The organism is Chitinophaga sp. 180180018-3 (assembly GCF_037893185.1).
GTDB lineage: Bacteria > Bacteroidota > Bacteroidia > Chitinophagales > Chitinophagaceae > Chitinophaga.
In genome coordinates, this window is sequence record NZ_CP140772.1 from 4,266,750 (window position 1) to 5,189,495 (window position 922,746).

A 922,746-nucleotide genomic window follows, 5' to 3' on the forward strand; every position below is an offset into this window, starting at 1 on the left:
TACTTAATACTTTCCCGTTGAAGTCGTACAATGTTGTTGTAATGTCCTTACCTCCTGCAATGTTGTCACTAACTACATGTATGACCCTGCCTTTATCGTTATACCAGGTGGTAGTTGTCAGCCATTGGTCTGTGTCCAATACACGAACTTTGGTACCCGTTGTCAGGCCTTTGGTCATGGAACCAGGGGCTGTAATTGGTTCTGCATAGGGATTGTTACCCGCCGATGGTAGGGAAAAATCGCCTGACGTGGGGCTTTGTACTCCGGGATAGCTATAATTGTCGTAAAATGTGTAAGTTAAGGGTATCAGTGCGTCCGATGAAATACCAGGTAAAGGATTGGTAACTGTCAAATTAATAATATCACCCTTTAAATTGGGATCTATATAGATATCTCTTGTATTTCCATTACCGCTATCAAATCCATTTTCCAACGTAACGGAATTAGTAGCTACATATGTACTTCGGTCATCAGTAGCTACTACCAAGTCTGAAACACCAGGTGTCTGATAGTAAGTATTACCAGTTCCGGCAGAAGTATTCAATTTTGTTTGCAAAACGTCTCTGGAATCAGATGAATTATATAAAGCTGTTTCAACAGCCCTGTTAAGTCCATCGTAAAAGTTAACCTGCCATTGATTGCGCGCCTTCAGGTTACCATCGCGTGAAAATACCAATCTGTTACGTTGATCATATACCATTTCTACAAGGCTTACACCCGGCACCTTCTTTTCAATCATACGATTGCGCGCATCAAAACGATATTGAAAGCACAATTCATCTGCTACTAATGATAAGTTCCAATTGTTGGATATTTTTTCCACTGCCAGCGGAGGGACTACAAAACGGAGATTTCCCAGAACATCATATATGTAGTAGGTAGAAAGCCACCCCACATGAGCTGTACCTGGCAGATCAGATAGTTGAACTTTCTTTAGTATCAGACGATTCTCCTTGTCTTTATACTCTATTGTCTGGTTACCACTCTCATCAGTCATTACATTTTTATAAAGCTGCCCGGCATCGTAAATGTTAGTACTGACAGGTACCGAGCCGGACATATCCCATATCCTTACGGAATCTGCTATATTATTCGCCTGGTATTGGTGGCTTACAGGATGATTACCCCCTGCTTTTGACCAACTATTGCCAGGAGCATATGTATTGAGGACACGATTTAATGGTGATGGTTCAAAATCGACCTGGCTATAAAAGATGCTTTCATCTTTAACTCCTGAGTTTAAGTTACTATCCTGATAAAATGCTTTTTGAAGATTAAATGGGTCAATTTTGAATTTACCGTCACTGGTATTGCCAGTTTGTGGCACAAAAGGTAAGTACTTGTAAATCTCTCTCCCAAACTCATCATAAATATTTGATGTCACCAAATCTTTACCGGAACTGCTTATTCCTTTGTTTACGACCTGTAGAAGCCTTCCCAATCGATCAAAATATTGTGTTGACTGCTTTACCTCTTTCACGGTGCGTGTAGGGTCACTTACTACAGCAGGATCACTGGTCGGCATGGATGGTTCCCAGGTACGGATATAGTTAATCGTAGGGGCGGAATATGGACCTGGAGTTGTTACAGGTGTCGCAGTTGGTCTGGAATTGTTGGTGGGGGTATTCTGTGCACTGGCGTAGGTTATACAAAGCAGTATTATTACTACGTTTATTAACTTCATGCAGGTACCAGGGTAAAATGGATACATATAAATTATTTTGGGTCCAGGTTAAAACTCTCTGATAAAGAAATAAGTGATAAGAAATACTTCAGCTAATAAATCCACAGGTAATAGGCAATAACTCGATCATCCACAGGGCTGCTACAGGGGGTACTAATACCTAAAAACAATTGTCAATAAAATTAATCCAAAATACACAAAATTCAGTCAAATTACGCCTGAAAGATATTTTTTTTAATAAAATTCCCACTGGGCACGAAAGCCTTCCGTCAGCTTACGGGGATGTAATTTTCATGATCCAGGGTTATTAAACATGAAATGGGACAACAAAGTAATTGTTTGATGATCAGAATAAGGATGATAGAAGACATATCTAACTAAATATAAGATCGTTTGTAGAATGAGGAGTGCCAGCACCAAAATTCGAGAGAAAACTTAAATTTGTATATTCTAAATATTAATTATACCATCAACATATGGAAACCATCACTGTTAGCTCATTCCTGGACTATTACGGAAAAATCCGGAAACGTACCGGCAAAGTAATACAGGCTATACCGCCCGACCAGGTAGAATGGACATACAAGCCTGGCAAATTCACTCTTGGTGATCAGGTGAGGCACATTGCAGCCATCGAACGCTATATGTACGGCGAAACCATTGCCGGCAGACCCAGCGCCTACCAGGGCTGCGGCAAAGATCTTGCTGAAGGATGCGACAATATCGTGGCCTGGTTCAACGAAATGCACCGGCAGTCGATGGAGATCTTCAGCAGCCTGCGGGACGAAGATCTGCAGCGCGAATGTCTGACACCCGGCAATGCTAAAATAGCCACGTGGAAATGGTTGCGGGCTATGATAGAACATGAAATACATCACCGCGCACAGATTTATACCTACCTTGGTATGCTGGGCATACCCACACCGCCAATATTCGGGCTTACTTCAGAAGAAGTGATCAGCAACAGTGTAAAAATCTGATTACAGGCTGCCGGCAGTGGCACTTTATTGAAAACCACTGCCGGCAAAAATCGCTTTTTTGGTATATCGTCTGAAAAGGTTATAAGACTATCAATATGCCGCGTCTGCATTCACTTCCATCTTCCTGTCTTTAACCAAATTAAATTCCCGTAACCCAATATTGACGTCAACTGTATCGAGTTTAGGCCGGCCAATAAAGCCACCAATACCTATCGAACAATTCACAAAATAGGCTTTTCCGGGTTGAATATTTAATATCACCTCATCACTGGATTCCGTCCGTGCAGATATCCTGGAGAGGCCTTTTCTATAAACTCTGATAAGCTGTCTGGAGTTTTTCTTCATACGGCATATAACAGAATCATTCAGTTTCACATTATATGAAATGGCGGTTGCCACATCAGATAGAGGACGATATAAATATAGCAAGGCGTAAGAAGCAGTATCCGGAAGCAATGTTCTTGTGAGGGAATCGGCCAAACGGGCTTTTTCAGCGATCAATCCAGGAATATCAGGGCAGTAGTAAATTTCTCCGAACAAACGATAACAGGTGCTGAACCCATCGGGCAATTTTAGTTCTGTAATTTTAACAACATTTCCTCCTACTTTTACAGCTTTTTCTTTGGCCTGTTCCAGTGTACGCTCATATCCGCAGTCTGACTTAAAACCACCGTCAGTTACTTTTACTTTACCAATTTTCTTTGTGCCCTCAGGTACTACGTCTTCGCTATTGATAATTAATACACCTGTGGTATCTGAAAGGCCATTGGCATCAACTCGTATATAAAGGCCGAGCAAAAATAGTAATGCTACCAGTGATTTCGAATATAGTTTCATTTTTTCAGGGATTATAGTACAGCAATCGTCCGGGGGGCCTGACTGTCTCCGGAGGTGCAATATTAGAGAATTACTACCGTTTTTCCATCTGCCTGAAAAAATCAAAGGAGCAACCGGCATGGCTGCTCCTTTGATCAGGTCTATAAGTAAGGGTGTTGTTATTTTCTTAATCAGGCCTGGCCTCCCTCTCCTGCCGGCCCGCTGTAAGGCTGCTTATCTATCTTCCTGTACGCCCATCCGAATATAAGTGGGAATACCCATAGGGAGAATAACATCGCGCAAAGGATACCTCCAATTACCACCCTCGCCAACGGCCTCGAACTCTCTGAGCCTATACCGTGGGATATGGCAGCCGGGAAGAGGCCTATGGCCGCCATTAAGGCCGTCATCATCACAGGTCTTATTCTCGTATTCACACCCAGTTTAATGGAATTATAGAGCAGATTATCCCCTCGCATACTTATCAGATTCTCCTTAAATCGCGTTATAAGGATAATACCATCCTGGATACAAATACCGAACAACGCAATAAAGCCAATACCGGCAGAGATACTGAAGTTGGTACCGGTGATATGTAACGCTAAAATACCTCCGACCAATGCAAACGGCACATTCGTAAATACCAGGATCGCATCTTTGAAATTACCGAACATACTTATCAGCAACAGGAATATCAAAGCAAGACTGATAGGCACTACCAGCGCCAGGCGTTTCTGGGCTCGCTGCTGGTTTTCAAAATCGCCCTGGAAAGCCATCGAATAGCCGCGGTCTAAATGCACCTTTTCTTTCACTTTCTCCATTGCTTCGGCTATGGTGCTACCCATATCACGACCTCTGATAGAGAATTTCAAAGCCGCATACCGCCGGTTACCATCTCTGAAAATCAGCGCCGGCCCTGTTTTCTGGGTAATGGTAGCGATTTCCTTAATCGGCACTTTACTGCCATTCTGTGTAGGCACCAGCAACTCCCCTATCTGCGCGGGCGTTTTCCGGAACTCTTCCGGGAGGCGTACCCGGATGTCGAATATCTTAATACCTTCATACAACTGGCTGGCTGGCGTACCTCCTGTTCCCAATCCCGTCATCGCCATACTGATAACCGCATTGGCCTGGGCTGCCGCAACGCCATATAATGCCATCTTCTGCTGACTGAGATTAATATCCAGTTCCGGCTGGCCTATATTATGCATGATCCCTAAATCTTCTATCCCTCTTACTTTTTTCAGCACATTAAAATACTCGGTCATCTTGCCTTCCATGTAATTCAGCGAATCACCATATATCTTCAATACAATACTTCCCTTTACACCCGAAACCGCTTCTTCCACATTATCCATAATTGGCTGGGAAAAGTTAAGATTGACGCCAGGAATCACCGACAGCGATTTATTCATCTGAGTAATCAGCTCTTCCTTACTGATTTTAGGGTTCCATTGCGACTCGGGATACATCAGCACATCGAACTCATTATTATAATATCCGGTTACATCCGTTCCATCATCGGGGCGCCCGGTCTGGGACACACAATACTTCACCTGCGGGTACTGCATGAGAATATCCCTGGCCTGTTTTGAAATTTGAACAGACTTATTCAGGTCTATGCTATAGTTGGCCTGGATACGGATCCAGATACTTCCCTCATTCAGCTCAGGCAGAAATTCCGATCCGAGGAATTTGAAGGAATATATACCCACCACCATTACAATAAGAGCTGAGATCACCACTATTTCCTTTCGCTTAAACGCTTTAATGAAGCCCATCAGCATGAATCCCATCATATGATGTACAATAGGGTTATGCTTTTCCCTCACGTTTTTACGCATCAGCATACTGATCATCACCGGCACCAGCGTGAGGGTGGTAATCAGAGAACCCAGCAGCGCAAAGCTCAGCGTATTAGCCAGGGGAGAGAACATCTTACCTTCTACTTTCTGGAAGGCAAATATGGGTAACAGCGCGGTGATAATAATCACGTTCAGGTAGAAGGGGCGCTTTCCGATTTCCGCCGCATTTTTTCTGATCAGGCCCAGCTTACTGAATTTATTAAACCGCTCCATCCCCATCTCCTTAGCCTTGTGGTCCAAGACGACGAAAATCCCTTCCACCATCACAATCGTACCGTCTAGTATTATCCCGAAGTCAACAGCACCCAGAGAAAGCAGGTTGGCGCTCATACCCATTATATGAAGACATATAAACGCAAACAACAGGGATATCGGGATAATAACCGCCACAATGAAAGTGGCCCGCCAGTCGAACAGGAAAAGCGAAATCAGGATAATCACCAGCACAATACCTTCTATCAGGTTGTGTAAAACGGTATGTGTGGCATATTCTATCAGGTCGGCCCGATCATAGTAGGGAACTATCTTAGTGTCGGCCGGCAGCACGGAACTGTTCAGGTAGTCGATTTTTTCTTTCAGCTTCTTTACTACCTCCGAGGGATTTTCTCCTTTACGCATCACCACAATGGCTTCCACCACATCGCCCTGGTCTGTTACATGGCTTTTTCCATCTTTGTCAGTAATCCGGTCACTTCTTCCAACCCAACCCAGTCGCGGTATATTGGATATATCCACCGTGGCTACATCCTTTACCAGGAGCGGCACACCATTATTATTCTGTATAACAATATTCTTGATCTCCTCAATATCATTCAGTAATCCGATACCTCTTACCACAAAGGCCTGGTTATTCTGAAAGATCATGTCGCCCCCAACATTGATATTCGTGTTCTGTACTGCACCAAAAACATCCAGCGGTGTAAGACCAATATTCGCCAGTTTTCCCGGGTCTACTTTGATTTCATACGCTTTGGTTTTTCCGCCGAAGCTATTGATATCCGCAATGCCTGGCACACTCCTTAACTGACGGTCTATTACCCAATCCTGCATGGTTTTGAGTTCCCTTACATCCCTGAAAGTGCTGGTTAGTGTATACCGGTAAATTTCGCCGGTAGGGCCGGTAGGTGGCTGCACGGCAGGCTGCACACCACCGGGCAGGGTAGCATTCGGCAACAGGTTCATGACCTGTTGTCGCGCTTCCATGTCCTTGACGCCATCATCAAAAATTAACTTAATGAAAGAAAGGCCGAAGATAGTGGTTGAACGCAGGCTTATCTTTTTCTGTACCGGGTTCATCGCTATTTCTATGGGGATCGTTACGAACTTCTCTACTTCTTCCGCACTGCGACCGGGCCATTGGGTGATAATTGTTATCTCCGTATTGGTCACATCCGGGAATGCTTCGATGGGCATATTGATGAAAGTAACCACCCCTGTGATGATCAGCAAGAAAGTAATGAACAGAACGAAGTATTTATTCTTGATCGAAAAGCCGATAAGCCTTCTTAATATCTTAGTCATTTTCTTATATTAAAAGATTCTAAGAGCTATTTGTACCGCAGCAATGCAGTTCTATAGTGCAGTTGCTGGCACTCTCCTCTCTTTATTACTAACTGTTCAACGCCTGATAAATGAGGATGACATCGTAAGCAATCACTTTATCGCCTTCTTTTAAACCGGCCGAAATGTAGGTCTGATCACCATTGGAGCCCAACACCTGTACCGGTGTTATTCTAACATCCTTATTACTGTTATATATCAGTACATAGTATTGGCTATGATCAAACATCAGTGCATGTGAAGAAACTGTGAGCGCTTCTTTTCCCAAAGGATTGAGCACATTTACACTGGCAAACATCTGTGGCTTCAGCAGATATTCCGGGTTAGGAAGCACCACACGCACCTTCATTACTTTGCTCGACGGATCAAGCACATTCAGCATTTTATCGACCTTCCCTTTAAATACTTTATCGGGGTAAGAAAGCGTCGTTACATTTACTTCATCCCCCACATGTACCCGGCTGATATTGGATTCATACACATTTGCCTGTATCCATACATTCTTAAGATCAGAGATGGTAAACATGTTAGTACCATTATCTGTACGAATCATGGTATTGTTGGTAATATTTTTTTGAACGATAAACCCATTGATAGGCGATTTCACCTCGTAAATCCCCTGCCGGTTATTTCCGTTTATCTTCAGCACACGCTGCGCCATCTGTAACTGCGCCAGTGCCTGATCGTAGGCCGTTTGCGCGTTGACAAGTTCCAGCTGAGAGGATAATCCGCTTTTAAAAAGGTCTTTTGTGGCTTCCAATTGCTTCTGGGTACTTTTAACAGTGGTTTCTGCAACAATCATATTATTCTCGTAACCCGCCATCTCACTGCTCCTTACAGTGGCTAATGCCTGTCCCTGCTTTACCACATCGCCCAGCTGCACGGTCACATTCTGTACCATACCGCTAACCAGCGGGAATATGTTCACCTGGTTATCCTGGTTAAAATCCACCATCCCCGTAAGTGTGATGGCATCAGTAATCGGGGTCATTCTAACGGTATCTATCTTCAACCGTTTCATGATAGAGTCAGGTATCACATAACCTGCCCGTTCATCACTCTTTTTTTCATCGTTGTTGCCACAGGCGACCAGGGTCGCCATCATTATAACCAGCAACAACTGTAACAGATTGCGTATTTTTAATACTGCTTGCATGGGAGTAGCCTGTCTTTATTTAATTAAAAAAACTGAAGCCGGTATAGAAGTTGATACTTTCCAAAGCGTTCAATTTATTAAGTTGTATTCCGTTTACCTGGAGTGTATTTTGTTTATAAGAATCATAGAAATCCAGAAAGTCCAATAGTCCGATCGTTCGTTTCTTGTAAGCTTCCAGTGCGGCATGAATCAAACGGCTATAGTCGCTTTTGAAACTGGGGTCTATTTTCTGATATAATTTATCTGCGTCTATTGATTGTTGCAGCGCACGGTAAACATTTTCATCAACAGTTTTCTGTACGCTTTGTTCTGCTGCTTCATTCATCTTAATAGCAAACTTCGCCGACTTAATATTCCCCTGATTCCGGTTGAAGAAGGGCAAATTGATAGCAATACCGCCCATGAACAGATCATGTATATAACTACCCTGCTTATCGTAGTTCACGCTAAGTGAAGGGTCAGGAACGGCCAATGCTTTCTGATAGCCATAATTCAACTTACTGATATCTGTATTGGTTTGTGCAATCCTGAGATCTGTACGCCGGTTGTAAGCAGTATCGATGAGTACCCCCAATGGATATTTTAAGGGATTGGAAGATGCCACCAGGTTAGTATCTACCTCAGGCACAAGATAGGTCAGGTTTCTCGCCTGCAGCACCAATTTCAACTCGCTCTGCGTATCGTTGATCTGGTCTATCAGATCCTGATATTCACTCTGGAGGCTGTATAACAGCGCCTTAACCCTTAGAATTTCCTTCTCTGAAACCCAGGCCTTCCCTTCCTTCACCAGATTGTTATATCCGTCTACCACCACCTGTAGTCCGTCTATCTCATCTTTATAAACTTTGGCACTTTGCTGCAGATAGTAAATTGTAAAAAAGTCCGTTCTCAGTGTATACTTCAGTGTTCGAATGAGATCGTACAGCTGATATTCTGCCAGCCTTGTATTAGATTTTGCGAGTTTAATGGATTTATTCCTCTTACCTGCAATAAGTATTTCCTGGCTGATACTGGTAGATGCCTCACCGGAAGTAGAAAAGGGAGAGGGAAACCATTTGTTTTTTTGCACCGGGTCTGCATTCGGATCATGACCAGCTATTGCAGTGGCAAAAGAAAAACTGGGATTGGGATAAAGCCGGGCCTGAATGATTAACGCCTTTTGAACATCAACGTTATATCGTTGTGCCAGTAATAAGAGATTATTTCTCAGAAAAAGATTTTCGGCACTATCCAGTGTTAGATGTAGCGTATCAACTGCCGGCAAGGGATTATTCTGTTGAGCATTCACTCCGATGACACTTAGGCAAAAGCCGAGGCTCAAACGCAACATTTTTTTAAATTGCATAGAAGATATGTTAGCGTAACATTTACGGCGTTAAATTACAGAAATGAATATACAGGGCAAATTAGAATGTTCTAATCCGCCCGTAACAAACACTGTTCTCATTGTATCTATAACGCATACACTCAATACAATAGCGGGTTTATATCCTTTCTAAAAAAATTTCGCTGAGATTAAAGCCGCATTAAAAAAGTGCCTTTGCAATAAGGTCTGCTATGATATTTTGCTAGCCAGCCATTGTATTAATAGGTTACCTACAGCACATGGTCTTATAATAAATATACGGTAATAATGGTAAAGTAAGATGTTTTACTGATATTAATTTTTGATGGAGAATAGCATTATGCAGATAAAGAATCCTAACGTTATTCGCTGTATGATCAATCGTCTTTCCATTGAAATAGCCCAACCTCTTCCATTTATAACTTCCGTCTGTTATATTTGTCTTCATATAACATCAAACCATGAACCCGGCAATAAAAATTTCCGTAGCATCCTCTCTATTAACGCTCACGCTCAACCTTTTTGCACAGTCCGCAAAAACCTTCCACAATCCCTTGCCGGTAGCCTTTGGCGATCCATATGTATTGCATGTAAAAGGCCATCAATATTACATGTACGGAACCGGCGCCGGCGCCAAAAACGGGTTCTCCGCTTATTCCTCCGCCGACCTGATGAACTGGGAAAAAGAAGGCCAGGTATTTTATGCGGGCAACCGGAACGGCTGGAGCGATTCCACTGCCGCCTGGAACGGAGCCTACTGGGCACCGGAAGTATACGAACACCACGGAAAGTTCTACATGTTCTACAGCGCACAATGGAAAGAGAATCCTAATAAAGAAACAGAGAATTTTCGTATAGGCGTGGCAGTTGCAGACAGCCCCACCGGACCATTCATCGACCTGGCCAACAAGCCCATCTTTGATCCCGGCTATCCTGTCATCGATGCCAATGTACTCTTCGATAAAAGCGGCCGCATTTACCTCTATTACTCCCGGTGCTGCTATAAGCACCCGGTAGAAAGTGAAATAGCCGCCTGGGCCAGACAAAAAAACTGGTTTGATACCATAGAAGAAAGTTGGGTGTACGGCATTGAGCTGAAACCTGATTTCAGTGGTGTAATAGGAGAACCCGTGCTGCTCTTACGCCCTCCGGTAAAAATGAGCGATAAACAGGCGGAATGGGAAAGCCGCTCGGTTACGTCAAAAGAAGTCAACCGCCGGTGGACGGAAGGTTCCGTCATCTTTAAAAAAGGCGACACCTATTATATGATGTATTCCGCTAATTATTTCGGTGGCAGAAACTACGCGGTAGGATATGCCACTTCCAAAAGCCCACTGGGCCCTTTTACCAAGGCGGCCAATAATCCCGTGTTGCAGCAAAACACCGGCAAAGGCGGTGTGGTAACCGGAACCGGGCATAACAGTGTTACTTATTCTCCGGACGGGAAAGAAATGTTTTGTGTATACCATGCCCGTACGTTGGCTACAGGAGAAGACCGCGTTGTTTTTATTGACCGGATGAAGATACTCAAAGATGGTACGCTCACGGTAGCCGGCCCCACTACAGCACCACAGGCAGCTCCCGGAAGTAAATAGCAGCCCGCGCTGTAAAGAATGTAATTTTTTTACACCAGCGTACATCGGGAGATGCCGTATTTTTACGGCATGAAATCTATTATCACACTTACGGGAAAACATGGCGTTACGCTGAAAGCCATTGAACACCGCGATCTTAAAGATATGGCCGCATTAGCCAACCACCCTGCTATTGCAGCCAATCTCCGCGATAGCTTTCCTTCGCCTTACTCACTGAAGGATGCGGAAAACTTTCTTGCCCTCATTCAACAGGGGAAACTGAATTATGTGTGGGGTATTTATGTAGAAGATGAAATTGCCGGTGTCATCACACTCACACCTCAGGACGACATTTACCGCCATTCCGCTGAAATCGGTTACTGGCTGGGCATTCCGTATCATGGCAAAGGCGTTATGACGGAAGCTGTATCATTGCTCACGGAATACGCCTTCAGGGAGCTAAACATTCATCGTATCTATGCAGGAGTGTTTGCTTATAATGAAGCCTCCAAAAAAGTGTTGCAGAAAAGCGGGTTCCACCTGGAGGCCATCAAAATAAAAGCTATCATCAAAAACGGTACCCTGCTTGATGAACATCTCATGGTTAAAATGAATATCTGATGACGGATCAAACTTTGATAGTGTCTGAACGGATAATAAATACTTATCAGGATAAAATACTACTCACCAATGTTACACAGAATCATTTATGTTTGCAACCTGCTGAATGCTGTGTAAAACCCGGTTTGTCTAATCCGTTCTGAATCAGCGATGACTGAACAGATGATAAGTATGTAGCAGGTAAAGTGTTCTCACAAATGAATAAATCCACCCCTGGTTTATCCTTAAAAATTATCAATATGCGATATGCATGGCTTTTCCCGGTGTTTTTCTTCCTATCTCTGCCATTTGCTCAATGTCAACAAACCAGTATGCTGGTACTGCCGGGTATCAGGGTGCCTGTTTTGGATACTGCTGCGAACGCACAACTTTTGAGAGACCTCAATGAGTTTCTGTCAAACAAAAACAAACCAGTTGATAGTAACACCCTGGTAGCGCCGGCACATGCACTGGAAACTGCTGCTTTACTTGATGAAATGAAAGACATCGAAAAAAGTACTAATTATAAGAACGATAATTTTTACCGCTGCTATTTGAACAATTTAATTGCTCAACAAGACGGCCTTTTCTCTATTCAACTTTCCTATATAGGCGTACATGACAGCACTTCTCTATTGAGAGGGAGCTTCCACCTTCTCGCTCAAAAGTCTGGTGGCCGTTATTACTTTTACTCGCCGTTGGAACAAATCACAAAGTCATGGAAAGTTAAAAAGAGCGGTAATATTGTCTTTCATTACAAAGATCGGATAAACGAAGCGCAGGCAAACTCCTATGTACAAGTAGTAAAAAAATTCGATGAGAAACTGGGAATTTCCGGTCGTACCATGGAGTTTTATTGCTGCGATAATTTCGGAGAGGCGCAGGAGCTTGTTGGTGTACAGTATAAGAAAGATTATAATGGCATTGCTTACAACTCTTTGTCTGCTTTTCATAAAGATAAGAGCATATGTGTTGCGGGATCCCGTAATAATAACGGGTTTAATGAAGTGGATATTCATGACCTGTGGCACGACAGATTGCATAGCACAGTTGCGGTTGATCAGATCAACCGTCCTGTGGATGAAGGATGTGCCTACTTATATGGCGGCAGCTGGGGTATTTCATGGCCCGCTATCCTGGATACCATCAGGCATTACGCGTCCATTCATCCGGATGCCAATTGGCTGAACCTGTATAATGAGTCTTTTAATTTTTCAGCGGCCAATCAGCCTCCTTTGAATGCCGATTTCATGATAAATGCGTTAATCGTAAAAATGATCGAAAAGGAAAAAGGGTTTCCGAAAGTCATGGAATTATTATGCTGCGGGAAGGCCGAAAGCGGGAATGAAAACTATTTTCGGGCTTTAACCAGGATAACCGGTATTACAAAGGAGAATTTTAATGCTACCGTGCAGTCATTGATAGCTAAAGCTGAATAAACGCAATAACAGGAGCCGGCTACCCATAACCACAATACTGGCAGACCCCGCCAATACTTTTTTCTTTCTGACCTTATGTTCCCGGCTCTTCCCTGCTATCTTTTGAACAGAAAGATGACAAACAACTGAATAATCCCCCATTTATTACCTCCAGTTGCTAAATAACAACTACAAGTAGCGTAATTACAACTAATAGGAGCCTCGTTTTTGCTGATTCCAGCAAGGAAACAGAATATCTTTACAGTGTCGAAAAAATAAAAAATAAAAGTATGGATACTAAGATAATCGGGGGCAAAATTGCCAAAGCACGAAAGGCAGTAAATATGTCTCAGGCGCAACTTGCCCAACAGCTGTTTATTAGCGCCCAGGCAGTTGGGAAATGGGAACGTGGAGAATCTATGCCGGATATTACCACCTTTAACCGTCTTGCCGACATTCTGGGCGTTGATCTTAACTATTTTTCGGAAAACGGCGCATCTGCCGTCAGTGAAATGCCGCCCCTTGAATCCCTCGCGAAACAACCAATGCAGGAGGCTGCTCCTCTCCCTCGCTCCGGCCGTCAGATAGAGATCAACCTTACTGCAGCCAATCTGCAGGACAGCGACTTTGCCGGCGTCATTCTCCACAATGGCAAGTTCAAGGCAAGCCAGCTACGCGGAGCTAATTTCGCCGGCGCAGATCTGACCGGTAGTCTGTTTGAGGTCATCGATGCACGCCAGACCAATTTTGACGATGCCAACCTGACCGACTGCCACTTTTCCGTCACGGAGCTTTCGGAAGCCAGCTTCTGTAACTCCATCCTGGTGCGTACTTCCCTGAGTATGTCTGGACAAGGCGCGAAATTCAGGGATGTAAAGCTGATTGATGTCAAAATAATCAAGACCGACCTGAGAAAAACAATCTTTGAGAACTGTACCTTCAACGGCACTGATTTCACGTACTGCGATCTGCGGGGAATCCGCTTCGACGGGCAGAGTTTCATCGATGTTAAGTTTGATAAGTCTGCACTGAACGACGTTTCATTCAGGGGCGCAACATTCAGAAACGTATCATTTACCCCGCCTTTCTCGCTGACAAACAAAGCATTTCTGGCCATGAAAACCATCTGCTTTGACGGAGCAACGATGGACAAGCTAACCTATGTTGTACTTAAAGGGTTAGGGGTCATCGACCTGTCGAAGGTTACAGTTATATAAAAAGTAAGCATATGCAAAACAACTCCATTCAAGTGAAAGGACTGCAAAAGTCCTATAGGCAGCTCCATGTCCTGAAGGGCGTAGATTTCGAGGTGGCAAAGGGTAGCATTTTTGCCCTGCTCGGATCTAATGGTGCGGGCAAGACAACGATTGTCAAAATTCTCACCACACTGCTTAAACAGGATGGTGGAACCGTCACCGTAAACGGATTCGATGTGATGTCTAATCCCGGCAACGTGCGGCAATCTATCAGCCTGACCGGGCAGTTTGCCGCGGTAGATGAAATATTGACCGGCTGGGAAAACCTGGTCATGATTGCCCGGCTGCGGCATCTCAAAAATCCGCGCAAGATTGCGAATGATCTGCTGAACCGCTTCGGCCTCGCCGATGCCGCCAATCGCAGGGCTGCTACTTATTCAGGCGGCATGCGCCGCAGGCTCGATATTGCCATGAGCCTTGTCGGAAACTCGCAGCTTATTTTCCTCGACGAGCCAACCGCCGGACTGGACCCCGAGGCCCGGATTGAGGTTTGGAAAATTGTGAAGGAGCTTTCAGGTAGTGGAACAACCGTATTCCTGACCACTCAGTATCTGGAGGAAGCTGAACAGCTCGCCGATAGAATTGCCATTCTTCATAAGGGTAAAATCATCGTGAGCGGCACACTTCCTGAGCTGAAAAAATTATTCCCGCCCGCACAGGTAGAATACATTGAAAAACAGCCCACGCTGGAAGAGATATTTCTTACAATTATTAACAACAAAACAGCAAACTAAATGGAAACGGTAAAAAACTATTTCTTCACGGATGTAAGCGTTATGCTTGGACGTTCCCTGCGCCATGTTTTCCGCAGCCTGGACACCATCATCACGGTCACCATCATGCCCATCGCCATGATGCTGTTGTTCGTGTATGTGTTTGGTGGCGCCATTCAAACCGGCACCGATAACTATGTGAATTATCTGTTGCCTGGGATACTGCTGATTGCCGTTGCAAATAGCATAGGCTACGTCTCTTACCGCTTGTTCCAGGATGTACAACGGGGCATATTCGAGCGTTTCAATTCTATGCCTATTGCGCGCTCTGCCGCGCTGTGGGGGCATGTGCTGACTGCTTTGGTATCTAACGCCATTTCGCTTACCGTCATCGTGCTCATAGCACTCATAATGGGCTTCCGTTCTTCTGCAGGGGTATTGTCGTGGTTAGCCGTGGCCGGTATCATCGGCATGTTTACTCTGTCCCTGACATGGGTGGCAGCGATTGCCGGATTATCTGCAAAAACAATAGATGGCGCAAGTGTGATCGCTTATCCGATTCACTTCCTGCCATTACTCAGCTCAGCATTTGTGCCCACGAAGTCGATGCCATCAGACGTTCGGGCTTTTGCCGAAAATCAGCCGGTGACCTCATTCGTAGAAGCCATACGTGCATTACTGTCTGGCCAGCCTGTTGGCAACAACATCTGGCTTGCGCTCGCATGGAGCATCGGGATTATGCTCGTGGCTTATGCATTTGCGATGAGCGTGTATAGAAACCGGTGATAACGGATCATTTTCAAAATGGCTGCTGGCCAAACGCCACGCTGATAAACCTGTGCCAGGCACAGGTTTTAAACGTTAGCACCTGCCCGACTTCCTGAACTCTAATGGCGAAATATTCGTCTTTGTCCTGAATAATTTAGAGAACGACTGCGGATATTCGAATCCCAGTTCAAAAGCGATTTCATTGACGGTTAAATCTGTCATGATCAGTCTCTCTTTCGCCTTCTCTATAATCTTCTCCTGTATATGCTGCTGCGTGCTGTTACCAGTAAGCGTTTTGAGCAAACTACTCAGATAATTAGGAGAAATATTCAGCTGACCGGATATATCCTTTACCGTAGGTATTCCGTGCTCTTCCAGCGCTTCCTGTGTAAATGCCTTTTCCAGCAATGCCTCCAGCTGGCTCAGGATACCGTGGTGGGTAATTTCACGGGTAATGAATTGCCGCTGGTAAAAACGCTCTGCATATCCCAGCAAGGATTCGATAAGGGAAATAATAATCCCCTGGCTGAATTTATCAATGTTCGCACTATATTCCTGTTCAATATTCCTGAATAACCCACTGATAGTCTGCTCTTCACTGTCAGAAAGGAATAAGGCTTCATTCACTTTATAATCAAAGAACTCATACTGCCTTATTTTCAACGCAAGAGGATGTTTCCAGAGAAAGTCCGGATGGAGCAGCAGCATCCATCCAGACCTATTCACTCCTTCCACCTGATCGGCAATAAAACTAACAACCTGCCCGGGTGCAATAAAATTCATCATCCCTTTATCAAAATCATATTCCTGCTGCCCATAATTCATTTTCAAACAATACTGCGTGAACCTGCTCATACCTATAAAATAGAAATCAGCAGCCCCCACTATATTTACATGCTCAGGCAACTCCTTTAATTCAGCAATATTGAGCACACTGATAAGCGGATGCTTTGCATCAGGCAAACCTTTCAGCCGTAACAGCTCCTGTATGCCTTTTACTCTCAACGGAAGGTTTCCGGCCATAATATTTAGTTTTGATGATACCAGGTAGCGTACTCCCTGGCAAAGTCCTGCAGCTTTCGTTTTCCTGATACAGGTTTGTTAAGACGGTAATCCCGCTGGGCTTTTCCATTATGCATATTTTCCTGCATTTCTACCAGTAATCCGGCTACTGCAGGAGATACGCCACTGGCTTCCAGCGCTTGTTTTATTTGTGCTCCGGGAACTGCTATCCATTGGAGGTCTGGTATGCCAATAGCCTCTCCTATAATTTGCGCAGCCCGTGTACAGGTTAGTTCCTCGCTGACCACGTATAACACCTTCAGGCCTGCGACTGCCGGCATATTGACGTCTTCCGCAATGGCGGCGGCAATGTCTTCAGGGGCCACAAAAGCCACTATATCATCTCCACCATAATTGGATATAATCATACGCTGGTACCGGATCATATCTTTAAGATGATAGAAATTACTATAGAAAGGTCCCGGTCGCACAAAGGTAACAGATACCTCCCCAAGTGTCTCAAACTTTTTCTCCGGCTGTACAGTATCCAGCAGATGCGCTACCCACCCGGAAAGCACGATTACACGCTTTACCCCTGTTTCCCTTATTGCCTGCACATAATTATCCATATTGCGATCCCACGCCTCCAGATCCTTTGCGGTGAAATCCAACGGGTTCATACAATAAACAACATCAGCTCCTGTAAAGGTTTTAATAAGGAAAGACGGATTCTGAATGTTGCCAATAGCGGGTTCAGCGCCCATAGCCTGTATCTGCACCTGTTTGCCGGGATCTGAACTAATGAGGGTGACCTGATGCCCCTCGTTCACCAATATTTCTGCGAGTGGTTTACTGATGTTTCCGAGAGAGCCGGTAAGTACAATTTTCATTTTTTAAACGTTTAATGCACTCAAAGGTCCGCCGTAATGCCTGCGTAAAAGTGTTCAGATCTCAGAAGATTGTATGAAAATGTATGGTTGTTTTTAGGAAGATGGTCTTTTAACGCTGGTGCGTCTAAGTCAATCTTTTTATCTAGAATGTAAAATATACTTGTCTTTTTGAAAAGTTTACATAACTTTATGAAAACTAAACCTAACACCATGTTTACAAAATCAAAAAGCCTTACCAGGCTGTTTATTTTCCAGAAATATGTAGGTATCCTTTGTATCCTTATTGCCATACCTATTCTTCTGTTTGATATGCATAAGGACATGACGCTGTTACTGGGGCTCTTCCTGTTATTTACAGCTCCCGGGAAACAAGAAGATGAAAGATCGTTAAGCTTGAAAACATCGTCGCTTTATATTTCATTCATTTTAACTTATGCTTTTAAGATGCTAAGTTCAAATCTCATAACAGAGGTCAATCACTTCATGATATTAGTCTTTTCTCTTTCCCTGATAATTTACTACATCCGGTTTTATTCTTTCAGATAATTAACTCAAAATGACTAATTCGATAAAAGTCGAGCGTGCAAAGAAAAACCTTACCCAGGCTGATTTGGCAGAGAAAGTGAACGTGTCGCGGCAGACTATCAATTCAATTGAAATTGGAAAATTCATTCCGTCTACATTGCTTGCTTTGAAAATCGCCAGGTTTTTTCAATGCACCGTGGATGATATATTCAAACTTGAAGAAAATGATTTTTGAGTATATCGTCTTTTCCTGAGAAAGAATTGCAGTGAGAGGCTATAAAACAAAGAAGCCTTCTTCCGAAGGCTTTTTGCATGGCGTGCCACTTTTAAATACCTATTTCCGGCTTAGTACTTTTAGTAAAGCGGCATTAAGCCATTCTTCACTTTTGGGAAAGTCGGCATAACTATGAATATCCGTGAGTAGCTTATCATCAGGATCAATACCGGCAGTTTGCAAAATGGCGTAGTCCTGTAATGATTCAGCAAATACTTCCCAGCGGATGGAATCGATAGGGCCATCGGGACCGGGATAAATCTCAAAGGGATCGCCGTAAGGAATGCCGGGATACGCGGCGGCACTGCCGTCAGTAAAGGGATCCAGGGTTTCTTCTTTTTCTATCTTATGCCAGTAATTAAAGCCCCAATGTAAAAAACCTTTTGCCTGGAGTTTGTAAAACAGCCAGCCCGACATGCGTACTTTGGGCAATGGTGTATCAAAGAAACGATTTAACCACGGCCCCTGCGGACCACAGCAGAAATATACCCAATGCGGTATTTTTTCATTGATATAAGCCTGTGCAGCATCTATCAATGGCACAGGAATATCCGTCAGCCCCTGACGGCCATAGGCTATATCACTGAGAGCATCCATCACCTTCATCCAGGGCGCCAGGTCTCGTAGTATCTGTCTTGCCCGCCGGTAGTTTTCTACATGCTCGGCACTGCCGGGCTCATCTGATAAATGAAAATAAGAATCCGTTAGTATTTTCTCCTGCTCCAGAAAATGATGAAACTCCGGAAGAAATTGTTGCAGAAAATGGATGTAAACGGGCGAAGTGGCACTGATATCCGGTGGCCACAACATATCGTAATGATCATCTTTTTTCGTGTATATACGCATGGGATTCTTAACGCCCCAATAGATCCACAAATGTGACCATTCAAATTTTTTAAAGCCGATGGCTTTGCACATATCCACAAAACGCTTTACCATGGCCCAATCGAATCGATATGTACCGGGCGATATTTCATCTACAGTAAGCAGCTGGCAGGGACGTTTGAATGTTTCCCTTCTGTCAAAAAAAACAGGTACATATACCACATCGGAACCGTGATCCAGCATGTCTTCCAACTGTGCTTTAGTGAGGCTCCACCAGCGTTCGTCGAACATACCTGTTTTATAATAGTCCCAGGTAGCTTCTCCTCTCCACCAATGCGTTACGGGGAAATCGCGACGGGGTTTTACCACCAGTTTGCTGACAGTGATTTCCAATGGTAGTATCACTTCCTTTTTTTCCTGACCATAGGTGAGATATACTTTATAAAGATGTTTACCTGGCGATATATCCGCCGGTATCTGCAGCGTGATCCAGAAGGACCGGCTGGCAAAAGGGTTGGCTTCTACCGTCGACAAGGGCCATAGCGGGTCTGGCACGAGGCCGGGAAGATAATCGGTGCCATCCAGTTCCTGCCGCGCAGTATTGGGTGTAAAATGATGCATGGGCACCAGGCCGGCGTACCGGATACGTGGTTGCAGCTGCTCCGCTCCTTCCAGGCGGCAGCTCAGCTGCGAGGGCCTTGTTGTATTATTGCGGAAACAGGCCTGAAAAGAAATTCTGCTGTTGCGTGCAGCCAGTAGCGCCAAAGCAGGTTTGCCGGGAGGCGATTGCGGGAATACCCGGTGCAGAGATGTTTCCAGCCAGCAGGAAAAGGTAGTGTCTGCTGCCATGCCATTGGCCTGTTTGCCTGATACTAACGTTAACAGGCATACGAAACTTCCGATGATGATGTGTTTTAGCATTTTGATAGTTTTATAACTTTCCTTCCAGCCAATACCAGCTTTGTTTTGATGGTGCCACACACGAGGTTTCTTATCCAAAGAAAACGATTCATAGAAAATCTAAAAATCAAACAATTGGCACATTCTTATACTATATTGGCAAATCATGTTGTATGATTCATAAATTGTTACTAGATTCATTTCAGATTTCCACAGTATGAAACCGATACTCCGTAAAGTAGACACAGACCATAATTTCTCTTTTAGTATCCGGGAAGATATTTATCCATATCTGTACAATCATTGGCACTATCATCCCGAGATAGAGCTGACGCTGATCAGGAAAGGCAGTGGTATACGCCTTGTGGGCGACAGCATGGAGAGGTTCAATGATGGCGACCTGATTCTGCTCGGCACAGCGCTCCCTCACATGTGGAGAAGCGACGATATCTATTTCCAGGAACTGCCCGGGCTGCAAATTGAAGCAATAGCTATCCATTTCAGGCAGGATTTCTGGGGTACCAGCTTCCTGGAATTACCAGAACTAAAACATGTGAAAGAGCTGCTGATAAAGGCACGGCATGGCCTTAAAATAACCGGCCGTACCCGCGAACTCGCCGGCGAAAAGATGGAAGCTATCCTCAAAGCAGGGCAGGTACAAAGGATTGAATACCTCTTATCTATGCTGGATATGATTGCTAACTCAAAAGACTATACGCTTTTATCCAGCATTGGATTTGTCAACTCCTACAATAGTATCAGCACAGATAATATCAATAAAATCTACACTTATACTTTCAACAACTTCCAAAATAAAATCACCCTCAAAGAAGTAGCGGCGGCCGCCAATATAAGCCCCAATTCATTTTGCAGGTACTTTAAATCACGTACCCTGAAAACCTACTGGCAATTTCTGCTGGAGGTGCGCATCGGGTATGCCTGCAAGCTTCTGATAGAAAATAATATCTCCATATCACAGGTAGGGTATACCTGCGGCTTTAACAATCTCTCCAATTTCAACCGGCAATTCAAAATCATCACCAGGAAAACTCCGCTGCAATACCTCAGGGCGTACCAGTGATCCCTCCATAGCGCCGCACTCTCAGCGCGGCCTGTTCCCGGTGGCCGGCAAAGCCTTCCAGCTCACACAGGCGCATCGCATATTCGCCTATCAGCACGCTGGCTTCGGGCGTGCAATGTTGATACGTACAATTCCGGAGAAATTTACCTACCCACAAGCCGCCGGTATATTTTGCTGCCTGCCGCGTAGGCAATGTATGATTGGTCCCTATTACTTTATCCCCATAAGCAACATTGGTTTCCGGGCCGAGAAATAAAGCACCGTAGTTCGTCATCTTATCCAGGAATACCTGAGGGTTTTTCGTCAGTACTTCCACATGCTCATATGCCAGCGCATCTGCCTCCCGGATAGCAGTTGCCTCGTCTTTCACCAGTATCACCATGCCGTTATTCTCCCAGGCCACCCTTGCAATATCCGCTGTAGGCAACACTTGTAATTGTCTTTCGATTTCGGCCAGCGTTTCCTTCGCCAGTTTTTCAGAAGTAGTGATCAGTGCGCCGGGCGATCCCAGCCCATGTTCCGCCTGCCCCAGCAGATCGCAGGCCACCATTTCTGCATCTGCTGTTTCATCAGCAATGACCAGTATTTCTGTAGGACCCGCCAACAAATCGATCCCTACTCTGCCATACAGCTGTCGCTTCGCTTCAGCCACATAAGCATTACCCGGCCCAACAATCATATCCACAGCGGGGATAGTGGCCGTACCCATTGCCATCGCACACAAAGCCTGTACTCCTCCCAAAATGTAGATCTCATCGGCGCCCGCAGCATGCATGGCATATACGGTTGCTGCAGGAATTCGTCCGTTAACAGGTGGTGTACAGGCAATCACCCGCTTCACACCTGCTACCTTAGCCGTGAGGATGCTCATATGCGAAGAGGCTACCATCGGATACCGGCCCCCCGGAATGTAACAGCCTGCACTATTTACCGGGATGTTTTTATGCCCCAGAAACACCCCGGGTAACGTTTCTACTTCTATATCAAGAATTGAAGCCCGTTGCTGCTCAGCAAAGAAACGAATCTGTTTTTGTGCGAACAGAATATCACGGCATACCTGCTCCGGAATACTATCTACAATTTCTTTTATTTGTCCACCTGTAAGCCGAAATGTAGCAGGCGCCCAGTTATCCAGCGATGCGGCATATTTCCTGACAGCGTCATCACCATGTTGTTCAATGTCAGCAATCATTTGCCGCACGGTTTCCTTTACATAAGCATCAGCCGCTTTTATAGCTGATTCACTGCATCCCCGTTTCAAATACTGCGTCATTCTCCCGATGGTTTAGTGAGTTTATAATAAGGGTCCGCCGGCACTCCGAACTGCGGGGTTCCATCTGCATTCCAGGTAAACCGCTGCATACATGGACAGCGCGCACCACCGCATCCCTGGCCACTTTGCGGATTAGCATGATAAATGATCCAGTTTTCTTTACCATCTTTCGATATAAAAAAACCATTGTGACCAGGGCCATATACATGATGATCGATGCTCTTGGTAAACACCGGTTCCTTTGCCTTGGTCCAGTTGGCAGGATCCAGCGGGTCGCCATCTTTCTTCAGCTGCAACATACCCAGCGCATAATCATCGGTTCCGCAACTGCTGGCAGAATAAATAAGAAAAAACTGACCACTTGCATTTTGCAGTATTTCCGGGCCCTCATTTACCGGACTGCCATGTTTTTCCCATTCGTATTGTGGCATAGAAATCTGTATCCTCGCCGTTCTCAGCGTCCAGGGGTTTTCCATTTCAGCGATATAGATCCGTTGCGTAATATCTGTACCGGAAATTTGCCCGCTCCAGATAAAATAATTTTTTCCCTTGTATTCCATGACGGTGCCATCAATGGAGAAAAAACCAGCCGCCGGATCACCTATTTTGCCCTTATCTATCCACTGCCCCTGCAAAGGATCCTGATTGGTATTTTCCAGTACAAAGCAACGTTGCGTAGCCAGGTCCGATGATGATCCTGCGGTATAATACAGGTACCATTTACCTTGCAGGTAGTGTAATTCCGGCGCCCAGATGTTCCTTGCATTAGGCCCCGCAGCCGGGGGCATCCACACCACCACCGGGGATGATTGCCCCAATTCAGACATGGCCGCAGTTTTGCGAATAGTAATATTATTACCCGAGGTGCTCATAAAATAGTAGCTGCCATCTTTTTGGTATACCCAGGGATCAGCGCCGCTGCTGAGCAGTGGATTAACAAACGTAGTGTCTTTTTGCTGCGGTGGCGTTACAATAGTGTTAGTGCTACTTCCGGAGCAGGCAACATGTACAATAACAATAGATAAACAAATTATTTTTTTCATAACGAAAGATTTACTGATTCCATAACTTCGGATCTTTCCCACGACTTTTACGCCATTCGTTGCGCCAACGATGAATATCATACGGACCAATGAGTGGCATGGGTTTCCGGGTTTGTGCATCCGGCACAGGTGGTACGGCTGTGGCCTCTCTGGCATACCAGTAAGCAACACTGGCCAGGTCAAGCGTAAGCTCATTGTTATGACCATGTTCTATGGTAAACTTCAGCGACCGGCTGAAATAAACCGGGTCAGCAATATGAAAGCGATACAGGTGTGTACGGCCTAATGTGCCTATGTCGTTATTCACCCTGGCATATCCAAAATACGGATGAGCATATAACACTTTGGGGCCCCAGGCGGTGTTGAAATAATCTTCTGTGCCTGTACCATTCAGCGAAGGCATTTTTTCTCCGTCAATAAAAATCATATCATCTCCTTCGCCATACCAAAGCGGTGTGGGTGATTGCACATAATAATTCAATCCGATAAAATGTCCCTCTCCTTTGATATCTGCTATTACATAATTATGCTGCCCTTCCCGATTATTTCCTTCCGGGCCAAACATAAAGTGTTCATTCTCGATACTATCCTGCGACCCCATCAGCTGCTTATTATACCACGCGTGAAAACGTCCGGTATTAGGTGATAATTTGTCCATTTCAACATAATCCACACAGAAATAAAACGATTGTATTTCTGTGCCCGACTGGTTCTCAATTTCAATCCTGGCGCCATTGGCAAACGGCATGGCAAAATAACTGACCAGGCTTGTTCCTTCAACGGGCGTAGCAGCCAGCGGCAATGAAGTAAAGGTGTATGATTCATTCCAGCCCTGTCCGAAGAAAGGACCTATTGGCGAGGCTACGGAAGCATATGGTTTGCCATCCCAATACATCCGGAGAATAATATCATTCCGGCTTAATTTATCAGGCGCCGGCCACATCGTTATCCAGATGTGATTGATGATACCGGCACCTTTAATATCTGCCAGTATACGTTTGCCGCCGTTTTCTATATGCCGCAGGTTATCGCCCGGGCCGCCGGAACGATCGTAACTGCTGATGCGCCTGGAATGCACATGATCCCTGATTTGTGCAAGCGTTATCAGATCCTGCGCGTGCAGTACGCTGACTGATACCAATATTAAAATAACTGCAATAGCAACAAAGTGTTTCATTAGCAACATCATATTTATCATTTTGTTTCCACCAACCATTGATCTGTACGAAAAGGCGCCACCGGTAATCCGTCTTTGTTGAACAGGTTGCCAATGGCGGTATTGCTGAAACAATAGCGTACGGCTACAGGATGCGACACTGCTGCATTCCAGACAACCAGTGTATTATTTTTCACCACAGCATTTGCCGGATAGAATATTTTATCATCACCTGCTATTTCAACAGCCGAAATAGTATCTCCCCTGACCTGCAAGCCTTTTGTTATATTGTTAAAGGAGATGATTATTTTATTTTTATGCAGATGTAATGATTTAAAAGAGGGGCTTTTGTAAGACAGGCCCTGCCGGTGATAAACTTCTGCCAATGCCCAGTTGGCCAGTCGGCTACCTACCGTGTGCTTATCAGCAGGGTGAACATCAAGTATATTATCCACGAGATCTGTTGTAACGACCATGCCTGTACGAATATGTTGCATACTTTGGGCTTGTGCTTCCCTTAAAAGGGCGCCAACATTTTTATCGCGATAACTGAAAGGAGCTATCTGTACATAATAGAACGGAAAAGTATCTTTCCAGGCAGCGCGCCAGGCATCTATCATAGTGGTAAACAGGCGGTGATAACTGGTGGCGTTACAGATATTATTTTCGCCCTGGTACCAGATAGCACCGGCAATGGCAACGTTTGTAACCGGCGCTACCATTGCATTCCACGCCAATCCCGGGGTATGCGGGCACATAGCCGCAGGCGCAATCAACGTTGCCGCATCCCGTAGTATACTATCATTTTCAATGACATTTTCCGGTGTCCACACTTCAGCAGCAGTACCGCCCCAACAGGAGGATATCAGACCAACCGGGACATGGAGGTCCGTTTGTAATTTCTTTCCAAAAAAATACCCTACTGCACTGAAAGCGTTCAGAGTGCTACTATCGCAACTAACCCAGGCAGCATCTACGTCGCCTTGAGGATAAGGGGCGGTTGTTTTAGATATCTGAAAGAAACGAATATTCGTATTGGCTGCATTGCGCAGCTCCGCCCTGATATCGGCCAGGCCCCATTGTCCACACATTTCCATATTGCTTTGTCCTCCGCACACCCATACTTCTCCCACCATAATATTAGTTAAACGAATACGATTCTTTCCTTCAAACGTTATCTCATAGGGGCCGCCGGCAGCAGGTGTGACTATAATCACCTGCCAGCAAGCATCTCCTGTGGCAGTTACCTGGCATACTTTATGATCCCAGGAAGTGGTGATGCTGATGTGTTCCATTGGATCAGCCCATCCCCAGATCTTTACAGAATGTTGTTGCTCCATTACCATGTTATTGCCAATGACTTTGGGTAAGCGGATATTGGCATATCCATCTTCATAACAACAGCATAATAATACAAGGAATATACTACGGCAACTATTTAAGCATAGAGCCGATAAGTGATTGCGCTGGTGCATGGATGGATGATTGTTTTGTTAAATCCCAATAACTCTGATGCTGTTGTAATAAAATCTGCGAAGTAACAATCCAGCTCTGGATCCATCCGCTCAATGTACACCAGGCACCCCAGCCTGCATCAGAGTTGGAAGCCCAGTAATCCCAGCGGCCGTAGTCAAAGGCCCTGAACCAGGCTCCATCCAGGTCGTTGTGCGCGCTGCTCTGTACCTGAATACGTGTCAGGAAAGCAGAAAGCTTATTGGCAGCGGTTTTATACTTGCTATTACCGGTAGCCTGCGCGGCTTCATTCAAACTGAAGAGCGCAAAATTGCAGGTGTACAACATGCAGGCTACTTTTTCCCCGTTGCGGAAAATAAGGGAGCCTTCATCAGATCCATAGTCGGCGTTGGTATTAAGCGCTTTAAACATGCCCTTGCCTTTGCCCAATTCTTCCCTGATAGCGCCGCTTTCGTCCTGGTACTTCAACAGTTCATTGATCATATCATCGAGCCAGCGGCGATGTTCCGGCGTATCATCTACTCTTACCAGCCAGGCCAGTGGCAAAATCAGGCGGGCCCGTTGCGTTTGCATGCTGCTACCCCAGCGCCACTTATCCGGATACCCTTCCATGGTTAACCTGATGGCATTTTCTGTTTTACTCAACAGTAGCGGATACTTTGTTTTATCGTATAACCACAAATACAGCGCCCACATCCAGGATTCAAAATGCGGGGAGAGATGAATCAATGACCTGTTCTGATAAAACTGCCAGCCATTGTGGATGATATCTGGTTCTTCCAGTCTTTCGCCACGGAATCCTTCTCTGCCGGTAGTTCTGAAATTAGCCAGGATCGCCGCTGCCATCTCTTTATCCCATTCGCTGGTATGCTGCCAGGCAGCCGCTCCCAGGATGCCGAGTATTGCTCTGGCGTTATCATCTCCATAAAAGGTAAAGACGGACGGCGTAGTGGTGGCCCAGGCGATGAGGCCATAGGCAGCGCTACTGGTATCGCTCTTCGCGCCGGAACACATATTGGAAGTATGTAGTACAAAGTTGACCAGGTTCCTGGCACGTTGCAGATAGTCTTTATTCCTAAACAGCTGTCCGGCAGCAGATAGCGCCATGCTCACTTCTCCCTGCACATCCGCACGTATCCAGTAACGGTATTGCTGGCTGCCATCGTAGTTAATGGTAGAAGTATGTCCTTCGATGATGCCTGCTGTACCATCCCCTTCGGGTGTAGCAGCATTCACAGGCGGGCCGGTTGGAGGATCAACACTATATTTATCCCAGATAGCTTTAAACGCGGGGTTGACGAAAAACCTGCCTTTGTAAAACCATGCCGCGCCTTTACGTATACTATTCATCCGGGCATCTGCAGGCAAGGGAGCATCCCGGCTGTACATGGGCTTTACCGTCATGGGCCAGTGCCGGATAACGAGAGACGGATTGCCGGTCATACGGGAAAGGATATACGTAAATACCTGCTTCACAGCCGTTGCCGGACCATATCTGCCTCTTTCAAAATTGCTCAGGGCTGTGGTCGCAATCAGCACCTTTTCTTTTTCAAAAAGCAAGGGATAGGTTTTGGTACTGTCCAGGCCATATTCTGCCTTATCGAATCCTACTACCCTGGCCAGCACCATCAACGGATGTTCCACGGTAACAGGCTGCACGTAGCAGTTATGAATACCGAGCAAACTCATAGGTGGCAGCGTTTCACCGAATACGTTGCTGGTGATAACACCGCGTTCTAACCTCGTTGCTATTGCTTTTCCGGGAAGATCCAATCCGGGAAAAGCAGCCGGGCACTCTATATAGAGCTGTAACTTCTTTTGTGTAGCCTCTTTCAGTAAATCCGGCGTAATGCGGTTTTGGGGATCAGCAACAGGATAACCAGCTGATACAATGAAAACAGCATCACCACTGGCAGCGGCATGTATAGCAGTTTCCGGCGTATTAAACTGTTTGATGGAAAAGCCTTCCTGTTGCAACAACCGATAAAGACCATTAGCAGCACTGCCGCAAAAAAACAAAGGCCTGTTTTTTGCATGTAAGGGTCCGATATAACACAACAGGGTAATCAGTATACCGGTTATATATTTCTTCATATATGTCTTTTAATGTTAGCATTCAGATGATGCAATAAATGAATCGTAGTATCCCGTAACATCCCTGCTGCCGATGGTTCCAGGAACGACCATTTGCCCGGTCCTGTTTCATATCCTCCTTCTTTAAAAGCTTTTGCAACGGGTATATATCCTATTGTATTTTCCGCATAGGCAGCGATCAGCGTATGCTCAAAAGGGGATGCCTTTTCAATTTCCAACGCCGTTTCAGTAAAGGGCTCTCCCGGCAAAAAAACAATCGCTACGCTCCCCAATGCAACAGCACTGATACGCGCCAGCGCATCTTCTTTATTGGGAACATCAACAACTGCACGGACCGGGAACTGTATTTCCCGTCGAACGAAAGCAAAGGCATTGGCATCAACCGGCCACCATGCTTCATTATTCGCTATCAATGCCGCCAGTGCGCCTCCATGACGGTATGCATATACCGGCCCTCCTGATACAGTAGGCGGATTAACATCGCCGGCAGCACCGTTGAGAAAAAGTGCCATGCCATTGCCGCCATAAGCGGCCAGTGCCAAACACAGCTCTCCCGGATAATCCGGCGAAATATGCGGCAGGCACATTTCGTGCACAGGATGGCATATTGCATGTACTAATGTAGCCACCACCTCACCGGCGTCATTACAAAAGCGGATGCCATGCACCCGGCGATCCACCGGCTCGCGGCGCATCATTTCAGGTGTTACCGGCTGCAATGCATCAGACATTATAATACCTGCCGCTGTTGGCACCCGGCGTTGCAAACTATATCCGTCCAGTATTGTGCTGCATATACTCAGGGTGCAGGGGACTGTTGTATCAAAGGCCTGTTGTATCGCCTCTTTAATACGTTGCTTTACTTCGTTTAACCACGACCGGTATACGTCCGATAAATATAACCGGGAAAGACCTACCGACTCCGGTGCATTGTGTGTATGCGTGCACGTTATAATAATATTTTCCGGGAGAATTTTTCCGGACAATGCTTCTTTAAAAGCAACCCAGCCACCTGTGGCCGTATCGCTTAATGCCAGCAGATCCAGCGATACCAACGCCACTGCTTCATCGCCCGCGATAAGCGTCAACACCCTGGCTTTGAGTGGCAGCCTTGTAGCCACAAAGGGGGTATACTCTCCTCTTACGGAAGAAGTCAGCAGCCCCACTTCCAGCGGAGGAGTAATATCAGCCACCGCTGTACCCACCTGTAGTATCGTATATTCCATTACCTTTTTTGTTTCTTTACCCAATGCAATGCCTGCTGCCAGAAAGCATCATAGCCTTCCCATAATTCAAAGTTGATTCCCCAGTGTGGCGCCGGATCAGACATATAAGCCAGTATCCTGCCCTGGCCATAACTGCCTGCTACTACCAGCGGATGGCCCGTTTCTTTTACCCGCACCAGCACTTCATCTGTATGCTTTGCTGTTACCTCGTTGTAACCGAATATGGGTGGAAACGTGTGCCAGGGCAGATCTTTCACAACCGGATGATCTGGCACCATTACTTCTGCGGTGAAGCCGGCAGACGATTCTACGAGGTCTTCCGTAACAAGGCAACTCACCGGCAGCGCGGTGGTGAGTGTGCATCTCCCCCAGCCTGATTTTCCCTGCACCCCACTGAACGACAGCCAGCCGCCGAGCATCATGAGGCCCCCACCATCGTGAATCCACTCCCGGATAAGGGTAAGCCTGTCGGGAAAAGTAATGACATGGTTTTCTCTGCGGGCACGGTCAAAAAAGCTGGGGTACAGGTGAAAACATTTCGCTTCCACATCACTGATGATAAGGCTGGCAGATGTGTCGAGAAAAGTTTCCAGCTTGCCGGGCGCCAGCCTGTATAATTCCCAATTGGCCAATGTGGTTACGTCGGCCACCTGTTCCAGGGCAGCGGTCAGGCGTTCTCCGTAAAAATGCAGGTCTGCATCTTTTGTTTCTGTACCAAAAGGAGTTTCAATAAAAGTCGGGCCCAGATGGAATACCCAATCCCCCAGATATAGTACATGTTCATCTTTTGTCCTGATCTCTTTTTTAATTCCCATAATTATTTTTTTTGGAAGATGGATATAATGTCTGAAGAGTATGATTATCGGACGCAGGCCTGCCGTCGGTTATCCAGGAGAGGTACTCCAGGTATGCATTTGCCATCTTCCTAAAAAAGAAAAACAAACCTGCTGCACCTGTAAGCAGCAGTCCTCCTGGCCCGAAACGACCAAACCATGCCGCGGTAAGTCCTGTGATCAACAGGCAGGTGGCTGCAAACCCTATAACGGCAACGCCTATACCGCGAAGAATGGCAGGAAGTGGTGGTAATATCGGGAGTTGCCTGCTTTGCAACTGGTATTTCCGCCACCATCCCAGTGGCTTTGCGCGCAGGTAAAATGCCAGTAATAATTCTGATGGATCCGGTGGTGTTAAGAGCGCTGTTGTTATCCAAAGCGCAGTTGTACAAGTCATCACCAGCAACGTTTGCCACCACCAGGGCAACAAAAGCTGCGATGCCCACGGTATCTGGAACCAGGCGAGTAACCTGGGCCCTAGTACCACTATGCAAAAGATCAGCGCACCACCAAAGGAGGCAGCCATTCTTGCCGGGCCATTGAAACGCCACCACCACCATTGTGCCCAGTTGGCAGGCAATTCCGCCGCACTAAGCTGCAACATAAAAATGGCTACATCTGTAATAATGCTGACGTTGAATACTACGGCAACGGCTATACTTAAAATCAGCGCCATGCCCAGTTTACCTATCAGCAGGTAATGTTTTTCACTGGCATGTTTCACAAACCATCGCCGGTAAATATCACTCACCAATACCTGACTGCCGAAGTTCAGGTTATCTCCTACGGTCGACATAGTAGCTGCCATCATCGCTGCAACAAGCAACCCCATAGCGCCAGCCGGCAGCATGGCTTTCATCAGTTTGCCATATACCAGTTCCCTGTCGGCGCCGGCTTCCCGCAACTCCGGCCATATAACGGCAGCGGATATACTGGGTAAGGTGACGAGCAGCAATAACAGGAACATACTCAATGCGGTAACTACATACATCGTCAACGCTTCGGCCGGTGTGCGTGTGGAGAGGATTCGCTGTCCTTCCATGGCGCCGCCCATAGGGGCAGCATCGCCACCATAACCGATGCTTTGTCCCAGCAGCCAGGCCATAGCGGCGGCCAGCGGAAATACCCCGTGCTGCGCAGGCGGCACCATTTGCAACACTTCCGGATGGGTGCTGTTGAATGTATGATGCAGGGCAGCCGTCATAGCAGCGGCGCCGCCGAAATGCTGTAAAGTCAATACTGCCAATGTAAGCGTGCCTGCAAAGAAAATAATCATCTGCACCAGGTTGGAAATCACAACGCCTTTGTAACCGGAGAAAAAAACGAATAAAAAGGACACTGGCACCAGCAAACAAATCGTTTCTGTTTTAGTAAGCCCGAAAGCAGGTCCCATGATCTTAAACGCTGCCAACAGGGTAATGCCGGTCCAGGCTGGCATCGCAATCAACGCCGTACGAATGGCTATCCATAAGCGCATGGCAGCCGCCGCACGGGGCGGAAAACGCAAATCATAAAATTCCAGCGAAGTGAAAAGACCCAGCCGGCGCCAGAATACAGCAAATAACACGCCTCCAAAAAACAATGCCAATCCAAATCGGCTCAGGTACCACCAGGATATAAATGCTCCTGTTACTACTCCCAGCCCACCATAACCGGTAGCTGCATCCGGACTTACCAATGCTGCCGTATAGGAAATACCATTCAGCCATCCAGGCACTTTTCTTCCACCCAGGAAAAAATTCTCCAGGTTGCTGCCGGCGGAACGACGGTGCCAGAGCGACATTCCCAGCATCAATAACAAATAGCCAACTACTATCCAGATATCTGCCTGATTCCAGTTCATGCGTTGCTGCTTATTAGCGGTAAATAATATCGGTGGATATCTGCCAAAGGCCCGGGACCCGCAGATTGCCCGCTGGTTTATCCTGGTACAATCACCACCCCGGGTTCTGTACGAGTTTAGGGTTCTTGTCTGTTTCCGTTTTCAACATGGGCCATAAATAATGCTTCTTCTGAAATATCCTGCGTTCCACCACTCTTCTTTTGAAAAAAGCAGGATCTGTTTTTGATTCACCTGCATAGATATTCAGGCCATATATGTTTGTGTTATCAGTTATCTCCGACATTTTCCAGCGATGGTTATCGAAATACCGTTGTGATTCAAATGCCAGCTCTATTTGTCTTTCATGATGCACCCGTTCGCGCATATCGTCCTTACTCAATCCTGCCGGCAAACCCGGCAAACCGGCACGGTTCCGGATCAGGTTAATATACTTGTATACATCTGGTACCGGGCCTTGTGCTTCATTCAATGCTTCGGCATAGTTCAGGTATTGTTCTCCCAGCCTGAAATATATCCAGGTGCGAAGTGTGGTTTTCTCCACAGGCCTCCAGACAAAATTCGGATCGGATAATTTTTTCAGCAGATATCCTGTTTCAACAAAGTGATCACTTCCACCAGCTAATTTGCCATCCGCTCCTTTAAACCAGTATTCCAGCCCATTGGTCCTGGTTTTCCATACTGCGCCTGAAAAATTGATACTGGCATAGAAACGTGGTTCACGGTTCACATACATATTGCTGGTGCCGGCTACATAAAGATTGTTCGGCCCCGGGCTGTTTGTAAAACCGGTTTCCGTGTACCCCGACAGTGGATTAATGATGGGTGAATGATCGCTGGTGTAGCCGGTAATAGGCCGCAACCCGTTAGCCATCTCGTATTGATCTACCATATCCTGTGTAGGTGAGTGCAGGGCAAAGCCGGAAAGGCTGATGGTTTCATTATATACATCCAGCCCATCATAGAAACCCTGGTTATAATAGTTAGCTTCATTATTGGCCCAAAGTACTTCTTTGTTATTGTTGATATAGAAGAGTTCCTGGTAATTTTTCACCGGATTATTACCCGCGGAAAAATATAGTCCATATCCGGCTGCTTCAGTTTGGTTTATACAGTCTTTGGCCGCATCTGCGGCTGCCTGCCACCTGGAGGCCTGATAATCGGGAAAGAGGCGGTTGCCTTCATCATCCTTAAAATTTGCGTAGTCCGGGTTCCCGTTAAACAACGGGCTGGCCATATAGAGTAATACCCTTGCTTTTAAAGCCAGTGCAGCGGATTTTGGCACCCTGCCATACTCCGTTCCTTCTGTAATCCGTGCCGGCAATAATGCCGCTGCCTGATCACACTGCGATACAATATATGCCACGCATTTATCCATGGGCTGCCTCCGGATGGCTTTGAAATTGGCATCCAGAGAAACGGAACTATCCGCAATGGGTACCGGACCGTATACCCTCACCAGTAAAAAGTGGAAGAAGGCACGCAGAAATATAGCCTCTCCTTTTTGCCGGTCTCTCGCTGCCTGGGTATAGTATTGGTCCAGCGGCACTTTATCGATATGTTCAATAAACAAATTAGCTTTCCGCAACGCGCCATAGTTCCTTGCCCATGGATTAATATCTGTAGAATTCGGATCCCATGTACCAGAAGTCATATTGTTGCAAAAAGATCTCGGATAATGCTGCTTCAGTTCATCAGCCGCACCATGATAAGGATTCTCTGCATTATCCGCCCATATTGCTTCCCGTGGAAGTTGTGCATAAATATTAGATAGAAAATTATTGGCATAATCGCGGTTGGCAAATACCTGGTCGATGTTAAGATCATCATCCGGCGCCTTATCCAGAAAATCTTTCTTACAGGATATGATCATAAACAGGAAGAACAGGAACATCAGTGAACTGATAATAGCTTTCATTCTATTCATTTTTTAATATTTAAAAATTTACCTGTACACCAATATTGATACTGCTTTGTAACGGATATCCTCCTTCTCCGTTATCACCATTATCATCATTTTCCGGGTTCATTATTTTAACGTGGTCCCATATGGCCAGATTAGTGCCATTCAGAAATACCCGGATACCGCTGATGCCAATACGTTTCATCAGGGCCTGATTTAAGGAGTAACCTATTTCAGCAGACTTCAGGCGTAAATAATTTCCGTTTCTCACGTACAGGGTATTAGTGACATAATTATTCGTGCTCTTTACATCGATGACGGAAGGATATCTGGCATTAGTATTGTCTGCGCCGGGTTTCCAACGGTTGTCGAAATATTCACGCATCACATTATACGTATCCACACCATCCCGGAAAGCAAAGATGGACCGGCCATGTATAAAGATGCTTGTTCTGGCAGCGCCGGTAAAAAATATGCTGGCATCAAATCCTTTCCAGGCAACAGTACCGCCAAATCCGTACATTATTTCCGGGGTACGTGAATAGCCGAAAAAGGTCTGGTCACTGGCATCTATTTTTCCATCACCATTGAGATCTTTGTATTTAATATCACCCGGATGAATAATCGCCTGCAGGCTGGTTTGCGAAGGGCTTTTATCAATATCTGCCTGGTCTTTAAACAGCCCTATGGCTTCGTAACCGTATAGCCTGTCGATACTTTGTCCTCTGCTATTCTGGTATGCGAGCGGTTTTTCAGGTGAATCATCTTCCAGTATTTTGTTACGGGCAAAAGTGAAGTTGCCCTGGAATGCATAATAAAATCCTGATTTTGTTCTGTTCTTTATTTCCAGACTGCCATCAATGCCTTTATTGCTGACAATGCCGAGGTTGGCATATGGAATAATATTATCGGGATAGCCTGCTGATATTGGAATCTGTCCCCGCCGGATCAATATGCCACTCCTGCGTTCTTTAAATGCATCTACCGTTAATGTGATACGTCCATTCAGCAACTCCATATCCACTCCCACATTGGCTTTGGTGGACACCTCCCAGGTTACATTCGGATTACCGATCAGGTTCTCTTTGAACGAACCAGTTTGCGTAGTTTGATTGTCGCCAAAGGGATAGTTGTCTGCTCCCTTATCAATGGTGCTTAGGTACAGGAATCGGGCGCCACCAATCTGATCATTTCCCACCTGCCCGTAAGAGCCTCTTATCTTCAATGAGCTGATTATATTTTTGTTCCAGAAGCTTTCGTTGGAAACAATCCATCCTGCAGCAGCAGAGGGAAACAAACCATATCGTTTGCCTTTAGGAAAATTTTCTGATCCGTTATACCCTGCGTTAAATTCCAACAGGTACCTGCTGTCGTAATCATAGGTAACCCGGCTGGCAAGGCCCTGTCTTCTGAAAGGAATATTCCCAATGGAATTATCCGCCGAAAGATTTACATATTCTCTTCTGTTCCCCAGCAACAATCCGCCCACACGATGTTTGCCGAATGCACGATCGTAGTTAACCGACAATTCCAGGTAAGAGGCACGATTGGCGTCATAGCCTTTCCCATAGCTCAATGCTTGTTCCGCGCCGATCGGCAGATATTGATCTACGCCATTATTATCTTTGCCCAGATACTGGAAAGTAGCAGGCACTTTGAAACGGGTATTATTCATGAAATTATAAAAGTCGTAGGCAAATAATCCTCTTACCGATAGCCCTTTTGTAACCAGTGAAGAAAGATCCCAGGTGGTACCCAATGAGCTTTGAATGGTGTTGCGGAATTGTTTTTCGTAACCTGTTTGTGTACTCACCACATAAGGACTCCGATTCAGAAAACCATTCTTCGCCGGCACAGATCCATTGGGGTTCTTAACGGGAAATGCGTTATTAGGCGTCCATCTTAAATAATCAAAAATAGCCCAGGATGGAGCGCCCGGATAATTGGAATTTTGGATAATACCCCCCAGGCTCAGGTCTATTTTCAGATTCCTGGTAACGTTCACATCAACATTGGATCTGAAATTATAACGTTTCATACTACTGTTGGTCTTATAGGGTACAGCCGGATCTTCTTTGTAAATACCATCTACCATCGTAAATCCAACATTGGTAAAATAGCGGAAGGTTTGGTTCCCACCAATCAGGCTCAGGTTATTGATGGTTTGCATGGTATTTTTCTTCAGTGTGGTACTGATCCAGTCAACATCCGGATAGAGATACGGATCTGAATGATCTTTAAATTTCTGAATCTCCTCAGGGGTAAAAAAAGCCGGTTTACCTACATTAGCCATGGCTTCGTTACATAGTATCCCATATTCGTAACTGTTGATATATTCGGGCAAACGCAATGCAGTTAAGCGGGCGGTTTCTGTACGAAAGGATACTTTGGGTCTGCCTTCCACTCCTCTTTTGGTATTAATGAGGATCACACCATTGGCGCCGCGTATACCATAAACGGCAGTGGCAGAGGCATCTTTCAGCACAGAAAAACTTTCTATTTCCTGTACATTGATATTATTCATATCCCGCTCTATACCATCTACCAGTACTAATGGCGCTCTGTTTCCGTTAATGGTGCTGAATCCACGAATAAATACACTGGCGGCGTCATACCCAGGCTCCCCGGACGATTGCCTGGTGATAATACCCGGCAACCGGCCACCAATGGCATTCGACAGGGAGGCCGTAGCAGACTGTTGTACTTCGCTGATTTTAACTGTTGATACAGCCCCGGTAACAGACACTTTCTTCTGTTTACCAAATCCTACCACTACTACGTCATTCAGCTTCTGGCTTTCAGGGTCCGGCAATAGTTTGATAGTGATAGTTCTGTTATTACCGGGATGAATCACCTGTGTTTTGTAACCTATAAAAGTTACAGACAGCGAATCATTTTCATTGCCTATCTCAATCAGGAATTTTCCGTAAACATCTGTCACTACACCTTTTGAAGTGCCCAACACCTTGATGGTAGCACCGGGCAGCGCCTCTTCTTTTTCGTTGGTTACCTTTCCTGAAAGCACCCAGCTAACCAAAGGGCCTGCTGCATTTTCTTTTTCTGCAAGCTTTCTTCTCTTAACGATGATCGTCTTGTCTAAAATTTCATAGGTAAATGGTTGCCCCGTAAAACATTCATCCAGCACCTTATCTACAGGCTTATTTATAACATTAAGGGTTATACGTTTTGCTTCATCGAGATGAGCTGCGTCGTAAAAAAAAGTATAGCCGCTTTGTCTGCTGATATGCTGCAATACTTTTTTAAGTGGTGCATTTTTCTCTGACAGCGTTACCTGCTGCGAAAAGGCCGTGGCGCTGACCTGCAGGCAAATACCAGTTAGCAATAAGGTAGTTAATTTCATCACCAGAAATACTTTGGATTGGTTGATAAAGCGGCCGTCTCCCCGCCGCTGATGCAGGCGCAGGAATTCCTTGCCATGAATGTTAAAATTCATACATTTGCGATGTTTAGGTGAAGGATTTTATTGATACGAAGTCCCGATTAGCCTGACGATAACCGGCAGCGTTCCCGCGCTTCCGGTTTTTTGGCTTTTGGCATTGCTCTTATCTGGTCATATGGATGTTTTTCCCATTTATTGTATAGTGAATATTACTGGTCAGCTCCATCATTTTTAGCACTTTAGAGAGACTAACATTCCTGGATATCTCTCCATTGAAACGATATCCGCTCATGCCGCTGTAGTCGATGCTTACATCATACCAGCGTTCCAGTTGACTGACAACCGTTTTCAGGTCCGCATCATTGAAAACAAACTGTCCGTTTCTCCACGCCAGCGCGGCTTCTGTATCCGCGTTATTTATCAGCTGTATACCTGCTGCGCCGCCTGCACTCGACTGCTGGCCAGGCTGCAGCACTTTGCTGTACGCACCTTCAGTTACCCGGATACTTCCCTGCAATAAGGTGGTAACAATATTTTCTTCACCGGTATAAGCATGAATATTAAAACTGGTACCCAGCACAGTAACGGCGTGCTTCCCGCTGACCACTGAAAAAGGCGCTGTTACATTCCTTGTGATTTCGAGATAGGCCTCGCCGGTAATTTCCACCTGGCGGGAGTTCCCTGAAAAAGCAGCAGGGAAACGGATAGAAGAAGCAGCATTTAACCATACTTTAGAACCATCCGGCAATACTACCTGAAATTCGCCGCCATTGGGTGTAGTAATTGTATTATAAGCAATGTTGTTGTTGCGGCCGGTTTGTGACGCATCGTACAGCAGCTGGCCGTTGCTTGTTTTTCTGATGACGGTCGCGCCCTGACTGGCCACTATGCCATCAGGGGTATTATCCAGTATGATAGAAGATCCATTGGCTAATGTAAGCGTAGCCTTATGTGTACCGGGAGCAACATCATGCGGTTGTAAAGTTGCTGCGGCAACGGGGGGCTTATTTTTCTCTATGATCAGGAAAGCCGCGGTGGTGATGGCCATCAGCACCAATACAGCCGCAGCCCATTTCCAGTTACGCAGCCACAGGATACGGGCGGCTATTGCCTCCGGTTGCTTTCGCAACCCGATAGCGGTATACACTCTTTCAAACGACGCCTGCATGTCTGTTGCAGCCAGTTCCTGGCGGGTGTCTTCCACAAAGTGTTCGTCTGTCAGCTCGCGGAACAATTGTCTGTTTTTCTCACCTGCAGCCAGCCATGTGCTTAGCGTAGCCTGTTCTTCCGCTGTTAACGTGGCTGTCAGGTACCGCCGGATCAGGCTCGCTATATAAAACAGCTGGTGTAAGTCTTTGTCTTCCATAAAAAATATATACCTCACTGGTTGATATTATGGATACACCACCGAAATCATTTTGGGTTAGCCGTATGATTTTTTTCCTGAAAATTTTTAATCGTTGTGAAGCGTAGCGAGGATAATTAATATAAACGGAAAGATATCTTTATGCTGTAATTTTTCCTTTACCAGCTCCAGCGCACGGGACTTCTGGCCTTTGACGGTATTTACAGATATATTAAGCTGCCGGGCAATTTCCCGGTTAGGCAGTCCTTCTATAAAGCCAAGCTGAAACACGCGTTTCATTTTTTCCGGTAAGCTGTTGATGGTGCGGTTGATCTCCGCTTTTACTTCCGCGCGGATAATTTCGTTGGCAATAAAATCCGTTTCCCTGGCCATATTGGCCGTATATATATAATGGCGGTATTGCTGATTCTTTTCTTTCCGCAGTTCATTTAAACAGGCATTCTTTGCTGTAATATATAAAAAGGCTTTCAGCGACTGAAAAGAGGTGACCCGTTCATGATGATGCCATAGCTTGATAAAAGTTTCTTCAGCTACATCTTCTGCTATAGCATGATTAGATATAAATCTTTTAGCGAAACCTGTTATGATAGGAAAATAGCGGCTCATAATATAGCGAAAAGCGGGCTCATCGCCTTGTTGCAGGCGGGTAGCATATATTTCCTCATCAGTGATTCTGGCTGTATTCATTTAATTGCAGGCCTGAAATCTCATTACTCCAGGCAATAGGAAAATCAAATTAGTGCATTCGTGCCCGCAAAAAATCAGATCAATTAGCAAATTCTAATACAATCTTGGCAATTACAATTAAACTTATCGGAGCAGATTGCACCTGCCGCCGAAAATACGCCCAGCACCTGGGTGAGATTTGCCAACGGATCTGACGTAGAAAATTTCTCCATTTATTTCAAAGCGGGAATGACTAATCAAACCCCAACAGGCGAATTATCTCTTTGCCAGGTAATTGTTTGAATTTTACAATTATTGGTTTGAAAGGACCAACCAGTAAGGCTGCGTCGGTTCTTACCTTTGTATCATGAAAAACAAAACATGGTATATTACCGGCGCCTCCAAAGGATTGGGACTTGCGTTGGTTAAAAAATTACTGGAAGCCGGTTACAACGTAGCCGCCACATCACGCCGGGTATCTGAGCTGAAAGCCGCAGCAGGCGATGCAAATGACAGCCAGTTTCTTCCGTTGCAGGTGGACCTCACAAATGAACAATCTATCGATGAGTCGATTGAAAAAGCGCATCAACATTTTAACGGATTGGATGTGATCGTCAACAATGCCGGGTTTGGTATAGGCGGTTCTGCAGAGGAGCTGACGCTGGAGGAGATAAGGGCAAATTTTGAGATTAATGTTTTTGCTACCATCAGTGTGGTCCATAGCGCATTACCTTACCTGCGTAAACAGCGTTCCGGACATATTATCAACATTTCTTCGATAGCCGGTTTTGCACCAACCCCGGGGTGGGGCCTGTATACTGCCGCTAAATTCGCGGTAACAGGCTTCACGGATGCGCTGGCACTGGATATTGCCGAATTAGGTATTAAAGCAACCGTTGTCATGCCAGGTGCCTTTCGCACACAGTTTTTAAGCGACGAAGCATTACTCATAGCTAAGAACCGCATAGAAGATTATCAAACCGTTCATGCAGTGCACGACCGCCTAAAAGCGATGAATGGCCATCAGGTAGGCGATCCCAACAAAGCCGCAGAGGCGCTGATTGCGCTGGCCAATGATCCGGAACCACCGGTAAGGGCATTCTTCGGCAGCGACGCACTGGCAAGAGCCACCGGGAAAATGGCACAATTACAACAGGTACTTGACCAAAACAAATCAATGGCATTGCGTACGGATTATAATGCCTGATGTCTTAATTTTGCTGTATGTCCGGCACTGAATCTATTGAAGAATTTTATCAGCATAAATTTAACCGCTCACCCAACGGTATAGCGCAGGATAGCAGCCATTTCAATGTTTTTGATTTGGCTGAAACTATCCGCCCGGGCAAATCTTTGCCTTACCAGCGCCGCGACTTTTATAAAATAATGCTGATACGCGGTGATAATATCGTTCATTATGCCGACAAGAGCGTTCCTGCAAACGGCGCAGCATTAACCTTTTTTAACCCGGATGTACCATACAAGTTTGAGCAACGTGGATCAACCTCAGGATACTTTTGTATTTTCAAAGAAGGTTTTTTCAGCGATCATTTACGCAGCAGTCTGAAAGACTTACCTGTTTTTGCGCCGGGGGCTAACGCCATATTCCTGCTTAATGACCAACAGGACCGCCTGGTTACGGATATCTTCGTGAAGATGAGAAATGAAATTGCGGCCGACTACCCCTTTAAATATAACCTGATCAGAAGTTACGTTACCGAACTTATCCATCAGGCTATGAAGCTGCAACCAACGGAACAGCTCTATCAGCAGGCGGATGCAAATTCCCGCATCACCGCAGTGTTTCGCGACTTACTGGAGCGGCAGTTTCCGATCGATTCAGGCACCCGGCAATTCACGCTGCGTTCCGCAACTGACTATGCCAACAAGCTGAATATTCATGTCAATCATCTGAACCGTGCTGTTCGGACAACGACAGGTAAAACCACCACAAAGCTGATCAGCGAGCGCTTACTAAGCGAAGCCAGGGCCCTGCTTACGCATACAAACTGGAACATAGCCGAAATCGGTTACTGTTTAGGTTTTGAAGAAGCTGGAAATTTCAATCATTTCTTTAAAAAAAATACAGGCATTACACCTGGCGCTTACAGGCAACAAATTTCTTAACTCATATGTTATTGCAAAAATATCCATATGATTTATGTAGAGAGCGAATATGCAAGACCCAAAAAGGTAGTACTGGCAGCAGCAGATCCAGTCCTTACCAGCATTGGCGATCAGGTAACCGCCTATGGCACACATGTGAAATATATTGATTTCTGCATCAGCAGAAGCTTTGGAGGCTCGTTCCGATGCAGTACCCAACCGCTTTTAAGAAAAGTTTAATTGCGGCTCAGGAGATAGCGCTTTTTTAAAAAACGTTCTGTCAGGTATTTCCGTACAGGTTCATCGTATAACTTTAAACAAAGATATGCCAGCAAAACACTTCCGATAACCAGCGCCGCCGCCCCTGGTAGCGATTCCATGAATGTCAGATTTTTATTCCTGACCCAGGCATAATATAAGTATATAAACGGATAATGCACCATATACAGCGGATAGGAAATATCTCCTAAAAACTTGCATATCCGGGTAGTATATTTATCTGTCGTCTTCCCGGAAGCTCCCAGATAAACAAGTAAAGGAAAGATAACAGCAAAACAGATGGTGTCGTATAAACCGTTCATCCATAAGTTTTCACTACCACCGATTCGTGGTATTGCTGATAAAATAACGATAGATACGCTACCTATCCAAAAAATGCCTTTTACATTAACAGGTTTAAATATACGGGACAGCAGCAACCCTGCAGAGAATGAAAATAACATACGCAAAGAACCGCCGATTATATTATCTCCTGTGAGAGAAAATCCGACACATATATCTCCATATGGGCCCCCAACAGCAAATGCCGCTAGTCCGCCACCGGCTATTAAAACAAGTACAGCCAACGCTTTCGTGGAGAGTTTGCGAATAAATAGTGCATATAAAATATTCCCGATATACTCAAAGAACAATGACCAACCCGGCCCGTTTAAAGGATACATTTCGCCTACACCCCGAATTTCAAAACCGGTTGTAACCGGAATCAAACAGGCATTCAGCAACGCAGATACCAACAGCATCGTTACAGGTACCCTGGAAACATCCCAGGTTGCGCAACCCTGGAAATAGAACATAACAGCGCCGATAACCGCTCCCACAACAACCATCGGATGCAAACGAATAAACCTCCGCGTGATAAAATCTTTTGTTGTCATTGTTTTCCAACGGTCGTCATAAGCATAGCCTACAACGAATCCTGACAATATAAAAAAGAAATCAACGGCCAAATATCCATGATTGATCTTTTGGTCTAAATGACTGGTTGCATAAGCTTCAAATAAGTGAAAACATACAACGGTTAATGCTGCTACTCCGCGTAATCCGTCAAGTATATTATAATGAGGTTTCGTATCTGCAAATGCTGAAGAGGATGCTACGGCTTTGATCATTTCGTTCTTTTATAGTACAGTATTTTCTTGAAGAACGAAAAATACAGAATTAATTTGAAAGACAGGATAAGGCTTTTCATTGGTTTATACACTATCTTAGAGCTCTCTTTAAACATACCAATGAATTACATAAAATTTTCCCAATCCTATTTTGCGGAAAGGCTTCATGCTGAACTAACAGTGGTTTTAAAAGAAGAATGGCCTTTGCATTTTAACACGCGGGATTTCAATGGCGACTGGCGCAGCATTTCCCTGCGCTCTACCAGCGGAGAAAGCAATAACATCTATGCACATCCTGACGGTGTTTATAAAGACACACCCGTTCTCAGCCTGATGCCTTATGTAAACGAAATCCTGCAATCATGGCATTGTGAAAAGGAATCAGTGCGCCTTTTATCACTGGCTCCCGGCAGCCTGATCAAACCGCACAAAGACCCGGGATGTGACTATCGCACCGGAAAATTCAGGATACACATCCCTATTGTAACCAACCCTGATGTTCACTTTACTATTGAAGAAGAAACACTCTACCTGGCCGCCGGAGAATGCTGGTATATGGATTTCAGTGCCACACACAGCATCATTAACGCTGGCAGTACCGCAAGGGTGCATCTGATTATGGATGGTATAAGAAACAGTTGGACAGACCAGTTATTTGCAGCACATGGCTACGACCTTTCGGAAAAAAGTTCTGCTGAACGCTACGATGCAGCCCAAAAATCCAGGATCATTGAGGAGTTGGAAAAAATGGATACAGAAACAGCCAGAAATCTAATTGCAAGCTTAAAGACAGAATAATGCAGCGCTCTCCCATCGCAAACTGGATTCCTTTTCAACTCAGCCACTCCAGCCAGCATGAATGGATCGTGAAATGGATGGACCTTCGTGATATACGGATAATCCACCCTTTTTTTGATGAAACCATACAGGTTTGCCGGTTCAGGCAACTGGAAAGATCCCAATTGGTAAGCCTCAGCAGCACCGGCTTCCTGACCGAAGTAAGCGAAGATCTCTTATCATTAGAGCCCTCGTCATTTATTTTCCATGTTTCCCGGTGTGGTTCTACGCTGCTATCGCAGGCATTTTCAGCCCCGGATGAAAATATTGTTATTGCAGAAGCACCGTTACTGGATGAGATTTTAAGGGCCGATGAAAAACAGCCGGAGATCAACCTCTCCACGCAGGAAGCCTGGTTCAGGTCGGCGATAAAATTAATGGGGCAGCAACGCAATTTCAAAGAAACTGACTACATCATAAAGTTAGACAGCTGGCATCTCCATTTCTATGAACTCTTACGCACATGGTACCCTCAAACACCTTTCTTCTTTTTATACCGCCGGCCAGACGAAGTAATTGCCTCTCACGATAAACAAAGAGGCATTCATGCTGTTCCGGGAATGGTAAACCCTGCCTTGCTTAAAACAAAGGAACCCGCTTATTTCGGCGGCAATTTTAACAGCTACACCGCGCAGGTACTGGAACAATATTATTTAAAGTTGCAGGCGATCTTTCAATCACATCATCCCAATAACTATTTCTATGACTACGCCAACGGAAGTAAAAAGATGGTGGAAGCTTTCAGTCAGTTTTCAGGTGTTCCTATAAGGAATGCAGATCAAGTGCACACGCGGTTACAATACCACAGCAAATCAACACAGGAAATTTTCAGCACTGAACCTCCCGTCAACAGCGAAAAATTCTTCTTTAAAGATTGCCATGATACTTACGAACAGTTAAGATCTGCTATCTCTTAAAATTTCAACATTTTACTCATACAATATAATGGGGCATATTATCCAGTTTACCGGCTTATCAGGAACAGGTAAAACCACGCTATCCAATATTTTCCTCGAATGGGGTAACCATCGGAATTTAAAAATAAAAATAATAGACGGGGATGTTTACCGTCAGACACTTTGTAAAGACCTGGGGTTCAGCAAAGCAGATCGTCTGGAAAATATTTCCAGACTTGGTGCTTATGCTGCCTCCATTTCAGAAGATTATGACTTTATTTGCATAGCAGCTATCAACCCCTATGAAGAAGGAAGGAACAAGCTCAAACTTAAGTACAAAGCTTTATTAATCTGGCTTAAATGCGATTTGGGAACCCTGATCAACAGAGATCCTAAAGGACTTTACCAGAAGGCATTGCTACCGGATACACATCCCGACAAGATCCACAACCTGACGGGGCTGAATGATACTTTTGATATGCCGGAAACAACTGATCTTATTCTGGAGACTGATAAATTAAATCCTGATGAGGCCCTGCAAGGGATGATCAGTTTTCTGGAGAACAGGAAGTTGCTATAAATAATTTAACGGAACAAGTTAACAGTAGCCCCTATTTCCAAACTACCATCGGTATAGGTTTTTACGCCACCCGTCTGGGTCGTATACATTACCTGGAATACCACTGTTTTTCGTATATCTACACCTATACCCGTAGTTAAACTTTTGGTAGTATGATACATGGCCATTACACTGAGCAGATTATCCAGGAAGCCTGCATTAACGCCCGCATCCAGTATATTTTTATAGCCTCTCACACCCCGGTAAGTTACTTTAGGGGTAAGACTACTCAGGGCGCCTTCCGGTGTAAACCGGTAAGCTGCAGCAGTGATAAAGATAACACCGCCGTCGGCCCCCAAATTATCTCCTTTAACAAGTCCTCTGATATTTGGCAATGCAGCCTGTACAGTGAGATGTTTATCGGTATACGCCATCCCATATTCCCCTTCAAAGTAGTCGTCGCGGCGGTTAAATGAGCTGACGGAAGGATCATTGGGATCACCATTGAGCTTCTGATAGTCGATCCGCTGCACATTCAATGCCAATGAAAGACCAAAATGCAGCTCCTGTCCCCTATCTGTCAACGGAAGATGATAAGCATAACTGACAGCTACTCTCGACCTGTTTATCAGCCCTGCAACATCGTTAAATACATTTAATCCCAGTCCTACTCTTTTGCCAATATTGCCATCTGCAGTAAAGTACTTGGTAACAGGGGCTCCGTCTACGCCTCCCATCTGCCGGTGATAGGCAGCATTCAGGTGGAGTCCGGAATCAATGCCTGCCATAGCGGGGTTGCTCAGGTATTCATTTTGAAAATACTGCGTTCCCGAGGGCTCCAGCAGTGCCTGCGCATTACTGAGAGACTGGGCCATTCCCTGCCGGGTAATGCCTGCTGTCAACAGACAGCAGAGCATTACTACACGAAAATGTTTTTTATACCACATCTTTTTAAGCATTAGCATTTTAAAAATTGTTAGTTGTTACAATGGTGATAAATCCTTTCGCTGTTTTAGCACCTCCCTTAATTGTTAAAATATAATAGTAGGTACCTTCTGCCAGCACATGGCCATTCACCGTGCCATCCCATTCGTTGTTATAATTCCGCTTCTGATATACCAGGCGGCCCGTACGATCAAATATTTTCACTTCATTATCCGGATAGCTGTCCAGGTTACGGATCACCCATTTGTCGTTCTTTCCATCTCCATTAGGAGTGAGTAAATTGGTAGCATCTACTTTAAAGTCTTCATTCACTACTAAATCAATCTTACCGGTACTGCTACATCCGTATATATTGGTAGCCGTTACCTGGTAAGAAGTATTCACCATTGGTCTTACCTGCAACACCGCCTGCTGACGGTCGCCGATAATCCCCGTTGCCTGATCCCATGCATATACAACACCACCGGTGGCAGTGAGCAACACAACGTCTCCTTTGGAAATGGTGTTTCCCTTATCACTGCTGATGTTTACTACCGGCAAACTGTGAACGGTAACCGCGAAGCTCCGGCGCAATGTATCCACACCACCATTTGCAGTACCACCATTATCCTTGATGGTTACGGTAATAGTAGCTACACCACCTGTTATAGAAGATTTCAGTTTATAAGTGATCAAACCGGCATCATTTACTGTAAGTACATCAAAGAATGCTTTGTCGGACTGAATGGTAAAATGATAGGTTTGTCCTGGTTCCACCGCAGAAGCTCCCGTCAGCTGAACAGTTTGCGCATCTGTGATAGCACAGCTGTTTACATCTGCTATCGGATCAAGTACGGGCGGCTTGTTTACAAAGCTGCTCAGTACCCTGATTGTTACCGGTGTTGCTATACTTGTATTCAGTCCATCACTGACAGTTACCGTTAACGTAACCGAAGTGCCGGATTCACTCTTCAGTTTCACCGCATCCTTCACAGTAATATTTCCGCTGGCATCAATGGCAAGAGCACCATTGGATCCGTCGTTTGCAAGGGTCCAGTTTTGCAAGACACCCATCACTTCAACAGCAGTTACCTTTCCGATAAACTTACCAACTGCTTCATTATCCATTACGTCAAATGTTTGCCCGGCTGTTATAACAGGTGCAGTAGCATCATATACCAGGCTTAATGTATTCGACGCAGCGTTATTGTTGTTACCGCTGTTTACAGCCACGGCAGCCGGAACCTGTATGGTTACAGTGCCATCGGCAGCCGGCGTGATCAATGCAGTGTATGTGATATGATCTGTTGTGGCTACGTTACTTACTGTAGCATTGGTAGTCGTGAAACCTGCTGTGGCAAAGCCTGTTACCGCTTCGCTGAAGGTTACCGTAACTGTAAACGCATGATTCAACGGGGATACTGCGGTAGTAGATAAAGTAACCGTTGGTACTACTGCGTTCACAAACACCCCGCTGGTATTGCCTGCATTCTGAAGGGTGAGTGCCGCATTATTAGTAGCGTCATCCTGCATGGTTGCACCGTTGAGTGCAATGCTGGCGCCCAGCGTGATACCGTTGAGATCCAGTTCTCCAGGCTGCACAACGTACGTAAATGTTAAAGCATTCGTGCCGCTGCCGCCGGTGTAGGTGGCTTTACGGGTGGTTGTACCTATGATTACATCGAGTGAAGGTGTGCCTCCATTTACCAGCACATTTTCACTATAGTTTACCGTGAAGCTCAGTGCCTGACCGGCCTTGTAATAACCATTGGCAGGAACACCTACGGAGGTGATGGCTGGCGCCGTGTGATCGTAGGTAAAGCTCAATGTATTGGATGCGGTATTATGATTACCGCCGATGTTAACTGCTGTATTTGCTGGAACACTAAGTGTTACCGGGCCGTCAGCTGTTGGTGTTACCAGTACGGTATAAACAATGTTATTTGTTGTTGACAGGTTACTTACCGTTGCGTTGGTAACAGTCAGGCCTGCTAAAGTAACTCCTGTCACTGCTTCGCTGAAAGTAATGGTCACCGTAAATGGCTGATTCAGTATAGATGCCGCTGTGGAAGACAATACCACTGAAGGGATGGAGGTGTTTACAAATACATTGCCGGTATTACCTGTATTATGCAGTGTCAGCACCGCATCGTTGGTGGCTGCATCCCGGATGGTGCCACCGTTTAGTAACAGGTTATTAAGGCTGATACCGCTCATGGCCATATCCCCGCTCTGCACCGTGTAACTAAACGTTAATGTGCTGCTACCGCTTCCACCGGTGTAGGTGGCTTGAACAGTGGAGGTACCTAATACAACTGGCAGAGAAGGTGTACCCGTTACCGTTACTTTTTCACTGAAGTTAATGGTGAAGCTAAGTGATTGACCTGCTTTGTAATAACCGTTAGCTGGTACACCTACACTGGCAACTACCGGAGCAGTACCATCATAGGTAAGATTTAAAGTATTAGATGCCGTATTATTATTACTACCGATATTCACCGCTGCGGCTGCAGGAACAGTAACGGTAACTGCGCCATCTGCTGTAGGAGTGATCAGGGCGGTATAAGTGATATGATCTGTTGTAGCCACATTGCTCACGGTGGCGTTGGTAGCCGTAATCCCCCCCGCAGTGAAACCGGTTACCGCTTCACTGAAGGTAGCAGTAACCGTAAACGCATGATTCAACGGCGAAGTCGCCGTGGTAGACAATACGACAGACGGGATGGATGTATTTACGAATACCTGGCTGGTATTACCTGTGCCATGCAGGGTCAGCACTGCATCGTTCGTTGCTGCATCTTTGATGGTGCCTCCATTCAATAACAGGTTACTCAGATTGATACCACTCATCGCCATATCTCCGCTCTTCACCGTGTAGCTGAACGTTAATGCTGTACTGCCGCTACCACCGGTGTAGGTGGCCTGTACAGTGGACGATCCTATTACCACCGGCAGAGACGGTGTGCCCGTTACCGTTACATTTTCGCTGAAGGTAACTGTGAAGCTGAGCACCTGACCTGCTTTGTAATAACCATTGGCAGGAACGCCTACGGTGGTGATTACAGGGGCAGTGGCATCATATGCCAGGCTTACGGTATTAGACGCGGTATTACCATTGTTACCGCTATTTATAGCTGCACCAGCTGCTACCTGCACAGTAACAGCGCCATCTGCCGCAGGTGTGATCAGGGCGGTGTAAGTGATATGATCTGTTGTGGCTACGTTACTTACTGTAGCATTGGTAGTCGTGAAACCTGCTGCGGTAAGGCCTGTTACCGCTTCGCTGAAGGTAGCCGTAACTGTAAACGCATGATTCAACGGGGATACTGCGGTAGTAGATAAAGTAACCGTTGGTACTACTGCGTTCACTAATACTCCGCTGGTATTACCTACATTCTGAAGGGTGAGTGCCGTATTATTAGTAGCATCATCCTGCATGGTTGCACCGTTGAGCGCAATGCTGGCGCCCAGCGTGATACCGTTAAGATCCAGTTCTCCATTTTGTACAACGTACGTAAATGTTAAAGCATTCGTGCCGCTGCCGCCGGTGTAGGTGGCTTTACGGGTGGTTGTACCTATGATTACATCGAGTGAAGGTGTGCCTCCATTTACCAGCACATTTTCACTATAGTTTACCGTGAAGCTCAGTGCCTGGCCTGCCTTGTAATAACCATTGGCAGGAACACCTACGGAGGTGATGGCTGGCGCCGTGTGATCGTAGGTAAAGCTCAATGTATTGGATGCGGTATTATGATTACCGCCGATGTTAACTGCTGTATTTGCTGGAACACTAAGTGTTACCGGGCCGTCAGCTGTTGGTGTTACCAGTACGGTATAAACAATGTTATTTGTTGTTGACAGGCTACTTACCGTAGCGTTGGCAACATTTATACCTGCTAAGGTAATTCCTGTCACTGCTTCGCTGAAAGTAATGGTCACCGTAAATGGTTGATTCAGTATAGATGCTGCTGTGGAAGACAATACCACTGAAGGGATGGAGGTATTTACAAATACATTGCCGGTATTACCTGTATTATGCAGTGTCAGCACCGCGTCGTTGGTGGCTGCATCTTTGATGGTGCCACCGTTTAGTAACAGGTTATTAAGGCTGATACCGCTCATGGCCATATCCCCGCTCTGCACCGTGTAACTAAACGTTAATGCGCTGCTACCGCTTCCACCGGTGAAGGTGGCTTGAACAGTGGAGATTCCTAATACAACTGGCAGAGAAGGTGTACCCGTTACCGTTACATTTTCACTGAAGTTAACGGTGAAGCTAAGTGATTGACCTGCTTTGTAATAACCGTTGGCAGGTACACCTACACTGGCAACTACCGGAGCAGTACCATCATAGGTAAGATTTAAAGTATTAGATGCCGTATTATTATTACCACCGATATTCACCGCTGCGGCTGCAGGAACAGTAACGGTAACTGCGCCATCTGCTGTAGGAGTGATCAGGGCGGTATAAGTGATATGATCTGTTGTAGCCACATTGCTCACGGTGGCGTTGGTAGCCGTAATCCCCCCCGCAGTGAAACCGGTTACCGCTTCACTGAAGGTAGCAGTAACCGTAAACGCATGATTCAACGGCGAAGCCGCTGTGGTAGACAATACGACAGACGGGATGGATGTATTTACGAATACCTGGCTGGTATTACCTGCGCCATGCAGGGTCAGCACTGCATCGTTCGTTGCTGCATCTTTGATGGTGCCACCATTCAATAACAGGTTATTCAGGCTAATACCGCTCATCGCCATATCTCCGCTCTGCACCGTGTAGCTGAACGTTAATGCTGTACTGCCGCTACCACCAGTGTAGGTGGCCTGTACAGTGGACGATCCTATTACCACCGGCAGGGACGGTGTACCCGTTACCGTTACATTTTCGCTGAAGGTAACTGTGAAGCTGAGCACCTGACCTGCTTTGTAATAACCATTGGCAGGAACGCCTACGGTGGCGATTACAGGTGCAGTGGCATCATATACCAGGCTTAAGGTATTAGATGCAGTATTAGCATTGTTACCACTGTTTACGGCTGCACCAGCTGCAACCTGCACAGTAACAGCGCCATCTGCCGCAGGTGTGATCAGGGCGGTGTAAGTGATATGATCTGTTGTTGCCACGTTGCTTACTGTAGCATTGGTAGTCGTGAAACCTGCTGCGGTAAAGCCTGTTACCGCTTCGCTGAAGGTTGCCGTAACTGTGAACGCATGATTCAACGGGGATACTGCGGTAGTAGATAAAGTAACCGTTGGTACTACTGCGTTCACTAATACTCCGCTGGTATTGCCTGCATTCTGAAGGGTGAGTGCCGCATTATTAGTAGCATCATCCTGCATGGTTGCACCGTTGAGTGCAATGCTGGCACCCAGCGTGATACCGTTAAGATCCAGTTCTCCATTTTGTACAACGTACGTAAATGTTAAAGCATTCGTGCCGCTGCCGCCGGTGTAGGTGGCTTTACGGGTGGTTGTACCTATGATTACATCGAGTGAAGGTGTGCCTCCATTTACCAGCACATTTTCACTATAGTTTACCGTGAAGCTCAGTGCCTGGCCTGCCTTGTAATAACCATTGGCAGGAACGCCTACGGAGGTGATAGCTGGCGCCGTGTGATCGTAGGTAAAGCTCAATGTATTGGATGCGGTATTATGATTACCGCCGATGTTAACTGCTGCATTTGCTGGAACACTAAGTGTTACCGGGCCGTCAGCTATTGGTGTTACCTGTACGGTATAAACAATGTTATTTGTTGTTGACAGGTTACTTACCGTTGCGTTGGTAACAGTCAGGCCTGCTAAGGTAAATCCTGTCACCGCTTCGCTGAAAGTAACGGTTACCGTAAATGGCTGATTCAATATAGATGCCGCTGTAGAAGACAATACCACTGATGGTATAGCGGTATTGACAAACACGTTGCTGGTGTTACCTGCATTATGCAGTGTCAGCACCGCATCGTTGGTGGCTGCATCTTTGATGGTTCCTCCATTTAATACCAGGTTACCGATACCGATACCGCTCATAGCCATATCCCCGCTCTGCACCGTGTACTGGAACGTTAAGGTACTTGTACCACTGCCGCTAACATAAGGAGCATGTACGGTGGAACTTCCTATTACTACTTCCAGGTAAGGCGCTCCTGTAGTGATGACATTCTCGCTCAGGTTAACACTAAAGGTAAGCACACTGCCGGCTTTGTAGTAACCATTGGCAGGTACACCAACACTGGCAACTACCGGAGCAGTGCCATCATAGGTAAGATTTAAAGTATTAGATACTGTATTGTTATTACCACCAATATTCACCGCTGCGGCTGCCGGAACAGTAACGGTAACTGCGCCATCTGCTGCAGGAGTGATCAGGGCGGTGTAAGTAATATTGTCTGTTGTGGCCACATTGCTCACGGTGGCGTTGGTAGCCGTAATACCCCCCGCAGTGAAACCAGTTACCGCTTCACTGAAGGTAGCAGTCACTGTAAACGCATGATTCAACGGCGAAGTCGCCGTGGTAGACAATACTACAGACGGGATGGATGTATTTACGAATACCTGGCTGGTATTGCCTGCGCCATGCAGGGTCAGCACCGCATCGTTCGTTGCTGCATCTTTGATGGTGCCACCATTCAATAACAGGTTATTCAGGCTAATACCGCTCATCGCCATATCTCCGCTCTGCACCGTGTAGTTGAACGTTAATGCCGTACTGCCACTACCACCAGTGTAGGTGGCCTGTACAGTAGACGATCCTATTACCACCGGCAGAGACGGTGTACCCGTTACCGTTACATTTTCGCTATAGTTAACTGTAAAGTTGAGCACCTGACCGGCCTTGTAATAACCATTGGCAGGAACGCCTACGGTGGTGATTACAGGGGCTGTAGCATCATATGCCAGGCTTAAGGTATTAGATGCAGTATTAGCATTGTTACCACTGTTTACGGCTGCACCAGCTGCAACCTGCACGGTAACAGTGCCATCTGCCGTAGGTGTGATCAGGGCGGTGTAAGTGATATTATCTGTTGTGGTCAGGTTGCTCACGGTAGCATTGGTAGCCGTGAAGCCTGCTGCCGTAAAGCCCGTTACTGCTTCGCTGAAGGTTGCCGTAACTGTAAACGCATGATTCAATGGAGATACTGCTGCTGTAGATAATATTACCGTTGGTACCACTGCATTCACTAATACTCCGCCGGTACTGCCTACATTCTGAAGTGTAAGCGCTGCGTTATTGGTAGCAACATCCTGCATGGTTGCACCATTGAGGACAATACTGGAGCCGAGGCTGATACCCGTGAGCGCCTGCTCATCGGTCTGTATAGTATACGTAAATGTTAAAGCGTTGGTTCCGCTGCCGCTAACGTAATTTGCATGACGGGTATTGGCGCCAATTGTTACGTTCAGATAAGGAGTACCACCTGCTACAATTACATTTTCGCCATAGTTTACCGTAAAGGTCAGGTTATCGCCTCCGGTATAGGTCTTATTTGCCGGTACACTAACAGACGTTACAGCTGGTGGTGTCTGATCCAGTATAATACTCGCCTGACCTGTTAGTGAAGTATTCTGTACCCGGTCGCGTACCTGCACGTAAACGGTTTTGTTTCCATCTCCTGCCGGAAGGTTCCAGGCTTTGGTAGCAGCATAGTTTTCCCAGGCACTCCAGGTCGTATTATTATTGGAGAAACGCATCTGCAGCAGAGGATCAGCATCTGTATAAGCAAGTGTTAAAGTAACTGCTGTGGAATTGGTATAAGCTGCACCTGCATTTATTTGCATAGTGCCTACCGGCGCTGTTCTGTCTATGGTATAAGTGGGGCCAGCTGTATAAGGCAGCGGGGGAATAATCGTATTGGTAATGCCTGTACCATTCACATTTAATTTTAAAGTACCATCTCCGCTTCCAGTATTAATGGCTACATTATACACATTATTGTTGCCGGTGATGGAAGCAATATTTGCACCAACCGGGCCATTAGCCACCAGCGTGAATGCAGCAGGCGTTACATTGTCTGCCATATTACTGAAAGTAACGGTGTAGTTAACAGTAGCAAGTGCCGTTGGGCTGGAATTTACCGCTGTCACACTATTGATGCCAATAGTCGGTGGTGTAAGCACCAATGCCTGAGTGGTAGTGGCATCATGAAACCCATCATTGACATATACCTTTCCGGTAGCCGTATCCGAAGTAATACCCCAGGGATAATCAGGGTAGGAGATGCCTAGCCCCGTGAATATAACAACACCCTGACCTTGTTGGGTGGGATCTTTATACTTCACTACCTGTGCGGCAGTAGAACTGACTCCTTCCACTGTATACAACACATCTCTGCCATCAATGCCCATGGAAACAACCGCTTTTCCAGAAGAAAGTACAGTTGGCGTATATGGAGGAATAGGTGTAGGTAGCCCTATAGTCGGCGTAAGCTTGATCAGGCGGCCACCACTATTATTCTCCAGAAAATCTGTCACGTAGATATTATTATGGGAATCAATGGCAAGCCCCCAGGGAAAACTCTGCGCTCCGGCAGGAGTGGGAAGATTGCTATAAACAACCGTACCGGAAGCGGAGCTGGCATCCACATTATAATCCACTACCTGGTAGTTAGCGCTACCATCATATTCTACTGTCCATACATGATCATTAGCATCTATAGCAATAGCACTATAATATTTGCCGGATTGTACAACAACTGCACTATAAGGAGGCCCGGCAGGTGAAAGCCTAATGATCTGTCCATTGCCGCTTAAAAAGGAATTCAATACAAAAACAGTTCCGTGTGAATTGACAGCAATACCCCATGGTAAATCATTCGCATCAAAAGTTAGTCCCTTATAGATAACCTGTACGTTATTTTTATCTGCGTTAATGTATTTAGCTACTTCATAATCATTATCAGTAGCGTTATAACGTACTTCATAAATATTATTCTGCTTGTCTCTGGCCATGGCTGTATAATAGCCGCCATTATCCATAGTAGTGCTAACATATTGCGCCTTACCCAAATAACAGGTAAACAGCAGACAGCATAGAAGCCACCATGCCTTCATACTTTTAGTAACAGGGATCATTGTATGGTCATTAAATGCAGAGAAATGGATTTTGCCAGCCCGAAACACACTCGTTGTGTATTACTTCAAAAATCTTCGCATCAAAGCGCATCCCTTTTCCTTGTTCGAGAATAGTTTTATATATCTTATTACCTTTAGTGGTTATTTTCAAAATATTAGCATCAGGTAAGGCGAAACCTGAAGAGGGATAAAAATTCTTTTCTCCGCGGGGTCCACGGATAGTACCGGTACGCAACCGCTGTTTTACGGTATCCCAATCCTTTTTTTGCGCATATGGTAACAGCTCTCTCCACATAAGTCCTGCTTCATAACCCATCAGGGCATAAATATTAGCTGGTTGCTGTGCTGTCGACTCAAATTTCTTTACAAATACCTGGTTGATTTTGTTCTCATCTTCTCTCAGCCACGACACAGAAGAATATACTTCAATATCCATATGCCGGATATCTTCCAGGATATCTTCATAGCCCATTGTTTCATTGATCAGCAAAGGGATTTTTTTATGCATACCACTACTGATCCATTTCTTCAAAAAATTAATCCCCATGGTACCGCTAAAAATAGCATGTACATAAGGGGGAGGATCTTTTTGCCATTTTATAAAAATGTGATCCAGCTCCATTTTAAGTGGGTCCTTCTCATCAAACGGCAGGATACTAATACTTACCTGGGTACCGCCTGCAGCAGTTAAGCCTTGCTGAAAAGCGGCATGAAGATGATAGCCACCTTCATACACCGGCGTGATAACATGCCCGCCATTCCCTTTTGTTTTTTGTGCCCAGTAGCCCAGCGCATATTGCGATTGCCATAACTGGTGAGATGCAAAAAAAATATCGGGGCTCAGGTGCGAAAAATGCGGGATATATTCTCCCATATCAAAAAAGAAAGCCGGCTTCTTTTCCCGCTCTACGTGCGGAATTAAGCCCGGCAATGCTTTATAGCTAATCAAACCGGATAATACATCCACCCGGTTAAAAAAATACAGCTTACGGGCTGCATCTTCACATGCCTGCATACTGCCTTTATCCGTATACTCAGGAAAAAACTGGACAGTACGTTGCCGCGCAGGATCCAACCCCATTCCCAGCAACATGCCGGTAAGCAGATGAAGTGAATAATGCGGATATATACCCGAATAAGGAGTCAGAAAACCTATTGTAAGCGGCTGCGCCATGTATAAAAATTAATCATCAGTTTCTTGAAGGAAAAATACCCACTAATGCAATCAGGTAGCTAATACCGAGATAAGGCATCATGTTTTCATGAGGCTGACTACCACCTGCAATAGCAATAGGCGGATTTTTAGTAGTAATCGCATCTGCACTCAATGTGGTCGCATTAGGCACATCCACCGGTGCATATCCTTTGATAACGGAAGCAGTAGGGCCTGCACCCTGGGTTGGTAACTTAGCCGGTACAAGAGTGGGTCCCGGGATATTAGTGGTGGCGGCAGCGATACTGGCGGCCGGTGTTGATACCAGTTGCGTAGCATCGAATGTATGGGTATGCTGCGGCATCTGGTTGATCGCCAGCGTCACCGTTTCCACTCCACCTATCTGGCCCAGGATGTAGTTACTTAGGCCATTTCCTTGTCCTGTGCCAACCGGTACTCGTCCTCTCAGATCCGGTAAGCCAAAGGTCGACGTGCCATTGCCGCCAAAAGTAGTACCCAAAAGAGAAAACAAAGCAGTGTTCTGTGAAATGGCCATAATTTGTCCGTAACAGAGCGCCGTGCCCCTGATTGCAAAATTACCGCCGAACATAATAATCATTGCGAGGTAAAGGTCCATAAGAGTGGTTATTAAAGGGTGAATATTGTTATAGGGAGATATTAAGATGCCGTTTTGCCGTTACTAAAATCCGGGAAACGGATAACCGCGCCGCCCTGCTGCGCTGATAATAAGGATAAAGGTCCTATGATACTATTGGTGGCCGCCGCATATACAGGCAGCTCTTTTTCCGGCCCTGCCTTTAATATCCGTATAAACTGTTGTAGTGCAACTGCACACTCGCTGCCAGCTTCCTGCCATTGCGGTGCATCATATTGTTCCAGATAATCCCGGTCTCTTTCCCATTGAAAGGAAGGGTCGCTTTTACCTGTAATATGTAGCGACCTGGTAAGGTTCATCCATGCTCCCTGGGTACCTTTTATGCGAAAGCCCATGGACACAGGTAAGTCATTGCCCCTCTCCTGCTGCAGCCACAATGTTTGCTTGCCGGCCGTAGTAAGACAAATCGTATGAACAGGGCCCCTGGTAAAAATATGCAATGGTTCACCGGTTCTGACATGAGGTTTGCTGATCACGTATTCCTGCGTTTCATGTTGCACAGAGAGGGATACAAAACGATTTCCTTTGCTGGCTCCTAACATTTTTGCCGCTGCTGCTGCCGGATACACTGGATAAGGTGATGCTGCGGACAGATCTTCCGGCAAATAGTGACGCGCGCCGGCATACACGGTTTCAAGCGTACCAAACACCCCTTGTGATACCATTTCCGATACAGCCATCAGCTCCCGCTGACAACTATGCTCGTCCAAAGTAACATACTGGCGGCCCGTTTGTTCACTCAGGTGTACAATATCCCAATGCTCTGCCAGTGTAGTGCCCATGACCGGCCCGCAGGCAACGTGTTTCCCCGCGCACAATGCCGCCGCAGCTATTTCATAGTGCCGGTTCCAGGGTGTAGCTATTACTACTGCATCAATATCCTTACGTAACAACAACTGCTGGTAAGACTGAGGTCCGTCAACATATAAGTCTGGTTGAATAGCTCCGCTTTGCCTGAACAATTTTAAAACCTCCTTCACAGCTGCTTCATCATATTCGGCTACCGCGCGTACTTCCATGTCCGGGTGCGCCAAGGCATGCACCATGTACCCGCGCCCCCAGGGGCCTGCACCAATAAATGCAACGCGCAAACGAACACCTGTTTTTGCTGATAATTGAGACGGAAATAACGTTAAAAAGGGCGCAAGGACAACTGCATTCTTTATGAAATTTCTTCTTCCAGGTATATGCATATAGATATAAATCCGATTTTGGGATCAAGTAGGTAACATAGCAAAATGGATAAACGGTATAGTGTGATCGACGATTTTTCTAAATACGGATAAAATTATCTTGCAAAGATATAAGATCAATTTAAAATAACAAATGTTCGGGAGTTTTTTAAATAAAATAACGGCAAATGCCATAGTCTCACCATCTCATTCCGTTTTCAAACTCCTTAACGGATTCGCAACCGCCCCTTTGATGGCCTGCAAGCTAACAGTACACAGCGCAACCAGCATGGCAATCGCTCCTGCAATAACAAACATCCACCAGTTGAGGTTGATCCGGTAAACAAAGGCCTCCAGCCATTTATTCATCGCCCACCAGGCTACCGGTGTTGCTATGATAAATGCAATCCCTACCAGCTTCAGGAAATCTTTTGATAATAAATAAACAAGCCCTACCAAACCGGCGCCCAGCACCTTACGGATGCCGATCTCTTTATTCCTTTGTTCAACGCTGAAAGTAGACAGCCCAAACAAACCAAGCACGGATATAAAGATCGCTATCAGGGTAAATGAGTTAATGATGTCCGACAGCGTGATTTCCGTTTCATATTGTTTCTGCATTTCTGTATCCAGGAATGAATACTCAAACGGCGTCGCTGGAAAATTTTTCTGCCATACAGATCTTATCTTTTTCAGCAGGGCATTATAATTTTGGCTTTCGGCGTTTAGGATGACATGGTTTGACGCAAACCGCGGATCATATCTCAACATCAAAGGTTTAATATCTTCGTGCAGCGAATTGTAATTAAAATCTTTCATAACGCCGGCTATTTCCACAAAAGCGACAGGCTCTCCTTCATTTTGTTGCGAGTACAATCTTTTCCCCGGAGCTGTCTGAGGATTTAATCCCAGGGCCTTAGCGCCGGTTTCATTGATCAATACCCTGCCTGAATCGCTTGTATTGAAATCCCTGCCGCTAACCAGTTTAATACCAGTAGTTTTTACGAAATACTGATCTGTAAATATGAATGGTAAATCCTTTCCGGTACTGACATTTCCGCCTTCGGGGTAATAAAGCCAACTACGGGCCACTGATTGACTGGGATAATTCTCGGCCTGGCTCACCGCTTTCACTTCGGCCAACTGCCGCAGGTCGCTCATAAAAGAAGTCATTTTCGCCTTGGTGTCATCTGTGTGAAAATTAAAAATGATCCGCTGGCCTTTTTCAAAACCCAGGTCTTTGTTCTTTATATAATTTAACTGATTATAAATAACGATGATCCCCGAAATAAATATAATAGACAGCGCAAACTGGAACACGACAAGAAAACGACGGATACCCGCAGCCGAAATATGACTGTTGAAATTGCCTTTGATAACGCTTACCGGTTTGAAAGCTGAAAGATAGAAAGCTGGATAACTTCCGGCAAACAATCCTGTAAAAGCAATGATGCCCACCAACATCAGCCAGGGCCTGTAATCGGTCAGAAAAGACAGATTTATATCCGCCTGTGTAATCTGATTAAGATAAGGCAGCGCTAAAATTAATAATGGTAACGCTACCACCACTCCAAAAAGCGATAACAGGAATGATTCACCCAGGAATTGTTTTACAAGGTCGTTCACCCGTGCACCAATTACTTTTCGTACGCCTACTTCCTTTGCTCTTTTGGAAGCACGGGCTGTTGCAAGATTCATGAAGTTAATACAGGCAATAATCTGAATAAGTGCTGCGATGAGTAACAACATCTTCAGGAAGGCGCTGTTTACAGTTTTGCTTAACTCGTTTTTATAATCTGAGCTGGTATGTATGAGGCGGATATTTTGCAGAGATAACCGTTTTTCCATACCCAGGTCTTTAAGTTGCCGGGCGCCGTGTTTATCCAGGAATGCCGGTAATTTACTGCTAAGCGCGGCGACGCTGGTATTAGGTTTAAGCTTTACATAAGAAGCAGCATAATTATAAGCCGCCCAGGAATCGTTACTATAGGTATAGCTGCCCATACCGCCGCTGTTCATAGCCATAAACATATTGGCCTGGATATGCGATTTCCCAAGGCTTTCATCCACCACACCGGTTATTTTAAAATTTTGTTTCCCATAGGCATTGTCAATCTCTATCACTTTACCAACAGGATCTGTGCTGCCAAATAATTTTTCAGCAGTCGGTTTCAGCAGTACGACGGTATAAGGCGCTGTCAATGCATTCAAAGCACTGCCATATACAAAATGAAAGGCGAAGATCTCAAAGAAGGTCGAGTCTGCGTAAACAGCATCCTTTTCATAAATGGATTTTTCTTTGTAGCGCAACAAGTGCTGCTTTACGCCAAATTTATCAGTCGGCACCACGCGGGTAAATTGCTCCACTTCGGCAAAGTCATTCTTCATGGTCGGAGCGATGGGAGGCGAAGAGGTGGCGTTGTTGAATTTAGTGCCCTGTATTACAAATTCGGAGTTAATACGATATATGTTCTCAACGTGATCATGCTGCTTGTCATAGCTATATTGGTCCATCACATACATCATAATATACAGGCAGCAGGTAGTGCCGATCGCTAAACCAATAATATTAACAACACTGAATATTTTATTCTTTGTCAAATTGCGGAAAGCAATTTTAAAATAGCTCCTGATCATGGAAACCGGGTTTAATTCCGAGCGGCAACAAATAGGATGCCGTGGGATAACTCACTGTAAATGAATTAAATAAAAATAACCTTCGGGTGAAGGTGTTCGCTTTTGAAACAGGGATATCCGATATCGAACATAGAGTGGAAAGCGGTACCTGTAATATCCATGTGTAAAAAAAGGTGGTAATTGTTAATATAATGGTAGTAGACCGGAGTGGGTATACTTACTTTAGCAGATGCGTCGATACTATCTCCTTACCTGGCTTTCCTGCGTATATATACTTGTCGCGTCACATTTATCTGTGGCACAGGATCGTGCTGCTGCAATTATATCCGGCTATAAAGCTGTTTTTATGCAGCCTCCTGCTCATATTCCTTCCACAGTTGCTGTAGATGCACCTTTACTGGGAAACGGATACAGCGCTGCTGCCCTGGGAGGCCGGCCGGATAGCCTTTGTTTCTACCTGGCGCGAAATGATTTCTGGCGGCTGCAATCAGGTTTTAACGTCTCTTATCCTGCAGTCATCGGAAAGTTACAATTATCAATACCTGCATTGAGAAATGCCAGCTACAAAGTAGAACAATCATTGTATAATGCTACTACTACCGGAAAATTTGCTTCCGGCGATACTGCGGTGTTGCTCACCACTTACCTCAGCGCAACGGAAGACTTGCTGGTAGTCCGGATTCAAAATACTGGAAAGACGCCCGTGGCGGGCATTGCCAATCTGCTTTTACCACAGGAAGATCAGTTTAATATACATTACCCATTGGAAAGAAAGTATGAAGACACCACTTCAGCCGGCCGGCATGCTTCCGTACAATGGATAACCAGGGGATTTGTTCGTGATGTTGCCATTGCTACCGCTGCAGCAGCCGCCTGCAGAATCATTGGAAGAAACGATAACCACTTCCTGCTGCAGAAAAGCGAATCAGTAACGATTGTTTGTGCATTATCAGGCAGTGTTAAAGGGAAAAATTTTTCACAAAAAGTAATGGGCAGCGTAACGAAGCGCTCTCCGAACAATCTCATAGCCGTGTATAAAGCGCATACTGCCTGGTGGGCAAAGTTCTGGCACGAATCCTATGTAGATACCGGCGATAGTCTGCTGAACAAACAATATTACCTTTCCCATTATACGATTGCTTCCTGCAGCCGGGATCCACAATTCCCTGCTTCTATTTTTGGCAGCTGGATAACCAGGGAAATACCAGCCTGGAATGGAGATTATCATCTCAACTATAACTATATGGCGCCGTATTATGCATTATATAGTTCGAATCACCTGGAACAGGCAGCGCCCTATGAGTCGCCCCTACTCGATTTTATGGAGAGAGGCAAATATTATTCCCGCAAAATAACAGGTATAAATGATGGTATCCTATATCCGGTGGGTATAGGCCCCCTGGGAATGGAAACCACCAGGAGAAATCAACTGATGGAAGAACATGCCCATCACTTCATCGAAAGCGGTAACGTGGAAGATGAAGGTTTGTTTTTTGGACAAAAGACGAATGCCGCTTATGGCCTTGTTAACATAGCCCCTGCGTTCTATTACACCTATCGCAAAACCTATGCGGAAAAGGTTTATCCGTATGTAAAAGCTGTTGCACAATTCTGGGCGCAATATCCTGCGTGGGAGAATGGCAGGTATGTTATATTAAATGATGCCGTTCATGAAGGCACCATCGGAGACAAAAACCCGGTGCTCTCGCTGGGACTGGCAAGACTGGCTTTACAAACGGCTATAGACATGAGCCGGTTTCTGCAGACAGACAGCCTGTATCGTCCCCATTGGGACAGTGTACTTACCCACCTCTCCCACTATCCTACTCAAATGAGAAACGGGCATATGGTTTTCCGGTATACAGAAGAGGGAACTGCCTGGTGGGGCGATAATAGTCTTGGTATCCAGCACATATTTCCGGCAGGACAAATCGGGCTTGAAAGTGATGCTTCGTTACTGCAAACAGCCAGGAATACCATTGACGATATGCATAGATGGCTGGATAATAATGGCAGTAACAGCTTTTTTCCAGCAGCAGTAAGCGTTGGATATCCGGTTGACAGCATCTGGCATTATCTGCATAAATATAGTTTACACACCTATCCCAATGGCTTTCAGTATGGCAACCCGCATGGCATAGAAAACTGCAGTACTGTGCCTGCTACCATCAATGAAATGATGTGCATGAGTAACCAGGGAGTGTTACGTATATTCCCTGTATGGCCTGTTCACCACAATGCAGCGTTCTGGCAATTGCGGACCATGGGGGCGTTCCTGGTATCTGCCCGCATGGTGAATGATGAAGTTGGTGATATTACTGTTAAGAGTGAACAGGGAAAACAGCTGGTGCTGGAGAATCCATGGCCTCAGCAATCTGTTGCTGTAAGGCGCAACAACGGCGCCGTCCACATTTTGGCAGGAAAAAGGCTGACCATCCACACACATAAAAATGAAACACTTTATCTCACGAAAGTAACAGGCAAATAAGATTCGCCCGCCAGGTATTTGCTGCGGCCCATTTCATGTTTATAAACTATCAAAATGATACAAAAACGTCTACTAAAAATCCTGCTGCTCTCAGGGGTTGTTTTAACAAAAATAGCTATACAGACTGCCGGAGCACAGGTAACTTTCAAAACCAAACAATGGAGTATTCAGCTGGATAATTCAGGAAAGCTAACCAGTATGAAGCGTCTCTCCCCACAGCAGGAATTTCTCTTTGCAGACAAAGCCACTGCGCTGGTCAGCATCATGAAAGACGGAAATATTTACACTCCCGGCAGTTGCACCTGGAACGCCAAAAACTCAGAATTGGCGCTATCTTACCCGCAGACCGGTGTTGAGGCAAAAGTAAAAGTGCAACGCAACGATAACTATATCTCTTTCGAACTGATACAACTAACCCCACAGGACAAAGTGGACCTGCTATTGTGGGGCCCCTATCCTGTTACAATAGCTGATACGATAGGCGAGGTGGTAGGCGTTGTGCGCAGCAAAGATTTTGCCATCGGTATTCAGGCCCTCAACGTAAAAACACTGGGAGGATACCCAAATGCAGAAAGTGATATTGAACCATCCTACGATGTGTTTGAAGGAGGGAATAAAGTGGATGTAAAAGAAGATGATCTGCACAAACAGTTATTCAGGGGAGATGTAGCACGCCCTACTGCTTACGGAGCTTCGTTACAGGCTTACTGCCGCAACCGCAGCAAAGACAGGGTGATCGAAAACTGGGGGCATACAGCTTACCTGGCTCCTGCCTTCCATGATGGTGGCGTGATTGGCAGCAAGATGGCACTTTTCGGAGTGGCCAATGCCGATGTTCTGCCTACCATATCACAAATTGAACTGAAAGAAGGATTACCACATCCTCTACTCGATGGAGAATGGGGAAAACAGGCTATCCATGCCTCTGAATCATATCTTATCATGAGCTTTGGTGTCAACAACCTGAAAGAAGCGATAGCAGTCACGAAACAGGCCGGCCTACGCTATCTTTATCATGGGGATCCTTTTGACAACTGGGGACAATTTAAGCTGCATAGCAATGAATTTCCACAAAACTGGGTAAGTATGAAACAATGTGTTGAGACGGCAAAAGCAGAAGGCGTACGACTGGGTGTACATACTTTATCCAATTTTATCACCACCAACGATCCATATGTAACACCGGCGGCTGATCCAGGATTGGCGAAAGTTGGTTATTCACGACTCAGCGAAGCAATTGACGCAAATACAAAGGAGATTGGGGTGGAAGATCCGCTTTTCTTCAATCAATTTCAAAATAACACATTAAAGTCAGTAGCCATCGGTAGTGAAATTATCCGCTATGGAAGCGTATCTGCCACAGCTCCCTGGAAACTGCTCGACTGTCAGCGTGGCGCCTTTGGCACCAGGGCTGCCGCTCATCTACAGCACGATTCTGTAGGTAAGCTGATGGATCATCCCTACAAAGTATTCCTTACCAGCTACGCGCTGCAGGAAGAAATGGCGAAAACCATTGCCCGCCTTTTCAATGAAACAGGCCTTATGCAGATATCCTTCGATGGCCTCGAGGGTTGCTTTTCATCCGGAATGGGCCAATATGCCAAACAGTTATTTACTAAAACATGGTACGATAATCTGAAACCCGAACTAAAGGGAAAAGTTATCAACGATGCCAGCACTCCTGCTCATTACTTCTGGCATATTTATACCAGGATGAATTGGGGAGAACCCTGGTATGCCGGCTTCAGAGAAAGTCAGCTGCAATTGCGGCTCAAGAATCAACAATTTTTCCGCCGTAACCTGATGCCCTCTATGCTAGGCTGGTTCAGTCTGCGGCCGGAAACAACACTGGAAGATATAGAGTGGATGCTGGCGCTGGGAGCAGGATATAATGCCGGCTTCGGTTTGTCGACCAGTCTGGAAACATTGCAGAAACACGGAATGAAAAATGAACTGCTTGCATTAATAAAAACCTGGGAACAGGCGCGCATGAAAAATATCTTCAGCGAAACCCAGAAAGAGCAAATGAGAAGCCTGAAACATGAATTTCACCTGGAGATGACCAGCAATAATGAATACAAGCTGACACCGGTGTACAATGCCTATTTCAGGCATACGCAAAAAATGAAACAACCCGGTGAACCTGTTTTCTCTACTTTCCAGTTTAATAATCCGGCCGCCACTCAGCCTGTATCTTTCATCATTTCATTCGCACCGGGGAAAGACTTTGATCCTGATGTAGATGTTGACCAGATAACCATTACCATTAATCAGCAGGATGCATTGGTGTTACCAGTAAGCCTTAAGAGAAATCAATTCCTCAAATGTGATGGAAAAAAGGTACGGTTGTACAACAAGCAATGGCAATTGCTGCAAACTGTTGAACTGAATAAATCTTTGCCGGTGTTATCAAAAGGCGAAAATGAAATTACATTCGACGGCAAATACTCTGGCGAAAATGGCGCTGATGTGAAAATAGAAATACGTTCCGTTGGCGAGGGAGAATTAATTCGTGCAGGGCGGTAAAGTTTTGAATGATTTATATTTTTAAACAGCAAGGCCGTTTCTACTGAGTAGAAACGGCCTTGCTATTTTATGATGTTCTTTTTTGATTTCGTTGGAATTTCGTTTATCCATTCTGTTTATCTTATCCTTCTAAAAAAAATCATAGTGATAAAATGTAACGGATTATTTTCTTTGCATCCACCCTACTAAGGGAAGGATGGGGCACCATGGCGGTTGCGCCCCAATTCCCGGTTCCCCCGGCAATTACCTTCGTTGCCAGCTTTCCAACATTGCTTTCAGTAGCAGTGTACCGCCGGGCAATAGCTTTATAAGACGGACCTACCAGCCTGGTGTCCGGGCGATGGCAGGCGGCGCAATCGAGTGTTGCCATCAGTTTTTTACCCGGAGCAGGAGTTGCCTTACTGGCCACCTTTCCTTGTTTTGGATGTGCTATTTCTTTCTTTACTGCTTGTACTGCATTGGTTGTTACTTCGGCTGTTTTCCCGGCTACCTGCCCGTTTTCAAGCCCGGAGACGGTGAACAATGATGTGCGGTTTTTCGTGGCAGCACGTATTTCACTTACCTCCTGAGGGCTGATCAATTTAAAATTGCTACCGGCTGGCCTGAACTGATAGTGCACATAGCTAAGCACACTTGCCACCCATTCATCATTATTCACCGCTCCCAATGGCGCCATCACATCCGGATAACTTTTCCCGTCAATCGGGCCCGACAGACCATGCAGCAAAATATTGATCAACATATTCCCGTTTGCAGCCCTCTTCGAATTTGCCAGTGGTGGTGCAGCCATGGGGGCGCCACCAACAGAGATCCCCTTTCCATTTTCACCATGGCAGGTAGCGCAAACCTGCTGAAATGTTTCACGCCCTTTGAGAATAACTTTTTTCTCACTTTCGGTTATTCCAGCGAAATCGGCTCCTGGCGCCATCCTGGTTCTGTTTTTCTCAATAAGCGCTGCAATTTCGGTCAGGTTCTTTATATTCTTTCCGGATTGCAACAGATGTGACAGTAATTCTTTTGATCCATCCGGATGGTAGTAGGCAAGCGTAGCCACCAACTGCGCCTGTACGTCTGCATCCGGATCATTCATCATGCCTGCCAGTAACGCTCCTGTTTCTTCATGGCGACTTTTAATAAATGGCTCACTGATGATAATGGCCGCTTTGCGTACCTGAGCACTAACATCTTTTAGCGCTATTTCCAGGATCGATTTATCAACGGCATTCAATCCCTCGAGCGTCCACAAGGCATGAAGCCGGGCCAACTCGTTGTTATGACTCGTTAATGTTTCCCGTAAAGCCGGTATCACCGACATATCTCCCCGGACAATGAGTTCCTTTTGCGCATTGTCTCTCCACCATCCGTTAGCATATGAAAGATAACTTACTAAAGTATTCCCGGTTTGAGATAATATATCCGGTCTGGGTCCCGGCTTAAACCCATCATGTACAAGCCGGTAAATTCTTCCATGACCAATATTCTTATCCAATTTGCGCTTCAGGATCTCAGTTCTCAGATAACTCCCCTCACGTGTCCAGTTCCCTTCCTGAATAATGCCCCTGTGCATATCTACGATATACAAACAGCCATCTGGCCCGTTGGCAGTATTCACCGGCCGAAAATTCATGTCAGTGGAGGCAATAAATTCTTCCCGGTCATAGGCATTCTGCAAAACCCGAATACCATTTTGATTGATGACTTTGGCCCGGCGAATCAGGCGGCCAACCGGTTCACAAATAAGGAGATCTCCCCTCAGATCTTCAGGCAAGGCATTACCTCTGAAAATAGATTGCCCGCAGCATCCGGTAAAATGATTGAGCGTACTGTCGGCCCGTAATCTTGCTGCTCCCCCCTGTACATCCGGCGTAGCGATAATTGGCCATACCGCATTAAAACCGGGGCTCAACTGCTCTGGCACATCATATCGGCCATAAAAAGGGTTGAGTTGAAAACCGTATGCCGGTACTTCTCCACCTGCGGAAGAGAAAAATAATCTGCCGTAATTATCGTTACCTATTCCCCACTGACCATTACCGGCTACCATAGTGTCTGCCACGAGCTTGTCTCCAACATACCTGTAGCGCAAATTTTCGTAGGTAACATAAATCCTGTTATCGATATTCCAGACCAGGCCGCTTCTCTGATGCTCAAGATTTCCACTGTGCGGCTTGTTGTTGCCGAAAACCTGTATTTTCCTGTCTGCTTTACCATCCTGGTCCACATCTTCATAGGACCATATATTATTAGTATATGTTTCGCTCACCAACAGTTTCTTTCCTACACAAAGTATCATACGCGGGAGCAGAAGACTGTCGATATAAACGGTGCTCTTATCCATGACGCCATCTCCATTGGTATCTTCCAGCAATAAAATTCTTGAAAGCGGAGCATTCTCCTTCGACCCGTCTACATCCTGCATATAGGTCAGCATTTCCGATACGAACATACGGCCATTTCCATCCCAGGCAATTGCTACTGGCTCTTTGATCATGGGTTCACTTGCAACCAACTGCAAATGATATCCCTCGGGAACATAGATAGACGCAAGACTTTTCTCCGGCGACATGTATTCACCGCCCGGATTGGACTGTACTATAATTCTTCCGGCGGAATCCCTTGCTAATTTTCCGGGCTTTTCTGTTTTTGAAGATATGCTTCGCTTAGGAATGCTGCATTGATAAACCAGGAGGGTCGCCAACGTACCCAGAAAAAGAACAATAACTTTTTTCTTCATAGAAATAAGATGGATGTGCTGACCAGTATCATCAAAACATACCGGTGATTGTTAATCATGATAAACATATAATTCCGGAGCAAAAGCGCTCCAGCCCTGAGCTTACATTAAGGACACTGACTAATCCCTGTAATGAAGCTGACTTGCGCCAATCTTTCTGTTATACTCATGCTGTTCCGGCCCAGACAATATTTTATAGTATCGGGAATCAAAACTAAATGAATGTCCAATAATAAATGACCGGTATATTATCAATTATTGATGTGATATTCTCGGTTGCCCACGGTTATTTTCGCACTAAATAGACTGATCATGGCACATGATAATTTCTTAAGAAAAGGCAGGCGAACTTTAGGATACTATTGCCTCAGACGTCTGCATACCACCGATATCGATTGCCAGCCAGGCATTTTCTATTCCACGCTCTTTAGTCATCTTAAGCAGAGGGCTAAATGATACTCTTCAAAAGGGGATCTACTTACAAACCATGCTCCTCGCGGGATAAAAAAGTAATGATGAAATAAAAAAAGAATGCGAATTTTGTAACAATCCAATCACAAGTTAGCGGTCATTTATGGCGACGCCTTACAAACTTTTGAGCAAATAATATGCAAGTACAAAAAGGAAAACATGAGGGCTTACAGAATGATGAGCTGGGAATAAAGATTCGCTCAGACAGCAATCCTTATCATTCAGCTGATATTCAAAAAAAAGCGCTGCAACCTCGCAGATTATCTTCTTATTTTATCATATTAATCGAAAGCGGTTTAATTACATACAATTTTGACTTACAAGACTTTACACTTACAGACGGGCACTTGCTTTTTGCAATGCCCAATCAAATTTTTACACCTCCCGCTAAAACAGACAATCTTAAATATTTCAAGCTGCTGTTTGATGAAAATACACTGGCATTATTGCCACAGCAATTCCCCTTTCTGGTCAACCCTTTAAACGCACAAACCATAGTTCTTGACAGTGCGGCAAAAGAAAGAGTAATAAAGGTTTTCGGAATTTTAAATCAGATACTTCACTTAGATAAGTGTGAGACAGATGCTGAAATAATATTAGCTTATTTGAACTCATTACTATCAGAACTAAACAGTGCTTATTTCAAAAACAAAGAGCCCGTTAATATCCTAAACACTAATCTTTCAAAGTTTACCGAATTCAAATTAGTCGTGGAAACGTACCTTACAGAGCAACCTTCTATCAACGCAATTGCAGAAAAATTAGCTTTATCTACAAACAGTTTATATCGGATTGTAAAGGAATACTCAGGAACATCTCCCAAAGATTATTTTATTAACCGCTTGATGGCGGAAGCTCAAAGAAGATTACGTTATTCTAATATTTCCATCAAAGAATTAGCCTACGAATTGGGCTTTAATGACCCTGATTATTTTTCAAGGCTTTTCAAAAAAAGTACAGGAAAAAGCGCAAGTGAATTTTTGCCCAGGCAAGATTTGTCGGGAAAATAAAATGAATTGTCCATTTCCGCTATTTTTTGGTCCTCTACTTTTGCCTCATAAAATCCATACAGGAAATGAAATTTGCATTAGTAACAGGAGCTAACAAAAGCATTGGCTTTGAAGTTGCACAACAACTTGCTCAAAAAGGAATTTATATTTACCTCGGCAGTCGTAATTTAGAAAATGGTGTTGAAGCTGTTGATAAATTAAAAGCGAAGGGATTAAACAATGTAGAAGCTATTCAGCTCGACATTACAGACGACGAATCAGTAATTAAAGCCCGTAAAGAAATAGGTAAAAAAACAAAAGTGTTAGACATACTGATTAACAATGCGGGTATTTATGGTGGTTACCCGCAAACGGCACTCGACTCAACTATTGACCAGTTTAAAGCAACCTATGATACAAATATTTACGGCGTGGTGCGAGTTACACAAGCATTTATTGATTTATTGAAGAAGTCGTCGGCGCCTCGTATTGTAAATGTAAGTTCAAGTCAGGGCTCAATTACCCTACACAGCGACCCAACATATAAATATTACGATTACAAAGGTGTTGTATATCTTTCTTCAAAATCAGCCTTGAATATGTACACTGTTGTTTTGGCATACGAATTAAAAAATACCAACTTCAAAATAAATGCCGTTTGCCCGGGATATACAAAAACAGATTTCAATGGACATCGTGGGCCCGGAACTGTTAAAGATGCCGGAAAACGGATAGTAAAATATGCCCTGATTGACAATGATGGCCCAACGGGAAAATTCTTCAGTGAGGAAAATAATCCTGAAACAGGAGAAATACCCTGGTAACGGAGGAGTAGTAAAAAAAAACGAACTTCGTACCACAAACCAGTCAGGATGCAACTACTACCATCTATACAACTTATGTCGATTATCCGGCATTATCTGGTGCTGGAGAGTTCGCAGCCTGGATCCTTCCAACATCGTCTGCTACCTGATGGCAGCACAGGCTTGGTCTTGTATTATAACTCCACAGCTGCTGCGCCAGATCAGCCCTCCGTTATGCAAACCAGTTTCTATTATGGTCCCATCAGGCATTTCCGGGACGTTAGCTTTTCAGGCAACCTGCACCTGCTGGTAGTGGTGTTGCAACCAGCAGGCATACATGGGCTAACTGGTATGGCTGCACATGAACTAAGTAATCATATCATTAGTCTCTCCGACCTTTGGGGTAGTGATGGCAGGCTGTTGGACGAACAGGTAAACCAGGCCCGCAATACTGAAGAACGCATCAGATGTGTGGATTTCTTTTTGCTGAAGCGTTTACAAAACGTTTCGCCTGTTAATAGAAGCGTCATCTCTGTTCTGCAGTTGCTGCAACAGAGCGGTGGCTCGCTTCCTGTAAAGGAACTTACACAACGAACGGGAATAGGTGAAAGGCAGCTGGAACGTTTGTTTCATCAATATATAGGCCTAAGTCCCAAACAATTTGCAGCCATTGTCAAACTACAGCGTACACTTAAACTATTGCAGCATAAAACGACTCATGAACGACTGACTGATATTACTTACGACGTCGGTTATTTCGACCAGGCACATTTCATCAGGGAATTCAAAAAGCAGGCAGGACTTCCGCCTAAACAATATCTCGGCAGCACTATTCGGCTCGCACTCAACTTCATCCGCCTGGTTGACGGAAACGCATAATTTGAACGTCGGGTTTGTACAATTCCAGGGGCTTAAGTAAAAATATTTTTGCGTTGTCTAAAATTGATATTATGCAACCCATTACTATTGCGACAGCACAGTTTGAGCACAAAAGCGGAGATAAGCAGTATAACCTCTCCATCATAGAACAACTCACGGCCCGGGCAGCTGCTGACGGGGCGCAGGTAATTGCATTTCATGAATGTTCGATTACCGGCTATACTTTTTCCCGCGAATTATCAAGAGAGCAAATGCTGGATATTGCGGAATATCTGCCAGAAAGCTCCAGCGTACAATATCTGCAAAAAATAGCAGCCAGACATAACATTGCCATACTGGCCGGGCTGTTTGAGAAGGATCTCGAAAACAGCCTGTTCAAAGCCTATGTTTGCGTGGATAAAACTGGTCTGATAGCCAGTTTTCGTAAGTTGCATCCTTTCATTAATCCCCATTTAGAGCCTGGTAATGAATATGTGGTGTTTGATTTACTGGGATGGAAATGCAGCATACTGATTTGTTATGACAATAATATTATTGAGAATGTACGGGCTGTTTCCCTGCTGGGTGCCGATATACTGTTTATGCCACATGTTACAATGTGTACACCATCGCCTCGGCCCGGCGCAGGTTTTGTAGAACCGAAGCTTTGGTTCAACAGAAAACAGAACCCTACTTCACTGCGTCAGGAATTCGACGGCCTTAAAGGTAGAAGCTGGTTGATGAAATGGTTACCAGCGCGGGCCTACGATAATGGTCTTTACGTAGTTTTTGCTAATGCGATAGGAATGGACCACGACCAATTGAAAAACGGCTGCTCTATGATACTCGATCCCTTTGGAGACATATTGGCGGAGTGCCGTGCTCTGGACAATGATGTAACCATGGCATTACTAACCCCGGAAAAACTGACGCAAGCTGGCGGCTTCCGCTATAAACAGGCCCGCCGCCCTTCATTATATGCCCCTGTTCTAACTCAGCCACACACATCAAGCCAGAAAGTGAGTTGGCTGAATGAAACAAAGGAAACAAACCAGCCTGGTTTTATACAATGAAGCACACCGAATCCCGTGGCACTTTTTTGAAAATACAAAGTGCCACGGTTCTGGATCAAGTTAAATTCTTGAGGGCAGGCGACCTGTAATAGTTTGCCATCCAACTTTTCGAAATCTTCTAATACCCGTGTAATCAGCACTGAACAATTCCCTCTTCTGGGTTACCTCCCGTTGAATATACGCTAACGCCCCGGCCAGACACATTTGATAATTGCTAAAGAAATCACGGAAGCTGATCCCCCGGTTGTCATAACTTTAAGAAAAATGTAGGTAACATGGCAAAGCAAACAGGCCCATTCCTCTTTACCGGCAGGCTGGATAATGTAATTGGCTACGAACGCAATGGAGTTCACTTCCTGCGTAGTATGCCTGCCCGGGTAAAACAAACAACGGCCACCCGGCAGGCTGCCCGCAATTTTGGTATTGCCAGTCGTAAAGGCCGCCTCATACGTAAAGCATTCGCCCCCCACCTGGATCTTCATTGCGACGGCGCTTTCGTAAACCGGCTGAACAAAGTGCTGATACAATCCGGCGTACAGGGCATAAAAGGATACCGGTTCAACCGGCACACCGGCCTGGAGAAATTCTTCTCTCACTCCCCCATATTCACACCCGATGGCATACTGCAAATTCCTGCACAGGAATTATCACGATTGTCCGGATTCACCCATTTTGAGATAAAAGCCATCGCTGTGCGGGCTCATTTTGCCCACCGGCGGGTTACCCCCATAGTCTCCATCACAAAGATGATTGACCTCAGTAAACCGTTCGATGGCATGGAACTGAACATGACCGTTCCGGGAAAAGGAACAGGGATCGTCGTATTACAGGTACGCGCTTTCCAGGGGAACCTGGTTACCGACAACAGCAAATACATGACTGCAGAAGTGATCGCTGTAACTACAGCTGCATCTCCAGCCCCACAAGCCCGTAAAAAACACAGCAAGCCACTATTGAAACGATGGCCATTGTACCAGGACGTACCGCTACTTAAGGGTCCTGCTATTGGCTACTCTTCATTAGCCTTACAACGGGAATGAACAGGTATAGCTTTTTCCTGACCGGAGATTGTTATCAGCTGTTCTTATATTATTTACAGGGAATTGGTTCATGGATACCCATGTCCGGATGTATCAATACCGGCCTTTTTTACAGCTATATGCCTGATTGTTGCTTAGAAAAATAGCCGATACCTCACTGCACTATTATACCCGGTAAAACTATCATCCACCACATCATCAATCCATCTTCAGATCAACTCCACCTTACCTGCATCATTCTCCCATTAATCCTCCCCCTTTCTCCTATCACTCCTTCATGCTGCCGCACTGGCTTGTATGGATGTAAGCGATTGTTCTTCATCCATACCAGGAGAACTGTTACTATATTTCTCAAGAATTCAACTTGATCCCATATCAATCTCTGTATGTTTATTTTGTATCTTAGTAAAAGCTCGTTAACCTGTATAAAGTACGGGAAAGAAATCGGGGTGGCGAAGGTATTGAAGTAATCGATATTATTCTAAATTGTAACCATAATCCAAAAGTTGTTTTAATGTGTGGATTGTCAGGTTCTGGAAAAACAACATTCGCAAAAAAGTTAGAAGGTTATAATTTTCAAAGGTTATCGATCGACGAAGAGATTTGGAATAACTATGGAAAGTTTGGAATAGATTATACCGAAAAAGAGTATAAAAAGCTATCAAGTTTAGCTGAAAAAGCACTACTTATTCAGTTTTTGAGCCTTCTAAAATCCAAGCGGAACATAGTGGTTGACTTTAGCTTCTGGCAAAAAGAAAAGCGCAACAAGTTTAAACAAATAGTGGAAACAAATTACGGAAAATGGTTTCTTATTTATATGAATCCTTCCATTTCAGTGATAAAGGCTAGATTGAAAATAAGAAATAAAAATTTTGAGGCTAATGCAGCTTTTCCGATTACAAATTCAATCTTAAATAAATATCTAAGTAGCTTTCAAATCCCTGAACAAGAAAACCAATTTGAAATAACCTCTAATAACGTAGATTAGAAAAAAATATTTTAGTAGAGTGTCAGTTGGGGGCATTTTTGTTAGCAATAGAGACAATGTGTCTAAAGTATTTAAATAGGCATACGTATTTCAAAAAACGAACCTACGTTAATCACTTTACTGTACTACCAGATTAAATCCGGCTCCCATTCCCTTTGTACGTGTCCAGGCTGCTTCACTTGTTTTCCGGTGATAGGTACTCGAGTTTAAAAACCCTGCAGAAAAGAAGATAGCACCATGGCTGACCGCTGCAGTGCCTGCTAACCATTCCAGTGAAACAAGAACCTCTCCTTTCAGCTGCAGATGATACGGGGTAAGATCTATTTTATACGCTCCCGTTTTGTTGCCTATCGACACAATTATATTCTGCTGTAACAAATTTCCTGTTGGCATCCCTTCTTTCACTGCATAAATATTTATCCTGAAAATGCCGCTATCAAGACGATTCTCAGAAATATTAAAATTAAAGGCACGCAGTAACACATCTTTTCTTCCCAAATAAATTTTTACTCCCAGCTCACTTCCAAGCTCCCGCAATGGAAATCCTACACTAATAAATCTGGACTTGTTGGTATTACCTACTGTCTTCAGGCGGATATTGTCTGCGGTTACAATTACTTCCCGCAACTGCTCATCCTTCCCGCTTAATGTAATAACAGGTTGATTAGATAAGGCGGATAATAATTGTTCTACCACATAGCTTTTTTGCTTATAACCTATTGATGATATGCGGACACTATCATTAAGCAATGATTTGTTCACACGTAGCGAAAACACGCCATCCTCACCTGATACCGTACCAATGTTGCCTTTAGGAATTCCTATATTGACATATGATATCGGGTTATTATTCTCTGTTACTATCTTTCCTTTCAGTACCAGCCAGCCGATGCTATCGCTTGCTTTTTTTTCTACCTTGATAAATGAAGAAGTGCCTGATTTAGCTTTTATTACCGCAACTACATTATTATCGAAAGTAGATTTCCTACCCCCCAGATGTTGATCAAAGTAATCCAATACCAACCTTTTCACCAAATCATATGGACGCTTATCGCTCGTATTAACATTTGACAAGGCTGACAGGCCACTGAAATCTTCATGATCAGTGTTTAAAAGCCGGAGATAATACTTTTTTGTAGCAAATAGTGGTTGCAAATGATAAACACTATCCACATTTCTATTCTCCAATTTATGATCACTCTCAAGATAAGCATATGGCAATTGCAATGCCGCAGGGTCAAAAAAAGTACACTTCCTCAATGTATCAAAATCCAGATCTTCCTCCTGCTCTCCCCCATAGTAATGCACTTCAGATCCATCCAACGACAACAATGCCTGCACTGACTTATTTTGCATAGCCAATACACTGGCACCTAAGCTCCCATAACTATAACCCATTACACCGATCTTTGAAGTATCAACATTTTCATTGTGCAGAAAATGCGTTAAAGCAGCTTTTGCATCATTTACCTGCTCCAGTAAATCAGCGTACTTTGTAGTCATATTTCCCGGATAACGGCCTATAGAGCTAATGGCAACCACTATATAGCCATGGCTTGCGAGGTATTCAAACAACGATATATTCTCATAGCTCATACCATTAAATGCGGACATATAAATAATAAGGGGGAATTTATGTTTTACTTCCTCCGCATTCAAATGGCTGCGTGTTTGTAAATGGGATAGATCTCCTGCATTTATCTTAGTACCATTAGCGCTGAAATAATGCATCATTTCATCCGTTAATCCATCCAGTTTTATGCTATCCTGAAAACGACCAGCCCTTGCCTCAAACAAGGATACAAAATAACGGAAAGGCATCAACGAATCGCGGGAAGTACCTTTTGATGGAAACCAGGTATCAAATTCGAGTGGACGAAAAAGTAATCTGCTATCCTTGCCGACGCCAGGCTTATATCGTCTTGATGAATCTATTGATCTGTACTCCTTATAACCAACACTATAAGTATCAGGGAAAGGCTTCCCATCGGTATTTTCCTGGCTAAAAGCGTCAAGGATCAAGAAGTTTAGCAAAAGAAATATAACTACTGATCTCATAAACATTATTAACAAATATCTTTACGGACGATTAAATTAAATATCCATAATACGATTGGAAAATAGTTCATTAATTAAAATCAATGCAACAATCAGTTGCATTATAACTATACTTTAACACGTTGCGTTAACCTGATTCATCTCTGCCCATTAATTTCTGACGCTTAAAACATGCTTAATAGGGCTAAGCACCTAAAAATGATTTTTATCCTGGTAACTATGTAGTATGCGCGGACCTGTTTCATTTTCAAAATACATACATAAGGCGTGTAGTTCCGGTGCATTAAGATATAATGTTCAGGCAGGGGATAACTTTCAATAATTAATTGGCCGGGGTTAACAACAATGGCGGCACGTGTTAAGTCGATTTTCCTTCCAAGTACAGAAATGCTCAGCTGTGCTACATATCCCTAAGACATTTCAGTGGATGGATATTGGCAGCTTTCAACGCCTGTATACCCACCGTCAGCATTGCCGTTAAAAGGGCCAGCAGTCCTGCCAATAGAAAATGGGGACGACGGGGGAAGTGCGGAGATCGTAGCAAAAACACCGCTCGCTACATAGAGGAAAAATTCCGGAATTCCATATGCGGTAGAAATTTGGAAGCGATTAAATGCAGAAGAAGAAACAATAAAGGCGATTGAAGGCGCTTCCAATAAGCCCACACAAAAGAAACAGGCAAATCATATTACCTTCTGACATGGAGAATAAACGCACCGTTGAGAGTATCACTAATCAGAATTAAAATATGCGATCTTTCTTAACCGCATAACTCTGACGATTGTGTAAATTTCAACACGTATATTTCGTATCTCAGTAAAAGCTGATTAACCTGTATGCGGCAGATATTCTATAACAATTATTTGAAAAACCATAAAATTGTAACGCTAACGGCTTACCACAACCAGCAGTCTCCGGGAATCCATATCTGTGCATATTCTTTTTCTACAAATAAAACTGCTAGCCCAACAATCCCTTTCTTTTTTTAATTCGGTGTGATGTTTTGGTCTTCTCGGTCGTTTCCATAAAGGCGGAAAAAGATTAATACCGTGCCAGTGCACTATTGATATGAAGTAACATTCGATCCCCTTACAGAGGAAACTGTCAGAGACAAATCTTTGTCTCCACATTTCGAATTGTCGGATTTCAAAGCGTTAGACGGGCTTTGAAAAGATGGTAATATACCGGTCAGGAAAGTAGTCTATCAACGACAACACAGAAATACCAAGGGAGTGTTTTCACACTCCCATTTTGAGAGCGAAGTATCTGACATCAGATTAAGTATCCTCAATGGAAAATGTTACGCATAGTGACATATAAATTCACTGTGCAACAACGGTAAAATACAAGGTAGTTGAATAGCGACCTGGAGGCGCCTGTATTACAATATCGTTTCTTCCGGCTATCAGGTACTGAATATTGAAATTCTGTGGAGGATTGCTGGACTGGTTGTTGATCAGAGCAACCTGATCTGTTGCAGATAGCGAAAGGGTATAGTTGGTAATATAACTTTGTGAAGGATGTGGTTTTACGGCAATTGAAACCACACTAACCGGCAACTGATAAGTAGTAGATGAATTGGTAAAATTTGCCTGGGCTGCTTTCACAATCAATTGATAAGGCTGATAAGCGGTCACCTGTAAAGCATCCACTTGTTCTGTCGTAACCCCATTCAGATATTGCGCAACAGTATTTAATGCAATATTGGCTTGTTCTCCTCCGTTCTGCATAAGTAAAGAAAACATGTAACTGTTGCTGGAGTTCATTAAAAACTGTACATTGATTGCAGGGCTTTGAGATACCAGCACATCATCGGCGTTATAAAGCTGAAATACCAGCTGAGTAGAATAAGTGCCATTGGGTACCAGAAAAGGCGCCCCTCCGCTAAACACCATATCATACTTCAATTCAAAATAGTAATAATCAGGAGTTTTCAACACAGCCGGGGATCTGCTAATCAGCGTTACTGAGGTCTTGCTAAGATTCACACCTCCCGGTCTCGCCCCAATATCAGCAGAAGCCGGTCCTCCATTGCTTCGGTTAAAGCTCAACGATATAGCTCCGGCTGGCACGGTAGCAGCACCGTTCCTGAAATCATCCAGTGCCTGGACCCGAAGTGACCAGTTCTGACAATTGGCCCCATAAGGCAGGTTAAATTGCACGCTGAGATACTGATCCGCGGTTCCGCCAGCCATTACCTGGCTATATGTCGAGAACTGAAATGGCGTTCCACTATAGCCGGCTATCGTTGGGCATTGTTGTCCGCGGAGCCCTATTGGGACAATCAGTAGTACTCCCAGCAAATATCTAATAATCGAATTCAAGCTCTGCTAATTTAACTTCATTATATAAGCCGTAATAAATAATGGCAGTTGCCATATAATGGCCTGCCGACAATGTTGCTGGCAGCAGACAGGAAATTCTCCTGAAATTTCCCGGAAGAGTGTAAAAGTCCGGATAACCAATCTGCTGAGTTTGTCCTGTTTTCATATTCAGCAATTCAAACTTCACTTTACCATCGGTACAGATAGGGCTTTTATTACGAAAAGAAATTTCCATTGTCTTGTCAGCCCTGGTGAAATCAAGCAGTTCTATCTCATTTTTCCTGGGAAAGGAAGGAGCCGTATTGTATATTTTTATACCTGCCCTTACTGCAATATCTATGGCTGCACCGGGAACACCGGATTTCTCTTTGGTAATAAGCTGGGTGAGAAAAACTATTGCCGTATGGAAGGGTCGACTGGCAGAAACGGTATCGGGGGTAGTCAGCTCTATTGTCAGTTCCCGCTGCGATGCCGGAGGAATGGCAATATAGCCCCCCGGCAAAAGTTTGATCCAACTCTGACAGGAAAGTGAAGATGCCGTGTCCGGGAATATATTCCTGCCAATGCTATCGTATAGCCAGTTGCCTACCGAAACAGCTATCTGCATTTCTTTTTCACCTGGATTGATCAGCGTGATCTTCTGACGGGAGATGGCACCTGGCCCCTGTTCAAAATATACTTTTAATGGATAACAGGAAAATCCTTGCTGTGCGTGTACTTCAAAGCACAACAGACTCATTAGCCAGGATAAAATTGCTATTTGAAATCGCATGCGCTATCTGAATCAGGAGCCTGCCGGCCGGCAGGCTCCAATGAATTATTTGATTTAAGAACCTGCAATAGTATAGGTTAACACGGTGGTATAAGTGCCGCTGGCTTTGCCTACATAATCGTTTCCACCGGAAGCGGTATACTTGATATCGTAAGTATCCTGGACGGCCGGAACATTCCGTTTAATGATGACCTGGTCTGTAGCAGAGAGGTTCTTTCCCACCGTAGCTGACGCATCTATATCTGATGGAAGAGTACCAGTAGCTTCAACCTTGATGGTGTTGACCGGAATCGTGCTGCTCGCAGGCCCGGTAAGCTGACCACTGGCTGCTTTTACAGAAACCTGATATTTTCGGTTAGAGCTTACTTTCAGATGGGCAGGCTTGGTAACGCTGACCCCATCTCTATAGTTGGCAGCGGTGGTGAAATTGAGGTTCACATTTGCGTCCGCTATCTCAATGTTTACTACATCAGCTAAAATAACATTGAGATTAGTAGTGGCTGTGGCATTCTGCGCCTCAATTGTTGACAAGAAGGCCATAGAGGCCAGAATGGTAAAAAAACATTTAAGTAAAATGCTGTTTTTTTTCATAGATTTGGATTTATATATTTGGTTCATATAATAAATATTATCCTGTTTCTCCTACTCAGAATCGCCTTACTTCGACTGTTTTTTTCTGCACAAGTATCTTAAATTCCACGTCATTGGCTACAGCAACATCGGCATGCAATAACTGATTGTTATTGGTGACAACATATCCGGTTTCACTGTTTATTTTACCGATGCTAACATTATAATCTCCAGCGGGAACAAACAGTTTAAATCTGCCCCTTGCGTCACAGGGTGCTGTATAGCGCTCTCCCTGGCTACCAGAGACGGCTACCAAAACAGTTTCCAGGGCCAGTCGATCATCCTTGCTATAGGCATCATATGCTACTGTCAACCTGCCAGAAATAATAGCCACCTGGCGAAGCCCGATCCGTAATAAACTGTCACCATGTAGTTGGAAGTTTACGGGGGATGATGTCCAATTGTCTATACCGGAACTAATCACGTTGTACTCACCTGACGGCAGATGGCGGTACACTGCTTTCCCATTTTTATCGGTAATCAGGCATCTGTCGCCTATATGAAGCAGCACGCCCCCGGCAATACTATCAGGTGCATCAAACCGGCTATTATTATTAATATCCTTGTATACCTGTACCTTCAACCTTTTCCCACCATGCTTGATAGCAGGCGATGCGAACTTTAAACGCAAGCCCAGTTGCAAATTCAGATAGTTGGATCCTGTTCCCCGTGCTATCTGGTAATTACCTGACGCAAAGCAGCTGCTGATCGCGTTAAGATTTGTAGTTAACTGCATACTGATGTTGTGGTAACCTACCCAGTGACTAGTCTGCTGCATCCATTGATATCCGAGGCTGGCCTCCGTGCCCAGAGCTGCAATGGGCTGTATAAGCTGCAACGCTATAATTGAAGAAGAGAAATCAGTCACACCTGCCTGCCTGGCATAGGATCTTTCATAAAGTGAAAATGCGCCCTTCTGCATAGTGGTACTGAAGTATAGCCGCCAGTAGTTTAGCGTGAATATATGCCTGATACCAACTGCCTTCTCGCCCAGGCTGGTTTCTGTTTGTGAAAACAGAAGGAAGCGACCTGCAGGATGCCGGTAGCTTAGCTGCCAGAGCATTCTGATATCTGTCAGTTGTTGCTGCGCAAACATGGTATTATGTTCGGCGTAAAGAGAAGGTGATAACGTCACGTTAAAAGATTTCCCCAGGGCACTGCTCCATCCCAATTCTATTTTCCGGCTGCCAAAAATAAAATGAACCGAAGGGCTGTTAATTGCAGTCTTACTGTAACGCATCCATAACAACTGCCGGCTGGACAGGCTGTACTGCACCCTGTCCTCCATTAGCAGCGCACCTTTTTGAAAGCCTGCATATGAAGGGCTGGAAAAAGAATTGTCCATAGTAATCTCCCATTTGCCCAGTATCCCTTTGTACAGAATACTGGAAGCCAGTCCCCAGTTCTTTCTCCGTTGCCCGGCTTCCATACTAAGCGATAAGCTCCCACTCAGAGAATGATGTGGGTGGGTATAAAACATCCGGGAGCAAGACGCAATAAAGCTGGAGAGCCTCTCTTGCTCTCCCACCTGATAAATGGCCTGCAGTGTTCCTTTCTTACTCTTGTAGCCGACCCATAGATTGCTGCTATAGCCAGCTGCCGAACAGATGGTAAAGAGACGAGCCGCGTTATAAACAGCGCGGGTAAAGCCCACCTCCATAGCGTTTGCTGCAAAATGTCTTTCCACGAGCAAACCTGCTCCCTGTACATCCAGGTCAAAAAAGCGACTAATACGTCCAATGGTCATCACCGTATTCCGACGCCTCAGGGAAAAAAAACTGTTACGCAGCAGAAGTTTATCCTCTGTATTGCCAGGAAAATAATGTGCATCCAGCTGATAGCGCAGATGGGTATGTTTATATGTAAGGAAATTCCCCGTCGACAGAAGAGAATAAAAGGGCTGGGAGCTTCCAATATTGTTAACGCTCAACATAAATTCATTATCCTTTTTACCTTCGGTCCCATGCAAGAAACTGACCTTACTGGAAGCATTATAAACCACCAGGGACGTGCTGGCAAAATAGTCTCCGTTGTCATAATAACCAGTCACCTGTATGTAACCGACAGCATCTCGTTTGGTATGTTTGATATGCCTCACAAAATTAAGAGTCGTGTCACGCCATGCCCCAAGGCTGATCTGCATATAAGATGGCGGCATTTGAAGATAATCAGGATATTTTGCCAGCAGCCGTATAACCTGCCTCGCATTTCCTTTATTCGTTACTCTCACCTGATATCGTATGGAATCATCCTTCTCTGTAAGTACCAGTTCAGATTGCCCCAGGGTCAGATAGGCTGCTTTCGTACGCTCCACCCATAGTAGGCATTCTGCAGCACCCAGAAGTGAATCTTCCGGTGATTGAACATTGACATGAATGGAATAGGGTACGCCTGCAAGAGATTTTTTCGAAGCAGCAATGTAAAAAAGAAGGTACATACTGTCTCCACCGGAAAGTGTATAAAGTTTACGGCTCTGGCCTACGAGAGTTAAAACACTGTCGGCGACTGTAGTAATCTTAAATGTTTTTGTATGGCTACAAGTATTTTTTATCAATGCTTTCAAGGTAATCAGCGTATTTCCAGTAGTATGCACCGTGTCTGGAATAACAACTGTTATACAGTTGTTATTACTAGCGTAAATTTTAGGTGAAGGCATAGATAACCATACAAGAAGTAAACACATATAACGCACAAAAAAATCGTGGGAAAAAAATACAGTAGAAAAAAGGTACGGGATGTTTAGTGCCAAGCAATCTATCTTATTCCAAACAGGCGCAAAAATATGCTAAACGAAAACGCAATGTTGTTATCAAGAGGTTAACTATAATTATTATATTCTTGTGTGATGCTTTCACCTAATCAATCGTTTTCTTAAAGGGCCATTTTGAATAATACGCAGCTTACCTGTACCAGTGGAGTAGTATTCTCATTACCCGGATAGCAGGAAAGATTAACAAGCGCTCTGTGAACAGGCAGGTATGCTGCGTTTCAGTAAGAATCAGCATCTTGTTATTTACACCTAAGGACTATCTCTGCCATCATGGAACCGGCACTACACCTTCCGTGGCGCTCAATGGTTACAAGGGAACTGTGCACGATTGGGTTATAAGAAGATAATATTTTTAGTTGTATCTGAGTTAGAGAAGCAAAGGCACTTGACGACATGACCAGATGGTTAATGTTTCGATAACCCGGTACTTGTAATATATTACCCGCAAAGTTATTCATCTGTGCGAATGTGATGGGGATAACGGATTTATGGGTTTTTTCAAAACTTTCATACAGCCTGCGATGATAATTTTGTGCAACACTGTCCATATTTATGAGCACAAATCTATCCGCCAGGCACATCATAATGTTAGTGTGATATATCGGATAATTGCGTTGATCAAATGCCTCAAAGATAATACCTTCATATCCCAGTTGTTTGCAGAACAGTTGAAAAATGCCGCTATTGGTACGGGGAGACAAACAGGCATAGGCAATTTTATTTATCCGATCTAAAACCATACTGCCATTCCCTTCCAGATACAATCCACTTTCTTCAAAAAATGTATAGTCAACAATCTCTTCTATCTGAAAGTGACTCCCGATCAAATCTATGACCGCAGGTTTACGCACCTCCCTGATATTGGGAGCATACATCGGGTAAAGAACTACCCGCCCGCCTTCATGAGTACTAATCCAGTTGTTGGGAAAAATACTATCGGGTGTATGAGGCTCGATACTGTCAGGAACGATTAACAACTGGATACCATGCCGGGTGAGGTTATCAGTAAAGCGCTCAAATTCTTTCAGTGCACTCATGTGTACATTTCTTTGCTGTACAAATCGCTGAAAATCGCTATTGAAATCTGTTTGGTTATTGAATTCAAACCTGGCAGGCTGTATCATCAGAATAGTCATATCAAAAAAAGATAATTTAAGATAGCGCATGTAATACACGTAAGTATATTTCCACATTGGTACAGATCCGGGATTGGCATAATATTCTGTACTAAGTAAAATCACGATGCCCCAATTTTCTGGGGCACCGCTTGAACCGTAAGGTCAACAAGCATGGTACACTTGCTGATCGATAACCATTAGGATATGGACATTTTTAGGATATGGACATTTCAACGTTTTTCTCTGATACAGCTCGACCAGCAAAGATCATATAGTTAGTAAGGAAAGCTACCTATATAGGTGCCACACACCAATTGAACAATGATAATAGCAATATCTTACTCCAGAGTCTCTACTTCGATAAGTGCATATCAATTGAATCCGATTAAAAGAAACGACTGAGATTCGGAAAGCATCACAGGGGACTAAAAAAAAAGCAAGAAGAAATGACAACATAAAGCGTCTTTTTTGCAGACGCGTGCGTAATTTATCCAACGCCCTGGCTTTCTGATTACGGACATTGTTAGATGTAAGCCCCAACTGCTCAGCGATTTCATGAGTTTGAAGTCCTTGAATAAAGATCATTTTCAGTATTTGCGCCTGAGAGGGGGAAAGCCTGAGTATTTCCAGGTAAATGCGGTAGAAAAGATCATCCTTTATAATCCTGGATTCAAGAATATCCTCAATAGTTTCTTCCTTACCTTCCAGGCTCTTCCGTTGCGAGGATCGTACTTGCAGATGTTTGAGATAATCATAACACCTGTTTCTGGCAACAGTAAAAACAAAGGCACTGGCTTCTTTCAGACTTGCCTGTTTAAAACGCTGTCGCTGCCTCCAGAAGATAGTTATGGCATCCTGGGCTATATCTTCAGCCTCACCCTGATCTTTAAGGATATCCAGACAATAATATTTCAGACGTGGATAAAATGAGTGAAAAAAAACCTCTATAGCCAGCTCATTACTCTCCGCTATCCTTGCCAGTAAATCCGGGTGATCGATATGTATTTTATTGTCTCCCAAACACTTAAATTTGCACCCACTCGAGATTTGTATAAAAAAGCAATCCGATTTATGTATGATAGAATGTTGGCAATACACTAATCAATCTATAAACGCCCTGTTTTCTATATCCCTCTCTCCGGGCAATAAAATTGTTAGTAAACTTCCGCTGACTAAATGCAGCAATAACTCTCATGCAATGAAAATAAATGGTATTAATTCATAGCGCTGCTACGGACATTTTATGCTTACATGTCATAGAGTAATACCGGATACTATAGGCAAATTGAGCAACAAGTATGGACTTTCTCTTTCAAGCATTTTATTGGGAAAATGATTCGATCGCTGGTGATATTTAAAATATTAAAGAGGAAACCCGGATCACTACCGGTGATCTAAGTCCAGGTACAATTTCTTTTCTCAATAAAAAATACACTTATATTGAAGATGCCAGACCAGTTGTCCCTTCCCAGCCCCTATTAGTTTGATGAAATGGGGTAGCCTTGCCCGTAAACTATATGTGGCAGTTAAATATTTAGTAACAGTCGAAAAAAAGGCTTCTGTTGGTAAAGCCACTAAACAACATGGCGCCAAAAGTTGATACCACAAAAGTATTAGCCCCGGCAAGGTGAAGTGCAATGACTTACCTGTCATTTATTACTACCTATAAAGGTAGCGCCAGTAGAAAACGCTTCTCTGTTAAATTAAGTTTCTTTTAAATACGTCGCCTTTTTAAATAATAACATTTGCATCAAATGTAAGGTGTGTGGACAACCGGGAAATATATTTATTCCTTGGGTTAAGTCATTCATAAGGGATTCGGTTTTAAGGTTTAGATAATTATTATTTATGACATAGATTTTTGGGAATTTTTCGACAGAAAATAGCGTAATAATTAAGAATCTGTGCAATATCAGGAAAGGTAAAATCCCGCAAAAAATATTCGAATGCAAGCATCGTATTGCATCTTATAGACGACAATGTCTCTTTTTTGTTACGAAGGAATTTCATTTGAATTGATGATAATGCAATGCTGTTTTCGCTTCACATTGACCCTAAAATATTCATGTACCGGGCGAACACACTATAGGAATGGTACACCGGTACATCAAAGATTTAAGTGTCTTTTCCCTCCTACTGCAGTGATGGCTATCACCAGGTAAGTTAATAGGCCACCCCCCACCGGCGTTCCGGGCCCTCACAAAATTGCATGAGAACCCTTTCCCAGACGCCGGTACCGGTAAGCCTTCTATGAGCCGATCCTGGCTCATTAATAAAACGACTGAGGGGGGCAAAACATCACACCGGATTAAAATAAATCAGGGAAAATATTGCACTGATCAAAAAATCTAATGGGCCTTTCCGGACACCCCCATTTAAGTTTCCCCATTGTCCTTCCCACCGGGAGGGCGGCATCGGACCATACAACATAGTTGTCGGCAAGTATCCCTTTGGAGAATTGGCTGGCATAGGTATCATCTTACACAAGTCTGTGCTCCTTATATTATTGAAATAAAGGCGGGCTTGACCTGAACCCAAACAAACAAATTGTCAATCATCACTATGTTAATAAGAAAACAATTGAGCAAGGTAACTCATCACAGTACTAGTTGATCGACTATTTCATAGACTTGCAGGGCACCACTATTCATAATTACATAGGATTCCTTCCATCAATCATAACTCTCGAACCATCCATATTTGGGACGGCTTCTATTTTTAATAGATGTCTCATCATGGAATTGTTTTTTAATATTAATAAGACAGACATTTTTGAAATGTTCCTATGGTAGATCATTATGCTGGTCAATAAACAGGGGTATTTAACGATAGTTTAACACTTGATTTAATATTGGCGATAGGAGTATTTGATTAAACGCAGTATTTGCAGATACAAGGTTGCAAAGAATACCTTAGAGAAATAACGCTTTTTAGACAGCTATCTGGCTTGGAAATTGGAATAGCTTGAGTTGTTTTTTAAAATTAAATGAGGCCTTTATTGCTTTCACGAAGTACATAAAACGGTGGGCTATTTTCATTTGTGGCGGATAGAAGACCTCCAGTGTAGACAACCTTGTTTATCATAATAAAACAGGTTTTTAATAACTATGAATTAAATCATTGCGCAATAATTGTAAAATATAAGACAGTAGAATAGGTAGCTGGCGGTGCCTGTATCACAGCCGTGTTATTACCAGCTACTTGATACTGAATATTGAAATTTTGTGCAGGATTGCAGGACTGATTACTAACCAGCGCAACCTGATCTGATGCAGACAATGAAAAAGGATAGCTGGTAATATAACTTTGTGAAGGATGCGGCCTTATGGACAGGGATACCACTCCTACTGGTAACATCTAAGTTATAGATGTATTGGCAAAATTTGCCTGCACTGCTTTCACAATCAGTTGATAAGATTGATAAGCTGTCACCTGTAGAGCGTCCACCTGTTCCATCAGAACCCCGTTTAGGTACTGTCCAACGGTATTGAGGGCAATATTGGCCTGTTCGCCGCCGTTCTGTATATTCAAAAAAAAATATAATTGTTACTGGAATTCATTAGAAATTGTACATTGATGGCAGTACTTTGGGTTGGGCACTGCTGGCCCCACAATCTTATCGGCGTTGTTAGTAACAACAATATAAGTAGATCTCTAATAATCAAATTCAAATATACTCTCATTGAGCAGGATATATCATATTGGCACCTCAAATATAAAGCCATAGCGGGCAACAGAGAGTTGCACAACCTTATTAGAAAAGGTGCATGATATTCTTTTTTTACTTTTTTCAAACTAAGGTGACGACTATTAGTTTGCATTGACGCTGCTAAGCCGAAGTGTAACTAGATTTTTCGCCCGAATTGCATGCCTGGAAAGCATCAGGATCAGTACACCCATGTATATAATTACATTGTTTCCCATAAAAAGTTAAAAAGTTTCCCCAGCAACATTATCAACAAAGCGTTTTAGATAGCGTACAAAATAGGGGGTTAAAAACAAATTCGCGTTATTTAAAAGAGCAAACAAACTATAAAATTAATCCACAGCTTAAATGCCAGCATCTGCTTCTTCCAGATAAGGGCTAACACCGGTAATAATATGAATTCAACCCCCTATAGTATTTTTAAATGTCAGTTAACAAGAGATTGACTGGAGATTGACATCAAAAAAAATTTTAACTTTATGTAACGCGCACTGTCTTCACAGAAATTTTTTCTATTAAAAAACTCAACTTAAGAGATCAGGTTGTAATCAATACAATTTAATATATTTACCTGATCAGGAATTTAAACAAGACCCCATATCTTTCTGTAAACGCCTCTTTACAGATCGTTACTGTCCAGGACTACTCTATACTAAATCTTGACCTTTATTCTTAATAACATAGCATTTATGTTGAAAACCATGTACCGATGACTACACTATTACAGACCTCCAAAATAAACGGGGCACATCAACAATTGGTCATCCTGCTGTTAACAGGGGACATGATGACGCTGCGAAGATTCCGACAGCTATTAACCCCCATTTACACATTACTTATTGCGGGAACATTGGCTGACGGTATTGAACTGGGCCACGGTTGGCTACCGGACCTGGTGCTTTGTGATTCCGTCATGAACGATATCAGCGGTTGCCAATTCCTCATCACGCTGAGGCTAGATCCGGTGTTGAGGGACACACCGTTCATCCTTTTCAGCCGCCCTAACATGCCAGCCAATATGCGGAAGGGCATGAACCTAGGCGCAGACGATTACCTGGTAGCACCTTTCAGTGGGGAGGAATTGCTGAAATGCATACAATCCCGCCTGAACCGGTTTTACCATATCAAGGATACTCCTGTGCGTCGTAAAGAGCTACACCCGGAAAATGTTCATGTGGAGACAACGCCCAGTTTGAATATCCTTGAACGACTGAGTAAAACTGAAGCCACCATATTGAACATGATCTCAAAAGGCATGTGCAGCCGCCATATTGCCGCTTGTAAATGCATCAGTGTAAGAACAGTAGATAACCATCGGCACCACATCACCCAAAAGTTACAGCTTTCCGGCCCCAATGCGCTGACAAAATTCGCAATGAGCTATGCCAGCGCTATCACATCTCATTACCTGGTCAACCCTTAAAAAGTCATTTTAGCTTTTGCGGGAGAAGCATTCAGACACAGCAAAAGAGTGTGAAGCAACTAATCCACTGCCTGCAAAGAGCCTAACCATCCGTTTTCAGAAGGTCATCGTTCTTTTGAAGTCAAAAGCAATCGCACTAAGCATTACACTAATATCACCGCCAACCGTACTCTTACAAAGATGGTGGTTTAGATAATAATCTGTTACGAGAAACATACATTTATGTGACTACTCCATAATCCCGGACTGCCATGGCACTTCACTGCCTTCATATCATCTGAACAAATTTAAATTATCAGCCAGCACTCCAGTACGGTCAAAAAAATCTTTTGAATACGCAAACGCAGCATCTGATAAGTTGCGGTACTCCGTCTCACTCATATCAATACACTGTTGAAGCGTTTTTCGGATCTTCTCTTGCTTATCAAGCGGCAATACCCAACCAGCTTTATACTCTTCAAGATCCTGCCAGGGAGTCCGATCAGATATTAGCGTTGGACAACCCATTGAAAGCGCTTCATAAATAATATGACCGAAATTCTCCGTAGTAGTCATAAAATAGAGGAAATGATATTTTTTAAGTACGTCATAAACATCTTCGTTCTTTACAGTTCCTTTGTAGGCGATAGCAATCCGCTTATTTTTAATTTTTTTTATTTCTTCTTTACATTTCTCCCAATAGGTAAGATCCTCTATAGGTCCATAGATATCAAATTCTATCTGCCCCTCCAAATCTTTCAACAGGCTTATTGAGTGATGAATATTTTTAACTGGTACAATTCTCGACACGGAAACAAATTTTACATTCCCTATGAACTTATTTCTTTGGGGAGAAGTATCTATTGATAGTTTTCTGGGTAAATCTGAGGCTATCCTGACATTTCTATTATTGCCCAATACAATTGTAATGTCCTTCTTCTCAAACTCGGAAGACGCCTGAAACAACACATCTTTGTATAACCCGGCCATCTTTGCTATACTTAAGAATAATATCTTTTTAAATCTTCTAAGTTTTAAAGCATGAGGAGAAAGCTCCCCTCTTGTAGCCAGGATAACAGGTACTGTAATCAATCTCAATCTTTTTAGCAGTAAGACCTTGATAGTAGACTGAAAATCAAAAAGGCCATTCAGGTAGATATAATCACATTTACTTTCTGATATTATTTCTCTTAGCTTACGCAATTTCCATACTGATATATAAAATATCACATGTCCATTGAGGTTATTCCAGGCATCTGTTAAGATGTTTTTGTATTTTTCTGTTTCACCGAGGTCATGGTCGGAAGTGACGATTTTAAAACTATACTGTCCTTTTAGTTGATCAACTACATTTTCAATAGTTCTAAGTGGCCCGCCACATTTAAATCCCGGCAAATAGAATCTACAAAATACTAATACTGTTTTCATTCTTTTCTGATTTATCAGATGCTACAATATAAAATATTTACTTATGATCGTCAGAAGCTGTTCATGCTACAATATTGATGCTCTTTAAATCACCAGCCGATACTTTGTTACGGCATACATATAGCACACTATAAGATTATTTTCTATTATTCCACTGTTTTCTAATAACATCTACAACCAAATTCAATTCTTCTTCTTTAAGATTAGAGCCGCTGGGCAGGCATAAGCCATTTGCAAACAATTTTTCTGAAATCCCATTCAAGAATGCAGGCGCTCCGGAAAATACCGGTTGCAGGTGCATAGGTTTCCATAAAGGTCTGGATTCTATTTTTTCTTTGGCTAAAGCAACACGTATACTTTCCCTCGTAATGCCCTTGCTTTTCGCGGGCATGATCAATATTGTCGTGAGCCATCTGTTGCTATAACTTTCCGCTAGTTCTTGCAAAAAGGAAACACCAGGAAGATCGCTCAGTCGTTCATAATAATACTTAAAATTGGCTCTGCGTTGCCTAATACGGTCACCCAACACCTGCATTTGCCCACGCCCTATACCTGCACAGATATTACTCATCCTGTAGTTATAACCAATATGGCTATGTTGATAATGTGGCGCCGGATCACGAGCCTGTGTTGCCAGGAACCTTGCCTTGTTTATTGTTTTAAAATCATTACCCACAAGAGCGCCTCCCCCACTTGTAGTAATAATTTTATTCCCATTAAAACTGAGTACCCCCAGCGTACCCCAAGCCCCACAGGATTTCCCCTTGTATGTGGAACCCAGGGCCTCTGCTGCATCCTCAATAACAGGTATTTCATATTGCGAAGCAATTGCCAATATTTCATCCATTTTTGCCGGCATGCCATACAAATGCACGGGAATAATTGCTTTGGGTTTTTTCCCACGCTTTATACCATCCTTTATTGCCAGCTCCAATAGTGCAGTATCCAGGTTCCATGTATCTTTTTCGCTATCAACAAACACAGGAACAGCACCTTGATATATGATGGGGTATGCAGAAGCAGAAAAGGTCAGGCTTTGACAGATCACTTCATCGCCTCTCTGAACATCGCATAAAATGAGAGCAAGATGCAACGCAGCCGTACCAGCAGATAGTGCCGCCACACACCTTACTTGGGTATAGTTAGCCAGATCTTGCTCAAAACCATCAACATGAGGTCCTATAGGAGCCACCCAATTGTTTGCAAAGGCTTCACTTATAAAGTCTAGTTCCTTCCCGCCCATGTGAGGAGATGATAACCATATTCTCTCATCATTCATATTTTTGTTTTTTATTAGCCTCGGTATAATGGGAAGTAATTTGTGTTCAACTTTCTTTCTCTTAAATTAATAGCTACTAATTCCTTATATTTTATATCATCCACTATTACACGCCAGACTTTATAGGTAAAATAAATATCTGAAAACCCCGATTTAAACCGATAAAGAGAGTCATCATTGCTGCCCCCAACTCCTCCTCCTAAGTGCAGGAACCGCAGTCCCATTTTTGTCCCCAGTAATCTTGCCTCATCCAGCACCAGCTTCATAGGTGTGGCCTTCATATATTGTTCCTTAGTACCTGCCAGATGGTATTGCATGATATTATTAGTAACTGTAAATACAGCTCCTGCCGTTAACTGATCTTCTTTATACGCAAGCAACAAAAAAGCAGTGAAATCTTCCGCAGACAGAAATCGGTGAAAATACTCTCTACTAAAAAAATAATGCTCAATGGCGTTTACACGCTTCATTGTTTCTATATATATGTCTGCGAAGCTATCTACTTCCGTTTTTGAGTCCATCTTCTTTACGACATATCCTCCTTTCCTTAATTGATTGATTTCAGATTTATTAGATCTTCTATACCGTTGCCGCTGAATATCCAAAGGTAACGACAGATCAATCGCCACTGTTTTATTCAAAGAAATTATTTCACCGTACTGGCTCAATAAAAGGCATTGCTCAAACACCGGATGTAACCTCGAAAAGGCGGCGACAACCTTTCTGTCATACAAAAACTCAAGAAACTGCTGCTGAAAATAACTGATCAGTACTGCAGACATATCTGCAATCGCTTTGCTTGCAACAGGACCTGGATATCCATAAACGGATGTACAATCAAAATAGACCGAACCGGCAATACTTCTTATGACAATCGGGAATGCTATAAAATCGCCTTCTTCATTTTCTGTTACAAACAATAATGGCTCACCTGTATCTTCTATTGCATTGTAAGAATTACAATGATAAAAATCATAGAACGCTGCTTTCTGTATAATTGCATTCCAATTCTTTTTGTTTGATACAGGAATTATGGTTGTTTTCATCTCAAAACATTGTTAATAATGTTGATGATATGATTGCTATTCTCTTTACTTTCCCTTATATCACAATGAATAAAAAACATCTCATATAAGATATTATTTAAACGTTTCTACTTCGAATAGTTGGCTCTCAGATCTTGCGTTATTCCAAGATCATCTACTTCATCTAAAGTTTGTCCGTGCACTACATCACTTCCCTTAAAGATCTTCGGCAAGGTGTTCCAGATAATTACCATATCCAAGGCAAAGCTAAGCCTGGTTACATATATCACGTCCAGGTTAAACCGTTCGCTGAATTTCACTTTATTCCTGCCTTTTGTTTGTGCCAGGCCTGTAATTCCTGGTTTTACTTCATGCCTTCTTCTGTGATATTCATTATAAAAAGGTAAATACTCCGGCAATAATGGTCTGGGACCAACTATACTCATATCACCTTTCAACACATTCAGTAGTTGTGGTATTTCATCCAGCGATGTTTCACGTAGAAACTTCCCGAACTTAGTCAGCCTTAGTGTATCTGACAATAACTGTCCCGATTCGTCTTTATTATCATTCATAGTTTTGAATTTGATAATAAGAAAAATCTTTTCCTTTTTTCCGGGTCGCTTTTGAAAAAAAAATACACCCCCTTTATTGATAATAAAAAGAATTAACACTATCGGAATAAAAACCGGCAATAAGATGATAAAACAAATGAGAGAGACGCAAAAATCCATCACAGGCTTAATGAGATCTTTATACACACTTTGTAGAGTTGTCATAAATTAACGCTTATGCTGTACTACTTCGAATATCTTTTCAAACTTTTCCACACCTTTTTCTATTGACAATTGATTATCATAAAACCTCCGCCCATTGTTTCCGAATTGCCGTAAAGTTACCGGCCCCATGCTCTTAAGGATCAAAGCTTTCTCTAACAAATCATTATGATCTTCCGGTATAAAGACCAATCCCGCCTGCGCATTCTCTATCAATGCAGCTGCATCACCCTTTACTCCTGCAAGTATTGGTTTTCCAGCCAACAAATAAGCTTGTGTTTTACAAGGGACTGTTATTTCAAATAACCTATCTTCTAACAGATGAATAAGTAATACATCTGCGCAGGACAGATAAGATCCTATTATGCTGGCAGGAACCCGGTCAATAAAATGTATATTCTGCAAGCCTTTCTCCATTACCTGCGATTTTAATCTATTCACATCCACCCCACCACCCAATAGGATAAATTGCATATCATTTTCTTTGATTTCTCTCAGCTGTTCCGCACATTTCACAACCACATCCAATCCCTGTGCGAGCCCAATAGTACCGGCAAATAGTATAGTAAATCTGTTTTTGAACAAGGATATTATTTCACGGTCTACTTCACCAGCCAATCCGATGGGATTACTCCAGTTATAGATCACATTTACCTTTGAAGATCTAACTCCTCTTGCTATCAGCAATTCCCTGAATCCATTGGACAACACTACAACATGGTCCACAGAACGATAACACATTTTCATAAAAATATCCACAGCTTTAAGAACATATTTATTGTTTACCATTCCTGTTACCTTCAACGTATCCGGCCATATATCCTGGATATCATATACCACCGGCACCTTTCTGAAGAGTTTTATCAGTATTGCAGGGATAGCTACAGTAGCGGGAGGATGATATACATAAAGTATATCCGCTTTTCTTGTTCTGAATATACCGATCAGGCTAGCAAAAAAAGCGAAGCTGAGATAATTGAAGATACGTTTTAAGCCTGATCGGTCATGGCTTGGGTAAAGTGCACACCGAAGTACTTCAAGATTGTCAATTATTTCACGGCTGAATAGCTTTATACTATAGCCTTTGTATACTTTCCCTCCCGGATAATTTGGAAATCCAGTCAAAACCTGAACGGTATGTCCCCTGCCTGCTAATACCCTGGCAAAGGTAAGCGCTTTCAGATCCGGTTCCGGATAGCACCACTGGCTTAAAATTAATATTCTCATATACTAATATTCATAAGTTGGTGGACCAAACTACTCTTTTTATATAATCAGCATAAGATATAATAATACGTACTACTTTATCAGATACATTTGGTATCGAATAATCAGCAACTTCTTTAATGTTTCTGGTTTCCCGGCTCTGATACTGCAATTGTGCCAGACCTTGTAAAATCCTTTCCGAATTTAACCCCACCATCATTACAGACGCTTCTTCCATGGCTTCAGGTCTTTCGTGCGCTTCTCTTATGTTCAGTGCGGGGAAATTCAAAATCGAGGACTCTTCCGAGATGGTGCCACTATCAGACAACACAGCCTTCGCTTTCATTTGTAATGCAACATAATCACTGAAACCAAATGGCTTCATTAACCTTACCAACGGGTTAAATTCTATCTGCCGTGCTGCTATCATTTTTCGGGTGCGTGGGTGTGCAGTAACGATAACCGGCAGTTCAAATGTATCAGCTATTTTATTAAGGGAGACAACGAGGTCATTAAAGTTTTTCTCTGAGTCGATATTTTCTTCCCGATGAGCGGAAATCACAAAATACTTCTCTGGTTCCAACATTAATTCTTTCAGTACATCTGATTGTCTAACCTTAGGCATATAGTGATATAATACTTCAAACATAGGGCTTCCTATTTTTATAATCCTATCCGGAGGCAGCCCTTCCCTCAATAAATATTCCCTCGCAATATCAGAATAGGTGAGATTGATATCGCTGGTATGATCCACAATCCTTCTGTTAGTTTCTTCTGGCACTCGCTGGTCAAAGCAACGGTTACCTGCTTCTATATGAAAGATGGGGATTTTACGTTTCTTAGCGGGAATAACACACAAACAACTATTAGTATCGCCCAGTACCAGAAAGGCATCCGGGTTTTCCAGTTTTAGAAGAGGATCAATCCTAATCAGTATCTGACCGATAGTCTCTGCCACAGTTTTACACGCCGCCCCCAGAAAGTAATCTGGCTTACGTAAGCCCAGGTCCTCAAAGAAAATCCCGTTCAATTCATAATCATAATTCTGTCCTGTATGTACCAGTATATGGTCAATAGCATCCGATTCATCTAGTTTAGCCAATACTCTGGCGAGACGGATAACTTCCGGTCTGGTCCCCACAACCGTCAATACCTTTAGTTTTTTTATATTGGCAAGCATAAAAGATCTTTATCGTTAAATTAGCTTCAAACTATTTCAGGATATGTATCAGGATCTTTTGGATCAAAGTGCTCATTGATCCAGAAAACGGTATAAAGGTCGTCCTCTCCAATATTCTTGATACTATGCGTGTACCATACAGGCATATCTACATAAGAAGGTGTTTCACCATCCAGCTCAAAACTCAGCACCTCATCAGTATTATACTTTCTGAGTTGTATTAATGCTCTCCCTTTCATTACCAGGAAACGCTCTATTTTACGCGTGTGAAAATGATTTCCGCGGGTAATACCCTTATGTGTAGTTGAGAAGGAGACCTGCCCTCCTTGCTGGAGTTTGATCATTTCAACAAACGCTCCCCGGTTATCTGTATGTTGTTTAAGTCTGAAGGGAAAATAACTCTTATGATCAATATAACTGCGAAAGGTATTAAAAAGATGAACGCTAAACTTGTCCGGAAGCGAAGGAAAAAAGCCTTGTTTGAAATACAATTCTCTATACACCTGTAATTTCTTCAGAACTTCTGATACATAGTAGTCACCCGTTGTCTGTACATTAAGATTCGAGATACTAATATTTTTACGGATAACATCGATCATCAAATCCGCCAGTTCTTCTACGTAAACAAGTTGAAGAAAAGCATCTTTGTCTATTTGTGGTTCTTCATTATTACAGAGCTGATGGCAAAAAGTGGCTACTACCGAATTATAAAAAGGTCTTCCAAAGGGCCCGAACACATTCGGGATGATCATTCCTGTAAAAGGAGCCTGATGCTTATCCGACCAGACTCTCAACAACTCTCGTCCAGTTCGTTTTGACCTGCCATATAAATTATCTTGTTCTTCCTGTATCGAAGAAGAAAACAGGATATGCGGACAATGCCTGCAATCATCTAATGCATGAATTAATTGCTGTACAAGCAAGAGGTTAGTATCATGAATAATCATGGAATCAGGATGGCGATTTATGGCAGCCAGATGTACAATGATATCACATTGTTTAACCCAGTCCGTTAGTACGGTCGAGCCCCAAAAGGATCTTTCAAATGGTACAAGTTCAAACTCATCCTTCAATAGGCTTATCTTATTATATAAACAGGTACCAATAAATCCGTTTTTTCCAGTAATTCCAATTCTCTTCATCACTTAGCATTTATTTTCCTGATCAATTTAAATGCAAAAAAACTTGCACCGGTCAATATTCTTTCTAATCAAGCCAAAATGAAGGTCAAGAATAATGATCTGCCGCTGATGTTTCAGATCCCAGGTTAGAATATGCAACGAATATGGCATCCATCCTTTTAGCTCTGATAACATTATCATAATTTATGGGCACTAACTGATCCATTCTTCTTTGTTTTTGTTCAATTCGGCTTGTACATAATCCAAGTTCAGCAACATCTCCCTAAGCTCGTCGTCATTTAACCTATAAGCATTGTGAGAGTTATAATCACGTGCTTCAGCAATTTTTCGTTCACCCTCAGAAAAATATTTAGCATAGTTCAGATCCCGGTCGTCCGCCGCAATACAATAATAACCTCCCAAGTCTGCAGCTTTGCCAAATTCTTCCCGTGTCAAAAGAGTTTCATATAACTTTTCCCCATGTCGGGTTCCGATGATTTTGATTTCATTCTTCGCTTTGAATATATCCAGTAACGCTTCTGCCACCTGTCGAATAGTCGCAGCCGGAGCTTTCTGTACAAAAATATCCCCAGGATTAGCATTTTCGTATGCAAAAAGCACTAGTTCTACAGCATTGTCCAAAGACATCATAAACCTGGTCATTTTGGGATCGGTAACAGTTAATGGTTTCCCCGCTTTGATCTGCGAAATAAACAGCGGAATTACAGATCCCCTACTCGCCATTACGTTACCATAACGCGTACAAGTAATAAGTGGATGGCTACAGATACGAGCCTTGGATATCGCTATTTTTTCCATCATAGCTTTGGATATTCCCATTGCATTGATGGGATATACTGCCTTATCCGTGCCTAAGCAAATTATCTTCTCTATTTGATGTTTAATCGCCGCCTCCAATACATTCTCTGTACCTAACACATTAGTCCTTATCGCTTCCATGGGATAAAATTCACATGAAGGCACTTGTTTTAACGCCGCTGCATGAAAAACATAATCCACTTTATCCATTGCGCTATCGATACTTCTAAAATCGCGAACGTCTCCAATAAAAAACTTTACTTTATCATTATGCAGCATATTACGCATCTCGTCCTGTTTCTTTTCGTCTCGACTAAAGATCCTTATCTCTTTGATATCCGTATGCAGGAATCTCTTCAACACAGCATTCCCAAATGATCCTGTTCCTCCTGTAATTAATAGCGTTCCCCCTTTGAACATAACTGTTATTTTAAAGTCTATATTTACTGATTTACACATTGATTGTAAACGCCGATCCATTTCTCTATATTCTGGTCAATCGCATAATATTTCTCACAGAAACTATAGGCATTGTCCCTCATGTCATTGTATCCATCTTGCTCCAGAGAAAGTATCGTATCTATAGCAGAAGCAAGCTCTTCTGGAATATTAGATACATGTAAGCCTATTTTGTTTTCCTCTAATATTCTCCACGGAGTATTCTTTGCCGCTATCACCGGAGTCCCCTGATTTAGCGCCTCCACAACCACGTTTCCAAAATTTTCAGTATGAGAAGGTAAGATCAGACAGTAGGAAGTTGAGTATAATATCGTTTTGTCTTCACCCGTTACATGGCCTACAAACTCGACTAAATGACCAATTCCCAATGTTGTGACAAGTTTCACCAGAGAATTATAGTATAACTCCTCATTATGATCTTTATATGTACCTGCTATTTTCAGTTTAAAGCTTCTTTCATCCATTGTTGCAGATAACGCCACCGCTTGTATCAAGTTCTCAATTGCCTTAATTGGATGTATCCTGCCAACATATATTAATTGATTCTTAACAGGTAAGTTCAGTTGCTTCTCCAAATAAAAAAAGTTTGGAAATTCAACAACCTGAACATTTCCAAATAAAGCCTTTATTTCCAGCGTTTCTTTTGAAGAAGTTGCATGAAATATAACATTCTTTATATAGGGCTTTATAATTTTTAAAATCAGATTCTTTTTCCATTTTGCAAAAGCCAGCGCCTCAACAGAACATTCTCCCCTCGGGGACCAAATCAATTTTTCCTTGATTATATAACAATATAATGCCGTCAGGAAAGAGGGATAATAGAACAAACTCGATATATGTATAATATTGTTCTTTTTTATATTTTCTATTGTCGCCATAAAAGCTTTCAAACCATTTGTATAGTATATAATCTTTCCAAAACTCTTATTCATCCACGTATTTGGTTGGATATTATGTTCCTTTTTAATCCCAATCATTGTTGTAATAATCGTGACCTCTTGCTTTTTTTCAGACAATGCTTTTGAATGCCAATATAAAGCATTACTTGGCCCGCCATTCTCAGCAGGATAAAATGAACCTGCAGTAAGTAGAATATGCATTGCTTACTTAAGTTTATTTCTAGTCAACTACACTTTTCCCATGGCGGTACAGGCTTGCTTTTATGTTTAAATAAATTACTATTAACAATTTCCAGGAAATAACTAGCCGCACGATCTCCATTAATGCATTCAGACCATTTAACTATCCGTTGGCGATCCTGGCTACTTAGCTTTCCTCTTAATATTTGTTTCCTCAAAGTATCAGCCAAAGAAACCGCATTTCCGGATTCAAAAACATCACTATAATTTCTTTCGCAGAGCAAAACACTGGCTCCACAACTTTCACTGCAAACAACAGGCGTCCCTTGCATTAACGCCTCATTCACCACAGCTCCCCAACCATCTTTCCTCCTACTAGGCAAAACGAGCAGGTCATGTTTCCTTATGAATCTTTGTACCGCTTCATTCTGCATAAAATTTAAAAATGTAATATTCTTCATATTATAAGACTTTACTAAATCCACCAAAGCCTGCTTCTCTGGCCCCTCTCCCACAATGTTTATCTGGAATTTTTCCTCTTTAATCTTTGAGGCAGCTTCGATCAATATATCTACCCCTTTACCTCGGAAAAGAGAACCTACAAAAACAACATTGAATTCATCTGGTATTGGCTCCGTTTGTACTACTACATCTACAGGATCAATAAAATATCCCCACTCAAATATTTTCATTTCGGAGTAACCAGTTTTCTTGAACCACTCAATACCTTTATTGCCAATTGCCAGTATGAAATCTATTTTTCCGTTGTATTTGATTCTTTGAATAATACTTCTGACATATCTCAAACGGCCCTTGACACCATGCCAATCATATGATTCGGCCATAATGCCTATATTTACATTATGTTTTATGGCTAAAATAAAAGCTCTGCTTAGTGCTGGTGTGTAATTAATTCCGCTGAAGATATGATATGTACTTCTATTAGAGTTAATAACCATCTGCCTGATAAAAGTATAATTATCCGACATCAGTACATTCACCCGTCCCATTTCCGGTACTTCCCATCCCATTCCAAGCCTTTTTCGATCCATTATTTCATCAACTACTAATGACACTTCGATACCATCTATTTTAGCCAAAGCCTTTAGGAAAGATGACTGATGAGGGCTGATAATCTTTTGCCAAAAAATTATGTGCATAGAAAACCTAATTTAATACTGGTTCAGGAAGTTTCGTTTGATGAGAAACATATACCACTCCAGGTTCTTCTTTTGTTATCATTATTCCAATCAGAAACCATACTAGTAATCCCATGCCTCCGAAAGAAAAAAGCGTTGCTTCGCCGATATTCGTACCGAACCCCGTTAACCCCATCCAGATCAGCGGAATATCAGAGCCGCTAAAAATTCTTTTAAACAAGAAAAACAAGAAGAGAAAAAAGAAAAGAGAACCAACATATCCAACCTCTTCTATCACGGCGAGAAAGAAAAACCCTTTCTCTACATAGGCGCCAACAGGAAGATCAAATATAGGATCCCTTTGAATCTCAATGCCCCGACGAACTGAGGGAAGTCCAAATCCTATCCCCCAAAGAGGATTTTCATCAATATTCTTTCTCTGCTGGTCTATCAATTCCCCTCTTGATATTTTAAATGACTCTCTCAGGTCCGCACCTTCTCTTTTTAAAAGGAACTCATAACCGGCCTCTTTTACCTTATCATAGTTCACAGCCAGAATGCATATGCCCATTAAAAGCAAAATAAGATTTGATCCTTTTTTAAATGGCGAAATTAACCGCCCTGCGATCTTCTTGTTAAACAGGAATACAAAAAACAGGATTAGCAATAAGGCGAAAAAAATAGCTAACAACCCGGTTCGGCCACGTGTAAAAACCAAAGAGACTACTGACAAAAGGCACACACACATAACAACTCCGTTCCTATTATTATTAATGAGTATTTCTCCCAACAATAATGCAGTGAACGGAGCTAAAAACACCGCAAATGCCTGAGGATGATTGAAGATTCCCTGAAACCCAATCTTGTTTGTGGCAAAACCAACTGAGGGTACAAAATAAAATGGTAAAGATATAATAAGTACTACAACAAAAAGCGTATAAAACCAACTGATCCAGTATACCCGTGGGTGTCGGGTATTTAGAAAAGCTAACAATATACTCACCGCAGCCATTCCGAATTGAAGAAGTTTGCTTAGCGAAACAAATATCTCATAACTGGCCATAAGTGTAATTGCCCAGACAACCAGCACAAAAACTATAAGAGACTGAATAAATACGGGCACCCACTCTCTGTTTGTCACAAATACCTTGACTGCAAAAATCATTAGTAACACAATCCTGAGTAAGGAAACTGTCGATGACAAGGGATTATTAAACAACACCGGATTTGCTGCAAAAACAATAAAACTTATAGTTATCCCTTTGATTCCATTATCCGTATTTTGAAACGTATAGATAAAACTTAGAAAACATAATAGAATGGCGCCTATCTCTCCTAACAACAAAACACATAGTACTCCCACGAAAAATTTGGCAAAATCTTTCGAGAATCCCCAGTTGCTATTTAAAACTATATTCATTTCAAATTAATACACTACTTATTTCATTAGCATTTTGTCCATTGCTCTATCGCAAAATCATACTTCTTAATGGGTCTGGCCGGTACTCCTCCTACCATTGTGTAAGCAGGTACATTCTTGTTTACGACGCTGCCTGCAGCAATCATGGACATCTTACCAATGGTTACACCACCTAATATTACCGTCCTTACTCCAATCCATACTCCATCCTCTATTGTTATGTCCAGTGATCTACTGTCGCCGGCCATTCTTTCTCCGGTAGTATCCAAGTCATGAGTCCCGGAGATAATTGTAACCCAGGAGGATATATCGCAATTTCTCCCAATCAAAATCTTAGATTCCCCTCCCATAATTATTGTTCCGTGCCCTATAAAGGTATTTTCACCTATTTCCAGATCCATGTTGCCTACAAAATTAGCAGTAGAAACTATTCTAACTCCTTTATGTATCTTAAACCCAGCCAGGGTCCATAGCCATCTCTTAAAACGATACAACCTCGTGTACGGAATTATCCTAATAAATGAATTCAAAAAGAACTTTATCATATCTTAACAATTTTCCGTTTCAACAGAATAAAGCAGGGCATAAAAAAAATAACAATAAATAAGATGGAATTTATCATATAGGTATCTGTTATACCTATACGAGGCAATGCATATATCTTCAACAAGAAGCTCAGAATTGAAAATGCCAGAAACATCAGTGCAAAATTCTGCATTTCGTCGATGGCGATAAAAAAAGCACTAAAGAAGTTATAGCTGATCATTGTCGCCGCATTAATGGATATAACTGTAACCATCCACTGATCATATATAATTTTACCGTCCGTAAACCATGTGAAGAAGCCTCCATTTAATAAAAGAGAAAGTAGCACCAGGAAAAATAAGCTGCAAACATTGATCAGTATTCCTTTATTAAATACTTTATTCAACCATATATGATCTTTTTGCAAAAATGCTTCTCTGTTAGCTACCCAAAGACTTGGAGTAGCCAATGCAAAAAGCATTGGAAATATCAGGTATACCTTTTGTACCGATGCAAAAGAAGCAGCTTCCCCAGCATTGAGGATATTCGATATCAGGATATTGTCAAGAGACGTGTAAAACAGATACGAAACGTTGATCAAAAAAAAATAAATACTTGCTCCAAATATCTCCTTTAGCGAGCCTCTATTAATAAACTTTATATCAGGAATGAACTGAGGTTTATTATACAAAAGCGTTATCGTATTGACTATCTGTCCAATTACAGGCCCCAACACGTACATCATTATCAGCCCCGAAAGAGGCAGATACATCTGTATTCCTCCGAAAACCAAGATAATGGAAATCATTTTCCCAAATCCTTCATAATAGTTGAGATAATGCCTTTCCTGAATAGCATATCTAATTTTTTGATAAATAACCAATGGAAAATTTATTAAAAAATACAAGATCAAAATATCAAGCGATTTCAGTGCTTGTCTTAAAAGATCGTTGTTATGGATTCCCAATATGTTCGCCCAGTTAACCATTCCTTTTCCAAAAAAATATATAAAGAAAATAGTAATTGCTATAACCGATATAACAAAAACGCAGGTGGAAGTAATGTTTTTCTCCTTTAAAGAGTCCTTCTCCAGGTTGGTTTTGCTAATTAGATTAATAATGTTATTGGTAATCCCAAAATCTGCAAAATTCAACACATCTACAATTGATACAATCGTCAACCACACGCCTAAAGCATCTTTACCTAAAGAGCTAATGATTAAAGGAATAATCAGGATTGTATATAAGAACCCTATTCCTCTCGGGATAACTGACGTTATAGAACCTTTCAATAAATTACCAGCCCGGTCACCTATATTAATCTTCATTTTCATACGCTCTTATATTTTCTCATTACGATAATCACATAGCGTCAATCATTTTATTTACCTACTTTTCATACCCAAAATCCTTTTTTTAGATTTTTCACGTGTATAACCATAGCCATATCCGTAACCATAATTATATCCGTAAGCATGCCCGGTTTTCACATCATTTATCACCAGATTGAGCTTGCAAAATTTCTTTTGCAGGTATAGTTCTTTAGATAATAATAATTGTTGTTTAAAAGTATACTTTTGCCTTACAAGATATAGCGTAGCGTCTGCATGACGTCCCAATAACTGTGCGTCCGTTACCAAACCTACCGGAGCAGTATCGATAATAATATAGTCAAATTGATTTCTTAATTTTCTGAACAATTCTTCTGTCTTATCCAATAGCAATAGCTCTGCCGGGTTGGGAGGTATGGGGCCGGAAGTGATGATCGAACTGTTTTCATGCAAACCAGATGGTTTAATCAGTGCTTCCAATGGCGTTTTTCCAATTACATAAGTACTGAATCCTGTTTGGTTACTTAAACCTAATTTTTCAGATATTTTAGGTTTACGCAAATCCATTTCCATTAAAACGACTTTCTTACCAGATAACGCTAATACAACTGCAAGATTGGTTGCCACGAAAGATTTACCCTCGTTGCTCATACCGGAGGTAAGAAGTAGAACTTTCTCACTTTCTCCCGAAAGCACAAATTGCAGGTTAGTACGTAAAGCGCGAAATTGCTCTGCGACAAGTGTATGATCACCAAACACAACATTATTTTCTTCGCTATGCCCAATCTCAGCTAAGATAGGTACGGGTGTATTGTTGATAATATCATCTTTATTTATAATGCGCTGGTTTAGTATATTTTTCAAATAAAGCCATGTAACAGGTATTACTCCTCCTCCAATAATGCCAAGCAAGTATACTACTGAGCGATTAGGTCTGAATGGCAATGCCTCACTTTTTGCGCTGTCTATAATACGTGCAATTGCTATGTTGGAAGACTTCGATATTGCAGATTCCTCCCGTTTCTTTAATAAAAAGAGATATAGTTCCTGTTTTACTGCCTGTTGGCGGGAATAATCCAGGAATATTCTCTCCTTACCGGGCACTTCCCTAATCTTTTGAGTCAGCACATTTACTTTCTTCTGTAATTCATCGATGCTAACCAAAATCCCTCTTCTCAGGGAAGCAAGGTTGTTCTGCAGGTCTGATCTTAGGTTTCTGATTTGCTGATCTATGGTTTTAACGATCATGTTTGATTCTGTGTTCGAAATTAAAAGGCGCTCCCGATCTATCGTAAGTGTATTGTATTTTTGTACCAGCGCTATAAAAGTTGGGTCTTGAACAATCAAGGCAGAAGGCACTACCCTTTTATTATTACTATCGTCATCAATATACTGTTCTAATGATTGAACAACACTTAAACGTACCTGTTGATCTGTCAATTGTTTAAGAAAATCTCCTGTTCCGGATACCAGTAGCTTCGATTGTTCTTCCAGGTTAGCCAGTTCATTCTGCTGTTTAAACTGTTGTATATCCTTTTCAACTCCGGAAAGTTCCTGGGTTACAATCCCCAATCTATTATCGATAAAGGCAACCGTACTATCTGCAATACGATTCTTATTACTAACACTGGCTTGAAGATAGGCCTCCAATAATTGGTTCAGGATTTTCTCTCCTTTTTTCGGGACAGTGGTAGTAATTCCAAGATCGATGATGGTTGCCTCTTTGGTGGGGATATTGACTTCTATTTGCTTCTGGTATTCTGCAACAGCATTATCTATAGATGAAATTCTTATTTGATACACCTCTTGATTTAAAGGATACATTACATTCCTTGCAATCTTAACAGTACCTTCAGGTAAATGCAACGTATCATTCCAGAAGGCTTCCCTGGCAAGTTTTGTTCCCAACAATCTAAACTTATTACCGGATAAGGGCTTTAGTAGATAATTTACCGGGCGAATTGTATCATTGAGTGAGAGCCAGTTTAACTGAAAAGGGAGCATCTCAAACATCTCTGCTTCTTTAATTCTTCCTGTAATAAAATAAGAAACATTCAACTGTAAAGAGCGTACAACCTTTTCCATAAGAGACCGGGATCTCAGTATCTCTACTTCATTCTGTACATTACTCTTGTTACTAAATATTTCCAATTGCTGCAATAGTTCTTGTCCGGGAACATTCCCTCCTTTCTGGTCATCTCTAATAAGTATCTTGGCTTTAACTTTATAATCAGGGGTTGTATAGCGTAAATATAACCAGACAGCGCTGAATCCGATCAGGATAAACACAATGAATAGATACCAATATTCAATAAATACATCCAGTATCCTTCTCAAATCTAAATTTCCCTCTCGGGATCTTGCTTGAAATCCTGTGCCATTCAAGGAAAACTTATCATTATACATATTCTGCTGCATAACCAGATTTTAAAGAAAAGATTTAGAAGTTCACTAGTTCACTCGTGAGACAATAATAATTAAGAGCGATAGCAGCGAAGTAAGGATAGCAATTCTCCTTACTGAAGTCACATCTGTAGACTGTACTTTATATTTATTGGGCTCTATATATACAACATCACCCTGTTGCAAATAAAAGTAAGGTGAAGAGAATATTTTAGTATTATTTAAATTGAATCGAATGAATTCTTTTTTTCCGTTATTGTCCCGTATTAGCATCACATTTCCGCGTTTTCCGTAAATGGTCAAATCACCAGCTATGCCAATTGCATCCAGCAAAGTGACCTTCTCATTGGGCATAACATAGGTGGAAGGCTTTGCTACTTCTCCCAATATTGTTACCTTGAAATTTGCTAATCGCACATTTACAACCGGATCTTTATAATACTCGGCCGCTTTTCCCTGTATGATATCACGTACCTGATCTGTAGTTTTACCACTGACGGTTATTTTACCTATCAGAGGCAATATAACATTCCCGTTCTTATCAACCAGGTAACCACTCCCGTTCCCAATTCCATTCACAGCTCCAGCTGTCGATATAGTAGCCGATGTGGCAGACGACGACTGATTCAATAGGGTAGTTACCATCGGATCTAGTGTCTGTATAGTTACCTGTAGTATGTCATCCGATTTTATTACTGGCGTGAAATAAACAGCCATATCTATCTTCTTCTGTTTAATGGTATCGGGAATGTCTTTAAAATAGGTGATATTCTTAGGTGTTGAGCAAGAAGTCAGACACAGATTTGCCATCTGTCCTATCAATAAAAACAAAATTAAAAAAAATCGTAGTTGTGGTTTACCTTGTTTTGCGATCCTCATTACTTTTATGATAACTGTTAAAAATATCTTTTATCTATCGACTCATATTAAAACCTTTGCTGGTGAATAAAAATTCATTTCATCATTATAATTTGATTTTATCTTTATTGTCTAAATGCTCATACGATGAGTTTTTACTGATAAATTCAGGGACCATTTGTTTCATCAGGGCCACAGTTGGTATTATGTAATGCTCATTTGCAGAGGCAATCAATTGTTCTACGACTTCATTCACTTCCACAAAATCGTACTCACGCACTTTTGCAATCATGATCTTTTCATGGTAAGTGCTTATGGTATTTTCAGCATTGTTCAACAGCTCTTCATACAGTTTTTCTCCGGGGCGAAGGCCGGTATATACTATCTGTATGTCTTTACCGGGCTCCCGACCACTCATGCGAATCATTTTTTCCGCCAGTTCAGCAATTTTTACGGGTTGTCCCATATCAAACACAAAAATCTCTCCTCCCTGTCCCATGGCCCCAGCTTCCAGTACAAGCTGACAGGCTTCAGATATGGTCATAAAATAGCGGGTGATCTCCGGATGTGTAACAGTCAGTGGCCCCCCTTTTTCCAATTGCTGCTTGAAACGGGGTATCACAGAGCCATTGGAGCCTAGCACATTACCGAAGCGGGTGGTAATAAAACGGGTCGGCGGTGTGTCGTATACAGGACCGGATTTCTTGTATTGCATATTTACATGATTACCGTAGGATTGAGTAAAGATCTCAGCTATCCGTTTAGAAGCACCCATCACGTTGGTGGGATTCACCGCTTTGTCAGTGCTCACCATTACAAATTTCTCCGTATTAAACTCAACGGCCAACTCGGCCAATATCTTGGTACCCCATACATTATTCAGCACAGCTATAGAAGGGTTTTTTTCCATCATGGGTACATGCTTATAGGCTGCTGTGTGGTAGACTATCTCCGGTTCATATACCTCAAACAACTGCTGCATCCGCACCTTATCGCAAATATTGGAAATGTAGGACACGATAGGTACATAAGGCACCAGCTCACTCATTTCCAGTTCCAACTCATAGAGTGCCGATTCTGCTTTATCGCACAATATCACTACAGAAGGTTGCAGGCCTACCAGCTGTCTCACCAGTTCACTACCAATGGAACCAGCGGCGCCGGTCACCAGTATAGCCTTCCCCTTGGCCTCCCGGTCTATTTTATCATTTTTTATATTGATAACGGAGCGCTCCAGCAAGTCTTCAATTTTTATATCCTGCAACTGGGAAGAGCTCCAGCTGGCGCTTATCCACTTATTCACCGGCAGCGCCTTTTGTATCTTGATATTTAATGCTATACAATGATCCACCAACTCATTCAGGCGTCGTACCTCCATAATTTCTTCCGCCACAATCAGCAACAGTGCTTTTTCCTGCCGTAACAGCTTCTCCAGAGATACTTTGCCGGCCTCGTAAATAGGCAGCCCCTCAATGCGTTTACCTATGCGCGTTAGCTTATCATCGAGGAAAGCTACCACACGGATATTGCCCGTCGTGTCCTCACTGATAGCTTTATGCACCATCAGCCCGGAATACCCCGCACTATAGATCACTGCCTTTACTTTATTGATAGTACCATAGCTGGCATAGTATCTGAACACCCATTTTACGAACAAACGATAAGATAATAAGATGAAAATGCCTATAAAAAAGTTAATGAAGATCACCGAAAGCGGAAACATATTAATAGTACTATAACGTAGTGCTGCTTCACCTATATAGTAATATATTACCGACGCCACAAGGTTCATGTAAGAAATTCGGCCAATATCCGCCATGCTGGTGTATCGTACAATACCTGTATAAGTATAGAACAGCAACGACAAGAGTAAGTTCACATTCAGCACTACCAATATGATGTACTTTATGGGGTAACGTGCGATGCCTTCCAGGTTCAAATTAAGCCTCAATAGGAAAGCAAGGGCCATTGCTATGACAGAACACCCGAGGTCTAATAACAATATCAACCAAGACGGGGTTATCCAAGTTCTCTTAGTCATCAGTTTATTAGATAAGATTGAAACTCTATCTGCGATCCAATACGTTTATCGCTAATTCAGACCTCAGTGCTTGTCTTTTTAACTCACTGATATGGCCCGGTTAGGAGATATGCTCCTCCGGGGGTGGCCTATCCCATACATATGATTTCTGGGAACAATGGTAACAGATATAACGCCTGATAGGTAGCCAACCCAGGAAATACTTAACAAAAAATCCGCGCGGCACCCTACCATTCAATGTACCTGTTTTGCATTTCGGGCAATGACGTTGTCTCCTACCGGACATAATAAGAGGAACATCGCCCTGCAACGTGTTATTCATAGTTATGGTAAAGTTGTCATTAATAACTAAAGAATATAATTATGATTTTGTAGTCATCAAGAAAGACAGACAGAAATTTTGATGTAAAGGTATAGATCTTATAAAGTTGCGTCAATCCGACAAATTACATAGGTATACTCAGTAGGTATTACCTTTTCAGGTATTTTGCCACAGCTTCAGCTTTGCTCTTCACCTGCAGCTTCTCATAGATGTTTTCAATATGCGTCCGCACCGTCCCCACACGGATATCCAGCTCATTAGCCACCTCCTTGTATGTAAGTCCCTTCACCAGCGCCTGCATGATCTGGTTCTCCCTTGGCGTCAGCACCTGCAGCTCTTTGACCTCCTTACTGCTCTCTCTCAATACCTTAAACACTTTGCTGGCAATGTGAGGAGTCACAACAGCTCCCCCTTTTAGCACATCCAACACTGCCACCTCCACCTGTGGAAGCGATGTGCTTTTCAACAAGTAACCGCTAGCCCCTCCCTTTATAGCATCAAAAACATGATGGTCATCGTCCAGGATAGTAAACATCAGCACTTTAATGTCAGGATTGTAAGCTTGCACCTGGCGTAGCGCTTTTATGTCATCGCCCCCCTCCAGGTAGAAATCCATCAATATGACCTGGGGCCGCTGCTGACGACAAAGATCGATCAGATCGATTGTGCTGTTTGAATGAAAAACTACTTCAACCTGTTCTGAAGATTCAAAATAATACAAGAGGAGCTTGACCAACATCTGGTTGTCTTCAATAATACCTAATCGTATCTTGTTCTGGTTCATAGTATTGACTCTCGAACGAAGTTACAATTATGTATTGCCGGTCATTTTTTTATATGAAAAACCTAAGTATGTATACTCATGATCATAAACTGCAAATATTTTTTCCAGTGGCCCGCATTTTCCGGCCAATGTAATACTCTGAACAGCATACCTTGCTTAAAACAATATTATTAGTTTGACAGCTAACCCCAAAATGGGTATAAACAACAAACTACTTCATCTATTTTAGTTCCGTAAATAACTGTAACGTATAAACGAAAACACAACTCTTATTCCCCAGTAGATAGCAACCTGGAATATGAGAGTTGTACGGGATTTCAAGGCTGCTCCCTATGCTGTATTAAGCTGGGTGGTAGCAGATATTCACAAGGTGATTACCGAATTAAAAGACAAAGGTGTTATAATTGAGCACTATCAGGGACCAGGACAGGATGAAATGGGTGTATGGGCAGCGCCTGATGGAACAAAAGTAGCGTGGTTCAAGGATCCTGATCAAAACATCCTATCTCTAACCCAGTTTAAAGTGCTAGATTAATCCAATGGTCACCTAATTCTCCCTAATTAGATTTTGGATATTACAACAACGACGTTCGAATATTTCCCCCGTAGCACCTTCGCAAGGAATGTACGAAACTGCGCCGGGATACTTTTGTTTTTTGTTTCAGGGATGAGGTACGACAGATTAACCAGATGATTCCTCTTTATTCAATGTAATAGTCGGTTCCCAGTTTTTTATACTGTGCCGTCGCATTATATGGCTGGCCAGCTGTTTTTTTCCGCTTTATCTGGCGGGTAATGGTGATAAGTATATCTTCAATCGGTTCGTTAGTGATCTTTATCGAAATGAGGCAGTTCATCAATTCAGGTGCTGCTTTTACGGAAATATCCCGCTTCCTGTTCAGCGCTTCCAGTACGTTTTCTAAGGGTTCCCTGTCAAATATCAACTCCCCGTTGCGCCAGGCTGCAGACGCAATCGCGTTCAGGACCACCTGTTTCGACAGGGCGGCTGTTTTCACGATGCCATCTTTCATCTCATTTGCCGATTGTCGCGCAGGCGTACTGGTTTCTTTTGCTAGTAACTGTCCTGCTGTATAAACGGCTCTTTCATTGGGCGCGAGGAACAAAGTGTCTGCCTTTATTGTACCGCTGCCAACATCAGTTCCAGCAGTGGTCAGCATTACTTTACCTTCTATCAGCGTGATCTCTGCTTTTCGGGTTTGATAAGCCTTTACGTTGAATTGCGTACCCAATACGTGGGTAGTCAGGCCCTGTGTATGTACCAGAAAGGGATGCGCCACATCTTTTTTAATATCAAAATAGGCTTCCCCTTCCAGGTATATTTCGCGTCGTTGTTTTCCTTCGAAAGTGTCTGGATAACGCAGCGTACTTTTGGCATTCAGCCACACCTCGGTTCCATCACTCAGTAATAATTTCTTTACGCTGCCGGCAGGTGCATAGCTGATCTCCAGGGTATTCTCATCTTTACCCAGTCCGGATGACAAATGCCGCCACAGAAAACCGCATAACACTAATACCAGCAAACTGGCTGCAACAGCCAACTGGCGCTTATACCGTCGCCAGGTACCTATCCGTTTTTTCTGCGAACGCTGCATACCCACCTGGATGTTATTGAACATCGTGGCTTCGAGGTCCCTGATCTGCGACTCGTTTAGCACAGATCCTACTGATCTACCGCTATGAAATTCGTCATAATAGGCGTCGAGGAATTCCTTCTCTTCTGCAGTAGCTTTGCCCTCCAGGTATCTTTTAACCAGCTCAGCGAATTTTTCTTTATCTATCATACAAAACAACAAAGTGCAGGTCAGTGCCCGGTAAAAAAGCAAAGGTAATCAAAAATTATACCTTACTCCCAGCTGCATCTGCCACCGCGATTGATACAAATCCACCTGATAGGGCGTTGACGGCTGCTCCCAGATGTAGATTGGGAAACCAGCTTTGTTTGCACCCGTTGGTCGCAAACCCACACTGGCAGAAGAGTTGAACAGGTCAGATGAAAAATAGGCCTTCCCCCAATCCGCATGCAATAAGTTCAGCACATTAAAAATATCCCAGCTGATCGTGATAGCATGTGCCGCTTTTTGCGATAACGAAAATGTTTCTGCAATGCGCAGATCAGCCGTTGTATTCCACGGTGTATGGGCGGCATTCCGTTGCGTAAACTGGCCGCGGCGCCCGCGAAGATAAGACACAGAACGGATGTACTGCTCAAACTCCTGCGCCTGATCTGCCGCCGTTTTATACACCTGCGTGTTATCTGCGAGTTGTAAAGTACCCGTCCGAAAAAAGTTGATCATTTCTTCCGGTTTGGGTATATATGCGAGACTGACCTGCTGGCCGGTTCCCTGTATATTTACGGGACTGTTAACAAACCCGTACGTAAACGGCGCACCTGAAGCCGTGCTGAAGAACAGGTTTACATTGGTCTGAAACCGTTGCTGCCTGCCATACCCCAGATGATAATTGATAGCGCTCACGATCCGGTGCCGGATATCAAAGTTTGACCAGGCCAGTTCGGGATCATTGGGATTCAGCGACTGGTTCAGCTGCCAGTTGGATTCCATGGAATTACGGATACCATTGGCAACGTCCTTTGATTCGCCATAAGTGTATGCTACAAAAACATCCAGCCCGAAAGGAAAACTCCTCGAAAGTTGCGCGGTAAGGCTATAGCGGTAGCCTTTGCTGGTGTTGGTGAGCAAATACATGGAGGTAAACGCCGGATCAGTAGAGCGACCTGTAAACACCGGCTGTTGCTGTTTGGCATCATACTGGTAATACGCTACACTATCCTGTTGATTGATCTGCCTGAATTGAAGATCGTAGATGGCTTTTGTATATACTGCTTCCAGCGATAATTTATACCCTTTACCCAACTTCATGTCCAGCGCCGCGCTGGTGCGCCATACCTGCGGTACCTTAAAATGATTATCGATCAGGTCTATCTGTGTCGGGCCATTGACGTCCAATGCAGAGAGGCCATTCTCATTGACCGCGGTACCCGCTATGCCGGTGCGGGAAGGTACACGGGGATCAGTGCCTTTGTTAGGAGCAGTGGGCGGCACAGGCGGTATGGCCGTGGGATTGCCGGCGTAGTTATACCGCTTATCAAACGCGCCGTATGTATTCCCGTTGTTGTAGAATGCGTATCCCAGCCAGGCAAAAGGGATACGCCCGATAAACAAACCGGTGCCCCCGCGCAGCACCAGGCTTTTATCTCCCCTGATGTCAAAGTTCACTCCGAGGCGCGGGGACAGCTGCACCTGTCCCAGATAAACATTCCGTATATCCGCCGGGCGCGTGTACGTGTAGCTGTTACCGTAAAATACATCCTGGATCGCATTCCTGGTTTTGAGAGACAACAGCTGTTTATCCGGCACGTCCGTCATGTCCAGCCGCAGACCCGGCGTTAGCTTCAACCGTTTTGACAACACTATCTCATCCTGCAAATAAACACTATACAAGTTCACTTTGAACCTGGCGGAAGGATGCGCTAACAGGTAATCCCGATCCTGGTTGGCATAACTGAAATTCCCTCTTATCCTGCTGGGACTACCAGTGAGGAAATCGGTGAGCGTTGGATAATCGATACGGCCATTGGGCGAATTCACAAAACCATAGGTGATGCGATACAGCTCATTATGCGTACCCAGGGTAATAGTATGATTGCCTTTAAAAAGCGTTACGTTATCGGTGATCTCCAGACTATTCTGCCGGAGGTTAAAGATGCTTGCCTCCCGGTCGGTGCCGAGTAGGATCGTTGTTCCCAGCGTATTACCACCGATCTGTATCTGCGGATAATAGCCATAAGATAACGGATCCCTGTAATCTTTGACGGTCGTGTATCCTACAATAAGACTATTGGCGACACGGTCATTGAACCGCGTTTTCAACTCTCCTACTGTGGCTACCTGGTTATTCCGTTGTACATAATCAATACTGGAAAAACGGAAGTTCTGATCATCACGCGTCAGGTTGGTGGCTTCCGAAATAACTACATTGCTGCGGATAGCCAGCTGGTGTTTATCAGAAATATTCCAATCCAGGCGGTTAAAAAATTTCTTTGACCGGGAATAAACGTTGTAAGCGCCTGCTGTACCTGGATCAAAACCCAGCTCGGCGCGTTTATAATAATCCCTGATCTGTTCTGCCTGGTCCTGCGTGAGTATGTCCTGTACAAAAGAAGAAGCGGCTGTAGCGGTCAATGGGTCTACGCGGTCGGTGAGTTCTTCGTTGGTAAAAAAGAACAGTTTGTTCCTGATGATAGGAAACCCTATGCGGAAGCCGGTTTGCACGTCGTGATAGTCAGAAGGCATCTTTCCTGTTCCTCCTGCCACATCTTTACCAACCAGGGAAGCGTTGCGGCCAAATCCATAAATGGAGCCGGTCACGGTGTTGCTGCCGCCGCGTGTAACTGCGTTGATGCTGCCGCCGGTGAAGTTTCCGATTTTCACGTCATAGGGTGCAATGTACACCTGTATGTCCTGTATAGCGTCTATGGAAATGGAATTGGTGCGGGTGGAGCTACCTATCTGGCCGGAAGTACCAGTCTGGCCACCTAAAGAAGGACTAAAGCCGATCGCGTCGTTATTGATGGCTCCATCAATGGTTACGTTGTTGTACCGGAAATTAGTGCCTGCAAATGAGTTACCGTTGTATTGCGGAGTAAGGCGGGTATAATCCTGGAAGCTCCTTGCGCCTGCAGCCAGGTTCCGCAATTGGGAGGCCGATACGTTGTAGCCTGCTCCTGTCGCATTGGCTTTGGGTGGCCGGGTGTCTTTTATCTCCACTACAGCAAGCGTTTTCACGGCAGGTATCAATATAAAATCAATCGTGACGGGATCGCCCAATGCAATGGTAAGGTTGTTTTGACTTTTCTCCCGCATGCCCATGGCGGTTACCTTTACACTGTAAGGCCCGCCCACCCGCAGGTTCACAAGATAGTAGCGTCCCAGTTCGTTGGTGGTGGTCACATACCGCGTGCCTGTCGGCTCGTGCACGGCAATCACCGCCGCCCCGGGAATAAATCCGGCAGTAGAGTCAGTGACCTTGCCGCTCAGTGAGCCGTTGGTCTCCTGCGCCTTTGCAGACAATATGCCCACGCCCAGCAGTAGGATGATATAACCCGCGCTGCGCATGGAATGAAGAATAGCCGTTGGTATTTTAATATTCATACTTAAAGGTTCTCTTTCCTGAATAGTTGAATTGTACATTTTCGAAATGCTCTATGGCCTTCGCTGGAAAACCATTGTCGGTATATTCATAAGTACGGGTAGTGCGGTAAATGGTGATGGTGTCGAACTCCGGTGCCGAGCTGCTGCCGGCGGAATTCAGCAGGGTACCCACCAACCGCGAGCTGGTCACGTTATTCTTATTCACTAACGCCGGTACTTCTCCAGGCAATAGGTTACTGTACTGCAGATAAGGAAAGGCCGTGAACGGGTTCAGCTTATCATCGAATGTGTAAAAGCTGTATTGTAATAGTGTGGGGCGTCCTTTCATATCCAGCTGGTTAGTGGTGATCTTTACCACGTTATTGCCTGATGGGTCGTAAGTGAACAAGTATTGTAACCTGGCCGGCAGTTTCAATGGCTTTTGTACTGAATCCAACAGCGCTATCAGTTTGCCTGTAGCAGAATAGGTATATACCAGTTTGCCCGTATCCGTGAGTGTTGTATAATTTACCTGCAAGGGTTTTCCGCCCGCGTCATATGTGATCTGCTGCACACTTTTGTCATTGGCCAACGCGCTCACCAGTTTGTTTCCTTCATAACTGAGATTGAAGGAAAACAGGCTCTGGCCCATCTTCTCAAACAAGTTCACCATTCTTCCTTCCTGGTTGTAAGATGCGGTAAAAGAGGTAACGGGTTTAATATCATAGTCCGCTGCAATCAGGTCATACCGGGATAACTGCCCGGAAGGGGAAGTACCCAAAGCAACAGGTATTATCTCTTTTTTGCAACCTTGTCCCCATACTCCTATTAACAAAAATGCCAGCCAGCACCCCTTTTTCAGTAGGGTAATTGCATCTGTATATCTGCTTGTATAATATCCTTTCATAGATCGATGATTTGAATGATGCTCGTATTCATTTTGAAAAATAGATGCTGTTAACGCCAGCTGGCTGATAGTTAATACAGGAACGGAATCCCAGGTACCGGCTGGCTCCTGTTGCATCAGGTCCCTTGAAAGTTCTTGTGCCTGCTGCCAGCAATATCGTGCAGATGGATGGATGATAATTCGTGCCATCCGAGCGCACCAGCCAGCTATCCAGCGCATCTATGTTGGTTAGCGTTCCCCACTGCTGGAAGAAATAATGGTACTTATTATAAACTGCCAGCCAGTCGCCTTGCGCCACCGGAAAATCATTCGTCGCTCGTGACTGTCCGGAGCGGTAGGCCAGTACGCGGTAATACCGGGGTATGGCCGGTTGGCCGGATGCCGGAGCAGCGTACCAATCTCCCGCCACTCTCATATTAGCGGCTACATCAAGTTCAAAAAAGGGGGCGTCCACTGTTGACTGATAACGCGTAAGCCCTTTGGTTACCAGTATTTCCCCGCCTATGCTATCTGCCATCCGGTGCGAAGTACCTCCACCAGCCTGATCACTCGTATAATAATCAGGGACCAGGCCATAGATGGGCGCGATATAAATGTCGAGCGACTCTGTTGTCTGGTTCAGCATCTGGTCGCCTGTTACCGGCGTTACATTCACGAAACGGATATACGCCGTAGAATCCTTGAATCGGGGCAGCTTATCGGGATGATCCTTCACCACCAGCAACTCCAGATGATTGGTGAGGTGATTGATAGATTCCTGAACGGTATAGATCGGTAGACCCGGAAAGAGGGTGTTCTCAATCGTGACATATTGCTTAACGGGCGCTTTATTCAGCAGAAAAAAGGTTTGTACTGCCCCGCCTTCCAGGCTCACGGACTGATCGAAAAATTTATCTCCCCGGATGGCAACCGGGTTCCCGAAGACGGATGCATTGATCACGCTGTAAAACGACAGCTGATGGTGCGCTGCCGGCAACGCCGCCCAGTTATAAAAATTAATATTATCGAGAATCGGCGCCAGGCCAATGCGGTTGGTAGGATTGGGAAAGGTAGCATAGGTGCTGCCTGGCTTGTTACTAAAGCCGTACGTTCCTGAAAAATTAACTGGCGAATTGTCCGTACATCCACCGGAGGGATAATTGACTGTGGTAGTAGTGCCTTGTTTACTATCCGGCTGGTACACGGTGCCATCTGCATTATACAAGGTAGAGTCGCCGTTGGCGTTTATCCTGCCATCCAGCAGGAACTGTACTTTCCCATTCCCTGGCGCGTCTACGACCACTATACGGGTATAGGCATTTGCAAAGGGCGAGGGTGCGATTGCATCCCGCTTACATCCTGCAGTAATGACCAGCAACGTTATGACGCACTGTATGAGCGAATATGTTCGTTTCATCCGTTAATATTTGATTTTTTCATTGGTCGTATGGAACCTCGCATTAATCAAGCACGGTTTAATCATCACTATTTTACTTTCCCGTGAACAGGCTAAATCTTAAAGCCTGCGTGCTGGTTAAGGATTCCATGCGGCCATATACGGTATATATCTTTGGTGTAATGCCGTTGTCATTGAGCCGTCGCAGGGCGGTATACTGACCGGGCACTTTCGTACAAGCATAATAGATATGAGAACCTAACCATATAAAACCTGTATTTCCCGATTGCACAGTTTTCGCCGGAATGCTGGAAGTCGCGTCTGCCCAGTTACCATCATTATACAGTACACTAAGCACCCTGGTATCAGCGTTGAATTTGTAAATGGTATTGAGCGCGTTACCGGCGTAATCGGCCGAGCGTGTCACGATCAGCAGGCTATTGCCATGGGAAGGACTGGTCACAATACAGACAATGCTCGTAGCCGGATCAGTCAGATCAAGCGGGATGGTCTCACTAACGGTACCGCCCCTACGTCTATACCGCACGCCCAGCACATCAGTAGGGGTATAGGGATAACCCCGCGAGCCAACGGAGATATAAAAGATATAATCCTTTCCAAATTGCTGATTGTAAGCAGATGAATCACCGAACACGTTCCGCTGTAATGTCAGCGAAGGCGCGGACTGCGACACATCACCTGTATAGTAGTCATCACTCATACCCATTTTGATATAGATCATATTACCGTCCATGGCCAGTTGTTGAATGGGCGAATAGTGGACCAGCCGAAATATGGCAGGCTTGCCGGGAACCGGGTAAAATTTAGTGTACAGTCCCGGAGCGTCAAAGGTTTTGCTCCAGATAGCAACAGGCGCAGCATATGCCCCGGCATCCGATAATTTCATCAGGCTATACTGTGCCGGGAACGGATAGGCAGACGAGGTCAGGTAATAAGCATTGTGTTGCAGATCATTCACCACAAAATTGTCGATTGCATAATAGGGCGAACGAAGCCCCTCCGGATAATAAGCGGTATTGCGCCACCAGATCGTATTAGGAGCAAACAAAGGTTTATCAACGCTGTAAAGGACGTTGCTTTGCGGCAGCCGGGAGTTGGCGAGCCCCTTGTTAAAGTTTGCTCCGGTTAACTTCCCCGGGAAATCGCGGTCACCCGGATCCGTGATCGAATAGTTTGGCGTCATCCAGTAGAGACTCCCATCTTCCAAAGGATTTACCTTGTTGATCGTAAGCTGAACAGACGTTGATGTAAGTCCGCCTGATGTTACCTGCACCGGCCCGGTGTATGAAAGATCCGGCACTACTACCCGCAGTTCCGTAGGAGTAGCATTGATGATTTTTCCTACGTAAGTGCCGTTAAACAGGATCGAGCTCTGGTCGTATGGCGTACCAAAATTTTTTCCTGTTACGATAATGGTATCTCCTTCATAAGCGCTGGCTGGCGTGATAGACAATATTGATGGCTGTAAGAAGCCGGCTATAGTGATGGGTTGATCGAACTGCGTTGCCTGTCCTCCTTTAAACCCAATGGACAGCATACCGTTTTGCGCGCCTTGGGGCACCACTACAGACAACTCGCCAGACGAGGCATTGATGACCGGGAACAAAATGGATGCAACCGATACCAGATTCGTAGCTGGCGTGGTACTGAAGTTAGTGCCTTTGATGAACAAAGTGTCTCCAATTTGCAATCTATTTTTGCTGATGCTGCTGATGGTAACTACCGGTACGGTCGTGTTTTCCTTTTTTTTGCAGGCAGTCAACAATAACAACAGTAACCATACTGGCAATACGATCCTGGCTGTCTGGTAAATAATGATCTGTATCATAGTTGATAGTATAGTTGAGAACTGGCTAAAGCGTTACGGAAATCGAGATAAGCATCTGAATTAAAGTATACATACGGCTTAAAGTAACCGTTGTCTCCTCTATACGGAGTACCAGGTAATAAACCCATGAGATAAATCGTACCCGAGTTGCCGCCGGTGAACGGCAGCGAGATCGGACCATTATTTGCTCCCGTCTGGAAAAGCGGTGTAGTGGCCCCTGCGGCCGTTACATACAAATTCTGTCTGACCAGGCTGGCCTTAAAACTGATATAGTCTGTCGCTTGCCCATAAGACACTGCAGATGCGATAACGGGCCCGGAAGGACTGCCAGTGTGTACATCCACCAGGGTGGCCCCTCCCATGATGTTCACGATGCGCAATTTGAAGAGCTTGGGATCGGGGCTCTGATCATTCTCCAGTACCAGGTGTCCCACTTTACTGGCAGATTGCAGATCCGGTAACAGGCAAAGTGAATATGATAACCCTGATTCGAAATTATAGTTGAAGCGGTCGTAAACAGGCGTAAACGTGCCGCTGGGCATGACATTTACAACATATGGCCCGGCCGGCATCACCGGCGTGGTTGCAATACGTTGCAGCATACCGGCCGCGAAGTCCCCTCCCTGGCTACGGGTCATGGCAAGGCCTATATCTTCTTCATCCTGGTTCATTGGGTTTGTTGGCCAACGGATCACTTTCACTCTGGCCTGGTTCAATTGCACATCAATACCAAAAAACTTCCCTACCGGGGTAACGAGGAGACCAGGCACATTGAAGGCGCCATTGATCACTGTTACCTGCGCGCCGTTAATGCTGCTGTAGCTGAGATTGGAAAAGATGAGCTCACGCAAACTGGCCGGCACGCCATCTTCCACTACAAAAAGCCGGGGGCGGGGCTGTTTTCCGAAAAGGAAATTCGTGAGGTCACCTACCGCGAAGAAGGAATAATTTTTACCATCCCGTAGTTGAAAAGGCAGGAAAGTTAGCCACGCATCAGCCCCCCATCCCCTGCTGATGCGTAATGAAAGTTTCTTTAATCCTTGTTGCGTGGTATTATAGGCATCGCCTATCCTGGTGGGTTGCCCCCCTTGCGGTTCGAGGGTCGCCGATGTGCCCTGCCCCATATCCGGCGATACGATGAGCTTTGCATTGGAAGGGCCGGCCAAACAGTTAAAGAACCGGATGCCTGTAGTACCGGCAAAGGGATGATATACATCTTCCGGGAAAAATATGAGCTGGGGCACCACATTGTTCTTTGGTGAAGAAGTAGTATCGTAAGCAGCGTAGCTAACGAATACAATGTAACTGGTATTGGGCACAAACTGGAAAGTGCCATTACCCGGCAAGCTGGCAAAACGGGACTGCAAAACAGGATCGTAGATCTTTATCAACTTGCTGTTGGGTTGTGCGGTGTTCAGGTTGAAAGCACTGGACGAAGAGTAATACTTACTGAAACTATATTGCTTTACATTTTCCCTCATCAACCCATCTACAGAAAGCGACAATGAATCATTATAATCAAACGTGTTAAAGAAATGGAACCGGGAAGGCACTTCCGGTATAGAGTCCAGGTTCGTGAACAAACGGGCTTTCCGGCACCCCGTCAGGGTAGTTCCGATGCTTAGCCCCGCTACTAGTATCATTACCAGTATTCCCCAGGTGATGCCCGTTTTCAGCCATTGTGTACGATACCGCTTCATATATCCTAATTTTTCAAATTGAAGTTGGAATGCTTGATCATAAAGAGCTTTATTCCTTTGGGGGTATTACCCGCATTGAGCAGACCAGCAGCTATGATCGTATAAGTACCCGGAGCCGGCAAAGCAGGGAATGGCGGCTGCAACGCAGCTATTTGCCGGCCCGCCAGCGTATCGGTTCGCGCGTTGCTCAAACGCGCGGCGAACCTGACCGGTGGCCAAATAATACCATCATAGCTTTTCCGGTTATTATTGGTCAATGCTTTATAGGCCACATCATCATCCACCATCCTGATCTCCTGGTCTGGTGCCTGGGAAGTGTTTACGGTAAAGAACATGTTTCCTGCATCCGGGGAAAGATTCAATACACCCACATTGGCGATTTGAGCCATATCGCCCGTATAGTCCTTGTCTGAAATAATATTGCCGACTGGCAATACGAAAGAAGTTCCTGTAAGATCAGAAAGGTAATAACAGGTAATATTGGAGAGGCGAAATACCTGAGTATTGTAGGTATACAACCGTTGGTCTTTGCTGCTGAACGTAATCGTTACATTTCCTGCCGGTACTGTTTGCGGTATAGAATATTGCCCGAATAGCAAACCGGGTACGTCAGTACTTCCACCATTATAACTGATATTCACCGTTATATTCTGCTGATTGGGATTGGCGTTCACCACCTGTATCTTACCAAAGTTATCCAATTGGCCAGCTCCGTATAGGCGGTCCAGTGATACGGAGTAAATATCGCCAATGACCATGATGGTGTAACACCCACCAGCGGCAAAGGGATAGCTGCCAATATTCTGTAACTGGACCGTACTGGGATTAAAGTAACTGCCTAAGCCCGGGAACAGCTGGTTATTCGGGTACCAGGCTGTTGAGATCGGCGATAAGCCAAAGGCACGCACAAGATCGTTCATAGGCCCGGAGTTATTGATATAACGGCCATCGGTAAGGTTATAGAGCTGAAACTTCATAGTACCATATTCCATTTCGTAGTACTTACCCATGCTTCCAAAAGCGACATGACCGTTGCCCGGCACATCGGAGCTGTCCGCATACCGCATGGATACCTCGTATTTTTTCCCGGCAGAATTTAGTGGACTGGTACGTCCCTTGTCAGTCATCGCGTAACCAAAATTGATCACGCGTATCTTGAACTTACCTGGCGCCGGCGCTCCCGGATCTGCTGTTGCCACCGGGATATATGTGGAGCCGGGTTGCTTGTTATCATCATAAAAGACAAGCATATTCGTGCCGCTTTTAGCAGGTACGCTGATCGTTTTCTGGTACAACACCAAAGAATCAGGCGGCCGTTTCACCACCGGCGTATCGTATCCATAATGATAATGGGCCAGCTTCAAAGTAAAACTGCCGCCACTTCCCTGCAAACCCACTTCCGGTGGCACGCCAAAGGATACGCCATTGCGGGCATTCGCGCCCTTGTACGGGATCAGCGAATCATTCAGGTACAACACATAACCATCACTCTTTCCTTTATCGCTTATATCCGGCAACAGGTTGTAAATACGCAGTGTATCCAATTTACCGCTGGTAATGGGTTGATAAGTTCCAAGATCATGCTCCTGTTTTTTGCAGCTGGTCAGTAACCAAACTACAACAGCAGACATGCAGATACTTCGTATGAGCAATCGTTCCATATTCATTTAAAATGTATATTTCAATCCGAGCGTATATACCTGACCGTAGTTATATGACCTTCGCAGGTACGATCTATTATCTATTCCAAATGTGTGTCCATCGCCTGCATTTGCATAATAGAACCGGGTAGCTTCATTCAACGCATTCTTTACAAATGCCTTGAACTCCAGTCTTTTTATGATCCGCTGCGACCATACAATGTCCAGGGATGCCGCTGGATATTCATAGATATTGGGCGAACCATCGGAATTGATGTCTGACAAACGTTTACCAGTTTTATTATAGAGCAGGTTTAACTGCGTGCCCCATTTGGGATAATCGAAATCAATGTTGATATTATAAGCAATCCCTGGCTGGTCCACCAATGGACGGATTCTGGAAGCATTACGGTCCAGCAGGCTGAGTATATAATATTCGGTGGAATCGATAATTGTCTCGCTTTTTGCCAGCATCAGGTTGGCGCCGATATAGAGGTATTTACCGATGGGGAATAACTGTTGCAGGTTCTTCCTCACCTCCAGCTCAACGCCGTATACCCTTCCTTGAGAAGGATTATTCCGGAAGGTGACAAAACTGTTCGTAAATCCATATGGATCAATAACGCCATTGGTATATACACGTTCTATCTGGTGGTCCACCGTTTTATAAAAAGCCGATGCGGAGATCAGTTCATCGCTCCCGATGAACCAATCTGTGCGAAAATCATAGTTGGAAAAGATCCCATTTTGCAAATGTTTATTACCGTAGATGGTCAGCTGTTGTATGGGATCCCGTTGCGCAGACAGAATGATCTCATTCATCTCCGGGCGAATCAGTGTTTTACTATATGCCAGCCTGAAGTTCAGATCCTTCAGGCCTTTGTAAATGACAGAACCTGAAGGCAGCCAGTTGTAAGTAAGATAGTCTGTCCTGTAAGCCCGGTCAAACAATTCCTGCGTCTTTACACCAGAGAGTTGTACAAAGTTGGTACCTGTGGTATCGGGGGTTGACAGGTAGCTGGTATTCTCCACACGCATCCCTCCTACCACGCGCCAATCCGGGGAAAGATGCAGATCGAACATGCCATAGAAAGCAGTGACATCCTGTTTGGCCTTGTAACTGTTGATAAATACGGTGCTACCGGGTACGACTGTCACACCCGCTTTAGGCACATATAAGTAGCCAGCTGTCAGCGGTCCCCCTTCCTTCAGATTCGCATATTCCACAACACCTATTGCATCGGGGCCGTTCCAGGCATAAAGGTCTCCATACAGACTGGTCAGTGTATTTGGGGCCTGGCTGTACCCGCCGTAATCATTCTGTACAGTAGCGCTGTTATCCGCGCGGTTGAACAACGACTCTGTGTAAGCTCTTTTACGGCCGAAATAATATCCGCCTGCTTTGAAGAATGAGATCGTATCGCGGCCTATTTTGAATGGTATCATCAGATCGGCTTTGTAATTGGCGTTCTGTTCGTTCATGTTCCGGTAATACCGGTCTGATGAGATATAATAGGTATAGGGATATTCTGACTGGATAAACAGGGCTTGATTACCTCTGCCAGTACCTCTCTCCGGATTGGGTACCCTGCTCAGGGAATCCACGCGCATACGGGAATCCCGGTAGTCTGGATCATTTTGGTTCGCCAGGGAGCGGCTGGCACTATAGCTCAATTGCCAGGGCCGCCATTTTTTTACCAGCCGGAATTTATGGTCGCCGCGCAGTTGAAAAGAGTTCAGTGAACGATAGGTACTCCGTAGTATGAAATTATAGATATGCTGATGATCCGGGAAAAATGGCATCACATTAGGGTCCGGTACTTTCAACGCGCCATTGATAACGCCGTCTTCCTGTGTAGCCGTTATTTCCGTGCCTCTGTTACCACTGTAGGTGAAGCTCAGTTCATTGAACCGGTTGAACCGGAAGGAAATTGTTGCTAATCCACCGAAATTGAGTTGCCTGTTGCCTGTGTTCTCTCTTAACTGGTATAGCGATAACAAGCGCAACTCATTCGGATAATTAATATTGGGCGCTCCCACACCGGGATTTACTGGTTCTTTTACTGTGTACAGGTTGTTTTCGCCATTGGGATTGGATTGCGAGCGGTTGTAATAATTAATGCCTAATACCAATCCAATTTCCTTCTGGTGTTTCAGCTTGTACCGGTTACCATAAGTAACGCTATAGATCTGGTCAGGGCCGTATTTTTCCGGTCGGGTGGCCAGGTACGGACTGAAACCTTTTTTCATCACCCGGTTGATCCGCATCGCTTCTTTATAGCTTATCTGGTTGGTATTACCCGCCTGAATGGCCTGGGTAAGCCCTGATAACATCGTGCCACTAGCGGTTGAAAATCCCCTTGCTGTATAATCGCTGATGAGATCTTTGTATTCTGGCGTCAGATTCTGTTCTTTCACGTGTTGTCCAAAGAAGCCCATCTTCGCGTCCGGAAAAGAATTGGCATATCCATAAAGGCCAATATTACCGTTGAAGCCAGTCTGAGCAGAAACAGACAGGAAACGGGTTTCCGGGATGGTACGTGTATGTATCTCTACTACAGCGCCGTTAGCGTCGCCAGGTTTATCGGGCGTGATGGATTTCTCTACAACAATATTTTCCAACAATTGAGCTGGGATCAGGTCCACGGCAACAGCGCTGCGGCTGGCATCTGCACCGGCCAACCGGGATCCATTCAGTTGTACGACCACATTCCGATCGCTCAATCCTCTCACGGTAATGTACTTTCCATCTTTTACAGTTACGCCTGTAACACGTTGCAGTGCCTGGGCGGTGGTGATGCTGGCCGATTTCTCAATTTGTACGGCGCCGATTGCGTCCTGGATATTGGCAGACTGGCGCCGCAATTCCAGGAGTGCCTTCTCTGTAGTAGCCCTGCGTGTGCCGGCAACACTTACGGCACCCAACATTCTGGATTCCTGCGTCATGCCAACAGATAACCGTTCCATTTGACGAGGGCGGAGAATGATATGCCGGGTTACCTTTTTCATACCGATGTATTGGAACTGGACAGTATATTCACCCGGTTTGATGAGAATAGTATATTCGCCGTTACTTCCGGTGATTACCGCCTGGTTGGTTTCCAGTACCCTGATCGTAACACCTGGCAATGGCTCCCTGCCGGCCGTGATAACGCCGGTGATGCCGCTGCTGATCTTCTCCTGAGCAGTAGTACGAACAGCCATCAATAGCAGTATCATCCAACACAGTACATTTGTCTGCAATACCATTGAATTTTTTTGTGGGTAAAGGAACATATAGCGGATAAATTTTAACGGCTCTGAATTTGATCAGTATTTTGTTTGTTGTGGGTCAAAGTTGCCCCAGGGTTTCGTCCAGTCCTCCGTACCAAATGCCCCGACATATTGCACGTTCTTATCAAAAAAAGGACTGTCGGAAAGCGATCCATAAGGGAAGGAAGCGCTGGAGAGTAATACGGATCCTGCTGCGGGTAGTAGCACCGGGTTATGCAGGCGGTTGTAGTCGACAAGGTTCCTAATGCCCAGATCATCTTTTGAACGCGAGAAACTTAATTGTCGCGTAGTATCATTCAGACTGGCGAAGAGCGATAGTTTCGGATCCCGTCGTATATCGAGGAAAGTACCGGACAATGTCCCCATATCCATTCTTCCCAACACACCACCCCGTTCCGGCAGTTCTGCAGCCGACGTCCCTGTTACAAAATTGTTTCTGAATGCGATGGTGTAAGTACTGGGCACCAGCTCATAGTTATTCCAGGCAAAAAGGGCAAAGGCACTTCGCCAACTCGCGGCAATGACGGAATTACAAATAACAACGCTTGTCGGCCAAACGGATGCCGAGCCATTTGTACTGAATGAGGAGCCAACCGCCACTCCGCTACCGGCGTTGCGCGTCACCGTAGGACCCGCGCCAGGTATGTTACGTGCATCCGGATTATATCCTACCAGGGTAAAATTGCTTAGTTGGTCCATATTGGAGGCATGTTCCATCACAGTGGTGATGCCGCTGGAGCGCCCCACATCTGATAAGTAAGGATCTTTTAATCCCAGGCCGAATTGCGCAGTAATGGCTCCGCCATACAGATGGAAATCGCTTCCCTGGCAGCCCAATGCGATAAGGTGGTGGATAAAACAACTAACAGGCTTAGCGACCCAGTCCTGAGTGCCTCTGAGCAAAAAGCCGACGTTGCCGCTGTAAGAAACCTGCAAATACTGGTAAGAACCGCCAGGAATCGGGAAAATAGTGAAAGCAGGCGCCTGATACCCGGCATATTCTACCCTTACGTATTGCAATATGCCGTTACCTGGGTTTATTGAAATACCCTTCCAGTCGCCGGGATAGCGGCTACCCGGTGGTTGGTCTGAAGTAAAAACAATCGGGTGTTCGGCCGTCCCCTCAAAATCCACATCCGAAGCGGTTAACCCGCCTCTTGTCTGTTTCTCTCCATAGATGACCGTACCCGGCAGGATGATGAGTTTGGACCGGAACTCCACATTGCCACGGAGCAGGTATTGTTTATCCGAAGTGAGGATAAAATTATCGTAATAAACGCCCTGCAACAAACTTACAATGGTATAAGATTGTTGGCTGGTAACGCTTTGGCCATGAGCGGTTACAGTAATCTTTCCCGATGTTGCCAGTAGCGGCGCAATCACCTGCAGGCGGTTAGGTGAAGCGGTGGCCACTTCTCCCGCCACGCCATTAAAAAGTACTGTGTTCTTTTCGGGGTCTGGATCAAACCCGCTTCCATAGATAGAGATAGCATCTCCTCCAACAAAAACAACTGCTCCAAACCCACTTATATCCAGTCTGGGGCCATCTTGACTGTCTTTTTTACAGGATGATAGCATTAAAACGGTGCCAGCTATAAACATCGATAGTAAACAAGCTTTCATATGGGCAGAAGAAATTTTTAGTTATAAGGGGTTTGTTGTGGCGTACAGTTGGTCCAGGAGTGTGTCCAGTCAATAGGCCCGAATGCGCCTCTGAAGACGGGCGTTTTATCAATAAAACCGTCCTGTAGTTCTTTATTTGCATATGTTGCGCCGGAAAGCAACACCGATGCACTAGCGGGTGTCATCACCGGACTTCCGATGTTTTTATAAAGCACCATGCCGACCATTCCTATTTCGTCATAAATCATTTTAGGATCGTCTGCTGTCACAAAAGGCGTGGCCAGCTGCAACTTCAAAGTATCGTTATAGGTATTGAAATCTTTTGCCTGCGCAGTGTTATCCGAAGAACCAAACCCCCACTGCGCACCGGTATTCTCCGGGCAGAATGTATAACCGCGCGCGGGAGCTACTTCATGGTTAAAGGTATTGCTGCTTGTAGCCAGTGTATACGTGACCGTAGTACGCCTGATCATAGATTCACCCTTCCCGTAAGCAGTCCATGCCATTGGGCCATCCAGCGAAATGCCCGCCAGCCAGGGCGCTGCAATCACAGCGTTGAACAACTGCAGCGTTCCATTCACTGCCTTACCTGTAACGGGATCATATCCGCCAATATGCACTCCCCTGCCCGATTGCCGGTTCAGGACATCATCATAATTCCTGGCACCCGGCCAATAGCCTGGCTGCTGAGAATTTGCGGCGCGAGCCAATCCATTAGCGCCTACCAAAGTAAGCTGACTGATGGTTGCCGGCCGGGAAGACTGTATCAACAGTCCATCGGCTCCAAACTGGTCTGCATACTGTGGATCTTTTAAACCCAGCAGAAATTGCCCAACTACCCGGCTATTACCGACAATAGCAAAATCATTGCCTGCACAGCCAAATGCTACCAGATAGTGCAAATAAATCACTGCGCCTGCGTCGCAACGGAATCCATCACCGCCGCTATAGGATGTTTGTACATAGGCTATCTTTCCGGCGTCAATGTTTCTACTCAGCCACAATGCTGCGCCGGCAACATTAGGCAGATGATAACCTGCATACTCAATACGCACATATTTCAATACGTCTGCTGTATTGTCTGTAGCGCTCAACATGATGCCTTTCCAATCTCCGGGATTACGCATCCCGATCGGTTGATTGGATGTAAATATGACGGGGTTATCCGCAGTACCATTTACCTGGAGCGTGGCCCCGTTGTCGATGATCAGTGCAGCCTGTGTTATTTTATCTGCTTGTATAACCGTGCCCGCTGCTATACTTAACGTGGCGCCCTTTTGTATATGTACATTTCCTTTCAGCAGGTACCGTTTATCTGAAGTCAATGCGAGATTGGCAGCCTGATTACCAGTAATGAGATTAGTAATATTGAATGGTTGATCAAAAGAGAAAGTCTTGCTACCTGTCTGCACCGTTACATTACCTGCTTTAACTCCTGCCGGCACCACTACTTTTAATACAGTGGAAGAAGCCATCACCACTTTTGCATCGGCGCCGTTGATCTTTACCAGATTGCCGTTTGCATCTGGCTGGAAACCTATTCCATAAATGCTGACGGTATCTCCCTGGACTGCTGTCAGAGGCTCTATTCCAACAATCCCATAGGAAATGCCTTGATCTATATTATTCTTGTCTTTCTTACAGGAACTCAATAGCCCTCCTCCAAAAAGAAGGAGCAGCAAAAACCGGTAAAAGTTTTTATGCATACTAAACCCTATTACATAAATGATGAAGTGCTTACAGCACTGCTGGCGGTCCCCTCTATATGTAGGTGCTAATTTTCTTTTGATCTCCTATCTGGTAACAATTTCTTTACATACGAAAACAGGTCATCACCAAAACACAGGCGGATAACAATTGGGCAAGCAGGGCGCGGATATCGCGATAGGAGTTCAGGAGTTGGTTCTGGACTGTTTTCTGGGTAATATTGAGTTGATGAGCAATGGCCTTGGTATTCAGGTTTTCTTCAAACCGTAACTGGAAGATCTTTTTCCGTTGGGGGGGCATGTTCTCTACAAAATGCCGGAAGGAGGCAATCAATTCGCGGGTCAGAAGCGGATGATCGGCTGCGCTGGATAACGGTAGCTGTTTTTCTGCAAGGGAATAAAAATCGTCCCTTACCTCCAGTTTGGCTACCAGTTTAAATACCTTGTATTTAACAGCAGTGGAGAGATAAGCATACAGATGTTGTATTTCGAGTTGTTCCCGGCGTTCCCATAAGCTGATAAAAACATCCTGGGTGATGTCCTGGCTTTGTTTGATATCTTTTAACCGGTCGTAGGCCTGCATATAGATCTTCCGCCAATATTTGGTATAGATCCGGGAAAACGCCTCATTGTTTCCCATTCTAAGTCCCTGGAGCAATACGTCATCATTGATTTCCTCCATGTACCCGATTTTAAATCAAATCTATTTAGCCAATGTTAACGCTATATGTTATTAATATTAAATTTAGGTGCCCAAGGGAATTTAACACCTCAGAAATAATACTGGTGGATGAAGTATTTTTTGTTGAGCAGGTTATTCACCGTTTTAAAAACATGAAAATGTAACAAGCTATACGCCTATATCATCACCGCCCCCGTAATCATTCCCATATACACCCACAACCCCAACCTCGCCCGCAACACCCGTAACGCCCCTTTTACATGGCTTCTCACTGACTGTTCGCTCAACTCTAAACGAGCCGCTATCTCTTTATATGAAAGATTTGCCTTCCGGCTCAATTCAAACACCTGCCGCATTTTAGGCGGCAATGACTGTATCTCTTTTTCTATGATCATGGCCAGTTGCCGCTCACGGGCCAAATGGTCCGTCACCGCTTCTGCCGCAATATCAACAGCTGGTAACGATGACAGAAATTTACCTTCAACAGATCTATGGGCAACAATATTCAGGATCCTGTTTCTTACCGATGTATAGAGGTAGCTGGAAAAATTGGAAGCAGGTGTAAGGCTTTCCCGGTGGCTCCAGAGATGAGAGAACAGTTCCTGCACAAGGTCTTTGGCTTCATCCTTGTCCCTTAACCTGTGATATGCATGTAAATAAAGCAGGCCAAAATAACGTTCATATATTTTGGCGAAAGCTTGTTGATTGCCGGACCTGATCAGATCAACCAATTCGAGATCGTTCATGCAATCAAATTCTGCCATGATTAAGTTCATCCCGCGGAAAATAAAAGGTTTAGCTACTTTTAAAGCTACATAATAATTTATCAATATCAAATCAGGCTCCCGCCTGCAAACATGACCATGTTGGCTGCCTGGTGGTATTATCCGCTGTAATTATAGTACTTACACTCCGAAAATAATTTTATTTTTTTTACCCCCCTACCTCCTCTGTTACCTGTCTATACAATAACAAGACGAAAAACTTCTATGCAGGCACCAGAAATAACGGATCTACTGGAAAAATATAAGAATGGCACCATCACTGAGGAGGAGCTGGCCATACTGGAAACCTGGTACCTGAAATGGAATCCAGAACCGATGGATATCTCCCCGGAAGAACTGGAATCGCTCAAAGAAGAGGTATGGTATTCATTAGACCAGGAAGAAGCAAAACCTGGTACCTGGCGACCCTGGAAACAATTGGCTGCTGCCGCCGCAGTGTTCCTGTTTATGACTTCCGCATTGTACTTCCTGGGTATCAGGCATGTAAACGGTCCTGGTAGTACAGATACTCATACTTTACGAAGCTTAGCTGGTGAATTTAAGCCGGGTGGCAACCGCGCCACGCTTACCCTCTCCAATGGACAGCAAATCGTATTGAAGGAAGCACAGAAGGGGAAGCTGGCAGAAGACGCGTCAGTAGACATAAACAAAGCGGCAGACGGTGAGCTCGTATATGACCGTCCAAAGCAACAGGGAAGCGCTCAGCCCGTGCTGAATATTTTATCCACTCCACGGGGCGGGCAATACCATCTCACCTTGTCAGACGGTACACAGGTCTGGCTTAATGCCGCTTCCTCTATCACTTACCCGGTTGCATTCAAGGGACAAGAACGAAGCGTGACAGTAAGCGGTGAAGTTTATTTTGAAGTGGCCCATCAGGAGGAACAACCGTTTAAAGTGCATACAGGCAGACAGGAGATCACCGTATTAGGCACTCATTTTAATGTGAAAGCCTATCCGGACGATCCTGATATCAGCACAACGCTGCTTGCCGGCAGTGTAAGGGTGACCAATACCGCAACCGGTACTACCGGCGTGCTGAAGCCTGGACAACAGATCCGGATGATGAATGCCGGCGGACCGATGGATATAAGTCTTGTGCATGCGGAAGATATCATATCATGGAAGAACGGTTATTTCCTGTTTGACAACCAAAACATAAGAAGCGTCATGAAAGTAATAAGCAGGTGGTACGACGTAGATATCGAGTATAAAGACATCTTGGGAAATGAAAGATTTGGAGGCACTTTTTCACGCACATCTAATATGCAGGAAATTCTTGCAAATCTGGAACGAATCGGCCATGTGCATTTTCAGCTCTTTCCCGGGAAAGTAGTTGTAACAGCAAAGATTCGGTAATGAAAGTTTATACGCCTCAAAGTCTGAATGCCGGAACAACATTTACAAATCATCTAAAAAAGAGACAACATGAAAAAATAGAACTAACACATCTCCACGTTGGATCGCCCGGAAAAACCAGGAACGTCGGAAGCGTCCCTGGTTACTAGCCAGGCATCCTGATTAACGCTGTATCATAACATTAAAGTAAACCTGACAACCAAATGTATAAAAAATTTACTGAATTACTGTTCAGAAGGCACTTGTATGCCTGGACCAATTTCCACTTGAAAATGAAGTTCACTGTCGTTTTAATAGTAGTAGCCATTATCCAGTTAAAGGCTGAGACCTTTGCCCAGAAGGTCTCCATTAACGTTAATAACGCCAAACTGACCGAAGTGATCGCCCAACTCAGGAAACAGACAGACTATGATTTTCTCTATAATAACGACATAATAATACATGTAAGGCCGGTCACCATGACGATGAAGAACGCAGACCTGCGGGAAGTGCTGGACAAGTGTTTCAGCGGACAGCCGGTCAGCTACTCAGTTTCCAACAAGACAGTGCTGATTATGGCAAAGCCAGCCCCCCAGCAGGACAATAACATCCCTGCCTCCAGGGAGCAAAAGCAGCGGATAAATGGCACTGTCACGGATTCAGTAACAGGTGAACCGCTGATAGGCGCTTCGGTTGTAATTGAAGGAACATCCCTCGGCGCCAATACCGATGACAAAGGCGCTTTCTCCCTGGATATACCAGGTCCGAATGCCGTATTGGTTATTTCTTACGTAGGTTACCAGACGCAAAAGATCCCGGTAGGTGGACAGGCTATCCTGCATGTACGGCTGGCCCAGTTGAATGCCAGACTGGATGCGGTGGTAGTAGTAGGTTATGGAACCAGAACAAAAGGCGCCATCACCGGCGCTATCTCTACTGTAAAGTCTGATGTGTTTGAAAGCAGACCATTAAACAACAGCTACGATGCCTTGCAGGGAACCATACCAGGCCTCACCATCACAAAGGCCAGTGGTCAGCCAGGCAGCACTACCTATGGCTTCCAGGTCAGGGGGTATTCATCGGTGAATGGTAACGACCCATTGGTGTTGATTGACGGTATTCCAGGGGATATCAATACAATTAATACCAATGACATTGCAGAAGTAACGGTGTTAAAAGATGCTGCTGCCGCCATATATGGCGCAAGGGCCGCCAACGGTGTGATCATTGTAAGCACCAAGCGTGGTAAAAAAGGTCCCCCTTCTATAACATACACTGCCAATATTGGTTATAAAAAACCTACCTATCTAAGGAAAATGCAGAATACCATGGAATTTGCCAGATTCATGGATGAAGGATTGCGCAATGCAGGTTTAAATGGTTTCTCTCAGGAGGTGTTTGAAAAGATTGCGGCCAATGCACCACCTGACCCCAACGGCTGGAACTATGGCGTTACCAACTATCCCGGGTTTTACGGGTATACGGACTGGAATAAGGTGATTTATAAAAATGCCATACAACAGATTCATAATATCAGCGTTTCCGGCGGTGGGAAGAATAACAGTTACCTGTTGTCCGCCGGTTATAATTGCGATAACGGCATTGTGCGTTTTGGAGAGAATAAATCCAACAGCTACAATCTCCGCCTTAATTACGATTTCCGGCTCAGTGACCACTTTACCGTGGAAACGAGTTCCTACTTCGACAACAGAGCAGTAGTTACCCCTACGTTGCTTGGAAGCGCCTTGACAAACGTCACAAGACAGTTCCCCTATCAGCCTGTTTACAATAAGATAGGGCAGTTCTACGGGTACCAGGGATATGAAGGCCCTGCCCAATACCTGGAGGAAGGCGGTACACAATTAAGTAACCTGTCCAGGTTCGGGTCCAACATTAAAATAGATTACACCATTATCCCGGGTCTTAGGCTCACCGGACAGGCTGCAGTAAGGTTCGACTATCAGAATGGCAGCACTACCAACCGCACTATTACCCGCCATAACTGGGAAGGAGGTGTGCAGGACGTACGTAATACGCCCAACTCCGCTAATTATAGCAATGACAAGATATTAAATAAGTTGTACCAGGCTTACCTGGATTACAATAGGAAATTCGGACAGAACCACAGCATTAACTTTACCGGCGGCGCCTCCCTGGAACAGACCCGGAAAGAAGGGCAGTCCACAAACGGGTATAATTTTATCAGTAACGATATTTTTACTTTAAACCTGGCAGACAGGACCAAGGCCGCTTTCGCAAACTTTACAGGATACCTGAATAACCAGGCCCTGGGCTCTTATTTCGGCCGCTTGAGCTATACCTTCAAAGAGAAATTGATTGTAGACTTTACGGCGCGTGTGGATGGAAGCTCCAAATTTTCACCGGAAAAGCGGTGGAGTGCAATATTCCCATCCGCAGCATTGGCCTATAATCTTTCAGAGGAAAGCTTCATCAAAAAGATGAATGTATTTGACCTGCTAAAGCTGAGATTATCCTATGGTAAGATGGGGAACCAGGAAATAGGGACATTGGGGCTTTATGACTATATCCCGCTCATTAACGTTAGTGGTAACTACCCGATAGGTTCTCCCAATGCCGGTCTACCGGGTGCAAACGCCAACCCTGCATCTTCCACCAGGACCTGGGAAACCATTGAAACCCGTAATATTGGTATTGACGTTGCTGCGCTGCAATCCAGGCTTTCCTTCTCCTTTGACTATTATAACAAGATCAATAACGATATGCTCGTAAATGTGGCCGTCCCTGCGCTGTTTGGCGCTACTCCGCCTTCCACCAACCAGGGTAAGCTGGACACTAAGGGCTTCGAAGTGATAGTGAATTGGAAAGACCAGGTGAAGGATTTCAGGTACAGCATATCCCTGCAGCTGAGCGATAGTAAGAATAAGCTGGTGGAACTAAAGAATACAGATAGTTACGGAGAAGGGCTTAACCGATTCAGACAAGGGTATCCCATCTACTCTTATTTCGGTTATGTATATGATGGCATTATCAAAACCCAGGAGCAGCTGGATAATTACAAAAAACTCCAGGGAGTTCCTGCCCGTATTTCTATCGGGGATGTAATGTATAAAGACGTGGATGGTGATGGGAAGCTCACAGCATTCGGTGACAAAACCAAAGGACTGTCGGGTGATATGGTGTATTTGGGCAACCTCACTCCCAGGTATACCTATTCCGCTAACTTCAACCTGGGATACAAAAATTTTGACCTGCAGATTTTCCTGCAGGGCGTTGGAAAACGCAATGTGATTTACGAGGGGCCATTTAGTCAGCCCAACACATTTTTCTGGCCAACACTGGAATATTATTACGGCAAAACGTGGTCGCCTGACAGACCCAATGCCAAATATCCCCGCTACCTGCCAGGGAATTTAGGCTATGATGACGTGAAGAATTATAACTACCGCGCTTCCGACCTCACATTGCAGAACGTGGCCTACCTGCGGTTTAAGGTGATCACATTCGGTTATACCATTCCGGAAGCCCTTACAAAAAGGGCCAGGATCAGATCGGTCCGTATCTACTTCAGTGGGCAGGACCTGTTTACCTTTTCCAAAGGCACTCTGGGCGGGAATTTTGACCCGGAAGACGGTTATCGTAATGAAGGTACCTATCCCTTCAACAAAGTGTATTCACTGGGTTTAAATGTAAAATTTTAATCGAAGCATTTTATGAAATTTGCACTATCACATTATAGGATAACATGTTTGTTCCTGTGCGCTGTCACCTTCTATTTCTATAGCTGTAACAAGGATCTTAACCTGGTATCGCAGGACAGTATCACGGACGCCACTTTCTGGAAAACAGGCAATGATTTCAAGCTGGCGTGTAACAATCTGTACAATGGCCTGGACCGATTTGGCGAGGAAGATACGGAATCGGATATCGCTTTTAATGTTCCTAATTCTGTCAGTAACGGCAATCTGCAGCCAGTAGAAACCTCCGGACAGTGGAACACCAGCTACGGTTATATCAGGTCTGCAAACACTATTATCGAAAAAGGAGCCGGCGCGGCTGATAAGGATATAAAAAGATATGTAGCGGAAGCAAAATTTTTCAGGGCCTGGTACTACTGGAAATTGTTGCGGATTTATGGTGGTGTCCCCCTCATTACCAAAGTGCTGTCCACGGGCGACCCTGAATTGTTTACGCCGCGCGCCACTCGCATGGAGACTACTGACCTGATCCTAAAAGACCTGGATGAAGCTACAGGTGATTTGCCCCTGCAGTCTGACCTTTCCTCTCCCGATATCGGCAGGATAAGCAAAGGCGCAGCGCTGGCACTGGCAGCAAGGGCGGCCCTTTTTGAAGGTACCTGGGAAAAATTCCGTGGCCAAACCAGCGCCACCCAATACCTGGATAAGGCTATCGCCAGTTCCGGGGAGGTGATCAACAGTGGCGCCTATGCGCTATATACCGGCAGCAGCGCTCAGAGCTACCGCTACCTCTTCCTGGAACCGGGTAACGATTCCAAAGAGTCCATACTGGACAGAAGGTATGCTCGCAACATACTGGGACAAGACGCGCCCTATATGTACGACCAGGATGGCTATAACCCAACGCGGAAGCTGGTGGACATGTACCTTGACAAAAACGGACTGCCTATCACCGCCGCCGGTAGCTTGTTTCACGGCTATAGCACCTTCACTTCCGAGTACCAGGACAGGGATCCACGTATGACCATGACCATGATTATCCCCGGTACATTAACCAATAGGGTGTTCTATCCCATAAATAAGGTGGCCAACTGGCCGGATAAGCCCCAGCGAAACTTCAATACAGGGTATATCTTATATAAATATATGTCGGAAGATCCAGTGGCTAATAATTCTGGCCGCGCAGGAGATGCCAGCCTGTTTGATTTTGATCGTCACCTGATCCGCTATGCAGAAGTACTGCTGATCTACGCTGAGGCAGTATTTGAAAAGAATGGTTTCATCAGCGATAATGACCTTAACCTTTCTTTAAACAAGCTAAGGGATAGGGTGAATATGCCGCATCTGACCAATGCATTTATAACTGCCCATAGCCTGGACATGCGTACGGAGCTGAGGCGGGAGCGCACAGTTGAACTAGCCCTCGAAGGATTCAGGTATGATGATATCCGCCGCTGGAAAACAGCGGAGACAGAACTGCTGCAGGATGTAAAGGGAATTAAGATTACTGGTACCGATTGGGCTACACGAGCGCCTTATAGCGATCCTACCTACTTATCCAAAGTGGATGCAAATGGTTTCCTCATAGCGGAGAAAGACAGGAAATTCAATCCCAACAAGGATTATCTGCAACCGCTACCTACAAAGGAGGTAGCTTTTTATACCGCTAATGGCAAAACACTCGAACAGAATCCCGGTTGGTAATGTTTCATAAAAACACACCAGTACTTTATATCGCATATGATCAGAATAAAATCAATACTCGTTCTATTGATGTCTTGCATCTATATAGCCACCCTATCCCAAATTGTGGTCGCCCAAGAGCCCAGGATCGTCAATATTGTCAATTTCATCCGTCTGTTGGAGCCAAGGGATCACCGGATCACGGAAGACGTGCTGTACCAGACCGTAGTAAAGCAGGTAAACATCATGAGGAAATATCATCTTACAGGCACATTTCTGCTGCAATATGATGCCCTGATGGATCATCGTTACCAGAACCTACTAAGAAACTTACCCAGGGATTCATTTGAAATAGGCGCATGGTGGGAGCTGCCCCAGCCACTGATAGAAAAAGCAGGGCTGAAATGGCGGGGCCGTTATCCATGGGACTGGCATGCGAATGTAGGCTTCTCTACCGGTTACACACCTGCCGAACGGGAAAAGATAGCGGATGTTTATATGGAAAGCTTTAAAAGTATATTCGGCTATTACCCCCGATCCGTCGCTTCCTGGTTTATTGATGCCCATACCTTGCAGTATCTGTACGATAAGTACAGGATAGTAGCTTCTGCAAACTGTAAGGACCAGTATGGCACTGATGGCTATACGTTATGGGGCGGTTATTGGAACCAGGCTTATTATCCAAGCAGGATCAACTCCTATATGCCGGCCCAGCACGCGGCCAGCCAGATACCCGTGCCGGTTTTCAGAATGCTGGGTAGCGACCCTATACGTCAATATGACCAGGGCATCAGCGCACAAAGACAGGGAGTGATCACGCTGGAGCCGGTATATCCTGAAGCCGGTGGTAGTGAAACCTGGGTAAGCTGGTTTTTCAGGACCTTCACGGAAGATCCTTCCCTGAACTTCAACTACACGCAGGCCGGACAGGAAAACTCCTTCACCTGGGATGCCATAGCGAAGGGTTTTGAAATACAGATGCCGCTGATTGCCAGTCTCAGGGACAAGGGCAGGATCAGGCTGGAAACTATGGAGCAATCGGGTAACTGGTTCAAAGCAAACTATATAGTAACCCCTCCTACCTCCTTCTCAGTTACCAGGGATGTGGAAGGTAGTGACCGCAAGACTTTGTGGTACAACAGCCGCTTTTACAGAATGAACATTCTATGGGAGGATGGCAGTCTGCGTATCCGCGATATACACCTTTTCAATGAAAATCTGCCGGATATCTATACTACCCAGGTAGCTACCTCCAATGAATGCACTTTCTTTACCCTGCCCGTTGTAGACGGGTATATCTGGAGCAAATCGCGGCAGTTGGCCGGTTTACGGTTAAAGGCACTTGTTGGCGGACAGGAGATGGAATTAAAAGGCGGGGATCCAGTATTCACCAACATGGATAAAGAAACCGTGCGGGTATCATGGCCGCTTAGCCAGGGCGGGATTTTACAAATGGAGCTGAAAGAAAAAACAGTTTCTATCATATTAATCAATAAGCCGTCCCTTAACTGGTATCTTGACCTGGAAGTAGCGCCCGGAGCCCAACTGCCATTCACAAAAATTTCACCGGAAGGGCTTGAATGCAGCTTTGAAGCATTTAACTACAAGGTATCGGCTGCTAAGGGCAGATTCTCAAAACCATCAAACGGCGCGGTCTTCCGCCTGCAGCCGGAAAAGAACGGGGTACTTTTGCGCCTTGTTGCTGTTAAAAATTCCTGACAAACAATTTTATCTTACCATTTCAATGCTGTGGTGCAAGACCAAGGGGGCACCACAGCATGTTTTTTAACTAAAAAAGATCGGATTCCCTTTTTTGAAAATAAAATTGTCATCATAGCTTCATTAAAAAGAGTATCTCACGCCCAGCTGCATCTGCCACCGGCTGGAAAAGAAGTCGATGGAATACGGCCTTCCCGGATCAAGGAACTGGTATAAAGGATATCCCTGCGAGGTTCTTCCCGGTATATAAGGCAGTAGGCCTATACTGCCTGTAGAGTTATAGGTATTAGGCGAAAAATAAACCTTCCCCCATTGTTTACAGAGAAGGTTTGTAATATTGATGATATCACATGTAAGGCTGATCACATGTGGATGCCGGCCAATATTCAATCCAAAGTCCTGAGAAAGATGCAAGTCTGCCTGAGTATTCCATGGCGTTCTCCCCATATTCCGCTCTGTAAATGTACCGCAACGCGTACGCAAATATTTATCCTGGTCTATAAAATCATTAAACTGTTTTGCCTGCTCCGCAGCAGACACCTCATTGCCACTGGCATCCCGAAAAGCCATGAAGAAATTAACAGCTTCCGATGCGTACGGTATATAAGCCAGGCTTATTTGCTGGGGCGTATTCTGCGCTGTATAATTCACGAAGCCATAAGTAAAGGGACTGCCAGACTGCGCATGTATAAAAAGAGACAAAACAGTAAGCCAGTTGTTGTGCCAGTGAATACGGTATGCAATATTGGACACTATCCGGTGGCGAATATCGAAATTAGAATATGCCAGCTGCGGATCATTGGGAATCAATGCCTGGTTCAATTGCCAATTAGATTCCATAGAGTTGCGCACTCCGTTGGAAATATCCTTAGCCATCCCATACGTATAGGCGAGACTGATATCCAGCCCGTTGCGGAACTTTCTGTCAACAGCCGCTGTAACGCTATAGCGGTACCCCTTTGAAGTATTTGACATTTCATATGCATTGGCTATTTGCGCATTCACTCCCCCTGAGGGATATACTGGCTGATTACGCAGGAAACGCGACGTATCATAAGTATAGTAAGTAGGATTATCCTTGATATTCACCTGTTGAAATTTTACATCCTTTATCACTTTGGTAAAAATACCTTCCAGGGAATATTTAAAGCCTGCTTTGTCTGTATAATCTAATGCCAGGCTGGCCCTTACTATCTGTGGCATCACAAATTTATTGTCTACCACATCGATCTGTGTTTTACCAGCGTTAGGATCATGAATGATCTGTGCATTCTGCCGGGCAAAGGCAGCAATTCCTTCCTTGCTGTATTTCAGCGGATCACTGCCTGTCTGAAACTGGCTTGTTCCATTGTCCACCCGTTGGTCATAGGCTCCATAGCTATCGCCTGTATTGTAAAATGCATATCCCAGCCATGCAAAAGGAATACGGCCGGTGAATAGCCCGGCTCCACCCCGCAACACCAGGCTCCGGTCAGTTTTGAGATCGTAGTTGAATCCCAGCCTGGGAGATGCCTGAACCGTGTTCAGGTAATTATTGCTAATCTTGTTCAAGGGCGTGTAGAAGAAAGTATTTCCATAATACACATCTGTAAACGCATTTTTTGTTTTCTCGCTCAGCAGCTGCGACACAGGTAGCATAGCATAATCAAACCGGATACCGGGCATCACCTTTAACCGTTCATTCACCTGTATCTCATCTTGTACGTAAGCGCTGAGAAAATTGATATTGAACACCGCCCCTGGATGGCTCAATATATAATTACGGTCGTTATTCAGGTAGTTATAGCTGCCTCTTACCCTACTGGGGCGATTATCCAGGAAATCGGCAATACTGGCATAATCAACCCGGCCATTCCAGGAATTGACAAAACCATAGGTGATCCGGTACAGCTCATTATGCGTGCCCAACAACAGGTGATGCTTTCCCAAAGTCCAGTTCAGATTGTCCGTGATCTCAACAGTACGTTGTTTCATATCAAAAATACTGGCCTCCCTGTCAGTGCCCAGGAAAATAGTGGCGCCCGGTGTGCGGCCAACTATTTGTACCTGCGGGAAGGCAGGGTCCGACAAAGGCGTGCGATAGTCGTGTATGACTGTGTAACCGACCACAAGACTGTTGGACAAGCGGTTCCCGAACCTGCTTTTCAGTTCAGCAACTGTTGCGCTCTGGTTGTTATCCTGCCGGTACGCAATACCCGCAAAACGAAAGTTTTGTTGATCTCTTTCCAGATTGATCGCAGATGAAAAAATGGTGTTGTTACGTATAGCCAGCTGGTGTTTTTCCCCTAGATTCACATCCAGCCGGTTGAATAATTTATTCGAGCGGGAATAGCTGTTGTATTGCCCATATGTACCAGGATCAAACCCATAACGTCGCTGAAGGGTATCATGAATGACCTGCGCATCTTTCCGGCTGAGGATCTGCGCTACGTCCTCACTGCCAGCGGCCAGTTCAACCGGATCATTACGGCGGGTGATCTCCACATTGGTGAAAAAGAAAGCTTTGTCCTTTATAACGGGAAACCCTAAACGAAAACCCGTCCGGTATTCGTAGAAATCGGCAGGTAAACGGCTGCCATCGCCTGCGTTATTTTTTCCTGTGATCGCTGCATTGCGCCCATACGCATATACGGCCCCATGAACGCTATTGGTACCGCTACGCGTGACTGCATTAATGCTGCCGCCTGTGAAATTGCCTATCTTCACATCATACGGCGCCAGATACACCTGTATATCCTGAATGGCTTCCAGCGAAATAGGATTGGTACGTGTACTGCTGCCTGGCATACCGGAAGTGCCTGTGATACCTCCCAGTGACGGGCTGAACCCGATGGCATCATTGTTTACTGCGCCGTCTATGGTCACGTTGTTATACCTGAAATTGCTGGAAGCAAAAGAATTATCCCGGGATGCCTGTGGTACCAGACGCGTGATATCCTGTATACTCCCGTTCACGGACGGCATTTCCTCCAGCTGCTCTCTGTTAATATTGCGTCCGGTGCCATTCACCTTTGTTTCCTTGCGGGCGGCTACCACGATCTCCCCCAACTGCTTTTCTGCTGCCCGCAACACAAGATCCAACCGCTGCAATCCTCCCAGCACTATCTGTATATTTTCCCTGCTGATCTTTTGCATGCCGGCATAAACGGCAGTTACGGTGTAAGGGCCGCCAATGCGCATACCTGGTATGCGATAACGACCATCCGGCAGCGTAGCAATGGTGTACCGGGTACCAGAGGGCAGATGCAATGCAGTAATGATGGCGCCGTGTACCGGTTGCCCTTTAACGTCTGTAATGCGGCCGTCGAGCCCTCCTCCTGTTTCCTGGGCATATGATAAAACTGCGTACAGCAGACAGCTGATAGTGATCAGTAATTGTAGATATTGTTTCATTCTTCGTAGTTTATTCATGGTCTGAATGCCATGTTAATAGTGTGAATGATCCCTCCTTTTGACAGTATATTTCCCCGCAGGAGTTTAGGCGACACCGTCATATGGGAGCGTCCTGACAGGAGGTCGCTTGTCAATGGCTGGATCTCTGTTCCGTCCACTGAAATGTTATAACCAGCGAACAGGTACCCATCGGGGAGTGACAGATAATCCGTCCTGAATATTTTTCCCCCTATAAAATCCGATCCATACAACCTGCCGAGGTAAGTACTCCCAATATAGGACCAGCAAAGCTTTATCAGCTTCGTCGTATCTTCCCGGCCAATCTGTTCAATACTCATATAACCGCTATCCCGGAAAGCCTTGTCATTCGGCGCCATCAAGGTAACATTCTCTTTTACCAGCCCCTTCCGCAGGGTCGCACATCGTTTTACAATGGCGGAAAAGATGGTCAGGTCCGGTTGCCGGTACAACGTCGTTAACAGACTATCCGTCGGGGGAAAAGAAATCATACCCATTTTGTGGATCACTCCATCCCCCATCTTTAAATTTCCTGTACGTATCCTGGCCCCGTTAAAAAATAGTCCTAAATAGTTCTTAGAGATATTGGGTTTAAAATCCGGATTCAATGTTATCGGGAAGGTTCTGTAAAATCCGGCAATATTCTCGCTGCTAATGACGCCCGGGGCAATGTGATAACTGAGTACAAACCGGAGACTGTCGGGAGAAAGCTGGTTGATCTTTTCTTTATCCCATCCTGTTGCCAGAAAAGCGCTATCTGTTGGAGCAAATACGGTCACGTTACCCTCTGCCAGTGCTTTATCCAGTCCTGACCGGTTCAGTGCCTGCGCCAGCAGGCTCAGCTCCGGGTCCTTGTGAATGTATTCCAGTGTGGCAGGCAACACTTTATTCGGTTGCAGCGATTCTTTCCCGGCGCATCCGTATAAGAGACCAAACAACAGTAACACACCTTTCCAGTAATATTTTTTAATGTGTAGCATAAATAGCTTTTTTAATTTTTAATGACAACCGTCATCGGAGCTCCAGTATGCTGGTTATATAATAAAGGACCGCGTCATCGGACGGATAACAGTAACGTTGTCTGCTGGCCAGCGTGACCCAGTTGCGGCCCGATTGCAATGCAAAACTGCTGCCTGAAGTGTATCCCATTACATAAGTACCATCCAGCATCATGAACTTGTGCGGTCTGTCTGTACCAATGGCTACCAATATGTCTGTCGCGAATTTCTTCCCTGGGAGTAAATGGTGTTTCACCAGTTTTGTAAGAGAGTCGATGTCCATACTCAGTACCCGCTCCATCGAATTAATGCTGCTGTATATTTTGAATGCCCTGTTATCCGGCGCCAGAATGGTAACGTCCTTATTCTGGCGGATATAGTCAAACAAGCCTGTACGGTTCAATGCAGTAGACATGAACGTAAACCGCTCATCGTTCTTCATCACATCCTCAATGGCGCTATGATCCTCCAGCTCCATCACATCTTTCAATATATTCACATATCCATTGGCAGTGGGCATATCTGCCTGTGCGACCCTGCATCCGTTCACAGCGATGGCCGTGTCTGTTCCCTCCATCCATTTACTTACCCACATCTTCCTGTTGCCGGCAGCAGGTAATACCTGGTTCAGACCTAACGGTAGCTGTCGCAGTGAGAAGCTACCTTGCAGTATATGATAACCTATGCGCTCTTTGAGCGTTGCGTCCTGTATGGGGTAAGGAGACTTGCTAAACGCATTGTCGTCGGGAGCCATGACAGTGAAAGGTCCCGCCGTTGAAAGCGAGTCCATTAAACCGGTATCAGAGAGGTACTGACAAAACTTGCTGAACCCTGCATTCGCCAATAAGATATATTTTGTTCTGCTGAAGTAGCCGGCGACTGGTTCTTTGGTTATTTTCACCTCTTTTTTGCAAGCGCCCGCAAGCAGGCATCCCGCGAGCAATAACCAACTGCATCTCCGCCATCCTGATTGAGAATGATTCATATATTGATGTTGCATTGTTATCGTTTCTTCTTCATATCTGAAGGGTAAATGATCAGCTTATCCATTACCTGTACAACGCCATTTTGCGCGATGTTATCGGAGTTGATAAAAGTAGCAGCCTTGTACCATCCGTCTCCCAATATGGGGTTAAATCTTGTTCCGTAATCTTTTGCATAACCATATACCAGTATTCTTAGATACTGGAAATAAAGTACTCCTGATTCGCTGAATACATAATTGCCTATCCCATTATCAAAGTTCTTGGTACCGGGAGCGTCCAGGAAATCAGATAAAAATAAACGGTTGGGATACAGCACGTATACACCGAACAAATACTTCTTCCATTGCAGGGTATCCAGTTTGGCAATGCTATCAGGAGAAATGTTCCAATTAGTAAACCCGGTGTTGGGCACTGCCAGTACTGTAAAAGGCCCGGGGCCATCCAGTTGTTCATACAACCCAAACTTTTTCAGGGCTGCTACAAAATACCGGTAAGTGGTGTCTGCATCCAGCAGCGCTTTAACCGAAGGCGCTGGTTGCTTCAACAATCTGTCTATTACATGTACCACTCCATTCTTCGTTATGCGGTCCACATAAGTAAAGGCAGCCCCGTTCACATGGCCTTTATTTCTACCCGAAGGATCCGGCGTGATGGGTTTGGAGAAGTACAATGTATTACCGGAAAGATTCGGATATTCGTTGTCTACTGTCTGTGGGATATCTTTATACAGGACTTTGACTGGCAGGATATGATAAGCGATCGCTTTTTTCAGGGAATCTGTATTGAGTTGTGCGATATCGGCAACGGTGTTGATACCTTGCTTTTTAAAAGCATCGTTGTCAGGCACCAGTACGGTTAAACTATCCTTTTCCTCCAACACCTGATCCAGCCCGGTTTTTTTCAGTGCTGCATAGAACAGCGTAAAAGTAAAGTTGTTTTGTATGTATTGCAGTAATTTTGGTTGTGGCGCCGTCGTCTCATTTACATACACTTCCTTCTTTGTACAGGAAATAAAGCAACATCCTGTAACCGCCATCAGCAATAACATACATAGAGGATTATTCCGGATCATATATTTTTATTAACGCTTGTAAGGAGATGAGTATAATTTCTGGATCTGCATATGATAAACCCTCCCATATACCAGTTCAACAATGTTGATGGTGGGAGAAATATCCACTTTGCCATTCATATTGGCCACCAGGTAGAAGTTGGCCAGCGCGGCAAATGCGTCTACTCCATTGCTGGATACAAAATCCGGATCATATTGGTTGATCCTGCCAGGATCGCCCACACAATACAATGAAATAGCGAATTTGTCGTTGATGTAGTCATTTGCATGCTTTTTTACGAACGCCCCGTTCGGTGTTCTGAGTGTAATAGCCACAAATGGAAGAGACCCCAGGTAGGATGAACCAGCCGGAGGCGGGGCCAATGGACTAAAGCCTCTCAATAAACCCTGGTAATTCCAGAAATAGTTTTTGGAGATAACAGGAATAGGGACAAATGGAGCATTTGTGCTGAAGCGACTGTTGATGCTCGTTAACGGAACATCAAAATAAGGGAACAATGGTATGTAATAATTAAAATATACTGACGAACCGTTTGTTACGTCGTCATACGTCATATACGTAAAATTCGCATTCAGCGTGTCTTTACAGTACAAAGAGTTGTAGTATAGCGAAGGGACTCCGGAGAGATTATAAAAACTTGCATAGATCTTATCGTCTTCAAATTTTTCATGAATAAATGATTCCTTACGGAGATACAGACCATAAATGCTCCTGTCAATATCCTTTGCCAGTGTTTCCATCGTATATACTTCTCCTGCTTCAAAATCAATGGTCGTATCAATCAGTATGTTTTGTCTTGCTTTGGCAGGGAGTTGTATAAAAGGCGTATCCGTGAATGGCCGGGTCACAAATACCACCCGGTGTTTGCCGCTGGGTATCTGCGCCCAGGCGGATAGGTCAAGTCCATTGATGGGTGGCGCGCTGCGTACTGTTGTCTTACCAGGATAATCATAATTAACAACAGCATTAATATTTCCCGCATTAATCGGATAAGAAAGACTGTAGATCTGCCGGGTGGCCAGAAAATCACCCATGATCTCTGCCCGCCGTGGGATACCTTTTCCCTCTGTTTCCGGGTCCAGCAGAAAGGTCAGGAATGGCAACGGCTGCCCTTTGCTGGTGGCATCCAGCGTATAGGGTATATCATTAAAGATACGCAGATAAGCAGGCTTCTCCATTTCCGGCCGAAGCGGATATTTTTTGCATGCGACGAATAGCAACGTAACGAGGACGGCTATATATATTCCGATATATGAACGCATAAGATCATTTATTATGTTTAACAAAAATTAACCGGGCTTTCTGCTTTCCACTACCTCCTTTCAGTCGGCCGATAAGTGCAATAGAGTATGCGCCGGATTCTGCAGCTGGCAATCCCGTCTCATATAACCCTGGGTTGGCAATAAAATCCTGTGATCTGAGCGGCGCAATGGCGGATAACCAGTTACCGGGTGTTTGCCCTAAGGGGCCCGGCGTAGATTGAAATACACGGATCAGGGAAGGCATGTAGGAAAAGCCGACGGAACCGGTTTTATTCGTAGTCCTGTTATTGTTAGTGTAAGGCGCAATAACGGATGGTTCGTGCATCACTATCTGCCCGGGTTCCATGTTCTGGTAACTGGTTCTGGGATTCACCACATCCTGATAAATGCCCCCTCCCCCGCGAGTGAATTCAAAGTTCTCGCCATCCTGATTCGTGAAAGTGGCATAAGGAATATCCTCGCTGAGGTTCAGAAAACGGCTTTGCCAGGCGTAGTCATATTTTGTGATGTTCTTGTCTCCGTCTGTACCGTCGTCACCGGGTGGATCCTTCACGTAATGAGAAATAGCCATGTTGTTGGAAGTAAAGATCAGGTCCGGTTTTCCGCCCTTATCATATACCCACGCCGTATAAAAATCAGCTGCGGAAAAATTGCAGGACTTTTCTGCCAGCAAATTACCACTGTTGTCAAAAGCAGCCAGTGTATGCTTTCCTGTTATGACAATCTGCGGATCTGTTGCCTTGCCTGTTTCACGGAAGATCCCCATTTCTTTACCATCCAGTTTGAACAGGATTGACTGGTCTGCCAGTGCATTAGCGCCCATTACCCTGGCATAAGAAGTATTCAGCGGAGGGTTGTTTTCTTCCACGATCCGGTATGAATTAATGGACTCGTATACAATGTCCTCAGGGCCGCAGCCGTCATAGATAAAGGTATTCTGTGTTACGATAACACTGTAGGTACCGCCAGGCTTAAAGGTGCGCACGAATGGAAAGATCTTTGTCTGCGGTAATATTTTTTGGGTACAAACATCGATGTAAGGAGAAACCGGCAGTTCGCATAGTTGTTTCTGATGATTGTTATCTACAAATAATTTGAACTGATAGCTGCCATAGGGTACTTCTATATACTCGCTGACCATACCGATGCCTACGCCATTGAGCACGTCATGAACGGGGGCGCCATCCGCATAGGTCATAGTAACGGGACCGGATAAACGCAACGGATCGTTCGCTGCACCGAGGTTAAGTATCCTGATCTTGAAATGATCCGGCGCCACTGGTACCGCCACAGAACGGGGAATAGCGCGGAAATGGCCGTCTGACAGGAGAAAGTAATCTACCGGATGCAGCGGATCATCCTGTAATACCGTATCAACAGCTAAGCCGGGGATAATGGGCGAGGTGTTGTCCTTATCATATCCCGGTACAATGTAGATCCGCGCCCGGCTATATTTATCCAATAAAGTAGCAGGTAATGTAAGTGGACTACCATTCTTACCACTTGGCCATACGCCTTTCGGGAAAAATGCCAATCCCATTTCCGTACCAGTAGAGGGGGCAGCGCGTACATCCTTTGCTTCTATAAAATTGGTCAGCTGAATATTATTCACGGATACATTCAGTAAACCGTTGGTGAAATTATAGATGCGGATGGTGGAGGCAGGGCTGTTCAGTATATTTTTCCTGTCAAAGAAAACATCCAGTTTTTCCTTGCGACAACCCATTACAATACAGAGTATGCACAACAGACAGGCGGTAGTATAATTTCCTTTCATGATTAAAAAATGTTGTAGGTGATGCCCAATGAATATTCTGTTCCTTTATAATACTGGTGCCGGATATATTCCATTCCATAATATTTTCCCTTGTTGCCCGCCTGTGTATATACTTCCCTGAAAGCGGGGTTCAGCATATTTTTCACAAATCCTTTTACAAGGAAGCGTTTCCACAACCGCTGACTAAATACCAGGTCCAGCATGGGCACCGGCCTGTCAAAAATATCCGGGGTACCATCCAGCTGTACCTGTATCAAACGTTCTCCTACAATATTAAAGCTCGCAGTAACGTTGGCGCCTATACGCGTATTCTCATAATCCACATAAGTATTTACGGTATAGGGCGCTTGCTCAAACAGCGGACTGGTAGCAGGCGCGCGGCGGTCTATAATGCGGGAAGCCTCTAACCGTTCAGGGTTCTTTTTGATCACGCTGGCGGCCAGCATGCCGTTAGCGCCGATAAAAAAATGATTCAGCGGTTTCCATACCCGGCCCAGGTCTTTACGTACCTCCAACTCAATGCCATATACCTTACCCTGTTCGGGATCATTCACAAACTTCACAATAGGATATTCCTGTGCGTAGGCATTATTTCCTTCTGAGTTCAGGATAAATACCTTCGTCAGCTGATGATCAATGAGCTTTCCGAAAACAGAGGCTGCGATCACCTCCCCTGCCGCAGGAAACCATTCCCATCTGAAATCCAGGCTGCGGGTATATTGATTCACGAGCGACGGGTTGCCTCCTACTACTGCAAACTGGAAGGGGTCAAACTGGTACAGGTTAGTGATCTCCCGAAGTTCGGGGCGGGCCAGCGATGTATTAAACGCCGCGCGGAAATTCGTATTTCGTTTATACGTATACGTTACATTCACAGAATAATAAGGCTTGTAGCACACTTTGTAACCGGTGGAGGGGTTAACGGCTACATATGTATTCTTGGGCAATGAGCCCCAGCCGCGTGGTACATCCGGAGGGGTAAGTAGCGCTGGGTCCACGAAATTGTCTTTTGCTACATTTAATGTATCTACGTTGGCCTGTATATCAGTTGATTCAAAACGCACGCCCCCTGTAACCCGTAGGTTGTTGCATGGATACAGGTCCAGCATACCATAAAAAGCTTCTGTTTTGTAATAGCCCGTATAATTGTTGGGCGACTTCCGGATCTCGTACAAAAAACCGCCCACCCGTTGTTGCGCCTCGTCATTGTAGTTGGCTGGGTCCTTTAATCCTATATTGTTATAGGCAACCAATGCATCCGGGTTGCCATCGTATTTTGACAGGATCCCGTAATTCTTCGGCAACCCAAGTATATTCTCTGTAAAAGTGCGGTCCCGCTTCAGGTAGGCATATCCCGCTTTCAGTTCCTGTTTTCTCCCCAGCAACGTAAACGGTTGCGAGACATCCGCCTTAAAATTGATGTTGTGTTCATTCAGCGTTCTGAAACGCCGGCCATTGGGGTCTGCCAGTATCACTCCTGCGGGGCCAATACCATGTACTACTCCCACCACCATACCATAACTATCAGTACCGATACCTACACCATTCTGATCAATGAATTTCATATCCCGTTGGTTCACGATATTCACAAAGCGATAATCCGGTTCATTCTGGGACGCCTGTGATGTGGAGAATGCCCAACTCACGTGCGTGGCGCTCCCTGCTCCAATGCGATGCTCGCCTTGCAGGTTGAAAGTATTGAAGACCCGGTAAGATTGCTTGAGCCCGAAAAGCCGGTTATACACGCGTGATACTAACCCGGTATTCGTAAATTCTCCTATCAGGTTGGTACCGGTTATTTCCGCACCACGACTCCCCATATACTGGGCGCTCACTTCATTGCTCTTGTTAAACTGATAGCTGATTCCCGCCAGCGCGCCATAACTTAATTTTTCGATGCCGGTATTTTCCTTATAGGTGAGATACTTCCCCAGATTAATATTATCTGGGGAAATAAAATTGGGAATATGCAGCCTGTTAAATATATCCGTTCCCGTTAGTATCCCCTGGTAAATGCTCCATTGGTTCAGGTCTGCCTGATAGCGGTCTTCCGTACGGTGGTAGTAATTGGCGCCCAGCACCACGCCCAACGCATGTCGTTTAAATATCCTGTAGGTATTACCGAACCCGATATTGTACACCTGGTTGGGTATAGCCTTCTGATAAGTAGTAGTGATCACAGGATCAAAATCCAGCATCAAACGGTTTACCCGGTTTGCCTCCGCCGTCAGCTCCGGGCTGCTTCTGCTGTCAATGAATAGCTGCTGGATCTGTTTTCTGCCGCCGGGATACAGTTCTTTAAGCGCCAGAAAATCAGACGAGAGGTTGTGGCTATTTACTTTCTGTCCGAAAAAACCCGGGTTATAATTACGGAATGCATTGAACTTACCACTTAATCCTATTGTAGAATTGGCGCCTACCTGCACGGTAAAAGAAAGCACCATGCTGTCCGGGATAGATTTTGTTTTTAGTGAAATAATGCCGGCGGCCGCATCTGCCGGACGATCAGGCGTGAGCGTTTTATATACCGTAATATTGTCCAGTAGCCCGGCTGGTACAATATCCAGCGGTACCGTTGTCCGGTCCGGATCGGCCGAAGAAAGACGGGCGCCATTCAATTCGGCGATAACACTGCGGTCGCCCAGACCACGGATCGCTACGTATTTTTCGTCCGTCACTGTTACACCCGTTACCCGCTGTAAAGCCTGAACGGTCGTCAGACTGGCAGTCTTTTCTATATTTTTAGCGCTGATGCCATCGGAAATAACCGGCGCATTCTGTCGCTCTCGTAATAACGCATTCTCATTATCCAGTCTGCGCCGCGCCTGTACAATCACTTCGTTCAGCTGTTTTTGCGTTTGTACCAGTCTTATTTTCAGCGCAGCTCCGCTTTCCGCTTTTACCTCTTTTTTCGCATATCCGATGTAGGTGAATACCAACACCGCTTTGTCAAAAGTAGCAGTAATGCTGAAGCGGCCATTAGCATCTGTCATAGCCGCAATCTGCGTTCCTTTGATCATCACTGTAACCCCAACCAAGGGAACACCGATTCCCGCATCTGTTACCTGGCCTGTGAATGTGGTAATATGTTGCAAAGCATGCTCTTTACTAGTACCCGGGGTAGCTCTGCGAATAATTATTTTTTCCTGCAAGGCCTGAAAGGTATACCCGGTGCCATCCAGGATGCCGGATAATACAACTGCCAGCGGCTCTTCGTTAAACGTTCTGGTCACCTTTTTGGGGATATCCCCCAACTCGCTGGCATCATACATAAAACCAGCGCCCGTTCTGTCAGTAAGCCGTTGCAACACTTGTATCAACGGTTCTTCTGTAAAACGGATCGATACTTTTTGATTCAGCATGGATGGAGCCTGACAACGAGCGATCCCTGGCAGCAGGCAGCATAACAACAACAAATGACATCGGCTCAATAATTGTCTGTAAAAAAATGCGATATGCGCATACGGTTTGTATCGTTTTGTCATAATCTGTTTTTTGATGAATATGGATTTCCTATCAGGAGTGGCATATGCCTTCCTGTGCAGACAAACTACTCGTCTGCCCGGTAACGGTCTTCAGTTGATAGTCAACCGTTCTTATGGATATTGGATATCTACCTGTTTATCATTTACCCGCTTGTAAGTGATGTTAGTGGAAAGACTAAGCGCCATTAATACATCTTCCAAAGAATCGTTTATATTAAATGTTCCTGTAAAGAGCTTCTCATTACCCTGTTTCAAAGGTGGTATAAGTATCTGTACTTTAAACCGCTGTCCGATAGCCCGGAAAACCTGATCCAACGGCGTTTCTGAGAAAGAAAGTACATTATGCGTCCATGCAGCGACCGCCTTGTCATTTGCCGACGTTACTTCGGCAATACCGGTAAGCGGGTTCACACTAACTTGCTTATGTGGCTGCAAGGTGAGTATAGTACGGGCATGCGCCACCTGCACTTTGCCTGTGAGTACGGTTACTATAGCAGTGTTTTTCTTATCCTTGTCGCTCACGACAAAGGAAGTGCCTAGCACCCTGACATGTAACTGCCGGGTACGCACAATAAATGGTTGCGGCCGCTGGCAGATGTCAAAAAAAGCCTCTCCTTTCAATGTAAGGTCTCTGCGCGTTTTCCAGCCATGCAACGGATAGCTGATGCTACTGCCTGTATTCAATACTACTTTGCTGCTATCTGGCAACAATACTGTCCTGATCTCATATAAACCAGCTGTAATGATTTGCTGCTTTTCAGGTATCAATATCTCACTCATAGTATGACGATGATAATAACCCGTTATGCCAACCCCTAGCACACAGGCAGCTGCTATCTGCCGCCATCTTTTGTTTACAAACCTGCGCAAATGCCCGTAACGTCTATGTCCTGTATTGTCCGTAATAGCCCTTAAACGTAACAACAACCGCTTTTCTATGATATCTTTTCTTTCTTCGGTTAATATATAAGTCACTTCCTCCGTTTGCCGGAACCATTCATCTATTAAGAACAAATCATTATCGGTAGCATTACCCGACAAATACCTATTTAACAGACCTGCCAGTTCTTCTTTTTGCATGCAACGCTCTTTTATTATATGCCCGGGAAAACTGTTTTTTAACCATTTGCAAATGTTAAGGAATCATTATCAACAGGCTGTTGATTCATTTACAATAAGATATGGCTACTGGAAGCTAACGGCTGATGATCAGCAACAGCAAGGGAAGTGCGTGTTTCAGGGAAGTTTTGATACGGCCTCTGGCCAGGTTGAGCTGGTTGCGGATAGTTTGTTCGGAGAGGTGGAGGATCGCGGCTATTTCGGAAACGGAGCGGTGTTGTTCAACACCCATCAGATAAATTTCCCGCATCTTTGCCGGCAATTGCTGTACTTCTTTATCTATCAGCACATTCAGTTCTTTGGCTAACAAATACTTCATCGTATTATCCATGGAGAAAAGCATAGAATCCTGGATCTTTTCTATTTTTTCAGGATGCTGCCAGGATGCATGTACACAGTTGATCACTTCATAACGGACCGCGGAGAATAGGTAAGCCTCGGGGGTATTGTGCACTTTCAGTTGATGCCTGCGGTTCCATAGGTTCGTAAAAACCTCCTGCACAGCGTCTTCCGCATCTTCCTCACACCCCAGCCGTTTCATGGCAAAGATGAATAGCGGCTCCCACATGTGCTGATAAAGGATCTCAAAGGCTGTTTTATCGCTGTTGCGGATCAGCGACAATAATGCTGCAGGAGTAAGATCCTTTTTTTCCATATTTAAACAGGTAAGGGCTACCGGAATAAAGATAAAAATGCTTTGTTACCTAATCATTATGAAATGTCATTATCAATTTTCATAGCCATAAGCAGGGTCATCGGTTCTGTCAAAACTGTTTCCTTTTTGGTCAGATCAATATTACCTCAATTTCTTTCAAGAATTTCCAGGAAATAAAAAATAAATTTCAAAGACACTCCATATCAACCTCAGAATATTATTGTACAGAAATAGCAATTTCTTATTCGTCATTTATTTTTATCCATTTGATTTCAACAGCAGGAATGTCATGCAAATTTTACTTTGCAGTTAAATCATATTTAAAATGGTTGTACCATTAGGCAGCACTATCCTGGATGGATAAAAAGGAGCGTACTTAGTGCCTGGATATTTGATTGTAAAATGCAGTTTGATCTCAATTTTGCTACCGGCATAAAGGATCATAAAAAAACAATATCAATCGTTTTCCATTTATGATGTTTCAGGAATTTACTAACGCTAATTTAAATTTCCGAAAAGTTAATTAAAAAACAAACATTTTTATGCGTTATCTTAGTTCTCTATTATCTTGTTTTACTTATTTTCAATAGTGCGTTGTAGGCCCAACCCATTCGCAAAGGATTATTAAAAGATGTTGTCAGAACCTTCGATAATAACCTAGCACCTTATGCTATTACTGTGGCTTAAAAAAACAAACATGCTTCCCTGGCCAATGAGATTGGAATGTTTATCATCGAGCATTGAGAACCTACAGATCTATACAACTGTGGCAAGTACATTGCGCGAAGACCTGTTGAATTTGGTAGATGCCGACCCACTGAAGAACGTTCCAGACATTATCCTGCAAATGGAAAAAAATAGCGCAGACAGGATTGTTGCTACATACGGTATTCAGGCATTTTTTTTCAAAATCAGCTACCAGTGCGTCGTTACACTTGATCTTACTAAATGCTTAAATCATGCCCAAAAACTACACAAACACTTCCGTTTACCAGGCAGCAGCCGGGCGTCTCGATTTTGTGTATACCCATTTTGACAGAATATATATTTCTTTCAGTGGCGGCAAAGACAGTGGCGTAATGCTTCATATGGCCATTGATGCAGCCCGTAGGCATAACAAGCTGCCAGTGCATGTCCTTATCATTGACCTGGAAGCCCAATACCGGCATACAGTGGATTACCTGATGCGCATGGTAACAAAGCCTGAAGTAAAAGCATACTGGGTATGCCTTCCTCTTCACTTACGCAATGCTGTAAGCCAATATCAGCCGCATTGGATCTGCTGGGATCAAGATAAACGCGATGCCTGGATCAGACAGTATCCTGAACATCCGTCAGTGATTTATGATCTGAAGTATTTTCCTTTTTTCCGGAAAGGGATGGAGTTTGAGGAATTTGTGGTTGAATTTGGAAAATGGTTTGGCCAGGGAGAACAGACAGCTTGCCTGGTGGGCATTCGCACCGACGAAAGCTATAATCGTTACAGAACTATTACAAACGTTTCTAAAGCCCGTTACAGGTACAAACAATGGAGTACGGGGATTACAGAAGGCCTATTCAACTTTTATCCTATCTATGATTGGACGACACAGGATATATGGATCGCTAACGGAAAATATGGCTATGACTACAATAAAATATATGATCTCATGTACCTGGCCGGAGTTCCGCTTTCGCAGATGAGGTTATGCCAGCCCTATGGAGACGATCAGCGAAAAGGGTTATATCTGTACAAAATACTTGAACCGGAGACCTGGACAAGATTGGTGAACCGGGTAGAGGGCGCTAATTTTGGTAACCGGTATACCCAAAATAACCGTTCCATATTCGGAAACTTTAAAATCAACTTACCCCGTGGGCATACCTATAAAAGCTATGCTCTTTTTCTCCTGGACACAATGCCGTCATACATGAAAGCACATTACCTGAGAAAAATAGACAAATTCATGGAATACTGGAAAAGGCATGGCTTTGAAGTCGACATTCCCCAGACCGCCAGCCCTCAGCTGGAAGCACAACATAAAGCACCTTCCTGGCGGCGCATTTGTAAGGTATTGCTCAAAAACGATTATTGGTGCAGGGGATTGTCTTTTACCCAGACGAAAGGAGAAATGGAAAAACAATTGAATATTTTTTTACGAACACCACATTACATATATGATAACACAGATACTGGAGCAAAATAGGCATGCCCCTTTTGAAAAAAAGGTGGATATTTTTAACATGATCACCCAACAACTATATGAATTTATCGGTTTAGAGCATCCCGCCCTAAACGTTCAGCTTATCCCTATAGATCGAGTAGAAGGCAACGATTACAACCCTAATAAAGTTGCTCCACCAGAAATGAGATTATTGGAGCTCTCCATACGAAAAGATGGATTGACAATGCCCATAGTAGTAGCTACCGAACAGAAAGAAAAAAACTGGGTAGTCGTAGACGGTTTCCATCGCACTATTGTGTGCAAGAATAATGCTGTGATCAAAGAAGGGTTGAAAGGTTATTTGCCAGTTTCGCGTCTGAATAAGACCATTGAAAACCGTGTAGCTTCTACCGTAAGACATAATATGGCACGTGGTACGCATCAGGTGGAATTGTCTGCCGAGCTGGTGACCTTTCTTAAAAGAAATGATTGGTCCAATACCCGGATCGGAGAAGAACTGGGTATGGACTCCGATGAAGTATTGAGACTAAAGCAGATTACCGGTCTGGCAGAAGCCTTCCAGGACAAGGAATTTTCCAAATCCTGGGAAATATAAGTGGATTGGGAAGACAGATCATTAGTAAAACAACCTTAGATAGGTTTGCTATCTTATTTCACCACCGGTACCAGGTGGTTTATCGCGTTGATTCCAGTCAAGATATTTTCCCTCGTTTATTCTGGCGAAGGTATTGACGTCTTGCGCCAACAGGCGGACAAAATAGGCATCATACCATCTGGAAGAAAGCTCAGGCTTTAATTTACAATAGGAATATTTTCTCAAAATCTGTTTTATAGTTAAGGATGTAAATATGGCTGATAACCCTTATGTAGGCAGCTTATTTTGACCTTTAAATATATAACAGTATGATTAACAGAAAATTTTTTGCAGTAGTTCTGGCGATGGCCATTACCTATACTTCTGTAGCAGGGGCGTCGGTTCAACAACCACAACAGGGAAAGCCGAAAAAGGACACGAGTTGGAAACCTGGCAGTAAGAAAGGTGGTGAATTGCATCAGCCTCCGGTAAAAAGTAAAAAAGACTCTACTAGTAAACCCAGGAAGAAGCAGTAGTTTTTAGAATGGCGGAATAATAACGGTCTGTTGCAACTGTGACGGGCCTTTTTGCTGTTGAATGAACACAAAGCAACTCTTCAAAAAAATACAAACAAATGGAGGGATAGAAAAAAATATCCGTCTATAACGTGTAGCACCTGTTCTGTACTGTTTACCGCTGCCTGGTTCTTTCAATTCTACCAATGACGGGTAGGACGTTACGATTCATTCTAAACTCATTCATGTGGTGGCAGAAGACCTTTATAAGCAATTCAAATCTGCATTTGAACAATATTATGCTCCACTTTGTAAATACACATTTAATTTCACAAAGCAGCAGCATGCTTGTGAAGACATAGTGCAGGAAGTATTTGTAAGAATCTGGGGGAATCCTCCCGATTTGGTGTGGACTGGTATCATGCGATATTATTTATTTACTGCTGTTCGTAACAATTGTATTACTTATTTACGCAACCTGCAGCGTCTACCAACTTATTGTCCTGTCCGATCATCAACTCGTAGTCCTTTTCTTTTTTAACATTTATAGGAAAATGATAGTCTTTCTTATTTTATTGTACAGGAGGAGGTAGCCATGAAGAAAATGCCTACAAAAATAGAAGAAATTATTATTAAAGAACTCCAGGATGGACTGCAGATGGCTGAGCACAGGTTGCTTGAACGGTGGCGACAGCAATCCTGGGAGAATGATCATGAATTCCTGCAAATACTTAAGATCTGGAATCTATGCAACACATTATTATTGACCAATAGTAAACCGATAAATAGATATTTTGATACAGCCCGTGCCTGGGAAAAGATAAACATGCTAATCCTTGATACAGTTAAACCTGAATTAGACTTAGCTCGAAACTTCACCTCGCGGCCAGCAGGCAGGCGGGTGCCAATACCTAAAGCAGTACTTGCCATGGCAGCCTGCGTGGCGGCCATTCTGCTTGCCGGGTGGTGGCCCAGTCTCGAACCATCCCCGGATTTACAAACCGTCACTGCTGAAAAAGCCAGCCGCTATCTCATCCTGCCCGATGGTACTAATGTCCGGCTTCGCAAAGGAGCTACCATCCGCTTTCCCAAGACTTTTCTTCGTAACAAACGCAGGGTACTACTTTCCGGAGAAGCCTTCTTCGACGTGAAATCATCGGTATATCATCCATTTCGCATCCAAATGGCCAGGTCCACCATTGAAGTACTCGGCACATCATTTCTTGCCAGCGCCAACGCTCAATCTGACCGGGTAGTGTTGATCGCAGGCAAAATATTGCTGGTACCCAAACAGGATCCGCAAAAGCAATGCATTCTCCTCCCCAGCCAGGAGCTATTACTTACCGACAATAATTTGGAGGTAAAAACCATCAGTGACTCCACCCGTTGTTTTGGGGAACCTGATACTCTCAGTTTCTCAAAGACACCTTTGAAACAGGTTGTCCAGGAGATTTCATGGCATTTTGGAACACCTATTGTCTTAGCTGGCAGCCTGCTACCTAAATCCGAAGAGATTACTGTAACGGCAACCTTCGGTAAACAGACACTTACGCAGGTATTGGGTGAATTAACACTACTTACCGGACTGCATTGCCGCCGCCAGCAGGGCACTGTTATTTTATATTAATCCATATAGGGCTCATACAGCGTTGTGATGTACATATTAACTCAAAAATCACTGGCGGCGAATCACCGTCCAGGGGATATTTTGTATTTAATGGATTTAAACAAGGTATCTTCCTCACCTTTCTATTCTTTTTAAGCGCTGCCAGTATGAAAGTACATGCGCAGCTACTACAAAGGAAATTGAGTCTTCCGGCCATAAGTGGGCCAATCTCGACTATCCTCGATAAAATAAGCGATTATAGTGGTATTATAATCGAGTATTCTCCTTACTATATCCATGCAGACAGCGTAGTAACTGCTGGCCAAGGGAAATACAGCCTTGGTGCTCTTCTTTTTAAACTGCTGGCCCGGCAAAAAGTCCGTATAGAAGAAAGAAATAATAAAATCATTCTGGTGCCCTCAGATTTGGATTTATCTGAGGTAACTTCACCGCGATATCCGCTTTACGGCTTTACGATAGAAGAAGGCAGTCGGGAAGCCATACCCTATGCCATCGTTAGGGATCTGGAATCCGGACAAATATGTCAATCCAACAGGTTCGGATACTACAATTTAAATCTGATGGCTGGCAAACATTACATATTGGTAAAGCGAATAGGACATCCAGGCCGAACAGTGGTAGCATCTGTCTTTGCTGCTACAAAACAGGATCTGATCATCCCCCCCGTGTTGCTACCTGAGGTGAAAGTGGGTGCAAATAGTATGTTACCAAAGGATGGAGGTTCCAGGGTAGAAAAGTACCTTTCCGGGGCGTACAATAATTTCCTGGGAGAAAGTGATCCTGTCCGGTCATTAAACCTGCTACCTGGCAATACAGAAGCGCAAGAAACCACCGGTAAGCTCATTGTAAGAGGTGGAGATCCTGATCAAAATATTTTCCTTCTGGATGGTAACCAGGTATTTAATCCAAGCCACCTGCTTGGAGAAATCTCCGTTATTAGTGCAAACTCCGTCAGCTCTATCCGACAGTTTAAAAATGACTTCCCCAGCCGGTTTGATGGCGCCCTATCCTCCTTTACAGAAGTGAGTACCAGGGAAGGGAATATGAGTAAATGGGGAGGGGAAGCGCAAGTCGGCCAGCTGGCCGGCTCCCTGGCAATAAACGGTCCGTTGATAAAGCAACGTACTACGCTCATGACTTCGATACGTCATAGCTGGTCTAATCCATTACTAAACATCCTGGATGATGATTACCGGCTCCGGTTTTATGACATCCATTTCAAAATAACCCACCTCATTGACCAGAAAAATAAACTAATGATTAGTGGCTACATGGGTAAGGACCGACTGAACCTGCGACAATATGATTATCAGAACCTGCAGGTGTGGGGTAATAAGATGGCAACTGTTAACTGGAATCATTTGATAGGCACCAGGTCATTTGTAAACACGATCCTCAATGTGAGTAGATATAGTAATCTGGCAGGAATGAAATTTTCCCTGTCAGGTGATTCCACGGGACAGCAAAGTAGTAAGGTCTTTAATAACTTCGCCTCCATAGAAAAGTATGAGGGTAAATCTCAATTTGAATTGAATACCAGTACGAACATGCAGTTTCGTTTTGGTGGGAAGGCTGCCTACACAATCATCCACCCCTTCAGCACTAATATATCGCCTGAATTCAGGGAAGAGATTGATTACTATAAACCGATGAAACCATTAAGATTCAAGGAGTTTTCTTTATACGTTGAAAGCGAATTCCATATTGGTAACGTTTTACTCTTCAGGCCAGGAGTAAATTTCAGCGCCTACAAATTCAGAGATTACCACAACAATGCAGTTCAACCAAGATTTTTTGCCTCATTAATGATCAGCAAACGCCAGCAGATCTTCCTCTCCTACTCCAGGATGACCCAATACTTACACCAGGTATCAAGCCCCTTCCTAGGTATAAACAGTGAATGTTGGGTGCCCAGTACTAAGCTATTGCGGCCAGCAGAAAGTGACATGCTGAATATGGGCTATCATTTCAGCGACAAAAAAGGTACTTCTTTGTCAGCGGAGGTCTACTACAAGCAAATGAAAAATATCACCAATTTCGCAGAGCGAGGTAATATTTTTTTTGATGAAAATTCATGGGAAAGAGACATCCGGGCTGGTAAAGGATGGAGTTATGGCACCGAGTTGCTTGGCATAAAGAAAATCGATAAATGGCAACTTCAATTATCCTATGCTCTATCCTGGAGCCAGCGTCAGTTTATTGGTATCAACGAGGGTAAAAGATATCCCTTTCGCTATGACAGGCGCCATAACCTGAATGTGACCGTCAACTTTAACCCGGTGAGAAAACTTGACCTGAGTCTCGTATGGTACTTCAGCTCAGGTGACTGGCTGCCATTGCCTCCTGAGATAAAACCCGACTTCAATAGGCCTGCTTCCGGAGCAGCAGGCAACACGGATCCGGATAGCGGAAATGCTTTTATTTTTGAGAGGTCATCTTATGTTTTTAAGCGCACTCCAGGCTATCACCGCCTTAACATTAATGCTAACTACTCGTTTCTTTCCGGCCGCCAGCTAAGGCATAAGATATCAGCGGGGGTATATAATGCTTATCGGGCAGACCGTAAATACCTGATGGATATATGGAATTTGGAGAATGATGATTATAACACCACTTTCTCAGCAAACCGGATTTTTAATTTCACTTTCTATTTGGCATATGGTATCAAATTTTAATTTTTATATGGTTGTAGGAACTTTTCACCAGGTTTCGTTTTAAGTAATGAGGAAGGGATATCTCCGATTACGCTTAATACCCAGCCCTTCCTACCCAGATATCGGTATGGTAAAACCTACATTGCTCACACTAAGGTGCCACATCTGTGGTACCTTTTTTTGTAAGTAAGCAGGAAGTTTGGACAACGTTGTGTTATTAATAATAGATTGCGACCAGATTGCACCGGAGTTCAACTCGTTCCGGTTGTAGGATCATATTTGCGATAAGCCGCTGATTAAAAAATGACCTGCCTAAATCGTGCTTGCATTTTTTGATGCTCCTAGCACAGGTCTTGTTTATATTTAATACCACTTTTCTATAAGCCTAAGGCAGAAAGAGAAAGCCTGTTTTCTGTTTGGAAATAAATGCTATTTGTTAAAGAACTGTTTAATCTTCCACCTGCAATAGGAACCTGCACTGATCTAATGTTATTACGGTAATAACCAGCTGTCAAGCTGGTTCGTGCAATTTTCTAATAAAAATCTAATATGTCATGAAAAAAAACAATAACCTGGTGATAGCAGTATTCCTGTTAGCAATACCGATTGTTTTCACGACTGCCTGTAGCAAAAAGAAGGATAATAATACAAAGACAACCATTAAAAGTGCTCAGCTGCAAATAGTTCATGCTACACCAAAGGTGGGAGAACTGCAGTTAGAAGTAGATGGGAAAAAGACTCCCCATAAAGTCCGGTATTTAAACACTTCTAAGCCATATGCTGTCATTCAGACAGGAAATGCCGCCGCCATAACATTTTTAACAGCCAGTAAGTATCACAACATTGCTCGATATCCCCAGTTTTAAACTGGATGATCAGAGGCCTCTTTCCCTTTACCTGAGAGGCCTTTCCGGCGCTGCAACAGGTTCAGGAAATGAATTGGGGCTACAGTCCTGGCAGCACAAATAAAAAAGATTACCAAACATAAGGAATGGTTAATATGGCAATTAAAATCAGCAGCATGAAATTAGTCTTAGGATTATGGAGCTCACTATTATTATTATCCTGCAGTCATCAAAGGGCCCAGACAGCCAATAGTAACTATGAATTGCGAGGCGACACCATTATCGTCTCGGCTAAGTCTGCCTTAGCCACTAAGATTAAAGTAGATACCCTGGCTGAAGAATTATATAGAGGAACCATAAAGATCCCAGGCATTGTAAAAGCCATTCCGAATCAATACGCGGAAGTTGCTTCTCCTTTTGCCGGCAGGATTGTAAAATCCTATATGCGGCTGGGGATGAAAGTAAAAGCGGGAAGTCCTTTGTTTGAAATTAGCTCCCAGGGTTTTATGGATGCCCAGAAGGTTTTTTTCCAACAGAAGGCGCAGCTTCTGCTGGCTGAAAAAGTGTATAGGCGACAACAGGATTTACTTACACATGGAGTCAGTTCACAAAAGGAATATGACGAAGCACTGACCAGCTATAACGTGGCAAAACAAGAGTTTGATAATGCTGCCAATGGCATCAGGGTGTTTAATGCTGACCCGGGACATATGATCCTGGGTCAGCCACTGGTCGTTACAGCCCCAATAGCCGGAGAGATCATCGCCAACAGGATTGTTGTGGGACAGTTTATTAAGATGGAGGAACCCAGCGTTGCTACTGTGGCAGAGTTATCTACCATATGGGTAGCCGCCCAGGTGAAGGAAAAAGACCTGCCGGCCTTAAGGTCAGTAAACGACTGCGAAATTTCCGGGGTAGGGTTTCCAGATACCAGCATGAGGGGCAGGATATACCACATAGGAGACCAGGTAGACGAACAAACTCATAGTATACCGGTACTGGTTGCATGCAGTAATCCATTGCATCTTCTAAAGCCGGGGATGTTTGTAACCGTTGATTTTAAACCCTCCGCTATCAGTTCAATATTAATCCCCCAGCGGGCAATATTACAAACCCGAAATGATCACGTTGTTTTCAGGCAAATCAAGCGGGGAACCTACTTGCGTCAGGTGATCCAGGTAACTAATACGGAGACAGGTAAGATGCTGGTCAGAAGAGGCCTTGTAAAAAATGATCTCATTATCACTGACGGGGCCTATTACTTTTCCGGCATCAAATAATCATCAACTTAAAATCCTGAAATGACAAAGTTACTCCTCAACGTTATCAAAAAACGTGGGTTACTGATAGTATTATTCCTACTGCTTTCCATTTTTGGCTATTATTCCTGGAAACAACTAGCCATCGAAGCATATCCGGACGTGGCTGATGTAAGCGTACAGGTAATCACTCAGGTACCCGGCCTGGCAGCCGAGGAAATGGAGCAGCAGATCACCATCCCGCTTGAAAGGGCGCTCAACGCTGTCCCTGGCCTTCAGATCATGCGCAGCAAAAGCACTTTTGGCCTTTCCATTGTGACGGTGGTTTTCCGGGATGGTACAGAAGACTATTGGGCCAGGCAACGGATCACAGAAAGACTAAATACAGTCAACCTGCCTTATGACGCCAAACCTGCACTCGACCCCTTAACCACTCCCATTGGTGAGATCTTCCGCTATATTATTGAGAGTGACAGCCTTGACTTAAGAGCGCTCACTGACCTGCAATTCTGGATGATCATTCCTCGTATCAAACAAGAAATGGGCGTAACTAATGTGACAAATTTTGGAGGGATCACTACCCAATATCAGATTGAACTCCAGCCCGGAAAGCTGGAACAGTACCATATCTCCTTAGCAGAGATCAGGTCAGCTATCGCAAACAATAACGCCAATGCCGGGGGCAGTATCATCAGCCAGGGAGATTTTGGGTATGTTGTCAGGGGGATAGGGCTCGTCAAAACATTGGAAGGACTGGGTGATCTGGTGGTAAAAACAGTGAATGGAGTACCTGTTTTCCTAAAAGATGTTGGGGAGTTAAAATACGGCACCCTGGAGAAGAAGGGTGTACTGGGATTCACTGACAGGAAGACCAACTATAGCGAAAGCGTTGAAGGAGTGGTACAACTGCTGAAGGGAGAAAACCCTTCGGAAGTATTGAAAGGAGTTTATCGGGCAATAGATGACCTGAATAATAACCTGCTTCCCAAATCTGTCCGTATTCGCCCCTATATGGACAGGGCCGATCTGGTGGATACAACCTTACATACCGTATCCTATACGTTGCTTGAGGGAATGGGACTGGTACTCCTGGTTCTGATCGTCTTTATAGGCAACTGGCGGGGAGCATTTATCGTAGCCCTCACCATTCCGCTCGCCTTACTCATCGCTTTTATCCTCATGCACTTCACCAATATCCCCGCCAATTTACTATCGCTTGGCGCTATTGACTTCGGGATCATTGTAGATGGTGCTATTGTAATGATGGAGACCATTCTTAAAAAAAGAGAGGAGCAGCCCCAGGCCTCTCTTGAAGAGGGGGCTATTGCCCAGCAGGCAGCCCTGGTGGCTAAGCCCATATTCTTTGGCACTATCATTATTATTACCGCTTACCTGCCCCTGTTTGCATTTGAAAGGGTGGAACGTAAACTGTTCACACCTATGGCATTTACAGTGGGGTTTGCGTTACTCGGTGCCCTGATCGTAGCGCTGGCACTAATTCCTGGGCTGGCCTATGCCGTTTACCGGAAACCAAGGAAACTGTATCACAATAAATGGCTGGAGAAATTATCACTGGCCTATCAGCACAGGATCAACAAAATAATGCAACGTCCCCGAAGGGTGCTTGCCCCACTCGTGCTGGTGTTGGCAGGAGCCATCCTATTATCATTACTGGTGGGTAAAGATTTTCTGCCTTCGCTGGATGAGGGTTCCATCTGGCTACAGGTGCAGCTTCCACCCGGAGGATCACTCCAAAAGTCGAAAGAAATGAGTGATACGCTCAGAGCTCGTACCATGAAATATCCGGAGGTACAATACATGATGGTGCATGCAGGCCGAAATGATGACGGCACAGATCCCTGGTCTGCAGCTCACTTTGAATGCATGGTGGGGCTGAAGCCCTACAAGGAATGGCCGGCGGGGAAAAAGAAATCTGACCTGATTGGAGAACTCTCGGAAGAATATGCCTCCATGCCTGGTTACGTAGTAGGGTTCAGCCAGCCGATGATTGACAATGTGATGGACAGGATATCAGGAGCACATAGCGAATTAGTACTAAAGGTTTATGGGGACGACTACGCGGAAACAAGAAGGATTGCTGAGCAGGCACTTTCTGTGCTACAGAATGTGCCCGGGGCAGTGGATCTTGCGTTGGACCAAGAACCTCCCTCGCCCCAATTACAGATAAAAGTAGACCGGAATGCCGTTGCCCGATACGGGCTAAATATGAGTGACCTGGCCGAGCTGATTGAAGTGGCTATAGGAGGAAAGGCTATTTCCCAGGTATTTTCTGGCAACAAGGTATATGACGTGATTTGCCGCTACGATGAAAGCAGCCGGAGCACGCCGGAAAAAATTGCTGGCCTGATGCTCCACACGTCAACCGGGGCCAGCATCCCACTGTCACAGGTTGCGGCCATCAGTACCACCACCGGTGAAGGTATTATCACGCGGGAAATGAATAAAAGACACCTGACAGTAAAACTAAACCTGCGCGGAATCGATCTTTCTTCCTTTATGAAACAAGCGACGGCAGACATCGAGAAGAAAGTAGCATATGACCATGCAAAATACAGGATCGAATGGGGTGGACAATTTGAAAATCAGCACAGGGCTTATGCCAAACTTGCGATCGTAGTACCCATTACCCTTGCTGTCATGTTCCTTTTACTCTATGGCAGTTTTGGCCGGTTCCGTCAGGCTGGTCTGATACTAAGCATTGTTCCGCTCGCATTGTTCGGTGGCATGCTGGCTTTAAATATACGGGGCATGACCCTGAATGTATCCTCCGCCGTCGGCTTTATCGCCCTTTTTGGTGTAGCTATTCAAAACGGGGTCATCATGATTTCAGATATCAATTACAGACGCCGCAAACAAATGCCGTTATTGGATGCTGTCACAACAGGTGCGGTAAACAGGTTTCGCCCGGTACTGATGACTGCCACCGTTGCTACACTGGGCCTGTTACCCGCCTCACTGGCCACTGGTATCGGGTCGGATGTACAACGCCCGCTGGCCACCGTCATTGTTTATGGTCTGCTGGTAGCCACAACAATCACTTTGTTTGTATTACCTGCACTTTATTACCTGATAGAAAAAAAATGGGGAACGAATGATTATGGCACAACAGCTGAAATTTAACCTTTTATCGATCCTGCTCATCCTGGCAGCTGCTGAAGCAGGGGCACAACAGGATACTACTGCAAAGCAGACCGACATCAGTTATGCCCTATTTCTTACTAAAGTTAGCCAGGGTAACCTGGCTTATGCCGCAGAGAAGTTCAATATAAACCTGGCGCGAGCTGGCGTGGAGGCAGCAAAGGTCTTTCCTGATCCGGTTATCTCCTTAGGTGCTAACGATAATGGGCAGAAGCGAATGAAAATGGGATATGGTATCAATACAGGGATGAGCTGGGTGATGGAGCTGGGGGGAAAAAGAAAGGCCCGGTACAAGGTCGCTGACAGCCAGCTGCAGCAGGCAGACCTCCTGTTAAGCGATTACTTTCGTAATCTGCGGGCAACTGCCACGCAGGCCTATCTCCAGGCGATCTTGCAACGACAATTGCTGCAGATATCTATGGAATCATATACCAGTCTTGCCAAACTGGCTGCATTTGACAGCCTGAGATTTAAGCTGGGGCAGATTGCCGAGATTAATGCCAGGCAGAGCAAAATCGAGGCCGGAATGATGTTAAACAAGGTATATCAACAACAATCCAGTCTGCAGGAATCTCTTATTGGATTAAGGATGCTGATGGGTAACCGGTCCGATACTTTATTTACGCCCGATAGTTCAGCCCTGACATTTGATCGGCATTTTGATCTCAGACAACTGATCAGTGATGCTACGAGTAACAGGTCCGATGTGCTGGCGGCACAAAAAAATATCGACATAGCCCGCAATAGAGTGGAGTTGGCAAAGGCTAACCGTATAATGGACCTGGGATTAAATGTTGGATTAACTGGTAATTCTGTAGTTACTAACCAGGTTTCACCAACACCGTCAACCACAGTTGTTTCAGCTGGAATATCCATGCCATTAAAGCTTTCTAATAAATATAAAGGTGAACTCATGATGGCAAATTACGCCCAGTTACAATCCGAAACCTGGTACGAGCAAGCCAAACTGAATGTTCAGTCGCAGATCACCACGGCTTACCAGCAGTATTTATCCGCCGGCAGGCAAGTATTCCAGTTTCGCTCTGGTCTGCTGGAACAGGCAAAAAAGAGCCTGGACGGGAAGATATATAGCTATGAGCGCGGCGAGACGACGCTACTGGAAGTACTCAATGCACAGCGAACCTATAATGAGGTACAGGAAAACTACAGCAGAACCTTAAACGCCTATGGTGTTTCGCTATTGGAACTGGAAAGGGCTACAGGTATCTGGGATATTAATTTATAAACATTTTTAGCATGCAACGTATCGTACTGATAACAATTATAATGCTATGGGGTCAGGCCTCTTTTTCGCAACATGCCGAAGAAAGAGGAAAAGTGTATCTCGGCATTAGAGCAGGCTATACCAGGAGTTCATTATTCGGAAAGGATTTGGGCCGCCTGTCAGATGGCGGAGCTGCCTCGTCCCTGGGAGGCTTGTTTGCGGAGATTGTAGCCAACACCCGGCTCTCTAAACATTTTGGGCTGACTTCTTCAATATCTGTCGGACAGAGTGGCGCCAGGCTGCAAATACTGGACAGCAGTGTCAATCAGCCCTATCGCAGTAATTTTAAAAGCACCTATCTTACGCTGCAGCCTTTTAGCCCAACTTTATATTTGAAAGGGTTCCGGTTATATGCAGGACCTTACCTGAGTTGTTTATTGAATGCCAGCATAGAACGAAGGGCTGCCGATGGTAGTATTTACAAAGATAAAAGCATTTTTGGGACCCCACTGCTTCCCGGAGGATATCGCCAAAAAATTGATGCGGGCCTCCTCATAGGGCTGGATTATAAGTGTAGTAAAGCCATTTCTGTCGGGATAAAATATAAACGAGGAGCTATTAGCGTGATGGAAGACTCCCGCGTACAATCCCAATGGAAAATTTATAACCAGGAACTATCTATTTCCATCGGTTATAATCTGACCCGTAAATAAAGCATAGTACCTATCAGATGAAAATAACAAGGCCGGCGGCAGGAATACCGCTGGCTGTTTGTTAGTTGTTTGTTGTACCCTGGCATCGGATTGAGAAATAGACTTACGGATTGAGGGAAATATGATATATGGGATGACTATTATTAACACAGCCTATGTGTGTTATTTAATGGGCAATTTGAAGTTCGTCAGCAACGAACAGCATTCGTCATTTTATATCTCGAAAATTAACTGAGTCGATTATTTTTGCTTATTATCACGTCTATAAGCCTTGTTCGAAACTATTTGCTCAAACGACAACGGGTTGCAAAAATGGCCTGCTACTGCTACCAGTAGTGGCCCTATTTCTCTTATATCATTATATCATTTTCACCTGCTGACTTTTCAGGTATCTGGAAATTAAACAAAAGAAAAAGTAAGTTCGGGCAGTATAATGGGGAAACAACTTTGTGGAACTGGGGATCTGAGTACCGAATATGGGCAACCTTTTTTTCATCCCGATATCAGGGGAATGCGTATTTAGTGTAAAACTGGCCCCAAATGGCTTATATATTTCAAATGAGTGCCTGAGCAGGTTTGGGTAATGATGATCCATCATGGCATCATATTGTAGCAGAAATGTGCCTGTGAGATGATATTTTCTCATGATGTTTGCCTACCTTATCACGTCTTCCGTGATCACTTAGCTCCAGTAAACGGATGAAATTGACAATATTGACGGTCTGGACATCAATAGAACCCGTACTTTCTTTGTTCCGCACGAGAGAATACTACTTTTATTTTTTCAACATATCTATCCTTCGTTGCTATTATTGTAAATTCCTTTTGCCTAATGTTTCATAGATAAATAGAGCTGGAGGGTCTTCTCCGCCATTTCCAACGTTTGTGGCTTGATAGCAGGATCTTTCTTCAACATTTCAATAAATTTTTGCTGGTTGCTGATCGCCTGTTCCTTATTTCCTGTCTTATAATATGCCTTGGCCAATGTTACAAAAATTACCTCGTCTTGCGGATCCCAATATGCAGCAGCGTACTTTACCCATTTAAGGGCAAATTCATAATCGGGTTTAAACGCCCCATTGGGTTGTGACGACAAGATGAAAGCGGCAAAGCTGACCTGGTCCTTAGGATGCCATTTCGCTAGCAGTGTGTCGGCGAACTGCCTTGCTTTCTTAGAATCTATATGGCTAAGGAATTCGTATTTCATATTTGCACAATCAGAACGCAAAGCGGGGAAAATAGGAGAAATTTCTTCTACGATCGCTAATGCAGTCTGATAGTCACCGTCCTTCTTCGCCGCCATCATTTTATGAGCAAGAGAATCATACAGCTGGCTTTTGGCTTTTATCTGTTCTTCGACCAGTTTTTTACCGGCTTCGTCGTAACGGCCGTTCACCATGGCACTCAACACATCTCCCACATAATCCGGATGACCATGCCAGGCAATTTTTCCCTGCTGATCAATGATAAAGACGTGAGGTATTCCATTTGCACCAGCCGCCTGCAGCCATGTTTTCTCCATGATATCATCGGGCAAATCAATCGCAACGGCATAATCCATGCGATCGCCCGACCACTTTACAAAGCGTTCCACCTTTAGCAGGAAGTCGGTCTTTTTATCTTCCTTCACATCGAAACTGATCACCTCTACTTTGCCTTTGTAAGTGCGCGCCAACTCTGACAAATGCGGCATGGCCGCCTGGCAAGGCCCGCACCAGGTGGCCCAAAACTCAACAACATATACCTTATCTCGCACAAACTTTGTTACGGGGTTTCCTTTGATCCATTTACACGCCGCTATAGCCGGAGCCGGATCACCAATTTTCAACGAGTCAATAACTGTGACGCTGTCAACAATGCTTGTAGGCAGATTACTTTGTCCGTTCCCGTCTGCCAAGCCAATGGTGAGTAACATCAACATGCATAGGAATATTCTGAAAGTATTATCGAATATCATATTTTATCGTTTTACACAGAATCAGCAATACTGGTTTCTATACATTCATCGATCAGTCACTATAACTTCGGCATCAGTTCCAATTGAATATAATTATCCTCCGCTAGAAATTTACGGGCAGCCTCTTGGGTACTTTGAACGGTAACCCGGTCAAGTCTTGCTTTCAGGTCTGGCGGCGTATCTAATTCAACTCTGTATTTTAAGCGATTAGTAATGATTGACAACCAAAAATTGTTATCACGAAGCTGAAGCTCTCTTTGACGTTCTTCTTCTGACTTGAATTTGACTAAATCTTCTGGTGTGACACCATTAGTTCTAATGATTTTAACCTCTTCCAGCGCAGCATCAACCAATCGGCCTACATTATCCTTGGCGCAGCTAAATGAAATGGTGACGTAATAATGCGCGACCGGATTCTTTTCGAGTGAAAGTGATACTTTTGGACTGTAAACGCCTCCTTCCTTTTCGCGTAACCTCTCTATTATTTTTATCCTTAGAGCCGTTGTCAGTGCATATAACTGATCATCATTTTCCAGGCTAGCATCATAATCCCCATGGATATACAATTGCACCTGTGCCTTATCCTCGATTCCCTGGTAAACAGTTTTTAGTACTCTTCCTCTTGGAGGCCTTATACCTTCGTCTACAAAATTCTGTTTTTTATTTTGAGTAGGTAAGCTGGCGATATAAGTTTCGATAAGCGGTTTGATCTTCTCCATATTCATCGTTCCGACAATAACAAAGATCTGCTCTCCGTTATCTGCAAATCTTGATTTATAGAAAATAAAAGCTTCATCAAGCGATATTTTATCCAAATCCTGAAGCGTCTGAGGCATCCTACGCGGGTGGTAATTATTTAAAACCGCTTCTGCGGTATCCTTAAATACATTATTAGGATCTGAGGCCCGGCCAGCTAACACGACTTTACTGTCGATGATCGTCTTATTAAAAAGATCGGTATCCTTTCGTGGTTCTGTCACAGCAGCATATATGAGTTGGAAAGCCGTTTCAATATCTTTAGGGGCCGCGCTTCCGGAGAAACCCTGATAAAGATCACTTATATACGGACGTGCGTTAGCTGTATTCCCGGCTAGTTTCTTTTGGAGCTGAATTGCACTAAACTTTCCGATTCCACTTTGACTAATAAGACTAACGTTTTTTGCTGACTGATAGTTAGCGTCACCAGCCAATGATATTCCACCTTTTGAAAACGACTGGAAGACAATTTGATCATTTTTAAAATCGGTAGGCTTTAACAGCACTTTTATGCCATTGCTCAATGTCAGTTCTATAACGCCAATTGCAGCCAGTTTCCTTTCTGCAATCACCCTTCCCGGAATTGGCTTTTTTTCAATCAATGGTGCATTCGCGACGGTATTGTCAACATAGGGTTTAATTTCCGGAAATGCGGATTCGACCGCTGTCAATAACTGGCCTTCTGTAGGCAGATCTGATTTTTGCTTCTCAGGCGCCCTTACTATAATGATCTGATTATCTTTGGTGATCAAAGTTTTGGCCAGCGCATTGACTTGTCTGAGTGTGATGGATGCGAGGTCTCGTTTAATTTGTTCGTAATCAAATTCTACGGAAGGGATACTTTCTCCGGTCAGAAAATTGTTCAGATACCGATTTACAAATTCTACTGAAGGTATTTTATTTTTCTCTTTAAAGTACTGCTCATTCTGGGACGCTATATTTTTCTTTACAACATCCAATTCTGACTGTAAAAAACCAAATTTGGCCATTCGGTTATTTTCAGCAAGGCTAGCACTTAATGCGGAAAGCATCGTGCTTGCAGAATTAGAAGCTACTATGGTTTGAAAAGCGTACGTATTTGTCACCAATCCTTCCTGGTAGGGGCCAAAATTGCTCTTGGCAATTATGAATGGCGCGTCCGGTTTGCTAAGGATGTCCTGCAAACGTGCTTCTAGCATATCGTTGATCATGTCGTACATTAGGCTTTTCTTATAATCTTCGGTTGTTTTATTAGCATGATGGGGATGTTTGTAGATAACCATAGCAAGATTATAAGCCTGCTCAGGATCAGTAACGATCTTTACCAGTGGGGTTTTATTTACCGGGAGATTATATTCCAAGCGGGGTTTCGCGTTGGCCGGATTTTTGAGAAACGAAAAATTCGCTCTAATCAGCCATTCCACCTGGTCTACATCAAAGTCACCTACTGCGATTACAGCCTGAAGATTAGGCCGGTACCAGTCATGATAAAATGACCTAATTTTGTCATAAGTGAAATTTTTGAGGATATCAATCTTGCCAATCGGAATTCGTTCGGCATATCGAGAATTGTTTAATAACAAGGGCATCAGTTGCTTGCTCATGCGATCTGATGCGTTTTTTCCACGCTGACGATCCTCTTCTATAATCACGCCACGCTCGGCATCAATTTCCCTCGCATCCATTGACTGTTTACCAGCCCAATTAGCAAGGATCTTAAAACCAATTGCAAAAAGTGCAGCGCTGTCAGTGGGCATAGGAAGTTGATAAACAGTTTGATTGAACCCTGTGTAAGCGTTTAAATCAGCGCCAAACCGAATGCCAGATTTTTGAAGGTAGTTGATTAATTCGTCTTTGGGAAAATCAGCAGTTCCGTTAAAAGCCATATGTTCGGTGAAATGAGCTAATCCTTGTTGTGCATCATCCTCCATTAGTGACCCAACCCGATTCGCCAGATAAAGTACTGCCCTCTTGCGAGGCTCAATATTTCGTCTAATATAATAGGTTAGTCCATTGGCAAGTTTTCCAATTCTGACACTGGGGTCGTTGGGAATGATCTCATTAGTCCCCGACATTGGTACGGCAGAAACTAATATGTGTGTTTTTCTTTGCTGGCAGTAGGCGATATTATTTATAGCGGCTACTGCAATTGCAAATACAGCGCATTGCGAAATATACTTTTTCATATAGTTGATTCTCCGTAATTAATTTCGATTGTACTAAGCTTAAAACATTATTAATTATTCCCATTAATAAGCAATCATTTTTTTGTAAAGGGAAGTACACACCGCTCGTTATCTTGCATCTGCGCAAGAGAAAACAGCTTTTATTCTTTTGCACATATTTATCTTTCACTGCTATGATTATAAATTCATTTTGCCTAATGCTTCATTGATGAATAGAATTGGAGGGCCTCCCCTACCAGCTCCAGCAATTTGGGAGAATGAGATGGATCGCTACTTATCATTTGAATATATTTACAATTTGGGATCCATCGCCTGGCTAATTTTGTCAGCCATTAATTTCAGATGTGCTCTGCTTGCCTCATCCGGGAAAGAAGCAATGGACGCCTGAATTTCCTTCTTCAGAGCTACAAGATTTGGATGAATCACTATCAGCAATTCTGCTGAAGACGTCGGTGCCTGCATTTGCGACATCTCAATCGCCTGGCCAATTGCTGCCGCTCCTTTGGGCTCTCCTGGTTTTACAATTCGAGATAAAATGTCAACGTAAGTGTTCTGTAACGCCCTCCGATAAGGATCAATCGCTTTATGCGTCCATAATTCTGCCCAGAGGCTTTGCTTTAGATGTTGCAAGAATTCTTCAAGGGTGTAGACATCCCTGGATCCATAACGATTCGTTGTCTTAACCAATAAATTCATCCTCAAATTTGACATTAGATTACTTAATAGCTTAGTGCCCGTCTCGGTTACTGTCGATCCGCTAACAAAACTCTCCACCTTACTGGTAATTATCTGGTTGTCTAACCAAGCTGGCTTGGTAAACACCTGTCTATTCAGCCATTCCATGGCTTGACGTTGTATTTTTTTCGGAACAGGCGTATAGAGATCGCCTTTTTGTTCTACAGTTTTTACCTCCAGATAGTAACCGCCAATGTTAGTAGTCACATGGGTCGCATAGCGCGAATACTGAGAGACCAGCTCCTTGTACATGGCTTTTAAATCACCGTATCCGTCATTGGGTTTACGCGTCCACTCAGGAAGATGCGGAAGAATACGCTTTAGGTTCTCTATGCCATAATTGCTCGCCTTCATAGCGTTATCACCAAGATCTTCGTTTTGACATCTGGGGTCGAACGCAACGAACAACGATTGTGGTCCGTACCATAGCCTATGATTATGAGAGAGGCTGTCAATTATCCATTTATTTAAAAATGCCTCTTCGTCCTTAGGCGTTTTTATTCCTCTAAATAATCTATAGCCAAACTCAATTGCCCATTTATCATAGTCATTAATTCTGGGAAAAACTCCCGCCTCACTGACATTGTCCTCCGGCTGAGCTACATAATTGAACCTGGCATAATCCATAATCGATGGGGTATGACCATGAGCCTCCACCCATCTTTTGCTTCTTAAACTATCTACAGGTACTGTGGAGCTGGCCCCGAAATTATGCATTAGTCCAAGTGCATGACCTACTTCGTGCGATGAAACAAAGCGTATCAATTGGCCCATTAATTCATCGTCGAATACCATTTTCCTTGCCCTTGGATCAATAGCGCCGGCCTGGATCATGTACCAGTTATGAATCAGGCTCATCACATTGTGATACCAATTGATATGAGACTCCAAAATTTCCCCGCTCCTTGGATCTTTTATGCTTGGCCCTTCAGCATTAGCCACGGAGGACGGCTTATATACTATAGCAGAGTGGGAAGCGTCTTCTATACTCCAGGTGCTATCATCCAATGGTGCCTCTTTCGCTTCAATTGCATTCTTAAACCCTGCCTTTTCGAAGGCACAGTTCCAATCATTGACCCCCTGAGCCAGGTAGGGAATCCACTTTCTTGGTGTTGTTGGGTCAATGTAAAAAACAATTTTCTTTTTAGGCTCTACTAATTCACCTCGAAAATATCTTGACGTATCCTCATCTTTCGGTTCGAGGCGCCACCGGGCCAAATAATAAGTTTTGCCCACGCCTTGAGGATTTGCATCAAAATCCACGAAGCCTGTTGATAAAAACCCGACCCTCGAATCAGCAAGACGTGCAAGCATAGGTACTTTTGGAAGAAGCACGAGTGAGTTATTCATTTCGAAAGTTAGGGGATCGCTTGAGGGAGGGGTTGGCAAATATGTCTTAACTGTCCTTATCTCGACATTTCCCGGAAATGTTTTGATATATTCAGTATAAGATCTGTCTCGAGCCAATGCAGTCAATCTCAACGCGATTTTCTCGTTTTGTGAAAACGAAAAAATACTCTGTTCGTCTACAAATATACCAGTTACGTCAATGACGCTAGCAGGCCATATCTTGTTATATGCCTTTATTGGAAAATCAGCAATTATAGGCTGAACGTTAGATTTGGCTACAGATCTAAGTAAGCCATTTCCTGATGTATCGCCCGCATGAATCGTATGTGATATCCCCCTTACAAATATCTTATCATTAGGCCCTTTTTCAAATTCAATTTCGCGCTCATCAACTTCATCGCCAGCATAGTACCCGCCACCACTGTCTCCGTATTCGCCCATGCCCGAAACCTGACCAGGAGACTTTGCAATGCGTGAGACCAATAACAGCTCCCGGCCAAGTAAACTATCGGGAATTTCCCAATAATATTTCTCATCAATCTTATGCACGTTGATCATGCCTTTCTGAGTAACAGCCTTATCAGTTATTACCCTTTCATACGGCTCAACCGACCCTTTGGTCCCGTCTTGAGTTGTTTTTTTTGTTAAGGCGGTATCGGCGGATACCTTTACCTTTCGTCCATGACCAACGGGTTGTTGACCAAAACATGGTAACATAATCATCGCCGCTCCGACTAAAAAGATCGCTTTCATTTAATTGTTTATTTTTTCCTATCAATAATTTATCAATCGAGACTCTACTCAGCGACCATACAGCGGTAGTGTCTCCGAGTAGTGCTTAATAAAGTGTTACTTTGACCTGATTTTTATCTATTACTGTGGATAACCTGGGTTTTGTGTGAGATTAGTGTTATTTCGCCGATCTGCCTGCGGAATAGGGAGCAAAATATTAGTAGATTTCCAACCGGGCTTAATCAGTGAAAGGACATCGTCTGCTCTGGTCTTGTCGGCCGCCACCAGACTAGGCCATCGTTTAAGATCGAACCACCGGTGCGCCCATTCACAAAAAAGTTCCACTCGGCGTTCCTGTTCAATTGCTGTCATTGCCGAAATCTTGTCGACTACCACCGCGTCAGGTAATCCCGCCCGATTTCTTATGACATTTATATCTGATTGGGCTCCATTGAAATTACCTTGCTGAGCCCGCGCTTCAGCACGGATCAGATATTGTTCGGCCAATCGCAAAACCGAATAATGCTCATCGTTGAGCGAATCAGCAAGACCAAACTGACGCCTATATTTGTAAGGTGCCCCTTTACCCGTAGATGTAATAATAACCCAATTGGCCAATCGTTGGTCCTTGGGTTCAAAACTATTTATCAGGTTGGGTTGTAGGAAATAATATAGAAAAAGACCGGCGATTGGTGCCAGGATAGGATCGTTAATGTAGGACGCATAATCACCTACAAACATATTACCCTCAGTAGTATTCCCTCTGGCGTCATTAACCCATTCAAGTATCGACTCTGTTTGATTTTTCTTGAATACCATTTTGATTGAACCAGCAGGCAACAGCGAATATAGTGCATTGCCCAGGAGCGCACTGGAGGTCGCTTCAGCATCAGCCCAATCCTTTTGATAGAGATAGACTCTGGCAAGCAAAGCTGCAGCTGCCCACTTGTTCGCCCTCACCCGATTCCCCCCGGAAATGCTATAATCTGCCCGAAGACTGTCCATAGCACCAATTAAGTCAGTCTTAATCTGCGTATAGACTGAGTCAACTGACGTCCGCGGAAGATACGCTGTAATGTTTTTATCGGTTGATGTGATAGCCGGTACTGGTCCAAAGAAATTAACCAGGTAAAAATGACTAAACGCACGAAAAAACATAGCCTCGCCAATAATTTGCTTTTTATAGGACGGCGACATCCCGGTGGAAGCTTTTGAATTTTCAATTATACTGTTGCATTGATAAATAATTTTATAAAAATCATCCCAAAAACTCTTCACGCTGCTGTTAGTGGTGTTGATCTGATTGTTCATAAATTGATTATCAAAATCCGATTGATTCAAATATGTCAGCTCATCCGATGCAAAACCTCCCAGTCGTGTTACGTTTACATTAAAAGATGAGTAGACTGTTGCCATGTTGATATATAAACCATTTATTGCACTTTGTGCATTCTGGTCGTTCGCAAAAATATCGCTTGTCAAAATCTGTGTTTTGAATTCCGGTTCTAAGTACTTTTTGCACGCAACCAGTAAAAAAACCAGGCTCAATAGCAGGACCGTGCTACTCCAACGAAAAGCTATATTGATTAATTTATTTTGCATTGCTGAATTTTTAAAATGAATATTGAATACCGAAATTGATCCTCAGTAAAGGAGGAACCGCGCTCGCACCGGATTCCGGATCAAAGCCATCATATTTAGAGATCACAAAAAGATTTTGTGCCTGGATATAAGCCCTCAATGCACTAGCATGTAATGATTTGACAACTTTTCCGGTGAAATTATAAGACAGCGCGGCGTTCGTCATTCTAACAAAAGAGGCGTCCTGTATTAGTTTATCGCTGCTCGTTATAAAGAAGGCATATTGAGGAACAAAATTGGACGATATGAACGCCTTACCCAATCCCCACGACTTGATTTGTTCCAGCGCTTTTTCAGGCAAATTGCCTGTTATTCCTACAAAACGCCCAGGCTGGCTAACTGTGCTCAGATATGATTCCTTTTTTGCGCCCACTGTATACTGAAAAGTAAAATCAAGTTGGATGCCTTTGTAGGAGATGGTATTGGTAAGTCCTCCATAGTATTTGGGATCCCGGCTTCCAACATAATAAAGATCCCCCTGACCATAGATAGCCAAGGCAGGTGTTGCGAGATAGGTTGCAGTACTGGTAGGATACCCGTCGTTATTTCCATCCTGATAGGTGGGAAGATTTGTGGCCGGATCGATTCCAGTATAATGGTATTTATAAATTCCGTTAATAGTTTCTCCCACGATCAAACGGTCACTGAATGGAGACTGCTCAACATTGTCATATTTTAGCAGCTTATTATTAGGCAGGGTGATATTGAAGGAGGTATTCCACCTGAAATTATTGTTTTTAATATTAATGCTTGTCAATTCTACTTCCCAGCCCTTGTTTTGTACGACTGCGGCTTTAAGATTTGCGGTATAACTACCAAAACCCGTTTGACCGCTGACAGGGTATTGTACAATTTGATTGAAAGTACGATTTCGGAAATACGACGTCGTTACCAAAAGCCGGTCCTTAAAAAATCCTAGCTCAACAGCAGCATCGATTTTAGAAGTGCTCTCCCAACCAAAATTAGCATTGCTGAGATGGCCTGGTGTAACACCTGCTCCACCATTATAAGTACCTGTAGTAATACCTGTGTAGTAACTTAAATATGAATAGTTATCAACATTGTCAGAACCAACCCAACCGATACTACCCCTAAGCTTGCCAAAGCTTAAGAAGGGAAGGTTATTCCAAAATGACTCATTGGAAAAAATCCAGGCACCTCCGATAGCTCCAAAATTTCCGAATCGATGATCTGCTCCGAACCGGTCAGAACCATCGCGGCGGAACGTTCCGCTTAAAATATATCTGTCGTCCCAATTGTAGCTGGCCCTGCTAAAAAGTGACAAATAATGATAGGCAGTATAACTATTGCTCACAAGGCTCTTACCGGCTAGCACAAGGTTATTTATATAGACATCACTCGGAAAATTATATGCATCTAAATAAAAGGGCATCTGACCAACTGTTTTCATAATAGTGGAACCTGCTACAATATCAAATCTGCCTTTGGACACATGCGTATTATAGGTCAATTGGGGCTCAAAGTTTATTGTCGTATTACGAAACAGATCAACTATATGATGGGAAAACGCTCCACTGTTTGGGTTGGGGTTAAATGCAGACAATGGCTGTACGTTATCATCGCTTGTTTGAACAAGCGTATAACCTAGTGATGCTTTGGCGTCAAGGCCAGGGAGTATATTATATCTAAGAAGTAGATTACTGGTTAACGTCAGTGTGTTACTGGAATAAGTTTGATTCAAGACCCCGTAGGGATTTTGACTCCTCATCCAGTTCAATTTACCCAGACTATCGTACGCTGGAAAATTAGGTACTATCGAATAGGCAAACCCGCCCAATGAATTTGCCCCCGAAGGAAGATTTATTTGAGTTGCATCTACTATTCCTGATAACGAGATGTTAAACTTCCCATCGGTTGATAAATGATTTAATGAGTAGTGAAAATTCTCTTTGTTAGTGCTTCTTGAATCCGGATAAATAGAGGTTTCATTATGGAAATTACCAGATATCAGAAAAGATGTCCCACCTTGGCCTCCGCTAATACTTAAATTCACATCATTTAAATGAGCGATATTTCCGAGTAGTTTTTTTTGCCAATTCGTGGTTTTAGTAGTATCCCATGTCAGCAAATCAGGATCGGTTGCCAGAGCAGGTGTGGTCCCTGAATTTGCAAATGCTTCTTTCCTCAACGCAATATATTGTTTCGTATCCAATAATTTAACCTGTCGGGTATTCATTACTATTCCAGAATTTACATTGACCGTGATACTGGTCCTTCCTTGTTTTCCTTTCTTCGTAGTAATAAGCATTACTCCGTTTGCTGCACGTGAACCATATATTGCCGTAGCGTCAGCATCTTTCAAAATTTCAACGCTTTCAATGTCTGCCGGATTCAAATTAAAAAGCGTGTTACCATATCCCAAAGGGCCAAGATCATTACCCATTTGATTGCCCCCATTTGAAGAAGGGTGTTTAATCGGAACACCCGGATAGGGCACTCCGTCTACAATGACTAAGGGAGCACTTGTATAAGCGTCAGCATTAAATGAATTCTGTCCTCTAACTTGAAAAGTTACTGCGCCACCTGCAAGACCTGTTGTTTGATTGATGCTTAAACCTGCCGTCCTACCAACTAAAGCTTGGAGAATATTGTTTACCGGCTGTTTGGAGATATCTTCACCGGACACCTTAGATACCGCCCCTGTATTCAGCCTCCGTGTCGTATTCTGACCATACGGCCTTATCAAAACTTCATCTAACTTACTTACAGCCTGTTTCAGTTGTACATAAAGGAAAGAGACACCTTTGAAGGTAAGTTCCTGGGTTTGATACCCTATGGCAGTAATGACAATTACGTCGCTTTCCAACACATTTTTAACCACGAACTCTCCCTTACTATTTGCAATCACACCAGCGCCGGTTCTTTTTACGACTATAGAAGCTCCTGCCACTGGGCCATTATCGCCAACAACCACACCTCTTATTTCTAAGGATGGCGGAAGACTGCTTTCGTTTGCAACAATCATAGATTTCGAGGCCACCGGCTTCGCCTTAACAATTACCGTGGCCCCTTTGATAGAATATGTCAACGATTGGTTCTTGAAAATGGTAGTAAGGGCTTGCTCGATTGATACACTTTTAAGATCGGCTGTCACATGATTTGCCTTCGCGATATCATCATTGCGATAGAAAAAGAAAAGACCGGTTTGCTTTTTAAAAGCCTCCAATACCTTTTCAATAGGCACGTCCTGGCCCGACCAGGTAATATTTTGTGTGTTTCTCTGTGCACGGGCTTGAAGAGCAGCCGTAATCAACAGGATAACTATAAGCTTCATAGCTAACAACATTTTAGCAGTTAATTTCATACAGTATTTTAGATTTGGTTGTATATACTTTGTATAGGCTCATGTATAGGGTAAGCCAAAATTCTGCTGCTTCGTCTTGCATACGAAGTGGTTTCTTTTTATTAACGCGTCTAATACATTGGAAATTCGTTATCTAAGGTATAATGATCAGTTTTTTACCTTCTATGCGGTAATGAATCCTAGTCTCATCCAGAATGCTCAAAAACTGGTTCAATGTTAGCCCCCTGTCAATGTCGCCGGAGAACCGTACAATGGGCATGTCTCCTTCAAATATGACATCTACGTCATACCAGCGTGATGCTTGCAGAAGTATAGAAGATAAATCCGCATCCTTAAAAGAAAAATAGCCGTTCTTCCATGATAAAACCTGTTCGACATTTACATGTTTTTGCAGGTGCAAACCGCCATCTTTGTCCAAATGAACCCCTTCTCCAGGTTTTAATAAAACAGTAGTGGAATTGGCTTTGACCGATACAGCCCCTTCGACAAGGGTGGCTCTGGGTATGGCTTCATCTGAATAAACGTTGATATTGAATTTAGTCCCTAGCACCCGTACTTCCATATCCCCTGCTGAAACCAGAAATGGTCGATTGTATTCTTTAGCCACTTCAAAATACGCCTCGCCAGTAATGGATACCTTTTTTTTATCAGAAAAAACCACAGGATAGACTATGGAACTTCCAGCATTTAGCCATACACGAGTTCCATCAGCTAATTGCATGTCAATGACCTTACTACCTTTCGGATTTGACAACGTATTATAGCCATTTGTTCCGGACAGAGCACCATCTCCCCTCTTTTTCTCGTACGCAATATGACCATCACTCAGCTTTATCAATTGCATGCTACCTTGGGTGACAATGGTGCCATTATTGGCACTATCGAGGTATATCTTTTGGCCATTTGCCAAAGTAATCATCGCTTTGTTGATTGCAGGAGATTTTATTTCATTAGGACTCTTAACCACAAAATTTTTGTGTTGCTTTGAGCCGATGGTAGAAAATAACCAATAAAACATCCCAACGAGTATAATCACTGCGGCAGCAGCAGCCCTCGTCCACCAACGCCAATGGAACGAAGCCTTGAGAGACAACGACGGCCCCTTGTTGCCTACAATTATTTTATTAAACATGCTGTCCCAATCTATCTTATCATAGACGTTGTCAGGCTTGTAATTTGACCAAAACTTTCGGACGTATTCCTTAAGTTCTGAATCTTCCTCTGCATCAGCCATCCAAGTCATAAGCTCCTGCTCCTCTCCAGTCGAGGCAGTTCCGGAAGTATAGGCTTCCAGCAAGTAGAATATCCGTTCATTGAACTGCATAATTCACTAGTTTGTTAAAAATAACAAGTTCTACCCGCAGCTTAATCCCTGGTCTTAAGACAGATACTCGAACAATTCATTTGTACTACCCAACTTGAAAATAAAATTTTAAGCGGCGCTGTTTTTAATCCAATAACGATGCTAACATAATGTAAATCAATATAGAATGGCTTAAATAGGATTTAACGGACTTCATAGCGTCGGCAAGATGATTTTTGACTGTGTGCGGTGAAATATTAAGCTGTTCTGCAATTTGTTCGCGGCTGAACCCATCTTGTTTGCTAAGCCTAAATACCTGTTGCTGCTGAGCTGGTAATCGGGATATAGCTTCCTCGATTAGTCGTTCACCTTCGCGCGCCAGAACAGTCTCGTCAGTGATACTTTGAAAACTGGGCGCCTCGGCCACCATTTTCAATAGGTTCCTGTCCAAAGCGGCTCTTTTGTAGTGGCGAAATACTTGCCGGTAAAGCGATGTAAAAAAATAAGAATCTGGGTTAGTAATTTCCGGAAGAGAGGCTCTATTTTGCCATATCTTGAGAAAAATCTCTTGTACCATATCCTCCGCTAAAGCTTCGGATCTCGTCATTTTTAGCACCACCGCATAAAAACGATTTCGGTACTTATCAAAAAAGATACGGAAAGCCTTTTCGTCCCCTTCCGCGATGCGAACCAAAAGTTCGTGGTTATGATATGTTGTCCTTTGTTCCAATGCTTAGGGTGGAAAAGTAACAAAAAATAGAATTTTAGGCAAAAAGAATTGGATGGTACTCTTTTGTAAACGCCTTCAATCATCTGTCATGAGTCTGAATAAATTTTATATGTGTGTTGTTTAATGAACAAGTTGACGTTCATCAGCAATGAACAGCATTCGTCATTTTATCTCTCGAAAATTAAATGAACCTGTTATTTTCGCTTGTCTTGTCCATAAGACTTTTCGAAATGGTTGGTTCCAAGAACAATAATTTCCCTATGAACGGGTTGCAAAAATGGCCTGCTACTATTTTTAACTAGTTTGTAGTTCAATTTTCAGTAGGAATGTTTGTAGATATAGCAAAATAGCCTGCATTCATCATTTGGACTGCTTTATATATAACTCTAAGAAAGTCTGATTTCTTTGTTAGTTCATGGTACATTTTTTAACCCAAGCCAATGAAAAATGAAACCCAAACACTATTTATCTCCTACTTTTTCGTGTTGGTATTGTCTCTTTTATTTCTTGCAGGAAAGGCGAGCGCAATCATGAAGTCATTGCTGCAAATGATATCGGGAAAATCAAAGCATCTTTCTCGGAATAGCAAATTGGGCAAAGACCTATGAACAAGTATAATGAATCATTAGAATTAATTTTAAAAGTTGATTTGGATAGCATCAAAAGAGAAAGTGTGTAAACGATACTCTTTCTAATTATTATATTTCAATATATCCTAGACTTTGGTCTAATATATTCTGTACAGTCAGTAATTCTAAGGGTATATACCCCATGTTAAAACTAATTTTCTATGAGGTTACTAATATATTATTGGTTATTATTACTTAGCAAAAAACAATTTAACAGGAAATGGATCAGGAAGAGTATAAGGAAAACTATACCCATAGGCAGAGATTAAAACTAGTTGAAGTATCTGGAATTATTATTTATCCCGACGATTCAGGGATTCCTCAAGATGTGATCATTATTCCGTACAAAGCGCAAAACGGAGATCAGCTTCGAGGTGTGATTGTTTCCGCCCTCCGGTCCCTACTGGAAAAATCTGAAAAGGGAATCTTCACGTATTTTCAAAATATACGATGGATAGATACGAATCTCGAAGACAGTTTAAAAAAATGGCAGTTTCTGAAGGGGTCTTTCATAGGCGTACATTACTGGGAGTATCCCACAGTTAGAATTGGCTACGGGATAATCGCTTTTGATCAAACATTTATTGATATGGAACCCATAGAGCCAGAGGAATGCAGAGTTCTTAATATTGAAATTGATAAAACGAAATATGAATTCGAAGTAATTGAATTTCCCAGAGAACTGGGAATTCCTAAACTTTTTAAAGGTATCAATTTGGAATATACCAACGTTGAGTAAATAGCCAGTACAATCAATCATCAAAATGTTGGCAATAAACTATATCCCTTAATCTTTAATCACTCAACAGTATTGAGGTAAGTTAACTTCAATGCAGATGTTTCGTATATTAGTAAAAGCTGATTAACCTGTATAAAGTAAGGGAAAGAAATCGGGGCTATACAAAAGGAACTCAACTAAAAAACAAAACCCCGCGACTAGCGCGAGGTTTGAAAGTTGCTTGTGATCCCGCTGGGACTCGAACCCAGGGCCCATACATTAAAAGTGTATTGCTCTACCAACTGAGCTACGGAATCCTTTGCTGTAAAGCGGTTGCAAAAATAGTAATAAAATCTTTCCAGCCAAATTTTTCTTTAAAAATTCCGTTAACCCACATCCATCCCACATTCCACTCATTTTATTGATTACAATTGTATCAACTATCCTATTTTTGTAACGCTAAATTATACCCATGAATTTTCAAAACAAATCAGTTGTCATCACCGGCGGTACCTCCGGTATCGGTAAAGCACTCGCTGTGGAATTTCTTGCACTCGGCGCCAATGTGGCCGTCTGCGGCAGAAAACAACCCGCCCTCGATGCCATGCAAAACGAACTGAATAATAAACGTCTCTTTACTTTTGTAGCTGATGTAAGCGTCGAAGCCGACTGCAAATCATTCATCGAAAGCACCATTGCTACATTCGGTAAAATAGATATACTCATCAACAACGCAGGTATCTCCATGCGGGCCATGTTCAGAGATCTCAATGTGGATGTACTGAAATCTCTGATGGATATCAATTTCTGGGGAACAGTGTATTGCACTAAATATGCTTACCCTTCTATCCTTGCTAATAAAGGCACTATTGTAGGTGTTTCCTCTATCGCCGGATACAGAGGCCTGCCTGCCCGCACCGGCTACTCTGCTTCCAAATTCGCCATGCAGGGCTTCCTCGAAGCATTGCGCACCGAAAACCTGCACGCCGGCGTAAACGTCATGTGGGTCTGCCCCGGATTCACGGCATCGAATATACGTAATACGGCACTCAACCCCCAGGGCCAGGCCCAGAGCGAAACTCCGCTCGACGAAGGTAAGCTCATGAGCGCCGAAGCAGTAGCGAATGCTATTGCCAAAGCCATCTTCAAACGCAAACGTACACTCGTGCTCACCGGTCAGGGAAAACTCACCGTGTTACTCAGCAAACTCGCACCCGGCCTGCTCGACAAACTCGTTTATAACCACTTCAAAAAAGAACCCGGCTCGCCGCTTCAATAAACAGAAACGCTAGCCGTTAACGTTAGTGTGAAAAAAAACGGCACAAAAAATGATCACAAGCTGTTTTTTGTCTTTCTTTGCAATTAGTTTAGCTCATTACCCCCATGGCACCTTTTTTGAAGAACTGCGCACATTTTATTTTGCTATTCTGAAAAACTGTACCCGGGCTGAGTTGTAAAAGCAGGTTGGTGTAACGGTTTCGAACACTGGGATTTGGATTTAGATTATCTGGCATGTCCATTATAACATTAACATCAGACATAGGAATGCAGGACTACCTGGTAGGGGCCATCAAAGGGCAACTCTGGCAATACTGCCCGGAATGTCATGTTACGGACATCTCTCATCATATCAGTCCCTTTAACCTCCCACAGGCAACCTACATCTGCAAAAGCGCCTTCGCCTATTTCCCGCTGGGCACTTTCCATTTTGTACTGATCAACCTGTTCGATAAACGCCCCGATCATGTGCTCGTGGCTGAACATAACGGCCAGTACATCGGCTGCGCCGATAACGGACTGCTAACCATGATCGCCGGTGGCATGCCGGAGAAAGTGATCAAACTCCCCCTGCCTGCCGACGCACCTAAAAATACTTTTACCATCATCCAATTGCTCGCTACCGCTGCCAGGGAGCTGAGCCGCGGCAAAGCACTCGGTGAACTCGGCCCCATGACCCAGCAGATACAGGTAAAACATAACCTGCAGCCACTCGTGGGCGACGATTTCATCGAAGGGCAGATCATTCATATCGACAGCTTCGAAAATGTAGTGGTGAACATCACCCGGCAGCAATTCTATCAGCAATGCAGGAACCGGCAATTCCGGATCTTCTTCCGCCGCGATGAAGTGATCAGCCAGATCAGTGAAACCTATGCCGATGTTCCGGAAGGCACCAAACTGGCCCTGTTCAATGCCGCCGGATACCTCGAAATCGCCATCAATAAAGGCAATGCCGCCGGCCTCTTCGGCCTGCAGGGCTTCCGCCGCGAGCAACTCACGCAGCCCGCCGGCTACCAGCAACTCTCCTATTATCAAACTGTAAGAATCATATTCCAATGATCAACCGGATAGTAAAAATGGAATTCGCACCCGACAAGGTACCTGTCTTCCGTCACCTCTTCCACCAACAACAATCCCTCATCCGGAATTTCCCCGGCTGCCTCCATCTCGAACTCTGGGAAAATACAGCAACACCCCATATCCTCTTCACCTTCAGCCAGTGGGAATCCGAAGCCGCCCTCGAATCCTACCGGAATTCCTCCCTCTTCCACGAAACCTGGGCCGCCACTAAAGTCCTGTTCAACGCCAAACCCCAGGCCTGGAGCTGCCAGCCGATAGTAATAAGTCGCTAGCAAAATCATATTACAGGCCCCGAATATATTAATTAAATAAATAATTTAAATTTCTTCCTGAAAACCATCTCTTTTAACCATCTTCCTCTCCCGATTATTAATTCTTAATTACTTTCTAATCCTTTATCAGCCTGTTCCCGGCAATTCCTGCTGCTTCATTCCCAATTCTTATTTCCTCCCAAATCCTTTCTATCAAAGGGATTACACCGATTTCAATAGTTAACAATTAAAAAGATATTTACAAAAAGTTAAAACTGTTCGTCAGATTAGCATAATTTGCCGTTTTTTATATTTTTGTCGGACCTTAAAACAACCTTATGAATTTCAAAAGGACCAACAACCTGGTCGGCTGGGTCATCTGCATCATTGCCTGCTTTGTCTACATTAAAACAATGGAAGCTACAGGTAGCTTGTGGGACTGCGGCGAGTTTATTTCAAGTGCTTATAAAGTACAGATTCCTCACCCGCCCGGGGCACCTTTGTTTGTGTTGCTTGGAAGATTGTTTAGTATGTTCCTTAAACCTTCCCAGGCCGCATTAGGAGTAAATACCATGACGGCCCTGGCCAGTGGTTTTACTATCCTGTTCCTGTTCTGGACCATTACCCACTTCGCCCGTCGCCTCATGGTAAAACCAGGCGAAGAAATTTCCCGCGAAAAAATGATCGCTATTATGGGCGCCGGCATTGTTGGTGCACTGGCCTATACTTTTTCCGATTCATTCTGGTTCTCCGCAGTGGAAGGCGAGGTATATGGTATGTCCTCTTTCTTTACCGCCATCGTTTTCTGGGCCATCCTCAAATGGGAACATGAAGCCGATGAACCATACTCCGACCGCTGGATCGTGCTGATCGGCTACCTGCTGGGCCTCTCCATCGGCGTTCACCTCCTGAACCTCCTGACCATCCCGGCTATGGTGATGGTATACTACTTCAGACGTTATAAAGTTACCGGCTGGGGCACCTTCTGGGCCTTCATGATGGGCTGTGCCATCACCGGTATCGTGCAGAAATATTTCATACAGGATACGGTGAAAGCTTCCGGCTATATGGATGTTTTCTTCGTAAACTCGCTCGGTATGGGCTTCTTCACAGGGTTCCTCTTCTATTTCGCCCTGATCGTAGCCATCCTCTTCATTGGTTACAGAAAACCGAAGTTCAGTATCTATGCCCCACTCATCGTTATCGCTACGATCATCATCGTACCGGCTTTCAATGATCCCGGCACCGGCACTATCTTCTTTAAATTCGTGCTGGCCGCATTCTTTGTGGCGATCCCCTGGATACTGAAAGCAATAGGTGTGAAATTCAATCAGAGCAAAGCGGTGCACTTCAGCCGGCTCACGATCATGTTCCTCCTGTTTATGCTCCTCGGCTACTCCACTTATATTACTACCATGGTACGCTCTACTGCCAACCCTTCGGTAGATATGTATAATGTAGATAACCCGATCTCTCTGGTAGGTTATCTCGGCCGTGAACAGTATGGCGATTTCCCGCTCATTTATGGCCAGGTATTCACTGCCCGTCCTACTGAATACAAGGAAGGCGCTAATATCTACGCCCGCGGCGCTAAGAAATATGAAGTATCCGGCAAAAAAATGGATCCTGTGTACGCTCCTGATGATATGATGCTGTTCCCCCGTGTATGGGATGGCAGCAACGATCAGGGCCACGCCGATTTCTACCGCTCCTGGCTGGGCCTCCAGCAGGGCGAAAAACCCGGCTTTGGCGATAACATCAAATTCTTCCTGCAATACCAGGTGAACTTCATGTATATCCGCTACTTCATGTGGAACTTCGTAGGTAAACAAAATGATACCCAGGGTTATGGTAACGTACGTGATGGTAACTGGATCTCCGGTATTTCGTTTATCGATAACTTCTTCTATGGCGATCAGTCACTCATGCCCGATAGCCTGAAAGACAATAAAGGACACAATACCATGTTCTTCCTCCCGGCTATCCTCGGTTTGCTGGGCTTCTTCTTCCAGTATAACCATCACCGTAAGGATACCCTGGTAGTATCACTGTTGTTCTTCTTTACCGGCTTTGCCATCATTTTGTACCTGAACCAGGCCGGCAACCAGCCACGTGAACGTGACTACGCTTATGTAGGCTCCTTCTACGCGTATGCTGTCTGGATTGGCCTCGGAGTACTGTCTGTATACAACTTCCTGAAAAAGAAAACGAAGAGCGCCCTCTCCCCGGCTCTCGCTACCGGTATCTGCCTGCTGGCCGTGCCTGTACTGATGGGCTTCCAGGAATGGGACGACCACGATCGCTCTACTAAATATGTTGCCAGAGATGTTGCAAAAGATTACCTGGAGTCCTGTCAGAAAAATGCCATCCTGTTCACCGTCGGCGATAACGATACTTACCCGCTCTGGTATGCTCAGGAAGTGGAAGGCATCCGCCCGGATATCAGAGTGATCAACCTGAGCCTCCTCGGGGTTGATTGGTACATCGATCAGGCACGCAGAGCTGTGAATGAAAGTCCTGCTATTCCGATGACCTGGTCGGCCGATAAATACAAAGGTGAAACCCGTAACTACATCCGCTTCTTCGATCCGGGAAATATTCCTGCTGATAAATACTTTAACCTGAAGGAAATCATGAACTTCATGGGTAGCGATGATGCCAACAGCAAAATAACTACCCAGGATGGCGGTAACGAAAACTTCCTGCCAACCCGCCAGCTGTTCATTCCGGTAGATAAAGCCGAAGTAGTGAAATATGGTGTGGTAAATACGAAAGACACCGCCCGCATCCTTGCCTCTGTGCCATTTAAAGTAAGCAAGAACTTCCTGCTGAAAAACGACCTCGCGGTATATGATATCATTGCTGCCAATAACTGGAAACGGCCTATCTATTTTACCAGCCCAACCGATCTTGGCCTCAACGATTACCTGCAAACCGATGGCCTGGCTTACCACCTGGTACCGCTGGAAAAACAAACCACCCAGGATCCGCTGGGCATGGATATCAACGCCAACGTAAACGCCATGTATGATAACCTCATGCACAAGTTCGAATTCGGTGGCGCTCAAACCAAAGGCACTTACTTCGATGAGCCTAACAGGAAAATGGTGATGTACCTCCGTCAGGCATTCACTAAACTGTCTATCGCTATGGTACAGGAAGGAAAAGCCAAAGACAGCGCCCTGAATGTACTGAAGTATATGGATAAGAACATACTGGAAACTAACTTCCCATATGCGATGACCAGTCCGGGTAACATGCACAACTATACCTCCATTCAAACCATCTACGCCTATTACATGGCCGGAGATCCGAAGAAAGGAGATGAACTGGCCGATAAAGTGACCAGGGATTGTGAACAACAGCTGCGCTTCTACAGCTCTCTGCCTCCGAGCAGAATGACGAGCGACTTACAGCGCGATGGCCAGAACGCCCAACAGTTTATCGCCTGGTTACACCAGATGAAAGGCGACTTCGGCGTAAACGGCGCAAAACGCAATAAAGAAGGCGTTATCCAGATGAGTACGGAAGATTCCAACGCAACACCTGCTGCAAAAGACACGGGTAGAATTAAGAAATAAGAATATAGAATTAAGAATAAAAGGCGAAGACCTTAGCGAATAATTTCAAATCGCTAAGGTCTTCGCCTTTTATTCTTAATTCTATATTCTTATTTCTTAATTCTCTACAGGTTGCTTACCATGGTTCTCCAGTAAGCAGCACTTTCTTTTACTTCAGGTACATTGTAATCCCAGTGATATTCATATTCTGCAGAAAACAGTCCTTTGAATTTCTGATCCTTCAGTGCTTCCATTACTTTAGGCATCTGGGAAACACCGTTACCCCATACTACATCGTGTGCCTCAGGAGATTTCTCATTCAAATCTTTGAAGTGCAGGCTTACAATATGACCATTCAGCTTCTTGATGCACTCTACCGGATCCAGACCGGAACGCACCCAGTGGCCGATATCAGCGCAGGCACCCATCAGTTTACTTCTGCCTTTTATGGCTTCCAGTACTTTCTCAGGGCTCCAGTACGGACTTGGTTTCGGGTGATCATGAATCGCCAGTTTGATCTGGTACTGATCGCACAGGGATGATACCAGGTCCAGGTCTTCTGCCTTAGGCTCGGAAGTAATGCTCTGGATACCCATCCTGTTCGCAAAATCAAACAGCATACGCCATTCTGCAGCAGAAGCAGGTACTACTACGCCAAAAGCTATCAACACCTTATGTTTCTTCTTAAACAGGGCTTTTACCTGCTCCTGCTTGTCGGGCGACATATGATAATCAAATTTGCCCTCTATACCTCCGCCAATCACCTGCCCGGGAAAAGCCTCTACATACTGGATACCGCAGCTGTCCATCTTATCCAATGCTTCCGCTAACGTAAAATGATTGAACGTCCATGCCTGCGCACCCAGTTTCCAACCCAGCGCATCTGCCCGGCTTTGTCCGGAGGCAGATCCTGCAAATAATGCCACCGCCAGTCCGCCTGCCAGCATCAATGCATTTCTCAGTTTTTTCATATAGATTTTTTTTTGATGATTGAAAGTAGTTGCTTTCAACTTAAAATGCAAGTTTTAAGTGTAAAAATTACAGCAAGCCCCACCGCTGAAGGAGGGCATATGTACTTTGTAACCGAAAAGTGGTAAATTTAATGACAGAAGAAGTGTTATGAGAGGAATTCAATTTACCAGGTTTAATCCGGACGACAACAAGAAAACACCCTTCCAGCAGTTACTGGACATTTTTACCCAACTCCTTACTTATACCAGCGGCGACATAACGGAAGCCCTGCAATGGCTGACCGAACTGGATAAGGAATACCAGCTTACCAACGATGAGTACGGAATCGGTGATTTTATCGAGGACCTGAAAAATAAAGGGTATATCCGTGAAAATGAAGAAACGGGCGCTATAGAAATAACTTCCAAAGCAGAACAGGCCATCCGCAAAAACGCGCTGGAAGAAATCTTCGGTAAACTTAAAAAATCGACCAGCGGTAATCACAATATCCGCAAATCCGGCATGGGCGATGAACTCAATGCGGAAACCCGGCCATTCGAGTTCGGCGATGGCGTAGATCAGCTGGATGTTACCGCTTCTATCCGGAACGCCCAGATCAATCACGGAATCGACAGTTTCTCCATTCAGCAGGACGATCTGGAGGTAAAGGAAACCGACTTTAAAACGCAGACCTCTACCGCCCTGATGATCGATATCTCCCACTCCATGATACTTTACGGGGAAGACCGCATCACCCCCGCTAAAAAAGTAGCTATGGCCCTGGCAGAGCTGATCACCACACGCTATCCGAAAGATACACTCGATATCATCGTATTCGGTAACGATGCCTGGCAGATAGAGATCAAAGATTTGCCCTATCTCCAGGTAGGACCATTCCATACCAACACCGTTGCCGGCCTGGAACTGGCCATGGATCTGCTCCGCCGCAGGCGCAATCCAAATAAACAGATCTTCATGATCACCGACGGAAAACCTACCTGCCTGAAAATAGGATCGCAGTACTATAAGAACAGCTTCGGCCTCGACAGGAAAATACTCAACCGTACCCTGAACCTGGCCGCTCAATGCAAAAAGCTCAAAATCCCGATCACTACTTTCATGGTAGCTACCGATCCCTGGCTCCAGCAATTTGTACAGGAATTCACGGAAACCAATAGCGGGAAGGCATTCTTTTCAGGAACCGATAAACTGGGCCAGTTCCTGTTCCGCGACTTCGAAAGCGGAAAAAGGAAATTCTATTAGCCGCAAAAGTTACGGTTTATAACAACAGGGGAAACCACAGCAGGAACCACTCATGTTTTATTCCTGCCAGTCTTTTCCTGATTTTTCATTTGTAATTTTTTTCTATGAGCATCAGCATTAAAACATTAGGCGAGTTAAAAAAAAGTGGCTATAAACCAGTTTCCGTTAAGGAAGAAATCAGACGCAACCTGATAAAAAATCTGCAAACCAAAGAAGATTCATTCCCCGGCATCATCGGCTATGAAGATACGGTCATCCCCGATACAGAAAGGGCGCTGCTTTCAAGGCACAACATCCTTTTCCTGGGATTACGCGGACAGGCGAAAACCCGCATGGCCCGCCAGATGACAACACTGCTGGATGAATACATCCCCGTAGTGGAAGGCTCCGAAGTAAACGACGATCCTTTCCATCCGCTCTCCCGCTACGCACGGGATCTGATTGCCGAAAAAGGCGACCGGACTCCCATCGCCTGGCTGCACCGCAGTGAAAGGTATGGCGAAAAACTCGCTACGCCCGACGTGTCCGTAGCCGATCTCGTAGGCGACATCGATCCTATCAAAGCCGCCAACCTGAAACTCAGCTTCGCCGATGAACGGGTGATCCACTTCGGAATCATTCCCCGCTCCAACCGCGGCATCTTCGTTATCAATGAACTGCCCGACCTCCAGGCCCGTATCCAGGTGTCGCTCTTCAATATCCTCCAGGAAGGTGATATTCAGATCAGAGGCTTCAAAGTAAGAATGCCACTGGATATATTGTTCGTGTTCACGGCTAACCCGGAAGACTATACGAATCGTGGCTCCATTGTGACGCCGCTGAAAGACAGGATCGAAAGCCAGATCATCACGCACTACCCGAAAACAATAGAGAACTCCCTGCTCATCACCGAACAGGAAGCCGATATACACCACGATCAGGTGTCGAAAGTAGTGATCTCCGATATGGTGAAACGCCTGATAGAACAGGTTTCCTTCGAAGCGCGTAACAGCGAATATGTCGATAAAAAAAGCGGTGTATCCGCCCGCCTCACTATTGCTGCATACGAAAATGCGGTCAGTGCCGGCGAACGCCGTGCCATCATCAACGGCGAAAAAGAAACACAGGTACGCATTGCCGACCTCCAGGCCATCATTCCGGCTATCACCGGTAAAATAGAACTGGTGTATGAAGGAGAACAGGAAGGCCCCTTGCAGGTAGCCCACAACCTCCTCGATAAATCCATCCGTACCCTGTTTGCCACCTATTTCCCGAACCCGGATTCTTTCAAGAAAAAGAAACAGGCCGGTCCGGCTGAAAACCCATACCGGAGCGTAATTCAATGGTTCGATCAGGGAAATGCGGTACAGCTGCTTCAGGATATCAGCGACAAACAATATGAAACTACGCTCAGCAAAGTAACCGGACTGAAAGAACTGGTCAAGGCACGCTTTCCGAAGGCAGGCAATAAGGAAGCATTGCTGCTGATGGAATTTGTACTGCACGGACTCTCCTCTTACTCTCTGATCAGCAAAAAAGTAGTGGAAAATGAAACCCGCTTCAGCGACCTGCTGGGCACGATGATGAATTTCAGTCTTGGTGGAGATGGAGAAGAACCCGAAGAGGAAGAATAAATCTGTTTTTTTCCCTATTTTGTAGTTATAAGTGTCAATTCCACAATTCCACAAACGTTTTATTACATGAACAATTCCCGTAGAAAATTTATCAGGTCGGCATCTACCATCATGGCAGGGGCCGGCCTGGTTTCCGCGTTGCCATCTTCCCTGAAAGCATTATCGCTCAACCCTGTAGCACCCAGCGACCGCCTCAATGTGGCTGCTATCGGTATTAACGGCATGGGATGGTCCGATCTTACCGCCATGCTCAAAAACCCGGCTGCTCAGTGTGTAGCCCTCTGCGATGTAGACCAGAATGTGCTCGACAAACGAGTGGGCGAACTCGCTGCCAAAGGCATTAAGGTAAAAGCCTATGGCGATTACCGTAAGCTGTTGGAAGATAAAAACATCGACGCCGTTGTCATTGGTACGCCGGATCACTGGCACTGTCTGCAAATGACGGATGCCTGCGCAGCCGGCAAAGATGTATACGTGGAGAAGCCGATGGGCAACTCCATTATCGAATGCCGCGCCATGGTGGCCGCGCAGCAACGGTACAAACGCGCGGTGCAGGTAGGGCAATGGCAACGCAGCCAGCAGCATTTCAGGGATGCCATTGAATTTGTTCACTCCGGCAAACTCGGAAAAATACGCCTGGTAAAGGTTTGGGCTTATATGGGCTGGATGAAATCCATCCCCGTGCAGCCCGATGGTACGCCCCCGCCAGGAGTGGATTATCAGTCGTGGCTAGGCCCGGCCACTACCCGCCCCTTCAACCCCAACCGCTTTCACTTCAACTTCCGCTGGTACTGGGATTATGCAGGCGGCCTCATGACCGACTGGGGTGTACATCTGCTCGATTACGCGCTGCTCGGCATGCAATCCGGCGCTCCTAAATCCATCATGGCAGCCGGCGGTAAATTCGCCTATCCGGACGATGCCGCAGAAACACCTGATACGCTTACCACTGTCTACGAATTCGACGGCTATAACATCCAATGGGAACAGGCTACCGGCATCGATGACGGCCCCTATGGCCGCACCCATGGCATTGCCTTTATCGGCAACAATGGTACGCTGGTACTCGACCGTGGCGGATGGGAAGTGATCCCGGAAAAAGACAAGATGGAAGCAGTAGCACACCAGCCTTCAGTAGATAATGGCCTCGATCTGCACACGACTAACTTCGTGGAAGTAGTGAAATCCCGGCAATTCAACGACCTGCATGCTCCTGTACAGGTAGGCGCGCTTGTGGCCACCACGGCCCAGATGGGCAATATTGCCTATCGCACCGGCAAAAAAATATACTGGGATGCTACTGCCGCTAAATTCACCGACAAACGAGCCAACCGATTACTCGCGGCATCCTATCACAACGGATACAAACTGCCAGCTATTCACTATTAACATCTCCCAAAACAATACAACATGCGTACACTACTCTTTTCCGCCTGTACGCTGCTGGCATTTTCAGCAGCTGCCCAGAATAAAACTCAGATGAAACCGGAAGAAACGGAAGTCTGGGAACCGGTGCCCAAGGTCATCACTCCCGGTACGGAAACCCTCTCGGCTCCTTCCGATGCCACCATCCTGTTCGACGGTAAAAATCTCGATAACTGGGAATCAGATAAAGGAGGCCCCGCTAAATGGGACGTAAAAAACGGCATGATGACGGTAGTTAAGGGAACAGGTGTCATTAAAACCAAACAGCAATTCGAAGATTTCCAGCTGCATATCGAATGGCGTACGCCGGAAGAAGTAAAGGGGGAGAGCCAGGGCCGCGGCAACAGCGGTATTTTCATGCAGGAATACTACGAGCTGCAGGTACTCGACAATTACAACAACCGCACCTACTCGAATGGCCAGGCAGGTAGTTTCTATAAACAAAAGATTCCGCTGGTGAATGCCTGCAAAAAACCGGGTGAATGGCAAACATACGATGTCATATGGACAGCGCCCCGCTTTAACGAAGATGGTTCCCTGAAGTCGCCGGCACGTGCTACCGTCCTGCAAAATGGTGTGCTGGTACAAAACAATGTGGAGCTCGAAGGGCAGACACAGTATATCGGCAAACCCTTTTATGTAAAACACGGACCGAAATCCATTGCCCTGCAGGATCACGGCAATCCTGTCAGCTACAGAAACATCTGGATACGGACGCTGTAGTGTTTAGTCTTTAGTGTTTAGTCTTTAGTTAATCTCATCGGTTAACTAAAGACTAAACACTAAAGGCTAAAAGCTTAGCGACAAATACACCGCATCACTGATGGGGTTGTCGTAATAAGCAGCTATTGGCTGGAATCCTAATGATGTATACAAATCTATAGCAGGCCGCATACGCGCCAGCGTATCCAGGATGATACGTTTGTATCCGAGCCGGCGGCTCTCTTCTATGGCGGCACTGGCAAGGGCTTTACCAACCCCGGCGCCTTTGAACGCTTCTCTTACAAAAAGACGTTTCATTTCCGCTGTTGTGTTATCAAACGAACGTACTGCCACGCCACCCGCCAGTTGCCCGTCGACCAACGCGATGAACAATGCACCGGTAGGTGTGGCATAAGCGCCTGGCAGCTGGGCCAGTTCCTCATCAAATTGCTGAAAACTGAGATCTTCATCTAACCAGTTGGCATATTCGCGGAAAAGCAGTTTCACCTGTGCAAGGCGTTCCCTATCTTCGGCGGTTACTTTTATTACTTCTGTCATAACCCTCCATTTTGTTGTATATAAAACGCAAAAAGCCTTCCGCAAGCAGAAGGCTTTTACCTGGAAAATGTTGGCAGCAGTTTATCGCTGGAAAAATTGCCGCCGCATATCTTATTATCAGTTACATGTTCCGTTTGATGTAGTAATAGTAAAATATTCAATACTCACCTTCTGTAAATCCTTCCTGCCTCTTGCGGGGTATGCAATATAAGGTTTTGAAGTGATATAAACATCAGAATAAGTGTATTTCTTTTCAACACTTTATAAATAATATTTCAAGCTAAAAATTCAACATAAAATATTATAAATCAATATAAAAAGAAATAAATACATCTATAATATTAAATAAAAAGAAACATTATACGCTCTACTCCACCGGCATTACAATGATAAATACCCTTATACCACCGCGATTATCGACAGATCAGATAAATGAGCCTTTTTTTGCCGGCTTACTTTCGGAGATTATTTTGTCTGGCTGCAAAAATTAAATATATATATAAAACACTCTCATACTAAATATCCCGTTTGAGAGAATAGCATCTGACCAGGCATCTGCCGAATCCCTGGTACTTATCTTTCCGCTAATAGTGCCATCAATTGTACTCTTGTCATATTTGGTAATAACAACTGTCAGGTCTGGCTGAGCACCGGTTATAGACACGCCGTTACGCACATACAAAAATTCTTTTGTATCTACTTTATAGGGGGTGTTTAACAATAAACTGTCAGTATCTATTTTAACAGCTATTCCATCCCGGTCATCCAATGATTTTGCATAGATCCGATAAACAAACTTCTTGGTTTTAGCATCTTTCATCTTCAGGGTCTCAACAGGTGTCTTCTGATAGGCATTATAAAAATTAAACTCCTTCCCTGATAAATTATAACTCATCGTGCCAGTATACACGATGAGGCTGTCTTTGTCTTTTTTGCAGGCAAATATTAATGAGGAAAATACCACAATTAATAAAAGATAAATTTTCATACAGGCGTCTGTTTTATGGTTTTACAAATCACCGGCCAGGCCCCTTTTCATCATATAACATATATGACAAGGAACCCTCCAGGTAACAGGGGGTTATAGTTGGTATACAATAAATTTCGACCTCTTATTCAGCTGGTGGGAAAATTTTTAGTTCGCATTATATAAATTTACCCAATCTTAAGGCCATTAAGATACTATTTTATGGAAGAATATTGAAAAAAATAATTTACGGCCAGAGCCTTTCAGGAGTTGCTGCATTATATATTCGGGTACTGTAACGAAAATACGGGCTGTTCCGGCTACTTAACATACAGCCAACAGGCTACATTTCCATGTTCATTGGCTATAATGAAAAAAGCCGCAATAGATGCGGCTTTAGAAAAAAAAAAGAAGAGGTTCCGAGCGGATTCGAACCGCTGTACGAGGTTTTGCAGACCTCTGCCTAGCCACTCGGCCACGGAACCATCTATTCAATAATGTCCGCCCTAATGCCCCACTGGCGTACATCTCATCGTTTTGTGGGATTGCAAAAGTAGCAAATTTATGATTACCACCAAATATTATTTAAAAAATATCTAAAAAATATTTTGATAATAAGGCAGAACGAAGGAATATTGGGCAGGAAATTGGATTTGTTGATTTGTGAAATATAAAAATTAGCATCATGGATACACGTATCGCTGAATCAGAATTGATTATTAATAATCGTGGCGCCGTTTATCACCTCGACGTAAGACCGGAGGAACTGGCACACACTATTATCACCGTTGGCGACCCGGATCGTGTTGGCGCCGTTAGTAAGCACTTTGATAAAATTGAAGGAAAATATCAGCACCGGGAATTCGTTACCCATACCGGATATATCGGAAATAAACGCTTATCTGTAGTTTCTACCGGCATTGGTACCGATAACATCGATATCGTTTTTAACGAACTGGACGCATTGGTGAACATCGATTTCGACACCCGCCAGGTAAAACCCGATCTCACTACCCTGCAGATCATACGCCTCGGCACTTCGGGCGCTTTACAGGAAAGCATTCCGGTCGACGGATTCGTAGTATCATCCCATGGTCTAGGCCTCGATAACCTGATGAATTACTACGCCTTCGAAAATACACCAGCTGAAAAACAACTACTGCAGGCATTCCGCGGCCAGGTGCCGCTCCGCCCCGGAGGCGCCAATCCATGCATTTTTGAAGCTTCCTCCAAACTGCACGATCATTTCAGGGATGGTTTTCATACAGGCATCACCGTTACCTGCCCCGGCTTCTACGCCCCTCAGGGTCGTAAACTCCGCGGACCGCTCGCCAACCCGAACCTGATCGACGACCTCACCCGCTTCAATTATGAAACGCATCGCATCACCAACTTCGAAATGGAAACATCCGCTATCTACGGTATGGGCAGGGTACTCAACCACGAAGCCCTCTCCATCAGTGTGATCGTTGCTAACCGTATCCGGAAAGAGTTCAGTAAAGACGGCGGCGCTGCCGTAGCTGCCCTCATCGAAAAGGGACTCGGCATCATTGCTGCATTGTAAGACATTCAATATATTTTCTATCTTTGTTACATGAACAATATCCACTTCTATAAATACCAGGGAACCGGGAATGACTTCGTTATCCTCGATAACCGGAACGGGCAATACGACTGGCTTACAGACGAACATGTGAACGAATTGTGCGACCGCCGTTTTGGCATCGGCGCCGATGGTTTGATGCTGCTGAATAAGAGTGAAGACTACGACTTCGCCATGAAATACTACAACGCCGATGGCCGCGAAAGCTCTATGTGCGGCAACGGCGGCAGATGTCTCTCCGCTTTTGCACATAAAATGGGCGTGGGCGATGGTAACCTGTATTTCATTGCTGTAGATGGTGAACATGAAGCCACCATGGACGGCGATCACTGGGTGAACCTGAAAATGCAGAACGTGGACGATGTAGAACATGGTCCGCTCTATTACTACCTCAATACCGGCTCCCCACACTTCGTGAAGTACGTGGACGATGTGCAGGCGGTAGACGTTTTCTCCGAAGGCCGCACTATCCGTTACAACGACCGCTTTGCAGCCGAAGGTACTAACGTAAACTTCGTACAGCCGTTCGAGTCAGGGATCTTCGTACGTACGTACGAGAGAGGCGTGGAAGATGAAACCTATTCCTGCGGCACCGGCGTTACCGCTGCTGCCATCACCTTCGCCGGCAAGGAAGACAGGGAATACATCGTACCTGTGCAAACCCTGGGTGGCCAGCTGGAAGTGAGATTCACCAAAACCGGCGAACGTACTTTTGAAAATATCTGGTTGTGCGGTCCTGCTACGCTTGTGTTTGAAGGAAATATCACCATGAAATAATCATTGACTTAATGCACTGCCTTTTTCCTGTGTAATGATGACTGCTGTTTTGGGCCGTTCCCGTCAACGCCATTACTACCAGCAGCACACCCGGAAAGACTGCACTTATCAATATCATAACAGGACAGCATGAACTATCACTTAATGGTCGACGACAAGTTTATAAATGATTTTATTACGGAGGCAGAAAGAGCCGCACCCGGTAATAACATTTATATAATTGATACCTGGAAAAACAAATCAAAATTTGTTAAGTCAGACCAGGTAACCTTTGCGCCATTCTATACGTCAGCGTTCAAAACTATCCTGAAAAATATTACTGCGAACGACAAGGTATTTATTCACTGGGCTTCTGAACAAGCCATTCAGGCCGCCCTGTCACTGCCGCAGGAGGTTCCCGTAGGCCTGTTCTTCTGGGGCGGTGATGTGGTTGAAATCCCCTTCTCGCGTTTTAAAAGAACCGTCTACGGCCCGCTGAGCCTCAAATATTTTGAGAAAAACGAAGAGCGCCCGCAGGTTAAATGGAATCCGATGCGGCCTAAACGGCTGCTTACCACTTTCGCTCAACGCTACCTGGGCTATACAGCGCCTGAGAAGAAGATCGCCCGCAGCCGCGATATTTTCTACGGGCGACTAAACTTTTTTCTCACCTGGGGCTATATTGATTATGAATGGCTGCTGAAACATTATAAGACACCGGCGGAGTTCCGGTATTTCTACTATAATTTTAATCCTAAACCCGGACCGGAAGAACTGCAGATAATGGCTGAACGTTCCAAAGTACCTTTCACCACCATTCTGCTGGGTAATTCCGATACCTCTACCAATAACCACCTCGAAGCACTGCAGGCTTTATCTGTTTATAAAGATGAGCCCATACGCCTGCTGATACCGCTAAACTATGGCAACGTACCATATGCCGATCTTGTGGAAAAGGAAGCCATCCGGATATTTGGTAAGGATAAGGTAATCGCCCTCAGAAGCTTCATGGAACGAAGCGAATATTACAAATTGCTTGGAAGTGTTGATGTAGCCGTCATGTACCATTACCGGGTACAGGCTACGGGAAATACGCTCGCCCTCCTGTACCGCGGAAAAAAAGTATATGTACACAACAAAAGTACCACCTACGAATTCCTGAAAAGCCATAATATTACAGCATTCGATTCGGCAGAAATCGAAACAACCAGTTTCCGGGATTTCATCACACCGCTGAAGGAAGAAACCATCCGGCATAATATAACGGTAATGGATACACTGTTTGATCAGGAGAAAAAAATGAAAGTACTTTCAGAACTTCTGGGTAAACCATGACATGATGGAGGCTACCGAAGGCCACGCTTACGCTCTTAGCTTTTCTTCCTGATGTACTTATTAATAGCCTCTGACACCGTACTGTTGATATCTCCGGATACCCGCAGGGCCAGTATCAATCCACCGAAAATAATAGCGAATACCGTCCCCTTCACCGCTATATCCACCAACGGATGTACATGCAACGGTATCCACGCGCAGGCGAAATAAGCCACCAATGCCACACCGATCGCTTTAATACTGTTAACAGTAAATGGTTGCAGTCCGAATTTCCTCCAGATAAATAAAAACCGGATCAGGTTAAACACAAATACAGAAATCAACTCGGCATATCCGGATCCGGTAAGGCCATATTGTTCTATGAGATAATAATTCAGCGGCAACGACAACGCCAGGAACACAAGCGAGCTATACAAATCAAACCGCCACAACCGGGAAGTACTCAGCAACTGGCTGTTCAGCCCCGTGCCCATATCCACCACCCTGGCAACTCCCAGCGCAATCACTACATATTTACCTGCGCTGTAGCTGGGCGGCAGCAACGCAAAAATGCTGTCTATATTTATCACTACTGCCAGAAAAATAAATAGGGAATAGATCAGCTGCAACAGAGAAGACTTGGTATACACATCTTCTATCTTATCCATATCCTTGTTCTTCCACGCCTGGGCCAGCACCGGCAACCCGATGGCAGAAATACTGCGCTGTGGTACCAGGATCAGTTGCGAAATGTAATTGGCAATGGTATGATAAGCTACGTTATTCAGCCCCTTGGAATGCGATAGTATCAAAGGTGCCACATTTTTGGCCAGCAGTGTCAGCAAAGTAGCCCCCAGCAAGGAAAGGGAGTAGGTAAATATCTTCCCCGACAACCGCCTGGTAACATTACTCACTTTGAAAGTAAAATGCAGGAAACGATGCCGCCACAGGTATACCAACAAGGCCAGCAACAACATACCATACAACAGGGAAAACAACCACAGGAATGCATCGATATCGATCCACTTAAAATAATATATCACTACCAGCACCGTTGTCAGCAATCGCAGTACCAGCTCTTTCAGGAAATTCGGGAATACCGTCAGATGCCGCGAACCACTGTAGCTCTCAAAAATTCCGAACAATGAAAACAACAATACATTCGGATAAACAAGGAAAAAATAAGAAACGAATAAACGCGAATTCTCTGAAAACTCCCGTATGATCCAGCTCCGGCAAAAGAACGTGGCCAGCACAAACAGGCTGAAACCTATCAACGTGGCCAGCACCGACCATGTTAACATATCATTATCTTTATCCTTCAAATGGCTGGAGTAGTAAGGAAAAAAACGGCTGATAGTAGGCACGGCACTGATGGTACAAACGGGCACCAGAATCACCGCGATATCCTGTAACAGGCGGGTCAGCGCAAACTCATTGTCAGAGAAAATATGAGGAAACAGGAACAGCGTATTGATACCTCCTATCGCAAATCCGATATATATAAGCACGGCTGACCTGATGCTCTGATGTTTAATAACGCCCATTTATATATAGAAAATTTAACTATCTTTCAGGATACAATATTACACAAAACCTAACAGGATTCAACATTTTAACTACTTTTGCGCCCGATGATCCAGTATTTTACCAATATTGATTCCAAGACTGTAGAGATCAAACAACCCGAAAACGGCGCATGGGTAAACATCACTCCTCCCCTCCGGCAAGCCGAGTTTGAACAGCTGTCCTCCGAACTGGGGATACCGCTCGACTTCCTGACAGACTCGCTGGATATCGATGAAAGATCGAGGTATGAACTGGAAGATAATGTGAAGCTGATTGTCCTGAAAACGCCCGCAGAAAACAATTCTATCAACGAAAGCGATGCGTTTTATATCACCATCCCTATCGTTATCATTCTTACGCACCAACAGATTATTACCGTCAATTCCTTTGATAACGCGGCCATCAAACGGTTCCTGAATACTTTTCACAACCGTTCTCCTGAAAAGCGGAACATGATGGTGCTGAAAATATTCGAGAAAGTGGTGATCAACTTCCTCGATTATCTGAAAGAGATCAATCAGCGCAGAAATATCCTTGAAACCAAGCTATACGATTCCAACAGGAACGAAGAACTGCTGGGTATTATGCGGATACAGAAAAGCCTGGTGTACTTCGTCACTGCACTCCGCAGCAATGAACTGTTGCTGATGAAGCTGGAGCGCACCAACTTCCTCGGGCTGAACGAAGATGAAAAAGAATTCCTGCAGGATCTTATTGTAGACACCTCACAGGCGCTGGAAATGGCTAATGTGTATACCAACATCCTGAGTAGTACCATGGATGCCTTTGCCAGCATCATTTCCAATAACCTGAACGTGGTAATGAAACGGCTGACTTCCATTACCATCATCCTTACCTTTCCGATGCTGGTGGCCAGTATCTATGGCATGAACGTGGATCTTCCCTACCAGCACACGATACATGCTTTTTACATACCGATCATTCTTTCCATTGCAATTTCGGTGGTGATCAGCTGGTATTTTATGAAGAAAAAGTGGTTTTAAAGAGACGACTATGCAAACAGGATTCAACGTACGCGTTTACGGTATTATGATCAATGATCAGCGGCAGGTGCTGGTAACGGATGAGTATATCCGTGGGGGTTATTATACCAAATTTCCCGGTGGCGGACTGGAATTCGGAGAAGGCACGCTGGAGTGCATTGTAAGAGAATGGCAGGAAGAACTGGGGCAGGATGTTAAAGTAGTGGAACATATCTATACTACCGACTTCTTCCAGATATCTGCCTTCGACAATGAAACACAGATCATTTCTATCTATTACCTCGTAACACCTTTGTCGCCTTTCACGGCAAAAACACTCAGCAAACCGTTCGACTTCACCGTTCCTGAAGGAGTAGAAGAGGTAGAACACGCCCGCTGGATTAACTGGGACGAGTTCTCCCCTGAATCTGTTTCACTTCCTATCGACAAAGTCGTAGCAGGGATGGTGAAAAAAAGCTACTAGCTTATATCTCCGGTACCGGCTTCTCGAAGGGATGCTCCTTGCCCATAGCGGCTGCCTTCATTTTTCTGGCGGTTTCATGGCCAAGATATTTTTCTATCCGGTGTTCGAGCAGATAGATGAGCGGAGTAAGTGCAATGGCTATAATAAACTTGTAGCTGTAGTTCACCATACAAATAGCGAGTACCCGCTGCCAGCTCCAGTTATTCCCAAGCTTGAATGCGATGTAGAGTACAATGAAACTGTCGACCAGCTGAGACACAATAGTGGAGCCGGTTGCCCGCAGCCACACGTGCTTATCGCCCGTACGCCGTTTAATCCGGTGAAACACGGTCACATCTACAATCTGGCTCACCAGGAAAGCTGTGAGGCTACCCAGGATGATCCACATACCCTGTCCGAATATACTCGTAAAGGCAGTTTGCATATCTGCCACGCCATCCGCCGCTTTGCTGCCTTTCCACCAGGTATCGGCAGGCACGCTCATCGCCACCCAAAACATCAGGAAGGCATAGGATATAAGCGCCACGGCGATATAGGAAATTCGCCGCACTGCCTTAGGTCCGAAATATTCATTTACCACATCCGTCATCACAAATTCAAGAGGCCATAACAGCACCCCGGCTGTAAGCGTATATGCCAGGCCACTTTCCCCGAAAAGGGTAAAAGTGTGTACCTGCCTGCCCAGCAGCTGTTCCAGGGAAAATAGTTTTCCGCCGATACACTCTGCAATCAGCGCATTGGCTACAAAAAAGCAGGCGAATATAACAAAGAGCTTGGTAGGCTTATCATTTAACAGGTTCCGTATCATCAGTAATTAACTATAAGTTGAAATATAAAGATGGCTATGTTGAACAAATATAACCAGGGCGGCAATGTCTTCCATTGTATTTTTTTTAACCCCAGTAATAAGGCGGTCAGCAAACAAACCAGCCCATTCAGGGGAAATGCCAGACCTACACCTAACACCAATATGTGATTCACAACTGCATCCAGCGAATGATCATAGGTGGTGATACGCAGAATTTCGCTGATCAGAAAACACAGATTACAAATAAAAGTCACTTTTAAAAGAAAGCGTATCCAGCGCATATTGAAATTTCGGATAAATTACAGTTATTTTTGTTTCTTTAAAACTAAATCAAAAATATCCGATGAAGCAAAACCGGCTAAAAGCCATTCTTCCGCATCTGGCAGCCATAGGTATCTTCCTGTTGCTGGCAATGGTCTACTGCTCTCCCGCCCTTGAAGGCAAGGTTGTAAACCAGGCTGATATGAAGAATGTTGAGGGAATGGCCAAAGAGGCAAAGGACTACTATCAGAAAACCGGCGAATATGCACTCTGGAGCAACAGTATGTTCTCCGGTATGCCTACCTATGTGGTCTATACCGGCGCTAGCGGTATTAATAAGGTAGCCTATATCCCCAAGTACCTGACCCTTTTTACTCCGGTTCCGGTAAACATGTTGTTCCTGGCGATGCTATGCATGTACCTGTTGCTATGTGTGCTCGACTTTAAATACTGGATCCGTATTATGGGTGCCATCGCGTTTGCATTCTGTTCATATAATGTGATCCTTATCGACGTGGGCCACGTTACCAAAATGTACGACATCGCGCTGATGCCTGCCGTGCTGGCCGGTATTATTCTTACCTATCGTGGCAACCTGCTTACCGGTGCGGCCCTGACCACACTGGCCGCCGCGCTGCTGATTTACTTCAACCACCTCCAGATGATCTATTACACCGTGATCATGGTGGCGGTGCTCGCAGTAGGTGCATTCATACACGCCTTCCGCGAAAAACAGCTGGCGCAATTTTTCAAAGCGTCTGTGCTCCTCCTCATCGGCGGCGCCCTGGCAGTGCTTACGGCAATGGATAACCTCCTGATCTTCCATGAGTATGCCGATTATACCATGAGAGGAAGTAAATCAGAACTGACCCTCGATAAAGACGATATTACCCAGAAGAAATCTTCCGGGCTGGAAATAGAATACGCGTACGACTGGAGCTATGGTAAAGCCGAATCCGGCACATTCCTGATCCCCGGCTATGTGGGCAATTCTTCCGGGCAGCGCCTCAGCGCCGGTTCCAACTTCGGCCAGCAGATGATCAGTATTGGTGTTCCCGCTGCCCAGGTCGATCAGTTCCTTTCCCAACAAAAACTGCCGCTGTATTACGGCGCACAGTCGAAAGGCACTTCCGGCCCCGTTTATGTTGGTGCCATCATCTGCTTCCTTTTCGTATTGTCGTTGCTGTTAGTAAAGAGCTGGCACAAATGGTGGCTCATTGCTGTGACCATTATCGGCTTCATACTGGCCTGGGGGAAGAACCTCGGCTTTATCAATGACTTCCTCTTCTATCACCTGCCCATGTACAACAAGTTCCGTGCACCTGCACAGGCACTGGTACTCCCCTCCCTCACCTTTGTGGTGCTGGCCTGCTGGGGATTGCAGGAGGTAGCTGCCGGCAATCATACCAAAGAAGAGTTATTGAAAAAACTGAAACAGGCCCTGCTCATCACGGGCGGTTTTATCGTTGGTTTCTTCCTCATCACCAATTTCTTCACAGGCTTCAGCAGCGCCAGCGATGCAGGCATGTTGCAGTACTTCTCCCAGATGATGGGCGGTGAAGAAAATGGCAAACTCCTGATACGCGCGCTGGAAAAGGATCGTAGCAGCCTGTTGCTGAAAGACAGCTTCCGCTCCGTTATATTTATCCTGATTGCTGCCGGCGCCATCTGGGCTTATCTCCAGGGCAAACTGAAGTGGATGCCTGCTGCATTGATCATCGTTGCTGCCGTAACGATCGACCTGATCGGCGTAGACAGGAACTACCTCAACAACGATAGCTTCGTGGACGATATCAGCTTCATGCAGGAACTGCAGCCTTCCGCAGCCGACCAGCAGATCAGGCAGGATCCTGATCCTTATTACCGTGTGCTGAACGTAGCCACTGCTCCGTTCGATGATGCTTCTCCATCTTACTTCCACAAAAACATCGGTGGCTACAGCCCCGCCAAACTGTGGATCTACCAGGATCTCATCACACATCAGATCTCCAAAAACAACATGAAGGTGTTGAATATGCTCAACGCCAAATATATCATCGTGCCCGACCAGAAAACCGGTCAACCTGTCGCGCAGCGCAACCCTGACGCCTATGGCAATGCCTGGTTCGTGAAGGATATCGTTTGGGCGCCGGACGCCAATACGGAAATGAAAACGCTGGATTACCTGAATACACGCGATTCTGCGGTCATCGACAAACGCTTCGAAAAACAACTGGGTACCTTCAAACCCGGCGCCGATAGCAGCGCTTCCATCAAACTCACGCAGTATGGCCTGAACAAACTGGAATATACCTCCCATAACAGCCAGGATGGTTTCGGCGTGTTCTCTGAAATCTACTACCCTGCCGGCTGGGATGCTTTCATCGATGGCAAGCCGGTAGATATCATCCGTACCAACTATGCACTTCGCGGTTTCAAAATACCCGCCGGCGATCATAAGATAGAAATGAAATTCTATCCCAAAACCTTCTTCACCGGCCTGAAAATAGCCAGCACGTCCTCAACGCTGCTGCTGATACTCGTGTTGCTCGCGTTTGCATGGCAAGCCTATAAAGAATTAAGAATATAGAAAGAAGAATTAAGAATGAAGGGCGAAGACCTAAGCGAATGTATAATAACCACACTCGCTTAGGTCTTCGCCCTTCATTCTTAATTCTTCTTTCTATATTCTTAATTCTCCTCAGTACCGTTTCCTGAAGAAATACCTCACGCCTATCCACAAATGGTTCGTGAAATTCGGTAAATGCCCGTAATACCTGCTAAGTATCCTGTAGCGTTCCTTCCAGGCTTTCTGCTGATGCTGTTTGGAAGTACCGCCTACACGAAAGCGGGATATCACCTGATGCGTGTTGCAGATGTTATGAGATGCTTTCAGGGTGCGGATCATCCAGTCGATGTCAGCGCAGATCCTGTATTGCAGATCATACAGAGGGCTCAGGCTGCGGCGAACAATATAAGCCTGATGAGATACTACCATGCCGTGTTTCAGGCTTTTCCAGTTGAGTTGTTCCGGCACTTTGTGCGGCGTTTGTTCAGAGCGTAAGCCGATATCGTTGCCGTTTTCATCCATGAACATAGCTTCTCCATAATACACGTCGGCATTGGGGCCGGAGGCAAATACACGGCGGATAACATCATTATCAGCGAGTACATCGTCGGCATTGAGGAACAGCAGGTAATCGCCGGTGGCGAGTTGCATGCCTTTGTTCATCGCATCGTATAAGCCTTTATCTTTTTCAGAGATCACTTTGGCTATTCCGGAGCGATATTTTCCAATTACGCCCATGGTGTTATCCTTAGAGGCGCCATCTATGATAATATATTCAATATGCGGATAGCTTTGCGCTAACACGCTCTGAATGGTATTTTCAATAAATTTTTCGGCGTTAAAACATACGGTGACAATGCTTAATACCGGTGAAACAGTGTCGTTCATGCTGTTGTTGATTACGATGTGCGCTGTATCAGCTGAAACAGGCGATAATACTGATCCGCTACTACCTTCATCCCAAAATGCTGTGTGATATAGGTTCTGGCGGTTTGCCCGAATTGTTGGCAGGTAGATGGCTGCTGCAATAGTTCCAGCGTGCGGGTAGCAAACAGCTCATGATTTCCCGGGGGGATTACATAACCTGTAGCGCCGTCCAGCACTATTTCCCGGCAGCCACCTACATCAAAAGTAATGCAGGCTGTTTCGCAGCTGCCTGCTTCTATCAGCACATTGGGCAGGTTATCTGCCTTTGTCGGATAAAAGAAGATATCGCTGGCGCTGTAACATTGCATCATTCGCAGGGTGTCTTTCACATAGCCGGTGTATACACACTGCAGATGTTTGAACTCTCCTGGCAACCTGTCGCGGCCTATCATGAGCAGATATACGGTATGATCCAGCTGTTCATCGAGCAGCCGGAGGATCTTCATTAATTCAGCCCCGCCTTTGAATTCACTGGCAAACAGGCGCTCGGATACGAAGGTGATCACCGGCGCGGTAGCTGGTAAGCCCAGCGATGCTCTGGCTGCCGCCTTGTCCTGGGGCCGGAAGTAATCGGTATCGATGGGATTGGGAATGTGATACAGCGGCTTTTGCCTTGTAAGCGGACTTTCCACCGTCATGTCATACAACCAGCGGGACGGTGATATGATGTGCAGATTGCTTGCCTCATACAGGCGCTGCTTACGCCGCATCAGGTAGTTGCCGGTGGGCAGTCCCATCGCCGGCGCATGCCGGTGCTCCGATTTTCCTGCACGTCCGTTTTTCCAGCTCGTATCTCCGAAAGTATGCGCAGCATTGCCGGTTAGTGCCCACATGTCGTGCAGCGTCCATGCAACCGGCGCCAGGGCCGACAGCCTTGGCAATAAACCGGCATCGAAATAACCGCCGTGAATATTGTGCAGGCTGATCACATCGGGCCGGAAGCTTTGCGCGGCGCGCATGATAGCGTTAGTAGAAAACGGAAAATAAAGATATTGCAGCCCTAGCTTGTTACTCACCACATTCCATCCACGCTCTGTAACATGCCTGAACGTACCCGGCCGGGTCAGGGTCACATTCGGGGCGGAAGTATGCCGGTCGCCCACCACGAAGTGATTCTCCGTCTGATGATAAACAGCAAGCCCCTCCGCAATCCGTTGCGCTGCAATGGCTGCTCCGCCACTGTTTTCATACTTATTGATAAATAATACTTTCACCGGCTAGTATTTAAAGAACTGTTGCATATTCCGGCTGAACACATCAGGCGCCCAGTCGCGCACCAGTATCCGCGGCAATGCGTAAGGATTACTCCACGTATGTACCTGACCGTGATAGTTGGCACATACCAGCTGCAATCCGAGCGCCTTGCAGGCTTTTATACTGTCTGCATTATAATATCGTTTGCTGCCCAGGAATTTACGTCCGCCGAAAGGATAAGAAAAATGTACCTGCGGCGCATGCAGCACTCCTTCCAGTATTTCCTTCGATTGGCCTATTTCATGATATTGCTCATCATAGCTCAGCATGCCCACCGCCGGATGACGGTGTGTATGGCAGCCTATGGTCACCTGTTTCGATCCGCTCATTGCCCTCAGCTCATCCCAGGTCATCAGCCGGTGCGATACACGCCCCGCGGCATCTGTGCCGGCCCATTGATACAGCTGTTGCATAGTGGCGTCGATCACATCCGGCTTGCAGAAGCGAAGTACCTGCTGCAGCGCATAATACGTATCTTTTATCGACTGCAGCGTATTGGTAGCATACTGCCACGTTTGCCCGTTAATGCCAATATTCAGCACCGGTGGCAGGCTTTCAGCGGTGAGCAGCACACGTTCCAGGTCGTCCCACCAAAGCTCGTAACCGGTATTAATTTTAGAAGTGGTAATGTAAAAAAGCGCAGGCGTCTGGTGTTGCTCCAGCAATGGCAAGGCTTCCAGGTAATTATCTGCATACCCGTCATCAAAGGTGATGAATACCGACCTTTCCGGAAATGGCTTTTTATTTTTTACGTGATACAAAAACTGATCGGCATCCAATACATGATAATCTGATGCCAGATGCGCCAGATGGGCGCTGAAATTAGCGGGTGTAACCGACAACTCCTGTGGGTCCTGCGGCAAGGTGGTAACACGGTGATAAAGCAACACCACTGCCGGCCGCTGCACTTTATTAGCTACATAATGCACTACAGAAAATATCTTATCGCTCAGGTTGCCCATCAGTTCAATTGGCTTTTTATCAGGTTACACTTTCGTTGCCCTCACTGCAATGATAACCGGGTATACGGGATCCCGGTAATCTAATTCCTCCTGCAACAGCTCTTCTGCTGAAATGCCCTGCAGGATGGCAGTACAGGTAAGTACGTTGCCATAGCTGGTCACTTCAACATTGTCTTTTCCAAACACTTCTCCGAATACTCTCTCTGCCGATTGTGGCGTGAAGCGCCAGTAGTCGCCCCAGCGCTGCGCATCATAAGCGGAGATCTGTGTGGCGCCGGCCAGTGTGGCCAGCAGCACCCCTCCCGGTTTCAACAGGTGCCACGCCCCTTCTATGGCGGTTTTGAAATCGTATATAAAGTTAAATGTCTGCGTACAAATGAAACAGTCGATATGATTCTCTGGTAAAGATGCCCTGTTCGTCAGGTCTCCCACAATAGTAACCTGGCTGCCCGGCTGCACATGCAGCACTTCAAAGCTGCTGACATTAGCCCCGAACTGTTTCGAATAGCTGCTTTCCGCAATCTCCAGTACGTGACCGTGAATATCGGCGGAATGCGAACGCAGGAAATCCGTGATGTAATGCCGGTCTACCGGTGTGCCCCTGTCGAACCCAAAGGTGGTAGACAATGGCTGCAGACGCCGCAAACTGTCCCAGGCAACAGGTGATATCACCTCCCGCTTCATCTTCCTGAATATTTTCCGGATTACTTTAAGCATGCCCTGTTATTTTCTTCCAGTATTTTTTAAGCCTGTTCTTAATCTTGGCGGAGATGGTCATTCCTGCATTTGCCCGGAGAAATTTTGCAAACAGTTTTTCCATTTGCAGATTATTCGTCACCGGGATAGCGTCTACCTCCACCGGATGCTGATATATTTCCGTATACAGCCAGTCTTCTTCTTTGTAATGATGCGTAGCAGCTGCCACATTACCATCATGCCTTACGAGCGATTTCACCGGATACAACGTCAGCATATCGTGTATATAAGCAGTGGCCCGCCAGCGGATAGCCCAGGAGCTTACTTTCCCCTGTTTATGCTGATGCAGCATACGGAAAAAAGGATAAGCACCCCAGAAATCGAATGCCTGTTTCAGCCGTTTTGCTTTTATCTCTTCAATTACTTTATCGGTATCTCTTTCAAACTTATCCCAGGCCCTTTGCCAGGTGGCCCAGCCCAGGCTGCCTGGATCATGCACCAAAAAGGTAGATGCCTGATAATCTGCCGGCATTTCAAACGGATATAAAAAACCATGTACTGCCATTACATTTTCTGCATTGGCATAGCGGTTAAGTCCGTCGTTGATAAATTTCAGGAAGAAAGGCGATACGGTAAGATCATCTTCCAATACAATCACCCGGCCGTGCCTGTTGATGACTTCAGTAACCCCATCTATCACGGAAGTAGCCAGCCCCTTGTTTTTCACCGCTTCATACACCACCACCTGCCCGCACCACTGACGGCTGTGCACAATATCCCTCACCTGCCTGATCAGCCCCAGCTGAGCATCAGAAGCGCCGGCCTTCGGCCCGTCACAATAAACATATAGAGTACTTTCCCCCGCTTCCTTATTATCACTCAGATGCTGTAAGGTGCTTAAAGTCAGCTCTGGCCGGTTATATGCGAATAATACGATGGGAGCAAATTCCATGTTATGAAAAGATACTGCGCTGAATTAAAAAGGGTAAAAATCGTATAAAATTAACAATAAAACAAATATGAGAACCGGGCTATAACCGGCCTGCGCCGGCAAAATAGCGCTTCCAGTAAGGTTCGTTCAGATCACTGATCATCACGCCGGCACTGGTAGAAGCATGCACAAATTTATCGTTCTCAAGGTAAATACCTACGTGAGAAATACGCCGGTGATGGATACGGAAGAAAACCAAATCACCTTCCCGCAGATCCTTCAGCCCGAGCCGCTTTACCTGCGTGAACAGGTCAGCAGAATTTCCCGACAATGCCATCTGAAATACGGTATTCATCAGCGTATTCACAAATCCGGAGCAATCGATGCCGTCTTTCGTTTTTCCCCCCAGCCGGTACGGCGTACCATACCATTCTTCGATGAAGCCATACAATTGCTGATTCAACACATCTTCTACAGGAACATCCAGCAGCTGGGCATACTTAAACTGCCAGCCCTGCGCATTTTCCAGGCTGGCGCTCCCCATCGTAATATTTTTGCTGATGCTGACGTCTTTTGAAGAGGAAGAATTATTGCGGGAATGACGGCTGGCAGAAATACCGTTAATGAATTCAATACGTCCGTTATTCCTGCTCGCAGTGGGTGTGTTGACTGTTTTCTTATTCGCGCTGGTTTTCTTCAGGGAGGCGCAGGAACTGAGTGACAATGCACATATCGATAACTTCACAACTAAGTGTCCCTTTACTCTGATCATAAGCTTCTGGCTAAATTTTCGCTAAAATACAAATATATAGCGATTTACAAATTGCAGAATTCATGAAATATAATCTCAATAAAGGGTGCATAACTTCCTGCGTCGTCCGGACCTATAGTTATTTTTTTACCTTATTTTTGTCGCTTGACGAAATAGATTAGCAGATGATTTTTTCCCACTTACACGTTCATACCCAATTCTCTTTACTGGATGGAGCCGCCGACATCAAGTCGTTGTACAAAAAGGCAATGGCTTCTAATCAGCCGGCATTGGCGATTACAGACCACGGTAATATGTTTGGCGCATTTCAGTTTGTGGCAGAAGCATATAACAATAAACTCAATCCGGCCGATCCGAAAGATAAAAGACTGAAAGTAAAGCCTATCGTAGGCTGCGAATTTTACCTCGTGGAAAACCGGCATAAACGTTCGTTTACCAGGGAGGAAAAAGATATACGCTATCACCAGGTGTTGCTCGCTAAAGATGATGAAGGCTATCGCAATCTTATCAAACTTTGCTCTCTTGGTTATATGGAAGGGCTGTATGGTAAATACCCCCGTATCGACAAAGAGCTGATCCTTCAATATCACAAGGGGCTTATTGCCACCACCTGCTGCCTCGGCGCTTCTGTTCCCAAGATCATCCTCCGTAAAGGAGAAGAAGAGGGTGAAAAAGAATTCCGCTGGTGGCTGGATATTTTTGGAGAAGATTATTATGTAGAATTGCAACGCCACGGTATCCCGGAACAGGAGCAGGTAAACGCCGTGCTACTCCGGTTTGCTGAGAAGTATAATGTAAAGATCATTGCTTCCAACGACTCACACTATGTGGATCAGGCAGATGCCAACGCACACGACATCCTGCTTTGTATCAACACCGGCGAGAAGAAAAGCACGCCTACCAATAAAGAATTCTCAGATGATGAATCGGCCGTAAAAAACAGGCGATTCGCGTTCTACAACGATCAGTTCTATTTCAAGACCACGGAAGAAATGAGCCAGCTGTTTCATGATCTTCCTCAGGCCATCGATAATACGAACGAGATTGTAGACAAGGTGCAACTGCTGGATCTCAAGCGGGATATCCTGTTGCCCAACTTCCCTATTCCGAAGGAATTCATTACCCAGGACCAATACCTGCGTCACCTGACGTTTGAAGGAGCACGTACCCGTTATACAGAGATGACGGCCGATGTAGAAGAACGCATCAACTTTGAGCTGGGCGTTATTGAGAACATGGGCTTTGCCGGATACTTCCTTATCGTGGCCGACTTCATCAAAGCGGGCCGCGACCTCGGCGTGTTCATCGGCCCGGGCCGTGGCTCTGCCGCCGGTTCGGCAGTAGCCTACTGTATCGGTATCACCAATATAGATCCTATCAAGTACAACCTGCTGTTTGAGCGTTTCCTGAACCCGGAACGTAAGAGCATGCCCGATATTGATACGGACTTCGATGATGAAGGCCGTCAGAAAGTAATTGACTACGTTGTTCAGAAATACGGCCGTAACCAGGTAGCCCAGATCATCACTTATGGTACCATGGCCGCGAAGATGAGTATCAAAGACGTGGCCCGTGTACTGGATCTGCCACTGGTAGAATCCAACGGCCTCGCCAAGCTGGTACCCGACAAACCCGGTATACAGCTGGATCGTATCTTCAATGCCCCGCTGGAAGGAGAAAAGAGCCTGGGTGATAAGGAAGGCCTGGCCGGTGAAGATATTGAGAATGTAAAGAAACTGAGAGAGCTGATAAAAGGCGAAGACCTTCAGGGTGAAGTGCTCCGCGAAGCATGCGTACTCGAAGGCTCCGTGCGCAACACGGGTATTCACGCTGCCGGTATCATCATTGCTCCGCAGGATCTCTACGACCTGATCCCCGTTTCCACCGCTAAAGACTCCGACCTCCTCGTAACCCAGTTTGAAGGTAGCATCATCGAGTCGGCCGGCGTAATCAAAATGGACTTCCTGGGGCTGAAAACCCTCACCATCATCAAGGGCGCCCTGGAAATGATCCGGCAAAACCACGGACTGGCTATTGAAATCGACTATATCCCGCTGGACGATGCCAAAACCTACGAGCTGTATCAGAAAGGCGAAACCAACGCCACGTTCCAGTTCGAGTCGCCCGGTATGCAGAAATACCTCCGCGAACTGAAACCCGACCGTTTCGACGATCTCATTGCGATGAACGCCTTGTATCGTCCGGGCCCGCTGGAGTACATTCCTTCTTTTATCCGTCGTAAACATGGCCTTGAGCCCGTGCAGTACGACCTCGCTGAAATGGAGGAATACCTGAACGATACTTACGGTATCACCGTATATCAGGAGCAGGTGATGTTGCTCAGCCAGAAGCTGGCCGGCTTCTCCAAAGGAGATGCCGACGTGTTGCGTAAAGCGATGGGTAAAAAGCAGATCGCCGTACTGAACAAAATGAAAGCGCAGTTCATGGAAGGTTGTGCCAAAAACGGGCACGACCCCAAGGTTTGCGAAAAAGTATGGACCGACTGGGAAGCGTTTGCATCCTACGCGTTCAATAAATCCCACTCCACCTGTTATGCTTTCGTGGCCTATCAGACGGCTTACCTGAAAGCCCACTACCCTGCTGAATATATGGCCGGTGTACTGAACTGCGCCAGCAACATTGAAAAGATCACCTTCTTCATGGAAGAGTGTAAGCGTATGGGTATCGACGTGTTGCCGCCGGATGTGAACGAATCCTTCAAAGGCTTTGCAGTAAACAAACAGGGCCAGATCCGTTTCGGACTCGGTGGCCTCAAAGGCGTGGGTGAAGCAGCGATCGAAAACCTGCTGGAAGAAAGACAGAAAGACGGACCTTTCAAGAATATATTCGATTTCATCAAACGCGTGAACCAGCGCGCGGTGAATAAGAAGTCGCTCGAAGCACTGGTGATGTCCGGCGCATTCGACTGCTTCCCTCAGTTCCACCGTGCCCAGTACTTCCACAAACCGGAAGGCGAACAGCTCTCCGGCCTGGATAAAATAGTGAAATTCGGGCAGCAGGTATCAGCAGGCTCTTCTGGTATGGGCAGCCTTTTCGGCGATGAAGATATGCCGGATGTGGAACCGCCTAAGATCGCCAACTGCGATCCCTGGCCGCTGATCATGAAGCTGAATAATGAAAAGGAAATCACCGGTATCTATATTTCCGGTCACCCGCTGGACGACTACCGCTTTGAACTGAAGCACTATCATATGAATACCGTTCAGGAGCTGGTAGAATATCAGACAGAGATAGCCCAACCCGGTAATACCGGAGGCCGCTCCAAAGAGCGCAATTTCCGGCTGGCTGTGTACATTACCGGCGCCCAGGAAAGGATTTCCCGGAATAATCGCCAGTTCGGCATTATGACCATCGAAGATTACACCGGCAAATTTGAGTTCGCTTTATGGAGTGAAGACTTTATCCGTTTTGCGCCCTACCTGAAACCAGGGCTGTGCCTGTTCATCAATGGCGGGTTTAAATCGAAGCGCTTTAACGACAACGAATACGAATTCAAGGTGAGTAGTATACAACTGTTGCAGGAAGTGAAGAAAACCCATACCAAACAGGTTTATCTCAATACCCTGCCCCAGCTCATCAAACGCGAAACCGTTGATTTCCTGGTGGAAAACGTCACCCGTTTCCCTGGCAACAGTGTATTGCACGTACACCTGACCGACCGGGACGATAACACCCAGGCGAAGCTGCATACCTTTAACCGTAATATTGAAATGAATGACGAGTTGGCGGGTTTCCTGAACAAACAGCCGGATATCGATGTGTTCATAGAGATAATCAATAAGTAAGATGTCAAAAATGCAGTAATTTGCATTCGGATCAGGATTTGATCCCATATATACCGATCGTAAAAATCAAAACAATCGTTAAATAAAACATTAAATTTAAGAATATGGCTTTAGAATTCACTGACGCGAACTTTGAAACAGAAGTTCTGAACTCAGATAAATTAACTGTTATCGACTTTTGGGCAGAATGGTGTGGCCCATGTCGCGCTATCGGTCCCGTAATTGAAGAGCTGTCTAAAGACTATGCGGGTAAAGTAAACGTTGGTAAAGTGAATGTAGATCAGAATCCGCAGCTTTCTATCAACTACGGTATTACCAGCATTCCTGCTATCCTTTTCGTGAAAGGTGGCCAGGTGGTAGACAAACAGGTAGGCGCAGTGCCTAAATCTGTGCTGGATAAAAAGATCCAGGCAAACCTCTAATGGGGGAATGACGAATTAGGAATGTAGAATTAAGAAATAGAGCGAAGACCTTAGCGAATAATTTCAAATCGCTAAGGTCTTCGCTCTATTTCTTAATTCTACATTCCTAATTCGTCATTCAACTATAATCCTCATAATAATCAACTGGCATTGTTGTATCTTGATGCCAAATTCTACTTTTTTGCGCCAAAATTTACTTACCCTTATCCTAACCTGCATGAGCTTCGCAACAGCTTTTGCGCAACGAAAATGTGGTACCGCCGAAGTAATACAGCAAAGGATAAAAGACAACCCTCAACTACAGCAGCTGGTCAACCGGAACGAAGCCATGATGCAACAGGGCCAGCAACAGGTTCATGTGGAAGCTGTTCCGCAGCAGGTAACCATCCCGGTAGTAGTACATATCGTACTCGATAATCCGTCGCTCGTAACAGATGAACAGGTAGCCTCTGAGATAGCAGTATTGAACCGCGACTATAACGCCGCCAATCCGGATATCAGCCAGGTGCCACCTGTATGGCAGCCGCTCATTGGTAATACGCGTATCAATTTTTGCATGGCACAACGCACACCCGACAATGAGCCCACCACTGGCATCATAAGGGTACAAACAGCTGCCGGCCAGAGTTATCCGATCACCAACGGCGCCCCTGACGTGAAATACAGCAGTGATGGCGGGTCAGATGGCTGGGACCATACCCGTTATCTCAATATATGGGTCACCCGCCTTTCCGGTAACTACCTGGGCGTAGCTGCCCCGCCGGGACTCGGTTTTCCGGTGGTAGAAGAAGGTGTGGTGATACACTACACCACCTTTGGCACCACCGGCAGCGTAGGCCCTACCTATAATCTCGGTCGTACCGCTACCCACGAAATAGGACACTACTTCGGATTAAAGCATGTTTGGGGAACCAACACCGGTAACTGTACCACCGACGATGGCATCGCCGATACTCCCCCGCAGAGTAACTACACCACCGGCTGCCCTTCTTTTCCGAAATTGGATGTCTGTACCCCCACATGGCCGGGTATCATGTTCATGAATTACATGGATTATACCGATGATGCCTGTATGCATTTGTTCACCGCCGGGCAGGTAAACCGGATGCGATATGTGCTGGAAAACATCACCAGTAGCCTGATGACCTCCAACGGCTGCTCCATACCGCAAATGTTCGATAACGACGCCGCGCTGGTAAACGTACTCTCTCCACAGGGAAAAATCTGCAACAATAACATTCAGCCGGTGGTCACCCTTCGCAACAAGGGATTACAGCCGCTCAGCAAAGTGAATATCTGGTATAAGGTGAACAACGGCGCGCTCACCTCCTTCAGCTGGACCGGCAACCTGGGTAGCCTGCAGCAAACCACCGTTACATTGCCCAACAGCAGTGTAGCGATCGGTAACTATACACTCACTGCCTTCACCCAATCGCCCAATGGGCAGCCGGATGGCAATACCAGCAATGATACTGCGAGTACCCGTTTCCGTTACGATGCCGAAGCCACCCTGCCAATGGAACAGGGCTTTGAAGACGACAGCTTCCCACCACCGGGATGGGACATCTACAACCCCGACCATAGCTTCACCTGGGAACGCGCCCGGAATGTGGGCAAAGGCAGCAGCGCTTCTGCACTCATGCGCAACCTCGGCTATAATGTCAATGGCCAGGTAGACGACCTGATTACGCCGGTGGTAGATCCCCAGCAGGCCGACTCCGTATTCCTGTTTTTTGATGTGGCCGCTGCCGTTTATTCAGATCCCACAACACCCGGTAACCTCTGGGATACCCTGAAAGTGATCGTCACTACCGACTGCCGCCAAACCGGCCAGATACTGTATTCAAAATGGGGCCCTAACCTCATCACGCATCCCGGTGCGCTGCATACGGAGTTTGTTCCAACTGCCAGCGAATGGCGGAGAGATTCGGTGGATCTGACCGCTACCATACGTAAAGGGAAGTTTCAGGTAGCCTTCAGAAACATCTCAAATTCAGAGAATAACATTTACATAGATAATATTAAAATTGTAGGCAAAGCGGTGAATCCCACCCTGAAGGAAAAAGGGGTATTGGTGAATCCGAACCCAACCGATGGGCAGGTTTGGGTTACTTTTTACCAGTTACCGGAAGACCTGGTGCAGGTATCTGTTTATAATGTTCAGGGGCAGCTGGTGATGAGTAAACCACCGGCAGATATTGGCGCTGGCAACCGCATGACCTTTAATTTGGTAAATGAGCCAAATGGTGTTTATTTTGTGAAATTAATTTACAGGAACAGGGCCAACACCATCAAAATAATGAAAGTAAGATGACGATGAGACAAGATAACACGGCTGTTCAAACGCTCCTTGAGCAACCCAACCTGGACGCAGCATTAAAAAGCATTGCAGAAAAGATCCTCCGGAAGGAACGCATTACGCCCGCAGAAGGGCTGACCTTATTTGAGAAAGGTGATATAGGCCTGCTGGGCGCATTGGCTAATCATGTAAGAGAACGAATGCATGGTGATAAAACCTACTTCAACCGCAACTTTCATATCGAGCCAACTAACGTTTGTGTATTCACCTGTCACTTTTGTTCTTATTCCCGCCTGTACAAAAACAGGGAAGATGGATGGGAACTGAGCATCGATCAGATGATGGACATCGTTAAAAAATACGATAACCAGCCGGTTACCGAAGTACATATCGTAGGCGGCGTACATCCCAAAATGCAGCTCGATTTCTTCGTGGAACTGATCCGCCAGATCAGGGCTCACCGGCCCGACCTGCATATTAAAGGCTTCACGGCAGTGGAACTGGATTATATGTTCCGTAAGGCGAAAGTAAGCGTGGAGGAAGGAATGCGCATCCTGAATGAAGCAGGACTGCAATCTCTGCCCGGTGGGGGCGCTGAAATATTTGCGCCTGAAGTACGTGCTAAAATATGTCATGATAAGGTAGATGCAGACGGCTGGCTGGCCATTCACAAGGCGGCGCACCAACGCGGTATGCATACCAATGCGACGATGTTGTATGGTCATATAGAATCCTATGCCGACCGTATCGATCATATGGAACGCCTGCGGCAACTGCAGGATGAAACCGGTGGTTTCAACACCTTCATCCCGCTGAAATTCCGCAATAAAGGCAACGATATGGCGGATATCCCGGAAAGCTCCATCGTGGAAGATCTGAAGCTTTATGCGGTAGCCCGCCTGTACATGGATAATTTCCCGCACCTGAAGGCATACTGGCCTATGCTGGGCAGAAACAGTGCGCAGCTGACCCTTGCTTTCGGCGTGAACGACCTGGATGGTACGATCGACGATACCACGAAGATCTATTCCATGGCCGGTGCAGAAGAGCAAACGCCCTCTATGAGTACCGCCCAGCTGGCGATACTGATCAGGCAGGCTGGCAGAAGGCCTGTGGAAAGGGATACCGTGTATAACGAAATAAAGGATTACACCGACGTTGTTTTTTCTGATGAAGAACTGCTGACCAAATAGTACCGTGTATCTTATGCAATTACATCTGAAATGTATACTGATCGCCAGCCTGTATATCGCAGGTTGTCATCAGAACAATGCCGGCAATACCAATGCTGGTACCGATAACAATTCCGGTGCGGCTGCCACTTCCGGTACGGATGCTACCGGGGAAAGTTCCAACGGCCTTACGTTTAAGAAACAAGGCGCGCTGACATTCATTTCCAAAGCGGGTGCCGATACCCTTCGCAAAATTGATATCCAGCTGGCGCAAACCGATGAGCAGCGCGCCGATGGACTGATGTATCGTAAGTCGATGACAGACGACCAGGGTATGTTGTTCATCTTCCCGGACCTTGAAGAAAGGGCCTTCTGGATGAAGAACACTTATATCTCGCTGGATATTGTTTATATAGATGACAAGATGGAAATCGTATCTATCCAGAAGTACGCCACTCCCCTTTCAGAACAAAGTCTTCCTTCCTATAAGAAAGCGAAGTATGTATTGGAAGTAAATGGCGGTTTCTGTGATAAGTATCATATTGGTTATGGAGATAAGATCAGCTACCAGTAGATCTTAGATAAAATAAAAAGAGAAGCCCTGGCAGACGCCAGGGCTTTTTTCGCTCCTATTGATACATATTTGATCGCTAACATGATAGCCTTGCGTATGCTATCCTTCCGCATTCGCAACATTCAGGATGTGCAGCTGCGTTTTACCGGCAGGCACTTCCCAGTCCACCACGTCACCGGCACTATATCCCAGCAAAGCAGTGCCTATCGGCGAAAGGATAGATAATTTTCCCAGCTGAATATTGCTGGCAGCCGGTAATACCAGCTGTACATTGCGGACAGCGCCGCTGCGCTCGTCTCTGAATTGCAGGGTAGAATTCACCTGCACCACATCTTCGGGTACTTTTCCCTTTCTGATTACTGCCCTTTCGAGCTCCTCTTTCAGTTTCTCAGAACCCGGCGAATGATAACACAGCGTTTTGAGAATTTCGTAATCATGTTGGGATACAATAATCTGTTTCTTTTTCATGATATCGGATTTAAGAATAAGTAATAGATCTGCCTGTGGTGCAGGTGCTGATTTTCAACCGGCACCGCAAGCATTTGTTAAAATGTTCCGCTGCCGGCCTGGAATGTTAAGCGCTAACAGCTAAAGGTTTCTTTTTGTGATAAATCTCTTCATAGCTTCGTATATCCGTTCTGGTTACACGTCTGAATACAGCGGATGGATTTACCTGATCGGCCGAGGCGAATCCGCAGGCGCCCATCAGTTCGGCCAGTGCGGCGATGGTATTGCGGTGATAATTCGCGACGCGCACCCGTTTGTCTGCTACGTTCACGCCCTGATACAAATGGGGATCCTGCGTAGCCACACCTACAGGGCAACTGCCGCTATCGCACTGCAAGGCCTGAATACAGCCCAGCGCCAGCATCATGCCTCTTGCACTGTAGCAGGCATCTGCACCCAATGCCAGTACTTTCATGATATCGAATCCGGTAATGATTTTGCCGCTTGCGAGGATACGGATATGTTCCTTAAGGTGATATTGCCTCAACAGGCCGGTCACCAGTGCAAGCGCATCAAACAATGGCATCCCGATAGAGTCGGTAAACTCCAGCGGCGCCGCGCCCGTACCGCCTTCCGCACCATCCACGGTGATAAAGTCGGGATAGATCCCTGTATTCACCATGGCGGTGCAGATCCGCTCAAACTCATCAGCCCGGCCTACGCACAGCTTGAACCCTACGGGCTTGCCACCGGAAAGTTTCCTTAACTGCTGCAGGAAGGCGAGCATTTCATACTCATCATGGAAGGCGGTATGTGCTGCGGGCGATAATACGCTGACACCCGGTTTTACTTTACGGATACCGGCAATCTCCGGTGTGTTCTTTGCTGCCGGCAATACGCCTCCTTTGCCAGGTTTGGCTCCCTGGCTCAGTTTCAATTCGATCATCTTCACCGCCGGCTCGGCAGCAGATGCAGCAAATATCTCTGATGAAAAATTGCCCTGTTCATCGCGGCAACCGAAGTAGCCGGTGCCTATCTGCCAGATCAGGTGACCGCCATGCTGTAAATGGTAAGGACTGATACCTCCTTCCCCGGTATTATGCGCGAAGCCACCCATCTGGGCGCCACCGTTCAAAGAAGCAATGGCTGTTTTGCTCAATGCGCCGTAACTCATCGCACTGATATTGAGCAGGCTGGCATCATAAGGCTTGTGGCACTGTCCGTTGCCGATCACCACCCTCAGCGATTCAGCTTTTACCCTGATCGGAAACGCTGTATGCGAGGCCCATTCATAGCCTGGTTCATACATATTCTCCAAAGCGCCGAAGGCAACGGTTTGCTTCACATCTTTCGCGCGCTGATATACCACTGCGCGCTGGCGACGGTTAAACGGCCGCCCGTCGGTATCTGATTCAAAAAAGTACTGGCGCATCTCCGGCCGGATCTGTTCCAGCAGATAACGCAGTCGTCCTAATAAGGGATAATTACGTAACAGTGCATGTTTTCCCTGGAACCGGTCGTAGATTGTCAGCAGAGAAAGCCCCACTGCTACCGGCAACAGGAACCATCCACTTAAATATCCGCGATAAAGGCTTGCTGCCACACTCACATCAAGCAACAGGCATGAAAAATAAACCGCCCATCGTGCTATCCGATGATTCATAAAACTGATTTTATAAGATTGTTTTGGAAATACTAATGGAATAAAGCTAGGCTACAGTATAAAGCAGTTATTCCCCCGGGTACAACATTTTACCAGATAAAAGTTGCCCGGGATTACTTGTTGAAGTCTTTAGGACAGGATAAGAACGGCAACAGAAACCCGCTCGTGCATTTGGCTGCACAAGGAGTTTGATATGTGGGTAATATGAAAATTGCCGGATTCAATTATTACTAATTGTATCCGGCAAATATAAGAAATTAATTAAGAATAGGGAATGAAGAATTAAGAAACAGAGCGAAGACATTAGCGAATAACGTTTCAATCGCTAATGTCTTCGCTCTGTTTCTTAATTCTTCATTCCCTATTCTTAATTCTTCGGCAATTCCGGCGCTGTGAAAGGCTTCTGGCGCCCTGCGTTTTGTTTGCGTACCTGTTGTATATCGGCTGCTGTTATTTTATCAGCCTTATTTTTCCAGGCGCTGCGCAGGAAAGTAAGCAGTTGTGCAATATCTGCATCATTGAACTCATCGCTGGCGCCGATTCCCGGCATATCGCCGTTGATTTCAGGCGCCTTGTAGGTTTTGCCGTGCACGTCTACCGGTCCGGTAAGACCATAAAGCACAATAGAGATGAATGCATTTTTATTGCCGTTCACCCAGTTGCTTTCATTAAGTGGCGGCGCCATGGAGGCGATGCCATCTCCGTTTTTACCATGACAGGTCTGACAAACGGTATTAAATATCTTATAACCCCGTGGCAGCGATTTCTTTAACACCTCCATCTTCTTAGCGTTGGCCATATCATCCATTCCTCTCAGCACTGTTTCGAGCTGACGGCGCAATACCAGCGCAGTATCGGGGTTCCAGGCTGTTACCTGTTTCAGGAATGCCGCTTCACGACGGGCGGCATTATTCACCAACGCTGCCGATACATAACGGTTACGGGCATACGCTTTCATCAGTTTATCTTCCAGGCGGGAAGCAGCTGCTTTATCTGCTTTGGCAACTGCGGGCAATATGAATGCCACCGCGGGGGCCAGGTACGGATTATCGGACAATGAGTCGAGTGCTTTGATGCCCGGCGCACTGACGATGGATGGTAACGCTGCCAGGCCCTGTATTTTGAGTGCTGCATCGGATTGCTGCCAGATTGTTTCCAGATCAGCATTATTCAGCTGGTGCAGGCCTTCCAGTGTCCAGAGCGCATGTATGCGGGTGAGTGGCGCATGGCTGTCTTTCAGCATATTCCGCAGCTCCGGCGCCATATCCTTCAATTGATGGTCAATGATCAGTTGTTGGGCTTTATCTCTCAGCGCACCATTGGGGCTATGCAGCAGCGCGGCCAGCGCAGCGGGCGTAAGCTCGATCTTTGCCGGCTGCGGATGGCTGCCGGCCGGAACGATCCTGTAAATGCGGCCGCAGTTCAGCGGCAGCGTGAGTTTACGCATCTTTATTTCATTCTTCAGATATTCGGTCAGGTAGGTTTTATGTTGCAGTATACCACGATACATATCCACGATATACAGTGCTCCATCTAACCCGGTAATCAGGTTCACCGGACGAAAACGCTCATCGGTGCTGGCCAGGAACTCCTTGTGCTGATAAGCCTGTACCCCGCTCACCACGAAGCTACTGTCTTTCAGCAGATTTCTTTTAATCAGGTTAGCGGAAGGCTCGGCCACGAAGGCGTTGCCCGCGTAAGGGGCCGGCAACAGTGCACCACGATAGATCAACGGCCCACAGGCAGCAGTGAAATTCACGAGGCGCAGACTATCGTCCAGCGAGCCTTTCTGATAGCCACGGTTCACCCCCGGCGTAGGCCGTATCGGGTAAGTGCGGTTATCCGGTACGATCTTCTGGTTAAAGCCGGCAGTGTTCTGCTGCTCCGGATTGGTACCTCCGAGTCCTGGTGGAAAGTAATCGCCCAGAAGGTTTTCGGAGTTATTATTATAAAAAAGACGTCCCTGATCATCCTGGGTAATACCCCACTGGCCCCTGAAATGAGTGGACTCCTTCAACCATTTGTTGCCCACCTTACGGTAACGCCTATCTGATTTGGCATTATAAATCCAGTTATCCATGGCACGGAACAGGCCATTTGGCTGATGTTCCACGTTACCTCCGGCTGCGTACTGGTCGTCGACCAACGTCTTCTTCCCTGCTTTATCGTGATTGTTTTCAATAAACCACAGCTGGGGCGGCGTAGCTACCAGCACGCCATTCTCCACCAAACAAACGGCCCTGGGCAGTACGAGAGAGTCCAGGAATACGGTCCGTTTATCCATGATACCGTCGCCGGTGGTATCTTCCAGTATAACAATCTTCCCATTGGGCTTATCTTCTCCGGTACCGGCCGTATCCGGCATAAAGCCGGTCATTTCCACTGCCCACAGCCTGCCTCTTTCATCGAAGGTCATGGCCACGGGAGCAACTATCATTGGCTCCGCCGCTACCAGCTGCACTTCCAGGCCCTTATCCACCTCCATATGGGTAATGGCTGTTTTGGCGTCCAGCACCGGCGACTCCGCAAATTGTTGACGCATGGCCAGCGAATCTTTTTCGCGGCTGTTTGATTGTTGTTGTGTCGTGTTCCCCCCACAGGCATAAAGGCCTAACGACAATGTGGTAATAAACAGATAATGAATACGTTGCATTTTTTTAATTCGATTGCAAAAAGTAAAAATACTGTTCTGAAAATATTTTTTCCGAAAAATTATATGAGCTGCTTTTTACGTAACTGTACGAAGGCAAAAAAACTTATCTTCGTCGCTTTATTGCTTACATTTTACGATTTATTTGCATTTATGGAACGCTTACAGGGCATCATAGGCATTGTACTTATTCTCGGCATTGCTTTTCTATTCTCCAATAACAAAAAGAGGATCAATTACAGGCTGGTGTTTAGTGGTTTAGGATTACAGGCGTTGATTGGTATCCTGGTATTCAAGGTGCCCGTTATCACGAAGTTCTTTCAGTTGGTAGGCGATGCGATGGGTAAGCTGGAATCCTTTGCCCGTCAGGGTGCAGCGTTTGTATATGGAGGCATCGGCGTTTCGCAGCCCGACGGTTTATTTAAGGACTATGCGGGTGGAGGTTTTGTATTTGCATTTAATGTAACAGCCACCATCATCCTGGTGTGTGTGCTGGTGGCGGTATTATACCACTATGGCATCATGCAGCGTGTAGTGGCGGTTATTGCCAGGGCCATGAATTTTGTGATGCGGGTAAGCGGCGCTGAAGCGCTGAGCAACGTAGCCAGTGCATTTGTGGGCCAGGTGGAAGCACAGGTAATGATACGCCCTTATTTATCCAGCATGACTAAAAGTGAGATACTGGCTTCCATGAGCGGCAGCCTTGCCTGTATTGCAGGTGGTATCCTGGTGGTATACGTAAACATGGGTGCGCAGGCAGGTATGCATATTGCCCCATTCCTGATCACGGCCAGCCTGATGGCGGCTCCGGGCGCGCTGGTTATCTCCAAGATTGTATTTCCGGAAACAGAGGAAAGTGTTACGATGGGTCGTGTTAAGATGGAAGTAAAAAGTAACTATACCAACGTCATCGACGCTATTTCACATGGCGCCGGCGATGGTTTTAAGATAGCCATGAACGTTATAGCGATGCTGATTGGTTTCATCGCGTTCATTGCGCTGATCGACTGGATACTGATTCACATCGGCCACTTATTCAATCCTAACTTCAACCTGAGCCTGGATTGGATCTTCGGACAAATATTTACGCCGATGGCCTGGGCAATGGGTGTTCCTTCAACGGATGTACAGAGCGTGGCCACCCTGCTGGGACAAAAACTGACTATCAACGAATTCGTGGCATTTAAAAGTCTTACCAGCCACAATGTACCCGTACTATCTCAAAAAGGCATTGCCATTGTTACCATTGCCATAGCGGGTTTCGCCAACTTCAGCAGTGTGGGCATGCAGATCGGTGGTATCGGAGAACTGGCTCCCGACCGCAGATCCGACCTCGCCAGGCTTGGCCTGAAAGCCCTGCTTTGCGGAACATTGGCGTCTTATATGTCTGCAACGATAGCGGGAATACTGCTTTAAGAATTAAGAATAGAGAAAGAAGAATTAAGAAACAGAGCGAAGACCTAAGCGGATAGTTTTAAACATTTGCTTAGGTCTTCGCTCTGTTTCTTAATTCTTCTTTCTCTATTCTTAATTCCTTACTCCGGTTCCGTAAACTGATGTAACGCGTCCGCTACTGCATTGGATTGGTTCACGAAGAAAAGGGCAAAGCTTATCAATGCCTGCTGGTCCGTGGCAGTAAACTGGATAGTCCAGTTCAGGTTAGCGGTATTGGAGGTGGTATCTGCAGCCATTTCAACAGTCTGGGTACAGCTGGTGATACCAGGATATCCGGCCAGTGCGTAGGAATAGCCTGCTGATGTGGTGTTATCCAATGTTTCGGTAATGGTGACGTCTTTACTGACTTTCAATGTGCGGGTGTTGCCCTGTACTGCATAATCGTTGTTCCAGAACGGATGCTGAAACTGGCAGGCAAAGCCCTGCAGGGGTTGCAACAGCGCGATATTGTATTTCCAGGTGCGCTTAAAGGAAATGTTTCCATTGACATTGGAAATAGTCAACGGTATGTACAATTCTCCGAAAACGAAATCAGATAAAGCGTCGGTATCCATGATACCTTTTGTGTAATTCACCAGCCAGCGGGCATTGGCGTCACTTCTGTTCTTAGGTGCGGCCACACTGCATACGAGGCCGGTATTTTTTGTGATGAAGTCGAGAATGGGGTTACTGCTGCCGTTTTGCAGGTTGCCACTAACAGTATGGCCGTAGTGAAGCGTGTAATTGAGCCAGGCTACCGTGGTGCCACGGGGTATTGCTACCAGCGACATCCTTTCAGCAAGGGAAACCACTTCACTTACTTTTTGTGCAGTCAGCGACTCATTATTCAGCAGGCTTTGCTGCAGGGCATCTTCCAATTGCTGCGACCTGTTGCGCAGATAGCTCATCGGATAACCATTGCCGCCGATCATCTTTTTTTCCGGGGCAGAAAACCCTTTCCTGGCCCAGGCGGGGATATTATTCACCGAATCGAAACCTACCGGAGCACGGTTGGTATAGATCCTTTCCAATGGCGTCATATCTATCATCCGTTTGCCTTCGTTATAGATCTCCCGCTGCGTAAGTAATACAGGTGCATCTGCGCCGGTGTCCATCTTCACTGCCAAAATAAAGGGATCTATGGGTTCCCCATCCTGCCATACCAGGTGGTTTTCTCCCAGCAGCAACGGATTCAGACCGTTCTTCGGCAACAGGTCCATCCGGATCTTTTTCTGATCGCTGCCGGTGATCTGACCCGGCGCGATATTAAACAGCGACTGCACTCCAGTAACAGCCAATTTCTGTTGCACGCCGCTGGTTTGCACGGCGCCAACAGATTGCATTACCTGCAGGGGAACGAAGCCCACACTAGTGTTTTTGCCCGCTGCCATTAAGGAAATGTCCACGCAGTTGACGCCCAGCTCCGGCAGTTTATCGAGCGGTTCCCGTAGTATCTGGGAGTCGTTCGTATGCTGCCATACCAGGGCACGGTTCAACTTCCTGTTACCATCAGCGGAATGCAGCATATGCGTGCCTGTGCAACCGGATTCGTCTGTTGGAGGATCGGGATCTGTAGACAGCTGCACCTTGCCCCAACCCGCAAAACGAAGTCTTAGTAAAAAGGCATCCTGAAAAGTCTTGCCGCCATTGTCCCCTACCGGCGCTTCTTCATATACATCACTCTCCGGGTGATCCTGCTGATAGGTCAGGTCGGGCATTTTACCGGAATATCCGCCATGCTCTCTGAATGGAAACTGCTTCTTGAATTCGCCTACAACCGACAAGGCATCCAACCTTGTCAGTATCATCGACCGCAGGTGCTCATCAGCGATGGCAGCAGTTTTGATGGGTTCTATCTGCGCAGCAGCCCATTTCGCTACTTCTTCCAAAGCATTAATGGCATAATAATCCATCTCATCATTAATGGCCTCGCTTCTCGCATCAGCTGTGTAAAGTTCCAGCAGTTGCCGTGCATATAACGGCAACACTGGCAGATCGGCCGGGTCGAAGGAAAATAGTTGTTGCTTATTGATATTAAACATCGAGGCCAGTTCCAGGAACGGCCTGATGGCAATTGACATAATAGGCCAGGAAGCCAGCATTTCAATGGCTTCACGTCGCGATTCATCAGCATTCCAGTCGTAGGTTTCATACATACGGGAAAGCCACATGATCATCACCAGGTAGCAAACATTGAACTGTTGCGGGATCTGGGCCGTTATTTTCTGGAGGTAAGCATTGTTGCCGGCATCCAGTGGTTTCCGGAATGCTTCAAATGTAAGGTTGCTTTGTTTGGCGAGGTCGTTTTCGTTCCGCAGGCCCATCATGATCATGGCAAAACGGTAAAGGTGCGACTGGCGTATATTCTCGCAATCCTGCATCCATTGAGGGGTTGTATTTCCCCTGGAATTGTAATTGGCCTGATAGGCAAGCAGGTAAGCCCGGGGACCTCCCAATTCCGCTACCTTGGCCAGCAGGGCTGCTGCGCCTTCTTCGAAATGGGTAGCTCCCTCTCCTTCTTCCACGATCTCTTTGATGATATCGTCCACTGTTTTTACATCTCTGTAAGAGCTGCCTGTATTTTTCTTGTTGAAGGTGGTAAAGTTTTTACTGCGATATACAGGGCCTATGGGAAGAAAGCCTTCGCCGGCATATTCAGGGTTCAGTAACTCATTGACGAGATTTCTGTTATTATTCACTACCCATTGATTATGGAAGGCTTCCGCATACAGGGGTTGTATTCCCTGCTGATAAAAATCTGCGATCGACTGGAAATGCAGTTCTTCCAGCGAAGGCAGTCCTACGGCTGCTTCTGCCATTTCCCTGGCAACAGCAGCGGGTTGCTCCAGTGGCGGCAGTTTCATGTAGATATCGTATAGCCGGTCCGACAGGTTTTTACGTTTTTCATCGTCTGCTACATTGAACAACATGCTCTCGATCCGGAAGTTCATTTCCAGCTCAAACAGCTGTTTGAAAAGGGCCAGCGATGCCGGTCCGAAAGGATCCTGGTCTTGCAGCGCGTCAGTGGATTCATACAGCACAAAGTTCTGTATATTCTCCAGGGTAAGCTTATTCACCGGGATTTGTACGCCCTTTCCATCATCTACCGGCACTTCTCCGATGGTGGCTTTCCAGTTACTGATGATCCAGTTGCCGGAAGTTTTGTCGCGTGGTGGCAGGGTAAAACAGGGCCTTTCTCCTATTCCTCTCAGCATACATTGCACATAGTGGAGATGCAACATTTCTTCGTGACCAACGAACAAAATGGATTGCTTCCACGATCGGGCCAGTTCAAACTGAACGGCGGCACGCCGGTTGTCTTGTCCATCTTTTGTTTTCTCGAATTCCTGGGGAGTACTCTTGATACTGCACGCCGTGTAAAGGTAGGCGTTCAGCAGACAGTGTTCCAGCTGGGCAGCTTCCTGTAGAAGGGCCACTAGTAGCCGGTAAGCATCGTTTTTGGGCTTCATGGTTATTTTTGGTTTAAGACAGTGCTATTGAGGGATACACTTCATGAACGGGGAATCACACGGGGCTAAAGCTAAGGATTTATTTTAAAGAATTACGAATTAGGAATTACGAATTACGAAATAACGCGAAGACCTAAGCGGGTGATAACTATTATATAATTATAGTCACTCGCTTAGGTCTTCGCGTTATTTCGTAATTCGTAATTCCTAATTCGTAATTCTCTAGTCTAATCTCTTCAGCAAATCATTCTGCACATTCATCCAGGAATCGGTTTGTCCTTCGGTATCCCAGTAATTTTTCATTTCTGAAGCTGCCAGTATTTTATTAACAGCAGCGATAGCCTGGTTTCTGAGGGCACGTGTACCGATCAGGTTCAGGACATCCAGCCGGTCAAGCGGATCTTCCGGGAAATCCTCGCTTGGCTTGCTTACGAGGGCAGCAACTACTTCTGCTGCCGCCAGCCCTTCTTCACAGTCCGGTATTTCAAGTTTTTCATTATTGTTGACGATACGTGCCAGTGTGTCTGTCACAAGACCCCCGTCTTTATTATCAATCAGATCAAAAACCCAGTCCTGTGATCCATCATTTTCAAAATTCCTGGTGCCCCATGCGCCCATAATTAGTACTTTTTTTATTTTATCAGAATATTGAATAAAAATAATAAACTCTTTTTAACAACAACCAAAACAGGTTACTAGTTCAGACTCCGGAAATCGACCGGTACCAGTTTACTGACCCCCGGTTCCTGCATAGTTACGCCATAGATCACGTCTACAGCGGCCATGGTCTGTTTATTATGCGTTACAATAATAAATTGTGAATTATCTGAGAATTTGCGGATCATATTGGTAAACTTGCCCACGTTGGCATCATCCAGTGGCGCATCCACCTCATCGAGGATACAGAATGGCGCCGGTTTGATGAGGTAAATAGCAAACAGCAATGCAGTAGCCGTCAGGGTTTTCTCCCCACCAGACAGCTGTGTAATGGCTGCCGGGCGTTTCCCTTTCGGTTTGGCGATGATCTCAATACCGGTATCCGCCAGGTTTTCCGGATCGCTCAGTATCATATCGCACTGATCTTCTTCGGTAAACAGGGCTTTAAATACCCGGATGAAGTTCTCTTTCACCTGGTTAAAAGTATCCAGGAATTTCTGGTTGGCGGTCGACTCTACCTCCTGAATAGTAGCCAGCAGCGAGTCTTTCGCATTCACCAGGTCAGTTTTCTGTTCCAGGATGAACTCGTAGCGTTTTTTCATCTCCTGAAAAGCTTCGATAGCCGTGGGGTTGATTTCTCCCATATTCTCCATACGCTTCTTCAGTCGCTCGGCACCGGCCTGCAGTTCATCGACCGACTGATCGGAGCTGCGCTGTTCATCAATAATTTCATCAAGGTTTACTTTGAATTCCACGCTGAGCCTTTCTTTCATAGAAGTCAGCTGCAGCTTCAGTTCATTCACTTTATCCTTGATGGTATTCAGCTGCTGTTCGAGCTGTTCTTTAGCGCGCTGTTTGGTTCTCAGCGTGCTTTCCAGCTCCTGCAGATGGTTACGGAAGTTGTAATATTCCTGGTCTTTTTCATTGAGGGCTTTTTCTTCCTCTTCGCGCTGGCGGAACAACTCCACCAGGCCATCGTCGGCATGACTCAGCTTTTCCTGTGCAGCAGCGATGTTGGCCACCGCATCTTCGAGCTGGGTTTTATTGCTGGTGATCTGCACATGCAGATCCGCCAGTTGCTTGCGTTTGAATTCCAGTTCCTGCTTCAGCGCCTGCACCTTACTTTGCTGGCGGGTATGCTGCAGGTTCTGGTTGTTGAATTGAACGGTGGCCATATTGAACTGTTGTTCGGCTTCCTGGGCCAGCCTGTCGGCCTCCGTGATGCCATCCTGCAGCTCATTTACACGATCGTTCAGGTTTTCCAGTTCTTCCCTGACACCGGAAATGCTGGCCTGGTTGTTATCCAGCGACTGTTGCATTTCCTCGAGTCTTTTATCCCCTGCTTCGATGAGGTGGTGGAAGTTCTCGATCCTGTTTTGCAGGCCGAATAACTGGTTATTCAACTGATTAACCCTTTCACGGGCAGCGTTGATATTATTTTCATTCAGCTGGCTGTTGTAGCCCAGCACTTCGTTGTGTTTCTCCTGGAGAGCAGTTCTGAGGCCACTTACCACGGCTTCGAGATCTTTGATTTCGATTTCTAATTTCTCGAGATTTTTAGCACGCCCCAGTTTTTTCCCTTCAAAAAGTCCTACCGAACCACCGCTGATATTGTATTTTCCGCGATGCATGCGGCCGGATTTTTCTACCAGCAGTATCCGCTCATCCGCGAGCTGACTGAATTCCAGGCGGGTAAGATCTTCCCCTATGAATACTTTTCCCAGCAGATATTGGCCGAGGCCTTTGTATTTTTCGTCGATTTCCACCACTTCCAGCGCAGGGATGGTTCCCGGCGGCGCCAATAAAGGCGTGGCATCGGTGCGGAACTGATCGAGTATGAAGAAATTAGCTTTCCCTTTTTTGTTGGCGTCGAGCAGCTGGATGGCCTGTACTGCTTCCTGTACGTTATTGACCACGTAGTAGCTCAGGTATGGCTCCAGCAGATTTTCCACACAGGTGCGGTATTCTTCCTTACAGAAGAAGATGTCGCTCAGTATGGGCGCGTTATTATTCCAATCCGGATTTTTCTTGAGGAACTTGATACTTTCGGGATAGCCTTCCAGGCTGTCGACCAGCGATTTGAGCAGGTCGAATTCATTCTTTTTGGCATCCAGGGTACGGTTTTCATCCACGAGGCGATCGCGTAGTCCTTCGATATCCGACTGGGTAGCGAGGATTTTGCTTTTTGTTTCCTCCTGGAAGCGGACCATATTTTCCAGCTCTGTTTTGGCAGTGTCGAGGGTTTGCTGATGGGTACCTTTTTCCGATTCCAGCTGGGTGATCTGTTGCTGGCGGCCGGTTTTCTCTTCCTGCAATTGCTGAATGCTGCGTTGGAGGTTGAGTACGGAGGTATCCGCAACGGCTACTTTCTTTTCAGCTTCAAACTGTTGGCGTTGCCAGCGTTGCTGGTCGTTGCGCAGGGTTTCGAGGCCCTGTTTCTTTTGCTGGAAGCGTTCTTTCTTTTCTTCCACCATATCGCGCAGCGTATCCAGCTCATCGGCCATGGTTTCAAACACCTCTCCTTCTTCTTCTACCTGTTTCTCTGTAAACTCAATGGAGGTGGTTAATCCCTGTAACTGTCCTTCTGCATTGCCGAGGAAGTCGCTGATATTTTTTTCCCGTTCGCGTAGATATGTCAGTTGCTGCGAGGCGAGGTTTTTGTCGTTTTCTTTGGTGCGGATCGTTGAAACCAGTTCATTGAACGATTTCTGGAGGGTCTGCAGCTCTCTTTCCTTGGCTACAAAATGCAGCTTATCCTGCTCCACGGCGGCTTCTGCTGCAGTTATTTCTGTTTCCAGGGCCAGTTTCCGGTCGCTTTCCGTTTGTTGGGTATCTGACAGCTCTTTAAAGGTGATATTAAAGCCTTCCAGGGCGGCTTTAGCGAGTTCGATGCTGATTTCCCGGTACTCCTTTTTCACTTCATAGAAGCGTTCGGCTTTACGGGCCTGGCTTTCCAGCGTTTTGAGGTTATTATTGATTTCAAACAACAGATCCTCAATACGGTTCAGATCGCCTTCAGTAGCATCCAGCTTGGTTTTCGCTTCTTTTTTACGGGTTTTGTAGATGGAAATCCCGGCGGCCTGTTCCAACATGCGCCGGCGGCTGTTTTCCTTGTCTTTGATGATATCGTCTACCATCCCCAGTTCAATGATGGCGTAGGAGTCGGTACTCACGCCGGTATCCATGAACAGGTTATGAATATCTTTCAAACGGCAGGCAACATCATTCAGCCGGTATTCACTATCGCCGTTTTTGTAGAATTTACGTGTAATCGTCACCGTGGTAAATTCGGTGGGCAGTACGTTCTTGGTATTCTCGAAAGTAAGGCTAACTTCCGCCATACCGCTGGCGGAGCGGCTTTTGGAGCCATTGAATACAAGTCCGGCCTGGTTTTCCGATCTGAGGTTGCTGATCTTATGCTCCCCGATTACCCAGCGAATGGAGTCGATGATATTACTTTTACCGCAACCGTTAGGTCCAATTACGCCCGTGATCCCTTCATCAAACTGTAAAACGGTTTTATCAGCAAAACTTTTAAAGCCTTTAATTTCTAGTGTTTTTAAGCGCACGTCGTACTCCGGAGTTTTTTAAGGCGTCAAAGATATAATTTTACCCGAATCAAAAGTAATTTAAGCGAGATGCCAGAATGTATCGCAATTTTTTATACACAGTTCCCGCCTGATCGCCTCTTTTCCGGAAAAACATTCACCATTTAAGAGACTGATTATAAATATAGTAAAAAGAACAATTGGAATTTAACAGGATGGGGGAAAATAGCTGTTAGCTGTCAGCTGTCAGTTGCCAGCCGCCGGCAACTGACAGCTAACAGCTATTTTCTTATCTTTGCCGCTCAAAACCCGGAATCGCTTGCGTAGAGAACAGCAGATCAACGAAATCAAAAATTTCCTTTACAGTTATCATTTCAGCAACGGTATGCGTACTACCATCAGCGTGGTAGTTCCTTCGCTGGTATTTGCCTGGTTTGGGCAGCTGGGATTGGGTATTGCCGCATCGATGGGAGGTTTGTGTACGGCGCTCTGCGATGTGCCGGGCACGATCATTCACAAGCGGAATGGTCTTATCATCAGTACCATCCTCATTTTCCTGACAGCGCTGGGCACCGGTCTGCTGATGCCTTATCATGCGCTGATGACGATCTGGATAGCGGTTTGCTGTTTCGTATATGCGATGATGCTGGTTTATGGCAACCGGGGAGGCAACATAGGCACTGGCTGTTTGCTTGTGATGGTATCTATACTGGGTGAGCCTCAATTGACGCCCCAGCTGACACTGCTGCATTCCTCGATGGTACTGCTGGGAAGCATCTGGTATGCGACGCTGGCGCTGATTCTATGGCAGATACGGCCTTACCTCAACGTACAGCAGGCCCTGGGCGATTGCATCCTGCAAACAGCCCGCTACCTGGAGCTGAGGGCTAATTTCTATACTCCCGGTGTGGATGTCACCGAAAATTATAAACAGGTGCTGGCCCAGCAGGTGGTCGTGAATGAGAAACAGGAGAATGTAAGGGAACAGCTGCTGAAAAGAAGGGCTGCCCAGCAGGGCACTACCAGCATCAATAAAAGCATGGTGCTTATTTTCCTGGATATGGTAGACCTCCAGGAACAGATCATGGCCTCCCAAACCGATTATAACGCGTTGCAGGCCGATTTTAAGGAGCAGGATATCCTTGAAAAGTTCCATGCCCTGATCATGGAATTTGCCCAGGAGCTGCGGAACATCGGTATGGCCGTGGCATCCGGACAACGTTCGCTGCCCCGTGCCAACCTGAAGTTTGAGATGGAAAAGGTAAAGCAGGCCATCGCCGATATCACCCTGCAACTGCCCACCCTCAAGGAAAGAACCCGTACCATTCCGCTTACCAACATCCTGCAAAACCTGCAGGATATGGCGCAACGTATTTATAACCTCCACCGTCTGACCCGGCTGGAGCGACTGAAAGACGAATCCATAGATCCCAGGCTGGAGCTGTCGAAGTTTACAACACGCCAGAAATACGACTTCGAAACCTTCCGCGATAACCTGACGTTTAAATCGCATATCTTCCGCCATGCCCTGCGGGTGAGCATTGCCACGGTAACGGGCTATACCCTGGGCCTGGTGTTTCAGCTGGACCGGGTTTACTGGATACTGCTGACAATTGTAGTGATCCTGAAACCGGGATTCGGCCTCACCAAATCCAGGAGCATACAGCGGCTTATCGGAACCGTTACCGGTGCGCTCTTTGCCGCCGGCGTGCTGTATCTTACCCAGAACAACACCGTGATCTTTGTGATGATGCTGCTCTGTATTCTGGGCGCCTATAGTTTCATGAGCTTCAAATACACGCTGAGTGTATTTTTTGTGACGCCTTTCGTCATCTTCCTGTTGCATCTGCTGCACCCTGCCGATCTGCTGAACGTGACGCAGCGGGTGCTGGATACCTTCATCGGCGGAGGTATTGCCTTCGTGGCTAATATGCTGCTGTGGCCAGCCTGGGAGCGCAGCTTCCTGCCAGATTACATGAAGAAAATGATGGAAACCAACCGCCGGTATTTTGAGCTGGTGATGCGGGCCTATTCCAATGAACAGGTATCTGTTACGGATTTTAAGCTCGCACGTAAAGATAATTACGTGGCGACGGCCAATATGATGTCGGCTTTCCAGCGGATGCTGTCGGAGCCCAAGAGCAAACAAAAGAATGCCTCACAGATATATCACTACGTGGTGCTGAGTCATACGCTTACCTCGCACACCGCCACCCTGGCGGCTTACAACCTGCATCACGGCGTGCAGTTTCCCCGGCCTGAATACCGGGAGATCACTGATTATCTGCTCCATTACATGGATCAGCTGGCGCTGATGACCAATCCGGCGAATGCAACTGATGTTACCATTTCTCCGCAGGTACATGCCTTCGACCGGCTGGATGCGCATCTTGAAAACCTGGTACAGCTGCGGCAGCAGGAGATTAATGAAGGCAAGGGAGCTACTGCGACAAGAGATGAGATGCTGGAGACGAAGCAGGTGCATGATCAGCTGGTGACGATATTGAATTTGCTGAGGGAGATGAAGAAGGCGTTTAGTTGATGGGGGGATAGTTTGGTTAAAAATCCGGGGGACCAGGAAAGACAACAATCAGTTTTGCAGGATTTTTTTAAAGACAGTTAAAATACTATCAAAATTGTTGTAGCAACGATAATATGATATATTTTCATATACTTACAACTATTTGATCTGCAAATCATTGCAGGGGTATACTTCGGTTCTCATTCGGTCTTCCTCAGACCATCCTCAGAGTATGCTCAGAATATCCTTGTCTCGTCCGTGTCTCGTCCTTGTCTCGTCCTTGTCCAAAACCAGTACTTTTTTCGCAATTGAACACTAATCTTTTATCAAATGAACTATTGATTTTATAACTATGTGCTTCATTTTATTGCGTTCATATTTGGTAATAGCGGTTGCCCCCAAAGATTGCAACGCTGCAGGAGATATTGTTACATTACCATAAGAAAGACTGGTGTCTTTTTTCCAATGATAGGAGTATCCACCTCCAATACCGGTAAATTTTAAATCGAAGGCGCCATATTGGCCTGTTAATGCTGGCAATATGCTATCGGAATCCAAAAGTAGCAGATGAACTGCAGCGATCTTTTTTTCAAAAACCGAAAATGCGATAAGCTTTATTGTTCCTGATGTATCCGTCTTAAGAATGTAATTGATCTTAAAGGGAATGAAATACATTTCAATGCTAAATGGATCTTTTAGTGAATCAATGGGAGTTAGCCCCCTGATCGTACTAACACTATCACCGAGATGATAGTTATTCAGTATTTTGATACCTAAGGGCATTGATGATTGCTGAGCTTTTACCGACACTGCAAAAAGCAGGAACGGTAATATAAAAAGTACCCCAGGTGCATATCCATTCCAGTATAAGCGTCTAATATCGCAGATAAACTCGATCATGGACTTAATCCGGTTTAATACCTGTGATAGAAATTACAAATTTCCGAGGATATTGATATAAGACGATGTTTTAAAAAGTGTCATCGTCTATTAACAATAGACTTACCTCCCTGAAGATAAACATCCAATAACGCTGAGTCGCTCCATTTAGTTTTTTAGTCTATTTACGCTAAACACTCAAAACCTCCTTCCCCTTCTCCAAAATCAACAACATATCACTCACCGGGTTCATCGCAGCCAGCAGCCGATCAAAGAAAGCCGGCCCCTCCTGCGCATACCACGGCAGAAAATTCTCTTTCCGCTCCTGCAGCGAACCAGCAGGGAATAATTTACTACGTATCTGACGAATCTGGTCCGTTTGCCAGGTGAATTTCTTCTTTTCTGCACGCAGAAATTTATGCTCCAGCTTACCAATAGATTTCAGCGCTTTTTTTCGCTCAGACGCCGTAGTGGCTACCAGCGTTACATCTATGCTGCGGGCCTTTTCTTCCAATGCATCGAAGAGATGATCGATGGCGGCGTATTCATCTTTTAGCACCAGCGCTGCATTCGTATGCTGCTTCACATAGTCGTTCACGATATCTTCCGCTGGCTGGAACAAAGTAACAACCGGAACCCCCAACTTACGTAAACGGGTACACGACATTTCGTCTGTCAGCAACAAGGAGTTTCTAAGCAACAATATTGGATATGGTACTTTGTAGTGGGCAAACAGCTGTTTCAGCTCCAGCCAGTAAGCGATTTCACCGCCCCCGCCGATGAAGGCGATATTCGGCAGAATCGTTTCCTGGAACATGCCCCTCAGGATAACGTTCGGGCTGAAGCGCTCAGGGTGAGCTTCCAGCTCTGCCATCAACTCAGCGGCGTTGGAGCTCAATGAGGTGTGTAATACTTTCCACTGGTCTCCTTCCCGGACGATCCGCTCCCGGGATCCATCCTGCAAATAAAAAAGATTAATCTCCCGGGGGTTGGCCTGTACTTTATAATGTTGGGAAAGTTTTTCCAGGGTATTATTTACAATGCCAAAAGATGCCTGATTAAACAATTCATCCTTTATAACAGGAACGTATAAACGTTTCAGCGCGGAGTTATCCGGAACCAGGGTCACAAGGCCGAAACGCCCGAACAGCTGGTGTACGAGGTAAAGGGTTGCATCCTGTATGTTGGGGTGCTCCAGATAGGCTTTGCTCAGCAGTTCTATCAACTCAGCGCCATGCACAGCATATCCCAGCATCCGTTTTATTTCTTCAATCAGCAGCTCCAGACCCTCCGGGTTCATACGGCCCACGGCTCCCTGCTGATTGGTTTTCCAGGTAAGCGTTTGCCCTTCCAGGTAGATGCTGCCCAGTTCATCAAGGTCCGCATCTTCGCTGCCCATATAATACACCGGTACAAAATCGAATTGCGGGTATTGCTGTTTGAGGGAAGTGCTCAGCTTAATGGTTTGCAGAATTTTATAAACGAAATAAAGATAACCGGTGAAAATATTAGGCTGATGGGCCGTACATACCGTAAAGGTGCCTGGCTTCAGCAATGCGGTAATATTATCCTGAACTGCCTTCTCTGGAGGCAACGGTTGGTATTGTTGTTCTAATGCGGCTACCAGCGCGGCCCTGGGTGTATCGAACTGCTGCCGGGCGTTGATGGCTGCAGCAAAATCAGGATGTACAGGGGAATAAGTGTAAAATGATTTGATTTGCGGATGTTCAGCTAAAAAATCTGTGACCAGCTGGTTGAAATAACCAGTTTTCCCATAAGGAATATACTCCAGCATATTATGTTCCGAATTACAAATGATCAATGTTTAAACGATGCAGTGCCAATACATCGAAATTTTTGAATGTACGAAGTTAGGTAAATACTTAATTGGTTGAACAGAATATTGGTTGATTGGTAGATATAATGTAGATTTATCGCCTATTGAAAAACCGCACCTCTGAAAAGTTGTTGTTTTGTATGACCCAACGTGATGGCCAAAATGCCTGGTAACCCTATGTCATCATGCTTCTTTACAGCAGCCGGAGTGTGTATAATATCTATCTCTAAATACGTCACTAATGGCATATATTAGAATTAAGAATAAACCATTACAGCCACACCCCTCTGTTGATCCTAAGCCCGTGGCTAAACACTTTGATATTGTTCTTGGGCTCGATTTTCACATGCTGAAAGTACCCTGGCCATTCACGCCCTGCCCCATCACTCCCTTTGCTGCGCTGATCTTTGATCCCATGGATTATATCCATATCACCCTGCCTGCTATTCCGGTGTACGATCCGGAAAAAGGGTTTCAGATTGCCCGGAATGTGCCCATGGGCGGAACCGTATACTTCAACGGCATGCACAAAGGCGTTGCTCAGGGCGCCCTCTGGGGGATGCCCTCCGTGCCTCCTTTCATGGGGAAATTCAAAGGGCTGGGTAAGATCGTCAGCAAACTCAACCTGCTGCATTCCGTGATACCACATCCTTTGTTCCTGTTGCCAAAATTCTTTCACCCGCATGAAGGCCAGCTGTCGCATGGCAGCAAAACGGTGATCAGTCAGGGTATGTACCAGAGCACCTGGTTATGCCGCGCTTATTCCTGCCAGGATATAGGAAAGATACTGATGAATAATCCTACCGGCGGCTTCTATCTTAATTTCCTGACAGCCGTGATGGTAGTACTCCCCATCGGCAAACCGGTGCTGATCGGAGGTGTCAAAGAAGAGCAGCAGTTAAAACTCTCTGATCTGCTCAATGCCCTGTTTTTTATGGGGCTGATGCACGGATTGAAGTTTGCGCTGAAAATGCTGGGTAAGTTACTCACCAAAGTATTAGCAAAAATAGAAGCCCGTTCCCCTAAGTTCAGCAAGTTCAGGGCAGCTGTTCAGCCATCTATCTGTAAGTTTTTGGGAGAACCGGTAGACGCCGCCAGTGGCCATATGGCCAGTTACCTGGAGGGATTCAGCCTCCCTGGTCCGATTCCTTTTACCTGGGAAGCTAATTATTACAGCGATAGCCATTACGACGGCCCGCTGGGAAAGAATATCTATCATAGTTACGATATCTCGCTGCTGGTAAGCGATGAAGATGGCGTGGTAGTGATGAACGATACGGCCGGCAGACCGGTGGTGTTTCCACTGCTGGAGCCGGGAGCCAGCTTTTACAACCCGAAGGAAAAATATGAACTGCATCGCACCACAGCAGGCGAGTATTATGTAAGCGACAGAGGCGGCCTGCAATATCATTTTGATCGCCCGCGGTACGCCGATCAGGGGCATGGTAAACTGCGCAGTATTACCGACCGCAATGGGTTTGCTATCCGTTTTTATTACAGCGATGGCGGACTGCTGGAAAAGATCAACGACAGCGCTCACCGCGATATTTATATCCGGTATAATGAAGACCGCCTGATTACCGCCGTACAGGCGCCGCATCCGGAATTGGGCGACCGGGGCATACTGGTGGAAATGGTGCGTTATACCTACCATGCCGGCGGTACGCTCAAAGAAATGTATAATGCCGAAGGGCATCACAATAGCTTTGAGTGGGAGAACCGGTATATCATTGCCCGTCGTTTTAACAACGGCACTACGTTTACCTTCCATTACGACCGGCAGGGCCGTTGTACAGCGGCTTTAGGGCCGGATGGTTTATTCAGTTACACTTTTGATTATTTAGAAGGCTTTACGGTAGCTACCAATAGCCTGGGGCATAAAAAGACATACTATCATACTGATGGCATCGTCACCAAAATAGTGAACGGCTACGGCGCCGCGCAGCTATTTAGCTATGATGAAGCAGATAACCTGGTAGCTGAAACCAATGAATTGGGGACGGCTACCACGTATGAATACGACGAGAGAAGCAACCTGACCAGTCTGCAATTACCCGGGCAGGGAGCAACCGGTATCACTTATAACCAGCAGCAACAGCCGGTTGCCGTTACTCAGCCTAATGGTGGAGTGTGGCAGTATATCTATGATGAGACAGGCAACCTGGTACAGCGTACTAATCCTTTAGGAGCAGCCACAAAGTTTGAGTATACGGAAGGCCGGCTCAGCAGGATCATCAACCCGCTCGGAGCGGTGACCCGCCTGCAACACAACGCGCAGCACCTGCTCAGTGAGGTCATTTTGCCCAATGGCAGCAGCATCAAATATAACTACGACCTGCAAGGGCGGATGACAACCATTACAGACCCCGCCGGCGCTGTTTTACGGCGGCAGTATAATCTGCTGGGCAACCCCGTTCAGATAAAAGACAGTACCGGTAATACCGTGAAGCTGCAATACGACAGCATGGGCAATGCCATTGCCGTGAGCGACCGGCATCAGTCGGTCGCCCTGCGTTATAACTTCTTCGGCGATGTGGTGGAGCGGAAACAGGGCAATACAGGTATTCAATTCGTTTATGATAAAGAAGGACAGCTGCGTCATATCATCAATGAACACCGGGAAACTTACAGTTTCGAACTGGATGAGGAAGGTAATGTAATTACCGAAAAAGGATTTGACGGACTAACGCGGCAGTATACACGCAATGCAGGTGGGCAGGTGATGCGTACCACCCTGCCCGATGGCAGCCAGCAGGCATATGAATACACTGCCGCCGGACAGGTAGCTACCATATACTATGAGAAAGACGGCAGCTCCGAAACCTTTGGTTATAACGCCATGGGGCAGCTCATCAGCGCACAGAACAGTCATGCCTCTGTGCAATTGCAGCGGGATCTGCTGGGGTTGATTACACAGGAAAAAAGTAATGAACATATACTAAGCAGCGAATACAATCAGCTGGGGCAACGCACCGCGCTTAAAAGCAGTCTGGGTGCCGACCTTAGCATGCAGTACAACAACGCCATGAGCTGGCTGGAGCAGATGAGCGCTAACGGCTGGAGCGCACAATTAAAGTACAACAACCTCGGTCAGGTAACGGAGCGCAGCATGACAGGCCGCGTGACCCAGCAGAATCAGTACGATATTTCCGGCCGGCAGGTAGAGCAATTCACTACTAAAGGCAACAAGCGGCTGCAGCGGCGCTACACCTGGGATGGCGACCGGCTCTCGGGTATCCACGATAGTACTACCGGTACTAAGCAATTCAGGCATGATACTTATGGTAACCTGGCGGAAGTGATCTATGGCGACGGCAGCGTGGAATATCGTATGCCCGATGCCGTGGGGAACCTGTTTGAAACTCCGCAGCAAAAAGACCGGACTTATGATAAAGGCGGAAGACTGCTGAGAAGCAGGAAAGCCAGTTATAAATACGATCAGCTGGGTAACCTCATACGTAAGGAAGAAAGTGGTGGCCGGGTGTGGCAATATGAATGGAACCCTGCCGGGATGCTGGAAGGCGTGCTACGACCGGACGGCGAAAGGGTGAGTTTTAAATACGATGCCCTGGGGAGGCGGATAGAGAAACGGTATAAGCATACGATCACCCGCTGGGTGTGGGATGGGAATAAGCCGTTGCATGAATGGAAGGAGTTTGATGCAAAGGAAAGTAGTGCGGATGACCTAATCACATGGGTGTTCAATGAGAATAATTTCTCGCCAACTGCTAAAATAAAAGGTGATAAGAAATATAGTATTATTGCCGATCATTTAGGTACGCCTATACAGGGATATGATGAGACGGGAGATTTAATCTGGCAGCGGGAAATAGACAGCTACGGGAATGCGAGGATGTTGCATGGAGATGCGGGATTTTGTGGGTATCTTTATCAGGGGCAGGTGGTGGATGTAGAAACGGGGTTGGCGTATAACCGATTCCGTTATTACTCGTCGGAAGAAGGGATGTATGTTAGTCAGGATCCAATCGGGTTGAAGGGTGAAAATCCTACATTATATGGATACGTAAAAGACCCGAATAGTTGGATAGATGTGTTTGGGCTGGAGGCAGCATGTGGCAAGTCTAAGAGTTTCAAAAAGAAACAAGCAATAACTGAGCGATGGGTTGGCATTTTAACCGGGAAAAAACCAGGCGATGTTGAGGCCCTATTAGATAAAAAGGGATGGGCAAAATCATATCCACAAGCGGGGGATCCCAATAAAATACAACACACCGTGTTTACAAGAACGACAAAAGCTGGTGACACTTATATTTTAGATTACCATCCCGGTGGGAGTTCTACGCAACCTAATATTCACGGAAATGATTATTGGAAAGTATATAAAGTTGTAGACGGAGAAAAAGTTGTTTATGGTCGGATTGGCCATGAAGGTTTCTCTAATTATGATTTGATAACCGACTCTCCAGTTTATGTTAATGGAGGAATAGTCAATTAAAAAAAAGCGAATGAATATAAATGCAGAAATAATCTCAGGAAAATCAATTGGCGATATTGAAATAGGAAGATCTATTGATCTTTATTTACCGTCCATTTATCAGGAAAACAGAAAGGTTGAATTAAACGTATATGATAATCCAGGTACAAAACTACATAGTTATAAAATCGACGGCGGTTTGATTACGATTAATGCAGATCAAGATGGAATTATATTAAATCTATCGTGTAGAAGTCCGTACAAAGGAAAATATAAAGGGGTATTATATCCATCAATGTCAATTGCTCAAATTATTGCAGCAACTCAAAAACAATTACTAATACATGGTTATTTGGTTGTTGATAATGATTTTGGCTTTTGCTTTAATTTACCTTATCCTTATGACGACGATTATGATTTTATTTCTCAGCTGCCAAATAATTTAGTTTTGGAAGAGGTATGTGTAAAAAACAAAGAATGGTGGAGATAAGTATCATTATAAACCTGAGTCCCATCTGGAGAGTGGAAGAAAATAAAAACAGAGAATCTATATGATGAGGTTTTAAACCAAGACAACTAAGATCTTTTTTAAGAGATATGCTGTTAAAATGACTGCAATCGGTGATAAAACAAAAATTAGTTCAAGTACTACTGTTAGAGGAAATGGAATATTAGCTAAATCACTGATGGTATTTATGAGCGGTTCTCTTAAAAAGCAAGAGGAAACGAATTTGATTAAGCTGAAAAATACAATCGAAGCAAACACAAAGAAATATTTTTCTGAACCGACAACAACAAAGTAAGCGGACGATTATTCAACGTCAGAATTTATTTATTTGTCTCGAAAAACAAAAGATTGATATGGAACGCTCTTCACAAGCAGAAAACATCCTGACTCAAATCAATGCTGAAACTAAGCTGGGAGACCTACGAAAAATTGCGGGTGAGATTAAAAAAGACCACGAATTGGCTTTGGAACTTTGGTCAACAGGTCAATTTTTACCCAGACAGTTGGCAATTTTGATTATGGACAAAAAGCAACTTTCGCAAAAGGTCATTGACAATTTAGATAGCGACATTAGGCGACATAATGAAGATGAAAAACTTCAATTAATTGACTGGTTAATGGCAAACCAACTTTCCAAAGACAAAAAGACAATTTCATTAATGGAAACTTGGGAAAACAGCCAGTCTTCACTACAAAGAAGAGTTTTTTGGTATTATCAAGCTCGTTTACGTTGGGTTGGGCAAACACCGCCGCCAAACAGTGAAGAATTACTTTCTAAAATTGAAACACGTATTGAAAAGGAAGTGCCGGAAGTACAATGGGCAATGAATTTTACTGCGGCTCAAATTGGAATTTTTGAAGAAAAATATCGTTCAAGATGCGTTGCACTTGGAGAACGTACAGGGCTGTATAAAGATGAAATGGTTGCTAAAAATTGCACACCTAATTATTTGCCCAAATTAATAGCCATTCAAGTAGATAAGCTGAAAAATAAAAAGACTAACGCATAAAAAATAACAGATCAAGCCCGAAGTCGGAGCTTGATTTGAAGAATGGAAGCCAAAGGGGTACAAAATAAGGTGGAAGGTAATACCGCTTCAATGGAGGAATTATCCTTTTCTAGCAATGAATTTGCTTTGTTTTGGACACAGGGTTCTGTTTATACCATGGGCTTTAGACGAGGGCTATTAGAATGGAAAAAGTTCATTAAAAATGGCGGCCGTATTGCGGTAATAGAATGTTCATGGCTGACAGACAAACGCCCATATAATATTGACTTTATCAAAGAAAAATTTTATTAGAAATAGCTTTTAAATAGCACAACACGTTATGTTTAAAAAAATGGAATTGGATTTCTCAAATATCAATGAGCTAGCGCAAATGCACCAACTTCTAAAGGAAAAATTTGGGTTCCCTGATTTTTATGGTAAAAACGTAAATGCCTTAATTGATTGTTGAGATAAAAGAAAAATCGTAACCTGCTATGCCTGATGATCATGAAGGTTCCTGATTACGATTTGACACGTCAGATATGCAATTCCTTAAAACATATAGCCAGCAAGGATCAAAAATCATTGTCAATAAGCTTATGAAAAATACAAAATTAATAGCGTTAAAAGAGAACATAGAAAGAGGAGCAATATTGAGATGCAAAGGAAAATATCCTTACGAGGACTATGTTGATTTTATGGTAATTGAATCCTCTGATGAAGGTAAGCTTGTTTATTCGTTGCTGGTAGTTTCAGGGTACAAGGCCGGACTAACATTCGTTATGCTGCCTCAGGAGTCTATTCCCGAAAGGAATGAGGGCTACGCTATAAACACCGCATGGCTATGCGCCAACTGGAACAAGTGGGGCTATTTCGAATGCCTGGTTGAAGATGTTCATGTTGTTTACAAAGATCCTCCAGTTGATTTTTACGATTGAACAGTCTGGTATCCCAATCTATATAACCAAACCGCCAATTAGGGATAACCTAAAAAGAAAAACATGCAAGAACAAATTGATAAGATAAATGAATTTTTACGGAGTCACCAATGGTGCGACTTTGAAATCATAGACTTAAAAGGCAATCTGCGTATAGGAGGAAAAACAGGCTTTAGCAATGACTACGATATTGTCATAACATTCTCTAATGTATTCTTTATGCAGATGCTCTATGAGTGGAAAACTAATACAAAAACAACTGCGTTTGAAATACCCGATATACAGGAAGAAAGAACAATAAATATCAATTTTGGTATAGAGCAGGGATTTCAATTGTTCAAAATTTATGCTGAAGATGTAGATGGCTCCTTGTACGTAAGTTCCAAAGGAATCTCGGTAGAGTTCCCTACCAAATGAAGGATAGCGCACACTTTCCACTAGGTAACTCACCATTTTAACATTCAGACAATGACAATTGAATCTTTAGTAAAAAAGGTAGACCTGTTGCCAACTATTATGTCTATTGAACAAGAATATGAAATTATAGCTGATGTAATGTCTATTTCTGCGAATGAAATATTGCAGAATAAAAGTGCTTTTATTTCTATATTAGATTCACTACAAACTTCGCATATGGATAATATCTATGGGGTTACAGTAGAAAATTATCCAGAGTTTATTAATTTTTCAAAATGGCTTTTATCTCTAAAAGAAAATTCGGATGACCCTAAACTACTTGCATGGTTAAATAATGTTCTAGACACTATGGAGGCCAAATTGTGGTAGAAATCATTGTACTACGGCTGCAGCACCTCCAACAGGGCGGGTTGGGCAGTTACCCCTTCCGCTACCAGGACCAGTACGAAGATGCGGAGAGGGGCTTGTACTACAACCGGCTCCTATACTACGACCTTAATACTGCCACGGGCATCTATACTTCAAACTGCCCCATGAATTGTGAGACCTCAGGCCTCAATTAGCCTGTTGGATACTATGATAACAAAACAAGGTTATTTACGGCAACAACCCCAAAAGGGAAGATTCCTATGACGACGAGGAATTATACCTGCATTGGTAGCCAACCCAAAACCTCAAAATGTTTCTCAAGCTCCAGGCAAACTTCGAGATCGGCTTCCGAAACATCATACAGGTTGCCATCTTTTGTTCCCGAAACAGAAATTTCAATATGGTATTCACTTACCCACATGAATACCTTGTGGCCAAAGATTTCAGTATGCCCTGGCTACTCGAGATCACTGTTACCTGTTATGTCCATTTTGAATTGCTGCATTTCCGCTGAAGTGTACGGCTTCCCGATCACTGTATTGTTGAAGATAATAATTGTTGAGAGAGGGCTGACTAAAAAGTAAAATGAAGCCTCTTACAAAATACCCTACACCCCATCCGTCCTGATCTGCGCCAGCAAACTCTCCAGATTAACCGTAGCAAACCCGGAAGCATAATCAGACAACCCATAGGGGATCACCAATTCATTATTATGTATCATAGATCCACAGGAGTACAATACATTAGGTACATACCCTTCCCGTTCGTCTTTATTAGGCATTAGCAACGGTTCCCGGAGCCGCCCTATTTCCCGGGTAGGATTATCGAGGTCCAGCAGACTGGCGCCGATGCAATAGGTACGCATAGGCCCCACACCATGCGTAATCACCAGCCACCCATCCGCTGTTTCAATGGGTGAGCCGCAGTTGCCCACCTGCACGAATTCCCAGGCATATTTCGGGGTATGCAGGATCTGGGGATTCTCCCAGATATTGATCCTGTCGGAATACATGATATAGCCGTTGATGCCATCAATGCGGGAGATCATGGCATAGCGCCCGTTGATCTTCCTGGGAAACAGCGCCAGGTTCTTATTCTGGGCGCCTTCTCCGTATAATGGCATGATCCGGAAGGAGTAAAAGTCTTTTGTTTCGAGGAGTTTGGGCTGTATGGTCATCCCATCGTAAGCGGTGTAGGTGGCGTAATAAGTTACCGTACCGTCTTCACTGGTATATTTTACAAAACGTGCATCCTCAATACCCCGGCTTTCTGCTTCTGAGTAGGGGAATATCACACGGTCCGACAGATCCGTATCCAGTGAAAAATTCAGTTCATAATAAGAATCAGCCAGCCACAGCACCCTTTCCAGGCTTTTTTTCAGGAGATGATCCACCTGGAATCGTTGCTGCATTTCGCGGATCACTTTCTTCAGTGCCATATATTCGAACTGATCCGGCAGGCTGGTTTGTATTTCCTGTATCAATGAGTCCGGAAGATGGATGGACACGGCGTTTTGAAAGAAAGATTGTTTGTGGTAGATAGAATTGCGTATGACCTCTGCTTCATCTACATAGTTGCCGGCATCTGTGAGGGTAATCTCATTTTGTTTGTTGATAACACCGGAACGGAAAGCGATGGAGGACACATGGCCTTCGCCCACTGCGCGGAAACTGAGGATCACTCTCTTCTCTCCCAGCTCCAGCCCGCTCTGGTCTACATCTTCAATCAGTGAAGGATTAAAAAAAGCGGCTGATTCGATGGAATATTCATTGGTGAAGTAAGAGCCTGTCAACAGCTTACGTTTCAGCGACAGGTTCTCGTAATCGATTTGCAGACCGGGGAACAAATGTCGCAACCGGTCTGCATGTCGTTCAAAAATACGCGTGATATTTCTATGACGGCGTGAAAATTCTCTCAGTATAGGCATTATCGTTATGTCCACTTCGGAATCACTCATGGCGGCCACCTGCTGAATGATTGATTTAGCTCTGGCTTCGCCATTGAAGAAAAACCTTGCTACCACCCTTTTCAGGTCAGGGTATACTTTCGTCGTTTTCCGTTCGATAGACAAACGCATGTGTATCGGTATTAGTTAAATACTGAATCCATCTTCGAGGACTACGCCTTTTTTCACAACAACGATGCCGTCTTTCACTGTATATTTTTCAAAATCCCCGTCGGCCAGGTGTTTACCGCCATTGATATGTACACCGTTGCCTATGCGGCAGTTTTTATCGATGATCGCGTTGTTGATCACACAGTTTTCGCCAATTCCCATGAGGGGATTGCCGGAAGCCCTGGATTCTTCAATTTCTTCGAGGGTCTGGTAATAGTCGCTACCCATGATATAGGCATTGCTGATCACCGAGCCTTTACCGATACGCGTACGGATACCTACTACTACCCTTTCCAGCTTCTCTGCCATTATAATACAACCATCGGCGATCATTGTTTGGGCAGCGGTACCGGAAATTTTGGTAGGCGGCAGCATACGGGCACGGGAATAGATGACCTGCGATTTATCGAAGAGGTTAAACAGGGGGATATCGTCGGTCAGGCCGATGTTCGCTTCAAAAAATGACTGGATATTACCGATATCTGTCCAGTATCCTTCATACTGGTAGCTGAAGATCCGGCGTTTACTTTCGATGGCATGAGGAATCAGCTGCTTGCCGAAGTCCGCGGCTTCCGGCTGTGCATTGAGCATGTCGAAAAGCACCTGCCTGTTGAAGATGTAGATACCCATACTGGCCAGGTATATACGTCCTTCCCGCTGCATCTCCTCGCTTACTTCCGAAGCCCAGGGCGGCAAAGCAGCCTGGGAAGGCTTCTCTGTAAAGGAAACGATAGCGCCATTATCATCTTCCTTTAAAATACCAAAATCGGAAGCATCCTTTCCACTAACAGGAATAGTGGCAATAGAGATCTCGGCATTGTTCTCAATGTGGTGCTTAATCATCTTCGCGAAATCCATCTGGTACAACTGGTCGCCGGAGAGAATCAGCACATACTTAAACTCGAAGTTCTCCATGTGATGGATACACTGCCTAACCGCATCCGCTGTACCCTGGTACCAGGTGGGGTTATCGGGGGTTTGTTCTGCTGCAAGAATATCCACAAAACCCTTATCAAAATTGCTGAAGTGATAAGTGTTTTTGATATGCTTGTTCAGGGAAGCGGAGTTGAACTGCGTGAGTACAAAAATGCGGTTCAGATCAGCATTCAAACAATTGGAGATGGGAATATCCACCAATCTGTATTTACCGGCCAAGGGCACCGCGGGTTTCGAACGACGGCGGGTAAGCGGATACAGGCGGGTGCCGGCCCCCCCTCCGAGAATAATGGACATTACATCGTTTGTCATAAATGGAATTGGTTTTAGATGATCATCATTCAAAATTCTAAACTATTTCAGGCTATTGTACATTTCCTGGTAATGCTGTGCGGAGCTTACCCAGGAGTGGTCAATACTCATGCCTCTCAGCCGGATCTCTTTCAGATGACTGGTGTCATGATACAACTCTATGGCTCTTTTAACGGAATAACAAACGTCCCAGGCCGAGGCCTGGTTGAAGCGGATACCCACTCCGTCTTTATCTCCAAAGTCGACTACAGTATCCTTCAATCCTCCGGTGCTACGCACCATTGGCACAGCGCCATAACGCAGGGCATACATCTGATTGAGCCCGCATGGCTCTACTCTCGAAGGCATCAGGAGAAAATCGGTACCGGCATAGATCTGGTGCGACAGGGTTTCGTCGTACCCCAGGTGGATATTGAAGCCATAGCTGACCACCTGGCGGGTTTGCTGCAACGACCATTCGATATGCGGATCGCCGCTCCCCAGCACCAGGAAGTTCACTTCCCCCGGCAATTCGTGCAGGGAACGGCCTATTATTTCAGGGAGCAGATCGGCGCCTTTATCGCCTACCAGTCGCCCGATGAACGACACCAGCGGCAGGGAAGCATCCAGGCCGAAACGCTCGCATAGTTGTAATTTATTGGCATGTTTGCCTTCCGTTACCGAACCCAGGTCATAGTTCTGCGGCAACATATGATCCGCCGCAGGGTCCCATACCACCGAGTCGATACCGTTGAGGATACCCATCATTTTCCCCCGTTCCGCGCTGATCAGGCTTTCCAGCCCGTTGGCGTTACTATAAAGCTCTTCCAGGTATCCCGGGGAAACGGTGGTCACCCTCCAGGCACATTTGATGGCCGACGCCAGCGGGTTGATCGCCCCGTTCCAGTCGAGCATACCCGACTTCCACAGGTCGAACGCAGGAAGCAGGTACTGCTGATCCCATCCAAACTGGCCCTGGTATTGGGCATTATGGATAGTCAATACCGTAGGAATATGCGACAGCCGCGCATATTTATATCCGTAATTGAGCAGGAAAGGCAATATTCCTGCCTGATGATCATGGCAATGAATCACATCAGGAGCATGATTCCATTCATTGAGCCAGTCGAGCACCGCCACCTGGAAGCCCAGAAAACGCTCGGTATCATTCTGATAACCGTACACGCCCGTTGTATCCAGCAGGCCGGGAATATCGAGCAGATACAGGTCGAACTCCAGCTCGTTGCTGCGTTCCTTCAAAACATTAAAATGGTACCAGTTATGGCCCAGCCACATTCCGCCCTGATGCACGACATCAAATTCATGCGTATCATAATAACGGGTCCTGTAAGCAGGCACCACAACTTTGGCAAAATTACCTGCCTGATGCTGATACTTGGGGAGTGCTCCCACTACATCCCCCAGGCCACCCACTTTGGCTACCGGGTAACATTCCGCGCTGACGTGTAAAATCTCCATGCTAATTAGTTGGTTGTCTTTATTAAGTTAAAATGTAAAAACTAGAAAACAAAGAAAAAATTAAGAATTGGGAAAGAAGAATTAAGAAACAGCGCGAAGACCCAGGCAAATAATACTATCCGCTTAGGTCTTCTCGCTGTTTCTTAATTCTTCCTTCCCAATTCTTAATTGTTATTTTCTATCTTTGATAGAACTCTAACACAGAAGCTTATGGATTTCGGCGCCGTTCCTACCTCCATGCTGATGGACATCGATTTTAAACTACCTGCTGAGCCGGTGTTCAACAAGAAAGTACTTAAAGGGAAACCAGTGAAAAAACCGGAGATCTGGCTTGGATGTGCCAAGTGGGGTCGTAAGGAATGGTTGGGTAAAATATATCCCAAAGGCACTAAAGAGGCCGATTTCCTGGGGGAATATGTACATCACTTCAACAGTATTGAGCTGAATGCCACGCATTACCAGATCTATGGTCCGGAAACCATTGCCAAATGGGATGCAAAGGCCAGGGGGCTGTCGTTTAAGTTTTGCCCTAAGGTGCCACAAAGCATTAGCCATTTCAGCACGCTGGTGAATGCCGGCGATAAAACCAGCGCTTTTCTGGAAGGCGTGTTTGCCTTCGGACAGCACCTGGGACCGATCTTCCTGCAGCTGAGCGATAAATTCGGGCCGGTGAAACGGGAAAACCTGTACCAATATCTGGCCTCGTTACCGAAAGACCTCCAGTTTTTTGTGGAATTAAGACATAAACAGTGGTATGAAGATGAGGCCATCCGCCTGGAGCTGTTCGAAAAACTGCGCCAGCTGAATGTGGGCGCCATTATCACCGATACTTCCGGCAGAAGAGACGTGTGCCATATGCACCTGACCGTACCGAAGATCTTTATACGTTTCGTGGGAAACAGTCTGCATCCAACGGATTATACCCGGATCGACGACTGGGCCAACCGTATCAAATACTGGCTGGATCAGGGCCTGAAAGAAGTGTATTTCTTCATGCATATGCACGATGAGGCACAGTCGCCCGAACTGGCGGCCTACCTGGCCGACAAGATCGAAGCCGTATGCGGGGTACCGGTAAAAAAGCCCAAATTCGTGGAATAAAGCGCCAGTCGGCCACATTTTCAATACTACCCGGGGAATTTTGCTAAAAAAAGCCGGACTGAAATATTATTTTCGCCCTCTCAAAACCGGTACATATCATGATGCGCGATAAGCTAGAGCAATTGGCCCAGAAAATGGATGGCACGCTTTATACAGACGATACCATGCGAACCCTCTATGCCACCGACGCGTCGGCATACCGTGAAATGCCACTGGCAGTAGCTATTCCACAGCATGTGGAAGATCTCAAAACGCTGATCGCCTTTGCGCGTGAAAATAAAACCTCCCTGATTCCCCGTACAGCAGGAACCTCGCTGGCCGGACAGGTAGTAGGCAACGGGATCATTACCGATGTTTCCCGCACATTTACCAATATACTGGAACTAAATAAGGAAGAAGGATGGGTACGCGTTCAACCGGGCGTTATCCGCGATGAGCTGAATATGTACCTGAAACCGCATGGTTTCTACTTCGGACCCGAAACCTCCACCGCTAATCGCGCCATGATCGGCGGTATGGTGGGCAACAACTCCTGTGGCTCCAACTCCGTGGTGTATGGCAGCACCCGCGAACACCTCCTCGAGGTAAAGGCCCTGCTGAGCGACGGTACAGCAGCTACTTTCGGCATCCTGGACACAGAAGCTTTCCATCAGAAATGCGAAGGACCGGATACACTGGAAACCAGGATCTATAAGCAGATCCGTACGGCGCTCGGCAACCACAACTACCAGGAAGAGATCAGGCGGCAGTTTCCCAAGAAAAGCATTCCGCGCCGGAATACCGGTTATGCGGTAGACCTCCTGCTGGAAACCAACCCGTTCACCGCCGGTACGGAAAATTTCAACTTCTGTAAACTGATCGCCGGCTCAGAAGGGACCCTGGCCTTCATTACCGAAATAAAGCTGCATATAGATCCCCTGCCTCCAAAGGAAACAGGGCTGCTCTGTATTCACTTCAACACGATCGATGAATCGCTGCGTGCCAACATTACCGCCATGGAATTCAAACCCAGCGCCAGCGAACTGATAGATCACTATATCCTGGAATGTACAAAAGATAACATCGAACAAAGCAAGAACCGTTTCTTCGTACAGGGCGATCCCGGTGCCATACTGGTAATAGAATTCTGCCGTAACACCCGGGAAGAGATCACTGAAATTGCCGGCCAGCTCGAAGCCAGGCTGCGGGCAGCAGGACTGGGTTACCACTTCCCTCTCCTGTTCGGCGCCGATACCAAAAAGATCTGGACCCTGCGCAAAGCCGGTCTGGGCCTGCTCAGTAACCTGCCGGGCGACGAAAAAGCCGTGCCGGTAATCGAAGATACCGCCGTGGCCGTGGAAGACCTCCCCGATTTCATACGCGACTTCAACGATATTCTGAAACGATACGACCTTTACGCCGTACACTACGCCCATGCGGGTAGCGGCGAAATACACCTGCGCCCTATCATCAACCTGAAAACACCCGAAGGCAACCTGCTGTTCCGTAAGATTGCCGAAGAAATTGCCACCCTCGTAAAAAAATATCATGGCTCCCTCAGTGGCGAACATGGCGATGGCAGGCTGCGCGGCGAATTCATCAAACAGATGGTGGGCGAAAAAAACTACGAATTACTGCGCCAGATCAAGTATACCTGGGATCCAGAGAATATCTTCAATCCGAATAAGATCGTGGATACACCGTCCATGAACAGTATGCTGCGCTATGAGCCCGGACAAAAAACGCCGGCGTTCAATACCATCTTCCATTTCCCGGAACAAACCATCCTGCAACATGCAGAGCAGTGCAACGGTTCAGGCGATTGCCGCAAAACCCAGCTGAGTGGCGGTACCATGTGCCCCAGCTATATGGCCACCCGGAATGAAAAAGATACTACCCGCGCCAGGGCCAATATCCTGCGCGAATTCCTGACGCACAGTACCAAAGAAAACCGTTTCGATCATAAAGAAATCTACGAAGTACTGGACCTCTGCCTCGCCTGTAAAGGCTGTAAGTCGGAATGCCCATCGAATGTAGACATGGCCAAACTGAAGATGGAATTCCTGCAGCATTACTACGATGCCAACGGCGTACCGATGCGGGCCAATATGATCGGCAACTATTCCAAACTCTCTGCCCTGGCTGCGATAGCACCAGGCATCTACAATGCCCTGATCAATAATCCGTTCACCGGAGGTATCATCCGCCAGTTCTCCGGGTTCGCTGCCAAACGTTCCCTGCCGGAACTGTACCGCACCACCCTGCGTAAATGGTTCTTTGAAAAATGGCCTCAGGAGAAGAAAGGCGCTACCGGCCAACGCAAGGTATACCTGTTCTGCGACGAATTCACGAACTATAACGATACGGAAATCGGCATAAAAGCCGTACAGCTGCTGCATCGCCTCGGTTACGATGTGCAGATGACCGACCACCCGGAAAGTGCACGCGCGTATATGTCGAAAGGCCTGCTGCGCAAAGCACGCGTATACGCAGATAAGAATGTTCGTATATTCAGCGACGTTATTAACGAAAATACGCCGCTGTTAGGTATAGAACCCTCTGCTATCCTGAGTTTCCGCGATGAGTATCCGGATCTTGTCAGCGAAGGGCTCCGGGCACAGGCCAAAACACTGGCTAAGCATGTATTCCTCGTGGATGAATTTCTTGCCGCAGAAGCGGAAAAAGGGCATATCACCGCTGCACAGTTTACCACGCAGCCTCAACACATAAAACTGCATGGCCATTGCCAGCAGAAAGCTTTATCATCTGCAGCGTACAGCCAGCAAATACTGTCGTTGCCAAAGAATTACACCGTGGAGGTGATCCCCTCCGGGTGCTGCGGTATGGCGGGCTCCTTTGGATATGAAAAAGAGCATTATGATCTGAGTATGCAAATTGGAGAACTGGTGCTGTTCCCGGCAGTACGTAACGCCACTGCAGGTACTATTATAGCAGCGCCGGGCACCAGCTGCCGTCACCAGGTAAAAGATGGTACCGGAGTGAAAGCATTACACCCGGTGGAGATATTGTACAACAGCCTGGCCTGAACCAGCTGAAACAGCCGGGCGTAGCATTACCTGCGCCTGGCGTTTATACGTTCCCGATATATAACATTGTTTCGTAGTGGAACTTTACCATTCCCTGCTCCTGGTGTTTTTCGAACAGGTCTTCCAGCGCACTGATCATAGGCTCATAAGCCGGTTCACCTTTTTCAGGTGTATAGGAAGATGACAACAATCTACCTTTCAGCGCCGCAAAATCAAATACCTGTGCATTCTGAAAAGATTTTTCCCTCATAGTACCAGGGGAAAAGAAAGCAGAGAGCTCAGCAGGGCCAACATTACGGTGGGTCATGTCTTTATAATCATTGGCATACTGGTGCAACAGTTTTTCATACCCTTTTTCGAAAGGCAATGCTGCCTGCCGTACATTCCACATCAGCACCGTTTGCGCACCCTTTCGGGCAATGCGGCGGAACTCCGGTGCAGCCGCCTGCTGATCGAACCAGTGAAAAGCCGTACCGGCCACAATCAGATCCATGGATGCATCCGGTAATGTGGTATGTTCAGCCGTGCCGTTTACGGCGCTAAAGCCCGGATAACGCTGCAGTAGCGCGATACAGGCTTCTCTCATTTCCGGATTAGGCTCTACAGCGTATACCTTATTGCCGTTATCCAAAAAAGGCTGGGCGGAAATACCGGTACCAGCGCCGATATCCGCCACTACCCACTCACGGGTAAGACCAGCTTCGGCCTCCAGAAAAGGAATAACGGCCGCAGGGTAATGCGGCCGGTATTTCACGTAATTATCTACGCGGGAACTAAATCGTTCAGTGTTCTTTTTCATGCGTAATGAAGTTAGGGCTATTCTCCCAAACCCTTAGGCTTTTTCTCTTCATTACCATGTGCTTCAAGATCAGCCAGCTTCTTCTTACCATAAGAGAGCTTCGTGATCAATACATATAGTACAGGTACGGTAAATATTCCCAGCATTGTGGCTGCCAGCATCCCTCCTACTACGGTAAACCCAATATTCACGCGGGAAGCAGCACCGGCGCCTTTCGCCGTACAAAGCGGCAGCACCCCAAGGATGAAGGCGAAGGAAGTCATCAGAATAGGACGGAGACGGAGTTTCACCGCTTCCAGCGTAGCATCGAGCAAAGGCATCCCCCTGTCGACCCGCTCCTTACAGAATTCCACGATCAGGATGGCGTTTTTAGCGGCCAACCCGATCAGGGTAATCAAACCAATCTGTGAGTATACGCTGTTTGCCTGCCGGGTCAGCGACAGGGCAAGGATAGATCCGAACAAGGCAATAGGCACCGCCAGCAATACAGAGAACGGTACTGACCAGCTTTCGTACAAAGCAGTGAGGAGCAGGAATACGAACAGGATCGACAATGCAAATATCAGTACACTACTATTACCGGCTTCAATTTCCTGCAATGAGATATTAGCCCACTCGAAGGAGAAGTTTTCGGGCAGTACTTTTGCGGCTACCTCCTTCAGGGCCTCGATAGCATCACCGCTACTGTAGCCGGTTTTAGCATCCCCGTCTATTTCCACGGAACGGTACAGGTTGAAGTGGTTGATTACCGGCGCGCCGGTGGCGTTTTTCGTAGTAATCAGTGCACTGAGCGGCACCATCTGCCCCACATTATTCCGCACATAGTAGGTGCTCAGATTATTGATGCTGGTACGGTAAAGTGAATCGGCCTGCAGCACCACGCGGAAGCTGCGACTGAATTTGGTAAAGTCGTTCACATACAGCCCGCCGAGGAAAGTTTGCAGGGCATTGAACACATCACTTACGGCTACCCCCAGTTGTTTACATTTATCGCGGTCCACATCCACATTGAATTGTGGCGTATTGGCACTAAAGAAAGCGTACGCCCTGGCGATCTCCGGCCGTTGGTTGGCGGCCATGAGAAACTGGTACATCACCTGCAGAAACTGATTGATATCCGGGTTGCTGCGTTGTTCCAGCATAAACGAAAAACCACCGGAGTTACCCAATCCTCTCAGGGTAGGCGCCGGAATACAGATAATGGTAGCGCCCACAATCCGGCTGGTAGCGCCCTGTATCCTGCCAAGCACGGTTCCGATATCGTCGCCATGCTTATACCTTACATCCCAGGGTTTCAGGCTCACGAAAAAGGTACCGGCATTAGGTTTGGCAGCATTGGCCACGAAGTTCATACCGCTGATGCCGAAGAAGTGCGCCACAGCACTGTCGGACAGCAGAATATTATTGATTTCAGATACCACTTCGCGGGTACGTTGAGAAGAAGCTGCTTCGGGCAGTTCCAACGCAATGAACATCGCACCCATATCTTCCTGCGGAACGAATGTGGTGGGCGTTTTCTTGAACAGGTAAAACGCTCCGAGAAATATGCCTACCATGATCACCAGGATCACCGGCGTGAAGCGTATGCAATGCATTACCCCACGGCCATAACGTTCGGTAAAGCGGTTAAATCCTTCGTTGAATTTATAAAAGAGTTTATTGAGCCCATGAGATTTTTGGGAGAGATGGGCAGGCCGCAACAGGATGGCTGTTAATGCAGGCGTAAGCGTCAGCGCCAGGAAGGCCGACAGCAATACGGAAAATGCGATCGTCAATGCAAACTGCTGATACAGCTTCCCGCTCACACCGGGGATGAATGCCACGGGTACGAACACCGCCGCGAGGATCAGGGCAATGGCGATAACCGGGGCCTGTACCTCCGACATGGCTTTGAAAGTAGCTTCTCTCGGCGTCATCAGGTTGGCATCGATATGATGCTGCACCGCTTCCACTACCACAATGGCATCATCCACCACTATCCCGATCGCCAGTACGAAACCAAACAGCGTCAGGGTATTGATAGAGAAGCCCAGTAGCTGGAAGAAGATGAAAGTACCTATCAGGGAGATCGGAATAACGAGGATAGGAATGAGCGTGGCTCTCCAGTTCTGCAGGAACACAAATACCACGATCACCACCAGTATCAGCGCTTCGATAAAGGTTTGCACCACCTCTTCGATGGATATTCTTACGAAGGACGTAGTTTCAAAAGGTACCAGCCATTGTACATCTTCCGGAAAGCCTTTCGACATTTCCTTCATCTTGGCCATTACCAGGTCGTTCACATTCAGGGCATTAGCGCCCGGAGCCAGGTAAATGGCCATACCGGAGCCGGTTTTACCATCTGCTTTGGCTTCGATGGCGTAGGTAAAGGAACCCAGGTTAATGCGGGCTACATCGCGGAGCCTCACAAGCGCGCCGCTTTTGCTCTTCGCCACCACGATATTCCCGAATTCTTCGGAAGTGGCAAGGCGACCTTTTACGCTAACCGTATATTCGAACGCCTGTTTCTTATCCATGGGTGGCGCACCGATGCTACCGGCAGGCACCTGCTGGTTTTGCTCCATGATAGCGCCGGCCACATCACCAGGCGTCAGCCCGAGCGCCGCCATTTTATCCGGGTTCAACCATATACGCATGCTATAGTCCTGCGAAAAGGCGGTTACATCACCTACCCCGGCAACGCGGGCCAGTTCAGGCTTGAGGTATATATTCAGGTAGTTGTCGAGGAACTCCCGGGTGTGTTTTCCCTTGGGAGAGTTCAGGGCAATTACCATCAACATATCATTGGAACGCTTTTTAACGGTCACCCCTACACGCCGTACTTCATCGGGAGTACTGGGCAGGGCCAGGCTCACGCGGTTCTGTACATCGAGGGTGGCGATATCCGGATTGGTACCCAGCTTAAAGGTAACTGTAATGCTCATGGAGCCATCGTTGGCGCTGGTAGATTGCAGGTACATAGCGCCCGGGGTACCGTTTACCTGGTTTTCTATGGGCGTGGTAACCGTTTCTTCCACCGTACTGGAGTTGGCCCCAACGTAGTTAGCATTTACAGAAGTTACCGGGGGAGCAATATCGGGCAACTGTGCAATAGGAAGGTTGAACATACAGATCAACCCTACAATCACAATGATGATGGCTATTACGATCGTAGTATTCTTCCGCTCTATGAATGTTTTCGAGATCATACCGTGATAGTGATTTAGTATTAGTGTTTACCTGCTCCCGGAGCTGCTGGTGCAGCCCCTGCTGCGCCTGCGATGTTCACTGTGTCGCCGGGTTTCACTTTCTGCACGCCTTCTATAATAACGCGGTCACCTGCGTTCAGTCCGCCGTTGACCAGTTGCATAGTATCCGTTACCGGTCCCGGTACGATATATTTGGAACTTACCACATTATCTTTAGAAAGTGTGAATACGCTTGTTTCCGACAAACTCTGTATGATAGCTTTGGCGGGAATGGCCAGCTGCGTATTGGCGGTACCGTATTGCATCACTACTACGATGCTCATACCGGATTTCAGCATATTATCCTTATTCTGGAAAACAAGCCGTACACGTACAGTACCGGTTTGTGGGTCTACAATATTGTTGATGGTCAGTATCTTACCGGATTCTTCGTAGCGGGTACCATCCCCGAACTGGATAAAGAACTGCTGATCGCCTTGTCCTTTCTGGATACGGAGGAATTCGGGCAGGCGTGCCTGAGGCACATCCATATCGGCAAACATCGGATGTTCGTTAACGATTGTGTTGATGAGTGTCTGACCGGCATTAACGATATCTCCGACTTTGATCTGAACGATGCCTATTTTGCCGCTAACGGGGGCTTTTACAATGGCATGGCTCACGTCGGTACCGGCTCTGGCCACATTGGCTTTAGCGGCAGCCAGGTTTGCCTGGGCGCTCAGCAGGGCGGTATGGGCCTGGTCGACGGTTTGTTTGGAGATGGCATCGTGTTCCAGCAGGGTTTTGTACCTGTCGTAATCGCGTTGCTTCAGCGCCAGATCAGCTTCTACCTGTTGCTGGGCGGCGGCTACCTGATTATAGGCAGCTGAATAACGGCTCCTGTCGATGTCGTACAAAGGCTGCCCCTTAGTAACGCTGGCGCCATCTGCGACCCGGATCGACTCCAGGTAGCCGCTGACATCGGGCCGGAGCTCCACCACATCGTGTGCCACCAGGGTTGCAGGAAATTTTTCTGCCACCGTATATACGGCTGGCACCACTTCCGCAGCTACCACCGTAGGTTTCATCTTCCCCATCATCATGGCGGCCTGTTGTTGCTTTTTACTGTTGCCGCAGGCCACACAGCCTATCATAACTGCCACATAAAAGTTCCGCTTGTTATTTATCAGATACATATTAGAAAGAGATTGCGATTAGAAAAAGTAAAAGCAACGGTTTATTTGATCTTACCCATAGCCTTGTCCAGGTCTGTTTTGCTGATGAGTGTATTCAGCAGCGCCTGTACATAGCCCACCTGGGCCTGTTTCAGGTCATTTTCAGCGGAAGTGACATCCAGGCTGGTAGCCACTCCCTGGTCAAACTTCAGTACTATTCTGTCGTATATGCCCTGAGCCAGGTCCATATTGGTTTTCTGCGTTGTGAATTTGTCTTTATTATTGAGATATTGTGTGCTGGCATTTGCAACGTCCACTTTGATCTGCTGGGTCAGGTAATCCAGGTCGTTCTGCGACTTTTTCAGGGTGATTTTGCTTTCCCGGATCTGGTGCAACCGTTCGGTGGCGGTAAAGATGGGCCACGACAGGGTCAGGCCGAGAGCGGAGGCGCCGAAACCTGTCTTGTACAAGTCGCCGAAAGTACTGGAGAAATAGTTCCAGCCATAGTTCACATAAGCGCTTAAAGTGGGAAGATATTGCATCTTCTTGCTTTTAAGGCTCAGTTCATTGATAGCGATCTGGTTAACCTGAAGCGCATATTCGATACGGTCCTGTACCTTATAATCTATTGTATCGGCGATAAAAGACGCTACATTAAGATCCTGTACGGTTTCTGTCAGGGTCAGCTGGCTTTCCTGTGGCATCCCCATCTGGAACCTGAGTAACTGCATCGTATATACGAGGGTTCGGATCTGGGTTTCAATATCGGTGACAACATTATTATAGGACACCTGGATACGGTCTACATCCACTCTTTCCGCCACCCCGGCATCGTAGCGGGATTTAGTATCATCCAGGGTTTTCTTCAGTTGCTGCATGTTGGATTTGGAGAGGCGGATATTTTCTTCGTTGGCCAATACAGCGTAATAGGCCTGGGTAATGGCCACGCGTGTATCGATCTCCGTTCGTTTGGCGGTCTTTTGCGCCAGCCCGCCGTAGACTTTAGAAGCCTTCAGTCCGATGAAGTAGTCGCTGTTCAGGATCGTCTGGTTCACCTGGCCGGTAACGGAGGAGGCGAATTTGGTTCCGAACTGGACAGGTATTTTTTTGCCGGAGCTCAGGTTACTGAAATCCGGAATCAGCGAAGTAGCCAGTTTGAGATTGTCTGTAAGGCTGCCATTGATAGTGGCATGAGGAAACAATTTAGCCGTAGCTTCCTTGATCTGTTCCTTTGAAAACTGCTCATCCAGGCGGGCATTTACGACATCATGCTGATGTTCCAGACCGTATTGTATGCAATTTGCCAGATTAAAAGCAAACGTCCCCGGCTGCGTCGTATCCTTCTGCCCATAAGCTCTTGTTAACCCTGACAATAAAAGAAAGGTGAATAAAAAAAGTCGACAATGCATACTTGTTACTTTGAAAGTATATGATGATTGATAAATATTTAACAACAAACAGGTAAAAAGGTTCTGTATAAGATAAATAGGGCCATTGGTGACGAAACCCGTCAAAGGGCCAGGAACAGCAACGCGCTATTTTCGTATCTTTCGGAAAAGTTATTGTTAACTATGTCTATGTCTGTCATCAAAGAATCCAAACCCTTTCATCGTGAATTTGAGCTGGAGCGACTAATCCTTTTCAGTGACGTTGTATTTGCCGTATCTATTGTATTGTTGATCCTTGAAATCAGGCTGCCTCCTTTTCCGGAGAAAATATCTGTTAACAGTTATTGGGAGATATTACGACCTACTGCCCTCCAATTCATGACATTTGCAGTAAGTTTTATATTAATCGGAAACTTTTGGGTCCGGCATCTCAATTTATGCAGGTTTCTTCAAAATTACAAGGAAGGATTGATACACCGTAATCTTTTCTTTTTATTTTTTATAGTGACATTCCCCTTCTCTACTAACGCCCTGCTACATACGAACGCCCATTTTATGCTGCCATTCTTTATCTATCTCTGTAATCTGACGGCCTGTCTGGCGGCTTTGTTCTGGATCAGCTATTATGTTTTCCAGAAAAACCCCGACCTGACAGTTCCCGGGCATCACATGGAAAAAGAGCTGTTGTATCAGCGTTTGAAATATAGTTTTCTTACGATGGCCACCGGATTTACGGTTATTGCCATGACGTATTTCCTGTTTCCGGAGAACCTGTCGTACCAGCGTGTCAGTTACCTGATGATACCAGCGCTGGCCCTGTTTAATTATTTCCGGCTGAAGATTAAGAAGCGGAATACGTTGCGGTTGGTTCATAAGATGGAAAACCCCTGAGCGGAATTAAGAATAGGGAATGTGGAATTAAGAATGAGAGCGAAGATCTTAGCGGATAGTAATGTTTGTTACTATTAATCGCTAAGATCTCCGCTCTCATTCTTAATTCCACATTCTCTATTCTTAATTCAATCCATACCGTCCTGTATCTTTTGTGCTCCAGTCGTAGTTACCCATGATCCAGGAGCGGAGCACGGAAACGTAGCGCAGCAATTCGTAATCGGATTCGGCGCCGGTGAGTGGAAGTAGTTTTTCGAGGGCAACGAAGATGGCTACTTCTTCGTTGTGCATACGCAGGGCCTCATTAATGGCTTCCTGAAGGGAAAGGTTGCCGGCTTCTTTGAGCACAAGTACGAGGTTATGGACGTCGCCCTGCCGGGCTTCTTTGGCACAGGACATCAGGTCGTTGGCCCAACAGACGATATTGTTGCATGCTTCGATCATTCGTTGCAACAGGGCGTGTTCAGCAACGGGGCGCGGGAGATAAATCTTTTCAATGATCTCGATGGCTTCGATATCAGCCAGCAGTGCACCGGTATAGGGTCGCATGCGCACATAGTCGCTCACGGAAGGCGTCCGGCCGGCTTCGCGGTTTTCGGCTTCCCAGATGCACGACAGGAAATAGTCATCCATGCTACGGATGAACCGGAGGCGCCAGGCAGGGCTGCTCACGGCCCTCATCCGTTCCCAGATGCTGCTGAGCGCCGCCGGAAGCCCTCCTTCAGTGGCAGTCAGCTGTTTGTTGTAACGGAGGATGCTCATCAGGCCAGCCATCAGGCTTTTGAGGTACTCTGCCCGGCGACCTACAGCCGCTTCATCGCATTGATCATCGAGGATAAACAACCAGGTGTTGAAGTCGGCAATAATGCAAAGTTCGTGTAGTCCTGCGTCAGGAAACGCCCTGGCCGCCAGCCAGGCAAACCGCGCTTTTTGAAAACGCAGGAATGCTTTTTCTGTTTTTAGCAGACCATAAGTCTGTACCCAGTCTGTAACATGTTCCTGGGCTTCGTTGGCATAATGGTTTACTGCTGAAGGGAAGGGATACCTCATCACAGGTAATTGAATGGTTGTCATGTGATTTAAATTTAATAGTTAACTATTGAGGGTTATGGAAAAACAAGGCTGTTACCGGGAGCAGATCCAGGTAAACATGTGACAGGTGGACATACAGCGTCATCCCACCACGTGAAGCAGTAGAAACAGCTGGCTAGGTGCAGGTAATCTTAAATGATTGCGGTTAAAAATAAATTGGCATAGCGATCATTTAAATTAAACTTCCGTGGCATTGGTCCCGGTTTTCAGGTGCTGTAGTACCAATGGTAATGCCTGATGAAACCAGAAGGTAAATGACGCGGGCTCTCTTCTCATTAAATCAAGTATCCGGTCGGTCTTTAAAAAATGGTAATCACATACTTCAGAGGGATTGGGATATATATCACCGTTATAGGTACCCAGCAATACGTGGTCAAATTCGTGCTCTGTTAAACCATTATCAAATTCCGTTCTGTAGGTGAATGAAAAAATTTCATGAAGGGGACAATCAAAACCCAGCTCCTCGCCGAGACGGCGATGGGCGGCAGCTTCCGTAGTTTCATCCGGGTACGGATGACTACAGCAGGCATTTGTCCACAATCCGGGTGAATGGTATTTTTCCAACGCTCTGCGCTGTAACAATATTTCACCTGCATCATTGATGATAAATACGGAAAAAGCACGATGTAACAGTCCTTTTTCGTGGGCTTCCATCTTTTCCATCGTACCAATAGCTTCGTCCTGTTCGTTCACTAGTATAATGTCAGGTGATTTCATAGTTCCTCAAATAATTTTGCAGCCGGCAGCTGAAAACAGCAAGATAATAAAATATACTTTCCTGTACAGACAAATACCGGTTGAATGGTTAACGCTAATTCTTTAACGGTTATTAAGCTAATTTAATTTAAATTTTCCGGATTTTTGTACTCTTTAACACAACAAATATGGCGGAAGACCTGCACATTATCAAAGGAGATAAAGCAATACAATATCAATCACTTATCCCGCAAATAAAGGGTTTGCTGGACGGTGAACCCGATCTGGTGGCCAATATGGCCAATGTGGCGGCTGCATTAAAAGAGCAGTTTGGCTGGCTCTGGGTAGGGTTTTACATAGTGAAAGGAGAAGAACTGGTACTGGGGCCGTTTCAGGGGCCTGTAGCGTGTACCCGTATCCGTAAGGGCAGGGGTGTTTGTGGCACCAGCTGGGCCCAGGCTGCCACATTGATCGTGCCGGATGTAGCAACTTTTCCCGGTCATATCGCCTGCAGCAGTTTATCGCAATCTGAAATAGTAGTACCTCTCATTTATAACAGCGAAGTAAAAGCCATACTGGACGTGGATTCCGAGCACCTCGCTCATTTCGATGCTACTGATCAGCAGTATCTCGAGCAAATTGTGGCACTGATTGTGTTATAGAAAAGCGACTTTTATCATCGCTTTATTGAAAGATCTATATGTTTTTTTTCCGCAAACGCAATAAGAATGGAGAGTTGCCAGCTGAGCTATTATCATTTCTGCATACAGATATACACTCTCATTTACTGCCGGCCATCGACGATGGCGTGCGGGACACAGATACGTCGGTGAATTTCATCAGCCGGCTGCAGCATATGGGCGTCAGGAAAATAGTGACCACGCCACATATTATCATGGACCGGTATCCTAATTCAGCTGCTACCATGGCGCAGCCTTATGAGGCGGTTTCAGTGGCGTTACAGTCCAATAATATTTCAATACCATTTCACCATGCAGCAGAATATTATCTCGATGAACAATTTGTACCATTGCTGCAACAGCCGCTGTTAACCGTTTCGGGCAACAAAGTTCTTGTGGAGATATCTTTTGTTGCGGCGCCACCGCAGTTACACGGATGGCTGTTTGATATACAGGCCGCAGGCTACCAGCCGATTATGGCACACCCGGAAAGATATCCTTACTATCATGCAGATATAGATCAATACCGCCAGTTAAAGCAATTGGGCTGCCAGCTGCAGGTTAACCTGTTATCCCTCACAGGATATTATGGCAAGCAGGTGCAGCTGGCAGCAGAAAAGCTCCTTGCAGCAGGACTGATCGATTATGCCGGAACGGACCTTCACCACGAGCGGCACCTGCAGGCTATTGCCGGTATCGCATCTCAACACAAACTACGTAAAACACTGGAGGCATACCCTTTCTTGAATTATACCTTATAACCGGTACTAACGGATCAGCATCACCGTACCGGTTTGCTTACGTGCCTGTTGCTTACTATCGATATATGTGAGCACCCATACATAAGCGCCCGCAGGCAGCTGGCTTCCCCGGAAATCCCCGTTCCAGGCTCCTTCAGGGTTAGTGGTACTGAACACTGTTTGTCCCCAGCGGGTATATACTTCCAATCTGAATTCCCTGACATCATCATGCACTTTGGCGTGGAACAGATCGTTCTGCCCATCATTATTCGGCGTAAAAGCAGTGGGCACAAACACCGCACACTCACGTATATTGCGATTGATCACTGCACTCCCTTCAGCCGGACATTCATGTGCATCCTTTACACGAAAATGAAAAGAACCCGCATCGAGTCCACCCCAGCTACTGTCGGCCTGCCATCCATTGTTATCAAGACTAAACGCATAAGGAGGCGTTCCCCCTGCTATTTCAAGCCTGATCTTTCCGTCCATAGTAGATGAACAACTCACATCCTTTGTACGTACGCCTGTGATTTCCAATGGTGCGGGTTCTGTTATTGTGATATGATCGATTGGCTCCGCACAACCTTCTTCATCTTTTACCAATACACTATAATCACCCGGTGTTAGCTTAGTGAAAGAAGGCGTGTATACTGCATTTTTGCTGCCGTTGAAATAGTAGCGATAGGGAGCAGTTCCCCCATCGGTAGCCAGTTCGATGGTGTTGTTGTTTTGGCCATAGCAGGCAGAAGGCGTAACCGTTACCTTGCTTTTCACTTCCCAGGCGCCTACTGTGGCCTGTTTGGTGGCACTGGTACCATTAGGCAGTTTAACGGTAACCTCGTAATTACCGGCAGCCAGGCCGGTAATATGTTCCGTAGTTTCCCCTCCAGGGCTCCATTGCACCGTATAAGGCTGAGTGACGCCATTCACTGTTACGCTGGCTTCTCCCCTGCTTTCACCTTTACAGGTATTCTTCACGGTCACCGCCAGTTCGGGCGTTTCCAGCAACGCACCGGAGATATTATCAATCAGCAGCGCTGATCCATAAATGCTCTTGTCGCAGGGCTTCCACGGATCAGCCATGAACGTAATAAACTTATAGTCGCGGGTTGGTCTGAACACAAAAGAATAACGGGCCCAATTGGTGTGGTAAAAATCACCTGTGCTCCACAACCGCTCCGCCGTATCGCTGGGCGTGTTTCCCCCATATATCGTCATGCTGGCATAGCAGGCCAGGAAAGCATAAGTAGGCGCATACGCCAGGTCCATAGCAACGGTATAGGTTTTACCTGCTTTCAGCGGCACCTCCTGGCTGATAGATTCGAGCCAGTTAGGGCCGCTGTGCAGGCCAACATAGGTGGCACCGTCTGAGGGAGGCTGTGTGATGTTCAGGGTACCGGGTTGTATATCCGGCGTTCCCCTGCCCCTCCAGCCGGGTGGAACTTTCCCTTGTCCGGGAGTTCCTTCCAGGGATGGGTTTTTCAATAAAATATCCTGTGCGGTAAGGGGATGCAAGGCACTTAATAAGTATACCAGTACTGCTGCAACGTACTTCCATACACCAGTCCATTGTTGCAGGCATTTATACAGCAGTGATTTCATGACAACGGCTTTATTTTTTGAGGGACAATTGACGGATGATCTGTGCCGGAAAAAAACGGGGATCATCCGTCAATATAAGCTAATGGTTCTCCGCCAGCACCGGACTTTCCTCGAAACAACGGTTAATAATAGTCAACACGCGCGTCAGGTCTTCAGCGGTTAAGTTAGAGCCACTTGGCAAACACAGACCGTTATTGAACAGTTCTTCAGACACGCCATTCACATATGCAGGTGCATCGGCAAAGACCGGCTGCAGGTGCATCGGTTTCCATAAAGGTCTTGATTCAATATTTTCTTTCTCCAGCGCCAGCCTGATAGTTTCCCTTGTTATACCATTGGTAACATTAGGATCAATGAGCAGGGTGGTAAGCCAGCGATTGCTGTGGCAATTGTCGGGCTCCGGCTGAAAAGATATCCCTGGCAGGTGTGAGAGGTGTTTGCGATAGAAGTCGAAATTAGCTCTCCGTTGATCTACGCGCTCGTCCAGCACCAGCATCTGGCCACAGCCAATGGCTGCACAGATATTGCTGAGGCGATAGTTATAGCCGATATGGCTGTGCTGGTAGTGAGGCGCTGTATCCCTTGCCTGTGTGGCAAGGAAGCGAGCCTGTTGTATCAGTTTGGGATCATTGCCCAGCAAAGCTCCGCCGCCACTGGTGGTAATGATCTTGTTTCCGTTGAAACTCAGCACACCCATCTGACCAATATTCCCGCACGCTTTTTTGTTGTACAGAGATCCCAGCGCCTCGGCTGCATCTTCAATAACAGGTATGCCGAATTTTGCTGCCACTGCCATGATCTCCTTCATCTTCGCGGGCATGCCATACAAGTGAACCGGAATGATCGCTTTCGGCTTCTTCCCTACCATGATCCGTTCGTTGATAGCCACTTCCAGTAATGCGGGGTCCATATTCCAGGTGTCTCTTTCACTATCCACGAAAACAGGCGTTGCGCCCAGGTAAGCGATAGGGTTGGCAGAAGCGGAAAAGGTCATGCTCTGGCAGATCACTTCATCGCCCGGCTGCACGCCAGCCAGGATCAGTGCCAGGTGCAGCGCAGCAGTTCCGGAAGATAACGCTGCCGCATATCCGCTGCCCGTATAGGCTGCCAGTGCTTCTTCGAAAGCATCTACGTGTGCTCCCAACGGAGCAATCCAGTTACTGTCGAACGCAGCTTTGATCAGATCGAATTCTGCGTTTCCCATATGCGGAGACGACAACCACATTTTGTTATTCATTATAATCAGTTTAATTGTTGAGAGACTATTTTTTCGCGGGCCGGATTTCCCATCACCACGCAATGATCCGGCACATTCTTCGTCACCACTGAGCCGGCACCTATTACGGCCCACCTGCCGATGCAGACACCCGGCACAATCACAGCGCCGGCGCCTATATGCGTGCCTTCTCCTATGCTTACGTTACCACACAGGGCTGCATTCGGAGAAACGTGTACGAAATCCTCCAGTATGCAGTCGTGATCAATGGAGGCATTGGTATTCACGATACAGTGCCGGCCGATCTTCACATCTGCGTTGATAGTGGCGCCAGCCATCACTACCGTACCTTCGTCGACCATCGCTGTGGGCGACAAATTGGCCTTTTCGTGTATGGCCACGCCGAAGCGTGTATGCAGGCGCTCCGCAACTTTTTTCCGGATAGCATTATTGCCGATGGAGATGATCATACCGGAAGTGATCTGCTCTCCTGAACCAGCAAGAGGGGTAACAGGATACTTCCAGAGCTGCTTCACGGCGGGGTTATCATCAAATACCCCTTGTACTGCAATTCGTTTCGACTGCAATATTTCTATGATTACTTTGGCGTGTCCGCCTGCTCCGATCAAATACATAATTTTATGTTTTTAACCATTCTGTCCGTTTCCCATGAAACGCTCCATGGTAGCAGACCCTACTGAATTAATACCTTCTGATGTAATAACTTTCTGCATGGTCTTCCATACAATCTTTATATCGAGTGCCAGGCTGGCATTATCTACATACCAAACATCGTAAGCAAATTTCTGCGACCAGCTGATGGCATTCCGGCCATTCACCTGCGCCCAGCCTGTAATGCCGGGGCGCATTTCATGGCGCCTGCGTTGCTCTTCATTATATAGCGGCAGATAATCGACCAGCAACGGACGGGGGCCTATCAGGCTCATATCTCCTTTCACGACGTTGATCAGCTGAGGAATTTCATCGAGCGATGTTTTGCGGACGAACTTTCCTACCGGCGTGAGCCTTACTTCATCCGAAAGCAGCTGCCCTGCTGCATCTCTGCGATCGTTCATGGTTTTGAATTTGATGACGCGGAAAATGCGGCCATCCTTCCCCGGCCTTGGCTGCAGGAAGAATGGTTTGCCATTGTTGGCAATAGCCAGCAATACTATTAACAGCAGCAGCACCGGCGATAAAAGCAGCAGCGCTACCAGGGCTACCGTTACATCTACCAGCGGTTTAAATATGTTCCTGTACCAATGCATCTTTTACTGGTATTTCTTTAGTGATCTTCTTTCCGATAAAATTCAGATACCGGAGCGCCAACACCTGCCGATCGAAATTCTGTTTGGCATAACGGAAACCATTCTCCCCTTCCTGCTGTAACCGTGCAGGATTGCGGAGATATTCCCGGATCACGGTATTATATGCCTCTGCATTTTCAGGTTCTACAAAACAGCCTGCTTCAGCGGTTTCCACCAGTTCTCTCGATACCCCATCGATCGCCATCAGAATAGGTTTCTTGCAGGCCATGTAGTCGAAAGTTTTGTTGGAGTACACTGTTTTGAACGTATCCACTTTCTTGAGTACGGAAGCGCCCATATCAGAAGCCAGGATATACCGGAATACTTCCTGCTTGGGTACCGCATCCAGGAAACGCACATTCTTCACCTGCCTGTCAACAGCCAGTTGTTGCAGGCGTGCTTTTTCCATTCCCTGTCCTATCAGCTGAAATAATACAGGTGTATCCTCCAGTGCCTTCCCCGCATCCAGCAGCTGCTCCAGGTGATTGGCCACGCCATGTGCACCTACATAGGTGATGACAAAACGGCCATCGAGCTGATGCTGTTTGCGGAAGGCTTCACGATCGAACGATTGCAGCAGGTGATCCGATAAAGAAAAGTCTGCTGCATTGGGAATGAAAATGAGCTTATCTACCGGCACCTTCTTTTTATCTCTCAGCGTATTGTAGAAAGCAGGCGTCAGCACGTTAATGAGCGCGGCTTTGCGATAGATGAAATTTTCCACCCAATAAGCCAGCTTAATCACGAGTTTATTTTTTAATACCCCTGTATCGATAGCCGATTCGGGCCACAGATCCCGCACTTCAAACACCAGCGGCATGCGTTTCAGGCGCGACAGTAAATAGCCTGAAAAGCCTACGAATAAAGGCGGCGATGTAACAATCACTACGTCGAAACTGCCCTTCACCTTGAATAAACCAGCCCAAAGCGATGAGAACATAAATGAGAAATACCCCCAGAGCCTGCCGAGGAAATTTTTGTTATAAGATTCCGATACATGACAACGCCATACGGTGACGTTGCCCTGCTGTTTTTTTACAAAGTGTTTTCCTTTATACTCCGGCCTTTTCTCGGCACCATTGTAGTGCATCATTCCTCCGAGCACAGTTACTTCCGCGCCCTGCTCCGTCCAGGTTTTTGTGATTTCGTTCCATCTTGAACCTCCCGGATCATCTTCTTCCAGGAAGTACTGGTGAATCAGTAGAATTTTCATAGCTAAATCAAATTATAATCTCCGTAATGATAGTATCAGCGTCCGAAGCAAATACAACAGTGGCATTCTCTTCTTTTACACCATACAGGGAAGAATACATCCCTGGCTGAAAATGTGGTTGTAAGATGGCGCCCTTGCTGTCTTCCGCTTTCAACGTCAGCTTTTCGGCAGAAGGCATGTGCCATAGCTGGCGCATATCCAGGTAGGGAGGTTTGTGCAGTATATGATCTTTCACCACCCAAACCGGCTGTTGCTTGTTCTTGCGCACCTGGCGTATGTGTACAATGTCAGCGCCTACATGCTGAAATACACTGACAGCGCCTTCCCATATATATTCTTCTGCTGTTTCGTATAGCTTTGCCCGTGAGCACTGCGACCAGTTATACCAGATAAAGCGCGGGCCTTTCAGCATCTGATCGTAGTTACCCAGCATCACCGTATTATGTGAAGCTGTGCCCATAAAGTAGCGCAGCGTTTCTTCGTCGGTATTGTATTTATAGCTTCCTGCATCCATGAGCAGGTTTTCGTTATGATGCCAGATATCGAGGTGCAGGTTATCCGCCTGAGAGGGCCTGTCTTTATGGCTTCCGCAGCGAAGCATCGTCAGCGTATCTTTCTCTCTGCAGATATAATAACCTCCTTCCGGAAAAGCATATATCGCTTTGTTCTCCTCCAGCACTTTCGTTTTAAATTCGAACGGGGAGATGCCGTACCACCACGTATCTTCGTAGATATCAGGGAACGCAGCATCTACCTGCAGCAACATGGACAAGGCCTGCAGCTGCGGCCGGTAATCGCGGTAGTGGTGATTATTCAGCCCGAAGAAGAGAGCGCCATCGTTAGCACCGTAGTTAGGCAACCATCCGTTGCCATCATTCATGCAAACCCGGAGAAAACTGAGCGATTTGAGCGCCTTTTCCCTCACTACCGGAGCAAATACTTCTCCATTGAGCGTCGACAATTGCAGCGCCCAGGTAAGTAGTTGTATCACTACCCGGTGGTAGTTCATCGAGAATTGCAGGAAGGTACCGTCGTTATATATCTGATAGGCAATTTCCTGTTCAAACCATTTCCTGCCGCGGGCTTTCCATTGTGCAGCCTCCGGCAGGGAAGGAAAGAGCAAGCCTCCCAGATACAGTGTAAGCGTTTCCGTTATAGCATGATTATTCCTTACGGCAATCCTCGAAAAATTGATGTTATGATATACGTGATGCAGCTGCCAATAGATAGCATATTGTATGTGATCGAATAATTCGTTGGTCAGTGCCGGTGAATGGCGATAAAAGTATAAAGCAAAGGTCCAGTTCAATACGCGCAAACTTATCTCCTGACTGCACTTATAATGAGGGCCACAATTCACAGGATTGGCTTCAATCCACGAAAGGATCGCCTCAAATACCAGCTTCGCATTATCTGCACCGAAGTGATGATCGTACCGGATCACATCGTACAACCAGGCAAAGCGGGCCCGTTCCCAGACGAACTTGATATCGCCAGCAGTTGCGGAATAGTCGTTTATTTCCGTCCAGTGTGCCGCACCGTTATAAACATAGCCGGTATCCGGATTCCTCAGCCAGGAAAAATCCGGTCCCAGCGGCAGGGTTACGCCGTTGAAAAAAATGAGCTCATTTTTTCTGATCCGTTCAAAGCGTTGTGCAATTTCCGGAGCAGGCTGCCGGGGTACTTTAACGTCTTCCCGGCTTTTGAAGAAGAAGTTAACTGATTGTTGCTTCCACTCTTCGAGCGACAGGTAACGCTGGAACGCAGGCGCTTTCGGGAAACGCCTTTTCAGGCGCCCGGTTCTGCGATTCAACTCATGTGCGGAACGGAATGCGACGTATCGCAGGCCCATGTTCCGCACTACCTTAATGCCATTAAATACTGTATTCAGGCTACTCATATGCAACAGCTGGTTGTTCCTTCACCGCAAACAATTCAATTAAATGCGCCACAATCCGCTCTGCAGTTTTACCGTCCCACAATGCAGGAATAGCGCCCTTCTTCCATTTACCTTCGAATAGCCGCTGCATGGCAGGGGCCAGTGCTTTAGGGTCGGTGCCCAGCAGCTCATTAGTACCGGTAAGACAGGTTTCCGGTCTTTCGGTAGAATCGCGGAGGGTCATGCAGGGCACACCCATTACCGTCGTTTCTTCCGTGATGCCACCGGAGTCTGTAATAACTGCCTTAGCATTTTCTACGAGGTAATTGAACTCGAGGTAGCCCAGCGGTTCCACCAGGTGGAGACGGGGATGATTTACGGCGACCTTTTCCAGGCTCTTAGCTGTGCGCGGATGTACCGGGAAAATGACCGGCAGTTCCCTGCTGTTGTCCATGATTTCACCAATCAGCAGGCCGAGGTTATTTTCTTCATCCACATTGGCAGGGCGGTGTAAGGTCATCACGAAATACTGGCGGGGCTGCAACCCGGCCTGCTCCCAGATCGCCGGTGGTATGAAGCGGCTGCGTTGTTTCAACAGCGTATCTATCATGGTGTTTCCTACAAAGAGGATCTGCGCACCGGCTTTTCCTTCTTTCTGAAGATTGGTATTAGCCACTACAGAGGTAGTGAAAAAATAATCGGTGATGGCATCTGTTACGAGGCGATTAACTTCTTCCGGCATAGTAATATCACCGGAACGGATACCTCCTTCCACGTGTGCTACCCTGATCTTCATCTTTTTAGCAACGATGGCGCAGGCCAGCGTAGAAGTAACGTCTCCTACCACCAGCAACAGATCGCAGGGATGAGTGATTAGTTCTTTTTCAAAGCGTACCATGATATTAGCGGTTTGTTCCGCCTGGGTGCCGCCCCCCGCTTCCAGATTAGCATCTGGTTCAGGAATGCCCAGCTGTTCAAAAAATGAATGACTCATGTTTTTGTCGTAATGCTGGCCGGTATGTACCAGACGAAAGCTGATATCATACCCGTTCGCTTGTTTTTCCTGGATAGCAGCGATGATAGGCGCTATTTTCATAAAGTTTGGGCGCGCACCCGCAATAATGGTTAACTTCATATCGATATGGTTTTAATATGGTTCGAACCTGCTTCTTCAGCAGGTGGTTTCGCAATATGGTTTTTTCAAAGTCTGTTTATGCTACGGTTTGTTTGTATAATTCAAGCAGTTCCTCTCCGCCATTAATCATACGGTGAGGTATATACGTTGTTTTGCTTCTTTGCATTTTGCTGATCGCATCCTCTATCTCCCATTCATTCAATCCTACCAGCTGTGTGCCCGGAGGCCTGTTCACCACATCTGTTGCCAGCACCTGTTTTTCGAGGAACAAAGCTTCTTTCACCGACAGTGAATCACCGTCGGTAGTGGTGATTCGCAGAAAAACATCGGCTATCTTCAGTATCTCAAAGAAAGGATGAGGCTCACTGATCAGCAGAATATTCGGTGCGATAGGATGCCCCTGCTGCTTCAGATACTGCCGGTATTTACCGGAGGCATCCGAGATCAGCAACCCTGCCTGTGGCATTTTATTAAAGATCTTTACCAGCAGCGATACCTGGTAAGTTTCGTTGCCTGCTTTATCCAGCGACACCGTAGAAGCATTCGTTGCAAATACGATGGCATACTTATTTCTGAAAGCACTCACGGCGTTCCATACGGTCAACTGCAGCTGCTCTTCCTGCTGAGGCGGAATGAAGGCGCCTATCAGCTGTGTGCGGCTGTTCCATTTACGCCCCTGATCGAAGCTCCGCTGGTTGAGTACAATAGGCATGTAAGCTACCCGGAAAGCATACTGATCCAGGAGATTGTAAAACCAGCCATGACGGCCAACATTCCCGTGTAATGTAAAAAGCATCTTCTTACCCAACACGGTGCCCAGCAGTACAAAACAAAAACGGACTACGGGGTGGTATATATGAAAATGAATATACCGGTGCTGCCTGATCTGCTTCCACACTGTACCCTTGCTACTTCTTCTGAAATCCGTAAACGAGTAGTCGTACCCGTTATTATCAAGGTATTTCAGCAATCGCTGGATATGCACTGTCACACCTCCTATCGGAGGAGGCATGGTAGCCAATATCAGTAATTTCGAAGTCTGCTTCATGGTCTGCTATTTTCCTAATTCCTTAACTATTTGAGCTCTTACCTGGTCTGCTTTCTGCGGATCGTCTGCATTGGATAATACATTATTGCACAACCGCAATGCGGCATTCCTTCCATATCGTTTCGAATAAGCCTGTAACAGCATATAGTCTTCCACTCCCATTCTGAATCCCTCCCAGCGGCGGCTGGGGATCACCCGGCTGCCTTCATCATATACCACAGCGTAGTCGGCCGATTTACCGTCGAAGTCGTCCCACACAGATTCTGCTCCCTGCTCGTGCCCTACATCCGCATATTGCCAGAACCCAATACCGGTAATATTTTCAGCGAACGCATGCCATGCCATAAGGCGGTAATAACCGTTAGGCGATAAAGACTTCGTAGGTTTCTTCGTATCGTATAGCCATACCCGTGAAGGGGCATTGCGCAGGCCGTGCCAGGCACTCAGTACACGATCATCATTATAGAGTTGTATGGCATCCGCCTGTGCGGCCATGGTATTCAGCAATGCTGCATTGGAGACGGTCGCAAACAGTTTTGCGTTTTTTCTGACTGAGCGGATCCAGTCTGCAAACTGCTGATATACCGGCAACTGGGCAGGTTTGATTTCATCGAACGGATACAGGTAGATGTTATCTGCGGTAATTCCCTGTTGCTGTAATGCAGGTATAATAGCATCATACCAGTTGAGGAATGTCTGTTTCCAGCTGTCCGATAACAGGTCGTTTCCTTTCCTTGAAAAATCAAGGAACAACAGTGCCTGCCGGAAACCTTTGGCATAGGCAAGATTATCCTGTAAGCGCTGATTGGAAGCAAAAGCTTTATCTGGCGCCAGGATGCCGGGATGAACGAGGAACGTATTCACATAATGCCCCAGCAGGTCCTGTTTGGCGCCTGCTTCACGTCCCTGAAAGAAAGGGTCGTTGAAATAAGGCCATACATTTACATCGGGCCGGAGCGATTTGTAGGCAGTCAGATCACCATTGCCGGCGGTAATATTTGCCTGAGCGGTAAGCGAGCCTGCCGTAAGCGTAAACTGATATGTACCGCTGTTAGCGGCTACCGCTTTCACGAGCAGGAGTTTTGATTCGCCTTTGGCTACACTGATATCGGCGCCATTCTTTATTTCTTCCAACGCATCCGGTACAATCCTGAAGTCGCGGCTCTTCACAGGTTTAGCCCAATAAAGCTGATAACTGATGGCCGGGGTGGAAGCAGGGAAAGAAATATGGACGTTCTTATCATCTCCGGTACCATTAGACAATACAAAAGCAGCATACTCTGTTAAGCCTTTCATCGTATAAATATTCACCGGACCGGCAGCCACGTTGTTCATGTCGGCCATACCGGAGTTCAGCGGCGCGAGTGTGAGTGTAGCGATAGCAGCGCTTTTCGCCACCGGAGCACTGTATGCGGCGAAACGCTGATTGATAGCACCCTCCCGCTGCTGCTTCGCAAATGCATCAATTCCATTGGTGGCTACCATTGCGAGTTTTTTGGCAGACTGCGCATTGCCGGCGAATACCTGTATTTCGTCTGTAAAGAAATAGCTACCGTTGGGCACTACAACCAGTTTGATATATTTTGCCGACTGGCCAATCTGATCCAGCGACAGTGCTACTACTTTGTAATACTCATCTTTTACAGGATGCTGTTTCATCATATCCCCGGCGAACGACCAGTTTTCCTGATCTTCACTGGTAAATACCAGCACACTCAGCGGCAGCAGCACCTGCGCCTTCTGACCGGTTACACTATGAACATTCACCGAACCCACCGTCAGTTCCCGGGGTAGGGTGATATTGATGACTACCTTCTCTATATTCTGCCAGCCCAATGTTCCGGGATCTTTCCAGATAGAAGAAATACCGGAGGAAAATACGCCATCTGTAAGCGAGCTTACCTTGCTGTCGTTTTTAGTAAGACTATAATTAGGCGCCGGTGTTACCGTACATTGTATACCGGCAACAGGTTGCTGCGACACTGCACAAAACTGCAGTCCCATGAAAATAGCTAACAAAAAAAAGACTGGCCTCATCATAGCAAAATATTTTTGTTATTTGATCAACGCATAAACGAATATCAATCCGAAATAAGACAACAAAGAAGCTGTTATCAGCTGTTTGCGTCTTTTAATATCCAGCGATAAAAATCCGCCTGCGAACACCACATATACCACCGGGTATACCGACATGATCCTCCTTGTGTCTGCATTGGAGCTCGCTCCAAGAATCAGCAACGCCGCAATCAGAAACAGGAAACGAAGTTCACGGATCTTAAAAAACGGATTGCGTGGCTTTATCAGCATCGTATACAATAACACGCCCCATACCACAAACCAGAACAATGCCGCAATTGCCCAGGGGAAGAAAAAAGGATTTTCGTCCAGCACCACGTAAAAAGGAAATGGCAGTGTTTGCGAAAACAATCCTACTACGATATGCCTCACCCCGAAAGGTAACTTTAACAGCATGCTTCCGAAAGATCCCATACCAGCGCCCGACATGGAAGAATCGAGATAGTTTTCACTCGTACTTTGGATGGTATTAAGCCCTTCCTTCAGCAATACTATTTGCGTCAGCGCAGGAACAGCCAATAATATCAATATGGGAATCTTGAATTTATTCAGCGTCTTGTTATTCTTATCCGTTACCAGCAGGTAGATATATGCCATCAGCAGGGAAGCACTGAAGTAACCATGCTCTGGCCTGAACAGGAAGATGAGCACGGTAAGCACAATGCAGTAAAAGATTCCGGCAATCCCCTGCCTGTTGATGAGCAGCAGGAAATACAGCCCGAACAGCAGCCCGATATGCACATCACGGAGGTACACTGCGGAAAAGAAAAAGTTATATGACAGTAACGCATATACGATAGTAAAATGCAGGCTGGTGTCTTTGTTAATATAGGTCGATAACATACTAAACAGGATCACCAGTATAAAAGCCGAGCAAAATACAATTGGCAATTTCTGTAACAGCAGCGAGTTAGTGTCGATATTTTTCGCCAGAAAGCCCAGTACACTGGCCATCCAGGCGAAACCTTTCCAGTCGGATGCAAAGAAGTCCGTGCGGTAGTATTCCGTGATCTCACCGATAGTGCGCATAGAAGCCACTTTGTCGATATAGGTATAAAAAGTCACCGAATCCTTCGCGTAGAAAATATCCCGGAATGGATCCTGTATATACAGCGTATTGGTGATCATCATAAAGATGCCATACACCAGGAAGAACGACAGGAACAGGACCATCCCCGTTTGCCGGCGGGGCTTGTCTTTAAACATGGCGTTAATACCCAGCAGGCCAATACCCAACAACAGTGCGTTCAGTAAAAAAGTAGCCACACTTACAGACACAATACCGGCAACACATGCGAATATAAAATTCAGCAGGAGCAGCAGATTGGTATTGGCGTTACTATTCTTCATCAGATCTCAATAATTTTATCGGCCATGGCCACATTGGTAAAGCGGGTAACAGCTCTCTCATAAGCTGTGCGTTGCAGGCGTTCGCGCAGCGCAGGATCTTTGAGTACGGCTACAACTTTAAGGCAGATCTCCTCTACTGATACGGGGTTCACCAGGTACCCGGTTACATCGTCTACCACCGCTTCGTTGGTACCACCCCTGTTGCCTGCAATGGCTGTTTTGCCACAGGCAGCTGCTTCGAGATATACCAGGCCAAATGATTCGTAAAACTGACTGGGCAGTATGAACAGATCGCAGATAGCGAAGTAGCCCGACAATATTTCACGGGATACGCCACCAGTAAACAATACATGATGTTCCAACCCGAGGTCTTTTACTTTTTGTTGTAGTGTAGGGAGATAATTACCGCTGCCTGCAATGATACAAAGCAGATCGGGCACATCCTTTATAATATGCTGCAGGCTATCGATGATCAACTCCTGCCCCTTCTCCTTTACGAGGCGGGAAGCACTAAAGAGTATGGGCCTGGCAGGATCGATGCCATATTGTTGTTTGATAGCAGCCACCTGATCCGGTGTGCGGCGATGAAAAATATCGGTATCGATGCCGTGCCGGATGAGTTGTAATTTTTCTTTCAGACTGGTTTGCTGCCACAGCTCATATTCCGCCTCACTCACCACTACGATTTTTTTCTGATGGCGCAGGAAATCGAGCATACGACGCTGCATACCGAAAGCTCTTAACAGCAGCGATGGCTTTTCAAAGAAACTGGCCTTTTCACTACCGTGTAATACGGCAAGGGAGCGGCTTCCCAGCTGTTTCAGTGCAGGACGGAATAATGCCCCCATCTTCTTGGCTCTTGCATCGCTGAAGATGATAACATCGAAGCTTTCCTGTTTTACTATTTGCTTTAGTTCACGGAAAAAGAGATAGAAATGTATATACTTTTTATCCGGGATCGTATGGCAGCGGACATGGTACTTTTGTTCGAACGATGCCAGGAAATCTGCGTTGCGCGCAGTTTTGTACGTCAGCAGGCTTACCTGGTGCCCGTTCTTTACCAGGCCTATCGCCAGATCGTGGGCATACACGCCCGCACCTCCGATGATAGGTGGAAACTCATACGATATGATCAAAACTTTTTTCATATTCCCCATTCATTAAGGATATATCCTTCTACATTCTTTCCTTCATAAATAACTCCGGGATTGCCCATCACCAGCGAATTAGCCGGCACATCCCTGTTTACATAGGCGCCTGGTGCAATCAATACATCATCGCCTATATTAATCTTTCCAACAATCACCGCATTGGATCCGATCCAAACGCGGTTACCAACAACGGGCACGCCTTTTAATTTGCCCCTGCTGGCCTGGCCTATCACCACGCCTGGCGAAAGGTTTACATTGTTGCCGAGCGTTGCATTGCCGTTGATGACAATGGTACCAAAGTGCCCGATATACAGCCCGTAGCCGATAGAAGCAGTGGGCGGTATCTGGAATCCGTACTTATACGAGTAACGCCGGAGCATCAGCCGCAGGAATAACCTGAACGGCTGAACGGCGTTTTTATATAATCGGAAAAAGAACATATATCGAAATCCCTCGATCAGCAAAAATGCCTTCAGGAACTGCAGTGTGCCGGTTTTCCCGTGATAACGGAACAGATCAGATCTGATTAATTGTTTCGTGCTCATATGCAACACTGTTTTCATGGTCCTGGTGCAGTATACACCCATTGAATGTTTCCCTGATCTTTCTGCTGTATTCCAGACTTCTGTTTCCCGGCAGGATATACTCTTCATGGAACGACTTCAGCTTCTGTGAAATCAGATAGGCGTTCACGTTACACTGGTATTTCATGGCCAGTATCAGTGCGTGCATTCTGCCGGAATACACATCTGAGGCCGACTCGTACAGCTCCCGCAGGTCGCTTACCGTATGCAGTTTAGCTACGGGCAACTCCAGCTGATGCTGTTGCCGTAGATAATCGCGGAAGGCAATTGATTCAGCAGCATCTGTGATGGTGGTGTAAAAAAGCACCACAGGTAAACCCAGCTGTAAATACTTCCTCACCACTCCATACCACTCATTGTAGTAGTCCAGCCGGGTTTTCCCGGGTTCATTGTATTTCGCAAATACTTCATTATAACTGGTGATGCCTATCAGCGCCCGGCGGTTGCCGTTAGTAGTTTCCACGCGGTTGCTGCCGTGATAAAACGCAACATCGGGCGTCAAAACAGCAGCGTGACCAAACTTAAACCGGATCGCAGTTTGCGAAAAGGTATCTCTTACCCATATCAGATCGGCCAGGGCCAGGGCTTGGGAGAAGAGTGAAGTTTCTTTCGCATTAAACGTAGTACCTACTCCCACTCCTATCAGGCAAATCTTTGCTTTCGTGAATTTCTTTGCCAGGCGCGTCCACCAGTATATGGCAATCGCAAATCTGCTGGGATAATCTTTCCCGGAAGACTCTATGAGCTGACCGCCACCAATGACTACCAGCTCATAATCCTGTCTCTTTAAAATATTACTGATATGACGATAGTGCTGTGCAATCCAGTATATGCCGGAAAGCTTCAGCTTTACCCGGCGGGCAAACGACAGGGATGCCGGCGCCATCGCACCAATGCCTGCTTCCAGGTACCCGTAGGCTGGCAGTTGTTGCATCCCCGGATTGGTGAAATAGGCAAAATCGGCGCTGAAGCCGCTATCCTGCAGCAATTGCGTCATGCTCTCACGAATAGCCTGATCGCCCAGGTTATTAGAGAAGCCTTCATTAATGATCAATGCCTTTTTCATATTCGTCGTCTGATTAATTTTCCGATCAGTAAGCGCTGATCTTTATTCAGGCTTACAAACCATGCAAAAGGAATACTACATAAACCAATCACTGCGGCCGATAACATCAGGCCAGCCCATGATCCGGGCAGCAATAAATGCCGGCCCAGCCACGATAACCCGAGTACCCAAATAAAGAGGCCACAGCCTCTGAGTATACTCGGATAATAAAACCAGGGACTTTGTTCCAGGATCTTCGCTGCATACGTAGGCGAAAAGATCAGGTTCTTAACCGTCAGCAATACCGCAGAAACCACTGCCACACTGTAGATGCCCCAGTTGAAACTCTTTATCACCAGTATACCCAGTACCAGGTTCAGTATCCCGCAAAAGAAGGAAGTGAGCCCCGGTACCTTCACTTTATTGTACACCGAGTTGATGGACAGTATGGGCAGTACCGACAGGTTAAAGATCAGGTGCCCTGTGAGCAGGATCATCAGCGGATAAAAATGTGTAAACCGCTCTCCCACCCATAGTTTCAGAATCACATCGGAATACGCCACAATGATACCTATGGGAATAGCCAGTACGAGTCCCATTGCCACCACGGTATACTTCGAAAATTTCAGCAGGTTGCTGAAATCTTTATCTGCATAATACTTGTATACCACCGGTGTAAAAATGGCTACAAACACGCCTGCAAAGGAACGCAGCAGCGTATGCCATTGCGCCACCGTGCTGAACTCACCGGTAGCTGTAGCACCATAGTAGTGATTCAGCAGAATGATGTCGATATTGATAAAGAGCAATGTTCCGATCTGGTTGATGACCAGCCAGAAGCTCATCGACGCCACATAGCGAACGATGGATTTATCGAAATGACGAATCCTCAGCTTCAGGAAAGGGAACTTGCGACCTATCCAGATCAGCGCGGCAGCAAACGATACCAGCGATGAAAGGAAGAAGGCCATCCCTATCAGGCTTAGTTTCGCGGAGGCATTCAGCAGTAAGAAGATCAGCGCTGTTCGCACCACTATTTCAAGAATGGCGATGAAGCGTTGAATATAGATCTTGTTAGATGCAAATGCCGGCACCAGGAAAAGTCCGCGGATAAAGGTGAGGATGAAAGAGGTGATAATCGCCACAAACACCCATCGCATCTCTCCCGCGGGATAACTCCTGTAGCTGATGATATCTTTTATATCATATAAAAACCACGCGATAAACGGCAACAGTGCCAGAATCAGCAGTATGGCTGCAATGATGGAAGATGAATAGATAGCATTGGAAGCCACATGATCATCTTTTCTCATGGCCAGTGTGAAATTCCTGCCTACGGCCGCATCGATAGCGATCGTGACGATAGACAGGTAGGCACTGAAGGAAGTGGCCAGTGCTACTATACCATAGCCATCCACTCCGATCTTTGAAATATAGAAGGGAACTACCACCAGGCCCAGTAAAATATTCAATACCAGCGCCAGGAAATTCGTCCCAAGGTTTAACGACATCTCATAGCTCACCCCTTTCGTTGACATCATCTATCAATTTCCGAATTAATTATATATGTATTTCTCTTATTCTTAGCTTAGAGCCTTCCGTCAACGAGGCTTCTGTCTACACAAGCTTTGGTATCAAAGATGACACCGTTGTTACGTCTGTATTTCAGGTAATCAAAGGTTAAAAATTCTTTATGAGCAACGGCTATGATGATCGCATCGTATACAGCGGCTTTGTCGATAGCGCTGAGGATTTTCACGCCGTATTCTTCTTCTACTTCTTTAGGATCGGCCCAGGGGTCGTAGATATCCACTGTAAGACCAAACTGTTTCAGTTCGTGGTAGATATCGACTACGCGGGTATTTCGTACATCCGGGCAGTTTTCCTTGAAGGTGATCCCCATGATGAGTACGCGGGAGCCTTTGATCTTATGATCTTTATCGATCATCAGTTTCACTACCTTGTTGGCAACGAAGTGTCCGACGTGGTCGTTTACACGGCGGCCGGAAAGTATGACCTGTGGGTGATAGCCTACGGATTCCGCTTTATGTGCCAGGTAGTATGGATCAACGCCGATGCAGTGACCACCTACCAGGCCTGGTTTGTATTTGAGGAAGTTCCATTTGGTACCTGCGGCTTCGATCACGTCGTTGGTATCAATACCGATCTTATCGAAGATGAGTGCGAGTTCATTGACGAAAGAAATATTTACATCGCGCTGCGCATTCTCGATCGCTTTGGAAGCTTCCGCCACTTTCAGGCTGGGAGCCTTATGGGTACCGGCTTCGATGATAGAACCATAGAGTGCATCCACTTTGTCTGCAATTGCAGGCGTAGAGCCGCTGGTTACTTTTTTGATCTTCGTAAGTGTATTCACTTTATCGCCCGGGTTAATCCTTTCAGGCGAGTAGCCGACGAAGAAATCGGTGTTGAATTTCAGGCCGGAAACTTTTTCCAGCACCGGTACGCAGTCTTCCTCCGTGCATCCCGGATAAACAGTTGATTCGTAGATCACGATATCACCTTTTTTCAGGACGCCGCCCAGCATTTCAGAAGCCCTGATAAGCGGGCGCAGGTCCGGCGCTTTGAAGGCATCGATAGGCGTAGGTACGGTTACGATGAAAACATTGGTTTTCTTCAGGTCTTCCACGTTGGAAGAAAAAGAAAGTCCGATCGTAGATTTAGGGGCTTTTTTGAGGGCGATCACGGCGCTGAGGTCTTCCAGGTTGGCTTCCCGCGTACGGTCGGCCCCCTCGGACAGTTCCTTCACTCTTTCCTTGTTAATATCAAATCCGAGCACATCGTACTTCTTTCCAAATTCGATTGCCAAAGGTAAACCAACATAGCCAAGGCCTATAATGGCAAGGTGAACATTCTCAACGCTGTTACTATTCTTAACCATAAAATTTATTGTCTGTCTTAATTTTTAATATCTTTCTTTATTCCTGCCTCAATGGCTTTAATGGGTTGAAGGGCGATGAACAAAGGCTACTTCCCGTTCAGGGCGGCCCGTTTTCCCAATTTTCCCAGCAGGCCTTTCTTTTCACTGGCGTCCGCGCCGTAACCATAGCCATATCCGTAGCCGTATCCATAGCCATAACCGCTCTTGCTGGTTACATCGTTGATGACGATGTTGAGCCGTGGCAGTTTACGCTGATGGTACAGGTCTTTCGTGATCTGAAGCTGCTGTTTCAGCGTAACGCCGTGGCGTACCAGGTACAGGGAAGCATCCGCGTACCGGGCCAGCACCTGGGCATCTGTTACCAGACCAATGGGGGCTGAATCGATGATGATATAGTCGAAGCGTTCGTTGAGTTTCCGGAACAACTCCTCCGTTCTCGTTTGCAGGAGCAGTTCAGTAGGATTGGGCGGAATCGGGCCAGACGAAATGATCCAGCAGTTATCATGAATACCGGAAGGTCTGATCAGGGTGTTGATATCCGTTTTTCCGATCGCATAGGTACTGAATCCTTCATGGTTGCTGAGGCCCAGTCTTTCCGCGATCTTAGGCTTACGCAGGTCCATTTCCATCAGCACCACCTTCTTACCCGACATGGCCAGGATAGCAGCCAGATTGGTAGATACGAAGGTTTTCCCTTCTCCTCCCATACTGGAAGTAATGATGACCGATTTCTGGGTGATATCCGCCAGTACGAACTGGAGGTTAGTTCTCAGGGCCCTGAATTGCTCTGCCACCGGAGAGCGGGAGCCTGATGCCGTCACTACATATCCACTTGCATTATGCCCGATCTCAGCCAACACAGGCACCGGAGTATTGCTGGTAACATCTGCTTTATTCCTGACCTTTCTGCTGAGCAGTTCCTTCATATACAGGTAGCCGGCAGGGAATGCAATGCCCATTACCAGCCCTAACAGCAGAATGAGTATTCGCTTGGGTTTGAATGGCAGCGCATCGCTTTTCGCATCATCAATGATACGGGCAATGGCCATGTTGGATGTCTTGGAAATAGCCGACTCTTCTCTTTTCTTCAGCAGGAACAGGTATAGTTCCTGTTTAATAGCCTGTTGTCGGGAGATATCAAGAAATACCCTTTCTTTACCAGGTACCTGCCGGATTTTCTGGGTTAAGGCACTGGCGTTCTTTTCCTGCTCTGAAATGCCGACTTCAATACCCTTCTTCAGCGAAGACAGGTTACTCAGCAAATCGGCGCGGATACCAGACAGCTGTTGATCCATATTTACGACTACCGGATTGCTGGCAGTGCTGGACATCAGCTGACGTTCCCTTTCGAGCTGCAGGTTGTTATAGCGCTGTACGAGTCCTACGAAAGTAGGATCCTGCACGATAAGCGAAGAAGGCACCACGCGTTTATCATTTTCAGCCGCGCGGATATATTGCTCGAGCGACTGCACCACATTCAATTGTACCTGCTGTTCCAGCAGCTGTTTGTGGGCATCGCCGGTACCTTCCACGAGCAGTTTTGACTGTGCCTGTATATCGGCCAGTTCATTCGCCTGTTTGAACTGTTGAATATTTTTTTCTACGCCGGAGAGTTCCTGCGTTACAATGATCAAACGGTTATCTATAAACGCAATTGTACTATCGGCAATGCGGTTTTTATCTTCCACACTCGCCTTCAGATAAGTATTGAGCAGGTTGTTCATGATCCGCTCTCCTTTCTCCGGAATTTTGGCATCCAGGTTCAGATCGATGGTGCTCACCTGTTTATTGGGTATGCGTACATCCAGTAATTGCTGGTAGTTGCCGGTGGTTTCATCAATGGAAGCTACCTTGATAGTGTAGGAAGGATGAGCAAAGGGAGCTGCTGTGCGATCAATTTTCACAACACCTTCCGGCAGATGCAGGGTATCCTTCCAGGAAGCGGTACGGGTTCCCTTAGGCCCCGACAGCTGGAACTTATCGATACCAACCGGAGCAATCGTGTAAGACACTTTGTTGATGGTATCATTGAGGGAAAGCCATTGCAGGGCAAAAGGCAGATTGCCATATTGCTCGCTTTCCTTGATCCTGCCTTCCGCGAAGTAGGAAGTATTCAATTGCAGGTTCTGAACAACTTTCTGCATCAGCGTACGTGATTTCAGTATTTCTACTTCATTGTCGACGCTGCTTTTATTTGAAAAGACTTCCAGCTGCTGCAATATCTCCTGACCGGGAATATCGCCGCCTTTCTGGTCATCTTTCACCAGTATTTTAGCGCTTATTTTATAACTGGGGGTAGCATACCGCAGGTATAACCAGGCGGCCGCCACACCGGCTACCACAAAAAGCAGGAAGAGGTACCAATGGCGTGTAAAAGTATCCAGGACATAACGTGGAGTGATACCGCTGTCGGTTTCCTGTACCATTGGTTCCTGACCATTTCCATTTAAATGGGCAGCGTTTCTTACAAAAATTTGCTCCGGCATTTTTTCTTATTAAAGAGTTAAAAATTAACACGCGACACCGCAACAATCAACAACGATAAGACAGATGCCATAATGGATATTCGTTTCACCTGCGTAAAATCAGTGCTGGCCACCTTCGCTTTATTGGGTTCCACATACACTACATCTCCCTGATGCAGGTAGAAGTAGGGGGAAGCAAAGAGGTTGCTCTGGTTCAGGTTGAATCTTACAAATTCTTTCTTTCCTTCTTTATCTCTGATCAATAATACATTCTCTCTTTTTCCGTAGATAGTGAGATCACCTGCGGCGCCCAGCGCATCCAACAGGGTAACTTTTTCGTTTGGCATCACATACGAAGAAGGTTTATTTACCTCCCCCAGTACAGTGACTTTAAAATTTGCAAACCGTACGTTCACTACCGGATCTTTATAGTATACAGCTGCTTTACTTTTTATTTCTTCTCTTACACTATCAGTTGTTTTCCCCTGTACCATCACTTTACCAATCAGCGGCAGCACCACATAACCGTCTTTATCGACGAGGTATCCGCTCACAGGCGCTACTGCCGGGGCCGCCGTCATGTTATTGCTGACCGGCGCAGCACCGGCACCGCCGGTGGCCTGGTTCAGCAAAGCAGTTGCAGCCGGATCCAGTGTCTGGATAGTTACCTGCAGAATATCATCTGCCTGAATCAGCGGCGTTGAATAAGCAGCCTGTTGTATCTCCTGTTGCCGGACGCTATCCGGAATGTCTTTGAAATAAGTAATGTTCTTTGGCGCTGAGCAGGAAGTAATGCCCGCTGCTACCAATACTAACAAACCTTTCAGATTACTGATAAATCGCTCCCCCATACTAATTATACTGTTTCTGTTTTTTTAGATGATCATTTTGTCTTTGTCCAGTTCCTCATAAGCAGAATTTTTGCTGATGAATTCCGGTACGAGTTGCTTCATCCGGGCTACAGTGGGTGTCAGGTAGTGTTTCCTGGCCGATTCAATCAGCTGGTCTACCTGTTCATTCACTTCACTAAAATTGCATGCGCGTACCTTCGCGATCATGATTTTTTCGTGATAGGTAGGCATGGTGTTTTCCGCGTTGTTCAGCAGTTCTTCATACAGTTTTTCGCCCGGGCGCAGACCAGTGTAAACGATCTGAATGTCTTTACCAGGTTCCTTTCCGGCCATACGGATCATTTTGCGGGCCAGATCCGCGATCTTCATGGGTTTTCCCATGTCGAACACAAAGATCTCACCGCCTTGTCCCATTGTGCCGGCTTCCAGTACGAGCTGGCATGCCTCAGGAATGGTCATGAAATAGCGGGTAATTTCAGGATGAGTGACCGTCAGCGGGCCACCTTTTTCGAGCTGCTGTTTAAAACGTGGAATTACAGAGCCGTTAGAGCCAAGTACATTACCGAAGCGGGTAGTGATAAAACGTGTTGGTGGTGTACCATACACGGGGCCCAGCTTCTGGAACTGTTCATTTAAATGGTTATTATATGATTGGGAGAAGATTTCTGCAATACGTTTGGAAGCACCCATGACGTTCGTCGGGTTAACTGCTTTGTCGGTCGATACCATTACAAATTTTTCAGCCCCGTTTTCCACCGCCAGTTCAGCCACTATCTTAGTACCCAGCACATTGTTCATTACAGCGATGGAAGGATTTTTTTCCATCATTGGCACATGTTTGTAAGCCGCAGCATGATATACGATAGCAGGTGCGTAGATTTCAAAAAGCTGTTGCATACGTACCCGGTCGCATACATTGCCGATAAACGGAATTACCTGTACAGCACCTGATTTATCAGCGATCTCCAATTCCAGCTCATGCAACGGAGATTCCGCTTTATCACACAAAATGATGGCAGAAGGGTTGTACCTGAGCAGCTGCCGTACTATTTCGCTACCGATAGAACCGGCGGCGCCGGTTACCAGTATGCTTTTCCCTCTCAGTTCTTTACTGAGCTGCATATTTTTGATATCGATCACAGACCTTTCCAGCAGGTCTTCAATATGGATATCTTTCAGCTGAATGCTGCTACTGCTGCTGTTGTTGTTGCTACCATCAGTCCACTGGCTCACGGGAATAATTTTTTGTACGCGAATATTTAAGGTCATGCATTCTTCTACCAGTTCATTGAGATGGCGTGCGTCCAGATGTTCCTGCGGAATGAGCAGCAGGGAAATCTTCGCCTGGCGCGCCATTTTATACAGTTCCCCTTTGCGGTAAGCGTAGATGGGCAGTCCTTCCAGTGATTTACCGGCATGGGCATTGGTAGCAGCCATGAAAGCGACAATACGTACATCAGACCCCGGTGCATCAGCGATGGCTTTACGCAGAATCAGGCTGGAATGGCCGTTATAATAGATGGCAGCACGTGCATTACTTACAGCGCGAAAATTATTATAATACTTAAAGGTCCATTTTACCATGAGCCGGTACGACAGTAGTAAAAAAGAACTGATGAAAAAGTTAATGAGGATAACAGATACGGGAAACAGCATCTGATCTTCATCCAGCAGGTGGCTGTAGCTGACAGACAGATAGATACCGCAGGCGAAGATATTGAGAGCAGCGATCCGGCCAATGTCGGCCAGGCTGGTAAAGCGGACAATTCCGCGATAAGTATGCAATAACAGTGATAGTAATAACGTTACTGTTCCTGTCAGCAGCGCAATTTTCCTTAATGGGAAAGCTGCAATAGCGTCAGCATCAAAATTCAATCTGAGCAGAAATGCCAAATTAATTGCCAGGACAGAACACCCCAGATCAAGCAGCAATATAAGCCACGATGGGGTAATCCACGATGAGTTACGCACCATAGGTTCAATAATAAGATATGGTTATTAAATGTATAAACGCTTGTCTGATCAACTACTACAGCGCAGGATTAAAGGTTTTCATAGAGGCGCTTCAATAATTTTCAGATCGCATTCGGTTTTTCTCGGTTTTCAAAGTTAGCACAAAGTAAATACTAAATTTGATATGTTCTGTTACTAAAAAGTAAACTATGAAAAAAAATTTATTCACACTTCACATTTCAGTCTTCACATGATACAATGAGGATACCGAACCAGCTCTGACAAGCGGCTATAAAAACTACATCCCGTTAATGCTATTGGCTCAAACCTTTACTGTAAGCTGATTTAAGAATGTATAACATTATCGGACCTACGAAGCAGTACTAATCAGCGTTGCTGATGTTTCAATTACCTGGTGTACGGTAATCTCCAGTTATGCTACACTTTTTACAATGCAACAGTACTATATATTCAGACAGTTCGCTTTTCTTAGTTCGCTCTAAAGTGTTAAAAAGGTGCAACATGGTCTTTCAATTTTTTCTGGTCAACGCAACTACTACTAAAAATATGGTAATAAGATATGGCTACAAAAGTTGCGCTAGGTCAATAATAATACGATATGCTCTTTAAGACAAACACCATACCAGTTTTCATAAATTATTGATTTTCGCGATCTAAAGTTATGAAGTATTTATTAAAACTCATCAATTATTAAAAAATAACTAAAAAAGATTATTTAAACCAAAAGATACAAATCTCTGAAAAAGCTTATGAGCAGGGCATTACAGATGATCAGGAGTGCTTATCGACAAGGGGATACTTTACGTGTAGCTGTTAACGTTGGGGCAACGAATTAACGGGGGTTTCTGTTTTTCTGAGGTTAGCGGTCTGTTGCATAATGCTAACAGGCCACTAACCCTGTCGGATATACGTAATCAGGCGCCGGTGATAAATACGGTGAGGCTTTTGGCGCCGTGGGCACCCAGCACCAGCGACTGTTCAATATCGGCTGTTTTGGATGGGCCCGCAATGAATACGCCGAAGCCTGTTTCAGGAGCGCCGATCCTTTCGTAGGCATCGTGCATAGTGGGCAGGATCCGGTGCCTGGGCAGCACAATAGCCAGGTGCTGACAAATAAACGGCAATACGCGCACCGCCATCTCCTGCTCAGTAAGCCATATGGCACCATTTTCAGCTATCCCCCATTGGCCGGGCACTACAGCAATGTCCACGTCCTGCAGGAGATGCGGATCTTCGTTGGCCCATTCCCGTTGGGAGGCACCTGCATAAATAATACGCCTGAGACCGGGATGCTGTTGCTCCAGCAAGGCAGGTATTTCTCCTTCATCTGCTACTTCCACCAATTGACCACCCAGCGCCTCCAGCACTTTCCGATAGGCATCCAGCGTACCAGGCATGGAGCCTGCGAGACCGGCCAGCGAAGGCAACGGAGCTATTTCGGGTTGGTTTTGTTTTATTGCTGCTAATATTTTATCCCTGCTGCTCATGAAGATTTTTTGTTTTTCTTATACCATTCGGAGAATGACTGCGTGGGAGGCGCCGGCATTTCTCTTTGTTTGTACCAGGGGTTCATCCGGTTATTTACCATACCGGGAAAGGCTCTCATTACCCAACGACCCATTTTGCCGGCAGCCTTGTATTTACGCGGACCCGACAACACGCTGCTCATTACTTTCATGCCGGCTGTTTTCGTTGTTTTGGTATATCCTTCCTGTACCAATACCTGACGCCATTTATACAGCTGCTGATGAATATCGATCTTCACCGGGCATACATTGGAGCATGAACCGCACAGCGTAGATGCAAACGGAAGGTCGGCGTAGTTTTTCATATCCAGGTTGGGAGCCAGGATAGCACCGATCGGACCGGCTACGGCTGTATGATAGCTATGCCCGCCACTGCGTCGGTATACCGGGCAGGTATTCATGCAGGCGCCGCAGCGGATACATTTCAATGAATTCCGGAAGTCTTCCCGGCCCAGCTGGCGGGAACGCCCGTTATCCACGAGTACAATATGCAGCTCCTGCCCTTCCCGGGGCTTGCGGAAATGACTGGAATAAGTAGTGATAGGCTGCCCCGTAGCACTGCGTGCCAGCAAGCGTAGGAATACCCCGAGATGCTTTCTTTCGGGAATTATCTTCTCTATACCCATGCAGGCAATATGTACATCGGCGAGATGAGCGCCCATATCAGCATTTCCTTCGTTGGTACATACCACCATTTCCCCTGTTTCGGCCACCGCAAAGTTCACTCCAGTGATAGCGGCCTTTGCCTGCAGGAATTCCTTTCTCAGGGCCTGGCGGGCTGCTGCTGTCAGAAACTGCGGATCTGCATTACCGGCAGGAGTACCGAGGTGTTCGTGGAACAACGCTCCTATTTCTTCCTTCTTCCAGTGAATACATGGCAATACAATATGACTGGGTGGTTCTTTTGCCAGTTGCACGATGCGTTCTCCCAGGTCTGTATCTACCACTTCAATCCCATTAGCATTCAGATGCGGATTCAGGTGACATTCTTCTGTGAGCATGGATTTACTCTTAACGATATGTGTAACGCCATGCTTTTTCAGAATATCCGTTACAATCTGGTTATGCTCCGCTGCATCTGCCGCCCAGTGTACAACAGCGCCATTTTGCAAGGCCGCTTGTTCGAATTGTACGAGGTAGTCGTGCAAATTCCCGAGGGCATTGAGTTTGATGGCAGAGGCAGTATTACGGAGCTGTTCCCATTCAGGAATGCTCCATGCCATACGGTCGCGCTTGGCGCGAACCCACCAGAGTGTTTCATCGTGCCAGTTCACCCTCGGCTCGTCCTGGTTGAATTTATCCGCCAGTGCGGCGTGATCAGCTGTTTGCCTGTTCATGGATATTCTGATTGAGGATTTCTGCAATATGCATCACCTTTACGCCGGCGTGCTGCCTGCGCAGGATGCCTTCCAGGTGCATCAGGCAACTTACATCGGTGCCTGTAATGACCTCGGCGCCGTGCTTAACGTGATCGGCTACACGATCTTTTCCCATTTTTACGGATACGGCTTCTTCGGTTACACAAAATGTTCCGCCGAAACCGCAGCATTCATCCAAGCGGTCGAGTGGCACCAGCTCCACCCCCTCTACCATCCGCAGCAGCTGCTCCGGCTTGGAAAAAGGTGCGGCCACCAGTTCACTCATCTGCGCCAGCATTAGCCCGCGCTGTCCATGACAGCTCTGGTGCAGCCCTACCCTGTGCGGGAAACGCGCAGGCAGCGTCTCTACCTTCAATATATCTGTTAGAAATTCTGTCAATTCGTATATACGGTGCCGTATCCCCGCTGCTTTTTCTTCGGCTGCCGGCTCTTCATCATGAAGATGCTCTTTGAGATGGAGCACACAGCTGCCTGAAGGGCCTACTATATAATCATAGGCGGCAAAATTCCGGATAAACAGGCTATTGCACTGGTGGGTCAGGTGTTCGTAACCAGAGTTGGCCATTGGCTGGCCACAACAGGTTTGCCCCTCCGGATATTCTACATCACAACCTAGTTTTTGCAGTAGCTGCAGGGTGGCAATCCCTACCTGCGGATAAAACTGGTCGATATAACATGGTATAAATAATCCTACTTTCACGGATAAAGTAATTTAGTCTGAGCTGACCTGCAAATTTAGCTGGCAGGACAACAGTATTCCTCCCTTTTTTTTACCGGTTACTGAACTATTTTTACCTGAATCAACACCGGCACCCCGATTTTGGACAAAGCCCGAAAATGAGGGCGGGAATTTGTCAGTCCGGGCAGGGTACTGTATGGGATACAAATTAAGCCGGAATGAGCGGAGTTGCAACCCGGTCCATCCTGTATTTTAGAATTACGAATTAGGAATTACGAATTACGGACCAAAGCGAAGACCCAAGGCGGATTACTTAAATGCCATTATCCGCCTTGGGTCTTCGCTTTGGTCCGTAATTCGTAATTCTAAATATCAATCATTCATTATCTTCTCTTCCTGCTTCTTCTTCAGGTACCACTGTACCGCACGGATCTCTGCAAAGCTGGCTGCATCACCTACCCTTTCCTTGATCGGGCCGGCGGCGGTGGCCCCCAGCTCTCCGATATGTTTCAGGATCAGGCGCATGGTCTTTTCGGGCACGAAGCGCTCTATATCCATTTCGCCGGCTTCCACGCACTGTGCGAGGTGGCTTTCGATGGTGCTAACCGCCAGTTGGCGGGCAGCAGCTATTTCAGGAATGGTTTGCCCTTTCAGGTATAGCTCCAGCGTACCCCGGCGGCTTGATCCTCTTTCCACTTTTCCCTTGACGGGCTTTTCCTTTATTGGCGGAGCGCCGGATTCATTTTCCTTGTCACGCTGCGTGATATAATCTTTCAGCCCGGTGGTAAATACCAGGTCGGCATAGCTGACCTCCCAGATATGACGCAGTTTACTCCAGCAATCGCCTTCCAGGGCCATCAGCTGCAGCAGATATTTCTTTGACTTTGCCTTCTTTATCTCTGCTATATGCGATTGTAAAGGAAGGATCAGGTCATCGTGAATACTTTGCGCAAAATAGCCGATCGCCTTGTTCACTCTTTCCTGCAGCTGGTCCATTTCACTGGTTTGCACGGCCACATCGAGCAGTTGTTGCAGCTGCAGCACAAACCGGGCGGCAACTTCCTGCTGCTGTTCGATCCTGGCAGAGAGGGTCCGGCTCAGTTTAATGGCTGCATCAAAGTCGGGCAGCTTTTTGTCCTGAATCCATACGGCATGACTCCTGGCCATGGCCTGCATACGGTACCAGTCGAACTGCTGCAGCAACGAAGTAGCCTGAAACTTCTTCTTTTCCATTTCCAGCAACACTACCAGCTCATTTGCCTCATTCTCCTTTTCGGCGAAATCAATCACCAGCGGATCTGTTTTAATAGAACCGTGGCCTATGCGGGAATGCAGCACCATGCCATCGAGTGAGGTACAACGGCTCAGCGCCACGTATACCTGTCCGGCTGCAAAGGCATAGCCCGCGTCAATAATAGCTCTTTCGAAGGTGAGGCCCTGACTTTTATGAATGGTAATAGCCCAGGCAAGCCTTATCGGGAATTGTGTAAAGCTGCCTATCTCTTCTTCCTCAATGCTGTTTTCCTCTGCATTGTAGGAATAGCGGATATTACGCCAGGTTTCCTTGCCCAGCTTCAGCTCTTCATGAGAGCCTGCCAGTACCAGTACTATTTCTTCTTCATCTATCTCCTTTACGGTGGCTAGTTTCCCGTTATAATAACGACGGGGTTGTGCCAGGTCGTTTTTCAGGAACATCACCTGCGCCCCTACCTTCAACTGCAATAATAATTCAGTAGGCAGGGCTTTATCGCTGAAGTCACCATCTATCTTTCCTTCGAAGCGGTATACCTTTCCGGGCATATCAGCCAGCCGGCGTGCATTGATTTCATCTGCCTTCCGGTTGTGCGTAGTGAGTACGATGTATTCTCCGTCTTCCCCTTTAAAATTGGGCTGGTAATGTTCATTGAGGAGTACCAGGTCGTCGTGCAGTACTTCGTTATTACGGATCCTGTTGAGGATATCGATGAACACCTGTTCATTTTGCCGGTAGATTTTCTTCAGCTCAATATACAGTGGCGGCGCCTGTTCCATCACCTTAGCGGAGAAGAAGAACGTGCTGCTATAGTATTCCGACAACATCTGCCATTCTGCATCCGGCACCACCGGAGGTAACTGATACAGATCGCCGATAAACAGCACCTGTACACCGCCAAAGGGCAATAATGGTTTATTGCGGAAGTGACGGAGAATGGTGTCAATAGCATCGAGCATATCGCAGCGGACCATGCTCACCTCATCAATGATGAGCAGTTCCATTTCCTGCAGGAGCACTTTTTTATCGGCTGTGAAACGGATATTCCGGAAAAGGCTGTGCTTATCCGTGGTGCTGATCTCATCCATACCAAAGCCTCTTTTGGTGCCCGGTATGAACGGGCCAAAAGGCAGCTGAAAGAAAGAATGCATGGTAACCCCACCGGCGTTGATAGCAGCTACGCCGGTAGGCGCTACCACGACCGTGTTTTTACGCGTATGTTCTTTGATGTATTTCAGGAATGTGGTTTTCCCTGTACCGGCTTTACCGGTCAGGAAAATATGGCGGTGTGTATGGTTTACGAAATCTGCCGCCAGGTGAAAGATGGTATTTGAACTATCTGGTTGGGGCATTGGATTTAAAATTGAAAACGCGAATATACAGAAAAGCAGCGAAAACACCGCCGATATTGCTTGTAGTAACGGTAACGCTTACACGAAATAAATTGATCCAGGCGGGAGGCCATCGTTACCGCCAGGCGCGCCGGCCGGACCTGTACCGGGATGTGATCGGCGCACCTCATGCCGCTGTACAAAAATAGTGTGGTTATCCGAAAATAAATAGCATAAAAAAACCGCCCTGGAATAACCAGGGCGGTTTACAATAAAACTATTATAAAAGAATTATGCCAGTCTTACGTTAACAGCGTTCGGGCCCTTTCTGCCTTCTTCCACGTCAAACACTACGCGGTCGTTTTCGCTGATGCTTTCTTTGATACCAGATACATGAACAAAAATTTCCTGTCCGGTTCCTTCAATTTTAATGAATCCAAAACCTTTAGTTTCATTAAAAAATTTTACTACACCTGTTTGCATTATATTTAATATTTAATTGTGAACGTATTCTTGCCATTTTTTCGACAGGCGGCTCCCTGGGCGACTAGAAGAAAAACTGTAAAAAAAAGCTGAACGTAAGAAGAGATTACTAACAGAATTGAAATACAATATCTTTAAGAAGCGTAACGAAGATAGGAGTTTATTATATACTACCCTAATTTTTTTACGATTTTCTTTGTCCGGAAGAGCCGCTGGCACATTATTCCACATTAAAATATAATTTAAGTATATATATGAAACATCCTGATACCTGGCGAATAAAAGCAATATTGACCGGATCTGCAGGCAACCTGGTAGAGTGGTACGACTGGTATATTTACGCGACTTTTTCTCTGTATTTCGCGCCTGTCTTCTTTCCCAAGGGGAATTACACGGCGCAGCTGCTGAATACAGCGGCCATTTTTGCGGTGGGTTTCCTGATGCGCCCCATAGGAGGCTGGATGTTTGGGCAGATAGCAGACAAGCAGGGCAGGAAGGCGTCGATGACATTATCCGTGCTGCTGATGTCGCTGGGATCGATGCTGATTGCCTTTACGCCGGGCTATGAGCGAATAGGCCTGGCAGCACCGGCGATGTTGCTGGTAGCGAGGTTGTTGCAGGGGTTGAGCGTAGGCGGGGAATATGGCACCTCTGCCACATATCTGAGTGAGGTGGCTACGCCGGAGTTGAGGGGCTTTTACTCGAGTTTCCAGTATGTGACACTTATCGGCGGACAGCTGATAGCGTTGGGCGTACAACTGCTGCTACAGCAGGTTTTCCTGACATCGGCGCAGCTGCATACTTGGGGATGGCGGATTCCTTTTGTAATCGGGGCAGCCCTGGCGTTTTTTGCACTTTACCTGAGAAGACATATGCAGGAGTCCACATCTTTCGAAAAAATAAAAGCAGAAAAAGAAAAAGGTTCCCTGAAACGACTGTTCAGCCAGCATCCCAGGGCAGTGCTAACGGTAGTGGGACTAACCATGGGCGGTACCCTGGCGTTTTACACCTATACCACCTATATGCAGAAATTTCTGGTGAATACGGTGCATATGACCATTGAGCGGGCTACTACCCTCACTTTCTTCCTGATGTTAATATTTGCAATTATGCAACCTGTATTTGGATGGATATCAGATATATACGGGAGAAAACCTTTATTAATAGGTTTTGGCGTGCTGGGCACGCTGCTGACGGTCCCCATTCTTACGGCTGTAAGCGGCACCAGTTCAGAATGGGTGGCTTTCTGGCTGATCCTCGCTGCGCTGATGATCGTCAGCGGGTATACTTCTATCAATGCGGTAGTAAAAGCAGAAATGTTTCCTGCCGAAGTAAGGGCATTGGGAGTAGGTTTCCCTTATGCCCTGACAGTAGCGCTATTCGGAGGAACAGCGGAACCGATCGCGTTATATTTTAAAAAGATCGGGGTAGAATCGTATTACTATTGGTATGTGACCTTTTGCATATTCATTTCGCTGCTGGTATATGCCACTTCCAGAGATACTAAAAAGACGTCTTTGCTGGATAAGGATGCGTGATTTCCCGGATACCGCCATCATTGTTGCCAATGATCAGTTTGGTGGCATAATGAAGGAATAATCCGTTTTCCACGACCCCTGGTATGTTATTCAGTTGCGTATGCAATGCCGCTGCGTTATGTATCTTCTGAAAATGACAATCCAGAATATAATTTCCATTGTCGGTCACAAAACGGTTTCCATCCCGGATACGCAATACCGGCTGTGCGTGCATAGCTTCGAGATGACGTACAGTGAGCTCCCAGGCGAAAGTGGTTACCTCCACCGGCAAAGGAAATTTGCCCAGCGTTTTCACAAACTTGCTCTCATCTATCACCACCAGCATCTCCTTTGATGCTGCCGCAATAATCTTTTCCCTCAATAGCGCTCCGCCGCCGCCTTTGATCAGTTGTAATTGTGCGTCGGCTTCGTCGGCGCCATCAATATCAAGATCTATCTGTTGTACTTCTTCAAATCCAATCAGCGGAATTCCCTGTTCCCGGGCCAACTCCTCCGACTGTGCAGAAGTAGCCACTGCGCGGATCTCCAGGCTGTCTCTAACCATCTCGCCTATACGCATAATGGTATAATATGCCGTACTACCGGTGCCCAAACCAACGGTCATTCCCGGTTTAATATATCCTGCCGCTCTTTCGCCAGCGGCTTTTTTACCGATATCAGCAAGCATATAACATGATAATTGTTGGAAGATAAAAATAAATATTTTCAGTTAATATAACAGTCTCACAGAAAGTAGTTTCCTTATAAGCCTGCTGTATCTTATTAATATTTTTACTAAAATGATCGGTGTAAATTTTCGATCAGGCTCCGAAATTTTGGTTATTTTTAGCGGGGTCCACTAACCCTCTCCCATGCACATGAAAACAACCGTTTTATTCTGGGTAATATTGTTAATCCTTACAGAAAGTGTCCGGGCTCAAACTTGCACTGCTATTGGCCAGAACCCTTCTACTGCCTTTCCGGTTTGTGGTATCCAAACGTTTCAGCAACAATCTGTTCCCATTTGCGGAGTCAGGAACATTCCCGGCCCAAGTTGCAATAATCCGGGTAATGGTCCACATATGGACAAGAATCCATTCTGGTATAAATTCACCTGTTATACTCCGGGCACGCTGGGTTTTACCATCACGCCCAATATATTGAGTGAAGACTACGACTGGCAGATATTTGATATCACGGGTCACCAGCCCGATGATGTGTATACGGATCCAAGTCTTTACCTGACCATGAACTGGTCGGGCGAAACCGGGACTACCGGCGCCTCTTCCGCCGGCACTTCGCTGGATGTATGCGGCGGATTTAATCTGCCTACATTCAGTGCCATGGCTACATTGAAACAAGGGCACAACTACCTGTTGCTCATCAGCCATTTTTCAGATTCCCAAAGCGGATATTCGCTGACCTTTGGTGGTGGCACCGCCAGTATCACGGATCCTACCCTTCCGCAGTTTAAAAATGCGTTCTATTACTGCGCTCCGGTAACCATTGGCATTAAACTGAATAAGAATGTAAAGTGTAACAGTCTTGCGGCCGACGGCAGCGATTTTGCTTTTAGTATCGCTGGCCCTAAAATACTCAGTGCCAAAGGAGTTAACTGTAATAATGGTTTTGATATGGATTCGCTGGTATTACAGGTAGATAAGCCACTGGCCCCTGGTACTTATACCATCGTGTCTAAAACAGGTACCGATGGAAATACCCTGCTGGATGCCTGCGGCAACGCGATGCAAGTTAATCAGCAGATTAGTTTCACGGTGGCATCAACCCCGCCGGTTGCGATGGGGAGCGTAGCACCTTTTACCTGCGGCCCCAACGAATTGCAACTAACCTTTCCTCAGGCTATCCGTTGCAGCTCTGTTTCCCCGGATGGGGGCGACTTTGTGATCAGCGGACCCGCGCCAGTGAAAATTACCAGCGCTGTTGCCACCTGTAATGCGGATGATACCACCTCCTTTGTTACGCTTAAACTGGATCGGCGTATCACTGCGGGTGGAGACTACACCATCACCCTCGTCACCGGTCCCGATGGAAATACGGTGGAAAGCGAATGCCACGTGCAAACACCTCCTGGCGCACAGACAAACTTTCATATAGATCAGCAACCCGATGTACTATTGCGAGGCGCCAGTGCGGTTACCTGCCGCCTTTCCGGCATCAGGATTGGCATATCCCAGCCGGTACGTTGCGCTTCCATTGCCGCAGATGGCAGCGACTTTATTTTCACCAGTGCAAAGCCGGTGACGATCACAAGTGCAAAGGGAGTGTGTAACAGCAATGGCCTTGCGGATTCCATCGACCTGCAATTTTCCGGTCCTGTTTATCATGGAGAAGATTATACTATTCAGCTGGTCAACGGCACAGACGGGAACACCCTGCAGGGTGCATGCTGGCAATTGGCAGCTGCAGGGCAACAGGTGGCTTTTCGTACAGCCGATACCGTGTCTGCTGTTTTTAGCACCAGTCTGGAACAGCATTGCAAAGTATCCACCCTTCAACTCAGCCATGATGGCGCCCATGCAGTGAACAGCTGGAACTGGGTATTTGATGATGGCAGCAATTATACCGACCAAAATCCGGTGAAAGTTTATACCAGTCTTGGTACCAAAAGCATTACCCTCATCGTTTCCAATGGCATATGCTCCGCTGTACACGACACCTCCTTCGTGCTTACCAGCGAAGTAACGGCGGCATTCGACGTAGATCCGGGGCCTTATTGCCCGATGGACATCGTTTCGCCGAAAAACAAGAGCACAGGTAACATCACTTCCTGGTTCTGGGATTATGGTAACGGCATGCTGAGTGGTGGACCTACTCCAACGCAGTTGCAATACTATCCTACGAGGAAAGAAGAAAACTATCGCATCCGGCTGATCGTAGAAAATAATGTTCATTGTATGGACACCGCAGATCATTATATCACAGCGGTTACCAGTTGTTATATAGATGTACCCACTGCGTTCAGTCCTAATAACGACGGGCAAAACGACTACCTCTACCCGCTGAATGCTTATAAAGCGCTGGACCTGCACTTCTCCGTATACAACCGTTATGGTCAGCTATTGTTTGAAACCACAGACTGGCGAAGGAAATGGGATGGCACTGTGAACGGCCGTGCATCGGACGTAGGCACCTACGTATGGATGCTGCAATACACCGAAAAGGAAACCGGCAAAAAGGTATTCAGAAAAGGCACCACCGTATTGATCCGGTAAGCGGATTTGGAATTCTAGCTGAACTCCGCTAATTTTTGCACGAAACCAAACCATTGGTGTGTTGAAAGCAACAATAACATTTACATTAGCCGGCCTGCTGTTGGCGTTGCAGCTGGCAGCCCAGGACTCCGCCGCCATCAAAGCAATTCATGCCGCCGGCCTCTCGCAGCATATAAAAATGCTTGCATCCGACGCTTTTGAAGGGCGCAAACCCTTTACCCGCGGGGAAGACAGCAGCATCCGATACATAGCCGCGCAGTTCAGGCAGCTGGGGCTCAGGCCAGGCAATGGCAACAGCTACTACCAAGAAGTACCGATGGTATCGATCGGCAGCAAACCCGCCAGCAACCTGGAGATCAAAGGCGCCAAAGGAGCAGTAACCCTGCAGTACCTCGACGAATTCGTGGCCGGGAGCCGCCGTATCGTGCCGGAAGTAAGTCTCTCCGGTACAGAACTGGTATTTGCCGGGTACGGCATCGTAGCGCCTGAATATAACTGGAACGACTACAAAGGGCTCGATGTAAAAGGGAAAACAGTGATCGTGCTGATCAACGATCCCGGATTTGCAGACAGTACCCTGTTCAAGGGCCGCACGATGACCTACTACGGCCGGTGGACCTATAAATTTGAAGAAGCATCGCGGCAGGGTGCAACGGGCGTGATCATCATCCACGAAACAGCCGCTGCCAGCTATCCCTGGAAAGTAGTGCGCAGTGGCTGGTCGAATTCTAAATTGTACCTGCAAACAGCCGACAATAACCGGCAACGTACCGCGCTGGAAGGCTGGATTACACAGGAAGCCGCCGGGAAGATATTTCAGCTGGCGGGCGTATCGCCCGATATTATGCAGCAGGCGCGTACCCCGGGATTTAAGGCAGTGGACCTGCATCTGCGCACTTCGGTGACGCTTCATAACAGCATAAAGAGATCCACTTCGCATAATGTACTCGGTATATTGCCGGGGCGTAGCAGGCCGCAGGAATGCGTTGTGTATAGCGCCCACTGGGATCATTTTGGGATAGGCGAAACCGTTAGAGGGGATTCTATTTACAACGGCGCCGTAGATAATGCCACGGGCTGCGCCGGGTTGCTGGAGCTGGCCACCGCATTTACAAAGCTGCCGGTGGCGCCGGAGCGTTCAGTGCTTTTCCTGTCGGTGACCGGTGAGGAACAAGGCTTGCTGGGCTCGGAATACTATGCCACGCATCCGGTTTTTCCTTTAGATAAAACAGTAGCCGACATTAACCTGGATGTATTGAATACTTTCGGTTGCACTAAAGATGTGACGGTGATTGGGATGGGGCAATCTGAGCTGGACGAGTATGCAGGCCGTTCAGCAGCGCGGCAGGGGCGGATTACCGTACCAGAGGCCAATCCGGAAGGCGGATGGTTTTTCCGTTCGGACCATTTCAACTTTGCGAAAAAGGGAGTACCGGGGTTATATATCGGGGCGGGCACTAATGCCATCGGCCATGAGCAGGGATGGGGAAAAGAGCAGATAGCAGCGTATAACCGTTTGCGTTACCACTCCCCTGCTGATGAATTTGATCCGGCAACCTGGGTGATGGATGGCATGGTAGAAGACGTACGTCTTTTATTTGACGTAGGTTATCATTTAAGTAATGAAAAGAATTTCCCTGTCTGGAAGCAGGGATCAGAGTTTAAAGCGTATAGAAAATGACTTTGTTTGGATTAATACTGATAGCCGGGATCCTCTTTTTGTATTTCGTGAATATGTACAAACGGAGGCAGTTGAAGAAAACAGCCGTACCGGATGAATATCAATCGCTGCTGGAAGCGCATGTACGTTATTATCAGCAGCTCTCTGCTGCCGAGAAAACGCGTTTCGAGGGAATGGTGCAACGTTTCCTGAAGAGAACGCATATCGAGGGAGTGGGCGTTGTTGTAGAACCGCTGGACCGGGTGCTGGTAGCGGCGAGCGCCATCATACCGATCTTTGGTTTCAAGGACTGGGAGTACTTCAATCTTACCAATGTAATTTTATATCCGGATACATTTGATGAAAGTTACCAGTACGAGGGTAACCGGCGTAATATACTGGGCATGGTAGGCAGCGGTCCGCTCAACGGCCAGATGATCCTTTCCAGGAGTGCGTTGAGAGAGGGTTTCAGCAATACAACTGACAAGAACAATACCGCGATTCATGAGTTTGTACACCTGCTGGATAAGTCGGACGGAGTGATAGACGGGTTGCCGAGCAAGCTGTTGGAGCATAGTTATTCCATTCCGTGGATGAAGCTGGTGCACCAGACGATACAGCAGATTTCGGAGGGGCATACAGATATCAATCCGTATGGGGCGGTGAATGAGGCGGAGTTTTTTGCGGTGATATCGGAGTATTTCTTTGAGCGGCCGGATTTGCTGGCGGAGAAGCATCCGGAGTTGTATAGGATGTTGACGCGGATATTCAGGCAGGATCCGGGGAAGAAGGATGGGGGGGGTTAGGGAGTAGGGGTGGGAGGATTGTATCTGTTTATCGAATTCAGGCTCTTGGTACAGGCCATAAGCTGATAAAACAGTAAGGAGACAAAAATGCACTTAGGCATATGTAATCTCAAATTTGTTGAAACGTCCTTTAATACTCATTTTCTAATTCAGTAATTGCCAGTTCCGGGGTAGATAAAGCATACTTCAGATTGATGGAATCTCCAACCGATAAGTTGTTAGGATCTTTGTCCCAACCACCTTCGTAAACGTAGACAGTTTCGTTTATTACATACCTTACCTTTATTGAGTGACCTTTATAAGAACTTTTGTTAACAATAACCCCCTTGGTATAATTAAACCCTTGATTGATTCTATCAAGCTTTTCTGCTTTATTTCGTTCGGCATTTACCGACAGCCAAAACAGACTGCCGGCAATAATACTCGATAAAAATATGACGATCAAGACTGATTTAACGCTATCTCTGATCAATTTAAATCTCCGTTCGAACATAACAAGACAAAATTGATTTTAGAAAAAAAAAGTTTTTTAAAATGATATTGTATACAATCGTCTATTCAATCTAACAAACTATACCTTTGAACAAAGGATTCTAGATCGCCAATAATTGTCAAGGTATCTGCCTTTATTTGATCTGGCATTAATCTTTTATTCTTGACTTGTCACTATCGAGTATTGGATATAGCGTCCAAACGTATTCATTATTGGTATTTGCATATTTTAGCAAGAAATCCCGCCCGTTATATTTCAATTGCCAATCAGCCGTACCAACTTTACTTTTAAAGTGTGCAGGCATGGATCCAACCTCTACCGGAATGATTTTGATAGAATCTTCCATTAGTATGGAAGTATCTTTGACAGCGCAATAATTCTCAATAATATACTTTTGACTAATTGTTGAGAAGTCGTTGCCCCACTCACTCATACTTAATAGATAACCATTCTTCCTCGCTCTTTTAGAAAAAAAATCATTTTGCTTAATCTTTTTCTCTGGGGAAAAATATTCCCGGTTGTTGAAATAAATAAGATATCCTGTACGAACATGAAATATGTTGCTTTTGGGGACAAATAGTGCGTAATTACAGGAACTAAATAATAACGATATCAGTCCGAGAAACATTATCCGATTCATATGTATCTATTGATCTATTAGGGAATATATAATACCTCGGAATAGATGTTCTTACCTATTCGCCAACAATTTCACATTCTTATTATTCAATTACTCGATAATTGTTAAATTACCTGTTTCATCATCATCTCTACAATAAACATTTTTCTTGAACAGTATTGCAATAATATCCCATTTCAAGTTATTAGTAATGCCATCGGAATTTAATATCAAATATTTATTCCTCCTTACAAAATACCTGTTGAATAGTGTATCTATAGGAAGGTCATCCAAACTGCCGCTAACTAAAATAAATGGTGATTCACTATCATAGCTCCCTCTAATATCGAGTGCCTTTTCAGAGGTCAATTGCCGCAACATAAGCTTCTTATACTCCTCTTTATCAATGTCTAAATGAGAATGAAGATACAGGTAACAATCTATATTTCTAACAAGATAAATACCTTGTTTACCATGACAGTTTAATTTCAGGCGCAAATAAATGCTGTTCCTTGAGAAATCATTTATAACATCACATAATTCAGGGTCAACACTACGTACACAGGAAAACAATACAATACATAATAAAAACATTAACCCTGGTGAAATTACCTTAATGTTATCATAACTTTTCCTGAAAGAGTACATCTTATCTATATAACTAAAAAATCAGTGGCGCTGACAAAAATATCAAAAACTCTTCGAATGTTCTCCCTCTGTCGGTCGCTTCTTCCTCAGACATTCCAATAAAAGGAACGTCTATAAAAACACCCGTCTCTATCCTTATTCCAAGGCAGCTCCCCTTCATCGGAACCTATAAAAAAAATTCGGGAGCAAACTCGTTCACTGCATAGCCTTCATTAGCTTCCAATAGTTCCTGCAAGGGCCAGAAACATACATACCATCCATCTTCTCCTATTAAACCTTCGCCACCCCATTATAGCCTTTCATATCATATAATCAATATAATCTAAAGGAAGCTCAAAAGGTATTTCATTGAGAACAGCATTAAATGCTGCTTCTGTCAGTCGCGAATTTTGCCCCAATCCTAATACCAGTTTTTTATCGCGTCATTCATATATGATCATTTATAAAAAAATCATTTACTACACTAGAGATTAGGTGATATTATATATAACAAATATGTTGTTACATTAATAGATTTACTTCTATATTCTGGCAATAGATTTTACTGTCCTTTCAAAACATTAGAAAATATCTCCAGGATCGTCGGTTCAAACGGATAATAATACCCTTCCTTTAACAATAGTATTCGCGATCACAGCTGTCTTAAATAGTTTCCATTCACCTTAAATCTTCGCTAGTTCATAACAACATAATTACTGATGGGAACATCAGTCAAAACTGTAAGTGTTATTTTTCTTTCATTAAACTTAACTGGAATCCATTTTGAAGACATCCCATTCTCAAAAACAATTTTCACCCTATCTATCTTCTCAAATAAGCTGTTACATTTTCCAATCATTGGGAGGCATTTTATAGTGTCATTATTAACAACTACAAAAGTATCTGTCAGAAGTTCATATTTGATATTTTCTATAACAGCAATATCAAAACTATCAACAAATTTCCTATTTCCTCCATAACTTATCCCTGTAGGAATATTATCCATTTGAAGTGTACTTTCCAATATCAACAGGCCCTTAGACATTTTCCATTTACCCTCACTTATTTCATGAGTTGCAAATGTATTTGAACTATAAGAAAAAGTACTGTCTTTGTTCAGTATTAAGCTAACAACACCATAGCTGTCTTTGGCTGAATAGCTGAATTTAAAGGAAATGCCTTTCGTCCTATCACTTTTAGTAATGAGATCCTTCCTTAGCGTTTGGCAGTTGCCGCATATTGAAATAAAAATTATAATAGTAACTATGAAAAATGCTCTCATATTATCTGTTATTAAGTAATTGCCCTGCGTAGTACTCTGGCTTGCCATTTAACTTCTGACCGCTCTCACTAAAAAATTAAAATTAGTGTTCTATTACTATTTCGGATAAATAGATAGTCCATTGTTTTTAAAATAATAATGAAGTGTTCTCACCTTCTATCCAACACCGAAGTTACTCCTACTACCTGGTAAACTTGAGTAAATCGATTAGCATATGCTGTAAATAGATATTGCTTCCCGTCATATTCAAATTCAATTTTGGCTTTTTCAGGAGATCGGCTATTATTATCGTCAACATAAATAATATTAACCCTAACTAAATATATATTCTCTTTAATGCCAACATCATGTTTAGTTACAGAATCATAATAATGTGCCTCAATCTGAATACTATCTTCTTGAGAATATTTGGCGGCTTCATAACCAGGATACTCATAAATACGATACGCGTCCTTGCCTTGCAATTGGCTTAAAAAATCCTTGTTTGTATCCATTGGAATGAATAACACCTGGTTATTCTGCTCAAATATGTACCCACTCATTTCTCTTAGGACCCTTGATTTATCGACAAAGAATACTTTGTTGCATCCAGTGCAAGTGATTATGAAAAGCAGCAATAAGACAATATCTGGATTATTTTTTAGCTTCATGGTAGTAATTCCTGAGTTTGTGGGTTTCTACAGGATATCCTGCCATCAGATCTTCCTTGCCCCTTACCATCACATTCAGGCTTCCACCTGCTGTAAGATTCCAGTTCATACCAACACAGGAAGCCACCTCGTCTATCTTTACCCCTCCTGTATGATGCTGAAGCCCAACAGGAATAGTAATCTCCTTCAGCTTTAATTCATAAACAGGGATATTCACCTGAGGTAACCCGGTATAATGCGTCACGGGTAATTCGCTGAATTTGAACAATGATCCAACTTCAGGCGATGGCGGAACCGGCCTTGGAGGAACTATTTTAGCGTCTACCTGCGAAAAAACTGTTACAGTACTCAGATTCAGAAAAAGCAGGAACAAACAAAACACCTTGCTAACAGATATTGCTTTCATTTAAATCAGATATAGGTTATTAAATTCACTGACAAAAGCCAAATCAACACAAACTTCTAAAAATTATACCCTAACCTCACCTTCACCGGATCAGTCCTCGGTACATGCGAGTTATACAAAAAATCAAACAACACCATCATATTTCCCTTCAGCTTACTATTGATCTTATACTTCTTACTAATTCCCACCAACGCACTCTGCGTCCACTTCTGCCCCTGGCCATCTGCCAGCCCTTCGTAAGAAGGCATATAATTCTGCTCATACCCGCCGTTCATAAAGAAAGTCCCTTTCAGCTTCCAGTCGATGAATGAACGTATTCCCATACCCTGGCCGGAGAAATGAATATCATTGAACCCTGTTCCCATACCCAGTTTATAAGACATCCCCACGCCAACACTCCCATTCTTGTGGAACTTATACGCTACCTGCCCCGCCAGATCGCTGGTTGTCGGGAAGAAACGGTTGCTCCGCTGAAATTGTAAATTACTGCCAAACTCCAGCCGTTGTAAAAAGCTTTTCGTTTTCATTTCTTTCGGTTTAAAGTCCGGCATTTCTGCGGCATTGTCCAGGTCGGGGAACTTGCTTTTCAGCTCTTCGAACCGGCTTCTCGCCTCCGCCATCTGCTGACTCACGGCTGCACCTGCATTAGGACCGCCACCCAGGCGCTGCTGGATCAGCTGCTCTACCTGATTGCGGGTTTGTAATCCTTCGAGGCTCTGGGCAGAAGCAGTGGCTCCCTGTATGTTAAAAAGACTGGCCAGCTGCGAGTGCTTCTGCATAAAATCATTGAAAGCAGGTACTTTCCGGATAATCTCCATCGCTTTCTGCTCTGCTTTTTTCCTGTCTTTCAATACTTCTTTATATTCCCTCAGCTGCTGTGCGTAGTAATAAGCTTCTTTGTTCATCTTCTGCAGATCCTTGGCAAAGCCGGTATACTGGCTCAATTGCTCCTTTAACTGCTGTTTACGTTCACGTATAAACGCCTTTATCTGTTCCGCTTGTTGCAGCTTATCTTTTAACGCTTCCACTGATTTCAGTGAACCATTGAGTTTATCAGTAACTCCTTTCGATTGTTCCAGCAGGCCTTTGGAATCTTTCAGGAAAGAAAGACTGTTGCCGAGGCTGTCGAGGTAAAGCCCTCCCCCGGACTGGTCCATCACACTTCCCAACTTTCCAAGTTTACCTTTTACCCGGGTCTTCAGGCTACCGAGCGAATCTATTGAATGGGCAAAGAGATTATTGGCCCGGAGTGAGTCGATCCGGCCTAACTTGCGTTTCAGCTTTTCTTCCTGCTTCATAAAACGGGTCAGCGCCTGTTCACTCCGCCTGGTGATCATCCGCTCCATCTTGTCTGTTTTCTGCTTTACCTGCGACAGGTACTTCGCGGGAATGCGGTTTGCTTTCTGCACAAGGCTATCCCTGGCTTTTGTAACAGGATTATGTTTCAGGAGACTATCCCGGATATTTGCGCCAGGATACGCACCGCCGGCAGATACCGGGGTTGGGGCGTTGGATATGTATACCAACAGTAAACTAACAAGGATAAAACGATACTTCATAGGTCGTTATTTACACATTCCACCTAAAGCCAACAATACTCGTAAAATTAAAAGTGACCCCAGGAGTTATGACATTATCTGGTAACGGGTTAAATCTACAGTTATGTTTTTTTGGGTAAATTCAATTGCTACTCTCTTGCAATAATAGTAATATTTTTATTACGATTCCGATAATTTTTGAGGAAACAAAATACGGCAAATTACGCCCATAAAAAACCGCTCCTGCAGACGCAGGAACGGTTCTCATACTCAATATAAAACTACAATGTTTTCACACGGATATTCCTGAAACGCACTATTGATCCGTGCCCCAGGAATCCGATATGGCCTGTTTCATTCTTCAGCCCGGGATGGTCCTTATGGTCCATGGCGCCATTCTTCCTTGCTTCAGCAATATCGCCGTCCATAATAACGGTACCATTCAATATCACCTTGATATGCGTCCCCTTGACAATGGCTTCTTCTATATTCCACTCTCCTACTGGTTTCAGGAAACCACGCTTAGCCGGGATCACCCCATATACGGAACCGTGGTACTGGTATACATTCAGATTTTTGTAGACGTCCGCTTCGTTATCCAGGATCTGTAATTCCATTCCAACATAAGCCGCATCGCCTTCCAGCGGTGCACGTATACCCAATCCGTTATTCGCTCCGGGAGTAAGCTGGAATTCGAAACGGAAAGAGAAATCCTTGTATTCATCTTTCGTATACAGGTTACCGTGGCCACCGTTGGTCGGGAAGATAACCAGGTCGCCATTATCGATTACGTAATCTTTGGTGTTACCTACCCACTCATGCATGTTGGTTCCATCGAACAACACTTTATATCCGGCTTTCTTCTCTTCGTCGTTCAGCACATATGGTTTCGGACGTGGCAGCTCCTTAATATACAGATCACGGTACGCTACGTAGGTGCCATGTGCCTGCAATTCTATCTGTTCTTCCGGGAAGATCGGTAATCCGCGATCCCAGTAGTTTTCCAGGATGGTATTGTCTGTTACCAGCTCTCCGTTCAGGTATACAGTTACGCGGTCGCCTTTCATGAGAATGCGGAAGTGATTCCACTCTCCGATGGCGTTGTCGGCCAGTTTCAGCGGCTTGCTCTCATGGTGCTGATTGTTGTACAATCCGCCCGATCCTACCTGTGCTCCTACATCGGTGCGGGAAGTATCCCAAATCTGCACCTGCGGCGAGCCACGGAGGTAGATACCTGCGTCGCCCTGAGGGGTGATCTTCCAGTCAACGAGCATTTCAAAATCACCGTATTTTTTTTCTGTACACAGGTTATCGCCATGACCGTTGAACACCAGCAGCCCGTCTTTCACGGACCAGCCTTTACGCATGATGTCGTCTGCCTTGTCCTGCGCCTTAGCCAGGGTTTTCGCATCCATTTTACCACGGGCAACCGGATTTTCTACGAGGCCTTTCCAGCCTGTCAGGTCTTTGCCGTTGAACATAGGTACAAAACCTTCTCCGGCCGGCATTTCCGCGAGGTATTTTCGGATCGACTGGCGCTGGTAATCTGCATCCTGTCCTTTCAGTACCTGTGCTGTTTTTTCCAGCAGATTGCGCACTATAGCGCCGCTATAGCTCTTATCTGCAAGCGCAATGTTCATCACTGCATTGGCAGCTGCCTGCTGCACGGACGCATTATCGAGATAATTACCGGCAAACAGCAGCGCCGGCAACGTTTTGCATTGTTCGATGCCTTCCAGTATCTTTTGCTGTAAAGCAGGGGCTGTAGCCAGCTCCATGGCATTACGGTACATCAGTAGTTTCTGATCTGCGTGGAAAGAAGACCTGCGTGTCAGTCCTACGTAGCCTGCCAGCGCGTCTTCGCGGGAGGCGGCGTTATCACGGGCTATCTGTAACAGCGCTGGTGCGGCGGCCGGAGTTTTCCAGGAAGATAAAGCAGCAATTGCTGCTTTTTTCGTAGCTGCGTCTCCGTTATTGAATGCTTCCAGTACGGATGATAAACCGGATTTATCTCCTATGCCAGCCAGTACAGGAAGATAGCGGGCCTGGCTACCGGCGCCTGCCTGCTTCATCTGCGCCATTACATCGCTGCTGCCAGCGCCTGCGCTGATCAATGCTGCCTGTATATTAGACAAATCTGTTTCGTTGCCGGTGTTATTCAGCAACGTAAACAATTCAGGAAGATTGGCTTTGGTGGCCACATCTTTCAGGGTATTGATTGCCTCGCTACGGGTAGCGGCATCAGTACTTGCTGTAAGCGGCAATACGTCGTTAACGCGACTATCCGCTTTACGTGCAGCCAATACCGTTAGTAGTGCAGTTTGTGCAGCTGCCGGCATGGAAGCCAGCGCAGCGCCTGATTGTTCGGCCACTTCGCTGCCAGGCATAATCAGCAGTGCTTTCTTCACTGCATCTATGGTAGCTGCATTTCCGGTTTTCATTATCGGCAGTAATGCAGGCAACGCCTTCGCACCGCCTATTTGTCCGGCTGCTTTAATAGCCGCCAGCTTCACGCCTTCATCCTTAGCCGACAATAATTTCAGCAGCGCCGGTAATGCCGCAGCTACTTTGTTATCGCCCAGCATGCCAATTACAGCTGCTTTACCAGCATTATCAGCGCCGGCCAGCTTCTTCAGCCACCCTGCGTTACCTGCCAGGTTATACTGACCTGCAAACTTCAGGGCTGCATCGCGGTAAGCGTTGTTCTTATCGTCTGCTGCTGCCAGTAACAGCGGCATACTTTGTTCTCCGCGTGCAGCGGTGATCAGCTTTAATGCTGCCGTGCGTGTAGGTATCTGCGCTACTGTTTTAGCCTGTGTCAGGAGCGCATCTCCTATTTTAGCTGCTGCAGCTTTATCTGACAGATTACCTGCATAATACAGGTAAGATGCCGTAGCATCTGTTACATCATACGTATAACCACTTTTAGCTGCGGCAGCTGCCAATACCGGAGCAGAGGCAGGTGCGCCGATCTGCGCCAGGGCATAAAGCGCTACCTTGGCCAGCTTCTTATCGTCGCTGCCAGCCAGCGGTGCAATAACAGCGGCAGCAGGAGCATAACGGCTATCCCCCAACGCTTCGGTAAGGGTGATACGATTATTACCACCGGCTGATGCCAGCGCAGCGGCTAACGACTGCTGCGCAGCAGCCGTATTAATTTTTACAAGGGCACGGGCAGCCGGGTCGCAAAGACGGGCATCAGTCAGGTACGACTGAAGTGTGCTTACCGCATTATCTTCCGCCAGTGTTTGTAATTGGGTGATCAGGAAGAATTTATTTTCCGGGTCTGCTGCTTTACCCAGTGCTTTACAGAGAGCCTCTGAGGCCTGTTTACGGGCAGCTTCCCTGCCTGGTTGGGTTACATAAAATGTATATCCCGCCAATGCATATTCCAATTGGGTATTATTCCCTTTTCCGGGAGCCGCCATCATACCGGCGATGGCTACCAGCCCTTCTTCTCCCAGTCCGCCAATGGTTTCCATGTGCGAGTTGAACTGGGACTTATCAGGCGATGGCATCAGGGCCAGTATATCTGCTACTTTTGTATGAAACGCCCGCTGGTCCGATGGCCCCTGCGCGGAAACCAGGCTGTTCCAGCCAACGAGTGCTGCGATGAGTAAGGATGATATTTTTTTCATAATTCAATTACAAGTTTTAAATGGTCCACGGTCCACGCATAGGCTGATAAATAAGCGCATTGGCGCCTGCGTCGTCAATGAATTCCTGCTTTACAGGATCAAATTTCAGCGAACGGTTCAGTCGCAATGCAATCTTACCCATATTCACCAAAGTGGCGGAACGATGACCATTTTCCTCATTCAGCGCAAATTTCCGGCGGCGCTTCACTGCATCAACAAAGTCGGTTTGCTGCGGTGCAGGGTCAGGGAATGCTGCCAGCTTTTTCTCCAGATCCGGAATGTCGGAACGGAAACCAGGATATAGCTTACCATTGGGCCCTTCGATATAAGCCGCTTTTTCGTCCGCTCCTTCTCCATCTAATATAATCTGACAACCATCTGCATATGTATAAGTAATCCTTCTCCAGGTACCTACTGCATCCGGGTGCTGTTGCGGTGCGTCTACTTCCACGCTAACCGGACTGGTATCGTCCTTGCCCAGGAAATACTGTATGGGATCAAGGTAGTGCTGTCCCATATCACCTAATCCACCTCCATCATAATCCCAGTAACCGCGGAAGGTCTGATGTACCCTGTGCGGGTTATAAGGACGGTAAGGTGCAGGGCCTAACCACATGTCATAGTCCAGCTCTTTAGGCACCGGCATTGGTTCGAGATTGGTTTTACCCACCCAATAAAATTTCCAGTCGAAGCCTGTATGCCTGCTCACCGTAACTTTCAATGGCCAGCCAAGTAATCCACTTTCCACCAGTTTCTTGATTGGCTTAACAGTGGTGCCCATTCCATAGAAACGGTCTTCAAAACGGAACCAGGTATTCAGGCGGAATATCCTGCCATGTTGCTGTACGGCTTCAACAAGACGTTTGCCTTCTCCTATTGTAGCGGTCATGGGCTTTTCGCACCATACATCTTTACCGGCACGTGCAGCATCTGCTGCGATAATACCATGCCAGTGCGGCGGTGTAGCCACATGCACAATATCCACTTCCGGCAGGGTGATTACTTCGCGGTAATCAGAAAAGGTTTTGACTCCTCTGCTTTTTTCTCCCAACTGATCCATTGCCAGTTTGAGATGACTGCTGTCAACGTCGCAAAGAGCCACTACGCGGGTACCTGCATAGCCGAAATGGCCACGTCCCATACCTCCGGTGCCAATTACGGCTTTGGTAAGCTGGTCACTGGGCGCCAGGTAACCGCGGCCCAGCACATGTCTGGGCACAATAGTAAATGCAGCAAGCGCCCCAAGGGAATTTTTGAGGAATGCCCGCCTTGAATCACTGTTTTGTTTCGCCATATTCTTGTTTAATTGAATGCCTGGATAGTTTTAGCTAAAGCCTTGATAACTTCGTTCATCGATTGGTGTAATTTTCACCCTTATAATACTATATTCACTGTCTTGTTAGATTCTGGCCTTCAGACTGGTAAGTTATAATGATACCAGGTGATATACAAGCTCAAAAAAGAATTTTGTGATGAGCGGTAAAAAAAACACTCATCAATATCCCGGGTTCTGTACCATATCAGGATTTGATAAAGTTTCTTTTTCAGGCACCGGCCACAGGTAATCGCGATCGGTATATGCGCGGTCCTGCACTTTCACAGCTACGCCTGTAGCCGGATTGGTGGCCCCATATACTTCTCCGTTCATCACCTGTTTTACAATACCCCATCTGCGTATATCGAAATAACGTTGACCTTCAAACGCAAGTTCCGACTGCCTTTCACGCCGAACCAGTTTGCGTAACATATCCTGGCTGTTATATCGTTGCTGATCTGCAGCCGGCATGCCTGCCCGGCTGCGTACCTGATTAACGGCATTCACTACCGCAGGATTTTGCCAGTCGCCCAGCTCAATCAGTGCTTCTGCATACGACAACAACACTTCGCTATAACGTATAATCATAAAATCGAGCGAACCTGTTCTGCTCTGACGATCGCGGGCATCCAGGTACTTCCTTATCCAATAACCTGTGGCAGTGGATTTTTGCACGCCTATTTTATCGGTATTGGTGGTAGCATTATCGAATGGCGCCAATATGTAGTTAGCATCGAGGAACGATTCTCCCGGATATAATATGGAAGCGCTCAAACGCGGATCACGATTATTATTATAATTAGGCTGCTTCCTGTAAATAGCCAGTGAATCAGGTCCCAGTTCTGCCGGTGTTTTGCCCTGCATTGTCTCAAAATTATCTACTACCGGCTGCGTGGGCGATACATAAGTTTCTCCGCCAATACCATAAGGTGCGAATGTAGTCCAGGCATTACTGCAACCATTACTGCTGAAAAAGATACGTTCCTTATTCAGTTTACCGGTGTAGCTAAATAACTCTGCATAGTGGTTAACATCCGGCTTCTGACTATGATATAATTCATATACGCCCGAGCTGATCACTTTGGCGGCTGCATCCCTTGCCACATCATAGTGATGAAAATACAGCGCCAGCCGCGCAATCAAAGCATTACAGGCACCTGCAGAAATCCTCCAGGTTTCATCACTGTCGTATTCTTTAGGAAGATTGTCGGCACAGCTCTGCAACTCACTGAGGATAAACTGATATACCTTATCTACCCCATCACGCTTCAGGTGGTTTTCAGCAGGCGTTATCGACTTTGTCACAATGGGAATATCACCGAAGAAAAGCATGATCTCCATATGATAATATGCGCGCAGTGCCCTTGCTTCAAACTTCATACGGGTGCGCAGCTTGTCGTCCATAAAACATTTATCTACATTTTCCAGAAACCTGCACGCCCGCCGGATATCAATATAGTCATCACGCCATATCCATTCTGCTACATCCCAGGTAGGGTTTTGCAGTCCGCGGGTATAGATATCATAGTTACCACGGAAGTCGCCCCGGCAAACCGCTTCATCACTCAGGCCCGACCAGAACATTACGTTCCGGCCACCCGAACCAGCAGGTACACCTGCGTAAATAGAAGCCAAAGCATTGTAGGCATGCCCCTCTGTTTTCCACCACTCTGCATCAGTTACACCACTCGGGTTATCATGCGTAAGAAATTTTTTACACCCCGGGGCCACTGTCAATAAGAGCCCCAATATCATAGTCATGTGGAGTTTCATCTTCATACTAAAAAAATTAAAGGTTATAACTGGATACTTATTCCTGCGGTATACATTTTCATAATACCATAGGTCCATTGATTACCCTGACTTTCAGGGTCTACCAGCTTCATGGAAGTAATTACAAAAGGATTCTGCGCGTTTACATATACCCTGGCACCGTTAATGCCTATACGTTTCAGACGATCACTGCTGAAGTTGTATCCCAGTTGTATGTATTTAACACGTATATAGGCACCATTCTGGAACCAGAAATCAGATGATAGTTTATTAATACTGGGAGATGTAGTCAGGCGCGGGAAGCGTGCATTGGTACGTTGCGGTGTCCAGTAGTTATCTGCATAATACCTGGTAGGCACCCCACCGTCGAACGACATATCCAGCGGATAAGCCAGCATCCCTCCCAATACAGCGTCGGTTCTGCTAACGCCCTGGAACAACGCTTCTAATTCCCATCTTTTATAAGTCAGACGGAAGTTGGCGAAGTAGTCCACTTTAGGTGTGGGATTACCGATCACTGTCTGATCTTTGCCATCAATCACTCCATCGCCATTGACATCTACATACTTAATATCACCCGGCTTCTCATTCGCAATAATGGGCACCAGTGGTGTTCCGTCTGGTTTAAAATCAGATGCCTGCAATAATCCATTGGTCTTATAGCCGTAAATGCTGTTCAGGGCATATCCTTCTTTATTGATACTGGCATTATCGATATATGGCCCTCCGCGCAGGCTTGTCAACACATTTTTGTTATAAGAGATGCCCGGTCTGATCGACAATGTTAGATCTTTACCAATTCGTCCGTTATAGTTGAGCGACAGCTCCACCCCCTGGTTGCGCAGCTTACCTGCGTTAATCGGAGGCTTGCCCATACCGCCTACATAAGATACCGGCGGATTCAGGATGATGCCATTGGTAGCTTTGTTATAGTAGTCAAATGTCAGTTCCAGTTTACTGTTAAAAAGCCCGAGGTCCATGCCCAGATCCAGCATGTCTACCGTTTCCCAGGTGATATCAGGGTTACCGTAAACAGACTCAGTTCCGTTACCGGCGTCTATCAGGTTCTGATATTGATAAAGGTCTACGTTTTCATTACCCAGGCGTCCGTAAGACGCGCGGATTTTCATGTTGTTGATAAACCGGGCGGATTGCATAAAGTTTTCTTTATGTACGTTCCAGCCCAACGCTACCGACGGGAAAGTGCCATACTTGTGACCAGGACCAAAGCGGGAAGAACCATCTGTACGCAATGCGCCTTCCAGCAGGTATTTATCTTTGAAGCTATAATTCACTTTTCCGTAAAACGACAGCAACGATCTTACTTCCCAGTTACCGCTGTTATTCTCTTCCTGCGAATAACCACCCATCACGTAAAAATGATGATCTTTTACATCGTAAGTATAATCCGCCGTAACGCCGGCATAATAGTAAGTAGTCCTACCCATACTGGCATCCCGCTGAACACCCCATGTTTGTACCAGCTGACCACTGTAGTAATCAAAAAAGTAGTAGTTATCGCGGGTGCTCCGGTACACATCGCTGTTGAGACGGAAACTGAACTGACCACGGAGATTGAATCCCGGGAATACCTCCCACTTCGGTTGCAGGTTAATACTGGATTGTCCGTATTCATTGGTCACACGGCCTCCGTGCTCCGCATAAGCCACCGGATTTACGATATCTACGTATCTGCCATAAATAACAGGCGCCCCGTCTTTTGCAGGATACTTGGGAAGAATAGTGGGCGGCACGCGGAAAATATCTTCCAGTATACGGTTACCGGCGTTTCCATTGGGTCTGTTAGGGTAGAATGTATTTCTTTTGATAGCCAGCATATCCAGGAATACGGTGAACTTCTTTGATAACGTCACGGAAGTATTAGCACGGATATTATATTTATTGGAGTGATTCAATGGAATCATCCCATCCTGGTATTGGTAGTTGGCTGTAAGTGCAAAACGCGCCATGCTGTTTCCTCCGCTCACACCAAGCGAGTGGCTGGTAATAGGTGCAGCCTTGTTCAGTATCTGTTTCTGCCAGTCGGTGTTAGGATACTTCACCGGATCATCTCCGTTTTCAGTGTGTTTGATATCATCATCAGAGTAGAACGGCTGGTTACCGGCATTTACCTGTGCCTCATTATACATCCGCATAAATTCAGGCGCTTCAACCAGCTTCGGCATAGCAGAAGGTGTTTGCACCCCATAGTATCCGTCGTAGCTAACAGCCACTCTTCCTGCTACCCCTCGTTTTGTATTTACCAATATAACGCCATTGGCTGCGCGCGCGCCGTAAACCGCTGCCGCGGCGGCATCTTTAAGAATGGTGACACTTTCTACGGTAACAGGATCAATGTAGTTCATATCCATTGGTACGCCGTCCACTAATATGAGCGGATTGGCATTACCGGGATTCAGGGTGCTGATCCCCCTGATTTTAATGGCAGCAGCGTCGCCGCCCGGCAAGCCCGATCCCTGGGTTACCTGTAGTCCGGTAACGCCGCCCTGCAGCGCCTGCGAAAGCGCGGTAATCGGTTTGCCCTCCGTTTGCCTCGCAACATTCACGGATGCAATGGAGCTGGCGATGTGTTTCTTTTGCTGTTCTGAAAGTCCTACTACCACCACTTCATCCAATGCTGCTACATTTTCTTTCAGGGAAATATTCAGTGCATTCTGATTACGTATTGCCATATATTCCATCGGCTGATAGCCCATCTGGCTGAAGATCAGCACGGCATCCTTCTTTACACGGATTGTAAAATATCCGTCCGCATCCGTGGTAGTACCTACCCCGTTGTTTTCTTTCATCCGGATGGTTACACCGGGTAAAGCCTGTGGAGGTTCATGCGTATCGTATACCCGTCCACGTAAGAAATAGGTGGTATCTTCTACTACCGGTAACGCCCCTCCGGAGATGCTGTTTTTTACTTTTTCTCTGGGAATTATAGCTACCTGATTACGTGTAATGCGATAGCTGAGTGCCGTGTTGGCCAGCGCCTGATCCAATACTTCGGTGATTCTCCTGTCCCGCACATCCATGGTTAACAGCGCTTCTTTCCGTACCAGTTCATCCTTATAGAAGATACGCCAGCGGCTTTGCGATTGTATCTGGCTAAATAACTGAGGGAGGGTTCCCTGGCTTAGCTTGATGGTCAGGTGTTCGTCCTGCGACCTGCCGGTAGCAGAAATTCCCAAAATACCGGTGAACAAAAGAATTACAGTTAGTTTCATTGTTCTGAGTAATTTAAGGGCAAGGGTATTGCCCGGCGGTACCCGCCAGAGTGCATAAATTTTTTTCATAACTTCGCTTCGGTTTTTTTGTTAAGCAAAAAGACAGCCTGTCCCCGTTTTGCGGAGATGAGCCACCGGAAGATGTGCCACCATCTTCCGGTTTTTTGTGTTGATATTTCTGTTTAGTCTTTCTCTTTAAGTATCACGCGTTGTCCTTTGTGCTCATACTGCAGGGAGTTTGTACCACAAATCACGTCAAGTACATCGTCCAGGTTATTTTCAAGATCAAGGTCGCCGGAACAGGTTTCTAACCCTGGTTGTGTTGAATCAAGTACCAATTCTATATTATAGTAACGTGTCAGTTTTCTAAGGATATCTTTCAACGGTGTGCCGGAAAACAGCAGCCGTCCATCTTTCCAGGCGATATAAGCTGCTACATCAACTTTACTTATTGCCAGTTTTTCTCCCAGTGTTGCCATCTCTCCCGGCTTCAACTGACGGGAACTTTTTTCGAATATCATATGCTGTGGAAGATTTAGCTGCACACTTCCGGTGACCAGCACTATGCTTTTCCGTGTATCGTCTTTATAGGCGGAAATATTAAAAGAGGTGCCCAGTACTTCTGTCTCCATATTTGATGTATACACAAAAAAGGGAGCGCCGGCATTGGGGGCTACTTCAAAGAAAGCTTCACCTTCCAGGAATACTTCTCTTTTATTTTTATCGAAAGAAGATGGATACACCAGTCTGGATCCTGCGTTGAGCTGCACGACGGTACCATCTTCCAGTTGTACTTTCGAGCGCCTTCCATATGGCACGAGCAGGGTGTTATAAGCAGCAGTGGGCTGAGCAGTGCTATCGGCATTGATCGTTACCTGGTTGTTTCCATATACCAGTGAAGAATTATGTCCTTTCACCACCACTGCATTCTTCCCAAGCAACAGCCTGGTATCGCCATTATTTTCACTAACAGGTTGCGTTAATGCAAATTGTACCAGGTTGTTTTGTTGCTGATGGGGCCAGCACAGCCAGGTACCCAGGCCTCCCAGCAGCAGTAATGCGGCTGCTACGCGGAGTAATAAACGCCGGTAACTGAAACGAACGGGTATGAGCCCGCTTGCAATCTGTGCCCACAGCTGTTCTTTATCTGCAGGATCCCAGCTTTCATTCCCTGCCTGGAGGATCATGCGCCTGGTAGCATCAGCCAGCTCCTGCTGAGCAGGATCGTTGCTTTGATTAGACGTAATATGATCTTCCCCGAGTATATCTTCCAGTTTCGGGTGTTGTTTATCAGCGTTCATGCACATGCTTTGTTATATAGAGAAGCTGACAGACAGGATATAGACTCTCAAAAGAAAATTTTTTTTTCAGGAGTTACGGTGGGCGAAAACAGACATCAGTAACATGATCAGTGGCAGCAGCGGCACTTTTTCCATATTGGTACGCAGTTGTCGAAAAGCTCTGTAGGCAAGGGTTCGGCAGGTAGGGATACTTATCTTCATAATACCTGCTACTTCGTCGTAGGAAAGGTCGCAGTTAAATTTGAGGAACAATACTTCCTTCTGGCGGGAAGGCAGCGCATTCAGTTCCCTGGCCAGCCGGCCAAGCAGCTCCTGCTGATTTTCGGCAGCAATACGCTGCTGCTCGGGGTCGGGTTCATATACTATCGAAAAATAGTCATCCGCTGCATCGGGGTTTACTCTGGTGTTCTTCTTTATCGTTTGATGCAGTTTCCTCCGGAACGATCCGAGCAAATAATAGCGGATATTCACGTCAACGGCCAGGTTCCGCCGGTAGTGGTACAAATCAGTGAAAAGATCCTGAATACAATCTTTGATAGCAGCAGTATCTTTCATATACCGCAGCCCATACCGGAAAAGCATATCTCCATACATCTCATACAATACCCTGTAGGCCTGCTGATCACCATGGATAACCTGCTCCCATAAGACATTGTTTTCTGCAATAAGACGGTCCTTCAAACAGCAAATATTTAGAAGTGGTTGATAAGCCAAGATAAAAAAGAATTACGAATTGGGAATATAGAATTAAGAAATAGCGGGGAGATGGTAAACGCGAGGACTAATTTTCGCGTTTACCATCTCCCCGCTATTTCTTAATTCTATATTCTCACTTTTTTAATTCTTCCACAGGCTTGCTGCTCCGATCAGGGCAGCAGCTTCGCCCAGGGTAGCTGTTACTATGGGGATGTCGATATTTTGTTTCAGCAGTTCTTTTTTCAGGAGGGGGAAGAACAGGTCGGAAGCATTGGCGATGTTACCGCCGATTACTACGGCTTCCGGTTGTTCGGTGCGGATAAACCAGGTGAGGAAAACAGCAAATGTGGTGGCGAATTCATCGAACAGCGTGGCTACAGCGGTATCCTCATTTATTCTTGCCACCAGGGCTTTCACATCGGGCACGGATTCATTGCGGAGTTCCTGGTAGCGTTTCACAAACCAGCGGGTGGAGAGGTAGTCTTCAGCAATACCATCCCGGAACGGAGAGCACCACAGGTTGGCGTCTTTGGCGATGCCATTGCGGTATACGGCGGAGCCGAGTCCTGTGCCCAGCGTCAGCCCTACTACGCGCTGATAACCGCGACCGGCGCCGCTGAATACTTCACCCTGCAGAAAACAGCCGGCATCATTGATAAACCGGATCTGCGCAGGCGTAATCTCCAACTCAGCCGCCAGCAGTTCTTTTATGTTCAGGTCGTATAAGGCATCGAACTTATGCTGTCCACGCATCAAACTGATCCCCCGCTCATAATCAAACGGGCCGGGCATGCCAATGCCAATATGCCGTGTGCCATCTTCGCTGCCGGAGAATACTTCCCGGATAACAGCAGCCCAGGCTTTAATGATGTCCGTTGCCGCTCCCTGTGAATTAATACGTGTGCGGTTCCAGGATCCTTCAACTATAGACCTGGTACCGAGATCTATCAATGCAGCCGTGATATGCGAGCCTCCGATATCTATTCCCAATGCCGTGGAATTCTTCATAAAAAACTAAAGATAATTAATGCTAAATCGTTTAAGCTTCACAAATATAAAAAAGAATCTGGTTGATTTGCTCCGAAAAATCGTTTTAGCTGAATTTTGGTTAAATAGATTCCAATATAACGTGTTTTTCGAAAAAATCAGAAACCATGAAAAGTATTTGGGAAGAAAATATTTTGACAGATGAAAAATAATTATCAATTTTACGTCGTAATTCATTTTACAATGGAATCTGATAATTGCTCCGGCAAATTTGTGTTGACTACCTTTATAGCTACCAACTTCAATACTTCACCCCCAGTTTTCTCATAACAACTGCCCGGCCAAATACTGATCTGACTTAACATCAGCGGTAATCCGTCCGTATATATTATTTTATCACACACTAACAACCCTACAATGGAAAACACAGTTCTCAAGTGGGCGCTGCTCATTGGCGTGCCCATACTTTGCCTTATTCTGTATAAGGTTATTCTTCGTATATGCTTCGGCGTAGTCATTGTTCCGGAAGACCGGATCGGCCTTGTTACGAAAAAATTTGTGCTCTTCGGTAAACAGGAATTACCGGAAGGCCGTATCCTGGCCGTCAACGGCGAAGCTGGTTTCCAGGCTCAGACACTGGCCCCCGGTGTGTATTTCTGGAAATGGATCTGGCAATACAGCGTTACATTCCAGCCCTTCACCATTATTCCTACCGGTAAAATCGGACTGGTACTGGCGAAAGACGGCTCCGAACTGGAAACCGGCGCCATCCTGGCCCGCAAAGTGCCCTGCGACTCCTTCCAGGATGCCGTGGCATTTCTGCAGAACGGTGGCCGTAAAGGCCGGCAGACTGCCATCATTACTCCCGGATCTTATCGTATCAATACGTTCCTCTTTGAAGTGGAAATAACTGATATGCTATCGGTCCCCGAAAATGCGGTAGGCATCGTTACCACTATGGAAGGTAAAGCCATCGAGCCCGGTTCTATCGCCGGTAAAACCATCCCTTCCCACAACAACTATCAGGATGTAGACTCCTTCCTTGAAAACGGTGGTTATAAAGGCTTACAGGAACAGGTCATTCTCGCTGGTTCCTATTTTATCAATCCCTGGTTTGCTAAACTGGAGCTGGTTAAAATGACCGAGATTTCTATCGGACATGTGGGCGTCGTGATTTCTTTTGTGGGCAACGACGGCGAAGACCTCAGCGGAGCTGAATTCAAACATGGTAACATCGTTGGTAAAGGCTATAAAGGTGTATGGGCCGAACCTTTAGGCCCCGGTAAGTACCCTATTAATCCCTATATCATGAAAGTAGAGCTGGTTCCTACCACTAACCTGGTACTGAACTGGGCTACAGCCAGAAGTGAGGCGCACCAGCTCGACAAGAACCTGTCGACCATCACCGTGAGGAGCCGCGACGGTTTTACCTTCAACCTGGATGTAGCGCAAATCATCCACATTCCTACCAACGAAGCGCCGAAAGTTATTGCCCGCTTCGGTAACATGGGCAACCTGGTAACACAGGTACTGGAACCCACTATCGGTAACTATTTCCGTAACTCGGCCCAGGGATCGGATGTAATCAGTTTCCTCTCCAGCCGTAAGGAACGCCAGAATTCCGCCAAGGAGCATATCGGCCAGGTGCTGGATCAGTACAACGTTTTCGGCGTCGATACTCTTATCGGGGATATCGTTCCTCCCGAAACACTGATGAAAACCCTCACCGACCGTAAGATTGCGGAAGAACAAAAAGTGACCTACGATACCGAACGACTGGCCCAGGAAACCAGGCAGGCGCTGGAAAAAGAAACCGCTATTGCCGAAATGCAGAAGGAAATCGTTAAAGCCGACCAGGGTGTATGGATCGCTGAACGTCATGCCGACGCCTCCGTGAAAAAAGCTACCGGTGACGCCAACAGCGTACGGCTTCAGGCCAACGCCGAAAGCGACCGTATGAAACTGCTCGCCGCCGGTGAAGCCGAAAAAGTAAGACTGCTCGCAAAAGCAGAAGCAGAGCGCACTGAATTGACTGCCAGAGCCGACGCAGAAAAAATTGCCCTTACAGGTAAAGCAGAGGCTGAAAAGATCCTCGCTATCGGCCAATCCAGCGCCGAATCCTATAAACTGGCCGTTGAGGCAATGGGTGGCAACAACTTCACCCAGCTGAAAGTAATGGAAGCAATCGGCTCTCAACAGATCCGTATCATGCCGGATGTACTCATCGGCAACGGCGATGGCGCCAACGGCCCTATCAGCGGATTACTGGGCCTGCGACTGCTGGAAGAAGTAGCGAAGAAGAAAGAAGAATAGGGAATAGGGAATTAAGAATGAAAAGCGGAGACCTTAGCGAATCTGGAAAGTTCGCTAAGGTCTCCGCTTTTCATTCTTAATTCCCTATTCCTTATTCTTAATTCGATCTATGCTGTATGGCCCCGGCCCAAAATAAGCCAGCAGCAATGCTCCTCCCAATATGGCCACATTTTTCATGAACATTGCCATTTGCATTTGCTGTTGCATGGGATCTGATATACCCCAGAATTTATGCATGGCGAATGATACCGGGATGATAAAGATTACTATCAGCCAGGCTCCATATTTTACTTTATAACCCAACAAGATACTGATGGCGCCCAGGAAGGCCAGCAAACCGGCCAGCGGTACCATTACCTTAGCCATCGGCACACCTGCCGCCGCTGCGTAGTCGGCCCCCGCACCCATCAGGTGATTCAGACCAGACATCAGGAAAATGAGGGCAAACAGGATCCTGCCCAATAGAGGAAGTACTTTCATATTTAACGGATTTTATTAATACAACAAACGTAAAGCGAAATAGGTTGGAATGGAACAGAGTAACCAAAAGGATAGTACTTTCCTCTACTATAGCAGGGCTTTATGTATCTTTAGGATAGAAATGTAAAAAGAAGATGTATGCGAAAAGAAAACTCTTCCAATGCGATCAATGGCAGGCAGCTGCGTGGCGACTGTGGCACCGCCTATACGCTGTCTCTTATTGGTGGCCGCTGGAAAGCCAGCATACTGTGGCGGTTGCTGGATGGGAAACTGCGCTATAACGAACTGAAGAAATCCATTTCCGGCGTTTCTGAAAGGGTACTGGTATTACAGCTGAGAGAGCTTGAAAACGATCAGCTCATTAAGCGGATCGTATATCCCGAAGTGCCTCCCAGAGTAGAATATGAGCTAACCCCGCTGGGATGGAGTATGGAGGGGCTGCTGCAACACATCTCCGACTGGGGCACAGCACACAGAAAAGCAGCCATGGCTCCGAAGAAAACATCCACTGTCTCCGAAACAGCCATGGCCGATAAAGGTTAATTGATTAGCCCGGCATCTTCCAAAGCACCGGATGCCAGGGCCGTCCAGTCGGCATCATGTACATCCTTAGCCAGGATAGTAGTTAACCTCGACTGTACCAGGTTCGCCAATGGCATCGGGGTATATGACCTTCGCGCAGTTTGCAGCACGAGATCCATATCTTTTAACCCTAAGGCCGCACTAAACGACGGGCTGCCTGTAAACTTACGATCCAGTATCATGGCCCCATAATTCCTGAAGATGGGGCTGGCAAATAATGTAGTGGTCAGCATTTCATAGGCCGCCCGGGGATCCAGTCCGTTTTTTTCCGCCAGTGCAAAAGATTCTGCCATCATCTCCAGGGCGCCGGCAATCATGAAATTGCCGATCAGTTTCAATACGTTTGCTGCTCCCGGATCTTCCCCCATATCAAAAACGTTCTTCGCAAATCCTGCTTCCAGCAAGGGTTTGATCCTGGCTTTTGCAGCAACAGCTCCTGAAACGACCGCGTTACCCATCCGGGCCGCTGCCGCATCAGGTCTTGCAAAAACAGGTGCGGCTACAAAAGTCACTCCGTGTTCCGCATGCCTGGCAGATAAAGCCCGCGAAATATCCGGCGATACAGTGCTCATGGAAACATGAACACCACCCGCTCCTAACGCTTTTAACAGCGCATCTGTTGTCACCGCTTCCAGCGCTTTGTCGTCCGCGATCAGGCTCATTACAATACCTCCTTTCGTTGCTGTTTCTTCAGGGCTGTTCACCAATACCGCGCCCAACTGCTCCAGGGGTAATGCTTTTTCACGTGTACGGTTGTAAATCCGCAAGGGATATCCTGCCTTCAGCAGATTTTCTGCAATGGGATATCCCAGATGCCCTGTTCCGATAAATCCTATAGTGTCCATATACTTGCTGTTAATGGTTTGTAACTGATAACGTTTGTGGCGGATTATTTGTTGCGGTGATAGTTTTTCTTATATTTCCTTATAATTCCTAATCCCTTTTATCTTGAGAAGATTATTCTTACTGCTGCTGAGCTGCTATTGTATGTTAGCCAATGCCCAGACGCCTCTTTCCGAAAGTACAACGGGCAGTGTCCTGAGTTATATTTACCGACTAACTGATAAGGAAGCGCTGGAAATATATCAACGCGCCATCCGGCAGGAACCATGGGGCAATGAAAAATATCTTCATACCCTCGCTGGTACTTACCCCCGTCGCGCCTCTTTCCCCGAAGGCATGGCACCCGGCAATTACGTGGTGGTGTATGCTCAATACGATAACCTCGAATACAGCTTTCATCCAGTGCAGAATGTGCAGCTGAAAATGCTGAACAACAATTATGATCTGGCATTGCTTGTTCATGAAAAAGATGGTACTCCTATTACCAACGCAGAAGTGAAGGCTGGTAAACGCAATGTGCACTGGGATCCCAATACCCACAGCTACCGGCTGCCACGCTTCCGGGGTAACGGTATTATCACGGTTACTTCAAAGGGCATCATGAATATTTTCAGCACTGAACCACCGCGATTTACCAGCATGTCCTGGTGGAAACGTTTTTTGAATAAATTTAAACGCAAACGTCAATACCGCGAAATACCCGACTACTACCGAAACACACCGTCGGAAGCTGAACATAAGGGCTTTATGGTTTTTAGCAAACCTAAATACAAGCCAAACGATACTGTTAGCCTGAAAGCCTTTATCTATGATAAAAAGAATCATCCCGTTAATACCCCGTTACTGCTTCGCCTCATTTCTTACAATGAAGATATAGACACCATCTTAACAACAATTGCTCCCTACCGGCCAGGTGGCTATGAATACCGGTTTGTACCAGGAGCAGGACTAAACATGAAACTGGACAAGGATTACCAGGTAACCCTGGAAACTCCTGACAGCAAACGCTTCACTTCTGACAACAATGATACGGATCTGTCGGACCGGGAATACCTTGCACAGCGCAAGGTATTCATAAGAGGGACTTTTACGTATGAAGAATATGAACTAAAATCCATTCACTTCTCCGCCCGTATCAATCATAAATCCCATACACGCGGTACCCCTCTTGCCCTCTACCTGAAAGCAACCGATGAAAACGATCTGCCAATCATGGATGGACGTGTATCCGTCAACGTTACCACAGGTAATGTCAGCCGTTATCATCAGTCAAAAGTGTTTATCCCCGAGAAACTATGGGAATACAATACTACGCTGGATCCGGTCGGAGAAACCAAAGTAACGATACCGGACAGCATTTTCCCCGCAGCTTCCATGCACTATCATATTAACGCCACCTTCCTGAACAGTAACAATGAAAGCCAATCGGAATCATTGAGCCAGTTCTATGATTATAATACGGATGAAATTCGTTTCGAAAAACAGACAGATAGTGTTGCCATCCGGTATCTGCGCTCCGATAGTACTATCAGCATGCCCGCAACACTTTACCTGCTGAATTCAGGCACAGATACCGTTACTACAGCCACCATCTACCTGCCTGCGATCGTACCGCTGCATCCATTTGCAAGCACTTATCTTGTTAAAGCCAATAACCTTACGAATACCTGGACACCGGGAAATCAACAGGGAGTATTACAGTGTAATGCCGCCCATACAAAAGATTCCATATTCATGCAAGTGGTAAATCCATCCGGGATCTGGTTCTGGTACAGCATCTTTGCCGGCAACAAACTGCTGGAACAGGGTTACAGCAATAAGTTATCGCAGGCTAAAGCAGCCATCACCAGCGGATTCTATGCCATCTCCATTCAATACATCTACAACGATAAACTGGTCAACGAGCATTTCATGGTGCCGTATGCTGACAAACAGTTGAAGGTATCCATCAACAATCCTGTTGCCGTATTCCCCGGTCAAACATCCCGTATAGGCATTACCGTAACAGATGCTGAAAACCGGCCCGTGGAAGACGCAGACGTTACTGCCTGGGCCATTACCGGCAAGTTCCCCGACTATACCCTGCCTGCGCCTCCCTACCTTAGTTCAAAGCACCGGGTACGAAAAGATTATGGCGTCCATCTGCTTAATATGAAATCGCCGCATGCTTCCACGGTTACAATGACCTGGGAAAGATGGAAAAATGAAATGCATCTGGACAGTATCACTTATTATCAGTTTGTGCACGCCGGCAACCTGTACTATAGCAGCGCGCCCGCACCGGATAGCATTACACAGATCAGTCCTTTTGTTACTAAAGACGGAACACTGCAATGTATTTCATTACTGAAGATAGATGAGCAGCCCGTTTATTTCGATGGCACCGACCTGAGAAAAGCTTACAGCTTTGCCGTAAAGCCCGGAAAGCATCGCCTGGAGCTTCGTATGGCCAATCAAAAGATCATCGTAGATAATGTTTTTGCTGCTAATGGTATGAAAACATGGATCAGTATACCGGCAGATAAGATCCTGCCTGGTATACGCACAGAAAAAATGCCGGAGAAGCTCACTGCTGCTGAAATAAACTACTGGTCGCAATACATGATGCTGTTTATCGTAAATAACGATAACGGACATACGTATATCAGTCAGGGAGAAAATGTCTATTGGTTCAATACCAGCAATTATTTTGATAATTTGGCGTACCGGTCGCTGGCAGGTCCGTTAAGGAATATGGAGGCAACCTATACTTCACTAAACAACTTTTCCCAGCATTTCACGCCGGAGCCTCATTACACTTTTACAATCGGGCCCGGACTGGTAAAGGAAAAAGAAGTGAATGAAATACCGGGGCTCATGCGGAAGCTGGTCAAAAACTGGATGCCCGGGCGTATTTATGATCAGCTTATCAGTGCGAAAAATATAGACAGCTCCTGGCGTAATTACGAAGATCTGTTGCAAATCAATGACCATCGTTATTCTGATGCAGCAAAAGACCGGGATGCTTACAAGCCCCGCCTCATTATTGAACCAGATACTTTAGCATCACTGTTACCAGTGCGGCAACTATTCCTTTATCGCTACAACGATCCGGGGTTTGTAAGTATTTACCCCGGTGCTACTTCCACACTGTATGGGCTTTCGCCTGGTTATTACCGGCTGCTGGTATTGCTGCAGCAAAAAAAATATTACGTAGCCGACAGCCTTCAAGTGACAGCCGGTGGCGCCACTTTCTATCGCCTTCATGCAAACAGAGTGTATAACAATGATACGATAGCACTATCGCTGCACAAAGCAATAACAGACCAACTATACCAGCGTGAGCGCCCAATGCCCTCTCAATTTTCCAATGAATTCACCATACCATTCAATAACCGGTACCTGGATAAGTCGACCCTCACACGGCGTATACAAGGTGTCGTAAGCAGTGCCACCGGCCCCATTGCCGGTGCAGTTGTGGTGCTCAACGGTACCAGCCTGAGGGTTGTTACTGATGCGAAAGGCGCCTTCAGCTTACAGGTAACAGAATCCGGCAGCATCAGGGTTTCATTTGTCGGATACCAGACACAGGTATTAGCATTGGGATCAGACGATAACTTCAACATCCGGTTGCTGCCCGCATCCAGCCAACTCAGTGATGTAGTGGTAACAGGTTATTCCACTGTGATGAGGAGGGAATTGACTGCCGCCGTTGGCGAGAAATTTACACGTGCGGGGCTTTCAGGAAGAGCGGCCGGAGTAGTCGTGCGAGGCGTTAATAGTGAGACTACCCCTCCCCTTTTAATTATAGATGGTATTCCGCAAACGGGAAATCTCAATGACCTGGATCCATCCCTGATAGCCAGCATCAACATACTAAAAACTGAAGCGGCAACAGCACTCTACGGCTCCCGGGCCTACGGCGGGGCTATTATCGTTACCCGCAAAAAGAATACAGCCAACACCGGAGAAGCAACACCTGGCGAGGCCTATTCCCTGCGTACCAATTTCAGGGATGATGCTTTCTGGCTACCACGGTTACGTACCAACGAAAATGGCGAAGTATCCTTCGATGTTACTTTCCCGGATGATATTACCAACTGGAAAATGCACACGATCGCGGCTACCGGCCAGGCGCAAACCGGCAATGCCTCCGTACAGATCAGGTCATACAAGCCACTCAGCGCCAGCCTCAGTCTGCCTCAGTTTGCGGTGGCCGGCGACAGTCTGAACGTTATAGGAAAAGTGCTGAACTATGGCAAAGACAGTGTATCTATTCATCGCAGCTTTTACCAGGGTACCAGATTGATAAATGAGCGAACAGTGGGCGTCAGGAACGCACATATTGATACTTTCCCTGTCACAATTCCATCAACCGACAGTGCTGTATTTAAATATACCATTGCGGGCAACGACCAATACAGCGACGGTGAATCCCGTGCCATTCCTGTGTTTCCACAGGGAGTAAAAGAAACCAGCGGATTTTTCACTGCGTTACATGGCGATACCAGTTTTACACTTCCTGCCGGTAAAGACACCCTGCATCTTTTTGCATGCACAGGCATGTTGCCGGTTCTGCTGGAGGAAGCAGCCTGGCTACAACGTTACGAGTACCAGTGTAATGAACAGATGGCTTCCAAACTAATCGGATTGCTACTGGAAAAACAAGCCCGGAAATATCTTGGCCAGCCTTTCTCTTCTTCCAAAACAATATCAGTATTGATACACAGGCTTCAGCAAAATAGAAGCAGCGACGGCGGCTGGGGTTGGTGGAATAAAAGCAACCCGGTATACTGGATAACCTATCACGTAACACAGGCATTGCTGATGGCGGAAAAAGAAGGGCTCACCACCGTGCCCGACAAACAGACGCTGATTAATTATTACGTCTTCCAACTTAACAGCGCCTCTCATAAAGACAAACTCAGCATACTGGAAACGCTTCAGCTACTGGATGCCAGATTGAATTATGCTTCCTGGCTGGATACCCTGCACATACCGTCGGGCGACGACTACAACACCTACCGGCTACTATTGCTTAAACAGCGTGTGGGGATCAACGTTAGTACCGCTGCATTACTGACTCAACAGCACACTACCGCGATGGGAAATCCTTACTGGGGTAAGGATAGCTACGATCTGTTCAACAATAGCGTACAGCTCACCCTGATGGCTTATCGCATACTTCGCGCCAAAGGTGGCCACGATGAATTGCTGCGCCGCATCCGCAGCTGGTTCATGGAAAACCGTCGCAGCGGCAACTGGCGCAACACCTACGAGTCGGCCTCGATACTCGCTACCATCCTGCCGGATGTATTGCAGACCAGCGAACAACAGCCACCAGTACTGAACATCAACGGGCAACGGATCAACACCTTCCCGTATTCCGCTTCCCTGCCGGCAGGGCGACCCCTGCAGCTAAGTAAACAGGGTGGCGCAGGTATTTATTTTACTACCTGGCAGCAACACTGGAATCCTGCACCGGAAAAAGCAAGCCATCAGTTCAGCGTCAGCAGCAGATTCCTACAGGATAACAATGAAGTAAGCCATCTCTCCGCAGGTAAACCGGTTACACTGGAAATAAAAGCAGAGGTAGCCGCCAGCGCGGAATATGTTATGATAGAAGTTCCCATACCCGCCGGTTGTTCTTACCACAACAAAGAGCAGGGCTGGGCTTCCGGCGAAGTACACCGGGAACATTTCAGAAATAAAGTCAGCATTTTCTGCGGCTATCTCAGCAAGGGTATTCATACTTTTTCGGTTCAACTGATGCCTCGCTACACCGGCTATTATCATCTGAATCCTGCCAAAGCAGAAATGATGTATTTCCCGGTATTCTATGGACGAACAGGCATCAAAAACATCTCCATCACCAAATAAAACACCCAAAACCGGTTTATTTACCGTATTTTATATACACATAAACCACTTCCACCATGAAAACTATACAGCAGTGGCTGGATGATTACGGCACCAGCCACCGTAACCCTACCAATAAACTGATCCATTGGATATGCGTGCCTGCTATATTCTTCAGTATCGTTGGCTTCCTCTACGCCATTCCACTGCCGCTACCGGGCATTCATGCCTATATCAGTGTGGCGCATGTGGCCCTGGTGCTCCTGATACTCTATTATGCACGACTATCGCCTTCCCTGGCGGGTGGTATGCTGCTGATCGGGATAATATGCCTTTGGCTGTGGAACCTGATAGCTGCCACGCCCATTGTGATATGGCAGCTGGCACTGGCCATCTTCGTACTGGCATGGATTGGCCAGTTTATCGGTCATAAGATAGAAGGGGCTAAACCATCGTTCTTTAAAGATCTTCAATTTCTGCTGATAGGTCCTGCCTGGTTGCTCAGCTTTATCTACCGCAGAGCAGGAATCAGGTTGTAGAAAAATATAAAGCCCCGATTAAGATCGGGGCTTATTTACCTAAACCTACAACTGTTACACTGTTATTGCAACAATATTTTTATGTGGAAACGATTAATCTGTTAGTGCATGGCGGACGCATCCAGCTTACCTGATTTCTTGGCTTTTACCATCAGTATAAACGGAATGCAGATCAGGAACATCAGCCCCAGGTACAGGAACACATCCATGTACGACATTACCGCTGCCTGTTTCGTGACACTGTAGTCGATTGCCCGGTACCCGCTTTTCAAGGCAGTAGCGGCATCCATTCCTTTCGCAGCAAAACTGTGCGCCATTCCATTTACACGATTCAATACATCCGGGTTGTTGGTATCCAGTTTAGATACGAGATCACTGCGGTGTACCATGTTCTGGCGCGCCATGAAGGTAGTGATCAGTGCCACACCGAAGGAACCGCCCAACTGACGCATCATACCGGTGAAGGCAGCACCCTGGCCTATCTGCTGTCCTTTCAGGGACGACAGTGCCAGTGTGGTGATCGGGATAAAGAGCAGCCCCATACCAACCCCACGCACAATCAACATCCAGAAGAAAGCATCAGAACCGGTATCCGATGGTGTCAGAATCATATATCCCCACAGGCTGAATACAAAGAACAACAACATACCCGCGGCCACCATGTATTGTTGAGGAATACCTTTCTCCAGCATCTTCCCGATCAATGGCATCATAAACGCTGTGGTCAGCGCTGCAGGCACCATCAGCATACCCGATTGGGTGGCTGTCCAGCCCAATGTACTCTGGGTATACAACGGGATGATGAAAGTAGAACCGTACAACCCAAATCCAAGGATAAATGATAATATCGTACCTACCCTCAGGTTCCCATTCTTCAATACTCTCAGCTCTACGATCGGGTTCTTATAAGTAAGCTCTCTCCATATAAAGAAGAACAATCCCATGGCACTGATCACACTCATCAGCGTGATGAGGGGATCATTGAACCAGTCGTCTTCCTGTCCGCGCTCCAGTACAAACTGTAGTGTACCTACGGTAACCGCCAGCAATATAATGCCGAGGAAGTCGACTTCGCTGAGGGCTTTCTTCTCTCCATACTTCGGGCTGCGTACAAACTGCAGGGTAAGCAGGGTAGCAATGATCCCGATGGGAATATTAACATAGAAGATATAAGGCCATGAGTAGTTATCGGTGATATATCCACCCAGTGGAGGTCCCAGCGTAGGGCCAATGATCACACCTAAACCATAGATGGCCTGTGCAATACCACGTTTTTCAGGCGGATAACTTTCTGTGATAATGGTTTGTGAAGTTACCAGCAGCGCTCCCCCGCCAAGACCCTGTATAAACCGGAACAGGATCAGCTCCCACATAGCGGTGGCGTTACCGCAAAGGAAAGAGGTGACGGTAAATATGACAATAGATACCGCAAAGTAATTACGCCGCCCAAACTGTTGAGATAACCAGCTGGTCATTGGTACTATGATTACGTTACCAATTGCGTAAGCTGTAATCACCCAGCTGATTTCGCTAACGGTAGCACCCATATTACCACGCATGTCATTCAACGCCACATTCACGATAGTGGTATCCACTATCTCCAGCAAGGCGCAGAATATAGCGGTGATCGTAATGATCACCCTGCGCGAGCCGTATTCTATCAATGATTCTTGTTGCATGCAGCATTTATATTTTAAGTGAAGGCAGGTTTACCCGGAGTTAATAATTAATGACGTACAAGACCTTTCCGTTGATGATGTGCCCTGTGTTGAATCGATTTTTTCCTGTCGTTAATTATTGCATGGTTCCATTAATTATTAACTCCCGGTAAACTGCCGTTCCTCTCTTATGATTAGTTCAGGTGCACGTCTACCAGTACGTTCATACCCGGACGAAGCTGTTTTACCAGTTCATCGTTAGGGTTGTCGAACTCGATTTTCACCGGTAAGCGTTGTACCACTTTTACGAAGTTACCAGAAGCGTTATCCGGAGGCAGCAGCGCAAATCTTGCACCAGTAGCCGGCGCGAAGGAGGTTACTTTTCCTTCCAGTCCTTTTCCGGGATAAGCATCCACATGTACAGTTACTTTCTGGCCAAGTTTCATTTTATCCAGCTGTGTTTCCTTGAAGTTGGCTACCACCCATGGAGCAGTGCTCATTACCACGCTGAAGAGTGATTGACCGGCAGTCACATATTGACCAGGTTGTACATAGATTTTAGACAATATGCCATCTTCCGGAGCAGTGATCACAGTATAAGACTGGTTCAGTTTTGCATCTGCCACATCTGTTTCGCGGGCTTTGATAGAAGCGTTCGCGATATTGATTTGTTTGGAAGTAGCTCCACTCTGGGAAGTTACCACATGCGTCTGACGGCTGGCAGCTGCTTTTTGCTTAGCCAATACGTCGAGCTGACGCTCAGCAGTTTGTTTGGCGGCCTGGGCCTGCTCAAATTCCTGCTGCGTGATAGAATGATCTTTGATCAGGTTATTATAGCGCTCAAAGTCCTGGCTGGCTCTCCAGAGGTTTACTTTAGCTGCTTCGATCTGTGCATCAATAGTACCGATCTGCGCCTGAGCAGTGCTGATGCCGGCTTCTGCGGCTGCGGTGGTAGCTTCTGCTGCACCGAGATTAGCCTGTGCTGTATACAGTCCGTTTTCAGCCTGCTGTACTTTCAGGGCCAGGTCTCTGTCGTCCAGCACTACAAGGGTATCCCCTTTCTTTACCTGCTGGTTGTCTTTTACCCTAACTTCTTTCACATAACCGGAAACACGGGGTATAACCGGGCTCACATTAGCATCGATCTGCGCGTTATCGGTTTCTTCGTGATGCTGACCATGAATGTATTTGGAGATACCAAATGCCCCACCACCCAGTACCAGCACAGCCAGTACAATGATGAACCCTTTGCTTCTTTTCTTAGGAGCGGTAGTTTCCTGCATATTTATGTTGTTAGTAGGTTTTGCTTGAGTTTGTGTTTGCGTTTCCACGGCTTTCTGATTTATTGGTTTGTTGGTATTATTTATTGGTGGACTCCAGTATACCAGCGGCCTGTAACAGTTTATTGTAAGCAACCAGTGCGTCAGCTTTTGCATACGCGTAGTTCAGGTGCGCCTGCAGCTTGGCAACATCAGCATCCAACAGATCTGTTGTAGTAGCCAGGTTATTGTCGTGCTTGTTCTTGGTGATCCGGTAATTTTCTTCTGCCTGTTCTATTGCTTTTATGTAAGTGTCCATTTTTTTGTGACTCAGCAGGTAGTTTTCGTACGACTGGTTCACATCCAGGTGGATACCGTCGACCAGCTTTTGTTCATTTGCCTGAACCTGCGCCAGTTGTGCTTTTGCACCACTTACTTTAGAACCTGTTTTCCAGAGGGAAGAGAGATTGTATTTCAGTCCTACACCTCCCATAACAGCATTGGTGATGGTAAGCACATTAGGAATGTAAGCCGCTACATAACCACCGGTAACTGCCAGAGACGGGAAATATTCACCTTTAGCACCTTTCACACCGGCTAAAGCTGCTTTTTCTCTAGCATTCAGGGATGCTGCATCTTTACGGTGCTGGTAAGCCAGCTGTTCAAACTCTGCTACTCCCCTGCTATCTACATTACTATCTGTTTTAAAGATGGTAGTATCTACCTGTATAGCAGTATTATCCGGTAAGCCCAGCATAATATCCATATTCAGGTTGGAGATCTTCAGGTTGTTTTCTGCATCCATGAGGGCCAGCTGGTAATTCGATTGCTGCAGCTCGGCCTTTAAGAGATCATTACGTGCCAGCAGACCATTCTTTTCTTTGTTGGAAAACTCCCTCACCCTTTCGTCGGATTGTTTGATATTCTCCTGTACAAGCTTCACGGCTTCCTTAGCCTTATACAAATTGCTGTAAGCGGCAATGGTGTTCTGGATCACATCTTCCTTATCTTTATCTACATCCAGACGGGCAGCCTGAGCCAGGTAGCGGGCAGATTCTTTGCCGCTCTGGATCATCATACCAGAAAAGATGGGAACGGAAACATTGGCCATTCCATAAGCTGCGGAGTTAACTTTAGGCATGGCAGGTTTTGAACCACCGCTGCCTCCACTGCCCATATTTAATTTCAGATCGATGTTGGGTTCTGTAAGACGGAGGTAAGATCCTGAAATGCTTACATCCGGTAACTGACGTTCGTTAGCTGTTTTCAGTGAGGCTGTGGCTTCATCTACTTTTGCCTGGCTCACTTTCAGTTGTTTGCTGTTTTGTATACTCAGCGATATGGCTTCATTTAACGAAAGCGGTTTTACACTTTCCTGTGCGGATGCTGACTGATAGAAAAAAGTCAGCAGTATTCCCGAGGCAAGCGCATATAATCGTGTGTATATGCTTCTAGAATTCATGTGTTAGGATTGCTTTGAACAATTTTTTTAAATGTGTACTTAACCTGAGTTTGACAGCTTCCCGGAATTGCTCCTCGTCCATATCTCTGTACTGGGCGCTGTCTCTGAGTCTATGTTGAGCAGGTATTACCTGATGGATAGTCCCGAATAAAGTAGTCATCAGCATTTCCACGTCCACGTCTTTATGAAAGATCCCCGTTTCCTGAGCGTTGGTAACGATAGGCAGCATCAGCCCAAGCATTTCCGCCTTCAGTGCCCAGATCAGGTCTCTCACCGGACTGGCCTGGCTATTCAGCTGTTCCCGGCTCATGATGCACTGGAAGTAACGTTCTCCCATCATTTTGTTAATGAACCGATCAATCAGCGTATTCATTTTATCCAGAGGTTCCAGCGTGTCGTTTTCCAACAACTCGCTGATAAACTTACGTGTCGCTTCCATTCTGTATTTGAAGATAGTTTCCAGCAGCTTGTCCTTTGATCCGAAATAATAAGAGATCATGGCAATATTCACATCCGCCTCCTGGGCTATATCTCTTACCGATGTGCCATGAAAGCCCTGATCGGCAAATAGCCGCTCCGCAACCTTTAAAATTGAGAGCTGTTTTTCACTATACTCTTCCATGTTCCTTTTTTAGATTTGACAGAGCAAAGTTAAACAAACGTTTAATTTAAACAATCGTTTATTTAATCGTTTGTTTAAATATTAATTTCAATAACTCATAATATATTTATAATAAACTATTTATGAAAATATTTTAAGCTGTTTTTAATTTTTCTTAATAATTGCTTAATAAATAACGGGTATATGTGCCTTTGGGGGACATGATATAGGGCCTTTTCATATGGCGTTTATTTATAATATAGTATTATTGTTTTGGGAGATGAGAAATGCATGAAGTATGCGTTTACCGGCAACCGGCGCGACACTGCCGATAAACTATTTGAGGCATCATTGTTTTGTTTGGGTAATAAGAAATATACCTTCTCTCACTATTCCCCGCAGTATATTTTTACCTTTGTTGTATGCACAATCAACTTATTTGTCTTATTACACAAAACGTAAAACTTTCTGATTTGGAAAGGGATTGGTGCCTGCTATATTTTGAACCTGTGATATATCCCAAAAATCAGGTACTTGAAGAAAAAGGGAGAATTCCAGGCTACCTGTATTTTGTCGTTTCGGGTTTTGTTCGTTTATTCCATTACAACGACAAGGGAGATGAGATAACAACTCACATTAATTGTCCACCTGGTTTCATTACCTCCTATTCTGATTTTGTCGATCAAACCAAATCCGAAGATACCCTGGAATGTATTACCGATTGTGAACTTCTACGCATTACGAAAGCCGACCTTGATCTTCTCATGCAGCAAAGTCCGGCATTCAGAGACTTTAGCATGTTAGTGTTCCGGCAATCTTTGTCCTATAATGAAAAACGTTCAAAAGAGCTGGCTACACTTAATGCAGAGCAGCGTTATCTAAAACTAATGGACGAGCATCCTGAATTACTCCATCATGTTCCGATACAGTATATCGCATCTTTTCTTGGAATGAATCCTAAAAGTTTAAGCCGCATCCGCAAACAAATCATTAGGTAACATTTGTGAAGCGTTTTTGAACAGGCAACACTGAACTTTGTCGTATCATTTAAAATCAATGAATATGACAAATAAAAATCTGGCATTGGTATCCGGCGCCAACGGACATCTGGGCAATAATCTTGTGAGATTACTAATAAAGAAAGGCATTCCTGTACGGGCTTCTGTTCGCAACATCAGGCATAAAGAATGTTTCAAAGATTTGAATTGCGAGGTAGTTGAGGCTGATATTACGGATAAGGCTTCCTTTAAAAGCGCGCTACAGGATGTTGATACATTTTATGCAGTGGGTGCTGCTTTTAAATTGTGGGCTAAAGATCCCAAAAGCGAAATCTATGATGTGAATATGCAGGGCACCCGGAATACAATAGAAGCAGCGGCGGCGGCAGGAGTAAGAAGAATTGTTTATGTGAGTTCCATTGCTGCATTAGACTATACCCATCTACCCACCAAAGAAAGCAACGGATATAATACTGACCGGAGGGATATGTATTACAACTCCAAAAATGACGGCGAAAAACTCGCTTTTCAACTGGCTAAAGAACTCGGTATAGAATTAGTGTCTGTTATGCCCGGTGCAATGATTGGAAGTGAAGCATCTCTTCCCCTGAATGTTTCCTATGGCGTTTTGAGGCTGATCCTGAACAAACAAATTCCCATAGATACCAAAATTACCCTGAACTGGATCGATGTAAAAGATGTAGCAGAAGGCTGTTATCTTGCCGCACAGAAAGGTCGATCCGGCGAACGATATATTCTTGCCAACGAAAAATGTATGACTATTACCGATACCACTAAACTGGCGCAAAAACTTTATCCGGAATTAAATCTCAAAGTACCCGGCGCTGTTCCTAAGTTCATGCTGTACGCAATCGCAGGCTTTATGCAATTCTCAGCCAAAATGAGAGGAAAACCACCTATACTAACTACGAAAGAAATTGCTATGTTTTCGGGATTGCAGCAGGATTTTGATATTTCCAAGTCAAAAAATGAATTGGGATTTAGTCCAAAGAACAACACACAGGCAGTGAAAGAAGCTTTGGCTTACCTGATGGAACATCGCGAACTCCTGTAAGTATTTCTCCCGGCGTAGCTAAAGCCTTTAAGTAGCACAGCATGTCAAAGCAAAGCAAAGCATAGCATAGCATAGATTTTTTATTTAATATTTAAGCCATATGCCTACAGTCATCAACAATGCACATTCCTGACGGATAGCGGATACGGGTATAAGGCGGAACGTGCGCATCATGAATAATTACTACTCACCTGCACACCGCTTGCCCTGTCCGTTTTTACTCAAAACCCGCTGCGCTTTCCCATCTTCCTATACGCCATCTCCCCTACTTTTCCCCAATTATGCTAAATCGATTTTCTATTATAAAAAAAGTAGTATCTTTCGAAGGTCAACCAAGGGAACATAAGAGAACGTAAGAGGGCATAAACCGGATCATCGCCGGAAAGGAAAAAGAAGTCAACCAAAGTAATTACGAAGAGCATGAGGCACAACATCAAGCTGTATATCCTGACAGCAGTTATATGTATCGTCGCGTTGGCGATCGTGCAGTTTTTCCTGTTATATAATACCTATCTGCTGCTCGACAGCCGCTTTAACTACATAGAAAAAGGACGTATCGGAGAAGCGTACAACCTGGCTATCGCGGATGATAAGCTGTTTCCAGGCGGGCAACCGCTGATCGACAGTATCATTATCCCACAATATGCGTATCTCGAACGTCTTCATAACAACAACAAAGACGCATTTGATACCGCTGCTCAACACCTGGTAAACCGTATCGTGAGCGTACTGCGGCAACACGAAAATGCAGACAGCATGCTGAAAGCCATCAAATATACCAATGGCATCCGTGATTCCCTGTTGTATGCACTATGCATTCATCGCCTGGATATCCGGTTCCGGGCTCCGCAATATGTTAATATCTACAACCGCTTCAGGAAATACCCGTTGCTGCCGCCCAACCGCCAACACGATATGGGCCTGTACATCTGCGGCAATCTGTCGCATCTCAGTGAGCACAATGCCGCATCTTCATTGGTGGCGGCCTCCCCCCTTCCTTATTCTTATTCCATTTCTTTTTCCTTTTATGCGGATCCCGTGAACCGGAAAGCACTGGTGCTACAACAAATGAAATATACCATCCTTCCGGGTATACTGACTTTGCTCGCAGTAATATCTCTCTTCGGCATCACCCTGCATAAATGGATACGGCAAAAACATCTCTCCGATATGAAATCGGATTTCATCAATAATATTACACACGAGTTCAACACCCCCATCACGGCTATCCTTGTGGCGAACAGGAATATACAGAATGAGAAGACGCTCGAAAACAAGCAAAGCATACAGGCGCTTTCCACGGTGATTCACCGGCAGGCCGAACGACTCAAACTACTGATGGAAAAAGTAGTGGACGTTGCTGCCACCGAACAGTTGACACTTAAACCCGCCGCCACAGATCTTGATGGATTAATTGGCAGCATCGTTACGGTGTATAGCCTGAACTACCCCGATACCATCTTCCGTTTCCAACACAACAACGAAACCCTGCTGATTGTGACCGATAGCTTTCATTTCACCACCCTGCTCCAGAACATACTGGACAACGGTATGAAATACAACGATCAGCCTCATAAAGAGATCTCTATCACGCTCCTTTCGCATAACGGCGAACTGGACCTGGTAATAAAAGATAATGGTATAGGCATGAATGCCCATACCCGGCAACACATCTTCGAAAAATTCTACCGCCATCAACCCCGCTTGTCCAGGCCTACCAAGGGCCTCGGGTTGGGATTATATTATGTGAAACAGTGTGTGGAAGCCCATGGCTGGAGCATCCGGGTTTTCAGTGAACCCGGCGAAGGCAGCTCATTTGTCATTACCATACCTTATAAAATACAATACCATGAAACATCACATTCTGCTGGTAGAGGATGAAACAGACCTGGGTAATGTTGTGAAACAATACCTGGAGCTGATGGATTTTACCGTCGACTGGCAACAGAGCGGGAAATCCGTATTGGAAGCTTTTACCACTTCCCCGCCATCATGGGATATCGTACTGCTGGATGTTAACCTCCCCGGCGCAGATGGTTTTGAACTGGCCAGGGAATTGGTTAAACTGCAACCAGATCTGCCCTTTGTATTCCTGACAGCACGGGGCGAAAAGAAAGACCGTCTCTATGGCCTGAAGATCGGGGCCGACGACTACATCACGAAACCCTTTGATGTAGATGAACTGGTGCTCCGTATCCGGAACATTCTCAAACGCAGGCCAGCTCCCGACGCACCTGCTCCCGGATCCAATGCCATAGACCTCGGGGGTATGCGTTTCCATAAAGATTCATTAAAGCTGGTATCTCCCAACGGAAAAGAAACCCTGCTCACCCCTCTTGAAAGCGAGTTACTACTTCATTTCTATCACAACAGCAACAAGGTGATACGCCGGGAAGACATACTCCACCAGGTATGGGGCGCCAATGATTATTTTGTGGGGAGAAGCCTCGACGTGTTTGTATCGCGCTTCCGGAAGTACTTCAGGGGTAACGAGAATATTGCTATCAGGAATATCTATGGGATAGGGTTTATGTTTAGTCTGACCTGAAATAAAAAAGGGCGGGCGCTTCATCGCTCAGGGGCCCGCCCCTGCACATCTCGAAGAAATCTGCAAGATGTTTTGCCTGTTTATCAACCGTTTCTTTCAAATCTGGTCATGGAAAACATAGTCGAAGTGCAGCTGTTTGAATTGATATTTCTCATAGCGATACATACTTAACAGAACGAGACGGAAAAAGTTCACGGACCTTACAGATTTGTTTACGACGATATTTGTACCTTGGCATCAGATCAGTATATTACCCATATGCAGGCCGTTGAACTGATAGACCAGCAATACTTTTCCAGCCAGTATCACTATATGGCTCCCGCCCCCGACCTGGCGGAGCATGTGGTTTGTTACTGGATGCTGGATCTTCGTAACCCTGGCCTGCAACAGGCGGAGTTCAGGGAGATCCTGCTGGCTAATATGTGCTCCTCCCTGATACTGAACTTCGGCGCTCCCTTTGAAATGTATGATACGCTCGAAGGCCACCTCCATACCAGCGTAAAAAGTGAACTGATCGGTTACCGGCCCACCCCTGTTGCCTATCGCCATCTTTTTAACAACCACCTCGTGGGCATTAAGTTCAGACCCGCGTCCCTCAATTACCTGTTCCATGTAAAGGGGGAAGATATCAGCGGAAAGGCCCTGGCTGCAACAGATGTACTGCAGCATATCAACAGCCTGGAATCGGCTGTATATGAAGCCGTTAACCCGGAAGCCGTCAAAGCGCTGCTGGACGGGTTCCTGCGGCAACAAAGCCCTCTCCCCGAAACCAGCCGGCAATTCGGGTATGTACTGCAATCGCTCAACAGCCCGTTGCTACAGCAATCCGGCTTTCAGCTGAAGAAACTCGCCGCATTGTTGTTTGTTTCTCCCCGTACATTGGAACGCTATTTTTCGACCTCACTGGATATCAGTCCGAAACAATGTCTTAGTATACTCCGCTTCCGCCAGGCCGTGGAACAATACCTGCAATGGGGATACAAAGCAGACTGGGAAACCCTGGGGTATCACGACTTCCCCCATTTCCGCAAAGACTTCCGCCGGCAGTCCGGTAAACTGTCGCATTTTTACACCAACCCGTTTTCTGCTCAGGCCTAAGTTTGTTGCATAAAACACTTTCGCTATGTACTCAGATCAGCGTCAACGACTGATAGCTCAGCTTCCGGCGGATGCAACAGCTATACTCACCGCCAACGATGTAATGCCCACCAACGCCGATGGGACCATGCGTTATAGCCCTAACGTTAACCTGTATTATCTTACCGGTATCAAAGAAGACGATGCCATGCTGGTACTTTCCCCCGGGCATCCTGACAAATCCCTGCGGGAAATCCTGTTCATCCGGCGCACCGACCAGCTGTACGTGAAATGGCTGGGACACCGTATCAGCCGGGAAGATGCCGCAGCGTTATCCGGCATCAGCACCGTTTACTATACAGATGAATTCTGGCAGACCATGAAGCGGGTCATCCCACTCAGCCGCATCATCATGCTGTATAGTAACGAGCATGCCCGTTCCGAAAACGAAACCCAGACCCGGGAAGACCGCCTCCTGCTGGATTGCCAGCGCCTTTATCCGCTGCACGAATACGGCCGCCTTTACCCATTGCTCGCGAGGCAGCGAACCGTTAAAACGCCGGCAGAGGTTGAACTGATGCGAAAAGCTTCCAGGATCTCGGAAGCAGGCTTCCGCAGCGTACTGGGTTTCCTGAAACCCGGCAAAACCGGTCACCAGGTTGCCGCCGAGATGATACATGAATACATGCAGCATAACGCCACCTGGGCCGATTACGAGCCCATAGTTGCTTCCGGCGCCGATACCTGCATCCTGTATTACCGCGCCAATGAAAAAGCGTGTAAAGATGGCGACCTGGTACTGATAGATGCCGCCGCCAGCTGGGAATACTACAACGCAGATCTTACCCGTACCATTCCTGCCAATGGCCGCTTCTCGCTCCGTCAGAAAGCCTTCTATGAAGCCGTATTACGGGTACATAAACAACTGCGCCAACATGTAAAAGCAGGCATTAAGATCACAGACCTCTGGCAGGCATCCAACGAAATGATACTGGAAGAGCTTATCAAACTTGGCCTCTGCACCCCCCGGGATATCAAAGACAAAGGCGCCGCTTACTTCCTGAGCAAATACAGTTACCACAACGTCTCCCATTTCCTGGGGCTCGATGTACACGACATCGGCTACTATCACGAGCCCATGCCTGCCGGTACCATCATCACTAATGAACCTGGCATCTATTGCGCTGAAGAAGGTATTGGGGTAAGAATAGAAAACAACCTGCTCGTCACAGAGAACGGTTATGAAGATTTGATGGAAAACATCCCGAGAGAGGTAGAGGAGATAGAGGAACTGATGAATTAAGAATAAGGAATGAAGAATTAAGAATGAGGGCGGAGATAGTAAACGCGAAGATTAACTTCGCTACTATCTCCGCCCTCATTCTTAATTCTTCATTCCTTATTCCTAATTGCGCTCCAACAGCTACTTCAAAGAATTAATCCAGGTAGCTATCTTCACTGCATCTGCCTGTGGTACCTGCGGGAAAGGAGGCATCGGCGTTGCATAGCCCGGCCAGTTTTCAGGCTTCGGGTTTTTGATGAGGGCGAGTATTTTCGCTACGGAATAATTTCTCTTTGCTACGTCGCGGAAGCCTGGCCCTACCTGCTTTTTATCAGGGTTGTGGCAGGAAGAACAGGTGTATTTGTTCAACAGCGGCTTGATCTGCTCATAGGTGAGCGCTTTTGATGAAGCAACGGATTTAACGCCACCAGTACCGGTTTTAGCTTCTGCTGCTTTGGCAGCAGGTGCGGATTTAGCGGTGTTTTTGGTGCTCAGCGCTGAAGCAGGAAGCTTAGCTCCGTCCGGAATGTTATTCAGTGTGTAGTATACATCCGGGTGTACCAGCGAATAGGCGTTCTCCGTTGTACGGATACCGTTCAGCGACAACTTGTGAATGTAGTACTGACGCAGGCCATCGATCACGAGACGCACTTTCATACCATCAGGCGATACCTGTACGCCTTTGATATTGAGTTTTTCGGTATTTACAGTAGGACTGCCATACACCGGATGGTATTTGTAAATAAAGCTTTCTACGTTATAGGAAGCGATATCTTCCGCGTACTTTTTATCTACCGGTAAAGTAAAGGTGATCTCAAAACCATCGGGCATAGCGCTGACAGTTCTCATTTCAAAAGGCACACGGTTATTCCATACCAAGCGCTGGAGGCCCTGATTGGCGTCGCCGGCAGAACCCCAGCCGCGGTTGGTTTCACCTACGAAGAGGGAACCATCTTTACCCCAGGCGAGGCGCAGTACGCCCGACTGGAAACCGCTTCTGAAATCCCAGGCAGCACCCTGGTATTCGCCATTTACTTTCTCCAGGAAAACACGCATAATCTTACTCTGGCCCTGATCGCCGATCAGCACCTGATTGGCAAATGGTCCGAATGTACCTTCAGGGATGGTTACCAGCTGAGAGTTGGAAATACCCAACACTCCATGCGGCAGCCATACTGCAGGCAACTGCACTTCCGGGAAGTATTTCTTCATATCGAACAGCGTTACGAATTTTTCGTTCTCCACGTTTTCCGGTTTGATAGCACGACCGTTGGCATCGCGGCGGTAGCGCGGATCTACTTTGCTGTACAGCGCTTCAGTAGTCAGTTTCACCGGTGAATTAGGCATGTTGGTCCAACGAAGACCAGCAGGATGCCCAACGAAACTGCCTTTCTTAACATGGGTAAGTCCGCCGGAACCGATCCAATCGCCCTGGTTTTCGGTGTAGAACAATTCCCCGTCAATTACCCCCAGGCCGCAGGGCGAACGGAAACCTGTTGCCCAGGGTTCCATTTTTCCATCTTCTGTAATATGCATCATCCATCCTCTCCAGGGCACGCGGCTTTCGCCACGCCACCACTCTTCATCTCCGAATGCCACGTTGCCGGATACAAAGAAGGATCCATCGGGACCCATTACCGGACCGAAACTATATTCGTGATAGTGACCGGATAACGGCCATGCATATACGGTTTCGAACTTATCGATCTTACCGTCCATGTTGGTATCGGTCATTTTAGTCAGCTCACCGCGTTGTGCGCAGTAAAGGGAGCCGTTCTTATAGGCCAGGCCGAGTACTTCGTGCAGGCCGGAAGCTACTTTTCTGAAGTAAGGCTGGCGGCTGGTGGGGTTCTCCACGATGAAGATATCTCCGCGGCGGGTAGCCACGCCAAGGTCGCCGTTAGGCAGTGTACACAATCCGCCTACTTCCAGCAGTGTACCTTCAGGAGCACTGATCCGTGCGATGCGGAAAAAATCTTCTTCCTTAGGCGATTCCTGTGCTTTAACGGAAGTAATGGCTGTAGTCATCAGGAACATGCCGGCGGCTATTCCTGCAGTAATTCTTTTATATTTCAGTTTCATAATAGTCATTAGTATTGCTGCTTAGAAGATAACCGCATAACCTGTTTTTTCCTGAACCGGTATAACCAGTTCAGCGCGTCCGTTCTGATTACGGATAAAGGCGCCTGCCCTGGCTTCGTCCATCTTCACGTAATAAGATTTATCGCCAATCACAAATAATCCGGGCGACAATTGTTCTATACTATCGCCAGTGGCTATACGCAGATACAGATCGGCACCGGGCTGTTGTACAGACAGTGTACGATGTATGCCCTGGTTTTCAGGCAGTATGCTGATATCGTCGGTAACAGCTGAACCATATATTTGATAATGGAAGACAGGTTTGCCGGCTGCATCCAGGTCGTAGCCACCCGGACGGTAACCTGTGCCGGTAGTGTCTGTGCTCCAGGCAGCGTCTTTCCCTGCGAGTTTAGCAATGGACATTGCCTGCTGGGCAGACAGTACCTGTACGGTACCCAACGGACGGGAAGAGCCGTCGCCGCGGTCGTGCCACATAGGCGTAGTATTCAGGAACTCTCCTCTCCAAACCTGGAATGGCAGGCCATTGTCGAGGTCGTAGGTATAATTCACTTTAGCGGGGCTGCCTACGGAAACCGCATGTACCACCCTTTTACCGCCACGCACATCCATGAAACTGCGCAACACGGTATTTTCATTATTGGTAACGAGGATCGGATCGGTGGCATCGTCTGCAGGCACGTTGGTATCGCTGATAACGAATTCGCGCACACCGGCTTCACTCACCGCGAGTGTAACGGAGGGTTTCGCCCAGTCCGTGTTTTTGCCATAGAGCAGTTCCAGCGGATAGCTGCCGGGTTGGAGGTCGACGCTGCCTTTGCCATCCCAGCCACGGGGCGTGATCACTGGCTGGTTGTTGATCTTCAGCATGCCGGGGCCACCGGAAGTATGCAGATTGAAGTTGTATCTTCCGGCAGCTTTTACGTCGAGGGTAGCCTGGTATCTTACCAGGAACTCGTTCGACGGCAGGCCGGTGAGGTTGGAGGTAATCTGTGCAGCAGTACCGCTGGCAGCCGGTTTCAGGGTATTGAAATCCGGTTCTTTATCGAAGCGGCCTTTATATATATTATACTTCACTTCTCCGAGTACAGGCCGGGGAGCGCTGAAGTTATTCACCACTATGTCTCTGAAAGCCACTGTTCCGTGATCGCCCTGGATACGGAGTGGCCCCTGGGGAACTTCATTATTCTCCATGCCGCCGCGGGTAGGACCGGAAAGCACCACGTTTTCATGAATAGTTACACCGTTCAGTTCCAGCCGGAGGATTACCGCATCGGCGATCTTGTGGCCGGCAGCATCAAAGCGGGGAGCCTGGAAGGAGATCTTCATGTGTTGCCACAGACCGGGAGCCTTGCTTACATTCTGGCGGGGAGCATGGCCATCGTAGCCCTGTTGACCCGCAGGCTTGCTGTTATCCCATCTTTCATAGATACCACCGTTATCGGAAGCCCGGGCAGCGGTAGTTCCCCAGCTGTCGAGCAGCTGTACCTCATATCTTCCCTGCAGGTACACGCCTGAGTTAGATCCTTTAGACATCATGTAATCAAACTCCAGATCAAGGTCGCCATGCTGGAATGCGCTGAAAAGATCCTTACCATGCGTATTCTTCTCCGGCAGATTTACCAGGATACCGGTACCATTGGTAGTTTCCAATACATTATTCTGCGCCAGGTCGGCCTTAACGCCGCCGGCTATACGCCAATTGGCGCCTGGCTGCTGAAAAGCCGATAAATCATTTAATGGCAGCTTATTCTGGGCCATCAGGTACTGACAGCTGCCGATGCTTAAAAGCAAAACCAAAGTTCTCCTGTCGTAGGCACGTAACTGTGTCAACTTTGGACGGAACTTACTCCATCTGAGCATAGATCTGGATTTTTATAGATGTTAGATGTTTACATGATTGCTAAATGCATTTAGCTACATGATCACTACGTTGCGGTTCTAACTATAGGTAACTCCAATTGTTAACGGAAATTAAAGTTTCAACTATGCCAAACGTGGAGCAGCGCTAAATTTGAATCGTGGCAACAAAATAGATATTTATTGTAAGAAAGCAAGGATATAGGTGGGGAAAATTACATAAACGGCAAAAAAGAATTAAGAATGAGGAATGAAGAATGAAAGCGGAGATAGCAAACGCAAATTTGATCTCCGCGTTTACTATCTCCGCTTTCATTCTTCATTCTTAATTCTTTCTTTACAGCTTCAGCCCAAAAGACGCCAACCGTTCCACAGTACTGTCATAATCCTTATGGCAATGACCATTTATACCGAGGCCGTTGGCTACTTCTACGAACATGGAGCGGTCTTCGAGGTATACTACTTCTGCAGGCCTTACCTGGGCAATGTCCAGTGCAATGCGGTAGATATCAGCATCCGGTTTACGCATATGCACGAAACAGGAGGAGATGTAAAAATCAACAAAATGGCTGATGCGAAAATGATGGATCCGGTGTTCATTCAGTTCCCGGCCTTCGTTGTTGACGATTGCTATTTTGAGTTTGTATTTTTCCTTCAGTTGAGTTACCAGTTCCAGCATTTTGGGGTACGGCGCCGATTGCGCGTACATAAAATCCCTGAATTGTTTCCGGGAAAAACTACGCTCTTCATAGAACACCACCCTGTTCAGGTATTCGTCGAGTGTCAGCTTACCTTCTTCATAAGTATCGAAGGTGAGGTGATGCCGTTCTTCTGTTTCTACTGCATCCAGTTTAAATGTTTCATATGCCTGTTTACGGGCCGCTCTGTCCCAGCCATTGGTCAATAACACGCCACCTATATCAAGGAACAGCGTGGTGATGTTTGCCTGTTTTTCCATATGCTTAATTCTTTACTATTTCTTCTTTTTTTTCACCGGCGCCTCCGATACATACCCATTAAAACTAATCGCAGATCTGTCGTTGCTCGTCACCTGCAGAGAGGCATAGCCTTCGCTGGATACCGTTAAGTTCATGGATTGAACCGACCTGTTGTCTTTGGGTTTGATCGTTACATTCCAGCCATCCTTTTTTCCCGGAGTGGCAGTGTAATCGAACGATTTGGTTTTGAAATCCAGGGGCGATTTGTTGGAACCATAATCGGCCTGATAAGCTCTTCCAAAGAACGGCAGATAGCTGACCACTGAATCGCGGGTGACGGTGAGATTATAGTCTGGCGTGATGTATCTCATGCGGCCTCCCATCGGGAAGGCATTCTGCGCAACAAAGGTATAATTTTGCGCATCGATGAATGCTTTTATCTGAGCCGCTTTTTCTGCCTTTTTCTGTGCTTTGGTCTCCTGCGCAGACAGGCTGCCGGAAACAGTTACAACCATCAACAGGAGTAGGGCGGTTTTAAATAGAATGGACTTTTTCATAAACTGAATTTTTACATATAAAGAGGCGCGAATATCGTACCATAACAGCCGGCCGGTAATTTTGTTCAATATACAAATTTGCAGATGACGCAAATGACTTACTTTTAGGTGGCGATATAAAATATCGGAAACCGGAAACATGCCAAACCCTTATATTTCTCTACTGAAGACCGCCTGGAAGTATGCCCGCAAAGAGCGAAAAAAGTACCTCCTGATTTATACGATGTTCCTGCTGGCTAACCTGATCTTCTCTCTGAACCCGATATTGTTCGGATGGTTTATCGGCGCCATACAGAAAGATGCTGCTAACCTGCCCCGCAACACGCTGTTGTTTATGGGGGGCTATTTCGGGCTTCACCTGCTCGAATGGTGTTTTCATGGCCCGGCAAGGGTTATGGAAAGGAAACTGGCGTTTAACCTGAGCCGTAACTTTCTGCAGGAACGTTACCATCAGGCCCTGCACCTGCCGGTTAAATGGCATCAGGATAATCACAGCGGATCTACCATTAACCGCATCCGTAAAGCCTATGAAGCCCTGAAAGAATTTTTTGAGCATGGTTTTATGTACCTCCATGCGCTTTCAAAACTGGTATTTTCCATGCTGGCCATGCTCTACTTCTCACCACTTTATGGTGCCATTGGTATTGTGCTGGGCGTGCTTTGCATGTGGCTTGTGCTGAAATTTGATAAGCCCTTTATCAGAACACTGGATGAAATGAACGAGAGAGAGCATGTGGTATCGGCCACGCTGTTCGACAGTCTTTCCAATATCATGACAGTTATTACCCTCCGGCTGGAGAAGAGCATGGAAAAAGGCCTCCTGGGAAAGGTACAGCGGATATGGTCGCCCTTCAGAAAGAATACGGTCATCAATGAATGGAAATGGTTTGTAGCGGAAATGATGATCACACTGATTTATTGTGTGATTGCCGTGGGGTATATCTTCCAGCACTGGGTGCCGGGAGAAGTCTTTTATGTGGCCAGCCTGGTAACCCTCCTGGGTTATGTAAACCAATTCACCAGCGTATTTCAGGATGCCGCCTGGCAGTATACCGACATCGTCCAACATAATACCGCTGTTGAAACCGCCGGTAAGATCAGTGAAGCTTATAGTCAACATCACCGCCCGGATGCAGCACCAGAGATACCGGCCAGCTGGCAACAGATAACCATCAGCTCCCTGAGCTTCTCGCATCAGGCCGGACTGGACAATATCGATGCGGCTCATCGCCTGCACGGATTGCATCTCCGTATGATCAAAGGCAACCGGATTGCGCTGATCGGGGAAAGCGGCAGTGGTAAAAGTACCCTGCTGGCTATTCTTCGCGGATTATATGAACCCGAAGCAGGTGTGATGATGAAGATAGATAATCGCGAAATGCCCCTGGCTACGCTCAATGAGAGTGTTACACTCTTTCCGCAGGAGCCCGAAATATTTGAAAATACCATTGAGTATAATATCACCCTGGGATTGCCTTTTCCGGAAGATGACATACTGGAAGTTTGCAACAGCGCCCATTTCTCTGATGTGGTGAATTCGTTACCGCAGGGGCTCCAGTCGGATATCCGGGAGAAGGGAGTCAATCTTTCAGGTGGACAAAAACAACGCCTTGCCCTGGCAAGAGGTATACTGGCTGCCCGCAACAGCGAGGTGATTCTGCTGGATGAACCTACCAGCAGCGTGGATCCGAAAACCGAAACGATGATCTACGAAAAAATGTTTGCAGCCTTTTCAGATAAGGTCATAATATCCTCCATGCACCGCCTGCACCTGTTACCACGGTTCGATTATATTTATGTGCTGGCCAAAGGCCGCATTGTGGCAGAAGGAACTTTCCAGGAACTGCGGCACAGCAGCCCGGTATTCCAGGAGTTATGGAAACACCAGGAAAACAAATAGGTTTTTTTATTAATATTTTCTATCATTGCAGATCCGTTTTCATCCAGCGATAAGGTTCTATCCCGCCCATTACCTATGAAAGCGCTATGCAAAGAATTTCGCTGTCGGACCTGAAACGTAAGCTGCGAAGCAGTCAGCATCCTGATGAGATCATTACCTGGCTGGGCTATAACCTCTCGTTCTTTACACGCGATGAGCGTTCGGAACTGCTTTGCGATTTGCTCGAGTATCAGGAAATATTCTTTGAGGCGGCAGAATTGCTGATAGAAGAAGGCGGCGCGGATATCCATTATAAACGGGAAGGGATTATTCCTGCTATCTTCTGTGCAGTAGGCGCCAATAAGCCGCAGGCTGTGCTGTACCTGTTAAAGAAAGGGGCATCGCTCCGGATCAGTAACCCGGATTATCTTTTTGCCATCGCATATATCTTCAAACACCACCGGCTGGCTGCCATCACCGATCTGCTACTGATATTGATCGAACACAACATCCATTTTAATTTCGTGCTGGCCAGTCGGGATACTCCCCTGCTGCTGGCAACCCGGCATAACAACAACCGTGAAGTTGTGCAGTTCCTGCTGGCCGAGCAGGTAGATAAGTACGTGTATGATGAAGACGGGTTCACGGCCATTCACTATGTGCCATTTGCGAAAGCACCGGATTTGTATAAATACATGATCACCTGTATGGACGATATCCTGGTAAAAACCAAATTTGCTACCAGCATGGAACCGGTATTTGAATGTGTTATTCGGGTCAGCGAGGAAGTTACTTTTGAGGAGTTCATCTATGAAGCCCTGAATGCTTTCCTGGAAAACCGGCACCGTATGTACGACGATATCTTCGAAAAATACTACTACCGCCTGCATATGATTGCAGAACATATTTCCATGATCCGGGCCGATGCAGGAGAAGAGGTGAGATAAATAAAACGCAACAATGTTGCATTTTATTTATCTTTGCCGACATATAATATATCGATATGGAGAAATACGAAGTAATCATTACCGGGGGCAGCTATGCGGGTTTGGCTGCGGCAATGTCGCTCGGCAGGGCATTACGCCGGGTGCTGGTGATCGACAGTGGCCTGCCCTGCAACAGGCAAACCCCCTTTTCACATAATTTCCTCACCCAGGATGGTGTAGCCCCTGCAGCCATTGCGGCCGCCGGCCGGGCGCAGGTAGCGCAGTATCCCGGTATTTCATTCCTGCAGGGAATTGTAACAACGGGGCAACAAACCGATGAAGGGTTCCGCCTTACCACAGCAGATGGCAGGCAACTGGAGGCTCGGAAATTACTATTTGCCACAGGCATAAAAGACGAAATACCTTCATTGAAAGGCTTTGCGGAATGTTGGGGAATTTCAGTGCTTCACTGTCCGTACTGTCACGGTTATGAGGTAAGACAGCAGCCCACCGGGATCCTGGCCCGGGGCGACGATGCCTGGGAGATGGCGAAACTGATCAGCAACTGGACTGATCAGTTGACGATCTTCTCTAACGGACCAGCAGCGTTGTTGCCACAGCAACTGGAAAAACTGGCTGCCCGTAATATATCAGTCAATGAAAAACCGGTCAGCGAGATCCTGCATGAGAACGGCCGTATGAACACCCTGCTCTTCGATGACGGCAGCCGGCAGGCGCTGCATGCGCTCTATGCCAGGCCGGCCTTCCGGCAGCATTGCCCGGTTCCGGAAGCTTTGGGCTGTGAATTAACCGACTCCGGGCATATTAAAACAGATATCATGCAGGCTACCACAGTGCCCGGTATTTTTGCCGCCGGCGACGCCACCACTCCTATGCGCGCAGTGGCGGCAGCTGTGGCAGCCGGCACCATGGCCGGAGCAGCCATCAACAGGGCTTTACAGGAGGAAGATTTTAACAAATAATAATTGTGCTGCCCGTTCCGGTTGATTTAGTTGCATTAGCGAATAGTTGTATATATGGAAATGATTCCATATTTTGAGAAAACAGATTATTTACCAGTACCTAAATTAACCAAGAATGCTCACAACACTTACTATCCTTGCCGCACTGTTTTTTGTTGCGCATGTGTATTTATTATTCACATCTTTCGGAAAAAAGGGTTTTCAAAAACAAAAATACCTGTGGTCGCATATCACGTTGTGGATTACAGGTGCACTGGCCATGCTGATAGCGCTCCTCTTTGCGGGCAAAGGCGTTTCCGGTGTAATCGACGTATTTAATACCCCGGGGAAAGCCGCGCTGTTATTGGCTATCGCCCTGGTGCTGTCGGCCCTGGCGCATACCATCGTTAAACTGCTGGTCTTGCCGAAATACCAGAATGCAGCCTGACTAACGCCTTAGATTATACGAAAAATCCCCCGCTGCACCCGGGGGATCCTTTCTACAAAAAATGTTAAAGGTTCAAATTTTTCTTTTCCGATCCACAATATTCACTATATTTACGGCTGTTGATCCTGGTTTCTTACAACCGCCGGCGCTGACCGGCTAACGCAACACCTGCAATACTCCGCAGGTTCTGACAGATGACTACATCATAAGATAAAAATTGCGCGTTGAAATCATCTTCATAAGTAACAACTTTATTGGTACAAAAGAGAGACACATATTTTATGAACAAAAAGGATATCTGGAGATATAAATCTTTGGAGCAGCTGGAGAACAAGCATTGGGAAAACGAAACAGTGGAAATTTCGGCATTAATGCAAAAATGCCTTGCCCTGGTAAAAATACCTGTTGCCAAATTATCTGCCAGTGAATTGCGGTTACTGATCGGACAGGGCTTTAATCCTGCTTACCTGGTACCGTTGGCTCTTGAGATCCTGCAGCATGATATGCTGATAAATGCCGGGATGTATGCCGGCGATCTGTTGAAAACAGTATTGGATGTACCTGCCTCTTTTTGGGAAGCGCATCCTGACCTTCACAAACACCTGCTGGATATGATGCAGGAAAGAAGCGAAGAAATTGAAGCGGAAATTGATTTACCTGAATTCTGGCGGAACCATCCAGTCATGTAAGGAATCAGGTACCTGGCGCCTGTAGCAAGCAACCAGATACCTGTCACCAACCTGTTATCACAGTATTTCTTTCAACTTATTCACCAGGGCGTCTCCACGTAGGTTCTTTGCGATGATCTTACCCTCCGGATCCAGCAGGAAATTCTGTGGAATCCCGTTTACGCCGTACAGGCGGGCTGCTTCATTATTCCAGGCTTTCAGATCAGATACCTGAAGCCAATCAAGTTTATCGCTGGCAATTGCATGGAGCCAGTATTCTCGTTTTGAATCCAGGGATACCCCGAGGATAGAGAAACCTTTGTTTTTATACAGCTCAAATGCTTTGACCACGTTAGGATTTTCAGCCCTGCATGGCCCGCACCAGCTGGCCCAGAAGTCGATCAGCAGATACTTTCCCCTCAGGGAAGAAAGCCGTATTTCCCGGCCTGAAGTGTCGGCCTGTGCAAAATCAGGGGCTATCACTCCTATGGCTGTTGCCTTCCCGGTTTCAATTGCCCTGGCAAGGCGTTTCCCCTGCGGTGTTTCGCGGGTGGCGGCTGGCAGTTTACTGAAAGCTGCTTCTACCTGGCTGGCGTCGGCCTCATTCATCAGGGCTTCCGACAGCTGGCGCAAAGCAATTACCGATGCCGGACGTTCGTTGACAAAACGGATGACTGCCATATTTTTCTCCGCCTGCAATGCCATATAGCGCCTGGTGAACGCCTCCTGAGCGGAGCCACTCTCCCGCTCTGCTTCCGGCAAAGCACTGTTCTCCCGGATCAGCAGCTGTTGTTTTGTTTCTATTGGTTTCGTCGCAGCCTGTAGTTTTACATACTCCGCCTGCGCCTTACTGCCACTGATACGTGCCTGCTTTGCCGAATCCCGGGTTTCTATTTTAAGCCGGCCGTTTTCCAGGTAAAAGCCCTGGAAATCGCGCTGCCGGCTATAATCGTGCAGGTCGCTGCCGCTATGATCGAACAGCAGATAAGCCATCACCGGCGCATCTTTTACCTGGCCTTTAAAACTGAATTTTCCGTTCACTACTTCCGCCGAATCCAGCTTACGCTGCACATCGAGGAATACTTTCGCTGGCGGACGTTTGCCAGTTACCCGTCCTTCGATGGTAAATGTACTGTCTGATCCCTGCGCCAGTAATTGCGCAACAGGCAACAAACCTAGCAGCACCAATGCTTTTTTCATATCGTTGTTTATTTATTTTTATAAATGATATCGGCAATGCGTCCGAAACCGTTGAATTGCTTTTTGTACGTATTGCCTGCCAACTCGCCCGTGCCCGCCAGTTTGAAGTAATAGACGGTGCCATTGCTGCCGCTGTTCACCCCTACTGCCAGGAAGGAATTATCGTCGTCGCTGTTCCAGTCTTTCAGCATCCTGATCACCGGAACTGTTGACCCTGCCGGGAAATCGTAGAGTTTTCGTGCCTGATTAGCGCCAATATCGTACAGGTATAAGCTGTTACCTGCGGCGAAGTAAGTCAGTGGCAGTGTGCCCGAAATAGCAAAGGCAGTGGCCTGTTTCAGCTCCGTGGCTGCCACCTGCTGTGTAAATGCTCCGGGGGCATCATTGCTGTAGGTATTCAACCCGTACAAACGGATATTACCACCCGCTTCCCTGAAAAAGTGATAAGAAAGGTCCGGTCCCTGTTCCATATACATCAGATCGCCTTTGACATTGTTTACGTCAAATGCCGGATCTGGCTTCAGTTCTGTGAATGCTTCCATCGTTACGGAATTCGACAGCACCGGTATCTTCAGGAAACGGCCGTTCTTCTTGTCGTACACTGCTGAATAGCTGCCACCCGCAATAAATGGCGCTGCTTCATAATCGCCGATGTACGGCAATCCGTATTTTCCATTGTTCAGTGTAGATGCACCGAATACTTTTCCGCTGTTCACCAGGTAACGCTGGGTTCCATAATCGTTGATAGCCAGATACTGCGGAGATACGCGATCGGGCTTTGTGTAGAACATAGCGGTAGCATCCTGCAACAGATTGAATTCAGGATTGCGCACCTGCAGCAGGTTGTCTTCGGTTTGAATAAATAACTCATCTGCGCCGGAATAGGCGCCCAGCAAACGCAGGCGCGTCCCCTTTCCTTTAATCGCGGTACCGTTTACCAGCTCGTAGATCCTGCTGATCACGCTGTCTTCCCGGGTAATGATGTCCACGTCGGATATATTGTTCCGGTCGCTCAGCACCAGCCATCCCGATGCAAACGGGCTGCTGATCATCAGCTCAAAACGGCGGTAAGTGCTAACGCCCGTTGCCTTGTCTGTTACACGCAATATCACTACGTAAGGATACTGGCGTACAGCCTTTTCCAACCTGATTCGCAGTACTTTACTCCTGGAAATGATTTCTGGCTGAGCTGGCAGGGCTTCCATCGACTGAGTGGTAGGAAACATGCTCCACTGAAAGTCAAGCTCACTTTCTGTTCCTTTATCAACCGCCACTCCCGGGTTGATCACCAGGGAATCCATGTAAAACCGCTTCAGGTTTACCAGCGAATCGATCGTGATTTGTTTCAGGGGATGATAAGTGTAATTCCCCTTGTCTTTGTAACAGGATGCCAATCCTGATAGCAGCAACGATAGTATGATATATCTTTTCATTTCAGAGGGATTGTGATGTTGAATAATCTCAGGCCGGGAAGAATACCGTGTTACCTGTTTCCGGGTCCACAAGCGGGCCGTTGGCCTTTTCATACGCTGCCAGGGCCAGGGCCAGCTTCGTTTTCAGATACAACAGCTGTCCGTTACGGGTCATCTCCCAGGGAAAATCCGATATGTTAAGTGTATCGATGATGAACCTGTACTTGGTTTTGCTGTAGGCTCCAAAATAGGGTACCAGGTAAGATTCCCATGAATCGGGCTTAACAAGGATGTTACTGATGGTAAAAGTGATTTCTTTTCCGTTGGTATTAAGTCCGGCTTTATAGCTTTCTGTTTCCTCCAGCCGTACCACCAGCGTTACCGGAGTCACAGCGATTCCCGGCGTTCTTTTTACCACCAGCCGGAGGGAATCAAAGAACTTCCCTGCAGGCATGGCATAGTTATTCAGCAATTCGTAATCTGTTCCCTGTACTGCGGTAGATTTTTCTTTCACCACTGAAATGCGTGCAGCCAATGGTGATTTCAGCGTCATTCCGCTGTAGTTAAGCCGGAAGGCAATAGTATCTTTCTCCAGCTTACTTGGTTTTGTGGCGAATGAATAAGTTAAGGAAGCAATGCTGAAATACATACGTGGATTGTCGTTATATACCGTCAATTCACTTTTGCTGCAGGCGGCCAGCATCAGGCACACCATGCCGTGTAATAACCACTTCTTCATATAAATATTTTTATCGTAGATCAATTTCATTATCTGGTAACGGCAACGCATATACTTTTTCAGGTGTTACCGTTTTGTCGCCTATTCTGTTAAGGTTCATCCGCTTGCAGTAAAAGAAATACTGTCCTTCGCTGAAGAATTCTTTCTGATACTCCTTCCGGATCTCTTCCTGGACTTGCACCGTATTAAGGCCGGCAGGCAGGTTCACAACGCCCCGGTTATAACGCACGGTGTTCAGATAGCCCGCAGCTGTTGCTGGGTCAGCTGTGCACTCTGCTACGATATAATACATTTCCGTGATCCGGATCAGGGGTATCAGATAGCGGAAGGGAAGGTTATATTTGGAATTATCGTCCTGCCAGTATTTGATATGATACTGGAAGCCCGACTGATCCTTGAACAGGTAAACATACCGGTAATCTGTACTTCCCCCGGTAGCAGTTTCAAATACGCGTTGTGTAACGCTTTTATCGTTCTTCAGTTCGTATTGTGCTTTGCCACTGGTATAGGTCTCATCTTCATGAAACTTGAAATACTGATCTACCCAGTTTTTCATATTATTCACCTGTAAGTTGAATAAATGTTCCTGCGAAAACGTATAGTCGGTACGGTTATTAATCTGGCGGGGAGTAATCCAGGTGATCTTCGCCGCATCAATTACTTCCTTTGCATATTTATATGCGTTTGGTTTGTCACCTTTATAGAGATAAACCCTTGCCAGTATTGCTTTCACCGCCAGGTAGTTCATGCGGCCTACTCTGTTTTTCATAAACGCGCTGCCATCGTCGACACCGCCGTTCACCGGATCGTTCTTCTCCAGCAGCGGAAGTGCCTCCAGCAGATCTGTCAGTACTTTATCGGTTACTTCGCTGGTGGAAGAAATGGCAGTGGGCTTCTGCGTCACTTCCGTCACATAAGGAATGGCCTGTTTACCGGCGCCCGTTATATACGACGGGCCAAACATCCTGACGAGGTCGAAATGCATTAATGCTCTCAGTCCCAGCGCTTCGCCCCGGATCAGGTCATGACGTTGTGTGGTGAGTACCTTTTTATTCAACTCCAGGTAGCGTAACAGGTTATTATCGTTTACCAGCGCGCTGTACATGGCACGCCATATGTCGGCAATGTGCGCTTTCACGGTAGCATTCTGGTAAAGGAACTGAGCATCATCTTTAAATACGTGGTAATAATCGGCTGGTCGATACCGCTGCGCCAGTACATCCAGGAAGCTCATCGTCAGGTAATCACCGTATAGCGGGCGGCTGACCAGTTTGGCATACACACCCGTAAGTGCATCTTCAAATCCGCCAGGAGTGGTAAAGAACTCATCCTCCCGTATCTGAGAACGCGGACTTACCTCCAGCCACTTCTTACAACCGGATGTTATGAGCAGCAGCAATATGATAACAGGAACGTATAAACGAAATTTCATAATACCTTTATTAGCAGATTAAAACTGTGTTTTCAATGAGAAAGAAAAAGAACGGGCAAAAGGGTAATCCAGGCCTCTCTCCTGCGCTACAGTCGATAAGCGGAATACTTCATTCATATAGAGTGTCAACCGCAGGTTCTGCATACGCAGGAAGCTGATCTGCTGCCGGGTGAAGTCGTATGAAAGGGAAACCGATTCGAGCGACAAAGTATTCTCATCCTGTACGAAGCGGGAAGAAGGTTTCGTTTTTTCCCTGCTGGCCACATTTTTGAAGAACGTAACATCCCCCGGGTTGCGCCAGCGTTGCTCAAACACCCGCCTGTCGACGTTATAGGCAACATCTGCATTCTCCACGCGATCGAGCAGTGTAGCGTTGAATATCTGGCCGCCATAACGGTAGCGCATCAACGCATTCAGGTTAAAACCTTTATAGCCAACGAAAGTACCGAAGGTGCCTTCATACTTCGGGTCCATGTTACCCATTGCCTGTTTATCAGCAGCTATCCACTGATTGGTAACGGTTCCATTGGCGCGTTGAAAGAGCTCTTTACCAGTGCCCGGATCTATGCCGAGCGAAGGCACCACCCAGATGGTGTTCAGGCCGTAGCCATCTACCAGCAGGGTAACCGGTCCTGTTTGAGGTTTGGTATTCTGATCTGCATTGAACTTGCGGAAACGATCCGCAATATTGGTGATCACTGTGCGGTTGCGTACTGCGGAAGCATTGATGCTCCAATAAATATTCTGCCGCTCGTTGCGTATAATCATATAGCGCAGATACAGTTCCAGGCCATTGCCTTTCAGTTCGCCAAAGTTGGTTTTGTTCATCTCGAATCCAACGGAAGGAGGTGTGCTGATATCAGCGATGGCATTTTTTGTGACGTCGTGGTAATAGTTGAACTCTATATTCAGGCGGTTCCGGAACAGGGCCATATCCGCACCGATATTGGCAGACAACCGATTCTGCCAGCTCAGATCCCGGTTGCCGAGCGACATCATATAAGCGCCCAGCAAATCGTAGTAGTAAACGTCGTTGAAATAATTATAGGTAGCCAGTGCCTGGTAAGCGGGTACATTCAATGATCCCCTGGCTCCATAGCTGGCCCTTAGTTTCAGCAGGTTGATATTTTTGCTGTTGCGCAGGAAGTCTTCCTTATGCATGTTCCAGCCAATCCCGGCCGACCAGAATTCGCCGAATCGTTTATCGGCGCCGAACTGCGATGATCCATCGATACGATAGGAAAGATCCAGCAGATACTTCTGGTAATACGCATAGTTGACGTTAGCGAGCACGCCTACTCTGCGGGTAACGGATTCGCTCCCTGTTGGGTGCCCGTCTTTTTCATACTGTTTGGCAAACCAGCTGGCATCCATGCGATCGTTCGGGAATCCTTCCACCTTATAGCCGTTGAAATCATCGTTGCTGCCTGCCAGGTTAAAACCTGCAGATGCGTATAACGATGATCCGTTTACGGCACGGCCATAGTTCATTGTAACGCTGGATTCATAGTTCATCTTATTCCCATTCTGGATAGCGTAGGAACCGCGGCGGGCCTTATCTTCCAGACTATAATCAGAAAATGCAGTATGCTCTGCCGGCAGGAATTGTTCAGCACTGTTCGTTTGCTTCATCAGGCTGAAATTACCGATCAGGCGAAGTGGTTTCATAATCTGCCACTCCACGGAGAAGTTGTTGATGAACTCTGTATAGTTACTCTGGTCCTTTACGAACAGCGTACCATTATACATGGGGTTGGCAACACCATTATCCAGCGTTTTCTTCATGTGCCCTTCCTCATCGTACATGCTGTAATAAGGATTGATCAGCCCAAACTGTGAGAAGCTGCCATAAGGCGAATTGGTGGATTTATTATAGTTCACCGTCAGCGAGTTTCTGAAGCGTAACGCCTTATATTGATAGGCCAGCGACACTTCGCCGGAATAGTTGCTCCTTCCGGAGCCTTTCATTACTCCCTGTTCATTTCCGGCAGCCAGTTGCAGTCCATATCTTACGTAATCATCTCCCCCTTCTGCATATAATGAGTGACGGTCGTAAATACCAGTACGCACGGGCTGCGACAGCCAATAGGTATTTACACCACGCCGTACATTGGTCAGCCGCTGATTGTACAGCTCTTCGAGTCGCTGTGCTTCTTTTGTATCAGGGTACGGAATATAAAAATCAGGTCCGTTAGTAACGTAGGTATACAGGCCTGCATCTTTTTCCAGCTGTAATTTTTCGTTTGCATCCAGCAGATTATACACTGTAAGATCGGGCGCCGATACTTTAAAGTCGTTGGTATAACTGAGTCGCAGTCTTCCTTTCTCAGGTCGCAGCGTTTCGATCACCAATACGCCGTTAGCACCACGGGAGCCATAGATAGCAGTAGCAGAGGCATCTTTCAGCAATGTAACCGTAGCGATGCGGTTCATGTCGAGGTCGAAGATGCGTTGCAGCGAAGCTTCAAAGCCGTCCAGTATAAAGAGCGGCAGATTAGGGCTGGAGCTATAATCCCCTTTCATATTGGGAAAGCTGGAAGCGCCGCGCACCTGTATATCCGGCAGCCGGTTGGGGTCGGAACCGAATTGAAGGTTGTCGGGCATTTTGAAAGAAGGGTCCAATGCTTTCAATGCTTCGAGCACATTTTTATTACTCACCTGTTTCAGTTGTTCGGCAGTAATAGTAGTAGCTGCGCCGGTGAAGCTGGAAGCAGGCCGTTTGAAAACCCCGGCATTTACTTCCACCTGTTGAATCTGGCTGACGTTCTTCTTTAGCACCACTGCCAGTATACCGTCCGGTTTTATGTGCACTTTCTGAGCGATGTACCCGATGCTGGATACGAGCAGGTGTGCACCGGCTTCCGGCGGCAGGTTCAGCGAGAAGTTACCGGCTGCATTTGTACTGACACCTACGGAGGTGCCGGGAACAGCCACAGTAGCACCTGGAATGGGGTCGCCGTTTTCCTCGCTTACCGTACCACGTACGAGGCGGCGCGGCGCCGTTGTATCCGGCCGTTGCAAAGATTGCACTGCTGCCACCTGCTGTACTGCCGGCACATCCTGAACAATGTTTTCCGAAGCCACCATGCCATGTTTGGCAGGTATTGTTTCGGCAGGCGCCTGCACAATCGCATATTGTTTGTCGTCTACTTTAATAAAACGCAGATTTGTACCGGCGGTTACTTCCTTCAATACCGCCTCCACTGTGGCCATATGTGCCGGAGGCCTTATGTATGGCTGGTTTTCGACCATACTGGTTTCATATACCAGCCGTATTTTATAGTATCCTGAAATTTCCTCCAGGGTGTTACGGAATGTTTTTCCTGTTTTCGTCTGCAAATAGTCGGTTGGTGGAGAAAAAATGGTTGGTTGGTTGGCTTTGACATCTACAGTAATAAGAAGAAATAGCATTCCCGCAGACAGCACCGGCAAACGGTGCCGCCTACACGAAAATATCATTTTCATGTTACGAATTTTGGTTAATAAAAGATGGTTAGTTTATAGCGCCATGCGCATTTTTCTAGTTCCGGGGTGCTATCAGTACTACAGAGTCCCTGAAGCTGATATTCAGATTGAAGACAGCTGCTATGGTGTTCAGCAGCATGGTGTCGCTTTTGGCCAATAAGCGTCCACTAATGGTTCTGCCTGCAGTTGCACTGTCGGTGATCTGTACTTTAAACCCGTATATATCTTCCAGTTGGTTGCCCATTTCACGCAGGGGAGTATTGTTAAATACCAGTTCCCTGTTCCGCCAGCTGCTGTAGTTCGAAGGATCTACATGACTGGAGGTAAGTTTATGTTGTGCAGGCGTATATGCAATCATATCGCCCGGCGCCATCATTACATCGGCGGCTTTTTTTCCGGGGAAGCCGACGCTGATCTTTCCCGTATTTAACGACACCCTGGTGGTACCCCGGCGTGTGTTTACGTTGAAAGAGGTGCCCCATACCTGTACATCCAGGCTACCGGTGTGCACGGTAAACCGGGTACGCTGTCCGCCATTGTAGCGGTGAGCAACTGAAAAATACCCTTCTCCACTCATCCAAACCTCGCGGTCGCGGCTGTTATCCCAGCCTGTCTTATATTCCAGCCTGGAATTAGCATTCAGCACTATGACAGAGCTATCTGGCAGCAGCACTGTTTTTATTTCTCCATTTCCAGTCAGGTAAATAGTATTTGCGGGTACCTGCATTTTCCACCAGGCGCCTGCCACCACTATCAATGCCAGTACCGCTGCTGCAACTGCGTACCACCTGATACGGATATGCTTCACGGGTGTTGCTGTTAGTTGCTGCTCGATAAGTTCCCATTGCCGGCGCTTCCGCTCTGCCGGAAATTCATTCGCCCGGAACTGAAGCTGTTTCAGCGTTTGCGCCGCCTCTGCTGCTGTATTCCGTTTTTCGGGATAGGCCGCAAATACAGCTTCCCACAAAGCATTCCCTGTTGCATCCGGATGCAATACCCAGCGCTGAAAATCCTCATCTGCCAGTAATGCAGATACATCGTAATTTTCATATTTACGTACGTCCATAACTGTTATCGGGCAATTACAGGGATGCCTTTACCTTAATTACGCAGGGATTTTAGAAATTACCCCACGGATGAAGAAAAAAATTTTCAGGAAGATATAAAACGCTACAGTAGTTGTTCCCCCAGCTGTCCATGCAGGGCTTCCAGCGCACGCGCCATAATCTTGTAGGTGGCTTTAACGGTAATGGAAAGTATATCGGAGATGTCTTCATACGACATATCTTCATAAAAACGCAAAAAAACAGCTTCCCGCTGACGTGGGGTAAGCCGGGCAAGCGCAGTATTGAGCAACAACGACCGCTGGGCAGCCTGTTCGCCGGCAATGCGTATATGTTCGGGAGAACCTTCCAGTTCAAAAACATAGTTTTCCTCTTCCAGCTCGTCCGACGCATGACGCTGAGTCCTGGAGATATTACGTATCAGTAATCCCCGTAATGATTTCAGCAGGTAATTCTTTACGGAAGCCGGCTGGCCGAGGTTTTCACGGTTTTTCCATAGTTTCAGGAAGAGATCCTGTATGGTATCTTCCACCATCAGCGTATCTGTGGTGAATTTACAGCCATAGTTATACAGATAATCTGCATAATCGTTATAACACGCGGCCAGCGCACGCTTGTTGCCCTGTAAAAAGGACAACCAATTGGCTGATTCGGCATTATTATGGTCGGTCATGTAGCAACACAGTGAGGTGAAATACGGGGGCAAAGGTAAAAGAAATCGTTATTCATCAAAATCAAAAAGTGAAAGCTGGCCGGTATGCCCCGGCCTGTCGATACCGGGCGCCAGTTCGTAAAAGTTAGACAACGTAATGCCCAGCAGCCGGATAGGCTTGTCTTCCGGCAATGTAGCCGCCAACAATTGTTTGGCTGTGTTTACAATAATATCATACTCTCCCACCGGCTGCGGGAACGAATGATTACGCGTGATCTGCTTAAAATCGTTGTACTTTATTTTCAACGTAACAGTGCGGCCCTTCAGTTGATAACGCTGTAAGCGGTCGTATACAATTTTCCCGATTCTCTCCAGTTGTGCTTCCATTTCAGCAATTTCTGTGAGGTCGTATTCAAAAGTATCTTCTGCTCCCACCGACTTGGTTTCGCGGTGTGGTTGTACTTCCCGCTCGTCGATTCCCCGGACAATGCGGTAATAAAAGCTGCCTACCTTACCAAAATGATTCTTCAGTTCCTGCTCCGACAGCTTCTTGAGATCGGCCCCGGTAAAGAGGCCCATGCGCTTCATCTTATCTGCCGTTACCTTCCCTACCCCGTGAAATTTTTCCACTGCCAGCGTTTCCATAAAAGTTGTGATGGAAGAAGGGCCTATGAAAGTCAGGCCATCGGGCTTATTGAGGTCGGAAGCTATTTTGGCGACAAATTTATTCACTGATACACCTGCAGAAGCAGTTAGTTGCAGCTCGTCCCGGATGGCCTGTTTGATGAGCTTAGCGATCTCAATGGCAGAGCCGATTCCCTGTTTATCGATGGTCACATCCAGATAAGCCTCGTCGAGCGACAAGGGCTCTATCAGGTCCGTATAGCGGGAGAATATTTCCCGGATGCGTCTTGATACTTCCCCATATACATCAAAGCGGGGGCGTACAAATATCAGTTCCGGGCATAGCTGTTGTGCTCTTTTAGATGACATGGCGGACTTCACGCCAAACTTGCGTGCCTCATAGCTGGCGGTGGCAACTACGCCGCGGCCTTCCGGAGAGCCGCCTACTGCAATGGCTTTCCCCCGATAAACGGGGTTATCACGTTGCTCTACGGATGCATAAAAAGCATCCATATCGATATGAATAATCTTTCGTTGTCTGGTGTTTGAATCGTTCTCCATCTTGCACGCCGGAAGCGATGTAAAGATATTAAAAAGCCCGGCTTTTTGTGCCGGGCCTTGCGCTATTTCAACGGTTTAATCCAATAACTGTAGTAGTGATCACTATAAGGTATCCGGTACTCTTTCAGCGGCATGGAGCCCCAGCTATCGATTCCCTGTACCCCCGACTGTTGCAGGTCTACATGCAGGTACAGCGTATCGCGGCGCGTCAGTTCCCCGGAGTGATATTGCTTCTTGTCGGCCTCCGGATCCAGATCATCCATGCTGTATGGCAGTGCGGAAAAATTCAGCAAGCTATCGGCATATTCGAAACGTAATCCTTTTCCTTTCTTATTGGTGATATTTACCCAACGCACATCTGATTTATTGCCGCTTTCCTGCGGGCGTGCATAAGGGAAGTACTGGCTATCTGCCTGCTGACGGTAGATGCCAACAAACGAAGCTGTTTTTCTATCCCAATAGTTTTCCCAGGGACCGCGACCATAATAAGTAATCTGATTCAGTTGATGATTCAGTTGCAGATCATTACCTACTCTCAGCAATAACGGATATTTACCACTGATGGTGTTCAGCTGATTTTCTACATGTACAGCGCCATCGCCGGTAACATGGAATGTTTGGGTAACAGCGGCTTCTCCGCCCAGCAACTCTTTCTTAAACACAACCACGTACCCATTGCCATCCTTCGCCTGATCTGCTTTCAGCAGTTTGCCTTCTGCAGCGGCATTACGCCATTTACGCAATGAATGATTGAATCCGGCTCCGATATCATTATCTGTAGGCGCTCTCCAGAAGCCGGGTTCCGGGCCTTGCTGCAGCAGTTGCTCTCCCTGCAACACATAACTGCTCATGATACCTTTCTTCATATCGAAGCTGATGGCAAATCCGCTTCCTTTAAGTTGCAGGATGTTGCCGTTTGTTACGGCCGTTAACGATGCCCCTGTAGCCGGCGCCAGAACTGGTTTTGCAGCTGCTTTCCAGTTGAACTGTTCGGCAGCTGTTTCAAATCCTGCTGGCAGGAATGGCTCAGGTTTTATCAGTGTATAACGCACATTCAGAAAATATTCCCTGCCTGTCTCAGGCTGGTACCTGATTGCCAGCGGGAGGCTGGCAGATTGTTGTGGCGCTATGTTCAGGGTTTTAACGCTACCCTGCTCCACTATTTTCCCATCTTCCAATAACTCCCAGTTCAAACGGTAATTCGATAAATCACGGAAGAAATAACCGTTATGTACCACAACGTTATTGCCTCCGTCCCATTTGGTGTGGATATGTTGATATACTTTCTTTACTTCCACTGCCATTGGTGTCAGGCCACGATGGGCCGTCACCACACCTTTCACGCAAAAGTTGTTGTCGCTGAAATCTTCATTCACGGGGCCACTCAGCGGAAAATCGCCACCATAGGCAAGGATACGTTTCCCATTCTTCACCGTATCTATACCCTGATCTATCCATTCCCAAATGAAGCCACCCTGCAGGTAGGGATTGTTTTCTATGGCCGTCCAGTACTCCTGGAAATTACCAAGACTATTGCCCATAATATGCGCGTATTCGCTCATGATCAGTGGCCGGTCGGGGTTATGTTGAGCGTATTTCGGCAGCCATCCCGGAGAAGGATACTGAGGTACGATCATGTCGGTATTATAGTCGAATTCAGCGCGTTCGTATTGTACAGGACGTATGTCCTTTGCCTTGAGCCAGTCGTATGCTTCATAGAAATTACAACCATTACCGGCTTCATTTCCCAGCGACCAGGTCACCACGGAAGGATGGTTCTTATCGCGCTCATACATACGCTGTATCCTTTCGAGATGCGGAATACGCCACTGCTTATCATTGGCAAACGTATAGGCGAGATCGTAGTAACGGCCGTGCGATTCGATATTTGCTTCATCTATCACGTACAATCCGTATTCATCACAAAGCTGCATCCAGTAAGGATCAGGAGGATAATGGGAATGCCTCACTGCATTTACATTGAGTTGCTTCATCATCTCCATATCTTTACGCATATCATCGTGTGTAAGTGTATGCCCCTGTGTAGCGTTGTGTTCATGCCGGTTCACACCTTTCAGGAACACACGTTTACCGTTGACGAGGAAGTTCCTGTCTCTGATCTCTACAGAACGGAAACCAACGCGTTGCGGTACCACTTCCAGCACTTGTCCGTTTTTATCTTTCAGCGTAATGAAAAGCGTGTAGAGATTTGGCGTTTCGGCCGACCAGGTTTGTACTGCCGGTATCTCCTTATTAAAGCTGACAGCTGTTTTATAATTGCCCAACACTTTCTGTACGCCGGGAGTAGTTTCGCTGTAAACAGTTTTCCCCGCAGGGTCGCGCAGCTCCACTGCTACCGCAAATGTATCAGGCTTGCTGTGGTTGGTATTTTTGTCGATGCGATAATTATCTACTTCCAGGTTCACCTGCAGCTGTCCGTTGGTATAGGTGTTATCCAGCGTAGAGACGACTTTCATATCGCGCACATCCAGTTTGGGAGTGGAATAGAGATACACCTCTCTTTCAATGCCCGACATGCGCCACATATCCTGGCATTCGAGATAAGAACCATCGCTCCAGCGGTATACCTGCAACGCGATGAGGTTTTCACCGGGTTTTACATATTTGGTAATGTCAAACTCAGCCGACAGTTTACTGTCTTCGCTATAGCCAACCTGCTGACCATTCACCCAGATAAAGAAAGCCGACTTCACAGCGCCCAGGTGAATGAATACCTGCCGCCCCTTCCAGTTGTCTGGTATATTGATTTTCTTTCTGTAAGACCCCACCGGATTATTATCTTCCGGAATATCAAAAGGAGGCCGGAGGTCGCCACCGGTTTTGGTACGGCCGGCAAATTCATATGGCTGATTTACATAGATGGGCAGGCCATAGCCATTTACTTCCCAGTTGGCGGGCACTTTGAAGTTGCCCCAGCTGGCATCATTGAAATCTGTTTTGTAGAAATCGAGCGGACGTTTACGGGGATCCTGTACCCAGTTAAATTTCCATTGGCCATTGAGCGACAGGAAAAAGGCAGACTGTTCCTTTTCACGTTTCTCTGCCAGCGGCATATTCTCAAAAGCAAAAGCAGATGCCCGCATCGGCATCCTGTTCACAGATACCACTTCCGGCGTCTGCAACTGGAAGGGTAATTGCTGCGCAAATCCCGGCAGGCTTGCTGTCGTGAGCGCCAACAATAATAATTTCTCTCTCATTGTTCCTCTGATATTAATAAATCTTATGCTAAGCCCTAAAGAAAAGGCTTTTTCTGCTAAATCTTCAAACATTACTGGAATATACTATAAAAGGCATTTTTTCTACATAAAGGGTTTCATTTCTATACCGGCGACCAGAAAATAAACATGGATTTTCTTACTTTGGCGGAAACCAATATCTCATGATCCGGAAGAAAGAAGGGTTCCAGGGCCAGCGGATGATCGTTATTCCACGAAATGTGTTAAACACCGTCTGCACAAAGGATGCAGCGCTTTCGCCGCTGTTCATTACCGACATCGGTTATTATCCCAAAGCTTTCTTTCATCACCGTAAAAGGGCTACGGGAGCCGATCAGCATATACTTATCTACTGCCAGGAAGGCAAAGGAACCATTGAATTAAAGAACGAATGCTATGACATAACAGCGGGCGATTGCTTTCTGCTGCCGCGCAAGGTGCCGCATGAATACCGTGCCGATGAAAACGATCCCTGGACGATCTACTGGGCGCATTTCCTGGGCAGCGGCGCAGATTCGCTGGTACAAACGGCCGTCAGGGAATGGAATGGCCACAAAGCTTTTCTGCCCTATTCTCCTGAACGCACACAGCAGTTTGATCGTATTTATCAGCAGCTGGAGAAAGGATACCGGCAGGAAAACCTGCTCTACTCCAACATGAACTTCTGGTCGTTCTTCTCGTCCTGCATTTATCCGGATTCGGCCCATGCAGGCAAGCAGCATCGGCACGATGCCATAGATGTAGCCATTGATTACATGAACCAGCATCTCGATAAGATGCTGACCCTGGAACAGATGGCGAAATCTGCCAATCTCTCCCAGTCTCATTTTTCCTGGCTGTTCAGGAATAATACAGGATTCTCTCCTATCGAGTATTTCAATCATTTGAAAGTGCAGAAAGCCTGTCAGTACCTGCTTTTCACCCCGTTACGTATCAAGGAAGTAGCCTCCAGACTGGGTATGGAAGACCCCTATTATTTCTCCAGAATGTTTGCTAAGGTAATGGGACTATCGCCTAATCAGTACCGGGAAAAGAAAGTGTAATCGTAAGATAATCCATCATAATCAGCATTTCATCTAGCAGGATTATCGGTTGTGCTGACTACTTTTACATCAGATGTCAATCAATTTCTAATGGGTCATTTTTCCACGATGAGGATAGCCGCTTTCCTCAGCTTATTTGCCGGAACAACCATGTTTTTTGGTGCCTGTGAATCGAACAAAAAAGTGGACTTTAGCGCTGAAGTCAAACCGATACTCAACAAACACTGCATCAGCTGTCATGGTGGCGTAAAGCAAAACGGCGGTTTTAGTGTACTCTTCAGGGAAGAAGCGCTGGGCAATACCAAGTCCGGCAAGCCCGCTATTATACCCGGTCATCCGGAGAAGAGCGAATTTATCCGCAGGCTTACCTGTAAGGATCCTAAAGAAAGGATGCCTCAAAAGGGCGAGCCTCTTACCACAGCGGAAGTAGACCTGCTCACCCGCTGGGTGAAACAGGGCGCCGAATGGGGTGAGCATTGGTCGTACGTACCACTCAAAGCCATTACTGTACCGGATATCAGCGTTGATAACGGAAACGATATCGACCGCTTCATACGAGCCAAACTGAAAAAAGAAGGGCTGAAACCTTCGCCGGAAGCCGATAAAATGACGCTGCTGCGCCGCGTAAGCATCGATCTTACCGGGCTTCCTCCTACGCCTGCTACCGCACAATGGTTCGCTGCCAGCAACGATCCGAAGGCATATGAAAAAGTAGTGGACAGCCTGCTGCAATCGCCCCATTTCGGAGAACGCTGGGCAGCGATGTGGCTCGACCTTGCCCGTTATTCTGATACCAAGGGATATGAAAGGGATCTTTCCCGCAGAATGTGGCGGTACCGCGACTGGGTGATAGATGCGTTCAACAACAACCTTCCATACGATAGCTTTGCCATAGACCAGCTGGCCGGCGATCTGCTGCCACAGCCTACAGATGCACAACTGGTGGCCACTGCGTTCAACCGTAATACCATGGAAAACGACGAAGGTGGTACGGTGGATGAAGAGTTCCGTACAGCAGCCGTGATGGACAGGGTGAGCACCACCATGGATGTATTCCAGGGTGTGACCATCGCCTGTGTGCAATGCCATAGCCATCCCTACGATCCGTTCAGGTTTGAGGATTATTACAAGTTGCTGGCATTTATGAATAACACCCGCGACGAAGACACCTACGCCGAACATCCTAAATTACGTTTATACGATAGCGTTAGTACGGCAGAAGTGCAGCAGATCAGCTCCTGGGTTGGCCAGTATGGCAACACGGCGCAACTGCACGATGTACAGCAGTTTCTCCGGGTACTGGAACCCAAAGTACATGCGCACGACTGCGACCAGTATGTGAACAGTACACTGGCAGATTCGAAGTTCCTCACCGGCAGGCCTAATGGTACAGCCAGATTGCCCAAACAACATCTTGATGGAAAAACAGCATTGTTGTTCAACTACTGGACAGGGAGTAAGGGCGGCACGCTGGAGTTCCGACTCGATAGTCTGAAAGGTGCTACCATAGCTACTTACCAGATAGAGCCAACGCAAGGATCGAAAGTTGCAGCCATACCGATGAAGGCAGTAGAAGGCACACACGACCTGTACATATTATTCCGCAATCCAACCATAAAACCGGAAGCGGATGTTTGTACAATAGAATGGTTTGCCTACAGGGATCCGTTGCCGGGTAAAGGGCAACCAGGGTATGATAAGATCAACAGTACCCTGATGACGGTGATCAATAAAAATCCCGAAGACATCCCGGTGATGATCGAAAACAACACCGCCATGGCCCGCACCACGCATGTGTTTGAGCGTGGCAACTGGCTCGTGAAAGGGAAAGTGGTTACACCGGATGTACCTCATTCCCTGAACCCATTCCCGGCTGGCGCACCGCGCAACCGGCTGGGGCTGGCGGAATGGCTCACTTCTACCGGTAATCCGCTTACAGCAAGGGTTATGGTTAACCGTTTCTGGGAACAGATATTTGGTACCGGTATAGTAGAAACACTGGAAGACTTTGGCACGCAGGGCTTCCCTCCTTCACACCAGGAGCTGCTGGATTATCTTTCCTGGAAATTCATGCACGACTATAAATGGCATATGAAGCCATTGCTCCGCGAGATAGTATTATCGGCCGCTTATAAGCAATCATCTGTTTCTTCTCCTGAGCTGGAAGCCAAAGATCCCGCTAACCGCCTGCTGGCGAGGGGGCCGCATTTCAGGCTCACTGCCGAAGAAGTAAGGGACCAGGCATTAACCATCAGTGGCCTGCTGAACAGAAATCTTCGCGGTCCCAGTGTGATGCCCTATCAGCCGGATAATATCTGGCAGACAGTATGGAGTGGCGAAACCTGGAAAAAGAACGACGATGGCAATCAGTATCGTCGCGCGTTATATGTCTTCCAGAGACGTACCAGTCCTTATCCCTCCATGCTCTCCTTCGATGGCAGCAGCCGGGAAGTATGCCTGCAACGCCGCATACGCACCAACACCCCGCTGCAGGCGCTGGTAACACTCAATGATCCTGCATATGTGGAAATGGCGCTGGCGCTGGCAACGCATATGCAGAAAAATGGCGGCAGCAATATTGATTCGTGTATACGTTGGGGTTATCAGGCTGCTATGTTCCAGTCTTTACCCGATAAAAAACTAAAAGTATTACAACATCTTTACCAGCAATCATTGCAGGACTTCCGGAAAAATCCGGGATCAGCCGGCAAGCTGGTGCACGGCGATCCTGCTGCACAGCAACACCTGGAACTGGCCGCCCTGCTGGTGGTAGCCAATGCAATTATGAACCTGGATGAATTCCTGACTAAATCCTGAGCAGTATGAACAAGTATGAAAAATTGATCAAAGAAGCGAACGAGGCGAAGTTGCGTTACCTTACCCGCCGGCACTTTCTGCTGGATTGTGTGACAGGACTGGGAGCCGCTGCACTGGGTTCTTTGCTGACCAGTTGTGGCAGCAGTTCCAAAAACATCCTCACCGATTTTGCAGGTAACCCGATGGCGCCCAAAGCACCTCATTTCCCTGCAAGGGCCAAAAGTGTTATCTATCTGCATATGGCCGGAGCGCCGTCGCAGCTGGAATTGTTCGACTACAAACCTGCTTTGGAAAAATTGCATAACCAGCTTTGTCCGCCTTCATTGCTGGAAGGAAAAAAATTTGCATTCATACAAGGCGTTCCAAAAATGCTGGGGCCTCAGGCAGTTTTCAAACAGCATGGAGAATCACGTGCATGGATCTCCGATCATCTTCCCCACTTCACCACTATGGCGGATGAAGTGAGCTTCCTGAAAGCAGTGCAAACCGACCAGTTCAACCACGGTCCGGCACAGTTGCTGATGCAAACCGGCAGCGCCAGACTCGGACGGCCCAGCATTGGCTCCTGGGTAACTTATGGCCTGGGGTCCGAAAACAGTAATCTCCCCGGCTTCGTAGTACTTACTTCCGGTGGCAAAACACCCGATGCCGGTAAAAGCGTGTGGGGAAGCGGTTTTCTGCCATCCGTATACCAGGGTGTGCAATGCCGTACCAAAGGAGATCCGGTATTGTTCCTCTCCGATCCGGATGGTATGAGCAGGGATCTTCGCAAAGCGTCTATTGATGCAATCAACGATATCAACAAAGAAGAATACGGCGCCTTCGGTGATCCGGAAACCTTATCCCGCATCTCACAGTACGAGCTGGCTTACAAAATGCAGGTCTCTGTGCCTGAGGTAATGGATATCAGCAAGGAGCCGGCTTACATCCATGAAATGTATGGTACGCAGCCAGGCAAAGAATCATTCGCCAACAACTGCCTGCTGGCACGCAAGCTGGTGGAAAAAGGAGTACGCTTCGTACAGCTGTACGACTGGGGCTGGGATGCGCATGGAACGGATGAAAGTCTTTCTATCGACTACGGCCTGCGCAACAAATGCCGGGAGATCGATCGTCCGGTCACCGCACTGCTGCAGGATCTGAAGCAACGCGGTTTGCTGGATGAAACCCTGGTGGTCTGGGGTGGTGAATTCGGCCGTACCCCAATGCAGGAAAACCGTAACGGAAAAGATATGCCTTTCATGGGCCGCGATCATCACGTAGAAGCCTTTACGATGTGGATGGCCGGAGCCGGTATCAAAAAAGGATACTCTTATGGAGAGACGGATGAAATAGGCTATGCCGCAGTAAAAGGGAAAGTTGCCATCAACGACATACATGCCACCATACTACAACAACTGGGCTTCGACCATGAGAAGCTGACTTACGAATTCCAGGGCCGGCCGTTCCGGCTGACCGATGTTGGCGGTAAAGTGATCACACCTATCTTAAGTTAAATATTACATGAACAGTAACAGGAGAAATTTTATCCGGCAATCCGCCATAATGAGTTCCGCATTCTGCCTTTCTTCACTGCCATCGTTTGCTGCACCGCCTGCCGGATCAGTACGCGCAGGATTCCGCCTGATTGTACTGGCTACGAATTGGGGATATACGAGAAGCATCAGCGAATTTTGCAAGGAAATAAAGCAGGCCGGTTATGACGGTCTGGAAATCTGGTGGCCTGCCGAAACAGCCGCCCAGGAGGAATTGTTTGCCGCACTGGAAAAATATGAGCTGCAGGTGGGCTATCTCTGTGCAGGCTACGATAGCGACTATACGAAACATGCACAGCAGTTCGAAACCATGCTGAAAGCCGCTACCAGCCATCATAAAATAAAACCGCTTTATATTAATTCTCACTCAGGCAGGGATTATTTCACTTTCGATCAGAACTGCGCGCTGATAGATCTTACTACGAAAATCTCAAAGCAATCGGGTGTTCCGATATACCATGAAACACACCGGTCGCGTATGCTGTTTGCCGCTCATATTGCCCGTCAGTTCATTGAAGCCAAACCGGAGCTGCGGCTGACGCTCGATATTTCCCATTGGTGCAATGTACATGAAAGCCTGCTGCAGGATCAATCTGCCACCGTTGCCAAAGCACTGGAACGTGCTTCGCATATACATGCCCGTATCGGGCATCCCGAAGGGCCGCAGGTGAATGATCCTCGCGCTCCGGAATGGACGGATGCCGTCAAAGCCCATTTCTCCTGGTGGGACCAGGTGGTGAAGTATCATCAGACCGCAGGAAAACCACTCACCTTCCTCACGGAATTTGGTCCGGTGGATTATCTGCCGGCTTTGCCCTATACGAGGCAGCCCGTCGCCAATCAATGGGATATCAATGTGTATATGATGAAACAACTTAAACAGCGTTACGGCCAATGATGAAATTATTGATTAGCACCGGCAGCTGGACGGCCTTCACCGGGCGTGCACATCCACTGCTGGTACATCTGCCCATTGGCATCCTGATCGTTGCATTGCTGATCATGTTACTGTCGCGTCGCGAAAAATGGCGTCACTGGCAAGCCGCTCTGCCTGCTATATTGCTGGCTGCAGTGATATCAGCCGTATTTACCTGTATCACCGGCTATTTGTTGTCGCTCGACGGTGGTTACGATGAAAAGCTGCTGCAAACGCATATGTATCTTGGGATAGGCGTTGCTGTTGTAAGCATCCTGCTTTATATACTGGAACGAAAACCAGGCCGGCATGTCCGTGCAAGTATGTTTGTGGCAGCCGGTATGCTGCTGCTCATCAGCGCTGCGGGGCATTATGGCGGTAGTCTTACCCACGGCGACGATTACCTGACAGCTGCTATGCCCGAAGGTTTGAAGAAGCTTACAGGCATTAAAACAACCGCTGCTAACCATGCCGCCTATACGAATATAGGAGATGCCCGCTTGTATGAAGATCTGGTACAACCGGTACTGATGAACCGTTGCTATGGCTGTCATAATGAGCAGAAACTGAAGGGTGGCCTGCGGCTGGAATCAGTAGCCCTGATACGGAAAGGCGGAGAACATGGGCCTGTACTGAAAGACAGCCTGCCGGAAGAGAGTGAGTTGTTTAAACGGTTATTGTTACCGGAAGATGACGAACACCGCATGCCTCCCAAAGGCAAACCTTCCCTCACTCCTGCTGAGCTGGAACTGCTGCATTGGTGGATAGCCCAGGGAGCCCCTACCGGTAAAACGGTGAAGGAGCTGAGTAAAACACCACGTGTGCTGGCTGTACTGGATGGTATGCAACCATCGGGAGCAATAGATAAAAACATATTTGTTCCGGAAGGAACCGTTACAAAAGCATCAGAAAAAAATATCAGTCCGCTGACGGCCAAAGGCATGAAAGTACTGCCGGTAGGCACTGGTAGTAATTACCTGCTGATAGATGGTATTAACGCCGGTTCGTTCAGTGACAGGGACATGCAGTTACTGCTTCCGCTGAAAGAACAGCTGATCTGGGCCGATTTGTCGGGCACAGCTGTTACCGACAGTGCATTTGCAGTGCTGGGGCAGCTGCACCAGCTCACCCGGCTGGATTTGCGGAATACAGCTATAAAAGGCGCCGGAATACAGGCATTGAATAAATGCAGCAGGCTGCGTTATCTCAACCTGGCGGGAACATCGCTGAAAGGAGATGCGCTGGCAGGTATCCGGCAAAACAAACAACTGGAGCAACTATATCTCTATGGAGCCAATATACCAGCCGTACAGATACAGCAATTGCAGCAGCAACTACCTAAGCTGAAGATAGACACTGGTGGTCATCTGCAACAACTGGCTTCTGATACGATGGTGTATCACAAAACCAACGGATAATCCTATTCATAATCCTGTGCCGCCAGGATGGTCCTGGCGGCAATTCTTTTGGCAAGATTCCGTGGCGCGAGCACTTTCATTTGTTCCCCAAAACCCAGGATCTCACGTTCCAGCTCAAAATTCAGTATCACTTTAATGGCAATAACAAGCTCGTTTGCTGTTTCTTTCACCACCACCTGTGAGTGATGCAGTGGTTTCGTAAGTACATAGGGAGCATGCTTTTTATCGATCTGTAGTACTACCTTATGTACCTGGTCTTTCTCCGTTCTGGTAACGCCTATCAGCTCACTGAAATACTGATCGAAGGGCATCCCTTCATATGCAATGAAAGGTTCTTTCGGCAGCTCCTGGATGCTTTGTATCCTGTCGAGCGCCATGGTCATGAGTTGTGGCCGGTGTTTGTTTCTTGTAATCAGGAACCAGCGGTTACGGTATTCTTTGAGCAGATACGGGTAACAAATATGTTCCTGGGCTGTATCGGCTTTAAACGATTTATAAGTCACCAGTAGCGTTTTCCTGCGGAGAGTAGCCTGGTATAACGGATTGATATAAGAAAGCCCCTGCAATTGCTGGTTGCTTTCAAACTGAATGCAGTTAAGATGGCTGTCGGCCGATTTATAGAGATTGTTTTCCAGCCGGGCAATCATATCGCTCATATCATCAAAGTAACTGAAGCCGTTGAGCTGTTTCAATACGGCTACGATTTCCTTCATTTTTTCCAGGTCGGCGTCGTTCACGGGGGCGCTGGCGATGGTGAAGGCGGGGTCGCTGTAAGTGTAATATTTGCGGTCTTTCACGATGATGGGGGCATTGTATCCCAGTTTATCGCTGCGCATTAACTGTATATCCGCCTGTATGGTACGCCGGCTTACTCCGGATGTAATTCCTTCTAGATCGTACAACACTTCGGCAACTTTTTCAATGAGATCTTCCAGCGTCCACTTACGATAGCGGTTACGCAAACAATCATCGATGGCTTTATACCGGATCAGGGCAAGTTTATTGATGGACATACTGCGAATTTATACAAAGATAGAAATGGTGTGCGCATTCTATTTGCGCACTTTGGCAGACTGATATTATTTTAAGAATATATTATATTGATTATCAAATAGTTGAAATAATTTTCTAAAAAACTTTTTACTACGCAGTTCCACTGCGCACTTATGCTTGCATCTTTGTGTTGTCAACAGCGGTCAAACAGATGTTACTTCAACGTATCTAACTACCTTACATCTGTCATCATCGTGTAGGACGGCAAAGCAGTAGTTGAATGGTAAAACACCGTTATTAAGTGCTGAGATAACCTGATGGTCAATTAGAACTTATTCCGGAGGGAAACGGTGGTGCTGGTTCGAATCCGGCCTGCTTTACAAGACCGAGGTCAATTGTTGCTTACTTCGTTTTTGGGAACAGCAACAAAATTATCTGGTTATTAAAATGAAATAATATGAACTCCTTACTGAAAGTTGGATTACGACAGAAAGCTATTTTTATTCCGGAAAATGCCCAATCAGCTGAACAGGAATACATCACGCCTGCTACAGGATTGCTGGTAGCCAATCTGGCAAAGCTGGGCTTTGGGGTAACAGAAGAGCTGTTACAATCGCTGAACCGTACCACTCCTGCTTATCAGGCTACAATCCTGGAAGCTTTCAGGGAAGTAATGGGAGTAGATAATAACTGGGCGCCATTGGTAAAAAACTGGTCTGTTCCCGTAAACACCAACTGGACGGATCACCTGGTTACCTGGCTGACAAATATATTTCAGGGAGATGGCGTTACGCTTCGTTGCGGCCATATTATTCCTCCGGACACTTTTCCGCTGGAAAGATACAATGGCTGCCCTTTCTGCGGCACTCCGTTTGAAACCAGCGGTATTATCAATTTTCAGCAGGGAAGTAAAATAAAAATCCTGGAGCTGTGGACAACTGAACATGCTGCTGCTTACCTGGAAGGTCTGTTACGTTCCAAAACTGCGCTGGATGCCACTCAGGCCGAAAACCTGAAGTCTCTGCTGGCGGTGCTGCCGTTACCGGATGTAAAACCGGCCATGAAGGAAACGCTGATGGCCGTGATAGATGAGCTGATAGCAGGAAACGAAGATGCTAAAGCTGCTGAACTGTTTTCAACGCCTACGGATATACTCCGTTACCTCTGGTATAAACACACCGGGTTCCTTCAGCTGATCAGACCTAAAACCATTGTTGCCCGCAAAACAAAAAACGATATCCATTTCCGGGTGGCTAAAGGCGGTGGCGCGCAGAAAATGCTACAGCTGAAAACGGAGCTGAAACTGAAATACAGCCGCCACCAGGGCATTATGGTGGCCCGCTGGCTGAATAACCTTCCAATGGAAGCTGCTGCGATGTGCGAGATCATGCATCCGCACCGCAACATGTGGGTACGCTTCATTCGCGCGCTCCGTTTGGCGGAATTTAGTCGCCGTGAAGGGCTTGAGCACCTCCGGGAAATGATGGATAAATTCTATCGCCAGGATTATACTGTATGGCAGGGAACTGTAAACCATTTCCGCCTGCGGAATGATGCCGCTAACACCCTGTTGTTGTTACAACAGCGCCCGGGATTATTTGCGCGTTCACTCTTCGCCAATATGCTGTGGTTCGGGCATGAGCCGGTGATCGCGGCATTCGCGGAAGTGGCGGGTAAAGTACCCGCGCGGCTGATTTTAACCTTGCAGATGTATGCCGGATATTATTTCGACAAAACGACTACCCGTGCCGTAAAACCGCTGGGAGGCGTTGGTAAAAGCGTTGCTGCCAACCGGCTGGTAACCATGTACGATGATAACCAGCTGCGCGAAATGCAGGATGCCGTAACTAATCTTTGTATAGGTGTCGTACAGCAACGCTTTGCGGCTGTTCCTACCGGTGCCCGTACCATCTACATCGCTCCGGAGCTGCATAAGATCCCACTGGCGATCGGCGACCGTGGCGAACAGGTACAAGACCTGCCGGGCGCACTGATGGGAACCCGCTTCAAATTAGCAGGCGATGAGATCACCCTCTTCATGCAATGGGGAAAGGGAATGCCGGCTCAACACCTGGATATGGATCTGAGTTGCTTTATCGCTTACGACAAGCATAAAGACTATTGCTCCTATTCCCGGCTGAACACCACCGGCTGCCTGCATAGTGGAGATATACGCTCCATCCCTGACCAGGTGGGTACTGCCGAATATATCCGGTTAAACGTTGCCCAACTGGCTGCAGCCGGCGCACGGTATGTCACCTTCACCTGCAATGCGTACAGCCAGGGAGCTATTGCCATGAACCTGACCCTCGGATGGATGGACAGCAAAAACAAGATCACCATCGATGAAAAAACAGGAGTGGCGTACGATCCTTCCTGTGTAGACCATATGGTACGCGTTACCGGCGGGCTTGCAAAAGGACTCGTATTCGGTATACTGGACGTTGCCGCCCGGGAGATCATCTGGCTGGAAATGAGTTTCGATGGTCAGATCATACAAAACCTGGACCTGGCAAATGTCAAATCCATCCTGAAAAAACTGAACAGCAAATTAAGCATCGGTGCACTCCTGGAGGCCAAAGCCCGCACTCAGCACCTGCAAGTGGTCAGCGAGGCGGAAGCAGATGAAGTATATACATTACAATGGGCGTTAAATACTGCCGCCGTGACACAGCTACTCGTTGATTAAACAACGGGTAGCGGCCCTCCCGGCCTGCCTTCCATCTGCCTGATAATATTATTTACTTCCGTTTCTGTGGCCCGTAATTTCTGTTGGCAGAATTCAATAAGTATAGCTGCCCGCTTTACCTTCTCTGCCAGCAGGTCTACAGAAACAGCTTCATTCTCTATCTCTCCGGCTATCTGCTGCAATTCGTTATAAGCCGCTTCATATGTCAGTTCCTCGTTCATCGTTGGTTGTTTTTTTATTGATGGTTGTATCCAAAAACGCATCCTGCATGATTACCCTGATTTCCTGGCCGGGCTCCAGCGTTTCCGCACTGCCTATAATACGTCCGTTTTGAGAGATCATGGCAAATCCCCGCTTCAGGATGTTGTCAGGGCTCATCAACCGGAATAATGATTCGTAGTGAGTGAGTTGTCCTCTTTTGCTCTGTACGAACAGGCGGCAGAACGAACGCAATGTACCGGTGACGTTTTCCAGATCGTTCAGCCGGTTGGATACCAATATCCTTGGCGTAGACAGTACTGCATTAGACGCCGCCAGTAATTCCCGGTGGCGATGCAACAGAATATCCCGCGACGTATGCGCCACCACATTGTTGCAGGCATGGAGTGTATCCTTGTGGCTGGCCAGCAACGTTCTGGATTGATTAATGATATTACTGTTGAGATACGACAGCAACTGAAAATTTCTTGAAAGCAGTTGCTGGGACCGGATTACAATATTCTGCTGCATATTGATTACGGCCTCCTCAAACGTCCGGTTATGCGCAATGATCAGCTCTGCAGCCTTTGTCGGCGTTTTGGTAGCCGTATGCGCCATCATATCGGTAATGGTTTCGTTCTTCTGGTGACCTATGCCTGTGATTACCGGTATAGGAAACTTCGCTACGGCTCTGCCCAGGATAAAGGTATCGAAAATAAGAAAGTCGGTTTGTGCACCGCCACCACGGATGATCACCACCGCATCATAAGGCTTGCCACTTTGAAAGATGTCGATCAGGCGTTGTTGCACCAGCTCCGCTTTGGTTTCGCCCTGCACTACCGTAAAGTATTTATCTACCGTAAACTTATAACCAAAATGATTATGCTCCAGCGTATGCAGGAAATCCTGGTAACCGGCGGAATTCCCGGAAGTCACCACAGCCAGTTGCTGAATCACCCGGCCTAATTTGAGCTGATTGTTCCGGGTGATATACCGGTCACCCGAACGCTGGATAAAATCTGCGCACTCCGTGGTTAACCTTAGCAGGGTCTGTTGCTTCTGCTGTTCCAGCATTCCCACTGTAAAACTGGTATCAATGTCCTGCAGCGTGATCTGTAATCCATGTACCTGGTGATAACCAACGGTTACCTTAATGAGCACATGTATATCGTTCCGGAACTGTTGTCCTGTAACGGTTTCAAACTCCTTTATCCGCAGCGCGCCTGCTCCCCAGGCTACCGCAGCCACCCGTGCCACTATGCCACCGGCATATTCATCTTTCTCCACCAGGTCGAAATAATGATATCCTTTCTGCTGGTAAAAAGAATGATTGGTGATATCTGCCACTACCCAATAGGTCTGCTCAGCAAACGCCTGATGCAAGGTTTGCTGGATCTTCCCTGTAAGGGCAGATAGCTTTATGAAAGATATTCCGTTCATTGTGAATAGTAAAGATAAGCAAAACGTTCCTTTCCTGTTTTTTGCCGGGGGCAGTGAAATTACTGTTAATAAAGGAGAATAATGTATAAGTAAGCAAGAATGCAGGCCATTTTAGTAACATACACTTAATAAATCGCTTATCTTGTTTTATATATTTTTGCGCAATGAGAGAAAATGAGCAGATAAAAATGCTTTTTGACAGGGTTTGCCATGACAACAGCACGCAGGCATACAGTGAGTTATATGTTGCTCTCTGCACCCGCCTGATACATTTTTCTGCATCCATTGTGTCTTCATTTCATCTGGCAGAAGAGATTGTGTCGGATGTATTTATTTCCCTATGGGAAAAGCGAAACCGCCTGACGCATGTACATAATCCTTTAGTATATCTTTACGTTAGCACCAAAAATCTTTCTCTCAATACACGGCAGCAACAGAAAAGACATCAGCACCATTCTCTGGAAATGCTCAATACCGATATGCTGGTTATCGCGCCGGAAGCGGAAAGCGGCATGGTCACTGCCGAGGTTTCCCAGAAAATTGAAAGAGCGATCCGCAGTCTGCCCGATCGCTGCCAGCTCATTTTTCGCCTCGTTAAACAAGACCGCCTCAGCTACCGGGAAGTAGCTGAACTCCTCAATATTTCCGCTAAAACAGTGGATGCGCAGCTGACCATTGCTGTTAAGAAAATATCCCGGGCTATTCGTTTCGATCTCTCGGATGAAACAGTACAAAGTTACCTTCGCCTCGATTCCTGATTTTTTTTTGATTTCCTTTAGGGAGTTTTCAAAACTTTTCCGGTCCTTCTTTCAGAGGCGGAATAAATTTACTACTCACAGGTAAAAGGATACCTGCATTATTCGGCCCTGATACTATGGATCGCGAAAAACTTTATACACTGCTGGCCCGGGAAATGGCCGGCGAACTGACGGAAAAAGAAACCGTTGCCTTGCAGCAGCTCTTGCAGCAGTACCCTGATGCCAGCTATATCCGGGAAGTATTTTCGCAGGACTGGAAATCGTCGGGAAAACAATATACACCGCTCCAGCCACAGCAACTACTGGAGAAACACCTGCTGCGTATGCAGGAACTGCCCGACCACAGGTTAACGGGTAGCCCGTCGTTACGCACCCGAAGCTACCGGACATTATATATAGGCCTTGCCGCCAGTGCTTTGATACTCATTGCTGCAGCTGGTTTCTGGTGGTCCCGGAAACCAATAAAAAAAACTGCCATCCCGCTGGCACAGATGGTGACGGAAAAACGCATGCGGTCGCAGGTGGTGCTGCCTGATGGCTCCAGGGTCTGGCTGAATGCAGGCAGTAAACTCAGCTATCCCAGGGAATTTGCTCCCAGGGCCCCCCGGCAGGTAAGTCTGGAAGGAGAAGCTTTTTTCGATGTAAAAACAGACGCCCAACGGCCTTTCCAGGTGCAAACGCGTACCTTCCATATCCGCGTGTTGGGAACATCGTTTAATGTTCGCGCTTATCCGCAGGAAGACAGTGCAGTTACGTCTCTCGTACAGGGAGCTGTAGAAGTAGTGCTCACCGATGCCGGTAACCAGGTGGTAGCGCTCAAACCTAATGAAAAGCTGACCATTCCGGTGCACAGTACTGTTGCCACCGAAGAAAAAGCCGTTGCCAGCGCTGCTCCTGTGGTCATCTATAAAAGTAAACTCGCTCCAGTCAGGAATAATATTATTCCGGAAACAGCCTGGGTACAGAATAAGCTCGCATTTAAACACCTGGAACTGGAGAAAGTCGCCATCATGCTGGAACAATGGTATGGAGTGGAAATTGGCTTTAAAAATAACAGTAAAAAACAGCTATACTTTACCGGAGTTTTTGAAACGGAAAATGTCGAACAGGTGCTGAACGCCCTGGAAACGACCTTATCATTTACCTGGTCGCGCGATGCTTCGGGTAAAATCTGGATACGCTAAGTACACTAAATACACTAAGATTTCTGATCACTCGTAAATTCATTCTTTTCACTTGTAAATATTGAAAACAACAAAGTAAACAAACACTGATTTATTAAGATCTGAATGCACGCTTTTAGCCGTAAAAAAACGGGAAATGTTCGCACCATTCCCCGTCATATATCGGTTAACAGTATTGTATTGGCCTAATGTTCCATCAACAATTTATTAACCAACAAAACAAATGTATGAAAAAAACTACAGTGGGCAATTGGCTTCCACCTGGTCGGAAGCTGTATAAACTGTTAATTTTTATGAAGATCTCCATGTTGCTTGTCACGCTGGCGTGTTTACACGTAAGCGCCAAGGTGCACTCACAGTCTACGATTACATTGAAGATACCGCAAATGGCGCTGGATAAAGCGTTGACATTGCTGGAAAAAAACAGCCCGTACCGGTTTGTTTATAACGATGATAACTTACCACTTAACCGTAAAGTTTCGCTGGATGCCCATGATATGAGCATCGATCAGGCACTGACCTTATTGCTGAGCAACAGTGCCCTGCAATTCCGCAAGATGTCGGATAAACTGATCGTCATTGCGCCTGCAGCGGTGGTGGATAAAGACAACCTGGTGAAAGGCCGCGTGGTAAATACCAGCGGAGAGGCACTTCCGGGTGTAACCATCCGGTTAAAAAATACTTCCATCGGTGTTACTACAGATGCAGATGGAAAATTTGAATTAAAAGTACCGCAAGATGCCATCCTGACTGTTACCTACGTAGGATACGATCAGCAGGAAGTTTCCCTGGGCGGCCGCGAAACACTGACCGTTACAATGGAGCCGTCCAAGAACTCCATGGATGAAGTAATTGTGGTAGGTTATGGTACACAGAAGAAAATTAATGTTACCGGTGCTGTTGACCAGATCTCCGGCAAACAACTCGCATCCCGCCCTATTGCCAATGTGATGCAGGGTTTACAGGGCCTGAGCCCCGGACTGAATATCAGTTATCCTGGTGGCCGTCCTGGACAAACACCCAATATCAATATCCGTGGTATTGCCTCCATCAACGCCGGCTCCGGCACTAATACCGGTTACCAGACTCCGCTCATCATTATCGACGGTGTTTCTTCCACCGCGGAAGACCTGATCCGTCTTAATCCTTCAGACATCGCTACCATTTCTGTACTCAGGGATGCTGCTTCTGCCGCTATTTACGGTGCCCGTGCATCATTCGGCGTGATACTCATCACCACTAAAGATGGTGCTGCCGGCGGTAAACAGATGGTGAGCTACAGCAATTATTTTGCACAATCGCGCCGCACCGTGATGCCTACGGCCGTTACCGATCCATATATCTATTCCCGCGTATTGGCAACATCCACCCACAATACGCCCTGGGATTACGTTAGCTTTTCCGACGAATACTACAAATGGGCTAAGGAAAGATCAGATAATCCTTCTCTCCCGGATACGCGTATAGATCCCAGCGATCCTACCAGATGGGCCTACATGGGCAGCAATAACTGGAACAATTACTTCTTCAGTAAAAGCAACTTTTCCCAATACCATACTATCTCATTAAGCGGCAGCGCAGAAACGGCCAAAAAAATGCCTATCAGCTACCTGCTCTCTGCAGATTATACAAAAGAAAACGGGTTGAATAAACTGGCAAAAGATGATTGGGACAGATATGGCATTCGCTCAAAGATTAACCTGAAGCCACTCAGCTGGCTGCAGGTAGATAATAACCTGAGCATTTACCAGACTAAAACAGATGCTCCGGCGTTCAATATCACCGACGTTTACTACCTGCAACCTACCCAGGTGGCAGTAAACCCGGATGGCACCTGGGCTAATACAGGAGCCGGCCGGCTGGCAGCCTCCCTTGCGGATGGCGGCAGAAACACCACTACCCGCTTTGGCCTGCAGGATATGATCAGAGGCGTTGCTTCCTTCCTGAACAATGACCTCCAGGTTACCGGAGATGCCAGTTTCAAAAGAGAATTATGGAAATATCATACTGATCAGAAAAAATACAAAATTGGTTATGGCCCTAACGACGTTCGCCTCGAAGGCCCCAACGGCTCCGTAACGGAAAATAATATGGCTATTACCCATGATGTTTTTGACCTGTATGCGAACTACCATAAAATACTGGGCCATGACCACAGCATCACACTGCTGGCTGGTTACAACCAGGAGAATTATGAAGAACACCTCGTTAATGCAAGCCAGCAAAAGCTGATCTCCTCTTCTCTTCCTTTCCTGTCGCTCACCAGTGGTGATGCCAGTGTAAGCGCTGTTTACAATTCCTACGCTATCAGAAGTTTCTTTGGCAGGATCAACTATACCTTCAAAGACCGATATATCCTGGAGCTGAATGGTCGCTACGACGGTTCTTCCCGTTTCCCTGCCATTAAACGCTGGGGCTTATTCCCCTCTGTATCCGGTGCCTGGATCGCCAGCGAGGAAAACTTTATGCGCAGTCTTTCTTCCGTATTGTCAGTGCTGAAATTCAGGGCCTCCTACGGCAGCCTGGGTAACCAGAATGTAAACTATTACGGCTACCAGCAAACACTGCCCACAGATAAATCAAATTACCTGATAGATGGTAACTTCAAACAGACTATCATCAAAAGCGCGCCTCCGTTAAAAGTAGACCCTGCCAACTACACCTGGGAAAAAGTAACCACTACCAACGTAGGTACTGATATCGGCTTCCTTCAGAATAAGCTCCAGGGCAGCTTCGATTACTTCATCCGCAATACCACGGGTATGCTTGCCCCGGTTGAAGAGCTTCCCGGCGTATTGGGCACCAGCGCCCCCATGCAAAACGCTGCCGACCTGAGCACACGCGGATGGGAACTGATGCTGGGCTACCGGAGTGAAATCAATACCGGTTCTAAACCTTTGTCATTCGGCATCAAAGCTACCCTCTCCGACGACAGAAGCAAAATTACCCGGTATAAAAACGAGCAACAATTATTCAGCAGTAAATACTGGACCGGTAAAACACTCGGAGAAATCTGGGGACTAACCAACGACGGCTACTTCAAGAGCAAGGATGAAGTCAATAAGCTGAATGAGTCTGCCATTGTGCCCTGGGGCGCATTGGAGATCGTAGAAGGATGGCCTAAGTATAAAGACCTGGACGGCAACGGTAAAATAGAAACCGGGATCTCCGCCAAAAATCCGGGGGATCTCAAAGTGATCGGAAACACAACACCACGCTACCGTTTCGGCATTAATCTCGATATGAACTGGAACGGATTCGACCTCGCGGTGTTTATGCAGGGAATAGGTAAAATGGATTATTATCCGCATCACTACCTCTTCTGGGGGCCATTCCAGCAACCATACGCCAACATTTACCCCTGGAACCTGGATTTCTACAGGGCTACTGCGGATAATGAAGCTACCCGTGCACAACACAGCGCCTCTTATATTAAAGCCGGACTTGCTGATGCCAACACCAATTCTTATTACCCGGTATTGCAATCCTGGCTGGCAGATAATAACAACGGAAAAGGGTTGGATATTCCGCAAACTAAATACCTGCTGAACGCCGCCTACCTGCGTATCAAGAACGTTACGCTGGGATATACGCTTCCGGCATCACTGACCCGCCGTTATCATATTAACCGCCTGCGTATCTATGTCAGCGGAGAAAACCTCTTCGAGTTTTCTGCCATCAAAAAATACGTAGATCCGGAATCTATCATCGATGGTTATGGATGGGCTTATCCATACCAGCGGAAATATGCAATAGGACTGAATCTTGACTTGTAAGCCAGACCATAAAACCATCTGACATGAAAAAAATTACTTATTATATCCTGGCCGGAATGCTGATCGTCAGCTCCGCCTGTAAGAAAGACTTCCTGGATCGCTATTCGCAGACCACCATTTCTCCTGAGCTGTTCTTCAAATCAGAAGAGGACCTGAGCCTGTATGTAAACGGATTGCTCAGTTTGCCCGGTACCGGTAGTTACCTGGGAGATCAGAACAGTGACAACTCCGCCACCACCGGCAACATGGAAATTAAAAACATTATGACGGGCACCCCCAGCTCCCAGAGTATCACCTCTGGCTGGGACTGGGGCAGGCTGAGGGATATCAATTACTTTCTCGACAACTGTGGTAAAACCCCGGTAACACAGGACGTAAAAGATCACTACGCCGGAGTGGCAAGGTTTTACAGGGCACGTTTCTATTTCGATAAAATACTCCGTTACTCCGATGTTCCCTGGTATGGCAGGGCGCTCAATCCCAGCGATCCGGAACTGTTTAAAGGACGGGATCCGAGGGCAATGGTAGTAGACAGCATCATGGCCGACCTTTCCTTCGCCGCACAGCATGTAAGGGCCAAAGTGCCAACAGGCACACCCGGGCTGTGGGCCGCCAAAATGCTGTATGCCCGGTTTGCCCTGTTTGAAGGTACTTTCCGCAAGTATCACCCTGAGCTAAATCTTGCTGCCACCGCCGCACGGTTTCTCGACAGCGCCCGCGCACAGGCGCAGGATATCATGAACTCTGGCAACTTCGCCATCTATAACACCGGCAAGCCCGATCAGGATTATGCAACCCTGTTCTCCAGCCAGGATCTGCTTCAGAACAAAGAAGTGATCCTTACCTGTCCATTCGATCTGAACAAAGGTTTGAGTGGCAACGTAAACGGTACGGTATTCGGCGACTATGAGCAATCTCCGTCGCACGACCTGGTGCAGACCTACCTGATGAAAGACGGCAGCCGTTTCACCGATGTTCCGGGCTACGACAAAATGATCTTCGTTCAGGAATTCGCCAACCGCGATCCGCGTATGGCGCAAACACTGGCAGGACCGGGCTTTGTGAGAGCCGGAGATACCAAACCTTATATACAGCGCCTGAACAAGAATTTCAGCGGCTACCATCAGTTGAAAGGATATATCAACAGCACCGATGCGGTGGTTACCGGAAGTGCCGACTTCCCGGTATACCGCTATGCAGAAGCACTCCTCACCTATGCTGAGGCAAAAGCGGAAATGAACACGCTCACACAGAGTGACCTCGATAAATCCATCAACCTGCTGCGTGCCCGCGCTGGCATGCCATCATTGAACCTCGGCGTAGCCCTTGCCAATCCTGATCCGGTGCTGGCTGCCCAATACCCGGATGTTACCGATGCGATGAAAGGTGCTATCCTGGAAATACGCAGGGAAAGAAGGGTAGAATATGCGCTCGAAGGCTACCGCTTCGCCGACCTGATGAGGTGGCACGCCGGCAAACTGCTGGAAAATATTCCCGAAGGCATGTTCTTCCCGGGATTGGGGAAATACGATATGACCGGCGATGGAATTGAAGATATCATTCTCATCGACAAAGGGCAGGATATACCAACAGACGACAAGAAAGAAAAGAACTCATTGGGCGTTATACTGGTATACTATAAAGCTGGAAACTTCGGCGACAACGTCACCGTATACCTGAGAAATGGTAACGCTGGCGGCACGTTGGTAACGGAAACCACTAAACGTACTTTCAAGGAACCGCAATACTATTACTGCCCCATTCCTTATACGCAAGTGGCGCTCAATCCGAAACTGACGCAAATATTCGGCTGGCAATAAATAACATCTATGAATAGAAGAGACATCCTGAAACAAGGAGGCCTCATGGCTGCCGGTACCCTGCTGGGACCGGCAGCCTTAAAGGCAGCGAACAATGGGAAAAAGGGCCCGGTGCTCACGATAGCACATATAACGGATGTGCATATACGGGAAGACCTGGATGCACCGGCACGTTTTAAGAAATGCCTGGAAGAAATCAAAAAGAAAAAGATTGATTTCTTTCTCAATGGAGGCGACGCTATCTTCGATGCCTCTTACGATAACGTGAAGCGCGAAAGAGTTACCCAGCTATGGGGTGTATGGGATGACTGTATCAGCGGGCTGAAATCTTACGACATCTACAGCTGTATCGGCAATCACGATATCTGGTGGAAAGCTCCTTCCAAAGACGATAGCATGTACGGTAAAGACTACGTCGTGAAACGGCTGAATATTCCGCACCGCTACTACAGCTTCAACCGCAAGGGCTGGCATTTTATCATCCTCGACGGCAACAACGAAAACGTGTCGCTGGATGAAGAACAGTATAAATGGCTGGAGCAGGATCTGCAACAATTACCAGCGGGCACTCCCACACTGTTAATGTCGCACTACCCCATCCTTGGCATTACTCCCGTGTTGGTAGGCGGCGGCCACAGCGATCACCAGAAACTGAAATCACTCTTCTATCAACACCGCGATAAAGTTAAGATATGTCTTAGCGGCCATAATCATCTGTCAGACAACGCCGTTTATAACGATGTGCGCTATTGCTGTAATGGCGCTATGAGTGGCTACTGGTGGGGAAAAGGAGATAAGGAGTCTGCAGGAGAAGGATATTATCTCGAAACACCTCCCGGCTATGCTATTCTGAAGTTATATGAAGATGGAAAGGTGGAGAATGAGTATATAAAACATAACTATTAGTCTTTAGAGAAATGCAGCGGAGATATCATTATCTTCGTTGCATTTTTAAAAAATTAATTGCTACTGTTTCATCTTTCCGGGAGTTAAACCAAACTTTTTTCTGAAAGCTGTGCTGAAATTATTAGGACTGTTATAGCCCAGCACATATGCCACTTCACTCACCTGCATTCCCTCATCCAGCAACATTCTCCGGGCTTTCTCCATTTTCAGATCCTGTATATATCCAAACACGGTTTCTCCAAAAACCTCTTTAAATCCTTTCTTCAGCTTGAATGTGTTAAGGCCCGCTTTTTTGCTAAGACCTATCAGGGAATAATCAGCGATAGGATCTTTGTCTATCATCTCCTTCACAAAATATATCTTATCTACATCAGCAGAAAAGTCAGACAGAAAATTACATCCGCTTCGTCCGGACCGTTCTTCAAGTACCTCTGTCTGCAACAGGAAAAGCTCCATAATTCTGGCTTCCAGGAATATTTTTTTGTAGTAGCCGGTACGCTTGCAATAAATAATATCACTCAGTACCGACAGCATTTGAGGGGTAATGCCTGCATGCCTTTGGTCCGCGGCCATCATTTTTTTGCGGGCGATATGATCCAGCACAGTATTATGCAACGCGGATTGCTCATGCATGATGGATTCAAAATATTCCTTCCTGAAAAGTATCTCCAGCATAGCCACCGGCTCATTGGATACCTGGTAGTCGTAATTGGTGATACTATTAGCCGGCACGGCAAACAGGTTATGCTGCAACTGATCAAACGTACTGAGATGCCTTAATACAGGACTTTTCGCAGCAAGCCGGCCGCTGAGGGAAAAATGCATTTCCACAAAATCATCCGGCGAAACAAGATCCACCCGCATAGTCTGTAATGCAGACACCTGGCTGTAATGCACATCAATTCCGTCAAGTGAGGTATAAGAACCATTGCCGGCCCATCCATCTTCCGGCTTCATGGTATAATATTGTTCCTTCATCCCTTTCGTATGGCCGGTTTCAGCCAGGATCCCGTACTTTTCCAATGTGGTTGCATACATAGTTCTTCCTTTACGATCCTCAAAGATCGGTATTCTTCCGAAAAAATACTCCCTGCATACCTTTTAATCCCTTCTTCAAACTATTTCCCGTTGCCCCTGCTTCAACTTTGCTGTCTAAATCAACAAAGATGCACACAGCCTCCATGACTGAATACGGCTACAGAAGGGTGATTATTACACTGGTGGCCATGCTTTGCTCTATACTTGAACTACTGGATACTACTATCGTGAATGTGGCGCTGAATGATCTGCAGGGCAACCTGGGCGCAACATTATCAGAAGTCAGCTGGGTAGTAACCGCTTATGGTATCGGCAATGTGATCATTATACCAATGACCAGCTGGTTATCCCGGCAGTTTGGGCGACGGAATTATTTCGCCGGCTCCATCCTCATCTTCACCATATGCTCGCTGCTATGTGGCCAGGCCAATAGCATCTGGACACTTGCCGCCTTCCGCTTTTTCCAGGGTATGGGTGGTGGCGCACTGCTGGCTACTTCTCAGACCATTATTACCGAATCATATCCCATCGAAAAAAGAGGACAGGCACACGCTATCTACATGATGGGCGTCATTATTGGTCCGGCGATGGGCCCGCTGATCGGTGGCTATATCATCGACAACTACAGCTGGCCTTATATCTTTTATATCAATATTCCGCTTGGCATTTTAGCGGCTTTACTGACCCTGCAATTTGTACGCTCACCGCAATATGGCAATAAGATGTCCGCCAAACAGGTCGACTGGCTGGGCATCCTGTTGCTCGCGGCTGCAGTAGGCGCGTTGCAGTTTGTGCTGGAGAAGGGACAGGAAGAAGACTGGTTTAGCAGCCACCTCATTACGATATTATCGGTGGTAGCGGGTATGGGCATATTTTTCTTCATCTGGCGTGAGTGGACATATGATCATCCTATTGTAGCACTGCGGGTATTAAAGAATGGCACGCTGGCAGCAGGCACTTTATTCTCTTTCATTTATGGCTTTGGCTCCTATGGCTCTACGTTTATTGTGCCGCTGTTCACCCAGTCGCAACTGGGGTGGCCCGCTACGGATGCCGGTTTGCTGGTATGCGTTACTTCATTATCGAGCCTGTTGATTTTCCCGCTTACCACCCGATTGTTAAAATCTGGTATCCGGCCGCAGTATGTGATGTTTGCCGGCATGATACTTTTCTTCGGCAACTGCTACATGAGTTCCCGGATACTTACGCCCGATACCGGTTTCAACGTATTCTTCTTCGTGCTGGTATTCCGGTATTTCGGATTGAATATGATACTGCTCTCTGTGAGCGCTATTGCCTTCTCTACATTAAAGACACATGAAATTGCGGAGGGCGCGGCATTCACCGGCATGTTACGACAACTGGGCGGTTCTTTTGGCATTGCTATCATCACCACCTATATCACCCAACGCAATGCTTTGCATCGTACAGATCTTGTCAGTCATCTGAATCTGGCTGATCCCGTAGTATCTGGCCGGCTGCATAGTATGCACACGTCCTTTTTATCCAAAGGATTCACACAAGATATGGCATGGAAAAATAGTTATAAACTAATGGATAACGTCGTGAATAAACAAGCTACGCTGCTATCTTACATGGACGTATATACGACTATAGGTTTATTATTTCTGGTATGCGCTCCGTTTGTGTTACTGATAAAGAACAGAAAGAAAGCAATAGTGGCAGATGTACATTGATTTTAAAAACAACAGCAGCATACTAAACGTCAACGGCTAAACGCTGCCAGCTCGCCCGCATCGAACACCCACTCCGGCGTTACCATCTTCCCGGTAAATCCTGCGGCATACCAGGGGCTGGCAGCAGCAGGATTCTTTAATACATGTATATCCTGCGCCGGCATATAGCTCTGCGCCAGCAGGAAAATCCGTTGTCCGGCTGCATTCTGAGCTACATCCACCACGGTTACTGCATGGCCGGGGGCTCCTCCCCTGATAAATACATTGCCGGGAGTTATATTGCGTGTATCCTTTACCGGTAGTAGTTCCCTGCTGAGCGACAACGTGCCGGCCCAACTGAAAACAGTTTCAAGATAAGCCGCAAAACAGGCACTGTTGCTGCATGGAGTGGCTGCTTTCACTTTCGCCAGGTGTTGGCCCTTGAGGCGAAAACGGTATCCCTGCATCCAGCTGCGGTAATCCATCAATGAACCGTCGGTTGCATGAAAGGCGATCTTATCGTAGGCGCCGGAGTCGTACAGGTATTCGGCGCGCAAACGTATTACCGCATCTGCACATTGTTGCAGATCCTTTTTTCCAACGGAGATGTCCATGACTGCATATTGTGCCGTCTGGTTCCTTTTAAGACGACCATCGTAGAGATATACCGTATTATCTTTTTTCAGGGGGCGGCTTCTCAGCCAGGCGCCGAAGCTACCGGCCGGCTGCTCCACCCGCTTAAAGCCCGGTGGCAGCGGGATACTGGCAATGGTCCGTGGCTGTGCAGCAAGATGAAAACAAAGGCCATTCAATAAAACATATACAAGCAGAAAGATCCGTGTCAGGTACATAACAATGAATTTCCCTGTTAGATGCCATCTTCCTGATTTTCCATAAAAAATTTTTACGCCGTTGTTTTCTTCCTATACCAACCGGCAAACAATAAACAAATACCGGCAGCAATCATTGGTATACTCAGCAGCTGTCCCATGTTCAGCAGCCATGCATGCTCAAAGGCAGATTGATCTTCCTTCACAAACTCGATCAGGAAGCGGGCGCTGAAAACCAATACCAGCAGGTATCCTAACAGGATGCCAGGCCGGGCGTTTCTTTTATAGCAGTACCATAAAAAAACGAAAATAAGCAGGTAACAGAAGGCTTCATACAACTGGGCCGGATGCCTGGGCTGCTGGTCTACCCTGCTAAAAACCACTGCCCATGGCAGTTTGGTGGGAATACCAATAATCTCCGAATTAAAAAAATTACCGATGCGGACAAAACATCCTGCCAGCGGCACTACCATCGCCAGCCGGTCCAGCAGCCAGGTATAAGACATCTGATACCGCCGTGCAAATAACCACGCCGTCACCAGGATCCCGATAGCTCCACCATGACTGGCCAGGCCTTCGTAACCTGTAAAATGAAATCCGTCTGCACCCCATCTGAAAGGCAATACTATTTCCCATGGATGCTCTTTATACCAGTCGAAGTCGTAGAACAGGCAATGCCCCAGGCGCGCGCCTACCAGCGTTCCCGCCACGATGTATATCAATAGCCGGTCTAACAACGCAGGAGCTATCCGCTCCCGGCGGAAAACGGCAGTCAGTACTCCGTAAGCGCTGATAAACGCCAGCATAAATCCCACACTATAATAGCGCAGCGCAAATCCGCCGATGTGAAATATTTCCGGCGATATTCCCCAATATAAAAACATCATCATATAACATTCAATAAAAACGCAACAATGTTGCATAAATGTAAACATAGATAAAAAATTCCATTTAACATGGTTATTTAAATCTCCTGCTGAAACTTTAACTTTGCGTTCATGTCGCTGTTTATTACATCATTGAATTCGGGAAGCAACGGGAACTGTTATTATATCGGTAACGAAGAAGAGGCAGTTTTGATAGATGCCGGCATCTCCTGCCGGGAAACGGAAAAGCGCATGGCCCGTTTGGGGCTTACGATGAATAAGGTAAAAGCCATATTCATTTCACACGAACATATAGATCATATCCGTGGAGTAGCGGTACTCGTCAGGAAATACCGGCTCCCGGTTTATATCACCAACAGCACCATGGTGCATGGCGGCCTTAACCTTGACGAGCAGTTTGTAAGGTCGTTTTCTGCCTACGACCCCATACAGGTAGGTGGACTTGCAGTAACGGCCTTTCCCAAGCATCATGATGCTTCTGAGCCGCATAGTTTCGTAGTAGCCGGGAATGAAGTGACCATCGGCATATTCACGGATATCGGAGCTCCCTGTGAACACCTGATCCGGCATTTTCAGCAATGTCATGCGGCCTTTCTCGAAGCTAACTATGACGAGGATATGCTGGAAAAAGGCCGGTATCCCTATTACCTGAAGAACCGGATCAGAGGTGGTAAAGGGCACTTATCGAACCGCCAGGCCCTTGAAGTATTCACCACTCACCGGCCGCCTTTCATGAGTCATCTGTTGCTCTCTCACCTCTCGCGCGATAACAACAACCCCGAGCTCGTGAAAGCACTGTTCGATCAGCATGCAGCCGGAACGAATATAGTGGTAGCGTCGAGATATGCGGAAACAGCTGTGTATAGAATCACAATTTGAGCATCATGATAGTTTAGTGTTGTTCTTCCGTAACTCTTTTCCAAAAATCTTCCTAATTTGCTCTGAAATTTTGACCCAATGAACCACAACCTGCCTCACTGGTACGAAGGTCTGATGAAGAAATACCCGGTTGTATCCCCTGCGGAATGGCAGCTGCTGGACACTATTGCCACCGTAAAACATATTAAAAAGGGAGATGCCTTTCTTCGCTATGGTAAGGTAGCGCGCTATTCGGCATTTGTCATTTCCGGGATATTTAAATTTGCCATACAGGATGAGGAAGGGTCTGAAAAGATTATAAAATTCGGTTTTGTTAATGACTTCCTGGCTAATTGCGAAAGCTATAATAAAAAAGCTCCCTCTGCAGTTAGTATCATTGCGATGGAGGATGCAGTAATATTGAGAATCAATATCAAAAAGCTGCAGCCCTTGTATGATCTCCATATGAATTTACTGCATGTGAATCTTCAGTTGTACCAGGAGCTCATGGAACAGCAATCGGAACACCAATATATACTTTCACTTAAAAGCCCGTTGCAGCGTTATAAATTTCTGCTGGAGCGCCGGCCCGCCATTATTCAGAAGATTTCCCTGACCAATATCGCCAGGTACCTTTATATCAGCCGGGAAGCCCTCAGCCGGGCACGTTTATACCTGTTGGATCAGAGCCGGAACTTTTGTGATTGAGATCACGGAAGATGTGTTAACGGCACTATAGCTTTGTCTCAAAAAAGATATGAAGCAAAGCATGATCTTATTGCATGGACTATTCGGCGGGCTGAGTAACTGGGAAGGCGTTGTTGGACACTTTCAGACGAACTATGATATTCACATTCCTCCATTGCCTATATATGATCAGCATTCAGGCGACAACCTCGAATTCCTGCTACAATTTCTCGAAAACTATATCTCTGCCGCCGGGCTCAGTAATGTAATACTTGTTGGAAATTCCCTTGGCGGACATATTGCTATTCTTTATGCTCACCGGCATCCTCATACGGTTGCTAAACTGGTGCTGACCGGCAGCTCCGGGTTATACGAAAATACCAGTATGGGCAGCTATCCCAAACGCGGCAACTACGCTTATATACGGGAAAGGGTGGAATACACTTTCTATGATCCTGCCACTGCCACAGATGCATTGGTAGCAGAAGTATTCCAGACTACTTCCAATGCAAGGAAATGCTATAACATCGTGAAAATGGCTAAGTCGGCGCAAAGAAATTACGTAGGTGCTTTATTACCCGAAATACCCGTTAATACTTTACTGATATGGGGAGAAGATGACAAAATAGCGCCACCGGATGTTGCGCGCGAATTCCAGCGACTGCTGCCGGATGCCACGCTGGTGATGCTGACGCAGTGCGGACATGCCCCAATGATGGAAAAACCTGAGGAGTTCAATCAGGTGCTGGAAGAGTTTCTGAAAGGCATGAAGAATTGATCATTCTTCATGCCTTATTTTCAATGCTTAACTCTCAGCTTCCTATATCCTACCCAACCAACGATTCCTGCAATCACAAAAGGCCAGATGCTCACGAAGAAAAGCAGGATATTGCGCAGCACTTCCGCGCCCGTGCGCAGTGAAGTAGCCAGCTCCGTGCCAAATCCGGCACGACTCGCTCTGTCGGGGTTGAATAGTATCTGAACATCTGCTACCTGTGGTTGAAACAATTGTACGGTAAAGGTGGAATACGCCGCCTGGTCGAGTATGGAAAGGTTTTCCACCCGGCGATTCACAACTGCTGCATCCTGATTGTCTTTGTACTCGGCTACATCCACCGCAGTACCGTTTTTTGCAGGCACTACTTTTTCGTTGGCAGCGCTCTTCCCGCGCTGTTCATTTCTCAGTGCATTGGCCAGATATTTCATCGTTGCATCTTCATTCTTCTTTATGCGATGATCAATGAAAGCAGCCATAGCAGTGAGTGAATAAACAACTGAATCCAGCTTATCTTCCGGCACCCGCAATGTTAGGGTTGCTACCGGAGTATATAGCTGTACGCTCTTGATAGAGTCCACCGAATAAGGCAGACTGTAATGCGCCACAGATTCATTCTGCAGATTACTTTCTACTACCACACCATCCAGCCGGTTAACAAGCTGCTCTATGCTGGAGGTAGCGGCAAATACATTGCTGACACGACATCGCACGTCGGCCGATTTAATTCTTTTGCGGGAGCCGGAATTAAGACTGGTACTGATATCCTGTGCAAAGGCAGTGGAGTCTGCCGTGGATGCCATTGCTTTTACCAGATCAGATTCCTTCATATTGGAGCAGGCACAGAGTGCCAACAGGGGTATACCCAGGTAATAGAATGATAGGCGCATAACAGGAAATTTACCCTTTATACATTTACCGGAAAAAGGTAACCTTTCCAATTTGTTAAAATGCGGAACATGTAAAATTGGTGTATCTTTATTATCATTTACATTATGCCAGTACTTCCGCAAAAATACCAGACGAGAAAAGCAGCCATCACCGAAGCGTTCATCGCAGCCGTGAATAAACATATAGATCAGATCCTGACAGGCGAGGCAGACCGGATGTATCACATCCGGGATTTTGCGGCACTGATGTTTATTCATCCGGTGCATCTCAGTAATACGATTAAGTTACATACAGGTTATGCGCCCTGCTATTTTTTTGAGAACCGTGTGATGGAAGAAGCCAGGAAGATGTTGCAGGATCCCGGGCTGAGCATTGCATCCATCGCCGGGAAACTGACGTTCGATAATTCCAATTTCACTAAATTCTTCAAACGGTTCGAAGGTGTGACGCCTTCGCAATACAGGCAGCAGCTGTCAGAGGTAGCGTTGCAGGTAGATCGGTTTTAGAAAGTAATAATTATTCAACACCCTGTTATCAAACAGGTCGCCATCATCGAAATAAAATCCATTGGTGAACTCCGTCTTCGAATTCACCTGCACCTTCCCCGTCGTATGCTCCATAATAAAATACACCGGTATGATCACGTAATAGTGGCCGCTTTTACCGGTAAATTTATTCCATTTTATGTCCACTTCTTTCAGATGAAACAGGCGTGGTTTAAGATCACTGGCTACGTTCGTAGAGCAGTCGAGCTTAACGATAGCACCCTGCTCTATTTCTGCTTTCATTGAAAAAGCCAGACTCGCTGTACCGCCTCTCATCGGGGCCAGCGCAGAATCAATAAAACGGGTCAGTTGCTGATAGGTGTTATTAAAAAAAAGCGGTTGCTGAGCGCGGACAACAGTATTTGGAAATCCGGCTGTCATAATGAGGATAACAATATAGAAACAGTTAAATTTCATAGTGCCATTTTTTCACTTAACATGAAATAACGTTAACGCCTACTCTGTTTATACTATAAGTTACGATTTCTTTAGCCTAAAAAAACGAGTGCCGGAAAAAAACGTAAAGATTATTGAATGGCATCATATTGTATATAGCAGGGAAATGATATTTTATCCTGCCCGAAAAAAAAATTTGGTAGCTTGAATTTAAAGCCTACTTTTACATACCAAATGGTCGGTTTACAATGAATGATACGAGAGAGCATATACTGACTACTTCGTTGAAATTATTTCTCCAGAAGAATTTCAAAGAGGTAACCATGAAAGAGATAGTGACAGAAACGGGTATGTCGAAAGGCGCATTCTATCATTATTTCAGCAGTAAGGAACAGGTTTTTGAAGAAGTGATTAATTTCTTCTATGGAGATATGATGACGGTGAAATACGAACAGTTCTCCAAAGAATCGCTGCGTGATTTTTATATTGGCTACCTGGCGTATATGGATCGGAAAATGAAGGAAGCAAAATATGCAGTTGGGGCAGATGGCCAGAAGAGCTTTGTCAGCAACCATTACATGCTCATCTTCGATGCGATGAAGATATTGCCGAAATTCAGGGAAGAACATTTGATAAGGCAACGGGAGGAAATCAGGGCATGGACGGAGATCGTGAAAATCGCCAGGAAAAAAAACGAAATAAAAACTCAGATGACAGACGCCCAGGTAGCGAAGATGTTTGTATATGTCGGCGATGGACTGGGAGTTAACACCATCGTTTCCGGGTCGCTGGATCGTATACAGAAAGAACTGATACCGCTTTGGGAGGGATTGTATAAGATGCTTTCCGGAAGGGAATAGCCGGTAAAGATGTTTGTTAGTTTGCATCTGATATAATGGAATAGATATTTATGATGGGGATTATCCGGCGGCCATAAGCACGCCGTTTGCGTCTGATATAATGGAATGGATACGCCATTCCTTTTTTAAGACAGGTTCACATACCGAACGGTCGGAATTTAGATATTATTTATGAAGATTTTTTGCCCGTAGGAAAAACTCCCTGCCGGCCGGGGAGAGATTTGTCTTTTTATGCGCGGTTACATACCGAACGGTCGGAATTTAATCATCCCCCAATAACTATCGACAGAAACAAAACACCATAATATCCAATGCCATCAAACGAATAAACATCTCTTATGAAAAAGAAGCACATACGGCTATTCATTCTCTCCGCCGTCATCGCCATTGCAGCAGGCACCGGTGCCTACTTCATTATAAAGGACAGGGCCTACGCCAGTACCGATAACGCGCAGGTCGACGGTGACATCGTTGCCATCCGTTCCGGGGTCACCTCCTGGGTAGAAGCCATCCGGTTCAGTGATAACCAGCCGGTGAAAAAGGGAGATACCCTGGTAATACTCAATACGGTTGCATTAGCCGCTAAAGTACAACAGGCTGTTGCCTTACTGGAAAATGCAGCACAAAACCTCAACACTGCTGATCTGCGCGCCCTTGCCAGCAGCCGCAATGCCAATGCCTCGCTGCTGAACACGGTATCAGATCAGCAAACCATTGCTGCCGCAAAAGCGAACCTGGATAAAGCCAGCCACGACATGGATCGTTCCACCGCACTGCTCAGTATCAGGGCTACTACCCAACAACAGCAGGAAGCTGTAAAAACCGCATGGTTGCTGGCAAAAGCCGACTATGAAAAAGCCGTCAGCCGCGAAAAAAGTACGTCGACCACCTCAGCAGGACTGGAAATACAGGCCCGGGCAGAACACCGCCAGATTTCCGCGACCCAGGCACTCGTGCAGCAACGCCGCGCTGAACTGAAACTCGCTGAGGATGACCTGAGCCATGCCTGTGTACTCGCACCCTTCGATGGATTTGTCACTAAACGAAGCATTAAAGAAGGGCAATATGTAAGCGCCGGCCAAACGCTCTTTGCCCTCATCGATACCCGTAACATCTGGGTGACAGCTAATTTTAAGGAAACAGAACTCAGGAAGATAAAAACCGGGCAACCAGTCGAAATCACACTGGACGCCTATCCCGACACCCCGCTATCGGGCCGCGTAGCCTCGTTTTCCGGTGCTACCGGTGCAAAGTTCTCCCTGCTCCCACCTGACAATGCCACCGGTAATTTTATCAAAATCACGCAGCGATTTCCCATTCGGATCGCTATTGATAACATGGCTGCCTCTCGCATCAGTTCCCTGTTCCCGGGACTAAGCGCTTTTGTAAAGATCAACATCAGGTAATATGAATACTCCTGCACTCACCTACCCTACCGGCGCTGCCAGATGGATTTTGCTGGCCACCGCCGTTTCCTGCGCCATGCTTGAGCTGATTGACACAACCGTGGTAAACGTATCACTAAGGGAAATCAGCGGCAATATAGGCGCTACTACTACCGAAATCGCCTGGGTGATTACTGCTTACAGTATCGCCAATGTCATTGTTATTCCGTTGTCGGGGATGTTATCGAATCTCTTTGGCCGGAAGCTTTATTTCACCTGCTCCGTTGCCATCTTTACGCTATCGTCTTTTATGTGTGGCTGTTCCACCAGCCTGTGGGTGCTGGTGGGCTGGCGCTTCATACAAGGCATAGGCGGCGGCGGCTTATTGTCGACCGCTCAAAGCATCATCATGGATGCCTTTCCACCGGAACAACGTACCACCGGCTTAATGGTTTTCGGTCTGGGTGTCATACTCGGACCCTCCTTCGGCCCCGTACTTGGCGGCTATATCACCGACAATTTCTCCTGGCACTGGATCTTCTTCCTCAATGTGCCTATCGGCGTAATTGCGGCCTTCCTTTCGTGGAAATACGTACAAGATCTCCCCGGGGTGGAAAAACCGCGTATCGATCTGGCAGGTATTATTTTCCTTGCGATAGGTGTGGGATCACTTCAGTATATACTGGAAGAAGGTACTACCGCCGACTGGTTCGCCAGCAGCGAGATCACATTCTTCTTTATATTATCGATGATTGGACTGATTGCCTTTGTTATAAGGGAATTCAGTATAGATTATCCGGCCGTGAACCTGCGGCTGTACCGAAACTTCAACCTGGCTATGGGCAGCCTGATGAACCTGATTGTAGGCATTATCATGACCGGCACGTTGTTCATCTTTCCATTGTTCGTACAGGTATCGCTGGGCTGGACAGCCACACAAACCGGTGCTTTCATGATCCCTGGTATGCTGATGACCATTGTAGGGATGATGATTGCCAGGAAAACCACTGAGAAAGGGCTCCATCCCAAGGTCATTATTCTCACCGGCCTGGCGCTGACGGTGATATACCTGGTAATGCTTTCCTTTTCCTCGCCCGATTCCAACGGGCGCCATTTCTTCTGGCCATTCATGCTGAGAGGTGTTGGCGCTGTGATGATGGTGATGCCGGTGCTGGGACTGGCAACGGCCGGACTTACCGGCAAGGATCTGGCGCAGGCGGTAGGCTTATCGAATATGCTCCGCCAACTGGGTGGTGCAGTGGGTGTAGCACTCATGAATATTTATATCAGTCATGAAAATGCCTTCGTGCGGAACAACATGATTTCCGCCATCAGTCCTTATAACCCGGTCAGTACCTCCTATGTGAACAGCATTGCCGAAGGAATGTCCGGAAATGGCTACGGGCCTGATGAAGCCAAGCAACTGGCCTGGCAGCTCACCGATGCTGCTCTCCAGAAACAAATGCTGCTGGTGAGCTACAATCACGGATTTATGATGGTAGGCCTGCTGATGCTGCTGGCTGTACCAGTTATACTCATGATACGGCATCAGCCAGCGAAGGGTGCTGCCGTGATGGATGCTCATTGATCAAGACTTTAAACACAATTACATGAAGAAGATCTTCCTCATCATATGCCTTGCCGCCACGATGAACACCCGGGCCCAGGAAAAACTAAGTCTGCAAAAAGCGATATCCACCGGGCTGGCTAACCGTTACGATATGCAAGCCAATAAATACAACATCTCTATAAGCAGTAATACCCTGCAGAAGAACCGTAAAGCCTGGATCCCGGATATCAGGGTCGATGGCTCCGTCCGATACAATACACAGCTGCAGGCTACTTTTGTGCCGGCTGGTTTCGGCGGGCTCGACAAGCCCAAACTGCTGGCGCTGGGCGCAAAAAACGCTACTATATTTGGGGTTTCCCTGGATCAGCCGGTATTGCAACCGTCGATAAATACAGATATCAGCATTGCCCGCACCCAGCTGGAACTGCAACGCGAGCGTAACCGGGCCGACGAAATCAATATCTCGGTACTGATTGCCACGGCCTATTACAATGTATTGCTGAAAAAACTGCAGCAGGAAATTGCGCTTCACAACGAGTGGCGCTTCGGGAAATATTATACCCTTGCGGAAGGCAGGTACAAACAGGGAGCACTCATTGAAACTGATTACCTGCGGGCGCAGCTGGATCTGGAAAATGCAAAACTCATCTGCATGAATACGAGCCAGGATTATCTGCTTGCGATGAATGAGTTAAAATACCAGATGAATCTGCCGGATACCACCGGTATAACGCTAACGGATACACTCCGCAACAACGGACAACCGATAATTGCGGATGACAGCCAATATGCCAACCGCACTGAAATAAAGCAACTACATCTCGAGGAAACCGGTAACCGGTTGCAGCTGAGGAAAGCATTTCAATATGCCATCCCGGTTATTGCATTGACTGCTAACTATTCCCAGCAATACCTCTACAACGATTTCAAATATACACAACAGGAATGGTGGATGCCCTTTAGCTACGCAGGCGTTAAAATCAGCATCCCCATTTCAGGAAATATCAAAAATCATCACGACATACAACAATACCAGCTAAAGTCGAAGCAACTATCGGCCCGGCTGCTCCAGCAAACAGCAGACGTAAAATTTGAAATACAGCAAACGGCAACGGCCCTGAACAATGCCTTGCGCAGCATGCAAACAACACAGAAAAACTACGAGTTGTCGGAAAAAATATTCAGACAGCAACAAGCGGAATTTACATTGGGCAGTTTCTCTTACGACAACCTGCTGGAAACAGAAAGATCCATTAACAATGCAGAAGAACAATATATCAAATCGGCGTACGAATACCTGATGGCGCAAATCAGGTACAGGAAGGCGATCAACGGATTTTAGAGCACGCTTAATTCACTTCCAGCGGCATGTCGGGATCAGCGATAGGTATCTTACCTATCGCTGCAATCATTGCTATTATTTCTTCTTCAGTTGCAACGTTGTTCATCTTTTTCCGGGTAACAGCCGCCAGCTGACGGGGAGTTACAAACAGTTCAGGAAACTCTTCATCTTCATAGGTGATATGCAGCGCTTCTTCCAGATCCATCAGCAAAGATGCAAAACCGGCAGCCCAATCGGTCTGCCGTATCATCAGGCTTATCTTTTCAATGGTTTCAGGTGGATTCACGGTTGTATGGCCACAGTGTTTGCAGGTTATCTGTGGCTGCGTCATCGCAGCGGGACTGAAATAATCCGTTTCTCCGCATTGCCCGCAGGTATATCGCATGGGTCCCATTGCCTACAAATATATCGTTTTACCTGTACGTACCGATTCCCGCGCTGCCTCCAGTATGCGCACCACTATTACATTATTCTCCGGTGCATATAAACCATAAGGCGGCATTTTTTCCTTTCCGTTTAATACATCAATCAGGTAACTGAACGGATCTTCATATACGCGTATATCCGTTGCTGTTACATGCCTCGTCTGAGCCGGCTTTCTTTCATCGTTCCGTTGCACCAATGTGTATTTGTCGGCCGCCACGAGGCTGCCTTTGTCGCCATACACCTCCATATCCTTCCGGCTGAAACTCCAGTTCCAGGAGGCCTGTATAGTGCATTGCATATCGCCATAATCCACGAGTATGGTAGCATCGTCTTCTACTTTAGGATAAATCTGCGGCTTGAAATGCCGGGCCGCGGCGGTAACGGAAACGGGCATACGATTTTTCGCCAGGCGGGTCATGAGGTTGGCGCCGTAGCAGCCAAAGTCCATCAATGCTCCTCCCCCGTTGAGTACCGGATCGGTGAGCCAGGCCAGGAATTCAGGTCCGCAGCCAATTTCTTTAGGCCCCTGGTGCCCGTCGTTCACCGTTACTTTTCTTACTTTTCCGGCGTAGCTGCTGTCTTCCACCAGCTGTAAGGTTTTGGCAACAGAAGGGTACCAGCTGGTTTCATAATCTGTCAGCAGCCGTACATTATGGCGCCGGGCCAGCGAATCCATGAACACGGCATCCTGCACCGTGGTAGCCAGCGGTTTTTCTACCATGATATGAATGCCTCTGGGCGCAGCGGCAGCTACCACTTCCCGATGGGATTTGATATCGCCAAAGGCCAATACAGCAACGGGTTTTACTGCATCCAGCATGGCGGGCAGGTTCGTATAGAAAAGTCGTTGTGGCAGATGGTATTGCCGTGCACGCAGCCTCGCAACAGCCGTATCGGGTTCGTATATACCCACGATCTCTACATCGCCCTTATCCGGGCGACCCAGAATAAAGCCGGCATGCCCGTGTGATACTCCGGCAACGGCTACACGAAGCCGCTGGGAGAAAGCACTGCTGCAAAGTAGCAGGCTCAGTATAAAAAGAAAAACAGAACGCATTCCTAAATCTAGGAAATATGTTCTGTTTCTACTAATGTTACCGTCAGTTCGCTTAATAACTGGCTTTCATTCCCTTCTTCTTCCAGTAATCAATAATTGGCTGATAAGGCCCGTATTTATGCGCAGCGATAGAGAAAGTATCTGCAAATGGTCCTTTATCGTAATCCAATGCTTTTTCTTCCATATGAGGGTAATCGAAACTTTTCACATCCGGGCGATGATGGCGGCTGTCGTCGTTTACAAACGCGGCGATATCCATCGCTTCTGCATCGGACAGCACCGGCTTATCCCAGGTAGCTTTATCGTAAGGCATGTTTGCTTTCAGCCACTGGGCCTGCTTGATAATGCGATGCATGCTTGAGCCTGGCTGATAACCATATTGCCCCCACAATGGCGGATATACGTAGGTGACTTTATCTTCGCGCAGCTGCCCTTCTCCTTCTTTACCATGACAACGGGCACAGTGCTGTACAAACAGCTGCTCTCCCCTTTCCGGGCTGGCAGCAATATCCGGCAATGCTATCTCCAGATTCTTAGCTCCTTTGTAAGGTTGATCTTTCGGAACAAAACTGCTGATCCAGCGAAAATACGCCAGAAAAGCCACCATCTCCTTACTATCGAGCGGTAAGGGCCGGCCGTTATGCGGCCTTGTCACGCAGTTATTCACTCTTTCGGCCATAGTGAGCACTTTGCCTTCCCTCGCCCGGTATTGAGGATAATGCTCATGCGATTCCATCAGGTTGAAGGAAAACGGTTTGGTACCACCATTTTGATGACAGTTGGTACAATTCATTTTATTGCCCAGGTAATGACCATTTACGCCATCAGGCCCTATGTAATAGGCGGTGTTATACATCAGCTCCTGGCCATACCTGACGGCTTCGCCATATTTATCTGTTGGTATTTTGGTACTGTCTGCCTGTAATAAAACAGCTGCTTTAACTGCAGGTGTTTTTTCTTTGGCCTCACTCTTTGCATCTGACTGGCAGGCGTAAAAAGCTACCGCAATGGTAGCGGCAAGGAAACAACTATTTACAATACGAAAGGGATACTTCATCATTGGCACTGTTATTTGTCTTCCTAAAAATTAATGGGTGATAAAATCAGGTAATAGCGCTTTGGATATAAATTCAGCCCTATAGGGAATAAAAGCGCAGTGAAGCTGCCATAGCAGCTTTCCGGCTTTATCTGTCAACAACACGGTATTCCGTTTGGAACAACATGCCAGTATGTATTGGTGATCTACCAGGTAGGCGCTGCCCATACGGTCGTTGAACAAATAGGACGGAATCTGGCTACGCCAGGTAACGGTAGCTTTTCCGGAAGCCTCATCGAGATGAAAGGCCAGCACCTGCGATTGCTGCCGGGAAACCCCGTTATCAAACAACATCAGGTCGCCGTTCTCATTGCGGTGTACTGCATGCCCCATATCAAAGGCCGCGGTATCGGGTAGCTGAAAATCACCGTTCCGCCCGAATTTCCAGATGATCTTACCGGTACGCGCGTCCAGTTTCCAGATTTGTCCGTTATTATAAAACGAGATCAGGTAATTGCCGTCTTTGTCGAAACTCAGGCTGTTGGCGTGCATCCAGTCCATACGGGTTCGTAGTATATCCTTGTCTTCCCGGGGATCCAGTGCATCAAACACGGTCCATTCCCACACCTTGTGTCCCTGACGGTCCAGCACCAGGATAGCGTCGCTCCTGACGGTATCAGCATCGTGGCCGCCCCGGGCACTCAGGTCGAATTGTTTTTCGGCAGTACTGAGCAACACAATATTATTCCCCGGGCTGAGTAACACTTCATGATGTGCGTTCGCAATAAAATCATTTTGTCCTTTCTTCAAATGCAGCAGGGTATCGCCTGAAAGTGACAACTCCATGATTTCATTGCCATAACTGGTGGGAAATTCCTTACCACCGAGAATACAAAGCAATGTTTTCTTTTCTGTAAAGTGCGCCGTTTTAAATCCGGTGCCGTTCACCTGATGATACCAGGCAACTTTTCCGTTGGCGTCGAGCAGATATAATGCCCCCGGTTCATCGCGACGGCTCAGCAATACATATCCTTCTTTGAAACCAGCAGGCAACTGCGGCTGTGGGTTATCGAGATTAAATCCTTCCTGCACCCAATATGGAAGCGGCTTCTTGTGATGCTGCTGACAGGAATAGATGCCCAATAAAATGATAAGATACCGGTATAATTTCATTCGCATTACAATTGTTCATTGTTCAGTGACCCGAATCTATACATGCAGACGGAGGTTGATAACGTTCCGGATTCTGGCGAAAGATTGCCGGCAATCAATGTTTCGCACGATCACTACTGATGATGTTTAAGTGTAACAAGATAGTGATTTTAATCAGAATAAAAGACGGTGTTTTTAATTCAGTCAAACATTGACATATTATAACAATATGTGTATCTTAAAAGAAGATCCAAACCCTCAAACCCGTTATGAAACTATCTAAGAGCACCCTATGGCCAGTTTTGCTAATGTTGCTGTATGCCTGTTCAAACAACAACCATCATATCCCGACTATCACGCTCCCCTCACCTGACAACTTCAGCGAAGAAATCAATGTGAGCCGGTTTATATTAATAGGACCTTTTACAGGTGATACCAGTGAAAAACATCGCATCGACACCAATGATCTTGCCAGGTATGGAATAAAAGAAGAAGACCTTAGCAATGACAATTTCCGCTCGCTGAAAAATGAGGTATATCAATCGAAAGGATATTACGCAGACCTCAGCGCGCTATTCGGCCCGCTTCAGGGAGCCAACTGTTACGTTTTATTTTCCATCAAAAGCCCTGTAGAACAGGATGTAGCCTTCCTGCTCGGCAGCGATGATGGCGTAAAAATCTGGGTCAATAAAACCCTGCGTTTCCGGGTAGATGATGCCAGGTCACTTCAGCGGAATACCAATATAGTGGCCGTTCATCTGAAGAAAGGTGACAACACCGTGGTCGTAAAATCCAACAATCTTACGAGGGGCTGGGCATTTTACCTGAATATCAGCTCCGTAAAATATGCCAGCGAGTTTTACCAGCATCTGTTTGCAAGCGACCTGCTTGAAAGCTGTCTGATTAACACAAAGGATACGCTGAAAATCAGGGTCAATCCGCATTTCACGACGATGGGCGATTCCGCTGCGGTACATATCTTCAGTAACAATGAACAAAAAGTATTTACAACAAAAGTTCCGGCCGATACCTTCTGGAAAATCCCGGTAGACAGTATGTTGCCGGGTGCTTACAAATGCCAGGTGCTCACGAAAACAGATACTATCAGCGAGATATTTGTAGTGGGCAACTATAATGCACTTTTTAATAAAGACTCTGCTACACTGGCAGCCGTGAAAGGCGACCAGGATTTCCGGATAAACACCCGTACCCTGCTTTCCCGGTTCCGCTTCCTGGAGGATTTCGGTATCCGGAATAAATTCGACAACCTGTTATACCGGAAAATCGCCATCACACTGTACGAAATCGAGTCTATTATCAACGACAGGGGTAAGCCCAATCTGTTTGCGGATAAAAAAGGCTGGCATTTACGCGGGTATCTTTCCCCCATCGACAGCAGTATTGAAAACTACATGGTTTATTTACCCCCATCGTATCAGAAAGGACAGCTCATACCCCTTGTAGTGGTGATGCCCTGGGTATACCGCAAGATGCCTTACGCAGAAGGACCACATGTAGCCTATCTGGGAAAAATAGAAACGATGATGCAACTGGCAGATAAATTCGGCTATGCTGTGTTGTGGTCCAGTTCAAGGATTCATGAGCAATACAACCTGAATCCGATAGTATCGGCCTCTACTTTTGCAGCGATCCGGAAAGTAAGCCAGGATTATTCTATCAATAAAAATCGTGTATACTTATACGGTATATGTACAGGAGGTTTATTTTCCTTACAGATCGCCAACAGGTATCCTTCTCTCTTTGCGGCAGTTGGCGTGGAAGGACCCGAACTCAGCTATACCACCTGCGAAACCGAATCAGGTCAGCATAATTATTCTTTTTGTCCACCGAAAGACTGGGTCAAAGAAAATAACATCCTGAAGTCCGCCAATAATTTCAGGAATGTGTCTATTTATCTCAGTCACGCCCCCGGCGATCAGAAAGCAGATTACAATATTTCCCGGCGGCTGTTTGACCTTGCGAAACGGGCTGGTGCTGATATTGTATTAGATAGCGTACCTCTCGTTGTTAAAACACCTTCTCTTGATCTTTATCCGGAAGAAATAATACAGCATAATATCTTCTCCTTCTTCAAAGGGAAAGAAATTACTCCGCCTGCAGTAATTAATTTTTCTACTTTCCAGCTAAAATATAATCAGGCCTACTGGATTACTATCAACAGGCTGGATACCTTACACCGGCAGGCTAACATCAAAGCAGTTTATAAAGATAATGTGGTACAGGTAAGCACGAAAAACATTGCCGGATATACTGTTGACATAGCGGGTATGCCTAAAGTAGCCCCAGGGAAAAAACTACTGATCACTACCAACAACGACACCTCTTATTTCAATTTCCCGGATGCCACAAAAACGATTGTGATAACGGTTCCGGGGAAAAAGGTTTTTAATTTACGGGAGAAGACAAGCAGCACGGAAGGCCCTGTGAACGATCTTTTTAAAGAGAGCTTCGTAGTGGTACGCGGTACAACCGGCAGCAAAAGCGAAAATGCGGTGAATGATAGTCTTGTTGACAAATTCGTTAAAAACTGGCGGGAAAATAATTTCGCTGATTGTCCGGTGAAACGTGATGTAGCGGTTACGCCTTATGACATCGCGCATCATAACCTGATACTCATCGGCAATCCCGGTACCAATGCGATGATCAAACGTCTGCTGACGCCCACCCTTCCTGTGAAGATTCTCAAAGATTCCATGGTGATAGGCCAGCAAAAGATAGCGGGGGCCCATCTGGAGTATACGTTGATTTATCCCAATCCGCTGAATGCTCAGAAGTATATCCTTTTACTAGGTTCCAACGATCCGTTAAGCCGGGAAATAGATCTTGATTTACAGGAAACCGGCTGGTATGATTATGAAATAAAAGATGGGGTTAACGGTACTGTGTTGGCGAAAGGATATTTTGATAAATTTTGGAACCAGCTGCCATTTACTGGCAACTAGTTCCGGTTGTTTGTTATTTCCAGATTGGATTCTGTGTTGCTTTCGGATTCGATCTCAGTTCACTCGCCGGGATCGGGAAAACGTAATGTTTACCCTGAAAGCTGCTGGCGCCCTGCTTCTCGTGGGCTGTCAGCATAGCCTGCAACTGGCCGGCATCTTTATACCATCTTCTCAGGTCATACACGCGGTTTTGTTCAAAGAACATTTCCAGCAGTTTCTGGTGATCGATTTCCGTCATTACCTGTGTTTTTCCCGCCAGATCAGCGGCAGTTTTATCGACCAGGCCAGCGCGGCGGCGGATCCGGTTGATATCACCAATCGCTTTTCCGAGATTACCATTCTGCGCGGCTGCTTCTGCACGGAGCAGCAGTACTTCCGCAAAGCGGAATACCCTGTAGTTTGCAGTGGAAGGAGAAGCGCCCCAGTAGTTGTCTGCATCCTTCACATTACGCCAGGCGCTGGTGCCTTTCTTAATCAGGAAACGTCCGTTGGTAGTGGTATCCAGCTTAGTATCCGGGTATAAACGCTTGGTTTTGGAAAGAGCGGAATTCCAAAGCACATCAAAGGATTGGCCATCGTACCAGGTGGTATCTTTTTCTCCCAGTGTGGAGTATTTCCACATCAGGGTAGCATACATACGCTTATCGAATTTGGTATCGGAACCGGCTGGTCGTTTTTCTTTCAAAAACTCATTTACCAGGTAGTTAGACGGTACATATTTAAACCATCCACCTCCTGCCGGCGGGCCTATGAATTGCGGCAGGTAGTTATACATCGGCGAGTTCGGTGATTCTGTGCTCCACGCTCCATACTGATTACCCAATGGTGCAAAGGTCCATTCGAATATCGATTCTACGTTGTATTCGTTCTTATCGGTATAGTTGTCTTCGAAATTGTCAACCAGGTCGTAGCTGTAAGGGCTCTGTGTCAGCAGATCGAAGGTAGCTTCTGCCTTGGCGTAATCTTCCATGAACATATAAGCTTTTCCCAGGTAAGCAACTGCAGCACCGCTGGTAGCCCTGCCCTGTTCCTTGGAATCACGTTTTGCAGGCAACCCGGCTTTAGCATCTGTCAGGTCGCTGATCACCTGTTTCCATACCTCTTCTTTTGAACTACAGGCCAGGGCATAACCATCGGTTGTTTCCACAGGAGAAGTTCTTATAGGTACACCACCCCAGTTAGACGCCAGGATGTAGTAAGCCAATCCGCGCAGGAACTTGGCCTCGGCGATGTACAAGGCTTTTTTGGAATCGTCGATATTAACATTCCCGATCTTCCCTAACAGTACATTGGCGCGATGTATACACTGGTAGGTATTAGAGAAAATAGCTCCCAGGTCGCCGTTGTTCTCATCGTTGGTAAAAGTAGCCACCGCCCAGGTTCCGGTTTCTTCACCCGGCAGTGTGAATACATCGTCGCCCAGCGTATTAATATCCTGTATACCCTGATAAGAGCCCCAGTAGCCATAAAGGGAAGAACGCAAGGGACTATATGTAGCTGCCAGCCCTGCACTTACGTCGTTCTCATTTTTCCAGAAGCTGGCATCTGTAGTTTGATTCGGATTGTTCTGGCTCAGAAAATTCTTTTCATTACACGCCGCTGCTGCTGTTAAAGCGAGCGCAAGTGTTCCTATATATTTGATTGATTTTTTCATAATGAAATGCTGTTAAGCAATTAAAAAGTAAGGTTCAGACCAAACAGGAAAGTGCGGGATAAAGGATAAACATCCCATGAATTATCCATACCTCTCGAAAGTGTGGCAGAGGAGCTCCAACCATTTCCGGATTTTACAGGACCAGAGCCACCTATATCAGGGTTGTAGCCTTTATATTTCGTGATGGTGAAGAGGTTTTCGCCGGAAGTGAATACTCTTACTCTTTCTATACCGTATCTGCTGAGCAGTGTTTTAGGCAGGGTATATCCCAGTTCCACGCGTTTCAGCCGCAGATAGGAACCGTCTTCCAGCCACCTGGTGCTGTTATCGCGGTTGTTGTTGTTAGGATCTGTTAATGTAAAGCGGGGGAAGTTGGTGTGATTTTCCGGAGTCCATGCATTCAACACATCAGTAGAATAGTTGGTTACTTCGTTCATCTTCTCCAGCCATATTCTTCTGGCATTGTAGATCTTGTTGCCTGTGATGGCTTCCAGGAAGAGGCCCAGGTCGAAATGTTTCCAGGAGAGATTAGCAGAGAAGCCCATCGTAAGATTGGGGAACGGACTGCCCATGTATTGTTCATCCTGGTTATCGATGATACCATCGCCGTTAGCATCCGCGTAGCGGATATCACCGGGCTGCGCATTAGGCTGGATGGGCTTACCATTCTTCTGGTAGTTAGCTACTTCTTCTTTAGAGTTGAAGATGCCATCTGTTTTCACCAGCCAGAATCCGCCAATGGGATAGCCGACTTTCGCTTTTGAAATGTAACCGAATTCCTGGCGGCCAGAACCTACGTTGATGGCCGTCATTTTGTTGTTGATATGGGAGAAGTTAAGACCCAGCCGGTAATTCAGTTCACCAGCCCTGTCGTTGTACTCAAATGATACTTCATATCCGGTGTTCTGAATAGCACCTGCATTCAATGTAGGTGATCCGTTCTTTCCTACTGATGAAGGAAAAGGTACGCTCAGCAGTACACCAGTGGTGTTTTTCTTAAAGACGTCGAATATCACAAACAGTTTATTATTCAGCAGGCCCAGGTCCACGCCACCGTTGATGATTTTGGTTTCTTCCCAGGTCAGATCTATCGGAGAAGCGTAAGCATTGGCGGTAGCTCCCGGCCACAGCACATTGCCCTGCACGTAGTTAAGACCGTTGTTGATGTTGTTTTGTGTCAGATAATCGCCCACTTCCTGGTTACCCAGTACGCCCCAGCTGCCACGCAGTTTCAACGTGCTGATAATGTTGGTGAGGCCTGCAAAGAATTTCTCGTTATGCACACTCCAACCCAGTGAAACGGAGGGGAAAGAACCATACTGATGCCCCGGTGCGAAACGGGAAGAACCGTCCCTTCTTACAGAAGCGGTAAGCATGTAGCGGGAATCGTAGGAATACATAATACGGCCGAAGCGGGAAACGATAGAGCTGGTATTAGCGCTACCGCCATTCAGCTGCGAAGTAGCTGAACCGCCGTCCAGTACGGTAGTACCTGTTGCCAGATCGGTTCTGGAAGCACTGAATCCGCTGTAGATATTCTTCTGGGCAGTATACCCCAGTAACGCGTCGATATTGTGTTTACCGAATTTCTTAGAATAGTTGAGGGTATTTTCCAGCAGCCAGGAATTGGTAGTACCTGTGCTTTGCGACAGCTGAGGAGCGCTCAGCGCTACGTTACCATCGTTGTAGGTGCCGGAGAAGAGACGGGTGTTGGATTGATCTTCAGTAAGACCAACGTTCAGTTTATACCGGAGACCATCGATCAGTTTCACTTCCACGAAGCCGTTGGCGATGATGGAGAGATCTTTGGCGCCATTGTCAACATTCTCGAGTAATGCAACGGGGTTCGACAGGTTCTTCATATAAACCGGTCTGCGGCCGTATCCGCCAAGATCCTGTGTAGGATCGTATACAGGCACAGTAGCAGGCATCATCAGCGCACTTCCCACGATGCTATGGGTTTGGTCGCCACCGGCAGGGTTTCTGCGGGTATCGCCACGTTTAATGATAACGGACTCCCCTACACGTAATCTTCCTTTTTCATATTCAGTTTTGATCCTGAAATTGGCAGCAGTGTAGTTGGTATGTTTCATGGCACCTTCTTCTTTCTGATATCCGCCAGACAGGCTGTAGATGAAGTTTTTGGTACCGCCGCTGAAGTTCGCGTTGGTGCGGGTTACCAATCCCGGATGGAAGATGGCGTTCTGCCAGTTGGTATTGATACCATTATAAGCAGGTATCCCGGTGATGTATTTGTTCATGAGCGTAGACCACTGTTCTCCATTGAGGAGGCTCATTCTCTTAGGCACAGACTGTACACCGAACCAGGTATCAACATCCAGCCGTGGAGGTGTTTCTTTCCGGCCACCTTTAGTGGTGATGATCACTACGCCGTTAGCAGCGCGGGAACCATAGATGCTGGCAGTAGCTGCATCTTTCAGTACCTCAACGGATTCAACATCGTTCGGGCTTACACCATCGATACTGCTAACGAACACACCATCTACGATATACAGCGGCGTGTTGTTACCGAGGGTACTCATACCACGGATAGTAATGAGCAATCCTGCTCCCGGAGCTCCGCTGGACGATTCCACTGCTACGCCTGGCACCCTGCCCTGGATAGCACCGCTGATATTTTTAGAAACACCTGCACTGATATCTTTTACCCTTACGGAAGATACAGCACCGGTTACATCTTTTCTTTTCTGGGTACCATAACCCACTACTACCAGTTCCTCCGTTTGTACAGCTTTGGGAGTAAGGGCAATATCCATCTGGCCAGCTTTGGTAACAGCCTGTTCGGCACTTTCATAACCGATAAATGAAACTACCAGTACGCCGCCTTCATCGGGCAGCTGTAAGGCATAATTTCCTTTAGCATCTGTGCTGGCGCCTTTGGTAGTGCCTTTCAGCTTTACAGATGCTCCGGTAAGGGGTTCGTGAGTCACCGCGTCGGTTACACGGCCAAATACAGATATATTGGCAACCGGACGGGGGGCTTCCTCCTGTTGCTCGCCGGGTTTAACAGACAGGATAATAGTGTTATCCTCAATGCTGTAATTGAGGTTCTTATTGAGCAAACACTTACTCAATACGGATTCCAGGTCGGCCTGTACGACCGACACCGAAACCTTTCCCGTTTGGTCCAGCATTTCAGTATTATAAAAGAAGGTATAGCCGGTTTGTTTCCGGATTTCCTTGAAGACCTTCGACAATGACACATTGTGCATGTTGAGGGTCAGTTTTTGCGAGTAACCGGTTGCACTTACCTGCAAAGCCAGTACCAACAGCAAAAAGGCAGTTAGTTTCATAACATTCAGCATTTGTGCCCATACCCTACGTTCAGGGTATTTGCCTGCATGTCTAAATTGCATAGATTTGTTAAGTTTTTGGTGAGCGTTAAGCTGTTTACGACAAATAAGCGTGAAGATGCCCGCCAGACAAATTCCACCGGGAACGTTGCCGCGTTCCCGGTTTCATTTACCTGCAGTATCATCCCACGATGATCCTGGTTGTTACATTTGGTTTATTGTATCTGTATTTTTGGTAATCCTATTTTGCTTCGACAACAATTTGTTTTCCATTAATGCTGAACTGTACTCCGGCAGTTTTCAGAATGTGTAATGCCTGCGACAGTGTGGACTGTTTCCGGATAGATCCGGTGTAATGTTTGTCTGGCACCGGGCCGGAAAATTTCACGTTCACATCATACCATCTTGCTAATTGTCTCATCACAGTGGATATATCATCGTCGTCGAACTCGAACATGCCCATTTTCCAGGCGATGGTTTTATCGATATCGGCTTCACTTACCGACAAATCGTGGCTGCCCCTGGCCAATACGGCCTGCTCGGAGGGCGACAATAACACGCTGTTGCCTCCCGGGGCGATTACTTTTACTTTACCCGATACCAGGGTAGTGTTCATAACGTTTTCGTCGTCATAGGCCATGATATTGAAACCGGTGCCCAGCACCGCTACTTTAAGTCCGTTGCTGACCTGTACCTGGAAAGGCTGTGATGCCTGCTGTGCCACCTCGAAATAAGCTTCCCCACTGAGGTATACTGTTCTTTCCGTTCCGGTGAACTTGGTGGGGAAACGGAGCGACGAAGCAGCATTCAGCCATACTTTGGTACCATCCGGTAACACCAGCTGAAATTCACCACCTCTGGGTGTGCTCAGGGTATTATAGGTGATCTCATTAGCAGAGTTCCCCGTTACGTCGTATACCAGCTTGCCATTATCTTTCCCGATACGGGTACCGTCTTTCTCCTTCAGTCCATTCCCGTTCAATGAGTCGAGCTCTACGGAAGTGCCATCTCCCAACTGCAGGCGGGCTTTGGCTCCGCCGGGTTGTACATCTTCACCTTTTACAAGCGCGATTTCCTGACCGGAAGGTGCGTGCCAGTGCCGATACGCCAACCAGGCGCCTGCAGCTCCCAGCAGCAGCAACACGGCCGCAGCTGCCCTCCACCTGCCGATAGGCCGTACTTTAGGTACTACGGCGGTTTCCCGGCCGATATGCTCTTCCAGCAGATTTTTGAAGTGGCTCACCTCTTCGTCAAGACGCCCCTGCCTGCCATTGATGATATCAAATATCTGCCGGGCACGCGCTACATCTGCGCGCTTATCAGGGTGATCAGCGATCCATTTCTCCCAGTATGCAATATCCTGCTCATCGATTCCGATGCAGTAACGCAGGAAGGAATCGTCTAACAGGAAATCTTCGGCAGCATTAAATTGATGATCCATTTTTGCTGTTAATAATTGGCGTTAGTAATAAGTAGTGTAGGAAAGTGGGATTTATTCCCAAAAAAAATGCGACTATTTTTATTTTTTCCCGGCTAGGCAAGAATATACAGCAACAGCGCTATTATCAGCTCTGTTGAAAGAATCTTCAAAGCCGCTCCCAGCGTGTTGTAGGCCGTTTTTGTAGTAATGCCCGTCCGTTGGCCCACCTCTTCCATACTGAGCCCATCGAAATACCGGAGCTGGATCATTTCTTTCTGACGGGGAGTCAGTGCCGCCATGGCCCTTCTGATCTTTTGCTTTATTTCCTCTGAAGTCTGAAGCGCTACTATACACTCTTCATAGGAAAGTTCATGAACCGCTGCGGTATCGGACCAGGCATCCGCTGCCTCATTCGATTTCCGTGCCTGGCGGATATCTGCAAAGATCTTGCGACGCAGATAGGTCAGCAGGTAAGACTTTACATTCGATACTTCAGGAAGCTTTTGCCTGTGATCCCACAATTCCAGGAACAGGTCGTTAATGGCATCTCTGGTAATTTCCATATTCCCACAAATGCGGAGGCCATAATTTACAAGATAGAAATACAATTGTTCGTACAGGGAAACGAGCGCAGTCTGCTCACTCAGGCGAACGCGGTTCCACAACAGCGTAAAACGGGCTGCATCAGCAGCCGGAACACCGCCAGCAGATTGTTCGGGGAAAGATGTAGGTTGCTCACTGTTCATTCGACGCTACTATTTCATAAAGTGGATACGGAAAACGGCTTCCGGGTTTCCATGGGCCACCCGGAAGCCACTTTATCAGCTTACTGCTATTTTGATAACAACTTTCCTGACAGGCATCGGTTTACTCACCATAATATTGAGCATATGCAGGTCGCCCGGAAAAAATATCGCGAACATCCCCTGCTCCAGGCGGGAGAAAAACATAGGCGTTTCTCCAAATAACTGATAATCGGCCGCCTCATCATATGCCCTGGAAGGTTGCTGATCTCTCAGAAAATCATGACCAATCAGCTCCGAGCCGGATACTATATATTGTATGTCGATGTATTTTTTATGCGACTCCATCTGTTCTGCAGCTGCATCTACTGTATCATATTCATTTACGATGGCGAAAATATCACTCCCGTCTATTTCGTATTTCCCTTTTTCAATGGCTACCAGGTCTGTTTGTACCAGGTATTCAAATGCCTTGATAAACCTCAGTCCCAGCCTGTAATAAAGAGGTGCATTCTGCAGTGTGTCCAGTATCATGCGTATAAATTCAGTTGGCAATATAGAGAAAGAATTATGAATTAGGAATGAAGAATTAAGAAACTGAGCGAAGACTTAAGCGGATAATGGCAAAACAAGATTATCCGCTTAAGTCTTCGCTCAGTTTCTTAATTCTTCATTCTCTATTCTTAATTCCTCAGATACGGCTTAACCGCATCTTCCCATATCTTATAGCCCTTCTTATTCATATGCAGCATATCTTCAAGAAACAGTTCCTTCCGGGGATTACCATTCTTATCCAGCATTTTCGGATAGATGTCGATGAACCTGGTATTTTTCTCCGATGCCAGAAACTGGCGGATAAATCCATTGGCTTTTTTGGCCTTTTCAAAGAAAGCGGCCCGGGAAGGACTTGGCTTCATGGAAATGTAGACCAGTGGCACATCGGGCAGCTTACTCCTGATAGTGGCATACAGTATTTTGAATCTGCTCAGCACTGTATCGGCAGTGACAGCAGTAGCCGGAAGATCATTTTCTCCTACGTAAATAACGATCTGCCGTGGCTGATACGGGAAGATAATGCGGTTGGCATAGTAAGTAACATCATTGGTTTCTGCGCCACCGAATCCCCTGTTCAACACTACCCATTTGCTGAAATTACGTTCCAGATCGTCCCATTTCCTGATAGAGGAACTACCCACAAATAAAATCGGATGTACCGGCGGAGCGTACATCTTATCGAAGTCCACGATGGTTTGTATGTCATGCTCAAACCGGCGCGGATCCTGTGCCAGGAGGTTACCGGAAGCAAACAATAAAGCCAGACAAGCAAATAATACAATCTTTTTCATAATAAATAGATGATCTGCAAACCCTTAAGATAAAAGAAAATATTTAATTTCGATAGTATGAATACGCACCCGCTGAATTTGGCTGTTCGCTTTTTACTGGAAATATGGATGTTGATTGTACTGGGGAACTGGGGCTGGCATCTTGGCAATGACAGCATATGGCAATGTTATCTGCTGGCGGTTTTATTTCCGGTGACAGCCGCAGTACTCTGGGGAGTTTTCCGGATACCCAATGACCCTAAACCAGCGCCGGTAGCCATTCCCGGAGTATTAAGATTACTGCTGGAATGGGGATTATTTGGCCTTGCCGTTGCTGCGCTGATAGCTATGCAACATCCCCAACAGGCGTATGGAGTACTGGGAATATTGGTGGTACATTATGCCGTATCGTACGACAGAACCCTGGCGATGCTGCAAAACAAGCCTTATACCGGGTTTACAGGAAAGAAATGATTAATGGCTGAAGTGCCAGACATTTTCGCCAGCCAGTGTGAGATGTACCTCCGTACCTGCCGCAAGCGCCTCATCATCTGTTCTCACCGTCAGTACTTCATTTCCAATCGCCACGTTTGCCTCGAGGAAACTGCCGTAATAGGCGATACCGGCCACTTTTCCGGTTATCGCATTTTTTCCCGGACCAGTAATTTTAAGATCTTCCGGCCTCAGAAAAATATGTTTGCCATTCAGGGAGATACCGGGCAATCCTGCAAATGCTTTAGCACTGGCGGGAGCCACCAGGTTGTATTTTCCGAAAAGCCCCGCCACATAGGCATTTGCCGGGCGACGATATATTTCCTGCGGAGTTCCCATTTGTACGATCTCTCCATCTTTCATCACAATCACCAGATCAGCCCAGGGCAGAATATCCATCGGATCGTGAGAGATCAGCATACAGGTGATACCTAATTTCTCTCCTATATCAGCAATCACATTTTTCAGCATCCCTTTGTGGATCATATCCAGGTTGGAATAGGGCTCATCCAGCAGAAACAGCCTGGGAGAAGATATCAGCAGGCGCGCCATAGCAATGCGCTGCTTCTCTCCGCCCGACAGCTGGTCGGTTTTTCTTTTTAACAGGTGCGAGATTCTGCAGATATGATAGATCTCTGAAGCTTCTTCCTCAGAGAGTTTGTTGGCGTAAGAAAGGATCTCTTCAACACGGTAGTTATTTCTCAGCTCAAAATGCTGCGACAGATAGGCTGTTCCCGGATGTCCGGGGATTAATACTTCCAGTGCGCCTTTTACCTTTTTACCCTCAAACAACACGGTACCCGAATCCGCCTGTCCCATTCCGCCGATTATTTTCATTAAGGAGCTTTTGCCGGAACCTGTTTCCCCGGCAATAACTACCTTTTGAAACTGCTGTATGGTGAAGTTGATGTCTTTTAGGCTATAAGCACCGTGCTGTTCCTTGCTGATGTGAGATACTTCAAGAAAATTCATTCGTGCAAGGTAGGGAAAAAGTCTTTAGCCTTTAGTAAAATGCAGCGGAGATGACATAGTATGCTAATATTATAATCTCCGCTGCATTTTACTAAAGACTAAAGGCCAACAACTATTTCCAGGCATTCCGGAGAAACCGAATCCAGTTGCCATGCATAACGTTTTCAATATCCTGCTGACTATAGCCTCTTTTGGAAAGCAGGCCTGGCAGCAGCTGGATATCCGCGATAGTTTCGAGATCATAGGGGCATTGTTCTTTTCCGAAAGCCCCGTCGAGATCAGTGCCAATGCCAACATGCAGCGTATTTCCTGCAATCTGGCAGATATGATCCATATGATCGATCATTTTTTCGAGGTTGCAGCCCATTGCCTCAGGAGTAGATTTACCTCTCACCCATCCCGGTACCATCATCCAGGCATCCAGTGCACCGCCGATTACGGCATTTTTCCGGATCAGCGCTCTGATCATATCATCGCTGAACTGCCGGTTGTGATTTACGAGTGCCCGGCAGTTATTATGACTGGCCCAAACCGCACCATTGAAGAGTTCCATGGCATCCCAGAAAGCATCATCACAAAGGTGCGTGGCATCGAGGATGATATTCAGCTTTTCCATCTCCCGTATCAATTCCTTTCCTTGTGCATTCAGTCCACCGGTAGCATCTGTACCATTGGCATAACGTCCCGGGCCATAGTGAGCCGGGCCAATCGCCCGGAGGCCTTTATTATATGCCTGCTCCAGGTAATTGATATTGATAATAGAATCGGCTCCCTCCAGGCTGAGTATATAGCCTATCGGTTTCTTATCGTTGGGGGTACCATCATTCCATAACTGCAGATGAGCTTCCAATCCTTTAAGATCCCGGATCATCACCATTTCACCTGCATCTTCCATAGCTTTATACCAGGCCAGCTGTCCCTGGGTTTGCGCCCAGGCCTGCGCCGGCGAGTGCCAGCCTGGAAGCGGATTTTCAGGCGCCACATAACGCGCGATCTGGGTAGCCACCACCAATCCTATATTACCTTTTCTTAATTCAGGGAAAGCCACTACTCCCCTGGCTCTGTCGGGTTTATCATTCAATCCGGCTTCTCTTGCGCGAATGGCGGCCACCGGCTGCTGAAGATCCCGGTTCCATTCCAGCGCGTTCATGCTGAGATCCAAATGCGCGTCTATTGCAAACATATTAGTTGAGAATGTAGAATGAAGAATATAGAAGGAAGAATTACCTGGCTTCGGTGTTGTTGTAGCATGACCGTTAGTATAGTTCAAACAATGCTTCAATTTCGACAGGGATATTGTCGGGCAGCGAACCAAAACCAACGGCGCTTCTTACTCCTATCCCGTTTTCTTCTCCCCAGATAGCAGCAAACAACTCACTGCATCCATTGATCACATACGGATGACGCTCAAAATCCGGCGTACAGTTCACCATACCCAATACCTTGATCACCCGCTTCACCTTATCCAGCCCGCCTGCATGCTTTTTGATAGTCGCTAACATCGTTAATCCCACCTGCCGCGCTGCCAGCTTGCCCTGTTCCATATCCAGTGCATCTCCGATACGGCCAATGATCAGGGATTTGTCGTTCTGAACAGGACCATGCCCGGAGAGATACAGGTATTTCCCGTCAATAAGGCAAGGCTTGTAAACGCCTAAGGGCGTTGGCGCAGGTGGCAATACCAATCCAAGGGCCGCTAATTTCTCTTCTGCATGATTGTTTTCCATAGTGCTGTTTTTAACTTTTATGCCGAAAAGATAACACTAAGAATTAAGAATTGGGAATATAGAATGAAGAATGAAAGCGGAGATAGTAAACGCGAAGATTAACCGCTAATGTCTTCGCTCTGTTTCTTAATTCTTCATTCCATATTCTTAATTCATTCATAATACTATGTTAAGAGTTAAACCTTTCTTTGCACCTCATGTCTTACTGGTGGAATAAGACCAGTCTATCATGAAAAAGCTCATCCTTGCTTTGCTGCTATGTGCAGCTATAGGCACAGTTAACACAACACAGGCTCAGGTTAGCGTAGGCCTGTCTATCAACATCGCACCTCCTGTTCTTCCGGTATATACACAGCCTCCTTGTCCGTACGACGGATACATCTGGACTCCCGGCTATTGGGCTTATGGTCCGGACGGATATTATTGGGTACCCGGTGCGTGGGTAATGCCCCCACGGATAGGATTCCTGTGGACGCCCGGCTACTGGGGTTTTGTAGGTGGTATTTATTCCTGGCACGCGGGCTATTGGGGGCCTCACGTCGGATTCTACGGTGGTATTAACTACGGATTCGGATATGGTGGCGTAGGCTTCTGCGGTGGTGGATGGTCAGGAAACGTTTATCGCTACAATACTGCAGTGACCAATGTCAATACTACCATCGTACACAATACCTACGTCAACAATACGGTGATCAACAACAACACCGTGGTGAATAACAGCCGTACCAGTTTCAATGGTGCAGGTGGTATTACCAGCAGGCCTACCCGTGTAGAAATGGCTGCTGCCCGCGATCAGCACATGAATGCCACCAATGTACAGATGGCCAACCAGCAAACAGCCCGGACTGATCGCCGGCAACTTGCATCAGTAAATAACGGCCGCCCTGCCAGCATGGCTATTCGTGATCATGGTGATCATGCTCCTCAGCCTAACAGCGCTATGGCGCCACGCAATAGTAATAACAATATTAACAATCCAGGCGCAAGACAGGGATTCACCAACAATCAGAGCAACCGTGTTGCTCCCAATGCCAACAATAACATCAATAACAATCTGGCACAACATAACAACCCTAATATTAACAATGGTGGTCAGCAGCGGGTAAGACAGGGATTCACCAACAATCCCGGTAACCGCACACCGGCAGGGTTTAATAACAACAATGCCGGTAATTTTAATCAACCCCGCGTAAGACAGGGATTCTCTGGTAATCCTGGAAATCACGGCCCGGCAGGATTTAACAACAACCAGCCACCACGTATGCATCAGGGGTTTGCAGGCAATTACAGCCGCCCGTCTTTCAACGGTAATCCTCGCCCGGCGGGTAATTTCGGAGGACCAAGAGGTGGCGGTGGAGGAGGAGATCACAGAGTGAGAAGGAATTGAGAATAGGGAATGAAGAATTAAGAAACAGCGCGAAGATCTTAGCGGATAATAATAATCGCTAAAATCTTCGCGCTGTTTCTTAATTCTTCATTCCCTATTCTTCATTCTTCCATCACCTGGCACTGAAACCCATTCTCGTTTACAATCATCATGATCTTTCCAGGTTGGAAATCCTCACCTTCCACGCGCAGTACTTTGTCGCAGTCATCCAGATCAAAGTTGATTTTACTACCCGGGAAATTACGCAGTAATACAGAGATGATTTCTTTAGCAGCGGAACTTCGCTGAACATTTGTCTTAAATACTTCTACCATCTGGTAAAAAATTTTTGATTACATGTATTTCATTGCCGGATAGTCCAGCAATCTTCGCCACAGCGCGATCTGGCCTATACAATTGGCTTCCCGGTAAGAGTTAAAAGCCAGCAGATCCCATAACGGCATACTCATTCCGGGGAATTGCAGGATACGATCCAGTTGTTCATCTGTTACCTGCGCCAGTTTTTCTCTCAGTAATGGTGTAATTTTTTCCCAGTCTTTTTTATATGTTTCGAGAGATGGATAACGCTGGCCGTTTTTTATGCCCTGAAAGTTGCTGAATAGTTCATCTGCAAATGATTTATCTGACACACCGAGTAATCCGGCTGTATCAAAGCGTTGCTGAACAAGGCTGCCAGCCAGCCATGCAACATGGTTCGCCTGAGTTTCCAGGCGCTTGTGAGCATCATCATCAGAAATACCATCCAGTACTTTCGGATAAAAACTGGTTTGCATATCATACAGCGGAAGGATGCCGCGCATCCGGATACTAACAGTTTCCATTTGTTTCTTTTTTGGTTTACAAACTATTTGTAAGGTACCAGTTATTTCCTGCACCTCATGTTGCTATTGCAGTCAATCTTAGGGGGTATTTGCGACAAAATCATTAAGTTTGAGAAAAGATCACCAAACAAAAAACCGTATGTTACAGATAGGTATTCTGCTTATCCGGCATTACAAGCTTTTAAGTCTGGCCGCTATCACAGACGTGCTTGAAACAGTCAATAAAATTTACCATAACGGGCAGCAGGCAGCTCCGTTCCACATTAACCTGGTTTATACCAAAGAGATGGCGCACCTGACAGCGGCATTTCCCGGATATGCCTCACAATCTATTGATGAAGCGGGCAATTTTGGCCTGGTGCTCATCCCCTCATTTACGACTGAAAATCTTGCTGCGTCTGTTGCTGCCAACAAGGACTATCTGCCCTGGTTGCGTCAGCAGTACCAAAACGGCGCTGAGCTGGCGAGCTTCTGCACTGGTGCATTTTTACTCGGTGCATCAGGACTTCTTGACGGAAAAATTGCCACCACCCATGTGGATGCATGCAAGGAATTCAACCGTGCCTACCCTGCTGTAACACTAATGCCTGATAAGATCGTTACGCACGATACCCGCATCTATACCAGCGGAGGCGCTACCTCTACGTTCCATCTGTTGCTGCATCTGCTGGAAGGCTATTGCGGAATAGAAATAGCCGTGAGAACAGCAAAGATATTTGCCGTAGATATGGGGCGCGACCGGCAATGGTATTTCAGCACGTTCCAGCCAGTCCGCAATCACCACGACGACCTGGTGGCCACTGCCCAGCTTAAAATCGAATCCTGCTACCAGGACGTTGCCACCATCGAAGAAATGATCAAAGACATTCCTTCCAGCCGCCGGAATATTGTAAGAAGATTTAAACAGGTAACCGGTGTCACCCCTATCGAATATCTGCAACACACCCGCATAGAAGCGGCCAAGAAATTACTGGAACAAACCGGACAGCAGATGGCCGAAGTAATCTACAACTCCGGTTATAACGACCCCAAAGCATTCCGAAAAGTGTTCCGTAAAACAGTAGGCATGACACCCTCGGAATACCGGGAGAAGTTTAATACCGTGAGATGAGAAAAATTGTAAGCGCGAACGTGTTTGTTAGTATCTGTCCCAAAAGAAAGGCGGTTCAATGCCTAATGCCCGGAGGTATACGGTAGCCTGACCACGATGATGAATCTCATTATCGATAAAATACAGCAGCAGACTGATCACGGTACCTTCATACTGATCAAATGCTTTGGCGGTTTCCTGGAACCTGGCCTCGGAAATCTTTGACCATTCATCATCGATTTGTTCTGTCACAATATCCCAAAGCTCCAGATATTCTTCTTTGTTTTGAGGAGTTGTTTTACCGGTATGAGCCAGCAGCGTAGTCATTGGCGTCCATTGGTCGGTGGCCAGGCCGTGCACTCCAGATGATCCCATACCAATCATCTCCATTATCAAAGCAGAGGCCGGGCGCATGCCGCCTATGCTAAAAGTAAAGAACTGATCGGCCGGAAATTTTTCAATCAGTTTACGGGTCAGTTGCCGGTGGCCCTGCCAGTGCGACAATAACTGTTCTGATGTAATAACGGCTGTAACGGGGGCAGTTGTAAGGATGTTGCTTTCCATAGCTTTTTGTTTTATGATACAAAGAAAGCTATGGGGTATGACAACCCTATGTCAGCAGTCTTAAAAAAAATTTCAGGCCACCTGCTCAGCCTGTTCTTTAAACAATCCTTCTATGCGGCTGATTTCTTCTGCAAACATGGTTTTCTTTCTCTTGCCGAAATAAAGGGTATTCTCAATGATATCATTTCCTTCCCAAACTAATTTTACTTTTCCTGTAAGGATCTCCTGGCGGCAGAGAAAATCAGGGATAACGGCAAACCCTTTGCCATTGCTCAGGCAGCGAACAATAGAGCATTTATTGGGCACAATATAATTGGGCTTAAAATCGGGATGATGACTGAAGTTAAGACGCCAGAATTTGCGGAGGCTCTCCGTATCGGCGGCTGAGCTGTACCAGATCTGTTGCTTCAGCCAGGCCTCTGCGTCCGCGATCCGGTCCGCATGGAGGAGCTTATTGAACTCCCGGCAATCCTGCTTCCCGCCTGCTATCAGTACAATCCTTTCCCGCGAAAAAGGTGTGTACTCCAGGTTAGCCTGACTGCCTTTCTGCGGCGTAACGATCAGATCGAGCAGTCCATTATCCAGCTCCTGCTGCATATCAGGATATTCCCCGAACCTGATATTGACGTTAAACGGCAGTGAAGCGATATGTTGCTCCAATGTAAACTGGAATGTTTCGAGGCACATACCAATGGTGATGGTAGCTTTATTGGCATCCCCGCTTTTATGAAAATGCTGCTCTGCTGCTTCCAACCGGTTAATGGCATCGATCGTGAAATTATATAAGACCTTCGCCCTTTCAGTGGGCACCATTTTACGCGGCGCCCGGTCGAATAGTTTATAGCCTGCAAATGCTTCCAGCGAATTCAGGTGCAAGCTTACCCCCGACTGAGAGATATACAGATCCCTGGCAGTAGTTGTCAGTGATCCTGTCTCAAAAATCGTTTTAAATGTTCGCAGCCACTCAAAATTAAGCATCATGATCTATCATTTTAATGAAACAAAGCTATCATTTAAATCATTATGATGATAAGATAGACCGATCTAAATTTGTGCTTCAGAAAAGAAATCAAGTATATGAAGTACGATCAACAGGGCGCGGCTACGGCTGTATTGCCCGCCAGGAAAGGTTTTCCCACAGCTTTATGGGCACTTACGATCAGTTCGTTTGCAATAGGCACCACCGAGTTTGTAATGGTGGGCATTTTACCAACCGTAGCGGAAAAGCTCGGTGTCAGCGTTTCTACGGCAGGATTACAGGTAACATTATACGCCCTGGGAGTAGCTATAGGCGGGCCTATATTAACCGCGCTCACCCATCATATGAAGCGGAAACCATTGCTCATCGCATTGATGGGATTATTTGTATTAGGCCATATAGCAGCTGCTCTCTCACCGGGATTTATTTTCCTGCTGGCAGCGCGTTTCATTTCCGGCTTTGCGCATGGCGTTTTCATCGGAACGGGCGCCACTATTGCCTCCAACCTGGTACCGGAAGATAAACGGGCTACTGCCATTGCCATGATGTTTTCGGGGATCACCATTGCGATCATCGCCGGAGTGCCATTGGGCACTTTCATCGGCCAGCATTGGGGCTGGAGAGCTACGTTTGTTGGCGTGGCGATACTGGGAGTTGTTGGTCTTGTTGCCAATCAGCTGTTATTACCCGACGATATCCCCAATGGCACACCGGTGTTACTGAAAGAACAGCTGAAAGTCTTGAAGAACCCGCATATCCTGCTGGTACTGGCTATCACAGCATTCGGCTACGGTGGTACATTTGTGGCATTTACTTACCTCGCCACCCTGCTGGAGAAAGTCACCGGTTTTTCCAGCACTTACGTAAGCCCGTTGCTGCTGGTATACGGCGTTGCCATTGCTATCGGGAATGTGGTGGGAGGTAAGGTCTCCAACCACCGGCCTGCAACATCGTTGATCATCATGTTTGCCTTACAGGCAGCAGTATTGCTGATCTTTACATTCACGATGCACTACAGGATACCGGCTGTTATTACACTTTTTGCGATGGGCATTCTGTCGTTTTCTTCCGTACCGGGCCTGCAACTCTACATTGTGCAACTGGCGGAGAAATATCTGCCAGGTACAGAATCAGTCAGTTCCTCACTTAATATCGCGGCCTTTAATGCAGGCGTAGCCATAGGCGCCACCACGGGTGGATTTGTGGTCGATTCTTCCCTGGGCCTGAGCGCTACCCCCTGGGTAGGCGCCCTGCTGGTGCTGGCGGGCCTCGTGCTTATGATACGCAGCCGTAAAACAGCTCATTTATAACATCATCTTCCAAAAAAAATTCCGGTAAATTGTGTGCTCATTTTTATCGCTCCTGTAGCAGCACCTGAATCACATTAAATATTATCGCCATAAAGGCATATGAAAAGGCTGGATTCAGTAAAACATTGGTAGAAATGCGGCTTCCAGTCTGACTGAAGCTAGTTTGGCATAGTTTTCGACAATAGGCAGGTAAAGAAAGTTTTAACCATGAAAACGATACTTATAGCCTTAGCGGCAACTGTAGCTGTAGTTTCCTGTAACAGCAATGCACAGAATAATGCCGCCATTGAAAAGGCAAAAAGAGCTACCATTGATTCAATGAACAATGTAAGTGCAATTAAACAGCAAGTAGTTGATTCAATGAACAATCTTAAACATCATCACTTCCGTGGAAATGAAGCAGCGCCTGTAATGAGCAGCGCGGGTGGTGGAGCCGCAGTATCAGATCCTGGATATAGTGCAGCCCCTGCCGCAACAGCGCCAGCCGCTCCAACCCGTACAAGAAAACGGTTCTGGAAAGACTGGAGTCATACTGCTAAAGGAGCTGTAGTAGGTGCAGGCGCAGGTGCCATCACCGGAGCTATTGTAAATCCTGACCACGGAAAAGGCGCCGCTATCGGTACATTGATCGGAGCTGGTGTTGGTGCAGGTACAGGAGCACTGGTAGATAAGAAGAAAAGGAGACAGGCACAACAGTAAGTTTTTTAGGGGAATTTTTATTATATGTGCGGCGCGTTCTATAGAACGCGCCGTTTTTTTATACCATCTTCCTCCCCTTCTCTGTCAGATATGGAAAAAACAAGTCCTTTACCATCTTCACATAAAACGCGACCGCTTTCTTACCCTTCAATCCTGTGGTCAGCTCGTTCGCTGATATCCAGAAATCACCAATGACATACAGCATCCTCACCAGGTTCTCCCACACTTCTTCCGGAATATCGTCCCGTACGATTCCATGTCTGCGGTAATTTTCAAACAACAACAGGAACTGTTCCCTTCTTATCGCAAACCGCTTTGCGTATACTTTCTTCACCTCCGGCAACCGCCTTGCGATTACTACGAAATGGATATATATAAAACGATAATTGTAGATATGCTCCATTACTGCCGTGATAGATTCTTCCAGGGATTTCAGGCTTTGAAACTCCTGCTCTGAAAACACCGGCAGCTCATCCATCTCATTAATATGATTGGTGTAAATAGCCGCTATTATTTCATCCGCATTCTTGAAATAATACTGTATGTTACTATGGCTGATCCCCATGTCTTTTGCAATGTGCCGGATGGTGATTACATCTATGCCCTGCTCGTTGAACAGTCGCAATGCCGTTGCTAATATTCTTTCTTTGGTACTCATAATGAACGAAAATAAACATTTTTGTACAGATGTACAAAATTAGTACATTTGTACTAAAATAAAATATATGAAAGCGATCATCATAGGTGCAGGTATCGGTGGACTCACCACAGCTCTTGCATTACAGCAGCGGGGTATCAGTTTTGAGATCTATGAAGCAGCGCCGGAACTGAGGCCCATAGGCGCTGGTATCTGGCTCGGCGGCAATGCCATGAATGTATATGAAAGGCTGGGGATGGCGGATATACTCAAGACCAACGCTGTATTCCTCGAATCGGTTTACATCAGGGACATTACAGGCAGGTTGCTGCAGCATGTGGACAATCTCGAAATAAAGCGTTTATTCGGCAACGGTACTCATGCCATCCATCGGGGCACCCTGCAGCAGATCCTTGCCGATGCGGTGAAGGCGCCTATACATCTGGGCAAGCGATGTAAGGCGGTTCACGGTAATGTGGTACTGTTTGAAGATGGCAGTACGGCCACAGGTGATCTGATCATTGGTGCTGACGGCATCCGTTCTGTTGTCAGGGAGCAATGCGTTACGCAGGCGCAGTACCGCTATTCCGGACAAACCTGCTGGCGCGCCATTGTGGATATGACCCTCCCTCAGGCAGAACAGGTTAGCAGTGGCGAGGTTTGGAGTGCGAAGGGTGGTGTGCGTGCATCTTATTCACAGGTAGGCCCTAACCAGGTATATCTTTGGGTTACCAAAGCAATGCCTGCCGGCAATAAATTCAGTAATGAGGAAGCCTATGCTTTTATCAAAAAACAACTGGCAGACTTCAGTCCGCAGACGCAAAAGGTTGCGGAGCGCATGAGACCTGAAGCGCTTATTCATGGCGATTTATACGATATCAAACCCATCAGCGGATGGTATAAAAATAATGTGGTGTTATTGGGAGATGCTGCACACGCCACTACCCCCAACCTCGGACAGGGAGCAAGTCAGGCTATTGAAGACGCTTATATACTTGCTGCGTGTCTGGCTACCACCGGATCGCTGGCCGATGCGTTCAGTAAATACCAGCAGAGGCGGATGCATCGGGCGCAGCGGGTTGTGAAGATGTCGTGGTTCCTGGGCAGGATCACCGCTATTCAAAGCCGGGTCGGATCCATGCTGCGTAACTGTCTTATCCGTAGTACACCACACAGTATTGCACGCAAGCAGTTTAATTTCCTGTATGGAGTTGATCTGAATGTAGAGTAAAAATAACGCTGGCACGGTCACAACGGCATCATCTTTGGGGCAAAGGCGCGCATGTGGAATCAATTTATAGAGAATACGGACCACCTGCCCGACTTCCTATGGAATCTGATACTGGCAGGCATTGCAGTCGTCGCAGGATGGCTGATTAAGTTTTTACTGGCATTTTTTTTACGCAGATCCCTGAACAAACAAGCGGATTTTTCATTGATGCACAGCACATTGCTGCGGCTCGGTCAGGCGTTTAACTATTTTTTGCCGTTGTTGCTGCTGAATGTGGCAGTGCCCATGATGCGCCTCAGTCCGAAGTATGCCTACGCAGTTGGTAAAGTCGCGGAAATTGCGCTCACGCTGTCTTTTGCAGCGCTGCTGATAGGCGCAATAAAGGTGCTGGAAGATTACGTATACCATACGTATGACCTGAAGAAATCGAACAACCTGAGGGAGCGGAAGATACGTACACAGTTACAGTTCATCCGTAAATTATCGATCACGGTGATACTGGCGCTTACCGCCTGTGTTATATTACTGAGTTTCGACAGTATGCGGAAATTGGGCGCCGGTTTACTGACAGGCGTAGGTGTTGGCGGTATCATTATCGGTTTTGCAGCGCAGAAGTCGCTGGGCAATCTGCTGGCGGGTTTTCAGCTGGCATTCACACAGCCTATCCGGATCGACGATGTACTGGTAGTGGAAGGAGAATGGGGACGTGTGGAAGAAATTACACTCACCTATGTGGTGTTAAATATCTGGGACCAGCGAAAACTGATATTACCGATTAATTATTTTATAGAGAAACCATTTCAGAACTGGACCCGCACGGGATCCGAAATCCTAGGAACAGCTTTCTTCTATCTCGATTACAGTGTTCCTGTAGACCAGCTGAGAGCGGAGTTCGAGCGATTGCTGGAGTTGTCGCCTTTGTGGGACAGGCGGGCCAAAGCCCTACAGGTCACCAATACCAGCGAGCGTACCGTTGAAGTACGAACCCTGATGAGCGCAGCCAGTTCCGGCAATGCCTTTGATTTGCGCTGCTACATACGGGAAAACATGGTCAAATATGTACGAGAGCATCACCCTGACTGTTTACCTAAAACCCGGGCGTATATTGAAAAAACAAAAAACGCCGGATCAGTTTAACGTCTTCTCTAATACAATCATGTGCTTGCATTGTATACCGTTTTCATAAATCGGTTCATCATAATGCAGTGTGAAATAGTTTTTTCTGACAGCAGAGATTTCAAATCCCTGGCGCTGATACAGGTATAACTGTGCAATACTGGAGTTGCCGGTGCCAATGAAGAGGCTTCTGCTTCCATTGGCCCTGGCCCTCTGTGCTGCATCCTGGAGCAGGATTTTGCCCAGTCCTTTCCCTTGCCAGGCCTGATTTACGGCAATATTCCTTATTTCAGTATCTTCCCCTTCCTTCACCAGTACATAAACGCCAATCACTTGTTTTTCTTTCTCCATTACATATACTTCGCCAAGTGAGAGGTAAGCATTGATCATGGTAACTGAAGGGTCGGCCAATAAAAGGAGGTCGTAGGGCATGTTATCGCCCGGGGCTAATTTTCTGATTGTTGTAACCTGAGAGAGAGACATAGATATTGTGGATTAATAAACAGCTGTTAGCTACCGGCTTCGGGCTACCAGTGACCTTCGCGAAATGGCCACTGGCAGCGAAAAGCCAACAGCTAGTGGCTAATGGTTATATATTGTTTTTTGACATTATTACCATACACTTCTATTTGTGCGTCCTTATTACCGGCAGCGGAAACGCCACTGATACCAATGGTGCGTTGTTCGCCGGGCAGAACAGAAATATAGTTATCACTGTAAAACACCGGCAGGATACGTTTTTTCTGCGCAGCATCTACCAAAGATATGCGGTTAAAAAATGCGACAGGGCTTCCGGCCGGGTTGCTGATTGTTACGGCTATACTGTCGGCATTCAGCTGTGCGGCATGAACATTTACTCCGGCGGCCGGCATCTGCTGTAAGCCGGAGTAATTCCCTTTACCATCCGGCAGCCAATAGAGGTTTTCGTCTACCACGCGCTGTTCAGCATCGAGGAGGCGTAGCGAGAAAAATATCCCTGATTTGTCTCTCAGCTTATCCAATACCGGTTTTACACTGAGATATTTCTGCACTGTAGATGGGCCTGCTTCTACGAATACCTGCGTCAACAGGCTATCGCGGCCCTGCATATCGTATGCTTTCAGCTCCAGCATGAGGTTGCGGGCATAGCTGAACGTATTGTTTACGATCATTACCATGCCATCGGCAGGATCGCACATCACATGCAGCGGAGTGGATCCTTTACGGGTGCCGTACAGGCAGGCATTGGGATCGAGGTAGTAATCGTACATCTGACCGCGGAGGGCCGTCCACGGGTTTTGTGTTTTCCAGATAATAACGCCGGTGTACCAGTCCCACATATGTGCGCTGAAACCCTCCATCAGGGCGCGGTATTGATCATAGTTGACCATTTGCACCCTGTTCGCCCATTCTCTCAGATCGCTGGTTTTACCGTACGGATCTACCGCGTTATTGTAAGCGATGTATTTGTGATAATCCCAGACAGCATCCGGTTTGCCGGTCTGTGCATCCGGAGGTACCAGATTAGCAGCAGGCAGGAAGCGTTCCAGTGATTCATAATCGCCGGTACCAACGGAGCCTACTTCCGAATTGAACGGGAAGGTACGGGAACCCCAGAAATGTTCTACAGGCTGTATACCGTAGGGGCCATCGCCGTTTCCGCCGATAACATTATACGACATGCTATCTGAGTTGGAGTAATCGAAAAAATAGCGGGTACCATCCAGCGATGGTATAATGGAATCTTTCATGGCCGCGAAAATATCAGCCGGAGGCGTAATTTCATTTCCTCCGCACCAGAAAGCGAGAGAAGGATAATTCCGTAGCATCTTCACCTGGTCGGTCACATTTTGCAGGAACAGAGGATGATCATCGGGGTACTTACGACGCGTCCACTGATCTTCTTTTTTGGCGGGGTCCTGCCAGCGGCCGTTACAATCGCCGGAGATCCAGAAATCCTGGAATACCAGCAGACCGTATTTATCGCATGCTTCAAAGAACTCCGGCCGCTCGGTGAGGCTACCGCCCCAGATGCGGATCAGGTTGAGGTTCATATCGCGATGGAAGCGAACTTCCGCATCATATCTTTCCTTGCTGAAGCGGAACATGGCGTCGGACGTGATCCAGTTACCACCTTTGATAAATATCTTCTGGCCGTTTACTGCTACTTCGCGGCTGTTGGTATGGGTATTCCAGTAGGTTTGGATTTCCCGTACGCCTATTTCTACATTCTCCTTATCATCTGCTTTTCCGTTATTGATGAATTGCAGCTGCAGGTTGTACAAATGCTGCGGGCCGTAGCCGGCTGGCCACCACAGCTGCGGCTGTTGCAGCGACAACTCCGGAAGCTGAACGTTAACGGTAGCATGCGGCGCCAGGGTTACTTTTTTGGAAATAGTGCTGCCGCCCAGGGTATATTGCAGGGTACCGGTGATGCTTTTGGCACTGGCGTTCTGCAATTCGGACGAAACCTGTATCAACGCCGGCGCCTGAGAGCCGCCTGGTATACGTTTGCCCGGTACCCGGGTGATAACATGCGGATCTTTGATACGTACCGCACCGGTTCGCTCAATGGTTACCTTATCCCAGATACCGGTATTACGGTCGCGCATAGGCTGTATCCAGTCCCACCCTGCGGTGTACTGGGGGCCTACGTTCTTTGCGATGGTACCGTCGCCTCCCTGGCCTCCGTTGGGATTGCCGGGAAACTGTGGTGGGTATACGATCACAGCCAGGCGATTTTGGCCGTTCTTCGCCAGCCAGGGCGTGATATTATATGACTGGCGCAGATAGGCGCCATAGTGCGTAGCCGGGGTTACCTTATGTCCGTTCAGGAAGATATCGCAGCCATCATTCACACCTCTGAAATGTAACCATACCTGTGCATCCCCGGCGCCTGCCTTCTCGCTAAAATCTTTTACAAACCAATAGGTATAATGCTCTCTGCCGGTATGATAGATATCCGGAATTTTCTCATTGTTCATCCCATACATGGGATCAGGCACCTGTTTGTTGTTAAGCAGGGTAGTTAGCACGGTACCCGGCACAGTTGCCGGCATCCAGCCCGTAAGCTGGTAGCCCGGCGCCGAAAGCTGTTCTCCTGTTGCCTTTACCTGTGTTGTGTTGATACATTGCCATCCGCTGTTAAGCTCATAACTTTCCTGTGCCGATAGTTTCAGAAAAGAAAAAAGTAGCAGGCAGGAGATTGTCGATTTCCGGAACATCATATTATCAGTAATAATAAAAAAGGGGGCATAACGCCCCAGATAGTTTAAGTATTTTGGATAAACACAAACAAATATAAAAATTTTACGGAACAGGCGTGATTATTTAGGGTATTATTGCTGCCGGACTTAAATCACTCCCAGCATGAGCGATAATGATACCAAACGGCTGTCGCGGCTCACAGCCATCCTGACCCAATTGCAGACGAAACGGCTGTTGACCGCAACAGGCCTGGCAGACAGATTTTCGGTGAGTGTACGCACTATTTACCGGGATATCAAAGCACTGGAACAGGCAGGAGTACCCATTATCACTGAAGACGGAAAAGGCTATACGCTGATGGAGGGTTATCGCGTACCGCCGGTCATGTTTACGGAAAAGCAAGCCAATGCTTTAATTCTCGCAGAACAACTGGTGCAGAAAAGCAAGGATGCTTCTTTTATTAAAGACTATTCGGAAGCTATTGAAAAGATAAAGGCAGTGTTAAAGCATAGTCAGAAAGATAAAGTGAATTTACTTACTGAACGAACCCGGTTCGAGCAAAACATCAACCGGGAACGGAATAGCAATAACCTGTCTGATTTACAGTTTGCCCTTACCAATTTCAACCTGGTTAACATCGACTATACCAACGAAAACAACCGTACGACAAGCCGGCAAATAGAGCCTTTTGCCTTATTAAGCACACAGGAAAACTGGCTTTTAATAGCCTGGTGCAGATTACGCCGTGAGTTCAGGTATTTCCGGCTAGACAGAATAAAAAAGCTGCAACTACTATCGGAGAAATTTGAACCACATGAAATGACGTTGCAGGAATATTTTGAAAAATACCACTGATTTTTTTCCTACCCCTGACATAGGGCTGTCAATGCCCCATTTTAGTTTTGCTTCATAAATCAAAATTAAAATGGAAAAAAGAACAATTGATCCCTGGGCATGGGGCGCCAACACGAATTCTGTACAGGCGGTAGAAGTAAAAAATGTTGAAGGAACGCTTTATTGTTCCGGACAGGCGGCCATAGATGCCAATGGCGTGCCGGGTAGTGCGGATATGCGTACCCAGCTTATTCAGACTATCCGGAATGTGGAACAGCTGATTAGTGAGTCGGGGTATGAGTGTAAGAATATTGTGAGATTGAATGTGTATACGACTTCAACGCAGGAATTTTTCACGGGTTGCATGGATGTGTATGTGCCTTTTCTGCAGAAGTATGGGATTAAGCAGGCGACCAGTTTGCTGGAGGTGAAGGGGTTATTTGCGGGGTTGACGGTAGAGTTGGAGGCGACGGTGGTGAAGTGAGGGGGATGTTTCTGAATTGAGGTAAAACGAGCGCGAGAGGCTATTCAACAATAGCTAGTTAAAGTATAAACCGCCTTCTTCATCTGATAGAATAAGGCGGTTTATACTTATTTCATCCTGCTATATTAATAGTAATAGTAAAACGTTATTTCCTCCTGGCATGTGTTTTTGGAAGAATCTAATTACATTTATTAATGTACATTTAAAAAAGATAATTAAAGCCTATGATTAAAACCCATGTATATAGCATATTAGAAAGGCAGGTTTCAGAATATCTATTAAATGGCTATAAAGCTGACGTCATTGACGCTGAGGTGGGCCGGTTTTACGCCTATACTTTTGTGAATTTGAGGCCGGAAGACTATGAAATTGCGTCGTCACTCAGCCGATTCATTACCAGTGGATGTAGCGTATGGGGAAGCGATGAAGAAAAAAGCCGGGTTTATTCAGAAGGAGGCCGATGCTATTCGATGAAAAGCCACGATCAATGCATTCAGGAAGGATTGTACCATGCTTATGCTATTAAGTTTTATGGTTGCTTCTACGATGGATGGTGGTATATCCTGAAGGAGCTGTCTTATTTTGGGGAACATATATCCCGGGAGGCGGCACAGGACCGACTTAGTGCGGGCGGCGAGCTTGCTTCGTTTCTGAATAATACAATTTATCTACCAATGGAGCCGTACTTTTCAATTAGCGGACAAGATGAGGAGAAGCTACCTCGGGGAGTCGAATACCTGGAGTTTGTTGGCATTCCTGAACTGGTCGCCTATCAGAAGCAACAACAAAAATCAGCCATATGCCGGGCATTCACACACTTTATGAATCAGGATATATTTCTGCCCTTCAAAGAGCGTCTCAGGGTATTCCGGTATGAAGAGTTTTCGGCCCTTACTCCCTTATACAGCAATGATTTTACGATGATCTATCCGAACACGAGGGAGTATATATTAATACCTGCATTCGTAAAAGATATACAGGGTACATATCGGCTCTATTATTTTTTCTGGCATACTGCTGATAGAAAAATGTATACCTGGACCTACTTTGAGCCGGAAGTGGCTGGTATAAACCATCACTATTCCTCCGTCATTATTGAAAATCTGTCCAAAATTTCTCATTGGAATGAAATCGGTTACCTGGACTCATCTTGTACACTTGATGATCGGGCATTTTGGAATAACTATGTGCTGGTAAAAGCTCCTGATGGGGAATATAAATATTTAACTGAATTATCGCTTGGCAGTACAAAATAGAATATTGTATTTGTTGCTTTACTGTAAGCTCAGAACATACTGATATTTTCAGCTCCTCTTCACCTATTTTTGAGCACTGCCATATTTGATCGGGAAAGGCTGCATCATCAGACAATTAATAAATAAATTTTTATCATCAGAAAACTTGAAAATATCTTCTACTGTATATTCGTAAAATGTAGCATTCTTTTCCAAAGGATCATATGCAACAAATGGTATTATAAGAATATCTCCATTTTTAATCTTTCGCTTAAAAATCTGCTCCCAATGTATACCATTATAAAGATCCGGAACCGCTAAACGCGGAATTAATTTATCAGGAAAGAACTTTGATGTTTCTATTTTAGAAACTTTTCCTGATGATGAAAGTACCAGCTTCATTGCGAAAACAGCGGATAGCTTTTTTTCTGCTAATTCTAAGGGCATTCCTGCTTTTCTTTTAAGGATGTTTAGCAAAGAATCACTGGCACCCGGTGATGCCTGATTCTGTGCCTGTATTGCGAATGGCAAAAACATTAAAATTAGTACCAGATAGATAGAATAGAGTAATTTTTTCATGGCAAGTAAATTATGGACATCGATGTCCTTTAGTATTATTTTTATCAAATTGCTGAGCGCGTAATAAAATATTATTTGCTTCAACGGGATTACCTTGCTTAAAATAAGTCCACCAGTTTGTAGATTGCAATCCTCCATATGAAAGGGCTTGCGCATCTTCCCAACTTAAATCAGGGAATAAAGACTGAAGTGCCTCTGACATGTTATTTATATAATTAGACACCATAATGTTATGCTGAAATGCTTCATTCCATACTAATGGATCATTGGTAATGGTTTTCCTGGCGTCAAAAATTCCATGCAACATTTCATGTAGTGCCGAAGCCACTATCAATTCTTTTGAAGAATGGGAAAGTTGATCTGTATTAAATACGATATCTATATAATAAAGGCTCTCGAGATGAGTTTTGGCCATAAATTGATCTCCATATGATCCCTGATCGAATACAATTGTATATTCTCCGTTACCCCCAAATATCATATTGAACGTTGAGGTTATGATATCTTTCATATTGTTAGATAGTACCTGATTCACTGCCCATTGGAAACAAGGATCAGTCAGGCTAGGAGCAATCAATACTGTATCCAATTTGTAGTTGCCACCGCCGCCGCCACCCAGAGAACCACCGCCACCACCAACACCACCTGGTGCAGGGTTATTCGGGTTGGCTGGTGGCGGCAAAGGAGCAATCTCATCTCCGGTGCAATATACATCCCATCCATTCCAGCCTGAATACCACGTAGTATTGGGGCAATTGGGGTTGTAAGGTATACCACAATCAATTATTTTAGTTGATGTTCCTTGCCCTCTCGTATACACAACCGTCTGCACGCCGTCGCAATAGCCAACCCAAGTACAGGTACTGTAATACAAACAGCCTTCTACATTCGCGCCTGTTGGATTCTGAATATTTTTTCCATTGCTGTAGCTCTGATATATCCCAGAATGGCTGCCTAGTCTGTTAAATAGTAATTTCCCGGTAAATGGACCGGATGCGTCTTTTAATTCACTTGCATCAATTCGGCTGGCTGTGTAATACTCAAATTTACCATTGGCAAGACGCGCAACCAAAAATCTCTTCTCATTCGACTCTACCTTTCTATTCATCGAAATTCTTCCACTTGCTACCTCTGGATTCAGCGGAATATAATAAACTTTGCCTCCAGCTTCAGTACCAAGGGTAATTTGATTCCACATAGGCCTCCAAATAATGAATAACGAATCGTTAATTTTGGAGCTAATCATTTTGAATGACGACTTGTAATAATTTGACTTAATCAATTCTACATCTATAGCTTCAGAAGGAATTTTACTATCACTACTCTTCTTATTACAACTATTGAAGATTACTAAACTAGTTATGATCAAGATAACAAACAAAATAGCCTTATTAAACAGATTCATAGCCAGAGATTATTTAGGTACTTGCTATATGAAACTCAGGACAAACAATTAAAGTGGGTTGATTCTTAAATTGATCTACAATACTTATGATAATTTTGTAAAAGGGCCATCACATATCACTCTGTTGTGAAGATAATTATTTTTTTGAATTTCACTAACACTCTAATTCAATTACAATACATCTCCAAGTTTACACCAGACTTTTTATGCCAATAACATTACCTATAAATGAGTGTGAGGGATAGTCCCTTTCGTGCACTACCAACGTTAAAATACTATCAAAATCACCTTTCTCATGAACATCGTATTCATTTCCAAATGTGTACAACTCACTATTTCCCAATCAATTGAGCATCCATCCTATATCCCTCATATACTCATCCTCATATCATCCTCATATCATCCTCTAAGGAGCCTATACCTTATCCAGTTTCAGCGAGCGCCAAAACCAGTCTCAGCCAGCCCCAAAACCAATACTATTTTGCTCCGAAAACATAATCTCCCGAAACATACTCCTATCTTCTTAATCTCAAAAAATGAAGCATCTGACAAAATGCAAGCCGCTGTGATCTCTCCAAATTCACCTACGGCCACCCGAAAAAATTATGCTGAGATTAGCATTAACCACATCAACCGCAAAATCAACTCTCCGTTTCAACACCTTATCACTGCCGGCTTTATCGACTATTTCCGCATATTGCCTAACGATAGCATTAATCACCAGTGGCGGGTTATCTTCAAAAATAAAATGACCACATCCATATGCCATAATACCTTTGCGATTAGCCGCCATACCCGCAAACTCCCGATGGCACCTTTTCCAGTCTGTTGTATCTTTTACATCTGAAAATGGTGTATGCTCTGATACAAAATCTACTACAGGAATGCTTTCCGGGAAAACAATATTTCTTATAAAATTGATATTATTGCTAAAATCTGCTCCCTGATAGTAAGACCCAGGGGTGGCGGTCTTTATACTGTCGTTATTATGTGCATCAATTAATTGCTGTGTAGTGGCTAGCCTGTCCGCATCATAAAAGCAACTGGTGGTAGCGTCAATGAGTACAGCTGCTTTAACTTTATCAGGATGCCGGGATGCATAGAGTGTAGCATATAAGCCCCCCTGAGAGTGGGCTACCAACATCATATTGCCATCATAACCTAATTTTTGCAATCCGGTTTCTAACCCTTTGATACCATTTAAGATACCATGTTTATTTACATCAAAAGTACTTTTACCAAAACCGGTTCTGTCGTAGGTGATTAATGTCGCAGCTGTTACATCTGCAATGGGTTTCAGTATGTTTTTCCAGGTCGTTGCGTCCTCTCCTCCACCTGCTTCAAAAAGTATAGGTATTCCTTTTCCTTTAATAATATGAAAATGCAGTTTATATCCGCCAACATCCACCAATGTGTCGATCGTCTGAAATTGGCCATAGGTAACGTTAAAGAAGATTAAAGCTAAAACGGGATGTAAAATGAATTTCATTATACCAAATTAATCTGTAAAAAATCCCCTCAATCCTCCTCCTCCACCAACACCTGCCTGTTATACTTATTCCTATACTCCAGCGGCGTCAACCCCGTCACCTTCTTAAAAATAGTCCTGAACGTTTTCGTATCTGCATAACCGATATCATAAATCACTTCATTCACATTCTTACTGCTCGTTTCAAAATCCCTCTTCGCCGCTTCTATTTTAATACGCTGTATATACTCCACTACCGTGTTACCGGTCGATTTCTTAAACCTGCGCTCAAATGTACGCCGCCCGATTGCTGTGAGCTCCGACAACTGATCCACGGTGATCCGCTCCTGGTAACTGGATTCTATGAACTCCTGCGCTTTGAGAATAGAGGCATCGTTATGACTTTTCTGAGCTTCGAAAATAATGAAAGGCGACTGGCTTTGCCGGTCGATGTCGATGGCATAAGCTTTAGCTGTGGCGATGGCAATGTCGCGCCCCGCAAGTTTTTCTACCAGGTACAGGATGAGGTTAAGATAAGAATAGGCGCCACCACTGGTATAGATGCGGTCTTCTTCAGTGATCACCCTGTCGTCCATGAGATGTACCTGCGGATACATAGCCCTGAACTGGCGGGCAAATTTCCAGTGTGTGGCACAGGGTTTTCCATCCAGCAAACCCGTTGCTGCAAGGAAAAAGGCGCCGAGGCACAAACTGGCGATGGAGGCGCCATTGTTGTATTGTTTTTTTATCCACGGCAGGAATGCCTGGTTCAGTTCCACTGCGTTGGCCTGGTCGCCATGCAGGGCCGGAATAACGATCAAATCCGTTTTTGCCAGATCTTTTATCTGCACCTGCGGACTGATGGAAAACAAATGGTTCCGCTGGCTGATCTCTGGTTGCAGTCCTACCAATTGCACTTCAAACAAAGGCGTCCGCCCTTTTTCCGCAAGGAAATTATTCAGATCGGAAAAGATCTGATAGCTGCCCTCGATGTTTACTAAACTGGTGTGCCCCAAAGGTACCAGGATGGAAATATGTATCATATCTCGGAAAATTATTCATATAATGCCGCAATCAACCTGCGAATTGTCGCTATCTACCCCTGTATATGTCAATGCGCCTTACGACTTTTGCGATATAAAGTATATCAAAAACCCGCTTACGCATGAGCATCATCCACACCTATCTTACATTCAACGGCAATTGCCGGGAGGCGATGACCTTTTACCGCGACTGCCTGGGTGGAGAGCTCGTGATGCAAACTATCGGAGAAACGCCCATGGCGGCGGATATTCCACCGTATATGAAATCCCTGGTATTGCATTCCTCACTTACGAAAGGCTCCCTGGTATTAACCGGATCGGATATGGTCCCTGAAATGGGGCTGACCAACGGGAATACGGTATCCATGTTGCTCAATTGTACTACGGAAGATGAAGCCCGGCGCTGTTACTCCCTGCTGTCGCGCGATGGCGAAGCTACCTATCCCCTCGCCAGCACCTTCTGGGGAGCGTTGTTTGGTACGCTCACCGATAAATTCGGTCATCACTGGCTGGTTAATTTTGAGGGCAACTCGCGCCAGTGATGCTGCCAGTTATCCTGCGTAAGCGGCTTCTATTGCAGGTATTTCGATCTTCGACATCTTCATCATCGCCGCCATTACACGCGCAGCTTTTGCTTTGTCGCTGTCGTTCATGTAGGTCAGCAATATGCGGGGTGTTACCTGCCATGAAAGCCCGTATTTATCTTTCAGCCAGCCGCACATGCTGGGCTCACCACCATCTGCAATAAGCTTATTCCAGTAGTAATCTACTTCCTGCTGATCTGCACAGTCGATCACAAAAGATATCGCTTCTGTAAAGTGAAAAACAGGACCTCCGTTGAGTAACACAAACTCCTGACCATCGAGGCTGATGGTGGCCACCAGTAATACACCGGCCATCGGGGAATCATCGTCATAGTAACGTTTGGATACTACTTTCCCGTTTTTGAAAACAGACAGGTAGTAGTCAATTGCTTCTTCCGCATTATTGTCGAACCATAAACAGGGAGTGAACTTTTGCATAACAGGGTAATTTAAGATGTTACAAAGATACCCGGCCTGCTACTTTTCCTTACGGTGCAAAAGCGACATTCCTAAGGGGCACCTGCGACAATTAAATATACGCTTCCACGAAATGACGCGTATAGCTTTTAATCTGTTCCCTTACGCTCCGGAATGCCTGCTGTACCTGATCCGGCGTACCGGCTATTTTCGCCGGGTCCGGAAAATTTTCATGGAATTTGATAGCCACCGAAGGATACCAGGGGCATCTTTCCCGGGCATGATCGCAAACAGTAATCACGAAGTCGAAATTAATGTCTTTATACTCATCCACATGATTGGATGTTTGCGTGGAAATATCAATACCATCCTCAGCCATCGTGGCAACAGCGTTTGGATGAACGCCATGAGTTTCCACACCGGCGCTGTAAATAAGGGCCCTGCTGCCGGCGAAATGCCGGAGATATCCTTCCGCTATCTGGCTGCGGCAACTGTTGCCGGTACATAATACTAAAACCTGTTTCATCTTTCAGTATAATAAAACTAATATTTTTACGGAAGACAGATAATGCATCATTAGCCTTCCGTCACAGGCAGTCGGGAATAGTGCTGTAACATACGGATTTTTCAGTTGCCGGAGGAGATAATAGCAACAAGGCCGGCAGTAGATACCACCGGCCTGCTATACTTAAGCGAGCTATTAGTTGTTACAAAGCTATATCCGGGCAGTTATTACGCATGCCCGACCTTTCTTCCCTGGCTGCCAGCGCTTCCTTTACGAGCAACAGTATCAGTGCCAGGCAACCCAACGCCAGCATGGCAAAGGGGGCATAATGAATCCCAAACGAAGAGATCACCCACCCGCTTATTGACGTTCCCAGCGTGACGCCGAGGTTGCCAAAGGAAATGGAAATGCTGTTAGCGAAACCCGGGGCCTCCGGTGCTGCAGCTATCATATATGCCTGCCCGGTAAGAAAATTCGGTGTATGCAGGAATCCCCAGATGATGATCAGCGGCACCGCCATCAGTGGCAGGAAATATACGCCTACTGATATCAGCGTAATACCCAACAGGAAGAAAACCACTGCCCGCTTTATCCCTTTGCTCAGCATCCTGCCGGCCAGGAAGTTACCGGGTATACCCGCGGCGCCAAATAACAACAGCATCACACTGATGGTGGCGGGCGACATACCATTCACCTTCCCCAGGTAATCGGCGAAATAACTGTAGGTAGTGAACATAGCTGCCACCATAGCAGCCACCATCAGCGAACAGGCCAGGAAGGAGGGTTTGGTAAGGATACGCAGCTGTGCTCCAAATGATTTCTTTTCTTTCACCGGCATAGAAGGCAACGCTGTAAGCATCCCAACAAAAGCCACTACGCTCACAATGGTCTGCACCATAAACGAGTACTGCCACTTATCATAAATACCTGCTATCCACGTTGCCAGCGGCACCGTAGTAACAGTGGCAATACCGATTCCGCTTAATACAATCGCCATCATCTTATGGGCGTCTTTCTTGTCGACCGCATCCACGGCCGATTCTACGGCTGCTGATATAAATACCGGCTGCAGAAATGCAGGCAGCATCCGCACCAGCATCAACAACCAGAATGGAGGCGACAGCGATGATACGATCCCTGTTATCATAAACATGGATATGCTGATGGCCATCACCGTTTTCCGGTTGAATGCCGATAACCAAAGTGTCATCAGCGGGCCGGCCAATGCAATCACCAACGCAAAGACACTGAGCAACCCGCCTGCCTTTTCAATACTGATATGGTACCACGCCGCTATCTGAGGTAAAATACCAATGACGCCAAACTCTGTTGTAATAATGCCTACTAAACCCAGACTTCCGATATATGCTATCCGTTTCATTTTTCTTTTTTGCTGAACAATTACTTTTTCAGACACAAATTTGGCGTTAGATTATTTATAAGGAAAATAATATGATTTATCATCTTTCATAAATTAATTTATAACTTGCGGCATGGTCAATCTGGAATGGTACAGAACATTTAAAGCAGTATATCAGACAGGCTCACTAACAGCTGCCGCCAGAATGCTGTTCATCTCACAGCCTAATGTAAGTCAGCATCTTTCGGCATTGGAGGCATATATAGGCAAACAACTGTTTGAACGGAAACCCAAATTTATACCCACGGATTACGGCAAATTATTCTATACGCAAGTGGTGGAACCATTGGAGAAACTGGAGCATGTAGAAGCCGATTTCCGGCATTTCTGTATCACGAAAGACCTGCCCAATATACATCTCGGCGCGGTGAAGGAATATTTTCAGGCAGTAATGGCCAAACGCATCAACAATGTACCTGCCAATATCATCACAGAATTCGGGCTTACGAAAGACCTGATACAACGCTTGCAGAAAGGCGACCTGGATGCGGTGATCGCCACCCAGCTGATAGAAGAAAAGAACATCACTTACGAACCGGTGGTGACAGAGCATTTCGTGATTGTATCGCATCCCGGGCTCGACTGCTCCGCATTCCGGAAGCACCTGAAGAAAAAAGACATGGGACTGGCAGAGGCGTGGCTGCTGGAACAGAAGTGGTTTGCTTACAGCAGCGACCTGGCCGTGATCAGGCGCTTCTGGCTGGAGAACTTTTGCAAACGACCAGCCATGAAACCACAGTATACCATCCCCGATATGCATATTCTCTTAGAGGCAGTAGCTGCCGGTGAAGGATTGGCAGTAGCCGCAGATTATATGGTAAAAGAACCAATAAAGAACGGACGATTAAAAGAAGTATGGAAAGGCAATGCCACTACCTCCAACACCTTATACCTGGCCTATAACCCAATGAGGTTTGCAGCTAAACAACAATTCCCGGATAACCGCCTCAACATCCTGAAAGAATGGCTGCGAAACTAGCAGCGGATAAACCGGAGAAATCGATTATTTTGTAACCGGCAGTTGCATGCTGCCGCTGCCTTATGATGAAATCACGATTCCACCGTTATGTGTTGCTCCTGCTTTGTTTGCAGGTATACCTCTCCGGCATGGCCCAGCCGGCTCCTGACTTCAAAGTCATTGCGTTTTATACTGCCAAACACGATCCCGCACATATCAGTTTTGTGCATGAAGCCAACCGGTGGTTTCCCGAAATGGCCGCCAGGTATCATTTCAGCTACGATTCCACCAACGATTGGAGCCATCTCAACAAACAATTCCTCTCCGCCTACCAGGTGGTGATCTTCCTCGACTCGCGCCCTGAAGATCCGCAGCAACGCGAGGCCTTCCGCGAATACATGGAGCAGGGAGGCAGCTGGCTGGGGTTTCACTTTTCCGCATTTGCACTCACCCCTTCTGCTTTTCCGCAAAACTGGAACTGGTACCATAATATCTTCCTGGGCTCGGGCTCATATGTGAGCAACACCTGGCGCCCCACATCTGCCGTACTACGTGTAGCCAATAAAACACATCCGGCCATACAGCATCTGCCAGACACCTTTTCATCGGCCCCCAACGAGTGGTACCGCTGGAGCAACGACCTGCGGCTCAATCCGGACATCAGCATCCTGCTGGCAATAGACTCCCGCAGCTTCCCGCTGGGCACCGGCCCGAAAGCTGATGAAATATGGCATAGCGGATATTACCCGGTAGCATGGACGAATAAAAAATACCGGATGTTATATATGAATATGGGGCATAACGACATCGACTATGAGCACCATAGTAACCGGGAACTTTCCGCCACATTCAGCAATGAAGTGCAGAATAGATTTATATTAGGTGCCCTGTTGTGGTTGGGGCATAAAAGCAGTCTGCCAGCGCAAGTCGACTAATCAGTTCATAAACTCTTCCAGCTTCTTTTTCTCATCGAGCTTTACAAACTGCCCGTATTTATCGAGGTATTCCTTAGCAACCGGCCGGAACCCGGCCTTATCCTGCTTATTCAGCAGAAAGATCGTTTTTGCCCGAAGAAAAATTTCCTCACCGGGTGCACCATAAGGCTTTACCAGGCTGCCGATACTTTCCCAGTCAGGGTCTGCCCCCCTTTCGGGAATGCCCGGAGCGATCAGATCCTGATAGATGACATTCATCATTTTGATGGTCGATTGCCGCGGCCCCATCGCCTTATCGATCGCTTCCCTATTGTTGCTGATGATACTAAAGCCGGTATCGGAAACGCGGCCTGTCACCAGCATCACATACCGCAGATCATCTTCTGAATAAGGTGCTTTCATTAATGCCACGTAGTCGTTGCCAACAGTGGCAGCCCCTTCTTTATCGCCGGCCTGAATAGCCCTCATGGCCAGTTCTTTCAGGAAATCAGGTGTTCGTTTTCCATCGATGTATTGCTGCAGCATATCGCTGTATTGGGCTACGGGGTCGGTGAGGTCTGCATCCCGTACCGAAAGCTCCGGAGCCTCTCCCATATCGGGGTTCAGGGGAGCATGGATTTTCCTGATCTCAGCAAAGGGAATCTTGATCACTTCCCTGTCGTAGGTCAGCAAGCCGTTTTGTTCGCCTTCTACGTCGAAGGGTTGTGTGTAGATACTGGCCGAAAGTCCCTGCCGCTGCAGCAATTGAAGATGCTGGTTCATGACGGCGTACTTCGCTTTCAATGCACCGGGCTTTTCCTGGATATAGCCCCAGGCGCTGCTGGTATTCCACTGATGTTCCGGAATGAATACGCCGATACCGCCAAACTCGCCCAGGACGCGGGCTTTACCCGGCATGCGTATCGCATTCATCGGATTAGGATAGCTGTGCACATCGGTCATATCAGCGCCAACATAGGCATTCGGACTGGGACTACGGAGCCGGTCGTTTACATACAGGAACTCGCCCGAATGACCGTTCACGAGGCGGGAGGGGTCTGTTCGCTTTATCCATTCCGTTAGCCGTTGCTGATCGAACTGGCCCCACTTTTCATTAAAGAGCACCCAGGTAGTCACACAGGGATGGTTGCGCAACTGGGCTATTGTTTCCCTGCATTGCTGTTCGAAGACTGCTTTGGCGCCTTCCGGCAAATGGTGGTTGGGGCTCACCATATCCTGCCACACGAGGATGCCCAGTTTATCGGCCCAGTAATACCACCTGTCCGGCTCCACCTTGATGTGCTTGCGGATGGTATTGAAACCCATTCCCCGGATGGCCCTGATATCGAATGCCAGGGCTTCGTCAGTGGGCGCCGTGTACAAACCGTCGGGCCAGAAACCCTGATCCAGCGTACCCAGATTGAAATAGGGCTTGTTATTCAGAAAGATGCGGTCCACTCCTTTTTCATCTTTCGCAACAGCAATCTTCCGCATACCAAAGTAGCTCTTTACTTCATCCACTACTTTATTCCCTTTCCGCAGGCGAATGGTCAGATCGTATAGAAACGGATGGCCGGGCGACCATAGCTCCGGATTGTTCAGTTTGAGTTGCAGGGGCGCTTTGGTTTTGCCTTTGCTTTCAGCTACGGCGTTGCCATCTTTTTGCGCGATGGCAGTCACCTCGTAACCGGCCGGCGCATTTACGGTAAGGTGCAATACGCCTTTGTCGATGTCCGGCACCATATCGAAGTCGCTGATATAATCTGCCGGTACCCTTTCCAGCCACACTGTTTGCCAGATACCGGAGCTGGGAGTGTAATAAATATCGGCGGGGTTGAGTACCTGTTTGCCATGTGGCCCGATCCCTTTATCGGAGGGATCATAGACTTTCAGCACCAGCACATTTTCGCCGGTTTTGAGCACCGGCGTGATATCCAGTGTAAAAGCAGTATACCCACCGGTATGAGCACCGGCTTCTTTTCCATTAATAAATACCTGGGCCTGCCAGTCGACCGCCCCGAAGTGCAGCAATACCTTTTCGCCGGCGGCTGGCGTTATCTGAAAACTACGACGATACCAGAGCCGCTGATCCGGCTGAAGCAAGCGCTTCACGCCCGACAGGGCCGATTCCAGCGGGAATGGCACCAGTATCCGGCCCTCGAAGGAAGAAGGCTGACTGGCTGCAGCACTGGTGATGGCATAATCCCACATGCCATTCAGGTTCTGCCAGTTTTCACGCACCAGCTGCGGGCGCGGGTAAGCAGTCAACGCATTTTGCGGGCTTACTTCTTTAGCCCAGCGCGACTGAATCGCAACAGGTTGCATGCGGTAATCTGTTTGCGCAAATAAACCGGAGACAACACTACTCAGTAAAGCGGTCAGCAGCGACCGATGGATGTTTTTCATTAACATAATAGCATTAACTTTTTCTCTAATGGTTTAAAGGGGATACGGGAGACAGAAAGATGCTTCGTCGCTCTTTTCAGCAAAAAATGGCAGTTAACTCAAATTTGATACATCTTTCATATCATCTATCTTTATACTATATAATTAAAATATTTATATTCTCATTATCAATTAATTACAACAATTGTTTATAATAATAATTTAATTATAGAGAGATAAATACTATCTGAAACTACTTTTCAGCATGTTCTTACCGGGAGGTCCATAATATGAGCCTCGGTAACTTTAATGAATACACGAATTCCTTACCCGAAATACTATAAAAGGGCTGCAAAACTGTTGCATTGTTTATAACCGGACGCCACCACGTATGATAATTAAGTCTTAAATAACGTTAAGACCTTCATAATTAAAATAATTTTTATATAGTTTTGTCACGAAACCTACTAGGCGAGTTAAACTACAACTGGTAAAAGAAACTACAACTGTCAAAACTTAAAAGAGTAACATGCAAAGGTTAACCGTGAGGAACCGTTGGGAGGCGATTTGTAAAGCTATCAGCAATATTCCTGTTAAGTATTTATTTGGTTTGTTCCTGTTAATGGCGGTGGCCGTATCCATTCATTCCTGGTATTCGTCTAAAGACATGCCACTGGAGCTGTCGGACTGGACCCGTTATAACAACTTCGTTATTTTCAAGCGGTCTTTTTTCCACCTGATTCATCAGCAGGATCTGTACCTCTATTATCCCTGCGAGTATTTCGATCTCTATAAGTATAGTCCTTCTTTTGCCTTGTGGATGGGGCTTTTCGCCTGGATGCCGGATCTGCCGGCGCTGATCTGCTGGAACCTGATGAACGTAGCGGTGTTCATCATGGCAATGAAGGTGTTGCCTATAAAGAACAAAAAGTTGCCGGTGATGCTGTTGTTCCTGGCAATTGATATGATGATAGCGCTCACCAGTTCCCAGATCAATGTGCTCATGGCGGGTGTATTCATACTGGCCTGGTATTGCATGGAGAATAAAAAAATATGGCTGGCCGCGCTGTTGCTGGTGTTTACGGTATATATCAAGATATTCGGGGTAGTGGCAATGTCGTTGTTCCTGTTGTATCCTCAGCGCTGGAAATCGGCCTTATATACAATATTCTGGGCGGCTGTTATCGCGGTAATGCCGCTGGTAGTAGTATCCTGGGATCAGCTGATGTTCCTTTACAAAAGCTGGGCGCATCTGCTGACGCATGATTACTCTGTTTCCTATGGCGTATCTGTGATGGGCTGGTGGCATACCTGGTTCCACCTGACCTTTAACAAACAACTCTTTGTATTGACGGCAGCCGTTATATTCATGCTGCCCTTCATTCCGATCCTCTATAAAAAAGAAAAGCAGTACAACCTGAGCATGCTTGCGTCTGTACTGATCTGGGTGGTGATATTCAATCACAAGGGGGAATCGCCTACTTACATTATTGCATTAACCGGCGTAGCGATCTGGTACTTTACGCAGGATAGGCCGTCGGGATTGGATACGGCGCTGGTGGTACTTACACTGGTATTCACTTCCTTCTCTTCTACCGACCTGATCACGCCGTATTGGATCGCCAGGAATTATGTGGAGCCCTATGCGGTAAAAGCAGTGTTCTGCTCCATCGTCTGGCTGAAGATAGTGCTGGAGCCGTTCTTCGTGAAGCAGGAAGTACCTGCTGTTTCCAGCGACCTAAGCGAAAATATCCGCCTAGGTCACCAGAAGCTGGAGCCTACCAGCTAGTGCAGGCTCTTATTGTTGTTTCCGTAAATATTTTGTGAGGATGACAATTGTTTGTCCTTCTATCTTTCCTTCGATCTGTTCGGTATTATCTGGTACCAGGCGGATATTTTTCACGACGGTACCTAATTTGGCATTCAGGGTAGATCCTTTTACATCCAGCGATTTGGTGAGGACTACCGTGTCGCCGTTCAGGAGTTGCTGGCCGTTACAATCGCGGTGCAGTTCTACGGAGCCATCGCTTTCATGATCGCCGGTAGCTTTGGCCCAGGCCAGTGCTTCATCGTTCAGGTAAATCATATCCAGGCTGTCGGCCGCCCAGCTTTCGTTGCGTAAACGGTTGAGCATTCGCCAGGATACTACCTGTACGCCCGGAACTTCGCTCCACATGGAGGTGGTGAGGCATTGCCAGTGCTGATTGTCCAGTTCGGCTTTTTTCTCAATCTGGGCTTTACAGGTATCACAGATCATGATACAGTTGTCCTCATCTGTATAGGTTTGTGGCGGAACTTCGTAGATGCTCAGATTGGTTGCCGCCTCGCATAATTCGCAATGCCCGTTGCTTCTTTGGGCTAATAGTTCGTTCAGCTTCATATTGTCCTTTAAAAATGGGCACAAAGGTACGAGAAAGAATTAGGAATGAAGAATGTGGAATTAAGAAATAATGCGAAAACCTCAGCGGATATTGCCGTTTGACAACATTATCCGCTGAGGTTTTCGCATTATTTCTTAATTCTTCATTCCCTTTTCTTAATTCTTTTTTCCTACCTTCGGCAATCGCAGACAATTCATTGACAACCTGTCCTTTTCATGCTTTTCAACTCAATTAATTTTGCCATCTTTCTGCCAATTGTGTTCATATTGTATTGGTTTGTTACCAATAGAAGCCTGAAGGCGCAAAATTTCCTGTTGCTGGTAGCCAGCTATTTCTTTTATGCCTGCTGGGATTACCGTTTTCTGTTTCTGCTGATCTTTTCTACATTGCTGGATTACTTTACAGGGATTAAGATGTCGGAAGCCCGGAGTGAGGGCGCTAAGAAAGGATGGTTCTGGCTGAGCGTGTGTATCAACCTCGGGTTCCTCGGCGTATTCAAGTATTTTAATTTCTTCGCCGGCTCTTTTGCCGATGCGATGGGCCTTTTGGGGGTACAGGTTCATCCCTGGGTGTTGCAGGTAGTGCTGCCGGTGGGGATCTCTTTTTATACTTTTCACGGACTGTCGTATGTGATAGATATTTATAAAAACAGGATACAGCCCGAGCGTAATTTTGTGGTGTACTCTGTTTTCGTCAGCTTCTTTCCGTTGCTGGTAGCCGGACCTATTGAGCGTGCCACTCACCTGCTGCCGCAGATCAAGCGGGAAAGGGTGTTCAGCTATCCTCAGGCGGTAGATGGTTTCCGGCAAATATTGTGGGGCATGTTCAAGAAAGTGGTGATTGCCGACAACTGTGCTTATTATGCCAATCTTATCTTCAATAATTATCAGCACTATTCCGGCAGTACGCTGTTGATGGGAGCGTTATTCTTTACGTTCCAGATCTACTGCGACTTTTCCGGTTACTCTGATATTGCGTTAGGTACAGCAAAGCTGTTCGGCATCGACCTGCTGCGTAATTTTGCCTATCCGTATTTCTCCAGGGATATAGCAGAATTCTGGCGACGCTGGCATATTTCGTTATCGTCGTGGTTCCGGGATTACCTTTACATTCCGTTGGGAGGCAGCAAGGGCAGCACCTGGATGAAGGTCAGGAATACCTTTATCATTTTCCTGGTCAGTGGTTTCTGGCACGGCGCTAACTGGACCTTCATTGTATGGGGGGCATTAAATGCGCTGTATATCATGCCACTGGTGATCTTCAACAGGAACCGCAACAACCTGGAAATAGTGGCGCAGGGCAGAATGCTGCCAGGTTTACGGGAGATATTACAAATGCTGGTGACATTCACCCTAACGACCTTTGCCTGGATTGTTTTCCGTTCGGAAAACATCTCACAGGCATACCACTATATCAGCGGCATCTTTTCGCGTTCCTTATTCAAACAGCCGGAACTGATGCCCATCAAGGAGATCGTGCTGATCAGCATATTCATGATTATTGAGTGGATGGGGAGGGAACAACCTTATGCTATTGCCCGGCTGGGCTTCCGCAGGCCCCGGGTATTCCGCTGGGCAGTGTACTACGTTATCCTGTTCTGTATCTTTTATTTCGCGGGTACAGATCAGCAATTTATTTATTTCCAGTTTTAAGCATGAAGAATATTATTATAAAAACGGGCATCTTTCTTTTACCGGTGATAATACTTGCATTGGTATTTGAGACAATGTTGCGCCGTATTCCCAACGAATATTCGTACAAGAACCAGTATATGTTGCAGCATGCCGACAGTATTCAGGTACTGGTATTAGGCAGTTCCCACGGTTACCTCGATCTGAATCCGGCCTATCTCCCACCGCATACTTTCAACGCGGCGCTCAGCAGCCAGAGCATTGATTACGACCTGCAGATACTTCAGAAATACGATACCTCCTGGAAAAGTCTGAAATACATTGTACTGCCTGTTTCCTATTTTACCTTATTCAGCAATCTCTCAGAAGCCGGAGAATACTGGCGTGTAAAGTACTACATGTTGTATTACCAGTTCCATTCCTCTCATAAATTCAACGAATACACGGAAATACTTTGTGGTAGCCTGGAGCTTAATTTAAGGCGCCTCATCAGATACTATCTGCTCCGGCGGCCTGTTGTAGGCTGCGATAGCAACGGCTGGGCAATTCCCTTTCCGGTGAACCAGGATGTAGCAGCCAGCGGGTTTGAAGGCGCCAGAAAACATAGGGTTGCCAACCTGCAGAAACTATATCCGGCGCATAAGGCCATTTTAGAAGAGATCATTGCTTTTGCGAAGAAGAAAAATGCAAGGGTGCTTTTTTTTACGGCCCCGGCCTACTCTACTTACTATAACAACCTGGAGCCAAAACAACTGGCGCTTACGCTTTCCACCATGTCTGAACTCGTATCGCAAAACAGTAATACCAGCTACTATAATTTCCTGCGCGACTCTTCATTCACCCTCAGCGATTTTTATGACGGAGATCATTTGAATGGAGTTGGAGCGGAAAAGATGTCGAAGAAAATAGATAGCCTGCTTCGCAGGAATTAAGAATAGGGAATGAATAATGAAGAATGACAGCGGAGATAGTAAACGCGAAGATCATATTCGCTACTATCTCCGCTGTCATTCTTCATTATTCATTCCCTATTCTTAATTCTACTGTCGTTCCATTCCTCTTCCTGCTTTCATCAGCAGCTTCCATGAAGGCCATCATTTCGAGCGTTTCTGCCGGAGGCACCGGAGGGATACCGCTTTCGAAGAAGGCGGTGATTTGTTTCACCAGCGGCACATAGGAATTGAAGTCGCCGATGGGTGCGATGGCTTTTTCACCGAATGCGTGGCCACCGAAGCCATAGGGGCCTTTCTTCACACCGCGGAGGGTACCGATTCGTCCATCGGCCCATACAGCGGTGATGTAATCCATGTCGGGCTGAGTGATGCGGGTGAGTTTTTTACAGCCGGTGCCCATGATGGCGTAGAGCATTTCCACGCCGTGAATGCCATACCAGAAAAGATCCGGATGGGTTGATTCTGTAGGAGATGGCGTGTAAATATCCGCTCCTGTTACTTTGCCGATGCTGCCGTTTCTTACCTGCTGGATACTTTCAATAAAGCGAAGTGCGGAGGAGGTGAATACCGGCACTTTGTATTGCTGAGCGGCATTGAATATAGCTTTGGCATCTGCGAGAGAAGCAGCGATTGGTTTATCGATGAATACCCGTTTGCCTGCTTTGAAAACAGGGATAGCCTGTTCGAGATGTACTCTGCCATCGTTGGATTCCAGGAGTACTACGTCGCATTTCTTCAGTAGTTGCGGAATCGTGTCTACGATTTCCACGCCCAGTTCTTTGACGTGTTTGAGATTTCCCGGTACCATTTCCAGGCTGGAGGCGATGTCTTTACTACCTTGCGCATAGGCGGCTACCACGTGGTATCCGAGGAAAGCGGGATCGGGTACGGCGGCATTCAGCATTTTAGTGAACTCGACACTATGCGAAGTATCCAGGCCGATGATGCCTACCCTGCGGCCTGCGGTGGGCAGTGTGCCTGCCAGCAGTTTCTCTGCATTTCCGACCAGTCCGAGGCCGAGGCCGGCCAGTGTGGTGTTGCGGATAAACTGCCGGCGGCTGTTTGAAGCACTGTTCATTCCTGTTGTTTTGAATTATTTTACTATTTCTATGATCTTACCACTTTGTTTCTCTTTCAGGATCAGCTTAGTGCTGCCGAAGTGCGTAATTTCTTCTTTGATGAGATAGTGTTGCTCATCGTAATCCACCAGTGTAGCAGGTTTGCTGAGGCCTGTTTGTCCTCTCCAAATATCCAGCTGTACCGGTTCCCACAGTTTGCTGGCAGCGCTGCGATAGGCGGCATCCAGGATGGCGTTCACTACATAGCCGTCGTAGAAAGTTTCTCTTGGTGCGCGTTTTTCTTCGATGGCATCAAACATATCGGCGAACATGTGGTTGTAGCCGAGCTCATTCAGTTCATCTCCTACAGGGAACAGCCAGCCACTGTTGCTTTCTGCTTTTTCTGCCACATAGTCGGCGCCTTTTCCGGTAGTGAACATATCGAAACCGGTACGCAGGAAGCTGTTCAGCCAGATCGTACCTTCGGTGCCCATTACTTCGTCGCGCAGATCGAGGCCACCGCGGAATGTCCAGCTAACTTCAAACTGACCAATGGCGCCGTTTTCATACTTCACCAGTGCAATGGCATGGTCTTCCGCTTCGATAGGTTTTACCTGTGTATCTGCCCAACACATAACTTCCACCGGCCTGATATCTTTCCCGATAAAGCTGCGGGAAATTTCCACGCAATGACAGCCCAGATCGAGGATACATCCGCCTCCGGCCTGTTCCTTATCCCAGAACCAGTCGCTGTGCGGACCAGGATGTGTTTCCCTCGATTTTGCCCAGAGGATACGGCCTAAGGCGCCATCCTGCACACTTTGCAGCGCTTTGGAAAATTTCGGCGTATATACCAGGTCTTCCATATAAGCATGGAAGATGCCTGCTTTTTCTACTGCCAGCAGCATACGTTTGGCTTCTTCTGCATTACGACCCAGCGGCTTGGTGCAGATCACTGCTTTTTTATGTTTGCAGCATAATTCCACTGCTGCTTCATGCAGATGATTAGGCAGGGCAATACATACCACATCTACTTCCGGATGACTGATTGCTTCTTCCATGGAGGTAGTGGTATGCGGCACGTTATAATCGGCCGCAAACTGCTGTACGCTTGCTTCCCTGCGTGAGTAAATGCTGACTATTTTATCCCTGCTTCTTTGTCCCTGTATGGAATCGGCATAGAACCTGCCGATGAAACCTCCGCCCAGCATGGCAATTTTTCTTCCCATAAAAAAGTTTTTATTGTTTGTTTTTGTTTTCCCTGAATAGAAAGATAAAAAGTATCATCACTCCCATCGTAATTATGGCGGGCATCAGCCAGATGTTTGTCCAGTGATATTGTATGTTGTTACCCGTAGCAACACTGTATTTCAGCGCTACAAAGCCCGACACATAAGAGCCCAGCAGCATCCCTACACCATAGGTAGCAAACGTAATGAGCCCTTGCGCGGCACTCTTCACCGCCTGCCCTGCCTTATGATCTGTATATATCTGTCCGGTTACAAAAAAGAAATCATAACATACGCCATGCAGGAGAATGCCTCCATACAACATCCAGACCAGTGAATGATTATCACCGAATGCGAAGAACACATAACGAAGTATCCAGCAGCACATACCAGTGAGCAGCATTTTCTTCACTCCCAGCCGGCTGAACAGGAAAGGCATCAGCAGCAGGAATGCAAACTCAGATACCTGGCCCAGCGTCATTTTCCCGGCAGCATTTACCATCCCGGTACTGTTGAGAAAAGGATTGGTTAAGCTGTAGTAGAACGATAACGGAATACAAATGCAGATGGCGGCTATAAAGAATACCACGTATGTACGGTCTTTGAATAGTATCAGCGCATCCAGTCCCAGTATATCCGCCAGTTTCACCTGCCGCCGTACCGGTGGCGCCGGTGGCAGCAAAAAGCTGTACAGGCCCAGCAGCAACGAACTGCCGGCGGCTATACGAAAAGGCATGGCGGTGGCTTCTACCTCCAGTGATCCTATGAGCAGTCCGGCTGCGATCCATCCTACGGTGCCGAATACACGAACAGACGGGAACTCTTTCCCGGGCTCTTCCATCTGCCGGAAGGATACGGCGTTGGCGAGCGACATGGTAGGCATATAGAGCAATGTATACAACAGGATAAGCCACCAGAAGCTGTTGAAATCGGGCACCATGCTGATCCGGTAAAGCACTGCAGCCCCGGCGAGGTGCAGTACAGCCAGCACATGTTGCGCTGAGAAAAATCTGTCGGCTACCAGGCCTACAAAAAACGGCGAAATGATAGCGGCGATCGACAGGTTAGCATAGGCAGCACCTACCTGCACTGCATCCGCTTTCAGCGATGCCATGAGATAGGTGCCCATGGTTACGTACCATGCGCCCCAGATAAAATACTGAAGCAGCATCAGTACAGATAAACGGATTCGAACGGACGGAGACATAACTTAGTTTCGGTTTGAGAAATACATCCAGTCCAGGTTAAACAGGTGACCATCTTTGCCGTCCGTGCTCCTGGTGATAACGTAGAGATCATGTTGCCCTTTTACCGGCTGCATCGGCGCACTGATCACTTTCCAACCGCTCTTTGCATCCGGTGCGGTGCCGGCAGGAACTACCACCTTGCTGATCACCGGACCATCGGGTTTATCGAGATGCACCTCAATAGTACCGCCAGCTCCCTGCAGTTGTGCATTGTAGCGGATACCTGCTACATTATCCAGCCAAAGCTGTTTAAAGTGGCAGAAGCTGTTGTTGTTGGCATAGCAGTAAGACAAGGCCAATGTGGTGACGGTGCTGATGAACATATTCCCTTCATCAAAATCCTCCAATTGTACTGTCGGATGCTGAAGCAGGATATAATCACGTCCGGTAAGCGGCTCTATGCCATTGGCGCCCTTATCAGTATAAGATGCCATCAGCAGGTAAGCGCCATCGTTGCCTTTGCCGATATGTTTATTCAGCAGCTGCGTGCCGTGCATGGGCAGCGAAGCGCCGGCGTTATTCAGGGAAAGGATGTACTGCACAATTTCGCGTGCATCGTCCTGCTTCATATCCGGGTGCGACGACATAGTACGATTACCCCAGTTGCCGCTGCCGCCGGCAATGATCTTGGCGGCAAGTTTACTGATGGTGGCTTCATCAGCGGAATAACGTTTAGAGATATCCGTTAGACTGGGCCCTACGGAAGTAGCCTTCTCAGCGTGACAGGCTTTACAGTCGAGCGACCAGAAAAGGCTGTTGCCTTTAGCATGCTGCAAAGACGCTGCCGACGTGCCTTTGGCCAGTACAGGCGCGAGGTCTTTGCCCACCGGCATATAGTCGAAAGAGACCTGTACCGTGCTGCTATCCGGTATTCCATCTTCCTGATCCTTTACTACTACCTCATAGTCCAGCGGAACATTATCCCAATAGAAGCTGCGGTTGGCAGTGGTATTGATTTTCACCGACGGAGGAGCGTTGCCCACTTTAACATCCAGGGCAGCGGTACCTTCCGCGCCGTGATTATCTTTCACCGACAATATTACTTTGTAGATACCCGGTTGTTTGAAGGTGTAATTAGTTTCAGCACCTGTGAGCGTTTCATTGCCAACCTTCCAGGAATAGGTCAACTGGTCGCCTTTGTCGTAGTCCACTGAGCCGGTGGCCGACAAATGCACCTGCAGCGGGGCAGCGCCATATAGTTCACTGCTTTTAATGACGGCTACCGGTTTGCGGTTGCCTTCCGCATAGGTGATCCGCACGAGTTTGGCGTCGGAATTTTTAGCGAACCAGTTGGTACCGTATTCCAGCATATAGATACTGCCATCAGGAGCGATCTGCATATCGACCGGTGCAGCAAATTCAATATTTTCGAGGAAAGGCTCCATGCGGAGGTAGTTTCCATCTTTATCGAGTGTCACTGCTTTCACCCAATGACGTACCCAGTCGTATATAAATAATTTACCGTTGTAATAATCCGATAATTTATAAGGGGCATCCTTATACAGATCGCTGTAGAATACAGGGCCTGCCAGTAATGTCTCTCCCCCCTTCCCTACTTGCGGGAATATGGGAGATGCAGCATCTCCATACCATATCATGGCTGGCTGTGCAGGCGGCAATTCTTTGATACCGGTGTTGTTGGGAGAATTGTTGACAGGATGCAATGGATCTTTAGCAGGTCGTTCTTTTTTAGCGGCATAGTCCCAGATGGGATAAGCCTGGTTGTTACCATTGAAATAAGGCCAGCCGAAGAAGCCTGGTTTCCGTGCCTGGTTGATTTCATCGAAGCTGATGGTGCTGCCTTCATTCGAGGGCACCTTGGTATCGGGCCCGATGTCGCCCCAGTATAAGAATGCATTCTTCATGTCTACATGAAAGCGGTAAGGATTGCGGCATCCCATCACGTATATTTCCGGACGTCCTTTGGAGCCATCTTTCGGGAAGAGGTTACCATCGGGGATGGAATAGGTACCATTTTCTTCCGGCTTGATGCGGAGGATTTTTCCGCGCAGGTCGTTGCTGTTGGCCGCGCTGCCCTGATCATCGCTGAGGCCTCTGCCTGGCCGTTCATCTACCGGCGTATAGCCTTCTGTTTCTTCAGCATTGGTATTATCACCGATAGACAGGTACAATAAGCCACCCGGGCCAAAGGAAAGATAGCCGGCAGAGTGGCAGCAATAGCGCCGTTGTGTTGGCACCTCCATCACAACCTTTTCGGTAGAGCGATCCAGCGTATCGCCACGCAATTCCATTCTTACGAGTTTGTTATACCACTTTTCACCGGCGGGTGCATAGTAGAAAAATACGCGGTGATTGGTTTTATAATCCGGATCCAGTGCGGCACCCAGCAATCCATCTTCGATGCCACTGAACACATCAAAATGACCTATCGCTTTGGTTTGGCGTAAAGCGGCATCATACATTTTCACATCTCCCTTACGCTCAATAAACATGACGTTACCACCAGGCAGTATGCACATTTCCATTGGTTCATCGAGCCCATGGTCTAACACCGTATAGGTGTAACGGTTAGTATCCGGCGGCGCCAGCGTCAGCGAAGCTTTTGTATAATCCGGCAGTTTATTGCCACCTATCAGATAGCCCATTGCTTTGCTAACAGCGCCTGCATCGGCATTGGGTGAAACGATGTATAACCTGCCACCGTCCTGCTGTAGTTCCCTGTCTGTTGCCAGGTCTTTCCATTCATGCAGCCACGTCCAGTCTTTACGCTGATCTGCCGTATCCTTTATAGCGAGGATACCACCACCACCTGCTTCAGCGTAGCGTTTCAATGCGGGTACCTGTCTGAAACCGAGACTATCCGACAAAGAAAAAGGCAGACAAACAGCGCTGAACTCCCGCAGGGAATCTTCCTTGAACAGGTGCCGGTCGCCCGTCAACACCAGCTGCCATCCTTCCTTGCGGGCGGTTTCCTGGATTGACTTTACCCAGCTACTTTCGCGATTGGTTGTGTAACAAAGGATACGGGTCGTGGATCTCTTGCCGGTACAGGCAAAGAGCAGCACTAACAACAACAGTTGAACTAATTTCTTCATGGTTCGTCATAAATATCGGCAGATGGTTTCCCATCTGCCGTTGTTGGAATAATAATTAGTAGCCCGGATTCTGTTTGATGGACCCACCGCTTTTATCGATTTCCGATTGTGGGATCGGGAACAGGTATTTACTGCCACCGGCAGGGGCTTTGAAGCTGCCACCTTTGCCGTTAGACCAGGATTTTGTGGAATAGTCTTTCATCGTAGATACGTAGATATTCCAGCGCAGCAGATCGAACAGGCGGGTATATTCGCAGCCCAGTTCTACCCGGCGCTCGTGGCGTACAGCCGTGCGCAGATCGTCGCCGGCAGTTACCATTCGCAGCGGCGTATTGGGGATCTTGCGTATGCGGGAAATCGCTTCCACATCTGTGTGGGATGATCCGGAAGCGCGGGTGCGTACCTGGTTGATATAATCAGCTACCGTTTGTTTATCGCCACCACTTTCCAATACTGCTTCTGCGTACATCAGCAATACATCTGCATAGCGGATCAGGTACATGGTCCATGCATCGTCGCCCCAGCCTTGTCCGCGGCGGTCGTATGTCAGGAATACTTTCCTGTTATGATGGCCGGTGTTGGGATAGGTGGAGAAGTCGAGCACTTCCGGGTTACGCGGATTCGGGAATACATCGCCCTGATCGAGCAGGGTAAACAGGGCGCGGGGATCGCCCGGCTCAAACTCGTTCACCAGCGATTGAGTAGGGCAATCGAAGCCCCAGCCGCCTGCACTGCGGGGAGAGCAGTATACAGGTATAGTTGATCCGTAGATAAATGAGCCGGGATCATCTCCAAAGATGATCGGGAAAACGGATTCCCTGCTTTTGTAACCATCTTTCAAAAACAATTGCTGGTATTGTGGTTCCAGGCTGAAGGCCTTTGAGTCGATCACTTTCTTTGCAGCATCACGGGCTTTGGCGTAAAGTGATTTATCGTCTTCCGCGAAGAAGAGATAAGCTCTTGCCTGCAGGGCCCACACCACTTCTTTTGTAACGCGGCCCAGTTCCAGATCCGGTATATCGTTGCGGGAAGGGAGTGCCGGTTCTGCAGCAGCGGCATCCAGTTCAGCCAGAATGAACTGGTATGTTTCGGTGGAAGAAGCGCGGTTTATTTTATTACGATCAGCTACTGCCACTGTTTTCGTGATCAGGGGTACGCCGCCGAAAATACGCAGCAGATCGAGGTAATAGTACGCGCGCAGGAAGTGAACTTCTGCCAGGTAACGCTTGCGGGTATCGTCGGGCACCGGTGTACCTTTATCGTCTACGAGTGTGGCGCCGGGCAGGCGTTCCAATGCTACGTTACAACTGGCAATGCCGGCGTAACAGGCACCCCAGAGACCATTCAGTGTTTCGTTGTTAGTGAGCGTACGGCCGAATCCGAGATCGAGCACAAAGGGGCGGTCGTTGTTATCAGATCCACCTTTATCTGATTCGTCGGTGGCCATATTGCCCAACTCAGCGATGGCAGCCTGGTAGCCCCAGAAGTTATAAAAGCCGAGATAGCAATTCACGACAGTTTTATAGCCGGCTCCGGGCGAGTTGAAGAAGTTATCGTCTGTTTGCTGACCAGCCGGAGGCCTGTTCAGATAATCCTTCGAACAGGAAACGGCGAGCAATGCAACTATTAACGGTAAAGTATATACGATTTTTTTCATGAGTTGCGGTATTAGTGATTAAAACCTGGCGTTAAGTCCGATCATAAAAGTGCGGGCCTGGGGGAAGTATCCCTGATCGATACCCACCAGCCGGGGATTTTCGCTACCCATTTCCGGATCGAGACCGCTGTATTTTGTAAATGTGAACAGGTTCTGCGCGCCTACGTATATCCGTAACTGTGGTATATGTGCACGTTCCAGCCAGTTCGACGGGAAGTTGTATCCTACCTGGATATTCTTGAGGCGCAGATAGGAACCATCTTCCACGAAATAATCGGACACGCTGTTATTCAGACCGGCAACAGAAGAGATCTTATAATATTTGTTGGTGGAGCCGGGGCCGTTCCAGGATTTCTGCAGGAATCCTTTCGGAGCGTTGTACCAGCCGGTGCCGGCTTCTGTATCATAGCGCAGGATGTTCATCACATCATTACCCTGAGAGCCCTGCCAGAACATGGTCAGATCGAAGCGTTTATAGTTCAGACCGATGTTGATACCGTATACGAAGTCGGGCCAGGGATTGCCAATCATGGTACGGTCGGCAGCATCCAGTTTTCCATCCGGACCAGGCACTACCTTGCCGTTGGCATCGGTACCGTTGATATCTTTAAAGCGGAGATCACCAGGAGTGCTGATACCCTTCTGCGGGCTTTTATCCACTTCGTCCTGCGTTTGGAAGATGCCATCAGTTTTCCATCCGAAGTAATAACCAACCGGCATCCCCTCTTCCGTTTTACTGATTACTTCACCGAGGTGCGCAGTAGTATAGATAGGTTCGCCACCACCCATGCTCAGCACTTTGTTTTTGAAAGTGGAAACATTCAGGCGGGCGTTATAGGAGAAATCGCCGAAGGAGTGGGTATGTCCGATGGACACTTCCCATCCTTTATTGACCATTTTACCGGCATTGATCCAGTATGGGCTGCCGGCGGGGTATCCCATCGCAGCGGGGAGTGGCACCTGCACGAGCATGTTCCCCACCTTTTTATTGAAATAATCCACGCTTACATCCAGTTCCCCTTTGAAGAACTGCAGTTCCAGGGCAACATCGGCCTGCGTAGAGGTTTCCCACTGCAAAGTAGGATTGGCCATCGTTTTGCGTTCAGCGCCCAGGTAGGGGTTATTGGTGTTGCCAAACAGGTAGCGATAGAAGGTATTACCGTAGGTAGACAGATACAAACCGCTTCCTCCGCCCACGTTCTGATTACCGATGCTGCCATAGCTGGCGCGGAGCTTACCGCTGGTGAGCCAGGGAAGGTTAGCATCTTTCAGGAAGTTTTCTTCGGAGAAACGCCATGCGGCAGATACAGAGGGGAAAGTACCCCAGCGGTATCCCGGGCCGAAGCTGGAAGATCCATCGCGGCGCACATTGGCAGCGAGAATGTAACGGTCGGCATATACGTAGTTAATACGTCCGAGGAATGAATTCAACGCACTGGAATAAGTATAACCCGAAGCGCCTGGATTTAAAGTACCGGCATTGATAATACGCATATCAGGATCGTTGTTAACTATTCCTTGTTTGGAAGCACCATAGTTGAGCTCTTTCCTCAGCTCAGCAGCCACGCCCGCCATAGCTGTTACATGGTGACGGCCAAAGCTTTTATCGAACGTGAGTGTGTTCTCCCATACGAAATAGTTATTCCAGTCGGAGGTATTGCTCACCGTATTGAGATTGGCGTAATCGAATGGATTCAGGTAGTAGGAAGGCGTGAATCCTTTGGAGATGCCACGTGCCAGGTCCATTCCGAAGTTACTGCGGAAAGCGAGGGGCTCCAGGATTTTCACATCCAGTGCAGCGCCTCCCTTGATAGCGATACCTTCCCAGATGCTTTGCTGCATACGTTCTACCTGGCCAACGGGGTTGGGCTTGTTGGAATAGAGTATACCGGCATATTGGGAATAAGGATTGCTGGCATCATAGCCGTCCATGATAGTACCGAGTGTGGAGGGTATATCTTTCAGGTTATTGCGGAACACCGGTGTGATAGGATCTGCTGCCATAGCGCTGAAGATGGTACCGCTATAAGGATTGTTCTCATCCACATTGCGGCGGCTTTCGTAGATCAGTCCGATGTTGCTGCTGAATTTCACACGCGGGCTGATATCGGCTCCCACATTGGTTCTCCAGGAGATGCGCTGGTAATCGGATCCTTTCACGATACCTTCCTGTTTCATATAGCCGGCAGAAGTATTGTAGGTAAGATTTTTACCGGCACCGGTGAGGCCCAGGTTATAGCTTTGCACAACGGCATTATCGCGCATGATTTCTTTCCACCAGTCGGTGCCGTTAGGACTGCCGGTGTTCTCCGCAACGAATTTCAGCACCTGTGCTATTTTGGCGTCAGAATCGAGGCTGGTAGGCATTGGGGAGTTACCCGCGCTGTAAGCTCTTTTCTTATATTCGATGAATTCTGAGGCGTTGAGCATGTGCGGGCGTTTCCAGGCAGATTGTATGCCGGTGTAGCTGTCGAAAGTCACATGCATTTTCTGATCGGTTTTGCTGCCTTTGCGGGTAGTGATGATAACCACGCCGTTAGAGCCCCTGGCTCCATAGATAGCTGCCGCAGAAGCATCTTTCAGGATATCCATCGATTCAATATCGTTAGGGTTCAGCCAGCCGATATCGGTCTGAGGCAAACCATCCACGATATAAAGCGGAGCGTTGGCGCCGCTGATGGAACCGATTCCCCTGATGCGTACTACCGGCGGAGATCCGGGGCTACCGCTGCTTTGCGACACCGTTACGCCGCTCACCTTACCCTGCAGGGCTTCTGCCGCGTTGCGTACAGGTACGTTGCGCAGGTCTTTGCTGCTGATGGAGCTGATAGCCCCTGTTACATCCTTTTTGCGTTGGGTACCATAACCGATCACCACTACCTCATTGAGGCCACTGGTAGATTCCTCGAGTACGATTGCCAGCGGTGCACTACCGTTTACTGTCACTTCTTTCGATTCATATCCCATATAAGTGATCAGCAATACGGCACCGGAGGAAGCCTGCAGCGAAAAGTTTCCCTTTGCATCCGTAACAGCGCCCTGGCTGCTGCCTTTCACTTTAACAGATACCCCTACGAGCGGGTTGCCTTTACTGTCTTCCACATGACCGGAAACAGTATTATCGGCCGCTTCGGCGCGCGGAGCAATCACGACCAGGTTATGGTCTACGATCCGGTAAGAGATGGTGCTGTCGAGAATCTTGTTCATGATTTCGGCGAGCAGTGCATCTTTAACGTGCAGGTCTATTTTACCTAGGCGGCGGATGGTGTTGTAGTTATAAAAGAAGCGATAATCGCTTTCTTTCTGGATCTTTTCGAAAATCTTGTCTGCGTCGGTTCTGCTAAAGGAAAGGGTAAATTTTTCCTGCGAAAATACCACCGCTGAAGCATGCAAACAGGAGAGCAACACCACAACAAAGCATAACTTCATAATGAGGAATAATTTGATGGTCTGGCCGGGCGCATAGGAAGTCCCTCCAAATCTTCTTTTTTTCATAGATTTGTTTTAGAAAGGTTTGTAAAGTAGGGCGTAAGCAGAGTTTCGAAGCCAGCTTACCCCTGTTGATACATAACAGCCTTTTTGGAGGAAGAGTTAGCGCTCTTCCTTTTTGTTTGTGTTGTCAGGAACTACCTTGTCTATGTGCGTGTGTGTTCATTACAGGTGAATTTTTGAGTTGATAAAATGATGATCCGTTATTTGTACAGTTCTACGTGCTGTCCGTTAATACTATAGTGGAATGGTGTAATCATCTGCAGTAGCCGTAATGCTTTCCCGATGTCTTCTTTTTCGAATCCGCCGCTGAGTACCTCGTTTTTCATACTATCTTCCTTAAAGGATATGGTTACATTAAATTGTCGTTCCATTTTGCGGGCCACCTCTCTGAAGGTTTCGTTGGTGAATACCAGCTTTCGTTCTTTCCAGGCTGTTTCCACAACAAGACTCGAATCGGCGCTGACGGCGAGGTGTTTCACCTCATAGTTCAGGCGTTCAGAGAGTGCAGGGGCCTTGCCGTTGGAAGCGGCAGGTTCGGTCATGACCAGTTTTTCATTTGGCAGCAGGATAACCCGGTTATCGGGCCGGCTGTGCATTACCACCTGTACCTTTCCGCCGATAACACTCACTTCAGCGCGGCGGTCGTCGTTATATGCTTTGATATTGAAAGAAGTGCCCAATACATGTATATCCATATCAGCGGTATGAGCCACGAAAGGGCGGACCTCGTCTTTTACCACGTCCAGGAAAACCTCTCCGCTGACATGTACATTTCTGTTGGTGATACTGAATCCGCCATCATAGCTCAGTTCACTGCCGGCATTGAGCCAAACGGTGGAACCATCGGGCAGGATAGCTTTGATGGTTTTGCCCATCGGTGCAACAATATGTTGCGTAGCAGCAGCTACTTCTCTTGCTTTGGTGCGGTAAAGCCATTGCCCTATGGAAGTGGCGGTCACCAATATAGCCGCAGTAGCTGCCACGGCCCACCAGCGCCGGCGCCGGCTGACCACCTGTAAGGTTCCCGGCTCGAGCTGTGAGGCCAGTTTATCCCAGCCGACTTCCGCGAAAGCTGTTTTTTCCGCAGCATCCACGTCACTGGCGCCCACCCTGCTGATCACTGCTTCCATAAAAGCGGCGTCAGGATCTGTAGCCAGCAACTGTGCTAATTCTTCCAGTTCTTCCTGGGTAGCTGATTGTCCTGCTTTTTTTGCCAACAGGGCTGCTAATCTTTCTGATTTCATTGAATTCCGGATAGGATATGTGTATAGGGACACCCCTAAAACAGGAATTCCCTAAAAGAGGGAAAAAAATTTTTTTAAGGCGGTGCCCACCTTTCCGGACGTACGGGGAGTAGTGTTGCAGGGCGCAAAAGATTGCAGGCTTCCTGCCAGTTTTTTCATCGCGATGGTTAACTGAGCGTCGATTGTTTTTGTAGAGAGACCGAGGATATTGGCGACCTCCCTGTAGGAAAGCTCATCCTGTTTCACCAATTTGAAGATCAGCCTGCATTTAGAGGGCAGCTGCCGGATGGCGTCATCAATTGCCTGTTGCAACTCATGTGTGAGCAGGCGGTTTTCGGTGTCTGGTTCGAGGTGAAAATGTTGTACGTGCAGGGAATCGAGGTCAGCCCCGATAACATCCTTTTTGCGCAGGTGATTGAGGGCCGCATTTTTTACGGCAACATAGAGATACACTTTCAAATCACCAATCTTATCAAGCGTATAGCGCCTTTCCCATAGCTTCACAAAAACGTCGTTTGCTATCTCCTCTGCTGCCTGCCGTTGTTTCAGAAAGGCGAATGCGAACTGGTATAATCTGAACACCAGCTGCTCGTAAAGCGCCTTAAATGCCTGTTGGTCGTCATGAAATTGTATGCGATAAAGTAACTCTTCCATGTTCACGTGCATACCACAAAATAAAATTTTTCCGGTAAATCGTAACACTTTTTAATAAATGACAGTAAACTATCGCTTTTTTTGCTTTTGGGAGTCAGTTCCGGTTAATAGCTACCAGTTTTTAGTAGAAAGTAATTAAAATACGATGTGCTTATTCAAAAACTCCCATAAAGGTATCGTGCGGTTATAACAATTGTAACAGAAATCCACCTATACTACCGATCAGTATAATATACACGGTACTTAATTTCTTCATAAAAAGGGTCAGCAACAGACAAACCATTAAAATCACCGCGCTTCTCCATGTTTCAACGGACAAGGTCAGCAGATGCAGTCCTACTGCGGCAATAATTGAAATGGATGCAGCACTGAGCCCGTCTAAAAATAGTCTTAGCTTTTCGCTCTTCCTGGCAGATGAGAGCAGCTGATGAAGGAAGAATGAGATAAAAAAAGAAGGCAAGAAAATGGCGATGGTAGCTAATACGCCACCTGTTGTTCCGCTGATAAGATATCCTGCAAAGGTGGCGCTCGATAGTATAGGCCCGGGTGTAATCTGGCCAACGGCAATGGCATCCATCAGTTGCTGCCGGGTTAGCCAGCTGTTGTTTCTTACAAGGGCTTCGTCCATATACGCGAAAAGTACATAGCCGCTCCCGTATAAAACAGCACCTATTTTGAGGAATATCAGAAAGAGTTTGCCTTCCGAAAAACGGGGAGAACTTTGCTGCAGCAGTGGCAGAAATAATAAGCCGGCAAATAAAGGCAGTTTATTTTTTACGGTAGCAGCGAAGTAATTTGCTACCCCAGCCCCCAGTATCAGCAGTACTTCGTTCATGCCATATAATGAGCACGCAAAAACCAGCACACAAAGCGCAATAAGGACCCGGTTATTCTTCAGGGTCTTGTTCCAAAGCCGGAACACCGTGCCGATGACCAATGCGGTGGTAGCGGGTCTGATGCCCCAGATGAAATGCTGTACATCCGGCAACGCGCTGTATTGCTGATAAAAATATCCGAAGAGGAGACAAATTAGCATAGCCGGCGTTATATAACAAATCCCTGCCACTACCAGTCCCAGGCGACCGCCCCTCTCCTTGCCGCAGTGCATCACTACCTCCACTGCATTAGGCCCCGGAATGATGTAGGACGTGCTTAGCACATCCATAAAATGCTGGTGATCTATCCACTTCCGCCTGACCACCATTTCGTCTTCGATAGTGGCCACCATACCGGCGATGCCGCCAAACCCTATGGTTCCCAGTTTTAAACAGGAAAAAGCAATTTCTTTGAGTTTCGTTGCTTTACTTGCGGGGATATTTTCTGCAATATCTGGTAACATTCCCTGGGCATTGCTTTATAGATTAAGAAAGATGTACAAAATAAAGATAGCAGAAAGCATTTCAAAATCTTTTGGAAACAAAATCTGCGGCAATCACTGCACCCTCCATGTACCCTGCAAACCCACTGGCGGTTTCAGTTCCACAGAAAGATAATTTTCCATTCATATAAGTACTTTGCAATAACGGATGTCCATTATATTGGTGAGGCCGATGTATGACAGGGTTTCCATCCAGCACAAATTCGTCTGCCCAGACTTTATCAAAATAAGTAACCGGACTCCTTGCCTTTTCTCCGAATAAATCGCTGATCTGCTGCAACACCAATTCTTTTCTTATGCCCGGCTGATAAGATGCTGCAGCACTATTCAGAAAACCGGTGAACCCGAATTTGTTTTCTTCAAAATTGGTATGGTCGTACATTTCCACAATGATTCCGGCATGGCTGTACAGCATGCCGGAATAACCGTTGTCGCGCCAGAACGGTGCTGCATATTCCAATGTAAATTTTACCGCACCAGCCATCCACGTCTGAACGGCGGGCAGCAGGTGGCGGACATCATCAGGCAGCCCGGGGAAGAATTTTATTTTTGAAGATGCCAACTGCGGAGGTACGCAAACAACCACGTTCTCCGCGTAATATTTCCCGCCATCAGCGGTGAGCAGCAGCAATTGATCTGCCGCTTCGTTAATGGCAGTAACCTGTTTATTTAAATGGATATTTTCAGCCGGTAACTTCCGGGCCAAAGCATCAATCAATGCCTGCGTGCCTCCCGCAATCCGGTATGATGGGCTTTCTGCTTCAGGAACGAAAAATTTTTGGGGAGGCTCAAATGATTTTGTTTGAAAGAGGGAAATGCCTTTTGAATATTGCGGGTACCTGGTCAATCCTAATTCTTCCATCAGGGATAACAGATGAGGATGTACATCCGAAAACCAGGTGGCACCTAATTCCAAAGGTGTTTCCAATATGCCTTTTACCGTTTGAATTCTTCCGCCCAATCTTGAGGATGCTTCCAAAACACTGGCCTTGATATGCTTTTGTGATAGTAACCATGCTAAAGTAAGTCCACTTAAACCACCACCGACAATAATAATTCGTTCGTTTAACTCCATCCTGCGAAATTGATCATTTGACACAAAATTTTATTGTACATATCGGAAAAACAATGGTAGTTATCAGCAACCCTTTAACGGCAGTTGTTGAATGCTGCACTATTTTGTATTTTTAATTAACATATGGCAAAGAAAGAAACAGATCCCATCAGGGAATATCATCTCCATCAGCATCAGCCTGATAAGGCACAATTTGTCATACATAATTTAAAGGACTACCTTAAAGCCTATCCGGACGACACCACCAAACCACACATACATAGCTATTACCAGATTATCTGGTTTAAAAAAGGGCATGGTAAGCATTTTGTTGATTTCAAGGCCTACGATGTTTTTGAAAATGCCATATTTTTCATCGCTAAAAATCAGGTACATTATTTTGACCAGCAAACAGATTATGAAGGAGTGCTGATCCATTTCAGCGAGTTATTTCTGGGGCATAGTGACAACGGAATTGATTTTCTTGTAAAACGCAATCTTTTTAATAACCCATATCAAACACCTTCCTGCTGCATTGGTCATGAAACTGAGCATCTACTGGAAGAATATATCCGGCAGATCGAAACCGAATTGGCCAACGATGGCGGGTTTGCACGGGAAGAATTGCTCCGGGCTTATCTGAAGGCCTTTTTGATACAGGTGCAGCGCAGGAAAAATGATTTTGAAAAAAAAGATAGTGAAACACCATTTGAGCTGGATGAAAAAAGAACGCAGCTTATTCATTTTATCAATCTAATAGATGAAAACTACAATAAAGGCCTGACGGTATCAGAGTATGCGGATTTAATGCACATCTCCACCCGTACTTTATCAGACCTGACCAATCAGACACTGAACAAAACGCCTTCATTGATGATACAGGAACGTATTATTCTGGAGGCACAACGACTACTTTTACATTCCAATCTTAATGTTAACCAAATTGGCTATCGTTTGGGATTTGACGATCCGTCCTATTTTGTAAAATACTTTAAGAAGCACGCTAATATTTCTCCTTCAGAGTTCAGGAAATCCATTTCTTAAATACGTTTCCGAAATCTACCATTTAATTTCACTTCTATCCATTTCCGCAGAACAGGCTAATCGGGAACTTTGCCTTATAAATTTAAAATCTTTATACAATGGCAAAAGCTTATTTAGCAATCAGTCTGAAAGTTGATGAAGCAGACAGGGGTAATGCAGCAGGTGTGTATAACAAATATAAAGCACCGTTCCTGGAAAACATTAAAGGAGCCCTATCAAAGGAGCTTTTGGTAAGAACCGAAGATGTACAGGTATTACACGGATTCGAATCTGCAGCAGATGCGCAGGCGTACTTAACCAGCGAACTATTCAATAACGACGTGGTAGTAGCATTAAAACCTTACTTAAAAGACACGCCTGATGTGAGAATATATACAGTGGCCTAGCTGTATTTTAGTTAACACAGAAAAGATGCTGCCTCTTACGAACGACAGCATCTTTTCTTCAAGCTCAGAAAATGATCAAAGCAAAAGGATATGCGGCGCATAGTGCCGAAGCGTCATTGGTTCTATTCGATTTTGAGCGAAAGGAACCTGAAGCAAACGACCTGCTGATTGATATTCTATACTGCGGTGTTTGCCACGCCGATATTCATCAATCAAAGAACCAGTATGGAGGTACCGTGTATCCGTTAATACCGGGGCATGAAATTGTGGGACGTGTTAAAGCAACAGGTGATCAGGTGACGGGATATAAAACGGGCGACCTGGTGGGTGTTGGCTATTTCATTAACTCCTGCCGGCATTGCAGTAGTTGTGACGAGGGTGAGGAACAATATTGTGAGCATGGTATTACGCCCACACAAAACGGAAAATTACCGGATGGTTCCGTTACAAAAGGAGGCTACTCGAACAGTATAGTAGTGAATGAAAAGTATGTGCTGAAGGTACCGGAAACATTACCGGCAGCTGGTGTAGCACCTTTGTTGTGCGCCGGCATTACAGCTTACTCTCCCCTGCGTCACTGGAAAGTGGGTAAAGGGCACAAGGTGGCTGTATTGGGACTTGGAGGCATCGGCCACATGGCGGTAAAATTCGCTTCCTCTTTTGGCGCTGAAGTTACCGTACTTAGTACTTCTCCTTCAAAAAAGGAAAGCGCACTGAAACTGGGAGCGACGCATTTTGTACTGACTTTGGACGGCGGGCAAATGAAAGCTGCAGCTTCCTCTTTTGATTTTATCATTGATACCGTGTCGGCCAAACATGATTACAATATGTACTTAAACCTACTGAAAAAAAATGGTACGATGATACTACTTGGCGTTCCGCCGGAAGCTCCGCAACTGACGGCCTATATGCTGATTTCAAAAAGAAGAAGGCTGGCAGGTTCATTGATTGGCAGCATCGGCGAAACACAGGAGATGCTGGATTACTGCGCCGCGAATAACATTACTGCTGACGTGGAGGTAATTGCACCGGATTATATCAATGAGGCCTTCGAGCGTACATTGAAAGGGGACGTGCATTACAGGTTCGTCATTGACATGAAAAAACTATAAAATAAAAGGAAATGAAGCAAGCCTGCTATTTGGGGCATAGATGGTGGCGTAATGGTGGGTAGAAATTAACAATAACAGCAGGAAGGAGATGGCTGAGCATCTCTTTCCTGCTGTTCACTAAAAGCTTACTTCATCTGCAGTTCCATCTCCTTTGCCTGTTGATTTCGTATAATCGTTACCGGTATCTTCCCTTTCCAGTTAGCCGCTTCCACCTGTTGTAACAGTTCTGCAACATTTCTTACCGGGTGGCCGGCGGCCATACGTATCACATCTTTCGTCTTTAATCCTGCACGTGCCAGCAGGGAGTTACTGCCTGCATCCAGCACCAGTACGCCCGATTCATCGGGGAGGCCGTAGGCGGAGCGCTCACCAGGGCCGCTGACGGACCTGATTTTCCCACCGAGGAAATCGGTTCCCGCGGCGTTTTCTGCAGCGGTGCCGCCGGGCATCGTGAATACCGGAAGATCCGGCTGCCTCGCAATTTTCCTGAGCGCTGGCTTCATCACCCCGAAGCTGTCCATCGGAATATTATGAAACCCGATGCGGAATGCCGGAGAGTTCGGTTGCACGGTATAGTCGCCTTTGGGGGGATCAGCAAACAACGGATCTCCGGCCAGGCTATGGCTATCCGTTCCGTTGTATTGAGCTTCCTGTAGCGCAGCTGCATCCGGGAACAGGTTCTCATCCACCCTTTTTCCCCAGTCTTTGATTTCTATGGGGAAGTATTTTCTCGTTACAATATTATGCATGAATACATCGCTACTGTTCCGGAACCATACATGCGGATGAAAAGAATTATTCACCATGATATTGTTTTCCACGATCCGGTGAAAGCCTTCCCGTAGCTTCAAGCCGCCGTTGAGGCAAAGGTTGTTGTATATATGATAATTGGACGAACCATCGTCGAGGTCTATATCCCAGCCATGATCGCAGCGGAAGCGGTTATTGCGGATCGTAACCGGCTGCTGCGCGTCGAGCAGTATGAGTTCGGGATGGGCAGCAGCAAGGCTGTCCATATAAGCCCGGTCAGGCGCCCAGTAACGGTCACGCCCCCACGAATTGAAAGCACCATGATCCCCGGTTTCCAGCACAGTGTTGAACACATCATTGTATTCGAGTACGTGCCCGCCGAAGCAGCCATCGCCGATATTGATACCTGCACGCGGAGTATTGTAGATGCTGTTATGGCTTACGGTAATTGCAGATGAGATCGTGATTTCCACGCCTGTTGCCTGTTTTTCGATATCTCCTACATGATGGATCAGGTTGTTGATTACTGCACATTCGCGGGGATAGTTGCCCGTAGCGGGACCAGGCGTTTTATCGAGCTGCGCGTAGGGGATATAGTCTTCATAGCGGAACGCCGGAGACCGTACTGCCTTCACATCTCCCACAAAACATACTGCGCTGGCTCCTATATCATGAATATAGCAGCCGCTGATGGTATCGTGGTAGTTGTAGTTGCTCAACATGACGGCGTTGCCTCCCAGTCCGGCGAAGCTGCAATCGGTGATGCGGCAGTTTTCTGTACCATCCAGCAGCAGGGCACCGCCGCGGTAGATAGTCCAGTCGCTGCGCAGCAGTGGTTCCCGTGTATCCATGAACGTGCGTTCGTTGTGAATAAAGTTCAATCCCTGCAATGTTACATTACGCAATGGATGGTGTTCACTCCCTTTCAGCACGATGCTGTTCTTCAGATTGGATACTTCCACCCGGGCGGTTGCCAGGTTCACTTCTGCAGGAGGATAGTAGTAGAGTTGATGAGCGTTCCGGTCGAGATACCACTCCCCTGCCGCATCCAGTTCTTCCAGGTTATTTTCTGCGAAGCGGTAATCTTTATGCAGGCCGTTGGGGCGGTTGTTCTGCCATCCGCCTTCCAGTTGCGGCTGGCCATCTTTCACACCGGTAATGCGATAATGAAACCCGCCCCAGTCGTATGCATGCAGGGCATGTATGTAGCCGTTTTCCGGGTGTTGCCATTTGGCGGCACGTTCCAGGGCATCCGCAGCGGTGCCATGAAACACCCTGGCGGTGCTGTCGTAGTCAGGATAACGTGCCAGCACCTGCAGCCGGCCGTTGACGTACAGCCGTTCGAAGCTGCTTCCGGCCGGAACAGCTGCGGTATAAATACCATTTTTCCAGGGCTTCCATTTCAGGGCCAGTTTCTTTCCTGCGCTGATGAATACGGGCTGATTGCCGGCGGCTTTGATATCCAGACTGTTACAGGCCATGCTGGCTGCATCTAAGTGCAGTTCGCTTTGAAGGTAGTAGGTACCGGGCTGCAGCAGGATGGTGACGTGTTGCTCTTTTTTAGCAACGGCTTTCTCCGCTGCTTTGTGGATAGTAGCCAGTGGCGCTGCAGCGCTGCCGGTGTGTTGGTCGTTGCCTTGTGGCGAAACATAGATGGTTGTTTGTGCATTTGCCAGTGGTAAGGTGAAAAAGGCCCAGCAAAGGAAGCTCAGATATTTCATGTGGTTTTATTGATATAATGGTTGCTGATGGTTGTTATTAGTTGAGATACAGTTGTACATTTCACATGATAAAACGTGGTTGCAACAGGTATTTCTTTTTGGTTGTCTATTGGAAATATAGGAAGAAAGTCGGCTTTATATCCAGGTGACCGGCATAGTTGAGAAAAAACTATTGATATATGAGAATTGCGAATCAGGAATAGCTGCCAGCCATTAGCTTTTAGCAATACAGGATTTCTCCAATTTTGCTCCATTTTGGCCACAGTAGCAATTCCTCACTTGATAAACACCCCCTAACTGCATTATCACTTAGGTATAATTTATCAATTAAATGATATCAAATGGTTAAATAAATATTATTTAATAGTTAATTGACCCAAACCCGCTACAGGCCTACTGTCTTTTTGAAGAGATTTGTCGCATTAAACCAAAATTTCTCATGTCTACCTCCACATGCAAACTATTGTCACTTTTAGGTGGTATATGTTGTTCCTTACCAACCCTAGCCGGTATCATCAAAGGGAAAGTATCCGATTCCAAAACTCACGAACCCATTGTGGGGGCGGTGATAGAAGCGGAGTCCGGAAAGATGAAATACAAAACCGTGGCGAATCTTGATGGTAGTTTCGTATTCAAAAATCTGCCTGAAGGAAACTATGAAGTAAAGATCAAATTCATTGGATATAAGTCTTCGGAAGAATTCAAGGTAACCCTGAAAGATGCCAGGAGTATCGAATCCATCGGTAATATTGAATTAAAAGATGAGATTAAGGAACTGGGAGCTGTGAATATAAACGGAGGCAGCAAGCATAGTGATAGCTACGTACGTGCCATGGAGAAAAACGGGGATGTAGTGCAGAATATACTTTCTGCGAGAGCTATTCAACTGCTGCCAGATGTAACGGTTGCCAATGCCCTGCAACGTGTCAGTGGCGTGACTATTCAGCGCGATAACAGCGGTGAAGGACGCTACGCCATCATCCGCGGTATGGCGCAACGTTATAACAATACGCTGGTGAATGGGGTGAAGATCCCAAGCCCCGACGATAAATACCGCTTTGTTCCGATGGATCTGTTTCCATCCGATATGCTGGAAAGGCTGGAAGTAATCAAAGCCCTGACACCAGGAATGGAAGGAGATGCCATTGGTGGTACGATGAACCTGGTGATGAAAAGTGCACCAGACCATTTCATGCTCAACGCAAGCCTGGCTGGTGGATATTCCACCCTCTTTTCCGACAGGCCATTCAGCGCATTCGATCATGCAGGTATGAAGTCGCCTTCTCCGGCCGAAATTCACGGTAACGGATATACGGCAACTGCTGCTGATTTCAGGCTGAATCATTTTCATTACCACGATAAATCATCGCCGGTAAATACTACAGCGGGACTCACCATCGGTAACCGGTTCTTTAATAAAAAACTCGGTGTAATCGTTTCTGCCAGCTACCAGAATTTCTTCAGGGGCTCCAATACACAAACGATCATCCCCAGTGCCAATACCAACATTATTCCGCAGCCCACTACCCTGATGATCACAGATGTGCTGGACAGAGAATACTCCACACAAACCAACAGGATTGCCCTGCATAATAAAATTGACTACGTATTCAACGACCGTAACACCATCTCGCTCTATAATTTTTATGTGCATCAGAATGAGTATCAGACAAGATATACCAATGATACCACTTTCGGCACCAACTCTTCTGCTGTTCAAAAGTCGGTAGATGTAGAATACAGGAGCAGATGGCAGATACAGGATATTTACAATGCTACCCTACATGGGGCGCATCAGCTGAGTAACCAGGTTTCGTTCGACTGGAGCGGTGTATACTCCATTGCTAAAAGTAATGTACCGGATATGGCGTCGTACGATTTTAATTCCAATGTACTCTTCGATGGAAAAGGCAATGCCACCGGCGCCGACTCTTCTACTTATGGTATGAGCGTGCGGCATATCTGGCAGCGCAATTCTGACAAGGATTGGGCAGGATATGCCAATCTTACCTACCGGCCGTTTATTTTTAACCAGGAGATAGAATTAGACGGAGGTGGTTTATATCGTTATAAAACGAGAGATAACTATTACAACGACTATAGCCTGAAACCGTTCTATGGAAGTACCCAGGCATTTCATACCATTGATACCCTGAGCCTGGCATTCAACCCTACACAAAACGGAAGTGGCAGCGTGAGTGCGCTGACCCCCAATAGTTATACTGCCCATGAAAAAATAGCTGCCGGTTATATACAGGCCAGGTTCCTGTTATTAAAGGCCCTGCAGGTCATCGGCGGCGTGCGGGTAGAAAATACGCAACAGGATTTCACTACAGTGATGCCAGCTGAATTCTCCGGAAAAAATGGTACCATCCGTTATACAGATGTATTGCCCAGCATACACTTCAAGTACATGCTGGATAGCAAAGAAAATATCCGTTTATCTTATTTTAAATCCATCAGCAGACCCGGATTCGGAGAACTGGTGCCCTATTCTATTCCGGGCGAGCAGTTTACAGAAATGGGTAACCCCTACCTGAAACACGTGCGGGCCGATAATATTGATGCCCGTTACGAGCTTTTCCCCGGTGGCTCCGACCAGTTATTACTCGGAGGTTTTTACAAACAACTGCAGAATCCTATTGAGTATTTTGTTATCAACCAAGGTGGCCCAAGTAACCTGAACATACAGGCACAGAACACCGACAAAGCCACCAATTTCGGTTTTGAAGCTGTTTATACAAAATTCTTCGGCAAATTTGGGGTGTCTGCAAACTATACCTACACCCACTCAGAAGTGACTACGCCCAAAACCACTAAGTACTACGACAAGGTATCAGCGCAAACATTAACCGGTACCACTACCCAAACCCGCCCTTTACAGGGTCAGGCAGATCACGTGGGTAACGCATCGCTCCTGTATAAAAACCCGAAGATCGGCCTTGATATGCAGCTGGCATTTTCCTACACCGGTAAGCGGATCGCGCAGGTATCTTCCTGGTATGGGCTGGATATCTGGCAAAAGCCATACACCCAGCTGGATTTCTCACTGGAAAAAAGTTTGTCTAAACACTTCTTCTTCTATACCAAAATCAACAACATCACCAATTCGGCTAACAGGTTGTACATAAAAGTAGATGAAGCCGTGCTGGACAATTTCATCTCTCAGGGCCTGCCAGGTCAGAAAGCGGGCAGCCATATCGTTAACATGCAAAAACAGGTGGTATACCTCAACTTCCTGGGCGGAATTAAATACAAGTTTTAATTCAGACACTCAACTCAAACTTTAATATCAGCAATAATGAGAAAAATATTATTTCCTGTTGTTACCATACTTTCCGTTCTGATATTCACCAGCGGATGTAAGAAATGGGCAGATGAAAAAACTGATATCTACAAATATAATCCTCCTGCCGGACAACCGGTAAGTGATGCCACTCCGTTGTGTGGCTCCATCAAAGGCGTAATGTTGTCGGGGAAGACATATACCATTGGCTGTGATGTTTACGTCAATCAGGGCGACACCCTGCTCATTCAGCCAGGTGTAACCATCAATGTAACGAACGGTTCCGGTATTGCCGTGCGTGGGATACTGGTGAGCCAGGGTACCAGGTCGCAGCCGGTTATTATGACTGTACCCGGACTGGCAAAAGACAATACACCCGGACTTTCCTACGCTGCCGATTCCGCGCATAGCAGCAACCGCCTCTGGAAAGGGATCGCCTGCGATACTTCCTGCCCCATGCTGGTGTTGAAATGGACGCATATCGATTTCGCAGGAGCAGCCTATGGTAAAACCTTTGGCCCGGCAGTACAACAGAAAGCAGGAACCTCTTTCAACCTGCTCTTCCAGAATCCCAACGGATATTTCATTGTAGAGGATTGCTGGCTCTGGGGTGGTACAGACGACTGTATCAGGGTATCCAGCGGTAAGATCCATGTTTTCAGAAATACATTTGAAAAAACCGGAGGTACAGGTGGCGACTGCGTCAATGTAAAAGGTGGCACCACCGGCACCATGGCCTATAACTTTTTCATCGGCACAGCCTACAATGGCCAGAAAGCTTCCAACAAAGGTCAGGGAATCGGTGCTCCTCAAACAAGCGTGGTGATGTACAACAGTACATTCGTGAATGGTGGTCGTGGTGTGGTGCCCGGCCAGAGGGGTTCTACAGTCAACTTCGAAGAAGGGGCCAGAGGCGCCTTTTATAACAACGTAGCCGTAAACTGCCGCGTAGGTTACCGCGTAGTAAACAATCCCGCCGCTGATACGGCTCACCTTACTTACAGCAACAACTACCAGTACGCCGATTCACTGGTGATTGCCAACAACTTCTTTACCTCCGGTACTGTATGTACCCGGCCACAGCCTACGGACCTGCCGAATCCGGCTTCCTATCTGCCGGCTAACTTCGATTATACCAATCCGAAATACGATGGTACCCCGGTAGTACAGAAACTGAATCCGATGTTCGTTAATTATCCACTGCCCAGTCCTTACTCGCCGTGGGGACTGACATCGATCGGCAGCTACAATTTCCATATACAGCCAGGCTCTCCCTTAGCAGGAAAGGGCTATACCGGCGTACATCCGTTGGTGGTAGTGCCGCTGGATGCTGTGTATGGCGCATCTGAAGTAACTCCTCCAGGTGTGGATCTGGGCTGCTTCCAGATTAATGGTTCGGGTAATCAGCATTGATAAACAGCAATAGATTTTCGGGGACCGGGAAATGGGAACATACTCATTTCCCGGTCCTCATTCACCATTATAACCTATATTAAGATGAGAAACTCCATTCACAAAGCACTGTACCTCCTTCCGGTAGCAGCCATATTGTTTGGCGCCTGTAAGAAAGATAAAAACGACGACAAAAAAGAAGAACCGGGCCAGGTTCAATTCATTTTCACTTCAGATGCCCATTATGGCATCACCCGCGCTAAGTTTCAGGGTAAAACCAACGTTGACGCACATACGGTAAATGCTGCCATGATTGCCAAAATCAATGGCATGCCTGATGTAACACTTCCCGCAGATGGCGCTTTAAATGCCGGCCAGAAGATTGGCAGCATCGACTACCTCTTTGAAGCCGGTGATATTGCGAACCGTATGGAAGTTTCATCAAATGTGCAAACAGGTGCCGCATCCTGGGAGCAATTCAAAACAGATTACCTGCAAAGCCTTACTATCAAAGGACAAAATAGTCAGAAAGCAGCAGTTCTGATGGTGCCCGGCAATCATGATGTATCCAACAGCATTGGCTACTACACAGCGATGTCGCCGATAACAGACGCTACGTCTATGGCCAACATCTATAACCTGATGTTCAACACCAGTATTAAAACTGCGGCTAACTTCAACCCTAAAGCCGACAGAATCAACTACTCAAAAGAAATTGCAGGCGTTCACTTCTGCTTTATCCAGATGTGGCCCGATTCGAGTGTAAGAGTTTGGATGGAGAAAGATTTGCAGGCAGTTCCGGCTGTTACTCCGGTAGTTATCGTGGCACATGATCAGCCTGCGGTTGTATCCAATCACTTTACCAACCCTAATGGCGACCATAGCATTAACAATACTGATAAATTTGATAATGTACTGGATGAAGTATTTAAATCAGGTAAGACAGCAAATACAGCAGATGCTACAGAGCAGCGCGGATTTGTTGCTTTCCTGAAAAAGCATACCAATATCAAAGCATATTTACATGGCCATGTGCACGAAAGCAAGTTTTATACCTATACCGGGCCCGACAACGATGTGTCATTAGCAACAGTTGGCGCCGATTCCCCGATGAAGGGAGTAGTGTCGGCGGCCGATGAAACCAAACTGTCTTTTCATTTTGCCGTGCTGGATGCGAAAACTCAAATGCTAACGGTGCGTGAAGTGTATTGGAATCCGGATGCTGCTAATCCTTCAGCAGCCGTAAAGTGGGGTAATATGGTAAACATCAGTTTGAAATGACTTTTGTAAAGCATTATTAAGGACTTGCGCCAGTAGGCTACTGGTGCAAGTCCTCTCTTTTCAATTTCAAAAAAAAGTTCACAAATTGAAGCCCGATTACATTAAAGAATTTCAGGAAAATTCTTTACTCATTTTAAACGTATAGTCTTTTTGATTGATTCCACAATGCTATTTACTTCCTCAGACATCATCTTGTTGTATTCTAGTACAATAATAGCATATCTACCCTGTTTCAAATCAGAATCGATTTCTGTATAACAGTCTTCATCATAGGTATATTTGACAACCATGAAACTTGCTCCATTGTAAGACTCTATTACAGATGAGTAGTCCTTAAAATTAGATGAGTTGCTCTTAGTCTCAAAATGCTTCTGAAATAGACCGTCAAAAAATTGTTTCCTTGCTTCAAGACTGGAAGGGTCAAATTTAAATGGTTTCATTTCTCTAACGACCATACCAATACCTTTGTCATTATAGTAATATTGATCTCGATCCAAATATTCCTTTGGCTTTGATAGATGTTCTTTTATCTGAGTCTTGTATTCTGCCAGAGAAGTATTCTTAAACCCTTTAGGTAATTGAAATGATATTGTATTATTACCAGCTTCTTGAGCATAGCACGAAAATGAGATAATAATAGCTACTATAAATAAAGAAATTATTTTATTCATGTTTATATTTTTTACTTTCAATTTTAATTTATTTACAAGGTATCGCAATGACTTCTTTCGATGTGCCGTTGAATAATACTGGCATCACACCACCCCCATCAAGCGGATCGATATATAGATTTATGGACGATCCAAAAATTACAGAAAGTGCAGCTACACCAGACCTATACTCAGCTGATTTTGCCTGAAAATTGTCTTCAAAGGCAGCCGGATTTGATTTGAATGACTCATGCAATGATTTAATCTGATTCCAATCGTTTAAAGTAACAATAAAATTATTTGACTTGGTTACAATAGTAACACTCGCATTATTAACGAAGAAATCCTGCTCTATCCAGCCGCTCTGAAACTCTGGACTATCTAGTGCCCACTCCACAATATCAAATATATCCTGTGGGGTAGGTGTACTCCCGTTAGGATGGCTGTGCACAAACCCTACAGTATAACCGTCCTTGTCGTTCCATGTAAAATTAGACTTTAGCTGATCTATTTTGCCATCGGAATAAATCGGTTTTTGAATCCATTTACCAGCACCATATTTGGCACTTAATACCTGCTCAACTCCCCATTCATTTGGAGATGTTGCAAGTTTATCCCTTAATTCCTTCAGGGGGGCACTGTATGCAGGGATTTTCATGTTTTTATCAATAGTTTGCCTTTCGTCGCAGAGATTCTTTACAATAGAGACATCGGTTTGTGGCTCTTGTGGTTCCGGATCATAAGGAAACTCTCCTTCGCCGATGCCTCCATCCCCCCCACTACCACCGGTGCCACCACCACCGGTACCACCTGGATTAGGATCCCATGGATTGCTGCCTCCGCCACCACCGACCCCCATATCTATACAAACGGAATATCCATGTACAGTGAATACTCCATCTGCATCCAAATAGGTGTCTTCGTAATAAAAACAGGTAATTTCAGGTTTTGCCTGATTTTCAAATGCCTGCTTATTTCTGAATACCTGATAGTTGGCATTGAACTTGCGTACCCCATTTTCGTAATATCCACCATATAATGGATTCATATTGAGGTCGAACCTTACAGCTGATCCGGTAAAGGTAGTGGGATCAAAAAAATGATGCTTCTTTACAAATTCAGGTTTTGCCATGATCAGAACAACACTACCCGCGAATTTCCCATTTCGTTTGGTAATAATTATTCTTCTGATAGTCCTGCTTCTTTTTTCGAAGCGGTTGGAAAAAGGAAATGGCACTACAACTTCTTTTTGACCCTTAACTGCAGACGTTACCCGGGCATTTTCCCAATCAGGCTCACCTGTAGTATTATTGTGGATAAACGAAGAATACCATTTTTGGGCGGCTGCAATAGTTGGATCCACAAGCTGAGAGCCTTTTTCTGTTTTCGAACAGGATACAAACGAGAGGACACTAAATAACAGAAGAATAATGGGTAACTGTAGATTTTTGAACATATTAGACTGCTTGGCTCACTGTGACTAAAGACATATTCACAATGAAAGATTAACAAAGTATATTGGTGAATTAAGCTAGGGTAATATCATGAGTGCTAGCAGAATATTAGAATTTAAGCGGGGCGAAATTAGGCCAATAATAACAGATCAATAATATATTCTATAAAACGACTGATATCCTCGACAAAACAACCATTTTAGTTCATTTCGTGTATTCCTCTCCGTTATTTCCTTTCCAGATTATGATAACCATCGGATCGAATAGTAGCAATTACAATTAAATAGACGGCATTAATGGAGACCTCTAAGGCTTCCAGGGACCGGGAGATGGGAACAGCACCCATTTTCCGGTCCCTGAAGTTTTTATCGATCCAGATCACCAGTTTTGAAAAATCAACGTTGATCAATTCATTCGCCTATCCACACTCCAACGATATCCCGGCAACGTAGCCAACAGAAAGCTAGCCGCACTGGCCGTGAACACTGAATAATTCAAAGGCTGCTGCACACCAAGCGCCATAGTCATTGCTAATGCAAACAATAAAGTCAGTACCCCACTTCCTGTTGCTGCCAACCGGGTTTTCCATCCTGCTATCAGCATTAGTGCAAACAGTATTTCTCCGTAGTCCAGTTTAGAGTCGGAGAATAGTCCAGGCTACCAACAAAAACCCCGGCCTCCCAGCTTACCCACTGAAAGAACCGGAGTTTCCTATTCTAACTCAACATAGCGCGCTTTAAGACACTCTTTCTTTTGCTGTTATCCCCAGATAACCAAGATACCTGTCCAGCAGCTGCTTATCAAACACCGGCTCCTCAATTCCTGAGCCATGGAGGAACTCGTCTACATTGTCCTTGTGCCATTCGTAGGTATCCTGGTACAGCTCTACCGTCGACAACCCCTCATGCATATTATCCCTGAACAAACTGGTGAGCGGATACAGGCGGTTTGTTGGCTCGTCTTCCCACTGTTTTCTCCACTCCTTATAAGGCAGTCCTTTCATCTTCAGGTCATAGTGTTGCAACAGCAGATCGAAAAAGGCGGTTAACGTGAGGTTATGCTCCGGCGAGGCAATCAGGTTGAACTTTTGTCCGATCGCATTCCGGTTCTTTGTGATATGCACAATCGCTTTTGCCATATAATCCACCGTGATAAGTCCTTCTCTTAACTCGCGGAGTAGCGGATAAGAACCATACTCCACGCAGTTCTTCACCAGACCTGACCACCATTGGTAAGGAGCGGAAGCACCGGATTCGCTATGGCACATCGCGTATCCCAAACGATAAGTGATCACCGGCAGCCCCTGTGCGGCAGCCAGGTCTGCTACGGCTTCCATTACCCATTTACTTCTTACATAACCAATGTCTTTACTCACCGCCAGCAGGTTCTGGGCAATGTCGTCGGTTTCCTTCATGACTGTTTTGCCGGTGAATACATGCCCCCAGCTATAAACAGAAATAGTGGAAAGCAAAGCGAGACATTTAGTTTTTCCTGCACCTGCAAAACGGATGATCTCCCTCAGCCCATCTACGTTGGGGCGTTTCATATAGGAATACGGCTCGATAAAATTGACGGAACTGCCCGAATGGTAAACCACCTCCAGTTTCTCTGCCAGTTCATCGAACTTCTCCTGCGACAGGCCCAGGTGCTGTTGCGAAAAGTCGCCTACCACCGGTATAATCCGGTGCTTTTGCGCCTCACGGATATTGATATGATAGGTCGTAAAGGTGTGATAGATCTTTTCCATCGCATGGTACTCATCTTTCGCTCTCACGAGGCAGTACACCGTTGCCCGCGTATGATCCAGCAGCTCCTGCAGCAGGTGTATCCCAACGAAACCGGTGGCGCCCGTCAGCATCACGGCCGACTGATGCTCCAGCACGGAATAATCGAAATCGTTCCGGAACGTGACATCCGGCAGCAGCCATGCATCCTTTTGCAGCTCCACGTATGGTTCTACATCTTCCAGGCCCGGTTCCACGGTGGAAGCCAGTTTCGTTCTGTTGTCGATTTCAGCGGCCAACGCCCGGAGTACCGGGAACTGATATACGTCGCGGATATAAATCTTCATATTCAGCCGGGATCTCAGTTGTGTGGCCATTGCAGCCACCAGCAGGGAATCCCCGCCAATGTCGAAGAAGCTATCGGTATAATGTACAAACGGCCGTTCCAGCAACCCGGCCCATACCTGTGCAATGAGCTGTTCTGTAGCTGTGCCGCCTTCTTCCTGTTCCATATTTTCCGGTGCTGCCTGTTCTGCCAACGCCACCAGCCGGGCTTTGTCCATTTTTCCGTTCGCCGTTACCGGAATCTCATTCAAACAAATAAAACGGGCCGGGATCATATAACCAGGCAGCTCTTCCCTGAGCTGCTGCCGCGCCAGCGCAATGCCCTGCTGTTCGTTGGGATGCTCCTGCACAATGAACGCCACGAGGTATTTATTCTTACGGCTGTTTTCCATGGTGATCACCGCGGCATTGCTGATATGAGAAAGCAGTGTCAGCGCCTTTTCCACTTCTCCCAGCTCAACACGGAAGCCGCGTATCTTCACCTGGTTATCGATCCTGCCGAGGAATTCAATGCTGCCATCCGGCAGCCAACGGGCAAGATCACCGGTTTTATAGAGCTTCTGACCTGGCGCAAACGGATGATCTACAAATTTTGTATCTGTCAGCTGCTGATTATGGAGATACCCTTTGGCGATGCCAATTCCACTCAGGCAAAGCTCCCCAACAGCACTTTCCGCCACTGGCTGTAAATGCTGATCAAGTATTAAAGCCCTTGTTCCGGGAATTGGCTGACCAATGGAAGATACATACGCCCCATTTACATCCCTTACCTGACGCCAGGTAGCAAATATGGTATACTCAGTAGGTCCGTAGTAATCTACCAGCTGGTACGACAGGCCATCTGTCAACACCGGTTTCAGCTTCTCCCCTCCGGTAAATAAATACTGTAGCTGCAAACCAGACTGCTCCCGGCTCAGCGCCACTATTTCCGGTGCGAGCACCGCTGGCGTATAGGCGTGGGTGATACCATTACGTTCATAAAAGGCAAACAACTGCGCTGTATCAATCCTTTCCTCATCTGTGGCGATAAACAGCGTTGCGCCCGACAGCAGCGCCGACCATAACTCCCAGACGGAAATGTCGAATGCCAGTCCGGCTACCAGCGTAAGCCTGCATTCTTTGCTTACCCCGAAATGCCGGATATGCCAGGTGATCAGATGCTGCACCGCTTTATGGGTCACCATTACGCCTTTAGGCTGACCAGTAGATCCGGAGGTGTAAATCACATAAGCAAGATCGTCGGCATCCGGTACCAGTTCCAGTGGTTCCGGCGCGGGCAGTGCTGGCAGCTTATCCGAATACAACACCGTAGTATCCTGCAGCTGTACTGACCGCGAAAACAGGGACGATTGGGTAATGATCACCGTTGCCTCCACATCTGCAATAATAAAGGCTACCCGCTTTGGCGGATAAGCTGCATCAATGGGCACATAGGCTGCGCCGGTTTTCAGCACCGCCAGCACAGCGATCACCCATTCAACAGATCGCTCCAGGTAAACCGGTACATAACTGCCTTTTTTAACGCCATGGGCAGTAAGCAACCGGGCCAGCTGGTTACTGCGCTGGTCCAGCTCTTCGTAAGAAAGTTTGCTACCGTTGAAGTCCACTGCAATGTTCCCAGGCACGCTATGCGCCGTTTTTCGGAATAAGGACACCAGTGTTTCATGTGGGTGGAAATCGGGAGACACGTGCGGGTCAATCGCTTCCCGGTCACGGGAAGAAAATAGGATAGTCATGTTTCTTTAAGGTTTTAATGAGAGATATGGTCTAGACCGTTCGCAAATTATCATGCCCCACTCACGTATTATTGCAGTGGGAAAAAAAATTGGGAGCCATGTGAGGCTCCCAATAATTTTCAACAAAACTCCTATATGATGGTCAGCAACGGCAGGCTTCATATCGATTTACGTGCCTGCCTGCCGAAAACCCGTATTCATCAACGTCTGACGCGACGGTTTAAAATTCCACATCATCACCAATATTTCCACCTTGTTCTTTCGCAAATTTCTCAGCATATTCCGCCTGTTTCTGTTGTTGATAATTGGCCCAATAGTGCACTTGCTCATAATTGTCACTTTGGGCTTCTGCCTGAGAAGCATTTGCCCATTTCACGGCCGCGCTCTGGAAATCGCCCAATGTAATTCCGAAATTGTCTAATATCCACTGCGCACCATCATAACCATACTGGTAGGCCGCTATTCTGGCGCCACAAAGTTCTTCGTAGAAATGGCGGTCCGCTTTCAGCTTTTCAAGATTCTCATTGCCTTCGGCACTGGTTTGTGGTTTCAGACCACTTAATTTTGGATGATTATCTGCTTCTCCAAAATACTGACCGAACACAGTGATGATTTCAAAGTTTTTGTCTTCCTGCATACGGGTTACCCACAATGCCGAAGCTTCTTCATAAACGGCATTTTCAATACCTAATGCTTTGAGAATGTCGTCCTGCGATATTCCTGACGCAATTTTTGCGGAAATAGTGGCATAATCATAAAGTGAAACGCCGTGAATGGGCTCTAATAATGGATTACTCATATTTTGTTATTTTTGATATTTTAATTTTTAGAATTTGACTCATGATAGTCCTGAAGCATTCGTTGATAAAACCGCTCATGCTCCGCGGTAAGCGCAGGGTTAATCTTATTCCACTCATCAAACATCGCCCGCAGATAATTTTCATATAGCTTAATAGTGTCCCTTCCGGCATTTTCCCATTGCTGTATAGCGTCTGTCAATGCCACTGCCAGCTTGCTTTTTTCATGGCTGTTTCGTTCAAAAGCAGCATCCAATTCCAGTTTGTGCTTTTGCTGAAACATTTCCTGCTCCAACCGGGCATTGTTCTGATAAGCTTTTAATAAATGGTCGGTTCTTTTTTCGGCCAACGAGCGACCAAGATGTTCTAACGACTTTGCCTGCGAACTGGGCTCAAATGTATTTCGGGTCCCGCAAAACGGACAAGTAATGTAAGTGGTCGTGAAGTAAACTTTATCAATGGTTAAACCGCCTCCACATTGCGTACAAAGGAATTTATCCTTTATGCGTTCATATTCGTCCAGGATATATTGGTATTGGGCTTCCAAATCTTCTGAAAATGTAGCATCTATGCTCTCCCGGTAACGCTGCACCAATTCATCCAGGTCATTGTAGCGGTCATAACAAACGCTACGCATGTCGTAAAAGAGTTTGCTTAGTGCTGCATCATGCCGGGGATATTCGTAATTAATGATCTTTTCTTCCATCACGTCATGCGCTTTTTTACGAATGCTTTCAACCTGACCTAATACTGCCGATTTCATCCGATGATAAGCTTGCTTGTAAGCATCATCATCATTGTTGTTCATTTCCTGAAGCTCGGAGATAGAAGCTTCTCCAAACTCTTCCAGCCTGGCTTTTAATTTGTCTACAAACGTAACAAAGCGTTGTTGCGTGTCTCGCATTTCATTCCTGATAACAGAGGGGTCGTAGCTCATGAATTATTTTAATGTTGTGGAGAGTTATCTTCTTTCTTTATATTAATACCATCAGTTAATGTTACCGACATAAAAGTAAAACCGCAATAAGCACAATGCGTCAGCCCATCCTGCTGTGCGCGTCCTGCTCCGCAATTAGGGCAGTCTTTGGCTTTCATGCCAGCGGCTTTATCTTCCTGTTCACCGCCATAGGTCTGCTGTTCCCGGGCTTTCTGCTTCATCCGTTCTAAAAGAGAAAGCGGCTTCTTGTTTTCTTCCATAGCTTTATAGTTTGTCGATGAGCTCCGCTTTTTTCGCTTTGTATTCGGATTCGTCAATCAATCCGCCCTCAAAAAGGGTTTTCAGCTTTTGCAGTTTTGCTGTGATATCATCTGTATTATTTGGGGATTGGGCCTGTTGCTGTATCTGGTTCATCATCATGCCGGCCATCATTCCATTGGCAGTAGCCTGGTTGGCTACAGTTCCCTGCTGTCCTATAGCATTAGCCGTGTTAAAACGGGCGTATTTTTCCATGTCGCTCACCATGTTCATGTTGGTGATTTTATCATAATGGGCCGACACTTCTTCGGGAAGGGTTACACTACTGATGGTAAACGTTATCAGTTCGATACCAAACTGTGCGAAATAGGGCTTCAGGGAAGGTGCTACTTTCCTGCCCAGTTCCGTGAGATTGCCTGCTACGTCTTTTACGGACATATTCTCCTGCGCCAATACCTCCCCAAATTTAGGGGCGATAAAATCCCTTAACTCGTGCTGTAATTCGAAAATATTGAACGTTTCATAAGAACCTGCGTATTGACGGAAGAATGTTCCAAAGTCGCGAATCTGGATATCAAATGTCCCGAACGCCCGTATCCGAACCTGCCCAAATTCGGGATCACGCATCATCACCGGAGCCGGCGTGCCCCATTTGTTATTGACAAACTGACGGGTATTTACAAAATAAACGTCGGCTTTAAATGGACTATTGAAACCATATTTCCAACCTTTTAATCTACTCAAAAGAGGGATATTTTCGGTACTCAGGGTATGCAGCCCCGGTGCAAAAACATCCGCAAGCTGTCCTTCATTAAGAAATACGACAGCCTGGGATTCTCTCACTGTCAGCTTTGCACCATTCTTGATTTCCTTGTCTTCATCTTTGTATTTCCACATCAGCAGATTGGGATCCGGTGTGATTGCTTCGATGATTTCTATAAATGGCAGGTTCATATGCTGGTATATATTTTATATGGTTAAAACAATTTCTCAGAGGCGGTTTATCAGTCAGGGGGTTAAGCCAGCATACTACCGCTCAATTTTCCGGCCTACGATTTTTTCCAACTCCAAAAACATACCGTCAATTGTCAACACCTGCAGGTCGGGGTGATTCCTCAACCAAGCCGAGTTTAAATCAATAAGATCTTCTCCCAGACTGTAAAACGAGTCATTTTTCAACTTGTCTCTGGTTGCATTCGGTCCAAAATACTGGCTTTCCAAATAGCTTTGAAGCGCTTCTTTTTCTAAAGCCTCTACTTTTGAACATTGTTCGAGAAATAAATCCAAATGCTTTAGTGCCCCTATTTTCTTTAATCCACTTTTTATGATTTCATTCATCCCGGGCGACCATTGGGTATTCCACACAAATTGGGAAAAGTTTCCATTTTTATATTGGGCCATGTAATAATCAATATAGTAACTCGTCACCGCGTCTTCGTGTATATATTCTTCATCAATCCCTTCCTCTGCTAATAGATTTACGACGCTGATATTAGAACCTATCAATTCGTAAGGATCATTACTACCGTAAGATTTTTCGGATACGATTATCTTGTCCAATTTCTTGTTCATTGCTGTTTTACAATTTTAGTAGTTGTTGACTGATGAATGTCCTTTGGGGTTACCCTTTCAATTTTAAATTTAAAAAAATAACTATGCGTTATTTATCAACGTTATTTCAACAGCTCAACTATTTGTACTTTTTATATGATTTAGAAAGTGATACAAAAATCAAAAGTTTGATTCCTTTTGCCAAACAATTGATTTCTACAGAATATCTACTAAGCAAAAAACAATGACTACAAAACGACTACATAAGTTACAATAAATTAAAAATCAATGTATAACAAACATTAAAAACACACATACTCCCATCGGACAAAAGCAGTGTTTTTTGCAATTTCATCAAATGTAGCTAAAGAGGCTGATAATATTTTGGGGAGATATTTTCACAGGAACCAATTTGTTTATGGGAGAGTGTGTCCGGCGGCTACGCGAAAAAATTTGGGGCCCTCATGCACTCACAAGCACATGGGCCCCACTGGTTTTCAACAAAGCTCTTATATGATGGTTAGAAGTTCCAGAGGAACAGCAGATAGGCATCGTACTGGTTTACATACCGGCCTGGCGCCAGCTGCTGATTGGTAAAGGTGGTATAGGCACCTACTGTTGCCCTTCCACGGATCAATTTCTGATATCCTGCTGTAAGCGACGTTGCAGTAAGTCCGGCTACACGCCCCAGCTGGTAGTTGCGGCTCCGGTCGTCCGGAGAGGTACCCACACTTCCTATCAACGCAATAAAATCCTTTTGCTCATGCAGGTAAAAACGGTTAGTGAGGGTGTAGGCCTGATACCATCTTTGGTCGTCGGCAGTGAGGAAGCCCCGCAGGTTCACCCAGTAGTTGCCCCATGTTTTGGCCACGGAAGCAACGGCTGAGTAGTTGTTGATGCTGTCGGTCCGCACATACCTTGCTCCCAGCTCGGCCTCCCAGCCCTTATTGAAATTCCGGAAGAGGGAGTATCCTACTCTGAGCGTGGGGAACACTTTGGAATCGGCCCATCCCAGGTATGCGTAGGAGTAATACTTCGGATTATGTTTATAGTATGTTTCTGCTTCCAATTGTATGCCATCTCCTGCTTCTCTTGAGGCGTAGTTAACTCTCCCCAGAATGGAGCCGCGATCGTAACGTCGCATGTATTGAAGAGAGAGTACGCTGGCCGGCCTGAAATCCTTACTGTATGCCGATTGCAGCCAGGTCACCCCGGCCTGGTTCTGATAACCGTAAGCATCGAGATGATCAGCATAATCGCGCCATTTTTTTTCGCGGGGATCCTGTGCATACAGCTGGTTTGCCACTACTGCCGCTTCTCTGTAGCGATGTAATTTTTCCAGCGCGCCGGCTTTTTGAGAAAGGAGTGCCTGATTCGCCGGCGAAAGCGCCAGGCCTTTATTGGCGTAGCTAATCACCGAATCGTATTGATGGCGCGCTGCAGCCACTGCTGTCAGTCCCATGAAGGCAGTTGTATCCGGGCCGCCAACAGTTAATGCCTGCTGATACGCCAGCTGCGCACTATCCCATTGTTGCAGCTGCCGCAGCCTTTTCCCTTCTTCCAGCAACTGACCGCCATACATATTCCTCAAAGCGGTATCAGCAGGAAATGCCTGGCAGAGCGCGGCACTGATAGCGCTGGCTTCCCGGTATCTTCCTAACTGTTCCAGAATGGCAGATTGTTTCTGCAACAACAGGGAATCTTTTCCAAGATACGTATAGGCATTACTGATAGCATCCAGCGCAGCCTGTTTATTTCCCTGCTGATATTCGAGGTTCACCAGGTAGATGTGAGCGTCGCGGTTCGATGGCATCAGCTGCAACACTGTTTGCAGTGCCTGTTTCGCTGGTTGATAACGGCCCGCCTGCATGGCGTCTCTGGCAATAAGCAGTTGCTGATCGGCGGCCACCTGGCGGAAAAGCTGGCTGTTGGGATATGCTGTTACCAGCTGGCGGCTGATAGCGGCTGCAGCAGCGTATTCGTGCATGGATTCCAGCAGGCCTGATTTCTTCAGCAGCAATGCGGTGTCCTGTGGCTGACCAGCCAGCTGCTGATCCAGCAGGGCCACTGCCTCCTGTGGTTTTCCCTGTAATGCTTTTACGTTAGACAAGGGCGCCAAAAATTCTTTCCGGCGGGGAAGCTTTGCCAGGGCTGTTTCCAATACAGTGGCAGCTGCCGCTGTTTGTCCGCTCCGGATTAAGCGATTGGCATTCGCCACTTGCAGATCGGTATAAATTTGTTCATTCACCGCACTCCGGCGTACCTGCAGGAGTTCGGCCGCTGTGGCAGCAGCGCCGGCATAATCGCCCTGTTTTTCCTGTATCCCGGCCTTCCGGCGCAACAGGTCTTCATCTCCCGGGAATGCAGCCAGGGCCTTGTTACTCCAGTTAAGGGCGGTTTCATACTCGTCCTGTTTATATGCCTGGTTCATCAACACTTCATACACCGATTTATTGCGGGGCTGCAGGGTGACCAGTTGTTCCGCGTAAACCGCGGGATCGGGCGCTGTTTTCATCATGCCCTCATATACATCGGTCAGGTGTTGCCTGAATTGGTTTTGTCCGGGATTGGCGCGATAAAGCTGTTGTGCATCTTCCAGCGCGGCAGCATACTGTCCCGCAGCAAGGCGAATAGACGATCTTTTCAGCCGGTAAGTAGTATTATGTGGATCCAGCTGCAACAGCTGATCATAGTAGCGGATGGCTTCCAGCCCGCGGCCCTGGCTGGCCAATACCGTAGCCATGCCTTCCAGCGCTTCTTTGTTGTGGCTGTTGGCCTGCAGGGATTGCTCATACATTTTCCGGGCGCCTTCGAGGTTGCCGCTTTTCCGTCCGCTGTTGGCGGCGGACAGCTGGTAATCTTTCACGAGGCGGTTCACTGTGGAATCCGCAGGATATAATGTGCGCAGTTTCGTAATCATTCCTGCCTGCCCCTGTACATCACCACTTTCCTGTACCAGCCCGTATTTCTTTATCAGCAGGTCTTTGTTGGTTGGTTCTTTTTCCAGCAGCAGATCTACATAACAAACTGCTTCTGAAATTTTACCTTCTCCATAGTAAAGATTTACCAGGTCATGCATCACATCCGTATTCCCGGGATCATTTTTCAGCGCCACATTCCATTCGAATGCTGCTGCCACCGGATTACCGGTTTCTTTATATAACTGTCCGAGTAATATTCTTATGTCTGTATAATTAGGACTCTGCGCCAAAGCCTTCTTACAAAGCTTTATGGCTTTAGGATAATCTTTCTGATCTCTCCTGGCTTCCAATGCCATTTTCAGCAGCACGTCGGACGACACAAGGCCGCTCCGTTGTGCACTTACGGATAAGCTCACTGCCAGGAAATAAATGATGATACTATATCTTTTCATTACTTGCATTAACTTGACTCTTAACAACATTATGCTGTGCAGCAGGTGCCTGGTTGAAACCCTGGCGCTGCATATTCCCCCAGGTGTGTTGCTTGCCGGTCACCTGGTTAAAGTATCCCTTCACCGCGCAAAAGAGTACCATCGGATGGTACACAAAAGGCTCCGCGAGCGACATAATACAAAGCCGGAACACTTCTTTCCAGCTGCCATAGTAGCGGAAGATCAGCTGATCCCACAACATCGACATGGAAGTAATCAGGATGGAAAACGTGTAAGTAAATACCAGCAGGATCAAAGCATAATCCCAGTTGATCAGGTGGGCCACTACGATGTAGATATAGTAGGTGATCCCGGCAAACTCGATCAGCGGCGCCAGTAGTTCGAAGAAGAAATTATACGGAAAAACAATCATCCCGATCTTCCTGTATTTGGGATTAAACAACACCTTCCGGTGCTTCACGAAAATCTGGAACAATCCTCTCGCCCAGCGCACCCGCTGGCGGGTAAATATTTTCAGTGTGGCAGGAACCTCTGTCCAGCAAAGCGTTTCAGGGATATAATGCACCCGGTAGGGTAAATTCTGTTCGCACATATACATACAGATACGAACAGTGATATCCATGTCTTCTCCGAAAGAAGCCGGATCGTACCCACCCGCTTTGACCACTATTTCTTTATCAAACAAACCAAGACCGCCGGATACGTTGGGTATGGCATTGATGGAAGTCCATCCCATTTTCCCCAGCAGATAAGAGCGGATATATTCCATTTCCTGGAACCGGGGTAATATGGCTTTGGGCACTTTTATCTCTTTAATCACACCGGCTTCCACCACGCAGGAGTTGGCGGCGCGGAGCGGGGCACCGGTGGCAATCACTCTCACAGGATCGTCCATGAATGGCTTCACGAGGCGCAGCAGGGTATCCGGACTAAGGATACAATCCACGTCGGTATTGAGGAAGTAATCGAACGAAGCTGCGTTGATACCGGCATTTACTGCATCTGCCTTACTTTTACCATTCACTTTATCTACCACCAGCAGTTTTGAATAGGCTGAGCTGGCAGATTTGAAAAACCTCTTTATGTGTTGACAGGGTACCTGCTGGCGGTAAAAGAAATCGACCTCTACGAGATCAAATTCCCTGATCAGCTGTTCGAGGGTATCATCTTTGCTGCCATCGTTCACCACCACCACTTCAAAGCGTGGATAGTTAAGCGCCAGCAGTGAGCGAACATTCGGAATGATGGTCACGCCTTCGTTATACGCAGGCGCAATAACAGAGATCCCTGGTGTAAGCGGGGAAGCCACCAGCATCTGCTGAGCTCTGATTTTTTCCTTCCACCGGCTGCGGCGGATAGAAACAATAGACAATACTGCCAGCAGTATATAAAACAGGAAGAGAATGCCACAATAGAAGAAGATGGCATTTTCATAAAAGTCGGTGATATATCGTAGCGCTGTAGAAATCATATTAATAAGTGATCAACGGGTTAAGACTATGCTGCAGTGCCAGTAACCTGGCACCGGTAAGCTGATGTTGCAGTTCCTTTATCCGCTGAGCCGCCAGCATGTGGTGGGCAACGATGGAGCGCGCAGCATTCTTGATCAGCAGGAATTCATCGGACGTTTCCAGTTCATGCTCCAGGAAATCCAGAAAGCGCCCGGTGCCTATACGGCCCAGCGCTTTCAGTATTTCCATTCGGCAAGGTAAAGCCTGTTCCTGGTACATTCCCACCAATACATCTTCTGCGTCGGTAGCAACCAGTTTACCCAGACTGTTGATCATGGAAGCTCTGAGGGACTCGCTAACAGTTGGCAGTAACCTTATCATCACCGGAATTGCTTCGGGTTGCTGATAGTAAGTAGCCAACTTAATACTGAGGTCAATAACCGACGGATGGAAGGCCGGATCAATCCATCTTGCGAAAGATGGGACGGTTATATCCTTGCGAAGGGATATAATGCGGAACAATTCAAACTGTTCCCATGAAAGCATCGGCGTACTCACCTGGTCAAGAAACCCAAACGGATTGGTTTCCGAACACTGGACCATGTAGCAACGTGCCATTTCACGTATATACTTATCAGTGCTTTGCGTAAGCGTTAAAATATGCGCTTCTTCCAATAAAACGCCCATACCGGACAGCTCCACGAGGGAAGCAATCACTTTCTTTCTGTGGAGGGAGCGAAGGCCGGCAACGGCATTCGTTTCCAGTCCCAGCTCCAGGTAAAGACTTCGCAGCATGGTGGCAATATCTCCTGTAAAACTTCTGCGGTGTTCCAGCAACTGGCTGATAATCACCCCGCGCGCCCAGTCTTTATTCAAGGGAAGAGAACGGAATATATTGGCCAACTCCGTATTTTCTTCTCCTGGCTTGTTGACTGACTGAAAAACCACCTGTTCCAGCAGCAGGTTATTTACCTGCTCCCGTAAAGGTGCTTCTTTACGAAGCTGATTATTTCTGCGTAGCCGGTGAATGATCAGATAGCCGTAAGCCAGCACAGTTCCTGCAATCGCAAAGACGCTTACAATGATCGCTATCTGAATGATCAGCGGAAAATAGGCAAAATAATAAATCAGGTCCTCCAGCCAAAGGCTAAACGACGAATTAGCATTCATGGTGTATTCGTTAAAAATCGGCCTGAAAATTATCTTTTACTTTGTTCTATAAGACGATGTACTCTTGATGTTAATTCCGATGGGTTGAAAGGTTTCTTCAGATAATCATCCACGCCTATTTCAAAGCCTTCGGTAATAGTGTTTTCGTGGGTAATGGCAGACAGGACTAAAACCGGTATGTTTAACTTCATGTCAGCCCTCATTTTGCTGATAAACTCAAGACCGCTCGCATATGGCAACATCAGATCGGAAATCACCAGGTCAAATTTTGAGCTTTTAAGACTTTCCAGTGCATCTTTCCCATTCCTTTCAATTGTTACTGTATACCCGTATTTGGTTAATATGATATTAATGGCCTTACTTGTAAATTCATCGTCCTCTACTAAAAGAATCTTATTACACATAGCTTTTTTTTTGATAGTTTTTGAATACCCCTTGCTTAGTCTCTAAATATGGTTAGATGATACGGTTGCACATAAATTGCCCCTGCGCTGATGCACAAATTAAAAGTGTCCCTAATAAAAGTGGTTTTGTTTGGCCTCATGATACCCGATAGTTGTCCTGATATATATTCGGTATAACACAAGATGGAGATTCAAATAAAGATGGTAATTTTTTCTATCCTTTTCTAGAAAAGCTGTCGACACACCTCCCTTTGCATATTTCGTGCCAATGTCTGAAAAGTAAGTATTTACTGGCATTTCAGGGAATCCTGGGCGGACTGGTGCATATTCAGCTTTCATAAGACCGGTAGATTACAATAGTGTTTTCATCATTGTGTTGTAAAGATAGGAATTTAGTAAAAATTATCTAGATTTTGGTCTTAATTCCCAGTCTGTTCTTATCTTGAACAGTCGCACCGCGAACATCAGTTCAATCATCCAGCTCAGGACTTCGTATATGCTGTAATGAAAATAGCCTCCGAAGAAATTGTGGGAAATAAATAACACCAGGATAGAGAGCAACTTCAGCCCTACTGCTATGAGGGCAAATTGTATGGCCCGATCTTTTTCCAGCCAGATGAAAATAACGGCCAGGACCTGCAGGGATGAAAGGACCAGGGTGCCTAAAATATCGACAGCCAGTATTCTGTACATGATGGCGGCCTCAAATAGCCTGATGCCGGCCTGGATGACTGAAATACCAAAGTAGACCAGTATGATGGCCATCAGTGCGTACATTCCTGTGGGAATGATTGCCCTGCGGCGAATAGCAGTATCGCGCAGGAACTCTTCGGTAAAAAGGGGTGTATTTTCTTCCATAGTACGACATATATGGTTGTTGTAGCGTCCTCGCTAACGAATTTACAAAATAAATACACGAATATAGTTTTCACACCTTTAAAGGCAGCCCGCCGTACTATTTTGCAGCCATATTAATACAGCAAACAGTTCAGCCTTAAACATCACGCCATGAACATCACCAATTCGCAAACAAAAACATTAGAACAGATATTCGGCGATATACAACGGTACTACCCTAACGCGAAGCTGAAAAAGCAGTTCCTGGGCCCACAGGTTATTATGGTGCCTTACAGGAATTTTCATTTCCTGTTGCGGAATAAAAACGGGAACCTGAAGGTAGACTTCACCCCGCCTGCCCTATGGATACTGGGCGGAATATTGGGATCCTTTGCCTTATTCACCCTCATCTACAGTATACTGTTTCAGCAGCTGATGGTCAGTATAGGAGGCGCCATTCCGATGGTATTGGGCCTACTGGTTGCAAAGGAGATATTCCGGAGTACACATAAAAGTGAGTTTGAAGCTTTTCAGAGTGAAGCCAATGTGCTGGTGAATACCGCCCCGGGAAATTTATAGCCGGCCTTTCATCTTTTTATTGATAACCTCCAACTGAATCCCGAAGCCTGTGAGAAATCGGTACATTAGGAACACTATTTATCCTTTACCTGTGAAATGCTTATTTTACAGGGAGAACAGGATGTAGACAATATGATAAGAACGCTGATCATAGACGACGAGCCGGCCATCCGGAAAGATCTGGAATGGCTGATGAAAAGGTACCCGGATTTTGTTGTACTGGGAAGCTGCGGCAGCATTGCCGAAGCCAGAGTAATCATTCCCAGTACGGAACCGGACTTGTTGCTACTGGATATAGAGCTCCTGGATGGAACCGGTTTCGATCTGCTTCGGGAATTCCCGGACAGAAGCTTCCGGGTGATTTTCATCACGGCGTATAACCAGCATGCCATCAAGGCCATTAAATTCGGCGCCTACGATTACCTGCTGAAACCTGTAGATGAAGAAGAACTAACAGCCACCCTGGAGCGGCTGAAGTCCGAACCTCCGGTGAATGGCAGAACACAATTTGAGATTGCCGATAGTCACCTGCAGAATAAACGGCCGGGGCTACAGCAGCGTATTGTGCTGCGGTCGCAGCAATACCTGCAGGTAGTAACGTTTGAGGAAATCCTGTATTGCCAGAGTGATGGCAGCTACACGACTTTTTTCCTGACCGGGAAAAAGAAAGTGACAGTGTCCAGACCGATCAAGGAGTATGAAGAATTGCTTCCTGAAACCTGGTTTATACGTTCTCATCAGTCGTATATCGTGAACCATCACTTCATCGACCGTTTTCAGAAAGATGGTCTGCTGATCCTGCGGGATGGAACTGAAATACCGGTATCTGCCCGGAAACGGGAATATGTCCGGCAATTCCTGACCGGTGAATCATAATCTCAAAAACATGCGCGCCTGCCACCGGTTAATTATTCCGCTGATTGTTGTGCTGACGCTGCTATACAGCTGTGTCAGGCAGCAACCTTCTTTCCTTCCGCCGGCTGATATTACTGACCCTCCGGTGGTCAACAGATTGCGATTGCTGATAAATAAAGGCCCCCGTGGCAAAGACAGCGTCATCGCACATGAAATGCCTTCGCTGAAAGCGCAGGTAGCACCCCTTCCGGAGGGCAGTAAAGCCAAAGGCCTGTATTATTATCTCGAAGGATACTATTACTGGATGGCCGACAGCGACCAGGCGGCCATTGCCAGCTATCGCCGGATGCTCCCACCCGGCATAAAGGATACGGCCGCACACATCGAATTGCTCACCTTACAGCTACTGGGGCTGCAACACGTAGCCATTGAACAGAAAGTGAACGACAGCACTTTCACACAGTTGTTTGCCATTATTGAAATAGCTGAAAAGTTCCACTACGCCGACATCTGGCGGGTATATGATCTTGCTGCGGAAGAAAATTTCCGTTATGGAGAATATGACAAGGCAGCCGTTTTTGCCAAACAAGCCATTGCCAGTTATCCGGATAAAGGCAACGGCTATATGCAGGCCGTCTTTTTAGAGAACCTGTCGCGTATTGCCGAACGGCAACAGCATCTGGAGGAAGCTATTCAGCTGGAAGACAGTGCCCTGAACCTGGCTCAGCGTGCCCCGGAACCGGACTCACTCAGGATTGGTAATATTTACAGCGCATTGGGCGTGCTGGTTGAACGTAATGGCGACGAAGCCGGCGGACATGCCCTGATGGAAAAAGGCATGGGGATCCGGGAAAGACATGGTAACATTACCTTCCAGCAGTACCTGAATTACAGCCAGATGCTGATGGAAGAGAAAAAATTTCCCGGTGCACTCGCTTACCTCGACAAGGCCATTAAGAAGGCCATGAAGATACAAAACAAGGAAGATCTCAGTTCCGCCTATAGCACCATGTACCGTATTTATTATGATATGGGAGATTACAAAAGTGCTGTGACAGCCCTCAATTCGGCCGCCAACATGGCTCTGCAGAACCTGCAGGAACAGCAGCTGAAAAAAGTGGCAGAATTACAGGCAGTAAGCGAGCTCAAAATACAGCAAAACAAAACACTCAGCCTGAGCCGCCAGTATAGCAGCCAGGGCACCATTCTGCGCCAGCAGCGGATCATTCTTGTCATCCTACTGGTGGTACTGGTATTGGGCATCATACTAACGGTGGTGCTTATACGGCAAAGGAAACTACGCACGGAGAAACAGGCGGCCGAGCTGGAGCAGCGACTGCTACGCAGCCAGATGGAACCACATTTCATCTTCAATACAATGTCGGTATTGCAGAGCTTTATCCGCCACGATGCAAAAGACAAAGCAATCAAATACCTGAGCCGGTTCGCCCGCCTGCTGCGGCTCAACCTCGAAAGTTCCCGGCAAAACCTCGTACAGCTCCACCTGGAAGTGGAAGCGCTCGAAAATTATCTCGCCCTGCAATCTATACGCTTCGATAACGTTTTCGACTATACGATCAATAATATAGAACACTGTGAAGAGCAGGATATCCTTATCCCCCCGATGCTGCTGCAGCCTTTCGCGGAAAACGCCATACAGCACGGAATGCGTAACCTCCCCTACAAAGGCCGGATTATAATAACGCTGCAGCTGAGCAAAGGCATGCTGCATTGCACCATAGAAGATAACGGACTCGGGCTCCGGAAGCAGGAACCGACTGAGCAGGAAAAAACATCTCTCTCCGGTATTATTACCCAGGAGCGGCTGAAAATACTCAGTCAACAGACTGGCAAACTCGCTTCCCTGATCATTGCCGATAAAGAAGAGAAAGATGGTACCGGGGTGAAGGTAACCCTGATGATCCCCGTACAAAGAGAGGGTACTAAAGGATGATGTCTATCTTATAAACTCATGCCTGCGTTTTAATTTTGCAGCAAGATTCACTGTTACATAAAAGTAGATCCCACCCGCCAAATAAGCAGCCACATCCAGCCAATCACCCGTATATTTAGCGGAAACGGCAGGCATGAGCCATTCAAACACCACTGATACATAGCCCACAATAAACAGTATATAATACAACGGCATTATATAATAAGGATTCCTTACTACAAACAGTCGCACCACTATTAAAGCAATATGCGCGATCACCGGTACCGCCAGAAAATCGGTCAGCTGCCCGTTGATAAGGGCCGGCAACGGCAGGCTGTAATACCGGACCAGATGCACGACCGTCCAGGCCAACACAGCCACCAATATGGTCAGTAACGACTGTTTCATATTATCAGATTATAAAGCAAAAGAAACGGCGATGGCGAGCAATGCCGTAACAACGGCCGCCACTACCGAAAAGGCAGCGAAGCCCACCTGTTTAGCCACTTTTACCGGAACGGAATCCGTGGGCTTTATCGGCAGCACACTGGCTCTGATCCGTTGGAATACTGTTTTCTTTTCCTCCTGCTGATCATTTACGGTAATGTCTTCCATGATTTTATAATTTAGTACAAATGTACTAAAATTTTTGAAATTAAGAATAGGGAAAGAAGAATTAAGAAATAGCGCGAATAATAAGGCGGATAATGATATTGTTATCCGCCTTATTATTCGCGCTATTTCTTAATTCTTCTTTCCCTATTCTTAATTCCTCAATGAAACAGCTCTCCGGGTGAGTATCCCCCCCGCTGCTGCTTGTTCCAGGATTCGGAAAAATACTCGCTCAGGTCTTTGATGTATCTGTAGTACTCATAGTCCGTTTCAAATGATACCAGCAGTTCATAACTGGGCCGGTAGCGGGCCATGAAAGTATCCAGCGCCGGGGATTTCAGTCCGGTGATCTTTTGTACAAGTGCTTTGTTGAAGCGGTGGTCAATATATTTTTCTCTTTCTTCGCGCTCCAGGAAAACGCGGAAGGCCTCCATTCTTTTATTTTTCCGGATGCTGAACAGGGCATCGAGATTGACGCCGGCACCTCCATTCCCACTGGTCAGGTATTCGGGCGCAAAATCGAATACTTTCCGGTATTCATTGCGGAATTCCAGGGAATCGAGGTGATAGTTCTGAGGCCTTGTTGCGGATACAACAATCGTGGGCAAAGCGTGTACATCCACATGCAGGCTCATGTCGAAAGTGCGGTAAGGAGGAATATCAGTTATGGGAAACTTCACCGTATTCTTTCCCTGATAGGAAAAGCTGATAGAGTCGCCAGGTTGTACTTTGATGTTATAATGCCCTGCAGAGTCAGTTACGGTGCCTCCGCCGGAGGTATTCCTGACACTTACACCACCCATGCCATAGCGCGCCGTACGATCATATATCGTACCGCTGATAATTCGCATTTGGCCTACCACCACCTGAGCTAACAACACCGGTATCAGGAAAATAACAGCCTTTTGTAACAGTTTTTTAATGCCCATTTCGCTTCCAATCTAAGACAGGACGGAAAGATAAGCAAACATCAGAGAAATATTAACAAGCTTTTAGCTTCTGGCTTTCTATTCTGACCGGAGGCTTTTCACCGGATTGAGCATCGCCGTGCGGATAGCCTGATGACTGATAGTCAGCACGGAAATCAACAACGCAATTATGCCCGCCAGGGCAAATACCCACCAACTCAGTGCCGTATGGTAGTTAAAATTATTCAACCAGCTATTCATCGTATACCAGGCCAGCGGTGTGGCAATAATAACGGCGATCAGCACCAGCCTCAGAAAATCCCTGAACAGGAAAAGCACGATACCGGACGCGGAAGCCCCCAGTATTTTGCGGATACCGATCTCTTTTGTCCGCTGTGCCGCTACATAAGTGATCAGTCCAAATAACCCCATACAGCTGATAAATACGGCCAGAAATGCAAAATAAGCAGCCAGTTTACCAATATGTTCTTCATCGGAAAATTTTTTCGCATATTCTTCGTCAACAAATTTGAAAGTAAATGGGACTTCCGGGAAGATTTTTTTGTAGATAGACGCTATAGCGTCCAATGCTCCTGCGGTGCTCATCCGGGGATTTATCTTCAGTAAAAATACTTCTCCTGCATTGGGATTCAGGTAAAAAAATGCCGGTTTTACCTGTTCATAGGGCGATTCAATGATCATGTCTTTCACCACTCCTATCACGGTATAGGGTTTATCCCAGGTAACGGTTTCCCCTACCGGTTGCCTGAGCCCCATATATTTCACAGCAGCCTCGTTCAGGATAATACCTCCGGAATCAGTGACTAAATCGGAGGAGAAGTCGCGTCCGTTTTTTATTATCCATCCCACTGTTTTGCCAAAGGAAGGCGTCACTCCCATATGCCCGAAATTATCCACCATGCCGGGCGGCTTGCCCCTCCATTCGAGGCCGCCACTGAAAGAGCTGTGGTAGGTAACCGGACTGCTGGACTCTGTTATTGCCGTGATAACACCGGCGTTATTCAGTTCCTGCCTGAAAGCTTCAAAATGACGATGCATGCCGTCCAATACTACTTTTACGCTTATAAGCCCATTGTTGGTATAGCCCACCGGCCTGTTCTTCGAATAAATGATCTGTTGGGCCACTACTATGGTGCCCACGATCAATACTATTGAAACGGTATACTGGAACGTTACCAGTACTTTCCGGGGCACTGTGGCCATGCGGCCGGCTTTGTAGGTGCCTTTCAATACTTTTACAGGATTAAAGGAAGACAGATAAAATGCCGGATAACTCCCGGCCAGTAATCCGGTGACAATGCAGCAGGTAAGTCCGAGTGCCCAATAAACGGGGCTGTTCCAGGGTATGTACATGCTTTTACCGGCTATACCATTGAACAGCGGCAATGCTGCCACCGATATCCCAATAGCCAGCAGGAAGGCTATGAAGCTGACCAGCAGGGATTCCACAAAGAACTGGGTGATAAGTTGCCGCTGCAGAGAGCCCACTGCCTTTCTGACCCCTACTTCCTTTGCGCGCTTTTCTGCACGGGCAGTACTGAGGTTCATAAAATTAATGCAGGCCAGCAACAGCACAAAAGCGCCAATGATTGAAAACATCCATACATATCGTATACGCCCACCCGTATTCACGCCATTTCTGAACTCCGAATACAAATGCCATCTGCTCATAGGATGCAGGAAGATCACAGGTTTTGAGCCTGCCATTTCCTTGCTGAGGTGTTGCAATTTCAGGTCTTTTATGGCTGCAGACACTTTGGTAATGTCGGCATTATCCTTCATCTGCGCATATAGCAGGTAAGAATTATTCTCCCATTGATCCCGGCTATTTTTCACCCCCTCATCTATTACCGCGTAAAGATTCCAGGGCGTGATAAATTGCAGGCGTTTAAAGGTGGAATTATCCGGAACATCTTCATAAACACCGGTTACCTTCACCTGTAATTTATTATCCAGTTTCAACATCTTATCCAGTGGATCTGCATCTCCGAAGAGCGACCTGGCCAAAGAAGCGGATAAAAAAATGGAAGCGGTTTCCTTCAGGCCTTCCTTTGATTCGCGCAGCATATGCAGAGAAAGCATTTCCGGGGCAGCAGTATCCATAAAAGCCCCTGTTCCGGAGATATTTGAAGTACCAACTGTCAGAATGTGACTATATATCCATGATGATAAAACGATATGCTTGAAATTAGCGCCGTACGACTGTTCCAGCGCATCTCTCAGCGGCATCGGCAGATTGGTTTTCGTGTGTATGTCGCCGCTGTAGTTATGCGTTTGCATCACCTGTACTATACGGTCATAATGCTGATGACACCTATCGAACGCCAGCTCATCATACACCCACAGCCCGATGATCATAACAGTAGCCAGGCCTGTAGCCAGACCTAAAATATTGATGCCCGCATGCAGCCTGTTACCAAGATTTCGCCAGGCTATCTTCAGGTAGTATATCAGCATACCAATCAGTTTTTCTCACTGCCGCAAGAAAGTTGCCATCTTGCAAAGCACTGGTACTGGCGGATTTCCCCCGAATAGGTGTCCGGAAGCGGACGAAAGTTTGTTCAATTATGAACAGGCCGGCCCTTCACTACCTCCTGGCTACATTGCTTAATTTGCTTTCACCTCGAATGTTTTCCGCTGGGGCCCAACGCCAGTGAGGGTCAGTTTTTTCCAGCCTTCCGGCAGCGCCGACTTCACCTGCTGCAATCCCTGCGGGGCGATATCGATACCTCCAAAGCCCATGATCACACTTTGCAATATACCGCCGGCGCCGGTGGCAAAGTACGGATTGGTACCCCCTTTAGTTTCCGCAATGACCCGGAAAGGCGGGTTCAGGTTGCGGTAATAGGCATCCCGGAACCATTCCAGGGCTTTAGCGCGATTACCCAGACGGCTATACAGCAGCGCAAACACGGCCTGAGTCATTGCGGGCGTGCCGGCGTCCGGCACCCGGGTTTCGTAATAGGCCAGGTCTTTTTTGATCTGGGCAGCATCTGTTACGTATTTCAGCGGATAGGCCAGCAGGTTTACATCGCCCTGCTTGATTGGTTCGCCATGATAAGCGGCATGTTCTTTAATAACGCCATCAGAAAAACGGAGCACTGGTATATTGGCTGCTACGTTCATCCAATCCGGGTCAGCTTTCAGCCCGAGCACAGCAGCTGCCTTCGTGGCGTATTCCAGATTAGCCCTGGCAGCGGCGTTGGTGAATGCGTTATTGTCGACGTTTTCAGCCCATTCGTCGGCCGCTACCACATTTTTGATATCGTATTGCCCCGGCCCGTTCCTTTCCACCCTGCTGCTCCAGAAATCAGCGGTTTCCTTCAGCAGTGGCCAGCCTTTCTCCCGCAGCCATTGTTTATCCTGTGTTACCTGATAGTAGTTCCAGGCAGCGATGGCCACATCCGCGGTAATATGATGTTCAAATGGCCCGCTCAGCGCCCATACCGGCGTTTCTTCTGCGCCACTGGCAGCACTTTCCCAAGGGAACATGGCGCCCCGGAATCCTTTTGCAAATGCATTGCGGCGGGCGGCTTCCAGGCGTTCGTACCTGTATTCAATCATGCTTTTAGCCAGCTCCGGCCGCATCACCAGCAGGGCCGGGTAGATCCACAGATCTGCATCCCAGAACACATGCCCGTTGTAACCCAGGCCACTCAGGCCCATCGGAGAAATTGAAAAGCTGCTGTTTTCACGCACAAAAGAATACAGATGATACAACATGCTGTGTACATCCTGTTGCGCCTGCGCATCCCCGTCGATTTGTATGTCGCTTTTCCAGAGGCTGTCCCATGCCGCACGGTGAAACTGAAGCAGCCGGTCGTGGCCTTCCAGTTTAGCGTAGATGGTGAGCCGCTCCGCCTGATTCAGCGGATCTTCGTCGTGCGCACTGGTGATGGAAGACCCTACAATGGAGAACTGATAAGTTTCTCCCGCTTTCAGGGTTTTACTGAACTTCAGCAGGTGCAGGTTGTTATCCCACATTTCATGGATGACACGTGGCTCCTGACCGTGTTTTTCATTGAACAGAAAAGTATTGCTGGCACACATTAACAGCTTGCCGGTAGGACTTTTAGCAGAGGATGTCAGTAAACTGATCAGCACATGTGGCCGGTCGATTTCATTGTAGTAATTCTGCACATCCTTTAAGGCATCCGGCGCTTCCAGTACACTGCTGCCCGTGAAGGTGATATCTTTCTTCGCCGTTACATTCACTTCCATCAGTACTGTATACGGCAGATGCCGGAGAGAATAGTAGGTATAAGATACTGTAGCCTTATCGGTATAATCGAAGCTGGACGTGAACCCCGCGTGCCTCATATCCAGCGTTTGTTCAAAGTTTCGTGCGTCTTTTGCATTCACCCGCTGCCCGTCAATATCCATATACATATTCAGAAGATTGAAACTCCGCAGGAAGTTACTCACCCGCCCCCGGCCGTACAGATCATATGCACCGGCCAATACTACGTCTTTTACTTTAAAGGGCTCCGGCGACGATACGATGCCGATCATTCCATTGGCGACGGTAGCGCCGTAATATTCCGCCGGATTGATATTACCTGATTTCAACATCCAGGGATCCTGCGCCCGTGTACTACCACAGACTGATACAAATAATACTGCCAAAAAGAAATGCCTGTACTGCATGTGCTTCATTTAAAATTCACTATGAATAGCTATATCATCGAGCTACACGAGGTTATTAAACAAACTTAATCATTTTGGTTTAGATTCATCATGAACAGATAGCTACTACAAGGATTTGTTAAAGTTGTGCAGACTGTCATCAGCCAATAGCGTTTATGATTAATTTAAACACCGTATCATCCATCACTTTATGCACAGACCTATACTATTACTATGTATTTTATTTCCTGTTATTGTAACGGCCACGCATACACCGGTCAGTGAAACAAAGCGACTGGAAAGCCTTTGCAGGATATGGGGTTTCCTGAAGTATTACCATCCGCATGTTGCCCGCGAGCAGCGTAACTGGGACCAGGAGTTGATAGAGAAGATACCACAGGTATTAGCAGCGCAGGACAAGGAAACATTGAATGAAATTTATGCAGCATGGCTGGAAGCTCTTGGTAAAGTACGGCGCTGCAACAACTGTAGTGTTCATCAGCTGGTTCAGGCCCCTCCGGCGCCTGATTTCAGCTGGCTACAGGATACATCGGTATTCAGTCCGGCTGTTTCAGCGCGGCTTGTTTACATCCGCGACAATCCTAACAGGGGCAGGCATTATTACTATGAAAGAAGATACCGCTTTTTCCGCGTGCAAACATCCTATCGTCACGAAAAAACGTATAGTCATACGCGGTACCCCTCGAAAGAATACCGGCTACTGGCACTGTTCAGGTATTGGAATGTGATCCGGTATTTTTATCCGTGTACCTACCATCTGCAGCCAAACTGGAATGGGGTGCTGAACAATATGGTTCCGTTATTTGCAGATGCACCTGATGCTACTGCATACCAGTTAGCGTTACAGCGGTTGGATGCCTGTTTACAGGATAGCCATTCCGGTTATACTTCTACCGAAATGTTCTATCATTTCGGGCCGTACTATCCACCCTTCTATTATGACATCGCAGATGGCAAGGCAGTGATCAGAAAAAGTTTGCAGGATTCGCTGATGCAGGCTGCAGACCTGGCACCGGGCGATGTGATCACCGCCATCAGGGGCAGGCCTTTACAGGAATACATTGATTCGTGCAGACCTTATATGAGTGGTTCCAACGAGCCGGCCAGGCTACGTGGTACCTGGCATTTGCTGATGTCCGGAAAAGAAGATACTGTTTCGGTAACAGTAGATCGAAACGGACAAACCCGGAATACGCTTATGCATCGGTGGCATGTCCGGAACGCTCGCCTCTCTCCGGAACCCGATACAGCAGCCGCATGGCGGCAACTGGATGAACAGATTGGCTACTTTAATATCAGCAAATTAACGCGGCGTAACATCCGGGAAGGCATGCGTACGTTCAGGCATACGAAAGGGCTGATTATAGATATGCGGAAATATCCGACAACCGCTGCGATCGCACTTAGCAGGTACCTGATGCCCAAAAGAACAGGCTTTGCCAGGATCGCCTCCCCTAATCTTCATTATCCCGGAACCTTCCGCTATGGCAGATTGTGGAAAGTGGGGCCGTTATTCCATAACAGGCATTACTACCGCGGACAGGTAGTACTGCTGATCAACGAGTACACGCAAAGTATGGGAGAATACACCACGATGGCGCTGCAACGCATACCTGGTGTTGTACTGGCTGGCAGTCAGACCGCCGGGGCGTTGGGCAATGTTGCATCCATAAAACTTCCCAACGGAGAAGGACAACCTTACTTTACCGGTCTGGGGGTTTATTATCCTGATGGAAAGGAAGCGCAGCGTGTTGGCATCCGGCCGGATATTCCTGTGCGCCCGGGAATCAATGCGCTAAGGGAAAGAAGGGATGAAGTACTGGAACGGGCAGCGGCGTATATACGTACGGGTAAGTAGTTGTGGAAGTGGGGCTACAGCTGGTTTTTCAACAGGTTATTATCCTCTTTTATAAATAACCCTGTTCTGAAATTCACCGGTGACCACCCGGCCGTAAATCGTTTTGGTCCATCCATTTTCAAAGCCATGATTATTGGCAATCAGGAAGCCTTTGTTCTGGTCGATCTTAACGATCTTGTGTGCATCAATATAATGCCCTTTTACTTTGCAGAATACGATGTCGCCAATCTGATACGCTGCGGCTTTCTCAAAGGTGAGCAGGCTGCCGCTCTTCAGAATGGGGAGCATGGAGGTGCCGAAGGCTTTCATCTTCCCCGAGCCTATCGCCTCCAGCTCGACTTTTAATCTTTCATACTTGTTCATATCATTTCAATTTTAATTTCCGCAAAATTAGGAAAAAAAAAGATGCCTGCAGGAACCGTGCTCCTGCAGGCATGTATATCGCAAATTTCCGCTCATCGAACCTCACTGAATATCTCATCTTCTGTTACCGGCAGCAGTTTGGGGGCCGTCTTATGATCTTTCCGCAATACGCGCGCCGTGAGAAATATGCTGACGAGCATGAGTACAGCGGCAATGAGGAAATGTATACCCGGGAAATAGAATGGTGCGCTGTTACTGGTAAAATAGCTGAAAGTATTGTTCATGATGAGCGGGCCAATAATGGTGGTGATGCTCATCAGGCTGGTAAGGGCGCCCTGAAGTTCTCCCTGCTGACTGGCTGACACATGCCCTGAAATAACCGACTGCAGTGAAGGTCCGCAGATGCCACCAAGGCAGTAAGGCACGAGGAAAACGAACATCATCCAGCCCTGACTGGCGAATGCGAATAATACCAATGCGATCGTATAAAGCGAAAGGCCAAGGTAAATACTTTTCTCGTTGCCTATTTTTGGATTAAGTATTCTTGTAAGCCCGGCCTGTACCAATCCTATCATTAAACCCACCAATGCCAGGGAAATGCCCACCATTTTTTCAGTCCAGTGGAAACGGTAGATAGTAAAGAAATTCCAGTTGCCCTGCACTGCCTGTCCGGCGAGCGACATCAGGAAAAAGCTCACCGACAGTGCGCCGATCTCCGGATGACGGGCAAGGAATTTCAGAGACCCGAAGGGATTGGCTCTTCTCCATTCGAAAGGCCGGCGGTGCTCTTTGCTAAGCGACTCCGGCAGGAAGAAATAGCCGTATATACAGTTCACCAGGCACAATATGGCAGCTGCATAAAAAGGCGCCCTGATCCCCCAGTGTGCCAGCAGTCCACCCAGCGCAGGGCCCAGGATGAAGCCTATTCCGAATGCTGCGCCGAACAGGCCGAAATTCTTTGCCTTACTTGTTTCATCGGTGCTGACATCGGCGATATAAGCGGTAGCTGTGGTAAAGCTGGCCCCCGTTATACCTGCCACCACACGACCGATGAACAACCAGCCATAAGCCGGCGCCAGCGCCAGTACAATATAGTCGATACCAAAGCCCAGGAGGGAAAGTAACAATACCGGCCGGCGGCCATATCTGTCGCTCAGATTACCGATCACCGGCGCAAATAAAAACTGGGCAATCGCAAAAACAGATAGTAGCAAGGCGCCGTAAGGGCTGGCTTCGTTAACCGGAATACCTTTCAGCTGCGCAATCAGATCGGCCATTACCGGGATGATCAGCCCCCAGCCCATTACATCAATCAGCAGCGTAATGAAAATAAAGCTGATAGCAGCTTTTTTAGATGTGGTTTGCATAAGAATTAACATTTGGAGATGTGATGCCAAAGGTATCTCTCCCTACTTCCACCATAAAGCTTATACCGGCTAATATCCGCGGCTATACCGGCGAAAACGGGATTCCGGCCGGTAAAAAAAACACCCCTCCCTTTTCACCGGTTCTATGACTAATCGTTAATTTTGAGTAGTATCCAACCACTGTGAAATATTTTAAAATGCAGTACCATGAAAAAAGAATTCATGCTGTATATCCGGAATGCAGGCGACGCTAAAGCAGCGTTGTCTGCTGAAGCGCATCTTGCCTTCATAAAAAAATGTGAGGTATATATCCGGGAGCTACAGGCATCCAACAGCCTGATTGCAGCGCAGCCATTGATCAGAGAAGGCACTATGCTTTCCCGTAATCACAACGGATGGGTGAACAAAGCTATTGACGCGGGGAAAGAAATACAAGTGGGGTACTATCACATCCGGGCAGATAATATGGAAGAAGCGATTGCTATTGCCCGGAACAATCCTGAATTTGAGTATGTGCCATCCGCCTCTATAGAAATAAGGCCAGTGAAGATGAAGGAGGAAGATACCAACTTCGTGTATCCGAAACAGTGATGATGAAGATGATGATAACAGCACATGGCCGTTATCATACATCTTCATTCACCATGCATTCATCCCGGTTTACCGTTTCCGGGCAGGTACAGTCTTGCCGCCTGAGGTAATCAAATCCAATGTATAGGCGATTTCAGGATCTTTACCTGCCTGGATGTATTCTATAAATTTATTCATCGGTACTTCTTCATCCGGAAGGATACCACGACCTTTATCGGTGGTAGCGTTGAAGAAATACAGTTCCGACAATGGCACTGTCAGTACACATTTCGTTTTGGGCAGCAGATACCTGGTGAACCAGGCCGCCGTTGTTGCTTCCGCACCACTACCGGTTTCTTTACCGATAATTTCACCCCGCTTATTCTTCTGCACCAGGGAAGCAAAGTAAGTTGCCGCCGATACGGTACCGCCACCTGTCAGCACAAACACCTTTCCATGAAACACATCTTTATCCGGCGGAAAGTTCTCCAGCAGGCCATCTCTCAGGCGTGCATTTCCCACAAAGAAACCAGTTGTATCTTTATCAAAACGTTGATAGAAGAAATTCTTCTGGCTCTGGATATCTTCATCAGATAATCTTCTTCCGTTTTCTGCTACAGCATATTCGGGATAAGCAATATCGATGGTGCGTGTCCGGTAGTTATAAACATTCCGGAAAGGCCCTGTAGTCATGAAGGAATAAAGCAGGGCTGATATCGCCGGGTTACCACCGCCGTTATTACGGATATCGATGATCACCTGTTTGTATTTGCGTTTGTTCACTTCTTTGAAGAACTCGCTGAATTCTTTATACGCGTCGGCTTCATTGATCGCAAAGGTATTTACCGTGAGCAGGCCGGTTTGTGTATCATCAAAATAATCATTGTAGATATAGTAGGCATGCTGTAACAGGTTGTACGGATATACTGCCTGGCGGGTGGCATGATAGGCCTGGGTAGGGCCTGCAGCGGGCAGGGTGATCTTCTTTGTTTCCGTGCTGCCAGGCATTACATACGATACCTGATAGCTTTGCTGCATGGGTGATTCCAGGCTGAACACCACCTGAAAGTCGCCATAAACCCGGTCCATGCCAGTATTGGCATAGCCATCGCTGTAAGCGGAAGTAGCCAGAGAATTCAATATTTCACTTGCCGGCCTGTTATTAATACTGGTCACTTCTGCGCCAAACGGAATGCTGGCGCCTTTGATATTGATGAATATTTTTCCTCTTTCTATCACTACCGGAAACGGAAAGAAACGGATGCTGCTGTATAGTTCCCTGGAATTATCATTTGAAAGACGCAGACTGGTATGTACATCCCTGATAAGATAAACAGGAGAATACTGCAGACAGGCGTAAATATCTTTTGTTTGAGCCATGCCTTTCAGCAGGGAATCTACCTTTTGTTCAAAAACAGCAGCGTCGATGAATTTATATGGATTGGGATGTTGTTTCTTTAGGATGTCAACAGCCAGTTTAAAATCCGAAATAAAATCTTCCTTCGTCAGGTTCGACAATTTCTTCTCCTGGGCAGATACCTTCAGGCAATAACATCCCAGGATGGCGGCAGCGCCAAACGTCAACAACTTCTTCATATGGTTTATTTATTTTACAATAATGTTTCGGTGCCTTGTGCTGATCAGGAGCCAATCAGCTCCAGTATGCCTTCGTTGCGGATGATCATCATACCCTGACGGTCTTCCGTAATACCTTCCTGTAGCCGATACGTATAACGCGGCCGGGATCCTTCCATGACCGTAGGCAGGAAAGAAAACTGTATATTCCCCTGTCCTTTCAGTGCTTCACCCACTTCAATGATGTGCGTGGAAACAATAAACAGGCAGTTGGTATATTCCGCAAAGGCTTCTGTTACGGCCAGTGTACCGTCGTATGCGTCTTTTACGTTAGTACCTTTGAATAGCTCATCGAACATCAGCAACAGGCGTTTACCGGTAGCCGCCGCCTCTGCGGCGTGTTTCACCCGCACTACTTCCGCATAGAAATGGCTGTAGCCCAGGTGGATATTATCGGCTACGTTGATAGAAGAGTATAGCCCTTCCCGTACGGAGAACTGCATCTCATCAGCCGCAACAGGGAAACCCATATGCGCCAGGTACATGCCGATGCCCACTGCTTTCATCAGCGTGGATTTACCGGCCATGTTGGCGCCGGTCAGGAAAAGCACATTGCTGTGCCCCTGCATGGAGATGTTGTTGCCAATCGCTTTCGCGATGCAGGGATGACGAAGCCCGGTTACTGCGAAAGTATTCTTTTCCGCAGGTAACGCCTGCGTATAAGTAAACGCTTTTTCACGGGCTACATTACTCACGGCAATATTTACATCCAGTTCGTATATAAATGCCAACACTTCCTCCATTTCCCTGCTCAGCTTACCTTTCAGCAGGTTATCGTAGTAGGCCAGTGTTTTCACGGGCAGTGCCTGATAGATGTCCATGTTCAGCAGGCGCTCCAGCTCTTTGCCGGATAGTATCTGCCGCATGGCAGTGATGCGGCCGGCGAAGGGACTGCTATCAGCGGCCATTCCTTCCACCACGCCATAACACCGCTTCAGCGTTACGATGGTGGCCTGTAAACCCTGTACTATCTTGCGGTAGCGCTCATCATGGGTCAGGCCGGAGAGGACTTTCTTCATGAAAATGTCTCCCAAAATCAGGGCAGCATTTTTTCCGGTACCTGTATCCAGGTATTCCCTCATTAATGTCAGCTGTGGTACATCAAAAGGAAAGCTCAATTGGAGCTGCTGAAAGTAACGGAAAATACTGCTCCGTGTATTGATGGCTGCTGCATCCTCCAGCGGATGAAGGAACATATCGTCCAATAACCGCTCCCCTCCTCTTGTTTTCACTTCATTGAACAAATGGTATACAGAGCCGCTGCGGTATTTACCCAGCAGGTTCAGCTCATCCATTGTTTGCCTGTCTATGCTAAAACTCATGGTTATATTTTTACTTTATTTCACCGGTTTCTTTCCGTTCTTCAATATATCCAGTATTCCTTCATTACGGATGATCAGCATACCATGGCGGTCGTCGGTGATCCCTTCTTCCAGCGTGTAGGTATACTCCGGTGTATGTCCGTTCATGCGGGTGGGCAGGTACAGGAAACCTATACCAGCGTGTTGTTCCAGGTCTTCCCCGGCTTCCACGATATGCGAAGAAATAACGAACATACTGTTATGCTTCTTTGCAAACGCAGCAGTAACGGCCACCGTAGCTTCATGGGCGTCCTTTACGTTCGTGCCGCGAAAAAGCTCGTCGAATATCACCAGCAGTGCCTTGCCACTGTTAAGTTCCGCAGCAATCTTTTTCACGCGCAGCACTTCTGCATAGAAGTGGCTGGCGCCGATCCCCAGGTTGTCGGGGAGGTTAATGGTCGTATAGATGCCATCCAGCACGGCAAATTCCATGGCCCGTGCAGCCACCGGAAATCCCATGTGTGCAATGTATAATGCCGTGCTCAGTGAGCGCAGGAAAGTAGATTTCCCGGCCATGTTGGCGCCGGTCAGGAAAATGACATTGCGCGTGCCATTCATCATCACGTTGTTGCCTATAGGATTGCTGAGGGAAGGATGATATACTCCTTCCAGTTTCAGCTTGCAGGGGCCTTTATCGAGTGCCTTCGGAAATATGAATTTCCTGTCCGTAGCCACTTTGGCTACGGAGGCATATACATCCAGGTAATAGATATATCCCAGCAGTTGTGCAATTTTATTGCGTTCGCGGGTTCTGAACAGCAGGTCGTAGGCAGTGATGGCGCCATAAGACAGCTTACCCGGCTGCTTTTCATTCAGTGCCGGCTCCAGGGCCGGATCGGCCAGCAATGCTGCAATGGCCGTCCGCTCTGGTGCATAGGCAGCAATGGCGGAAATATCGCTGCCCTGTATAAACTGGTTGGTTTGCTGAATAAGTTCTATAACTGCCGTTACGCCGTTGTTGATCTCCTTTTCGCTGAGCGTTACCTGCTGATTGGCGCTTTTCGTTTGTGCGTCGCCGATAGCCAGGTATTTCTCTGCCATATCAAACAGTGATGAGTTGAACGGGAACGCAACATTCAGGCGCGAGAACCCGGCAATAATGCTGCTTCGTTTATTGATGCTGTCTTTGTCTGACAACGGATTACGGAACATTTCTTCCAGGATCGTTTCGCCACCGCGGGTGTGGGTATTATTATAGATATCATAGATACCGCCCACATCCCTTTTTCCAAAAATCCTGAGATCATCAATTGTTTGTTCGTCTGTATGCAAGATCATGTGTTCCGTTTTTATTGTCGTTTACGACGGATCAGTAATATGGTACCGGCTAAAGCAACAAGGGCCGGTAGTATCCATACGAAGAGCCACTTCACTGTATTGGCGCCAGCCGGACTAATCCTGAGCAGCGTATCTACAGGCTTGGGTTTGGGCGTATAGATGGGGAAAGCGCCATAGTCGAGCCAGCTGAACATAGCCTTGCTCATAGCACCACCGCCCTGCCGCAATGAGCTCATAAAGTCAGCGTCGCCCATTACAATGATGCGTTGCTGCCTGTTGCCTGCCTGCCGTGTCAGCGATACTGCCGTTGCGTAGGAAACAGCCCTGGTATCGCCTTCCTGCGGACTGAACACCGGCGCTGCCGAGTCTACTACCAGCGCCCCTTTCTTCAGCCAGTCCCTACCATTAAAGGTGGTCAGCAATGCCTCCGTTTTATATTTGCTGCTATCCAGTATAGTAATGGGCGCAGCACCAGGCATCAGCTGAGGAATAGTATCCCCTTGTTCCATCATGGTTCTGAGATCTGTAAAAAAACCGCTGCCGGCAAGATAAGTAGCTGCCCTGGTGATATAGGGCTTAATCATGTGCGGCATTTCATCTTTCGAGAGTTCTACCAGTGTGCCTTCTTCCAGCTGTATTCCCAGCTGTTGCAATACCGGGTTCAGTATTTGTTGTTTACCCGGCTCTCCGAGCAGCATCATGTTACCACCCCTGTCGAGATACCGCCTGATATTTTCTTTTTTTGCCGGGCTCAGTTCCGTTTTAGGATCTGCCAGTACCAGGGTAGCAATGCTATCCGGTATTTCATGAGTTTCACCGGAAAGTGAGTCGGAGTCGAATCCTATATTGATCAGCGCTTCGCGCTCTGCCTTATTCTGTGTCAGGCCATAGTATTCCCTTTCTCCTTTCTTATAGATATCCCTTTCCAGGTTGCCGGTAAGGAAAGTCAGTTTAGGCATCTTCGCCTGTAACAGGCGTTTCAACGCAGGCGCCACCTGGAGCTCTTCCGGCCAGAAAGTAGGATCATCGAACGTGCGCAGGAAGGTACGGCGGCCGTTATACTTTACTTCCATTACCACGCGATAACGTTCCGGTTGCAGATTGATCATTTTACGAACCTCTGCCGGCGCTTTGAACATCGACGGGTTCAGTTCAAACCCTTCTGCCATTTGTTTGGCAATCTGTTCCAGGTTTTTGCCTGGCCACATTTTATACAGGGTGCTATCGTTGTCGTCGGTATCGTAATAGTATACATAATTGAATTTAATATCCGGTTTGAAGCGGAGATATGGTTCCCACAGGTTCCACAAATAATCGTTGCGGTTTTCCGGGAAACCTTTGATAGCTCCGCCTCCCAGGAGGTTGGTATACAACGTCACTTCCAGCGGGCCGTTGCCCATTTCTTTAATGATCTGCTGCGTATTCGGATGTAAGGTATTTATCTTTCTGGCAGTAGTATCCCAGTAACCAATGAAAGCCGGGCGTGAGCTGAAGTATCCGGTGGCCAGCACAATTACCACTACTACTATATAACGCGATACCCTTATCAGCCAGCTTTTGGATTCGCGGCCTGCTTTCAGTTTTATCAGGGTGAACGATACAAACATAAAGATGATCATCAGGAAGTAGATCACATCAGCGGTGGTGATCAGTCCTCTCAACATCTTCACAGTTCTACCTGATATAGAAAGAAAATAGGTCAGATCTCTTACAAAATCATACTTCTGCCATAAGCCACCAATGCGGCCCAGTATAAATATGATGATAAAGCTGCCAATCGCGGAAACGATCTGGTAGTTAGTCAGGCTCGACATAAAAAGTCCGATAGCCGTGTAGGTACATACCAACAGATAAAATCCCAGTGCGGCAGACAATAACATGCCATAGTCGGCCGATTTTATCTGCACCATTCCCATCATCATGAAGATACCTACAATAGATACGAGCATGAAATTATAGAGCATGATAGCGAGATATTTTCCGAATACGATCTCTCTTGTTTTCACCGGCGAAGAATAGAGCAGCTTGATAGTACCGTTATTGATTTCCCTGCTGATGAGCCCCATCGTCAGGAGTGGCACAAACAGGTAGAGGTTCTGTAAAGCATTACTGAAAATGCCATCGCCGCCGAGGAAAATACCAGGTGTCAATGGAACGCCCCAATCCTTGAACTGAGGGTTATTTTTCAAAGCTATATCCTGCCATTTGGCGAGGTTCAACAGCTCCCTGCTGTAATAAAACCCGGACTGCACCATGAATGCGATCGTTAAAAACCAGGCGACCGGAGAGTAAAACAGGTTCCTGAGTTCCGTTTTCGCAATTTTGAATATCATCTTCATGTATAAAAATTATTGGAGCGATTGATTTGAAAGTTGCTTGAATATATCGTCGAGCAGGCTTTTATCGAGACTGATTTCCCGAAGGCGCCATTCGTTTTGCACGCTGGCGGCGATGATCCTTTCCGTGATATCCTGATCGCCATCGAAATAGATGCGTATCTGCCGGTCGCTGAGCATTTCTACTTTGGTGACGCCACTGATTTTCTGCAGTTCCGATACCGGTGGTGGATTTTCCATGCGGGTCAGTACGCTATGTGGCTGTACGTAGTTATTGAAAGCATCCATGGTATCGGAGAAGATAACGCGGCCGCCTTCTATCATCACCACTTCACGGCAGAGGAGGTGTACTTCTGAGAGTACATGCGAGGAAAGCAGCACGGTATGTTCTCTGGCAATTTCGCGGATCAGTTTTCGTACTTCGATGAGCTGGTTTGGATCAAGCCCGTTAGTGGGCTCGTCCATCACTACCAGCTTTGGTTTATGGATGATGGCCTGCGCGATTCCGACACGTTGACGATAACCACCGGAAAGATTTTTGATCAGGCGGGAGCTGAAATGCGCGATCCCGCAGCGGTCTTTAGCTTCTTTGACTGCTTTTCCGATGTTATTCTTTTCAATCAGGCGAAGGCCTGCTGCATAGGTGAGGTATTCGTCGACCGTCAGATCGGTATACACAGGCGGGTTCTGGGGCAGAAATCCTATTTCTTTCTTTGCTTCTTCCGGTTGCTTTCTGATATCAATACCGTTGATATAAACATCGCCTTCCGTTTGGTTCAATACTCCGCACATGATATTCATGGTGGTTGACTTCCCGGCGCCGTTGGAGCCGAGGAGGCCCACTACGCCGGTCTGGCTGATCTCCATGTTAATATCGCGTATAGCCCAGGCAGAGCTGTACTTATGCGAAAGCCTGTCGATTTTTAATATGCTGCTCATAATACGTTTTTAATACTTTATGCAGATGTATACCGCCGGGTTAATGCTTGATCATCAATATCTGCAGACTGTCGTTCCCGAGGCCGCCAGGTTTCCCTATCAGTGCCAGTGTGAAATTCTGGTAAAGCCAGGGGCTGATATAAGATCCCTGGGCCGGGTGCAGGTCTTTTGTTCTTTGGCTGGCAATGACTGTTCCGCTGGCCGGATCCCGAAATTCAAAAACATATTCATCCTGTGCGGCTCTGCCGGAATAGGTTCTGAAACCTGTAATACCTTTATAAGGCAGGCTGCTGACTTCCGGAGTACCTGCTTTGCCCTGTATATTGATATTCACGGCTTTTACTCCCTGAGAAAGGTTGACGAATTGCAGTGTAAAATTACTGTCGGCTGCCGGCAGGTAGGGCACTGCATCTTTTGTAAATACCGTATCCGGCTGCGCGGGCGTACCGGTCAGGTACAGGCTTTGCATGGAACCGATCGGCAGGTCGAGCACGAGATTGAAGAGCGGTTTACTTTTCTCCGTTGTATCAGGAAACTGGTACAGGGCCAGTGTTTGCTGGCCGGAGTAAGAACCGAAGCTATTGGCCACCGGGTTGAATACGCCATATTGCAGGGAATCCGAGTTGTAATAATCGAATGGGTTTCCGCCCTTAAAATTAGTGATCAGCGCACGGCTTCCCACCACTGCGTTGATGACTGTCAGCGAGGCTGTACCAGGCGCCTGTTTATCTTTTTTGCAGGAGGAGATACTGATCAGTGTTGTCAACGCTGCCAGTCCTGTTACGATATATCTGGAAATAACTGATGACATATTAATACCCTGGATTTTGAGTGAGCAAATGATTGACATTCAATTCTACTGTCGGGATTGGATAAAGCAACTGGTAATCCCCCAGCCACGGCTGTTTCAGCGGTATAGTCGACAACACGTCATGTGCTTTGCCGGTGCGTTTCAGATCAAACCAGCGGTGGCCCCATTCCGAAAAGAGCTCTGTACGTCTTTCTTTGGCAACAGCCGCCAGCACCTGATCTTTACCCAGCGTAGCCGGCAATGCAGATAACCCGGCGCGGTTGCGGATCACGTTCAGATCGGCAATAGCCGCTGTAAGTCCGCCTGGGCCGCCATTTGCGGCAGCTTCAGCCCTTACCAGGTACATTTCCGCGAGGCGCTGTACTACATAATATTCCAGGGGAAAACTTACGGAGTTGTTAGTAGCGCCGATTTTATATTTACTGGCATAATAGACTGCATTCGTTCCGGTACCTTTAAAGTTGCCGGTCCATGCGGCCAGCCGCTTATCCCCTGGCTCAAACGTTTTCACCATGTCATTTGTCAAACAGAGAGCACTGTATCCGCCTACGCCCATGCCCAGGCCATATCCTTCGGGAGTCGCATTACCGATACCCGTTCCCTGCCCGGTTGGTTTCAGTTCCCAGATCGCTTCTTTGCTGGTACTCAGGAAAACATTGTTCAGATCAGATTCCAGCGAGTACATGGCGTTGTTGTTAATCACCGTTGTAGCAGCAGCTACCGCATCTGCATAATTGCCGGCATAGAGTGAAACCCTTGCCAGCAAAGCCGCAGCAGCATAGCGATTGGGGCGTACCCTTTCGCCGGAAGTAGTCGGATAGCTTTCACCCATAGTAGTTGAAGCTTCCTTCAGGTCAAGTATCATCTGCTGGTAGATCTGCGCCTGGGGCGTTCTGGGCATGTTAGATGTCTTGTTAAAATCTGTAGTCAACACCAGTGGCACATCACCAAAAAAATTGGTGAGGTAGAAGTAGCATAAACTCCGTACATACTTCGCTTCTCCTGTGAGGGCCTTCTTTACACTATCTTTAAGAGTAGTAGATGTAGACGCCGCAATTCCTTCTACTACAGAGTTAGCGCCATAGATGGCAGTGTACGCACTGGTCCATACCCCATTCACTTTATCATTTGTAAAACGTGTCAGCTTGTTGGTATTGGGATAATACCAGGACGGCCATTGCACTCCGGCGTATACATACATTTCATCGGACGATAAACTTCCGAGCGCTGTACTAAGGCCTGCGGCAAATGATCGTTGCCAGATATCGCTGATCAGGGCAGAACTGGTACCGTTGATCATTACCGTATAAATCCCGGCCATAGCGCCATTCGCCTGGCTTTCCGTATTGAAAACCTGCGGCGTACTGATGGTACTGATGGGAGCAGGCACTTCTACTAATTTTTTACAGGAAGAATTTGTTACAGCCAATGCGAGGCAGCTAATGACGGTTGTTATTATTTGTTGGTATATCCTCATGACTGAAATTTTAGAAATTAAATGAAAATCCACCGGTAACTGTTCTGGAAGATGGAGGAGAGTTAAGATCCTGCACTTCAGGATCCAGGCCCGGATACTTCGTAATCGTGAAAAGATTCTGCGTTTGAATAAAGAAACGGCAGCTCTCCATATGCGCTCTTTTCACCCAGGCTCCAGGCAGGTCATAGCTGATGGAGAGGTTATTCAGGCGGAAGTAGGAAGCATCCACAATTGGACCGTCGGAATTGTTAAGCGCAGTGGCGGAAGCGCCGGTAAGTGCGGAGAAACGGGCATACCTGGCATTGTCGCCCGGCTTTTGCCAGTGGTTCTCGAGCGCTTTCACGGGCAGATTCATCATCAGACCAGGTGTAGCCGTCATGAACGGATCCACTCCCAATTGCCTTTTGTAGTCGAAGAAAAAGTCGAGCCGGAATCCTTTATAAGAAAACTGCGATCCTGCGCCTCCATAATATTTCGGGTTCATATCGATAGCCCGGTAGTTGTCGGCGTTCAGGAAACCGTCGGCAAGATTCACTATCCCATCTTTATTATGATCTTCATAGGCATACTGGCCTGTCAATGGATTTACGCCGAGATAATGCAGCTTGTATTTTGTTGAAAGGGAATATCCTACCTGGTAGATGTTGTAAAAAGGTGATTTTTCTATGTTCGGATAAGATACCAGTATATTCTTATTAGTAGAAATATTAACGAATACGGACCACGACAGGTCTTTCCTGCTGATCAGATTAGCCCTGATAGATCCTTCCCAGCCGGAGTTCTGTACCACCGCCGCCCAGTTGGCGACAACAGATGGGAAGCCGGTATACAGTGGCGTTGGGTAGTTAGTTACCTGGTCGCCGCTGCGGTGCTTGTAATAGGCCGCTTCGAGATTGATTTTATCATTCAGGAATCCGAGCGCAAGAGAACCTTCTATTTTTTTATTGTTCTCCCAATGATAATCCGGGTTCACTGCATGGATGGGAATGAAAGGCTGTACGCCATCATAACGGGGAATCGGAAATCCGCCTGAAGAGGCGCTCCACTGCGACAGATACTGGTAGTCGCCGATAGCGCCATCGCTGCCGGTCAGGCCGTAGCTGCCTCTGAGTTTCGCAAAACTCATCCAGGCGGGCATTAACTGCCGCATCCATTTTTCTTCCGACAATATCCAGGCAGCGCCCACGGAACCGAAGTTACCAAACTGGTGGCCTGGTCCGAAGCGGGAGGAGCCGTCTCTTCGTGCATTCAGGTTGATGATGTATTTGTTAGCCCAGTTATAGTTGATGCGGCCAAATACGGCTGCATACTTATAGCGGCTATATCCTTCGGTAACTGACTGAATCGGGGCATTGGCAATGGTACCCATCAGGTTATCGTCGCCATAGCCAAGGCCAGCCTGCGTGATACCGTCTGTAGTTACCGATTGCAGGGAACCACCTGCCTGCACAGATAAATCTCCTTTACCAATCAGGCGGCTATAAGCGAGTTGTGGTTCAACGATCCAGTTAGAATTTTTCGTGGTACCGAAAAAGGCCATGCCCATAGGACTTGCGGCTGGATTTTGAGACGCCATTGGCATCGTCACTTTATTGGAGCCGCTGGAAAACTGGTATCCGCCTGTTGTGGTAAAAGTAAGCCCTTTTACTATTTCATACCTGACCTCGAGGTTGGATTTGAACTGATTTATCTGGCTGCTGGTTGGCTGAAGCAATGCGGCGAATGGAAAAGTCTCACCGGCTTGTTCTTTATCCCACTCTGCATAATTCAGGTTTCCTTTGCTGTCGAATATGGGAGGCGCATTGGGAGCCAGCGTATAAGCCCTGGAAATCCCTCCCACAGCATCTACGGAGGTGTAATTCACCTCGGAGCCCAGCATAATACTGAATTTGTGATCCTTGCTGGAATGCCTGACATTGGCATTTAAAGCGGCAACCTGGCTGGAGCCACTTTTTTTAAGCATTTCCTGTTGCCTGGTATAATTGGTTCCTACGTAGAAATTAGTCTGTTCATCTCCGCCGGTAAGACTGGCGGATACGGAAGTCTGATAACCGGTGCCCAGCATTTGCTTCTGCCAGTCGGTGTACCGGGTCGAATCCCAGAGGGTAAGATCCGGAGCAGTTGTCGGAGTAGGAATCGCGCCATCGTTCCTGAACGCTTCCCTGCGCATTTGCAGGTATTGCGAAGTGTTCATCAATTTCCAGCGCTTGGGTACGAATACCACACCCTGTTTAACATCCAATGAGAAAGCTGTTTTACCAGCTTTTCCTCTTTTGGTGGTGATAATAATCACACCATTGGCGCCACGTGAGCCATATATAGCCGTGGCATCTGCATCTTTAAGCACTTCAATGCTTTCGATATCTTTAGGATTCATCCCAAATAATGGGCTTTGACCATTGGTAGCAGAGAATCCACTCTGGATGAGGCCCGTAGATACACCAGGTACCTGACTGTAGGTATTACCTACGTTCAGTACCGTGAGAGGCACTCCATCGATGATATACAAAGGGTCTGTTGTAAAATTGGTACCCAGAGAATTTCTTCCCCTGATTTCCATCTTAACCGGAGAGCTGGAATAGCCGTTGGTTTGTGTAACCAGCAAACCAGGCACTCTGCCCTGCAATGCCAGCAGGGGGTTCATCACGGGTTGTTCTTCAATTTCCCGCGCTGTCACTTTGGTGATGTTACCGGTAGCCAGACGTTTGCTGGTGATACCATAAGCCTGTACCACCGCCTGATCCAGTTCGCTGGTAGCCATTTTCATCTTCACGAGGCCATGTCCGCCAATGCCGCCTGCGCGTAAAGTCAGTTTCTCGTAGCCGATGCTGGTAAAAACAACCGCATCGCCGTCGTCTACATTTTTCAATGTAAACTCGCCTCTTTCGTTTGTTTGTGCTCCTTTATTGGTGCCGCTTACAAAAACGGTGACGCCGGGTACCGGGAGCGTCGTTCTTTCATCGTACGTCACTCCCGATATATCCTTTGCGCCGAGCTGCTGCTCCAGTTCTTTTGGCAGCTTTTCTGTTTTTTTGAATACCACGATGGTATTACCAACGATGGTGTAGTTCAGCGGCAAACCTGCCAGTAACGCCTTCATAAACTGATCCAACGTCATACTTTTGGCATTCACCTGTACCAGCTGTGAAACATCCACCTGTTCAGGATTGAATACCACGGCATAGCTGGTTTGTTTTTTTATCTCTGCAAATACCTGTTGCAGTGTCACTTTCTTACCACTGTAGCTGATCACCTGCGCCTTTCCTATCAGGGGCAGGCCCAGTGCGGCAATCAGTAGAAAAACCAACATCCACTGTTTGAACAACCGGTTTGTCCGGGCCGGTTGCTTGTGCTGACTTAATTCCAACATAACAACATTTTGGTTGATTAAATAACTATTATCCATTCTGTCAAATAAACCCGGCAATGCAGGCGGGATATACCTTTTATTGCATTGGGTCAGGGCATAGCTCCGCCCTTAGCTAAACAGCTTTTTTATCAATTGAACATACCATTCCCCTTAGCCATTACCGGCTGGTATGTTCACTCATTCGTCGTAATTGGTTTGTGTAATTATGCTTCCCGTTATCGTAAATTCCTATGGCATAACAATCAGCTTTCTTCCTTCAATCCTGTAACGAACGCCCATCGTGCTTAATACTGTCAATGCCTGCGGCAGATCCAGATTCCGTTTTATTTCACCGCTGAATATAATATCCGGTACGCCATGTTCATAGGCTACCTCCACATCATACCAGCGGGCCATTTGTTTCAACACTTCATCGAGGCGGGCATGATCGAACTGGAAAGAGCCGTTCTTCCATGACATCACCATATCCAGGTCTGTGTGATCGGTTACGCTCATCTTATCATTTACGATGAGTGCCTGCTGGCCTGGTTTTAGTACAACAGCCTGCTGATGCAGGACCATCTTCACACTACCTTCCAGCAAAGTAGTATGTATGCTGTTTTCATCTGTATAAGCATTCACATTAAAACTGGTCCCCAACACTTCCACGGATGCTCTGCCGTCGATATTTACTTTAAATGCCTGTTCCTTGTTTTTTGCTACTTCAAAATAAGCCTCTCCGGTGACCTTCACTTTACGTTCGCTGCCAGTAAAGGCGGTGGGGTAAGTGATGCTGGAAGCGGCATTCAGCCAAACGTCTGTACCATCCGGCAGCTGCAGTTTATACTGGCCGCCCCGGGGGGTTGATAGTGTATGATATTCCACCACATCTGCCTTGCCGGCATAGTCGAGCTTACCGCTATCGTTACTTATATTAAGATTTCCCTGATGAGCAATACTGCCATGGGCGCTGTCGAGCACAATTTCTTCCCCATTGGCCAGTTTCAGGATTGCTTTATTACCACCGGAGCTCAGTATGGGCGTGGTAGTTGCCAGCGGCGTTTTCGGGGTATGCTTCCCCGTTAGCATCTGGATCCCCGCTCCTACGGCCAGCAGCAATACTGCCGCGGCGGCGTAACGTACCCAGGGCCTGTTCAGACGCCGTACCCGCTTATCTTCCCATACCGGCATTTGCGTATTTTCCATGGAAACCATCAGCCGGTCCAGTATACGTTTGCCGGCATCGGCGCTGAGCGCCGGCTGCTCGGTAAAGGAGGCATCAAATGCCTGCTGCAGGATGGCTTCCACGTTGCCATCATTTTCCGGCGCACGTTCCCGCAGCAAAGCAAACAGCTCGGCACTCTCCGTTTCGGTGATGGTGCCGTTCAGGTACTTCTGAAGCAGGTCTGTTACAGGAAAATTATTCGGTTCCATATACATAAGACTAATGAGTAAAAGAAATGGGTGGATGCCCGGGAAAAAATTTTTTATTTCATTGAAACCAGGAGGATCAGCAGGGAAATATGCCCGTGCTCCAGCAGGTATTCACGGATCGATTTTACGGCGAGCGACAGGTGCTGCTTAAACGTATTACGGGAAATATTCATCAATGCGGCTGCTTCCTCGTATGATTTTCCCTGCTGGCGGCATAGTATAAAAGCCTCGCGCCGCTGTGGCGGCAGGTTGGCCACTGCATTGTGCAGCAGCTCTTCATATTGCTTTGTTTCCAGGGCATTCATGAGCGACTGGTCGTTGATTCCCAGGGAAACCCGGTGCATCACTTCATCGCGTATGGTATCGAAAAGGGATATCCTGTTCAATTGGGTAAGGGCGGCATTCCGGGCCAGACGGTACAGGTAGGCGGAAAAAGAAGACTTAATATCCAGCTGGGCCCTGATTTCCCAGATCTTCAGGAAAACATCGTGCACAAGGTCTTCTGTAAGTACCGGATTCTTGGTGAATTTCAGCAGGTAATTATATATACCGGCATGATACTGCTGATATATAACAGTAAAGGCCTCCTTGTTGCCAAGGGCAAGTTGTTTAAGTGATTCCTGTTCATTCATTATGCTGGGAACATCTCCGCTTTTGCCTGAAGCAAGGGTAAATTTAATACTAATTGTCAAATTTAGTTAGCCGGGCCGGGATTAGAATGTATGAGCGGGAATTATACTCCACCACCTGCCGGATTTCGGCAGGCAGTGGAGTGGGTCAGATATCAGGATGCTTTAAACAATTCTTCGTACAGTCCCTTCAATGCTGCCGGCGCTTTCTTCACTATGCCGGCGTAGTGTTTCGGATCTCCGAAAGTGGTATACAATACTTCCTGCCACACATCATCTGTCATCTCCGCTACGCTGCTCCCACCCTGCTGAAAGTCGTTTATTTCATCGGCAGTAAAGAAATTGCCAAAGTTGTTCCTGCATTCCAATAAGCGCTCCAGGCTTTCGGCATGGTTGAAATGTTCCAGGAAAATTTTGTGATGCGGATGCGATTGCATCGACATAATACATTTAATATACACCACAATAGAACGCCGGCTGATACCATATTTTTCTACGAAAGCCACGGTAAATTTTTCCTGGATAGACTGATGTTCTTCATCCACGGTTTCCATATACCTGATCACGGTATCGAAATACTGCTCTCCAGCCAGGCCGAGGGCAAATACGGCGAAAGTGGATGGCATGGCGCATTTCTCATCCTGCAGGTTGATGTACCATTCCCACTTGCTCATTGCCAGATCTATATATTCAGATAACTGTGGATAAAGATCCGGGTAGCTGGCAGCATTGGCGAAAAAATGATGTGCTCCGCATTTCACGAGTCCCTTGATGGGAAGTACATTTTTGGTTTTGGCAGATAATTCAATGGCATAGCTTCCGGGAAAATCCGTTCTGAGCAGGGTATTGATATAGGTCAACGCGCTGCTGTAAGCCTCCTGTCCTTCATGAAGTATTTTTATTCTAATAGTCGCAAAAACGTCGTTCGCTTTGCAGTCGACGTTTGCATCTTTATATGCCGTCACTCTTTTGGGCAGGGCACCACTGCCCTCCTTCTTCAGGCGTTTCACCTCATCGGAACCCAGGTCTTCCACAAATTTGAAGTATTTATTGGCAGTTACGGTTTCATAACTGGCGCCATATTTAATATGACAGATACCTATATAAACGATAAAGCTGAGTACTTCCGGATTAACGCCACTGGTATCAACACCCGGCTTCAGGGTGTATTCTCCGTTCCAGATGTACGCAGGCGGATCAAAAAATTTGTTCTGTACATGTTCTTCGATCCAGAGGCCAATGGTGTAGCTGATCATGCCAAAGCCACCCGGAGCAAGCTTCCGCAGCTTTTCTACAAATTCGGTATAGAGGCTTTTAGAGAGCGGTCTTGATTGAAAAAAATACTTCAGTACGGCGGTATTCAGAAATCGTTCACCGGTACTGAGGGTATATACGTGGGCGTCGTCCTTATCTGTGCTACAGCTACCGTTGTTGATGGCCTGGATAAATTTTTCGAGCAGTGCTTCATTTCCATTGATGTCGACCAGGTAATTCAAATCTCTTTCCATTTCATTATTCGCTTTATAGAAGAACAATAATAGGAAATTATAGTAAGATGGGAATTCCTCAATTTCCGCTTATATTCGTTCCATATCTGAATTATTGATCTTGCTATTTAATTTTCTACACTTACCGTTTCCAGGCCCTACGGGTATACGCCAGAAATTGATATCGTCTCTGGGCTTTGGTATTTTTGTATTTATTTTCCTGTTTGCATTCCAGCCATTTGGGTTATCTGTTTTCCCCGCCGGAAAATTAGCGTTTATCTGTTTGGGTTATGGAGCAGTTACGCTGGCGGTGATGTTTGCCTGTGTAAGCGGCGTGCCGGCATTGCTACCGCGGTTATTCAATGAATCCACCTGGACGGTGGGCCGGCAGATAGGCATGATGCTGCTGACCATCTTCTTTGTTACCATAGGTAATTTCCTGTATTCAGGCACATACCTGCGGGCAGATTTCAGCGTCCGGATCATGTTGTACTTTGGAGTGATTACTACCGCCATTGGTATCTTCCCGCTAACGGTACTGGTGTTGTACCGGCAATTGAAATGGCAGCGGCAATATAACAGGGAAGCCGCCCTTATCAATATGCATGTGCAGGAGAAAAAGCAGCAGGAACCGGAACAGCTTGCGCCAACGTCCGGCAACCAGATCCGCATAACAGCGGACCAGGCGAAAGACGATCTCACCCTGGCCGCAGATCAGCTGACCTGTATCGAAGCTGCCGACAATTATATCCGGGTATTTTATGAAAGCGAGGGTGCCATGAAGCAGGTGCTTCTACGGGGTACGTTAAAAAAAGCCGTCGAAAGTCTGAACAGTCATCCGTTTTTTTTCCGCTGTCACCGTACCTACCTGGTAAATCTTGATAAGGTAGAACAGATCAGCGGCAATGCGGCGGGGTATAAACTACAGCTGAAGCTGCTGCCCATAGAAATACCTGTTTCCCGAAATCTGCACCGGGAGCTAACAGAGCGGCTAAGATAGCTTTGCTATTCACCCCTTCACCCCTTTTGCCTTTTCCATTCACCCCTAAGGCCCGATGGTGGCCCCTTTTGAAAAAATAAAACAACAGGCAGGCCGACTTTTGCAGAAACGATTCACTGTATGCAACACCTGTTTCAGATCTTTCTGATCCTTCACATTGCCGGCGGCACCCTGGCGCTGATCACCGGCTCATTTGCTTCGCTGACCCAAAAAGGAGGAAAAGCTCACCGGCTCAATGGCAAACTCTTCGCCGCCGGGATGACGATAGTTTTTATTACCGCCGTGGTGATGTCGTTACTCAAATCCCTGACCTTTTTATTAATGGTGGCATTTTTCAGTTATCACCAGTTATTGAGAGGTTACCGGGTGTTGTATCTGAAAAAATTACACCTGGGGATGCGTATGGCCTGGCCGGATTACCTGATAAACGGGGTGGGTGGCATCTTTAATGCCTGGCTCATTGTATGGGGTGTGCTGGTGGCCACCGGACCGCACCCCGCTATGGGATATGTGGCTATTTCGTTTGGAGTTATCGGTTTTCAGAGCGCCATAAGGGACGTGCGTAAATTTTATGTTCCTCCGAAAGAAAAACAACATTGGTACTTTACACATATCACGGGGATGGGAGGGGCTTATATAGCTACTATTACGGCTTTTCTTGTCGTAAATGTGCATTTTCTGCCAGGGCTGGTGGTATGGACGGCTCCGACGCTGGTGGGGTTGGCATTGATCAATGTTACGGTAAGAAAATACCGGAAGAAATTAGGAATAGGGAATGAAGAATGAAGAAACAGAGCGAGGGCCTAAGCGAGTAAATAAATAATTTAATTACTCGCTTAGGCCCTCGCTCTGTTTCTTCATTCTTCATTCTATATTCTTAATTCTATACGCGCATCTCCTTGCCCCGCTGATCAGATGATCCACACGCTTAACGCTGGCATCGGGCCCCAGCACATCCCTGAACGTTTCCAGCTCCGACTTGCAGAATCCCTGGCAAACAGTAGCCGCGGCACATATCGGGCAATGGTTCTCTATCAGCAAAAAGCCTTCCTCATCACTTTCAGCATACGCCATATATCCTTCCCCGTTTCTCAGCTCCGCCAGTGTTTTTACTTTGTCTTCCAGATCAGCTGCTCCCTTCATCGCCAATTGATACTTCGCCTTCGCATCTTTTGCATTGGCTTCAATCACGGCCTGCAATCCCTGCTCGCCAAACAACTCCCTGGTTTTCTGGATCAGCTTCACCGTAAGATCCGCATGGGTATCAGGAAAACGGGAATTCCCCGCCGCGGTAAGCGACCATATCTGCTGAGGACGGCCACGTCCTTTTACCTCCGTAGTTGCCTCTACCAGCCCTTCATTAGATAACTTCAACAATTGGAAACGGGCGCCCTCTGTTGTTACTTTCAACTCTTTCGCCAATGCTGTCAGGGGTTGTGGCCCATTTGCCTTCAATATCCTCAAGGCCTTTTCGTTATCAGGAAAACTATTAATCATAATAAACAAAGCGTTTATTTGGTTTATTATTGCTAAGTTATTACTTTTGGGTCATAATTAGAAATATCAAACATTAACCAGACAATTATAAGTTATGTTACATCAACTTCCCGCGCTTCCATATGCATACAGCGCATTAGAACCTCACTTCGACACCACTACCATGCAGATACACCACGACAAACACCACCAGGCATACGTGGATAATCTGAACAAAGCGATAGCCGGTACTGAACACGAAAATAAAACATTAGACGAACTGGTAGCACAGGCAGGCAGTATTAGTGTAGCTGTACGCAACAACGGAGGTGGCCACTGGAACCACAGCTTCTTCTGGAAAAGCCTCTCTCCCAATGCCGGCGGCACGCCTGCCGGCGAGCTGGCAACAGCCATCAACACTACATTCGGCTCGTTCGAAGCATTCAAAGAAAAGTTCAATGCTGCCGGCGTAACCCGCTTCGGCTCGGGTTGGGCATGGCTGATAGTGAAAGACGGCGCTCTTGCCATTACTTCTACTCCTAACCAGGATAATCCCCTGATGGATGTTGCTGAAATAAAAGGTACGCCTATCCTGGGCGTGGATGTATGGGAACATTCTTATTACCTCAAATATCAGAACAGGCGTGCTGAATACCTGGCTGCCTTCTGGAACCTGGTGAATTGGGAAGCGGCAGCACAACTCTATTCCAATATCAAGAAAGCTTAGTCCATGAAACATCTGATATATTTCAGTACAGCAGGCCTGGGGCTGGCATTACTGGGTAGTTGCGGGCAGCAGCAACCCGTAAGTAATGCTGCCCCACAGCCCTACCCTGTTACTACGCTGACGCCTGCAGCAACACAGCTGCATATGGACTATCCCGCCACCGTTCGCGGTCAACAGAATATCGAGATCCGGCCCAAAGTAGATGGCTATGTAGCGCAGATACTGGTGGATGAAGGCGCCAGTGTAAAAAAGGGGCAGCTGCTTTTTAAAATCAGCGCGCCCCAATATGAACAGGAAGTAATCACTGCCCAGGCTGCCATTAAAAGTGCAGAAGCTGCCGTTAACAACGCCAGCATGCAGGTGCGTAAAACACTGCCACTGGTGAAAAAAGAGATCATCAGCGAATTTGATCTGGAAGCTGCACAACTGGCACTCCAGGCGAAGGAAGCAGCGTTGGCCCAGGCGAAAGCCGCTTTACAGAATGCAAGAGTGAACCTGGGGTATACCACTATTTACAGTCCGGCCGATGGCGTAATAGGTAGTCTGCCTTATAAAATCGGGAGTCTTGTTAACAGTAGCAGTGCCCAGCCACTCACCATGCTTTCCGACATCTCCAATATACATGCTTACTTTTCTTTTACAGAACAGCAATTCCTGGAACTGATCAGCAGCGCAGGGCATACCACTACGGAAGAGGCGCTGAAAAAAATGCCTGCGGCGGAATTGGTGCTTGCTAACGGTAACGTGTATACGGAGAAAGGGAAAATAGAAGCAACCGGAGGACAGATCAACACCGGTACCGGCGCTATCAGCATGCGGGCCACGTTCTCCAATAAAGCAGGACTGATTCACAGCGGCAGCAGCGCTACCATCCGCATCACGCAACCAGTCAGCAATGCGATGATGGTACCGGCAAAAGCAACTTACGAGATGCAGGGAAAGAAGTTTGTTTTCACCGTCGATACATCGGGAACAGCCCATGTCACTGAGATACAGGTGGGCGCCCTTCCTGCCGGGGATGCTTTTATTGTTACCAGTGGATTAAAAGCCGGCGACAGAATCATCACCGAGGGAATTGGCTCACTCAAAGAAGGAGATAAAATAAAACCAGTAGCACACGCAGTCACCGCCGCCCGTTAAGCATTTCCGGGCAGCTGTAAAAATATGCCGGTATCAGTAGCCGCTGGTACCGTAGCTACTGCTTTGTCTTGTTAAAATCAATTATATGCTAAGGAAATTTGTCGATAACCCGGTGCTGTCTACCGTCATCTCGATCATCATTGTCATACTTGGGCTACTGGGTCTGCTCTCCCTGCCCATTTCACAATACCCCGAAATTGCGCCGCCCACTGTAGAAGTAGCTGCCGCTTACCAGGGCGCTAACGCCGACGTAGTGATGAAAAGTGTGATCATTCCATTGGAAGAGCAGATCAATGGTGTAGAGCACATGACCTATATGACTTCCAAAGCCAGCAACGATGGTACTGCTGTGATCACGGTGAACTTCGAGCAGGGAACAGACCCCGACCTTGCCGCCGTGAACGTACAAAACAGGGTATCCAAAGCCACCGGTCTGATGCCGGCGGAAGTAATCAAAACTGGAATCACTACTACCAAAAAGCTGAACAGCGAGATATTGGGATTCCTGTTGTACAGTGAAAATAAATCGTACAACGAAAACTTTCTTGATAACTACATGCGCATCAACATTGTGCCGGAGCTGAAAAGGATTTCCGGCGTTGGGGATGTGCAGATATGGAGTGATCAGGCTTATTCCATGCGCATCTGGCTGAAACCCGATGTCATGGCTTCGCACGGACTGGTGCCTGACGACGTGACAGCTGCGCTCGCAGAGCAGAATATTGAAGCAGCACCGGGGAAGCTGGGAGAAAACAGTAAGAAAACATTCCAGTATGTATTAAAGTATACAGGCCGCCTGGAAACGCCCGGCCAGTTTGAAAATATTGTGATCCGGGCTACGAACGACGGGCAGCTGCTTCGCCTCAAAGATGTGGCTAAAGTAGAGCTGGGCGCATTCAACTATGCCTCTGATCTTACTGCACAGGGTTATCCTTCGTCAGGAGGCGCAGTTAGCCAGACAGCCGGCTCCAATGCCCACGAGATTAACAAACAGATCGAAAAAGTACTGTCGAAAGCGAAAGCCGATTTTCCTCCGGGTGTAAAGCTGGCCACCTTTATCAACGTGAACAGCTTCCTGGATGCTTCCATTGCCAAGCTGGTGCAAACCATCTTCGAAGCCTTTATCCTTGTATTTATCGTGGTATTTATCTTCCTGCAGGATTTCCGTTCTACACTGATACCGGCTATTGCCGTACCGGTGGCTATTATCGGAACATTTTTCTTCCTGAAGATATTTGGATTTACCCTGAACCTGCTGACGCTGTTTGCGTTGGTACTGGCCATCGGGATAGTGGTCGACGATGCCATTGTGGTGGTAGAAGCAGTACATGCAAAAATAGATCAGGGCGCACGATCGGCCAGGAAAGCGACGCTGCATGCCATGAGTGAAATCAGCACCGCTATCGTTTCCATTACCCTGATCATGTCGGCCGTATTTGTGCCCGTAACATTCATCACCGGTTCGGCAGGTGTATTTTATAAACAGTTTGGTCTGACGCTGGCAGTGGCCATTATCATTTCTGCGGTGAATGCGCTCACGCTTAGCCCTGCACTGTGTGCGCTGTTGCTGAAACCACATAATGCGCAGGAAAAAGCCGGGCGGCAGCCGTTATTACATCGCTTCTATAGCGTGTTTAACGCGGGTTTCGCCGCACTAACGGCAAGGTATATACGTATTATTAAATTATTTGCCGCCCGCAAGTGGCTGGCGCTGGGTAGCATTGCATTGTTCACCGGGGTGCTGGTATTTTTAATGAAGACAACACCAACCGGGTTTGTGCCTAATGAAGACTCCGGCGCCATTTACGGCGATATAATATTGCCACCGGCATCAACGCTGGAACAAACGATGAAGATAGCCGACCAGGTAGACAGTATTGCACGTGCCATGCCCGAAGTAGCCGTTTCTTCCCGGCTGGCAGGTATGAACCTGATCAGCGGTACGGGAGGCTCCTATGGCGCTATTTTCATTGCGTTGAAACCCTGGAAAGAAAGAACAAAGCCGGGGCAGGATATCAACAGTCTTGTAGGAAAATTATTTCAGCAAACAGCCGGGATCAAAGGGGCGAATATTATCTTCTTCGCTGCGCCAACGCTGCAGGGCTTCGGCAACAGCAGCGGATTTGAAGTACAGCTGCAGGACCGCACCGGTGGCAGCTACAAGGATTTCGGCACTACCGTGAATAAATTCATGGTGCAGCTGAACAGCCGGCCGGAGATTATGTACGCCGCCACGCCATTCAATACCAACCTGCCGCAATACGAAGTAAAAGTAGATGCAGCCCGCGCCAAAGAAGCAGGAATAGATGTAAATGGTTTATTACGTACCCTGCAGGGATATCTTGGAGGAATCTATGCATCAGATTTCAACCGGTTTGGAAAGCAATATAAAGTACTGTTGCAGGCCAACCCGGATTACCGATCGGAAGAAGCTGATCTGAATAAAATCTTCGTACGCAACAACAAAGGAGAAATGGCGCCGGCATCGGCGTTCATCACCTTAACGAGAACCAGCGGTCCGGAGTTCATCAACCGGTTCAACCTGTATACCTCTGCGGCGGTAACCGGCGCACCGAAAGCCGGCTATAGTTCCGGCGATGCCATCAGGGCCATTCGCGAGGTAGCAGCACAAACGCTGCCCAGAGGTACCAGCTTCGATTTCAGCGCGCTTACCCGCGAGGAGATTTCCAGCGGTAATCAAACTCTGCTCATCTTCGGACTATGCCTGGTGTTTGTATACTTCCTTCTGAGCGCACAATATAAGAGCTATATACTTCCGCTTGCGGTGTTGTTATCGTTGCCGATAGGACTGGCAGGCGCCTTTATCTTCGCACGCATCGCCGGGCTGGATAATAATATCTTCCTGCAGATCAGCCTGATCATGCTCATAGGACTGCTGGCAAAAAACGCCATTCTGATAGTAGAATTTTCGTTGCAGCGACGACACAGCGGATTAAGCCTGCTCCGCGCAGCTATCTCAGGAGCCGCAGCCCGCCTGCGTCCTATTCTGATGACCTCCTTTGCATTCATTTTCGGATTGATGCCGCTGATGCTCGCATCCGGCGTGGGCGCACTGAGTAACCGGTCTATCGGTACCGCAGCAGTAGGTGGGATGCTGATAGGTACGGTGTTCGGGATATTCGTCATCCCTACCCTGTTCATCATATTCCAGGCCATACAGGAACGTGTAGGCAAACAATCCGTAAAAGCTGAAGAAGAGGAACTGACAGAAGAACTGGCGATATAATTTTTAATGATCAAAGCAGATAATAATGAACATCAGATATAAATGGCTGGCGGCACTCGCATTACTGGCAGTCTCCTGTAAGGTAACCCAACCATACCAACAGCCGGATCCCGGGCCGGCGGCATTGTACCGCGATCATGTTGGCAACGATACCAACAGCATCGCCACCCGGCCGTGGCAGTATTTCTTTACAGACAGTTTACTGCAACAACTGATAAATCGCGGTATCAACGAAAACCTGGATCTGAAAATAGCCATGCAACGCATTGCGGCAGCCCAGGCGGCATTCAGACAAAGCAGGCAGGCATTTCTTCCGGACCTGAATGCGACTGCCTCCGTAAAGCAATCACGATTGGCATTCCCGCAGGGGTTCGGACTGATCAATACCGCCACGCAGTACGACGCCGGACTAACTGCCAGCTGGGAAGTGGATATATGGGGCAAACTCCGTAGCAGCAAAAAGGCGGCCCAGGCAGCCCTGCTGAGTACAATAGCCGGCAGGCAGGCCGTACAAAGCAGTCTGATCGCTGATATCGCCGGAACGTATTACACGCTGCTGGCACTGGACGAGCAGCTGCGGGTACTGCAACAAACCCTCGCCAACCGGAACGAAGATGTAAACAGTATGCGCGATCTGAAAGCTTCCGGTATTGTGAATGGCGCTGCTGTGGTACAAAGCGAAGCCAATCAATATGCGGCAGCAGTGGCTATCCCTGATGTAAAGCGGCAAATCAGGGAAACAGAAAACGCCCTGAGCATACTGCTGACACTGCCTCCGGGGGCCATCCGGCGCAGTGCGCTGCCAGCCCAGCAATTGCCCGGCAATCTATCTACCGGTATACCCGCCCAACTCCTTAGCCGGCGGCCCGATGTACAAGCGGCAGAACTGCTGTTCCGTAATACATTTGAACAGACCAACGTAGCCCGTACTGCCTTCTATCCCAGCCTGAACATCACTGCCTCCGGTGGATTTTCGAGCTTCGATTTCGCCAAATGGTTCACCAGCGACGGACTGTTTGCCAATATCATTGGCGGCATCACACAACCAGTTTTCAACAAGGGATTGAATAAGGCCCGTCTTGCAACCGCGCAGGCCCAACAACAGGAAGCCCTGTACAATTTCAGTAAAGTTATGCTGGCTGCGGGAAAAGAAGTATCTGATGCGCTTTATTCTCTCGAATCAGTAACAGAAAAAAAAGAAAACCGGGAAAAGCAACTGGCGTCACTGGAGAAGGCGGTCGACTTTACCAAAGAATTGTTGCGCTACAGTTCTACCACCAACTACACCGATGTACTGACCTCAGAACAAAATCTACTCAACGCACAGATTGGTAAGATCAACGATCAGTTACAGCAATGGCAGGCGGTGATTGCATTGTATCATGCAGTGGGTGGAGGCGCCAATTAAAGTGGACTACCTGCCATATCCAATCTGGCACCCTGGAGGATCCAGGCAAGGGTTTACCTTTACCACATTTAAACCAGCTACAACATGAACGTACAGGTACAAAAGCAAAAGGCGGAGCAATTCAGGGCATTACATCATACAGGGAAAATATTACTGCTGCCCAATGTATGGGATTACATCAGTACCCGGCTGGTGGCCCATTGCAACCTGCCGGCGATTGCTACCGCCAGTATTGCCACTGCATTGGCGAACGGATATCCCGATGGCGAAGCCATACCGTTCGGCCGATTGCTGGAAGTAGTACGCAGTATCGTACAGGCCGCCGGTGAGCTTCCTGTGACAGTGGATATTGAAAGGGGATTTGCCGGATCACTGCCGGAGTTGCAGCACAACATTGCTCAGCTCATCACGGCAGGAGCGGTAGGTATTAATATAGAAGACAGCGATGCCGGCCATCAGCATCTGACGCCTGTTGCCGTACAATGCGAAAAGATATCTGCCATCCGGGATGTGGCCCGGGATATGGGAGTACCGTTATTCATCAATGCGAGAACAGATGCTTTCATTTCGGCTAATGTCAGCGATCCGGTGGAAGAAAGTATCCGGCGGGCGGACGCCTATGCCGGGGCAGGCGCCGACGGCGTATTTCCCATCAGGATTGATACGTATGAAGCTATAACGGCCATCACTACACGAACTTCATTACCTGTGAATGTATTAATGATACCACCGGTAGCTGATCTGAAAAAGCTGGAGGCAGCGGGTATAGCCCGGGTGAGCTTTGGGCCCAGGTTATTCAGTCTTGCGCTGACCAATATGAAAGAAGCCGTAGAAGCGCTGCTCCAGGGCGAAAGCCAGGCCTTTTCGGAACGAACATTACTGCCACCCGACGCGCTGCACCAGCTGCTGTAAGAAAACTCGTAAGACATAATGCTATGAATAGTTTTTCCTGCGGGTAAAATGGGATTAATTGTATATTTAGTCCTCATATCTTTACTCATTTTCATGAAATACACTACTCTGGGCAAATCTGGCCTTATCGTATCCAAACTATCCTTTGGCGCCATGACCTTCGGCAGCGATCCATCCATGCCAAGCGTTTACAAAGTTTCGGAAACCGACGCCAACGCGATGGTTGGCAAAGCGCTCGACAGCGGGATTAATTTCTTTGATACAGCCGACGGCTATGCCGGCGGGCAATCAGAGCTCATGTTGGGCAAACTGCTGGCGCCACGGCGTCAGGAGGTAATTATTACCACCAAGGTTGGGTTCCGGACGGGACAGCCGATAACACAGGCGGGGCTGTCGCGCCGGCACATATTGTACTCCTGCGAGCAGAGCCTGAAACGACTTGGCACCGACTACATTGATCTGTACGTCCTGCACAAGGAAGATCCTTACACACCGCTTGAAGAAACGCTGGCTGCGCTGGACGACCTCGTTAAAGCGGGCAAGGTAAGATACGTGGGATTCTCGAACTGGTCGGCCTGGAAAGCGGCCGTGGCCCATCAGATGCAGCTGCACAACGGCTGGAGTTCATTCGTTAATGCACAGCTCAACTACTCACTGGTAGGTCGCGATGCGGAACACGACCTGATACCGTTCATGCAATATGGCGGATTAGGCATGACCGTGTGGAGCCCGTTAGCCAGTGGCTTTCTGAGCGGCAAGTACACCCGCGAAAATCTGAAAGATGAAAACAACCGGCTGTCGGGTTTCGATTTGATCCCTACCGATAAGGAACATGGTTTCCGGATCATTGAAAAGATCCGGGAAATAGCACCTGCCTATAACGCCACCGTGGCGCAGGTATCACTGGCATGGCTACTTAGCAAACCTGTTGTATCCAGTGTCATTATCGGTGCTTCTAAAATGCATCAGCTCGAAGATAATCTGAAGGCAGCGGATGTGGAGTTATCTGCCGCAGATGTAGCCACATTGGATGAAATATCCCGTATAGCTGCGCCGTACCCACATTGGTTTAATCAGATGCTGGTGGATCCGGTGCATAAGGAAAGAATTACGAATTAGGAATTACGAAATAGAGCGAAGGCCTTAGCGAAAGGTCTTCGCTCTATTTCGTAATTCGTAACTCTTTCCCGCTATTTCAGCTTCCATTTTTCTACAATCTGCGCATTGAAACCTTCTCCTTCTTTAGGATTAGGAGTGCCTTTACCGGTAGTAATCAGGCTACGCAGGCTGTTGTTGACGTAGTTGCTCCAGGCGTCGAAGCAGACATGGTAGCATTCATAGTCCGGCACCAATCCCCAATGGGTAAAACGGACGGCCGTTTTGTTATCTTCCCGGAAGATGTCAAAAGTGATACGGGTATCCGTCCATTCAGTTTTATCCTCTACAAAACTGAAATAGTTATTTAACACCCGCCAGGTAACTTTTTCCTCCGGAACCACTTCCTCGAGTTTCACTTTACAGATATGAACATCTTTATAGTGGTACAGGAACACATCGTTGAGTTCCGCGGTACCGCCATCAATTTCTTCAGACCACCATCCGCGAACATTGGTAATGGCGTCGAATGCCTGCCGGGGTGTCTGATCCACTAAAATAGTGGTAGTAAAATCCTGGTTATTCATGGTTATAAACAATTTAAAAACAGATGAATATCATTACAAAAGTAGCGACCTCCTCATTAATAAAAAGGGTGTAAAACAGACTTTTTAGAGGGGCGTTTCGGACCTGTTAAAATATCTACCTTTGGTTAAAAAACTCCGATGCAACATCTTACTATCGTTGTCCCGGAAGGGAGGAACAACTTAAGCAGCATTAGCGGTACTTACGAGATACTAACACGGGCCAATGAGTACCATAAGCAAAATGGTAAAGATAAAACGGCGTTATTCAGGATTGAACTGGCAGGCACATCGAAGCATGTGGAGTACGGTGATGGATTGTTTACCGTGCATCCGCATACCAGCATATCAGCTATCAAGAAAACCGACCTGGTAGTCATTCCATCGCTAAGCCATAACTACCAGCTGGGCATCCAGGAAAATAAAGCGTTGATTTCATGGCTGGCAAAGCAATATAAGGGCGGTGCAGAAATAGCAAGTATCTGTACCGGCGCCTACCTGCTTGCTGCAGCAGGATTACTGGACGGAAAAAGTTGCTCCACGCACTGGAACGAAACTGAAAAATTCCGAAGTATGTTCCCCAAAGTGAATCTGCAACCGGACAAACTGATCACCGATGAAAACGGGATCTACACTAACGGTGGCGGCTACTCGTTTCTGAACCTGATGCTCTATCTTGTAGAGAAAAAATACGACCGGCAAACTGCGATCTATTGTTCCAAGATCTTCCAGATCGAAATAGACCGGCAAAGCCAGTCGACCTTCATCATATTTAAAGGGCAAAAGTTACACGACGATGAACTGGTAAAAGAAGCACAGACCTATATAGAGCAAAATCTTCATGAAAAAATATCTGTTGAACAGTTGTCGGCTATGTTTGCCATTGGCAGGCGGCACTTCGACAGGAGATTCATCAAAGCTACGGGCAACACCCCCCTGGAATATCTGCAGCGGGTAAAAATAGAATCCGCCAAAAAAGCATTTGAAACGAGCCGCAAGTCGGTTAATGAAGTAATGTATGATGTTGGTTATTTAGATGTAAAGGCATTCCGGGAAGTGTTCAGGAAGATCACGGGATTGTCGCCCCTGGAGTATAGGAGCAGGTATAATGCGGCGTTTAGTATTGCGAATTGAGAATATGAAATTTATGCTAATTTACTTAGTAATCGTATATTTGTGCTATGTATTATAGAAGGAAACTAACACTGGCTTTATTGCAAAAATTTGGAGGTACTTTAGGCAAAACCAGCTTTCAAAAGCTTATGCTACTGTTGACCAAACAACAAGAACGCCCGGATTACCATTTTGTTCCTTATAAATACGGTTGCTTTTCTTTTCAGGCCATGGCTGATATATCCACTATGGAAAAGTATGAGCAGGTGGCGCAAGACAGTCACGGAATAAGAAAAACTGATACAGCCGATTATATCATCCAATTAAAGGAGAATGATCAAAAAGCATTAAATCAATTATTCCTGTTACACGGCAAGAAGAACTATAAAGATTTAATTAAATACACTTATAACAAATATCCGTTTTACGCAATTAATAGTGAAATTGCAGATAGATATCTTACCGAAGACGACTTAAAAATAGTTCGTCAGCATAGGCCCCAGAGTAATCACACTATTTTGTATACTATTGGATATGAAGGTATTACTTTGGAAGAATACTTAAATAAACTTATCGTAAAAGATGTTAAAGTATTAGTGGACGTGAGAAACAACCCACTCAGTATGAAATATGGCTTTAGTAAAAGCCAGCTAGTGAACTCCTGTCGGAGTGTAGGGATAGAGTATATCCACATCCCGGAGGTTGGAATTGTTTCAGAACAAAGGCAAGAGTTAAAATCACAAAAGGATTATGACAATCTATTTGCTAAATATTGTCAGGTTAATCTGCCTAGTACTTTAACTGAACAAAAACAAATTCTGCAACTACTGAAAAGTAAGGCCCGAATTGCTCTTACCTGCTTTGAAGCAAATATCTGCCAATGTCATAGAAAACATCTGGCAGAAGCAATAACCCGGTTGCCCCAATGGAATTATGAGTTAATCCATTTATAAATGCCCAGAAAAAAAATTCTGATAACCGTTACAACCTATCCTTTACCTTCCAGGAGCTATGATGAGTTAGTCTGTACTGCAGGTTTTTTGGAAGATGGAAGCTGGATTAGAATTTATCCTGTTCCTTTGAGCTTTTTAAGCGACGAGAAATTTGCCGGCAGACTCAAAAAAGGTGTGAAATATACCTGGATTGAATTAGATATAGAAAAGCGACACGATGACTTTCGTCCTGAGAGTTACTCCCCGAAATATTATGACTTTCGGGATTTGATAGTCCATGAGCCCCGATTGGGGACCGACAAGAATTGGTTTCAACGGAAGCAACTCTGTCTTCGGAATGTTTATGCCAGTCTGACCCAACTTATTGATGATTCAAAGGCGCCAAAAAACACGTCGCTTGCGGCGTTCAGACCTGCAAAAATTATCGGATTCGAATGGGAAACAGATGAACGTAATTGGAAAAATGAGTGGGTTGAAATTCGAAAACAGACAGATCTATTTGCCCAGGGTAATATTGATCCTGTTAAAATGATCCCAAAGGTTCCGTATAAATTTTTCTATAAATTTTTAGATAATGATGGTAAACAGAGTAGATTAATGATTGAAGATTGGGAAATAGGGCAACTATTCTGGAATTGCCAAAAAGATGGAGCCAACGAATCAACAGCTTTGGATAAAGTCAAACAAAAATACTTCGATGAATTCATTATAAAGAATGATATCTATTTCTTTCTGGGCACCACAAAAGAATGGCATATGCGCAGAGCTAAAAACCCATTTGTAATAATCGGTGTTTTCTATCCTCTGAAAGAAGTACAGGGATCATTGTTTTAAACATATAATTGAAGGGCACAATATACTTGTGCCTGGCTTGTTATTTTCATCAACGAAGCGAGTAGTGCTTTTCAGATGAGCTAACCAAGTATTAAAATCGGGCTAATGAGAATCGGGCATGGCGGGAACTCCTGCTGTTAAATGGGGGGATTTGTTCCCGTGATTTTTTAAAGTGAGGTGACCTATTTCCCTCCTAGTTAGCGAGATATCCGTGAACCAGGATAATCTTGTATTGATTCATAAGCTCAGTTATTAATGAATGGTGAATATAGAATTAGGGATTGAGAATATAGCATGAAGAATCAGAGCGGAGACCTAAGCGATTGATAACATTTTTATCCGCTTAGGTCTCCGCTCTAATTCTATATTCTTAATTCCTAATTCTAAAATGAGTACCTCAGCCCCAGCTGCCCCTGTGCTCTTGAATTGAAATAATCAATCGAATACGCTTTTCCCGGATCCCCAAACCTATATACAGGATAGTTGCCCATATTCTGTTTCGGAGGGAACAGGTCCGGAGTTAAACCAACACTGGCTGTGGAGTTGAAGGTATTCGGAGAGAAATATACCCGGCCCCAGTTGCTGCTGATCAGGTTGGTCAGGTTCATGATATCCACCGTAAATGTGATGAACCGGCTGCTGTTAGCAAAGTGAAACTCCTGCGCAAAGTGCAGGTCGGCAGTAGTGTTCCAGGGAGTGCGCCCTGCATTTCTTTCTGTAAAGCCTCCTCTCCTGCTGCTGAGGTATTTGTTACCATCGATGTAGGTATTGAAAGCATCTGCCTGTTGTGCGGCCGTTACTACTGTACCGGCAGCATCGGAATAATCCTGGAAGAAACGAATCGCTTCATCCCGTTGGGGAATGTAGGCCAGGCTTACCTGCTGGGGCAATCCCTGTATGCTGTTATTGACGATACCGTAGGTAAACGGACTACCGGATTGCGCGCTCACAAAGAGGTTCATGCTGGTGGTCCATTTTGCATTCCAGGCGCGCTGGTATCCAACGTTAACGATTATACGATGACGGATATCGAAATTGGACCATGCCAGCCCTGCGTTATTGGGATTTAATGCCTGATTCAGCTGCCAGTTACTTTCCATGGAGTTCCGGATACCATTGAATGCGTCTTTAGAGCCGCCATAGGTATAGGCTACAGAGGCATTCAAACCTGTTTCGAATCTTCTGCTCACGGTTCCTGTTACTGCGTAGCGGTAACCCAGGCTGGTATTGCTCAACTCATAGGCGTTGGCAAAACGGGGATCGATGGCGCCGCTGTATACAGGCAGTTCATGGTTGGTATCGAAGCCATAATAGCGTGGATTGTCTTTGATATTGATCTGCTGGAAATATACGTCCTGGATCGTTTTTGTATACAAGCCTTCCATCCCCAACTTATAGCCAGCCGGTGTTGTGTAGTCCAGGGCAAGACTGGTACGCAACACCTTGGGCATGGCAAAGTTATTATCTACCAGATCCACCTGCGTTTTCCCTGCCTGAGGGCTATTCACGGCGGTACCATTCTTTGCAATGAAATCGGCTATGCCGTTAGCGCCCGGTTTAACAGGATCTGATCCGGCTGCAAAAGGTTGCTGATCGGCCTTCTGATCATAAGAGCCGTAGTTGATGCCTGTGTTATAAAATGCGTATCCAAGCCAGGCCAATGGAATCCGCCCTGTAAACAGGCCGGCGCCACCTCTTAATACCAGGCGGCCGTCGCTGGTCATATCGTATCGGAAGCCTATACGCGGCGATATCTGTACATGATTCAGATAGCTGTTAGTAATCCGGTTCATGGGCGTATACGTATAAGTGTTTCCGAAGTAGCTGTCTGTATAAGCATTTTTTACCTGTTCGCTCAGTGGCTGCTTATTGGGCACCATGCTGTAATCTGCACGCAGTCCCGGTGTTATGCGGAACCGGTCAGTGATTCTTATCTCATCCTGAAAATATACGCTCAGCATATCTACATCAAATACGGCCTCCGGATGTGAGAGAATATAATCCCTTGAATTGTTGTAGTAATTGTAATTGCCTCTCACGCGATATGGATTCCCATGCAGGTAGTCTTCTATGCTCAGGTAATCAACTCGTCCGTTCCATGAATTGACAAATCCATAGCTGATATGATACAATTCATTGTGCGTACCCAACAGCAGGGTATGTTTGCCTTTATGCCAGGTGAGGTTATCAGTGATTTCCCAGGTCCGTTGCTTCATATTAAAGATGGCAGCTTCCCTGTCGGTGCCCAGGTAGATGGTAGTTCCCGGGGTACGGCCCATGATCTGTATCTGGGGGAGTGATGGATCAGAGAGCGGATCGCGGTAATCGTGGATGGAAGTATACCCCACGATAAGGCTATTGGAAAAGCCGTTATTGAATTTTGTTTTCAGTTCGGCTACGGTAGAGCTCTGGTTATTGGTTTGGCGATAGGCCATAGCGCTGAAGCGAAAATCCATCTGGTCGCGGTCCATATTCACTGAACGCGAGAGAATTGTGTTGTTGCGTATGGATAGCTGATTGCGATCGTTGATGTTCCAGTCGAGCCGGTTGAAGTATTTCTCCGACCTGGCGTAACTGTTATATGCTCCTGCTGTTCCCGGATCGAAGATAGCGCCGTAATGGCCAAGTGTAAAATTGCGGATATCATCTGCGTCTTTCGCACTGAGTATCTGCGCGGTTTCCGGCTGGCCAGCCATCAACTGTGCCGGATCCTGGCGGCGGGTAATTTCTTCGTTCGTAAAGAAGAAAAGCTTATTCTTAATAATGGGAAAGCCTAAACGAATACCGGCCTGATAATCGTAAAAATCGTTGTTCATTTTGCCCAGCGAGCCGGTTTTATCCTTTCCGGTGATGGTGGCATTACGGCCGAACACATAAGCGGAACCCGTGAGTGTATTGGTACCGCTGCGGGTAACGGCATTGATGCTGCCACCGGTGAAGTTACCGATCTTCACATCGTAGGGAGCGAGGTATACCTGCATATCTTCAATAGCATCCAGCGAAATAGCGTTGGTACGTGTGCTGGAGCCGGGAGCGCCGGAAGTACCTGTGATACCGCCTGCAGAAGGACTGAAGCCGATGGCGTCGTTGTTGATAGCACCATCCACGGTGATATTATTGTAGCGGAAGTTGGTACCGGCAAAGCTATTGTCTTTAGAGCCCTGTGGCACGAGCCGGGTAATATCCTGCAGGCTGCGGTTCACGGTGGGCATGCTGTTCAGCTGTGTGCGGGTAATATTCTGGGCGGTGCCGTAGGTATTAGCCCTGCGGGTTGCAGGAGCCGATTGTATCACAATTTCCGCCAATTGCTTTTGTTCGCCGGCCAGCATGAAATTGAGCTGTTGCGGCTCTCCGAGGCGAACGGTCACCTGTTGCATGCTGTTAGTTTTTTTTCCGACCATGCTCACGGTAACGGTATAGGGACCACCGATACGCAATCCAGGCAGAAAGAAGCTGCCGGTTTTATCGGCGGTAGCGCTATAGGTAGTACCGGAAGGCTGGTGTATAGCCACCACAGTGGCGCCGGCCAGTGGCAGCCGGCTGCTGTCGGTCACTTTACCTATGAGGCTGCCGTCTGTCTGTTGCGCCATGGCGCCTGCGATCATGCAGCAACAAAGCACTACCGTTATCCAGATGGATTTAATACATTTATTCATTTCTGTTCATTTATTTTGTTAAAATCCTGGAAATGTTGTGTACTACTCCATTTCCTGCCAGTACATTTTTCCGGGAGAGTGTGGCCATGCCCGTTCCATTCTTTTGCAGATTGATATCGGAAAAGCGGCCAGGACGTAATGGATCATTGATCAGCGTAATGGTGGCAGTTGTACCATCGAGCAGTTGTTCTGTATAGTTGTTCGTTGTTACATCAGCTTTCAGGATATAATCGTATACGAAATTTCTGCCGTTGGCAATATGTGCCTTCACGATGCCTTGTAGTTTAACAGGATCCATTTTGTAGATGCTATCGGTGGTGGAGATGCCGATGGCCTGAAAGGCTGCATTTACCGGGGCGAATACCGTATAGGGACCGCCCGACTGATAAGCAGCAGCAAGGCCGCTTTGGATGATGGCAGCATTGAACAGGGAAAGCGCCGGATCTCCGGAAACAGCCTGCTGTACGTTGCTGTAGACGATGGGACTCAGTAAGCCATCCGTTACGTTTACCAATCCGTTGGCAGCTGGTTTGTCGAATGTATTCACGCGCACGCCGTTCACAACAACGGCGGTATCCCGACTGTTGCTCCAGTGGGTTACATACACCGATTGCCCGTTCATGGTAGCGAATGCCTGGTTAAAGGCCATGGGCAGGGAATCCAGTCGTACTGCGCCCTTCATGACATGATAGGGAATCATTGCCTTCATGGAATCCAGTGCTCTCATAATAGCGGCGCCGGTGGGCAAACCTGCTGCTATAAATGCATCGTTGGAAGGCCCCAACAAGGTATAAGGTCCGGGCATACTTAGCGTATCGTTGTAAGCAGTGGCCACCATCGCGTATTTGAAAAGTGTAAGACTGAAATTGGCATTCACCACTGCTGCGATACCATTTTTGGTATAAATATTCTCCGGTTCTACATGATCCTTCGCGCAGGCCGCTAACAGCAGTACCCCTGCCAGTATCCATCTCCCTAAAAAAAATCTTTTATAGTGCATATGTACTTTCTTTTATGGTGTGGGCAATAACAGGTTATCTACCCGGTGAATGACGCCGGTGAGCGTGGTGATATCAGAAGGACCAATTACAACGGCGCCACGTCCCTGCGGGGCATCCTGGCGATGTAGTACAATCTGGCCATTTTCCTGCCGGTACGTAATGGCACCCAGCGCGGTACTATTGTTCAGAGAAGTAGCGTAAGCATTACTGCGCAAACCAGCAGTGTACAGGTAGGCGTAGCCCGAATTAATACGCTGTATATTGATCAACAGCCGGTGGTTCACAAGGATAGAATCCATATTGGTGAGCATCCGCGTGAAAGACGGCGCAGCAGCCAGCGCAGAGTGATCAATGTAAGTATTAATGTCTGCAATGGAATTGAAACCGGCTTTTCTGAATGCATTGTTATCCGGCGCAAACACAATAGCCGCAGGGTCCAGTCCGGCTGTCAGATCCCCTCGCATCAATGTCAGGGCGCAAGTATCATTAAACTGGACCTCGTTTGTAAAAGACCCCAGGATTCCCTTTTTCTGGTACAGCGCATTGCTCTTTTTAAGCGCCGCCATATAGAAGCTGAAAGAAGTATCCGCTGCCAGTACCTGGTAACTTTCATAGAACGGTTTGGTGACCAGGCTGTCGATCAGGAACAAAGTACCGTTGACAGCAGGAATGCCAGCCTTGTGGCTTACTTCTTTTCCGTTGAGGCGTAGCACACCGGCAGATTGCCCTACACATAACCGGTAGTAGTACTGAAAATAAAAATTAAAAGGGTTAGGTACCTGTGTGCGTGTGAGCATTTCTCTATAAGTCAACGGGTAATAATTGGTTTCACCCAACAGACCATCGGCGCGGGCCGACACCCCTCCAACAACAGTAATATAGCGGACCAGCGTATCCAGTACAGCCGCCGGCATGGCATTGACTTTGTCCATTGTATAGCCGGCCGCTTCCCAGGCTTTGTTAACCGGCACAAACAAGGTATAGGGCGTATTAGGATTTATAGCATTCACGCTGTCCATGTATCGCTGTATGGTGGTGCGTTTGAAAGCTGCGCGGTAGATAGATGCTTCCGGGATGGAATCCAGCAGCGCTGCTAACTTACGGGTAACCGTGTTGGTATAGGGCAGCTCCGTTCCTACCGGTCTTGGCGGCTCTTCTGTTTTGGTGCAGGATACTGCGGTTATCAGCCAATGCAGGCAAATAACGTATATCCCTAACCGTAGGTAATCTGTTCTCATGATTTTTATTTTAGATAGACGGTCGCTTATTTTGTTACGTTGGCGGGCATTACCAGTATGTCTGCCATCGCGTGCACAATACCATTGGTACAGGCATAGTTGATATAAGTGCCCTTGAAGGTGGTCACAGACAAAACAATCCGTGATTCTCCCAGGAAATTGGTACCCTGATCGCCCCAGGGATTAGTGATATAAGGCCCTGTCCCCACCGGGTTGTTAATGGAGGCTGATGCCGCGGTAACCACGCCTACCCCTGCTCCAAAGGCCGACTGGCAGACGATCATTTTATATTGGGGCGACGGCGTGGTAAATGCCAGGAAAAACACGCCTGACGGTGGCGGCAATTGTATCATATCGAGGATAAAGATATGGTTGGGTGTGAGGAAGTAACCACCAAATACCACCGGATCATAAGAGCTGGTGGCCATCCGGCTGATGCTGTCGAGCGTCATACCACGGTGCTCGAAACAGGAATCCTGCGGTGCAAAAACGGTGAACGGTCCGTTACCGGCCAGCTGATCCCAATATCCGAATTTCGTCAACCCCGCTACCAGGTGGGAATATTGCGGTCTCGACTTCAGGAACTCCTGCACAGTAACCGGCAATACTTTCAGCGTAGTAATCAGTGGATAGATCACTCCATTCAGCTGCGTAATCCCAAATTTCACAGCAGTTGCATTTCCCAGAGCCGGCTGTGGCTGCACCACCACACCATTTACGGCCAACGGCGTGCCAACGGTAGAGCGAGACACGTACAACCGGGCGCCATTCAGGTTTTCATAACGGTTGTCTGACGACAATGGAATATCACTGTAAAAAAGTTTGACAGGCAGAATATGTGTTCTCACAAAATACCGCAAACTGTCTGTCGGCCATTTATCAAAATCGGCCGGCTGGTAGATACCGTCTTTATTGAAAGCACTGTTTACCGGCGCCAGTACTGTAAAAGCGGATTCCGCCCTGTCCAGGCTGTCGGCCAGTCCTGCTTTGCGTACAGCGGCGACAAACAAAGAGAAATCGAAGTTATTACTGAGATAACCGGTGATAGTACCAGTACCCTGCCCCTGTTGCACCGATTCAAAGTCCGGTTTTTTACAGGCAGCCACCAATAGCAGTAGCAGTACGATCCAGCATAAATATTTTCGTATAGTCATTTAAGTTATATTTTCTGATTTATAAATACATCAATTGGATGGGGGTGGATAATTGCGCTGCACACTCATCATATACACCTGGTTATTGATGATCTCGATTGAGCTGATCGTGGCAAAAGAGCGCTGGGCATATTGGCCGGAAGCGGTGTATTTGATCAGGTTGGGCAGCCAGCAGCTGGCGAGACATTGGGTATTGCCCAGGCGGGGAACGCTTCTGATGGCGGCGCGGGACGTAGTGCCTTTGCCATCGTTGCTGCCGTTACTGCAGCCGATAGCGCCAAATCTCGCATTGGCCGCCCCCAGGCCATAGTTTCCGGCTACGGCCAGCTGTCCGGGCATCGGGGTCAGTCCGGGTTGCATGAGAATAAACAGCTCCCACTGCCGGCTCAGAATGCCACCTGTAGTATCCGGCGCCGCAAACATGGGTACACTGTAATAAGGGGCTACACCTGCGGTGAGAGAACGAATCACCGTACCCAGCCAGATATTGTTGTAGCCCGGTATTAAAGCAGTACCTGTTGGCGAGCCGTCGGCATAGGGATAAGAGCAATCATCTTTATAAAGAGAATAATAAAGATTCATCGTATCGCCATAAGCGGTGCATTTGTTATAGGCGTTATAATAGAATGCAAGACCGCGGGGAGCCACACCGGGATTGGCGGCAGCATACCCTGCTGCACTCAGGTTATAGATGTTGACATACAACATCGAATCAGAGAAAGGCACTTTAGCAAACTGCTCCTGCCGCAGGTACAGCGTTACCGGCAAGGGGTATTGCGTGGCTACTGTTTTCTGCAACACCTCCATGGTGTAAATCTCTCCCGGTGTAAAATCAATGGTGCTGTCTATCAGCAGGCTTTTGCGGTCGCGCTCCTGCAAACTGAAGAACGGCATTTCGCTGATCGGGCGGCTGTAAAATAACACCCGGTGCCTGCCCGAAGGAATCTGTGCCCAGCTGGAGAGATTGATGCCATTCAGGATCGGGCCAACCAGCACCTTCTTGCTACCCGGGTATTCCGTATTGCGATAAGAGGTATTACCTGCATTAGCCGGATAAGGAGCGGCGTAAGCGCTGCGTTGATCCAGGTGATCGCCTACTATTTTTCCGCCGGTGATCAGGCCGGTAGCATCGTACTCCGGGTCTATCACCATCGTCAGGAAAGGCGGCGGCTGGTCTTTCGAAGTTACGTTCACATCGTAGTTAAGGCTGTTGAACACCCGCAGGTAGGCTGCTTCCGGGATCACGTTGTATGTTGTTTTGCGACAACCGGCCACTATCAGCAGCAGGCAGCCCAACACAAACGGTATCCTGTTAATATGGAAATGTGTCATCGTATAGTTACTTGTCTTTGTTACTGGTTATGTTTTATCACGATCATATGCGGATGTCTGCCCGCATTGTTACGCCCGATCAGTGCCACCGTATATACACCCGGCTCAGCACCGTAGTTGCCGTTCAGGAAGAAGGCAGATGGCATCTTTACAAAATCAGCGGCCGTTAACACAGGAACAGTCGTGAGCCTGTCGCCCGGCAGCACACCGGGTTGTGAACGGTAAGCCTGCACATTGCCCCCGGTAACAATTTGCAGATCCACATAAGGATACGGCACGGCGGAAGGAGACGGCGCCTGCCCGGGTTGCAGGTGCTGCGCTGCCACGGCAGCGGAGAAATTCGATTCCTGGAACAGCGCACCGTTCACATTCGTGAATGTTACTTCGGGCAATTCCGGGCAAAGGTTGAGGAACCTGGTTTGTACCAGCATTCCGAATTTAAGCGGATCGTATATGTTGTTGGCCCCGTCGGAACCATCTACGTTGGTACCAATAGCCCTGATACCGCCCATGTTGTTGGACGTTACTGTGAGGGCGGCTGCGTTGTCGCCGGTAGGATACACCCATACCGTTTGGTTATCGCCACCTTTCAGGTCTATATTTTTTTCGATTATTGCTTTTCCGGAGACGTCAGTGATGATGATATGGTGACGTCCTGCCGCCAGCGTTATATAATCCCCGGCTTTCCCATAAGACACTGCCGGAGCATTATTTCCATCTACCTGTATATGTAATCCGCCTTCTCCTTCAAAAGCAGCATTCACTACCTGTATACGGCTATAGGTGACATTTGCCGGCGGGTCAATATCGGTGATGATGGAAAATGTATTGAGTGCCAGCGGATATTCTTTATACTTATATCCTGAAGTTCGCGCTACCGCTATCGTATACACGCCGCCGGGCTGGAAAGTTTGTACAGTACCGTAGTATACCTGCGTTCCACCAAGAGAATAATTATCATTCGAAAAAGCCTCTGTGGGTGTAGGTGGTTTACCGGGGATTTGCAAGCCCGAGCCGTCAATCAGCACTTTGAACTGGTAAGTACCATAAGGCAACTCAACGTAGTTGGACCAGGTATGATTGGTAATACCTGAAGTAACACTGCTTACCGGCGTTCCATCTGCAAAGGCCAATGTAAGTCCATTGGCGCCGCCATTACCTATCGCTGTACAAAGATTGACCAGCCGGATACGTATATGCGATGGATCAGCCGGCAGTGCCGTAGTACGCGGTACACGGGTAGCGCTGTACATTCCTAAATGATCCACAGCACTGGTTCCCAGGTAATAATCGGAAGGCTGGTAATAATCGTCCTTTACCACAAAAGAATCTGCCAGGAAATCGGGCATGGAAGATCCTCCCGGGTTGCCCGTTTTAATTTCCGCCTGTCCCTTACTGTCAAGGAATTGCTGGGGCAGGTACCAGGTGCTGTTCAATTTACCATTGGCTGGAAAATACGGTGTAGGATATGGTACGTTCGGTACCGGGCTTGTGGGCAGCGTAAAGTACCAGTTGGTTACTTTGATACCATTCACCATTACATCCCAGGAATCGAAGGTAACCAACCTCACGGTCGATTTCGCCATATTGCTGTAATCAGGTTCATTACCTGCCCGTATGTCCGTTTTGTTTTTGCTGCAGGCGGTGACCAGCAATGCAGCGGCGAACATAGTATGAAAAAAAGCTTTTGTAGTTCTAATGCTCATATTTTGCAGGAATTATTTTTTAGAAGAGATTGTAAGTAAGGCCCAGCATATATTCCGTACCACGGCGGTAGCTTCGTCTGATATACTTTGTGCCATAGTATTTGCCGCCGGTACCCGGGTTGCTGTACACCTCTTCATATGCGCTGTTGAGTAAGTTTTTGGCGTATCCTTTTATCACCAGTCTTTTTGCAATTTTCTGGCTGAATACAAAATCCAGTATTGGTGTAGGCCGGCTGTAGAGGTCCGGTGCACCATCCATGTTCACCTGTATCAACCGCTCTCCTACCATGTTAAAAGTGGCGGTCAGATCGGTGCCCAGTTTTTCGTTGGCGTAATTCAGGAAGCCATTGATGGAATAAGGCGCCTGCTCGAAGAGCGGACTTTTCTCGGGCGATTGCCGGTCGATGATACGCGCTGCATCCAGGCGTTCATTATTTTTACGCACATTGCTGGATGCCACCATCAGGTTGGAGCCCAGGAAAAAATTGCGCAATGGATACCACAGCAAACCGAGGTTCTTCACTACTTCCAGCTCTATTCCCCACACATGCCCCGTGTTCGGGTTGTTCTGATAAGCCACCGTAGGGAATTCCGGGTACAGGGCATTCACCCCGTCTGAATTCTGTATAAATACTTTCTCCAGCTGATTGCTGATTTCTTTGGCGAAGAAAGACGCCGCCAGTACTTCACCTTTATTGGGAAACCACTCCCAGCGGAAGTCGTAGCTTTTCGTCTGCTGATTAACGAGGCGCGGATTACCTACTACCAGTGCCTGCTGGAAAGGATCGAATTCAAACACGTTGGTCAGTTCCCGTATTTCCGGGCGCGCCAGTGAAGTACCGTAAGCGAGGCGGAAATTCATGTCGTCGTGCAGGGAGTACGTGAGGTTTGCAGAATAATACGGTTTGTATTTAGTGGTGTATTTAGATACCGGGTCGATATACACGAGGTTTATTCCGCCTTCCGAGAGCGATGGGTCAATGTAAATGCCTGAGGTATCCACCTTGCTTTGAATATTGGTTTTTTCAAAACGCACCCCGCCAGTGAGACGCAGATTTTTGAGGAGATGCAGATCCAGCATACCATAGAAAGCATTAGTCTCATAAAAGCCTGTATAGTTGTTTGGTGATTTCCTGATATTATAAAGAAAACCGCTGGCCAGGGGCATGCCTTCCGGTGAGGAGGATGTAGGCAGATGAATACCTACCTGGTCGTATCCTACAAGGCGATCGAGGTTGCCGTACACCAGGTACATGGGGTATTGCTTCAGTGTTGAGAAGTTGGAGCCAGGCAACGACAATACGTTTTCGGAGAAGTTACGCTCGCGATACAGATAGTTCGCGCCTATTTTAAACAGCTGGTCCAGGCCATGTATCCCAAACGGGAAACTTACATCCGCCTTGTAGTTATAGTTCGTTTCTGTCATCCCCCGAAAACGGCGTCCGTTAGGATCGGCCTGTATTTTACCATAGGGGCCAAAGCCGTTTACATAGCCGGATACCTGTGCGTAGTAGTCGGTTACGCCCATATAATGTGAACCATTCACATCGGGAGTGGGTACCCCGTAGTAACCGCCACCGGCGGGCCTGTAATCGGCGAGATTGATAAAGCGATAATCCGGATCGTCCTGCACGGAGCGGGAAGAGGCGCCGTTGTAACTAAGGCGGGGCGCATATTTTCCGTCGCCGAATTTATGCTCACCCTGGAGATTGTAGGTATTGAAGGTGCGGTAAGTTTGTTTCAGCGAATAGATATTGCTGTACACCGGACCAGTAAGGCCGGTAACATAGGCATACTGCCCCGTAAGGCTCGTAGCCTGCGTTTCACCACCCCAGCTACCCATGTATTGAAAACTGATTTCATGATTAGGATTGAAACGATAGGCCAGTCCACCCAGCAGACCGTAGTTCAGCATTTGCGTACCGGTATTTTCTCTATAACCAACATACTTCCCCAGGTTGGGCGTATTGGGCGTAATGTATGCAGGGATGTTACGCGACTCGTCGATAGACGGGTTGCCGGTCATCACGCCCTGGTAGATGCTGTATTGATTCAGTGTACCATCAGACACATCTGTAGTGCGGTTGTAATAGCTACCGCTGAGAATAAGCCCCAGCTTATGTTGCCGGAACAATGAAAAGGAATTGCCATAGGTTATGTTGTAGATGCCGTTTAACGGTGCTTTTTTATAGCGGGTAGTCAGTACCGGATCGAACTGGTGCATGATACCATTGATGCGGTTGACCTCCGACAGCAAAGCAGGATCATTTTTAGCTCCTGATGCCAGCTGCTGGATCTGTGAAAGCCCGCCAGGATATTGTTTACTGAGGTCCAGGAAATTCTGCTGCAGGTCGTGGGATTTGATTTTGCTACCCCAGAATCCCATGTCGCTGTTATAGAAGCTGTTCACCTTACCACCGAATCCTACATTGGAATTCATTCCTGTTTCTGCAGTGAAGCTCAGCGTTTGTTTCGTGGGAATAGATAGTGTTTTCAGTTCCACAATTCCACCGGAAGCATCGGCAGGTTTATCGGGTGTTACCGTTTTGTATACCACGATATTATCCAGCAGGTTGGCTGGTACGAGATCGAGCGGAATGGTGCTTCTGTCGGGGTCGGAAGAAGCCAGGCGGATGCCGTTCAGCTCTCCTATCACACTACGATCGCCGAGGCCTCTTACGGCCACATACTTATCGTCGGTGATGGTAACCCCGGAAACCCGTTGCAGGGCCTGCGTAGTGGTGATGCTGGCCGTTTTCGCAATATTTTCGGCCGAGATCCCGTCTGATACAATGGCGGCGTGCTGCCGTTCATTGAGCAGGGCGGCCTCGCTGTTCATACGGCGGCGGGAAGATACGGTTACACCGGACAATGTTCTGTTATCTGCTATCATTTTCAGGTCTACCGCAGTATGCGGGTAAGCGGTGATCACCTGGCTGGCGTAGCCTGCGCGGGAAAAGATGAGCAGGTCGTGCGCAGCTTTTGAGCGTAGCTGGAAGTCGCCGTTGCCATCTGTTGAAGCGGAAACATGGCTTTCCTGGGCATATACCTCTACATGTGGCACCGGCTTACCGGTTTTAGCGTCTGTTATATGTCCTTTGAAGACATGTAACGCCGTAGTATCTCCGTTTAGTGGTGCTGACGCAGTAGTTACCTGTACGGACACACTGTTACCAGATACCCTGAAGTCGAGCGGCGCCACCACCTTGAGTTTTTGCAGTGCCAGCCCCAGTGTTCCGTTGGCGAGGAAAGCCGCTACTTTGATCCGGCCGAGTTCTGAGGCGGTATAGTAGAATGAGCAGCCCGACTGATGACTCAACGCAGTGATGATTGCCAGGGCGGTAGTATTTTCCAGCCTGAGATCCACTTTTTGTTTAAGGCTGCCTAATTGCGCCTGACCGGTATGTACCAGTTGCAGGAACAGTATGGTCAATAGCATGGCCTTAAGGAACCGGCTATATGCCAATTTCTTTCTAATCTTATGATCCATTTTTAAACTTGTTGAATAAGGGTGGTGATTACCGCTTGTTTATATATACAATTCCGTTTTTAGTGGTATACGTTAGTTTATGTATGAAAAGGATATTGTCGAGTACTGTTTGCCATTTATCAGGACTGAAATCGCCCGTAACTCTCTTATGTTTTACCAGCTCCTTATCGTATTGCAGGGCGATGCCATACTTATAGGCGAAGCGGTCCAAAACATCCGACAGCGGCAGTTCTTCGAAGATCAGGTGTCCGTTCAGCCAGTTGCGGACCATGTTGGCAGAGAAAGGCACCACGCCCCATTTTTTATTTCCTTTTGAATAACGCAGCATTTCATTGGGGTGCAGCAGGGTGTAGTTATTGGTATGTATATCTTTTACCGCTACGGCACCATGCACCAGCGCTACCCTGATTTCAGCTTCACCCGGGTAGGTTTCTATATTAAAGGCGGTACCGAGTACGCGAGTTTCGATGTTCTCCGATGCTACAATAAAAGGCCGTGCATCATCTTTGGTGATTTCAAAATAGCCTTCGCCGGTGAGTCTCACACAACGGTTTTCTTTATTGAACAGGTCTTGTACATATTCGAGTTTAGAGCGTGCATTGAGCCATACTTCAGAGCCATCAGGCAGTTTAATATGTTTGGCATCTCTTTCAGTGGCAGCAATAGCGGTATAGATGGGATCTTTCTGCTGGCGGTTTCTGGCGCCACGGTTGATAAAGAACCAGGAAGCAATGGCCAGCAGTACTACTGCGGCGGCAGCTTTCCACATTGTCAGGACTTTTAACAATGCATTCCTGCGGGAAGGCTGCACGGGAGTGGAAGATGCGTCCATAATCCGGGCAAGCATTGTGATTTTGGCCGTCTGCAGCTCTTCTTCCGAAGCGGTTGCCGGGTCGGATACATCCATCGACAGCATCCACTGGCGGATCATGTCTTTTTCCGTTTCGCTGGCAGTTCCGTTAAAAATGCGGTTTAAAATTTCACCTGGTGTTTGTTTATCTGGCTCCATACAAACAGTTAGAGCACAACCTGGAAAAAGTCCCGGGTATCTTACGTTAAGAAATTATTATCAACCCTGATCTTCCAGGAACCACAGGATCAGTGGCAATAAAGCAGTGGCAGGATAGGAATTGGCGAAGTCTTTCAGCCGGCGCATAGCGTCGCTGAGCTGGTTTTTCACTGTTTTGGGTGCGATGGCGTAGAGGTGGGCTATTTCTTCAATGGACTTGTTTTCGTAGCGGTTCAGGATAAATATCTGTTTCATACGTTCCGGCATGCGATCGAGCTCTCCCATGATGGCGATATTAATAGCTTCCAGTTCAGCTTCCATATCACGGGCATTGTATCCGGGGTCGGTACACAGTTCATTTTCAAGATAAGTCTGAAAATGCTGCAAATGTTTTTCGTTCAGTCCTTTTGAGCGCAGGAAACCGAAGATCCTGTAATAGAGGCAGGTGATCAGGAAAGACCTGGTTTTTGCGCCCTCCAGCTGAAGGAACGGGAATTGCTGCCATACATAAGTAAAGGTATCCTGTACAATATCCATGGCGTCCTGGGTATAGCCGATCTTTTTATTGGCAATCCGGTAAAGGGTATCCCAATAAGCCAGGTAAATCTCCTTAAATAAAATCCCGTTGGCCGTATCGTATTTTGTTGAAGGTTCCATTGGCAGACAGTAGGGCAAAAGTAAAATAGTTGGGGTTAGATGGTATGTTAAGAATTCATTAAGAGGTGCCCTATGCCCACCTTTTTATTCCGTCTGTAAACTCTTCACCGGATTTGCCAGCGACGCCTTCACTGCCTGAAAACTCACGGTAAGCAACGCTACCAATACGGCTGCGGATCCCGACAAAAGAAAAATCCAGGTCGATAAATCAGTCCGGTAATTATAATGCTGCAGCCAATGGTGCATGAAGTACCAGGCCACCGGGATAGCGATGAACAGGGAGATGAACACCAGCCGTACAAATTCTCCCGACAACATACTCCATATATTCATCACAGATGCGCCCAGTACTTTCCGGATACCGATTTCGCGTGTTCGTTGTTCAGCCATATAGGATGCCAGTCCGAACAATCCCAGGCATGAAACAACAATGGCAAGCGTTGCAAAAAATCCCGCCAGTTTACTGATCCTTTCTTCAGCCAGGAATTTCATATTGTAGTCGTCGTCTGCAAACGTATAGTCAAAGGGAGCGGCAGGAATCAGTTTCTTCATGGTGGCTTCAATCTTTGCCAATGCAGGCTTCAATGCCACACCGGGCTTGATTTTAATCAGGATCCAACTGACTCCGCCATTGTGTCCTTTCTGATAAAATACGATTGGCTTGGCGTTGTCGAACGGCGACTCCATAATCATATCTTTCACAACACCGATAATTTTATAACGGAGCACCTGCGATTTATTCGCCCACCAGGTCCAGGTTACATCCGTTCCTACCGGATCTTTCAGCCCCATTACTTTCATTGCCGATTCATTAATAATCATCGCCATTGAATCATTGGCAAATTCCCGGGAGAAGTCGCGGCCCTGTATGAACTGCCATCCTATTGTTTTACCATATTCCGGCGAAACCGCCAATGTACCAAACTGTTCTTCTTCTGCCCGGTCATTGCCCGGCCAATGGAAACCGGCGTTACCGGATGCGATTTCCGTTACCTTTCCCATCGACTCTGAAAACCCGGCCACAACGCCGGTTTCCAGCAGTTCATGTCTGAGAAGGTCATATTTTCCGTAAAAGTCGTCCGACTTCATTTGCACCATCAATAAACCATCCCGTGAATATCCGGCAGCCCGTTCTTTAGCGTGCATTATTTGCCTCGCCACAATGATGGTACAATTGACCAATGTAATTGACATGGCAAATTGAAATACAACCAGCACCTTACGGGGCATAGCTGATCCATGCCCTTGCAGGAAAGAGCCCTTCAACACTTTAACAGGATTGAATGAAGAAAGAAATATTGCGGGATAGCTGCCTGCTATAAGTCCGGTAACAATAATAAACGCCACGCTAATGCCCCAGAAAGCTGGCTGTTTCCAGGGAATCAGCATTTGTTTTCCTGTCAATTGGTTGAACCAGTCGACCGAAAGAGTAGCCAGCAACAATGCGAACAGGAATGCCAATGCAGTGATGGAGATTGACTCAGCAAAAAACTGCCAGATCAGTTGCCTTCTTCCGGACCCAACTGCTTTGCGTATTCCCACTTCGCGGGCTCTTTTACTACTGCGGGCGGTGCTGATATTCATGAAATTGATACAGGCAAGCAGCAGTACAAATACGCCGATCAATGCCACCATCCAAACCATTTGTGCCGGTTGAGCAGTAGCGCTCTTTCTATCGTGATTATGAAGGTGCCAGTCTTTCATAGGCTCCAGCACTGGTTTAGGCTGATAACTCAGCAGCTGGCGGTAATTGTCGTCATCTATTTTTCTGATATGTTCAATTTCAACATTTGCTATCTGCTTATCAATAGCCTGAAAGGTACTCCCAGGCTTAATTTCAGCAAAGAGCTTCAGGAAGTGGTTAGTCCAATCGCTTTGCGCCCATTTTTCAATCCAGTCGTTCTCACTCACCCAGAGCGGGAAAGGTGCGATGAACTTAGTTTGGGCAAGATCCGTGTTCAGGGGCAGGTCTTCATAAACCCCGGTGACTTTCACGTTTGATTTATTATTGATGAGCAGCATCTGATTCACAGGATCTGCATTTCCAAACAATGCCCGTGCAGTAGACGCGGCAAGCAGTATTGAGTGCGGATCCTGCAAGCCATTACGGCTTCCGCTGATCATTTTCAGGGAGAACATATCCGGAGCCGGATCATCCATGTACTGGCCAACGCTGGATATTCTCTTATCTTTTGCAGCAAGGATACATTCCTGCGCAGAAGATGCCCTGACTAAACGGGCAAACAGGTCACTATAGTTAGTTTTCAATTCACCGGCAAGTGGATAAGAGAGCGTGGAGCTTATCTGCGGTCCTTCTTTCATGACTCCAGTTAATGAAACCTTCGCAATACGGTCGTAGTTCTCATGGTATTTATTAAACGACAGTTCATCATATAACCATAGACCGGTAAGGATGACCACCGCCATTCCCAGGGCAAGTCCACTGACATTGATAACTGAAGATGTGCTGTTCTTTATGAACATCCTCCATGCAGTCTTGAGATATATTTTGAACATAATAGTATAGATTTACTGGTGTTAATATTGTGCAGCAACAATGCCAATAGCCAGGTTGGGTATACGATATTGATTATCAGGGTGCTTGATATACCAAGTACCGGCAGGTGTTCGTTTTCGAAACAGCGCTGTTCATTTCCGGACAACATTGTCATATACGGATTATATTGCTACGTGGGTAATGATTTCATCTAATCACGAAAAAATAGTTAGCTTTAAACTACACAACCTAATATAGATACTATTATATGAAAACAACAACTATATTAATAAGCGTACTGGCTATTTTATCGGCCTGCAATAACGGACGCAGCACAATTTCTTCAGCCTCCCTGTCAACAGAAAAAATAAAAGTAGCAGACCAGGGAGTAAACATTGTATATGATGATAGCAAGACAGGAGACACCACCTTGTTATTTATCCATGGCTGGGGCATTAACAGGGGTTACTGGGCAGATCAGGCGGCTCACTTTAGCGGAAAATACCGCGTAGTGACCCTCGACCTGCCAGGTTTCGGAGAATCGGGGAAGAACAGGAAAAGTTGGACGGTGGCAGATTTCGCCCGGGATGTAAATTCCCTGATGGGCGCATTGGCATTGAAGCATGTTATCCTGGTCGGGCATTCTATGAGTGGCGCTATTGCGCTGGAAACAGCGTTAACGGATACAGGCCGGGTAATAGCAGTAGTAGGTATCGATAATTTCAAAAACGTGGGAACTGCGGAAACGGCCCAGGAAGAAAAAGAAAAAGCAGACTTTTATAAAGCCGCGCGGATGGATTATAAAAACACCGTAAATAAATTTGCGGCGATACTTTTCTCATCGTCGACCGACAGCCTGGTTCGTCGCAGGGTGATGAACGATATAGACAGTGCTGATCCGACTATTGCGATAGATTGCCTGGAGGGGTCAGATGCGTATTCGATTGACGCAAAACTTCCGCAGTTAAAGAAGACGCTGTATTTGATTAACAGTGACTATATTCCTACAGATACGAGTGGATTTCTGAAGAATAAGATTGATTACAGTTTATTCCGGATGGGTGTTACGGGGCATTATCCTATGATTGAGGATCCTAAGGAGTTTGACCGGTTGTTGCAGCAGGTGATAGATAAGGTGGGGCGGAGATAGGGATGGTAATTCCCATTGCCTACAAATATTTAAGCTTCTCCTCCTCAATGTCTATCTGATATAAATATCTCCTGATCACATCTTCATCAAATCTCGGGTCCGTCTTATTCTTATTCACCAGCCATTTCCGCTGATGACCCAGGATTTCCTGATACACGCGCTTGCCTGTAGCTGTCATTTCAAGTGTTCCTTCCTGAGCGCTGATGTCAGTCCACCTTTCGGCCAACCGTTGCAACACTGGGTGGGTGGCCAGCTGATCATGATAATCCGCCTTAAGGCGGCGCAAGGCATCTTTGGCTAATTCTTTCCGGATGGCAGTTTCAGCTTCTTCTTCCGGAAGATAATCATCGAAGGAGGGCAGCGTAATCTTTCTGATTAAAAAAGGAAGCGTGAGCCCCTGTAGCAGTAAGGTAACCAGGATAACAATAAAAGTAATGAACAGGATCAGGTTCCGCTGAGGAAATGGGATAGTACCTGCTTTATCCAGATAAACTGGTATCGACAAGGCAGCAGCCAGCGACACCACGCCTCTCATGCCCGTCCATCCCATGATAATGGGTACCTTGTAACCTGGATTTCGTGTATCCGCTACCGTGATAAAATTGCGGGCGATCAGGGTAACGATCACTGCGCCATAGGCAGACAAAATCCTCACAATAATCAACACGGCGGTTATCGTTAATCCATATCCCATTGCCTCGGAAAAGCTTATCCCCTGCTGTTTCAGGCCGGCTGTAATTTCCGGCAGGTCTAAACCAATCATCAGGAAAACGATTCCATTCAATACGAATATCACGCTTTCCCAGAAATTGATGCCCCGTAAACGGGAGGTGCTACTCAGAAAATGATGCCGCCTGTTGGATAACAACAAGCCACCGCTCACTACCGCAAGTACGCCCGAGCTGTGTACTTCTTCCGCCAAAATATACATCACGTAAGGGGTAATAATCGTCATGATAATGTCCATATTGGCATCCGTAGGCAGGTACCTGTGTAATTTCATAAATATGATTCCTACCAGGATACCGATGCCAATCCCTCCTATCAGCATCCAGCCAAAACTCAATGCTGCATGGTACCAGATAAATTGCCCGGTGCCAACGGCTACCATAGCGAAGCGCAATATGATCAACGATGAAGCGTCATTCAGCAGGCTTTCGCCTTCCAGTATCGACGACATTCGTTTGGGTACCTTCACAAATTTCAGGATGGCTCCCGCACTCACCGCATCAGGAGGTGATACGATACCACCCAGCACAAATCCCAATGCCAGTGAGAAACCGGGAATGAAATAGTTGGCAGCAAATGCCACAGATAATGCGGTCAGAAATACTACCACAAATGCAAAGCTGCCGATGATCCGGCGCCAGCGCCACAATTCCTTCCAGGATATTGCCCATGCCGCTTCATATAACAATGGTGGCAGAAAGATGATGAAAATGAGCTCAGGATCTATATGTAATACGGGAATGCCGGGGATCAGGCTTATCAGTAAACCGGCCATCACCAGCAATACAGGATAGGCTACCTTTATCCGGTTCGCCAGCATTATCAGCAATATGATTGCCAGTAACAGGGCAAGATAGAAAGGAAAGTGCTCGAGCATCTACATCAGAATTTGGATATAATATACTAACTGTTGGGGGATTAATTGCACAACTGAACTAATTAAAATAGCCTGTATAAACATTGTGCTTATACAGGCTTCTTATTATCTGATGGGAATTTATTGTGCCAGCCTCTCCACTGTTTGCTTCACTGCCAGGGCATTCGTCAGCGGTGTATAATTAAATCGTTTGTTGAATTTACTGCTGTCGAAATAGTAGTCACGATCATACTGATAAAGCATTTCATAAATCTCTTTCAGGATCTGGTCGGCCGCACCCAATTCTTTTATAGTGTCGGCGGAGAGTAGCTGGAATTTATCACTCTTCCCCATTTCAGCTGCGAATAAGCGGATCCATTCAGCACCGGTAACCGGCTGAGGATCGGTTGGCAGGTTCCATATTTGTCCGTATGCATCGTTGGTATTTCCGAGTATAGCCGTTCCTTTTGCCAGTTCCGGCGTATAGCCAACACTGTGAATTACCTCAGCGTTGCACAACCAGGCAGCTTCTTTATCGTTCAGCAGATTGTCGTAGATGAGATTCATCGTCAGGCTTTTGCCTTTGATATCGCTAAAGAAGTCCGGGGCACGGGCGATAATCGCTTCCAGGTTCCGGTTCCCGATACTGTCGAGGATAGTCTGATCTACCTGCATTCTTACCTCTCCCTTTTTACTAACCGGACTGAAGGGCGATTCTTCGGTGATGTGTTTAACATTGTCGCCGCCGATAGCATATACGTTGTCAAAGAAAACCAGTTTGGCGCCATATTCCAGGCAGGCATCTATTACATTTCGTATCAGCAAGGGCCATTGTACCTGCCAGATGGCGATGTTGTATTCAAATCCGACGGTGAGGTATACGATGCTGCTACCTTCAATAGCTTTAAAAACCTGCCAGCGGTCGGACAAATCGGCCTTGAATACTTCATCGGAAGGATTTACTTGCCGGGGATTTCGTCCAACAAGACGAATATCTTTAGTATAACCTGATAACTCAGCTGCCAGTTCGATTCCGATTGCGCCTCCTGCTCCTAAAATTGTCTGTTTCATCTTTGTCCTGTTTTAAGTTTATGTCCTGATTATTTTGGTGATATCAGATTAATACATCGAAGTTAATCAATATTTAAATGCAAAAAAGGCCGGACAGGAGCCCGGCCCGTTTTATTAAGGAGCAACCTTCATCATAGCAACAACATCCTCAATGCTATTGTATCAGGTAACCACCGTCGACCGGCAGGTATGCTCCAGTACAGAAACTGGCATCATCGGATGCCAGGAAAAGAAATACTTTGGCTATTTCCTCGGGTTTTCCGAGCCTTTTCATGGCGTGTTTTGATTCCATATAGGCTCTGTACTCTGCGCCTGAGGCGGAATTATCCATCAGGAGCGGCGTTTCGATATACCCCGGGCCGATAGCGTTTACACGAATATTATTGGTTGCATTTTCGAGCGCAGCCACTTTCGTTAAGCCAACAAGACCGTGTTTGGAAGAGGCGTAAGCGGCAATCCCCTGCTCTCCTACCTGGCTCATAATTGAGCCCATATTAACGATAGCGCCGCCACCCGGTTGTTTGCGCATTTGAGCAATCTGGTATTTCATACCGTAGAACACGCCACTGAGGTTGATGTTCAGCACCCGCTGCCATTCTTCGATTGTCTTTTCATGCAATAGCGAGGCATCAACAACGCCGGCGTTGTTAAGCGCTACGTCGAGAGAACCAAAAACAGCCACTGTTTCAGCAACTGCCCGCTCCACTTCTTCGGGCCTGGATACATCGCATTTCACAAACCGGGCATCCGTGCCTTCTTTCAGGATTTCGTTTAAGGCTTCCTGATTTTCTTTAACGTCTGCGACCATTACGCGGGCGCCTTCCCGGGCAATTAAGATGGCGGCTGCTTTTCCAATGCCAGAGTTTCCGCCGGTAATAAAGGCTACTTTATTTGTAAAACGGTTCATATTAGTAATGATGTAGTTTTTCAAATTTAGGTATTCGTTGGAAGTGGGGTGATAGTGAAAGAGGGGAAATGCTTGTATAAAGGAGTGGGATTAGTTGTAGATTTTATAACTTCTCACGAGAGACAACATCCGGATATAAAAAAGGCGGTAAGAATACCGCCCTCCAATATTTTAACCATATTATATGTAAAACCTGATACAAAGATATGCCCACGATTTACATCCCGGAATGTGATTTCGTAAACGCGATGATCGGCTAAAGTAACGCTGAAAAAGCGAGGCTGTTAACCAGCTATTAACAAGTATTTCGTTCAACTCCGGCAATTATCCGCATTCTCACAAAAACTCCACTCACATATGGACATAAAAAAAGGCGGTAAGAATACCGCCCTCCAATATTTTAACCATGTTATATGTAAAACCTGATACAAAGATATGCCCCCGATTTACATCCCGGAATGTGATTTCGTAAACGCGACGATTGGCTAAAGTAACGCTGAAAAAGCGAGGCTGTTAACCAGCTATTAACAAGTATTTCGTTCAACTCCGGCAATTATCCGCATTCTCACAAAAACTCCACTCACATATGGACATAAAAAAAGGCGGTAAGAATACCGCCCTCCAATATTTTAACCATGTTATATGTAAAACCTGATACAAAGATATGCCCCCGATTTACATCCCGGAATGTGATTTCGTAAACGCGATGATCGGCTAAAGTAACGCTGAAAAAGCGAGGCTGTTAACCAGCTATTAACAAGTATTTCGTTCAACTCCGGCAATTATCCGCATTCTCACAAAAACTCCACTCACATATGGACATAAAAAAAGGCGGTAAGAATACCGCCCTCCAATATTTTAACCATATCCTATGAAAAACCTGATACAAAGATATACCCCTGATTTACATCCCGGAATGTGATTTCGTAAACGCGATGATTGGTTAAGGCAACGCTGAAAAAATGTGGCTGTTAACCAGCTATTAACAGTATCAGTTGATTTATTGGTTATGACGGGTAAAACCAATTTTGTTAAGCGGCTCCTGCAGTGGAGTAAGCAATTCTTTAAGGTATTTAAAAATTAGCTGTATTTCGGCATCGTGGTCGGTCGACTTCCTCTCCAACTGTTCCAGTTTTAATAAAACATCCTTATGTGTCGATAACATTTCCCGCATCTTCACGAAAATTTCAATAATGCGGATACTGACCTGTATGGCCCGATCGCTGCGCAGCACGTTTGCCAACATCAATACCCCATGTTCAGTAAAAACGTATGGGAAATAGCCACCCAGGTGCTTTTTGGAAGGTATCGCAAATTGCGATACCATGTTTTCCACCTCTTCATCTGTCAGCTGGAACATAAAATTCTCAGGGAACCGACTCATATTACGTTTAACCTGTTCTCTCAGCCGTATAGGTTTTACATCATATAACTCAGCCAGATCACGGTCTAACATTATCTTATGTCCCCTGACATAATAAATCTTACTGATGAGAATCTCATCAGTAAGCATGACTTCTTTTCGTTCGTTATTCATGATTAAATGATAAGGTTAACAATGCCTACCTCTTCCTGTACTTTAGGCTTCATATAGGTAGTGTATCTTATATACACCAGAAAACGCTACCACGTCACATTCCTGACACTATCTTTCTGTTTTGGATAAACAAGCCAATTAAAAAAGGCGGTAAGAATACCGCCCTCCAATATTTTAACCATATCCTATGAAAAACCTGATACAAAGATATACCTCTGATTTACATCCCGGAATGTGATTTCGTAAACACGATGATTGGCTAAGGCAACGCTGAAAAAACGAAGCTGTTAACCAGCTATTAACAATAACCTTCACAGGTTTGCTGCTGAATTCCCATGTTAACAGGATAATATCTACGTCGCCAAAATCAGTCTGTAATCTGAGTAAATATGTTTAAGATTATTATTTTGAACTTTGTTTTGCCTCTCTAAGATCTATTCTTGCATTATGACCATGCTTTTGGAGTAAATAAAGAAGATTAGCTCCATTCATCAGCGTAAGGGGCTTCCCTTTAACAAATTCATACGCATCCGGACCAAAGTCAGCAGTGGTAACTAAAATGCCCTTAGTAGCACCTTCATTCATAACAGTTCCATATAGATCTCTTACGGCGGAAACACCTACTGTATTTGTATAACGTTTAGCCTGGATAACGATTTTACCTCCCCGAATCGGATCCGGATCAAAAGCAACGGCATCCACTCCTCCATCGCGACTTGCCTGCGTCACCTTAACTTCACCGCCATTTGTGCTAAATTCCTTTCCAAATACTTCCCGGATGAGATGTTCGAAGTCTTCCCAATCCATAGAAGCCAAATTGGTTGAACTATCGAGAGAGTCTGCAACATCATAGGAATTAATGAATCGAGCATCAGTTCTGCTTATCTGAAGTATTGGTTGCACAGGGGTTAATCCGCTAAGTTTACTACTTCCAACACCTTTTAGATTTTTAAAACAGATCTTGGGATCCACATGCCCAAGATCAATCTGCATAAACTCGTCTTTTTTCACCTGAATTGTAAGAACACAATTGTTCTCTCTGTTTCCATTTGCTCTATTTACAGCATTGACCCATCCGTTAAACGAAACTGCATCAATCGCGTTTGCAGCATCGGATTCGAATATTTCATGTATAGTTCTTAGTGTAATTTTATACATCACGGCATCAAACATCTTCTGTATCTGAACTTCGGATACAGGATACTCTTTAACCTCACCTTTTACTACTTTAACTTCTGCTATATTCGGCAATTGTTCCTGATTAGGAAGGGCATAGTCAATTACCAATATTTTTGTTTCCGGATTATAGTCAAGTTCGAAACTTTTGGGGAATGACTCAGGATATTTGGAGTTATTTAATACAAGATCGCAGTATTCCAACAGAGAACCTGCCTCTTTTTTAAAATACCCCTCTTTGAGAAGTGTGACTTTATAATTAGCCTCTTCCCGACGCTTCAGAAATGCGGCCTTCTCCTGGCTCCATTCTTCAACTTTTTGCGCATTACGTTGTTTTATCTTTTCAATTTCTTTATCGTATTTAAGAAGATCATTATTATTCTTTTCTTTAATGGCACTATTCTCACGATCTAGACTTTCACAAATCTGTTTCCATTTATCCAGCGCATGCTGATATTGACCTTCTGCCTGCTGAAACTTCGCATCCTTCTTTGACTTTATAAGACCATCCAAAAAGGTAAGCTTAGGCTGGAACTCATTTATATCAGGCTGTTGCGGATAGGATAACACCGATGGTGCCAATGGCTTGCGCACTGCTGAAATCAACCTGGGCAGATCGTCACCCGGATAGGGAACACTAAATCTCGTCTTATCTTTCAACATTTCCCAATCAACAGTGTCGTCAATATCCAACGTATAGATCAAAATATCATCTATTTCCTTCAAGGCATCACGCGCTTCTTTATTTCGTTTGTCTGCATCCCTTAAAATTTCCTCCTTACTACGTACAACATTTTCTTTATTAACTATTTTGCTCCATCTTTCATTGAGTTTAGCTATATGGGCATTTACTTTATTCTGTAAAATTAATTGATGATCGGATGACAATACTTTGTAATCATTCAAGCCTTTATGTGTAATCTCAGCAATATATTTTGTTTTCAGCGTGCGTGTTCCAGTGTATTCTTGTCTATGCTTTATTTGAATCTGACTTGCTACCATACGGGTCTAGGGTTTATGAAAAGGGTTAATAATAAAACGCCGAAGATACAGCATATTTCGGACTAGACATTGACAGATGCTATTTGAGCTATTTTATCACGGATTCAGGGTACCTTGAAATGAACCATCCTGTTTGGATTATTTCAAAAATATGTCCTCGGGAAACACATATCAAGAAAATTTTATCAATTATTACATTACTTAAACTACCTGTGCTGAAAGCGTGATATGCCTTCAACAGAACATATCACGCCTCTATAAATATTTCCCCTAGACCTTCAAAAACACTTTCTTCTTATACATAAAGTACAAGAACGCCCACTTCACTAAAACCAGCGTCACGGCTAATCCAACCGCCCCAAACGGATCCCCTGTCAACTGTTCCAGCCATTTGAAGAACGCATTATTGGAATAACCCCAGTCTATAAAATGCCCTGAGATGTATATCAGGATAGAATTCATCCCGATAACCCTGAAAAAGAAGGCCCATCGCTGGTACCCCAAAATATCGATGACGTAATAAAACAATGCCAGCAGCAACAAGCTGATACCACCTACCTGCAATACGAAGGAGCTGGTCCACAGGTTCTTGTTAATAGGAAAATCGAGATTCCATATCTGCGCCAGTATAATGAATGCTACTCCGGCAATGCTCATGATCCCCACTTTTTTCATAGCAGGCACCCCATTATTACGCAGCAGGTTGCCGGTAATAATTCCCAGCAATGCGGTACTGATAGCCGGGAAAGTGGATGCAACGCCTTCCGGATCATGGATACCCAGGTACAATTTTCCGGGTACAATACAACGATCCAGGTAAGATGCGAAGTTGCCCTCCATCGTCAGATCTCCGGGCGCAAATCCAGGGGCCGCCGTAAATTTCAGCAACAGCCAGTAAGCAACGGGGATCGCTGCAAACCAGATCAGCAGCGCCCTTTCTTTTGAATACAGGTAAATAATATTGGCAAACATATAAGCCAGTCCGATCCGGCCCAATACGCTACAGAAACGTATCTGCGATATCGGCTGCAGCTGCAGGCCGTTATTATAGATAATTCCCAGCAATACCAGCATCAGGCCCCGCTTTATCACCCGCGCCAGGAGCTGGCTGCGGCTCTTCCCCTTCTCCAGTTCACGGCCTACCGAATAAGGCGTTGATACGCCGGCCATAAACAGAAACAACGGGAAAATAAGATCATAAAAATGAAAGCCGTTCCACTTAGGGTGTTCCAGCTGTTCGGCTATGGCGCCCCAGAACGGTGAACCGGTGGCCTTATCAAGTGCATTAAAGATACCCCCTCCTCCCATGATCCAGAACATATCAAATCCGCGAAGAGCATCCAATGAATATAGCCGGCCTTTTTTTTCACTGTCACCGGCAGTAGGTACGGCTGCCTGCCCAGCCTGAGCAGGGGTTGTTGTTAATGTGGTCATTGATGGTGTAAAGTTGAAGCGTTCAAAGGATTATTTTAACATGCAAATGATTTTGGCTGCATATAGCTTACAAGCTACTAAAAATGAAATTAAATTTTTTTAAAAATAAATAAGGGAGGTAGAAATACCTCCCTTTTGTCATCTGTACCGTCCTTTATTAAAGGAAATCGCTTGTTATTCGAACGCCTGCAGTTCCCCTAAACCTGCGGCGTACCCGGAGTATTTCGTCACCACGAACCGGAAATACCTGCCATCAACAGATTGATAAAATTTTATATAACGGAAATCAGGATTAGTCGTACTACCCTGGGGGGCTGTACCGGAAAAATCGCCCTGGGCGGTCCAGTTCACGCCATCGGTGCTGCTGTATACTGTCATAGTGGTAGGCGCCGAGATATAGGTACTCCCATAGAAATTCCAGTACATCGGCGTAAAGGAAAAACCTTTGACGCTATGCGCGCTGCCCATGTCCAGTGTGAATACAGGCGTGTTATCGCCAAATACTTTCGATTGCCAGCCTGTAGCATAATCTCCATCAAATGCGGCAGCTGCGGAAGCCTGGCTATAATAGCTTTCTGTAGAGCTGACGATAGCATTCCACCCTGTTCTGGCGACCTGATTTCCTGTCACTTTACCATTTGCCGGATCGATGTTCTGGAGTTTCACTGTGAGTGAAACATACACCGCATTATTCTTAGGATCTGCCGCCACCGGACCTTCATCTTTTATCCTGATGGGCAGCAGGTAAGTTTTTCCGGGAGTAAATGCACCGGAATTGAGAGGCGCTACGTTGAAAGTATCTGTCGATGTTACTGCTCCGGCGGGGATGTTTACCAATTGTTGTAACAGGTTATAGGTTCCTGCTGGAAATGCCACTGCACTTGTCTTATTCGATGTATTATATGCATCAATCAGTGTGTTATCAACGGTAACGCCTACACTGAGATTAGCAGAAAATTTTGTATTGAGTGTGGCGCCGAATTGTGCCTGCTGCGGGGTAAATACATCCCCCGCCGGCGTACGGTTTATGGTTAATGGAATGGTATTGCCGGACTGATATCCGTTAAGACCAACATTGATGGTTTTAAAGGCAACCCTGACGAACATCGTTTTTCTGTTGCTGCTCAGCGGTACGCCATCTTCCGGTATATTTAATACTACAGGTACCGTATATACCCTGCTGGGATCAATTTTCGCGGGATCAGTTATCATTACAACAATGGAGTCTGCAGATGTTGTTTGCCCGGCTTTTATAGTAACCGATCCTGTACCGGAGAGCACAAAGGTACCGGGTTGTGGTCTGGCAGATGTTATGTTATTGATGCTGTCGTATGTTGCAATCAAACTGGTATCTATCCGGGCGGTGACCTGTACATCTGATTTAAATGCCCGCGTCAGTAATACCGGGAAACCAGCTTTGTTCACGGGGAAAATACCGGAACGGGCCATCACGTAATCCTGCTTCCAGGTATCGGCTGAAACGGTGCCTGCCGGCGTATATGCAAACAATCCATCTGTATTGAAAGTATCTTTCTTACAGGCTGTCATTCCCCATAAAAAGCCCGCCATCAATAACAGGGATCTGATATGTTTTAATCTTTCTTTCTTCATAAAAACAATTGATTTTATAATTACCAGTAAGAAGATGTTGTTACTGGTCGCACCTGACGCCGGCGATCCATTTCACAGGTCCTGCTGCCGTGGCATTATGGCCTTTTCCACTGATGTCACTGGCCACATTACCCTGTCCTTCATTCAACTTCCAGTATGCCTCCAATCCTTTGCTGGCAGGGTCTACTCCACAAAGGCCATTCAGGATCTCTGCCTTCGACAAAGCCCGCGACCATACCCTGCATTCAGACAGTGCTCCATCGAGCTGGCGTCCTCCTGCAGAACGGCCCAGGTAAAAATCGCCGCTGGTCAGATCTACTGTTCTGCTGAGGCTCTTGGTAGCCACCAGCGCTCCGTTTACATACATATTCTCGATACTGCCATCGAAGGTTACGGCTACATGATACCACACACCAGTGGAAAACGGCGTTGGTATTGTCAGTGCTGCGCCGCCACCAGCCATTTGCAGCTGGCTCTTATCGATCGTTACGTCTCCGAAACGCAGCAGGAAATTCTCTTCAATACCCATCACCGAACTGATAAAAGGACTGTACGACTGAAAGCTGTTTACCATCACCCGGGCTTCGTAAGTCACGGCACTCATGGATTTCAGCGCATCGTTATTCTTTGAGAAATCGACTTTAAAATAATTATTCGTAAGGCTCGCTACTGTCATATACAATACCTTCCGCACGAGGATATACAGTACCCTCGACGATTCCAGCACTCTCATGTTGCCGCTCACACTGCTGATCCGCACCGGTACCAGGTATCCGGCACCATCGGCAATCTTATCGGGCGATGTGATATTGAGTGTGATGGCATTCGAGATATTGGTTCCCGCTTTAATGGTAACCTGATCCGCAGAAAGACTGTAGGTTCCATCTGGCAGGGCTTTGAAGCTTTTGTTACCATTGGCTTTGTTATATGCGTCGATCAGGCCGTTATCTACCCTCAGTTGTACGGTGATATCGTTTGCGACCAAGCCTGAAGCGGTGATGCTAACAGCGGTACTTACCGGTTTTTTATCGATACTCAGTGCAGTAGTAGCATTCTCCTCTGTACCGGTGATATAGATAGCATCACTGTAGTGCTCCTTTTTACAGGAGATGGCTATAATCAGCCCAATACAAGCCATGAAAAATAAATGGAGATATCTCATTTTAAATAAATAGACTGGTTAGAAAAATGTATTTACCGCACGGCAGGATTCATGATTTGAATAGCCTGCCGCATATACAGATATGGCATGGTGGGATTGGCATATTCATACTCCGCATGATAAGCGCCCATTCCACCTTTTCTGCCTGCAGCCGGCTGCCAGTAAGCCATTCCCAGCAATGAAGGTATCTTGCCTCTGACCGGATCATTGTAATCCACGCCGCCGGTTTTCCAGAAGTCTTCGAAATTTTCCGTTACGATATACTTTTCCGGGGGCAGCCATCCTGACACAGCACCATAGCGACCGTTGATGCTGCCCGGGCTGCTTGTACCATAAGCCTGTGATATGGCATAGCTAAGCCCCGCGCCCGCATCTGCAGGTACCTGATCTATTTCTCCATCTACGATCAATAGTTTCCCGGTACCTGATTTCGGTCCAAAGTACTTAGACAGTGCCTTGAGAAACAATCCGAAATTACGTGGGGTGTACACCGTAGTCCAGTTACTGCAACCGCAAACATGTGGTTCATGATCCAGATCAATGCCGTCCATGCGGTTCTTATTCACTTCGTCGGCCAATGCCTTAGCCACCAGTTCAAAGCCCTGTATCAGTGTTGCCTCATCGCCAGGATCCTTGTATTTTTTGAGAAAGTCGCCCCCACCGTAATGCGTAAAGAATGGATCATTGGTAAATGTCACCTGTACCATTTTAGTGCCTTTCTTTTCCTGGGCAAAGCGCATGGCAGCCATTTGCGGACTGCTGTCTGCCGGCATACCACCCCAGAAGCTGACGATATCCATACTATCGGGGATGCTTTCCCAGCGTACATTCATTGCCGGTGATTTGCCGTCGCCGCCGCTGTTGCCGAACCATCCGAACGCTACCTGGTGATCGGATTTTTTATATGCGCGCAATGCTTCGAGGTATTGGTCCGTCAATACTTTCGGATGTTGCAGCGCGATAGCGGCTGGTTCATTCTGTTTTTTGCATGCTTCGCCCGCTGGTATGAGTAAGAGGATAAGTGCAAAACGCAGTATTATTTTCATTGTTTATTATTTAGAATTAACAGATTTATTTTTTATCCCACCAAAGCGTAGTTGCGATGTTATCAGGCCCTCCCAGCAGTGATACTCCTTTCTGTACATTAGCGCTATTGTTCAGGTATTCGTTTTGCGGGAAAGGGCTTCGCCGGATAGTACCTTTCTTCAGCTGAGCGGTCGGCATCCCATAACTCCGTGGTATTTGAAATATTTTAGGATAACCTGTTCTCCGGAACTCCGTCCATGCTTCCATTCCATCGGGATATATCGCGAGCCATTTCTGTGTAATGATTCTCTCTTGTTTAAGTTCATTATTATCGCTGTCATTCCATTTTATAGTAATCGTACTTAGCATCTTATCACCGTTCTTCACACTGTTACTTCCTGTTATCGGATCTACAAATTGCGCGGGCGTGTTTGTACCATCATTCAGATAAGCCGTAGCATCGCCAGCCGCTTTCTGCGTACCGCCAATTGGCTGAGCAAAAGCAGTTTTGATCCCGGTTTCATACAAATCCTTCGCTGTGCCATTCATATTCCACCCCCATACAGCGCCCTCTGCCCGCAGGAACCAGGCTTCTGCTGCCACCAACCATTGAATAGGCGTACCGGCTGTAACGTTGAGTGTAGAAAACACATCGTAGCTATGTCCTGAAAACATACTGCCAGGCCGAATCCCATGGTAATCGTCTGCCAGAGCTCCGGTGCCCTTGTTAAACAACAGGCTGATACGTGGATCTTTATATCCTTTCAGGAAAGATTCCATATTGGCCCCCATACGGGTATCCCCATACGAATAGCAGATCATGTAAAGTGGATTTACAGAAGATACGCCGTCTACTACCAGCAATGCGTTATCATCGTTGGATGTCATTACTCCGGCTGCCACTGCTTCTTCTGCAGCCTTTTTAGCCAGCGCAGGATCAGCGTAAACTACGTGAAGGGCTAAACGCAGTTTAAGCGTATTCGCAAACTTCAGCCACTTATTGAAATCACCTTTGTAGATGAGATCATACTTAGCCAGTGGCCGCGCATCAGGGGAAGCGCCGACAAACGTGGTCAATACGCTGATGGCGCTGTCCAGTTCCCTGAAGAACGACTGATAGATTTCCTGTTGCGAATTGTAGGGGGTGGATGAACTGCCGGGTGTAAAATTGAGATAAGGTAGCGGCCCATAAGTATCCGTAATACGATGCATGGCCATTACTTTCAGTATCTGCGCTATTGCGTAGGTAGTGGATGCTTTCAATGTTGCGGCGCGCGTTTTTACCTGGTACCAGGGACCCATCTCGTTCTGATAGGCATATGGAAATGCCGCTCCATACCAGCCTGGTATCATGGCGTAAGTGGTATTATTGATACCATTGCTGCTAAAAGCATTCGAGGCTCCCTGCTGGCCCGAATAGATATCTCCCATGAGACTGTATATCAGCTGATAGCTATTTACATCCCCATTATTACCATCCGTCTGCGAGGGAATCATCTTTGTTTGCATCTGTAGCAGAAACGATCCCAGTCCCAGGTTGTCGTGCTTCAGATCTTCATCAGTGGCGTTGTTGGGGTCTGTATTAAAATCCTTGTATTTCTTTGTACAGCCAGCTCCCAGCAATAATATCAGTAGCAGATAAAATATATTCTTCATAGTTGCTTGTTTATGGGTAGACTATAAATTCACTTTCACACTAAAGCCAAAGCTTCTGAGGCTGGGCATCATGAAATAATCTATTCCCTGGAAATAGGTGCCCGTAGATGCCGTACTTTCAGGATCGAAAGGTGCCTTGTTATAGAACATAAACAGATTGTTCCCTATGACCGATACCGTAACATCCCGAAGCTTGTCTGCGAATACCCTGGCCGGGATGGTGTAACTCAGGGCAGCTTCTCTCAACCGTACATTGGTGGCGCTGTAAACGTATTGCGACAATACGCCGGTGCCTAAACCAACGGCCTGATAATAAGTTTTGGCGTCGGAAGGATAACCGTTGATGAGGACGCCTCCCTTGTCGCGTGCATTCCCGCTGGCTTTGGAGGTACCGAAACCATCCATCAGCGCCTGTGTAGCAGACACTACTTCTCCCCCTATTCTTGCATCCACCAGGAAACTGAAATTGAATTGCTTATAGGAGAACCCATTTCTGAACCCAATGTTATAGCGGGGATTGGGATTGCCGGCGTAAATAAGATTGGTGTTATCTACCCGGTAACCGTGGGTAGACGGGTCCTGGTAGATATATCCTTCCGGATCCCTTACAAGACTGTTCACAAAAATATCCCCGATAGATCCGTTTTTCACGGCAGCAGAAGAGGCGGAACCTATGCCGGCCATATAGAAGGTATCCCGTTTAAGTCTCTGATTATTGAAAGGATTAACGGCATTTTCAGCCAGTTCCATGATCTTATTGCGGTTCATGGTAAAGGTGGCGTTTGCATTCCATTTCACCGGACCGATATTACCGTTGTATCCGAGTGATGCCTCGATCCCCCTGTTTCTCACTCTTCCTGCGTTTACTTTGAAATTGGCATAACCACTGCCATCCGGCGCCAGGAATACGAATATCTGATTGTACGTATTGGCATTATAACCAGTGACAGTAAGATTGATCTTATCGTGCCAGAAACTGGCGTTGATACCGGCTTCGGTGGATTTCGTTCTTTCCGGAACAAGGTTGAAGGGAAGGTCGCGGTTCAGGCCCGGGCCGGCCACGGTGGTAGTATATCCCGGATGTGCATCGTATGGCAACGGAGGATTGCCCACTTCGCTATAGGATCCTCTTACCTTCAGATAGGAAAGTACGGCAGGTGATACATTGAACATATCTGAGAGTACGGCCGACAATCCAACGGAGGGATAGAACAACGATGTACTACTGCTGTAAGCCAGCTGGGAAGGCCATTCGTTTCTGCCTGTCAGATCGAGGAAGAGCATCTTTTTATAATTAAGCTGCGCAGTGGCGTATACAGATTGTATCTGGCTGATCACCGGCTGACTTCCCGGAAGAGGCTGTGGTATGACGTTACTCGACGTAAAAAGATTCGGCACTTTCGACAGCGGTGCTCCGTTGCTGGCAACATCCGCATTACCGGAAACAGACATGCGGCTATCGAGCAAACTGGCGCCGGCATTGGCCATCAGGCCCCAGGAATGGAATGTTTTGTTCGCAGACACCAGCACATCTGCGTAGGTTTGCCGGGTGCGGGTAGTGAGGTCAAGATAGGAACCATTGTCAGAATTGGAAGCCAGCAATGGTAAGGTGGAAGCATAGTTCGTAACCTGGTTGGCCGCATTGTTGTTATCAGTTCTGACTCTTCCCATTACATCCAGCCAATCCAACACCTTATACTTTAATGCAGCACCGAGTATGTAGCGTTCCTTATCCATCCGGTTGAAATCACGGTTCACTGTCCAGTATGGATTCTGCATCGCGAGGCCCATAGAGCCATACGGCCACCACTGGGTTTTGAAACCACGCACTACATCGTAACGCTCATACAGTTTGTATTTTTCCATATCCTCGCCACGGGGAAAAAGATACAATGGCACCAGGGGATTGAAATACTGCCCCTGAGAAATCATATTCTGATTCTTAGTGCGTATGTACATTCCCGTTAGGTCCAGGCTCAGTTTGTTATCGAGGTAGTATGAGGTGTTGCGGAAAGTAAGATTGTATCTGTCGAACGTATTGTTGGGGACAATTCCATTAGCATTGGATGCGGACGCGGAAAAGTAGGTGATATTCTTTTCTCCGCCAGACGATACGCTGATGCTGTTGGTTTCGTTATTGCCCGTCTGAAAGAAATCTTTCGGCGAAAATGTGGAAGGCTTTTCCAGCTTATCGCCCCAGCTATCGAAAGTTCCGGGTGATGAAGCACCGTAATTTTGCTGGAATTCAGGCAACACAAAAGGTCGGAAAAAAGTAGTGTTGTTTGCATAGCTGACCCGTGGTTTCCCGGCGGCGCCATTTTTTGTGGTGATGAGTACGGCGCCGTTGGCTGCCATGCCCCCGTATAATGCGGAAGAAGCAGCACCGGTTAGTACGGAAAGACTTGCAATATCTTCCGGGTTGATGGAGGAAATACCATCCCCACCATCTTTCCCACCATAAATACCATTTGATCTTACACTATTGGAAGAGAACAGATTGGGTAAAGGAATACCATCCAGTACGTACAATGCGTTGTTGTTACCATCTGCCCGGAGTGATTTGTCGCCACGCATCACCACCCTCGTAGAACCGCCTATCCCCGACGCGCTCCCGTTGATGGTGACACCGGCAACCTTTCCTGCCAGGCTATTCACAAAACTTGCATTAGGCACCCTGGTAACTTCCTCTCCTTTAATTTCCTGCACATTATAGGAGAGCGCCCTGTTCTCCTGGCGTATACCCAATGCCGTTACCACTACCTGGTTCAGTACTTTACTGGAAGGCTGCAACACAATCGTGAGTGCGGCAGATGAGTCTACCGTTACCTCACGGGTTTCATAGCCCATGAAAGAAACGATCAATACATCACCGGCAGCAGCCCTGATCCTGAATTCACCGTTTACATTTGCCACGGCGCCCTTACCCTGACCTGTTTGATTTTTCAGGGTAATGGTGGCGCCGATGGCTGGTTGGTTACGCTCTATCAGCACCCGGCCTCTGACATCAGTTACCTGCTGTTCCGGGGCCGTTTGTTGTGCCTGCGCGTCTTTGTCTTTTAATACAATCACTTTATCCACCACCTTATAAGTTAAAGGCAGATCCTTTAAACAGCGATCCAATACCGTTTCCAGGGGAGCATTCTTTACAGATAAGCTCAACGGCTTAGCATCTTTCAGCATACTTTCATTGTAGAAAACGCGAAGTCCGGTTTGCTTACTGATAGCATCCAGTATAACCGGCAATGGCTGCCGTTTTACATCCAGCGTGATTCCCTGCGCTATGGCCTGAACGCTCATCATCAGGCTAATGAATAACAGCAGCATGAACGACTTCCCACCGGGTAGAAGGCTACAGCGACCAGTGCAACAAGACGATCCTGAAGTCGGGCTAAAATTCATAACGTTTCAATTGTTTTAGAGAATAATAATGTGAACTGATCATTAAGCATAGGGATAACTGCAGAAGCCGCGCGCGCTTCTGTATCCGTATGATATTTGTTTTACTGGTTGATATAACTACACCTGATCGGTATTCCCGGAAACTATCCACAGGCACAGGGCATACTCATCCTGTTCCGGATTACCGTTGTAATCAGAAAATATTTTGCTCATCTTTGGGTTGCTACAATATCAGGATTATTTACCTGCTTCTTCTGTAGTACTCTTCCTTTCGTTGGTTGGTAATATGACAATCTTATTTCCGCTTAGTTGATAATGTACCCTGCTATACTCCAGGATTTGTAATGCCTGTTCCAGAGAAGACGACAGCGGTATGCTTCCCGTAAACAGGTCAGTTGGTTTATTTCCCTTGTACTCCACTTCCACATTGTACCATCTGTGAAACTGATTCATGACGTGCTCTATATTAACACCGGAAAAGATAAAGTATCCGTTTTTCCAGCCCAACACCTGTTCGGTATTGACATGCCGGATCAGCGCTATTTTACCATCGTTGCCGACACGCGCCTGCTGTCCCGGGGCCAGTTGCTGCGAGTTTGTGCCATTATTGACCTGTACCGCTCCTTCCAGCAAGGTAGTGCTGACATTTCCTTCCTCACGGTAAGCGTTTATATTGAAGCTTGTGCCCAGTACTTTTATTTGAGTGGTATTATCGACATTCACGCCAAAAGGCATCGCTGCATTTTGTGCTACTTCAAAATATACTTCGCCTGTCATGGAAACAATGCGCTCTTTGCCCGTAAAGGAGGAAGGGAAAGTCAGCGAAGAACCCGCATTCAGCCAGGCTTTGGTACCATCTGGCAGCACCACGCTGTACTGGGTTCCGGCGGGCGTTTCTACCCGGTTATCGACCGGCATGCTTTCCCCGTTCGATTCATACACGAGCTGTCCTTTTGTATTATTAATGACCGTATTTCCCAACGTGGTAACCAGGCCATTGCCGGCGCTATCCAACACGATCGGTGGGCGGTTGCCTATAGTCAGTATAACATTTTTACCATTGCTTCTGCCGGATCCTGCTGTCTGATGAGCCAGCAAAGGTTCTTTGACAGAATGTTGATGGCGGTAAATGAAGTAAAATGCTCCGGCCAGCAGTATGGCAACAGCTGCTGCAGCACCCCGCCACGATCTGCGTATATGCACTACCGTTGTTTCAGCAGGTGGTATTGCTTTCTCCTGCTGATGTGCAGCCCATGCGCTTTTCAGGTCGTCCTGCAGAGAAGATGCCAGCAGCCGTTCAAAAACCGGATCTTTCGAAGCATCCAGAAATTCTTCTAATTCCCGGGCAGAAAGTGACTGGTTTTTAAACCCTTCTATCAACTTTATAAAATCTGCTGCTGTCATGGAACGCTGTCTGGTTTTAGCTGCTAATTAAATGTGCTATAATATGAAGACGGCCATCTGCATAAAAAGGGGGACAACGGCAATAATTTTTTTGGGGGACTATTTAAATGAACATCCTGATACTCTCTAAATTGGCCAACAGAAAGCTTTTGAGGCTCTTTAAGCCCCGGGACATATGTTCCTTTACCGTTTCCCGGGAAACGTTCATTACTACAGCTGCTTTCTCGTAAGTAAATCCTTTCTGGCGGCATAGCAGAAAGGCTTCGCGCTGGCGTTCCGGAAGGGAAGCAATAGCCTTTTCCAATAACTCTTCCCGCTGACGGGTGATCAGCAATTCCTCCGGCGATTGATATTCTTCCGAAAATACCTGTAACAGATATTGCCGGTAAGTACTTTCCGATCTTCTCTTCCGGAATTTATTCAGGAATTCGTTTCGGGCAATAATAAAGATCCAGTCTTCAAGCGATTTTACTGCAGGTAACTCCTGCCGTTTTTCCCAAAGCCGGAGAAACGTAAGCTGCAGAATATCTTCCGCATCTTCGGCATTCTTTGTATACTGTAACATCACCGCATAAACAGGCTTATAGAAATTACTATACAGCTGGTTGTATGCCTGCCGGTCATCCTGGGCTACCAATAATGCCAACTCCCTGTTACTTTGCATAGTGTAAAGAGACTAATATAAGTATGTAATCCAGACTATCGCGCAGCTAAAAGTAGCAAAATAAATAATAAACAATCAGCAACTTTTTTATGAAAGGCCGGCAGCCCTTATAAAAAAGAAAGCAAACATAAAATGAAAAATATTAATAAATAAATTTTCGTTATATAAAACCTAATTGAGACAAATAAAGGAAAGATCGATACGAATCAGTACTTTTTTTAAATCACTGTTCCGGATATTTGCCCCAACAGCCAATTTCATGCTATGAAAAAAAACAGATTCACTATTTCGCGCAGATTGCGATTGCTACCCGTCTTTCTTTTCTTCTTTATTTCTACCTATTCACAAAATAAATGGTCAGCTGAAAAAGCCAATGAATGGTATGCCGGTCATAAATGGCTGAGCGGTGCTAATTATATTCCCTCCAATGCTATTAATCAACTGGAGATGTGGCAGGCGCCGACTTTCAGCCCTGATTTGATCGATAAGGAACTTGCGCTGGCGGAAGATATTGGCTTTAACACCATGCGGGTGTTCCTGCACAGTGTTGCCTGGAAACAGGATCCGAAGGGATTTAAAGACAGGGTCGACCGCTTTCTATCTATCTCTGCAAAACATGGTATACAACCACTGTTTGTTTTTTTTGACGACTGCTGGAACAAAGATCCTAAGCCAGGTACGCAGCCGGCGCCTAAAACAGGTGTCCACAACTCAGGCTGGGTACAGGATCCGGGTGATCCGGCTTACATGGATAAATCCAATTTTCCGGAATTGGAAAAATATGTAAAAGATATCCTCAAAACATTTGCTCACGATAAACGCATATTGGGCTGGGACCTTTACAATGAGCCCGCCAATAGCGGTAAGTTAAACAACACGTTGCCGCTGCTCGAAGCCATCTTCTCGTGGGCAAGAGTTGTAAACCCGGATCAGCCGGTCACTTCCGGCGTGTGGAAATTAGACCTCGACCAACTGAGTACCTTCCAGATTACGCATTCCGATATTATCACGTATCACTGTTACGAAGATCCGGGTAAGCACGAAGCGCTGGTGCAGACCCTGAAAGCCTTTGGCCGGCCGGTGATCTGTACCGAGTATATGGCCCGCACCCGCAACAGCCGTTTTTCCAATACCATGCCTATGCTGAAAAAAGAAAATGTGGGCGCCATTAACTGGGGCTTTGTAGAAGGGAAAACGAATACGATTTATGAGTGGAACCATGTTATTCCTGATGGCAGCCAGCCGGATGAATGGTTTCATGATATTTACAGGAAGGACTTTACGCCTTACCGTAAAGATGAAACGGATTTGATCAGGAAGCTGAATAAAACGAATTGATCCATACTTTTAATAAAAAGCCCGGCGGTAATCGCCGGGCTTTTTTAATGACTACATGTTAATTACCATAATCACCAACCAAAATTCTGCGGCGCCAGATTCGGATTCAAATTAAGCTCCTGCAACGGAATAGGCAGCAGATACATCTTATCATTCCAGGTACGCGTTGTGATCGCATACGGTTGTACATAGTAGTTATTATTCACTACCACGTTGCTTACATCATAAGTGTATTGCGCTCTCATGGCCGGCAGCAATTTCATTCCCAGGATAGTTTCGCTGTTATTGATCAGGGTGCCTGCATGCCATCTGTGCAGATCGTCGAAACGGAATCCTTCTGTAGCCAGCTCCACCCTGCGTTCTCTTCTTATTTCATCTATTAACACAGGTACATTCGGGAAATGTGATTGCGGATCCCGTTGCAGGCTGGTCAGTTGCATATGCGGCATTCCTACCCTGTCTCTGAGCTTATTGATGGTGTTATCCAGCACATCCTGCGTACAGGTGCCCAGCTCGGCTCTGGCCTCTGCATCTATGAGCAGTGTTTCTGCATACCGGAATATGAAGAAGTCGTAGGTGGAGTTGTTCGCGTTCCAGGCGGTAATGCTGGAAGAACGGCCCTTGATACATTGATACCCGGTAGAAGTAACGTTGGTGCCTACTCTTGGTAAGGTGATCAGATCACCATTCAGGAAATCAAATCCCCTTGTGGCGATGGTTTGCTTAATCCTGGGATCTCTGTTGATGATTTCCATCCCTAATGAATCATCTCCTTTATACAACGCGCTGAGCGAGGTTGGCAGGCCATCGGTACACAGGTAAGTACGTACAAAATCTTTGCTATAACCGTCGCCGGATTCACCCAGCTGGCGATCCACATTGTTATAAGTATTGGCGGAAGCCATGTAACGCATGGCCATAATCGCTTCCGGGTTGCCTTTCAGCTCGTCCTGGATAAAGAGATTGTAGTAGTCCGACTGTGGCTTGCCTGTTGAAAAGATGCTATAGCTCTTCGAATTAATGATCTGTTCAGCCGCATCAGCAGCTGCCTGCAGATAAGCGGTACCATCGCCGGCGCTGAAATACTTCCGGTAAGTACCTTCCCATAAACATACCCTTGCTTTAAATGCAAGCGCCTGATATTTGCCAAGCCTTCCATCCTGTGAGGGAGCTACCGGCAGGTAACTTACGGCAGTATTCAAGTCGGCCAGTACAGCGTCCATCACCCCTGCATGAGTTGTTTTAGGACCATATAATACAGAGATACTGGTATCTGTAAGATACCTGGTGATATAGGGTACATCGCCATATTGTTTAACAAGATTGAAATATTGCATGGCCCTGAAGAAGAGCGTTTCCCCTACATAAATATTTTTTATAGAATCAGGAATATTTGCTTTCTGATAGCTCATCATAAAAAAGTTGCAGGCCCTGATATTGGCATAAGGTGTGTTCCAGTTACCATCGCTTTGCGGAATGGTATATGTTCCCGCCAGCAATGTATTCTGCGATTTGGGCACTTTATCATCCGACTGCCCGTCTGCATTTACAAGGAATTGTGTTGGCAGCCAGCTATAATATTGATTGCAATAGACCTGCAGGTCACTTTCAGTATTAAAAAAAGTTTGCGGCGTAATGGCGCTCAGCGGCTGCCTGTCGAGAAATGCATCCTTCCGGCACGAGCTTATGGAGAAAATTACCACTGCCACAAAAAAAATATCTATCAGCTTTTTCATAATAGTACGTTTGAAGAATTTTATAAACCAATCTGAACCCCGGCAGACAACGTTTTATTAAGCGGATAACTGGTATAACCGGAAATCAGGTCCGGGTCAAAGCCGCCGAATAAAGAAGTAATTTTAAAGAGGTTCTCTCCGGTTACATATACCCTTACATTTCTGATCTTCGAATTTCCAAACACGGAATTAGGGAAAGTGTAACCCAGGGTTATTTGTTTGAATCTTGCGTAGGCAACACTCTGCAGATATTTGGTTTGTGTTTGCTGGTTACCGCCTCCACCAAACCTGACTCTGGGGAAATAAGCATTGGGATGATCAGGGGTCCAGTAATCCATCGCATATGCGTAGGGTATACTCCATTCACCACCAGCGAAGGCGTTAAAAACATTACTGCCGGTTGGACTGAAATCCTGTTTCAGCAGGCCCTGCACAAACATGGTAAAGTCGAATCCTTTATATTCCAGGTTTAAATTGATACCAAACCTGTAACGCGGCTGGCTATTGCCGATTACGGATAAGTCGCCATGATCCGCCAGTGTTCTTTTCCCATCAGTAATTTTCTTATCGCCATTCAGATCTTTATACTTTATATCACCGGCCAGCCACTTATACCCCGCCAGTCTGCTGTTATCCACGGCCTGTGCCTCTGCATCTGTCTGATAAAATCCATCCGTGATATAGCCCCATATCTCGCCCATTTTCCTACCTGGATTCAGGTCATCAATACTGTGGGTAGGATTCTGATTGTATTTAGTAACCGTAGTTACGGCGTCGGACAGGTTAACGCTAATAGCGTAGCGGAGTTTATCATTTATTATTTTATCCTTCCAGCCGATGTTGAACTCCCAGCCGTTTGTACGAAGCGACGCTGTGTTCTGCTTGGGAGCACCCGTTCCGAGTACGGCAGGCAGCTGTTGCCCCCCGGTGATCAATCCGGAAGTATTGGTGATAAAATAATCGAAGCTGCCACTCAATCTGTCGTTCAACAGCGAATAATCCAGGCCGAAGTTCGATGTGGCTATCTTTTCCCAGGTCAGATCACTACGAACCAATCCGGAAGGAGTTACTACTATTCCGGGCTGATTGTTAAAAAGGTACCCTGTGGTACTATTTCCCATCGTAGGTAATGTAGGATAGAAGTTGCCAATAGAGATAGCACTGGTGGATGCGCGCTGATTAGGCAGATTTCCATATGAAGCACGCAGCTTCAACTGGCTGATCAGCTTTACATCCTGCATAAATGCTTCGCGGGAGATGTCCCAACCAGCAGATATTGAAGGGGAAAATACGTAACGGTGCCCCTGCTGAAACCGGGATGTACCATCATATCTGCCGTTCACTTCAATCAGGTATTTATCTTTATAAGCATAGTTTGCCCGGAAAAAAGTACCAATCAGGGCATATTCTATATCGAGGCTGCTAATGGAAGGCTTAGGATCATTATTCAGACCTATAGCTGGTATAGTGGGTACAATAATATTGATTGCCGTTGGCTGTACATTGATAAAGTGCTTGTACTCCTGGTTATAGCCCACCATCGCTTTTACTGAATGATCCCTGCCAAAAGTATTTTCATAGGTAGCATAGCTATTGAAGGCATAATAGGTATTATTCCACCGTGTTTCAATTACACGCGGGGTTTTAGTCCAGGGGAAAACATCAAGGAAGACCCCGTTTACGCCATATTCATTGTAAGGCATCAGATTGGCCTTGTCATAGTCTGTATTACTGTTCCACGTATAGTCGGTAATGATAGTAAGATGCTTCACCGGTTGAAGCGTTGCCCTGGCAGTGGCCCAGTAATCGTTTACATTATCCACATCCCTGCCAGACAGGGCGTTCATTGCCATTGGGTTGGTAAAGCTGCCCTGGCCGGAAAAATTCCCGTCGGGGTGCTTTACCGGCATCACCGGTCGCAGGTCACCAGGTATCCACGAACCACCCTGACCAATGAGCGACAGCGCAGGCTTGTTGTTCGTGGTGCGTGTCATGCTCATATTAAGATCCAGCGACAGCCAGTCGGTAATCTTAGAGGTCAGTTTCAGGTTGGGAGTATACCGGCGATAAACCTGGTTTGCTGATTTCTGTAATCCATCCTGTGAAAAGTATCCCATACTTGCCATATAGGTCAGTTTTTCCGTACCACCTGAAAGCGATAAATTATGCTGCTGCATCGGCGCCCATCCGGGATACAAAGTCTTCACCCAGTTATTGTTGCCAACATAACGATACAGTTTAGGATTGCCCGGATCCGGGTACATATCAGGATTATGAGCAGGATCGTTATAGTAGGCCATGATCATCGCTGAGTCTTTTGCTGTAAACGGGCTGGTGGAGGTATTTCCTCCTGTGATGCTACCGGTATACTGGGCTTGATTAAAAAGTGTCAGAAATCCTTTGGAGTCAACATACTTAGGAAGATTGGCCGGCCTGGCGAAAGAGTAAGATCCTGAATAATTCAGCGTGGGCTCTCCGGTTTTTCCTTTTTTTGTGGTGATTAATATAACCCCGTAAGCAGCACGGCCACCATAGATTGTAGCGGAGGCCGCATCTTTCAATACAGTAACACTCTCTACGTCCGATGGGTTTATCAGATTTGGATCACGTTCTACCCCATCTACCAGTATCAGCGGGTTTCCCTGGCCTGGATTATTTATCGTAGGTAATCCGCGGATATTAAAAGAAGCACCCTGCCCCGGCTGTCCGTTGCCCATGCTAACGTTGAGGCCGGGCACCAGCCCCTGTAGTCCATCTGCCAGGTTCACCAGTGGCCTGCTGGCCAGTTTCTCCGCACCTACCGAAGCTACAGCACCGGTAAGGTGTATTTTCTTCGTGCTACCATATCCCACATTCACCACCACTTCTCTAAGTGTACCGGTGGATGGCGCCAGGGCTACGTTGATGGTGCTGGCATTCTGCACCACTATTTCTTTCTGATCATAACCAATGAAGGAGAATATCAATACATCTCCGGGGTTGGCATTGATTTTATATGCTCCATCGCCATTGGTGATAACGCCTTTGATGGTGCCTTTGATATGTATAGACACACCCGGCAACGCGCCACCCGTTGAGTCGGTAACGCGACCGTGTATTTCCATCCGCCCCTGAACAGCTCCCAATCGCTTGATGGTAATCGCTTTTTCAATAATCTCATACGTTAAAGGCTGGCCTTTAAAACAGATATCCAGGAAGTCTTTCAGCGGCGCATTTTTCACATTGATCTCCCGGATTACTTTCGCGTCGGACAACAACTCGTCCTGATAAAAAAACTGGTAGTCCGTCTGTTTTTTTACCATTTGAAAAATTTCAACAAGCGACAAATTTTTGCCATAAATGGTGACCTTTTGCGCCCATGTTTCCGCATGTAACTGAGTGACGGCAATCAGCATTAATAAACTGGTTAATTTCATAATCAGCCATGATTTTGGTTTCCTTTTACGCTGGTAAAAGGTAAAGTTTGCAAGCTTTATCATATACTCGTGGAGGTTTTGATACTTTAGAAAACAGACACCCGCTGAGGAAGTAAAGGCACCCCTCAAAGTTTATCGGTGGTAAACAACGGCCCACCGGCATCCTTTCCCGCACATGCTTATCCGGGAATTATTGTTTTACGGCTTTGTAATTACAGACATTAAAAAACGATTAGCCTATCCTTCTGTATTTTGAACTGCAGTCCTCCTGTTTCCAATATTCTCAATACCTGAGAGAGATTGTTATCTCTCTTAATAGAACCGGAAAAATGTCCGGTTGGGATTTTGGTTTTATATTCAATCGTGAAATTATACCACTGTGATAGCATCGATAATATAGCCGGAACATCCCAGCCATTGAAATTAAATTCATTGTTCTTCCACGCCAGTGCTTCTTCCATATTCGGATGCTGCAGCAGGTCGGATACGCCATTTCCCACAACAGCCTGTTCACCTGGTTTCAGCATCAGTTCATCGTTTACATCCACCTTCCCTTCTATGAGCGTTACTTTCGTTTGTGCGTCATCGTTATAGGAACGGATATTGAAATGTGTTCCCAATACTTTGACTTTACTCTTACCAGCTTTTACTATGAATGGATGCGCCGGATCATGCTTTACTTCGAAATAAGCTTCTCCATATAAAGAAACAGTACGCTCACTTCCGGTGAAGGCATTGGGGAACGTAATACCGGATGCGGCGTTCAGCAGTACAGACGTACCGTCGGCCAGCAATAAATGAATCGGCTTACTACCTCTGGGAACGGTGAGCGTATTGGATACCGGCTTTTTGGTGCTGCCTTCAAAGGCAAGTGTACCATCAGTATGCTTGATGACTTTAACATTCTCCTGGGTTGTTACCATACCCGAATGGGCATTCTCAAAGCGAATGCTGTTACCGTCTTCAGATTTCAGCATCCCTATTGACTCAGTAGGCGCAGCAATATCATTTTCCGCCGTGATATTCTCCGGGAGAAATAAACTCTTTTTATACACAAGACAATAACAACTCACCCCTATCATTAAGGCGATACCGGCAGCAATGCCGGATAGATAGATCATTCTTCTCTTCCTAACAACATCAACTGGCTTGACAATGTTCAAAAATAATTTTCTTTTCTGCTCCGGGGTAAAAAAAGGCGCAGGCGGCTGCTGAAAGTAAGCAGCCTGGGAGAGCTTCTCCAGCTCATTATACATACCAGCTTCCTGCAGTAGCTGCATTAGCTCGCGAACATCTTTTTCATCAATGGTATTATCACACCATTGCTGAAAGAGTAATTCAATTCTTTGCTGCTTTGAAAACTGATCCATGAAGACATGTTTTTTCAATACGTGGCCAACTGCTCACTGGCTGTCTTTAATTAATTGACGCAGGAAATTTCAAAAAGGGGGTATCGGGGAAGAAAAATCTTATAAATTTTTTATAACGGCGAGGAAAAGCCCAACTGTTGCGACGCCGGAAACCTCTGAAATAATAGACTGGGTGGCTATTTGCAGGTACTTCTTAACGGTTTCGGTTGATAAATGCATTTGCTCGGCAATCTCCTTATAAGAAAGCCCATCATGACGGCTCAGCGTAAACACCTTCTTCTGTTGTGGTGGCAGTTGCGCGATCGCCTTCTCTATAGCACTCAGTTTCTCATCCTCCCAGCTATTGTCGTCCTGATCCCAAAGGTTATGCGTAATCAATTCCTTTCCGGCCCTTTCCCGGATGGCCTTTCTCAATGCCGAGATAGCCTGATTTTTAGAAACAACATACAACCATGCATGAAAATTACCGACGCCGGGAAGCATTTGCCTGGCATTCCAGATCTTCAAAAAAACATCCTGTACTATTTCTTCTGTTATTTCTCTCGAATGGGTGAGCCTGAATATATATGCTCCAAGAATATCACTAAACCGGTTAACCAGCCATTCAAAAGCTTTTTCGTTACCATTGGCAACCTGAGCAAGTAACTCTCCTTCTGGCATACTATTGTAATGACTGAGCACAATCCTAAGTTAATGAAGTTTGTATGGATACAATGGGCTCTGAAGCGGTAAGTCAATTTAGTATGATGAAATGAATAAAAAGTATTATTAAAACAGAACGGAGTTATACATTATTCACATAAAAATATACAAAATTAACACATACGATCTGCCTGACGGCATCTTCCGTATGTAAACCGCATACAATGCCAGATATTCCCCGGTTTCTCCATATCTATAATCAGCGCTTTTCGGGGAAGGGTATGAAGGTCGGGCATTACATTCTGCTGCTGTTGTATAGTGCGAAACTGCCGGAGTGCCATATCCCCAAAAGAACAGATAGCCATCATATTTAACCGGAATTTCCGTCTGCGTGTTTCCGGTACCGGCAATGCCGCTATCTCTTCTTCCAGCTCATCCACCATTTTTTTGAATGTCTGATATAACTGATTGGCATCCTTCATTCTTGTGGGCAATGTTTGTATGCCTTCCTGAAGATCTTTAAAGGTATCAAACAGATCGTTTGTAAGTTGTATGATGCCGCCTAACAAAAACCAGCATTGTTGCCAGTTGTGCGATATCTCCATATCATCCATATAGAAATTACATAACAATACAGCAAAGGCGCCTTTCCCAACAGTAATACCATAAAGCTCTTCGTTGGTCAGGCCGGGGTCCGTTTGCCTCACAGAGTTGACCTGCGCCTGAAACAATGAACGGGTCACTTCACCGTAATGTTGCTGATCCTTCACAAAATCTCTGAGTGCCATATGGGACTGTAAAAACAGGCGCTCCTGCGGCGTCCGTGCCATAAAGCTTTCAGAAGCAAACGCAATATCATTCAGTTCTGCAACGGTCAGTTCTTCATCGTCGGTAAAATTATCGAAGGTGGTACTGCAAATGAAATATTGCAGCATCCTTGTTCTTTCGCCCTGCGAGGTTGGCCGGCCACGCAGTGTTGCAAAGGCATCTATCACCATCGGAAGATAAATACTGTAGGCAGTCAATACTTTCTTTCGCGCGTCTTCCGGTAGCACTGTACCGGCTGTTGATTCCAGCCGGGCAAGACAGGTCTCTGCCCATTGCATTTCTTTTTTACGGCGTACCATTATCTGAACCACCCGCTGCGCAATACCTGTCCCAAAACTCAAAAGATACATGCCTCCTTATTTAAGTAAGTATTGAATGAAGATCATAGATAGTATGCCTGTTAACATCACTCCTTTGATATAACTGCTTAGCCGGTGGTATTCTTCTGCAGCATTTGTATTAAATATCTTCCGGATAATCCATAAAAGCGGTACCATGATAAGTAAGATGGAATAAACAGACAGCACCCTGCTCCCGGGTACATTCCTCTGCCATAATACCGGCTGAATGAACACCAGCCCTCCTACTACACCAAGCAGGCTACATGTAACAACACTATGTGCCGCCTTCCGGCCAAGTACAATAGGAATCGTGCGGCCACCGTATGTGCGGTCGCCCTTTACATCTTCCAGATCTTTTATCAACTCCCGCGCAAATGAGATGACGATTGCAAAGCAGGTATATATCAATGTAACCGTTATTATAAAACGGAACTCCGATGGTATCACCATACTGTATTGCATAAAGGTCATAGATGGCTCTGCAAGGATCAGCACCGGGATAGCGGAAGCGGTAACAACCGCTACGATCACATTACCGATAAGGAATTTCTTCTTGAAGAATGCAGAATAGCAGAATAAAAATATTTCGCTTAAGAAGATACAAATAATAAGACTGATATTTCCCAGCTTAAAACTTACGATAACTGATAGTATCAATGCTAACAGGTTCATGACAAGATAAACTGCTAAAGCGCCCTCCTTGCTAATTCCCCGGCCAATATACACCTTATCAGGTTTATTGATTTCATCAATAGCCAGATCAAAATAATCATTGATGATATAACCCGCTGCCGCTATTAACTGATATACTCCGGCAATCATCAGAAAATCAGTGACACGAAGTTGTGGCGATATGTTAATATGCGACAGCAGTGGATGAATGATGCAGTACTGGAATAGCAATTGTGTCAGGAAGATAACTAAAAGATTAGGCCAGCGTATAATACGCAGAAATAGGAGATACGTTCTAAACATCGATGACAATTGTAGGTAAGAGATATCAATAGGTCATCCAAGATACAAAATCTAATTAAAAAACAAGCTTTTGTACAGAATAGCTTATAGCTGCAATTGACGGGGGGCATCATCTTTGGATAGCTTTCCGCACCAGCTCACTCAACTCATCAACCGTCTTTCCGGAACTCATATTATCCATGAATAATTTTACGATCTTCCCTGTTTTCGTATCTCCGTGTTGTTGTATAAAGGAGATGTATTCTTCTTTGTTCTCTGGCAGCAACGAGCCGGGGTTCGTGTGATCATCAAAACTCGGCGTATTGTCTTCTCCAAACAGGTAATCACGACAATAGCCCTCGTATAGTTGTTTTGCAGTGGTAAAGAAGTAGCTTCGGGGGTAGGTGTCCAGGAACTTTTCCCAGTTGAGCGCTCTTTTCCCCACCAGGCTGAATGGAATTACCAGACCTGCGTCTGCGGTATACAGTACCGTATCTTCATCGGCTTTAAGTTGCAGATATGCCCTATAGTCGTCGGGCAGGGATTTCCCGAACAGGTCCTTATAGAAGCCTGGCACAGTACGCAGTTCCGTGTAGCCCTCTCCTATATTCCAGGGTTCAATGCCGGCGGTGGCGAGCAGATCAATCCGGCGTTGTACTTTAGCAGGCGGAACTGCGGCGTGTTTTTCATCGGAATAATAGTTGGCATATTCATTCAGCCATGCCTCGTTGCCCATGATATCTGCCATGGCAGTATCCATATAAAGCACCAGCGCATGATACAGCTGAGTGGCCTTTTCTGCATTTACGCCGGGTAGCTGACTGGTAACAGCCTGCCTCCGGCTGATGATGCCGGCAACATAAGCTTCCGTAGAAACAACAGATGTATCGGCCGGCTTATGCACTGCAGTTCCTGAATCCGCTGCAGCATTGGTTACCACGGCCTGTTCGCTTTCAGGCTTTTTACTGTTACCATTGCAGGCTACCCATGATATAGCCATCGCTACGCAAACCACCGGGAGGTTAATAAACATTTTCTTCATAGTGTATATAAGTAAATCAATTAAAACAAGCTGCCTTGTATCACTGCCGGCGGCACAGTTGGCTGGAACAGGCCAACAATCGTGAATGGCTGTTTGCTGCTGGCATGTACCTGCTGCGTGGTACCGAGGAAGAAATGCAGATCGCTGTTCCTGGCATATTCATACAGGTATTTCTTTCTTATCTCGTTAACGGCTTTCAGCTCCTTCTGAGCACCACTGTGCTTTTTTACCATCTTCCAATACAGGGATGCCAGTTGCCAGTCTTCCACAGGCAGGGTCATCTCCTGGTTTTTGATATCAATAAACCGGTAAGAAAATTTGTATGGAAGCTGCTTCATCACGGCAAACGAATCCTCGGATTGTTCAACAACCCTTCCGCTGCTTTTTTCTTCCTGAAGTTTCTCTATGCGCTTACTATCCCATTCCCGATCAGTTTCTTCTGCTATAAAATCGAGTATACGCAAAGGTTTAAACACGACCAGCGAAGTATAGAACGCCTCGTGTTTTGCTTCTACGATCAGGCTCGACATATCCCGGTATACATTTTTCAGTACTATTGCTTTCCGCTCGCTCCAATGATCTTCGGTGCCCATGTGCCCTATTACTTTTACCGGGGCATCCGGGGTAACCGGACTGAAACTTTCCAGCCTGAAATCCCTGGTATTGCGCACAAGATCCAGCTCTACCCAATCATAGAGCTGATATTGCTCCTCGTAAGTTTTTTTTGAAAACGGAATGGGATATATCCTGATAAAGCTGCCATCTTTTCTGAAACCAGCTATACTAACTTGTTCATCATAATGAGAAGATACAGTGGGGTAACTTTTAACAGTGATCAAAATTGCTGTCACGGGCATGCTCGAAATGTTTTATAAAATATTAAATCCAGTGGTTGTATGTATAAACTGTATTAATTTCTACAATTAACCATGTTGCAAAACTAAGGTTAATCATTGAGAATCATTGCTTTCCCGGAGAAAATAAACTATTTCGGCTGTGAATGCTATTGGTTATAAACAAAAAGACCTGCAACAGATGCAGGTCTTTTTGTAAATCAGAGATATCTTATTGCTTACATGATGCACTACTACTTTGTGCCCACCAGGAACAAAGAGGCCGTAGCATCCAGTTTCAATGGCAGTACCGTTACAGGTGTACCATCGGCCAGTGTTTCCTGTTTCGCTGCTGTTGCTTTTTGCGTAGTGCCCCTATGAGGATCCCAGATCTCCAGGTCTTTCACTTTCCCTCGTAGCGTCACCATTGATGCCATCGGATTATCAGTAGTGTTAATGAAATAATAGATATCCCTGCCATCTTTCTGTTTATGTGTGTAATTAATACAACCTGCTCCCAGCGATGGCAGTGATCTTTCGTCAAATGCTACATCTGGAGTAATATTCATAGTAGTCAATGCAGCGGCCATACTTTGCTTATCTACAGTGGGCAAATAAGCAAACTGTCCACCCTGCTGATTTTTCACAAAGAGGCTTTCAGACGGGAAGCCGTTGAAGATATCGGCAATGATCTTTTTCACTTCCTCATCGCGGCCAAATTCGGCGGCGTGCCTGGGCAGCGCGCCTACTGCTATTACCTTTCCACCATGCTGATAATATTCCTTTATGGCATGAAGTGAGGCGGCGGAAATCACATCTCCACCGGGAATAATCAGTACTTTAAAATGCTGTTCATTGACCTTATTATTCAATACCAGTTCAGTGCCTCGTGCAGTAACCTTACCATTGGTAAGATCTTCCGGCCGGATGTACGTAAAATCGCGGCGAACGGAATCTGTGAGCACGCCGCTCAGCTGATAATTCAATACTCCCGGTGGAATCCATTGTGCGACCGCCAACCCAGACTGGTTATCGCGGCCGATCCAGCTTTCTCCCTGCACAGCATTGATAGGCCAGTACACAGCAATATCCACTACCCTTTTTCCATTCTGTAACAGCACACAGGAGCGGGCAGTAAAAGCGCTGTAATCAGATACCGCTTTCCCGATATAAGTGCTTTTGTAAGAGATCAGCGGCGGAATGCGGATATGTGCGGTATCATCATCATACCATAAACCATGTGGCACAATAAAATTCACACCTCTTACCATGGTTTCCATGGCAACACGATATAATTGAACTGAGTCCATATCCTGTGCAAAAGCACCACAGAGCTCTGCTCCTACCAGCCCTTTATCATCCAGATCGGCTGCGGAGCTTACCTGCTTATATCCATTCCTGCCGCGACCATAGTGAAAGATAACATCCAGCAATGGGATATCAGCATGGCGATAAAATTTCAGTATGTCTCCACAGGTAACTACCGAATTAGGGCTGTAGTTTTCCGGCGGATGCCCCATACTTTTCACATGATATTTTTCCGCCCATTCAGACACCTGTTTCACATAACCTTCTGCCATCAGCTCAGAACGGGCATCATAAAACGCCACTCTGGCTGCACGCGTTTCAGGACCAATGTCGTAGTACAGCGCGGGGTAATACAGCGCCGGGTCTTTACCGGTTTTTTTCTGAAAGATATTGGAGATCTCTTTGTTCCATGTCTGATCCATGAAAACAAATCCCACATCATCGAAGAAAGTTTTATTGATTACGTTACCGAGATAGTTACCGAAGCGTTTTCCATATTCATCGTAAGTCATTTCCATGAGCTTTTCTATGGCGGCCGGTTCCATATAATCCACCAGATGTCCGTGCGGCGGCCCTACATTATATTCGATCAGAAATGCCATGATCCGCCAGGTGCCGGCAGGCGCGTTCCAGTTCAGCTGGTTACCCTTTAAAAAAGGTTGCAGGCTGATGACTTGTCTTGTAATAGTATCCATTGCGGACAATGCCATCCAGGATTGCGCGGGCTTCAGCTCATAAGCTTTTGTAACGGTATGTCCACCGGCTGCAATAAACTCCTGCTTCTGCAGGTATTTGCGGGTGTATTGCGGATATTCTTTCAGCAATCGCCCTGCCGCTGAACCTGAAGGGAAATCAATATCATCATACAACACAATATGAGTACCCTGTTTGGCAGATACCTCCAGCATATGACGGTATATGTCGAAATATTCATTGCTGAGAAAATCGGGTGTCATACCCGGGCACAGATGATGATCGTGCCAATGCGGCCCCGGCGATACCGGTAGCGGCGCAATGCCGCCAAAGCCCGAATATTTGTGCGCTTCAATGAGCTGTTTTTCTATTTCCGGTTTGGTGAGATGCCCGTTCAGATGCAAAAACGGCATCGGACGGTATTCATTGGGCGGATCAAGAAAATGCTCACGCAGTTTATCCGGTGTTGAGCAAGACCAGGCGAAACATCCTATTATCCCTGCTATTGCTAATTGCTTCAATGAGATCATTATGCTTTTGTTTATTAACGTTCTTCGATATTTTCGTTGTTCACGGATCTGATTTGTACACATTTGTTATCAGCTTCAATCGTAGCTATACCACCCTGGTTGTACTTGTTTTTTTCTATACGGATATTTTTACAACCGGAGAAGACAAATGATGGCCCGTTCCCCTCTGCAACCGGGTAATCCGTGCTTTTGTTGATACTATTGCCTCTGAATACAAAATTCTCCAGGGACCTGGCTTCCACTATTATACGGCTGAATGTGTTGATCGTGTTATTCTCCATTATAATATTCCGGTGGTAATACCAGGCACTATCCGCCAGGGCGTGCACTTCCGGCACCACCACCAGGGCGGGTGCATTGCCAACTGCTAACCCCTGGTCTTCAAAAAGATTATCACGGATCACCAGATCAGCTACCGGTCCGGATTCAAACCAGTAGTTAGCATCCCCGGCCGTTTGTATACCGGCATATGTACATTTCAGGAAACGGTTTTTTTCTATCAATACCTTTCCCGCTGTGGAGATCAGGATACCTCTTGCCCTGTTCTGCCGTACCTCGCAGTGCCGCATTACAACATCCGGCTGGCAGGAACGATTTTCGGCCACCGATCCTTTCCTGATAAGGGGCGTAACTTTTTCTTTAAAGGTCACTTCAAAATAAAAGTCGTTCACGTTCCTGACGGCTGCCACGGTAAGGGTAGCATAGGGTTTCAGGGTATTCCTGTCTGCAAGCCTGACCTTTTCTCCTACCCGGGCGAAATCAAATCCCTGTTGTTGGGAATGGCCTCTTGTCATTCCCAGTGTGTAGGAATCTACCGCCTCTTCTACTTCTGCGTATATCCCGTGCACGTTAGTGCCATCATCCAGCATATTTTCAAATATGCAGCTATCCAGCGTGATGGTTCCCCCGCAGCCTACGAAATGAGAAGCATCTGCTGTGGAGGTAACGAAACGACCAGATCCCTCCGGCAGCGTGACATTATACCGGTGCAGGGTAATATTCTCTGAGCGTTCTGCAATAAGGGCCATACCGGCCGCATGATGTACCGTTACCTGTTCTATCTGCACCTGCTTACAATGCGATATATGTATCGCCGGCGATAACCGGTTTTTGGAAAGAATGCCGTTACAAATAAGCACCCAGCCTACCTTTGGCAGTGTATCTGCCGCATTGGTCAATCGCACTACATGATGCTCCAGCTCCGTAGCAATAGCCCGCTTGTTCAGCTTAAAATTCCAGGCATTCACGCGGGTGTCGTTTTCGTTGCAGTAAGCCGGCGCTTTGGTGGCAGGGTCATACCAGATATTCCAGTTAATATTCTGCTCCCAGATCACGTCTTTTTGCATGCAGGGAGCCATCGAATACCAGCCGGTTGTTTTCCCCGCTTTCTTATTTGAGAAAATGAGATCAGCACCCTGGATCTCATAAGAGCATTCGTCAAAGATCCTGATATCAAAGGCATTCAGTTCCGGGTGAACCGCCAATACCTGCGCCTGTAAATAAAAGGGAGCGGCCCAGTCCACGGAAAAATTCCTGAGTGTGATATTTGTTGAATTTGATACATCAAAAGGGACCATATGATCATGACAAATAAACCTGCTCCCGGACCCATCTATCTCGAAATGATCAAAGCCTTCCAACAGGAAGACAATCCTTTTTTTGCCGGCATCGTTGTTGGAAATACTCCGGTAGGCTTCTGCCGCCTTTTCGGGAAAGATGTCGTATATGCCTTTCGGAATCACCAGCCTGGTGGCCTTCCTTGTTTTGCATGCCTGGATGGCCTTTGTAAGCGCAGGGGTGTTATCTGTACCTTCCTTCAGACCAAAATCCGCCGCATTCACCACCCTTTCAGATTGACTGCCGGGTAATGCAGTTCCCTGTGATATCAACGGCGCCAACGACCAGCTGCACAGGATCATCCATCTCTTAAAATTTGTCATGGGTTATACTCGTTATATACCTGAGTTATTTTGCGCCGGCCCGGAAATGAGCCGGCACAAAACAATGCTACCAGTTCAGTAGTTGAATGATTTGATTCGCCGCATGCGCCATGGCGCCCGGGTTGCTCTCGGCAATAGCACTTCCTGTTTCATAAGGGCGATGCGACCAGCTGCCTACGCGCAATTGCATACCATCTTCATAGATGCCGCTGTTTATCAGGAATTGCATGATTGCCAGCAGTGTGTGCTCATAGAGAACATTGGGATTAGCTCCTGCAACGGTCCGCGTGGAGAGTGTGGCGCCATCCAGATATAGCTCCTGGTCGTCTGTCATGCTGGCGTCTACAATGTTAATACCCATTTGCACGCCTTTGGCCTTTAGTGCTGTTTTGTGCCGCATTAATACTTCGGTGATGTATGGCACATTGTATCTCCAGTCAACATCCATCAGCACTGTTTTTGGTTTGAAGCCGGCAGTGGTCATCACATCTACCAAACTATTCAGATACTGTACAGAATTGTACTGTGGGTAGTTCTGCACAATCCCCCAATAGTTCGCTGGCGTAAAGAAGTATGTTGGATAGTGCGCATTGATACTATCCAGTCCTCTCTGGTCGCGCCATTCCCAACCAGGGTTTACATTCCAGTGCACACTCGCAGCAGGCATATTTGCGCCCCATTTTGCTTTTGCCACATTCAGAAACTTTGCATAGTCCTGTCTCAGTGATTCCAGTCCTGCATCAAAATTCCCCATGGTAACCGGGCAGCCGTTGTTGATCTTCGCAGCTGTTTTTCTGTCGTCCCAGGTACCTGGCGTAGTAGCAAGCTTATCCGGATCAATCTGTGGCAGGAGATTCGGTTGGCGTTCATCGAATAATATCTCATCGGGCACCCAGTTTACCGTATCTTTTGTTACAAACCAGCCCCGGTTGTTAGGATCTATCCTATCGGTTGTATTGGTAATAACAAAGATCTGTGAAAAGATATTCATGCCATTTACAGGCTGTCCGTTCAGTTCTGCCTGTCCTAATGGCGTACCGTCTATACACTGTGTAAATCCGGGCAATTCCACTGAAACAGGAATTCCTTTTGCTTTCAACAGCGGGATCAATCCATTTGCTGATGACATATGCCCTACTTCTGCTGCAAACAGCGAAAAGGAGCCTCCGGTTCTTTGGAGATTACTTATCAATACCGGCCACCAGTTCTGATTCCCGAAACTTTCATCCAGGTGGCCATTGACCAGCGTACCACCTGGTTTGTACCAGGCGTTTGCGGCTATCTGGTTGGGAACGAAGGAAAACTTTACTACCTGGTTTGTTTTCACAACGGTATCCAGGTTTTTTTTGATAATTTTCAAAGCGACATCAGGCCGGCATTGTGTCAGAAAAACAACAATTGCGGCGGTAGCCGGGATCAGTAATGTAATAGTGATCTTTTTCATAACAGGGGATTTATTTTCAATAAATAGTACAACATTGCATGATGAGGGCCTCTTCATACACGCTACCAACCGGGGTTTTGCCAGTTCGCCCCCGTATATCGTTCCATCTTGCTTACTTCAGCAAATGGCAACGGGAATAACAGAAACCGGGTGGCATTGGATCGGCGACTATCTACGGAGAACCGGGCATTCGCATAATTGAATGTGCCATCCGGTTTCCTGGATATGTTCATGCCGGTGATCTGCTGGTCGGTTTTCTCCAGTATTTTCCAACGTCTCACATCGAAGAACCGGTGTTGCTCAAATGAGAGTTCCACCCGTCTTTCGTTCCGGTACCTGGCCCTGAACCCGGACTGAGTAAGGCTACCAGTCGCATCAAATGCGGGCATACCTGCTCTGCTTCTGACGGTGTTCACCGCTGCCAGCGCTGTTGCTACCGGTCCGCTTATTCCAGGCACCGTTGCTACGGGGCCATAAGCTTCATTAGCCGCCTCTGCAAAATTTAGATAGAGTTCAGCGAGGCGGAATATTTTCATATAGCCATCTGCCTGATTACTGATGTTGGATCTGTTATTATGATATTTCCGCAGATAGTAGCCCGTGCGGGTATACCGCTGATCGGAATAAGAAACGCCGCAATTCCCATTGTTATAGACTTGTAACGCCGAGCCGGGATTGGTAAAATCCAGCAATGCCCCGTTAAAATAGATGGTGGCGGCAAGTCTGGGATCCCGGTTGTTATAAGGGTGATCCGGATCGTAGCCACTGGCAGTATTGATGCGGGGGCTCACTCCATCATAGATCACGGAGCCGTTGTTGTCCAGCATGAAGGGAGAATGGCCATCAGCCATTTCGTAGGCATCTACTATTTCCTGCGAAGGGCATGCTCCCGCTTTCACCGCACCATTATTCACCGGCAATGCGGCGTCTCTCCAGATGGTGAGCTGGTTCTTACATTCCAGGATGGTTTCTTTATCCCTGATCCTTGCAGGATCGGAATGACTGAAGAAAAATGTTTGATAAGCACTTTGAGAGCTTGCCAATACTTCCCCCGAGGGCATTTCTGTAAACAGTTGATATCCGTTGGCCAGGCATTCGCTCAGGGCTTTGCCGGTGAGGAGCGCGGCGCGGCGCCATTGTTCGTCTTTTGCCGCGGAGGTGTTCCACAGGTCGCTGGCAGCATACAATGCGGCTTCCGATTCTATGGCATAGGCCACTGCACGGGTCATGCTGCCCCGGTCTCCCTCCTGCCCCAGCCCTATCTGCCACATCAGGCCATCAGCAATGGCCTTATCACAGTCGGCAATAACTGAATCCACACATTCGGAAAAGGGCGGTCGTTTATACTGCGAAAAATCATGTTGATCATCTAATGATTGACTGATGACCGGGGCAGGTCCGTAGCGTTTTAAAATCTGCCAGTAATAAAAAGCACGGAGTACCAGCACCTGCGCTTTCCAGCCCTGTACCTCTCCGGCAAGAGCTGGCCGTTTTTTAACGAATGCGGCATCTTCTATTCCCTTCAGGAAAATATTACAGGCTCTGATCCCTTCATAATATTGCGACCAATAATCTGCCATGGGGAATGCGCTGGCCGACACATTTCCCAGGTACCAGTTCTGCAAACCGCCACTCTGAGAGTTCTGTACATCCTCTGCTTCATCACTGAAGGAGGCCAGCAGCGTACCGTTGTAGGACATCGCATAATCTCCTACTGTTCCTCCATAAGGCATGTATGAATAACATCTGTTCAGATATCCCCTGGAGAGGTCGTAGTCACTGAAAATCTGGTTCAGGCTCACCCTTCCGTCCGGGGGCATATCCAATGATTTGTTGCAAGCTGTAACGATGAGGCTCATCATTATCACGATTGCTATTTTCTTATTATTTACATTCATCATTTTTAAGCATTAAAAAGTCAACTTAACACCGATGTTGAATACCCTGTAGATCTGGAATTGATCCAGGCTTGCAATTTCAGGATCAATGCTGCGGGTTCTGAGACAATCCCATGTAAACAGGTTTTGCGCGTTGAAAACAAGCCGCGCCTGTTCTGCTTTTATACACCGCAGCACAGCAGGCGGAAACGACCAGGCGAGTTCGAGATTTTTGATACGTACATAAGAAGTATTCATGGTAAAGAAATCATTGGGCTGCAAACTTACAGACTCCTGCTGCGACAGTGCAGGGAAGCTGATTCCCGCGCCGTTTGCCGCCCGCTCCGGAGTCCAGGCATTCTGATGAATATCTGAATATATTCCGCCGTACCGGCTTTCATTCACACCAATCGCGCTTTGGTATTGCCGGGAAGAAAGCCCTGTGCCCTGTACCAGGCAACTCAGTTCAAATTGTTTGTATACCACACCTACACTGATCCCGTAGCTTACTTTCGGGATCAACGGATTACCTACCGGCGCTATGTCTTTTTCATCAATGATATCTTTGCCGTCGGCGGTTTTATCGCCATTGAGATTCTTGTAGATAAAGTCGCCCAGCCGTGGCGTGCCGAAACCATAATGCACCCTGTTCAGTTCTTCTCTGGAAGTAAAGTAGCCGCTGCCATTTGATCTATCCACCAAATAACCAAACTGCTGACCAAATGAATACCCTTCCATTCTTTTCTGATAAGCATACCCGGCGCCCATCACTGTTTCATTAGCATTGAGTATTTTGTTGGCGGCGTACAGGAAATTGGCATTGGCGTAAACAGACAGCTTTTTATTCAATTGCTTCATGTAGCCCACACTCATATCGAAGCCTGCATTTCTCATTTTCCCTTCATTCACGGGAGGATAAATAGCGGGGGTAAGTCCGGTAAAGGCTGGTATTACGCCTGCACCCTGGATCAGCATATTGTTATTGCGGTTGATAAAATAATCGAATGAGAGCGACAAGTCTTTCCATAACACCAGATCGATTCCATAATTCTGTTGCAATATTTTTTCCGGTGCCACCAGGGGATTTCCTTTGTAATATTCCGTGATCATGTAGTTGAGATTGTTGATATACCTGTTACCACCGTTTACCAGGTAATCCACATACATAAATCGTCTTCCGCCCAACTGATCGTTAGCTGCCATTCCTACAGCAGCGCGCAGCTTCAGTTCTGTAAGCCAGCTGACCCCGGATAGCCATCGTTCGCCCGAAAGTACCCATGCTGCTGACACCGCAGGAGTAGCTGTAAAACGACGGTCCCTGGCAAATTGCTCGGAGCCGGCGTAGCCCAGGTCTCCTTTCAGGAAATATTTGTTCCGGTAGCCCCAAAGAGCGGTCAGCCCCATGCTCAGCCTGTTGTATGGAAATACATAGTACCCGTCAGCTCTGTCCTTTACCTGATTCTCATAATACACATATCCCATTCCGGATACCTGATGAGCACCAAAGCTCCGTTTGTAATTCAGCTGTGCGCCTGTGCTCAGCTGATAGGAAAACAATGTATATTTTGAATATGCCAGCGGTGTATTGGTCCAGGTGCCTGCCCCTACCTGGTTAAAGCTCAGCGTAGCGGGGTCATTACTTCTCACCCAGCGCTCATAATCCTGCGTGGTCATCTGATTGCCGGAAGAATTTGTCTGATAGGCAAAGCGGCCGCTAAGTGTGAGGCTATCCGTCAAAAAGCCCATATCGAGGTCCAGTCCTGTCTGCGCCATTACGCGGGTACCGGTGTACCGGCCATACCCCGACCTGTTCAACAACCCATAAGCTGGGTCGTTTACATACGCGTTTGTGAGCACCTCGCCACCCAATTTTTTCTTAGTGTCTGCCGGATCAGTAGTTATTGGTGTATAAGGGCCATACATAGTGGGCGGCTGGTAAAACAGGCTGCTATAGATCACGCTATTAGGCTGACTACCGGTGCTTTCTTTCGTCACATTACCATTTAAGCGAATAAAGCCGCTAAGTATCCTGTTGATCTGAAAGTCGAGGTTAGTGCGGTAATTAAACCAGTAATTATTACCGGCTTTGGAATCATACACCACCTGTCCGGTTTTGAAAGTAGTCTGATCTGTAATAAACTGCCCTCCCTGATGCATAAAATTCACGTTGGAGAACATGTGTATTTTTTCATTACCTGCAGCAACATTGATTGCAGCCCGTTCCATCATCGTAGAAGGTCTGAACATTTTGCTGTAGAAATTATTATTTGGATACAGCTCCCTGTTACTTCCGTTTGTAAAGCCTTCCAGATCTTTCTGCGAGTAGGGAGGGGCGCCCGCTGCGCCGTCGTTCTGCCATGCCTGGTTCCTGAGGGCCGCGTATTGGCCGGCATCAATAAAGTGGGGCTTTCTCGTCATTTCCTGGAAAGAATGGTCATAAGAAAACGTGACTTTCAGCTTTCCTGCGTGTCCCCGTTTTGTATTGATGACAATAGCGCCGTTAGCGCCCTGTATACCGTATATGGCCGTCAGGGAGGCGTCCCTGAGCACTGCCACCGATTCAATTTCTTCCGGTGTGATATATTGGATGCTTTCCAGTGAACAGGTCACGCCATCCAGTATACACAACGGTTGCTGACCGTTAATGGTGGAAACACCTCTGATATATGTCCCGAAGGTTTCATGAGACAGCTCGCCACCCTGCTGCATCATGATCAATCCCGGCAACCGGCCGGTGAGTTTCTGTGATAAGCCTGCTACCGGAGACTTCTCCAATTCCCGACCGCTGACCGCGCTCACAGCTCCAGTCAGCGACAACCGCGACTGGGAAAAATACCCAAGATCGATCTGCTCATTGCTATCGACCTTTTGTGCCTGTGCGGGCAATGTTGTTACTCCGCAAAGCACGCACAGCACAACATTGTATCCGGCCCTTTTTATTATATGCTTCATTTTGCTTTAGTCGTTTTATGGTTCGAACTGTTTACCATCCGGGATTCTGCCAGTTATGGCCGGTAATTGTTTCTAACCGGGTTGCCTCATCCAACGGGAGTGGTTGCAACAGGTATTTGCCGGTATAACATTCTCTTTGCAAATCACGCACAGGCCTACGGGTATAGGAAAGCATACTGTGGTCCTTTGCAGTGGAAATATCGGCAATCTCCATAGCGGTAACCCATCTGTCTGTTTCCCTGAGATCTGCGCTGCCCCCTTTGGGCAACCAGCGCCGGATATCGAAGTAGCGTGCCTCTTCAAACCCCATTTCAATCCGCCGCTCCTGGCGCACGATCCTGCGCATCTCCGCCTGATCGCCCGGATTAGCGGGCGTTATTTCCGGCATGGCCGACCGGCGTCTTATTTCATTGACCAGTGCTACAGCTTCAGCAGGATGTCCTGCTTCTATTGCTAATTCAGCAGTGTTGAGGATCATCTCTCCCAAGCGGAACAAGCGCCAGCCTGCACCGAAATACGTAAGATCCTGAGGTCCTTCGGTAGGATGCAGGTATTTCTGAGCATAATATCCCGTTCTGGTATACGCCCTGTTTGCATCACTGTTTCCGGGTCTTATACCTGTCCGGGGATCGTCCTTATCCGTCCAGATAGTCATCCAGGCATTGTCGGATACAATGAACCGTTTTGACCCGTTGTAATACACCGTTGCATAGAACCTGGGATCCCTGTTCCTGTAGGGATTGTTTTTATCGTACAGTGGCTTGCTGTTGACCGTTCCATTATAATTGTACGTGAGTACCGAAGGATTATAGTTAGGCTGTAAATGTTTTTCATCGCCGTATGGGCTTACGGGATCCAGCACGGTATGCGCCACGATGCCGTCTGTTGCTTCAAAAGCGTCCACATATTCCTGCGAGGGGCAGGCCCCGCATTTAAAACGTGCCAGGAAGGAGGCTACCAGCCATTGCCTGTCTTGTTTTACCTGATGCTGCCAAATTGTTTCCTTATCCCATGGGCTCGCCGAATATTCCATGTCGCCACAGAAGTACTGTTTACAGGCGCCGGCAGCATTTATCAGTGCCTGTTCCTTAGGTCCTGAGAATACGCCGTTCCTGAAAGGGTCTGTAAAAACGGTCTGCGGTGTAGCGCTGTTATCTTTGTTGTATAATTCATAGCCGTTATTTCTCAGGTTCTGTAACGATTGTTTGTTGATCCCGTAGGCATCCTCCTTTGAATAGGTACCGTCGTCGTAACGGGGGCTTACTGCGAACAATACGGCTTTGGATTTAATGGCTTCTGCCACGGCCTTTGTGACCCGCATTTTTTCGGCTTCGGTAGTAATACGCCAGGGCAGATTACCAGACGACAATGCTTTGTCGCAATCCGTTACGATGAATTTTATCACTTCTCCGTAAGTGGCCTGTTTCAAACCTGAAAAATCCTGGTCTAATACATAAGGATCTTCGCTGAGCGGCAATGCAGCACCGTACCACTTCAGCAGTTCCATGTAATAATAAGCTCTTAATATATGAGCTTCGGCTCTCCAGCGATCCCGGTCAATTTCACTATTCACCGATGCTTTATCTATATGTGCCAGGAACTCGGCACAGTTCCGGATGGCTGTCCAATAATACTTCCAGTAGGTACCCATGCGTTTGTTGCCGCCTGGCATATCTTCGTAAAGCGGATTGCTGGCAGCCGATACATTTCCGTTGTAGTATTGCACGACCCTCAGCCCTACGCAGTCGTCCGCATCCCATGCCTCGTCTGACAAGGTACTGGGCACTGATGTAACAAAGTAGTACCAGTTACCTTTGGCCGGCACATAACTGTAACAGGTATTGAGATAAGCCGCCACTTTTTCATTATCCGAAAATATCTGCTCCAGCGTCAATGTGCCATCAGGCGATACATTCAATACCCTGGAGCAACCGGATAAAAGAATAACGGTGACCACTATACTAAAAAGATTGTATATACCCTTCATTATACTGATTTTAAAAAGTGAGGTTGATACCTAAGTTGTACATTTTAGTAATAGGATAAACGATCCCGCTCAGGTTCGAAGAAGCGGAATATACTTCCGGATCCAATGTGTTCATCCTGAGTTTATCCCAGGTGATGAGGTTTTGACCACTGATGTAAATGCGGGCACTGTTAATCTTCATCCGGCCCAGTAGGCGGGCAGGCAGCGTATAACCTATTTCCGCGTTCTTGAGCCGGACAAAGGATCTGTCCATCACAAAAAAACTATTCACGTTATGATTGGGGCTGGCAGACAGGTGTAAGGCCGGATAAGTGATCCTGGCATTTGAGGCATAACGTTCAGGCGTCCAGGCATTGCGGTGATAATCAAAGTAATTACCGCTATATAGTATTTCATACACCCCTTCATTGGAATAGCACATGCTCGTTTTCCCCAGGCCCTGGAAAAACACAGACAGATCAACTCCTTTGTAACTTGCGCCAAATGTAACGCCATAGGATATCTCCGGGATCATGGTATTTCCCAGCGGTACCTTATCTTTTTCATCGATTACGCCATCGCCGTTCTTATCAACATATTTAAAATCGCCCAATCCGTAGTTGCCAAAGTTGTAGGTGATGCGGTTACCTTTTTTATCCACATATTTATTGATCTCATCCTGGCTGTTAAAGTAACCGTTACCGTTACTGTAGTCAATCTCATAACCGAAGATGGTACCCAGCGGGAAGCCGGTTTGACGATAGTGATAAACATAGCCATCGCCTAATCTTGGCTCATCTATGAACAGTACCTTGTTTTTATTGAAGGAAAAATTACCGCGTAGTGAAAGCTGCAGATCAGGGGTAATGCGTTTATTATAGCCAGCCTCTATTTCGAAGCCTTTATTATTCACCCTGCCCATATTGGCTTTGGGAATATTACCCAGATCTACGCCCTGCAATGCGGGTACCATGGAACGGGTGATGAGGATATGATCTCTGTTCTCGAAGAAATAATCAAAACTCAGATCAAGGCTTTTGAATAACTGAATTTCCACGCCGTAGTTCTGTTTGGTGGCAACTTCCCAGGTCAGATCCTTGTTGCCCATTAAACCTTCCTGTATGTAATGACCGTTACTCAGGCTGTTGAGAAAGAACTCGCCGTAGGCGCCATTAGCATTCTTGTCGAGGTAGTACATTTCGTCGATATACAGGAAACGGCTGCTGGATATTTTATCGTTACCTACCTTTCCGAATGAACCTCTCAATTTGAGCCTGGATACAGTTGGCAACAGCGGTTTAAAAAAATCCTCGTTGCTGATCATCCATCCGAGGGAAGCTGCCGGAAAAAAGCCAAACCTGTTCCCTGGCGCAAATTGCTCTGAGCCATTATATCCTACATTTAATTCCGCGAAATACCTTTGTTTATAGGCGTAAGTAACACGTCCTGCAAAACCGATCACATTGTAGGGAATATCGGGTGCGGTAGATTCCCAGTAGTCGCGCTGGAACAGCACGAGCCCCCCCACGTCATGACTGCCATTAAAATTGCGCGCATAATTCAGCGATGCCTGCATATTCACATTATACCGGTAGTTAGCGGCCTTTGTCATGGTCATAGTTCCCTTGCCAAGATTGGTCGTAAACTCCGGGATCTCCTTTCCGCCAACATTTACAATCCTTGCGCTATATTGTTGTGGCCCCACCCGTGCATCCAGTACAGTAGCGGAGACGTTGTCAAAGGAGATCATTCCTTTTGCGGAAAAACCTTTTGTTAAAAAAGACAGGTCCCAGTCCATTCCGTATGAACCGTTGAAGTTCATCCGCGTATCGTTACGGTAACCTGAGCGGTTCACCATCTGAAAACCAGTACGGTTTAGGTTATCAAACTTAATGACCTCTCCGGCCGGTACGTTGGAGTCAGGTACATCTATGGTGACAGGGCCCATCTCAAACGGCCGTTCGTATTGCAGCGAGCGGAAAATGTCAGTCATCATAGCATCCTCATCACCATTATAGTCAGTGGTGCCTGGCATAGCCACCTTTTCCAGGTAGCTGCCGATATTTAAAAACGCCTTCAATCCTGCTACCAGCTTGTAGTCTACATTTGCGCGAAAGCTGTATCTGTCGAGCCGTGGTTGCGGGTTATATCCGAGCCCACTTTCTGTTTTGAATTGTCCGCCCTGATGGGTATAAGCGCCGTTGATGAAATACTTCATCTTGTCTGTGCCACCGCTCATATTCAGGCTGGTTCTGGTTTGCGGAGCAAATGTCCGCATAAGTTCTCCGTAGTAAAAATGGTTGGGATACATGTATTGCTCCAATGCACTTTTGTTGGGGTTGGTATACTTCGCAATCGTTTCGTCGGAGTAGATCAGGGGCTGATGATCGTTAGCAGCTGCTTCGTTCTTCAGGCGCATATAATCCCAGGAGCTCAGTGGCTTAGGCTTCCTGGTAAAGGATTGTAAGGATGTTTCTGCGTTTAGTGACAATTGCATTTTTCCTGCTTCTCCTCTTTTAGTAGTAACCAGGATCACTCCATTTGCTCCCCGGACGCCGAACACGGCAGTGGCGGAAGCATCTTTAAGCACTGATATGGATTCAATCTCGTCGGGGTTTAGTACACTCAGGTTATCGCGTGGAACGCCATCGATCAATATCAAGGGAGTGGTTGAATTGGTGGTAGCAGCGCCTCTCAGGTATATAGCCGCATTGTCTCGTCCCGGCTGTCCTGAACTTTGAACAATAGAAAGGCCTGAAATGCGGCCAGCCAGCGCGTTGACAAGATTTGCTGAAGAACTTTTCTTCAGGTCTTTTGTGTTTATGCTGGAGATGGCCCCTGTAACAGATTCCTTTTTCTGTGCACCATACGCCACCACCACTACTTCGTCCAGCTTCCTGTTGTTAGGGGTGAGCGCTAATCTGTAGGCGTTCTTCCCGGCCACATTGATATACCCGACATTATAACCGATATAGGAAACCCGCAATCGGGCGCCGGGAGCGGCTTCAAGAGAAAAAGAGCCGTTGACGTCTGTAGTAGTACCCTTGGAGGTACCTTCAGCTACCACTGTTGCACCTATAATCGGAATGCCATCTTCTCCGGTGATAATCCCTGAGATCTTATCTTTCTTTTCAGGCGGCTCTTGCCGGCCGGGTGTTGCGGATCTTCCGGAAATATATACCTGTGTACCTTCAATAGTAAAAGTATTGGGAGTATTTTTGAATACTTCTTCCAGTATCCTGGCCAGCGGCTGATCTGTAAGTTGAACGGATATTTTGCGATCGAGATCAATGTCCGCATCTTTATAAAAGAAAAAGATATTGGCTTTCTTCTCAATGATGTCAAGGATCTCCTTAACCGTTTTATGCTGCTCCCGTATAGTTAGCTTTGCTGCCTGCTGTGCATACCCGATAGTTGCAATCAGCTGAATTGCTATTATCATCACCCAAGAGGCAAAATGGTATCCCCTCATGGATGGCAATTTGTTTTTTTTGCCGGCCATAATAATTAGCGTAGTTTATATTTCCTGAAATTCTGTATTAGTGGTGATCCGTACGTACTGAAAGTGTGAACGTGGTCTTATTTACGGATCCATCCAACATGACGGTTTAAAATGAATTTTTATGCAATAGCTATCCTGGTAGCGGTGTTGCTACCGCCAGTGATATCATACGTTTCATATACATGGAATTTTTTTTATAATATCATGCTGCAATACGCCATGTTATTCAAAATGTATCAGACATTCATGACGCTCATTTACTACATAATGCATAGGAGTGATTTTAGATAATCCGTTCAATAGCTGATAGAAATCATCCTTCAATACCAATTTACCCGAACAGGTAATGTTTGCAGGAGAAGACGTCAGCCTGATGGTCACGTTATAGTAACGCGACAAACGGCGCAAGATATTCTCAATAGATTCGTTCCTGAATACATAGCGGCCGTCTTTCCAGGATGTATAGTTCTCTGTATTGATATTCTTCTCCAACGTACATGTGTTGCCGCTATAGGTCATCATTTGTTCCGGTTTCAGCAGGGTACCTTCCCTTCCTTTCGGCTGTGCCTTCACGGCGCCTGTAACCAGCACTACAGAAGATTGCCCATCGTCTTTATAAGCGGCAAGGTTAAATGTCGTGCCCAATACATGTACATCCATGCGGGTGGTTTTTACAGTAAAAGGGCGGGCGGCATCCTGCAGGACATCCGCATACACTTCACCTTCCACAAATATTTCGCGCTTGTCTGGCGCAAATGTAGATGGATATTGCACTACAGAGCCAGCGTTCACCCAGAGGGAGGTGCCATCCGGTAATTTCAGATATGCTCTTTTACCGTAAGGCACGCGCAGCTCATAGTTTCGCGGTTGTTTTTTTTCACCAAATTTAACCGGTGTCCGGTTCACACTTATTTGTCCGTTGTTATCATACTCAATATCCGCTTGCTGCCCCTCTACGTTCATTTCTTCGTTATCGGCTATCAACTGTACATGGTTGGAGACGGGAGCAGGATTAATAACCTTTTCATAGGAACGCTGCTGAGGTAGTACAGCCATCTGATCTGCCGGCTTCTTCTTTAACAGGAAAAATACAGCTGTGGCTATGAATGCGGCAATACTGGCTGCAGCGGCATAACGAACGATACTGAATCGTACTTTCTTTGACTGGCCGCCTTTCTGATTGGTGTCCATAACCCTCTCCCATACTGCGTCTATACGTTGCTCAGACACATGTTCCCTGTTGTGGTGCAGGAATTCAAGCACTTTCTGTGCAGTCTCGAACTCGGCTTTATCTACCAATCCATTGCGGATAAGCTCACACCAGAACGTTTCGCTTTCCCTGGTAGGATGCAGCATGGTCTCAACGAAATAATCGTCTGTCAAAAAATCATCCGACTTGTACGAGCTGTATCGTGTAACCATTACAGTGATGTTCGTTATATGGTATAGTATAAAAAACTGTTTTGGGGTACTCATCTTCTGGCAACTTTTTTTAAAAAAAGTCACATAATTTAATTTATTATTTTAAATAAATTAATAATCAATATAATAGACTAGGAAAATATGATTAGGAAATATTACTTGCGGTGCTCTTTACTGGCCATCTTGCAGGTGTTCGCTCTTTATCATTACTGGTTGATCAGGGAATTTTTTTTGTGTAAACGTGTTTGCAGTGCCCATGACAGACATTGTTCTTAATTTTTTAACGGCCCTGTGAATGAGATTTTTCACGGACTGATAATTGATTCCCATTACGGCGGCGATTTCATCAGGGGAGAGACCATCCATAAACCGGTAATATATAACCTCCCGTTGCCGTGGGTGTAAACCGGACAGCAGTTGTTCTACCAGAAATGCCTGTTCACGGGTGTTTTCTTTTTCCACCAGGGGGTCGATATCGTTATCCACTACATTCAATTCGTTGTCCGCAATAGCAGTATAGGAGCTGGTCTGTTTGGACAGCGTGTTTAATTTGTTCCGGAATGCGCCCATCAGATACAATTTCAGATTGCGCACGTTCACCAGTTTGTCTTTCTTCTCATAGATCTCGGTAAATATGTCGTGGATGGCATCCTCGATCAATGCCGGTTTTGCACGGAGAAACAGACCGAATGCATACAGATCCCTGGAATATAATCTGTATATCTGCCCGTAAGCCGTTTCATTTCCTGCAAGAAACTCGTTCAGGAGTGTATATTCATTTGTATGCCCCATCGCTACAAATAGAGATTTATAGATTCCCCCTCTTATTATTATATATAGACCCGCACCAGTTTTCGTTATACGTGGTAATAGACTGGTGGAACGTCATCTGTTGTTCAAGCCTTGATCTGCTTCTTCTGAAGTCAACTGTTTTTCATAAAACCCAACGTAGAATCATACAAATATATGTTTTTGGTTTTAGAGTTGTTTATAATTTAATTTATTCCTGAGTAACTAATGTTTCAGGTAAGTTGAGATTCTTATCGACGTTAGGTGGTATAAAAAAGCCTTCAGATCGCCGGACCTGAAGGCTTCAAAACATATCCCCCACTTATCGCCGGTCGTACTCATCATGACGGCGCCACCATACACCGTTCGATTCATTGCGTCCCTTAGGCGCGCGATCGAGCCACTGATACACTCCCCAGAGGCTATCCAGTCCGCGTGCATACGAAGAATACGTATGATAAACAACGCCGTCTTCCAATACAAACGTGCTCATACCGGGCCTGTCGCGGTGATAGGTAGGTGTATCAGTACCACACATGGCTGCAAATGTTGCTTCCGCATCTTTACCTCCACCTTCCTGATCGGGCCGCCACACGAATTCTTTCTCCCGTTTGTAGTTATAGTCAATCTTATTTGTACGCTGTTGTTCTTCCGTGAACCATACGTTGAAATCGAAATTAAAATCGTTTGCCTGCGACGAAGCCCAGGGAAAACCCCAGCCCATTCTTTGTTTATAAGCGTCCAGTTTTTCAAGCGGTGCTCTTGAAACAGCCCAGAGCATTACATCGTGGTTGGCAAGATGTACTGAGAATCCATTGAAGCCGTCGGCTATCAAGGAGCAGGAAGGGCAGCCGGCGGTATAATCAGGACCGAACATAAAGTGATAGATCATGAGCTGGGAGCGGCCTCTGAAGAGATCAGCAAGCGTAGCAGTACCCTTATCGGTGTTGAAGAGATATTCTTTATCGATGCGAACCCAGGGAAGCTGCTGCCGGCGTTGTGCAAGCTCATCGCTACGTTGAGTAAGCGCTTTCTCAGCGTTGAGGAGTTCGAGCCGGGCAGCCAGCCATTCGTCGCGCGTTGCTACCGGATGATTGAGCATTTGGTTTTCCATGGTTGTAAGATTTGAGTTTTTGGGTATGGTACAAAGGTAGGTGCAAATCCGTAAGTGAGGGGGTGGAAAATGGACTTTAGTAAGGGGGAATTGGGACCTGTTTTTATCTCCCGGGTAATCACAAATTTGTCCTGTGCATAATTTTTTTTCCGCAGTTTATTTTCTTTTCTTAATTTCAAAAAACAGGAATATTGCCATATCCAATATTCCAGATCTTAATTATTTCAAACCCCAAAGGAACATTGATTTTTAACCCTTAACCTGATAATATTAACTATGTTGAAGATAACATCCCTGTAGCGTGTATCCGTCATCGTGATATCCATTATATTTTATGATCAATAACGTGAGGCTCCTTCCTATCCGGAGGATTTTGTCAATGTTATTCAAATAGCTAAAACCCTATAGACCCCCATCTACATAAGGTTTAATAAACAAAATATAAGCCTGGAATACAGGAAATACACGCCTGAAATCTTCAGCACAAAGCAAGCATGCAATGAATATTCAGCATTCTTAACAACATAAACCTATACAAATTATGCAAGTATTTAAAACGATTAGTGACCTGCGAGCTACTCCAGGCGCAGCCCCCGATTATTATGCAAAGTTATTGGGATATTCTGTTTCCGGCGATGGCGGCGGTGGTGATTTTTATTGGGATATCAACGATCTGAGTAGTCCGGATAATGGCGGAACTATTTTCATTGTTCCTGGTGCAACTGGCCGGTGGAAGCGGCTCTACACCGGCGCTGCCAATGTTCGCTGGTTCGGGGCTAAATGTGATATTGTTTATACAGACGACACCCAGGCGATCCAGAATGCCGTTAATGCCTGTAATGATGTGATCATAGACGGCATATCCCTTATCACCAACACCATACTATTGCGATCCAGCAACAGCGGCACTTCTTTTACGGGTGTAAGCAAGGGCACATCAGGACTGAGAGCAGCCAAACCGGCCAATGCCCCTGCCGGATATGTTCTGCCGCAGTTCGACATGCTCCAGGTTCCTGCTGCTACCGCTGTCAGCGCGAATATTTCGGTAAGCAATATCCAGCTGATATTTTATGGAAATGATAATTTTGGAGATAAAGCGGCCATCCGCATACTACCTGGTAAAACAACCAGCTGGATGCGACTGGACAATATCGATATTATCGGAAGCCCATCTCAGACCCGACAGGGAACAGGATTGCTGATTGAAACAGTGTATAGTGAAAGTACGAAAGGCACACAATATTACCTGGACTTTGCCAACTTCACCAATTTCACTTTGTACTATTTGAATGCCGGTGTTGTGTTGAACAACATTATAGACTATCCACCGGATCAGATTCCTGCAGCATCCAAATACAACACCAACTTTATCAACGGAAACCTCTTCAACACCTTCGTTATTAATGATACCATTACCCCGGTTCGCATTCATACGGATGCCAGTCTGGATGTACAAATGACCGGGCTGTCGAATGTCGACAACAATTACTTTAAGAATTTCATCATTGAACATCGTGAGGATATCTACCATGTCTCTACGGGAGTCAGGATCGAAGGTGGAACGAACAATGTATTTGACATGGCTCATTTCGATGTGGGTATTGCAGGCAATCAATATAAATTCAGTGATGAAACCAGGGGGAATTTCATCACAAACACAGCAAACAGTATGAGGATCCTTCCCTTTCCGGGTGTTCCTGCTGTCAGCAATCTGGGTAAAAACACGCTGGCAGATAATTCAAGAACTAAAGCCAACGGCAGTTTTAACGGAACTAATACGGTAACTATAAAAGACACTTATAATGTCCAGTCCATCGTAAGAATGAGCAAAGGAAGATACCTTGTTACTTTCGCGTTGCCGATGGAGGATATTAACTATAAAGTGTTTGTATCCAGTGATACGTTGTATATCAACAGAGCTTACAATTGCTGTTTTGTTGGTATCAGCAGAACAGTAAATAGTTTTGAGATTGCAGGCTGGGTGATTACGCCTGACGGTGCGGTTGACTACGAGGATGCGAATGAAATAAACTTTATGGTGTTGTGAGGTAGATTATTTTTTTTGTAGATGTCGGGGCAATAATAATCCCGACATCTGCAAAAAAAATTTGGAATTCGGAGATATCAATCGTAATATTGCGATATATACAGAAACATGAAAGCAATCTGTTGTCAAAAATTTTCTGCTCTAATAAATCGCAATATTGCAATAACACAATCATAAGAAAATCATGTCTACCGACCAGCAAATCAAAGATATGGTAAGGCAACAATACAGTGAAATTGCCTTACAGGACAAAGCCGACAACCAGTCATCCTGCTGTGGCTCCGGCTGCTGCTCCACTGAAGTGTACAATATCATGAGCGACGACTACGCCAGTATCGAAGGGTATAATGCCGATGCGGATCTGGGCCTGGGTTGCGGGCTGCCAACACAATTTGCCCGGATCAGGAAGGGCGATACTGTCATTGATTTAGGCAGCGGCGCCGGTAACGACTGTTTCGTGGCCCGTCATGAAACGGGAGATACAGGGAAAGTAATCGGTATCGACTTCACCCCTGCTATGATTGAAAAAGCCAGGGCTAATGCGGAGAAACTGCATTACAACAATGTTGAGTTCCGCCAGGGCGATATTGAGAAAATGCCGGTAACGGCCGGCGTTGCGGATGTAATTGTCAGTAATTGTGTATTAAATCTCGTACCAAACAAGGACGGAGTTTTCAGGGAAATTTTCCGTGTGCTCAAAGCGGGCGGACATTTCAGTATGTCAGATATTGTGCTGGAAGGTAATCTGCCCACCATCATCCGGCAGGCCGCGGAAATGTACGCCGGTTGTGTATCCGGTGCGATTCAAAAGCAGGAATATCTGCAGTTGATTGCCAGCAATGGTTTTGTTAATATTACCCTGCAGAAAGAAAAAGTGATTGTTATACCAGATGATATATTAGCCAATTATCTTTCGGAAGATGAGATAAACCGGTTCCGATCTGGTGATACAGGCATTTACAGCATTACTGTTTATGCAGAGAAACCTCAGGGCATAGTTTGTTGCGCACCCGGTTGCTGCGACTAAAAGTACGCGGCGCCCCTCACTTTCTTCTATTTAGACTAATTATTCACTATATTTGTATTGTTACGAAATTCCTTTTTTAATACTCCAATTGTTTGTTAGTTATATTAGCGTATCAATATAGGTTGTTATATTTATGTCCACTTCTGAAGAACTAGGAGCGTTTTTATCCACGGGCGATAGAGATTTATTTAACGATTTATACAAACGGTATTGGGAGAAGTTATTCAATGTTGCTAACAAGCATCTGAAAGATGCAGTGGCAGCGGAAGACGTGGTGCACGATGTATTCCTGAGTTTATGGAACAACAGGAAGAAAGTTGCCATCAATCAATTCGAAAACTACCTCGTTACCGCAGTCAAATACCAGGTGCTAACACAAATCAGGAAGAAAGCTTATGCCCGGAAATATACCAGGGATGCTGCTATAGCTGACCCTCCGGAACTGGTGCCCGAAATCAGCAACGCGGTACACAACAGGAAAATACTGGAACTTGTATACAAAGAAATAGACCTGCTACCGGAAAAATGCAAGCTCATTTTTCAATACAGCCGGGAAGAAGGAATGACTTCAAAGGAAATAGCGCAAATACTGAAAATCAGCAAGAAAACAGTGGATAACCAGATCCATAAGGCCCTGGAGCGGTTAAAGTTCAGACTTAAGCATATGCTGTTTACATTCCTGGGATAACTCTTAAGAATTACGAATTAAAAATTACGAATTACGAATTAGAGCGAAGACCCAAGCGGATAATATCTACCTACAATATGGAGTGAACCCAAAAGGTTAGACGTTTTTTAAAATTAAAGAGATTAAGTTAAATGGCCTGAGTTCGGTAATTTACAGGGCTCAGGCCATTTAATTTTAGTTTGATTCTATCGTTATTGTAGTAGCCAATATATTCTTCAATCTGCTGTTTTAAGACTGTAATAGAGTCAAATTTTTCAAGATAGAACAACTCTGTTTTTAGGACACTAAAGAAACTCTCCATAGCAGCATTGTCCAAACAATTACCTTTTCCAGACATGCTCTGCTCGATATTGCAGTCAATCAGCATCTTTTGATATTGTTTCATCTGGTATTGCCATCCCTGATCAGAGTGTAATATCAGTTTGCTATCGGTAGGCAGCCTGGGGAAGGCATTTTGAAGCATATCAATGATTGGCTGAAAGGTGGAGCGTTCCGATAGACTATAACTTACTATTTCCCCATTGTACAGATCCATTATAGGAGAAAGATAGAGCTTTTGATCTCCTACCATAAACATGGTTACATCTGTAACCCATTTTTGGCAGGGCTTCTCTGCTTTAAAATCCCTCTTTAGCAGATTGGGCGCGATTCTGCCCTGCTGCCCTTTATAAGATCTGTATTTTTTTACCCTGACCAGGCTTTTCAAATTACAGGCCCTCATCATTTTCAGTACTGTCTTGTGATTAATTTCCCTGCCTGATCGCCTCAATGCTGCTGTTATGCGTCTGTAGCCATATCTACCTTTATGCTGATGGTAAAGCGCTGTTATTGCTCCTTTTAATATGGCATGTTTATCAGGTACTGACACTTGTTTGAGATAGTAATAATAAGTACTTCGAGCCATCCCTGCCACCTTCAGCAGTAACTCCAATGAATAATGCGGCCTTAATTCTCTGATGGCTCTTGCCGCTTGTTTTGATCCTGAGCGGCTTTTTCTTCCTGAATTAAGGCATCCAACTTTTTTAGGTAGGCATTCTCCGCCCGCAAATACAACAGCTCTGCCTCTAAAGCCGCTAGTTTGGCCTGTGTTGGATCTGTTACTGGTTTTTTACTCTTTTTCGATTTTTTTGTCATCGTCGAACTTTTTCGGCCTCTTGTCTCTTTTAACAACCCGGCAGCTCCCTCTCGTTCATACTTTTTAAGCCATCGACCAACTATATTATCCTGGGTAATACCAAAAATCATGGCTGTTTGCATTAAAGATAACCCCTTTTCAAACATATACTGGAGCACCTGGAATTTAAATGTTCCTGTATAATTACCTGGGCGCTGCTGTAATCCTGCTTGTCCATGAAGCTTATAAAGATTGACCCAACGGTGAATTGTGGTATCGGTGCCTCCGATCTTGCGGGCAGCTGAGCTAAATGTGTCATGACCTGACAGTACGGACTTAACTGCTATTTGCTTTTGTGCTAAACTGTATTTGATTCGCTTATCCATAAAAATGCCCCCATAAAGTGTCTAACTTTTTGGGGGCACTTCAATATTATCCGCTTGGGTCTTCGCTCTAATTCGTAATTCGTAATTTTTAATCATTGGTGTCCGGGGAAAAAAAGAAGTCAATGAATAAAAACGGGGACAATCGTCCCCGTTTTTTGGTATTTTCAAGTTACCACACTTAAAAAAAGTACCATGAGTAAAGGTATATATTTTACCGGACAGCCGATATTTAGTCAGTTACTTTCTTTTATTCCCAGACCGCTGGTGAACAAATTAGCCATTCACTATCAGGCAGATCGTTGCTGTAAGCGATTCAAGACCTATGATCATCTGGTGACGCTACTTTACAGTATAATTAATCAGTGTAGCTCCTTGCGGGAGGTTACTACAGGCATGCTGGCCTGGGAGCACCGACTAGCCCATCTGGGCATCACCCATCCGCCCAGAAGGAGTACTATTTCTGATGCCAGTATACGTAGAGGTACAAAAGTTTTTGAAGCCATCTACCTGGAACTATTAAAGCGGTATGGACAATTTTTACCGGACAGCCGGCCGGCAAAACTGGCATCAAAACTTTATCTGTTTGATTCTACCACTATCAGCCTGTTTCAGCAGATATTAAAAGGGGCAGGTAAATCTGATATGGATGGAAGACGCAAAGGCGGTATTAAAGTACACACTTTAATGAGAAGCGATCAGGATGTACCCTGTATGGTTAGATTCAGCGCTGCTGCCAAAGCTGATGTTTCCTTTCTTAAAAAAGTGGTGTTACCTGCCGGGTCAATCCTGGTATTTGATAAAGGATACAGAGACTATAGTGCTTATAACACTTTGGATGAAGGAGCCATTACATGGATAACCCGTAACATCGATAGTTCCATTCATACAATTATCGAAGATCGTCCCATCAGTGAGTCGCAGGTAAACAAGGGGGTTTTAGCTGACCGGGAAATTGAGTTAGGACATAATCATAATAAAAAAAATGCTAAGGTAAAGGCCCGACTTATTACTTATAAGGACAAAAAAAGCGGCCATATCTTTGAATTTATAACTAATGATTTTCATCTCAAACCTGCTACTATAGCTGATTGTTATCATAAAAGGTGGCAGATTGAATTATTATTTAAGCGGCTAAAGCAAAATTATCCCCTTAGATACTTTCTGGGAGATAGCCCCAATGCTATTAAAATACAAATCTGGTGTGTAATGATTGCTGATCTTATTCTTAAAGTAATCAGCTCTAACTACAAATGCAAATGGTCCTTTTCTAATCTGGTTAGTATGGTCAGGCTACATATGATGACTTATATGAACCTTAAAGCCTTTATCACGGCGGCCGAAAAAAGTCTTTTAGACAGGTTCAATCAGTATAAAGCTAAAGATTCTCCGCTTTTGCTATTTGTCACATAGGGGCCTGGAACTTTAAATATCCCTTTTTTGAATCTTTTATGCCCGTAAAACCTAGGCTTTTTGATCAAGCCTAAGTTTTACCGGACACCAGTAATTTTTAATTCGTAATTCTTTATCCCTACCACCCTAAATTCTGCACCAGCTTCCCTCCTCCTTTATCTATTTCTGACTGGGGAATTGGCATGAGATAATGCCGGTCCAGGAATACACGGGTTTGTATAGTAGTGAGGCTGTAAAATACGGCAACGCCTGCTGCCTCGCTGTTAGGATCAAGTCCGGTAGCCTGTAGCTCAGCTGTAGTCGGGCGGGCATTCATACCATGTACACTTCCATTGTCCACACTCCTGGCAATCAGCCAGCGGCGCACATTCCAGAAGCGTTTTCCTTCAAAGGCAAATTCCACGCGCCACTCATTTTGAATCCGCTTCCGCATTCCGGCCCTGGTGTTATCGTCTGTGCCGTTCACTGGCAATGCGGGCATGGATACACGGGCTCTTACCTTATTGATGGCATCATACACGTCCTGGCTGGGAGCATCCAGGTATTCATTCATGGCTTCGGCATAAATAAGATAAATTTCAGCCAGCCGGATGATTGGAAAATTCCTGTTACCGTTCCCTGCTCCCCGGAGGTTTACACCCGGATCACACCATTTCCTCATGTTATAGCCGGTTTCGCAATTGGTTCCTGATTTGGGCCAGCCATCGGAAGCGCCTCCATTGTTTCCAAAATATGCATATTTTAACGGCCGTCTGTGGTTGGCAGAATCCCACAGAGCATACTGAAAATTGATACTGGCATAAAACCGCGGATCCCTGTTTTTATACATATTGGAAACGCTCTTTGCCTGCCTGAAAGCTTTTCCATCCCATAGCGGGCCATCCCAGAAGCCGTCTTTGACATAGCCGGAATTAGGATCTGTAATGGGTAATCCGTTTTTCATTTCATACGCATCCACCATTTCCTGCAACACGCTGAATTTACCATATCCTCCGGCAGACTGGGCATCCTGTCCGTTCGGCTGAACAACCTGATCCAGATCCCTGGTAGAGCCCAGTAACAAGGGCAAAATGGTCTCTTTATACTCCCGTGAGAAGAACAGACGGGCGTAGTTGTCGATAGGATTCGTTGGATTGGGGTTATTTAACGTATATACGTTCATATCCAGCACCGCTTTTGCTGCGTCGGCGGCCTTCTTCCATTTTTCTTTGTTGTAGGCTTGCGGAAAAAGCTGTGTTCCATCCGTATTTTTTATGCCCGCATACATGGTATTGCCATTCAACAAAGGGCTGGCTGCATATAGCCATGTAATAGCCTTTAATGCCATGGCCGCACCGCGGGTAATACGCCCTGTTTCCCCGGGATTATCGGTGTAGTCAACGGGCAAAGTGGGTGCTACCTGGTCCAGTTCCGTTACTATATAATTTACAACATCATCAACCGGCTTCCTGATGTTCAGTTCATCAGGTACTTTCGCACTTACATCTGTAACATCATCTCCCAGCAAAGGAACCGGGCCATAGGCACGGAGCAGCTCAAAATATAATTTGGCTCTGAGAAAACGTACTTCCGCCTTATACTGGGGAATCCGGGTACTATAATAATCTGCCCTGTCTTGCGGGATAGGAGTTTTATCGATATTCTTCAGAAAAATATTAGCCCTCCTGATAAACTGCCAGGCATTTCCCCAATTATCGAGGGAGTTATCTGTTGGCCCCCATGCTCCGGAATTAAACTTCAGTTCAGGAACGTTTTCCCAGTGGTTCTTGCATTCGTCCGTACACGCAGCAAGGGTAGTGTTGGTATAAATATTTGTGGAACTTGTATTTAATGACGTATACATATTGGCCCAGGCCCGTTCCGCCGTGTTAATATTGTCGTAAATATCTTTCTCAGTAACTACCTCCTTGGGTACAACATCCAGATATTTCTTACAGGATATTACTGTTATGCAAAACAGCAGTAGTCCGTGGAATAATAATTTGCGCATCATTTGTCGCTGATTTTAAGTTAATCAAATAACCAGTGCGGGAATGGTATAATTATCCAATTGCATTCATGTTATCAAAATGAAAAAGTCAGACCTGCATTGATTACCCGCTGCTGGGGATAAGTACCTGTACCACCATAACTACCTGTACCCCCATCGGATATTTCAGGATCAAAAATTTTCAATTTATCCCAGGTAATGAGATTAATACCATTAACAAAAACCCTTGCATTGCTGAATCCTATATGATTCAGCCAGTATCGGGGGATATTGTATCCTATTTCCACTGTTTTCAGGCGGAGATAATTACTGGAGTAAATCCAGAATGTGGAATTCTGCTGGTTATTAGTATTATCCTGTGAAGACAAGCGCGGATATTTATAGTTTCCGTCAGGATTGGAAGCTACCCAGTGGTTATCTTTAACTTCCGCCAGCACACCTGCAAATCTTGAAAAAGGAAAAATACCTGATCCGTTAACCAATAGAGATCCACCGTAAGCACCCTGGAATAAGACGCTGATATCAAAGCCGGCGTAGTGGTAAGTAAGACTTACCCCCAAAATAGAAGTAGGTTGACTGCGCTTTCCTGGCAGGTAACCCGCATCAAGGGAGTTGATGATACCATCTCCATTGAGATCCTTGTATTTGATATCGCCCGGTTGTACTGTTCCAAACACCGATTGTGACGGGCTTTTAGCAATATCATCATTGTTTTTGAAGAAGCCGATGGCAGTATAGCCATATATAGATCCAACTTCGGTACCGGCCCTTGCCTGCCATTCCCGGCCTTTATAATCCGGTTGCGCATAGTAGGCAATCCTGTTAGTTGCATATGAGTAATTCACACGAACGGCGTAACCCTGCTTCCTGAATTCCTGCCGGTGTTCAACAGACAAATCTATTCCATGCTTATTGACAATAGCAGCATTCAAAGCAGGTTGATTCAGGAGCCCCACTGATGCAGGCACCAGTTCAGAGTTAATAAGAATGTCCTTACGTTTTTCCTTGAAATATTCCACCGTCAGGTTCAATCCCCCCTTCCACAAGGCAAGGTCCAGCCCTACATCCGTCTTATACCCTTTCTCCCAGGTCAGATTGGGGTTGGGCAGACGCTGTTCATAAGCACCATTATAGCTTGTACCATCCCTGTTCACACCAAATTGATAGCCTGCATTATTATCATTCGGATTCCACTGGCTCAGGTAGGAAAATCTTCCGGACGGCAAAGCGTAGGTACCCGTCACGCCATAGGAACCTCTTATCTTTATCTGATCAATAAATGACAACCCTGGGCTGGATGTAATAAATCTTTCCTTCGCTATATCCCAGCCTGCGGAAATAGCGGGGAAAAAGCCAAAGCGTTTACCCGCAGGAAAGTTTTCAGCACCATTGTAAGCGCCGGAAAACTGTATGGTGTAGCGGCTATCATAGTTATACATCACTCTTCCTACTACACCCTGATTTTTATATGGAAGCCCGGGAATGGCATTTGATATCCCTCCTCCTACTCCATCAAAGAATGATGACTGCGTATAGAGCACCATGGCTTGTACCGTATGCCGTCCGAAAGTATTATCATAATTAAGGTATGTTTCCAAAGTCGTACGCCTGTTACCGTTAGCATTAACATCATAGCCCAGGGTGCCATCCCCGTTATCAATAACCTGGTAGGTACCACTTCGCGCCAGGTCGGTAACTGTATCCGCTATTACACCGGGAAGTAACTTGTAAAGAAAAGTACGTTTAGAAAGACCGCGTTTCACATTCCGGTAGTTAGTATTATCAAAGGAGAGCCTTACTCTGGAGCTTAATCCTTTGAGGAAATAGCGCATATCCCATTTAAAGCCTGCGGTCGACTGTAAGTTAGTTTCGAAGTTTCGTTGATAGCCGGATTGGGTTAACTGTACATATGGAGAGGCCGGCACAGTATTAAATGCTGCAGGGCTGCCATCAGGATTCGTGATCGGGTACCACCAGGCAGGTGTTGCTTTGATAGCGCCAAATATATCACCGGCATTTGCACCCGGATAATTCCGGTCCCGTACAATAGCTCCCAGCCCTAATTCCATACTGAGATCTTTGGAAATCTGGAGATCGATGTTGGACCTGAAATTATACTTGTTGGTAATGGCCTGCATATTATAGCCCTGAATCTGATCTTCATACCTGTACAGTCCGTTTTGTCTTAAATACCCCATTGATACGAAGTATTTGGCAAACTCATTCCCCCCGGTAACGTTGATGTTTCCCTGTTGCATCAGCGAATAAGGTTTCAGCATAGCGTCCATCCAGTTAACATTCGGGTAGACATACTGATAAGCCGGTTTGCTCCTGTCGCGATAATACTTCAATACAGAATCGGTATACTGTATAGGCACCGGCAGGCCGTCATTCATCAGGCCTTCCCTGTACATGGAGAGCCCGTCGTAGGAGTCGGCGTACTTCGGCAATCTCGTTGGGCTCTGCCATCCGTTTTGCATGGTCACATTTATACGCGGCTTGGAGGTAGTTCCTCTTTTGGTAGTAACCAGTATTACACCGTTTGCTCCGTTGATACCATAAATGGCTGTTGAACCAGCATCTTTCAGGATACTGATATCTGCCACCTCGTTTGGATCAATATCGCCGAAGGAACGTTGAATACCATCTACCAGGATAATCGGGCTGTTGTTCCCTGTGGTACTTAATCCTCTGATGTAGAGATTGGATCCGTCGGCGCCGGGCTCTCCGCTGTTTTGTACCGTAATCAGCCCCGGCAGTCTGCCTGCCAGCGCATTGCTGATATTGGCAACAGGACTCTGCCTCAGTTCCCTCGGTCCAATAGAAGCAATAGAACCTGTCAGGTATTTTCGTTTCTGTGTACCATATCCCACCACCACTACTTCTTCTATGCTCTTTGCATTCAGCTGCAAAATAACATCCATGGGAAAGCGGGTACTGTTGAGTACACTGATCTCCTGAGAAATATAAGTGGTATAACCTATAACGAGCGTTCCTCCTACATCAGGCACCTTGATAGAAAATTTGCCTGCGTTGTTGGTGATAGTGGATATCTGCGTTCCTTTAAGCATTACCGCAGCCCCCACCAGGGGTTCCCCGATATTATTATAAACGGTGCCGGTGGCCACAAAACTTTGTCCCTGTCTTACATCAGCACCGGGCCCCGGTTTGCCTTTAATAATAATTGTCTTGTACTTTATCTCATAAATAAGCGGCTGGCTTTTGAAGACCTGCAACAGCACTTCTTCCAGTGGCTTATTTACTTCGTTAATAGTTACAGGTACCGCTTTTTTTAGCAGGTCATCCTGGTATACAAAAGCATAGCCGGTTTGCAATTTAATGTTTTCAAATATGCTCAACAGCGGCATGTTGGCACCTCTTATTGTTACCGTTTATGCCATGGTAGTAGCATTCACCTGAAAAACGGCAACGAGAATGAAACAGATAATTAACTTCATGAGTAGAAAAAAACGGGCATGAAAGGGCCTCAGATATTTAAATCTGCCCCGAATGGGAATAAGATTCATATCTTTGCGATGTTTGGGTGATAAATTGGTTGTAAGATGATATTGTTACAGGCTGTTTAGGTCCAAATGTATCCATCCGGAAGTGTGACCGCACTTCCGGATTTTTTTTGGGACCTGAGTGTTCGTGGAATTTTACGTGCTATTCATTGGCAATGTATTTTGGGAATATTGTTATTTGGTTGACACAATAATTTTATTTCCTTCCAGTTGATAATGCGCTGTACCAGTGGCTTCCAGGATGTACAGCATTTGACTGATCTCATTTTTCCTGGAAAAGACTCCCGACAGGTAGATATTATCCATATTCCCCCTGTACTCCACCGATACATCATACCAACGGGTAATTTGCCGCATAATGCCTTTGATGTCCATCCGATTGAACCGGAACTCTCCGTTCTTCCAGGCAAGTGCACGCTGTATATCGGCTTTGGATACTTTAAACCGGGTAGTTGTTTTCTCTAAGGTCGACTGCAGGCCCGGCAACAACGAAGCATTCTTATCTGAATAAACAGTTTCCACCCGTCCTTCCAGTAAAACAGTTTCTATAGTAGCCTCGTCGTTATACGCCATCACATTGAATTTGGTACCAAGCACTCTTACCTTCATATCATCAGGCGTGCCTGCATTACGGATGGAAACAATAAACGGGATTTTACTGCCTTGTTCAGACAAAGCCGTAGCCACTTCGAAATATCCTTCACCCGAAAGTTCCACTTCCCTGCGGTCCCCGTTAAACGCCACCGGATAACGGAGCGATGAGGCTGCATTTAGCCATACCTTTGTTCCGTCCGACAGGGTAACGCTGTATTGTCCGCTCTTAGGAGTAACAATGGTATTATAAGTAACAGCTGCTGATCCGGTCTGGTGACCGGTAGAAACATAGGCCACTTTTCCATCTTCCGATTTTATCACTTCCATCCCATTCTTGTTATCAATGGGGCCATTAGCGGTACTATCCAGCTCAATTTTTTTTCCATCCGCCAGAATGAGCGTGGCCCTGTTATTTCCAACTGCTACCGGCTTTGTTACGGTTTTAGCAGCAAGTAGCGGTTTATCAGCGTTGTTTCTCTGGACCCATCCATATATCCCAATGCCCAGTATAACGGCGGCAGCCGCGGCAACTCTCAGTATCCTGATACGTTTAGCTTTTTGCTCCTGCCTGATGGATAAGGCGATGCTCTTATCCAGGCGGCTGTGTATTCTATCTCCTATCTGTCTTCTTAATGCTACCAGTGCTTCATCAGGCATATCCTGTTCTTCATCGAACGAATAGAACCAGTCATTTACCAGCCGGGTTTCCTGCTCGTTAGCTTCTCCACGCAAATACTTTTCTATGATGTGAATTGGTAAGTCCATGATAATAGAAGTATACTGAAGGAAGGAACATACCTATGCGGAATGAAAAAAAAGTGTGTTTTTTACCTTTTTCTTTGTGAAGACAACTATCTAGCTCTAATACAATATTAAAAATCAGTCAATTAGAAGATTATTCGCTTTTCCCCGAAATTTCTATTTTTACACCTGCAAACAAAACATATTACACTGCATGAAAGAGCAATTAGCAACGCTGATCGGAAAATTAAAAGACAACACCATTACTTTTAAAGAAGTCATTGCATTCATCGAAAGTAAATATCATCACCAGCCTACCGCCTTTAAAAACGGTGACGCATATAATGAAGCCACGCAAAACCAGGGCAGTGCTAAAGTTTTTTCTTTCGCTCAGCTGAATAACCTGTCAAAGGAAGATACCCTTTACTTATTCGCTGAACATTACCAGTCGGTGTTACATCATCCCGACGGAGAAGACCATCAGAATATCAGGCAATTCATGACTCACGGATGGCCAGGGGTTGTTTTTGAAGGAACGGCGTTACAGGCGAAATAGTAATACGGGAAAGCATACACGAAAATAGACTTCAACTACAGATTTGCTGCTACAAAGGATCTTGCATAGTCTTTAATCAGCTGCCTGACTGTGCGGAATTGTTGCATGACTTCTTCCTCTGTTCCTGTTGCCTTAGCAGGGTCGGGAAAATTTTCATGGAATTTCTGTGCGGTGGCAGGGAAAAAAGGGCATCTCTCCTTTGCGTTATCGCAAACTGTGATGACATAATCAAACGGTATATCCTCGTACTCCGTAACATTATTAGAGGTATGTGCTGATATATCAATACCATCTTCCGCCATCGTAGCTATTGCCCGCGGATTTACGCCGTGAGTTTCAACACCGGCGCTGTAAATGGTTGCTTTATCTCCTGCAAAGTGTCTTAAATAACCTTCTGCTATCTGGCTGCGGCAGCTGTTGCCAGTGCAAAGGACCAGTATTTTTTTCATATGATATGAGATATAGAATGATGAAGATATTTATACTTTTATGGTTGTAACCGGCGTGCCGTACCACTTTTTCCAAAGCCGGAAAGCAAAGTTCACCAATGCTATCAGCGCAGGCACTTCTACCAATGGTCCGATTACTCCTACAAATGCCTGGCCTGAATTAAATGCCTGCATCCATTGTAATATTACGATATAACCGGTCAAAAAAATATCAGCAGCAATTATTCCGCGGATCAACGTCTTTAAAAAATGTGTTAAAAAGCTCTTTATACTGCTTCCATACTTTAGGATTAATGCAGTAACATACGCTGACACCTTCAATGGAGCCTTGTATGATTCCGGCAGTTTTCAGCTCTTTCAGATGTTGGGAAGTAGTGGCCTGAGCCAGACCTAATTCTTCCACCAGATCCCCGCAAACACAGGCATTTTTTTTAACCAGGTATTGCAGGATGGCAATACGGGCTGGATGCGCCAACGCCTTGGCCATAGCGGCGATTTCATTCTGCTGTTTGGTAAATAAATCTGTTTTGGTAGCGCCCATAAATCTGCATCTTTACATCGCAATATTACGATATATCTCTAAACACACAAAAATAAAAAAGACCTTAGCAGATAATACCATTATCTGCTAAGGTCCCCGGTATTATTCGTAATTCCTCTACGCTTCCGGCCATACACTCGCCTGTACATCTGCGATGTGCTTTTGCTGCATCAGCAGCATGCAAAGCCTCGACTGGCCAATACCGCCCCCCATCGACAGTGGATAGGTACTGGATAGTATGTTGCTATGGAACTCCATCTCTGCACGATGTTCACAGTTCTTTTCTTTAAGCTGCCTGCGCAGTGCAGCGGCATCTACACGGATACCCATGGAAGATATTTCCAGCGCTGCATTGAGCGCCGGGTTCCAGATAATGAGGTCGCCGTTGAGGCCAGTGTAGCCGTCATCGTTAGTGGTGGTCCAGTCATCGTAGTCAGGAGCGCGATCGTCGTGCACCTGGCTGTTGCTGAGTGGGGCACCGATGCCCATGATGAAGATCGCTCCGAACGCTTTAGCACAGGCATTTTCCCGCTCTTTGGGCGACAAATCCGGATATTGTTGCAGCAGCTCCTCGCTGTGAATGAAGTGAAGGGTTTCGGGTAAATCCAGCCCGGGTATTCCTTCTTCCTTCAGCCTGTTGTTCGTAGCCAGGAGTGCGGCATAGATAGCCTGAACTGTTTCCTTCAGATAAGCAGTGTTTCTATCTGACACGGATATACGTTTTTCCCAATCCCATTGATCCACGAAGAAGCTATGGATGGGCGAAATAACCTCATCAGGTCTGATAGCACGCATATCGGTGATAATGCCGTGGCCCGGCGTTATTTCCAGCTCATGTAAACGTTTTCTTTTCCATTTAGCGAGCGACTGAACGATTTCAACACCGCCATTTACGCCTTTCAGCTGAAAGGCTACTGGCCGTTCAATTCCATTGAGATCATCATTCAAACCTGTTCCTGATTTAACAAACAAAGGAGCTGCTACTCTTGTCAGCGATAGCTGTTTACATAACTGTGTGGAAAAATAATCCTTAATGAAGGCAATGGTTTTTTCTTTTGCCAGCAGGCTGCTTTGAGCCGCTGCTTGTGTAACGGAAGACATAAATTAAATACAGATTTTCTGTTTTGTTGATGTATGATTTAATAATTTTTATTGAAAAGTACTTTTCACGGGATAAAATTCAATAAAAAAGTTTGAAAAGTAAAATATTTTCAATTCAACTTGTTATTTTTCAGATAACCATCAAAAAATCAGAAAAAAATTCGGAAAAAATCAAAAAACATCTGTTTTTTGATAAAATAAGTAAACGGCCAGCTGGCTAATCGACCATCCCCCCTGCTGTAGAACGGCAGTGCCGTTGTCTGATAGCTATCTGATTTCAGCAAAAAATAGCACGGAGGATATCACTATTGCCACCCGTATTCTCTTTCCGCTATAAATGCCACGTTGTAACGAAGCTTGGTTTCCCCGGAGGTAATACCGGCGCATATGCCGCATAAAAGGAAACGCTTAATATGCAGGTCTTCAACATCATTTTCAGTGAAAATAAAAGATGTTTTTGTCTTTTATAATTCCAATCCTATCTTTGTGCCGCAATTGACAAATAGTTTTTTTTGTATAAATAAAGGACAAAAAAATCTTTTATTATCAAAGTTTATTATAAGATGACGACGGAACAAAAACAACTCGTAACAGCCACCGTACCAGCGCTCAGAGAGCATGGCGTATTGCTGACTACCCATTTTTACAATCGCATGTTTACCCATAATCCGGAGCTGAAACATGTATTCAACATGGGAAACCAGCAGAATGGCAAGCAACAGACTGCCCTGGCAATGGCCGTACTGGCTTATGCAGAACACATTGAAAATCCGGCAATACTGATGCCGGTATTAGACAGCATCGGACATAAACACACCAGCCTGAATATACGCCCCGAGCATTACATTATTGTGGGGAAGCACCTGCTGGCGGCCATCTCTGAAGTATTGGGCGATGCGGCCACTCCGGAGCTGATAGATGCCTGGGCGGCTGCCTATCAACAGCTGGCGGCCATCATGACTGGCCATGAGCAAAATATTTATGCTAATCAGGTGAGCAAATCTGCCGGATGGACCGGCTGGAAACCATTTATTGTAAAGCAGAAGGTAAAAGAATCCTCGGAGATCACCTCCTTCTACCTATACCCAGCCGATGGTGGCGCCGTGGCAGATTTCCTGCCGGGCCAATATATCAGCCTACAACTGTTTCTTCCTGAACTAAATCTCCTGCAACCCCGCCAGTACAGCATTTCCTGTGCCCCCAACGATAAATATTACCGCATCTCGGTGAAAAGGGAAGCAGGCGCCAGTCACCCCAACGGAATGATCTCTAACCGCCTCCACGATCATATACAGGAAGGAGATATAGTGGAATTATCAGCGCCTGCCGGCACGTTTACACTAAAGGAAAACAGCGTTCGCCCTAAAGTTTTTATCAGTGGCGGCGTAGGACTAACACCACTGATGGCCATGCTCGAAGATCTCGCCGGCAAACGGGCAGATACGCCTATTATCTGGGTGCATGGATGCCGCAATGAAGCTGTACATGCCTTCAAAGACCGTCTGAACAAATTGGTTGATTCCTATTCTAATCTCAACCATCATATTTTCTATGATCAACCGGAAATCCCCGCGCAGCATACCGGCTGGGTAGACCTTTCCGAAATCAAAGCAGATGTGTTACAGACGGATGCAGATTATTATATCTGCGGGCCTGCTCCATTTATTGCCAAACACTATGGGTTCCTGGTGGAAAACGGCGTGGATACAGCGTTTATTCATTTTGAAGAATTCGGACCTGCTTCGCTGCAGTTGAATAACTAGTGGATAGCATCTTACAAAAGGGGCTCCGGCCCCTTTTAATTATGGCTTCTTTTGAAAATGCAATTCCCAGCCATCAGCGTCTAAATAATCCTCTGTTCTCGGAACCAGCAACAGGGGCTGTAATAATGCCGCAGCATCATAGTAGGCTGCAGGCGCCTTGCCGCCATCGCCGATACCGGGCGTATCTCCGGCCTGAACAATATATCCGCCATCAGGCAGCTGATGCAGCGTAAGCGCGGGATAACGGGCAGCCTGTTCTCTGAAAGCAGCTTCGCCGCCAAGCAATGCCAGCGCCCGGTCATTGATGATATTCAGCCAGTTAATTCGTTTGAGTTGAGGAACAAAACAGTTTTTCTCCAGCGAAAAACGCCTTCCCAGCATTACAACAATACCTGGGATGCGAAAATCGAATCCGGGATGTTCGGCCAGCAGTCGATTCACTTTATGTTTCGCCTCTGTATTGCTGTAACCTTCCCATTTCACCATGGCATAACCTGCAGCTGCGGAAAAAAAACTGCCGCTTTGTAATATGCGGAATCCTTTTACCCAATCCAGCAGCGCCGCTGCGCTGGTAAAAGTACCTGGCGGCATGCAAATACCCATTTCACTCACTGTAATACCCTTGTATAGCTGCTCCTTCCCTGCCGCTATTAATTCAGCCCGGTAACCTGCAGCCAGTTCTGCATCTGCTTTTAGATTTTTTGGCGAGACAGGATGCTTACGGAGCTGGCATTCAAACGAAGCATCACCGATACCCCCTTCATCATCTTTAATTCCCACGTCGCCACGGTTGGCCAGTCTTCTCCACAGGAACGTTTGCTTTGACGCCAGGAAATCGGGCAACTGTTTCAGCGCTTTCTCCTTACTTCGTATACGCATTTCACCGGTGGTGGTGCCACCATTGTGAAAGGTGAATACCGGCCCAAGCAGCTCCAGGGCCCGATGATAAAAGTCGAGTATCAGCTCATCGTCGGTATAGTGGAAATAAATAGTCAGGTACAGACAGGGTTGCAGATATTCCTGCCAATAACGAACGGGCGGTGTGTGGTTCGTCTCTTTATAATCTCTGAACTTAAATTCATCCCAGTTACGTTGGTCCATTCGGGTTATAATTAATTATGTTGGTCAGTTTTTCAGCCTTTCAAATACCAACGAAGTAAAACGCTGAACACCTACCCTGATGCTTTCTTCATCTACCTGGAAATTCGGTGCGTGATTTCTGGCGATGATCCCTTTCTCGAAATTAGAACCACCCAAAAAGAAATAAACGCCAGGAACTTTTTGTTGAAAATAGGCAAAATCATCGTTAGAATATGGTACTTGTCCATAATCAGCAAGGACAGCATTATTTCCGTAGATTCTCTTAATGGTGTTTATTGCAGCAGTAGTTAGTTTTTCATCATTCGCTACTGTTGGGTTTTCCTGTATCATTGACACCGACAGCAATTTGTCTCCAAAACCACTCTGTTCCACTACCTGCCTCACTGTAGGAATGATGTTCTGTATATTATCCGGATTCGTTTCATAAAAACTGGCATCTAAGAAAAGTTCATCATTGCCGGCATGCTTAGTGGAATTTTCGGCCATAAATAAATAATCCTTAAAAAATGTATTAGGATTGCCGGGCCCTACCTGAGGGTCGAGGAGATATTTCAGATCCCAGGGTTTACCACCGGGTTGCACCCGGACCATTGCACTACTAATTTTATCTGTCAATGCCTTCACCTCTTCATCGGACAATTTATCTTTCAATTTGATCCTCACTCTTCTTTGATGCGCATACATTTCATTGGGCTTTACCGTTATTTGCCCAACAGACATGGGTGTTATGTGTAATCCATAAATTTCGTCGGGTTTAATTTTGTCGAACAAGCCGCTATCGACCATCCCTTTTGCACCTACAAATGTTTCTTCTGCAGGCTGAAATATAAAATATACGGTTCCATTTACGGATGCTTTATGCTTTGCCAATACATCAGCTATGCCTAATCCGATCGCTATATGTATATCATGACCGCAGCCATGTTGAACACCTTTTACTTTAGATCTGAAATCCACCTTATCGGGAAAGTTATTTGAAATGGCATCCATATCAGCACGCCAGGCTATTTTTTTGCCTTTTTTACCTCCGTTCAAAATCCCTAAAACACTATGTCCGTAGATATCCGTTCTAACCTGAAGGCCTAAGTCGAGCAAATACTGCTTTATAACTTGCTGAGTCCGCTCTTCTTTGCCTGCCAATTCGGGGTTTTCGTGGATATCTCTCCTGACTTTCACTAACCTGCTGAAAATGCTATCCGTCGTTAATTGGATGGATTCGTGTGTAAGGGTATGATCCTTTTGTTGTTGAAAGCTAACAAGGATGATGAATAGTAATGATAATAACAATGGTGTTCTCATTTCATATATTTTATTGTAATCTGTTTCTCATAACGAAATACTAAACCAAATTAATCTTTTTACTACAAATAGACACAAAGCACCCGGCCCCCAATTCCCAAAAAAGCGCCAAATAGTCCAACAATGCAAGACTAATGACCTATCCCTGATTACAATCGCCAATACCTTTGCTGCATCAAATCTTAAACACAAAAAAATGAGAAAGGTATTCTTAATGGCGGCTGTTGTTCTTGTCACAGTACAAACATCATTTGGTCAGAGCATTTTCAGAAATTTACATTTCGGACTCAAGGCGGGCGCCAATTACAGCAATTTTAACAACGCAAACTTTGACACCGAGGGTTTAACCGGATTTCATGCCGGATTAATTGTCAATTATACATTTACAGACAAATGGTCTGTTCAGGAAGAATTCCTGTACTCCACCCAGGGAGCAAAAGTAAAAAGTGGATTCTCTTTAGGAAACGAGGATCTGAAGCTCTCCTATCTTTCGGTTCCGATATTGGTAAAGTATCATTCAAAAATCGGGCTGTATGGTGAAATTGGCGGACAGGCCAATATTCTTGCAGAAGACGCAAAAAATACCGGGTTCAGTGATTTCGCGCAAAAAATTGATGGAGGTGCAGTTGCCGGATTAGGTTACCAATTCAGGAATGGCCCCGTGAAAGGCCTGGGAATAGGGGTCAGGTATTATTATGGGTTTACAGACGTCGGTAAATTCAGTTCTTCTAAAATCAACAGCGACTTCAGGAATAGTACTGTGCAGGCAAGTATTTTCTATATTTTTTAGTGAGATACCATAGCGCCAGTCCTTTTAGAAGATTGGCGCTATACTTTATTTACTCTTTCTGTATTCACTTGGAGATATCCCTTCTATACGCTTGAAATATTTTCCGAAAAAAGATTGTGAAGGAAAATTCAGCTTGTCGCTTACCTGCTGTATAGTTAAGCCGGTAGCTTTAAGCAGCGCCTTGGCTTCCAGTATCACATAGTTATCAATCCACCCGCTGGCAGACGTACCACTATTTACCTTGACCATTTTGGAAAGGTGTTTGGGCGTCAGGTGTAATTTATTAGCATAAAATTCTACGCTGCGTTCTTCCATATAATGCAGTTGTACCATATTAAGGAATCTCTCCACCAGGATCTGAGGCTTGCTTTTATGCTGTTCTTCACTCGTCCGGCGCAAATGTATATCATAACCGAAAGCATAAAAGAAGGCTTTTGTGAGGTATTTTACAATATCGATACTATATGGATTGTCTTTGTTCGCAACGGTTTTCTTTAACATCCAGTAGTATTCAGAAATTGCCTCCAGCTCACGCTCGTTTAGTGGTGTATAAGGATGCTGTTGTATTGACAGAAAAACCGGAAAGCGTTCATCGATATGCAGGCTTTCAGTAAAGCGGTGCGACATCACAATAAAAAGTGCCGAAAAATCTTCACTTACATGTTCATATTGCAATATCTGTCCGGGTAAAATAATAATCAGGGCGGGAGACCGGGTTTCAATACGTTTTAGATTGATCATCCCTTTGGTAGTGCCTTTCAGACAAATAACAGCAGTAGTAACGTCTACCTTGAACGGATGTTCGAATGTAGACAAAATGGAAGGTTTATCAATCAGAAATAAATCATTGCCTATTGAGTCGGCCTGCAGGTTATGCAACTCTTCTTTCCAGTTAAAGGGCAAAATTGATTTCTTCATATTTGCGAACGTGTCTTTAATATGTTCCAAAGGTAATTTATACCCGCCATTTTTAGCGCTGAAACCGCGATCGATATTGCAGATATTCTCAAAAAGGAATACTTTCGTTACGGGTGTTTAAAATATACGAGTAATGAAGGCCACGTTTGAATCCATTACCGCTCCTGTTGATCAGTCATTCTTTGTAAGAAAATTTGAAGAAAAACAATTCCCGGCGCCATACCATTTTCATCCGGAGTACGAACTAACATTAATACTAAACGGCACAGGCAAACGGTATGTAGGTAATCATGCAGGCGATTACACATCGGGCGACATGGTGTTGCTGGGCCCCAACCTGCCTCATTGCTGGAAAACAGATATATCTGCAGCCGAAGAAATGTCGCGTGCCATTGTAGTACACTTTAAGGATGATTGTATGGGAAAAGATTTTTTCTACAGGCCCGAATTACACCTGATTGCAACACTGTTAAAGAAAAGTGCCTATGGCCTGCATTTCACCGGCGGCATAGCAGATATCACGCAAAGCCTGGTGGCGATACACCAGGAGGTCGTTGCGTTTCAGCGAATGGTGATGCTGCTGGAGCTGCTGCAAAAAATGGCGACCAGCTCCCAATACCTGCTGCTCGACGAACAATCGGCCTACCTTTCTATGGCTTCCGGTGAAAAGGAGCGATTAAGCAATGTAATAGGTTATATAGTAGATAATTTTCAGCATAAAATTTCATTGGATATGGCCGCACAAACGGCCAACATGACGCCCAATGCATTTTGCAGGTATTTCAAAAAGGTGAATCGCAAAACATTTATGGAAGCCGTGAATGATTACAGGATCGACTACGCCAAAAAGCAGCTGTTATCAACGAGCAAGAGCATCACTGAAATCGGCTTTGAGAGCGGATTTAACGACATCTCCAATTTTCACAGGGCTTTTAAGCAACGTTTAAAAACGTCGCCCTTCAGCTATAGAAATCAATTCAGGTCCATACAGTAATTTTAAAACGGGCTGCGACTGATTTTCTTAGAGGATCAGCGGGTTAAGTTCCGAAGCTGCCGGCTCGCCTGGTTCCAGCCCCTGCAGCCAACGGTTCCTGTCATTTTCCTGGTGTTTATTCTGCGGCGATGTTACGGATGCCCCATCGGCAAAATAGATGATCGTCATCACTTCCCTGGTTACCTCACCTTTATTACCGGGCGCAGCGTGCAGGGTCCATCCGTAGTGCCAGGTAGCATCTCCAGCATGCATATATTCCGGCCGGCTGATGGCAAACCCTCTGTCATTGATAAAATGCTCCAGAATGGCGTCCGACTCATCAGATATAGGTATATTTTCCACAAAGCCCTCCTTATGCGACCCGGACGCAAAGGTCAACATACCCATATCAACGGAGATGTTTATCAACGGCATCCACATCGTTACCGTGTTATTGGTATTCAGCGGCCAGTAATACTGATCCTGGTGCCAGGGAGTTGCTCCTCCGCCGGACTCCTTATACAGTGCCTGATCGTGATAAATACGGACATTTTCCACACCCAGTAAGGTGGCAGCCACGTGGGCAAAGCGTTTCGCGAGCGTGAATTGCCGTACGGCCGCATCTACTTCCCAGAGGTTCATTATCTGCAAAAATGCCCTGCCATAGGTATCTCTCTCTGCAAGCGGGCGTGTCTCCGTATTATACCTGTAAGCAGCCGCATTAATTACATCTCTGTAACCCGCTACTTCATCGGCCGACAGCAGGTGGCGGGTAAGCACATGGCCATTGTTGCGGAACGCCTCTATCTGGCTTTCAGTTATGGTAATTGTATCATTTAAGTTAGCCATCATATTATTGACTTTTAGTCTATACAAAAGAACAATCCACTGAAAGCAAAAAAAAGGGCTGTAATATCGGAATCATGGTAAATATTATCCAATATACCGGGATTGGATATATAAGCCCCTTTTTGTTATTTTGCACGTTAATTGAATGATAAGTCGACATGAGTAGTTTAAAAAGCAAGATACTGGATGGCAGTTCCCGGGTCGTTTTCTACAGCCTGACGCCCCCTAAAGTCACCACACCGCACGAAAGGATGCTCACTATTGCCGCCAACCAGGCGGCACAGCTCAGGCACCTGGACATCGATGGGTTGATTTTGTACGACATACAGGATGAATCTTTGCGAACAGACGAAACAAGAACGTTTTCGTTTACTCCTACCATCGCTCCCGAAATATACAGCAGAGATTTTCTCCTTGATCTGCCGGTGCCCCGTATCATCTATAAAAGCATCGCTAATCAAACGAAAGACGACTTCCATCGCTGGCTGACGCAAAATAAGGAACAGGAATACATGGTGTTCGTAGGTGCCTCGTCGCACCAACAGGTGGAGGCCTCTAACTTTTCACTGGGCGACGCCTATGAGCTGAAACGGGATATAATGCCTGATCTCCTGCTGGGTGGCGTTACCATTCCGGAGCGGCATAGCAAAAAAGCAGATGAGCACCACCGGATTTTCAGGAAAATGGAGAGCGGCTGCAGCTTTTTTGTATCACAATGCGTGTATAACATCAACGATACCAAAAACCTGTTGTCTGATTATTACTACGGATCAAGGGAAAGAGCATGCGGCGTAGCTCCGATCATCTTTACACTGGCGCCCTGCGGTTCGCTGAAAACCCTGCAGTTCATGAAGTGGCTTGGGATTGAAGTACCCAACTGGCTGTACAACGATCTGAAACATGCGAAGGATATCCTGGCCTCATCTATTGATAACTGTATCAACATTGCGGGCGATATCCTGAATTATGCGGATCAGAAGAACATTCCTGTTGGCTTTAATATCGAAAGTATTTCTATTAAGAAAGAAGAAATCGAGGCGGCCCAGGAGGTACTGAAACATGTGTTGCAGCTTGCGAAGCCGGTTAAACAGGTAGCGGAATTACTTCCGTGATGAATCCCGGACAATTAGCGTTGTTTCAAGCGATTTAAGTACCGGCGCGTAACCATCTCCCTTATTAATAGCCTCCAGTAGTATATGCATGGCCGAGCGGCCAATATCAGCCACCGGCTGCTGTACGGTTGTAAGTGCAGGTTCAATCACCTCCGCGATAGGGTCGTTGCTGAAACCAACAATCCCAAGGCCGGAAGGTATCTTTATCTTTCTTTTCTTAGCCACCAGCATCAATTGAATGGCTACAGGATCGTTCACGCAAAAAACAGCATCCGGCCTGTGTTTAAGGTCCAGCAGCTTTTCAGCACAGTGAATGGCGTCTTTTTTTGAAAGGTTGCAATACACTACCATTTCTTTTTTGAAAGGAAGACCATATTTCGCCAATGCATCCTGGTAGCCCTTCAGGCGGTTATGCGTTATCCGCAATGCCGGCGGACCGCCAATATGCGCGATATTACGATAACCGCTTTTGATAAGATGCTCTACTGCCTTAAGCGCTCCTTCATAATCATTTACCAGCACCTTTGATGTATCCATTTCATCACATACCCGGTTGAAGAAAACTACCGGAATACCATGTCTTTCAAATGCTTTAAAATGATCAAATTTTTTAGTTTCCCTTGTCATGGATATCAATACGCCATCAACGCGATTAGACAGCAATACATGGGCGTTGGCTACTTCTGTTTTATACGACTCCTGCGACTGGCAGATAACTACATTATAGCCCGCTTGCGCCGCCACCTGCTGTGCACCCATGATGATAGTCGGGAAAAAATAGGTCAGAAACTCCGGAACGATAATACCAATCGTATTGCTTTTACTTTTCACCAGGCTTTTAGCCAGCAGATTGGGCTGATAGTCGAGCTGCCTGGCCATTTTCAAAACAGCCGCTCTCGTTTGCGGGTTGATATCCCCGTGTTCATGCAGTGCTCTTGATACCGTGGACTTAGATATATTCAGTGCGTTTGCGATGTCTACAATAGTGGTCATATGCTTTTTGTTCTTCGGCATATCCACGGCAGCTTCCTCCGGAAGCGTAAAATGAAAATTACAATCCTTGCAATAATAACGCTGTTTGCCCCTTACAATGCCAGATTTTGCAATCGCGTGCACCTGGTTACACCGGATACATTTTATCATTAAAACAAAACAATTTAGATCAGTAACACTAAAATAAAACGCATTTTCTTAACGCACTTTCATCAGATTCTTTCTCCCTGCTCCTACCGGTATCGTTTGCGGTATCGTTCCCGATAGATCCTGTTCTGCAAAAGCCCGTGAATGCTTTCATTGTTTGACATTCTTCTATAACATTGCGTACCACTTTATGACAAACTGTTTTCCTAAAAGCTAAAGATGCTTACGTTATGAAAAAATCAAGTTCCCTGCTTGACTTAATGGGTCATTTAATGATCCTGTTTGTCCTTATTCCATTCTTCCCGCAGCCGGCAGCTGCGCAAAGCGTTTTGCCAACGGTTACAGGGAAAGTAGTGGATGAAAAAGGACAGCCCTTGCCAGGCGCCACTGTTGCAGTGAAAGGTACTTCAAAAGGCACTGTTACCAGCACCACCGGCGTGTTTACATTAAAAGATGTACCGTCCGGTTCACCGCTCTTTATCTCGTTCCAGGGGTATGAAAATACCACTGTTGCCGTTCACAGTCAATCGTACCTGACAGTAACCCTGAAGACTGACATCAGTAAACTGAACGATGTGGTAGTGGTTGGCTACGGCACCCAACGAAAGGTGGCATCTACCGGTTCTATTGCGTCTGTTAAATCGGCCGACATTACACAAACACCGGTTACCAATGTGGCGCAGGGCCTTGCGGCACGGGTACCGGGTGTGCAGATCACGCAAAACAACGCTGCCCCGGGAGGCAATATCAGTGTACGTATACGAGGTACCAATTCCATTAATGGTTCCTCTGAGCCGCTTTACATTGTCGACGGCATCCAGATATCCAACAGCGGCGGTGTAAGTGATGTAAGCCCTTTATCTACCATCAATCCAAACGATATTGAATCAGTGGAAATTTTAAAAGATGCCTCATCTACCGCCATTTACGGCGCAAGAGGCGCCAATGGTGTTGTACTGATCACCACCAAGCGAGGGAAAAGCGGCGCTACACGTGTACAGCTGGATGTTTACCGCGGCATACAAAATATAACCAAAGAACTTTCAATGCTTAATGCCTCACAGTTTGCACAGCTGGAAAATGATATCTATAATTCGCAGATATACCCGAACCCGTCATCACTGGGCAAGGGCACCAACTGGCAGGATATTATTTACCGGCAGGCCGGGATACAAAACTACCAGGCAGCTGTAAGCGGCGGCTCGGAAAAAACCCAGTTCTCGTTATCCGGCAACTTCTTCAATCAGGAAGGTATTATTATTTCTTCGGATTTCAAGCGCTATTCTCTGCGGGCCACGCTCGATCATAATATCAGCAGCCGCTTTAAAGTGGGTACCAGCCTGCTCAGCAGCTATACGATCAACAACAATATCCCTACAGGCATCAATTCCATCGACGGACCGCTGGTAACCCAAAGCATTGTGGGCGCTACATTAGGGGCGCCACCTACGCTCGTGCCTTACCGGGAAGACGGATCTGTTTATCCTTTGGCTGACCAGTTTAATGGCCGGTACCGCGAAATTTCCAACCCGGTTGGGCTGACCAATATTCTGAACCGTAATACTATCAAGCGTACACTTGCCAACGTATATGCCGAAGCAAAGATCATTAAAGGACTGAGCTACCGCGCCTCTTTCAATGCGGATGTCAGCAATACCCTGAATGATTATTACGCGCCCATTTATATTCTTGGCAAGGCCGAGGTGAACGCCAATTCCGGCACCGCATCCAAAGGGAATGTGAACACCACTTCATGGCTGCATGAAAGCATACTTACCTATAATCATGACTTCGGCAACCATTCGCTCAAGTTCACCGGGGTTTATGCTATTCAAAGCAATTTGTACAACGACAACTACATTTACGCCAACGGCTTTCCGAATGATGCAACTGCCAATGAAGCCGTTCAGCTGGCGGTAAACAGAACCGTCAGCAGCAACCGTACAAAAGAAGCGCTGAGTTCCTACATGGGCCGTATCAACTATGGCTACGCCAATAAATACTTCTTTGATATTACTGCCCGTTACGATGGCGCCTCTAAATTCGGCGAAAACCACAAATGGGGCTTCTTCCCGGCTGTAGGCGGCGCCTGGCGGATCATTGAAGAACCATTCCTGAAAAACAGCGGGGTATTCAGCGATCTGAAATTAAGAGCCAGCTATGGGCAGACGGGCAACGCAGGCGCCATCGCGCCGTATCAGTCGCTCGCACTGGAAAGCTCCGGCAGCAATTACCAGTTTAACCACATCTATACAACAGGTATCAGCCCTACCGGCATTCCCAATGCAGACCTACGCTGGGAAAAATCGACACAGGCCAATATCGGCCTTGATATCGGCCTGTTACACGACCGGTTAAATATTACAATGGATTTTTACAACAAGAAAACTAAAGACCTGTTATTTGTAAAGAACCTCCCACTTTCATCTGGTTACACTTCCATAACAGGCAACTTTGCCAGTATCCGGAACAAAGGCCTGGAAATCGCCGCTGACGCCAGAATACTGACAGGGAAATTCAAATGGAATCTCAACGCCAATGTATCTCTGAACCGCAACGAGCTGTTAAGTCTGGAGGGTGGTACCAACGAATACGTACTGAATCCCTACAGTGTGCTCAGAGTCGGGCAGCCACTCGGCATCTTTAAAACCTATGTATTCGATGGCATCTACCAGACCGGCGAAACCGTACTGCCCGGCAGTGGCAGCAGAACCGGTGGTGTAAAGGTGGCCGACCTGGATAACGATAAACAGATCACGGGAGCGGACCAAACGATCACCGGCAATGCCAACCCCTCCTATATCTTTGGGCTATCGTCTAACTTCAGCTATGGCCATTTCGACCTTTCTTTCTTTATCTCCGGCGTGCAGGGTAATAAGATATTTAACCTGAGCCGCTACACTTTTGAAAATGGTTTAGGAGGAAGAAATGTACTGGAAGGCATGGTCAACCGGTGGTCGCCCACCAACCCGAACAACGAGTATGCCAGCGGCTTCCAGGGCGGAAGGATTCCGGTAACAAACCGCTTTGTGGAAGATGGTTCCTTTATCCGGATGAAGAATATCACACTCGGCTACAGGCTTCCTGCCATAAAATATGTTACCAACGCAAGGCTTTACGTCAGCAGCAACAATCTTTTTACCATCACTAAGTACAGCGGCTATGATCCGGAAGTAAATTCCTTCGGCGGTTCAAATACACTCATTGGAATTGATAACCTGGTATATCCCATGGCAAGATCTTTTGTCGTTGGCTTACAGGTTGGACTCTAAAACAAGATCCATATGCAAACAAGGAAAAACATACAATATCTGCTGGGCGGTTTATGCCTGCTGCTGGTTTATTCATCCTGCAACAAGCTAACAGAAACCCCTTATTCTTCTATCTTTACCAACAACTTTTATAAAACTGCCTCTGATGCAGAAGCAGCATTAACAGCCGTTTACGGGCCTATGGTGGCGCTATATAATACTGCCGGCACCGGGGCATCTGACTTCAGTGCCGACCAGATCTATCCACGGCCGGTAGTAGGCAGAGACACCTACACCTTATTCAGCTATGATGCGAATTACACCACGCAGAAGAGCTTCAGCAGGCAAATGGAATCGCCTCAGCAGATCTGGCAATCGTGCTACTCGGGCATTGAAAAAGCCAACTGGGTGATATTACGCGTGCCGGAAACCAATATGGACACCGCCAGAAGAACCGTTATTCTCGGAGAAGCCTATTATCTGCGCGCCTTTTATCTGTGGATGCTCACCAAAAACTTCCGGGACATCGTAGTTAAAACAACACCCAGCACCAGCATTGATACTGCCATCATGGGTAAAACAATGCAGCCGGATGTCTTTAAACAGATATATCAGGACCTGGATCTTGCTATTGCCAAATTGCCCTCCTACTCCGCTAATATCCAGAAAGGCAGGCCCTCAAAAGAAGTGGCCATGGCGTTATATGCAAAAACAGCCCTTTACGCACAGAACTGGGCTACCGCACTGGACAAGGCAAAGCAGGTGCTGAGCTCCGGCAGGTACAGCCTGATGCCGGATGTGCTGGACGTATATAACGTGGCCAAAGAAGACGCAGCCAGGCAGGAAAACATGTGGGCCTTCGAATGTGAAAGCGCGTCGCCAGGCTTTTCTACACAGATCATCGGGTTATACGGTCCTAAAAACAGCGATGGCCCGCAGTATGCAGCCTCCTCTTATGGATCTGCATTTGCCTACCAGTCATTCTTTGATTCGTTCAATGCTGCAGACCGCAGAAGGCTGTTGCTCGACACCATCTATATCAACAAACTCGGGCAGGTAGTACATCAGAAAGATATTACTCCCATTACCCCCCAGGGCGTGCTCGTAAAAAAGTATATGGACCCGAATTCCGTTGGTGGAAGCGGAGCTATCAATATTCCTATCCTGCGGCTGGCAGATGTTTACCTGATAGCTGCAGAAGCCGCTGCACGCCAGAATGGCCCGTCGGGCGAAGCGTATGGTTACATCAATGCCGTAAGGAACAGGGCCGGCCTTCCTGGTTTAACCACCGGGCTCGACAAGGAACATTTTGTTGACTCGGTATTACAGGAACGCAGCTGGGAGCTCTTTGGAGAAGGCGACCGCTGGTATGACCTGACCAGAACGAATACCTTTCTGCAGGTCATTCCCAAAGCGGTCAACAACGTATATCCCGGCAGGGCTCCACAGCCGCGGAACCGGTACTTCCCTATTCCGCTCGATGAGATCAATGCGAACCCGAAACTGGAACAAAATCCTGATTGGAAATGAAATGGCTGATAACTGCTAACTTGTTGCTAAACAGGTTGCTCTTAAAGCAAAAAATGTAAACATGAAAGGAAAATTAATTTGCCTGTTACTTGGTATTCCGTGCTTACTCTTCGGACAACGCCGCACTGACAACAGTTTAAACAGTGAATGGATGTTTACCGCAGACCCGGTGAAGGTGGGAGAAAAAGAGCGGTGGCACGACACTTCGTTCCAGGTAAACAACTTTGATAAAGTGAAAGTACCGCATTGTTTTTCTACAGATCCCCGGTATTTTTTTTACACAGGCACCGCATGGTACTTCAGGCAATTTGAGGCGGCGGTATCCGGCGACAATCATGTATTCCTGAAATTTGACGCTGTCTTTTACAAATCTAAAATATGGCTGAACGGCATATTGATAGGTACTCACGAAGGCGGCTATACGCCGTTTGAGTTCGACATCACCCATGTGCTCAAAAGCAGGAATACACTGGCTGTGCAGGTCGATAACTCCTGGGACACCACCACCATACCCGGAGCTAAAACCGAGGTGCCTTATTCAAATGCCAGTCAGCGCCAGGTATATCCCTGGATCAATTACGGCGGCATTACCCGGCCGGTGCATATTATTACCCGTCCACCGGTATATATCAGCAATAGTAAAATATTGGCTACTCCCGACCTTTCAAAAGGAACTGCACAGGTTAGTGTGAAAGCACTTGTCGGCAATAGCAGCGCAACCACCGCCACTTCCACCGTTGGCGTCAGCATCTACCGCAACGGCGCAAAAGCCAGTATCCGTTTTAAACCACAGCAGGTAAAAGTTGAGCCGGGCAGCGTTGTTCCTGTTGAACTAACAGCTACTTTGCCGGCGTCTGAAGTAGCCTTGTGGAGCCCGGATGCTCCGGCGTTATATACAGCAGCGGTTACGGCCGGAAAAGATACTGTAGAAACAAAATTCGGCATACGAAAAGTTGAAATCAGCGGTACCAGATTATTACTGAATGGTGAGCCGATAAAAATGGGTGGATGCAACCGGCCCCTCGATTATCCCGGTTACGGTTCTATGGACCCTGCAGAAGTACTGGAAAAAGACCTGACCCTGATCAAAAGCGGTGGCATGGAGCTTTCCCGCATCAGCCATTATCCGGTGTCTTCGTCGCTGCTCGACTGGGCCGATGAACACGGCCTGCTGATCATCGAGGAAGCAGGCAACTGGCAGATGACGCCCAAACAAATGGACGACACCCTGATGCGTAACAAATTCAGGTCGCAAATGAGTGAAATGATCGCTCGCGACTGGAACCATCCCTGCGTGATTGCTTACAGTGTGGGCAACGAATTTCAATCGCAGACCGAATCCGGCAAAGCCTGGGTGCGCGATATGAGCAGCTTTGTAAAATCGCTCGATAACTCCCGCCTTATTACGTTTGCGAGCATGCTCCTCGGGCGCGAGGATATCAGAAAGCCAACAGATGAAGCCTCTCAATATGTAGATTTTGTAAGTGCGAATATTTATTGGGGCCACTTGAAGACACTACAACACATACATGAGCTGTATCCTTCAAAACCTGTTTACGTGAGCGAGTTTGGCATAAGAACAGACGGGGTTAAATCTGAGGAAGAGCGCATCGCCTATCTCAAAAAAGCTATGCAGGATTTCAGGCAGTGCGACTATTTGATCGGCGCTTCCGTATGGACCTTCAACGACTATTTCAGCCGCTTTCCTGCCACCAACGCCAACGGATACAGGCCCTGGGGCATCGTAGCGCCAGACAGAAGTCTTCGGGGAATGTATACAGCCATGCAGGAAGAATTTGCGCCTGCTATCATTGAACTGGTGAATAAAAACGCGGACCATGCCACCATCCGTATTACCGCCAGAAAAGATTTTCCTTCTTATACATTGAAGGGTTACCGGTTAAAATATAACGGAACCTATATACCTGTGAAAACATTAAACCCCGGAGATAGCGTACAGCTGGATATTCCACTGGCAGGAGATACAGCGGAAATTGCATTGATAAAGCCCGGCGGTTTTACCATCATCCATAAAAACCTTTATTAGCATGATAAGATCAGAAAGCATAGAGAAGCGTTCTTTTCCATTGATAAAACTAACGGCCGACTTAATTGTCACGGGAGGCGGGTTATCGGGCATCTGCTGTTCAGTAACTGCTGCCAGGCATGGATTAAAGGTAGTACTGGTACAGGACAGAAGCGTGCTGGGGGGCAATGCCAGCAGTGAAATACGTTTATGGATACTGGGCGCCACCTCTCACATGGGCAATAACAACAGGTGGGCAAGAGAAGGCGGTGTGATAGACGAAATACTGGTAGAAAACATGTACCGGAATCCGGAAGGCAATCCGGTGATCCTTGATGCTATATTACTGGATAAAGTGGCCAGCGAGCCCAATATCACGTTATTACTGAACACCACCGTTTACCATGCAGAAAAGCAGGATAGTACTACCATTGCATCTTTAAAAGCTTATTGTAGCCAGAACCAAACTGAATATGAACTAAAGGCGCCACTGTTTTGCGATGCCTCCGGCGATGGTGTGGTAGGCTTTTTGTCGGGTGCGGCATTCAGAATGGGGGCAGAAAGTAAAGAAGAATTTAATGAACTGTTTGCTCCCACCAAAGCCTACGGCGAGCTCCTTGGCCATTCTCTTTATTTTTATTCGAAAGATACCGGCAAACCAGTACAGTTTGTTCCTCCATCTTTTGCACTTACAGATATTACAGAGATACCAAAATTCCGAAGCTTCAACTCACAGGAATATGGCTGTAAACTGTGGTGGATAGAATATGGCGGGCGTATGGACACGGTACATGATACGGAGCAAATAAAATGGGAGCTTTGGAAGATAGTATACGGTGTATGGAACTATATTAAGAACTCAGGCAATTTTCCTGAGGCGGCCACCTTAACCCTGGAGTGGGTAGGCATGATTCCCGGAAAGCGGGAAAGTCGCCGCTTCGAAGGCGATTACATTTTAAAACAGCAGGATGTTATTGAGCAACGCCTGCACGACGATGCCGTAGCCTTCGGTGGCTGGAGCCTCGACCTGCACCCGTCGGATGGCATTTATTCCGCTGCACCGGGTTGTACCCAATGGCACAGTAAGGGCATTTACCAGATACCCTTTCGCAGCCTGTATTCCAGGAATATTCAAAACCTGTTGCTGGCAGGACGCATTATCAGTGCGTCGCATGTGGCGTTTGGCTCGTCGCGCGTAATGGCTACCAGCGCGTATGTTGCACAGGCGTCGGCCCTGGCTGCAGTGCTTTGCACACAGCAGGGATGCAGTCCGGCTGCGCTTTACAACAACGGCAGCATCGCCAGGTTGCAGCAACTGCTGCTGCGCAGCGGACAATTCATCCCCGGCGTATCTTTAAAAGACGAAGACGACCTGGTGCAACAGGCGACTATCACTGCCAGCAGTGAGTTGGTATTTTCCCAACTGGAAGAAGATACCGCGCCACTTCCGCTTGATATAGCAGTAGCCCAAATGTTCCCTGTTAATAAAGGAAAGATCCCGTCAATCGCGTTACATGCCTACGCAGACGCGCCCGCCACGCTTCACGCTGAAATAAGAATCTGTTCACGCACAGGCAGCTATACACCCGATACATCGATCGCCACTTTCGAATTTGACGTTCAACCCGGCAGGAACTGCATACAGCTCATGCCGGATGTTACTATTGAGCAGGCGCAATATGTATTTGTGGTACTTCACAAGAACCCGATGGTAAAGATCAGCAGATCGGGTAAAAGGATCACCGGTATCCTTTCTGTCTTTAACACTATTAATCCTGCAGTATCAAATTATGGTAAACAGCACGCCCCCGACGGCATTGGAATAGACAGCTTTGAGTTTTGGTGCGCACAGCGCAGGCCGGCCGGGCAAAATATTGCGCTCACGCTTGGCAGTCCCCTGCAGCTGTTCGGGCCGGCCAACATCAGCAATGGCGTTGCCAGGCCTACCACCCAGCCCAATGCCTGGGTGTCGGATCTGAACGATCCTGATCCCAGCATTACGCTGCGTTGGGGCGAGCCGAAGCGCATTAAAAAGATGATCTTTTCTTTCGATACAGACTTTGACCACCCGATGGAATCTGTGCTTATGTCGCACCCGGAAAATGTAATGCCTTTTTGTCTCCGTAATTATTCCATCTTTGACGACAATGGTAATAAGGTATATGAAAAAACAGGGAACTACCAGACGCGGAATGAGATCCACTGGCCCAGCCCCCTCGTTACGTCAGGCCTTACTATCAGAACAGCACACCCTTCGGCCAGCACACCGGCTGCTATTTTTGAAATACGATGCTTTGAATAGGCGTCATTAATGTTGAATATATGAAAAGGATATTCCTGCTTATTGCAAGCATCCAGCTACTTTTGCCGGCAGCCATAAAAGCGCAGACCATATCGCTGGCCAATAAACAGCTGCGCATTCAGTGGCAGCAAACGAAGGATGGATGGAAGATCAAGGATCTGCGTTTCTTCATCAACCAACAATGGCGGCCGGTGGCACACCCTTCCGGCGAGTATACCCTGCTGTATGCTGCTGAAAAACCGGCAGACAGTACCGCCATTCATTTTAAAACCATCACCGGCAAAAGCTGGCCCGACACTTCCTACCACTACCAGATCAATGCCTGGAAACAGGCCACCACAGCAGTTGCACTGAATACTGCCGGCGATGCCCTGTACTTTTATCCTTCCGGCGCCAAACAGGTATCGCCGGCTAAAGTAATTTTCACATATACGTCGCCGTTAGCCACCATCACAGCCACCTGGCAGCTCGATGAACAATATGCCGGCGATGTTAAAGTAACCATGCAGCTGCAATGTAAAAAAGACGGGTACTATTCCCTCTCCAGCCCTTCTGTGACAACCGTTGGCCAGGAGGATATGGCGTGGGCCGTGATGCCTGGCTATTTCCAGGGCAGAGCAATACAGCCCGACGTGGTGTTAAGCTACGCATATGGCCAGGGAGTTCCCGATCTGCCCGTGCTTTATCGTGAACGCTGTGCCAGTTCTTTCTGCCCCATCATTACTACCAAAGAAAATATTTCTTTCGCCGTCATACCCGACGCCGGCCTTGGCAGGGATCCCTGGGAAAATGACCGTAACACGCATCAGCAATGGCAGCTTGCCCTGTCTCACAAAAACAGGCGTTCACAGCTTTCTCCCACTGTTTACTATCCCGTACTGGGCGAGCCCCTTTCGCTGAAAAAGCAGGGTGATGATATCCATTACGGATTCCGGTACAGCTTTAATAAAGGCGAATGGTATCATTTGCTGACGCATGCGGTGAACGATGTATATGATTTTAAAAAGACGCTCGCCCTGCGGAAAAATACACAGTCGCTCACCAGCAGGATAGAACATATGCATCACTACCTGCGCGACAAACGTACCTCTTTATGGAATATCGAACACTATAACGGGCTTACTATCGGCGGCCAATCGTACCTGGGCGGTGTAGTTGGCTCCAATCACGACGCCATTAAAAACGCAGACTACGGAGCCATGTGGATGCTTGCCAGCACCAGTGGCGATCGGTACCTCAAAGACAGCGTACTACCGTTGGCGTTAAACTTCAAACTTGCACAGCAACAAACAGGTCCGGGTTTCTTTCAGGGCGCCGCCATCGGACAATACTATCTTTCCAACAGCAAAACCTTCACGGAAGAATGGGGCGACTTTGTGGAGCCCGTCAGTCTTACCTATTACGTTATGCTCGACATAGGCAACATACTGCTATTTGAACCCGGAAATGATACGCTGAAAAAAAGGCTGGAGCTGGGCGCATCACTGCTGATGAATTGGCAAAAAACCGATGGCAGCTGGGAAGTGGCATACGACAGGCACACGCAGCAGCCGCTCTTCACAGACATCAAAGACCTGCGGCCTACGTTCTACGGACTGGTGGTGGCCTACCGGATATTGAAAGACGAAAAATATTTAACAGCCGCCAAACGCGGCGCCGACTGGTTTATACAAAACGCGGTGGATCCGGGACACTTCATCGGTGTGTGTGGTGATGCCCGCTACGCACCGGATTTTGCAACGGCTCAGTCGGCCCAGGCACTGCTGGACCTGTACGATCTCACACACGATAAAAAATACCAGGATGCTGCCATCCGCACAGCGCGCATGTACCTGACGTCTGTTTATACGCAGCCGGTACCCTCTGAAAAAATCAAGCACGTGAATGGTATTGAGCGCAAAGACTGGCAAATTTCGCAGGCGGGCCTGAGCTTTGAGCATGGCGGTATCATTGGCTCTGCAAATGGTGCAGGCCCGATTATGCTTTGCAGTCATGCCGGCATGTTTGTACGCATGTTTCAGCTTACCAACGACCCTCTTTTCATTGAAATGGCGAGAGCAGCCGCCATCGGGAGAGACGCCTTTGTTGATCCGCAAACAAGTGTAGCCTCCTATTACTGGGCCACCATGAACAAGGGCGCCGGCCCTTACCCGCATCATGCCTGGTGGCAGATAGGATGGATCACCGACTACCTCCTGTCGGAAGCGCAGTTACGTTCAGGCAGCAGGATTACTTTTCCGAGAGGCTTCATTACACCGAAAGTTGGTCCGCACGAATCATATGGATTTGCACCTGGCAATATCTATGGCCACGAAGTTGATCTTATCAACCGTGAGGGAGTTGTTACGTGCGACAATCCTAATATCGAATATATCCTGGCACAGAGTACCCATGGAAAAAACATCTTCTTAATACTCCTGAACGACACAAACGAACCGTTGAAAGGAAAAATTAAATTAAACACGGATGGTAACACCATTACAGACCTGATTACCAACAGGCAACTGGGCACCGGCAGTGAGCAAACGGTGGCGCTGGAAGGCTACGGCATCAGGGTATTGATGGTACATTAAGCAATGTACCGTAGCGGCGTCCATAATTTTTAAATTGTAATCTAAATCGTTCGAATGGGACAACTGGATTTTATTGTAATGGGAGTTTTCGCGTTGCTGATCCTGGGCATTGGTCTGATGTTCACGCGCATAGGCAGCAAAAACTCGTCGGCTTTCTTTGAGGCAGGTGGCGCCACGCCGTGGTGGATTAACAGCATTTCCCTATTCATCAGTTATTTCTCTGCAGGCACGTTTGTAGTGTGGGGGTCTATTGCCTATAAAAGCGGATTTGTTGCCAATGGTATACAGCTCACCATGGTATTTGGCGGTATGCTGGTTGCCTTGTTTATTGCGGCCAAATGGAAACGCACCGGGGCTGTAACTGCCGCAGAATATATTGAAAAAAGGCTGGGAAGAGGCACGCAGAAATTTTACACCTTCCTTATCATGCTGCATGGCCTTTTCACCACTGCTTCTGTGTTATATCCGGTTGGTAAAATGGTGAGTGTGGCTACTCCCCTTTCGTTGAACGCCTGTATCCTCATCATTGGTGGCATTATTGTTTTATATACTTCCGCGGGCGGCCTTTGGGCCGTGCTGGTAACAGATGTAGTACAGTTTGTGATTCTTACGGCAGCTGTTATGATCGTGATCCCCATGGCATTTAAAGAAGCAGGAGGTGTACATTCATTTGTAAATAATGCGCCGGCCGGATTCTTCAACTTCTTTAATACTGAATATTCATTTGGATTCTTCCTGGCATTCCTTGCCTACCAAACGGTGTACATTGGCGGCAACTGGGCGTATGTGCAGCGGTATACCAGCGTTTCGAATGAACGCAATTCAAAAAAGGTAGCCTGGCTGTTTACCCTGCTTTACCTGATAAGCCCTTTTATATGGATGTTACCGCCTATGCTGTACCGGGTTATTAATCCGTCGCTCACCGGCCTGCAGCCCGAAGGTGCCTATATGATGCTTTGCCAGCAGGTACTGCCCGCAGGCCTGATAGGACTGGTTTTATCAGGAATGATTTCCGCCAGTGCCAGCAAAGCCAATACTACTATTAATATCATGGCGGTGGTGTTTGCGCACGATGTATATAAAAAAGCATTTAACCAGCATGCCACGGAAAAAAACCTGGTGCAGGCGGCAAGGTTTTTCACCGTGCTGTTCGGCGGCATCACGATCGTCATTGCTATGATGGTACCCATGATCGGCGGCATTGTTGAAATGGTGCTGAGTACGGCCTCCATCGCAGGCGGCGCACTGTTTGCGCCCATCATCTGGACGTTGTATTCCAAACGGCAAACCGCCACCTCGGTGATCAGCGCATCCTTATGCGGGCTGGTGATCAGTCTTGCCTTAAAGCTCTTCGGTAACGTGCTGATAGGACATAAGCTCGATCGCATGTGGGAAACGGCATTGGGAGTAGGCATACCGGTTTTTGTACTGCTGTGCTGGGAAGTGTACTATTTCCTTACCAAAAAAGAAGCTACTGCTAATTTGCAGATTTCGCCGACGAATGCTACACATTCGGATGTACAGGAGGCAGATGCCAGAACGCAGAATACCTTCGGAATGAAAGTCATTGCCTCGGCTATTGCGGTGGTAGGTGCAGGCATCGCCATCCTGGGGCTGGTGGCATCAGGCGGCATGGTGGCCTTTATCACCGGGCTTGTTATTGCGCTGTGTTCGTTGCCGTTGTTCAGGGCGGCAACGCGGTGATTTCGATGCAGATTTTAGTATTTCCCCAAGAGAACAGAAGCCTATACTGTAAAAATGTATCTGACTTCCCCACTTTTGTATATGTCGTGGGGGATTGATCGTCATAGCTTTGTGCTATACATTTTAAAACAGCTAATGATGACAAAAATTATTTTTATTACAGGGGCCTCTAAAGGTCTTGGCAGGATCTGGACAGAAGCATTTTTAAAACAGGGCTATAAAGTAGCTGCGGCGGCAAGGAATACCAGCTCATTGAAAGATTTAGTGCAGCAATATGGCGACGCAGTTCTTCCAGTAGCATTAGATGTAAATAACCGGGAAGCCTGCTTCGCAGCGGTAAAACAAGCGCATCTCCACTTCGGCGCCATTGATGTGCTTATCAACAATGCAGCGCTCGGCGTCTATGGCGCCATTGAAGAAACTAATGAACGGGAAGCGCGCACCGTGTTTGAAACTAATTTATTCGGAACTTTATGGGTAACGCAGGCCGTGATGTCAATTATGCGCAAGCAGATGAGCGGACATATCATACAGATATCCAGCACCCTTGGTCTTGTAACAATACCATTCACAGGCCTCTACAACGCCTCCAAATTTGCTATTGAAGGGCTCAGTGAAACGCTGGCAGCAGAAGTGAAAGATTTTGGCATTAAGGTGACTATAGTAGAGCCAAACGCCTTTGCCACAGAAACGGCATTGGCAGGGAACGCTGTTGTGAGCGAAGCCATGAAAGAATATGAGCCGCTAAAAGCCTCTTCCCGAGCCGGCTTTACCGATAGTTTCTATGGAGTACCTGAAGCCACCGCAGACGCCATGATTCAGCTGGTAAATATGCCGGCTCCTCCACTTCGTCTTTTCCTGGGGAAAATGGCACTCCCATGGGTTAAACCAGTTTACGAACAACGAATGGCCACCTGGGAAGAATGGCAGGGCCTGTCTGCCGCGGCTCACGGGAAATAATCAGTATCTTTATTCAGAGGTCAATTATTATGAATCACTTTAAAAGTCTTAGCGAAGCTCATCGCATTTTAGGATTTGCACCGCCTGAAAATCCGCTTATCAGCGTAATGACATGCGACAGTACAAGTTTTCAGAATGATATAAGCTATACCTGTGATTTTTATCTGATCGCATTCAAAAAGATGAAATCAGGGGTGATACGGTACGGCAAAACAAAATACGATCATGACCGGGGAACGATGTCTTTTATTAAACCGCGACAGATTGTAGACATGAGGGATATTAAGTTGGAGGAAAATGGCTTCATTATTTGTTTCCATGAGGACTTCCTGGTTGGAAACTTACTTCACGACGAGATCAAAAAATATGGTTTCTTTGACTACGAAGCTAATGAAGCGTTGCATCTCTCTCCCGCAGAGGAAAAAATCATATGGGACTTATATCGGAAAATAGAAACGGAGTATCATAATAATCAGGATGAATACAGCAAAGCAATTATGATCACCCATATAGATGCTATCCTGAAATATTCACAGCGTTTTTACGGAAGGCAATTCATTGACCGGAAACCGTTATCTGGCACCACTGTTTCAAAATTCAATCACTTAATGGTCTCCTATTTTGAAAGAGGGCTTATGAGGGATAAAGGGCTGCCTACCGTAAATTACCTGGCGGGTGAACTCAATTTGTCGCCACGATACCTGAGCGATCTGTTGAAACAGGAAACGGGGAAAACGGCCATAGAGCTGATTCATTTATTCCTGATTTCGGAAGCCAAAAACCTGTTGACAGGAACAGACTACTCAGTTTCGGAAATTGCTTATAAATTGGGCTTTGAAAACCCACCGTATTTCTCCCGATTGTTTAAAAAAGAAACAGGTATTAGTCCGGTCCAATTCAGGCATGATGGCATAAAATAACGCTAACAGACCGCCTGTGATACCAAAGGCGGTCTGTTATATTTTCGTGGCATTATTAATGAGCTACGATCTTTATTCCCCTGGTTATGCCATTTTCATTGAACGCATCTATCCTGAAATAGTATGGAACGTCTTTGTTCAGCCCGTTCAGCTGAAGATCATGCCTGCCATATACCATCACCGAATTGTAGCATTTATTTTCTTCGGTGCCGAACCAAACTACATACCCGGCGCTCCGGCTTGCAGGCGTCCATTCCAGGCTGGCCCGCCGGCTGTCTGAAGTATCTCTTTTTACAGTAAAGGAGTTGACGACCGCTGGCTTTTCTCCGGTTCCCTTACCGAAGATCCTCAGATCAGAAACGGAGAACCGGCCATCAGGTACCTGTACATTGTTAATGCGGATATAGCGAACTTTCGTAACTAATGGAAGCACAGAATAATCATGTGTAACGTCTGCATTATTGCCAGACTGGTCCAGCAGCATATGCCAGTGAATACCATCGGCTGAACCTTTCACCTGGTACCGGTATGGTTTTACAGGCTGCCCGGCGCCAGGCGCAGCCCCTTCGTCGGCAAAGTTAACCTGTATTGCCTGTACATTGGCCAACTGCTGCAGATCCATCTGCAACCATTCTCCTCTATCGCCGGAAGCAGCACTCCACCAGGTACGGGCATCTTCATCGCTGGCAAGCGCAGGGTCATGACCGGGCAGGGAAGACGATGCGGTAACCGGGCGATTATAAGACAATAGCATCCAGCCGGTGAAAAGAGATTCCTTTTCAAAATCCATCTTACGGGTGGGCATCTTCAAAGGATAATCTCCAAATGCAGTAATACAGTGTAAAGCTCCTTCTTTATCAAAGAAAGCAGGGAACAGCCCTAAGCGCCGTTCAAACATGTTGCGAACTGAAATGGTCATGGTAGCAACATGCCAATAGTTTCCATATTTGTCTTTGAATGTACAGCCATGACCCGCTCCATTGATAAAGCCTCCCGGCTTATATGAAAACGGGCTATTGGGCATATACCGGAATGGCCCTAATGGATGATCAGCTACGTATACCCCATCTCCATACACTTTAAATTCAGTTCCGGGAGCGGCATACTGGAGATAATACTTTCCGTTGTGTTTATTCATCCAGCTGCCTTCATTCCATCCATCTTTCCCGTTATTATTATGCTCTCCGTGCTCTTCCCAGCCATGATCGGCGAAGTGGTGCGTAATGAGTACACGCGGTGTATCCGCCGGATTTAACAGGTTGGAGGTATCCAGCTCTACTCCCATGATCGGTTTGGTTGCAGAGCATCCATAGTAAAAATAAAACCGCCCGTTATCATCCCTGAAAAATGCAGGATCTGTCATGCCAATCGGGAAATGAGGATTGTATACTTTCCAATCGTCTTTCAACGGGTCGGGGTTAAAATAAATCCGGGGCGTTCCGTTAGAGGCGATAAAGAATACAGTATCGTGCATTGTTTCTACAGTAGGGGCGTAATCTTCTACCGGCAAAGTAACGGAAGGCCTGAAGGTCCATTGCAGCAGATCATTGGAGTACCAGTAACCTCCTGATTTGGAGGCATAGAGAAAATAATGCCCCTTAAACAGATGAATAACCGGATCGGCTGCTTCCCGAAAATGTGTACCACCACGGGAAAACCTGTAGTTCAGATTTAGCGGATTACAAAAGGTTCCTGCCGTTTGCTGCCCATTTACACTTAAACCCGGTAGCAAAACTGCCAGCGCTAAAAAACATCTCTTATACATATTCCTTTGGTTTCAAATTGAACGCCATGTTAAAGCCAGATTAATACAGGCAGGATTTGTAGTCCTACCTGCATCAATTTTACTTCAAACTAATCACCTGAAAATTATTAATCAGCGGACAAGCGCGGGCATCGCGAATCTTCAGCCTGACGGCGTCGGCATCCGGGAACCCGACCTGTTTGGCCGAGGCCATCCCCGCAAAAATGATCCGTTGGTAGCCTATTTTTTTCCCGGAAAAAACCTCCGTCCATTTTCCATTTACACGGCACTCAATCGTATATCCATCTACCCGTTGCCCCAACGGAATGTACTCCTGCAAAATGAATCCGTCAATTTTACGGGTAGCGCCCAGGTCCAGCTCTATTGTTGCGTCGGTTACACCGTCGTTTGTGGCAAAATAAGTGTCATAATTTCCATCGTTCACTTTACTGGCATCAAACTTCGGGCTGTTTCCCCTGTGTCCGTCATCTTTGGCCCTGGCATGGCGTGCAGCATTACATTGATGTAAAGAATCCACCCATTTTTTGAATGACGACAACATCATAATAGCACTATCGTCAATCAATCCTTTCATATTAGGCGCCACATTCATCAGGGGCGTTAAGCCATATCCTACTGTTGAAAGATAGTATTCCTTCGTCTGTGCCAGGCTTACACATGGCTTGCCAATATGAAACCAGTTTCCCTGCAGAATAAGCGAGGGTTCACTGGGGTACCACCGACGTTGCCCATCTATTACCTGAACGTAATCCTGGTCGGGCTTAACGCCACCGTGGCCGCCTGGCCATGCGATACAGCGGTCGGGAATGGTGCTTACCATTACATGGGAATCATATACCACTGCCTCTGGCTGTTTCTTCGCTATCAAACGCGCAACAGCGGGGTAGTCGAGTTTCAGGCTGTCGGCATTAAATCCATCAAACCAATAGTGGTCCACTTTGCCATAGTTTGAACTGAGTTCATTGATCTGCCGGTAGTAATAGTCGCCGTAAGAACGATCTTCTTTTGAGCCAGCACGTTCATAATGCTTGTCGATAATGGATACATATATCCCGAAACCCATTCCGCTTCTGCGACAAGCTTCAGACAGGTCCTTCATTACATCGCCCTTACCATTTCTCCAGCCGGATGAGCCCACGCTATGCGTGGTGGTTTGCGTTTGCCAGTTGCAAAAGCCATCGTGATGCTTTGCAGTGATCACAATTCCACTGAATCCGCCGGCTTTGGCAGCTTTCACCCACTGGTCTGCATTGAACAGCACAGGGTTAAACCGCTTTGGATCTTCGCCACCGTTACCCATGTGGTTATCGCTTGGGTAAAATGTTTTCATCCCGAAATGGATGAACATTTCATATTCAGCCTTGTGCCATCTTAGCTGAGCGGGGTTTGGCACGGGCAGATACGGAGCAGGAGGTTTAACAGAGTTCTCCTGGTGTTTCCCCTGTGCTACCAGCTGAGACATAGACAACGATCCGATAACAGCGCAACAGATCATTCTTTTAATGCTATTGCGAAGCAGTTTACCACCGGTTTGCAATCTTTTTCTGCCCGAAGCGGAAATACACATAAAAACATATTTTTTAAAGTAGAAAAATCTTTTGGATATTATCAACTATCCAAACAAGCAGCTCATCATTGCCACCCGGGATTCTGAGGCTGCAAGTTGGGATTTAACCTGAGCTCCTGTAATGGGATCGGGAAGAGGTACATTTTATCATCCCATTTTCTTACAAGGTTAGGGTAAACCTGGATATAAAAATTTGCGTTCACTACTACGCTGCTAACATCGTAAGTATACTGTGCACGCATGCCTGGCAATAATTTCATTCCCAGAATTGTTTCCGGGTTGCTGATCAGTGCTCCGGCTTTCCACCTGTGTAAATCATCAAAACGGAACCCTTCATCCACCAGCTCTATCCTGCGTTCCCTTCTGATTTCATCTATCAGTACAGGCAAGCCGGGGAACGAAGAAGCAGGATCTTTCCGCAGATTTGCTATCATCATATGAGGCATGCCGGCCCTGTCTCTGAGCAGGTTAATCGTTTTGTCTAATACATCCTGGCCACAGGTTCCAAGTTCAGCGCGCGCTTCAGCTTCAGTCAATAAGATTTCAGCATATCTGAAAATAAAAAAATCATAGATTGAATTGTTGACATTCCACGCAGCCATACTGGATGATCTTCCCTTGATCAGCTGGTAGCCTGACGACGTAACCGTAGTGGCTATTCTCGGAAGTGTGATGATATCCGGTCCGAGAAATACAAACCCCCTGGTAGCGATTGTTTGTTTAAGCCTGGGGTCGCGGTTAATAATTTCCTGCTGCAGGGAATCGTCTCCTTTATACAATGGGCTTAACGACGTTGGCAGCCCATCGGTACACAGGTAGGAGCGTACAAAATCCTTGCTGTATCCAAAACCATTTTCTCCCAATGTTCTGTCGACACTATTAAAAGTATTGGCGGAAGCAAGGTAGCGCATCGACATGATGGCCTCCGGGTTGCCTTTCAATTCTTCCTGGATAAACAGGTTGTAATAGTCTGATTGCGGATTCCCGGTCGAATAAATTTTATAATTTCCCGACTGCATAATTTGTTCAGCGGCTGCCGATGCCTGTTGCAGATATATGGTACCACTCCCTGTTCCAAAATACTTGCGGTACGTACCTTCCCAAAGGCAAACCCTTGCCTTAAAAGCGAGCGCCTGATTTTTGCTTAGCCGTCCATCCTGTGAAGGAGTTACCGGCAGGTAATTTATCGCTGTATTCAGATCATTAATCACTGAATCCATGATCTGCGTATGAGCCAGCTTAGGCCCGTATAAAACGGAAGTGCTTGTATCAGTAATATATCTTGTTACATAAGGTATATCACCGAATGCCTTTGTCAGGTTAAAATACTGCATGGCACGAAAAAACAATGTCTCTCCCACGTAAATATTCTTAACAGAATCCGTCTCTTTTGCCTGCTGATAATTAATCAGGAAATAATTACAGGATCGGATCAGGCTATAATCCCATTTTACAGGATAATTGTCGTCCTTAGCACTATTGGGAATGGTAAAGGTACCTGTCAGGAACTGGTTTCGTGGCAGCGGAGCCATGTCATCTGACTGGGCATCCATGTACGCAAAGCTTTGCACCGGGAGAATGCTATAATAGCTATTACAATAAAGTCTTAAATCACTTTCAGTATTAAAATAATTACCTCCTGTAATATCACTCAGGGGGCCCCTGTTCAGGAATGAATCCTTTGTGCAGGCAAATAAAAACAGGGTAAAAGAAAATATTATTATATAATTGATAGCTTTCTTCATGAGATAATTTTTTGGATTATAAACCAACCTGTATACCAGCAGAAAAGGCTTTATTAACGGGATAAGAACGGTATCCTGCAATCAGATCCGGATCAAATCCTCTGAACAGGGAGGTGACTTTGAAGAGGTTTTCAGCAGTCAGGTATAATCTTAGCTTCTTCAATTTTATTCTTTCCAGTGTTGCGGCATCGAATGTATAACCCAGAGTTAGTTGTTTGAGTCTTGCATAGGCTACATTCTGAATGTACTTTGTCTGGGTCACCTGATTACCAGCTCCTGCAAAACGGGGTCTTGCAAAATAGGCATTGGGATTGTCGGGTGTCCAGTAATCCATCGCGTATTTATAAGGAAGATTATGTTCGCTGCCAGCGAATGCATTGAAAACAATGGAGCCGGTCGGATCAAAATCCTGCTTTAGCAGTCCCTGCACGAAAGCCGCAAAATCAAAGCCTTTGTATCCCAGGTTAAGATTAACACCGAATTTGTACCGGGGCTGGCTATTGCCAATTACTGTCAGGTCGCCGTGATTGGTAAGGGTACGCTGACCATCATTGATCTTTCCATCGCCGTTAAGGTCTTTATACTTAATATCGCCGGCCAGCCATTTATACGCGGCAAGCCTGCTGTTGTCGACTGCCTGCGCTGCAGCATCTGTCTGATAAAATCCGTCGGTTGTATACCCCCAGATCTCTCCCATCTTTCTTCCGGCGTTGAAGTCATCAATACTGGAGGTGGGATTTTGATTATATGACGTGATAGTGGTGCTGGCGTCAGACAATCCGACGGTAATAGCATAATCCAGCTTGCTGCCAGGCAACCTGTCTTTCCAGGTAACATTAAATTCCCAGCCGTTTGTACGCAGTGAAGCAGTGTTGGCAGACGGCGGGGTGGTTCCCAGCAGTGCCGGTAACTGTTGACCAGCGGTGATCAGGCCATTTACATTGGTAATGTAGTAATCAAATGTTCCGCTAAGCCTGTTTTTAAAGAAGGAATAATCAAGTCCCAGGTTGGAAGTCGACACTTTTTCCCAGGTAAGGTAATTGCTTACCAACGGAGGGGCAGAGAAAGTGAGCGCAGTTTGATTGTCGAACAAATACTGGGTAGTTCCTTTTTTCAGTAAAGGATAAAAAGGATACAGGGCACTTGTTGAAAAGTCACTCGAGTTGGGTGCTTTCTGATTAGGCAGGTTACCATAGGAAACCCGTATTTTCAGCTGATCAATCCACCGGGCACCCTGCATAAACGCTTCCCTTGCGATCTCCCATCCGGCTGATACGGAGGGAGAAAATATGTAACGATGCTCCTGAAGGAACCTGGAAGTGCCATCATACCTGCCGTCGGCTTCCAGTAGATATTTATTTTTGAAGGCATAATTAACGCGGAAAAAAGTACCAATTAGTGCGTATTCTGATTCCACACTGCCGATGGTAGGTTTAGGATCATTATTCAGGCCGATTGCAGGAATAGAAGGGACGATGATGTTATTGGCGGAAGGAGTTGTTCGTCTGAAATGCTTATATTCCTGATTGTAACCGACCATTGCTTTTAAATAATGTTTACGGGCAAAAGTATTTTCATAAGTAGCATAACTGTTAAATGAATAATAGTTGTATTTATTCCATGTTTCGGATACGTTGGGTATTCTTGTCCACGGGAAGACATCCAGGAACACGCCGTTCACGCCATATTCATTAAACGGGATAAGATTAGATTTATCATATTCATTGAAGCCGTTCCAGGTAAAGTCTGTAACAACAGATACATGTTTTACCGGCGTGATAGTTGCTCTTGCTGTGGTCCAGAAATCATTGAGATAATCTTTATCACGTCCTGAAAGCTGCATAATGGCTACTGGGTTCGAGTAGTTTCCCTGACCCGAAAAGTTCCCGTCGGGGTTATATACCGGCATGATAGGTCGCAGATCGCTGGGGATCCAGGAGCCACCCTGCCCGGCAAGCGTATTTGATGGTTTGTCGTTGACTGTGCTTGTCAGCGACATATTCAGATCCAGTGAAAGCCAATCATTAACCTTTGAAGTTAGTTTAATGGTAGGTGTGAATCGCTGATAAATCTGGTTGGCCACCTTTTCAAGACCCATTTGTTTGAAATATCCTACGCTGGCTAAATAAGAAAGTTTCTCCGTTCCTCCCGACACTGATACATTGTGCTGTTGCATCGGCGCCCAGCCTGGATACAGTACTTTTATCCAGTCGGTATTACCAACATAGCGATACAGGTTGGGGTTCCCCGGGTCGGGATAGGCAGAGGGATTGTGTGCAGGATCATTAAAATAGGCCATGAGCATAACAGAATCCTTAGGAGTGAATGGATTCTTGGAGGTTTTCCCTCCGGTTGCATTACCGGCTCTCTGGGCAGAATTAAAGATGGTCAGGTAGTCCTTTGAATTGACGTACTGTGGCAGGGTAGCCGCTTTTGCAGTGGTATAGGAACCTGAATAATCGATCCGGGCCGCGCCATTTTTTCCTTTTTTTGTAGTGATCAGGATTACTCCATACGCTGCCCGTCCGCCATAAATGGTGGCGGAAGCAGCGTCTTTCAGTACGGTCACGTCGGCCACATCATTAGGATCTATCAGGTTGGGGTTACGTTCTACCCCATCTACTAACACGAGGGGGCTACCGCTTCCGGCTCCATTCAGGGTCGACAAGCCCCTGATATTAAAGGTAGCTCCGGTACCGGGCTGCCCGTTATTAAGGTTCACATTCAGGTTAGGTATCAGTCCCTGTAAACCATCTCCCAGGTTAACCAAAGGCCTGTCTGCAATTTTATCACTCCCAACAGAAGCAACAGCACCTGTAAGATGTATTTTTTTCTGGGTACCATAACCAACATTTATGACCACTTCATCCAGGAGCGCCCCCTGTGTTTTCAGTACTATTCTCAGGTTGGCGCCGGTCGAAAACTCAATTTCCTGAGTAGCAAATCCAATAGAAGATACTACCAGTGTGCCGGAAGGTTTGGCCGATTCAATCGAAAAGCTGCCATCGTCTTTCGTAGCTACGCCGATGCCTGTTCCCTTGAGTATTACACTTGCTCCGGAAACGGGATTCCCCGCCGAATCCACTACTTTACCGGTAACTTTTGCTGATGGCTGATTCAACGGGTATAAAAGCGCACCGCCGGAAGCTTCATTCTTATCTTTAATCAAAACAGTTTTGTCCTTAATAAGATAAGTAAGTGGCTGCTCCTTAAAGCATGTCTCCAGGGCCTCCACGAGTGTTGCATTCTTTATATTTATCGTAATGGGCTTAGATTTCTCTATTGTTCCATCAACATAAAAAAAAACATAACCACTTTGTTTCCTGATGGCATACAATACTTTTTCCAGGGGAGCGCTCCTTGCGGAATAGGTAATTGATTGAGAACTTACCTTGGCACTTCCCTCCAGGCAGGCAATCACAACGAAGAAAAAAAGAAATTTCATTGAAAGCAGAATTTGCCGGTTAGCTTTACGCAAAGCAATTTTTTGCATACTTTTCTTTGTTTGGCTGAAGAAATAATAGTCTCGCGGACTGTTTTTATCTGAATCCGATAATCACCGTATGGCAGTCTCCAGTTGCCTCCGGCTTTCTCTTTATTTCTGATACGGAAGCCCTTCAGGGTTCCACATCGGATAAGATCTGAACTCCTGTGCGCTGATTTTAAGCGCAGGATGAACTAAGATGATGACAAGTAATGCCATCGTCTGTTTAAGTTTATTCATTTATTTAGATGTTCTTGTTCTTTAAAATAACTGAACCGGTTGTGGCATCTTCAGCCGCGGCGGGCTGCTGCCAAAGGGATAAAATAAAACCATCGGGAAACAGGATTTCCCGTATAGCAAGCATAAATGCTATTTTTTTCTATCTTTGTGCCGTTTGACTAAAGACGATATAGTCTCGCGGACTGTTTCCAACTTTAATCAAATATTCGCCGGATAGCAATCTCCAGTTGCCTTCCGGTTTTCTTTTTTTACTGGCTGATGGTCAGTTTATTCCCATCCAGTAAATATTTTATTCCTGCATTGGAAAGCAGTTCCAGGACCTCTGAAAGTTTCAGGCTCCGCTGTATTTGCCCCTCGAACTGTTTATGGGGAATTTCGCCGGCATAGTGTACATCCACATCATACCACCTGGCTATTTGTCGCATAACAGTTTGTATGTCGGCATGCTCAAAATCAAAATATCCCGATACCCATGCGATACTTGCATCGGCATTGACAGTTTTCACTTTGCCCGCGGTATACTGTTCACTTGGTTTGAGCACTACTTTACGATTTATTTCAATACTGCCTTCCACAAGGGTGATCCGGCTTGCCGGCTCGTTGCGATAAGCATTAATATTGAATTTCGTACCGATGTCACGGATTTCATCCGTACCTGTTTTGACAATAAATGGTTTGGCATCATCGTGTACAACTTCTATATACACCTCTCCCGTAACATCCACTATGCGCTCCTTTTCACTGAATACAGCCGGGAACCGGATAGAAGAACCTGCATTCAGCCATACTTTAGTACCATCGCTCAATTGCAATTGCTGTTGCCTGCCGGCAGGAGTGCTTACTGTTGCATATGTTTCGGAGATCTCCGCTCCGTTTACTGTTACTACTCCCGATGCTTTAACCAGGCCCCCTGTGATAGTTCCGTCGCCCAGCGTGTCGAGCAGGAATGATTTTCCATTTGAAAGGGTCAGTAAAGCCCCACTTTTCCCGGGCATGGCATCCCTGATTACCCTACTTTCCGTCAACATAGCAGGAGCATCTTTGCTTCGCTTAACCGGGAAGAAGTACCACCCGGCGGAAATCATCATGAAAATAAGCATCGCTGCCGCTGCGTAGCGCAGTCCTTTACGGTTCCATAAAGCGAGCGCCTGCATGTCTATCACCCGGCCCTTTAAAGCGGCCGGCTGATCGCCTAATTTGAATATTGCTTCCAGCACCTGCCGGGAGGCATTTTCAGGCATCCTGCCGGGCAAATGTTCCGGCAAATGAACTTCATCGCTTATTTGTTTCAGGATAACGTCATCATCCCCTAATTGAGCTATATGCTGCAACAACGCCTCCCTTTCTTCGGCGGTTGCAGTTTTTTGAATATACTTTTCAAACAATAATCTCAAATATTCATTGTCCATCGTTTATAAAGACTTCAACAATCAGGGGGTGTTATTAGTCTGAAGGAATATTTTTTAAAAAAATTGTCTTGACAGGTATAAACTGAGAAGTAATATAATTGCTGAATCCTGTTTTTGATTCAACAGGAATGCCCTCACTATCCTCAGGGCGATAGTTAAATGTACGCTAACGGTGGCCGGCGAAAGGCCAAGCGCTTCCGCTACCATTCCCCGGTCCATTCCTTTCAGTCTTGACAACTCGAAAACTTTACGTTGCTGAGGACTGAGCAGTAATAAAGCTTTTTGTAATAACGACTGGATTTCGCTTACCTGCAACTGAGATTCAGCATCTGTTACCGTTGAGGGCATAAAATGGATCAAATCATCTTTCCTTTTACCTTCTTTGGCAATTCTCTTTAATACACTAAGGGATAAATTCCGCGAAACCGTATAAAGCCAGGCTTCTAAATTTTCGACTTCTCCCAGTTTACTGCGATTCTTCCATACTCTCAGGAATACATCCTGAACAATTTCTTCCGCATCAGGCTCACTTTCGGTGTATGCGAAGGCTATGGCATAAACCCTGTCTTTATGTCGAAGAAATAATGCTTCAAAAGCGCGTTGGCTTCCGGTCATTATTTCACTAATCAAGTCCTGCTCGTCACCCGGATATACCGTTTGAATGAGTATATTTCTTTTTTCAGACATAAAGGAATAAATCATCAGATATTAAAACGACCGTCAACCTATCTTCATCGTTCATTTTTATAGCCAATCTCATCCAATTTCAACACTTATATCCGGCTATAGTATAGATACCCCAATAAAAAACCGTACATAACTACTGGAATTCAGTTACAGGAAATGCCTCTTCTACATGAACCGATAAATTTAAAGCAATACTGATTTTGGGGCTGGTATCATTTTAATAAATACTAATGCTTTTTTTGCTTTGTGCCGCAGCAGTGACCGTATATTGGGGTTCACATTTTTTCAGGTATCGTTACCACGGTAATGTGGAATGGTCGCCTGATGGCCCTAAATAAGAACCTTGCGACCATTCCAAAATGCTTAACTCCTAAAACTTCCAACCCATTCTTTGAACCTTCCGAACTGCTCCGCCAGGAAAGATTCTTTCTCTTCCTCTTGTGCGTGTGTATCAGCATATTCCGGCAGAATGTGCTCGAAATAGGTGCCTTTCAATATTCTCCGCAACAGCCCCTCTCCTATAAACGGCTGATTGTCGTTCAGTGTTTTGGTGGCTTTCAACAAGTGGCGGATATCATATTGCAACGGGTTAATATCCGGCACCTGCTTGTTCAGGTTCAGCAGTGTATACACCGCAACACGTGCCGTGCGCACAGAGCTTTCCATCGTGAACACCACATCGTTATTCGTTTCTACAAACTGCCCGATCAAAGCAAGATTGCTGCATCCTTCAGGCACTACTTTCGGACGGTCTCCTTTAGCCCGGGGCATAAACATCGACGTAATGTAGGGCATGTAAGCAGTACGTACAATGGTATTTGCCACTACGTTATCGATCTGATCTGCAATCCCCAGGTGGTAACACAATTCAGTAAGGATCTCATTGCCGGTACAAGCCGGCATCGTCTTCTTAATGCAGTTCCCTTCCTTATCCATAAACAGCGCGTACACCCATAATACAAGAATGTCGTCCGGCTGTGTCGGGAAATGCGGCTGGCGATTACAGGTAAAACTCATCAGCCAGTTGGAATCGGTGATGGTAATAATGCCGCCCGTAACGGTTTTGCCGGAATACGGATCGTTGACGGCATAGGTTTTCAGTTTTTCTACCAGCGCAGAAGGCCTGCAGGTGAGGGTTACCGACTCCCAGGATGACTTTTCAATGCTGGAACAGAATTTTTCCGGTTTACCGAACACTACAGATTTTGCCGCCAGGTTCTTCCACAATTTCCATCCCGCACTCTGGCCGCTGGTGCTGTTGTCTACTACCGATACAGGCGCGGTGGTGTTATTACCGTAAGAGGTATCTTCGGTCATTGAACCCGTAGTAACGATCACATAGTCGTTCTCCGTAACCGGAATCACTACTTCTTTCCCCTCCTGTTCAGTAATGATCCCTTTCACCACTTTACCTTCCGCATTGATGCGCATATCCAGATCTTTTACAAAAGCATTGAACTGGATCTTTACCCCTTTTTCCTTCAACCACCGTCCCAACGGGGTAACAAAGGAATCATACTGATTATATTTCGGAAAAATGAGTGACGACAAATCATGCAGGCCATCGATGGCGTGCAGGAAGCGGTGCATATACACTTAAACTCCAGCAAACTGTGCCAGTTTTCGAAAGCGAACATGGTGCGCCAGAATGTCCAGAAGTTACTTTCCAGGAAGCTTTTACCGAAATACGCTTCAATGGTGATATCATCCAGTTCTTCCTTCTTCTTCAGCAGCAGTTTTATCAATGTCAGCTGATCTTTTTTATTCAATCCAAATTTGCTGAAGTCTTTCACTTTTCCCTGCTCATGGATCAGTCTTGCAATGGAATAGTTAGAATCGTTATCGTTTACAAGGCGATACTCGTCCAGCACACTATAGGGAGCCGGCATTTCCAGGGCTGGTATATCCTGGAAAATATCCCAAAGATTCTCATAGGTGCAATCCATTTCGCGTCCTCCGCGGATAATGTATCCGTCCTGGGGGTTGCCCGCACCGTCGAGCGAACCGCCATCGATGTGCAATTGCTCAATGAAGGTGATGTTTTCCGGTGTGAAATGTCCGTCACGGATAAAGTAATAAGCAGCAGATAGCCCTGCAATGCCACTGCCCACGATATACACCCTGCTATCTTTATACGACCTGGTCGGGATACCTTTATTGCGTTGATAGTTCCCTATCTGATCAGAAAAAGGCATTGACTTCTCCGGTGTATTTCTCGGCGTTTCTTTACTGGCATCCGGTTGATGGTCAACTTTTCCGTAGATGTCAGAAGCCTGGATAAGGTTTTCGAATTTTGAGGTGATGTTATTCATTCCCGTCACATTTTTGATTAACAATACAAAGTCAGAATTATACCTAAGGTCGCCAATATCTTCAAATTCGCCAATTTTGTATGGAAATAACGAGGGATGTTTTCTATATTCCCCTTCCCTGCCCCTTCTCTAGGAATTTCCACATTTATTTATTTAAATTGCTGTGGTAAACTGCCACGTTTTGAATACGATAGCTGCTCTAAAACAAGGTAACCTTTTAGTGTTTAATGAAGTCTATTATTCCTGGCACAAAAGGATCTATTATTTTATTCTCCAAAAAACCAGGTCATCCTTCATTGCGGAAGAGGTGACGCAGCTCACATTCATCAAATGCTGGAACTACCGGGAAAATCTCGCGGACGACCTTAATATAGAGTTACAGCTGTTCCGCATTGCCCGCACCACGCTGATCGACTTTCTCCGCAAAGAAACCGTTTATAAGGAAAAGGTGATCCATGTCATCGACAAGTACACCCTGCCGGTAGATGACCTCTGGGGGAAGCTGGCGGAAAAGGAACTACAGGTGAAGCTGGCGAATGCCTTGAAAGAAATGCCACCGATGCGCCGTAAGGTATTCGAAATGAGCCGCTTTAAAGGCATGAGCTACCAGCAGATCGCACAGGAACTTTCCCTGTCGTCCAGAACTGTGGAAACACATATTTTCCAGGCCATCAAACAAATAAAACATTATCTCGGGCTTATACTCTCTCTCCTGGCCTATTTTGGCCGGTTTTGAAATATTTTTGAATTCGACTACGTAGTTCGCGCAGCACAAACGTATTACTTATCTATCAGCCATAATATTATATGATAAATGATGAATTACTGAAACGGTTCTTCAACAATCAATGCACACCGGAAGAGGCCCGCAGCGTAGCCAACTACCTGCAGGAGCATCCTGATATGCTGGAGAAATACCTGCCGGAGGCCGAATTCCTGCAATTACAGGAAGAAGGCCACTTCCCGGAGACCGTTTCCCAACAATGGCTAAAAAATATTCATCAACAAACCGTATCGGCCAATAACCGGAAGAAATGGACTAAACGACTGGCCATCGCCGCGGTCGCCACCGGCGTACTGATTGGCGGAACGATGTTCCTGCGCCAGCGCAATCATCAAAAAATAGCTGCTGTGAATCCGGGAACAACAATTACCATTCCTTCCGAACAACAGCAACTGACCACCAACACCAGCCAAAAAACCATGGCAATCGTACTGCCAGATGGTTCTGTAGTACAGCTGCTGCCGGCAGCCACGATCGTATATAACAAACAATTCAGGGAAAACAGGAGCATTTACCTGACAGGAGAAGCCGATTTTACTGTTGCCGCCGATAAAGCACATCCCTTCGTAGTGTACAGCGACGAACTATATACCACCGCACTGGGTACCTTTTTTCATGTGAAAGCCATCCCCGGGGAAGATATGATCAGCGTAAGACTGAACAGCGGGAAAGTAATGGTGCAGGGATCCGTCAATAAAAAGAAAGTCATCAGCGATATAATACTTACGCCCGGCAAAGAGCTCAACTACTACCGCAAAACAGGCAAAGCTGTTGTGTTTGACTTCAATACCAGGGGTGCCGACGTACTGGTAAAAGCCGGCAATAACGGCGCCGGGTATACGAAGCCGGACTGGTATAAATTTAATAATCAACCAATGTCGCAGGTATTGGATCAGTTGAGTAATTATTATGGAATAGCCATCTATTATTATCCTTCAGATGTTATAGAGATTTATTTCGATGGTAAATTTGAAAAAACAGACTCGCTGGAGAAAATCCTGACTGATTTAACGCTTCCCAATAATCTGAAGCTGATCCGGAATGATAGCGGATTTATAATTAAGAGGAAATAATTCATCATTATAGTTCTATACCAAAAACGGGCGCTTTGAGCTCCCCGGGGCTTGCTATGCCCTGCACATTAAAAACACGTTCCAGTTATGAAGATGTTCTATCGACCAAAATGGCGCCTGTTCCTGTTACTTGTCATGTTGATATCAGGCGTTTCAATGAGCACCCAGGCCCAGCACCGCATGCAGGTGACCGGCACCGTGCATACCGATCTGGGAGACCTTCTCCCCAATGCCTCTGTGGTGGCGCTCAATGAAAAAACAAAGTATACCGCCGGCGTGGTTACTGACAGCAATGGCGTATTCCGTTTCTCCGGATTACCGCCGGAAGGAAAATACTCCTTCAGCGTTTCTTATGTAGGTTTTGAAACCCAGCGACTAACCAACGTATCACTGAAATCGGGCGCCACGCTGACGTTTTCTGTACGTCTCGTCAAAACCGTATCTGCGCTGAACGACATTGTGGTGATCGGTTACGGTACCGCCAGAAAGAAAAATGTGGTGGGCGCCTTCAACGTTGTAACGGTGAAAGAAGCCGGTGCGGTAAATGCCACCACCCCGGCGCAGCTGCTCATTGGTAAAGCCGCCGGCGTACAGGTGTTGCAAAACAACGGCACTGCCGACGCAAATGCCCAGATCATCATCAGGGGTACCGGCAGCTTCACCGATATCAATCCCCTGTATGTTATAGATGGCATCCAGGGCTCTAAAAGTCTTTTCAATACGCTCAGTCCCCAGGATATAGAAAGCATCACCATTCTGAAAGATGCAGCTTCCACCGCTATCTATGGCTCCGCAGCAGCCAATGGCGTGGTGATCATCACTACCAAAAAAGGAAAGACCGGCCCTCCCCGCGTCAGCTTTACCTCTCAGTGGGGCGTCGCCAAAGCGTGGAAACAACTGCACCTGCTCAATACAGCGCAATATGTGGATGCACTGAAGGATCTTGCCGCTACCAAGAATACCGTGCTACCCGCAAAATTCAACTCCCCCGGGGTTTTACAAGACAGCACCAACTGGCAGGATGCCGTCTTCCGTAACGCCCTGGTATCAGAAAATGATCTGAATATCAGCGGCGGTGGCGAAAAGGTAAACTATAGTGTATCTGCTACTTATATCGATCAGCAGTCGATCTTAAATAATGCTACCAACAAACGCTTCCAGGCACGCGTAGGCCTCGAAGAAAACCTGGGCCGGTTCCGGTTTACGCAAAACGTTATTGTCAGGCAATATGTGGGCAAAGGCTACAATGCCAATATCATCAATGCTATACAATACGCTCCCTATAAACCGATCCTGGATCCTTCTATCTCAGGCGGATATTCTATCCTCTCCAACATCAATGACTTCAGCAATGCTGATAATCCAATGCAGGAAATTGCGATGAAAAGCCAGACTACCAAATCACTGGCTTTCTTCCCGCAGCTATCAGGAGAAGTGCGTATCATCGATGGATTAAAATTCCGTTCGCAATTCGCAGCGGAAGTAAACTCCAACCGGAGTAACAGCTATCAGCAACAGTACCAGTCGTCCAATTTCCTGAACCAGGCGCGCCAGTCGACGCTGAGTTTTACGGAAAGCTCCTACTATATGCTGGAAAACTACCTGTCGTACGACAAACTACTCGGTAAACACCAGTTCTCGCTGATCGCCGGGCAGAGTTATATTGATCCGGGCATCACCAACGGTTCTACCATCAAGGGTACCGGGCAACCTAACGATAATCTCATCAACGTGGTGGCAGCGTCTTCCCAGGCGGTCACCAATACTTATTCCAACTATGCACGCCCTTCTGTGATCTCCTACTACGGCCGGTTAAATTATACATATAATGATAAGTATATATTCACCTCCAGCTATCGCAGGGATGGCGCCTCTAACTTTGGTCCTAATTACCGGTACGGCAATTTCGCGGCCGCAGGTTTATCCTGGCGCTTTTCAGAAGAGCCATTTATAAAAAATGTGCTCCCGGTTTTATCAGAGGGAAAGCTGAGTGCCAACTGGGGACAAACCGGTAATAATAATATTCCCAACTTCCTGAATACCGCAAAAACATACCAGGGTACTCCCGGTGGCGCGCTGGTATACTCTCTCGGCAGTACCAAAACATTTGTATCCGGTACCACGCTGACTACCCTGAGCAACCCGGATTTAAGATGGGAACAAACCAATCAGACCGATATAGGCATCGACCTGGCGTTCTTAAAGAACCGCCTCACCATCGAAGCCGATTGGTACGATCGTAAAAGTACAGGCTTGCTGGTAACCACTTTACTACCTGCCAGCATCGGCGTAAGCCCTACCGGCACGCAGCCCAAGAAAACTGTTAACGCAGCCAATGCGCGGAACAGAGGTTTTGAGTTAGCCATCGGGTATAAAGATAAGATCAACGACAACCTCAGCTTCAATGTGAGCGTCAACGGATCTGTAAACCACAACGAAGTGTTGTCGTTAGGTGATCAGTTTTCCGCACCTATTCAGGCAGGCGCCTTTATGCCGGTACCTGCCACTACTTACACCGCTGCAGGTAGCGCCATCGGCTCCTTCTACGGCTACCGCGTGGATCATGTGGCCAAAGATGCAGCTGAGATAGATGCCCTCAACCAGGCAGCCGCTAAAAAAACAGGCAACCCGAATGCAAAATACCAGGATGGTTTATTACCAGGCGATTTTATTTATAAAGATATTGACGGCGATGGTATGGTAACCGCAAAGGACCAGCAAATATTAGGCAGTGCCATCCCAAAATATGTGTACGGCATCAACGCCGGTATTACCTACAAAAACTTCGACCTGAACCTGGTATTGTCTGGTGTTGCCGGAAATAAATTGCTGAATGGCCTGAAATTAAATACCGACTTCATGTCTACCGGGCATAACGCCGGCACCGACATTCTCGACAGGTGGCGTAAACCCGGCGATGTAGCCGCTTTACCGCGGATAGGTCAGAACGTAACTGGTAATGGTAATCTCCGCCCATCCGACTGGTGGCTGGAAGATGGCAGCTACCTGCGTTTGCGGAATATTACCATTGGATACAACGCCCCCGTAGCAATGTTAAACACCATCACCAGGAACACCCTTAAATCGCTCCGCATTTACGTTGCCGCACAGAACTTACTTACCATCACGAAGTACACCGGGTACGATCCGGAAGTGGCAGGCGACTATTTGTTTGCACGTGGTATTGATCTGGGGCAGGTGCCGCAGCCAAGAACGTTCCTGGCAGGTATTCAATTAGGGTTTTAATTTTAAAAAGTGATTTTATGAAGAAGTATATACGTCAACTACTGCTGATAACCGGACTGATGGCCATTTCCACCGGATGCAAAAAATCGCGCCTCGACCTGGTAGATCAGAGCGCCTACGCCTACGACACCTATTTCACCAATATCAGCGCGCTGAACCAGGCTACTATTGCCAGTTACGCCACACTGCTGCATCCCGGATTGTGGGCCAGGGAATACTATTTTATTTTCGACCTGATGGGGAATGAAGCCAAGCGCGCCAGCTTTTTGCTGGGGGCGGAACAGGAACTGGGTGATTATACCTTTGGTAGCAACAACGCAGATCTGAATTCCCTATGGGGCTCCCTCTACCGGATGATCTTCCGCACCAACCTGGTGATGGACCGTGCAGCGGCCTGGAATCCTACCGCCACCGCCGATCGTGCCAAACTGAATCAATACCTCGCAGAGGTTAAGTTTCTCCGGGCATATGCGTATTTCCATTTAGTGACCTTATGGGGAGATGTACCGCTGTATACCGACTATCAGACCACGCTTCATAATAACTATTTATCCCGCAGCCCTGCAGCTGATGTATGGAAGCAGATAGAAAAAGATCTGACAGAAGCCGCAGGCACCGCGGAATTACCCACCGTTTATCCCGCCGCTGAATTGGGCAGGGTCACCAAAGGCGCCGTGATAGCCCTGTTGGGGAAGGTTTACCTGTACCAGAAAAAATGGGCGCTGGCACAAACTTCCTTCCAGGCACTGATGGGCGCACCATATACCTATAAACTCGACACCTCATTCGATAATGTTTTCAGCACTACCAATCAGAACACGCCAGAAAACATTTTCCAGATCATGAACCAGCAATGGACCGACTGGGCTATTGGCTCCCCCTACTATATGTTTGGCAATGGTGCAGAACAGGTGGGCAAACAAACACATACCGGCCGCGCTATGGAATATGGCTGGAACGACTGGAAGAACGTATACATCAGCAACTCCGCCGTGAAAGCATTCACCTATCCCGATCCCGTAAGCGGTCAACCGTATACCGATCCCCGCGCTAAATCCACGTTTTATGGCACTACAGCTTCAGGCGGCGAAACCATGTACTGCCAGCAATGCGCTACAGGCTCAAAGCCCTATCCTTTCGATGCTACCGATCCACAGGGCGACTATCGCTGGAAGAAATATGAGTATTACAATCTCGTTGAAAAATATGGCGATCCTAAAAGCCCCATTGACGGACAGGTGATCCGCCTGGCTGATGTGATGCTGATGCTGGCTGAATCTTATATTCAGCAGGACAATATGGGCAATGCGCCGCTGGCGCTGATCGACAGCGTACGTTCCCGTTCCCATGCCGTTTTGTATACAACATTGGGAGATAAAAATAATGCGATGAAAATACTGATGCGCGAACGTCAGCTGGAATTGTGCGGAGAGCAATGCCGGTATTTCGACCTGTTGAGATGGGGCATCATCAAACAAACCATCAATGCGGAAAAAGCGGCGGAACCAGGTGTAGGCACACAACCTTTCGAGGATAAACACCTGCTGTTTCCTATTCCCGACGTAGAGAAAAATTACAATCCTAATGTTGCCAAAGACATCAAAAATGGCTGGAATTAATACCCTTGTGAGAAAAACGGGCCTCCTGATGGCGGTGGCCTGCTATTCCTATACTGCACACGCCGAAGTAAAACTACCACAATTGTTTTCAGACAATATGGTATTGCAGCGGAACGCGCCTATCCCCATCTGGGGATGGGCCGCTGCCGGCGAAAAGGTTACCGTGCGTTTTAATAAACAGGTGAAAACCATCAGAGCCGGAAAAGATGGGCGCTGGCAGCTGCAACTCAACGCAGAAGCAGCCGGAGGCCCCTATGAGCTTGATGTGAAAGGCGACAATGATCTGCTGATCCGCAATGTGCTGGTAGGTGAAGTATGGATATGTTCCGGCCAGTCGAACATGGAGTTTGCTTTAAAGAATGTGCAAAACAATGCAGAAGAAATCAAGGCCGCTAATTATCCGCAGATCCGGGAGCTCACCGTACCAAGAAATACCAGCCTGACGCCGCAACCCGATATTCTGCCGGCATCGTGGAAAGTATGTACGCCTGAAACTGCCGGCACCTTCAGTGCGGTTGCTTATTTTTTTGCACGCAAACTACAGGAGGAATTACATGTGCCCATAGGCCTCATCCACAGCAGCTGGGGCGGCACCAACGTAGAAACATGGACCAGCACAGCCGCGTTGTCGACAGATCCTGACTTCAAAGAACTCCCGGCAATAACCGCTGATAAAATAAAAGCTGGCCTTCCATCCAATTCCCCGAATAGTTTTCCTTCGCAGTTGTTCAATGCCATGTTGTCGCCCCTGATTCCGTACGGTATTCGCGGCGCTATCTGGTACCAGGGAGAAGCCAACGCCGATCGTGCTTTTCAATACCGGCGTACGTTTCCACTGATGATCAACGACTGGCGGGAACATTGGCATGAGGGCGATTTCCCGTTTTATTTTGTGCAGATATCTTCTTTCAATCCCAGTGGCCGGATGCTGTTAACCGGCAGCCGGTGGGCGGAGCTGAGAGAAGCGCAGTTACTCACCCTCTCCCTGCCTAATACAGGCATGGCCGTTACTACCGACATCGGCAATCCAACCGATGTACATCCTGCCAACAAACAGGATGTGGGTTTGCGGTTAGCACTGAATGCGTTACAAAAAACCTATGGCAGGAATGTAGTGCCGTGTGGACCAATCTATCAATCCATCTACATAAAAAATTCAACAGCTATCCTGCACTTCAGTAATACAGGAAGCGGCTTAGTTGCACAAAACAGGTATGGCTATCTGCAGGGATTTCAGATAGCAGGTGCGGATCAGCAATTTAAATGGGCAAAAGCGGATTTACAGGGCGATAGCGTGATCGTTTATAACGAAACAGTAACCGCCCCTGTAGCCGTACGATATGGATGGACAGACGACGCCATGGAAGCAAATTTATACAACAAGGAAGGCTTGCCCGCTACTCCGTTCAGAACCGACCATTGGGACGGATTAACTACCGATAAGAAATATAATATAGCAAGATAATCCACTAACGCGTTGCGCCATTAAAAAGCCAACGCGTTAGTTCTTTGGGATCTCACCCATCTCAATACTGCCAAAATCTGTTTACTACGGATATGACTATACGTTGTTACGAAAGGCCATAAGCACGAAAGCATAAACCAGGAGCATCTAAAAAACCCTTAACAATTCCCTTATGAAAATGAAAAAGGTCTACTACGCCTTACTATTAACAATTTTCTATCTGACCGTTTCGCGGGAAGTACACGCGCAGGCGTACACCTGGAACCAGGTCAGGATAGGTGGGTCTGGTGCGCTGCCCTCTTTTGTGGCACACCCGGCAGTCCCAGATCTTTATTTCATCACCACCGACGTGGGCACTCCTTACCGGTGGAATAAGAACCTGCTGAAGTGGGAGCATTTAATGTTATTTAATAAGATCCCTGTCAACTATTGGGCATGGGATGGGAACGAGCGTTGCGGCAGCCTCGGCGTAGACCCCAATGACGCCAGCGGTAACATACTGTATGCGACGGTAGAATATGCCGCCGGTCCGGGGCCTGGTAAAGGAAACCATAATCCGGGTACTATCCTGAAGAGTACCGACAGGGGAGATTCCTGGACAGACCTGCATGTGCCGATTATAGTACGTCCCAACGAAACACAAGGCTACGGAGATCGCATACAGGTAGATCCGGCCAACAGTAACCGTGTATGGGTGGCCACGGATCAAAATGGCGTCTGGCAATCGAATGATGCCGGCGCCACCTGGTCGCAGTTAAGCGCCCTCACTACATCGGGCATCTGCTCTTTTATTCTTTTCGACAAAAGCGCTGGCACTACTACTATCAACGGGGCGAATGTGAGCAGCCGGATTTATGTTGGCCGCCCTACGGGTGTATGGGTATCAAACGACGGCGGCGTTTCATTCACCCTGATGAGCAACAGCCCTCTGTTGCCGATGCGGGCCACAATCAACACGGATGGCACCCTGTATGTGTCTGCCGGTAACGGTACTGCCTTAAAGGCGGTGTTCAAATATAAGACCGGCAGCTGGCAGAATATCTCTCCGGTTGTTTTAACTGCCAATGATAGCACCATCGTATTCTCTAAAGTGGCAGTAAACCCCGCCAATTCAAACGAGATTATTGTCACTACCCGCGGTAACTGGCAAAAAGATCCTTATTATATTTCAAGAGATGGTGGCGGTACTTATACGGCAGGGAAGTACACCCGCGATAATTCCGAAGCACCACAATCCGCAAATGATGGCGCCAGCTATGGCGATCCCGCACATAATGCGTTTGGGTATACCTGGGATCCGTTTTATCCGAACAGGGTATGGATTAATGATCAACTGGATATATTGTCGACAGATAACATCTTCGACCCGATTAGCAACTGGAAAGTCCGTGTAACAGGCCTGGAAGAGATCATGGTAATAGGCCCCATGACAGCGCCTCCCAGTAGCAAAAGCCTCCTGCTTACCGTTACTGCAGATGTTGGCGGCGCCAGCCATCGCTCTCTTACCGACCCATTGTACCAGGGTGCAGTTTCATATACCTCCCTGCGCAGCAATATTTTCACTGCATTTGAAATGCAGTCAGTGGCATTCCAGTACACCGATCCTGATTTCCAGGTACGCGTGGGCAGCGATGGTCCCGGTAATAATGATCCCAGCTCAGCACGTGCAGGCTACTCCACCGATGGCGGCGATACCTACACCCGTTTTGCAAAGGTCCCCGGTGTACGCGGGCGTGTAGCCGTATCGGCCAATCGCAGGAACATTCTCTGGCTCACCCAAAATGATAACAATAACCTCGGCAACGTTTATTGGTCATCCGACCTGGGCAGTACCTGGACAAAATCCACCGGCCTTACCCCAGGAATCCTGCATTCGGGCGACCAGTGGCAGATACTCCCCGGAGAAAATCATCTGGTCGCAGATAAGGTAAATGGCGATTATTTCTACATCTGGGATCGCGGCAATTTTTATGTAAGTGCCGATGGTGGAAAATCATTTCAGCAAACAGCCGCGAAGGGGCTTGCCGCAAATGCCGGCACCGCTCCCGATGGCTCTGCATATCCCACCAACTCCAATGTAGAGGCGACACCAGGAAAAACAGGAGATGTATGGATTGCATTTTACAGTGACGATTTAACATACAACGGCCTTTTCCATACGTCGGACACCGGCAGAACATTCACCAGAGTGGGTGATGCTAACTTTAAACCTAAATGGATAGCTGCCGCCATGTCTGACACCACGGCCAATGCGCACCTGGCATTGTACGTCACCAGCCAGGCCGCCGCTATCAATGGCATTTACTATGGCGCCTTCCGTTCCGATGATACCGGTCGTACCTGGGTCACCATCGCAGACCGGTTACCAGGTGTGGCCCCGAATATTACTGCGGACAACAAGGGAAGAATGTTTGTTTCCGCCCTCGGAAATGGCATCTTTTTCGGTGCGCCGGCAGGCGGCCCTGTTCAGTCGGTAACCGTTACCAATGCCGCGTCGGACACCATTGTAACAGGCTTCTCCGTGAAGCTGAATGTGACGCTTACGCCCACCTACCCTTCTAATCCGACCGTTACCTGGAGCACGTCGGATACGACGATCGCTAAAGTGGATCAATACGGAAAAGTTAGCGGTGTGGGTGCAGGTACCGTCACGATCACGGCCACGTCGGTTGATGGCGGGAAAACAGGCACGCGACAGATCGTCGTCATTCCGCCCACGATATCCACGGGCATTACGATAGACAGTATACTGTATGGCGCCATGAATACACCGAAGCAAATTACCACGGCTATTGTACCTGCCAATACCACCAATAAAACCCTGAACTGGTCGGTAGCGGATAGTACGATCGCCAAAGTGGATGCCAGCGGCGTGATCATTGGCTTAAAGCAGGGCACTACCACTATTACTGTTTCCACCGCCGATGGAGGTGTTACCAAAACGGTGCAGTTGATTATAAACACGACCGTGACAGCTATCAACGCAGGCAGCACAGCCACTACAGGGAACCCGGCAACGCCGTATCAGACGGTGAATCTTGGCCAGTATATCCCCGAAGGGCCTGCAGGATCCGATAAACTATGGAATGCAGGATATACCTGGAATGTCCACAATACCGCAACGATGGACCTGAGCCAGGTAACCACGCCTGCACCACGCCAGGTGTATGAGTATATGCGCATCTCCAAAAATAGTTCAGGCCAGCTGCGTTATTATTTCCGCAACCTGATTCCCAATGCCAACTATTCGCTGCGCCTGCACTTCCTGGAGTCCAGCGATGTTGACAAGCTAAACCGGGTATTTACCGTGAAAACCGGCATCGACAGCCTCGTCAGCTTCAACCCTTACCAGGCGGCGGGCAATAAACTGAACGCTGTCATTACACGCACCATTCAGGGAAAAACAGATAACTCAGGTGTGTTATCAGTGGTCTTCATTCCTAAAGTGGGCACCTACGATCCCTACATGGCGTCTGTAGCTGCCCTCGAAGCGATGATCATCCCGCTGCAGGCCATCAGCATTAATTCAGACAGCAGCAATTTGTATGTAAGCTACAAAGACACGCTGAAACTGACCACCACGCCGGTAAATGCCACCAACCGGAATATGGTATACAAGTCGTCTAACGACAGTATTGCTACAGTAGACCTCAACGGAGTGGTAACAGGAAAAGCAGCAGGCACGGTAACCATCACCGCTACTTCTGTGGAAAGCGGCTTTGTTGCTACCAAAACCTATACGGTTATCTACATACCCGTTACCGCCTTAACGCTGGATAGCACAGCTGCCAATGTATTCGTAGGCGCCACGCTGCAGCTCCATACCACCATCAGCCCGGCAAACGCCAGCAATAAAGGAGTGGTATGGACTTCATCGGATACTACATTGGCCAAAGTAAGCAACGCCGGTCTTATCAGCGGTATCAAACAAGGCAATGTTATAGTAACCGCTACGTCAGTCGATAACCCGGTTATTGCTGCCACCTCCGGTATTCACGTAGCCAATGTACTGGCCACCGGCCTTACATTGAAACCAGCTACCGCCATCATCGGCGAGCGGGATACGCTGCGGGTAAACGTTACATTCCTGCCGGCAAATACTTCCATCAAAAAAGTAACCTGGAGCAGTTCCGATCCAACATTGGATACCGTTGACAGTGCAGGTCTTATCTCAGCCATTAAACATGGTACTGTAACCATCACCGTTAATACACAAGACAGCTCCGGCGTGTCCGCTACCTTACCGGTAACAGTGGTACCGTATGATTCGTGCGGAGGTATACCCAATTATGGTTTTGAAAGCGGCCTTGTTAACTGGATAGCCTATAGAAATAGTGTTGCAACACCGGGCGCTGTAACCGCCGTTAGCGGGCAAGGCCATTCCGGCGACAAAGCAGCTGCACTGGGTAGCAGCGCTGTAGTTATTTCTATGAACATAAAGGATTCCGTAGCCGTGAGAGGCGGCAGTATCATCGTACTTAGCCAATGGGTGAAAATAAACAAAGACGCCGCTGGTTACCCGTATTGGGGAGGATATGGTGTTGGTTTTGTGGATAGCCTGGGTAACGTTACAGGCAGCAACGCTTCCTATCAAAAACAGATCACCAATGTGCCAGCGTACCAGGAAACCTGGGCCCAGATAAGAGACACCATCAATGTACCTGACACCGCCACCGGGCTTACATATTGGGTGTCTAAGGTAGGCCCAGGCACTGTATGGGTAGATGATTATTGTATCCAGGTTTTGAAGACCAATAAATCGGCGGTTTATGGTATCAATTCCGGTACCTCCAGCACGCCTCCTGGTCCGTATGACAGCACCACTTTTGCACAATATGTTCCTGAAGGCCCCGGTGGCCCCACTGGTACGGGTAAACTATGGTATGCCGGTTATACCTGGGTACAAAGCGTGCCTTCGTCTGTAGACGTGTCGCAGGTAACAGACCCCGCTCCTCCGCAGGTATACCAGTACATGCGGGTATTCAAAGACAATATCACCCAGATGCGTTATTACCTGGGCGGACTTACGCCTAATACCCTTTATGCGATTCGCATGCACTTCGTAGAGCCGCAGGATGCACAGAAAAGCAATAGGATATTCAGCGTAAGAGCCACCAATAGCCTCGACAGCCTGACGGACTTCAATATATACCAGGCCGCCGGCAATAAGCTGAATACCGTTGTTATAAAAACCATCCGGGCAAGAACAGACACCGCAGGTATGATACAGGTATATTTCTATCCTAAAAAGGGGTTGTATGATCCTTACAGTGGCTCCATAGCGGCTATTGAGGTGCGTACAACCTCTCCGGGAGATACGCTGCAAAGTCTGAGTCAAAGTACCAGTACAATGGTACTGGTCGACAATAAATTAAATACTCACCCTAAGCTGGATTTCACCACAACGGTATATCCGAATCCTTCCGGTGATGTGTTTAATGTAAGAATGACATCTGCTTCGAAAATGCCGGCGCTGCTGATGATTGTGAATAACAGCGGCAGTGTGGTTTATTCGACGAGGATCAATGCTGGTGAATATTATCAGCTTGGTCAGGATTTGAAGCCTGGTGTTTATTATATTAATATCAGCCAGGGCGCGCAGAGTAAAACGATGAAAGTAGTGAAGCAGTAGGGATTAAACTAAAAAGAGAAAAGCTGTCTCATAAGTAAATGAGGCAGCTTTTTCTTTTTTGAAGACAACCATTGCTTCAATAACAGGTGGATGTGTATCATCCTTATTCATGTGCAACAAAAACCGGCAACCTGTGTTCGTTTATTATTTCGGTGGCAAAACTTCTCCTGAATAGTTCTGACAGCGCTGAGCGGGCAAAAGATCCGCATACGAGCATCGGCTTTTCAATTCCCGCCATCCAGGTATCGAAATATTTTTTGGCGGTTCCTTCCAGCTTATGAATAGTGAGGTCAGCAAAATGTGCTCCCACTAACTCTTCCACCAATTGTATATCGGGAATAGCCGCATTCTCTTTATCTGTAGCATATACGAGGATGGCGTTTTTCTGAGAAAGCTCCGGCATCAGGCTACAGAATGATTTAATAGCAAATGCAGACTGTTCACTTCCATCATAGGCCAGCACTATATTTTCCGGAAAATATGAATGCTCCGGGATCAGCAGCGTAGGGCACTCCGCACTATGCAGTGCGATTTTCAGATACTCGTTGGGAACTTCGGTGCCCAGGTTTTCATAAAATTTTTCGCTTCCCAGTATTAACAGATCAGTAAAACGTGTTTCCTTTTTTAACTCCTGCATAGAAGAGTAATATGCTATTTTATGCACCCTATATTCAATATGTTTCCGAACACATTCCTGCTCAAAGGCCGCTATATTTTCCTGCACCAGTTCGTTGCTATAACTTTCCAAAGTGGGTTCAAAAGCAGAGCCAAGTGAGGCATTCAGGGAGGGAGAAAAATCCATTTTAGGTAAAAATGCGCCAATCAGCAATAGAGGTTGTATCTCATTCAGCTGGCTGACGAATTCAAATGCACCTTTGGAAAAATGGGCGCCATCCATCGCCAATAATACTTTTTTCATATTCTTTTATTTAAACAGATGACTTAGCAGAATTGTAATAATCCCCTCGCTTATTGCAGTCTGTCTTGTTTATGCAGCGCTGTATTCACATTATTATTTGTCCATCTTTTCAACTGCGGCAAACGGTTAATTGCTGTTTCTATTATCCAATGGCATACTACAACTCTGGCAAATTTTATTATTCCCCATAGTTATATTATTTATGATTAACTAAAGATACCTCCGGGGTACAAAGCAATATATGACCCGGATTAGTATATAACCTGACTTTCGTCAGGATTAAGGTGGTGACTGGATTTCTTATGCTGCTGTGCCTGTTACTTTCACTCACGATACAACTTATGACAACCTTTGTGTAATGACACCTGATATTGTTTTGCGCCAGCTGCAGCCTGGTGTTTATTATATTAATATCAGCCAGGGCAGGCAGAGTAAGACGATGAAGGTGGCGAAGCAGTAGGGGTTAAACTAAACAAAGAAAAGCTGTCTCATTGATCTATGAGGCAGCTTTTCTTTGTTTTGGGAACACTAAATCAACACACCACCTCCATCAATCACCAGGTTCCGGCCAGTACCATATTGCTGTTTCATCAGGTACAAATAACCCAGGGCAATATCTTCCGCCAGCCCTACCCTGCCTGTGGGCAAAGTGCGGTTATAGGTTGCAAACAGCGCTTCCTTATCGGCCTCGGGCAAACCTTTCCAGAGTTGTGTATCCACAATACCGGGCATAATGCTGTTTACTCTTACAGGAGCCAGTTCTACCGCCAACGCCCTTACCAGTCCCTCCATAGCGCCGCATATAGCCGCTGCTACCCCCCAGCCTTTACCGGGACGTGCACTGGCAGTGCCTCCTATCAGATTTATCGAACCTCCCTGGCGGATCAGCGGCGCTCCATACTTCACCGCTGTAAAAGCGCCCCAAAAACGGATATCCATGAAACGGCGGGCGTCGTTGATCTCCGTTTGGTTCATCGTATTCAGGACCAGGTTTTCTCCGGCAGTATATACCAGGTGGTCAAACGCGCCAATGGTCCCGAAAAAAGACCGGATATTCTCTTCCCGGCTCAGATCCACGGCATATCCCTCACTCCCCTCAGGTAATTGCTGCAAAGCAGCCTGTATACGTTGCTCATTGCCCGATACAATAACTACCTGCGCCTGCTCTGCCGCAGCGGCTTTAGCCGTAGCCAATCCAATCCCCGAACTGGCTCCTAATAAAATCACACGTTGACCATTCAGATCACGATTACTATTTACGTTGTTCATACTTGAATGATTTATATACTGCAAAAGTCCTCCACAGCGGCAACCTGGCAATTACCAAATGGTAAAAACGCTATTCGGGGAAAAATGTGCCGATATTTGTGTTATGAAAGGACCGTTTTTATCCGTACTCCAAACCCGTCATGCGTTGCCGGAAGAAGATCAGTTGCTGATCAGCAATGCGTTTACACCCAGGTTGTATAAGGAGGGCACCTACCTGTTCCATGGAGGCAATATCTGCCGGGAACTGTTCTTTATTAGTAATGGCGTACTCAAGATCCTTACCATAGATAAAAAGGGAGACGATCGCGTATACTATTTCCTGCGCGAGCGGCAGCTTTGTACCATCATGCCCAGCTTCCTGCAGGAGCAGCCCGCACCCGAAAGCATACAGGCTGCGTGCGATGTTGCCGTATTGGCTATCAGCAAAACGGAGTTGTACGATTTGTATAGTAAGATCCCTTACCTGAAGCCATTGATCGATGAAATGATCCAGCAAAATCTGTTGAATAAGATTGCGTTAAAGAATGTTTATTCGGGGGAAAGTGCGGAAGCGCGTTACCAATTGTTCCTGCAGCAGCAACCGGAAGTAGCGTTAAGGGTGCCGCTCAGTGATATTGCATCTTACCTTGAGATGACGCCGCAGTCGCTTAGTCGGATCAGGAAGGGTTTGAGCGAGCGGCAATGAGGTTATTGAAACTATGCTATACGGTCTTCAATGATTTTAAATGAAAGAAATTACGCGCCTGTCGCCGTTCAATTTAACAGCAAATCCAGCGGAATTTTAGTAAAATAAATAGCTGTTTTCTTTGTATGAGATGAGTAATAGCTTACCCACAATTGTTTATTCTTAATAAGCATACCCGGGTAACTGCAATCCCAGTTCCCTCCCTGTTCCAGTAGAATCGTCTTTATTCGTTTACCGGTAAGATCCGTTACCATGATCCCCGTCTTTTGTCCGTCGGGATAAAATAAGCGGGTTCCTATCAGGAGCTTTTGCCCATCCGGCGAAAAAATGAAATCAGGACCTCCCAGCCGGGAATCCAGCTTCTGGTAGCTAAATGTATCGAAGGGTGCGGCGCCAATAGCAAGCACCCCATTTGTATCGCCTTCCTCTCTGCGTACCACGATATACATTTTACCATTGGCATCGAACCTGATGGTGGCTTCATTGGGAGATCCATCGATATTCAGCGCCGTAATTTTTTCAAAGGTTTTACCATCTGTTGTTTTTACCAGCTTTACGGTGCCGCCATTGCCGTAGTCAATTCCATATCCGGTACCCTTATACCAGGTAAGCCTCCAGATACAGTGGTTACCATTGTTGTTATTAGTAATAACAGGTTGCTCCGGCGTTGTAAACTGCCTCGAAGATCCCATAAATGCCACGTAGGGCATCATGCCTAAAAACCGGGAAGGCTTTTGCGTTGTATCATACCAGGAACCGATCATCAGGCAGAGCACACCGCCATCGGGCATTACAGATAGCTTCGGATCTCTCAGGTCGATACCTTCCTGTTGCAGGGTAGCAAAATCGTCCCAGGTGGCGCCGTCTTTTGTTCTCAGAATTTTTGTAATCCCGTTTGAGCCGGGAATATGGCTGGAAGCCTCCCGGAAACAGCAATAAACATATCCTTTGTATTCAAGCAGGTCTGTAAAAGCATTGTGCGGCGCCTGGTTCCGGATTTCAGTAGCGGAAAAGAAGGTGATTGCAGGCGTAGCGGGAGACTGGGCTATGCTATGCTGCATTGAGAATAGAAATATAGCAAGTACAAAAAACTGTTTCATGTTGTTTTTTTATAGTAAAAAACTGCCTCCCGGCGTTGACATATCAAAATAGCCAATACCTCTTTTATTTTCAATAAATTAAGATACTGATCAAATGGCAAAATTACAAGCAGCGATCATTGGGAGCGACACCAACATGAAGATCTTCGTCTGATGACACTATGTTCTATACGCTTTCAATACATTCATTACCCAGCTTTTACCCCATTGCTCGATCTGTTCGTTTGTCCATAGATATGGGTAAAAAATCCTTTTCTGGAATCTTGGCGGCAGATATTTCTGCCAGTTGGTACCACCTGTTGCGGCGATGTCTACCGGATCGCGCTCCAGGTAGCGAACGGCAGATTTATAATGTGATAGTGGCCATTCTACGTTTACAAACAGGTCCAGTTTTCTGAGCTCTTCTGCTACTGTGCTCATATCCTCCCCTCGTTGGTGCAACATTTTGTAGCACGCAGAGAAATTGCTGCTGATATTGTTTTGCGCCAGCTGCAGTAGTTGCCCGGCATACTTCGCTGTGAACTGTTGCAGCGTAAGTGTTTGCTTACCGGTCGATAATTCCGAAGCACCGTATTTCCAATAGATGTACTCAAACTGTTCTGCCGGTGAAGCATTCGCCAGTTCGTCGCGCATATGAACGGTTACCAGTTGAATGAGGTCTGTTGAATAGATTTCAATCATACGATATTGTGCAGATTGAAAGCCACTTGCCGGCAACAGCGACATTCTGAATTTCAGAAATTGTTCTTTATCCATTCCATCTACCATAATATCGAAAGACGATACCAGGGCGGTAAAATAGGCGTTAATCCTTTTAAGCCTTGAGGCAAAGAACTCAGGATGAAGAGCAGCGTTGGTACTTATCTGCCGGCATTCATGCAGCGCCAGTTTAAAATACAGTTCAGTGATCTGGTGATACATGATGAATACTTCTTCATCCGGATAGGAAGTTTTCGGATGCTGAAGAGTCAGCAATGTATCCAAATGAATATAATCCCAATACGTCAGGTAGTCTGCATACAGCAGCCCATCGAGGTATGCAGTAATATCCTGCCCCATGACAGCATACTTATCGTGCAGCCGGGATAGTCTGTCTTTTATTTCCGCTGTTATTTCCATTTGTTGCTTGTTATTGCTTTTGTGTAACCAGTTCTTTACTTATTGTCAGCATACATGCTGCTGTCAGAAAAACATCTTCAAAACTGTTGTAGAGTGGCACCGGGCTTAACCTGATAACGTCAGGCTCCCGCCAGTCGCCCAGGATATTGCCGGCCACCAACGCCTGAAATATTTCTTTGGCTTTGTATTGCGCCACGATGGATACCTGGGCGCCTCTTTCGGCTTCCGCTGATGGAGTAATGATCTTATATTGTTCGAAGCCGAGGCTGTTGTTCACTTCACCAATAAGGTAGCATAGATAGGCAGTCAGCTGTATGCTCTTTTTTCTGAGCGGATCCATGAAGCCGGCTTTCTCAAAAATTTTGAGTGAAGCATAATACAATGCCATCGGGATAACCTGTGTGCAGCTTACCTGCCAGCCATCTGCGCCTGATTCAGGCGTAAACCCTTTTTGCATGTTGAACCGCTGTTGCTCCTGGTATCCCCACCAGCCGGCGAAGCGGTTGAGCGATTTGCCGGAGAAATGTTTTTCGTGTACAAAAATCCCACTGATGCCACCGGGGCCGCCATTCTGGTATTTATAGGAACACCAGCAGGCGAAATCAATGTTCCAGTCATGCAGTTTCAATGGCACATTTCCGGCAGCATGTGCCAGATCAAATCCTACCACGGCTCCGGCGGCATGGCCTGCTTCTGTAATGGCAGGCATATCGAACCACTGGCCGGTAAAATAATTTATGCCACCAAAAAGCACCAGGGCAATATGTTCACTATTATCGGCGATGACAGCCAGCATATCTTCCGTTCTCAGCGTGTTTTCTCCTGCCCTGGGAGCTACTTCTATAATGGCGTCTTTCGGATCGTAGCCATGAAACCTTACCTGGCTCTCCACCGCATATTGGTCGGATGGGAAAGCGCCTGCTTCCATTATGATCTTAAACCTGGCTGCAGCAGGGCGATAGAAGCTCACCATCAGCAGATGCAAATTCACGGTGAGGGTATTCATCGGACATACTTCCTGAGCGCTGGCGCCAACGATGTTAGCCATCAGGGTTTTCAGTTCTTTGTGATAGTACATCCACGGCGTTTCTCCATCAAACCAGCCCTCCACTGCAAGATTTTCCCAGTTATTCATTTGCTGATCAATATAGCTGCGCGATGTTCTGGGTTGCAATCCCAGTGAATTGCCGCACATATAAATAATGGGAGCATCATTTTGCCGCGGAAACAGAAACTCATCTCTCAGTTGATGTAATGGATCTTGCTGATCCAGGCCTTGTGCAAAAGCCTGATTGTTCTCAAAAATCATGTTGGTAAATATATTAACGGTTGGAAGCTACGCGCATAAACATTGCTGTCGATGACGTAAAAACGATATACCAGTAAGTAGGAAGATTGCAGCAGCAGGCTGCCTGCAGGAGGAGCTCCTGCTAAGAAGGACGGTTGATTATATTTTTGTAGATATCCAGCATTGACCAGAAAGTAGGGCAAAGCAAATATAAATTGGTTATTCTGCCAAATAATTTTATAAATCCAAAGTGCTCAGGCGATCGCCCTCCCATTCACAACTTGAACAAACTTGAACCAATTTGAACAGGCAGGTTCCGGCAGCGGTGAATAACTTTGAATCCATACAAAAAGTGCTATTAAATAAAACTCCCATGATGAGAATAACCGTTTTAATCCTGGCCTTCTTTATTACATTTCCTTGTCTGAGCCAGGTAAAAAGTGTACGCAACAAAGCTGGCATGCAGCTCAGGGTGGCAGAGGAAAACACCCAGCCGACGCTGCGGGTTGTTCTGCCAGGCCGGCCGGTCTCGGACCGCAGCATCGAGATCCTGTTTCCGGAGCACGTTACGGTACGACCACACGGGATGGCCGACGCCAATCAACTCTACCTCTTTCAGCCGGGGCGATACGGCGAGCAGCCGCTATGGCGGCAGTCCGGACGATCATTAGAATATGAGAAAAACCTGCCAGGCAACGTTCACGTACTGGCACGAGCCACCCTCGAAGAAGATGGGGTACTCTTTCACTTCAAGCTTAAAAACCAGTCGAGGGTGACGTACGATCTGATCTGGGCGCCAATTGATCCACGGCTCACTTCGGAGTTCCACGATGTTCGGTTGGAACGGACGTACGTTCATCATGCAGACGGCTTCGATCTGCTCGCTTCGGAAACGCCAACCCGCCTGACGATGCCGCTCGATCAATGGCTGCCCGCCCGGTACCTCGCCTCGTTCACCTGGCCGATACCGGCGCAGCGTGTCGAACATCGGGGGGGTATCACGTATTATAACAAGTCGCGCGCAGTTGATGCGCCTTTCATTGCCACACTTTCGCGGGACGGCCGGTGGGTGATTGCAAGTTTCACCCGTACTACCGGCAACGTGTGGAGCAATCCGGAGCTGACTTGTCAGCATGTGGATCCACAGGCAGCGTTGTCGCCGGGTGAAGAGGTGATATTGGAGACTAAGATCCTTGTTGTAGAGGGAACGCTTGAGGGGGTATTTAAGATGGCTATGGAGCAACGGGGGCAACTACGATAACTATCCGCAATGGCAGGTACCCTGTTGCATAGGCGGACATTTTACAGTGCCGTAGCTACAATATACGCAACAATCGCCGGCAAGGGGTTTCAGCCGCTCATGACAACTGGTACATTCATAAAAATACTGACATGCATCTGTAGGCATAGTTTCTTCCTTTTTGTAGCCGCAATGCGGACATGTTATGACCGACTTTAGAATGATAGTTGTATTTGCCATGATAATATCTGTTTATTGGATGACCTTGTAACCAGTTTCCGCTTCCACCCTGGCGGCTAATTGCTGAATAGAAGTCTGGGTGCTGTCGAATTTTACTATTGTTATGCCTTTAGCATAGAAGGTTTGGGCCGCCTGAACACCTGGTGTTTGCAAAAGGGCATGGTTAACATGTCTTTCGCATGCTTCACAGCTCATACCCCGGATATGTAATGTTGCCTGTCTGCTGGATGACTGGTTGCCCGCAGCAACCGTTTGTTCAGGTGATTCAGGCCGGAAAAATGTATTGTAATATGGGAAGGCCGACAGCAGGAAGGATATAGCTGCAATAGTCCAAAGAACGGCTTTAGACTGCATAAAACCTTTCTTTTCTTCACAACCACATTCATCTTTTCTTTGCGGTTTATATGCCTGATAGAAAGCCACCCCTAGAGTCAATACAGTTGCAGCAAGCAGGTAAGGCCGGAGCGGTGCGGCCCAGCTGAATGCTGACACGGCGCCTCCGGTTCCCCCTACTATTGCCAATACCGGCACTATACAGCAAAGGGAAGATGTAAGCGCCAACAACAAACCAGACCCTAAAAGAAGCCGGTTATTCTTTGTTTTACTCATGCGGTTTCAATGTTTAGATTTAACCGGTTGATGATCTTAAAAAATGGCCGGAGCAGTTTCAGGTGCTCAGGTACGATGGAATAAAAAATGGTCTGCCCTACTTTCCGGGAGGTGACTATATTACCATCTTTCATTTTACGCAGATGTTGGGATATTGCCGGGATACTCATATTAAGAATATCGCTGAGATCACAGGGACACAGTTCCTTTTCTTCTTCCAAAAGATAAAGGATCTTCAACCGTGCTTCATTACCCGCGAGTGACAGAATGCCCGATAGCTGATCAAAAGATTTCCCGTTGGCCTTGATTTTTTCACGACAATCATTGATCTGCACAGGGTTTGCCTGTTCCCTTATGCAGGTATTTTTTGATTCCATAGTCGTTAGCTTTGCCCAAAGGTAGGATTATTTTATTATTTAAGCAAATGCTTAAATACGATAAACAAAATAATAGAGCTTCTTAGTCTGTTTATCTTGTTAAACAGACACCCTACAAAGAAGAAAGCATTTTCCCCCAGCTGGATTATGGTGATGGAAAATACAAACTGGAATTGAAAGAGGCAACACTAAATGACTATAAACCATACGCTCTATAATCATTTAGTGTTACAACAACAGGATAATACCCTGATATTATTCCCACCGGTCAGGCTATAGTATGGCCGTCCAGTAAAGTATTATACTGCCCCCATTTGCAGGAGAAGTACCAAAGGTGACATTTATATTATTACTGTCAGAAGTGATAAAAAAGGGCGCCGATGCTGCTGACGAGCCTGCATTTACAGTTACAGTTCCTGGAGTAGCACCGAATCCATGGCTAAATGAAAAAGCGGCAGTACTTCCTGTGCCCAGGCCATCATACCTTCCATTCCTTATGTATTTATTGGTATTGGGATGTAAATCTATAAAGGATATTCCACCGGTTTCACATCCAAATGAATCAATCAGAAAATAATCTCCTGTCACACCGCCATCTCCAGGCTCTATACATAAGTACTGACTGAAAGCAGTGATTTCAGGCATTACCACCAATACCCAGTCTCCTGTTATATTAACCTGCGCAATTGAGTCAACATTATAATTTCCAGAGCCGGTAAATCCACCTGCACCAACTTTGACAGACTTTAATCCAACATTAGTAGCTGGTATTTTTACAATAAACCAGGGATTGATTTTTTGACCAACAAGTTTAGAAGGTATCGAAAAGCCAATACCACCGGAATACTGATCATTCGTTGTTTTAGTGAACCTGAGGCTGCTGTTCCGAAGAAAAGTATCATTACTGGTAGTTATCAGATGTGCACCACCATAGAAGTCGAAGCTGATTTCCTTCAATGTATACGGAATCGGAAGGTTACCAAGATTTACTCCAGGATTCCCCACTTCAACTTTACTGCTCGCTGCTTCAAATTTCGGAAGGTTCACTGCTGTAGCGCCAGATAAAGAATTGATGAAGAAATTACCATTGGGAAACCTGCAACCGATAAAAGTAGCATTGAGCACAGGAGGGTTCATCAGAAACCGGCAACCGATAAAAGTTGTTTTTGACTGAATCAGCAGCGGACAGTTGATCAACACACCATTAAACACGCCCGTACCACTCAATGTGAGCTGATTCCATGTTGGCTGTCCATGGGCCTCCAGGTATCCGCCATTTATTGCATAGCCATCACTTAATATTACCAGTGCATCTGTGTTGTGAACATTTTCAATATGAAGGGAATTAATGGTAATTCCAAAAGAATCAATGAACGCCCCTTTCCCGTTCCAGGTGTAACCATCATTCGTATCTATAGATTCAATCTGAAGATTATTAATCAGGATATTATTAGCTCCGCTGCCGTGAGGAGCTAAAGTCCTTAGCTCAACGGCGTAGATATCGGATTGGCCACAATGTTTTGCAAAAATGGATCCAAGGCAATTCGAATAACTCAATTCCCCAATATATATAGCCTGTTTCAATTTTATACAGGTTATAACGCAGGCGGAGCTATTGAAATTATGAATTGCCTGTGAAGTATTGCCAATCATTAAGCCTTTCGTTAAAGTAGTGCTTTCAGATTTCACATTTCCATCATCATCCATTAATGTCAGTTTGCCATGAAAGACCTGCCCACCATCGAAAAAAAGTTTGATCAGGAAGTCGTTGAAATGGCCTTTTATAACTGCGTCTTCAAAAATATATTCTTTAGCTGCCGGGAAATTCAGACTGGATTTAATTAAGTAGCTTCCGGCCGGGAATACAACTACATCAGCAGCAGCAATAGCCTTTTGTATAAGGGTGGTATCATCATTCGCCCCGTCTCCTTTGGCGCCAAACCACCTTACATCTACCTTATAGTTTTCAGGATTATTGGAAATTATTCGCTTCCATCTTCCGGGATTACCCGTAGTCCCTACAATAGTTCCTCCATTGGGTGCCTCAGTGGCATTTTGATCCCAATAAAAAGTACCACCACCTCCATCTCCGGACGCATAGTATCCGGATACATGGCAATACTCCCCGGACGCGCTCCCCGCTGTAAGAGCCAAATTTAATACTGTGTCAACAAACATAATTATACAATTTAAGGTTTTAAATGGAGTTAAAATTAATCAGTTAATACGCATTGAATACGCGTATCGACCGGCTGTTTTATTTATTGATGAGCATATGCTAATGATGTTGCTTTGTTAAGGGATTTTCGCCATATTCTTATCAGGAAAAATAAATGCTGTTCACTGTACGAATAATTTCGTAGATTGAATTTAAAATACAACCGTGAAGCATATACTGACTGCATTTTTTCTTCTATGGGGATTGGATACGGCTGCGCAGTTTGAACAACCGGAAACGTTTACAATCGACTCAAAATATTTTAATGACAAAAGGGAAATCAAAGTGTTTCTACCCAGAAATTATCAGTCTTCCCCCAGCAGAACTTATAAAGTCCTTTATTTATTCGATGCCCAGAACAGTACCTATGTAGATTACCTGGTGGCTACCAGTAATTACCTGTCTTCTCTTTCCAGCACATTTGTATCCCCGTATATATTGGTAGGGATAAAGGCCCGCAACCGGCAATTTGAATTTTTACCCCCGAATAAAACAGATCAACCCTACCAGGATTATTCTCCGAAGGTAAAGCTGGGTGGTGCAGACACACTGGTGGCACACCTGAGAAACGAAGTACTGCCGGAAATCAATAAACGATATAGAACCAATCATTATAATATTGCCATAGGACATTCGCTGGGCGCCACGTTTTCTATTTACAGCCTGCTGCATGCACCAGACATATTCAACGCTGTTATTGCTATAAGTCCTAATTTATATTATGACCACGAGCAAATTTTACATCAAATGATGGATCCAAAAAATCGCAGCCAGTTTCAGCAAAAGTTCCTGTATATAGCTTATGGCGATGCAGGAAAACTGGAAAGCCGTTTTTATCCGGCCACCAGGCAGCTGCAATTATTTTTACAGCAACACCCGCTGCCAGGATGCCATTGTGAAATAACTTTTCTGCCCGGAAATGATCATTCTGAAACACCCCTGGCAGGCATTCACCGGGGATTGATCGCATTAAACAGGCAGCTGATTGCGGATGAAAATGCAGACGGATTCTACTCAAAAAAAGATCCACAATTTGTAGAAAATTTGAGTACTTATTATGCCCGTCAGGCTACAAAAATGGGATTAAAACTTCCCACAGCAGAAGATGTTAACCATATTGCCTACAACCTCTATTATTCACAAAAGAAGGAAGAAGCGGTAAAAGTGGCCTCCTGGGCAGTAACACTTTATCCGGAAGACGTAAATTTATATGATAGCCTGGGTGAATTATTACAGAATGACGGGAAAATGGAAGATGCCAGCGCTGCTTACCAGAAGGGCCTCAATATCGTAGAACAACAAAAAAGCCTGGTGGATAGTTCCACTTATCACTCCCTGAAAAATGGTTTGGAGAAAAGGATAAGGCAGCTGGCACAAATTCAATGAATCACTTCATCTTCTCCTCATATTCCTTTCTTGCCCGTTGCAATGTCTTCTCATACGCTTCCCTATTTGTAAACAACTCCGGGTTATAAGGCGTTTTTTCCTCACGTATCCCATGCAAACCAAACTGGCTCGCATGTGCAGCCACCCAAATGTCAAATTGAATTTTAGGCATGGTATCCAGCGTGTACTTGTAATCAGCAGCGATTTGCGGGTAGGCGGTTACCTCTGAGAATTTTTTCTCTGTCACAATCGTAGGAATATTTGCCAGCAGTACTTTATAGGTTTTGCTACCATCTTTCACATCCATTAAAAAACTACAGGAACCTTTCGTATGACCGGGATGGTGAAGTACGAGCAGTTTAGTATCTCCCAGACTAACCACATCTTTATCGTGCAGTAATCTGTCGATTTTAACAGGCTTGAAAGAACTGAACTCCCCTCCCAGCGCGTAGTCGGTTCTACCGCCCGACCTTATTACCGGCTCGTCTGCAGCGTCTGCCATGAATCTGGCCCCGGTCATTTCCCGGATAGCTGCCATGGCTCCTACGTGATCAAAATGGGCCTGGTTGGTGAGCAGAATTTTGATATCACTGAATTTGAAGCCGAGTGCTTCCACATTCTTTTTAATAACGGCTGCGGAAGAAGCAAGGCCGGTATTGATAAGAATATGCCCTGAAGGTGTAGTAATCAGGTAACTGGCAAGATCGTAGGTGCCTACGTAGTACAGATTGCCCACGATACGGAAAGGCTGATATTCCCTGGTCCAATCCTGGCTGTGATTGGCAGGTTCTACGACTTTCTGTGCGTGAACATGATAGCACATGCAGCAGCACAGGGCTACAGGTAGTATTTTTTTGAAGATATGTGAAGGCATAAATGATTTCCGGATTGAGTGATAAATGATTGTTCTGCAAATTAATGATTAAATATTTGAAGAACAATTGTTCACCATTGCACCTACCGATGATGGCCCGCTATGCTGATCAACCCCAAAACATATTCAAGAACATTATCTTCGGTTCCGGGTTTTACCGCCACCGGGTAATCTGGTTGTACTCCTTTACTTTCGGTGTTGCCATTTGGCCGTACCATATAAGCTTTGGGATAGGAACATATAAATTGTGTATGCGGAAGTTTAAAGTCATGTTCGGCTGCGTATAACGTGGGGCAGTCGGCCGTAGGTTCACCCACCACTTTACCAAATCCATAGTCCTGGACCAGTGCCGGGGTTACCGCAGCGTTCGAGTAACTATACCGATTCACGAGCAGATATGCATTTCCTGTGAAGCGAAATGAATCAGTTCGCGGCGGGAAACTGGGAATTGGTGTATCAAATACTTCACCATCGTTGTGAGACAGGATAGCCTCCTTAATGTCTTTCAACGTCGAATCATTGACACCTTTCCAAAATGCTTTGGTAAGTGCGCTGGTTCGGACGCTGAAACGGGAACAAAACCAGAATGGTTTATTGGCAAAATAGGCAATCATCGGGTCACTGAACGAATCGTCGCCGCCAGGATTACCGCGGAGGTCTATAACGACATTCTTTAACTTACGGTGACGTATATCCGCAAAAACTGAATCAAGAAAATGAATGAATTCTCCTTTTTCGAAGGTTTTGTGATCGGAAGTACTTTGCCCCTCCATATTCAAAAAAATGCCTGGACGGAAATACGCAGTCTGTTCATCTATCACGCGGTAAGCACGATCGAACTGTAACACTTCATTAATTCCCTTATTAACCTTATCAAATTCAGTGCAGAGAACAGGCATTACTGTTATTCTCTTTGATACCTTTGAATCCGGAGATTTTATAAGCAGGCGATAAGCGGGAAAACTACCGAACACTTCCCAGTATTTTTTTGAAAAGCTGTTCATGTCAATGATTGTGCTTTTAAAATAATTGCTTTCACCCGCTACTACCGCGTACAATTCTTTCAAACAATAGAGAGCAGGCTTTCCATTGATAGCGAGAATTTCATCTCCTTCTTTTACATTGGGAGCATTTGTATAGTTATGGCGTATAAACAATCTGTTATTATCAATACGGATACCAAACGGAAACAGTGTGCCGCCACCAGCTTTGTATGCTTCATAAACGTCGGGGGTACCTCCCTGCAAGGAAAGATGGCCCAAACGTGCCAGCGCAGCAAATCGCTGCAGCAGGTTATAGGCTTCGAGCTTTCCGAGTGAATCTTTCCTGGCGGCGAGCTTTTGTTTTAGCTGTCTGTATTCCCCGTCATAGGTCGATTTTGATGTAAAAGCGAACAGGTTATAAGTAGAGATCTTTAATGTTTTATAAAGATAGTCCAGGTCTTCCGCTACGTCTTTCGCTGAAAATTTTTGAATGACAGGATCTGCCTGGATGTTTGTATGCAGAATCAATAATAGCACAAGAGCAGTCAGCTTATTCATGGCGAGAGATTTGAAAGTTGAAGCTAATCTAGCACTTTTAACTTTTCCAACAATTTGTTAAAACGGACCTCATAAATTTTACACCCTTTTTCACTGATGACCTGTGTAGAATAAATATTTACCATCGGAACCCGACTAAAAAGAAACCCCCGCGCCAGGCGCGGGGGTTGAAAGTTATCTGTGATCCCTCGCTTCTGCGGGGCGAATGTTCTATCACATCATCTTCTGTCGATATGCCGGTCTTCACGAATCGTTACGGTCAGTTGTTCAGGTTGAACAACTGCTGTACTTCGGCTGCCGTAAGTGATCTGCTATAGATGCGGATATCATCCAGGGCGCCCTGAACAAAGTAGCCGTTGGTAGGCGAGTTAATGTCATCGCGGCCGATGTACAACTTCACGGTTGCAGGAGCATTAGGCGGGGTTATGCCAGTGACAACTTTATTCAGTACGCCATCTACATAAAAACTTATTTTCTGATCAACCACAGTATACACGCTGGACAACATATGCCAGCCACCGGTGGTGATTACCGTGGTGCTAAAGGCGTTCATGTAACCATAGAAGCCTGCGCCGCTGGCATAAGCAGATCCACTGATTCCAAAAACGTAACCACCCGGACCATTGTCGCGTTTGGTAACCAAAGCTGAGCTAAAAGAAGGATTATAAGCATCCAGCTTCGCCCAGGTATTTACTGTGAAGTCGGTATTGGTTAACCGGAGGTCGGTAGAATCATTTACAGCAATAAAGCTGTTGGAGCCATTGAAGTAGAATGCGCTTTTTGCTACACCTGACCTGTTTGCTGTAAGCGTGGTGTTGGTGGCGATACCATGATGATTATTGCCGGACAGGTCGCGCGCACCGTTAGTGGAATCCAGCGGCCAGTAAGCGATCAGGCCAGTGTTAAGATCGGCCGGGGTGTACAGTTGCTGGATTTCTGTGGCACTCAACGCTCTGCCATAGATGCGAATATCGTCTAAAGCACCCTGAACAAAGTAGCCATTGGTAGGCGAGTTAACGTCATCTCGGCCGATGTACAACTTCACGGTTGCAGGAGCATTAGGCGGGGTTACGCCAGTGGCAACTTTATTCAGTACGCCATCTACATAAAAACTTATTTTCTGGTCAGCCACAGTATACACGCTGGACAACATATGCCACTCCCCTTTGGCAATTACTTTGGTGCTAAAGGCGTTCATATAACCATAGAAGCCTGCACCGCTGGCATAAGCAGATCCACTGATCCCAAAAACGTAACCACCCGGACCGTTGTCGCGTTTGGTAACCAAAGCTGAGCTATAGGAAGAATTGTAAACATCCAGCTTCACCCACGTGTTCACGGTGAAGTCGGTGTTGGTTAACCGAAGATCAGCAGAATCATTTACAGCAATGAAACTGTTGACGCCATTGAAATAAAAAGCACCCTTCTTGTTCCCGAACCTGTCTGTAGTGAGCGAGGTATTATAGGAAACACCATTGTGTTGATGGCCGGATACGTCGTTAGCCAACGTAGCGCTATCTAACGGCCAATGAGCAATCAAACCGCTAACAATGCCGGTATCGCCCTTTGGAGGTATGCCTGGATCACTGATGATAGTTTTCGAACAAGAGAATAATGCCAGCATTGCTGCGCTGCATAGGCTAACTTTTTTCAGGATTTGTATTGCCTTCATAATAAAAATTAAACAGTGAAATATTGTAAGAATTTATTTATAGACGCAGAAACGACCGACATGCAGTCTTGTGAATAGCCTCTCAGGCTAAACAGTACAATAAAGGTCAATAACAACACTACATGGGGATATACGTATTTCATAGTTGGTGCACTAAGTACAGCGTAACAGCATCGACATATGTAAACATATATACATATTTACAAGCGTGCAAATATATATACAAGCTGTCGTATTGGCAAAATTTTCAACAGGCTAGAAAACTTGACATATTATAAGAAGGTTACACCGCACGATAGCTGTGGTGTAACCTTTCCTTTTTTCATGCATTTCCGGCTAGCGATGGATTATTGATACAGATAATTTAATGCAATGATATCATTGGCATTAAAGGTACGGTTACCACCATTGGAGCAGGCCAGCATCCAGGAATTCGCATCCGGATCGCTGGGGGTACCGGGCAGATATACTGCGCCTACACCTCCATCGCCTTCATTTATCGGATCGCCACCGCAGCTATAGGAACGGTCCATATAGTCGGTATGGCGCATGCCGATGCAGTGTCCTATTTCGTGTTGGATCACTGAGCCTACGTACAGTACGTTCGGGTTGCTACCGTAGGCATCCGGGTGGGTATTCATCTGTATAAGATTATAAGGATTTCCCATATCGGTAGGGAAACCTGATGATCCCAGCGTAATATAACCGCCACTAGGCCCCTGATAGAAGCCCTGAATGGTTATATCCGCGGTACCGCTGGTAATGCGCTGGAACTGGATGCGCAGGCCCAATGCATTGTAACGCTGGATAGCAAGGTCGGTGCCTTGCACGAAGGCACTTCCCAGATTGCTGACCATTACAGTGATCACGCGTGGCAGGCCACCTACCAGGTTATTGGTAGAATACTGTTCTGTTTTGGCTACTCTTACTTTATTATTCCGGGCATCCCGGTTGAGTTCTTTTGAACTAAGAAAAATATCTCCTTCTACGAGATAACCCCCATTTAGGGCGTGTACATTTTTTGTACTGAAACCTTTTGCCTTGATCAGTGCCAATACGTCGTTAGAGACGCTGGGTTTGTCAGCACTGCCTTGTTTGTTGTCTTTCTGACATGAAATAATGAGTGAAACTGCCACCAGGCAGATCAGGAAAAGAAATACTTGATTTTTCATCGGTTGAGATTTTGGGTTTTGGGTTTTAGATTGCTATCGTGTTTGCATGAAAAAATAGCGTTAACGTACACACGCATTTAAGATAACGGAAAGCCTATGATTACTCACCTGCCAATAAGATCATCATCGTTATTGTCATATGCATGCTTAGAATGATGGATAGACTGACTTTTTGGTATAACAGATTTGAATATGGGTTACTCAGATTTGCTTAGATATTATGGCTCAGCGTTTGGATTTGTGTTGTAATTACTTGCCAATATTACAGCTTTCTTTATTGAAAAAAAAAATTTAAAATAGATACACTTGTATCTCTCAGTAGTGGAATAGCAGTGGCCTGAATTACTTTATGGGTTTATTTTAATCGGATTTTAATTGATTTTTAATTTAATACTGTATTTGACGATAAACGTAATTTACTCATCCGTTAAATCACAGGTCTCCGGAAAGTTTTGGCAGAAGGTGTTCCTGTTCTTAGAAACAAGAAATCTACTCGCTCCTCAAGCTTTTTACCGGATTAGTCACAGCCACTTTGATGGTCCGTATACTAACAGTTATCAATGCAATTAACAGGACCGCCATTCCGGTTAATGCAAATATCCACCAATGGATAGCTGTTCTGTATCTATAATTCTGCAACCAGTTGCTCATAAACCACCAGGCAACAGGGAAAGCAATAAGGAATGAGACTGCAACCAATTGTAAAAATTCTTTCACCAATAATTCGCACAAACCTATTACAGATGCACCCAGGACTTTACGGATACCAAGTTCTTTTGCGCGGCGCTCTGCAGTGTATGCCGCCTGTCCGAACAGGCCAAGGCAGGAAATAAAAATTGCCAGTGTCGCAAATACTCCGGCCAATTTACCAATGAGCGTTTCAGAGGAAAACATGGCATCGAAATCTTTGTCAGCAAATCTATATTCAAATGGAAAGTCCGGATTTTCCGACTTCATTACTTCCTGTGCTTTTTTCAAAGCCTGCGGCAGGTTTGTATATTTCTTAAATCGCACGGCTATAACAGTCGATGAATACGCGCCACTGAATAAAACGAGCGGCGCCCCACCGCCATACACATCATTGAAAACAAAGTCTTCAATAATACCTATTACAGTACGCCTGTCATTGCCGATTGTGATGATGCTGCCAGTCTTTCCCTCTTTGCCCATCAACCTGGCCATGCTTTCATTGATAATAACATTAGTACTGTCTGCATAACCAGGATAAAAGTCCCTCCCTTTAGTTAGTCTCATATGCATGGTTGAAATATATTCAGGGCTTACAACGTTGGAGTAAACAGATACCTTGCTATCTGGATTCTTGCCCTGCCAGCTAAATCCGTATCCATAGCTATGCAGATGAAGCGCATCATGTAAACTAATAGCAGCGTTCTCTACATAGCCGGTTGAGAGGAGCTTATCTTTAATTACGCTGAAGTGCTCTTTCATATTACCCTGTAAATCCATATAGATCAGGTTGTTTTTGCTATAACCCAGATCTCTTTCCTTTACATGCTGCACTTGCCGGTAAACAATTATTGTTGCAATAATAAGTATAACAGATGCAGTGAACTGCATTACCACAAGTCCTCTACGTATAAAAACAGTTCCCGTGGAGTTTTTTATCTTCAGACCCTTTAACACTTTTATAGGATTAAAAGATGACAGATAAAATGCAGGATAGCTGCCCGCAATCAGGCCAGCCATAACTCCTATGCCTAAAAGAAAAATAAGATGGGACGGATAGAACAGGTTTACAGACAATTGTTTTTGCACAAGGTCATTATACACAGGCATCAGCATATACAGCAATAGAACCGCCAATATTACCGCTATAAAGGACATCAGTAACGATTCGCTGATAAACTTTCCTATCAGCCCTTTTCTGCCGGCGCCCATTACTTTAAGCACACCCACTTCTTTAGATCGTTGCTCAGAACAGGCAGTGGCCAGGTTCATAAAATTGATACATGCAATAAGCAATATGATAAACGCAATTATCGAAAAAAGCTTAACATATTTTATGTTGCCTCCATCCTGAACGCCATTTACAAAATTGCTACGCAGATGCCAGTCGTTCATATTAAACAAAAAACATTGAGCGGTATTCCCATCAACTTTGGTACTTAAGTAATTTTTCAATTTTTCGTTGATGGATTCCACCTTCGCATCGGGCGATAATTCAACAATTGTTTCTGTCAGGTTATTACTCCAGGGCTTCAACCATGTATTCGCATTTTCCCATGTTGTATAGGGCGATAGCCATTCGAAATGATATGAACAATTCGACGGCAAATCTTTAAATACTCCAGACACCGTATATAATCCATCAACACTGAATGCCGCCCGCGCATTCATAGCAATCGTTTTACCAATAGAATTAACATCTCCGAATAATTTCTCCGACATCGACTCGCTTATTACAACTGAATTCGGATCGTTCAAAGCCGTGCCTGCATTACCATAAATGAAAGGTAATGCGTACATAGAAAGTACTGATGGATCTGCATACATTCCCTTTTCTTTGATCATTTTTTCGCCAACAACCGCAAGTTCGTCCATTGCCCAACTTAAGCGACCACTGTTAACAATGCCGGGAATATCTGCTTTTAACGCTGCAGACAAGGGACCTGGAGTTGAACCATTGGTATTTATACCCGCATCATTTTTTTCGTTTTGCATCACATGAAACAGGTTGTCACGTTTTGCAAAATTGTGATTGAAGTTAAGCTCATCTTCTACCCATAAAAAAATCAATGAAGTGCAGGTAACGCCAACCGCAAGACCGACAATATTAAGTACACCAAACTTCTTATTCCGTTTCAGAGCCCGCCATGCTGCTTTGAGATAATTTTTGATCATGATATTAGAATTAAGAATTGCTCCTACAGATGTTAGCATTAAGGATTGAGTGTTCAGCCCACTTTTACTCACGACTCACGACAATTGGTTCCGGGAAATCGTTTTTGAACATGTGATTGTTGTCAGAGGATTTAATAGGTGAACAAATCGCGAAAGAGGTGCCGGTTTTTAATTATATGTGGGCAAGATCAATATAGTTTGCAGTTATTTATAATTTGTTCGATTTTGATACAGGGGTGTTCGGTTTCGAGGTTCGTTTACTGCCAGTGGCAGAGAGGCTGTGGAAAGGGTAAAGGTGGTCGACTAAAAAAGTAAAACCTGCGACCAGTGTAGTGCCCCCAAAAAGTTGGACACTTCTTGGGGGCACTACACCAACCGGGGTTTTGCCGTGTCTTTTAATCCTCTGCCGGAGAAATGGTGTGAGGAGGTAATTCAGTAATGCGGTTTTCATCAATGCCATCCATAAGGGGTTATTCTGTTTACCGCTATTTCAGTACCGGACACTACTTAACCGGCCCGTATACAGATACCCCAAAAGTACCAGGCTGTATCACATTTCCTCTTTTATTGGCTGCACTCATATACAGTTTGCGTGTAGACGCGCGATGTACCATTGTTTTGCTACCTACACTTGTTTTAAGTGTCTGTATAACCTCATAATGGTCGGCATCTTTTTGCTTAATCAATGTTGCAGTACCATCGGCATTGGAAGCCACAACAATTTTCTTTGTTGCTTCAAAAATAACAGCATCTGTACCTTTACCCAGTGGCAGGTTTGCTACTATTTCGCCATTGTCTGTTTTAAGTACGGCCAGGGTTTGGCTTTCTTTGCATGCAACAAAAAGTCTGCCTGTAGCATGGTCAATTGCTATACCGGTTGGTGCAAGGTTGGGTGTTAAAGCAAAGCGTTTTACTACTACCTTTTTAGTAATATCTATTGCTACTACCTCGTTTTTGTCCTCAAGATTATTGTATATTATGCCCTTGCCATCAAAAACAGCAAATTCTGGTGCGCCACCAAGATCTATTTTCCCTGTTTCTTCATTTTTAGTTACATCAATAATTATTGCATTTTTGCTGTCGCCACAAAAAACAATAATTTGTTTTGTAAACGTTTCGAAAATAATTGCATCTGGTTTTTTACCACTGATGGCAATTGTTTTTACTGTTTTAAGTGTCTTGTAATCAAACACTGTAACGGTATTATTTAAACTATTGGTAATATACCCCAGCCCAAAAGCCCTTGCAAAAGCTATACCGTGCGCATCTTTCAGGTTCTTTATGGCCCCAACTTCCTTTTCGGTAATTAAGTCTATCACATGTACCTGATCAAAATGAGAAACAAATAATCTTTCAGCTTCTCCATCCATTTTTATATAGTCCCATTTACCATTTCCTTCAAGTGGGATTTTTTTGATGAATTTATAATCCAGATCCTGTGCTTGCAATGAAAAGCTTGTAGCTATAAGGCTAACAAACAATACTGGTTGAATTAAATATTTTAAACGCATATTTTTCATTTCAGATTTTTAAAAAATAACTACATTTTAATGATGGTTACCTGCGCCGTTTATCTGGTAAGCACCTATATCCTTGCCTGGTTGCAGTAGTTCAGTAATTCCATATACAGGATCTATGGGAATATTACCTGTAGGCACAAAGCCAGTATATCCAATACCAATGCACGGCGAATTAGGTTTCAACGCAAAATTGTAATTCCCCACTACACAAACGTCTCTTAGGTTAAAGCCGGCAGGCAATGGAACCGGCGCGTTAATAAACAATGGGTTATTCTGACCTATTAACGAAGTTCCGTCGTACTTGTCGCCCAGCGTATAATTGGCAGGTAAAAATGTAGCCGGGATTGGAATATCGGTAGGTTGCGGTTTGGTAATATAACTTACCGGGTAAAATTGGTTGGTAACCAATGACGAATCGCCGTACTTAAAATTATAACCATACTCCAGGTTCAATGTATCGGCCGGAGGCGATACTACAACCCGGGGGCCTACCTTACAGTTAACTATTAAGTTGTTGTAGAATTTTCCGGCGGCACCTACTTCGTAATTTACAGAACCACCACGTCCGGACTGGCTGCGACGCCATCCGCAATTAATAATTGTATTGTTGTAAAACCGCAAATTTGTTTGAATGGTTGTGCCCCCGCTGTTAGATATTTGTGCCGCATTGGTAGCAACTCCAACACACAGGTTGTAGGCAAAGTCACCAATAGTACCCCCTTTTGTGCTAAAAGCCTCACCACTTGTAAAACCACATTTTTCAAAAGTATTTCTTAGTATAGCCACTTTTCCCCCAAATACATTAATTGGGGCATCCACACTTCCGTAAAACCATGAATCTTCAATAATTAAAGAGCCGGCCGGGTTTTGAAAATAAACGCTATACGTATTTTTATTAGAGGCAATACCCATTGCCGGTCCTATCAGGGCGCCGGCCGCCGCACCGCCAAAGTCTACATGCGTCCATTTAAGCACTATTAACGTGCAACCTGTACCACCTATTACGCCCCTCCATAACCCTTTATATGCAGGGTCGGTGTTTGCCGGTGCGCCTACCTGGTCGGTACGGGTAACGCCCGCTACCGTCATAAAATTGGGTTTGTCTTTGGTACCTAGGCTTAATAAAATACCATTAACCAATATGCCCGAACCATTGGTTGCATTTATGTGTACCCCGCTTTCTATTAAAAGGGTATCGCCGGCTTGCACAGTAACATCGCAGCCCAGTGTATATGTTTTACCACTTACCATGGTTCCTTTTATATTGCCGCAAAGCGGTGCAGTATCGCTAACAGGATTTGAAGGCATGGCTACCGGGTGGTAAATATCAGCATGGCGATCTGTAAATTTACTACAGGACGATATACAGATGGTTGTTAAAAAGGCAATCCCGAAGCCCAAAAAAAGTTTTATTTCTTGCATGATAATTAATTTCATTATTTGGATTTTACAGGCTACAGATGATAACGGAAGCCTAATAAAAATGATAGCTTATAATAATCTTTCTGAACGGTAATGGCGTTGCTGCTTTCCTGAAGGGGTAATGCATACCTGCCTGTTAAAAAAGCGTTTGGCTGATGAATTTGTACTGTAAGCGGCGAATTGGTGATATTGTTTACTTTGGCATATACTGAGAATTTTTTCAAAAATGCCTTTTCCATAGAAAAGTCTAATTGGCTGCCTGGATTCTGATAGTAATCTAACCCCAGGTAAGGACTTACCAGTATTATACGGCTACCGGTGTACACGTATGCAATTTGCATATCGAGGCCATTTTTAAAACTTTTATACAATAAAGACACGTTAGCAATGTGGTCTGCCTGCCCTTGCAAAGGTCTTGTATCGCTTACGTCGGTGCTACTTATTTGCCCCGATGCATCCCTTGACAAATAGCTTTTAGAGGTAGTAACCCTTGAGTGTGTATAGGTGTAATTTGCCATTACACCAAAGTTGCCAACATATTTGGTTACGGTTACTTCAGCGCCAAAATTGGTAGCTACGCCAAAATTAACAGGGGTAAGTTTTAAGGCACTGCTGTAAGTGCTGCTTTGCGATTGGGTTGTAAGTTCTATTGGATTTTTGATCCGTTTGTAAAAACCACCTATTAATACCTGGTCTGTTTTGCCCGGAAAAAATTCATACCTCAGGTCAACGTTATCGGCAGTAGAGCGGTCAAGTGCGTTGTTGCCATTTAAAACGAAGTAATCTGTAACGGTGCTGGTAGGCACTATTTCAAAATACCCTGGGCGGGATATCGCTTTATAGTAGGCCAGGCGTAGATTTTGTTTGCTGGTAAGGCTGTATTTCAATTGCAGGCTTGGCAGCAGGTCGTTGTAGTAAATGGTACCGAATCTACCATCTGCCACCTCTGGCTGCACGGTTTGGTAATGATCGTATGTATGCTCTACACGTAAACCACCCAATGCTTCCAGTTTTGGTGTAAGCATTATTTTTCCTTGTACATAACCGGCATATATATTTTCGGTTGTGCTATAGGTATTGGCATTTATTTCACCCGTACCGCCGGCATATACACCAAAAAAGTCGTATTGTGCATTATATATATTAGTATAAAGTTGCGCTGTACTGGTGCTGGATAGTAAGGCAGCAAGTGTATAAGGATTGTAATAATTATCTCTTTTTTTATGCCTTACCAGTCCACCTGCTTTAAATTCCGCATTGCGGTGCAATACGGTTGTTTTATAAGTAAGGTTTAAATAGAGCGATGCATCTTTATCGGTGTTATGAAACCATTCGCGTATCATTTGCCCGTCTAACATTTCTGGTGTACTGGTGGCAACGCCTGCATGATTGGTAGTAATAGCGTGCAGTGTAGTAAATGCAGCCTGATCGGGTATCTGCTGTTTTGCGGCAGAGTAAACGGCAGACCAATCGAACAGAAAGCGCTTGCCCAAGTCGTGTTTGCCCTGTAAGGTTGTATTAAGAATGGTTTGTTCCGTCCATGTAGTTCTTTTTTGTATAAGTACGTTGCCGTTGCCGGGGCCAGTGCGTTGTATAGACAAAACAGAGTCTATTGTGTTACGGGTTTGAAACTGGTTGGTGTTAATATAGGTAGCAAAGAGGCTTATTTTCTGGCCTGGGCTTAATTGATAATCCAGCTTGGTATACAAGCCTAAACGCCTGTCCTCAAATGAATAGTTGCGTAAAAAAATATCAGAAAACGCTGGTACATTTCCAATTGCCGGCTGCGATGTTGGAAAAAAGAAGCTGGAATTGGTACCCCTGTAAATATCCTGGTAACTGCCCGATATAACAGCACCAAACTGCCTGCGCCTGCCAAACCTGTTACCGATTGTTAATCCATATGTTGAGTTAACCGGGTTGGGTTTATTGGTAAGATTCAGGTTGTCTTTAGGAAAATCTTTTGAAGTAGCCACATAACCGGCCACATTATTTTCTGCAGGTGATTTTTTGTTAATGACACTATGGCTAAAACTTTCAAAAGGCTGGCTCCCGAAAATAGTGCTGTAACCAACAGAAACATTGGCCTGGAGAAATAATTTTTCCGGGGCATCTTTCATTACAAGATTAATAGTACCACCTATTGCATCGCCTTCCATTGAAGGGTTCAATGACTTACTTACTTCTAAATTTTGCAACAATTCCGAAGGAAAAAGATCTAAAGGCACATACCTGTTATTATTATCGGGGCTGGGTATTTTAATGCCATTGACCAGTGTGGTATTGTAGCGCTTATCCATACCCCGAATAACGGGGTAGCGTCCTTCGCCGGAGCTGCTTCTGTCAATTACAACGCCCGACACGCGCTGCATTACATTTGCCACAGTTATATCGGGCAAAAGCTGAATGGTTTTCGCCGAAAGCACATTTACAATTTGATTGGCATTTTTTTCATTTACCCTTTCAGAAGAACCGCCGCTGCTTTTTACAACCACACTTTTCATAACAACGGTATGAAGTTCCAATTCGGCATTTACCACTGCAACGTCGGTGCTGAGATTTGCCTCCAGCTCCAGGCTGTTGTACCCAACAATACTAACTACAATGGTGTATTGACCGATTTTCAGGTTTTTAAACGAGTATTTGCCTTCCAGGTTGGTCGATGTAGTAAAGCTTATTCCATTGCCTTTTAATCTTATTGTAGCACCTGGTAATATTTCTTTGGATGCTTTGTCGGTAACAATACCACTAATAGTACCTGCCCGAACAATGGTAGTAATAAATAATAAATGAAAAATCAAAAGAAAATTTGATGCCTTAATGTGAAAATTGAACATGCGAAAGTTTTAATATTTTAGCAGAATAACTGAATTTATTGGCGAATAGAATAAACTCTAATTATTCATCAAATGAATAACTGCTACTCGATTGTGATGTAAAATTGAGTGTTTAATGAGAATAAATGCAGGAATATGGGTTATGTAACTATTATAACATTCTGTACTTTTTGTCAGAATTAACTGTACAAAAGACTATTAATATATTGCTGCCTATGACAGTGCGGGCTTGCTTTCTAAAATTCAATATTAAATTCGTGCTGTTTTGTTTTGTGGGTATAATTATACCTTACCGTCATTCCATAAAGCCCCCCAATTTGCTTTACCAACGCCAGGCCTAGCCCGGCAGAATCTGATCTATTGGTTGTTTTTACAAAGCGGTCAAAAATGAGGCTTTCATCAAAGGACAACGGTTCCCCTTCATTGCTTATTCTAAAATATGCATGGCTAAGTTCTATTTGTACGACTTTGCCTTTGCTACCATGCAGCATGGCATTTTTAATAAGATTGCTAAAGAGTACTTCGTATAAATAAGGGTGACCATATAAATTAATATTCTCTTTAATTTGATGCACGATGGTGATTTGACTGTGCAGTGCAAAATCGTTATAAATATGCAGCAGGTTGTTTATAATCTCACTAACATTTACCATACCGTCCGCTTTAAATTGCTGGTTATCAATTTTGGCCAGCAACAATAGGCCCTGCGTTAAATTGGAAAGCCTGTACAGCGCATCTTTAGTACGCTGTATCGATTTAATAGATTTTACTTCAAGATGTTCTGACTGCATTAGATCGTCCAGGCCGGAAAGTGCTATGGTAAGCGGAGTCTGGATTTCGTGAGAGGCATTTTCCGCAAATTGTTTTTGTTGTATAAACTGCTGACGGCTATAGTTTGTCATTATCGAAATGGCATCGCTCAATACCTGAAATTCGCGGATGGAACTTTTAGGAAAATCATCGTTGATTGGCTGGTCTATCCGAAAGGTTTTCAACCTTCCCACTACTATATAAAACGGCTTCCATAGCGTCTTTGAAATTACCAATGTTAAAATTACCAATGCCACTAAAAGCATTAAGCAGATTAATATAACATTTACCGTAACATCCCATATAATTTTCGTACTCTCATCATTAACCTGCTTCAGCTTTATAATATAATTACTATGCGTAGTTTCCACGCACGCTTCCAGGTACCTTACTTTTACAAATTTTTTACTAATGCCCTCTTTATATACCGTATAATATTGGGGTGAAAATTTTAATTTATTGCCTAATGGTTTTATATCTATATCGCTGTGTACACCTAACCATGGGACATAATTTACAGAGTCCTTTTTTAATTGGAGCGTTACAAATTTTAACCGCCTGGCCAGCTGCTCATCTATATCTTTAAGTATTGCATTACTAATAAATTCATATTGCAATATGCTGCCTATAATGCCAATAGGCACCATTGATAATAACAGGTAAATAAATGTTTTAACTAGTAGTTTCACTCTTTTTTATTGAAAAAAAATATCCAATCCCATAACGTGTTTGTAAATAATCAGGGATACCTGCATCAGTTAATTTTTTACGTAATTTTTTAATGTGCGTATATACGAAATCGTTAGAACCGGCAGCATCCAGATGGTTGCCCCACAAATAGCGGGCAATGGCAGATTTATCAAGAAACCTGTCAGGGTTAGAAATTAAATAGATCAATAATTCATATTCCTTTTGAGTAAGTGTTATAACTTTATTGCCAACAGTTACGGTGCGTGTAATGGTTTGAATAGAGATGAGCCCATAGTTCAAATAAGGGCTTGCATTCTCATTTCTGCGCCTTATAAGAGATTTAATACGGGCATTTAACTCAGGTAAATAAAAGGGTTTGGTGATATAATCGTCTGATCCTAAATCAAACCCCGAAAGCTTGTCTTCCAATGAATTTTTAGCTGATACAATAATAACACTCACTCCAGGTTTTTTTTCTTTTAAAATTTTAAGTGCGTCAAATCCGTCCCCGTCAGGAAGGCCAATGTCTAAAATAACACAGTCATAATTTTTATGAACCGATTCAGTACGGACTTCCTTCAGCGTAGAAGCAGTTGTCACATTGTACTCCTGGCTTTCAAGATAATCGCGCATGGCGTTCAATAAAATTTCCTCGTCTTCAATCAGTAATATATCCATAAATACACACAGTTTTAATAGGTCTGTTATCTGCCGACAGAGGGACTTTTTGTGTTATCAGACGCAAGCTACAAAGACTACATACTACCGTCCATATACAGGATAACGAATATTCTCATGATCGTTTTGGCTAAGAACACCAGCGTAATATATTAAAAAAATAAATACCACCAAACATCAATCCAGACTCAATTAATATCGTTTGTGAAATATCAAAAGATAAGGCGAGAAAAGATTTGCTTAAAATACTTTTTCCTTAGTATTGCAGGTCCATCCAAAATCCTGACTTCTAAACCCGCCAGGGAGCATATAAAGATCGTGTCCCTGGAATGCATAGCGGATGAAGAACTCTCTTGCTATAATCAAATCGCAGATAGCCTTATTTTGGCAAAATTAGGGATATCAGTAAGTACCTTAGCTCATCAACAAGTGCTCGTTAATGTTGTGTAAAGCGTGGCAAATAAAAAGCGGTTTTATAGAAGGAATTCGACTAAACGCTCGACTAAAACAACAAACCCCGCGGCTAGCGCGAGGTTTGAAACTCTCGTGTGATCCCCGTGGGATTATATCAAAGGCTTAATTGGCGCCACTTTTCAAGGATTCATAAATAACTACGGTCAAAATACTATCAAAATTACCCAATCGCAGGTTATATAATACATTTCCCATATACCAACAACTGGATGATCCACAAATCATTGCAGGGCACTTCATGTGGTATCTCTTAGATATCGTTTTATTATCCTTTACCTCTCAATGTGGACAACCTTCTTTTAGCGCCACCACTAAACCAGTATTTTTTTCTCCATTAAAAAATTCTCATTTGCTGCACATTTTTTCTCATTTCGTGCATATTGTTTGACAAAAAGATTTTACAACTTTGAAATTGATAATCGCTGAATGTTTCGGGTGCGTACGGCCTGGCACTGTTCAGTAATCTCTCATTTTTAAATTGTTTTTTATGGCAAAATCAAATGAAAATGTGGTTCTGCATGGAACACATGGTACGCTTGCGAAACAATTGGTGATTCGTCAGCGTTATGGCCAGTCTATTTTGAGTAAACGCCCTAATCATGTAAAAGGCAGGGTAACGCCGGGGCAACAGGCAGTAAGGGATCGTTTCCTGAGTGCTTCCTTATATGCCAAAGCGGTGATGGCTAATCCTGATCAGCTGGCGGTGTACCGCGCTGCTGCAAAGAATGGGCTATCGGCCTATAACCTGGCGATGGCAGATGCGCTGCGGGCTCCGGAAATCAAGGATGTGAATACCGCTACCTATACAGGAAAAACCGGTGAACCTATCCTTATCCGGGCAATAGATGATTTCAAAGTAAAGGAAGTGACGGTAGCTATATACAGCGCGGATAATCAACTGGTGGAAACGGGCAATGCTGTACTGCAAGCCAACGGTCTTGATTGGCTTTATACTGCTACTAAGGATCTGGTTTCACTTACCGGATCTAAGGTGAAAGTACAGGCATCTGATCTGCCGGGTAATGCTACTTCGAAAGAGATAGTGTTATAAGGCGTTTGCTGATCACCCCCGGGAGCATTTTCAAGGATGTTCCCGGGATTTTTATTTATGATAGTGAGCAGGTGTGAAACCGGTGAAATTCCTGAAGGCCCTGATGAACCCTGATACCGTATTATAGCCTACTTCATAAGCAATCTGGCGGATATCCGATTGCTGTTGTAATAGTAGCTTAGCCCGCTCCATCCTGGCCTGCAACAGCCATTCCTGTATACTAACACCGTAGACTAAACGAAAGCCTTCTGCCATTTTCCGTGGATGGAGGTGCACTTGCCTGGCTATCTCCCTAAAAAATATCTGTTCATGCAGAATATTGATCAGCTTAGTACTGACGGTTTGTACCGATTGTATTTCGTCGGGCGTAAAATGATACTTTGTATTGACCTCTTTGGGTATGTCACTAAAGGTATCCAGATACAGGAGTAGCAAGTCGTAGATCCGGGCGCGCAGGAAAATATCACGTTGGGCATCTTCCATATCACAACTAAAAATGCGCTCCAACACCATTTTTACTTTTGGCGTAATAGTGGCTCCTTTTTGTTGCAGCCCACTCCTGCTGTTCTGCAATACATTTTTTAATACCTGCTGGATGGCTTCATTGCTTAGCCCTTCTATGTGTTCGGTATGCAGGTTCACCTGGAAGATGGCTGTTGTTCCTTCCGGGATATCTGCCATATAACTACCGGCAGGGATGTAATACAGGTGATAGATACCGCCTTTTATCTCTGTTTCTCCCAAACCATTTAAACCGAAATTCAGGCCTCCCTGTATGGCGTAACTTAAGGTGATCATGGGTTCGGGGATCACCACCTCCAGGCGTATGGCTTGTTGCATACGGAAGATGTGCTGGTAAATGGTGTACATAGTGGCACTTGTTTGCTGCAGGTGCATTTCTCCGAAAGGGCCGGTTATATTGGTGGTATCCAGAAAAGGTAACAGGTCCGGTGTTTCGGAGGATGGAGAGGATATGGTAATGGATGTTTGCCTTTGCAAGTGTTTCGGTAATATGAATTCCATGACTTTTGGGTTATTAGGGTGAACGGGGGTTACAATTGTTACGGGGCTAATGATGTGCTACGTGTACTAATTTAAGGAATTTTTGGGGAAAAGTGGATTTATTAGGGAAGGTTTCCTAACTATAAGACAAGATTAAAATATTCCAGCCAAAGAAAACGTCTTACAAGTGTAAGCAATCAGGCTGGCGTTAAATCTAATGGCCGTGGTTATCTCCGGCATTCATTTGCTTTAGGAGCACTCGCAATAAATCGGTGCATTTTATTTTTTAGTCCAGGATGGCCGTGCCAGTACAGATTGTAATTTCGATTTGGTCACGAATGCGTCTATGACAGCCAGTACATGTAGTTTATCTTCCGGAGACAATAGGTCAAACTGCTGTAGCTGGCTCTTCTCCTCGTTTGAAATAGCCCCGCCTTCCGGCAATGCGCCAGTAACTAGGTAGTCTATCGATGTTCCCAGTACTTCTGCAATCTTTGCGGCTACCTCGATAGATGGTGTTATGAAATCTCTTTCATATTTACTCACAATGTTTCCGCTGGTGCCTATCTGCGCAGCCAGTTCCGTTTGGGTAAGATTCTTCTGTTTTCTTACAATAGTTACCCTTTGTCCGAATGTCATAGTTTGATTAGTTGATTGGGTTAATTCAATTCAGCCCCCAATCTAAGGAGAAGCAATAATACCACAATCATATTTAAAACATTAGCAATACAATATTTATCCAATAGATATAATTACACACCAAAAAGCACAACTAAACTACATCTTTAAGAATAAAAATTCACTTATATGTACATTTATAATAAATAAGCACAGCTATGAAAAATAGGAAATTGAAAACTAGATTTATTACGGTTAAGCAACTCCATCAGGGACGGACCTATGAGAGTAAATCCGTTTCCTGCATTCAACTTGCAGGTGTATGGCTCCAGGAAGCCGGTTTTATTGTCGGTGACCGGGTTAATGTTCATGTACGACGTAACCGTCTTGTAATTACCAACGAAGAGCGGCAAGTTATACCTCTCCCACCAGAACCAACCCCAGGTAAACGGAAAATGCAACGGATCAGTCGCCTCCTTGCTGCTGTTAACCTTGACATGGAATAGACCAAACTTTTTGTTAACCTAAACAGTCAGCCGGTGAATTTTAAATATACTGTAAACATTGATCGTATCGGACAGTATAATTTTATAAATTCGTATTTAGGGTTGTTTCTTAATAAAGATATGGACCCCGAACGAAATATTAAAACCATAAGACCATGAAAAAACGTAAAGAGTACGACGCGGTCGCCGAAGTAAGAAAAATCAGGGAAGAATTAAGCCTGAAGTACTGGGGCAATCATGATTTATTATTTGAAAGATTTAAAAGAAGCCAGGAAAAAGTTTCACCTGGAACAAGAAGCGCTACAAAAGCGTTAACTCCCTCCCATTCTTCCTTTCCCAAATTCATAAGAGTACTAGTATAGGTTTGCCTACGCAATAGAGAGATAGTCTTTCGTTGTAGTGGTAGGCTTTAATTTCCTTATTACCTGTTCTGGTAATGGGCATGCTGTACCTTTTTGCAGCCTATACCGAGGGGGAATGTTGCACTCCGGAGGTAGCCGGGTAGGAATGGACTATTTGTTCCAATGGAGGACATAAAAAGGCCCGGGGCGCTCCCGTGCCTTTTTACTTAAGGCATAAGCTTAATACAGCTCACAGTTGCAAAGTACAGCATGACTACCTGGCGGCAGGCCAGCTCCGGAAACTCTTGGGCGACTGCCTGTTGCTCGCGTGTGGTGAGAAGACGACTGGCGCCATTGGCGCAGTTGTAGATGGCCCAATAGGTAACAAACTTTTTGATGTAATACATAAAACGTAGGTTTAAAAGGTTGGTTAAACAATGGCTGCCAGAGGGCAGCTTTTAAAAGAAAAAAGAGAAAAAAAGAGAGCCATCTCCCCAGCCGGTACAGGGGAATTTTCCAAAAAAACAACGGATAAATGCGTGGGTTACTACAGCTGATGGCTTGATGCCGCTGGTGCAGGATCAAAAGTTGAGAATATGTTATGTCGCTTTATGCCGTTTTTTTTTGGGGAAAATTCTTCCTGTACTGGCTATCTTTGCGGCTTTTTTTTCTCTTTTTCTTTTAAATGGTGGTCTCCTCTATAACTGAGTTTACAGTTGATAAATTAAAACTGGCATCTACCTATTTAAAAGAAAGCTTTTATATGGAGAGCGAGAATATGCTCAAATTGGCAAGTAAATTTTTCTTAAATAGAATTTCAATAGCAAATTATTTTATTCAAAGTGCAATTGTCCATCATGCAAAGATGCAACCCGATGGGTAGTGAGGGATTGTAAAGGATAAAAATCGTAGTTGCAAACTATAGAGTACATCAACAATCCATAGTTATCGCTGTCTTAGTTGAAATAGTTTGGATTTAATCCTACAGCCGGCTCAAAGTAGTTAAGGCTTGACCTGACGATCGTTTTGAATCTTTATTCCTTTTGGAATGCCCTTATACAAACCCCAAGGGTATTCCAAAAGAAATAAATGATTTAGAGTTCATCTGACGACCTTACAGTATATGTTAAATAGAAATCGCAAGATCAAATAGTAGCAATTGCATCTTAGTAATTCCAGATATATGGATCATCCCAGAACCTAACATCATCAAGATTATATTTTAGGTTACTGCTGCCTGTTCCTTTGAATTTTTTGAAATAAATCAACCTGATATCTCTGGAAATTTCTTTTAAATTACTGTACAATTCGAGATTATAATAGGGCATCCATCTAATGGATGTAATGATACTATCTTTTGAAAGGTACGCGACAAAACAATTGGCATCATAAGGGCGCTTCCCGTCGCTGCCATCATTTTCCACAATAATAAAAAAACTAACCTTATTTCTGGAAGGACTATATAGAATCGTATCTACGATAACCCTGGTTGTAGCATTAGTCCTTCTGGTATAATAGGGCCCTGCCTTTTGTAGAATAAGACGTTTTACCGAATCTGCAATCTGCGCTCTGTGTAGGGCATAAAGCGCGCCAGGTACGGTGGTATTATTCCGGTATTGTTTCGGCGTATTGCTTGTCCTACAGGCAATTATGAAACAACATAGTATGATTGAAATTATGCTTGTATTTTTCACCATATTCATTTTTTCTGTAGGTCCCATGATCCAGTTTCTGCATTCCATAAATATGTTCCTTCTTGAAGAGACTGTATATTATCAAAAAAGGAAAAGATGGTATGAGCTCCAATAGTAGTTGATTCACGATAGTCAATGTCTCCCTTCTCTCTTTTATTTGCAAGCCATCCAGTAAGACTTCCATGTCCCTTGTGAAGGAATTCTTGTTTTTTAGTCTTACCATCATTCTCAATTTTGTTCCCCTGAAATGGGTCAAAATCCGCAACTAAGGTAATTTTCACTTGCCTCTTTAACTCCGGATGTTCATCCAAATATTTCTTTATACCCGCTATATATCCATCTCCATATACCCCTCCCATGCTATGAGTCATAACCTTTATTGTTTCATCAATTACTCCATCCGTCCTATGTAGACTTTCAATAATATCAGGAGCATCTGTATATCCTTGCTCCTTTCCTGCCATTCGGCGGCTGTTTGGTCCAATCCCATGATGCCCATCTACGTACCTTCGATGATTGTCTCCCAATTTCTCTGAAACTTCTAAATCAAAAGCTTTACCTGTTTGTATTGCCTCATAGTGATAATCCCCTGTATCAAAAGGCCAGTAGGGAGAATTGGATGGCTGACGATCGTAAACTCTTCTCATTTCGTATTCTCTCCAATACCACTGAGAGCCTTTTTCCCTACCTGTGAGGGTAAACCCATTTACAAAAATGATAAGATTCCCATTTGGATCAATTGCGTTAACCGGAGTATTGGCTGCATATGCATATGGTGTCAGATTCTTATATAATTCCGCCTTATTGTCAATCACGTGCCATCTACCTATTTGTGCATCATACATCCTTGCTCCATAGTCATATAGCTCCAATCCTGAACCATCGCCAAACTCCTTATTCTGCAGCTCCTTGCCATTATACTTCAACCTATTCTCTGCATAATTCGCGCCTTTTAAGGCTTTGGAAGAAATCCCCGCCATCGTAAGGCCAAACGGATAATAATGCGTTTCTTCCAGCAATGGTCCTGAATTCACCCCCAATATCACATTATCAAAATACACCACCTGCGGACTCTCATTGCTCGTATAAGCATAGAGGAAACCTGATTTCCTAATCACCATCTTATCCTGACTGAGGGTCTGCAACTGATCCGGCTCGGCTTTAACCTGCTTTACCCCACTATTGGCTTCTACTAATTTAAAATCATCATCGAATAATACAAAATTCAAATATGCTTTAGGTCGATCAGCATTGGGCTGGTTTGGCTCTTTCTCCTTTAGGCGCCGGTAGTCATTGTTATAGAAATTGCTGTTAAAGGGGGTTAGCTGACTAGTTACCGCTTCTCCGTGCGCGCTGCTATTTTGCCTGTTGTTTCCTCCAAAAGCCTGCAAGAGGTCAGCCAGCATATTTTCTGTTGTGGCGGCAGCGGCATTCTTCTCCTTAGCTTCTCCTGATTTATAGAAGGCCTTTGCACTCAGCTGGATCGTATCTCCTGCCATTACCCGCAGTACGATAGAGGGGCCTATCTTCTTTCCTGATCCGGTAGCAGTAAGTTTTGCGACGGAAGCGTTCTTACCAGCACTCTCATCTGCCGGGTAGCCTATGGGCTTATCGGACCGGGTATTGTCTATGTTGCTGAACAACGCTGTTTCTTTAGCTGCAGCAGGTACTTCCATCGTTGCGGCATACATTGAAAAATCTGTCTGTTCCGTTAAGACCATTCGCACACTGCCCAGGTGATCTTTTACAAAATAGTCGTATGCGTATTGCATAGGCTGTCCTGTTTTGAACACGGCACGTATCCTGCCTTCCTCGTGGCTTAAAAACTGCAGCGTATCGTTTTGGTACACAACGCCACCTATATAATCGGTAGTCGTGACCACTGGCACTGATCCGGTTTTATCCGTAACAATCTTCTTTAGCTTTGTACCACTGGCATCATAGAGATACTTTATGGTACCCTTCCCGGTGATTACAATGCTGTCAGGCAGGTTCAGGTGATTGTAGGTAATGGCTGAAATATTTTTATTCAGATCATATTTCAGGTTGCCATTGGCATCATAATCGTAATCATCTCCGCTATTGGTTCCGTTAATAAAATCACCCAGTTTGGCAGTGGCTGTATTAGTAGGATCTGCTACTGCGGCCAATTTGTTACTGGCTGCGCGATAAGTATAGCTAAGCTGATCAATCAGCATTTTTGTAGCACCCGCCATCCCCATCTGGTTCATCGTCTGGATGTTACCATTGGCGTCATAATTCAAATTGCTCACGGAAAAGTCCTTTTGATCAGCCGTCCAGCTGCTGCTGCCGCTGTTTTGTTGTGTAAAGGCCGCCGATACCAGGCGATTCACTTTATCGTAGCTATAGCCATACGCCCGTGCAACACTATCGCTTTTACTCTTCCAGGTAGTTCCCGCAATGTTACCGGTGTATTGCAAAGCCGTGAATCCTGAGTCATAGGCCAGCGTCTGCCCAAACCAATTGGCAGCGCTACCGGCTGTACTTGCGTAAGATTTATTAATCCCTGTAAGCCAACCACGGATGTTATAGTCATAGGTCAGTGTTTCCAATTGCGACGTGCCATTAATGCCCAGGCGCTTCGTTTTCAGTCTCCCCAGCTCATCGTAAGTATTGATTACAATGGTTTTGTCAAGCGAGGAAAGGGTATCATTTAATCGCTTCTTTATACTGGTGAGCCTTCCGCCGGCATCATAGTGCAGCATGGTTAACACCGTAGTTTTGGGAGAAAGCCTGCTGTGAAGATTTTTATGCCACCAATAGGTGCTGAGTACTTTTCCGCTAAAGTCATACAAACTTGTCGTAACATCCAGGCCTCCGTTGACATTGTCTGCCGACACCTGAATCGGCCTGCCTTTATCGTTATAATAATGTGTTGTCGTTAGCCACTGGTTGGTGCCTAAGACCCTCACCTTTGCTCCGGTTACCATCCCCCTCACCATGACACTACCACTGGCCGGTAAAGCTTCCTCATTGGGACTACCATCGGCATATGGTTTTGCAGTATCGCCACGGACATATCTATAAGCACCTGCGAAGGAATAATCATCGTAATAAGTATAGCTAAGGGGAGTCAGGGAATCGGTAGGAATACCAGCTGGAGTATTAGTCGCGGTAATAGTACTACTGCCACTACTGGCCCCCGGAGTGATAACGGCATCCCATTCTGCTCCTCCCTCAAAACCGTCTACAAACTCGATACTATTAGTCGCTTCGTATTTTGCTCTCCCGTCATAATTATCTGCTATAAGATCTGCCGGCGCCGGAAAATTATAACTGATAGTCTGACTGCTGCTACCAGTAGCCCCATTTACAGTAGCCTGTAAAGACTGTCGGGTAGCGGTGGCATTTTTATATAAAGCAGTCATCACCGGCCTGTCCAGCCCATCATAAAAAGTAGCCAGCCAGGTTTTTCCTTTCATGTTTCCATCCCTTGTAAATGCCAACCTGTCCCGGATGTCATAAATCATCTCCGTAGAATCTGCGCCCGGCACCTTTTTTACAATCATCCGCTTGCGGGCATCATACCGGTAGATGAAGCAAAGCTCGCCGGCCACAGCAGTACTGATCACCCAGCCAGCCGAAAGAGCGGCCTCCACTGCCTTGGGAGGAATCACGAAACGAAGATTGCCCAGGTCATCATATACGTAGTAAGTACATAGCCATCCCATATGAGCTGTACCAGGATTATCAGGCATCTGTACCTTTTTTAATAGCACTCGTTCTGCGTTATCTTTGTATTCCACCACCTGAAACCCGGCTTCATTAATCGTCACATTTTTATAGAGCTGACCGGCAGCATACATTTGGCCCGAATTGCTGACAGGCACTGCTGCTCCAGCTGCAAAACTCCAGATCCGTACAGAATCAGCCAGGGTATTGACAAGATACTGTGCCTGTGTGGGGCGGTTTCCTCCACGCTCCATCCCAGCAGGATCATTTTTTGCCCAGCTGTTTCCAGGAGCGTACGTTTTTAACACCCTGTTCAGTGGAGAAGCTTCATAGGCTATCTGGCTATAGAATATACTTTCTGAGCCCAGATAAGACATGTAAAAAGCTTTCTGCGCATTAAAAGGATCCTGTTTAAATGTCCCATCACTTGTACCGGAGGCGGCATAAGGCAGATACTGGGCCTGCTGCCTGCCAAAAGGATCATAAATAACCGGGGTTACCAGGTCTTTACCTCCATAGGTCATTGCCTTAGCAACTGTCTGCAAGGGTTTGCCCAAACCATCAAAATATTGTGTAATCTGTCTTACCTGATCTATAGTACGCGCGGAGGCGGCTACATAGGCAGTATCGGTAGTAGCTAACGCCGGCTCCCAGGTACGCACATAGTTATCAGATACGCGCTGATAGGCAGCAGGTACCTGTAATGGGGTTGCCGGCGTCTTGGGCGAGCTGGCAGGCACCTGCGCGATACCGGGCATAGCTACCAGTAACATAGCTACAGCTGCTAACCACCATATTATTCCTCCCAAAATCTTATACATAAAAGCGATTATTTACATGATCACTATAGTTTATTACAGCGTGGTATTATACCGGTAGTCATATTGCTGCAGGATTTTACCGTTCTGATCTTTTACCAGTTTTAACCTACCCAGACCATCGTATTCATAGTAGGATACGCCGCCCTTCTCATCAAACTTTCCGGTGATGCCTACCCCTGGCTCGTAGGCGGTGGTTGTCATCTGAGCCTGTAAAGGATATAAACGCAGTTCGTCAATATTTCCGGTACCGCTAATGGTAACAGCAGACACGTTAGCAACAATCTTCTCAACGTAAGTCCAGTTATTGTAGGTTATCCCTGTAGCTGCGCTCACGGTTCCAGTCACACTCACCGCCGCACCGGACTTTGCCCAATAGGAAACCACATACTTTTTGGCAGTGTTAAGTCCCGACTTGCTAATAGCCCCATTAGTTAGCGCATAGCTCTGGTTACCGGATAGCCCGTCACCGGTAATAAACGTATTGCTGACCGAAGACCAGTTGCCCCATTCTGAAGACTCAAAGCTGGTATAGGCGACCTCCGACAGGTCTGCATTCTTTACTTCAGCTATAGGATATTTGGCGTCATATCCCCATAAATAACACATTCCTTTCTGTTGATTGAGAGTATAGTGACTAAGGTTGCCTGCCCCATCATATGTATCATAGGTAACCCGCTCTTCATACCGGGGATCTGCTGTAAACACAGTGGCTGTACCCGTTGACGGCAATATCCCTTTAGTTCGATTAGAAAATTTAAACTCTGACAAGGCAACCGGATCAGCCGATGAAAACAGGAGTTCGGATTTTTTCGCGCCCTTTCTGTCTGCATTATACATGGTAACAGAACCGGCCAGTATTTTTATGTCCGTTCCCTGCTTTAGGTACTTTACCTTTTCAATAGGTATGTTAACGATATTGGCGATTCTAAGGCTATCTAAAAAAGGAGTTCCGGAAGCATAGTCCAATGGATAAGACATGCTGGTAAATTCCTCCTGGCCATCACTTCTGGTATTCCAGACCCTAGTGGGATTGGTATGAAGTGCATTATCGTAGGTATAGGCACTCTTAGTGGTTAGCGTAGGGCCATTATCATCATAAATCGTAGTGACTGTAGTGTCCAGGTAAGTCCAGTTACCAGTAACCGGATATCTCAAAACATCGTATACGGCATATTCTTCAGGATTGATTGGGTTAGAGTTTAGAATAATTTCCTGATATCGTCTTCTCACCAGATAACCAAACAAATCTTTTTGATAACGTGGATCAATCTTATAATTATAGGTCGTCAGTTTCTTATCGACAATGTTATTATTCACCTTTGAAAAGTAAAGCTCCGAGGTCTTTAGCCCATTTTCCCAGGCAACGTTGGAACATGTCATGCCTTGTGGTCGGTAGCCCCACATTAAGTCTGCGTAGTCATTACTCCGGCATTTGAAAATACTCCATATACCGCCATTTTCAAAGTTATCTCCCTGACTTTCCACCACTGACGAATAGTAAATATGACTAGCAGCATTGCCAAATGAATGATGAAGTGTACTTGAATAAGCTGCTTTTCTGTAACACCTCGCGATTTTCCATCCGTTCTGTGGCTTATTAGTTGAGCTACAGAAAAAACGAACATCCAGCTCTGCAAAATATCCCCATGCTTCCTCAACAATACTGCCGGAAGACTTTTGCAGGTTTGTAGGAGTACCGTAGTAGAATTTCCTGATATCATGAAACCCTCTCTCACTCGAAAAAGACTTTATCTGAGCAATACGCATTCCCCCAACAAATTTATTTCGCTCCTCATTGGTCGCCGGATCAGCATAATAGTTAAAATCAGCTGTTCCCCTTACTACATTGCCATATACATTCACCTCGATCTTATAAGATTCTCCACGTACAAGCGAATGAGTGTAAGTAACCGGGCTTCCGACATTAACGGTCGCAGTATATACTATAGTGGGTCCACTATAGATACGGACAAATGTATAATTATCAAGAGGCTCATAACTTTGGCCTGGTACTACATCGCAGGTAAAATTGAAAGTTACATTCTGCCCAAACAGAACTGTAATTGTTGTATCTATCTTCTTTAAATTTTTCACGCCCTGTCCTACTGTTGTTATGGTTACATTCCTGGCCGGTGGAGGAACAAGTACAGAGCTATTAATAGAATGACCTTCATAGATGAGCGTGTCATACCCTCCGGTGGGAAAGACAATTTTAGACAAAAGTCCCTTTCCGGCATAATAGGGCTCCGGACTACGATCACCATGAATATAGGGAAACTCGGCCTGGTAGTCAGGCGGAGGAGTTGGGATCAGATAGCTATTGGTCTTCCCATTAAAATAGCCATATTCATCCTGCGAAAAGGACAATCTGGCCGGCAGTCCATCATAGTCATTGTAAAAAAAACTATGCTTTTTATAGGTACTTCCCTTGGCCTTTTCAATAACGTCTGTTAGAAAAAGTCGCTTACTGTATTGGGGGTTAGTGAAATAGTCATTAGCATAACTGGTCCTGCTGTTAGAATATGTATATTGAAAATCAATAACTTTATAAGGATTTACAAGATCCTGTTTATAATATACTTCGACACTATCTAGTAATAGCTCATTGTCAACATCTAATCTGGCCGAATTTATCATTTTTACTTTATCTCCCAAAGAGGTGCTGATTTCGGATAAGGCAAACCCATCAACCCTAAGCCGGGATAAACACGTAGAATTTCCGTAAGCATCACACACCCTACCTTCAGCACAAATTTCAGTAGGGCTACCGTAAGTTTTAGCAAAATACATTTGGTTGATGCCTAGTTCATAGGTACTGCGAAAGCCCTGATAGCGAAACATGATCGAATCTCCCATCGGGTGTACAATTTTTGTCAGATACCAAGCCGTTGCTGAAGCTCGTACATAGTTGACTTCACATGGCCCTGCAGTAGGTGGGGGCTTAGTATGCTCCGTGGCTCCGAAGCCACCAAAAAAGTAAACGACACCGTCAGGAGCTGTGACTTTGAAATTGAGTGAGCCCTGTAGGAAATAATACTCAATTTTTAAGTTCTCATATTTCATCAACACAACATTCCTCGCCGAATCGAGCGTAAATTTACCCGTATACCCTCCGAAATTAAAAGTAAACAAATCTGGTTGGGTATCTAAAGTCAACTGATTTCCCTCTGCCACATCAGCGGCTTTCCGCATATATGTAATACCATCCCTGGTCGTTAAATCATTAACATAGGGTAACCAGGTACTTGTTTCGTCAGGACTCCCATTTACATTTCTGGTAATTACACCACCAGCCTCCAGTACCCAACCCATTCCGGTTCTAGATGCAATGGCGTCTACCTTAACACCATTGGAATTATACCGCAGTCGCAACGGCACTTTCAGGTGCTGGGTTTCCACCGTATATAATGGTATGCTTACCTCAGGGGATCCTGTAGCCAAACCAACCGGGCTTTTCCCATATTCGCCCAACGCCGACGCTGTCGGAGAAGGCGCGGTGATACTGACCGATTTTACTAACGCCGCAAAATCATCTTGAGCCTGGCAACTAAAGGATAAGATTATCAATACACTGATAGCTACACTTCTCCTTACAAGGGGACGAATAGTTAGGGAGATCAATTCCATAGTTAATGCTATTATTTATAGGGCGCTACAATAACTTTACTTATATGCACAAACAATTCCTTTTATCCGCCATCTTTTCTTGTGAAAGCTACTGAAACAATAAATTAAAAATTGGGAAAATAGCTAGCTTACAGTACGAACACACAAGTATAGAGGTTTGAAAGGGTTACTTATTAATTTATTTTTTCGAATTTACGGTTTCTGATATACATTTTCAATAGCTGGTAAAATATTTTACGGAAGATTAATCTTACAAGTAGATAACCCTGATTGATGAATACCCCGAAATTTCTAATTTACGACACTACAGTTTTGCAGAGGAAAGTCAAGCAATGATTCCGCAGCTTTACCGCTAAAAACAAAAAAACATCTCTACTGGGTAAAGACTTTTCTTTTGAAAATCCCCTGAGCCTTATGGCACAAAACCAGAGTCATTTTTTGGTAGATCTAAAGTTGTTGGCTAACTTTTAGTAGAAAAAATTGATTTTCAATTTTCTAACTAGATAACGGGAGAACGAGGAAACTTATAACCAAATGGAAATCATAGATCAAAACTTTAGAAAAATCAGAGTAAATCTCAGAAAACAAGGAATCGACATAAGCGACAATGTTTTTAGACGCTTTCATCCAACTACCGCAGATGATGTTGAGGAAATTTGTGTGTTTTGTAAATCAACAAAAAATCTCACCAAAGAGCATGTGCTTCCTAAATGGCTTTTCGAAAAGGATGTTGAGAGTAGATTTATTTCAAGTGTAAATAGACAAACTCAATCCTATAACAAAGCAGCAATACCCGCATGTCCAGACTGTAATAATACAATTCTGGCGGAAATAGAAAAAAAAGTAATCTTTATTCTTCAAAAATTAGAAAATGAAAAGCAGTTGGATGATAAAGAATTGAGTAACCTAATTCGGTGGCTGGAAATCTTAGATTACAAGTTACAAGTTTATGATTGTCGCAGAAAATATCTCAAGCATCCGAATTCAGAATATAACCCGTTCTGGGCTCCTTTGCCAGTATCATGGATGAGTCACTATATTGATATGAATCCATTCAAAGCACTTGATTATCTACGAAGATCCCAACGGCGAATAACAGTAAAATCTAAAACCGACAGATTTTTCTCTATTGTTTTTTTTGAAACTTCCAGACCTCACTTTAATTTTTTCACTCAACATGACGAATATATATTTGTAAGCTTTCCAATGTATAAGCTGGCAGTATTTTACTTTTTGAGAAAAAAATTTAAAAAAAGAGAACTAGCTTATGAAGAAGCATTATACTATATAGATGGGGTATCCAAATCTTGAAAGGCTTTGCATAACCTTGCTTAACACCCAAAAGGGCATTCAATAGAATACCTCTGTGAACCTGGCAGTACAAAATTTGAACCTTATTTATATGCGGTTTGAGAAAATTAGTTGAAATAACGTAATTTATTATTGAAAAAAACCTAGCACATTGAAAGCACCAATGTACATATTTATATTTTTTCAATGTACAAAACTGATGTGTCATCACATTTATCCAGCAAAATGAACAGAATTGCTATATTTGATTGTTTTTCTGAGAAAGGAGAAACAGTACTACCAAACCAAAATTCTATCAACGAATATCGGCAGCATGGTATACAACCGATTGTTTTTTTGGATAGTTGTATCTGCCTTTATATAATTAAAATTGTTGATTATGGGCGTTCAGCTAAAAATGTCGATTTCGCAAAGATTATTGCTTTAAAAGAATATGTGGAAAACCATCCGGATGTTAGCATTAGTCCTCTTTTTGGTTTTATTGAATTATGTAGTAGAGAGAGTTCCTTTGACCAAGACAAGTTTCAAGACTTTAAATATAGAATGGACTTTTTTCTTAAAATTCCGCTAAAAGAATTTAAAAGATTTAAATACGATTTCCATAGGGATTGCTTAATTCTTACAAAGGTACCTCATGTCTCCAAAAGTCAGTTAAATGCTTTTCAATCAATCTTAAAAACCACCTACTGCGCGCTGTTAAAAATCAGGAGCCTGGCATCAAAGGGGGTATCAAAAAATAATGCCGAAAATAATATTATCCAATTTTGTGATTGGATGATTTATGATCTCGATGTGGCCAGGGCTTTAGAATATAAATTAGCATTAAATATCTTTGGTGGTAATACCATCTTTTGGAAAATGATAGGCCTTGACAGTAATCAATCGGATGCAAGGAAAAAAATATTAAGTACTTGCTGGGACTTTTTTCATTCAAGATATACAACCAGGTGTTTTGAAATATCAAGAATTCTACAGGACAATATTCATCCTTATTTCTTAACCAGCGATACAAATTTATCGAACATACTCAAAAATTTTAGTCTCACTATACAAAAGGATGGTGGTGAAGACTTTAGATCCTCATCTATTTTAAACTCCGATTCCGAATTTCCTCACTTTGAAGAATCCTTTTTAGATAAACAAAGTAAAAAAATATTTGACCATTTTGTCAACAGGTATAATAAAGAACGTTTTTTTGATGAAATAAAAGTTGACCTCTTGATAAAAGAACTTGAACTGGAAAATGGAATTTTATAATATAGTAAATAAGAAATAACGTCTACATATTAATAGAAAAACAAATAGGCCCGAAAGAATGTATTAAAATGATGGGACCAAAATACAAATAAAAAATCAAGTCATGTTTTATAGAAATTATATTGACCTCAGTTTCTCAGATTATTTGAACCGGCATATCAAAGGTATCATTCTATTGAAAGATACTCTTAAAAAAATCCACGTTAACTACGAACTTTCAGAGGCATTTTCTAATTATGCTTGCCGTTTTTTGATCGACGTCGATTTTCATGATATTAATTCCCTTAGTGAGGCTGATAGACAAGTGGCCAACGAGTGTTTTCACAATATGTGGAATAGCACAGGGAGTAAATTTGTATCCTTCAGCTACAAACCACAACGAATGGACTGGGTTGATTTTGACGAAATTAATTCTTTTATCACACATTATACCTTCGCTAAAGAGTTAATTGGAGGAGCTATCAGCGGCATATTGCCGCCAACCTGTAGCATAGAGATCACATCATTGGAAGGTGATGCACTTTTCTTATATACAGATCGCTTTTTAAAGTCACTTAGGTCCTCTAGGAAAGAAAAGGATATGGAAACTAAGTATCTAGAGTTGAATGATAGAAGTTTTGATTTTGATTGCATATACCATAACATTCTAAAAGAAACTGCGGATAAATATTCAGAACTTGCATTGGAAGAAACTGTAACTGATAAAGAATTAAAGAAAATAAATGGCTGCCATATCGAAGACCTAAGACGGTTTGTTTTGCAGGCAAACATTCCATTTAACATAGAGAAATATTCCGATATAATTGATCTTATAAAAATTGACATGACCGAGTTGAAGAAAGTATTACAATCTTCAGGTGTTACAAATTCCCATCTCCAAGTCAATCCATCCACCATTATAAAGTACATAAATCAAAAAGAAAAACAAAACCAAGACAAACTGTCGCTCGTTGAAAGCATAAGCAATGAATCCAATGTTAGAATTGGCAATTACATTTTAGTTCAACGAGACAGATGGGGAAAGGAGTGTAATGATCTGGGTATAGTTAAAAGAATAGGACTTCATTATAACAACCAACTTGAAGTACATTATGTAATTTTAAAAAATGATCTTGGCGAAAGTAAGCTTCCTTTAAAAGAAACTCTAGTTGAGAATATATCATACTCAATTGATCCATCAAAAGTTGAAGATGAGAAGGAAAACCTGAAAAAGAAACATCATTTGATTGACTTACTAAAACATGAGGGTAAGCAAAATGTATTTTTCAAAGTAATAAAAGCGAAAAGAGAATAATATGATAACGATTAATCTATTGTCTTGTCCTAAAATAGGTTTACACAAAAGGTGTAAACCTATTTTAGGACAAGACACAGACATTTGATACATCTTCTGCTTATAATGCCTGCTTATACTTCGGATCTTTTAATTTAAACGATGGAAAAAACGAAAAAGTCATATACAAGTCCATGAGTGTTTGCTGATCAATGGCCTGAAGATCTGCCGCCTTTAATTTATCGCCTTCTCCAGCCTCCCAGGCACTTTCCCAGAAAAGCGCCAGATTCAGGCAACCTGCGGCCACACAATCAATAGTCTTTTTACCTAACTCGTTCCACATATTGTCTATCCGGCCACGGCCATCCGTCTGGTTGTATACATCTATAATGTCTTCCGGTGGCAGAATGTTTGTCACCACTTTTCGCATGAGCTTAACAACAGCAACTGCGGCTTCTTTTCCAGTGCCATACGTAGTATAAATTTGGGGGGTGCTAAATTTTTGGTTTACGCCATCCAACAACTCCTGCATATAACGATCCATCATATTGGTTTCATAAACGGAATGCACTTTCTTCTCATCTTCATTACCAGGGTGACCATGATGTAAATAGGATACATGCAGGGGCTGACAGGCATCTCCCAGGTAGTGAGAAACAGTTCCGCCTACACAGATAAACTCGGCTACCTTACCTGCTTTAAGGTACTCCACCATCAGGTTAAAGGCCTGCCACACCCGGAAAGGAAGTGCCCCCCGCTTATCCGGACTCTGATCACTGTCTACCGCTTCCAATGCCTGATAATACTCATTCCATACATCGATATCAATACCATCCGTTTTTTTACAGATATCCAGCAACGTCTTTCCATCCATTACCTCCGGATTGCTTTGGTCCATGTCTGCAAAGTGATTGGCCTCATCTGCCTTGCGGGTCATTCTCCAGATAATATCCGGTACATCGGCCAACGCGCAGAACTGGCCCCATTTGGCCTCTTTCATCTCCCCGGCTAACATACCGTCGTCAGTAAAGGAAATATTCTGCTGGTTAGCCATCAGTAGCTTACTTAGCTTGCGATTAGACACAATTTCACACGCCCTTGCCGCAATTTTATAATGCCCGGTTTTCCCCCAACTATAATCATTATCCAGATTCCATCCCCTGACCAACTCGATATCCAGCTCCCGACAAATGTTACTCAGGCAGGTGGAGAGCGAAAAGGTATAACCTTCGTTTTGCTGCTTCTGGATAAATTCATGCTGTCCCCAATGAAGAGCGATGGGTTGATAATCTGTAGTATTGCCTTCTGCTGATACCTCCAAATGCCAAAGGGCGCCACTATCTCCATGGTGCATTTTAAGACTGCTTCCATCTCGCCCAGAGATGAGAAAATCACTTACATATTCAACTCCTCCAACAGACCGATAGCGATAAAAAAGTGCCGCAATCTCTCCCTTTACCAGGCTACTATAAGCGCCATAAGCCACCACATTACCGGTTAAAGAGGGTTGCCTTTTGCCTCCCTTTACCGGATGTTCTGCAATAAGAGAAAGGGCAATATTGAGCGTATTGAGATCATAGAGCTCTCCCATCGTACCAATATCAATGACATCCGTCTTCCATTGGGTAATGTCTTCTATCTCTATTAACCCTGCGTCACATCCCACAAAAATGTTATCACTCCTCCACCCATCATATAGGTCTGAAAACCGAATTTTACCAATCGACCTACCACTGGTCTGACCAATAAGGGTTTCCTTACCTCCCATAACAGCATAAACAGGCTCCACACCCTGTCCTGTCACATGTCGGTTAGTTAAAGCATAGTACTTATGGCCATCGGTCACCACACAGCCAAGGGTTGCTACCCGGTTTACTCCCTGCGATCTTATGTAAAGCGGAAATCCCCCTCCGATCAGGTTAACCGGAAAATGTAGTTTGCTTACATTAACTGCATCATCGGTTACCTCTGATTTAGGCGCCTCCACCACGCAAACCGGTACAATTCTACCATCGGGCATGTAAATAGTCTTGGGAACTACATCCTGCGCATTGACATCAGAAAGACTTTTCTCCGTTTCCCATTGTTTAACAAATACAAGAATACAGGGCCAGGATATGTCCATTACTACGCTGTTTTCCAGCGTCCTGGGAGGCCGGGCTGACTGTTTGCCACCTTCTTTGGGAGCCTTGTGTACACCGCTGGCGTCTATTTCACTCATACGGATCAAATAGCGGCCAATGGCGGTGGCCACCACATTTTTCTTATTCATTAAATGTACATGGAACATGTCTCTGGCTTCAACCAGATCTTTTACAGAAAGGTGATTGAAATTGAAAGATTGCATGGGGATACTCATATGTATAGTTTTACTTTGAGGTGAAATTACAGCCAGTGCTCAGGTACAGCGCGTCGGTTCGGGGTACACTGAAATAAATATAGGTATAATTTAGATGGCAGCAAATTTTGTCTGTATATATGCCCCTATTGCAGTAATATAGCAAGGATTTCTTGGGAAAAAGTGAGGATTTTAAGATGGACGTAATGGCGCCAAAGGCACTTGGGGTAAACCCTGGGGGTGTATCTACCTGGTGTAGGAATTTTAAGCAGCCGTCTATTGAGACATTGTATGCGATTGCGAGGTTTTTGAATGTTGAGGCTACGGCATTATTGAGTCCGATGAGTGAGGTGGATGAGTAGAGAGGGCTACAAGTTGGCTTTTCTATTTTATTCAAAAATATCTCCTTTTTCATTTATCTTTATAACCATCGATTCTTATAATCGATAATTCTGATCATAGCTAACTTAGCAAATAAACCCGAATAAGTCTGGCAATAATAATCCCTATTTAGTATGAATATTAATCACAGATTTGAAGACATCCCTGAAGACGACCCATTTGCGAATGACAAATTAGATAGGGAAAAGATTGCTAAAATTCTAACAAGCCTCATAAAATCCTATTCAAACGGATTTGTACTTTCTATAAATGGACAATGGGGCACGGGCAAAACTACTTTTATAAAAATGTGGCAACTTTACCTAGTCAAAGATAAATTTACTACAATTTATTTTAACGCTTGGGAGAATGACTTTGAGTCCAACCCACTTGTTGCACTACTCGCAGAATTGGGCGCGATAACTCGCAAAGAAGGCAATACATTTAACTCTCTTCTCAAAAAGGCCTCCATACTCAGCAAAAGCGTTGTTCCTGCTTTAATTAAGGGCGTTGCGTCAAAATATATAGATAAAGAAATATTTACAGAAGCTCTAGGAAAAATAGCAGAAGGGGCAATGGATATTTTTAAGGAAGAGGTAGATGAATACGTAAAGAAAAAGGAAAGTTTGAATGAATTCAGAAAAGAGCTTGAGAAGTATGTATCTAATAATATTGACCAAAAGCCACTGGTCTTGTTTATAGACGAACTTGATCGCTGTCGGCCCAATTATGCTGTCGAACTATTGGAAAAAGTAAAACATCTATTTAATGTTCCTGGAATCGTTTTCGTCTTGTCTATAGATAAAATACAGCTTGGCAACGCCATTAAGGGATTCTATGGCAGCGAAAACATTGACAGTTCAGAGTATCTCAGAAGATTTATCGACTTGGAATTTAGTTTACCTGCACCTAATACAGAGATCTTTTGCTCTCATCTCTATAGACATTTCGATTTTGATGGATTCTTCAAAAATCCACAACGCCCACGTAGTTTGGAAATTGCACACGATGGACGTTATTTTCTAGAGTTTGCAATTCTACTTTTTTCGCGCGCACAGACAACGCTCAGGCAACAGGAAAAAATTATGGCGCGTGCACGAGTGGCCCTCAATTCTTTTGCCATTAATTATTATGTACTTCCAGTGTTATTCCTCTATCTCCTTTATGCGAGAGAGTTTTATCCTAGTTTCTATAAAAAACTTACCCTCAGGCAAGAGAAGCCTGAACAAATCCTAATCGGATTCAAAGAAACATTACCGCATCAAATAGGTCCCTCAGATGAGAGCTATGATAGATTTATGGAGCTTGAAGTTCTACTTGCTGCGACATACGATAAATTCTTCAGGGAATTGCATCATAGTAGTGAGCCTATAGTAACAGAGAGAGACAGACTAATTCTTAATATTAAACCTGCTTTAGACAGCACTACAGATGGATCTAAATTCCTTAGCTTTTATAGCACCTTAATTCGCACCAGTATTCAACAGCTGCGAATCAGCCACCTGTTCGAAAAAATTGATCTTTTGGAATCATTTGTAACATCGCCGTAAAGAGCCCTTATTCGCATATTTATATTACAAGTAATAATATATTTAAGTACCTTAATAACCTAACTTTTTTTCCCTTAAATTAGAAAAAGATCCCCCAAACCTAATTTATTTATTGGTTTTGTTTATGAATAGATAACGGCCGCCAGTGAATCAAATTAAACCTCAAATCCGCTATGAAAAGATCATTAGTTTCAATCCTTAGGGCTATTTTCTCTGTCTTTATCCTTGTATTTACCCCGATATTTACAATGGCGCAAAATTCAAATCCAGACTCGACGTTGCCAAGAATAGTAGAAGACACCCTCTTTACCACGTATGGATATAAGATATTGAGAGGCAAAGAAATTAAAATCGGAGTAGGATCAATGCCTGATGGAGATTTCAAATTTATTCGCGTTAATGCTGGATCTCTATTTGCATATCATTCGACTACGGGATATCAGGGATTAGCCAATCAGGCAAATTCGTTTCCTCGAAGCCAATCTGGATTGTTATTTAAGATAAAGGCCATTGAAGCGCGGGGCAGTAAAAAACATGGATATAATTACTATGCAAAAATTGGTTTTGGAATGAAAAATTATGAAATAGATGTAGAAAATGCAATTGCCTCTGGAGAGCTCTCAGTGCCAGATGAGTTCAAGCCAAAACCTAAGAATTTATCCGTTGTTATAGAAGACAAAAAAGGGAGTAGCGTTGCTGATGAATTGAAAAAATTAAAAGAACTACTGGACTCCGGGGTTTTAACGAAGGAAGAGTTTGACACGGCGAAGAAAAAGATCTTAAATAATTAGTGTCAAATTTCCATAAACGCAATTGTAGTTTATCATATACAGACTGATGTTATTTCATTATCACTACTACAATCTCCCATTTTAAACCAACACAATGGATCTTAAAGAAATCAAAAATATTATTCCTACCGATAAAATATATGAGGATGCTTTAAGCCCAGCTATGAAGCAAATAGGCAAATCACTCGAATCAGTTGCGAAAACATCACGATTCTTACTCGCACCGTTTACTTATTTAGCAACACAACATGATAGATGGGAGAAGCGATTAGAAAAAGTTGCAGAAAAAGTTAAAACCGAAAATTTAATAGAAGGCCATCCTCAGATTATTATACCAACTATTGAAGGGCTCAGCCTTACATATGAAACTCTATCATAAGTGAGCTATTTATTAATCTACTTGCCAACTCAATTGATAACTCAAAGCAAGACCTGGCACACCCAGCATTTCCGAATATTATTAAACAATTGAGCCATGATGAAGCGGTGATATTATTTCTGTTAAAAAGGAAAAACTACCACATAAAACAACAATCAGACTGGGACTGTACTGAAAAAGGGTTCTTTAATCAACACAGTATTGAAGATGATTTTCCATATGACAAGCTAAATTCCCAGAGCATTTTTCTTTATACATGAACCATTTATTTAGCGTGAATTTAGCAGCTTTTTTCGAGGAAAGACAACAAGAAGTTATACGCGATCCCACTACAGGCCAACAAACAGGTGTATATATATACCAGACGATAAAGCTAGATCAATTTGGATATTTTTCTACTAAGGCATGTGTCCCCGATGAGTTTGACGGCCTGTAAAATCTCATTCCATTTATATTTCCTTTGCATTTGAATGGGATACTCTAGTTGAAACTATTATGAGTTAAGGGAAGCTTTCAGAGCTACCTATGGGACTAACATACTTGATAATTTTTAAATATAACTTTTTGAGTTTTAGTTTATTAAAAATCCGCATATTAACTGTATATTCGCAATGCTTCTGTACGTTTCATTACAGACGATAACTATATTAAACTCAATATATTAAGACGATATGATTTCTTACGCTTTTTGGAATAACAAAGGTGGAATTGGAAAAAGTTTCTTGTGCTTTGTTACATCTTGTGAATATGCTCATCAGCATCCTGATACTGATGTATATGTTATTGATTTATGTCCGCAGGCGAACGTCTCGGAAACTTTATTGTCAACCTCCGATATTGAAAGTGCATTAGGAAAAGTTCTTAAAGAACCCATAAGAAGATCTATAGGAGGTTATCTTGAAGCTAGACTAAATAATCCGTTTAAAGCATTAGACGATATAGAAGATTTCATCTGTTATCCTAGAGACTATAACTCAAATATCCCTGAAAATCTTTATCTAGTTTGTGGAGATAACTTACTTGAAATTATCAGTGAGGCAATTCGTCAAACATCGCAATTAGCGATACCTGTAAAGGCTTGGTCAATGGTTTTAAACTGGGTAACAGATTTGACAAATTCCCTCCAAAAGAGAAGTGGTGATAGAGAAGCTGTTATAATGATAGATTGTAATCCCAGCTTCGCTATCTATACACAACTCGCCATAACAGCTGCCCATGCTATGATTATTCCATTTACTCCAGATGAAAGCTCTCACAGAGCTATAAAAAACGTTATGGCTTTATTGTATGGAGTTGATTTGGAAGACCCTAAATTGAATTCCTACGCTAGGATCAATTACCATAGCCGCGCTATGGAGGAAGGTATTCGTCTACCTAAGTTACACTCTTTTGTTTCTAATCGCGTAACTATGTATGAGGGCAAGGAGAGTAAAGCGTTCAAAGCAATAAGTAAAGTAATTAAAAATACTGTTGATACATTTTATGCGCATTACAGAAACAACTTTTCTACGCGGACAGTTCCTCCAAGTAAAGAATTTCTTTTTATTCCAGATTATCACAGCGCATGTGTATACTCAGCTACCGTAGGAATTCCCCTTCACGTCATTAAACCGGGCCCAAAAGATTTTAGGGGAGAAAGAATACAAATCAACAAGGCTCCCCTAGATAAATACAAGTACTCATTACAGAAATTTGTAGCCAGACTGTAGTTGTATGCCGTCAAATTCTGCGATTAAATTCCATGATAGGATAGGAGACTTAAGGCATCTACGGTCGTTGGCTATAGATAGTCGAATTCAACCTATACAAGAAAAACAAAAGCAGGTTTATTTACATTCTTATTTAACTGGTATAGTGGCCGCATGGGATACCTATGTCAAAGCCATTACCAAAGAGTATTTAGCACTAATATCGCTGCCAACAGATGTCAGATACATGGCTGTTTACAACTTATTAGTCGGATATACATCAACAAGCATTGAAAAGCTTAATACACCTAACGCAGACAATGTAAGAAACTTCTTAATTTCGACAACTGGGTATGACCCAATTAGTGATTGGATCTGGAAAGCAAGAAGCCTTAATGGGCATCAGACTCGGGAACGTTTAAATGAAATTTTAAAAGTACGTCATAGCTTTGCTCATGGATTTTCGATGCCGTCCTACACCTGGAATCAGTCAAAAGCAGGAAAAACTAGACTTACTACTAAAGCTGTTGATGACGCAACTACTCTTCTATCATTTCTTGTCCAAGCCTGTGACAAGGGTCTAAAAATCACACTTTCAACTACTCATGGGATACGAGTTACATGGTGAGAAAAAATGCCCCATTGCTGTAATTACAATATCGTTATTTCATATCTTAGTAGAAGCTGACGTCTTCAGGCAATTAGGTAATTTCTCAGCCCATAAAATCCAATATAATGCTAACCGCAAAGACATTGATAATGTTCAACTTAGGTATAGGGTAACTATTGAAGACCTTCTTTACGCAGCAGGCATAAAGAAATAATGCCACTGCCCTAGTAATCAGATTAAAAAACGTAACAATTAATCTTAGGTAAGATTCTGGCTTCTCTACTCAGTATCAGCATCTGCGGCTGCTTTATTTTCGTAAGGATAAAAAGTAAGTAGGCGACCAGTTGGTTCAATTTCTATATGATAATAATTGCCATATAGATAGACAGCTCTTTTCCCTGAGCGTCTAAAATTTTTTTCTGGATTATTTCTAAACTGTTCATCAATCTCAGATGCTTGCGATTTGACAACTAGTTTTATTACTTCAATGACGTCGTCGTATCTATACTGAAAGACGCTTTTACCTGCGAAGGCCCCTCCCACTTTCATTTCAATTACATGCCTACAATAAATGTGTAGAAATCGCTCTAAATCGAGATAAATCAACTTACCACCAAACAATAAAATTTCTTCATCGAACTTATGACACGCCTTTTTTGCATTTTTAACTTCATCGCCAAAATCACTCGCAATTTTCGCAATTTTCTCTCCCGACCGTTCAAATTCAGAAGTTATCATTTGTTCCTTTAGTAAATATCTTTCAGCAATAGCGGCACCAAACTCTTCTATTTCACCTCCGCTAATAATAAGATCATCAAATTTCGCCTTTAGCTCAAAATATCTGGATTCCTTTTGATCATAATTTAAATCGGTAAAGGGAGCTTCAGCTATATTGACGGAGAAATAATTCGCCAACCCGAAATACATATTTATTTCCTGGGGCGACAATGATTCGTTCCTCGAAGCTCTTCTGTTCAAAAATCCGAACATCAGACGATTCCCTTCTCCTCTCTTTATGTTTAACTGCAGCGTTTTAGGGGCGGGTAACTCACGGTTCCCTACCTTTGTAAATGCATTGCTTTTGGGCCCATTCATTGAAAGAATCTCTAAAATATCACTACATAGAACACCATATCTTTCTGCTTGTTCAAATTGGGCAGAAGTAAGATCAAGTACTGCCGACGGCAGAATTCTAACCTTTTTATCGGTTCGAGGTATTTCGTTGGTGATCAATATCTTCTCCAAAGATTCACGTTCATCTTTCGTATAAATAATCTCACCCATAAGATAATCTCCAAAAAGTTGATGAGCCTGTGAACCTGGGACAAACTGGATATGAATATTGGTATCAAACCGACCGTACATTGAGTACAACTCTTCATATGAAAAATTCATAACTAAATTTAATATTGAATCTGTAATTTCAATTGACTTTAAACTAATTCCAAATAAAAATTAGTCCCAAAACATAGTTTAAAATGTACCATTCTCAAATCAATAAGAAGTCCCTCAGCAAATCCTCAAATAAGGGCAAATTGACATCATCGGAAGCGGTTCTTATATTAGCTAAACTAGGAGTATCTGTTTCTGAGGAGGAGGCAAATCAAATTGTTGATTTCACTAACTTTTTAGCAGAAATAACTATTGAACAAATTCTAAAAACAAGCGGGCCTTCCAATGAATAAAACTATATACTAAATTTGTTTTAGACCATATGGAACTCGAACCCAATACTCCACAGGAATCAGTAAGATAAAAGTTCAAAGCATAATTAAAATACTATATCGAAACCAAAAAAGGCTTCAAAACTAACAAGTTCTGAAGCCTTTTTCATTCTCGTGATCCCCTTGGGATTTCGTTTAGCCATTTTAAGTTTATTGATCTTTACCTAACTTAATTACAAGGTACTGATTCTCAATACTCTATAACACCGATTGCAATTTTTCCACCCTACCTTTATATCGGTTAACAGCATTGAACTCGACTAAAAATTCGACTAAATATGTTGTTACCAATCAAACTGATTTGCCCAAAGGGCAAAATGCGCAAAGATGGCACCTGTATCATCTTTATCCAATATTGCGGGGATAAAACCATTCTCCTGAATACGGAAATAGCCGTTCCTCCCAAATGTTGGAATCGTAAGTTTCACCGTGTTACCTCCGACCTCCCTGCAACATACGGGACCGACGACGGTCTAAACGGCCAGCTGGCAATCCTGTTACGCAAGGCGAGCGACATTATCACCCATGCGGTGAAAAAGAAAATACAGGATATTCCCGCATTTGCAAAGAAAACCTTCCACCCTGCTTTCGATCCCCCCATATTGGAAGAAAAGGCTCAGCAGGCGGCAGCCCTCGACCCCAAAATAAATCTCGATCTGATTTTTCAGATTGAAGATTATATCAAATGTAAGCGGGATAAGGTTTCTGCTGGCATGTTGAATGTTTATAAAAAAATGAAAGACCACATGGCGGCCTTTCAGGAATACAGGAAAACCGCTATCACATTTGATTCATTCGATTTTAACCTGTATGAGAGCCTTGTTAACTTCCTGACCTACGACTATGTGCAGCGCCATAGTTAACGGCAAAATGGAGCCAATACAAGGGGTAAAAACCTCCACTGTAGGGAAAACCATTAAACAACTACGTATATTCTTGCGGGATAGGATGCGCCGTAAAATCATCCCCCCGATTGATCCTACGGACTTTAAAATACTAGACGAGGAAGCGGATGCAGTGTATCTGACATGGGCGGAGATAGCCCGGATTTATCAAACCGACCTTTCCGAACAACCGCACCTGGCTAAATACCGTGATTTGTTTGTCCTCGGCTGTCTGACTGGTTTAAGGTTTTCCGATTTTTCCTCTATACAACCGGAGGACGTGCGGAAAGGGTCATTATATAAGAAACAGGAAAAGTCTGATCATTGGGTTGTTATACCTTTGAGAGATGCAGCAGAAGAAATACTGATCGGGCGCTTTAACCGCCAGATTCCCGCTGTAAGCAATCCCGAATTTAACCGCCATATCAAAGAGGTGGCCCAACTGGCGGGCATTTGCGAGTCAATAAAGTTCTCCCACTAAAAAGGTAACAAGGATATAGTACAGGTAAAGCCCAAATATGCGTGGATTACCTCTCACACCTGCCGCCGCTCATTCTGCACCAATGAATTTCTGGCAGGAACTCCTGTCGAGCTGATAATGAAAATCAGCGGCCATAAAAGCCTGCGTGATTTTTACAAGTATATCAGGATCACCCCTGAAGAAGCAAGCCGCAAGATCAGGGAAATATGGGAGAAAAGAGGCGATATAGGCATATCTGCTGCGACTTTGCAAAATGTAGGGTAGCTAATAAGGGGAAGGCTTTACCCCTCCCCGTATTACCTATCCTAATGTGTAAAAGACCGAATTTGCTCTTGCAATGGTAAAATGGCTGTTCAGACTTAAGCTTGCAAGTGTTTTTGGTCACAGTGATATTTCAGGACGACACAAGGGAATTCAAAACCGAACGACCACCTGTCCGGTTTTGGAACAATATATCCCTAAAAATACTTTATAATAAATTATATGCCAATGTGTTAGTATTTTGGAACAACGATTGGGGGCTTAATTTACATGAGTCCTTATATATTCGGTATAAACCTGTATAACCAGGCCTGCATGGCCACCCTTTTTTCGGGACTGACGCTTGCGATGCTTTTAGGATTGGCAAAAAGAGCAGACCAAAAAGCTAACCGGTTTTTAAGTTTGGCCTTGACAGTAATCGTATTGAAGACCGGTGGGCTTACACCGTTTTTTTTACCAGCACTGGGTCCGCTGTTTTATTTGTATGTACGGCAGCTAACATGCCAGGACCGGCGGTTCCGCTGGGAAGATATGCTTCATTTTTGCCCTTTACTAGTAGGATTTTGGATGCCGGCCTGGCTGGTTTTAAGTTTGGTCACAATCTATTTGTACCTATCGCGCCGGCTGATAGAGGATTTCTATCGCCGACAGCGGCTGGTGCTGATGGACAGAGCACGTTTTGCTTTCCGGCGACTGGCCAAAGTGTTGCACTTGCTAGGCTTGTTCTGTGTGTTATCAATGTTTAGTGCTACTTTCTATTTGGCTGTTGCCTTTGTACTGATTTTAATTGCCGTGGAAGTGATGTTGAAATCGGACAGCAGTGTGCAGTTGACGACGCCGATAGCCGATAGATCGGATGCAAAGGAGAGAGGCCGGAGACTAAAAGAAGCCGTGGTCGCAAATCGCCTCTACGAGGATACCGAACTTACATTGACTTCACTTGCGGTGAAACTGAATATCCTCCCGCATGACTTATCCAGGATAATCAACTCCGGACTGAAAAAGAACTTCAGTGATTTTATAAACGAATTCCGGGTTCGTGAAGTTGCCCGGAAAATGCAGGACCCGGCCTGCGACCGGCTCACGCTGCTGGCTATTGCCTATGAGTCCGGGTTTAATTCCAAAACAACTTTCAACCGGGTTTTCAAAGAAATGACCGGCAAAACCCCGGTGGAATACAAAAACAGCTTGAAAAAAGAGGTTCCAAATGATAAGTTGGCACCCCGGTCAAGAATCAAGCAGGTAATATTGCGTTCGGAAAGCCCGCCAAATTGGGTGACAGAAACATCAAAACGCAATAACATGATAAGACTTTATCTTAAGATCGCTTACCGCCAGCTGCGTAAGGAAAAAATGTATGCGGCAATCAAGATCGGCGGATTCGCCCTGGGCATCGCTGCTTGTTTGCTTATCGGATTATATATTCATAACCAGATGAATTACGATCGCTTTTATCCTGACGCGGACCGCATTTACCGCGTTGCAGGCGTCGGCACAATAGATAAGGGATTGGGGTGGCCGGCGCCGTTGTCCAGGGCTATTCAGAACGATTTTCCCGAAGTTGCCTATTCAGGGCGTATCAGGCCAATTAATTCATACGTTGGCCACGCGGAGCTGCGCCGTGCCGACCAGGCTCAAAACACTTACGAGCAGGGCATTATTTACGCTGATCAGTCATTCCTCGACGTTTTGCAATTGCCAATGGTATCTGGCAACGGCAGCACAGCTTTAAAGGAGCCGCTAACGATGGTGATCTCCCAAACCATAGCCGATAAGTACTATCATGGTCAGAACCCAGTTGGCCAGGTGATGTACATTGACAATGATAAGGCTCACCCCTATCGCATCAGCGCAGTGATGGCCGACATTCCTACAACCTCGCATTTACACCCATTCAACTTTTTCCTTACATTGTCCGGGATGGAGTTTGGGGACAACGAGCAGAATGACTGGAATTGGTTTAACTATGCCCAATACATTAAACTAAAAGCCGGCACCGATGTGGCAGCATTTGAAAAAAAACTCAACGCTGGCATCGGAAAAAATTATTGGCTGCCTAATTTCCTAAGAGGAGGTATGAAAGAACCTGAAAAAGAAGTTAACAAGATCTCTTTTCACCTGCAACCGGTAAAAGATATTAACCTTTATTCTTATGATTTTTCGGATGGAATAACGAACGGGGATATACACTTTATCTGGCTGTTCGGCGCTATTGCCATATTCATCCTGGCTATTGCATGCATCAATTTTATCAATCTCTCCACTGCCAAATCGGTTAACCGCGCCAAAGAGGTAGGTCTGCGCAAAGTTGTAGGCTCATACCGCAGCAGCCTCATTATGCAGTTTATTACCGAATCACTGATCTACAGCTTCATCTCGTTTATTTTAGGTATCGCTTTGGCGTGGCTGTTATTGCCTTATTTCAATACCGTCGCATCCAATTCCATCGCAATACCATGGCTGGAATGGTGGTTTGTGCCGGTTATCTTGGTTTCAGCCATAATTATTGGTGCGCTTGCCGGTTTATATCCTGCCTTTTATCTTTCCAGCTTCCAGCCAGTGCAGGTATTAAAAGGCACTATCAGCAACGGGAGCAAAAGCCCCTTACTGCGAAACGGCCTGGTGGTCTTCCAGTTCGCTGCCTCCATTATATTGATCATCGGCACCATTGTTATTTACAGCCAAATGCACTTTATCCTGAACCACAAGGTGGGCTTTGATAAGGACCAGGTAATGGTATTGCATGGCACCAATACGCTGGGTGATCAAAATATCAGCAGTTTCAAAACAGCATTAACCCAAATTGCCACGGTAAAAAGCGTATCGATAAGCGATTATTTACCGATAAGTGGCACCCTTCGTAACGGAAATATATTCTTCATAGAAGGGCGCGGAAAGCTCGACCAGGGAGTTGGGGGGCAGTTTTGGCAGGTAGACGATAGTTACCTGGAATCATTGGGCATTAAGTTAGTCGAAGGCCGGAATTTCTCCTATAATATGGCTAGTGACACGGCAGGCGGATCAGTCATTATCAATCAAACCATGGTCAAAAAACTTGGTTTGAAAAATCCTGTCGGTATGCGCATTAACAACGGCGGCGGTGTGTTTACAGTTATTGGTGTTGTACAGGACTTTAATTTCGAATCATTGCGCAGCAGTATCGAACCCATTGTGCTTCATTTCAGTCTCAGTCCGTCAATGATGCTAGTAAAGTTCAGCGGAGCGAATGTGCAAAATACCGTTACCGGCATTTCGGACATCTGGAAAAAGTTCTCACCCGATCAACCAATCCGCTATACTTTCCTTGACCAGGAGTTCGCCAGTATGTATGCCGATGTACTGCGCACCGGCACCATTTTTACAAGCTTCGCGGTATTTGCCATCCTCATTGCCTGTTTAGGATTATTCGCCCTTTCAGCCTTTATGGCCGAACAGCGCAGAAAAGAGATCGGCATTCGCAAGGTATTAGGCGCCAGTGTACAGCGCATCACTACCTTGTTGTCTGCAGACTTTATAAAGCTGGTGTTGCTGGCAATTCTTATTGCTTCGCCTATTGCCTGGTGGGCTATGAACACCTGGCTTCAGAATTTCGCATATAGGATCAACATCAGTTGGTGGATGTTTGCGGCAGCAGGGCTTGGCGCTATTTTGATTGCACTCCTAACGGTGAGCTTCCAATCGGTCAAAGCCGCCCTGGCCAACCCGGTGAAGAGCTTAAAAACAGAATGACACCTCTTGTTCAAGGGAAACCGGTTGTAATATATTAGATTATTACTTGTATGTTATGATAACTGTAAGATGGAATGTTGACTATATTTTATTAATTGTTAGTTCAAGTATTAGCTATCACACCTAATGATACTATTGAAGGTTGAAAAATTACCGTCCAAACCTTCTTAGCACTTTTTCAAGATCATTAAAGGATTGGTTCGTATCAGAAATGCTTCGTTTTACGGACCCATTACCATCTTCCAATTGGATATGGACTCCACAAGAACATCGTACCGTCCTCCTGGTAGCCACGTCCTTTAATGTAACCTGATGGTTTCTGCCGCATCCACATTTGACGCTGACTTTTTGTTTCGATATATCAAACATCATTTTGCTTTTTAAGAGGTAAACAAGGATGAACAGTTAGAGCTGTTCATCCTTGCATGCTGTAAATACCTTTTATTTTCTCTTACTCAACAAGAGTATGTCCTCGGTTTCCAGAATATTCTTTCCGTAACCATACATGGTGACACTGAGCATTGCATTGCCTACTTCTTTTAAGGTCATAAAAAAAGACTTACTAAATATTCTTAGGAAAGGATATAGTACATTAATTACTTTGTAAAAACCTTTTACATTTCTAGCCCCTTTTGTTGGCTGCATAAATGCAGGTCGGAAATTATAAACAGCTTTGAATGGTAATTTCGTTAAAGCATTCTCTGTTCTTCCCTTCACTCGCGCCCACATGCTTTTTCCCTTTTCAGAGCTGTCAGTTCCTTGCCCGGAAATATAACAGAAGGTCATTTGCGGGTTAATCGCCGCCATAGCGGAAGCGAAATTTGTTGTAAGATTATAAGTGAGTTTCGTGTATTCCTTTTCAGTCTTTCCGACGGAGGAAATCCCAGCACAGAAATAGCAGGCATCATAGCCTTGTATTTTCTCTGCAATTGGGGAAAGGTCATTAAAATCCCGGTGAAGTAGCTCTTCAATTTTGGGATGGGAATAACCACTCGGGCTGCGATTGATAAGCAATATTTTCTTCACTACTGAATTGCCTATACATTCCTGTAACACGCCCTCACCTACCATTCCAGTAGCTCCGGTTATAATAACTTTTAATTCCAATTTTCTCATCTTAAAGGTTAGCGTTTACTGTTATCTATAAGGGAATTTTTCCTAAGACACCTGCCAGATGGATGCTGTAATTTTCAAGGTCTTCTTTTGGCGTACCATTCTTAACCACATCAAAGCTGTTAAATCCCGGAAGGATGACACAGCCACAAAATGCGTAGTTGCTGGTAATGTTCAGCAGCAGGTCTGCGGTTGTTTTGCCTTTCATCAGCCTTTGCTCAGAATCCCCGAATGCTTCTCCTGGTGCATTCCACGTGGCCGACACCATAAATTTTTTGCCCAGTAACTTCCCTCCGGAACCATATTGCCTGGTTGAGTCCAATCTGCTGCGCCCGTCGCCCTCCAAAAATTCACGTTTGGCATGACCAGCCTCAAAAAGTTCATCAGCATATTTTTTATAAATCCAGGGGGCTCCGAACCAATTGATAGGGGTTTGCAAAATGATGATATCTGCCTGTAGATGCTTGGCAACTTCTTCTACTGGGTCGTACCCGTCCTCCACTTTGGTTTCCAACACCGCATACCCCTTGGATATGAAAAAATCCCGCGCCACGTTCTGAAGGGATGCGTTCAATCTCCCTTCTGATCTGTTCGGATAGGTCAGATGTGTATTGATCAGTAGAGCGTTTTTCTTACTATTCATTTTTTTGTTCTAATTAACCTTTATACATCGGTTGTTCCCATTTCGAAAGAATGGAAAAAGGCTTTAGTGCATTTTATAGAATAACCTATTAATAAAAAGCAGGCTTATCCCCGTAAACTCCGGGCTTATTTATTCCCACACTTGCTTTTACGTCGTTTGATGGGTTTTCAATAACAGCCGTAATATAAGCACCAACAGCTTTTCTTGCTACTTCTGTTCCCGTAAACTTTTCACCCTTCTGGGTAGTTTCGTAATCTGTTTCGTCCTTATCTGTCAGCCAGGACGGGCGTACGATGGTATAATCAAGGGCCGATTTTTCAATAACATCAGCCGCTTTTCTGTACCGAACCAACTCAGCACCTATCATACGGCTATTCCATTCGCCAAACTTGCCAGCTACTTCATTGTAAATACCCAAAGCCGTTACGAAAATCAACCGCTTAACTCCGTTGGCATTCATTGCTTCTACAATCACTTTTGCCATCTGGTCAACCGCCCCCGATAGATTGGCATATACAATATCCTGTCCTTTGACAGCATTGTTTATATCTTCTTTGTTTAATACATCACCTTTGATAATTTTCGCTGATGATTTAAAGTCATTCAATTGTTCAGCATGTCGTGCAAACAATGTTAACTCAATATTTTCATTTTTCAGAAGAAACGATATGACGTGCTGTGCAATAGCTCCGCCAGCCCCCAGCACTAAAACTTTTGTTTTCATTTATACTTTTTTTGATATTTTCTTATTGGTTGTATTGCATATCGGTAACCGGCTCCATCCAGGTCACTAATCCCTTCTCCGCATTGATGCCAATAGCCGTATGTATCATCACTTCATCAGGCGATGCTCCATGCCAATGTTTAACACCGGGCATAATGTTTACAAAATCTCCTGCGTTGATTTTTTGTATAGGCTTGCCTTCTTCCTGACAGTAGCAAATACCTTCACGCACCAATAAAATCTGGTTGCTTCCATGCGTATGCCAGTTGTTTCGTGTGCCAGGTTCAAAGAGTACCTCGCCAATGTAGGCATTTGTATTATCATCCGGGAAAACATAGCTCTTTAACCAGGCCTTCCCCGTGAAATAATCCGCGGGAGCGGGTTGAAATCCCATTTCAATTATTTCCTTTTCTGAATACATCTTATCTTTTGTTGTTGCTATTAATTTTTTAAAAAACTACGGAAGATGGTAAGACCTTCCGTAGCGTTACTCTTACTTCATATATTTATCTAAGAAAGCCAACACTTTTTCAGGATTTCGCCCGAAGTAGTTGTAGCCGTCTTTAAAACGAAGGGTACTGTCTATCCAGATAAGTTCCTTGTTATTTCCCGGAATGGCATCAAATGTAGCCTGGTCAGTTTCCGGGTTTTTTGTCCATGAATCGTGTTCAACCTGCCACATCAACAATGGCATTTTCACATTTTTTGCATATTTTTTGGGATCCATTTCAGTACGGGAAAAACCGCCTGCTTTCAATAATTCAAAATCTAATAAATCAAGGTATTGTGATACACCGTACAATTCCGAAAATGCCTGATAAATTGGGCCCATATTGGGAACTAATGGACTACAAAAACATTCTACGTTTGCAAATAACTCAGGATGTTTATCTAAAGCCACCCATTGTGAAATTGCGCCTAAACACTGATTGAACAAAGCTACTTTCATTTTGCCCAACCTTGGATGATTATCCACATATTTTTTCACACCAACACAATCACGCCATTCCAATTGACCAATACCACTCATTCCACCGTTTGCTGTTCCACTCTGTCCATGGTTTCTAAGGTCATAAGCCAACACATTATAACCTGCGTCGGTTAGAATTTTCATCTGGTACACGAAATCGATTTCGATATCCGTAAGACTAGCCCAAGGCATTCCCATGTGTCCCTGAAAACCTGCACGGGACATAGGTAATGCATGGTTGAAAATTATCAGCTTATTGCTTTCGCCTCCTTTTGCCGGAATATACCATCCGCTAAGTGGCACGCCATCATCCGCAGGAAAATAAATATCTTCCCAATTTGCCATACCATAATCGTCCGGTGTTTTGTGAAGAATGCTACGCCATTCCCTTTTACAAACATTTACCAACCCCATCACCTTGGCATAGTCTTCTGCCGAAATTTCGTCCATTTGCTTTTTGGCTGCTTCCAATAATTCTTTGGGCATTCTCGCTGTAGCAGTTGGCTGATGTTCCATTCCTGCTAAATTGATTTGATTTTCCATGTTCTAATTTTTTAATGATTTTTTTAAGATTAAAGATTATGCTGAAAAAAAGCTGTCATCTTTTCAATGGCCTGATCCACATACTGCGGGATATCATAGAGATCAAAGTGATTGGCGCCATCCACGATAAAGAATTCTTTATTTTTGCTGGCTGCATTCTCGTACAGGAAATCACTATTCCATTTAGATTGGGCAATACTTCCCGCTATTACCAATAAAGGCTGTGTAAGCAAAGTGTCTATCCGGTCAAAAGCCCGGAAAGCCATCAGGCGGCTCAAATCGGTTAAGAGATATTCTCCGGTAGAATGAGGGTGCCGGGCTCTCTCCGTTCTGTAGTAATCATATCCATCTGTTGCCTCTTTTCCCCATGCTTCGTTCCTTTCACCAACCCAATTCAGATAAACAGGTTTAGCACCGTTTGCTTCGGCAGTACATTGATTTCCGACAGTTATAAGTGTTTCAGAAATATTTACGGCTCCTCCTTTACCATTCCAACCTTTGTGATACATTTCACCAATATCAACACCACTTACGGTTACCAAGGCACTGATACGATGATCTTGCCTGGCTGCAGCTGTAACGTATCCGCCACTGGCGCAGATGCCAATACCACCAATACTATTTGCATTTACATAAGGCAAGGTTGTTAAAAAGTCTACGACAGCACTTACATCTTCTACCCGGAAATACGGGATTTCCTGATGACGGGGAAGGCCTTCACTTTCGCCCTGATAGCTGGCATCAAAGGCTATGGCTACAAATCCTTTTTGGGCCATTTTGGAAGCATAAATTCCAGCTGTTTGTTCTTTCACACCGCCGGCGGGATGCCCCACTACAATGGCGGAATATTTTTTTGTTTCGTCAAAATTATTTGGCAGGAAAAGATTACCTGCCATTATAAGCTCTTTGTTTCTGAAACTTACTTTTTGCGATTCCATACCTTTACTTTTTTAACTGTTCAGTTACTTTAGTAAGGCAAAGTTATGCTGACATGTAAGCTACTTTTGAAAACGAAACACTCTAAAAACGAAACATTTTACTGGTTTCTAAAAACCCTGGGGGAAATACCAGTTCTTTGACGAAAAAAACGGGTGAAATAGGTGGGATACTCGAAACCCAGACTATAGGCGATCTCATTAATGGTTAGCTTGGTTTCACGTAATTTCTTCTTGGCAAGTTGTACAATATACTGGTGAATATGCTCTATAGGAGAATGTCCTGTAAAATGTTTGATAACATCTCCAAAATAATTGACAGACAGATTGGCTTTGTCCGCAAAACCTGCAACTGTCGGAAAAGCTGCCACGCCCCTGCTATTGCTGAAATACTGATCCAGTTGTTTATAGAAATTAGCCACTACTTTATTGTAGATTTTACTACGGGCTTCAAACTGACGTTCGTAAAAAGTTTGCGTGTAGGATAATATCAACGTTGCATAAGATACCAGCACATCCTCGGAGAAATTATTTCTTTGATATTCCTCAAAAGCTTTAACAAATAAGTCATGTAGGATTTTACTTTCTCTGTCTGTTAGGAATAAGGCTTCGTGGCGGTTGTATCCGGTAAACGTATAATCTTTTGCAAACCTGTCCAGCAACTTTGCACTGACAAATATGCCATATCCGCAAAATGGGCCTGACAAATCCCACTCCATCTGATTTCCCGGCTTGTCCAAAAACAGATACGAGCTGGACATTTCCTCTATAGGAGGCTGTACTTCAATATTATTTTTAATCGCTATTAAATAAAAATCAAGTTCTACCGGGGGCGATTGCAGTCGAATATTTTTATGCTCATCATAGCAGATAACCTGAACGGTATCGCTGTTGGTACCGTTGACATTTATGTATTTTAGAAAAGATGGTATGTTATATATTTTGCTCAATATGGGAAATATTAGCCTTTTAAAAATACAAAATTATACTTTGTGCAGGTCCGAAAACGAAACATTTCACTTGAAGAACGAAACATTTTACGGATTTGCCCGTAGGTCCGGTAAGATACTTTGGGCAACTGTATACTAATCTGTTCGGGTGTTTTAAACAATTCGGGGTTAAAATAAACCAGGGCGGAGTTATTAGCCGTGAATGCACGGCCAAGTTCCTGATGTGGGAGGTCTTATCCTATAAGTGTACATTGTTTTGAGGTTGTTTCCCTATGAAAAAATGACTTTGTTTTCCGATAACCTCTGCTGATAATCGGTTTTGAACTCGTCCGGCGCATGGCGGTATTCAGCATGAATGACGACTTCCACCCATTTCCGGCATCCCTGTAACGAATGGAGTCGCTGATAGGAAACATTATGGTCATGCTGGTAGTTCTCCCTAATCCAGTTACGCAGATGAAGGATACGTTGGTAGGTGATCTGACCAGGTTTCCAACGCGCGGCCAGTGAGATGGCATCATCAATGTACCAATCGTAACTGTGTGCGGTATAGTCTTGTCCACAAATTTTCATATGCCGGGTACCGGCAACCTCGGTGGATTACACTGTACCCATTTTCGCTGCTCAGCTAATTTCAACAACTGCTTTGTATTTTTCAGGTACTTCATGGCGGTGTTATCCTGGAGCCCATCCGTAAGGGTGAGATAATCAAAAAAATCTTCGGCAAATGCAAGTTCGATTTTCCCTAACGGAATGTCTTTCATTCTGAAAACTGAATTCAGGAAAGCTGATAATTTGTCTTTAGTAGTAATCCACTTTTTCATGGTGCTACCTTTCCGTTTGTCCTTGTCTACCTTTTCCTGAAATTTCTGATTATGAAAGTCGCAGACTTCCAGAAGTGTGCGCTTTTCCCTGTTGATGCCGTTATAGGAATTTTTTATCATCGTTGGGGTTACGGTAGGATCAACAGCTTTTAAGAGGTTGTAATGGCGAATAAGTTCACTCTTTACATGCTGCAGGTGGTTATTGATTTCAACAGCTTCCGCAGACTTCCCGACAATAGCGCCGGAATTCTTATTAAACTTTGCAGGGTCCACTTTGTATCCGAGGGAAAATCCATCCCGGGGAAACCCTGTCACAGTGATACGAACGCAGATGGTTGCCTTGCCATTGGAATTGTTGTTATCATACCGGAGATGAAAGAGGATTGATAACTCTTGACTTACTTTCATAATTCAATAAGTTTTAGGTTCCGATTTTTTGGTTTTGTTTGGTTTGTTTTGTATCGGTTTGCAAGTCCTAAAAACCCTTACTGATAAGCATCTACCAGAAAAAAGGATACACTAAACTTAGATTTTTTTTGTGTATCCTTTTTTGTATCCTTTCAGATTCGTTTTGTATGATTTACCTTTATATGGTAAAAACGGAAAAGCCGCTTAAATCCTACGATTCAAGCGGCTTTAACTTCCTTTGTTTTCTTTGTTGTGATCCCCTTGGGACTCGAACCCAAGACCCATACATTAAAAGTGTATTGCTCTACCAACTGAGCTAGGGAATCCTCCCATCCAATGGGAGTGCAAAAGTAGTCATTAATTCCATTCTACCAAATTTTTCTAAAAAAATTCCCTAACTCCCACGCATACACGCCATCCAATACCGTACCTTCGTTAGCATGGAAACACCTAAAGAACTACCAATCCTCCCCTTCGAAACCCAGCAGCAATGGGCCGACTGGCTCGAAAAAAATCACGCCCAGTCCGATGGCGTCTGGCTACTCATGCATAAAAAACATACCAACACGCCTTCCATCAACTACGCCCAGGCACTCGAAGAAGCCCTCTGCTACGGCTGGATCGACGGCATGTCTAAATCAATAGACGCAGCTACTTTCAAACAAAAATTCACCCCACGCCGCCCTAAAAGCATCTGGTCGGAAAGAAATACACAACATATCGCCCGCCTCACCGCTGCCGGCAAAATGAAGCCCGCAGGCATCCTGGAGGTAGAGAAAGCCAAAGCCGACGGTCGCTGGGAAAAAGCTTACGCCACATCAAAAGAAGCAACCATCCCGGAAGACTTCATGACTGCACTAAAGAAAAACAAGAAAGCAAAAGCCTTCTTCGATACACTCAACAAACAAAATTTATTCGCCATCTACTTCCGGCTGCAATCTGCGAAAAAGCCTGAAACAAGGGCCAAACGCATCGCCATGTTCATCGAAATGTTCGCGAAAGGAGAAAAATTTCATTAGCCAGGCCGCTCACAAAAAGCAAACGACCTGGCTGTTAAAAACAAAGATTAAATCATGCCATTACCATGTGGCATCACCACAGGAATCACCTGCGCAACCTGCCAATGCTCGGCCAGCAGCTGATCCTTCAATCTCCATATGTCATAAAAAACAGCATCCCCACGCGACGACTGCACCATCACAAAGTTCCCCTCTCCCAGTATACGATGAACCCGGCCTGGCTCCGGTAAAGAAGCACTATGCGGAATAAAATCTTCCGAAAACAAACGGGCATCCCAGTCATGGTAAAACCGGCGCACCACGTCTTTATTAACAGCAGTCAATTCCAGGTCTTCCACTACTGAAGCGCCTGCGGTTAAATCCACGCCAAAAGGCTGCTCCTGCGTCGCATCCCAGTGCTCCGCCAGCTTCCCGTCTTCGAGGCGATAAAGATCCACAACAACCAGTTTTTTACCCATAAAAGCAACGTTCATATGCAGCATTACATAATCGCCATCGGCAATGGTACGCACCACTGGAGAAGCAGCCGACGGAGGCGGTGGCGGCAACTGCTTTAAGTGGTTTAACGCCTCCAGCAGCCCTGATTTCCCGTCCTTTACCTGCGGGCTATGCTGCATATAAGAATCGTGCACGTAAGTATCTATAACGGCTGTATTCCGTTCACCAATGAGGTGCCTGAGCGCTGCCAATACGGTAGCGCGGTTATTGGATGATGTCATGTATACAAAGATGACAGCAGAATCACCCTGCTGATATGATTAAATATGTTTCAGGAAAATGTTAGTGAAAGGAAACCCGGTTCCCTTTCCGGGAAGAGGGATCTTTGAGGATCCTTAACAGATATGTGGAGATGATAATGATGCAGCAAATATAGCGAATAAAAGCTAATAAATCTCTTTCCCAAAAGGAGTAAAACTCAAACTCATCAGCTTAAAATGCTGACGCGCAAAGGGAATCCCTATAATAGTAATCGCCAGTAGCAACCCAAAGAAAAGATGGGTCAAAGCTATCCAGATCCCGCCAATGAAGATCCAGATGATATTGAAGAGCGTAGACAAACACCCCGTCTGCCCGCCGGATTCACGCACCTGCCTGCCGAATGGCATCAGTACCAGGAACCCTATTTTAAAACACTGAATACCGAAGGGTATTCCTATAATCGTCAGGCATAGCAATATCCCGCTGATCATATACTGGATAAATGCAACGAAGCCTCCGAAGATGAGCCATATGATATTACCTATCAGATTCATACTTCAAATGTAACTTCCTTCACTGATATTAGAAAACCACTCACGGAATAAAACCCGGGTGAGGGAGCACCCACCCGGTTACAGATGTTATCGCTTCCAGACGTTGTCTTTCACGTTTGCGTCCATGAACAGATTACCGTCCAGCTGTATTTCCCTGGCTTCTTTCGCCAGTGTCAGCTCCAGCCGGGCCGCTTTGGTATTAGCTTTCCAGATGGCCGGTGTTTGGTGGAAACGCTGCGTTGTGCCATCTGCATACGTAACAACCACATCAAACGGCACGGCAAACCCGCCGGTATTAACGATGCGCAAACTGGCTTTCTTACCTTTCTGTTCTACGCCAGCCAGTGTCAGATCAATATAGTTATTGCTGAAAAACCAGTTGTTCCAGAACCAGTTGAGGTTCTCGCCGGCAGCGGTATTGAACGAGTTAAAATAGTCCCAGGGAATCGGATGTTTTCCATGCCAGTTACTCATGTACGCGTGTAAGCAGCGCTTAAACCGCGCATCGCCCAGCAGGTCTTTTATGGCCAGGTAAGATAACGATGCTTTTCCGTAAGAGTTATGGCCGTAGCCGGCTCCGCTCACCTGGGTCGACATGCTGATGATGGGCTGATCTTCTTCCGTAGCGGGGCTATTGATATATTTTTCTACCCTGAATTTCTTGTAGAAATTATCTGCTACGTCCTTTCCTTTCTCCGCTATACCGATCAGGTATTCGAAAGTAGTGGCCCAGCCTTCATCCATAAATGCATAGCGGGTTTCATTGATGCCCATGTAAAACGGAAACCAGGTATGCGCCATCTCGTGGTCCTGCACCAGCTGCGCAAAATCCAGGTCATCGCCCACGGTGCCGTCGTTTACCATCATCGGGTATTCCATGTCTGCAAATCCCTGCACGGCGGTCATCACCGGGAAAGGATACGGCACGCCCGGCCAGTTGTGAGAAAACCATCTCAGCGCGTTCTGGCCAAATGCTACGGAATGATGAAAGTCGGTGGCGGTATCGTTGTACGCGGCCTGCATGCTGGCGCGTCGCATAGTGGAGCTGTCAACTATTGCGCTGGCAGCATCCCATACATAATGGTTGCTGGCGGCGTAGGTCACATCTGCAATATGATCGGCAGTGAATTTCCAGGTATTGTGGCCGTTTCGGCGGGTCACCACTTTCTGCTGCATCTCGGCTTTGTTGGCGATGTGCATCACCTCGTCTGATGTATAAGAGGCTTTCAGGCGCTTTGCAAACTCCGGCTGCAATACTTCATCGATATTTTGCAGCATGCCTGTTCCCCATACTACGAAGTTATCCGGCACGGTTACCGATACGGTATAGTCGTTGAAGTCGCTGTAAAATTCGGCCCTGTCCGTATGTTCTATGCCATCCCAGCCGTTGTAGTCGTCGTATACCGATACGCGCGGGTAGGCGTAAGCCATGTATACGGAGGTGCTGTCGAGCATGCCTTCTCTTCCGCTTTGTACGGATAAATCATAGTGCCAGCTGATCTGCAGCACGATGCTGTCTTTCGATGCCAGCGGCTGCGGATATGTGACATGCCCCACGGTGCCTACGTCGTTGTTGAATGGCTGTCGTACGCCGTTCACGAGCAGGGTGTCGATCACTACGCCGTCGGTCAGGAAGTCTTTGCTGACGTACCCTGAGCGGGGCGACTGGTATTTATGCAGATTACAAATAAGCCGGATAACTGCGCCGCGGAGGGCATCCGGACTGTTGTTCACATAATGGATGGTTTCCCGGCCATTCACCCGCCTGTCGGGCGGATTCACTGCCAGATGAATATCGTACCTGCCTTTGTTTTGCCAGTAACGCGGCCCGGGTGCACCGTTCTTGTCTCTCGTTCCGTTAACATATGCCTGACGGATATTCCGCGGCATATATAATTCCTGTGCATTGGCCAGCTTGCTGATGCCGGCCAGCAGCACCAGGCTGTAAAATAATTTCGTCATAAGGATAAAAATAGGCAGATAAGGCCATCATAAAAAATTTTTCGGGAGATGGGAAAGCAACTGGTAGCTGCCTGAAAAACGGGCATATAGAAGGGGCCCCTGGTTAGGATTACCCATAGGGCGCACCACTCAGGCCGCATCTTCCTCTATAACCCTCCGGCTGTACTTACGCCGGTATTCCACTGGTGTAAGCCCGGTGATCCGCTTAAATACCTGGCGGAATGTTTTCATGTCGTTGTAACCGGCATTATACATCAATGTGCTGATGTTGATGGAACTCTTCTCCAGCTCCTTCTTCGCAGACTCTATTTTAACGCGCTGCAAATATTCCAACGGAGTATTTTTGGTGGCGCTTTTAAAACGACGGATGAAATTGCGCTTGCTCATATTAGCCTGCTCAGCTATCTGCTCTACGGTCAGCTGCTGGTCGTAATTAGCTTCTATAAAGCTCTGCGCCTTGTGAATCCCTTCATCCTCATGGCCCCGCTGGCCCTGGAATACGGCGAAATGCGCCTGGGAAACGCGGTCGATGTCAATGGAAAACATCTTGCTAACTGCTATGCTCACATCCCTGCCGCAGAATTTCTCTATCAGGTATATGACCAGATTCAGGGAAATAAAAGCGCCGCCGCTGGTATACACGCCATCCTGATCGGTCATTACTTTATCGGGCAGCAGTTTGATATCGGGGTAACGGTTACGCATATCCTCGATCGACTGCCAATGGGAAGTGCAGGACTTACCCGTCAGCAACCCCGCTTCCGCCAGGAAATAGCTGCCTATACAAAGGCTCGCCACTTCGGTTCCACCCTCGTACATGTCCTGTATCCAGCGAATCAATGCCTTGTTCTTTTCCAGTATCGTATCCGCCGCTCCTTCAAAAGCAGGTGCAATGATCAGATCCGCCTGTTTCACTTCGTCGATGGTCTTATAACAGATGAATTGTGCCGGCCGTTGCAGCTGTATATGCTTTGTTTTTTCGCTGGTCAGCTCCAGTTTAAACGCCGGTTCCCTGCCCGTCTGCTCCAGGTAATGATTAACACCGGCAAATATATCTATCACAACAGCCAGCGACGATAATATGGCATCTTCGAAAATAAGTAGTGATACTGTTTTCATGACCATGGTTAAATGTTGCCCCACAAAAATAATGCTTTCATTTGGCACAAATGCCCCCTTAAATCGGCGTGTTTGCACATCTTTATTTTCATGTTAACTCCGGAGATTTGTAACAGATCAAAATGCAACATTATGAGTACCCAAACATCCACTGAACCGGCAGTAAAAGCCCGTCCGCCTCATAAAGTAGTAACCCGGGAAGAATGGACCGCTGCCAGGAAACAATTCCTCCAGAAAGAAAAGCAATACACCCGCCTGCGCGACGAGCTCACCCGCGAACGCATGGAACTGCCCTGGGAGAAAGTAACGGAAAACTATGTTTTCGATGGCCCCAACGGTAAAGTAACCCTGTCCGACCTGTTCGATGGCCGCAGCCAGCTGATTATACAGCATTTTATGTTTGGCCCCCATGAAACAGTGGGCTGCGTAGGCTGCTCTTTCAGCGCCGACTCCATCGACAGTTCCCGGCTTCACCTCGAAAACCACGATGTATCGCTGGTAGCCGTTTCCCGTGCCCCCATTGAAGTGCTGGAAGCCTTCAAAAAACGGATGGGCTGGCATTTCCAATGGGTATCTTCCGGCAACAACAATTTCAACTACGATTATTATGTGTCGTTCCATAAGAGCGACCTGGAGAAAGGCAGCGTATATTACAACTATGGTATGTTAGAAGGGTTATCCCACACAACGGAAGACCTGCCAGGGCTCAGCTGCTTCTATAAAGACGCGGCGGGCGACATCTACCATACTTACTCTACCTATGCACGGGGAGGAGAACTGCAGCTGATAGTGTATAACTACCTCGATATTGCGCCACTGGGCCGCAATGAAGGCGAGGGCCTGACCGACTGGGTCAGACATCACGATAAATACCAATCCGGAGGAAAAGTAGATCCAACAGGGAAGTATCACGAAGAAAATACGCCGGGTTCTTGCTGTAACCACGATTAATCGGCATATGAAACCATATTGTTCCTGCGGTGGCGCTACGGGCAGCGACCACCGCAAAACAGCTCCTGCACAGACCACAGGTCCGCTTACATGCTGGCAACGCATCGTAAAATTCTCAAAATGGGCGGCGCCGGGCATCACCCTGGCACTCATTCCGAAGTGCCCGTTATGCCTGGCTGCATACGTAGCCATCGGTACAGGAATCGGGTTGTCTGTAACCGCCGCTACGTGGCTGAGAACCGGGCTCGTGGTATTGTGTGTGGGGTCGCTCACTTACCTGGTTACTTCCAGGCTATGGATGCTGTATAAGCAGCACCGGCACTAATGTTTCAGCTCAATATCAAATAACACCAGATCTTCCGGCTCTCCCGGCGGCATAATAGTTCCCTGCTGGATAAAACCCGAGCGTTTCAATAAATTAATAGACCGCTGATTATCCTGCTGGGTAATAGCCAGCAACCGAGGTAAGGCCAGTTCATTTTTTGTATAATCCAATACCGCCATGGTGGCTTCATAGGCCAGCCCCTTCCCTTCTACTTCCGGCAGGAAAGCAAAACCCAGGTCGGGTACTTCCAGGTATTTCCGTTTAAAGAGGCCGCACATACCAATAGGCCTGCCTGTTTCCTTCAGCACCACTACCAATGCCCCATATCCCTGTTCCGCATATACCCGCAACAGGTTGTTCATGATATAACGTTGCGCATCAGCCAGGGTATGGATCTGCCGGTCGCCGATATACTGCAGCCAGGAAGGGGTGTTCAGCAGTTCGAAAATAAATTCGTCGTCTGACGCAGCAAAAGTACGCAGCTGCAAACGGGGGGTTTCAATAATGATCTTCATTCATTTATTTTTTTCGCAGCTCCTGCAGCTGACGCTGATAATCATATTGCAGATCTTCATGCTCGCCGGCTATCACTTTTTCAATTTTCTTCAGCTGCTGATCATAGAGGTTATTTAACTGGATACTGTAGGAAGATAGTAATCCGCTTTCTTTCATCTTTGTACAAAAATATACCAGCAACTCCGCCTCTGCCGGTTTTGATCCCATATAACGTATATGCTTATTCGTTATACGGAGTATCTTCCTCAGGCGTTTCTTTGCATGATACAATTTATCACCGGTCATCTCTTCAAAGCCGCTGTCTATTTCTTCTTTCACGGTAGTAAGATAACCTTCCGGATCATGTGCCTCAAATAACAGGTAGCTAAGCAGTTCCTTGTTATCGAGTTTATACCTGGCCAGCCGCAAACAAAGGGCAGATAAGGCCGACGGCGGCAGGGTACTTAGTTCCTTTTTAATATCGCTGACAGAAGCTGCTTTCATATTTGCGAATATACTATCTATTCCGCAGCAGCAGGCTTGCCACCTTTTCTTTCCAGCCAGGAATTAAATACTGTATAAAACACCGCCACGATAATAGCGCCCTTGAATATCCCTGTAAAGCCCCAGGCAGCCACGCCTCCGATCACCCCCAGGAACAACACCAGGAAAGGCAGCTTGCCGCTACGGGCTATCAGGTAAGGTTTGAGGATCGCCTCTCCTATGAGTATCCCTACACCGTATATGATCAGGAAAAGCGTCATCCCCGGATGGCCCTGCATGGCCATCCAGATGGTAACAGGTACCCATACTACCAGTGGCCCTATTTGTATGACTACCAGGAAAAACACCACCGCTGCTAATCCCAGCGCAATCGGGATGCCCGCTATTTTAAGTCCTATCCAGGCAACAATAGCGGTAATAAAAGCAGTGCCCATTACGCCTATAGATACGCCCTTCACTGCCATAGTGGTAGCTTTCAGCAGGTCGCTGCCTTCTTTCTTTCCCAGCAGATGCTCCGCCGTGGCCCTGATAGGCCGCACCGATTTTTCGCCGCTCACCAGGAAAAATGCGGATATGATAATCCCGATTATCAGCTGCACCGCCGCTCCGATTATACCGGCGCCGCTGCTGATAACATGATGCAGCACCGTACGCACCTGCTGCTCCCGTACATTATTGGAAATAGTTTCTCTGGGGCTTTCCTGCAGATGCTGCCAGAAGTCGCTGATCTCAACGCCCACATAAGGAATATTAATAACCCATTGCGGCAACGGCGGAAGACCGTTCTCCTTCACATTGGCAATCCAGTGTATGGCTTCCCGGATATGCGAACCCAGCGCAGCAATGATATAGGTGACCGGCAGCGCAATGATAGCGATAACTACAATGGCATAAACCGTAGCCGCCAGCTTACGCCGGCCGCCAAACCAGACTGCCATACGCTCGAACAGCTGATGAAACGACACAGAAAAGATCAGCGCAAAGGTGAGTACGCCGAAAAAGATACGCAACACATCATACAGCGCCAATAACAGGGCCAGCAACAACAGCAGCACAAGTATAGATTCTATCATGTTCCTGGAAGCCGGCCGGTGAAGGTTATTCATACGGCAATCGTTTTAGGCTTATTACATAAATATACCACCATTACCGCATAAAATTGCTACGCCGTATGTTCCCTACAATGCTGCTGCCCACTCACCGGCAGTTTTCACGGTCGCCTGCCTGGGAAAGATCTTTTTCACCAGGAAATCGTGTGTTTCCGGATCCCTGTCGGCACAGCAATCAGACAACACCGTGATCTCGTAATCTTTATCTGCAGCTTCTCTCAATGTGCTCAGCACCACGCCGCTGGTCGACAACCCCGTGAGCACCAGTTGCTCCGCCCGGTATCTTCCCAGCACCAGCTCCAGATCGCATCCGGCAAAGGCGCTCACTCTTTTTTTGTTCACCACAATTTCTCCCGGCAAAGGCGCCACGGCAGCAGGAATAGCCGCCCCCTCATCTTTCTCCAATACAAACCAGCCACCGCTCCTGAAAAGCTGCTGGAACATTTTGTTCTCCGGGTGCACTTCAGGATATCCCTCACGGAAGCCCAGCACGGCATATACCACAGGGATACCTTTCGCTCTGGCTGCTGCTATGGCGGTTTGAAGATTCGCTGTCAGCTGGTGGCTGTCGGACGCAATGCTCATCGCCCTTTCCTGGATATCCATTACCAGCAATACTGTAGATGAATTTGTTGATGTCATATGCTTAAGATTGTTTTTTCAGGAAGACAGGAATAAGGAAAATCACCACCATCACACAGGCAGCCAAACAGTACCCGGCTAACAAATGCAGGTTGGCATCTGTAGCCCCGCTATGGAATTCGTGCTTAAGCCTCGATCCGGCTACAATGGCGCCCACATAGCCCACGGTGCGGTACAGGCCAAAGGAAATCCCCACCTGGCCTGCCGGCGCCGCGGCATATAAGGTAGCCTGGTTGGCGATCGTCAATACCCCGGTGGCAATGCCCAACAGGATGGAAATAGCCATGATAAAAGGAATCGATGATTCCCTGTTCAGCAGGAAAAACCCTGCGGATGCAATGATAATACTCAGTGTTCCGGCCAGCAGCAGGCGGTTGTTATGTTTGGAGCCGGATACCAGCAGGCTGCAAAGCATTGCTGCCAGCGACAAAGGCAACATCAGGAGTCCTACGCGGGAAGGACTGATCCCCTTCGATTGCTCCATCCATTGCGGCATCCCGTAAATGGTCATGTACATAACGAAGTTGATGGCCACCTGCCGGAGGAAAGTAGTGCTCAACGGCACATTCATGACCAGCAAACGCATATCAATAAACGGCTGCGGATGTTTTACTTCTACCGAAATAAAAACTATTAGCGCCAGTAATACCAACGGAATTTTTATCCATAACCAGGATGGATAAAGTAATGTTAACAGGAAGATGATCAGGAATATGGCGAATGTAAGTACGCCCGGCAGGTCCAGTTCTTTCAGCACCTGTCCGGCTTTTTTCTTTACCGGCGCTTGTTCCCGCCTGCTTACCCACGACAGTGCCAAGGCGATCAGCACCAGCGGAATGTTCACAAAAAATATTCCCTGCCAGCCGAAATGCTCTGTGAGCACACCTCCCAGGAAAGGCCCAAACGCAATAGATACCTGCGATGCAATAGCTAGCAGCCCCAGTATCCGCCCCGGCACCTCCTGGTGAAGCGCTGCATAACGCTGCCGGATCATAGTCATGGCCGACGGATAAGCAGCGGACGATCCCAGGCCCAGTAATACTCTCGATACAATCAGCCAGGAAAAATTACGGGCCAGTACCCCAATCAGCGCCGAGATCAATATCACCACAAATCCCAGCAGGTTGATCCTGCGGGCGCTGAAAATATCGGCCAGTCTTCCCATCAGCGGCTGCCCGATGGCCGAGGTCAGGTACAAAGGCACTATCAGCAGTGCGCCGGTTCCCAAATCCTGCCCGAATGCCCCACAGATCGATACGATAGCCGTAGCCAGCATCGTTGAATTCAGCGGGTTCAACATATTGCCCAGCACCAGTGGCGCCATGAACCAAAAAGTGTTCGTTTCCCTGACCCTGTACATAGCCTGTTATTATTTCCTGTCACGCATCAGGCAAGGTGGCCAGCAGCGCCAGCGCCTCCCGGATGACTTTCATCTCCTTTGCAGTATATTTTTCAGCAATGACCGCTGCCAGCCATTCTTCCCGCTCACGCCGGCTCTCTTCCACCATCCCGCGGCCCTTCTTCGTTAGCGACACCAGCGTTTTACGGCCATCGTCGGGCGCAGCACGCCGGCTGATGTAACCCAGCCCCTCCAGCCGGTTCAGTATCTGCGACATAAACTGGGAACTGATCCGCAGCGCCGTACCTAACTCCGACGGATACGCTTCCTGCTGGCTCATGAGCAGGCTCATCACATGCCCTTCCGAATGCGATATAGCTCCCAGGTTGCCTACCTGCCTGCGTAAACGCTTACTCATTTTTGTAACCAGGTCGCGTAATGCCTGGCCTATTACTACTGCATCTGATTGACTCATTATTTAGTTAATTAACTTTGCAAAGTTACTTTGGTATTTTGATATAAAAAAGTTTTTGCTCCCGGAGGCCTCCGGGAGCAAACATGTTTATCTTACTTGTTGATTATTCGTGTCATCCGTCTGTTCGCAGACTCTTCACGGGATTGGCCAGCGCGGCTTTCACTGCCTGGAAGCTGATGGTTGCCAGTGCAATGAAAACAGATAACAGCGCTGCCACTACAAATATCCACACGCTGATATTGATGCGGTAAGCAAAATCGCTCAGCCAGTGGTTCATGACCAACCAGGCTACCGGCGCGGCGATCAGGAAGGCGATGCACACCAGCTTTATGAAATCTTTTGAAAGCAATACAATAATATTGGCGACAGATGCGCCCATTACTTTCCGCACCCCGATCTCTTTGGTACGCTGGGTGGTCGTGAACAACGACAATCCCAGCAGTCCCAGGCAGGCAATAGAGATCGCCAGGGCAGAGAAAATACCGAATATCCTGCCGAATAACTGATCGTTGGCATATTGCTGATTAAACCTGGCATCCAGGAAATAATAATCGAAAAGATTACCCGGGAAATAGGCGTCGTATTGCGCCTGGATTGCCTTCATGGTAGCAGTAATATCCTTTGTATCCACCCTTACGGAGATAGCGCTGTTGGTACTGTACAGCGGCATCAATATCAATGGTTCCAGCGGATAACGCAGTGATTTCTGGTGAAAGTCGGAAATGACGCCTATCACATCCCACTGCTTTCCTTCTACGTGAATGGTTTTGCCGATTGCATCATCCGGCTTTGCAAAGCCAAGCAGCTTTGATACATTTTGATTCAGCAGGATGCTATGTACCTTGTTTCTATCAACGTTATAATCGGTGGCATCAAAGTTTCTTCCTGCCAGCAACCGGATGCCATACATTGGAACAAACTCCGGGCTGACCGCCACTTTGCGGGTAGTGAAGTGTGGTGCATGTTCATCGCTGCTCAGGCTCAGATCAAAATCGCGGCCCATTTCATCAGCGGCAACGCTCCATGAATTGGCGACGTTCTGCACGTGAGGAATCTTCTTTAATTCATCTTTGAAAGCATCTGAGCGGGTGATGAAAGTGGAATCGAACTGCGTCAGGCCAGGCCCCCTGACCACGAGTACCTGCGAGAGGTTAATGCCCAGATCCTGTTTGCTGATATAACGCATCTGGCTATATACAACGAATGAGCCGATGATCAATGCAATGGTAATGGCAAACTGGCTTACCACCAGGATCCTGCGCAGATGAATACCCTTTGATGAGGTGGTATATTTTCCTTTTAAGACCACTATCGGTTTGAAGGAAGACAACACAAACGCAGGATAAAATCCTGATACAAAAATCCCTGCCACCAATATCGCCAACAGAAGGGCGATCACATTCCATCCATGCAATCCATTATGGAAAAGGTAAGATAAGGAGAGATGATATTGAATGAGATGATTGAAAGCAGGCTGCAACAGGGTCACGAGGATGATAGCCAGCCCGAGGGCAATCATGTTCACCACGAAAGATTCTGTCAGAAACTGTTTGATCAGTTGCAACCGGGTAGCGCCGCTTACTTTCCTCACACCCACCTCTCTGGCTCTGTCTGCAGATTTGGCGGTAGAGAGATTGATATAATTAACCCAGGCGATGGAGATGATCAGTGCGGCAATGATCAACATCGACCAAACTATGGTGGCACTGTCGGTATTGGCCAGTTCGTATTCGTAATCGGAATACAGATGTGCGCTGGTTAAAGGCTGTAAATAGAATTTCTCAACGCTGCCGGATATCTTGTTTCCCTGGAAATGCCTGTCGCTAAAGGCGGGCAGCTTTGCCTCCACCGTTTTATAATCCGTTCCGGGCCTTAGCTGGATATAGTGCCAAAAGTCGGAATCGGTGAAATCATAGTCGGACTGCTTCCATGGATTCGGGCCGCTGTAAAGCGAATTATATGACAACAGGAACTTAAACTTCAGATGAGAATTTTCCGGCGGGTTAGCGCAAATGGCGGTCACTTTACAGGGTATCCCATCAAAGCTGATTACTTTCCCCATCATATCAGCAGCATTGCTATGCTTATCAAACAGTGTATTGGCAAGCGTTTGGGAGAGTACCAGTGAAAAGGGCGCGGTGAGCGAGGTAGATTTATCGCCGGCAATCAGCGGATACGAAAACATATCGAGGAAGGCGTTGTCGACAAAGTAGCCTCCCTGGTCGCCGATCTTTTTATCTTCAGTTATCATAACCCCGTATGCCGGGCGCATGCGGGTATGGTTGATCACTTCCGGAAAATCGTCCTGCATCGCCTTTCCCACGGCGGAATAAGTGATGGTACCATGCTGTATCAGCTTTCCGTTTTGATAACGGTCGTTGGTGACACGGAAGATATCTGCCGCATTTTTATTGAACCTGTCAAAACTCAGCTGGAAACTTACATATTGCAGGATCAGCAGACACGCCGCAATGCCGATAGATAAACCTGTAATATTGATGATGGAGAAAACCTTATTCTTGGCCAGGTTTCGCCACGCAGTGCTGAAGTAGCTTTTGAACATAGCGTATATTTTTAAGCTTGTCTTGCCGGATTATTGTTGTCCTCACCCCTCTGTTCTCAGGCTTTTTACAGGATTCATCACGGCCGACTGCACACTTTGCCAGGCGATGGTGATCATAGCCACCAAAACAGACAGCAGCCCCGCCAATCCAAACAACCACCAGTCGAGGCTCACCCGATAAGCAAACTGCTGCAGCCAATGATGCATAATATACCAGGCTACCGGAAAAGCAATGAGCATACCAGCCATCACCGGCCTGAGAAAGCCTCCGGCCATGAGCATCATGATATTGGTAACGGATGCTCCCAATACTTTCCTGACGCCGATTTCCCGGGTACGCCGGGAGGCCGTAAACATGGCCAGGCCAAATAAACCGAGGCAGGAAATAAAGATGGCCAGCACCGCAAAATAATTGCACAACCGGCTTACCAGCTGTTCATTTTTATAAAGCCGGGTATACTCCATATCAGAAAACTGGTACGTAAAAGGATAACCGGGATTGATACGCTTGCAAAGTCCTTCCAGGCCTGCCAGCACGGCTTTGGTTTTTCCCGGGGCTATGCGCACCAGTATATTCCCCCATTTGGGCTGCCTTTCCAGCCTGATCACCAGCGGATCAATTGTTTCATGCATGGAGTTAAAATGGAAATCTTTCACTACGCCTATGATCGTTCCCTGAATTCCGTCGAGCGTAAACGACGCTCCCACCGGGTGTTGATAACCGGTTTTTGCCACGGCTGTTTCGTTCAGTATATAACTCGTAGAATCGTTGCCAAAATCAGCGGAGAAATCCCGGCCTTCCACAAGCGATAATTGCATCGCTTTCACAAAGCCATATCCTACCGCTGCATCCGCAAATGTTGCTTCCAAAGCCGGATCTTTCCCGGTCCAGCTGATCCCGCCTTTATGATGACCAATCACTGTTGGCGATTCCCTCATGGCCGATATCGATGTGATGCCCGGAATATTGGCGGCTTCCGTTTTGAACAGGTCATAACGACTGGTCAACGTTCCTTCAATGGGCACATACAGCAAATGATATCTGTCGTAACCCAGGTTCTTCGTTTGTACATATTCCATTTGCCGGTATATCACCAGCATACCAGTGATGAGGATCACTGACAACGTGAACTGAAAAACCACCATTCCTTTGCGGAACCAGCCTCCCTGGCCGCTTTGTTTAAGGCCGCCTTTCAATACCTTCACAGGATTCAATGACGACAGGAACAACGCCGGATAGCTGCCAGCCACCAATCCGGTTACCAGCAGCATTCCTCCCGCCAGTGCCCAGAATGCCGGTTGCTGTACCGGTATCGACAGCTGCTTCCCGGTTACCCCGTTAAACGCCGGCAGCAACCATGTTACTGCCAGCAACGCCACCAATATGGCAAAGAAGGTGATCAGTAAAGCCTCGCCTATGAATTGCGCTACCAAAGAAGAACGCAGCGCTCCCACTGCCTTGCGGATGCCCACTTCACGTGCTCTTTCGGCAGAACGGGCGGTAGAGAGATTCATGAAATTGATGCAGGCAATGAGCATCACGAATATCGCCAGCAGGAAAAAAAGCCGTACATATTCGATCCGCCCGCCTGCGGGGGAGCCGTTTTTGAATATGCCGTGCAAATACTTTTGGGAGAATGGTTGAATGTTCAACAAAGTGCTTCCCTCTTTGCTTCTCGGCTGATAGTGGTACACGAAATCTTTCATCTTGGCAGCTACCTTCGCCGGATCGGCATCCTCACGGAGCCGGATATACGTATTCGGGCTGAAGCTGTTCCAGCTCTGCGTCCATGCATGGCTGGCATTGAAATAATCCCCCCAATACCGTACAAAATCGAATTGCAAAGAAGAAGCAGCTGGTATTTTAAAAACGGCGCTGACAGTCAGCTGCGCAGTATCTTCGCATGTCACCACCTGGCCGATGGCATTGCCGGCATTACCGAAAAGGCGCGTGGCCACATCCTCAGAAAGCGCCACTCCGCCAGGTTGCAGCGCAGTAGCGGCATTGCCCTGCAACAGCGGGAAACTGAACATCCGGAAAAAATCATCCCCGGCATAAGCCCCTGCCAGCTTCAAGGCCTTATCAGTTGTTTTGATGACCACTGGCGGATATTCCTGGTACCCTGCTGCATACCGTATTTCAGGCAACGACTTCTTCAGCTCAACAGCCAGCGGGCATTGCGTGAGGTAACTGGCATCCGTTTTTCCCTGCGCCGTTTGCTGTACATATACCTGATATAGCTGCTTATTGTTGTCATGAAATCCATCCACGGCCTGCTCATCACGGATCCAGAGTATCATCATCATGCTGCAGGCCAGGCCCAGCGAAAGGCCCAGGATGTTAATCAGTGAAAATGCTTTATTACGGATAAGATTGCGCCAGGCAATCCGGAGGTAATTTCTGATCATGAGAACAAATGCTGAAAAAATATGCCATACACCTGTGCTAATGTTTGTCAGAAGTTAAGAAATAGATTTTAATATAATATGTCCGTTTTTGTACACCTTTGTGACCGGTTACAACATCGCAGGATACCAGGCAGAATTGATTACGCTATATCCTTCCTCTCACTTCTTTCAGCTTCATGACCATACGTGTTCCTTCGTTTGCTACCCACTCATTGTATTCGGCTATTACCTGCAGGCGCTGAGCTTCTGTAAGAAAGCCACTCTCCACCATTTGCGGTCCTCTTAGCTCAGCTACCTTCGTCCATATACCGGCTTTATCCGGGAAGGATGCCTCGCCTTTCACATACACTTCATCAGCAGGCAGCACTGTTACATCCGTAAAGCCCAGGCTGTTGAAAAGCTCCGGGAGATGATCGGCAATTTCATTATCCATACCAGCATCGGCGCGCCAGTGCAGGAAGGCCTGGTAAAACTGCTGCATGCTCTCGGGCGGCGCCGGCGTCCATTCCAGGCGGGCATGATTATAATCGAGGATAGAAATATAGCCTCCCGGTTTCAGCAGCGATTTAAAGTGTTGCAGCGCTGCTGCCGGATTACTGAGCCATTGTAATACTCTCGCCGAAACGATCAGGTCGAATTTCTCCGCAGGAGCAAATGTAAACAGGTCCGCTTCCTGCAAGTCGAGATTAGCAAGCCCCGCATGATCTTCCCGTCCTTTCCGGATTAGATGAATGCTACTGTCGATTCCTGTCACATGCCCTTCCGGCCCGATTGCCTCAGCAATACCCGCTGAGATGGCGCCCGTTCCGCAACCTGCGTCGAGCACACGCATACCCGGGCGGAGCAGGGGAATAATAGTGGCATAGCTGCTTTGCAGACTCCTGTTATCCAGTATACTGGTATTTCCTTTGGGCATCGCGGCCCTTTCTGTAGCGGTATCTTTTTTCATAATAATTGGTTAAATATAATACCCGGGAGACAAAAAAGGAAGCAGATCCATTACTTTAGAAAAACATTAAACAGAAATACCTGTTATGTTATAGTAGCATCATCCGGCAGCCATTTACCTAAAACAAATGTTATGAAACTGTATCCTGCTGTAATACTATTGTTCGCGCTATTCGCCTGTAACCGGCCACAACTGCTGAAAAACAACGGCAGCCTTCCCGCCAGGATGTATTCCAGGGAAGTAAATGATTCCTTTTCCATCTTCATACAACTTCCCGAACATTACAATAAAACCAACGCCGACAAATACCCGGTGGTATACCTGCTGGATGCTAATCTTTATTTCGATATCATGGCTGCAGTTACACGCCGGTATACAGAAGTGGGTTTACTGCCAGATGTAATACTGGTGGGCATTGGGTATCGCGACTTCCCCACAATGGACTCCCTGCGAAACCGCGATTATACGTACCCGTTAGCCATACCGGAGTATGAAATGCCCGTGAGCGGCGGGGCCGATAAATTCCTGGCTTTTATCAACAGGGAGCTGGCTCCTGAAATAGACCGGCACTATAAAACTGATAGCAGCAAACGTGTGCTCATGGGGCATTCCCTGGGTGGATACTTCACTGCGTATGCCCTTTACCGTGATATCACCGGTACCGGCCCGAAGTTTCACGGCTATGTGGCGGCCAGTCCATCTCTCCATTACAACAATTACTATCTGCCAAAGCAGATAGCTGACTATCACATTGCGGCGGATACGATATTTGCATCAAAAGCATATTTCACTTTCGGTGGACTTGAAAAGTCTACCGACTCAGGAGACGTTCCCAGGGAAACCCTCCTCCGGCAACTCGACAGCAGCAACTGTATGCATTACATCAGCTTCAAAGGAGAAATGCTTTCCAACCTGGATCACATGGATACCGGTCTTCCTACTTTTATTAAAGGCATGCAACTCACATTGCAGATGCCCCGTTAAAAATAAATCGGCCGCGTGGACACGCAGCCGATGATCATAGAAACGGAAAAAATGTATTAATTACTGTTGTGCACCCAGGCTGATCTTATTACCGCTGATGCGGGGATTACCCGCAGGAGGCCATGAGCATCCCTGCCAGCACCATATTTGCAATAGCTGGATAATTCATTTTCTGGTTGTTGCATCTGATTACAACAACACTACTCCCGTTTTTCTCAAACGGGTGACAACCATATGATTTTTATTTATGCAATCCGTTTTTCCGGAGCCAGGCAAGCAACTTCTCCGGGTAGTTGGTTTGAATAGCATTGGCAAAGGCCGCATCTTTCCGGCGCTGGCTGAACCCTGCGCCCTCCTGCTGCTCTTCCAGCTTATCGTATTTTCCCAAGGCGTTGATCCAGACCCGGGTACCATTGCTGGTGATCTGCTGCATCAGGGAATCTGAATAAAAGTCGTCATCGATATGAATCACCGGAAACTTTCCAAGCTGCTGTTCCATCTGCAGCGCTTCTTTTACTTCCGCCACATTATGCACCCGTGGCATAATCGGCAGCCTGGCGCTCCATTGCCGCAACCTGGCAGCTTCCTTATGGTCGTAAATGAAGAACAAGACCTGATCTTCCATCCCATTGGCTGCGATTAGCTTTACGGCCTGCTTAACCGCCTCCTCACTGTCTTCCTTAAAATCCACATCCACCATAATTTTATCCTTGGCCAGTTTCAGGAGCTGATCAAAGGTGGGTATCTTTTCGCTGGTAGGCTGGCCGTTATACAACAAAGGGAATTGTAACAGTTCCTGATAAGTATAGTCGCGGATCTTCCCTTTCTTACCGGTAGCCCGTGTTATATTATCATCATGCATGATGATCAATACTTTGTCTTTCGTTTCATGTACATCAATCTCCGCAATATCAATACCCTGGTTAATCGCTTCCTGCACCGCAGCCAGCGAGTTCTCCGGATACTTCAGATGGGCCGCCCGGTGTGCCGCCACCATCACATGTTCAGGATGATGATAGAATTCGTCTAATATACCGTCTACAGGTCTGTTTTGCTGAGCAATGGCATTCAGGGATAGTAGGCACAGCAGGAAAAAGAAGAAGCGCTTCATGAATGTTTATAGGTATTTCGTTTGCGGGAGCAAAATCCCTCATAGGGAATTACGAATAGGGAAAGGCTAACACCTCTCCCATCACTCTTTCGAAGAATTCCTCATTCAGCAGATCTTTCACTGATTTGATGATAAAATCAGGAGCATAGCCGAAATGCGCCAGGTCTTCTTCCCGGGTAACGCCCGTTAAAGTCAGTATGGTAGTGAATCCCATAGATCCTGCACCGAGAATATCTGTTCCCATGGTATCTCCGATCATAATAGTTTCGTCTGTTGCAAGCTGCAGTGCTTTCCGTGCCATGCGCATCATAACAGGACTCGGTTTTCCAACGCTGAATGCTTTGATGCCGGTGGCACATTCCAGCATGGCTACCAATGCACCGCAACCAACGCGGTATTTTCCATCGCCCATCGGACAATTAGGGTCAAGGTTGGTGGCAATCAGCTTTGCTCCTTTCATGATCATGTTGATCGCTTTATCAACAGATTCGAGCATGATGGTTCTGCCTTCCCCGATGATGACATAATCCGGCTGATCATCTACAATTGAATAACCTGCATTATGCAACTCTGTCAATAAGCCACCTTCTCCAATCACATAAGCAGTGCCGTTTTCCTTCCGGGATGCCAGATAGCGGGCCGTAGCCATTCCGCAGGTAAAGATGTCGGTATCATTTACCCGGAAACCCATTTTGTTTAGCTTGTAACAAACATCCCTGCTGGTTCTCTGGCTGTTGTTGGTAAGAAATAAAAAAGGAATGTCCCTGTCGCGCAGACTATTGATAAATTCCACCGCGCCGGGTATGGGTTCACTGCCTTTGTAGATGACACCATCCATGTCAATTAAAAATCCCTTCTTTTTCATAGCTATCAGATGTTGGTTTTGTATTCGATAAGAAATAAAAATGCTGTCTGAAAAAAACAGGAATAAATAAAGGCGGCAAACGGGGAAAGAATAAAGGAAGGAAGCAGCTAGTCATTATCGACTAACTGCCCTTAAAGATAATAATAAAATTCAAAAAGTAGGTATTAATTTTATTTTACGTCTTACAACGATTGGCGTTTTAGCTCATCCACCGCATGATTGGCGGCACGCGCAGTGAGGGCCATATAAGTAAGTGATGGGTTCTGACAGGCAGAGGATGTCATGCAGGCGCCATCTGTTACAAAAACATTTTTCACTGCATGCAGCTGGTTCCATTCATTGAGCATGGATGTTTTCGGATCTCTGCCCATACGCGCAGTGCCCATTTCATGAATCGCCATACCTGGCCATGAGTCGCGGTTGAAGGGCTTTACATTTTTCAGTCCTGCTGCTTCCAGCATTTCACAGGCATCCTGGTCCATGTCTTTGCGCATTTTTTTCTCGTTGTCTCTGAAATCGCAGTTAAACTTCAATACCGGCTGCCCCCATGCGTCTTTGATGCTATGATCCAACATCACCTGGTTGTCTTCATAAGGTAAACATTCACCAAAACCCATCAGGCCCATCTGCCAGGGCCCGGGCTCAGACAAATAATCTTTGAATGCGCCACCTATGCCGAGTTCGGCGATACCTCTTGCCCATCCGCGGCGGCTGCTGTAGCCGGTATATCCAAAGCCCCGCAGGTAATCGCGTTTATCATTGCCCACGTTGCGGAAGCGCGGAATATAAAATCCCGCTGGCCTGCGCCCGTAATAATATTTATCGCTGAACTCATCGGAAGTGCCGCTGGCGCCGGCATGGAAATGATGATCCATCAGGTAATGGCCCAGTACACCGCTGTCGTTGCCCAGTCCGTTCGGGAAACGGCCGGATACGGAGTTCAGCATCACAAACGTGCTGCCGAGGGCGGAAGCGTTCAGGAAAATGATACGCGCATAATATTCCACCGTTTCCTTTGTATGTTTATCGATCACACGCACGCCGGTGGCTTTGCCTTTAGCTTCGTCATAGATAATGCTGTTAACGATGGAATCGGGTCGCAGCGTCAGATTACCGGTTTTGACAGCTGCCGGCAAGGTCGACGACTGTGTACTGAAATAAGCGCCGAACGGGCATCCGTGGGCGCAACGGTTCCGGTACTGGCATTGCTGCCGGTCGCCGATAGGTTGCGTGAGGTTAGCCGTACGGAAAATGGTCATATGCCGGCCCGGGAACGACTTTTCTATTCTGCTTCTCACTTCTTTCTCAAAACAATTCAATTCCATCGGCTTCTGAAATACGCCGTCAGGCAGATGTGCCAGCCCCAGCTTCTCACCACTGATACCCGCAAAAGCTTCCACATGATCGTACCAGGGCGCCAGATCTTTATAACGTATGGGCCAGTCGATCCCTATCCCTTCTTTTGCATTGGCTTCAAAATCCAGATCGCTGAGCCGCAGGGAACCGCGGCCCCACATAATAGAACGGCCACCAACGATGTCGGGCCGCATCCAGTCGAAACGTTTCGTTTCCACATACGGGCTATCCTTATCTTTCATCCAGTAGCTCTGGTTGAATTCTTCCGGCAGATGGTCTCTTACCACATACGGATGATCTTTCTCATATTCGTTCGTAGTTTCGCCCCGGTGCTTCACTTCCCAGGGGGCAGCTGTGGCGAGGGTGTAATCCTTGATATGTTCCAGCTGGTGGCCTCTTTCCAGCATCAGTACTTTCAGTCCTTTTTCGCATAGTTCCTTTGCTGCCCAACCTCCGCTGATACCGGATCCTATTACAATAGCATCATAGGTATGCTGCGCCTCCGCTTTCAAATTCAAGTTGATCATACGTCTGATATGAGTTGATACCGGCGGAAAATAGGAAAATAACAGAAAAAGGATCCGATAATTTGGATAAACGGAAGATTTTATTTCACTTCCGCTCCAGTTCCAGCAGCCACTGCTTCCGCCAGATACCGCCGCCGTAGCCGGTCATGCTGCCATCTTCTCCTATCACGCGATGACAGGGCACCAGTATCGAAATGCGGTTCATGCCATTAGCGCCTGCCACGGCTCTTATTGCCTCCGGCCTGTTCAGCCCATTGGCCTGTTGCTTGTAAGAACGTACCTCCCCATAAGGAATGGTTTGCAGCAACTGCCAGACCGATTGCTGAAAAACCGTACCTGGCGTAAATAACGGCACGTCGAAAGTTTTGCGCTGACCTGCGAAATATTCCTCCAGCTGTTTTCTCAGCACTGCAAAATGTGTATGCTCCGCCTGTATGAAATTAGCCTTCAGCATTTTTTTCAATGCGTTCAGCTCTGTTTCCAACATCTTCCTGTCTGTAAACTCCAGCAGGCAAATACCTTCTTCCACGGCGCAGGCCATCATGGTGCCCAGGGGCGTTTCCAGCCGCACTACATTAATGATCCGTTGCATTTTGCTCTGCTGCGGAGAGGCGCCAATCAATGATTTATAGGAATCTGCAAACCCGCTCAGCGATTCATAACCGCTGTCGTATGCCACTGCTGTTACCGCTTCGCCGGCCTGTATTTTCTTAAAGGCCGCATTGATCCGGTTCATCCGCTGATACGCCTGAAATGTAATTCCATGATGCTTCAGGAACCAGCGCCTGATGCGGGCAGGTTCTATCCCTCTTGCTATCAGATCGCCATCACGGAACCTGACCGATGGATCTGTATTCATCTCTTTCAGCAGGGCGCTGATAAAAACAGGCGTTTCGTGTAGCCGGTCCAGTGGGCTACATATTTTGCAGGGCCGGTACCCCTTCTGGATGGCTTCTTTCGTTGTTCTGAGAAATTCTACGTTCTCTATCTTAGGCTTCCTGGCCGTGCAGGTAGGCCGGCAGAAGATACCTGTTGTTTTCACAGCTGCAATAAATGTTCCCTCATAGGAAGGATCCTTATCCACCAGCGCCTTGTACATGATTTCGTTTGTAAGCATGCTGTATCGTTTTATACAAAAGTAGTCCGGGTGAAAAATCAGGACAACCGGAAAACTGACAAGTATTTTTTCCAGCTACAAGAATAGCATGATAAAAATACATCATGTTAAGTGAAAGTAATATGAACATTACGACAAACAACTTGTTATTTTAGTCAGACTGTTGTCGAATGTATTCCCTCTTTCATCCAGAGCAAAGATGTATAATAGCCAATAACCAGAAAATTATCTCTAAAACCACCTCTATGGTCGTATAAGCCTGTAAGTAGTTCTATCTATTCAGTCCACATCATATTTATCAACCACTAAAATCAGAACAGTATGCGGAAATGTCTACATGCCGGCACTACAGGGCATATCTTCCTGTGTTTGCTGTTATGCCTCAGCCATGCAGTTTTTGCACAAAATGTAAAGGTGATCGGAAAGGTCACTTCTCCCACCGGCGATCCTGTACCGGGGGTATCTGTTATGTTGAAAAATGCCAAAGCCGGTGCTATCACCGACAACCAGGGTACTTACATGATCAATGCCCCCGGAGATGGCGTGCTGATCTTTAATGCCGTGGGATTTATCCGTCAGGAAATACCCATTAATAACAGGGGAATCGTAAATGTTACTGTTACGGAAGACAACAAACAGCTCGGTGAAGTGGTAGTCACCGCGCTGGGCGTTACCAAAGCTAAAAAGAGCCTGGGTTATGCCACTACCGAAATCAAAGGCGCCGACCTGGCCATTACCAACGAAGTAAACCCGGTGAATGCCCTGCAGGGTAAAGTAGCCGGCGTACAGATCGATCAGGGCGCAGGCGGCCTGTTTGGCAGCAGCAAAATCATTATCAGGGGTAACTCTACCCTGGGTAACAACAACCAGCCCATTTTTGTGATCGATGGCGTAATCGTGGATAACGGTATCTTCAGCGGTACCGGCCGCGATTTCGGGAACGATCTGAAAAACCTCAATATGGAAGATTTTGAAAGCGTCACTGTATTGAAAGGTTCTTCTGCTGCCGCACTGTACGGTTCCAGAGCCATCAACGGCGTAATCCTGATTACCACCAAGAAAGGGCATGAACGAAAAGGGATAGGCGTTAACGTTAGTCAGACCTTCAATACTTTTCATCCCTACTCCGGCCCGGATTTTCAAAACGAATACGGCGGAGGCACTGTAGGTGCCTTCTTTACGGATAACCGCGATCCCAACTACCAACCGGATCAGAACTGGAGAACAAAAGTATTCCCTACCGACCCGGCTACCGGTAAGCCGTACATCGACCGCCAGATAGGCCGTGAACTGGAGAACTGGGGCCCCCGCTTCGCCGGTCAGGATGTGTTGAACTACGATGGCACACCCACTAAATACGTAGCACAGCCGAACAATTTCCTGCAGGCATTCCAGAACGGAAATGGCTCCGCCACCAATATTTCGCTGGACGGTGGCAACGACCGTTCCACCTTCCGGGTATCCTATACACGCGATCAGAGCACTGGCGTAGTAGCCCAAAACAGTTTACTTAAAAACAGCTTCGACCTGCGCGTTACCCATACCGTGAACAAATTCCTCAGCGCCGATGTAAGTGCCAACTATACGGATTTCGCCGGTAAGAACCCGCCGCGGCTGGGCGGCCTCGATGCCTTCGCCTCCTATAACTTTGGTAAACTGTTCAGCTGGATATTGCCCAGGAACTATGATACCAGGTACTGGATGCAGAAAGACAAATACACCAGCATATTTGGCGGCGTGCCCAATCCCACAGATCCCAATGAGCCCAACAAAGCGCCCGAATCCAGGTTCTGGTTCAGCCTGTTCGAAAACGAATACCTGCAGAATGAACAGACTATCCGGGGCCGCATTGCACTCACCGCCACCATCAACCCCTGGCTGAAATTCCTGCTGGAAGGCAACATCAATAACCTCTATACCAAAAACGAAAACAAAGAACTCGGACAGGGACAAAATTTCGCCGGCGGATTATACGGCTTAGGACATACCAGCAAAGAAAGCTATTTCCTCAAATGGATGGCAATGATCAATAAAACGCTGACGAAAGACCTGGACCTGAGCGGTTATATCGGCGGTGAAACCCAACGTTTCCAGACCACTTACAACTACAGCGAAACAGTAGGTGGACTCAATTACCCCGGAAAGTACTTCCTGGCTAATTCCGTGCAGAAACCGACAGCCCAGGGCGGCGTTAAAAACAGGAAAGCATTCAACTCCCTCTATGCAAGTGCAGACCTGGCGTGGAAAAACCAACTTTACCTGCAGGCAACCTTCCGCGGCGACTGGTCCTCTGCACTCACCTATTCAGACGGAAGCGGTAATTTCTTCTACAGCTACCCGGCAGTGAGCTTATCCTGGCTGTTTTCAGAAACCTTCAAATTGCCCACCTGGATCAGCTATGGTAAGCTGAGAGGCAACATCGCAGCCCTCGGTGGAGATACCGATCCCTTTGTCATCAATCCGGGATTTACCTTCAACGGCTATACGTCGTCTAACGGCACGGATGTACCTACATCTACCTATAGCCGTTTCCGTGATCCGCTCACCGGCAGGTTCATCGTACTGCAACCCAATCTTAAACCACAGCGGAAGATCGCCAAAGAGCTGGGGCTGGAAATGCGTTTCCTCAAAAACAGGATTGGCTTCGACGCATCAGTATACCAGGACAACACTAAGAACCAGATACTGGATATTGGCACCCCACAGGAATCAGGGCAGGAAGGTATCCTGATCAACGCCGGTAATATACAGAACCGCGGACTGGAAATAATGGTAGATGGAAGTCCGGTTAAAACCAAAAACTTTGAATGGAACACCAACCTGAACTATTCCTTTAACAAGAACCTGATCAAGGACCTGTATCCCGGCCGTACCGAATACGACCTGGGCGCCAACATCGGAGAAATCAGCACCTGGGCCATTGTCGGACAATCCTACGGCGTACTGCGTACCACCATTCACTCGCAGCCTTACCAGGCAACAGATGCCAACGGCAAACCGGTCGACGATCCCAACAACGGAAAACCCGTACTGGCATGGCGTTCCGACGCAAGGGCAGCCTTCCCTGCACGCAGCAATACCCTCCAGAATGTGGGCGACATCAACGCAAAATTCCGCGCCGGCTGGGGCAATACCTTCCGCTACAAGGGCTTCTCGCTGAATGTATTGCTGGATGCCAAGATCGGCGGCGACTTCGTATTGCTCACCTACCGCTACGGTACACATACCGGCGTATTCCCCAACACACTCAAAGGACGGGATGCTGAACACGGCGGTATCACCTGGACCAGCAAATACGATAACCAGACTTACGACGATGGGCTCATCCCCGACGGCGTTTTTCCTAAAGGACAGAAAGTGACCCTGCCCAATGGTACACAGGTAGATGTAGGCGGACTTACCTACCAGCAGGCCTACGATAAAGGCTACGTAGAGCCAACTCACGCACCACAGTTCTATTATCGCTATGGCTCCTCTTCTACTGGCGTGGCCGATTACTGGATCAGGAAAAACTCCTGGATATCACTTCGCCAGATATCGCTTGCCTACCAGTTTCCCGCCAGCATCTGCAATAAGCTAAAGCTCAATAACCTGAGCCTGGCTATCGTAGGCCGCGATCTGTTTTACCTGTACAATTCGCTGCCCTACAACTATAATCCTGCCTCCAACAACTCTAACAACACCGCCTATTCCGGTGAAGAAGGATTTTTGCCGATGATCAGATCCATCGCAGGCACCATCAGGGTAGGATTCTAGCAGCAGACCATTGTATCACTCAAAACACCAGATCATGAAAAAAACGACAATCAGATATATAAAAGCTGCTATGATAGTGGCATTACTGGGCACCAGCTCCTGTTCAAAAAACTTCGGGGATATTAATACCGATCCAAGTGTGGTGATCACACCGGATGTTAAATACCTGCTCAGCTATTCGGAAGATAAACTATTCACCTATCAGGGTACTGAATGGGTGTGGGAAAGCATGGAACAGCTGATGCGTGTAACCCAGCACGTTACCTCCAGCCCGTACGAGATCACCGGTAACGTTAACACCCGTTACAGTAACTACTACCTGCAGATCCTTCCCAATCTTTTTGAGATAAGACGCCAGGTAGATGCCAGAAAGGATAAGGACAACTACCAGAAGATCAAAGAAGTGACCTACATCGTGCAGGCGCTGCACGGCATCAAGGTAACGGATATGAACGGAGCCATCCCCTATTCACAGGCAATACAGGGCCGCTACGATCAGAAATACAGCCCGGTATACGACGATCAGGCAACGCTGTTCAATACCCTGCTGGCACAACTGGATGAAGCGATCAGAGTGCTTTCTGATAATTCGCTGCCAGCCCAGGCCACCTATGGATCATCTGACATCTATTACCAGAGCGACTGGGTAAAATGGGTGAAGCTCGCCAATACGCTGAAGCTAAGGATTGCCGCACGGCTCGAAAACGCCGATAATGCCAGGTGCCAGGCAATTTTTCAGCAGGTGCTCAAAGATCCTATTGGCCCAATTGATGGCGATGATTCTCAGCTGAAATATATGAATGTGACTTACGTTCCGTTCGGTACCAGCGGCGATATCGATTACCGCAGCCGCAGGTATGCCACCACCTCTATCATGTCGTTCCTGAAAAGCAGCAACGATCCCAGGTTACCGGTTTACTTCGATAAAAACGACCTGACAGGCAGCTTCCGGGATTCGCTCACGAAATACGGCGTCACACTTCCTTCGTTTATAGATCCGGCCGATCCGCTGATCATGTACCAGGGAGGTCCGGCCGACTGGACCACCAACCCCACCGTAGCAAGTTTTATCAGCAACGGTTTTGTGGTGAGCCCTTATACCAAATACTCGCTGATATCGCCGATCAACCGCCGGTTTTTCTCTCCACAGCTGAATCAGGCCAAAGGCAACTTCCTGGATGTGGCAGTCACTTATGCAGAAACCTGTTTCTACATAGCGGAATTTATACAGAAGGGATATGCAGGTGGCGCCAATACCAAAGGCAGTGCGGAAGACTGGTACAAAAAAGGTATCACCTCTTCCATTCAAACCATGAATACCATTGCCATTGCAGCGGGATCTACAACGGCCTATTCCGGAACAGGAGCAACAGAAATCAGCAACTATCTCGGCAATCCGCAGGTAAAATTCAATGGCGTCAACGACCTGGAACGTATCTACATCCAGCAGTATCTGGGTATGTACCGGCAACCTAACGAGGCATATGTGTTCTGCCGCCGTACCGGCTATCCTAAAACAGGATCTGCCTATTACAGCAGGGAGCCATTCAATGAAGTGATCTTCCGCCGTTTCTGGCTGACCGATCCTGGAGAAGTAAACCGCGCCAATTGGAATGCGGCGATGCAGCAACAGGGCTTTACTCCGAATGCGATGGATTTGCCTACCCTCAGCACGCAGCGCGTGTGGTATGATAAGAATGCGCCGGATTTTGGGAAGGGGAAATAGCTTTTAGTTAGCATCAGGAATAGGGAATTAAGCATTAAAAAAGAGCGGAGGTTTCCGCTCTTTTTTAATGCTTAATTTCACAGCACATGATATGCCAGCACTGGCAGCTCAATCCAGAACGTACTGCCATTACCTTCACTACTTTCCACCCAAATCCGGCCGCCGTGTGCATCTACGATCTGTTTACAGATAAATAAACCTAATCCAAAAGATTGTTCACCGGAAGTACCACTACGTCTGGCGGTTCCTGAAAGGCCGAAGAGATTCTCCTTTATATCATCCGGAATGCCAATGCCATTATCTTTTACAGCTATCAGCACAAGAGCTCCGCTACTTTCCATGAATACCCGGATAACTCCACCGGAAGGACTGAATTTGATGGCATTGGTAATGAGATTACTGAACACCCGCCACATCTTTTCCCTGTCGCAGGCAACGATGGCGGGATGTAAGTCGGCAATAATCGTTTGTCCTTTTTCCTCGGCTTTTTGTTGCAGCAACCCGATGCAGTATTGAATAATAGTGTGTAATTCCGCAGGTTCTTTATGAATATCGCTGGCAATATCGAGGTTCATCATCTCGCTGATAAGCGTCAGCGAATGAGTGGCAGATTCCCTGATGATAGTGAGCAGTTCTGAACTGTCGCTGTCGGTGATCGCGCCTGAATCGAGCAAAAGATCTGACAAGGGAATGATCGCTCCAATGGGATTACGCAGATCGTGCGCAACAATTTTCATCATTTTTGTATTGTTTTGCTGGCTTTGCTCCAGGGCGCTGAGACTTTCTTCCAGGATTTCATTTTGCGTGGAAATCGTATCGTTCATTGCCTGCAGTTTCTTAGCATTGGCACGTGCTTTCCTGGCATTAAACCAGACCTGCAGGATAATACCCAGAGCAAATACGAAGAATAGCAGAGAAATGATGAGATAGGCGTTTTTTACTTCATCCTGTTTCTTTAATAACTTCAATTCATAATCCCTGGCCAGGAAATCGAATTGCTGTTGGGTGTTCACACTACTAAGCGGATTGTTAACATTGTCCAGTGAATCTTTCATCCGGAGATAATTACGAGCAAGGCTTAACGCAGTTGACGGCCGATTTTTCAACTCGTAATACTGAGATTGGAGATTCAGCAACCAAAGCTTGCTGCCAGCATTGGGAAATGAATCCAGAGAGGATTGCAGTTTTTCCATCCATGCATGTGCTTCGTCGTATCTTCTTTGGCTAAGCAACATGCTGATTAATTTGTTAATGGTGCTTTGCGCATTCCCCATTTCACATTCTTTTCGCAGATTAATCTGAATGTTTGCTTTATATAGATTTTCAGCCTGGGAAGTGTCGCCGGCTTTCAAAAGTTCATCTGCTTTATTACCGTAAACAACTCCTCTGGACACTTGCATATTTCTTTCCCGCTCCGGCATGCCTTTAAAAACCGGTTCGAACAGTTGAATATATCTTAGCGTACTGTCATAGTAAAATAAGGCGCTGTCGCTTCGATTGATTTGACTAAAACACAGTGCGATATTATCCAACTGGCCCTGCTGATATCGAAACCGATAAAATGTATCCGGGGCACAGGCCTGCAGATTTAGAAAAGTTGCCCGGAAATAGGGAACTGCATCAGGGAATAGTTTCTGACGATAGTATACCATGGCAATTCGTCCGTTAAACTCACTAAACGTGCAGGTATCCCCTGATTTCTGAATGTAATCTCTGCCCTGGAAATAGTACGTAATGGCATCGGCAAGTTTCAGTTTCTCCCGGAGTATATCACCCCGGCATAGTATGGCAAGGCCATACATTTTAGAACAGGCGGGCTCGTTTTTATAATCAGCCAGGATGTTCAGAATGCTGTCGATATATATATTACCCATATCCGGATCCCGTCGGTCCAGCCAATAATGCTCCAGCTTAAAGTAGTATTTTTTTGAGATGTCCAGCGGACTGGGGTCGGGGAAAGCGTCATACGCCGAATCAATGCGGCGGAAGGCTTCCTGATACTGATTGGATGTATATACCCGAAGTCCGTTAATAAAGGGATCGAAATAAGCCGAATGATCTGCCATCTGTTTATGCGATTGGTTACAGGCAGTTGTCAGTAAGAACCATAAATACAATAAAGCCAACGCATACAGGGAACCTAATCCGGAAGATTTTCTATAGCTGTGTTCCAGTCTATACATAGTAGGTTTATATCGGTTAAAAATTGACAGTATAAGGGAATATCTCTACCCGCGATTAATAAAGCAGATCACTACGCTGATATTCTAATGCTATTCTGGATTTCACTGACCACTTATTAACCTGCGAAAATTTTAAACCTGGTACACCATTAAGCATTAGTGTTGGAAGACTGAATCTCCAATACCTACTAATATAAACAAACTGTCTGATTTTCAGAGGTTTTATATTTATAGTCAGGTCAAAATAGATATCAAAATTACCGCAACCTTTACCCAATGTAGTCTGTAGCTTATTTCTAAAAGAAGGCGACGGAATTCATTGGTTCCCGGACGTACCATCTATCAGGTCCGCAGTTTAATTCCTGACAGCGCCGGCATTCCGTCTGTTACTATGTGCGTGCGCCCCGGTGCGCATGCCCCGTGGGTCCGGATGCGCATGACACACTAGTTGCTGATTTTCAGCTTATCACCAACAGGCTGTAATCCCGCTGTAAATCAGCTTTCAGGACAAGTAGCCGGCGTTGTCTTTTCAGCCAAATAAAAAACAAACAACCCAAAATCCTAAAATAAATTTGCCAAACCAAATGGTTATATATAACTTTACCAAACCAAATGGTTATATAAATAACTTCTTTGTAAAAAACAACGATAAGAACATGCTCGCTCGCAGAGACGTATTCCAGGCAATTGCCGATCCTACCCGCAGGGCCATTATAGGGCTGCTTGCAGGACAAACCATGACTTTAAACGGTGTTGCTGAGAATTTCAGCATGAGCCAGCCTGCCATCTCCAAACACATGCGTATACTTACCGAATGTGGATTGGTAGTGATGATCAAACAGGGCCGGGAAAAGCACTGCAGCGCCAATTTTGCAGCGTTACGGGAAGTGGCCGACTGGACAGCTCAATACCGCTCCTTCTGGAATAACAAACTGGATAAACTGGAGCACCTGCTGAAAGAAAAATAAGTATTCATCCAATAAAACAAATCCATCATGGCAGAACCGTATGTAAAAGCAGAGATGCTTATCAGAAAACCCGCCAGAGAAGTTTTCCAGGCTTTTATTGATCCGGAGATCACAAAGAATTTCTGGTTCACTAAAGGAAGCGGTAAACTGGAAACCGGAAAAACTGTTACCTGGGAATGGGAAATGTATGGCGTTTCCTCTACCGTAACGGTAAAAGAGATCGTACCAAATGAGAAGATTGCTATCGATTGGGGCAATCCCGCTACCCACGTGGATTTCGTGTTCCAGTCGTTCAGTGATGACAGTACCTATGTGGTGGTTACCAATTACGGTCTGAAATCAACAAACGAAGCACTGTTCAGGGAAATAAATGACCTCACCGGCGGATTCACTACGGTACTCGACGGCCTGAAAGCCTACCTGGAACATAACATCCGCTTAAACCTGATAGGAGATAAATTTCCTCAAAAAAAATAAAAACCTGTAAAGATGGAAAAATATGGTAAGATGACGGCACCGGGTACCCTTGTATTTGAACGGCTCCTGCCCGGGCCTGTCGAAAAAGTATGGGCTTACCTCACCGAATCTGAAAAGAGAGGTAAATGGCTCGCCAAAGGAGAAATGGAATTGTTTGAAGGCGGAAAAGTAACACTGGAATTCCTCCACAGCGATTTGAGTCCGGATACAAACGACCCCATTCCCGAAAAGTACAAAAGCATGGAACATGGAGCAAGTTCCACCGGCACCGTGTTGAAAATCTCCCCGCCCCACCTGCTTGCATTCACCTGGGAAAGTAATTCGGATGTAACGTTTGAGCTGAAAGAGCAGGGCGAAAAAGTACTGTTACGACTCACTCACCGCAACCTTGTTGGCAGTAAAGATATCCGCGTTGAAACTGCAAGCGGCTGGCATACACATCTGGGTGTACTGGTGGCCAACCTGGAAGCAACCACTCCTGCCGGCTTCTGGAAAACACATATGAAACTGGAACAGGAATACGAACAAATGCTTTCATAACCTTAGTGTCTTACATACTGCGCTGCAGGATAATTATTTCGCCGGGACCCCCTTCATTCGAATTAGGCCGGAACACGAGCGCATAAGCGCTGTTATCCTGCATCGCAGCATCCGCCAGTACTGCAGCCTTATTCCTTACACGGATGACAGCATTACTCACCAGATCGGTGTACAGGCCGTCTGCATTGTTTTGCAGAAAACATTCCACCACACGCTGCTCCCGGATCAATATCCATCCGTTCCCTTTTTCATGCGTGAACCGGATGAGGAAACTGTTGTTTCCCAACGCTGTTGCCGGCCAGGTCGAGTAAAAGTCCAGGCCGGTTTCAAGCAGGGGGATGCTGTTCATGGTGCCATCTGCACTGATCTCACAGATCCCTGCTGCACCACCTTTGCCGGTATAAAACAACCGGATCGTATCGTTGCTGCTTACCGAAAGAAATTCAAATTGCGCCGGGCGTAGCGTTAATTGGGCCGACGATAATATCTTCCCTGCTGTATCCATTGTCCTTAATAACAATCCGCCTGCATGGCGACAAAGCAGGTATGTTTTATCATTTGCCACTATCGCCTTATTCCGCTGTGGCATATCTACCTTTATTTCTTTCTTCTTCTTTACCTGCCCGTTTTCAAAATTCAATACCAGCAGCTTATCGGGTTTCTTATCTGAAAATACTTCGTCCATCCAGCTCAACACCTGCTGTCCGATTGTGCCTATGAACTTCCCTGCAAAAGGCCTCCCGGGCTTCAGTGGCGTAACATTGTCCCGCCCTGAAACCGGCAGGAAGGTCTCCAGTTCCTTATCGGGGTGATAGGGAGTTACAGACAGCCACAACGCCCCATCCGGTGCATGAAACACGGATGGCAGCATTCCGGCAGTTTCGTGCATCACCTTTACAATATTCCCGTTCGAATCCACTACGGCATAAAGTATATCGTACCCTCCTGTGGCCTTATACGCATGAAAGGTGACAAAGAGCTGGTCTTTTTCTCCGGATACCGCTTCCGTCAGCGACAGTTGATGATACTTTCCTGCAGGTCTGATTTCAATTAACCGTCCTTTCTCCAGCGGTGTAATGGCAACAACAATGGCATTCTCCACATGCAGCAATTCGTCCATAGTGTACTTATTTTAGGCAGATGTGAGTAAACACATTGCGGGTTAATAACAGTGTCCAATATACGAATTCTTCCAAAGGCAAAAGGTATTGTCTGCCTGGTTTCAATTTTTAGATAGATCTCTCTATTTTTAAAAATCTTCCTATATTTACTCCCGAAATTGACGCGCATGCAGAAAAAATTAAAAGTAAAGGACCGGATATTGCTGGTGGCGGCAGAACTGTTTTCCCGCCAGGGATACACGCAAACCGGCATTAACCAGATCATTGCCGAAGCCGATATCGCTATTGGTTCCCTATATAACCACTTCCCTTCCAAAAACGATCTGCTGCTGGCTTACCTGCAAAAGCTGGAAAACGAATGGTTTGAAGGGTTCGATAAATTCATTCAGGGTATCGATAATCCGAAAGAAAAGATCCTGAAGTATGTGGATTTCCGGATTGCGCATCAGCTGAAAACTGATTACTGTGGCTGCCCTTTCATCAAAATCATCGCGCAGGTAGGCGCCCGCGAAGAAAAGGTGCAGCAGATGGTGGAAGGCCATAAAAATAAACAAAAGGCCATGCTGTATAGTTTCTTCAAGCAACTCCCCAACGAAGGCAACCTCGACAGGAAAATGCTGTCAGACAACTGCTTCATGATGGTGGAAGGCGCTGTTGTCAGCACTACGATTGCCCGCAATACCCAGGCACTCGAAAACGTAAAGAAATTTATCAGGAAAACACTTTCCTGATTTTTTTTGCACAGTAATAAAATAGATATATCTATCTATTTTAAAACATTAATTTAAATCTGAAAACATGATACCCGCTAACGAAACCTTTCATGGAACATTTCCATTTGCGCCTCATTTCAGTACCGCACCCGGATTCCGTATGCATTATGCAGATGAAGGCAGCGGTCCGGTGGTGCTTTGCCTGCACGGAGAACCAACATGGGGCTACCTCTTCCGGCATCTTATCGCGCAGCTTTCCCACAGCTATCGCGTGATTGTTCCCGATCATATGGGCTTCGGGAAAAGTGAAACACCAGGCAACCGCAGCTACTGGCTGCAGGATCACATCCTCAACATCGAACAATTTGTGCTGGATCTCGATCTGCAACAGATCACCCTCGTGCTGCACGATTTCGGTGGGCCGGTAGGCATGGGCCTCGCCGCCAGGCATCCTGAACGAATCGCGCGCGTGATCAATGTCAACGGCCCCGCTCCTTTCGGTCAGCCCAGCCTCCCGCAACGCTTTGCAGCCAACCTCGAAGATTCGCCCTGGTTCAGGTGGATAATGGCCGCTCATCCACACGGTAAACTGGAAACAATACTGAACGAAATACATTACAACATACTCAGTACCCTGAAACTAAACGGATTCGAACGCAACGAACTGATAACCGATACCTGGCTGGAAGCCTACCGCGCGCCTTTCCTTACAGCGGCCGACTGCCGCGGGGTGCTGGGATGGGCCAAAGGCATCGCCACCGGTCAACATGTTTTCGAAACACCCTCCGAAAAAGCCCGGAACATCATCAGCGCATTGCCTGCTTTAGCCATCTGGGGTATGGCCGACCAAACCGTACAGGGCAAACATTTCCTGCCACTCATCCGTGAAACATTCCCCAACGGTCAGATATACGAACTCCCGGGCGTAGGCCACTACAGCCCTGAAGATGATCCCGAAACCATCGGCCTGCTGATCCGCCAGTTTCTTTCACTTACTGCAAAAAATTAACCGCTATTTTTTTTCTTTAAAATAGATAGAATTATCTATATTATATATGGAAACAAGAACTTCACGGTGGATATCCATGCTTATTGTATCGTCGGCCATTTTCCTGGCTGTACTGGATATATTCATTGTCAACGTAGCCCTGCCCTCCATTAAAAAGGGCATCAACGGAACCAACGGCGAGCTGCAACTGGTGATCGCTATTTACCTGCTGGGATATTCCTGCTTTCTCATCACCGGCGGCCGGCTGGGAGATTATTATGGCAGGAAAAAAATCTTCATCACCGGCATGTTGCTGTTCACTGTCAGCTCCTGTATCTGCGGTCTGTCGCAAACCGGCTGGCAGCTAAACCTGGCCCGCTTCTTCCAGGGCATCAGCGCGGCGCTGATGACGCCACAGGGAGTATCCTACATCCAGGTGCTGTTCCCCGAATCCAGGGAACGTATGAAAGCACTTGGCATTTATGGCATCATCGCCGGCTCCGCCTCGGTGATCGGGCAATTCCTCGGCGGCCTGTTACCCGACACCCATTTCACGATCGACGGCTGGCGGCTCATCTTCTTTATCAATCTCCCGGTAGGCATCATTGCATTGCTGATGGCCGGTTTCTTCCTGAAAGAAACCAACAGAGACACCTCCCGGCAATTCGATTACGGCGGTGTAGCCTTACTCACACCCGCTCTCTTCTGCCTGATATACCCGGTGATACAAGGGCGCGAGCTGGGCTGGCCCGCCTGGAGTATACTGCTCCTCGTAGTTTCAGTTGTATTGTTCATCATTTTTGCACGTAACCAGCAACGGAAACTCCACGAGGACAAAGCACCACTCATCAACGCCCGGCTGTTTCATCTGAAAGATTTTCGTATAGGCCTGATCGCTACCATCTTTTATTTCCTGGTACAGGAACCCTATTTCCTGATCAGCGGCGTATTCTTTCAGGACGGACTAACTATTAGCTCCTCCACGGCCGGCTACTACTTTGTATTCCAGGGGATCGGGTATGTGATAGCCTCTATACTGTCAGTAAAGCTGCTGAATCATTTTGGCAAAAGAGTATTACAAACCGGCATCGTTATTATGATTGTCTCGCTGCTGCTACACGTAGCATTCCTGACCACGCCGCAGGCGGGTACACTTACGTTCGGCAGTATCCTGTTCCTGTACGGACTTGGTTGCGGTTCCGTGTTACCCTCTCTGTTGGCATTCTCTCTGAAAGGGATCCCGCATGAATTTGCAGGCGCGGCATCCGGTACGTATTATACGGTTCAGCAATCGGCTATTGCGCTGGGTGCGGGTACTGTTGGTGGTATCTTTTTTTATTTCGTAGGTCATTCACCGTTAGTAGCCGATTATATAGCAGCTTACAAAGCGGCCCTTTATATCAGCAGCGCATTGCTGCTGGTGGTACTGGTTTGCCTGGCATTGTTACCGGATACGGTGAGAATGAAGAATATGGAATGAAGAATTAAGAAACAGAGCGAAGGCCTAAGCGAATAAATGTTATTCGCTTAGGCCTTCGCTCTGTTTCTTAATTCTATATTCTCAATTCTTAATTTCAAACCAATACACCTTCTGTAATTGCTGTTGCTTTGAAACTTCCACACCATAGGCTTCCATCGATGCTTTCAACTGTGTAAAATCGCCTGACTTCACTGTCATATTCACTTTCCGGCCAAACTGATCTATATTTCTGACTGTCATATTGCAATCAAACCGGTCCTGTAAAGCGCTGACCAGGGCCGGCAGCGTATTATTCTTGAGTACAATAATGCCGCCCTCACCGGTACTAATGTGGCTCACATCCTCCGGTTGCCGGGGCACGTCCAAATATAATTTGCTGCTGTCTTTTACTTCCATCACTATTATGTCAGTTAAACTATCTTTTTCTGCCATATGCAAATGCAAATTATCTAATATGGCCTCCAACACATCCCGGTCCAATATTTTTTTCCTGCTCGCATAGTAGTAAGAAATACAACTGTCGGACAGTGAACCCGGCAATACCACCATTGCCCTGGAAGTCCCTAACAGCTGGGCCAGGCGCTCCCTCACTTTTGTCCCTATTACCACATCATTACAAAGATCTGTTCCTTTCCTGATGATATGTTTCCCCAATGGCAGATTGGTTACCGGTCCCATCGTGAAGTATTCGTTTTTTCCCGCATCTGCCCAGAGCTCCTGATAGTATTGTTGTAACGAATCATACAGATACTTCTCGCCGGTCACCACAGGCTTCTCTGGCAGCGGAATCGGCTCCCGGTTTACAAATCGCCTCAGAATATCTTCATCCAGTGTTCCTTCCTTACTTGTCCATTTCACCTCCATCCGGTCGTCGATCAACACCTGGAACGGAATAGAGTTGATCCCGAATTTTTTGAACGTTTCCCCCGTAGTATCCGAAACTACTACAGATGAAAATGGCATTTTAGACAATAACCGCCGGATTACCACTTCTTTCTCATCACTCATAGCCAGGAATACAAGCTGCTTATTTCGTTTATTCGCTTCCGTTAATTTATTGAAATGAGGTACCTCTCCCAGGCATGGCCCGCACCAGGTGGCCCAGAAATCCACCACCAGAAATTTCCCCTTCAGTGATTTGTCTTTCGGCACATGCTCAATCCAGTTAGTGATCTGTAAATTGCTCACTTTATCTCCCCGCTTTACCTGGGAATTCGCTTGCATGGTCAACCCCAATAGGAATAAAAAAATCAGGCTTTTAGGTAACATGGGATATAATTTTACTGAATCTATGAAAATTTCGTAGATAAATATCCCCGAACTTTTTTACTAGATCAAATCGTTAAAAATTTCTTCCTGCGGCGCTGTTCCTCCTGAATTACTTATATTTACGCCCAGGCCGGAAACGGAGTCATTCAAAATGTTAACCATATGTCTGCTTTGAATTATTTAGTTGTCATGTTAGAGAATAGTCAGACGGAACAATTGCCTGTCCGCATATTCTTAACCCACCATACCCTTACTGGTATTGTTACCAACATTTACCCTTCATTTGTTGAAATCAGAACGGAAGATGGCAAACGCTGTGTGATTACACTCGATAAGATCGAAGCCATAGCCGGTATCTGACGCCCGTCAATTATATCATTGAAAAAATCATAGCATGGATCATACTACTCAGCGCCCGGACAATGCTTTGCCGGGGCTCATCCGTAAAGTTTTGGGCAGTCCGCATTCCGAACAGGTGATCAAGGCGCAGATCATCCAGATGGCTTCGCAGCACCTGCACGTGCCGGAGGTTACTACGGCCTTGCTGGAAGTGCTGCCGCTGACGAAAGACAAAGAAACCAAAGCCCGGTTGTTACAATTCCTGTCCGGCCTCAATACGTCCCGTTTTCCGGACCCCACTGCGTTATTCAACGCGCTGCTGGAAGTATACCGGCAGGAGAAAGACAGAGACACACGTACCGCCCTGCTCTATCGCTTGCAGGATAGCATCCACCAGGATCCGCGGCTGGCGGTATTCTTCGTGGAGCTGGCAGCACAGGACACTTTGAGCGAGCAGGAGCGTATAGCCGTTCAGGATACGATCGCTTCTCTTCCTTCGATATCGGAAGAAACAGCGCTTGCTGCGTTGCTGAAAAACGTTAACGCACCTACGCTGATGCAACTGCAGGCCATTGAGCTGGCAGAAAAATGCCCGGTATGGGGCGAAAAAATGGCGGCCGCCCTGCAACCCTACCTGGCCGTGAAAAACGACCGGAATATACGGTTCCGCATTCTTTCCCGCCTGAGCAGTGCGCGATTGCTGGATGCCAGCTATGCGGCGGTCATCATCCCGGTGCTGCGCACGGATAACGATGCCTACACCCGTCTGGAAGCATTGCAGGCGTTGACGAAAATAAAGCCCTGGAATGAAGATATTCTGTTGCAACTGGTTTGGTCCGCCTCCCAGGATGGCGACGAAACCGTGCGCAGTAAGGCCTTGCAGTTACAGGGCGAATTGCCGGAGCTCAGCAACGAACAGATGATGGCGCTGGCAGGACTGCTGACTTCCGACCGTTCGGAAGGCGTTCGCCTTACCTTGCTACAGCAACTCAAGCCGCTGATGCGTATTCCGGAGATCAGAACACAGGTGGCTGCCGCATTTTCGGCTAACCCCGGCGTGTTCAACGATACGGAGTTCGGCATGCTGACCGACATGCTGGCGCCTTATGCCGGCAGAGACGAGCAAATCAGCCTGCAGTTGATGAACAGCGCTAAAGGTCTTCCTAACACCGGGCAGCGCAAAAAAGTATTGCAACTGTTGCTGGGCAAAGTGAATATCGAAAAAATACTCGATCCGCTGCTGCAGCTTTTCAGAAACGAACGCAATGAAGAACTGCGGGAGGTATTGTTTAACCAGGTGAAAGCCTTGTCTGTAACGCGTCATCCGCAGCTGGCAGATATTTTCTGCGACGAGCTGACAGAACCAGGCTCACCGTTCCGCGTTACCTGCGCAGGCATCCTCGCCAACGCTGCAGAAACGTACGCGCAAATTGTGCCGGCGCTGGAGGATGTACTGTTGTACGACAACGACCGTGAGCTGGTACGTATTTCGCTCGATGGCTACCTGCGCCCCGGCGTTACCAAACGTTTCGATGTGTTGCTGGCCGTTGTGAAGAATGAAATGATAGATACCATTTCCCGCCAGAAGGCCATGGATGCGCTGATCAAGCTGCCGCTGGATGAACAGCAGCAGGAAGCACTTGCTACTGCCCTGTCAGGCATTAAACCCGGTACATTAAAAAACACCTGATCAATTGGATGATATATGAATATGAGCAGTATTACCGAAGATATTAAAGCCCGGCGTAATGCAGGCAGCGAACAGGCCCTGATGATGCTCGATATGGTGCCGTTGTCTGATACCGATACAAAGTACTCGTTGCTGTCGTCCGCCGCATTGTATTTAAATGACCGGGCGGTTGCTGAGAAATGGATTTCCCTGCTCAGTGAAGAAACCGATACCGCCTTACAGGCCGATATGCTGCAAAGACTGGCGGCAGGCGGCTTACAGGCGATTCCCGACAAGGGCCGCTTCATTGCCCTGCTGATGGATATCCTGCAGCAAAATGAATCGCGGGATATCGTACTTCCGCTACTTGGCAGGTTTGCGCTCCATGATGCAGGCGCGCGCCGGAAGCTGATGGATTTTTACAAATCTCAGGAGAATGCAGATGTATCCCGGCTGATACTTTCCTGGCTGCTTATTCCGGTAGCCATTAGTGAAGAAGATATTGAGTTTTATAGGGAGATATTGAACAAAACGGATACGGAAGATAAACTGGTGCTGGTAAACAGGCTCCTGCTGCACGATCAGCTGGATCGTCAGCAGCTGGAAGAGTTGCTGCAGCCTACGACCCCTGCTGTTATCCGGGAAATGGTGCTGCGCTATTGTGTGGATCGTTCCATTGTTCCGGAAAAAACCCTGCGCAACATCATCCTGGGTGATAACAATCCGCTGCTGAGAAAATGGAGTATTCAGCTGCTGGCGATACATGGTATCAGCGATACAGCCATCACGGATGCTATACTGCACGCACTCCGGGAAGATCCGGATCCTGCGGTGCGACAGGCGGCCATGAATGTATTTGCCTATAGCATTGCGCTCACACCAGACAATATCAGTTTCCTCTGCAACTGCCTGCAAACGGAAAAGAATATTACCGTAGCGCAACAGCTGCTATACCTGCTGGCGCCGTATACGGAAAAAAACAGCGCCTTGTCGGATGCCTTGTGGAACCTGCTGGAACTGGATCTGCAAACCGATATAGCGGCCGGCATTTACGATATTCTTGGCCGGCAGGTAGCCGTTAATACGATGATGTTCGAAAGGTTTATGGCAGCATATGAAAAAGAGCAACACGATGTTTGCAAGACAGTCATATTGAAAGCCATTACCACGGTAATGAATGTGGGCGATGAATTAAACAGTTTGTATTTGCGTGCACTCGATGCCCCGGCTCCGGCCATCCGGGAATGGGCGCTGCGGGGAATCCTGCTGATCCCGGGCACCCGGGAAAATACAGACGTGATAGCAGCAGCCGCGCCGGCATTGCTGCGCAGCGATCTGGCAGACCAGCTACGGTTGCAGCTGGCGAGGAAACTCAGCTTCATTCCAAAGCTGCCGGATGCCGCCATACAGGTTTTCAGCCGGCTCGCCGATCACGAAAACAACCAGGAAATCCGCAGTATCTGCAATAAAGTACAGGAAAAAAGCATTGCACAGGATGGCGGCACCCGCATCAACTGGGAGCAATGGCTGCATAAAGCCGACGTGACGCATGATTTCAGCGGTGTGTTCCCGCATATCTGGTGGTTCTACAACGATAATCCACCGATGGCCAACAGTATCCTGTATGCTGGCCTTAATCCGGCTGCCTCTGGCAGTCTGTACCAGGCCGGCGTCAGCGACCTGGAAATACTGAATTTCCTGGCTGCCTATTCCGGGATAGACGATACCCTCAGCCGCTACGCACTCAATCAGCTGCTGCATACCGACCTTGGCAATGAATCTAAATTCAAATGGTACCTGCTGGCTCTGAAAAGCAACCCTTCCTGCGAAGAACTGAAAGAAGGACTGTGGCTGCTGCTGGAGAAAAGAGGACAATATATCAACATGATACAGCTGGATGAACTACTCAGGCTTGTTTGGAAAAACGAGCTGGATGCTCAGTTCAGCAGGCGCATGTTGCGGCAGACTACCCCCGCCGGAATACTGCCCTATCTGCGTTACATCTCTGTAAATGCAGCTGCAGAACAGGTGCCTGAATTGCTGGCGGCAACCGCCAAATTACCGGGCATCCTGCAGGACCGCGATTGCAAAGAGCAGTTCATTACCGCCTGCCGCAACAGCGGACAGGATGCAGAAGCTCTGCAACGCAATGCAGCAGCGGCTCCCGGCTTTGCAGACGATGGGCCGGGGTTTGCAGATTAATTGGCAGGTATCATATTTAATCATCTTTAGTCAACAAGAATATGGCGGAAGAAATTGCTTTATTCGATATACTCTTATCTGCAGAACGCAGTACAGAAGAACGGTTAGCAGCACTTGTACAGCTACGTCCTTTCCTGGAAACCCAGGAAGGCGCCGACAAACTTGCAGCTGCCATCAATACAGAAGAAAGTACCCAGGTGAAGGGTGCTATGCTGGAGCAGCTCTGCAACATCGACATCTCCCGGATCAATAACCATCAGCAATATATCAGCGCTCTTTCCCTGATAGCCTGCCTGGAACCGGAGCGGGAACTGCGTTACCTGGCCGTAACCCGGCTGGCATCGCTCGCGCCACACATGAGCGAGGTACAGGAAATACTGATAGAAACGCTGGTACATGATATCGACAGTTACATACAGATCGCCAGTATACAGGGGCTGCAGCAATGTGTCAATAAGACCACGGAAACGATAGAAAAGCTCAGTAACTATCTTCCATTTGCCCCGGCAGCCTGCAAAGGTCCGTTGCTGACACTGGTAGCACAGCTTCCGCAACCACATGCCACTGCGCTGTTGCTACATTTCCTCGATCCGCTGGAGCCAGTGCCCTTGCGGCTGGAGGCGTTACGGATACTGTCTGACATGCCATCCCTGCCCACCATCGCCGGCACTACGCTCACCCGGCTGCTTCCTGCGGAGGTGTCGCTTCGCGTCAGGAGCAGTATCATTGCGCTACTGGCTAATCAGCGCCAGGTGGATCCGGAGCTGTTTAACGGCATCTTTACTGCGCTGCAGCAAATGCCCGACCAACCGGAACTGCTGGCCCTGGTGGCCGACCGGCTCGTGGCCCATCCTGAGCTGCAGCAGCAATTTATTCAGCTGTTCTCACAAACAACATCCGCCGGCCTTAGAATACGGCTGCTGGTACAGCTTCAGTACAGCGATGTTCCGGAAATCATTGTCAGCGGCTTACAGGACGCTAATCCATATGTACGGGAAGCCACGCTTCCTTTTCTCACCAACAAATTTGCTCAGTTCCAGGATCAGCTGGAACCCGCACTGGCAAAGGCTATTCAAACAGAACCACTCACTGCATTGCGGGGAGCACTGATACAGGTATTCCTGCAAACCGGCCGGAAATCCGCCACCACAGAAGATATTATTGTAGCGTTGGGCACTGCGGAAACAGACCATCCGCTGAAAGTACAGCTGGCACAGGCAGCCTGCCAGGTAACGGTAACAGCACAAAACAGGCAACCACTGCTTCGTTTGTTCTGCGGCATACTGGAAGGAAAATGGTACCCGGCTGCGCTGAAAGAAATGGTAACAGCCCGGCTGCAGACATTCGCCTATACTGATGATCCTGATCTTAAAAAAAGTATGGGACTGCTGCTGGACCAGGCAAAAGATATTCATGAACTCAATCGCATCTACGGCATACTGAAAACACTGGAAACTGATTTCAGTCAGCTTGCCCCTTCTTTATTCCGTGTCCTCTACCGCCATATCGGCTGGTATCCGCAGCAACCACTCGATCAGTGGGTGCAGCTGCTCGGCCAGCTTGCTGAACAGCACGCTGATATCAGGGCGGAGCTGCCCTACCTCGTAGCTGCTACCGGCGCCAACTGGCTGCTGAAGGGCGCCGACAAAGCCGATCAGACCGGCGCATTTTTGTCGACCTTCAAAAACGCCATGCTGAAAAACGACGGCATGCGCGGTTATATGGAAATGGAACAGCTACTCGTGGATGCATGGAATAACAGAACGATCAAAAAGAATGAGCTCATCGAGCTGTATACCATGCTGCTGCGCAGCCCTAAGTCGTCGGGCCTGTTGCAACAAGTACTCAATATCATGCAACAGGGCAAACTGGTCACCCCGGAACTGGTAACGCTGAGCCTCGATTACATCCTGGTATCCACAGACAAAGACAGTTTATACCTCGTAAGAAAGTACCTGGAGCAGGCCGGTTTCAACGACCTGGAATACCGCCAGCGATTGATCAACATCTTCACACAACAGCATTATGCGCAGTACATGCAGCATAATTTGCCGGAAATAAATTCGAAGCGGCGCATCACTAATCTGAACGACTGGGAATACAGCGGCTGGCTATGTCCGTACAACCAATGGCCTGTGGCCAATCTCATTTTCGCGATAGAACCAGGCGAGCTTGCCACACAGGTATTCAGTCAGCTGCCGGCAGCCGGCACCGATGCTACCGCTACTCTGCCTTACCTGGTGCTGGAACATCTGTTCAGAAATTATAACAGCGCCTGGGCAAAGAGCATTTTCAAAGAAACTACTTCTTTCGAAACATTCCTGACGAACATATACAATGGCTACCAGCAGCTGACAGCCGCCAATCCGCTGGGCGACAGAATGCTGTACACCTTCTGGAAGAAATGGAGTGATTATGTAAGGCTACTCAACGGACAACCGGTGCCTGCCGCCCTAAGCGATGCAGCCGCACATATATACGGAGGCGTATGTAACGTGCTGAAAAAAATGGAGCCGGAGTTCAATGGGCGGCAGTTTCCACAAATACTCAATGGCATGAACAAGGATATTGTGCAGCAACACTGGCCCTGGAGTAATGAATTATGGGAGACTTTTGAATACAAATATTTTCCTAAAAAAGATCCCGACCAGGATGCTGCTGCACAGCTCTTTCAGCAGGCTGCTAAAGCCTTGCAGGCCGGCGACGGACCGGAAGGCCTCCGTTTGCTGAAAGACCTGGTAGCAAGGTATCCGCATACAAGGCAGGTGAAAGAGCAGCTGGAGGTGATTAATAATGCGATAGCGAAGCTGGAAGGAAATTAAGAATAGGGAATGTGGAATTAAGAAACAGAGCGAAGATCCTGGCGATTGAATTGAATTGTCAATCGCCAGGATCTTCGCTCTGTTTCTTAATTCCACATTCCCTATTCTTAATTTCCTGCGGCGTTTGCCCAAACTGCTTCTTAAACTCTTTACTAAAATACTTCCTGTCGTTATACCCAACTGAATATGCTACCTCATACACCGCCATTTCCTTTTCCTTCAGCAGCTGTGCTGCCTTTTTCATCCGGAGGGATTTGATAAAGTCGTTCACCGACATATCCGTTACCGCTTTCAGCTTCTTATACAACACCGGTGGGCTCATGGCCAGTTTCACCGACAACATATTCACGCCAAACTCAGGATCATTCATATGTTCTTCTACAAAACCGATGGCCCGTTGCAGAAATGCCTGATCCATCTTATTCGGCAATGTATCATGAGCGGTATGGATATCATCAACAGACGATACAGCTTCTTCTTTGCCTTCCGATGCCAGGCGCCGGCCCGCCACGTTCCGGATATTTTCTCTCAATGCGAGGAGGTTTCTTACATTCAGTTCCAGCGCACGCGGACTAAATGGTTTGGCCAGATAATGATCTGCGCCGGTTTCCAGTCCGTGTAACTGATCGGCCTGCCCGTTACGGGCAGTGAGCATGATTACCGGAATATGACTGGTCCGTTCATCTGTTTTCAACTCATGGCATAACATAAATCCATCCATACCCGGCATCATCACATCCGTGATTACCAGATCCGGAATCTGCTCTGTAGCGGTTTTCCAGGCTTCCTGCCCATCGGCGCAAAGGATTACCTGGTAGAGTGGTTCAAATGTTTCCCTGAGCAGCCGCCCCAGATCGGGGTTATCTTCTGCCAGCAGAATGGTATTCAGCCGGGGAGCGGCGGTGGTTTCCGTTGCCGCGATTACAGGCGCACTATTCCGCTTCGGAACCTTAACAGGTTCGGGCAATGGAACGAGTGCGTCGCCCATGTAACTCTTCCTGGGGATAGTAACGGTAAAGCACGTACGACCTTCCCGGTTTCCTGAAGCGGGGCGGCTTTCTACGGTGATGGTTCCTTTATGCAACTCTACTATGCTTCTCGATAGGGCCAGCCCGATTCCGTAGCCGGTATTCTGTTGGCCATGGTCATCTCCCTGGAAAAAATTATCAAACAACTTATCTATATATTCCGCGGCAATCCCGCGGCCGTTGTCGGTAACGCTGATCCGTACTTCGTCGTAACGCAGCTCTGCGCTTACTATAATCGTACCTCCATCCGGTGTAAATTTGAAAGCGTTGGAAAGCAGGTTAAAGCATACTTTCTCCATCTGCAAGCTATCGAACCAGAGCGGGATGATATCACGGTGATGGTTAAACGAAATAGTGATATTGCGTTCTGTTGCCAGTTCCCGGAAATGATTCACGATGGCTTCGAGAAATGCCACTACATCGTGAGAAGCCGGCTGCAACCGCAGATGCCCGGTTTCCGCCTTACGGAAATCCATCAGCTCACTTACGAGGCGCAAAAGCTTGTCTGCATTATCTTTTACCTGGTGCAACTGCTGCCAGAAGAAACCGCCTGCGGCCCCGGAGCTCATGATCCTGTCTACCGGCGCAGTGATCAGCGTCAGATGAGTACGGATCTCATGAGAGATATTGGTAAAGAAATTGAGTTTTTCCTGGTGCAGTTCTTCCTCCTTTTTCAGCATTCCCCGGAGATAAAAGAAACGGAAAATCAGCCATAGCAACGCTGTAATTACCGCACCGTATAGAAGAAACGACCACCATCTGAGCCAAAGCGGGGGCAGTACGGTAATCTTCAGCACTGCAGGCCGGCTCCATATGCCATCATTACCTGCTCCCTTCACCATAAACGTATATTCGCCCGCCGGCAGGCTGGTGTAAGTGGCAGCTGTATTGCTTACCTCGTTCCAGGATCCATCGAAGCCCACCAGCTTGTAGGCATACCGGTTCTTACCCGGGCGGATGTAGTTCAGCAGCGCAAATTCCAGGGTGAATACATCCTGGTTATGATGGAAAACCACTTCAGGGGTCAGACTGATATCTTCCTTCAGCAAACCATCTTTGCCATTGATCTTTACCGGCTGATTAAAAAGGTTCAGACCTGTAATCACCATGTTGGCATCGTAATTATTTGTTCCCATTTTATCGGGATAAAATCCGGTAAGACCGTTATCCCCTCCAAAGAAGAACTCTCCCCTGCTGTCTTCCAGGAAAGAATTATAATTGAACTCATTGCCTGCCAGCCCGTCGCTCTGCGTATAGGTCCGGAACATATTGGTATCAGGATTGAAAACAGCCAGTCCGTTTTCCGTACTGATCCACAGGTTATGGCTGTTATCTTCGAGTATCCCCATGACGTTACTATGCGGCAGGCCGTCTTTCTCCGTATAGATCCTTCCTTTGCCTGTATTGGGGTCGTACAGGAAAAGACCATTATAATACAAACCAATCCATATCCTGCCCCGGGCATCCTCCCGGATACAATTGATACCGTTTTTCTGTATCAGTTTGCAACGCCCGTCGGCATACAGGTATAAACCTTCTGCGGTACCGATCCAGATATTCTTTTTACGGTCTTCCAGGAAACAGGTGGTATGCCTGTTTTGTAATTCGGGAATACGCAGCGGCAGTTGTTCCAGGTTCCTGTTCCTGCGCCGGTACACAATTACGCCATTCTGCCAGCCGGACCAGAAGCGCCCCTGGCTGTCTTCCATCAATGCGCCTACCTCGGTGTTAAAAAGCTCCTCAGCAGTTCCCATGCCTGCGAAGTGTTTGAACCTTCCGGTGGCAGGGTCGAGCAGGTTGATGCCGCCACTATGCGTGCCTACCCATATATTTCCGTCCTTATCTTTCAGTACTGTTTTTACGAGATTGGATCCGATACTCGACGGATCATTTTCCTGGTGTTTATAGGCTGTGAAATTACCAGTAGCCCGGGAGAAGTAGTTCAGTCCGCCGCCTTCCGTGCCGATCCACAGGTTGCCTGCTCCATCTTCCGCCATACCGCTTACCACGTTGTTACTAATACTGCCATGCTGCTCATTATTCTGCCATATGGAGAAAGCGGTCACAGACGAGTGTACTACATTTACGCCACCGAAGTAAGTGCCGATCCAGATAGAACCGTTGTTGTCCTGGAAAATACTATGAAGGGAGTTCTGGCTGAGGCTTTTCCGGTTCACAGGGTCATGCTGAAAGGAGATACATCTGCCCGACAACGGATCCATGATACTCAGCCCTTCCTGGGTACAGATCCATAATCTGCCCAGCCGGTCTGAAAATATCTTCCTGATATTATTATTAATAATGCCGGTAGTATTACCCCGTTGTTGTTCATAACGGACAAAACTATGCGATGCAGGGTCATACCTGTTAACGCCACTGCATTGCGTGCCCACCCAAAGGCGGCGGTATTTATCTTCCGCTACCGTGGTAATCCCGTTGTCGCTCAGGCTGGCGGTATTATTGTCGTCGTGCAGGAACACCTCTTTGCAATAGCCGCCGGCATGCTTCTTCAGCCGGATAAGGCCACAGGTAGTACCAATCCAGATAATGCCTTCATGGTCAGCGAACATACAGCGTACCAGTCCGTCGCCTATGTTAACCGGTGTAAACCGGTTATGCTGCTTATCCTTTAACCGGTACACTCCCTTCGCTGTGGCCGCCCAAACTGTTCCGTCGTTGTCCATCAGCAAAGCAGTAACCCCTGCGGTTACAGGCGTTTTGATAAAACAGTCCCGTACCGGATCATAGCGATCCAGTCCCGCTTCGGTGCCTACCCAAACGCTGCCGGCAGTATCGCTCACCAGCGAGCTTACATAGCTGCTGGAAATACTGCTGCTGTCTGCATCATCATGTTCATAGATCCTGAAACTACGGCCATCGTAGCGATTAAGGCCGTGTCGGGTGCCAAACCACATAAAGCCGCGGCTGTCTTGTACAATGGCAAATACGCTTTTATGCGAAAGCCCGTTCTCTACTTTAAGATGATTAAAAACAATGTTCTGCGCGCTGACATGTGTTAAATCGATACAGCAAAACAGGATTATCAACAGAACAATCTTCCCCCGATAATACCATTTCCCCTTTCTGACATCGCGCTCCCGAAACGCAGTCATACCCATATTTGCTCACTGATTATAAGCGGTCAATAAAAATTACAGGCGGATTAAACGCTATATAAGTGGTAAAATACAAAAAATATTCATTGAAAATCAATCGGTTGACAATCCATTTAAAATATTCCCCCCATTTATTTAAGATTTTGGCCCCTATCCATGATAAATATAGTTGATTTTGAGCTTATCAATCAAAACAAATCGCATAATAATTTCCGTAATGGAACAACTACGCCTTCACTTAAAACAACGATGCCAATGCTAATTGACAGATTTATCAAAAAAAATCTGGCAGGACTTTTATTGATCTTCCTGCCTGTAATTGCCGCCGCTCAGAACAAAACGATCACTGGAACAGTGAAAGACAATACAGGGGCTGCCTTACCCGGGGTAACCATTACCATTAAAGGTACCAAAACAGGTACTACCACCGATCCGGAAGGAAAATTCAGTCTTAGCGCCAAACCCGGCGCCACGCTTATACTAAGCTTTGTGGGTTATGAGCAGATGGAAGCTACGCTCGACAATCAGGCCAGTTATACCTTTTCATTGAAGCCGGCTTCCAAGAACATTAATGAGGTAGTGGTAACGGCGTTAGGTATAGCCCGGCAGGCAAAAAGCCTGGTATATGCTACGCAAACCATTAAAACGGCTGAACTAAATGAAGTTCGTGATGCCAATAACGTACTGAACTCCCTTCAGGGCAAGGTGGCCAACGCCATCGTTACACAGGGTTCCGGCGGCCCTGGTAGCGGCGCCAGAATCGTATTGAGGGGTAACCGCTCCCTGCAGGGTACCAACACTGCCCTGATAGTGGTAGACGGGGTACCTATTGCCAACCCCACCTACAATGTTACCGGCAGTACCTTCGGAGGCATACAGGGCCCTGATGGCGCCTCTAACGTAAACCCGGACGACATAGAGAGCATGACCGTATTACGTGGCGCCTCTGCCGCCGCACTGTACGGCAGCCAGGCCGGCAATGGCGTGCTGGTGATCACTACAAAGAAAGGAACCAGGGATGGCTTTAAAGTAGACCTGAACTCAGGCGTTACCTTTGAAAGCGCCTTTGCCCTGCCTAAGGTACAGAACCAATATGGCCAGGGCCTGGGGGGTACCATAAACGCTACGGTAGGCGACAGCTGGGGCGCTAAAATGACCGGCCAGTCGTTCACCAACTACCTCGGCCAGCAGGATACCTATTCTGCCCAGCCCAATAATATCCATAACTTCTTCAGGAATGCCGTTTCCCTTAATAATTATGTAGGAGTATCGGCAGGAAATGAAAAAATGCAGTCTTATTTCTCCTATACCAATAATAATGTGGGTGGTATCGTGCCGGAAAACAATATGATGCGGCATACCGTAGACCTGAGGGTGAGCAACGAAATCAGCCCCAGGTTCTCTACTGATGCCAAGGTCACCTACATTAACCAGCGCATCAACAACGTTCCCCGCAATGGTGAGGAAAACTCTCCGGTAATCGACGTCTACCAGATCCCCCGTAATGTTAGTCTGGCTAACGCTAAAAACTATCAGCAAATGGGCTCCCAGGGTATCCCCGTGGCTACCGCCTGGCCCGCAACGCTGTCATCTATCTACCAGAACCCATACTGGATGATTTATAATACCTCCATCAACTACAAGAGAGACCGGGTGATGGGCTTTATATCTGCGAAATATAAGCTGACCGACTGGCTCAATATTACCGGCCGGGCTAACCTCGACCGCATGAAGGATGAACTGGAGCAATCGTATATGGAAGGAACAGTACTGCGCGCCGGACTGAGCACAGGAGGTGATTATCTGCTGAGTAACATGACCACCACCCAACAGTGGTACGATCTGATGTTTGAAGGTAAGAACCACTTCGGCAAAAACTTCGACCTGAATTATTATGCCGGTGGTATCTTCTACGACACCCGTTACAGTATTAATTCACTGCAGGCAAACGGATTGCGTGTGCCCAACCGCTTCAGCACTGCTTTCGCCAAAGCACCTAATCCAACTGCCTCTGCAGGCGGAACACAAACACAGTCGCTTTTCGCGCAGGCCACCCTGGGATATAAAAATGCCGTGTTCCTCGATGGAAGTATCCGCAACGACTGGGATTCCCGTCTGCCCTCTCCTTATTCCTATGCCTATTATTCAGCCGGTACTTCCGTGATGATTTCCGAACTGGTACATATGCCCAAGGCCATCTCCTTCCTGAAAGCCAGTCTGAGCTATGCGCAGGTAGGTAATGGCGGCCAGGAACAGATCCGCAACGCTACGTTCAACTTCACACAAAGTGCCGGAAACGGCCAGATCAGCCGCAATACGATTTATCCGATTGCCAACCTCAAGCCGGAAATTGTAAGCAACGTAGAAGCGAGCATTGATATGCGCATGCTCGACCAGCGCATCGGACTGACTGCCACCTACTATAAAAGCAATTCCAAAAATCAGTTGCTGTCGCTCAGTCTGCCTTCCGCTACCGGTTACCAGACACAGTACATCAATGCAGGTAATATCGAGAATAAAGGCTGGGAGTTCCTGCTGACCGGCGCCCCGGTAAGATCCGCTGCCTTCAGCTGGGATGTTGCTTACAACGTATCTTTCAATAAAAACAAAGTAGTTGAGTTGTCCGATAACATCAAAACTTTTTCTATTAATACAGATGCCCGTGTGGCTACCGTAGTGGTGAAAACAGGTAGCAGCTATGGTGATTTATACGGTCTGAAATGGGCTACCAACGATGCCGGACAGCACCTGGTTACTGCCGCAGGTAAACCCATCATCACCAGTACCACCGCTTACATTGGTAACTACAATCCTAAAGCCAACATGGGTCTTACCAATACCTTCAACTACAAAAACTTTTCCCTGCGCGTGCTGATCGATGGTCGTGTAGGCGGTACCGTAGTTTCAGGAACCGAAATGAACCTGGCCTTCAGTGGTATTCCGGAAGTGACCTCGAAATACCGCGAAGGTGGCTGGAACCTGGGAGGCGTGGATAATAACAAGCAGCAGGTAACCAATACCATCAGTGCGCAGGACTTCTGGCAAACCGCTTCCGGCAAACGTTACGGAGCAGCAGAATTCTTTGCTTATGATGCCACCAGTTTCCGCGTAAGAGAAGTATCCTTCGGGTACAGCATTCCGTTGCCTAAGAACATCTTTATCAAAGGGCTGAAATTGTCTGCAGTAGCGCGTAACCTTGCGTGGATCTACAGGGGCAGCTCGCTGCTGGATATACCGGGTGTGGGTAAACGTAAAATGTGGTTTGATCCAGAGCTGAGCCTGGCCAACAGCAACTACCAGGGTGTTGAATACGGTAACCTTCCTTCTACCCGCAGCTGGGGCTTTAACCTGAAGGCAAGTTTCTAAAAACTAAAACTAACGAAAAATGAAAAGAAAGTCCATATATAGCATCAGCCTTTTCCTGCTAACGCTTACCGCCTGTACGAAGAAGTATGAGAAGATAAATACCAATGCCAATGCCATCGTAAACCCGGGCGCCGGCGAGCTTCCCTTTCTGTTTACCAGGGCGGAAGATCAGGCCATGTTCAGCACCAGCTACCAGGTAGCGCAAAATCTGAATGCCGACCAGTACGCGCAGTATTTTGCCTGTGAATCCACGTCGTTCCCATCTGACCGGTATGTGATGCGGTCCGACTGGTTCAATTCTGCCTGGCTACGTTTATACACCGGCGTGGTGCCGCAGCTGCAGACTATTTTTGCGCAAACAGATCCTAACTCTTCCCAGTACGCACTGGCCAATATTGTGTGGGTGCTGGCTTTTCACCGGATCACGGATTACTGGGGGCCTATCCCTTACTTTAAAGTAGGGCAGCCTGGTACCTCCGTGCCTTATGATGGGCAGGATAAAATTTATGATGATTTTTTCAAGAGACTGACCACCGCCGTGAATGTGCTGAAAACAAAAACCGGCGAAACACCTTTCTCTTCCTACGATATTATCTTCGGGGGTAAAGTAGACAAATGGATCAAATTCGCGAACACACTCCGCCTGCGGCTGGCACTGCGTATTTCCAAAGTAGACCCGGTAAGGGCCAAAACGGAAGCAGAAGCCGCCTATGCAGCGGGCGTGATGGCGGCCAGTCCGGATGATGATGCACTGCTTCAGAAAAGCCTGAACGGAGGCGATATCAACGGTCTTGCTCAGATGAGCGACTGGAACGAGTTCCGCATGAGTGCAGCGATGGAATCGGTACTGAAAGGCTACAAAGACCCCCGCATGCCCATCTACTTCCTGCCTGCGGTAAACACAGGTACCTACGAAGGATTGCGCAATGGCCTCACGGCTACGCAGCTTACCCTGCCGGCCAACAGCGTAAAAGCCAATTCGCATGTAGGCGCCCGCTGGAGCTCCCCTGCAGCAGGCGGCATTACCGATTTCCAGATCACTCCCCAGAACGTCATGTGTTCGGCAGAAGCCTGGTTTCTGCGTGCAGAAGGAGCATTGCTGGGCTGGAATATGGGCGGTACACCTAAAAGCCTGTATGAGTCCGGTATCACCCAGTCGCTCAAACAATGGGGGATCACTGATAATACCACTATCACGGCTTACATCAACGGCATTACACCGGCTATTGCACCGGGCGATTATCTCAATTCGCCGGCGCTGGTAAGCTTCCCTGTATTATTTGATCCGGTGAATCCGGCCGTGCAACAGGCACAAATCTCTATGCAGAAATGGCTGGCACTCTTCCCGGATGGCTGCGAAGCCTGGGCGGATTACCGCAGAAGCAAGAGCTTCAGTCTCTACCCGATCGCCAATTCCGATAACCCGGACGTAACGGACCCATCCAAGCAATGGATACGCCGGCTTAGCTTCCTCCAGCAGGAATTCGACAACAATTCAGCTGCCATGGGGCCCGCTGTAGATCTGCTGAAAGGCCCGGATAAGATAACAACGCCGCTGTGGTGGGATAAGAACTGATGAATTAAGAATCAGGAATGTGGAATTAAGAAACAGCGCGAAGAAATTAGCGGTTGATGATCAAATCGCTAATTTCTTCGCGCTGTTTCTTAATTCCACATTCCTGATTCTTAATTTATTCCGTAATTTCATTTCCGTGCTAAATGAAACGATGACCCGTATGAGCCTATTCTGCCGACCCAACACTTACTATTTACAACCATTATTGTTTGTTTCATTTTTTTATTCGTGTACAACTGCTCCGGACGATAATCTGCCGGAACACAAGCGGTACTTTGATGCCATTTTCCTGAAAAAAGATACCATCGAACATATCAATGTAGATTCTGCCGTCAACTTCATGGATAGTGCTTACCGGGCTTTCAGGAACCCGGGACCGGCAGATATGTTCAGAAGATACGACTATCTGCGCTGGTATTACCTGATACCGAAACATGACCTGCAGCTGGCTATGCAGTATGCAGACAGTACCCTTTCTCTGTTCAGAAACGAAAAATTCCGGCAGCATCATATCCGGGAATATGGCAGTGCCCTGCTGAGTAAAGGCGATGTTTACAGGGATCAGGGGAAATACAGTGAAGCTTATCTTTTCTATTATCAGGGCTGGCAGGCCATCCAGACTACCGGCGATAGCTGCTCTTATAAAGACTATAGCCGCAGATTGGGGATGATATATTACAAGCAGGAGAAATACGTGAAAGCTATCCCGTATTTTGAAAAGAGCTTCGGCGAGGCACAGCACTGCGATCCGGATGTTTTTTTAAATTACTATTTCCAGCAGGAAATGCTCGATAATATAGGCCTATGTTACGAGTACGAAGGTAATTATGCCTCAGCGCAGCTTTACTACGACAGCGCACTTCGTTTCATCAATGCTACAGGAAGTAAATTCAATACCAGCCAGTTCCAGATCTCAAAGAATGAAGCAGCCAAAGCTGTAGTACACAGTAACCTGGGCAACATACTGGCCAAACAGCACCTTTTCGACGCTGCTGAAGCCGCCTATAAGGAAGGCATCCGAATCAACCTGAAGGAACAATATGAAATCCGGGATGCACAGAAAACAATGGCCAGGATGGCACAGCTTTATCTTTCCCAAAACCGGCTCCGGGATGCGGGAAAAATACTCGGTGAAATGAGAAGCTCTATGGACAAAGTGCCAGGACCTGCAGCAGATGAGCAGGCGCGCAAAGTGCGCTCCGACGAAATTGAATTGCTCTGGCGAAGAATGGAGTGGCAATACCTCGACCAAAGCGGGCAAACAGCAGCGGCATTCAACATGTTGAAGTCCTTCAACCAATTGAACGATTCCCTGATCAATCTCAACAACCCGGTACTCCCCGATGCCAGCGACGAGATCGAACATATTTCACGGGAGTTTCATTTGAGCGGCGTGGAGAAAGACAACGCCCTGAAAACTTCTTACCTGATCATACTGAGTATCCTCTTTATTGGCTTTGTGCTGGTGACATGGATGATCTGGCATAACTGGCGGAAATCCCGCAAACATCTTGCAGCCCTGAAGCTGCTTAACCAGCAGGTATTGATGGAGCATGAAAACGTCCGCCAGGGTCTGAAGGCGCTGGAACAAAGTCAGAAAGACAATTCCAGGATACTGAAAATAGTGGCGCACGACCTGCGCAGCCCTATCGGCGCTATTCAGTCGCTCGCAGAGCTGATGCTGGCATCCCGCCAGCTGGCCGACCGGGATGCAGAGTTGATAGACCTCATACGGTCGTCCAGTGCCGATGCACTCATCCTGATCTCCGATCTCATGACCCTGGATCGTGGTATTGCTGATGTGGAAAAAGAAACCGTGGAATTGCATACCGTACTCAAAAACTGTGTGGATATACAACAGGTGCTGGCCAATGAAAAAAAGCAGGAGATCACACTGGAAACAGTTCCCGTAGCGGTTACCGGCTACCGCGAAAAGCTGTGGCGGGTATTCAGCAACGTTATCGGCAATGCTATTAAATTCAGCCCGCAGGGATCAGTCATACTAGTGAGGATGAATTGTGAGGAAGCTGTGGTAACAGTGAGTGTGGAAGATCATGGCATCGGCATTCCGGAAAATCTGCAGTCGAAAGTATACACCCCATCGTCTGCAACCAAGCGTGCCGGTACTGAAGGGGAAGAATCTTTCGGGTTGGGGTTGAGTATTTCCAGACAGATTGTGGAAGCCCACGGCGGAAAAATATGGTTTGAGTCGACAGAAGGGAAAGGCACTACATTTTTCATCACCTTAAACATAGCAGCCTGAAGATACCTTTACTCCACGCCTAACCGGATAGCCCTTAGCTGCACCACCCGCTGCAATGTTTGCAGCAGTTCCGCCGGCAACAGCGGTTTATGCAGTATATCAAAGATGTTCATCTCAGCCAGCCGTATACGCACGTCGTCCATGATATCGGCGGTAAAGATCACGATATGTACATCGGGGTAGTTTTTGCTAACGATCTCGGACAGCTCATATCCATCCATTTTCGGCATATGCAGATCGAGCATGGCGAGGTGATAGCGCTTATTTCTAAGCATTTCCAACGCCTCCTGCGCATCCCGGGCGCAATCGGGTTCTATACCGAAATACTGCAATTGTTTTCTGGCTACAATAATGTTAATGTTATTGTCTTCCACCAGCAATACACGCATACCGGCAAACCGTTTTTCATGCCCGGCCACAGGCGATAAACGGCTGGCGGGTGTAACCGGTGCTTTCTGTAAAGGCAGGTTGAAAGTAAGGTTGAAATAAAATTCGGCGCCCTGACCAGGTGAGCTTTTCACAGCGATGGTGCTGTTGTGCAGCTCTATTAGTTTTTGCGTGATGGAAAGCCCCAATCCTGTTCCGGAATACTCTCTCGTAGTAGCTTTATGGCCTTGTGTGAACGTTTCGAATACCGTTTCATGCAACTCTTCCGGAATGCCGATACCAGTATCCTTCACGGAGAAATGGATCACCGCCTGGCTGTTTTCAATCGCCACCAAAGAAATCGCCACCATCACTTCGCCCGATTCCGTGTATTTGATAGCGTTGCTGACGAGGTTATTCAATATCTGACTTAAACGTACCGGATCGCCCAATACTTTGAGTGGCACTTCACCGGCCACATCGCTTTTGAGCGCAATCCCCTTTGCCGCTGCCTGCGGACGGAACAAACTGAATATATCTTCCGGCAATTTAAACAGGTTGATCTCGGCACTGGAGAGTTTCATGTTGCCACTTTCTACCTTATGCAGATCCAATACATCATTTACAAGTTGCAACAGATGTTCGGCAGAATAAGCCAGATTATTGATATACTCTTCCTGTTGTGGCGTATGATTCTGTTCCAGCAAGGCTGTCAGGCCAATGATACCGTTCAGTGGCGTTCTTATTTCGTGACTCATCACAGAAAGAAATTCTGTTTTCACCCGGGCTGCTTCTTCCGCAATGTTCTTTGCACGGATCAACGTTAGCTCGTCTTCTTTCTTATCTGTAATATCCATGATAGCACCCCGCAATGCTACCACCTCTCCTTCTTTCACCACGGGTTCCCCGATGATACGCACCCATTTCTTTTCATTCTTTCCTGTAGTGGTTCTCAGTTCCAGGATAAAGGAAGTCTGCTCCCGTACAGTTTTATCCAATATGTTCAATATATATTCGCGATCGCTTTCTTCAAAAAACTCCAGGCTGGTACCTATCGCCGGCTCATAATTTTCCGGAAGCCCGTAAATGATATAAGTTTGCCTCGTCCAGAAAACTTCGCCCGTTCGAGGGTTCAGCTCCCAGCCACCGGTTTTACTGATCGCCTGGCTGATATCGAGCAGTTGCTTACTCAGCAACAACTCTTCCCGGGCTTTTATCAGTGCCAGCTCATTTTGTTTTTTATCAGACACGTCCATCAGTGTGCCTCTCAACTTCACTACCCTGCCATCCTCCGTTACAGGTACGCCTATGAGGCGCAGCCATTTTCCGGTTACATGCAGAAACTCATAATCGTAAGGAATCTTTTCTTTTATGGCTCTTTCAACACAAGCTTCCAGGGCAGCGGCATATCTTTCATCACAGAAAAAAAGAAGATCCTTATATACCGGCCGGAAACCGGGAGGAATATCATCTTCCAGTATATGGTGGGTCTGCGGGGTCATGTATATTTCGGTAGTTTCCAGGTCGTATTCCCAACCACCAACGTTGTTCAGCCGCTGGCTTTCGAGCAACAACCAGGTTTGCCGCTCCGAGCCTCCGGTACGCCCCTGCAGCTGTTCGCCGGTGACATCCTGTATATGACCAATGAGGCAAAAGGGTTGCCCGTCGATACCCGGACAAGGTCGTACCTGCACCTTCAGGTGACGTATACCAAGGTGAGAATGGCGGATACGCAGGATCTCCTGGCGACGGTTCACAATGGATGACACAGCCCGCTGCCGGTCATCTTCCATTATAATACTCATCCATCCGTTCCCCAGGGATTGGCTAACATTGAGCCCCGAGATCCGCTCCCATTCGCTATTTACGAAAAAGCACTCTCCTTCAAAGGTGTAAAGAATAATGCCCATTGGGGTCAATTGCAGCACCCGCTGAATATATTCTACATTCCTGGCGTCCATGCGAAGCGTTAATATTATTAATTGTGTTGTGGTGTTTCGATTATTTCGGTTCCGTTAACGATAGCGCGCTTAGCCTTTCCTGACCTGCCATTTTTTTGGTTATATGGGGAAGAGAATGGCTAACAGAATGTACTCTTTTACCAGATAGTGCGACAAAAAAGTCTTACCTAAGCTAACGTTTTTTTACATAAAAAACAAAGAAGCATGTCAAACTATCCTAAAGAGTATTTCTATACGTTTTCGCCCGGCAGGTATCGCCGAAAGCATCCGCCAAGCCACCATTGCTGGTACTCGTCCGGAAAGATTAGTTTTTTCATATAATGATCAGTTGTATTCGGTGTCCGCGCAGTGCCGCAATTTTTAAGCCAGAAGGGGATAAAAAGAAAAAGCACAGCCTCGGCTGTGCTTTTCTCTATGTATCAACTATTCCGCTGCTACTCTCGTGGGATCTCCCGTTGCATGTACTCAGCGGTAACAACAGCGTTAGTATCTTCGCTGGCCGATAGTTCGCGGATAATACTTTTTTGTTCCTGTACTGTTTTGTTCTGGCTGAGTTTTTTCTTCGCCTGCAAATCATCTACTACTATTTCGAAGGCCACAAGACCATTCATCATCTTCTGCCGGAAGCTGTCCGGTAATCCGCTCCATTGCTGGAGATATCCTGCTTCATAAGTCAGGATAGTATCTTCCAGTACTTTCATCACAGCAGCAGGATCTGTAATAAGAGTTGCCTGCCCGTAAGCATGCACCGCTACATAGTTCCAGGTAGGTACCTGTAACTGGTTCTCATAATGCCTCGGGGAAACGTAAGCGTGTGGCTCATTGAAGATAACGAGGCTACGGCCCTTTTCTATTTCCTGCCATTGATCATTTGCTTTGGCGAAATGAGCCGTCAGCACCACCTGCCCGTCCCGCTCAGTTACCTGAAAAGGCAGATGTGTGGCCACCGGTACGCCGGCTGCGTTATTGACAATAGTAGCAAAGCTGAACCGTGTCATAAAAGCGATGATCTCGGCCTTGTCGGTCATTTGATTTATCGTGGGTATGAACATCTTCTCAATTTTTAAACCTGGTTATTTACAATGCAAAATTTCAATTAACTTGGATGATCCCGGTCATCCAGTTTTAATTCAATTACATGGTCCAGTCATTACGCCCCTGGAAAACAATTATACAGCTCGATTTTAACGCTGTTCAGGCGGTATACTTACAGATAGCAGAAGGTATTGTACGGGAGATAAAAACCGGCCGGTTGAAGCCGGGCGCGGCCTTGCCAGGTACCCGGTTGCTGGCAGACGACCTGCAGGTGAACAGGAAAACGGTGATACTGGCCTATGAGCACCTGATCCTGGAAGGCTGGCTGGAGGCAGTTGCCCAGAAGGGCACATTTGTACCGCGGTCGCTGCCCGATTTCACCCGCCCTGTTGCCACCGGCGAGCCATTCAGTTTCCGGCATCCCCGCATTACTATCGATTCGCCGCATCCTCCCAACACCATTGTATTTGACACCGGCCTGCCGGATGTGCGGCTTACTCCCGTACGCGATCTGGCCAAAGCCTACAAACGAATACTGGAACAAAAAGCCCGCTGGCGGCTGTTGGGTTACGGATTTTCCCAGGGTGCTCCCGCCCTGCGACAGGCCATTGCCACCATGCTCAATCATCAGCGGGGCATGAGTGTGGGCCCGGATGAGCTGTGCATTACCCGGGGCAGCCAGATGGCATTGTACCTGGCGGCCCACTCCCTGCTTGGCGCCGGCGACCTGGTGCTCATGGAGATGCCAGGCTACCTGCCTACCTGGGAAGCCCTTGAATCGACCGGTGCACAGATCCTGCCCATTCCTGTAGACGATAAGGGCCTCGTTACCACCGAACTGGAAAAACACTGCCAGACCGGCCGCGTAAAAGCAATATACGTTACGCCTCATCACCAGTTTCCGACCACGGTAAGTATGAAAATGGAACGACGCCTGCACCTGATCAGCCTTTCCAACAAATATGGTTTTGCGATCCTGGAAGATGATTATGACCATGAATATCATTTCGAGGGAAAGAGCCTGATGCCCCTGGCCAGCCAGCAGCATGCCATGAACGTGATTTACATCGGCTCCCTCAGCAAAGTGATAGCACCGGCTATGCGGATCGGCTATATAGCCGGACCGGCGTCCTTTATTGCCGCACTCACTAAAATGAGGAGTATCATCGACATGCAGGGCGATCCTACCATGGAACAGGCTATTGCAGAACTGATGGACAGTGGCGCCATTGCGCGGCATTCCCGGAAAGCCAGTGCAGTGTATGCACAGCGGCGCCAGCTGATGGAACAGCTGCTGCAGGAACATCTTGGTAAATATATCAGCTATCAGAAACCCGACGGTGGACTGGGCTACTGGGTGAAGTTTCATCCGGAGATAGATGTAATGATACTGACGGCTAACCTGCGTAAAAAAGGAATCGCTGTTTTTTCGCCGGAGAACATGTACTATACAGGGAAAGCTCCTAACGCGCTGCGGCTGGGCTTTTCCTCCCTGAATGAAGAGGAATTGAAAGACGGTATAGAAAAAATAGCGAAAACAGTAAAGGCGCTACGCTGATCAGAACCCCCATTCGGCGGCCTTTCTCACCAGTCCGGCAGCATTGCCTGCCTTGAACTTCTGCATCAGGTTTTTCCGGTGACTCTCTACTGTCAACGGACTGATAAATAATTTCGCAGCAATCTGCGGTGAGGTCAACCCTTCTGCAATCAGCTGCAGTACCTGCTTCTCCCTGGCCGTCAATACCGGCTTTTCAACAGCATTAAACGCGTCTTGTTTTGTCAGTAGCTCCTGCGCTTCCCGGCTCAGGTAAATGCCGCCTCCGGCCACTATTTCAATCGCCTTTACCATCTCCGCAATGGGCACGCTTTTCAGCAGGTAACCCGACGCACCGTTATGCAGCATACGTAATACAATACTACGCTCACTGAAATTACTCAGGCCCAGTATTTTCAGGGCCGGATTCAGTTTCCTCGCTTCGAGGCATATTTCGATACCACTCATATCCGGCAGGTTCACATCCAGCAACAGTACATCCGCAGCAATGGTATTTACCTGTTCCAGTATATCCTTCCCCGTTGCAGCCACACCCCGGATGATGATATCCCCGCTTTGCCCAAGCAGGGTGGTTAGTCCTTCCGTTACCAACGGATGATCGTCGCCTATCAGCAGATTGATTTTCTGATCACTCATGGCAGTTTACATTCTATATTGATGATGGTGCCTGCACCCGGCGCCGATTGTATATCCAGCACACCGTTCAGATGACTTACACGGGCCTTTATGTTTTCCATTCCGCTTCCGCCCTGTGTACCGGCCGGATCAAATCCTTTTCCATCGTCTTCCACTGTAATATAAATGATATTATCCTGTTGGGAGCATTGTACCAGTATCCGCGTAGCTGCTGCATGCCTGACAGCGTTGGTAACACTTTCCTGTACGATCCGGTAAAGCATCAGCTGCACGGGATAAGGAATATCATTGCTGAGATCCAGTACCTGAAGAATGATATTGATACCGGCTTCTTTCAGGGTATGGGCATCGTCTTTCAGGGCATCAGCCAATCCGAAGCGCGACAGCGACACCGGTGTAAGATCGCGGGCTATCTGCCGCAGCTCCATCATAGAGGTTTCCAGCTGATGGCTCAGTTTCTCTTTTATCCCCGAGGCATTCTCAGGAAGCTTGGTAAGGTTCAATTGTAACGCCGATAGCCGCCCTCCCAGCCCATCGTGCAATTCCCGGGCAAGCCGGCTGCGCTCCTGTTCCTGCCCGTTGAGCATAGCTGCGTAATTGTTGATCGTTTGTTCATGCTTTACTTTTTCCAGCTCCCGTTCCAACAGTTGCTGACGCTGCCGGCTAATGCGCTGCCGGTTACGCAGCAACAGGAAAAGCAGGAACAATACCACGATTACTACCAACAACGCAAACAGATAAATCATTTGCCGGAAATATCCCTGCTGCAATGCCAGCTGCTGCGTGCTGTTCTGATTTTTCAACTCCAGTATACGCCGTTCATTTTCGCTGGCCTGGTACTGCTGTTCCAGCTCGTTGATGCGGACTTTTATCTGACGTTGATCGAGGCTGTCTTTCAACTCCGTATAGGCTTTCAGGTAAGTAAACGACTCTTTCAGGCGCCCGGCCTTTTCATGAAGCTGGTAGAGGTCTTTCAGGGACGACAAATGATAATACGCGGACCCGTCTTCCGCTGCCAGCTTATAAATTTCACGAGCCTGACCAATAGCAGCAGCATACTTCCCCTGTGCTTCATAAATCTTCAGCCGCGCTGTCAGCAGGTTGTAGTGATTATTTTTATCCTTCCAGATAGTAATAACAGAATCGGCCTGTTCGCAGCGCTGTTCTGCTACTTTGAAATGGCCGTTCCTGCTTTCGTACATGGCATCATACAGGTACCACGGTCCCCATAAGCTGCTGGCGCCTGCAGCATCCAGCGCTGTGCGGGCCTGTGCCAGGTACTGGCCGGCCTGAGGCACACTATCCATCTGCAACAACAGGGTAGCTGCCGTGATATAAGCGTTGGCCTTATTCTCCGGCTGGCCTTTGATGCGGACCATTGCTATATTCTTCAGCAAATAAGGATACGCTTTTTGTGGCTGGCCGGCATTAATAAATTTGGAAGCAATATTGAACATGCTAACGGACAGTGAAAGCGTGTCGTTGAGTTTTTCAAAAATGGGGATAACAGATAGTAACATTTCCAGTTCCCGGTCGGGGTTTCCTTTTCTTCCGATCACCGCGGAAAGGTTCCCGGTGGCAATGGCATAGAGGTGCATGGCCGGAGCGCTGGTATCCGGCTGCATAAGGCGGCGTACTTCGTTATAGGCCGCTTCCGATTTATCAAGTTTATTGGTACGCGCATAAATCTTTCCGAGTACAAAAAGGGATTTTGCACGGCCGTAATGGTAGTGCTGCTCCTGCATGAGCTGTTCCGACTGCAGCGCATGGAAAAGGGCACTGTCGGGCTGATTACTTTTGAGATACAGCTCGGCCACTTCATACATCAGTCGCGCCCTGGTAGTATCAGGAGCCTTCCTGGCAGCCAGTTCCAACGTACTATCCAATTGTCGCCGGGATGCCTGTTGCGCGCTGATGATGTTCCAGGTTGTGAGGAACATCATGCAAAGTAGCCATGTTTTCATACCTGAATTTGCAGAATTTCTTTCAATTCCGCTTGTTCATTTTATGAAATACACCCAACCGGGGAGATGCATCTCCCCTTTTTCCGGGAGATGAAAATCATGGATAACAGCGATTGACCTGCCTTTGTGAAAGTAGGATTTTTGTACTCATTCAAATCATCCATCATCATGAAAAACTTGTGTTCCTTCCTGCTGTTACTCCCTGTTTTGCTGGTAACCGGATGCAGTAAAAAAGATAGCCATCCTTCCGGTGGCGGTGGTGGCGGTCACCTGTTTTACGCTGCCAATCTGGCTTTCAAGGTATTAGACCTGGGCTCAGGTACAGAGAAGAGCATTATTAATCATGCCCAGGAATCGCACCTGGAGCGTTATGATGTAGCGAGAGATGGTAGCGAAATTATTTTCTACAGTGAATCGCTCAATTCCGATGATATCACCTTTACGATATATAACCCCGATGGTACAGTCATCAAGCGATTCCAGCTGACGAAATATGTGAGCGGTGTTCCAAAATTTTCACCGGATAAATCACTGATCGCTATTATCCGGCAGCCGCCATCTGTTTATCCTGATAAATATGTTTTTATAGTAGACAGAAACGGGAAGGCGCTCCATGCATTCAAAGGTGCGGAAGACTATGCATGGACTTCCGATGGGCGGTTGCTGATGAGCACTGCCAGTGGTTTCTATCTTACTGATGCTTCACTCAATAATGCCACGCCGGTGGGTAATGGTTCCTTCCAGGATACGCCGGTGCAGTTGGATATCAGCCGCGACGACAAGCAGGTAGCCTTTGTAAGCGGCAAACATATCTGGAAAATGAATCTCGATGGCAGTAATCTGCAACAGGTCACCAGCAGCGGTGTGCGGGAATGGTTCCCGGCATGGTCGCCGGATGGCAGCAGGCTATTCTTCTCACTCGACTGGAGCGGCACCTGTCTGGAAGTGCGTTCCATGCCCGCAGGTGGCGGACAGGTATACCTCGATCCACCAGGCGATGGCCCGGCGCCCCGGGTGATGGCCGGAGGACAGCGTATCTGCAGCAGATCGCAGCCGATGGTACGGCACTGATGTTGTCAGGCACTTACCAGCGGCGTTTGTTCTTTACGCGTCAGTACGCCTACGCGATACATCACTACTACGCTGAAAAGCCCCAGTGCAAGATAGCTGAAAGATAAATTTACGCCGTCTTTTGCAGGCAGGAGGTACATCAGCGCCCCACTCAGAATGGAAACGATCACATAAGACAGGCCACCGGTGAGGCCTCCGGCGATGCCCGCATTGCGGGGGAAGCGTTGCAAACAGAAAGTAAAGTAGTTGTTATAAGTAAACCCGGCGCCCACATGTACGAGGAAAGCAAATACAAGCACGGTCCACAGCTGATCGAACAGGGTATACATCACAAATAGCAATGCAGCCCAGAACAGCTGTAACCCAACGTTTACGCTCATTTTGCGGAGCAGCGGCCGGTTGATCATTGCTTTTCCGGCGAAACCTCCCACCATCCAGGCAAAGCCCAACGCCAGCGAGCAATAGCCCGTAACAACGGGTGAGAGGCTGAAATGATGCTCGATAATAAACGGGCCCGACATGTTGTATACCATTACCATGGAGTAAGCCAGTCCCATCATTCCTATACCCAGCGTAAAGCTGCTGGTGCGTATCATCTCATAATAAATAGCAATGATTTTTGTGGGATGAAAAGGTGTGGTGTGTTTGATAGTTTCACCGCCAAAGATCAGCTCCAGCAGGAAGAACAAGGCGCCAAAGGCTCCGAGGAAATAAAAATTGGACTCCCAACCAAAGTTAACCTCCAGGTAGCCACCGATGAAAGGTGCTACAATAGGGCCGGTTGACCAGATGATCGTAAAAAAACTGAGATAGTGCCTTAATTTATCTCCCGAATATAAATCAACAAAAAGGGCACGCTTGCTTACTGCCATTGTAGCCATCGTAACTCCATGCAGTATACGCATGGCATAGATAACGTAAATGTTGTGGGTATTGGCGATGATCACGCTGGAGACCACCATCACAAATATGGATATGAGCGATAAGCGGTACCGTCCGTAGCTGTCGAGCAGTCCGCCTACAAACAGTTGTGATAATCCATAGCTGATCAAAAATAAGCTCAGCGTAAGCTGGGCCTGACCGTTGGAGATCCCCAATGCCCGCGTCATGCCGGGCAGTGAAGGGAGGTAAATGTCGGTCGCAAATCCTGACATGGGTATTATGGCAAATGCGAGAATGGTGGCTATTCCTATATTGCCTTCCTTGATCCTTTTTTCTGTAACAATGCTAATCTTCATTTTCTACAATTGCTGGTGTTCCGTTCGCCGCAAAGTTAGCGCTTCAGGCATCAGGAACTGACATAGAATTCTCATAATTTTCATGACAGTGCGGGGATCATTTAGCGGGCTGCAACTGTTTGCGGTACGCTCCGGGCGTAATACCACGGCGTTTTTTAAAGAGGCGCGACAAATAACTTTCATCAGTAAATCCCAGTTCCTCAGCTATTTCCTGGATGCGCATGTTACTGTATCCGAGGCGGGTTTCCACCAGTTTGAGTTTGTATTCAATTACGTATTCCTGTATACTCTGCCCCGTATGTTTCCTGAAATACTCGCCCAGGTAAGTTGTTGAAATATTGAAGCGGGCCGCCAGTTGCGGCAGTTTTAGTTGTTGGGGCTCATAGACATGTTCCTGCAGGTAGCTGATGATTTGCATGATGGAGAAGCGGCCACTGTTTTCTGCAACGCCGGTATTTTCAGCGCGCAGCAGGTTCCGGGCAATGAGGTTCAGCAAAATCGACATCGATTGCCGGATGATCAGCCGGTAGCCTTTTCCGTGCAGCAGGTGCTCCCGTTCGATGCTCTGTAACAAAGTAGCAGCAAGACTTTCATCGGCCGGATCCCGGAAGATACAACCTGCTTTGGAATGATAGTTATGGAAGATGTAATCCGTTTTCTTCATCCAGTCGCATTGTTCGAGCCGCTCCGCATCGTCTTTCAACTGGAGGATGAACAACTGGGAGAAGCGGATGAACAGGAACCCGGTGGTGGTTTGGATGTCGAAACTATGCTGATCGTCCGGAGAGAGCAGGAATAATTTTCCGTTACTGTATGGATAACTGTTTCCGTTTACATGATGTACTCCTTTGCCCTCGCGGATATAAGCCAGTTGAAAATAATGCATCGGGCGCGCGGGGGCCGTCCATTCGTCCAGTATCTCCGGCACAATTTCATATGGCAACTGCACAAATTGATCAAACATCTCACAAAACTACCAATAAAACCTCTTAAAGTGCAATTTCTAATTGTACAATTCTGATTTTCTTTGCCCTTTCAAAACAGGATTTCGTATATGGACGCAGCATTACAGCTCGCGCATCCCCGGCGATGGTGGGCATTGGGAATACTTTGCCTGGGTGCATTTCTTTCACCATTGGATTTTTTCATTGTTAACATTGCGCTTCCGGCCATCAAAGCGGATCTGGGGCTAAGCGACAGCTCATTACAGCTGGTAGTGGCGGGTTACGGGGCCGCCTATGCTGTTTTCGTAGTAACAGGCGGCAGGCTGGGTGATATTTACGGCCGCAAGCGGTTGTTTTTGTCGGGGATGCTGCTGTTTACGATCAGTTCGGGCGCCTGCGCTATGTCGGTCAACAGCTGGTGGCTGATTGGCGCCAGGATCATACAAGGCTTTGCTGCAGCCATGCTGGCGCCACAGGTGCTCTCCACTATCCGGGTAATATTTCCGCGTGAAGAGCAACCGGCAGCGATGGGTATTTTCGGCGCCGTATTTGGGCTGGCCGCTATTTCAGGGCAGTTGCTGGGTGGTATACTGGTGAAGGCCGGCTTGTTTGGATTAAGCTGGCAGAGCGTATTTCTGATCAATATTCCGGTAGGTGTGATCACGATGCTAACGGGCATGTATATACTAAAAGAAAACCGGCCGCCTGTCCGGCAGCAGCTGGATATTCCGGGCATGCTCCTGATCACGGCAGCACTGCTGCTGTTTATTTATCCCATCATCAAAGGCAGGGAAGCGCATTGGCCGGCGTGGGTGTTCATTTGCCTGGGAATAGCATTGATGGCGGGGTTAGCCTTTATACGGGTAGAAAAATCGGTACTGGGTCAGGGGAAATCACCGTTGATACACCTGCCCCTGTTCCGCGACCGGCATTTTGTATCGGGCCTTGCGATCATCTATCTATATAACCATACTGCATCATTTTTCCTTGTGTATCCGTATTATTTACAACGCGGGCTGCATTGGGACGTATTAGCGGCCGGTTTATCGGTACTGCCCTATGCAGCGGGATTTTTTACGGGCCCGCTTATCAGCGCAGCGGTGGCAAGGCGGGCCGGCAATTATGTAGTCAGCATTGGTCAGGGTTTACTGGTGATCGGTTTCACCGGAGCAGTAGTTGCATTGCTCCTATCACCGGAACCGGGATGGCTGCTCACTATCGCCCTTTTCTGTGCGGGTATGGGGCACGGAATTGTGATGCCTTCGATGATGCGCATTACCTTAGCAGGTATTGACGCGCATGTAGCCGGACAGGCAGCGGGTATTGTCAGTACCGCTATACAGGTGGGCAGCGTATTGGGCGTAGCATTGCTGGGTACTTTATTTTTTATGTTGCTGGATCATTATGCCTTTAATGCCGCCATATCGCTGACGCTGGGCGTACTGGCCCTGGTGCAGTTGTATGCGTTCCTGTTAACTATCAAAATAAATAACATTAAATAAGTGATCATGCATTTATCAGAAAAAGCAAAAGAGGAAGTGATCCTTTTTCATGAACAGATCTGCCAATGGTTCAAGGGAGATGGTAATGGTACAGCAGCAGCTGCCGCGGAGTTACTGCGTCATTTCAGTACCCGTTTCCGTATGATATCTCCCAATGGTATTGAAAGATCATATGAAGACACACTGGCCTGGCTGCCTACAGCCTTTGGTGCGAAGCCGGACATGCAAATTACTATCACGGGTATGCAGGCACATGAGTCCGACAAACACGTGCTGGTTATCTACCAGGAAACACAGGTTTTCAATGGGGAGCAGCAAACCAGGAATTCCAGTGCCGTATTTATACGGGAAGATGTACATGCGTATTGGTTGCATCTATGGGAAACCTGGGCATAACCCAATCCGGCCAAACACTTTACCGGATCTGTACCAACAGCGCAATAAAAAAAACCGCCCGGTAAAACCGGGCAGTTTTTTTATGGTAAGCGTGACGTTAAAGTTGCTCATTAATACAAAGTAAACTCAACGCGTCTGTTCTGCTGACGGCCGGCTGCTGTTTTGTTGGAAGCAATCGGCTGAGTAGAACCATATCCAACAGCTTCGATGCGGGAAGCATTGGCGCCTTTAGATACGAGGTAGTTTTTAATAGCCTCAGCACGTTCTTTGGAGAGGCGCATGTTAGTGGTGGCAGAACCGGTATTATCGGTATGACCAGCCAGTTTCAGGCTAAAGTTTTTCTCTACCAGCAATGCAGCTACCTTATCCAGACTTGCCAAAGAAGTAGGTCTGATAGTAGCTTTACCCAGATCAAATTCCAGGTTATCGATCGCATCTTTCACCACTTTCTTATCTGCTTCAGTGACGATTACTTTTTCCTTGATAATCTGTACAGGTGTCTGCAGTGGGCAACCAGCTCCATCTACCTTAGTACCAGCAGGCGTATTCGGGCATTTATCCAGGTAATCAGGAACGCCGTCGCCATCGGTATCTTTCTTCATATCAGCTACTTCGCTCTGCAGTTCAGCAATAGCCTGTTGATTGCGGGCATCGCTTTCTGCAAGGGATTTTTTCAGCGCCGCATTTTTATCCCACAGGTCCATTGCCAGCTGCGCTGCAGGATTTACTACTGCCAGCTGTGGTTTTCTTCTGCTACCAAGTGCAAATTCCACTCCTACACGGCCGGTAGAAAATTTATCTTTCTTGCCGTTGTTTACACCATCAAATACATTGCTGTTTACAAAATTCACGGTGTAACCCAGGTCTATATTAACGCCGCGTGCAACGTTAAATTTCGCACCTGCTCCTACCGGTATAAATAACTCACGATGCTGAGATTTACCATCGGAATTCAGCACCGACATATCTTTACCATCCACCGCAGTTACAGACGGGCGGAAAGCAATAGCACCAGCACCGGCAGATACATACGGAAGAATGAAGCCTTTTTTATTGATCCAGTTAATGGTTCCGAGCGTGAATACACCACTTACGGAAGCAGACCAGTCGATATCAGTTTTGAAGGAGTTAATGCCACCAACGGGTACAGGAACACCGTTAATGTTCGTCAGTGTCTGAGATCCTTTGGTAGAACCTTTCACTTGTCCCTGCATAAACTCAGCCTGCAGACCGAAGTTGTGGAAGATCTGTTTCTTGATATAACCACCATACACAAGCCCAACGTGATTGAAGTCGAAGTTATTGAAATAATAAGGGCCGCCGAACGGACCGAAAGCAGCTGATCCACCACCCCACACACCGATTGACCAGGTGCGGTAATCTTTAACACCATTGAAAGGAGTAACACGGTCTACTTTCGAGTTAGAATTTTCCTGTGCAAATGCAGTTCCCGTCAATGCCAGTACAGATGAAGCCAATAGAACAGACTTCCCAAATCTTGTAAACTTACTCATAAAAAATTGAATTGGGTTATTGATAATAATCAGTTTTTGCTATAACAAAACATAGCTAAATGAAAAAAATATAACGGTACCGTATTTTTGACGACAGGGCATTTTACAAAGTTTGTGCCAAGAAAGAAATTATCGATTTAAGTTTATGGTTATGAGTTAGTTACAATAAAAAGAATTACGAATTAGGAATTACGAATTACGGATTGACAGGGAGATATTAGCGAGTAACAATATCATTATTTACTCGCTAATATCTCCCTGTCAATCCGTAATTCGTAATTCCTAATTCGTAATTCTTCCTACATTTGTGGCCTTATTTCAATGTTCATGATATGAAGCGGGTACTTTATGCTTTTCCATATAATCCTATAACACTGCACAGTGGCTGCCAGACACGGGCCTATACTTTGCTCAGGTATTTTAAGGACAGAGGCATGAAGGTAGATTTGATTTCCCGCCAGGGCGATTGGGAGAGAATTTCGCCGGAAGGCATGGAAGCTATCCGCAACAGTGGCCTGGTAGAAAAGGCCTGGTTCTGGTTTCGTAAGCCTCTCAAGAAAAATCCGATCACTTATTTTTTTAATTATAAGCTGAAGGAGCTGCTGTTTAAGTTAAAGCTGAAACCCGTCAAAGGTGCGGTGCCAAATCATGTTAATTCATATTCTCAGCAGTTATTCAACGATATTCTGCAGCATAACAGTTACGACTATATTATTATCAGCTATATCTACTGGGCCGATCTGATAAAAAACAATCCTTACATCGGACAAGCGGTGACGATCCTGGACACGCATGATTTTATGTCGTCGCAACACCAGCGCGACAAAGGTTTCCGGCTGGGACCTGCTCTCGGGGATGAAGTGAGAAGATTATCGTTGTTTGATCAGGTATGGAGTCTTTCGCAGGAGGAAACCTACTTCTTCGGGCAGTTTGTAAAGGGCGAGACCTGGTTTCATCCGGTGGTAGTGGAGAAAGCGCCGCCTGCAGCGGCAGATACGCCGGAAAAGTTCGACCTGATCTATGTTGCTTCCGATAACCGGAATAATATGATCTCCTGCGAATGGTTTTTCAATCAGGTGTATCCGTTATTGCCTGCAACGATCCGCATTTGTGTCATAGGTAAGATAACCGCTCATGTACCGTCGGGGTTGAAGAATGTTACATTGGTACCGTTCGCAGCATCACTGAGCGAATATTATGATCAGTCGCGCGTAGTACTCTGCCCTATGCTGGCGGGTACCGGCGTAAAAGTGAAAGTAATTGAAGCCATGTCATTCGGACTGCCTGTAGTGTGTAATAATCATGGACTGGATGGTTTACCGAATAAAAGCAGCAATGGTTGCCTGGCTACAGAAAACCCTGCTGAATTTGCAGAGTATATACAACAGCTGTTGAATGATCCGGTATTTTATGCGCAGCAAAGTGCCTTCGCCGCTACCTGTTTCAAAAATAATTTTTCAGAAGAAATTGCTTACAGGCAACTGGATGCCGCATTAGGGATTAAACCATCGTAAAATAATTACTTTTTGAGCCCCATGATGTTTTCGTAAAAGAGAAAGAAACGTCTGGCTGTGGCTATGTTTACCGTACCTATAGCAGTTCCTATTTTGAGCATAAAGATTCTTTTCCGGTATTGGCGGGAAACCTGTTTCCGGTGCCAGGTAAGCGCTTTCCTGTTTTCCAGTAATTGCTGCATCATTATCCTGTGCGCTTCTTTGCCGACCGTGGCAGCGTTGACATATGTTTCAAAGTAGCCTCCATATATCACTACCCTTGCGTTGTGAAAACGTTGGTATTCTTCCCGGTATTGTTCGAAAATATGCTGCTCCATCAGGAAATTCTTTACAAGACGGTCTGCCGCATAAAATGCTTTGATTTTTTCTTCAGACAGGCGCGCGCCGGTAATAGACTGCTCCTTTTGTTCCGCTTCCCGGATTAAATAGTTATAAAAAACTCCGTCGATGCACCTGATTGCTTTGGCATAATAAACGGCCTCTATAACAAAAGGGGTATCTTCGAATTTCGGGATGCGGAACCTGATGCAATGTTTCTCTATCAAGTCGCGTCTGTAGAGCTTTCCCCAGGCAGCGGTGCTGATGATATCTTTCCTGAGCGAACACTCTGCCAGGCAGCTAACCAGGAAATCGCTGTTGATGTAATTTTCCGGATGGTATTGAGTGGTCCAGACAGTATGGAACTGATCTTTCACCCATTTGACGGTCCGGTGTCCGTAGCAGACGATATCGGCCTGGTGTTTTTCTGCTTCGGTTACACATGCCGCTACTGTTTCCGGCTCAATCCAGTCGTCTCCGTCTACAAATAAAATATAATCGCCCTTGGCGTGGTCCAGCCCATTGTTTCTGGCAGGCCCGGGGCCGGCGTTAGGCTGGGTCAGTACCTGGATATTCTCATGCACCTGCGCCAGCTGTTGTAAAACAGCCAGTGAATCGTCTGTAGATCCGTCATCCACTACAATAATCTCCGTATGAGGATAGCTTTGCCCGGTAACAGCCTGGATACAACGGGGCAGATAAGGCGCCAGATTATAAACGGGGATGATAATACTTACAAGAGGGTGCCGCATAGTTGTTTTAATGGAAGGTCTAAAATTAATAATTTCTTCATGAATGGATCAGCGGATAAAAATAAAAAACCGGGGTGATATCTGCCCCGGTTTCCTTATTGCTGTAAGTAACAGCCATTATTTTTTCTTAGCCTTGAGGTTAAGGTCCAGTTCAACATCTTTGCTGATCATCCAGTTTTCAGGGCTACCATCAGTTTTGTAGCTGATACCCCAGGCGCTTCTGTCGATAACAAATTTTGCAGTAGCAGTTACTTCATCGGCAGTAACATTTACTACAGCAGGGAACGTGATGTTCAGGGTGCTGTCTTTCAGTGTCAGGTTACCGCTGATCAGGTGATTAGCACCTGGTAAGAGGCTCTTCTGCTGGGTGCTGTCGTAAGCAGCTACTTTTGTAATAACGAATTTCGCGGTAGGATACTTTCCTACATTGAAAAAGTCGGGGCTTTTCAGGTGCCCTTCGAGGTCGCTCGCTTTTTTGTCTTTTTCAGTTACAGATGCCGTATCCACTTTCAGGGAAACCATGTTGATATCCACAGTACCTGCAGTTAATCCATCTTTACCAGCAGAAAGGCTTCCTCCTGTAACGGAAATAACGCCAAAGCGGGGAGCCATACCACCTTTGTGTGTACCGCGCCAGCCAACAACGGTGCCGGTAGTGTCGATGGTGAAGTTGTTGCCGGTTGCAGCTGCTACTTCCTGTTTTTCGGTAGTTGCAGCTTTGTCAGAGGAAGGACCTCCGCAGGATGCCAATACAGCGAGGGCAGATAATGCGATGATCGATTTTTTCATGAGATGTATAATATTTGCGGCAAGATAAATTAAATGCAGCAGGTTTTAAAATTCCCGGACCTGCCTGTAACGGTTGCCCACTGATACTGCATTCAATCAGGCGCTGGTATTGAAAATGATTTTTTTCTGTATAAATCAGCGTTTAGATTTTTGTTTGCAGGTTTTGTTTTTCTATGAGCTTCTTCATTATTTCCAACGTACCTCTCCAGTAAAAATCCAGGTGCCGGAAAATCGTTTCGGTAGGAAAGTTCCAGATCTTCAGGGCCAGTAAGGTTTCGTTTTGAACGAGCGTCAGTGTAAACTCAACAACAGTATAGTTTTCCGGCAGATCGGACAGGCGTGATATCGTACTTAATTGTGTATACCGGATTTGTTTATGTAGATCAAAAGCCTGAACAACGCCTCTGTTTTCGAAGCCGACATGATGAAATCCGCGGATGATCATTGGTCTGCCGATTTTCCAATCGGTGTTCACCTCGATTTCCATTTCCGGAGGGCCAATCCATTGCTTCATTAACCCCGGCAGGGTGAGGTAATTCCATACCACTGAAGGTGTTGCGTTGATAAGCACGGTTCTGTCTATCGGAGGTATCATTGGGTTAAATGCTACTGAGATCCAAAGATAAGAATTAAGAATAGGGAATGTGGAATTAAGAATGATGAGCGAAGATTTTAGCAGATAGATAACATTCAAAGTATCCGCTAAAATCTTCGCTCATCATTCTTAATTCCACATTCCCTATTCTTAATTCTTTCCTGGCATTGGTTCCAGACCGAGGTGCTGCAGCATCTGCATATCTTCATCAACGCCCGGGTTGGGGGTCACCAGCAGTGTTTTTCTTTCACCGGTAAAAATGGAATTGGCGCCGGCCATGAAACACCAGGCTTGTTCAGACTCTGTCATATCTATCCTGCCGGCGGTGAGGCGTACGGTTGATGCGGGCATTACAATCCTTGCGGTAGCGATCATTCTGACCATATCCCAGGCATCCACTTTCGGATTGCTTTCGAGCGGCGTACCTTTCACGCGTACGAGGGCATTGATGGGAACAGATTCCGGATGCTTAGGCATGGTAGCCAGTGTGAGCAACATGGAGATACGGTCGCGGTGCGATTCGCCCAAACCGATAATTCCGCCGGAGCAAACCGTGATTCCTGCTTTACGTACGTTGTTGATGGTATTGATCCTGTTGTCGAATTTCCGGGTGGAGATGATCTCCTGGTAATATTCTTCGGAAGTATCGAGGTTATGGTTATAGGCGTGCAAACCGGCTTCGCGGAGGCGTACGGCCTGTTCTTCCGTTAGCAGACCGAGGGTACAGCATACTTCCATGCCGAGGTCGTTTACACCTTTCACCATATCGATTACACGGTCGAAATCCTTGTTGTCTCTCACTTCACGCCAGGCAGCGGCCATGCAGAAACGGGTGGCGCCGGTATCTTTTGCTTTTTGAGCGTGCGCCAGTACGGTTTCAGTAGGCAGCAGGGCCTGTACTTTTATATCAGTATGGTACCTGGCCGCCTGCCCGCAGTAGGAGCAATCTTCCGGGCATCCGCCGGTTTTAATGGAAAGCAGTGTGCACACCTGTACTTGCCGGGCGGAATGCCACTGGCGGTGTACAGAAGCCGCCTGATAAACCAGGTCCAGCAGGGGCTGGTCGTAGATAGCCTGGATCTCTTCGAGGGTCCAGTCGTTTCTGATAGCAGATGTCATAATTCGTTATTGAGTGGATAATAAGTAGTATGCAGATAAGCTCAGGCAGGTACTTTCAGCTCTTCACCGATGGCGCTGAGCCATTCACTGAACAACTGCTGTTCCAGGGCCAGGATGTGCCGGGCATGTGTTTCCCAGGCGGCATCGAATTCATTGAGCTGGTTGATCATTTCTTCCAGGTGCCCTTCTTCTTCCAGGATGATAGACTTCACCATTACCTTACTGGCGGCGTTGTCGAGTGTAGCCTGATAAACAGGGTACAGCTCATCGGCGCGTACTTCGATGGCATAGGTCACAAAGAGATAGGCCGCATGCCGGAGCCGGCTGCCTTCGAGGCTAAATGTATCTTTCAGGTAACGGCAGGTTTGCATGTCCAGCCGGTGCAGGTAGTGCCGGGTTTGGTTGGGGGCCAGCAGCTCGTGGAGCTGGTATGTTTTACAGGATTCCGGATCTACTTTCGCGATCTGTTTCTTCAGGTAGTAGGCGTGCCGATGCTCTTCTGCAGCATGTTTCAGCTGGATGAAGCTGACCAGCGTGGGATGTTCACAGGCCGATATTTTCCTGGCGCCGGCATTTTCCATGAAGGAGAGCGTGTTCAGCCACCGGGCATGTAGCTGGTCGTGGCCAACGATATGTTGCAATAAATCCTGCATATACAATTTGTTTCCATTCAAAAGTAAACGGTTACCGGATGATCTAAATAGACCAGTTTTTATATTTTAGCTAGTCCGGATGATATTTTACTGGCCAGAGTTGGCCGCTGAGATAGTCCAGTGGCCTAAAAAGCCGGTATTTATTCAAATCTTCACAACAATTACACATTAGCAAAAAACATATTCAATTGTTCCTTCTTTCAAATGAAATAACTTGCCGGACCATCAGGCAATGCCAATTTTAGCATCATGAGCAGTCCGATTCCATATAAAAGTTTTGTACAGGTAGACCGTGGGTCGGCCACGGCGGTGTACCTGCAGATAGCCCGGCAGCTGATCAATGCGATACAGCGCGGGTTTCTGGTGACCGGTACCAGGCTGCCGGGCACAAGGGAATTCAGCGTATTGCTGGGGGTAAATCGCAATACGGTAGTAGCGGTATACGAGGAGCTGGATGCCCAGGGCTGGGTGGAGACCCGCCCCAATAAGGGCACCTTCATTGCAGGCAAAGCAGACGCAAAGCCGCAAACGATCCATCCTGCCGGAGAGCAGCAGCTGGCCGTTTATCCTGGTACCACCGGATTTTCGTTCAAAAAATCGAGCCTGCTGGATAATCCATTCGAGCACTCCTCCTGTGAATATGTATTCAATGATGGCACGCCCGACATCCGTCTGACCCAGATCAACCATCTCTCGAGTTTATATAGTGCTAACCTGAAGCGAAAAAGTAATCGCCGGAAACTGGGATATTACAACCACGACGGCAGCGAGTATTTTAAAAAGAACCTGTCGAATTACCTGAATCAGTCGCGCGGACTGCATATATCCAAAGACAACATCCTCATCACCCGGAGCACCGAAATGAGTGTTTATATCACCTCAGAAATACTACTTTCGCCGGGCGACATTGTACTGGTAGGCGCGCTGAGTTACTTCTCTGTTAATATGATCTTCCAGAAATCGGGCGCACAAATTATGCTGGTGCCGATAGATGACGAAGGTATAGATGTAGACGCGGTAAGGAATATCTGTAAACAGCATCCGATACGCATGTTGTATATCACTACGCATCATCATTACCCGACCACCGTAGCACTCAGTGCACAGCGAAGAATTGCGTTGCTTAACCTGGCCTCCACCTTTGGGTTTGTGATACTGGAAGATGATTATGATTACGATTTTCATTACGACAATAGTCCGGTGCTGCCCCTGGCGAGTGCAGACAGTAACGGCATGGTGGTATATACCGGCGCCTTCGGAAAATCGCTGGCGCCGGGGTTCAGAACCGGGTTCATTGTAGCGCCGGAAAACCTGATGACAGAGATGCGGAAGCACCTGGGTATTATAGACCGGCAGGGCGATGTACTGATGGAGCAGGTATTAGGGGAAATGATTGAAGCAGGAGAGATACAGCGATATCTTAAGAAGTCGTTGAAAGTATACCAGGAGCGGCGGGATCATTTCGTGGAGTTGTTGCAGCAGCATCTGGGCGGATATATAGATTTCAAGAAGCCGGCGGGCGGTTTGGCGGTATGGATCCGGTGGAAGCAGCCGATCAATCTGATGCGGCTGAGCAGAGTGTGTGCGCAGAATAATTTGTTTATTCCGAAGACGCTGTTGTATCAGCAGAAGGATTTGACGGCGATGCGGCTGGGGTTTGGGCATATGACGCTGCAGGAAGCCGAGGAGAGTGTGAGGGTGTTGCGGAGGGGTGTGGAGGAGGTTACTTCCCATCTCCCACCCCAACATACTCAAAATACTCCCCCTTAAGCCTGTACACCAAACTCTTCTTCGTCACCTGATTCTTTTTATCCACCACCGGTATATACAGCTCCTTCTTCTCTTCATCAAATGTTATCAGCTCCACCGGTCGCTCCGGCCGGTCTACCACACTAAAGAAATCAAACGACACATCAATCCTGTTCAGCAGCTTCGTTTTTGTTTTGAATAATCTTGCGGTATCTGCAAGCTGGTTACCTGCTATGGTAAATACGGACACCGATTGTGAAATATCGCTGTTGGAATATATTCCGTTGGAGATAGCGAGGTAATACGTTTTTCCATTTATCACTACGGTGTAGATTTTTGAATAAAAGCATCCCGGATCACCTTCCTTAAAAACAGGTATCCGCGTATATACCTTCCCGTTATCTTTATATTGATAAATAGTATTAAAGAATCTCATGGTTCCCCCGGTTTCCGTATCCCAACTGTAGATTCTGAGATTGCCATCTTTTGAAGTTACAATATCACAACGACTACTGTCGCGTAATATTTTAAAATCATAATTAATGGTGGCAGGATTATCTTTGATTAACTTTCTAAACTCCTCGCCAAATTTATAGGAGCAATTAATAGAGGAATCTGAGATCTTCGAATATAATTGTGATAATTGCTTTTCTGCAGTTTTAAGATTAGTCTGGGCATAACCGCTACAGGAAAGGATCAACAGCATGGTCATCTGACCAAATATAATTTTCATCATCCAACAATAGTACGTCATATTTTTCGGAAATGTTAAATCTCTTCCTTGTTGTTCCCGCGAGAAGGAAAATCGATACCTTTGCTATACCCAAATATCACAACACATCTATCTACCTACTGCTACAGCTGTTACCGTTTTTGCTGAGATCAAATAACTTTAAAATATATGATTATGAAACAGCTGGAAAACAAAGTGGCCCTTATTACGGGCGGAGCAGGAAGTATCGGAAAAACAACCGCAAAGTTATTTATTGAAGAAGGTGCTAAAGTTGTTCTTGTAGATCTTGATGAAACAGCATTAAAAAAAGCAGCTGCTGAATTAGGTGACCATGCAGCCTATGTTGCAGCAGATGTAACATCCGCAGCGGATGTGGAAAAATATGCAAAGGAAGCTGTAAAAAAATTCGGAAAGATAGATATCTTCTTTAATAACGCGGGTATAGAAGGTGTTGTTAAACCCATTACTGAATTTCCGGAAGATATTTTCGATAAAGTAATGGCCGTTAATGTAAAGGGCGTGTTCCTGGGCTGTAAATATGTGTTACCGCAGATGAATGACGGCGGCAGTATGATCATTACTTCGTCAGTAGCCGGACTCGGGGCCTCTCCTAACTTTATCGCCTATACGACCAGCAAACACGCTACGCTGGGGATTATGAAAACTGCAGCCCTGGAAGCTGCGCCCAGGAAGATTCGTGTGAATACCATACATCCGTCGCCGGTCAACAACCGGATGATGCGTTCTATTGAAGAAGGATATGAACCGGGAAAAGGTGCAGAGATGGAAAAATTATTTGCATCCGGTATTCCGCTTGGGCGATATGCGGAACCTATTGAAATAGCGAGATTAGTGGTGTTCCTCGGATCTGATAATAGTCAGTTTATCACCGGAGCGCAATATGTGATAGATGGTGGTTCTTCTGCTAAGTAGATAATGATATTAAAAGAGCGCCCTCAAAAACGAAGGCGCTCTTTTAATCAGATACGCTGCTGATAGAGGCTCTCTATAATATTGGCGGTATGTATATGCTATTACTATAATTTCACTAACCCCATACTATTGGCCTTCAATATGAGCCCTATACGATTTTTCACATCAAAAAGCTCAAATAGCCGCGCGCGGTAAGTGTCTACGGTGCTTTCGCTCAGGTGTACCTGTTTGGCTATTTCGGAGTAGCTAAGATCAGTACACATCAATTGCAGTAACATTTGCTCCCTGTCTTTCAACACGATGGCGGGTGTCTTTTGTTCCACCGGCTTGCCTATTTGTCGGGCCACCAACGGCGTATAATAGAAGCCGTATTGTACAATAGCCTGTAGCGCTTCATGCAACCCTTCCGAAGAAACAGATTTCAGCAGGTAGCCCCTGGCGCCGTGATGCAGCATTTTGATGATGCTGGCGTCGTCTTCCTCCATGGTCAGCACCAGGATCTTCAGGTTGGGATTATGGACAGCAAGCCAGGCTGCCACTTCTATACCACTCATGCCAGGCATATTCACGTCCAGCAATAAAATATCGGGGGCTTGCTGCTGCACGCGTTCAATAGCTGCCTTCCCGCTTTGCGCTTTCCACAATACGGAAAAACCTTCCAGCTCGTTGATCAGGGCTGCCAGGGAATCGCAGAAAATGGTATGATCGTCGGCAATCGCAATCGTCGTCATGATAGCTAAGGCTTTACACGTAAAAATAATTTTTTTTTCCGTGGCAAAATCATGGAAAACCATGATGATTTTTGAGGGATAAGCATGACAGGCAGGGGGAAAGAAGTGCCTACCTTTGAAACTGTGCTGAATGGCAAACCTATACATGGTATCCCTTACCCTGTCATGGAGTATGACCTGGTTAATCCTAAATCCTTTCTTATGCGATCATTCATATGGATAGCAGGCCTGCTGCTATGCGGGCAATGCTACGCCCGGGACCAGGATACGGCGCTACTCCTGAAAGTCAAAATATTTCATTAAAGAATAATAATAACCATGAAAAGTGCATGCTTGCTACTGCTAATTTTTTTAATGGGCCATACCGCTCTGTATGGGCAGGCCTGGGGCGATTGGATTGATGTTGGTTATGGTATACAGGTATCCTTTAAGTTCGGAAAAAGGTCCTGCACATTTGCGAATACTTACGCAAGGATCAGGAATATATCGTCCAGCAAATACTGTTCGGTAAACGTGGTTTTTCACACTGTTTGCGATAACAGTACCAATGAGATGTCTATTTCGGCCAACAAACTGGCGCCCACACAAATAAAAGAATCTCCCGGCGACTGGTACGTTACCAGCTTACAGGTGTTTGATATCCGGCTCTCCCAACTGACAGACGAGAAATGCCGCCGGATTACCTTATCTAATACTGGTGGCACCGGCGGCAATACGGGCGCAGGACAGCCAGGAAACTTTGGCAGCAGCGTTGACCAAAGCGGCGATTTTATTAATGTAGGGGAACAACCCAAAGGGTATCAGCCTCCGAACGAAGCCGGGAACAAAGCGGCCTGGGAAATACTAAAAGCAAAAGACGAAAAAGAGAAGCAAGATAGAGACGCCCGCCAAAAAGCTACCGATGAAAACAGGAAAAAACAGGAGGCATTGAACCGGCAGCAGATCAATACAGCCCAACAACAGCAACAAAAGCTGCAACAGCTGGTTGCGGAACAGCAGCAAAGGTACCAGCAAACTCAAATGGATCTTACAAATGCGCAAACCGCTGCCAACAGCGTATATGATGCCGCTATTGCCGGAGGTAAGAAAACCTCCGGTGCCCTGCTGGACGCTACCATGGCTGGAGCACGCGAGATCAGTGATCCTAAAGCACAATTGGCCTATACCGGAGTAGGACTAGCGGTGACCTTATTTGCTCACCTAGGGGAGAAAAAGCAGGAACGTCTGGAAAAGGAGGCTGCAGCAAGAAGAGAAGAAGAGCGGAAACAAGCGCTAATAGAAGCCAAGGGACAATTTATTGAAGACGCTATACAAATCAACAAATACCAGTTTAGCGATCTCGTGTCGAAAGGCCGCTATGCTGCCTTGTTAATTGCACCTATCAGTAACAGTGCGGAAGAAGAGTCCATTTACTTTTCCTCCCTGGCTTTTGTCCCTCCATATGAAGACGGCAGCCATCCGCTGAAAGACGAGGTACAACGCAAGCTGCTGCTGTCTTTAAACCAAAAACCGCCGGGTGGCTACAAGGTGTATACGTTATACCCGGTGATAAATATTGATAAGTTCCAGGACGAGTTCATCAAAAAAATGGCCAGCGGGCACTTAATTGGACTGCCTTGCGAGTTGTTGTCGTTCACCAGATTGCCTTTTGAAACTTCAATCCCGGCCGGCTCAGATTTCTGGGGAGAACCTGCAGGACAGAACAAGGCGCCAGCAGCGGAGAAAAAAGAAAAGGAGAAAAAGCAGGAGGATTTTTGGAATAACTAATACAACTGTCTGACCAAATTCCTGATGGCAGGTTTGAGATGCCAATAACCGCAGTTAAGGGTAATTAAAATGAACTAAATATTTTGAGACATAAAGGCCAGCCAACATTGATAGTAATCTGATCCGTGGATCAAGCGCGGATCTTTAAAAAAAAATTTATGAAAATACTGAAACCTTTTATTGCAATTTCACTCTCCTGTATTCTTGTAAGCAAGATATACGCGCAGGACAAATCCTCTCAGGCACAGAATGCCTATTTGCAAGCGGAGGAATTATTCAACAACAAAAACTATGATGGTGCATTAGAACAGATAAATGCCGCAGAAAATTTCCTGGGAAAAAACAATTCCAAAATTCTCTACCTGAAAATCCAGATATTAAATGCTCAATTTTCAAGTTCTCCAACACCATATGTTCCCCTAAAGGGTGCACTTACCGAGTTTTTCCAAATAACGGATAAAAATAATTACCCTCAGGAAAAATACATTGAGATACTGAGGCTGCAATCGGACTTGTCCGATTTTAAAAGAAAAGACAGCATTGCGAGCCAGAATCTTTTGGCAGATGGAAGCTTAACTTCTTTGTCCGCTTACATAAATAGTACCCCGAACTCATTGTATTATTCTCAGTTAAATAATAAAAGAGCTCAGGAACAAGGCAAAGCAGATGAAGTAAATAGAATTGTCCACCAGAACAAGGTAAATAACCGGATAGCAGAACTAAATGACAAATTAATACCTCGTGCTAAAAGAAAAAACACACGTCACAAAATTTTGGGAAGCGTGCTTATGGCAGCTGGCGGTGTAGGCATCTATTATATGATAAGCCTGGACAAGAAAGATCAGAACTCATCATTCGGGGACAAATCTAACACGTCGTCAACCTATGCCGTAGGAATTCCAAGTGTAGCCGCAGAGGTTTTGGGCATTATAATGGTTATTGGCGGTGGCAATCTGCGAGCATTAAAAAAAGAAAGAAATGACCTTATTCGTGAAAAGAACTCCTGGGCGGTAACATTAAGCCCATATTATAATAATACTGTGCGCAAGGGCGTCTTTGGGTTAACATGTAAAGTGACATTTTGAAGATACTTCTTTACTATTAAGAGTGCATCGCAAGCCCTTTACAAATAACGACGGAAGAACTAAATAACATAACACTGTCCTTGTTGCGTTCCCCAAAACCCAGAGGCTTTCATCTGAAAGCCTCTTTCCATTTACATTCATCAGCTCCGCTCCACCGGCATCGCAATCAGCACCTCCGTGCCCTTGCCTTCACCCGACAATATCTGTATAACTCCCCGGGCATACTTTACCCGGTTCACCACATTCGACAAGCCAAAGGAATGAGATAGCGCATCATCTGCATTAAACCCTTTTCCATTATCCTTTACCGTTATATGGATTTCCTGGTCAGTGATTTGCAACCGCAACAACACTTGCTGGCATTGGGCATGCTTGGCGGCATTCATGAGCAACTCACAGGTAATCCGGTAAATCAGCATCTGTAATTCTTCTCCCGGGCTTTGCACTACCTGGTGTTTAAAATCAAACGATATCTGATACAGAGAGAAAAGATCCCGTCCATAGTCAGATAGTGCTACAATCAACCCTTTGGAGACCAAATTACGCGGCATCAACCGATGGGCAATATCCCGGATACCGGCGATAGAACTATCGATGATCGCTTCTGTACTCCTGATGAGCTCTTCCTGTACACCCTGGCTGACACGTATAATACGGAGATAGTTCATTTTGAGGGCGGTAAGCATAGGCCCCACACTGTCGTGAAGATCGCCAGCTATCCGCTTCCGTTCCGTGTCCTGTATCATCAGCAGCTGCTCCAGCACTTTGCCATGCTCTTCCTCCAACCGGTTGACCTTCAACAGGACGGCCTGTTTGTCTTTCCACAGCTTCAGAAAAATAGCATAAGTTAAGATACCAGCTTCCAGCAAAATACCCAGCAAAATGCCATGGTCGTTGAGCCAGTAGCTTTGCAGCAAGCCTGCATTAGAAAATACCTGCAATAAAGTCATGAGGGAAACACAAGCCACAGCCAGGCAAAAAAAACGTGCTGTACTATCTTTGTTGAACAACCACGCCAGCAGACCGAGTATACTGCCAGCTCCCAATAATAAATAAAGATGCCAGACAACGTTCATCCAGGCTGGGATAAACCCGCCGGGCTGCCATAGGAGGGAAACCAACAAAACGCCCAACAGCAACGGGATAGCAAGAGAAAATGCCTGCAAGAATAATCGTATCGCTTTTGCCTGCAATTGCGCGGCAAAAAGTTGCCATAGCATCCGTAACATGCTGAACAGCGCTAACTGTATTGCTACAGGCTTTACTATCTCATTGAAGCCCGGCCATTGTGGGTACAACATGGGGAATAGATACCCGTAATGCGCCAGTATCCAGCAACTGATAAAGCCCAGGTAAAGCGCATAATAACCCAGGGCGACGTTGCGAAAAAGAAAGAGGCCAATAATCGCCGAAACTATCATCACCAGCACTACTCCCAGGTATAGCCATATCAGCCGGTCAAAGCTGCGATAACGCTGTGCCAGTTCTGTTGCGCCAAGCAGTTGATAACCCACGTTCACATTTTTCCCCATGGCCCGGAAAGCCGCCAGGTAATAGGCTGGCTCTGTGCCTGCAGATACAGCAGCAGTATGCCATACGTATGCACGGTGGTTATCATAAGGCAAGTGATTACCGCCGCTATATAGCAGCACCGGCAGGGCTTCGGGAAAAAGCTGATACAACTGTACACTGTCAAGGCTGGTATTGTCTATAGATAAAATCAGGTCGGCCGGCTTACCCTGTAATTTCCACACCAGGTAACACCAACTGTTGGTAAGTCCAAAATCTGCTTTGCTATCCGAGACCACTGCGTAACGTAATGTATCCGGGCGCAGATGCAAGGTAGTTGCCGGGCCTGGAGCAGAAAAGCTGGTAACACTGTCGGCAGGCGGCCGGGCCTCCGCAACAACAGCGTAAAGCAGCCATATTCCGCAACAAAGCAACTTTGGGATAAACATGGATTGGGATAAGGGATGACTATTTCTACAATAGTAAGAAATTCTTCGTCATCTGCTACATTGATGAGTCCTTTTTATCCTATCTCCCCAAAAACCAATTTGCCTGTTTAAATATTATTCTTATCTTGTAGTACACCGGAAAATGTTGACCCATGTTGTGCAAAAGGAATCCGGAAGGAGCATTTAACCCATCAACAAAAACAGTGAACTTTTTAATAAAAATCCCGATTAGCAAATCTGTTTAATTCAGCATTTATTATTCATCTAAAACCCATCATTGTTATGACACTATTCAATTTCCGTTTCATGATGATTGTTATGTTTGGCGCTATCCTGCTGGCAGGTAGCAGTTGTACTAAAAACATGCTTAAGCCCCAACCCGGTGGAATCGAAACCAACAACCTTAACCTTACTACTGCCACCACCACCAACTTCAGTAACCTGATCGCGTACAAAAACAGCGTGCACCAGCTGATGGCCGGCTATTACCGGACCTGGGGCGACGCGGTTACCGATCCAGTGCACTACAAAACAAGAATGACAGATCTGCCAGACAGCGTGGATATTGTGAGTGTATTCACCGACTATACTCCTGCCGGAAATCCTTTCTGGGATACGTTGAAACTGGTATATGTGCCTTACCTGCACCAACGCGGTACCAAAGTGATTTACACCGGGGGCTATTTCTCCGGCGCCTCCACCAATCCTACCGGCCTGGCCAGCTGGGTACAGGGAATTATCAATACCATCAATACCTATAACTATGATGGATACGATATAGATATTGAAAGCACCGATAGCGGTACTACACTCCAGGATGAGATCGCCAGTTTCCAGGCATTGTCGAAATACCTCGGGCCGAAATCAGGTACTACCAAATTGCTGGTATATGATACCAATCAGAACGGAAATGCACTGATGGCCGGCATCAAAGATGTGGTGAGCTATGTGTTTCAACAGGCTTACTGGAGAACCACCACCAGTCTTACTTCCTCCTTCAAAACCTACGCATCGTACATCAGCCCGTCCAAATACCTGGTGGGCGTAGACTATGAAGATGGTACCGGCTACCAGCCTGGTCAGATGCCCGCCTATGCGCTATGGCAACCAAAGCAAGGCACTAAGGGCGGCGTATTTGCCTACGGGATCGATATGGAAGGTCCTAACTCAGGAAGAAATTTTGTGACCACCCGTGCAGCAATACAAACGATGAACCCTGCACACTGATCAGCTTAGTTTAACATCAAAACGGGGAAGCGGTTTTACAGCTGCTTCCCCGTTTTTTTATCGAATATTTCGTTTATTTTTGGTGCGCTCCGGGTCTTAATTAACCCCGGCTTTTCTCCAAAGCCGATGTCCCGGAAAATAATAAATTGCTGATGGAAAATAGATTAACGAATAAGGATCAGGAAGATGTAAATCAGGCTACAGCTGCTTTCCTAGAAAAACATCGCCTGCAACTGCTCGGATACCAGGAGGTACGGGAACGGCTAAACGTTGACAGCTTATTTGATTACTGGGATCTGGCAGAGGACGACGCCCACGAATCTTGCAGTTACTACAGAGAAGAATACGAAAGCGAAAGAGAATATTTTGAGCAGTATCACCGTATTTATTATTGCGAAGGAGATCTGGAGATAGATGGTGACCTGGAAATACCTGACGCTTATTTCGACCTGCTGGTAGTAAATGGAAACATGAACATCCGCGGAAAGATACGTTCTTCGTATGGCGAAGCAACCCACTATTACGTAACCGGTGATACCACAGCGGATTACCTGGACCTGGGACTTTTTCAAAAAACCTGCGGAAAAGAATCCTGCCGTTATATGGTACTCGCATGGGGACAAGACGACGAAGTGGTACACACTATGCCTGACAGGAAGGTGGATGCCCCTTTCTTTTTCTCCTGGTTTTATGATCTCTATTGCTTTGAATTTGCACCGCATACGCTGATTGCAGCATTATACAACAGCGATGAGCTGTCGGCCTATAAAACAACCAATGCCCTGCTGGAATGGCATGACTATGCTTACGCTTTCCGTCCGGAATTTTATGGCCCTGTTAGGGAGAGTTATCACGATAATATGGATATCTATACAGATAAAATCTGTGAGGCGCTGAAAAACAATCAGCCGGTGCTGATGGATGGTGTAACGGCAGCAGGGATTCAGCTTACCAGGCAAGGCGTTCGTTTGAAAAACGAAGGAGATCTGGCGGGTGCTTATCAGTGCTTTAAGGAAGCGATTAATGTCTCCCCATCCTATTATTGGGCATATTTCTATGCAGGGAAATGCCTTTGGCAACAGCAGGCCTTTGTACAGGCGATGGCACGCTATGCAGCCGGTATTCCGTTTACCCCTGAAAAAATCGCCTATGAATCTGCCTGCATAGAACAGGCTGCACTGAGTGCCATACGTACCGGTGAGTATACAAAAGCTATTGAATGGGCGGAAATGGCTTTGCAGAAAAATGCAGCATCACATTTTGCACTACGGGTACTGGGCGAAGCGTATCTGTATATGAACCGGCTGGATGAGGCGAAGAGCTATCTGGAGAAATCATCGGAGCTATCGGGTATCTTTACTACCAGCTGGCTATTAGGGCTGGTGTATTATCTTCAGGGAGATCATAAAAAGGCTGATAAATATTACAGATTTGCGCGCGACAAAAACGCCAGGGCGCAACCTTATACCGAACAAACCAACCTCACTTACTTTTACGGCGAATCAACTGCGGTTAACTGGGACGCCGTGCAACTGCAGGCTGCCGTAAAGGATCAGCCGTATTGGAATGAATTCTTCAACAAGGTGCTGCAGCAATATGGCCCGGATCTGTACAGGCGAACCGGGGAGATTCCCTACCACTGGATCAGCCAGCAACTATACACCATACCGGAGCAATACCGGACAACAGATATGTTACGGGCATTGATGACGCATCAGACTAACGGGGAATATGATGTGAATGGAAACCTGCTGCAATATTTCAAGCCGGAATTGATAGATCAGGAAGCCGTGCTGCTGGCAATAAATCGCGAAGAACCCTGCTACTATGATCATATTCCGGCTGCGCTGCTTACTGCCGGCGTTTTCAATACACATCCGCATGGAATAGATCTGGCCCACATTCCCGCCGGAGAAATGACCTATGAACTTTGTTTCCGTGCAGTAGCCGGTAATCAGTACAATTATAATTACGTTCCTGAGGCATTTAAAGACGAAAGGATGAATATTGCACTCATTGCCAGTGGCGCGCTGAGTAGCACCTCCAGTGTAGAGCTGCCTTTAAAATACCATAGCAATGAATATATCAGGCAGGCAATTGACCTGGGGCTTCAGGTCATAGCGCGCATTCCGGCAAGACTGGTAGATATATCCATCTTCCAATATCTGGAAAATAAATATGGAAAAGAAGCGGAATGGCCTTTTATAAAAGAACAATACGAGCGGCAAAGCTGGCGCTATGGATCACAGTCGGATATTGAGCGGATGGGGAAAATGCTGCGGAAATATGGTATGGATATATTCCAGCATGTTAATGCTTCGCAGATCAACCAGCACAGTTATCTGTATTTTGAAAAGCATCTGGGGCATCTGCCGGCGTTTCAGGAAAACGTCAAAGCCTTTGGCTGGGACGAGCAGGCGACGGAAACGGATGAAGACATACAGGAGTTCGACAGTGATACTTTTGATAAAGTTTGGGCCTGTTTCTGGGATGAGGATTTTATCGTCAGCGCCCTGCGTGCTGAAGATCCGGAACGCCTCTACCAAGTGCCGCATCAATACCTTACACAAAAGATTTGTGATATTGCGGTCAGCAGGGATTCCTATGATTTCGAGTTCGTGCCAAAAGCATTTGTTACCCCGCAACTTTGTGAAATCGCCTGCTCACAGGATTATGGTTCGGCCCTGGAATATGTGCCTATGGCCATGCGTAGCGAAAAGGTCTGTGATCTGGCCCTCAGGCGGGACGCGGATAATATTAAGTTTGTACCATTACAGCTGCGTCATATAAACAGGTGCATACAAGTGCTGTCCGAAAAAAGCAGCCTTTACCCGTATGTGCCTTATGAACATTATGCTACCGTTTTTGAAACACTCTTCCAAAAAGAAAGGGATCATTTTGATGCAGATTATCTGCTGTTAGCATGGGGCCTGGGCCTGATCATTGACAAACAGTATACAGCAGCGCGGGAGAAATTAACCGCAGTAACGCAAGTGGAAGAAGTGAGCACCACACGCTGGCATCAGGCGCTTTATTATATCGGCTGGAGCTACCACCTGGAAGGCGATAGCACTACTGCCGGTGAATACTGGCAAAGAGCACAGGACGTGGCCCAAACAGGCAAGACAGATGAAACAGACCGGCTGCTCTTCCACTACGCCAGTTTCCAACTACCGCCAGTACCTGAAGCCCATGAAGGATCAGCTGCACTGTTGGTATAAGATGATGTTACCGGTCGTGCAACTTTATTGGGCTGCTGGCAACTTTTTTTACAGGCAGCGGTTAGCGCATACATCGTACATTTGAAACATGAACACGAAACCGCCCATAGCTATACACAAAAAACAACTAGACGATTTCGGTATACAATTAAAACCGATGATCAATCTGCATGAGGGGATCAAAATTGCTCACCGGGATGATCATTATGTATTCATATTGCAACAGCGGGGAGCACTTCTCCTGGAACTTGATTTCAATGAAATGGCGTTGAGCGGGCCTTCGTTGTGCTTTATTATGCCGGGACAGGTACATCGCTACATCAGCCTAGCGGACAGCGCCGGGCATTTTCTTTTTGTGGATGCGAGCCTGGTTACCGGTCAGTACCGGGATCTGTTCGACTCCTTCCAGCATCTCCGGCAGATATTTCCATTAGCAGCAACGCACATTATTTTCAATAGCATAGCGCTGGCGGAGCAATTGCTGTTGCAGGAAAATTATCCATTTAAAAAGGCGGTCGTATCGTCCTTTATGGCGTCTCTTATGGGGCTCATAGCGGCCCAGGTGAAGCAACAGGATATTATCAGGGAATCCATCAATGGACAACGGTTTACCGTTGCCAGTAAGTTCAGAGGACTGGTAAAGAAGAAGTTCAAACAGCTGAAACAGGTGCAGCAATACGCGGAACTGCTCAACATATCCCCTCTTTACCTGAATGAATGTATCAAGGAAGCAACCGGGCATCCTGCCAGTTATTGGATACAGCAGGAAATATTGCTGGAGGCCAGGCGGCTGTTGTATTATACGACACTGGATGTGAAGGAGATTGCTTTTGAGTTGGGTTACGAGGAACACGCTTATTTTTCAAGATTTTTTAAGAAAAATTCAGGAACAACGCCAGTGGAGTTTAGGGTTAAAAACCATGAATTGTCCAACTATAGCCGTTAAACGTATAGCATTCCCCGCTATAGCCGGGGATACCTTTGTACTCAATTTTTTAATTAATTATGAGTACAATTGTTAAAACTGTAGAAACAGCAGCAACCAGCAAAAGTTTCCCTGTTCTAGTAGCCCCTGTAATACTTTCCTTATTTGCCACTTTTCTTACCATTGGTATTTCTTTCGGCGTACTACCCAAATTCATCTATAACCAGCTGGAATAAAGATTTTTAGCGTTTAGTTTTCCTTTCCGGATGAATCTTTCCTCGTAGAGATCCGGTAGTCGTCGGGGGTGATGCCCCCCACCCCTTTGGGCTTTTTACGGCGGGGGATGTTTGCCGAGTCGATATAAGGCCTGTAATGTTTCACAGATGATGAATCTATTCTTACCGGCAAGGGTTGAGGTGTAGCTATCGAATCGGTGGCAGGTATATTGTTAAGTGTATCTTTCAGCAGTATGGAATCTTTCCCTGGTGTTGGTTTTACCTGGGGTATTTTTCTTTGTTCAACAGTGGTATTGCTATCCTTTGCAGGAGCTGTTACCTGTGGTATTGGCGAAATTTCCTGTGGAGGTACTTTCGCTGGTGTATGATCTTTACGGCTATAGTACCACAGCAGTGTAGCGGCTACCATTGCAGCGGCGAGGCCGTACCAGATAGCAGTGGTATATTTCGGGGTAATATTTTTCTTTGGCGCGCCTGTGTCCGGGCCGTCAGCAACCGCATCCAACTGCATATCAATGTTGGCCCAGATACCGTCGGCCATGTCCGGGATGGGTACCTGTTCCAGCTTTGCTGCTATTGATTGTTCATATGGAGTGGTTGTATTCACTAATTCTTTATAGCATTTATTTTTTGTTGAAGTATCTTTCTTGCTTCGCTCAGATGCCATTTGCTGGTCCCCTCACTGATATTTAATTGTGCTGCAATTTCCTTGTGAGAGTAGCCATCGATCGCATATAGTACGAACACCGCATGGGTGGCCGGGGGCAGCTGCCTTACCAGTTGTAATATGGCGGCTGCATCTGTTTTTTCGATGATGCTGTTATTTACAAACGGTTCTTCTGCTGTATCTAATTCCAGGTTGGCGAATCGGGCACGTTGTTTTATCAGGTCAAGTGATTCGTTGATGATGATCCGTTTTAACCAGCCATGAAAATTGCCTTTGGTTTCGTCGAATGTATGGATGCTCCGGAACATCTTCACAAATGCGTGTGCCAGGATATCAGCTGCTTCATGCTCATCAATAGCATAGCGCATGGCAACAGCTATGGCAAAGCCATAGAGTTGCCGGTACAGTTGTTCCTGCGCCTTTCTATTGCCACTACGGCAGTCCGTGATGATGCTATTTAGATCCTGTTCCAGCAATTAAGCAAATAACTTGGGTTCGTTTGTTTTTATCAACGGGTAGCCCTGCGTAGAGGGAGTACCCCGGCACACTTATTAAAGTGTTATTTTGTACCTGACGCCACCTGATGATGATGCGGGTATTCGCAGTACAGATGTGCGGCAGCTATTCTTTCAGTCGCTGCAAACGATGAGTTTCCGGCTGCTGTGGTTTACCATTTCTCATCGTTGACCTTTCTTGCGAAAATAGCGGTTGCGATGGCGCTTACGTTCAGCTTCTCTGCAGGGTCGAGCTCATTGTAGAACCAGATGTTTTGATCGATCATATCTACAATAGCGATCACGCCCCCGCTCGTACTTAGTTCGTAACCCGACAGTAACTTAAATGGCAGCTGCCCGGTTTTCCCATTGGATAATTCTGTTTTTTTGATGCTCAATGGTTTTATAAAAACAGTATCTGTCCCATTTGTTGCCAGTCCGGCTGCTCCAGGTTTTACGAAAGTAAACGGGTTCTTATCATTTTCCGCTTTCCTGTCGTATATATTTGTCATCAGCAGGCCCCAATTTTTGCTTTCCTGCGTGGTATCCACCTGGATAGTTGCTGAAAACACGTATTGGTGGTGTTGCAATATTTCAAATCCATTCAAAATATCATTATGGTGGATCGTTTCATACTCCACTTTCCTGGTCACCTGTTTTTCGTCTGCGTACACCTCCACATAGTTTCTCCCATCCGTCAATGCATAGCGGAATTTTGCCTTTTCTTTTTCTATCGTTTCTCCTTTCTGTATCCCCATCTGGTTCAGCCATAGATTTTCGAGGAAAAAACCGCGGCCTCCCCATCCCGGATATTTAACATGAACCCCTCTTTGGATCTTTGAGGTTGTAAAGTTAGCAAACGACATTTTGTTGCCCCTGGCGCCGGTAACATGTTGCATAGTAGCCTGTTCCCTGAATTTTTCAGGAACTGACAATTTCATGGTAGTACCGCAACTCATTAAACAGGCTACGCCTAACATCAATACTGTAATTCTCATTTTATTCTCTTAATACAACAATTAATCTATTTTCTTAATATATATAACCGGCTTTGCAGCCGGCAGGTAACCATATTTGCCTGTTTATTATGCCCTATGAGCATCTGACGTACATGGTCCTGTAAAGGTAATACCCAGTTTATTTGCCAAAGGTTGGGTAAAGTGAAAAAAAAATTTTTTGTCAGGCTACCCAACCTTTCAGGACAACAAAAGAGTATTACCAGCAAACAAGTGTTATACCTGATCTAATTGAAATGTATGAAAACATCAACTATGAATTTTGCTTTTATGGCCATCGTACTGGGCACCATTCTTCTGTCCTGTAAAAAAGAAAAAAGCAATGAGCCGGAATGTGGTATCAGTATGACCGGCCTTGCCGGCTCGTACAAACTTACGGCTTTACAATACCGGGCAACTGCCACTACGGCGCCGGTGGATTACCTGTCATCTCTTGATGACTGCGAAAAAGACGATATCCTTATATTAAAAAGCGACGGCGCCTATAACTACAATGATGCCGGCACCGTTTGCACAGCTGAGGGAGCAAACAGCCACGGCACCTGGCATGTAACCGGCAACACTATTACCAGCGATGGTACCTTCAACGGCACCATTGCCAGCTACGACTGTAAAACGTTGGTTTTTTACAAGGAAAATGCAATAGTGACGGGCGACAGGATGACATTTACTATGGTAAAGCAATAGCGATAAAATCATCGCTGGCAGTATCAAATATTGCCCAACGCCCTAATACACCGGTACAATAATCTTTCAAAGCATCGTTGAACAGCGCTGTATATTGCGCCAGTGTACGTGCCGGCAGATACCGCGTTACCTGTTCATCCTCAAACAACGACATGAACAACTGCAGTTCATCTGGTCTGAACTCACGAACAACGATTGTATCGCTTTGATAAAGTATACGCATGGTTATAGATTTAAGCCGGGAGCCAGATCGTAAAAATCCGGCTCCTGGTATAACTTCATGCGAATATACAGTCAAATGAACTTCCCTGTTTAACAGTTTTCCAGCAATTTCATTCCGCCCGGATGGCCTTTACCGGATTGGCAATGGCAGCTTTTAACGCCTGTAAACTGATGGTCATCAATGCTATGATAAGAGCAGACACCCCCGCCAGCAAAAACACCAGCCAGCTAATATGAATCCTATATGCAAATTCCCTCAGCCAGCTATTCATCAGAAACCATCCCAGCGGCCATGCTATCAGATTTGCGAAGAGGATTAATTTTGTAAAGTCTTTTGTAAATAAGGCCAGAATATCCCGGAGACTGGCCCCCAGCACTTTCCGTATCCCGATTTCCCGGGTTCTTTGCTGCACCATATATGCCACCAGGGCAAATAATCCTATACATGCGATGATAATCGCCACCATCGAAAAGACACCGAATAACAAACCAAATTGCATATCATTGTCATATTGACGGTTGAAATAATCGTCAAGAAATGAAAAACTGAACGGATTGCCCGGAAAGATCTCTTCCCAGGACTTCCGGATATACCCAATTGTCCGTGGAATATCGGCCGTTTTAATTTTTATGAGATAATATTCATCGTCCGAATAATCACGGCCATTGAATTGAAATACAAGCGGCTCGGCTTTCTTTTGAAGGGATTGCAGGTGAACATCGCTCGTTACGCCCAATACCATGCAAGCTCTCTTATTAGTCCATACCTGCTTACCAACAGCATCATCCGGGCCCGTAAAACCCAACAGTTTCGCGGCAGACTCGGATATCACCAGCCCGTGCTGATCTGTTCCATACTTCCGGGAAAAATTCCGGCCCGCCTTCATGCTGATTCCTAAAACATGCAGATAGTCTTCATCTATATCGATAGTTTTGATACTCATCTCATTTTTATCACCCGACAGCGTAGTACTGTATTCGCCATGCCATCTCGTTTCTTTTCCGGGCAGCGCATCCGACATGCCCATTGACTCTATAGCCGGATTTCTTTTGAGTAGCTCTTTGAAAGCCTGCACCACTGGTCCATTCAGTGAATCTGAGTGGCTGGCCCAACGCCCGGGCCTGTCCATTATCACTACCCTGCTCATTTTCAGGCCTAAGTCCTGGTTGAGCATAAAATGTACCTGCTGGTAAACAACAATAGTCCCTATTATGAGAAAAATGGAAAGGGCAAATTGAAAAACTACCAGTCCCCTCCGCAACAATATTCCTTTTCCGGATGCTTTCAGTCCGCCTTTCACTACAAGAGCCGGTTTAAAAGAGGACATAACAAAAGCCGGATACAACCCGGAAAGTAGAGCGCCAATAACCAGAAACCCCAGAAACAGCCAGCCATAGGAGCTGCAAAGAAAACCAGGCAGGGAAAAGTCATCCGGGAAAACACCTCTCATCCACTGCAGCAGTAACACCGTCAGCCCAATTGCAATAGTAAAACTCACTATATTAGTAGCCAATGCTTCAGCCAAAAACTGTTTTATCAACTGGATCTTCTGTGAACCTAAGACCTTTCGGATGCCGATCTCCCTCGCTCTGTTAATAGACCCTGCGGTGGAAAGATTAATATAATTCACCCAGGCAATGGTAATGATAAAAAAAGCAATCAACATCAGGAAAAATATGGCTTTGGCACTTCCTCCCGGCTCTGGTTCATCATCACGCCCTGGCGCCAGATGTATTTTCTCCACCGGCTGTAAAGAAAGCCTGCTTTCCACCGCATTTTCCTTTTCAGCAGGGATATGCCGACTGACAAAACCAGGCAACTTTGTCTCCAATATTGCCGGATCTGCTCCCTGGCGAAGCTGTACGTAAGTGTAAAGATCTTTCCGTTGCCAATTGTTTTCAAACCGGGGCCTGCTCCGGTGATATAAAGAGGCATAGGAAATCAGTACATCGAATTTTATATGCGACTGCCCCGGAACATCTTTAAATACCCCGGTAACACGGCACAGATCCAACACGCCGTCATCGTCGTCCATTCTGAACATCTTACCCAGCACATGCTCACTACCAAACAACTTCAGGGCCATGGACGCTGATATTACGGCTGTACCAGCCTGATCAAGCGCAGCGTGCGGATCTCCTTCTTTAAAAGGAAAGGAAAACATGGTCAGAAAAGAAGGATCTGCAAACAATACTTTAGTTTCTTTAAAAGCCCTGTTGTCATCAGCCGTAATCACGCAATTATTCTTGGAACCAACGTTATACAATCGCGCTGCTGCAATGACTTCCGGAAATTCACTTTTCAGGGAAGGACCAACACCGGAATAATTCTCTGCGCTCTTAAAAACGAGTTGCCCCTGCTGGTAATAATCGAGATTGACGCGATAAAGATCCCGTTTGTTCGTGTGGACGTTGTCGTAACTATATTGATAAGATACATAGCCCAACAACAATATGGCGCTTGTTATTCCAATAGCAAGACCGCCAATATTAATACCTGAAATCAGGCGATTCTTCCATAGGTTTCTCCAGGCAATTTTCAGATAGTTTTTAAACATGGCATGTGGAATTAAATTGAACAATTTGAAGCAGCCTTAAAACAGGCTGTTTTTTTACGGGTAGATTTCAAGTGTTCAGCAAGAAACGTCGATGATTGGGAAGTGATATTTCTTTTTCCACAAATTCAATCAGGTATAGCAACCTAAATAACGATAACAGCGATAGAACTATTGTGCAAATGCCAATCTGACTAAATTTACCCCCTTATTCTTAATAAAAAATCCGACGCTGCTTATTTCTTTTCTTTCAGATACTCTGACAATTGCGTATTTTATATATATTCGTCGTAATTAAATGAAAATAAGCCATATGAAACGATACGCCATTTTACTTCTTCTATTTGTATCACTGGCCGGGTACGCCCAGAATTCCATCAACAATTACAAATATGTACTGTTGCCTGAGCGGTTTACTTTTGCGAGAGAAGATAATCAGTATGGGCTGAATACCCTTGCCAAGTCTCTCCTTGAAGAAAAAGGATTCACTGCTTACTTCGACAATGCTGAAATCCCCAAGGAGCTTGCTGCCAATAAGTGTAATGCACTGCGTGCGGAGGTAACCCAGAAAAAAGGGCTATTTGTTACCAACCTTACGCTGCTGCTGAAAGATTGCCAGGGCAATATCGTCTTTAAAAGTAAAGAAGGAAAAAGCAGGGAGAAAGAATTTGCCACCTCCTACAACCTCGCGCTGCGGGATGCGTTTACTTCATTGAATGATGTACCATATGCTTATAACGGTACCACCAACGCACTTCCTCCACCGGCTGCGGCGCCTGCTGCTGCTACTGCACCAGCTCCGGCCCCTGCGCTGCCTACCACCCCGGCTGTAGTGACAGAAGTAAAAGAAGCTGCCGGCACCTTATATGCTCAGGCAACTGCCAATGGATATCAGTTAATAGATACTTCTCCTAAAATAGTTTTAACCTTGCTTAAAACTTCCGCACCCGATTACTTTATTGCTGAAAACGGTACTTCCCACGGAGTTGTGCTGAAGAAAAGCGGGGATTGGCATTTCGAATATTATAAAGATGCTAAGCTTGTTTCCGAAAAACTGCTGATCAAGTTCTAGTAGCATGGCATTATGCTGAAAAGCCTTCAGATCCCGGGATCTGAAGGCTTTTTGCTTTTTATACCAGAGATGAGCATGTACTACATTGTATCGTAACTACTTCTTCTAAAATACGGCCCCCGATGCTGCCACCTCCCAGCTGCCCTCCGCCACCTCTTCTTCCAGCTCTCCATTATCCCAGCCGCAATAGCCGATAAATATCCTCAGCTCCTGCTCTGTAAGGGTACTATTATTAATGCCTTCCACCGCCGCTTTGAAATCGCCTCCAAAATAAATGCCATCCGCCACCAGCGTGCCTCCTGCTATCAAATCGGGCCGGCGATGTAAAAAATAAAGATGTTCCTTGTCTACCGGACCTCCATCGCGCAAAGGAAAAGGCTTCCCGTGTTTAAATTCTTCCAGCTCCGTTAACCCTCTCGGAAACACCCTGTTTATCACAAATCCCATGGCTCCCTTCTCATTATACTCAGTAATGAATATAATGGCGTCTTCAAAAAAAGTATCATTCAGGAGAGCAGTTGCATGTAAAAAGATACCAGCGTTCATAGGGTGAAGGTAGTTATTTTATAACCACATCGCCTTATTTCGGCTACAACAATAGTAGATTTGGCTACATGTCTTCCCCTGCTGCGGCTGAACTTTGTATCTCCAAAAAACAGTTATATGAAAATTATCGTAACAGGTTCATCAGGCAACATCAGCCGGCCACTGACGCAATTGCTGGTACAAAAAGGACATACCGTAACTGTTGTCAGCAGCAACCCGGAAAAACAACAAGCCATTGAAGCCCTCGGAGCAGCGGCTGCCATCGGCGCTGTGGAAGATGCAGATTTCCTCACCTGCACGCTGCAAGGCGCGGATGCACTTTATGCGATGATACCGCCCAATTTCACCACCACCGATCAGAGAGCCCGTTACCGGCAGATAGGCCACAGCTATGCGCGAGCCATCAGGGCCACGGGTGTAAAACGGGTGGTACATCTCAGCAGTATGGGCGCCCATCTCGATAAAGGTATTGGTATCATCCTCGGCTCCCACGATGTAGAGGGTATATTAAATGAGCTTCCGGGCCTCTCTCTCACCCATCTCCGGCCGGGTTCTTTTTTCTACAATCTTTATGGTTTTATAGATTCAATTAAAAGACGGGGGTATATTCGTGCTAACTATGGTGGAGAAGATAAAACACAGCTGGTAGCAGCAACAGATATTGCCGCTGCTGCTGCAGAAGAGCTCGACGCCATTCTTCCTGCCAGGCCGGTACGCTACATCCTCAGCGATGAGTGCAGTTGTAACAACATTGCGGCCGTATTGGGTAAGGCTATTGGCAAACCAGACCTGCAATGGATCACTTGTTCCCGGGAAGAAGCACTGGCCGATTTTAAGGAAAGAGGTATTCCGGATAACACGGCAGCTGAGATTGCAGATATATATGATAGTATTCACAATGGCGCTTTCGAAGAAGATTATTATGCACATGGGCCCGTTGTACCAGGCAAAATAAAACTAACGGACTTTGCCAAAGAATTTGCGGCTGTCTTTAACCAGGGAAATTAAAATCTGCTGCCATGAAAAATACCACTCCTCATAAAATCCATACCATCACTGAATTTCACCAGCTCCGGGGCTTACCTAAACCTGAGCACCCGCTGATCAGTGTTATCAATTGTGAAGACATTCAGCACCCTCAGGAAGCCCCAGACAACCTGGTGCTGGAATTCTATTCTATAGCGCTCAAAAAAAGATTTGATGGTAAAATGAGATACGGGCAGCAGGAATACGATTTCGATGAAGGGGTGATGTTTTTCATGGCGCCGGAACAGGTTTTCTCTATAGAAAGAAGCGTTCAGCAAAAACATACGGGATGGATTCTGCTGATCCATCCCGACTTTCTCTGGAATACGCCGCTCGCCAAAACAATCAGGCAGTATGAGTATTTCAGCTACTCCGTGAATGAAGCATTGTACCTGTCGGAGAAAGAAGAAGCCACCATCGCCGGTATCCTCGGAAATATTGAGCACGAGTATCATTCTAATATAGATCAGTTCAGCCAGCGGGTCATTATTGCACAGCTGGAATTATTGCTCACTTATTCCGAAAGATTTTATCATCGGCAATTCCTTACCAGGAAAATAATCAACCACAGGATCCTCGACCGTTTTGAAGAAATGCTGACCGGGTATTTTAATGATCCCAAACAAACGGGGTTGCCTACCGTACAGTATTTTGCGCGGGCCATGAATCTGTCTTCCAATTACCTGAGCAGCCTGTTGAAAGTGCTAACGGGGCAGCATACACAGCAACACATCCACAACCGGTTGATTGAAAAAGCCAAAGAGCGGTTATCTACCACTGATTTGTCGGTAAGCGAGATAGCCTATGAACTGGGATTCGAGCATCCACAGTCGTTCAGCAAGCTGTTTAAAGTAAAAACGAATCTGTCGCCCCTGGAGTTTAGGCAGCAATTCAGTTAGCATTTTTATCCGTTACGGGATATAAATATTTTTATGAAGATGATAAATCATATTATTTTATTTATGTTCAGCCAATGCCCAATTTTGTGTCAAAAAGATGAACAACAAATTGGCATTATCCCCGGATGTAATAGCAGCGCTGGAATTCATTCAATCCATCCCGGCTGTGGATACAACAGATGCGGCGCTTGCGGGCCGGCAATTTTATGAAGCTTTTATCCCTATGGCCGGCGAGGCCGAGGAAATAGATATAACAGAAAGAACGATACTATTGTCTGGCGGAAATATCCGTATACGTATTTACCGGCCGTCGGACCAGCCACTGCTTCCGGCAGTAGTGTATTTTCATGGCGGATGGTTTAATGCGGGCAGTCTGGATACGCACGACAGGCCACTGCGAACATTGGCAAAATTATCCGGCGCCGTGTTTATTTCCGTCGATTACAGGCTGGCGCCTGAATTTCCGTTTCCGCATGGCCTGCAGGATTGCTTCGATGCGTTGCAATGGGTGGTGGCCAATGCTGCGCTGCTGAACATTGATGCCGCTCGTATTGCCCTTGCGGGCGACAGTGCCGGAGCCGCGCTGGCAACAGCCACTGCAAAACGGGCTGTTAAAGTGATGAATATATCCGTTTGTTGCCAGGTACTCATCTATCCGGTGACAGATTCATCGCTCAACACGCCTTCCTGGCATCGGTATGCTGATGGGCCCAATCTTACGCTCGATGGCGCCCGCATAGCATGGGATTGGTACGCCCCTGCGCCGGCCGACCGGCACCATCCGGATGCAGCGCCGCTCAATTCGTCCGATCTTACGGGGCTGCCACCGGCGCTCATCATCACCGCGGAACACGATCCGCTGCACGACGAGGCGGTGCAATATGCAGAAAAATTACAGCTGGCGGGCGTAGCTACGCAATGGTCGGAATATCCGGGAATGGTTCATGGATTTTTTCAGATGGGCGGGATTATTAGCAGCGCGAAACGGGCGATGGAAGAAGTGGCCGGTTTCCTGACAGACCGGTTTGCGACAACACGGAAATAATGAAGTGCTGCCGGCTTAATCCCCGGTCGCCGGAGCATTATTCCCCTTGCCAAATTTCCTCGGATACCAGGCGATAGTAAATAAAAAATATTGCTTCAAAGTATTCATTGTTCCGGTGGTCAGGGTATTATTATTGCCATAACTGATTATTCCCATATTCTGGTGTAGTAAATCCATGGCTACTACTTTGAACTCCAGATTATTGGCCTTCAACATGCGATACGAGGCATTGAGGTTCCATACAGTAAAATGATGGGAGCGGGATCCGGAGGCCGAGGTGTAGTTATAAATAAGGTTGGTTCCCAGTGTTAGTCTTTTTAAAACAAAACTCCCGCCTGCCTCTGTTGATTGAATATAACTCCTGAAAATGGTACTGTTGGCGCCTGTTTGAGCGGAACGGTAAAAAGTATGCTGTTGCTTCAGATCCAGGGTAATATTGTCTTCACTGGTATAATACAAGCTCACCGTGCTGGTATTCCTGATATTGTCCGACCAATTCCTGATATTGTTAACATAGGATGGCATTCGGGAGATATTAAACAAAGAAGACATAAACACCTGGATCTGTTGACCAGAGAATTTAAATGCGCTGTTCAATTCGCCCCGCAGATTTAAATACCGGTTACCATCCATATTAACTGTATAGTAGGCGCTCCGGCCCAGCTTATCTATCACACTGCTATCCGAAAGCGCATTGCTGATCATCCCGCCTGTGATATTTACATAATAGTTAAATGACTTCCTGTTTGCGAAGCTATTACGCCTCCACGAAAAAGTTATTTCCTTTCTGTCGGCAGGCTTCAGGCCTGCGTTTCCCAGGCGCAGGTAATATTGATCTGAGCTATCAACCAGTGGTACCAGCTGATCAACGGAGGGATAGTCTTTGCTGATCTTAAATCCGAGGTTATAGCTTTCCACGAATATGCCGGACTGGATATTGCTATACCGGATGCTGGCCGCCGGAACAAAATATTGATACCGGTTGGCGATCTGCTGAAAGCTGTGATCAGAGGTATTCTGCAGATAATAAAACTGCGCCTGCGCAATGAGATTAGCAGACAGGTCTCTTGAATAACGGCCAGAGAGGTGCCAGGAAAGATGTTTTCCGATATTCAGTGCAGGTTGTTCGTTTATGATCAGCGCATCGCTTTTGCCCGACAAATAGGCATTAGTAACCAGATGCCCGGATTGTATATCGCCGGCTTCATTATACCGGCTGTTGTGGCTGATCTGAAAGCTATTCTGTATATTCATTGATAATCCCCTTGCGAAGCCACGGGAGCCGAAAATACTCCTGGAAAAATTCCCCCATTCTATAAAAAGGGCTTCGTTGATCTCATTATTCCTGTTGTTATACTGCCTGTTGTAAAGCGTATCCTGGGCAGGATCAGCCACAGAAACAAACGAGCTGTTTCTGAGAAGATTATTCCGGCGGGTGCTATAGGTAAATGTATTCCTGATCGTAAAATCCCGTGGCCCCCGGTAATAACCATTATCTTTCCTTACAATACCTGTTTCTATATTGATATTCCGGTTGTTCCGCTGCTCATCGTTATTTATTTCATTACTGCTTACCGGGTATTTCGCGTTGTTGAAGAGCTTACTTAGCTGCCCGCTTTTATTGCGACTATCTTCCGACTGAAAGCCTGCGTTGGTATAAAATGTAATATTATCCTTATGCCTGTTATATTTCGCATTCAGCTGCTGAGTAGTGGCATCTGTGGTCACATTCATAGCCTGTTGCCGCAGTTGCATACTATCTTCACTGATCGTTGTAAGCGTTTCCGTGTTATTTAATGTTGTGCTGTTATTATTTCCGATCAGGTAGTCCACATTCAACCTGCTATCATTATAAGCATTAGGTTCCGGAATAAAGTCGTGCTGAAATGCAAATCCCGCTACGTTAGACCGGTTAATACCTTGTTGATTAAAATCGGTCTGATACCCCAGCCCTCCGTCTGTCGCGCCTTTATAGGTACTGTTGCGCAACAGGGTCGACATATCATCTGCCCGTTTATTGATATTATTACTGGCAGCGATGATTCCCAGTTGATTCCGTTTGGAAAATAAATTGATATTGGCATCTGACTCATAGCGTTCATTAGTTCCATATCCTGCACTCAACTTGCCGAAATACCCCATGCTTTTGTTTTTCTTCAATTGAATATTGATATGGGTAGTTGAATCCATCGGGCTTCCGCCGTTATTGCGCTGCTGATATACCTGTACTTTCTCAATGGCATCCTTTGGCAAATTCTGTGTAGCTACCCTGGTATCGCCGCCAAAGAAAGGCTTTCTGTTCACCAGTACGCTACTTACGGTTCTGCCGTTAACGGTGATAGCACCATCGCCCCAGATCACCACACCGGGCAGTTTTTTCAGCAGATCTTCTGCCACCGCATTGGGGGCGAGTTTGAAGGCATCGGCGTTAAACTCCAGTGTATCCCCGTTCATCCTGACAGGAGGAATATCTCCTTTTACCACTATGTCTTTTAATACCTGTTCATGCTTGTTGAGGATCAGGTTACCAAAGTTGAGCCGCTTCTCTGTGGCGGATATTTTAAAATGCTTTTCTACCGGATCATATCCCATAAAACTCACTATGAGCTTTAATAGCACACCAACAGGCAGCTCCTTAAAACTGAATTCTCCCAGGTTGCCCGACAGCTGATAATTAATGAGCGAACTGTCATTTACACTATAAACTGCTACAGTAGCCAGTTGTAAGGCATAATCATGTACTGAATCGCGTACCGCGCCTGTTACAACCCCAACCCGGGTGCTGTCTTTCTGCTGGGCTGCTGCCTGCATAACAGTCAACAAAAACAGGTAAATGAAATGCTTCACTTTAAAGGATATCCGGGATTGGGCTTTAGTTTAATAATAACAGGATTACTCCGGGCCGAACTATTGCTGAAATATGCCTGTATGCGATCGTTATACCTGACGCCCCTGTTACTGGCAGCATCTCTGGCGTCAAACATCTCCCGGGACGACACACTCGCATATATATTTACGCCGTCAGTTGTAAGAAAACTATACGTAATGAAATTAGCGGTGCTGTAATTACCATTCATCGTTACGGGCAGGTAACCATTATCAGCGTCGCTTGCAATATGATCCACTGCGATCAGGGCTGCGGAATGAAGATCATAGATATAAGAAGCGCTTCCATTCAGCGTATTCAGTTTAAAAAACAACAGCCCGCCTAACTGAAAGAAATGCGACACCGTAAAAATAACGCCGCTGGTATTCTTTATATAGGCAAATCGCTTTCCATAATAGTCCGGAGCATATTTAAAGTCGCGCGGGAGCGATCGTTGCTGTGGAAATACGAAAGTATACTTCCTGCGAATGCTATCTTTGCTGACCGCGTAAATATCATATCCATAGTACCGGATCAACGTAACGTTATCGGGGTTCCCGGTATCGAAAAAGAAGCCCCCTGCCACAGATGTAAGGTCTTCATTACAGATCATCCTGTTGTAGTTCGCATATTGAAATGCCTTGCCGGAGAGGTTGCCATCCGAATAAAATTTCAATTCGTAATCAACTGAATCCTGCCTGTTTTTCTTGTAGCTATAGTTGATATTATAAGAAAGAAGGGTATTGCCTGACAGTTGATAGAAATAGTAAGCGCCGGTAGTATCTTCATAATTCCTCATCAAATTTCCATCAAAGCTGAATACTTTTACTTTGTTGAAATTATAACCAATTTTGATCATCCGGTTGGTATTGTCGACAGTAAAAAAATGTGCTTTTACTTCATCGGTTTTCCGGCCGCAGTTAATTTTTGAATGGAATTTTCCGTCCTTTAGGAAAAATAAAACGGCATTGGTATCCATGTCCAGGATGATGTAATACTCATCAGTCACATACAATTGATCGATTTTTCCGAATAAGCTCTCCTTATTCGTTTCCAGTGGTATATAATCTATGGCTGTAAATAGCTTTGAGGTAGTAGCACCTATTGCTGCCTCAGGATCTATTCTCAGCGTAATACCTTCCTGCTGCGCATGGCAGGTTATACTTACCATCAATATAAGTGTGGAAATCGTATTTACCAGACAGATTCTCATGGGTATTTTCTCATATCGGGAATCATAAATTTATCTAGTATTCAGAATATAGTCATCCAGTGAATTTAATTAAATGCCACCGATTATTCCCACATAAACGCTAGATTTATTTCCGTCACGATAAGCAACTTCAACCGGGTATCTTATCAAACAGCCATTTATCGAGGCTATACTTTCCTCCACCTGTTACCAGCAAAAACAGAAACAATACCAGGAACAAAAACGGCGGCTGATCGTCTTCAAAAATCTTTCCCGAGCCCATCATAAAGGTAATGACGCTCATGTTGATGACCAGGGCAAGGGCTACTGGCCGGGTCAGCAATCCCAGGATCAGTAATATCCCTCCTGCCAGCTCTGTTCCTTTCCCCAGATAGGCCATCAATACCGGGGCAGGAAAATGGAGGTCGGTAAGCCAGGCAATGTTTCCCTCCATATGGCCCTGACTAAAAATACCTAAGCCATGAACAAAGATCAATAAGCCGGCCATTACGCGGATAAATACTAATCCGTTTTCTACATTAACCGGGGAGATCAGCAATTTTTTTATCATAGAAAATCATTTGACTCAAAAATAAACGGGCACAAATACCTTAGTGGTAAACATGTGTAAAAAGATGTAAATTGAACTGTAAATCTTTTACTGTGCGGTATTTACATAGGCCACTCCTTTCTATTCTGTTGCTGATTGCCACGGGTTCCGGCATCGCTGAAGCGCTGCCCTCCGAACAAGATAACCGTAAAGTCATCCAGTTACGGCATATTGGTCACGAGTTGCTGCTGGCTGCCGGCGACAGCACCTCCATCGTACTGCCTGTAAAAGAAATTACGGAGGGTGCTTATCAGATCTCGTTTGAAAAACCCTTTCCATTTGTACCTGATTCCCTGTTGAACATCACAGAAAGGATCATGAAAAGCAAACCACTGACTGCGCCTTATACATTGAGTGTGATGAAGGCGGGCTCGCCACAGATTGTGTACGGGTTTACCAGTGAAGATGCGGCAAAAGGCACTGTGCCCTGTATTGGCAGGAATATGCCGGCAGACAGTTATATCATCACTATTCAGCTGCCAGGTGTCATAGCAGCCAGTCAGCAGCAACAGCTCTATTCATTACTCGTTTACGGTTTGCTCATCATCATTGCAGGCAGCATTGGCTATCTTGTTTATCAAAAGAAACGTTCCCCCATATCCGTTATCCCGGTACAAACGGATACCACGCCAGGCGTTGCCATTGGGGATTATATGTTTTTCCCGGTAAAAGGGAAATTAACCTATGGTGCAGAAACCATCGCACTGACAGCCAAAGAACAAACCCTGCTGAGCATTTTCGCCCGGCAATTGAACCAGGTTATTGACCGTAACTTATTACTGAAAGAAGGTTGGGAAGACGAAGGCGTCATTACCGGCCGCAGCCTGGATATGTATGTTTCGAAGCTCCGCAGAAAGCTCGGGAAAGATGCCTCCATAAATATTAAGAACGTTCATGGCAAGGGCTATAGCCTGACTATAGCAGACCTTTAATGACCGATATCGGACAGTCGCTGTCATAAAACCGGACACCCCGCTCCCCTCTCTGCCGGCATCCACGCTGATTTCCGTGCATTTCCGGTATGGCATCCTTCTTGCGCCCCGCCCACAGGTCTTAGTACCGCCTGCACCCACAAAAACTGCTTTCGTATGTTGAGCAACTACTTCAAAACTGCCTGGCGCAGCCTGCGACATCACAAATTATTCTCCGCCCTTAATATCCTGGGGCTGACCCTGGGTATGAGCAGTGCCATACTCATTTTTCTGTGGGTGCAGGATGAGTTGAGCTACGACCGGTTTAATGCCGACGCGGAGGATATTTACCGGGTCATTGTAAGGGGCGCAGGTAAAGAAGCCGCCACTGCTCCTTTCGCTTTTGGCCCGGCCTTGCAGGAAGAGCTGCCCGAAGTGCTGGCGGCAGCACGCTTTACACCGGCTGACCAGAAAGTACTGTCGTACCGCGATCGTCAGTTCAGCGAAACCGGGATCGGCTACGCAGATTCCAATTTCCTGCAGGTATTCAACTATCCTTTGGTGAAGGGCTCTCCGCAGGAAGCATTATCCCGGAAAGACGGCATTCTGCTGACAGAACGGGCTGCTGCAAAATACTTTGGCAACGACGATCCCCTGGGGAAAATGATGATGCTGGATAATCAGGGTTCTTTTATGGTCACCGGCGTATTAAAGAATATTCCCCGCAATTCCCATCTGCAGTTCGATTTCCTGTTACCCATGTCGGTAAGGGAAGAAAAGGAAAGAAACGACAACAGCTTCTGGAATAACTTTACTTATTTCACCTTTCTTAAGCTCCGGAAAAATGCGGCAGATGCACCGGGGAAAATACAGCAATTGCAGCAAAAGGTCCTGGCTGTATATAAAAAGCATACTCCCCAGGTGGAAGCCACGTTCGAGCTGCAACCGTTGACTGATATCCATTTGCGCTCCCATTACATCATGGATGTTGCGGGCCAGGGAAATATTCAGTATGTACATATCTTTTCGTGGGTAGCGCTAATTATACTGGTGATTGGTTGTATTAATTTCATGAACCTGGCTACTGCCATTTCCGGTGCGCGGGCCAAAGAAGTGGGCTTGCGTAAAACGATCGGGGCCCAGCGCTACCAGCTGGCATTACAGTTCCTGGCAGAATCATTGCTCCTGTGCTTTACTGCGCTGGTGCTGAGTCTTGTTCTGGTCTGGCTGATATTGCCGGTTTTCAACGACATAACCGGTAAAGAAGTGAACCTCCTGTTCCTCTCCGGCAGCAGGATAGCCTGGTTATTGGCCATCACTGTTGTTGTGGGGCTGCTGGCCGGAGGTTATCCCGCCCTGGTTTTATCTTCCTTTAAACCGGTAAATGTACTCAAGGGCATGAAGACATTTCATCCCGGAAAGTCTTATTTCCGGAATGGATTGGTGGTGTTGCAGTTCACTATCTCTATTGTGCTGATCATCGGCACCATTGTCGTTAATCAGCAATTACAGTTTATCCATCACCGTGATATTGGTTATAACAAAGAGAACCTGCTGTATATCCCTATTCCGCAAATGGGAGACATGCAGAAAAGTGCCAGGCTGATCGACGAAACCCTGAGCCGTTATCCGGGCATTACAGATCATACTATAGTGAGCGATTTGCCCACCAATCTTACCAGTGGAGATGTAGACGTGCACTGGGCTGGTCAGCAACCAGGCCGTCAGGTGGTTTTTTCCTTATTGGGCGGCGATGAGCACCTGATCAGTGCATTTGGCATGCACCTGATTGCCGGAAGGTATTTTTCGAAAGATTTTGCCGGAGATGAACATAACTATCTCGTCAACGAAACGGCGCTGAAAACAATGGGCCTTACCCCAACTGCTGCCCTGGGCAAAACCATCACCTACTCCGGCCACGTAGGCACTATTATCGGGGTGTTGAGAGATTTTAATTTCAAGCCGATACATCAGCCGGTGGATCCTTTGTTGCTGATGAAAGACTGGTCACGGGGAAATCTATACGTAGTGGTGCGTACCACACCCGCCACGCTGAAAGCCATATTACCATTGGTGCAAAAATCGTTTGGCAGCGTTTATCAGGGCTATCCTTTTACCTATGGATTCGTAGACCAGGATTTGTCGAGGTTGTATGTTGCCGAACAACATATGGGCCGGTTGATCAACGTATTTTCTCTCCTATCCATCCTTGTATCCTGTCTGGGGCTTTTCGGTTTATCGGCTTATACGGCGCAGCGCCGCTTCAAGGAGATCGGAGTACGCAAGGTACTGGGCGCCAGTGTTGCCGGTATCGTGCGGTTACTGGCCGGGGAATTTCTCTTACCGGTTGCCATCGCCGGCCTGATCGCCTTTCCGCTCGCGGCCTGGGTAATGACCCGGTGGCTGGCGGCCTTTGCTTACCGGATTCCATTGCACTGGTGGTTTTTCCTCGTTGCAGGAACCGGAGCGCTGATCATCGCATTGATCACTATCAGCTTCCAGGCGATTAAAGCAGCGCTGGTTAATCCCGTACAGAGCTTACGCTCAGAGTAGCTTAAGCCGTGGTTCCTTTCACGCCGGATCTTTCCACCTCCACAGCTTCATAGACATATGCCTTCAGTATTGCCCGCAGCTCAGTGATGCGGCGACTGTCGGTGAAACGCACCTGCCGGCCAATTTTCGTATTCTCTCCCATTTTCACGAGGATACCGTCAGGATCAGCTAACAGGTAGCCTTTGAGAAACAGCAAGGCGCAGTATTCCTTAAAGCCCTGCACTACTACGATGTTCCTGCCCTGATCAGTATAACAGGGCTTGCCCCATTTCATTTCCTCGGTCAGCCCGCAGTCGAGCAGGATAGCCCTCAACTTTGTCATTTCTTTCTGCCACTGCGGAGCGCGACTTAAAAAGGCATCTATCTTAGGATTCATCTTGCTACATTTATTGATTAGCTAATATCACCTTTCTTTCCACCGGCCGGAAGTACCAGGAAACCGCCGTCAGCGTAAGCAACAATATGCAGGGAAATATATCTTTTGCCGGGCTGCCGATTGCAATATGAGAAAATAGTGCGCCCGACATGACAAAGAAAAAACCTGCGTATGCCCATTCTTTCAGCAAAAGGAATCTGGGAATCAATATAGCAATTACTCCCAGTATTTTCCAGACGCCTATGATGGTCATAAAATAACCGGGATAACCCAAACCAGTCATAAAATCTGATTCACTTTTCATTTTGAATATCTGGACGATTCCGGTAGAAGTCATTCCCAGCGCCATCCAGAGCGTGGCGATCCAATAGATGATCTTATTTCTTTTTGTCATGTCAGATTATTTTAATTTGCCCGCTACTTCCTGAATACGATTGTGTGCCATGTTAATACCCATCGGCATTCCCATCTTCAAAATCTGATCCCTGTGCTCAAGAGAATCATATAAAACATGCATACTAAGTTTGCTGGTATCGTCAGTCAGTGCTTCAAATTCATAGAACTCCAGTTGTACCCCTGTATTGGCAGTTTCCATTTCGAAAGTCCGTACGATCTTCTTATCAGGGATAAAATCATGGATAACCCCGCTGAAAGGATACTTGTTGCCTTTATGATCAGTTGTTTCAAACTGATAGCTACCATGCCTTTGTGCTTCCAGCTTCAGCACTTTTGTACCCATCCATTGTTCGATGATGCCTGCTTCAACATGCGCTCTGAAAAGCAATTCCACAGGCAGTTCAAACTCCCTGGTAATCACTACTTCCAGTTTGCCGTCTTCGGCGTTGACTTTGGTTTTTAGTTCCATGTTTGTTTATTTTTTTGTTTTGTAGGTTTTCATGATTGCTTCCAGTGCATTAAACCGGTCATCCCACATCTTGCGGAATGGCTCAATAAAGTCATCTACTTCTTTCATTTTTTTTGCATTAATGTGATAGTAAATTTCCCTGCCATTCTGCGTTTGTGCCAATAGTTCACATTCGGTGAGTATCTGCAGGTGCTTTGAAACGGTAGGCCTTGCTGTGTTGAAATTGGCGGCTATGGCTCCGGCTGTCATGGCTTGTGAAGCCACCAGCAAGAGTATGGCCCGTCTTGTAGGGTCAGCTATTGCCTGAAATACATCTCTTCTCAAATTCATTGTGTAGCCATTTGACTACAAATATATGCGTAGTCATTTAACTACACAAATTTATTTTTGGGTAATAGCATTACTCCAGGCCGATAGCTTTAAATAAATCCTGCCGGTAGCTGGCTGCTACCGGGATTTCATATGTTCCCACAAATATTCTTCCACCGGAGAGGTGACTGATTTTGTTTTTGTTGACAACAAATGAACGGTGAACCCGCAGAAAAATGCCTGCCGGTAGTGTATCCGTAAAAGTGGAAAATGGCATTTTAGTGAGGTAGGTGGCTCCGTTTGTAACTACTTTGGTGTAGTTTCCCTGTGCTTCTACATACAGGCAATCGCCGTAGGTCAACTGATAAATATTCCCCTCGCTCCTGATAAAAAGGGATTTAGTTTCGTCTTCTTTGACAGCGGGATTTAATTTTTCTTTTACCTTATCAACCGCCACGATAAATCGTTCGAGGGAAAACGGTTTGAGCAGGTAATCCACTGCCGCCAGGTCAAAGGCGTTTACTGCATACTCCTGGTAAGCGGTGGTAAAAACTACGAGTGGTGCGTTTTTCAGCGTATTGATAAAGCTGATGCCACTCAATACCGGCATATTGATATCGAGGAAAGCCAGGTCAGTTGGGTGTGTTGACAGAAACGATTTTGCCTCGAGGGCATTCCCGAATTCGCCCAGTATACGCAGGAAAGACAGATGCCCGCAATAACTGCGGATGATAGACCTGGCCGTGGGCTCGTCGTCTACGATGATACAGGTAATCGTTTCATGCATATTTTATACTGAGTTTCAATTCGGTAAAATAGCGGTCGTGCTGTGCGTATTGCCTGAGTGTATAATTATTATTGTACAGGAGATTAAGCCTTTTGATAGTATTAGCAAGACCCACCCCTGAATTATCGTCCGGCAATTCGCTTACCGGCGCATTTTGCTGATAAGAATTAGTTACTTCCATGCAAATGAAATTATCGTCCAGTGTCAATGCCAGATCTATGTAAACCTGTTGTCCGGTGGTATTCCCTGCATGTTTAAATGCATTTTCAACAAAAACGATTAATACCAGTGGAGCAATCTGTATACCGGTATCGGCTATACGGGGAGTATCTGTTTTCAGCACCAGCCGGTCGCTCATCCTGATCTGCTGGAACGCTATATAGGTGTTGATATATTCCAGCTCGTCTTTCAGCGGCACAAAAGTTTTCCTTGCTCCGTAAACTGAATAGCGCAGCAGATGCGATAGTTTTAACAACAGCTGCGGTACCCTTTCAGGTTGATCTATGGAGATACCGTATAGGTTATTGAGTACGTTGAACAGAAAATGAGGGCTTAACTGCGCCTGCAGCAGTCCGAATTCGCTTTCCTTTTGCGCTGCTTTAGCCTTTGCTTCTCTTAATTCCCGCTCCATTGATACCCGTATGAGTTTGAGTAATATTCCTGTGATCAGTCCGGCTGAGAAAAAAGGTACGGAACCATATAGCAATTCTAAAAATTCGGCATGACGATAGCCCAGCAGGTATTTGATTGTTACAAAATCCACACATAGCAATGCAGCAGCTACCAGCAGCGAATAAACTACAAACGGCAACAGTTGTCCTTTCAGATAATAGCGCCCGCATAACCACCGGCCGGCGTAGATATATGCCATGAAGAAAAGGCCATTAGCCACGGCGGGGCCTATACTATTAAAATGAAATCCTCCCGCATAAAACAGATACGCCCAAAGGGCCAGCATACCCAGTACAGCCACCGTAAAAACCAGGTGGCGCTTCCATATTTTTCCGTTGATCAGTTGCTGAATGGTGAACATATCATAAAATTCGGCAAATCCCCATGCGGATATTCCATTTCCTACAGATAATACCCAAACGGTGACGGATACCCTAAAAACGGTGACGAAATATCAGATCCCCTCCGGATAACCCGCTGCCACCTCAACACCACTATCCGGCCCCCTCTTTTTGCCGGCGCCGGAGGCTTTACCAAATTTACCGGAAAAAGCGCAATCTATGAGATCAGGACTGCTTTTATGGCTGCTACTATCCATGCTGCCGGGATATCCGGCCCTGGCGCAAAAAGACAGCAGCAAATTATCGGGGCAGGCTAAGCGCCAGTTAAAGGAAGTGACGGTAAGCGCCAGAAAACCGCTGGTAGAGCATCACATCGACCGTACCATTGTAAATATCGAAGCGATGATTACTGCAGCCGGCAGCAATCTGCTGGAAGCACTTGCCAAAAGCCCGGGAGTGAGCGTAGACTTAAATGACGGGATCAGTCTTAACGGCAGGCATAATGTGCTCGTATTGATCGATGATAAACCTACCTATCTTTCTGCCGCTGCATTAGGCGCATATCTGAGATCGCTTCCGGCCAGCCTGGCCGACAGGATAGAGCTCATTTCCAACCCGCCTGCCAAATACGACGCAGCCGGAGGCGCCATCATCAATATAGTGCTGAAAAAAAACAGGGCGATGGGATTAGATGGCAATATTAACCTGGGATATACCCAGTGGGTATATGCACGAACAAACGACGCCCTGAATGTCAATTTCAAAACACAAAAAGTGAATCTATCCGGCAACCTCAGTTATTCCGGTGAACATAATTACTACGATGAAACCAATGCCAGGTACTTTTACGGGCCTGATGGCGCACCATTGCGCACCGTACTTTTACATAACCGGTACCAGTCTGGTTACGACAGCTGGAATGCCCGAATGGGAATGGATTATTTTGTTACTCCGAAAACGGTTGTGGGGGCGGTATTCACCGGAAATATAAATCCGAAAACCGACTGGCTGGGATACAACAGCCATCAGTACAGTAGTGATATGCGCCCTGACACCATTGCCAGCGGGTATACCAGCGGGAAATATGACTGGAAGAAAGCAGGGCTGAACCTGAACTTCCTGCATAAGTTCGATAGTACCGGCCAGACGGTAACCGCTGATGTTGACTACCTGCACTACTATTCCGGCTCGAGCCAGGTTTCGCCGAACGCGGTTTATCTTCCTGATGGCAAGCCTGTCAGCGACAGCCTGTTTAATTTCGAAAAACCCATACAGATACATATCTATTCCGGAAAGGCGGATTACACGCTTCCACTGGCGCATCAGCTGAAGTTCGAGGCGGGGATCAAATCGAGTTATGTTGTTACCGACAACCTGTTTAACTGGTACAACGAAGCGGGCAGTATCAAGTTGCCCGATTACGCCAGGAGCAATCATTTCCGCTATATAGAAAACATCAATGCCGCGTATATGAGCGGGAAGAAAGAATGGACGCGCTGGGCCGTTCAGGGCGGGCTGCGGATAGAAAACACGATAGCTAAAAGCCATCAGCCGGGTAACCCGGTGTTTTCTGATACCTCCTTCCGCAGATCGTATAATGCACTCTTTCCCAGTTTGTATCTCTCATATAAACTCGACTCCGGCGGCCATCACATGCTATTCTTCAGATACAGTAAAAGGATCTCCAGGCCTAATTATCAGCAGTTAAATCCTTTTGTATTTTATGTTAACAGGTATTCGTACAATGCCGGGAATCCGAGCCTGACCGCCAGTTATAACCAATATATAGAGCTGATGTATACCTACAAGCACTATTTCAGTTTTACCGTCGACTACGGCGGAGGCAACAATGGCCTGTATACCATCACCAGGGCTTATGGCGATGTATTTGTTTCCCGGCCGGAGAATTTCATGGATAACAGGTTCCTGGGCCTGGTGGCAGACGTGTCGCTTTCTCCGGCCAGGTGGTGGGCGCTGAATCTGCATCTGCTGAATGTATTTTTTTACAACAATGGCGACCTTCCGGGGATCAGTATCCATCGTGTTACCAACCTGCATGAGGTGGAAGTATATCATCAATTCAAATTCGGAAAGGGCTGGAGTGCTGAATTAACGGGCTTCTTCCCCGGAGCACAAACCTGGGCGCAAAACCGTAGCAGTGCGGTGTATAACATTAGTGCCGGTGTACAAAGGATCCTGTTAAAGGATAAAGCAACTATCAGGTTAAAGGCAGATGACATTTTCAATACCATGCGTCCGCATGGAGTTACAACAGGTATCGACAATGCCATATCATTTTATTCCCGGCAAAACGATAACCGGCGGGTGGGCGTTTCCTTTAATTGCCGGTTCGGGAAGCCAACCAATAGCAGAAGCCGGAATCATCGTAGCGGCAGTGCTGACGACGAGAGTAAGAGAACGGATTAGCCATTACAGGCGAAGCCATCCCGGCTGTGTTGCGTCTGGTGCAGCGCTTTATTTACATCTCCCGAAAAATTAAATAATCTTAGCTTTGGGTATTCAAAAAATAAGCAGATGGATCAACGACAAACTTTTGGAACACATGAAGAGCTGAAAGCCTTTCTGACCAGTCTTCAGCAAGAAAGCACAACCGCAGGATTACTGGTGGATCACGAGGGATTATCGAGAGTATCCGGCAAAATTACCGCCATCAGCCCTGGTACCACTATTGCTGATGATATGATACAAATCAATGGAGAAAGTACCTTTCGGCTGGGCGATATTGTTGCGGTGAATGGTATTTTCCGTTCGGATTATTCAGAGTGCTGAGGGCTCCCAATAAGTACCTGCCAGGTGTTTTAATAATCCTGTAATGCCTTTTAAATGAGCAGGCTGAATAAAGGCATAAAACTGATCGTGGGTGGTATGAAAGCCCATGTAAAATAACCAGAACCCCAGGATCAGGTAAGGTACTGCAGCTAATTCTTCCTCGCTTACCGGCCGGCACTGGCGATATGCATCCAGGAAAATCGCATAGTCGTTGTCGGCAGTCTGTTGCGTCATCCGTCCGTTAAATACATCCAATGTAAGATGCAGGTAAAAGGTCATGATGTCATTCACGAGCCAGCCGTAGCCCATAAAGTCAAAGTCGAAAAATGTGACGGAGTCGTCTTCAAAGTGAAAGTTCTTGGGTAGGAAGTCGAAATGACAATATCCTTTGGAGAATTCCGCCGTATTTAGTTGTGAGAGCTTTTCTGCGGCCTGTTTTGCGGCCTGCTGCAGCCAGTTGTACCCTTCGGGATCCTCTGCGAAGGCGGGCTTCAGCATTTTCAAGGGTTCGAAAAGCGTGGTTTCGAGGTCAAAATCCCAGCGGGTTTCGTTTAGTTGAACAGATGATGACACATTGTGAAAACGTGCCATTTCCTGGCCCAATGCGCGAAGCTGGTTTTCACTGAGCGCTCTTACGACCTTACCGGGGGCGTAGCTGAATAAAACGGCATGTCGTGTTCCTTCTATGGCTTCCAGTTGCTGAACAGGATCTCCGGAGATATCAGGAATGGGATAAGATACTGATACACCGGCTTTCTTCAGCGCCTGTAGCAATGCTACTTCTGCACTTATATGCGGTAAGCTCCGGTGGGTAGAACGATAGACCCGAAGAATAAAACGGCCTTTGGAGGAAGTTATCAGGTAAGTATCTCCTACTCCCCTGACCAGGAGTTTGCCATTTACATTTTCCAGGCTATATTTTTTAGCGATCAATGAGGAGAGGGCTACAGGGCAAAGCGTGGAATAGCTTGCAGGGAAAACAGTTTTCATGTGATGAAGATACGATAATAATCTACGCATTATGCTTACGCTTTCTGCCAGATCTGCGTTGGAACGCTAAAACGGCTTCGTTGAAAATAAAAAGAGCCGCCTCGAAAAGCAGCTCTTATTGCTCAATTCATGAAAACAAAATCTAGTGTACCATCTTTATATTGCGGTTCAAAGTGAACCACTGTGACAGTGGCCTATTGAATCATACTATCGGTCTCTATACGCCATACTCACCACTTTCCCGATACCGCCTGAAAAAGACTGGTATAACTGCAATGGCGCATTAATATCGGGCACATCATAAATATCCATCATGCCCGAGGTGGCGGGAGCCCCCTTCATATAGGTGCATACCACCAGTTTCCGGGAAAGAGCGATATATCTTACAGCATTGAGATTGAAATCACTAATAGAATTAAAACGCTGGAACTTCATAAGGGAAATCGACCTGTTGCCGTAATCTTTCATGAGTATACTACGATTGGCAACGGCGTCATATTCATAGACTTTTCCTCCAACACAATAAAAAAGATAACCCTTATCCGGACTTGCGGCAAATTGCGTAGCACCGGCGATTCCCTCCCCTACGATTTCTCCATAATAATTTTGCTGGCCTTTAAAGGTAAAACGTGCGAGAAATTTTTTACCATTGGTATGGTCCTGCAATACGGCGAACACTTCCCCACTATTGAACGGTACATACTCCATATACAGCAGATCCTTGCCTGTATTAAAATCGAAAAGGGTTCCATTATTAAAAGGAACACAGCTGGTTCCGGAGCCGGGATAACGGTAAAAGGCGCCTTTATCTGTGTCGTATAATACGCCCGTGGGCACCCAACTGGATTTGTTGATCGCCGCCCAGCGGGATGGCGTAAATGGCGTACCATCTGTTTTGTTGTTAACAGGACCTTCAATGTACCCCTGGTCGAAATGATATACATTCTTATCCGCATACAGCAATCCACCGTACACACCCAGATAGAACTGCGAGCCAGCCCAGTTTGTGACCGGTGGCGCCGGGTTCATAGCCATTCCCAGATCATAGCTGGGATTATATTCCAGCGTATCCGGCCCAAGTGCTACTGCATTCTTACTGGTGCCAACGTAAATAGCCACTGTACCATTGGCTGGTGGGCTGGGGTACATTGAATACCCCGTTTCTACAAATGCGGGTATCCCTGTAGCGATATAAGCTGATGACATTATTTTAAGAATATCGGTATAAACCGTATCGGCATTGCCACGATGAGATATTATATCCAACCGGCTATTTCCATTTTCCATATCACACAACAATAGCCACCCCTCATAGCTGGGTGCACTTACAGTAAGATTGAAATAGAAATCCTTGCCCGTGAAGGAAGATACCGCCCCCGAGAAAGTAGTTCTGTTTCCGTTAAACATACCTGTGGTAATGGTAACTTCCTTCACAGCTGTAGGCAATGTCTGCAACTGTATGGTCTTACTACCAGTCCAGGGCGCCAATTCCTGCGGTCTGTAACCAACGAATGAAACAATTACCGCGTCCTTTGTGTCTGGCAGCTGCAGGTTGAAATTTCCTGAAGCACCGGACAATACGCCTATATGAGTACCTTTTACAGCAATAGTGGCGCCCGGGAGCGGGCGCCCATTGTCATCAACCACTTGACCCTCTATTTGGTTGTGTTGGGCCGGTGCCTGAACAGGCGCCGGCATTTCCTTCTTTAGCTGTTGGATCACGATTTCGTTATTCGGCCGGATCTCATAAGTCAGCTGAGCCGGCCTCAAATAGGTATCCAGTACAAGCGGCACGGGAGTATTTTTTACATTAACATCAAAGCGCCAGTCACGTGGCAACATGTTGTTATTGTAAATGAACTTGTAAGTCGTTTGTTTCATGATCTCTTTAAAGAATTGAGGAAACGTAACTCCCTTTTCCGACATAGTCATCTGCGCATAGCAGGCCGATCCCAGCATACAAAATGCCAATAACAAAGCAATACGGAACCGCATCATACAATAATGGTTGGTTGCTGACTTTTACCTGATTCACACAAGCTGCGTCAATATTTAAACTATAGATTCTGGTGATTCAGGTACAGGCAAAGCAATTCCCTCCGCCGTAAGGGCAGTCTTTGTTCAGTATCTGCAACAAATTTGTTATTTAGCTAACCGGGCTTTAATACGATTATTCTTTAGGGAAAATTCCACTGCTCCGGTTGCTGAAAGAGCAGACAACACGTTCTCCAATGATGACGAGCGTTCCATGATTGCGCTGAATCGCAGCGCAGCTACTGCATCATCTGCTTCAAATTTCATATCATACCATCTCGACAATAAACGTAATATCACATCCAACCTTTCGTTATCGAAATTGAAATAACCATTCTTCCAGGCGATGGCCTGTTCTGTATCTGCGGCCCGCACAGGTATTACAGCTGAGGGCTTGTGCGCTACTTCCGATTCCTGCCCCGGCTGCAGTATCACAGCCACTGCATTACGGTTCTCCACCTTCACCTTTCCGGAAAGCAGTGTAGTCAGGGTAGCTGCTTCATCCTCATAAGCATTGATGTTGAATTTCGTTCCCAACACCTGCAACATCTCATATGGTGTAGATACAACAAATGGTCTTGCATCCTGCTTTACCTCCAGGTATACTTCCCCGGTAACATCAATACGTCTTTCTTTATCCGGAAAAACAGTAGGATACCTTACCGATGAAGCAGCATTCACCCACACCTTCGTACCATCGGGCAGAACCAGACTGAATTGTCCGCCACGTCCGGTTTGCAGCGTATTATAGCTTACATCGGTCAACGGATCACCAGCGGTGTATACCAGCTGCCCTTCCTGTTGTGATACAACAGCTGCTCCCTGGTTGAGTACGCGATGCCCTCCGCTGTCCAGCGTTAGCTGCGAGTTATCCGCCAGTACCAGTACGGCCTTGCTGCTTCCGGGCTGAATGGCGGCCAGGCTTGCCGGGCCATGAACTGACTCTGTCCGGAATAAGAAAATATATCCCGCTGCTACCATCAACAGCAAAACAGCTGCTGCAGCCGCAGTGCGCCGCCATACCCTCCATCGCCGCACCTTTCCCTGATGTTCTTTTATCTGCTCAAATATCTGCTCCCGCAATGCCAGGTCTTCCCCATCCTCTGCCGGCTCCTCCCAGGCTTCTTCCATCATTTCCTCCAGCTGCGGCAAATAAATGCCTTCCCTGATCATACCAAACAACTGCCGTTTTTCATGGGTGGTGATGGTATTGGTCAGGTATTTGTCCATCAATTGCTGAAACTGTTCAGGTGCTGACATAACAAATAGTATAGCTTATACTATAAAGACACTAAAAAAAAGAAACAGGTGCAGTGCTCTGAAAATTCTTTTCACCTTTTTATTTCCGTCAGCAGCCAGATGACCAGCAAAGCGTGGCCACCCCGCTCACGAACGTACGTCCTTACTGTTTGAAGCGCTCTGATAATATGGCTCTTTACAGTAGCCGGCGCAATATTCAGCTGGTGGGCTATCTGGGCATGGGTAAGGCCTTGTTCCCGGCTGAGTTTAAATATTAATGATTGCTGGGGCGATAATCGGGTTATTGCTTCCTGAATCATCATGACAGTTTGCTTGTATTCCATCAACGCTTCCGGAGTCAGTTCATCTTCCAATGACAACTCATCAGCCGGAATAATTACTTCGGCTGCTTTTCGGCTGAGTTGGTTCATAATCGTATTCCGCGCCATGATGAACAGCCATGCATCAAAATCTTCCACCTCCCTCAGATACCGCCTCTTTTCCCACAACCTGATAAACACAAGTTGTACTGCATCCCGCGCTTCTTCAGGATGTTTAAGGAATGACAAGGCTAATTGATGGATACGGTTCCAGTGAAGGTCGAAAAGATGCCTGTAGGCTTGTTCATCATCCGCAGCAACCCTCTGTAGCAGGGATGCTTCGTTATATTCCTGGTTGACTGACAATATTAACAAAAATTATGCGCACCTCGATATTACGAAGATAAATTTAAAAAACACGTTTCTCCAATACTTTCTTCGTATTGTTAGTTGGCAAATTATCATACATTTAGTTTTATTTTTATCTATAGCAGTTATAATAGTACCTTAAACAGATGTTTAATTCAGAGGGGATTGAAAAAACAACGGGCTTCATCAACGTCGATGACCAGCTGCTGTACACAGTATCCTATCATCATTATAAAGACCGTCCAACAATCATTCTGCTGCACGATAGTTTGGGCTGCATACAACTTTGGCGGGATTTCCCTTTGCAGTTATCTGAGGCAGTGCAATGTAATGTGTTGGTGTACGACAGACTGGGATATGGTGAATCGGTTCCAATGCCTGGTTATGAGCGAACCAACAATTATATGGAACAGGAAGCAGCTGTGTTGAACAGCTTACTGACGTTGCTTGAAATAGACAACGCCCTGCTGTTCGGACACAGCGATGGCGGATCTATTGCTTTGATAGCAGCTTCCAGGTATCCGGACAGGATCAGGGCCGTTATGGCAGAGGCAGCGCATATTTTTGTGGAAGATATAACGCTGAAGGGTATACGCGAGGCCATGGAAGCCTATGGAACTACAGATCTGCAGCAGCGGCTGGCCAGATATCATGGTAATAAAACAGACACCCTTTTTAAAGCCTGGACGCTTACCTGGACCCGGGACGACTTCAGGAACTGGAACATCGAACATCTGCTACCGGGTATCACCTGCCCGCTTTTGTTTATCCAGGGCGAAGCCGACGAATATGGAACACTGGCGCAGGTAACGCAAACCATTAGCCAGGTGAGCGGAAGTGCTACCAGTTATATTATTCCCGGAGTTGGACATACACCGCATAAGGAAGCTCCCGAACTTGTTTTGATGGCAGTAGCGCATTTCCTGGCCGGGCAGTCATTTTAAGTGCTATAGCTTTTGTACAATCCTTTAACTGGTTTACATTTGTAAGGACTTCCAGAATGATAAACCTACACTTCCTCAACCGAGATATATGACCACTAAAAAAAAGCTGTCATCAGCGCAACAAACCGAATTGCTTAAAGTATTGCAGGTCCGTTTTGAAAAAAACGTGAGCCGTCATAAAGGTATTGAATGGGCGAAAGTGCAGACCAGGCTAACGGCGAGCCCCGAAAAGCTCTCATCGCTCCACGAAATGGAGACTACCGGTGGCGAGCCGGACGTTGTTGGATACGACAGCAAAGCCGGCGAGTATATCTTCTACGATTGCTCACCTGAAACACCTGCAGGCCGGAGAAATGCCTGTTACGACCGGGAAGCACTGGATGCCAGGAAAACAGCGAAACCCGCCAATAATGCCATCGATATGGCCGCTGCCATGGGCATTGAGCTTTTAACCGAAGAACAATACCGGGAGTTGCAACAACTGGGAAAATTCGATACTAAAACATCCAGCTGGGTACAAACACCTGCGGCTATCAGAAAACTTGGCGGCGCGTTGTTTGGCGATCGCCGTTACGACCACGTCTTCTTTTATCATAATGGCGCTTCTTCTTATTATGCCGTCAGAGGCTTTCGCGGTTCTTTAAAGGTATAGTATAAGACCTGATAGCTACCGGGAAGTATTTTTAACTACGAAATACTTCCCGGTAGCTATAAAGGATAATGAACCCTCCATGTTATACACTGATAGCACCCTCGTAATTCCCCACCCACTATGATACCGGTAAAGGCTGCCTATAGCTTTCCTTTTATAGTGGCCCTCAAAAAAAGTTTTATGGAGAAACACCTAAAAAAGCATCCTGCTGTTAAACGACCTCGTGTGAATCCAAAACATTATCATAAATGACTATACGAATAATCACAAAACTTTGTTACCTGCTAATGTCACTTCCACTTGCTTCCAGCGCCCAGCACCGCCCTTTATTGCCTACTGTTCATGTAAAAGATGCAGCGGTAGATACCAGTCTTCAGGTAGTATCCGGCAACTGCCCTTATTTCGACCGGGACATTTATCTCTTCAACAAAAACTACGTTATCTATGAAAACTGCCATACCCGGAAATATCTCTACCCGGATATGAACAGCTTTCACCTGCCTGCTTATAACGAAGGCGGTTTCTTTGCATTAGACAAAAACGGGGTATACTTCAGGGGTACCTTCATTGCTGCAGATACTACCGGCTTTATGATCGTAGGCAGGAACAATGACTATAAAAACATACAGATACTATGGAAAACCAGGGATGCTGTGTATAAGAATCTGGAAAAGATCCCTGTTGGGGATGTGGCCAGTTTCCAGGCAGTCAGATGCCTGAATGGCGATTATTTCAAGGACAAAAATTATCTGTATTACTTCGACAAAAAAATTGATGGCTCCGATGCAGCCAGTGCATCTGTATCCTGCGATAATTTCATTTACGATAAACATCACAGTTATATGGATGGTAAAGTAACTACTTACCAGGGCGAAGCCATTATACCTGTCAACGACCGGCTTTTTAAAACCACAACAACCGTACTAACGAGAGATTTTAAACCATTGCCCGGTATAGATGCCGCTACCCTGAGGCGGCTGTCAGCCAGTTATGCTGCGGATCAGCACCATGCTTACTACTATGATAAAGTTTTGCCTGTAAAAAAGCAGCATTTAAAAAATGTGAAAGTATGGGAACAGGTTAACCGGGCCTACATTTCGGATGGCTTTACTATATGGAGCAGAGACGGCGACCCCGAACCTGACTTCGACGCAGCTACCTTTGGAATGCTTCCTCATTCGGACTTCTGCTATGATAAACGTGGTGTTTATGAAAGAGAATACATAGAAAGAAAGCAACAGGTAATCAATAAAAAATTCCCCTTCCGATATCAAAAAGATGTATCAGATAAAAACACCTTTATCACAAACGATTCCAGGTACATTATATACGAAAATCAGGCTTATGATCCCTGGGATAAAGTACTATACAGTAACTTATCTCAACAACAAATAACACTTGCCCGTGAAAATAAACTCTCTCTTAACAAAACAGGCGACAAAATAACCGAAAAGCAGCAGCAGTATGAGTACCTGTTATATAAAGCCGCGGATAAAATTATGTGGAATAATAAAGAAACCGGTGCAGATGCAACCTCCTTTGTTCACGTAGTAAATAGTTATTATAAAGACACTCATCATGTTTACCAGTACAGCCAGGCAGTTGGGCTAACGATCCTAAATGGTATCGATGCGGCTACTGCAAAAGATGTTAATGGATTCCTGACAGACAAAAACTATATCTATTACGGCACCACAAGAATGATAAAGAGCGATGGACTGGAGTTCCTGGGTATTTTTGCCGGCTACCGGAAGGGCTGCGGCCTTGATCGTTCACCGGTTTCTAACTACCTGCTTTTCCTCAACGCGGAAGGCTACTGGCTGGCCATCCTATCCAACGGTGTATCTATCCGGCATCTGGGGCGTACGCTACCCGACAACTGGAAGACAGCTGATACCAAAATCGAATTTGAGATGAAATAAAAAGCGAGAAAATACTTTGAATTATTGTCGATATATCTTGTAATTGTCGATTACGGTCATGTCCTCCGTGTATACCTAATGTTAAAATACTATCGAAATTACATTTCTCATCAATGTCGCATACATTTCCAAATGTGTACAACTCACTATTTCCCAATCAATTGAGCATCCATCCTATACCCCTCATATACTCATCCTCAGATTATCCTCATATCATCCTCTAAGGATCCTATACCTTATCCAGTTTCAGCGAGCGCCAAAACCGATACTATTTTGCTTCTAAAAACACTACCCATACGATCTCCTGAAACATCTACATATTCACCCCAATCTTCTGCGTTGGATCTGGAAGTGGTGATAACCGCGGGTTATTATAACGATGAAAATGACATCGCTAATAAAGTGTTGGCCAGTGAGGTACTGAGTGCGGTTAGTCTTTAAGGTAATGACGGCACTACCTCATCGTCGGGGTTAGCGGGGTTATAATATACCGTAACAGTATCCCCGGGATTCATATTGGCTCCCAGTTCTATATTGGTTGCAGTATGTTCCTGTCCGTCTTTAGTTTTGAATGTAATATGATAGCGGGTTGGCTTCGCGCCATACCTGCTTATTCTTCCCGCCATTTTATCTGTTATAGTAGCGGTTACAGGTTGATAGTTTTTGTATTTCTTTTTATCGGGTTGCTGGCTGATAAAATTCCAGGCGGTATAAGCCACTGAAATAATGACCACCACTACAATAAGATAGATAACAGTTTTAGATTTTTCCATGGTTATTATTCTTTTTTACATCCGTCTGCAGCTACTTGTCGTCGGCCCCTGCATATTCCTGGTACACATTGCTATTCCTGATTTTATACAGCCAATCGTTGCCCCAAAGCCGGTTCATAAAAGATTCGTGTTTTTTCAATTCCGGATCATTCAGTTCGAGCATATCCCTTCCATAAAACATAGCCATAGCGTTTTCTTTCAATTCTTCTTCGGGCATCCGGGATAACAATTCCCAGCCGGCCGATAAGGTAGCGGCGGTTGCTTTGATGCCTTCCGTACGGCGTTGACAGGATGCCAGCATCTGGTATAAGCCGGCCAGCATCATTGGGTTGGCATCTTTGCGATCCAGAGCCAAAGCTGATTTGTAGACAGCGGCGGCATCAGATAATTTTTTATCAAAATAATAAAGATTGCCTTTGGCGATCCGGTAATGAAACTGTTCCTGGTTATTTGTGGCCAGGCCTTTGTGTACAGCTTCATCCGCCAGTTGAATAGCCTTATCAATACTTTCGAAGGCTTTTTCTTTGTTATTATGCGCATAGAAATTATGCAGAAAGAAATACACAATGGCCTCCTGCTGCAGCCAGCGATGACGACGTGTGATGTTACAACATTGCTCCTTATAAAACAGCAGATCCTTTTCACTGGTGTAAGTAGCTGCCTCATTCAGTTTGATAAGGTATTGCTGAAACTGGATAATGTCTATTTCCTCCTGGGATGTTCTCCGGGCTTTTGCTTCTTCCAGTATCTGGTTCATAGCCCCTGGAATGTCCAGGTCGGGCTTTATATAGCGTACAGCGGAGTTGTGCTTAACCAGTCCTTTATACAATTCTGCTTCTGTGTTATCATACAATAAAAACCGTATTGGTGCGGGTATCCGGATGGCTGCAAGGAATGACATCCATTCTACCAGTTTGTCGAAATTGCTTACCTGTTCCGGAAACAATGCGATAGCCAGTACGCTGTTTTTTCCATCTATCTGCAGGGTAGCTGCGAGGCTGGTCAGGGCTGTTACAAACTCCTGTTGGGTAACTGTTGTTTTTCCCTGGTAAGGATGTTCCCATAGAATCTTGCTACCATATTCTTCTACTAACTTACTATCCTGATTAAACTGCTGAAAATACTGATGGAGGTTTTGCAATAACGCGGCTGCATAAACTCCGCCATCTTCTTCAAATGGCTGCAGATGCAACAGGAAAGTATCCGGCAGGTTTTTCTCTTCAGAGGCCTGAAACATCACAAAGCCCTTTATGGTTTTATACTCCACCAGGTTGGCACCCATCATGATAAACGTACGTACATCCGGATGATCTTTCAACTCCTGGCTCCATAGGTCACTTAGCTGCAGCACCCGCTGCATAATAGCGTTATTCTGCATCCGTTTTTTAGTTGATATTCACCGTTTTGCCATTCAGGATAGAGTCCTCTACTGACAGTAAACTTAATTTCCCGCCAGAACCCACTTCGGTTTCCTTTTCTGCTCCAATACTGCATTTTTGTTTTGCAGCGATATTTACGTGATGGGGGTCGAGTGAAAATCCGGAGCCATTAAAGGCATCTCCTTCACCACTTCCCGATCCCATTGATACCATTTCTGATCCAACAGCCGAGATATTTTTAGCTTTAAGCATGATATCTTTTTCGGCAGCGATGGTAATTTCTCCTTCTTTATTGAGGACAATAGAGCTTTTGGGCGATTTCCCATCTCCGCCACACAGGATGGCAACAGTGACTTTGCTTTTAATAGTAATATTTCCGGCGCCATCCATCGTCATGTTATTACCATCTTTATCCTCCACAAATACGCTTCCGTCTTTGTCGTTCAGAATAACTTTATTTCCGCTCCGGGTTTGCAGTGCCTTTACATCGTTAGCGGCGTTTCCAAAGCTGTTATTGGCTTTGCTGTGATAAACCGCTCCTACGATATAGGGCCTGGTAGCATTGTCTCCTTCAAAACCGGTGATGACCTCCTCTCCTGTTTCAGGGATAAAGAACATTCCTTTACCGCCACCGGCATGAGGTGTGGTAACCCTGATCCAGGGAGTTTTCTCTTCGCCGTTCATCCAGTGGAATTTCACGCGAACCCTGCCTAAACCCTGCGGATCGTTATTATCCGTTACAATGCCGCTCTGGGCTTCACAAACAGGAGTTTCCGGAACAGTAACCGGAGGCAGGTGAACTGTTGAAGGAATAGCCGTAAACTGATTGCTATATTCTCCTTTAGTATCTACATAATGTTCCACCGCTGTCACCAGGTATTCACCATATCCTTCAGCGCTTTCACTGAATACATTGTTATTGGTCAAATCAGTTTTGGACCCTACAGCTATGCCAGGATGGCCACTTCTGCCTGTTAAGCGTACCATTTTACTGCTTTCTATCGCGTTAAACAGGGTCGCCATATCGTCCTGCTGTTTCTTGCTGCTGGAATAGCGGAAGCTCCATTGCTTAGGTTGGGTACCATAAAGCGTCTGTGCTTTTTCGTGCACTTTTTCACCCAGCGAATTCAGCCCGGCTTTTTTTCCGATAGCATCATTCACGGGTACACTGGTATACAGCTGGCTATTCTGGTAATCCCAGCCCAGGTACTGCATCTGGGTGGGCCGTGCATTCAGGTTGATACTGAAATGGCTCAGCGTGCTCCCGTATTCGAGCGTGGTTTTGTTATCTCCTTTTGGAGGCCCTACTACCAGGCTGCGGCCGTCCCAGAACAACCATTCACCATATTCGGCTGTCAGCCGTTTTAAGAAATTCCAGGCTGTTTCCTTGTATTGTACGATATACTCCAGGCTTTCCTTAGACAAAGGCTGGACTTTAGGATCCAGCAGATTCTGCGGAAAGAATTTCAGTACCTCCTGCGCGATATCCTTTACTGATTTATGCTCCCAGCTTTTACAATGCGGACCGCTGTCCAGCACTATAGTAGGGCTGTATCCGGCGATAATCACATCTCCATACTCACCATTAACACGGGAGGTTTCTATACTGGTAACAATACCGTTAAACTGCATGTCGCCTTTAAGGCCAACACCGGATATATGTGCACTGAAAGTAGCACCGATCATTTCGCGGGATGAGGTAAAAATACCTGTTACCCCATCGATGGTTTGTGCCGGGCAAACGAGTTCAAATTGATGATGCTCGAATATGCTTTGCTTTAAAGCAAATGATCTGAACTGCGGTATTGTATTGCCATTTATGCTAAATATGGTATCTGTTAGCTGGGTCATACAAATAAAGGGGGTTTGTTTTACAAACGAATTAAGTTTTTCAATATGCCATAAATCTACATTAAAATCCGATATCTTCTGCATTTAACAGAATAATAAAACACGTAAGGCAGCCCTCGCTTAGATACTTATCCAGCTGAATTTTCCCACCGGGTATTACACTTCCTGGTAGCGAAAAGTTGTGTTCAACAAATCGAAACCTATCTCTGCCTGCAGGATACTATTCAACTCTTCCCCGGAAAGTGTGCCCTTCTCATATACATCAGATACAATCTCCTGCTGTTGCTGCGTCATGTAGGGAGCATGCGTACGCAGGAAATTCCGGGCATTCGTTTTCAGATCGCCCGCTTCTATCAACCCAGGATAGTCGGGATCTATACAGGCAATAGCTTCCAGGAGTGTTGCAAAAATGAAATCCTGTAAGTTTTTGGCCAATATCACTGCTTTATCCGCATCATGATAAACGAGTACCACCGGTATATCGTCTCCGTTTTTCAGATTGTAATAAAAGGCGTACCAGTCGCCCGCTCCGGTGTAGCCGATAGGCACAAACTGATGCTTTTTATCTGCGAACAGCGGGCCCTCACTGATTTCACCGGCAATATCAGGTTGATCGATGATTTCAAAATCGCTGGCATATAACAGAAATGGCGGGTTTTCCTTTAGCAGGGGGAATGTTTGCTTATACCAGTCAGGGCCCAATTTACCCCAGCTCAGCATACCGTTTTGATGTAGTTGTTTATATAAAGCCGGGTAGGCGAAATGGTGTTCTTGTTCTATTGATTCCAGCGTCATACGGGTACCGGTTTTATTATTGTTGGTGGCCGCAAAGATAGTAGTAAATTACAGTATGAAATCTCATACAATCAAACTGGCCATCATCGGCGACTTCGATCCATCCTCCGAAAGCCACCAGGCTACCAATGAAGCTATCGGCCATGCAGCCGGCCCTGCTGGTATTACCGGAGCATACGACTGGATTGCAACAGATACCATTCATAAACGCTTCAATGAGATCATTCAAACATATACCTCCTTCTGGATTGCGCCTGGCAGTCCTTACCGGAGCATGAGCGGGGTGCTGGATATCATACAATATGCCCGCACACACAAGCTGCCCATACTGGGTACCTGTGGCGGCTTTCAGCATATGGCAATAGAATATGCAAGACATGTACTGCACATTGAAGATGCCCAGCATGCGGAATATGATCCTTACGCTTCTGCGCTTGTGGTAACACCTTTGAGCTGCAACCTGAAAGGCGCTCCGCTGGAGATCAGCATTACAGCGGCTGATTCACAGGTAGCCCGGATCTATGGTACCGCAAGCATCACGGAGCAATACTATTGCAACTTCGGACTCAATCCTGCATACCAGGAGCAGCTTCACCGCAATGGCCTCAGGATCGTAGGCTCCGACACCACGCAGGAAGCCCGGATACTGGAATTGCAGGACCATCCATTCTTTATTGCCACCCTTTTTGTACCACAACACCAGTCAACACCGGAAACCCCTAACCGGCTGATTACAGCATTCCTCGAGGCAGCTGCAAAAGCAGAGGCAGAAAAAAATCCGTTGAGTTGAATTAATTAACCGGCTTCAGCCAGATAGCCTGCCCCCCTGAAGGCAGCAGATGAGCGTCTAAAACAGTGGATGCGTCGACCACTACCCGCTTAATGGATACCTTTGTGCGCACAGGCGACGCGGGATCATCGTAGTATATGGTGGCCTCGTATTTTTTACCAGGTGTAAGGAAGGAACAATTAATTTTAATATCCCGGCCGTCATTATTCGTAATACTTCCCACGAACCATTCGTTATTACTTTTCCGGGCGATAGTGATATACTGTCCTATTCCGCCGTCGAGCACGTTTGTGTCATCCCATACTGTGGGGACGCGGTCAAAGAATTCCAGTTCCGGTTCATCCTGCGCATCTTCGGGTTTATCGTACCAATACATAAATTGCAACGGGCTGTAATACACAACCGACAAGGCCATCTGATGCATGGAAGTTGTTTTCAATATATTTTTATTCTGTGTTTCAGCCAGCCTTTTCTTCAGTTCGGGCCGGTGATAATAACAGATCGTATAATCAGCTGCACCGCAGGGATAGCGGGTGAAGGGAAGTATTGTATTATGAGTAGCGTCGGGCATTTCCTCATTTCCCTTAATGCCTTCCTGGGTAAGCAGGTTAGGGTATGTTCTGCTAAAGCCCGTTGGCCGGTATTCGTCGTGAATGTCGACCATCAGATGATGCTGTGCGCATTTTTTTACGGCATCGTGCAACCATTTGGTCCATCGGAAGGAACCTACGTTCACAAAACCGAATTTAATGCCCGCAATGCCCCATTTCTCGTACAGTGGCAATAGCACGTCTAATTGCCTTTCGAGTGCTTTTTTGTTGACATACAACCAAACACCGATATTTTTCTGTCTGGCATAGCGTACCACTTCCTGCAGGTCCAGGTCATTTACGGGATTACGGAGCGGATCAACATTTACGCGGGTGGCATCGGAAGCCGTATCTTCTTCAGCGCCATACCAGCCTGCATCAAAATGGACGTACTGGAGATGACGCTTCTCCGCGAAATCTACCACATTTTTTGCGCCCTTTGTTGAGAGCGACATCTCCCGGATCACTTTCCCTGGTTTAATCCAGCTGATATTTTTGATAGCGCAGGGCGGGTTCAGGGTCAGGAGCAGTTCGTTATGCTGCAAAAGGCCAACGGGTGTTGTGGCAAGCATGATCACCCGCCAGGGAGTGTTGAAGGGGGCGGTGAGCGGTACTTTATCGAACATCGCACATGCGATCGTATTAGGCCTGGCGGGGTCGAGAACGAATTTTGTTCTGCAATAGTCCACTACTTCCGCTTCTGCCAACGCTGCATACACGCCGTTTTGCAACTGCAGCGTCAGCGGACGCTCGGCCTGTCCGGGCCATTTATCCAGCGATAGCAACCGGTAGCCGCCCTGCGCATGATCAGTAAACCATGCCCTGGTATCGTCCGGTAAGGTAAATTCTGTCAGGTCTTTGCTGATCGTCATGCCGGCGGCACCGGGAAAAATGTAGCGGAAAGCAACTCCTTCGTTATAGGCCCTGACTTCGATCTGCATTGTTTCTCTCGGTTTTGCCGTTCTGACGAACGTGAAAAACAGCCCCTGGTAGTGATCGCGGATGCGATTTCGTTCTCCATAAACAGGCTTCCAGTAAGCATCTTCAGATACGGAACGCACTGTTTTAAGTACTAATCCATCCTGCCAGTTTTCAACGCCTAAAGCAGATGATTTTATGATATCCTTTTGCTGATAAGCCACTTCGTAATTGATGGCACCACTACCGGTAACGGTTAAACGAAAAAGGATATTACCATCCGGCGATTTTAATACAACAGGAGATTGTGCAATCAGCTGGCCTGTTACCAGCAATGAAAGAAAAAGAATAACAAGTCTGTACATTTTCAAAACAGGTACGTTTTTGTATTTAAAACCTTGTAGGCAGTGCCAATGCTGCCTTAAAAAACTCAATCCGTTATTTCTTTCCAGGTTAGCAGGCTTTGCAGCGTTTTATTGAATGCAGTTGTTTTGTTGCCCAGCATGCCGAAGAATTCCTTATCGAACTGCTCGACTGTTTTCACAGCCTGTTTCACGAGTTTTTTACCGGCATCAGTGAGCGCCACAGTTTTGGCACGGGTATCAGTAGCATGCTCCTGGCGCATAAGCAACCCTTTCCCCTGCAGGGTACGGAGCACGGTGGAGGTAGTCATCGGGTCTATTTTTGAATGAGACGACAAAAGCACCTGTGTTACCGGCTGATCCTGCATACTAAGCCAGAAGGTGCTCGCCAGGAGAACGAATTGCGAGTGCGTAATATCATATTTCTCCAATGCCTTGCGAATACCTCGTTGCCAGAGGCTCGTCACCTGCCACAGCAGGAAGCCCGGACTTTGATCAGCGTTGTCAACTGAGAATATCTGCTCTTCTTTCTTCATCTGGTTGCATTTTTGATTTAATAAGATGAAAATCATGCGCGTTGATCTCCAGGAAACCGAACCGGAAAGGGTATCTCCATTTATCTTTCCGGGGAATGAAATCCAGTTGGTTTACCAGCGGTAAGATAGGTATTTCGTGGCATTCATAAAACTGCACATCTCATCAGCTGCCTGCCACACCGCGCATGGTATCATCTTTTGAAACTACTGCGATCCGATATTTCATGCTCAGAGTTTTTTAGCGGTGTTAATCTGCGTCTGGAGTTCTTCTTCGAGGCTGGCTACAATGTGCTTCATCACGATTTTGTTCCAGAGTGGTGCGAGCAGTCCTTTCATGGTCATGGTAACGGTGAGTTTGACGCCTTCAGGCGTGTTTTCATACCAGTGTTCACCATACATTTTCGCCAGAGGGAAAGTGGTTTTATCGCGGAAATAAGTACCGGGGCGGGTTTCCTCTATGAGGATCTTCACTTTAGGGCCACCTTTGGGTTTGAGCGTAAAGAAGGTACCGGCGGCAAAGCTACCGTGGATTTCGGCAGATTCTACGCCTTCATCCCATTGGGCCCAGTTGTTAATATCGGACATGAGTTTCCAGAGCTGTGCGCTGGTAGCGGCTGTGGTAGTGGTAGAGATGGTAGCTGTTATCATGGTGTCTTTTATTGTATGTGCAAATATAATAAGTATACTTATAATAATGAAATTTATTTTTAGGGAGATGGGAACGGGGATGGTTATCCGTTGTTTTGCTATTAAAGTAAAAGGCGCCATCCGGGGAGAAGGCGCCTTCAGGGAGGTCTTATATCACGGCAGGTAATACTGCCTGCGTTTTCATGATGGTATGTTTAGCTATCCTTTGTTTGTGTTTGATTCGACTAGCTCTTTAAAAAGGTTAAGCAGCAATTCCAGCTTACCGGGATCACCTCCGGCACGAAAGACGGCATCCGCAACTAAGAAAGAATGCCAGTCTTTCCCCGCCGGGTCTCCAAAAACCTGGACTTCCATTTCCAGGTCAGCGAGTTCCGTACCCTCCAAATCAATCTCCACTGACCAGCCGGGATTATCCAGGGTATAAATTTTCACACCGTAAACATATTCCCAATTTCCATCACATTGAGAGGCAAACCAATTTTCAATCCATTTAATTATACTTTCCATTCTATATAATTTTCGCTTTACTTAATTTGATATTCCTGCTAATTTAATGAATATATAATTATCAGGTAATTCATCAGGTGCTGGCGAAACGTCCCTCCATTAATCAGGTATGCGTACTAAAAAAAAATTACAGTCCGCCGGCGTATTATTTTCTCTCCTTCAACCACCTTATCTCCTCCGCCATCTCACTCATCTTCCGCTCCTGCGCCTGGTTCACTTTACGTTCTTCAATCAGGTACAGCGTCAGCTCCTCCACCTTTTGCAGTAATTTCTTATTCATATCTCCCAGGTCGATCCCCGATTCGTTCACTTCTTTCTCTGATGGTATTTCCGGCAGATGCTGGTGAGTTTTGATGAATTCTTCCACATACTGCAAAGATGGCAGTGTATAATCCGGTGCAAATACAAAATCAGCCCAGGCGGTTTGCTGTACTTTGATCTTGCGTGCACCCAGCGTTCCTTCTACTGCTAATTTATAAGAACCCGGTGTGGTTGTTCCGATCCCGATATTTCCATTTGGCATAAAAGCCATCCAGGGATTGTAGTAGGCCGCATCAGATGGGGTATTACCACTGATATAACCGTAAATTAATTTATTGTCAGCTGCATAAGTCCCAAATGCCAGCATTTTACCTGTACTACCATAAGTGATACTGTACTCCCGGGCCCAGGCACCGGCAAAGGTAATATCCATATTATAGCCGTACGGATATGCCCCTGGATTACTCAGTCTCACAGCGCCACCATCTACATGCAGCCTGGTGTTAGGGGAAGCAGTACCTATCCCTATATTGCCACCATTGGTAATACGCATCCTTTCCGCCAGCTCCGCTGCATTTCCTCCGGTAGATGTTTGAAAAGCCAGGTCCATACCCTGAATAAGCGCGCTATTATCGTTATAATTATTGATTCTTTCTGCCCTGATCCTGGCACCGATCTGATTGGGAACTATATCTCTCCATGTATAAAATTCTATGTCGTATGCTCCCGTGGCGGCACGCAACGGCACATTAACATTACCCTGATCACCAGGCGCGCCAAAGCGTAGAGAGGGCAAGCCGGAATTAACCGGGCGGCTAACATGCAATAATGCCTGAGGACTGGTAGTACCAATGCCTGCAGGGCCGGTGACTGGAAAAGTATTTTGCGCTACAACTGGCATGGATAAACCGGCCAGGAATGAAACAGGGATAATTGCTTTAAAAAATTTCATGTTAAATAGGTTATTAAAAGATTAATTTACCTGGTATTTTCCTACCATATATTTTTGGGTGTATAATTTCCATTGGAAGCTGTGGTAACAGATTTAAGGGTTTGTGGTAACCTGCCGGCATCCAAAAGGTTCAAATAGACAAAGAGATAATCTTTTCATGTTATATAGGTATTAAAGAAGACGAGGCAAGAGAAACAGGCATTTTACAGATAATTATCCGGGTTAAAAAAATCTACATATCTCAGTACAATCTTCTTCAGATGACGACTACAAACTATAGGATATTGTAAGGGTCAAACACAATATCTTTTTCTTTCTATAGTCAGAATACGGGCATCGTCAGGCCTGCAATGTAAATAATTAAATTTGAAATACCGGACTAAAATAGTTGACCGATACGCACTGTAAGTGCGTACTCAATAGATAATTTATCTACAAATCATAATCACAACCATTTCTCCACTAAAAGTTTACCTATCTTTAGCTTTACCTATATCATATGTAGTCGTGTGGATGATCTTACTGTAACAGCCCTTCCACGCAGCATAATTAATATTCACTATAACTATAATATATCTATGAAGAAATGTTTGTTCACTTTAACGCTCAATGCTATCGTTGTGGGTGTTTACGCCCAAACACCTGAAACCCTCCAGACAGTAACTGACCGGGGGCGCACCACCAGCAACCGCATCGTACTTGGAAGTACCGTTGACGATGGATTCAGCAGACTACAGGTTACCGGTAGCGTCTCTATTAACACCGGTCTTACTAATGCCAGCGACCGGCCTCAGGTAGTAAGCGGCACCCTTAACGAAATCCGCGGTGTAAGCAATACTTCCTACTATGCCGATGATGGATTCTTAAGGGTCAGCGCCGGAGGAGGTACTCACTCGAACGTAAAGACCTATATAGATCTGAGCGGTTATTCCACTAAATCAGATATGAATGGAAATATTGTTTTGGGTACTTCCGGAGTGGAACAGATACGGATTAACTCATCCGGATATGTTGGCATAGGCGTAACAAATCCTATGGAAAAACTCGATGTTAATGGCAACAGCCTGATAAAAGGCTCAATAACCAGCAGTGTTACTGGTAATATTGGAGGGTTTGTTGCTATCAACAACCCTTCCAAAACAGCTCCCGGTAGCGCCAGTAGCTGGAAGATATACAATATGACCGGCACATTCGGCAACAGTCTTCAATTCTGGGCATATGACAACCTTGGTTGTTCCGGTGGCCTGTGTGTTCCCAGACTAACACTAATGGATAATGGCAACGTTGGTATCGGTACCCGGAATCCACAGTCGATGCTTGCTGTTGCTGGTGCTATTACTGCTCAAAAGGTAAAGGTAACATCGACAGGCTGGTCTGATTTTGTATTCGACAAAAGTTATAACCTGCTGCCCCTTGCCAGTATTGAGCAATACATTAACCTTCACAAACATCTGCCAGATATCCCTTCTGAAGCTGTTATTGTAAAAGACGGACTGAACATCGGGGAAATGCAGCAAAAACAGATGCAGAAAATAGAGGAACTGACTTTATACCTGATCCAACAAAATAAGCAACTGGAAAAGCAGCAACAGTTATTGCTGGAACAGGAGAAACGTATCAGGGAGCTGGAGAAACGGTTATCTGAATGAGCTAAGTATAACGGGTTTCAGCCTGGAAACCCGTTTTGCTTTTTATAACGGAAAAGTACCCCGCTAATACACAATCCAGCGCTCCACCTATGGAAAAATCGTTAAAAATAAATACGCCGCAAATATAGTCAGCAACACCACTCCATATTGCACATTAGTTTTCCCGGTCACAAATGAAAGTACTACCGTGAAAATAGAAAGTATCAGCAAGACAATAGACATCGCGTCGATCCCCAATAAAACCCTGGTATGACTGAACATCGTAAAAACGGCCACTGCTGGAATCGTCAATCCGATACTGGCCAGCGCAGATCCCAACGCCAGATTCATACTGGTTTGCAGTCGGTCTTTCCGCGCTGCCTGCACTGCTGCTAGGCACTCAGGCAATAATACGACCATGGCGATGATCACGCCTACCAGCGAACTGGGCGCCCCTATGGCTTCCACCCCTGCTTCAATAAAAGGAGAAAGTTTCTTGGCCAACAATACCACTGCACCTAAACAAACTATCAGCAACCCAAGACTTATAACCATTGTTTTAACCGAAGGTGGTTCGGCATGCATTTCTTCATCATCACTCTGATTTCCGTTTTCATCTTTAGGCAGAAAATAATCACGATGGCGCACAGATTGAATCATGATGAACCCGGAGTAAAGGATCAAACTTACCACCGCGGTAAATGCTAATTGCGGCTGGGTATACTCCGGACCAGGCCTGCTGATCGTATAATTTGGTAATATCAGCGTAAGTACAAGTATAGCCGTAAGCGTTACCAAAGCAGATGTTGCCGCATGTTTGGTCACAAACTGCTCCTTATACTTGGCACCGCCCACCAGTATACAGATCCCGATAATAAAGGTGAGAATAATCATGATGGCAGCAAAAACGGTATCTCTGGCGAGCGCCGCAGCTTTGTCGCCACCTGACGACATCAGAGATACGATCAATGATACTTCTATAATTGTTACTGCCAGCGCAAGTATAATAGTACCAAAAGGCTCCCCCACCCGATGTGCTACCACTTCCGCATGATGTACCGCTGCCAGCACGCTGGCAATCAGTACTGTAGTCAGCACAATCAGCGGAAACGCACCAGACATGTTGCCTACTGTAAAATAAGCCAGCCAGGCGAGGACCGGTGACAGGATAGTCCAGATGGGAAGTGGGAGGTTTAGTTTCATATCATAGTTTTAGGTAACGATAATTGAATGGCTGAGTGTACCGGTTGGTAAAACAGTTTTTCGATAACACGTTTACGCCTATATGATAAAGATAACATATTCCGGAAAAAGAACCCTTACCCCAGCCCCCCAATAAACGCCTCAGCATACCGCACCAACTGCCGCAACGCCGTTTCCTCCATCGGGTAATGCCCGCCATCTTCCAACAATTTCACCGTAAAAGGCGCCTTAATCCCTTTCATCGACATCTCAGTTAAATGCAGCGGCGTCCATCTGTCTTTCGCTGGCTGCGTTAAAAGAATAGGACATTTATTGAACGCCCCAACCGGAACAGGCAACTTATAGTGCATATATTCATACAAAAACTGCATTTGTACACTAGCCCCCGCCGAACTGTCATCTTTCAAAAAAACCTTCAATGCTTCCCTGTTATTAGTAAGGCAATTCATTTTAGAAACCGCCTTCATCGGAATCCTCATTCGTTTGAAGCCGATTTTATTAAGCCCTTTCATCACGGGAAACATCAGCCAATTACTCCAGCCGAATCTGGCAGTTTCCCTTCCTACTGTTTTATCATCATTCTTCAGAAAGCACATTCCTATGATTCCATGAACCTCGTTCATGAAACAGGCCGCGTTATAACAAACCATTCCGCCTGCACTTAATCCATAAAGAACCGGTTTCTTGTAATCCCGTTTTGTTTCTGTATTTACAAAATCTGCAAAGCAATGTACCCAGTCGTTGTAGGTGATGTCTTTTTGATTGACGGCCGTCATTCCGTAACCCAGGTTATCAATAGCTACCACCTCATATCCCAGCTGCGCCATTTTGTGCCCGAAGATCATACTCATTTGCCGGCCATTCGTACCTACACCGTGATGCAGGAAGATCCGGTATGCAGATTGGGGATTAGGGTAGCGATCGAGGTGAATTTTGTTGCCTTTCCACTCCCATTCTTCTTCAAGTGGTAGCTGGCCTTCTTTAATCTGGAAATCGGCGGGAAGCAGTTCATTTAATTGTTTCCAGGCTGTGTTGGATTGATAAGATTTCATGGCTGTGTTTGTTTTTATTGTTCAATACAAAGGTCAAAAACACAGCTATAACACCGTTTAAAGTAATTTAAAAAGTGATTTTGGCCTTCAGATTACTCAGCCATACGTTGGTAATGCCCATAAAGCTCGCAATACTTTGTCCGGGAAACCGTTGAAACAGGAAACTATAGTTTTCATACAGCCACTTCAGGTATTCTTCACTTGTTAATCCCAGTTGAAAATTGCGAAACAGATCTATAGTTACAAAAAGCTCTTCTGTTTTACGTGTATAGAATTGCAGCAACCTGATATCATTTTGTATCTGTTGAAACAGAAAATCGTAATCTACAGCTATCACCACCGATTTTTCGTTAGCTTTCACTTCGTAGTTCGTCTTCTTGTGAAAGTAAACAGTATCATAAGATTTGAAAAACTCACAAAAATGCTCGGTATGAAACATCACTGTTTTTTCCTCCCCTCTCGACGTAATAATATTCCTGATAAAACTACCCTGAGCGATGAAATATATCTTCCGGTTGCTGGATTGAAATGCAATAAGTGGTTCATTTTTGTCGAGCGAAAGAACAGTGCATTTGCTTTCAAGCCGACGGATAAAATCGCTGTTTTCCGCTGCAGGCAATATACCTGCTAACATTTCAAAATATTTTTCCTTCTCCATTTGTTGCCATTAAATTAACTCATGATAGTGCTATTTTGCTTTCTTTTCTCAAAATAACAGCATATACCATACGGGAGTAAAATTTTCTTTTTATTTTCAGTAGCGCTTCAATAAGAAATACCTCTTTACTATCAACCAATAAAAATAAAAATTGTTGTCGTGAGCCAATAGCGCCGGTGTTATAAATCTAATTTAGATAAGGAAGTTTTCAAGGCAAATGGTTATATCACCTTCGCATCTGGCAAATGGCATGACAAAACAATTTACAGCCACTACCGGTGACCTATACCGCTGGAATCTGGCCTTGTACAGCAATAAAATTATCAGTCAGGGGCGGATATTTGCAGAGAAGAAGGATGTGTTCTTTTTGAAATCTTATAATTGTGTGATTGAGTATACACGAAATGAACGGGGAAAGATTTCGGGTTTTGTTGCGCGTACGGGGATTGGAGAGTTTAGGTATGTGAAGATTAGGTAGGTAAAAAGTAATAATATTGAATGTCATATATTTGCCATACTATGCATTGTAGCATTTATTACTTATGAAACATTTTCTGCTTTTTCTTCTGCTGTTCTTACCTACTATTACCCGGGCTCAACTGCTTTATCCTTACAAGGACACGACTTACAATTACTATATTGGACTTCCCGAAACGTGGAGGTACTGGACAATTACCGATAAACCCGGTATCAGTATGATATCCCGGGAAGTAAATCCTGTAATAGATTCTACCAAACAATTTCCGACAAGTATCAATATTTCAATTGTTAATCACCCTGGAATAAGTGTCGACAGTGCCTTCATCTACCTGACTGCCGCTACAGCCCAAAGCAGGCTTCAAATACTGGACACCGGAAGTTATACGGTAAATGGGAAAAAGATGCTATGGTTTGATGATGTACATATCGGCAGTTCGCAGGAAAAAGATACCCTCTCGGCCAGCGATTTTGTTGTATACAGTAAAGACAGGGCCTATATTATCACCTGCACCAGCACAACCAGACGCTTTTCCGAATCCAGGGAACTGTTTCATCGGGTCGCACAAACTTTTAAACCCGACTTACCAGCCAAACAGGAGTTAATAAAAATAACTCTTCCGGGCGACAGAAAATGGAGGATGTATATGGATTCAGATGATTCGACTACGCACTTTAAACAGGTTTTACCTGTGAACGAAATGCCCGAACATTGGACAACAGTCGTTTCTTTAATTTCTGAAAAAATGACTGGAAATCAAAATATAGAGAATATCCTTAGCAGATATAGCGCTCAAATCAGGAAACCTTGTAAGAACTCAAAGTATGCTCTGCTGGCTAAGTCTGAAAAATCAGCACTTTTCAAGGTGGAATGTGCGGACGCGGATCCTGAAGGAAACTTGTGTTATTTGACAAAGGGTGCTACAAGATGGCATATTCTTTTCTTTTCCCTCCATCAGAGTACTCTGCCCGCAGATGTCATTAAACAGTGGACTGAGATATTTCAGCAGGCAAAAATTGTGATAGAATAGGTAGGTCAGTGTATTTATAAAGAAGGTATTTCACTCAGCGTGAAATACCTTCTTTATGGTGCATTGAAACAGGAATTTAAAAAACAGATGATGCCCCGGCGACAACTACTTCTTCTCCGGCAACGCCACAAACCTGATACAATCCTTCCCCTCCAAATAACTCTTCGCTGCTGCCTTCATCGTACCAGCCGTAATCAGCGCCAATCGCTTCTCCATATCCGGCAACGGTTTCAACGCCTCTTTCCGCTCCAGCTTACCCACTATATATTGCAGCCAGAATTCATTGCTCCGTATCTGCAATTCATATTGCTTGCGATACCCCTCCTTGAACTTCTGCAATTCATCGCCGGTAGCGCCCTGCGCCTGCAACGCTGATATATCCTGCTCTACCAGGCCTACCAGATGATCGACATGCTCAGGCGCACAGCCGAATGAAATATTCACCCCATAACGCTGATCCGGATCCCTCGACATCCCCCCCTGCACGGATGGCGTGTATACTTCGCCCGCCTTTTCTCTCAGGCTTGTCAGCAGCCGGTATTGCAGTATCTCCGACAAGGCCTGCAGCTGCAGGTTAGCGGTATCACTGTAAGCACAATCGCCATGATATACCAGCAACACGGTAGCCTTGTTATCTTTCCCCTTCGCCACCGTTTTTACCAGTTTTCCTTTTGGCACCTGCGTATGTAATATTACGGGGACCTGCGGTTTATTCCGGGCGGGCAGGGCTCCAAGATAGCGTTCCAGCAAGGGAAGTATGCTATCGGTATTGAAATTACCTACGAATACAAAATTAGCCCCGGAAGCATCGCTGAACTGGTCGCGGTAAATAGTATATGCCTTATCAAGACTGATACTATCCAACCTTTCCAGCGTAGCCGGGCTCATTCGGTAGTGATAGCCACTTAATACACTCGATACGGTGTCTCTGAATACATTACCAGGATCATCATAGCGGTTTTTGATCTGCTCTTTGGATTGTGCAATAGCATTGTCGAATAACACGGTATCCCTGCGTGGAGCGGTGTATCGCAGGTAAACCAGCTGCAGCGCTGTTTCCAGGTCACGGGTACTGCATTCTCCGTTTACGCCCTGGTTACGGCCGTTTATGTAGGCGCCCACCGCCGCTGATTTTCCATTCAGTATCTTCGACAGCTGAACCGGCGAGTAATCTGCCAAACCACTTCCACCTATAATACCAATCGTACTGGATGCCGTGGGATAATCTGCGTTTGCATACTTATTGATACCACCCGGTGCGAAAGAAACAAACCGGATCTGATCGTTTTTATAATTGGTGGACTTAAGCCATACCTTCACCCCATTGCTAAGGGTAAGTTGCTGTACGTTCAGTGCAGGAACGTTGGAACGGCCCACTACCTTACCTCCGGCCGGAATACTTTTCAGCAGGGTTTCACCTGCAGTAGTTTCTTTATAAGGTTCCATAGGTGCAGCCGCTATGTTCCCGAACCAGTTATTAATGGTGGCAGAGTCGGGAAGATGGCTTTTCTCCTTTTCCGGCGCTACCAGGAAAATATCCCGGTTAACATCTTTTATATAACGGTTTGCTACTGCTTTCAGGTCGTCTGTTGTGATCCGGGGCAACACTGTTTTTACAAAGTTATATTCCCAATCGAATCCCGGGGATGCGGCGCCTTTCAGGAATAACTGCTGGTATTCTGCCACATAATTGCTGGAAGGTACTTTGCTTTGCTCATGCCTGGCGTTTTCCATACCTGTCATGTAACTTTGCTTTGCCCGGTCCAGCTCGGCCTGCGTAAACCCAAAACGTTTCACCTGTTCTACTTTCGACCAGGTAATATCAAATGCTTCCTGCAACCTGCCAGGTTTGGCGCTGACGGAAAAAGTAAATTGTTCCAGTCCTCCCATCATATCTCCTATCCCGGCTTTCGCTCCCAGGAAAGGAGGATTCGGCAATTGACTTAACTCGCCTAAACGACGGCCCAGCAACTGATTAAACAAAGCCCTTTTAATCGCCTCCAGATAGTCGGTGGTGGTTACCATTTGTGAACCGGTCTGCTTTACCATCATCTCCAGTTCCGTACCGGTGATTTCCGGATCGGTAACGGTCATGAACTGATTTTTTCCGGTAAGCGGTATGGTGTATGTTTGCCTGGGGCGTTCATTAGCAGGGTTCTTCAAATCTGCAAACTGTTTCTTAATCTGCTGCTCCACCTGGTTTACATTAATGTCGCCCACAACAATCAGCGCCTGCAGATCCGGACGGTACCAATCGTGATGAAAGCGACGGATGGCGGCAGCCGGAAAATGTTTCAGTATACTGTCGATACCAATAGGCTGGCGAACCGCATAGCGCGAGTTGTTCAACACCAGTGGCAACGTCTGCTGCTGCACACGGGCGGCTACGCCCTCGCGTAAACGTTTTTCCTCCAGTACCACTCCTCTTTCTTTATCTATCTCCTCTGTTTCCAGCAATGCCTCCTGTGCCCAGTCGCGCATAATATCCAGGCCACGACTTACCATAGCCGGGTTGTCTGTTGGAATAGGCAGCTGGTAAACAGTTTCGTCGAAAGACGTATAAGCATTCAGGTCAGCACCAAATCTGACACCGGCTTTCTGTAAATAATCTATCAGTTCATTTTTGGGAAAATGGGTGGTGCCATTAAAATTCATATGCTCCATGAAATGCGCCAGCCCCTGCTGATCATCATCTTCAAGAATAGCTCCTGCTTTATTGACCAGGTAAAACAACACCCGTTTCGCAGGTTCATTATTTCTCCGGATGTAATAAGTAAATCCGTTAGGTAACCTACCTGTACGGACTGCAGTATCCAATGGAATAGGCTGCCCCTGTTGCTGGGCCTGTGAAGGGTTGCTGTATACCGACAAGAGCACTAGCCCTGCCGCAACCCAATTACGATAATGCATAGTTGGTTTCTTTTTGTTGTAATATCTGTATAACCCGGAAGGTAACATTTAATATGATAACCGGAAAATCATAACAGGTCTAATATTCCCTCGTTCTCGATAATTATCATCCCCTGCCTGTCGGCCGTAATGCCCTGCTGCAACCGGTAAGTATACTGCGGCACATTCTCTTTCATGACAGTAGGAAGAAATTCGAAGCGGATCTGATTACCGCTGGATTTCAGCGCATGGCCCGCTTCAAAAATATGCGTGGAAATAATGAAGAAACAATCTGTAAACCCGGTAAATGCTTCGGTCACCGCCAATGTAGCATCATAGGCATCTTTTACATTGGTGCCCTTGAAAAGTTCATCAAAAATCACAAACAGCGATTTCCCCGACGCTACCTCTTCTGCTACCTTCTTAACTCTCAGTACCTCTGCATAAAAATGACTATAGCCTTTGTTCAGATCATCCGGTACGTTTACGGAAGAATAAATGCCATCCAGTACCGAAAACTGCAGATCGGCCGCTGCCACCGGAAAGCCCATATGCGCCAGGTACAGCAGGATGCCTGTAGCCTTCATCAGGGTCGATTTCCCCGCCATATTGGCGCCGGTCAGAAACAGTATATTGCTATGGTCACTAAAGGCAAGCGAATTAGTAACGCCTTTCGGGAGGCCCGGATGCTTCATGTCTTTCACCACCAATACATTTTTCTCCTTCGGCAATGCGGTCGCATAGGAAAATCCTTTTTCAACTGCCACGCCGGCTACGGCCACGTATAAATCAATTTCATAAATGAGCCCCAGCATTGCTTTGAGCTGTTCCCGGAACAGGCTTTTCAACAGATAGTGCAGCTTCACCGTTTGCAGCAAAGAGCGACCTGCGGCCTCTTTAAACCGCCTGTCGTGGACAATACGCCTAACCATGCCGCTCCATTTCTCCCAGGGGGCGTCTTTATCCCGGCCTGTTTGTTCCAGCTGTATCAGTAAGGTCTCGCAGGTATTCAATACGCTCATGCAACTATCGATACCGGTTTGCTCCTGTTGAAAACCTTCATCTCTCACCAGCAACGCTGCTACTTTTTTCCTGCTTACTTCCCAGAGTGCAGCGGCGTAGCTTCCGTTGTTTCCTTCATCCAGGCAGGCTTCCATTTGCTCCAGCTGCGTACTGTCGAAAGGAAAAATTACCGGGTGATCATTGAAGTAACGAAACACCGCGCTTCTGTTATTGATGCTACCAGCATCCGTTAACGGATGCTGAAACATGGCGTCCAGCAGCTTTTCCGCCCCCCGGGTTTTTACCTGGTTAAAAAGACTGAAAACAGAACCAGGATTATATTTACCCAGTAATGATAAATCGTCCAGCGTTTGTTTATCGGCAATAAAGCTCATGTGGTCTTCTTTATAGATTTCTTCCTGGCCAGTATATCCAGGATTCCCTCATTTTTTATAATTACCATACCGTGCCTGTCGGCCGTGATGCCCGGCTGCAACCTGTGGGTATAAACCGGCTTATTGCCTTCCATTAACGTAGGCAGATATACGAAATTTATGTTTTCACATTTTTCCCGAAGCACTTCACCGGCTTCTATGATATGCGTGGATACCACAAACATGCAGTTCTTCCTGCGTGCAATTGCACTGGTAACGGCTATAGTTGCCTCATAGGCGTCTTTTACATTAGTGCCGCGAAACAGTTCATCAAATATGACAAACAGGTATTTGTCGCGGCTCAATTCCCTCGCGATATTCTTAATGCGTAATACTTCTGCATAAAAATGACTAGCCCCCTGGCTCAGGTTATCAGGCAGGTTGATGGTGGTATAGATACCATCCCGCACCGCAAATTCCATGCTGGAGGCTGGCACAGGAAATCCCATCTGCCCCAGGTACATCGCGATCCCCAGCGCTTTCATGAAGGTGGATTTACCCGCCATGTTGGCGCCTGTCAGAAAAATCACGTTACCGGCCGGGGTAATATCCAGGGAATTGACTACGGGAGCGGTAAGCCCGGGATGATAAAAGTCTTTCAATATCACCGTTTGTTGTTCCCGCTCCAGCGCATGAGGAAAAGTAAATTTCCTGTTTACGGCCACCCGGGCTACTGAAAGATATACATCGGCCTGGTAGATGCTTTGCAGCAATTGCTTAATAACGTCTCTCAGCCGGAACCGGAGTAGCTTATCATATTCTGCTACTTTGGCAAAAGGCAGTTTCTGCTTTGCAGACTCCAGCAGCAGCGGCAGTAATTCCGTCTGGCCTAATAGCTGCTCTATATCATGCAACTCCCGGCCATAGGGAATATCCGCCACCTGTTGCCGCATAGCGGCAATGAAGCCGCGGGTAGCCTGCATAATGCTGATAAGCCCCGTTACTCCTTTCTCAATCCCTTTATATACCGTATCAGCGGCGATCAGCTGATTAAATTTTCTACCTAACGTATTTTCCTGCTCACTCAAACGGGTACGCTCGTCTGTATTTTCCAGGTATTGTTCTGCAGCATCAAACCAGGCCGCTTCGTAAGGAAAATCGGGCTGCTGTTCTGCAAAAGCCCGGATGGCGGCGCTACGTGTATTGATAGCCGTTACCTCTGCCAGCGGGTTGCGGAACATCTGCTCCAGCAACTCCGCCCCGCCCCTCGTAAAGGTGCGGTTAAACAGGGCATATATACCGTCGGCGCCACCCTTGCCGAAAATATTCAGATCATTCAGTGTTTGTTTGTCGGTCATCAGGCTCATACCTATTTTCTTTTTCTCCTGATCAGTAAAATGGTACTTCCTATCAGTAACAATCCGGGTATCACCCATACCAGGCCGTATCGTACTACTTTCAGGCTTTCTTTGGTCAGCGAGATGTCGTTATCGGAAGAAAGAGGACGGCTCACATCCACCGGCACCGTACCATACGACAGCCAATGGAACATGCCCGGGATCAGCGAAAAGTTAGCGGCGCCATAACGTTTGATCGGGGGCGTCATCCCGCCGTTGCTGATACAGTCGGCATCCCCCAGGATCATAATGCGTTGCTCCTTATTGCCCACTTTCCTCGACAGCGCCAATGCCGTCACAAAGCTATCCACTCTCTCACCGGAAGCAGCATCAACAGTGGCAGAGTCGTTCACAAAATCGATCGTCTGTAATTCGTTCCAGGTTTTTAAGGAATCTATGGTTTGCATGACCGGAGTAGCTGTAAAGCCTTTATTTTCAGCCATCACCAGTCCTGCTGCTTTTACCATACCCACATACTGATGGCGTTCCTGCATTATCCTGAATGCTTCTGCCAGGTTCTTCCCCGCTGCCGTAGGTACGCACATCACCACATTGGCAGCAACATCCAGCTTGGGTTGTACCAGCTGACCAGGTACTGTTTTTACGCCGAACTGCGATATAAACGATTCCATCACCTCAGAACCAGGTTTGAGCGTTACCACCAGGTTACCTCCATTGGCGATGTAGGCATCCAGTTTTTTCTTTGCAACGGAATCCATGGCGTCTTTCATGTCCGCAATGACGATGATATCAACTTCCTTAGGGATTTGTTTATCGCCCGACAAGTCCAGTGTTTCCACATCACAGCCCTGATTAGTGAGCGCATAACGGAAAGTTTTCACCGACGAAAAAAGCGTATAGTCCTTAATTCTATCCCCTTCTATCTTTCTTTCGTTCTGCCCTTCCAGGAACCCTATCCTCGGCAGTTTCATCACCATGCGCTTGAAAACGGCCGATACTTCCGCTTCTCCGGGGAATTTGAACATATCGTCATAAATCCTCAGAAATGCTTTTTGTCCGTTTTCCCTTTCTACAAGGCGCACGAAAGTATTGCCTTCATCGGTCAGATCGATTTGCTTTTTTATCTGCTCCGGCGTCAGGAAAATATTAATGTCGAGGTCGCGGATCTCTGCTTCCTTCTTAGCCTGTTCAGCCAAAGGTTTGTTCTTATAAATAAGATCCAGTCGCGGATTATTGCTCGGCTTATCATAGTAATAAACGTACTTCAGCTTTGTTTCCGGTTTAAAACGGATATACTGTTTCAGCCGTTTCTTATCTTCATTCACCTGCGTAGGAATGCCATTATAATATTCCCTGTCGAGCAGATTTACATACGTGGTAATAGTAAGTCCGCCTGTTAGCTTCGCCATGATCTGCTGACTATTCGGCGTAAGTGTATTCCGCTTAGTTTCCGTAGTATCGTAATACGCCATCAGCATGGGCCTGGAAGTAGCATAGCCCAGCATCATGGCTGCCAGCACCACCAGCGTGTATTTACTCCATACTACCGCAAAAGAGGCATGCGTGCGACTGGCCTGTAGCTTCTGAATGCTCAGCGTAAGGAACATACACACTACAATTACGAAGTACAGCACATCTTCACTACAAATCAGGCCCATGATCATTTCATTACATCTGCCCGAAATAGAAAGCCAGTAAGTGATATCACGCACAAAGCCAACGTCCTGCCATACCCGGTTCATATAGCTAAGCGCTGCCAGCACCACCAATGTGCCCAGCGCAGCTACCACCTGGTAAGAGGTCAGGCTCGACATAAACAGTCCGATGGCAGAATAGGCGCACATCAGCAGGTAAATAGCCAGCAGACCTGACCATACCGATGGCAAATCAAAATGATCTACCGTAATAATGCCAATCAATACATATATCAGCAAGATCCCCGTCAGCAGCAGGCTGTAGGCCATCATAGCGAGGAATTTCCCGCGGATGATCTGGGAAGAGGTTACCGGAGATGAATACAACAACTTAATGGAACCACTGCTCAGCTCCCGGCTCATCAAACCCATGGTAAGCAGGGGCATGTACAGGTAGAGATAATTCTGCACCGTTACCAGCAGGCCACGCTCGCCGGAAAAGATGTTCGCAGTAATGAACATATTACCGAAGCCTGTGTTCTGCGATCTTAGTATCTCCTGGAGATGTTCTGTAAATGCCATTCCTGTCTGGAAGGCAAATACGATCAGGATCATCCAGGCAATCGGCGAATAAAACAAGGTAAACAGCTCTGCTTTGGCTATCTTATAAATTCGTCTCATTTAATAATCTGTTATCTGGTTTTTATTTATTTTTTTTCCTGGATAATCTGGCAAATACGGCATCCAATGAGCTTTTCTCGACGATCAGTTCCATCAGACCCCAGTTGTTGTGTACACTCACTGCTGCCAGGCGCTGCGCTGTTTTCTTTTCTCCATCGTAGCCTAACCTGAAGCGGGTTGGCGCCAGCTGTTCCACCGACCGGATGCCTTCTACCTGCAGCAAGGCTTCATTCACCGGCGGCATATCCAGCGTTACCAACAGCGTATCCGGTTCTATGTAGTTATCAAACATTTCAAGCGAACCGGAAAATACCATCTGTCCTTCTTCTATCATCTTGATCTCGCGGCAGGTTGCCTGCACTTCTGTGAGGATATGCGTGGAAAGCAGCACGGCGCAGTTGGTGGCAATTTGTTTGATCAGGTTACGTACCTCTACGATCTGGTTAGGATCCAGTCCGTTGGTTGGTTCATCCAGTACCACAAACTTCGGCGTGTGTACAATAGCCTGGGCAATGCCTACACGTTGTTGATAGCCGCCCGACAGGTTACGCAGCAACCGTTCCCTAAAATGTGCTACCCCACAGCGTTCCATGGCTTCATTCACCGCTTTTTTCACCTGCGTTTTCTCCACCATTCTCAGATCTGCACAATAGGTCAGGTATTCTTCTACGGTAAAATCCTGGTGCAGCGGAAGTTTCTGCGGCATAAACCCAATGTTTCGCTTGGCTGCTACGGGGTTTTCTTTCAGGTTAACACCGTTGATGTATACATCTCCCTTCGACTGCTTCAGCACCCCACAGATGATGTTCATGGTGGTGGATTTGCCGGCCCCGTTAGATCCCAGCAGGCCTACCACACCCTGACTGCTGATCTCAAAATTTATATCTCTGACCGCCCACTGCGATGCATAACGGTGAGACAAGTTTTCAACTTTTACGATGGTATTTTCCATTCATTACGGATTGTTTAATCAATAAAACAGCAGGCGTAGGTTGTTACCTACACTATTAATGAGTTTGTGTATGAAGATGATTACATGCTATGCGCTTTTCCGTCGCCCCGGTCAATAAGTAGCATTCGCTATTGCGCGCACATCTATCTGATATTTTGTTTTAAAATAGTTTACAAGGATGTCGAACTTCTGCTTAATCAGCGGATACGACAGGTACGGCTGCAGCTGTGCATCTGTACGGGTAGTGATATGAAATATAAACGAGTTAATATCGTATGTATTCGCCATACTCCAGGCGTACGTTCCGTTATACCACTCAAATGGTGCGCCGCTGACGGTGTTATAGGAAGACGGCAGGAATCCCCTGTTCCGGTATGCCTCCACGTTGGCCGGGTTCGCCGCATTCAGCGGTAATGCAGGAGCTGTCGCGTAATTGCTGACTTTATAAAAATCAGCGGGTATGTCAATAATCTGATTCTGCAGATAATAATTCCAGATAACCCCGGTCAGTATATTCTTCTTATTCAGTTTCTGGGCAGGCGTCATGGTACGTAAGGAACTATTCATCCCTGCAAATGTGATCGCCTTTCCCACCACTTTGTAGTCGAAATAGAGGTATTCCATTCCGGGCGGATATCCGGCGCCGCGGTATTCTTTGATGGTATCGGCCATCAGCACACGGTAAGGGATACCTTGTTTTTTCTTGAAATCATCCGGCAGGAATTTCAGCCATACATCATCCAGGAAATTGAGCATATCGAGCGTGTACAAAGGGTTTCCGAGTACTACGGTATCGATTTTGGAAGCACCGCCTCCGGCGGATTGTACCCACTCAAAATCTTTCTGCGTATATACGTACAGGAAATAGGATCCATATTTATCATACAGCTGCTGAATTTTATCGTTGGCCGCCTGCGGAGCATTTCCCTGCGGTAACGTATAATCGTTTTTAACAGGCACCGGCGGACCGATTTTCACATCTTTCTTACAGGCCAGCAGCGCTATACTAACCACGCAACTGATAAAAAATATCTGCTTCATATTATGATGATATTGCTTGTTAAATATTTTATTGACCTATCCTGTCGCCCATACGGCCGGATGGATTTTGTTTCAGCGCCGGGTTTCTCAGCAACAGGCTGTTGGGAAAAGGCAGCGTATACATCGGATCGTTGGGCGCCAGTTTGTACTGCAGCACAGATCCGCCTGCATCCTGCTGGTAGCGGTGCGAGATACCGGTCATACCGTAGCGGCGGAGATCGAACCAGCGGAAACCTTCGTAGCAGAACTCCTTGCGGCGTTCGTCTCTTACTGCCTGCAGCAGGCCGGCTTTGTCGCCGATATTTACATCGGTATAGCCAACGATGCGGTTTCGGCGAAGGTTGTTCAGGTCCTTCAGGGCAGCAGCCAGGTTCCCCAGTTGTACATTGGCTTCGGCCCTGTTAAGCACCGCTTCTGAAGTACGGATCGTCTGTGCCAGGTCGGAGCCGGTGGGCAGTTTAGTTACAAGGGGCACAAAGGTTTGTGACAATACCGTAATGCCCACTTTCAGGCGGATATCATTGGCATCGAAGGTGGCGCGGAAGGAGGCAGCAGGAATGTAGGTCGATTGGTTGGGTTGCGTATTGCCGCCAAACAACCACTCTACTTCCGGGTTATTATAATTGAGCCAGGTACCGGTAGTAAGTCCGGTCATATCCATGATCATACCGCCCTGATCAAATACTTTATCGGCTTCGGCTTTGCTTTCTTCCCATTTTTCCATAAAAAGATACACCCGCGATAACAGGATGTGAATGGCCGGTTGATTGATGTGGTAGTCTCTGCGGGCAATGGGCAAAGGATCCATGAGGCTGGTGGCTTCTTTCAGATCACTCACCATCCGGTCATATACCTGGGCCACTGTAGCCTGTACCATCGGAACCGCCGAGATATCGGAAGTCAGCTTCAGCGGTATACTCAGCGATTGCGGGTTGTGGTTGTAAGGTTCTCCGTAAAGATTCACCAGCCTGAAGTAATACATGGCACGTACTGCCAGCGCTTCTGCCTTCACCCTGTCTTTTTCCTGCTGGCTGCCGATAGATTTATCGATATTATCCAATACCGCATTACATCCCATTATCCAGTTATAATATTTAAAGTAGACGGTAGCGGAAGGATCTTCGGCAATCAGGTCGCCCAGGCCATTTCTGTCGGCCAGCCCGGGCTGCCAGGTGTAGAGCGGGTAATACTGCACGGCATCATGCGTACCGGCAACCGGAACAGTACCACCGGCAAATTCCAGGAACAGGTCTACATCATCATCGAGGAAATAAACAAAGTTCATGGGCTCCGAATTATTCATGTACCCCGATCCCATGAGCAACTCCCTGAAATCCGTAGCTGTTTTAGGAATCACATCACTCTGCGATTTTTCCTTCAGGAATTTGGAACAACTACTTAAGGTAAGCAGACCGGTAAAAACAGCTATCAACAATAACTTAAAATTCATGTGCATCAGTGTTAGAGTGTCATGTTAAAAGATAACGATGTCATCCTGCGGGCAGGCCATCCGGCTGTTTCCGGATCATATCCTCTCCATTTTTTATCGAAGGCAATCAGGAATGGGTTGGTCATGCTAAGCGATGTACTGAAACGTTTTACATGTATCCGTTTTAACAACGACTGATCAAATTCGTAGTTCAGGGAAAGCTGGCGGCAGCGGATAAAATCGGCTCCGGCCACCATGTAGTCTGATTGATTAAACAACGTATAGGGCGATGCGTACACCGCGGTCATCAGCGGCAACAGGATTTCCATACGCCGTGGATTGCCTGCAGGAATGGAAGGGATGTTGGTGAACTGCTCATCGCCCGGCTGTTTCCAGCGATCGTTCAACAGGCGCGGTACATTCTGATCAGGTGTAGGCGCCCCGCTGGCGTTGTAATAAACGGGCAACCGTTTATGCGCACCAAAAGCCATGGCAAACTGGGCATAAAGGGCAATGTTCTTATACCGGAACATGGTATTGAAACCTCCGGAAAAGTCGGGCTCCAGCTTACCTGATTTCACCAGGTAATCCAGGTCGTTAGCAGTGGGCTTAATGTTCAGGTTATTGAAAGTAGGCCGGCCGGTATTATGATCTAATCCGGCGAAAGCATAAGAATAAAAAGTGGAATACGCCTGCCCGTTTACAATCGCCGTTCCATTCAGGTAATCGGCCTGCGTGTTGATCCGTTGATTTTCTTCGAGCCTGTTGCGGGCCAGCCCTGTGTTAACGGAAAACTGCCACATGAAATCCTTGCTCCTGACGGGAATGAGGCTGATGATCAGATCATAGCCGGTATTCTCCATCCGGGAGCCGAATACGGTGGCGGAGTTCATACCGTTTTCAACAGGCACCTGCCGGGAGGCGAGTATATTACTGGTTTTCCGGTACCAGTTGGCGGTAGCATTGAAACGTCCATTCCACATAGAGTAATCCAGTCCGAGGTTCCAGGACCGGGTTTTCTCCCAACCCAGATCGGGGTAAGGCAGCGATTTGATGTTGAGTGTATATTGTTTGAAGATGCTGCTAAGTCCGCCGTCGGTAGCAATCAGGTAAGGCGAAACCGCTTCCACGGCATTTCCCTGATAGCCATACGTAGCGGAAAGATCGAATGAATTCAGCCACTTCAGTGAGCGCAGGAATTTTTCGTTCGCGAGGCGCCAGCGGCCTCCTACCGACCAGGTAGGCTGGAAGCGTTTGTTTTCATCCTGCCCGAAGCGGTTAGAAGCATCGAGGCGGGCATTGAAGTTAAAGATGTAGCGCTGGTCGAAGCCATATACTGCTGAAAAGTATTCACTGAGAAAATTGCTTTCCTGGTTCACCACCCTGGAATTGGCGCGCATGGCCTCATTCAGGTTAATGGCGCTGGAGTTAGACAACATAGCGGGCGTCAACGGAACCGGCGCAAAAGTTTCGCCACGATAGAGCATATAACCGTAACGGGTATCCGTATTTCCCTGTATGAGCGACGACCGGGCCTCTGTTCCTGCCTGCAGGCTCATATTATGGCGTGTGCCAAAAAAGCGGTTATAGATCAGGCTATTCCGGAACGTATAACCTTTATTGACCGCATTCTCCAGCTGGGCCAGTCCTCCGAAAGGCAGGCGGCTGGCGAGTTCCTGAGGCGAATTGGATAACGCTGATCCGAACTCATATCCCCTGGTTTGGGTGATGTAGTAAGATAACTCCGTAGCATAGGACTTCACGCCTGAAGAGGCAGAGGTATAAGACAGCAGGCCCTGGTATTCCAGTCCTTTCAGCAGTTCGTAGCGCACATCAGCAGTAGCCGCCAGTGTAGACGTAGTATTCTTGTTACCGGTGTTGTTCAGTTCATTCTGAATATTATAGAGGTAGGAGAATTTACCGGGTATGGCCGTACTGCTCTCACCTCTTTTATCATGATAAAAGAGGGTGCCATCGTCATTGAACATAGGGATGGTACGGGAAGTATTATAGGCATAATCGAAAGGATTTACGCCATAGGCAAAGCCGTTGGTTTCCCGGATACTCCCGTTTAGCAGGAGGTTTACCGTTAACCGTTTTCCGAATCTGAGGGTGGTATTGGAAGATGCAGAAAAAGCGGTGAGGTCATTTCCCCGGGCTTCTCCCTTTTGCTGCTGCATGTTAAAGGAAGTTCTGTTCGTTATCTTCTCCGTACCACCAGATACGCTGACGCTATGATTCTGGTTAAAGGCATTCCGGAAAAGGAGTCCGAACCAGTCGGTGTTCTGCTGTTCCATTTTCCGGTATTTCTGTACGTAAGTGGCATAGTCGATCTGTTTATTCTGCAGCTGCTGAATTAATCCACCATAACCAATAGGCAGGATATCCGTCGTATAGCTTTCGCGGGCATCATAAATTTCCTTTGAAAACTTCATCAGCTCCTGGGAGTTCATCAGATCAAACATGCCATAGGTAGGCCTTTGGCCGATAGAAAGATTAGAGGTATAGGAAACTGCCAGCTGGCCGGGGCGGGCTTTCTTGGTAGTGAGTACGATCACCCCGTTAGCCGCCTGCGACCCATAGATAGCCGTGGCGGAGGCATCTTTCAAAACTGTAATGGTTTCAATATCATTGGGGTTCAGCCAGGAAATGGCATTGGAAGCAATCAGGCGCAGCTCGCCCATATCCCCTGCCAGCGAACCGTTTCCATTGGGGATAGGCAGCGGATCCCGTTGTATCACGCCATCCACTACCCATAGCGGCTCCTGATTACCCAGGATGGTGGAAGTACCACGGATACGGATCTTGGGGCTGGCGCCTACCTGCCCGGATTGCACCATCACCGACATACCCGGCACTACGCCCTGCAACATCTGATCGATCGTGGTTTCTCCGGCTACTTTAATATCGTCTGCTTTTACAGAATAAACAGCGCCTACATAGTTGCCTTTGTTTACATTCATGTAGCCCGTTATCACTACATTGTTCATTTCATAATCTCTCCGGTTCAGCGTGATATTCATCACGAGGTTATTCCCGTCTGTAACCAGCAGGGAGCCTGATTGCGCCTTATTCACCGCATAGGCCGTGTAACCATTATCCGATTGCCGGACGCCTATTTCCATGGATTCGTACCCCAGCATGGAAATCTGGAGGATGGTATTTTCGGGAAGATGAGTAAAATAAAAGGAGCCGTTAGCGGCCGTGATCGCACCGGTGACTGTATTTTTAATACGTACAGAAACGCCGGGTAACAGTTCCCCGGTAGCCGAGCGGATGACCCCGGAAATACTGATGGGTGGCGCCGGTAGCGCGGTTGGCGTTACCTTGCGCGACAATACAATAGTATTATCGCTGATGAGCCAGGTGACCGGAAGGTCTTTCAGCAGCTCGTTCAGAAAATCTCTTAAAGGCATTTCTTTGGCCGACAATGATACTGAGCCGGCTTCGCTGATGGTATTGGTATTGCTGAATACCACAAATCCTGTTTGCTGTTTGATAGCAGAAAATACCTGCTTAAAAGGTATAGATTTACCCGATATGGTAACAGTTTGTGCATGTCCGGTGGCACTTGCCTGCAGGAGAGCGGTTGTCAATAGCACGACGGTAAGTCTCATAGCCAGAAAGATTTTGGTCAGGCCGTTTTTTCCCCGGGGACGATCGGGTGGCCAATAGCATTTTTTTTGCATAAATTGCACACGATTTGGTTGTTGATAAATGAGAATTGCAATGATCGTTTAGATACCTTCCAGGTCATATATACCGTCACGGCCGCAATCCGTGACGGTTTTTTACTGGTTGGTTAATTAAACTATATATGTAGCCGGGCCGGATGATCCAGCCTGTGTAAATGTACCGGCGCCCTATAAGCTGTTTATTTGTTTAGTACAATCAGTTTCCGTCCTTCTATTCTAAAGTCAACTTCTGTTCTCCGTAATATTTCCAGCAGATCGTTCAAAGCGATTCGTCTGCTCATTTCCCCCATAAACCGGGTATCAGGGATCCCGTTTTCATATACTACATCGATATTATACCAGCGTTCCAGTTGTCGCATCACCTCTTCGAGGTCGGCGCCATCGAAGTTGAATAAGCCATTTTTCCAGGCCATTATTTTTTCAATATCCGGATGATCCGCTACCGTGATTTTTTTATCGGCAATACTGGCCTGCTGCCCCGGGTGCAGTACGATGCCGGTACCCGCAGCCGCGCCTACCTTTATGCTCCCATCCAGCAGAGTGGTACGGATGACGTGTTCGTTGTCATAAGCATTCACATTAAATGTAGTGCCCAGCACTTCTATAGCTGCCTTATCGCCGATGCTAACCAAAAAAGGATTGTTGGCACTGCGGCTCACTTCAAAGTAAACTTCTCCCGTAACCTCTACCTTTCTCTCTTTGCTGCCAAAGGCAGCAGGATACCTGATAGAGCTGGCAGCATTCAACCATACGCGGGTACCATCGGACAGGGTAAGCTGGAACTGGCGGCCCTTGGGCGTGGTCATTTTGTTGTATTGCATTTCCCTGCTTTGCAGTCCTGTCGGATCGTATACCAGTTTACCGCCGGATAACACCACGGCAGCGCCAGTCTGACGGGCCACCGGGCCATTGGCCATACTGTCTAATACTACTTCCCTGCCGTCGGCCAGGGTAAGTATGGCCCCCTGACTGCCAGGCATAATCCTGGCAGGAGTGGCTGCCAACACGGGAGGAGATTGTTGCTTGTGTGCTATCAGAAAATAGACGCCTGAGCCCAGCAACAATAAGGCAGCAGCAGCCCAGCTCCATTTCCGGAACGGTGAGATCCGGTGAACCGGCGGCGCTGCAAATTCCGGGATATGCTCGCTGATATTCCGGGCAATCCGGTTGCTATCGTGTGCATAAAAACGCTGCAGATGATGGATCAGCTGCTGTTCGTTGGTCATCTCTGTAAAGAGATCACGATTATTTCCGGCAGCATTGATCCACTCATCCAGTGCAGCCTGTTCTTCATCGCTCAGGCTGTTATCAAGATATTTGCCGATCAGAACGGCTATGTAATGATTGTACTCAGTCATGCTATACTACTAAAACAACTAACTCATCATTTTATACCGGTCCACTCAAAAAAAAATTTACCGTTGCAGCATAGATAGCACGGAAATCAGCATGGGTAAGGAAAGTAACTCATTTTTCAGGATGACGGTTCGCAGTAATGCCACCCCTTTGGCTTTTTGATTCAATACGGTTTGATAAGCCATATTCAATTCCGCTGCAATTTCAGCGGCGCTTTTTCCCTCTAGTATGGCCAGGCGTACTACCTGCCTGCATTGTGGAGGAAGCTTTTCTATCTCCAGTGAAATCAGCTGGATCACTTCCGTTCTGATATAGGCATTTTCTACATCTATGGAAAATTTGTCGGCGCCCTGCTCTATGGAATGATGGATATCATCGTGCCGTTTCTGCGCCTTGAGATAGTTGAGGGCTGCATTCCGGGCGGCAGTGAATAAAAAAGATTTCAATTGATTCAGGGTAGGAAAGTCTTCCTTCTTCTGAAAAGCATTGATAAAACATTCCGACACGATGTCTTCCGCAGCCATGGTATCAGCTACCAGCTGCGCTGTAAAAAAACAGAGCATCTGCTGGTATAAGGCATATACCTGGTGCAAAGCTTTCCGTTCGCCCTGCTGAAAGCTTCTGATCAGCTCAGTTTCACTGTATGCTTCGATGGTTGACAATGCGTTGTTTTAGATTCAATGGGAGTACAAACTATGGTAAAAAAATTCAAAGGTGCAAGAGGGAGGTCTAAAATAATTACATCTAAATACAGTATACATTAATATATTTTTACATTCAAATAAATCAGCGCTATATATCTTCCAGTACTATTTATCCTTTTTAAATGAAAAATATTTATACATTATGTAAAGAAATATGACAGCCGGTGACCTTTCTTTTCATCCAGCTTTTCTAACTTTGCGCTGTATTGATCATTTCGTCGCTGATAGCATTGAACGTCCCTATAACCCGGTATACCCTATTCCCAGCATGATTATTCACCCCTCAAACAATTCCATATGAAACAGTACTTTGTTAATCTTTCCATCACATTTTGTATCAGCATTTTATTGCTACTGACTTTTTCCTGTAAGAGAACTGACTACTGGCCGCCGGAATGTTGTGTGCCCAGGGCAGCCTGTAATGTGCAAACACATTATGTCACTAATATTCCGCCTAATGTAGCCCCACCCTATGTCATTCCCTACCAGTTCACCAGAACTACCGGCGCGAATGGCAGGGTGAATTATATAGATGCGGATATCAACTTTTTCGACCACGCCGGAGGAACCGATGGCGGGCATTTTAAAGGAGAAGTGAAGCAAAACGGGCCACACCTGTTCGTGATAGACAGTGCCAGGGATACCCTGGTAGTAGTTGATCTGGATAAATGCGGGCGGGCGGTGAAATCGCTCATCCATTACCGGGCTAATCTGCAATATGATGCTATCAGCGAATATTATTACGATAATAAAGGCCGGCTATCGAAGGTACACAATGTGGGCCGCCAGGTAACAGAAACCTACCAATACGATCAATACGACAATATAACCAGGATAACACATAGTAATGCGCCGGGCACCGCCTATATGGAATTTACTTACGATTACAACAGGCCTCTTAAAGGCTCCTTCTATGACCTGGGCCGATTTGCCGGCCCGATGAATGAAGTGGTGATGATAGAGATCCTGGGCCTGCTGAATACCCAGCCACATCATATGATGACTAAAACTTTTTCCGGCAGCACTTTTTATCCCAATGGCACTTCTACGTATTATGATCAGCAGGTGAATGCAAATGGTTACCTCGTATCTTATAAAGCCCGGCTTTTCGACCGTGACAACATCTCTATAAAGGGCGACATTGTCTGGGATTGTGATAAAGGTGGTGGAAATAAATATTAACCACCTAATACTTTAGGATAACAAATCTGGGTCTGTAAAGATGTGGTTCAGCATTCAGCTCTTTAAAGAAGTCGAAGGCATTCACATTATAACTGATCAGCAATTCACCGGGTGCTGATAAACATGGATGTGCCTTTGCATTATAGGTGAAATAGTTTTTATGCTGCGCCTCTTTACAGTCCCATACCTCTATTATCGGTCCAAACGGCCCGTAGGGCGTTTGTCCGACGCGAAGGCCCACCTTACTGCTCATACCATTCACCTGGAATAGGAGAGCGTATTTACCATTGGGTAATAACGAAACGCTTAATTCGTTGGAAACATTTTCCGTTACAGTGGCAGCCTCATTCATCTTATTACTCCAGGCTTTTCCGTTCCAGAAACGCCACTCATTGAATTGCTCAAAATTTTCCGGTAATACACGGGCAACGATTAATTCCTTAGCCCTTCCTTTCACTCCGTATATATACACATATCCGTCGTTGTTATTTACAAATATTCCGGCTCCGAGTGAGGCATTGTCTGTTTCTTCTTTACCGCTGATCAGAAACGGCGTTTCCACCTGTCGCTGATTGCGGAAAGGCGGCCGGCTGCCTTCAGGTAAAATGATCAGTACATTTCCGACCTGTTTGAAGTTCCATTCGCCCACACCCACGTTACGCATCCGGTACGCAAAAATATAGGTTTTGTTTTGCTGCGCAGTGTTCACAAACCCTGCTCCCAGCCAGTAATAATCAGCCCGTCCCGCATGGGGTACACGTGGTACAAATAGTGATGCCGGCTTGCCGTTTTTATCTGTGTTATAATAAAAACGGATATTCTCTTCTTCCGGAACACGGCCGGTTATGTAGGCAACAGAATTGTGCACCATGCTATAGCCAGGTTGCAATTTTCCATCGACGATATCTCCAATCATTGTATCGCTGAAAACAAGCAACGTGCTATCCGTTCCCTTCAGCGGGATGGAAAAAATACCGTCTGCTCCGAACCAGCCCTTATCACGATGAAACAGGCCTGTCCATTCCGGCGCTGCTGCTACGGTGAAGGGAATAGTGTCTGCCACTTTTTCGGCACATGGCCCGGAAATTAGCTGTGCGCTGAGCAACAAGCTTCCGATTAGTTCATTTATCATTTATATTGTCTAAAAAGATGACCACCTGTTATTATTCATCTTACGTAAAAATAATAACAGGTGGTAACAAAATCAGTTAATATATATAAGCATCATTCAACGTTACATTCCATTACAAAGTCCGGCATAAAGTGCTGCGAAATCATCAACTGGTAATGATAATACTCACTGCCAGTTGATGACGAGAAGTGGCAGCTGGAAATTGAGGCGACAGCGCCGAAGTAAGTTAGAACACCGATATCCCGACGGTCATACAATTAATTCACTCAGGCTATATCAAAAAATTAAGTTTCATTTATTATTTTTTCAATATTTAACTATGTTCTGTACCAACTTTCAAATTGCAAATCGTTTATCATTAATTCGCACTTCCTATGGCAGTTATTGTATCTACTCCACCTGTTTTATCAGATTGAACCTTAATTTCTCCAGAGAATGAGCCAGGTACAGGCGGGCAGAATGAGATTACAATTGATTGTGTTTGTCCGGGAGTAATTGTGCCACTTAACCAGTTTGTCCCAAACGGATGAGGGGTCAATATATTTTGGATAAATAAAGGTTCTGTTCCTATATTTTTAATGGTTAATGTTCGGTAATTACATGAACTTGTCGGCCCTATACTTACAGTGCCACAATCGAGATTTCCTGAGAGCTCAATAATTTTCGTACCTATAACAGTAACTTTTGAATCTATATTATTGCTACCAACCGCATCTGAACTAAACTGAATAACGTCAGTAAAAGTTCCCTTTGCGGAACTAGTATAAGAGATGTCCATTCGAATTGATTCTCCAGGGGCTAAAGAAAAGGGAAACACATTATTTATGCTGTACCCCTGTGGAAGCAGAACATTTGTAACAGTTACCGCGAGTGTACCTGTATTAGTAATCACAATATTTTTTGTGATTGATTGACCCGCGGAAACTTGCCCCCAATCAAGATTCTGGTCAGACAGACTTATCCTTTTGATCCCCATATACTGATATCCAATGTTCTTAACAATCTGCTTTTTATCGTCCCTGATAACGGCCAGTCTTCCAAATTGATCATATTCATAATAGGTAGTAATATTGTTGGGCGCTGTCTCGGATGTCATTCCAGTCAGTGGAGAATAGCAATATGAATACACATGACTATTCGGAAGTCCGGCACGCAACTGTTGTATTGCAGATTTTATATCCTCATCATCATAACTCAGGGCCAATTGTGACAGCCTATTAGTTCCCAATAAAGCCACAATATCATTATAGCCGGCATTCATCACTTTAGCAATAGGATAATTTCTATTATAACCCCATAAATAGGAACTCAGTCCATTAGTTTCAGATATAACTTCAAGTATGTTACCTCTATCATCATACTTGGAATAATATATTTTTTCTTTATATCTGTTATCAAACAAGAATCCAGCTGTAGTGGAGTAGGTTCCGGCAAATTCACCTGCAGAAATCGGAATATTCGTTTCAAAATCGTAAACGCGTTCTTGTTTCAGATCCTTAAAATGAGTTAGCCTACTTCCTATAACAAAAGCTCGTCCGGACTTTATAATGGAAGATGTTCTTTCTATTGGAAACCTTATTACGTTATTGTCGACCAAGGCTTTGATATCGTAAATTTTATCTGTTGCCGGGGCGGATGTGCTAATTGTATAATCACCAGGATACTTATATTGGACCATTTTCTGATTCCCTATTGCATCAAAAGACCTAACAGCTCTTAATTGAAAAGTAGTACTATCATAATCATATTCATTTCCTGTAATTACCTGACCATTCGGCGTATAATCTATAATTGTTTCTTTCCTGAGATAGGGATAAAAAGTATACAATGGAAAGGCTATCATGGTCGTATTTAGCGCTGAATTCTGTACCCGACTTACAGCTCTAACATAACTATTATATCGTTTCACATCCTGGTTATACTCATTGATCGTCTCTCTTTTCAGCATACTATCAGTTGTATAAACTTTCTTTTTCAGGATCAATCCCCTTTCAATGTCAAGCCTGCTATACAGTTTTTTATAATACTTCGAACTCTCTATAAAATTGCCTGTTTGAGTGATTGGTTCCTTATCCAAGAACCCATTATCCTGGTTACTATAGATGAAAGACGTAAATCCATTACCTGTTCTTTCTGTTACCTGAGAATAGGCAATATGATTCCCATTAGTGGTATTCATATAATTTAGTGGTAAGCTACTGAACTTAAAATAAGTTCCGTCTCCGGGAGACTCATAGTATACAGGCTCTCCGGCCAATACCCCGCTTGAAAGGGTATTTCCCCCCAAATAATCTTTTGTATAAAAATATTCCTTTACTTGCGTAGTACTGGACATCGCATCATAAGTGCTGATTTTTCTAATGCGAAGGCCTCCAGCTAATTTATTTGATGAATTTGTTTGTATTAATAAGGACGGTGATTGTTTCACTACTGACGAATAAGTATGTGGTTCAAAGAAAAATTCAGTATATCCTCCTGTTGGATAAATAATTTTTTTGATTATCTCAGCATCCATCAATGCTGCATCTGGTTCCCTTGATTGATAATATGCCGCGATATCCGGGCTAACGGTCACGTTACCCTGACTACTTGCCCCTCCAAAGAAGTTCTTCCCATTGTAATAGCCCCAATGATCTAACAAGCCAGAGTAATAACCAGGCAATAATTTAGCGGTGTATTCAACTTTATAACTATACTGAATATTGTTTCCTGCTGAGACCTTCTTTATTTCTTTTAGTTTCAATCTCTCACTTGGCTTCTCAATATAACTAAAAGCATATTTTACAACTGGCTTATTTCTGACTGACATTGAAATTGTATCCAGTTTATAGTAATTCAGATTCTGAAAGTCCGCCGGACATAAATCCTGAGATATAGGTTTGACATTATATGGAGGTCTTAGCTCATTCGATAACGACCTAACAAACGAACAGGTAATATCATTGGCTTTAATGCTATCAAGATTTGATCCGTATATTAGAAACTTATTTGTCTGATTTACATCGCGAGTAAAGTATGGCAAGTTCGTAATTGGTATTCCTGCTACTACCGTAGCGGATACTTCGCTATATACTGCCTGCTGAATATTTTTAAACCTGGAGTAGTGGAACTTTATATGAACTCCAGTTGGTAATATAATTTCTGTAAGATGCCATGCAGAAGCCTGTACATGATGAGGCCAATCTGAATTGCCTATAATTGGCAGTCCACCATGTGTATTATATACGGCCTCCATAGTTGCAGATACAGATTGTGAGAATTCAACTCCATTAATATCTCCGCCAAAAACATACTGAGTTCCATCATTTGTTGTCAGAGTAAACTTGGAGATAATTCTGGGTAGGGTTAACGATCCCATCAAAACACCTGATACGTTTTCCTGAATTTCGTGCGTTAATTTCAGGCTCAGATTGTCTTTTGAACGAACTACCCATTTCCTCTCATGATTTAACATAAAAACGCCACTGATTCCATTAACATTAAATGTAAATTCATCAGGAAACTGATCTATATCAGAAACATGTGCATTCAAATATTCCGTGGAATACCAATTGCTCACTCCCAATTCTGTACAACGATCGTAATATGCATAATATGGGCTAGAGGTCGAGATATGGGTATATTCATCAAAAAAACCATTAGTTTGTCTTTTAATGACACCTCCAGCTACCAGACTCCAATTCAACCCTACCAACCCAGGGTGATCATCAGGTCTGCAGCCACTCGCATCATAAACTAATGAAATAGGAACAGAAAATGATCCTGTTGTTACATCTGTGATTGGAATAGATATATCAACTGTTCCAGTAAATAAAGAGACTGGAATATCCCCAAATTTTCCTAATGAACTGGCATTGGGTGTTTGAATACTTACCGCTGCACCCAATTCTTTTTGAGCCGAAACTTTAAAGCCAACGAAAGAAAAAACTAGATATAGGCATAGAAGTTTCAATGGAATTCTACGTAACATAGGATTAAATTAGATAAATAATAAATTGGGTTGACACACTATCGCTCTATTTGTGTCTTTATTAAATTTCGAAAACAAATAGCTCCTCTATATTCTCCATCGTTCTCAGTACATAGTAAGCTCTAGACACTAAATATTGAACAGCGAATCGAGTACTTCAGGTTTACCATTTGTATGGTCCGTTTGATAAAATTATCTCAAAAGTGCTCTTCTGTTCATAAGGGGTATCCAATTTGATGAGCCAATACAACTCCTTCCCTTTTTTATCCTTTACGGATTCCCATCTTCCATGTTTGTATGTAATGACACGGATTCTATAACAGGTACTATTATCACATTCAAAGTTCTTATACTTTTCTCCTTTTTTTTGAACTGCTCTAATTGCATCCAAGTCCAGCCCTTGCTGAATATCCAGAAAATCCAACCATCCATCGTGATTAACATCACCATACCTTAACCCAGTTATATCATCCGTATATGATAAATATTTAATACTTGTATCTGCACCGAACACTGAAATAACAGCATATGTATAAACCCTACATAAACTTCCAGAACAATTATCATCTGGTCCCGCCACCCCTGTAACGAAAGAAGCACTATTGTATGAAAAACAACTGCGGGAATCATATTGAAACCTCGTCCAACACCTTAATGTATCTTTTAAAAACACCTTTTTTCCAATTCCCAGAAAACTATTACAGTTATCCAGGTCAGTGATACTTTTTGACTTATTTTTCAATTTAAAATATTGCTTCACTAGTCCATTGTTTCTGACAACCTGATACTGGCCATTGACCAATATAGTATCATATCTTTCTTTCATCAGCCTCCTCTTGTCCATGCGAATACCAGGTGTATTCGTAAGACTGTCAATAAACTCCTTTAAAGTCCTCCGTTTTACCGGAGGTTGTTTACTGTTACCTAAATATATGCAGTCAATTTCACCAACGGTATTGGCAGTTGTTATCAATACACTGCATATCAGGCCAATCAATAATAACCAATATCTCATTTATCTTTTCTTTTTATAATAATCTGAAAACGTTACAAAGATATTACCATGATAGGAAGCCGTTATGATATATTTATATCCATTTGATGCATTACCAAGATGTGCTGGATGATTAGCAGAAGTAGCTTCCCCTTTAAAAATACCTGTGCTGGACCACGTATATCCATTGGCTTGCTGATCTTTGAACATTTTATCATATTTTCCACTAGGCTTCCAGAAGTCTCTTCCATGCTCCTGTAGGGCACCATTCGAGTAATCCGTTCCCCCACTCAAAACATGTATAGCAGCTGCAAATGCAGATCTCATGCCGGTATTTTTATCTCTTGCTACATCACTCATTGCAATAAATGCCCGCTCATATGCAAAGACCTCTGCATTTATTCCAGCCGTTCCTGCAGACTGCTTATAATTCGTATTTAATGCATCCCGCATTGAATTAATATTATCAAATCCATAATACTCATCCTTTGCATTTATACGGTTATTCAGCATCCCCAGTGAAGCTTTCTGAGCGTCGGGATCCGATGTATTCTCATTATAAGTCCAGGCCGCCATCTCCACAAAAGTACTTTTATCCACCCCCGTGGTAGCTGTGATGTCTGTAACTTTGTTCATATCAATGACTGACATTATCACGCCACCTCCCGCCGGAGAAGTTAATTTAATACCACCATCAGCAACTGCATATACTTTGTTATCATTCTTTCCATCGGTTCCAATATAGCTTCCATCCATCTTATAGTAATCTCCTGGTACCATCCCATCTGCATCAATAAACCGTATTGGGTTATCGAATGCATAATTGTATGGAGAATAACGGCGCATCTGATCTGCCATAGGATCAATTACATGCCACCTTCCTATCTGATGGTCATACATCCTTGCCGCATAATCATACCAGTCCAATCCACTCCCATCCTTGAACTCTTTACTCTGTAATTCTTTGCCATTATATTTCAATCGATTCTCCGGGTAATTCGAACCTTTAAGCGCATTCGCACTTATCCCCGCCATTGTGAGCCCAAATGGATAGTAATGCGTTTCCTCCAGCAACGGACCACTACTATGAGACACCACCAGATTATCAAAGAACACATCCTGTCCACTCTCATTACTGGTGTAAATATATACAAAACCTGTCTTCTCTATCACCATTCGATCTGTAGCCAGCGTTTGTAAAGCATCAGGTGTTCCCTGTACCTGTTTTACACCACTGTTGGTATTCACCATATTAAACTGATCGTCGAACAATACATAATTAAGATAGGCTCGTGGCTTATCCGACAGATTCTGACCAGGATCTTTTTGTTTCAACTGATCATACGCCGTGTTATTAAATACTACTGCCATCGGGGAACCGGGCCCCGTGGCCCCGTGTACACCATCCGAAATACCTCCGCCTCCGAAAGCCTGCAGTAGAGCCGTCAGCATATCGGCAGTATTGGTGGCAGGAACATTTGCCGCTGTGCTCTTATAAAAGGCCTTGCTACCTAACTGTAAAGTATCCCCCACCATCACGCGCAAAACCAGCGACGGACCAATTTTTTGCCCATTGGTGGCATTGAGCCTGGCCACATAATCATTAGGTGACGTAGTCGGATCTGAAGGATAGCCTACCGGTTTAGCCGAACGGGTATTGTCAATATTGCTGAACAGGGCTGTTTCCTTAGCTGCTGCCGAGGCTTCCATCGTAGCCGCATATATGGTAAAATCTGTCTGCTCCGTGAGTACCATCCGCACATCCCCAAGATGATCCTTTACAAAGTAATCGTACACATACTGTACAGGTTGATTGGCTTGAAACACTGCGCGTACCCGGCCTTCTTCATGACCCAGGAACTGCAGCGTGTCATTCCGGTAAACAAAGCCACCAATATAGTCTGTAGTTGTTACCCGGGGTGTACTACCGGTATTATCAGTCACAATCTTCTGAAGTTTTGCACCTGCGGCATCATACAGATATTTAATCCGTCCTTTGCCTGTAATGACAATACTATCCGGCAGATTCAGGTGATTATAGGTAATGGCTGAAATATTCTTATTGAGATCATATTTCAGGTTACCATTCGCATCATAGTCGTAATCATCCCCGGTATTGGTGCCATTGATAAAATCACCCAACTTAGCACTGGCGGTATTGGTAGGATCAGCTACCGCTGCCAGTTTGTTACTCCCTGGTTTGTAAGTGTAGGTTAACTGATCTATCTGCATTTTAGTAGCACCAGCCATGCCCATCTGGTTCATCGTCTGGATATTCCCGTTGGCATCGAAGGTCAGGTTACTAACGGAAAAGTCTTTCTGATCGCTGGTCCAGTTAGTACTACCGCTGTTCTGCTGGGAGAAAGGCGCTGAAACAAGCCGGTTAACCTGGTCGTAGTTATAGCCATAAGCCCGGGCAATGCCATCGCTGCGGCTCTTCCAGGTGCTACCTGCTATATTGCCATTATATTGCAATGCTGTGAATCCTGAGTCATAGGCCAGTGTTTGCCCAAACCAATTGGAGCTACTGCCCGTGGTACTGGCAAAAGGCCGGTTAATACCAGTCAGCCAGCCACGGATATTATAATCATAGGTCAGCGTTTCCAGCTGAGTGGTACCAGTTATACCTAAACGCTTTGTTTTTAGCCGGCCCAACTCATCGTAGGTGTTTGTAGCCACTACCTTATCCTGAGAAGGTGCTGCATCATTCAATCGCTTTTTCACACTTTTAAGTCTGCCAGCTGCATCGTAAGCCATCATGGTCAACACGGTGGTTTGTGGAGCAGTGCGGCTGCGCAGATTCTTATGCCGGAGGTAGGTACTGAGTACTTTCCCGTTGAAGTCGTACAGGCTGGTAATTACATCCAACCCTCCGGAGGTATTTTCTGACAACGTTTGTATTAACCGGCCTTTATCATTATAGTAATTAGTAGTGGTTAACCACTGGTTAGTTCCCAATACCCTCACTTTAGTACCTGTTACAAGCCCTCTTGTCATTGAACTGGCGGTGGCAGGTAATGCTTCCGCATTGGGGCTACCATCAGCCTGAGGTTTAGAGATATCGCCACTGGCATACCCCTGTGCTCCCGTGAAGGAATAATCGTTATAATAAGTATAGGTTAATGGCGTCAGTGAATCCTTCGGGATA

672 protein-coding genes, 3 tRNA genes and 1 pseudogene (2 of these 676 running past the window's edge) are annotated in these 922,746 nt (G+C 46.1%); 247 read left to right on the forward strand and 429 right to left on the reverse strand.

Going from position 1 to position 922,746, the window contains the following annotated elements:
* Positions 1–1,711: the start of a DUF6443 domain-containing protein gene (locus tag UNH61_RS16750; RefSeq protein WP_326993120.1), read on the reverse strand. The gene continues 2,783 nt to the left of window position 1, outside the view; 1,711 of the gene's 4,494 nt are visible here — the first part of the coding sequence; the start codon lies at positions 1,709–1,711; its stop codon lies beyond the left edge, outside the window.
* 449 nt (positions 1,712–2,160) lie between these two features.
* Between UNH61_RS16750 and UNH61_RS16755 the strand changes: the two genes are divergently transcribed.
* Positions 2,161–2,664 (forward strand): DinB family protein, encoded by a 504-nt coding sequence (locus UNH61_RS16755; RefSeq protein WP_326993121.1) that lies wholly within the window; start codon positions 2,161–2,163, stop codon positions 2,662–2,664.
* A gap of 90 nt (positions 2,665–2,754) precedes the next feature.
* Here UNH61_RS16755 and UNH61_RS16760 read toward each other — a convergent pair whose 3' ends face one another.
* From UNH61_RS16760 to UNH61_RS16775, 4 genes are all read right to left on the reverse strand, one after another.
* Positions 2,755–3,501, reverse strand: a complete 747-nt coding sequence (locus UNH61_RS16760) for a hypothetical protein (protein ID WP_326993122.1) — start codon at positions 3,499–3,501, stop codon at positions 2,755–2,757.
* A 170-nt stretch (positions 3,502–3,671) separates the two neighbouring features.
* Positions 3,672–6,866, reverse strand: a complete 3,195-nt coding sequence (locus tag UNH61_RS16765; RefSeq protein WP_326993123.1) for a CusA/CzcA family heavy metal efflux RND transporter — start codon at positions 6,864–6,866, stop codon at positions 3,672–3,674.
* A gap of 88 nt (positions 6,867–6,954) precedes the next feature.
* Complete coding sequence (locus tag UNH61_RS16770; RefSeq protein ID WP_326993124.1) at positions 6,955–8,061, reverse strand: efflux RND transporter periplasmic adaptor subunit; 1,107 nt, start codon at positions 8,059–8,061, stop codon at positions 6,955–6,957.
* A gap of 19 nt (positions 8,062–8,080) precedes the next feature.
* Positions 8,081–9,406 (reverse strand): TolC family protein, encoded by a 1,326-nt coding sequence (locus tag UNH61_RS16775; RefSeq protein WP_326993125.1) that lies wholly within the window; start codon positions 9,404–9,406, stop codon positions 8,081–8,083.
* Positions 9,407–9,867: 461 nt separating this feature from the next.
* Between UNH61_RS16775 and UNH61_RS16780 the strand changes: the two genes are divergently transcribed.
* The 6 genes from UNH61_RS16780 to UNH61_RS16805 all read left to right on the forward strand — a co-directional run bounded on the left by UNH61_RS16780 (position 9,868) and on the right by UNH61_RS16805 (position 15,753).
* Entirely contained in the window at positions 9,868–11,001 is a 1,134-nt protein-coding gene (locus tag UNH61_RS16780) for a glycoside hydrolase family 43 protein (RefSeq protein WP_326993126.1), read from the forward strand.
* Between the two features lie 69 nt (positions 11,002–11,070).
* A complete protein-coding gene (locus UNH61_RS16785) occupies positions 11,071–11,601 on the forward strand; it encodes a GNAT family N-acetyltransferase (protein ID WP_326993127.1) in 531 nt (176 codons plus the stop codon).
* Between the two features lie 239 nt (positions 11,602–11,840).
* Entirely contained in the window at positions 11,841–13,019 is a 1,179-nt protein-coding gene (locus tag UNH61_RS16790) for a hypothetical protein (RefSeq protein WP_326993128.1), read from the forward strand.
* Positions 13,020–13,288: 269 nt separating this feature from the next.
* Positions 13,289–14,215, forward strand: a complete 927-nt coding sequence (locus UNH61_RS16795; protein ID WP_326993129.1) for a pentapeptide repeat-containing protein — start codon at positions 13,289–13,291, stop codon at positions 14,213–14,215.
* Between the two features lie 11 nt (positions 14,216–14,226).
* On the forward strand, positions 14,227–14,988 hold the full coding sequence (locus UNH61_RS16800) for an ATP-binding cassette domain-containing protein (protein ID WP_326993130.1): 762 nt from the start codon (positions 14,227–14,229) through the stop codon (positions 14,986–14,988).
* A complete protein-coding gene (locus UNH61_RS16805; protein WP_326993131.1) occupies positions 14,989–15,753 on the forward strand; it encodes an ABC transporter permease in 765 nt (254 codons plus the stop codon).
* A gap of 75 nt (positions 15,754–15,828) precedes the next feature.
* Here UNH61_RS16805 and UNH61_RS16810 read toward each other — a convergent pair whose 3' ends face one another.
* On the reverse strand, positions 15,829–16,758 hold the full coding sequence (locus tag UNH61_RS16810; RefSeq protein WP_326993132.1) for a helix-turn-helix transcriptional regulator: 930 nt from the start codon (positions 16,756–16,758) through the stop codon (positions 15,829–15,831).
* Between the two features lie 5 nt (positions 16,759–16,763).
* Positions 16,764–17,627, reverse strand: coding sequence for an NAD(P)H-binding protein (locus tag UNH61_RS16815; RefSeq protein ID WP_326993133.1), 864 nt, complete (start codon positions 17,625–17,627; stop codon positions 16,764–16,766).
* 556 nt (positions 17,628–18,183) lie between these two features.
* On the opposite strand from UNH61_RS16815, the gene UNH61_RS16820 reads away from it, so the two are divergent.
* Positions 18,184–18,387: a helix-turn-helix transcriptional regulator gene (locus UNH61_RS16820; RefSeq protein ID WP_326993134.1), complete on the forward strand. Its 204-nt coding sequence runs from the start codon at positions 18,184–18,186 to the stop codon at positions 18,385–18,387.
* Between the two features lie 99 nt (positions 18,388–18,486).
* On the opposite strand, the gene UNH61_RS16825 is transcribed toward UNH61_RS16820, so the two are convergent.
* Complete coding sequence (locus UNH61_RS16825) at positions 18,487–20,172, reverse strand: DUF4091 domain-containing protein (RefSeq protein WP_326993135.1); 1,686 nt, start codon at positions 20,170–20,172, stop codon at positions 18,487–18,489.
* 196 nt (positions 20,173–20,368) lie between these two features.
* Between UNH61_RS16825 and UNH61_RS16830 the strand changes: the two genes are divergently transcribed.
* Positions 20,369–21,232 (forward strand): AraC family transcriptional regulator, encoded by an 864-nt coding sequence (locus UNH61_RS16830; protein WP_326993136.1) that lies wholly within the window; start codon positions 20,369–20,371, stop codon positions 21,230–21,232.
* Here the strand turns inward: UNH61_RS16830 and hisD are convergent.
* The 12 genes from hisD to UNH61_RS16890 form a co-directional block, all read right to left on the reverse strand.
* Positions 21,216–22,505: a histidinol dehydrogenase gene (gene hisD, locus UNH61_RS16835; protein WP_326993137.1), complete on the reverse strand. Its 1,290-nt coding sequence runs from the start codon at positions 22,503–22,505 to the stop codon at positions 21,216–21,218. The two genes, UNH61_RS16830 and hisD, sit on opposite strands and share 17 nt — an antisense overlap.
* Entirely contained in the window at positions 22,502–23,548 is a 1,047-nt protein-coding gene (locus UNH61_RS16840) for a glycoside hydrolase family 43 protein (RefSeq protein WP_326993138.1), read from the reverse strand. The genes hisD and UNH61_RS16840 overlap by 4 nt, the downstream gene beginning before the upstream one ends.
* A gap of 10 nt (positions 23,549–23,558) precedes the next feature.
* Positions 23,559–24,725: a glycoside hydrolase family 172 protein gene (locus tag UNH61_RS16845; protein ID WP_326993139.1), complete on the reverse strand. Its 1,167-nt coding sequence runs from the start codon at positions 24,723–24,725 to the stop codon at positions 23,559–23,561.
* Between the two features lie 17 nt (positions 24,726–24,742).
* Positions 24,743–26,044, reverse strand: a complete 1,302-nt coding sequence (locus UNH61_RS16850; protein WP_326993140.1) for a sialate O-acetylesterase — start codon at positions 26,042–26,044, stop codon at positions 24,743–24,745.
* A 94-nt stretch (positions 26,045–26,138) separates the two neighbouring features.
* Positions 26,139–28,271, reverse strand: coding sequence for a hypothetical protein (locus UNH61_RS16855; RefSeq protein ID WP_326993141.1), 2,133 nt, complete (start codon positions 28,269–28,271; stop codon positions 26,139–26,141).
* Complete coding sequence (locus UNH61_RS16860; protein WP_326993142.1) at positions 28,268–29,497, reverse strand: hypothetical protein; 1,230 nt, start codon at positions 29,495–29,497, stop codon at positions 28,268–28,270. Before UNH61_RS16860 ends, UNH61_RS16855 begins: the two co-directional genes overlap by 4 nt.
* Positions 29,497–30,312, reverse strand: coding sequence for a glutamine amidotransferase (locus tag UNH61_RS16865; protein ID WP_326993143.1), 816 nt, complete (start codon positions 30,310–30,312; stop codon positions 29,497–29,499). Before UNH61_RS16865 ends, UNH61_RS16860 begins: the two co-directional genes overlap by 1 nt.
* A complete protein-coding gene (locus UNH61_RS16870; RefSeq protein WP_326993144.1) occupies positions 30,302–32,173 on the reverse strand; it encodes a hypothetical protein in 1,872 nt (623 codons plus the stop codon). Before UNH61_RS16870 ends, UNH61_RS16865 begins: the two co-directional genes overlap by 11 nt.
* 91 nt (positions 32,174–32,264) lie before the next feature.
* The gene (locus UNH61_RS16875) at positions 32,265–34,097 is read right to left on the reverse strand and encodes a RagB/SusD family nutrient uptake outer membrane protein (RefSeq protein ID WP_326993145.1); all 1,833 of its coding nucleotides are present in this window, start codon (positions 34,095–34,097) and stop codon (positions 32,265–32,267) included.
* A gap of 10 nt (positions 34,098–34,107) precedes the next feature.
* Entirely contained in the window at positions 34,108–37,527 is a 3,420-nt protein-coding gene (locus UNH61_RS16880) for a TonB-dependent receptor (RefSeq protein WP_326993146.1), read from the reverse strand.
* A 109-nt stretch (positions 37,528–37,636) separates the two neighbouring features.
* Positions 37,637–38,839 (reverse strand): FecR domain-containing protein, encoded by a 1,203-nt coding sequence (locus UNH61_RS16885; protein WP_326993147.1) that lies wholly within the window; start codon positions 38,837–38,839, stop codon positions 37,637–37,639.
* 87 nt (positions 38,840–38,926) lie between these two features.
* Positions 38,927–39,526, reverse strand: coding sequence for an RNA polymerase sigma-70 factor (locus tag UNH61_RS16890; protein ID WP_326993148.1), 600 nt, complete (start codon positions 39,524–39,526; stop codon positions 38,927–38,929).
* A 346-nt stretch (positions 39,527–39,872) separates the two neighbouring features.
* On the opposite strand from UNH61_RS16890, the gene UNH61_RS16895 reads away from it, so the two are divergent.
* Genes UNH61_RS16895 through UNH61_RS16905 form a run of 3 tightly spaced genes read left to right on the forward strand, consistent with a single transcriptional unit; the run spans position 39,873 to position 41,851 of the window.
* Positions 39,873–40,712 (forward strand): SDR family oxidoreductase, encoded by an 840-nt coding sequence (locus UNH61_RS16895; RefSeq protein ID WP_326993149.1) that lies wholly within the window; start codon positions 39,873–39,875, stop codon positions 40,710–40,712.
* A gap of 17 nt (positions 40,713–40,729) precedes the next feature.
* Positions 40,730–41,632 (forward strand): helix-turn-helix transcriptional regulator, encoded by a 903-nt coding sequence (locus UNH61_RS16900; protein WP_326993150.1) that lies wholly within the window; start codon positions 40,730–40,732, stop codon positions 41,630–41,632.
* A 27-nt stretch (positions 41,633–41,659) separates the two neighbouring features.
* Entirely contained in the window at positions 41,660–41,851 is a 192-nt protein-coding gene (locus UNH61_RS16905) for a hypothetical protein (RefSeq protein ID WP_326993151.1), read from the forward strand.
* Here the strand turns inward: UNH61_RS16905 and UNH61_RS16910 are convergent.
* Entirely contained in the window at positions 41,848–42,999 is a 1,152-nt protein-coding gene (locus UNH61_RS16910) for an acyltransferase (RefSeq protein WP_326993152.1), read from the reverse strand. The genes UNH61_RS16905 and UNH61_RS16910 overlap by 4 nt on opposite strands.
* Positions 43,000–43,119: 120 nt before the next feature.
* Here UNH61_RS16910 and UNH61_RS16915 point away from each other — a divergent pair, with 120 nt between their 5' ends.
* From UNH61_RS16915 to UNH61_RS16925, 3 genes are read left to right on the forward strand one after another with little or no spacing between them, the layout of a single operon-like run.
* Positions 43,120–43,797, forward strand: a complete 678-nt coding sequence (locus tag UNH61_RS16915; RefSeq protein WP_326993153.1) for an aspartyl/asparaginyl beta-hydroxylase domain-containing protein — start codon at positions 43,120–43,122, stop codon at positions 43,795–43,797.
* On the forward strand, positions 43,797–44,753 hold the full coding sequence (locus UNH61_RS16920) for a hypothetical protein (protein ID WP_326993154.1): 957 nt from the start codon (positions 43,797–43,799) through the stop codon (positions 44,751–44,753). The genes UNH61_RS16915 and UNH61_RS16920 overlap by 1 nt, the downstream gene beginning before the upstream one ends.
* 28 nt (positions 44,754–44,781) lie before the next feature.
* Positions 44,782–45,312 (forward strand): adenylyl-sulfate kinase, encoded by a 531-nt coding sequence (locus UNH61_RS16925; RefSeq protein ID WP_326993155.1) that lies wholly within the window; start codon positions 44,782–44,784, stop codon positions 45,310–45,312.
* 5 nt (positions 45,313–45,317) lie between these two features.
* On the opposite strand, the gene UNH61_RS16930 is transcribed toward UNH61_RS16925, so the two are convergent.
* The 6 genes from UNH61_RS16930 to UNH61_RS16955 form a co-directional block, all read right to left on the reverse strand.
* A complete protein-coding gene (locus tag UNH61_RS16930) occupies positions 45,318–46,238 on the reverse strand; it encodes a PorP/SprF family type IX secretion system membrane protein (RefSeq protein WP_326993156.1) in 921 nt (306 codons plus the stop codon).
* A 19-nt stretch (positions 46,239–46,257) separates the two neighbouring features.
* Positions 46,258–55,263 carry an Ig-like domain-containing protein gene (locus UNH61_RS16935; RefSeq protein WP_326993157.1) on the reverse strand — a complete coding sequence of 3,002 codons (9,006 nt, stop codon included), beginning with the start codon at positions 55,261–55,263 and terminating at the stop codon, positions 46,258–46,260.
* Between the two features lie 31 nt (positions 55,264–55,294).
* A complete protein-coding gene (locus tag UNH61_RS16940; RefSeq protein WP_326993158.1) occupies positions 55,295–56,458 on the reverse strand; it encodes an ABC transporter substrate-binding protein in 1,164 nt (387 codons plus the stop codon).
* A gap of 16 nt (positions 56,459–56,474) precedes the next feature.
* Positions 56,475–57,074 carry a tail fiber protein gene (locus UNH61_RS16945; protein ID WP_326993159.1) on the reverse strand — a complete coding sequence of 200 codons (600 nt, stop codon included), beginning with the start codon at positions 57,072–57,074 and terminating at the stop codon, positions 56,475–56,477.
* Positions 57,075–57,115: 41 nt separating this feature from the next.
* Positions 57,116–58,204: a Gfo/Idh/MocA family oxidoreductase gene (locus tag UNH61_RS16950; RefSeq protein WP_326993160.1), complete on the reverse strand. Its 1,089-nt coding sequence runs from the start codon at positions 58,202–58,204 to the stop codon at positions 57,116–57,118.
* A 288-nt stretch (positions 58,205–58,492) separates the two neighbouring features.
* Complete coding sequence (locus UNH61_RS16955; protein ID WP_326993161.1) at positions 58,493–60,922, reverse strand: ABC transporter permease; 2,430 nt, start codon at positions 60,920–60,922, stop codon at positions 58,493–58,495.
* A gap of 229 nt (positions 60,923–61,151) precedes the next feature.
* On the opposite strand from UNH61_RS16955, the gene UNH61_RS16960 reads away from it, so the two are divergent.
* Entirely contained in the window at positions 61,152–63,410 is a 2,259-nt protein-coding gene (locus UNH61_RS16960) for a hypothetical protein (protein WP_326993162.1), read from the forward strand.
* 54 nt (positions 63,411–63,464) lie between these two features.
* The gene (locus UNH61_RS16965; RefSeq protein WP_326993163.1) at positions 63,465–65,936 is read left to right on the forward strand and encodes a hypothetical protein; all 2,472 of its coding nucleotides are present in this window, start codon (positions 63,465–63,467) and stop codon (positions 65,934–65,936) included.
* A gap of 139 nt (positions 65,937–66,075) precedes the next feature.
* On the opposite strand, the gene UNH61_RS16970 is transcribed toward UNH61_RS16965, so the two are convergent.
* Entirely contained in the window at positions 66,076–68,670 is a 2,595-nt protein-coding gene (locus UNH61_RS16970) for a c-type cytochrome (protein ID WP_326993164.1), read from the reverse strand.
* 608 nt (positions 68,671–69,278) lie between these two features.
* Between UNH61_RS16970 and UNH61_RS16975 the strand changes: the two genes are divergently transcribed.
* The 6 genes from UNH61_RS16975 to UNH61_RS17000 all read left to right on the forward strand — a co-directional run bounded on the left by UNH61_RS16975 (position 69,279) and on the right by UNH61_RS17000 (position 74,892).
* Positions 69,279–70,151 (forward strand): helix-turn-helix transcriptional regulator, encoded by an 873-nt coding sequence (locus UNH61_RS16975; RefSeq protein WP_326993165.1) that lies wholly within the window; start codon positions 69,279–69,281, stop codon positions 70,149–70,151.
* 65 nt (positions 70,152–70,216) lie between these two features.
* Positions 70,217–70,954 carry an SDR family oxidoreductase gene (locus UNH61_RS16980; protein ID WP_326993166.1) on the forward strand — a complete coding sequence of 246 codons (738 nt, stop codon included), beginning with the start codon at positions 70,217–70,219 and terminating at the stop codon, positions 70,952–70,954.
* Positions 70,955–71,002: 48 nt separating this feature from the next.
* Positions 71,003–71,812 (forward strand): helix-turn-helix domain-containing protein, encoded by an 810-nt coding sequence (locus tag UNH61_RS16985; protein ID WP_326993167.1) that lies wholly within the window; start codon positions 71,003–71,005, stop codon positions 71,810–71,812.
* A gap of 71 nt (positions 71,813–71,883) precedes the next feature.
* Positions 71,884–72,864, forward strand: a complete 981-nt coding sequence (locus UNH61_RS16990) for a nitrilase family protein (RefSeq protein ID WP_326993168.1) — start codon at positions 71,884–71,886, stop codon at positions 72,862–72,864.
* Between the two features lie 275 nt (positions 72,865–73,139).
* Positions 73,140–73,904, forward strand: coding sequence for a hypothetical protein (locus UNH61_RS16995; RefSeq protein WP_326993169.1), 765 nt, complete (start codon positions 73,140–73,142; stop codon positions 73,902–73,904).
* Between the two features lie 514 nt (positions 73,905–74,418).
* The gene (locus UNH61_RS17000) at positions 74,419–74,892 is read left to right on the forward strand and encodes an ATP-binding protein (RefSeq protein WP_326993170.1); all 474 of its coding nucleotides are present in this window, start codon (positions 74,419–74,421) and stop codon (positions 74,890–74,892) included.
* A gap of 117 nt (positions 74,893–75,009) precedes the next feature.
* On the opposite strand, the gene UNH61_RS17005 is transcribed toward UNH61_RS17000, so the two are convergent.
* From UNH61_RS17005 to UNH61_RS17040, 8 genes are all read right to left on the reverse strand, one after another.
* On the reverse strand, positions 75,010–76,950 hold the full coding sequence (locus tag UNH61_RS17005) for a carboxypeptidase-like regulatory domain-containing protein (protein WP_326993171.1): 1,941 nt from the start codon (positions 76,948–76,950) through the stop codon (positions 75,010–75,012).
* Between the two features lie 1,322 nt (positions 76,951–78,272).
* On the reverse strand, positions 78,273–79,274 hold the full coding sequence (locus UNH61_RS17010; protein WP_326993172.1) for a hypothetical protein: 1,002 nt from the start codon (positions 79,272–79,274) through the stop codon (positions 78,273–78,275).
* A complete protein-coding gene (locus UNH61_RS17015; RefSeq protein ID WP_326993173.1) occupies positions 79,258–80,013 on the reverse strand; it encodes a hypothetical protein in 756 nt (251 codons plus the stop codon). The genes UNH61_RS17010 and UNH61_RS17015 overlap by 17 nt, the downstream gene beginning before the upstream one ends.
* Before the next feature lie 87 nt (positions 80,014–80,100).
* Positions 80,101–80,637 (reverse strand): hypothetical protein, encoded by a 537-nt coding sequence (locus UNH61_RS17020; protein ID WP_326993174.1) that lies wholly within the window; start codon positions 80,635–80,637, stop codon positions 80,101–80,103.
* Between the two features lie 55 nt (positions 80,638–80,692).
* The gene (locus UNH61_RS17025; protein ID WP_326993175.1) at positions 80,693–83,239 is read right to left on the reverse strand and encodes a hypothetical protein; all 2,547 of its coding nucleotides are present in this window, start codon (positions 83,237–83,239) and stop codon (positions 80,693–80,695) included.
* Positions 83,240–83,685: 446 nt separating this feature from the next.
* Positions 83,686–84,687, reverse strand: a complete 1,002-nt coding sequence (locus tag UNH61_RS17030) for an arginine deiminase-related protein (protein WP_339070185.1) — start codon at positions 84,685–84,687, stop codon at positions 83,686–83,688.
* 165 nt (positions 84,688–84,852) lie between these two features.
* Complete coding sequence (locus UNH61_RS17035; protein WP_326993177.1) at positions 84,853–85,584, reverse strand: sigma-70 family RNA polymerase sigma factor; 732 nt, start codon at positions 85,582–85,584, stop codon at positions 84,853–84,855.
* Positions 85,585–87,921: 2,337 nt separating this feature from the next.
* Positions 87,922–88,095 carry a hypothetical protein gene (locus tag UNH61_RS17040; RefSeq protein WP_326993178.1) on the reverse strand — a complete coding sequence of 58 codons (174 nt, stop codon included), beginning with the start codon at positions 88,093–88,095 and terminating at the stop codon, positions 87,922–87,924.
* Between the two features lie 884 nt (positions 88,096–88,979).
* Between UNH61_RS17040 and UNH61_RS17045 the strand changes: the two genes are divergently transcribed.
* Positions 88,980–89,693: a response regulator transcription factor gene (locus UNH61_RS17045; RefSeq protein WP_326993179.1), complete on the forward strand. Its 714-nt coding sequence runs from the start codon at positions 88,980–88,982 to the stop codon at positions 89,691–89,693.
* A gap of 273 nt (positions 89,694–89,966) precedes the next feature.
* Here the strand turns inward: UNH61_RS17045 and UNH61_RS17050 are convergent, their stop codons facing one another.
* The 17 genes from UNH61_RS17050 to UNH61_RS17130 form a co-directional block, all read right to left on the reverse strand.
* Positions 89,967–91,100 (reverse strand): glycosyltransferase, encoded by a 1,134-nt coding sequence (locus tag UNH61_RS17050; RefSeq protein WP_326993180.1) that lies wholly within the window; start codon positions 91,098–91,100, stop codon positions 89,967–89,969.
* 136 nt (positions 91,101–91,236) lie between these two features.
* Positions 91,237–92,379: a DegT/DnrJ/EryC1/StrS family aminotransferase gene (locus UNH61_RS17055; protein ID WP_326993181.1), complete on the reverse strand. Its 1,143-nt coding sequence runs from the start codon at positions 92,377–92,379 to the stop codon at positions 91,237–91,239.
* Positions 92,380–92,393: 14 nt separating this feature from the next.
* Positions 92,394–93,425, reverse strand: coding sequence for a GNAT family N-acetyltransferase (locus UNH61_RS17060; protein ID WP_326993182.1), 1,032 nt, complete (start codon positions 93,423–93,425; stop codon positions 92,394–92,396).
* A 107-nt stretch (positions 93,426–93,532) separates the two neighbouring features.
* On the reverse strand, positions 93,533–94,183 hold the full coding sequence (locus UNH61_RS17065) for a sugar transferase (protein WP_326993183.1): 651 nt from the start codon (positions 94,181–94,183) through the stop codon (positions 93,533–93,535).
* Positions 94,184–94,186: 3 nt separating this feature from the next.
* Complete coding sequence (locus tag UNH61_RS17070) at positions 94,187–95,407, reverse strand: glycosyltransferase family 4 protein (protein ID WP_326993184.1); 1,221 nt, start codon at positions 95,405–95,407, stop codon at positions 94,187–94,189.
* 10 nt (positions 95,408–95,417) lie between these two features.
* Complete coding sequence (gene wecB, locus UNH61_RS17075) at positions 95,418–96,566, reverse strand: UDP-N-acetylglucosamine 2-epimerase (non-hydrolyzing) (protein ID WP_326993185.1); 1,149 nt, start codon at positions 96,564–96,566, stop codon at positions 95,418–95,420.
* Between the two features lie 26 nt (positions 96,567–96,592).
* Positions 96,593–97,708 carry an NAD-dependent epimerase/dehydratase family protein gene (locus UNH61_RS17080; RefSeq protein WP_326993186.1) on the reverse strand — a complete coding sequence of 372 codons (1,116 nt, stop codon included), beginning with the start codon at positions 97,706–97,708 and terminating at the stop codon, positions 96,593–96,595.
* Between the two features lie 192 nt (positions 97,709–97,900).
* Complete coding sequence (locus UNH61_RS17085; protein ID WP_326993187.1) at positions 97,901–98,926, reverse strand: polysaccharide biosynthesis protein; 1,026 nt, start codon at positions 98,924–98,926, stop codon at positions 97,901–97,903.
* Between the two features lie 23 nt (positions 98,927–98,949).
* Complete coding sequence (locus UNH61_RS17090) at positions 98,950–100,065, reverse strand: glycosyltransferase family 4 protein (protein ID WP_326993188.1); 1,116 nt, start codon at positions 100,063–100,065, stop codon at positions 98,950–98,952.
* A 23-nt stretch (positions 100,066–100,088) separates the two neighbouring features.
* A complete protein-coding gene (locus tag UNH61_RS17095; protein WP_326993189.1) occupies positions 100,089–101,204 on the reverse strand; it encodes a glycosyltransferase family 4 protein in 1,116 nt (371 codons plus the stop codon).
* A 7-nt stretch (positions 101,205–101,211) separates the two neighbouring features.
* A complete protein-coding gene (locus UNH61_RS17100) occupies positions 101,212–102,603 on the reverse strand; it encodes an O-antigen ligase family protein (protein ID WP_326993190.1) in 1,392 nt (463 codons plus the stop codon).
* A 26-nt stretch (positions 102,604–102,629) separates the two neighbouring features.
* Positions 102,630–103,148: an acyltransferase gene (locus tag UNH61_RS17105; protein WP_326993191.1), complete on the reverse strand. Its 519-nt coding sequence runs from the start codon at positions 103,146–103,148 to the stop codon at positions 102,630–102,632.
* Positions 103,145–104,461, reverse strand: a complete 1,317-nt coding sequence (locus tag UNH61_RS17110) for an oligosaccharide flippase family protein (RefSeq protein WP_326993192.1) — start codon at positions 104,459–104,461, stop codon at positions 103,145–103,147. Before UNH61_RS17110 ends, UNH61_RS17105 begins: the two co-directional genes overlap by 4 nt.
* Positions 104,462–104,512: 51 nt before the next feature.
* Complete coding sequence (locus UNH61_RS17115; RefSeq protein WP_326993193.1) at positions 104,513–106,876, reverse strand: polysaccharide biosynthesis tyrosine autokinase; 2,364 nt, start codon at positions 106,874–106,876, stop codon at positions 104,513–104,515.
* 33 nt (positions 106,877–106,909) lie between these two features.
* Positions 106,910–107,671: a polysaccharide biosynthesis/export family protein gene (locus UNH61_RS17120; RefSeq protein ID WP_326993194.1), complete on the reverse strand. Its 762-nt coding sequence runs from the start codon at positions 107,669–107,671 to the stop codon at positions 106,910–106,912.
* A gap of 154 nt (positions 107,672–107,825) precedes the next feature.
* Positions 107,826–109,760, reverse strand: a complete 1,935-nt coding sequence (locus tag UNH61_RS17125) for a nucleoside-diphosphate sugar epimerase/dehydratase (protein ID WP_326993195.1) — start codon at positions 109,758–109,760, stop codon at positions 107,826–107,828.
* A gap of 470 nt (positions 109,761–110,230) precedes the next feature.
* Complete coding sequence (locus UNH61_RS17130; protein WP_326993196.1) at positions 110,231–110,866, reverse strand: response regulator transcription factor; 636 nt, start codon at positions 110,864–110,866, stop codon at positions 110,231–110,233.
* Between the two features lie 298 nt (positions 110,867–111,164).
* Here UNH61_RS17130 and UNH61_RS17135 point away from each other — a divergent pair, with 298 nt between their 5' ends.
* Positions 111,165–111,401, forward strand: coding sequence for a hypothetical protein (locus tag UNH61_RS17135; protein ID WP_326993197.1), 237 nt, complete (start codon positions 111,165–111,167; stop codon positions 111,399–111,401).
* A gap of 166 nt (positions 111,402–111,567) precedes the next feature.
* On the opposite strand, the gene UNH61_RS17140 is transcribed toward UNH61_RS17135, so the two are convergent.
* From UNH61_RS17140 to UNH61_RS17195, 12 genes are all read right to left on the reverse strand, one after another.
* Positions 111,568–112,668 carry a FecR domain-containing protein gene (locus UNH61_RS17140; protein ID WP_326993198.1) on the reverse strand — a complete coding sequence of 367 codons (1,101 nt, stop codon included), beginning with the start codon at positions 112,666–112,668 and terminating at the stop codon, positions 111,568–111,570.
* Between the two features lie 48 nt (positions 112,669–112,716).
* The gene (locus UNH61_RS17145; protein WP_326993199.1) at positions 112,717–116,058 is read right to left on the reverse strand and encodes a carboxypeptidase regulatory-like domain-containing protein; all 3,342 of its coding nucleotides are present in this window, start codon (positions 116,056–116,058) and stop codon (positions 112,717–112,719) included.
* On the reverse strand, positions 116,048–116,944 hold the full coding sequence (locus UNH61_RS17150) for a hypothetical protein (protein ID WP_326993200.1): 897 nt from the start codon (positions 116,942–116,944) through the stop codon (positions 116,048–116,050). The genes UNH61_RS17145 and UNH61_RS17150 overlap by 11 nt, the downstream gene beginning before the upstream one ends.
* 28 nt (positions 116,945–116,972) lie before the next feature.
* Positions 116,973–118,340 (reverse strand): hypothetical protein, encoded by a 1,368-nt coding sequence (locus tag UNH61_RS17155; protein ID WP_326993201.1) that lies wholly within the window; start codon positions 118,338–118,340, stop codon positions 116,973–116,975.
* Between the two features lie 73 nt (positions 118,341–118,413).
* Positions 118,414–120,168 carry an IPT/TIG domain-containing protein gene (locus UNH61_RS17160; RefSeq protein ID WP_326993202.1) on the reverse strand — a complete coding sequence of 585 codons (1,755 nt, stop codon included), beginning with the start codon at positions 120,166–120,168 and terminating at the stop codon, positions 118,414–118,416.
* On the reverse strand, positions 120,165–121,868 hold the full coding sequence (locus UNH61_RS17165; RefSeq protein ID WP_326993203.1) for a hypothetical protein: 1,704 nt from the start codon (positions 121,866–121,868) through the stop codon (positions 120,165–120,167). The genes UNH61_RS17160 and UNH61_RS17165 overlap by 4 nt, the downstream gene beginning before the upstream one ends.
* A gap of 5 nt (positions 121,869–121,873) precedes the next feature.
* Positions 121,874–123,529 (reverse strand): hypothetical protein, encoded by a 1,656-nt coding sequence (locus UNH61_RS17170; protein WP_326993204.1) that lies wholly within the window; start codon positions 123,527–123,529, stop codon positions 121,874–121,876.
* A 6-nt stretch (positions 123,530–123,535) separates the two neighbouring features.
* Positions 123,536–126,757 (reverse strand): TonB-dependent receptor, encoded by a 3,222-nt coding sequence (locus UNH61_RS17175; RefSeq protein ID WP_326993205.1) that lies wholly within the window; start codon positions 126,755–126,757, stop codon positions 123,536–123,538.
* Between the two features lie 60 nt (positions 126,758–126,817).
* Complete coding sequence (locus tag UNH61_RS17180; protein WP_326993206.1) at positions 126,818–128,404, reverse strand: IPT/TIG domain-containing protein; 1,587 nt, start codon at positions 128,402–128,404, stop codon at positions 126,818–126,820.
* Between the two features lie 17 nt (positions 128,405–128,421).
* Positions 128,422–130,110, reverse strand: a complete 1,689-nt coding sequence (locus UNH61_RS17185; protein ID WP_326993207.1) for an IPT/TIG domain-containing protein — start codon at positions 130,108–130,110, stop codon at positions 128,422–128,424.
* Positions 130,111–130,216: 106 nt separating this feature from the next.
* Complete coding sequence (locus tag UNH61_RS17190) at positions 130,217–130,792, reverse strand: sigma-70 family RNA polymerase sigma factor (RefSeq protein ID WP_326993208.1); 576 nt, start codon at positions 130,790–130,792, stop codon at positions 130,217–130,219.
* A 176-nt stretch (positions 130,793–130,968) separates the two neighbouring features.
* Positions 130,969–131,556, reverse strand: coding sequence for an RNA polymerase sigma-70 factor (locus UNH61_RS17195; RefSeq protein ID WP_326993209.1), 588 nt, complete (start codon positions 131,554–131,556; stop codon positions 130,969–130,971).
* Positions 131,557–131,781: 225 nt separating this feature from the next.
* Between UNH61_RS17195 and UNH61_RS17200 the strand changes: the two genes are divergently transcribed.
* The 4 genes from UNH61_RS17200 (at position 131,782) to UNH61_RS17215 (ending at position 139,994) form a co-directional block, all read left to right on the forward strand.
* Positions 131,782–132,936, forward strand: a complete 1,155-nt coding sequence (locus UNH61_RS17200) for a FecR domain-containing protein (RefSeq protein ID WP_326993210.1) — start codon at positions 131,782–131,784, stop codon at positions 132,934–132,936.
* A gap of 272 nt (positions 132,937–133,208) precedes the next feature.
* Entirely contained in the window at positions 133,209–136,595 is a 3,387-nt protein-coding gene (locus tag UNH61_RS17205) for a TonB-dependent receptor (protein WP_326993211.1), read from the forward strand.
* A 12-nt stretch (positions 136,596–136,607) separates the two neighbouring features.
* Positions 136,608–138,296 (forward strand): RagB/SusD family nutrient uptake outer membrane protein, encoded by a 1,689-nt coding sequence (locus UNH61_RS17210; RefSeq protein ID WP_326993212.1) that lies wholly within the window; start codon positions 136,608–136,610, stop codon positions 138,294–138,296.
* A gap of 105 nt (positions 138,297–138,401) precedes the next feature.
* Entirely contained in the window at positions 138,402–139,994 is a 1,593-nt protein-coding gene (locus UNH61_RS17215; RefSeq protein ID WP_326993213.1) for a hypothetical protein, read from the forward strand.
* Between the two features lie 123 nt (positions 139,995–140,117).
* Here UNH61_RS17215 and UNH61_RS17220 read toward each other — a convergent pair whose 3' ends face one another.
* The 9 genes from UNH61_RS17220 to UNH61_RS17260 all read right to left on the reverse strand — a co-directional run bounded on the left by UNH61_RS17220 (position 140,118) and on the right by UNH61_RS17260 (position 154,760).
* A complete protein-coding gene (locus UNH61_RS17220) occupies positions 140,118–143,387 on the reverse strand; it encodes a carboxypeptidase regulatory-like domain-containing protein (protein ID WP_326993214.1) in 3,270 nt (1,089 codons plus the stop codon).
* 14 nt (positions 143,388–143,401) lie between these two features.
* On the reverse strand, positions 143,402–144,385 hold the full coding sequence (locus tag UNH61_RS17225; protein ID WP_326993215.1) for a fasciclin domain-containing protein: 984 nt from the start codon (positions 144,383–144,385) through the stop codon (positions 143,402–143,404).
* Between the two features lie 31 nt (positions 144,386–144,416).
* Positions 144,417–145,388 (reverse strand): fasciclin domain-containing protein, encoded by a 972-nt coding sequence (locus UNH61_RS17230; RefSeq protein ID WP_326993216.1) that lies wholly within the window; start codon positions 145,386–145,388, stop codon positions 144,417–144,419.
* 17 nt (positions 145,389–145,405) lie between these two features.
* Entirely contained in the window at positions 145,406–146,461 is a 1,056-nt protein-coding gene (locus UNH61_RS17235) for a fasciclin domain-containing protein (protein WP_326993217.1), read from the reverse strand.
* A gap of 9 nt (positions 146,462–146,470) precedes the next feature.
* Positions 146,471–147,724, reverse strand: coding sequence for a hypothetical protein (locus UNH61_RS17240; protein ID WP_326993218.1), 1,254 nt, complete (start codon positions 147,722–147,724; stop codon positions 146,471–146,473).
* A 4-nt stretch (positions 147,725–147,728) separates the two neighbouring features.
* The gene (locus UNH61_RS17245; RefSeq protein WP_326993219.1) at positions 147,729–149,501 is read right to left on the reverse strand and encodes a hypothetical protein; all 1,773 of its coding nucleotides are present in this window, start codon (positions 149,499–149,501) and stop codon (positions 147,729–147,731) included.
* Between the two features lie 2 nt (positions 149,502–149,503).
* Positions 149,504–152,986 carry a carboxypeptidase-like regulatory domain-containing protein gene (locus UNH61_RS17250; RefSeq protein ID WP_326993220.1) on the reverse strand — a complete coding sequence of 1,161 codons (3,483 nt, stop codon included), beginning with the start codon at positions 152,984–152,986 and terminating at the stop codon, positions 149,504–149,506.
* Between the two features lie 111 nt (positions 152,987–153,097).
* Complete coding sequence (locus UNH61_RS17255) at positions 153,098–154,066, reverse strand: FecR domain-containing protein (protein WP_326993221.1); 969 nt, start codon at positions 154,064–154,066, stop codon at positions 153,098–153,100.
* A 115-nt stretch (positions 154,067–154,181) separates the two neighbouring features.
* The gene (locus tag UNH61_RS17260) at positions 154,182–154,760 is read right to left on the reverse strand and encodes a sigma-70 family RNA polymerase sigma factor (protein ID WP_326993222.1); all 579 of its coding nucleotides are present in this window, start codon (positions 154,758–154,760) and stop codon (positions 154,182–154,184) included.
* Between the two features lie 959 nt (positions 154,761–155,719).
* On the opposite strand from UNH61_RS17260, the gene UNH61_RS17265 reads away from it, so the two are divergent.
* Together UNH61_RS17265 and UNH61_RS17270 are read left to right on the forward strand one after the other, a co-directional pair.
* Complete coding sequence (locus UNH61_RS17265) at positions 155,720–156,946, forward strand: DUF3440 domain-containing protein (protein ID WP_326993223.1); 1,227 nt, start codon at positions 155,720–155,722, stop codon at positions 156,944–156,946.
* 37 nt (positions 156,947–156,983) lie between these two features.
* Complete coding sequence (locus UNH61_RS17270) at positions 156,984–157,520, forward strand: ParB/RepB/Spo0J family partition protein (RefSeq protein WP_339071316.1); 537 nt, start codon at positions 156,984–156,986, stop codon at positions 157,518–157,520.
* A gap of 48 nt (positions 157,521–157,568) precedes the next feature.
* On the opposite strand, the gene UNH61_RS17275 is transcribed toward UNH61_RS17270, so the two are convergent.
* On the reverse strand, positions 157,569–157,745 hold the full coding sequence (locus UNH61_RS17275) for a hypothetical protein (RefSeq protein WP_326993225.1): 177 nt from the start codon (positions 157,743–157,745) through the stop codon (positions 157,569–157,571).
* 83 nt (positions 157,746–157,828) lie between these two features.
* On the opposite strand from UNH61_RS17275, the gene UNH61_RS17280 reads away from it, so the two are divergent.
* From UNH61_RS17280 to UNH61_RS17315, 8 genes are all read left to right on the forward strand, one after another.
* Positions 157,829–158,035, forward strand: coding sequence for a hypothetical protein (locus UNH61_RS17280; RefSeq protein WP_326993226.1), 207 nt, complete (start codon positions 157,829–157,831; stop codon positions 158,033–158,035).
* A gap of 574 nt (positions 158,036–158,609) precedes the next feature.
* On the forward strand, positions 158,610–159,641 hold the full coding sequence (locus tag UNH61_RS17285; RefSeq protein WP_326993227.1) for a FecR domain-containing protein: 1,032 nt from the start codon (positions 158,610–158,612) through the stop codon (positions 159,639–159,641).
* Positions 159,642–159,787: 146 nt separating this feature from the next.
* Entirely contained in the window at positions 159,788–162,316 is a 2,529-nt protein-coding gene (locus UNH61_RS17290) for a TonB-dependent receptor (RefSeq protein WP_326993228.1), read from the forward strand.
* 533 nt (positions 162,317–162,849) lie between these two features.
* Positions 162,850–163,161, forward strand: coding sequence for a hypothetical protein (locus UNH61_RS17295; RefSeq protein WP_326993229.1), 312 nt, complete (start codon positions 162,850–162,852; stop codon positions 163,159–163,161).
* A gap of 155 nt (positions 163,162–163,316) precedes the next feature.
* Entirely contained in the window at positions 163,317–164,420 is a 1,104-nt protein-coding gene (locus tag UNH61_RS17300; RefSeq protein ID WP_326993230.1) for an efflux RND transporter periplasmic adaptor subunit, read from the forward strand.
* Between the two features lie 21 nt (positions 164,421–164,441).
* Positions 164,442–167,540 (forward strand): CusA/CzcA family heavy metal efflux RND transporter, encoded by a 3,099-nt coding sequence (locus UNH61_RS17305; protein WP_326993231.1) that lies wholly within the window; start codon positions 164,442–164,444, stop codon positions 167,538–167,540.
* The gene (locus UNH61_RS17310; protein ID WP_326993232.1) at positions 167,512–168,804 is read left to right on the forward strand and encodes a TolC family protein; all 1,293 of its coding nucleotides are present in this window, start codon (positions 167,512–167,514) and stop codon (positions 168,802–168,804) included. Before UNH61_RS17305 ends, UNH61_RS17310 begins: the two co-directional genes overlap by 29 nt.
* Positions 168,805–168,815: 11 nt before the next feature.
* Entirely contained in the window at positions 168,816–169,496 is a 681-nt protein-coding gene (locus tag UNH61_RS17315) for a porin family protein (protein WP_326993233.1), read from the forward strand.
* 829 nt (positions 169,497–170,325) lie between these two features.
* Here the strand turns inward: UNH61_RS17315 and UNH61_RS17320 are convergent.
* From UNH61_RS17320 to UNH61_RS17350, 7 genes are all read right to left on the reverse strand, one after another.
* The gene (locus UNH61_RS17320; RefSeq protein ID WP_326993234.1) at positions 170,326–171,453 is read right to left on the reverse strand and encodes a thioredoxin domain-containing protein; all 1,128 of its coding nucleotides are present in this window, start codon (positions 171,451–171,453) and stop codon (positions 170,326–170,328) included.
* A gap of 59 nt (positions 171,454–171,512) precedes the next feature.
* Positions 171,513–174,374, reverse strand: a complete 2,862-nt coding sequence (locus UNH61_RS17325; RefSeq protein ID WP_326993235.1) for an insulinase family protein — start codon at positions 174,372–174,374, stop codon at positions 171,513–171,515.
* A 291-nt stretch (positions 174,375–174,665) separates the two neighbouring features.
* Positions 174,666–177,212 (reverse strand): zinc-dependent metalloprotease, encoded by a 2,547-nt coding sequence (locus tag UNH61_RS17330; RefSeq protein ID WP_326993236.1) that lies wholly within the window; start codon positions 177,210–177,212, stop codon positions 174,666–174,668.
* Positions 177,213–177,332: 120 nt separating this feature from the next.
* Positions 177,333–178,793 carry a RagB/SusD family nutrient uptake outer membrane protein gene (locus tag UNH61_RS17335; RefSeq protein WP_326993237.1) on the reverse strand — a complete coding sequence of 487 codons (1,461 nt, stop codon included), beginning with the start codon at positions 178,791–178,793 and terminating at the stop codon, positions 177,333–177,335.
* A 10-nt stretch (positions 178,794–178,803) separates the two neighbouring features.
* Entirely contained in the window at positions 178,804–182,157 is a 3,354-nt protein-coding gene (locus UNH61_RS17340) for a SusC/RagA family TonB-linked outer membrane protein (protein WP_326993238.1), read from the reverse strand.
* 133 nt (positions 182,158–182,290) lie between these two features.
* Positions 182,291–183,481, reverse strand: coding sequence for a FecR domain-containing protein (locus tag UNH61_RS17345; RefSeq protein ID WP_326993239.1), 1,191 nt, complete (start codon positions 183,479–183,481; stop codon positions 182,291–182,293).
* A 124-nt stretch (positions 183,482–183,605) separates the two neighbouring features.
* Positions 183,606–184,154 (reverse strand): RNA polymerase sigma-70 factor, encoded by a 549-nt coding sequence (locus UNH61_RS17350; RefSeq protein ID WP_326993240.1) that lies wholly within the window; start codon positions 184,152–184,154, stop codon positions 183,606–183,608.
* An 885-nt stretch (positions 184,155–185,039) separates the two neighbouring features.
* On the opposite strand from UNH61_RS17350, the gene UNH61_RS17355 reads away from it, so the two are divergent.
* Positions 185,040–185,558, forward strand: a complete 519-nt coding sequence (locus UNH61_RS17355) for a hypothetical protein (RefSeq protein WP_326993241.1) — start codon at positions 185,040–185,042, stop codon at positions 185,556–185,558.
* A 223-nt stretch (positions 185,559–185,781) separates the two neighbouring features.
* On the opposite strand, the gene UNH61_RS17360 is transcribed toward UNH61_RS17355, so the two are convergent.
* Positions 185,782–185,854: transfer RNA gene (locus tag UNH61_RS17360), tRNA-Lys, on the reverse strand.
* A gap of 155 nt (positions 185,855–186,009) precedes the next feature.
* Between UNH61_RS17360 and UNH61_RS17365 the strand changes: the two genes are divergently transcribed.
* The 4 genes from UNH61_RS17365 (at position 186,010) to UNH61_RS17380 (ending at position 191,730) form a co-directional block, all read left to right on the forward strand.
* Positions 186,010–186,816: an SDR family oxidoreductase gene (locus UNH61_RS17365; protein ID WP_326993242.1), complete on the forward strand. Its 807-nt coding sequence runs from the start codon at positions 186,010–186,012 to the stop codon at positions 186,814–186,816.
* Positions 186,817–187,049: 233 nt separating this feature from the next.
* Complete coding sequence (locus UNH61_RS17370; protein ID WP_326993243.1) at positions 187,050–187,877, forward strand: SAM-dependent chlorinase/fluorinase; 828 nt, start codon at positions 187,050–187,052, stop codon at positions 187,875–187,877.
* The gene (locus tag UNH61_RS17375) at positions 187,874–188,170 is read left to right on the forward strand and encodes an antibiotic biosynthesis monooxygenase family protein (RefSeq protein WP_326993244.1); all 297 of its coding nucleotides are present in this window, start codon (positions 187,874–187,876) and stop codon (positions 188,168–188,170) included. The genes UNH61_RS17370 and UNH61_RS17375 overlap by 4 nt, the downstream gene beginning before the upstream one ends.
* A 317-nt stretch (positions 188,171–188,487) precedes the next feature.
* Positions 188,488–191,730, forward strand: coding sequence for a DUF2723 domain-containing protein (locus UNH61_RS17380; RefSeq protein ID WP_326993245.1), 3,243 nt, complete (start codon positions 188,488–188,490; stop codon positions 191,728–191,730).
* Between the two features lie 104 nt (positions 191,731–191,834).
* On the opposite strand, the gene UNH61_RS17385 is transcribed toward UNH61_RS17380, so the two are convergent.
* Positions 191,835–192,680, reverse strand: a complete 846-nt coding sequence (locus tag UNH61_RS17385) for a sugar phosphate isomerase/epimerase (protein WP_326993246.1) — start codon at positions 192,678–192,680, stop codon at positions 191,835–191,837.
* Between the two features lie 148 nt (positions 192,681–192,828).
* On the opposite strand from UNH61_RS17385, the gene UNH61_RS17390 reads away from it, so the two are divergent.
* From UNH61_RS17390 to UNH61_RS17405, 4 genes are all read left to right on the forward strand, one after another.
* Positions 192,829–193,923, forward strand: coding sequence for a VWA domain-containing protein (locus UNH61_RS17390; protein ID WP_326993247.1), 1,095 nt, complete (start codon positions 192,829–192,831; stop codon positions 193,921–193,923).
* Positions 193,924–194,027: 104 nt separating this feature from the next.
* Positions 194,028–195,536 carry a sigma 54-interacting transcriptional regulator gene (locus UNH61_RS17395; RefSeq protein ID WP_326993248.1) on the forward strand — a complete coding sequence of 503 codons (1,509 nt, stop codon included), beginning with the start codon at positions 194,028–194,030 and terminating at the stop codon, positions 195,534–195,536.
* A 66-nt stretch (positions 195,537–195,602) separates the two neighbouring features.
* A complete protein-coding gene (locus UNH61_RS17400) occupies positions 195,603–196,925 on the forward strand; it encodes a Gfo/Idh/MocA family oxidoreductase (RefSeq protein WP_326993249.1) in 1,323 nt (440 codons plus the stop codon).
* A 21-nt stretch (positions 196,926–196,946) separates the two neighbouring features.
* Positions 196,947–197,684, forward strand: a complete 738-nt coding sequence (locus UNH61_RS17405) for a DUF1080 domain-containing protein (RefSeq protein WP_326993250.1) — start codon at positions 196,947–196,949, stop codon at positions 197,682–197,684.
* Between the two features lie 66 nt (positions 197,685–197,750).
* Here UNH61_RS17405 and UNH61_RS17410 read toward each other — a convergent pair whose 3' ends face one another.
* The 3 genes from UNH61_RS17410 to UNH61_RS17420 form a co-directional block, all read right to left on the reverse strand.
* Positions 197,751–198,221, reverse strand: a complete 471-nt coding sequence (locus UNH61_RS17410) for a GNAT family N-acetyltransferase (RefSeq protein WP_326993251.1) — start codon at positions 198,219–198,221, stop codon at positions 197,751–197,753.
* 487 nt (positions 198,222–198,708) lie between these two features.
* Positions 198,709–199,209: a hypothetical protein gene (locus tag UNH61_RS17415; RefSeq protein ID WP_326993252.1), complete on the reverse strand. Its 501-nt coding sequence runs from the start codon at positions 199,207–199,209 to the stop codon at positions 198,709–198,711.
* A 393-nt stretch (positions 199,210–199,602) separates the two neighbouring features.
* Positions 199,603–199,673 (reverse strand) — tRNA-Cys (locus UNH61_RS17420).
* A gap of 200 nt (positions 199,674–199,873) precedes the next feature.
* Between UNH61_RS17420 and UNH61_RS17425 the strand changes: the two genes are divergently transcribed.
* The 3 genes from UNH61_RS17425 to UNH61_RS17435 all read left to right on the forward strand — a co-directional run bounded on the left by UNH61_RS17425 (position 199,874) and on the right by UNH61_RS17435 (position 202,882).
* Positions 199,874–200,752, forward strand: a complete 879-nt coding sequence (locus UNH61_RS17425) for a nucleoside phosphorylase (RefSeq protein ID WP_326993253.1) — start codon at positions 199,874–199,876, stop codon at positions 200,750–200,752.
* A 30-nt stretch (positions 200,753–200,782) separates the two neighbouring features.
* The gene (gene dapF / locus UNH61_RS17430) at positions 200,783–201,568 is read left to right on the forward strand and encodes a diaminopimelate epimerase (RefSeq protein WP_326993254.1); all 786 of its coding nucleotides are present in this window, start codon (positions 200,783–200,785) and stop codon (positions 201,566–201,568) included.
* A gap of 129 nt (positions 201,569–201,697) precedes the next feature.
* Positions 201,698–202,882, forward strand: a complete 1,185-nt coding sequence (locus UNH61_RS17435; protein WP_326993255.1) for a TDP-N-acetylfucosamine:lipid II N-acetylfucosaminyltransferase — start codon at positions 201,698–201,700, stop codon at positions 202,880–202,882.
* 35 nt (positions 202,883–202,917) lie between these two features.
* On the opposite strand, the gene UNH61_RS17440 is transcribed toward UNH61_RS17435, so the two are convergent.
* Entirely contained in the window at positions 202,918–204,408 is a 1,491-nt protein-coding gene (locus UNH61_RS17440; RefSeq protein WP_326993256.1) for a polysaccharide biosynthesis C-terminal domain-containing protein, read from the reverse strand.
* Positions 204,409–204,495: 87 nt separating this feature from the next.
* Here UNH61_RS17440 and UNH61_RS17445 point away from each other — a divergent pair, with 87 nt between their 5' ends.
* Together UNH61_RS17445 and UNH61_RS17450 are read left to right on the forward strand one after the other, a co-directional pair.
* Entirely contained in the window at positions 204,496–205,434 is a 939-nt protein-coding gene (locus UNH61_RS17445; RefSeq protein WP_326993257.1) for a magnesium transporter CorA family protein, read from the forward strand.
* Positions 205,435–205,444: 10 nt separating this feature from the next.
* Complete coding sequence (locus tag UNH61_RS17450; protein WP_326993258.1) at positions 205,445–205,897, forward strand: NUDIX domain-containing protein; 453 nt, start codon at positions 205,445–205,447, stop codon at positions 205,895–205,897.
* A gap of 1 nt (position 205,898) precedes the next feature.
* Here UNH61_RS17450 and UNH61_RS17455 read toward each other — a convergent pair whose 3' ends face one another.
* Positions 205,899–206,705, reverse strand: a complete 807-nt coding sequence (locus UNH61_RS17455; RefSeq protein WP_326993259.1) for a queuosine precursor transporter — start codon at positions 206,703–206,705, stop codon at positions 205,899–205,901.
* Between the two features lie 343 nt (positions 206,706–207,048).
* Between UNH61_RS17455 and UNH61_RS17460 the strand changes: the two genes are divergently transcribed.
* Entirely contained in the window at positions 207,049–209,535 is a 2,487-nt protein-coding gene (locus UNH61_RS17460; RefSeq protein WP_326993260.1) for a YfhO family protein, read from the forward strand.
* Between the two features lie 111 nt (positions 209,536–209,646).
* On the opposite strand, the gene UNH61_RS17465 is transcribed toward UNH61_RS17460, so the two are convergent.
* The 6 genes from UNH61_RS17465 to UNH61_RS17490 form a co-directional block, all read right to left on the reverse strand.
* A complete protein-coding gene (locus UNH61_RS17465) occupies positions 209,647–210,402 on the reverse strand; it encodes a glycosyltransferase family 2 protein (protein WP_326993261.1) in 756 nt (251 codons plus the stop codon).
* 11 nt (positions 210,403–210,413) lie between these two features.
* Positions 210,414–211,655, reverse strand: coding sequence for a glycosyltransferase (locus UNH61_RS17470; RefSeq protein WP_326993262.1), 1,242 nt, complete (start codon positions 211,653–211,655; stop codon positions 210,414–210,416).
* Between the two features lie 3 nt (positions 211,656–211,658).
* Positions 211,659–212,657, reverse strand: a complete 999-nt coding sequence (locus tag UNH61_RS17475) for a polysaccharide deacetylase family protein (RefSeq protein ID WP_326993263.1) — start codon at positions 212,655–212,657, stop codon at positions 211,659–211,661.
* 24 nt (positions 212,658–212,681) lie between these two features.
* A complete protein-coding gene (locus UNH61_RS17480) occupies positions 212,682–213,374 on the reverse strand; it encodes a methyltransferase domain-containing protein (protein ID WP_326993264.1) in 693 nt (230 codons plus the stop codon).
* Positions 213,367–214,305, reverse strand: coding sequence for a hypothetical protein (locus UNH61_RS17485; RefSeq protein WP_326993265.1), 939 nt, complete (start codon positions 214,303–214,305; stop codon positions 213,367–213,369). Before UNH61_RS17485 ends, UNH61_RS17480 begins: the two co-directional genes overlap by 8 nt.
* Positions 214,306–214,384: 79 nt before the next feature.
* On the reverse strand, positions 214,385–215,056 hold the full coding sequence (locus UNH61_RS17490) for an NlpC/P60 family protein (protein ID WP_326993266.1): 672 nt from the start codon (positions 215,054–215,056) through the stop codon (positions 214,385–214,387).
* 164 nt (positions 215,057–215,220) lie between these two features.
* Here UNH61_RS17490 and dnaE point away from each other — a divergent pair, with 164 nt between their 5' ends.
* The 5 genes from dnaE (at position 215,221) to UNH61_RS17515 (ending at position 223,329) form a co-directional block, all read left to right on the forward strand.
* Complete coding sequence (gene dnaE / locus UNH61_RS17495) at positions 215,221–218,862, forward strand: DNA polymerase III subunit alpha (RefSeq protein WP_326993267.1); 3,642 nt, start codon at positions 215,221–215,223, stop codon at positions 218,860–218,862.
* Between the two features lie 104 nt (positions 218,863–218,966).
* Positions 218,967–219,284 carry a thioredoxin gene (gene trxA, locus UNH61_RS17500; protein ID WP_326993268.1) on the forward strand — a complete coding sequence of 106 codons (318 nt, stop codon included), beginning with the start codon at positions 218,967–218,969 and terminating at the stop codon, positions 219,282–219,284.
* A 217-nt stretch (positions 219,285–219,501) separates the two neighbouring features.
* Positions 219,502–221,598 (forward strand): M43 family zinc metalloprotease, encoded by a 2,097-nt coding sequence (locus UNH61_RS17505; protein WP_326993269.1) that lies wholly within the window; start codon positions 219,502–219,504, stop codon positions 221,596–221,598.
* Positions 221,595–222,776, forward strand: a complete 1,182-nt coding sequence (gene mqnE / locus UNH61_RS17510; protein ID WP_326993270.1) for an aminofutalosine synthase MqnE — start codon at positions 221,595–221,597, stop codon at positions 222,774–222,776. Before UNH61_RS17505 ends, mqnE begins: the two co-directional genes overlap by 4 nt.
* 13 nt (positions 222,777–222,789) lie before the next feature.
* Entirely contained in the window at positions 222,790–223,329 is a 540-nt protein-coding gene (locus UNH61_RS17515) for a DUF192 domain-containing protein (RefSeq protein ID WP_326993271.1), read from the forward strand.
* Positions 223,330–223,428: 99 nt separating this feature from the next.
* On the opposite strand, the gene UNH61_RS17520 is transcribed toward UNH61_RS17515, so the two are convergent.
* From UNH61_RS17520 to UNH61_RS17530, 3 genes are all read right to left on the reverse strand, one after another.
* Positions 223,429–223,797, reverse strand: a complete 369-nt coding sequence (locus tag UNH61_RS17520; protein WP_326993272.1) for a GreA/GreB family elongation factor — start codon at positions 223,795–223,797, stop codon at positions 223,429–223,431.
* Positions 223,798–223,903: 106 nt separating this feature from the next.
* Positions 223,904–225,439, reverse strand: a complete 1,536-nt coding sequence (locus UNH61_RS17525; protein ID WP_326993273.1) for an FMN-binding glutamate synthase family protein — start codon at positions 225,437–225,439, stop codon at positions 223,904–223,906.
* A 367-nt stretch (positions 225,440–225,806) separates the two neighbouring features.
* Entirely contained in the window at positions 225,807–228,092 is a 2,286-nt protein-coding gene (locus UNH61_RS17530) for a c-type cytochrome (RefSeq protein ID WP_326993274.1), read from the reverse strand.
* Positions 228,093–228,242: 150 nt separating this feature from the next.
* On the opposite strand from UNH61_RS17530, the gene UNH61_RS17535 reads away from it, so the two are divergent.
* Complete coding sequence (locus UNH61_RS17535; RefSeq protein ID WP_326993275.1) at positions 228,243–229,505, forward strand: nucleoside transporter C-terminal domain-containing protein; 1,263 nt, start codon at positions 228,243–228,245, stop codon at positions 229,503–229,505.
* Positions 229,506–229,624: 119 nt separating this feature from the next.
* On the opposite strand, the gene UNH61_RS17540 is transcribed toward UNH61_RS17535, so the two are convergent.
* The 3 genes from UNH61_RS17540 to smc all read right to left on the reverse strand — a co-directional run bounded on the left by UNH61_RS17540 (position 229,625) and on the right by smc (position 237,219).
* Positions 229,625–232,993 (reverse strand): ferritin-like domain-containing protein, encoded by a 3,369-nt coding sequence (locus tag UNH61_RS17540; RefSeq protein ID WP_326993276.1) that lies wholly within the window; start codon positions 232,991–232,993, stop codon positions 229,625–229,627.
* 222 nt (positions 232,994–233,215) lie between these two features.
* Positions 233,216–233,611, reverse strand: a complete 396-nt coding sequence (locus UNH61_RS17545; RefSeq protein ID WP_326993277.1) for a DUF4259 domain-containing protein — start codon at positions 233,609–233,611, stop codon at positions 233,216–233,218.
* A 77-nt stretch (positions 233,612–233,688) separates the two neighbouring features.
* Entirely contained in the window at positions 233,689–237,219 is a 3,531-nt protein-coding gene (gene smc / locus UNH61_RS17550) for a chromosome segregation protein SMC (RefSeq protein ID WP_326993278.1), read from the reverse strand.
* Between the two features lie 298 nt (positions 237,220–237,517).
* On the opposite strand from smc, the gene UNH61_RS17555 reads away from it, so the two are divergent.
* Positions 237,518–239,740 (forward strand): FUSC family membrane protein, encoded by a 2,223-nt coding sequence (locus UNH61_RS17555; RefSeq protein WP_326993279.1) that lies wholly within the window; start codon positions 237,518–237,520, stop codon positions 239,738–239,740.
* A 294-nt stretch (positions 239,741–240,034) separates the two neighbouring features.
* Here UNH61_RS17555 and UNH61_RS17560 read toward each other — a convergent pair whose 3' ends face one another.
* On the reverse strand, positions 240,035–240,619 hold the full coding sequence (locus UNH61_RS17560; RefSeq protein ID WP_326993280.1) for a hypothetical protein: 585 nt from the start codon (positions 240,617–240,619) through the stop codon (positions 240,035–240,037).
* A gap of 169 nt (positions 240,620–240,788) precedes the next feature.
* On the reverse strand, positions 240,789–242,393 hold the full coding sequence (gene bshC / locus UNH61_RS17565; RefSeq protein WP_326993281.1) for a bacillithiol biosynthesis cysteine-adding enzyme BshC: 1,605 nt from the start codon (positions 242,391–242,393) through the stop codon (positions 240,789–240,791).
* A gap of 283 nt (positions 242,394–242,676) precedes the next feature.
* Between bshC and UNH61_RS17570 the strand changes: the two genes are divergently transcribed.
* From UNH61_RS17570 to UNH61_RS17615, 10 genes are all read left to right on the forward strand, one after another.
* On the forward strand, positions 242,677–246,891 hold the full coding sequence (locus tag UNH61_RS17570; protein ID WP_326993282.1) for a DUF6531 domain-containing protein: 4,215 nt from the start codon (positions 242,677–242,679) through the stop codon (positions 246,889–246,891).
* A 10-nt stretch (positions 246,892–246,901) separates the two neighbouring features.
* Positions 246,902–247,360 carry a hypothetical protein gene (locus UNH61_RS17575; RefSeq protein ID WP_326993283.1) on the forward strand — a complete coding sequence of 153 codons (459 nt, stop codon included), beginning with the start codon at positions 246,902–246,904 and terminating at the stop codon, positions 247,358–247,360.
* A 118-nt stretch (positions 247,361–247,478) separates the two neighbouring features.
* A complete protein-coding gene (locus UNH61_RS17580; protein ID WP_326993284.1) occupies positions 247,479–247,673 on the forward strand; it encodes a hypothetical protein in 195 nt (64 codons plus the stop codon).
* Between the two features lie 58 nt (positions 247,674–247,731).
* Entirely contained in the window at positions 247,732–248,388 is a 657-nt protein-coding gene (locus UNH61_RS17585) for a DNA alkylation repair protein (protein ID WP_326993285.1), read from the forward strand.
* A gap of 42 nt (positions 248,389–248,430) precedes the next feature.
* Entirely contained in the window at positions 248,431–248,679 is a 249-nt protein-coding gene (locus UNH61_RS17590; protein WP_326993286.1) for a hypothetical protein, read from the forward strand.
* A 287-nt stretch (positions 248,680–248,966) separates the two neighbouring features.
* A complete protein-coding gene (gene imm45, locus UNH61_RS17595; RefSeq protein ID WP_326993287.1) occupies positions 248,967–249,305 on the forward strand; it encodes an Imm45 family immunity protein in 339 nt (112 codons plus the stop codon).
* A 63-nt stretch (positions 249,306–249,368) separates the two neighbouring features.
* Positions 249,369–249,722, forward strand: coding sequence for a hypothetical protein (locus UNH61_RS17600; protein WP_326993288.1), 354 nt, complete (start codon positions 249,369–249,371; stop codon positions 249,720–249,722).
* 51 nt (positions 249,723–249,773) lie between these two features.
* Positions 249,774–250,091: a hypothetical protein gene (locus UNH61_RS17605; RefSeq protein WP_326993289.1), complete on the forward strand. Its 318-nt coding sequence runs from the start codon at positions 249,774–249,776 to the stop codon at positions 250,089–250,091.
* The gene (locus UNH61_RS17610; protein ID WP_326993290.1) at positions 250,085–250,285 is read left to right on the forward strand and encodes a hypothetical protein; all 201 of its coding nucleotides are present in this window, start codon (positions 250,085–250,087) and stop codon (positions 250,283–250,285) included. The genes UNH61_RS17605 and UNH61_RS17610 overlap by 7 nt, the downstream gene beginning before the upstream one ends.
* Positions 250,286–250,401: 116 nt before the next feature.
* On the forward strand, positions 250,402–250,605 hold the full coding sequence (locus UNH61_RS17615; RefSeq protein WP_326993291.1) for a hypothetical protein: 204 nt from the start codon (positions 250,402–250,404) through the stop codon (positions 250,603–250,605).
* Positions 250,606–250,698: 93 nt separating this feature from the next.
* On the opposite strand, the gene UNH61_RS17620 is transcribed toward UNH61_RS17615, so the two are convergent.
* The 3 genes from UNH61_RS17620 to UNH61_RS17630 are packed head-to-tail and all read right to left on the reverse strand — an operon-like array spanning position 250,699 to position 254,913.
* Positions 250,699–252,168: a glycoside hydrolase family 130 protein gene (locus tag UNH61_RS17620; protein WP_326993292.1), complete on the reverse strand. Its 1,470-nt coding sequence runs from the start codon at positions 252,166–252,168 to the stop codon at positions 250,699–250,701.
* Between the two features lie 15 nt (positions 252,169–252,183).
* Entirely contained in the window at positions 252,184–253,455 is a 1,272-nt protein-coding gene (locus tag UNH61_RS17625) for a glucose-1-phosphate adenylyltransferase (protein WP_326993293.1), read from the reverse strand.
* A 42-nt stretch (positions 253,456–253,497) separates the two neighbouring features.
* Positions 253,498–254,913, reverse strand: a complete 1,416-nt coding sequence (locus UNH61_RS17630) for a glycogen/starch synthase (protein ID WP_326993294.1) — start codon at positions 254,911–254,913, stop codon at positions 253,498–253,500.
* Positions 254,914–255,123: 210 nt separating this feature from the next.
* Between UNH61_RS17630 and UNH61_RS17635 the strand changes: the two genes are divergently transcribed.
* Positions 255,124–256,014: a DUF72 domain-containing protein gene (locus UNH61_RS17635; protein WP_326993295.1), complete on the forward strand. Its 891-nt coding sequence runs from the start codon at positions 255,124–255,126 to the stop codon at positions 256,012–256,014.
* A gap of 98 nt (positions 256,015–256,112) precedes the next feature.
* Entirely contained in the window at positions 256,113–259,040 is a 2,928-nt protein-coding gene (locus UNH61_RS17640; RefSeq protein ID WP_326993296.1) for an FAD-linked oxidase C-terminal domain-containing protein, read from the forward strand.
* Positions 259,041–259,083: 43 nt separating this feature from the next.
* On the opposite strand, the gene UNH61_RS17645 is transcribed toward UNH61_RS17640, so the two are convergent.
* The 4 genes from UNH61_RS17645 to UNH61_RS17660 are packed head-to-tail and all read right to left on the reverse strand — an operon-like array spanning position 259,084 to position 265,593.
* Complete coding sequence (locus UNH61_RS17645) at positions 259,084–259,839, reverse strand: class I SAM-dependent methyltransferase (protein WP_326993297.1); 756 nt, start codon at positions 259,837–259,839, stop codon at positions 259,084–259,086.
* Positions 259,840–259,856: 17 nt separating this feature from the next.
* Positions 259,857–263,030 (reverse strand): multidrug efflux RND transporter permease subunit, encoded by a 3,174-nt coding sequence (locus UNH61_RS17650; protein ID WP_326993298.1) that lies wholly within the window; start codon positions 263,028–263,030, stop codon positions 259,857–259,859.
* 20 nt (positions 263,031–263,050) lie between these two features.
* The gene (locus UNH61_RS17655) at positions 263,051–264,205 is read right to left on the reverse strand and encodes an efflux RND transporter periplasmic adaptor subunit (RefSeq protein ID WP_326993299.1); all 1,155 of its coding nucleotides are present in this window, start codon (positions 264,203–264,205) and stop codon (positions 263,051–263,053) included.
* Positions 264,206–264,246: 41 nt separating this feature from the next.
* Positions 264,247–265,593, reverse strand: a complete 1,347-nt coding sequence (locus UNH61_RS17660; protein WP_326993300.1) for a TolC family protein — start codon at positions 265,591–265,593, stop codon at positions 264,247–264,249.
* Positions 265,594–265,761: 168 nt separating this feature from the next.
* On the opposite strand from UNH61_RS17660, the gene UNH61_RS17665 reads away from it, so the two are divergent.
* Complete coding sequence (locus UNH61_RS17665; protein ID WP_326993301.1) at positions 265,762–266,463, forward strand: TMEM175 family protein; 702 nt, start codon at positions 265,762–265,764, stop codon at positions 266,461–266,463.
* A 123-nt stretch (positions 266,464–266,586) separates the two neighbouring features.
* Here UNH61_RS17665 and UNH61_RS17670 read toward each other — a convergent pair whose 3' ends face one another.
* Together UNH61_RS17670 and idi are read right to left on the reverse strand one after the other, a co-directional pair.
* Positions 266,587–267,537 carry a hypothetical protein gene (locus UNH61_RS17670; protein WP_326993302.1) on the reverse strand — a complete coding sequence of 317 codons (951 nt, stop codon included), beginning with the start codon at positions 267,535–267,537 and terminating at the stop codon, positions 266,587–266,589.
* A gap of 195 nt (positions 267,538–267,732) precedes the next feature.
* Positions 267,733–268,272 carry an isopentenyl-diphosphate Delta-isomerase gene (idi, locus tag UNH61_RS17675; RefSeq protein WP_326993303.1) on the reverse strand — a complete coding sequence of 180 codons (540 nt, stop codon included), beginning with the start codon at positions 268,270–268,272 and terminating at the stop codon, positions 267,733–267,735.
* A 167-nt stretch (positions 268,273–268,439) separates the two neighbouring features.
* Between idi and UNH61_RS17680 the strand changes: the two genes are divergently transcribed.
* Positions 268,440–268,913, forward strand: coding sequence for a GAF domain-containing protein (locus UNH61_RS17680; protein ID WP_326993304.1), 474 nt, complete (start codon positions 268,440–268,442; stop codon positions 268,911–268,913).
* Positions 268,914–268,951: 38 nt separating this feature from the next.
* The gene (locus UNH61_RS17685; RefSeq protein WP_326993305.1) at positions 268,952–269,692 is read left to right on the forward strand and encodes a CpsB/CapC family capsule biosynthesis tyrosine phosphatase; all 741 of its coding nucleotides are present in this window, start codon (positions 268,952–268,954) and stop codon (positions 269,690–269,692) included.
* 6 nt (positions 269,693–269,698) lie between these two features.
* Here UNH61_RS17685 and UNH61_RS17690 read toward each other — a convergent pair whose 3' ends face one another.
* The 22 genes from UNH61_RS17690 to UNH61_RS17795 all read right to left on the reverse strand — a co-directional run bounded on the left by UNH61_RS17690 (position 269,699) and on the right by UNH61_RS17795 (position 299,660).
* Entirely contained in the window at positions 269,699–271,276 is a 1,578-nt protein-coding gene (locus UNH61_RS17690) for a gliding motility-associated C-terminal domain-containing protein (protein WP_326993306.1), read from the reverse strand.
* Positions 271,277–271,355: 79 nt separating this feature from the next.
* Positions 271,356–272,513: an aminotransferase class I/II-fold pyridoxal phosphate-dependent enzyme gene (locus tag UNH61_RS17695; protein ID WP_326993307.1), complete on the reverse strand. Its 1,158-nt coding sequence runs from the start codon at positions 272,511–272,513 to the stop codon at positions 271,356–271,358.
* 5 nt (positions 272,514–272,518) lie between these two features.
* Positions 272,519–273,127, reverse strand: coding sequence for an acetyltransferase (locus tag UNH61_RS17700; RefSeq protein WP_326993308.1), 609 nt, complete (start codon positions 273,125–273,127; stop codon positions 272,519–272,521).
* Between the two features lie 12 nt (positions 273,128–273,139).
* The gene (locus tag UNH61_RS17705) at positions 273,140–273,760 is read right to left on the reverse strand and encodes a sugar transferase (RefSeq protein ID WP_326993309.1); all 621 of its coding nucleotides are present in this window, start codon (positions 273,758–273,760) and stop codon (positions 273,140–273,142) included.
* On the reverse strand, positions 273,735–275,012 hold the full coding sequence (locus tag UNH61_RS17710) for a glycosyltransferase family 4 protein (RefSeq protein ID WP_326993310.1): 1,278 nt from the start codon (positions 275,010–275,012) through the stop codon (positions 273,735–273,737). The genes UNH61_RS17705 and UNH61_RS17710 overlap by 26 nt, the downstream gene beginning before the upstream one ends.
* 7 nt (positions 275,013–275,019) lie before the next feature.
* A complete protein-coding gene (locus UNH61_RS17715; RefSeq protein ID WP_326993311.1) occupies positions 275,020–276,912 on the reverse strand; it encodes an alginate lyase family protein in 1,893 nt (630 codons plus the stop codon).
* On the reverse strand, positions 276,905–278,026 hold the full coding sequence (gene wecB / locus UNH61_RS17720; protein ID WP_326993312.1) for a UDP-N-acetylglucosamine 2-epimerase (non-hydrolyzing): 1,122 nt from the start codon (positions 278,024–278,026) through the stop codon (positions 276,905–276,907). The genes UNH61_RS17715 and wecB (UNH61_RS17720) overlap by 8 nt, the downstream gene beginning before the upstream one ends.
* A 76-nt stretch (positions 278,027–278,102) precedes the next feature.
* Positions 278,103–279,074: a hypothetical protein gene (locus UNH61_RS17725; protein ID WP_326993313.1), complete on the reverse strand. Its 972-nt coding sequence runs from the start codon at positions 279,072–279,074 to the stop codon at positions 278,103–278,105.
* A gap of 6 nt (positions 279,075–279,080) precedes the next feature.
* On the reverse strand, positions 279,081–281,114 hold the full coding sequence (locus UNH61_RS17730) for a glycoside hydrolase domain-containing protein (protein WP_326993314.1): 2,034 nt from the start codon (positions 281,112–281,114) through the stop codon (positions 279,081–279,083).
* Positions 281,115–281,129: 15 nt separating this feature from the next.
* Positions 281,130–282,500: a hypothetical protein gene (locus tag UNH61_RS17735; RefSeq protein ID WP_326993315.1), complete on the reverse strand. Its 1,371-nt coding sequence runs from the start codon at positions 282,498–282,500 to the stop codon at positions 281,130–281,132.
* Positions 282,500–283,648 carry a glycosyltransferase family 4 protein gene (locus UNH61_RS17740; protein WP_326993316.1) on the reverse strand — a complete coding sequence of 383 codons (1,149 nt, stop codon included), beginning with the start codon at positions 283,646–283,648 and terminating at the stop codon, positions 282,500–282,502. Before UNH61_RS17740 ends, UNH61_RS17735 begins: the two co-directional genes overlap by 1 nt.
* The gene (locus UNH61_RS17745; RefSeq protein WP_326993317.1) at positions 283,645–284,196 is read right to left on the reverse strand and encodes a serine acetyltransferase; all 552 of its coding nucleotides are present in this window, start codon (positions 284,194–284,196) and stop codon (positions 283,645–283,647) included. Before UNH61_RS17745 ends, UNH61_RS17740 begins: the two co-directional genes overlap by 4 nt.
* A complete protein-coding gene (locus UNH61_RS17750) occupies positions 284,168–285,301 on the reverse strand; it encodes a polysaccharide pyruvyl transferase family protein (protein WP_326993318.1) in 1,134 nt (377 codons plus the stop codon). Before UNH61_RS17750 ends, UNH61_RS17745 begins: the two co-directional genes overlap by 29 nt.
* On the reverse strand, positions 285,298–286,821 hold the full coding sequence (locus UNH61_RS17755) for an oligosaccharide flippase family protein (protein WP_326993319.1): 1,524 nt from the start codon (positions 286,819–286,821) through the stop codon (positions 285,298–285,300). Before UNH61_RS17755 ends, UNH61_RS17750 begins: the two co-directional genes overlap by 4 nt.
* 47 nt (positions 286,822–286,868) lie before the next feature.
* Positions 286,869–288,182 carry a nucleotide sugar dehydrogenase gene (locus tag UNH61_RS17760; protein WP_326993320.1) on the reverse strand — a complete coding sequence of 438 codons (1,314 nt, stop codon included), beginning with the start codon at positions 288,180–288,182 and terminating at the stop codon, positions 286,869–286,871.
* Between the two features lie 86 nt (positions 288,183–288,268).
* Entirely contained in the window at positions 288,269–290,668 is a 2,400-nt protein-coding gene (locus UNH61_RS17765) for a polysaccharide biosynthesis tyrosine autokinase (protein ID WP_326993321.1), read from the reverse strand.
* Between the two features lie 17 nt (positions 290,669–290,685).
* Positions 290,686–291,498: a polysaccharide biosynthesis/export family protein gene (locus UNH61_RS17770; protein WP_326993322.1), complete on the reverse strand. Its 813-nt coding sequence runs from the start codon at positions 291,496–291,498 to the stop codon at positions 290,686–290,688.
* A 24-nt stretch (positions 291,499–291,522) separates the two neighbouring features.
* The gene (locus UNH61_RS17775; RefSeq protein ID WP_326993323.1) at positions 291,523–293,373 is read right to left on the reverse strand and encodes a nucleoside-diphosphate sugar epimerase/dehydratase; all 1,851 of its coding nucleotides are present in this window, start codon (positions 293,371–293,373) and stop codon (positions 291,523–291,525) included.
* 1,013 nt (positions 293,374–294,386) lie between these two features.
* Positions 294,387–294,959, reverse strand: coding sequence for an LUD domain-containing protein (locus tag UNH61_RS17780; RefSeq protein ID WP_326993324.1), 573 nt, complete (start codon positions 294,957–294,959; stop codon positions 294,387–294,389).
* Positions 294,956–296,335, reverse strand: coding sequence for a lactate utilization protein B (locus UNH61_RS17785; RefSeq protein ID WP_326993325.1), 1,380 nt, complete (start codon positions 296,333–296,335; stop codon positions 294,956–294,958). Before UNH61_RS17785 ends, UNH61_RS17780 begins: the two co-directional genes overlap by 4 nt.
* Positions 296,316–297,077, reverse strand: coding sequence for a (Fe-S)-binding protein (locus UNH61_RS17790; RefSeq protein ID WP_326993326.1), 762 nt, complete (start codon positions 297,075–297,077; stop codon positions 296,316–296,318). The genes UNH61_RS17785 and UNH61_RS17790 overlap by 20 nt, the downstream gene beginning before the upstream one ends.
* A gap of 351 nt (positions 297,078–297,428) precedes the next feature.
* Complete coding sequence (locus UNH61_RS17795; RefSeq protein ID WP_326993327.1) at positions 297,429–299,660, reverse strand: helix-turn-helix domain-containing protein; 2,232 nt, start codon at positions 299,658–299,660, stop codon at positions 297,429–297,431.
* A gap of 11 nt (positions 299,661–299,671) precedes the next feature.
* On the opposite strand from UNH61_RS17795, the gene UNH61_RS17800 reads away from it, so the two are divergent.
* Entirely contained in the window at positions 299,672–299,848 is a 177-nt protein-coding gene (locus UNH61_RS17800) for a hypothetical protein (protein ID WP_326993328.1), read from the forward strand.
* 82 nt (positions 299,849–299,930) lie between these two features.
* Here UNH61_RS17800 and UNH61_RS17805 read toward each other — a convergent pair whose 3' ends face one another.
* On the reverse strand, positions 299,931–300,122 hold the full coding sequence (locus UNH61_RS17805) for a cold shock domain-containing protein (RefSeq protein ID WP_326993329.1): 192 nt from the start codon (positions 300,120–300,122) through the stop codon (positions 299,931–299,933).
* Positions 300,123–300,376: 254 nt separating this feature from the next.
* On the opposite strand from UNH61_RS17805, the gene UNH61_RS17810 reads away from it, so the two are divergent.
* The gene (locus UNH61_RS17810; RefSeq protein ID WP_326993330.1) at positions 300,377–301,660 is read left to right on the forward strand and encodes an MFS transporter; all 1,284 of its coding nucleotides are present in this window, start codon (positions 300,377–300,379) and stop codon (positions 301,658–301,660) included.
* On the opposite strand, the gene rpiA is transcribed toward UNH61_RS17810, so the two are convergent.
* A complete protein-coding gene (gene rpiA, locus UNH61_RS17815; protein ID WP_326993331.1) occupies positions 301,626–302,327 on the reverse strand; it encodes a ribose-5-phosphate isomerase RpiA in 702 nt (233 codons plus the stop codon). The two genes, UNH61_RS17810 and rpiA, sit on opposite strands and share 35 nt — an antisense overlap.
* A 394-nt stretch (positions 302,328–302,721) precedes the next feature.
* Here rpiA and UNH61_RS17820 point away from each other — a divergent pair, with 394 nt between their 5' ends.
* From UNH61_RS17820 to UNH61_RS17830, 3 genes are read left to right on the forward strand one after another with little or no spacing between them, the layout of a single operon-like run.
* Positions 302,722–304,872, forward strand: coding sequence for a gliding motility-associated C-terminal domain-containing protein (locus tag UNH61_RS17820; protein ID WP_326993332.1), 2,151 nt, complete (start codon positions 302,722–302,724; stop codon positions 304,870–304,872).
* 58 nt (positions 304,873–304,930) lie between these two features.
* Positions 304,931–306,553 (forward strand): M28 family metallopeptidase, encoded by a 1,623-nt coding sequence (locus UNH61_RS17825; protein WP_326993333.1) that lies wholly within the window; start codon positions 304,931–304,933, stop codon positions 306,551–306,553.
* Positions 306,550–307,338: a M90 family metallopeptidase gene (locus tag UNH61_RS17830; RefSeq protein WP_326993334.1), complete on the forward strand. Its 789-nt coding sequence runs from the start codon at positions 306,550–306,552 to the stop codon at positions 307,336–307,338. The genes UNH61_RS17825 and UNH61_RS17830 overlap by 4 nt, the downstream gene beginning before the upstream one ends.
* Before the next feature lie 130 nt (positions 307,339–307,468).
* On the opposite strand, the gene UNH61_RS17835 is transcribed toward UNH61_RS17830, so the two are convergent.
* From UNH61_RS17835 to UNH61_RS17900, 14 genes are all read right to left on the reverse strand, one after another.
* The gene (locus UNH61_RS17835; RefSeq protein ID WP_326993335.1) at positions 307,469–307,831 is read right to left on the reverse strand and encodes a hypothetical protein; all 363 of its coding nucleotides are present in this window, start codon (positions 307,829–307,831) and stop codon (positions 307,469–307,471) included.
* 148 nt (positions 307,832–307,979) lie between these two features.
* Complete coding sequence (locus UNH61_RS17840) at positions 307,980–308,264, reverse strand: hypothetical protein (RefSeq protein WP_326993336.1); 285 nt, start codon at positions 308,262–308,264, stop codon at positions 307,980–307,982.
* Between the two features lie 297 nt (positions 308,265–308,561).
* Positions 308,562–309,098 (reverse strand): hypothetical protein, encoded by a 537-nt coding sequence (locus UNH61_RS17845; RefSeq protein ID WP_326993337.1) that lies wholly within the window; start codon positions 309,096–309,098, stop codon positions 308,562–308,564.
* A gap of 673 nt (positions 309,099–309,771) precedes the next feature.
* On the reverse strand, positions 309,772–310,359 hold the full coding sequence (locus UNH61_RS17850) for a hypothetical protein (RefSeq protein WP_326993338.1): 588 nt from the start codon (positions 310,357–310,359) through the stop codon (positions 309,772–309,774).
* Positions 310,360–310,508: 149 nt separating this feature from the next.
* On the reverse strand, positions 310,509–311,009 hold the full coding sequence (locus tag UNH61_RS17855; protein ID WP_326993339.1) for a hypothetical protein: 501 nt from the start codon (positions 311,007–311,009) through the stop codon (positions 310,509–310,511).
* Positions 310,993–311,415 (reverse strand): hypothetical protein, encoded by a 423-nt coding sequence (locus UNH61_RS17860; RefSeq protein ID WP_326993340.1) that lies wholly within the window; start codon positions 311,413–311,415, stop codon positions 310,993–310,995. Before UNH61_RS17860 ends, UNH61_RS17855 begins: the two co-directional genes overlap by 17 nt.
* A 56-nt stretch (positions 311,416–311,471) precedes the next feature.
* The gene (locus UNH61_RS17865) at positions 311,472–312,974 is read right to left on the reverse strand and encodes a hypothetical protein (RefSeq protein ID WP_326993341.1); all 1,503 of its coding nucleotides are present in this window, start codon (positions 312,972–312,974) and stop codon (positions 311,472–311,474) included.
* A 260-nt stretch (positions 312,975–313,234) separates the two neighbouring features.
* Positions 313,235–316,591 (reverse strand): DUF1080 domain-containing protein, encoded by a 3,357-nt coding sequence (locus tag UNH61_RS17870; protein WP_326993342.1) that lies wholly within the window; start codon positions 316,589–316,591, stop codon positions 313,235–313,237.
* Between the two features lie 16 nt (positions 316,592–316,607).
* Positions 316,608–317,885: a Gfo/Idh/MocA family oxidoreductase gene (locus tag UNH61_RS17875; protein WP_326993343.1), complete on the reverse strand. Its 1,278-nt coding sequence runs from the start codon at positions 317,883–317,885 to the stop codon at positions 316,608–316,610.
* Between the two features lie 201 nt (positions 317,886–318,086).
* The gene (locus UNH61_RS17880) at positions 318,087–319,685 is read right to left on the reverse strand and encodes a RagB/SusD family nutrient uptake outer membrane protein (protein WP_326993344.1); all 1,599 of its coding nucleotides are present in this window, start codon (positions 319,683–319,685) and stop codon (positions 318,087–318,089) included.
* A 17-nt stretch (positions 319,686–319,702) separates the two neighbouring features.
* Positions 319,703–322,981, reverse strand: coding sequence for a TonB-dependent receptor (locus UNH61_RS17885; RefSeq protein ID WP_326993345.1), 3,279 nt, complete (start codon positions 322,979–322,981; stop codon positions 319,703–319,705).
* Positions 322,982–323,094: 113 nt separating this feature from the next.
* Positions 323,095–324,213, reverse strand: coding sequence for a FecR domain-containing protein (locus UNH61_RS17890; protein ID WP_326993346.1), 1,119 nt, complete (start codon positions 324,211–324,213; stop codon positions 323,095–323,097).
* 66 nt (positions 324,214–324,279) lie between these two features.
* Complete coding sequence (locus UNH61_RS17895; protein ID WP_326993347.1) at positions 324,280–324,894, reverse strand: sigma-70 family RNA polymerase sigma factor; 615 nt, start codon at positions 324,892–324,894, stop codon at positions 324,280–324,282.
* A gap of 156 nt (positions 324,895–325,050) precedes the next feature.
* The gene (locus UNH61_RS17900; protein ID WP_326993348.1) at positions 325,051–325,917 is read right to left on the reverse strand and encodes an ROK family protein; all 867 of its coding nucleotides are present in this window, start codon (positions 325,915–325,917) and stop codon (positions 325,051–325,053) included.
* A 396-nt stretch (positions 325,918–326,313) separates the two neighbouring features.
* On the opposite strand from UNH61_RS17900, the gene UNH61_RS17905 reads away from it, so the two are divergent.
* A complete protein-coding gene (locus UNH61_RS17905) occupies positions 326,314–328,209 on the forward strand; it encodes an SPFH domain-containing protein (RefSeq protein ID WP_326993349.1) in 1,896 nt (631 codons plus the stop codon).
* Positions 328,210–328,293: 84 nt separating this feature from the next.
* On the opposite strand, the gene UNH61_RS17910 is transcribed toward UNH61_RS17905, so the two are convergent.
* Positions 328,294–328,689, reverse strand: a complete 396-nt coding sequence (locus UNH61_RS17910; RefSeq protein WP_326993350.1) for a DoxX family protein — start codon at positions 328,687–328,689, stop codon at positions 328,294–328,296.
* Positions 328,690–328,827: 138 nt separating this feature from the next.
* On the opposite strand from UNH61_RS17910, the gene UNH61_RS17915 reads away from it, so the two are divergent.
* Positions 328,828–329,232: a helix-turn-helix domain-containing protein gene (locus tag UNH61_RS17915; protein ID WP_326993351.1), complete on the forward strand. Its 405-nt coding sequence runs from the start codon at positions 328,828–328,830 to the stop codon at positions 329,230–329,232.
* On the opposite strand, the gene UNH61_RS17920 is transcribed toward UNH61_RS17915, so the two are convergent.
* Positions 329,229–330,116, reverse strand: a complete 888-nt coding sequence (locus UNH61_RS17920; protein WP_326993352.1) for an NAD(P)-dependent oxidoreductase — start codon at positions 330,114–330,116, stop codon at positions 329,229–329,231. The two genes, UNH61_RS17915 and UNH61_RS17920, sit on opposite strands and share 4 nt — an antisense overlap.
* A gap of 103 nt (positions 330,117–330,219) precedes the next feature.
* Here UNH61_RS17920 and UNH61_RS17925 point away from each other — a divergent pair, with 103 nt between their 5' ends.
* Both UNH61_RS17925 and UNH61_RS17930 read left to right on the forward strand, forming a co-directional pair.
* Positions 330,220–335,973 (forward strand): alpha-2-macroglobulin family protein, encoded by a 5,754-nt coding sequence (locus UNH61_RS17925; RefSeq protein ID WP_326993353.1) that lies wholly within the window; start codon positions 330,220–330,222, stop codon positions 335,971–335,973.
* Between the two features lie 56 nt (positions 335,974–336,029).
* Positions 336,030–336,491, forward strand: a complete 462-nt coding sequence (locus tag UNH61_RS17930) for an Mpo1-like protein (protein ID WP_326993354.1) — start codon at positions 336,030–336,032, stop codon at positions 336,489–336,491.
* 101 nt (positions 336,492–336,592) lie between these two features.
* On the opposite strand, the gene UNH61_RS17935 is transcribed toward UNH61_RS17930, so the two are convergent.
* The 4 genes from UNH61_RS17935 to UNH61_RS17950 form a co-directional block, all read right to left on the reverse strand.
* Entirely contained in the window at positions 336,593–338,170 is a 1,578-nt protein-coding gene (locus UNH61_RS17935) for a DHA2 family efflux MFS transporter permease subunit (RefSeq protein WP_326993355.1), read from the reverse strand.
* Between the two features lie 173 nt (positions 338,171–338,343).
* The gene (locus UNH61_RS17940; protein ID WP_326993356.1) at positions 338,344–339,432 is read right to left on the reverse strand and encodes an HlyD family secretion protein; all 1,089 of its coding nucleotides are present in this window, start codon (positions 339,430–339,432) and stop codon (positions 338,344–338,346) included.
* A gap of 76 nt (positions 339,433–339,508) precedes the next feature.
* Positions 339,509–340,870 (reverse strand): TolC family protein, encoded by a 1,362-nt coding sequence (locus UNH61_RS17945; RefSeq protein WP_326993357.1) that lies wholly within the window; start codon positions 340,868–340,870, stop codon positions 339,509–339,511.
* Positions 340,860–341,492 (reverse strand): TetR family transcriptional regulator, encoded by a 633-nt coding sequence (locus tag UNH61_RS17950; protein WP_326993358.1) that lies wholly within the window; start codon positions 341,490–341,492, stop codon positions 340,860–340,862. Before UNH61_RS17950 ends, UNH61_RS17945 begins: the two co-directional genes overlap by 11 nt.
* A gap of 401 nt (positions 341,493–341,893) precedes the next feature.
* Here UNH61_RS17950 and UNH61_RS17955 point away from each other — a divergent pair, with 401 nt between their 5' ends.
* The 6 genes from UNH61_RS17955 to UNH61_RS17980 all read left to right on the forward strand — a co-directional run bounded on the left by UNH61_RS17955 (position 341,894) and on the right by UNH61_RS17980 (position 348,472).
* Positions 341,894–342,469, forward strand: a complete 576-nt coding sequence (locus UNH61_RS17955) for a Crp/Fnr family transcriptional regulator (protein ID WP_326993359.1) — start codon at positions 341,894–341,896, stop codon at positions 342,467–342,469.
* A 64-nt stretch (positions 342,470–342,533) separates the two neighbouring features.
* Positions 342,534–343,544, forward strand: a complete 1,011-nt coding sequence (locus UNH61_RS17960) for an NAD-dependent epimerase/dehydratase family protein (protein WP_326993360.1) — start codon at positions 342,534–342,536, stop codon at positions 343,542–343,544.
* 420 nt (positions 343,545–343,964) lie between these two features.
* Positions 343,965–345,425, forward strand: coding sequence for a HAMP domain-containing sensor histidine kinase (locus tag UNH61_RS17965; RefSeq protein ID WP_326993361.1), 1,461 nt, complete (start codon positions 343,965–343,967; stop codon positions 345,423–345,425).
* A complete protein-coding gene (locus tag UNH61_RS17970; protein ID WP_326993362.1) occupies positions 345,394–346,092 on the forward strand; it encodes a response regulator transcription factor in 699 nt (232 codons plus the stop codon). The genes UNH61_RS17965 and UNH61_RS17970 overlap by 32 nt, the downstream gene beginning before the upstream one ends.
* Before the next feature lie 258 nt (positions 346,093–346,350).
* On the forward strand, positions 346,351–347,190 hold the full coding sequence (locus tag UNH61_RS17975; protein ID WP_326993363.1) for a helix-turn-helix domain-containing protein: 840 nt from the start codon (positions 346,351–346,353) through the stop codon (positions 347,188–347,190).
* Between the two features lie 25 nt (positions 347,191–347,215).
* On the forward strand, positions 347,216–348,472 hold the full coding sequence (locus UNH61_RS17980; RefSeq protein ID WP_326993364.1) for a Xaa-Pro aminopeptidase: 1,257 nt from the start codon (positions 347,216–347,218) through the stop codon (positions 348,470–348,472).
* Between the two features lie 120 nt (positions 348,473–348,592).
* Here the strand turns inward: UNH61_RS17980 and UNH61_RS17985 are convergent, their stop codons facing one another.
* The 4 genes from UNH61_RS17985 to UNH61_RS18000 all read right to left on the reverse strand — a co-directional run bounded on the left by UNH61_RS17985 (position 348,593) and on the right by UNH61_RS18000 (position 353,906).
* Positions 348,593–350,533 (reverse strand): hypothetical protein, encoded by a 1,941-nt coding sequence (locus UNH61_RS17985; RefSeq protein WP_326993365.1) that lies wholly within the window; start codon positions 350,531–350,533, stop codon positions 348,593–348,595.
* Between the two features lie 21 nt (positions 350,534–350,554).
* Positions 350,555–352,414, reverse strand: coding sequence for a DUF1080 domain-containing protein (locus UNH61_RS17990; protein ID WP_326993366.1), 1,860 nt, complete (start codon positions 352,412–352,414; stop codon positions 350,555–350,557).
* 334 nt (positions 352,415–352,748) lie between these two features.
* On the reverse strand, positions 352,749–353,369 hold the full coding sequence (locus tag UNH61_RS17995; RefSeq protein ID WP_326993367.1) for an HAD family phosphatase: 621 nt from the start codon (positions 353,367–353,369) through the stop codon (positions 352,749–352,751).
* Between the two features lie 15 nt (positions 353,370–353,384).
* Positions 353,385–353,906, reverse strand: a complete 522-nt coding sequence (locus tag UNH61_RS18000) for a DUF4251 domain-containing protein (RefSeq protein ID WP_326993368.1) — start codon at positions 353,904–353,906, stop codon at positions 353,385–353,387.
* Between the two features lie 139 nt (positions 353,907–354,045).
* Here UNH61_RS18000 and UNH61_RS18005 point away from each other — a divergent pair, with 139 nt between their 5' ends.
* The 5 genes from UNH61_RS18005 to UNH61_RS18025 all read left to right on the forward strand — a co-directional run bounded on the left by UNH61_RS18005 (position 354,046) and on the right by UNH61_RS18025 (position 358,810).
* Positions 354,046–355,806 carry an ABC transporter ATP-binding protein gene (locus tag UNH61_RS18005; protein WP_326993369.1) on the forward strand — a complete coding sequence of 587 codons (1,761 nt, stop codon included), beginning with the start codon at positions 354,046–354,048 and terminating at the stop codon, positions 355,804–355,806.
* 86 nt (positions 355,807–355,892) lie between these two features.
* A complete protein-coding gene (locus UNH61_RS18010) occupies positions 355,893–356,732 on the forward strand; it encodes a hypothetical protein (protein ID WP_326993370.1) in 840 nt (279 codons plus the stop codon).
* A gap of 56 nt (positions 356,733–356,788) precedes the next feature.
* Positions 356,789–357,694: an NAD(P)/FAD-dependent oxidoreductase gene (locus UNH61_RS18015; RefSeq protein ID WP_326993371.1), complete on the forward strand. Its 906-nt coding sequence runs from the start codon at positions 356,789–356,791 to the stop codon at positions 357,692–357,694.
* 115 nt (positions 357,695–357,809) lie between these two features.
* Positions 357,810–358,121, forward strand: a complete 312-nt coding sequence (locus UNH61_RS18020; protein ID WP_326993372.1) for a hypothetical protein — start codon at positions 357,810–357,812, stop codon at positions 358,119–358,121.
* 281 nt (positions 358,122–358,402) lie between these two features.
* A complete protein-coding gene (locus UNH61_RS18025; RefSeq protein ID WP_326993373.1) occupies positions 358,403–358,810 on the forward strand; it encodes a contact-dependent growth inhibition system immunity protein in 408 nt (135 codons plus the stop codon).
* A 57-nt stretch (positions 358,811–358,867) separates the two neighbouring features.
* On the opposite strand, the gene UNH61_RS18030 is transcribed toward UNH61_RS18025, so the two are convergent.
* The 9 genes from UNH61_RS18030 to UNH61_RS18070 all read right to left on the reverse strand — a co-directional run bounded on the left by UNH61_RS18030 (position 358,868) and on the right by UNH61_RS18070 (position 373,156).
* Positions 358,868–359,989 (reverse strand): TlpA disulfide reductase family protein, encoded by a 1,122-nt coding sequence (locus UNH61_RS18030; RefSeq protein WP_326993374.1) that lies wholly within the window; start codon positions 359,987–359,989, stop codon positions 358,868–358,870.
* An 8-nt stretch (positions 359,990–359,997) separates the two neighbouring features.
* On the reverse strand, positions 359,998–361,422 hold the full coding sequence (locus UNH61_RS18035; protein ID WP_326993375.1) for a PKD-like family lipoprotein: 1,425 nt from the start codon (positions 361,420–361,422) through the stop codon (positions 359,998–360,000).
* Positions 361,423–361,450: 28 nt separating this feature from the next.
* Positions 361,451–362,140 carry a DUF4843 domain-containing protein gene (locus UNH61_RS18040; RefSeq protein WP_326993376.1) on the reverse strand — a complete coding sequence of 230 codons (690 nt, stop codon included), beginning with the start codon at positions 362,138–362,140 and terminating at the stop codon, positions 361,451–361,453.
* Between the two features lie 10 nt (positions 362,141–362,150).
* The gene (locus UNH61_RS18045) at positions 362,151–363,572 is read right to left on the reverse strand and encodes a RagB/SusD family nutrient uptake outer membrane protein (RefSeq protein WP_326993377.1); all 1,422 of its coding nucleotides are present in this window, start codon (positions 363,570–363,572) and stop codon (positions 362,151–362,153) included.
* Between the two features lie 18 nt (positions 363,573–363,590).
* Complete coding sequence (locus tag UNH61_RS18050; RefSeq protein WP_326993378.1) at positions 363,591–367,037, reverse strand: SusC/RagA family TonB-linked outer membrane protein; 3,447 nt, start codon at positions 367,035–367,037, stop codon at positions 363,591–363,593.
* Positions 367,038–367,092: 55 nt separating this feature from the next.
* Entirely contained in the window at positions 367,093–368,103 is a 1,011-nt protein-coding gene (locus UNH61_RS18055; protein WP_326993379.1) for a FecR domain-containing protein, read from the reverse strand.
* A 104-nt stretch (positions 368,104–368,207) separates the two neighbouring features.
* Positions 368,208–368,774: an RNA polymerase sigma factor gene (locus UNH61_RS18060; RefSeq protein WP_326993380.1), complete on the reverse strand. Its 567-nt coding sequence runs from the start codon at positions 368,772–368,774 to the stop codon at positions 368,208–368,210.
* A 48-nt stretch (positions 368,775–368,822) separates the two neighbouring features.
* Positions 368,823–369,938 carry a DNA polymerase IV gene (gene dinB / locus UNH61_RS18065; protein WP_326993381.1) on the reverse strand — a complete coding sequence of 372 codons (1,116 nt, stop codon included), beginning with the start codon at positions 369,936–369,938 and terminating at the stop codon, positions 368,823–368,825.
* Positions 369,939–370,000: 62 nt separating this feature from the next.
* Positions 370,001–373,156, reverse strand: coding sequence for a glycoside hydrolase family 2 TIM barrel-domain containing protein (locus UNH61_RS18070; protein WP_326993382.1), 3,156 nt, complete (start codon positions 373,154–373,156; stop codon positions 370,001–370,003).
* 182 nt (positions 373,157–373,338) lie between these two features.
* Between UNH61_RS18070 and UNH61_RS18075 the strand changes: the two genes are divergently transcribed.
* The 5 genes from UNH61_RS18075 (at position 373,339) to UNH61_RS18095 (ending at position 380,903) form a co-directional block, all read left to right on the forward strand.
* Positions 373,339–374,217, forward strand: a complete 879-nt coding sequence (locus tag UNH61_RS18075) for an AraC family transcriptional regulator (protein ID WP_326993383.1) — start codon at positions 373,339–373,341, stop codon at positions 374,215–374,217.
* A 90-nt stretch (positions 374,218–374,307) separates the two neighbouring features.
* Positions 374,308–377,034 carry a DUF1553 domain-containing protein gene (locus UNH61_RS18080; RefSeq protein WP_326993384.1) on the forward strand — a complete coding sequence of 909 codons (2,727 nt, stop codon included), beginning with the start codon at positions 374,308–374,310 and terminating at the stop codon, positions 377,032–377,034.
* Between the two features lie 5 nt (positions 377,035–377,039).
* Entirely contained in the window at positions 377,040–378,530 is a 1,491-nt protein-coding gene (locus UNH61_RS18085; protein WP_326993385.1) for a DUF1501 domain-containing protein, read from the forward strand.
* A 49-nt stretch (positions 378,531–378,579) separates the two neighbouring features.
* The gene (locus UNH61_RS18090) at positions 378,580–379,467 is read left to right on the forward strand and encodes a sugar phosphate isomerase/epimerase (RefSeq protein ID WP_326993386.1); all 888 of its coding nucleotides are present in this window, start codon (positions 378,580–378,582) and stop codon (positions 379,465–379,467) included.
* Positions 379,464–380,903 (forward strand): c-type cytochrome domain-containing protein, encoded by a 1,440-nt coding sequence (locus UNH61_RS18095; RefSeq protein ID WP_326993387.1) that lies wholly within the window; start codon positions 379,464–379,466, stop codon positions 380,901–380,903. Before UNH61_RS18090 ends, UNH61_RS18095 begins: the two co-directional genes overlap by 4 nt.
* A 2-nt stretch (positions 380,904–380,905) precedes the next feature.
* Here the strand turns inward: UNH61_RS18095 and UNH61_RS18100 are convergent, their stop codons facing one another.
* The gene (locus tag UNH61_RS18100; protein ID WP_326993388.1) at positions 380,906–381,916 is read right to left on the reverse strand and encodes a WYL domain-containing protein; all 1,011 of its coding nucleotides are present in this window, start codon (positions 381,914–381,916) and stop codon (positions 380,906–380,908) included.
* A 437-nt stretch (positions 381,917–382,353) separates the two neighbouring features.
* Here UNH61_RS18100 and UNH61_RS18105 point away from each other — a divergent pair, with 437 nt between their 5' ends.
* Positions 382,354–384,585, forward strand: coding sequence for a hypothetical protein (locus UNH61_RS18105; RefSeq protein WP_326993389.1), 2,232 nt, complete (start codon positions 382,354–382,356; stop codon positions 384,583–384,585).
* On the opposite strand, the gene xseB is transcribed toward UNH61_RS18105, so the two are convergent.
* Entirely contained in the window at positions 384,582–384,806 is a 225-nt protein-coding gene (gene xseB / locus UNH61_RS18110; RefSeq protein WP_326993390.1) for an exodeoxyribonuclease VII small subunit, read from the reverse strand. The two genes, UNH61_RS18105 and xseB, sit on opposite strands and share 4 nt — an antisense overlap.
* Complete coding sequence (gene xseA / locus UNH61_RS18115) at positions 384,784–386,223, reverse strand: exodeoxyribonuclease VII large subunit (RefSeq protein ID WP_326993391.1); 1,440 nt, start codon at positions 386,221–386,223, stop codon at positions 384,784–384,786. The genes xseB and xseA overlap by 23 nt, the downstream gene beginning before the upstream one ends.
* Positions 386,224–386,387: 164 nt before the next feature.
* On the opposite strand from xseA, the gene UNH61_RS18120 reads away from it, so the two are divergent.
* The 5 genes from UNH61_RS18120 to UNH61_RS18140 all read left to right on the forward strand — a co-directional run bounded on the left by UNH61_RS18120 (position 386,388) and on the right by UNH61_RS18140 (position 394,667).
* Positions 386,388–386,981 (forward strand): RNA polymerase sigma-70 factor, encoded by a 594-nt coding sequence (locus UNH61_RS18120; protein ID WP_326993392.1) that lies wholly within the window; start codon positions 386,388–386,390, stop codon positions 386,979–386,981.
* Between the two features lie 116 nt (positions 386,982–387,097).
* Complete coding sequence (locus UNH61_RS18125) at positions 387,098–388,165, forward strand: FecR domain-containing protein (protein WP_326993393.1); 1,068 nt, start codon at positions 387,098–387,100, stop codon at positions 388,163–388,165.
* Between the two features lie 227 nt (positions 388,166–388,392).
* Positions 388,393–391,941: a SusC/RagA family TonB-linked outer membrane protein gene (locus tag UNH61_RS18130; RefSeq protein WP_326993394.1), complete on the forward strand. Its 3,549-nt coding sequence runs from the start codon at positions 388,393–388,395 to the stop codon at positions 391,939–391,941.
* Positions 391,942–391,964: 23 nt separating this feature from the next.
* Positions 391,965–393,761, forward strand: a complete 1,797-nt coding sequence (locus UNH61_RS18135) for a RagB/SusD family nutrient uptake outer membrane protein (RefSeq protein ID WP_326993395.1) — start codon at positions 391,965–391,967, stop codon at positions 393,759–393,761.
* Positions 393,762–393,770: 9 nt separating this feature from the next.
* A complete protein-coding gene (locus UNH61_RS18140) occupies positions 393,771–394,667 on the forward strand; it encodes a metallophosphoesterase (RefSeq protein ID WP_326993396.1) in 897 nt (298 codons plus the stop codon).
* Between the two features lie 60 nt (positions 394,668–394,727).
* Here UNH61_RS18140 and UNH61_RS18145 read toward each other — a convergent pair whose 3' ends face one another.
* Complete coding sequence (locus UNH61_RS18145) at positions 394,728–395,705, reverse strand: AraC family transcriptional regulator (RefSeq protein ID WP_326993397.1); 978 nt, start codon at positions 395,703–395,705, stop codon at positions 394,728–394,730.
* Positions 395,706–395,833: 128 nt separating this feature from the next.
* Between UNH61_RS18145 and UNH61_RS18150 the strand changes: the two genes are divergently transcribed.
* The gene (locus tag UNH61_RS18150; RefSeq protein WP_326993398.1) at positions 395,834–397,402 is read left to right on the forward strand and encodes a DHA2 family efflux MFS transporter permease subunit; all 1,569 of its coding nucleotides are present in this window, start codon (positions 395,834–395,836) and stop codon (positions 397,400–397,402) included.
* A 29-nt stretch (positions 397,403–397,431) separates the two neighbouring features.
* On the opposite strand, the gene UNH61_RS18155 is transcribed toward UNH61_RS18150, so the two are convergent.
* Together UNH61_RS18155 and lgt are read right to left on the reverse strand one after the other, a co-directional pair.
* Positions 397,432–398,232, reverse strand: a complete 801-nt coding sequence (locus UNH61_RS18155; RefSeq protein ID WP_326993399.1) for a DUF4846 domain-containing protein — start codon at positions 398,230–398,232, stop codon at positions 397,432–397,434.
* 53 nt (positions 398,233–398,285) lie between these two features.
* Positions 398,286–399,101, reverse strand: a complete 816-nt coding sequence (gene lgt, locus UNH61_RS18160) for a prolipoprotein diacylglyceryl transferase (RefSeq protein WP_326993400.1) — start codon at positions 399,099–399,101, stop codon at positions 398,286–398,288.
* Between the two features lie 108 nt (positions 399,102–399,209).
* Between lgt and UNH61_RS18165 the strand changes: the two genes are divergently transcribed.
* The 3 genes from UNH61_RS18165 (at position 399,210) to UNH61_RS18175 (ending at position 401,421) form a co-directional block, all read left to right on the forward strand.
* Complete coding sequence (locus UNH61_RS18165) at positions 399,210–399,977, forward strand: MBL fold metallo-hydrolase (protein ID WP_326993401.1); 768 nt, start codon at positions 399,210–399,212, stop codon at positions 399,975–399,977.
* Positions 399,978–400,055: 78 nt separating this feature from the next.
* Entirely contained in the window at positions 400,056–400,664 is a 609-nt protein-coding gene (locus UNH61_RS18170; protein ID WP_326993402.1) for a Crp/Fnr family transcriptional regulator, read from the forward strand.
* Between the two features lie 61 nt (positions 400,665–400,725).
* Positions 400,726–401,421, forward strand: a complete 696-nt coding sequence (locus UNH61_RS18175; RefSeq protein WP_326993403.1) for an alpha/beta hydrolase — start codon at positions 400,726–400,728, stop codon at positions 401,419–401,421.
* 20 nt (positions 401,422–401,441) lie between these two features.
* Here UNH61_RS18175 and UNH61_RS18180 read toward each other — a convergent pair whose 3' ends face one another.
* Positions 401,442–402,308 (reverse strand): DUF4349 domain-containing protein, encoded by an 867-nt coding sequence (locus tag UNH61_RS18180; RefSeq protein ID WP_326993404.1) that lies wholly within the window; start codon positions 402,306–402,308, stop codon positions 401,442–401,444.
* A 105-nt stretch (positions 402,309–402,413) separates the two neighbouring features.
* Here UNH61_RS18180 and UNH61_RS18185 point away from each other — a divergent pair, with 105 nt between their 5' ends.
* Entirely contained in the window at positions 402,414–402,815 is a 402-nt protein-coding gene (locus UNH61_RS18185) for an AraC family transcriptional regulator (protein ID WP_326993405.1), read from the forward strand.
* On the opposite strand, the gene UNH61_RS18190 is transcribed toward UNH61_RS18185, so the two are convergent.
* Complete coding sequence (locus tag UNH61_RS18190) at positions 402,783–403,271, reverse strand: hypothetical protein (protein WP_326993406.1); 489 nt, start codon at positions 403,269–403,271, stop codon at positions 402,783–402,785. The genes UNH61_RS18185 and UNH61_RS18190 overlap by 33 nt on opposite strands.
* A gap of 227 nt (positions 403,272–403,498) precedes the next feature.
* Here UNH61_RS18190 and UNH61_RS18195 point away from each other — a divergent pair, with 227 nt between their 5' ends.
* The 4 genes from UNH61_RS18195 (at position 403,499) to UNH61_RS18210 (ending at position 408,407) form a co-directional block, all read left to right on the forward strand.
* The gene (locus UNH61_RS18195; protein WP_326993407.1) at positions 403,499–404,110 is read left to right on the forward strand and encodes a TetR/AcrR family transcriptional regulator; all 612 of its coding nucleotides are present in this window, start codon (positions 403,499–403,501) and stop codon (positions 404,108–404,110) included.
* A gap of 338 nt (positions 404,111–404,448) precedes the next feature.
* Positions 404,449–405,516, forward strand: a complete 1,068-nt coding sequence (locus tag UNH61_RS18200; RefSeq protein ID WP_326993408.1) for an HlyD family secretion protein — start codon at positions 404,449–404,451, stop codon at positions 405,514–405,516.
* Position 405,517: 1 nt separating this feature from the next.
* The gene (locus UNH61_RS18205; RefSeq protein ID WP_326993409.1) at positions 405,518–407,083 is read left to right on the forward strand and encodes a DHA2 family efflux MFS transporter permease subunit; all 1,566 of its coding nucleotides are present in this window, start codon (positions 405,518–405,520) and stop codon (positions 407,081–407,083) included.
* Between the two features lie 22 nt (positions 407,084–407,105).
* Positions 407,106–408,407 (forward strand): TolC family protein, encoded by a 1,302-nt coding sequence (locus UNH61_RS18210; protein ID WP_326993410.1) that lies wholly within the window; start codon positions 407,106–407,108, stop codon positions 408,405–408,407.
* Positions 408,408–408,414: 7 nt separating this feature from the next.
* Here UNH61_RS18210 and UNH61_RS18215 read toward each other — a convergent pair whose 3' ends face one another.
* From UNH61_RS18215 to UNH61_RS18230, 4 genes are read right to left on the reverse strand one after another with little or no spacing between them, the layout of a single operon-like run.
* Positions 408,415–408,801 (reverse strand): hypothetical protein, encoded by a 387-nt coding sequence (locus UNH61_RS18215; RefSeq protein ID WP_326993411.1) that lies wholly within the window; start codon positions 408,799–408,801, stop codon positions 408,415–408,417.
* Between the two features lie 3 nt (positions 408,802–408,804).
* Positions 408,805–409,890 carry a Gfo/Idh/MocA family oxidoreductase gene (locus UNH61_RS18220; RefSeq protein WP_326993412.1) on the reverse strand — a complete coding sequence of 362 codons (1,086 nt, stop codon included), beginning with the start codon at positions 409,888–409,890 and terminating at the stop codon, positions 408,805–408,807.
* Between the two features lie 52 nt (positions 409,891–409,942).
* Positions 409,943–410,950, reverse strand: a complete 1,008-nt coding sequence (locus UNH61_RS18225) for a c-type cytochrome (RefSeq protein ID WP_326993413.1) — start codon at positions 410,948–410,950, stop codon at positions 409,943–409,945.
* Positions 410,951–410,977: 27 nt separating this feature from the next.
* On the reverse strand, positions 410,978–412,099 hold the full coding sequence (locus UNH61_RS18230) for an aryl-sulfate sulfotransferase (RefSeq protein WP_326993414.1): 1,122 nt from the start codon (positions 412,097–412,099) through the stop codon (positions 410,978–410,980).
* A 248-nt stretch (positions 412,100–412,347) separates the two neighbouring features.
* Here UNH61_RS18230 and UNH61_RS18235 point away from each other — a divergent pair, with 248 nt between their 5' ends.
* Positions 412,348–415,041 (forward strand): PHB depolymerase family esterase, encoded by a 2,694-nt coding sequence (locus tag UNH61_RS18235; RefSeq protein WP_326993415.1) that lies wholly within the window; start codon positions 412,348–412,350, stop codon positions 415,039–415,041.
* Positions 415,042–415,054: 13 nt separating this feature from the next.
* Here UNH61_RS18235 and UNH61_RS18240 read toward each other — a convergent pair whose 3' ends face one another.
* The 6 genes from UNH61_RS18240 to UNH61_RS18265 all read right to left on the reverse strand — a co-directional run bounded on the left by UNH61_RS18240 (position 415,055) and on the right by UNH61_RS18265 (position 423,518).
* Positions 415,055–416,695 carry a RagB/SusD family nutrient uptake outer membrane protein gene (locus UNH61_RS18240; RefSeq protein ID WP_326993416.1) on the reverse strand — a complete coding sequence of 547 codons (1,641 nt, stop codon included), beginning with the start codon at positions 416,693–416,695 and terminating at the stop codon, positions 415,055–415,057.
* 20 nt (positions 416,696–416,715) lie between these two features.
* Complete coding sequence (locus UNH61_RS18245) at positions 416,716–420,072, reverse strand: TonB-dependent receptor (RefSeq protein ID WP_326993417.1); 3,357 nt, start codon at positions 420,070–420,072, stop codon at positions 416,716–416,718.
* Between the two features lie 178 nt (positions 420,073–420,250).
* Positions 420,251–421,450, reverse strand: coding sequence for a FecR domain-containing protein (locus tag UNH61_RS18250; protein ID WP_326993418.1), 1,200 nt, complete (start codon positions 421,448–421,450; stop codon positions 420,251–420,253).
* 92 nt (positions 421,451–421,542) lie between these two features.
* On the reverse strand, positions 421,543–422,175 hold the full coding sequence (locus UNH61_RS18255) for a sigma-70 family RNA polymerase sigma factor (RefSeq protein ID WP_326993419.1): 633 nt from the start codon (positions 422,173–422,175) through the stop codon (positions 421,543–421,545).
* Between the two features lie 75 nt (positions 422,176–422,250).
* A complete protein-coding gene (locus UNH61_RS18260; RefSeq protein WP_326993420.1) occupies positions 422,251–422,706 on the reverse strand; it encodes a YhcH/YjgK/YiaL family protein in 456 nt (151 codons plus the stop codon).
* A gap of 149 nt (positions 422,707–422,855) precedes the next feature.
* A complete protein-coding gene (locus UNH61_RS18265) occupies positions 422,856–423,518 on the reverse strand; it encodes a GDSL-type esterase/lipase family protein (RefSeq protein ID WP_326993421.1) in 663 nt (220 codons plus the stop codon).
* Positions 423,519–423,575: 57 nt separating this feature from the next.
* Here UNH61_RS18265 and UNH61_RS18270 point away from each other — a divergent pair, with 57 nt between their 5' ends.
* A complete protein-coding gene (locus tag UNH61_RS18270) occupies positions 423,576–423,971 on the forward strand; it encodes a YrdB family protein (RefSeq protein WP_326993422.1) in 396 nt (131 codons plus the stop codon).
* Here the strand turns inward: UNH61_RS18270 and UNH61_RS18275 are convergent, their stop codons facing one another.
* The 3 genes from UNH61_RS18275 to UNH61_RS18285 all read right to left on the reverse strand — a co-directional run bounded on the left by UNH61_RS18275 (position 423,972) and on the right by UNH61_RS18285 (position 426,688).
* On the reverse strand, positions 423,972–424,961 hold the full coding sequence (locus tag UNH61_RS18275) for an ABC transporter ATP-binding protein (RefSeq protein WP_326993423.1): 990 nt from the start codon (positions 424,959–424,961) through the stop codon (positions 423,972–423,974). It abuts the gene before it with no gap.
* Positions 424,962–425,073: 112 nt separating this feature from the next.
* Complete coding sequence (locus UNH61_RS18280; protein ID WP_326993424.1) at positions 425,074–426,144, reverse strand: membrane dipeptidase; 1,071 nt, start codon at positions 426,142–426,144, stop codon at positions 425,074–425,076.
* A 73-nt stretch (positions 426,145–426,217) separates the two neighbouring features.
* Positions 426,218–426,688, reverse strand: coding sequence for a RidA family protein (locus UNH61_RS18285; protein ID WP_326993425.1), 471 nt, complete (start codon positions 426,686–426,688; stop codon positions 426,218–426,220).
* 229 nt (positions 426,689–426,917) lie between these two features.
* Here UNH61_RS18285 and UNH61_RS18290 point away from each other — a divergent pair, with 229 nt between their 5' ends.
* A complete protein-coding gene (locus tag UNH61_RS18290) occupies positions 426,918–428,075 on the forward strand; it encodes a YXWGXW repeat-containing protein (protein ID WP_326993426.1) in 1,158 nt (385 codons plus the stop codon).
* Positions 428,076–428,176: 101 nt separating this feature from the next.
* On the opposite strand, the gene UNH61_RS18295 is transcribed toward UNH61_RS18290, so the two are convergent.
* Both UNH61_RS18295 and UNH61_RS18300 read right to left on the reverse strand, forming a co-directional pair.
* Positions 428,177–428,389: a hypothetical protein gene (locus UNH61_RS18295; protein WP_326993427.1), complete on the reverse strand. Its 213-nt coding sequence runs from the start codon at positions 428,387–428,389 to the stop codon at positions 428,177–428,179.
* A gap of 18 nt (positions 428,390–428,407) precedes the next feature.
* On the reverse strand, positions 428,408–428,896 hold the full coding sequence (locus UNH61_RS18300) for a DinB family protein (RefSeq protein WP_326993428.1): 489 nt from the start codon (positions 428,894–428,896) through the stop codon (positions 428,408–428,410).
* Between the two features lie 109 nt (positions 428,897–429,005).
* Between UNH61_RS18300 and UNH61_RS18305 the strand changes: the two genes are divergently transcribed.
* Positions 429,006–430,007, forward strand: coding sequence for a helix-turn-helix domain-containing protein (locus tag UNH61_RS18305; protein ID WP_326993429.1), 1,002 nt, complete (start codon positions 429,006–429,008; stop codon positions 430,005–430,007).
* Between the two features lie 27 nt (positions 430,008–430,034).
* Here the strand turns inward: UNH61_RS18305 and UNH61_RS18310 are convergent, their stop codons facing one another.
* Together UNH61_RS18310 and UNH61_RS18315 are read right to left on the reverse strand one after the other, a co-directional pair.
* Entirely contained in the window at positions 430,035–430,550 is a 516-nt protein-coding gene (locus UNH61_RS18310; RefSeq protein ID WP_326993430.1) for a DinB family protein, read from the reverse strand.
* A 72-nt stretch (positions 430,551–430,622) separates the two neighbouring features.
* Positions 430,623–431,531, reverse strand: a complete 909-nt coding sequence (locus UNH61_RS18315; protein WP_326993431.1) for a LysR family transcriptional regulator — start codon at positions 431,529–431,531, stop codon at positions 430,623–430,625.
* A gap of 96 nt (positions 431,532–431,627) precedes the next feature.
* On the opposite strand from UNH61_RS18315, the gene UNH61_RS18320 reads away from it, so the two are divergent.
* Together UNH61_RS18320 and UNH61_RS18325 are read left to right on the forward strand one after the other, a co-directional pair.
* Complete coding sequence (locus UNH61_RS18320) at positions 431,628–432,839, forward strand: MFS transporter (protein WP_326993432.1); 1,212 nt, start codon at positions 431,628–431,630, stop codon at positions 432,837–432,839.
* Positions 432,840–433,046: 207 nt separating this feature from the next.
* Positions 433,047–433,538: a glycine zipper domain-containing protein gene (locus tag UNH61_RS18325; RefSeq protein ID WP_326993433.1), complete on the forward strand. Its 492-nt coding sequence runs from the start codon at positions 433,047–433,049 to the stop codon at positions 433,536–433,538.
* A gap of 58 nt (positions 433,539–433,596) precedes the next feature.
* Here UNH61_RS18325 and UNH61_RS18330 read toward each other — a convergent pair whose 3' ends face one another.
* Positions 433,597–434,196, reverse strand: coding sequence for a TetR/AcrR family transcriptional regulator (locus UNH61_RS18330; protein WP_326993434.1), 600 nt, complete (start codon positions 434,194–434,196; stop codon positions 433,597–433,599).
* Positions 434,197–434,263: 67 nt separating this feature from the next.
* On the opposite strand from UNH61_RS18330, the gene UNH61_RS18335 reads away from it, so the two are divergent.
* Together UNH61_RS18335 and UNH61_RS18340 are read left to right on the forward strand one after the other, a co-directional pair.
* Positions 434,264–435,406, forward strand: a complete 1,143-nt coding sequence (locus UNH61_RS18335; protein WP_326993435.1) for an FAD-dependent monooxygenase — start codon at positions 434,264–434,266, stop codon at positions 435,404–435,406.
* A 51-nt stretch (positions 435,407–435,457) separates the two neighbouring features.
* Positions 435,458–436,543 (forward strand): mechanosensitive ion channel domain-containing protein, encoded by a 1,086-nt coding sequence (locus tag UNH61_RS18340; RefSeq protein WP_326993436.1) that lies wholly within the window; start codon positions 435,458–435,460, stop codon positions 436,541–436,543.
* Here the strand turns inward: UNH61_RS18340 and UNH61_RS18345 are convergent.
* Entirely contained in the window at positions 436,535–437,005 is a 471-nt protein-coding gene (locus tag UNH61_RS18345) for a GNAT family N-acetyltransferase (protein ID WP_326993437.1), read from the reverse strand. The two genes, UNH61_RS18340 and UNH61_RS18345, sit on opposite strands and share 9 nt — an antisense overlap.
* Before the next feature lie 92 nt (positions 437,006–437,097).
* Positions 437,098–439,728 (reverse strand): glycoside hydrolase family 2 TIM barrel-domain containing protein, encoded by a 2,631-nt coding sequence (locus UNH61_RS18350; protein WP_326993438.1) that lies wholly within the window; start codon positions 439,726–439,728, stop codon positions 437,098–437,100.
* Positions 439,729–439,870: 142 nt separating this feature from the next.
* Between UNH61_RS18350 and UNH61_RS18355 the strand changes: the two genes are divergently transcribed.
* The 3 genes from UNH61_RS18355 (at position 439,871) to UNH61_RS18365 (ending at position 442,282) form a co-directional block, all read left to right on the forward strand.
* Complete coding sequence (locus tag UNH61_RS18355) at positions 439,871–440,563, forward strand: YafY family protein (RefSeq protein WP_326993439.1); 693 nt, start codon at positions 439,871–439,873, stop codon at positions 440,561–440,563.
* Positions 440,564–440,633: 70 nt separating this feature from the next.
* Complete coding sequence (locus UNH61_RS18360) at positions 440,634–441,026, forward strand: RidA family protein (protein ID WP_326993440.1); 393 nt, start codon at positions 440,634–440,636, stop codon at positions 441,024–441,026.
* Between the two features lie 224 nt (positions 441,027–441,250).
* Positions 441,251–442,282, forward strand: coding sequence for a hypothetical protein (locus UNH61_RS18365; RefSeq protein ID WP_326993441.1), 1,032 nt, complete (start codon positions 441,251–441,253; stop codon positions 442,280–442,282).
* 63 nt (positions 442,283–442,345) lie between these two features.
* Here the strand turns inward: UNH61_RS18365 and UNH61_RS18370 are convergent, their stop codons facing one another.
* The 4 genes from UNH61_RS18370 to UNH61_RS18385 form a co-directional block, all read right to left on the reverse strand.
* Positions 442,346–442,840, reverse strand: a complete 495-nt coding sequence (locus UNH61_RS18370; protein ID WP_326993442.1) for a hypothetical protein — start codon at positions 442,838–442,840, stop codon at positions 442,346–442,348.
* A gap of 10 nt (positions 442,841–442,850) precedes the next feature.
* Positions 442,851–444,245 carry a hypothetical protein gene (locus tag UNH61_RS18375; protein ID WP_326993443.1) on the reverse strand — a complete coding sequence of 465 codons (1,395 nt, stop codon included), beginning with the start codon at positions 444,243–444,245 and terminating at the stop codon, positions 442,851–442,853.
* A 580-nt stretch (positions 444,246–444,825) separates the two neighbouring features.
* Complete coding sequence (locus UNH61_RS18380; protein ID WP_326993444.1) at positions 444,826–445,734, reverse strand: alpha/beta hydrolase; 909 nt, start codon at positions 445,732–445,734, stop codon at positions 444,826–444,828.
* Positions 445,735–445,763: 29 nt separating this feature from the next.
* Positions 445,764–446,756 carry a helix-turn-helix domain-containing protein gene (locus UNH61_RS18385; protein WP_326993445.1) on the reverse strand — a complete coding sequence of 331 codons (993 nt, stop codon included), beginning with the start codon at positions 446,754–446,756 and terminating at the stop codon, positions 445,764–445,766.
* A 122-nt stretch (positions 446,757–446,878) separates the two neighbouring features.
* On the opposite strand from UNH61_RS18385, the gene UNH61_RS18390 reads away from it, so the two are divergent.
* The gene (locus tag UNH61_RS18390; RefSeq protein ID WP_326993446.1) at positions 446,879–447,298 is read left to right on the forward strand and encodes a VOC family protein; all 420 of its coding nucleotides are present in this window, start codon (positions 446,879–446,881) and stop codon (positions 447,296–447,298) included.
* A 9-nt stretch (positions 447,299–447,307) separates the two neighbouring features.
* On the opposite strand, the gene UNH61_RS18395 is transcribed toward UNH61_RS18390, so the two are convergent.
* From UNH61_RS18395 to UNH61_RS18405, 3 genes are all read right to left on the reverse strand, one after another.
* Positions 447,308–447,778, reverse strand: coding sequence for a VOC family protein (locus tag UNH61_RS18395; RefSeq protein ID WP_326993447.1), 471 nt, complete (start codon positions 447,776–447,778; stop codon positions 447,308–447,310).
* 91 nt (positions 447,779–447,869) lie between these two features.
* Positions 447,870–448,283, reverse strand: a complete 414-nt coding sequence (locus tag UNH61_RS18400; RefSeq protein WP_326993448.1) for an arsenate reductase ArsC — start codon at positions 448,281–448,283, stop codon at positions 447,870–447,872.
* A 181-nt stretch (positions 448,284–448,464) separates the two neighbouring features.
* Positions 448,465–449,643, reverse strand: a complete 1,179-nt coding sequence (locus UNH61_RS18405; RefSeq protein ID WP_326993449.1) for an MFS transporter — start codon at positions 449,641–449,643, stop codon at positions 448,465–448,467.
* A gap of 112 nt (positions 449,644–449,755) precedes the next feature.
* On the opposite strand from UNH61_RS18405, the gene UNH61_RS18410 reads away from it, so the two are divergent.
* On the forward strand, positions 449,756–450,661 hold the full coding sequence (locus tag UNH61_RS18410) for a LysR family transcriptional regulator (protein WP_326993450.1): 906 nt from the start codon (positions 449,756–449,758) through the stop codon (positions 450,659–450,661).
* Between the two features lie 62 nt (positions 450,662–450,723).
* Positions 450,724–451,575 (forward strand): ThuA domain-containing protein, encoded by an 852-nt coding sequence (locus UNH61_RS18415; protein ID WP_326993451.1) that lies wholly within the window; start codon positions 450,724–450,726, stop codon positions 451,573–451,575.
* Here UNH61_RS18415 and UNH61_RS18420 read toward each other — a convergent pair whose 3' ends face one another.
* On the reverse strand, positions 451,576–453,960 hold the full coding sequence (locus UNH61_RS18420; RefSeq protein ID WP_326993452.1) for a sugar-binding domain-containing protein: 2,385 nt from the start codon (positions 453,958–453,960) through the stop codon (positions 451,576–451,578). It lies immediately after the preceding gene.
* 508 nt (positions 453,961–454,468) lie between these two features.
* On the opposite strand from UNH61_RS18420, the gene UNH61_RS18425 reads away from it, so the two are divergent.
* Positions 454,469–455,728, forward strand: coding sequence for a glycosyltransferase family 87 protein (locus UNH61_RS18425; RefSeq protein ID WP_326993453.1), 1,260 nt, complete (start codon positions 454,469–454,471; stop codon positions 455,726–455,728).
* A gap of 9 nt (positions 455,729–455,737) precedes the next feature.
* Here UNH61_RS18425 and UNH61_RS18430 read toward each other — a convergent pair whose 3' ends face one another.
* Positions 455,738–456,319: a PhnA domain-containing protein gene (locus UNH61_RS18430; protein WP_326993454.1), complete on the reverse strand. Its 582-nt coding sequence runs from the start codon at positions 456,317–456,319 to the stop codon at positions 455,738–455,740.
* A 216-nt stretch (positions 456,320–456,535) separates the two neighbouring features.
* Here UNH61_RS18430 and UNH61_RS18435 point away from each other — a divergent pair, with 216 nt between their 5' ends.
* The gene (locus UNH61_RS18435; protein ID WP_326993455.1) at positions 456,536–457,972 is read left to right on the forward strand and encodes an MBOAT family O-acyltransferase; all 1,437 of its coding nucleotides are present in this window, start codon (positions 456,536–456,538) and stop codon (positions 457,970–457,972) included.
* 2 nt (positions 457,973–457,974) lie between these two features.
* Entirely contained in the window at positions 457,975–458,883 is a 909-nt protein-coding gene (locus tag UNH61_RS18440) for a hypothetical protein (RefSeq protein WP_326993456.1), read from the forward strand.
* Between the two features lie 85 nt (positions 458,884–458,968).
* On the opposite strand, the gene UNH61_RS18445 is transcribed toward UNH61_RS18440, so the two are convergent.
* The 10 genes from UNH61_RS18445 to UNH61_RS18490 form a co-directional block, all read right to left on the reverse strand.
* Entirely contained in the window at positions 458,969–459,982 is a 1,014-nt protein-coding gene (locus UNH61_RS18445) for a Gfo/Idh/MocA family oxidoreductase (RefSeq protein ID WP_326993457.1), read from the reverse strand.
* 15 nt (positions 459,983–459,997) lie between these two features.
* On the reverse strand, positions 459,998–461,191 hold the full coding sequence (locus UNH61_RS18450; RefSeq protein ID WP_326993458.1) for a Gfo/Idh/MocA family oxidoreductase: 1,194 nt from the start codon (positions 461,189–461,191) through the stop codon (positions 459,998–460,000).
* A 10-nt stretch (positions 461,192–461,201) separates the two neighbouring features.
* Positions 461,202–462,398 (reverse strand): nucleoside permease, encoded by a 1,197-nt coding sequence (locus UNH61_RS18455; RefSeq protein ID WP_326993459.1) that lies wholly within the window; start codon positions 462,396–462,398, stop codon positions 461,202–461,204.
* A gap of 3 nt (positions 462,399–462,401) precedes the next feature.
* The gene (locus UNH61_RS18460) at positions 462,402–465,494 is read right to left on the reverse strand and encodes a PQQ-dependent sugar dehydrogenase (protein WP_326993460.1); all 3,093 of its coding nucleotides are present in this window, start codon (positions 465,492–465,494) and stop codon (positions 462,402–462,404) included.
* A 55-nt stretch (positions 465,495–465,549) separates the two neighbouring features.
* Entirely contained in the window at positions 465,550–467,151 is a 1,602-nt protein-coding gene (locus UNH61_RS18465; RefSeq protein WP_326993461.1) for a RagB/SusD family nutrient uptake outer membrane protein, read from the reverse strand.
* 18 nt (positions 467,152–467,169) lie between these two features.
* The gene (locus tag UNH61_RS18470; protein WP_326993462.1) at positions 467,170–470,646 is read right to left on the reverse strand and encodes a TonB-dependent receptor; all 3,477 of its coding nucleotides are present in this window, start codon (positions 470,644–470,646) and stop codon (positions 467,170–467,172) included.
* Between the two features lie 197 nt (positions 470,647–470,843).
* A complete protein-coding gene (locus UNH61_RS18475; RefSeq protein ID WP_326993463.1) occupies positions 470,844–471,887 on the reverse strand; it encodes a FecR domain-containing protein in 1,044 nt (347 codons plus the stop codon).
* Between the two features lie 51 nt (positions 471,888–471,938).
* On the reverse strand, positions 471,939–472,553 hold the full coding sequence (locus UNH61_RS18480) for an RNA polymerase sigma-70 factor (RefSeq protein ID WP_326993464.1): 615 nt from the start codon (positions 472,551–472,553) through the stop codon (positions 471,939–471,941).
* Positions 472,554–472,725: 172 nt separating this feature from the next.
* Positions 472,726–473,880 (reverse strand): chromate efflux transporter, encoded by a 1,155-nt coding sequence (chrA, locus tag UNH61_RS18485; RefSeq protein WP_326993465.1) that lies wholly within the window; start codon positions 473,878–473,880, stop codon positions 472,726–472,728.
* Positions 473,881–473,941: 61 nt separating this feature from the next.
* Entirely contained in the window at positions 473,942–474,994 is a 1,053-nt protein-coding gene (locus tag UNH61_RS18490; RefSeq protein WP_326993466.1) for an NAD(P)/FAD-dependent oxidoreductase, read from the reverse strand.
* A gap of 123 nt (positions 474,995–475,117) precedes the next feature.
* Between UNH61_RS18490 and UNH61_RS18495 the strand changes: the two genes are divergently transcribed.
* The 3 genes from UNH61_RS18495 to UNH61_RS18505 all read left to right on the forward strand — a co-directional run bounded on the left by UNH61_RS18495 (position 475,118) and on the right by UNH61_RS18505 (position 477,515).
* Positions 475,118–476,017 (forward strand): AraC family transcriptional regulator, encoded by a 900-nt coding sequence (locus UNH61_RS18495; RefSeq protein WP_326993467.1) that lies wholly within the window; start codon positions 475,118–475,120, stop codon positions 476,015–476,017.
* A gap of 98 nt (positions 476,018–476,115) precedes the next feature.
* A complete protein-coding gene (locus UNH61_RS18500) occupies positions 476,116–476,403 on the forward strand; it encodes a hypothetical protein (protein ID WP_326993468.1) in 288 nt (95 codons plus the stop codon).
* Between the two features lie 71 nt (positions 476,404–476,474).
* A complete protein-coding gene (locus tag UNH61_RS18505; RefSeq protein WP_326993469.1) occupies positions 476,475–477,515 on the forward strand; it encodes an NAD(P)-dependent alcohol dehydrogenase in 1,041 nt (346 codons plus the stop codon).
* A 125-nt stretch (positions 477,516–477,640) separates the two neighbouring features.
* Here UNH61_RS18505 and UNH61_RS18510 read toward each other — a convergent pair whose 3' ends face one another.
* Entirely contained in the window at positions 477,641–479,986 is a 2,346-nt protein-coding gene (locus UNH61_RS18510; protein ID WP_326993470.1) for a PDZ domain-containing protein, read from the reverse strand.
* A 439-nt stretch (positions 479,987–480,425) separates the two neighbouring features.
* On the opposite strand from UNH61_RS18510, the gene UNH61_RS18515 reads away from it, so the two are divergent.
* From UNH61_RS18515 to UNH61_RS18525, 3 genes are all read left to right on the forward strand, one after another.
* Positions 480,426–483,251 (forward strand): TonB-dependent receptor, encoded by a 2,826-nt coding sequence (locus UNH61_RS18515; RefSeq protein ID WP_326993471.1) that lies wholly within the window; start codon positions 480,426–480,428, stop codon positions 483,249–483,251.
* A 36-nt stretch (positions 483,252–483,287) separates the two neighbouring features.
* Complete coding sequence (locus UNH61_RS18520) at positions 483,288–484,685, forward strand: hypothetical protein (protein ID WP_326993472.1); 1,398 nt, start codon at positions 483,288–483,290, stop codon at positions 484,683–484,685.
* A gap of 84 nt (positions 484,686–484,769) precedes the next feature.
* Positions 484,770–485,945 carry a metallophosphoesterase gene (locus UNH61_RS18525; RefSeq protein WP_326993473.1) on the forward strand — a complete coding sequence of 392 codons (1,176 nt, stop codon included), beginning with the start codon at positions 484,770–484,772 and terminating at the stop codon, positions 485,943–485,945.
* Between the two features lie 128 nt (positions 485,946–486,073).
* Here UNH61_RS18525 and UNH61_RS18530 read toward each other — a convergent pair whose 3' ends face one another.
* Positions 486,074–486,616, reverse strand: a complete 543-nt coding sequence (locus UNH61_RS18530) for a hypothetical protein (RefSeq protein ID WP_326993474.1) — start codon at positions 486,614–486,616, stop codon at positions 486,074–486,076.
* 28 nt (positions 486,617–486,644) lie between these two features.
* The gene (locus UNH61_RS18535) at positions 486,645–488,051 is read right to left on the reverse strand and encodes a hypothetical protein (RefSeq protein ID WP_326993475.1); all 1,407 of its coding nucleotides are present in this window, start codon (positions 488,049–488,051) and stop codon (positions 486,645–486,647) included.
* A 294-nt stretch (positions 488,052–488,345) separates the two neighbouring features.
* Here UNH61_RS18535 and UNH61_RS18540 point away from each other — a divergent pair, with 294 nt between their 5' ends.
* Complete coding sequence (locus UNH61_RS18540; protein ID WP_326993476.1) at positions 488,346–488,501, forward strand: hypothetical protein; 156 nt, start codon at positions 488,346–488,348, stop codon at positions 488,499–488,501.
* 284 nt (positions 488,502–488,785) lie between these two features.
* Here UNH61_RS18540 and UNH61_RS18545 read toward each other — a convergent pair whose 3' ends face one another.
* The 11 genes from UNH61_RS18545 to UNH61_RS18595 all read right to left on the reverse strand — a co-directional run bounded on the left by UNH61_RS18545 (position 488,786) and on the right by UNH61_RS18595 (position 502,653).
* Positions 488,786–491,854, reverse strand: coding sequence for an amino acid adenylation domain-containing protein (locus UNH61_RS18545; protein ID WP_326993477.1), 3,069 nt, complete (start codon positions 491,852–491,854; stop codon positions 488,786–488,788).
* A gap of 220 nt (positions 491,855–492,074) precedes the next feature.
* On the reverse strand, positions 492,075–492,653 hold the full coding sequence (locus UNH61_RS18550; protein WP_326993478.1) for a DUF6620 family protein: 579 nt from the start codon (positions 492,651–492,653) through the stop codon (positions 492,075–492,077).
* A 20-nt stretch (positions 492,654–492,673) separates the two neighbouring features.
* Entirely contained in the window at positions 492,674–493,588 is a 915-nt protein-coding gene (locus UNH61_RS18555; RefSeq protein WP_326993479.1) for a hypothetical protein, read from the reverse strand.
* 8 nt (positions 493,589–493,596) lie between these two features.
* The gene (locus tag UNH61_RS18560) at positions 493,597–493,848 is read right to left on the reverse strand and encodes a hypothetical protein (protein ID WP_326993480.1); all 252 of its coding nucleotides are present in this window, start codon (positions 493,846–493,848) and stop codon (positions 493,597–493,599) included.
* A gap of 4 nt (positions 493,849–493,852) precedes the next feature.
* Positions 493,853–494,800 carry an SPFH domain-containing protein gene (locus tag UNH61_RS18565; protein WP_326993481.1) on the reverse strand — a complete coding sequence of 316 codons (948 nt, stop codon included), beginning with the start codon at positions 494,798–494,800 and terminating at the stop codon, positions 493,853–493,855.
* 75 nt (positions 494,801–494,875) lie between these two features.
* Complete coding sequence (locus tag UNH61_RS18570; RefSeq protein WP_326993482.1) at positions 494,876–495,418, reverse strand: hypothetical protein; 543 nt, start codon at positions 495,416–495,418, stop codon at positions 494,876–494,878.
* Between the two features lie 499 nt (positions 495,419–495,917).
* On the reverse strand, positions 495,918–498,770 hold the full coding sequence (locus UNH61_RS18575; protein ID WP_326993483.1) for a tetratricopeptide repeat protein: 2,853 nt from the start codon (positions 498,768–498,770) through the stop codon (positions 495,918–495,920).
* Positions 498,757–500,241 (reverse strand): glycosyltransferase, encoded by a 1,485-nt coding sequence (locus tag UNH61_RS18580; protein ID WP_326993484.1) that lies wholly within the window; start codon positions 500,239–500,241, stop codon positions 498,757–498,759. The genes UNH61_RS18575 and UNH61_RS18580 overlap by 14 nt, the downstream gene beginning before the upstream one ends.
* A gap of 1 nt (position 500,242) precedes the next feature.
* Positions 500,243–501,391, reverse strand: a complete 1,149-nt coding sequence (locus UNH61_RS18585; protein WP_326993485.1) for a HEAT repeat domain-containing protein — start codon at positions 501,389–501,391, stop codon at positions 500,243–500,245.
* 29 nt (positions 501,392–501,420) lie between these two features.
* Complete coding sequence (locus UNH61_RS18590) at positions 501,421–501,795, reverse strand: response regulator transcription factor (RefSeq protein WP_326993486.1); 375 nt, start codon at positions 501,793–501,795, stop codon at positions 501,421–501,423.
* Between the two features lie 402 nt (positions 501,796–502,197).
* Positions 502,198–502,653 carry a hypothetical protein gene (locus UNH61_RS18595; RefSeq protein ID WP_326993487.1) on the reverse strand — a complete coding sequence of 152 codons (456 nt, stop codon included), beginning with the start codon at positions 502,651–502,653 and terminating at the stop codon, positions 502,198–502,200.
* A gap of 150 nt (positions 502,654–502,803) precedes the next feature.
* Here UNH61_RS18595 and UNH61_RS18600 point away from each other — a divergent pair, with 150 nt between their 5' ends.
* From UNH61_RS18600 to UNH61_RS18610, 3 genes are all read left to right on the forward strand, one after another.
* Positions 502,804–503,211 carry a hypothetical protein gene (locus UNH61_RS18600; protein ID WP_326993488.1) on the forward strand — a complete coding sequence of 136 codons (408 nt, stop codon included), beginning with the start codon at positions 502,804–502,806 and terminating at the stop codon, positions 503,209–503,211.
* 96 nt (positions 503,212–503,307) lie between these two features.
* Positions 503,308–504,087, forward strand: coding sequence for a LytTR family DNA-binding domain-containing protein (locus UNH61_RS18605; RefSeq protein WP_326993489.1), 780 nt, complete (start codon positions 503,308–503,310; stop codon positions 504,085–504,087).
* On the forward strand, positions 504,077–506,020 hold the full coding sequence (locus UNH61_RS18610; RefSeq protein ID WP_326993490.1) for a histidine kinase: 1,944 nt from the start codon (positions 504,077–504,079) through the stop codon (positions 506,018–506,020). The genes UNH61_RS18605 and UNH61_RS18610 overlap by 11 nt, the downstream gene beginning before the upstream one ends.
* Positions 506,021–506,023: 3 nt before the next feature.
* On the opposite strand, the gene UNH61_RS18615 is transcribed toward UNH61_RS18610, so the two are convergent.
* From UNH61_RS18615 to UNH61_RS18635, 5 genes are all read right to left on the reverse strand, one after another.
* Positions 506,024–506,407, reverse strand: coding sequence for a hypothetical protein (locus UNH61_RS18615; protein ID WP_326993491.1), 384 nt, complete (start codon positions 506,405–506,407; stop codon positions 506,024–506,026).
* Between the two features lie 9 nt (positions 506,408–506,416).
* The gene (locus UNH61_RS18620) at positions 506,417–506,614 is read right to left on the reverse strand and encodes a hypothetical protein (RefSeq protein ID WP_326993492.1); all 198 of its coding nucleotides are present in this window, start codon (positions 506,612–506,614) and stop codon (positions 506,417–506,419) included.
* A 158-nt stretch (positions 506,615–506,772) separates the two neighbouring features.
* Entirely contained in the window at positions 506,773–507,540 is a 768-nt protein-coding gene (locus UNH61_RS18625) for a hypothetical protein (protein WP_326993493.1), read from the reverse strand.
* Between the two features lie 78 nt (positions 507,541–507,618).
* Positions 507,619–509,997: an ABC transporter permease gene (locus UNH61_RS18630; RefSeq protein WP_326993494.1), complete on the reverse strand. Its 2,379-nt coding sequence runs from the start codon at positions 509,995–509,997 to the stop codon at positions 507,619–507,621.
* A gap of 150 nt (positions 509,998–510,147) precedes the next feature.
* Complete coding sequence (locus UNH61_RS18635) at positions 510,148–512,187, reverse strand: glycoside hydrolase family 65 protein (protein WP_326993495.1); 2,040 nt, start codon at positions 512,185–512,187, stop codon at positions 510,148–510,150.
* 190 nt (positions 512,188–512,377) lie between these two features.
* Between UNH61_RS18635 and UNH61_RS18640 the strand changes: the two genes are divergently transcribed.
* Positions 512,378–514,045 carry a S41 family peptidase gene (locus UNH61_RS18640; RefSeq protein ID WP_326993496.1) on the forward strand — a complete coding sequence of 556 codons (1,668 nt, stop codon included), beginning with the start codon at positions 512,378–512,380 and terminating at the stop codon, positions 514,043–514,045.
* Positions 514,046–514,084: 39 nt separating this feature from the next.
* On the opposite strand, the gene UNH61_RS18645 is transcribed toward UNH61_RS18640, so the two are convergent.
* Positions 514,085–514,408, reverse strand: a complete 324-nt coding sequence (locus UNH61_RS18645; protein ID WP_326993497.1) for a S24 family peptidase — start codon at positions 514,406–514,408, stop codon at positions 514,085–514,087.
* A 92-nt stretch (positions 514,409–514,500) separates the two neighbouring features.
* Positions 514,501–515,775, reverse strand: a complete 1,275-nt coding sequence (locus UNH61_RS18650; protein WP_326993498.1) for a TCR/Tet family MFS transporter — start codon at positions 515,773–515,775, stop codon at positions 514,501–514,503.
* A gap of 207 nt (positions 515,776–515,982) precedes the next feature.
* On the opposite strand from UNH61_RS18650, the gene UNH61_RS18655 reads away from it, so the two are divergent.
* Positions 515,983–516,366, forward strand: coding sequence for a YciI family protein (locus UNH61_RS18655; RefSeq protein ID WP_326993499.1), 384 nt, complete (start codon positions 515,983–515,985; stop codon positions 516,364–516,366).
* A 69-nt stretch (positions 516,367–516,435) separates the two neighbouring features.
* On the opposite strand, the gene UNH61_RS18660 is transcribed toward UNH61_RS18655, so the two are convergent.
* The 11 genes from UNH61_RS18660 to UNH61_RS18710 form a co-directional block, all read right to left on the reverse strand.
* On the reverse strand, positions 516,436–517,941 hold the full coding sequence (locus tag UNH61_RS18660; RefSeq protein WP_326993500.1) for a S41 family peptidase: 1,506 nt from the start codon (positions 517,939–517,941) through the stop codon (positions 516,436–516,438).
* A 44-nt stretch (positions 517,942–517,985) separates the two neighbouring features.
* Positions 517,986–519,302 carry a DNA mismatch repair protein gene (locus UNH61_RS18665; protein ID WP_326993501.1) on the reverse strand — a complete coding sequence of 439 codons (1,317 nt, stop codon included), beginning with the start codon at positions 519,300–519,302 and terminating at the stop codon, positions 517,986–517,988.
* A gap of 15 nt (positions 519,303–519,317) precedes the next feature.
* Complete coding sequence (locus tag UNH61_RS18670; RefSeq protein ID WP_326993502.1) at positions 519,318–520,619, reverse strand: DNA mismatch repair protein; 1,302 nt, start codon at positions 520,617–520,619, stop codon at positions 519,318–519,320.
* A gap of 11 nt (positions 520,620–520,630) precedes the next feature.
* Positions 520,631–522,958 (reverse strand): Gldg family protein, encoded by a 2,328-nt coding sequence (locus UNH61_RS18675; protein WP_326993503.1) that lies wholly within the window; start codon positions 522,956–522,958, stop codon positions 520,631–520,633.
* Positions 522,959–522,967: 9 nt separating this feature from the next.
* Positions 522,968–523,894 carry an ABC transporter ATP-binding protein gene (locus tag UNH61_RS18680; protein ID WP_326993504.1) on the reverse strand — a complete coding sequence of 309 codons (927 nt, stop codon included), beginning with the start codon at positions 523,892–523,894 and terminating at the stop codon, positions 522,968–522,970.
* A 40-nt stretch (positions 523,895–523,934) separates the two neighbouring features.
* Positions 523,935–524,705 carry a hypothetical protein gene (locus UNH61_RS18685; protein ID WP_326993505.1) on the reverse strand — a complete coding sequence of 257 codons (771 nt, stop codon included), beginning with the start codon at positions 524,703–524,705 and terminating at the stop codon, positions 523,935–523,937.
* A 1-nt stretch (position 524,706) separates the two neighbouring features.
* Positions 524,707–526,182 carry a RagB/SusD family nutrient uptake outer membrane protein gene (locus UNH61_RS18690; RefSeq protein ID WP_326993506.1) on the reverse strand — a complete coding sequence of 492 codons (1,476 nt, stop codon included), beginning with the start codon at positions 526,180–526,182 and terminating at the stop codon, positions 524,707–524,709.
* Between the two features lie 10 nt (positions 526,183–526,192).
* Positions 526,193–529,552, reverse strand: coding sequence for a SusC/RagA family TonB-linked outer membrane protein (locus UNH61_RS18695; protein WP_326993507.1), 3,360 nt, complete (start codon positions 529,550–529,552; stop codon positions 526,193–526,195).
* Between the two features lie 228 nt (positions 529,553–529,780).
* Positions 529,781–530,965: a FecR domain-containing protein gene (locus tag UNH61_RS18700; RefSeq protein ID WP_326993508.1), complete on the reverse strand. Its 1,185-nt coding sequence runs from the start codon at positions 530,963–530,965 to the stop codon at positions 529,781–529,783.
* 53 nt (positions 530,966–531,018) lie between these two features.
* Positions 531,019–531,657 carry an RNA polymerase sigma-70 factor gene (locus tag UNH61_RS18705; protein WP_326993509.1) on the reverse strand — a complete coding sequence of 213 codons (639 nt, stop codon included), beginning with the start codon at positions 531,655–531,657 and terminating at the stop codon, positions 531,019–531,021.
* A gap of 92 nt (positions 531,658–531,749) precedes the next feature.
* On the reverse strand, positions 531,750–533,102 hold the full coding sequence (locus tag UNH61_RS18710; protein WP_326993510.1) for a DUF6138 family protein: 1,353 nt from the start codon (positions 533,100–533,102) through the stop codon (positions 531,750–531,752).
* Positions 533,103–533,259: 157 nt separating this feature from the next.
* Between UNH61_RS18710 and UNH61_RS18715 the strand changes: the two genes are divergently transcribed.
* Both UNH61_RS18715 and UNH61_RS18720 read left to right on the forward strand, forming a co-directional pair.
* A complete protein-coding gene (locus UNH61_RS18715; RefSeq protein ID WP_326993511.1) occupies positions 533,260–534,081 on the forward strand; it encodes a LytTR family DNA-binding domain-containing protein in 822 nt (273 codons plus the stop codon).
* A gap of 120 nt (positions 534,082–534,201) precedes the next feature.
* Positions 534,202–534,867, forward strand: a complete 666-nt coding sequence (locus tag UNH61_RS18720; protein WP_326993512.1) for a hypothetical protein — start codon at positions 534,202–534,204, stop codon at positions 534,865–534,867.
* 78 nt (positions 534,868–534,945) lie between these two features.
* On the opposite strand, the gene UNH61_RS18725 is transcribed toward UNH61_RS18720, so the two are convergent.
* The gene (locus tag UNH61_RS18725; RefSeq protein WP_326993513.1) at positions 534,946–535,578 is read right to left on the reverse strand and encodes a metalloregulator ArsR/SmtB family transcription factor; all 633 of its coding nucleotides are present in this window, start codon (positions 535,576–535,578) and stop codon (positions 534,946–534,948) included.
* A 94-nt stretch (positions 535,579–535,672) separates the two neighbouring features.
* Here UNH61_RS18725 and UNH61_RS18730 point away from each other — a divergent pair, with 94 nt between their 5' ends.
* The 6 genes from UNH61_RS18730 (at position 535,673) to UNH61_RS18755 (ending at position 544,110) form a co-directional block, all read left to right on the forward strand.
* Complete coding sequence (locus UNH61_RS18730) at positions 535,673–536,284, forward strand: superoxide dismutase (RefSeq protein ID WP_326993514.1); 612 nt, start codon at positions 535,673–535,675, stop codon at positions 536,282–536,284.
* Between the two features lie 3 nt (positions 536,285–536,287).
* Positions 536,288–537,424: an efflux RND transporter periplasmic adaptor subunit gene (locus tag UNH61_RS18735; protein ID WP_326993515.1), complete on the forward strand. Its 1,137-nt coding sequence runs from the start codon at positions 536,288–536,290 to the stop codon at positions 537,422–537,424.
* A gap of 85 nt (positions 537,425–537,509) precedes the next feature.
* Positions 537,510–540,671, forward strand: coding sequence for an efflux RND transporter permease subunit (locus UNH61_RS18740; protein WP_326993516.1), 3,162 nt, complete (start codon positions 537,510–537,512; stop codon positions 540,669–540,671).
* A 25-nt stretch (positions 540,672–540,696) separates the two neighbouring features.
* Positions 540,697–542,079, forward strand: coding sequence for an efflux transporter outer membrane subunit (locus UNH61_RS18745; protein WP_326993517.1), 1,383 nt, complete (start codon positions 540,697–540,699; stop codon positions 542,077–542,079).
* A gap of 84 nt (positions 542,080–542,163) precedes the next feature.
* Positions 542,164–542,991, forward strand: coding sequence for an isocitrate lyase/phosphoenolpyruvate mutase family protein (locus UNH61_RS18750; protein WP_326993518.1), 828 nt, complete (start codon positions 542,164–542,166; stop codon positions 542,989–542,991).
* A gap of 93 nt (positions 542,992–543,084) precedes the next feature.
* Positions 543,085–544,110 carry an aldo/keto reductase gene (locus UNH61_RS18755; protein WP_326993519.1) on the forward strand — a complete coding sequence of 342 codons (1,026 nt, stop codon included), beginning with the start codon at positions 543,085–543,087 and terminating at the stop codon, positions 544,108–544,110.
* A 71-nt stretch (positions 544,111–544,181) separates the two neighbouring features.
* Here the strand turns inward: UNH61_RS18755 and UNH61_RS18760 are convergent, their stop codons facing one another.
* Positions 544,182–544,673, reverse strand: a complete 492-nt coding sequence (locus tag UNH61_RS18760; RefSeq protein ID WP_326993520.1) for an SRPBCC domain-containing protein — start codon at positions 544,671–544,673, stop codon at positions 544,182–544,184.
* Between the two features lie 138 nt (positions 544,674–544,811).
* On the opposite strand from UNH61_RS18760, the gene UNH61_RS18765 reads away from it, so the two are divergent.
* The 3 genes from UNH61_RS18765 (at position 544,812) to UNH61_RS18775 (ending at position 547,570) form a co-directional block, all read left to right on the forward strand.
* Positions 544,812–545,804 (forward strand): helix-turn-helix domain-containing protein, encoded by a 993-nt coding sequence (locus UNH61_RS18765; RefSeq protein WP_326993521.1) that lies wholly within the window; start codon positions 544,812–544,814, stop codon positions 545,802–545,804.
* A gap of 80 nt (positions 545,805–545,884) precedes the next feature.
* Entirely contained in the window at positions 545,885–546,736 is an 852-nt protein-coding gene (locus UNH61_RS18770) for a DUF488 domain-containing protein (protein WP_326993522.1), read from the forward strand.
* The gene (locus UNH61_RS18775; protein WP_326993523.1) at positions 546,737–547,570 is read left to right on the forward strand and encodes a hypothetical protein; all 834 of its coding nucleotides are present in this window, start codon (positions 546,737–546,739) and stop codon (positions 547,568–547,570) included.
* 383 nt (positions 547,571–547,953) lie between these two features.
* Here UNH61_RS18775 and UNH61_RS18780 read toward each other — a convergent pair whose 3' ends face one another.
* The 10 genes from UNH61_RS18780 to UNH61_RS18825 all read right to left on the reverse strand — a co-directional run bounded on the left by UNH61_RS18780 (position 547,954) and on the right by UNH61_RS18825 (position 565,330).
* Positions 547,954–551,226, reverse strand: coding sequence for a TonB-dependent receptor (locus UNH61_RS18780; RefSeq protein WP_326993524.1), 3,273 nt, complete (start codon positions 551,224–551,226; stop codon positions 547,954–547,956).
* Positions 551,227–551,236: 10 nt separating this feature from the next.
* A complete protein-coding gene (locus UNH61_RS18785) occupies positions 551,237–552,226 on the reverse strand; it encodes a fasciclin domain-containing protein (protein WP_326993525.1) in 990 nt (329 codons plus the stop codon).
* Between the two features lie 12 nt (positions 552,227–552,238).
* Positions 552,239–553,465 carry a hypothetical protein gene (locus UNH61_RS18790; protein ID WP_326993526.1) on the reverse strand — a complete coding sequence of 409 codons (1,227 nt, stop codon included), beginning with the start codon at positions 553,463–553,465 and terminating at the stop codon, positions 552,239–552,241.
* Positions 553,466–553,491: 26 nt separating this feature from the next.
* Complete coding sequence (locus UNH61_RS18795; RefSeq protein ID WP_326993527.1) at positions 553,492–554,619, reverse strand: fasciclin domain-containing protein; 1,128 nt, start codon at positions 554,617–554,619, stop codon at positions 553,492–553,494.
* Positions 554,620–554,649: 30 nt separating this feature from the next.
* A complete protein-coding gene (locus tag UNH61_RS18800; RefSeq protein WP_326993528.1) occupies positions 554,650–555,951 on the reverse strand; it encodes a hypothetical protein in 1,302 nt (433 codons plus the stop codon).
* A gap of 20 nt (positions 555,952–555,971) precedes the next feature.
* Positions 555,972–557,657 carry a hypothetical protein gene (locus UNH61_RS18805; protein WP_326993529.1) on the reverse strand — a complete coding sequence of 562 codons (1,686 nt, stop codon included), beginning with the start codon at positions 557,655–557,657 and terminating at the stop codon, positions 555,972–555,974.
* 19 nt (positions 557,658–557,676) lie between these two features.
* Positions 557,677–561,147, reverse strand: coding sequence for a TonB-dependent receptor (locus tag UNH61_RS18810; RefSeq protein ID WP_326993530.1), 3,471 nt, complete (start codon positions 561,145–561,147; stop codon positions 557,677–557,679).
* A 28-nt stretch (positions 561,148–561,175) separates the two neighbouring features.
* Positions 561,176–562,156 carry a FecR domain-containing protein gene (locus UNH61_RS18815; RefSeq protein ID WP_326993531.1) on the reverse strand — a complete coding sequence of 327 codons (981 nt, stop codon included), beginning with the start codon at positions 562,154–562,156 and terminating at the stop codon, positions 561,176–561,178.
* A 60-nt stretch (positions 562,157–562,216) separates the two neighbouring features.
* Positions 562,217–562,813, reverse strand: coding sequence for a sigma-70 family RNA polymerase sigma factor (locus tag UNH61_RS18820; RefSeq protein ID WP_326993532.1), 597 nt, complete (start codon positions 562,811–562,813; stop codon positions 562,217–562,219).
* Positions 562,814–562,897: 84 nt separating this feature from the next.
* On the reverse strand, positions 562,898–565,330 hold the full coding sequence (locus UNH61_RS18825) for an FtsX-like permease family protein (RefSeq protein WP_326993533.1): 2,433 nt from the start codon (positions 565,328–565,330) through the stop codon (positions 562,898–562,900).
* A 248-nt stretch (positions 565,331–565,578) separates the two neighbouring features.
* Between UNH61_RS18825 and UNH61_RS18830 the strand changes: the two genes are divergently transcribed.
* On the forward strand, positions 565,579–566,460 hold the full coding sequence (locus UNH61_RS18830) for an alpha/beta hydrolase (RefSeq protein ID WP_326993534.1): 882 nt from the start codon (positions 565,579–565,581) through the stop codon (positions 566,458–566,460).
* Between the two features lie 19 nt (positions 566,461–566,479).
* Here UNH61_RS18830 and UNH61_RS18835 read toward each other — a convergent pair whose 3' ends face one another.
* From UNH61_RS18835 to UNH61_RS18895, 13 genes are all read right to left on the reverse strand, one after another.
* Positions 566,480–568,066 (reverse strand): Na+/H+ antiporter, encoded by a 1,587-nt coding sequence (locus UNH61_RS18835; protein WP_326993535.1) that lies wholly within the window; start codon positions 568,064–568,066, stop codon positions 566,480–566,482.
* A 120-nt stretch (positions 568,067–568,186) separates the two neighbouring features.
* Positions 568,187–569,116, reverse strand: coding sequence for an NAD(P)H-binding protein (locus UNH61_RS18840; RefSeq protein ID WP_326993536.1), 930 nt, complete (start codon positions 569,114–569,116; stop codon positions 568,187–568,189).
* Between the two features lie 154 nt (positions 569,117–569,270).
* Complete coding sequence (locus UNH61_RS18845; RefSeq protein WP_326993537.1) at positions 569,271–570,023, reverse strand: SDR family oxidoreductase; 753 nt, start codon at positions 570,021–570,023, stop codon at positions 569,271–569,273.
* Between the two features lie 1,000 nt (positions 570,024–571,023).
* Positions 571,024–571,560 (reverse strand): ORF6N domain-containing protein, encoded by a 537-nt coding sequence (locus tag UNH61_RS18850; RefSeq protein WP_326993538.1) that lies wholly within the window; start codon positions 571,558–571,560, stop codon positions 571,024–571,026.
* A 402-nt stretch (positions 571,561–571,962) separates the two neighbouring features.
* Positions 571,963–573,738 (reverse strand): restriction endonuclease, encoded by a 1,776-nt coding sequence (locus UNH61_RS18855; RefSeq protein WP_326993539.1) that lies wholly within the window; start codon positions 573,736–573,738, stop codon positions 571,963–571,965.
* Positions 573,739–574,008: 270 nt separating this feature from the next.
* Complete coding sequence (locus tag UNH61_RS18860; protein WP_326993540.1) at positions 574,009–575,172, reverse strand: DUF5009 domain-containing protein; 1,164 nt, start codon at positions 575,170–575,172, stop codon at positions 574,009–574,011.
* Between the two features lie 174 nt (positions 575,173–575,346).
* On the reverse strand, positions 575,347–576,783 hold the full coding sequence (locus UNH61_RS18865; RefSeq protein WP_326993541.1) for a DUF1735 domain-containing protein: 1,437 nt from the start codon (positions 576,781–576,783) through the stop codon (positions 575,347–575,349).
* 40 nt (positions 576,784–576,823) lie between these two features.
* A complete protein-coding gene (locus UNH61_RS18870; protein ID WP_339070236.1) occupies positions 576,824–577,945 on the reverse strand; it encodes a DUF1735 and LamG domain-containing protein in 1,122 nt (373 codons plus the stop codon).
* 32 nt (positions 577,946–577,977) lie between these two features.
* Positions 577,978–578,991, reverse strand: a complete 1,014-nt coding sequence (locus UNH61_RS18875) for a glycoside hydrolase family 18 (protein ID WP_326993543.1) — start codon at positions 578,989–578,991, stop codon at positions 577,978–577,980.
* 25 nt (positions 578,992–579,016) lie between these two features.
* A complete protein-coding gene (locus UNH61_RS18880; protein ID WP_326993544.1) occupies positions 579,017–580,627 on the reverse strand; it encodes a SusD/RagB family nutrient-binding outer membrane lipoprotein in 1,611 nt (536 codons plus the stop codon).
* Positions 580,628–580,648: 21 nt separating this feature from the next.
* Positions 580,649–584,026, reverse strand: a complete 3,378-nt coding sequence (locus UNH61_RS18885; RefSeq protein WP_326993545.1) for a SusC/RagA family TonB-linked outer membrane protein — start codon at positions 584,024–584,026, stop codon at positions 580,649–580,651.
* A 237-nt stretch (positions 584,027–584,263) separates the two neighbouring features.
* Positions 584,264–585,430 (reverse strand): FecR domain-containing protein, encoded by a 1,167-nt coding sequence (locus UNH61_RS18890; RefSeq protein WP_326993546.1) that lies wholly within the window; start codon positions 585,428–585,430, stop codon positions 584,264–584,266.
* Between the two features lie 103 nt (positions 585,431–585,533).
* Positions 585,534–586,094: an RNA polymerase sigma-70 factor gene (locus tag UNH61_RS18895; protein WP_326993547.1), complete on the reverse strand. Its 561-nt coding sequence runs from the start codon at positions 586,092–586,094 to the stop codon at positions 585,534–585,536.
* Between the two features lie 264 nt (positions 586,095–586,358).
* Here UNH61_RS18895 and UNH61_RS18900 point away from each other — a divergent pair, with 264 nt between their 5' ends.
* Complete coding sequence (locus UNH61_RS18900) at positions 586,359–587,432, forward strand: 1,4-beta-xylanase (protein ID WP_326993548.1); 1,074 nt, start codon at positions 586,359–586,361, stop codon at positions 587,430–587,432.
* Between the two features lie 71 nt (positions 587,433–587,503).
* Here the strand turns inward: UNH61_RS18900 and UNH61_RS18905 are convergent, their stop codons facing one another.
* The 18 genes from UNH61_RS18905 to UNH61_RS18990 all read right to left on the reverse strand — a co-directional run bounded on the left by UNH61_RS18905 (position 587,504) and on the right by UNH61_RS18990 (position 618,131).
* Positions 587,504–589,168, reverse strand: coding sequence for a RagB/SusD family nutrient uptake outer membrane protein (locus UNH61_RS18905; protein ID WP_326993549.1), 1,665 nt, complete (start codon positions 589,166–589,168; stop codon positions 587,504–587,506).
* A gap of 20 nt (positions 589,169–589,188) precedes the next feature.
* Positions 589,189–592,584 carry a TonB-dependent receptor gene (locus UNH61_RS18910; protein WP_326993550.1) on the reverse strand — a complete coding sequence of 1,132 codons (3,396 nt, stop codon included), beginning with the start codon at positions 592,582–592,584 and terminating at the stop codon, positions 589,189–589,191.
* A 221-nt stretch (positions 592,585–592,805) separates the two neighbouring features.
* Positions 592,806–593,954, reverse strand: coding sequence for a FecR domain-containing protein (locus UNH61_RS18915; protein WP_326993551.1), 1,149 nt, complete (start codon positions 593,952–593,954; stop codon positions 592,806–592,808).
* Between the two features lie 99 nt (positions 593,955–594,053).
* Positions 594,054–594,635, reverse strand: coding sequence for a sigma-70 family RNA polymerase sigma factor (locus UNH61_RS18920; RefSeq protein ID WP_326993552.1), 582 nt, complete (start codon positions 594,633–594,635; stop codon positions 594,054–594,056).
* Positions 594,636–594,769: 134 nt separating this feature from the next.
* Entirely contained in the window at positions 594,770–595,774 is a 1,005-nt protein-coding gene (locus UNH61_RS18925) for a hypothetical protein (protein WP_326993553.1), read from the reverse strand.
* Between the two features lie 6 nt (positions 595,775–595,780).
* On the reverse strand, positions 595,781–596,740 hold the full coding sequence (locus UNH61_RS18930; protein ID WP_326993554.1) for a geranylgeranylglycerol-phosphate geranylgeranyltransferase: 960 nt from the start codon (positions 596,738–596,740) through the stop codon (positions 595,781–595,783).
* A gap of 109 nt (positions 596,741–596,849) precedes the next feature.
* Positions 596,850–597,761 carry a hypothetical protein gene (locus tag UNH61_RS18935; protein WP_326993555.1) on the reverse strand — a complete coding sequence of 304 codons (912 nt, stop codon included), beginning with the start codon at positions 597,759–597,761 and terminating at the stop codon, positions 596,850–596,852.
* A gap of 20 nt (positions 597,762–597,781) precedes the next feature.
* Positions 597,782–598,618 carry a hypothetical protein gene (locus tag UNH61_RS18940; RefSeq protein ID WP_326993556.1) on the reverse strand — a complete coding sequence of 279 codons (837 nt, stop codon included), beginning with the start codon at positions 598,616–598,618 and terminating at the stop codon, positions 597,782–597,784.
* A 230-nt stretch (positions 598,619–598,848) separates the two neighbouring features.
* Positions 598,849–601,125 carry a glycosyl hydrolase gene (locus UNH61_RS18945; protein WP_326993557.1) on the reverse strand — a complete coding sequence of 759 codons (2,277 nt, stop codon included), beginning with the start codon at positions 601,123–601,125 and terminating at the stop codon, positions 598,849–598,851.
* A gap of 14 nt (positions 601,126–601,139) precedes the next feature.
* On the reverse strand, positions 601,140–603,065 hold the full coding sequence (locus UNH61_RS18950; RefSeq protein WP_326993558.1) for a right-handed parallel beta-helix repeat-containing protein: 1,926 nt from the start codon (positions 603,063–603,065) through the stop codon (positions 601,140–601,142).
* 67 nt (positions 603,066–603,132) lie between these two features.
* Complete coding sequence (locus UNH61_RS18955) at positions 603,133–604,509, reverse strand: hypothetical protein (RefSeq protein WP_326993559.1); 1,377 nt, start codon at positions 604,507–604,509, stop codon at positions 603,133–603,135.
* 62 nt (positions 604,510–604,571) lie between these two features.
* Complete coding sequence (locus tag UNH61_RS18960) at positions 604,572–606,410, reverse strand: RagB/SusD family nutrient uptake outer membrane protein (protein ID WP_326993560.1); 1,839 nt, start codon at positions 606,408–606,410, stop codon at positions 604,572–604,574.
* Positions 606,411–606,419: 9 nt separating this feature from the next.
* Positions 606,420–609,338, reverse strand: coding sequence for a SusC/RagA family TonB-linked outer membrane protein (locus tag UNH61_RS18965; protein ID WP_326993561.1), 2,919 nt, complete (start codon positions 609,336–609,338; stop codon positions 606,420–606,422).
* Between the two features lie 31 nt (positions 609,339–609,369).
* Positions 609,370–611,325 carry a RagB/SusD family nutrient uptake outer membrane protein gene (locus UNH61_RS18970; protein ID WP_326993562.1) on the reverse strand — a complete coding sequence of 652 codons (1,956 nt, stop codon included), beginning with the start codon at positions 611,323–611,325 and terminating at the stop codon, positions 609,370–609,372.
* A 10-nt stretch (positions 611,326–611,335) separates the two neighbouring features.
* A complete protein-coding gene (locus UNH61_RS18975; RefSeq protein WP_326993563.1) occupies positions 611,336–614,806 on the reverse strand; it encodes a TonB-dependent receptor in 3,471 nt (1,156 codons plus the stop codon).
* 222 nt (positions 614,807–615,028) lie between these two features.
* Positions 615,029–616,282 carry a FecR domain-containing protein gene (locus UNH61_RS18980; protein WP_326993564.1) on the reverse strand — a complete coding sequence of 418 codons (1,254 nt, stop codon included), beginning with the start codon at positions 616,280–616,282 and terminating at the stop codon, positions 615,029–615,031.
* Between the two features lie 117 nt (positions 616,283–616,399).
* A complete protein-coding gene (locus UNH61_RS18985) occupies positions 616,400–617,020 on the reverse strand; it encodes a sigma-70 family RNA polymerase sigma factor (protein WP_326993565.1) in 621 nt (206 codons plus the stop codon).
* Positions 617,021–617,339: 319 nt separating this feature from the next.
* The gene (locus tag UNH61_RS18990) at positions 617,340–618,131 is read right to left on the reverse strand and encodes a DUF899 domain-containing protein (protein ID WP_326993566.1); all 792 of its coding nucleotides are present in this window, start codon (positions 618,129–618,131) and stop codon (positions 617,340–617,342) included.
* 541 nt (positions 618,132–618,672) lie between these two features.
* Between UNH61_RS18990 and UNH61_RS18995 the strand changes: the two genes are divergently transcribed.
* From UNH61_RS18995 to UNH61_RS19005, 3 genes are all read left to right on the forward strand, one after another.
* Positions 618,673–620,178: a hypothetical protein gene (locus UNH61_RS18995; RefSeq protein ID WP_326993567.1), complete on the forward strand. Its 1,506-nt coding sequence runs from the start codon at positions 618,673–618,675 to the stop codon at positions 620,176–620,178.
* A gap of 184 nt (positions 620,179–620,362) precedes the next feature.
* Positions 620,363–621,205: an arsenite methyltransferase gene (locus tag UNH61_RS19000; protein ID WP_326993568.1), complete on the forward strand. Its 843-nt coding sequence runs from the start codon at positions 620,363–620,365 to the stop codon at positions 621,203–621,205.
* Between the two features lie 133 nt (positions 621,206–621,338).
* A complete protein-coding gene (locus UNH61_RS19005) occupies positions 621,339–621,893 on the forward strand; it encodes an RNA polymerase sigma-70 factor (protein ID WP_326993569.1) in 555 nt (184 codons plus the stop codon).
* A 127-nt stretch (positions 621,894–622,020) separates the two neighbouring features.
* Here the strand turns inward: UNH61_RS19005 and UNH61_RS19010 are convergent, their stop codons facing one another.
* Together UNH61_RS19010 and UNH61_RS19015 are read right to left on the reverse strand one after the other, a co-directional pair.
* Positions 622,021–622,824: an IS3 family transposase gene (locus tag UNH61_RS19010; RefSeq protein ID WP_326990558.1), complete on the reverse strand. Its 804-nt coding sequence runs from the start codon at positions 622,822–622,824 to the stop codon at positions 622,021–622,023.
* A gap of 14 nt (positions 622,825–622,838) precedes the next feature.
* Positions 622,839–623,393 carry a helix-turn-helix domain-containing protein gene (locus UNH61_RS19015; RefSeq protein WP_326990557.1) on the reverse strand — a complete coding sequence of 185 codons (555 nt, stop codon included), beginning with the start codon at positions 623,391–623,393 and terminating at the stop codon, positions 622,839–622,841.
* A 192-nt stretch (positions 623,394–623,585) separates the two neighbouring features.
* Between UNH61_RS19015 and UNH61_RS19020 the strand changes: the two genes are divergently transcribed.
* A complete protein-coding gene (locus UNH61_RS19020) occupies positions 623,586–624,803 on the forward strand; it encodes an IS4 family transposase (protein ID WP_326993570.1) in 1,218 nt (405 codons plus the stop codon).
* A 118-nt stretch (positions 624,804–624,921) separates the two neighbouring features.
* Here the strand turns inward: UNH61_RS19020 and UNH61_RS19025 are convergent, their stop codons facing one another.
* The 3 genes from UNH61_RS19025 to UNH61_RS19035 form a co-directional block, all read right to left on the reverse strand.
* Complete coding sequence (locus tag UNH61_RS19025) at positions 624,922–626,796, reverse strand: RagB/SusD family nutrient uptake outer membrane protein (protein WP_326993571.1); 1,875 nt, start codon at positions 626,794–626,796, stop codon at positions 624,922–624,924.
* A 71-nt stretch (positions 626,797–626,867) separates the two neighbouring features.
* Positions 626,868–630,152, reverse strand: coding sequence for a TonB-dependent receptor (locus tag UNH61_RS19030; protein ID WP_326993572.1), 3,285 nt, complete (start codon positions 630,150–630,152; stop codon positions 626,868–626,870).
* Between the two features lie 339 nt (positions 630,153–630,491).
* The gene (locus UNH61_RS19035) at positions 630,492–631,676 is read right to left on the reverse strand and encodes a FecR domain-containing protein (protein ID WP_326993573.1); all 1,185 of its coding nucleotides are present in this window, start codon (positions 631,674–631,676) and stop codon (positions 630,492–630,494) included.
* 190 nt (positions 631,677–631,866) lie between these two features.
* Here UNH61_RS19035 and UNH61_RS19040 point away from each other — a divergent pair, with 190 nt between their 5' ends.
* Entirely contained in the window at positions 631,867–632,208 is a 342-nt protein-coding gene (locus UNH61_RS19040; protein WP_326993574.1) for a HopJ type III effector protein, read from the forward strand.
* Between the two features lie 35 nt (positions 632,209–632,243).
* Here UNH61_RS19040 and UNH61_RS19045 read toward each other — a convergent pair whose 3' ends face one another.
* From UNH61_RS19045 to asnA, 4 genes are all read right to left on the reverse strand, one after another.
* Positions 632,244–632,657 carry an arsenate reductase ArsC gene (locus tag UNH61_RS19045; RefSeq protein WP_326993575.1) on the reverse strand — a complete coding sequence of 138 codons (414 nt, stop codon included), beginning with the start codon at positions 632,655–632,657 and terminating at the stop codon, positions 632,244–632,246.
* A 30-nt stretch (positions 632,658–632,687) separates the two neighbouring features.
* A complete protein-coding gene (locus UNH61_RS19050; protein ID WP_326993576.1) occupies positions 632,688–632,831 on the reverse strand; it encodes a hypothetical protein in 144 nt (47 codons plus the stop codon).
* Between the two features lie 37 nt (positions 632,832–632,868).
* Positions 632,869–633,198: a metalloregulator ArsR/SmtB family transcription factor gene (locus UNH61_RS19055; protein WP_326993577.1), complete on the reverse strand. Its 330-nt coding sequence runs from the start codon at positions 633,196–633,198 to the stop codon at positions 632,869–632,871.
* Positions 633,199–633,315: 117 nt separating this feature from the next.
* On the reverse strand, positions 633,316–634,299 hold the full coding sequence (asnA, locus tag UNH61_RS19060) for an aspartate--ammonia ligase (RefSeq protein ID WP_326993578.1): 984 nt from the start codon (positions 634,297–634,299) through the stop codon (positions 633,316–633,318).
* Between the two features lie 563 nt (positions 634,300–634,862).
* Between asnA and hmpA the strand changes: the two genes are divergently transcribed.
* Positions 634,863–636,062: an NO-inducible flavohemoprotein gene (hmpA, locus tag UNH61_RS19065; protein WP_326993579.1), complete on the forward strand. Its 1,200-nt coding sequence runs from the start codon at positions 634,863–634,865 to the stop codon at positions 636,060–636,062.
* 39 nt (positions 636,063–636,101) lie between these two features.
* Here hmpA and UNH61_RS19070 read toward each other — a convergent pair whose 3' ends face one another.
* Entirely contained in the window at positions 636,102–637,163 is a 1,062-nt protein-coding gene (locus tag UNH61_RS19070) for a type VI immunity family protein (RefSeq protein WP_326993580.1), read from the reverse strand.
* 24 nt (positions 637,164–637,187) lie between these two features.
* Positions 637,188–638,462, reverse strand: a complete 1,275-nt coding sequence (locus tag UNH61_RS19075; RefSeq protein WP_326993581.1) for a M20 family metallopeptidase — start codon at positions 638,460–638,462, stop codon at positions 637,188–637,190.
* A gap of 196 nt (positions 638,463–638,658) precedes the next feature.
* Here UNH61_RS19075 and UNH61_RS19080 point away from each other — a divergent pair, with 196 nt between their 5' ends.
* Entirely contained in the window at positions 638,659–639,252 is a 594-nt protein-coding gene (locus UNH61_RS19080) for a porin family protein (protein ID WP_326993582.1), read from the forward strand.
* 45 nt (positions 639,253–639,297) lie between these two features.
* On the opposite strand, the gene UNH61_RS19085 is transcribed toward UNH61_RS19080, so the two are convergent.
* Positions 639,298–640,170 carry a helix-turn-helix domain-containing protein gene (locus UNH61_RS19085; protein WP_326993583.1) on the reverse strand — a complete coding sequence of 291 codons (873 nt, stop codon included), beginning with the start codon at positions 640,168–640,170 and terminating at the stop codon, positions 639,298–639,300.
* Positions 640,171–640,303: 133 nt separating this feature from the next.
* On the opposite strand from UNH61_RS19085, the gene UNH61_RS19090 reads away from it, so the two are divergent.
* Positions 640,304–641,164, forward strand: coding sequence for an AraC family transcriptional regulator (locus UNH61_RS19090; protein ID WP_326993584.1), 861 nt, complete (start codon positions 640,304–640,306; stop codon positions 641,162–641,164).
* Positions 641,165–641,191: 27 nt separating this feature from the next.
* Here the strand turns inward: UNH61_RS19090 and UNH61_RS19095 are convergent, their stop codons facing one another.
* A complete protein-coding gene (locus UNH61_RS19095; protein ID WP_326993585.1) occupies positions 641,192–641,995 on the reverse strand; it encodes a phytanoyl-CoA dioxygenase family protein in 804 nt (267 codons plus the stop codon).
* A 155-nt stretch (positions 641,996–642,150) separates the two neighbouring features.
* Between UNH61_RS19095 and UNH61_RS19100 the strand changes: the two genes are divergently transcribed.
* The gene (locus tag UNH61_RS19100; RefSeq protein ID WP_326993586.1) at positions 642,151–643,104 is read left to right on the forward strand and encodes a methylenetetrahydrofolate reductase; all 954 of its coding nucleotides are present in this window, start codon (positions 642,151–642,153) and stop codon (positions 643,102–643,104) included.
* Here the strand turns inward: UNH61_RS19100 and UNH61_RS19105 are convergent.
* Positions 643,093–644,247, reverse strand: a complete 1,155-nt coding sequence (locus UNH61_RS19105; protein WP_326993587.1) for a substrate-binding domain-containing protein — start codon at positions 644,245–644,247, stop codon at positions 643,093–643,095. The genes UNH61_RS19100 and UNH61_RS19105 overlap by 12 nt on opposite strands.
* A 227-nt stretch (positions 644,248–644,474) precedes the next feature.
* On the opposite strand from UNH61_RS19105, the gene UNH61_RS19110 reads away from it, so the two are divergent.
* The 8 genes from UNH61_RS19110 to UNH61_RS19145 all read left to right on the forward strand — a co-directional run bounded on the left by UNH61_RS19110 (position 644,475) and on the right by UNH61_RS19145 (position 659,510).
* A complete protein-coding gene (locus UNH61_RS19110; RefSeq protein WP_326993588.1) occupies positions 644,475–647,516 on the forward strand; it encodes a TonB-dependent receptor in 3,042 nt (1,013 codons plus the stop codon).
* Positions 647,517–647,528: 12 nt separating this feature from the next.
* Positions 647,529–649,025: a RagB/SusD family nutrient uptake outer membrane protein gene (locus UNH61_RS19115; RefSeq protein WP_326993589.1), complete on the forward strand. Its 1,497-nt coding sequence runs from the start codon at positions 647,529–647,531 to the stop codon at positions 649,023–649,025.
* 61 nt (positions 649,026–649,086) lie between these two features.
* The gene (locus UNH61_RS19120; RefSeq protein WP_326993590.1) at positions 649,087–651,072 is read left to right on the forward strand and encodes a glycoside hydrolase family 2 TIM barrel-domain containing protein; all 1,986 of its coding nucleotides are present in this window, start codon (positions 649,087–649,089) and stop codon (positions 651,070–651,072) included.
* A 1-nt stretch (position 651,073) separates the two neighbouring features.
* Positions 651,074–653,353, forward strand: coding sequence for an FAD-dependent oxidoreductase (locus UNH61_RS19125; protein ID WP_326993591.1), 2,280 nt, complete (start codon positions 651,074–651,076; stop codon positions 653,351–653,353).
* 20 nt (positions 653,354–653,373) lie between these two features.
* Positions 653,374–655,926 carry a glycerophosphoryl diester phosphodiesterase gene (locus tag UNH61_RS19130; RefSeq protein WP_326993592.1) on the forward strand — a complete coding sequence of 851 codons (2,553 nt, stop codon included), beginning with the start codon at positions 653,374–653,376 and terminating at the stop codon, positions 655,924–655,926.
* Positions 655,927–655,980: 54 nt separating this feature from the next.
* Entirely contained in the window at positions 655,981–657,630 is a 1,650-nt protein-coding gene (locus UNH61_RS19135) for a sodium:solute symporter family protein (RefSeq protein WP_326993593.1), read from the forward strand.
* Positions 657,631–657,768: 138 nt separating this feature from the next.
* The gene (locus UNH61_RS19140) at positions 657,769–658,590 is read left to right on the forward strand and encodes an SDR family NAD(P)-dependent oxidoreductase (protein ID WP_326993594.1); all 822 of its coding nucleotides are present in this window, start codon (positions 657,769–657,771) and stop codon (positions 658,588–658,590) included.
* Between the two features lie 29 nt (positions 658,591–658,619).
* Positions 658,620–659,510, forward strand: coding sequence for a helix-turn-helix transcriptional regulator (locus UNH61_RS19145; protein WP_326993595.1), 891 nt, complete (start codon positions 658,620–658,622; stop codon positions 659,508–659,510).
* Positions 659,511–659,565: 55 nt separating this feature from the next.
* On the opposite strand, the gene UNH61_RS19150 is transcribed toward UNH61_RS19145, so the two are convergent.
* The 7 genes and pseudogenes from UNH61_RS19150 to UNH61_RS19180 all read right to left on the reverse strand — a co-directional run bounded on the left by UNH61_RS19150 (position 659,566) and on the right by UNH61_RS19180 (position 672,719).
* The gene (locus tag UNH61_RS19150; protein ID WP_326993596.1) at positions 659,566–661,275 is read right to left on the reverse strand and encodes a family 43 glycosylhydrolase; all 1,710 of its coding nucleotides are present in this window, start codon (positions 661,273–661,275) and stop codon (positions 659,566–659,568) included.
* A gap of 79 nt (positions 661,276–661,354) precedes the next feature.
* Positions 661,355–662,842: an alpha-L-fucosidase gene (locus UNH61_RS19155; RefSeq protein WP_326993597.1), complete on the reverse strand. Its 1,488-nt coding sequence runs from the start codon at positions 662,840–662,842 to the stop codon at positions 661,355–661,357.
* 65 nt (positions 662,843–662,907) lie between these two features.
* Positions 662,908–664,587, reverse strand: coding sequence for a RagB/SusD family nutrient uptake outer membrane protein (locus tag UNH61_RS19160; RefSeq protein WP_326993598.1), 1,680 nt, complete (start codon positions 664,585–664,587; stop codon positions 662,908–662,910).
* Between the two features lie 16 nt (positions 664,588–664,603).
* Entirely contained in the window at positions 664,604–668,032 is a 3,429-nt protein-coding gene (locus tag UNH61_RS19165; protein WP_326993599.1) for a TonB-dependent receptor, read from the reverse strand.
* A gap of 527 nt (positions 668,033–668,559) precedes the next feature.
* On the reverse strand, positions 668,560–669,720 hold the full coding sequence (locus tag UNH61_RS19170) for a FecR family protein (protein WP_326993601.1): 1,161 nt from the start codon (positions 669,718–669,720) through the stop codon (positions 668,560–668,562).
* 54 nt (positions 669,721–669,774) lie between these two features.
* Complete coding sequence (locus UNH61_RS19175; RefSeq protein ID WP_326993602.1) at positions 669,775–670,407, reverse strand: RNA polymerase sigma-70 factor; 633 nt, start codon at positions 670,405–670,407, stop codon at positions 669,775–669,777.
* A gap of 363 nt (positions 670,408–670,770) precedes the next feature.
* Positions 670,771–672,719: pseudogene (locus UNH61_RS19180) on the reverse strand (oleate hydratase).
* 181 nt (positions 672,720–672,900) lie between these two features.
* Here UNH61_RS19180 and UNH61_RS19185 point away from each other — a divergent pair.
* The 6 genes from UNH61_RS19185 to UNH61_RS19210 all read left to right on the forward strand — a co-directional run bounded on the left by UNH61_RS19185 (position 672,901) and on the right by UNH61_RS19210 (position 686,538).
* Entirely contained in the window at positions 672,901–673,455 is a 555-nt protein-coding gene (locus tag UNH61_RS19185; protein WP_326993603.1) for a sigma-70 family RNA polymerase sigma factor, read from the forward strand.
* Positions 673,456–673,526: 71 nt separating this feature from the next.
* Positions 673,527–674,576, forward strand: coding sequence for a FecR family protein (locus UNH61_RS19190; protein ID WP_326993604.1), 1,050 nt, complete (start codon positions 673,527–673,529; stop codon positions 674,574–674,576).
* An 87-nt stretch (positions 674,577–674,663) separates the two neighbouring features.
* Positions 674,664–677,822 carry a TonB-dependent receptor gene (locus tag UNH61_RS19195; RefSeq protein WP_326993605.1) on the forward strand — a complete coding sequence of 1,053 codons (3,159 nt, stop codon included), beginning with the start codon at positions 674,664–674,666 and terminating at the stop codon, positions 677,820–677,822.
* Positions 677,823–677,839: 17 nt separating this feature from the next.
* Positions 677,840–679,441: a RagB/SusD family nutrient uptake outer membrane protein gene (locus UNH61_RS19200; protein WP_326993606.1), complete on the forward strand. Its 1,602-nt coding sequence runs from the start codon at positions 677,840–677,842 to the stop codon at positions 679,439–679,441.
* On the forward strand, positions 679,428–680,906 hold the full coding sequence (locus UNH61_RS19205) for a sialate O-acetylesterase (RefSeq protein WP_326993607.1): 1,479 nt from the start codon (positions 679,428–679,430) through the stop codon (positions 680,904–680,906). The genes UNH61_RS19200 and UNH61_RS19205 overlap by 14 nt, the downstream gene beginning before the upstream one ends.
* Before the next feature lie 172 nt (positions 680,907–681,078).
* Complete coding sequence (locus UNH61_RS19210; protein WP_326993608.1) at positions 681,079–686,538, forward strand: Ig-like domain-containing protein; 5,460 nt, start codon at positions 681,079–681,081, stop codon at positions 686,536–686,538.
* A gap of 103 nt (positions 686,539–686,641) precedes the next feature.
* Here the strand turns inward: UNH61_RS19210 and UNH61_RS19215 are convergent, their stop codons facing one another.
* Entirely contained in the window at positions 686,642–687,457 is an 816-nt protein-coding gene (locus tag UNH61_RS19215; protein ID WP_326993609.1) for a universal stress protein, read from the reverse strand.
* A 528-nt stretch (positions 687,458–687,985) separates the two neighbouring features.
* Positions 687,986–688,726 (reverse strand): SDR family oxidoreductase, encoded by a 741-nt coding sequence (locus UNH61_RS19220; RefSeq protein WP_326993610.1) that lies wholly within the window; start codon positions 688,724–688,726, stop codon positions 687,986–687,988.
* Positions 688,727–688,829: 103 nt separating this feature from the next.
* Between UNH61_RS19220 and UNH61_RS19225 the strand changes: the two genes are divergently transcribed.
* Complete coding sequence (locus UNH61_RS19225) at positions 688,830–689,411, forward strand: Crp/Fnr family transcriptional regulator (RefSeq protein WP_326993611.1); 582 nt, start codon at positions 688,830–688,832, stop codon at positions 689,409–689,411.
* A gap of 68 nt (positions 689,412–689,479) precedes the next feature.
* On the opposite strand, the gene UNH61_RS19230 is transcribed toward UNH61_RS19225, so the two are convergent.
* The 3 genes from UNH61_RS19230 to kynU form a co-directional block, all read right to left on the reverse strand.
* Complete coding sequence (locus UNH61_RS19230) at positions 689,480–690,511, reverse strand: hypothetical protein (RefSeq protein WP_326993612.1); 1,032 nt, start codon at positions 690,509–690,511, stop codon at positions 689,480–689,482.
* Between the two features lie 159 nt (positions 690,512–690,670).
* Complete coding sequence (locus UNH61_RS19235; protein WP_326993613.1) at positions 690,671–691,630, reverse strand: tryptophan 2,3-dioxygenase family protein; 960 nt, start codon at positions 691,628–691,630, stop codon at positions 690,671–690,673.
* A 10-nt stretch (positions 691,631–691,640) separates the two neighbouring features.
* Positions 691,641–692,939 (reverse strand): kynureninase, encoded by a 1,299-nt coding sequence (gene kynU / locus UNH61_RS19240; RefSeq protein WP_326993614.1) that lies wholly within the window; start codon positions 692,937–692,939, stop codon positions 691,641–691,643.
* A gap of 352 nt (positions 692,940–693,291) precedes the next feature.
* On the opposite strand from kynU, the gene UNH61_RS19245 reads away from it, so the two are divergent.
* On the forward strand, positions 693,292–694,179 hold the full coding sequence (locus UNH61_RS19245; RefSeq protein WP_326993615.1) for a hypothetical protein: 888 nt from the start codon (positions 693,292–693,294) through the stop codon (positions 694,177–694,179).
* Here the strand turns inward: UNH61_RS19245 and UNH61_RS19250 are convergent, their stop codons facing one another.
* From UNH61_RS19250 to UNH61_RS19265, 4 genes are all read right to left on the reverse strand, one after another.
* Positions 694,180–694,398: a GDCCVxC domain-containing (seleno)protein gene (locus UNH61_RS19250; RefSeq protein WP_326993616.1), complete on the reverse strand. Its 219-nt coding sequence runs from the start codon at positions 694,396–694,398 to the stop codon at positions 694,180–694,182.
* A 12-nt stretch (positions 694,399–694,410) separates the two neighbouring features.
* A complete protein-coding gene (gene merTP, locus UNH61_RS19255) occupies positions 694,411–695,007 on the reverse strand; it encodes a mercuric transport protein MerTP (RefSeq protein ID WP_326993617.1) in 597 nt (198 codons plus the stop codon).
* Positions 695,004–695,384 carry a metalloregulator ArsR/SmtB family transcription factor gene (locus tag UNH61_RS19260; protein WP_326993618.1) on the reverse strand — a complete coding sequence of 127 codons (381 nt, stop codon included), beginning with the start codon at positions 695,382–695,384 and terminating at the stop codon, positions 695,004–695,006. The genes merTP and UNH61_RS19260 overlap by 4 nt, the downstream gene beginning before the upstream one ends.
* A gap of 273 nt (positions 695,385–695,657) precedes the next feature.
* On the reverse strand, positions 695,658–697,562 hold the full coding sequence (locus UNH61_RS19265) for a glycosyl hydrolase family 28-related protein (protein ID WP_326993619.1): 1,905 nt from the start codon (positions 697,560–697,562) through the stop codon (positions 695,658–695,660).
* 205 nt (positions 697,563–697,767) lie between these two features.
* On the opposite strand from UNH61_RS19265, the gene UNH61_RS19270 reads away from it, so the two are divergent.
* Positions 697,768–698,988, forward strand: coding sequence for an alpha/beta hydrolase-fold protein (locus tag UNH61_RS19270; RefSeq protein WP_326993620.1), 1,221 nt, complete (start codon positions 697,768–697,770; stop codon positions 698,986–698,988).
* Position 698,989: 1 nt separating this feature from the next.
* Here the strand turns inward: UNH61_RS19270 and bla are convergent, their stop codons facing one another.
* The 10 genes from bla to UNH61_RS19320 all read right to left on the reverse strand — a co-directional run bounded on the left by bla (position 698,990) and on the right by UNH61_RS19320 (position 715,066).
* Positions 698,990–699,862 (reverse strand): subclass B3 metallo-beta-lactamase, encoded by an 873-nt coding sequence (bla, locus tag UNH61_RS19275; protein WP_326993621.1) that lies wholly within the window; start codon positions 699,860–699,862, stop codon positions 698,990–698,992.
* Between the two features lie 83 nt (positions 699,863–699,945).
* Positions 699,946–701,403: a S41 family peptidase gene (locus UNH61_RS19280; protein WP_326993622.1), complete on the reverse strand. Its 1,458-nt coding sequence runs from the start codon at positions 701,401–701,403 to the stop codon at positions 699,946–699,948.
* A gap of 259 nt (positions 701,404–701,662) precedes the next feature.
* Positions 701,663–703,075 carry a LamG domain-containing protein gene (locus UNH61_RS19285; protein WP_326993623.1) on the reverse strand — a complete coding sequence of 471 codons (1,413 nt, stop codon included), beginning with the start codon at positions 703,073–703,075 and terminating at the stop codon, positions 701,663–701,665.
* A 347-nt stretch (positions 703,076–703,422) separates the two neighbouring features.
* The gene (locus UNH61_RS19290; RefSeq protein ID WP_326993624.1) at positions 703,423–704,247 is read right to left on the reverse strand and encodes a M57 family metalloprotease; all 825 of its coding nucleotides are present in this window, start codon (positions 704,245–704,247) and stop codon (positions 703,423–703,425) included.
* 489 nt (positions 704,248–704,736) lie between these two features.
* The gene (locus UNH61_RS19295) at positions 704,737–707,109 is read right to left on the reverse strand and encodes an ABC transporter permease (RefSeq protein WP_326993625.1); all 2,373 of its coding nucleotides are present in this window, start codon (positions 707,107–707,109) and stop codon (positions 704,737–704,739) included.
* A gap of 503 nt (positions 707,110–707,612) precedes the next feature.
* On the reverse strand, positions 707,613–708,629 hold the full coding sequence (locus UNH61_RS19300) for a YncE family protein (RefSeq protein WP_326993626.1): 1,017 nt from the start codon (positions 708,627–708,629) through the stop codon (positions 707,613–707,615).
* Between the two features lie 27 nt (positions 708,630–708,656).
* Positions 708,657–710,051 carry a hypothetical protein gene (locus UNH61_RS19305; RefSeq protein WP_326993627.1) on the reverse strand — a complete coding sequence of 465 codons (1,395 nt, stop codon included), beginning with the start codon at positions 710,049–710,051 and terminating at the stop codon, positions 708,657–708,659.
* Between the two features lie 32 nt (positions 710,052–710,083).
* Positions 710,084–712,852: a TonB-dependent receptor gene (locus tag UNH61_RS19310; RefSeq protein ID WP_326993628.1), complete on the reverse strand. Its 2,769-nt coding sequence runs from the start codon at positions 712,850–712,852 to the stop codon at positions 710,084–710,086.
* 272 nt (positions 712,853–713,124) lie between these two features.
* Positions 713,125–714,387: a HAMP domain-containing sensor histidine kinase gene (locus tag UNH61_RS19315; RefSeq protein WP_326993629.1), complete on the reverse strand. Its 1,263-nt coding sequence runs from the start codon at positions 714,385–714,387 to the stop codon at positions 713,125–713,127.
* A complete protein-coding gene (locus UNH61_RS19320; RefSeq protein ID WP_326993630.1) occupies positions 714,371–715,066 on the reverse strand; it encodes a response regulator transcription factor in 696 nt (231 codons plus the stop codon). The genes UNH61_RS19315 and UNH61_RS19320 overlap by 17 nt, the downstream gene beginning before the upstream one ends.
* 961 nt (positions 715,067–716,027) lie before the next feature.
* On the opposite strand from UNH61_RS19320, the gene UNH61_RS19325 reads away from it, so the two are divergent.
* On the forward strand, positions 716,028–716,591 hold the full coding sequence (locus UNH61_RS19325) for a hypothetical protein (RefSeq protein ID WP_326993631.1): 564 nt from the start codon (positions 716,028–716,030) through the stop codon (positions 716,589–716,591).
* A gap of 51 nt (positions 716,592–716,642) precedes the next feature.
* Here UNH61_RS19325 and UNH61_RS19330 read toward each other — a convergent pair whose 3' ends face one another.
* Both UNH61_RS19330 and UNH61_RS19335 read right to left on the reverse strand, forming a co-directional pair.
* Positions 716,643–717,614 carry an AraC family transcriptional regulator gene (locus UNH61_RS19330; RefSeq protein ID WP_326993632.1) on the reverse strand — a complete coding sequence of 324 codons (972 nt, stop codon included), beginning with the start codon at positions 717,612–717,614 and terminating at the stop codon, positions 716,643–716,645.
* A 258-nt stretch (positions 717,615–717,872) separates the two neighbouring features.
* Complete coding sequence (locus UNH61_RS19335) at positions 717,873–718,232, reverse strand: helix-turn-helix transcriptional regulator (protein ID WP_326993633.1); 360 nt, start codon at positions 718,230–718,232, stop codon at positions 717,873–717,875.
* Between the two features lie 640 nt (positions 718,233–718,872).
* On the opposite strand from UNH61_RS19335, the gene UNH61_RS19340 reads away from it, so the two are divergent.
* Positions 718,873–719,079, forward strand: a complete 207-nt coding sequence (locus tag UNH61_RS19340; RefSeq protein WP_326993635.1) for a hypothetical protein — start codon at positions 718,873–718,875, stop codon at positions 719,077–719,079.
* Positions 719,080–719,285: 206 nt separating this feature from the next.
* Here the strand turns inward: UNH61_RS19340 and UNH61_RS19345 are convergent, their stop codons facing one another.
* The 3 genes from UNH61_RS19345 to UNH61_RS19355 all read right to left on the reverse strand — a co-directional run bounded on the left by UNH61_RS19345 (position 719,286) and on the right by UNH61_RS19355 (position 728,707).
* Entirely contained in the window at positions 719,286–719,465 is a 180-nt protein-coding gene (locus UNH61_RS19345; protein WP_326993636.1) for a hypothetical protein, read from the reverse strand.
* Between the two features lie 1,292 nt (positions 719,466–720,757).
* A complete protein-coding gene (locus tag UNH61_RS19350; RefSeq protein WP_326993637.1) occupies positions 720,758–725,266 on the reverse strand; it encodes a DUF6443 domain-containing protein in 4,509 nt (1,502 codons plus the stop codon).
* A 33-nt stretch (positions 725,267–725,299) separates the two neighbouring features.
* On the reverse strand, positions 725,300–728,707 hold the full coding sequence (locus UNH61_RS19355; protein ID WP_326993638.1) for a hypothetical protein: 3,408 nt from the start codon (positions 728,705–728,707) through the stop codon (positions 725,300–725,302).
* 720 nt (positions 728,708–729,427) lie between these two features.
* Here UNH61_RS19355 and UNH61_RS19360 point away from each other — a divergent pair.
* From UNH61_RS19360 to UNH61_RS19370, 3 genes are all read left to right on the forward strand, one after another.
* Complete coding sequence (locus UNH61_RS19360; RefSeq protein ID WP_326993639.1) at positions 729,428–730,204, forward strand: hypothetical protein; 777 nt, start codon at positions 729,428–729,430, stop codon at positions 730,202–730,204.
* Positions 730,205–730,429: 225 nt separating this feature from the next.
* The gene (locus tag UNH61_RS19365) at positions 730,430–731,461 is read left to right on the forward strand and encodes a hypothetical protein (RefSeq protein ID WP_326993640.1); all 1,032 of its coding nucleotides are present in this window, start codon (positions 730,430–730,432) and stop codon (positions 731,459–731,461) included.
* A gap of 103 nt (positions 731,462–731,564) precedes the next feature.
* On the forward strand, positions 731,565–732,755 hold the full coding sequence (locus UNH61_RS19370) for a hypothetical protein (RefSeq protein WP_326993641.1): 1,191 nt from the start codon (positions 731,565–731,567) through the stop codon (positions 732,753–732,755).
* A 100-nt stretch (positions 732,756–732,855) separates the two neighbouring features.
* Here the strand turns inward: UNH61_RS19370 and UNH61_RS19375 are convergent, their stop codons facing one another.
* On the reverse strand, positions 732,856–735,093 hold the full coding sequence (locus tag UNH61_RS19375) for a hypothetical protein (protein WP_326993642.1): 2,238 nt from the start codon (positions 735,091–735,093) through the stop codon (positions 732,856–732,858).
* A 494-nt stretch (positions 735,094–735,587) separates the two neighbouring features.
* Between UNH61_RS19375 and UNH61_RS19380 the strand changes: the two genes are divergently transcribed.
* The 5 genes from UNH61_RS19380 to UNH61_RS19400 all read left to right on the forward strand — a co-directional run bounded on the left by UNH61_RS19380 (position 735,588) and on the right by UNH61_RS19400 (position 740,489).
* Positions 735,588–737,003 carry a P-loop NTPase fold protein gene (locus UNH61_RS19380; RefSeq protein ID WP_326993643.1) on the forward strand — a complete coding sequence of 472 codons (1,416 nt, stop codon included), beginning with the start codon at positions 735,588–735,590 and terminating at the stop codon, positions 737,001–737,003.
* Between the two features lie 173 nt (positions 737,004–737,176).
* Entirely contained in the window at positions 737,177–737,794 is a 618-nt protein-coding gene (locus tag UNH61_RS19385; protein ID WP_326993644.1) for an SHOCT domain-containing protein, read from the forward strand.
* A gap of 94 nt (positions 737,795–737,888) precedes the next feature.
* The gene (locus UNH61_RS19390; protein ID WP_326993645.1) at positions 737,889–738,173 is read left to right on the forward strand and encodes a hypothetical protein; all 285 of its coding nucleotides are present in this window, start codon (positions 737,889–737,891) and stop codon (positions 738,171–738,173) included.
* Between the two features lie 671 nt (positions 738,174–738,844).
* Positions 738,845–739,882 (forward strand): ParA family protein, encoded by a 1,038-nt coding sequence (locus UNH61_RS19395; protein ID WP_326993646.1) that lies wholly within the window; start codon positions 738,845–738,847, stop codon positions 739,880–739,882.
* A 4-nt stretch (positions 739,883–739,886) separates the two neighbouring features.
* Positions 739,887–740,489, forward strand: a complete 603-nt coding sequence (locus tag UNH61_RS19400; protein WP_326993647.1) for a HEPN domain-containing protein — start codon at positions 739,887–739,889, stop codon at positions 740,487–740,489.
* Positions 740,490–740,750: 261 nt separating this feature from the next.
* Here the strand turns inward: UNH61_RS19400 and UNH61_RS19405 are convergent, their stop codons facing one another.
* Positions 740,751–741,866 (reverse strand): hypothetical protein, encoded by a 1,116-nt coding sequence (locus tag UNH61_RS19405; protein ID WP_326993648.1) that lies wholly within the window; start codon positions 741,864–741,866, stop codon positions 740,751–740,753.
* 83 nt (positions 741,867–741,949) lie between these two features.
* On the opposite strand from UNH61_RS19405, the gene UNH61_RS19410 reads away from it, so the two are divergent.
* From UNH61_RS19410 to UNH61_RS19425, 4 genes are all read left to right on the forward strand, one after another.
* Entirely contained in the window at positions 741,950–742,156 is a 207-nt protein-coding gene (locus UNH61_RS19410) for a hypothetical protein (RefSeq protein ID WP_326993649.1), read from the forward strand.
* A gap of 317 nt (positions 742,157–742,473) precedes the next feature.
* Complete coding sequence (locus UNH61_RS19415) at positions 742,474–743,058, forward strand: phage integrase SAM-like domain-containing protein (RefSeq protein ID WP_326993650.1); 585 nt, start codon at positions 742,474–742,476, stop codon at positions 743,056–743,058.
* Positions 743,059–743,065: 7 nt separating this feature from the next.
* On the forward strand, positions 743,066–743,560 hold the full coding sequence (locus UNH61_RS19420; protein WP_326993651.1) for a hypothetical protein: 495 nt from the start codon (positions 743,066–743,068) through the stop codon (positions 743,558–743,560).
* An 852-nt stretch (positions 743,561–744,412) separates the two neighbouring features.
* Positions 744,413–747,550: an ABC transporter permease gene (locus UNH61_RS19425; RefSeq protein ID WP_326993653.1), complete on the forward strand. Its 3,138-nt coding sequence runs from the start codon at positions 744,413–744,415 to the stop codon at positions 747,548–747,550.
* Between the two features lie 441 nt (positions 747,551–747,991).
* Here the strand turns inward: UNH61_RS19425 and UNH61_RS19430 are convergent, their stop codons facing one another.
* From UNH61_RS19430 to UNH61_RS19475, 10 genes are all read right to left on the reverse strand, one after another.
* Positions 747,992–748,666 (reverse strand): NAD-dependent epimerase/dehydratase family protein, encoded by a 675-nt coding sequence (locus UNH61_RS19430; protein ID WP_326993654.1) that lies wholly within the window; start codon positions 748,664–748,666, stop codon positions 747,992–747,994.
* Positions 748,667–748,691: 25 nt separating this feature from the next.
* Entirely contained in the window at positions 748,692–749,306 is a 615-nt protein-coding gene (locus tag UNH61_RS19435; RefSeq protein ID WP_326993655.1) for an NAD(P)H-dependent oxidoreductase, read from the reverse strand.
* Between the two features lie 88 nt (positions 749,307–749,394).
* Positions 749,395–750,030: an NAD(P)H-binding protein gene (locus UNH61_RS19440; protein WP_326993656.1), complete on the reverse strand. Its 636-nt coding sequence runs from the start codon at positions 750,028–750,030 to the stop codon at positions 749,395–749,397.
* Between the two features lie 22 nt (positions 750,031–750,052).
* The gene (locus UNH61_RS19445; protein ID WP_326993657.1) at positions 750,053–750,451 is read right to left on the reverse strand and encodes a cupin domain-containing protein; all 399 of its coding nucleotides are present in this window, start codon (positions 750,449–750,451) and stop codon (positions 750,053–750,055) included.
* 72 nt (positions 750,452–750,523) lie between these two features.
* Positions 750,524–751,543, reverse strand: coding sequence for an alpha/beta hydrolase (locus tag UNH61_RS19450; protein WP_326993658.1), 1,020 nt, complete (start codon positions 751,541–751,543; stop codon positions 750,524–750,526).
* 29 nt (positions 751,544–751,572) lie between these two features.
* Positions 751,573–752,481: an alpha/beta hydrolase gene (locus UNH61_RS19455; protein WP_326993659.1), complete on the reverse strand. Its 909-nt coding sequence runs from the start codon at positions 752,479–752,481 to the stop codon at positions 751,573–751,575.
* 98 nt (positions 752,482–752,579) lie between these two features.
* Complete coding sequence (locus UNH61_RS19460; protein WP_326993660.1) at positions 752,580–753,428, reverse strand: helix-turn-helix domain-containing protein; 849 nt, start codon at positions 753,426–753,428, stop codon at positions 752,580–752,582.
* Positions 753,429–753,698: 270 nt separating this feature from the next.
* Positions 753,699–754,001 (reverse strand): hypothetical protein, encoded by a 303-nt coding sequence (locus UNH61_RS19465; protein WP_326993661.1) that lies wholly within the window; start codon positions 753,999–754,001, stop codon positions 753,699–753,701.
* The gene (locus UNH61_RS19470) at positions 753,998–754,660 is read right to left on the reverse strand and encodes a phage integrase SAM-like domain and Arm DNA-binding domain-containing protein (RefSeq protein ID WP_326993662.1); all 663 of its coding nucleotides are present in this window, start codon (positions 754,658–754,660) and stop codon (positions 753,998–754,000) included. The genes UNH61_RS19465 and UNH61_RS19470 overlap by 4 nt, the downstream gene beginning before the upstream one ends.
* Positions 754,661–754,913: 253 nt before the next feature.
* Positions 754,914–754,986, reverse strand: a tRNA-Lys gene (locus UNH61_RS19475).
* Positions 754,987–755,100: 114 nt separating this feature from the next.
* Between UNH61_RS19475 and UNH61_RS19480 the strand changes: the two genes are divergently transcribed.
* On the forward strand, positions 755,101–755,679 hold the full coding sequence (locus UNH61_RS19480; protein WP_326993663.1) for a YdeI/OmpD-associated family protein: 579 nt from the start codon (positions 755,101–755,103) through the stop codon (positions 755,677–755,679).
* A gap of 47 nt (positions 755,680–755,726) precedes the next feature.
* On the opposite strand, the gene UNH61_RS19485 is transcribed toward UNH61_RS19480, so the two are convergent.
* From UNH61_RS19485 to UNH61_RS19500, 4 genes are all read right to left on the reverse strand, one after another.
* Positions 755,727–756,398, reverse strand: a complete 672-nt coding sequence (locus UNH61_RS19485) for a nuclear transport factor 2 family protein (protein WP_326993664.1) — start codon at positions 756,396–756,398, stop codon at positions 755,727–755,729.
* Between the two features lie 165 nt (positions 756,399–756,563).
* Entirely contained in the window at positions 756,564–756,932 is a 369-nt protein-coding gene (locus UNH61_RS19490; RefSeq protein WP_326993665.1) for a YccF domain-containing protein, read from the reverse strand.
* Between the two features lie 87 nt (positions 756,933–757,019).
* Complete coding sequence (locus tag UNH61_RS19495) at positions 757,020–758,894, reverse strand: M1 family metallopeptidase (protein ID WP_326993666.1); 1,875 nt, start codon at positions 758,892–758,894, stop codon at positions 757,020–757,022.
* Between the two features lie 129 nt (positions 758,895–759,023).
* Positions 759,024–760,013 carry a helix-turn-helix domain-containing protein gene (locus UNH61_RS19500; RefSeq protein WP_326993667.1) on the reverse strand — a complete coding sequence of 330 codons (990 nt, stop codon included), beginning with the start codon at positions 760,011–760,013 and terminating at the stop codon, positions 759,024–759,026.
* A gap of 132 nt (positions 760,014–760,145) precedes the next feature.
* Between UNH61_RS19500 and UNH61_RS19505 the strand changes: the two genes are divergently transcribed.
* Both UNH61_RS19505 and UNH61_RS19510 read left to right on the forward strand, forming a co-directional pair.
* Positions 760,146–760,964, forward strand: coding sequence for a thioredoxin family protein (locus UNH61_RS19505; protein WP_326993668.1), 819 nt, complete (start codon positions 760,146–760,148; stop codon positions 760,962–760,964).
* Positions 760,965–760,971: 7 nt separating this feature from the next.
* A complete protein-coding gene (locus UNH61_RS19510; protein WP_326993669.1) occupies positions 760,972–761,289 on the forward strand; it encodes a hypothetical protein in 318 nt (105 codons plus the stop codon).
* Here the strand turns inward: UNH61_RS19510 and UNH61_RS19515 are convergent.
* The 9 genes from UNH61_RS19515 to UNH61_RS19555 all read right to left on the reverse strand — a co-directional run bounded on the left by UNH61_RS19515 (position 761,286) and on the right by UNH61_RS19555 (position 771,774).
* Complete coding sequence (locus UNH61_RS19515; protein WP_326993670.1) at positions 761,286–761,804, reverse strand: GNAT family N-acetyltransferase; 519 nt, start codon at positions 761,802–761,804, stop codon at positions 761,286–761,288. The genes UNH61_RS19510 and UNH61_RS19515 overlap by 4 nt on opposite strands.
* A 4-nt stretch (positions 761,805–761,808) precedes the next feature.
* Positions 761,809–762,288: a hypothetical protein gene (locus UNH61_RS19520; RefSeq protein ID WP_326993671.1), complete on the reverse strand. Its 480-nt coding sequence runs from the start codon at positions 762,286–762,288 to the stop codon at positions 761,809–761,811.
* A gap of 17 nt (positions 762,289–762,305) precedes the next feature.
* A complete protein-coding gene (locus tag UNH61_RS19525) occupies positions 762,306–763,394 on the reverse strand; it encodes an AI-2E family transporter (protein ID WP_326993672.1) in 1,089 nt (362 codons plus the stop codon).
* Positions 763,395–763,466: 72 nt separating this feature from the next.
* Positions 763,467–764,039 (reverse strand): isochorismatase family cysteine hydrolase, encoded by a 573-nt coding sequence (locus UNH61_RS19530; RefSeq protein ID WP_326993673.1) that lies wholly within the window; start codon positions 764,037–764,039, stop codon positions 763,467–763,469.
* A 4-nt stretch (positions 764,040–764,043) separates the two neighbouring features.
* Positions 764,044–765,399, reverse strand: a complete 1,356-nt coding sequence (locus UNH61_RS19535) for an MFS transporter (RefSeq protein ID WP_326993674.1) — start codon at positions 765,397–765,399, stop codon at positions 764,044–764,046.
* A 19-nt stretch (positions 765,400–765,418) separates the two neighbouring features.
* Entirely contained in the window at positions 765,419–765,853 is a 435-nt protein-coding gene (locus tag UNH61_RS19540; protein ID WP_326993675.1) for a MarR family transcriptional regulator, read from the reverse strand.
* Positions 765,854–765,965: 112 nt separating this feature from the next.
* Positions 765,966–768,416: an ABC transporter permease gene (locus tag UNH61_RS19545; protein WP_326993676.1), complete on the reverse strand. Its 2,451-nt coding sequence runs from the start codon at positions 768,414–768,416 to the stop codon at positions 765,966–765,968.
* 42 nt (positions 768,417–768,458) lie between these two features.
* Positions 768,459–770,825, reverse strand: coding sequence for an ABC transporter permease (locus UNH61_RS19550; protein WP_326993677.1), 2,367 nt, complete (start codon positions 770,823–770,825; stop codon positions 768,459–768,461).
* Positions 770,826–770,970: 145 nt separating this feature from the next.
* Positions 770,971–771,774 carry a class I SAM-dependent methyltransferase gene (locus tag UNH61_RS19555; protein WP_326993678.1) on the reverse strand — a complete coding sequence of 268 codons (804 nt, stop codon included), beginning with the start codon at positions 771,772–771,774 and terminating at the stop codon, positions 770,971–770,973.
* A 132-nt stretch (positions 771,775–771,906) separates the two neighbouring features.
* On the opposite strand from UNH61_RS19555, the gene UNH61_RS19560 reads away from it, so the two are divergent.
* A complete protein-coding gene (locus UNH61_RS19560; RefSeq protein WP_326993679.1) occupies positions 771,907–772,758 on the forward strand; it encodes an alpha/beta hydrolase-fold protein in 852 nt (283 codons plus the stop codon).
* Between the two features lie 241 nt (positions 772,759–772,999).
* Here UNH61_RS19560 and UNH61_RS19565 read toward each other — a convergent pair whose 3' ends face one another.
* The 4 genes from UNH61_RS19565 to UNH61_RS19580 form a co-directional block, all read right to left on the reverse strand.
* Positions 773,000–773,869, reverse strand: a complete 870-nt coding sequence (locus tag UNH61_RS19565) for a glycerophosphodiester phosphodiesterase family protein (protein WP_326993680.1) — start codon at positions 773,867–773,869, stop codon at positions 773,000–773,002.
* A gap of 49 nt (positions 773,870–773,918) precedes the next feature.
* Positions 773,919–774,734, reverse strand: a complete 816-nt coding sequence (locus UNH61_RS19570; RefSeq protein ID WP_326993681.1) for an HAD-IIA family hydrolase — start codon at positions 774,732–774,734, stop codon at positions 773,919–773,921.
* A gap of 182 nt (positions 774,735–774,916) precedes the next feature.
* Positions 774,917–776,617, reverse strand: a complete 1,701-nt coding sequence (locus tag UNH61_RS19575; protein ID WP_326993682.1) for a GMC family oxidoreductase — start codon at positions 776,615–776,617, stop codon at positions 774,917–774,919.
* A gap of 85 nt (positions 776,618–776,702) precedes the next feature.
* Positions 776,703–777,734 carry a methylated-DNA--[protein]-cysteine S-methyltransferase gene (locus tag UNH61_RS19580; protein WP_326993683.1) on the reverse strand — a complete coding sequence of 344 codons (1,032 nt, stop codon included), beginning with the start codon at positions 777,732–777,734 and terminating at the stop codon, positions 776,703–776,705.
* 321 nt (positions 777,735–778,055) lie between these two features.
* On the opposite strand from UNH61_RS19580, the gene UNH61_RS19585 reads away from it, so the two are divergent.
* Together UNH61_RS19585 and UNH61_RS19590 are read left to right on the forward strand one after the other, a co-directional pair.
* Positions 778,056–781,490, forward strand: coding sequence for a SusC/RagA family TonB-linked outer membrane protein (locus tag UNH61_RS19585; protein ID WP_326993684.1), 3,435 nt, complete (start codon positions 778,056–778,058; stop codon positions 781,488–781,490).
* 34 nt (positions 781,491–781,524) lie between these two features.
* Entirely contained in the window at positions 781,525–783,216 is a 1,692-nt protein-coding gene (locus tag UNH61_RS19590) for a SusD/RagB family nutrient-binding outer membrane lipoprotein (RefSeq protein WP_326993685.1), read from the forward strand.
* Positions 783,217–783,293: 77 nt separating this feature from the next.
* Here the strand turns inward: UNH61_RS19590 and UNH61_RS19595 are convergent, their stop codons facing one another.
* The gene (locus UNH61_RS19595; protein WP_339070261.1) at positions 783,294–785,399 is read right to left on the reverse strand and encodes a HAMP domain-containing sensor histidine kinase; all 2,106 of its coding nucleotides are present in this window, start codon (positions 785,397–785,399) and stop codon (positions 783,294–783,296) included.
* Between the two features lie 584 nt (positions 785,400–785,983).
* On the opposite strand from UNH61_RS19595, the gene UNH61_RS19600 reads away from it, so the two are divergent.
* From UNH61_RS19600 to UNH61_RS19610, 3 genes are read left to right on the forward strand one after another with little or no spacing between them, the layout of a single operon-like run.
* Positions 785,984–786,367 (forward strand): metalloregulator ArsR/SmtB family transcription factor, encoded by a 384-nt coding sequence (locus UNH61_RS19600; protein WP_339070262.1) that lies wholly within the window; start codon positions 785,984–785,986, stop codon positions 786,365–786,367.
* Between the two features lie 27 nt (positions 786,368–786,394).
* Positions 786,395–786,844: an SRPBCC family protein gene (locus UNH61_RS19605; protein WP_326993688.1), complete on the forward strand. Its 450-nt coding sequence runs from the start codon at positions 786,395–786,397 to the stop codon at positions 786,842–786,844.
* A gap of 12 nt (positions 786,845–786,856) precedes the next feature.
* On the forward strand, positions 786,857–787,384 hold the full coding sequence (locus UNH61_RS19610; RefSeq protein WP_326993689.1) for an SRPBCC family protein: 528 nt from the start codon (positions 786,857–786,859) through the stop codon (positions 787,382–787,384).
* A 10-nt stretch (positions 787,385–787,394) separates the two neighbouring features.
* Here the strand turns inward: UNH61_RS19610 and UNH61_RS19615 are convergent, their stop codons facing one another.
* Positions 787,395–788,504 (reverse strand): hypothetical protein, encoded by a 1,110-nt coding sequence (locus UNH61_RS19615; protein WP_326993690.1) that lies wholly within the window; start codon positions 788,502–788,504, stop codon positions 787,395–787,397.
* Between the two features lie 168 nt (positions 788,505–788,672).
* On the opposite strand from UNH61_RS19615, the gene UNH61_RS19620 reads away from it, so the two are divergent.
* The 3 genes from UNH61_RS19620 (at position 788,673) to UNH61_RS19630 (ending at position 791,686) form a co-directional block, all read left to right on the forward strand.
* Positions 788,673–789,236, forward strand: coding sequence for a TetR/AcrR family transcriptional regulator (locus tag UNH61_RS19620; protein ID WP_326993691.1), 564 nt, complete (start codon positions 788,673–788,675; stop codon positions 789,234–789,236).
* A 67-nt stretch (positions 789,237–789,303) separates the two neighbouring features.
* Entirely contained in the window at positions 789,304–790,227 is a 924-nt protein-coding gene (locus UNH61_RS19625) for an alpha/beta fold hydrolase (protein ID WP_326993692.1), read from the forward strand.
* Positions 790,228–790,273: 46 nt separating this feature from the next.
* Complete coding sequence (locus UNH61_RS19630) at positions 790,274–791,686, forward strand: MFS transporter (RefSeq protein WP_326993693.1); 1,413 nt, start codon at positions 790,274–790,276, stop codon at positions 791,684–791,686.
* An 81-nt stretch (positions 791,687–791,767) separates the two neighbouring features.
* Here UNH61_RS19630 and UNH61_RS19635 read toward each other — a convergent pair whose 3' ends face one another.
* Complete coding sequence (locus UNH61_RS19635) at positions 791,768–792,910, reverse strand: TlpA disulfide reductase family protein (RefSeq protein ID WP_326993694.1); 1,143 nt, start codon at positions 792,908–792,910, stop codon at positions 791,768–791,770.
* A gap of 234 nt (positions 792,911–793,144) precedes the next feature.
* Between UNH61_RS19635 and UNH61_RS19640 the strand changes: the two genes are divergently transcribed.
* From UNH61_RS19640 to UNH61_RS19655, 4 genes are read left to right on the forward strand one after another with little or no spacing between them, the layout of a single operon-like run.
* Complete coding sequence (locus tag UNH61_RS19640; RefSeq protein ID WP_326993695.1) at positions 793,145–793,315, forward strand: hypothetical protein; 171 nt, start codon at positions 793,145–793,147, stop codon at positions 793,313–793,315.
* A gap of 34 nt (positions 793,316–793,349) precedes the next feature.
* A complete protein-coding gene (locus UNH61_RS19645; RefSeq protein WP_326993696.1) occupies positions 793,350–794,984 on the forward strand; it encodes a hypothetical protein in 1,635 nt (544 codons plus the stop codon).
* A 15-nt stretch (positions 794,985–794,999) separates the two neighbouring features.
* Positions 795,000–797,165 (forward strand): HEAT repeat domain-containing protein, encoded by a 2,166-nt coding sequence (locus UNH61_RS19650; protein ID WP_326993697.1) that lies wholly within the window; start codon positions 795,000–795,002, stop codon positions 797,163–797,165.
* A 41-nt stretch (positions 797,166–797,206) separates the two neighbouring features.
* The gene (locus UNH61_RS19655) at positions 797,207–799,987 is read left to right on the forward strand and encodes a hypothetical protein (RefSeq protein WP_326993698.1); all 2,781 of its coding nucleotides are present in this window, start codon (positions 797,207–797,209) and stop codon (positions 799,985–799,987) included.
* A 58-nt stretch (positions 799,988–800,045) separates the two neighbouring features.
* Here the strand turns inward: UNH61_RS19655 and UNH61_RS19660 are convergent, their stop codons facing one another.
* On the reverse strand, positions 800,046–804,128 hold the full coding sequence (locus tag UNH61_RS19660; protein ID WP_326993699.1) for a two-component regulator propeller domain-containing protein: 4,083 nt from the start codon (positions 804,126–804,128) through the stop codon (positions 800,046–800,048).
* Positions 804,129–804,386: 258 nt separating this feature from the next.
* On the opposite strand from UNH61_RS19660, the gene UNH61_RS19665 reads away from it, so the two are divergent.
* The 3 genes from UNH61_RS19665 (at position 804,387) to UNH61_RS19675 (ending at position 811,336) form a co-directional block, all read left to right on the forward strand.
* Entirely contained in the window at positions 804,387–807,497 is a 3,111-nt protein-coding gene (locus UNH61_RS19665) for a SusC/RagA family TonB-linked outer membrane protein (protein ID WP_326993700.1), read from the forward strand.
* Between the two features lie 19 nt (positions 807,498–807,516).
* The gene (locus UNH61_RS19670; RefSeq protein ID WP_326993701.1) at positions 807,517–809,073 is read left to right on the forward strand and encodes a SusD/RagB family nutrient-binding outer membrane lipoprotein; all 1,557 of its coding nucleotides are present in this window, start codon (positions 807,517–807,519) and stop codon (positions 809,071–809,073) included.
* 160 nt (positions 809,074–809,233) lie between these two features.
* Positions 809,234–811,336, forward strand: coding sequence for an ATP-binding protein (locus UNH61_RS19675; RefSeq protein WP_326993702.1), 2,103 nt, complete (start codon positions 809,234–809,236; stop codon positions 811,334–811,336).
* An 8-nt stretch (positions 811,337–811,344) separates the two neighbouring features.
* Here UNH61_RS19675 and UNH61_RS19680 read toward each other — a convergent pair whose 3' ends face one another.
* Both UNH61_RS19680 and UNH61_RS19685 read right to left on the reverse strand, forming a co-directional pair.
* Positions 811,345–813,663, reverse strand: coding sequence for an ATP-binding protein (locus UNH61_RS19680; RefSeq protein WP_326993703.1), 2,319 nt, complete (start codon positions 813,661–813,663; stop codon positions 811,345–811,347).
* A gap of 434 nt (positions 813,664–814,097) precedes the next feature.
* Positions 814,098–814,715, reverse strand: coding sequence for an FMN-binding negative transcriptional regulator (locus UNH61_RS19685; RefSeq protein ID WP_326993704.1), 618 nt, complete (start codon positions 814,713–814,715; stop codon positions 814,098–814,100).
* An 86-nt stretch (positions 814,716–814,801) separates the two neighbouring features.
* Here UNH61_RS19685 and UNH61_RS19690 point away from each other — a divergent pair, with 86 nt between their 5' ends.
* Positions 814,802–816,256 (forward strand): PLP-dependent aminotransferase family protein, encoded by a 1,455-nt coding sequence (locus tag UNH61_RS19690; protein WP_326993705.1) that lies wholly within the window; start codon positions 814,802–814,804, stop codon positions 816,254–816,256.
* Here UNH61_RS19690 and UNH61_RS19695 read toward each other — a convergent pair whose 3' ends face one another.
* Both UNH61_RS19695 and UNH61_RS19700 read right to left on the reverse strand, forming a co-directional pair.
* Positions 816,257–816,889 carry a response regulator transcription factor gene (locus tag UNH61_RS19695; RefSeq protein ID WP_326993706.1) on the reverse strand — a complete coding sequence of 211 codons (633 nt, stop codon included), beginning with the start codon at positions 816,887–816,889 and terminating at the stop codon, positions 816,257–816,259.
* Entirely contained in the window at positions 816,886–818,853 is a 1,968-nt protein-coding gene (locus UNH61_RS19700; RefSeq protein WP_326993707.1) for a sensor histidine kinase, read from the reverse strand. The genes UNH61_RS19695 and UNH61_RS19700 overlap by 4 nt, the downstream gene beginning before the upstream one ends.
* Positions 818,854–819,021: 168 nt before the next feature.
* On the opposite strand from UNH61_RS19700, the gene UNH61_RS19705 reads away from it, so the two are divergent.
* Positions 819,022–819,924 carry a hypothetical protein gene (locus UNH61_RS19705; RefSeq protein WP_326993708.1) on the forward strand — a complete coding sequence of 301 codons (903 nt, stop codon included), beginning with the start codon at positions 819,022–819,024 and terminating at the stop codon, positions 819,922–819,924.
* 5 nt (positions 819,925–819,929) lie between these two features.
* Here UNH61_RS19705 and UNH61_RS19710 read toward each other — a convergent pair whose 3' ends face one another.
* Complete coding sequence (locus UNH61_RS19710) at positions 819,930–821,162, reverse strand: MFS transporter (protein WP_326993709.1); 1,233 nt, start codon at positions 821,160–821,162, stop codon at positions 819,930–819,932.
* Positions 821,163–821,259: 97 nt separating this feature from the next.
* Positions 821,260–822,126, reverse strand: a complete 867-nt coding sequence (locus UNH61_RS19715; protein WP_326993710.1) for an AraC family transcriptional regulator — start codon at positions 822,124–822,126, stop codon at positions 821,260–821,262.
* 90 nt (positions 822,127–822,216) lie between these two features.
* Here UNH61_RS19715 and UNH61_RS19720 point away from each other — a divergent pair, with 90 nt between their 5' ends.
* Positions 822,217–823,608 carry an MFS transporter gene (locus tag UNH61_RS19720; protein WP_326993711.1) on the forward strand — a complete coding sequence of 464 codons (1,392 nt, stop codon included), beginning with the start codon at positions 822,217–822,219 and terminating at the stop codon, positions 823,606–823,608.
* Positions 823,609–823,614: 6 nt separating this feature from the next.
* Positions 823,615–824,004, forward strand: a complete 390-nt coding sequence (locus tag UNH61_RS19725; RefSeq protein ID WP_326993712.1) for a hypothetical protein — start codon at positions 823,615–823,617, stop codon at positions 824,002–824,004.
* Positions 824,005–824,114: 110 nt separating this feature from the next.
* On the opposite strand, the gene UNH61_RS19730 is transcribed toward UNH61_RS19725, so the two are convergent.
* Positions 824,115–825,518: an OmpA family protein gene (locus UNH61_RS19730; RefSeq protein WP_326993713.1), complete on the reverse strand. Its 1,404-nt coding sequence runs from the start codon at positions 825,516–825,518 to the stop codon at positions 824,115–824,117.
* 332 nt (positions 825,519–825,850) lie between these two features.
* Here UNH61_RS19730 and UNH61_RS19735 point away from each other — a divergent pair, with 332 nt between their 5' ends.
* A complete protein-coding gene (locus UNH61_RS19735; RefSeq protein WP_326993714.1) occupies positions 825,851–827,032 on the forward strand; it encodes a glycosyltransferase in 1,182 nt (393 codons plus the stop codon).
* A 5-nt stretch (positions 827,033–827,037) separates the two neighbouring features.
* Here the strand turns inward: UNH61_RS19735 and UNH61_RS19740 are convergent, their stop codons facing one another.
* From UNH61_RS19740 to UNH61_RS19760, 5 genes are all read right to left on the reverse strand, one after another.
* Positions 827,038–828,102: a glycosyltransferase family 2 protein gene (locus tag UNH61_RS19740; protein ID WP_326993715.1), complete on the reverse strand. Its 1,065-nt coding sequence runs from the start codon at positions 828,100–828,102 to the stop codon at positions 827,038–827,040.
* A gap of 117 nt (positions 828,103–828,219) precedes the next feature.
* Positions 828,220–828,891, reverse strand: coding sequence for a YceI family protein (locus tag UNH61_RS19745; protein WP_326993716.1), 672 nt, complete (start codon positions 828,889–828,891; stop codon positions 828,220–828,222).
* Positions 828,892–829,033: 142 nt separating this feature from the next.
* Complete coding sequence (locus tag UNH61_RS19750; RefSeq protein ID WP_326993717.1) at positions 829,034–829,486, reverse strand: SRPBCC domain-containing protein; 453 nt, start codon at positions 829,484–829,486, stop codon at positions 829,034–829,036.
* A 150-nt stretch (positions 829,487–829,636) separates the two neighbouring features.
* Positions 829,637–830,605 (reverse strand): biotin synthase BioB, encoded by a 969-nt coding sequence (gene bioB / locus UNH61_RS19755; RefSeq protein ID WP_326993718.1) that lies wholly within the window; start codon positions 830,603–830,605, stop codon positions 829,637–829,639.
* 41 nt (positions 830,606–830,646) lie between these two features.
* The gene (locus UNH61_RS19760) at positions 830,647–831,258 is read right to left on the reverse strand and encodes a hypothetical protein (protein WP_326993719.1); all 612 of its coding nucleotides are present in this window, start codon (positions 831,256–831,258) and stop codon (positions 830,647–830,649) included.
* Between the two features lie 249 nt (positions 831,259–831,507).
* Here UNH61_RS19760 and UNH61_RS19765 point away from each other — a divergent pair, with 249 nt between their 5' ends.
* The gene (locus tag UNH61_RS19765; RefSeq protein WP_326993720.1) at positions 831,508–833,028 is read left to right on the forward strand and encodes a PLP-dependent aminotransferase family protein; all 1,521 of its coding nucleotides are present in this window, start codon (positions 831,508–831,510) and stop codon (positions 833,026–833,028) included.
* Here the strand turns inward: UNH61_RS19765 and UNH61_RS19770 are convergent.
* Complete coding sequence (locus UNH61_RS19770) at positions 832,982–833,761, reverse strand: hypothetical protein (RefSeq protein ID WP_326993721.1); 780 nt, start codon at positions 833,759–833,761, stop codon at positions 832,982–832,984. The genes UNH61_RS19765 and UNH61_RS19770 overlap by 47 nt on opposite strands.
* Positions 833,762–833,914: 153 nt before the next feature.
* Between UNH61_RS19770 and UNH61_RS19775 the strand changes: the two genes are divergently transcribed.
* Positions 833,915–834,673, forward strand: coding sequence for an SDR family oxidoreductase (locus tag UNH61_RS19775; protein ID WP_326993722.1), 759 nt, complete (start codon positions 833,915–833,917; stop codon positions 834,671–834,673).
* Between the two features lie 104 nt (positions 834,674–834,777).
* Here the strand turns inward: UNH61_RS19775 and UNH61_RS19780 are convergent, their stop codons facing one another.
* A complete protein-coding gene (locus UNH61_RS19780) occupies positions 834,778–835,404 on the reverse strand; it encodes a response regulator transcription factor (RefSeq protein ID WP_326993723.1) in 627 nt (208 codons plus the stop codon).
* Positions 835,405–835,488: 84 nt separating this feature from the next.
* Here UNH61_RS19780 and UNH61_RS19785 point away from each other — a divergent pair, with 84 nt between their 5' ends.
* From UNH61_RS19785 to UNH61_RS19795, 3 genes are all read left to right on the forward strand, one after another.
* The gene (locus UNH61_RS19785; RefSeq protein WP_326993724.1) at positions 835,489–835,707 is read left to right on the forward strand and encodes a hypothetical protein; all 219 of its coding nucleotides are present in this window, start codon (positions 835,489–835,491) and stop codon (positions 835,705–835,707) included.
* 51 nt (positions 835,708–835,758) lie between these two features.
* On the forward strand, positions 835,759–837,171 hold the full coding sequence (locus UNH61_RS19790) for a hypothetical protein (RefSeq protein ID WP_326993725.1): 1,413 nt from the start codon (positions 835,759–835,761) through the stop codon (positions 837,169–837,171).
* 158 nt (positions 837,172–837,329) lie between these two features.
* Positions 837,330–838,256: a hypothetical protein gene (locus UNH61_RS19795; RefSeq protein WP_326993726.1), complete on the forward strand. Its 927-nt coding sequence runs from the start codon at positions 837,330–837,332 to the stop codon at positions 838,254–838,256.
* Between the two features lie 140 nt (positions 838,257–838,396).
* On the opposite strand, the gene UNH61_RS19800 is transcribed toward UNH61_RS19795, so the two are convergent.
* Positions 838,397–840,214, reverse strand: coding sequence for a 7TM diverse intracellular signaling domain-containing protein (locus UNH61_RS19800; protein ID WP_326993727.1), 1,818 nt, complete (start codon positions 840,212–840,214; stop codon positions 838,397–838,399).
* 282 nt (positions 840,215–840,496) lie between these two features.
* On the opposite strand from UNH61_RS19800, the gene UNH61_RS19805 reads away from it, so the two are divergent.
* The 4 genes from UNH61_RS19805 (at position 840,497) to UNH61_RS19820 (ending at position 845,823) form a co-directional block, all read left to right on the forward strand.
* Positions 840,497–841,441: a hypothetical protein gene (locus UNH61_RS19805; protein ID WP_326993728.1), complete on the forward strand. Its 945-nt coding sequence runs from the start codon at positions 840,497–840,499 to the stop codon at positions 841,439–841,441.
* Between the two features lie 152 nt (positions 841,442–841,593).
* Positions 841,594–844,662, forward strand: a complete 3,069-nt coding sequence (locus UNH61_RS19810) for a hypothetical protein (RefSeq protein ID WP_326993729.1) — start codon at positions 841,594–841,596, stop codon at positions 844,660–844,662.
* 88 nt (positions 844,663–844,750) lie between these two features.
* Complete coding sequence (locus UNH61_RS19815; RefSeq protein ID WP_326993730.1) at positions 844,751–845,608, forward strand: helix-turn-helix domain-containing protein; 858 nt, start codon at positions 844,751–844,753, stop codon at positions 845,606–845,608.
* Between the two features lie 59 nt (positions 845,609–845,667).
* Positions 845,668–845,823 carry a hypothetical protein gene (locus tag UNH61_RS19820; RefSeq protein WP_326993731.1) on the forward strand — a complete coding sequence of 52 codons (156 nt, stop codon included), beginning with the start codon at positions 845,668–845,670 and terminating at the stop codon, positions 845,821–845,823.
* 13 nt (positions 845,824–845,836) lie between these two features.
* Here UNH61_RS19820 and UNH61_RS19825 read toward each other — a convergent pair whose 3' ends face one another.
* The 3 genes from UNH61_RS19825 to UNH61_RS19835 form a co-directional block, all read right to left on the reverse strand.
* Positions 845,837–846,430 (reverse strand): hypothetical protein, encoded by a 594-nt coding sequence (locus UNH61_RS19825; RefSeq protein ID WP_326993732.1) that lies wholly within the window; start codon positions 846,428–846,430, stop codon positions 845,837–845,839.
* Positions 846,430–846,966 carry an RNA polymerase sigma factor gene (locus UNH61_RS19830; RefSeq protein WP_326993733.1) on the reverse strand — a complete coding sequence of 179 codons (537 nt, stop codon included), beginning with the start codon at positions 846,964–846,966 and terminating at the stop codon, positions 846,430–846,432. Before UNH61_RS19830 ends, UNH61_RS19825 begins: the two co-directional genes overlap by 1 nt.
* A 191-nt stretch (positions 846,967–847,157) precedes the next feature.
* The gene (locus UNH61_RS19835; RefSeq protein ID WP_326993734.1) at positions 847,158–847,982 is read right to left on the reverse strand and encodes a hypothetical protein; all 825 of its coding nucleotides are present in this window, start codon (positions 847,980–847,982) and stop codon (positions 847,158–847,160) included.
* Between the two features lie 258 nt (positions 847,983–848,240).
* Between UNH61_RS19835 and UNH61_RS19840 the strand changes: the two genes are divergently transcribed.
* Positions 848,241–848,687: a lipocalin family protein gene (locus tag UNH61_RS19840; RefSeq protein WP_326993735.1), complete on the forward strand. Its 447-nt coding sequence runs from the start codon at positions 848,241–848,243 to the stop codon at positions 848,685–848,687.
* Here the strand turns inward: UNH61_RS19840 and UNH61_RS19845 are convergent.
* Entirely contained in the window at positions 848,671–848,910 is a 240-nt protein-coding gene (locus UNH61_RS19845; protein WP_326993736.1) for a hypothetical protein, read from the reverse strand. The two genes, UNH61_RS19840 and UNH61_RS19845, sit on opposite strands and share 17 nt — an antisense overlap.
* 109 nt (positions 848,911–849,019) lie before the next feature.
* Positions 849,020–851,467, reverse strand: a complete 2,448-nt coding sequence (locus UNH61_RS19850; protein WP_326993737.1) for an ABC transporter permease — start codon at positions 851,465–851,467, stop codon at positions 849,020–849,022.
* A gap of 310 nt (positions 851,468–851,777) precedes the next feature.
* On the opposite strand from UNH61_RS19850, the gene UNH61_RS19855 reads away from it, so the two are divergent.
* Positions 851,778–852,536 (forward strand): hypothetical protein, encoded by a 759-nt coding sequence (locus UNH61_RS19855; protein WP_326993738.1) that lies wholly within the window; start codon positions 851,778–851,780, stop codon positions 852,534–852,536.
* Between the two features lie 105 nt (positions 852,537–852,641).
* Here UNH61_RS19855 and UNH61_RS19860 read toward each other — a convergent pair whose 3' ends face one another.
* Positions 852,642–853,082, reverse strand: a complete 441-nt coding sequence (locus UNH61_RS19860) for a YqgE/AlgH family protein (protein ID WP_326993739.1) — start codon at positions 853,080–853,082, stop codon at positions 852,642–852,644.
* A 117-nt stretch (positions 853,083–853,199) separates the two neighbouring features.
* Here UNH61_RS19860 and UNH61_RS19865 point away from each other — a divergent pair, with 117 nt between their 5' ends.
* The 3 genes from UNH61_RS19865 (at position 853,200) to UNH61_RS19875 (ending at position 856,052) form a co-directional block, all read left to right on the forward strand.
* Positions 853,200–854,090, forward strand: coding sequence for an NAD(P)H-binding protein (locus UNH61_RS19865; protein ID WP_326993740.1), 891 nt, complete (start codon positions 853,200–853,202; stop codon positions 854,088–854,090).
* An 11-nt stretch (positions 854,091–854,101) separates the two neighbouring features.
* Positions 854,102–855,007 (forward strand): helix-turn-helix transcriptional regulator, encoded by a 906-nt coding sequence (locus UNH61_RS19870; protein ID WP_326993741.1) that lies wholly within the window; start codon positions 854,102–854,104, stop codon positions 855,005–855,007.
* 97 nt (positions 855,008–855,104) lie between these two features.
* Positions 855,105–856,052 carry an alpha/beta hydrolase gene (locus UNH61_RS19875; protein WP_326993742.1) on the forward strand — a complete coding sequence of 316 codons (948 nt, stop codon included), beginning with the start codon at positions 855,105–855,107 and terminating at the stop codon, positions 856,050–856,052.
* Between the two features lie 15 nt (positions 856,053–856,067).
* Here UNH61_RS19875 and UNH61_RS19880 read toward each other — a convergent pair whose 3' ends face one another.
* The 3 genes from UNH61_RS19880 to UNH61_RS19890 all read right to left on the reverse strand — a co-directional run bounded on the left by UNH61_RS19880 (position 856,068) and on the right by UNH61_RS19890 (position 860,681).
* Positions 856,068–858,899: a hypothetical protein gene (locus UNH61_RS19880; RefSeq protein WP_326993743.1), complete on the reverse strand. Its 2,832-nt coding sequence runs from the start codon at positions 858,897–858,899 to the stop codon at positions 856,068–856,070.
* Positions 858,896–860,131 carry a 6-bladed beta-propeller gene (locus UNH61_RS19885; RefSeq protein ID WP_339070267.1) on the reverse strand — a complete coding sequence of 412 codons (1,236 nt, stop codon included), beginning with the start codon at positions 860,129–860,131 and terminating at the stop codon, positions 858,896–858,898. Before UNH61_RS19885 ends, UNH61_RS19880 begins: the two co-directional genes overlap by 4 nt.
* A 130-nt stretch (positions 860,132–860,261) precedes the next feature.
* A complete protein-coding gene (locus tag UNH61_RS19890; protein WP_326993745.1) occupies positions 860,262–860,681 on the reverse strand; it encodes a DoxX family protein in 420 nt (139 codons plus the stop codon).
* 92 nt (positions 860,682–860,773) lie between these two features.
* Here UNH61_RS19890 and UNH61_RS19895 point away from each other — a divergent pair, with 92 nt between their 5' ends.
* Positions 860,774–861,652, forward strand: a complete 879-nt coding sequence (locus tag UNH61_RS19895; protein WP_326993746.1) for a winged helix-turn-helix domain-containing protein — start codon at positions 860,774–860,776, stop codon at positions 861,650–861,652.
* A 156-nt stretch (positions 861,653–861,808) separates the two neighbouring features.
* Entirely contained in the window at positions 861,809–864,184 is a 2,376-nt protein-coding gene (locus tag UNH61_RS19900; RefSeq protein WP_326993747.1) for an ABC transporter permease, read from the forward strand.
* Position 864,185: 1 nt separating this feature from the next.
* Here UNH61_RS19900 and UNH61_RS19905 read toward each other — a convergent pair whose 3' ends face one another.
* From UNH61_RS19905 to UNH61_RS19930, 6 genes are all read right to left on the reverse strand, one after another.
* Positions 864,186–864,560 (reverse strand): DUF1801 domain-containing protein, encoded by a 375-nt coding sequence (locus UNH61_RS19905; RefSeq protein WP_326993748.1) that lies wholly within the window; start codon positions 864,558–864,560, stop codon positions 864,186–864,188.
* Positions 864,561–864,570: 10 nt separating this feature from the next.
* Positions 864,571–864,954 carry a DoxX family protein gene (locus UNH61_RS19910; RefSeq protein ID WP_326993749.1) on the reverse strand — a complete coding sequence of 128 codons (384 nt, stop codon included), beginning with the start codon at positions 864,952–864,954 and terminating at the stop codon, positions 864,571–864,573.
* A 6-nt stretch (positions 864,955–864,960) separates the two neighbouring features.
* On the reverse strand, positions 864,961–865,425 hold the full coding sequence (locus UNH61_RS19915) for an SRPBCC domain-containing protein (protein WP_326993750.1): 465 nt from the start codon (positions 865,423–865,425) through the stop codon (positions 864,961–864,963).
* Between the two features lie 6 nt (positions 865,426–865,431).
* Positions 865,432–865,755 (reverse strand): metalloregulator ArsR/SmtB family transcription factor, encoded by a 324-nt coding sequence (locus UNH61_RS19920; RefSeq protein ID WP_326993751.1) that lies wholly within the window; start codon positions 865,753–865,755, stop codon positions 865,432–865,434.
* Positions 865,756–865,825: 70 nt separating this feature from the next.
* Entirely contained in the window at positions 865,826–866,521 is a 696-nt protein-coding gene (locus UNH61_RS19925) for a LytTR family DNA-binding domain-containing protein (RefSeq protein ID WP_326993752.1), read from the reverse strand.
* Positions 866,514–867,554, reverse strand: coding sequence for a histidine kinase (locus tag UNH61_RS19930; protein WP_326993753.1), 1,041 nt, complete (start codon positions 867,552–867,554; stop codon positions 866,514–866,516). Before UNH61_RS19930 ends, UNH61_RS19925 begins: the two co-directional genes overlap by 8 nt.
* A gap of 199 nt (positions 867,555–867,753) precedes the next feature.
* On the opposite strand from UNH61_RS19930, the gene UNH61_RS19935 reads away from it, so the two are divergent.
* Positions 867,754–869,961: an outer membrane beta-barrel family protein gene (locus tag UNH61_RS19935; RefSeq protein WP_326993754.1), complete on the forward strand. Its 2,208-nt coding sequence runs from the start codon at positions 867,754–867,756 to the stop codon at positions 869,959–869,961.
* A 108-nt stretch (positions 869,962–870,069) separates the two neighbouring features.
* Complete coding sequence (locus UNH61_RS19940; protein ID WP_326993755.1) at positions 870,070–870,324, forward strand: hypothetical protein; 255 nt, start codon at positions 870,070–870,072, stop codon at positions 870,322–870,324.
* Here UNH61_RS19940 and UNH61_RS19945 read toward each other — a convergent pair.
* The 4 genes from UNH61_RS19945 to UNH61_RS19960 all read right to left on the reverse strand — a co-directional run bounded on the left by UNH61_RS19945 (position 870,313) and on the right by UNH61_RS19960 (position 875,273).
* On the reverse strand, positions 870,313–871,314 hold the full coding sequence (locus tag UNH61_RS19945) for a phosphotransferase (protein WP_326993756.1): 1,002 nt from the start codon (positions 871,312–871,314) through the stop codon (positions 870,313–870,315). The two genes, UNH61_RS19940 and UNH61_RS19945, sit on opposite strands and share 12 nt — an antisense overlap.
* 207 nt (positions 871,315–871,521) lie before the next feature.
* Positions 871,522–873,312 carry a carboxypeptidase-like regulatory domain-containing protein gene (locus UNH61_RS19950; protein ID WP_326993757.1) on the reverse strand — a complete coding sequence of 597 codons (1,791 nt, stop codon included), beginning with the start codon at positions 873,310–873,312 and terminating at the stop codon, positions 871,522–871,524.
* Positions 873,313–873,456: 144 nt separating this feature from the next.
* On the reverse strand, positions 873,457–874,608 hold the full coding sequence (locus UNH61_RS19955) for a FecR domain-containing protein (protein ID WP_326993758.1): 1,152 nt from the start codon (positions 874,606–874,608) through the stop codon (positions 873,457–873,459).
* A 71-nt stretch (positions 874,609–874,679) separates the two neighbouring features.
* The gene (locus UNH61_RS19960; protein ID WP_326993759.1) at positions 874,680–875,273 is read right to left on the reverse strand and encodes a sigma-70 family RNA polymerase sigma factor; all 594 of its coding nucleotides are present in this window, start codon (positions 875,271–875,273) and stop codon (positions 874,680–874,682) included.
* Positions 875,274–875,422: 149 nt separating this feature from the next.
* Here UNH61_RS19960 and UNH61_RS19965 point away from each other — a divergent pair, with 149 nt between their 5' ends.
* From UNH61_RS19965 to UNH61_RS19975, 3 genes are all read left to right on the forward strand, one after another.
* Positions 875,423–876,220: an alpha/beta hydrolase gene (locus tag UNH61_RS19965; RefSeq protein WP_326993760.1), complete on the forward strand. Its 798-nt coding sequence runs from the start codon at positions 875,423–875,425 to the stop codon at positions 876,218–876,220.
* A gap of 88 nt (positions 876,221–876,308) precedes the next feature.
* Positions 876,309–876,872, forward strand: a complete 564-nt coding sequence (locus tag UNH61_RS19970; protein ID WP_326993761.1) for a DUF4256 domain-containing protein — start codon at positions 876,309–876,311, stop codon at positions 876,870–876,872.
* Between the two features lie 248 nt (positions 876,873–877,120).
* Positions 877,121–878,794 carry a DKNYY domain-containing protein gene (locus UNH61_RS19975; protein ID WP_326993762.1) on the forward strand — a complete coding sequence of 558 codons (1,674 nt, stop codon included), beginning with the start codon at positions 877,121–877,123 and terminating at the stop codon, positions 878,792–878,794.
* Positions 878,795–879,231: 437 nt separating this feature from the next.
* Here UNH61_RS19975 and UNH61_RS19980 read toward each other — a convergent pair whose 3' ends face one another.
* The 4 genes from UNH61_RS19980 to UNH61_RS19995 all read right to left on the reverse strand — a co-directional run bounded on the left by UNH61_RS19980 (position 879,232) and on the right by UNH61_RS19995 (position 883,592).
* Positions 879,232–879,567, reverse strand: a complete 336-nt coding sequence (locus UNH61_RS19980; protein ID WP_326993763.1) for a DUF3592 domain-containing protein — start codon at positions 879,565–879,567, stop codon at positions 879,232–879,234.
* A 31-nt stretch (positions 879,568–879,598) separates the two neighbouring features.
* Positions 879,599–880,945: a hypothetical protein gene (locus tag UNH61_RS19985; RefSeq protein ID WP_326993764.1), complete on the reverse strand. Its 1,347-nt coding sequence runs from the start codon at positions 880,943–880,945 to the stop codon at positions 879,599–879,601.
* 7 nt (positions 880,946–880,952) lie between these two features.
* Positions 880,953–882,797 (reverse strand): type VI secretion system Vgr family protein, encoded by a 1,845-nt coding sequence (locus UNH61_RS19990; RefSeq protein WP_326993765.1) that lies wholly within the window; start codon positions 882,795–882,797, stop codon positions 880,953–880,955.
* A 156-nt stretch (positions 882,798–882,953) separates the two neighbouring features.
* Positions 882,954–883,592: an SMI1/KNR4 family protein gene (locus UNH61_RS19995; RefSeq protein WP_326993766.1), complete on the reverse strand. Its 639-nt coding sequence runs from the start codon at positions 883,590–883,592 to the stop codon at positions 882,954–882,956.
* A 55-nt stretch (positions 883,593–883,647) separates the two neighbouring features.
* On the opposite strand from UNH61_RS19995, the gene UNH61_RS20000 reads away from it, so the two are divergent.
* The gene (locus UNH61_RS20000) at positions 883,648–884,382 is read left to right on the forward strand and encodes a hypothetical protein (protein WP_326993767.1); all 735 of its coding nucleotides are present in this window, start codon (positions 883,648–883,650) and stop codon (positions 884,380–884,382) included.
* A gap of 1 nt (position 884,383) precedes the next feature.
* On the opposite strand, the gene UNH61_RS20005 is transcribed toward UNH61_RS20000, so the two are convergent.
* The 5 genes from UNH61_RS20005 to UNH61_RS20025 all read right to left on the reverse strand — a co-directional run bounded on the left by UNH61_RS20005 (position 884,384) and on the right by UNH61_RS20025 (position 889,156).
* Positions 884,384–886,255, reverse strand: a complete 1,872-nt coding sequence (locus tag UNH61_RS20005) for a glycoside hydrolase family 97 catalytic domain-containing protein (protein ID WP_326996169.1) — start codon at positions 886,253–886,255, stop codon at positions 884,384–884,386.
* A 65-nt stretch (positions 886,256–886,320) separates the two neighbouring features.
* Positions 886,321–886,788: a MarR family transcriptional regulator gene (locus UNH61_RS20010; protein ID WP_326993768.1), complete on the reverse strand. Its 468-nt coding sequence runs from the start codon at positions 886,786–886,788 to the stop codon at positions 886,321–886,323.
* A gap of 228 nt (positions 886,789–887,016) precedes the next feature.
* On the reverse strand, positions 887,017–887,436 hold the full coding sequence (locus UNH61_RS20015; RefSeq protein WP_326993769.1) for an SRPBCC family protein: 420 nt from the start codon (positions 887,434–887,436) through the stop codon (positions 887,017–887,019).
* 198 nt (positions 887,437–887,634) lie between these two features.
* Positions 887,635–887,943, reverse strand: a complete 309-nt coding sequence (locus UNH61_RS20020; RefSeq protein WP_326993770.1) for an immunity 53 family protein — start codon at positions 887,941–887,943, stop codon at positions 887,635–887,637.
* Between the two features lie 145 nt (positions 887,944–888,088).
* The gene (locus UNH61_RS20025) at positions 888,089–889,156 is read right to left on the reverse strand and encodes a hypothetical protein (protein WP_326993771.1); all 1,068 of its coding nucleotides are present in this window, start codon (positions 889,154–889,156) and stop codon (positions 888,089–888,091) included.
* A 578-nt stretch (positions 889,157–889,734) separates the two neighbouring features.
* On the opposite strand from UNH61_RS20025, the gene UNH61_RS20030 reads away from it, so the two are divergent.
* Positions 889,735–890,805 carry a hypothetical protein gene (locus UNH61_RS20030; protein ID WP_326993772.1) on the forward strand — a complete coding sequence of 357 codons (1,071 nt, stop codon included), beginning with the start codon at positions 889,735–889,737 and terminating at the stop codon, positions 890,803–890,805.
* A gap of 87 nt (positions 890,806–890,892) precedes the next feature.
* Here the strand turns inward: UNH61_RS20030 and UNH61_RS20035 are convergent, their stop codons facing one another.
* From UNH61_RS20035 to UNH61_RS20045, 3 genes are all read right to left on the reverse strand, one after another.
* Entirely contained in the window at positions 890,893–891,987 is a 1,095-nt protein-coding gene (locus UNH61_RS20035; RefSeq protein WP_326993773.1) for an ionic transporter y4hA, read from the reverse strand.
* A 116-nt stretch (positions 891,988–892,103) separates the two neighbouring features.
* Complete coding sequence (locus UNH61_RS20040) at positions 892,104–893,039, reverse strand: alpha/beta hydrolase (protein ID WP_326993774.1); 936 nt, start codon at positions 893,037–893,039, stop codon at positions 892,104–892,106.
* Between the two features lie 67 nt (positions 893,040–893,106).
* Positions 893,107–893,673: a hypothetical protein gene (locus UNH61_RS20045; protein WP_339070270.1), complete on the reverse strand. Its 567-nt coding sequence runs from the start codon at positions 893,671–893,673 to the stop codon at positions 893,107–893,109.
* A gap of 566 nt (positions 893,674–894,239) precedes the next feature.
* Between UNH61_RS20045 and UNH61_RS20050 the strand changes: the two genes are divergently transcribed.
* Positions 894,240–895,205 carry a hypothetical protein gene (locus tag UNH61_RS20050; RefSeq protein ID WP_326993776.1) on the forward strand — a complete coding sequence of 322 codons (966 nt, stop codon included), beginning with the start codon at positions 894,240–894,242 and terminating at the stop codon, positions 895,203–895,205.
* Between the two features lie 105 nt (positions 895,206–895,310).
* Here UNH61_RS20050 and UNH61_RS20055 read toward each other — a convergent pair whose 3' ends face one another.
* The 10 genes from UNH61_RS20055 to UNH61_RS20100 form a co-directional block, all read right to left on the reverse strand.
* The gene (locus UNH61_RS20055; RefSeq protein ID WP_326993777.1) at positions 895,311–898,115 is read right to left on the reverse strand and encodes an insulinase family protein; all 2,805 of its coding nucleotides are present in this window, start codon (positions 898,113–898,115) and stop codon (positions 895,311–895,313) included.
* Positions 898,116–898,183: 68 nt separating this feature from the next.
* Positions 898,184–899,491 (reverse strand): DNA mismatch repair protein, encoded by a 1,308-nt coding sequence (locus tag UNH61_RS20060; RefSeq protein WP_326993778.1) that lies wholly within the window; start codon positions 899,489–899,491, stop codon positions 898,184–898,186.
* Positions 899,488–900,837 carry a DNA mismatch repair protein gene (locus UNH61_RS20065; protein WP_326993779.1) on the reverse strand — a complete coding sequence of 450 codons (1,350 nt, stop codon included), beginning with the start codon at positions 900,835–900,837 and terminating at the stop codon, positions 899,488–899,490. Before UNH61_RS20065 ends, UNH61_RS20060 begins: the two co-directional genes overlap by 4 nt.
* A 2-nt stretch (positions 900,838–900,839) precedes the next feature.
* Complete coding sequence (locus tag UNH61_RS20070; protein WP_326993780.1) at positions 900,840–903,143, reverse strand: Gldg family protein; 2,304 nt, start codon at positions 903,141–903,143, stop codon at positions 900,840–900,842.
* 22 nt (positions 903,144–903,165) lie between these two features.
* Positions 903,166–904,095 carry an ABC transporter ATP-binding protein gene (locus tag UNH61_RS20075; RefSeq protein ID WP_326993781.1) on the reverse strand — a complete coding sequence of 310 codons (930 nt, stop codon included), beginning with the start codon at positions 904,093–904,095 and terminating at the stop codon, positions 903,166–903,168.
* Between the two features lie 111 nt (positions 904,096–904,206).
* Positions 904,207–905,136 (reverse strand): hypothetical protein, encoded by a 930-nt coding sequence (locus tag UNH61_RS20080; RefSeq protein ID WP_326993782.1) that lies wholly within the window; start codon positions 905,134–905,136, stop codon positions 904,207–904,209.
* A gap of 28 nt (positions 905,137–905,164) precedes the next feature.
* On the reverse strand, positions 905,165–906,586 hold the full coding sequence (locus UNH61_RS20085) for a RagB/SusD family nutrient uptake outer membrane protein (protein WP_326993783.1): 1,422 nt from the start codon (positions 906,584–906,586) through the stop codon (positions 905,165–905,167).
* Positions 906,587–906,597: 11 nt separating this feature from the next.
* Positions 906,598–910,182, reverse strand: a complete 3,585-nt coding sequence (locus UNH61_RS20090) for a SusC/RagA family TonB-linked outer membrane protein (protein ID WP_326993784.1) — start codon at positions 910,180–910,182, stop codon at positions 906,598–906,600.
* A gap of 257 nt (positions 910,183–910,439) precedes the next feature.
* Positions 910,440–911,618 carry a FecR domain-containing protein gene (locus UNH61_RS20095; RefSeq protein ID WP_326993785.1) on the reverse strand — a complete coding sequence of 393 codons (1,179 nt, stop codon included), beginning with the start codon at positions 911,616–911,618 and terminating at the stop codon, positions 910,440–910,442.
* A gap of 57 nt (positions 911,619–911,675) precedes the next feature.
* On the reverse strand, positions 911,676–912,278 hold the full coding sequence (locus UNH61_RS20100; RefSeq protein ID WP_326993786.1) for a sigma-70 family RNA polymerase sigma factor: 603 nt from the start codon (positions 912,276–912,278) through the stop codon (positions 911,676–911,678).
* A 339-nt stretch (positions 912,279–912,617) separates the two neighbouring features.
* Here UNH61_RS20100 and UNH61_RS20105 point away from each other — a divergent pair, with 339 nt between their 5' ends.
* The gene (locus UNH61_RS20105; RefSeq protein ID WP_326993787.1) at positions 912,618–913,502 is read left to right on the forward strand and encodes a hypothetical protein; all 885 of its coding nucleotides are present in this window, start codon (positions 912,618–912,620) and stop codon (positions 913,500–913,502) included.
* Positions 913,503–913,506: 4 nt separating this feature from the next.
* Here UNH61_RS20105 and UNH61_RS20110 read toward each other — a convergent pair whose 3' ends face one another.
* The 4 genes from UNH61_RS20110 to UNH61_RS20125 form a co-directional block, all read right to left on the reverse strand.
* Entirely contained in the window at positions 913,507–914,634 is a 1,128-nt protein-coding gene (locus UNH61_RS20110) for a DUF4185 domain-containing protein (protein ID WP_326993788.1), read from the reverse strand.
* Positions 914,635–914,992: 358 nt separating this feature from the next.
* Positions 914,993–918,604 carry a choice-of-anchor D domain-containing protein gene (locus UNH61_RS20115; protein WP_326993789.1) on the reverse strand — a complete coding sequence of 1,204 codons (3,612 nt, stop codon included), beginning with the start codon at positions 918,602–918,604 and terminating at the stop codon, positions 914,993–914,995.
* A gap of 163 nt (positions 918,605–918,767) precedes the next feature.
* Entirely contained in the window at positions 918,768–919,619 is an 852-nt protein-coding gene (locus UNH61_RS20120) for a hypothetical protein (RefSeq protein ID WP_326993790.1), read from the reverse strand.
* A protein-coding gene (locus UNH61_RS20125; protein ID WP_326993791.1) for a DUF6443 domain-containing protein crosses the window boundary here: on the reverse strand, positions 919,620–922,746 show its 3' portion. Its footprint extends 1,259 nt past the window's final position; only the last 3,127 of its 4,386 coding nucleotides appear in the window; the start codon falls outside the window, past its right edge — the gene reads right to left on this strand; the stop codon is at positions 919,620–919,622.

Coding starts and splice junctions, on each gene's coding strand:
- UNH61_RS16755 (WP_326993121.1), top strand. CDS start 2,161: ATGGAAACCATCACTGTTAGCTCATTCCTGGACTATTACGGAAAAATC.
- UNH61_RS16760 (WP_326993122.1), bottom strand. CDS start 3,501: ATGAAACTATATTCGAAATCACTGGTAGCATTACTATTTTTGCTCGGC.
- UNH61_RS16765 (WP_326993123.1), bottom strand. CDS start 6,866: ATGACTAAGATATTAAGAAGGCTTATCGGCTTTTCGATCAAGAATAAA.
- UNH61_RS16770 (WP_326993124.1), bottom strand. CDS start 8,061: ATGCAAGCAGTATTAAAAATACGCAATCTGTTACAGTTGTTGCTGGTT.
- UNH61_RS16775 (WP_326993125.1), bottom strand. CDS start 9,406: ATGCAATTTAAAAAAATGTTGCGTTTGAGCCTCGGCTTTTGCCTAAGT.
- UNH61_RS16780 (WP_326993126.1), top strand. CDS start 9,868: ATGAACCCGGCAATAAAAATTTCCGTAGCATCCTCTCTATTAACGCTC.
- UNH61_RS16785 (WP_326993127.1), top strand. CDS start 11,071: ATGAAATCTATTATCACACTTACGGGAAAACATGGCGTTACGCTGAAA.
- UNH61_RS16790 (WP_326993128.1), top strand. CDS start 11,841: ATGCGATATGCATGGCTTTTCCCGGTGTTTTTCTTCCTATCTCTGCCA.
- UNH61_RS16795 (WP_326993129.1), top strand. CDS start 13,289: ATGGATACTAAGATAATCGGGGGCAAAATTGCCAAAGCACGAAAGGCA.
- UNH61_RS16800 (WP_326993130.1), top strand. CDS start 14,227: ATGCAAAACAACTCCATTCAAGTGAAAGGACTGCAAAAGTCCTATAGG.
- UNH61_RS16805 (WP_326993131.1), top strand. CDS start 14,989: ATGGAAACGGTAAAAAACTATTTCTTCACGGATGTAAGCGTTATGCTT.
- UNH61_RS16810 (WP_326993132.1), bottom strand. CDS start 16,758: ATGGCCGGAAACCTTCCGTTGAGAGTAAAAGGCATACAGGAGCTGTTA.
- UNH61_RS16815 (WP_326993133.1), bottom strand. CDS start 17,627: ATGAAAATTGTACTTACCGGCTCTCTCGGAAACATCAGTAAACCACTC.
- UNH61_RS16820 (WP_326993134.1), top strand. CDS start 18,184: ATGACTAATTCGATAAAAGTCGAGCGTGCAAAGAAAAACCTTACCCAG.
- UNH61_RS16825 (WP_326993135.1), bottom strand. CDS start 20,172: ATGCTAAAACACATCATCATCGGAAGTTTCGTATGCCTGTTAACGTTA.
- UNH61_RS16830 (WP_326993136.1), top strand. CDS start 20,369: ATGAAACCGATACTCCGTAAAGTAGACACAGACCATAATTTCTCTTTT.
- hisD (WP_326993137.1), bottom strand. CDS start 22,505: ATGACGCAGTATTTGAAACGGGGATGCAGTGAATCAGCTATAAAAGCG.
- UNH61_RS16840 (WP_326993138.1), bottom strand. CDS start 23,548: ATGAAAAAAATAATTTGTTTATCTATTGTTATTGTACATGTTGCCTGC.
- UNH61_RS16845 (WP_326993139.1), bottom strand. CDS start 24,725: ATGAAACACTTTGTTGCTATTGCAGTTATTTTAATATTGGTATCAGTC.
- UNH61_RS16850 (WP_326993140.1), bottom strand. CDS start 26,044: ATGGAGCAACAACATTCTGTAAAGATCTGGGGATGGGCTGATCCAATG.
- UNH61_RS16855 (WP_326993141.1), bottom strand. CDS start 28,271: ATGAAGAAATATATAACCGGTATACTGATTACCCTGTTGTGTTATATC.
- UNH61_RS16860 (WP_326993142.1), bottom strand. CDS start 29,497: ATGGAATATACGATACTACAGGTGGGTACAGCGGTGGCTGATATTACT.
- UNH61_RS16865 (WP_326993143.1), bottom strand. CDS start 30,312: ATGGGAATTAAAAAAGAGATCAGGACAAAAGATGAACATGTACTATAT.
- UNH61_RS16870 (WP_326993144.1), bottom strand. CDS start 32,173: ATGAACTGGAATCAGGCAGATATCTGGATAGTAGTTGGCTATTTGTTA.
- UNH61_RS16875 (WP_326993145.1), bottom strand. CDS start 34,097: ATGAATAGAATGAAAGCTATTATCAGTTCACTGATGTTCCTGTTCTTC.
- UNH61_RS16880 (WP_326993146.1), bottom strand. CDS start 37,527: ATGAATTTTAACATTCATGGCAAGGAATTCCTGCGCCTGCATCAGCGG.
- UNH61_RS16885 (WP_326993147.1), bottom strand. CDS start 38,839: ATGGAAGACAAAGACTTACACCAGCTGTTTTATATAGCGAGCCTGATC.
- UNH61_RS16890 (WP_326993148.1), bottom strand. CDS start 39,526: ATGAATACAGCCAGAATCACTGATGAGGAAATATATGCTACCCGCCTG.
- UNH61_RS16895 (WP_326993149.1), top strand. CDS start 39,873: ATGAAAAACAAAACATGGTATATTACCGGCGCCTCCAAAGGATTGGGA.
- UNH61_RS16900 (WP_326993150.1), top strand. CDS start 40,730: ATGTCCGGCACTGAATCTATTGAAGAATTTTATCAGCATAAATTTAAC.
- UNH61_RS16905 (WP_326993151.1), top strand. CDS start 41,660: ATGATTTATGTAGAGAGCGAATATGCAAGACCCAAAAAGGTAGTACTG.
- UNH61_RS16910 (WP_326993152.1), bottom strand. CDS start 42,999: ATGATCAAAGCCGTAGCATCCTCTTCAGCATTTGCAGATACGAAACCT.
- UNH61_RS16915 (WP_326993153.1), top strand. CDS start 43,120: ATGAATTACATAAAATTTTCCCAATCCTATTTTGCGGAAAGGCTTCAT.
- UNH61_RS16920 (WP_326993154.1), top strand. CDS start 43,797: ATGCAGCGCTCTCCCATCGCAAACTGGATTCCTTTTCAACTCAGCCAC.
- UNH61_RS16925 (WP_326993155.1), top strand. CDS start 44,782: ATGGGGCATATTATCCAGTTTACCGGCTTATCAGGAACAGGTAAAACC.
- UNH61_RS16930 (WP_326993156.1), bottom strand. CDS start 46,238: ATGTGGTATAAAAAACATTTTCGTGTAGTAATGCTCTGCTGTCTGTTG.
- UNH61_RS16935 (WP_326993157.1), bottom strand. CDS start 55,263: ATGAAGGCATGGTGGCTTCTATGCTGTCTGCTGTTTACCTGTTATTTG.
- UNH61_RS16940 (WP_326993158.1), bottom strand. CDS start 56,458: ATGGCGCAGCCGCTTACAATAGGTTTTCTGACTCCTTATTCGGGTATA.
- UNH61_RS16945 (WP_326993159.1), bottom strand. CDS start 57,074: ATGGACCTTTACCTCGCAATGATTATTATGTTCGGCGGTAATTTTGCA.
- UNH61_RS16955 (WP_326993161.1), bottom strand. CDS start 60,922: ATGATCAGGAGCTATTTTAAAATTGCTTTCCGCAATTTGACAAAGAAT.
- UNH61_RS16960 (WP_326993162.1), top strand. CDS start 61,152: ATGCGTCGATACTATCTCCTTACCTGGCTTTCCTGCGTATATATACTT.
- UNH61_RS16965 (WP_326993163.1), top strand. CDS start 63,465: ATGATACAAAAACGTCTACTAAAAATCCTGCTGCTCTCAGGGGTTGTT.
- UNH61_RS16970 (WP_326993164.1), bottom strand. CDS start 68,670: ATGAAGAAAAAAGTTATTGTTCTTTTTCTGGGTACGTTGGCGACCCTC.
- UNH61_RS16975 (WP_326993165.1), top strand. CDS start 69,279: ATGCAAGTACAAAAAGGAAAACATGAGGGCTTACAGAATGATGAGCTG.
- UNH61_RS16980 (WP_326993166.1), top strand. CDS start 70,217: ATGAAATTTGCATTAGTAACAGGAGCTAACAAAAGCATTGGCTTTGAA.
- UNH61_RS16985 (WP_326993167.1), top strand. CDS start 71,003: ATGCAACTACTACCATCTATACAACTTATGTCGATTATCCGGCATTAT.
- UNH61_RS16990 (WP_326993168.1), top strand. CDS start 71,884: ATGCAACCCATTACTATTGCGACAGCACAGTTTGAGCACAAAAGCGGA.
- UNH61_RS16995 (WP_326993169.1), top strand. CDS start 73,140: ATGGCAAAGCAAACAGGCCCATTCCTCTTTACCGGCAGGCTGGATAAT.
- UNH61_RS17000 (WP_326993170.1), top strand. CDS start 74,419: ATGTGTGGATTGTCAGGTTCTGGAAAAACAACATTCGCAAAAAAGTTA.
- UNH61_RS17005 (WP_326993171.1), bottom strand. CDS start 76,950: ATGAGATCAGTAGTTATATTTCTTTTGCTAAACTTCTTGATCCTTGAC.
- UNH61_RS17015 (WP_326993173.1), bottom strand. CDS start 80,013: ATGAGTCTGTTGTGCTTTGAAGTACACGCACAGCAAGGATTTTCCTGT.
- UNH61_RS17020 (WP_326993174.1), bottom strand. CDS start 80,637: ATGAAAAAAAACAGCATTTTACTTAAATGTTTTTTTACCATTCTGGCC.
- UNH61_RS17045 (WP_326993179.1), top strand. CDS start 88,980: ATGACTACACTATTACAGACCTCCAAAATAAACGGGGCACATCAACAA.
- UNH61_RS17050 (WP_326993180.1), bottom strand. CDS start 91,100: ATGAAAACAGTATTAGTATTTTGTAGATTCTATTTGCCGGGATTTAAA.
- UNH61_RS17055 (WP_326993181.1), bottom strand. CDS start 92,379: ATGAATGATGAGAGAATATGGTTATCATCTCCTCACATGGGCGGGAAG.
- UNH61_RS17060 (WP_326993182.1), bottom strand. CDS start 93,425: ATGAAAACAACCATAATTCCTGTATCAAACAAAAAGAATTGGAATGCA.
- UNH61_RS17065 (WP_326993183.1), bottom strand. CDS start 94,183: ATGACAACTCTACAAAGTGTGTATAAAGATCTCATTAAGCCTGTGATG.
- UNH61_RS17070 (WP_326993184.1), bottom strand. CDS start 95,407: ATGAGAATATTAATTTTAAGCCAGTGGTGCTATCCGGAACCGGATCTG.
- wecB (WP_326993185.1), bottom strand. CDS start 96,566: ATGCTTGCCAATATAAAAAAACTAAAGGTATTGACGGTTGTGGGGACC.
- UNH61_RS17080 (WP_326993186.1), bottom strand. CDS start 97,708: ATGAAGAGAATTGGAATTACTGGAAAAAACGGATTTATTGGTACCTGT.
- UNH61_RS17085 (WP_326993187.1), bottom strand. CDS start 98,926: ATGTTCAAAGGGGGAACGCTATTAATTACAGGAGGAACAGGATCATTT.
- UNH61_RS17090 (WP_326993188.1), bottom strand. CDS start 100,065: ATGCATATTCTACTTACTGCAGGTTCATTTTATCCTGCTGAGAATGGC.
- UNH61_RS17095 (WP_326993189.1), bottom strand. CDS start 101,204: ATGCACATAATTTTTTGGCAAAAGATTATCAGCCCTCATCAGTCATCT.
- UNH61_RS17100 (WP_326993190.1), bottom strand. CDS start 102,603: ATGAATATAGTTTTAAATAGCAACTGGGGATTCTCGAAAGATTTTGCC.
- UNH61_RS17105 (WP_326993191.1), bottom strand. CDS start 103,148: ATGATAAAGTTCTTTTTGAATTCATTTATTAGGATAATTCCGTACACG.
- UNH61_RS17110 (WP_326993192.1), bottom strand. CDS start 104,461: ATGAAAATGAAGATTAATATAGGTGACCGGGCTGGTAATTTATTGAAA.
- UNH61_RS17115 (WP_326993193.1), bottom strand. CDS start 106,876: ATGCAGCAGAATATGTATAATGATAAGTTTTCCTTGAATGGCACAGGA.
- UNH61_RS17120 (WP_326993194.1), bottom strand. CDS start 107,671: ATGGCAAATCTGTGTCTGACTTCTTGCTCAACACCTAAGAATATCACC.
- UNH61_RS17125 (WP_326993195.1), bottom strand. CDS start 109,760: ATGACTAAGAGAACTTGGATAACCCCGTCTTGGTTGATATTGTTATTA.
- UNH61_RS17130 (WP_326993196.1), bottom strand. CDS start 110,866: ATGAACCAGAACAAGATACGATTAGGTATTATTGAAGACAACCAGATG.
- UNH61_RS17135 (WP_326993197.1), top strand. CDS start 111,165: ATGAGAGTTGTACGGGATTTCAAGGCTGCTCCCTATGCTGTATTAAGC.
- UNH61_RS17140 (WP_326993198.1), bottom strand. CDS start 112,668: ATGATAGATAAAGAAAAATTCGCTGAGCTGGTTAAAAGATACCTGGAG.
- UNH61_RS17145 (WP_326993199.1), bottom strand. CDS start 116,058: ATGAATATTAAAATACCAACGGCTATTCTTCATTCCATGCGCAGCGCG.
- UNH61_RS17150 (WP_326993200.1), bottom strand. CDS start 116,944: ATGAAAGGATATTATACAAGCAGATATACAGATGCAATTACCCTACTG.
- UNH61_RS17155 (WP_326993201.1), bottom strand. CDS start 118,340: ATGAAACGAACATATTCGCTCATACAGTGCGTCATAACGTTGCTGGTC.
- UNH61_RS17160 (WP_326993202.1), bottom strand. CDS start 120,168: ATGATACAGATCATTATTTACCAGACAGCCAGGATCGTATTGCCAGTA.
- UNH61_RS17165 (WP_326993203.1), bottom strand. CDS start 121,868: ATGAAGCGGTATCGTACACAATGGCTGAAAACGGGCATCACCTGGGGA.
- UNH61_RS17170 (WP_326993204.1), bottom strand. CDS start 123,529: ATGGAACGATTGCTCATACGAAGTATCTGCATGTCTGCTGTTGTAGTT.
- UNH61_RS17175 (WP_326993205.1), bottom strand. CDS start 126,757: ATGGTATTGCAGACAAATGTACTGTGTTGGATGATACTGCTATTGATG.
- UNH61_RS17180 (WP_326993206.1), bottom strand. CDS start 128,404: ATGAAAGCTTGTTTACTATCGATGTTTATAGCTGGCACCGTTTTAATG.
- UNH61_RS17185 (WP_326993207.1), bottom strand. CDS start 130,110: ATGCATAAAAACTTTTACCGGTTTTTGCTGCTCCTTCTTTTTGGAGGA.
- UNH61_RS17190 (WP_326993208.1), bottom strand. CDS start 130,792: ATGGAGGAAATCAATGATGACGTATTGCTCCAGGGACTTAGAATGGGA.
- UNH61_RS17195 (WP_326993209.1), bottom strand. CDS start 131,556: ATGGCAGAATTTGATTGCATGAACGATCTCGAATTGGTTGATCTGATC.
- UNH61_RS17200 (WP_326993210.1), top strand. CDS start 131,782: ATGCAGGCACCAGAAATAACGGATCTACTGGAAAAATATAAGAATGGC.
- UNH61_RS17205 (WP_326993211.1), top strand. CDS start 133,209: ATGAAGTTCACTGTCGTTTTAATAGTAGTAGCCATTATCCAGTTAAAG.
- UNH61_RS17210 (WP_326993212.1), top strand. CDS start 136,608: ATGAAATTTGCACTATCACATTATAGGATAACATGTTTGTTCCTGTGC.
- UNH61_RS17220 (WP_326993214.1), bottom strand. CDS start 143,387: ATGAAACAATATCTACAATTACTGATCACTATCAGCTGTCTGCTGTAC.
- UNH61_RS17225 (WP_326993215.1), bottom strand. CDS start 144,385: ATGCTACACATTAAAAAATATTACTGGAAAGGTGTGTTACTGTTGTTT.
- UNH61_RS17230 (WP_326993216.1), bottom strand. CDS start 145,388: ATGAATCATTCTCAATCAGGATGGCGGAGATGCAGTTGGTTATTGCTC.
- UNH61_RS17235 (WP_326993217.1), bottom strand. CDS start 146,461: ATGATCCGGAATAATCCTCTATGTATGTTATTGCTGATGGCGGTTACA.
- UNH61_RS17240 (WP_326993218.1), bottom strand. CDS start 147,724: ATGCGTTCATATATCGGAATATATATAGCCGTCCTCGTTACGTTGCTA.
- UNH61_RS17245 (WP_326993219.1), bottom strand. CDS start 149,501: ATGAAAGGAAATTATACTACCGCCTGTCTGTTGTGCATACTCTGTATT.
- UNH61_RS17250 (WP_326993220.1), bottom strand. CDS start 152,986: ATGACAAAACGATACAAACCGTATGCGCATATCGCATTTTTTTACAGA.
- UNH61_RS17255 (WP_326993221.1), bottom strand. CDS start 154,066: ATGCAAAAAGAAGAACTGGCAGGTCTGTTAAATAGGTATTTGTCGGGT.
- UNH61_RS17260 (WP_326993222.1), bottom strand. CDS start 154,760: ATGGAAAAAAAGGATCTTACTCCTGCAGCATTATTGTCGCTGATCCGC.
- UNH61_RS17265 (WP_326993223.1), top strand. CDS start 155,720: ATGCCCAAAAACTACACAAACACTTCCGTTTACCAGGCAGCAGCCGGG.
- UNH61_RS17270 (WP_339071316.1), top strand. CDS start 156,984: ATGATCACCCAACAACTATATGAATTTATCGGTTTAGAGCATCCCGCC.
- UNH61_RS17280 (WP_326993226.1), top strand. CDS start 157,829: ATGATTAACAGAAAATTTTTTGCAGTAGTTCTGGCGATGGCCATTACC.
- UNH61_RS17285 (WP_326993227.1), top strand. CDS start 158,610: ATGAAGAAAATGCCTACAAAAATAGAAGAAATTATTATTAAAGAACTC.
- UNH61_RS17290 (WP_326993228.1), top strand. CDS start 159,788: ATGAAAGTACATGCGCAGCTACTACAAAGGAAATTGAGTCTTCCGGCC.
- UNH61_RS17295 (WP_326993229.1), top strand. CDS start 162,850: ATGAAAAAAAACAATAACCTGGTGATAGCAGTATTCCTGTTAGCAATA.
- UNH61_RS17300 (WP_326993230.1), top strand. CDS start 163,317: ATGAAATTAGTCTTAGGATTATGGAGCTCACTATTATTATTATCCTGC.
- UNH61_RS17305 (WP_326993231.1), top strand. CDS start 164,442: ATGACAAAGTTACTCCTCAACGTTATCAAAAAACGTGGGTTACTGATA.
- UNH61_RS17310 (WP_326993232.1), top strand. CDS start 167,512: ATGATTATGGCACAACAGCTGAAATTTAACCTTTTATCGATCCTGCTC.
- UNH61_RS17315 (WP_326993233.1), top strand. CDS start 168,816: ATGCAACGTATCGTACTGATAACAATTATAATGCTATGGGGTCAGGCC.
- UNH61_RS17320 (WP_326993234.1), bottom strand. CDS start 171,453: ATGATATTCGATAATACTTTCAGAATATTCCTATGCATGTTGATGTTA.
- UNH61_RS17325 (WP_326993235.1), bottom strand. CDS start 174,374: ATGAAAAAGTATATTTCGCAATGCGCTGTATTTGCAATTGCAGTAGCC.
- UNH61_RS17330 (WP_326993236.1), bottom strand. CDS start 177,212: ATGAAAGCGATCTTTTTAGTCGGAGCGGCGATGATTATGTTACCATGT.
- UNH61_RS17335 (WP_326993237.1), bottom strand. CDS start 178,793: ATGCAAAATAAATTAATCAATATAGCTTTTCGTTGGAGTAGCACGGTC.
- UNH61_RS17340 (WP_326993238.1), bottom strand. CDS start 182,157: ATGAAATTAACTGCTAAAATGTTGTTAGCTATGAAGCTTATAGTTATC.
- UNH61_RS17345 (WP_326993239.1), bottom strand. CDS start 183,481: ATGCAGTTCAATGAACGGATATTCTACTTGCTGGAAGCCTATACTTCC.
- UNH61_RS17355 (WP_326993241.1), top strand. CDS start 185,040: ATGGATCAGGAAGAGTATAAGGAAAACTATACCCATAGGCAGAGATTA.
- UNH61_RS17365 (WP_326993242.1), top strand. CDS start 186,010: ATGAATTTTCAAAACAAATCAGTTGTCATCACCGGCGGTACCTCCGGT.
- UNH61_RS17370 (WP_326993243.1), top strand. CDS start 187,050: ATGTCCATTATAACATTAACATCAGACATAGGAATGCAGGACTACCTG.
- UNH61_RS17375 (WP_326993244.1), top strand. CDS start 187,874: ATGATCAACCGGATAGTAAAAATGGAATTCGCACCCGACAAGGTACCT.
- UNH61_RS17380 (WP_326993245.1), top strand. CDS start 188,488: ATGAATTTCAAAAGGACCAACAACCTGGTCGGCTGGGTCATCTGCATC.
- UNH61_RS17385 (WP_326993246.1), bottom strand. CDS start 192,680: ATGAAAAAACTGAGAAATGCATTGATGCTGGCAGGCGGACTGGCGGTG.
- UNH61_RS17390 (WP_326993247.1), top strand. CDS start 192,829: ATGAGAGGAATTCAATTTACCAGGTTTAATCCGGACGACAACAAGAAA.
- UNH61_RS17395 (WP_326993248.1), top strand. CDS start 194,028: ATGAGCATCAGCATTAAAACATTAGGCGAGTTAAAAAAAAGTGGCTAT.
- UNH61_RS17400 (WP_326993249.1), top strand. CDS start 195,603: ATGAACAATTCCCGTAGAAAATTTATCAGGTCGGCATCTACCATCATG.
- UNH61_RS17405 (WP_326993250.1), top strand. CDS start 196,947: ATGCGTACACTACTCTTTTCCGCCTGTACGCTGCTGGCATTTTCAGCA.
- UNH61_RS17410 (WP_326993251.1), bottom strand. CDS start 198,221: ATGACAGAAGTAATAAAAGTAACCGCCGAAGATAGGGAACGCCTTGCA.
- UNH61_RS17415 (WP_326993252.1), bottom strand. CDS start 199,209: ATGAAAATTTATCTTTTATTAATTGTGGTATTTTCCTCATTAATATTT.
- UNH61_RS17425 (WP_326993253.1), top strand. CDS start 199,874: ATGGATACACGTATCGCTGAATCAGAATTGATTATTAATAATCGTGGC.
- dapF (WP_326993254.1), top strand. CDS start 200,783: ATGAACAATATCCACTTCTATAAATACCAGGGAACCGGGAATGACTTC.
- UNH61_RS17435 (WP_326993255.1), top strand. CDS start 201,698: ATGAACTATCACTTAATGGTCGACGACAAGTTTATAAATGATTTTATT.
- UNH61_RS17440 (WP_326993256.1), bottom strand. CDS start 204,408: ATGGGCGTTATTAAACATCAGAGCATCAGGTCAGCCGTGCTTATATAT.
- UNH61_RS17445 (WP_326993257.1), top strand. CDS start 204,496: ATGATCCAGTATTTTACCAATATTGATTCCAAGACTGTAGAGATCAAA.
- UNH61_RS17450 (WP_326993258.1), top strand. CDS start 205,445: ATGCAAACAGGATTCAACGTACGCGTTTACGGTATTATGATCAATGAT.
- UNH61_RS17455 (WP_326993259.1), bottom strand. CDS start 206,705: ATGATACGGAACCTGTTAAATGATAAGCCTACCAAGCTCTTTGTTATA.
- UNH61_RS17460 (WP_326993260.1), top strand. CDS start 207,049: ATGAAGCAAAACCGGCTAAAAGCCATTCTTCCGCATCTGGCAGCCATA.
- UNH61_RS17465 (WP_326993261.1), bottom strand. CDS start 210,402: ATGAACGACACTGTTTCACCGGTATTAAGCATTGTCACCGTATGTTTT.
- UNH61_RS17475 (WP_326993263.1), bottom strand. CDS start 212,657: ATGGGCAACCTGAGCGATAAGATATTTTCTGTAGTGCATTATGTAGCT.
- UNH61_RS17480 (WP_326993264.1), bottom strand. CDS start 213,374: ATGCTTAAAGTAATCCGGAAAATATTCAGGAAGATGAAGCGGGAGGTG.
- UNH61_RS17485 (WP_326993265.1), bottom strand. CDS start 214,305: ATGGAATTTGCTCCCATCGTATTATTCGCATATAACCGGCCAGAGCTG.
- UNH61_RS17490 (WP_326993266.1), bottom strand. CDS start 215,056: ATGATCAGAGTAAAGGGACACTTAGTTGTGAAGTTATCGATATGTGCA.
- dnaE (WP_326993267.1), top strand. CDS start 215,221: ATGATTTTTTCCCACTTACACGTTCATACCCAATTCTCTTTACTGGAT.
- trxA (WP_326993268.1), top strand. CDS start 218,967: ATGGCTTTAGAATTCACTGACGCGAACTTTGAAACAGAAGTTCTGAAC.
- UNH61_RS17505 (WP_326993269.1), top strand. CDS start 219,502: ATGAGCTTCGCAACAGCTTTTGCGCAACGAAAATGTGGTACCGCCGAA.
- mqnE (WP_326993270.1), top strand. CDS start 221,595: ATGACGATGAGACAAGATAACACGGCTGTTCAAACGCTCCTTGAGCAA.
- UNH61_RS17515 (WP_326993271.1), top strand. CDS start 222,790: ATGCAATTACATCTGAAATGTATACTGATCGCCAGCCTGTATATCGCA.
- UNH61_RS17520 (WP_326993272.1), bottom strand. CDS start 223,797: ATGAAAAAGAAACAGATTATTGTATCCCAACATGATTACGAAATTCTC.
- UNH61_RS17525 (WP_326993273.1), bottom strand. CDS start 225,439: ATGAATCATCGGATAGCACGATGGGCGGTTTATTTTTCATGCCTGTTG.
- UNH61_RS17530 (WP_326993274.1), bottom strand. CDS start 228,092: ATGCAACGTATTCATTATCTGTTTATTACCACATTGTCGTTAGGCCTT.
- UNH61_RS17535 (WP_326993275.1), top strand. CDS start 228,243: ATGGAACGCTTACAGGGCATCATAGGCATTGTACTTATTCTCGGCATT.
- UNH61_RS17540 (WP_326993276.1), bottom strand. CDS start 232,993: ATGAAGCCCAAAAACGATGCTTACCGGCTACTAGTGGCCCTTCTACAG.
- UNH61_RS17545 (WP_326993277.1), bottom strand. CDS start 233,611: ATGGGCGCATGGGGCACCAGGAATTTTGAAAATGATGGATCACAGGAC.
- UNH61_RS17560 (WP_326993280.1), bottom strand. CDS start 240,619: ATGATCGAGTTTATCTGCGATATTAGACGCTTATACTGGAATGGATAT.
- bshC (WP_326993281.1), bottom strand. CDS start 242,393: ATGCTGGAGTATATTCCTTATGGGAAAACTGGTTATTTCAACCAGCTG.
- UNH61_RS17570 (WP_326993282.1), top strand. CDS start 242,677: ATGGCATATATTAGAATTAAGAATAAACCATTACAGCCACACCCCTCT.
- UNH61_RS17575 (WP_326993283.1), top strand. CDS start 246,902: ATGAATATAAATGCAGAAATAATCTCAGGAAAATCAATTGGCGATATT.
- UNH61_RS17580 (WP_326993284.1), top strand. CDS start 247,479: ATGACTGCAATCGGTGATAAAACAAAAATTAGTTCAAGTACTACTGTT.
- UNH61_RS17585 (WP_326993285.1), top strand. CDS start 247,732: ATGGAACGCTCTTCACAAGCAGAAAACATCCTGACTCAAATCAATGCT.
- UNH61_RS17590 (WP_326993286.1), top strand. CDS start 248,431: ATGGAAGCCAAAGGGGTACAAAATAAGGTGGAAGGTAATACCGCTTCA.
- imm45 (WP_326993287.1), top strand. CDS start 248,967: ATGAAAAATACAAAATTAATAGCGTTAAAAGAGAACATAGAAAGAGGA.
- UNH61_RS17600 (WP_326993288.1), top strand. CDS start 249,369: ATGCAAGAACAAATTGATAAGATAAATGAATTTTTACGGAGTCACCAA.
- UNH61_RS17605 (WP_326993289.1), top strand. CDS start 249,774: ATGACAATTGAATCTTTAGTAAAAAAGGTAGACCTGTTGCCAACTATT.
- UNH61_RS17615 (WP_326993291.1), top strand. CDS start 250,402: ATGTTTCTCAAGCTCCAGGCAAACTTCGAGATCGGCTTCCGAAACATC.
- UNH61_RS17620 (WP_326993292.1), bottom strand. CDS start 252,168: ATGCGTTTGTCTATCGAACGGAAAACGACGAAAGTATACCCTGACCTG.
- UNH61_RS17625 (WP_326993293.1), bottom strand. CDS start 253,455: ATGACAAACGATGTAATGTCCATTATTCTCGGAGGGGGGGCCGGCACC.
- UNH61_RS17630 (WP_326993294.1), bottom strand. CDS start 254,913: ATGGAGATTTTACACGTCAGCGCGGAATGTTACCCGGTAGCCAAAGTG.
- UNH61_RS17635 (WP_326993295.1), top strand. CDS start 255,124: ATGGATTTCGGCGCCGTTCCTACCTCCATGCTGATGGACATCGATTTT.
- UNH61_RS17640 (WP_326993296.1), top strand. CDS start 256,113: ATGATGCGCGATAAGCTAGAGCAATTGGCCCAGAAAATGGATGGCACG.
- UNH61_RS17645 (WP_326993297.1), bottom strand. CDS start 259,839: ATGAAAAAGAACACTGAACGATTTAGTTCCCGCGTAGATAATTACGTG.
- UNH61_RS17650 (WP_326993298.1), bottom strand. CDS start 263,030: ATGATCTCGAAAACATTCATAGAGCGGAAGAATACTACGATCGTAATA.
- UNH61_RS17655 (WP_326993299.1), bottom strand. CDS start 264,205: ATGTATCTGATAAATAACAAGCGGAACTTTTATGTGGCAGTTATGATA.
- UNH61_RS17660 (WP_326993300.1), bottom strand. CDS start 265,593: ATGCATTGTCGACTTTTTTTATTCACCTTTCTTTTATTGTCAGGGTTA.
- UNH61_RS17665 (WP_326993301.1), top strand. CDS start 265,762: ATGTCTGTCATCAAAGAATCCAAACCCTTTCATCGTGAATTTGAGCTG.
- UNH61_RS17670 (WP_326993302.1), bottom strand. CDS start 267,537: ATGACAACCATTCAATTACCTGTGATGAGGTATCCCTTCCCTTCAGCA.
- idi (WP_326993303.1), bottom strand. CDS start 268,272: ATGAAATCACCTGACATTATACTAGTGAACGAACAGGACGAAGCTATT.
- UNH61_RS17680 (WP_326993304.1), top strand. CDS start 268,440: ATGGCGGAAGACCTGCACATTATCAAAGGAGATAAAGCAATACAATAT.
- UNH61_RS17685 (WP_326993305.1), top strand. CDS start 268,952: ATGTTTTTTTTCCGCAAACGCAATAAGAATGGAGAGTTGCCAGCTGAG.
- UNH61_RS17690 (WP_326993306.1), bottom strand. CDS start 271,276: ATGAAATCACTGCTGTATAAATGCCTGCAACAATGGACTGGTGTATGG.
- UNH61_RS17695 (WP_326993307.1), bottom strand. CDS start 272,513: ATGAATAACAAAATGTGGTTGTCGTCTCCGCATATGGGAAACGCAGAA.
- UNH61_RS17700 (WP_326993308.1), bottom strand. CDS start 273,127: ATGTATTTGATCGGAGCAGGCGGACACGCCAAAGTAATCATAGAAATA.
- UNH61_RS17705 (WP_326993309.1), bottom strand. CDS start 273,760: ATGCATTGGTACAGGAACATATTTAAACCGCTGGTAGATGTAACGGTA.
- UNH61_RS17710 (WP_326993310.1), bottom strand. CDS start 275,012: ATGAAAATTCTACTGATTCACCAGTACTTCCTGGAAGAAGATGATCCG.
- UNH61_RS17715 (WP_326993311.1), bottom strand. CDS start 276,912: ATGAGTAGCCTGAATACAGTATTTAATGGCATTAAGGTAGTGCGGAAC.
- wecB (WP_326993312.1), bottom strand. CDS start 278,026: ATGAAGTTAACCATTATTGCGGGTGCGCGCCCAAACTTTATGAAAATA.
- UNH61_RS17725 (WP_326993313.1), bottom strand. CDS start 279,074: ATGAAGCAGACTTCGAAATTACTGATATTGGCTACCATGCCTCCTCCG.
- UNH61_RS17730 (WP_326993314.1), bottom strand. CDS start 281,114: ATGATGAGGCCAGTCTTTTTTTTGTTAGCTATTTTCATGGGACTGCAG.
- UNH61_RS17735 (WP_326993315.1), bottom strand. CDS start 282,500: ATGAAGAATAGTAACGCCAATACCAATCTGCTGCTCCTGCTGAATTTT.
- UNH61_RS17740 (WP_326993316.1), bottom strand. CDS start 283,648: ATGAAAAAAGTTTTGATCATATCGTATGAGTTTCCACCTATCATCGGA.
- UNH61_RS17745 (WP_326993317.1), bottom strand. CDS start 284,196: ATGAGCACGAAACAATTAATCAGATCTGATCTGTTCCGTTATCACGGG.
- UNH61_RS17750 (WP_326993318.1), bottom strand. CDS start 285,301: ATGAAAAAGGCATTGATCATTAATGAAGGCTTCTCTAATAACCTGGGC.
- UNH61_RS17755 (WP_326993319.1), bottom strand. CDS start 286,821: ATGATGTCAACGAAAGGGGTGAGCTATGAGATGTCGTTAAACCTTGGG.
- UNH61_RS17760 (WP_326993320.1), bottom strand. CDS start 288,182: ATGGTTAAGAATAGTAACAGCGTTGAGAATGTTCACCTTGCCATTATA.
- UNH61_RS17765 (WP_326993321.1), bottom strand. CDS start 290,668: ATGCCGGAGCAAATTTTTGTAAGAAACGCTGCCCATTTAAATGGAAAT.
- UNH61_RS17770 (WP_326993322.1), bottom strand. CDS start 291,498: ATGGGGGAGCGATTTATCAGTAATCTGAAAGGTTTGTTAGTATTGGTA.
- UNH61_RS17780 (WP_326993324.1), bottom strand. CDS start 294,959: ATGAGCAGCAGGGATAAAATATTAGCAGCAATAAAACAAAACCAACCC.
- UNH61_RS17785 (WP_326993325.1), bottom strand. CDS start 296,335: ATGAACAGGCAAACAGCTGATCACGCCGCACTGGCGGATAAATTCAAC.
- UNH61_RS17795 (WP_326993327.1), bottom strand. CDS start 299,660: ATGCCCCAACCAGATAGTTCAAATACCATCTTTCACCTGGCGGCAGAT.
- UNH61_RS17805 (WP_326993329.1), bottom strand. CDS start 300,122: ATGCAAACAGGTGTAGTAAAATTTTTTAATGAAACTAAAGGTTTTGGA.
- UNH61_RS17810 (WP_326993330.1), top strand. CDS start 300,377: ATGAAACATCCTGATACCTGGCGAATAAAAGCAATATTGACCGGATCT.
- rpiA (WP_326993331.1), bottom strand. CDS start 302,327: ATGCTTGCTGATATCGGTAAAAAAGCCGCTGGCGAAAGAGCGGCAGGA.
- UNH61_RS17820 (WP_326993332.1), top strand. CDS start 302,722: ATGGACAAGAATCCATTCTGGTATAAATTCACCTGTTATACTCCGGGC.
- UNH61_RS17830 (WP_326993334.1), top strand. CDS start 306,550: ATGACTTTGTTTGGATTAATACTGATAGCCGGGATCCTCTTTTTGTAT.
- UNH61_RS17835 (WP_326993335.1), bottom strand. CDS start 307,831: ATGTTCGAACGGAGATTTAAATTGATCAGAGATAGCGTTAAATCAGTC.
- UNH61_RS17840 (WP_326993336.1), bottom strand. CDS start 308,264: ATGAGTGAGTGGGGCAACGACTTCTCAACAATTAGTCAAAAGTATATT.
- UNH61_RS17845 (WP_326993337.1), bottom strand. CDS start 309,098: ATGTACTCTTTCAGGAAAAGTTATGATAACATTAAGGTAATTTCACCA.
- UNH61_RS17850 (WP_326993338.1), bottom strand. CDS start 310,359: ATGAGAGCATTTTTCATAGTTACTATTATAATTTTTATTTCAATATGC.
- UNH61_RS17855 (WP_326993339.1), bottom strand. CDS start 311,009: ATGAAGCTAAAAAATAATCCAGATATTGTCTTATTGCTGCTTTTCATA.
- UNH61_RS17860 (WP_326993340.1), bottom strand. CDS start 311,415: ATGAAAGCAATATCTGTTAGCAAGGTGTTTTGTTTGTTCCTGCTTTTT.
- UNH61_RS17865 (WP_326993341.1), bottom strand. CDS start 312,974: ATGAAGTATCGTTTTATCCTTGTTAGTTTACTGTTGGTATACATATCC.
- UNH61_RS17870 (WP_326993342.1), bottom strand. CDS start 316,591: ATGAAAAAAATATCATCCTTACTCATCGCAGCACTCGTTGGCTGGAAC.
- UNH61_RS17875 (WP_326993343.1), bottom strand. CDS start 317,885: ATGGCGAAACAAAACAGTGATTCAAGGCGGGCATTCCTCAAAAATTCC.
- UNH61_RS17880 (WP_326993344.1), bottom strand. CDS start 319,685: ATGAAGATGAAACTCCACATGACTATGATATTGGGGCTCTTATTGACA.
- UNH61_RS17885 (WP_326993345.1), bottom strand. CDS start 322,981: ATGAAAAAAATTTATGCACTCTGGCGGGTACCGCCGGGCAATACCCTT.
- UNH61_RS17890 (WP_326993346.1), bottom strand. CDS start 324,213: ATGAACGCTGATAAACAACACCCGAAACTGGAAGATATACTCGGGGAA.
- UNH61_RS17900 (WP_326993348.1), bottom strand. CDS start 325,917: ATGAAGAATTCCACGGCATTGGGAATAGATATCGGAGGCTCGCATATC.
- UNH61_RS17905 (WP_326993349.1), top strand. CDS start 326,314: ATGGAAAACACAGTTCTCAAGTGGGCGCTGCTCATTGGCGTGCCCATA.
- UNH61_RS17910 (WP_326993350.1), bottom strand. CDS start 328,689: ATGAAAGTACTTCCTCTATTGGGCAGGATCCTGTTTGCCCTCATTTTC.
- UNH61_RS17915 (WP_326993351.1), top strand. CDS start 328,828: ATGCGAAAAGAAAACTCTTCCAATGCGATCAATGGCAGGCAGCTGCGT.
- UNH61_RS17920 (WP_326993352.1), bottom strand. CDS start 330,116: ATGGACACTATAGGATTTATCGGAACAGGGCATCTGGGATATCCCATT.
- UNH61_RS17930 (WP_326993354.1), top strand. CDS start 336,030: ATGAAAACTATACAGCAGTGGCTGGATGATTACGGCACCAGCCACCGT.
- UNH61_RS17935 (WP_326993355.1), bottom strand. CDS start 338,170: ATGCAACAAGAATCATTGATAGAATACGGCTCGCGCAGGGTGATCATT.
- UNH61_RS17940 (WP_326993356.1), bottom strand. CDS start 339,432: ATGCAGGAAACTACCGCTCCTAAGAAAAGAAGCAAAGGGTTCATCATT.
- UNH61_RS17945 (WP_326993357.1), bottom strand. CDS start 340,870: ATGAATTCTAGAAGCATATACACACGATTATATGCGCTTGCCTCGGGA.
- UNH61_RS17950 (WP_326993358.1), bottom strand. CDS start 341,492: ATGGAAGAGTATAGTGAAAAACAGCTCTCAATTTTAAAGGTTGCGGAG.
- UNH61_RS17955 (WP_326993359.1), top strand. CDS start 341,894: ATGCACAATCAACTTATTTGTCTTATTACACAAAACGTAAAACTTTCT.
- UNH61_RS17960 (WP_326993360.1), top strand. CDS start 342,534: ATGACAAATAAAAATCTGGCATTGGTATCCGGCGCCAACGGACATCTG.
- UNH61_RS17965 (WP_326993361.1), top strand. CDS start 343,965: ATGAGGCACAACATCAAGCTGTATATCCTGACAGCAGTTATATGTATC.
- UNH61_RS17970 (WP_326993362.1), top strand. CDS start 345,394: ATGAAACATCACATTCTGCTGGTAGAGGATGAAACAGACCTGGGTAAT.
- UNH61_RS17975 (WP_326993363.1), top strand. CDS start 346,351: ATGCAGGCCGTTGAACTGATAGACCAGCAATACTTTTCCAGCCAGTAT.
- UNH61_RS17980 (WP_326993364.1), top strand. CDS start 347,216: ATGTACTCAGATCAGCGTCAACGACTGATAGCTCAGCTTCCGGCGGAT.
- UNH61_RS17985 (WP_326993365.1), bottom strand. CDS start 350,533: ATGAAACTGAAATATAAAAGAATTACTGCAGGAATAGCCGCCGGCATG.
- UNH61_RS17990 (WP_326993366.1), bottom strand. CDS start 352,414: ATGCTCAGATGGAGTAAGTTCCGTCCAAAGTTGACACAGTTACGTGCC.
- UNH61_RS17995 (WP_326993367.1), bottom strand. CDS start 353,369: ATGGAAAAACAGGCAAACATCACCACGCTGTTCCTTGATATAGGTGGC.
- UNH61_RS18000 (WP_326993368.1), bottom strand. CDS start 353,906: ATGAAAAAGTCCATTCTATTTAAAACCGCCCTACTCCTGTTGATGGTT.
- UNH61_RS18005 (WP_326993369.1), top strand. CDS start 354,046: ATGCCAAACCCTTATATTTCTCTACTGAAGACCGCCTGGAAGTATGCC.
- UNH61_RS18010 (WP_326993370.1), top strand. CDS start 355,893: ATGCAAAGAATTTCGCTGTCGGACCTGAAACGTAAGCTGCGAAGCAGT.
- UNH61_RS18015 (WP_326993371.1), top strand. CDS start 356,789: ATGGAGAAATACGAAGTAATCATTACCGGGGGCAGCTATGCGGGTTTG.
- UNH61_RS18020 (WP_326993372.1), top strand. CDS start 357,810: ATGCTCACAACACTTACTATCCTTGCCGCACTGTTTTTTGTTGCGCAT.
- UNH61_RS18025 (WP_326993373.1), top strand. CDS start 358,403: ATGAACAAAAAGGATATCTGGAGATATAAATCTTTGGAGCAGCTGGAG.
- UNH61_RS18030 (WP_326993374.1), bottom strand. CDS start 359,989: ATGAAAAAAGCATTGGTGCTGCTAGGTTTGTTGCCTGTTGCGCAATTA.
- UNH61_RS18035 (WP_326993375.1), bottom strand. CDS start 361,422: ATGAAAAGATATATCATACTATCGTTGCTGCTATCAGGATTGGCATCC.
- UNH61_RS18040 (WP_326993376.1), bottom strand. CDS start 362,140: ATGAAGAAGTGGTTATTACACGGCATGGTGTGCCTGATGCTGGCCGCC.
- UNH61_RS18045 (WP_326993377.1), bottom strand. CDS start 363,572: ATGAAATTTCGTTTATACGTTCCTGTTATCATATTGCTGCTGCTCATA.
- UNH61_RS18050 (WP_326993378.1), bottom strand. CDS start 367,037: ATGAAAATGATATTTTCGTGTAGGCGGCACCGTTTGCCGGTGCTGTCT.
- UNH61_RS18055 (WP_326993379.1), bottom strand. CDS start 368,103: ATGGACGTACGTAAATATGAAAATTACGATGTATCTGCATTACTGGCA.
- UNH61_RS18060 (WP_326993380.1), bottom strand. CDS start 368,774: ATGACCGACCATAATAATGCCGAATCAGCCAATTGGTTGTCCTTTTTA.
- dinB (WP_326993381.1), bottom strand. CDS start 369,938: ATGGAGAACGATTCAAACACCAGACAACGAAAGATTATTCATATCGAT.
- UNH61_RS18070 (WP_326993382.1), bottom strand. CDS start 373,156: ATGAGAGAGAAATTATTATTGTTGGCGCTCACGACAGCAAGCCTGCCG.
- UNH61_RS18075 (WP_326993383.1), top strand. CDS start 373,339: ATGATCCGGAAGAAAGAAGGGTTCCAGGGCCAGCGGATGATCGTTATT.
- UNH61_RS18080 (WP_326993384.1), top strand. CDS start 374,308: ATGGGTCATTTTTCCACGATGAGGATAGCCGCTTTCCTCAGCTTATTT.
- UNH61_RS18085 (WP_326993385.1), top strand. CDS start 377,040: ATGAACAAGTATGAAAAATTGATCAAAGAAGCGAACGAGGCGAAGTTG.
- UNH61_RS18090 (WP_326993386.1), top strand. CDS start 378,580: ATGAGTTCCGCATTCTGCCTTTCTTCACTGCCATCGTTTGCTGCACCG.
- UNH61_RS18095 (WP_326993387.1), top strand. CDS start 379,464: ATGATGAAATTATTGATTAGCACCGGCAGCTGGACGGCCTTCACCGGG.
- UNH61_RS18100 (WP_326993388.1), bottom strand. CDS start 381,916: ATGTCCATCAATAAACTTGCCCTGATCCGGTATAAAGCCATCGATGAT.
- UNH61_RS18105 (WP_326993389.1), top strand. CDS start 382,354: ATGAACTCCTTACTGAAAGTTGGATTACGACAGAAAGCTATTTTTATT.
- xseB (WP_326993390.1), bottom strand. CDS start 384,806: ATGAACGAGGAACTGACATATGAAGCGGCTTATAACGAATTGCAGCAG.
- xseA (WP_326993391.1), bottom strand. CDS start 386,223: ATGAACGGAATATCTTTCATAAAGCTATCTGCCCTTACAGGGAAGATC.
- UNH61_RS18120 (WP_326993392.1), top strand. CDS start 386,388: ATGAGAGAAAATGAGCAGATAAAAATGCTTTTTGACAGGGTTTGCCAT.
- UNH61_RS18125 (WP_326993393.1), top strand. CDS start 387,098: ATGGATCGCGAAAAACTTTATACACTGCTGGCCCGGGAAATGGCCGGC.
- UNH61_RS18130 (WP_326993394.1), top strand. CDS start 388,393: ATGAAAAAAACTACAGTGGGCAATTGGCTTCCACCTGGTCGGAAGCTG.
- UNH61_RS18135 (WP_326993395.1), top strand. CDS start 391,965: ATGAAAAAAATTACTTATTATATCCTGGCCGGAATGCTGATCGTCAGC.
- UNH61_RS18140 (WP_326993396.1), top strand. CDS start 393,771: ATGAATAGAAGAGACATCCTGAAACAAGGAGGCCTCATGGCTGCCGGT.
- UNH61_RS18145 (WP_326993397.1), bottom strand. CDS start 395,705: ATGTATGCAACCACATTGGAAAAGTACGGGATCCTGGCTGAAACCGGC.
- UNH61_RS18150 (WP_326993398.1), top strand. CDS start 395,834: ATGCACACAGCCTCCATGACTGAATACGGCTACAGAAGGGTGATTATT.
- UNH61_RS18155 (WP_326993399.1), bottom strand. CDS start 398,232: ATGTACCTGACACGGATCTTTCTGCTTGTATATGTTTTATTGAATGGC.
- lgt (WP_326993400.1), bottom strand. CDS start 399,101: ATGATGATGTTTTTATATTGGGGAATATCGCCGGAAATATTTCACATC.
- UNH61_RS18165 (WP_326993401.1), top strand. CDS start 399,210: ATGTCGCTGTTTATTACATCATTGAATTCGGGAAGCAACGGGAACTGT.
- UNH61_RS18170 (WP_326993402.1), top strand. CDS start 400,056: ATGAACCACAACCTGCCTCACTGGTACGAAGGTCTGATGAAGAAATAC.
- UNH61_RS18175 (WP_326993403.1), top strand. CDS start 400,726: ATGATCTTATTGCATGGACTATTCGGCGGGCTGAGTAACTGGGAAGGC.
- UNH61_RS18180 (WP_326993404.1), bottom strand. CDS start 402,308: ATGCGCCTATCATTCTATTACCTGGGTATACCCCTGTTGGCACTCTGT.
- UNH61_RS18185 (WP_326993405.1), top strand. CDS start 402,414: ATGCCAGTACTTCCGCAAAAATACCAGACGAGAAAAGCAGCCATCACC.
- UNH61_RS18190 (WP_326993406.1), bottom strand. CDS start 403,271: ATGAAATTTAACTGTTTCTATATTGTTATCCTCATTATGACAGCCGGA.
- UNH61_RS18195 (WP_326993407.1), top strand. CDS start 403,499: ATGAATGATACGAGAGAGCATATACTGACTACTTCGTTGAAATTATTT.
- UNH61_RS18200 (WP_326993408.1), top strand. CDS start 404,449: ATGAAAAAGAAGCACATACGGCTATTCATTCTCTCCGCCGTCATCGCC.
- UNH61_RS18205 (WP_326993409.1), top strand. CDS start 405,518: ATGAATACTCCTGCACTCACCTACCCTACCGGCGCTGCCAGATGGATT.
- UNH61_RS18210 (WP_326993410.1), top strand. CDS start 407,106: ATGAAGAAGATCTTCCTCATCATATGCCTTGCCGCCACGATGAACACC.
- UNH61_RS18215 (WP_326993411.1), bottom strand. CDS start 408,801: ATGGGACCCATGCGATATACCTGCGGGCAATGCGGAGAAACGGATTAT.
- UNH61_RS18220 (WP_326993412.1), bottom strand. CDS start 409,890: ATGCGTTCTGTTTTTCTTTTTATACTGAGCCTGCTACTTTGCAGCAGT.
- UNH61_RS18225 (WP_326993413.1), bottom strand. CDS start 410,950: ATGATGAAGTATCCCTTTCGTATTGTAAATAGTTGTTTCCTTGCCGCT.
- UNH61_RS18230 (WP_326993414.1), bottom strand. CDS start 412,099: ATGAAATTATACCGGTATCTTATCATTTTATTGGGCATCTATTCCTGT.
- UNH61_RS18235 (WP_326993415.1), top strand. CDS start 412,348: ATGAAACTATCTAAGAGCACCCTATGGCCAGTTTTGCTAATGTTGCTG.
- UNH61_RS18240 (WP_326993416.1), bottom strand. CDS start 416,695: ATGAAAAAATCAATCAAATATATAGGAACACTTGCGCTCGCTTTAACA.
- UNH61_RS18245 (WP_326993417.1), bottom strand. CDS start 420,072: ATGCAATTTAGACATGCAGGCAAATACCCTGAACGTAGGGTATGGGCA.
- UNH61_RS18250 (WP_326993418.1), bottom strand. CDS start 421,450: ATGGATCATCAATTTAATGCTGCCGAAGATTTCCTGTTAGACGATTCC.
- UNH61_RS18255 (WP_326993419.1), bottom strand. CDS start 422,175: ATGAACAGTGAGCAACCTACATCTTTCCCCGAACAATCTGCTGGCGGT.
- UNH61_RS18260 (WP_326993420.1), bottom strand. CDS start 422,706: ATGATACTGGACACACTGCAGAATGCACCTCTTTATTACAGGCTGGGA.
- UNH61_RS18265 (WP_326993421.1), bottom strand. CDS start 423,518: ATGAAAAAGATTGTATTATTTGCTTGTCTGGCTTTATTGTTTGCTTCC.
- UNH61_RS18270 (WP_326993422.1), top strand. CDS start 423,576: ATGAATACGCACCCGCTGAATTTGGCTGTTCGCTTTTTACTGGAAATA.
- UNH61_RS18275 (WP_326993423.1), bottom strand. CDS start 424,961: ATGAATTTTCTTGAAGTATCTCACATCAGCAAGGAACAGCACGGTGCT.
- UNH61_RS18280 (WP_326993424.1), bottom strand. CDS start 426,144: ATGTTTGCAATAGACGCGCATTTGGATCTCAGCATGAACGCGCTGGAA.
- UNH61_RS18285 (WP_326993425.1), bottom strand. CDS start 426,688: ATGGAAAACAATCATGCAGAAGAGAAATTAGCGGCCCTTGGATTGGTA.
- UNH61_RS18290 (WP_326993426.1), top strand. CDS start 426,918: ATGAAAAAGCTCATCCTTGCTTTGCTGCTATGTGCAGCTATAGGCACA.
- UNH61_RS18295 (WP_326993427.1), bottom strand. CDS start 428,389: ATGGTAGAAGTATTTAAGACAAATGTTCAGCGAAGTTCCGCTGCTAAA.
- UNH61_RS18300 (WP_326993428.1), bottom strand. CDS start 428,896: ATGGAAACTGTTAGTATCCGGATGCGCGGCATCCTTCCGCTGTATGAT.
- UNH61_RS18310 (WP_326993430.1), bottom strand. CDS start 430,550: ATGGAAAGCAACATCCTTACAACTGCCCCCGTTACAGCCGTTATTACA.
- UNH61_RS18315 (WP_326993431.1), bottom strand. CDS start 431,531: ATGATGCTTAATTTTGAGTGGCTGCGAACATTTAAAACGATTTTTGAG.
- UNH61_RS18320 (WP_326993432.1), top strand. CDS start 431,628: ATGAAGTACGATCAACAGGGCGCGGCTACGGCTGTATTGCCCGCCAGG.
- UNH61_RS18325 (WP_326993433.1), top strand. CDS start 433,047: ATGAAAACGATACTTATAGCCTTAGCGGCAACTGTAGCTGTAGTTTCC.
- UNH61_RS18330 (WP_326993434.1), bottom strand. CDS start 434,196: ATGAGTACCAAAGAAAGAATATTAGCAACGGCATTGCGACTGTTCAAC.
- UNH61_RS18335 (WP_326993435.1), top strand. CDS start 434,264: ATGAAAGCGATCATCATAGGTGCAGGTATCGGTGGACTCACCACAGCT.
- UNH61_RS18340 (WP_326993436.1), top strand. CDS start 435,458: ATGTGGAATCAATTTATAGAGAATACGGACCACCTGCCCGACTTCCTA.
- UNH61_RS18345 (WP_326993437.1), bottom strand. CDS start 437,005: ATGTCTCTCTCTCAGGTTACAACAATCAGAAAATTAGCCCCGGGCGAT.
- UNH61_RS18350 (WP_326993438.1), bottom strand. CDS start 439,728: ATGATGTTCCGGAAATCGACAATCTCCTGCCTGCTACTTTTTTCTTTT.
- UNH61_RS18355 (WP_326993439.1), top strand. CDS start 439,871: ATGAGCGATAATGATACCAAACGGCTGTCGCGGCTCACAGCCATCCTG.
- UNH61_RS18360 (WP_326993440.1), top strand. CDS start 440,634: ATGGAAAAAAGAACAATTGATCCCTGGGCATGGGGCGCCAACACGAAT.
- UNH61_RS18365 (WP_326993441.1), top strand. CDS start 441,251: ATGATTAAAACCCATGTATATAGCATATTAGAAAGGCAGGTTTCAGAA.
- UNH61_RS18370 (WP_326993442.1), bottom strand. CDS start 442,840: ATGAAAAAATTACTCTATTCTATCTATCTGGTACTAATTTTAATGTTT.
- UNH61_RS18375 (WP_326993443.1), bottom strand. CDS start 444,245: ATGAATCTGTTTAATAAGGCTATTTTGTTTGTTATCTTGATCATAACT.
- UNH61_RS18380 (WP_326993444.1), bottom strand. CDS start 445,734: ATGAAATTCATTTTACATCCCGTTTTAGCTTTAATCTTCTTTAACGTT.
- UNH61_RS18385 (WP_326993445.1), bottom strand. CDS start 446,756: ATGATACATATTTCCATCCTGGTACCTTTGGGGCACACCAGTTTAGTA.
- UNH61_RS18390 (WP_326993446.1), top strand. CDS start 446,879: ATGAGCATCATCCACACCTATCTTACATTCAACGGCAATTGCCGGGAG.
- UNH61_RS18395 (WP_326993447.1), bottom strand. CDS start 447,778: ATGCAAAAGTTCACTCCCTGTTTATGGTTCGACAATAATGCGGAAGAA.
- UNH61_RS18400 (WP_326993448.1), bottom strand. CDS start 448,283: ATGAAACAGGTTTTAGTATTATGTACCGGCAACAGTTGCCGCAGCCAG.
- UNH61_RS18405 (WP_326993449.1), bottom strand. CDS start 449,643: ATGAAACGGATAGCATATATCGGAAGTCTGGGTTTAGTAGGCATTATT.
- UNH61_RS18410 (WP_326993450.1), top strand. CDS start 449,756: ATGGTCAATCTGGAATGGTACAGAACATTTAAAGCAGTATATCAGACA.
- UNH61_RS18415 (WP_326993451.1), top strand. CDS start 450,724: ATGATGAAATCACGATTCCACCGTTATGTGTTGCTCCTGCTTTGTTTG.
- UNH61_RS18420 (WP_326993452.1), bottom strand. CDS start 453,960: ATGAAAAACATCCATCGGTCGCTGCTGACCGCTTTACTGAGTAGTGTT.
- UNH61_RS18425 (WP_326993453.1), top strand. CDS start 454,469: ATGCAAAGGTTAACCGTGAGGAACCGTTGGGAGGCGATTTGTAAAGCT.
- UNH61_RS18430 (WP_326993454.1), bottom strand. CDS start 456,319: ATGAAGCTGAACGAACTATTAGCCCAAAGAAGCAACGGGCATTGCGAA.
- UNH61_RS18435 (WP_326993455.1), top strand. CDS start 456,536: ATGCTTTTCAACTCAATTAATTTTGCCATCTTTCTGCCAATTGTGTTC.
- UNH61_RS18440 (WP_326993456.1), top strand. CDS start 457,975: ATGAAGAATATTATTATAAAAACGGGCATCTTTCTTTTACCGGTGATA.
- UNH61_RS18445 (WP_326993457.1), bottom strand. CDS start 459,982: ATGAACAGTGCTTCAAACAGCCGCCGGCAGTTTATCCGCAACACCACA.
- UNH61_RS18450 (WP_326993458.1), bottom strand. CDS start 461,191: ATGGGAAGAAAAATTGCCATGCTGGGCGGAGGTTTCATCGGCAGGTTC.
- UNH61_RS18455 (WP_326993459.1), bottom strand. CDS start 462,398: ATGTCTCCGTCCGTTCGAATCCGTTTATCTGTACTGATGCTGCTTCAG.
- UNH61_RS18460 (WP_326993460.1), bottom strand. CDS start 465,494: ATGAAGAAATTAGTTCAACTGTTGTTGTTAGTGCTGCTCTTTGCCTGT.
- UNH61_RS18465 (WP_326993461.1), bottom strand. CDS start 467,151: ATGAAAAAAATCGTATATACTTTACCGTTAATAGTTGCATTGCTCGCC.
- UNH61_RS18470 (WP_326993462.1), bottom strand. CDS start 470,646: ATGAAAAAAAGAAGATTTGGAGGGACTTCCTATGCGCCCGGCCAGACC.
- UNH61_RS18475 (WP_326993463.1), bottom strand. CDS start 471,887: ATGAAATCAGAAAGATTAGCAGCCCTGTTGGCAAAAAAAGCAGGACAA.
- UNH61_RS18480 (WP_326993464.1), bottom strand. CDS start 472,553: ATGCACGTGAACATGGAAGAGTTACTTTATCGCATACAATTTCATGAC.
- chrA (WP_326993465.1), bottom strand. CDS start 473,880: ATGTTACCAGATATTGCAGAAAATATCCCCGCAAGTAAAGCAACGAAA.
- UNH61_RS18490 (WP_326993466.1), bottom strand. CDS start 474,994: ATGGAGTTAAACGAACGAATTATTATTGTCGGTGGTGGTTTAAGTGGA.
- UNH61_RS18495 (WP_326993467.1), top strand. CDS start 475,118: ATGGCAAAGAAAGAAACAGATCCCATCAGGGAATATCATCTCCATCAG.
- UNH61_RS18500 (WP_326993468.1), top strand. CDS start 476,116: ATGGCAAAAGCTTATTTAGCAATCAGTCTGAAAGTTGATGAAGCAGAC.
- UNH61_RS18505 (WP_326993469.1), top strand. CDS start 476,475: ATGATCAAAGCAAAAGGATATGCGGCGCATAGTGCCGAAGCGTCATTG.
- UNH61_RS18510 (WP_326993470.1), bottom strand. CDS start 479,986: ATGAAATATCTGAGCTTCCTTTGCTGGGCCTTTTTCACCTTACCACTG.
- UNH61_RS18515 (WP_326993471.1), top strand. CDS start 480,426: ATGTCTACCTCCACATGCAAACTATTGTCACTTTTAGGTGGTATATGT.
- UNH61_RS18520 (WP_326993472.1), top strand. CDS start 483,288: ATGAGAAAAATATTATTTCCTGTTGTTACCATACTTTCCGTTCTGATA.
- UNH61_RS18525 (WP_326993473.1), top strand. CDS start 484,770: ATGAGAAACTCCATTCACAAAGCACTGTACCTCCTTCCGGTAGCAGCC.
- UNH61_RS18530 (WP_326993474.1), bottom strand. CDS start 486,616: ATGAATAAAATAATTTCTTTATTTATAGTAGCTATTATTATCTCATTT.
- UNH61_RS18535 (WP_326993475.1), bottom strand. CDS start 488,051: ATGTTCAAAAATCTACAGTTACCCATTATTCTTCTGTTATTTAGTGTC.
- UNH61_RS18540 (WP_326993476.1), top strand. CDS start 488,346: ATGGAGACCTCTAAGGCTTCCAGGGACCGGGAGATGGGAACAGCACCC.
- UNH61_RS18545 (WP_326993477.1), bottom strand. CDS start 491,854: ATGACTATCCTATTTTCTTCCCGTGACCGGGAAGCGATTGACCCGCAC.
- UNH61_RS18550 (WP_326993478.1), bottom strand. CDS start 492,653: ATGAGTAATCCATTATTAGAGCCCATTCACGGCGTTTCACTTTATGAT.
- UNH61_RS18555 (WP_326993479.1), bottom strand. CDS start 493,588: ATGAGCTACGACCCCTCTGTTATCAGGAATGAAATGCGAGACACGCAA.
- UNH61_RS18560 (WP_326993480.1), bottom strand. CDS start 493,848: ATGGAAGAAAACAAGAAGCCGCTTTCTCTTTTAGAACGGATGAAGCAG.
- UNH61_RS18565 (WP_326993481.1), bottom strand. CDS start 494,800: ATGAACCTGCCATTTATAGAAATCATCGAAGCAATCACACCGGATCCC.
- UNH61_RS18570 (WP_326993482.1), bottom strand. CDS start 495,418: ATGAACAAGAAATTGGACAAGATAATCGTATCCGAAAAATCTTACGGT.
- UNH61_RS18575 (WP_326993483.1), bottom strand. CDS start 498,770: ATGAAAAGATATAGTATCATCATTTATTTCCTGGCAGTGAGCTTATCC.
- UNH61_RS18580 (WP_326993484.1), bottom strand. CDS start 500,241: ATGATTTCTACAGCGCTACGATATATCACCGACTTTTATGAAAATGCC.
- UNH61_RS18585 (WP_326993485.1), bottom strand. CDS start 501,391: ATGAATGCTAATTCGTCGTTTAGCCTTTGGCTGGAGGACCTGATTTAT.
- UNH61_RS18590 (WP_326993486.1), bottom strand. CDS start 501,795: ATGTGTAATAAGATTCTTTTAGTAGAGGACGATGAATTTACAAGTAAG.
- UNH61_RS18595 (WP_326993487.1), bottom strand. CDS start 502,653: ATGGAAGAAAATACACCCCTTTTTACCGAAGAGTTCCTGCGCGATACT.
- UNH61_RS18600 (WP_326993488.1), top strand. CDS start 502,804: ATGAACATCACCAATTCGCAAACAAAAACATTAGAACAGATATTCGGC.
- UNH61_RS18605 (WP_326993489.1), top strand. CDS start 503,308: ATGCTTATTTTACAGGGAGAACAGGATGTAGACAATATGATAAGAACG.
- UNH61_RS18615 (WP_326993491.1), bottom strand. CDS start 506,407: ATGAAACAGTCGTTACTGACCATATTGGTGGCTGTGTTGGCCTGGACG.
- UNH61_RS18620 (WP_326993492.1), bottom strand. CDS start 506,614: ATGGAAGACATTACCGTAAATGATCAGCAGGAGGAAAAGAAAACAGTA.
- UNH61_RS18625 (WP_326993493.1), bottom strand. CDS start 507,540: ATGGGCATTAAAAAACTGTTACAAAAGGCTGTTATTTTCCTGATACCG.
- UNH61_RS18630 (WP_326993494.1), bottom strand. CDS start 509,997: ATGCTGATATACTACCTGAAGATAGCCTGGCGAAATCTTGGTAACAGG.
- UNH61_RS18635 (WP_326993495.1), bottom strand. CDS start 512,187: ATGCAGTACAGGCATTTCTTTTTGGCAGTATTATTTGTATCAGTCTGT.
- UNH61_RS18640 (WP_326993496.1), top strand. CDS start 512,378: ATGCACAGACCTATACTATTACTATGTATTTTATTTCCTGTTATTGTA.
- UNH61_RS18645 (WP_326993497.1), bottom strand. CDS start 514,408: ATGAACAAGTATGAAAGATTAAAAGTCGAGCTGGAGGCGATAGGCTCG.
- UNH61_RS18650 (WP_326993498.1), bottom strand. CDS start 515,775: ATGCAAACCACATCTAAAAAAGCTGCTATCAGCTTTATTTTCATTACG.
- UNH61_RS18655 (WP_326993499.1), top strand. CDS start 515,983: ATGAAAAAAGAATTCATGCTGTATATCCGGAATGCAGGCGACGCTAAA.
- UNH61_RS18660 (WP_326993500.1), bottom strand. CDS start 517,941: ATGAAGAAGTTGTTGACGTTTGGCGCTGCCGCCATCCTGGGATGTTAT.
- UNH61_RS18665 (WP_326993501.1), bottom strand. CDS start 519,302: ATGAGTTTTAGCATAGACAGGCAAACAATGGATGAGCTGAACCTGCTG.
- UNH61_RS18670 (WP_326993502.1), bottom strand. CDS start 520,619: ATGATCTTGCATACAGACGAACAAACAATTGATGATCTCAGGATTTTT.
- UNH61_RS18675 (WP_326993503.1), bottom strand. CDS start 522,958: ATGAAGATGATATTCAAAATTGCGAAAACGGAACTCAGGAACCTGTTT.
- UNH61_RS18680 (WP_326993504.1), bottom strand. CDS start 523,894: ATGAGCAGCATATTAAAAATCGACAGGCTTTCGCATAAGTACAGCTCT.
- UNH61_RS18685 (WP_326993505.1), bottom strand. CDS start 524,705: ATGTCATCAGTTATTTCCAGATATATCGTAACAGGACTGGCAGCGTTG.
- UNH61_RS18690 (WP_326993506.1), bottom strand. CDS start 526,182: ATGAGGATATACCAACAAATAATAACAACCGTCATTAGCTGCCTCGCA.
- UNH61_RS18695 (WP_326993507.1), bottom strand. CDS start 529,552: ATGTTGGAATTAAGTCAGCACAAGCAACCGGCCCGGACAAACCGGTTG.
- UNH61_RS18700 (WP_326993508.1), bottom strand. CDS start 530,965: ATGGAACCGAATAATTTTCCTGTAACAGACCTGCTTCAGAAGTACCTG.
- UNH61_RS18710 (WP_326993510.1), bottom strand. CDS start 533,102: ATGGAAAGAGATTTGAATTACCTGGTCGACATCAATGGAAATGAAGCA.
- UNH61_RS18720 (WP_326993512.1), top strand. CDS start 534,202: ATGCAACACCTGTTTCAGATCTTTCTGATCCTTCACATTGCCGGCGGC.
- UNH61_RS18725 (WP_326993513.1), bottom strand. CDS start 535,578: ATGATTAATAGTTTTCCTGATAACGAAAAGGCCTTGAGGATATTGAAG.
- UNH61_RS18730 (WP_326993514.1), top strand. CDS start 535,673: ATGTTACATCAACTTCCCGCGCTTCCATATGCATACAGCGCATTAGAA.
- UNH61_RS18735 (WP_326993515.1), top strand. CDS start 536,288: ATGAAACATCTGATATATTTCAGTACAGCAGGCCTGGGGCTGGCATTA.
- UNH61_RS18740 (WP_326993516.1), top strand. CDS start 537,510: ATGCTAAGGAAATTTGTCGATAACCCGGTGCTGTCTACCGTCATCTCG.
- UNH61_RS18745 (WP_326993517.1), top strand. CDS start 540,697: ATGAACATCAGATATAAATGGCTGGCGGCACTCGCATTACTGGCAGTC.
- UNH61_RS18750 (WP_326993518.1), top strand. CDS start 542,164: ATGAACGTACAGGTACAAAAGCAAAAGGCGGAGCAATTCAGGGCATTA.
- UNH61_RS18755 (WP_326993519.1), top strand. CDS start 543,085: ATGAAATACACTACTCTGGGCAAATCTGGCCTTATCGTATCCAAACTA.
- UNH61_RS18760 (WP_326993520.1), bottom strand. CDS start 544,673: ATGAATAACCAGGATTTTACTACCACTATTTTAGTGGATCAGACACCC.
- UNH61_RS18765 (WP_326993521.1), top strand. CDS start 544,812: ATGCAACATCTTACTATCGTTGTCCCGGAAGGGAGGAACAACTTAAGC.
- UNH61_RS18775 (WP_326993523.1), top strand. CDS start 546,737: ATGCCCAGAAAAAAAATTCTGATAACCGTTACAACCTATCCTTTACCT.
- UNH61_RS18780 (WP_326993524.1), bottom strand. CDS start 551,226: ATGAATAAATGTATTAAATCCATCTGGATAACGGTAGTGCTTTGTTGC.
- UNH61_RS18785 (WP_326993525.1), bottom strand. CDS start 552,226: ATGCACTATAAAAGATTTTTTTTAGGGAGATGGATACTGGCAGGGGTA.
- UNH61_RS18790 (WP_326993526.1), bottom strand. CDS start 553,465: ATGAGAACAGATTACCTACGGTTAGGGATATACGTTATTTGCCTGCAT.
- UNH61_RS18795 (WP_326993527.1), bottom strand. CDS start 554,619: ATGACTATACGAAAATATTTATGCTGGATCGTACTGCTACTGCTATTG.
- UNH61_RS18800 (WP_326993528.1), bottom strand. CDS start 555,951: ATGACACATTTCCATATTAACAGGATACCGTTTGTGTTGGGCTGCCTG.
- UNH61_RS18805 (WP_326993529.1), bottom strand. CDS start 557,657: ATGAGCATTAGAACTACAAAAGCTTTTTTTCATACTATGTTCGCCGCT.
- UNH61_RS18810 (WP_326993530.1), bottom strand. CDS start 561,147: ATGGATCATAAGATTAGAAAGAAATTGGCATATAGCCGGTTCCTTAAG.
- UNH61_RS18815 (WP_326993531.1), bottom strand. CDS start 562,156: ATGGAGCCAGATAAACAAACACCAGGTGAAATTTTAAACCGCATTTTT.
- UNH61_RS18820 (WP_326993532.1), bottom strand. CDS start 562,813: ATGGAACCTTCAACAAAATACGATACGGCCAACGGGATTTTATTTAAG.
- UNH61_RS18825 (WP_326993533.1), bottom strand. CDS start 565,330: ATGTTCAAAATATATCTCAAGACTGCATGGAGGATGTTCATAAAGAAC.
- UNH61_RS18830 (WP_326993534.1), top strand. CDS start 565,579: ATGAAAACAACAACTATATTAATAAGCGTACTGGCTATTTTATCGGCC.
- UNH61_RS18835 (WP_326993535.1), bottom strand. CDS start 568,066: ATGCTCGAGCACTTTCCTTTCTATCTTGCCCTGTTACTGGCAATCATA.
- UNH61_RS18840 (WP_326993536.1), bottom strand. CDS start 569,116: ATGAAACAGACAATTTTAGGAGCAGGAGGCGCAATCGGAATCGAACTG.
- UNH61_RS18845 (WP_326993537.1), bottom strand. CDS start 570,023: ATGAACCGTTTTACAAATAAAGTAGCCTTTATTACCGGCGGAAACTCT.
- UNH61_RS18850 (WP_326993538.1), bottom strand. CDS start 571,560: ATGAATAACGAACGAAAAGAAGTCATGCTTACTGATGAGATTCTCATC.
- UNH61_RS18855 (WP_326993539.1), bottom strand. CDS start 573,738: ATGGTAGCAAGTCAGATTCAAATAAAGCATAGACAAGAATACACTGGA.
- UNH61_RS18860 (WP_326993540.1), bottom strand. CDS start 575,172: ATGACCACATTAACAACAACCCCTGCTCAGGCTGGGCAGGCAGCCGTA.
- UNH61_RS18865 (WP_326993541.1), bottom strand. CDS start 576,783: ATGAAGAAAGAAAGATTAAAACATATCAGATCCCTGTTATTGATGGCG.
- UNH61_RS18870 (WP_339070236.1), bottom strand. CDS start 577,945: ATGAGATATCTCCATTTATTTTTCATGGCTTGTATTGGGCTGATTATA.
- UNH61_RS18875 (WP_326993543.1), bottom strand. CDS start 578,991: ATGAAAATAATACTGCGTTTTGCACTTATCCTCTTACTCATACCAGCG.
- UNH61_RS18880 (WP_326993544.1), bottom strand. CDS start 580,627: ATGAAGAATATATTTTATCTGCTACTGATATTATTGCTGGGAGCTGGC.
- UNH61_RS18885 (WP_326993545.1), bottom strand. CDS start 584,026: ATGAATTTTAGCCCGACTTCAGGATCGTCTTGTTGCACTGGTCGCTGT.
- UNH61_RS18890 (WP_326993546.1), bottom strand. CDS start 585,430: ATGACAGCAGCAGATTTTATAAAGTTGATAGAAGGGTTTAAAAACCAG.
- UNH61_RS18895 (WP_326993547.1), bottom strand. CDS start 586,094: ATGCAAAGTAACAGGGAGTTGGCATTATTGGTAGCCCAGGATGACCGG.
- UNH61_RS18900 (WP_326993548.1), top strand. CDS start 586,359: ATGAAAAAAAACAGATTCACTATTTCGCGCAGATTGCGATTGCTACCC.
- UNH61_RS18905 (WP_326993549.1), bottom strand. CDS start 589,168: ATGAAAAAGCTGATAGATATTTTTTTTGTGGCAGTGGTAATTTTCTCC.
- UNH61_RS18910 (WP_326993550.1), bottom strand. CDS start 592,584: ATGAAATTAACCAGTTTATTAATGCTGATTGCCGTCACTCAGTTACAT.
- UNH61_RS18915 (WP_326993551.1), bottom strand. CDS start 593,954: ATGGATCAGTTTTCAAAGCAGCAAAGAATTGAATTACTCTTTCAGCAA.
- UNH61_RS18925 (WP_326993553.1), bottom strand. CDS start 595,774: ATGTATCTTTTGAGTTTTGGGACAGGTATTGCGCAGCGGGTGGTTCAG.
- UNH61_RS18930 (WP_326993554.1), bottom strand. CDS start 596,740: ATGTTTAGAACGTATCTCCTATTTCTGCGTATTATACGCTGGCCTAAT.
- UNH61_RS18935 (WP_326993555.1), bottom strand. CDS start 597,761: ATGAAGAAAATGTTTATTAACCTCCCGGTGGTTTGCGTAGCGATGGCT.
- UNH61_RS18940 (WP_326993556.1), bottom strand. CDS start 598,618: ATGCCCGTGACAGCAATTTTGATCACTGTTAAAAGTTACCCCACTGTA.
- UNH61_RS18945 (WP_326993557.1), bottom strand. CDS start 601,125: ATGATCTCATTGAAGCAATTAGCAATAGCAGGGATAATAGGATGTTTC.
- UNH61_RS18950 (WP_326993558.1), bottom strand. CDS start 603,065: ATGACAAATTTTAAGAGATGGATGATCCTGTGCAGCTGGTCGTTGGCG.
- UNH61_RS18955 (WP_326993559.1), bottom strand. CDS start 604,509: ATGAAAAAGATCACTATTACATTACTGATCCCGGCTACCGCCGCAATT.
- UNH61_RS18960 (WP_326993560.1), bottom strand. CDS start 606,410: ATGATGAATGTAAATAATAAGAAAATAGCAATCGTGATAATGATGAGC.
- UNH61_RS18965 (WP_326993561.1), bottom strand. CDS start 609,338: ATGAAGCATATAATAAAAAGGGCCGGATACAATGTTGTGCTGTGCGTG.
- UNH61_RS18970 (WP_326993562.1), bottom strand. CDS start 611,325: ATGAAGGGTATATACAATCTTTTTAGTATAGTGGTCACCGTTATTCTT.
- UNH61_RS18975 (WP_326993563.1), bottom strand. CDS start 614,806: ATGGCCGGCAAAAAAAACAAATTGCCATCCATGAGGGGATACCATTTT.
- UNH61_RS18980 (WP_326993564.1), bottom strand. CDS start 616,282: ATGAGTACCCCAAAACAGTTTTTTATACTATACCATATAACGAACATC.
- UNH61_RS18985 (WP_326993565.1), bottom strand. CDS start 617,020: ATGGGGCATACAAATGAATATACACTCCTGAACGAGTTTCTTGCAGGA.
- UNH61_RS18990 (WP_326993566.1), bottom strand. CDS start 618,131: ATGGAAAACCAAATGCTCAATCATCCGGTAGCAACGCGCGACGAATGG.
- UNH61_RS18995 (WP_326993567.1), top strand. CDS start 618,673: ATGCAAGTATTTAAAACGATTAGTGACCTGCGAGCTACTCCAGGCGCA.
- UNH61_RS19000 (WP_326993568.1), top strand. CDS start 620,363: ATGTCTACCGACCAGCAAATCAAAGATATGGTAAGGCAACAATACAGT.
- UNH61_RS19005 (WP_326993569.1), top strand. CDS start 621,339: ATGTCCACTTCTGAAGAACTAGGAGCGTTTTTATCCACGGGCGATAGA.
- UNH61_RS19015 (WP_326990557.1), bottom strand. CDS start 623,393: ATGGATAAGCGAATCAAATACAGTTTAGCACAAAAGCAAATAGCAGTT.
- UNH61_RS19020 (WP_326993570.1), top strand. CDS start 623,586: ATGAGTAAAGGTATATATTTTACCGGACAGCCGATATTTAGTCAGTTA.
- UNH61_RS19025 (WP_326993571.1), bottom strand. CDS start 626,796: ATGATGCGCAAATTATTATTCCACGGACTACTGCTGTTTTGCATAACA.
- UNH61_RS19035 (WP_326993573.1), bottom strand. CDS start 631,676: ATGGACTTACCAATTCACATCATAGAAAAGTATTTGCGTGGAGAAGCT.
- UNH61_RS19040 (WP_326993574.1), top strand. CDS start 631,867: ATGAAAGAGCAATTAGCAACGCTGATCGGAAAATTAAAAGACAACACC.
- UNH61_RS19045 (WP_326993575.1), bottom strand. CDS start 632,657: ATGAAAAAAATACTGGTCCTTTGCACTGGCAACAGCTGCCGCAGCCAG.
- UNH61_RS19050 (WP_326993576.1), bottom strand. CDS start 632,831: ATGCAGGCATTTAATTCAGGCCAGGCATTTGTAGGAGTAATCGGACCA.
- UNH61_RS19055 (WP_326993577.1), bottom strand. CDS start 633,198: ATGGGCGCTACCAAAACAGATTTATTTACCAAACAGCAGAATGAAATC.
- asnA (WP_326993578.1), bottom strand. CDS start 634,299: ATGTCTTCCGTTACACAAGCAGCGGCTCAAAGCAGCCTGCTGGCAAAA.
- hmpA (WP_326993579.1), top strand. CDS start 634,863: ATGACGACGGAACAAAAACAACTCGTAACAGCCACCGTACCAGCGCTC.
- UNH61_RS19070 (WP_326993580.1), bottom strand. CDS start 637,163: ATGGACCAACGTAACTGGGATGAATTTAAGTTCAGAGATTATAAAGAG.
- UNH61_RS19075 (WP_326993581.1), bottom strand. CDS start 638,462: ATGAGAACACCATTGTTATTATCATTACTATTCATCATCCTTGTTAGC.
- UNH61_RS19080 (WP_326993582.1), top strand. CDS start 638,659: ATGAGAAAGGTATTCTTAATGGCGGCTGTTGTTCTTGTCACAGTACAA.
- UNH61_RS19085 (WP_326993583.1), bottom strand. CDS start 640,170: ATGAAGAAATCAATTTTGCCCTTTAACTGGAAAGAAGAGTTGCATAAC.
- UNH61_RS19090 (WP_326993584.1), top strand. CDS start 640,304: ATGAAGGCCACGTTTGAATCCATTACCGCTCCTGTTGATCAGTCATTC.
- UNH61_RS19095 (WP_326993585.1), bottom strand. CDS start 641,995: ATGATGGCTAACTTAAATGATACAATTACCATAACTGAAAGCCAGATA.
- UNH61_RS19100 (WP_326993586.1), top strand. CDS start 642,151: ATGAGTAGTTTAAAAAGCAAGATACTGGATGGCAGTTCCCGGGTCGTT.
- UNH61_RS19105 (WP_326993587.1), bottom strand. CDS start 644,247: ATGATAAAATGTATCCGGTGTAACCAGGTGCACGCGATTGCAAAATCT.
- UNH61_RS19110 (WP_326993588.1), top strand. CDS start 644,475: ATGAAAAAATCAAGTTCCCTGCTTGACTTAATGGGTCATTTAATGATC.
- UNH61_RS19115 (WP_326993589.1), top strand. CDS start 647,529: ATGCAAACAAGGAAAAACATACAATATCTGCTGGGCGGTTTATGCCTG.
- UNH61_RS19120 (WP_326993590.1), top strand. CDS start 649,087: ATGAAAGGAAAATTAATTTGCCTGTTACTTGGTATTCCGTGCTTACTC.
- UNH61_RS19125 (WP_326993591.1), top strand. CDS start 651,074: ATGATAAGATCAGAAAGCATAGAGAAGCGTTCTTTTCCATTGATAAAA.
- UNH61_RS19130 (WP_326993592.1), top strand. CDS start 653,374: ATGAAAAGGATATTCCTGCTTATTGCAAGCATCCAGCTACTTTTGCCG.
- UNH61_RS19135 (WP_326993593.1), top strand. CDS start 655,981: ATGGGACAACTGGATTTTATTGTAATGGGAGTTTTCGCGTTGCTGATC.
- UNH61_RS19140 (WP_326993594.1), top strand. CDS start 657,769: ATGACAAAAATTATTTTTATTACAGGGGCCTCTAAAGGTCTTGGCAGG.
- UNH61_RS19145 (WP_326993595.1), top strand. CDS start 658,620: ATGAATCACTTTAAAAGTCTTAGCGAAGCTCATCGCATTTTAGGATTT.
- UNH61_RS19150 (WP_326993596.1), bottom strand. CDS start 661,275: ATGTATAAGAGATGTTTTTTAGCGCTGGCAGTTTTGCTACCGGGTTTA.
- UNH61_RS19155 (WP_326993597.1), bottom strand. CDS start 662,842: ATGTGTATTTCCGCTTCGGGCAGAAAAAGATTGCAAACCGGTGGTAAA.
- UNH61_RS19160 (WP_326993598.1), bottom strand. CDS start 664,587: ATGAAGAAAGCTATCAATTATATAATAATATTTTCTTTTACCCTGTTT.
- UNH61_RS19165 (WP_326993599.1), bottom strand. CDS start 668,032: ATGAAATTTCTTTTTTTCTTCGTTGTGATTGCCTGCCTGGAGGGAAGT.
- UNH61_RS19170 (WP_326993601.1), bottom strand. CDS start 669,720: ATGGACAATGAATATTTGAGATTATTGTTTGAAAAGTATATTCAAAAA.
- UNH61_RS19175 (WP_326993602.1), bottom strand. CDS start 670,407: ATGTCTGAAAAAAGAAATATACTCATTCAAACGGTATATCCGGGTGAC.
- UNH61_RS19190 (WP_326993604.1), top strand. CDS start 673,527: ATGATAAATGATGAATTACTGAAACGGTTCTTCAACAATCAATGCACA.
- UNH61_RS19195 (WP_326993605.1), top strand. CDS start 674,664: ATGAAGATGTTCTATCGACCAAAATGGCGCCTGTTCCTGTTACTTGTC.
- UNH61_RS19200 (WP_326993606.1), top strand. CDS start 677,840: ATGAAGAAGTATATACGTCAACTACTGCTGATAACCGGACTGATGGCC.
- UNH61_RS19205 (WP_326993607.1), top strand. CDS start 679,428: ATGGCTGGAATTAATACCCTTGTGAGAAAAACGGGCCTCCTGATGGCG.
- UNH61_RS19210 (WP_326993608.1), top strand. CDS start 681,079: ATGAAAATGAAAAAGGTCTACTACGCCTTACTATTAACAATTTTCTAT.
- UNH61_RS19215 (WP_326993609.1), bottom strand. CDS start 687,457: ATGAAAAAAGTATTATTGGCGATGGATGGCGCCCATTTTTCCAAAGGT.
- UNH61_RS19220 (WP_326993610.1), bottom strand. CDS start 688,726: ATGAACAACGTAAATAGTAATCGTGATCTGAATGGTCAACGTGTGATT.
- UNH61_RS19225 (WP_326993611.1), top strand. CDS start 688,830: ATGAAAGGACCGTTTTTATCCGTACTCCAAACCCGTCATGCGTTGCCG.
- UNH61_RS19230 (WP_326993612.1), bottom strand. CDS start 690,511: ATGAAACAGTTTTTTGTACTTGCTATATTTCTATTCTCAATGCAGCAT.
- UNH61_RS19235 (WP_326993613.1), bottom strand. CDS start 691,630: ATGGAAATAACAGCGGAAATAAAAGACAGACTATCCCGGCTGCACGAT.
- kynU (WP_326993614.1), bottom strand. CDS start 692,939: ATGATTTTTGAGAACAATCAGGCTTTTGCACAAGGCCTGGATCAGCAA.
- UNH61_RS19245 (WP_326993615.1), top strand. CDS start 693,292: ATGATGAGAATAACCGTTTTAATCCTGGCCTTCTTTATTACATTTCCT.
- UNH61_RS19250 (WP_326993616.1), bottom strand. CDS start 694,398: ATGGCAAATACAACTATCATTCTAAAGTCGGTCATAACATGTCCGCAT.
- merTP (WP_326993617.1), bottom strand. CDS start 695,007: ATGAGTAAAACAAAGAATAACCGGCTTCTTTTAGGGTCTGGTTTGTTG.
- UNH61_RS19260 (WP_326993618.1), bottom strand. CDS start 695,384: ATGGAATCAAAAAATACCTGCATAAGGGAACAGGCAAACCCTGTGCAG.
- UNH61_RS19265 (WP_326993619.1), bottom strand. CDS start 697,562: ATGTTTGTTGACACAGTATTAAATTTGGCTCTTACAGCGGGGAGCGCG.
- bla (WP_326993621.1), bottom strand. CDS start 699,862: ATGCCTTCACATATCTTCAAAAAAATACTACCTGTAGCCCTGTGCTGC.
- UNH61_RS19280 (WP_326993622.1), bottom strand. CDS start 701,403: ATGAATAAGCTGACTGCTCTTGTGCTATTATTGATTCTGCATACAAAC.
- UNH61_RS19285 (WP_326993623.1), bottom strand. CDS start 703,075: ATGAAGGCAATACAAATCCTGAAAAAAGTTAGCCTATGCAGCGCAGCA.
- UNH61_RS19290 (WP_326993624.1), bottom strand. CDS start 704,247: ATGAAAAATCAAGTATTTCTTTTCCTGATCTGCCTGGTGGCAGTTTCA.
- UNH61_RS19295 (WP_326993625.1), bottom strand. CDS start 707,109: ATGATCAAAAATTATCTCAAAGCAGCATGGCGGGCTCTGAAACGGAAT.
- UNH61_RS19300 (WP_326993626.1), bottom strand. CDS start 708,629: ATGAAAAATATGCGTTTAAAATATTTAATTCAACCAGTATTGTTTGTT.
- UNH61_RS19305 (WP_326993627.1), bottom strand. CDS start 710,051: ATGCAAGAAATAAAACTTTTTTTGGGCTTCGGGATTGCCTTTTTAACA.
- UNH61_RS19320 (WP_326993630.1), bottom strand. CDS start 715,066: ATGGATATATTACTGATTGAAGACGAGGAAATTTTATTGAACGCCATG.
- UNH61_RS19325 (WP_326993631.1), top strand. CDS start 716,028: ATGGCAAAATCAAATGAAAATGTGGTTCTGCATGGAACACATGGTACG.
- UNH61_RS19330 (WP_326993632.1), bottom strand. CDS start 717,614: ATGGAATTCATATTACCGAAACACTTGCAAAGGCAAACATCCATTACC.
- UNH61_RS19335 (WP_326993633.1), bottom strand. CDS start 718,232: ATGACATTCGGACAAAGGGTAACTATTGTAAGAAAACAGAAGAATCTT.
- UNH61_RS19340 (WP_326993635.1), top strand. CDS start 718,873: ATGAAAAAACGTAAAGAGTACGACGCGGTCGCCGAAGTAAGAAAAATC.
- UNH61_RS19345 (WP_326993636.1), bottom strand. CDS start 719,465: ATGTATTACATCAAAAAGTTTGTTACCTATTGGGCCATCTACAACTGC.
- UNH61_RS19350 (WP_326993637.1), bottom strand. CDS start 725,266: ATGTATAAGATTTTGGGAGGAATAATATGGTGGTTAGCAGCTGTAGCT.
- UNH61_RS19360 (WP_326993639.1), top strand. CDS start 729,428: ATGGAAATCATAGATCAAAACTTTAGAAAAATCAGAGTAAATCTCAGA.
- UNH61_RS19365 (WP_326993640.1), top strand. CDS start 730,430: ATGAACAGAATTGCTATATTTGATTGTTTTTCTGAGAAAGGAGAAACA.
- UNH61_RS19370 (WP_326993641.1), top strand. CDS start 731,565: ATGTTTTATAGAAATTATATTGACCTCAGTTTCTCAGATTATTTGAAC.
- UNH61_RS19375 (WP_326993642.1), bottom strand. CDS start 735,093: ATGAGTATCCCCATGCAATCTTTCAATTTCAATCACCTTTCTGTAAAA.
- UNH61_RS19380 (WP_326993643.1), top strand. CDS start 735,588: ATGAATATTAATCACAGATTTGAAGACATCCCTGAAGACGACCCATTT.
- UNH61_RS19385 (WP_326993644.1), top strand. CDS start 737,177: ATGAAAAGATCATTAGTTTCAATCCTTAGGGCTATTTTCTCTGTCTTT.
- UNH61_RS19390 (WP_326993645.1), top strand. CDS start 737,889: ATGGATCTTAAAGAAATCAAAAATATTATTCCTACCGATAAAATATAT.
- UNH61_RS19395 (WP_326993646.1), top strand. CDS start 738,845: ATGATTTCTTACGCTTTTTGGAATAACAAAGGTGGAATTGGAAAAAGT.
- UNH61_RS19400 (WP_326993647.1), top strand. CDS start 739,887: ATGCCGTCAAATTCTGCGATTAAATTCCATGATAGGATAGGAGACTTA.
- UNH61_RS19405 (WP_326993648.1), bottom strand. CDS start 741,866: ATGAATTTTTCATATGAAGAGTTGTACTCAATGTACGGTCGGTTTGAT.
- UNH61_RS19410 (WP_326993649.1), top strand. CDS start 741,950: ATGTACCATTCTCAAATCAATAAGAAGTCCCTCAGCAAATCCTCAAAT.
- UNH61_RS19415 (WP_326993650.1), top strand. CDS start 742,474: ATGTTGTTACCAATCAAACTGATTTGCCCAAAGGGCAAAATGCGCAAA.
- UNH61_RS19420 (WP_326993651.1), top strand. CDS start 743,066: ATGGAGCCAATACAAGGGGTAAAAACCTCCACTGTAGGGAAAACCATT.
- UNH61_RS19430 (WP_326993654.1), bottom strand. CDS start 748,666: ATGAGAAAATTGGAATTAAAAGTTATTATAACCGGAGCTACTGGAATG.
- UNH61_RS19435 (WP_326993655.1), bottom strand. CDS start 749,306: ATGAATAGTAAGAAAAACGCTCTACTGATCAATACACATCTGACCTAT.
- UNH61_RS19440 (WP_326993656.1), bottom strand. CDS start 750,030: ATGAAAACAAAAGTTTTAGTGCTGGGGGCTGGCGGAGCTATTGCACAG.
- UNH61_RS19445 (WP_326993657.1), bottom strand. CDS start 750,451: ATGTATTCAGAAAAGGAAATAATTGAAATGGGATTTCAACCCGCTCCC.
- UNH61_RS19450 (WP_326993658.1), bottom strand. CDS start 751,543: ATGGAAAATCAAATCAATTTAGCAGGAATGGAACATCAGCCAACTGCT.
- UNH61_RS19455 (WP_326993659.1), bottom strand. CDS start 752,481: ATGGAATCGCAAAAAGTAAGTTTCAGAAACAAAGAGCTTATAATGGCA.
- UNH61_RS19465 (WP_326993661.1), bottom strand. CDS start 754,001: ATGAAAATTTGTGGACAAGACTATACCGCACACAGTTACGATTGGTAC.
- UNH61_RS19470 (WP_326993662.1), bottom strand. CDS start 754,660: ATGAAAGTAAGTCAAGAGTTATCAATCCTCTTTCATCTCCGGTATGAT.
- UNH61_RS19480 (WP_326993663.1), top strand. CDS start 755,101: ATGGAAACACCTAAAGAACTACCAATCCTCCCCTTCGAAACCCAGCAG.
- UNH61_RS19485 (WP_326993664.1), bottom strand. CDS start 756,398: ATGACATCATCCAATAACCGCGCTACCGTATTGGCAGCGCTCAGGCAC.
- UNH61_RS19490 (WP_326993665.1), bottom strand. CDS start 756,932: ATGAATCTGATAGGTAATATCATATGGCTCATCTTCGGAGGCTTCGTT.
- UNH61_RS19495 (WP_326993666.1), bottom strand. CDS start 758,894: ATGACGAAATTATTTTACAGCCTGGTGCTGCTGGCCGGCATCAGCAAG.
- UNH61_RS19500 (WP_326993667.1), bottom strand. CDS start 760,013: ATGAAAACAGTATCACTACTTATTTTCGAAGATGCCATATTATCGTCG.
- UNH61_RS19505 (WP_326993668.1), top strand. CDS start 760,146: ATGAGTACCCAAACATCCACTGAACCGGCAGTAAAAGCCCGTCCGCCT.
- UNH61_RS19510 (WP_326993669.1), top strand. CDS start 760,972: ATGAAACCATATTGTTCCTGCGGTGGCGCTACGGGCAGCGACCACCGC.
- UNH61_RS19515 (WP_326993670.1), bottom strand. CDS start 761,804: ATGAAGATCATTATTGAAACCCCCCGTTTGCAGCTGCGTACTTTTGCT.
- UNH61_RS19520 (WP_326993671.1), bottom strand. CDS start 762,288: ATGAAAGCAGCTTCTGTCAGCGATATTAAAAAGGAACTAAGTACCCTG.
- UNH61_RS19525 (WP_326993672.1), bottom strand. CDS start 763,394: ATGAATAACCTTCACCGGCCGGCTTCCAGGAACATGATAGAATCTATA.
- UNH61_RS19530 (WP_326993673.1), bottom strand. CDS start 764,039: ATGACATCAACAAATTCATCTACAGTATTGCTGGTAATGGATATCCAG.
- UNH61_RS19535 (WP_326993674.1), bottom strand. CDS start 765,399: ATGTACAGGGTCAGGGAAACGAACACTTTTTGGTTCATGGCGCCACTG.
- UNH61_RS19540 (WP_326993675.1), bottom strand. CDS start 765,853: ATGAGTCAATCAGATGCAGTAGTAATAGGCCAGGCATTACGCGACCTG.
- UNH61_RS19545 (WP_326993676.1), bottom strand. CDS start 768,416: ATGTTCAAAAGCTACTTCAGCACTGCGTGGCGAAACCTGGCCAAGAAT.
- UNH61_RS19550 (WP_326993677.1), bottom strand. CDS start 770,825: ATGATCAGAAATTACCTCCGGATTGCCTGGCGCAATCTTATCCGTAAT.
- UNH61_RS19555 (WP_326993678.1), bottom strand. CDS start 771,774: ATGAAAAAAGATACCGCTACAGAAAGGGCCGCGATGCCCAAAGGAAAT.
- UNH61_RS19560 (WP_326993679.1), top strand. CDS start 771,907: ATGAAACTGTATCCTGCTGTAATACTATTGTTCGCGCTATTCGCCTGT.
- UNH61_RS19565 (WP_326993680.1), bottom strand. CDS start 773,869: ATGAAGCGCTTCTTCTTTTTCCTGCTGTGCCTACTATCCCTGAATGCC.
- UNH61_RS19570 (WP_326993681.1), bottom strand. CDS start 774,734: ATGAAAAAGAAGGGATTTTTAATTGACATGGATGGTGTCATCTACAAA.
- UNH61_RS19575 (WP_326993682.1), bottom strand. CDS start 776,617: ATGATCAACTTGAATTTGAAAGCGGAGGCGCAGCATACCTATGATGCT.
- UNH61_RS19580 (WP_326993683.1), bottom strand. CDS start 777,734: ATGCTTACAAACGAAATCATGTACAAGGCGCTGGTGGATAAGGATCCT.
- UNH61_RS19585 (WP_326993684.1), top strand. CDS start 778,056: ATGCGGAAATGTCTACATGCCGGCACTACAGGGCATATCTTCCTGTGT.
- UNH61_RS19590 (WP_326993685.1), top strand. CDS start 781,525: ATGAAAAAAACGACAATCAGATATATAAAAGCTGCTATGATAGTGGCA.
- UNH61_RS19595 (WP_339070261.1), bottom strand. CDS start 785,399: ATGTATAGACTGGAACACAGCTATAGAAAATCTTCCGGATTAGGTTCC.
- UNH61_RS19600 (WP_339070262.1), top strand. CDS start 785,984: ATGGTTATATATAACTTTACCAAACCAAATGGTTATATAAATAACTTC.
- UNH61_RS19605 (WP_326993688.1), top strand. CDS start 786,395: ATGGCAGAACCGTATGTAAAAGCAGAGATGCTTATCAGAAAACCCGCC.
- UNH61_RS19610 (WP_326993689.1), top strand. CDS start 786,857: ATGGAAAAATATGGTAAGATGACGGCACCGGGTACCCTTGTATTTGAA.
- UNH61_RS19615 (WP_326993690.1), bottom strand. CDS start 788,504: ATGGACGAATTGCTGCATGTGGAGAATGCCATTGTTGTTGCCATTACA.
- UNH61_RS19620 (WP_326993691.1), top strand. CDS start 788,673: ATGCAGAAAAAATTAAAAGTAAAGGACCGGATATTGCTGGTGGCGGCA.
- UNH61_RS19625 (WP_326993692.1), top strand. CDS start 789,304: ATGATACCCGCTAACGAAACCTTTCATGGAACATTTCCATTTGCGCCT.
- UNH61_RS19630 (WP_326993693.1), top strand. CDS start 790,274: ATGGAAACAAGAACTTCACGGTGGATATCCATGCTTATTGTATCGTCG.
- UNH61_RS19635 (WP_326993694.1), bottom strand. CDS start 792,910: ATGCAAGCGAATTCCCAGGTAAAGCGGGGAGATAAAGTGAGCAATTTA.
- UNH61_RS19640 (WP_326993695.1), top strand. CDS start 793,145: ATGTTAGAGAATAGTCAGACGGAACAATTGCCTGTCCGCATATTCTTA.
- UNH61_RS19645 (WP_326993696.1), top strand. CDS start 793,350: ATGGATCATACTACTCAGCGCCCGGACAATGCTTTGCCGGGGCTCATC.
- UNH61_RS19650 (WP_326993697.1), top strand. CDS start 795,000: ATGAATATGAGCAGTATTACCGAAGATATTAAAGCCCGGCGTAATGCA.
- UNH61_RS19655 (WP_326993698.1), top strand. CDS start 797,207: ATGGCGGAAGAAATTGCTTTATTCGATATACTCTTATCTGCAGAACGC.
- UNH61_RS19660 (WP_326993699.1), bottom strand. CDS start 804,128: ATGACTGCGTTTCGGGAGCGCGATGTCAGAAAGGGGAAATGGTATTAT.
- UNH61_RS19665 (WP_326993700.1), top strand. CDS start 804,387: ATGCTAATTGACAGATTTATCAAAAAAAATCTGGCAGGACTTTTATTG.
- UNH61_RS19670 (WP_326993701.1), top strand. CDS start 807,517: ATGAAAAGAAAGTCCATATATAGCATCAGCCTTTTCCTGCTAACGCTT.
- UNH61_RS19675 (WP_326993702.1), top strand. CDS start 809,234: ATGAGCCTATTCTGCCGACCCAACACTTACTATTTACAACCATTATTG.
- UNH61_RS19680 (WP_326993703.1), bottom strand. CDS start 813,663: ATGGACGCCAGGAATGTAGAATATATTCAGCGGGTGCTGCAATTGACC.
- UNH61_RS19685 (WP_326993704.1), bottom strand. CDS start 814,715: ATGTTCATACCCACGATAAATCAAATGACCGACAAGGCCGAGATCATC.
- UNH61_RS19690 (WP_326993705.1), top strand. CDS start 814,802: ATGGTCCAGTCATTACGCCCCTGGAAAACAATTATACAGCTCGATTTT.
- UNH61_RS19695 (WP_326993706.1), bottom strand. CDS start 816,889: ATGAGTGATCAGAAAATCAATCTGCTGATAGGCGACGATCATCCGTTG.
- UNH61_RS19700 (WP_326993707.1), bottom strand. CDS start 818,853: ATGAAAACATGGCTACTTTGCATGATGTTCCTCACAACCTGGAACATC.
- UNH61_RS19705 (WP_326993708.1), top strand. CDS start 819,022: ATGAAAAACTTGTGTTCCTTCCTGCTGTTACTCCCTGTTTTGCTGGTA.
- UNH61_RS19710 (WP_326993709.1), bottom strand. CDS start 821,162: ATGAAGATTAGCATTGTTACAGAAAAAAGGATCAAGGAAGGCAATATA.
- UNH61_RS19715 (WP_326993710.1), bottom strand. CDS start 822,126: ATGTTTGATCAATTTGTGCAGTTGCCATATGAAATTGTGCCGGAGATA.
- UNH61_RS19720 (WP_326993711.1), top strand. CDS start 822,217: ATGGACGCAGCATTACAGCTCGCGCATCCCCGGCGATGGTGGGCATTG.
- UNH61_RS19725 (WP_326993712.1), top strand. CDS start 823,615: ATGCATTTATCAGAAAAAGCAAAAGAGGAAGTGATCCTTTTTCATGAA.
- UNH61_RS19730 (WP_326993713.1), bottom strand. CDS start 825,518: ATGAGTAAGTTTACAAGATTTGGGAAGTCTGTTCTATTGGCTTCATCT.
- UNH61_RS19735 (WP_326993714.1), top strand. CDS start 825,851: ATGAAGCGGGTACTTTATGCTTTTCCATATAATCCTATAACACTGCAC.
- UNH61_RS19740 (WP_326993715.1), bottom strand. CDS start 828,102: ATGCGGCACCCTCTTGTAAGTATTATCATCCCCGTTTATAATCTGGCG.
- UNH61_RS19745 (WP_326993716.1), bottom strand. CDS start 828,891: ATGAAAAAATCGATCATCGCATTATCTGCCCTCGCTGTATTGGCATCC.
- UNH61_RS19750 (WP_326993717.1), bottom strand. CDS start 829,486: ATGATACCTCCGATAGACAGAACCGTGCTTATCAACGCAACACCTTCA.
- bioB (WP_326993718.1), bottom strand. CDS start 830,605: ATGACATCTGCTATCAGAAACGACTGGACCCTCGAAGAGATCCAGGCT.
- UNH61_RS19760 (WP_326993719.1), bottom strand. CDS start 831,258: ATGCAGGATTTATTGCAACATATCGTTGGCCACGACCAGCTACATGCC.
- UNH61_RS19765 (WP_326993720.1), top strand. CDS start 831,508: ATGAGCAGTCCGATTCCATATAAAAGTTTTGTACAGGTAGACCGTGGG.
- UNH61_RS19770 (WP_326993721.1), bottom strand. CDS start 833,761: ATGACGTACTATTGTTGGATGATGAAAATTATATTTGGTCAGATGACC.
- UNH61_RS19775 (WP_326993722.1), top strand. CDS start 833,915: ATGAAACAGCTGGAAAACAAAGTGGCCCTTATTACGGGCGGAGCAGGA.
- UNH61_RS19780 (WP_326993723.1), bottom strand. CDS start 835,404: ATGACGACGATTGCGATTGCCGACGATCATACCATTTTCTGCGATTCC.
- UNH61_RS19785 (WP_326993724.1), top strand. CDS start 835,489: ATGACAGGCAGGGGGAAAGAAGTGCCTACCTTTGAAACTGTGCTGAAT.
- UNH61_RS19790 (WP_326993725.1), top strand. CDS start 835,759: ATGGGCCATACCGCTCTGTATGGGCAGGCCTGGGGCGATTGGATTGAT.
- UNH61_RS19795 (WP_326993726.1), top strand. CDS start 837,330: ATGAAAATACTGAAACCTTTTATTGCAATTTCACTCTCCTGTATTCTT.
- UNH61_RS19800 (WP_326993727.1), bottom strand. CDS start 840,214: ATGTTTATCCCAAAGTTGCTTTGTTGCGGAATATGGCTGCTTTACGCT.
- UNH61_RS19805 (WP_326993728.1), top strand. CDS start 840,497: ATGACACTATTCAATTTCCGTTTCATGATGATTGTTATGTTTGGCGCT.
- UNH61_RS19810 (WP_326993729.1), top strand. CDS start 841,594: ATGGAAAATAGATTAACGAATAAGGATCAGGAAGATGTAAATCAGGCT.
- UNH61_RS19815 (WP_326993730.1), top strand. CDS start 844,751: ATGAACACGAAACCGCCCATAGCTATACACAAAAAACAACTAGACGAT.
- UNH61_RS19820 (WP_326993731.1), top strand. CDS start 845,668: ATGAGTACAATTGTTAAAACTGTAGAAACAGCAGCAACCAGCAAAAGT.
- UNH61_RS19835 (WP_326993734.1), bottom strand. CDS start 847,982: ATGAGAATTACAGTATTGATGTTAGGCGTAGCCTGTTTAATGAGTTGC.
- UNH61_RS19840 (WP_326993735.1), top strand. CDS start 848,241: ATGAAAACATCAACTATGAATTTTGCTTTTATGGCCATCGTACTGGGC.
- UNH61_RS19845 (WP_326993736.1), bottom strand. CDS start 848,910: ATGCGTATACTTTATCAAAGCGATACAATCGTTGTTCGTGAGTTCAGA.
- UNH61_RS19850 (WP_326993737.1), bottom strand. CDS start 851,467: ATGTTTAAAAACTATCTGAAAATTGCCTGGAGAAACCTATGGAAGAAT.
- UNH61_RS19855 (WP_326993738.1), top strand. CDS start 851,778: ATGAAACGATACGCCATTTTACTTCTTCTATTTGTATCACTGGCCGGG.
- UNH61_RS19860 (WP_326993739.1), bottom strand. CDS start 853,082: ATGAACGCTGGTATCTTTTTACATGCAACTGCTCTCCTGAATGATACT.
- UNH61_RS19865 (WP_326993740.1), top strand. CDS start 853,200: ATGAAAATTATCGTAACAGGTTCATCAGGCAACATCAGCCGGCCACTG.
- UNH61_RS19870 (WP_326993741.1), top strand. CDS start 854,102: ATGAAAAATACCACTCCTCATAAAATCCATACCATCACTGAATTTCAC.
- UNH61_RS19875 (WP_326993742.1), top strand. CDS start 855,105: ATGAACAACAAATTGGCATTATCCCCGGATGTAATAGCAGCGCTGGAA.
- UNH61_RS19885 (WP_339070267.1), bottom strand. CDS start 860,131: ATGAGAATCTGTCTGGTAAATACGATTTCCACACTTATATTGATGGTA.
- UNH61_RS19890 (WP_326993745.1), bottom strand. CDS start 860,681: ATGATAAAAAAATTGCTGATCTCCCCGGTTAATGTAGAAAACGGATTA.
- UNH61_RS19900 (WP_326993747.1), top strand. CDS start 861,809: ATGTTGAGCAACTACTTCAAAACTGCCTGGCGCAGCCTGCGACATCAC.
- UNH61_RS19905 (WP_326993748.1), bottom strand. CDS start 864,560: ATGAATCCTAAGATAGATGCCTTTTTAAGTCGCGCTCCGCAGTGGCAG.
- UNH61_RS19910 (WP_326993749.1), bottom strand. CDS start 864,954: ATGACAAAAAGAAATAAGATCATCTATTGGATCGCCACGCTCTGGATG.
- UNH61_RS19915 (WP_326993750.1), bottom strand. CDS start 865,425: ATGGAACTAAAAACCAAAGTCAACGCCGAAGACGGCAAACTGGAAGTA.
- UNH61_RS19920 (WP_326993751.1), bottom strand. CDS start 865,755: ATGAATTTGAGAAGAGATGTATTTCAGGCAATAGCTGACCCTACAAGA.
- UNH61_RS19925 (WP_326993752.1), bottom strand. CDS start 866,521: ATGCATGAAACGATTACCTGTATCATCGTAGACGACGAGCCCACGGCC.
- UNH61_RS19930 (WP_326993753.1), bottom strand. CDS start 867,554: ATGTTCACCATTCAGCAACTGATCAACGGAAAAATATGGAAGCGCCAC.
- UNH61_RS19935 (WP_326993754.1), top strand. CDS start 867,754: ATGAGATCAGGACTGCTTTTATGGCTGCTACTATCCATGCTGCCGGGA.
- UNH61_RS19940 (WP_326993755.1), top strand. CDS start 870,070: ATGGATCAACGACAAACTTTTGGAACACATGAAGAGCTGAAAGCCTTT.
- UNH61_RS19945 (WP_326993756.1), bottom strand. CDS start 871,314: ATGAAAACTGTTTTCCCTGCAAGCTATTCCACGCTTTGCCCTGTAGCC.
- UNH61_RS19950 (WP_326993757.1), bottom strand. CDS start 873,312: ATGATGCGGTTCCGTATTGCTTTGTTATTGGCATTTTGTATGCTGGGA.
- UNH61_RS19955 (WP_326993758.1), bottom strand. CDS start 874,608: ATGTCAGCACCTGAACAGTTTCAGCAATTGATGGACAAATACCTGACC.
- UNH61_RS19965 (WP_326993760.1), top strand. CDS start 875,423: ATGTTTAATTCAGAGGGGATTGAAAAAACAACGGGCTTCATCAACGTC.
- UNH61_RS19970 (WP_326993761.1), top strand. CDS start 876,309: ATGACCACTAAAAAAAAGCTGTCATCAGCGCAACAAACCGAATTGCTT.
- UNH61_RS19975 (WP_326993762.1), top strand. CDS start 877,121: ATGACTATACGAATAATCACAAAACTTTGTTACCTGCTAATGTCACTT.
- UNH61_RS19980 (WP_326993763.1), bottom strand. CDS start 879,567: ATGGAAAAATCTAAAACTGTTATCTATCTTATTGTAGTGGTGGTCATT.
- UNH61_RS19985 (WP_326993764.1), bottom strand. CDS start 880,945: ATGCAGAATAACGCTATTATGCAGCGGGTGCTGCAGCTAAGTGACCTA.
- UNH61_RS19990 (WP_326993765.1), bottom strand. CDS start 882,797: ATGACCCAGCTAACAGATACCATATTTAGCATAAATGGCAATACAATA.
- UNH61_RS19995 (WP_326993766.1), bottom strand. CDS start 883,592: ATGACGCTGGAATCAATAGAACAAGAACACCATTTCGCCTACCCGGCT.
- UNH61_RS20000 (WP_326993767.1), top strand. CDS start 883,648: ATGAAATCTCATACAATCAAACTGGCCATCATCGGCGACTTCGATCCA.
- UNH61_RS20005 (WP_326996169.1), bottom strand. CDS start 886,255: ATGTACAGACTTGTTATTCTTTTTCTTTCATTGCTGGTAACAGGCCAG.
- UNH61_RS20010 (WP_326993768.1), bottom strand. CDS start 886,788: ATGAAGAAAGAAGAGCAGATATTCTCAGTTGACAACGCTGATCAAAGT.
- UNH61_RS20015 (WP_326993769.1), bottom strand. CDS start 887,436: ATGATAACAGCTACCATCTCTACCACTACCACAGCCGCTACCAGCGCA.
- UNH61_RS20020 (WP_326993770.1), bottom strand. CDS start 887,943: ATGGAAAGTATAATTAAATGGATTGAAAATTGGTTTGCCTCTCAATGT.
- UNH61_RS20025 (WP_326993771.1), bottom strand. CDS start 889,156: ATGAAATTTTTTAAAGCAATTATCCCTGTTTCATTCCTGGCCGGTTTA.
- UNH61_RS20030 (WP_326993772.1), top strand. CDS start 889,735: ATGAAGAAATGTTTGTTCACTTTAACGCTCAATGCTATCGTTGTGGGT.
- UNH61_RS20035 (WP_326993773.1), bottom strand. CDS start 891,987: ATGAAACTAAACCTCCCACTTCCCATCTGGACTATCCTGTCACCGGTC.
- UNH61_RS20040 (WP_326993774.1), bottom strand. CDS start 893,039: ATGAAATCTTATCAATCCAACACAGCCTGGAAACAATTAAATGAACTG.
- UNH61_RS20045 (WP_339070270.1), bottom strand. CDS start 893,673: ATGTTAGCAGGTATATTGCCTGCAGCGGAAAACAGCGATTTTATCCGT.
- UNH61_RS20050 (WP_326993776.1), top strand. CDS start 894,240: ATGAAACATTTTCTGCTTTTTCTTCTGCTGTTCTTACCTACTATTACC.
- UNH61_RS20055 (WP_326993777.1), bottom strand. CDS start 898,115: ATGCATTATCGTAATTGGGTTGCGGCAGGGCTAGTGCTCTTGTCGGTA.
- UNH61_RS20060 (WP_326993778.1), bottom strand. CDS start 899,491: ATGAGCTTTATTGCCGATAAACAAACGCTGGACGATTTATCATTACTG.
- UNH61_RS20065 (WP_326993779.1), bottom strand. CDS start 900,837: ATGAGCCTGATGACCGACAAACAAACACTGAATGATCTGAATATTTTC.
- UNH61_RS20070 (WP_326993780.1), bottom strand. CDS start 903,143: ATGAGACGAATTTATAAGATAGCCAAAGCAGAGCTGTTTACCTTGTTT.
- UNH61_RS20075 (WP_326993781.1), bottom strand. CDS start 904,095: ATGGAAAATACCATCGTAAAAGTTGAAAACTTGTCTCACCGTTATGCA.
- UNH61_RS20080 (WP_326993782.1), bottom strand. CDS start 905,136: ATGAAGCAGATATTTTTTATCAGTTGCGTGGTTAGTATAGCGCTGCTG.
- UNH61_RS20085 (WP_326993783.1), bottom strand. CDS start 906,586: ATGAATTTTAAGTTATTGTTGATAGCTGTTTTTACCGGTCTGCTTACC.
- UNH61_RS20090 (WP_326993784.1), bottom strand. CDS start 910,182: ATGAGACTTACCGTCGTGCTATTGACAACCGCTCTCCTGCAGGCAAGT.
- UNH61_RS20095 (WP_326993785.1), bottom strand. CDS start 911,618: ATGACTGAGTACAATCATTACATAGCCGTTCTGATCGGCAAATATCTT.
- UNH61_RS20105 (WP_326993787.1), top strand. CDS start 912,618: ATGAAACAGTACTTTGTTAATCTTTCCATCACATTTTGTATCAGCATT.
- UNH61_RS20110 (WP_326993788.1), bottom strand. CDS start 914,634: ATGATAAATGAACTAATCGGAAGCTTGTTGCTCAGCGCACAGCTAATT.
- UNH61_RS20115 (WP_326993789.1), bottom strand. CDS start 918,604: ATGTTACGTAGAATTCCATTGAAACTTCTATGCCTATATCTAGTTTTT.
- UNH61_RS20120 (WP_326993790.1), bottom strand. CDS start 919,619: ATGAGATATTGGTTATTATTGATTGGCCTGATATGCAGTGTATTGATA.